Genomic DNA, 786,221 nt, shown 5'->3' with positions numbered 1-786,221 from the left:
CGTGATGTCCGGATAAGGTGACCGTGTTGGAAGCGGACTTTATACCTTTTCTCGCCGGGGGGCAACGTCCTTGCTCCTGCATCACTTGCACTTTCGCGGCTAAGCTGCAGATGTAAAAGGGAAATTTCCGATTAATCGATCTGCGCGGAGCCCCATATCCATCTACCTTTTGGCCAAAATACGTCCCACAAGCCGCTACCTTTCATGTTCGGGCACAGAAACCCGGCACGAGATTTGCCCTCGGGAAGGTACCCATCCATGGGAAGCAACCGAGCGGAATTGCGATCGTCGGCCGAATTCGTGGTGCCCTGCAGCACAGTCGCGTTTTGCTCCCATAAATTGCTACCTTCATCGATTCCCATAGGAGGGTACCTGTCGGCAGACGTCGGCTTCGCGGGTTGCGTTATTTTCGGTCTCGAAGGTAGAAATCGCTCCCATAAACAGCAACCAATCATGTTCCCCATAAAGGGTTACCTGTTTGCTGCAGCGATCCTGTCTATGGGAACCGTACACAGAGCACCATGGCGAAATGCAATCGATCGATCCCGGATGCCACCCATAAACGGATACCTTCGAGATGCCCCACAAATGGCTACCCAAAGAAATTCGCTGTGCAACCAGACACTTACGGATCGATAAAAGCACCCCATAAAAGGCTACCTTCATGTGTTCCCATAGACGACTACCCCACGCGTTTTACGGTCGATTTCCCATAACCGGGTACGCTTGCCCCATATCCACAACCCCGATTCCCCACAACCCGGTACCCCAAACCCCAAATCCACAGACCTAAAGCCCCAGACCCTTCCACCTGTGCTCCCATAAATGGGTACCGAACAAGGCTCAAACCCTTATGGAATAAGGCTGTGAGCCGTCTAAAAGTAGTTAAAGAAGTAAACGTTGTTAACCAAAGATGTAAACACACGTGTGCAGACATAGAAAGACAAGCCCCATAAACCGCTACCAATGGGAGCCGTCTGTGGGACGCCAAGCGTCCCGATGCCACGATTCAGGCCTGCCGAGCAATGCCCTGGCGCCTTGTTCCACCAAGGCTTCAGGCCCGACAGGGCTTCCGGAAGAGGTGAGTACCCACTCACATGAGGCGAAACGTAGAAACCTATGGGGGAAATCGGGATGAAAAAGCCCGTTTTCACTGACAGGTTCCCTTTTATGGGACCAAAAAATCAACGGCGCGGCTACCCACGTGCCGGCGATTGACCGGCAAAACCCATCCGCGACCAAAAACGCGGACACCTTCGGTTTCACCCACAGCAGTTCGAAATCATCCTGGTCTGAACGCGCGTGGTTTTTTGCACTCGTGCTTCCCCGTCCGCGGACAAGTTTTTTCCGATCGTCTGTCGACGCGCCTCGTCACATTTAGCCTGTGGACTGTGCACAGAGGAAACGGATCGAGGACCGCTTCGCCACCCGGAGGTCTTCCAACTTTTCTACCTTTGGGAGTCAACCGACGAGCAATGCTGTGCCGCCGGGTCGCGAGGAGGGGTCAGGACGGCTTCCCTGGAGCAAACATCGTGGCCTGCGCCGTCAGTACACAGCGTCGGCTCCTGGGTCGATCTCAGGCTCGTTGCGAGCCAAAGTGAAGATACCGTCAGCCACGAAGCTCACCGCACCCGAATCCGAACGACAATCCCGAATAGGCTCACCTTCCAGAACGTCCGAATCCCGTAAAAGCTCACCGACGCGGCTGCCCCACAGGTATATGCAAGCTGTGCAGACCCGGGCGAGCGGCGGATGTCGGCCCACCGACACGATCAAATAAAGGACCTGTGGCACGTATGTGCGGTGCCTGATGTGTCGGCACGCACGGTCGTGCGGACCAACCAGTCTTGTGGCGACTTCAGCGCAGAAGCAACTTTCGCGAGACGAGCATCGCTCGTCCGAGCGGTTTCCTCGGTGCACCCGTGAGGCGATGCCGATCGACGGCTTCACCTTGCGTCTGGCGTCTACCGTTTTCGTCATACATGCCGCACCGCAATGTGTTTCTGCCGAGGTAACCATCTACATCACAGTGCTGCGATAGGTCGCCGGATTAATCACCGCGGCCCAGAGTGAAGTTCCTTGATCGCCAAACGAACCGAATCGTGGCCGTCTATGGGAGAAACCGTCGCTTGAACCGCGTCGACTGGCAACGTGGCACACAGGTCGACTGCTGCAACGGTGATCGCGGTCGTGTGATGACGATCACGTCGAGCATGAGCGTGTCGGCGACACCACCTGTGAAATCGTCATGGGTATCTCGCATCGCACTGCGTGACCTGTCCTCTTCTATTCACAGAAGCATGAGGTTCATCGGACGTTTCCGCTTCCCGTAACCGCACGATCCGCACGCGCGCCGAAACGCGAGACACCGTCGCTGTCCCGCTCAGGCGACGATCGCGCGACCCCCGCGTTTTCTCCCATACGTGTATCCCCAATTCCGTTTGCACGTTGGCGCCACATTTTTCCCGACACGGTTATGATGCACAGGTCCTGATCGCGACACGACGACCGATCGGGACAGGGGCGGTATCTCGACGGTCTTTCAATCCGTGATAAACCAGAAAAGAGAGTTCAGCGATGCGAATCCAGATCAGAAAACTCACGTTGGCTGCAACCGCAGCCGCGTTCCTGTTCGGCTCGGCAGTTCCCGCGTTTGCCCAGACCGACGCCAGCGCGCCCGCTGCACAGGACGCCAAGGCAGCGAAGAGCCAGGCACGCAAGGCGGCCAAGGCCCAACGCAAGGCAGAGCACAAGGCTGCGCGCGCAAAGAATACCGCCGAGCTGAAGAAACTCGAGGACGCTGGTTACAAGCCGGCGGCTAACGATCCGAACTATCCGCAGAACCTGCAGAACGCAGAGAAGAAGGCGAACCCCCAGTAAGCGTTGCCCACGCAGCAAGCCACGGTTCGATCCGCGGCTTGCGTCGTGCATCGCGGTCACGCGATGCACATCAAAAACGAATGCCCGGCATGAACGACGATCAACACGTTCGACGAATCCGCGTTATTTGATTCGGAATCCTGCATTTCAATTTCATCGCGCGCATGACCCGCATGTCGATGCGGTCAATGCCGTCCGCCTGACCCCCCCGCGTTTCCCGTCATCTTCAGCCAGTCCTTGAACGCTCGCACGGCGTCGTCATCCGCGCGGGCGGATGCCACATACGTGAAGTAGCGCCATGGCGGCAACGCCGGTTCGCTGAACGGCTGCACGAGCCGGCCTTCGGCGATGTCGTCCGCGACGAGTGCGATCGGTCCCATCGCGATGCCGAGCCCGTCAAGCGCGCCTTGCAGCGTCAGGTAGAAATGCTCGAGCGTGAGCGAGTGTCGCGGCACGAGATTCGCGTGTCCGGCCGCCGCGAGCCATTCGGGCCACATGCCGGGATAGGTTGCCGCGTGCAGCAGCGTGAAGCCGGCGAGATCGGCGGGCGTATGCAACGGCCGGCCCTCCAGCAGCTTTGGCGCACACACCGGTAGCCGCACTTCGGACAGGAATTCCTCGGCGACGTAACCGTCGATGGCCTGCGGGCCGCCGCGAACGATCAGGTCGACCTTGTCGCGGAGCTTCTCGATCGGCTCGTTCGACGTCGACAGCCGCACCTCGATGGTCGGGTGCGCGACCTGGAACGACGACAGCTTCGGCACGAGCCACCTCAACGAAAACGTCGCGGGCGCACTGACGCGCAGCACGCGCTGCTGCGCGTGGCCGAAGTGTTGTGCGGTGGCGAGCGCGATCCGGTCGAACGATGCACCGACCTCGGCGAGATACGCGCGGCCGGCGTCGGTCAGTTCGACGCGCCGGTTGTGGCGTTCGAACAGTGGCCGCCCGAGCCACGCCTCCAGTTGCTGCACGTGCCGGCTGATCGCGCCGTGCGTCACGCACAGCTCGTCGGCGGCCAGCGTGAAGCTGCCGAGCCGCGCGGCGGCTTCGAACGCGCGCAGCGAATTCAACGGGGGGAGGCGTCGGGCCATTTGTATCGTTTCGCGTGATATTTCCTCACGCGATATCTCAGATTTAATCGTTTGATCGGGCGATCCAGCTCCGCCAATATGGCACACAAACGGCCAGCTCGGCCGAATCAGTGTCTGAATTTCTCACATGGAGTATGGAGCATGCCGAACGTGGTGGTCGTGGGCGCCCAATGGGGCGACGAAGGCAAGGGGCGCGTCGTGGACTGGCTGGCCGCACAGGCCGATCTCGTCGCACGCTACAACGGCGGCCATAACGCCGGCCATACGCTGGTCGTCGACGGCAAGACGTACAAGCTCGCACTGCTGCCGAGCGGCGTCGTGCGCGGCAAGCGCGGCGTGATCGGTAACGGCGTGGCGCTCGATCCGGAAGCGCTGCTCGCGGAAATCGGGCGAATGGCCGAGCTCGGTCTGTCGGTGACGCCGGACAATCTGTCGATCGCCGAGAACGCGACGCTGGTGCTGCCGATTCACCGCGCGATCGACCAGGCGCAGGAGCGTCTGCGTCGCGAACCCATCGGCACCACGCTGCGCGGGATCGGGCCGGCGTACGAGGACAAGGTCGGGCGCCGCGGGCTGCGCGTCGGCGATCTCGCGGAACCCGGCCAGCTTGCCGACAAGCTCGACGTGCTCGTCGAGTATCACAACGCTTGGTTCCGTGGCCTGGGGCTCGACGAGGTTTCCCGTGACGCGATGCTGGCGACGCTGGTCGACCTTGCGCCGAAGATCCTGCCGTTCGTGCGCCCGGTCTGGGCCGACCTCAACGACGCGACCGACCGCGGCGAGCGCATCCTGTTCGAGGGTTCGCAGGCCGTGATGCTGGACATCGACTGGGGCACGTACCCGTTCGTGACGTCGTCGGGCACCGTCGCATCGGCGGCGGCGGCCGGCACGGGCCTCGGCGCGTCGAAGCTCGGCCACGTGCTGGGCGTGACCAAGGCGTATGCGACGCGTGTCGGCGGCGGCCCGTTCCTCACCGAGCTGACCGACGCAACCGGCGAAACGCTGCGCGCGCGCGGGCAGGAATTCGGCGTCAACACCGGCCGGCCGCGACGCTGCGGATGGCTCGATGCCGCGCAGCTGCGCCAGGCCGTCAGGATCTCGGGCATCGATTCGCTGGCGCTCACCAAGCTCGACGTGCTCGACGGTTTCGCGTCGATCGAGCTGTGCGTCGGCTACGAACTCGATGGCGCGCGGGTCGACCATCTGCCCGCGAGCCTCGATGCGCAATCGCGTGCGACGCCGGTCTACGAACGGTTCGACGGCTGGCACGGCACCGTGAAGGGCGTGCGCGAGCGGGCGGCGCTGCCGCAGGCCGCGCAGGATTTCATTGCGCGTATCGAAGCGGTCGCGGGTGTGCCGGTATCGATGATCACGACCGGCGCGGAGCGCGACGACACGATCGTGCTGAGCAATCCGTTCGATGCGGCGGCCGCGTAACGCGCCAAACGTGACGTAAATCGCGGGTCGGCATCGTGGTCGCCGGGTAGTTTTTGCCGACCCGATGCCGCTGGCGTGTCAGCGCGTTCGATCGCATACACACCGCTTCCGGGCGTCGCGCGCATGGCTGCTCCGCGACACGATTCGGCGTCCGGATCACGCCGCGTACGGCGAACTGGACACGCCTGCAGCGCTGCTGTACTGTTCCGCACAATTCGCGCCAGACCGGCTTCGGCCGGCGCCGCCGGCACCATGGCCGCACGGCGGCGCGACGTGATCTCAATGCCGGGGACAGGTCGATGGACACGTTACAGATGATGCGCATTTTCGTCCGGGTCGCGGAGGAGGGCAGCTTCACGAGCGCGGCCCAGCGCCTCGACATCACGACGGCCTACGCATCGCGCTCGGTCGCGCAGCTCGAAACGCATCTGCGCACGCGCCTGCTCAACCGCAGCACGCGCCGCATCGCGCTGACCGACGCCGGGCAGCGTTATCTCGACCGCTGCCAGCGCATCCTCGGCTATATCGACGAAGCGGAAGCCGAGGCGGCGGACGCACAGGTGAAGCCGTCGGGACGGCTGCACGTCCACGCGACGACGAGTTTCGGCCAGGCCTATGTCGTACCCGCGGTCGTGCGCTACCGGCAGCGCTATCCGTCGGTCGCGGTCGAGCTGACGCTGTCGCAGCATGTGCCCGACATCATCGACGAAGGCTACGACGTGTCGCTGCAGTTGAGCACGGCGGAGTTGCCCGATTCGGGGCTTGTGTCGCAGCGGCTCGGCGAGGTGCACAGCGTGTTGTGCGCGTCGCCCGCCTATCTGAAGGAGCGCGGCACGCCGCGCACGGTGCGCGAGCTTGAAGGGCATGCGTGCCTGCAGATCGTCACGCCGGTGTTCCCGCGTGATCGCTGGCATCTCGACGGCCCGGACGGCCACGAGACGTTCGACCTGCCGTTGCCGGACTTCCAGGTGAACATCGCCGATGCGCTGGGTGGCGCACTGCGTGCCGGCCTCGGGATCGGTTCGCTGCCGATGTCGTCCGCACTGCCCGCGCTCGCGAGCGGTGCGCTGGTGCGGGTGCTGCCCGACTACCGGTTGCAGAAGCTGACGGTCTACACGCTGTACGCGTCGCGTCAGTATCTCGATGCGAAGATCCGCACGTTCGTCGATTTCCTGCGCGAATGCGTGCCCGAGATGCTGGCCGCCGACGAGGCTGCGCTGAACGCTTCCTGCCATTCCCGGGATTCCTGAGTCCGGCGCTGCCAGTGTGCAGTGCACCGCGCTTCGTTCTGGCGAAGCAATTAATTTGCAATCCTGCCTTTATCGAAGGCGTCCAGCAGTCGGCAACGATGGACCCGGGCAACGATGCCCGGGCAACCGGCGCCCTTATGAGAACGCTTGCTTTCGATATCGAACATCGTTGGTTCGACGCGCGGCACCAACCTCCTAGAATCGGTTCGACCTGCTTCATCGCATGCGTGTGCAAATCCGCACTCACTCCATCGAATCCGAAACGACATGGCAGACCGACTATCCAGAACCCGCCGCCGGCTCCTTCATGCCGGCCTGGCGATCGCGGCGGGCGCCGCTCACCCGGGCTTCGCGCTGGCGAGCACGGTCGGTGCGCGGACGTTGCGCATCGGTTATCAGAAAGGGCCGCTCAGCCTGTTGAAGGCGCGCGGCACGCTGCAGGGCAAGCTCGCGACACTCGGCGTGAACGTCACGTGGACCGAGTTTCCGTCGGGACCGCCACAGCTCGAGGCGCTGAATGCGGGATCGATCGACTTCGGCGACGTCGGCGAGGCACCGCCGATCTTCGCGCTCGCGGCCGGCGCGCCGCTCGTCTATTACGCGCAGACGCCGGCCGGCCCCGCGGCCGAAGCGGTGGTCGTCGCGAAGGATTCGCCGGTCAGGACCTTTGCGGACCTGCGCGGCAAGCGCATCGCGCTGGTGAAGGGATCGAATACGCACTTCCTGCTGGTCCGGCTGTTGCAGGCCGCGAAGCTCAACTACGCGGACGTCACGCCGGTCTGGCTGTCGCCGTCCGATGCGCGGGCTGCGTTCGAGAATCGTTCGGTCGACGCGTGGATCATCTGGGATCCGTTTCTCGCGGTGGTCCAGCAGGCGTTCGGCGCACGTATCGTCGCGGACGGCACGGGGCTCGTCGAGAATCGCGGCTACTACTTCGCGTCGCGCAGCTATGCGCAGCGCAATGCCGACGTGCTGGACGTCACCGTGTCGGAACTGACGGCGGTTCAGCGATGGCTCGATGCGAACCGCGCGCAGGGCGCGGCCGAGTTCTCGAAGCTCTGGGGGATTCCGGAGCCGGCCGTGGCGCTTGCGTTCCGCCGCGCGCGCTTCGGCGTCGAACCCGTCACGCGCGACACGCTCGCCTATCAGCAGCGCATTGCGGACGTGTTCTATCAGGCCGGCATCCTGCCGAAACGCGTCGACGTCAGCCAGGCTGCGCCGCCCGCGCTCGCGTGACGCAAGCGACCTACGGCGCGACGCGGGACAGCGGCACCGCTTCGCCGCGCAGCTTCGCGACGTCTCGGCCCGGCGCCTCGCCGAAGAGCCGCGCGTATTCGCGGCTGAACTGCGACGCGCTCACATAACCGACGCTGCGGCACGCCTGCCGCGCATCCATCGCCGACAGGCACATTAATCGGCGCGCTTCCTGCAGCCGCAGCACCTTCTGGCATTGCAACGGGCTCATCGACGTGACTGCACGGAAGTGGTGATGGAAGGTCGACGGGCTCATGTCCAGTTGTCGCGCGAGCGAGTCGACCGACATCGGATCGACGTAGTGGTCGCGAATCCACGCGACGGCGCGGGAGATGCGCTGCGTCGTCGAATCGGCCTGGCCGACCTGCGCGACGCGCGCGCCCGACGGGCCACGCAACAGGCGAATGAGGATTTCGTCGACGATCAGCGGTGCAAGCAGGTCAAGGTCGTCGGGTTGCGCGATCAGCTGCATCAGCCGCGCAACGGCGTCGACGATTTCCGGTAATGCATCGTGCGTGTCGACCGCGCTGCAGTCGACGGCCTTCGGCAGCCCGCGCGGAAACACGCGCGGCGTGAGCGCCGCGATGCGGGCCGGGTCGAGTTCGAGCTGGACGGAAAGAAACGGCTCGGCCGGGTTCGCGTGCGTCACGCGGCCGGTGACGGGCAGGTCGGCCGTCGCGACCAGCATCCGCGATTCGTCGATCACGTAGGTGTTGTCGCCGATGCGCATCGACTTCGCACCTTGCCCGATGATGCTCACGCACGCGTGGTGCACGCCGTGGTGCCAGTGTGTCGGCGACGCGGATGCGCGGGCGATGCGCATGCCGCGCACCGGGAGTCCGAACGTGCCGTCATGTGGCGCGTAAGCGGCGATCAGCGCCGCGAGCCGGGCTGCGGGCGACCGGGCAGGCGACCGAGGGTCGTGACCTGGCGTGGTGCGCGGTAGCGGCGGCGTTCGGGCGTCGATTTCCATGTTGTGCGAGCGAATGGCGGAGTGGTCGGTACAAGGCGCGCGACTGCGATTCCCTGTTGGCCTCCAGGCAGGGCGCTCGCGCGGCGGTCACATCGTACGGCGAGTCGCGTACGCGGGATTGCCTAAACCTGTCGGAAATTAGCCCGATCATCCGGACCTGCAGGGCCCGCGCTTGCATTGCCCGTCGTCGCGCGGTGTGCAGCGCACAAATTCGGAAATTAAGGCAAAACAATCGCAGGATCGGGCAAGCCATTTCCCGGCGGTTTTCATACTATTGCACCTGCTGAAAGAAACGGGTTCCGGCGCGCTCGGGTGATGCGGGCAAGTGTCGCATGACTCGCGGACGCCGCCGGCCCGGCCGCGCGTGTCGCCGCCGCGATCCGCCGGAAAAGACTCAGGACTGCTATTCGAATGTTCGTGCATCGGGCCAGCCGAGGCCGGCTTGCGCCCGTTGTATACCGGCGCGCGACGCGGCGGCGGATGCAGAGGCAAATGGATGCAAAGGCAGCCTTCCGCGCAGGGGAACCGGACAAATGGACCAACTTCAATCGATTCGGGCATTCGTGACGGTAGCCAGGGAAGGCGGGTTTCGCCGGGCGGCGACGCGGCTGCGCGTGTCGACGGCGATGGCGAGCCGGCTGGTCGATGCGCTCGAGACGCGCCTCGGTGCGCGCCTGCTTCAACGCAGCACCTGCCACCAGTCGCTGACGGAAATCGGCGAGCTGTATCTCGCGCGCGTCGAGCGGATTCTCGGCGCGATCGACGAGATCGACGGCCGTTTCGTCGCGATGGGCAGCAAGCCGGAAGGCGTGTTGCGCATTGCCGCGCCCGTCGCGTTCGGGCTCAGCCAGTTGAGCGCGTTGCTCGATCGCTTCGTGCTCCGTTTTCCGGACGTGCGGCCGATCGTGACGCTGACCGATGCCCATGTCGATCTGACATCCGAAGCCATCGATGTCGCGTTCCTGACCGACGGCATGCCGGTTTCCGGTGCGCACGCGCTGCATACGCTGGCCGCGTACGAATCCGTGCGTGTCGCGGCACCCGGTTACGTCGCTGCGCACGGCGGCGCGGCCGCATCGAGCGACTGGCCGGACATCGCGACCGTGCGGCTCGATCTGCCGGTGGCCGACGACGAGTATGCGGCCGGGCTGCGACCCGACGCGGCGCCTGGCCATACGGGTGTCGGCCATCTCGAGATGGCGCGACGCCTGGCCGTGGCCGGCATGGGCGCCGCGGTGCTGCCCGCGTATCTCGTCGACGCCGATCTGGCGGCCGGCACGCTGGTTCGAGTCGCGCCAGTCCGCCCGCTCGCGCCCGTCACGTTGAAGCTCGCGCACGCGCGTGCCGCACGTCTGCCGGCCGCCGCGCGAGTGTTCATCGAATTCGCCGGCGCCGCGTTCCGGCCTGCGCGCTAGCGACCCGGTTCGCCGCCGCGGCAACGCGCGCCCGCCGGGGCCGCGCGCTCGGCATTCTTTTTTCACGGAAGCAGTTCGGCAAACGAACGCTCCGCAGGGCGCAGTGCACGCCCGCCACACGCGCCCGCCTCCGCGGCGGAAAGGAAGCGACAGCATTCCGACTTCGCGTGCGGGCCATGAGGAGACCTGGTGATTCCCATTGAAGGTCGTTTATTTGTGAGAGGTCGCTCCATGCGCGTCGAACGGGTTCCATACCGCTTAATCACTGCCGCAACGGCTGCCGTTTTCCTGGCCGCGTGCGGGAAAAAAGAATCGGCGCCGCCGCCGCAAACGCCGGAAGTCGGCGTCGTTACCGTGCAGCCGCAAGCCGTGCCGGCGGTAACCGAACTGCCGGGCCGCACGAGCGCGTTCCTCGTCGCGCAGGTGCGTGCACGCGTCGACGGTATCGTGCTGCGTCGTGAATTTACCGAAGGCGCGGACGTCAAGGCCGGCCAGCGCCTCTACAAGATCGATCCGGCACCGTACGTCGCCGCGCTGAACAGCGCGAAGGCGACGCTGGCGAGGGCGCAGGCGAACCTCGTGACGCAGAACGCGCTGGTCGCGCGCTACAAGGTGCTGGTGGCCGCGAATGCGGTCAGCAAGCAGGACTACGACAACGCGGTGGCCACGCAAGGTCAGGCCGCGGCGGACGTCGCGGCCGGCAAGGCAGCGGTCGACACCGCACAGATCAACCTCGGCTACACCGATGTCGTGTCGCCGGTCTCGGGCCGTGTCGGTATCTCGCAGGTGACGCCGGGTGCCTACGTGCAGGCGAGCCAGGCGACGCTGATGTCGACGGTGCAGCAGCTCGACCCGGTGTATGTCGACCTCACGCAGTCGAGCCTCGACGGGCTGAAGCTGCGTCAGGACGTGCAGAGCGGGCGTCTGAAGACGACCGGCCCGGGCGCCGCGAAGGTGTCATTGGTGCTGGAAGACGGCAAGACCTATTCGGAGCCGGGCAAGCTGCAATTTTCGGACGTGACGGTCGACCAGACCACCGGCTCGGTGACGATCCGCGCGCTCTTCCCGAACCCGGGCAAGGTGCTGCTGCCGGGGATGTTCGTGCGTGCACGGATCGAGGAAGGCGTGAACGAGAACGCGTTCCTGGTGCCGCAGATCGGCGTCACGCATGACCAGAAAGGCCAGGCGATCGCGCTGGTGGTGAACGCAGCCAACAAGGTCGAGACGCGTCCGTTGACGACGACAGGCACGTACGGCCAGAACTGGATCGTCGAAGGCGGTCTGGAAGCGGGCGATCACGTGATCGTGCAGGGCGTCGACAAGGTGCGCCCGGGCGCGACCGTGAAGTCGGTACCCGCACAGCTCGCACCGGCACCGGACACCGCATCCGCCACACCGGCAAGCGCCGCGCCGGCAAGCACCGCCGCCCATGCTGCAGCAAGTTCGGCCGCCGCATCGGCCGCGCAATAACAGGGAGTCCGTTTCATGGCCAAGTTCTTTATCGATCGCCCGATCTTCGCGTGGGTGATCGCGATCGTGCTGATGCTGGCCGGCATCGCGTCGATCTTCAAGATGCCGATCGCGCAGTATCCGACGATCGCACCGCCGACGATCCAGATCCAGGCGAATTACCCGGGCGCTTCCGCGAAGACGGTGGAAGACACGGTGACGCAGGTGATCGAGCAGCAGATGAGCGGTCTCGACAACTTCCTGTACATGTCGTCGACGAGCGACGATTCGGGCAATGCGACGATCACGCTGACCTTCTCGCCGGGCACGAATCCGGACGTCGCGCAGGTGCAGGTGCAGAACAAGCTGTCGCTCGCGACGCCGAACCTGCCGCAGGTCGTGCAGCAGCTCGGCATGCAGGTCACGAAGTCGAGCAGCAACTGGCTGATGTGGTTCGCGTTCAACTCCGAGGACGGCAACATGTCGAAGGAGGACCTGACGAACTATGTCGCGTCGCACGTGCTCGATCCGCTCAGCCGCGTCAACGGCGTCGGCCAGACGCTGCTGCTCGGTTCGCAGTTCTCGATGCGCATCTGGCTCGACCCCGTCAAGCTGACCAACTACAGCCTGACGCCGGTCGACGTGACGGCCGCGATCACGCAGCAGAACGTGCAGATCGCGGGCGGCCAGATCGGCGGCACGCCGGCGAAGCCGGGCACCGTGCTGCAGGCGACGATCACCGAATCGACGCTGCTGCGCACGCCCGAGCAGTTCGGCAACATCCTGCTGAAGGTCAACCAGGACGGTTCGCAGGTCCGGCTGAAGGACGTCGGCCGTGCCGCGCTGGGTTCGGAGAACTACACGTTCGACACGAAGTACATGGGGCAGCCGACGGCCGGCCTCGGTATCCAGCTCGCCACCGGCGCAAACGCGCTCGCGACTGCAACCGCGCTGCGGGCCAAGATCCAGGAGCTGTCGAAGTACTTCCCGCACGGTCTCGTCGTCCACTACCCGTACGACACGACGCCGTTCGTGCGCCTGTCGATCGAGGAAGTGGTCAAGACGCTGATCGAGGGCATCGTGCTCGTGTTCCTCGTGATGTACCTGTTCCTTCAGAACCTGCGGGCGACGATCATCCCGACGATCGCGGTGCCGGTCGTGCTGCTCGGCACGTTCGCGATCATGGGCGTCGCCGGCTTCTCGATCAACACGCTGTCGATGTTCGGCCTCGTGCTCGCGATCGGCCTGCTGGTCGACGATGCGATCGTCGTGGTCGAGAACGTCGAGCGCGTGATGGCGGAAGAGGGCCTGTCGCCGAAGGAAGCGACCAAGAAGGCGATGAGCCAGATCACCGGCGCGCTCGTCGGCGTGGCGCTGGTGCTGTCGGCGGTGTTCGTGCCGGTCGCGTTCTCGGGCGGTTCGGTCGGCGCGATCTATCGCCAGTTCTCGCTGACGATCGTGTCGGCGATGGTGCTGTCGGTGCTCGTCGCGTTGATTCTCACGCCGGCGCTGTGCGCGACGATCCTGAAGCCGATCCCGCAAGGGCATCACGAGGAGAAGAAGGGTTTCTTCGGCTGGTTCAACCGGACCTTCGATCGCAGCCGCGATCGCTACACGAGCGGCGTGAACCACGTGATCCGGCGCTCGGGCCGCTGGCTCGTGATCTACCTGGCCGTCTTCGTCGCGGTCGGCGTGATGTTCGCGCGTCTGCCGAAGTCGTTCCTGCCCGACGAGGACCAGGGCTACATGTTCATGATCGTGCAGACGCCGTCCGGCTCCACGCAGGAAACGACCGGCAAGACGCTCGACAACATCAACACGTACCTGACCACCGCGGAGAAGGAGGTGGTCGACTCGGTGTTCACGGTCAACGGCTTCAGCTTCGCGGGCCGTGGCCAGAACGCGGGTCTCGTGTTCGTGAAGCTGAAACCGTACGAGCACCGCCAGCGTTCGGACCAGAAGGTCCAGGCGCTGATCGGCCGGACCTTCGCGCATTACTCGCAGTACAAGGATGCGATGGTGATTCCGTTCAACCCGCCGTCGATCCCCGAACTCGGCACGGCTGCGGGTTTCGACTTCGAGCTGACGGACAACGCCGGTCTCGGCCACGAAGCGTTGATGGCCGCGCGCGGGCAGTTGCTCGGGATGGCCGCGAAGGACCCCGCGCTCGCGCTGGTGCGCCCGAACGGCCTGAACGACACGCCGCAGTACAAGGTCGACATCGATCGCGAGAAGGCGAATGCGCTCGGCGTAACGGCGGCCGCGATCGACCAGACGTTCTCGATCGCGTGGGCGTCGCAGTACGTGAACAACTTCCTCGATACCGATGGCCGGATCAAGAAGGTCTACGTGCAGTCGGATGCGCCGTTCCGGATGACGCCGGAAGACATGAACATCTGGTACGTGCGCAACAGCGCGGGCGGGATGGTGCCGTTCAGCGCATTCTCGACCGGCCACTGGAGCTACGGCTCGCCGAAGCTCGAACGCTACAACGGCGTGTCGTCGATCGAGATCCAGGGGCAGGCCGCGGAAGGCAAATCGACCGGCCAGGCGATGACCGCGATGGAAGCGCTCGCGAGCAAGCTGCCGGAAGGCATCGGTTATTCGTGGACGGGCCTGTCGTTCCAGGAAATTCAGTCCGGTTCGCAAGCGCCTGTGCTGTATGCGATCTCGATTCTCGTCGTGTTCCTGTGTCTCGCGGCGCTGTATGAAAGCTGGTCGATCCCGTTCTCGGTGATCATGGTCGTGCCGCTCGGCGTGGTCGGCGCGTTGCTCGCGACGATGCTGCGTGGCCTCGAGAACGACGTGTTCTTCCAGGTCGGCCTGCTGACCACCGTGGGCTTGTCCGCGAAGAACGCGATCCTGATCGTCGAGTTCGCGCGCGAGTTGCAGGCGAAGGAGAACATGGGGCCGGTGCGCGCGGCGATCGAGGCGGCGCGGCTGCGGTTGCGCCCGATCCTGATGACGTCGCTCGCGTTCATGCTCGGCGTGTTGCCGCTTGCGATCAGCAACGGCGCGGGTTCGGCGAGCCAGCACGCGATCGGCACGGGCGTGATCGGCGGGATGATCACGGCGACGTTCCTCGCGATTTTCATGATCCCGATGTTCTTCGTGCGGGTTCGCGCGATCTTCAGCGGCGAGACGGAAAACGTCGACGATGCCTGGCGTCTCGTGCAGGGCGACCTGCAGCACGGTCACGGAGACGCACACGATTCGAAGGGGCAGTAACGATGCAAAAACACGCTTTGACTGCAACCGCGGCCGCATTGGCTGCCGCGCTGTTTGCCGCAGGCTGTACGATGGCGCCGCATTACACGCGGCCCGATGCGCCGGTTTCGCAGGCATTTCCGTCCGGTGGCGTTTATGCGACGCAACCGGGCGCTGCCGGCGCGCGCAGCGCGAACGGCCAGGCGGCGACCGTCATCGGCTGGCGTGAGTTCTTCGTCGATCCGCGCCTGCAGCGGCTGATCGAGATCGCGCTGAAGAACAACCGCGACCTGCGCGTGTCGGTGCTGAACATCGAGGCGGCGCGTGCGCAGTACCAGATCACGCGCGCGGGCTTGTTCCCGACGCTCGATGCGACGGGCACGGGCAACATCCAGCGCTATCCGGCTGGCGTGTCCACGACGGGCGCGCCGCTGATCACGCGCGCCTACAACGTCGGCTTGTCCGCGTCATGGGAGCTCGATCTGTTCGGCCGCGTGCAGAGCCTGAAGGACCAGGCGCTCGCGCAGTATCTGTCGACCGCGTATGCGCGGCAGGCGTCGGAAATCTCGCTGGTGTCGCAGGTGGCTGACCAGTACCTGACGGTGCTGTCGACCGACGATCTGCTAAAGGTCACGGAGAACACGCTGAAATCCGCGCAGGCGTCGTACGACCTGACGAAGCTGCAGTTCGACAACGGTACGGGCTCCGAGCTCGACCTGCGTCAGGCTCAGACGGTCGTCGAGACGGCGCTCGCGAACCAGCAGGCTCAGGCACGTGCCCGCGCGCAGGCCGTGAACGCGCTGGTATTGCTGATCGGCGAGCCGCTGCCGGACGATCTGCCGCCGGGCATGCCGCTCGACTCGCAGAACCTGCTGACGGACGTGCCGGCCGGGTTGCCGTCGGATCTGCTGACGCGTCGTCCGGACGTGATGCAGGCCGAGCAGACGCTGCTGGCCGCGAACGCGAACATCGGCGCGGCACGTGCGGCGTTCTTCCCTCGCATCTCGCTGACGGCGGCGTTCGGTACCGCGAGCCCGACGCTGGGCGGCCTGTTCAAGGCCGGCACGGCGGCGTGGTCGTTCGCGCCGAACATCGCGCTGCCGATTTTCGAGGGCGGGCAGAACATCGCCAACCTCGATCTCGCGCACGTGCAGAAGCGCATCGAGATCGCGAACTACGAGAAGGCGATTCAATCGGCGTTCCGCGAAGTGTCGGACGGGCTGGCCGCACGCGGCACGTACGACCAGCAGATCGCGGCGCTGGAACGCAACGAGTACGCGCAGCAGCGCCGTTTCGACTTATCTGATCTGCGTTACAAGAACGGCGTCGACAGCTACCTGCCGGTGCTGACCGCGCAGACCGACTTGTACTCGGCGCAGCAGTCGCTGATCAGCGCGCGTCTGGCACGCTGGACGAACCTGGTCGACCTGTACCGTGCATTGGGCGGCGGGTGGATCCAGCGGGCCGGCGAAACGCCGCGCGCGCCGGACACGCCGATCGACTACGACAAGGCGGCTGCGAACGGGTAAGCGCGACGAAGGGCGGGAGCGGACGACCGCTTCCGTTTGCCGAACCGGTTACACGCGCGGAAACGAAAACGCCACGGACATCAATCCGTGGCGTTTCCATTTGCATGACCGCCCGTCGCAGGCGCGGCGGCAGCGGCGTTACATTACCCCTGCTTCGCCCAAAGCGTGCGGCCGAAGAACGTGAGCGTGCGATCCCATGCGATTTGCGACCACACCGGATCGAACTGCGTGCCGGCGATGCGGCCGGTGCCGACGGCCTCTTCGTTCGCGAACGCATGATGCGCGAGATAACGATGGAACTCGAACCCGACCTTCGCATCGGTCAGCTTCTTCTCGAGCGCATCGACCTGGTCGATCGCAAAGAACGCGTCCTGCGTGGCCCAGTGGCCCATCAGCGGCACCTTGAGCTTTGCCGGATCGATGTAGTCGAGCGGCGGGAGGCCGTACCACGTGACGCCCGCATCGGCATCGGCGTACTGCAGCGACAGCAGCGTGAGTGCGCCGCCCATGCAGTAGCCCGTCACCGCGACGCGCGGAGCAAGCGTCTTCAGATAGGCCACTGCGCCGGGAATGTCCTGCGATGCGGCGTCGCCGAAATCGAGCCCGGTCATCAGGTGGTGCGCTTCTTCCTCCTCGACCGTCGACTTGCCGCGGTACAGGTCGGGCACGAGCGCGAAGTAGCCGCAGCGCGCGAGGCGATCCGCGACGCCGCGGATCTGGTCGTTCAGCCCCCACCATTCCTGGATGACGACGACTGCGGGCGCGCCTTCGGTCTGTGCCGGCGTGGCGAGATAACCCTGCAGTTCCTGGCCGTCCGGGCGGCGAAACGTGATCATGGAACCGGATGTTTGAGACATGAAACCGCTCCTTGTCGAAAAATGCGATGAGTGCCGCATCGGGCCGGCCAGCGGGCGCGGCGACGATCGGGCATGCCGGGCGTCGTGGTTCCGCTCGCGTTCGTTTTGGCCGACGCCGACCACGCGGCCATTCTATGCGCAAACACCGGCGGCCTGCGTGAACGACGCTGCGCGGTGCGATCCACGGGTTCGTTCACGTCGGTCGAAGATGACGATCCCGTTGCGGAGCGGATGACCGAAAAGCAAACACCCCGCCCCGATGAACGGGAGCGGGGTGTTTCGCTTGCCGTGCGCGGACCGGAATCCGCGCACGTGGATCCGGCTTACTGGCCGAAATAGACGGAGTCGCGGCCTTCCTGCTTGACCGAGATCGCGCGGCCGGCATGCACGCCAGCGGCAGCTTGCGCGCCGTAGCCGGTTTCATCGGCGTTCGTCACACGGGCCTGTGCGGTCTGCAGTGCGCGCGGGTAATACTGGTCGGAGACCTCGGGCTTGTAGCCGGCCTGTTCGAGCTGGACGAGTTCGGCGCGCACCTGGGCACGCGTCAGCTGGCCCGACGGGTTCGATTGTGCGAAGGCGCCGTACGAGGCGGACAGGGCGGTTGCGGCGACGACTGCGTAGATGAACGACTTCATGATGACCTCCGGTTTCGTTGATTTCGCGCTTCGCTCGTTGCGTTCAGCGGTTGATTGCATCGTAGCGATCACGTTACCGGTCGGAAATACGCGTTCCAGTGAATCATTATTGCAACTGGGTAAACGATCCGCGTGGATGGGTGGTTTTATCTGATGATTGGCGGGTGCGTCGGGCCTGACTCTTTCGAACGCGATATTGTCGGCCGGCACGTGTCGAAGGGACGACCGGTTGAATCGTATTCCGAAGTATTTTTGAAAGGTCGCCAGCATTGCCCATGCCGGGTCACTCGGCCAGAACCGCCTGCCGCTTCCGGTATTCGGCCGGCGTGATCCCGACGTGCCGCGCGAACGACCGCCTGAGCGTATCGACATTCGCGAAGCCGCATTTCGCGGCGACCTGTTTCGGCGTGTCGTGGCCGTTCTCGAGCAAGTGGCGGGCCGCCGCGATGCGGGTCGCCTCGACCCATGCGGCCGGCGTCATGCCGACTTCCGTGCGGAACAGCCGCGCGAAGTGGCGCGGGCTCATGCCCGCATGCTTTGCCATCTCGGCCACCGAATGCTCGAGTTCCGGATTCGCCGCGATCCAACGCTGAACCTCCTGCAGCACCGAGCGCCCGGCGGGGCGCGCCTCGCCCTTGCGGCTGAACTGGAGTTGCCCGCCCGGGCGCTTGAAGAACATGACCAGTTGCGCGGCGACGCGCCGCGCGATCTCGCGGCCGAGATCCTCCTCGACCAGCGCGAGCGCGAGATCGAGCCCGGCCGTGACGCCGGCGCCGGTGCGCAGCTTGCCGTCGCGCACGTACAGCGCGTCCGCATCGACGGTGAGCGACGGATAGGCTTCGGCAAGCGCGTCGGCGGCGGCCCAGTGCGTGGTCAGGTGGCGCCCTTTCAGCAGGCCGGTGGCCGCGAGGATGAATGCGCCGGTGCAGATCGAGCCATAGCGCTTGCTTTGCACGGCCGCCGATCGCAGCCACGCGAGGACGTCGGTGCGCAACGTGAGCTGGCTGGCGCTCGGCGCGCCGGCGACCAGCAGCGTGTCGATGCGCTCCGGGATGGCGGGAACGATCCAGTCGGGCAGCAACTGTGCACCGGATGAACTGCGTATCGGACCGGATTCGCCCGCGATGATCCGCAACGTATAGAACGGCTTCCCGCATTCGGCGTTCGCTTGCGCGAAGACGTCGAGCGGCGCGGAGACATCGAGCAGCTGAACGCCCGGTCCGGCGAAAATTCCCACGACCTTCGGCATGATCGGTTGCGTGTTGTGTCGAACGTGATGCGTAGCAGTATAGGGGTGCCCCTTTGGCCCCGCAGGCACCGTGTCCGTCCGTCGCGCGAAATGGCAGGATTTGACGTAGTCCGTCTATTGATGACAGCTATCGGGCTCCGGAGAATCGGGGGTGTCTTCAATGGAGGTCGATCATGACTGTGAACGTTGCCGGCATCACCCTTCCCGATAGCCAACTGGCCCGCGAGATCACCGAGCTTGTGCGCGATACCGAATCCGAATTGCTGTTTCACCACTCCAGCCGCGTCTTCTATTTCGCGGCGCTGGCGGGCCAGCGTCGCGGGCTCGAATACGATCCCGAGCTGCTCTACTGCGGCTGCATGTTCCACGATATGGGGCTCACGCACCAGCACAGCAGCGCGTGCGAGCGCTTCGAGGTGGACGGTGCCAACGCCGCCCGCGATTTCCTGAAAAGCAAGGGCATCTCGCAGCAGGATATCGATGTCGTGTGGACCTCGATCGCGCTGCATACCACGCCGGGCATTCCGCAGCACATGCATCCGGTGATCGCGCTCGTTACCGCGGGCGTCGAGATGGACGTGCTGGGCCTCACGTATCCGGAATACAGCGACGCCGAGCGCGACGCGGTCGTGAGCGCGCATCCGCGCACGCCGCATTTCAAGGAGGACATCATCCAAACGTTCTACGACGGGATCAGGCACAAGCCGGATACGACGTTCGGCAACGTGAAGGCCGACGTCATCGCGGACAAGGAACCGCATTTCCACGCCGGCAATTTCTGCAGCGTGATCCGCAACTCCGCATGGGCTGGCTGACCGCGGTCGTCCGCCGGAGCGTTCGTCGATGCCGGTCGCCGGACCCGCGGGACCGGCGCCGCCTCAGCCGATATTGATCGACTGCCCGACGTGCAGCACGTTCGGCGCCGAGGCCATGCCCGGATTCAGCTGCAGGATCTCGTTGAGTGCGCGTGCATCCTGCTGGTCGTGCGTCATCGCCTTCTGGTCATCCCGCGACACGTGCGCCGCGTCGAGCAGCGATTGGCGATGCGCGTCGGCGATCACCCAGAGCGAATCCCCCGCGACGACGATGTACGGTTGCGCGGCCGGCGACGGCGGCGCGGAGGGTTGCGCGGGCGCCGTGCTGCCCGTCGTGCCGGTGCCGGGCGGCTGCGTCGCGGTTGCGCCCGGCGCGAGCCCGGTCGTCGGCGTGCCGCCGGTCTGCGGCGGCTGATGCGATGACGACGATGACGTCCGCTTCGGCTTGTGCGTCGACGACCCCGATCCGCTCGAAGGCGATCCGAAGAACAGGCTCTGCAACTGCGTGAAGCCCCAAATTCCGATCGGCACGAGGATCAGCGCGGTCGGGTATTTCTTGACCCAGCGCGTCGCGTTCGGGAAATGGGTGTTCAGGCGCGCGCCGAGCAGGATCGCCGTCGATGTCGCGGCTGTCGCCGCAAGCCCGTAATGGCCCTTGTCGTATTGCGCGATCGTGCCGGCGACGCCGCTCGCCACACCGACGAAATCCGACGTCGAATCGATCAGGCGCACGACGCGGCTGCGCTTGTCCGCGTTCACGCGATGCGCGCTCACCGCGTAGACCAGGCCCGAATACGTCGCGGCGAGCGCCGCGCTCGCGGTCGTCAGCGCGCCCGCGACCGTCGGCGTGGTCATCAGCCCGTGCACGCCGACGGCGATCGTCCCTGAATAACCGACGATCGCGCTGCCGCGCCCGACGAGGCCGAGCAGCCGGCGGGAATTGCCGCGGTGCAGCTGCGTGAGCGACGTGCCGCCGACCATGCCCTGCATGTTCGCCAGCAGGTCGGCCGACAGTTCCTTGATCTGCGCGGCCGCATCGTCGAAACCGATCAAACCTTGACGGTGCATTTCGACGAAGTGGCTCGCCTTCACGCGGGTCTCGTTCGTCAGCAGGTCGAGCTGTTCGAGCCGCGCCGGATTGTAGCCGTGCACCGAAGCGCTCAGCTGCTGCGCGAGCGAGCGCTGCAAGCGGTCGAGTACGTCGTGCACCGCGCGCGGGTCGCCGCTCTGCAGGCTCTGCACCGCACCCTGATGCATCGCGCCGAACACGCGGCCGGCACGCGCGCCGACGAAGAGCGCGGTGTTCGCGTGACTCAGCGCGTCCGAGCTCATCATGTTCATGCCGTTGAACACGTTCAGCGCAACCAGCGAGCTTGCACCGGCCACCGTGCCGCCGAACCCCAGTGACCACATCCAGTCGCGTTTGCCGAACGACGGCCGGTGGACGCGCAGCGCGTTGAGTTGCGCGAGCGCGGCTTTCTGCGGGTCGCCGCGCTGGTGGCTCGGCTGCGCGGCGATGTCCCGGTTCACGATGACGGGTTTGGTGTCGTCGATGGCGAGCTTCGGGTCGGCCGCCACCGCGCGCCAGAAAGCGGTGCTCGACGCGTTCGCGTGCGCGGCGATCTTGAGCTGCATGGGTTCGGTGTCCGGCTTGCCGTATTGGCTCAACCAGCGGTTGCCGGCGTCGCGTGCGCGGAATTCGGCCCGGTTGGCGGCCGCCGCGGTATTCCAGTAGTTCTCCTTCGCATAGGTAATCGTCGCCTGTCGCGCGCGGTCCATCAGCGCGGTGGTATTGCCTTCGTACAGTTTGGTGCGCAGCTGCGCGAGCTTCTCGGGCGTCATCCCGTTCGCGAGACCGACGCGTTCGACTTCGGCGAACAGCACCTGGTGCTGGTTCGCGAGCGTTTGCGTGCCGACACGTTCGAACACGCGCGTGAGCGCGTCGGCACCGTGCAGGCGCGCGAGCTTGTCGGGCGCGCGCAGTTCGTACTCGACGAGCTTGCGGGCGAGTGCGGCGGTCAGGTCCTGGTTCGCGATGAAGTCCGAGCCATGCGTTGCATACGACAGCCCGAGGTGAACCCAGTCGAGTTCCTTGCGGTCGAGCACGGCCTCGACGAGTTTCAGGTGACCGTCGCCCGGCACCGGTTCGAGCACGGCATCCCAGCCGTGGAACGTCACCATCACGTGCGGCGCGTCTTTGTCGGTGTTCCGGCGGGCCCACGTTTCGAGCGCGTCGAACGTGCGCACGTAGTCGTGATAGGCATCGTTGGTGCCGGCAAGCGTGCGCTGGTCTTCGGCCGACACGAGCGCGCGCGACGGCGCGGTTTCGAGGCGCAGCACGAAGCCGCCTTCGGATGCCGCGTCGAGCCATTTGTCCAGGTGGTCGAGGTCGTCGAGCTCGAGCTGGTGACGCGTGCCGTCGATGTCGATTCGCGCGTTCGCTTCGTCAAACTGAGCGTTATCGAGGTTGCCGAGCTCGCGCACGCGGCGGATGAACGCCGGGTCGTGCTTCCTGCCGAGCGCCGCGGCCAGCGAATGCGGATCGACCGCGACCGACACGACCGGCATCGCACCGCCGTAGCGTTTGACGAGCGCGAGCATCTCGTCGGGGTTGTCGCGCAGCGTGAAGCCGCGCGCCATCAGCGCAATGCGATCCTGAATCTCGGCCTTCGCGCGTGCATAGGCCTGCAGCGCATGCCGGTCCGCGGCGCGTGCGATCGACAGATAGGTCATCGCGCCCTTCGCATGGCGGGACAGCACGTTTGCCGCGTGATCGGGCCGCGACAGCGGGCCATGCCACGGCATGCTCGACACATCGCGCGCGAGCCGCAACGGGAGGCCGAGCGCTTTCATCATCACGCTGTCGGCCATCATGACTTGCCGGTTTGCGCCGAGATCGAGCGGTTTGCCGCTCCGGCCCGCAAACGCCTTGACGCGTTCGTGCTCGGGGAACCAGTTGTCGACCTTCGCCTTGCCGAAGCGAAGGATCCATTCGGCGATCGTCGCGCTCGACAGGCCGGGCTGATAGGTCTTGATGCTGAACGGTTCGCCGGCGGGGAGTGCCGGCGACGCGGCGGGTGCCGGTGCGGCCGGCGTGCTCGGGTTGCCGTTCTTGCCCTTGGCGCGCGTGCGTTTCTTCGGTTTCGCTGGTGGGCTGGCAGCGGGCGCGCCTGACGCGGGGTCGTTCGCGAGTCTGGCTTGCTGGGCCGTCGCTGCCGTCAGTTCGTTCGCGATGCGCGTCTCCAGCTCGCCGAACGGCGCGGACGATTCCTCGGCGGCTTTCTTCAGTTGCTTGTCGAGTTCCGCCTGTTTCAACGCATAGGCTTCGAGCTGCGTCGGTTTTGCGCGCGCGTCGAACGCGGCCGGATCGAGCTTCGTCACCAGGAAATGGCGGTTCGCGCCATCCGGGCCGCCGCCGATCGTCGTCTTGTCAAGATCGATGCCGGGCTTGCCCGCATCGTTGAAATGCGTTGCGTCGTCGAACCATTGCAGCTTGTCGTCGCGTGTCGCGAGGATGCCGTCCGGCTTGTGCAGCGTGTCGATCAGCGCGCCTTCCGTGCCGTAGACGTAGATGAAGTACGCCGGGCCGACCTGGCCGAGATCGATCACGCGCCGCAGATGCAACGTGTTCGCGCCGCTGAAGTCGTGCACGTCGTCGGCCGATTTCGGCAACAGGTTCGGCGCGACCCATCGATGGGCGAGCGGCGTCGCCCCTGCGGGCGGCTTGCCCGCCGACTGAATCCTGCCGAGCCGGCGTTGCACGCGGTCGCTCAGTTTCAGCGGCGGCGGTTTCTGCTCGGCGACCGGCAACGCCCGCTCGGCAGGCTCGAAGCCGCCATAGCGGGACACCGCCGATTCCGGCAGCGAGGACGGGACGAACACGACGCCGCGCCGTCCGTCGGGCAGCCCGCGCGCGCGGCGGCGAAACGCGGTGCCGAGATCCTGCGCCCCGATCGACGCGTCGCCGACCGAGGTCTTCTCGTGATAGGTCCAGCCGCCCTGTACGGGTTCCGCGTAGCCGAGCACCTTGCCGGTCTTCTTGTCGACCGCGAAGATCGTCGCGCCAGCGGGCAGGGCCTCCGCGGCCTTTGCGGCCGCTTTGGGCCGCTTGTACCGCGGCGCGCGGGCGAGGGCGTCGATCTGCTTGACGACCTCATCCGCGGGCATGTCGCCGGAAGGCTCGGCATCCCACACGCGCTTCGTGTCGATGTCTTCGACCTTCGCCGCGCCGCCGAATTGCCGCAATTCGTCGAGCGACACCGGCGACACGTAGAAGTCGAAATCCGCGCGCGCCTCGTGCGGCGGCTTGCTGTCGTTGCGCTTGCGCGGACGCGTGCCCGGATACACCGCGTCGCGCACTTCGTGCGATGGTGTGTCGCCGGGATCGGCCGCCTCGGGCTGGCCGGGCTGGCTGTACGCGTCGGTCTTCAGGCTCGCGACGAAGTCGGGTTGCGGATGTGTGCCGTCATCCGCCGGCCGGTCGAGGTGCTTCGCGATCAGCACGTGCGCGTTGGGTCCCGCGTATTGCGCGAGGTCGCGGATGTCGGCCAGTTGCGTCCCGTCGATCCGCTTCAGGTTGCGCTTGCCGTGCGCATCGAGCCAGTCGGCCGCACGCGACTCGGGCGTGAGCGCGGGCGCGGCCGGCATGAAGGTAGACGGATCGGGCACCGGCCACATCATCATCGACGGCATCGTCCGCGGCGCCGCACCGGCGCGCCCGGCCTCGCCGTCACGCATGGCCTGCTCGGCCTGCGCGCGGTACAGCGCGCGGTAGACGGGGTTGCCGGGCAACGACGTGGGCGCATTGCCGAACGCGTCGGCGAGCCGGGCGAGGCCGGCTTCGTCGCCGGGCATCACATGGTCGGCTTCGCGCGCGATCGCATCGGGGAGTACCGCATGCTCGGCGATGTCGATGCCGGTCGCTTCGAGGATCTGCTTGCGCACCGCGAACGCGTTGGCCTGCGCGCGTGCTTCGGCGAGCAGCGTGCTTTGCACGTACGCGTCGGGGCTGCTTGTGTCGAGGTCGAGCCGGTTCGTCGCCACGTCGACCGCGTGACCGATCTCGTGCGCGAGCACGTAGACGATCGTGCCGGCGTGGCGCAGGCCGCCGTCGATCACGATCCGGCGCTGTTCGGCGTCGACCTTGCTGCCGGCGCCCGCGCGGCCCTGCACGATCTCCCAGTGGCCCGGATTCAGCAGCCGCATCTGTTCGGCGAGCAGGCTCGACTGACCGGCGAGCGCATAAGCGGCGTCGGGCAGCGGCGCGCCGCCGAACCACATCCGGATGCGCGTGATGAGAGACGGCTTCTGGACGAACGCGCCGTCCGGCAGCGTTTCGCCGATCGCCGGATGCGCGAGCTCGACGTGGCCGCTCGCGATGCCGCGTTTCAGCGGGTCGATGACGGCATCGATCATCCCCGGCGTCCGGTTGGCGGCCGGGTCCGGATGCCGGATCAGGACGGAGGGATCGCTGAAATAGAAGTTGCCCTGTGCATCGAACAGGCCTTCGAAGTCGAACGACAGGCCATGACGTTCGGCCAGCGCGCGCATGGCGGCGAGCTGCCGCATCGATTCGCGCGTCACGCGCTTCGGCAGGATGCCGTTCATCACGTCGATGCTGCCGAGCTCGGCGAGCGGGCTGTACAGCACCGCGATGCGGCCGCGGTACGTGAACGGGCCGTCGACCGTGACCGTGCGCATGCCGAGCGCTTTCAACTGGTCGAGCCCGCGTGTTTCATGCTCGAGCATCGTGCGCGCCTTGTCGCCACCCGCTTCGAACAGGCCGATCGCGTTGCGCTTGCCGAGTTCGAACACCGCTTTCGCGGTGCCCGCGCCGAGGAACGGACCGAGCAGTTCGGCGGGATCCACGCGCCGCGACGGATCGCCGGCGACATGCAGGCCGTTCGCGTCGGCGGCGAGCGCGCCCGGGTCGATCCGCTCGCGCGGCGACGGTGTGTAGCGGGTCCACGTCCCCGGGCCGCCGAACTGCATCCGGTGCGTGCGGTCGGTGTGCGACTCGCCGATCGTGCGAACCGTGCCGCTGTCGGGCACGTAGATCGTGCGCTGCCAGATGTTCGCGAGCCACGCGCCATGCGCCGCGCGTGCGTCGCCGCCATCGAGCACGAGGCGGTTGCCCGTTTGGGTGGGCCCGAACGCGTGGCGATGGTCGATCGAGTAGTCGACCGGCGTGGCGGGACGGCCGTGGGCGTCGAGCAGGCCGCCGGCGGCATCGGTTCGCGCATGGACGAGCGTCAGCGGTTCGCCGCTTGCATAGGACACCGGACCGTTGCGGGAGAAGGTCAACTTCGGCGCGCTGCCGCCGAACCAGCGCCGCGGGAACGGCGACACGCGATCCGCATGCTCGTTGCTCCACTGCACCTGTTCGTCGAGCGTGCGCGGTAGCGGCGCGCCGCCCGTGCCACCGGACGATTCGGTCGTATGCGGTGCGGGCATGCGCAGCGATGCGTTGCCCGACTGCTGCTGGTCCCAGGCGCGGCCGTAGAACGTGCTGTAGCGCTCGCCGTTGCGGCCCGACACCGCGGCGTTGCCGAATGCGTCGGCGAGGCGCGCGAGGCCCGCTGCGTCGCCCGGCATCACGTGGTCGGCCTCGCGTGCGATCGCGTCGGGGAGCACCGCGTGCTCGGCGATGTCGATGCCGGTCGCTTCGAGGATCTGCTTGCGCACCGCGAACGCGTTGGCCTGCGCGCGTGCTTCGGCGAGCAGCGTGCTTTGCACGTATGCGTCGGGGCTGCTGGTGTCGAGGCTGAGCCGGTCGTTCGACACGTCGGCCGCGTGGCCGGCTTCGTGCGCGAGCGTATAGACGAGCGTGCCGGTGCTGAGCAGTCCGCCGTCGATCACGATCCGGCGCTGGTCGACGTCGGTGCGGCTGCCGCGTCCCGCGCGGCCCAGCACGATCTGCCAGCCGTCCGATTTCAGCAGCCGCATCTGTTCGGCGAGCAGGCTCGACTGACCGGCGAGCGCATAGGCGGCGTCGGACAGTGGCGCGCCGCCGAACCACATGCGGATACGCGTGATGAGAGACGGTTTCTGGACGAACGCGCCGTCCGGCAGCGCTTCGCGGGTCTCCGGATGGGCGAGGACGATGCTGCCGTCGGCGATGCCGCGTTTGAGCGGATCGATGACGCTGTCGATTTCCTCGAGGGTGGACGCGATATCGTCATGCTCGTCCGAGCGGAACACGGTGGAAGGATCGCTGAAATAGAACTCGCCGTGCGCGTCGAAGAGACCCTGGAAATCGAACACCAGCCCATCGCGTTCGACGATCTCGTGCATCGCTGCGAGTTGTCGCATCGATTCGTGCGTGATGCGCTTCGGCAACGCGCCGAGTGAGACGGCCCGGCTGCTGAGTTCGGCGAGCGGGTGGTACAGGATCGCGATCCGGTTGCCGACCGAGAACGGGCCGTCGATGGTCAGCGTGCGCATGCCATAGCGGCGCAGCATGTCGAGCCCGCTGCGTTCCGTGTTGAGCGCATCGTGATGATCGTCAATCTGGCTGTCGCGCGGCCGCTGGGGATCGATGTCGTACAGGCCGATCGCGTTGCGCTTGCCGAGCTCGAACACGGTCTTTTCGATGCCGGCCCCGAGGAACGGGCCGATCAGCGCTTGCGCGTCCAGGCGCCGCGACGGATCGCCAGCCACATGGAGGCCGTTTTCGTCGACGGCGAGTTCGCCATAGTCGATCCGCTCGCGTGGTGATGGCGCATAGCGGGTCCACGTCGGCGCATGGCCGAACTGCACCTGTTCTCTCGTGCCCGCCGGATTTCCCGCAACCGCATTGAGGCTGCGGATCGTGCCACCGTCCGGCACGTAGACCGGACGCTGCCAGGTGTTCGCGAGCCACGCGGCGCCAGCGTGCCCGTTGTCCGCGGCGAAGATCAGCGCGCGTCCGGAGCCGGCGCCGGTCGACGAGCCGGCCAGGAAGTTCGCGATTGAATAGTCGACGTGCTGTGCGGGGAGGCCGTGTGCGTCGAGCAGATTGCCCGCGGCATCGGTTCGTCCGTGGATGACCGTCAGCGGGTCGTCGGGCCCGATCGATGTGCGTCCGTCCAGGCTCTTGAGCGTCATCTGCCGCGGCTCGTTGCGCCCGCGTTGCGCGAACGGCGAAATCTGCTCCGCATGCGCGAAGCTCCACCGCACCTGTTCGTCGAGCGTGCGCGGCAGGTGCGTGCCGCCGTCGCCGACCGATTCCGTCGTGTGCGGCGCGGGCATGCGCCGCGGCGCGCCGCCGTGACGCTTCTGCTTGTCCCAGATGCCGTCGTAAAAGGCCTGGTAGGTCTCGCCGCGGCGACCCGACACCGGCGCGTCGGCGAATGCGTCGGCGAGCCGTTCGACCGTGCCCGCATAGTCGCTCGACGGTCCCCAGCGGTCGGCCTCGTGCTGGAGCGCGTCGGGCAGCGTCGTCTTCGCCGCGATGTCGCCGCCGCCCGCGAGGTCGATCTCGTAGCGCGCTTCGAACGCGTTGATCTGCGCGCGCGCTTCGGCTTCGAGCGCCTTGCGCGTGAAGCGGCTGCGGCCGCTGTAGTCGAGCGAATCGAGCGTGCCGTCGATCGCCTCGACCGCGTGCTTTGCCTCGTGCGCTAGCGTGTACGTGATGCTGCCCGAATCGCGCAGGCCGCCATCGATCGTCACGCGCCGCCGCTTCGGATCGATCCGGCTGCCGCCGCCGCGCTTGCCGAGGCTCACGCGCCAGCCGGCGTCGCTCATCATCCGCAACTGCTGCGTGAGCGTGTCCGATTGCTGCGCGAGCGCATGGACCGCGTCCGGCAGCGGTGCGCCGCCGAAGCGCATCTGCAGCCGCGTGAAGAGGCCGGGGCCGGCCAGCGACGGGTCCGGCGGCGTTTCGGTGATTTCCGGGTGCGCGGCGGGCGGAAGCGCGTGGTCCTCGGCCTGCGCGTCGCCGGTCGGAGTCGGGCGGGACGCGTCGCTCGCATCGTTTGCCGCCTGCGAGGCAGACCGCTCGGCCGGCTTGACGAGCACCAGGATGCGGTTCGGCGCGCTGAATGCGCCGTCCAGCGCGCGTGCCGCGCGAGCAGGCGGTTGCGGCGGCAGGGCGGCGCTGTTCTCCGGGTCGGTGGCGCCGCGCTTGGTCGACGCGAGCACGATGACGGTGTCGTCGTTCGCGGGCGGCGGCGCGCGGCGGATTGCGGGCGCGTCGGGAGCCGGCGCGGGCGTGTCGGCTTCGGCGATGCCTGCCGTCGCGTCGGCGTGCTGCGCCTGCGCGTTCGTGCCGACGACGCGGCCGCCCGTGACCGGCGCATCGGGCGCAGGCATGTAGCGAGTCAACGACGCATCCGCGCGCAGCGTGCCGTCCGTGTGCAGCGCTTCCGGCGTGGCGGCGAACACCGGGCGCTGCCAGCGGTTCGCGAGTTCGGGCGCAACGTGCGCGTCCGCGGCATCGGCGATGACGACGATCGGTTCCGCGACGTCCGCGGGCAGCGATCCCGCCGCGCGAGGTTGCGCAGCATCGGGCGGCGCCGCAGCGTGGTCGTCGCCGTTACGCACGATGAAGAGCGTGTGCTCGCCGTAGTCGAGTGCCTCGACCGACGGGCCGCGCGGCACGGAGACGCCGGCCGGATCGAGCGTCGCGGGCCGGGTTGCCGGTTCGGCGTCGGTCAGGTCGATCACGCGGACCGGCGTGCGCGGTGCGACGCTGGCCGGTTCTTCGAGGGCGCCCGTACCGGGTGCGCCGGGCGCCCGCGCGACGGCCGGATCTTCCGCCGCGCGCAGGTTGCTGCTGCGGCGATTCTGCGCGGCGACATGCGAATCCGACGAGCGCGTTTCCTGCTGGTTCTCGTCGCGCGCGGCCTGTGCTTCGCTCGTGTGCTGCGCATTGCGTGCGCTTGCCGCCGTGGTTGCGGTGGCCGTGTTGTTCGCTTCGGACGCGCGCGTCGCGGCTTCGTCGGCGGCGGGCGCGTTCTGCGCATGATCCGCGGGCGGAGCGTTGTCGTTCGCCTGTTGCTGCAGGTCGTCTTGCCACTGGGTGGGTGTTTTCGCGACGAGCTTCGACGGCGCGTCGATTTCGCCGTCGCTGCCGAACGACAGCCGGTCGCCCGTCTGCGTGATCGAATCGATCTTCGTGCCTTCGGTCCAGGTCTTGCCGGTCAGCTTGACGATGCTCAGTTCGCCGTTCTCGCCGAGCATCACCGAGGCACCCCGCGGCAGATTGTTCAGGTCCTTGTTGTTGAGCCCGTCGAGCACGCGCACGGGCATGTTGTCGTAGGTGAGCACCTTGTCGCCCGCCATCAACGTGCCGTCCTTCGCGACCTTGATGTCGACGCCGTCGAGCGACGCGCGCGTCGCGCCAAGCGCGAGTTGCGGCGGCTCCTTTCCGCTCAGGATTTTCTGCAGCTGCTGGCCGTCGATCGAGATACTGTCGCCGCCTGCCGAGCGGGCGATCACCGGCCTGCCGGTGACGCGAACCGCCGCATTGACCACGCGATCCCGCACGCCGCCCGCACCCATCAGCGCGACGTTCGTGAAGCCGGACTTGAGATCCTCCCAGCCCTGCTTGCTGTTCCCGTCGGCGAACGCGAAACCGGCCTCGACGAAGCTCTCGCCCGCGGCGCCGACACCGGTCGCGAGCGACGTGCCGCGCACGATCGCCGTGGTCACGCGCGCGGCTTTCGCCGAGCCGGTGAGTGCCGTGATCGTCTTGCCGAACACTTCCGAACCGGCGAACTTCGCGGCGCCGGCCGCGCCCATCGGCACGAGGTTGAGCCAGTCGCCGCGCGCGCCGGCGTCGGTGAACGGATTGATGCTCTGGTTGTGGTCCCATCGCGAGCCGATATCGATCGCGGATTTCGCCATGCTCGAACCGATCGCCGTGTCCATCATGGCCGCGCCCGTGAAATTCAGCGCGGCGCCGGCAAACGCGCCCGCGCCCGTTGCGTCGAGCAGCACGCCGGCACCCTCCATCAGCAGCCCGAGACCCATCATCCCGAGGTTTACCTTGCCGCCGGTCAGCGTGTTCAGCGCGCTGTCGAACCAGTCGTCGTGATGCGCGGCCTTCTGCTGAAACTGCGCGTGACCGTTGCCGTCGTAGCCGGTCACGAGGTCGAGCGTGCCGCTCGACGCAAGCTGGTTGTTGTCGAGGTAGTCGCCGATGTTGTCGTATTGCGCCGACGTGTCGTCGACGTACTGGACGTTGCCCTTGCCGTCGGTGACCTTGAAGAGCGCGCTCGTCACCATGCCGGCCGTCTTGTCCGAATAGATCAGCGGCAAGATGTTGACCTGCGTGCCGGCGCCGCCGCCGAGCTTCAGGATTTCGCCGCGCACCTTGTTGATCGTGTCCAGCTTGTCCTTGTCGGTGTAGCGCACCGTGTCGTCGTTGACGGGCGCGGTGGGCGAGCCGGCGTCCGACGACGGCTGGACGTCCGGCGCGAGCCCGATCGCGGTGCCGATCAGGTTGCGCTGCTCGTTGTCGGTCAGCTTGCCGAAGTCGATCGTCGCGGCCTTGTTCGTGGTCGCGCCCGCCTGGTCGAGCAGCGATTGCGACAGTTCGCCCTGGTGTGCGCGGAAGAAGCCGTCCAGCGCCTTCGAGTACGCGTCCTTGTCGTCCTGGCTCTGCGGGTTGCGCAGGTTCTCGGCGAGGCTCGCGTCGAACTGATCGAGCAGCACCTGCTGATGCGACATTTCCGTCAGCAGCTGCAGCTTGTTGATGTTCGCGTCGGCTTGCTGCAGATCGCTGCGGGCCTTGTCGAGGTCGCCCTGGTACGGATTCGCGCGTAGCGGCGTCGGCATCGGGATCTCGTCGCCGTCCACCATGCGCAGCCGCACCGGCGTCGGGTTGTGCGCGTACCAGTCGTCGTAGGTTTTTTGCGTGTCCGCGAGCTTGCCCTTCAGCACGCCTTCCTGCGTCTGCGCGTTCGCGAGCTGGAATTTCGCGGCTGCGTCGTTGTACGTGTTGGACAGCCGGCTGTCGGCCGCGCGCAGCGCGCCCGCGACGACGTGGAGCTTTTTCGCGTCGAGCGCGGTCTGGCCGGTCGCGGTGGTCGGCACGGACGTGTTCGAGCCGGGCGGTCGCAGCACGAACGACGGATTCGTGAACAGCGTCGTGGGAGGGAACGATGTCGACAGACTGCTGGCCGGTGCCGACGTGCTCAATGACGACGACGGCGTCTGCGTCGTCGACGGAGCCGGCGTACTCGATGTATTCGGTGTACCCGATGCGCTCGGCAGCGACGTGCTCAACGACGGCGACGGTCCTGGCGACGGGGCCGGTGTCGTCGTCGTGGGCGGCGGATTCGTCGACAGCGTCGGCGTCGGGTTCTGCAGCACGAACGGCACCTTCGGCGCGAGCTGCGTATCGATCTGCGAGCCGGCGTCGTCGTACTGCTGCGCGAGCGTCTGGCCGTAGTCGACGACGAATCCGTCGTGCGCGAGGCTTGCCGTCTGTTTCGCCTGTGCCAGCGCATCGGATGCATTGCCGAGATCGATGTCGACCTTCGGATGCGGATCCAGCGATTTCGGATTCGCGGTATGCCAGTCGTCGGACGCGCTTTTCGCCGTGTCGTATTTGGTCTGCAAGTCGTCGACAGTGAGCTGCGCGCCGAGCATCTGCATGTAGCTGCCGCTCGTGTTCGCTTGCGTGGTCGCGCGATCGAGCGCGGCCTTGTCGTCCTTCGCCGCGCCGGGCGTCGACCCGATCAGGCAGGCGCTGTCGACGTCGTATTTCTGCTGCAGCGTCGTGACCTGCTGTGCGTCGAGCGACGCAGCATAGGCCGCGTTCGAATAGTTCGCGATCTTCGCTGCCTGCGCGACGTTCGCTTGCACGGCGTTCATATCGACGTTGCCGTTCTGGTCGGCCGCGGGCGCGTCGGGCAGATCGACCTGCAGTTGCAGCGGCGCGAGCGCATCGTTCAGATTGCCGACACCGGTATCGATCGCGTCCTTGTACGCGGGATCGCCCATGTACGACTGGAACTGCGTATAGGCGAGATTCGCGTTGCTGACGTCCGCCCAGTACTTGGCCTGGCCGACCGTCGCGCTCGACGTCGCCGACTGCCAGTCGTCGTACGCCTGGACCTGGTCGGGCGTCTTGCAGTCGCCCTGTTGCGGAATGAAGTTCGGATTCGCCTTCGTTTGATCGGGGAACAGCTTCTGCAATGCGGCGAGTTTTGCGTCGGCCTGCTGCTGCGCGGGGCCTTCGATGTTCTGGTTCGTCGGGTCGGAGCTGTACTGGTCGGCCTTCGCCTGTTCGCCGTACAGGATGCGGTAGCCGGCGTCGGTCGTCACGTCGAGCTCGCGTTGCGCGGTGTCGGCCGCATTGCGCGCTTTCGTGTAGTTGTCGACGGCGGCCTTGTGCTCGTCGGGCGTCGAGTCGGGGTCGCGGCTCGTCATCCGCAGCACGCCTTGCGCGCCTTGCAGTGCCTGCTGCGCGTTGTCGTATTTGGTCTGCGCGTCCTGGATCACGCCCTGGACCGCACGCGTCGTGTCGTTGTCGACGGTGATCTCGGGCGGCGCCACGCGATATTGATCGGCCAGGCTCTGCAGCAACGCGGTGGCCGAGCCGATTTCGGCGTTGGTCGGTTTGGACGGATCGGTGCCGAGGTCCGCCTGCACGGGGATCGGCGGCGCGGCGGTCGGGTTGACCGGGTTGGCGGGACCGTTGTTCGGGCCGTCGTTGGACGTGCCGTCGACATTTTGCGGCGGCTTCGGTGCGAGGTCCGGATTCAGCGTTTGCGACAGGAAACGCTGCCAGTTCAAACCCAGACCCATTCCGTCGATGGACAGCATGCAAGGCTCCCGTCAGGCGCGGCCGTACGCGGGATGCACGCCGCCTGCGCCGCATGGCGCGAATTCGAGTGTACGGAAGCGGGGGGAGCGGGCACGGGCACGATTCGTAGCGGGTGACGGCAGGGAGCCGGCTCGTCCGGGCAACGCTACGGGAAACGGCCATACCGGCATACGACACGGCGCACGTGACAGCGCGGCGATGGGGCGGGAGCCGCGATTCGCCTGGTTTCGCGTGTTACGGCTTCCTTGCTGGTGCTTGGCGAATTCTTACTTTCTGCTTTCGTTTGGGTGGCCAGGGTCGCGAAATGGCCCGTGACGCCTCGGCGATCTATCGCGTGACGCGGGTCCGGCGCTTGAACAGTGCGGTTGCTTTAGTGTTCCACTGTCAGAACGTTGTTACGTGACAACTGCAAGTTACAACGGATGATTTTATATACTGAATTTCTGTCTCGACTCCACGAGGCGAATCTTCGATTCGCGCGCGTCGTCTCTAACCGGCTTTCCAGCCCCTTGGGATACCCGCACCCCCGCAATCCGCAAGTTTTCGGCAAAACGCCTATAATGAGTGGGCAAATTGCCGGAGAGAGGTCATGAGCACCATCGCTTTTCATCCTTCAGGCGTCGCGCATCCGCGTCAGGCCGAATTCACGATTCTCGAGCAGCTGTTGGCGATCCGCGTCCGATCGGGGGCCGATCTTGCCGAGCTGGCGAGCGCGCGCGTCGACGTGTCGGTGATCGACCGGCTGTCGGAGCGCGGCCTGAAATCGGACGAGCTGGCCTTCATCATTCCGCGCCGCACGCTGAGTCATCGTCGCCAGGCGCACGAACGCCTGTCGCCGGAGGAATCCGACAAGGCGATCCGCCTCGCACGCATCGTCGCGCAGGCGACGGCCACGTTCGGCGACCAGGACAAGGCGATGGCGTGGCTGCGCAACGGGCTCCAGCGCTTCGGCGGCCGCACGTCGCTCGACATGGTGAGCACCGAGCATGGCGCACGGCTCGTCGAAGAAGCCCTCACGCAGATCGACGAGGGGTACTTCGCTTGACGACGCTGTGGCGGATCAGCAATTACGCCGACCTGAAGGGTATCGGCGGGTTGCGTGCCGGCGGGCGCTGGCATTTTGCCGGGCAGCCCGTCGTGTATCTCGCCGAGCATCCGGCGCTCGCGCTGCTCGAGACGCTCGTTCATTTCGAAATCACTACCGTCACGCAATTGCCGAGCGGATATCAGCTGCTTCGCATCGAGGTGCCCGAATCGGTGGACGTCGCCGAGATCGCGGAAGGCGATGCGCCGGACGACTGGCGAACCAATGTCGACTGGACCCGCAGCGCCGGCACCGAATGGCTGCATACGCAGCCGAGCGCGCTGCTGCGCGTGCCGAGTGTCGTCGTGCCGCACGCGCACAACTTCCTGCTGAACCCGCTGCATCCGGCGGCGTCCGAGGCCCGCGTCGCGGAAGTCATGCAATCGCCGTACGACACGCGGATTCTGCGGCTGATCCAGTCGAAGCCGGGCGAATAGGAAACCACAGGAAACCGGGCCCGTGCCGGGCGCCGGCTCAACGCTCGTGCGCGGCGCGATCCGCAGCCGCGTCCTGCGGCAGCGTTTGCCGGATGCGCGTGACCGTTCGCGTGCTGACGAGACCGAGCATCGCGCTGACATCGGCATGCGTGTGGCCGGCGAGCAGCTGGCGGCGCGCATACGTGTTGCGCAGCACGCGCGGGCTCATGTCCGCCGCGTGGAAGCCGATCGCGGTCAGCGCGTCGCGCACCACGAGCAGCAGGAACATGTCGTTCATCGCACCACCGCCGCGCGGCGCGGGAAACAGCAGCGCCGATGCGGGTGCGTCTGCCGAGCGCGCGCGCCATGCGGCGAGCGGTGCCAGTGCGAACGCCGCGAGTTCGATCCGGCGTGCCGGCCGCGCGCGATCGCGCGGCACGGACAACGCCGGCGTCTGCGCGTCGAGATCGGGCGCATCGTGCGTCGTCGCGCGAATCTCGGCCGACGTGATGCCGCTCGCGAGCAGCAACGCGACGATCGCGCGATTCCGGCAGTCGGCCGGCGTGTCGTTCGGTTGCGGTTGTACATAGCGCTGCAGCGCCGCGTCGGCATCGGGCGGCAGGTAGCACGGCTCGGGCTCGCCGTCCGGCCAGGCGAGATCGCGCGTCGTCCGGCCGGCCGGATGAATCGTCCGCACGCCGGTGTCGACCAGATGCCGGCCCAGCCGGTCGATCAGCTTCGCGTAGCGCACGCGGGTCGAGGTGCCGGGCGCGCAACTGCGCTCGAGTTCGGTCAGGAAGGCTGTGACATGGTCGGGCCCGAACGTGGCCAGCGACACGCGGTGTGCGATCAGGTGGCGCAGGAACCGTTCGAACATCGCGACGTGCTGCACGACCGAACGCGGCGCGAACGGCCGGCGGCCGGCGCCGGTCGCGGCGGTTTCCTGCCACGCGCGAAAGGCGCCGACGGGGTCGTGAATCCAGCGATTCGTGTCCATCCACGATTTATAGCCGGAACGCGGTGGCGCCGGCAATCGTTCCGGGATTCAGCCGGCCGGCACGTCAGTGCGCGCCATCGCCATTACGCGTCGTGCGAAGGCGCCGGCGTCGCGGCTGCTTCCGTGCGTGCCTGTCCGCTCAACCTCGCGAACGCGGTGAACGCCAGTTGCGTCGCGATGGCCGCGAGCGTGCCGGCCGCCATGCCGTTGCCGAGCACGATCTGTACGGGCGCGCCGAACTGGCGATACAGGTTCGGCACGAGGATCGGCGCCAGGCCGACGACGAGCGCGGCCGCGAGCGTGTACTGGTTGGCGCGCGTGTGCAGGTCGACGCCGGCGAGCAGCCGGATGCCCATCACGCCGATCATCGCGAACACGACCAGCGCGGTCCCGCCGACCACGGCGGCCGGAATCGCATACGCGAGGCGCGCGAGCGGTGCGAACAGCGCGATGACGATCAGGATCGCGCCGGCGGCGGCCGTCACATAGCGCGAGCGCACGCCGGTCGTCTGCACGACGCCGATATTCTCGGCGCTGGTCACGATCAGCGGCGTGCCGAACAGCGCGCCGGCCAGCGACGCCAGCGCATCGCCGCGTATCGTCTTCGGCACGTCGCGCGTCAGCGAGATCGTCTTGCCGCACGTTTCGCCGACGGCGACCGTCTGCGCGGTGGCTTCGGCCATCGAGATCGCGCTGAAGATCAGCAGCGGCAGCGCGGCCAGCACGTCGAAGCGCGGCATCCCGAACGGCAGCCACACCGGATGCGTGAACAGCGGGCCGCGCCACACGTCGGCGAGCGCGGGCATCGCATCGAGCGCCCAGCCGAGCGTCGCGCCGGCCATCAACCCGATCAGCACCGCGAGGCGCCCGAGCGTGCCGCGGAACGCACCCGCGACGACAACGGTGGACACGATCGTCGCGAGCGCAAGACCGAGCGCGCGCGGCTGCGCGAAATCGGCCGCCCCGGGCTGGCCGACGACGATCGTCGCGTAGATCCGGATCAGGTTGACCGACACGAGCAACAGCATCGCGCCGACGACGATGCGCGGAAAGAGCCGCAGGCAGCGCGTGAAGACGGGCAGCAGCACCCAGTAGAACGCGCTCGCGAGCAGCGCCGCGCCGGCCGCGGTCGGCAGGCCTGATTGCGCGGCGATGCCCGCGAACAGCATCGTCGGTGCGCCGCCGGGCACCATCACGAACGGCATGCGCGCGCCGATCGGGCCGGCGCCGAGCGATTGCAGCAGCGTGCCGATGCCGCAGGCGAAGAACGTCGCGCCGATCAGCTGCACCGTCAGGTCGGCCGGCAACGCGAGGACTTTCGCGATCAGGAACACGGCCGTGATCGGGGACGCGGCCATCGACAGCACGTGCTGCAACCCGAACAGCGCGAGCTGCCACGCGGGCAGCCGTGCATCGACGGGCGGGGAGATCGGTTCGTGCGACACGGCAGGCCCCTCGGAAGCGAACGGCGACGATGGCCGGAAACCGGCGGTGAACGGACCGTCAGGTCCGCAGCCAGGGCAACTGTGCGGCGCTGTAGCGGAACGTCTGGAACACGCTGTTCAACTGGCCGGGGCCGGTCTTGCGCGCGGCTTCGTCGGGGTATTCGGCGAACCACGGGATCACGTATTCCCACACGACCTCGCCGGCGGGCGTCACTTCGAACAGCCGGCCCGTCGACGATTCGGTGACGTGCGTGTTGCCGTTCGGCAAGCGCTGCGCGTTACCCATGAACGGCGTGTAGAACAGGTTCACGACGTCGTCCGCATACGACCACACGACGCGCTGCGTCGACGGGTCGATCTCCACGACGCGCGAGAACACGACGTGCGCGCCGTGGCGGAAATTGCCGTTGTCGAACGCGAGGATGTTGCCGTTCGCGAGCGGCACCGGCGCATGCTGGTGCGACACGACGTCGGGCCCGATCCGCAGGTCGACGCGGCCGGTTTCCCGGTTCACGCCGATGATGCCCGACGTCGTGCGCAGGCTCATCAGCACGCGGCCGTTCGCATCGACGCCGAGACCGTTGACGAGCGGCCAGTGATAACGGCCGAAGCCGGCCGCGATCGGGAAATCCTCGGGCCGCAGATGGTCGCGCGCATGCCATTCCCAGACGATCTGCCCGGCCCGGTTCACTTCGCGGATCACGTCCGCGTACATGACCTCGTCGTCGCCGTGCGGCGTGCCGCCCGGCACGCGCCGCGCGAACGCCGCGTCGACCGGTTCGCACGCTGCGTAGAGCAGGTTGCCGTTCGGCAGCCACTGCGCGTCGTGGTGATGCGCGGGATCCTCGTAGCGCCACACGGTTTCGCCTTGCGGCGTGACCTCGTAGAAATCGCCGCCATGCCACATCGACCACGGCGCATAGCGCGATTCGGATTGCGGATGATTGCCGTTGTAGCCGAGGTTGCCGTTCGCGAGGATGACCGCATGGCGGCCGGGGCGCACGGGCATTTTCCAGCGATGCACGACTTCGCCGTCGATGTCGACGAGATAGACGTTGCCATCGGCCGTCTGCGGCGCGATGAGCGTATAGCCGCCTGCGGACAGCGCGGGATCGTGGGCGATGAGGCCGACGCCACGGCGGCGCTGGGTAATCTGGTCGACGGTCGTCACTGCGGTCTCCATTCGAATCGGACACGGGGATGCAGCGAAATCTAGACGATCCGGGCGGTCAGTAAAATCGGATTATTCTTGACGGCCTGTTCGGAAAAATCTAACGGTACCCTCATGCGTTCGATATCGCAGACATTCCGCTGTTTCGACGAAGTCGCGCGACGCGGCTCGATTCGCAAGGCGGCCGACGCGCTGCACCTGACCGCTGCCGCGGTGCACCAGCAAATCCGCAATCTCGAGGAGCAGGTCGGCGTGCCGCTGTTCGACCGGCTGCCGCGTGGCATGCAGCTGACGCTCGCCGGCGAGATCGTCATCGCGGCCGTACGGCGCGGCCAGCGCGACTTCGACAACGCACTGACGCAGGTTGAAGACCTGCGTGCGCTGCGGCGCGGGCACGTGAACCTGGCCGTGCCCGCATCGACGGCCGAACAGCTCGTGCCCGACGCGATCCTCGCCGCGATGCAGCGTTATCCGGGCGTCACGTACAGCGTGCGCTCGGGAAACGGCGAGAGCATCGTGCGCTGGGTCGAGACGGGCGAGGCCGACATCGGTTATGCGCTGCGCCGGCGCACGGCGGCGGGCGTCGTCGAGGTGCGCGCGTTCGCGCAGCCGCTGGGTGTCGTCACGGCGCCCGGCCATCCGCTGGCATCGACCGGCGGCAAGGTGCGGCTGCGCGACTGCTTCGCGCATCCGCTGATCCTGATGACGCCCGACACGGAACTGCGCGCGATGTTCGACCAGATCGACGCGCGGCAGCCGCGCACCGTGCGGCCGCTGGTCGAGACCGGATCGGTGCCGATGGTGCGGCGCCTCGCGGCCGAAGGCGCGGGTGTCGGCTTTCTGATCGCGGAGAACGTCGCCGACGATGTGGCCGCCGGCCGGCTCGCCTGGACGCCGCTCGCGGATGCGGGCGCGCGCTCGTTCAGCTGCATCTACCAGCGGGCGGACATGAGCGCGACTGTCGCGATGACGATGTTTCTCGAGTTCTTCTCCGCCGCGATCGACGCGATGGAGCGCGGTTTCGCGCGTGACGGCGGGGCGGCTGGCAAGCGGCGCCGGGCGCCAAGGTAACGACACCGGATCACGATACCGGCCGCGCACCCGCACGCGACGCAGTTCGGCACGTGGCCGTCATGCCGGTTCGATGGCGTCGTACCTGCAACGATCGCGACACCGCCGACCTGTATGAGGACGCGCTTTGCGTCGAGCATGCCCGTCGGATCCTTTCAGCCACCGATCTCCAGATTCATGTCGAGCGCATAAGGACCGCTGCTCAACTGTTCCTTCAGGAAATCGAGGCAGACGCGCACCTTGGCGGAATTCGCGGACCGAGTGCTCAACACCGCCCAGATATCGGCAGGCTCCCAGTACTGCGGCAGCACTTGCACGGCGCGCCCGGCGCGAATCGCATCCGCGATGTCCCACACCGACAGCAGGCAAATTCCCTTGCCGTCGAGACACCAGTTCCGCACGACGTCGCTCATGTTGGAGCCGAAGCGACTGGTGACTTTCACTGACTCGATACCTTTGGGGCCCATCAGCCGCCAGGTGCCGAAAGCCTGCTCCCGCTCCCGGTACAACAGGCATTCATGTTCCGCCAGATCGCTGAGCAGTTTCGGCTCACTTCGCCGCCTGAGATAGCTGGGGGCGGCAACCAGAATGCGGCGGTTGCTGGCGATGCGATGAGCGATCAACTGCGGTTGCGCAGGGTCGCCGAATCGAAGATCGATGTCGATGTTTTCATTGACGAGATCAGTGCGCCTGTCGAGCACTTCCAGCCAGACGTCCAGTTTCGGATAGCGCTCGCCCAGCAGCGAAAGAATGGGCGAGACGTGCAGACGCCCGAAACGCAGGCTTGAGCTGATACGAAGCAGGCCCGAAAGTTCGCCCTTCGTGGTTCGCAGCGTCTCGGTCATCGATGCGACGTCTTCGAGGATGCGGCGCGCCCATTCGAATGCAATTTCACCGTCGGACGTAATCACGACGCGCCTCGTGGTGCGATGAAACAGTCGCACCGACAGCGTCGCTTCGAGAATGGCGATCCGCTTGCTGACATGGGCGGGCGTTGTCCCCAGATCCTTCGCGGCGGCGGCGAAGCTCGCGCGCCGCGCCGCAATGCAGAACACGTTGAGGTCGTCGATATCCATGTATTGATTATAAACAGATCGTTGAAGACGAGACAACGGAATCGGTATTGATGCAAAAAGTGTTGTCGATAGAATCGTCTTCACCGTCGCGAAAGACGTGGAAAAACGCCAACAACAGGTGGAGACAGCAATGAAATATGCCTCAGGCCTTCAGACGGCCGACGCATCGTCGGTCACGGCGCGGCGCACGCGCGCCCGCTTCGGCATTCTCGGGTTGCTAGCGGTCGGCACGATGATCAACTATCTCGATCGCAGCGTCGCCGGTATCGCCGCGCCGACCATGAGCCACGATCTCGGGCTCACGCCGGCCACGATGGGTGTCATCTTTTCGGCGTTTTCGTGGACCTACACCGCATCGCAGATTCCCGGCGGCATCCTGCTCGATCGCATCGGAACGAAATGGACGTATTTCTTCGCGCTGACGCTCTGGTCGCTGTTCACCGGCTTGCAAGGACTCGCGTTGGGGTTCGTCACGCTGCTGATGCTCCGTCTGCTCGTCGGCATGGCAGAGGCGCCGTGCTTTCCGACCAATAGCCGCGTCGTCGCCACCTGGTTCCCGCAAAGTGAACGGGCGCGCGCAACCGGCGTGTATACATTCGCCGAATACGCGGGCCTGGCTTTTCTGAGTCCGCTTCTTTTCTGGCTCGAACATCGGTACGGCTGGCGCGCCATGTTTGGAATCGTCGGCACCTTCGGCATCGTATTCGGCTGGGTGTGGCTCGCACGCTTCAATGAACCGCACGAGTCGCGCCGTGCGAACGAGGCTGAACTCAGGCATATCGAAGCGGGCGGCGGCGTGGTGAGCAGCGGCCGCATGCATGTGCGCTTCAGGTGGTCGCATATGGCCGCCATCCTCAAGGAGCGCCGCATGCTCGGAATCTGCATCGCGCAGTTCGCAAGCAATGCGACCAACGTCTTCTTTCTCACCTGGTTTCCGACCTATCTCGTCACCGAGCGACACATGCCGTGGCTCAAGGTTGGCGTCCTGGCGGTTCTGCCGTTCATCGCCGCGTCGGTCGGTACGCTGGTCGGCGGCTGGATCTCCGATGCGATGCTGCGTCGGGGCATGTCGCTGAACTGGGCGCGCAAGCTGCCCGTGACGGCGGGCCTGCTGACAGGCTCGACCATCGTGCTCGCCAACTTCGTCGATTCGACGGCAGCGGTGATCGCCATTCTCTGTGTCGCGTATTTCTCCCAAGGCCTGTCCGCGCTGGCCTGGATGATCGTCTCGGATATCGCGCCGAAGGGATTGCTGGGCCTGAGCGGCGGGATCTTCAATCTGTTTGCAAATGCATCGGGGATCGTCACGCCGCTCGTCATCGGTCTGATCGTCAACGCCACGGGCTCGTTCGTGTATGCACTGGTCTTCATCTCTGCGATCACCCTCGTGGGCGCGCTTTGCTACATCTTCGTGGTCGGCGACATCAAGCGGATCGAACTCGATCCCCGCGCTATCGAAAACAAGGACGCAATCCAATGAAACAACCTCGGATCGGCGTGGCGCACCTCACGGCGCTCGAACTGGCGCCCGCCGCGCTCATCATGCAAAGCGCCCGCGCCGGCTTCAACTCTGTCGGAATCCGTACGAACCCCGTCGTTCCCGGCATGCCGTGCTATCCGCTGAAGGCGGGAACGGACGAACACCGCGAACTGGTCCGTCTGCTCGACGGCAATGGCATGACGGTGCAGGAAGTCGAATTCATTTCGATCGTGCCCGATCTCGACGTTCAGTCGTACGCGACGATGTTCGAGGCTGCGGCTGGTCTTGGCGCACAAGCAGTGACCGTGTCGGGTGACGACGACGACTTCTCGCGCCTGGTCGACAGCCTGGGCAGGCTCTGCGATCTTGCGGCAGAGTTCGACCTGAGAATCGACCTGGAGCCGATGCGCTGGCGTCACGTCGGCAATATCGGCGCCGCGCGCCGTGTGCTCGACGCCGCGGCACGATCCAACGGCGCCATCCTCGTCGACGCGCTCCACCTCGCACGGTCGGGAAGCACGCCGGCCGAACTGCGCGAGTTTCCTGCTTCCCGACTGCGTGCCGTTCAGATCTGCGACGCACCCGCCGTCGCGCCCATTGGCGACGACGCGACTATTCGGGAGGCACGTGAAGGTCGGCTGCCACCCGGACAGGGTGCACTACCGCTCGTCGATCTCTTGTGTTCGCTACCGGACGACATTGCCATCAGCGCGGAAATGCCGTTCAAGACGCTGCCTGTACTGGAGCGCCTGACGCTGGCGTTCAACTCGTCGAACGATCTGATACAGCGAGCACGTAAAGAGCGCACCGGCTCCCGGTGCAGCTGATACCTCGAACCGTCGCACCGGGTGCTGGGCGAAATCGTCCGCGCTACCTTTGATCAACGAAACAACTGCTTGTGTGAATCATGAACAAAATGCCCATTGCCGTCATCGGCGCCGGACTCATCGGCAAAGTCCATATCGACCTTGCCGCAAACCACGACGAGGTATGCCTCGCTGCAATCGCCGATCCGAGTGAAACGGCAAGGACGATGGCTGCCGCGTATGACGTTCCGTGGTTTGCTGATTACCGTTCGATGCTCGACACCGTCAAGCCCAAAGGTGTCGTGATCGCCACGCCCAATGTGACGCACGCTGCGATCGCAGTGGACTGCATCGAGCGCGGTATCGCGGTGATCGTCGAGAAACCGATTGCGCACACGGTCGAAGACGCGCGACGTATTCGCGACGCGTCCCAGGAATTCAAGGTGCCGGTTCTCGTGGGTCACCAGCGTCGCCACAATCCGATCGTGCGCCGCGCGCGTGAGATCATCGCGTCGGGCCGATTGGGCAGGCCCGTCAGCGCGACCGTATTGTGCACGTGGCTCAAGCCGGACGAATACTTCGATACCGCGTGGCGGCGAACCCAAGGCGGCGGCCCGATTCTCATCAACCTGATTCACGACATCGACCTGCTCAGGCATCTCTTTGGCGATGTGCAGAGCCTCCAGGCAGCCACGTCGAACGACACGCGTGGATTCGACGTGGAGGACACCGCGGCGGTTGTGCTGAAGTTCAGGAATGGCGCGCTTGCGACGGTCAGCGTGAGCGACACGACGGTCGCGCCATGGAACTACGATCTCGCTGCCGGGGAAGTCGAGCGGTTTCCTCAGCAGGACGTGAACTCGCATTATCTTTCCGGTACGGATGCGTCGCTCACGCTGCCGCGGCTCGAAGTCTGGGAATATCGGACCGGCAAGGGATGGCACGATCCGTTGACGGCAGAGCGGACAGCGCTGCACACGGGTTGCCCCTATACGGAACAGCTTCGCCATTTCCGGGCGATTATCGACGGGACGGAAGCACCCGTGTGTTCGGCACTCGACGGCCTGCGTACGCTCCAGGCCACGATGGCCGTCCATACAGCCGCAGCAAGCGGTACGGTCGTTACGTTGCTGGACGATTGATACCCGGACTCCATCCGCTAAACGCGGAAGGCATCACCAACCGCCATTTCGCCAGCACATTCGGCCAGAGCGAAATCAATTTGATTAGCATGTCTTATCAAGGTGATCTGGAAAATGAAATCTGGAATAAGCGTATGCGCCCTTGTCACTGTGGTCGGTATGCATTCGGTGACCGCGCACGCGCAGAGCAAGGTGACGCTGTACGGTATCCTCGACGAGGGGGTGATGTTCGTCAACAACGTCGGTGGACCCACGGGCGGAAAGAGGATCTTCCTCGATTCGACGAGCGGCATCAACGGCAGCCGCTTCGGCCTCACCGGTGTGGAAGATCTGGGTGGGGGCCTGCAAGCGGTCTTCACGCTGGAGCCCGGGGTGAACATCAACAGTGGCCAGTCTGCGCAGGGCGGTACGTTCCTCGGGAGGCAGGCGTTTGTCGGCTTGCGCAGCGATCCTTTCGGGTCGCTCACCTTCGGTCGGCAATACGACATGGTGCTGTACTTCGCCCAACCCGTGACGACACAGGGATCGCAGGCTGGCACGGCGATTTTTCTTCATCCAGGCGATCTGGACAATACGGGAAATTCGCTGCGCGTCAACAATTCCATTCGCTACATGAGCCCGGTCTATCGCGGCCTGAGCGTCGGCGGCGAATATAGCGTGGGCGGTGTGCCGGGGGATGGCACGGCGAACAGCGGTTACTCCATTGGCGTCAGCTACGCGAACGGCCCCTTTACCTTCGGCGGCGCATTCGAATACTTCAAGAATCCGACATCAGCGGCGGCCGGATCGGACTTTTTCACCGGAAACGCAAATGGCGCTTCGCAGCTATCGCAGTCGCTGAACAAGGGTTACGCCAGCGCCTCGGCATATCAGACGGCTGTGGTCGGTGCGGGATACGCGATTGGCCCGGTCAAGCTGACGGCGTCCTGGTCCAACACGCAATATGCCGGTCTTGGCGGCGTACTCGCAGGCTCCGCGGCGCACTTCAACAACGTCGACTTCGCGGTGAAATGGCTCGCCACGCCGGCGCTGAGCTTCAGCGCGGCGTATGACTACCTGAAGGGCGAATCCGTCACGACGACTGCGGGCCAGTCAGTCGGCAACCAGCACTACAACCAGGTGATGCTGATGGCGGACTATCTTCTGTCGAAGCGAACCGACCTTTATGTCGAAGGCGCCTGGCAACGCGCATCAGGCACGTCGTCGACGGGTGCTCCTGCGGTCGCCGACATCGGCAATCTCGGTGATTCATCGAACAATCATCAACTCGCGATCCGCGCTGCGTTGCGTCACAAGTTTTAGCCAACGGTTCGTCAAGCCATCGTTGATGGGGGGGCGTCTCAGGCAGACACGAGCCCGGACGTCCGCGGTGACTGACATGTCGGAAGCACCCCGGTCGTGTAAGACGACCGTTTGACCTCCGGAAGTGGTTCGTCGTCGTTGCAGGGCGAATGACTGCCCGGGGGTGCGAGCAGGCGCTTGGCTCGGCCGCAATCCGACATCTTCTTCTTGCATGTCGTCAACGAACCAATGTAGGCCGGTCGCACTTGCTCAGGCGCGCTACCGATCGGCCGCATTGTTTCATTTCCTTATTGCGGAAAAAAATCTGTTCATGGGACTATCGAACGCGTTGCCGGTGCACCGAGGGGGTCGCAGGCAGCGTGATGCCCATCGCAACGACCTAAAAGAACGTCGACGAACAATGAACAGAACAGCGATTTTCCCGTATGCGTCCGCGTTGCTCGCGGCCGCCCTGCTGACCGCATGCGGCGGCGACGTCGAGAACGACGCGGGCCGCACACCGACACCTTCAACCGATGCGAGTTGCCTCGCGATCGACAACAGCGGCTCGACGGTCGTCGTGGGCTCGAACCAGCCGGGCGATCCGTCGCTGCCGGAAGCGTCGTCGGGTTATCGCACCGGGATGAAGCCCGTCTATGCGAAAACGTACCTGGTGGCCACGTCGAACGCGTACGCGAGCGCGGCCGGTTGCGCGGTGCTGAAGAAAGGCGGCACGGCCGCCGACGCGGCGGTCGCCGTGCAGGCCGTGCTCGGCCTGACGGTGCCCGAGGCGACGGGCCTTGGGTCGGGCGGCGTGCTGCTCTACTACGATGCACGCGGCAAGACGCTGCAGGCGTACGACGGCCGCGAAACCGCGCCGGCCGCCGCGACGGAGAACTACCTGCGCTACGTCGACGACGCGACCGACCAGTCGGCACCGCAACCGAACGCGCGCGCAAGCGGCCGCTCGATCGGCACGATCGGCGTGCCGCGACTCATCGAGGCGCTGCAACAGGATCACGGCCGGTTGCCGTGGCAGAGCCTGTTCGGCGACGCGATCACGCTCGCGACCAACGGCTTTCCGATCGGCGGCCGGCTCGCCGACGCGATCGCGGCGAACGCGCCGAACCTGAAGCGCGACGCCGAGGCCGCCGCGTATTTCCTGAACGCCGACGGTTCGCCGAAGACGCTCGGCACCGTGCTGAAGAATCCTGCCTACGCCCATACGCTGACGCTGATGGCGCAGTCGGGCGCGAACGCGCTGTACACGGGGCAGATTGCGCAGGACATCGTTGCGAAGATCGCGACGACGAAGGGCGCGGACGGCTCGACGCTCACGCCGGGCAAGACGACCGTCGCGGATCTGGCCGCGTATCAGGCGAAGCGTCGCGAACCGGTGTGCACGACCTATCGCAGCTACTGGGTATGCGGGATGCCGCCGCCGTCGTCGGGCGGCATCGCGGTTGCATCGGCGCTCGGCATTCTCGAGAACTTCGACCTGAAGTCGCTGAAGCCGACGGCGATCGATCTCGAAGGCGGTAAGCCGACCGTCGCGGGCGTGCACCTCGTCACCGAGGCCGAACGGCTCGCGTATGCCGACCGCGACAAGTACGTGGCCGATACGGACTTCGTGCCGCTGCCGGGCGGCACGTGGGACACGATGCTGAACAAGCCGTACCTGAAATCGCGCGCGGCGCTGATCGATACGAGCAAGAGCATGGGCACCGCGCAGCCCGGCAATCTCGGCGCGGTGCCGCTCGGTGTCGACACGACGCTGATCGAGCACGGCACGAACCAGTTCACGATCGTCGACGGCGACGGCAACGTGTTGAGCGCGACGACGACGGTCGAATCGAGCATGGGCTCGTTCCACATGACCAACGGCTTCCTGCTGAACAACCAGCTGACTGACTTTTCCGCGAACCCGGTCGACAGCGCCGGCAATCCGGTGGCCAACCGCTTGCAGCCGGGCAAGCGGCCGCGCAGCTCGATGGCGCCGACGATCGTGTTCGGGCAGGCCGCGGACGGTTCGCGCGGTAACTTCGTCATGGCAACCGGTTCGCCGGGCGGCGGCACCATTCCGCAATACGTGGTCAAGACGCTCGTCGGCGTGCTCGACTGGGGCCTCGATGCGCAGCAGTCCGCGGGGCTCGTCGATTTCGGCGCGAGCAACAGCCCGACGACCACGATCGGGGGCGAGCATCCGAACGTCAACACGGCGAACAACGGGGCGAACGATCCGCTGATCACGGGGCTGCTCGCGCTCGGGCACAAGGTGTCGACGTCCGCGCAGGCGAGCGGCGTCAACACGGTGATGCGCGTGACGGTCGGCCAGTCGCCCGCGTTGCAGGGCGGCACCGATCCGCGTCGCGAAGGCGTCGTGCTCGGCGATACGTTCCGGCCGTAATTCGACGGAACACGTGCGGCCCCGATCTGCCTGTTTCCGCCGACAGGCGGTCGGGGCCGCGCGTCGTGAAGGAGTCGCAATGACGAACGCGCATCTGCTTGAAATGGACGCAATCCTGTCGGCGCCGGGCTTTTTCGATTTCCTCGGCGACGTCGATTGCGACCGCGCGCTGGACGGTCGCGATGCCGACCCGTTCGATGCGCAATGGATGGCGGCTTTCGATGCGATCGACGGCAATCCGGGTGCCGCGATCGATACGCCGGCCGTGAATGCGTTGCGCGAAAAGGCGTACAAGCTCGCCTTCAGCGCATCGGGCAACGCCGATGTGGCGGCGTGCGTGTCCGACGATATCGAACTGATCGCGAGGAGCCGGTTGTCGGGCCGCACTGACGGCTGGCCAATACACATACTTTGGGATGCTTATAAAAACGGCCGGTTTCCCTGCTAGCCGTTTCATCTACCTGGTTGCCCGACGCGTGATGGTCGGGTAGATCACCATCGCGACGCGGCCCGCGCCGCACGCTACCGGGTTCGCGCCCGCCTGCCTGTAAATACGTCCGCCGTTCCGTCGCAAGCCCCCGATTGTCAAACTATGTGAGTCAATCGTCAGCATTTGCAACGGAAGTAACAGTCCCCGCAATTCAATCGTTTTGCACGCCGGCGCCGCTACATTAGCTCCACCTGCCGCACGTCGCGGCGAGGCATGCGACAAGCCGCTCGGAGGCGGCTCGCAGCAACAACGTCTTTGGGGAGAATGACCATGAACAAGATTCGTACGATTCTGCTGGGTGCCGCACTGACCGCGATGGCGACTTCGGCTGCGTTTGCACAGACGGCCCAGACCGGCGCCGAGGGTTCCGCTGGCGTTGGCGCACAGGTTCAGACGCCGCTGCTCGGCGGCGGCGTGGGCGTGCAGGCTGGCGCCGGCGCGAACGCGGCAGGCTCGGGTTCGGGCGCGGGCCACCTCGTCGGCGGCGCGCTGAACGGCGTCGGCAAGACGGTCGGCGGCGTCGGCTCGGCAGCCGGCAATGCGGTTGGCGGTGCGACGCATGCGGTGGGCTCGGCAGCGGGTACGGCGAAGGATGCCGCGGCATCGACCGTGCACGCGACGAAGTCGCACGTGAAGCACGTGGCAGGCACGGCGAAGAGCCACGCGCAAGGCGCGGTGTCGACGGCAGGCGATGTCGCGGGCGGCGCGAAGGCGAAGGCCGGCGAAGCGCTCGAAGGCGCGGCGAATTCGGCGCAGGGCGGCGCATCGATCGGCCTGAAGGGTTCGGCGTCGGCACAAGGCGGCGCGCTGTAAGCGACACGCATCCCGTCACGGCCCGGCCCGCTTCGTTGCGGGCCGGGCCGTTTTTTTATGGGCGCGCGTGGCCCCTGCCCATTGCCCGCCCGCCATGCTTAAATAGCGGGGCTCCCGGTTGCCGGGCCGCCGCGACGGCGGTGCCGGCCGATCCGGGCAAGCATGTCCGATCGACATCGTGACGACAGACGAAACCAAAACGCCGTTCCGGCCCGCCCGGCGCGGTCCGATAACATTCCGAGGCATCACGTCATGACCATCCTGTTCCGTCTTCTCGCGCTCGCCTGCGCGCTCTGGCTGGCCGCCTGTGCGGCACCGCCGTCGCCGTCCGCCAGTACCGGCGCGTCAGCCGCCGCGCCGCAGGCGCCGGACGCCAGCGAACGCCGCGGGCTCGGCACTGCTTGGGGCGAGTCGGTGCGATCCGAAACCCGCAATGTCGAATTCGAACGCGCGGATCCGGCGAATCCGACGGATCTCGCATCGGTCTACTACAACGATGCGTTGCCCGGACATCCTCCCGCCGCCCAGGTTCGCCGGTTGCCGACCCGCGTCGCACTCGCGAACGGCGACATCGCGCTGTCGTTTACCGACGAAAAGGGCGCGCCGCTGCGTCTTGCGCGCAGCAACGGCCGCTGGCACATGGCGGGCGTCGAGGGTTCGCGCTACATAATCGTGCTGCGCAACCAGGGGCGCCGCACGTTCGAAGTCGTGTCGACGGTCGACGGGCTCGACGTGCTGTCGGGACGGCCGGGCAGCTATACGAACGGCGGCTACGTGCTGTACCCGGGCCGCACGCTGACGATCGAGGGCTTCCGCAAGAGCCGCGACGAAGTCGCTGCATTCCGCTTCGCGGCTGTGCCCGACAGTTATGTCGCGAACTCGAAGTACGGCGATGCCGCGAACGTCGGCGTGATCGGCGTTGCGCTGTTCGCGCAGAAGGAGAACGACGAGGAAGCATTGCGCCGCAACGCGAATCCGTTCCCCGGCAACGACAACGGCTTTGCGCCGCCGCCCGTGCCGCGCGGCGAGTGACGGCACGTGGCGGAGCGCACCGGGTTCGTCGCGACGAACGACGCACGCGGTGCGCTCCTGAAACGGGACTGCCCGGACTGCATGCCGGCGCATACGACGACCTCCAAAACACTCCTGCGCGATCCATGCGGACACGAAATAACCCGACGATATCGGTTGCGTTGAAGGCCGCGGCGCTGGCGCTGCTGGCCGCGAATGCCGCCGTTGCATGCGCCGAAACGCCAGCGCCCGAATCGGTGTTGCTCGCGAATGGTCATGCGATCGAATGGGCGCGCCCGAGGCTGCTGGAGGTCGACGCGGCCCGCCACCGGACCACCGTGCTGAGCGTGCCGGCCGCGCTTCGGCGCGCCCTTGCCGATGCATCGAGTGTCGCGTTCCCGTCGGATCGTTCGAAGCGGATCGACGGCAACGACTATGTGCTGGTCGTCGTCAACCGCTCGTCAAGCAGCCGTCCGACCGGGTATTGCGGCGCGGGCGAAGAAGGGGCGCTGTACGTGCTGGAACTGCGCGGCACCCGCGCGGTGCCGCGCTTCTCGTTGCCCGTGCAAAGCTGTCTCGACACCGTTTCGCTCGAAACGGATGGCGGCACGCAGTCGCCGTATCGGGCGATCACGTGGCGCGACGCACCGGCCGGCATCGACATCCGGTGGGAATATCTCGCGCACGGCGGCGCAACGCATCGCGTCTATCGTTTCGTGAACGGCACGTTTGCCGAAGTCGAGGTTCCGGAGTAACGCGGTCGTGCTGCGGCACAATGGCCGTTCGAATTCGCATCGCGTGCTTCCCCACCATCCGGATCGACGGAGAACCGCATGTCGTTACCCGCTTTCAGGTACCATCCCGACCCGCTCGCAATGGGCAGCGTGATCCGCTCGGACGCGCGCTGCGTGTGCTGCGGCGACGCGCGCGGTTATGTCTACGCCGGCCCCGTGTACGCGGTCGACGAGTACGAGCAGTGCATCTGTCCGTGGTGCATTGCCGACGGCTCGGCGCAAACGCAGCTCGATGCAAGCTTTACCGATACGGACGGCATCGGCGGCGGCGAATGGGACGAGGTGCCCGAAGCGGTCGTCGACGAGATTGCCTGCCGCACGCCGGGTTTTCAGGGTTGGCAGCAGGAACGGTGGTGGACGCATTGCGGTGATGGCGCGCAATTCATCGGCCGCGCGGGCGCTGACGAACTGACGGCGCTCGGCCCGCAGGCCGTCGCGTCGATCCGGGCGTCGACCGGGCTCGACGACGGTGCCGAGTGGCAGCGTTTTTTCGCCGCGCTCGACAAGGACGGCTCGCCGACCGCGTACGTGTTTCGCTGCGTCCATTGCGGCGAACTCGGCGGCTACCAGGATTGCGATTGACGGCCGGTTCGCGTCGTCGTCATGAAACAGAGGAATCTTCGTGAAGTTCATCCACGCGGCAGACATTCACCTTGACAGCCCGTTGCACGGCCTGAGCGCGTATCCCGACGCGCCGGCCGCGCAGTTGCGCAACGCGTCGCGCGAGGCGCTGCGGCAACTCGTGGATCGTGCGATCGAAGAGGAAGTCGCGTTCCTCGTGATCGCCGGCGACCTGTACGACGGCGACTGGAAGGATCACAACACGGGCATCTTCTTCGGCCAGCAGATGGGGCGCCTGCGCAAGGCCGGCATTCGCGCATTCGTTCTCGGCGGCAACCACGATGCCGAAAGCGAGATGACGAAGAAGCTGACGTTGCCCGACAACGTCACCGTGTTCGGCCACCGCAAGCCGGAAACCGTCAAGCTGCCGGAATTCGATGTTGCGCTGCACGGGCAGAGCTTCAAGGACAAGGCCGTCGTCGATAATCTCGCGATCGCTTATCCGGACCCGGTGCCCGGCTGTTACAACATCGGCGTGCTGCACACCGCGCTCGAAGGTTATGCGGCGCACGCGAACTATGCGCCGTGCACGCTGGCCGAACTGCATGCAAAAGGTTACGACTACTGGGCGCTTGGCCACGTGCACGAATTCCAGCAATGGTCGGGGCCGTCCACCGTCGTGTTTCCTGGCAACCTGCAGGGTCGCCATATCCGCGAGACGGGCCGGCGCGGCGCGGTACTCGTGACGGTCGAACAAGGCCGCACGCAGGTCGAGCGCCTGTATCTCGACGTGCTGCGCTGGGAAGCCGTGTCGGTCGACGCGTCCGACTGCTTCACGGTCGCCGACCTGTCGAGAAAGATCGGCCAGTCGCTGGAGGCGCTGCTGACCGTCGACGGCCACGTGCCGCGCGCGGTGCGCGTGACGGTCACGGGGCGCACGCCCGCACACGGTCTCTTTTTCGGCCGCGCGCCGCAGTTGCGCGCGGAGGTGCTGAACCAGATCGGCATCATCGGCAACGAACGGCTGTGGCTCGAGAAGGTCCGGCTCGCGACGTCCGCCGCCGATCATCAGCAGGGCGAGAGCGAGCAGCTCGAAGCGCTGGAGGACCTGAAGCAGATCCTGGCCGACGCCGCGCGCGATCCGGATTTCCTCGCGCTGCTCGAACGCGACCTGAAGCCGTTCGTCGGCAAGGTGCGCAGCGACGTGAAGGAGGAAGTGCCGTTGCTGACGATGGCGCGCGCGGGTGAGCTCACCGCGCTGGTCGAGCAGGTCGGTCCCGCGTTGCTCGCGCGGCTGGCACGGGGGGAGTAAGCGATGCGCATCAATCAACTCGATCTGATCAAGTACGGCAAGTTCACCGACGAGACGCTGCGCTTCCCGTCGGCCGGCGAGGATTTTCATGTGATCGTGGGGCCGAACGAGGCCGGCAAGTCGACGATCCGCACGGCCGTGTCGGAGCTGCTGTTCGGGATGAAACTGCAGACGCCGCTCGACTTCCTGCACAGCACCCCCGAACTGCGGATCGGCGGCGTGCTGGAGAACGGTACGGGCGAATACGCGTTCCACCGTGCGCGCGGACGCAGTCCGTTGCGCACACCTGCCGACGACAAGCTGCCCGACGACTATCTGGCCGCCCTCCTCGACGGCGCGACGCGCGAATTCTTCGAGCAGATGTTCGGGCTTGATCACGGGCGGCTGGTCGACGGTGGCCGCAGCATTCTCGACGCATCCGACAAGCTCGGCCAGGTGCTGTTCGAATCGGCTGCCGGTGTCGGCAGTCTCGGGCCAGTGCGGGAGGATCTCGACGCGCGTTCGGTCGAGCTGTGGGCGCCGCGTCGTAGCGGCAGCGCGTTTGCGCTGGCCGAAACCTTGTTCACCGAAGCCGTGACCGAACTGAAGACGGTCCAGGTGCGCACGCGCGACTGGGTCGACCGCAAGGACGCGCGCGAAGCGGTCGAACAGCAGATCGAGCAGGCGCGCGCGGAGCAGCGTCGGCTTGAAGCGTTGCGTTCGAAGCTGGAACGCGTGCGGCGGCTCGCGCCGTACCTGAAGGAGCTGACGGTCAAGGATGCGGCGCTGGCCGAACTGGGCGTGGTCGTCGAATTGCCGCCGACCGCGTATGCGGATCTGCTGAAAGCGCAGGGCGATCTCGCGGCGGAGCAAAAGGTACTCGAGGAACGGCGTGCCGACCTGCTCGCCAAACGGCAGGCGCGCGACGCGATCGACGCCGATGCCGACACGCTCGCGCTCGAAGCCGATATCGAAGCGCTCGATCGGCTGCGCGGCGCCTGCATGAATCACGCGCAGGATCTGCTGCTGCTCGGCGCGGATGTCGAGCGGCACCTGTCCGCCGCGTTTTCGGCGGCCGCCCAGCTCGACTGGCCGACGGACGAGGCGTCGTTGCGTGCGTCGCTGCCGACGGCGCTGTCGCTGAAGACCGTCGCGAACCTGCTGCGCGAACACGGCGCGCTGCATCAGGCGCTCGCCGGCGCGCGCGAATCGCTCGACGAACGCACGCGCGAGCTTGCACAGGTGCGCGAGCAACAGGCGCGCGTGTCGACCGTCGACGTGCCGGAAGCGCTGCGCGCGGCGCTCGCCGATGCACAAGGTTTTCGCAACAGCGGCCAGCGCGAGCAGGCGCTCGAAAGTGAAATCGCTGCCGCCGAACGGACGCTGTCCGGCGCGCTCGATGCGCTCGGCCAGTGGCGCATGCCGGTCGACTCGCTGCGCGCGCTCGACGTGCCGTCGGCGGCGCGGCTCGGCGTGCTGCTCAAGGAAGAAAGCGAGCATGCAAGCGCGGCTGCCGCCGCGCGCGATGCGCGAGATGGCGCGCTCGAAGAGCTCGAGCGGCTCGAACTGCAGGAGAAGCATTTCGCGGAGAACCACAAGGTCGTCACGACTGCCGACGTGCTCGCAGCACGCGCGCGACGCGACGGCGCATGGGGTGACATCCGCAGCGGCGCTGTCGATCTTGCAACCGGCGCACCGGCGGTCGACGACGCGATTCGCCTCGCCGACGAACTCGTCGATGCGCAGCTCGGCGCCACGCAGGCAGCGGCGACGCTGCAATCGCTGCGTCAGCAGGTTGAAGCCGCGCGGGCTGGCGTGACGCGCAGGCAGGCTGTGTCGGATGAACGCGAGCGAGAGTTGGCCGCGCATCGTGACGTATGGGCCGCACTCGCGACGCAGGCGGCGGTGCCCGGCATGCCGCTGGCGGCGATGGGCGACTGGCTCGCGAAGCGCGACACCGTGTTCGCCGCGCAAGCCGATCTCGACCGTCAGCGCCGCGGGTTCGACACGATTCGTGCTGCACGGGCCGGTGCCGAAGCCGCGCTGCGTGCGGCGCTGCATACCGTGTCGCGCGGCGGCGAGTCGGACGGACTCACCGCGCTCGTCGCGATCGCCGAGACCTTCGTGCAGTCGGCCGAGAAAGCGATCGCGCAGAAGGATAGCCTCGAGGATCGCGCGCGGGAAGCCGAACGCGGATCCGCGATCGCGCAGTCGCGAGTCGACCACGCGCAGACGGCCTACGATGCGTGGCACGCGCAATGGCGCGACGCGCTGGCCGACGCGAAACTGTCCGCGAGCGCGGTGACGCTGGCCGCGGCGGAAGGCGCGCTCGGGCTCGCGAACGCGGTGACGGCCGAACTGGCCGATGCGGACGCACCGCGCAACCGGATCGCCGCGATCCGCGCGGAACTGGCTGCGCTCGAGGCCGGCGCGCGGCGGCTTGCCGAAGCGCTTGCCCCGGAATGGCTGGCGAGCGGCGACTGGCCGGACGTTGCGCGCCGGCTGACGATGCGCCTCGCGGCCGCCAGGGAAATCGCGCGCGCGATCGGGCGTGCCGACGAGGCCGTGCGGCAGGCCGACGGCAAGGTCGCGGATGCGGCCGCCGCGGTGGCCGGTGCCGATGCGCGTATCCAGCCGCTGCTTCAACTGGCCGGCGTCACGTTGATCGACGCGGCGCTGCCGCTGGCCGAGCGCTCGGATCGCCAGCGCCAGCTGCGGCAGGCGGTCGATGCCGCGCACGAGGCGCTGGTGCGCGATGGCGACGGCTTGTCCCGGTCCGCCGTCGAGGCCGAGGTCGCGGAACAGGACATCGTCGACGTGCCGGCGCACCTCGAAGCGGTGAAGCAGTCGCTCGGCGATGTCGGCAAGCGGCTGAACGAGCTCGCGCAGCAGCAGGTCGTGGCCGACCAGGCATTCGGTGCGATCGACGGCCAGGCGAATGCGGCTGTCGCCGAGTCGAAGCGGCAGGAAGCGCTGGCGGCGATGGGCGATGCGGCCGAGCAGTATCTGGAGGCGGCCACCGCGAGCCGGTTGCTGAAGTGGGCGACGGATCGCTATCGCGACCAGAAGCAGGGGCCGATGCTCAGGCGGGCGGGCGAGATCTTCGCCGGGCTCACGCTCGGCGAATTCGCGAAGCTGACCGTCGATACCGAACGGACGCCGCCCGCGCTGTATGCGCGGCGCACGAAGGGAACGTCGGTCGAGGTCGCCGGGTTGAGCGAAGGGACGCGCGACCAGCTGTTCCTCGCGCTGCGGATCGCGGCGCTGGAGCTGCAGCTCGGCAGCAGGACCGCGCTGCCGTTCGTTGCCGACGATCTGTTCATCAACTTCGACGATGCGCGCGCGAAGGCCGGGCTCGACGCGCTGCGCGATCTGTCGACGCGAACCCAGGTGCTGTTCCTGACGCACCACGATCACCTGCTGCCGCTCGTGAAGGACGTGTTCGGCGCGCGGGTCAACGTGGTCGAGCTGCAGCGCGCGCCGGCCGGCGCGTGATGCGGGGCGCGCACGGATGCCGGCGCACGGGAAGGGTCATCGCGTACAGGTAGTATGTGCGGTTCCGAAATGCACGCGGCCGGTTCTGCCGGCCGCGGGACTGGCCACACGAGGGGGGAATATGAAAAAGCTGGTAGCCGCCATCGCGTTCGCGGCGGACAAGCATCGCAATCAACGGCGCAAGGACGAAGAGGCGTCGCCGTACATCAATCATCCGATCGCGCTCGCCGATGTGCTGGCGAACGAGGCCGGTGTCGAGGACGAACGCGTGATCGTCGCGGCCGTGCTGCACGACACGGTCGAGGATACCGAGACGACCGAGCAGGAGCTGCTGCGGCTGTTCGGCAAGGACGTCGCGGACATCGTGATGGAAGTCACCGACGACAAATCATTGCCGAAGGACGAGCGCAAGCGCCTGCAGGTCGAGCATGCGGCGACCATCAGCCGGCGCGCGAAGCTCGTGAAGCTGGCCGACAAGATCTGCAACCTGCGCGACATTGCGCGGCACCCGCCCGCGGACTGGCCGCTCGAGCGCAAGCAGGCGTACTTCGACTGGGCGAAGTCGGTGGTCGACCCGATGCGCGGCGTGCATCCCGGTCTCGAGGCGATCTTCGACACCGCGTACGGCGCACGGCCGGCGGACTGAGGCACCCGCATGCGATCGGCCCGATCCGTCGGATCCGCCACGCGGCATTCGCCCGTCGTGGCGGGCGTGGATGTGGGCGGCGACAGGAAGCAATGCGATCTCGTGATCCTGCGCGGCTCGACGGTTGTCTGCCGCGAAGCGCGGATCGCGCCCGAGGCGGTGCCGGCGCTGTGTCTCGCACATGACGTCGTGGCCGTCGGCGTCGATGCGCCGAGTCTGTGGTGGGCGGGAAGCGGGCGCCGGGCGGCCGAACAGGCGCTCGCGCGCGAACGGATCTCGTGCTTTCCGACGCCGTCGCGGGAGCAGGCGGTCGCGAGCACGTCCGGCTTCTTCGACTGGATGTTCATGGGAGAGCGCGTCTACCAGGCGCTGGCGGATGCCTATCCGTTGCTGACCGACGCGCGATATGCGGGCGGGCGCACGAGCTTCGAAACCTATCCTTACGCGATTACCTGCGCGATGCTGGGCAAGGCGGTTGCGTCGGCGAAGCAGAAGCGCAACCAGCGCCGGCAATTGCTGGAGCGACTGGGCATCGACGTGTCGACGCTGCGTTCCGTCGATGCGCGAGACGCGACGCTTTGCGCGCTGACGGCGCAATACGTGATCGACGGGAGCGCGCATGCGTATGGCGATGCGGAGGGTGGATATATCCGCGTGCCGATCGTGAGCGAGACGATCGTCCTCGACTCACCGTAGTTGCAATGCACGGCCCCGAGGCGGGCGGAGATCGCAGGCTTGTCGTTGCGACAAGGTGAGCTTTTGCGGGAGGTGTGCGGCCGGCCTGGCGACGAAGGTGTCAGGCCGCGATTGTCGGCCGGCACGCATCGGGAATGCCGGCGCACCTTGCATGAAGCCGGCGCGCCGCGCGCTTCCGGGTGGTGCTGCTCAATCCTCGAGGATCGATTTCGGCACGCTGGCCAGATCGCAGGCTTGTGCCTGCTCGAAATAGTCTTCTGCGTCGTCGATCATCACGACCGCGACGTCGATCAACTCATCGAGCCGCTGCAGCAGCGATTCACGCCACTCGATGTCTTCGTCGCGCTCGGGCGTCTTGTCCATCTGCTCGATGATCGAATCGGCCGTCTGCAGGAAAGGAATGGCCTGCTGATAGTTTTCGATCGAGACCATCGCCGCGTTGCGCGCGCCGACGAGCCGTTCGCGATGCTCATCCGCCAGTTCGGATTCGCCGCTGATCCGCGGCAATACATCCGAGATGCGCTGCAGGAGCGGCGGGGCCTGTTCTTCGAGCATGATGGCACGCTCGCGCAGGGCCGAATATTCGTCGCGAAGATCGGCGTCGCCGGATTGAGTGGTGCTGTCCATCGTCGATGTGGGTACGTAGTTCAGTCGCGGCATGATACTCGACCGCGCAAGATTCCTTGTTTGTTCGGCAGATTGGGGTTGCGAGGTCGGCGGAGGTGCGAACGCACGCCGTCGAAGCCGGGAGGCTCGACATCACGTTCGGTGGTCTGAGGATTGGCGGGGATGCGAGCCCGGAACGCGGTTGAGCATGCAATGCGGCCGGTCTCTATATATAGGACGAAAGAGCGGCTTGCGTCGCTTCCTATGGAGGGCGGTTCGCGCCGCGATGCGCGGTCCGTCGAGCCCAAGCCACCGCGCGCGCCAGCGCACGGAGGCTTTTCAAGATATTTTCACAAAGGGGCTTGCGCGAACGGGTCGGGGTGCATAGAATCACGCCTCTTTCGCGCTAACGGAAACGCAGCGCGGGAGAGGGAAGCGAAGCGGTTGGGGTGCGGTGGTAACGAACCCTGGCAGCACTCGAAGTTGAACCCCGCAGTCGCAACGAAGCAGTTAAAAAGTTGTTGACGAACTGCGAAACACGGTTCATAATCTCGCTTCTCTGCTGCTGAAAACGCAGCGCTGCTGAGAAACACGAAGTTTCTCGCAGATTGCTCTTTAAAAATTAACAGCCGATAAGTGTGGGCGCTTGATGGAAGCGAGCTGATCCTCGGATCAGATAGCAAAAGTATCAAGAGTCTCACACTAAAGTAAGTCAGGTTTATGAAGCAATTCATATTCCTGTCAGCTTTGAGTGAGCGACCGGTTCTTAACCGAACCGAAAACAGTAACAGGTTTAAACTGAAGAGTTTGATCCTGGCTCAGATTGAACGCTGGCGGCATGCCTTACACATGCAAGTCGAACGGCAGCACGGGTGCTTGCACCTGGTGGCGAGTGGCGAACGGGTGAGTAATACATCGGAACATGTCCTGTAGTGGGGGATAGCCCGGCGAAAGCCGGATTAATACCGCATACGATCTACGGATGAAAGCGGGGGACCTTCGGGCCTCGCGCTATAGGGTTGGCCGATGGCTGATTAGCTAGTTGGTGGGGTAAAGGCCTACCAAGGCGACGATCAGTAGCTGGTCTGAGAGGACGACCAGCCACACTGGGACTGAGACACGGCCCAGACTCCTACGGGAGGCAGCAGTGGGGAATTTTGGACAATGGGCGAAAGCCTGATCCAGCAATGCCGCGTGTGTGAAGAAGGCCTTCGGGTTGTAAAGCACTTTTGTCCGGAAAGAAATCCTTGGCTCTAATACAGTCGGGGGATGACGGTACCGGAAGAATAAGCACCGGCTAACTACGTGCCAGCAGCCGCGGTAATACGTAGGGTGCGAGCGTTAATCGGAATTACTGGGCGTAAAGCGTGCGCAGGCGGTTTGCTAAGACCGATGTGAAATCCCCGGGCTCAACCTGGGAACTGCATTGGTGACTGGCAGGCTAGAGTATGGCAGAGGGGGGTAGAATTCCACGTGTAGCAGTGAAATGCGTAGAGATGTGGAGGAATACCGATGGCGAAGGCAGCCCCCTGGGCCAATACTGACGCTCATGCACGAAAGCGTGGGGAGCAAACAGGATTAGATACCCTGGTAGTCCACGCCCTAAACGATGTCAACTAGTTGTTGGGGATTCATTTCCTTAGTAACGTAGCTAACGCGTGAAGTTGACCGCCTGGGGAGTACGGTCGCAAGATTAAAACTCAAAGGAATTGACGGGGACCCGCACAAGCGGTGGATGATGTGGATTAATTCGATGCAACGCGAAAAACCTTACCTACCCTTGACATGGTCGGAATCCCGCTGAGAGGTGGGAGTGCTCGAAAGAGAACCGATACACAGGTGCTGCATGGCTGTCGTCAGCTCGTGTCGTGAGATGTTGGGTTAAGTCCCGCAACGAGCGCAACCCTTGTCCTTAGTTGCTACGCAAGAGCACTCTAAGGAGACTGCCGGTGACAAACCGGAGGAAGGTGGGGATGACGTCAAGTCCTCATGGCCCTTATGGGTAGGGCTTCACACGTCATACAATGGTCGGAACAGAGGGTTGCCAACCCGCGAGGGGGAGCTAATCCCAGAAAACCGATCGTAGTCCGGATTGCACTCTGCAACTCGAGTGCATGAAGCTGGAATCGCTAGTAATCGCGGATCAGCATGCCGCGGTGAATACGTTCCCGGGTCTTGTACACACCGCCCGTCACACCATGGGAGTGGGTTTTACCAGAAGTGGCTAGTCTAACCGCAAGGAGGACGGTCACCACGGTAGGATTCATGACTGGGGTGAAGTCGTAACAAGGTAGCCGTATCGGAAGGTGCGGCTGGATCACCTCCTTTCTAGAGCTATCTCGCAAAGTTGAGCGCTCACGCTTATCGGCTGTAAATTAAAGACAGACTCAGGGGTCTGTAGCTCAGTCGGTTAGAGCACCGTCTTGATAAGGCGGGGGTCGTTGGTTCGAATCCAACCAGACCCACCAATGTCTTGTCTGGCGGTAGTACCTGAGGAATCTGTACTCATGGGGGCATAGCTCAGCTGGGAGAGCACCTGCTTTGCAAGCAGGGGGTCGTCGGTTCGATCCCGTCTGCCTCCACCAATCTTCAACGGGAAGCGTTTGGATCACACGTAAGTGACGTGTGAGACGAGCATTTGCCATTGGCGATTGAGCCAGTCAGAGTGATACGTAGTACGTATCGGCTGTCGTTCTTTAACAATCTGGAAGAAGTAAGTAATTTGGATAGCGGAAGCGTCTTGAGATGGACGTGAAAACTATCCGGGTTGTGATTGTATCGATGTATCTCAAGATGATTCGAACTCTATGTTTGACTCAATTGGAATACGGCACAACGCGAAAACTCAACCTGTAACGACTGTCGGAGAGACAGACTCGTTATAGGGTCAAGCGAACAAGTGCATGTGGTGGATGCCTTGGCGATCACAGGCGATGAAGGACGCGGTAGCCTGCGAAAAGCTACGGGGAGCTGGCAAACAAGCTTTGATCCGTAGATGTCCGAATGGGGAAACCCACTCCTTTTGGAGTATCCATGGCTGAATACATAGGCCATGCGAAGCGAACGCGGTGAACTGAAACATCTAAGTAACCGCAGGAAAAGAAATCAACCGAGATTCCCAAAGTAGTGGCGAGCGAAATGGGATGAGCCTTGTACTCTTTATTTGTATTGTTAGCCGAACGCTCTGGAAAGTGCGGCCATAGCGGGTGATAGCCCCGTAGGCGAAAACAGTATGAAAGAACTAAGTGTACGACAAGTAGGGCGGGACACGTGAAATCCTGTCTGAAGATGGGGGGACCATCCTCCAAGGCTAAATACTCGTGATCGACCGATAGTGAACCAGTACCGTGAGGGAAAGGCGAAAAGAACCCCGGGAGGGGAGTGAAATAGATCCTGAAACCGCATGCATACAAACAGTCGGAGCCTCGTAAGGGGTGACGGCGTACCTTTTGTATAATGGGTCAGCGACTTACGTTCAGTAGCAAGCTTAACCGTATAGGGCAGGCGTAGCGAAAGCGAGTCCGAATAGGGCGTTCAGTTGCTGGGCGTAGACCCGAAACCAAGTGATCTATCCATGGCCAGGATGAAGGTGCGGTAACACGTACTGGAGGTCCGAACCCACTAACGTTGAAAAGTTAGGGGATGAGCTGTGGATAGGGGTGAAAGGCTAAACAAACTTGGAAATAGCTGGTTCTCTCCGAAAACTATTTAGGTAGTGCCTCGTGTCTCACCTTCGGGGGTAGAGCACTGTCATGGTTGGGGGGTCTATTGCAGATTACCCCGCCATAGCAAACTCCGAATACCGAAGAGTGCAATCACGGGAGACAGACATCGGGTGCTAACGTCCGGTGTCAAGAGGGAAACAACCCAGACCGCCAGCTAAGGTCCCCAAATATAGCTAAGTGGGAAACGAAGTGGGAAGGCTAAAACAGTCAGGAGGTTGGCTTAGAAGCAGCCACCCTTTAAAGAAAGCGTAATAGCTCACTGATCGAGTCGTCCTGCGCGGAAGATGTAACGGGGCTAAGCTATATACCGAAGCTGCGGATGCGTGCTTTGCACGCATGGTAGGAGAGCGTTCTGTAAGCCTGCGAAGGTGTCTCGGAAGGGATGCTGGAGGTATCAGAAGTGCGAATGCTGACATGAGTAGCGATAAAGGGGGTGAAAGGCCCCCTCGCCGTAAGCCCAAGGTTTCCTACGCAACGTTCATCGGCGTAGGGTGAGTCGGCCCCTAAGGCGAGGCAGAAATGCGTAGCTGATGGGAAGCAGGTCAATATTCCTGCACCATTGTTAGATGCGATGGGGGGACGGATCGCGGAAGGTTGTCCGGGTGTTGGAAGTCCCGGTCGCTGCATTGGAGAAGGCGCTTAGGCAAATCCGGGCGCGGAATTCAAGGGTGTGGCGCGAGCTCCTTAGGGAGCGAAGCAATTGGAAGTGGTTCCAAGAAAAGCCTCTAAGCTTCAGTCTAACGATGACCGTACCGCAAACCGACACAGGTGGGCGAGATGAGTATTCTAAGGCGCTTGAGAGAACTCGGGAGAAGGAACTCGGCAAATTGGTACCGTAACTTCGGGATAAGGTACGCCCTTGTAGCTTGATGCCCCTGCGGGCAAAGGGTGAAGGGGTTGCAATAAACTGGTGGCTGCGACTGTTTAATAAAAACACAGCACTCTGCAAACACGAAAGTGGACGTATAGGGTGTGACGCCTGCCCGGTGCCGGAAGATTAAATGATGGGGTGCAAGCTCTTGATTGAAGTCCCGGTAAACGGCGGCCGTAACTATAACGGTCCTAAGGTAGCGAAATTCCTTGTCGGGTAAGTTCCGACCTGCACGAATGGCGTAACGATGGCCACACTGTCTCCTCCCGAGACTCAGCGAAGTTGAAGTGTTTGTGATGATGCAATCTACCCGCGGCTAGACGGAAAGACCCCATGAACCTTTACTGTAGCTTTGCATTGGACTTTGAACCGATCTGTGTAGGATAGGTGGGAGGCTATGAAACCGGAACGCTAGTTTCGGTGGAGCCGTCCTTGAAATACCACCCTGGTTTGTTTGAGGTTCTAACCTTGGCCCGTGATCCGGGTCGGGGACAGTGCATGGTAGGCAGTTTGACTGGGGCGGTCTCCTCCCAAAGCGTAACGGAGGAGTACGAAGGTACGCTAGGTACGGTCGGAAATCGTGCTGATAGTGCAATGGCATAAGCGTGCTTAACTGCGAGACCGACAAGTCGAGCAGGTGCGAAAGCAGGTCATAGTGATCCGGTGGTTCTGTATGGAAGGGCCATCGCTCAACGGATAAAAGGTACTCTGGGGATAACAGGCTGATACCGCCCAAGAGTTCATATCGACGGCGGTGTTTGGCACCTCGATGTCGGCTCATCTCATCCTGGGGCTGTAGCCGGTCCCAAGGGTATGGCTGTTCGCCATTTAAAGAGGTACGTGAGCTGGGTTTAAAACGTCGTGAGACAGTTTGGTCCCTATCTGCCGTGGGCGTTGGATATTTGAAGGGGGCTGCTCCTAGTACGAGAGGACCGGAGTGGACGAACCTCTGGTGTACCGGTTGTCACGCCAGTGGCATCGCCGGGTAGCTATGTTCGGAAGAGATAACCGCTGAAAGCATCTAAGCGGGAAACTCGCCTTAAGATGAGATATCCCTGGGGACTAGATCCCCTTGAAGGGTCGTTCGAGACCAGGACGTTGATAGGTCAGGTGTGTAAGCGCAGTAATGCGTTCAGCTAACTGATACTAATTGCCCGTAAGGCTTGATCCTATAACAAGTCTGTTTCGACAGCCGTTAGCGCTTCAGCGCTTACGGATGTCGAACGTCGAGTGCAAGGCACTCGGCGTACGACGGTTGAAGTACCGCGTACGTGTGAGATACAACCTCACAACCCAAAATTACTGCTTCTTCCAAGATTGGTCGCGTTGCGAAGCAACGCGACAACCCTCTTTGCCTGATGACCATAGCGAGTCGGTCCCACCCCTTCCCATCCCGAACAGGACCGTGAAACGACTCTACGCCGATGATAGTGCGGATTCCCGTGTGAAAGTAGGTAATCGTCAGGCTCCCTAAGCCAGAAACCCCCGCCCGAAAGGCGGGGGTTTTTGCATTTCGGTGACGGAAATGCACGTGCGACGGCAAAGCGGCAACGTAGCCGAACTGGCACCGATGATCTCGACTCAGGCCCGCGCCGTTCTCGAGCGAGCCGCAGCACTGCGCCACCGAAATCTCCTGGCACCTTCTCCCTTGTACGCCCCACAGACAGCCAGCACGGTAGCCTGATCTTTCCGGATCAGTCCCGTCCTCACCCAACTCCGTAGTCCCCGCCGATCTGCCGCCCACACTGGTCTGGCCAGTCAGGCCTTAAGTTCCTGCAACCGCTGTCGTTAAACAGGACGTTGCCGGCTTTCGGCGACCCCATTCAAAAAACGTGGTTACGGAGATCGAAGTCATCATGCTGTCGTCGATACGCGCTCGGATACTTGCGACCTGCGTCGCCATTGTGGTCACGGCGCTGGCCGTCACGGGGGGATTGGTCTATTACGTCGTCAAGAACCACAACGACGAGACCATCGACCAGAATCACAAGTCGATCCTCGCCGGGCACGCGCTGGCGATCAACGAATGGGTGGCCAGCAGAAGCCGGGAAACCCAGGCGCTCGCAGACTCGATCGCGATCGGCGAAGGCGACCCGCTGCCGGCGCTGAAGTTGCTCGGCAAGTCGGGCGGCTTCGAAGTGCTGACGCTGGGTCTGCCGGACAAGACCGCATTCTCGAACGTCCCGCTCGCGCCCGGTTACGACCCGACCGCACGGCCGTGGTACAAGCAAGCCGTCAGCGCGGGCCACCTGGTCGTGACGGCACTCTACCGCGATGCGACGTCCGGCAAGCCGGCTGTTGCGTTCGCGGTGCCCGTGGTGCGCGACGGCGCAGTGAAGGGCGTGCTGGCGGCCAGCCTGTTCATGGAGAGCGTGAGCTCGATCGTGACCTCCGTCCACCCGACGCCGGCGAGCTTCGCGTTCATGGTGGACAAGAGCGGGCGTGTGATCGCGTCGGCCAAGACCGACCTGATCATGAAGCCGGCGACCGACCTCTCGCCTGCGCTCGACGCCGACCACCTCGGTGCGCTGCAAGCGACGTCCGCGCCCGTCGCGGTCGACATCGACGGGGCCACCAAGCTGGTCCGTGCGCAGCCGATCGCCGGCACCGATTGGTCGCTGTTGCTCGCGCTCGACAAGGCTGACGTGACGGCCGGCATGCGTGCGGTCGCGACGACGACGCTGGCTGCCATCCTGATCGTCGCCGTCATCGCGGCGGCGCTCGTCGGCGCGATGACGAACGCGGCCTTCAAGCGCATTCTGATGGTTCGCGATGCGCTCACGGATGTCTCGAGCGGCAGCGGCGACCTGACGAAGCGCCTGCCTGCCGACGGATCGGACGAAGCCGCGCAGATCGCGCATGCGTTCAACCTGTTCGCCGAAAAGATCAGCACGATCCTGCTGCAGATCCGCGAGTTCAGCGAATCGGTCAACCTCGCGAGCGCCGAGATCGCGCAGGGCAACCAGGATCTGTCCAGCCGGACCGAACACGCGGCGTCGAGCTTGGAGGAAACCGCCGCCGCGCTCGAGGAAATCGCCGGCACGGCCCGCAATTCGGCCGATGCCGCAAGCCAGGTGAGTCGCCTGGCGGAATCGGCGTCGGATGTCGCGTTGCGTGGCGGCACGGTCGTCAGCGAGGTCGTCTCGACGATGAACGACATCACGCAAGCGTCCGGCGAGATCGCCAACATCGTCGGCGTGATCGACGGCATTGCGTTCCAGACCAACATACTCGCGTTGAACGCGGCGGTCGAGGCTGCACGTGCGAACGAGCACGGCCGCGGCTTTGCGGTCGTCGCGGGCGAGGTGCGTGCGCTCGCGCAGCGTAGCGCGCAGGCCGCCAAGGAGATCAAGCAGCTGATTCACTCGTCGGTCGAGAAGATCGAGGGGGGCTCCGGGCTCGTCCAGACGGCCGGCGCGACGATGGACGAAATCGTCGAGGGCGTACGCAACATCACGAGCGTGATTGCCGAAATTACCGTCGCCGCGAAGGAGCAGAGCACGGGGCTCGAGCAAGTGAATCAGGCGGTGTCGCAGCTCGATAACGCGACGCAGCAGAACGCGGCGCTCGTCGAACAGTCGGCGGCTGCCGCGACGTTGCTGCGCGAGCAGGCTGCCCAGCTCGCGCAAACGGTCGGCGAGTTCAAGCTCGAGGACAGCCGTGCGTCGAGGTTGCAGTCCGCTTGACGAGATGCGCACCGGCTACGTCTACCCCCGGCGTGGACCGGCGTAGCAGTCTGCCCCGGGCCTTCCCCCGCGCATGCACGCTCGGATGGCCGGAACCGGGCGCAGCCTACATGACCTGCGAAGCATGCCCGGCGACGACGCGCCAGCCGGCGCCCGATCGACGCCACAGGCGCGTATAGGCAAACGTACCGTCGAACGCCGTGCCGTCGAACCGGCCGGCGAGCGTCGCCTTCGTCGTGGTCAGGATCATCTCGTCGATCGCGCATGCGCGCGTCTCGTGGAAATCGAGCTGGTCGAGACGCAGAAGTTTCGCGCGATGTGCGGACAGATCGTCCTCCTTCGAGATGACCTGGCCGGTCGGGACGGTGAACACCAGCTCGTCGTCCAGCAGCGCATCGAGCGCGTCGACATCGTTGGCCAGCATCGCAGTGCGTAGTGCGGCTTCGTAGGGTTCGATGACGGTACGGATTGCATCCATGTCGGGGTCTCTCAGGGTCTCTGAAGGTTGGTGGTTCCGCTCATCGGCGGCGACTCGTTGCAGCAAGCAGCGTACTCCGGACACAGCACCGACGGACAACACCTACCGTGCGCTCGACAGCGATTGACGCCGCACGAGCATCACCAGGCAGATGCCGATCGACGCGACGATGTTGACGGCCGGATAGAACGCGACAGCGACACTCCACGTGCTCAGTGCCAGCAACGCCAGTGCGTACTTGAGCACGCACAGCGCGAAATAGGCGAGGCTCTCGCTCCACGGATCGTGGATCGTCTTGCGCACGGTCGGGCCGAGGCCGGCAAGCTCGATCAGTGTGACCAGGCAGATCGAGACCGTCGGATCGTCGGTCAGCATCCACAGCGGAATGGCCGACAGGGCCGCGCCCAGAAAAACCCAGTCGAGGCCTGTCCAGCCGCGTTCGCCACGAAAGATGCTGGCCACCAGCGTCAGAAAGCACGTGACGGCAATCGCCGCCGTGCACCACGCGGACGGCCCTGCCCCCGCCACGAACTGGCCGGCGGCCGCGATCGCCGTGACGACCGACCACACGAGCCACGTGAACAGATGCGGACGAACGGTGCGCCGGTAGATCGCGAGTGCGTACGGAATCGCTGCCAGCAAAGATACGGCAGTTCCGACAACGCCAAAGATCGAAGCGGCACCCTGATCGACACTCAGCATCGACGCACCCTTGTTCGTACAGGCCGACCAGTATGTGGTCGGACGGGCCGCGGCGCAACGTCGTGCCGGCCACGCGTCGCAGTGGGCCGCACGTGGCATCGCACTGGCAAGCCGCTGCGATCGAACGCAAACAAACGGTACAGGGATGGCGAAGCGGCAGGAAAACCCGCTGCACGACAGCCGGATGAATAGAAATAACCTCTTCAGTGAGAAGAAAAACTGTTCTTTCAAATCTCTTTTTGATGCCCGACAGTTTGGCAACCGGACGACTGCCGCGATTCGCGGCGGTCATGGACCTTGGTCATGCCCGCTGGCGTCTTTCGTCGGGTCGAATCCAGGCGGAGAACAACGCACAAGCGCCTGGTCGTCACAACGGAGTCTTGAATGAACCCAACTTCAGCAGAAAACCATCAGCACGCGGACTGGAGGCGACTCGCGGCGCAGGTCACCCCGAGAACGCTCGCGCATATCGGCGGCCGTAGCGTGCCGGCCCGAAGCGGCCGGACGTTTGCCGCAATCAATCCGGCCACCGAGGCCGTCATCGCGGAAGTCGCGTCGTGCGACGCACCGGATGTCGACGATGCGGTGCGCGCAGCACGCAACGCATTCGAATCGGGCGTCTGGTCGCGCTGCGCGCCGGCCGAGCGCAAGCGCGTGCTGTGCCGGCTCGGCGAACTCATCGCAGCGCATGACGCGGAGCTCGCGCTGCTCGATTCGCTCAACATGGGCAAGCGCGTCGCGGACGCATTCAGCATCGACGTGCCGGCCGCAGGCGGGCTGTTCAGCTGGTACGGCGAGGCCGTCGACAAGCTGAACGGCGAAGTCGCATCGACCGACCCCGGCAATCTCGCGGTCGTCACGCGCGAACCGCTTGGCGTCGTCGGCGCCGTGGTGCCGTGGAATTTCCCGCTCGACATGGTCGCGTGGAAGGTGGCGCCGGCGCTGGCGGCCGGCAACAGCGTCGTGCTGAAGCCTGCCGAACAATCACCGCTGTCCGCGTTGCGTCTCGCGGAGCTGGCGCTCGAGGCTGGCCTGCCGCCCGGCGTGCTGAACGTCGTGCCGGGCTACGGCGAGACCGCGGGGCGCGCGCTCGGGCTGCATCCCGACGTCGACGTGCTCGCGTTCACGGGATCGACGGCCGTCGGCAAGAAATTCCTCGAGTATGCGGCGCAGTCGAACATGAAGCAGGTGTGGCTCGAATGCGGCGGCAAGAGCCCGAACCTGGTATTCGACGACACGGACGATCTCGACCTCGCCGCACGCAAGGCGTGCTTCGGCATCTTCTTCAACCAGGGCGAAGTGTGTTCCGCGAACTCGCGGCTGCTGGTTCAGCGCTCGATTCACGATGCGTTCGTCGACCGGCTGATCTCGCATGCGGCCGCGTTCATGCCGGGCGATCCGCTCGATCCGTCGAGCGGGATGGGCGCCATCGTCGACGAGCGGCAGCATCGGCGCGTGCGCGAGTGGATCGCGCGCGGCCGCGATAGCGCGACGCTCGCGATCGGCGGAGGTGCGCCGCGCGTCGACGGCAAGGGCTACTTCATCGAGCCGACGATCTTCATCGATGTGAAGCATGACGACGCCATCGCGCGCGAGGAGATCTTCGGGCCGGTGCTGTCGGTGATGGCGTTCGACACCGAGGACGAGGCCGTCCGGCTCGCGAACGACTCGATCTACGGCCTTGCCGCGTCGCTCTGGACCGGCAGCCTGTCGCGCGCGCACCGCGTGGCGGGCCGGCTGCGCGCCGGCACGGTGTCCGTCAATACGGTCGATGCGCTGAGCGCGCAGACGCCGTTCGGCGGGTTCCGCCAGTCGGGCTTCGGTCGCGATCTTTCGCTGCACGCGATCGACAAGTACACGGGCCTCAAGACCACCTGGATCAGCTACTGATTCGACGCGGCGGGCCGCGCCGCAGCGTGCGGCGGCGGCTTCCGCGGGATGCCCGACCACGCTTTTTATCCATAAAACGAACCGGAGACTTGCTCATGAATGCACCCGATTTTCCGCATCGCACGACGCAGGACTATCAACGCAGCGACGCCGCCCATCACCTGCATGCATTCGTCGACCAGAAGGCGCTGAACCAGGAAGGCGTGCGCGTGATGGTGCGCGGCGAAGGTGTCTATCTATGGGACAACGACGGCAACCGCTATCTGGACGGCATGTCCGGGCTGTGGTGCACCAATGTCGGCTACGGCCGGCCGGAACTGATCGACGCCGCCGCGCGGCAGATGAAGGAACTGTCCTACTACAACATGTTCTTTCACACGACGCACCCGTCGGTGATCGAGCTGTCGGAGCGGCTGTTCGCGCTGCTCGGCAATCGCTTCAGTCATGTCGTGTATACCAATTCGGGATCCGAATCGAATGAAGTGCTGATCCGCACCGTGCGGCGATTCTGGGACGTGATGGGCAAGCCGGAGAAGAAGGTGCTGATCGGCCGCGTGAACGGCTATCACGGGTCGACGGTCGGCAGCGCGTCGCTGGGCGGCATGGCGTTCATGCATGAAATGGGCGACCTGCCGATTCCGAACGTCACGCACGTCGACGAACCGTACTGGTATGCGAACGGCGGCGATCTGAGCCCCGAGGCATTCGGCAAGCAGGCGGCGCTGTCGCTCGAACGCAAGATCCTCGAGATCGGCGCGGATCGTGTCGCCGCGTTCGTCGCGGAGCCGTTCCAGGGGGCGGGCGGGATGATCTTTCCGCCGGACGGCTACTGGCAGGAGATCGAGCGCATCTGCCGTCAGTACGACGTGCTGCTCTGCGCGGATGAAGTGATCGGCGGCTTCGGCCGCACCGGCGAGTGGTTCGCGCACCGTCACTTCGGCTTCGAGCCCGATCTGATCTGCATGGCCAAGGGCTTGACGTCGGGCTACGTGCCGATGGGCGGCCTGATCATGAGCCGGCGCGTCGGCGATGCGCTGGTCGAGAAGGGCGGCGTCTACGCGCACGGGCTGACCTATTCGGGGCACCCGGTCGCGGCGGCCGTCGCGCTGGCCAACCTCGACGTGCTCGAGCGCGAACGCCTCGTCGAGCGGACCAGGACGGATACCGGCCCGTATCTGCAGCAGGCACTGCGCGATGCATTCGACGACCATCCGCTGGTCGGCGAGATCCAGGGCGTGGGCGCGGTCGGCGCGATCCAGTTCGCGAAGAACAAGGCGACGCGCGAACGCTTCGAGAATGAGGCCGACCTGACCTGGCACAGCCGGACGGTCGGCTTCGAACTCGGCGCGATCGTGCGTTCGACGAACGGCCGCCTGATCGTTGCGCCGCCGCTGGTGATCGATCACGCGCAAATCGACGAACTGGTCGGCACGATGCGCAAGGCGGTGGATGCAACCGCGCGCGAAGTGCTCGGGATCGACTGCTGACTGGTTGAGCGACGCGCTTTCGTCCGGCGACAGGCGGGCGGGAGCGCACTGCGCCGCGTGGCCGGTTGCGTGGCGTTTCCGGAGCGTTTGTCCGAGATCTTGTGCCGACCATGCCGCGCCGATCAGGCGCGCGCTGTCTGCACCGCCGCCGGCGACGCAGCGCACCGATCAGCATCACGTGACGGGATGTCCGCCTTCGCCGCGCGCTCACGTCGGTGACCGCCAGCCGCATCATCACGCCCGCGATTCAAGTCTCCGCCTCCGCCGCATGCACGTCACGCCGGAACGCGCCGGGGCTGGTACCTGTCCATTTGCGGAACGCGCGATGAAACGCGCTCGGCTCGGTGAAGCCGAGCTCGGCCGCGATTTCCGCGACGCTGAGCGCGTGCCCGCGCAGCAGCGACTGGGCGAGCGCGCCACGTAGCTCGTCCTTGATCGCCGCGAAGCTTTGCCCTTCGCTGCGCAAGCGCCGCCGCAGCGTCGCGGGCGTCGTGCCGAGGCGGACGGCCAGCGTGTCGAAGTCGGGCCACTCGGCAGCCGGCAGCGCCTTCAGGTGCGCACGCGTTTTCGCGACCCAGCCGGTGTCGTGCCGGTAGCGGACGAGCAGGTTGCCGGGCGCGCCGCGCAGGAAAGTCTTCAACGCTTGCCCGGAACGGATCGTCGGCAGCGCGAGGTACGCGGCGTTAAACGCGAGCCGGCTGTCGGGCCGGTCGAAATGCACGGGCACGCCGAAGAACTGGTGATAGTCGCTGCGCTGGTCGGGGCTCGGGCACGCGAAATCGATGCGCTGCAGCGGGATGCGCCGGCCGATCAGCCAGCATGCGACGCCGAGCAGGATCAGCCAGAAGGTCCGGTATGCGAACGCCGGATACGGCGCACCCGACTGCGTCAGCACGATCTGCGCCTGCCCGTCGGCGACGACGAGCTCGCCGTGTGGCTCGTCCAGCACCACGCGCAGGAACTGCAGCGCTCGCCGCAGCGCCTTTTCGAGCGTGCCGGCGTCGAGCACCGCGTGGCACAGCAGCGTGAAGCTGCCGTGCCGCATCGGGCGCGCGGCGAGCCCGAAGAATTCGTCGTCGATCGTGCCGGCGATCGCGAGCCACAGCCGCCCGTACTGCTGCGGCGTGACGGGCTCGCGCACGGCGGCCGGCAGGCCGGCGGCGCGCAGCACGGGCGCTGTCGGGATGCGTTGCCGGCGCAGGCACGCGAGCGCGTCGTCGACGAAATCCGGCGAAATCATCTGCGGCCCCATTTTCCTGCATCCTCCCGACATGGCAAAAGCGATCACGATTCTAGATTCTGTTTGTCATTGATTGCAATGTCACGGCTGTCTACTATCGATGTATCCCCCGTCGCGCCCACGGCTCGCCGGCGGCCATAACGCACAGGAGACACGCATGCCTGATGGAGCAACCGCCCGGGCGGTGCCGGCCTACGCCGACGCCGTGGCCCGGTTCAGTATCGAGACCGCCGCGACGCAGCTGCACGGCGACCTGGAGCGCGGCCTGAACGCGTGCGTCGAATGCTGCGACCGGCACGCATCGGCGGACGCGATCGCGCTCGACTGGATCGATGCGGGCGGGCAGCACCACAGCTTCACGTTCGCGCAGATGCAGGCGCTGTCGGCCCGCGTCGCGAACCTGCTCGTCGCGCAGGGCGTGAAGCCGGGCGACGTGGTGGCCGGCCTGTTGCCGCGCACGCCCGAGCTCGTCGCGACGATCCTCGGCACGTGGCGCGCGGGTGCCGTCTATCAGCCGCTGTTCACCGCGTTCGGCCCGAAGGCGATCGAGCACCGGCTGCGGATGAGCGACGCGCGCCTGGTCGTGACCAACGTCGCGAATCGCGCCAAGCTCGACGAGATCGCCGCGTGCCCGCCCGTCGCGACTGTGCGCGAACCGGGCGACGCGCTGCCGGCGCGCGACATCGATTTCCGCGCGGCGCTCGACGCGCAGTCCGACACGTTCGAACCGGTGCCGCGCAAGGGCACGGACCTGTTCATGATGATGTCGACGTCCGGCACGACAGGCTTGCCGAAGGGCGTGCCGGTGCCGCTGTGCGCGTTGCTCGCGTTCGGCGCCTACATGCGCGAGGCGGTCGACCTGCGCGACGGCGACCGGTTCTGGAACATCGCCGATCCGGGCTGGGCGTACGGCCTCTATTACGCGATCACGGGCCCGCTGTTGCTCGGCCATGCGACGACGCTCCACGAGGGCGGCTTCACGGTCGACAGCACGTACGACGTGATCGAACGGCTCGGGATCACGAGCCTCGCCGGTTCGCCGACCGCGTTCCGGATGCTGATGGCGGCCGGTACGGAAGCGGCGGCGCGCGTGAAGGGCAAGCTGCGCGTGGTCAGCAGCGCGGGTGAACCGCTGAATCCGGAAGTCGTGCGCTGGTTCGACGCGGCGCTCGGCGCGCCGATCTACGATCACTACGGCCAGACCGAACTCGGGATGGTCGTGAACAACCATCACGGCCTCGCGCACGTCGTCCACCCCGGTTCGGCCGGTTTCGCGATGCCGGGCTACCGTGTCGCGGTGCTCGACGACGCGAGCCGCGAACTCGGCCCCGGCGAGCCCGGCAACCTCGCGATCGACATCGCGCGCTCGCCGCTGCTGTGGTTCCACGGTTACTGGCAGCAGGACACGCCGGCGATCGCGGACGGCTACTACCGCACCGGCGACAACGTCGAGCTGGAGCCGGACGGCACCGTGAGCTTCATCGGCCGCGCGGACGACGTGATCACGTCGTCCGGCTACCGGATCGGCCCGTTCGACGTGGAAAGTGCGCTGATCGAGCATCCGGCCGTCAGCGAGGCCGCCGTCATCGGCGTGCCCGATCCGGAGCGCACGGAGATCGTGAAGGCGTTCGTCGTGCTGTCGAAGGGCTTCGACGACACGCCGGCGCTGGCCGAGGAACTGAGCCTGCACGTGAAGCGGCGGCTGTCCGCTCACGCGTATCCGCGCGCGATCGACTTCGTCGACGCGCTGCCGAAAACCCCGAGCGGCAAGATCCAGCGCTTCGTGTTGCGCAAGATGGAAGCCGAGAAGGCCGCTCAACCCTGAATACGGATTGCTAATGAATATCAAGGATCGCGTTTTTCTGATTACGGGCGCCGGTTCGGGCCTCGGCGCCGCGGTGGCGCGCATGGTCGTCGCGGAAGGCGGCAAGGCGGTGCTGCTGGACGTCAATGACGATGCCGGCGCGAGCCTCGCGCATGAGCTCGGCGAATCCGCGCGCTTCGTGAAGACCGACGTGACGAGCGAAGTCGATGGCCAGGCGGCCGTCGCCGCTGCACGCGACGCGTTCGGCCGCATCGACGCGCTCGTCAACTGCGCGGGTGTCGCGCCGGGCGAGAAGGTCGTCGGCCGCGAAGGCCCGCACTCGCTCGATCGTTTCGCGCGCGCGGTGTCGATCAATCTCGTCGGCACGTTCAACATGATCCGGCTGGCCGCCGACGCGATGTCGAAGCAGGACGCCGATGCGGAAGGCGAGCGCGGCGTGATCGTCAACACCGCGTCGGTCGCGGCGTTCGACGGGCAGATCGGGCAGGCCGCGTATGCGGCGTCGAAGAGCGGTGTGGTAGGCATGACGCTGCCGATCGCGCGCGAACTCGCGCGGTTCGGCATTCGCGTCGTGACGGTCGCGCCCGGCATCTTCGCGACGCCGATGATGGCCGGCATGCCGCAGGACGTGCAGGATGCGCTCGGCAAGAGCGTGCCGTTCCCGCCGCGGCTTGGCCGCCCGGAAGAATTTGCGGCGCTGGTGCGCCACATCGCCGAGAACACGATGCTGAACGGCGAAGTCATCCGTCTCGATGGCGCGTTGCGCATGGCACCGCGCTGACACTGGAGGAAGCGAATCATGACGACTCAGGATCCGATCGTAATCGTTGGTATGGCGCGTACGCCGATGGGTGGTTTTCAGGGCGACCTGGCGGCCGCGAGCGCGAGCGAGCTCGGCGCGGTAGCCATTCGCGCGGCGCTCGAGCGCGCGAATGTCCCGGCCGAACGCATCGATGAAATCGTGTTCGGCTGCGTGCTGCCGGCCGGGCAGGGCCAGGCGCCGGCGCGGCAGGCTGCGCTCAAGGCCGGGCTGCCGCTCGCGGCGGGCGCGACCACGATCAACAAGATGTGCGGCTCGGGGATGAAGGCCGCGATGTTCGCGCACGACCTGCTGCTGGCGGGGTCGGCGGGCGTGGCTGTCGCGGGCGGGATGGAGAGCATGACGAATGCGCCGTACCTGCTGCCGAAGGCGCGCGCGGGGATGCGCATGGGTCACGGCCAGGTGCTCGACCACATGTTCCTCGACGGGCTCGAGGACGCGTATGAAAAAGGCCGCCTGATGGGCACGTTCGCCGAGGATTGCGCGCAGGCCTACCAGTTCACGCGCGAAGCACAGGATGCGTTCGCGATCGCATCGCTGACGCGCGCGCAACGCGCGATCGCGGAAGGGCACTTCGTGTCGGAGATCGCACCGGTGACCGTGAAGGCCGGCAAGACCGAAGCCATCGTGTCGATCGACGAGCAGCCGGGCAAGGCGAAACTCGACAAGATCCCGACGCTGAAGCCGGCATTCCGCGACGGCGGCACCGTGACGGCAGCCAATGCGTCGTCGATCTCGGACGGTGCGGCCGCGCTCGTGATGATGCGCCGCTCGGAAGCCGAGCGCCTCGGCCTCACGCCGAAGGCCGTGATCGTCGGGCATTCGACCCACGCGGACAAGCCGGGCCTGTTCGCGACCGCGCCGATCGGCGCGTTGCGCAAGCTGTCGGAGAAAACCGGCTGGAACCTGCGCGACGTCGACCTGTTCGAGATCAACGAAGCGTTCGCGGTGGTGCCGATGGCCGCGATGCGCGATCTCGACCTGCCGCACGAGAAAGTCAACGTACACGGCGGCGCGTGTGCGCTCGGCCATCCGATCGGTGCGTCGGGTGCGCGCGTGATGGTGACGCTGCTGGCCGCGCTCGAAACGTACGGCCTGAAGCGCGGCGTCGCGTCGCTGTGCATCGGCGGCGGCGAGGCGACGGCCATCGCGATCGAGCGTATCGCGTAACGCTGGCACACACGCTGCGATACGGGCGACGGGTATCGCGCAGGGAGCCCCTGCGCGCGGCCCGTCGCCCGTCTTGTTTGTGTCGGATCGCGCGGCTGCGTTAGCGCTTCGCGTGCGGCGACACGGCGCCGCACGCACGAATCACGAACTGCACGACCTGCTCGGTCTTCTCGTCGAACGCCTTCTGCGTGAATGCGCGCTTGCCGCTCAGCGCACGGATCTGCGCGTCGAAATCCGCGTAGTGCTGCGTGGTCGCCCAGATCAGGTACATCAGCGCATGCGCGTCGATCGGCGCGAGCAGCCCGCGCGCGATCCAGCCGTCGATCACCTTCACGCGCGTGTCGAACCACGGCTTCACGCGTTGCGACAGGATGTCCTGCATGTGCTCCGCGCCCTGGATGATCTCGTTGGCCCAGACCTTCGAGCCGAGCGGGCGGCGCCGCGACAGCGCCATCTTCGCGCGTACGTAGCCGCCGATCGCTTCCACCGGATCGTCGTCGGCCTCGAACGAGCCGGCCGCGTGATGCCATTCCTCGAACAGGTCGTCGAGCACGCGGCGGTACAGCGCGAGCTTCGTCGGGAAGTAGTAATGCAGGTTCGCCTTCGGCAGGCCGGCGCGCTCCGCGATCATCGCGGTGCTCGCGCCGTCGAGCCCGCGCTCCGCGAACACGGCCTCCGCGCAGGCGAGCAGATGCGCTTCGTTGGACTCGCGGATGTGCGCCTTGCGTCGCCGCAATGGCGCGGTCGTTTCGTCACGGCCGGTCGCTTCGGCTGCCGCCTCGTCATGTCTCATCGTTGCCCTCGCGCGGCGGGCATGCCGCGTTGGGCTTCATTCTAGCCGCTGATCCGCGTCGAACGCACGCCTGCGGACCCGACGCATCCGCAGCGATGCTGCGTTGCGATGGCACGTTTCTCGCTCTATCGATCCACGCAAGAAAGACATTGCTTTGGTCATTTTGATCGTCTAAAACCTGTCCAATCGGACAGGATTCGACGAGCGGCGGAAGGCAACGTTAACCCTCCCGCCGATTCGTCGGACGAACTTCGCGAACGACCGGGACATGCACCGCACATGGGCGGGTTTGCCCCCGAATCAGGCATGGCACGCACCGGCACAGACCGGGCTGAGGACATCACCGACCCCACAGGAGCGATACGAATGAACGCGGTATCGGAAGCAGTGAAGCGGCCCGTCTTCGACCCGTCGATCAAGATCGACGGCAAGCGGTTGTGGGACAGCCTGATGGAAGTCGCGAAGATCGGCGCGACGCCGAAGGGCGGCGTGTGCCGCCTCGCGCTGACCGATCTCGACAAGGCCGGCCGCGACCTGATCGTCGGCTGGGCGAAGGCGGCCGGCTGCACGGTGACGGTCGATACGATGGGCAACGTGTTCATGCGCCGCGCGGGCCGCGTGGCCGACGCGGCGCCGGTCGTCACGGGCTCGCATGCGGATTCGCAGCCGACGGGCGGCCGTTTCGACGGCATCTACGGCGTGCTTGGCGGCCTCGAGGTGATTCGCAGTCTCAACGATCACGGCATCGAGACCGAGCATCCGGTCGAGGTCGTGATCTGGACCAACGAGGAGGGCTCGCGCTTCGCGCCCGCGATGGTCGCGTCCGGTGTGTTCGCCGGCGTGTTTCCGCTCGAATACGGGCTGTCGCGCAAGGACGTCGACGGCAAGACGATCGGCGAGGAGCTGGCGCGCATCGGCTACGCGGGCGACGTGCCGTGCGGCGGACGCAAGCTGCACGCGGCATTCGAACTGCATATCGAGCAGGGGCCGATTCTCGAAGCGGAGTGCAAGACGATCGGCGTCGTGACCGACGCGCAGGGGCAACGCTGGTACGAGATCACCTTCACCGGACAGGAAGCGCATGCGGGGCCGACGCCGATGCCGCGCCGCCGCGACGCGCTGCTCGGCGCGTCGCGGGTGGTCGATCTCGTCAACCGGATCGGCCTCGATCACGCGCCGTTCGGCTGCGCGACGGTCGGCATGATGCAGGTCCACCCGAACTCGCGCAACGTGATTCCCGGCCGCGTGTTCTTCACCGTCGATTTCCGTCATCCGGACGACGCCGTGCTCGCGAAGATGGATGCCGCGCTGCGCGACGGCGTCGCGCGCATCGCCGGTGCCATCGGGCTCGAGACGGAACTCGAGCAGATTTTCTACTACAAGCCCGTCGCGTTCGATCCGGCCTGCGTGGAGGCCGTGCGCGGCGCGGCCGAGCGCTTCGGCTACTCGCATCGCGACATCGTGTCGGGCGCGGGGCATGACGCGTGTTATCTCGCGCAGGTCGCACCGACGTCCATGGTGTTCGTGCCGTGTGTCGACGGCATCAGTCACAACGAGATCGAGGACGCGACGCCCGCGTGGATCGAGGCCGGCGCGAACGTGCTGCTGCATGCGATGTTGTCGCGCGCATGCGAGCCGGCTTCATGACGTATCGACCGTAGCAGCCGGCAAGCTGCATAGCGCGCGAGCGCAGGATTCCTCAGCATGACCGCCCCGACTGTGCATTTGCAGCCGGCGGGGACGGCTTTGTCTCCACCCAGTCGAAGGAACGCGTATGACCACCAAGCCAACCGGCGATATCGCCGCGCATCGCCTGTCGTCCACGCAACTCTCGTGCGAATTCGCGGATATCGCGCCGCTGCTCGATCCGACCGCGGCAGCGGCCGCCGCGAGCCGCTGCCACTACTGCTACGACGCGCCGTGCGTGCAGGCCTGCCCGACGCAGATCGACATCCCGAGCTTCATCCGCAAGATCGGCAACGGCAACCTGAAGGGCGCGGCGACCGACATCCTGTCCGCGAATCCGCTCGGCGGGATGTGCGCGCGCGTGTGTCCGACCGAGATCCTGTGCGAAGGCGCATGCGTGCGCAACCATCAGGATTCGCAGCCCGTCGCGATCGGCGCGCTGCAGCGGCACGCGACCGACTGGGCGATGGAGACCGGCGCGGTGCGCTTCCGGCGCGCGCCCGAAACGGGCCGCCATGTCGCGGTGGTCGGTGCGGGGCCGGCCGGGCTCGCGTGCGCACACCGGCTCGCGCTCGCCGGGCACAGCGTCACGCTGTTCGACGCGCGCCCGAAGGCGGGCGGCCTCAACGAATACGGGATCGCCGCGTACAAGACCGTCGACGATTTCGCGCAGCGCGAAGTCGAGTGGCTGTTGTCGGTCGGCGGCATCACGCTGGAAACGGGTGTGGCGCTTGGGCGCGACATGACGCTCGATGCGCTGCGCGAGCAGCACGACGCGGTGTTTCTTGCGATGGGCCTCGGCGGCGTGCGTGCGCTCGCGATCGACGGAGAACAACTGGCCGGCGTGATGAACGCGGTCGATTTCATCGAGCAGGTGCGGCAGGCCGACGGGCTGGAGAACGTGCCGGTCGGGCGGCGCGTGGTGGTGATCGGCGGTGGCAATACGGCCATCGATGCGGCGGTGCAGAGCCGCAAGCTCGGCGCCGAGCGCGTGACGATGGTCTATCGGCGCGGCGTGGACGCGATGAGCGCGACGTGGGCCGAGCGCGAGTTCGCGCAGAAGAGCGGTGTCACGCTCGTCACGCACGCGAAGCCCGTGCGCATGGTGGGCACGAACGGGCAGGTGACGGGCGTCGAATTCGAGGCGGCGTCGGGCGAACGCTTCACCGTCGACGCGGACATGGTGCTGAAGGCGATCGGCCAGACGCTGGTGCCGGAGGGCGTCGCGGCCGAGTTGCTGACGGCGGACGGCGCGCGTTTCGCGGTGGACGCGGACGGGCGCACCGCATGGCCCGACGTGTGGGCCGGCGGCGACTGCGCGGCGACGGACGGCATCGACCTGACGGTGCAGGCCGTGCAGGACGGCAAGCGCGCGGCTGCATCGATCGACGCGGCGCTCGCGCAGCACGACGCGAAGGCCGCCTAAGCGCACACGCACGCATCCACGCATCCACGATAGCGACCCCACTCTCACGGAGCCGAACATGGCCGACCTTCGCTGCACCATCGCGGGCATCACTTCGCCGAATCCCTTCTGGCTCGCGTCCGCGCCGCCGACCGACAAGGCCTACAACGTCAACCGCGCGTTCGAGGCGGGCTGGGGCGGGGTCGTCTGGAAGACGCTCGGGCTCGATCCGCACGTCGTCAACGTCAGTTCGCGCTACGGCGCCGTGCAGTGGAACGGCCAGCGCATCGCGGGGCTGAACAACATCGAGCTGATCACCGACCGTCCGCTCGACGTGAACCTGAGAGAGATCGCGCAAGTGAAGCGCGACTGGCCGGACCGCGCGCTGATCGTGTCGCTGATGGTGCCGTGCAACGAGCGCGACTGGAAATGGATCCTGCCGCTCGTCGAGGATACGGGCGCCGACGCGGTCGAGCTGAACTTCGGTTGCCCGCACGGGATGAGCGAGCGCGGGATGGGCGCGGCGGTCGGGCAGGTGCCCGAATACGTCGAGATGGTCACGCGCTGGGTGAAGGAGGGCACGAAGCTGCCGTGTCTCGTGAAGCTCACACCGAACATCAGCGACATCCGGATGGGCTCGCGCGCCGCGTACAAGGGCGGCGCGGACGGCGTGTCGCTGATCAACACGATCAACTCGATCGTCGCGGTCGATCTCGATCACATGGCGCCGATGCCGACCGTCGACGGCAAGGGCACGCACGGCGGTTATTGCGGCCCGGCGGTCAAGCCGATCGCGCTGAACATGGTCGCGGAGATCGCGCGCGATCCGGAAACGCCGAACCTGCCGATCTCGGGCATCGGCGGTATTTCGTCGTGGCGCGACGCGGCCGAATTCATGGTGCTCGGCGCCGGCAGCGTGCAGGTGTGCACCGCGGCGATGCATTACGGCTTCCGGATCGTGTCGGACCTCGCCGACGGGTTGTCGAACTGGATGGACGAGAAGGGCTACGCGACGCTCGACGACGTGCGCGGCCGCGCGGTGCCGAACGTGACCGACTGGAAATACCTGAACCTGAAATACGACATCAAGGCGCGCATCGACCAGGACCGCTGCATCCAGTGCGGGCTGTGCCATATCGCATGCGAGGACACGTCGCACCAGGCGATCACGCGCGAGAAGGACGGCGTGCGTCATTTCGACGTGATCGATTCGGAATGCGTCGGGTGCAATCTTTGCATGCATGTGTGTCCGGTCGAGCAATGCATCACGATGGAGCGCGTCGACTCGGGCGACTACGCGAACTGGACCACGCATCCGAACAACCCGGCGAGCGCGGAGGCGGGTACGAGTACGAGCCCGACGGCACCCGAGAAACACGCGAAGGCGGCTTGACCTGCATCCGGCGGCGCGGGGGATCCGGCGCCGCCGTTGTTCGTTCCCCTGGGCCGGCATCGCGCGATGCCGGCGCTGACGTTTACGTGGAGTGCGATCGATGAAACCCGCAGCGAATCCCGCCGATCCCGACAGCGCCGCGGCGCCGGGCGGCAGCCTGTACAACGACGACCTCGCGCCGACGACGCCGGCGCAGCGCACGTGGAAGTGGTATCACTTCGCGGCGCTGTGGGTCGGGATGGTGATGAACATCGCGTCGTACATGCTCGCGGCCGGGCTGATCCAGGAAGGCATGTCGCCGTGGCAAGCGGTGATGACCGTGCTGCTCGGCAACCTGATCGTGCTCGTGCCGATGCTGCTGATCGGCCATGCGGGCGCGAAGCACGGGATTCCGTACGCGGTGCTCGTGCGCGCGTCGTTCGGCACGCAGGGCGCGAAGCTGCCCGCGCTGTTGCGCGCGATCGTCGCGTGCGGCTGGTACGGCATCCAGACCTGGCTCGGCGGCAGCGCGATCTACACCCTGCTGAACATCCTGACCGGCAACGCGCTGCACGGCGCGGCGCTACCGGTCGTCGGCATTTCGTTCGGGCAGCTCGCGTGCTTCCTCGTGTTCTGGGCGCTGCAGATCTACTTCATCCTGCACGGCACCGATTCGATCCGCTGGCTCGAGAGCTGGTCCGCGCCGATCAAGGTCGTGATGTGCGTCGCGCTCGTATGGTGGGCGACGTCGAAGGCGGGCGGCTTCGGCTCGATGCTGTCGGCGCCGTCGCAGTTCGCGGCGGGCGGCAAGAAGGCCGGGCTGTTCTGGGCGACTTTCTGGCCGGGCCTGACCGCGATGGTCGGCTTCTGGGCGACGCTCGCGCTGAACATTCCCGATTTCACGCGCTTCGCGCATTCGCAGCGCGACCAGATGATCGGGCAGTCGATCGGGCTGCCGCTGCCGATGGCGCTGCTGTCGGTGGTGTCGGTGGTCGTGACGTCGGCGACCGTCGTGATCTACGGCAACGCGATCTGGGATCCGATCGACCTGACGAGCCGGATGACGGGCATCGGCGTGGGCATCGCGCTCGTGATCCTCACGCTCGACACGATGTGCTGCAACCTCGCCGCGAATCTCGTCGGCCCCGCATACGACTTCTCGAGCCTGTGGCCGAAGGCCATCTCGTACCGCACGGGCGGGATGATCACCGCGACGATCGCGATCGTGATGATGCCGTGGAAGATCCTCGCGACGACGGACGGATATATCTTCACCTGGCTCGTCGGTTATTCGGCGCTGCTCGGGCCCGTCGCGGGCATCCTGATGGTCGACTACTTCCTGATACGCGGCACGCAGCTCGACACGCGCGCGCTGTTCGACGAACGCGGCGGCTTCAGCTACGCGCGCGGCTGGAACCCGGCCGCGCTGGTGGCGCTCGCGGTCGGCGTGCTGCCGAACCTGCCCGGCTTCCTGCACACCGCATTTCCGGCGTCGTTCCCGAACGTGCCGGCGTTCTTCAACACGCTTTACACGTACGCGTGGTTCGTCGGCCTCGTGCTGGCGTCGGGCGTGTACGGCACCTGGATGAAGTGGCGCGCCGGACAGCGCGCGCAGATCGCGAGCGCATGACGTGCGCAGCCCGTCGCATGCGGCACCCGACAGTCAACGAGGAGGCAACCCTATGGCAATCCTGATTCGTGGCGGCACCGTGGTCGATGCGGACCGCTCCTATCGCGCGGACGTGCTCTGCGCCGACCCGCAGGACGGCGGCACGATCCTGCAGATCGCCGAGACGATCGACGCGCCGGCCGGCGCGACCGTTGTCGACGCGCACGACCAGTACGTGATGCCGGGCGGCATCGATCCGCATACGCACATGGAACTGCCGTTCATGGGCACGACCGCGAGCGACGATTTCTATTCGGGCACGGCCGCCGGGCTGTCGGGCGGCACGACGAGCATCATCGATTTCGTGATCCCGAGCCCGAAGCAGCCGTTGATGGACGCGTTCCACGCATGGCGCGGGTGGGCCGAGAAGGCGGCGGCCGATTACGGCTTCCATGTGGCGGTGACGTGGTGGGACGAGAGCGTGCACCGCGACATGGGCACGCTGGTGCGCGAGCACGGCGTGTCGAGCTTCAAGCACTTCATGGCGTACAAGAACGCGATCATGGCCGACGACGAGGTGCTCGTGAACAGCTTCACGCGTTCGCTCGAACTCGGCGCGCTGCCGACCGTGCACGCGGAGAACGGCGAGCTCGTGTTCCAGCTGCAAAAGGCGCTGCTCGCGCGCGGGATGACGGGGCCGGAGGCGCATCCGCTGTCGCGGCCGCCGGAGGTCGAGGGCGAGGCCGCGAACCGCGCGATCCGCATCGCACAGGTGCTCGGCGTGCCCGTGTATATCGTGCACGTGTCGGCGAAGGACGCGGTCGACGTGATTACGCGCGCGCGCAGCGAAGGGCTGCGCGTGTTCGGCGAGGTGCTGCCGGGCCACCTCGTGATCGACGAGGCGGTCTATCGCGACCCGGACTGGACGCGTGCGGCCGCGCACGTGATGAGCCCGCCGTTCCGCTCGGCCGAGCATCGCGAGGCGCTGTGGCGCGGGCTGCAGTCGGGGCAGCTGCATACGACGGCGACCGACCACTGCGTGTTCTGCGCGTCGCAGAAGGCGATGGGCCGCGACGATTTCACGAAGATCCCGAACGGCTGCGGCGGCGTCGAGGATCGCATGTCGGTGCTGTGGCATCACGGCGTGAATCACGGCCGCATCACGCCGAACGAGTTCGTGCGGATCACGTCGACGAACGCCGCGCAGATCTTCAACCTGTATCCGCGCAAGGGCGCCGTGCAGGTGGGCGCCGATGCCGATCTCGTCGTGTGGGACCCGGCCGCGACGAAGACGATTTCGGTGAAGACCCATCACCAGCAGGTCGACTTCAACGTGTTCGAGGGGATGACCGTGCAGGGCGTCGCGACGCACACGCTCACGCGCGGTGCACTTGCGTGGGCCGACGGCGACCTGCGTGCGGTGCGCGGCGCGGGTCGTTATTTGAAACGGCCGCCGGCGGCCGGCTACTACGAAGCGGCACGCATCGCGAACCGGTTGCGCGAACCGCATCCGGTCGAGCGCGTGGGTTGAACGGCGTGTGTCTTGCGGGGCGTGCCGGTTCGAGCGGCACGCCCCGCACGCATTTGAGCGCGCCGAACGAGTAATATCCACCGACGGCGTCGCAAGAGCGTTCCGGGCCGCGTGCCGGACAAGATCAATAACATTGAGAGAAAGGAGCACAAGGTGGATATTCTGCGCAGTCTCCTGGGCATGTCGTTCCTGCTGTTGGTGGCTTACCTGCTGTCGAACAACCGGCGCGCGGTGAGCGGCCGGACCATGATCGCCGCGCTGCTCACGCAGCTCGCGATCGGCGCGCTGGTGCTGTTCGTGCCGTCGGGCCGTGCGGCACTGGCGGCGGCCGCGAACGGCGTCAATCGCGTGCTCGACATGGGCAATCACGGTATCTCGTTCGTGTTTGGCGGGTTGGTCGACAGCCGGATGTTCCAGCTGTTCGGCGACGGCGGCTTCGTGTTCGGCCTGCGCGTGCTGCCGATGATCATCTTCGTCACCGCGCTGATCGCGGTGCTGTACTACATCGGCGTGATGAAGTGGCTCGTCGCGATCCTCGGTGCCGGGCTCGCGAAAGTGCTCGGCGTGAGCCGCATCGAGGCGTGCTCGGCCGTCGCGACGATCTTTCTCGGGCAGAGCGAGATGCCCGCGCTCGTGAAGCCGTTCGTGCGGAACATGACGAGCGCCGAGATCTTCACGGTGATGGCGAGCGGCATGGCGTCGGTCGCGGGCTCGGTGCTGGTCGGCTATGCGGGCCTCGGCGTGAAGATGGAATATCTGCTCGCCGCGTCGTTCATGGCGGTGCCGGGCGGGCTGCTGTTCGGCAAGCTGCTGTTTCCGACCGTCGAACCGAGCCGCGTGGTGGTCGACGGCCTCGATTTCGACGACAAGCGGGCCGCCAACGTGATCGAGGCGGCGGCGTCCGGCGCGTCGGTCGGGCTGCGGATCGCGATCAACGTCGGCGCGATGCTGATCGCGTTCGTGGGGCTCATCGCGCTGATGAACCTCATCGTCGGCGGCGTGGCCGCGTTCGCGGGCTTTCCGCAGATCACGCTGCTGGGCATTCTCGGCCATCTGTTCGCGCCGCTGGCGTGGATCATCGGTGTGCCGTGGCACGACGCGGCGCTGGCCGGCAATTTCATCGGCGAGAAACTGATCTTCAACGAGTTCGTCGCATACGGCGACCTGTCGCCTTACCTGAAGGGCAGCGAGCACGTCGCGGCGGCCGGCCTGCAGGTGCTCGACCCGAAGACGCTCGCGATCGTGTCGTTCGCGCTGTGCGGCTTCGCGAACTTTTCGTCGATCGCGATTCTCGCGGGTGGCTTCAGCGCGGTCGCGCCCGAGCGCCGCTCGGAAGTCGCGCGGCACGGCTTGCGCGCGCTGACGGCCGCGACGCTGTCGAACCTGATGAGTGCCGCGATTGCCGGCCTGTTCTTCTCCCTGCATTGAACCGTGCAGCAGCCACTGACTGATCGAGGAGATGCAACGATGTTTCTACCGCAGGAATTCATCCGCAAGAAGCGCAACCGGCAGCCGCTCGATCACGACGGGATAACCGCGTTCGTGCGCGGCATCACCGACGGCAGCGTGACCGAGGGGCAAGTCGCGGCGTTCGCGATGGCCGTGTACTTCAACGACCTGAGCGTCGACGAGCGAGTCGCGCTGACGATCGCGCAACGCGATTCGGGCGACGTGCTCGACTGGCGCGCGCTCGATCTCGACGGGCCGGTGATCGACAAGCATTCGACCGGTGGCGTCGGCGATGTGGTGTCGCTGATGCTCGGGCCGATGGTGGCCGCATGCGGTGGCTACGTGCCGATGATCTCGGGGCGCGGGCTCGGCCATACCGGCGGCACGCTCGACAAGCTCAGCGCGATTCCCGGCTACGACGTGATGCCCGATACGGCTGCGTTTCGACGCACGGTGCGCGACGTCGGCGTTGCGATCATCGGGCAGACCGCGCGACTGGCGCCGGCCGACAAGCGCATCTATGCGATTCGCGACGTGACGGCGACCGTCGAGTCGGTCGCGATGATCACCGCGTCGATCCTGTCGAAGAAGCTGGCGGCCGGGCTCGACGGGCTCGTGATGGACGTCAAGGTCGGCTCCGGTGCGTTCATGCCGACCGTCGAGAAATCGGCGGAACTGGCGCGCAGCATCGTCGACGTCGGCAACGGCGCCGGCATGAAGACGACCGCGATCCTCACCGACATGAACCAGTCGCTCGCGCCGTGCGCGGGTAATGCGCTCGAAGTGGCGTGCGCGATCGACTACCTGACGGGCAAGTCGCGTCCGGCCCGCCTGCATGAAGTCACGATGGCGCTCGCGGCGCAGTTGCTCGTCACCGGCGGACTGGCACGCGATACCGCGCAGGCGCGGGCGATGCTGCAGCACTCGCTCGATTCGGGCGCGGCGGCGGAACGTTTCGCGAGAATGGTCGTGGCGCTCGGCGGCCCCGCGGACCTGATCGATGTGCCGTGGCGGCATCTTGCGCGGGCGGCGGTGATCGTGCCGGCGCCGTCGCGCGCGAGCGGCGTGGTGCGGCACGTCGATTGCCGCGCGCTCGGGCTGGCGGTCGTGGCGCTCGGCGGCGGCCGCATGCGCGCCGAAGATGCGATCGACACGCGGGTCGGACTTTCCGCGCTCGCGGAGATCGGGCAGCGCGTCGACGCAGGTCAACCGCTTGGCTATGTGCATGCCCGCGATGCCGACACCGCGGCGCACGCGGTGGACGCGGTCCAGCGCAGCTACGTGCTGGGCGAGACGGGCGACGCGCCGCCGACCATTCACCAGCAGATCGGCTGAGCCTGCACGGGGGAGTGTGCGGGCATCGGTGGCCGCTTTACATCAAGGGAGTATCGTGCGCACCGGGATGCGGGCGCGGCGATGCATCCCAACCCACTACCGGAGGCACCATCGCGATGGAACGAAACGAACTGATCGAACAGGCCAAGGCGGCGCGCGAACGCGCGTATGCGCCGTATTCGCGCTTCAAGGTCGGCGCGGCGCTGCAGGCGCACGACGGCACGATCTTTCACGGCTGCAACGTCGAGAACGCGTCGTACGGATTGTGCAATTGCGCGGAACGCACGGCGATGTTTTCGGCCATCGCCGCCGGCTATCGTCCGGGGGATTTCGCACGCCTCGCGGTCGTCGGCGACACCGACGGCCCGATCGCGCCGTGCGGCGCGTGCCGTCAGGTGATCATCGAGATCGGCACGCCCGACATGGAAGTGATCCTGAGCAACCTGAAAGGGGCGGTCGACGTCACGACGGCAGACACGTTGCTGCCGGGCGCGTTCCGGTTGTAACGGCGCGCGCCGCGGCGAGCATGCGCCGCATGGATCACGCGCCGTCGCGCGCTTCGCGGATCGGGATCACGGTGCGCGCACCGCACTGGCGCAGCAGGTCGCGCAGCTCGTTGATGACCGGAAACACTTCGTGGTTCCAGTCGGCGCCCTGGCGATCGTGCGCTTCCTGCTCGCGCTCGACGATCCAGCGATCCTCGCGGAAGATGCGCTCGGTGAACCAGACGAGCAGCGGCCACGCGAGATCGAGTGCGAACGGGATGCCGGGCTTGTGGATCGACAGCAGTCCGAACGTGCGGTTGGTGCGTTGCTCGGCGTCGAGCGGCACGTAGACGATCCACAGATCCATCACGAGCGTGCCTTCGCTCGAACGGATCTGCAGCGTCTGGTACGGGTAGATGGTGCGCACCGTCATCACGCTCTTGTCGGACTGGTCGGCCGGCTTCTTGCTCGCGCCGAACACGAGCGCTTCGCCGACCGGCTGCTTGCCTTCCATCCGTACGAACGTGTAGTCGACCTCGACCCAGTCGTCGCCGCGGCGACGGCCCACCGAACGCGCGCGCATCTGCCCCATCTGCTTGCGATGCAGGAACTGATGGTTCATGTCCATCAGGTTCTCGTGCATGAACGAGTAGTGGCACTTGACCTCGCGGCCGAAGCGGCGGGTCTTGTACGCGCGGTCGTTTGCCGATTCGAGCGCGGGGAACGGCCGCTGGTCGGCGAGCGTCGCGTCGCCGGGAAACACGAAGATCAGCCCGTGCGCTTCGCGGCACGGATACGCGCGCACGCCGTTGGGCAAACGCTCGCGGCCGAGGTAGGGCACGTCGACGCAGCGGCCGCTGTCGCACGCGTAGGTCCAGCCGTGATAACAGCAGCGCAGCGTTTCGCCGCTCACGACTCCTGCATGCAGCGGCACCTGGCGGTGCGCGCAACGATCTTCGAGCGCGTACACGGCGCCCGATTCGGTGCGCACGAGCACGATCGGATCGCCGGCGAAGCGCACGCCGAGCGTCTTGCCGCGCTTCAGCTCGCGCGACCACGCAAGCGGATACCAGTGATCGGGGTGAATGGGCACGCGGCGCAGGTCGCGCACGACCGCGCCGGTGGACGGTTCCTCGAGGGTATTGCTGTCAGGCAAAGGCACTGCGCGCATGCGTGACGCCTCCTGGCTGGGCGATTGTTCCGAACGCCGCACCGTGGCGGCGGGGATCTGAAGAAGTCTACGCGAAGTTGCCCGGTACGGCGGACGCGATGCGGGTTTGCCCCGGCACGGCGGCAGGTGTTTCGTTGATGCGGCGCAAACCGGGCCGCAGGGCGGCGCGCGCGCTGGCCGCGCGGCACCGCATCATGCGGCCGGCTGAGGATCACGAGCCGGTGTCGCTCCACAGCACCGCGTTCGTGCGGTACAGCGCCGGGAAGTGCTGCTTCAGCCCGGCGACCTTCGGCAGGTCGTTGAACGCGATATACGGCGCGTCGGGATGCAGCTCGAGGTAGTTCTGGTGATAGGCCTCGGCCGGATAGAACCCCTTGTACGCCTCGACGCGCGTGACGACCGGCGCGGCAAACACATGCGCGGCACCAAGCTGGGCGATGTATGCGGTCGCGACCGCGCGTTGCTGCGCGGTGGTCGGGAAGATCGCGGACCGGTACTGCGGCCCGTCGTCGGGGCCCTGACGGTTGAGTTCGGTCGGGTCGTGCACGACCGAGAAGAACACCTGCAGCAGTCGGCCGTACGTGACTTGCGTCGGGTCGTAGACGATGCGAACCGATTCCGCGTGCCCCGTCAGCCCCGAGCCGACGAGCGTGTAGTGCGCGGTTTCGGACGCGCCGCCCGCATAACCGGCCGTGACCTGCTTCACGCCCTTCACGTGCTCGAACACGCCCTGTACGCCCCAGAAGCAGCCGCCGGCGAGCACGGCCGTTTCGTCGTGCGCCGCGCCGGGCGTTTCGTCGAGCGTCGGCGCGGGCACGGTGCGCATCGGCTCGGCGGAATTGACGACGCGCTGGAAGCCGAACACGGCGGCGGCCGCGACGGCGATGGCGCCGATGCGGCGCAGCATCGCTGCGCGCCGTCGCGACGCGGAATCTCGGGTGGGTGTCGGGTTCATCATGTGCTCCTTCTGATTGCGTTGGCGAAGACGGTGGCCGGGTGGCGGCGGCGCCTGGGTTCAACCGAAAGTGAATGCGTACGCATCGACCCCGCGATCGAGAAACTCGATCGCGAACGTGCGGTCGGCGATCGCGCCGGGCTGCCGGACGAGCTGATACAGGCGCTGCCCGGTGACGGTGCCGTAGCCCTGCGCGTCGACGTCGGCGCCGTGCGCGGCACCGGGCGCCGCGCCGTCGAGCGTCACGCGAAAGCGTACGGGCTGGCCGTTCGCGCCCGGGCCGAGCACGAGGTGCAGGTCGCGCGCATGGAAGCGGTAGACGATCCGGCCGTCCGGCGCGGCGAGCGACGCGCGCTCGGCGCCGACCTGCCACGTGCCGGCGAGGCCCCAGTCGTTGAGGTCGGGGCGGGCCGGCGCGTCGTAGCGGTGCGCCGTATCGCGCACGACGCCACCCGGCGACGTGAAGTCTTCAGCGCGCGCATAACCGACATAGGTTTCGGGCGAGCGGACATCCGCGGTGTCCGCTGCCGCGAGCGAGCCGCTCGCGGGCGCACCGGCGAGGCCGAGCGGCACGTTCAGCGCTTCCGGATGGCCGGCTTCGGCAAGCAGCGACTGGATCGCGCGTTCCGACTGCGCGTATTCGCCTTCGCCGAAGTGGTGATGGCGGATGCGCCCCTGTGCGTCGATGAAGTAGTGCGCGGGCCAGTATTCGTTGCCGAACGCGCGCCAGATCGAATAACCGTTGTCGATCGCGACCGGGAAGTCGATGCCGAGGTCGTGCACAGCCTTCTTCACGTTGCCGATGTCGCGTTCGAACGCGAATTCCGGCGCGTGCACGCCGATCACGACGAGCCCATACGGCGCGTACTTGCGTGCCCACGCGGTCGTGTACGGCAGTGTGCGCAGGCAGTTGATGCATGAGTACGTCCAGAAATCGACGAGCACGACCTTGCCGCGCAGGCCGGCCGCCGTCAGCGGCGGCGAGTTCAGCCATTGCACGGCACCGTCGAGCGACGGCAGCGTGCCTTCGACGGGCAGCGTGGACGGTTTCGCGTCGGCCACGCGCATCATCGCGCCGCCGCTTGTATTGCCGGCCGCGTTGCCCGTTGCGGGCGTCGTCACCGGTGCGCCGTTCGAGCGCCCGCCGAGCCGGTCGACGAGCTTCGTCTCGAGCCCGCCCGTCGTGACGGTCGACAGTTGCGCGAGCGCGCCGGTATCGAGGCCGAGCGCGATCGCGCCGGTACCGGCCAGCAGCGCCGCGCCGATCCCGCGCCGGATCCATTCGCCGGCGCCGAGCGAGCGCTTCATCGCGGCGAACACCTTGCCGCCGATCACGAGCGCGACGCCGAGCGACGTCGCCGCGCCGGCCGCATACGCGACGAGCAGCAGCGTCGTGCCGACGCTCGCGCCGCGCAGCGCAGCGCCGGTCAGCACGAGGCCGAGGATCGGGCCCGCGCACGGCGCCCACAGCAGGCCCGTGGCGACGCCGAGCAGCAGCGACGACGCGGGGCCGGCCGGGCGGCCGTCGCGTTGCGCGAAGCCGGTGAGCCGGTTGCCGGCGGCGACGAGCGGGCGCGTCAGGTGTTCCGCGAAGCGCGGCATCAGCAGCGTCAGGCCGAACACCGCCAGCAGCACGATGGCGATCCAGCGGCCGGCCTGGTTGGCCTGCGCGACCCAGCCGCCGCCGACGGCCGCGAGCGTCGCGACGACGGCGAACGTCAGCGCCATGCCGGCCAGCAGCGGCAGGCCGGTGCGCACGAACGGCTGGTCGGCGCGCGCGAACACGAACGGCAGCACGGGCAGGATGCACGGGCTCAGGATCGTGAGCACGCCGCCGAGATAGGCAAGGACGATGAGCAGCATGGTGCGTTCTCCAGTCGGTCGAGAGTGGGGCCGGATCAGGCGGCGGTCGTGTGGAAAGTGAGCGCGAGGCCGTTCATGCAGTAGCGCAGGCCGGTCGGCTGCGGGCCGTCGTCGAACACGTGGCCGAGATGGCCGCCGCAGCGGTGGCAATGCACTTCGGTGCGGACCATCCCGAACGACGCGTCGGCGTTGGTATCGACCGCGTGGTCGAGCGGTTTCCAGAAGCTCGGCCAGCCGGTGTGGCTATCGAACTTGGTGGCCGACGAGAACAGTGCGAGGCTGCAGCCCGCACACGCGAACGTGCCGTGCCGGTGCTCGTCGTTCAGCGGGCTGCTGTACGGCCGCTCGGTGCCGGCTTCGCGCAGGATCGAGTACTGGGCGGGCGTGAGCCGGCGATGCCACTCGGCGTCGCTGAGCGTGACCTCGAAAGGGGCGGCCGGCTGCGGGGTGGCGGGCGGCGCGGCGAATGCGCGGCCGACCAGCGCGCGGCGGCCGACGGACGACAGGGTCGCGAGCGCGGCGAGGCCGGTGGCGCCGGCGAACAGCAGGTGTCTGCGGGTGGGCATGATGGGCTCCTGGAAGCAGGTCCTGAAAATATGCGCCCATCGTAGGCAGAGGCCGGTGTCCAAGTCCTCACGGAAAGTTAAATGAATTGTGATGAATGGCGGGGGTGTGGCGGTGAGGGGCGTGGGAATCAGGCCAAGCTCCGGCGGGCAAGGGCCTTTGAGCGGGTGAGCCGCCGATGTTTACCGAGCACCTGTTCGCGTTGCGATTTTTAGTGTTTTTTAGTGTTCGTGGCGTGGCGTGGCGAATCCGGACTTTGGCTTGCCGATCGAATCGGGCTGAGGCACGAGCGTTGTTTGACTGCGGTCGCGAATTGCGCTGAGCGTCTGACGCGCATTGATAGACGGATGAATTTGCAAGCTGGCACGACCGACGCGTGGTGCGCGTGTCGACGCGGAAGCTAGACAGTTTCTACGTAGAAACTTCAGGAAGTGAGTTCGGACGTGCGCCGTTGGGCAGTGAAATGGTGCCGCGATCCGCTCCGCCGAAGTGGTCTGTTCCGAGGCGGGATGCGGCGGAATGAAAGGGGACATAGTAAGGGTTATGTTTCCCTTCCTTTTGGGACAGAGGTGAAGCCCCGCGTTCGCGGCATTCCGCCTAGGGAATTGAGCGTTCCCACCGCGGCGATCGCAAATCGGTGCCGTCACCGTTTCGGCGCCCCTGTATTTCTGGCGCTGGCGACAACATGCTGGGGGCGAGTATTGGGCATTGCGTCACACGCGGGCCTGGAGGTTCTTCGATCCGGGCAGGGCTACTGGAGAGACGGCTTCGCCTCCGGCGGTGCTGAAGCTCAATTGCGAGCGCTTGCATTTAGCGCGGTGAGAGGCGAGGGCATCGGTGGGCAGATGGCTGAATTCTCTCCGCGGTGCGGAGAGAATTGGGGGAGCGTCCGTCAGGGTTCCGCCGTTGCCGAGATTCCGGTAACGTGGCCCCTATTGGCACGCGCCGGCCCGCCGACTCCTCCATTGTTGACCAGATGACTGAATTAGTCCCCGCACCCCTATTGACCGACATTCGCCGCATGATTGATTCGGCGCGCGCCCGGGCGGCGGCGGCCGTCAACGCGGAACTGACCCTACTTTATTGGCAGGTTGGTCGTCGCATTCGAGATGATGTGCTGGGTGGTGAGCGCGCGGGTTACGGACAACAGATCCTCCCCGCGCTTGCACGACAACTGAGAGGCGAGTACGGCAGGGGGTGGAGCGAGCCGCAATTGCGCCACTGCATCCGCGCGGCCGAGGTGTTTCCGGATGAACCGATTCTCTCCGCACTGCGGAGAGAATTGAGCTGGACCCATCTGAAGATGTTGATGTACGTCGACGACCCGCTCAAGCGCGACTTCTACATTGAGCTCTGTCGTCTGGAGCGCTGGTCGTCGCGGCAGCTGCAGGAGCGGATGCAGGCTGCACCAATCTATTGCGGCGGCACGTGCCAGACTTGATGTTCAACGCGAGTCGTAATGACAGGAAGGCTAATCTCATTGGAATGCACTTCCGCGACGTCTGCAAACGGCCACGCGCGGTACCGGGGGCACGCAAAAGTCGATCAGCAACGTTACAGCTGCGTGGAAAGAGATGACGGAGCGCGCAAACGCGGAGTTTGACGTATGGCCGCGCCGGAGTGGGCCAACGTGTTCGCGCACGTTCCCAAAAATGAGGCCGACGAACATATTGCCGCTGGTCGCCATACCTCCCGGCACCATTGACTCACCATGGAAAACGAGGAAAAGCCATGATGTCCGGGAGCGATCGCACATGAGTACGCCTAATCAGACTGAAACACTCGTTCTGCTCGATCGCAACGTGATGTCGGTCGTCAAAGATGCCAACGCGGGCAAGCGACAGAAAGGCACCAAAGAGCTCGCGATGCTGGAGCGGCTGCGGGCGATCGACAAGCGGTTTCATTCCGTCTCACCCCTTTTCTCGCTGATTGAGGGCGAGCACGGACGCAAACCCAGCGCAGACGAACTGTTTATCGGGCTTACCAAGGAAGCCAGAGCTTTGGACGCGTTCTTTGAGTTCGCGACTACTGACTCCCTACTTCTTACCTATATGGCCGGTGTATTTGTCGAGACCTTCACCGGCATGCAGGAAGTCAGCGAGGTCGGGCGAGCGCAATTGCTTGTGCGCGGCGCGTCCCTGGTCGTCCAAAAGATCGCCCCCTCGAAGCGAAGGGCCGTTGAAGAAAAGCTGCGAGACATCGCAGAAGACTTGTGCCTGCAAAGTGGGGACGCCGCGCTGATGCTGCTAATGGCATGCCTTTACGGGAATGATCTTGCACGCGACGTGATCAAGCCAAGCCAGTTGATCAAGAAGCCGCGCGGGGCTGATAAGACTTACAACGTGCTCAGCGATATCCATCTTATACCGCTCTTGGAGTCGATCAGGATTGAGGCGCGCAAATCTCCCATTCCTCTGCACGTGCAGTTCTGGACCCTGGACGAAGGTCTTGACCATGTGCTGAAAAACGTGGCCGTCGCAGCAAGTGAGATCGGAGCGCGAGGGGAAATTCAATTGCGACTGGCCTATCTGCCCGACTTGTTCCCGGATCTGAGCAAAGACGAAGCCGTTGCCTTGGTGGCCCGACTCACAACCCTACGAGCAAAGATCTAACTGCGGTTCGATGGATTCTCTCAAAAATTTCGGGGATCTGGTAAAGCAAATGGAAAATTGCATCACTTCAGTTGAAGGCCCTTGGCGGCTCTACGACTTTGACACTGACGGGCTAGCCGTATTTGATGGCGGTTCGTGCGACTACTACCTGCTTTGCTACACGGATGGGGCGCTCGATAACGGGGTCGTCATCAAGGCGACGGCTGCCGGACCGCGCGGACTCTTCGCGGATCGCAATGCGTCTGGGGCGTTTGGAATGTCGCAAATCGACCCTCGGAGCGTTGCTGCATTTGTCGAAGTCAAGCGCCCCGAATTTTCTGACGAGCTGTTGGTCGCGCTCGCGCGTTCGCGCAAAAAGGTCGCCTTTTGGCATGACGGCATATTTGTCGGCGCAATTGAAGCACGTCGGCCTCGTGAGCAACTGGCGGAATTGTACGGCCGCGCGTTCGCGATTGCAGACGGTGATATAACCGTATTCGAAGGGGGGCGCGACGAGGTACCGGAGGACGCGTACTGGGTCGATCAAACTATCGTTGTCACACCCGTCAGGATCGACGTCAGTGTTTTGCTTACCACGGAGAGAATCGTCCAGGAGGAGGACGATGCGCTTCAGCGGCGCACACATTCAGAGAACCGGGCACTTAAGAGGCATGAGAAGCGGATGCGCCGGGACAAAGAGGATCGGTTGCTCGCCTTAGGACTGACATTCGACGAAACGCCCGCGATGAACGCCATCGCCGTGCACGTTGAGACGCTCGGTCCGTTTGGACTGTTGGATGAGTTCGAAGCCTACGTGTTACGGATCATCGAGAAGCACTTCCCCAGTTACGTAGCCGGTGCGGCGGCCGACCCAGATGCGGTCCTGGCCGCGTGTGTTGAGGCCCAGACTATCTTCGAGGAAAAGTGCCGGCACAAGATCAACCTTTTATTGGCGGAAGTTCCGAAGCTGCAGCAGCGTGAAAAGATTCGGTCCGATTTTGAAAGTAGGACAGGGCTGAAATTGCTTTTTTCTGCCGAGGTTACGCAACTGGTTGGCGGCAGCAAGTTCCTTGCCGGACAAGTTCGGGAGAACGCTCGTTCATATCTCAGTCCGGTCGGAAATCAGCGCCTCTACGCTCGCGATGATATCGAGCGCGAGTTGACTGCGAGAGAGCAGAAGCGATCATCCGCGTAACCCCAGCAAGGCCGGTTGGTATGCATGCCGGCAAACGACGGGCAGCGTTCGTACCAAGGTTTGGCCAACGAGGTCTAGCCCTTCGGACGAAGTGAAAAGCAACGATACGGGAAGTCGACGATGCTCATATTCGAGAATGGAGGGCGGACTGAGATCTCCGTAGAGGGGCGGCGGATTCTTCACTTGCTCATACACACCCTACGTAATAGCGTACGAATGCCGGTGCGTTTGCGATCCGGTCAGCGACCTTCGAGCGCGGTCGCCTGGCATCGACTCGTATCGCAGGTCTGCGTTATGGGTTCCTCGAAAGGGATGGGGTTCATCGCTTCCGATCCCAAATTGCTGCAGCAATTTTGCGCGAGCACCGCGTTGCGCGTTTGGAGCCGGCAGCGATACGACAGGGCATATATGGCCGAGTTGCTCGAGCAGTACAAGGCTACGCGATTTCCCAACAAAGCAGCGGATACCCTTCGGCAAATGGTCGAGACGCGAACTATCGTCCACAAGGCGGAGGTCGTCTTGCTTACCGGCCTGTCCGGTCAAATGCCTCGTGACGAACTCCGTGACACGCTTATCGACCGTTGCAGATTCTTCAAGTTGAAGAGCGCCTCGGACTTCATGATTTCGACGGGCCTGTCCGACGACGTTATCGCACTGGATGTTCGAATTGTCGGTGTGCTGGCAAAGTATCTTCAATACGGACGTACGGCAGCGCAAGTACAGTCAAGCAGGAAGGATTATCTTTCCCTAGAGGTAGCGCTTCGTAGCGTCTGCGAGGAAGCAGGGATCTCGCTCGCGAAGCTGGACCGCCTCCTCTTCCAGTTCTCGGCCATGAATGCTTTGGACTATGTCTTAGAATTTTCCACGGGGAATTGAGACGAGTCCTGGGGGCCATTTTCACCGACTGCGAGCGTGCGAAGAAAACTCACATGTGAGCATGGAGGGTTTGGAGTTCAGGCCGTTGTTCGGCAGCGACCGGCGGTTAAGCCATCTCGAGGTCACTCAACAGTTGCAGACGGCGTGTCCAGTTCTGTGAAGAAGTCGGCTTCCTTTTTCCGACCCTTGATCAGCGTCATAGCTGTACGCCTAGACTTGTACCTGCGCATCTGAGCAGCAATCAATGACAATCCAACCTCGACCCACCAGCGTGTCGAGTTCCCCAGGCCCAAACGCGTCCTTTCGCATCGCCAAGCACAGCAGATGGGTCGGGCGAGTCATCGCGACGTAATGTAACTTGAGCCGCCCGAGCATTCTCGGGCCTTCAGGGACCTGCCGGCCCCTGGCGTTTGTCGAAAAGCCGCCCGACTTCGTGCCCAGCAACCATGGCTTGAGTTCGCTTAGATGATGCGCGTGGTAGAAACTGTCGAGGACGAGCGTCGCCGTGTGCGTTTCGCCCTTCACCGCATGGATCGAGCTCAGCCGAATGTGTACTTGTGGTGCGTCGGGCGGATAAGCAAACAAATTATCGGTGCGCGCGGCGATTGCAGCTTCGGCCTCAGCTACGGCCTGAGCCTGCGGCGGTGCTAAGAAGGTGGCAACATCCTCCCCAAGCACCTCTGCGCCGCTCAGTTGCCGGATCACTGCCTCGATATGGACTTGTGCTGCCGCCGCACAGAGCGCAGGGGTGATATCGCCTTGGTGCGTCAGGATGATCTCTTGCAATGCGAGATATTCGCCTCTTGCATCGCTGTCACCAAGCATCTCGACCACCCGGCGATGAGGCGATTTTCGTGCGCTCGCCCCATATGGGGCGCCGGCAAGCTCGCTGGCAGCGAGGAGCGCTGCCGCCACGGCGTTGATAAGCCTGTCCGTGTTTCCGCTGCCAGCCATCTCAAAACGAGCCCGCGCAAGGTATTGGGCGAAGCTGCTCGGCGTGGACTCCTTCCGAACGCATGCCGGGTCGTAACCGGGCACATAGTGCCCCATCGCTCGCGGGATGCGATCGTCGCCCCCGGGTTCGTGAACCCCAGCCACTGCAGTGAACACTCCGTTTTCCAGTACAGCCGCGTCGAAGCTATCTAGCAGATGCTGGCCATAGCGCTCCAGCACTCTCTGGACCGACCCGTCATCGAAAAGGAAGATTGCCGACGCCTTAGGATCGGCGCTGAGGTGATCCGGTGGACCGGCGCCGATTAGCGCATGCGGCGTAACCCCAAATCCCTTCACTTGGTCCGCAAGATTCTGACCAAAACGGTAGCTTCGTGGCATCGGATGTACAACAGCGCCTGGAAACTGGTCCGTCGTGGCGCCGCTCTCGCTGGCGCTTCCGTAGATGGCCTGGTTGGAGTCGCCGAAACGCTGACGGCGCGACGGCGCGTCGCCGCTGCAAAAGATGCGGTGCAGCAGCGCCGATTGTGCCTCACTGTTGTCCTGCGCCTCGTCGATGAATACCAGCGGAAAGCGCCGACGTAGCATTGGAATCGTCTCAGGATGCCGATCAAGCAATTCGCAGGCCCATACGAACATTTCGTCGAAGCAGAAATATCCCTGTTCGCTCGACTGGCGACGCGCATCGATGATCGCTTGATATGTAGGCGTCTGCGGTCCGAAACGGCCTGTCTTGCCCCCGCCATAGTCAGTCTGGTCGTAAATCAGGCAGGTCTCGCTCAGATTTGCCTGCTGCAAAGCCCAGCGCCGATTCGCGGGTAACAGGTTCCACCGCTTCGCAAGTGCAATCCTGGTATCGATGCAGCGCACTTCGACTCCTTTCGACCGGAGCCAAGGCAGCGCGAGATACTCGTTCACAAACGCGTGGATCGTGCCGACGAAGTGCGGGTAGCGTGTCAAGGAGACACCCGCCGCCGAACTGCTGAGCTTTGCGCTGATTTCGTTGCGCGCGGCATTGGTATGCGACAGCACGCAGATGCCCTGCTGACGGCTTGGCCAGCGCATCGCTAGAACTGCGAGTTTTGCGACCAACAAAGTCGTCTTGCCACTTCCCGGGCATGCCTCGAAGTCGATTGTGTCGAGTCGCAGCATTGCTCGGAGTCGGCTGTTATCACCCTCGACAGCCGCAAATCCGGCGGGGCCAAGCCCCATCAATACCGCTGCCCAGGTAACGTCTTCCTCGCGGACTAGATCGTCGTACATCACTCAGGCCCCCGGTGCCCGCGCCATTACTACCGCGCCCGGCTCTCCGGCCGCGCCGCCTGCGAGCGGCGGTGCGAACGGCCCGGTGACATGCTCGATAGCAGCAACGATGTAGGGCGGCAGCAATGCGCGCAAGCTATTGGCATCTAGGTTATTGTTCGCGGCCTCCTTTTCCAGCAGTTCGGCAAGATATTGCGCGCCGATCGCCTTTGAGGCCCCATCAGCCTCAAACAGCGCATAGACATGTGAGGCGAGCGTCGATGGATCATGACCCGCATCGATCAGCGCTTGATAGGCTGCATCGGCGGCGGCGAGGATGACGGCCTGCTCGGCAGTGCCGGCAGAGAGGTGGTCATTGGCTAACGCCAGTGTCCCTGCGCGGTAGACGTGCTTGCCGAGACCGTGGAATGCGAGGTCAAATTCAAGCGTCCATTCGTTAGCGACGAACGTCTCGACCTTTTGGCCTGAGGCCTTCTCCCTGCGTTCGGCTCGCCGCTGTTCAAGGTGTTCGCCCGGAAAATCGTCCTTAATCCGCCATTGCCGCTTTGAGGGAGGTCTTGGAGGGATCGGCTGCCCGTCCTCCAGCTTGCCCACGATCCAAGGCGCATTGTTTGGCATCACGTCCATGTCGGTGATGCAGGCGACGGGAATGTTAATGACCCCATCCTTCTCGACGTCTTCGCGCATGAATATGCGTGCGTATCGGCCGAGCCCAACACCGCCGACATTAACCACGGAGACACCGTGATGGTGGAAATCGCGGTCAAGTAACCTCGCTATGACGGGCAGGAGGATGTTCTCGGCATCCCCCTCGACGATCATCACTGCGCGCGCGAAGAACAAGTTTGCCTTGGTCACGTCGAGGAAGCGCTCGAGAAATCGATAGTCTGATGCGCTGAGCTTGGTCTTTCCCTCACACAGAGGGAAAGCCCGTCCGCCTTCAATCAGTACGAGCCTGTCGAGTTGTAGGTCCGAAGCGAGATTGGCACTGTGCGTTGTAACGATGATTTGGATGCGCTGTCCGTCGGCACGCGTCTTCTTTGCCTGTGCCTGCAGGAACGACATAAGTTGCAACTGCCGTTGCGGATGGAGATGTGCCTCGGGCTCTTCGATCAGCAGCAACGGGAATCCGTCGCTTTCAGTAGCGAGAAGCAGGAGCTCGCACGCCATGAACAGCAGGTTGTTTGAGCCGAGTCCACGACTGTGCCCGCTTTCGGCGTCAGACGACGCGGTCAGTACGAGCTCAAGCTTCTCAAGTAACTGCCGCAATCTGAGGCTGTCCTCCTGCGCGCCTGCTACGCCGATCTGCGCATTCAGCATATCGTTAGCGAACGAGAGGGGCTTCAGGTAATCATCATTGAGCCGCTTTCGAGCCTGTCTAATGCCTTCGCTCTCCCCAAGCAGATGAGTCGCATAGTCACCGAGGCCCAAAACACTCAACGTCGTCGGGTCGGGTGGCGGATCGGCAAGCTTGTCGAAAGGGATTCCTGTGTCGCGGATTTCAGTGGTGTGCTGAAGGATCTGGGATAGTCGCGACCCTCGCCCAGAGCTCATGGCCCGCTCGGCGTCGCGCAACGGCCGCAGATACGTCGCCGTCAGCAGCGATCGTGCCCCCAGATCGAGCAATGGGCCGTCTCCCCTGGCACCCGTGCGCCACTCAGGCGGAAGCACCCGGCGTGAGCTGCCTTCCTTGGTGTTGCGTTTCGCAACCCAGGTCACGATCAGCACGGTATTGGTTACCCCGGCTACCGTCTCATACGTGAGGAACTCGGCAAACGCGCCTCGATCAGCGGTGGTGAGGCCTCTGAAAGTCAGACGGATGATAATTTCGTCGGCACTTGGACCACCGGGGATGGGCTGATGAAAATCAAGTGGATCCACCCGCAGCACGTCCTGGTCACGCGTGCCGACCACCAAACGTAGCGCGTCGATGACCGCTGTCTTGCCGGCATCGTTCTCGCCGACCAATGCGGTAAGTCCCGGGGACAGTGGTAGCACGAGGGCCTTGTTATTGGCACCAAACAGCCGGAAGTTCTCGATTCGAATTTCTGCGATATACACAGTGACGCCCCTGCCGCGTAGAGTCCTACCGATAGCCTAATCCAATGACATAGCCGAGAGACTGAAAATTTCTCAGAAATTCTAACCGATCATTGGGGCTGCAATAGGCCGGAATAGAATTTCAGGGTGCTTAGCAAACGGTAATCCCCGCTTTTGACGCGAGTCAAAATTAGAGTTTCTGTTGGGGCCATGAGCCGCTGTTTCAGCGCCATGCCGGCGGGGCCCATGTTTGGGCGCTCTTGATTGCATTGCCACATCCATTCGGTTTCGAAGTGTTGAATATGCACGGTCGTCCCATTCGTATTGCGACACACATCCAACATGGTTGGAGAATAGAGCGCGGGGACGACGTTTTCGCCACACAAGCTGATTTCATCAACTCAGATAACGAGAGAAAATCATGCGACTGAAGAGATCAGTGCGCTGCTGGTCGTGTCTGGTCACGCAACCGTGGACGATGTGCAGGCGAATGCGTCTGGCGGTGGTTTGCTTACGTTGTCCAAGGGCTTGCGCATCGTCGTCAAGCCGGATGGTATTGCCCGCGAGGCGGTCACCAAATCCGCATCCGAATGGCTGCTTTGTATGAGTGCCGACCGGTTGAAGCCACCGTCGTTCAGAGTCGATCGCATCGCTGCAGAACCTCCATTCACTGTCGCGTGCAGTTCCCGGCATCGGGATCGACGCGACAGCAAGATAGGGAACGCACGATTGCCAACTTAAACTCGCGAGGCGCACAACGCGTGACCGCGGCGGCTGGGCGCTGCAGCACCATCACGGGGCGTTGACACGGTCTTCGCGACGCCACGCACGGTGACAACTTTATTTTTGTCTACGTCTACGAAGCGCTGAATTGCCGGCCAACAGGCGAGTATGTCGATCCGGGGTCGGTCTGGCGGTCGCACATCATCGTCTTCACGTGGGACGACCTGACGAGCCTCAATACCTGACGACCATCGCGGCGGCGTTCGCGCGAGGCGGCGTGCGTCACGTACCCCATCTACATCGACCACAAGAACATTAGAGAAAACCCTGATTCGTCGCGACGAACCGGGATTGAGATCTCAACCTCCTGTCAGGATTGCCAGCTTGCCCACATCCGTGGCCAGGCATGTAATTCGACCGCAGCGGCTAGCTAAGCGTGATACGGACGACGCATCGTCAAGCATGAAACTGGCCGAATCAATCCCGCTTTTCAAAGCCTCTCTGACGCTCGACTTAGCGACTCGGCCGTTGCTGCATCAATCAGGACCGTGATCTCGCGGATCGCTGAAATCGATGTGCTTCCGGATGCCCTGGAGCCCCACCATGCACGACGCAACGCATCGCTTTGACGTCATCGTTGTCGGTGGAGGGCCCATGGGCCTATCGACCGCCTACCATCTCGGCAAGCGCAAGGCCAGGACGCTGGTGCTCGAGCAGTTCACCTTCGTGAACCAGCTTGGCAGCTCGGCTGGTGTGTCGCGCCAGTTCCGCATTCCCTATCCCGACGCCTACATGGTCAAGCTGGTCAAGCAGTCGATCCCCTATTGGGACGAGTTGCAAGGCTTGACGCCGCAGCCGCTCATGGACACGGTCGGCACCTTGTGGTTCGGCGATCCGTCAGTCAAGTCGACAGAGGGCAATATCCCCGCCGCCGAGCAAGCGCTGAAGGCCGAAGGGGTTGCCTATGAAACGCTGGATGCGGGCGAACTGGAGAGGCGTTTTCACTTTCGCAATCTGCCGTCGACGTACACGGGACTATTTCAGGCCCAGGGCGCCAGCATCGATCTCGCGGCCACGCAGCGGACGCTGCTCGACTGGAATCAGCGCTCTCCCTTCGTGCAGCTGTTGCAGGAGGCGCCGGTCATCGGCATCGAGCGTCGGCAGGGCCTCTTTGAAGTGAAGACTCCGCTTGGGACCTTCAGTGCCGAAAAGCTGGTGCTGACGCCGGGCCCCTATGCCGACGACGTGTTCAAGCTGCTGGGGTTCCGTATCGCGGCGACCTACTGGAATATGGCCTCGGCCTACTACCGCAAGACTCGGCCGGATATCCAGTACCCGACCTGGTTCGTTTTCCAGAACCCGGAGGGAGACAACGGCAACCAGTTCTACGGCTTCCCGGAGGTAGCCTGGAATTACCCGGGCTATATCCGTGTCGCCTCCGATTTCGTCCTCGCGCCGCTGACGTCCCCCGATCAGCGCACGCCCATTCCGAATCCTCAGGAGCTCGCGTTCACGGCCGAGTGGGTCGGCGAGCATATGGAAGGTCTCGAGCCGGTTCCGCGCTTCACGTCGACCTGCCTCGTCGCACTCAGCAAGATTGCGAACAAGGAATTGCTGATCGACTTCGCGCCCGACTATGTGCCGAACCACCGCGACATCGTCATCTATGCGACCGGCTGGGCCGGAAAGTTCGTTCCGCTGCTAGGCGAAATTCTTTGCCAGTTGACCCTGGACGGTCATACCCCATTCGACATCTCGCACTTCTCCACCGGCAACCGCTATTTCAACAAGCTGGCCTGAGCGCAGGCCGGGCATCTACGGGAGCAGGACACCATGGCAAGCAAGACCTATTCGATCTTCGGGTGTGGTGCCGCCGGTCTCTACACGGCCTGGCGACTGTTGAATGGCCGGACGCGAGCGGGGGGCGATCAGCATCGTCAGTTGCAGCAGGGCGACGTCCTGGAACTCTTCGACTGGGGCAAGTACGATTTTTCGAAGGAATTTCAGGGCACCCGTGCACCCGGTGCCCGGGTCTGCACCTGGCACTACCAGAACAATCCCGACCATTCGTACCTCGAGTTGGGCGGCATGCGCTATTCGCAATGGAACGGCAACGACGACGGTAAAGCGCAGGGCCACCGGCTGGTCACGACGGTGATCGCCAAGCTCGGGCTCGACCGCCATGCCGTGCCTTTCAACGAATCGAGCGATCCCCTCTACTACCTGCGCGCCAGGAATCTCTATCAAAACGATATTTCTTCGCGCACGCCGGCGCCGTACGCGGCCAACAACTTTGGTGCCGCGACCACGCCAGACCAGGGCTTCGCCGTCGTCGAAGCGTTGTCGGTCACGAGCACCAGTGGTCCGAGCACACGCAAGCAGTGGGACGCGTTTTATCAGCATGGCCGCATCACGGCCGAACTGCCGTCGAGCTCCATCTTCCAGAAAGGCGATTTGCTCAAGGACATCGGCTATTGGAACCTGATGTACGACCAGCTCGGCTCGGAAGGCTATCAGTACGCCGCGGACGGCAACGGATACTCGTCCAACGTGATCAACTGGAATGCCGCGGTCGCGTTCGAGTCGAACAACGAATTCACGCCGGGCAATCAGTACATGACGCTGACGACCGGCTACTCGGGCATGTTTCACGCATTGTTTGCGGCCATCGAGCAGTTGGCGAGGCAGCGAGGCGTCACGCTTCAGTACTACCCGAACCAGCGGCTGCGCTCCATCCATGTCGATGACGGCGTCGTCCATTACACGATCGCGAAGCGGGAAGATCCCTACCGGGAGGCTGCCCGTCAGACCACGTCGGCCGCCTGGCTGGCCATGCCGCGCGCGGCGCTCGAACAGGTTGCCCAGGGCTCCCGCTATGACGATCGGGGCGGACTGGACGTCCTGAACGACCAGAAGGTCAAGCTCTATCTCGAGTCGGCCATCATGCAACCGTCGTACAAGGTCGGCATGTTCTTCGAGAATGAATGGTGGTTGGACCCGGCTACGCCCTATCCGCCAAAGATCGACGGCTATGAAGTAACGGATGCCGTGATCGCGTCGCTCAAGGACCAGGACTTTCCGCCCGTGTTCGTGCAGGCGATGTCCGGTTCGGACACGATCCTGAATGTCCAGTTCGCGAGCGCCGACGAGCTGGTCAAGGCTGTGGAACAAGCTGCCGACGAGCGGATGACCATCAAACAGGAAACGTTGCTGCTCGCCGTCGCAAAGCGCAACACCATGGGACCGAGCGTGACCGACACGCCGATCCGCATGGTGGTCTACTTCGGCAATAACGCGACTGACAAGAATACAAAGCCGGTCTACGGCCTGCTGGCTTCCTACGACGACGAAACCTTCACGACGTTCTGGCGCGAGCTGGAGCTCGGGCCGAACGAAGAGCGGCATGTGCCGATCGCCGACGATATCCAACCGCTGATCGGGCCGCGCAAGGTGCCCGACAGAATGGTCAAGATGCTGCGAAAGCAGCTGGCGGAATTGCACTTTGGGCCGAACTCGGACTTTGCGGACGTGCCCGAGCCGCTCGAGGCGGCCTATGTCGACTGGTCGCTGCCGCCGTTCCGTGCGGGCTACCACGCGTGGGCTGCGCACTACGACGTTGCCGACGTCCAGCAAAAAATACGCAAGCCGTCGCAGCTGATCGACGGCAAGGATGCGCCCGTCTTTATCGTAGGGGAGTGCTACTCAAACGATCAGGCCTGGGTGGAAGGCGCCTATTGCACGGCGGAATCGGTGCTCAACGATTTCTTCGACATCGAACCGTTGATTGATGATTCGGAATACCCGTTCATCTGCCAGCCAACCTGATGGTTCGGCGCATGCGGTCGCAGTTGAACGTGCCGCGGATCTCTACGCCTGTAGTTCCGCACAACCCTCTTTTTCAGACGTCGGTAATAAGGAGCGGCAATGCAATCTCTCAGATTGTGGCGGCATCTCGCGCCCGGCGGTTCATCCCTGGAGCGGCTTGCGCTTGGCGAGCCGGTCGCCGAAGACTATTCCATCAAGCATCTGCTCGAGCATGAGCTCTCGACGCGCGACTACGTCACCTATCTGCTGTCCATCGACGCGGAAATCGAGCATTGCCTGATGGTGCAGTATCTGTACGCCGGCTATTCGCTGGGCGGGCCGCAGGTGCCGGCGGCGTTTCGCGACACGGTCCGCAATTGGCAGGAAACCATCCTCGGCATCGCCAAGGAGGAGATGGGCCACCTGATCACGGTGCAGAACGTGCTGCGTCTGATCGGCTCGCCGTTGCATTTCGAGCGTGACGATTACCCGTGGGATACGCCGTTCTATCCGTTCCCTTTCATGCTCGAACCGCTGACGCTGGATTCGCTCGCGAAATACGTCTATACGGAGGCGCCGCTCCATTGGGACGGCGGCGAACTGGGCAAGGATATCCGCCGACGCATCGGAAAGCAGGTATCCAGGCCTCATAAGGTCGCCGAGCTGTTTCATGCGCTGATTCCGCTCGTCAGGGACCACCTGCCCGATGATGCCTTCCAGGCCGACACCTACCGCTGCCAGGCGGATTTCGCCGAATGGGGACGCGGGTACAAGGGCGGCCACAGGGGCAGCGGCGGCGGTGGCTCTCTAGGCGGAACGCCGGACGTGCTCGTGATGCCCGCCACCTCGCGCGACGACGCGGTGAACGCGCTGGATAAGATCTCCAAGCAAGGGGAGGCGCCCCACGGCAAGGATCCCTCGCATTTCGTGCGCTTTTTGCGGATCTATGTCGAGATGCGCGCGGTCCTCGAAGGCGAGCTGTGCGGCGTCGACATCTGGCTTGCCGCACGCCCCGACGACTTTCTCGAAGAGGCCTGGACGGAAGCCTATCCGGCAGCGGCGGCCGAGCTGCACGCGGCGAAGGTAGACGACACCTGGCGGCCTTCGCGGCCCGTCGCGGTCAATCCCTACGTGGCGCTCGACCCCGCGCTCGTGCCGGAGCAGGGCGGCGCACCCGTGACGCCCATCACCGAGCCGGTGACCCAGCTGTGGGCGTCGCTGTTCAACCTGCGCTACCGCATGCTGCTGCAGTACCTGATCCACAGCTTTACGCTCTACGGCGGGCTCAATGCGGCCGGGCAGTTCACGCCGCGCGGCACGATCGTCAATGCGGCGTTCGGCGAGATGTACAACCTGCGCGCGCTCTCGGAGATCCTGATGCAGTCGCGCGTGTCGATTGAGCCGGACGCGTCGCTCGCGGGGCCGCCGTTCCAGATGCCCTATACGCTCAACAGCCCGTTCGGCGAGGCAAACCGCTGGCGCGGGCACCTCGATCTGCTCGAGGCCTCGGAGAACCTCGTGGTGGCCTTGCTGGCCAAGACCGATGCCGCGCGCCATCCGTATTTGCTCAGTCTGCGCGAAGCCGACAAGAACCTGGCCGCTGTCGCCAGGCGCATCCTGTCCGGCGACGTCGACCTGGCGCTACTCTAGGAGCCGCACATGCCGATACTGGAACTCCGGATTTTGCCGCCCATCGCGGTCGGCAGGCTGGGCGCCGCGGCGACGCCGCTGGAAGCGTTCGACCTCGTCGTCGATCCCGACAACCCGCTCGACTTTCGACGCATCGTGCCGTGCACCACGCTGGAGGTGGATCCCGAAAGCGGCGAGATCGTGAAGGCCTATGTGCCCGACACGATTCGCTTCAAGGACGAGAACAGGAAGGTGCGGCCTGTCGCGCCTTTTCTCGAAGTGTTTGCGCGCACGAGCGAGGCGCCCGATACGCTGCAGCCGCTCACGCTGCAATTGCTCGCGATGGAACAACTCGATCTCGACGCGCTGCATTGGGATATCCATCTGGGCAACATCAAGATCTACCGCCGCACCAACGACGCGAACGACAAGATCCACGCGAACCTGACCGGCCTCAAGGATCACAAGCGGCACGCGATGCAAGGCCATTGCGAACACTTTCGCCAGGGACGGCATCTTCCGCTCGGCCACGTCCAGTTCGTCAAGCCGACGGCGCAGTTCCCCGAGATCCGCCTGCGCTACACCCCTGCCGCCGGTATCGTGTACGGCACGCGGCTGGTGCGCCGCACCTCGGACAAGGAAAGCGAAGACAAGCTGAAGCTCGATCCCGTCATCGATCGCGACGATCTCCTGCTCTACGCCGAGGCGCCCGGCAAGTGGCTCGGCTTCAGGGAGGCGGGCGGCCCCACGAAGGCGCATCCGGCGCCGACCAACCCCGCACAGATTTTTGCCGGATACGCCGACAAGGATGGCAATCAAGTCAGCTGGGGTTATCTCGACGACGAATGCGATGGCCACGTGCAAGTCGTGCTGACGAGGAAGGACGGCTCCACGCTGCGCGCGCACGGCTATATCGGCGCCGGGCCGCCGGCCTATGCGCCCGATACCCTGCCGGTGCGCGTGGTGTCCGACGAGATGGAGCAGATTCTCCACGGCATCCACATCCCGGAAGAGAGCGTATCGATCGACGAAGCCACGGAGATCGTCCTGCGTGCGCTCGAAACGATCCGCCTCATGAACACCGCCGTCATGAACGGCAACCCGGTCAACGGAAGGCTCAACGTCGCGAGCACGATGGTGCGGCAGAACACGGCCGACTTCGAGCGCTATTACGAGCCGATCGCCGCCGAATCGATCGTCGACAATCTCGCGCTGCGTGCGCTGCACGAGCGCGTGTTCAGCACGCTGGCGGCGGGTGGCGCGCCGTGGTTCGCCAAGCTGCTGCGCCAGCCCGAGGAGATCGGCGACCTGACCGCCGAGGGCTTGCGCAAGATGCCGGCCCTGATGCGCGGGGCGGATGGCCGCAGCCTGACGCTCACGCGCCGGCACATCAACCTGGTGATCAAGGCGGCGCGAGACGCGATGTTCGGACAACCTGATCCGAAGGGAGACAAGCATGTCGGCTAACGATCCGAACGTTCCGAAAGACCTCGAGCAGCCCGGCAACGGGGAGATCCGCGCGTCCAACCTGACCGCGCAGATTCACCATCGCGGCGTGGGCAACCCGGCCTCGGCGCTGCCGCGCACGGCGATTTCGAATTGCTTCCCGGGCCTGGAGTTCGATTTCCGCAATTTCTGGCGGCGCGCATTCGTCGGCATCACCCTGGTCGAGAACAACAACTACGTCGTCGATGCGGAGCCGGGCTACGAGCATCTCAAGACGCGCCGCCTGCTGAGCTTCGACGGCCACAAGGTCGGCACGATGGTCCTCACGAGAGGGCCGGTGCTGCCGGACGGGGATCCTGTCACGCTGGCGAGCGTGCCCAATCCCAATGCGGTGTCGTTCATGGAGTGGTCGAACTCCATCGCCCGCATCGTGCATTTGCAGGGCAAGCCGGTCGAATGCGAATTCACGGCTCACGAGAACGCGCTGGAAGAGGTGTACTACGTCCAAGGCAAAACCGAGACCCTGAAGGCGACGCTCACGTTGAGGCACTTTTTCGAGGGCGACACCGCCAGCTTCAACCCCGAGATGTTGAAACCGGGCGAGCTGACGCAAGGCCTCTGCGCGCCCTGGCAGAACGACTATCGCGAATGCGCGTGCTACTACTGGGCCGCGTCGCGACCCGACTTCGTCAATGTCGAGCCGGGCGACGACGGGCTGGCGCGCGGCGACATGTGGCTTGCCAAGCGCCGCACGGGCACGTACGTGCCGGACAATCGCGTCGACACGCGGTTGTGGTCCTACGACGATCTGTTCCGGTCCTGGCAGGAGGATCTGCAGTTCGTGATCCGCGGCAAGGATGCCGATGAAACCTGATCGCGCCGTCGAGACGCTCGCGCCGCTGGCGTCGGCGATGGCGGCGCGCATCGTCGAGGCGTCGCGCCCGCGGCATCCCGGGATCCACGTGGTCGAGGATGCGGAGGGCGCGCAACTGTTGCTCGTGAACGGAAGCCGCCTGTTTCATGTGCCGCACGATCTGCATGACGCGTTTCAGGCGGCGCTCGAGGACGGGGATGCGCAGGCCGTCACCTCGCTGGTCGCGAGCCGCGGGCTCGACATGCGCGCGGCGATCGACGACGCGCCTTTGACCGAGATGCCGGTGCACGCGTTGTCGCTTGCCGTCGCGCAGAAATGCAATCTCGGCTGCACCTATTGCTACGCCCAGCAAGGGGAATTTGGCGGCAAGGCGAAGAACATGCCGCTCGAAACCGCGCTTGCGGCAGTCGACCTGCTGATCGAGCAGGCGAGCGAGGGCGGCAAGATCAATCTTGCATTCATGGGCGGTGAGCCGCTCGCCAATCGCGCGGTGCTGCGTGCGGCGACGGTCCACGCGCGGGAGCGCGCCGATGCCCGCGGAATCCGATGCCAATTTTCAGTGACGACGAACGGCAGTCTGCTGCAGGAAGACGACGGGGCGTTCTTCGAAGAGCACGGCTTCGCCGTCACCGTCAGCCTCGACGGCCCCGCGCCCGTGCATGACCGCTTGCGTCCGTTCAAGGGCGGCATGGGCTCGTTCGATCACATCGTCGAGCGCGTGACGCCGTTGCTTGCGCGGCAGCGGCGCATGCAGGTCTCGGCGCGCGTGACCGTCACGCCGTTCAATCTCGACTTGCCGAGCACGCTCGATACTTTCGTCGACATGGGGTTCCACAGCGTCGGCTTCTCGCCGCTGCTGCGCGCTTCGAACGGCCGCGCGGAAATGGGCCCGGACGATATGGCAGACATGCTGCAAGGGATGATCGCCTGCGGGCTCGCGTTCGAGCAAAAGGTCATGCGCGGCGAGCGCTACCCGTTCTCGAACATGCAGAACGCGCTGCGCGAAATCCAGCGCGGCACGCATCGGCCGTATCCGTGCGGCGCGGGGGCGGGGTATTTCGGCGTCTCCGCCGATGGCGAGCTGGCGGCGTGTCACCGCTTCGTCGGCGACGAGGCCGGCGCCATGGGGCATCTCTCCACGGGCGTCGATCAGGCGCGCCAGACGATCTGGCTCGCCGAGCGTCACGTGCACCAGCAACAGCCCTGCAATGCATGCTGGGCGCGCTATCTTTGCGGCGGCGGATGCCATCACGAGGTCCTCGAGCGCGGACGCAGCGCCTGCGATTACATCCGCGGCTGGCTGCACTATGCAATCGGCGCGCACGGCAGGCTCGCGCGCTATGCGCCGGCCTGGTTTGCCGGTTCGCCTGGCGCGTCGTCTGGTGGTGCGGGAACGGCGTGAATCGCACGTTCGACATGCTCGTGACCGGCGCAGGTCCCGCTGGCCTGTGCGTGGCGCTTCGCTTGAACCATCTCGGGCATCGCGTGCTGCTCGTCGAGCGAAGCCCGCAATGGCCTCGTCCGCAGATCGGGGAAGCGCTGACGCCGGGTGTCAGAAACATCATCGACTACCTCGACGCGGACGAGGTGCTCGAATCCGTTCCGATCCTCGCAGGCAAGCCCACGCGCGTACGCTGGACGAGCGAATCGATCGAGACGGTGGCGCACGACGGCGCCGTCGTGGAGCGCGCCGCATTCGATGCGGCGCTGCTGCGCCTGGCCGTGGCGCGCGGCGTGGAAGTGCTGCGGCCGGCGAGCGTCGCGCAAGTCGACGGAGCGCCCGGTGCCTGGCGCGTGCAAATCGCTACGCCCGACGGGCTGCGCAACGTCGAGGCGCACGTGCTGCTCGATGCCCAGGGCCGGCAGAGCCGACGCGAGCCGCAGCGCTTGCGCGTGCCTCGGCTGTCCACGGTATGGGCCGAAGCCGCGATGGAAACACCGGCTGCGCATGCCGATGCCGCCACGCGCGTGGACGCGCTCGATGACGGATGGATGTGGGGCGCTGCGCTGCCGGGCGGCCGTTACCGCGTGATGTTCACGTTCGATCCCTCCGCGCGGGACGACGCGCTCGAACGCGAGCCGGCGTCTGTCTTGCGCAACGCCTGCACGCGAAGCGCCTTGTTCAAGGACATTGCAGGTTTGCCTTGGTGCGATTCGCCGCGCATGTGCGTATCGACGCCCTACGTCGACGCGCTCTCCTGGCAGGACGGACGCATCAAGCTCGGCGACGCGGCCTTCGCGCTCGACCCGATCTCGTCCTCGGGCGTCGAGAAGGCGATGCGCTTCTCGCTCCAGGCCGCTATCGCGATCAACACGTGGTGCCGGGCAAGCGATGCGTCGGAGCGCGAACTGGCGCAGCGCTTTTACGAATCGCGCCTGATCGAAGGCGCGGCGCGTCACCTCGCATGGACGGCCGGGTACTACCGTCAGGCATGGTGCGCCGAGTCGCCTTTCTGGCGCCTGCGCTCGACGCCCGCATTGACGTCCGATACGGTTGCGATGGCCACGCTCGGCGACGAAACCACGGCGCGCGTTGACCTCATGACGCACGCGCTGCAAGCCGAATTGGCGCACGTGCCGTCGAACCAGCCCCAGCCCAGCGAGCCCGCGCCTCCGTTGCCCTTGCACAGTCCGATCCGCTTCGCCCGCAATACCGGCATTGTCGTGGTGCCTTGCGCGACCGGCGACCGCGTCACCGCGCATCCCGCCTTGCGGCATCCGAGTCTTGATCGACCCGTCGCGTTCTGGAATGGCGTGGCGCTGTTTCCGCTCCTCGACATGCTGACGCGGGCAACGCATCCGCTCGAGCTGATTGCGTTTCTCGGCAGATCGATGGAAGCGGCCAGGGCGCAACAGCTGCTCGAATGGCTGTGGAGCAAGCAAATGGTCGAGCCCGCTGTCTTCAGCGGCGGGAATACCTATCCAGCCTCATAGGATTCCTGCGGATCTCACAAAGATAAAATCCACTGCAAAAGCTATCTTAAGAATAACCAGGGGGAGGCACTCATGAATACTCGGCGCGCTTTTCTCATCGTGTCCGCTGTGATGCTTTGGCGCGACAATAAATATTAATAGGGTCTGCGATTATTGATGATCTCGATCCAATTCAAATAATAAAATTATTGAACAACGAAGGCGATCATGCCGGTTTCCTTCGAGCACGAAATGTCGAGATCGATCATTCACGATCGTCAAACACCAAAATCCGCGTTAAATCAGGGCTGACGAACGAGGCATCCGGAAAATGGATATTTCGATGTCGAGAATCAAAAAAATATTAATGAGGGAAGTTTATTTTTCCGATCTTTGCGGATAAGGTTTGATTCGGTGAAAGTGATTTGTCAGGAAGCATGGCGATTAATCATCGCTTGCCGCGGTTTCATTCGACTACCGCTTTTGCCGATCAGCGTGCGCGACGACGCGTCGACAGGAATCCCTGCCCGGGATCTTGCGACAGGCTCGATGTGCGCATATCCGTTTCGACATCAATGCCATGAGGGCTCATGAACAAGATCATCCGCAGATACGTTGCTTCCGTCATGCCATGCTCGCTGGCCGGCGTGGCACTGCTGGTCGCGGCGGCCGGTGCTCACGCGCACGGCCGTTTGACCGAACCGCCTTCGCGCATCGTGCTGTGCACGCAAGGCCAGAATCCGAACTGCCCTGTCGACGACTGGCATGCGAACGCGATGGAGAACGGCAAGTTTTTCCCCGCGACGCAAAGCGGCCTGTCGGATCCGTTCGCGCCGAACGACGCGAAGAACGCCGCACCCCCGAAGGATGGCGAAATCGCCGGCGCCAGCACGAACGGCCCGCTGCCCGTGCTGAACGAGCAGTCGCCGGGCCGCTGGCAGAAGATCCCGCTACGGTCGGGCGCGGTGCAGAATTTCAAATGGGAATTCAGCGCCGTGCACAAGACGCGTCGCTGGAACTACTTCATTACACGCGCCGACTGGAACCCGTCGGAAAAGCTGACGCGCGCGCAGTTCGAGCCCACGCCGTTCTGCACGATCCAGAATCCCGGCCAGCCATACTGGGACCCGAACGCGAACCTGGTGCCACAGCAGCCGACCATTCATCCATGCCAACTGCCGATGCGTAGCGGCTACCACGTCATCCTTGCGGTCTGGGAGGTTGCGGATACGGCGATGGCGTTCTATCAGGTCGTCGACGCGGTGTTCACCAATGGCGATACGACACGCAGCCCGTTCTGATACTGCCGCGACATGACGCGCCCGGCGATGCCCGGGGCGTCATGAATTGAAGAACGCGCTCAGCGCGGCCGGAACGGTATCAGCGCACCCGTTTCGTTATCCGAATCGTTGTCGGTCCGACACCATGCTTCGGCGTTCAACCGCTGCAGCCGCCATCCTGACTTTCCCCGCAGCAGCTCAATTATTGGTTCATCGTACGACCGTGAAATGTTGCGGGAACGGCGTTTCGGTATCCGGCCGCCCCGCAGCGCCGTCGGCGCGCGCCAGCGGCGCGCCTGCCAGCAGCGGCGTCATCAGCGCCGGAATGATGGCGCGATTGATCGCATCGCCAAAGCAGCGATGCAGGCCATAGCCCCACAGGATATAGATGTCCCAGGGCCGGTCGGTGCGGAACGCGTCCGGATCGTCGACCACGGCCGCATCGAACATCGCGGACAGGTTCGACGCGAACACCATCGCGCCTTTCTTCACCTGGCACGCACGCGTCGTGCCCGACGCGATCTCGCAGTCACGCGTTGCGCGACGATAGATCACCGGATTGACCGGATTGAACCGCAGCGCCTCGAAAAGGATCGAGCCGACCGCCTGCTCGTCGCCGCGCGCCGCCGCGGCCTGGGCCTGCGCGAGCATGTCCGGATGATCGAGCAGCACGTCGAGCGCCTGCACGCACGCCTTCGAAATGGTCGGAATCGCGCCAATCACGAGGCCGATCATGTTGTTGCGAATACCGGCGCCGCCGAATCCGCCCGCGCCGGCATCGCGCAGTGCCGCCGCGCGCTTCAGCACGGTGACGGGGCCGCCGGGGTTCGCGTCGAGCCTGGCGATCGCCGCATCGATCGCGCTCAGGCATCGGCCGGCGTAATCGAGCGCCTTGCTTTCCACCACCGGATCGCCTTGCAGATCGGCGAACAGATACCAGAACATCGCGGTCGTCCATTCGACGAGATCGGGAACGGACGCGGTATCGACGCCGAAATACTCCCGCACCATCAGTGCGGGCACGACCGTGGTCAGCACCTGCGGCAGATCGATCTCGTGCGGATGCGCGGCCACGATCCGCCGGGCCGCATCGCGCGCCTTCGGGACGACGATGTCGACCACGTCGCCGCGCTGCGCGGCGAGTCGCATGATCGACGCGTTGAGCTGATACTCGGCGCCATCCTGCATCCCGAGGAAGAAATTCGGGCCGCCCGTGATCTTGCGCATCCTCGGCTCGTAGACGACCTCGAAGTCGTCTTGCCGATCGAGCACCTCGCGCACGTCAGCCGCCAGGGTGACGATGACCGACCCGTCGCACGGATAGGCGGTGACGAACGTCTTGTCCGTGGCGATATTGGGCGCGAACGCGCGCAGTGACGCGAACACCGAGCGCTGGCCGGCAGGATCGGTCAGCACGGCTTTCAGCCGCGCCGCGAGATCGCCGCTGCCGCTCGCAAGCTTCGCCGCGATCTCGTCGCCGGCGAGCACACCCTTGCCCAGCGAGTGGGCTTCGAGCGCGATTGCATGGAACAGGTTCGATGCAAAGGCAAGGGACATCGGCGCGCTCCGCGTCAGGTAGGATCGGTCAGGCCCATGCCGATCAGGCGCAATGCCGTCATGCTGGGCATGAAGAAGTAGTCGCCGCCGCGCGCCTCGACAAAGTTCGGGATGCCGCTCGCGATGAACGGCGGATTGCCCGATTTCGGATCGGCCGCGATCACGTAACGCGCATTCGGCGCATGACTGCCGACGAGCGGGCAGGTGTCGTTGCCGAGATTGAAATCGAGGCCGTAGTTCAGCCATTGCTGCTGAACGAACTCGAACTGGCGCGACAGGTTCGCGCAGACCGCCAGCATGACGATCCCGTGCTCGCCGTGGGCGTCGTCCTGGCTGCCGTATGGAAGACCGCGGCGCAGGATGCGCCGGCGGTTGTTGAGCGCGGACCCGGCACGGTTGGCCGGATTGTTGTCGCCGACGTGCGGATCGAGCAGGTCGCGCGTGTTCATGCGGCGCGTATGCGCGCCCATCGGGCAGCGCAGGCCATCGAGATCGCCGCGATAGACGAAATCGACCAGGCGGCGCGCCCGTTCCGGATTGAGCTCGCCGGGTTTGTCCTTGTCGAAAAGCGGGTATTGGGCGTTGAAGGCCTGCCATTCGGCAAAGGTCGACGCCGCCATCAGCGGCACCCCGTCCTGCCAGCGGCCGGCCATTTTTGCCATCAGTGTCTGCTTCGCTTCGTCTTGCGACCCGAGGCGCCAAAGCCCATTCAACTGGTCCGCCGTCTTGTCGATCCAGCCGTGAAAACCGCTCACGTCCTGATGCAGCTTGCGATACGCGAAGAACGTTCCGTTGCGGCTGAAATCGAGCGGCATCGCGGCGCCGGGGATTTCCTGCGCTTCATCCGGCCAACCCAGCAGGAACTCGCCGCGCGCGAGCGGCGACCAGTTGCCTTGGCCGTCCACCTTGCCCTGGCCGACGGCTGCTTCCATCGCGACCTTCCTGTTGCCGGGCACCTGCCCGTCGAAGACCGGATCGCTGATCGCGTCGGTAAAGCCGAAATGCTCGTCGGGCGTCGCCACGATCTTGCCGTCGAATTCCCGGGTGATCGCGGACAGATCCTGCCAGCGTTCGTCCGAGCCACGATGACCCACGCACAGGGCAACGCCGCTGTCGGCATGTTTGCACCAGTCGATGATCTCGTCGGTGACCGTCTGCAAACCGGGAACAGCGGTGCCGTCATCCTGCATCCGCGCATTGAGCATCACGAGAATGTGCGGCTGGTTCCTTGGGTCCTTCGTTGCCGACTGGTTCCAGACCGGGTCCCAGTCGGTCGCGTCGTCGCTGAGGATCGATGCGCGTGCCGCCATGCCGTCGATGAAATCGTCGGGCATTCCGCGCAGCGTGCGCGTCGGCACGCCGAGCGCGACCAGCCCCCAGAACGTGAATGCGAGGTTGATCGTCACGTCCGGCCGCTCCACCGAGACATCACCCGTGGGCCTCAACGTGGGATGACGAAGGGAAGGCCATCGCATCGCGGTGGTCGCCTTCCGGCGCATATGCTCGACGAACGCGCGTCCTCTCGCGGCGTTACGCACGTTGAGCAGCATGAAGCGTCCTTTCGGAAAGCCCTGACGGCCATATGCGGTGAGGATGTTGCCCTGGATATCGGCGAGATCGAGATCGACGTCGTACTGTTGCTCTGTCATGACTGGGTCACCCCTGGTGCCTCGTTCGAGTTGGCCATGGCGGCGGCGGGAACGGTTGCCCTGACGCTCGGGCTGACTCTGTCGGCGGCCGGAACGTCGGTGTCGATGACGCCCGGCGGCTGGGTCGGGCTCTCGATGTCAGTGGGGCGGTGCGTCTTGAGGAAATCGCCGAACGCCGCGTGAAGCCTCGCCGGATCGTCGCTCTGGTGATCGATCGCGAAGCGCGCGAAATTCTGTTGGAGATACAACGACTTCAGCACCGAGCGCAGATCGGAGAACGGCGCGGTGTCGAACGGTACCTCACCGCACTTCATCACGTACCGATAAGCGCCGTAGATGCCCAACGCGAGCGCTACGGGCAGCGCGAGCCATGCCAATTTGCCCGCCACCATCGCTACGATGAGCGTCACCACCAGCGTGAAAATCGCGATCGCCGCGCCAATCATCGGAATCGAAATCGACCGCGACAGGAATGGCGGCGTCGTGATCCAGTAATCGTTGAACGGCATCGTCGTTTCGACCTGGCAGCGCTTGATGTAATGCGCGAATTCGTCGCCGGTGCCGACGGTCTCGAAGCCGTAGCAATGTCGATAGACCGCGCTCAGCTCGTCGCGCATCACGTTCCACAAGCTGACGAGATAATCGTGCAGGCCGCCGTCGTTGTCGCTGGCGTGACTGGGCGCGGGGTCGAAATCCACGCTCAGGAGCAGCCACGACGTCGATAGGTTGTCGACGTGCTGATCCTCGAGAAGATTGGTCTTCCGGATCGCGTCGACGAGCGAGTCGACCGGCACGCGACCGTTGAAGGCCGGCTGGTCAATCACCGCGAAGCGGGCGAAGTGCGTGCTGTGGGAGCGCGAGAACGGGCTGTTACGGCCGCCGGCCTCGCATGCCTTGCTTTGCATCGCAGTCGGCAGCGTGGCGAGCACCTGGCGCAGCGACGACGTGGGCGACGTCACGTTGCCGTCGTTGTCCTTCCACGGCTCGACCCGAACCGGCGACAGCACGGTAAGGAAATAATGACCACCGTCGAGGTTCATGATTGGGTGCCTCCTGCCTTGCTCTTGGGCCAGGCCCGATCGACGAAGGGCTGGCGGTTGGTATCGGCGTTGGCCGTGTCGTTCGACGCGACGGGCGCGAAGCCGTGCGTGCCGAGATCGTTCTGCACGGCCACGAGCATCGCGCGATAGGCTTGCGCAAAAGCATCGGGGGACAACGTCGCATATTGATGCGCGAGCGTGACCAAGTTCGACCGCACACGCAATGCGGCCTTGATGTCGCGTTGAGCGGCGCCGGGCGTTGCGTTGTAGTAGTAGTCGGTATCGATCTGATTCGCGCGAATGTAATTCTTGAACGGCGTGATCGGAATGGAATGCGGATATTTGGTGCTGGCATACCAGAACAGATCAAGGCCACCCGGAATGCCGTCCGAAAAGGCGTCGATGTACTGATCCCAGGTGCCGTTGAAGTTGCTGATGAACAGCATGTAATCGTTTTTCAGATCGGACTTGGGCTGGCCGAGATCGGGCCAGTCTTGTCGGCGGATGATGGCCCAGCGCGCAAAATGGATGATCGACAGACCGATCAGTCCGGTCAGCGTGGCGGGCAGCGCCCGCGCGATCATGAAGATGAATCGGTTGATCCACGTCCGATGCGGCGGCATCGGCGTCACGACGTTCATGCCATAGGCTTTGCCAGCAACATTCGACATGTCCCGTCTCCCGTCAGGCCCTCACCGGCGCGATCGCGGAACGGGGAGGTTGGTCGTTTGCTTTTTCGGCGGACAGGCTTTGGCAGCCGGTCCCGTCATATAACGTGTTTTCTGGTTTTCGGAGCTTGAAGCCGCAGCACTCCTTGGCGGTGAGAATAGCACGGTGAAATTCGTCGGCAACGACTTTTTTATGAGCAATTAAAAATGGCTTTGTCTCATCTGTTTCGGCAAAAAAACGAGGTCATATCCGCGCACAAAAGATAAACACGTTACGGATAACTTACAGAGACCGGTATCAATGGGGCTTTTGTGAACATCAAGGGAATGGCCGAACGTCCACAATCTCAGAATTGTTGAATAATTGGCTCAATAGTGACGGACGATGACACGGTGGTGGGATGCCCTGGAAGCGCAAGTTGCGATCTTTGCGAGCAAGGACAATGTAGCCACCCTTGCCAATCCACACGGCGCGTCGCCGGACTCAGGCTGTCCAAAGCGAAAATCTCGCTGGTCACCCGATGTGCGGGAATCACCGGAACACCGGCCCTGGACGGGGCCAACAAGCAGAAATGACGTGGGAGGCGTGATTGAGAATGTGAAATTGCGCTGACTTATTGCACGGGTCGACGCAGCGCCTGTGGCGCCGTGAGGGGCTGCGAATGCCACAGGCGTTCAACCGTATGGATATCTACGCGGAAAAACATGCGTTTTTGATTTTCAGCCCTGTCAGGCTTTACAGGGTGTATCCACGATATCCGACGCCTATATTGCTCTGGCAGGTGCGCGACTGACGCGCTTGACTGCATCCTCCAAATTCATAAGAAATGGAGATTCCCATGGCCAATGTACCTCTCACCGGCACCTATATCTCGTCGGACAAGAATTTCACATTCAAAATCACGTCCGCCGATGCATCCAATGGCGTCATTGCCGGCACCTATACCACCAACTACAGCCCGATCGGCGCGTTCGCTTCCGAAGGCAACGTCGGACACTATGGCTGGGTGTACAGCAAGGCCCAAGGCAAGGACGGCGTCGCGCCATTCAACATTAGCTTCGGCGGCAGCCAGCGCCCCGACCAGCGTCCCTACAACATTGTCGATAGCTGGAACGGCGCCTATTTGACCAACAACACGATCGTTGCCGAAGGTACGCGTTCCTTCGTCAATAGCGACGGCGTGGTCGAAGTCGGCAGCCTGGGCACGCTGAAGTTCGTACTCGGCTAAGCTGGTTTGTCATGACATTGGCGGCGGCAAATCATCGCTGCCGCATCGATGGACCACAACATTAACAGGCCGTAGAAATACCTCCCGCGGACGTCGTCCGGGCAGCAGGGGTAAACGTTGAAACAAGGTATCGAACAACACTGAGAGCGAAGCGATACGCTGAGCGGATGATTACACCGAGACGATGTTCAGGATAGCGAAGCTTAATGACTTCGTGCCAGCCAAGCATCCCTGCGACCGATTCGCATCGGGTTGAACGAAACGTTCAAGCGCATGGACGGCGTGTTCGCGCGGCATGTACGAGAGCGATGCGAAAGGCGGCTTACAACCTCACGCGCATGCGAATGCTCACGGCGAAAGCGGCATGGAAGCGAAAGTCGGCGAGCAAATGACATCGAATCGGTCCGAATCTGGGTCTTCGATCAGCCCTTTTGGATGATTGACCGAAGCCAGGCCAGCTAATCGGATCGCATGCGCCGCAGCGGCTCCCATCACAGCAAGCAGACGCGACGCAACGTGACCGTTCTCAGATACACGGATTTATCGAGCCACGGCACGAACACATACTCGTCGTATGCGTCGCAGCCGACCAGAATCCAGTGGGACAGAACGTTGGACATGATGGTCTCCTTGACCCCGTTCGTTTCGGTGTGAAGGGCGTCGACGCATCGCGGTCGTCATTTGTCGTGCCCACACCCGGTATACCCGGCGAGCACGGCGCTTATTCCCGACGCCACGCCACGCACTTTTTGCGCAGATGTCGCCCATCGCTGGAATAAACGGGCCTGCTCGGCGGTATGCCGATCAAGCACCGGACGCATCGAGGGGAGGCGCCAATGGACGACAAGGGGAGACAGACCCGGACCCTTCCGGGCCGATCGCGGCGCGATCTCGACGATGCCGGGAAACCGGCGTCGCCGCATGACCGGATGCGCAACACCGCACGAAGGCTGCAACTCGCGTCCGGCATCCTGTTGTGGCTCTATATTTCCATTCACATGGTCAATCACGCGCTCGGCATCTGGTCGATCGATATCGCAGAGCGCGCACTGCACCTGGCGATCGGGCTCTGGCAAAGCGTGCCCGGAACGATCCTGCTGTATGGCGCGGCCGGCCTGCATTTCGCGCTGGCGATCCGCACCATCTACGGCCGTCGGCACTGGGCGCTGCCGCCCGCCGAATGGCTCCGTCTGTGGGCCGGCCTCAGCCTGCCCCTGCTGTTGATCCGCCACGTCGTCGGCACACGGGTTGCGACGTCGTTCTACGGCTTCGAACCGAACTACGAACGGGTCATCGTGTCGCTCCTCACGAGCGGCACGCAGGGCCTGCAGATCGCGCTGCTCGCTCCGGGGTGGCTGCACGGCAGTCTCGGGCTGTGGTTTCATTTGCGCCGGCATGCGTTTTGGCATCGCGCAAGGTTCGTGCTGCTGGCCGTGCTCGTGCTGCTGCCCGTGCTGTCGGCGGCGGGCTTCGTGCAGATGACGCGCGCGGTCGTGCCGGGAAGTCTCGCGGTACCGGCACCCGACGCGGCGCTGGTTGCGCACCGCGCCGCGCTCGACAGCTGGCGGCATCTCCTCGTTGCCGGTTATCTGTCGCTGATTGTGGCGGCCTTCGTTGGCGGTCAATTGCGAAACCGGCTCTCCAGCGGCGCGGCGCGCGAGCCGTCCCGCGAGCAAAGGTGAACTGGCGCATGAGCGCGCCACGCCCGCTCGCGGCTCGCGCTTTCGCCCGCGTCGACTGAACCCCGCACGGGCGTGCGCTGGCCGGGCAAAGTCTGCTGACAGGAATTGGCAGGGGCTTCGGCGATACTGTGCGCTTTCGCATCCATCGATCCGCGGTACCCGCCGCATCTCCTGGCAATGACAACCATCCAAGTTCCCGTCCCGCTGAAGGAATCGCTGGGCGAACAGCAGTTCCACACGCTGTCCGACGTGCTGCATTCGATCGAGCCTGCCTTCAACCGGGCGGCGTTTCTTGCGACGGCGCTCGACGGCTTCGACGAGTTGACGCTGATGGAGCGCGTCAGGCGCGCCAGCGTTGCGATCGACACGGGCGCGCGGTCGCTATCCGGCGGATACGAGGCCGTGCTGGCGTTGTTGCAGGAGGCGGCGCCACGCTTCGGCCGCGGGTTTGTCTCGCTCATCGCGCCCGACTATGTCGGGCAGTACGGTCGGCATGCATTCGACCGTTCGATGGATGCGCTGAAATATTTCACGCCGTTCGGCACGTCGGAATTCGCGGTGCGCGAATTCCTGCGCATCGACAGCGCGCGCGCACTCGCCATCATGGAAACCTGGGCGCACGATGCGGACGACGCAGTCCGCCGGCTGGCAAGCGAAGGCAGTCGCCCGCGCCTGCCATGGTCGTTCCGGCTCCGCGAGATCGAAGCCGACCCGGCGCTGGCCGCGCGGATTCTCGACACGCTTCGCGCGGACTCCAGCGCTTATGTGCGCCGTTCGGTCGCGAATCACCTGAACGACGTGGCGAAGACGCATCCGGCCTGGGTGCTCGATCGAGCCGAACGATGGGGCGACGACCATCCGCATACGCGATGGATTGTCCGTCACGCACTTCGCACCCTCGTGAAGCAGGGCGATGCGCGGGCGCTCGCGATCCTGGGTGCCGAACGCGCGCCTCGCCTGGGAATCGGCCCGTTTGGCGTGACGCCCGCGCAGGTGGTGCTCGGCGAATCGGTCACGCTCGCCTGCGAGCTGCACTCCACGGCCGAGACGGCGCAGCGACTTGTCGTCGATTATCGGATCGGCTATGTGAAGCAAAACGGCGATACGTCGCCGAAGGTCTTCAAGCTGAAGGTACTGACGCTCGAACCCGGCGAGCGCATCACGCTGCGGCACAGCCGGGCGATGCGCGATTTCACGACGCGCCGGCATTATGCGGGCCGGCATGAGGTCGAGCTGATCGTCAACGGTCAGGTCGTTGCGCGATCCTTTTTCGAACTCGCGGTGTGAGTGGGCCGTTTGCCGGCCTCACGCCGCCTTGAGTGCCGAAAGCTGCAGCGCCTGTGCGAAACGGGCCAGGGTGGAGATCGATCCCGTCACGCTTTCGTACCGTTCGCGTCCGATCTGTCCGTCGAGTATGACCAGCATGCCGGCGTCGCGGGCGAGCGCGACGAGCGCCAGCGTGTCGAGTGCGGCCGTGTCGGACTTGTCGGCCGGGTTGACGGTCTGGTTGCCCGATTCGGAACGATAGATGGCGTGTGACATGACGTCTCTCCTGGTGGCCTGCAACCGGTGTACCGCGCAGCCGGTATCCGTGAGGTCAGTATCGTTGCCACGCCAGTGCGATTCAATCAGCGTGCCCTGAAGCTGCGGTAGGAATCGTGCAGATATCGTCGGCGGATTCCTACACGGCACGCGGTTTCCGTGAAGCGGTGCGTCGTACCGGCCGCTTTGCGCGACGCCGTGCATACCGGCATCCGATTGCGCGCCAGATATCGGCGGCGGATTTGGGGCAGGTGAACAGGTCGTGATCGATGCGGAGCCAGCCGAGCGGCGCGCAGATCCGCTCGCGCAATGGCGCGGCGTGCTCGCCGATCCCGGCCGTGAACACTAGCATGTCGAGGCCGCCGAGCAGGGCGGTCGGCGCACCTGCCTCACCCTCGTGCAGCGGAAAGGCAAACACCGCGAACTTCATGCTCGACGAACCGGCGTTGACGACGAGGTCGGCGAGGCGCGGCCACCTTGGCGTGCATGGGCTCCGCTGAGGCGAAATCGGGACGCGCGGGGCCGGTCGCGTGTCAACGCAAAGCGGGTGTATTGCATCGCTACGGCTTGCTGCTCGAACAAGCGCGTTTGGCAGGTCAACATGCAGGTCCGGGGCGCGCCGGACACGATTCCCGAGGCGGTTCGCGTACGATTTTCCGATATCTGAAGCTTGTTATAAAAAAGTCTCGTCTACCTCGTCAATTGAACCGACCCGGCGTGGCTCGATCGGTCACGATGCAGTCGAGTGCGGCCAGTCAAAATAGAACTTGACGTTCCAATTTTGCCTTATATGCTTTTCACGGGGCGCAAGTAATCCATCTGGAAACAAGTAATCGGATCGGCGGAGATTTCTCGTATTGTTTCAGTTTTTTGTCGAATATCCGTGATTTGGTGTTTGTCTGGTTTTCTTGAGTGTTCCGGGTTGGGTGAGTAAATCCGTGTCGCGAATGTTGCATGATTTCGTCGTGGTGCGTGCATTGATTTACTATCCGATTGAAATATTTCGATATGTAATTTTCAGGGGCATTGCCCGATGACCGGCTACGGATCGCGCTTGCCTCGGCGACTTTAGTCGTATCGCAAGGCAACTGCCGTCTCGCATCAGTACGGGCGACACGCCCCATATCTACAAGCGCGATATACCAGGTCGATTCAAACAGGTGCGCGCTGATTCATATCATGCCGACGATGGCTAATCCTGAATGCGCTCGATGCGCATGGATTCTTGATTTCCGCATATTGATTTGACGGGATTGTTGATGATTTATGGACGTAGTCGGGTGGCAATTTAAAAATATACAGAAAAAATCGATTTCCGATTTCTCGTGGTGCAACGCTGGCAGAGCCTTGTCCATTAAAGGAGTAACCGGTCATGAATCGAATCAAACACGATCAAAGTCAATGTTTCGAAAGCACAACTGGGCGCATTCCACGTACGTGTTCACTTGCTCTGGCCTTGTTGCTCACGTTCGGCACGGCGGCGACGGGCCATGCAGCGCAGGTGCTGACCCGCCACGTTCGCGCAGGCGCCGATGTCGGCGTGGCCGCACCGGTGATCGACGTTCTCGCGGACCGGCGGATGGTGCTCGACGTGGTGTTGCCGCTACGCGATCAGAAAGGGCTCGACGCGTTCGTCGCGGACGTGACCAATCCGCTCAGTCCCGACTTCCGCCACTACTTGACGCCTGCCGAATTCAGCGCACGATTCGGTCCGACACGAACGGACTACGATATGACCGTGCAATATCTCGTCGCACACGGCCTGACCGTGACCGGAGGGAGCCTGGACGGCATGGACGTGCAGGTGGCGGGGCCTGCGTCAGCCGTCGAAGCCGCCTTCAACCTTCGGCTGCACTACTATCGGCATCCGACCGAGCACCGGTTGTTCGTCGGTCCCGACCGTGAGCCGACAACCTCGATGGCCGTTCCGCTTTGGCACGTCTCCGGGCTCGACAACTATTCGATTCCGCATCCGCTGTTCGTCAAGAAGGGCAACGACGCGAAAGCACAGGGCGTTCGCCCCGATGCGGTCGTCGCCCGCGCCACGACGGGATCGGGTCCGTCAGCGTCGTTCCTGGGGAGCGACATGCGCGCGGCCTACTATGGCGGCACCAGCCTGACGGGCGCGGGGCAACACCTGGGCCTGCTTGAATACGCCGGAACCGAGCTGGCCGACCTCGGCACCTATTTCACCAACAGCGGCCAGACCAACCGGGTCCCGGTCACGCTGCTTTCGACCGACGGAACCAGTACGTCCTGCGATCCGAGCACGTGCGACGACAGCGAACAGACGCTCGACCTGACCCAGGCGCTCGGCATGGCGCCTGGACTTGCGAGCCTGACGATGTATGTCGGCTCCACGGATACGGCCATCCTCAGCGCAATGACGACCCACCAGCCGCTGCCGATGACGATCGGCTGCTCGTGGGGTTGGACGCCTGCCGATCCGTCCACCCTGGACCCGTACTTCAAGAAGATGGCCGCCCAGGGGCAATCGTTTTTTGCGGCGTCCGGTGACAACTCGACCTGGTCGACGTCCAACGAGGCATGGCCTGCCGACAGTGCGTATGTCATTTCCGTTGGCGGGACCGATCTGACGACCGGCTCCGCAGGCGGCGCGTGGAAGTCGGAAACGGCCTGGAGTGATAGCGGCGGCGGCATCTCGCCCGATCAGGTCGCGATTCCGTCCTGGCAGAAGATCAGTGGCGTGATCAATTCCGTCAACCGTGGCTCCCGGACCTACCGCAATGGGCCGGACGTGTCCGCCAACGCCGATTTCACCTTTTATGTGTGCGCCAATCAGAGCGGCTGCACCGCGAACGAGTATGGCGGGACCAGCTTTGCCGCGCCGATGTGGGCCGGCTTCGCCGCGCTGGCCAATCAGCATGCCGCCGCTCTGGGGCAAGCGCCCGTTGGCTATTTCAACCCGGTGATCTACGCGCAGAACGAGATCAATGGCGCGTTGACACCCGCATATACCGCGAACTTCCACGATATTGCGAGTGGCACGTCAGGGAGTTACCCGGCGGTGAAGGGCTACGATCTGGTCACCGGGTGGGGCAGTCCCAAGGCGGATCTGATCATGTCGTTAGTTAAGTAATCCTTCTCATATGCGCTCTTCGAAAATTGCATGGATGGAAAAACCTGGGCTGTCCCCGGTTGTAGCGTCGATGACATCGACAAGCTGATTGATCAGCGTTTACCTGACGTACCGATGTGCACGTGTCCGATATAAACCCGTCACCGTAAAGAGGGCAAGGAAATGTATAGACAGCGATATGGAGTGGTGTTGCGATCGGCTTTGGGCGTCGCGTGGGCCGCCGTGCTGGCAGGGGCATCTCTCGGCACGAGTGCCGTCATGGCCGCGCCGTCTTCGGCTTCGTCGTCGAATACCTGTCAGGCAGCGTGGAAGGCCGGTCAAGTCTATACGCGAGGGAATGTCGCATCAGTCGGCACAACAAACTATCAGGCTAACTGGTGGACCCAGGGCCAGAATCCTGTGTCGAACAGCGGTGCGGCCGACAGTGGCCAGCCGTGGACCATTGCAGGTTCCTGTACCGGAACGGGGAGTGGCGGTGGCGGTGGGGGTGGAAGCGGGGGTGGGAGTAGTTCCGGGACCGGTACGGCTCCGGCTTTCGTTTATAGCCCGTACAAGGACGCGACGATTTCGATGGACTGGAACACGAACGTCATTTCATCGGCCGTCACGGGCCAGATGAACCCTGTACTGTCGGTGTTGCCAGCCGGTGTTCATGCAATGACCCTCGCTTTTGCGACCGGCGAATGTGGCAGCGAGAACTGGGCGGGAGTCGATGGCGGTGCGCTGGCTACCGCCAATATTCAACGGTTCACCGCGGCCAATGTGAATTACGTGATCTCCACGGGCGGCGCTGCGGGGTCATTCACGTGCAGTTCCGATGCGGGCATGGCGACTTTCATCAATCGTTACGCATCGAATAATCTCATCGGGATCGATTTCGACATCGAGGCGGGGCAGACGCAGCAGGTGATCAACGATCTGGTGCAACGCGTCGTGGTGGCGCAGCGGAATTATCCGAATCTGCGTTTCAGTTTTACCCTGGCGACACTTGCTCCTTCCCAGCCGGGCGCGACCACGGCAAGCTCCTGGGGAGCAAGCGCACCGGACAGTTTCAACATTTATGGTGACTGGGTCATGCAGGCGATCCAGACATACGGGTTGAAAAACTACACCATCAATCTGATGACGATGGATTACGGTTCGGCCGGGGCGGGAAACTGCGTTGTCGCGGGCGGACTCTGCCAGATGGGGCAATCGGCCATTCAGGCGGCCATGAACCTGCACGATCACTGGGGCGTGCCGTACAGTCAGATCGAACTGACGCCGATGATCGGCGGTAACGATGTGGCCGGCGAAACCTTCACGCCAGCGGACGCACAGACCGTCGCCGCGTATGCGAAACAGAACGGGCTCGCGGGCATCCACTTCTGGTCGTTCGATCGTGACGTCGATTGTCCGCCCGGTGCCGCGTCGTCAACGTGCAATTCGATTGGCGGCGTCGGCACGCTGGGTTATTCGAACCTGTTTGCCAATAGTCTCCCCTCTGGCAAATGATGCGTGGCAACACGCTGAAGGCGACCGGCTCGCCCGGTCGCTGATCTCTCTCGCCTTCACACGTCGCGACGATGGTCCTTGCTCGCCGGCGCGCCAAGCGTGCCGCGTCCGACGACGCGGCGACTCGTCGTCGATGATCGTATCGGCTACGTGAAGCAAAACGGCGACGCGTTGCCGAAGGTGTTCAAGCTGAAGGTCCTGACACTCGAACCCGGCGAGCGCATCGCGCTGCGGCACAGTCGGGCGAGCGCGGCGCCTGTTCCTGGCGCCGCACGATGCGCGACGAACACGGGAATCGATATCTGCGCACCGCAGCGAAGCATTGCAGCAATCGATATTTTGCACGCGGCCCCGGGTGGCTAAGATCGAATCCCCGGGCGGACGCCCGTCTCGTCAACCCGCCCGCCCGCCCCCGAATCATGGACAACCGCACGGATTTCCCTCCGCTCAAATGGCTGCCGGAAAGCGAGCATCGCCGGCTCCCGGTGCGCGCGAAGGTGCGCGCGTTTGCCGATCCGGCCGCGTGCGCCGTGCTGCGCGACGCCGGCGCCGGGAAGGCCGCGCCCGTCTCCAGGTCGCCGCGGCAACGATGACACAAGCGGCCGAAGGCGTGTGCATCACGCGGATCAGCTTCCTGACTCCGGGCAACTATGCGGCGGACGATCCGTTGCCGGGCCTCGAGCAGACGCTCGACCTGTTCCGGATCGGCGAGGCGCTCGGCTACGACTGTGCATGGGTGCGTCAACGCCATCTCGAGCGGGCCGTGTCGTCGGCGGCGACGTTTCTCGCGGCGGCGAGCCAGCACACGACCCGGATCGGGCTGGGCGCGGCCGTGATCCAGATGGGTTACGAGAATCCGTTCCGGCTGGCCGAGGATCTGGCGACCGTCGACATCCTCTCGCGCGGCCGCCTGAACGTCGGGCTCAGCGCGGGCGCGCCGCCGCATGGCGCACTGCTCGGCGACCGGTTGTTCGATGGCGCGCCGGAGCAGATCGACTTTTCGCACACACGCGTCGCACGGCTGCGCGCGAACCTGACGGGAGAACTGCTCGGCGACGAACAGTGTTTCGTCGAATCGCCGGCCGGGCGCGAACGGCCGCGCGTGATGCCGTACGCGCCCGGACTGACGCAGCGGCTCTGGTATGGCGGCGGCTCGCTGCGCTCGGCCGAATGGGCCGGTCGCAACGGCTTCAACCTGCTGATCGGCAATCTGAACGTCGGCGAGCGCACGGACGACTTCTTCGACACGCAGCGCAGCCACCTCGACGCGTTTCGTGCGAACTGGCGCGGCGCGCATCCACCGCGCATCGCGCTCGGGCGCGTGATCGTGCCGATCGACAGCGCGGATCAGGTCAGCCGCCGGCGCTATCGCGCGTTCGCCACGCAACGCGTCGAGCGCACGCGCGGCCCGCAAGGCCCGCGTCGCACGCTGTATGCGCAAGACCTGGTCGGCAGCGCCGCGGAAATCACCGAGCGCCTGCTCGCGGATCCGGTCGTACGGCAGATCGGCGAGTTACGCCTGGAATTGCCGTACGATTTCGCGCCCGACGAGTACGAGCAGATCCTCACCGATTTCGTGCTGCATGTCGCGCCGCATCTCGGCGGACAGGCGAGCAGGACCGCGGCGTAGCCGGGGCCCGGGAGCACGGAGAAGAATATGGAAAGCCGAAAATATTCGTTCCGGCCGACCAGGGGGGCTGCGTTATGGTCGTTGGCATGCGCGCCATGCGGCGCGTGCCTGCGGGCCATGCCGGACGACCCGACGCGAGCGCCGTCGGTTGCGCGATGCCGGCATGTGTCTTCCGGTCGAACCGAATCACGAGAAACGCGGATGAACGACAGAAGCGGACGACGCGCGGCGCGCGCCGCAAGCGACGATGGGTTGGCCGGAGTGGCGTCATGAGCCGCGGACGCAGACGCCTGAAAACGCTCGTCGGCGCGGCGAGCGTGCTGTACGCGCCCGGCGATCCGGACTCGGTCCAGGGCATGCGACGCGCGGCGTCGCTCGCGCGCAAGGCGGAAGCCGAGAAGATCACCGGCCTCTTCACGGCCGATCTGCTGCAGGCCGATCCGGCCGGCCTCGCCGGTGCCACCGGCAGCCAGGAGCCGATCGTCGCACTGGCGGCGCTGAGCCAGGCGACGTCGGCCATCGGGCTCGTCGCGACGGTGTCGACGACGTATCACCACCCGTACAACCTCGCGCGGCTGATCGGCACGCTCGATCACGTGAGCGGCGGGCGCGCCGCATGGAACGCGGTTACGTCGTCGGTCGGCGAGGAAAACTTCGGCAATGCCGCGTTGCCCGACCCGGAACAACGCTACGCGCGTGCGAGCGAATTCGTCGAGGTCGTCAACGCGCTGTTCGACGCGAACGATCCGGCCGCGACGCGGCGCACGCCGGCCGGCGGCATCTCGATCGACCCGCTCAAGCTCGGGGCGATCGACTACCGCGGCGCGTACTTCCAGGTGCAGGGGCCGCTGAACGTGCCGCCGTCGCCGCAACGGCGGCCCGTGCTGTTCCAGGCCGGGCAGTCGGCCAGCGGCGTGGCGCTCGGCGCGCGTTACGCGGAAGTCGTCTACACGTCGCAGCCGACGCTCGACGATGCGCGCGCGTTCGTCGCCGACCTGCACCGGCAGGCCACCGCGTTCGGTCGCGGCGACCGCTTGCCGCTCGTGATGAACTCGTTTCACTCGGTGATCGGCGAATCCGACGCCGACGTCGCGCGGCGGCTGCACGAGAAGCACGAACGCATCGATGACGAACAAGGCCGGCTGAAACTCGCCGACATGCTCGGCGGCGGCGTCGACCTGCGCGGCCTGCCGCTCGACCAGCCGCTGCCGGAAGCGCTGCTGCCGACGATCGACAGCGTGCATCGCCGGCGCGGCCGCGTGGCGATTTTCGTCAGCTACGCGCGGCAGCGGTTGACGCTGCGCGAGCTGATCATCCGCGCGCAGGAGACCGGTCACTGGTTCGCCGCCGGCACGCCGGAGCAACTCGCCGATGCGATCGAAACGCGCTATCGGGCGGGGCTCGTCGACGTGCTGTCGCTGCACGGGCTCGGCCAGCCGGACCAGGAAGATCTGCTGCTGAACGGGTTGCTGCCCGAGTTGCGCCGGCGCGATCTGCTCGATACCGATTATGTCGGCGGGGATTTCCGCGCGAATCTCGAACTGCCCGCGTGGCAGCGCGAGTTCGCGCCGGTGTGAACGGGCGGACGCAATCATGAGCGCAGTACGCGTACATCGAGCGCCGTCGCAGCCCGTCCTGAGCGCCGCCGGCATCGCGAAACGGTTCGACGCAACCGTCGCGCTGGCGTCGCTCGACCTGTCGATCGCCGCCGGTGAAGTCGTCGCGCTGATGGGCGCGAACGGCGCGGGCAAATCGACCTTCGTGAAGATCCTGAGCGGTGTGATCCGGCCCGACGGCGGCACGCTGACGCTGCGCGGCGGACCCTATCGGCCGGCTTCGCCGCACGCGGCGAAGCGGCTCGGCGTCGCCACCGTGCACCAGTCGGTCGCCGACGCCGTCGTGCCGACGCTGTCGATCGCCGACAACCTGTTGCTCGACCGGCTGTGCGATCCGGCCTCGCCGTGGCGCGTGCCGCCGGCCGCGCGGCGCGCCGCGGCGCAACCGCTCGCCGGGCGCGTCGGGCTCGACGCCGACCTGTCGGCGCCGCTTGCGTCGCTGTCGTTGGCCGACCAGCAGCGCGTGACCCTGGCGCGCGCGCTCGCCGGGCAGCCCGGCCTGCTGATTCTCGACGAGCCGACCGCGAGCCTGTCCGCGTCGGAAGCGGAGCGGCTCTTCGCGCTGCTGGACGCGTTGCGCGACGACGGCGTCGCGATCCTGCTGGTGTCGCACCGGCTCGGCGACTTGCGCCGCATCGCCGATCGCGTCGCGATCGTCCGCGACGGCCGGATCGTCGCCGACCTGGCCGCGCCGGTCGATTTCGATGCCGCGGTGGAAACGATGATCGGGCGGCCGTTGCCGAAAGCGCGCGCGGCGGACGCGGGCCGCGCCGCGCCGTCGTCCGAAGCCGGCCTCGGCCTGCGGAACCTCAGGCTCATGCCGACCAGCGTCCCGTTCGACCTCGACGTCCGGCGCGGCGAGATCGTCGCGATCGCGGGCCCGGTCGGCGGCGGCAAGTCGCGCCTGGCCAGCGCGATCTTCGGCGCCGCGCGCCCGGTCGCCGGCGAGATGACGCTCGACGGCCGGCCGTGGCGGCCGCGCTCGCCGGCCGACGCCATTCGCGTCGGCGTGTTCCTGGCCGGCGAGGATCGTTGGCGCTCATCGCTGTTTCCCGACAGCGTGCCGTTCGCGTCGATCGCCGGCACGATCAGCTTTCCGTTCCTGTCGCGCTGGTTTGCGGGCGGCGCGGTGCGGCCGGCCCGCGAACGCGCTGCCGCCGCGGCCGCGATCGCTGCCTTCGGCATCCGCTGCACGGGCCCGGACGATCGGCTCGTGCGCCTGTCCGGCGGCAACCAGCAGAAAGTCGTGCTCGCGCGCTGGCACGCGGAGCGCGCAACGCTGCTGCTGCTCGACGAGCCGTTTCAGGGCATCGATGCCGGCGCGCGCGCCGATATCGTCGATACGCTGCGGCGCCACGCGCACGCGCGCGCGACGCTCGTGTTCGTCAGCGATCTCGAAGAGGCGGCCGAAATCGCGGATCGCATCGTGCGGTTCGATCGCGCCACGCTCGACCGTCCGTTTTCGTCTTTCTCCTGAGTGACCGTGCCCCATGAAACCCGTTTCTTCTGCCCTGCCGCACGATGCGTTGCCTGTCCAACCGGCACGCCGCCCGGCGCCCGCCCGCATTCGCGCGGCACTCGAACGCACGGGCATCCTGCTCGTGCTGGCCGTGCTCGTCGCCGTGTTCGCGCTCAGGGAGCCGGCGTTCCTGAACCTCGACAACCTGTTCAGCATTCTTCAGGCGGTGTCGATCGTCGCGCTGCTCGGCATCGGCGTGACGATCACGCTCGCGGCCGGCGGTTTCGACCTGTCGGTGGGCAGCGTGGCCGCGTCCGCGCAGATGGCCGCCAGCTACGTGCTGGTCGTCTGGCACGGCGGCACGCTTGCGGCGGTGGCCGCCTGCGTCGCGCTCGGTGTGGCTGCCGGGCTGTTGAACGGCTTGCTGATTACGCGACTGCGCGTGCCCGACCAGCTCGCGACGCTCGGCACGTTGTTCCTGCTGGCGGGCCTGCAACTGATCCCGACCGGCGGCCGGTCGCTCGCGACCGGTTCGGTGCTGCCCGACGGCACGGACGCAACGGGCGTGTTCCCCGCCGCATTTCTCGCGCTCGGGCGCTTGCGCGTGTTCGACGTCGTGCCGTTGCCGGTGCTGCTGCTCGCGGCGCTGACGGTACTCGCCTGCGTCGCGATGGAAGCGACGCGCTGGGGCCGCGTGATTTACGCGATCGGTGGCAACGAAACGGCCGCGCGACTCGCCGGCGCGCCAGCCGCGCGCTACCGGGTCGCCGCGTATGTCGTGTCGGGCACGATCGCGTCGCTGGGCGGCGTGCTGATCGCCGCGCGGGTCGGACGCGGCGACGTGAGCGCCGGGCACTCGCTGCTGCTCGACGCGGTGGCCGCCGCGCTGGTGGGTTACGCGGTGTGGGGCGCCAAGCGGCCGAACGTGTTCGGCACGGTCGTGGGTGCGGTATTCGTCGGCGTGCTGCTCAACGGGCTCACGATGCTGAACGCGCCGTACTACATGCAGGACTTCATCAAGGGCGTGTTGCTGGTGCTCGCGCTGGCGTTCACGTTCGGCATCGGCCGTCGTGCCGACGTGCGTGCGTGACGGAGCAGGGCGCACGGCGCGGCGTCCGCAGTCAATCCGGGGTGTCGTTCCGGACCATCGATTCCCGCGGCGGTTATCACGCGTGCGCCCGATCGAGGGTTCCCGCATCGAAGCGCCGCCGCTGCAATCGGTTGGATATCCGAAGGAATATCCATTTCAGAATCGCTCGGTTTGAGCGTGCCGGTCGCGCTGATAGATTGTGCGGATATCGTCCCCCACGGAGACAGGCAGACCATGCGATCGTCGCTTCGCCGCAAGTCACGCATCGACCGGACGGTCGGCGCGCTCACGCTGTTTTTCGCCGCTGCATCGGCCGCGCTCGCACCCGCGGCGCACGCCGGCCCGCTGACCGGCGCGCCCGCGCCGTTCGACAAGGGCGGCGTGAAGATCGCGCTCGTCAACTATCTGTCGACCGGCGACTTCTTCCAGGCCTACGAGGCCGGCGCGCAGAAGCAGGCGAAGGCGCTCGGCGTCGATCTGCGCATCTACGAGGGTCGGCAGGATGCGGCCGAGCAGCGCGAGCAGATCCAGCAGGCGGTCAGCATCGGCGTGTCCGCGATCATCGTCAATCACGGGTTGCCCGAATCGTTGAAGGACGTCGTCCAGCGCGCGCTGGACAAGGGGATCAAGGTCGTCGCATTCGACGTCGATCTCGGCAATCCGAAGGTGCCGCAAATCGAGCAGAGCGATCGCGACCTGGCCAACCTGTTGCTCGGCCAGGCGGTCAAGGACAACGGCGACGCATTCGCGGCCGGTTATGTGTATGTCGCCGGCTTTGCGCCGCTCGACCGGCGCGATGCCGCATGGCGCGACTTCAAGCGCGTGCACCCGAAGGTGCAGGAAAAGGCGCGCTGGGGCACCGTCGACAATCCGATCGCGCAGTCGGTCGCGAATCAGGCGGCGGCGGCTTATCGCGCGCATCCCGACATCCGCGTCGTGTTCGCGCCTTACGACGAGTTCGCGCGCGGCGCGAAGCTCGCCGCGGACGAAGCGAAGCTGTCGTCGAAGATCCGCATCTACAGCGCGGATATCTCGACCTCCGACATCGAAGCCATTCGCGCGCCGAACAGCGCGTGGGTGGCGACGGCCGCGACCAATCCCGCGGTGGTCGGCGCCGTGTCGGTGCGGGCCGCCGCGCTGCTCGTCGCCGGCCAGGACCCGGGCGCGCGCATCGTCGTCAAGCCGACGCTGATCACGCGCGACGATCTCGTGAAAAACGATATCCGGACCGTGGCCGAACTCGGCGCGAAATTCCCGGCGTTCCGCGCGAGCGACGCGGCGAGCGCCGCATGGATTCCGAAGGCGGACTGAGCGCCGCCGACAGCGGGCGGCAGACGCCGCCCTGGACGAAGCACAACCGACCGACTGACGTACCGACGCCCCGGCCATGACGACCCTGAACGACTATCTCGCCCAAAAACGCGCCGCCTGGCGCGCGAAGCAGGAAGCGGCGCGCAACGATCCCGATTTCAAGGCGACGCCGCTGAGGGCGACCGTGCGTGCGCTCGGCCGCAGCGGCGTGCGCGAGATCCGCATTCGCGACTTCCAGGTGATCAGCGACAGTCCGCCCGATTTCGCGGGCTACAACCTCGGGCCTGCGTCGCCGGAGCTGCAGCTCGGCGTGCTGGGCAGCTGCCTCACGCACATCACGCTGATCCAGGCCGCCGAGCGCGGCCTGAAGATCGATGCGATCGAGGTCGAGGTGACCGGCGATCAGCATCCGTTGGCGCAGCAGCCGGGTTTCGAGCATGTGCCGGTGTTTCCGCACAACCTGCGCTATACGCTCGATATCGTGTCGCCCGAGCCACCCGACGCGATTCGCGCGCTGCATCAGGCGGTCGAAGCGGTCTGCCCGATCTTCAACCTGCTGAGGTTGCCGCAGACCATCGACGGCGAATTGCGACACACCCGTGTTTGACGTGCCGGGGCACACGCTCCGCAAGATTTGCCGGAACGCGGCGACAGCGCATGCCGGGGGTTGACCATCCGCGCTGCGCGGTAACGATGGCCGATGCGCGTGCCGCGTTCCCTGGATATCGCCGGGCATTCGGCGCAACGAAGGAATCCGATGAGTTCGATCGATCTGAACGCGGTTACGCCGGTATCGGCGCCCATCCGCTCCGCAAGCGACGTGGCGCGCCTGATCAATACGACGGACAGTTCCGTCAGCCATGCGCGGATGATCGTGTTGCTGGCGCTGGGCGGCGTGTTTCTCGATGCATACGACCTGACGACGTTGTCCTACGGCATCGACGACGTGGCGCGCGAATTCGGCCTGACGCCCGCACTGACGGGGCTGGTCGGTTCCGCGATCATGATCGGCACGATCTTCGGCAGCCTGATCGGCGGATGGCTGACCGACCGGATCGGCCGCTACCAGGTGTTCATGGCCGACATGCTGTTTTTCGTGATCGCGGCGATCGCGGCCGGGCTTGCGCCGAACGTGTGGGTGCTGATCGGCGCGCGCTTCGTGATGGGGCTCGGGGTCGGCATCGATCTGCCCGTCGCGATGGCGTTTCTCGCGGAATTCTCCCGGTTCGACGGCCGCGGCAACAAGGCGTCGCGGCTCGCCGCGTGGTGCCCGATGTGGTACGTGGCGTCGTCGGTCTGCTTCCTGCTGATCTTCGGCCTGTATTTCCTGCTGCCGGCCGAGCATGCGGGATGGCTGTGGCGCGCGTCGCTGATCTTCGGTGCCGTGCCCGCGCTCGTCATCATCCTGTTCCGGAATCGCTTCATGAACGAATCGCCGCTGTGGGCGGCGAATCAGGGCGACCTCGCCAATGCCGCGCGCATCCTTCGCGAGTCGTACGGCATTCACGCACACGAAGCGGAGGATGCGCCGCGTGAACCGGGCCAGCCGCCCGTGCGGATAAGCATGCTGTTCCAGCGTCCGTATCTCGGGCGCACGATCGTCGCCAGCGTGATGAACCTGTGCATCCCGTTCGAATACACGGCGATTGCGTTCTTCCTGCCGTCGATCCTGTCGCAGTTTCTCGGCGCGGGCGTGTTCGAGACGATCGCGGCGTCGCTCGCGCTGAACGTCCTGTTCGCGTTGACCGGCGGCCTGCTGGGCATGCGCCTCGCGTATCGATATCCGTCACGTCATGTGGCGATCGCGGGCTTCGCGCTGCAGTTCGTCGCGCTCGTCGCGCTTGCGCTGGCGGGGCATCCGCACGGCGCGCTCGCGATCGGCGTCGTGCTGCTGATGCTCGGCACCTGGCTGTTCGCCGAGGGTTTCGGACCGGGCGCGCAGATGATGATCTACCCCGCCTTGTCCTATCCGGCGGCGATCCGCGGCACCGGCGTCGGGTTCGGGCGTTCGCTGTGCGGCATCGGCCAGGCGCTTGCGCTGTTCGTGCTGCCGATCCTGCAGGCCCGTCTCGGCACGGACATGTTCTGGGTCGTCGCGATCAGCGCGGCCACGCCGATCGTGTTCCTGTTGATCGTGCGTTACGAGCCGACGGCGCGCGACGTCGACGACAAGGGCGGTGCGTGAACGCTGTCGGGATCGGTCAACCTTCGAAAGATGCATGCCGCATCGTCCGGTCGCACGCCGCCGTTCCCGCAAGGATCGGCGACGCGTCGCACCGGACCGCCGAGGCGGCCGGCCGCCGCATGGCGGTCACATGCAGGCTGTCACCTGCCCGGCATCGCGCTTGACCTGCTCGATATCGCGAAACCGTGCGGCCGGATGTTCGTCCGGCAAGCGCGCCGCGCCGCCGAACAGCTTCTCGCGCAGCGTGCCCGGCGCATACTGCGTCGGATAGACGCCGCGGCGCTGCAGTTCGGGAACGAGGTAGCGCACGATGTCTTCGAACGTTTCGTGGGCCACCGCGTACGCGAGATTAAAACCGTCCACGTCGGTCTCGGCAACCCATTCCTGGAGGATGTCTGCCACGGTCGCCGCCGACCCGACGAACACCGGGCCCAGTCCGCCGATGCCGCCCCATGCCGCCAGCGCCTCGATCGTCCATGCGGTGTCGCCGCCCGACAGGTGCTCGACCGCCGAAACGATCGCGTTCGTTTCGACGCGCCTGACGGGATCGGTCGGCGCATACTCGCCGAAGTCGATGCCGGTCCAGCCGGACATGAACACCAGCGAGCCGTCGTACGACACATAGCGGCGGTACTCGTCGAACTTGGCCTGCGCCTTCTCGTCGGTTTCGTCGACGATCACCGTGACGAGGTTGTAGATCAGCACCTTGCGCGGATCGCGTCCCGCGGCGGCGGCCTGCGCGCGCACGTCGGCGACGTAGCGCGCGAGCTGCTCGCGGGACGGCGCGGCGACGAACACGCATTCCGCGTGCTGCGCGGCGAACGTCTTGCCGGGGCCGGACGCGCCGGCTTGGAACAGCACCGGCGTGCGCTGCGGCGAGGGTTCGCACAGATGGTAGCCGGGGACGTCGAAGAAGCGGCCCTTGTGACCGATCTCGTGCACCTTCCCGGGATGCGTGAACACGCGGCCGTCACGATCGCGCACCACCGCGCCGTCTTCCCAGCTGCCCTCGAACAGCTTGTACAGCACCTCGACGTATTCAGCCGCGACCGCATAACGATCGTCGTGCGTGCGCAAGCCGTGATCGCCGACGTTCTTCGCGCCGCTTTCCAGGTAGGACGTGACGATGTTCCAGGCGAGCCGGCCCTTGGTGTGATGGTCGGCGGTCGACAGCCGGCGCGCGAACGTGTACGGGTGCTCGAACGTCGTCGACGCGGTGATGCCGATGCCGAGATGCTCGGTCGCCATCGCGATCGGCGCGGCGAGCTGCAGCGGATCGTTGACCGGGATCTGCGCGGCCTGGTGCAGTGCGTGGTAGTTGCTGCCCTGGTAGACGTCGTAATAGCCGATCACGTCCGCGATGAAGATCGCGTCGAAGATGCCGCGCTCGAGCACGCGGGCGAGGTCGGTCCAGTAGTCGAGATCCTTGTACTGCCACGAACGGTCGCGCGGGTGCGCCCACAGGCCGGGCGACTGGTGGCCGACGCAGTTCATCTCGAACGCGTTGAAGCGGATGGCCTTGCTCATTGCGCGACTCCCGGTTCCGTGCTCGCGTGTGCGCCGCTGCCGACGCGCCAGACGAACGGCGGCGTGCGGCCGTTGATGATCCAGTCGCCGACGATCCGGGCCTTGTAGACCAGCGGATTGTGCGACGACACCGTGCGCGCGTTGCGCCAGTGGCGATCGAGCGCGGTCGTGCTGCGCGTGGCGGATGCGCCGAGTGCGTCGAACAGGCGCGTCGCGGCGCGCAACACGAGTTCGGACACGACGAGCTGGCTCTGCGCGGATTCGATTTCCGCTGCGACGTTCGCCGTCTGCTCGGCCGCCTCGTCGCCGCCGAAGCGCGCTGCGTAGGCCAGCTGCAGCGGCTGTGCGGCGCGCAGCGCGAGCGCGTCGGCCGCATAGGCCCACGACGCGATCTCGCCGATCACTTGCTGGAGCTGCGCGTCGTCGCCCGCGCGCGACGCGTTGCCGTGGCTGTATACGCGGGTGCGCGTGCGCACGAGTTCGCCCGCGTCGCGCACGATCGCGTGGCCGATGCCGGCCAGCGTCGCGACGTGGAACAGTTGGTAGAACGCGGTCTGGTACTTGAAGCGGCGTGAGAAATCGATCACGTTGTCGGCGTCGATCGCGGCATTCTCGAAGCGCGTCGTGCCGCTACCGGTGGTTGTCTGGCCGAAGCCGTCCCAGTCGTCTTCGCGGATCACGCCGGGTTGCGCGGTCGCGACGGCGACGATCACGTCGCTGCCGTCGTACGCGCGCTGCGCGAACACGTCGATCCAGTCGGCGAACAGGCTGCCGGTGCTGTAGAACTTCCGCCCGTTCAGCACAAGGCGGCCGTTTTGCTCCGACACCTTGGTGACGGTCTGGCCGAGCGGCACGTCGCCGGCCTCCGACCATGCGTTGCCGACGAGCTGGCCGCTTGCGAAGCGGTCGAACCAGGTCGTGCGTTGCGGGCCGGACGGTGCGTTCAGCCAGTCCTCGACGAACGCGAAGTGCCCGCGCAGCGCCTGCGGCAGATTGGAATCGGCGGCGGCGAGCTCGATCAGCAACTGGAACAGCTGCGGCAGCGATGCGCCGGCGCCGCCGTCCCGTACCGGCAACCGTACCGCGCCGAAGCCGGCTGTCTTCAGCCAGCCGATCGCTTCGTACGGCAGTTCGCGGCGGCGTTCGCGTTCGGCGGTGCCTGCGGCGATGCGGTCGAATATCGGCCGGAACCGGCTCGCGAGTGCGTCGTAGTCGGTGCCGGTGGAAAGGTCGGAGTCTGCGTGCGACGAAGTCATGCGGTTTTCCTCGAAGGGCGGGGCCGTTTGCCGGGCAGGCCAGTATAGGAAGCGCGGCGCGGGCGTTCCAATAACCGATTCGCAGATCGTTATCGTCGATCGGCATTACGCGGGGAGGCCGGGGACGCATCGGCGCCCGGGCATCGATTGCGACGCCGAAGCGCGCTGTTGCCAGGCGGGCATCGCGATGTCATTTGTCATCCGAAGGAATATCGTTACGAGAATCGCTCGGTTTGCCGGCCCGCGACGCGCTGCTAGATTGAACGCTTTCGCCATTCGACAGGAGAGTTCGATGTCAGAGACGAGCACCACGATTCAGGCGCGGCCGGCCGATGCGAAACCGCAGGTGGCCCGGGTGATCGCCGACGACGCGCAGGCGATCGACGCCGCGCATGCGCTTGCGCAGCGGCTCGCGGAGGGCGCGGCCGAGCGGGATCGGGAGCGCCGGTTGCCGCGTGACGAGATCGAATGGTTTTCGCAGTCGGGGCTCTGGGCGATCACGGTGCCGAAGGCATACGGCGGCGCGGGCGTCTCGCACGTGACGCTCACCGAGGTGATCAGGATCGTCGCGGCCGCCGATGCGTCGCTCGGGCAGCTGCCGCAGAATCATTTCGGGCTGGTCGACGTGATCGCGCTGACCGGCACCGACGCGCAGAAGCGCCATTTTTTCGCGGAAGTGCTGAGCGGCAAGCGGTTCGGCAACGGCTTCTCGGAGAAGGGCACGAAGCACGTGCTCGATCTGAAGACGCGCGTGCGCCGCGACGGCGGCGACTATGTCGTCGACGGCACGAAGTTCTACTCGACGGGCGCGCTGTTCGCGCATTACGTACCGGTGCTCGGCCTCGACGACGCGCAGCAGGCGTGGCTTGCCTACGTGCCGCAACCGACGCCGGGGCTGACCGTGATCGACGACTGGTCGGGGTTCGGCCAGCGCACGACCGCGAGCGGCACGGTGGTGCTCGACGGCGTGCGCGTGCCCGCATCGCACGTGTTGTCCGCGCAGCGCGTGTCGGACGAGCCGACGCTCAACGGCCCGCTGTCGCAGATCATCCAGGCGGCGATCGATGCCGGCATTGCCGAGGCGGCCATCGACGATACGCTGGCATTCGTGCGTACCCGCACGCGGCCGTGGGTCGACAGCGGCGTCGAGCGGGCGGCCGACGATCCGCTGATCCTTCGCGAGATCGGCCGTCTGCACGTCCGGCTTCACGCGGCGCAAGCGCTGCTCGAACGGGCGGCGCGCACGCTCGACGAGATCGGCGCGCGCGGCACGGTGACCGAGGACGATGTTGCGCGCGCATCCGTCGCGGTCGGCGAAGCGAAGGTGCTGACGACCGAGATCGCACTGCTCGCGGGCGAAAAGCTGTTCGAGCTGGCCGGCACGCAATCGACGCTCGCCGAGCACAACCTCGACCGGCACTGGCGCAACGCGCGCACGCATACGCTGCACGATCCGGTGCGCTGGAAATATCACCTGGTCGGTAACTACTACCTGAACGGCGTGCGTCCGGCGCGCCATGCGTGGAATTGAGCCGCTCGCGATCCGGATGCTGACCGACGGGCGTGTCGTACCGTAGACGGTGGTCCTTGATCGAAGCGAGCGCCCGACCGGCGGCGGGTTCGTCGCCGTCAGAAAATCGTTCGGCTGCTCCGGGTTGGTACCGGTCGATCCCGCTCGCCGGACGGGCCGGCGCTGGCCCGCGGGTCATTCGACATCGCTGGCCGGATCGCCGACAATCCGGCGTGTGCACCGCGCCCGCGCGTGCTAGGCCCGCCCGAGAGAGTCTCCCCATGACCGCAATATCCATCAGGTCCGCCAACCTGGGCGACGCGCAGGCGATCGCCGATTTTCACGTCAAGGTCTGGCGGCATACCTATCGGGATCTCGCACCCGCGCAAGCACATGCCGTCCTCGACGAGGACTATCGCGGCAGGACATGGAAGGAAAAGCTGGCGTCGAACGACGGCAATCAGCTGGTGCTCATTGCGGAGACCGGCGACAGGATCGTCGGAATCGGCGCGGCCGGCGCGCCGTCGGAACCGATCTTCGGTGGCCGCGGCGAGATCAAATTCCTGTATGTCGATCCTGAATTCAAGCGTCGCGGCATCGGCCGCACGCTGCTCGCACAGCTCGCGACGCATTTGGGAAAGTTGCGGTATCAGGGCGCCGCGTTGAGTGTCGTCAAGGGAAACGCGTCAGCAATCGCCTTCTACGAGGCGCTGAATGGCCGGCTTGCAGGCGAGTACATCGATGCGGGGCCGATCTGGCGGTCGCAGAATATCGTCATGGTGTGGGACGACCTGACGAATCTCGTCGGCTGACCCCAACCCCGCCCAACCTCGTCCGACGACGCGCATCACGCGAGGCACGCGCGCAGCCACGACGTGAACGCGGTCACGAGCGGCGTCTCGGTCAGCTCGTGACGCGTGACGAGATAGTACGCATGACGTGACGGCACCGTTGCGCTGAACGGCCGCACGAGCGTGCCGTCGAGCAGGTCGTCTCGCACCGACAGGCTGTCGCCGAGCGCGACGCCTTGCCCGTGCACCGCGGCTTCGACGCCGATGTGCGCGTTGCCGATTTCGAGGATGCGGATGCCCGGCAGCTTGTCGGCGTTCGCTTCCGCCAGCCAGCGCATCCACGAGCCCGCATGCTCGCAGAACAGCGTGCGTCCCGCGAGATCCTGCACCTTGCGGATCGCATCGGGCCCGTTCATCAACGCCGGGCTCACGACCGGGAACAGCGCCGGATGCTCGAGCAGCTCGACGCGCCGGTTGCGCCAGTTGCCCTCCCCGTAGCGGATGCAGACGTCGACGTCCGACGAATAGATCTCGCGATCGTCGTTCGACGGAATCACCTTCAGATGAATGCCCGGATAACGCTCGAGAAAATCGCCGATGTGCCGGGCGAGCCAGCGCGACGTCAACGACAGCGGCGTCGACACGACGAGGTCGCCGACGGCGACCGGCGAATCGAGCCTGACGGTGGCGTTCGCGATCATGTCGAACGCGGCGCCGACCGGCTCCAGCAGCGCCTCGCCTTCGGGCGTGAGCTTCACGCGCGCCTTTGATCGGACGAATAGCGCGACGCCGAGCGTGCTTTCGAGAATGCGGATCTGGTGGCTGACCGCGCTCGCGGTCACGTGCAGTTCGTCGGCCGCCGCCGACACGGTGCCACGCCGGGCGGCGGCCTCGAATGCGCGAAGCGGGTTCAGCGGGGGCAGGCGGTTGCGCATTGGCGGGGGCGTCGGAGGTGACGGTGCTGAGAAAAATTCCATTTAAGCGGAGTCAATTTCTCGCTACAACAAAAAAAATTGAATGCCTACAGTGGGGGCAATCCAACCGAGTCGAGGTCGACCGCAATGAGCCTTACCGAACCGATCGAACGCCTGTGGGGCGGCCGCTTCCAGTCGCAACCGTCCGATGCGCTGCAGAACCTGTCCCGCTCCGATCCGAGTTTCTACCGACTCGTGCCGTACGACCTGGCGGGCTCCCGCGCACACGCACGCGAGTTGAATCGCGCCGGCATCGTGAACGACGACGAACTCGCGCAGTTGCTGGCCGCGATGGACGGCATTGCGCGCGACTATGCGGCCGGTGCGATCGCGCCGTCGCTCGCCGACGAGGACGTGCATACGTTCCTCGAGCGCGTGCTCACGCAGCGGCTGCCGGCGCTCGGCGGCAAGCTGCGTGCCGGGCGTTCGCGCAACGACCAGGCGGCGAACGACCTGCGCCTGTACCTGCGCGACAAGGCGCGCCAGCTCGTGCGCGGCGTGCTCGACCTGCAGGAGGCGCTGATCGGCCAGGCGAGCCGGCACGTCGACACGGTGACCGCCGGCTTTACCCATCTGCAGCCCGCGCAGCCGATCGTGTTCGGCCATCAGTTGCTGGCGCACGCGCAGTCGCTGTATCGCGACGCCGACCGTCTGGTCGACTGGGACCGCCGCACCGCGCGTTCGCCGCTCGGCGCGGCCGCGCTGGCGGGCTCGGCGATCTGCGTGCGGCCCGACCTGTCCGCGCAGGAGCTCGGTTACGACGCGCCCTGCGAGAATTCGATCGACGCCGTGGCCGCACGCGATCACGTCGCCGAATTCACGTTCGTTGCGAGCATGCTGGCCGTGAACCTGTCCCGCCTGTCGGAAGAAGTGATCCTGTGGACGTCGCGGCAATTCCGCTGGGTGGAACTCGACGACGGTTATGCGACGGGCAGCTCGATCATGCCGCAGAAGAAGAACCCGGACATCGCGGAACTGACGCGCGGCAAGGCGGGGCGCCTGATCGGCAACCTGACGGGCCTGCTCGCGACGCTGAAGTCGCTGCCGCTCGCGTACAACCGCGATCTCGCGGAAGACAAGATCGCCGCGTTCGATTCGATTGACACGCTCGAACTCGTGCTGCCCGCGATGGCGGGGATGATTCGCACGATGCGTGTCAACGTCGACGAGATGCGTCGCCAGGCGCCGCTCGGCTTCACGCTCGCGACCGAGGTCGCGGACTGGCTTGCGTTGACGGGCGTGCCGTTCAGCGAAGCGCATGAAATCACCGGCGCGCTCGTGCGGGCGTGCGAACGCGACGGCATCGAGCTCGCGGACGCGAGCGCGGAACAGTTGCAGGCCGTCGACTCGCGCCTCGCGCCGGCGGTGCGCGCGCATCTGACGCTCGACGCGGCCGTCGCCGCGCGCGGCGGTGCGGGCGGCACGTCGCCCGCGCGCGTGCGCGAGCAGATCGGCCGCCTGAGTCACGCGATCGAACGCCAGGCCGCATGGGCGGCCGACTACCGGGGGCCGTCATGCTGAGCGCATCCGATTCGCACCGTCTCGACGGCGCACCAGGGCCGGCTGACGCCGCGGCAGACGACACCGTAGGCCTCGTGCGCGTGCGCCGGCGCTACTGGGGCCGTTATGTCGCGTCGATCGCGATCATCGTCGCGATTGCCTACGTGGCCGCCGCGTTCGCGCGCGGACAGATCGAGTGGCGCGTCGTCGGCCAGTTCCTGACCGCGCGCTCGATCCTGACGGGGCTCGGCAACACGATCGTGATGACCGTCCTCGCGATGACGCTCGGCATCGTGCTCGGCGTCGTCACCGCGGTGATGCGGCTGTCGTCGAACCCGGTGCTCGGCGCGATCGCGCAGGGCTACATCTGGCTGTTCCGCGGCACGCCGATCATCCTGCAACTGCTGCTGTGGTTCAACCTCGCACTGGTATTCCCGACGCTCGGCATCCCGGGTATCGCCGAGTTCCGGACCGTCGACGTGATGACGCCGTTCCTTGCGGCAGTGCTGGGGCTCGGCATCAACCAGGGCGCGTATACGTCGGAAGTCGTGCGCGCGGGGCTGCTGTCGGTCGACACCGGCCAGTACGAGGCCGCGAAATCGATCGGCATGCCGCGCCTGCAGGCGCTGCGCCGGATCATCCTGCCGCAGGCGATGCGCGTGATCGTGCCGCCGATCGGCAACGAGCTGATCGGCATGGTCAAGCTGACGTCGCTCGCGAGTGTCGTGCAGTACGCGGAGATGCTGCACAACGCGCAGAACATCTACTACGCGAACGCACGCGTGATCGAGTTGCTGATCGTCGCGGGCATCTGGTATCTCGCGGTCGTCACCGTGCTGTCGCTCGCGCAGGCACGCGTCGAACGGCGCTTCGCGCGCGGCGCGGGTCGCGCGGCGGGCCGCGCATGAACGGCACGACCCTCAACCATCGGGAGAACGTCATGACGAACGCGGTCGTTCGCGCAGTCGATGTGCGCAAATCGTACGGCGATTTCCAGGCGCTGCACGGCATCACGCTCGACGTCGCGCAGGGCGAAGTGCTGTGCATCATCGGGCCGTCGGGCTCGGGCAAGAGCACGTTCCTGCGCTGCATCAACCAGCTCGAGACGATCAGCGCGGGCGCGCTGTGGGTCAACGGCGAACTGGCCGGCTACCGGCGCACCGGCAACCGGCTCCACGAGCTGTCGGAGCGCCAGGTCGCGCGGCAGCGGCTGGCGACGAGCATGGTGTTCCAGCGCTTCAACCTGTTTCCGCACAAGACCGCGCTCGAGAACGTGATCGAGGGCCCCGTGCAGGTGCTCAAGCGCCGCCGCGCGCAAGCGGAGGAGGAAGCGCGTGCGCTGCTCGCGCGGGTCGGGCTCGCGCACAAATGCGATGCGTTTCCGGTCGAACTGTCGGGCGGCCAGCAGCAGCGCGTCGCGATCGCGCGGGCGCTTGCGATGCATCCGCAACTGATCCTGTTCGACGAGCCGACGTCGGCGCTCGATCCCGAGCTCGTCGGCGAAGTGCTGGCCGTAATGCGCGATCTCGCGAAGAGCGGCATGACGATGATCGTCGTCACGCACGAGCTAGGTTTCGCGCGCGAGGTGGCCGACCGCGTCGTGTTCATGGACGGCGGCCGGATCGTCGAGAGCGGGCCGCCCGACCAGGTGCTGTCCGCGCCGACGCACGCGCGCACGCGCGATTTCATCTCGGCCGTGATTGCGTAAACGGGCCGGGCGCCCCGTATTGCCGCGCCCGATCGATGGAGCCGTCAACCAGACCGGCGCAGCACCCCATTACTCCACTACGACAAGGCGACACCCCCATGAAAGCATCCGTCCTGACCCGCACGCTGGCCGCCGTCGCATTCGGCGCGCTCGCGCTGCATGCCTCTTTCGCAGTCGCGCAGGCCGCGAGCGCGAAACGCACGCTGAACGTCGCGATCGTGCCGAACTATCCGCCGTTCGAATACAAGGACCCGGCGACCGACAAGCTCGCGGGCTTCGACGTCGATCTCGGCGAAGCGCTCGCCGCGAAGATGGGCGCGAAAGTGAACTGGGTCGAGACGAGCTTCGACCAGATGATGAGCGCGGTCGCGACGCAACGCGTCGACATGATCCTGTCCGGGATGACCGACCTGCCGACGCGCCGCGACGCGGTGACGTTCGTCGACTACATCGAGACGGGGCCGCAGTTCTACACGCTGAAGACGCGCGCCGGCGAGTTCGCGCAGATGAGCGCGCTGTGCGGCAAGCGCGTCGGGTCGAGCCGGCGCACGTCGTTTCCGGACAACACGACCGCGTGGAGCGCGGAGAATTGCGTGAAGGCCGGCAAGCCGGCAATCGTCGTGGTCGGCACCGACGGCTCGTCGGACGCGCGCATGCAGTTGCGCCAGAACCGCATCGACGCGGCCGTGCAGGGCGGCGAGACGCTGCCCTACCAGAACAGCCTCGAGCAGAATGCATACGCGCCGGTCGGCAAGCCGTTCCTGTCGCAATACACGGGCATCGGCGTTGCAAAGAGCAACACCGCGCTCAGCAGCGCGCTGACGACGGCGCTCAACCAGATGATCGCGGACGGCTCGTACCACAAGCTGCTCGCGAAGTGGGGGCTGCAGGAACACGCGGTGGCGAAGGCGATGATCAACGGCACGCACTGAGCGCGCGATGACGGACCTGGCTCCCCGCTGGCCGGACGCGAAGCGCGCATGCGTTGCGCTCGCGTTCGATCTCGACGGCCCGACCGGCGACGCGATGCTGAACGGGTCGATCTGGCGCAACCCCGCGTATTTCACGCTCGGCAGCTACGGGCCGTGGCGCGCGCTCGGCCGGTTGCTCGACATGCTCGCGGCGTTCGATCTGCCGGCGACGTTCTTCGTGCCCGCGTGGGTCGCGCGGACGTGGCCCGCGCAATGCGCGGCGATCGTCGAGCGCGGCCACGAGATCGGCTACCACGGCTACCGGCACGAAGCGTTCTGGACGCTCGAGCCCGAGCGGCAGCGCGAGATCATGGCGCAGTCGGCCGAGATCCTCGCGCGTACGCTCGGCGTGCGGCCGGTCGGGTTCCGAACGCCATCCGGCGACTGGAGCGCGGCGACCGTGGCCGTGCTGCGCGAAGCCGGCGTGCGTTATTCGAGCTCGATGCGCGGCGACGACCGGCCGTACCTGCTGCACGGCGAGGACGGCGAGCCGCCGCTCGTCGAGATACCCGGCCGCTGGGAGACCGACGACTACGCGTCGCTTGCGTATCACCGCAACCCCGATTACCCGGCCGGGCTCGACCGGATCGCGGGTTACGACGCGACGCTCGACAACTGGACACGCGAATTCGACGGCGTGGTGCGGGACGGGCTGTGCCTGACGACGCTGCTGCATCCGAAGGTCTGCGGCAAGCCCGGCCGCATCGCGCTGCTCGAGGCGTGGCTCGGCCACATGCGCGCGCAGGACGGCGTATGGTTCGCGCGCTGCCGCGAAGTGGCCGACTGGTGGCTTGCGCAGCACGCCCGAGACACGCAACCCACGCAACGGAGCGGCCGGTGACGACACTTCCTTCATGGCCGGGCGGCGCGCGATGCGCGGTCGCGATCACGGTCGACTTCAACGACATTCACGGTATCCAGACCCGCGAGCCGCGCATCGTCGGCCGCGAGAAATCGCTGTCGGTCTGGCGTTACGGCGCGACGCGCGGCGTCGACCGGCTGCTCGCGGCATTCGACGCGTTCGGCGTCCCGGCGAGCTGGTTCGTCCCGGGCATCGTCGCCGAAACGCATGCGGAAGCCGTGCGCGCGATCGCCGCGGCCGGCCACGAGCTCGGCGTGAGCGGCTATCGCTGCGAAGACTTCGACGTGTTGCCGCTCGCCGCGCAGGTCGATGCGTGCCGCGCCGGGCGGGCGGCGCTTGCCGACACGATCGGGCGCGACGTGGAAGGCTTCCGCTCGTTCACCGGCAACTGGGCCGACGGTTTTGCGGATTGCCTGGTCGCGGAAGGCTTCACGTGGTCGTCGTCGTGGCGCGGCGACGATCTGCCGTATGTGCATCCACGCGGCGACGGCGGCGCGGACGGCGCGCGGCTCGTCGAGCTGCCGCTGCACTACGAACTCGAAGACGAGCCGTACTTCGAGTTCAACCTGTCGCCGCCCGTGCCGGCCGGGCAACCGCGCATCGCGGCATACCGCGACGTGCTCGACAACTGGCGGCGCGACGTCGACGGGTTTCGGCGCTTCGGGCTGTGCTGCGTGCTGCGCCTGCATCCCGAGATCATCGGCACGGCAGGGCGAATCGACTTGCTGCGCGCATTGCTCGCGCATTTGCGTGACGCGGGCGATGCATGGTTCGCGACGGGGCGCGACATCGCGCGCTGGTGGCGTGCACAGGCGCCCGTCAATGCCCCGGGACATCCGGTCGACGTGTTCGCGCGTTGCGTGGCAGAGGAGTCGGCGCGATGACGATGGATACGGAAACGCGCGCAACGCGGCTTGCGGCATTCGTCGCGCAGACAGCCGCCGATGCATTGCCGGACGACGTCGTCGCGAAGGCCAAGCGTCATGTGCTCGACACGTTCGGTGCCGCGCTGGCGGGCGCGTCGGCCGTCGAGACGCGTAGCGCCCGTGCGCTGACCGGCTCCATCGCGCAAGGCGGCGCATCGCTGTGGGGGACGCGACGCGCCGCAGGCGCGCGCGATGCGGCGTTCGTCAACGGGATTGCCGCGCACGCGCTCGAACTCGACGATTCCGGCGGCTGCGATCATTCGGGCGCGGTGGTGCTGCCGGCCGTGCTTGCCGCGCTGTCGTGCGCGGGGCGCCCGGTGACGGGCCGCGAATGCGTGGCGGCGATCGTGCTCGGTTACGACGTCGGCCGGCGCGTGCTCGAGGCAGCGGGCGGGTACTCGGCTCATAACGGTGCGGGCTGGCACTCGACGCTCAGTTGCGGCGTGTTCGGTGCGGCGGCCGCGAGCGCGCGCGTGCTTGGGCTCGACGCCGCGCGCACGCGCGACGCGCTGGGCCATGCGGCGAGTTTTGCGGGCGGCCTTTGGGGTTTCATCCACGACGGATCGCAGACGAAACGGCTGCACGCCGGGCGGGCGGCGGAGGGCGGCGTGCTCGCGGCGCTGCTCGCGCGCGAAGGCGTGAGCGGCCCCGCGCACGTGTTCGACGACGTGTGGGGCGGTTTTTTCAACACCTTCGCCGCGCAATCGCATGCGCCCGATGCGTTGACCGACGGCCTCGGCGAGCACTGGAAGCTGATGCGCTGCTCGATCAAGCCGCATGCATCGTGCCGCAGCGCGCATGCGGCCGTCGACGCGGCGCTGCAGCTCGCGGACGGCCGCATGTTCACGGCGGGCGAGATCGAACGGGTGGTCGTGCGCGCGAGCGGGTTCGTTGCCCGCATGTGTGGCGGGCGGGACCTGTCGACACTGTCGTCCGCGCAGATGAGCCTGCCGTACGCGGTGGCGGCGGCGCTTGTATTCGGCGACACGGGGATCGGCGTGTATCGCGCGGACCGGCGCAACGATCCGCGCGTGACCGCGCTGCTCGCGCGCATCGCGGTCGACGTCGATCCGGCGCTCGGCGATCTCGACGAGCCGACGGTGATCCTGCATCGCCCGGATGGCGGACGGGAATTGTGTCACGTGCCGATCGCGCTCGGCGACCCGCGTAATCCGCTGTCGGATGCGGTGCTGCTGGCGAAATATCGTGCGCTGGCGGGGATGGCGCTCGACGGCGCGCGTGCCGATGCGCTGAGCGACGTGTGTCTGTCGCTGGACCGGCTGGCGGATGCGCGTGTGATGAATGGCTGGCTTGCGGGTGATGCGGAGGCTGTCCACGCGATTGTTTGAAGCGGAAAGCCGTGTCAGCATTGGCTTGCGGCGTGCGGGTCGTCCAAAGTTAAACTAAATGTGATCACTCCCCGCCGCAAAATTTTGCACAATGGCGGCAGCGCGGCCTTTCGCCGCGATTTGACCCCGGCCACCGATCACCGACCACCATTACCGAGCCCAATGTGCCGCCGCCCACCGCCATGGACCACCCCAAACGCATCCTGATCGTCGAGGACGACGCCGACATCGCCGATGTGCTGAGCCTGCACCTGCGCGACGAGCGCTACGAGGTCGTGCATAGCGCGGACGGCACGGAAGGGCTGCGCCTGCTCGAACAGGGCGGCTGGGACGCGCTGATTCTCGACCTGATGCTGCCGGGCGTCGACGGCCTGGAAATCTGCCGGCGCGCGCGCGCGATGACGCGCTACACGCCGATCATCATCACGAGCGCGCGATCGAGCGAGGTACACCGGATCCTCGGCCTCGAGCTCGGCGCCGACGACTATCTGGCGAAGCCGTTCTCGGTGCTCGAGCTCGTCGCGCGGGTGAAGGCGCTACTGCGGCGCGTCGACGCGCTCGCGCGCGATTCGCGGATCGACGCGGGCACGCTCGACATCGCCGGGCTGTCGATCGACCCGATCGCGCGCGAGGCGAGCGTCGACGGCGCGCGCATCGACCTCACGCCGCGCGAATTCGACCTGCTGTATTTCTTCGCGCGGCACCCGGGCAAGGTGTTCTCGCGGATGGACCTGCTCAATGCCGTGTGGGGCTATCAGCACGAAGGCTACGAACACACGGTCAACACCCACATCAACCGGCTGCGCGCGAAGATCGAGGCCGATCCGGCCGAGCCCGTGCGGATCCTCACCGTGTGGGGACGCGGCTACAAGCTCGCCGCACCGGGCCAGCGGGACGGATGATGAAACTCACGCTCACCCAGCGGCTGTCGCTCGTATTCTCGATCCTGCTGCTCGCGTGCTCCGGCGCGTCCGCGTGGCTGCAGATCCGCGCGAACGACATGCGCGAGAAGGAAGTCGTGCAGGCGCTGTCGCGCGACCTGGCCGCCAACATCGCCAACAGCGCGCCGCTGATGGACGCGAACGGGCTGCGTCCCGACGCCGTGCGCACGCTGTTCAGCCAGCTGATGGGCGTGAACCCGAGCGTCGAGGTGTACCTGCTCGACAACGCGGGGCGGATCAAGGGCGACGATGCGCCGCCCGGCCACGTGAAGCGCGACCGCGTCGATCTCGCGCCGGTGCAGCGTTTCATCGCGGGCCAGCCGCTGCCGATCCTCGGCGACGATCCGCGCAGCCCCGACGCGCGCAAGGTGTTCAGCGCCGCGCCGCTGCAGCGCGCGGGGCAACCGCCGTCGGGCTACATCTACGTGGTGCTGCTCGGCGAGGCGCATGACCGGCTGGCCGCGCGCGTCGACGCCGGCAACGTGCTGCGCACGACGCTGTGGTCGATGGCGGTCGTCGCGCTGCTCGGCCTGCTCGCGGGTCTCACCGCGTTCAGTTTCATCACGCGCCCGCTGCGTCGGCTGACGGACGCGCTGCGCCGCTTCGACGCGAACGGCGCGCCCGACACGCAGCCGCCGATGCCGCGCTCGCTGCCGGGCCAGCGCGGCGACGACATCGCGGTGCTCGAATCCGCGTTTGCGCAGATGGCCGACCGGATCGGCGACCAGTGGCGCGCGCTGACGCGCCAGGACCAGCAGCGGCGCGAACTGATCACGAACATCTCGCACGACCTGCGTACGCCGCTCACGTCGCTGCACGGCTATCTGGAGACGCTGTCGCTGAAGTCCGACTCGCTCGCCGAGCCCGAACGCCGGCGCTACCTGTCGATCGCGCTCGCGCAGAGCGCGAAGGTCGGCCGGCTCGCACAGGCGCTGTTCGAGCTCGCGCGGCTCGAATCGGGCGGCGTGCAGGCCGAGCGCGAGCCGTTCTCGCTCGTCGATCTCGTGCAGGATGTGTTCCAGAAATTCGAGCTGACTGCGCAGGCGCGCGGCGTCGCGCTGCATGCGCGGATCCCGCCGCGCGTGCCGGTCGTGTGGGCCGATCTCGGGATGATCGAGCGCGTGCTGACCAACCTGCTCGACAACGCGCTGCGGCACACGCCTTCGCACGGCGAAGTCGAGGTCGCGCTGGAGCCGCAGGGCGACTGCGTGCTCGTGAGGGTGTCGGATACCGGGGAAGGGATTCCAGTGGCGCGCCGCGAAGGGCTGTTCCAGCGGCCGCAGCGGCCGATGAGCGGCGGCGCGGCGACGAGCGGCGGGCTCGGCCTGCTGATCGTGCACCGGATGCTGGCGCTCAACGGCAGCGGCATCCGGCTCGTCGACCGGGCCGGGCGCGGTGCGGTATTCGAGTTCGCGCTGGCGGTCGCGGCGCCGGCAGCCGGCGACGCGCGCTGAAGCCGGTCGGGTCGGCCACTCGCCGCGCTGCGTTTACCCGCCGCGCTTGCGCCGCACGTCGCTCGGCGTCGTGCCGGTCCAGCGCTTGAACGCGTGACGGAACCCGACCGCATCGCTGAAGCCGAGCGTCAGCGCGATGTCCTCGGTGCTGAGCGTCGTCGTGCTGAGGTAATCGATCGCGAGCGCCTTGCGCACGCTCGTCAGCAGTTCGCTGTACGACGTGCCTTCGGCTTCGAGCTTGCGGCGCAGCGTGCGCGACGTGATGCAGAGGATGTCCGCGATCGCGTCGATGTCCGGGAAGTGTCCCGGCGTGCGCGTGAGCTCCTGGTAGACGCGTCGCGTGATGCCCGGCTGGCTGCGCAGTTCGTCGAGCAATTGCGCGCAGTGCGACGACACCTGCGCGGCGGTGATCGGATTCGCGAGCTGCGGCGCGCGCGTGAGCCACGCGGCCGGGTAGCTGAGCACATGATGCGGCTGGTCGAACGCGATCGGGCATTCGAGCGCGTCGGCCAGCGATCCCGCGTGCGCCGGCTGCGGCTGCGCGAACTGCGCGCGTGCCGGCACGCACCACGCACCCATTACGTCCTTGATGATCGTCACGTGCAGCGCGAACTGCATGTCGATCAGGAAACGGTACAGCGGCACGTCGAGATCGGGCAGCGCGACTTCGTGCCGATCCGGAAACAGCCATGACGCGGTATCGCCCTGTACGACCCAGCGGATCGGGAGCATGCCGTTCGCGAGCCGGTGATATTTGACGGCCGAATCGAACGCGTGCGCGAGCGATGCCGAGCACAGCATCGCGTAACCGTACATCCCGTAGCTCGACGCATGCAGCAGGCGGCCGACGCGCACGCCGAGATCGGTGCCGTCGTACCGGCCGATCGCATTGCGCGCGGCCGTCAGGAACTGCAGCGGCGACGTGAGCGTAAACGGGTCCGCGACGGCGGCCGGCGTGAGGCCGGTGCCGTCGAGCACCGCGGCCGGGTCGAGGCCGGCTTGCGTCGCCACGTCGACCAGCACGGCCAGCTTGGCCGGCGAGAAACGCTGCTCGCGCAACGTGTGGATGGGCGTGGCGTCCGGCAGGCGGGCTGCGCGGGCGGCCGTCGGGTTCAAGAGCGCACTGCGCGGCATGGCTGGATCCTGCGTCCGAATCGATATCGTTTACGGCACGCAATTCTGATCGGGATCGGTCCCATGCGCCACAGGGTTCACCCTGATACGCGCGCCGGCGCCGCCCGGCGCGGCCGGCCCGACGGCCAGCCTCAGCCGGCTTCGACCGGTTTCAACCGGCCTGGAATACGCCGGCCTGCCACGCGAACGGTTTGGCGAGCCGGTTCCAGGTGTTGATCTGCGCGACGATCAACGTGAGCGTCGCGAGTTCGTCGCGATCGAAATGCGCGCGCGTCGCGTCGACGAGTTCGTCGCCGATCGCGTTTTCGCTGATCAGCGTCAGCGCTTCGGCCCAGCGCAGCGCGGCCTGTTCCTTCGGGCTGTAGAGATCGGGCGTTTCGTGCCACACGGGCAGCAAGTGGTAGCGCAGCGGATCCTCGCCCGCGTGGATGCCTTCCTTGATATGACGGTCGAGACAGTACGCGCAGCCGTTCAGCTGCGAGACGCGTGCGCGCACCAGTTCGACGAGCCTGAAATCGTGGCCGGTGTTGTTCGCGTATTCCTCGACATTGAGCACGACGTCGAGCAGCCGGGCGGGAAGTTGTCCAAACGAGATGCGTTCTGGCATGGCGACTGACCTTTGAGAGAGCGGGATAGGATCGTTGGGTGGATGGGTGGCGCTGCTTGTACCGGTTCGGCGTGCTACCGCGATCGGCGGCATATCGACAGTAATCCTGATTAACTGGTGATAGGATCAACCGGTGTGTCCAGACAACGTCGCACGCATGATCCGTCGTGCGGATGCGTGTGCGTCGGCTTCATTCGCGGTGGTGCGCGGCAGGTTCGGCCGCGGCGAACCGGAAGCGAAGCGATCGTATCAGGCGCGACCGTCGGCAGGAATCGCCGGAATCCGTATGTTGTTCATGTTGATGGGCCGATAGTCGATACGCCGGAGTGGTCAGCCGCGATTGTCCGGATCGGTGCGCAGGATCGCGTCGGCGAACTCGACGAATCCGCTGCCGCCCGGGCCCTGCGTGATCCATCGCGGCACGAAGTTGCTAGACAAGCGCATGCGTCCGTGTCCGTTTCGATCATCTTTTCGGCCGCCCGGATCATTTTCAAAGTGCGTCGCGCGGGCGATAGTCGCCAGTCAGGCGACGGCCCGCGCCCTTCGGCGTGCAGGCCGCCGTGCGAACGGCGCGCTCCGCGCGTACCGTCCCCCGAGGAGTGAGACATGACGAAGAGACACTGGACCGGGTCGTATGGCTCGATCCCCGCCGAGATCGACGCCGATCTCTATCCTTCCGTAAGCGCGCTGCTGGACGAAGCAATGCGCCGCTTCGCCGATCGTCCGGCATTCCATGCGTTTGGCCGCACGCTCAGCTATGCCGACGTCGACCGCCTGTCGACCGCGCTGGCCGCGTATCTGCAGCAGGTCGTCGGCGTCCGCAAGGGCGATCGCGTGGCCGTGATGTTGCCCAACGTGCTCGCGTTTCCGGTCGTGTTCGTCGCCGTCGCGAAGATCGGCGCGATCCAGGTCAACGTGAACCCGCACTACACCGCGCGCGAACTCGAGCATCAGCTCAACGACGCGGGCGTCGAGGTCGCCGTCGTATGCGGCGGGTCGATGGGCACGTTCGCCGACGTGGTCGGCGGCACGGGCGTGCGCACCGTGCTGAGCGTGGGGCGCGGCGATCTCGGCGTGGTCGATGCGCCGGCCGGCACATGCGACGCGCTGCCGCCAGGTTCGATCCCGCTCGCGGATGCGATTGCCGCAGGCGAATCGCTCGCGTGCGAGCCGGTCGCGCTGGGCGGCGCGGATCTGCTGCTGTTGCAATACACGGGCGGCACGACCGGATTGTCGAAGGGCGCGGCGCTGTCGCACCGCAACCTCGTCGCGAACATCGAACAGTTCGCGGCGATCGTGCCGGCTGCACGGGAGCCGGGCGAAGAAGTCGTCGTCACGGCGATCCCGCTGTATCACATCTTCGCGCTGACGGTGAACTTCCTGTCCTACTTCGCGATCGGCGCGCAAAACTGGCTCGTCGCGAATCCGCGCGACATGGACGGGTTCATCGATGTGCTGAAGGCCGCGCGGCCGACGATATTCGTCGGTGTGAACACGCTGTACGCGGGGCTCGCGGGCCATCCGCGCCTGAAGGAAGTCGACTGGTCGCGGCTGAAGCTGTCGGCCGGCGGCGGCGCGGCGGTGATCGACGTGATCTCGTCGCGCTGGAAGGCGGTGACGGGCAATTTCATCCGCGAGGGCTACGGGCTGTCGGAAACGTCGCCGGTCGTGTCGTTCAACCCGCAGTCGATCGATGCGTTCACGGGCACCACGGGCCTGCCGCTGCCGTCGACCGACGTGAAGCTGCTCGACGACCAGGATCGCGAGGCGGCAATTGGCGAAGCGGGCGAGATCTGCGTGAAGGGGCCGCAGGTGATGACCGGCTACTGGCAGAAGCCGGACGCGAACGCGGCGGCGTTTACGGCGGACGGTTATTTCCGCACCGGCGACGTTGGCGTGTTCGACGCAGCCGGTTTCCTGCGGATCGTCGACCGCAAGAAGGACATGATCATCGTGTCGGGCTTCAACGTGTACCCGAACGAGGTGGAAGCTGTCGCGACCGCGCTGCCGGGCGTCGCCGAATGCGCGTGCATCGGCGTGCCGGACGCGCGCACGGGCGAGGCCGTCAAGCTGTTCGTGGTGCTGGCGCAGGAGGCCGACGTGACGGAGGAACAACTCGTCGCGCATTGCCGCGCGAGCCTCGCGGCCTACAAGGTGCCGAAGATCGTTCGTTTCGTCGACCGGCTGCCGAAGTCGACGGTCGGCAAGATCCTGCGCCGGGAACTCAGCCGCACCGACTGATGGCGCCGACGCGCCGCGCGGCCGCGGCTGCGCGGCCCGGCGTGCCGAAGGCCCCGAAGCTTCCGCGAGGGCCGCTCAAGTACAATGCGAGCGGTTCGATCGACGGGGACGCGATGACCGGCTCAGATTCACTTTCCACCCAGCCCGGGCGTGCGCTGCCGTCGCCGAGCGCGACGGTGCCGATCTCGCTCGTCAACGGTTTCCTCGCGAGCGCGGGCGCGCAGCGCGACGTGGTCGAGCGTTACCTGCGCGGGGCCGGCATCCCGCTCGAGCTGCTCGGCGAGCCGCATGCGCGCGTGACGGAGGAGCAGTTCTCGACGCTGTACCGCACGCTCGCAATCGACCTCGACGACGAGATGCCCGGCATCTTCTCGCGCCCGCTGCGCGGCGGCACGCTGAAGTACCTGTGCCTGAGTCTGCTCGATGCGCGCAACCTCGAAACGACGCTGCATCGTTTCGGGCAATTCTTCCATATCCTGCTCGACGATTTCTTCGTCGAATCGAAGCGCGACGGCCTCGTCGCGCAGGTGCTGTTGCGTCCGAACGATGCCATCGGCCCGATCGGCGCGCTCGGCCAGGAACTGATGCTCAAGCTCGTGCACGGCGTGTGCTCCTGGCTGATCGGGCAGAAGATCCCGCTGCTGCAGATCGAGTTCGCATGCCCGCGGCCGCGCCATGCGGTCGACCATCTGTACTTCTTCACAGGCTCCGTGCAGTTCGACTGCGAGCGCACGCTGATGCGCTTCAGCGCCGACTACCTCGACGCGCCGATCCGGCAGAGCAAGCGCAACCTGCGCAAGTTTCTGGCGCGCGCGCCCGGCGACTGGATTTTCGAATCGTTCAGCGAACAGCTCGTGTGCCATCGCGTGCGGCAGTACCTGTCGGCGGCGCTGCCCGACCTGCCGGCGATCGACCAGGCGGCCGAACACCTGCATTGCTCGGTGCGCACGCTGAGCCGCCACCTGGCCGCCGAAGGGACGACGTTCCAGGTGCTCAAGGACGAACTGCGGCGCGACATCGCGATCCAGCGGCTGACCGATACGCCCGATACGATCGCGGCGATCGGCGCCGACATCGGTTTCGACGACCCGAGCGCGTTTCATCGCGCGTTCCGGCACTGGACGGGGAGTACGCCGGGGACGTATCGGCGGCAGGCGTAGCGTTTTTTTCAAACCTCTCCCATAACCGGCTCCTTTCGTTCGCTCCCATGGCCGGCTCCCATAGGCGATTCCCATAACCGGCTCCCGTAGCCGCCGCCGGCATGCCGCGCCGCTTTGGCCCCATAGGCCGGCACACCGATCGCTCGCTGTTTTCGTCGAAACCGGCTCCGGCCAAACCCTTATCCGGCCTGCCGTTTCCGGCAACACCCGCTCATCGCGTGGCCGATTTTGTCACTATGTGGGCCGGATATGACAACGGGAATCGACCGTCCCGGCATTACGATGGGTCACGTCGTCGCCTGGGTCGACCGGTTTTTCCGCATCGATCCAGCAGCGCGCCCCATTCACCGCCTGATTTGGAACATCGACCATGAGCTATAACGCCCCCGTCAAGGACATGCTGTTCGTGCTGAAGGAACTCGCGGGCATCGACGCCGTTGCGCAGTTGCCGGGCTTCGAGGATGCGGGTTACGACACGGCGCAGGCCGTGCTCGACGAATCCGCTAAATTCTGTGGCGAGGTGCTGGCGCCGCTGAACGTCGAAGGCGACCGCAATCCGAGCAGCTGGAAGGATGGTGTCGTGACCGCGACGCCGGGCTTCGCGCAAGCGTTTCGCCAGTTCGTCGAAGGCGGCTGGCAGGGGCTGCAGCATCCGGCCGAGTACGACGGCCAGGGCCTGCCGAAGCTGATCGCGACGCCGTGCATCGAGATGCTGAACGCGTCGAACCTGTCGTTCGCACTGTGTCCGCTGCTGACCGACGGCGCGATCGAGGCGCTGCTGACGGCCGGCACCGACGAGCAGAAGCAGCGCTACGTGCCGAAGCTGATCTCGGGTGAATGGACCGGCACGATGAACCTGACCGAGCCGCAGGCCGGCTCCGACCTGGCACTGGTGCGCTCGCGCGCGGAACCGCAGGGCGACGGCACGTACAAGGTGTTCGGCACGAAGATCTTCATCACGTGGGGCGAGCACGACATGGCGGACAACATCGTCCACCTGGTGCTGGCCCGCACGCCGAACGCGCCGGAAGGCGTGAAGGGCATCTCGCTGTTCATCGTGCCGAAGTTCATGGTCAACGACGATGGTTCGCTGGGCGCGCGCAACGACGTGCACTGCGTGTCGATCGAGCACAAGCTCGGGATCAAGGCGAGCCCGACGGCGGTGCTGCAGTACGGCGACCACGGCGGCGCGATCGGCTACCTGATCGGCGAGGAGAACCGCGGCCTCGAATACATGTTCATCATGATGAACGCGGCGCGTTTCGGCGTCGGGATGCAGGGGATCGGCGTGGCCGACCGGGCCTACCAGAAGGCGGCGGAATTCGCGAAGGAGCGCGTGCAGAGCCGCCCGGTGGACGGGTCGGCGAAGCAGTCGGTGACGATCATCCATCACCCGGACGTGCGCCGCATGCTCGGCACGATGCGCGCGCTGACCGAAGGCGCGCGGGCGCTGGCGTATGTGGCAGCCGCGCACAGCGACGTTGCCCACCGCCATTCGGACGAGGCGACGCGTGGCCGTCATCAGGCAATCTACGAGTATCTGGTGCCGGTCGTGAAGGGCTGGAGCACGGAGATGGTGAACGACGTGGCGAGCCTGGGCGTGCAGGTGCACGGCGGGATGGGCTTCATCGAGGAGACGGGCGCGGCGCAGTACTACCGCGATGCGCGGATCCTGGCGATCTACGAAGGGACGACGGCGATCCAGGCGAATGACCTGGTCGGCCGCAAGACGATGCGCGACGGCGGCGCGGTGGCGAAGGCGCTGATCGCGGAGATCGACGCGACGGTGGCGGCGCTGGGCAAGCTGGACGGCGCGGCGGCGGCATCGATGAAGGCGCAGCTGGAGAAGGGCGCGCGTGCGTTGTCGTCGGTGGTGGATTACGTGGTGGCGAACGTGAAGCAGGACCCGAACGCGGTGTTCGCGGGCAGCGTGCCGTACCTGAAGCTGGCGGGCGTGGTGCTGTGCGGGTGGCAGATGGCGCGTGCGCTGGTGGCGGCGCAGGCGAACCGCGCGAGCGACCCGGCGTTCTTCGATGCGAAGATCGCGATCGCGCAATGCTACGCGGAGCACGTTCTGGTGCAGGCAGGCGGGCTCGAAGCGTCGATCGTCGGCGCGAAGGGCAACGAGAGCGTGCTCGCGTTGACGGAAGACCAGTTCTGACCGGTTGACGGTCGGGACGCTGGAGGAGACAGGATTTTGACCACACAGGACTTGCTCGCGCAATACGGCCCGCGCGAATCGATGGAATACGACGTCGTGATCGTCGGCGGCGGCCCCGCCGGGCTGTCGGCGGCGATCCGGCTCAAGCAGCTGGCCGCCGAGAAAGGCACCGAGATCGGCGTGTGCGTGCTCGAGAAGGGTTCCGAGATCGGCGCGCATATCCTGTCGGGCGCGGTGATGGACCCGCGCGCGATCACCGAGCTGTTCCCCGACTGGAAGGAACAGGGCGCGCCGCTCAGCGTCGAGGTGACGGAAGACCGCTTCCTGTTCCTGTCCGAGAAGAGCGCGGTGACCACGCCGAACTGGGCGCTGCCCGAGAACTTCAAGAACCACGGCAACTACGTCATTTCGCTGGGCAACGTCACCCGCTGGCTCGGCCAGCAGGCGGAAGCGCTGGGCGTCGAGATCTTCCCGGGCTTCCCGGCCGCCGAGATTCTCTATAACGACGACGGCTCCGTGAAGGGTGTCGCGACCGGCAACATGGGCGTGGGCAAGGACGGCGAGCCGACCGAGAACTTCCAGCTCGGCATGGAGCTGCACGCGAAGTACACGCTGTTCGCCGAAGGCTGCCGCGGCCACCTCGGCCGCCAGCTGATCTCGAAGTTCAAGCTCGACGCGAACGCCGAGCCGCAGGCGTACGGGATCGGCATCAAGGAGCTGTGGGAAATCGATCCGGCGAAGCACAAGCCGGGCCTCGTGATCCACACGGCCGGCTGGCCGCTGAAGTCCGATACCTACGGCGGCTCGTTCCTGTATCACATGGACAACAACCAGGTCGTGGTCGGCTTCGTGGTGGGCCTCGGCTACACGAACCCGTACCTGTCGCCGTTCGAGGAATTCCAGCGCTACAAGACGCACCCGTCGATCCGCGCGTTCCTGGAAGGCGGCAAGCGCGTATCGTACGGCGCACGTGCGATCACCGCGGGCGGGCTGCTGTCGCTGCCGAAGACGGTATTCCCGGGCGGCGCGCTGATCGGCGACGACGCGGGCTTCCTGAACGCATCGCGGATCAAGGGCAGCCACGCGGCAATCAAGACCGGCATGCTGGCCGCCGACGCCGCGTTCGACGCGCTGCAGGCCGGCCGTCAGTCGGACGAGCTGAACGCATACCCGGACGCCTTCAAGCAGTCATGGCTGTACACGGAGCTGTACCGCGCGCGCAACTTCAAGCAGTGGATGGCCAAGGGGCTGTACCTGGGCACGCTGATGGTGGGGATCGAGCAGAAGGTGATGGGCGGCAACGTGCCGTGGACGCTGCATCACCAGCACGCGGACCACGAGATGCTGAAGCCGGCGTCGCAGTGCGAGCCGATCGAGTATCCGAAGCCGGACGGCAAGCTGACGTTCGACCGATTGTCGTCGGTGTTCATCTCGAACACGAACCACGAGGAGAACCAGCCGGCGCACCTGACGCTGAAGGATGCGAGCGTGCCGGTGAACGTGAACCTGCGCACGTACGCGGGGCCGGAGGCGCGGTTCTGCCCGGCGGCGGTGTACGAGTTCATGAAGAACGACGACGGCAGCGATCGGCTGGTGATCAACGCGCAGAACTGCGTGCACTGCAAGACCTGCGACATCAAGGACCCGACGCAGAACATCGTGTGGGTCACGCCGGAAGGCGGCGGCGGGCCGAATTACCCGAACATGTAACGTATCAACGCGCCTGCGTGCGCGAACGAACCGGAGCAGACGATGAGCAATGCAGCGAAAGAAGTCGTGGTGGTGAGCGGTGTCCGTACCGCGATCGGTGATTTCGGCGGCAGCCTGAAGGATTTCTCGCCGACCGACCTCGGTGCGAAGGTCGTGCGCGAAGTGCTGTCGCGCGCGAACGTGCCGGGCGATGCGGTCGGGCATGTCGTGTTCGGCCACGTCGTGAACACCGAACCGAAGGACATGTATCTCGCGCGCGTCGCGGCGATCGACGGCGGCGTCGCGCAGCACGCGCCGGCGCTGACCGTGAACCGCCTGTGCGGCTCGGGCCTGCAGGCGATCGTGTCGGCCGCGCAGACGATCATGCTCGGCGATGCCGACGTCGCGATCGGTGGCGGGGCGGAGAGCATGAGCCGCGCGCCGTACACGGTGCCGGCCGCGCGCTTCGGCCAGCGCATGGGCGACGGCAAGCTCGTCGACATGATGCTCGGCGCGCTGCACGACCCGTTCCAGGCGATCCACATGGGCGTGACGGCAGAGAACGTCGCACGCAAGTACGACATCTCGCGCGACGCGCAGGATGCTCTGGCACTCGAATCGCATCGTCGCGCGGCGCGCGCGATCGCGGAAGGGCGCTTCAAGGATCAGATCCTGCCGATCGCGATCCGCTCGAAGAAGGGCGAGGTGGCGTTCGATACCGACGAGCACGTGCGTCACGACGCGAGCGCGGACGATTTCACGAAGCTGCGCCCGGTGTTCGCGAAGGAGAACGGTACCGTGACGGCCGGCAACGCGTCGGGCATCAACGATGCGGCCGCGGCCGTGCTGATGATGAGCGCGGACGCCGCGCGCGCGCAGGGTGTGAAGCCGCTCGCACGTCTGGTTGCCTATGCGCACGCCGGTGTCGATCCGGCCTACATGGGTATCGGCCCGGTGCCGGCCACGCAGAAGGCGCTCGAACGCGCGGGCCTGAAGATTTCCGATCTCGACGTGATCGAGGCGAACGAGGCGTTCGCCGCGCAGGCCTGCGCGGTCACGCAGGAGCTCGGCCTCGATCCCGCGAAGGTCAACCCGAACGGGTCCGGCATCTCGCTCGGCCACCCGATCGGTGCGACCGGTGCGCTGATCACGGTCAAGGCGCTGTACGAGCTGAAGCGCATCGGCGGGCGTTACGCGCTCGTGACGATGTGTATCGGCGGCGGCCAGGGGATTGCTGCGATCTTCGAGAACATCTGATAATCGAACGCTCAGCACCCGAACACACAGGAACTTTCATGGCCATCGAAATCGTCGGCGTCGTGGGCGCCGGAACCATGGGCAACGGCATTGCGCAGACCGCCGCCGTTGCGGGACTCAACGTCGTGATGATCGACGTCAGCGATGCTGCGCTCGACAAGGGCATCGCGACGCTGAAGGGCAGCCTCGAGCGGCTCGTGTCGAAGGACAAGCTCGACGCGGCCACACGTGACGCGGCGCTGGCGCGCATCACGACATCGACCGACTACGCGAAGCTTGCGTCGGCCGACATCGTGATTGAAGCCGCGACCGAGAACGTCGAGCTGAAGGGCCGCATCCTGAAGCAGATCGAGGCCGTCGCGCGGCCGAACGCGATCATCGCGACCAACACGTCGTCGATCTCGATCACCGCGCTCGCGGCGCCGCTCGCCGATCCGTCGCGCTTCGTCGGCATGCACTTCTTCAACCCGGTGCCGCTGATGCCGCTCGTCGAGATCATCCGCGGGCTGCAGACGAGCGAGGCAACCGCGTCGGCCGTGCGTGCGCTCACCGAGCGTTTCGACAAGTCGCCGATCGGCGTGCGCAATTCGCCGGGTTTCGTCGTGAACCGGATCCTCGTGCCGATGATCAACGAGGCGTTCTTCGTGCTGGCCGAAGGCATCGCGTCGGCCGAGGAGATCGACGCGGGGATGAAGCTTGGCGCGAACCACCCGATCGGCCCGCTCGCGCTGGCCGATCTCGTGGGCCTCGACGTGTGCCTCGCGGTGATGGACGTGTTCGTGAAGGACTTCGGCGATCCGAAGTATCGTGCGTGCCCGCTGCTGCGCGAGATGGTGTCGGCGGGGAGGTTGGGGCGCAAGACGGGGCGTGGGGTGTATGACTACGCTTGACGCGTAGCGAGGTCGCCGAATCGGATGGCGAGTCGGGCCGGATGGCATGGTTCATCCGGCCCGACTCGCGTTTGCATTTTTCCGTCCGGATCGTCCGTTGCGCGGGCGGGGGCATGGGATCGAAGCCTGCGTTGCCATCAAGGGGCCTTCACGCCGGGCAACACCATGACACATTGCGCTCGATAGGGTGCCCGTTGCTCCTCTACCGATTTGTCCGCCCCTTTGCTAATGTGTCTTCGATTCAGCCCACACCCGGATGTCCAAGGCAAATATGGAAATCAAGTGGATCGAGGATTTCATCGCTCTCGCCCAATACCAAAGCTTCTCCCGAGCAGCGGAGTTTCGTAACGTAACGCAGTCGGGTTTTAGTCGCCGAATCCAGTCGCTCGAGCAGTGGATCGGCGCCGAACTGATCGATCGCAGCAGCTTCCCGCCTGTGCTGACACCGGCCGGACAACTATTTCGCGAGACGGCTGAAGACGTGCTCAGCCGACTGTTCGACACACGCGCAATCATTCGCACCGAGCAACGAATCGCCGGCAAGAGCCTGCAGATTGCTGCCGGCCACACGATCGCACTCAGTTTCCTGCCGGGCTGGCTCAAAGCGCTGGCGCCCCATTTCGGCGAGGTGCGGGCGCGCGTTATTCCAACGAACGTCCACGACTCGATCCTGATGCTCGTCAACGGAAACTGCGAGCTTATGTTTGCCTATCATCATCCCGAGCTGCCGTTGCATCTCGACCCGGGCAGATACGAGCACGTGACCGTCGGTATCGATACGCTGATGCCGGCATGCAAGCCCAACCGGCGGTTGGCACCCGCTTTTCGCCTGCCGGGGACGAAGCAGAATCCGCTGCCGCTTATTTCGTATACGGAAACCAGCTACTTCGGACGTTGTCTTGCGCTGCTGCTCGCTCGGGCACCCGATACGCCAGCGTTGCAGCTGCACTACGAGTCCGATATGGCCGAAGTGCTGAAGAAGCTCGTGCTGGAGGGCGAGGGCGTCGCGTGGTTGCCCAAGAGCTCGATCGCCGCCGAGCTGGAGACCGGCGACCTCGTGCCTGCCGGCCCGGCAGCGTGGTATCTCGAAGTCGAGCTGCGCGTCTATCGCGACGCCTCCAATCGCAGCGAATTTCTGGATACGCTTTGGCAACACCTTCGTGCCGCATCGCCCCGACTCGGTTAGGGTTTTCCCATATTATGCGGATCCCGCATACCGTCATGATGCACTAGCATCGTGGTTTTATTGACGCTCCCTACCATTCGTTCCAACGGCAAATGTGACGCCCGGTCAGCGTCATGTGGGCCCATTCCTAGCGCTCGGCAGCCTTCGGCAGCCCGGCGCCACCCAAGGACGAATGGACATGAAGAATCGCCTCACTCTCAGCATCGCTGTCGGCATGATCCTCGGTGTCATTGCCGGCTACGCGTGTCACAAGAGCATCGCCGACCCGGGCACGCTCAAAACGGTCGCCGGCTATTTCGCGATCGTGACGGACATCTTTCTGCGGCTGATCAAGATGATCATTGCGCCGCTGGTCTTCGCCACACTCGTCTCCGGTTTGGCCGGGATGGACAGTGGTGAAGACGTCGGCCGTATCGGTCTTCGCTCGGTCGGCTGGTTCATCTGCGCATCGCTGATTTCGTTGGGCCTTGGGCTCATCATGGCCAATGCGCTGGAACCGGGAGCCGGTCTTCATCTTACGGACACCGCCGGCGAGGTAAACACGGGGCTGAATACGGCTGCGTTAAACGCGCGGGACGTGATCACGCACGCATTCCCGACCAGCCTGCTCGATGCGATGGCCCGCAACGACATTCTGCAGATTCTCGTATTTTCGGTGTTCCTGGGCATCGCGCTGAGTGCGCTGAAGAAAGATCCACGGGTCGGCATTGTTATCCAGGCAATCGACGGTCTGGTGCCGGTGATGTTGCGTCTTACGAACTACGTGATGCGTGCGGCGCCGCTCGGCGTGTTCGGCGCGATTGCTTCCGCGGTCACGCTTCGCGGCCTGGATGTGATTTATACGTATGGCAAGCTGATCGGCTCGTTCTATCTCGGGTTGCTCATCCTTTGGGTGATCCTGGTGGGTATCGGTTATGCATTTCTTGGGCGACGTGTCGGCAGTCTGCTGAAAGCGGTGCGTGAACCCGCATTGATCGCCTTCTCCACCGCGAGCAGCGAGGCCGCCTATCCACGCCTGACCGAACAACTGGAGAAGTTCGGCGTCGACAAGAAGGTGGTCGGGTTCACGCTTCCGTTGGGTTACGCGTTCAACCTCGATGGTTCGATGATGTATCAGGCGTTCGCAGCGATCTTCATCGCACAAGCCTTCGGCGTGCACATGCCGTTATCGCAACAGATCTTCATGTTGTTGATCCTCATGCTGAGCAGCAAGGGCATGGCAAGCGTGCCGCGCGGATCCGTCGTCGTCGTCGCTGCCGTGGCCCCGATGTTTCACCTGCCGGTTGCGGGCGTCGCAATGGTCCTCGCGATCGATCAGATTCTCGATATGGGACGCACGATGACAAACGTCATCGGCAACAGCGTCGCGACGGCAGTGATTGCGAAGTGGGAAGGTAAGCGGTCGGCAAAGTCGAGTAACGCCGCATTCGACCAACCGGAGCTGAACGCATGAAACGTCCTGAATCCATGAGTGCTCGGCGGAAATTCGGCGTTGTCGGTGGTCTTGGGCCGCTTGGAAGCGCTGACGTCTTCTTCAAGATGGTGAAGGCGACGCCTGCGTCGTCCGACGACGAGCATGTCGATCTGATCTTCGAGCAACGGCCATTCAGCGGCTCGGGATCAAGCAGCGCGGCGACAACGGAGCGCAAGCTTTACGTTTTCGACATGATCCGTGAATTCGAGAAACGCGGTGTGACGAGCGTCGTGCTCCCATGTTTTCTCAGCCACACGTTTATCGATGAATTGAAGGCGAACACGCGGTTGCCGATCGTCAATATCGTCGAGGCGCTTCGCTGTTACGTGCAGCGAAAGTTCCCGGATGCTACCCGCATTGGCGTGATGGCGTCGGACTATGTGCGCGGCAAGAAACTGTTCGAGACGTACTTTCCTTCACCGCAGTTCGAAATCATTTATCCGCGGGCGCATGGCGATAACGATCCGGTGACCGACGCGATTTATGGGCCAGACGGGATCAAGCGCGGCAACCTCCGCGGGCGGCCGGTCGAACTACTGCGCGCTGCGAGCGAGGATCTGGCGGATCAGGGGGCGCAGGTCATTGTCCCGGCTCTGACGGAAATCGCACTTGTCGCCGACGCGCTCGGCCCGCAGCGGGTGCCGCTGATTGATTCCAACCTGGCATATGCGCAGTACGCCGTCTCGGCGCCAGGCGGTTCGCGCGCGCCGACGTTCAAGGTCGGTGTCGTTGGTGGTGTCGGGCCGGCGGCGACAGTCGACTTTTTGAACAAGGTCGTTCGAAACACACCGGCGTCGCGCGATCAGGACCACATCAAGCTGCTGGTCGAGCAGAATCCGCAAATTCCAGACCGGACGGAAAACCTCGTCGGCACCGGTACGGACCCGACGATTTCGTTGTATGCGACATGCAAGAAGCTCGAGGACGGAGACGCAGACATCATTGCGATTCCATGCAACACCGCCCATGCGTTTGTCGAGCGGATTCAACCTTATCTCGGCATCCCGATCGTCAACATGCTGACGGTCACCGTCGCATACCTGCGCGAAACCTACCCTGCGTTGCGACAGGTCGGTGTGCTGGCAACGTCCGGCACGATCGAAAGCGGCGTTTATAAGAAGGCGCTTGAGGCGCACGGACTCACACAGGTAGCGCCAGAACCAGCGCTGCAGGCACGCGTGATGGAAGCGATCTACGGCGAGAACGGCGTCAAGGCGGGTTTCTCGACGGGGCGATGCGAAGAAGACATCAACGCCGCTGTCGACGGATTGATTGCCGGCGGTGTCAAAGTGATTGTCCTCGGATGTACCGAGCTTCCGATTCTGCTGCCGAGCGGGGAGTACGTTGCACGAAACGGCGCACGGGTCACACTGGTCGATCCGACGGAAGTACTGGCGCGCAGATGCATAGCCTATGCGACCAACGCCGGCGATTGAACCGTAGACGCCCCCCAACCACTCAGCCATCCGGCGCGCATGCAGTCGCATGTGGCGCCGGACCCTCGCGTCGGCTTCGATCTCATGATCGCCATCATGACAAATATCGACACACGTATCGAGCACGATCTTCTTGGCGATCGTGCATGTTTATCAGACGATACGTGGTAGATGTGATCCAAGGGGGAGTCGGTACGTCCACGAACATGAACGCGAATGAGGTAATTGCCAATCTGGCCTTGGAGTAACTGGGCCATGAGCGGGGTGATTATGCGATGCTGCACCTTAACGAAGATGTCAACATGGGGCAGAGCACAAATGATGTTTATCCGACGGCGCTGAAGATTGCCGCCTACATGGGGATTGTGCAGCTGGTCCATTCGATGGGTGTCCCGCGTGCGTCGTTAGAACGCAAAGCGGAAGAGTTTCGCAACGACCTGAAGATGGGGCGGACGCAGCTGCAAGATGCTGTTCCGATGACGCTCGTTCACCTGACCCGTCTCGTCCTCCAGCGTCATGAACAGGACGCCGTTAGCCGTGCCCGGCCGCTGTCGGACCGTGACAGTCCGCACGCGCGCGCGAACTATCCGCAGAAAACGACAGATTGATACGCCGGTTCGAAATCGTTGGTTGGCTTGTCTCGTTCGCGTTCTGACTTTAACGGCTGAGGAACGTCGAGATTGATTCTTGGTGATGAGGTATCAGGCAGACGCGAATCCGCAGGTTGACGATCGTATTTAAAGATTCCCGCCAACACAAGGCTTGGGTGATCCGATTGCCGTTCTTGGTTGTGAGAGCGTAGAAGCCTTGCCGGATAACGCACATACGGTCTGCTGCGGTGTCGAATCGCTTTGCAAGACTCGACTCGAGATGGCCTGTTTTTTGAAAGCAGGCCATGAGACAAACGAGATACTAAATATAAGAATCAAAATAATATATTTGAAAGAAGTCCGTAATGTCCGCGCGCATGGTCATTTTAAGGAATGACAATTGTTGACTGTCTTGCGTATTTGTCTGTGCAACCATCTGCAGAAAATACCAAGCGAGACCAACCATGCGCCGCGTCATGCGCGATATCGAAAAACGGCACGTTCAACGGGGAGCGGCCAGGCAGGCGATTATCTTCAACCATGCTTCGCTGAAAAGCGAAGGGCCGGCGCTTTGGGTCAAGGCGACCGCGTGGTTGATGACGGTCGTGATGTATTTCGGTCCGGCTGTCTTGCTCGCCGACCAAGCCGCGCACGCGGCGCCGATCGTCGATCCGCGTGCGCCGATTCCGTTTCAGCCGTCCGTCACGCAAACCAGCACGGGCGTGCCCGCGATCAATATTCCCGGCGCGAATAGCAACGGCATCAGCGTCGGGCAATACCAGTCTTTCGACATCGATTCCCGCGGGCTGGTGCTCAATAACAGCACGGTGGCAGGCACGCCGCTGCTCGGCGGTACGCTTGGCGCCAACCCGAACCTGAACGGCCGGCCGGCAACCACGATCATCAACCAGGTCACGTCCAACAACATCGCGACGTTGAACGGGCCGCTCGAGGTGTTCGGTTCGCCGGCCGCCGTCATCGTGGCGGCGCCGGGCGGTATTGCCGTGAACGGGATGGCGCTGACGAACGTTCCCGGATTGACGTTGACGACCGGCACGCCGCAGTTTCTCTCCGGCGTCGGCGGCACGGCGACCGATTTTGCACATGCGGGCGCGGTGGCTTACGACGTCCGCTCGGGTGCCATCACGATCGACGGACCCGCGGGCACGAACGGCCCGGGCGCCGGCATCGAAGGGACGGTCGGCAATATCGACCTGATCGGTCAGAGCGTCAGCATCAATGCGCCGCTGCGCGCCGATCAGCGCGTGAACGTGGTGACAGGCAACCAGACTGTCACGCCGACCGCTAGCGACGCGAGCGGCATCACGTACGGCACGTCGGCGAACGGTGCGACGAACACCGCTGCCGCGATCGGCAAGGCAGTCGCCGTGGACGCCAATCAGTACGGCTCGGTGACGAGCGGTACCGTCTATATCGTGTCGACCGCAGCCGGGATGGGCGTAAACACGCAAGGCCCGTTGTCGGCAACGGCGGGCAATGTAGTCGTCAATGCGAACGGCGACGTGTCGGTCGGTCAAACGTTTGCCAATCAGAACGTCGCACTGACGAGCACGGGCAACACGACGATCAATGGGACGGGGCTCGCGAACCAGAATTACACGGTGAACGCGAACGGCGATATCAACGCGCCGGGCTCGGTGTCGGCCGGGCAGAATGTTTCGATGACCGCGGGTGGCAATCTGAACGCCGCGTCGGTTGCCGCAAACGGCGCAGCCAATCTGACGGCCGGACAGTCGATGACGATTGGTGCGCTGACGGCGCACGATATTGCGCTGCAGACCACGAACGGCGATCTGACAGTGGACGGGCTGAGTGCACCCGGCACGGTGTCGGCGAAGGCCGGACGGGATCTGACCGTAAACGGCGCGGTGCAGGGCGGCAGCACGGTTGCATTGACGGGCGCGCGCAACGCGACCGTCAATGGCCAGGTGTCGGGCGTTGGCGATACGACGATCGCGGCGCAAACGGGCTCGGCAACCGTGAACGGCAATGCGCAATCGAATGGCGCGCTGTTGGTGACGGCCGGCCAGAACGCTGCGGTTGGCGGCACGGTACAGGGGCAAGGGCCCGTATCGATTGCGGCACAAAGCGGCTCGATCACGGGTCAAGGCAACGTTGCATCGTCGACGGGGGCGGTCAATCTGAAGGCCGGGCAGGTGATTGCGCTGAACGGCGCGGTGCAGAGCGGCAGCACGATCGATGCGACGGCCGGAACAAACGCGAATTTCGGCGGTACGGTGTCCGCGCCGGGCACCGTCACGATTCAGGCCGGGCAGGACACGACGCTCGGCGGCAACGTCACGAGCGGCGGGAATCTGAACGTAACGTCGGGCGGCAACACGACCGTGCAGGGAACCGCTGCGTCTGTCGGCGACATGGCGCTCGCGGCGATCGGCGGCTCGCTGACGACGACCGGCAACGTGGCGTCGCTCGGGACATTGAATGCGTCGGGCCAACAAGGCGTGAGTCTGGGCGGAACGGTCTACAGTGGCGGCGATGCATCGATCGGATCGAACGCCGGCAGCGTAGCGGTCGCGGGTGCGGTGTCGACGCCTGGCGGCGTGAAGATCAATGCCGGGCAGGACGCGACCGTCGCCGGCACCATTCAGAGCGGTCAGAACACGACGATCGCCGCCGCGCGCGATGCCAACCTGAACGGTGGCCTCGCAGTCAGCAATACGGGTAACGCGACCGTCACGGCTGGTCGCAATCTCAACGGCACGGGCGGGCTCAGCGTCGCGAACGATACGACGCTCGATGCCGGCAACAACATCGCCGTCTCGGGCGCGATCCAGACCGGCAACAATCTGAGCGCGACCGCCGGCCAGAACCTGTCGGTGGGCGCAACAACGGCCGTTGGCAACAGCACGCTGACCGCAACCAACGGCAGTGCAACGCTTGCCGGCGACGCGTTGTCTGGCGGGGCGACGACGGTCTCGGCCGGCACCGGCGTCAACGCGCAAGGCAGCATCAAGAGCCTGGGCGATCTGACTGTCAATGCGAAGGCGGGCAATCTGACGGCCGCCGGGCCGGTGTCGACGGCTGGCAACGCGAACCTGAATGCCGGGCAGAGCCTGACGCTCAACGGCCAGACGACCGCATCAAAGAACGCGAACCTCGCGGCGACCAACGTCACGACGCAGGGCGTAGCCGTCGGCGGCAATCTGACCGCAACGGCGACGAATAACCTGGACACGTCGGCAGGCCAGCTCAACCAGCCCTTCAGCGCTACCGCGCCTGCTCTGTCGGTGGGCGGCAACGCGACCCTGTCGGGCGCGAACGTGACGACGGCAAACGCGGTAGTCGGCGGGACGACGCGGATCACTGGTACGCAGAGCGTCACGACAGGCGGCACCGCCGCATTCAAGGGCGATGCGACGTTGGTCGGTGGCACGGTCAATAACGTCGGCACACAAATGGCGGCCGGCAATCTCAACGTGTCCGGCACGACCGTCTCGAACGCCGGCAGCCTGTCTTCGCTGCAGACAGCGAATGTCACGGCGACGAACCTGAACAACTCGGGAACGATCTACGGGCCGACGGCGAACTTCAACGTGTCGGGCGCGACGACGAATTCGGGCGGGCTGCTCGCGACGAACGCGTTGAACCTGACGACCGGCAGCCTTGGCAATGGGAACGGACTCATTTTCTCGGGCGACGTCAACAATCCGACCGCGGCAATCGGCAACACGACGGTGACGGTCACGGGCGGCAACGGCGCGTTTGACAACACCAACGGCAGGATTCTTGCGCAGAACGTCGCGGCGCTGAACCTGCCGAACCAGACACTCGATCCGTCGGCGGCGAGTTATGGATCCGTCAACGGAGGGAACGGCCTGAACCTGTCCGCGCAGGCGCTCAACAACTCGGGTACGTGGACGCTGCCGGGAACGGCGGTTTCGGTGTCGGCTGCCCAGGGCATCAGCAACGCGGGAACGATCAATCAGGGAACGGGTTCGCTCACGCTGAATGGCGCAGTCGCCAATACCGGGACGGTCAACGGCAACGACCTGACGATCAATGGCTCGCTCGCGAACCAGGCCGGCGGCACGATTACCGCGAACAACGCGTTCACGCTGAACGGCTCGGGGACGAATGCCGGTACCGTGCAGGCGGCAAATACGCTGACGATCTCGGGAGCGAGTTACGACAACTCGGGCGGCACCACGAGGGCCGGAAACAACGGCAGTCCGGCGGGCAGCGGCAACGCGACGATTCAACTGAGTGGGGATCTCGGCAATGCCGGCGGCACGTTGGCCGCGACGAACGATCTGTCGATCACCGCGAACAACGTTGTCAATTCGGGATCCTCAGGTTCGGGCGCGACTACCACGACGACGAAGACGATCGACAATACGGCGTTGACCATGGCGCTTGGCGTCGGCAACGATACGCTCGACTTCTACTACCTCTATGCCGCTGAAAACGGCTTTTGCTGTCAGCTCGATCAGACGCCGCAAACAGTCTCGCTGGCCGATGCGCTCGCGCCCACCGGATCGACCAGCTCGAAATATCTGCAAACGAGTCAGCCCGTTGCAACGACCGGCACGGTGACCTATGTCCTGGTGCCGACCGTCACGGGCACCAGCAACTCCGGCAACAGCATCGTCCAGAATCTGTGGTTCATCGAGACGCCGCAGAATGCCGGCCTGGCTCTCCAGAAAAAGACCGTGGCGCTGCCGACCGTGACGGAGACGACGACCACGACCGGGGGACAGTCCGGTGCGAATTCCGTGATCGCTGCCGGACACGACCTGAATCTGACCGCGAACAACCTCAACAACCAGGGCGGGACGGTTAGCGCCGGCAATGACGCCAATCTGAACTTGCAGTCGCTGTCGAACGGCGGATCGACATACAGCTCGACCGTCACGGACTCGATCGACCTTGCGTCGATCAACAACTTCCTGTCGCAAGCGCCGTCGACGATTTCCGTCTGGAATTATTACAACGGTGCGAATGCATTTGGCCCGTACAGCACCGGGTACTACATCGACGGCGGCAGCATCAAGCTGAATGCACCGGGAACCGTGGCTCCGTTGTCGACTTCGTCGTCGGTGAGCGTCCAGGGCGCAACGGGCCAGATTGTGGCCGGGCACGACCTGAACCTGTCGGGCGGCAATTTGACCAACGCCGGCACGCTTGCGGCGGGCAACAACGTCACGATCCAGACGGCGGGATTCACGAATCAAGGCACGAACGTTGGTTCGCGAACCGTGACGGCAGGTTGCGCGTCGGGCTTCTCGAACGCGGGCTGTACGAACCTCAAGACGACGAATCCGAACTCGGAGACGTATAGCTACCAGCAGACCAACAGCAATGTGACGGCGGGCAACAATCTCGTCATCGCGTCGAACCAGATCGCCAACACATACGGCAATCTGGTCGCGAAGAACAATGTCGTGCTCGGAGGCACCGGCACGACGTCGACGTCATCGACCCAGGCCGGGAGCGTTGCGAATACGTCCGGTGCGATCGAGGCCGGCGACGACGTCCAGATCAACGCGGCGTCGCTGACGAACACCATCGCGGCACCCGTGCAGGTCCACCAGAACTATGGCAGCGCGACACCGTTCACGGGATGTACGAGCAACTGCGAGGCTTATGTCGACGTACAGTCGGCGAATCCGGCGGTCATTACGGCCAATCACGACGTCGCTCTGACCGCGGGCACGTTTAGCAACACCGGCAGTCTCGTGACGGCGCTGAACAATGTCACGATCAACGCGTCGAATGCGGCCAGTTCGAACAATCAGTACCTGAATGCATACTGGGCGAGCAACCTGACGCATTACACGTCGTCGTATCCGGCCTGGGGTTGCGCCAACAATCCGTCTCTGTGCGCATCGTTGTACGGCAGCGCGTACAGCAGCGGCGCGGCACAGGATCCGGCCGGGTTGCCGTCGTCGGTGGGGATGTCGGACTTCGTTCCGGCGACGATCCAGGCGGGTAATACGCTGTCGGTGAATTCTCCGACGCTGACCAATACCGGTAATGTGATCGGGCAGACCGTGAGTCTCGCGGGTGCGCAACTCGTCAATGGCCTGAACAATCCGAACGTCTATACACCTCCGCCGGCGGTGTCGGGCCAGGTCGTTTCGCTTGGGCCGCCGTCGGTGCCGTCGAGTGCAGCGACCACCGTGAACAGCGCTGGACGCGTGACGACGCTGGCGGGGCAGCCGACCTCCGTGACGGGCGCAGCGGGCTTGCCGTCGAACACGCCGATCGGTGTGCAGACCGTGGGCAAGCCGGTGGCGCCTGCCATCCCGACAGCAAGGGCTCCGTCGTCGCCGTCCGTGCAGACCATCGCCGGCGCATCGACGAATGCGACCTATCTGATCAACAACCCGGCATCGCAGGTGATCGGCGCACTGAGCCCGCAGGCGTTGTTGAATGCGTTGCCGGCGAACCTGCAGCCGGGCAGCACGCCCTTTTATTACGACCCGTACACGGAGAATCAGCAGATCGAGCAGGCCGCGTTACAGGCGACCGGCAAGAGCAGCTTCTATAGCACGACGAGCGCGACCGACAGCACGAGCCAGGCATCGATCGAGAATCAGGACAAGGCGGCGCTCTATGGCGCGGCGCTCGAATATGCGAAGCAGAACAACATCGCGCTCGGCACGCAATTGAGTCAGGCGCAACTCGCGCAGATTAACGCGCCGATGCTTTGGTATGTGCAGGAGACGGTGCCTGAGCCGGGATGTACCGCAACCGGAAACGGCGCGTGTCCGACCGTGCAGGCGTTGATGCCTGAAGTGCTGCTGCCGCAGAACTATGCGACGGTCAACGCGGATGGCGAGATCACGGGGACGAACGTCGCGCTGAATTACGCGAACAGCATCCTCAATACGGGTTCGATCTCGGCGCAGAACCTGACGGTCAATACGGCAAGCCTGACGAACGAACAGCGATCGACCAACATCGGCACGATCTACAACAACGTCGATGGCGGCGTTGCGGTGACGACCGGCACAGTGGTACAGCAAGGCGGCTTCATGTCGGCGATGAACTACGACATGAACGCGCAGGCGATCGATCAGATCGGTGGGGCGCTGCAGCAGCTTAATGCAGACGGCACCGTGAACGCGGGCGCGACGCAGGCGATGCTGGCGAATCTGAAAAGCCAGCTTGGCGGCCAGTTCACGCAGAGCACCGTTGGCAACAACATCAATACGAGCGTCATCTCGGACGGCGGGATGGGGCCGATCATGATCGTGCAGGCGGTGATCAGCGTCGCCGCGTCGATCGTGGGCTCGCCGGCCCTGGGTGCCGCGCTTAGCTCCCTGATGAATCAGGCCGATACCGGGCAGTTCAGCCTCATGAACCTCGGTAAGGCAGTGGCGGTCGCCTATCTGACACAGGGGATCGACGAAGGACTCGGGCTGAATGACTTTCAGTCGATCGGCGCGAATCTTGTGTCGTCCGATCCGGCCGTGACGCTGGCGAATCTCGGCAACACCGCGCTGCAGATCGGCGAGCAGAGCGTGGTGAACGCCGGGATCTCGACGGCGATTCAGGGAGGCAGCTTCATGACCGCGCTGAAGAACAACATCGTTACCGACGTAGCTGCGGTTGGGGCAAATGCAATCGGTACCTATATCCCGTCGGGCACGGTAGGAAACGTGATTGCGCATGCTGCACTGGGATGTGCGAGTTCGGCGGCTCTCGGTACCGGATGCGGTGGAGGGGCGATTGGCGGGGCGGCCAGTGCAATCGCCAATCCGATCATCGACGCTAACGGGAATATTCCGCCGGCGGTGTTGGCCGGTATTGAAACGCTCGTGGGCGGCAGTGTTGCCGGAGCGCTCGGCTACAATATTCAAGGTGCGATGGCCGCTGCGCAGAACGAGACTATAAACAATTGGGCGGCGCACCTCGGATTCTCTGGTAGCGTGAATGTACCGGGGACTGGAGCGAACTATGCTTTCGGTTTTGGGGTATTGGTTGATGGAGGCGGTAATTTCGGCTTCTATAAGAATACGCCGTCAACGGTACTGCCTGGACTAAGTACTGGGGGAACGGGATCAGTTGGCGTTAGCGCGGGCGTCTATCCAGCGGCTTCGACGATCCAAGACTATGCTGGTCCGTTCAACAACATATCGTTCGGTGCCGGGGACGGAGGTTATGTGGGCGCTGACATATTCCAAGACACATCGAAGTCTCCGCTCAATCCTGCCTCCTATGGAATGGGCGTCACATTGGGCCTGGGTGTCGGAGCAGGTGGCTCAGTTACTCAAACGAACACGAAAGTTTGTACTGTTCAGTCAGGGAGGTTGATCTGCAAATGAGCATGTCGCTAAACCGTAGGCGAAAAATCTCCATTTTTTTGACTGTTGTCTTGTGGGTAATAATTGGTGGTGCGGCCTGCGTTGGATTGTATTTCTCTAATCAGCTGATTCAAGCGCCTTCGATGCCAGATCCTGTGTCAGGTCATGTTATCCCTTTTAACAATCATGGAAAGACAGTCTTTATAACGCGGCTCGACGAACAAATGATTACTTGGGGGCCGTTGCTTGCCGTTGTGTTATGCGGGCTTGGATGGTGGGTACAAAAACTCAAGAACAGTAAGGGGAAGGCAGGATAGGGCCCGTGCCCTGAACAGCAACATGCAGGTGGGGTCAGCGGAGCGTACGATTTGGTAGGCGAAGGCATTGTGTTTTCGCTTGGGAACGGAACTGCAACCGTGTTTGGTAGTGGTGCCGGGGTGAATCTCGGGAAGACTGCGAATGTTGGCGCGGTAGGCGGCGGTTATTCCTTTGGTCAAGGAAAAACTGGGATCAAATGGTGATTATTATGCCGAGCTTCCCATTTCCGTTAGGCCAGAAAAGTCGTCGTGGCCGAATGGTTTTCGTTATCACTTTCGTGGCGATGATGGGATTTATCGCTTGCGTTATCCTAAAAAACAGATTGCACTGGTGGCTGTGTAAATGATCGGTGTGAAAGGAGAAGAATCGCGAAATTTTTTTGTTCGCTATATCAAGGCATATCTCTCGTTGATAGCGATGATCTGTTTCTTCGCGGCAATTTCACTGATCAGAGGGGCTGGATGGAAGCCTCTGTTAATTCCGTTGCCACTATTTATTCTGCTGTTTATCGGAATTTCATATCAGATGATCAAGGAGTTCCGAGCGCTAAAGCGATCAAATGAGATTGATCAGTAGTGGATCGTTCTCTTTGGTCGATGACGTGCGTCCTGAGGTTTGGGTCGTGAGCATATCTCAGTCTTATAGGCCGCAACCGAATTGCCAGGAAAAGGCAGGTTGCGCACTTGCGCTCAATATTTGTTGAAGATTTTTAACAATGAAAATCAAGGCGAGTCAAACATTCGGGACGATGATTGTATCGGCAATGCTGTCTGCCTGCGCTACACCACCAAGTGTGACGTATGACACGGCAGATATGGGGGCCATCAAGACAATTGCGGTCGCAGTTCCGAAGCCGACATCGTATTTCGCCGTGAGCTTGAGTGGACCGATTTTCATCCCCGTTCCCGGTGCGAGTCTAGCCATTTCGGCATTCAGCGGCGCGCTTGCCGGAACGCTTGGTCGTGCGGCGACTCACGAGAACGATGAGTTTAACGACCTCGTCCAGCAGAAACTTGGGGACACCGGACTGAACCGAAAATTTGTCGACGCGCTGGAGGCAGCGCTGCGCGCGCAAGGCTATGCGGTGAAGGAAGTCGAACTCGGGCGGGACGGTGCGCCGGATCTGACATGGGACAAGAAGAATGGTCCTCTTCTGACTGGGGGGCCGTACCTTGGTGCCGATGCGCTGCTGATTGCCCCGGTGCAGACCGGATATTTATCGAAGCAACTCGGGCACTCCTACGTGCGCTTTGCGAAGACGGAAGTTCGGATATTCAAGGCTGACACGCTGAAGAGCATCTTTGCAGACGACCTCATGCACAAGACGGAGTCCGCTTTCCAACAGGGCGGCATCCCCTACAGCTACAACTGGTACTCGGCAATCAAGGATGACTTGCCGCACGCCATTCAAGGCGTGAATGAGGCACTGATGGATCTCGTGCCGCAGTTCAAGGCCGATCTGTCGGCGAGTCGCGGGGAAGCGCGAACTGCGAGCGCCGCAGGTATCAAGAGCACAAACTAACCTCTCCGGGAGGCGGGTCACAACCTGATCCGCGAGTACGCAATGCACGCACCGCAGCCGAATATGACGCGTAAACGCGAGTGTTATTTATGGCCCGTTGCCGTGGCGGCTGCGTGGTGCACGTTCGCACCGAGTGTCTACGCTGCCGGCATCGTTCCAGATGGCGGCACGGCCACGACTGTATCTACTGGCGCGAGCGGGAGGCAAACCGTCAACATCGCTCCCACCATCGGCGGCGTCTCGAACAACACCTACTCGTCGTTCAACGTCTCGAAAGCCGGCGCCGACTTGAACAACGTCGGCATCAACGCACGCACGATCGTCAACCAGGTCACGAGCACGAACCCGTCGCTGATCCAGGGCAACATCAACGTCCTCGGCCCGCGGGCGAACGTGATCCTGGCGAATCCGAACGGCGTCACGGTCGACGGCGGAAGCTTCACGAACACGGGCCACGTCGTGCTGTCGACCGGGCAGGTGAGTTTCAACGATCTCACGCTTGCTCCTGGCGTCACACAACGCAACGTCGTACTGACGACCAACCGTGGCGGTATCGCGATCGGCCCTGGCGGCCTGTCCGGCACACTCGTCAACCTCGACCTGATTGCCAAGCAACTGAGCATCAACGGCCCGGTCACCAATGACTTCACCAGTTCGACGAGCGGCATCCGCTCGATCGTCGGCGACAGCACGGCAACCTACGACACCAGTTTTTCGCCGTCCGACAACGGCCACGACTGGCTGATCGGCACGTCGTCGCCGGGGACAAAAAGCAATGCCGTCGCGGTCGACATCACGGCGGCCGGCGGCCTGACGGCCGGCCGCGTCCAGCTGATCGTTACCGACCAGGGTGCAGGCGTCCACAGCCTCGGCAAGATCTATGCGAACGCCGGCGACGTCGTCGTCACGGCAAACGGGGACATCGCACTCGCGGACGGGTCCTTGAAAGCAGAGCGCGACGTCGCGCTCACAACGCCCGGCACCGTGTCGCTGCAGGGGGCACAGGTGACCGCGGCGAATAATGTGAACGTCCAGGCCGGCAATATCGCGCTGTCCGACGACACCACCGGCCCAACGACGCTGAACGCAGGCAACACCGTCAACCTGACGAGTAGCGGTGCGATCACCAACACCGGCAGCCTGATTCAGGCGGGCACCACCGCGAGCGACGGCACCACGACTGGCGGCGACGTGATCCTCAACGCCGCAGGCGACATCACGAACCGCTCGAGCGCGAACAACCTCGCGATCATGTTTGCCGCCAACGGCCAGACGAAGCTGACGGCCGGCGGCAACATCATCAACGACAACGCTCGCATCCTGTCGAACGGGGCAGTGAGCCTTGCTGCGGTTGGCGACGTGCAGAACATCATCGACCATACCGGCGGCACGAACGATGGCCAACCGACCGCTTATTCGGATCGCGGCGGCAGCTTCCTGTTCTTCACCCACACGACGAGCGGTTTCAACGTCGATTACGGCACGGTCAGCAATCCCGATCAGCTCGCCTACATCGCGGCCGTACACGGCCCGGTGACGATTTCAAGCCGCAACTTCGCGAATACCGGCGGGATCGTTCAATCGAACGACGGTGACGTGAACATCACCGTGCAGAACGCTTTCACCAACGCCGCGGTTTTCACCGGCCAGGCGAGCTATGCACGCAGCTGCTGGATCTTCTGCCACGCCGACGCGTCGAGCAACGTCACGCCGTACGGCGGCACGATCCAGGCGGGCGGCAACATCGGCATCAAGGCGGGCACGGTCGCGCGCAACGTCGGCGGCAACGTCTTCGCGACCGGCGATATCAAGGTCGACGCACCCGTCACCTACGCACAGGGTGTGACCGGTTACTCGGCAATCAACCAGCACCGGGGTTTCAAGGCGTTCTTCGGCAGCACGTGGGCAGAAATCATCGCGATGGACGTCGGTGGCGGTTTTACCGCGAACGGCAGCGTGACGCTGACGGGTGAAGGCGTGATCGACGGCGGCTCGTTCAGCGGTGGAAAGGGTGTCACGGCGGCCGGCGGCATCACGACCGTGCGCGCGCCGTCGCGCACGCCCGTCCAGATCGACCAGCATCTTGGCCTGACGACGTGGTGGTGGCGCTAACGCATGAACTATCGAACAAAAAATCGACTCGGGCTGGCAGTCGTCGTCTTCCTCGCGCTCGTGATCGTCGTGGCCGCTGCACAGAACGACGCTATCGGAACGGTCACGTCGACGCTCGGGCACCAGCACGCACAATAACGATGAAACCACGCGCATTCCCCCGACTGAAGCTGCCGCTGCTGGTCGCAAGCCTTGCTGCATTCCATGTGCCGGCGCACGCGCAGACTCCGCCCCCGGCCGGCCGGCCCGTGCAGGATCCGGCGCAGCTGATCATCGAACAACAGCGCGAGCAGGCGCGCCAGCGGCAACTCGAACAACCGCCGGCTTCAATCACGGTCGCGCCGACGTCGGAGACGACGCTCGACATTCCGCCGGACACGCCGGTCAATGCGATCGCCGAATCAGGTCCGACCTTCGCCGTCAAACAGATCACGCTACAGGCACCCGACGGCAGTGCCTTCCAGCCGCCGAGCGGTGTGTCCGGGAAAGGGCTCGAGGCAGTGGTCGCGCCGTTCGTCGGTCAGGACCTCGGTTCGCATCGCATCAACGTTCTGTTGAAGAGGATTACCGACGTTTTCGTCGAACACGGTTTCGTTACGACGCGCGCGCTACTTGGCCCGCAGAATCTCGCCACCGGCACGCTGAAGATCACGATTCAGGTCGGTGTGATCGAATCGTTCACGATCAACGGCAAGGCGATTCACCGGCTCAAGCCGGGCGAGTCAGCGGCGGGCGGCGGCTGGTTCACGGATGCGGGCTACGAGAACGCGTTTCCGACTACGTCCGGCGATCCGCTGCGCTTGTCCGATATCGATCAGGGCGTGGCACAGATCAACCGCCTGCGCCGCAACCAGGCGACAGTGCAGATCCTGCCCGGCCAGAATCCCGGCGAATCGATTGTAGACATCGGCAACAAATCGGGTGATCGCCTCTACTACACGTTGGGCGTCGACAACTACGGCAGCTCGGCGACCGGCGTGACGCGTTATCGCGCAGGCGTCGAAGCCGACAACCTGCTCGGCCTGCAGGAATCGCTGAGCGTGAATTTCCTCGACAGCCTCGACAGCAACGCGATAGTCGGTTCGTTCGCGGTACCGTTCGGCCGCCATACGTTCAGCTACACGATTTCCGACTCGGAATACCAGCAACTGATCGGCACGACCGCGCTCGAATACGGCCGCACGCTGTCGCATATCTTCGGCTGGAATTATCTGGTCGGACGCAGCGTGAGCGATATCACCAGCGTAGACACTACGTTGTCATGGCGTCGCACCGACCGCGAGGTCAACGGTATCGATCTCGATCCGCAACGCGTGGCGGTGTTGCGCGTCGGCGGAAACTGGCTGCACAAGTTCGTGATGAACGACGCGCAAGGTAATTTCACAGCCAACGGCGGCGTATCGCAAGGTCTGCCGTGGTTCGGTGCGAACCACGATCCGCATGGCATTACGCGCGACGAAGCGCACAGCCAGTTCACGAAAGTCGACGCGACGGCTGCGTTCACGCTGCCGTTACCGAAGGTCGGACGCGCGCTGCTCGCGTATCGGGGCGTATTGAGCGGGCAGTACACGAACGTGGCGCTGTTCGGTTCGGAGCAGCTGTACCTTGGGGGCATGGATACCGTCCGGGGTTTCCGTTCGGGCGAGATCGCCGGTGATCGTGGTTTCTATTCGCGCAACGAGCTTGCGTGGGTGAACGCGCCGGCGTGGAAGGACGGCCGGATCGAGCCATACGTGTTCTTCGATGCGGGTAAGGCAAGCCTCGTCGCCACATCGGGTTTCCCGACACTGGCTGGCGCCGGCGCGGGAGTGCGCGCGCAATGGCAGTGGCACAAGCAGTTCCTGTCCGGCGAGGTGCTGGTCGGGCGCGCGTTGACGCAACCGGCCGCACTCGGCTCGAAGGCGACGCTCGTGTTGGCCACATTGAACTGGAATTATTGATCGACGCGCACCGTTCTCTCGTGGAGCGGTCGCATGTGGGCGAAGACATGTCTTCGCGCCTTTCCATCCGAAGACGGAACGAAGATGAAAACGAAACTGATGCCTGCGCTGATTGCAATGGCACTCGCCGGTGCACTGACCGGTACCGCATCTGCGCAGACGGCGGCTGCATCACAGCCGGCGAACACCGTTGCGACGGTGAACGGGACGGCAATCACGCAGGCGGAAGTCGATGCCGTGTTGCAGGCCTCGAGGCAACCCGACACGCCGCAGGTGCGTCAGGCGATCAAGAATCAACTGATTACGCGCGTGTTGATCCAGCAGGCAGCGGAGAAGGCAAACTACGGCAGCAAGCCGGAAGTCCAGGCGGCGATGCAGGTGGCGAAGGCGAATGCCGAGACGCAGCTCTATCTGAGGGACAACGTGAAACCCGACCCGGTGACGGATGCGCAGGTGAAGTCGCGCTACGACGAGATCGTCGCGTCGCTCGGGAAGGACGAATACAAGCCGCGGCTGATCGTCGTTCGGGATGCAGCGACGGCCGCGACCGTGCTGAGCGAGTTGAAGGCGGGCAAATCGTTTGAAGGTCTTGCACGCCAGTACAGCATCGCGCCGAGCCGCGGGGCCGGCGGTGAGTTACCGTGGACGAGCTTCAAGACGCCGGCGACGGAAGGCAAGACGTCCGGTTTGCCGGTCGCGATCGCGCAGGCGCTCGAAACGCTGCCGGTGGGCGCGGTCACGCCCTCGTCGATCCCGATCGATGGTGCGCGAGCGATCGTGAAGCTCGATGCGAAGCGGCCGACACAGGTGCCGTCGTTCCCGCAGGCACAGGCAACGATCCGCCAGCAACTGGAGGCGCTCGCACTGGAAAAAGCGAGTGCGCAGTTCGTTGGCGGATTGTTGAAGAACGCGACGATCCAGCAGTAGGCGAAACCGTCGATATAGCGCAAGCGGCGGTCAGGGGTGCGGCGCCGCCGAGATTGTCGGCGGCCTGCCCCCGAACGGTAAAATAAGAGATCACGCGTTCGAATTTCGACTTTATGAAAATAAAAACAGGCCTTTTCGGGGTGTTGCTGTCCATCGCGACTGCAACGGCATATGGATTGGGCGTGCAGAGCGCGCCTGCGGAGCCGGCGGTTTCCACGCCAACGGCGAATCCGGTCATTAACCTGACGCCAGCGCAGATCAGCGAACGCGCACGTGCATATATTGCGCAGATCGGGGTGGATCCCGACTCGGAAAACGGGCAGATCCTGATCGCGTGGTTCACCCGAATCGCGCAGGAACCCGCTTATCTCGCGCGATTGACGACACTGCGCAGCAGCTCGCCCGGGTTCGCTGACACGATGCTGCCGCCGGCCGCGCGGCTGAAGGCTCTGCGAATGATGGCGGATGTGTCGCGCGGATCGCAGCACAACTGCGAGATGCCGGATATGGGCGGCAAGGATCTGGCGACGCTGGCGAAGACGCTCCCGTCGAAGACGCTCAAGGGTGTGCTGGAGATGATCGACATCCTGTTGAATCGCGATGGCACGGCGTCCGGGGATGAGCATTACACCGTGGCCGAGTTGCTCGACATCGACGCACACTTGAATACGATCGAGTTGCCCGCGTCGCTTTCGAAGCCCGGCGCGTCGAAGTCATGCGCGGCGATTGCGTTTGCCATCGGTATGATCGACAAGCTTCCGGAGCCGGAACAGCAACGCACGACCTATGAACTCTTCAAGATGTTTTTCGGCGGCAAGTCGGCGAGCGAGACCGTGCTGGCCGATCCGGACGCGTATCTGGACGAAGTGTTTGACGAGCGGCGCCTGCCGGATGCGATTCGCAGCCAGTTGCCGCCGGACGGTAGCCGGCCGCTGCCGTATTCGCGCTTGATCGTGGACGGCGAATGGGCGAACAAGACGACGCCGAAGGCCGCGGGGCCGTATGTCGACACCTACATCAATAGACGCAATAACGGCGTGGTCGCTGAATTGATGACCACGCATGATGGTTCCGGAGCGACTGATTGGTCCTACTTCGGGCTGACGTCGGGTATCGCGGAACTACTGGGGCAGAGCGTTCAAGCCCGTTTCAATGCGAAGCGGCTCGGCATGCTGAAAGATGCGTCGGCAATCGTGGTGGCGAACGCGCCTTTGACCGAGGGCAAACGCATCGAGATCGCTCTGCCCCAACCGTCGAGCCGCGGCCGACTGACCCGGCGATGTGAAATCGGCAAGACCGAACCGGCGTCGACGATCTATGGGGCGTTGACCGGCAATGCCGTCAATCTCGACTGCAGCGAGGTACGCAAGGACGGGACGACGGCTCGCGTTCGCTCCGCATGGCTGGCCGACTACGGGATCGAATTGAGCAAGACGATCGACGACGAGGCCGGCAGAACCGACGTCATCATCAAGAACGTCACGATCGTGAAGCCATGAGGCCGGTGGGCAAACCTCGGCCGCGCGTTCCTGCGGTGCGGCGTATCGACTGCGTCGCGCCCGCGCTGAAATGGTCAATCGGAGCCGCGGGGCTGATGGCGGGGCTGACCATCGGGTCCGGCAGCGCCGCTGCACCTCGGCCCGGGCCGCTGCCTGCCGCGACGCCGGCAATGCAACGCGCCGTGTCCGTTTCCGTCCACGACGACACGACGCCGTGCGTACTGGCGCTGAACGCGCGGTTCGACAGCCTCCTGCTGAAGGACAAACCCGCGCAGATTCGCAGCCTTTGCCGGCAGGAAGCCGAGGCCGGCAACCTGACGGCCCGCGCGCTTTACGGGCAGATGGTGCTGCATGGCTACGCGGCGCGACCGGACCTGAAACGCGGGATGACGATCCTCGAATCGGCGGCGAGCGACGGTTCGACGCTGGCCAAGCGCACACTCGGCTATGTCTACTTCGATGGCGTCGCGCTGCCACGCAACTATGCGACGGCATACGCTTGGTTCGCGTCAGCGGCGCGCGACGGCGACACAGCATCGGCCAACCAGCTCGGCGGGATGAGCGCGGACGGCGACGGGCAACCGGCCGACAATGCGGCCGCCTACCGGTACTTCGTGAGGGCCGCCGAGGGCGGGTCGGCAGCGGGCGCGGCGAACGCGGGGAAATTCGCGTTGGCCGGGCGCGGGGTCGCGCGCGACCCGGTGGTCGCGGCGGCGTGGCTGTCGCGCGCCGCGGCGGGTGGCCAGGCGGACGGGCAGTTCGCGCTCGGCCTGATGCTGATCCGGGGCGACGGCGTGCCGCGCGATGTCGAACAGGGGACGAAGTGGCTGCGCGCCGCGGCGGACCAGAACCACACCGAAGCGCAAGCAGTGCTGGGTAATCTCTATCTCGCGGGCATCGGCGTGCCGCGCGACGCGCATCGCGGCTTCGGCCTGATTTCGGCCGCGGCGCGTGCCGGCTCGACGTACGCGCAGCGCAGGCTCGGCGAGCTGTATGGAAGCGGGACGGGCGTGCCGCGCGACGACGCGAAGGCGCGCGACTGGTACCGCAAAGCGGCGCTCGCCGGCGATGCACGGGCGCGTTACGCACTGGCAAACCTCTATCTGTTCGGCCGTGGTGGTCCGGTCGACAAAGAGGCCGCGTTGGGATGGATGCAGGGCGCGGCCGACGATGGGCTAGCGGTCGCGCAGAACGATCTCGGCGCAATGCTGCACAACGGCCTGGGGACGCAGCCGGATTCAGTCGCCGCCAAACCGTGGTTCGAAAAAGCCGATGCGCAGGGCAACGGCGCCGCGGCGGCCAATCTCGCGCGTTACGCGGCACGCGGCGACGGTGAGCCGGTGGATCTGCGCAAGGCCTTTCGGCTGGCCACGCGCGGCGCGGATCGCGGTGACGAAGCGTCCGCACTGATGGCTGCCAACATGGCATGGCGCGGAGAAGGCACGAGCGTCGACCGGACGCAGGCGATGCAGTGGTTCCGGTTTGCCGCGGACCACGGCAACCTCGAGGCGGCGCGATGGGTCGGCTATCAGTATCTGACGGGTACCGCCGGCGTGCCGCGCGACGAGCAGACGGGATTGCGCTACCTGAAGCAGGCCGCCGACGCCGGCGATCCGGCTGCCGGCGTATCGGCCGGGTTCTACCTGAGCGAGCACCACACGTCGTTCGCGGGCAGGACGGGGCTTCAATGGCTGGAGGACCTCGCGAGCCGCAAGGTGCCCGCCGCGTATTCGGCGCTGGGCACGGTGTATTGGCGTGGGCAGTCGGGCGGTCCGCAGCCGGCGATCGCATTCGACTGGTTTTCGCGCGGGGCGAAGCTGGGCGACGCTGCATCGCAGGCGATGCTATGCACGATGTATCTGGATGGAAATGGCACGCCGCGCCGTCCGGCCGAGGCTGCGCGCTGGTGCCGCACGGCCGCCGGCAGCAATGTCGGTGCGATGCGTGTCCTTGCGTCGGCCGATAGCGGCCTCGTTGCCGCGGACGAGCGGGCGTACTGGCAATGGAAACTCGCGGATCGCGGCGAGCCGGCGTACCAGTCGTCACTTGGCGATGCGTACGATCTGGGCGACGGCGTCCCGGTGGACTTCGATGCGGCGACGTACTGGTTTCGCCGGGCGGCCGAGCAGGGGAACGTGTCGGCGCAAGGCTCGCTCGCGTGGCATCTGTCGACCGGACTCGGCGGTCGCACCGACGACTACGAAGCGTTCGCGTGGGCACTGCGTGCCGCGCCGACGAGCACCGAGGCGAAGCGGATGGTGGGCATCGCCTATCTGCACGGCCGCGGCGTCGCGCGTGATCCGAAGGAAGCGTCCACGTGGCTCACCAGTGCGGCTGCTGCCGGATCGCAGTGGGCGGAAAGCGATCTTGCGCTGATGTACGAAACGGGCGACGGCGTGCCCCGCGACGAAACGGTCGCGATGGACTGGCATCGCCGCGCGGCGCGACGTGGCTCGGCGGTATCCGAGATCGCGCTTGCGCTGCGCAGCCTCGCGCCGGCAATGGACACCGGGATTTCGGCCGGAGAGAAACGCTGGCTGGTGCCGGCCGATCCGGCTGCCACGCTATGGAGCGATTCGCCCGTCAGCGCGGCCGCGGCTGCCAATCGCCAGTGGGACGGGCTGTCGAGCCTGAACGAGGCGCTGCTCGGGGATCCGTTCATGCAGTATGCGGTCGGCATGCGGTTCCTGACCGGCAACGGACTGCCAAGAGACAGGGCCCTTGGCGCAGCTTGGATCGCGCGTTCGCGTGCGAGTTTCGACGCCTTGCCCGGTCTGGAGAGGTATGGCGCTGCTGCGGCACTCGTCGAGGCGCGAATCGCTCAGCGGCTTGATGACGGGGAAAAACAGCGTGCCGCCGATATTGCCGGGAATCTGATCTCGACGTTACCGTGAACATGGCTGGCTGCAGTGAACCGGATGATGTGTCCGGGAGAACGGGGTGTTTTTTCGAATGAAATGGTGCGGCACCGGGCGCCATCGAGGCGCCCGGTGCCGATCCGACGCACGCGCCGATCAGGTCTGGATCGTGTTCATCACGTTGGCCGGCGTGATGAGATCGAACACTACGGTTTCGGGAATCGCGGTGGCGCTGGTACCGGTCAGGCAGACCCTCGCCGCACTGCTGATCGACCTCGGCCGATACGACCACGCGATCGACACGCTCCACGCGTCGCTCGGCGGCGACGACCCGAATCGCAACCTGTACATGAATTTCAAAGGCAACGGCTGGGCGTATTTCGGACTGACGCAGGCGTATGAACGCAAGGGGATCGAGAACCTGACGCCCGACCAACGGAGGGACTACGACAGCGCACGGAAGCGGCTCGCCGAATACTGTCCGCCGGGCAGTGACGCATGCGCGTTGTCGCTCGACCGGATGTAGGCGAGACGTGCCGGCCGGGCGAATTGTTTCGCAAATCGATTTTAATATTCAAATAATTAAACTAATCAACACTGAATTGTTTCGTATTGATTAAATTGACTTTACAATATGTAATGTTATATCTTGATTGCCCAAAAACAATCGAGAGAAAACAAAGTGGCAATAAACGACGTGCTTCAAAAAAGCCGCCGCTGGTCGGCCATCGTCGCGTGGTCGGTATTCGCCGGACTGGTCGGCACCGCGTCGGCCAATACCGAGCCGGCGCAGCCGACGCAACCCAAGCAGGCGCGCATGCCTCGCGTGCCGCAGAATCTGCCCGTGTCGCCCGAGCAGGCGCAGTACAACCTGCCGCTCAGCGAGCAGGATCGCGCGGCGCTGACCAAGCCTTCGCAGCTCAAGCAGCCGGCCACGCGCAGCAAGCGCAGCACGTCGGGCGTCGATTGCCGCGACATGTCGGTAATGACCCAGTATCGCGGCGCGGCACTCGCCGATTACATCGCGAATCTTCCCGATTACGAATGCCATTACGGCCTGTTCTCGGTCGATAAAGCGCAGGCCACACAGATCTTCAATGCCGAAAACGTGCACGCTGTCGCGAGTCGTTTCGTGCAGGAAATCTATCAATACGATGCGAGCAATTTGATCCTGGTCAATTTGCTGATTTATCTGCGTGCCGCTTATTACCAATATGATGTATCGGGCATCGCGAACCCGATTCCGAATCTCGCGGTGTCGCTGCGCCCGTATATCAAGCAAAGCCTGGAGGGCGATGCGCTCTATCGCGACAATTCACGTGCGCCGAGCACCGCGAACGAGCTGATGAAGCTCATCACGAACATGCGGGACGAAGCGTACTACCTGCCGACGCTGAAGAACCGCATCGCGTCCTACACCGTGAGCGCGGCGAATCCTCAGGCGGCGGCGCCGCTGCTGCAGCGCAGTGCGGCAGGCGGCTTCACCGGCTTGCTCACGGTGTTCTTCTACGCGCACCAGCGCAGCGGCGCGCAGCCGATGCTCGACAGCGACGTGACGCTCCCGGAGACGCTCAACCGCTTCGTCACCGCGAACCGCGCGAGCCTGTCGAACACGAGCGCCGCCTATCAGCTGGCCGACGCGGCGCGCGAAACGTTTCGCTTCCTCCGCTATCCGACGCAGAAGCCGCGCGTGAAGAAAATGATCCAGGACCTGCTCGCGTCGACGAGCATGACGGGCGCGGACAGCGATCTCTGGCTCGCGGCGGCGGAAGCGGTCGACTACGGCGATCCGGGCAACTGCGCGGACTACGGCACCTGCGACTACAAGAAGCGGCTGGCCGACGCGGTGCTCTCGAATCGCTACGCATGCAATGCGGGCGTGCGCATTCTCGCGCAGGACATGACGATGCCGCAGCTGCAGTCGGTCTGCACGGCGGTCGCGCGGCAGGACGACTACTTCCACCGGATGATGAAGACCGGGCGCAAGCCGGTCGCGGGCGATCGCAACGACACGATCGAACTCGTCATTTTCGATGACTACGCGAACTATCGAAAATACGCGTCGGTGATCTACGGCATCAGCACCGACAACGGCGGCATGTATCTCGAGGGCGATCCGTCCGCGCCCGGCAACCAGGCGCGCTTCATCGCGCACGAGGCATCGTGGCTGCGGCCCGAGTTCAAGGTGTGGAACCTCGAGCACGAGTTCACGCACTATCTCGACGGCCGCTACGACATGGCGGGCGACTTCTCGGTGAGCACCGCGAAGCCGACCGTGTGGTGGATCGAAGGCGTCGCCGAGTATCTGTCGAGAAAGAACGACAACCAGGAGTCGATCGACGCGGTGCGCACGGGCGCGTACCGGTTCTCGGACGTGCTCGGCACGCGTTACTCGTCGAGTGACTACGTCACGCGCGCGTACCGGTGGGGCTACATGGCGACGCGCTTCATGTTCGAGCGCCATCGCGCGGACGTCGACACGATCGTGTCGCGCTTCCGGGTGGGCGATTACGACGGCTACGCAAACCATGTCGCGTACATCGGCACTCGCTACGACACCGAGTTCGCCGACTGGGCGCGCAGCGCGACGACGGCGGGCGAGCCGACGGTGCCGGCGAAGCGCTGACCGGCACGGGCCGGCGCCGCGTGATCGGGCGCCGGCCACCGTGGCGCCCGACGCACCCGAGCAGGGAGCAGGGAGCAGGAAGCAGGAAGCGGCCCTCGAACGGAAGTTCGAGGGCCGCGTCGCGTCGACATGACGCGACGCCACCGCGCTAGCGATCCGTGCCGATGTCGGCAACGTAGTTTGCGATACTGAAGAATCGATAGTCGCTCAGCAGATCCGGCGCCGGGAACCCCTCCGGATGAATCCGCCCGTAAATCGGGCTATCGGGGCGCAGGCCGGCCAGCGTCAACGCGAGCGTGAATTCGTTGAACGGCGCCATGAACTGACGCGACACGAAATGCATGCCCCAGTTGAACACCGACGGCAGCTGCTCGGTGCGCAACCACGTGTCCGGCCCGCCCGGCGCACGCGCGCACAGATTCTCCGCCCACGGGCTATGTCCTTCCACGATCAAAAAGCCATGCTTCGCGTGGCGCTTCCAGCGGGTCAGGAAATCGATGAGATCCGCAGCCGCCACGTAACCGGGAACAAGGCCTTCCGCGTCGCTATACGCCACCTTGAACGCTCGCTTGATCTGGTCGAGCGTGATCGGCAACTCGGCCTGATCCGATACCGTCAGGGCGCCCGCATAGTACTGATCGATCACCGCGCGCAGGCGTGCTCGATCGACGGTGCGGAGATGGCGCTCGAGGATCGCTTCGGCGGCGTCCTTGCGCCGGATGCTCAACCGGCGGTTGTGGACCAGGAACATGAAGGTATGCAGCAGGTCGCTCAGCCGCGCCGGGCGCACGCTGCCGTCCGGCTGCGCGACGGTCAGGCCGCTTTCGGCGACGGCTTCGTCGTAGCGGTCGGGCTGGGAAATGTCGGCGGCGATCACGCGCACCTGCACGCCGGGGATGTCCTTCAGCGCAGACAGCGTGGCGGCGGCGCGGCCGCGCGCGGATTCGTTGTAGTCCGCGCCGATCACGAGCAGCGGATGGGTCGCGAGGTGCCGGCCGCGCCGCGTCGACGTAACGACGTATTCCGCGAGACGCTTCAGCGCGCTGCCGTCGCCGCAGCCCATGTCGGCGATGCCGGCCGGCTGGCGGTCCAGCAGCGTGTCGTCGAACAGCGTGCGCAGGATTTTCGTCGTGATTTCCTGCGACGCGGGCCCGGACCCGGCGCCGCTCGACGCATACACGTTCATTACGCGATCGATGTGGCCGTCGCTATCGATATCGAGCGGATCGGGATTGCGGAACAGGAGTTCGTCGAGCAGCGCATACGAACGCAGATAGGACGCGGGCAACCCCGCGTAAGGGGCGGCAATCGGTCGATGAATCCGGCCCGACTCGGTGAGGCGCACCTTTTCGCGATCGATTTCCGCCATGCCGAACTTGCACATCAGCGCCCATGCCGCGTGCAGCACGACAGGATCAGCCTGCGTCCACGCGCCGACCGCGACCCCGTCGGGCTGCGCGTCGAGCTTGCCGAGGATGCCGGGCGCCGACTGCGAATACTGGCCATCCGGCTGCCTGTCGAACACCGGCATATCGAGCGCGACCCAGGTCGGGCCGAGCAGCAGGCCGTCCATCGCCGTGCGCAGCTGTCCGTTCACCTGGCGCTCCAGATCGGTGGCCGGGAGCGGAAGCTCCGGCCAACCCGCCACGCAGATCCGCGCGAGCTGCGCATACAGCACGCTGTCGTTGGCCGCCACGCGCGTTCGATGACACAGGGCGTGCAGATGCTGGAGCACCGACGTGGCATTCGCCAGTTGCTCGAACAGCGGCCGGGTGCGCTCGACGCACGCGACGACATATTCACCGGCCGGGGTGAGCGCATATTCGGCGTCTTCGTCGCCGCGGTCGAGGGTCAGCCAGCCGGCCAGGCTCAACAGGTTGAGGGCGCCCCACAGCACCCCCAGGTTACGGGTCGGGTCGGGCTGGCGGGATTCCGCGAACGCGCGCATCGCGCGGGGCGCGCCGGCCCGCAGGCCGCGGAACGCGCCGGCAAACACCAGGCGCGCCAGCGTCGGCACCAGCACGATGCCGTTCGCCCAGTTGCAACTGCGCGTATAGGCCATCACGCGCTGAGCGTCGTGTCGGCCGATGCGCAGCGTGGCCGCATGCGTGTGTTGCTCGAGCTTGACCGGCAGTTCCATGTCGAGCACCTCGACGCCGATCGCGGTACCGGCCGACAGGCCGAGCAAGGTGCGCGTTTCGTCGGGATAGGCGTGGAGATAGTGTTCGAGTTGTCGGGCCAGCGCGGCGGTGGAATCACCAAGGTCGAATCGGGCGTGCATGTTGGACGGTCTCACAGGATCGAAGGTTGGGCTGCAATGGGTGAAGATGCATCCGGATCGGCGTGCGCGACGGCAACCGCCGGCGCGGCGCCGTGCGTCCGGGGCGCGAGATGGGCGGCCAGCGCGCGAATGGACGGGTAATCCCAGACCGCGGACGGATCGACGGTCACGCTGAACGCCTCGCTGAATACGAGCGTCATTTCGACGGCGAGGATCGAATCGAAGCCGATCTCGGCAAAGGTCGACTCGCGCGTCAAGCGAAGCTTGCGGTGCTTGAGGCGTTCGCCCAGCCACGCGATGAGCCATTGTTCGACGGCATGAACCTGCTGGCGATCGAGCAGGCTCGCCGGTTCGCTCACGATCGGGGCTGAGGCCGAACCGGCGTCTTCGCCGGCTGGCGCGTCGGGCGCGCGGGAGACCGGACGCGCGTCGGCATGGGCGTCCAGCAACGGATCGACGAGCTGGCTTGCGCCCGGGACCGTTTGCTCGATCGCACCGATCTCGAACCCGGTGCGCGCTGCCCAGTCGTTCAACTCCACCGACGTGGACAGCGCCGAGCGCAGGCCGACCTGCCGTTGCGCGGCCTCGATCGCGCGTTCGTACTGGCTCTGCACCCAGCGCAGCGCGCCGTCGCCGATGCGCTGCTGCGCAGCCGCGCGTTCGATCACCGCCAGCAGCAAGCCCCATTGCGCGACCGTGCCGAGCCAGTAATTGACCCAGACGGCGGCATGCGCGGCGCCACCGAGTTTCGACGCGTTGGCGAGCCCGTCTTGCGCGAGCTGTGCGCCCAGCTCGCGCAGCTCCGTGGCCAGTACGCCGGCGCCCAGCGCATGCTCCAGATAGCGCAGCAGATCGTCGCTCCCGTTGAGCAGACGGCTGCCCAGGTGAACCAGCAGCGTTTCGGTCGGCCCCTCGAAGATGCGGGTCAGGCGCGCGTCGCGGAAGATCTGCGGTGCCAGGTTGGTCTCGATATAACCGCGGCCGCCCAGGAACTGCATCATCTCGTCGGCGGATTGCGACAGCAGCTCGGAGCCGAGAATCTTCGAAATCAGCAGGCAGTCTTCAGGCAGCGAGACGCCGAGATCCAGCTCGGTGGCGAGGTGCTCGACCAGTGCGTTGAGCCCGTCGATGCGATCCCGCAACTCGCCCAGACGCAGGCGGCTCAGCGGGTTGTCCAGCAGGAGGCCGGTGCCGACCTGGCGCCGCGCCCCGTAACGATGCATCAGCTGCGCACAGCGTTTCATCCCGCCCACGCAGACGGCCGCGATGCCGAGGCGCGCAATGTTCATCGCGTGCTGGGCCACGCACATCCCTTGCCCGATGTCGCCGAGCCGGTATGCGTCGCTGATGTGTGCCCGATCCAGATGCAGCGAATTCTGGATCATGCCGCGCACGCCCATCGTCAGCTCCTCGGCGCCGATCCGCACGCCTGGTGTGCCGGGGCGCACCGCCAAGCCGACCATTCCCGCGCCGTCGGCCTGCTTCGCGAACACGTTGATGATCCCCGCCCATGCGGACGAGCCGCTCCAGCTCTTGTTGCCCGTGACCAGCCAGTCGCCGGACTCGATGCGCTGCGCGCGGGACGCGATCGCGCGCACATGCGAGCCCGCGGCCGGCTCCGTGATCGCGAATGCGGCGAGCATCCGGCCGCTCGCGAGGCTCGGCAGCAATTCCTCGCGCAACGGCGGCTGCGCATGCTGCATGATCGGCAGGATCCCGAGCGTGTTGTTCAAGGTGACGAAGAAAGCCAGCGTCGAATCGATCGCGGCCAGTTGCGCCAACACGCGCGACATGTCGCGCTGGCCGAAGCCGAGGCCGCCATGCGAACGGTCGATCGGCATGCCGAGCAGGCCCCGGTTCCCGAAATCGAGCACGATGTGCGGCGGAATGGTGCGGCGCTCGTCGATGGTGCGCGAATCGATCCGCGTGCGGGCGTAGTGCCTGAGCCAGTCGTTCAGTTCGTCGACGGTGGCACTGGCATCGCGCCGGCGATCGTTGGCCGCCGGTTTGTCGGCCACCGCTGCCGGGCGCGCGGGCTGCCGGCGATCGGGTGCGGGCGCATCGACGCCGCCCTCGACGTCCCACTGCGCGAGAATCGTCAGCGCGCCGTCGTGCAGCTGCGTACGGCACGTGCTGCGGCGCACCTTGCCGCTCGACGTTTTCGGTACGCTGCCGGGCGACACCAGCACGATCGCGCTCGGGCCGATGTCGAGGCGGTTCCAGATCGCCTGGCGAATCGCGTCGATGAAGCTGTCGAGATTGCCCTTGCGCTGCGTGCGCTCGACTTCCGCCACGACGATCAGGCGCTCCGCGTCGACCTGGTCGTCCATGAAGGCCGCGCAACCGTTCGGCACGAGTTCCGGCACGCCGACGATCAGCGCGTACTCGATGTCTTCCGAGTAGTAGTTGCGGCCGGCGAGAATCACCATGTCCTTGAGCCGGCCGGTGACATACAGTTCGTTATCCAGAATGAAGCCGAGATCGCCGGTGCGCATGAATGCCTGATCCCGGTCGCCGGCCAGCGTGTGCCGGAAGGTCGAATGCGTCTGCTCGTCCAGACGCCAGTAGCCGGCGGCGATGCTGGGGCCGGCCACGCAGATTTCGCCGATGGTCCGATCGTCGCAACGCGCATTGGTCTCCAGGTCGCGCACGATCACCTGTTGTTCGCCGTCGGTGCGGCCCACGCCGACAAGGACCCGCTCGCCCGGGCGGTCCAGCGGCTGCGGCGACACGCCCTGGAACTCGCTGCGCAGCACCACGGATTGCCGCTGGAGCGCGGCCTGATCGACGCACAGCGTGCGGATCGGATGCCGCTCCGTGCGGCCGGCGACGTACAGCGTGCCCTCCGCCAGCCCGTAGCACGGCAGGAAACCGTCGGCGGCGAAGCCCGCGGCGGCGAAGCGCTGCGAAAAATCCGTCAGGGTGCTGGCGCGCACCGACTCGGCGCCGTTGTAGGCGACCCGCAGGCACGACAGGTCGAGCGTCGCCAGCTGTTCGTCGGAGATCCGCCGGCAGCACATCCGGTACGCGAAATCCGGCGCGCCCGTCAGGTCCGCGCGGTACTGGCTGATCGCACGCAACCACAGGTACGGATGCTGGATGAAGCGTTCCGGGGCCATCAGCACGCTCCGGAAGCCGCCGTAGAGCGACGTCAGGATCACGCTGATCAGGCCCATGTCGTGGTACGGCGGCAGCCAGCTGACGATCGTGCTTTGCTCGTCATAGGCGAGCCATTCGCGCATCAGCCCCAGGTTGTGCATCAGGTTGCCGTGCGACACCATCACGCCCTTGGGGCTGCCGGTGGTTCCCGACGTGTATTGCAGAAAGGCGATGTGGGACGGCTGTACGTCGGCGGGCGCATCGACGGGTTCCAGCACCTGCGCGCCGCCGACGTCGAGCAGCGTGCTGCCGGACGCGTCGGTATCGGCGAGCCAGGTCGTGCAGCGCGCGTGGTCATCGGCCGAGCACAGGATCGTGTTGGCGCCCGCGTTCTCGACGATGCCGGCGATCCGCACCATGTGCTGCCGGTTGCGCGGCGGGTAGGCGGGCACCGCAATGGCGCCCGCATACAGGCACCCCATGAAGGCGCTGACGTAATCGAGCCCCGGCCGGCACAGCAGCAGCACGCGGTCGCCGATCTCGACCGCGTTCTGCCGCAGTAGCGCGGCGACCTGGCGGGCGCGTGCGTCGAGCGCCGCGAAGGTCATCGATTCGGCCTGTTCCTGCTCGGGCGGCCCGCTCAGGAACACGTAGGCGGTTTTGTCGCCGAGGGTGGCGGCGCGGTTCTGAAGCAATTCGCTGAGCGTGGTCGGCAAGGTCGCAGTGGTCATGATGTCGTCGGAAGAGGAATGAAAACAGCGAGCAGCGGCCCGACGCCGGGCGGCGCCCATGCGTTGCTGCGGCGGGAATCCGAAGGAAGCTATTCGGCGCGATGGAACAGATCGATCATGTGCATCATGCTTTTGAGATGCAGGAAATGCGGCACCACCTTTTCGCTTCTTGCCGCGTAACGGGCAGTCCAGTGGTGGGCTAGTTCCTGCGTGGCGGCGGCGTTGCCGCGAACCGCGCGCGCGTCGGCCTCGCGTGCATCGAGGCACGCGCGCGCATGCCGCGCGGCCGATTGGGCGAGCGCACCGGCGAGGATGCCGTGGTGCCCCAATGCAAGCCGCGGCGCGTGCAGCTGCTCGATGACCCCCAGCGAGTGCCGATACGCAAACAGATCCTGAAAGACCAGCGGCAGCCAGTGGCTGGCGCCGTGAAACTCGCCGAGCGCATCCGATACGAAACCGATGTCCAGCTGCGGGCAGTAGTAGCCGAACTGGCAACGGCTGTGGCCCGGCAGCGCGATCGTGCGAATCTGCATCCCGCCGCCGATGTCGAGCTGCGTGCCGGGATTGACCGGGTAGAACGGCAGGTCGGACAGCTCGGTGAAGTCGACACCGACGGCGGGTTCCCACGACCGTGACGCGTGCGCGTCGAGCTGACGGATGGTGCGGCAGGCCGACGGGCTCTGGAACGCATCGAACGCGTCGGGCGAACCGGATACATGGAGCCACGGCATGCGCGACTTGAGCGTCATCAGCAGGCTGCAATGGTCATAGTGCGAGTGGGTGATCAGCCAGTAGCGCAAATGCCGGATGCCGCCGAAGTCCCGCAGCAGATCGTGAAGCTGCTGCCACACGAGTTCCGTCATGCCGCTCAGGCCGCCCTCGATCAGCGTCGCGGCCTCGTCGTTGACGATCACGTACAGCGGCACGTCAGCCGTGCCGATGAGGGCCAGCCGCGGCTCGATCCACCCCGGGGTAGCGTTCAGCATGTCGTTCAGCTCCGATAGAGCGCACAGGCCCAGGTCGCGCCCGCGCCGTAGGTCACGAAGAGGTTGAGCTGCCCGACCGGCATGCGGCCTTGCTCGCGTGCGAGGGCGAGCGCGACCGGAAACGCCGCGCTTGCCATGTTGCCCAGCTGATCGACGGAGATCATGCAGCGCTCGCGGGGCAGCCCAAGCCGCTCGATGACCGCGTCGAGGATGCGCAGGTTCGGCTGGTGCGGCACGACCAGGCCGATATCGCCGATCGTCAGCCGGTGCTTGTCGAGCATCTGCCGGCACGCGTCGACGATGCGCCGCGTGGCGTCTTCGAACATGGGCCCGCCTTTCATCCGGAAGTAATGCCGGCCGGCCGCGAGGTCGTCTTCGTCGATGAAGCGCGGGCGTCGCGCGCCGGGCGCTTCGGTGCTGAGCAGGTCGAACTGGGTGCCGTCGGCGCCGAGCGTCAGGTCGATCAGCCCGTGTGCCGGGTGGTCCGTCGCTTGCAGCAGCAGCGCGGCGGCGCCGTCGCTCAGCAGGATCGACAGATTGCGGCCGGCATTGCTGGTGTCGATCCGCCGCGACAGCGCTTCGGCGCAGATCAGCAGCACGTTGCGATACAGGCCGCTCGCGAGGAAATGGCGCGCGATCTCGACCCCGTAGAGCCCGCCGCTGCATTGCGCGCGGATATCGAAGCACGGGATCTCCCGCAATCCGAGCCGGGGCTGGATGTAGCACGCCTGCGACGGATCGTGATGATCCGGCGACAGCGTATTGACGATCAGCAGATCGACGTCGTGCGCGGTGACGCCGGCGTCGGCCATCGCCCGTTCCGCGGCCGGGCACGCGAGATCCGCCAGATGCTGATCGGGGGCGAGATAGCGTCGCGCGACGACGCCGGTTCGTTCGCGAATGAACGCGTCGCTGGTGTCGATCATGCCGGCAACTTCGTCGTTGCTGACGATCCGGTCCGGCAGCGCGTGTCCCATCCCGGCGATAACGAGTCTGGTGGTCATGCCTGAACCTCCTGCTCGGTGACGGCGGCGACGGTTTCGCCCGCATCGGTCACGACGGTTTCGCCCCAGCGCCACAATTGCGCGCCGAAGCCCCAGCCGGCGCCTGCGCCGGCAATCACGACCAACGATCCCGGCCGGATCACGCCTTCGCGGATCGACTCGAACAATGCAAACGGCACGGCGGCCGACACGAGGCACGCACAATCGGCCACGCGAATCACGTATTGGTCGGGCTTGAGCCCGAGCCGCTGGGCCCATGCGCGCACGAGCAGCGCCGACGGCTGATGGAACACCATCGCATCGACGTCGGCGATGTTCGTTCCGCTCCGCTGCAACAGCCGCTCGACGATATCGGGAATGGCCACCGGCATGAAGCGCGAGATCGCCTCCTGCGCTTCGGGCTTGAGCGTGAAATACACGCCGAACGGGTTGTCGGCGTCGGTTGCCGCGTCGTCGTCTGCCGCGGCCCGGGCGTTGCGCCACTGCATCGTCACGAGGTCGTAGTGCGTTGCATCGCTGCGATACGCGGCATCCAGCCAGTCGGCACCGCCGGGATCGGCCGGCTCGGCGACGAGCACGGCCGCGGCCGCGCCATCGCCGAAGTTCGTCGACGATTTGCTGGAGTAGTCGACCACCGCCGACATGCGCTCCGACGAGCACACCAGCGCGCGCTTCACGCGTCCCTGCTTGATGAGGTTGGTGGCGAGCTGCAGTTGCAGCACGAAGCTCGCGCATTCCATCTCGACATCGGCATCGAGCGCGCGCGTGGCGCCGAGCCGGTCGCGCAGCGCGCGCGACAGCCGCGGCGCGAAACGGCGCCGGCCGTCGGCGAGCGACACGAACGGCGACGTCATGTTGAACAGCACCAGATCGAGTTCGGCGGCCTCCACGCCGGCACGGGCGAGTGCGTCGCGGGCCGTGCGCTCGGCCAGCGCAAGCTCGGATTCGCCGGCATCGGGATCGATCATGTAGCGCGATTCGATGCCCCAGAATTGCCACCATTCCGACGGAATGGGCTCGACGTCCGCGAACACGGGATCGTCGTTGGGGACCTGGCGTGCCGGCAGGCGGCACGCGAGACTTGCGATTCGGACGTTGTGCACCATCAGACCTCCATCGTGCTGCAGGCGATGCGCGGCCTGAACGGATCCAGCGTCATGGCGACCACCGACCGTTCATCCTCACGCAACGACATCGAATGTGCGACGCGGGACGCGAGCCACGCGGGCAGCTGGAACGGGTTCGGGATATCCGTCGAACCGGCGACGACATCGACGTGGAAATCGCGACCCACGCCGGTGGCGATCGATGGCCATCCGCTCAACCACGATTCGCAAAACAGCGTGGCGGCGCGATGGTCGATGCGGCTCTGCACCGCGTCGACCATCGCGCGCACCGCGCTGGCCGCATTGGCTGGTTCGGCGTCGAAGCGACCGGTTGCGTGATCGAACCGGCTCTCGAAGCGGGCCAGCGACAGGATGCCGTTCACGCGCCGGGCGGGCAGCGCGTCGAGCGTCGCGAACGGGGGCGAATCGAGGTCCGCGTAGCGGCTGGCATCAATGCGGTCCTGGCCGGCAGGCGTCAGGACGATCGCCCCCGCGCCGTCGGCGAAGCCGCTCGTGGCTACCTGTTCGACGTCCGCGAGCGCCTCCGCGCGAACGACGAGCGCGCGTCGATAGCCGAGCTGTTTGCAATGGCTTTGCGCGAGATCGAGTGCGAGCGTCCAGTCCGCGTCGAGCAGGTCGAACACGGCCGCATGTCGCGCACGCAGGTCGCGCTGCACCGAGTGCGCCAGCCGCGGCCCGGCGATCGTCGGCGCGTCCGCCATCCGGCTGGGGGAAATCGACAGGCTGACGATCAGATCCAGTTCCGACGGCAGGCAACCGGCTTGCTGCAGCGCCTGCCTGGCTGCCTTGATCGCGTAATCGTTGGCGCAGGATTGCGCGGTGATCGCGGGGTCCGGAATGGCCACCGCGGCGCCGAGAATTTTCATAGGGCGTGCTCGTTGAGGACTGCTTGATTCAGGGGATGCGTCACGCCATGACCCGCCTGCCGGAGCACGGCGCGCCGCAATTTGCCCGATTCGTTGCGTGGCAAACCGCTGGCGTGATAGGTCACGCGATGCGGACATTTGTACGGCGCAATCACGTTCTTGACGTGCTGCTGCAGCTGCGTCGTCAACGCGTCCGAGCCGCCGACGCCCGGTCGCAGCACCACATGCGCGCAGATGAGCGTGCCGCCCCATTCGTCGATCTGTCCGACGACGCCGCATTCGGCGATATCGGGATGGCGCAGCAGCGCCTGCTCCACTTCGCCGGGAGACACCGTGTAGCCGGAGCTGATGATCATGTCGTCCGCGCGCGCCTGATAGAACAGATAACCGTCCTCGTCCAGGTAGGCGCTGTCGCCTGTCAGGTTCCAGCCGTGCTTCACGTAGTCGCGTTGCCGCGCGTCATTCAGGTAGCGGCACCCGGTCGGCCCCTGCACGGCCAGATAGCCGATTTCGTAGGGCGGCAGGCATTGGCCGTGCTCGTCCAGGACCGCAAGGCGGTAACCGGGCACCGCCTTGCCGATTGCGCCGTCCTTCTCGCCGGTGTTGCCGGTCGACGCGAAGATATGCAGCATCTCGGTCGACCCGATGCCGTCGATCAGGTGCAGGCCGGTGCGCTCCCGCCATGCGTCGCGCGTCCAGGACGGGAGTGCCTCGCCCGCCGACACGCATTTGCGCAGGGACGACAGGTCATGCGTGTCGAGATGGTCGAGCATGGCCCGATAGGCAGCCGGCGCCGTAAACAGGATGCTGACCCGATGCCGGTCGATGGCGGCCAGCAACCGTTCCGGGCTCGCTTTCGGCAACAGCACGACGCTTGCGCCGACACTGATCGGAAACAGCAGCAGCGCGCCGAGGCCGAACGTGAACGCGAGCGGTGGCGACCCGCAGAAGACGTCATCGGCCGTGGGCCGGAGCACGTGCTGCGGAAAGCAGTGGCAGGCCGCCATCACGTCGCGATGAAAATGGACGGTGGCCTTCGGTTCCCCGGTCGTCCCCGACGTGAACGCGATGAGGCAGGGATCGTCCGCGCGCGTGTCGGCCGCCGCGAATACTGCTGAATAACCGCCGAGCCAGTGCGCGTGCGGATGCGTGTCATCCGTTTCGTAGTACCGAACGTCGCCGCGCCACTGAATGCGCGCCATCGCCGTGTCGAGCTCGGTCGACAGCCCGGCTTCGCAGATGACGTGCGTGACCCGGGCTCGCCCGATGATGGTCGACAGTTCTCCCGCGCGCAGCTTCGGCATCGTCGCGACGGCCACGCCGCCGGCCTTGACCACGCCGAACCACGCGGCGGCCAGCATCGGGTGATTGGCGCCGTGCAACAGCACTCTATTGCCGGCCACCAGGCCCGCATCGCGGACCAGCATGTTGGCGATCCGGTTGGCGGCATCGCGCAACTCGCGATACGACCACGTGATGCCCGACTCGGTCCTGATCGCAACGCGATCGCCCCAGCCCCGTTCCTCGACTGCGATATCCAGCAGCGCGGCGGCGCAATTGAGAAACGGCGGAAACTGCAGCCCCGGCAACTCGAAGACAAACGCCGGCCAATCTTCGGCAGGGGGCAGGTTCGCGCGGCAAAAGTCGTCCATCGTCAGCGCTCGCAAGAGTGTGAGTTTGAAGTCCGCGATAACGGTGCGGCGCCGCCGGGCCCTATGATCGGGCCCGTCCCGCGCAACCTGAATCGCGATGCCAAAGAAGCGTGGTCGGGGCGGCAGGCACCTGTCGCCGCGCGACGCACGGAGAGCCCGGTCAATCACATGATGGCTTGCCGGTTTTTATGGATTTATTCCGTCTCATTTGATTTTCAAAATAAACAATAATCGATCGATTTAATGCGGATTTCTTGGGGTTGGAAAATCGTCGATCGATTTGGTGGGTTTAAAAACGTGCCGTAAGCTTAGCGGAAGTAAAATTGAAAAGTAAATGGCAAGATTGATGGATGGCTGGAATTATTGATTGAAATCGATTCCATTAGGCATCGGCATTTGATTGAGTTAATCGATTTCGGTTAACCATCTCGCGATTTGTTGACTCCGGTGGAATCTGGCTGCCGGAGCGCTGAATAAAGCGTCGCGACGTTCACCGGGGCGAAACGAGCGTTGCGTCACGAAGCGGATTGCTTCGCGCGAAAGACGAAAGACCCGCGCTCCCGGGAGCAGCGGGTTATCGAGTCGGTTTGGATGGGGAATCAGGGGGACGGGCGCCGGAGTCTCGGGTTGCGCCCATATGGATTTGCGTAATTGTATTAACGAATATTTTGTTTCAAGTGCGAAATCGGAATGTTGCGGTTCGAGGATTCGAGCACATCCTAGCTGTCGAGAACCGATAAATCTTCCGGCAATGTCCGTTTGAACATCGCGAGAATCCTGCGGGCGGCCTTCGGCGGCAACTCGATCGCATGCCGCACCGCTGCAGCGATCAACACCATCGTCAATTCCGAGAATGCGGCCAACTGCGCGTCGGGTACCGCCGGCGCGAGATCCCGCAACGCACCGGTCAATAGCCCGGCCAGAAACACGCCGTCCGCCCGGTCGAGTTCCTGCAGCGCGCGGTCGGCTTGCGTGGCCCGCCAGATGTCCCGCATCAGCGGCTCGTCGACGAACATCTGGTAGTAGCTGTCGGTGATGCGGCACAGCGTGCCGTGCAGATCCTCGATCCGCTTCATCTTCGCCAGATCGCGCCGCACGCAGTCGTGCCCGACTGCGTTGTAGCGCTCCGCGAGCGTGCCGATCACGGCTGCCTTGTCTGGAAAGTACTGATACAGCGAACCGAACGAGATGCCCGTGCGCTCGACGATGTCGCTCATCCGGAACGCGTCGCAGCCTTTCTCGATCATGACTTCCGACGCGCACGCGAGGATGCGTTCGAACCGCTCGCGGCTGCGCTGCTGCGTCGGTACGAGCCGCGCGCGCGCCGGCGCGTCCGCTACCGCCGCTTCAGGCTCGTCGTTCTGCCCCGATTTTTGTCGGCCCATGCCGCCTCCAGAAAAACTTGACGTTGCTAATGCGAGAGTCTATCGTGTTTTTGAAACGCGAGACATTCTCGTATTTTGACCCAAGGAGGCACACATGTCGGCACTTCCCATCCTCATCGTCGGCGGTTCGGGCAAGACGGGCGCCCGTGTCGATGCGCGGCTGCGCGCACGCGGCATCGCTACCCGGCCCGTGTCGCGCACGTCGGCCGTCCGCTTCGACTGGACGGCGCCCGCGACCTGGCCTGCCGCGCTCGACGGCGTGTCGGCCGCGTACGTGACCTACCAGCCCGACCTGGCCGTCGACGGCGCGGTGGACGCGATCGCCGCATTCGCGCGGCTCGCCCGTGACAGCGGCGTCGAGCGCGTGGTGCTGCTGTCGGGGCGCGGCGAGCCACGTGCGCAGGCGGCCGAGGCCGCGCTGCAGGCGTCGGGTGTGGGCTGGGGCGTGGTGCGCGCAAGCTGGTTCAATCAGAACTTCTCCGAGGGCTACCTGATCGACGGCGTGCTGGCCGGCGAGGTTGCGCTGCCGGCCGGTGCGGTGCGCGAGCCGTTCGTCGATGCGGGCGACATCGCGGACGTGGCCGTGGCCGCGCTCACCGATGCGCGGTTCGCGAACCGCGTGATCGAGGTGACGGGCCCGCGCGCGCTGACGTTTGCCGAAGCGGTCGGCGAAATCGCGCGGGCTGCCGGCCGGCCGATCGCGTATCGCGAGATTCCGCCGGACGCGTTCGTCGCGGGGCTGCGCGAGGTTGGCGTGCCGGAGCCGGTCATCGCGCTGCTCGACGAACTGTTCGGCGTGGTGCTCGACGGGCGCAACAGCGCGGTGATGCACGGCATCGAGGAGACGCTCGGGCGGCCCGCGCGCGATTTCTCCGACTATGCGCGTGCGACGGCCGCGACCGGCGTGTGGAGCGCATGACCATGATCGCGCTCGTGACTTCGGCATTGCTCTGGGGTTCGGCCATCGGTTGCGGGCTGATGGCCGGCGTGTACTTCGCGTTCTCGACGTTCGTGATGACGTCGCTCGCACGGATCGCGCCGCATGCCGGCGTGGCCGCGATGAATGCGATCAACGTCGACATCGTGCGCTCGCCGTTCATGCCGCTGTTCCTCGGCACGACGCTGATGGCGCTCGCGCTGGTCGTGATCGCGCTGTTCGATCGCGACCAGCCGGGCGCGATGGCGGCGGTCGCGGGCGGCGTGCTCTACGTGTTCGGCATGTTTGCGGTGACGATGGCTGTCAACGTGCCGCTCAACGATGCGCTGGCCGCGGCCGATCCGCTCACGACGCACGGCGCGGCGCTGTGGACGCGCTACGTGCACGACTGGACGATGTGGAATCACGTGCGCACGGTGGCGTCGGCGGCCGCGTGCGTGTTTTTCATCGCGGGGATCGCGGCGCGATAGCGCGGCCGTCGCGCCGAGCACGCGCTACGCATAAAACGCCGACGGCGACACGCCGAAATGCCGCTTGAACATCGCGGAGAACGCGCTCTGGCTACTGTAACCGTGATCCATCGCGACGGTCAGCACTTTCTCGCCGTGCGCCAGACGCTTGAGCGCGAGCAGCAGCCGCGCCTGCTCGCGCCAGCGGCGGAAGCTGAGCCCCGTCTCGCGGCGGAACGCGCGATGCAGCGTGCGGACCGACAGGCCGAGCACGTCGCCCCACTCGGCGATCGTGCGCAGGTCGTCGGGTGTGGCGACGAGCGTGTCGCAGATCGTCCGCAGGCGCGCGTCGTGCGGCCAGGGCAGGTACAGCGGCAGCAGCGGCGCGACCGTCACCTCGGCGAGCAGCAGGTGCATCAGGTGATCGTGGCGCGAGCCCGGCGCGTAGTCGAGCGGCACGTCCACCGCGGCGAGGATCAGCTCGCGCAGCAGCGGATGCACTTCCACGACGCAACTCCGTGCGGGCAGGTGCTCGACCGCGCCGGGCTCGACGAACACGGTGCGCATCTGCACGTCGCCGCTCATCTGCACCGTATGGTCGAGGCCCGCTTCGAGCCAGACGCCGCGCGTCGGCGGCACGACCCACGACGCGCCTTCGGATTGCACGTGCATCACGCCCTCGATCGCATAGAGCAGTTGCGCGCGCCGATGGCGGTGCGGCTCGATGGACGTGCCGTGCGCGTACGTCGCTGCCATCGCCGACACGGGCATCGGCGTCGATTCGTAGCGCAGGTGCGCGAAGGGTGGGGTGGACTCGATTGTCCGATTGGCGATAAGTCCTGACATTTTGGCGTGAGACAGGCAGTTGGGCGGGCGGGCACGATGGCGTTCCGATGCACGCCAGACCCCTGTCACGATATTAATCCGTCAAACGCGATGAACAAGTCTCCTTTTCTGTTTCCCTTCTGCGCGATCGCGCTGTGGGCCGGCAACGTCGTTGTGTCGAAGCTGTCGGCATCGACGATCGACCCGTCGGCGATCACGTTCTACCGGCTGCTGCTCGCCGTCGCGCTGATGAGCGTGTTCACGTTGCGCCCCGCGTGGCGCAACCGCGCGGCGCTCGTCGCGCACCTGCCGAAGCTCGCGGTGCTCGGCTTCCTCGCGATGGCGCTGTTCCAGAGTCTGTCCTACGAAGCCGCGAAAACGACGAGTGCGACCAACATGGCGATCATCACCGCGCTGGTGCCGCTGATGACGATGGCGCTCAGCTCGCTGCTGCTCGGCGATCCGCCGGGCGCGGGCATGGTGGCCGGCGGCATGCTGTCGCTCGCGGGCGTCGTGTACCTGATCGCCGAAGGGCACCCGACCGCGATCGCCGCGCGCGGCGTGCATGCGGGCGACCTGCTGATGCTGGCCGCGTCGGCCGCGTATGCGCTCTACGGCGTGCTGCTCAAGCGCTGGCGCATCGGTGCGCTGCCGGCGTGGCAGTCGACCTACGTGCAGGCGCTCGCCGCGCTCGTGTTCATGGTGCCGATGTTGCTGCGGCTGCCCGAGCAAGCCGCGTGGCCGACACGCGCGAGCGTGCCGCTGATCCTGTACGCCGGCGTGCTGGCGTCGGTGGTGCTGCCCTATCTGTGGATGCAGGGCGTGCGGCTGCTCGGCCCGAGCCGCTGCGCGATGTTCATGAACCTGCTGCCCGTGATGACGGCCGGCGGCGCGATCGTGCTGCTCGGCGAATCGCTGCGGCTTTATCACCTGATCGGCGGGGGCGTCGCACTGCTCGGCGTGGCGCTCGCGCAGCGGTTCCCGTTTCAGGCGGGCGCGTCGCAGGGAGCACGGCAATGAGCGGCGATCGCGACGTGCAGGACCTGATTGCCGCGCTGCCGGACAGGCGCGCACCCGTTGCCGTGTCGTCGCTCGCGCGTCAGCTCGAACGGATCGCGGTGGCGCTCGAAGCGATGGCGCACACCGGGCGACCGGCGGCGGTCGATTTCGAGGCGGCCGTCGCGTTTCGCTGGCGCGGCTTTGGCGGCGGTCATCACGCGGCGCCGCTCGAGCCGATCCCGTCGCCCGCGCTCGTCGCGTTCGACGCGCTGCGCAACGTCGGCCGTCAGGCGGCGATCGTCGAACGGAACACGCGGCAGTTCGTGCGCGGGTTCGCGGCCAATCACGTGCTGCTGACCGGCGCGCGCGGCACCGGCAAGTCGTCGATCGTGAAGGCGTGCCTGCACGCGTTCGCGGCACACGGGTTGCGGCTGATCGAGGTCAGCAAGGAAGGGCTGAACGACCTGCCGGCGATCGTCGAGCTGGTGCGCGCGCGGCCCGAGCGCTACATCGTGTTTTGCGACGACCTGTCGTTCGAGGCGGGCGAGACCGGCTACAAGGGGCTGAAGACCGTGCTCGACGGATCGGTCGCGAGCGACCTGTCGAATGTGCTGGTGTACGCGACGTCCAATCGCCGCCACCTGATGCCCGAGCACGCGAGCGACAACGCGAACGTGTCCCGCGCGGAGAATGGCGAGCTGCATCCCGGCGATGCGGTCGAGGAACGGATCTCGCTGTCGGAGCGCTTCGGGATCTGGGTCACGTTCTACGGCTTCACGCAGGACGAATACCTGGCCGTCGTCGACAGCCGCCTCGGTGCGGCAGGCTTCGACGCCGAGCAGATCCGTGCGGCGCGCGAGCCCGCGCTGCAGTGGGCGCTCGAGCGCGGCGCGCGTTCGGGCCGCATCGCCGTGCAGTTCGCGCGCGATTACGCGGGGCGGTTTGTCGAAGAAGACGACGCGGACGAACGCGAACCCGTGCGGCGGACGGGCTGAGCGCCGCGCTACCGGCGCCGCTCGGACAACGCACGGAACGCGACGTCAGGCACGACGCAACACATCGACCTGATGCTGCCCCGGGCCGGGGCAGGTCAGAGATCGCTGGCGACCCGGGCGACGAACGCGGCGATGGCCGTATCGTCGCGGGCGACGAAGATCCACTGCCCGACCGGTGTCGCGACGATCAGGCCCGCGTCGCGCAGCAGCGCGATGTGGGCCGAGACAGTCGATTGCGATAACGCGCTGCGCGCCACGATCGACGCGAGCGGTACGCCGTGGCACGAGTGGAGACGCGCCGCGCGCGGGAACGTGTCCGGTGAGTCCGGCGATTTCAGCCAGTGCAGAACGTCCCGTCGAAACGGATGCGCGAGCGCCTTGTGGACGAGGTTGAGGTCGGTCATCGCGCACGCCGGATCAGCGCCGCCCCATGCAGCGATGCACGAGCGCGGCGGCGAGCCCGGCCGCGATGCCGAACGCGACCACGCCATGCCAGCCGAAGCGGGCCATCAGCGCGCCGCTGACGGTTGCGCCGAGCGCGCCGCCGACGAAGGTCGCGGTCATGTAGAGGCTGTTGATGCGGCCCTGCGCCTTCGGATCGGCGGCAAACGCGCGCGTCTGGTTCGCGACCAGCCCGGCCTGCACGCCGATGTCGAGCACCACCACGCCGATCACGAGCAGCGCGAGCGAGCGGCCGGCGCCGGCCAGGATCAGGTAGGAGACCGTCACGATCGCGATGCCCAGGCCGATCACGCGCCGCGTGCCGATCCGGTCCGACGCCCGGCCGCCGATCGTGGCGGCCAGCGCGCCCGCCGCGCCGATCAGGCCGAAGCCGCCGGCCCACGCGCTGCCGAGGTGCCAGGGCCCGTCGGCGAGCAGCGCCGCGAGATTGACCCAGAACGCATTGAAGGCGGCCCACAGCAGCGCCTGCACGATCATCGATTCGCGAATCGGGCGATGCGCGCGCGCCAGCGTCCACAGTGACGCGAGCAGCCGGCCATAGGACAGCGTCGTGCTCGGCACGCCACGCGGCAGCAGCCACGCGGCGGCGATGCCCACCGGCACCATCGCGGCGGCCTCGACGCCATACACCGCGCGCCAGCCGTAGTGCGCGGCGATCAGGCCACTGACCGCGCGGCCGAGCAGGATCCCGACCATGATGCCGGTGACCACCGTGCCGACATTGCGTCCGCGTTCGGTGGGCGCCGACATCACGGCCGCGAACGGCACCAGTTGCTGGGGCACGCAACTGACCACCCCGAGCCCGAACGCGGCACCGACCAGCGCCCACACACCCGGCGCGAACGAGGACGCCACCGCGAACGCGAAGGCCAGTGCGATCTGGCCCAGTACCAGCTTGCGCCGATCGTAGCGGTCGCCGAGCGGCAGCAGCAGCGCCAGCCCGGTCGCGAAGCCGAGCAGCGCCGCGCCGGCCACCAGGTCGACCGTCGCCGGGGCGGCCTGCAGGTCCTGCGCGATCAGCGGCAGGATCGGTTGCGTGCAGTAGATGTTGGTCACCACCGCGCCGGCGATGGCGGCCATCGCGACGATCTTGCCGCGCGAGGCGGTGGCGGGCGACGCGGCAGCCGCGACGGGCGGCATGCCGGATGCAAGGGGCAATTCGTTCATGGCGGGTTCCTTTCGTGGCGATCCGTTTTTGCCGGCAGCGGATGCTGTCGGCGGGATGATCTGGAAGCAGCCTACCGCCTTGCACTGGGAAAGATAATCCAGCAGAATTTGGAATCATCTTTCCAAAATTCGAGAGGCACCATGAACCGCCTCGAGTCGATGTCCCTGCTGGTGGCGGTGATCGATGCCGGCAGCATGTCGGCCGCCGCGCGCCAGCTCGGCATTCCGCTGGCGACTGTGAGCCGCAAGATCTCGGACCTCGAGACCTATCTGAATACGCGGCTGCTGCATCGCACGACCCGCCAACTGTCGTTGACCGAGGCCGGCGAGTCCTATGTCGCCGGTTGCCGGCGCATCCTCGACGACATCGCGGAAACCGAGCGCGCCGCCACCGGCGAATACGCGGCGCCGCGCGGCGAGTTGATCGTCACCGCGCCGATCGTGTTCGGGCGCCTGCATATCGTGCCGGTGGTGGCCGCGTTCCTCGCCCACTATCCCGAGATCGACGTGCGCCTGGTGCTGACGGACCGCGTGACCCACCTGATGGAAGAACAGATCGACGTCGCGCTGCGGATCGGCGAGTTGCCCGACAGCACCTTCATGGCGACCCGTGTCGGCAGCGTGCGCCGTGTGATTTGCGCGAGTCCCGCCTACCTCGCGGCACATGGCGCGCCCGAAGCGCCCGGCGATCTGGCGCGGCATCAATGCATTACCTTCGAGGTGCTGGCGTCGCGGCGCGCGTGGGTGTTCGACGGCGAGAAGGGCGAACTGACGGTGCCCGTCCACTCACGCTTCGCCGTGAATACGGCCGAAGCGGCCATCGATGCCGCCGTGCTCGGCGTGGGGCTGATCCGCGTGCTGTCGTACCAGGTTGCTCAGGCACTGCGCGATCGGACGCTGGACGTGGTGCTCGACGCGTTCGAATCGCAGCCGCTGCCGGTCAGCCTGGTGCACAAGGGGCAGGCGCCGATGCCGCTGAAGCTGCGCGCGTTTCTCGATTTCGTCGCGCCACGGCTACGTGAGCGCATCGCGGGGCTCACGACCGGCTGATGGCCTGATTCGGGACCGTGCACCGACTAGGGTTTGTTATCACGATCGGTGTGCCCCAAAGCCTGTCTCCCCGTCTGCGCGCGCAGGACACGCTCCATTGCCGAGCGCAGCTTGTCGCTCGGCACCGGCTTGTGCAGCAGCATGAAGCCGCCGTGCTTCGACCGGCCGGGCCGGCGCGCCGTCGTGTCGCCGGTGATCAGCATCGCCGGAATGGCCGTGTTGTACTCGTCGCGCAGCCGCGAGATCGCACCGATTCCGTTCTCGTCACCGTGCAGGTGCAGATCGCAGATCAGCAAGGTCGGGCGTACGTCGTCCGACGCCAGGCGTGCGATCGCCTCGCTTGCCGACGCGGTCGCGACGACCCGGTAGCCCCATTGCGCGAGCAGGATCGACATCCCGGTGCGGATGGCCGATTCGTCGTCGATCACGACCACGAGGTGGGCGGCGGCCGCGGCCGCGTCGACGGCGATCTCGTCCGCAACGGCGCCGGGTGGCCGGGCGGTCGCGGGCATTCGCGCCACCTGCAGTTCGAAGCATGAGCCCCGCCCGGGCGCGGAGCGCAGCATCAGCGGACAATCAAGCAGCTCCGCCAGGCGCCGCACGATTGCCAGCCCGAGGCCCATGCCCTGTTCGTGCCCGCGGCTGTGATGGGTCAACTGATAGTAGTCGTCGAACACGCGGTCCTGCTGATCGGCCGGGATGCCGCGCCCGGTGTCGATGACTTGCACGCGCACGTGCGTGCGGGTGCGTCGGCAGCCGACGACGATGCGTCCGGTGTCGGTATAGCGCACCGCGTTCGACAGCAGGTTGCGCACGATGCGCTCGAGCAATACCGGATCGGAGTCGATGACGACGGTGCTGCGCACGTACGTCAGTTGCAACCCCTTCGCGTGCGCGTCGACGGCCACGTCGCTGCACACGCGCTCCAGCATCGTGTCGATCGCGAACGGTCGGCGATGCACGGGCACGACGCCCGCGTCGAGCCGCGAGATGTCCAGGATCGCGGTGAACAGTTCGTCCATCGCATTGACGGACTGGTTGATGCGTTCGACGAGCAGCGCACCGTCGGCGGGCATCTGAACGTGCCGCAATGCGCCGACGAACAGGCTGAGCGCATGGACGGGCTGGCGGAGGTCGTGGCTCGCGGCCGCGAGAAAGCGCGATTTGACGTGCGAGGCCTCGGTGGCGAGATCCTTCTGCCGACGGAAGTTTTCGGCGAGCTGCGCGGCGCGCAGGCGCTCGCGTTCGGCGATCCGCTGCGCGTCGATCAGCTGGAGCTGCATTTCGATCTGGTCGCGGAATTCCTCGACGAGCCGGATGTACCGTTCCGAATACGCATTTTCCTTGCAGTCGAGCACGCAAATCGTGCCGAACGTCGTGCGGTCGGGCCAGTGGATCGGCAGGCCGAGATACGAGACCATGTTGACGCGCAGGTCCGGGTTGTCGTGCCATTGCGTCGATTGCCGCGCATCGGGTACGACCAGCGAGCGGTCGCTCTCGATCACCGCTTCGCAATAGAGCCCCGAGCCGGACAGCTCGGCCGATTCGCCCTGATAGAACGGATTGGTTTCGTTGCGGCTGGCCACCACCACCTGGATGTCCTTGCCGACATGACGCATGATCAGCCCGGCCGGCACGCCGACGATATCCGCCATCAGATCGACGAGGCGTTGCCATCGCTCGATCACGTCCGCGGCGAGATCGAACGGGCCGTCAGGGTCGATCGGCGCATCGGGCGATGCGTGACCGTCCGTGGGGCGAGACGTGGAGGCCATCTGCGATCCCGCTGGCGATGAGAATGAAGAAAATCTAGGCGATTCGCGTCGGGTTGGCAATTCGCACGGCGCACCTTCCGCGCCAACGGGCCGGTTCGGCCGGTGCGACGCAGGCGGTCAGATCAGATCAGCCCGGCCTTCCTGCCGGCGGCGGCCGCCTGGGTCCGGTTGATCACGTTCAGTGCCTTGAAGATCGCGGTGATATGCGCCTTGACGGTCTTTTCGGACAAGCCGAGCTTGTCCGCGATGACCTTGTTCGGCACGCCTTCCGCAAGATAGCGGAGTACTTCGATCTGGCGTTGCGTCAACGTCGAGTCGCGTAACGCGGGTGGCGGGCTCGTCGCGCCGTCCGGGGGCGGCGCGGCCTGCTCGTCGAGCAGGAGCGGCGGTACGTAACGTTCACCGTTGAGCGCGATCCGGATGGCGGACAGCAGCGTGCGCGGGCCGGCGGACTTCGGGACGTAGCCCATTGCGCCCTGCGCGAACGCGTTGCGCACCGCGCTCAGATCCTCCGACGAAGACAGCACGATGACGGGCAGCCCCGGGCGCATCCGCGCGAACACGGCGAGCGCTTCGAGCCCGTTCATGCCGTGCAGTTTCAGGTCGAGCACGATGGCGTCGAGGTCGGTGTGCTGGTCGAGCATCCGCACCGCGTCGTCCGCATTGCCCGCCTGAACGACGACCGTGTTGCTGTCCTCCTGACGGAGCAGCATTTCCACGCCGTCCCGCAGGATCGCGTGATCGTCGACGATCAGAATTTTCATTGGGGTGATGAAAGGTGGGACGGCCGATGCTGATTCGGTCTGAGCGAACCGGATTGTACAAGACGAAAGTCTTAATACTAAAGTCTCATTTGTCCTCTATTTATCCTGCATTTGTCTTGCGCCTAACGTCGCGTTTACATTCGACGGGATATCGCCGAGACTCAATCGTGACGGTTTGCAATGCAGGCTGTTTCGGAGGCGCTGCGCGAGGCACCGCGCGCGGCGCCGCGACGCGGTCTGCGACGCCTGAGGCCGCGCCCGAATTGAATCGCAGCCCCATGCATGCGCGCGCTGCGAATCGTTCTGGAATGTCCGGTTTCGATATTTCGTACTGCCGGAAGAACATAACGATCTGTAATAAGAATTTTATCGGCACGCATTTTGACGACGACTCATTGACCCTGGCCGCGCATTAATCGAGGTGAACGATGAAGCTTGTCAACGACAGTGACGCAATGTGGGAATTGAACATGTCGTATCTGTGCCTGGCGCAGCGGCTGTTGCAGTCGGATCGCGCGATCGGCATGTTCCGTCTGGGCGTGAGCGCCGACGTCGCCGTTGCGCTGGCGGCGTTGTCGGTGAAGCACATGAACGATCTCGCGTCGGCGGGACAGCTCATCTGCGCGTTGCGGCCGAGCCGGCACGGCGTGATATCGGCGCTGACCCGTGCGACACCGCCGGTCGACATCGTGCGTCTCCATACCGCGCTGGCGCTGGCGGGTCTCGCGCTGCCCGACGAGGCCGCATCATGAACGATCCTGTCAGGCGGCACGACCTCGTGGACGATGCGCAACGCACGATGCAGGCGGTGGCGCTGATCAGGCTCGGCGCGCGGCTCCAGATGCTGGAAATCGAGTGCGCGCTGCCGTACGACCGTCTCGCGCGTCTTTACCGGGAGGTGCGCGGTGTCGCGGCGCCGAAAGGGATGCTGCCGTCGTCGACGGACTGGTACATGACGTGGCTCGCGAATCTTCACGCATCGCTGTTCCATGGCATCTACCGTTTCCTGCGAAACGACGCGGGCTGCTCCCGGCTCGAGGCACTCGTCAAGAGCTACACGCTATACGCCGAGCACGGCGGCGCAGACATTGCGCTGCCGCTCGATCTGACGCGGGCCTGGATGCTCGTGCGCTTCATCGACGGCGGGGTGCTCGACCTCGCGCCATGCGCGCGTTGCGGCGCGTCGTTTGTCACGTATCGCTACGCGTTGCGGCGCCATACGGTCTGTGTTGCGTGCCGGCTGCCGGCACGCGCCGGCAAGCGTGCGGTCGACGCGCCGCCGCGTGTCGACCCCGTCGCGCCCTGCGCGACGCGGCAAGACGCACGCGCGACGATCATGTCCCGCCGCAAGGGCGGCACGGTCGCGACGCGCGGGTGGCGGGGAGAACGCGATGCCGGCTAGCGGAGCGGACAAGGCTGCGTGCGTCGCACGTTCGTTGCGAACCGGGCCGGCATCGTGAACCCCGGCGGATTTTCGATCCGGCAGCGGATGCGTGCCGGCTTCGCGCTTGTGGTGGCGCTGACGGCGGTGGCGTGCGGGACGAACGTCTGGGAAAGCTACCGGCAGTACCGGCAGGGGAGCCTCGACCTGCGCGACTTCGAACAGGTCGAGCGCGCGATGATCGCGTTGAACCTGATCTCGGCCGAACGCTGGCCGGCCAATGCGCTGCTCGCGCATCGGCGGCGCGACGCGGCGGCCGACGTGACGGCCGTGAACGCCGCACGGGTGCGCTCCGACCAGGCGCTCGACGCGCTTCGAACGCATCTCGTGCAGGCGAGCGTGCTCGACGCGCCCGAACGCGGGATCGCGCTGCATGCGATCGAAGCGATCCGCGCCGAGCTGGCCGGCGCGCGGCAAGAGGTCGACACGCTCGCCGCGCAGCCGCCGGACGCGCGCATGGTGTGGCAAGTACAGTCCGCGCAGGACCGGATGTTCGCGGCCGCCGACGATCTCGCGACCCTGGCGCACGACGTGATGGCGGGCACCGCGATGCGTCACCCCGATACGGCGAACGCGCTGATGCTCGCGCACCTGCTCGGCGACCTGCGCGAATACACCGGGCGTCTCGGCTCGCTGTTCGTCGCATCGCTGATGCGGAACGCGCCGCTCGACGACGAGCGGATCGCGCGCATTCTCCAGATGCGCGGGCGCATCGTGCAGCTACGTGCGCTGATTGCTGGCGCGATCCCGCCGCAGCTCGCCGACGCAACGCTCGCGAACGACTTCGCACGGCTGAACGATACGATGGAGGGCAGCCTCCTGCCGCTTGTCTCGGCGACGATCCGCGCCGGCCGGACGGGCAACTATGCGATGAATGCCGAGGACTTCACGCAGCGGATCATGCGTGACCTCCGACCGGCGGAACAACTGCGCGATCGCGTGATGGACGTCACGCGGGCACGCGCGGTCGAGCTGCGCGATGCGGCTCGTTTCAGAATGGCCTTGTCCGCCGCCGAAGCGGCGTGCTGCATCGCGATACTGTTCCTGCTCGTACGCGGCACGCAGCGGACGCTGTCGAAACCGCTCGACGCGTTGAGCCGGGGCATCGTCGCGCTGAGCCAGGGCGACGTATCGCCCATCGTCGCGGTGCCGGGCACGGGTCCGGAGATCGCGCGGTTGAACGACGCGCTGGACCGGCTGCGCGGCGCATACGCTCGCCGCGAGGTGCTCGAGCGGCAGCGCAACGACATGCTGACGCTGTTCTCGCACGACATGCGTGCGCCGCTCACGTCGGTCGTCGTGCTCGTGGGCGCGCCGGCGGCGTGCCCGCTCGACTGCACGTTGCGTGAACGCCTTCACGAGATCGGCAGGCTGACGCGTCATACGCTGGCGATGGCGGACGGCTTCGCGCAAGTGTCGCGGGCCGAGGCGGGCGAGTACGCACCGGAGCTCGTCAATGTCTCGGACCTGATGAATCAGGCGCGGGACGAAGTCTGGTCGCGCGCGAGCGAGAAGGAGATCGACGTCGACGACGTGCCGTATTGCGACGACGCGCTCGTGCACGGCGATCCGGTGCTGCTGTCGCGCGCGCTGGTCAAGTTGCTGGGGAACGCCGTCGAATACAGCGCATCGCATACGCGCATCGAGTGCAGCGTCGAGCTGGCCGAGGATCGCGCGTCGGTGCGCTGCGTGATCCGCGATCACGGTTACGGGATCGCGGCCGAGGATCAGGCGAGACTGTTCGAGCGCTACCGGCGCTTTCGCCTGAAAGGGCAGCCCGACGCGAAGGGCGTCGGGCTCGGGATGGCGTTCGCCAAGGCGGTCGTGGAGCGCCATCGCGGCGAGATCCGCGTGCACAGCGTCGCGTGGCAGGGTACGACGGTGACGGTGACGTTGCCGGCGGCGGGCGTGTGCGGTCCGGCGGAGACCATGCATTCGATGGAGGCCGAGGCCGTGCGCGAGTGACGCGGCGCTTCCCTGCCAGCCGGGAAGTGCCGGATGTCGGTGGGATCGCGCAGCCGGGTTTCCGGCACCGCGTTGTCAGTACCCCGCGTCGTTGCTGCCCTGATCGGTGACGATCGCCACTCCCGAACTCGTGCCGAGCCGGGTCGCGCCGGCTTCGAGCATCGCGAGCGCGGCCGCGCGGTCGCGCACGCCGCCGGATGCCTTCACGCCGAGATCCGGGCCGACCGTGCGGCGCATCAGCGCGACATCCGCGAGCGTCGCGCCGCCGTGGCCGAACCCGGTCGACGTCTTAACGAACGCGACGCCGAGATCGCGGCACATCTCGCACACGCGTACCTTCTCGTCGTCGCTCAGCAGGCCCGTCTCGAGGATCACCTTGAGCGGCACCGCGCCGCACGCGTGGTGCACGGCTTCGATGTCGGCCTTCACGTCGTCGGCGCGGCCGCTTTTCAGCGCGCCGAGGTTGATCACCATGTCGATCTCGCCGGCGCCCGCCGCGATCGCGGCCGACGCCTCGAATGCCTTCGCGGCCGACAGCCCCGCGCCGAGCGGAAAGCCGACCACCGCGCACACGAGTACGCCGGTGCCGGTCAGCTCGCGCGCGGCGAGCGGCACGTTCGCCGAATTCACGCAGACCGAGTAGAAGCGATGCCCGGCCGCCTGGCGGCAGAGTTCGCGGATCTGCGCGTCGCTCGCGTCGGGCGCGAGCAGCGTGTGATCGATGGTTTGAGCGAGCTGGGCGTTGGAAAGCGGCATGTTTCAGGACTCCACGGATCGAATGCCGGAAAGGCACACGGAAAGTTGATGTTTTCACATCGGTTTGTTACAAATACGACATTCCGGCCGGTTCCGCACGCCCGGCACGACAAGCGGCAGGTGCGACGGGTACGCAGGATACAGGCATGGAAACGAAGAAGGGCGAACGAATCAAGACGTTGATGAACGTGCTGCAAGGGCAGAACGCGATTCATCTGAGGGAAGTGGCCGAGCTGTTCGGCGTGTCCGAGATGACGATCCGCCGTGATCTCGCGGACAACCCGCATGGCCTCAGCCTGATCGGCGGTTACGTGACGCGCCATTTCGCCGCGCAGCGCAGCGACATCGGCGAATACCTGATCAGCGCCGAGAACAACCGGCAGACCGAGGAAAAACGCCGCATCGGCAAGCTTGCCGCGCAGTTCGTGACCACCGGCGACACGATCTTCGTCGACTGCGGCTCGACCACGCCGTTCATCGTCGATTTCATTCCGGACGACCTCGAATTCACGGCCGTCTGCAACGCACTGAACGTGTTTGCGAAGCTGCAGCAGAAGCCGCATTGCAACGTGATCCTGTGCGGCGGCGCGTATCACCGCCAGAACATGGTGTTCGAATCGGTCGCCGAAACGGGCATCCTCGACTCGGTGCGCGTGTCGAAGGCGTTCATCTCGGCGGCCGGCGTGAGCGACCGCTGCGGCGTCACGTGCTTCAACTTCCACGAAGTCGACGCGAAGAAGAAGGTGATGGCCCGCGCGCAGAACCGCTTCCTGCTGGTCGACCACACGAAGTTCGACGAAGTGCGCGCGGCCTATTTTGCCGAACTGACCGACTTCAACTACGTGATCTCCGACGGACAGCTGAGCCGCCGCTACGAAACGACGATCCGCGAACACGGGATCGCGCTCGTGACCTGACGCAACGCGGCCGCGCATCGCGTTATGCATCGCGTGCTTCCGCCGCGCTCAGATAGCCGGTGACGACTTCGAAGCGGCGCGTCGCGCCCGGCGCGAGCGACGCGACATGGCCCTTGCGGCGTTCGGCTTCATAACCCTCCGGCTCGCAGGTCGACGGCAGCGCGAACGCGGCGACCTGCTGGTCCGCGTTGTGCAGGATCCAGCGCGTCGCGTGCGGGAACTGTTCGGGGCGGTAGGCGGTATGGAATACGCCGCCGTCCGGATGCGCGAGCCGAAAATGCGCGACGCCGTGTGCGTCCGTTTCCACACCGTTCATGAAAAACACGATTTCGGGGTCGTACAGCGCGGGCGTATCGAGTGTCGCGAGCCGTTCCGGTTCGCGCGCGAGCGTGGCCGTGTAGTCGCGCCACGCGGCGGTCGGCTTCACGTGCGCGGGCACGCTGTCACGCAATCGCAACCCTTCGCGCTGGAGCGACTGCACGAACCGGCCGCCCGGCACGTACGCGTAGTTCAGGTGCGCCATGTACATCAGGTCCATCGGCGTGCCGCCGAGATTCGACACGTCCATCGCGATCGTCATCCGCGCGTCGTGCTCGGCGAGCCGCACGGACGGACGCGCGACGTAGTGGCTGCCGAAGCCCTGCACGTATTCGTACTCTCCGGTCACTTCGACCGTCGCGCCATGCGCATCCGCGCCGACGACCAGGCTCGCGCGGTCCATCGGCGCGCACGGCATCTCGCCGTGCAGCGCGTGCGTGTCGCCAGGCCCCGGGCAACCGTTGCGCAACAGCCCGCTGTGGAACATGAAGCAGCCGTAGGTATCGATGATCGATGCCGTGTTCTTCGGCTGCCGGAACATGTGTTTCATCGTCAGGTCGCGGCCGTCGAATGCGGCGGCCCAGATCATCTGGCCAAGATAGGGCAGCACGACGAGGTGGCCGCGACGGTTCTCGAGCTTCAGCGCCTCGACGCCGGACGGATACGCGAACGCGGTGACCGTGACGCCGTCGGTGCGGTACAGCGTGCGCGGTGCTTCGCGGAAGTCGTCGCGCCGCAGTTCGATCTCGCCTCGCATGCTTACGCTCCCGACGTGTTGCGCGTCGCGGCATAGCGCGCGCGGGTGTTGCCGTCGGCCGTCGCATCGGGTATCGCGGCTGCCTGGTGACGCAGGCAGTAGAAGCCGTAGTAGACGATCACGACGAAGCACGCGAGCGGCACGACGAACGCGAGCTGCATGTTGCCGCCCGTATGGTCGGAGATCAGCCCCTGGATCAGCGGCACGACCGCGCCGCCGACGATGCTCATCACGAGGATCGAGCCGCCGTATTCGGTGTCCTTGCCGAGGCCGTCGATCGTGAGGCCGTAGATCGTCGGCCAGCACGGGCCGAGGAACACGCTCACGCACACGGCCGCATAGACGGCGGTGATGTTGTGCACGCTGATCGTGTACGCGAGCAGCGCGATGCACAGGATGCCGTAGACGATCAGCACCTTGGCCGGCCCGACGCGCTTCATCACGAGCGTCGCGATCAGCTTGCCGACGAAGAACGCGAAGAAGGTCGCGAGCAGGTAGTGCGATGCGCCGCGCTCGGTGAGGCCGCCGATCTGCATCGCGAGCCGGATCGTGAAGCTCCATACGCCGACCTGCGCGCCGACATACAGGAATTGCGCGACGACGCCCGCGACGAAGCGCCGGTTACCGAACAGCCGCGCGAGCGTGCCGCGCGCGTCGATCCGGTGCGTGGCCGTGCCTGGCCCGTTGCCCTTGCAGGCTGGATACGGCGTGAGCGCAAACACGATGAACACCGCGACGAGCACGACGATCAGCCACTTGTACGGCTCGAGCGTGGCCTGGATCATCGCGAGCTGGTGCACGTGCGCGTCGGCCGCCGACATCGCCGCGAGCTGTGCATGCGACGCGTCGCCTTCCTTGAAGATCAGGAAGCTGCCCATGACTACGCCGGCCATCGCGCCGAACGGATAGAACGTCTGCGAGATGTTCAGCCGCCGCGTGCTGGTGTCGCGCGGGCCCATCAGCGTCGAATACGAGTTCGACGCCGTTTCGAGGAACGACAGGCCCGCGGCGATCACGAACAGCGCGACGAGGAACATCCCGTACTTCGCCATCGACGCGGCCGGGAAGAACAGCAGGCAGCCCGTCGTATAGAGCAGCAGGCCGACCAGGATCGTCGTCTTGTAGCTGAACTTCTTCACGACGGTCGCGGCCGGAATCGCGAGGAAGAAGTAGCCGAGATAAAACGCGGACTGCACGAACGCCGACTCGAAGTCGGACAGGAAGAACGATTTCTTGAACTGCGCGATCAGCACGTCATTCAGGTTCGCGGCGGTGCCCCACAGCGCGAACAGGCAGCACAGCAGCGTGAAGGCGAAAAGCGGCGTGTGGTTCAGGTAATAGCCGTCGGGTGTGTGTTCGATTCTGGTTCGGCTCACGGGTGTCTCCTTCCCGGGTTGTCTCGTCGATCAAGGCGCCGTTCAGAGGCCGGCGTCGCGGAGGAAGCGTTCGAACGTCGCGGTGTCGGCGTACGACTTCTGCGTGCCGAGGCCGGTGACCGAATGCGCGGCATACGCGGATGCGTAGCGCATCGCGTCGACGGCATCGCGCGACGCGGCGTAGCAGCGCGCGAAGCAGCCGATATACGCATCGCCGGCGCCTGTCGTGTCGCGTGCGTCGACCGGCACGCCCGGCACGTGCCGCACGCCGTCGCGCGACGCGAGCAGCGAGCCCTTGTCGCCGAGCGTGACGAGCACGTGCTTCAGCCCGCGCGCGACCAGCGCTTCGGCGGCGCGTGCCGCGGTGTCGTGCGAATCGACCGGCATGCCCGACACGATCGCCAGCTCGGTTTCGTTCGGCACGAAGAATTCGACCGAGCGGATGCGCTCGAAATCGAGGTCGGCCACCGCGGGTGCCGGGTTCAGCAGCACGGGGATGCCATGCCGCGCGCCGAACGCGATCGCGTGATAGACGGTGTCGAGTTCGATCTCGAGCTGCAGCACGATCAGCGCGCATTCGGCGAGCGTCGGCGCGGCCGCGTCGATGTCGGCCGGCGTCAGGTGGCGGTTCGCGCCCTTGACGATCAGGATGCTGTTGCTCGAATCGGGTTCGACGAAGATCGGCGCGACGCCGCTCGGCACGCCGGCGACCTTGCGCACGTGCGTGGTATCGATGCCTTCGCGCTCGAAGTTGCGGATCGTGTTGTCGGCGAACACGTCGTCGCCGACCTTCGTGACCATCACGACGCGCGCGCCGAGGCGCGCGGCCGCGACCGCCTGGTTCGCGCCCTTGCCGCCGCAGCCGAGCTCGAAGTTCGGTGCTTCCAGCGTCTCGCCCCGGGCGGGCATGCGCTCGACATAGGTCACGAGGTCGACCATGTTGCTGCCGATGACGGCAATTGTCTCCATCTGCGTCTCTTCCTTGGTATGGGTGCGGCCGCACGCGTGGTCGGCGGCGGCTTGCAACAATTGATAATAAAATCACATTGAATGTAAAAATGCAATCATCAGATGTTTTTCAAATCACGAAATGAGGGGGGAATTGGGGGCGCGGATCTTGCCCGGATAGTGGTGTGGGCTGCCGGCCGGCCGAGGCGATGGATCCCGGCCGGTTTGCCGTCGTCGAGCGGGGTTTCGCCCCGCGACGCCTCTCGCGAAAAAACCGGACGCTTTGGTAAACGACGCGATCAGCCGTCAAGGACTTCGACCGCGCACGCGCATACCCTCGATCTGGCCAATCAGAGGGGACGACGATGAAGGAAATCCGAGTGGGGCGCGGCCGCGCCGCGCGAGCGCTGGTTCGAGCCGTGGTGGCCGCGTTGTTCGCCGCGGCATGCGTCGTCGCGCACGCCGCCGATCCGGCAGCGCGCGTGCACGAGCTCACGACGACCCGTTGCGCGGCGTGCCATGGCATCGACGGAAACAGCAGCGCCGACATCTATCCGCGACTCGCGGGACAGTAGCCGCAATATCTGTACAAACAGCTCACGCAGTTCAAGGGCGGGCCGGGCATCACACCGCTTCGCCATAGCGCGGTCATGCAGGCGATGGTCGAGGATCTCAGCGACGAGGACATGAGAGCGCTGGGCGACTATTACAGCGCGCAAAAGCCCACGCAGGGCGAGAGCCAGCATCGGGGGCTGGTGGACGCGGGGAAGGCGATCTATACGCACGGCGGCGCAGGTGGCGCGCCCGCCTGCCTATCCTGTCACCGCGAGGCCGGCGGCGGTATCCCGCCGGATTTCCCGCGTATCACGGGGCAGCACGAGTCCTGCGTGAACGAGCAACTGCATGCGTGGAAGAGCGGCGCGCGCGGCGGCAAGGGCAAGCTGATGAGCCTGATCGTGCCGCTGCTGAGCAATGACGAGATCGCGCAGGTTTCTGCATACGTCGCGTCCCTCAAGCAATGACCGGCGCTCACAGGAAATCCCTGATCAGCATCGTGACCCAACGCCAGGCGCCACCGCAGCCGGCGGCCCGGCAGCGCGCAACGGTATCCGCCACCAGGCGGTGATTGGCATCGCTCACCGGGCGTGAGTTGTGCAGGTAGTACGCCACGCTGTCCCGCAGGGGATCGATCCCGTCGTCGGGGATATCCATCCACAGGCCGTTTTCGGTATTGGAGCGGGCCGACAGCGGATCGAAATTGAAGCTGCCGAGATAATATCGATGGCCGTCGATGAGAATCAGCTTCGCGTGCATCATGCGGTTTTTCCGGTCGTCATACTCGCGCACCTCGATCCCGGCGTTCACCAGGCCGGCCAGATCGTCGGCATAGGCGCGGCCGACTGCAGGGAATTCCTGCGTGGTGCTCGCCAGCGACGCGCTCACGACGGTCACGCGGACGCCTTCGCGCCGCTTGCGTTCAAGTGTCGCGCGCAGTTCCGGCACCAGGATCAGGTAGGGCGTGACGATCAGGATCTCGTGCTGCGCCGTATCGAACTCGTGGAGCACGTCCTGCAGCGTGCCCGGCGAGCGCTTGTCGGGCCAGTCGTGGACATATCGCAAGCGATCGCAGGCGATCGGCGTCCAGCCCGGGTCGAAATCCGCGCCCGAAGCGGGCGGAGTGCCGGGACCGTCAGCCGTATCGGCAGCGGCCGGGTCCGCCGTCGGGGCTGCACCGTCGAGCGGCGCCAGCAGCTGTTCGCGCCAATAACGGATGCGCGCCGGGTCCAGCGTCGCGTAACCCTGCGAGACGCGATAGGGGCTGGCGATGTCGAGGAATTTTTCCGGCTCGGGGCGAACCGCTGCCGAGCTGTTCCAGAACAGGTCGAAATGCTGGCGCATCGCGTGCAGCGCAGAGGCGTCCTGGCTGGCGTCGCCCGCCACCATCAGGTCGCGTTCACTGAGCCAGTTGCGGAAGCTCGGATCCCAGATCGAGGTACTGCCGATCACGGCTGTGTCGCCAACCAGGAACAGCTTGTCGTGCATGCGATGCGCAAGCTCGACGAGATGCGATCGCGGATGGAAGATCCGCAGTTCGATGCCGGGCGCCACCTCGTGCAGGGCGACGATGAGCTCGTCCTCGAAGGGGAAGTGAGGCTCGGGGCCGATGCCGTCGATCAGCAGCTTGATGGGCACGCCGCGGCGTGCGGCGGCGACCAGATGATGCAGCATCTGGCCGCCGGTCTCATCGATTTCGAAGATGTACGCGAGGACGCGGATCTGCTCGGCGGGCGTGGCATGGTCGACCAGCGCGATCCGCGACTGCATCAGTTGGCCGTCGTCGAGATTGGCGATCAGGTCGACGCATTGCGCGTGACCGTGCAGGGAAACGGCAAGCAAACATGCCGGGATGAGCGCCAGGCTTCTTCTTGTAGCGGTCATGATGCGGTGAACGGGTTCGATGTGTTTCGCGGATCGAAATGGTCGCAGTGTCTCGTCATTCCGCTACCGTTGTGCGGTCAGATGGACGGTTTCGCGCCGGCTGTTGCACGGGTTCGCATGCGCTTATGCGTACGCGCCGATCAGCATGTCGAGATTGCGTTGCGCGAGCGGCGTGAGCGGCGCGAACTCCGCCGATCGAAACAGCGGATGCTGCCCGCGCAGATGTTCGAGCGCCTGCTTGCGGCCCGCGCGGAACGCCGCCGACGGCGCATCGGGATCCTGTGCCCACTCCCGCGCGATCGCGCGGTCGTACTCGCGCAGCCGGTCGGGCGCGGCGGCAAGGATCGCGAGATCGGCGTCGAGAAAAAGCCACCCGGCACGTTGCACTTCCGGATCGGATGCGAACGTATCGGGCAGCCGGTGCGATTTCGTCGCGAGCACGAGATCGTGTGCAACGGACACATGCGATGCGTGCGCATGCAACCAGGTTTCGCTGCAGTACTCGTTTGTGACCTGCACGAGCCATTGCGCGCTGCGCGCTTCGTTGTCCGCGTAGTCCGGCAGCGTCGTCGCGTAGACGAAATCGTGCGCCCATACGGCGAGCTCGATGGCCGGCCACATCGGGTCGGCGCGATACGGCGCGAGATGCGCGAACAATTCGGCCAGGTGCGCGAGCGTGTGGTAAAAGCGCTGCGGCTCGCCATACGCGCGCTCGACGAGCGGCCAGACAGCGGCCGTGCCGAAGCAGGCGTCGCAGGATGCGCGCAGCGTGCGGGCGAGGTCGGGGGCGGGGGCGTTCATGTCGGCGATCGGCTCGGGCAGGCGATGCGCGCAGCATAACAAACGCGGCGGTGTGCGCGGCTTCTATACATTGACGACGCCGCGTCCCAGTTCGATCACGCGCCCCCCGACACCGATTTCGCCGTTGGTGCTGACCGACAGCCGCAGCAGACAAGGCCGGCCAACGGCTTCGCCCTGTTCGACCTGAAAGGCGGCAGGCAGCGCGTGGTTGCGCGCAAGCAGCCAGCCGCCGAGATTCGCGCAGGCTGACCCGGTGCCCGGGTCCTCCGAAATGCCGGCGCCTTGCTTCACGAAGAAGTAGCGGGACACCACCGTCCCCGGGCGCTCGGCGTCGAACGCGAACACATACGCCGTTTTACGGCCGAGACTGCTTTGCGGCCAGATGTCGAGGTGTGCGCTGTCGGGTCGCGCGCGCCGCACGGCCGCGGGGCCCTTGAGCGCGACCAGCAGTTGATCGGCGCCGGTATCGACCCAGATCGGCGGCGCGAGCAGATCGTCTTTCGTCAGCCCCAGCAGTGCCGCCGTTTGGGCATCGGACAACTCGCAGGGTGCCGTTTTCGGCATGCCGGAGTGCGGCGCGATGAACGTCCACACATCGTCGCGTGCATTGACGTCGACCACCCCGGCCTTGAATTCGAGTGCGAGCGCGTCGCCGGCATTCAGCAGGTCGCGCACGACATGCGCGGTGCCGAGCGTCGGATGGCCTGCAAAGGCCATTTCATGCCCCGGCGTGAAGATGCGGACCCGCGCATGCGCACGCTCCGACGGCAACACGAAGGTCGTTTCGGACAGGTTGAACTGCACGGCGAGCGCCTGCATGGTCGCGTCGTCCATGCCGCGCGCGTCTTCGAACACGCAAAGCGGGTTGCCGCCAAACGTCGATTCGGCGAATACATTCAGCAGGCGATAGGCATACGGGGTCATTGGAATCTCGCGTGGGTGTGACGATTGTCGGACAGGGGGGCATGGTGGCGGGCTGCGTGCACCGGCGGCGATGCGGAGTCGCGCGGGTCAGCCCTTCCCGTCGGGCGGCGCGAGCATCGCCTGCATGTCGGGATGCTTCAGGACTTTCTTGTATTCCGCCGGACTCAGTGCGTCGATCAACACGCGCCCGCTGACGTCCGCCTTGATGTATTCGACCGCGAGCAGCGCAATGACCGGATTGGTCGTCAGGGTTGCCTGATCGGGCGAATGGGCGCCGAATTCCGCCACCACCGCCTCCGTGTCGTCCGCCACCGCAACGGCGAGCCGGCGTCCGGAAAGCCGGAGCCTCGCGCTGGCGCCGCATTTGGCCATGTCGTAGTGACGCGGCCCGTTGAGCATGCGGTTGCCGTAGATCGCCACGTGCGTGTCGACGCCCCTTGCTGCTGCGGCTTCGAGCAGCGGCCCCAGGTCGTCGATCTCTTCGTCCCAGACGCCCGCGAAAATCTGCGTTTTCGCATTGACGATGACGCGCGCGAAGGCGCTGGTGATCGCCGCCCGCCCGCTCAACGACCAGACCAGCCCGGGCTCCTGCTGTACCGGCAGCCGATCGAGCGCGCCGGCGGCCAGCTCCAGATCCGCGTTGAAGCGCGTACGCAGTTCTTCCAGCAACGACCGGTGAGGCACGGCGGCATAACGAACAGGCTCCGACCGGTTGATGAGCACCGCGCCGCGCGCTTCCAGGCGAGTCAAGGTTTCGTAGATTTTCGATGGCGGCATGCCGGCGCGCCGGCCGACTTCCGCGCCTGTCAGCGCGGCCTGTCCAACGAGGGCCGCGTATGCCTGCGCCTCGTACTGGGTAAATCCAAGCCGGATCAACGACGTGATCAGCTCCGCGTTTTCGTTCATGTGTATGGGCTCCGGCTCCCACGGCGACCTGCATGGGATTCCTTGATTAACTACCGCAGTAGTATACAATCGCCCGCACTTACTACCCAAGTAGTAGGTTGTGTCCATGAACCTTATCGGAGGGATCTTCAAGATGCGTCAAAAGATCAGCACCGGCTCCCCGTGGGAGCCCAAGGTTGGCTACTCGCGTGCAGTCGTCGTCGACAACACCATCTACATTTCGGGGACGGCCGGCAAAGGAGACGACGTGTACGCGCAGACACGCGATGCGCTGGCGACGATCGAGAAAGTTCTGGCGGACAGCGGATTCTCGTTGTCCGACGTGGTCCAGAGCCGCCTCGTGGTCGCGGACTTCGACAATTGGGAGGCCGCGGCCCGTGCGCATGGAGAGGTCTACGGAGATATCCGGCCGGCGTTTTCGCTGGTGCATGCGCTTCCCTTCGTCGATCCGGAGATCCTGGTCGAAGTCGAGGCGATCGCGGTCAGGACCGGAGCATGACGGTCGCCGGCCAGAGCCCGCATCTGTCCCGCGCCGCGATCGCGGCGCTTGCGCTGGCGGCGGGCGTGGCGATCGCCAACGGTTATGCGCTGCAGCCGTCGCTGTCGGTCATCGCGAGCGACTTCGGCGTGCCCGCATCGCGGATGACGGCCCTCGCTTCCGTGACGATGCTCGGTTATCTGGTCGGCCTTGCACTGCTGGTCCCGCTGGCTGACCGGTTCAGTCCGCGCACGCTTGTTTCGGCGCAAATGGGCATGCTCGCATTATTGCTTGCATGCGCGTCGTGGTCGTCCGGGCCGCTCACGCTCGGCATCGCCTTGTTCCTGGTCGGTGCGGCGACGACGGTCGCGGCGCAGTGCAGCACCGTCGTCGGAAAACACGCGGAGCCGCACCGACGTGGCGGGGCGATGGGCGTCGTATCCGCGGGCATTTCCGCCGGCATCCTGCTGAGTCGCTTCGTCGGTGGCGTGTTGTCGCAATGGTGCGGGTGGCGCGGCGCGTTGCTTGCGCTGGCCGGATGCGTTGCGCTGGCTGCCGTTGGCGGTGCATCGCTTATGCCGGGCGGCCGACCGCAGGGGCGGCCGCCCGGCTATGCGACCACGATCGTTGCCATTCCGCGTCTGATGCGCGACAGCGTTCAATTGAGACGCCGTACCTGCGCCGGCATGCTGTGGTTCTTCGCGTTCAATCTGGTATGGGTGGGGCTGGCGATCCGTCTGGCCGAGCCGCCCTATGGCATGAGTGCGGCGGCGATCGGCGCGTACAGTCTCGCCGGCGTGCTCGGCCTTGGCGTCACGCGTGTCGCCGGAAAATTCACCGACCGATTCGGCGATCGTGCCGTCATCCGTTGCGGGCTCGTCGTGGCGGCGCTTTCGGCGTTGCTGCTTGGCGTTGCGCTCGGAAGTCCCGGGTGGATGGGCGTCGGGTTGGCGACATTCGACGCAGGTTGTTTTGCCGCTCAGGTTGCGAACCAGTCACGTGTCGTCGCGATTCAACCGGCGCGGGCCGGTGCGTTGAGTGCCGCGTATCTCACGCTCTATTACGCGGCCGGCGCCATCGGCGCCGTGGCCGCGGGGATGCTCAACGAGCGGGTCGGGTGGGGCGCGATGATGATCGTCACGGCTGTTGCGATCACGGCGGCCGGGTTGGTCGGACCGGCACACGCGCGAGTGGATGCATCGGGCGAGCCGACGTCCGCAGGTTGAGTGCGCATGGGATGCGCGCTCGCGTTCGATCGGAGTTTCATGTTTCATGCGTTAACAGGTGCCTCCGATTTGTCGATGGCGATCCGGCCCGCGAATTAAGATTTCCGCGATGCTGACGGATATTTTCGCGTTGGAGCAGACTGTCGTTTTCGCGCTCTCGTCATTTTCGATCGCATGCGAACACGGCTACACCCGAATTCGCAACGACGCCGCCGTGCCCCGGCAACCCGGATTGGGTTCAGTGTCGTCCGGAGCGCTCGACGGTGCAGGCGTCAGGAGGAAGACATGGAATCCGGCAGAAGCGTCCCGAATACCGGTGGCTTGCTTGCGAGTGGACAGTCGGATGCCGGTTCGCCGCAGACCGTCCTGGATACGATCGTACGCGGCGTGGAAGGCTTCCGGATCCCTGCCGAAACGGATTGGCCCACGGCGAAGCAATATCTTGTGGACGACGACCGACAGTGGAAATTCTCGGCTGTCCTGGTGGCGATCGTCGCGCGGCGCGAGCCGACGATCCTGCTCACCAAGCGTTCGTCGGGGCTCAGCGAATATTCGTCGCATGTGAGTTTCCCCGGCGGGCGTCCGGCGGAATCCGACGGCAACATTGGCGCGACCGCGCTGCGCGAGGCGTTCGAGGAAATCCGCCTCGAGCCCGGCGCGATCCAGGTGGTCGGGTGCCTGCCGATTCATAAAACCCGAAAGCGCAATCACGCCATTTTTCCGGTGATCGGCATCGTGCCGGAAACGGCCGAATGGGAAGCGTCCCCGGCCGAAGTCGAGGCGATCTTCGAGTTTCCGTTTGCGACGCTGCTGAATCCCGCTCTGCCGCGGCAATACAGTGAAGGCGAACGCACCGGTGCGTGGTACTGGGCCGATCAGACGCAGGACATCTGGGGCGTGACTGCGGTGATCCTGAAGTCGCTGGCGGGTCTGGTTCTCGATGCCGCGTGATGACAGCGTGCAGCACAGGTCGCGCCCAGGTTCGCGCGCCTCTCAATGCGACGACACGAAAACCGCATCCTCGAAGGCCTCCGGAATCGCGAAGCTTTCGCGCATGCGCTGCGTCTCCTTCGCCGGCGTCAAGCCGAACAGACGCTTGAATTCCCGGCTGAACTGCGACGGGCTCGTATAACCGACCGCGTAGCCGGCCGCTTCCGCCGTCAGGTCCTGGCGCACCATCAGCAGCCGCGCCTGATGCAGGCGCGTCGACTTCAGGTACTGCATCGGCGACACCTGCGTGATCGCCTTGAAGTGGCTGTGAAAGCTCGGCACGCTCATGCCGGCTTCGTCGGCCAGTTGCGGCACGTCGAGCGGCTGCGCGTAATCGGCATGGATCACGCGCAGTGACCGGCCGATCCGGCCGAACTGCCCGCGCATCGCCAGCGCGCTGCGCATCGCGCTGCCCTGAGCGCCGGTCAGCACGCGGAAATACAGTTCGCGAAGCAACGCCGGGCCGAGCACCGCGGCTTCGAGCGGCCGCTGCATCGCCTCGACGAAACGCAGCACCGATGCGTGCATCGCTTCATCCATCGGCGTCGACATCATGCTCCTCGGCGCCTGCACGTGTTCCGCCACGCCTTCGCGGTCGATCTGCGCCGCGAGTTCGGCGGCCATCGTGAAATCGAGGTGCAGGTACAGCGCGAGAAGCGGGCGCTCGGGCGTTGCGTCGGTTTCCATGCTGAACGGCACGGGTACGGACACGGCCAGATAGTGGTGCTCGTCGTACAGATAGCGCTCGCCGCCGAAGTAGCCGCGCTTGCATCCCTGGCAGACGATCACGATGCCGGGGTCGTACAGGACCGGCGTGCGCGACAGCGCGCGGTTCGAGCGCAGGATGCGGACGCTCGGCAGCGCCGTCAGGTTGTAGCCTTCGTCGGGCGCCAGCGCGCGCAGCAGCGTGACCAGGCGCTTCCGGTTGCGCGGCGACAGCGACGGAGGTTGGGTGGAGGTAAGTGCGGCGCTCATAGTTTTGTGCAAGAAAATCAGCGGAATCGGGCTTATTCGACGTTGTTCGTCAGACTAGTATGCATGCTTCAATCGACATTCGGGAGAAGCGAAATGGCATCCGGCAACATCATGCTCATCACCGGCGTCAGCAGCGGTTTCGGCCGCGCGCTCGCCCAGGAGGCACTGGCGGCGGGTCACACGGTGGTCGGTACCGTGAGAAGCGCGCAGGCAGCGCAGGATTTCGAATCGCTGTCCGCGCAGGCGGCTGTCGCGCGCGTGCTCGACGTGACCGACTTCGAGCGCATCGACGGCGTGGTCGCGGAAATCGAAGCGAACGTCGGGCCCGTCGACGTGCTGGTGAACAACGCCGGTTACGGTCACGAAGGCATCATGGAAGAAGCGCCGCTCGCGGAGATGCGCCATCAGTTCGACGTGAACGTATTCGGAGCGGTCGCGATGATGAAGGCGGTCGTGCCGTTCATGCGCGTGCGCCGGCGTGGCCGCATCCTGAACATCACGTCGATGGGCGGTCACATCACGATGCCGGGAATCGCTTATTACTGCGGCAGCAAATTCGCGCTGGAAGGCATTTCCGACACCCTCCGCCAGGAGCTCGAGCCGTTCGGCATTGCCGTGACGGCCGTGGCGCCGGGTTCGTTCCGCACCGACTGGGCCGGTCGCTCGATGGCGCGCACGCCACGCACGATCACGGACTACGACGCGCTCTTCGACCCGATCCGCAAGGCGCGCGAGGAGAAGAGCGGCAAGCAGCTGGGCGATCCCGCGAAGGCCGCGCGCGCGATGCTCGCGGCGATCGCGGCGGAACGTCCGCCCGCGCACCTGCTGCTCGGCAGCGATGCGCTGCGGCTCGTGCGGAGCAAATTGGCGGCGCTGGAAGAGGAAATCCGTGCGTGGGAGGCCGTGACGGTGTCGACGGATGGTTGATCATCGACAGGGCGGGGTGTGCGGGCATTGTTGATGCAATGCGGCAGGGCAAGAAAACGGCTTGACCGACAGTCCGTCAGGCTTGGTGTGCCTATTGTCCGCGCGCACCGACATCGCTGGCATCCCGGGTGTTCATTTCCCATCAGAGGAGGGGCGGCAATCGCTGCACGCTGCTGCATCGTGGCTTCACAATAATGTCCGATAATGACTCCCGCCCGTACGCCGTGTTCGTCCACCTCACAGGAGTCAATCGCGATGCCATACGTCACTACGCAGGATAACGTCGAGATCTTCTACAAGGACTGGGGCCCGAAGGACGCACAGCCCATCGTCTTCCACCATGGCTGGCCGTTGTCTTCCGACGACTGGGATGCGCAGATGCTTTTCTTCGTACAGAAGGGCTATCGCGTGATCGCGCACGACCGGCGCGGCCACGGCCGGTCGGCGCAGGTCTCGGACGGCCATGACATGGATCATTACGCAGCGGACGCGTTCGCGGTCGTCGAGGCCCTCGACCTGCGCAATGCGGTGCATATCGGTCATTCGACCGGCGGCGGCGAAGTGGCCCGCTATGTCGCGAAGCACGGCCAGCCGGCCGGGCGCGTCGCGAAGGCGGTGCTGGTCAGCGCGGTGCCGCCGTTGATGCTGAAAACCGAATCGAACCCCGAAGGCTTGCCGATCGAGGTGTTCGACGGTTTCCGGAAGGCGCTCGCCGACAATCGCGCGCAGTTCTTCCTCGACGTGCCGAGCGGCCCCTTCTACGGTTTCAACCGGGCCGGCGCGACGGTGCATCAGGGCGTCATCCGGAATTGGTGGCGGCAGGGGATGGAGGGCAGCGCCAAAGCGCATTACGAAGGCATCAAGGCCTTTTCGGAAACGGACCAGACCGACGATCTGAAGTCGATCACCGTCCCGACGCTCGTGCTGCATGGCGAAGACGACCAGATCGTGCCGATCGCGGACGCCGCGCTGAAGTCGATCAAGCTGCTGAAGAACGGCACGCTCAAAACGTACCCGGGTTATTCGCACGGCATGCTGACGGTCAATGCTGACGTCCTCAACGCCGACCTGCTGGCTTTCGTGCAGGCGTAACGGTGTCGGCAGGCGATCCGGCAGCGCCGTCGGAAACGGCTGCCGGATCACCTGCCGCATCCACCCGTACTCACCGTGTTGATTGCCACGGACCGCCGGACGCGATGACGGCCAGACCGGTTGCGGCATCTCGCAGCCGGCACATGACTTCCAGCACTTCGTGCCGATCACATTCATGCCGCCGACTTTATCAATCGAAAGAAATGCTGCGCTGCGGGTGTGAGTGTGTCATACCACTCCGCTTTTGAGCTGCTACAAACAATTGGACTGGATCGAAAAACGTAAATCCAGCCCCTATCGTCAAATTCCGATAGTTTCCCGGTGATTTTATGATTATCGAATGGCGAAGCGAGTGGCCGGTGAGCCATTCGCGCAATTATTGCCGTAGATAAACAAATTTCTATTTTCGGAATATGCCGAGTAAATCAGAGGATACACTTCCTTGGCGCCGAATAAATAGGAGCCGTCACCAATGGTCACCAGCAGGTTGCCGGTGGCGTCGGTTTCGATCTTGTCGATCTTGCCGGCCTTGCAAAGTGCCTGCGCAGAAGCGTACGAGGAGGCGAACATCAGAGCTGAAAAAAGCACAGTCGCAATCTTTTTCATGTTTTTCCTAGGGTAATGAATGGAGTAATGCGGGTTTGTGTCGCATGATCATGCCCGGGACTACATGTCTGCTTTTCCAGATCGCTGATTCTCAAATATCGAGAAGTCCGCGATGGCCTGGCCATGCCGAAACTCACGACAATTAATGTCTGCAACAAGATTTTATGCACTCCGCCATCTTGTCTATTTTGAATCGCGATGCTGCGGAGCACAACGCATACTATTGATCGGAATCGGCGGATTCCAATCAAAATTATTTATCGGTAATTCAATGCGATAATTCCCGTATGAATTTTTCCTGTAAATTTTCCGTGATGCTGTTTTTATTTATTGATTGCTGTCGGAATTTGAATAATCGGCAATGACTATTGATTCGATAGTTGATCGTGTTGTGAACTGGCAGGCCAGGCGCACGGGATTGACGCCAGAAATGTTGACGGTCAAGTGCAGCGGTACCGGCCGGATTCCATGTCTTGCCGTGCATCCAGGCGTCCCCGACGACATTCGGCGTCGCCTCATCGGTCGCGAACGTCGAGCGCCGCCCGGCGGCATCGATCGAACGACTGCCGGATTCACCGCCAAAGCCGCACGTTTCAGCCCAAACCGTTGAAGCGGACGCCCGGATACGTCAACCGCGGCATCCGGCTTTCCAGGAAAGCATGCAGTTCGCGCACTTGCGCGGCCTTGCCGGAGTCTTCCGGCCAGACGAGGTAGTACGCGTCGCCGGTGCTGACGGCCGTCTTGAACGGCAACACCAGCTGCTTTTCATCGATGGCCTTGGCGCACAGCGCCAGGTCGCCGATCGAAATGCCGTGGCCGGCAATGGCCGCCGCGATGCCCTGTTCGAGCATGTCGAACACCTGTCCGCGCGTGATGTCCACTTCCAGGTCGTGGCCGCTCGCCTTGAGCCAGCGGCGCCAGTCGCGGCGATCGGGCGACGGGTGGATCAGTTCGCACGCGGCCGGATTCGCGCGTGCGACGGTCGCGGTTGCACGCGAGCACACCGGAATCAGCCATTCGTCGAACAGCTTCACGCTGTGCGTGTCCTCGCCGAACCTGCCTGCGCCGAGCAGGATCGCGCAATCGTAGGATTCGCTGAAGAAATCGACGGTATCGACATCCATCCACACGCTCGCGATCTGCACCTCGAACGCGGGCCGCGTCTCGCGAAAGGCGGCGAGCGCGTCGAGCAGCCAGCGCATGGTGAGCGTGGAGGGCGCCTTGAGCCGCAGCACGTCGCGTTGCAACCGGAACAGCATGCACGCTTCCTCGATCTGCCGGAAACCGCGCCGGAGGCCCGACGCGAAGATGTGCGCTTCCGCCGTCACGGCCATTCTGGGTCCGCGCCGGACGAACAGCTTCCGGCCGAAGTAGGCCTCGAGCGTCCGGACGTGTTTGCTGACCGCGCTTTGCGTCAGGCTCAGTTCGTCGGCGGCCAGCGTAAACGAGCCGGTGCGCGCGGCGCTTTCGAACGCGCGCAACGCATAGACGGGAGGAAGCGGTTTGGCCTTCATGGGTTTTGAGTGTGAATAAAACTCATGTCATGCGACAGGATTTTCCGTTTTTCAGCGGCGAATGGGCACGCAATACTACGAAAAACCGCAAAATTCACCGCACGGGGCGTCCATGATGCCATTGCGACGAGCCGGTGCGTCAAACCATCAAACAACTTTTTGTCATGTCACTCCACTACCCGCTGCTGTTCGCCTATCTTGCCGCGATCGTGTTGCTGATCGCGACGCCCGGCCCGGTCGTCATGCTCGTGGTCGGCACGGTTGCGCGGCGTGGCTTCCGCCAGGGCGTGCTGACCGCGGTGGGCGCGAATGCCGCGAGCCTCGTGATGATCGCGGGAGCGATGCTGATGGTGTTCGGCGTCGTGCTCGTCAGCGATCGCCTGCTCAAGGGGTTGCATGTGCTCGGCTGCGTGTTCATCGCGGTGCTGGCAATCCGGACGCTGCTTGGCGAATGGCGCGCGGGCCGCACACGCGCCGGCGATGGCGATGCGCAACGCGAACCGGTATCGCGGGTGCGGCGTTTGCCCGGCGTCGTGCGCGGTTTTCTGGTCGGCATCGCGAACCCGAAGGACCTGCTGTTCTTCGTCGCGTTCTTTCCGCAGTTCGTCGGCATCACGCCGGATTCGCGCGTGAGCCTGGCCATCCTCGCCGCGTTGTGGATCGCGGTCGATTTCACGATCCTGACCGGCTACATGGCCGCGATCAACCATCCGCTGATTCATCGGAAGCAGCGCTGGATCACCGCGTCGTCGGCGGGCGCGCTGCTCGTGATCGCGCTTGCCGGGCTCGGCGGCGCGATCTCGGGTGGGGCGTAGCGAGCCGGCGATTTGCGTTACGCTTCGTTTGCCCTGATCTTCCTATCGAGCTCATCATGTCCAGCGCCGACCAGACTTTCTCCGAACACCTTTTTTCCTATGGCACGCTGCAACTCGAACAGGTGCAGCTCGCAACGTTCGGCCGCAAGCTCGACGGTCATGAGGACGCGATGCCCGGTTACGCGATGACGATGCTGAAGATCGACGACCCCGAGGTGGTCGCGACGAGCGGGAAGACGCATCATCCCGTGGTGGCCTATACCGGCCGATCCGGCGACCGCGTCACGGGTACCGTGTTCGCGATCACGCGTGAAGAGCTCCAGCACGCGGACGACTACGAAGTCGACGCGTATCGTCGCGATCGCGTCGTGCTCGAGTCGGGCGTCGCGGCATGGGTGTACGTGGACGCCAGTTCGCCGCGCCCGGGCTGAATCCGGTTCGCGGGCGGGATCGCCGTTGCCGGGTTTCCGTCCGTCAGCCGTTGCGCAGAAACGCGACGTAGCCGCGGAATCACGGAGTCGTCGAGAGGCAGGGCGGCGTATCCCACTTGCCGCCGCATTCGTTGCTGCCCGTCGGCGCATGGCACTTGACGGAAACGGATCTGACCGACGATCTGAAGTCGATTACCGTTCCGACGCTCGTGCTGCACGGCGAAGACGACCAGATCGTGCCGATCGCGGACGCCACGCTGAAGTCGATCGAGCTGCCGAAGAACGGCACGCGGATTATTGGCACGGCATGCTGACGGTCAACGCCGACCTGCTGACTGTCGTGCAGGCGTAACGGTGTCGGCGCATGCACGCTTCCTCGATCTGCCGGAAACCGCGCCTGAGTTCCGACGCGCAGATGTGCGCTTCCATTGTCACAATCATTCTGGGACCGCGCCGGACGAACAGCTTCCGGCCGAAGCAGGCCTCGAGCGTCATGACATGCTTTCTGACCGCGCTTTGTGTCAGGCTCGGTTCGTCGGCGGCAAGCGTAAACGAGCCGGTGCGCGCGGTCTTACGACGTCGCGCGATCTATGTCGTATTTACGAATGATGTGCACGAAATAGACTGTTTGATGAGCACCGGGAAAGATTCGGCAAGTTCGATTGAAAGCCGACGCCCGACCACGCTCAGGATTGCAGTTCGGGTTGATTGGTTCGAGTCCGATCACGCAGTGCCGGCGCCGTCGGATTGAGCTTTTCATACAGGGGATATGCATGTGCGCCGACGCGGGAACAGGCGGCCGGGTATCAAGCGCGGCTACGTGCCGATGCTCGGTTGCCGTTGCACCATCATATCGATGGAGCAATTTAATTTCGTAGTGCAGATTATCCGGCGGGTGTGTCACTCTTCGGACGATCTCGTTGCACGAACGCTCCGCAGCCGTCATCAGGCCGTGACGGGCGAACGCGCATGCGAGGGGAACCATGGATAAGTCATTCAACGTATTCGTTTCGAACCTAGCTGTCTTCGTGATTTGCACCGCATCGCTCGTCTCGTCGCCGTCCGTTGCCTTCACGTCGGGAGGCGCGTGGCAAGCACACATGTCGCGCAAATCGCAGATGCTTCCGGTCGTGACCGTCGCGCCAACGGCGAACGGCGGCGATCAGACCGACGCGTTGCAGGCAGCGTTCGATGCGTTGCAGCCGGGTCAACGCCTGGTGCTGGCGCCGGGAAGTTATTCCGTAAGCCGGTCGTTGACGGTCGCGAAGGCGGACGTCGTGATATCGGGCTATGGTGCAACGCTGGTCGCCACGAATCCGGGCGACCAGACCATCGTGATGAGTGGCAGCGGTTCGACACTCGTCGGCGTGACGTTGATCGGCACGGGCACGACACGGCTCGTGACGCGCGAGTCGACCAAAGTCGAGGTGACGGGCACGGGCGTTCAAGTGCTCGATGTGAAAATTCAAGGCGGTGCCAGCGCCGGGATCTTCGTATATGGCGGCACCAATGTCGCGATCGTGAACAACACCGTGCGGTCGACGCTGGCCGACGGCATCCATACAACCTACGGTTCGACCAACGTGCTCGTGCAGGGGAACACCGTGACTGGCACCGGCGACGACCTGATCGCCGTCGTCAGCTACCAGGCCGACGGCCGCATCAGCAGCAACGTGCTGATCGACCATAACTCGGTGTCGGGCAACTACTGGGGGCGCGGTATCGCGGTGGTCGGCGGGCAGGCCGTGACGATCTCGGACAATACCGTCGACGGCGTGCAGAAAGCGTCGGGCATCCTGGTTGCGCAGGAGGCCAGCTGGAACACGTATAACGCGACGAACGTCGTAGTCAGCAACAACACCGTGTCGAACATCCAGAACTCGAACGTGAACAATGGACTGCAGCCGACGCAACTGGCCGCGATTCGACTGAGCGCGTGGCCGGGAACCGTGTCGTCGGTTGACGTGAAAGACAACCGAGTGTCGAACTCAGGTTATTCGGGATTCCAGGCGGAGGGGAATATCTGCCAGTTCAGCGTCACCGGCAATGTGTTCTCATCAATCGCCGGTGCGGTAGTGTCGTTGCTGCAGAGCGGATGCACCGCGAGCCAGGTCGTCGCAACGGGTAACACGCTGGGCGGAGTCGCGCTGGTGTCGCCGGTCGGCGCTTCCACGTCCGCGACGATCTGGGCGGGTGGCGCGTTGACTACAACGCTGCCGACGGTGCGCTGGAGTCTGATGCAGACGAAGTGACCGTGACCCGGGAAATGGTCCGGTTCAAAAGCAGAGAGCTTGTCGCTCGTGTTCATGACTGGCAGCCAGGTTTCCTGTTCCACGTCTGCGGGCGTCCGGGCGGTTGGGAACGTCTGCCAGTTTCTTGTTTCCGTCGATGGGTTCGCGTCGATGACAGGCGCGCCGGTCTCGGTGCTGTCGCAAGGTTGCACACCGAGCTCGGCCGATTTCCGGGTGCAGGCAGGCCATGGGCGCGAGCCCGAGTCTGTGCACGGCACCATGCCGGCGATCAGGTCAAATGAGGCCGGCCTTCCGCCCCGCGACCGCGGCTTGCGTGCGATTGAGCACGTTCAGTGCTTTGAATATTGATGTGATATGCGCCTTGACGGTTTTTTCCGACAGGCCCAACTTGTCCGCGATGACCTTGTTGGGTACGCCAGCGGCCACGTAGCGAAGTACTTCGATCTGGCGCTGCGTCAGCAGCATGTCCATCGGTGCCGACGACTGCGCTCGAACGATGTCGGTGTGTCGCGAAACAAGTTCGTCCAGAACGATCGGCGGAACATAGCGTTCTCCTTCCAGCACCATTTTCATGGCCGTCATCAACGTGTGCAGGCTGGACGTTTTTGTCACATAACCCAGTGCGCCATGCGCGAACGCGTTCCGCACGTCCTGCGGGTTCTCAGACGCGGAGAAAATGACGATTGGCAACGCGGGGCGGATCTTCGCGAACTCGGTGATCGCCACCTGACCGTCCATCCCTTTCAGTGTCAGGTCCAGCAATACGGCATCCAGATCGACGTGCTGATCGAGCATCCGCATGGCTTCATCGGCGCTGCTTGCTTGTACGACGACCGTGTCGTCGCCGCCCAGCTGAAGCAGCTTTGCTACACCGTCCCGCAAGACAGGATGGTCGTCGACGATCAATATTTTCACGAGGTTGGATCGAGCGCTAAGAGACTACGATGGGGATCGTCGTTAGGCATCCCGATTTCGTTGCGATGCCATGTCCTAAGACTTTAGTCCAATTTCCATGTCGTGGGACCTGAGGCTTTGATTCAGTTTCGCTTGGGTCGGGCGTACGCCGAACGTCGGATTTACAGTTGCGTCGAAATTGGCAAGACTAGATCGCAACGGTATGTAATGCGATGGAGGTGTCGATTTGACCAGGGCCGCAGTCCGGCGAACGCCTTACATGGATGCGTGTCGAGAACGGCCGCTCGGTGTTTCTGTTGATCTATAGAACATTGCCGGGCGATGAGCCTGGCCGACCGGTGCCTTAATCCCTTTCATGCATCAATCGAGATAAATGGCGATTGCTATCGAGTGACGTGACGCAATTCAGGAACCGGACACGTCGTATTTGTGGCTCACCCCAAGGCTATTGCAAGGACGTCGCGAGCGTACTGGAACATGAGATAGAAGAGCGGCACGCTCTAGTCATCCGCACTGTCCGATCCGGTTGCGATGAGGTTGCCGATTGCCGCTCTCAGCTTGCCGTGTGAAATCGGTTTGTGAAGTAAAACAATTCCGCTTGCGTGCGCATCGGTCAATCGGTCGGCGGCCGTATCGCCACTGATCAGCATGGCTGGAATGTTCTGGTTGTATTCCATGCGGACTCTTTCGATCACGGTGATGCCGTTCTCGCCGCCACGCAGGCGGAAATCGCAGACCAGCAGGTCAGGCCGCCTGGCGCAAGTCGAGAGGCTCGCGATGGTCTCGTCTCCCGAGCCGGCCGAAACGACTGCGTATCCCCACATCTTCAGTAGTTTCGACATCGCGTCACGTATGGGTTGTTCATCATCGACAACCACCACGAGCCCAGCCGTGGATGACGTGTCGTGACCTTCACCGACGGGGATCTCGAGCGGCATTGGCACACGGTCCGAGCGTTCGATCGCAATCTCGAAGCATGACCCGCGACCAGGCTCCGAGCGCACGGCCGGCTTGCATCCAAGGAGGTCGGCCAGGCGTCGAACGATTGCCAGACCGAGCCCGAGTCCTTGTTCGCGATCTCGCTCGGAATTGCCGATCTGGTAGTACTCCTGGAACACGAGGTCGAGCAAGTCGTGCGGGATGCCGCGCCCCGTGTCCCATACCTGAACGGCGATATGTGTGCCGCGGAGCCGGCATCCCACGACGATTTTCCCGGCGTCGGTATAGCGCACCGCATTGGACACCAGGTTGCGCACGATCCGCTCGACCAGTATCGGATCCGAATACACGACTGCATGAGTGGGAACACGGGAAAGCGCGAGCCCCTTAGCCGAGGCATCGCTCGCGTAGTCGCGACAGATTCGAGCGAGAACCGCGTCGATCGCGAATGACTGGTATTGCACCTCCACGACACCCGCATCGAGCTTGGAAATGTCGAGCAGGGCGGCGAAGAGCTTGTCGAGGGCCGCGGTGGAAAATTCGATCTGCTCGACGAGGAGTTTTCCGTCCGGGTTCATCGGGATGCCACGAAGCGCGCCGACCAACAGTCCAAGGGCGTGCGATGGCTGGCGCAGGTCGTGACTGGCTGCTGCGAGAAAGCGGGACTTCGCGAGATTGGCCTCTTCCGCGATCTGTTTCTGGTTTCTCAGGTCATCCGCCAGTTTGACAACGACATCGTTTTGAGCCTGAAGATCGACAGCCAGCTTTTCCGCCGCATATCTCAATCTGATGTTCTGCGTTGCCGTCCGGTTGGCGAGGATGCCGAGGTAGCCGATCACGCAGACAAACAGCGACATCATGGGCGCGGTTGCTTGTTGCACATGGTTCTGCGAGAGGGCGGCGGCGGCGACATAAGGGAGGGTCGCAGGCAAAAGAAACGCCAGGAACGCGGGGAAATATGCACTGAAGACCGGGACGGAACCTGCTACGACGCCGAGCGTGGCGATAACAGCGAGATACTGGATTTCGAAGCCGCCGGCGGTTACCAGGCGAATCGATGACCATCCCCATCCCATTCCCGCAGCGAGACTGAAGGCGGTGAACCACGTGGCCCAATATGGCCACCTGCTGACGGATGATGCCGATTTCTTGTACAGGCGGGAAAGTATGATGTGACCACCCGAACATACCCCGATGTATAGAACCCACGCAGGACCGATTACAAGATCGAGTTGCCCGAGGCGGTGAAGCGAAACGGCGAGCACCACCGCAAGCAGCGTGCCTCCGGTGACACTGAGCTCGACAATGCCGTATACGATCTTGAGTTGTTCGGATGCAATTGTGTCGTTGAATTGTGTCGTCGTATTCATTAATCGTTCTCGCCAATCCGGATTCGATACGAATATGCGGCTTCGGAAGATCATCAACGCACGCGGCCACTTTTAGCCGGGACTCGATCTGACAGGGAGTCGGGCCGACAAAGAACGAGTCATCAATGGGGGATGCGTTTCTCCTTGGCGCGTTCGAGCGAATCGAGGACAGTACGCATCGGCGTCGTGTCACAAAACCAGCGCCCCTGATGCTCTCGTTCATTGTTGTACTGGTCGAGCCGCGCATCAAGGTCTCTCTCGGATTTGTATTTCTGTACTTTCCGATCGCGAGCGTGATCGCCGTTGCCGGGTTTCCGCCGGTCAGTCGTTGCGCAGGAACACGACGTAGCCGCGGAACCACGGATTCGTCGCGAGGTAGGGCGGTGCGTCCCACTCGCCGCCCTGGATCACGCCGATGCGAAACGGCAGTTGGAGCCGCGCGACGCGCGGCAGGTAGGCGGCATAGTCGGGGATCGTGCTGCGCCCCTGGTAGGTCTGCACGATGACCTCGTCGACGATGCCCCTGAGCTGGTTGACCTGGTCGGTATCGATGCGGCTGCTCCAGTCGAGCAGCCCGGTGATGCTCAGCCGGCAATCGGCGGGCAAGGTCGCGCGCAGCGTCCGCAGGAATTCGAGGTAGTCCTGCAGATGGCGCGTACGCGCATCGAAGTCGATCTGGATGCCGGTGATCGTGCGGCCCGACGCGCGCCAGCGCTGGAGTTGCGCGAGCATGATCGCCGTGACGCGGGGCGTCCAGCGCAGCGTATGCGCACGATAGACGAGCCAGACGCGCGCATTCGGCGCGGGCGGCAGTGCGACGCCCTGCGCGATGACACGCACCTGCGATTCGTCGCGCGGCGACGCCTCGATCTGCCCTTGCAGCACGTAGAGGGTGCGTGCGCCATGCACGACCGCCTGCGGCTTCACGCCCGCCCACAGCCAGAACGCGTCGTACCGTGACGCATCGACCGTGCCGGCCAGCGCGACGCGTCCGGCCAGCAGCAGCGCGACGCACACGATACGCGTCATGCCGCGCTTACCAGTAGTAGCGGAGTTTCTGCGCCCACGGGCTGCCCGGATAGGTGGCCTTCAGCGTGTCGTACCAGCGCTTGCGGGTGTTCTTCGGCACGTCCTTGCCGCCGCATTCGTTGCTGCCCGTCGGCGCATAGCACTTGATCGCGCGGTAGAACGCATATGCGCGGTCGTTCGGGTTCGCCTGCGCATCGGCCATCACCGTCACGTAGCTCGACATCCGCTCGTACGGTTTGCCCGCGAACTGCGACGGCGAAGCGCCGAGCGTCGGCGGGATGCGCGTGGTGCTCGCCGACGACGCGTTGCGCATCCACGGCGGCACCGGATCGCTTTCGAGGCCGAACGCGGGCGGATGCAGGCGCACGAAATCGGCGAGACAGTTCAAGCCTTTCGCATCGCCGGGATTCTGCTGGAGTGCGGTAGCGATGTCGTGCGCGGACAGGCACGCGTAGCCGTCCTCGTTCTTGGCGCCGGGCGCGGTGAACGGTTTCAACGGATCGGCAGGCGTGCCGGATACCAGCGCGGCATCGGCGATGAACTCGGCGTAGTGCGAGCGCGTGAGCTCCTTGTACAGCAGCGTGTACAGCGCGGTGTCGCGCAGCGCGCCGCCGGTTGCCTGGTTCTGTGCCTGCGCGCGCAGCAGGTCCGCGTTGGCCGAACGCTGCAGCAGGACCGCACGGATCGCGGCGTTCTGCACGAGCGAATCGTCGGCGAACACGTCGTTGACGAGGCCGGCCTGTTCCAGGTTGATCGCGAGCGCGAGTTCCAGCGCCTCGCGCTGGAAGCGGAATTTCGCGAGCGGGATCAGGTCGCGCCACAGCTGGCGGGCCTTGTCGGTCTGGCCGCTATCCTCCAGCGCGAACGCGCGCAGCGCCTGCTGGCTCAGGCCGAAGTAGTCGAGCGGCGCGGCGGGTGTCTGCGGCAGCAATTCGAGGGCTGCGTCGGGCTTGTGCCCGATCTGGACATACCAGGTCGCGAGCAGATAGTCGTGGAGCGCGGGCGTGCTCGCGAAGCGCGGCTTCTGCGCCTGCAACTCGTCGAGCGTCAGCGGCTTGTCGCGGCTCGTGTCGCTGCTGTTCGACGTGCGCATGCGCAGCAGGTCGACGGTCGCGAGCACGGTCGGCGACTGGATCTGGCGCGCGTCGAGTTCCGACCCGAACAGCAGCTTGCTGTCGAGTTCGTTCGCCAGTTGCATCAGCGGCACGTTCGAGGTTTTCGGCGACCAGCGGGCGAGCGCATTGCCGTACAGGTCGGCCTGTTGCGTGACGTTCCCGCCGAGCCACGCGACGCGTCGCAGCAGCCCCGTCGCGGACACCGCATAACGCCCTTGCGGATACACCTTCAGGTAGGTACGAAACACCGTGTTCGCCGCGTCGAGCGAGACCTTCGCCACGCGCGCGCGCGACGGCGTCGGGTTGTCGTTGTCGAACACATTGGCCTGCGCGGCGTTCAACTGCGCGCGTCCGGCCATATAGAGGCCGGTTTCCTTCAGCCACGGGTTCGCGCTGTGCGATGCGTTCGCGAATGCCTTGGTCGCGGTGGTGAAGTCGGCGCGGTAGAACGCGTTCGTGCCGTCGAGGTAGGCGGCGAACTGCTGACCGAGCGGCGACTTGACCGCGGGCCGCGTCCATGCGGCGCTCGCGCCGCCCGCGGGGCAGGTCTTGTGCGCGATGTCGGCGCGTGCCGTGCTCAAGCGCGTGGCTTCGTCGGCGGGGATGCCCCCGGCGGCGTCCAGTGCGTCGTTGAACGCGTCGGTGCCGGCGGTCATGCTGCGGCAGATGCTGCCTTCGCCGTCGGCGTACTGATTCGACGGCGCATCGGCGTCCGACGCGGCGCCGGTCTTGTCGGGCTGCTTCTGGCCGATGTCGATCCACCCGGAAAAGTCCATCGGGAACGGCACGATGATCTGGTTGATCCGGTCTTTCGCCGGGATGGTCTTCGGGTCCGGGAACACCTGCGCGATCTTGCCGCTATCGACCATCAGCAGCATCGCGTTGACGCGCGTGTCGTTGGCGGGGCTCAGCATCGGCACGTTGCCGCACGAGTAGGTGTTTTGCCGGAGCGTGGCCGGCACGTTGCAACTGTCGTCCGAGCTGGCGTGGGCGCCGGGAATCCAGAGCAGGCTGGCCGCCAGCGCGGCGAACAGGTTTCGGTGCAGCAACGGGGTTTTAGGCATTTTTCTTATGCTGGTTGGGGCCGCGATGGCCGGGTCTCTCAGGGGGCGCCGTGCCCCGGCGCGTATCGTACCTCACGGGCGGCGCGTTGCCGTCGTGCGGCGGCCCGGCTTGCGCGTCACGCGCACACGCTGCTTGCGACGCCGCCTTCATCCGCATCGCCGATCGCCGCGCGCAAGTCGTCGATCGCCACCATCAGTTCGCGGACCTGCCGCAACGACGGATATTGATGCAGCACCGCATGCCATTGCGGCAGCGTCAGCAGCGCGTGCCAGATGACGCCGAGGCCGCCCGGATCCGCGTCCGGCTGCTGCGCAAGCGCGCTCGCGTATTCGAGGCTCGCGGACGCCGACAGCAGCTGCATCCGGCTCGCGGCACCCAGCAAGCGCGGCGTCGCGTCGGCGGACGCGTCGCAGCAATAGAGCACTTCCCGGTGCAGCGCCGCGTCGTCGGTCGTCAATGCATGGAGCGATGCGCCGTGCACGCGCACCGTGCCCTGGTGCGTCTCGAACGAATAGACCGTGTCCGGGTCGGCCTGCGCGAGCAGGTTCAGGCCGCGCAGCAGGCGCGGCAAATCGGTCGTCGCGGCATCCGCGGACGCTTTCGCCTCGACGAGGAAACGAACGTTCCAGATGGGCGCCGCTTCGTCGCCGCGCGGGCGTTCGAGCAGGATCGCGTCCCATTCGGTTTTTGCGCGGTCGTGCCGGCCCGGTATCGACGACGGCACGCGCATCGACGTGACCACGCGGTACGTGCGCCGCTCGTCCACCGCGTCGAGCCTGCCGGCCAGTGCCTCGAGCACCTGCGCAGCCAACGCTTCGACAGCCGCGCCGCGCTGCTGCGAAGCCGCACCCTGCGCGACGGCGATCGTGCTGCCTTCGAGCGGACCCTGGCGAACCCATAACGCGCGGTATCGGCGGACGTGTTCGTCCGATGCCAGCGCGTCGACGCGCAGCATGCGTTCGAGCGCGGGGCTGTCTTTCAGCTTGACGATGTCCTGCTCGAACGCGGCGTCAGTTGCCATGTCGGGCAGCGCGAGCAACGCCTGCAGCGTTGCATGAAGATCGGCCCACGACGCGGAAGTGGCGGCCGCATGCAGCCGCGCGAGCCCGTCGCGTTGCCACGCCTGCGCGCTGCGCTCGAGCTTGGCCGGGTGCGCGATCGCGTTGACGGCCGAGTGCAGCGCGCGCCGGTCCTGATCGGCGTGCGCGGACAGCGACGCGTATTCGCGCACGCTCGGTGCATCGTGCCGCAGCACCGCGGCCTGAAACGCGGGATCGCCGGATCGCGTATCCACGGCGTCGCGGATCATCCGCGCGAGTGCATCGACGAAGCGCTGCTGCAATTCCGCGCCGGGAGACTGGCCGTCGCCGCGCATGCGGCGCGCTTCCTCGATCGTCGTCGCCAGGACGGTGGCCGGGTTCGTGGCATCGGTCAGCGACGACGTGCTGTCGAGCGGCGGCAGGCGGTAACGGCGCGGGACGGTGCGCAGCGTTTCGTCGAGCAGGGCAGGAAGCGGTGTCAGCGACATGTCGGTTATCGGGGTGAGCGCGATTCGCATGCCCGGGGTTCGGGCCGGGTCGCGCGATGATGTGCAACGTTATCACGACGGATCGGGTCGAGCCGATGGCGATGGGGTTGCGGCGGCGCGGGACGCGATCGCATGCAACATCAGTCGCGCGCAAAGTCCTTGGTCAATGTCTCGATCGTCAGGTTTTCGTCTCGCGGCATGCCGACGCCGGCGTCGAACGGGTAGCGCATCAACTCGCCGGTTCGCGTGTAACCGCGGCGCAAATAGAAGTCGATCAGTTCGTGACGCACCGACAGGACGACCATGACAGCCTTCCCGATGTTCCAGTGCCGGCGGGCGAATTGCTCGGCCTCGTTCAGCAATGCTTTCCCGAGTCCGTGGTCCTGCATGGCCGGCGATACGGCCAGCGTACCGATGTAGGCCGCGTCTCCGGTTGCCTTGACTTCGATGCAGCCGGCAATGCGTCCTTCCACCTCCGCGACCAGCAATACGGAATCCGGTGCCTGCAACGTATCGACGAGCTGGGACGACGTAATCCGCGGGCCTTCGATGATCGCCGCTTCGTGCGTCCATCCGGCCGCGGTTGCAGTCGGGCGGTACGCTGCATTGACCAGTTGAACGAGTGCGTCGACGTCGTGTTCGTTCGCTGCTCGGTAGCGGGCGGGGCCCTTGATCGCGCCGGTCGTTTCACCCATTGAATCACTCCGTTTTCGTTGCCGCGGTTCATCCTGAACGTCACGTCAGCCAAGGATATATGAACCGCCGAACGAAGCCGGCATCCGTCAGGTGCGGCCGATCACACGGCAATCCATATTTCGCATCGCGCTGAAGCGTTCACGCCCGGCCGCCGACATAATCCGCTCATGCGACCCGAAGTGAACCGGGCCGATCCCAATCTCGCCACGGACCGCGAACGCGAGCGACCCGACATGCAGCCAGCCGTGCCCCGCAGCCATCCCGCCGTCGCCGATCTGCTCTTGCTCCTGACGCTCTCGACGTTATGGGGGGCGTCCTACACGTTCATCCGGATCGGCGTCGCAACGATTCCGCCGCTGACGCTGATCGCCGCGAGGACCTTGATCGCGGGCTCGGTGCTGCTGCTGTGGATGCGCATCCGGCGCATTCCGATGCCGCGCGACCTCGCGGTCTGGCGTCGCTTCGTCGTGCAGGCGCTGTTGAACAGCGTCGTTCCGTTCACGCTGATCGCGTGGGCCGAACGTTCGGTTGAAGCCGGTCTCGCGACGATCCTCAATTCCGCGTCGCCCGTGCTCGCGTTTGTCGGCACCTGGCTGATCACCCGCCACGAACCACTGACGTCGCGGAAGCTGTTCGGCGTCGTCGCGGGGCTGGTCGGCATCTCGCTGGTGGTCGGCGTCAGCGCGTTCGACGGACTCGGCCGGCAACTCGTCCCGCAACTGGCGATCGTCGCGGCGACCGTCTGCTACGCGGGCGCGGCCATCTACGGGCGGTCGTTCAACGGGTTGTCGCCGGCGGCGCCGGCTGCCGGCTCGCTCATGGTCGGCGCGATCGTGCTGGTGCCCGCCAGCATCGTCGTCGACCGACCGTGGACGCTTCATCCGTCGTGGCAATCGCTGCTGGCGCTGACGGCGCTCGCGGTCTTCTCGACGGCGCTGGCGTTCGTCATCTACTTCCGGCTGGTCCAGACGCTCGGCTCGGTCGGCACGACAGCGCAAGCCTATCTGCGGGTTCCGATCGGCGTCGGCATCAGCATCGTGCTGCTCGGCGAGTCGCTGTCGGTGTCGGCGTGGCTGGGGCTCGGATGTGTGGTCGCGGGCGTGGCCGCGATGACGCTGCCGTCACGCAAGGCCGGGCAGCAACGCACCTGACGGCGATAACGAAGCGGGCCGCGCGCATCACGCCGTCAACGTCACCGACAGACTGCCGAGCTCGCCGAAGCGGACCGTCAGCGCATCGCCGAGCGGCACGTCGATCGCGCCCGCGTACGAGCCCGTCGTGACGATCTGACCGGCGCGCACGGCATCGCCGCGCGACGCGAGGAAATTGACGAGCCACACCAGCGGCTTCAGCGGATCGCCGTCCGGATGGCGGCCGTCGATCGCGCGGTTCAGTGCGCCTTCGAACGACAGCGCCAGCGTCGCGAGCGGCACGTTGAGCCCGTCGTGCACGACCGGGCCGACGCACAGCCCCTGGTTGAACTGTCCATCGGCCAGCAGCTCGAATTTCGACGCGCGCGCCGGCTCCGCGTAGCGGCAGCCGAGCACCTCGAGCACGATGCGCACTTCGCGGATCGCGTCGCGCACGTCCTGCTCGTCGTACGGCTGCTCGCGCGCGGGCAGGTCGCGATCGAGCACGAAGGCGATTTCCGGTTCGATCCGCACGATCGGCCCGCCGACGACGCGGTACGGCGCATCGGCTTCGCGGATCGTCGACGCGAAGATCGGCGCGAGGATCACGCGATCGGGCGGCGGCAGCGCGCATTTCCATCCGCCGACGGGTTCGCCGAGCAGGTCGGCAACGCGCTGCTGGATCGCGAGCGCGGTGTCGACGTCCTCGGGACGCAGTGCATCGGGCAACAGCGGGCCGGGCGAGCCGGCATGGCGGGCGGCGACGAGATGCTGGGCGGCGCCGTCCACGCGTTCGGTAGTCGTTGTCATGTCGGTTGAGCGAGTTGAAGGTGAGCCGGCAAAAAAGGGCCGGACGAAAGTCGCACATTCGATGATAGCGCCTTCGGCACGATGATCGCTCGATCCGGTCGCGCATGGGCGGCTCGCGCCCGCCACGGCACGCCCCCGGGATATCCCCTAGACGATCGATTCACCCCGGCGCTTGCAAGCCGGGCACGTTGTACGACACAATAGGGAAAACGCTTTCCCAAATGAATCGAACGACGGGAAACGCGGGCTTCCAGCGCGACGGAACACGGCCGCACGCCGCATGTCACTGGCCGTGCGCAACGATTCAACAACAACGTGGAGACAGCAGATGTTCAACAGGCTTCGAGCGGCAACTTTCGCAGTCCTTTCAGTGCTGGCGGCGCAGGTGTGCGCCGCGCCGGTCACGCTCGACGTGACGGGCTGGAAGGGCGGCGGTGCCGAGCCCGCCAACATGGCGGCGCTGATCGCAAAGTTCGAGAAGGAAAACCCCGACATCAAGGTCAAGTTCGAATACATGTCGCGCAACGACACGACGACGGTCGTGTCGTCGCGGCTGCAGGGCGGCAACGGGCCCGACGTGCTGATGGTCGACCGCGAGCTGATGCGGCAGTGGCAGGGCGCGCATCAGCTGCTGGACCTGAGCGGCGAGAAGTGGGTGCCGACGATCTGGCGCGGCGTGCGCGGCCACACGCAGATCGGCGGGAAGACCTACATGTTGCCGATGGAGCTGGTCGGCATCGGCCTGTTCGCGAACCTCGACCTGTTCAAGCGCGCGGGCGTTGCGACGGTGCCGACCGACGTCGACCAGTTGAAGGCCGCGTGCGGGAAGCTGGCGGCGGCCGGCATCACGCCGATGCTGCTGCCCGCGAAGGAAGGCTGGGCACCGGCGGCGCTCGTGATCGCGTCCGGGCTGGCGGCAGGCGGCGGCGACGCGGATGCACGTGCCGAATCGTTCGTCGGCGCGGGCAGCACACGCTTCGCGGCCGATCCGGCGTTCAAGCAGTCGATGGCCGCGCTGAAGGTCCTCGCGGACGCGAAGTGCTTCGTGCCGCGCCTGAACAATGGCGTGAGCGCGTGGAGCACAGGGCTCACCGAGTTCCAGGCCGGCCGCGTCGCGATGATGCCGCAGGGCGCGTGGAATATCGCGAAGTTCAGCGCGACCAAGGGGCTCGCGTTCCAGTTCGCGCCGCTGCCCGCGCTCGTGCCCGGCAACGGGCCGGTCGCGCTCGACATGCTCGGCACCGCGTGGGCGGTCAACGCGGCGTCGCACCAGGCCGACGCCGCGAAGAAGTGGCTCGCGTTCTGGGCGCGCCCCGACAACGATCGTCAGTTCCTCGACGCGGAAGCCGCGTTCAGCCCGTTCGAGGGCGGCACCGACGCGATGCCGCCGCAGGCGCAGCCGTACGCGGCCGCGCAGAAGAACGGGCACGTCGTGCTGTATCCGAAGGGCGTGTGGGCCGGCTCGCTGTTCACGGCGATCTGGAATTCGATGTCCGCGTATTTCCTCGACATCGGGCAGGACCCGGCGAAGCTGCTCGCCCGCTGGGATGCGGCCGCGCGATGAACCGCCGCTCCGCTGACATGTGCCGTGCCGCGCGAGGTCGCGCGGCACGATTCGACGAAGGAGGTGCGCGATGAAGCGCAACCGGACCTTGCTGTGGTGCGCCGTTCCGGCGCTCGCGCTGTACGCGCTGCTGAGCCTGTACCCGCTGTTCAAGGCCGCGCGGATGAGCCTGACGGATTTTTCCGGCGTGGGCGACGCGCACTGGATCGGGCTCGCGAACTATGCGGCGGCGTTTCGCGATCCGGCGAGCCTGCATACGCTCGTCGTCACGTTCGCGTACGCGGCGATCGTCGTGATCGTGCAGAACGGGCTCGGGCTGCTGTTCGCGGCGCTGCTGTTCTCGCTGCCGCGGCTGCGCGGCGCGTTGCGCGTCGGGCTGCTGGTGCCGAGCATGTTCTCGGCGGTGATCGCCGGGTTCGTATGGGAATACCTGTACTCGCCGCTCGGCGGCGGCATCAACGAGCTGCTGCATCTCGTGCATCTCGACGCGCTGCAGCAGGTGTGGCTCGGCGATCCGTCGGTCACGCTGCCGGCCGTCACGGCCGTGCATGTGTGGATGTACGTCGGTTATTCGACGGCGATCTTCCTCGCCGGCTACCTGAACATTCCGTCGGAGCTGCACGACGCGGCGAAGCTCGACGGCGCGAACGCATGGGTGCGCTTCACGCGCATCGACCTGCCGCTGCTCGCGCCGGCCTTCACCGTGAACATCACGCTGAGCACGATCGGCACGCTGAAGACCTTCGAGCTGCCGCTCGTGCTGACCAACGGCGGGCCGGACGGCGCGACGACCACGCTCGGGCTGCAGATCTTCCACAGCCTGTTCAACGACTACAAGTTCGGCTTCGCGAGTGCGCTGTCGATGATCATGCTCGCGATCGTCGTGGTGGTCGCCACCACCCAGAACACGATCCTGCGCCGCCGGGAGGACAACCTGTGAACGTCATCCGTCAACGCTTTCATGCGGACCGTCCGGCTGCCGGCACGTCGGGCGGCGGGCTGCGCGCGGGCACGCTGCTGCGCCGCATGCCGGGGTTCGCGCGGCTGGTGGCCGCGATCGCGATCGTCGCGATCGTGCTGCTGCCGACGATCTACATGGTGCTGATGTCGCTGCGCACCGGCGACGACATCATCGCGCGCCCGCTCGGGTTGCCCGACCACGTGTTCTTCGGCAACTACGCGGCCGTGTTCACGCAGATGAACTACTGGCGCAGCGTCGCGAACACGATCGGCATCACGCTCGCGGTCACGCTGCTCGTCGCGCTGCTGTCGTCGCTCGCGGCCTATCCGCTGGCGCGCGTGAAGGGCCGGCTGTCGACCGCGGTCTACATCGTGCTGACGCTCGGCCTGACGATCCCGATGTTCGTCAGCCTGACGCCGCTCTACGTGCTGTTCCGCGACCTGCACCTGCTCAATACGTATCTCGGCGTCGTGCTCGCGTACACCGTGCAGAGCCTGCCGCTCGGCGTGTTCTTCTACACGAGCTTCCTGAAGCGGATTCCGCTCGAGCTGGAAGAAGCCGCGGTGATGGACGGCTGCAGCCCGCTGCAGGTGTACTGGTACATCGTGCTGCCGCTGCTGCGGCCGATCACGGGCACGCTCGCGATGTTCGTCACGCTGTCGGTGTGGAACGACCTCGTCTATCCGCTGCTGTTCCTGACCGACTCGTCGAAGTTCACGATCACGGTCGCGGTGTTCCGCTTCATCGGCACCAACGACATCGATCCGACCAAGCTGTTCCCGGCGGCCGTGATGGGCACGCTGCCGCTACTCGTGCTGTTCTTCCTGCTCCAGCGCAGGATCGTCGCGGGCATCACGGCCGGCGCGGTCAAGGGGTGAAATCATGAATCCATTCGAATCGCTCGACGGCCGCGTGGTCGTCGTCACGGGCGGCGGCGACGGCATCGGCCTCGGCATCGTCGAGGTGCTCGCGTCATGCGGCGCGCGGGTCGTCGTCGCGGAAAAGAACGCCGCGCGCGCCGACGCCGTGCGCGAACGGCTCGGCAGCCGCGACGCGCTGTTCGTCGAGACCGACGTCGCCGACCCGGCGAGCGTCGCCGCGCTGTTCGAGCGCGTCGACGCGCATCACGGCCGGCTCGACGGGCTTGTGAACAACGCGGGCATCACGCTGCACGGCCCGTTCGACGCGTTCTCGCTCGACGACTGCGATCGCCTGTACCGCACCAACCTGCGCTCGATGTTCCAGTGCGCGCAGCTCGCGGCGCCGCGCATCGCGCGTGCGGGCGGCGGCGCGATCGTCAACATCGCGTCGAATCATGCGGGCGCGAGCGTGCCGGGCTTCGAGATGTACGCGGCGACCAAGGGCGGCATCGTCGCGATGTCGCGCGCGATGGCGATGAGCCTCGCGCCGCAGCGCATCCGCGTCAACACGCTGAGCCCCGGCTTCACGCTGAACGCGCCGATCGGCGCGGCGCTCGAGCGCGATCCCGCGCTGCTCGACGCCTATCGCGCGCTGCATCCCGCGCAGCGCATCAACGAGCCGGCCGATATCGGCCGGATCGCCGCGTTCCTGCTGTCGGACGCGGCGACCGGCATCGCCGGCGCGGATCTCGTCGCCGACAACGGCATGTCGGCACTGCTGTTCAACCGCACCCGTTCCTCCACATGAAGATCACCGAAATCGAAACATTCGCGGTCGCGCCGCGCTGGCAGTTCGTGAAGGTCAGCACCGACGAAGGCCTGGCCGGCTGGGGCGAGCCGATCGTCGAAGGGCGCGCGGCCACGACCGCGGCCGCCGTGCACGAACTCGCCGACTACCTGATCGGCCGCGATCCGCGCCACATCGAGGACCTGTTCCAGGTCATGTACCGCGGCGGCTTCTATCGCGGCGGCCCGATCCTGACGAGCGCGATCTCGGGCATCGAGCAGGCGCTGTGGGACATCAAGGCGCGCGCGCTCGGCGTGCCGGTCTATGACCTGCTCGGCGGCCCCGTGCGCGACAAGGCGCGCGTCTATGCGCACGTGAAGGGCGACAAGCCCGACGAGATGGCCGCGAATGCGCGGCAACTCGTCGAGGCCGGCTACACGGCGCTGAAGATGGGCGTCGTCAACGCGACCGACTGGATCGAATCGCCGGCGGCGATCGATCGCGCGGTCGCACGCTTCGGCACGGTGCGCGACGCGATCGGCAAGGAAGTCGGGCTCGGCATCGACTTCCACGGTCGCGTGCGCCGCCCGGTCGCGAAGGCGCTTGCGAGGGCGCTAGCGCCGTTCGACCCGATGTTCTACGAGGAACTGCTGCTGCCCGAGCACAACGACGCGTTGCGCGAAGTCGCGCGCGATTGCGCGGTGCCGCTCGCAACGGGCGAACGGCTGTTCACGCGCTGGCAGTTCAAGGAGTTGCTGCAGGAAGGCGTCGTCGACATCGTGCAGCCCGACGTGAGCCATACGGGCGGCATCTGGGAGCTGCGCAAGATCGCGGCGATGGCCGAGGCGTACGACGTCGCGGTCGCACCGCATTGCCCGCTCGGGCCCCTGACGCTCGCGGCATCGCTGCAGATCGATTTCTGCACGCCGAACGCGTTCATTCAGGAGCAGTCGACCAATGTGGCCTATCACGACGACAACGCGATGTACGCGTACACGCGCGGCATTCCGTTCGCGTTCGACGCCGGTTACGTGGGGCGCCCGGATGCGCCGGGGCTCGGCGTCGAGATCGACGAGGAGAAAGTGAGGGCAGCCGCCGCGACGGGGCACCGCTGGCGCAACCCGGTGTGGCGCCGCGAGGATGGTTCGGTCGCCGAATGGTGAGCGACGGAAACGGACGAGGAGAAACCCAATCATGGCAAGTGTGTCGCTCAAACAGATCCGCAAGCGCTACGACGACGGCGCGGACGTGATCAAGGACGTCAGCCTCGATATCGAGGATGGCGAATTCATGGTGTTCGTCGGGCCGTCGGGCTGCGGCAAGTCGACGATGTTGCGGATGCTGGCGGGGCTCGAGGAGATCACGTCGGGCGACCTGCTGATCGACGGCCGCCGCGTCAACGACGTGCCGGCCGCGAAGCGCGGGCTCGCGATGGTGTTTCAGAACTACGCGCTGTATCCGCACATGACGGTGTTCGAGAACATGGCGTTCGGGCTGAAGCTCGCGGGTGTCGACGCGGCCGAGACGCGCACGCGCGTCGGGCAGGCGGCCGAGGCGCTGCGGTTGTCCGCGCTGCTCGAGCGCAAGCCGAAGGCGCTGTCGGGCGGCCAGCGGCAGCGCGTCGCGATCGGCCGCGCGATCGTGCGCAAGCCGGGCGTGTTCCTGTTCGACGAGCCGTTGTCGAACCTCGACGCGGCGCTGCGCGGCGGGATGCGGCTCGAACTCGCGCGGCTGCATCGCGAGTTGGGCAGCACGATGATCTACGTGACGCACGACCAGGTCGAGGCGATGACGCTCGGCGACCGCATCGCGGTGTTCAACGGCGGGCGCATCGAGCAGGTCGGCTCGCCGCTGTCGCTGTACGAGCAGCCGGCGAACCACTTCGTCGCGTCGTTCCTCGGCTCGCCGTCGATGAACTTCCTGCCGTGCCGCGCGCACGGCGGCGCGGACGCGCCGCGCTACGACGTGCCGGGCGGCTCGCTCGCGGCGACGCCCGGCGCGTCGCGCGCGTGGCCGTCGGGCTCGCTGCAGCTCGGCATCCGGCCCGAGAACATCGCGGTTGGCGCGCCCGGCACGGGCCTCGACGGTCGTGTCACGCATGCCGAGCATCTGGGCGACGCGACGATCGTCTATGTCGAGCTCGCGGGCCACGACCGGCCGCTGTCGGTGCGGCAGAACCGCGACGCTTACGCGGTCGTTTCGGGGCAGCCGGTCGGCGTGCGCATCGACATGCGCCACGCGCACTTCTTCGACGACGCGGGTCGCGCGCTCTGAGTCCGGCCTGGCCGGCAGGGTCCGCCCGCCGCACCGGCGGGCGGCCGAACGCATGCATAGAACAGAATTTCGATGACGACAATAAAACTGGTACAGGGCGCGAACGCGATCCTGGGAGAGGGCCCGCTCTGGTGCGAACGCTCGGCATCGCTCTACTGGATCGACATCAAGCGCACCGCGCTCTACCGCTATACGCCCGGTCAGGGGCAGACGGGTTTCTGGCTGCTGCCGGAGCTGGCCGGCTGCGTCGCGGGCGTCGACGACGGTCGCTTGCTCGTCGCGCTGAAGAGCGGCCTGCACCTGTTCGATCCCACGCCAGGCACGCTCGAACGGCTGGCCGACGCCGCGCATGCGCGGCCGTCGCTGCGCTACAACGACGGCGCGGTCGATGCACGCGGCCGCTTCTGGGTCGGCACGATGGCCGACGACGGCGACGGCCCGGGCGATCTCCATTGTTTCGAGCACGCACGCGCATCGCGCGTCGCGGTGGCCGGGTTCGCATGCGCGAACGGGATGGGCTGGAGCCCGGACGGCACGACGATGTACGTGACGGATTCCGGACGCCGCACGATCTTCGCGTACGACTTCGACGTCGCGGCCGGACGGCTGTCGAACGCGCGGCCGTTCGCGACGTTCGGCGACGCGCGCGGCGTGCCGGACGGGCTCGCGGTCGATGCGGAGGGCGGCGTGTGGTCGGCGATCTGGGACGGCTGGCGGCTGCATCGTTATGCACCGGACGGCGCGCTCGACGCGGTCGTCGAGATGCCGGTGCAGCGGCCGACCAGCGTCGCGTTCGGCGGCGCCGATCGCGCGACGCTGTTCGTCACATCGGCGTCGGTCAACGTGAGCGCGGACGGGCTGCTGCGCGGGCCGCTCGCGGGCAGCCTGTTCGAGACGCGCCCGGGCGTGGCCGGGCTCGAACAGCATTGCGTCGCGCGCGCGTGGCTGGGCGAAGCGGTCGCGGCCGCGCCGCGTTGATCAGCGGGCGGGTTGTCAGCGGCGGCGCGCGTCGCGCGGCCGCACCGTCGATTCGCGGACCACGAGCCGCGCCTCGAGCATCGTATGCGGGTCGGGCGACTTGCCCGCGAGCGCATCGAGCAGCGTCGTCATCGCGACTTCGCCCGCGCGTTCGGTTTCGGTGTCGATCGAAGTCAGCGTGGGCGACGTGAGCTTGCCGAGTTCGAGGTTGTCGAAGCCGCACACGGCGACGTCGTGCGGGATCGCGATGCCGAGCCGTTCGGCTTCCTTGATGAAGCCGGCCGCGATCATGTCGTTGTAGCAGATCACCGCATCGGGCGGCTCGGCGGACAGCATCACCGACGCGCACACGCGCTCGCCGTCGGCGACGGTGGCGCGCGGCACGCTGAACGTGCGCAGCGGCAGCCCGGCACGCGCGAGCACCTGCTCGGCGCCGGCGCGGCGTTCGTCGTCGCCGCGCGCGTTCGGCAGGCTGATGTACGCGAAGCGCTGGTACTTCTCCATCAGCAGGTGCTGCCCGAGCATCTCGCCCGCGCGCACCGGATCGGAGTGCAGCGTGAGCAGGCCGTCGCGCGGCGCGGAGCCGACCGCGACCACCGGCTTGCCGAGGCTCGCGGTCCAGCGCAGGTCGTCGTCGGGCATGCTGGTGTTCAGGATCAGCCCGTCGACGCGCCGGCTCAGCTTCGTCAGCGCCGGCCGTTCGCCCTTGCGGTTCTCGTCGGCATCGACGATCAGGACGACGAAATCGTTGCGCTGGGCGATCCGGTTCACGCCCTTGACCATCGCGGTGAAGTACGGGTTCAGGATGTCCTGGATCACGACGCCGACCGCGCCCGTCTGGCCGGTGGCCATCGAGCGCGCGAGCGGGTTCGACTCGTAGCCGAGCTGCTCGATCGCCTCGGCGATGCGACGCTCGACGTCCGGCGAGAAGCGCTTCGTCTTGTTGATGAACTTCGAGACGGTTCCGATGGAGACGCCTGCGGCGGCAGCGACTTCGTTGATCTTGGCCACGATGAAAGTGAGTGTCAGTGCATTTTGCCGGCGAGCATAGCATGCGCGCCGGCGGTGGCGACCGCGCGGCGACAGGGCAGGCGTGCCGCGCGATCGGACTCGGTAGTATCCCTTGGGGGACCAGAATTTTCTTGAAAAAGCGCCATCGCGCATCGACAATGAAAGCGCTTTCCCTTTTCGCGAGCATAGCACGCGCGCATTCCGTTCGAGACGTATCGGAAAACGACGCACGACAACCGCCGCGAAATTTTTTTGCTTGAGAGGGAAAGCGTTTTCCCAATCAAATGAGACGTGAACGAAAAGAAGGAGGAGATCTTGATGCGACAGTATGGGTGGATCGCGGCGCTCGCCCTGGCGGTGCCGGCGGTGGCGCAGGCCGAATCGAGCGTCACGGTGTGGGGGCGCGTCGGCGGCGACGTGCAGTACCTGAGCGGCGTGCAGAACGGCCCGCATTCGACGGGCTCGCGTTTTTCGGAAGGCAACGACTGGGGGACGAGCATCCTCGGCTTCACGGGCAAGGAGGATCTCGGCGGCGGCAACCAGGCCGTGTTCTGGCTCGAATCGGCGATCAACGCGGCGAACGGCAACTACGGCGGCGGCGTGCTGTTCCAGCGCGGCGCGTGGGTCGGGTTCAAGAACGAGCGTTATGGTTTCCTGCGGCTCGGGCAGGGCTCGTTCATCAACAGCTATATCTGGTCGTACGATCCGCTGCTCGAGGAGAACTATTCGGTCGAGTCGCTGACGTCGTACCGGAACGGCCCGAAGCTGTCGAACGGGATCCGCTACGAATCGCCGAAGTTCGGCGGCTTCTCGTTCGCGCTGCAGGCGAACCTCGGCAACAGCTCGAACGGCTGGCTGCGCGGCTCGCCGAACAACGTGAACGCGACGGGCCTGTCCGACGGCGCGACGGTGGCCTACACGCACGGCGACTTCGAGGTGCGCGCCATCTGGAACGAGATCCGCAACCAGTACGGCCGCGAGGACAACCTGTTCACCGCGTCGCAGGAAGCGTTCATCGGCGTGCGCGAGCGCTTCGGCCCCGCGCTGGTGCAGCTCGGTTATACGCGCTACAGCGCGCCCGATACGCCGGCCGGCCTGTCGCGCACCGCGAACTACTACTGGGGCGGCCTGACGTACGACGCGACGCCGTTCCTGCATCTGCAGGGCGCCGTCTATTCGATGAAGATCGACGCGGGCCAGTGGACCGCCGATCACAGCGGCGAAGGGCGTTCGACGATCATCGGCCTCGGCACGATGTACGACCTGTCGAAACGCACGTTCCTGTATGCGACGGCCGCGCACGTGTTCAACAGCGCGAATGCGAACCTGGGCGTGAACCCGCAGTCGCCGGGGCTCGGCAACGGTAACGGGCTCGGTGCGTCGCCGATGCCCGGGCACGGGCAGACGGGTGTCTACGCGGGGATTGAGACGCTCTTCTGATGCAGGCCGAACGAAGCAGCGAGTCGCAACCGTCAAACAGAGGAATCCTATGCAAGATGCTGAACCACGACACGACGCGCCACGCCCGTTGCCGCGCCTGATCGCGCTCGACTGGGGCACCACGTCGCTGCGCGCGTACCTGATGGCGGACGCGCGAACCGTGCTCGACGAGCGGGCCGCGCCGAAGGGCGTGATGCAGATAGGTGGTGCGGGCGTCGCGATCGCGGACGCTTGCGATGCGGCCTTCGAGGACGTGTGCGGCGCATGGCTCGATGCGTGGCCCGCGTTGCCGGTGGTCGCGGCCGGCATGGTCGGCAGCGCGCAGGGCTGGCGCGAGGCGCCGTACGCGGACGTGCCGATCGACGCGGAACGGCTCGGCGCGTCGCTGCAGGCGGTGCGTGCGCGGCGCGGCGCGACCGTGCACATCGTGCCGGGGCTGATCCAGCGCGGCGAACTGGCGAACGTGATGCGCGGCGAGGAGACGCAGATCGTCGGCGCGCTGCATGCGGGCGGCACCGCGCACGCATCGGCGTCGCCGCGCTGGATCGGGTTGCCGGGCACGCATTCGAAATGGGTGGCCGTGCGCGGCTCGCGCATCGAGCGCTTTCGCACGTTCATGACGGGCGAGCTGTACGCGCTGCTGTGCACGCACAGCCTGCTCGGCCGCACGATGCGGCCGTCGGCCGGGTTCGCGCAAGCGGCGTTCGAGCGCGGCGTGCGCGCCGCGCAGGCCGGCCATGCGACGGGGTTGCTCGCGACGATCTTCGGCAGCCGCGCGCGGCTGCTGGCAGGCGAACTGGCGCCCGACGAGCAGGCCGACTACCTGTCCGGCGTGCTGATCGGTCATGAACTCGCGGGGCTGGCGGCCGAAGACGGCGGGCCGGCCGGCGCGGCAAGCGCCGATGCGCCGCGACCGATGCTGATCGGCGACGCCGCGTTGTGTGCGCGTTACCGGCACGCGGCATCGCTGTTCGGCTGGCCGGCCGTCGACACGATCGACGGTGCGGCGGCAGCCGGCCTGTGGGTGCTGGCCGAGCGGGCGGGGCTGTTGCCCGCGGCAAGCGAAGGGGCACCGGTTCGTCTCGACGAACCGGCTGCCGGAATGGGCGGCCGGCGTGCGGATCGACTTGCGGTCGATCCGATGCCGGATCACGAATGCAATATTTCGGGAGACTGACTTTGAAACACTGGAAGATTGTCGCAGCGCCGTTGATCGGCGCGCTTGCCGCGTGCGGTGGTGGAGAATCGCCGGACGGCGTGGCGGGGCAGCAGCTTGCCGCCGCGCCGGCGGCCGGACAAGCGGCCGGGCAGGCGACCGGCGCGATGCCTGGCACGCTGCACGTCGACTGTTCGCTCGTTGCAACCGGAACGGGATCGGCCGCGCCGGTCGGCACCGCGGCGCATCCGATCAACGATCTCGCGACGCTGAACCGGATCGTGCTCACACCCGGCACGCACGTGCGCTTCAAGCGCGGCACGACCTGCAACGGCAGCTTTTCGCCCGCACCGGGCAGTTCCGGCGCGGCCGGCGCGCCGATCGTCGTCGACGCGTACGGCGACCCGAAGGCACCACGGCCCGTCATTGCGGCCGGCTGCACGGATGCGACAGCGGACCCCGACCAGTCGATCACCGAGCAGCACAAGACGCCGAGCGGGTTCAGCGGTTATTACTCGCTGTGCAAGTCGGACAACCCGGTCGTGAACCGGGCAGCCATCTATCTTTACAACACGCAGTACTGGGAGATCCGTTCGCTGGAGCTGACCAACGATGCGTCGACGCCCGGCGGGCGCCTCGGGTTGTACGTGCGGCTCGAGGATTACGGTACCGGCAGCCACTATCACGTCGACGACGTGTACGTGCATCACGTTCGCGGCTATCTGCACGACGTCGCCGGCAATACGGTCGGGTCGTACAAGACGACCGGCGGGATGCTGTTCGAGGTGACCCGCGACAACGAAGCGGTCGGCACGAAGGAGAAACCGACCAATTTCGACGACGTCGCGGTCGAGAACAGCGAAATCTACAACGTAGACGCGGTTGCGCTGTCGACCCGGTCCGCGTGGATGTGCCGAGAGGGCGGCGCGCCGTGCGGCGACTATCCGCCGTACAAGGGCAATCCGGCCTACCTCACGAATCCGGCCACGCATGCGGCGTCCGATTATTTTCCGATGACGCGTGTCGTGTTCCGCAACAACCTGCTCCATAACGTCGGCGGCGACGGCATCATCGTCCGCACGGCCAGCGCGCCGAAGGTCGAGGCAAATCACCTGTTCGACATCTGGATGCGTGCGCCGGGCAATAGCGCCGGTGCGTGGGCGATCAACACGGACGATGCGCTGTTCCGGTACAACGAAGTCAATGGCGTGCGGCTCCAGAACAATATCGAAGCCGGCGACGGGATGGCGTTCGACGCCGATCTCGGCACGCGGAACACGCGTGTTGCCGCGAACTTCAGCCACGACAACGACGGCGGCCTGATGCTGTTCTGCGGATGCGGTTCCGACGGACTGGGCCACGTCGCGCAGGAGACGGGCGCGGTCGTCGAAAACAACCTGAGCCTGAACGACAAGCGGCGGATCATCTCCGCCGCCGGTTCGGACCAGTCCGTCGTGCGCGACAACGTCGTGATTTCGCGCACGCCGGGCCTGGTGACGCCGATCGTCGAGAACCTCAGCTACGCGAACGCGTTCCAGGTGACGGGCAACCGCTTCTATAACGCATCGGATAGCGGCGCCATTTTCCGCACGAAGAATCCGCAAGGCAGTTACGCGAACATCGTGTGGAGCGGCAACACGTACTTCGGTTACGCGGCGGATGCCGAGTTCACCGGGCCGAACTATCGGCATGGCGCCGAGCCCGATACGGTTTTGCCGTTCGGCGGACAGGATGTGGATGCGGTCGCCGGCGAATGGTCGCGGGCCAGCGGGTTCGACAAGCACAAGTACCGCGCGCCGCACGCGCGATGACGGGATGGGCGCCGCGCGTGCGGCGCCCGGTCGCAGGCCGAACGCGTGCGCGGCTTGACCGCCGTCAACGTTCGAACCCGCCATCCGCCGATGATGGTGACATGGCCGCGCGCGACAGGGCGCGCGGCAGTTCACCCCAGCGAGGTTCGCATGTACGAGAAGATCATGGTGGCCGTCGACGGCAGCGCTTCGTCGAGACAAGCGCTTGCCGAGGCATTGAAGGTGGCACTGGCGGGCAACGCGCACGTCAGCGTCGTGTATGTGGTCGACAAGTCGGTGCTGTTCACTTACGCGGGCCGCATCGACCCGCATGCGCTCGTCGAGGAAATTCGCGGCGACGGGTACAAGGTTTTGCGCGAGGCCGAACAGGTCATCGCGCTGGCCGGCGCGAAGGGCGAGGCCGAACTCGTCGAGACCGAGAGCATCGGCGAGGACATCGCGGAACGCTTGCAGCGCTACGTGAAGGAACGCGGGATCGATCTCGCGGTGGTCGGCACGCACGGGCGGCGCGGTATCCGCCGCGTGCTGCTCGGCAGCGTCGCCGAGCGCTTCGTGCGCGGCTCGAAGTGCCCGGTGCTGCTGATTCGCGGCGACGATGCCGACGTGTCGGCCGCCGCTGCTGCGTAACGCGGCGCGCGATGATACGCCGTCAGTACCGGATCGTCGTCGCGGCGATCGCCGTGTTCGTGTCGCTCGCGGGAATGATGGCCGTCGTGACCGGGCTGCTGTTCGATGCAACGGTGGCGCTGCGCGGCGGCGCCATCGCATTGGTCGTCGGCGTGGCCGGCTTCGTCGTGATGCTCAATCCGGGCGCGAAAGGCGAGGAATGACGCGCGCGTGCATGGCCGGTTTCTTTCGGCCGACGGTGCCGGAAGCAACCGGCAACCGCTTTCCGAAAGACCGGCGATAGCCGCCGCCACGCCGGCCTCATTGCTTCGCGCGGCCATGCCGCGCGGTCGTTCCGTTTACTCGCTTGCCGTACCCGGCGCCTTCGCGCCGTCCTGCCCGACCTGTATCTCCAGCCGCTTCAGCGTTTCCGCCAGCTCCGCGTTCTTCGGCTGAATCTTCGCCGCCTGCGCGAACGCATTGCGCGCTTCATCCTGGCGGCCCAGTTTCCACAGCACTTCACCCTTGTGCGTCAGGCCGGTTGCATAGGCTTCGCGCGCGTCGCTGTCGTCGTCGCTGTCCTTCGCGAAGATCGCGATCGAGCGGTCGAACCACGTGAGCGCTTCGTCGTTGCGACCGAGGCGATACAGCGCCCAACCCTTGCTGTCCAACGCATACGCATCGTCCGGCGATTGCGCGAGATGCGCGTCGATCATCGCGAGCCCGCGATCGACGGCGATGCCCGCGTCGGCGAGGCGATAACCGATGTCGTTCCGGCGCTCGTCGGGGATGTCGCCGAGGTCGAGCACGGCGGCGACGCGGCCCGCATCGCGGTCGGCGATCGCGAGCGCCAGCAGCTTGGTGACGATCTGCTGCCGCAGTTCGGTGCTGATCCGGTCGCCGTTGGCGACCAGACTGCCGAGGTATTGCGTGTACAGATCCGGCGCACCCGGATCGCTCGCGCTGTTCGCGATGGCCGCGCCCGGGCCTGCGCACCAGTCGGTGTCGGCTGAACCGGCGAGTATCCCCGTGTAGAGATTGATGTTCCGCGGCGTGCGCGATTGCGCGTAGTAGCTGTAGCCGTTGGCATCCGAGTAGCCGCACGCGAGATATTCGCGGTCGACGTCCAGCACATACGGAAAGCCACGGAGCGGCGCCTTGCCGGATGAATCTTCCAGCCGGAACGATTCGCCCATGTCGCCTTCGCCGATGATCGGGTTGAACACCCATTGTTTCTCCGGATGCGATTTCGGCAGCCGGATCTTGGCGGTGCGCCCGGCGGCGTCGGTCGTGCCGAAGATCACGCTGTCGTGCTGGTCCGGCTTGACGGGCAGGCCCGCGATGACCTGACCGGGCAGGAACAGCCGGTACCGCGCATTCGGCAGCGGCTGGTGCGTGACGGGGTCGCGCAGCACGAACTGGTGAACGTAGGCACCTTTCCCGAACGATGTGGTCGGCGCGACGTAGGTGCGGGCATGGGCGGCGGGCAGCGCGGCGCAGCCGAGCGCGGCGGCAACGAGCGTGGCGAGAAGACGTGATGTCATGGATTTTCGGTTCTTATATGGGAAGACGTGATGGACCGACGGCCGGCACTGCACTGAACGTCCGACGCCGCGTTCGATACACGATGCGTCGAGGCCCGTGAACCCTGCTGCGGAACGCGGGATCGTCCAGTGCACTTCAATGCGGATTCCGCTCGCGGCCCCGCGATGCGCGGAGGGGAACGAAACGGATGACGCGGGAATGCAGTGCGCAGCATAGCAGGCCGTGCCGCGCAGTCGCGCCCCATTTGGGTTTCGTTGTTGCGTTCGAATGAACGATACCGTGATTTGTATCAAATCATGATATGTCGATGCGCACGACAATCGGTTTGACCCGGGTGAAAAGGGCGGAACGATCGAAATCCGGTCGACCTTTACAACCGGTATTTCACCTCCTTAAATAATCAGGGTCTGCCAAAAGACCGGAAAAACGAGATCCCCATGAGCCATTTCCTGGATAGATTGCGTTATTTCTCCACCACGCGGCCACGCTTTTCCGACGGTCACGGCGCCGTCACGGACGAAGATCGTCGATGGGAAGACGGCTACCGGATGCGCTGGCAGCACGACAAGATCGTCCGCTCGACGCACGGCGTGAACTGCACGGGATCGTGTTCGTGGAAGGTCTATGTGAAAGGCGGGATCGTCACCTGGGAAACCCAGCAGACCGACTATCCGCGCACGCGCCCCGACATGCCGAACCACGAGCCGCGCGGCTGCTCGCGCGGTGCTTCGTACTCCTGGTACCTGTATAGCGCGAACCGGCTCAAGCATCCGCTCGTGCGCAGCGCGCTCGTGAAGCTGTGGCGCGAGCGCCGCCGCACGCTCGGCCCGGTCGAAGCGTGGCGCTCGATCGTCGACGACGACGCGGCGCGGCGTTCGTACCAGAGCCGGCGCGGTCTCGGCGGCTTCGTGCGTGCGAGCTGGGACGAGGTCAACGAGATCGTCGCGGCGGCCAATGTCCACACTGTGGAACGGCACGGTCCCGATCGCGTGGTCGGCTTCTCGCCGATTCCGGCGATGTCGATGGTGTCGTACGCGGCCGGCTCGCGCTACCTGTCGCTGATCGGCGGCGTGTGCCTGAGCTTCTATGACTGGTATTGCGACCTGCCGCCCGCATCGCCGCAAACGTGGGGCGAGCAGACCGACGTGCCGGAATCGGCCGACTGGTACAACTCGACGTTCATCATGATGTGGGGCTCCAATGTCCCGCAGACGCGCACGCCGGACGCGCACTTCCTCGTCGAGGCGCGTTATCGCGGCACCAAGGTCGTGTCGGTGTTCCCCGACTACTCGGAAGGCGCGAAGTTCGGCGACCTGTGGCTGCACCCGAAGCAGGGCACCGACGCGGCGCTCGCGCTCGCGATGGGGCACGTGATCCTCAAGGAATTCCATCTGGCGGGGAAGAGCGATTACTTCGCCGACTACTGCAAGCGCTATACCGACATGCCGTGCCTCGTGCGCCTCGTGCCGCACGGCGACGGTTACGTGCCCGAGCGCCTCGTGCGCGCATCCGACTTCGACGACGCGCTCGACGAGTCCGCGCATCCGGACTGGAAGACCGTGATGATCGACGACGCGAACGGCGAGTTCGTCGTGCCGGTCGGTTCGGTGGGCTTTCGCTGGGGGCAGCAGAACGACGCCGACAAGGGCAAGTGGAACCTGCGCGGCGAGACGTCGAAGGGCGCGGCGCTGTCGCCGCGGCTGTCGTGCACGACCGCGCACGACGACGTGGTCGACGTGCTGTTCCCGTACTTCGGCAACCAGCCGCACGCGCATTTCAACTCGACGCAGCATGCTTCCGAGCTGTCGCGCCGGATCGGTGTGCGGCGGGTCGCGACGCGCAACGGCGACATGCTGGTCGCGACCGTCTACGACCTGTTCGTCGCGAACTACGGGCTCGACCAGGGCCTCGGCGGCCGCGACGTGGCCGCGAGCTACGACGACGATCTGCCCTACACGCCGGCATGGCAGGAGACGATCACCGGCGTGAAGCGCGCGGACGTGATCTCGGTCGCGCGGCAGTTCGCGGAGAACGCGCACAAGACGCAGGGCAAGTCGATGGTGATCATCGGCGCGGGGATCAACCACTGGTTCCACATGGACATGTCGTACCGCGCGATCATCAACATGCTGATCATGTGCGGCTGCATCGGCAAGCCGGGCGGCGGCTGGTCGCACTACGTGGGCCAGGAGAAGCTGCGGCCGCAGACCGGCTGGACGGCGCTGTCGGCGGCGCTCGACTGGAACCGCCCGCCGCGCCAGATGAACGCGACGTCGTTCTTCTACGCGCATACCGACCAGTGGCGCTACGACTCGATGGACCCGGCCACGCTGCTGTCGCCGCTCGCGGACAAGTCGCAGTTCCACGGCGCGCCGATCGACTACAACGTGCGCGCGGAACGGATGGGCTGGCTGCCATCCGCGCCGCAGCTCGCGGTGAATCCGCTGAAGGTCGGCGCGGCGCTCGCCGATCCCGCGCACGCCGGCGCCGACATCGCGCAGCAGTTGAAGTCGGGCGCGCTGAAGATGGCGAGCGAGGATCCCGATTCGCCCGGCAACTTCCCGCGCAACCTGTTCGTGTGGCGCTCGAACCTGCTCGGTTCGTCCGGCAAGGGCCACGAGTATTTCCTGAAGCACCTGCTCGGCACGACCAACGGCGTGCAGGGCGAGGATCTCGGCGCGACGGGCGGCCCGCGCCCCGAGGAAGTGACGTGGCACGACGAAGCGCCGCGCGGCAAGCTCGACCTGCTCGTGACGCTCGACTTCCGGATGTCGACCACCTGCATGTATTCCGACGTCGTGCTGCCGACGGCGACGTGGTACGAGAAGGACGACATGAACACGTCCGACATGCACCCGTTCATCCATCCGCTGTCGGCGGCGGTCGATCCCGCGTGGGAATCGAAGAGCGACTGGGAGATCTTCAAGGGGATCGCTAAGCGCTTCTCCGAGCTGTGCGACGGGCATCTGGGCGTCGAGCGCGACGTCGTGCTCGCGCCGATCGCGCACGACACGCCGGGCGAACTCGCGCAGCCGTTCGACGTGCAGGACTGGAAGCGCGGCGAATGCGAGCCGGTGCCGGGCCGCACGATGCCGACGGTGACCGTCGTCGAGCGCGACTATCCGAACACGTATGCGCGCTTCACGTCGCTCGGGCCGCTGATGGACCAGCTCGGCAACGGCGGCAAGGGGATCGGCTGGGACACGAAGGACGAGGTGAAGCTGCTCGGCGAGCTCAACTACAAGGTGGCCGACGGTGCCGCGCAAGGGCGGCCGCGCATCGACACGGCGCTCGACGCGGCCGAGGTGATTCTGGCGCTCGCGCCCGAGACCAACGGCGAAGTGGCGGTGAAGGCGTGGCGTGCGCTGTCCGGCATCACCGGCATCGACCATACGCACCTGGCCGCCGCGCGCGCGGACGAGAAGATCCGCTTCCGCGACATCCAGGCGCAGCCGCGCAAGATCATCTCGTCGCCGACGTGGAGCGGGATCGAGTCCGAGCACGTGTCGTACAACGCCGGTTACGTGAACGTGCACGAACTGGTGCCGTGGCGCACGATGACCGGCCGCCAGCAGCTCTACCAGGATCACGCATGGATGCGCGCGTTCGGCGAATCGCTGTGCGCGTACAAACCGCCGGTCGATACGGGCAGCTATGCGCACATGGTCGGCACACGCTCGAACGGCAACCCCGAGCGCGTGCTGAACTTCCTGACGCCGCACCAGAAGTGGGGGATCCACAGCACGTACACGGACAACCTGCTGATGCTGACGCTGTCGCGCGGCGGCCCGATCGTGTGGATGTCGGAAGACGATGCGAAGGCGATCGGCGCGGTCGATAACGACTGGATCGAGTGCTACAACTCGAACGGCGCGTTATGCGCGCGGGCCGTCGTCAGCCAGCGGATTCCGTCCGGGATGGTGATGATGTACCACGCGCAGGAGAAGATCGTGAACACGCCGGGCTCCGAGATCACCGGCACGCGCGGCGGCATCCACAACTCGGTCACGCGCATCACGCTGAAGCCGACCCACATGATCGGCGGCTACGCGCAACTGGCGTACGGCTTCAACTACTACGGCACCGTCGGTTCGAATCGCGACGAGTTCCTGATCGTGCGCAGGATGAACAAGATCGACTGGCTCGACGGTGAGGAAGCCGGAGCTGCCACTGAAAACGTTCGCACCGGAGAAACGTCATGAAGGTACGCGCACAGATCGCGATGGTGCTGAACCTCGACAAGTGCATCGGGTGCCATACCTGCTCGGTGACCTGCAAGAACGTGTGGACGAGCCGCGAAGGGATGGAATACGCGTGGTTCAACAACGTCGAGACGAAACCGGGCATCGGTTATCCGAAGGACTGGGAGAACCAGGACCGCTGGCGCGGCGGCTGGCAGCGGCGCGCGGACGGCAAGATCGAGCCGCGCCTCGGCGGCAAGTGGCGACTGCTCGCGCAGATCTTCGCGAACCCGCACCTGCCCGAGATCGACGACTACTACGAGCCGTTCACGTTCGACTACGCGCATCTGCAGGAAGCCGGCAATACGAGCGCGATGCCGGTCGCGCGACCGCGCTCGGTCATCAGCGGCCAGCGGCTCGAGAAGATCGAGTGGGGGCCGAACTGGGAGGAAATCCTCGGCGGCGAGTTCGAGAAGCGCGCGAAGGACTACAACTTCGAATCGGTGCAGAAGGACATCTACGGGCAGTTCGAGAACACCTTCATGATGTACTTGCCGCGCCTGTGCGAACACTGCCTGAACCCGGCGTGCGTCGCGTCGTGCCCGTCGGGCTCGATCTACAAGCGCGAGGAAGACGGCATCGTGCTGATCGACCAGGACAAGTGCCGCGGCTGGCGCATGTGCGTGTCGGGGTGCCCGTACAAGAAGATCTACTACAACTGGCAGAGCGGCAAGGCCGAGAAGTGCATCTTCTGCTATCCGCGCATCGAGGCCGGCCAGCCGACCGTGTGCTCGGAAACCTGCGTGGGCCGCATTCGTTATCTCGGCGTGCTGCTGTACGACGCCGACCGGATCAGCGAGGCGGCCAGCGTGGAAAACGAAAAGGACCTGTACGAAGCGCAGCTGTCGCTGTTCCTCGATCCGGAGGACCCGGCCGTGATCGCGCAGGCCGAGCGCGACGGCGTGCCGGCCGCGTGGATCGACGCCGCGCGGCGTTCGCCGACCTACAAGATGGCGATCGACTGGAAGATCGCGTTCCCGCTGCATCCGGAATACCGGACGCTGCCGATGGTGTGGTACGTGCCGCCGCTGTCGCCGATCAACTCGGCCGCGAACAGCGGCGCGCTCGGGATGAACGGCTACCTGCCGGACGTCGAATCGCTGCGCATTCCGCTGCGCTATCTCGCGAACCTGCTGACGGCCGGCGACGAGGCACCCGTGAAGCTCGCGCTCGAACGGCTGCTCGCGATGCGCGCGTTCATGCGCGCGCGGCACGTGGACGGCATCGATGCGCGCGGCGTGCTCGACCAGGTCGGGCTGTCGCTCGCGCAGGTCGAGGAGATGTACCGCTATCTCGCGATCGCGAACTACGAGGATCGCTTCGTGATCCCGACGACGCACCGCGAGTACGCGGAGAACGCGTACGACCTGCGCGCTTCGTGCGGCTTCTCGTTCGGCAATGGCTGCTCGGACGGCCGTTCCGAGGCGAGCCTGTTCAGCCCGAGGAAGGGCACGAAGACGATTCCGATCCACGAGGCTTCGCGATGAGCACCGCACCCGATCCGACCTATGCGGCGCTCGCGGCGCTGCTCGATTATCCCGACGAGTCGCTGGTCGCCGCGCTCGACTCGATCGAAGCCCACCTGCGCGACCGTACGCGCGTGCCCAAAACGGTGCGCGCGGGCCTCGACCGGTTCTTTGCCTACGTGCGCGAGCGCGATCTGATCACGCTGCAGGAGAACTATGTCGGCCTGTTCGACCGCGGCCGCGCGACGTCGCTGTACCTGTTCGAGCACGTGCACGGCGAATCGCGCGACCGCGGGCAGGCGATGGTCGACCTGCTGCAGATGTACGAGCGGCACGGGCTGTTCCTGAACCCGGGCGAACTGCCCGACTACCTGCCCGTGTTTCTCGAATACCTGTCGCGGCTGCCGGCGCCCGACGCGCGCAAGCTGCTCGCCGAAACCGGCGAGATCCTGCGCGCGCTGGCCGGGCAGCTCGCGCAGCGCGGCAGCCATTACAGCTTCGTCGTCGGCGCGCTGCTGCCGTTGGCCGGACTCGCGCCGGCCGATACGCCGGACGCCGCCGACGACGACGTGGCCGCCGAGCGGCCGAGCGTCGATGACTACCGCGCGCTCGATGCGTCGTATGCGGACGAGGCCGTGCGCTTCGTCGGCGCGACCACGCCGGCACCGGCGGAACAGACGGTGCGGTTCCACGACAAGCGACCGGCCCGCGGCGCGTAAGCGCGGGCCCAACTGGGGACACTCATGAACGGTTATCTACATCAGTTCCTGTTCGGGATCTACCCGTACATCTGCCTCGCCGTGCTGCTGGTGGGCAGCCTGATCCGCTTCGACCGCGAGCAGTACACGTGGAAGAGCGATTCGTCGCAGCTGCTGCGCCACGGCATGCTGCGGCTCGGCAGCAACCTGTTCCACTGGGGCGTGCTGGTCGTCGTGCTCGGGCACTTCGGCGGTTTCCTCGCGCCGCACTGGCTCGTGTCGCCGTTCCTGTCGGCGTCCGGGCACCAGCTCGTCGCGATGGTGGCGGGGGGCGCCGCCGGCGTCGCGGCGATCATCGGGCTGACGATCCTGATCTGGCGGCGCCTCGGCGACCCGCGCATCCGTCGCAACAGCCGCAAGTCCGACATCCTGATCGTGCTGATGCTGTGGGTGCAGCTCGCGCTCGGGCTCGGCACCGTCGTGCTGTCGACGCGCCACATGGACGGCACGATGTTCGAACAGCTCACCGACTACGTGAAGGGCGTCGTCACGTTCCGGCCGGACATCGCGAGCCTGCTCGTCGGCGTGCCGCTGACCTACCGGCTGCATATCCTGCTCGGCTTCACGATCTTCCTCGTGTCGCCGTTCACGCGGATGGTGCACATCTGGAGCGGCATCGCATCGGTCGCATACCTGATCCGTCCGTACCAGCTCGTGCGCAAGCGCTGAGGAGGCCGCATGAACGACGTTCTTTCCGATGCACCGGCCGCGTTGCGCATCAACGGCGTCGCGATCGGCGACGACGCGATCGCGGCCGAGGCCGCGCATCACGGCGACACGCCCGATCCGCTCGATGCGGCGCGGCGCTCGCTCGCGGTGCGCGAGTTGCTGCGGCAACGCGCGGTGGCGCTCGCGCTGCTCGACGAAGGCGCGCCGCTCGACGACGCGGCCGTCGACGCGTTGCTCGAGCGCGAGCTGACCCACGTGCCCGAACCCGATCGCGCGGATTGCGAGCGCTACTACGCGCAGTATCCGGCGCGTTTTCGCCGCAACGACATCGTCTATGCGAGCCATGTGCTGTTCGCGGTGACGGACCGCGTGCCGCTCGCGCCGCTGCGGCAGCGCGCGGAAAGCGCGCTGGCCGACGTGGTCGCCGCGCCCGACACGTTCGAAGCGGTCGCGCGCGCGTCGTCGAACTGCCCGTCGGCTGAAGTCGGCGGCAGCCTCGGGCAGCTGCTGCGCGGCGACACGGTGCCGGAATTCGAAGCCGCGCTGTTCGAGACGGAGGGGCTCGGTGTGCTGCCGAAACTCGTCAACACGCGCTTCGGCTTTCACATCGTGCGCATCGAGCGCCGCGTACCGGGCGATGCGGTGCCGTTCGACGAAGCCGCCGCGCAGATCGCCGCGTACCTGTCGGAACGTGTGCGGCAGCGGGCGATGCGACAGTACGTGACGATTCTCGCGGGCAGTGCGCGCGTCGAAGGGGTGACCTTCGACGGCGCGAACGGGCCGCTCGTCCAATGAAACGAGGATTTGCGTATGGCAACTCAACAAGGTAATGCGGGGCCGGTCGCGAACGTGCCGGCCATCCCGCTGCGCGCGTGGTCGGTACTCGCCGCGAGCACGCTCGCGTTCATGGTGTGTTTCGTCGTGTGGATGATGTTCGGCGTGCTCGGCGTGCAGCTGCGCACCGATCTCGGGCTGAACAGCACGGAGTTCGGGCTGCTCACGTCGACACCCGTGCTGACCGGCGCGTTGATGCGCTTGCCGCTCGGCACATGGACCGACCGGTTCGGCGGCCGCATCGTGATGACGGTGCTGCTCGTCGTGTGCGCGGTACCCGTCTATATCGTCAGCTACGCGACGCAGCTCTGGCAGTTCCTGCTGATCGGGCTGTTCCTCGGTTGCGTCGGCGCGTCGTTCGCGGTCGGCACGCCGTATGTCGCGCGCTTTTTTCCGCCGCAGCGGCGCGGGCTCGCGATGGGCGTGTTCGGCGCGGGCACGGTCGGCGCGGCCGTCAACCTGTTCGTCACGCCGCTGCTGCTCGATGCGTACGGCTGGCGCTTCGTACCGCGCGTGTATGCGGTCGCGCTGCTCGTCACGGCGCTGATCTTCTGGTTCGCGTCGGCGCCCGATCCGGGCGCGGGCAAGCGCGGCGGTTCGCTGCTCGATTCGTTCAAGGTATTGCGCGACCCGCGCGTGTGGCGGCTCTGCCAGTACTACTCGATCACGTTCGGCGGCTTCACCGCGCTGTCGCTGTGGATTCCGCAGTACCTGAAGAGCGAATACGGGATGTCGCTCGTGATGGCGTCCGCGTTCGCGGCCGGCTTCTCGCTGCCGGGCTCCGTGCTGCGCGCGCTCGGCGGCGCGCTGTCCGACCGCTTCGGCGCGCATGCGGTCACGTGGTGGGGGCTGTGGGTCGCGTGGATCGCGCTGTTCCTGCTGTCGTATCCGGCGACCGACTTCGTGATCCACACGATCGACGGCACCGCGACGCTGAACGTGTCGATGCCGGTGGCCGGCTTCGTCGCGCTGACCTTCGTGCTCGGCGCGGTGTTCGCGCTCGGGATGGCATCGACCTTCAAGTACGTCGCCGACGATTTCGCGGACAACATGGGCGTCGTCACGGGCATCGTCGGACTCGCGGGCGGGCTCGGCGGCTTCCTGCTGCCGATCCTGTTCGGCGTGCTGCTCGACCTGCTGCGCGTGCGCACGACCTGCTTCATGTTCCTGTACGGGATTGTGTGGGTGTCGCTGATCCTCATCTATCTGTCGGAAGTGCGGCGCACGCCCGTCACGGGCTGACGATGGCGGTTCGATGCGCTTGCGCGATGCCGGGACAGCTCGGCGTCGCGTAAGCGCATCGTGGCGCGGGGAAGCCCTCGCACGACGTATCCGGCCGCACGCGCTTCTGTCAAACTGGCGCCCATGAAACCGCGCCTCGCTTCACCGCCTTCTCCCGATTCCGCGCCTGCGCCCGCAGGTTTTCCCGACGCCGACGAACTGGCCGCGCTGCGCGCGTGGTACGCGGGCATGACCGTGCGCCAGGCCGTCGAGCGTTACCTGCCCGATCGTCTCGGCGAGGGGCGGTCGGCGCGCGGCGTGATCGGCGGCATCCGCCGCCGCCTCGTGCGCGTCGCACGGCAGGCCGGTCGGCCCGATCTTGCGGAGCAGCTCGGACATCCCGACGGTGAGCGTTTACGGGAGGCGAAAGCGGCTAACGAAGCGATCGGCCTGTTGCGCCATGCGCGCGCGCCGGCGCCGCAGATCAGCGACGACGTCGGCCTGTGGCTGCCCGCGCGCGCAGTCGCCGCGCTGCGTGCGCACGGGATCGCGACGCTCGCCGATCTCACGGTGCGAATTCCGCGCCGACGCCAGTGGTGGAGCGCGATCGCGGGTCTCGGCGTGGCCAGCGCGCGCCATATCGAGGCGTTCTTCGCCGCGCATCCGGACCTGACCGAACGGGCGCGCGCGCTGATCGCCGCGACGCCGCGCAGCAGCATCGTGCCGTGGGAGCAGTTGAAGCTGCCGCACGAGGTCGACGGCTCGGCCGGCACGTTCCGCGCGCCGCGCGCGACCAGCACGCTCGACGCGGACAACGATTACGCGGCCGTGCACGCATGGCTGTCGCTGCACGAATCGGCCGCGACGCGGCGTGCTTACCGCAAGGAAGCCGAGCGGCTGATCCTGTGGGCGATCGTCGAACGCGGCCGCGCGCTGTCGTCGCTGACGACCGAGGATGCGGTCGCGTATCGCGCGTTCCTGCGGCGCCCGACGCCGCACGAGCGCTGGGTCGGGCCGGTGCGGCCGCGCAGTGCGCCCGACTGGCGGCCGTTCTCGGGCGCGCTGTCCGCGCGTTCGGCGGCCTACACGCTGTCGGTGCTCGGCGCGCTGTTCCGCTGGCTGATCGAGCAGCGCTACCTGCTCGCGAATCCGTTCGCGGGCGTCAAGGTGCGCGACACGCGCGGCGCGAACGCACTCGACACGTCGCATGCGTTCACCGAAGGCGAGTGGTTGCTCGTCCGCACGATCGCCGACGGGCTCGAGTTCCGCAAGGAGGCGTCGCCCGGCTGGACGACGGCCGCCGCGCAGCGGCTGCGCTTCATCCTCGATCTCGGTTATGCGACGGGGCTGCGCGCGAGCGAACTGGTCGGCGCGACGCTCGGCGACATCGAGACGGACGCACACGGCGATGCGTGGCTGAAGGTGATCGGCAAGGGACGCAAGGCCGCGCGCGTCGCGCTGCCGCCGCTGGCGCGTACAGCCCTCGATCGTCACCTGGTCTCGCGCCGGTTGCCGGTCACGCCGGCGCGCTGGCGGCCCGATACGCCGCTGATTCCGAGCCTCGCGGAAGACGGCGCGGCCGCGATCACGAGCGTGCGGCTGTGGAAGGTGATGCAGCGCTTTTTTGCGCAGACGGCCGACGCCGTCGATGCCGACAACCCGGCGCTCGCACAGAAGCTGCGGCAGGCGAGCCCGCACTGGATGCGTCATACGCATGCGACGCACGCGCTCGCGCGTGGGGCCGAGTTGACGACGGTGCGCGACAACCTGCGGCATGCGTCGATCTCGACCACGTCGATTTATCTGCATGGCGACGATGTGAAACGCGCGCGGCAGATGGCGGGTGCGTTTGCGGCAGACAAGTAAGTAAGCGGAAGGTGCGGACGCGTCACGTCCGCGTCATATTTTGTGAAGCGCCATCGGGCGATTCATCGGGCCGCGATGTAACTGTCAGGTGTGTCAGGAGATTGTTGGCCGGAAAGGACGCCCGTACCTGAATGCGTTTTCGGTCGACGCATCGACGACGTGCGGCAACGTAGCCGCCGATACAACGGAACGGTCCGGCACACACGGCGGTCATACGTTTTTTCACCAGGAGCAACGGATGGCATCGAGCCAGGGTACGGTCGATTTCATCGTCGAGCAGATGACGGCGGCCGGTACGGTATCGGCCCGCAAGATGTTCGGCGAATACGGCATCTATTGCGACGGCAAGATGGTCGCGCTCGTCTGCGACGACCGGCTGTTCGTCAAGCCGACGCCCGAAGGCCGCGCGTTTCTCGGCACCTGCGACGAAGGCCTGCCGTATCCGAGCGCGAAGCCGCACCTCGTGATCGCCGGCGATCGCTGGGACGACCGCGAATGGCTGTCGGCGCTGATCCGGATCACGGCCGCGCAGTTGCCGGTGCCGGTGAAGCGGAGCCGTTAGCGGCCATGAACCCCGCGTAACCACGCGTAACGTCGTGCCGGGCGCAGGCGTATTCTGTGAATCGTGCGCGCGACCATCGCGCCCCCGGCGGGAGCACAAGAATGAAGACATCCGGACATCCGCGCGTCACGTGGCGTGCCCGTCGCGTCTGGCACGCGCTCGTCGCGGCCGTGTGTGTCGGCTGGAGCGTGCTGTCGTTCGGCGCGGAGGGCGGCAACGGCGCGGCGGCGCTGCTGGACCGTTACCACAGCCTCGGCGCGCAACTGAAGGACAACGCGTTCCGCCGGCCGCTCTACCTCGAATCGTCGGAGTCGTCGTCGTCGCTGAAGGGCGACATCTACGCGGTGGTCGACTATCCGTTCGCGGTCGTGAACAGCCAGCTCAACGATCCCGCGCAAGGCCCCGCGAATTGGTGCGCGGTGCTGATCCTGCACCTGAACACGAAGTACTGTCATGCATCGAGCGGCGGCAACGGCCCGGTGCTTGACGTGAACGTCGGTCGCAAGATCCAGCAGAAGCTGTCGGATACCTATCGCCTGCAGTTCCGCTATCGCGTGGCGGCCGCAACGGCCGACTACTTCCAGGTCGACCTGACCGCCGACAGCGGCCCGATGGGCACGAAGGATTACCGGATCGCGCTGGAGGCCGTGCCGGTCGGCGCATCGCGCACGTTCCTGCATCTCACGTATTCGTACGGCTTCGGCACGGTCGGCCGGATGGCGATGAAGACCTACCTCGCGACGGTCGGCAGCGAGAAGGTCGGCTTCACGCCCGCCGGTGATGCATCGGTCGCGAAGCCGCAATATATAGGCGGCGTGCGCGGGCTGCTGGAGCGCAACACGATGCGCTACTACCTCGCGATCGACACGTATCTCGCGACGCTCGACAAGCCGCTCGACCAGCGCCTCGCGCGCTGGTTCGACGCAACGGAGCAGTATCCGCTGCAACTGCACGAAGTGGAGCGGAGCGCATATCTGCAGATGAAAGCGCAGGAGGTTCAGCGGCAGCAGGCGGCGCGGTAGGCGGCGCCTGCTGCCGGGTTGCCGCTCAGTTCGACGCGCCGCCGACCGTGCGGATGCTGTGCCACTGCCCCTGTTCCACGCGGAACAGCGTGTAGGGCGGCTTGATCAGGTCGCCGCGCTCGTCGAACGAGATCTTCCCGGTCACGCCCGTGACCGACACGCCGGGCAGGCTCGCGACGATCTTGCCGCGATCGACCGAATCGGCCTTGCGGACCGCCGCGATCATCGCGAGCGCCGCGTCGTACGCGAACGGCGCATACAGCTCGACGTCCTGGTTGAAGCGTGCCTTGTAGCGCTGCGCGAACGCGATGGCCGACGGCAGCTTGTCGAGCGCCGGGCCCGGTTCGAGATCCTGCGTGCCTTCGCCCGAGTTGCCGGCGATCTTCAGGAATGCGTTACTTTTCAGCGCGCCGGCGCCGAACAGCTGCGCGCGGATGCCGAGCGAGCGCATCTGCTTGACGAGCATCGCACCCTGTTCGTCGAGCCCGCCGAAGAACAGCAGGTCGACGTTGCTGCTCTTCATCGTCGTCAGGATGGCGCGGAAATCGACGGCCTTGTCGTTCGTGTATTCGCGGTCGACGACGCTGCCGTGCGCGTCCTTCACGCCTTTCTCGAACGCGTCGGCAAGGCCCTGGCCGAACGCGGTGCGATCGTCGATGATGCCGATCCGCTTCGCCTTCAGCTGCTCGACCGCGAAGCGGCCGGCCACTACGCCGCCGACGCCGTCGTGTCCCATCGTGCGGAACACGTTCTTGAAGCCCTGCATCGTCAGTTGCGGATTGGTCGAGCCGGGCGTGATCATCGCGACGTTCGCCTGCCGGTAGACGGCCGACGCGGGGATGCTGCAGCCCGAGTTGTAGTGGCCGATCACGCCGACCACGCCGTCGTCGACGAGTTTCTGCGCGACCTGGATCGCGATGCGCGGATCGGCCTGGTCGTCCTGCACGTCGAGCACGAAGCGTACGGGCTTGCCGCCGACGGTCGGATGCTTCGCGTTCTCCTCGTCGAGCGCGAGCTGCGCACCGTATTGCAGATCCTTGCCGACACGCGCGACGGGCCCCGTCAGCGGACCGGCGAAGCCGATCTTGATGGTGTCCTGGTCCGCGGCCCGCGCGGATGCGGCGACCGTGCCGATCGAGCAGACGGCCAGCCATACCAGCCAGTTACGACGATTCATGTTGCCTCTCCTTGCAGTGGTTGAAATCGCGGCGCGCGTCAGAATCGCGCGGCCCGGTAAGGCGTGAGGTCCAGCGGCTGCGCGCGCTGGGCGACGAGGTCGGCGACGATCCGCCCGGTGATACCGGCGAGCGTCACGCCGAGGTGCTGATGCCCGAACGCGTGGATCACGCGTGCACTGTCGCGGGCGCGGCCGATGACGGGCACGCCGTCCGGCAGCGTCGGGCGGAAACCGAGCCAGCTGCGCGTCGGCGCGCCGAGCGACGGCAGCGCCTCGCGTGCCGAACGCGTGAGCAGTGCGACGAGCGACGGGTTCATCGGCGCGTCGAAGCCGCCGAGTTCGACGGTGCCGGCCGCGCGCAGCCCTTCGTCGAGCGGCGTCATGTAGAAGCCGCGCTCGGCCCAGCCGACCGGCCGCGTGACGATTTGTTCGTGCGCGGCGAACTGCACGTGATAACCGCGTTCGGTATCGAGCGGCACCGCATCGCCGCACGCGGCCGCGAATGCACGCGAGCGCGCGCCGGCGGCAATGACGACCTGATCGAAGGCACGCACCACACCGCCCGCATGCACGTTCACGCCGTCGCCGGCAGGCTCGATCCGCTCGACGCGCTCGCGTTCGAGCGTCGCGCCGCCGGCTGCCAGATGCGCGAACAGTTCGCCGAGAAAGCCGTGCGGATCGGAGAAATGCCAGCTTCCGACGAACAGCACGCCGCGCGCGAAGATCGGCGCGAGCGCGGGCTCGAGCCGGCGGATCGCGCTCGCGTCGAGCAGCTCGAACGGCACGCCGAGCCGGCGCCGCAGCGCGAGCGACGGCTGCGCGGCATCGAACGACGCCTGCCGCGCATACAGGTACAGACACTCGCGCGGCCGCACGAACGCCGCGAGCCGCGTGGTCGAGAGCAGCGGCGCATAACCGTCGGCGGCGCGCGACAGCAGCGCGGCCAGCGCGCTCGCGCTGCGCTGGTGGCGCTCGGGTGTCGATGCGAGCAGGAAGCGCGCGAGCCACGGCGCGCCGCGCAGCAGATACGGCCAGCGGATACGCAGCGGGCTGTCGGCGGCGAACAGGAAGTGCGGGAGGTCGCGGAACACGGACGGGCCGTTCACGGGCACGCAGCCGTACGGCGCGAACGTCGCGGCGTTGCCGAACGACGCGCCGTGGCCGACGCCGTCCGGATCGAACAGCGTCACGCGATGCCCGTCGCGCTGCAGCCAAGCCGCCGCGCCGAGCCCGATGAAGCCTGCACCCACGATGGCGACGTTCGCCATGACGCATCCCCTCCGGCACACATGGTTCACACAAAGTTGAGATAAAGAATCACACAGTAATTTTTTGTGTGCAATCAAAATGAGATTGTGTGGCGCTAGTGTTTACCCGATTCCAACTGGCTGATTCAGCAGACTTTTCTGCTGACGTTTGACGGGGAGGGGATGTCATATACAATCGCTGGGCAGGTCAAAATGGCAGACAAACGCTTTTTGTGTGGTCACAGGCGACAAATGGCATCAGACAAACTTTCCGGCGAGCGCGACGGCGGTGCGCCGGCACAGGCGAAGCGGCCGACTTATGTCGAGGTATCGAGCTCGATCGAGGCGGAAATCCGCAACGGCATGTATCCGCCGGGCAGCCGCCTGCCGCCGCAGCGCCAGCTCGCGACCGAGCTCGGCATCAACGTGTCGACCGTGTCCCGCGCGTACAAGGAACTGCAACTGCGCGGACTCGTGATCGGCAGCAAGCGCCGCGGCTCGCTCGTCACCGGCGGCGCGATGCCGAGCATCGAGCCGGCGCGTGCGTCGCTCGCGGCGGGCAACGGCGTGATCGACCTGACCGTGAACCGCCCGGCGACCGGCGAGTTTCTGGCGAGCCTCGCGCAGACCTTCGGCACGCTGCCGAACGACCCGCGTTTCGCCGCCTTGCAGGAATACCAGCCGCCGCAGGGGCCCGAGTGGGCACGCGCGGCCGGCGCGCAGTGGCTGGCCGCGCCCGGCTTCGCGCCGTCGCGCGACCAGGTGGTCGTCACGAGCGGCGCGCAGCACGGGCTGTACGCGGTGCTGAACAGCCTGATCGGCACCGACGGCGTGATCGTTGCCGACCGCCTCACGTACTACGGGCTCAAGGCGCTCGCGCCGGTATTCCAGTTCGAGATCGTCAGCGCGCCGGCCGACGACGATGGCCTGCTGCCCGACGAGATCGAGCGGATCTGCCAGCGCATGCCGGTCAAGGCCATCTTCGTCGTGCCGAACCTGCAGAACCCGACCGTGACGACGATGAGCCTCGCGCGCCGGATGGCGCTCGTCGACGTCGCGCGGCGCCATCACGTGACGATCATCGAGGACGATGTGTACGGGCCGCTCGTGCGCGACCGGCTGCCGGCGATCGCGGGGCTGTGCCCCGAGCTGACGTTCCATATCGGCGCGACGTCGAAGATTCTGGCGCCCGGGCTGCGCCTCGGCTACCTGAGCTGCCCGCGCGACAGCGTTGCGCTGTGCGCGGAAGCGGTGCGCACGACCGCATGGATGCCGGCGCCCACGTCGATGCTGATCGCGACGGTCTGGATCGAGGACGGCACCGCCGAGCGGATCATGGCCGCGCAACTCGCGGAGATTCGCGCACGCGTCGATCTCGCGCGGGAACTGCTGCCGGCCGGGCAGCTGAAGTCCGACCCTGCGTGCATGTTCGTGTGGCTGCGGCTGCCGCCGCCGTGGCGGGCCGACGACTTCGCGGCGAACGCGAAGGCGCGCGGCGTGATCGTGATGCCGTCGTCAACGTTCGCGGTCGATCGCGCGGAAATCGAGCACGGCGTACGCATCAACCTCGCGTGCCCGGCCACGCGCGACGAACTCGTCAATGGGCTGCGGATTCTGTCCGGCACGCTGAAGGACCGGCCGCGCGCGCTGTTCGGCTCGATCTGACGCCGTCGCTCAGTCGAGCAAACCCGCGACGACGTCGACGATCCGCTGCAGCAGCGCTTCGTCGTAAGGCAGCCACGGCACCGCACGCAGCGGCGACGGCGGCGGCTCGATCGCGGCATCGACGGGTTCGCCGTCGCGCGTCACGCGGCCGGTCGCGCAATGCACCGACCACGCGCCGACGCGTACATGACGTTCGTCGATCGTCATCCTGCCTTGCGCAATCGGTTCCGCGAACACGAGCGACAGCACGTGCTTGCGATGCCGCGCCATCACGCCCAGCGGCAGGTCGGACAACCGGTTCAGCCGCTGCCAGCGTTCCGCTTCGATGTCGCGCTGGCGCACCGGGTCGACCGTTTGTGCGGAGGCTGCCGCGCGCGTCGCGTCGTCGTCGAGTGCGAACGCGGCCACGCTGACGAGCAGGTCGACCGCGCGCGCCATTTCCGAGAACACGACACGATCGATCTCGCCGATCGGCAGCGGCACCCAGCGTCGTCCGTGCCGGCGTTCGACATGCAGCCGGCGCGACGTGCCGTGGCTTTCCGAGCCGGGATAGAGCCGCGCATCGACGAGGAAGGTCGCGCGCACGTCGCCGAACTCGCGGACGAGCCCGTCGTCGTACGCGCGGATCGACCAGCCTTCGCGGCGCGCGACGCCGAGCAGCGGCCGGCTCGACAGCACATGACCTTCGAACATCGCGGAATCGCTGGCCGAGGCGTCGCTTTCGGCCGGCACGTAGTACTCGCGGAATGCCTGCCTGACCGGCTGCCGAAGTGCGCGGCCGACGATCGCGCGCTGCCACGCGAGCCGCTCGTTCGCGTCGGCCAGCAACGGGTGCCACAGGCGGATGTCGCTGTCGTCGGCGATGTCGCACGCGTGTCCGGCCGCGTCGCGCAGCACGACCTTGCCTTTCGCGATGTCCGGCATGAACGACTGCGTCGATCCATCGCCGGCGCGTGCGTGCCAGATCATGCGCGCGGAGAACGCGGCGCCGGCCGGCGCATCGACGAGCCGCTTGCGCCATTCGGCATGACCGAGCGTCATCGGCTGCCAGAAGCCCGCTTCCATGCACGCGGCGAGCATCGCGAGCTGCTTCTTGTCGGGTTTTGCGTCGAGCGTCATGCGCAGCGCGGTATGCGGCCGCTCGCCGAGCGCGCGTTCGGCCGGTTTCAGGTTGCGCGCGAGCTTCTTCTGCACGCCGGCATGACGCACGGCGGCCAGCGCATCGCGCAGCGCGCGCACGCTCTCGGGGGTGGGAATTGTCTCGACCGCGTGGCCGAGCGCGATCGCGAGCGACTGCGACGGCGCTGTCTTCGCGGCCGTCGGCGCGACGCATACGCCCGTCAGCAGCGGCCCGATCAGCGGGCGCAACCACGCTTCGTCGCGGTACGCGGCCACGCGCGCGGCGCGTGCGACGACCTGCGCGTCGTCGGTCGTGAACGCGCGATCGGCCTGATACGGAACGGTCCCCGCATGCAGTGCCGCGACCTGCCGCGCGGCTTCGGTCAGCGCATCGCGCGCGAATTCGACGTATGCGGCGTCTTCCGCGAGCGTGACGGCCGGATCGCTGAAGTCGATCCACAGCCGCTTCGGCGCGAAATAACCGTCGTGCGTCGCGGCCAGCGCGAGCAGCGCGGCCGGCCCGAGCTCGGGCAGCACGTCGAGTTCGCGCACGCGAAACGGCGAATCGGCCAGCGCTTGCGCATACGTGTCGCGTCGAGCCGAGAAGTCGCGGCGGCCGGCGAACCAGTCGAGCGCATAGGCGCCGTATGCGGATGCGGCGCGCAGGCCGCCTTCCTCCGGTTCGCCCGCGATGCGGGCGAGTTCGGCCTGCAGCGCGGGCGACGGCGGCGCGTCGAGACAGGGCAGTTCCTCCAGCGCACGCTGCCACGCGCCGGGCGGGATGTCGCGGAACAGTTCGAGCGCCGCATCGGCGTCGACGAGCGGTACGAGACCGAGCGCATCGATCTGCCCGCGCAGCCAGCGCGCGAATTCGGCGCGCGGATCGTTGTATGCGCAATCCGGCGGCACGATCTCGCGCTCGGTGCGGCGCAGCGCCGGCCAGACCGCGCCGAGCGCGTGCGCGTCGAGCGCCGACAGGTCGATCGGCGCGCCGGTGAAGCGCGGATGGTCGGCGGTGCCGGTCAGCCGCGCGACGAGCAGGGCGACGAGCGCGCGGTCAGTCATGCGGGGTCTCCTGGTTCGCGCCGCGCCCGGCCGTTTCGTTCTGGCTCCATTTCTGTACTTTTCGGGCGGCGTGGATTGCGCCGCCGCGGGCGAATGCCTGTTCGATCGTGTGCTGCATGGTCTGACTCCGGCAATGAAAACCGTGCGATCGCACAGTATTGCATCCCGATCAGAACAGTCTGGAGAAAGGCTGTCGGCCGCCCGGCCATTTCATAAGACGTACAGTTCTCCCGCCATGCGCGATCCGCGCCGAACTGTACTCTTGTTCGCATGACCGATGTGTGTACTCCTCGCCAACTGTTCTGCTTTTAAGATTCATCCATCAAGTGCACAGTGCCGCAGATCCCGTTGTTCGGGACCCCTGGCGGCGCATCTTCAAGAGAGAGCCAGTGCGATGGAAAAGGCAAAACCGGAGGGAAAGATCAGGAATCACGACGGCCCGGTCGGCGGGCGGAACACGTGCGACCCGGACGCACACGGCATGGCGGCGCGGCTGCGCATGCCGGCGGGAGGCGCACGATGAAACTCTATGAAAAACTCGCGGACGACATCGAGCGCCTGATCCGCCAGGGCGTGTACCGGCACGGCGACCGGATTCCGTCGGTGCGGCAGGCGAGCCAGCAACACCGGATCAGCATCACGACCGTGCTGCATGCGTATCTGCTGCTCGAAAGCCGCGGGCTGCTGGAAAGCCGGCCGCAGTCGGGCTATTTCGTAAACCTGCGCCGCGACGACAGCCACGCGCCGGTGCGCGAGCTGCGGCCGTCGAAGCCGATCGCGATCTCGTCGTCGGTGGACGTGAGCCGGCTCGTGCTGTCGACGCTGCGCTCGATCGGCACGGACGACGCGGTGCCGCTCGGCTCGCCGTATCCGGACCCGAGCCTGTTCCCGTTCGAGAAGCTGAACCGCTACGCGTACGCGGCCGGCCGCGACAAGGCGCTGTGGGGCGTGACGGACGGGCTGCCGCCCGGCCATCCGCGACTGATCCGGCAGATCGCGCGCCGCTACCTGGAAAACGGGATGTCGGTGGACCCGAACGAGATCATCGTGACGGTCGGCGCGACGGAGGCGATCAACCTGTGTTTGCAGGCGGTCGCGAAGCCGGGCGATACGATCGCGGTGGAGTCGCCGACGTTCTACGCGATGCTGCACGCGATCGAGCGGATGGGAATGAAGGCGATCGAGGTCGCGACGCATCCGGAATACGGAATCGACATTGCCGCGCTGGCCGCGATCGCGAAGTCGCAGCCGATCGCCGCGTGCATGGTGATGCCGAACTTCCAGAACCCGCTCGGCTTTCAGATGCCCGACGAGCGCAAGCGTGAACTGGTGGAGTTCGCAACGAAGGCCGGCATGCCGCTGATCGAGAACGGTGTGTATAACGAACTGTATTTCGGCGATACGCATCCGAGTTCGCTGAAGTCCTACGACCGCAGCGGGATCGTGCTGCATTGCGCGTCGTTCTCGAAGAGCCTGACGGCCGCGTACCGGATTGGCTGGGCGTTGCCGGGCCGTTATCGCGATCAGGTCGAGAAGCTGAAATTCCTGAACACGCTCGCGACGCCGTCGCTGCCGCAGCTCGCGATCGCGGAGTTTCTCGAAAGGGACGGCTACGAGCATCACCTGCGGCGCTTGCGCAAGGCGTATGCACAGCAGGCGAACCTGATGCGTGCGATGGTGTCGCGGTTCTTTCCGGAGGGCACGCGCATTTCGAGCCCGGCGGGCGGGTACGTGCTGTGGGTCGAGCTGCCCGCGCAGGTCGATGCGATGCGGTTGTATCAGCTCGCGCTGGAGCAGGGGATCACGATCGGCCCCGGCTACATGTTCTCGATCACGGACAGCTACCGGAATTTCATTCGGTTGAATTACAGCAGCCCGTGGTCGCCGGAGATCGAGCAAGCGGTGATCGCGGTCGGGAAGCTGGCTGCGGCGTGCATGAAGTGACGGGGGTATGTTGTCGCTTGCGGGGGAATGATGAAGCCGGCCTTGTGCCGGCTTTGTTTTTGGTTTGTTGCGGGGATGGGATGGGGAGCGCGATGCGATTTGTTGGCGTTCGGCCAGTTTTGGTCATTCGACGGGGCAATCCAGATCGAACTGTACGGAAGACCGGTCAAGCGGCGTCGTTCCAAACGCCGGCATAGAGGTCGTAGACGCGTGCATGTCTTAACGCGGCTCGGATTGTCTCTTCCTCGACAGAGTCGAGCAACACCGTTGGAATGGAAATCCCGACGTTGTTCGTATCGATTGCGAATACCTCAGCAGCGTCGCCACAGGAGGGTGCAAGCATGGCCTCCACATCGGCGACACTGCCACATTGCACTACGAGTTGAAGACTCATGATCGCTTCACCCTAACCTCGGCGACGTCCTTAAGAGCGTTGGTCAGGCGCACTTCAATGTCGTCCACAACCTTTTGCCCACGGACGTCGTAGTACACCACAAACCTCGCTGAGGACAATGGGATGTGTTGACGTCCGTAATGGACACGAGCGCGAACGAACGCGAGACTGAGCCGGAGTGCTTCCTCGGTCTCGATGAAATGATTGACAACCAAAATGTGTTCAGTTCGATCGCGTGCCGAAAACTCTGGGGTGAACATGGTGAAATTGTCCGTGTTGCTGTGCTCCACCGAACGACCGCTTTCGGGAAATCTAACTGACCGTTTGGATCGCGAGCACCCAGCCGCGACCCGCCGCCAGCGTGCCGACGGTCCTCCTCGAAACGTCGCGTCAACACGAAGCCCTGCCGTCGCGGGGCGCCGATCCTCGACAACCGATGGCGTTCAGGCTGCTGCCGCCTTCTGAATCGAGTCGTGCTGATCGCCACCCAGGATATCGACAAGACTGGTCAACATCCGCGCCAATTCACCCGTCATCAGCGTGACATCCGAATCGAAGCGTTCATCGTCGTTTTGCGCGGTGGGATCCGTCGCTTCCTTGATCACGTCGAGCGGCGTGACACGCTTGATCGTCAGCGACGGTGTCAGCACGAAGGAGATTCGGTCATCCCAGGTCATCGCGAGGCGCATGCATTGTTTGCCGGCCTCGATGTGCCGGCGCATGTCGTTCGCTTCCAGCGCGTGGCCGACGTATCGCACCGTGGCGCCGCCTTCGCCGGTCGAGCGCAACTCGGCGTCCTGGTCGACGGTGAATCCGCCCGGCGCCTCGCCGGACAGCAGCCAATCCGTCATCGCGGCGACCGGCGAAAGCGCCACATGAACGCCGGCGAGCGGCAACTGATCGATCGATTTGACGAGCAGGCCGCGAACGTCGTCGGCAAGCGCCTGTGCAGCTGCATCGATGACGAGCCAGCCGTTCACCGTATCGATCCACACGCGGGTATCGCGGCGAATGGTGAACGCGCGCGGGAGCAGTTCGTCGGTCACCTGCTCCTTGAGTTCGCGCAGCTGTTTTCGCCCGACCTTGAAGCCCTGTTGCTCCTCGACTTCAAGCGCCCGGGCCTTGGTCACCTGATTGACGACCGACGCCGGGAGCAGCTTCTTTTCGGCACGAAACACCAGCAGCATCTGCCGGTTGATCGAATACACCAGCGCGCCGTCGTCACGCGGCGACGCCCATCCGTGGCGCTGCATCTCGACGCTGCTGCCCGGCTGAAACGCGTGGGGCGCCAGCCATTTTTCCATCTGATCGGGGGTAACGGCCCAAGGGGCCGGAAGACGATGAAGCTGAAGATTCTTGAACCACATAGGGGTACGGGCAAAGCGCACCATTCTATATGACCGTGACGCTTCGTGGCCATGAAGTGCCGTTCGTCTCGTCGCAGCTGGCGACACCTGAACGTCCGCAACTTACTCGAGACAAGCCGTTCCATCGGCACTTTTTGCCGTCAACCCGGCACCTGACCCGGTACGGAGGAATACAACAGCCGACGCGTAGACGTTCGCTGGAAGAAGTCGACGCCGAATGCGACGGGTTAACGATTGATTCGTGTGCCGCGGGTTCGGCCACCTTGAGACGTCCGGCATCGTCGTCCGGATCGCCAACAATCACTGAGCAAGGAATGTAAGCCGGCTTCTGACATTTATTGACCGTCGGTCCGCTCTATCCGGGAGTAGGATTTGAGTCGCGGAAACGGGCGCCGCGCGTTTGTACGGATGGAATTCGTGAGGTCATTTTGATCGGTTAGAAGGAACCACCGGCATGAGAAGAATCGCATTGCTTTGGAAAGTTGTCAGGGGCGATCTGCGTGTTCTTGGATACGCACTGCGTCATCCCGACCGCCCGGGATGGTTGATTCCCGCGGTCGCTTTGGTCGCGTTGTACGCGATCGATCCTTTCAATTTCGCGGTCCCATTCGTCGGGATTGTGGACGACGGCGTGCTGGTTCCGTTGGCGTTGCATTTGATGATCCGCTGTCTCCCGACCCAGCTGCAACATCTACGCCGCAGATGAGCTCCCGTCCGTCGGTCAATCGCATCGCGCGATTGCAAGGTTCCACCACAGCGCGGATGTGGAGTCGGCTGCTGCTTGCGACCGTCTTCGCGGTTGGCAGTCACGCGATATGCGCGGGCGAACTGGTTTCCGTGAAGAGCCGCAATGAAACCCAAAACATCTACATCAATTCCCCATCGACCCCACCAGCATGGGTCATCGTGCTCTTCGCGGGAAGCGATGGCGTCGTTGCTCTTTCGGAAAATGGACCGACCAACGAACAGGGAAATTTCCTGGTGCGAACCGCACCTTACTGGGCGACCGTAGGTGATGCCGCGGTCGTTTTCGACGCGCCATCGGACCAAGCGAAAGGGATGGATGACGAATTCCGGCTGAGCGGGGCGGCAAGTCAGGACGTTGTCGCCGTCGTGACGGAACTGAAAAAACGTTACCCGGCCGCCAAAGTTGCACTGGTTGGTACGAGCCGTGGAACGATTACGGTGGGTAACGTGCTGTTGCGCAATCCCGACCTCGCGGATGCTTTCGTGCTCACTTCGCCGGTGTCGATAGCAGTTCACGGCAAGCCGGGATTGTCTGATGTCGCCTGGCCGCGAAACAAGGCGCGTGTATTGGTGCTATCGAATGAACATGACGTTTGTGCCGCGTCGCCATTCTGGGCCGCCAAGCGTATGGCAGCCGACAACAATTTTGATTTCGTTGCTGTATCGAGCACCATGGGCGGAGGTAACAAGCACGCCGAATGTGGTGGGCAGGCTCCGCACGGGTACCTGGGAGTCGAATCGACGGCGCTTGCCGCCATCAACGAATGGCTTAACGGGCGCAGAACCGAATCGCGGCCGTAGCGGCAGCGTAGTCCGGCTTCATACACGATAGACGAGCGCTTGGGAAAGCGGTGGGAGTCTACCGGTGTACGGCACGCGGGTGGCGTTGCGCCTCCTTACCCACGCACCGCATGGCAGCCCGCTCGGACGCATCCAGCTGCAGTTTCCAGGTTCATGGCAACTGATCGCGCGCCAATGAAGTCGCCCAGCGTTTCGACCACCGATCCAACGGAAGGAGTAGTTCAAACAAGCTCCTTCCCATGGACGTCGGCTGGTAGCCCTCGGCACCAAGCTCGACGAGTTGCGACTCGCGGAGTTCCTTGAGACGCGAGTTGAGGACACCAGGAGAAACGGACTCACACCGACCTTGCAATTCTCGAAACGTGCATGGTCCGTGATGGCACAACTCCCACAATATTCTCATGGTCCAGTTGCGCCCAAGAAGATCGAACAGCGCCATAACGGGCTGGCCTGTGCGGGAGCCACGCACCGGATTGCCCGGGAGAGGTGTGTCGGCCACGTCTTTTGCTCCAAAGGTGCTATCAAATCAGTAGCGCATGTCAGGAAAATTCGCTACATTCTCTTTGCTACGAAAAGAGTAGCACATGTCGAGGTCGTTGCTACTCCCGTCCCCAGCATCCGGTACCTGAACTCATGACCAAAGCGCGCGCCGTGCCCATGCCTAGTGACAGTGTGCTTGTGCCGCTCTACGCGGGTGCGGACCTGCTGGATGCCTTTGCAATTCGATTGCCGGCCGAAGCTAGCGACAATCTCGAGGTGCTGGCACGTACCGCGTTCGAGCACCAGGCGGGATGGATTCGTGCGCTCACGTATGTCCGCGATGTGGTGATGGCGACAGTCGGCGTCAAATCGTCTCGCGCCGTTGGTCTTGCCGGCGCGGCGCGCGGACCGGTTATCGGCTACTTGCCGGTGCTGTCAAGGAGCGCGACGGAGTTGATCGTTGGCGCGGATGACCGGCATCTGGACTTTCGCGTCACCATCCAACTGCTCGCCGATGCGGAAAATGGGCGCGAGCTGCTTGCGGGCACAGTGGTGCACTGTCATAACAGACTGGGACGTATCTATCTTGCGAGCATTGCGCCGTTTCATCGCGTTATTGTGCGGGCGAATCTGGAACGAGCAGTAAGGGAAATGACGACTTGAGTATGCGTTGGCGGCAGGGCGGGCGGAAACATGACTGAGCACGACGCAGAACTCCACGGTTGCTGGCGGCTGATCTCTTTCGATGCCGAGCTTCAGGATTCAAACGAGCGCACTCAACCTTGGGGCGCAGACCCGAACGGGTACCTTATCTTCAGCTCTGATGGGCGAATGATGGTATTGGTTACCGCAAAGACGCGGGAGCCCGGAAACACGGATGAGAAGATGGTGGCACTCTTCCGTACCGTGATGGCCTATACAGGACGGTATCGGATAGATGACGACAGGTTCATTACAAAGATTGACTCGTCGTGGAATGAAGCCTGGAACGGTAGTGAGCAGGAACGCTTCTACAAGCTTGATGGAGAAACGCTTGAGGTCAGCACGGCCTGGATGCCGAATCCGTTAGTGTCCGGAAATCCAATCGGACGGGCTATTCTCAGCTTTAGGCGTGAGTAATTTTCGCGACGCCGAGTTCGCAATTTTTGAGCCAGTAACGGACCACCGGGGAGGTATCCGGCGGAGTTCGACCATTATGAGCAATTCACGACCAGTGCCCGTATTGGCGCTTAAGTGCCAGCGATACGCTCGGAGCTTGTTCTGCGATCTGCCGCGCCCGGTTGTTTGCATCGCTGCAGTACAGAAAAATGAGTATCCTGTCGCCCGTGCGGCCCCGATGAGTGGCGCACTCGAAGGCGTGAACCTCCCAATCATGGTGCCTTTGCACGGGCGCAAACATCGGAGCCAGGCGGCGTGTTGCACCGTGCGGATTCGAGGCACCTGCCCGGGTGCGGCCCGCGCGATGATGCGCCCTGACTAACATGAGAGATGGAATGACGACTACCTTCGACGAGGCGACAACGGCGGCGATCGCCGCGTTTGCCCAATTGGATTTCTACACGGCCGTGCAAGCGATGCGCGCCGAGGCTGATTACGACCACGAACGAGACCAATGGATCTCGCGCTATATCGACGAGCACGGCGGTGGCGCGGACGATGCAGCATACGATGCCTTGCACGCGCAGGCCCAGGCAACCCCGGAATACGCGCAGTTCATCGATGCGATTCGCCAGGAAATCCTGGAATACTTCGGCGTGACCGACGATCAACTGGACGGGATGGTCCTGCTGCGCAATGACGACAGCGATGAGCTTTGGGCGGAAGTCAACCGGCAGCGGAGCGCGCTGGGAACCGGTGAAGTGCGCGGAGATCTCTGATCGTTGCTTGCCATCGGGATCTCAAGTCGTGCTGGGTGCAACGGCTCGAGCGGCAGCAACGGGGCGTTAGCAACATCCTCGAAGATCTCCCAAGAGCCTCGTTCTTTCCACCCGCATCAACCACGCCGCTCCAGATACTCGCAAAGAAAATCAATAAACACGCGCACCTTCGCCGACAGGTTCAGCCGCTCCGGATAGACCGCATAGATATCCGACGGCGGTAACGACCAGTCCGCGAGCACTCTCGTCAGCGCGCCCGAATCGATGAACGGCTGCGCGTCCCACTCGGACCGCACCAGCACGCCGTGCCCGTCGATCGCCCAGCGCAGCGTCGCTTCGCCGTCGTTGCTGCTCATCACGCCATGCACCTTGACGAGTTCATGGCGCTTGCCCTTCGTGAAGTGCCACGTGCCATACGCGGTGTCGTTCTCGCGCAGCACGATGCAGCGGTGGCCGCGCAGGTCGCCGGGCACCTTGGGGACGCCGTGCGCCTTCAGGTAGCCCGGCGCCGCGCAGACGAAGCGCCGGTTCGCCGCGAGCTTGCGTCCCACCACGCGCTGGTCGGGCAGTTCGCCGAACCGGATACCCACGTCGTACGCGAGTTCGGCGAGGCTCATCGGGCGGTCGGTGAGCTCCAGCTGGATCTCGACCTCCGGATGACGCTCGCGAAACGCGGACAGCGCGGGCACGATGTGGCGGCGCCCGAAGCCGAAGGTCGCGTTGACCTTCAGCAAGCCCTGCGGCTGGTTGCGGCTGCTCGACACCGTGCGCTCGAGTTCGTGCACCTGCTCCAGCAGCTTCGAGCCCGTCGCGAGATACACCTCGCCCTCGTTGGTCATCGCCAGCCGCCGCGTGGTGCGGTTCAGCAGCTTCACGCCGAGGCGCCGCTCGATCTGGTTGAGCCGCGCACTGACGGCGGGCGGTGTCACGCCGAGATCGCGCGCGAGCGCCGACAGGCTGCCGTGCGTGACGAGCCGCGCGAAGAACTCCAGGTCTGCGATCGGATCCATCTTAAAGTTTCATTTAATAATGGGTTAAGCCACGACGCATTTTAAGGCGTCACCCTCCAAATTACACTTGCCGAAACGTCCGGACCAGGGCGTTTTCGCAAGAAAACCGGAGGAACGATGGGACAGACGCTTTACCGGAAGATCGTGGCGAGCCACACGGTGTTCCCGGTCGACGAGCAGCATGTCGTGCTCTACGCCGACCTGCACATCATGAACGAGTACACGAGCCCGCAGGCGTTCGCGGGGCTCGCGGAAAAGAACCTGCCGGTGCGCTGCCCGGAAAAGCAGATGGGCATCGTCGATCATGTGATCCCGACGCATCCGGTGCCGGTCGACAAGCGCACGATCGTGATCGACGCGGCGGCCAGCCAGGCGGCGAACTTCACGCGCAACTGCCGCAAGCACGGCATTCACCTGTTCGACGTGCAGGACGCAGAGCAGGGCATCGAGCATGTGGTCGCGCCCGAGATCGGCCTGATCCGGCCCGGCATGGTCGTGCTGTGCGGCGACAGCCACACGACGACCTACGGTGCGCTGGGCGCGCTCGGCTTCGGCATCGGCACGTCGGAAGTCGAGCATGTGCTCGCCACGCAAACGCTGGTGTACCGCGTCGCGCGCGACATGCGCATCCGTGTCGACGGCGCGCTGCCTGCCGGCACCACGTCGAAGGATCTCGTTCTCTACATCATCTCGAAGATCGGCGCGCAGGGTGCGCGCGGTTTCGTCGTCGAGTACGACGGGCCGGCGATCGCCGCGCTGAGCGCCGAAGCGCGCATGACCCTGTGCAACATGACGGTGGAAGCCGGTGCGCGCGGTGCGCTCATCGCGCCCGACGAGACGACGGTCGCGTATGTGCGCGACCGGATCCGCGATCTGCCCGCCGATCAAATTGCGGAGGCTGCAGCGCAGTGGACGCAACTGAAATCCGACGCGGACGCGCAGTTCGACGTCACGCATCGCTTCGAGGCGGCGGACGTCGCGCCGTTCGTGACCTGGGGCACGAGCCCCGACCAGGCGATCGCGATTACCGCACGCATCCCGGCGCTGTCGGCCGAACCGCTCGAGCACGACAACGCACGCAAGGCGCTCGACTACATGGGGCTCGATGCCGGGCAGGCGATCGATGGCCTGGCGGTCGATCACGTGTTCATCGGCTCGTGCACGAATGCGCGCATCGAGGATTTGCGCGCCGTCGCGGACGTCGTGCGTGGCCGCACGGTCGCGCCGTCGGTGCGCGCGATGGTCGTGCCCGGGTCGATCGCGGTGCGGGAGCAGGCCGAACGCGAAGGCATCGCGGGCACGTTGATCGACGCGGGCTTCGAATGGCGCCAGCCCGGCTGCTCGATGTGCCTCGCGATGAACGACGACATCCTGCAACCCGGCCAACGCTGCGCATCGACGACGAATCGCAATTTCGAAGGGCGCCAGGGGCGCGGCGCCCGCACCCACCTGATGAGTCCGGCGATGGCCGCCGCCGCCGCGCTGGCCGGACGCATCGTCGACGTACGCAAGGAGTTCGACCATGCCTGAGCACGCATTCGTCACCGGCATCGCCGCGCCGCTGCCGCTGAACAATCTCGATACCGACCAGATCATGCCGAAGCAGTTTCTGTTCGGCATCGACAAGTCGGGGCTCGCGCGCGGCGTGCTGTACGACCTCCGCCACGACGGTGAGGGCGCGCCGCGGCCGGATTTCGTGCTGAATCGCCCCGAGTATCAAGGTGCGCGCATCCTCGTTGCGGGTGCCAATTTCGGTTGCGGCTCCAGCCGAGAACACGCGGTGTGGGGCTTGCAGCAGGCGGGCTTCGACGCGGTGATCGCGCCGAGCTTCGGCGAGATCTTCTACTTCAACGCGCTGAACAACCGGCTGTTGCTGGTGATGCTCGATCCCGCCGTCGTGTCGACGCTCGTTGAACAGGCCGGTAATCCGGCGACGAGCACGCTGACGATCGACGTGCTGCGCCAGGTCGTCACGACGGTGGACGGAAGCGAATACCCGTTCGATCTGCCCGAGCGGCAGAAGCGCATGTTCGTCGAGGGGGTGGACATGATCGGCATGACGCTCGCCGACAGCAACGCGATCGATGCGTTCGAGGCGCGCCATCATGCGGCGCATCGGTGGATGAAGATCGATCTGCCGAAGCAGCAGCGCGCAGTGTGACAGAGGCGCCTGAGAGCGCCCGCAGCACGGGGCCGGACGCGTGCCACGCGGTTCCGGCCAGCCCTGCCGAAGTGCGATCGGAATACAAAACTGGAGACATGAAATGGAAGCTTCCCCCGTGCAGACGAGCGTGTCGCCGCACACGCGACTATCGTCGCTGTTCAACCTGAAGATTGGCGGGATGCCTCTGCCGATGTTTGTCGCGCTCGCGCTCGTCACGGTCCTGGCGGCCATCACTAAACGGCTGCCGAACGACATGATCGGCGGCTGCGCGGTGCTGATGCTGTCCGGGCTGCTGCTCGGCGAGATCGGCCGCCGGATTCCGGTGTTTCGCCATATCGGCGGCCCCGCGATTCTGTGCCTGTTCGTGCCGTCGGCGCTGCTCGGTTACCGGCTGATGGACGACGCGACGCTGAAGGCGATCACGGTGACGATGAAGACGGCCAATCTTCAGTACCTCTACATTGCGTGCCTGGTCGCCGGGAGCATGCTCGGGATGAACCGGAAGATCCTGATCCAGGGCTTTCTCAAGATGTTCGTGCCGTTGCTCGTCGGTACCGTGGCCGCGATCGCGGCGGGGATCGCCGTCGGCCTCGCGTTCGGCTACGGCCCGCAGCACACGTTCTTCTATATCGTGATGCCGATCCTCGGCGGCGGCATCGGCGAAGGCATCCTGCCGCTGTCGATCGGTTATTCGGAGATCACCGGCGCCGCGCAAGGGCATCTGATCGCGATGATGGTGCCGGCCGCGTTGATCGGCAACGTCGTCGCGATCCTCGCGAGCGGCCTGCTGAAGCGTTTCGGCGAAAAGCATCGTGCGTACAGCGGCGACGGCCTGCTGGTGAAGACCGGCGAGGATCGCGAATTGCTCGCCGCGCAAAAGGCCGAGGCCGAGCTGGACCTGCGGCTGATGGGGTTCGGCCTACTGCTCGCGTGCACGCTGTTCATCCTCGGCGGGTTGCTGGCGCCGCTCACCGGCATCCCGGGCCCGGTGCTGATGATCGTCGCGGCGGCGCTGCTGAAGGTGTGCCGCGCGATTCCCGAATCGATGGAAATCGGCGCGTACCAGATGTACAAGTTCATGTCGACGAACCTGACGTTCGCGATCCTCGTCGGGCTCGGCACGTTGTTCGTGTCGTGGGACAAGCTCGTCGGCGCGTTCTCGCCCGGGTACTTCGTGATCTGCGCGTCGATCGTGATCGCGATGGTCGTGTCGGGCTTTTTCGTCGGCGCCGCGCTGAAGATGTATCCGGTGGAATCCGCGATCATCACCGCGTGCCATAGCGGGCTGGGTGGCACCGGCGACGTGGCGATCCTGTCGTCGTCGAACCGGATGGGGCTGATGCCGTTCGCGCAGATCTCGACGCGCATCGGCGGCGCCGCGATGGTTGTGTTCGCGACGATCATGATGAAGTGGCTGCATTGATGCCGACGGCCTGCTGATCGTCAATCGCGCAATGGTTCGTCCGAGCGGCGCAGCACGAACCCGTCAGGGCGGACCAGCACGTGGCCGTCGTCGGGCAGCGCGGTCAACGCATGCCAGCCGGCCGCCGCTTCGACGAACTCGAAATCCCTGGCGGCGACGAGGACGGCCGGTGTGGCGTGGTTCAGGCTCGCACGGCTCGACGATGCGACCGACGCGTTCGGGCCCGCGAGCAGCACGTAGCCGCTACCGAACAGGTCGAGCGTCGACACCTGCCGGCCGTCACGCCGGATCCACGCATGCGGAAAGCGCGTGCCGGTTTGCGCGCGCAGTTGCGCAACGGAAGCGGGCGGCGTGTCGCGCGCCGGTGCGCCGGCATCGGGATAACGATGCCGCAGCAGCACGTCGCCGGTGTCGAGCAGCTTGGCGAAGACACCCCGGTTGGCGTCGGTCTCGATGCCGAAGCGTGCGTCGAAGTCAGTGCGCAACAGCGCCTGGTGGCCGTTGCGCACGGCCAGCGGCCGTCGCTCGATCTCGTAGCTGTCGAGCAGCGACGCATCCGCGTCGCCGCTCAGCGTCGCGGCGAGCTTCCATGCGAGGTTGTGCGCGTCCGCGATGCCGGTGGTCGCGTTGAATCCGCCCCACGGCGGCATCACGTGCGCGGCGTCGCCGCACAGGAACGCACGGCTCGACCGGTAGCGGGTCGCCACGCGCACGCCCGTGTTCCACGTGCCGCGGCTCTGAATGTCGATCTCGACGTGGTCCAGCCCGAGTGCGGCGCGCACGAGGCCGGGCAGCGCGTGGTCGGCCGGCGGGCCTTGTGCCGGGTCGTACTCGAGATGGAAGGACCACTTGTCCGCGTTGTCCATCGCGAGGAACAGGCCGCGCACGGTCGGGTTCGCGATCTCGCACTGGCTGAACGTGCGGCCCTGCACGATCTCGCCAAGATCCGCATGAAAGAAGATATTGACGAAGTGCTGCGGCGCCGGCGTGTCGGCCGTGTCGATGCCGAGTTGCCTGCGCACGAAGCTGCCGCCGCCGTCGGCGCCGACGAGCCACGCGGCTTCGATCGCCGTTTCTTGCCCGCCCGGGCCGCGCACGGTCGCGAGGAGGGCGTCGCCCGTCGCGGCGAACGACACGAGTTCATGGCCGAAGCGCACGTCGGCGCCGCGCGCTTCGACGTGCCGGCGCAGCACGGGCTCGATCAGCGTCTGCGGGCATGCGGTGAAGCTCGAAGGCGACGGCGCGATCGCGGCCATCTTCGATCGCATCGCGGCGATGTCGACGACCGGCTGCGCGTCGACCAGCGTGCGCCCGCGGCGCGCGCCGCCGAACGCGCCCTGGCGCCACGCACCGGCCGCCGTTTCCTTGACCGCGTCCTCCACGCCGGCCTGGCGGAACAGTTCCATCGTCCGCAGGTGGATGCCGCGTGCGCGCGGCAGCGGCGACACGCCCGCGCTTTTCTCGACGAGGATGAACGGGACGTCGAGGCGCTGCAGGAACAGCGCGGCGGACAGGCCGACCAGCCCGCCGCCGGCGATCAGGACCGGCGTCGTGGTGACAGGGGTAGGCATCGGGCACACCTTCGCGTAAAATTTATCACTGATAAGTTTATCTATCATCGATAGAGAAAATCAAGCATGGCGAAGATACGACGTGACGAAATCGTGGATGCGGCGCTCGAACTGCTCGACGAACAGGGGCTCGATGCGTTGACGACGCGGCGTCTCGCGCAGCGGCTTGGTGTCGAGTCGGCGGCGCTTTACTGGCATTACCGCGACAAGTCGGTGCTGCTGGCGGAAATGGCGGCCGTCGCCTTGGCGCGGCATCACACGCTCGACGTGCCGGCCAATATCGCGCAGTGGGACACCTGGTTTGCGGACAACGCGCGCAGCTTCCGCCGCGCATTGCTTGCGCATCGCGACGGCGCGCGGCTACATGCGGGCTCGACGCCCGACCCGGACGCGGTCGGGCGGATCCGGCCGAAAATCGCGTATCTGGTGCGTGCCGGCCTGACCGAGCAGGAGGCAGGGATGGCGCTGCTGGCCGCCGGCCAGTTCACGATCGGCTGCGTGCTGGAGCAGCAGGCCGCGCACGAAGGCGGGGCCGACGAATCGGCGCGCCCGGATGAAGCCGGCGGCCGGCAGCGGATGAGCGGGATGGCGATGGCGCCGATCGATCCCGGCCTGGCGTTCGAATTCGGGCTCGGGCTGATCGTCGACGGCTTGCGGCAGCGGGTGGGGTGCGCGTAGCCGGGCACCCGTGGGACTCGCGCGCCTTGCGTGTTATCCGCCCGTCACCGGCGGGAAAAACGCCACCTCGCTGTCCTCCCGCACGACGAACCCGCCCGTCACCATCTCGAGATTGACGGCCGCGCGCACGGGCCGGTCCGTCCGCAGCGCTTCGGCACTGCGCGCGTCGCGTGCGGCCAGCGTGCTGCGCAGCGCGTCGACGGTGAGTTCCCGCGCGTCGATCTCGACGACTTCCTCGTCGAGATCGAGTTGTTCGCGAATGCTTGCAAAGTATTTGATCGTCAGTTTCATCGCGGTGTCTGGAACAAGATCGGCGGAATCGGAATCGGAAAACGCGCAACGGGCGCGGTCAGCCCCAGCGCCGCATGGCCTGGTCGTCGTGCGCCTTCGCCTCGACCCAGCCGGATTCGCCGTCGTGGCGAATCTCCTTCTTCCAGAACGGCGCGTGGGTCTTCAGGAAGTCCATCAGGAATTCGCACGCATCGAACGCGGACGCACGATGCGCGGCGGCCACCACCACCAGCACGACCGCCTGGCCGAGCGGAATGCGCCCGACGCGGTGCACGATCCTGACCGCTTCGAGCCGCCAGCGCGCGCTGGCTTCCTCGACGATGCTCCACAGGGCCTGTTCGGTCATCGTCGGGTAGTGCTCGACCTCGAGCGCGACGACGTCGTCGACGTCGCCTTCGTTGCGCACGACGCCGAGAAAATTCACGACCGCGCCGACATTCGGATTACGAACGATCGGCGCGAGCTCCACGCCTGCATCGATCGGCGCGTACTGCACGCGCACTTCGAAGCCGGCGGCAATCGCCGGCGGCGGCTCGGTGTGCGGGGCGGCCGCGTCGGCCGGATGCGGGTGGCTGCCGGCGCGCAACGGATCGTCCGGCAGCCCGGCGCGGGATTCGGTGAAGGTCGTCATGACGGTTCTCCTGTAGGCAATGCGTCGTGCGGCGGCCCGTCAGCCGCCGACGAGCGACATGCGCACGGTCGGATAGGTCTTGCCCGGTGCGCGGGCCGGCCGTGCGGCCCGGCGCTCGGAATAACGATCGTCGCGTTGCGTCCAGCGCTCGCGCACGGCAGCGGCGAGCGTGTCGACCGATGCCGCGTCGTCGAGCCACGGCCGCAGGTCGGTGCCTTGCGTCGCGAACAGGCACGTATAGAGTTGGCCGTCGGCCGACACGCGTGCGCGCGAGCAGGTGCCGCAGAACGGATGCGACACGCTCGCGATGAAGCCGACTTCGCCCGCACCGTCGAGGTGCCGGCAACGAATGGCGGTCGCGTCGTGCCCCGGTTCGCCGACGAGCACGAGCGGATAGTGCTCATCGATCAGCGCGCGCATCCGCGCGGCTGGCACGACCTTGTCGCCGGACCAGAAGCTCGCGCCGCCGACGTCCATGTATTCGATGAAGCGCACGGCCACGCCCGTATGCCGGAAGTGCCGCACGAGCGGCAGGATCTGATCGTCGTTCGCGCCGCGCTCGATCACCGCGTTGACCTTGACCGGCGCGAGCCCGGCCGCCTGCGCGGCTTCGATGCCGGCGAGCACGCGTGACACGGGCACGTCGGCGTCGCTCATCCGGCGGAACACCGCGTCGTCGAGCGCATCGAGGCTCACGGTCACGCGCGACAGGCCCGCGTCGCGCAGCGTGCGCGCCTTCGCGGCGAGCAGCGAGCCGTTGGTCGTCAGCGCGATTTCGACGGGTTTGCCGTCGACGGTCGTCAACGCGGCAAGCCGTTCGATCAGCGCTTCGAGGTTGCGGCGCAGCAGCGGCTCGCCGCCCGTGATGCGGATTTTTTCGACACCGAGCGACGTGAACGCGCGTGCGATCTTTTCCAGTTGCGCGAACGACAGCCGCTCGGACGACGGCATGAACGCATAACCTGCGCCGAAACTTTCGCGCGGCATGCAGTAGCCGCAGCGGAAGTTGCATTGATCGATCACGGACAGGCGCAGGTCGCGCAGCGGGCGGCCGAGCGTGTCGGACGTGCGGGAGAAGGCGCCGGGCGATGCGTCGCGGGATGAAGCGGCGGCATCCGGCGCGGCGGAAACGATGGCATTCACGATCGGTTCGTCGGCCTGCATGAAGTAAGCGGAGGGGCGTCGCCGATCGGCCGTGCGGGTGCCGACGTGTCGGCGCACGGGTCGTGACGGGCCTCATCGTGAGGATAGTCCGCGGGACTTTTCCGGCAGGGACACAATCGCGCCCGAATTGCAGGAATACAGTTCGCCGTGCGGCATGCGCGGCGAAGGCGTCGCAGCGGGCAGGTGTCCGGCGTCGCGCTCATGCGAGCCAGTGCGCGAATTCGTAATACGGAACGGCGTCGCCGCGCGCGATGCGCTGCCCGGCCGGCAGCCGGGCGAGCCCGCTCGCCAGCACGAGCGACTGCAGCGTGCCGGCGCCTTGCTGCCGCAACGTGTCGAGTACGGGCGCACCGCCGGGGCCGATGGCACAGCGCACGCGCACGAAACGCTCGCGCTGCGCATCCGGCTCGAAGTCGATGTCGATCGGCAGCGACGGCACGATCGGCACGCGTGCTTCACGCCCTTGCAGGCAACGGATCAGCGGCGCGACGAACAGCGCGAACGCCGTCATCGCGGCGCCTGGGTTGCCGGGCAGCAGCACCACGGGCCGCGCGTCGAGCCGCGCGAGCGCGACCGGCTTGCCGGGCTTCATGCGCACGCCGGTGACGACGAACGACGCACCGAGCGCGGCCAGCGCGGGGCGCAGCAGATCCTTGTCGCCGACCGATGCACCGCCGACGCAGATCACCAGGTCGCAGCACGCGTGCAGATCGCGCAGCGCGCGATCGACGGCGCTTGCCGTGTCGGCCGCATGCAGGCGCATCGTGACGCTGGCGCCGGTGCCCGATACCAGCGCGGCGAGCATCGGCGCATTGCTGTTGTAGATCTGCTGCGGCGCACGCGGCTGGCCGCACGCGACAAGCTCGTCGCCGGTCGTCAGGATGCCGACGCGCAGCGCCGGGCGCACGTCGATGTGCGCGAACCCCTGCGCGGCGGCCACACCGACGTGCATCGCGCCCATTCGCACGCCGGCCGGCACGAGCAGGTCGCCGGCGCGCACTTCCTCGCCCCGGCGGCGGATGTGCGAGCCGCTGCGCTGCGGTGCGTCGAACGCGACCCAGCTGTCCTGTTCGCGTGCGTGCTCCTGCATCACGACGGTGTCCGCGCCGGGCGGCATCACGCTGCCGGTGAAGATGCGCGCGGCCGTGCGTGCGGCCAGCGGCGCCGGTAGGTCGCCCGCATAACAGCGCTGCGCGACGTGCAGCGGCTCGCCGTGCGCGAGGTCCGCGTGACGCACGGCGTAGCCGTCCATCGCGCTCTGGTCGGCCGGCGGCTGGTCGAGCACGGCGGACAGCGGCGTGGCCAGCACGTGGCCGGCCGCGTCCTCGACCGGCACGGAGACGACCGCGTCGAGCGGCGCGAACGCGCCGGCGAAATGCTGCTGCGCGGTATCGAAATCGATCAGGTGTTTCATGAAGTGAGGGCCGGATGCGTTTGCGCGAGCGCCGGTTGGTCGGGATGAGCGGCGTCGGGTGATACGTATTCGACGAAGCCGTCGTTGCGGCAGAAGCCGAGCAGCCGCACGCTGGCTTCGCGGGCGACGCCGATCGCGAGCGACGTCGGCGCCGAGATCGTCGCGATCATCGGGATGCCGACCCGCGCGGCCTTGCGCACCAGTTCGTAGCTTGCGCGGCTCGACAGGAACACGAAGCCCGCGCGCAGGTCGGCGCGGCGCCGCGCGAGCGCGCCGATCAGCTTGTCGAGCGCGTTGTGGCGGCCGACGTCCTCGAACACGTCGAGCACGCTGCCGTCGCGGTCGCACCAGGCGGCCGCGTGAATGCCGCCCGTCTCGCGCATCAGCGTCTGGCGGGCCGGCAACGCGCGTGCGGCGCGTGCGATCGCGTCGGCGCCGATGCCGGCGGCAGCGCCGGCGGCAGCGATGCGCGGCGGGTGCAGGTCGAGCTGCGCGATGCTTTCGATCCCGCATACGCCGCAGCCGGTGCGCCCGGCCAATGCGCGCCGGTGCGCCTTCAGCGCCATGAACGCTTGCTGCGACACGGTGAGCCGCACTTCGGCGCTGTCGGGCCGGCATTCGCTTTCGATGTCGAATACGTCCGACGCGCGCTCGACGATGCCTTCGCTCATCGCGAAGCCGAGGCCGAACACGTCGAGGTCGATCGGCGTCGCCATCATCACCGTGTGCGAGATGCCGTTGAACACGAGTGCAACCGGCGTTTCGTCGACGACGCGATCGACGGTGTCGCGCGCTTCGCCGGCACGATGACGCGTGACATCGCACGCGGTGCTGCCGGTCGGATCGTCTCGGTGGGTCATGCGGTTTTCTCCAGGGGGCGGCCGGCGCGCCGGGCGGGCGCCGTCGCCGCGGGCAGACGTTGCATAACATGTTAAGCGTGGTGAACCGCGCGCCGGATGCACAGCGGCGCAACGCGGAAAGCAGTACAGCTTGCGGCGCTCGGCACCGGTTGTGCCGTTTCCGTACACACATCTTTGCCGGGACGGAAAGCACAGTTTCAGGACGCGTTCGCGCGATTGCGAGTATCGTGGCAATCGCGATATCGTCATTCACGCTTCGATGCCATGCGAGTGACCGTTTGTGTTCGCATGTGTTGTCGCCAAGCCGTCGCGCGATTTCCTGCTTCGGGCGGACGTTCTCACAACCACGAGCAAATTACGGTCATGGAAATCTTCGATGCGTTCCATCTCGCACGATTGCAATTCGCGTTCACGGTGTCGTTCCACATCGTGTTTCCCGCGATCAGCATCGGCATGGCGAGCTTCCTGGCGGTGCTGGAATGGCGCTATCTCGTCACCGGCGATGCCGCCTACAAATCCATGTTCCAGTTCTGGTCGAAGATCTTCGCGATCGGCTTCGGGATGGGCGTGGTGTCCGGCGTCGTGATGGCGTACGAGTTCGGCACGAACTGGGCCGGCTTCTCGCGCGTCGCGGGCAACATCACGGGCCCGCTGCTCACATATGAAGTGTTGACCGCGTTCTTCCTCGAAGCCGGTTTCCTCGGCGTGATGCTGTTCGGCTGGCAACGCGTCAGCCCGCGCGCGCACTTCTTCGCGACGCTGATGGTCGCGGTCGGCACGCTGATCTCGACATTCTGGATCCTCGCGTCGAACAGCTTCATGCAGACGCCGCAGGGTTACAAGATCGAGAACGGCCTCGTCGTGCCGGTCGACTGGTTCAAGATCATCTTCAACCCGTCGTTCCCGTTCCGTCTCGCGCACATGACGATCGCGGCGTTCATCGTCGCGGGCTTCATCGTCGCCGCATGCGGCGCGTGGCATCTGCTGAAGGGGCGCCGCGACGAGCCGGTGAAGCGCAGCTTCTCGATGGCGCTGTGGATGCTGCTGCTGCTCGCGCCGGTCCAGATCTTCGTCGGCGATGCACACGGGCTGAACACGCGCGAATACCAGCCGGCGAAGATCGCGGCGATCGAGGGGCTGTGGGAAACCGAGAAGGGCGGCACCGCGCTGAATCTCGTCGGGCTGCCCGACATGCAGGCCGAAACCACGCGTTATGCGATCCAGGTGCCGCACCTCGGCAGCCTGATCCTCACGCACAGCTGGGATGGCGAGATTCGCGGGCTGAAGGAATTCCCGCCGCAGGACCGCCCGTATTCGCCGATCATCTTCTGGACCTTCCGGATCATGGCCGGCCTCGGGATGCTGATGCTGCTCACCGCGCTGCTCGGGCTGCTGCTGAGAAAGGGCGGGCGCCTGTATGAAGCGCGCTGGTTCCAGTGGTTCGTGGTGGGCATGGGGCCGTCGGGCATCGTCGCGCTGCTGGCGGGCTGGATCACGACCGAGGTCGGGCGGCAGCCGTGGACCGTGTACGGCGTGCTGCGCACCATCGATTCGGTCGCGCCGCTCAGCGCGCAGCAGGTCGGCGTGTCGCTGCTGATCTTCGTGGTCGTGTATTTCCTGGTATTCGGATCGGGCATCTACTACATGATGAAACTGATGAGGCGCGGGCCGGCCGCACAGGCCGGGTACATCGAGCTCCACCGGCATCCGGGGCTGCGCAACCGCGCGCTGTCCACGTCGCTGGATACCACGGAGGCGGAGTAATCATGCAAATCGATCTTCCTGTCGTGTGGGCCGCGATCATCGGCCTCGGCGTGTTCATCTACGTGATGCTGGACGGCTTCGATCTCGGCATCGGCCTGCTGTTTCCGTTCTTCGACGCGAAGGCCGAGCGCCAGGTGATGCTCGACACCGTCGCGCCGGTGTGGGACGGCAACGAGACGTTCCTGGTGCTCGGCGGCGCGGGTCTCTATGGCGCGTTCCCGGTCGTGTATTCGACGCTGCTGCCCGCGAATTACCTGCCGCTGGTGCTGATGCTGGTCGGGCTGATCTTTCGCGGCGCGGCGTTCGAACTGCGCGCGAAGGCGACCCGCACGCAGCACATGTGGGATCTCGCGTTCATCGGCGGTTCCGCGCTCGCGGCATTCTGCCAGGGCATCGTGCTCGGTTCGCTGCTGCAGGGCATCCGCATCGAGAACAACCAGTTCGCGGGCGGGCCGTTCGACTGGCTGTCGCCGTTCAGCCTGCTGTGCGGGATCGGCGTGCTCGTCACGTATGCGACGCTCGGCTGCGGCTGGCTGATCCTGAAGGTCGACGGCGAACTGCAGCGCAAGATGCGGCTGCTGATGAAGCCGCTCACGGGCGTGCTGCTCGCCGTGATGGCCGTCGTGAGCCTGTGGACCGTGATCGGACTGCCGGCCGTCGCGCACCGCTGGTTCGGCAGCGGCAACCTCGGCTGGTTCCTGCCGGTGCCGATCCTCGTCGTCGCGTGCGTGTGGGGCATCTTCCGCACGGTGAAGCGCGAGCACGAGGCCACGCCGTTCCTGCTGACGCTCGCGCTCGTGTTCCTCGGCTACACGGGGCTCGTGATCAGCATCTGGCCGAATATCGTGCCGCCGTCGCTGACGATCTGGGAGGCCTCGTCGAGCCATTCGAGCCAGTTGTTCGCGCTGGTCGGCACCGTGATCGTGCTGCCGATCATCCTCGTGTACAACGCGATGCAGTACCGCGTGTTCCGCGGCAAGGTGCGCGAGGGCGATATCGGTTATCACTGAACGGCGCGATGTGACGGGTGCGGCGTGAGCGGGCGTATCATCACGCGCAGCGCGGCGCCCGGCACGGTACCCACCCGAAAGCGGCCCGCCACGCGCGGGCCGTTGCGCATCGGGCGGGTCGCGCAGCGTCTTTTCCTGGCCGTCGAGAAAACACCATGATCGTCCGACCACGACAAAACTGGCTCAGGATGCTGTTCGTCTGGAACGGCTCCGTGCTGCAATCGATCATTCCGCAACTCGTGTTCATGGCGATCGTCAGCACGCTGGCGGTCTTCACGAACGGGCGCATCTTCGGCGAGAAGATTCCGCTCAACACCGCGCCGTTTACGCTGTTCGGGCTCGCGCTCGCGATCTTCCTCGCGTTTCGCAACAACGCGAGCTTCGAGCGCTTCAAGGAAGCGCGGCATCTGTGGGGCAACCTGCTGATCGCGGCGCGCACCGTGACGTCGCAACTGAATCGCTATCTGCCCGACAGCGTCGATGATGCCGAGCGCAACCGGCTCGCCGACCTGCTGATCGCGTTCACCTATGCGCTGAAGCATCAGTTGCGTCATACCGATCCGGCGCAAGACCTGCAGCGGATTCTCGGCGCGGAGCGCGCCGGTGCGCTCGCGCGCAAATGCTTCAAGCCCGTCGCGATCCTCGACGAGCTGCGCGGCGGCATCGTCCGCGCGCTGGGCCGCGCGCCCGGCAGCGAAGCGACCTGCTGGATGTTCGACACGCAACTCGACGAGCTGGGCAAGGCGGTGGGTGGTTGCGAGCGCATCCTGTCGACGCCGATCCCGTTCTCGTACAGCGTGCTGCTGCATCGCACCGTGTATGCGTACTGCGTGCTGCTGCCGTTCGGCCTCGTCGATTCGACGGAGTTCTTCACGCCGCTGATCTGCGTGTTCATCTCGTACACGCTGATCGCGCTCGAAGCAATCGCGAACGAGGTCGCCGAGCCGTTCGGCCTTGCGCCGAATGCACTCGCGCTCGATGCGATGGCGCGCACGATCGAGCGGTCGGTGCTCGAACTGGGCGACCGCCCGATGCCGGAGGAATTCGTGCCGGCGTCGACGTACCAGATCACGTGAGCGGGAGTACGAAACGGGCCAGCAAGCGGGCCGCGTCGGGCGCTAGAATGGCGCTTGCCTGTTCTCCGGACCTGACGCGATGACTCTCGTCGACACCTATCTCGCCGGCCTGCGCGCCGCGCTGCCCGACGCCGACAATGCGGCGCTCGCCGTCGCCACGGGTGCGACGCCGGCGCAGCTCGATGCGTTGCGCACGGCCTATCCGCAGTGCCCGAGCAGCCTGCTCGAACTGCTCGGCAAGCTCGACGGCACCTACTGGCGCGACTACGGCGGCACGACGATCAACGTGCTCGTGCTGGGCTCCGACGTCTACGAATACCCTTATTACCTGCTGTCCGCCGCGCAGATGCTCGAAGAAGGCGCGAAGTACCGCGACAGCATCGCGGACATCTACGGCGACGATGCGAACGACGACGGCGAACTCGTCGATTCGCGCATCGACATCGCGCTGCCGATGAGCCGGCGCCTGTGCTTCTCGCATTGCATGAACAACGGCGGCACGTCGCAGCTCTACATCGATTTCGAGCCGGCACCCGGCGGCAAGGTCGGGCAGGTCGTGCGCTTCCTGCACGATCCCGACAGCTACGCGGTGATCGCCGACGACTTCGACGGCTACCTGCGCGAGCTGATCGACGGCGGTTATGCGTTTGTCATCGATTTCGACGAAGAATAGCGAAGGGCGGGGCGGTTGCCCCATGTTGACCATTCAGCGCGACCGGGCGGACGACGTTCGCCGGTTGCCGATTCAGGAGCGTGCACGATGCGAATCTACGTGACGAACGTGTTCGTCGACGACCAGGACAAGGCGTTGGCGTTCTATACCGACACGCTCGGGTTCCAGCTCAAGTACAACGTGCCGGTCGGCGAATTTCGCTGGCTGACCGTCGTGTCGAAGGATCAGCCCGATGGCACGCAGTTGCTGCTCGAACCGAGCAATCATCGTGCGGTGGGGCCGTACAAGCAGGCGCTGTACGAGGACGGGATACCCGCCGCGTCGTTCCAGGTCGACGACCTCGACGCCGAGTTCGCGCGGCTGAAGGCGCTCGGCGTTCACTTCACGCTGGAACCGACGGACGCGGGGCCCGTGCGTGTCGCCGTGATCGACGATACGTGCGGGAACCTGATTCAGCTGATGCAGATGAAGTAACGCGTCGCACGGACCGTTCAGAGCGCCGCTACCGGCGGCGCGTTGTGCATCCAGCTGCGCTCCTGCATGCGGCTCTGGATGCGCCATCCGCATTCGGTCCGCATCAGCAGATCGCGATACCACAGCCCGACGAAGCACACGCGATCGTCGCCCGTTTCATCGGCCGAGACCATCATCACCTGGCCGGCCGTTCGCGCGGTCGCGGCGTCGCCGTCGACGATCAGCAGCGACGTCGAGATCGTGTGCTGCGTGCCGCGCATCGCCGACGTGACCTGTTTCAGATAGGCCGCGATCTCCGCGCGGTTGCCGACCGGGCCGCCGAACGCCGCGTAATCGAGCATCGCGTTGCTCGCGAAGAGCCGCTCGAATTCGCGCCAGTCCTGGCGGTCGACCGCGTGGCAGTAGCGTGTCAGCAGATCCTGGATCTCGATCCGGTCGATCGTTTCCTGTGGCGTCATGATGTTGCGGGCGAGTGTGGATGACGGGGAAACGATAGCGGGCGCGCCCGGGGGCGGCATCGGCGGAGTGGACTAAGGGCCTGTCCGCAATCGGCGGTGGTCCGTTAGCGGCCGAGGGCTTCGGTGCGATATGCGACGCTTGTGTAGACTCGTGCTCGTCCAACGGAGCAAACACCATGCAACTTCTCGATCACGTGTCCATCGGCGTTCCGGATATCGAGCAGGCACGTCCCTTCTACGATGCCGTCATGGCTGCGCTTGGCGCATGCAAGGTCTATGACCGGCCCACCGCGCTCGGCTACGGCGAACGTTGCAATGCCGACGACACCGCATCGACCTGTCTGGCGGTTTATCTGGATCCCGCCGAAGTCGGGACGAGCAAGCGGCACTGGTGCTTCAAGGCCGTTTCCCGCGAGCAAGTGGATGCATTTTTCGAGGCTGGCCTGTCCACCGGCGGCCAGTCCGACGGCGACCCCGGATTGAGGCCGCACTACCACGGCGACTACTACGCGGCCTTCCTTGTCGACCCTGCGGGAAACCGGATCGAGGCGGTGTGTCATGCCGCACCGCCCGCGCCGCTCACTCGAAATACGTGAGCCCCAGCGCGCCCTTCACCTCCGCGAGCGTCGCTCCCGCCACGTCCCGCGCGTGCATCGTGCCGCGCTTCAGGATCGCCATCACCTCGCCCTTGTCGGCTTCGAACTCGTGTCGCCGCGCACGGATCGGCTCGATCAGCGCCTGCAGTCGCTCGTTCAGCACGCGCTTGACCACGCTGTCGCCGAGCCCGCCGCGCCGATAGTGCGCCTTCAGTTCGTCGACCTTCTGCACGTCGGGCTCGAACGCATCGAGGAACGTGAACACGACGTTGCCCTCGACCTGGCCGGGGTCGCTCACGCGGAGGTGGTTCGGGTCCGTGTACATGTCCTTCACGGCCTGCGTGATCTCGTCCGGCGTCGAGCCGAGCGTGATCGCGTTGCCGAGCGACTTGCTCATCTTTGCCTTGCCGTCGATGCCCGGCAGCCGCGTGACCGATGACAGCACGGCCTCGCATTCGACCAGCACGGGCTGCTCGACGGTCGCGTTGAAGCGGCGCACGAGTTCGTTGGTCTGCTCGATCATCGGCAACTGGTCGTCGCCGACGGGCACATGCGTGGCCTTGAACGCGGTGATGTCGGCCGCCTGGCTCACCGGGTAGGTCAGGAAGCCGGCCGGGATGTCGCGCTCGAACCCGCGCAGGCGGATCTCTTCCTTGATGGTCGGATTGCGTTCGAGGCGCGCGACCGTGACGAGGTTGAGCAGGTATTGCGACAGCTCGGCGAGTTCGGGCACCTGCGACTGCACGACGATGGTCGAGATCGCCGGATCGATGCCGACGGCGAGATAGTCGAGCGCGACCTCGATCACGTTCTCGGTCACGCGCTGGCGGCGGCCCATGTTGTCGGTCAGCGCCTGCGTATCGGCGAGCAGCAGGAATTGCCGCGCGTCGTGCTGCATCTGCACGCGTGCGCGCAGCGAGCCGATGTAGTGGCCGAGATGCAGCGGGCCGGTCGTGCGGTCGCCGGTGAGGATGGTCGGTCGGTTCGGATGGGTCATGGTGGTCGTGGGTTCCGGGTTGTCGAAGCCGCCAGCCATGATGTCAGCGCAGAAACGCGAATGCCGCCATCGCTGGCGGCATCACGTTTGGGACATGCAAAAGGAAACGGGCCGCCTGGGTCAGGCGCGCCACCAGCAATGCAGGTTCGGCAGGGCGGGTTTCGTTTTCATCGCGGCAGTATAGCGTATGGCGCGGCGTCGGGCTGGCCGAGCGTGTCAGCGGATCACCGACTCCATCGCGAGGTATGCGGTTTCGGCGGACGGCCACAGCAGGTACAGCAGGCCGGCCATCAGCAGCAGCGCGCTCGCGCGCACCAGCGGCGTGCGGTCTTTGTCGCGCGGGATGCGGACGGGTTGCTTGAATCTTTTCATGCTTGCAGGCGCGTCATGCGCCACTCCAACGGTTACTGCAACGGGTCGTGTGAAACGACGCCGGGGTGTTGCGGGGTTCAACGGGGGCGACGGCAGGGTTGGCCGGTCGCGGGGCATTAAAAAGGGGACGGTTGAACGTCCCGTGACTGCCATCCATGCCGAGGCGACGGGCATCCTACCAGTTCGGCGGTCCGGGCACAGTCAAGAATTGTCGGGGTGGGCGCGGCCGCGCTGCCCATCTGCTCGAAACGCGCGTCGCTCGGCGCGTCGCCGCGCAACGCCAACGTCGGCAACGACTGACTTCACAGACCCGTCGCACGGTTCGTCCCTGCAGCGGTCCTGCCGAAATTTCCGGCAAGGCCGTCGCGCATCCATTTCCCGGAGAACACCATGCGATATCCATTGCGGTACGCCCACCAAGGCGCCCCGGCGCTGCGTCCATCCGAACCCGATCCGCACGCACCGGCGCCGCGGGCGGACATCGACGAGGGGTGAGCCATGAGCAACGAAGCCCTCGACCCGCTGCTGCGGCAGTTCGCGGAGAAGCGATTGGGACGGCCTCTCGAGCCGGGCGAAGAACAGGCGCTGCTGGAGCGGTTGCCGGGCAGGCACGGGAGCCCGCCGGCACCGGTCGCCGGCACGGCGGCGCAGGCGAGCGCCGCGAACCCGCCATTGCCGCGGTTGAAAACCCGGCAGGAGGCGCGCGAGCAGGTCAAGCATTTTCTGCAGCTCAACCAGCAGAAGGCATACGAGAAGATGCGCGGCATCCTGCAGACGATCGACGCGCAGAACGAGACGACCCTCGGCATGCTGGCGTCGGAACAGCAGAAAGTGTCCGGCGTACTCGACGCGCACGCGCCGCCGGGCGACGCGCAGGCATCCGGCGCGGCCGACATCCAGGACAGCACCCGCGAGGCGCTGGTGTTGATCGGCGAACAGCTGACGGGCCTCATCCGGCAGGAAATCGACGCATGCTTCCGGCAATACGTCGATGCGTTCGCCGAACGGCTCGCCGTACGTCTCGACGCGATAGACGACCGGCTGCAACGCATCGGCGCCGGTCCGGCCGAACCATCTGAACCGACCGCGCCGGATGCTGTCGCCACCGCTGCCGTTCACGATACCTCCGGCCCAGCGTCCATGGAGTAGCACGCGGGTCATGCGGCTGAATGCGAAACCGGCCGGCCCCGATGTGCGACCTCTCAACTACGTGAACCAAGGAGCAACAAATGGCTGATACGTGTCAAGTGTGCCAGGTCAATCCCGCGATTACCGATGCGGTCACACAGGTCAACGTCAAGGTGGTCGCGGAAGCGCCGGCAATGGCGATGGGCTCGCTGTACCAGGCCCAGAGCCATTCGCTCAGCATCCTGTTCGAGAACGCGGTGCAGCAGCAGTCGCAGGCCGCGATCCAGTCGCAGACGTCGACGAACGTGGGGACGATGCAGCTCTATACGATCGGGCCGGAAAGCGCGGGTGCGGCCGCCACGGAAATCGGCTCGAGCGGGATCATCTCCCTGCTGGCCGACGTGATCGCGATCGGGAAGGCGATGCACACCTAAGGCGCCGTCGCAACGCCGCGGTCGAGCGGCGGCGCAAGCGGCACGAGCCGCCCATGCAGCCGCCGTGCCGCGAATCCGCAGCACGGCCGCCGGCACCTGAACAGCGGTGCCGCGTGGTGTTCCGGAGCAACCGACAGGACGGGCAGAGCCGATTCGATGCGGCGCCCGTTTGCAAACCAGGAGAAATACGATGGCAGATGACGCAAACGCAAACGCGAAGGACCCGAAAGACCCCTGCAACTGCAAGACGTGCGCGGTCAATGCCGCGATCACCGACGCGGTCACGCAGACCAACGTCAAGGTGGTGGGTGAAGCGCCCGCGATGGCGACCGGCTCGCTGTACCAGGCCCAGAGCCATTCGCTCAGCGTGCTGTTCGAGAACGCCGTGCAGCAGCAGTCGCAGTCCGCCGTGCAGCTGCCGACCTCGACGAACGTGGGGACGATGCAGCTCTACACGCTCGGGCCGGCGAGCGCCGGTGCCGCCGCGACGGAAATCGGCTCGAACGGCGTGCTTTCCGTGCTGGCTGACGTGCTCGCGCTCGGCAAGGCGCTTGCCTGACGCGTAACCCGGCGTCCACGCCGGGCGGCGGCCTCGATTCCGGTGGCTGCCGCCCGGCGCCCGACGTCGTGTCGACGCCCGCGACGGCGAGCGCCCGCGGCGCATCGACGGCGCCGTGCGGCGTGCGTCGCCGACCGACCCACTCATGCTTTCGCCGCGACTGCGCCGCAGCGGCGACCCAACCAGGAGCAACGACATGCCGGAACAGGTTTCCGCCGCGATGACCGATGCAGTCACGCAAGCCAACGTCAAGGTGGTGGGCGAAGCGCCCGCCGTGGCGTTGGGCACGCTCATGCAGTCGAACAGCCATGCGTCCGCGATCCTGCTTCACAACGCGGTGCAGATGCAGGCGAACCAGGCGGCGTCCAACCTCGCCGCCACGACCGTCGGCATCATGCAGCTCTATGCCGGCTCGCCGGTGGCGGTGGCCAGTGCGGCGCGGTCGGCGAACGACAATTTTGCGTCGCAACTGGCCGCCGTCGCGCAGTTGATGAACGCCATCAGCCACTGGCGCGGCTGACCTGCACCGCGCGCAACCTCCCCGCGCCGCGGCACGACACACGTGCTTGCCGGCGCGTCAATTGGCGTCGACGATGTACCGGAGCTGCTCCAGTTTTTCGATCGTCACACCATGATCGTGAAGCCGGATCAGGCCGTCGCGCTGCATCTTCTGCAGGCTGCTGTTCAGTCGCGGCCGGCTGACGTTGAGCATCGCGGCGAGGATGCTCTGGCTCTCCGGCAGCGCCACCTCGAGATCGTTCCCTTGCATGCGGTTCAGCAGATGGCGCGCGAGCCTTGCTTCGAGCCGGTACAGGCACGCCGACTCGACGAAGTCGCTCAACTGGTGGATGTGCCGGCACAGCTGCTCGTGGATGCGCTCCATGAAATCCGCGTTGGCCAGCAGCGGTGCGAAGTACTGGCGATGCAGCAGCGAAACGCGGCAGTCGGGGCTCAACTGGGCGGTGAAACTGCGCCGGTGTGCGCGAATCAGCGTGTTTTCGCCGATGAGTTCGCCCGGCATCGAGTGGCCGAGAATGATTTCGCGTCCGCCGGGTTCGTGCAGCGTGTTGTAGACGCGGCCACGGTGCACGAACGCGACGAAATCGCCCGGATCGCCCTTGAAGAACAACAGGCGATTGCCGTGTTCGGGCCAGGGTGTGACATGTCGCTCGATGTGAGCCAGCAGGCTTTCCGGGAGATCGGTAAGTATCGGTACATTGCGCAGCGTTTGAACGTTAGCAAGGGCAGGCATGTTTTCCGTGCGAGGTTGTTTGACGATGCGGCCACCTAGCGAAAAACGCTGCCTTTGGCACTGCGTGAAAAATGAATAATGAAGATAGCCGGATAATCGGCAAGCAGTCCGGATCGGGCGGCATTTCGGCGGCGGTCGTTCTTGTTCCTCGCAATACCTTTATTCACGCCCAGCGGCCCGCCTGAAACGACGGACGGGGCTATACCGGGCGATTGGAATTTCTGTTCATAATAATCAAGAAAATTTACGAAACCGATTATCGTAGTAATGGTGTTACGCGGGTAACAGCGTCATTCGAGGCATCGAATCGATTCTGTGTTTTCCATGAAAAAGGAAGGCACGGGATGACAACCTCGAACCAGCACGCTGCCCCGACGCCTGAGTCACCGGCGCAGCAGCTCGATCGCACGTGGCGGGAAATGCAGGGGAAATTGCGGCGCCGCGCGCGCCTGTTGTGCAAGGGCGATATTTACCGTGCCGACGAACTGCTTTCGGATACCGCGCTCAAGGTCCACATTTACCTGCAGCGCTCGCCCGAGCGCGTTCAGAACCTGTCCGGCTTTCTTTTTCTGGCGCTGAACCACGCGTTCCTCGATGGCGCGCGCCGGCGTGTCCGCGAAAGCGGCAGGCTCGAATTCGACCCGGACTGGGACGACGATCACACCGTCGAGCTGGCTGGCCACGCGCCGTCGATGGAGCAGCAACTGCTGCTCCGGCAGTTGCTGCTGCGTCTCGAGCAGGCGCTGTGCACGCTCCCGCCTCAGCAGCAGATGCTGTTCACGCTGAAGTTCGAGGAGGACCGCCCCTATCTGCACATCGCCGCGACGCTCGGGATCAACGAACCGCTTGCCAGAAAGCGCGTCGAGCTTCTGCGCAAGAAATTGCGCGAGGAACTCGCGTGAGCGTGTTCACGAACGCGGGCACGCAGCGTTCCTAACGGCATGCGCGGCGTCGATGGCCTGCCGGCCCGCCGTTCCTTCCATCGCATGCCGGAGCCGAGATCCGAGGAGGCCTCGTGGCAGACAAAGTCAATGAGCAGGTTACCGACGCGCTGACGCAGACCAATGTCAACGTCGTCGCGGGATCCCCGGCCCAGGCGCTGGGCATGCTTTACCAGATGTTCAGCCAGGCCGTCGGCATCTCGGCGCAGAACATGACGCAGCAGCAGGCGGCGCTGAACCAGATTTCGAACGCGGTCGTGTCGAAGGCGGTGGCCATGATCCTGTCCGTCGAAGCGTCGCCGAAGCCCGCCTCGGGCGGCGCGGCGCATGCCCCGACGGCCGGGCCGCAGACGGGTTCCACGCATTAGCACGCGATGACTCTCGGGATACCTGAACCATGAACATGAAAGGCCTTTTGGGCGGACGCGACGACAGCGCGCCGCAGACGCCGGGCGATGCCGCTGACGCAGCCGACACCGCAGCCGAAGCCACGACGCCGGCCGAGGTCGCGCCGCTCCCCGCAGCGTCGAAGCCCGGTGCGCGCACGTGGCCGGTCAACCGGCTGCGCAGGCTCACCGATGCGCTGAAGGCACCGAACCAGGTCGCGGATGCGGCCGGGTCCGGCGGCTCGACACTGAAGACCGTGCAGGCGATCAACGCGGAGGCTGCGTCCTACGCGACGACGCAGATCGCCGTCGGCCCGAACATGATGATCACGCAGGCGGGTGGTCTGGTCGCGCAGGCGGCGGCCAACTACTTCGAGGCGTCGACGTCGCTGGCGATCGCGGGCAAGAGCGTGCTGATGAAGGATCTGGCGCAGAAGACCATCGACGAGGACGAGCTCGGGATGGCGATGGATGCGGTGGGCCTGCTGTTGACGGACCTGTTCGTCGCGACCGCGGCGCTCGTCGCGGGTGCCGCGGAGGCGATCGAAGGGGAGGCCGCGAGCATCGCGCTCGACAGGATCGACGACAGCCTGCAGAAGTATCAGGGGCTGCTGGACAAGAAGGGAGCGTAGCGCGCGCCGCGACAAGGAATCAATCGACACGACCCGCCGGGCTATCGGACCCGACGCGGGATGTGAGCGGCGGGACCGACGCACGTCCGTTGTCTCGAACGCGTCGCGGCCCTGCCAGGCACTAGCAGTCCCATCGAGTCATGCGAGGAACCCATGCCCTACCTCATTCAGAACGTACAAGGTCCCGCGCCGCTGGCGGTTGGCGAGCGCAACTGGGGAGATGCGACGGAAATCGATTTCGGCGCGATGACGAGCTGCATCGCGCTCGTCGAGCAGACGCCGGGCCAGCCGGCGTCGGTGCGCGCAATCCACCTGTCGATCGTCAGCGGCGACGGCACGCCGGTCTACGATCCGGCGTCGGATGTGGCCGGACAGGTCGACACGATCATGCAACAGAACGGCGACTTGCGCGCGTGCCTCGGGCGTATCGACCTCTGGCAGGCCAGCGAGTCGCCGGAGTTGCAGGATTTCTTTGCCGGGCTGATGCAGAGCCTCGACATGACGACCTGGGTGCAGTTGCCGGACGGCAACCTGCGGGTGCGGCTCACCGGCGGCGCGATCCAGTATCAGCAGGGCACCGGCGCGTGGACCGACGTGTAGCTGGCACGACCCGTTGAAGCCGGCGCCCGCCACGCGAGCGGGCGCCGGTGCAATACCGGTTGATGGTTTCGAATCTCCGCTCGATCGCATCGAAAAACTCATTCTTCGAAACTGAAGCGCATGGGTCGAACCGCTCTCGGCCATCGCGCTGTCGAGGTAATCCGAAGCGGCGCGCCGCCTTGCGCCGCTCGCCGTCCACGCCACGGCCAGCTTTTTGCTCGTCAACACCAACAAAAAACATCATTTCGCGCAAGCCTGCGTGTCAGCAGAATGTCTCCATTCCTACTCACGCGACAGCACGAGCGTCGCAGCGAGCCGCACTTCCGAAGGAGACAGCCGTGGCAGTCGAAACAACCTCAATCGATACGCTCGTCGTCGGCGCCGGGCAGGCCGGCGTGGCCATGAGCGAGCACCTGGGCAAGCTGGGCGTGCCCCATCTCGTGCTGGAGCGCAACCGCATCGCCGAACGCTGGCGCACCGGGCGCTGGGATTCGCTGGTCGCGAACGGCCCCGCGTGGCACGACCGCTTCCCGGGGCTCGAATTCGACGGCCTCGATCCCGATGGGTTCGCGTCGAAAGACCAGGTCGCCGACTACTTCGAAGCGTATGCGCGCAAATTCAATGCGCCGATCCGCACCGGCGTCGACGTGAAGAACGTCGTGCGCAACACGGGCAAGCCGGGCTTCGTCGTCGAAACGTCGGACGGCACGATCGAGGCGAACCGCGTGGTCGTCGCGACCGGGCCGTTCCAGCGCCCGGTCATTCCGCCGATCGCGCCGGACGACGCGCGTCTCGTGCAGATCCACTCCGCCGACTATCGCAACCCGGGCCAGCTTCCGGAAGGCGCGGTGCTGGTGGTCGGTGCGGGTTCGTCGGGCGTGCAGATCGCCGACGAGCTGCAGCGCGCGGGCCGGTCGGTATACCTGTCGGTCGGGCCGCACGATCGTCCGCCGCGCGCCTATCGCGGCCGCGACTTCTGCTGGTGGCTCGGCGTGCTCGGCGAATGGGACAAGGAAGTCGCGACGCCCGGCCGCGAACACGTGACGATCGCGGTGAGCGGTGCGCGCGGCGGCCATACGGTCGATTTCCGTGCGCTCGCGAACCAGGGCGTGACGCTCGTCGGGCTGACGAAGTCGTTCGACGACGGCGTGGCCGTGTTCGAACGCGATCTCGCGATCAATCTGGCGCGCGGCGACGAGAACTACCTGTCGCTGCTCGACGCGGCCGATGCCTATGCGGCACGCAACGGCCTTGACCTGCCGGAAGAACCCGAAGCCCGCCGCATCCTGCCGAACCCCGACTGCGTCGCGCATCCGATCCTCGCGCTCGACCTCACCGGCGCCGGCATCACGTCGATCGTTTGGGCGACCGGCTATGCGGTCGACTACGGCTGGCTGAACGTCGATGCGTTCGCGGCGAACGGCAAGCCGCAGCACCAGCGCGGCGTGTCGAAGGAGCCGGGCATCTATTTCCTCGGGCTGCCGTGGCTGTCGCGGCGCGGCTCCAGCTTCATCTGGGGCGTGTGGCACGACGCGAAACACATCGCCGATCACATCGTGACGCAGCGCAAGTACCTCGCTTATCACGACGCGTCGCAGCACCGCGCGGCCGCGCCGTCGGCACCGGCCGACGCACGCCCGCTCGCCGAAGCGGCGAACTGACCCGAACCCGCCGCGCCGCGTCTGCTTCCGGCCCGGCGGGTGTTTCCACCGACGATCGAAGGACCTCGATGAGCCAGCCTACCCATACCCGTATCCGCATGTTCAACACGAAGGATACCTACCCGAACCAGACGCTCGACAACGACCTGTGCCAGGCCGTGCGAGCCGGCAACACCGTCTACGTGCGCGGCCAGGTCGGTACCGATTTCGACGGCAAGCTGATCGGCCTCGGCGATCCGCGCGCGCAGGCCGAGCAGGCGATGAAGAACGTCAAGCAGTTGCTGGAGGAAGCCGGCAGCGACATCACGCACATCGTGAAGACGACGACCTACCTGATCGACCCGCGTTATCGCGAACCGGTGTACCAGGAAGTCGGCAAGTGGCTGAAGGGTGTCTATCCGATCTCGACGGGGCTCGTCGTGTCCGCGCTCGGCCAGCCGCAGTGGCTGATGGAGATCGACGTGATCGCGGTGATCCCGGACCACTGGCAGCCGAACCGCGCATAGGAGGCGACATGACTTTCTCCATCGTCGGGCGCTGCCCGGAGACGGGCCAGCTCGGGATCGCGATCAGCTCGTCGAGCATCGCGGTGGGCGCGCGCTGCCCGTGGGTGCGCGCGGGCGTGGGCGCCGTCGCGACGCAGAACATCACGCTGCCGGCACTCGGCCCGCAGACCCTCGACCTGATCGAACACGAACAGCTCGCGCCCGCGGCGGCGCTCGACCGCGCGCTCAACGCGAACGGCTGGAGCCAGTACCGGCAGGTCACGGTGATCGACGGGCAGGGGCAGACGGCATGCTTCACCGGCAAGGAAGCGCTCGGCACGCATCACGCGGTGCAGGGCGAGCAATGCGTGGCGGCCGGCAACCTGCTGGCCGCGCCGGCCGTGATCGATGCGATGGTGGCGGCGTTCGAACAGGCGCCCGGCCTGCTCGCCGAGCGCCTGCTGGCCGCGATGCATGCGGCCATGGCGGCCGGCGGCGAGGCGGGGCCGGTTCATTCGGCCGCGCTGAAGGTGGCCGGCGACCTGACCTGGCCGGTGGTCGAACTGCGTGTCGACTGGGCCGATGCCGACCCGATCGGGCAGCTCGACGCGCTGTGGCGCGCGTATCGCCCGCAGATGCAGGATTACCAGACGCGCGCGCTGAATCCGACCGCCGCACCGAGCTACGGAGTGCCGGGCGATGAGTGACGCATCGAGCCGTGCGTTGCTCGAACGGCTGATCGGTTTCGCGACGGTCAGCCGCGATTCGAATCTCGAGATGATCGGCTTCATCCGCGACTATCTCGACGGCTTCGGCGTAGCGAGCGAACTGTTCTACAACGCGGAACGCACGAAGGCCAGCCTGTACGCGACGATCGGGCCGCGCGATCGCGGCGGTATCGCGTTGTCGGGCCACACGGACGTGGTGCCGGTCGACGGGCAGGCGTGGACGGTCGAGCCGTTCCGGCTGACCGAACGCGACGGCCGCCTGTATGGTCGCGGCACCGCCGACATGAAGGGCTTCATCGCATCGGTGCTCGCGGCCATACCGAAGTTCGTCGCACGGCCGCTGAGCGTGCCCGTGCATCTTGCGTTCTCGTACGACGAGGAAGTCGGTTGTCTCGGCGTGCGGCCGATGCTCGACGCACTCGCCGCGCGTGAGCATCGACCGCGCCTGTGCCTGATCGGCGAGCCGACCGAACTGAAGCCGGTGCTCGGTCACAAGGGCAAACTCGCGATGCGCTGCCACGTGAAGGGCGCCGCGTGCCACTCGGCGTACGCGCCGTCGGGCGTCAACGCGATCGACTATGCGGCGAAGCTGATCGGCCGGCTCGGCGAGATCGGCACGGCGCTCGCACGGCCCGAACGGCACGACACGCGCTTCGATCCGCCGTTCTCGACCGTGCAGACGGGCCTGATCAAGGGCGGCCGTGCGCTGAACATCGTGCCGGCCGAATGCGAGTTCGATTTCGAGGTGCGCGCACTGCCGGACTTCGATGCGCACGACGTGCCGAGGAAGCTGCAGGACTATGCGGAATCCGAACTGTTGCCGAGGATGCGCGCGGTGCAGCCCGATACCGACATTCGGCTGCAGCCGCTGGGCGCGTATCCCGGGCTCGCCACCGCGCCGGACAGCGAGGCCGCGCGCCTGCTCGCGATGCTGAGCGGTTCCGACGCGTTCGACACCGTTGCGTTCGGTACCGAGGGCGGGCTGTTCGGGCAGGCCGGCATTCCGACCGTGGTGTGCGGGCCGGGCAGCATGGACCAGGGGCACAAGCCGGACGAGTTCGTCACGCTCGAACAGCTGCACGGATGCGACGCGATGCTGGACCGTCTGGCCGCGCATCTCGCGTCGGCCGCCTGAACCCGCAGCCGACACGCACGCGCCCGTCATGCGGCGCGTGCGTTTTCTTCTTCGTTATCGCGCGGTTTCCGCGATGATCTGCGCGAGACGCTCGCGGCAGAAATCGACGAACGACTGCGCCTGCTTGGTCAGTTGGCCGCGCTTCAGGCGTGCACTCACGAGCCCCGACGGGCTCACCGTTTCGCTGAGGCCGATCGTCACGACGCGCTGACCGTCGTACGTATATTCCGAATGCGGGCGCGTGACGAGCAGCGAGAAGCCGAACCCCTGGCCGACCATCCCGCGCACCATCTCGATCGACGGCGAGCCGAACACGATGTTCGGCGTCAGCCCGAGTTCGTGAAACAGGCTGACGAAATACGTGCGGCTCGGCTGCACGTCGAGCAGGATCATCGGCTCGACGCAGAGGTCGCGCAGCGACACGTGCGTCTGGCCCGCGAACCGGTGGTTCTCCGGCAGCAGCACGTACGGTTGCTGCGGCGGCATCAGCGGCTCGGTTTCGATCGTGCCGTCGAGATCGTGGTCGTACATCAGCGCGAGATCGAAGGTGCCGGACGTCAGGCCCTGCACGAGCTCCTGCTGGTCGCCGTCGCGCAACCGGATGTTCACGCCCGGATAGCGCTCGCGAAAGCCCGCGATCAGTTGCGGCAGATAGAGCGGCGCGACCGTCTCGAAGCAGCCGATGTCGATCTGCCCGGTGATCACGTCGTTGTCGGCGAGCGCGTTCTGTTCGAATTCGTGCGCGATGCGCAGCAGCTCCTGTGCTTTCCGGTAGAACCGCGTGCCGCTCGGCGTCAACGATACGCCCTGTGCGTGATGGCGAATGAACAGCTTCACGCCGAAGCTTTCCTCCAGCCCCTTGATCGCGCTGGAGATCGACGGCTGCGCGATGAAGAGCTGGCGCGACGCCTCGGCGACGCTGCCGGATTCCACCGTCGTCACGAAGTATTTCAGTTGCCGCAAAGTGTAGTGAGCCACAGGCACCTCTGATGCACGGCCCCCCGGCGTGTCGCGGCGGGGCGCATTCTGTCCATTGTTTCGCGTAGCACCTTACCTGAAGAAGCCCGAAGCCGGAATTTCCGCTACAGAGCTTTTTCGTATGTCTCGGAAATATTTTTAGTATTTTCCGGTCCCGGCGCGCGTGGCGCACCATCGTTTCCAACCTGGATCACGACGAGGCCGCACACGTGCCGGCGGGACATGTCATCCGTCCCCGCATCCCGCGTATTGCCCGCTTCGTTCGACACCGCCGCGCTCGCATGCGGTGCGTCGTCGCTCGCGTATCCGGACCCGATTGCAGGCGCGCGCATCGTCGCGCGCAGGTTGAAACGGCAAGCGCGCATCGCCGCGCAGGACAGGAGACATCACCATGACGAACGTGGACCGCAACGCGTCCCCGATGATAGAGAAGCACACGATCGGCTACGTGCCGCCCGCGGATCGCCACGGCAAGGTGCGCGACCTGTTCACGCTCTGGTTCGGCGGCAACATCGCGCCGCTGCCGATCGTGACCGGCGCGCTCGGCGTGCAGATGTTCCACCTGAACCTGATGTGGGGCATCGTCGCGATCGTCGTCGGCCAGGCGGTCGGCGGCGTGCTGATGGCGCTGCATTCCGCGCAGGGGCCGCAGATGGGCATTCCGCAGATGATCCAGAGCCGCGCGCAGTTCGGTTCGTGGGGCGCGCTGCTCGTGACGGTGATCGCGGCCGTGATGTATGTCGGCTTCTTCGCGTCGAACATCGTGCTGGCCGGCAAGTCGGTGCACGGCATCGCGCCGTCGGTGCCAGTGTCGGTGGGCATCGTGATCGGCGCGGTGGGATCGGGCTTGATCGGCATCGTCGGCTACCGGTTCATCCACATCCTGAACCGCATCGGCACGTGGGTGCTCGGCATCGGCATCGTCGTCGGCTTCTGGATGATCCTCACGCACGTGACGACCGACGATTTCCTGACGCGCGGCGGCTTCGACTTCGCGGGCTGGCTCGCGACGGTGTCGCTGTCGGCGTTGTGGCAGATCGCGTTCGCGCCGTACGTGTCGGACTATTCGCGTTATCTGCCGGAGGATGTCGGCGTCGCGTCGACGTTCTGGGCAACCTATCTCGGCTGCACGATCGGCTCGACGCTCGCGTTCATCTTCGGCGCGGTGGCGGTGCTCGCGGTGCCGGCGGGCATGGACACGATGGATGCGGTCAAGCAGGCGACGGGCCCGCTCGGCCCGCTGATGCTCGTGCTGTTCCTGCTGAGCGTGATCAGCCACAACGCACTGAACCTGTACGGCGCGGTGCTCGCGGTGATCACGTCGGTGCAGACGTTCGCGTACAAGTGGATTCCGACCGCGAAGGCGCGCGCGGTGGTGTCGGTCGTGATCTTCGTCGCATGCTGCTACGCGGCGATCGGCGCGTCGACGAACTTCGTCGGCAACCTCGTCGATCTCGTGCTCGCGCTGCTCGTCGTGCTGGTGCCGTGGACGGCGATCAACCTGATCGACTTCTACGTGATCCACAAGGGGAAATACGACATCAAGTCGATCTTCATGGTGGACGGCGGGATCTACGGTCGCTTCAATCCGCAGGCACTGCTCGCGTATGCAATCGGCATCCTCGTGCAGATTCCGTTCATGAACACGCCGATGTATGCGGGTCCGATTCCCGCGCATCTCGGCGGCGCGGACCTGTCGTGGGTGGTGGGGCTGGTGCTGACGTCACCGCTGTACTACTGGCTCGCGACGCGCGACAGCGCGTATCGGCGCCGGCAGACCGGCGCGCAGCTGCCGCCGACGGCGGCACGCTGAAGCGGGCTTTTCGAGGCGACTGAAGTGTGTGGCCGCCGCATCGGTTGCGATGCGGCGGCCCGTGCATCACACGAATCACGCGAGCGCCGAGCGCGCCACCCGAACCGGCACCGACTTGTACGACGGCGTGCCGCTTTCCTTGTCGATGTAGTCGAGCGGCACCAGCACGTTCGCTTCCGGGTAGTACGCACCGACCGACCCCGGCGCGATGTCGTACTCGATCGCGGTGATCTTCTCGAGACGCAGCGTCCGGCCCGACGCGGTGATCGTCTCGATGTCGACGAGGTCGCCGTGTTCGAGGCCGTACTTCGCGAGATCCGCCGGGTTCATGAACAGCACGTCGCGCCGCCCGAACACGCCGCGATAACGATCATCGAGCCCGTAGATCGTCGTGTTGTACTGGTCGTGACTGCGCAGCGTGATCAGCCGCAGCACCTGCTCGCCGCCGAGCACTTCCGCATCTTCCGCGACGCCCTTGTAGATCGAGAACATCGCCTTGCCGGTCGGCGTGGGCCACACGCGCTCGGTGGGCGGCAACGGCAGGCGGAAGCCGCCCGGCGTGCGAATGCGCGCGTTGAACGCCTCGAAGCCGGACACCGTGCGGTCGATCAGGTCGCGGATGCGGTCGTAGTCGGCGATCAGGTCGAGCCATGCGACCTTGCTCGCCGGCAGCGTCGCATGCGCGATCCCCGCGACGATCGCGGGCTCCGAGCGCAACTGGTCGGACGCCGGCTTGAGCTTGCCGGCCGACGCGTGGACCATCGACATCGAATCCTCGACGGTGATCGACTGCCGGCCGCTCTCTTGCATGTCGAGCTCGGTGCGGCCGAGCACGGGCAGGATGAAGGTTTCCTTCCCGACCAGCAGGTGCGAACGGTTCAGCTTCGTGCCGAGATGCACGCTCAGGTCGAGCTTCGCCATCGCCGGGAACGACAGCTCGGGATCGGGCAGCGCGACCGCGAAGTTGCCGCCGAGGCACAGCAGCGCCTTCGCGCTGCCGTCGATCATCGCCTGCATTGCCTGCACGGCGTCGTGCCCGTGATGAGCGGGCGGCGTGAACCCGCACACGTCCTCGATCTTCTTCAGGAATTCGGCCGACGGTTTCTCGGTGATGCCGACCGTGCGGTTGCCCTGCACGTTCGAATGGCCGCGCAGCGGGCAGACGCCGGCGCCGGGCTTGCCGATGTTGCCGCGCATCAGCAGCAGGTCGGCGATCAGGCGCACGGTTGCGGTGCCCTTGTTGTGCTGCGTGACGCCCATCCCGTACGTGATGATGGTCGCGTTCGACTTCGCGTAGGCGAGCGCGACCTGTTCGAGCTGTGCCTGGCTGAGGCCGCTCGCGCGTTCGATGTCGCCCCACGACGTGGCCTGCAGGTCGGCCGAGAACGCGTCGAAGCCGTCGGTGTGCTGCGCGATGAAGTCGCGGTCGAGCACGTCGCCGCGCTCGGCTTCGAGCTGCAGCAGCGCCTTCATGATGCCCTTCAGCGCGGCCGCGTCGCCGCCGGCGTCGACCTGGTAGTACGTCGATGCGATCCGCGTCGAGCCGAACGACGCCATCTCGATCATGTCCTGCGGATCCGCGAAGCGTTCGAGCGCACGCTCGCGCAGCGGATTGAACACGATGATCGGCACGTTGCGCCGCGAGCACTCGTGCAGCGTGCCCATCATCCGCGGGTGGTTCGTGCCGGGGTTGTGGCCGATCGAGATGATCAGCTCGCACCGGTCGAAATCCTCCAGCGACACGGTGCCCTTGCCGATGCCGATCGACTGCGGCAGGCCGACGCTGGTCGGCTCGTGGCACATGTTCGAGCAGTCGGGGAAGTTGTTGGTGCCGAGCTCGCGCGCGAACAGCTGGTACAGGTACGCGGCTTCGTTCGACGCGCGGCCCGACGTATAGAACTCGACCTGTTCGGGCGGCAACGCGCGCAACACTTCGCCGATGCGCGCGAACGCGTCGTCCCATTCGATCGCGCGGAACGTGTCGGTCGCGCGATCGTAGACGAGCGGATGCGTGAGCCGGCCCATGTTCTCCAGTTCGTAGTCCGACATGCGCAGCAGCGACGACACGGTGTTCGCCGCAAAGAACTCGGGCGTCACGCGCTTGGTCGTCGCTTCCCACGTGACGGCCTTCGCTCCGTTTTCGCAGAACTGGAACGTCGACTTGTGTTCCTTGTCGGGCCATGCGCAGCCGGGGCAGTCGAAGCCGTCGGGCTGATTGGTCCGCATCAGCACGATCGGCGCCTCGATGGTTTCCATCTGCGTGCGCACGGCATCGGCTGTCGCGCGAAGCGCGCCCCAACCGCCGGCGGGCCCATCGTACTTCCTGATGCCTGGCACTTCGCGTCGATTTGTCATGTGAATCTCCATGAGCCGGGCCCGGTGCGGGCGGCTCGGGTTGCGCCATGTCGCGGCGTGGTGCGGCTCCGTCCGTCGGACGGAGCCGGTCATGCGTGCCCCGGGCTGCAGGGCAGGCGGGGTTTCAGTGCGCGTCTTTCTTCGCGCCGGACGACTTCTTGCCGGACGATTTGGCGGTGGGCGGCGGCGTGTCGGCCGGCGCTTCGCCTGCCTTCGCTTCGTCTGATGCCTTGCCGTTCGGCTTCGTCTTGCCGTCGGTGTCTTTCTTCGCGTCCTTCGTATCCTTCGCTTCAGGCGCGGCGAGCTTGTCGAACGTCACTTCGTCGCTGTCCTTGTCGTAGTCGACCGCGACGCGATCGCCGGACTTCAGCCGGTCGGCGAGGATCTCCTTCGCGAGCTGGGTCTCGATGGTCTGGCGGATCTGGCGCTTCAGTTCGCGCGCGCCGAACTCCGGCTGGTAGCCGGCTTCGGTCAGGTGATCGACGAGCGCATCGCCCATCACGAGCGTGATGTCCTGCGCCGCGGCCGTGCGCACCACGCGGTCGAGCTGGATCTGCACGATCGCGCGGATGTTGTCCTTCGACAGCGCGTGGAAGACGATCACCTCGTCGATCCGGTTCAGGAACTCGGGCCGGAAATGGCCCTTCAGCACCTGCATCAGTTCCTCGCGGATCGCCTTGTCGGTCTTGCGCGCGGCTTCCGGCTGCGTCAGGTTGTCCATGATGATCGCGGCGCCGAGGTTGCTCGTCGCGATGATGATCGTGTTGCTGAAGTCGACCACGCGCCCCTTGCCGTCGGTCAGGCGGCCATCGTCGAACACCTGCAGCAGCACGTTGTAGACTTCCGGGTGCGCCTTCTCGATCTCGTCGAGCAGGATCACGCTGTACGGGCGGCGCCGCACGCGCTCGGTGAGCTGGCCGCCTTCGTCATAGCCGACGTAGCCGGGCGGCGCGCCGATCAGCCGCGCGACCGCGTGTCGTTCCATGTACTCGGACATGTCGATGCGGATGATCGCTTGCTCGTCGCCGAACACGGTCTCGGCCAGTGCCTTCGCGAGCTCGGTCTTGCCGACGCCCGTCGGCCCGAGGAACAGGAACGTCGCGATCGGCCGGTGCGTCTGGCCGAGCCCCGCGCGCGACAGCCGCACGGCGTCGCTGACGGCGACCACCGCGTCGCTCTGGCCGACCACGCGCTCGCGCAGTTGCTCTTCCATCTTCAGCAGTTTCTGACGCTCTTCCTGCGTGAGTTCGGACACAGGGATGCCGGTCAGCCGCGACACGACTTCGGCCACCGATTCGACAGTCACCTCGAGCGTTTCGGAGCCGGTTTTGCGCTGCCACGCTTCCATCATCTCGTCGACCGTCTTCTGCTTCGCGTTGATCTGCTCCTCGAACTGCTTCGCTTCGTCGAAGCGCTTGCGCGACGTCGCGTAGTCCTGCTCGCGCTTCAGCTGCGCGATCTGCGCTTCGCCTTCCTGGATGGCGACCGGACGCGACGTCGCGCCGATCCGCACGCGCGCGGCGGCCTGGTCGATCAGGTCGATCGCCTTGTCGGGCAGGAAGCGCGATGTGATGTAGCGGTCGGCGAACTCGGCGGCCGCGACGAACGCGTCGTCCGCGAACGTCACCTGGTGGTGCGCCTCGAGGCTGTCGCGCAGCCCGCGCAGGATCACGATCGTCTGCTCGACGCTCGGCTCCGGCACGAACACCGGCTGGAAGCGCCGTTCGAGCGCTGCGTCCTTCTCGATGTACTTCTGGTATTCGTTGAGCGTCGTCGCGCCGATCAGGCTCAGCTCGCCGCGCGCGAGCGCGGGCTTCAGCACGTTCGCGATGTCGAGGCCGCCTTCGCCGCCGCCCTGGCCCGCGCCGACGATCGTGTGCAGCTCGTCGATGAACAGGATCAGCTCGTCCTGCTTCGCGGTCACTTCGTCGATCAGCTGCTTCGCGCGCTCCTCGAATTCGCCGCGATACTTGGCGCCGGCCACCATCGAGTTGATGTTGACTTCGACGAGCCGCTTGCCGCGCAGCACCTCGGGCACGTCGCCGTTGACGATCCGCTGCGCGAGCCCTTCGACGATCGCCGTCTTGCCGACGCCGGGCTCGCCGATCAGCACCGGGTTGTTCTTCTTGCGGCGTGCGAGCACCTCGATCGTGCTTTCGATTTCCTGCGCGCGGCCGAGCACCGGGTCGAGCTTGCCCTGGCGCGCGATCGCGGTGAGGTCGCGGCCGAACTTGTCGAGGTTCGGCGTGCCGGTCGGCGCATCGACGCGGCCGTCCTCGGCACCCTTGCCGACCACCTTCACGACCTTCTGGCGCAGCGCCTCGGGCGTCACGCCGTATTTCTTCAGCAGCGTGCCGGCGATGCTGTCCGGCACCGACGCGAGCCCGATCAGCAGGTGCTCGGGGCCGATGTACGAGTGGCCGAGATCGCGCGACGCCTGGAACGCGTATTGCACGGCCTTCTTCACGCGCGGCGAGATCGACAGCTTGTCGAGCGGCGCGTCGGCGGCGGCCGTGCCGGTGTGCGCATGTTCGTCGATATACGACTGGATGTCCTGCGGCGACAGCTTCAGTTCTTTCAGCAGCGCGGCGCACACGTCGGTGTCCGCGAGCGCGTAGAGCAGGTGTTCGGAGTCGAGTTCGCTGCGGCGCAGCTCGTGTGCCTTCTCGGCCGCGCGCTGCAGCAGTTCGAGCGTCTGTTCGCTGAACGCGTCGGTCGGGTCGACCGATTCGCGCGGCACCTCGGCGGCGAGCGGCGATTCGTCGCCGAGCTCGCCGAACAGCGACGACGGGCCGCCACCGCCGAGCAGCGAATCGAACGGGTTCAGCATGCTCTGATGCCGCATCAGCTGACGGAAGTGGTAATCGCAAATCGAGATCGTCTTGCGCTCGCCTTCCTGCATCACGGTTGCGCGCGCGACGGCCGGCCGGGCGTGGCAGATATCGCAAAGTGCGGGCATGGTGGTCTGGCTCCTGTCGGTGAAGGTGGATCGAAGGGTGAAGTCCCGATGCGGTGCGGCGCTCGTGCGTCCCGACCGCGAATACGCGACGCGCGGCGCGGCGGCGCGCGTGCCGCACCCACGCTGTCGCGCAGTGCGCGCCGGCGTGGCGCACGGTCGCAGTCGGGGCAAAAAGCGCGAGTGCTGCGAGGAGCCCACGGCATCGCTTCGACTGCGTTCAAAATAACGAATCGGCGAGCACCATCCAAGACACAGTTCCGCGCCGGGCCGGCTGCGAATTGCACCCTCACATGCGTGCGGGAACGGGTGGCAAGGAGTACAGACAGGCGCGCACGCGGTGGCGCGGGCGTGTGCGGCATGCGCCGCGTGCGGGGACTGGAGGCGGGGAGGGACGAAGCGCGAACGAATCGTGGTGCGACATCGGCGCGCAGCGCGCCGGTTGCCGGTAAACGGGCGGTGATGCGAGTGGACGCGCGCGGCGGAGCTGCCGCAGCGTGAGCGCGCGCGAACCGGTCATGTTCGACCACGCGCGCACCGCAGATGCGTGCGTTACGGCCGAAGGAAGGGGCAGGTTGCACGGTGCGGGCCGGACATGGCGCCGCCGTGGTGGACTGCGATCAGTCGGAGAGTTTCATCGCGAGCCGCTGCCGGCCGATCTGCTTCACGTCCGTTGCGAGTGCCGGATCCGGCAGACCATTGGCCCAGACGGAGAACGAATCCTCGATCAGGTTGCGCGTGTCGGGCGGCAACTCGGCCAGCATCAGCGACACGACGGTAAATAGCACGGCGGTGTCGCCGGCCTGGCTGCCCGCGTTCGCGTCGACCGTCTTCTTCAGGCTGTCGACCGACGCTTGCAGCGCCTGCAGTGCCTCATTCGACTCGCTCATCACATCCTCCATGCAAGATGGGCTCGATCGGCGACGAATGTGCGGCCCGCGGCGCGGCCGGTCGCGCGCGATGCCCGGCAGGCATCGCGTGCGGGCAACCGTTGTCAGGCCGCCGGATTACCCTGCGGCGCCACGGCCACCGATGCTTCGCTCGTCAGCATCAGGAACGTGAACGTTTCGCGCAGGTACAGGCGGACGGCCTTGTCGTTATGGCTCGTGTAGCCGATCGATACGTCTTCCCCGAGGTGCAGCTCGTAGTCGCCGCCGCGCGTGGACAGCACGCAGCCGCCGCTGATCGCCGGCGCCCAGATGATCTCGCCGCTGACGATCCGCTTGATATGGCCGAGGACCGGATAGCCCTGGTCGCGCGCTTCGCTGAGCGCCGTGTACGCGTCCGAGCCGAGCACCACCGAATACGGGCCGTCGACGCCGGCGAGCCGCAGCGCTTCCAGTGCGTCGCTGATCGCGTCCGGATACGCGCCGACGTCGGCCGGCAGCGTGAGCTTGCGGTTCGACGTGCCTTCGCGGATGCCGACGATGCCGGCAGCCTGATAGCCATCGAAAATCGCGTTGTCTTCGGCGAACGCGAGCCGCTGCGCGGCGTCTTTCGCCGGTTGCCAGTCGGCGTCGCGCGCGCCGCGCTCGACGCTGTCGATCGCATCGCGGCTCAACTCGAACGGCACCGTCAGCTCGACGATCCTGCGGACTTCGCGCAGCCGTGCGCTCACCTGCTCGCGCGGCGCGGCAACTTCCACCAGGTGCCCGGTGCCGACCGCCGACAGCTCGGGGCCCTCGGGGCCGTCGACGTCGACGACGCGGCGGCCGGCCACCGATCGCTTGAAGGTGCGCGCCACTTCCTCCTCGATTTGTTCCCAGGCGGAGGCGGAGATCGGGGCGAGTTCGCGGTGCAGATTATTCATAGGCTTGGGTTCCTTTCAGCGAGCCGATTTTCAGCGAGCCGTCGCGCTGCGGCGCGGACGACGAGGATGGCGGTTGCGCGGTGTCGGCGGCCGGTGCCGCACGGTCGGCGAGTGCTTCGAGCAGGTCGGCCGACGGCACGAAGAACAGCGAGCCGGTGACCGCGCGGCTGTAGTCGAGCAGGCGGTCGTAGTTGCCGGGCGGGCGGCCGACGAACATGTTCTCGAGCATCTGCTCGATCGGTGCCGGCGTGCGCGCATAGCCGATGAAATAGGTGCCGAATTCTCCGGCGCCCGGGCGCCCGAACGGCATGTTGTCGCGCAGGATCTTCACTTCCTGGCCGTTCTCGTCGAGCGTGGTCAGCGAGCTGTGCGAACACGACGGCTTCACGTCCGGCGCGAGCTCGATGTCGGACAGCTTGGTGCGGCCGATGATGCGCTCCTGCGTCTCGACCGCGAGCGCGTTCCAGCCGGCCATGTCGTGCAGGTACTTCTGCACGATCACGTAGCTGCCGCCCGAGAATGCCGCGTCTTCGTTGCCGATCACCGTGAAGTCGACCGCCTCGCGGCCTTCCGGATTTTCGGTGCCGTCGACGAAGCCGATCATCGCGCGCTGGTCGAAATTGCGGAAGCCGTGCACCTCGTCGACGACCGTGACGGCTGCGCCGAGCGCGCCGAGCAGTTGCGTCGCGAGTTCGAAGCACAGGTCCATCGCGTCGGCGCGGATGTGCAGCAGGATGTCGCCCGGCGTCGCGACCGCGACGCGCTGCCCGGCGCCGAATTCGCGGAACGGATGCAATGACGCGGGGCGCGGGTTGCCGAACAGCGTATCCCACGCGTCGGCGCCGAAGCCGCACACGCAGGTCAGGTTGCCGCCCGGCACGCGCTTGCCGACCGAGCGCACCAGCGCGGCGATATCGCCGCACCATGAACGGATCGTGTCGGCGTGATCGGCGCCGGAATTGATCGTCGCCACGAGGAAGATCGCGCTGCGCGTGATCGGGCTGTGGACGGCCTGGGAGAGTGGGGGAGGTGTCTGCATCGCGGCCTGCCGGTCAGTCATGTCGAGGCGGGCGAGCCGCGGCTGCCGCGGCGCGCGAAGGCGAACGGTTGGACTGTGTCATGCGACTGTTCTCTTTGTGACATGCGGATGAAGGACGTTGCGCGGGCATCGCGCAACGGGCCGCAGCGGCGGCGGCCGGCCGCCCGGTGCATGGCCTGCGTGCACCGCGTAACGTCGTCGAGCATGCAATCTAGCAGCTTCGGCGGGTCTTTGGAACACGTATCGGCAATCTGTCATTCGAATGGATCAAACAGGGCCGGATTTTGTGCAGCACCCGTGCAGCTGTACTCCTGGCGTGTACCGCGCTGTGCTCTTGAGCACGCGTGCCGCGTGCAGTAGATTAGGTCCCGCTGCGCCCGCCGACGAGGAGCGTCACCATGAATCTGCTGGAAGCGATGCGTGTTTATGTCGCGGTGGTCGAGCATGGCGGCGTGTCCGGCGCGGCGTCCGAACTGAAGCTCGGCGAGGCGCAGGTGAGTGACCGGATCGACTGCCTCGAACGGTATCTCGGCTGTCGCCTGCTGTTGCGCCGCGCGCAGGACGTCGCCTGCACGGACGCGGGCGTTGCGTTCCACGTGTGCTGCCGTCACACGCTGTCCGCGGTCGCGCAGGCGACCGGAGTGTCCGGCACGCCGGCGCCGGATACGCATGACACCGCGCTCGACACGGCTGTTCCGCCGCCCGGTGCCGCACGCGCCTCATCACAGCGACTGTCACCTTGAATACGTCTACCGTTTCCTGTTCGCCCGCCGAGCGTATCCGCCGCCGCTTCGGCCATTTCCTTCACGCGGCCGAACTGGCCGGGCTGATCGTGATCGGGCTCGCGACCGCGTTCGCGATGGTGCAGGAGGCATGGAAGGTCGTGCTCGCGGGCGAGGTGTCGCTGACCGACCTGCTCTTGATGTTTCTCTATCTCGAAGTACTCGCGATGGACGTGCGCTATCTGCGGCTCGGCCGGCTGCCGGTGCGGTTTCCTCTGTTCATTGCGATGACGTCGCTCGCGCGCGACCTGATCCTGCGCGGCGCGACCGACAGCCCCGAGCGGATGCTGATGACGACCTTCGGCATCGTGCTGCTCGCGGTGGGTGTGCTGATCCTGAGCTTCGGCCAGCATCGTTTTCCGGCGGACGTCGACGATGTCGAGGACGATGCGCATGTGCGTAGATGACAAGTGGGCGGCATGCCGTGTATCCACGCAATGACGCAACAGGAGGGCGCTAGATGAGTACGCATGCCGTCGAAACGAAGCAGGCGATCGAATTGCAGCAAGCGGCCGCGCAGGCGTATGTCGTTGCGGCCCGCGCACGTGTTGCTGCGACCGGCATCTGAATCGAACACCGGGTTGCGGGCGTGCCGTGCGTCGTGCGGCGGTCGTGCAGCCTATCCACGTGAGAGAGGGTTCGAATGACCAAGCAACTGATCGTCGCCGTGTTCGGCAGCGTCGACACGGCCCGCCAGGCCGCGAACGATTTCGAGGCGTTGTCGGAGAAGAATGAAGGATTCCACATCGAAAACGGCGTCGTCGTGGAAAAGGACGCAGCCGGCAAGCTCGCGGTGCTCGACGCCGAATCGCGGCCGTTCAAGGGCGGCGTGATCGGCGCGATCGCGGGCGGACTGCTCGGCCTGCTCGTCGGGCCGCTTGGCGTGATCACCGGGATGGCGGCCGGCGCGGGCGCCGGCATTCTCGCGGAAGCCGCTGGCAACGCGCTGCTCGACGGCACGTTCGTCGAGACAGTGGCCGCACGGCTTTTGCCCGGCAGCGTCGCGATCATTCTCGAGGCGAAGGAAGCCACGCCGTTCTCCGTCGACAACATCGTGACGGGATTCGGCGGCAAGGTGTTCCGCCAGGCGCTCGGCTGAGCGCCGCCTTCGAACCGATTCGGGAGAACAGCATGCGCATCGATCAATCGTACCGGCGCTTCGACATCGCGGCGACGCTGTCGCCGCTACCCGGCAACCGCGCGATTGTGACCGTCGACGTGACGACCGACGATCCGGCCCGCATCGCCGATCTCGGCACCGGCTATTTCCTGCAGGTCAGGAAGTGGGTCGAGTCGAACGATATCGAGCGGCTGACGGTGGTGTTCGACGAGTGCAAGGTCGCGGTCGACCATTACGCGGACAACGTCGACGACGCGTGAGTTCGCGCCGGCTGATGGCGAGCAGGAATACAACGCACCACGCGTCGCGTCAGTTCAGCCGGTACGATTGCGCGCCCGTTCCCGCGAGCGTGCCGCCGTCGACGACCACGTATTCATTGCGGATCGACTTGCCGTCGAACCAGCATTGCAGTATCTCCAGCGTGCCGGCCGCATAACACGCCTGCGCGGACAGCGACGTGCCGGAGATGTGCGTCGTCATCCCGTTGAACGGTGTCGTGCGCCACGGATGATCGGGCGGCGCGGAATGCGTCATGGGCGGCAGCGGCGTGTTGCGCCGCAACGTTGATGACGTTCTACGCCGGTCATGGATCGCGTACAAGCGACCGTCGGTGTTTGCGTGCGCTGCGGGGTCGTCTGTACCTGTTCTTTTCGTGAAGGGCGCCGATAATGGGATCGTTACCTGACTCTGCGGGAGCGATGCCATGTCCGGAAGCGACTCCGCGTCTTCACGCCCTGATCTCGCGCAGGGCATCGCGCTCGACGACATCGCCGACGGCGCCATGATCGAGGGCCATGTCGGCGATGCGTCGGTGCTGCTGGTGCGCCGCGCCGACGAACTGTTTGCCGTGGGCGCGCACTGCACGCACTACGGCGCGCCGCTGGCCGACGGCCTGCTGGTCGGCGACACGATCCGCTGTCCGTGGCACCACGCGGCGTTCTGCCTGCGCACCGGCGAGATGCTGCGCGCGCCGGCGCTCGACGGGCTGCCGTGCTGGCGCGTCGAACGCCGCGATGGTCGTGCCGTCGTGCTCGATGCGCGGCCGGCCGTACCGCCTGCGCTGAATGCGGCGGGCTTGCCCGAATCGGTGGTGATCGTCGGTGGCGGCGCGGCCGCGATCGCGGCGGCCGTCACGCTGCGGCAGGAAGGTTATCCGCATTCCGTCACGCTGCTGAGTGCCGACAGCGATCCGCCGTACGACCGGCCGAACCTGTCGAAGGACTATCTCGCGGGCACGGCCGAGGCCGACTGGCTGCCGCTGCGCGCGCCGGAGTTCTATGCCGACCAACGCATCGACGTGCGGTGCGGCGCGCGTGTCGTGCGGATCGATCCCGCGCAGCATACGGTCGAGCTGGCCGACGGCAGTCGCGTCGGATACGGCGCGCTGCTGCTCGCGACGGGTGCCGAGCCGAATCGGCTGACCGTGCCCGGCGCGGATCTACCGCATGTGTGCGTCCTGCGCTCGCGCGCCGATTGCGATGCGCTGATCGGCAAGCTGACGACGGCACGCCGCTGCGTCGTGGTCGGCGCGAGCTTCATCGGCCTCGAAGCGGCCGCCGCGTTGCGCACACGCGGGCTCGACGTGCATGTCGTCGCGCCCGATGCGCAGCCGATGGCGCACGTGCTCGGCGCCGCGCTCGGCGACACGATCAAGGCGCTGCACGAGTCGCATGGCGTCGTATTCCATCTCGGCGCGACGCCCGCGCAGATTGCGCCGGACAGCGTGACGCTGTCGACCGGCGACGTGCTGCCGGCTGATGTCGTGGTGGTCGGCATCGGCGTGCACCCGAACGTTGCGCTCGCACAGGACGCGGGACTCGCCGTCGAGCGCGGCGTGACGGTGGATCGTTTCCTGCAGACGAGCGTGCCCGGCATCTACGCGGCCGGCGATATCGCGCGCTGGCCCGATCCGCTGACGGGCGAGCGGATTCGCGTCGAGCACTGGGTTGTCGCCGAACGGCAGGGGATCGTCGCGGCGCGCAACATGCTCGGGCAGCAGCGGCCGTTCGATGCGGTGCCGTTCTTCTGGAGCCAGCATTACGACATGACGATCAACTACGTCGGGCATGCGGAGCAATGGGATCGCGTCGAGATCGACGGCGACCTCGGCGCGCACGACTGCTCGATTGCGTACTGGCGCGGCGACACGCGGCTCGCGGTCGTGACGGTGGGCCGCGATCTCGACAGCCTGGAGGCGGAAGCGGCATTCGAGCGGCAGATTGCAGCCGCGTGACGGCGGCCCGGTGACACGTACGAACCTCGAGGCACGATAAGCCCCGGAACTCGCGTACGTTTCTACTCGGCGTTGTCCAGGTGACTCGAATCGATCAACTCCAGGCGATAGCCGTGATTGTAGACAGCTCGCAGCCGAACACCGTTTTCGGGCCCGATTCGCAGCTTGGATCGCACGCGATAGACATGTGTATCGAGCGTACGGGAGATATTGTCGCTATGGCGCCCCCATATCGACTTGATCAGTGCTTCTCGTGGCACCGCGCGACCACAGTTTTGAAATAGCGCAACGGCGACGTTGAACTCTCGGGATGTCAGTTTGATTGCCTCGTCGTTCAGGAATACGGTTTCGGTCGCAAGATCCAGGCGATAACGACCAACGTTGATCGACGACGGTGTCGAGTTGGCTGGATAAGCCCGCCGCAGAAGGGCGCGAACTCTCGCGATCAATTCACGGTGGCGAATGGGTTTGACCATATAGTCGTCAGCACCTGCTTCAAGTGCAACGACAAGTTGGTCCTCGCGCACTCGACTCGTCAGGAACAACACGGGAAGATCTCTCCCGATGCGCGCACGGATCCAGGCGAGGACTTCCAGTCCGGAAATATCCGGCAAGTTCCAGTCGAGAACGACCAGATCGACGGTATCCGTTTCGAGGAAACGTATGGCTTCTGCGCCGTTGGTGGCGCTGCGTACATTGAACCCCTCGGCGATCAGTGTGTCGTGGAGAAGCGCCGCCTGTGCCGGCTCGTCATCAACGGCAAGAATTTTCATTGGCACTATTTTTTCGTGTTGCTCAACTCTGCGCATGCCAACGTGCTTGCATTGGCGTTGACCTATTCGTTAGATCAAAGCGAAAGGAAATCGGAATCTTCTGCTTGGGTACCGTGCTGCCGATGGCAGGATTGATCCCTGAAATAGATTGACATTTCCCCGTAGGGTTTTTGTCAACTTTTATGAACATGAGGGTTTTTGGGGAGGGAGTGACGATGTGTGACAAATGTTGTCAATCACACTTCATCATCGATATAGCATGCGTGGTATGGATGGTTTAGGCAGGTGTGGATGCGCTTTGCATGTGTTTGTGACTTGATCGTTTTGTGAGGCGAAACGAGGCAGGGTTATTAACAGTTTTTGATATAGCGTATTTCACTGCGGTGGCCGGCTGAGGGTGAGCTGAATCGTGTGATTTTCACGGATTGTTGAATCGATCGAAATCCCCAGCGTTTGTGTCGATTGAGCTGCTTCAGGTGGGATATAAATATAAAACCGGTTGTCGTGCTAATCGACATGGCAATCCTGGTGCCGTAGTGATCACGGTTTATGTCGTGAGCTGGGCATCGGTTTTAGTTTCCTTGAGGCGCCTCAAAATATTTCGAATCGGTGTGGTGCGTTGGTCGATCCCGGTCGAAGTGAGATTTCCAGGTCTTGAGCCGAGAGTCGAGTGTTTTCAACGGGATCGACTCGCTTTGGTTTCATTTCCTTCCCTATGTGCAGATTCCGAATATCCGGAAGCTCGTCGACGGATGGTTTTCCGTCACGGCTGCACGGGTGCGCTCCTTCTTTCCTGTTTTCGTCAGGCGGATTGGGTCTCGATGGCTTGGAGGATAGGCCAGAGGTCGAGTCGTGTCACAAAGGTTCGCAATGTGGGCCCGGGTGGCCAATAGACTCTTGGTGAGAGTCGCGGTTTTCGAAATTGAATCCGTCTGAAAATAATTTCGTTGTGGATTGCGAGGCGAATGATTTTGTTCGAACTCGTTTTTATTTAAACAAAATTTAACAAACTGAACCGGGTCATGGCGTTCATGTGTGACCGGGCGAGTAAAGCGGGCGGGGAGTGAGCGATGAACAGGGCGTATCGTTCGATCTGGAATGAATCACTGGGAACCTGGGTTGCTGTATCGGAGCTGGCCTCCGCCCGAGGTAAGCCGAAGAAATCGAAAGTGGTTCAGGCCGCCGCTGTGGCGGTATTGGCGTTGGGCGCGCAAGTTCATGATGCTCATGCGCAGTACGTTGCAAATGCCAGCTCTTCTGCAACACAAGCCGCATCGATCGCCATCGGTAGCTCCGGGGGGGGAACTGCCTCCGCGGGTCAGCAATGGGCAATCGCGATTGGTGGTTACTCTACTGCCAGCAACACTTATTCAGTAGCGCTTGGCGGATATAGTCTTGCGTCCGGGAGTTCCGCTACTGCGCTCGGATGGGCGGCTAATGCTACTGATACAAGCGCTACCGCCGTAGGAGCGAGCGCCACTGCTAGCGGTACTTCCAGCGTCGCTCTCGGAAGCTCTTCCAGTGCTTCTGTTAGCAACGCCGTAGCCATAGGAGCGTCGTCGACAGCAAATGTCACGAATTCGGTCGCACTCGGCAGCAGTTCGGTGACGACCAGTGCACTGACAACTACGAGTGCCGGCACCACCACGGTCAATCCCACGTCGATCGGTGGTCTGACGTTCGGCAACTTCGCCGGCGCCGGCTCGGCAGGCGGCGTCGTCAGCGTCGGCCAGGTGAACTCGGAACGTCGTATCCAGAACGTCGCGGCAGGCCTCGTCAGTGCGACCAGCACCGACGCCATCAACGGCAGTCAGCTCTACTCGGTCGCAAGCACCACGACTTCGAGCATTACGAGCCTGTCGACCTCCGCTTCGACCGGGCTGTCGTCGGCCAATAGCTCGATTTCTTCGCTGTCCACGTCGACTTCGACGGGCATTAGCTCGTTGTCGACCAGTCTGAGCTCGACCAAAAGCTCGGTGTCGTCGCTGTCGACTTCCACGTCGACGGGTTTGTCGTCGGCCAACAGCTCGATCACCTCGCTGTCGACCTCCGCGTCGACCGGTCTCTCTTCGGCCAACAGCTCAATCACGTCGCTGTCGACCTCGACGTCGACCGGCTTGTCGTCGGCTAACAGCGCAATCTCTTCGTTGTCGACCTCTACATCGACGGGCTTGTCGTCGGCGAATAGCTCGATCACGTCGTTGTCGACCTCGACGTCGACTGGCCTCTCGTCGGCCAATAGCTCGATTTCTTCGCTGTCCACGTCGACCTCGACGGGCATTAGCTCGTTGTCGACCGGCCTGAGCTCGACCAATAGCACGGTGTTGTCGCTGTCGACTTCCACGTCGACAGGTTTGTCATCAGCCAACAGCTCAATCTCCTCGTTGTCCACCTCGACTTCGACGGGTCTGTCTTCCGCGAATAGCTCTATCACGTCGCTGTCCACGTCGACCTCGACCGGTCTGTCGTCGGCGAACAGCTCGATCACGTCGTTGTCGACGTCGACCTCAACCGGTCTGTCATCGGCTAACAGCTCGATTTCTTCGTTGTCTACGTCGACCTCGACGGGCATTAGCTCGTTGTCGACCGGCCTGAGCTCGACCAATAGCTCGGTGTCGTCGCTGTCGACTTCCACGTCGACGGGTTTGTCGTCGGCCAACAGCTCGATCTCCTCGTTGTCCACCTCGACTTCGACGGGTCTGTCGTCGGCCAACAGCTCGATCACGTCGTTGTCCACCTCGACCTCGACGGGCCTGTCGTCCGCGAACAGCTCAATCACGTCGCTGTCGACTTCCACGTCGACGGGTCTCTCGTCGGCGAATAGCTCGATCTCTTCGCTCTCGACGTCGACTTCGACGGGTATCAGCTCGCTGTCGACTGGCTTGAGCTCGACCGATAGCACAGTGTCGTCACTGTCGACTTCCACGTCGACGGGTTTGTCATCAGCTAACAGCTCAATCACGTCACTGTCCACGTCGACCTCGACCGGTTTGTCGTCGGCCAATAGCTCGATTTCTTCGTTGTCTACGTCGACCTCGACGGGCCTGTCGTCCGCGAACAGTTCGATCACGTCGCTGTCGACCTCGACGTCGACCGGCTTGTCGTCGGCCAACAGCTCGATTTCCTCGCTGTCCACGTCGACTTCGACGGGCATTAGCTCGCTGTCGACTGGTCTGAGCTCGACCGATAGCTCGGTGTCGTCGCTGTCGACCTCGACCTCGACGAGCCTGTCGTCGGCCAATAGCTCGATCTCTTCGCTGTCCACGTCGACTTCAACGGGCATCAGCTCGCTGTCGACCGGCTTGAGCTCGACCGACAGCACGGTGTCGTCGCTGTCGACTTCGACATCGACGGGCCTGTCGTCGGCGAATAGCTCGATCACGTCGTTGTCGACCTCGACCTCGACCGGTCTCTCGTCGGCCAACAGCTCGATCTCTTCGCTGTCCACGTCGACTTCGACGGGGATCAGCTCGCTGTCTACCGGCCTGAGCTCGACCGACAGCACGGTATCGTCGCTGTCGACTTCGACGTCGACCGGCTTGTCGTCGGCCAATAGCTCGATCTCCTCGCTGTCCACGTCGACTTCTACGGGTATCAGCTCGCTGTCGACCGGTCTGAGCTCGACTGTTAGCACGGTGTCGTCGCTGTCGACTTCGACGTCGACCGGTTTGTCGTCGGCCAACAGCTCGATTTCCTCGCTGTCCACGTCGACCTCGACGGGCATCAGTTCGCTGTCGACTGGCTTGAGCTCGACCGATAGCACGGTGTCGTCGCTGTCGACTTCGACATCGACGGGCCTGTCGTCGGCCAATAGCTCGATCACGTCGTTGTCGACATCGACGTCGACCGGCTTGTCGTCCGCGAACAGTTCGATCACGTCGCTGTCTACCTCGACGTCGACCGGTTTGTCGTCGGCTAACAGTTCGATTTCTTCGTTGTCCACGTCGACCTCGACGGGCATCAGCTCGCTGTCGACCGGCCTCAGTTCGACGGACAGCGCGGTGTCATCGCTGTCGACTTCGACGTCAACCGGCTTGTCATCGGCTAACAGCTCGATCACGTCGTTGTCGACTTCGACCTCGACCGGCCTCTCGTCGGCCAACAGCTCGATCTTTTCGCTGTCCACGTCGACTTCAACGGGTATCAGCTCGCTGTCTACCGGCCTGAGCTCGACCGACAGCACGGTGTCGTCGCTGTCGACCTCGACGTCGACCGGCTTGTCGTCCGCGAACAGTTCGATCACGTCGTTGTCGACCTCGACGTCGACCGGTCTCTCGTCGGCCAACAGTTCGATCTCTTCGCTGTCCACGTCGACCTCGACGGGCATCAACTCATTGTCCACTGGCCTCAGTTCGACGGACAGCACGGTGTCGTCGCTTTCGACTTCCACGTCGACCGGTCTGTCGTCGGCCAACAGCTCAATTTCTTCGTTGTCCACGTCGACCTCGACGGGCATCAGTTCGCTGTCGACGGGCCTGAGCTCGACTGATAGCACGGTGTCGTCGCTGTCGACTTCGACATCGACCGGTCTGTCGTCGGCCAATAGCTCGATTTCTTCGCTGTCTACGTCGACTTCAACGGGGATCAGCTCGCTGTCGACCGGCCTGAGCTCGACTAATAGCACGGTGTCGTCGTTGTCGACCTCGACGTCGACCGGCTTGTCGTCGGCTAACAGCTCGATTTCTTCGCTGTCCACGTCGACTTCGACGGGCATCAACTCGCTGTCGACTGGCTTGAGTTCGACCGACAGCACGGTGTCTTCGCTGTCGACCTCGACGTCGACCGGCTTGTCGTCGGCCAATAGCTCGATCTCCTCGTTGTCCACGTCGACTTCGACGGGGATCAGCTCGCTGTCGACCGGCCTGAGCTCGACCGACAGCACGGTATCGTCGCTGTCGACCTCGACGTCGACCGGCTTGTCGTCGGCCAATAGCTCAATTTCTTCGTTGTCCACGTCGACCTCGACGGGCATTAGTTCGCTGTCGACTGGCCTGAGCTCGACCGATAGCACTGTGTCGTCGCTGTCGACTTCGACCTCGACGGGCCTGTCGTCGGCGAACAGCTCGATCTCTTCGCTTTCCACGTCGACTTCAACGGGTATCAGCTCGCTGTCGACGGGCCTGAGCTCGACCGATAGCACGGTGTCGTCGCTGTCGACATCGACCTCGACTGGCTTGTCGTCGGCCAATAGCTCGATTTCTTCGCTGTCCACGTCGACCTCGACGGGCATCAACTCGCTGTCGACCGGCCTCAGTTCGACGGACAGCACGGTGTCGTCGCTGTCGACCTCGACGTCGACCGGCTTGTCGTCGACTAACAGTTCGATCTCTTCGCTGTCCACGTCGACCTCGACGGGCATTAGTTCGTTGTCGACCGGCTTGAGCTCGATCGATAGCACGGTGTCGTCGCTGTCGACTTCGACATCGACGGGCCTGTCGTCGGCGAATAGCTCGATCACGTCGTTGTCTACCTCGACCTCGACCGGCTTGTCGTCCGCGAACAGTTCGATTTCTTCGTTGTCTACGTCGACTTCGACGGGCTTGTCGTCTGCGAACAGCTCGATCACGTCGTTGTCGACTTCCACGTCGACAGGTCTCTCGTCGGCGAACAGCTCGATCTCTTCGCTTTCCACGTCGACTTCAACGGGGATCAGCTCGCTGTCGACCGGCCTGAGCTCGACCGACAGCACGGTGTCGTCGCTGTCGACTTCCACGTCGACCGGTCTGTCGTCGGCCAACAGCTCGATTTCTTCGCTGTCCACGTCGACCTCGACGGGCATTAGTTCGTTGTCGACCGGCTTGAGCTCGACCGATAGCACGGTGTCGTCGCTGTCGACTTCGACATCGACGGGCCTGTCGTCGGCGAATAGCTCGATCACGTCGTTGTCTACCTCGACCTCGACCGGCTTGTCGTCCGCGAACAGTTCGATTTCTTCGTTGTCTACGTCGACTTCGACGGGGATCAGTTCGCTGTCGACTGGCCTGAGCTCGACCAATAGCACTGTGTCGTCGTTGTCGACTTCGACGTCGACCGGTTTGTCGTCGGCTAACAGTTCGATTTCTTCGCTGTCCACGTCGACTTCGACGGGCATCAGTTCGCTGTCGACTGGCTTGAGCTCGACCGACAGCACGGTGTCTTCGCTGTCGACATCGACGTCGACCGGCTTGTCGTCGGCTAACAGCTCGATCTCTTCGTTGTCCACGTCGACCTCGACGGGCATTAGCTCGCTGTCGACTGGCCTCAGTTCGACGGACAGCACGGTGTCGTCGCTGTCGACCTCGACGTCGACCGGTTTGTCGTCCGCGAACAGCTCGATCACGTCGTTGTCGACCTCGACCTCGACCGGTCTCTCGTCGGCCAACAGCTCGATCTCTTCGTTGTCCACGTCGACCTCGACGGGTATCAGTTCGCTGTCGACTGGCCTGAGCTCGACCAATAGCACTGTGTCGTCGTTGTCGACTTCGACGTCGACCGGTTTGTCGTCGGCTAACAGTTCGATTTCTTCGTTGTCTACGTCGACTTCGACGGGCATCAGTTCGCTGTCGACTGGCTTGAGCTCGACCGACAGCACGGTGTCTTCGCTGTCGACTTCGACGTCGACTGGCCTGTCGTCGGCCAACAGCTCGATTTCTTCGCTGTCCACGTCGACTTCGACGGGCATCAGTTCGCTGTCGACTGGCCTGAGCTCGACCAATAGTTCGGTGACGTCGCTGTCGACTTCGACGTCGACAGGTCTTTCGTCGGCGAATAGCTCGATCTCTTCGTTGTCTACGTCGACTTCGACGGGCATCAGCTCGCTGTCGACCGGCCTCAGTTCGACGGACAGCACGGTGTCGTCGCTGTCGACTTCGACGTCGACCGGCTTGTCATCGGCTAACAGCTCGATCACGTCGTTGTCGACCTCGACCTCGACCGGCCTCTCGTCGGCCAACAGCTCGATCTCTTCGTTGTCGACGTCGACCTCGACGGGCATTAGCTCGCTGTCGACCGGCCTCAGTTCGACGGACAGCACGGTGTCATCGCTGTCGACTTCGACGTCGACCGGCTTGTCATCGGCTAACAGCTCGATCACGTCGTTGTCGACCTCGACCTCGACCGGTCTCTCGTCGGCCAACAGTTCGATCTCTTCGTTGTCCACGTCGACCTCGACGGGCATTAGCTCGCTGTCGACTGGCCTCAGTTCGACGGACAGCACGGTGTCGTCGCTGTCGACCTCGACGTCGACCGGTTTGTCGTCCGCGAACAGCTCGATCACGTCGTTGTCGACCTCGACCTCGACCGGTCTCTCGTCGGCCAACAGTTCGATCTCTTCGCTGTCCACGTCGACTTCGACGGGCATCAGCTCACTGTCCACTGGCCTCAGTTCGACGGACAGCACGGTGTCGTCGCTGTCGACCTCGACGTCGACCGGTCTGTCGTCGGCCAACAGCTCGATTTCTTCGTTGTCGACGTCGACCTCGACGGGCATCAGTTCGCTGTCGACTGGTCTGAGCTCGACCGATAGTTCGGTGACGTCGCTGTCGACTTCCACGTCAACAGGTCTTTCGTCGGCGAATAGCTCGATCACGTCGTTGTCGACCTCGACCTCGACAGGCTTGTCGTCGGCCAACAGCTCGATCTCTTCGCTGTCCACGTCGACCTCGACGGGCCTCAGCTCGCTGTCGACCGGCTTGAGCTCGACCGACAGCACGGTGTCGTCGCTGTCGACCTCGACGTCGACCGGCTTGTCGTCGGCGAACAGCTCGATCTCTTCGTTGTCCACGTCGACTTCGACGGGCATTAGCTCGCTGTCGACTGGCCTGAGCTCGACTAATAGCTCGGTGTCATCGCTGTCGACGTCGACGTCGACGGGCCTGTCGTCGACCAACAGCTCGATTTCTTCGCTGTCCACGTCGACCTCGACGGGCATTAGTTCGCTGTCGACCGGCTTGAGCTCGACCGATAGCACGGTGTCGTCGCTGTCGACTTCGACATCGACGGGCCTGTCGTCGGCGAATAGTTCGATCACGTCGTTGTCGACCTCGACCTCGACCGGCTTGTCGTCGGCCAATAGCTCGATCTCTTCGTTGTCCACGTCGACCTCGACGGGCCTGTCGTCGGCCAACAGCTCGATTTCCTCGCTGTCCACGTCGACTTCGACGAGCATTAGCTCGCTGTCGACGGGTCTGAGCTCGACCGATAGCTCGGTGTCGTCGCTGTCGACTTCGACGTCGACCGGTTTGTCGTCGGCCAATAGCTCGATCTCTTCGCTGTCCACGTCGACTTCGACGGGCATCAGCTCGCTGTCGACCGGTCTGAGCTCGACTAATAGCTCGGTGTCGTCGCTGTCGACTTCGACGTCGACCGGTTTGTCGTCGGCTAACAGCTCGATTTCCTCGCTGTCGACGTCGACCTCGACGGGCATCAGCTCGCTGTCGACCGGTCTGAGCTCGACCAACAGCTCGGTGTCGTCGCTGTCGACCTCGACGTCGACCGGTCTGTCGTCGGCCAACAGCTCGATCTCGTCGCTGTCCACGTCGACCTCGACAGGCATCAGTTCGCTGTCTACCGGCCTGAGCTCGACCAACAGCTCGGTGTCGTCGCTGTCGACTTCGACGTCGACCGGTTTGTCGTCGGCCAACAGCTCGATTTCTTCGCTGTCCACGTCGACCTCGACAGGCATCAGTTCGCTGTCTACCGGCTTGAGCTCGACCAACAGCTCGGTGTCGTCGCTGTCGACCTCGACGTCGACGGGCCTGTCGTCGGCGAATAGCTCGATCTCTTCGCTGTCCACGTCGACCTCGACAGGGCTTTCGTCGGCCAACAGCTCGATCTCCTCGCTGTCCACGTCGACTTCGACGGGCATCAGCTCGCTGTCGACCGGCCTCAGCTCGACCAACAGCTCGGTGTCGTCGCTGTCGACCTCGACGTCGACCGGCTTGTCATCGGCCAACAGCTCGATCTCCTCGCTGTCCACGTCGACGTCGACCAGCATCGGATCGCTGTCCACCGGCCTCAGCTCGACCAACAGCTCGATCCTGTCACTGTCCACCTCGACGTCGACCGGCATCGGCTCGCTGTCCACGGGACTCAGCTCGACCAACAGTTCGATGACGTCGCTGTCCACGTCGACCTCGACCGCGATCGAAGCCGCGAAAACGCATTACTACAGCGTCAACGACGGTGGTACGCAATCGGCGAACTACGCCAACAGCGCCGCGACCGGCCTCTACTCGCTGGCCGCCGGCGTCGGCGCCACCGCGGCGGGCGCAAGCAGTGTCGCGGTCGGTTACGGCTCGAACGCGCAATCGAACGGCGCGGTCGCAATCGGTCAAAGCGCTTCGGCCACAGGCGGCAAGGCCGTGTCGATCGGCTCGGGCAACACCGCGAGCGGCGACGGTGCGGTTGCGATCGGCGACCCGAGCGTCGCGACGGGCACCGGCGCAGTCGCGATGGGGGCGAACGACACGGCGACCGGCACCGGCGCAGTGGCGCTCGGCAACGCGAGCACGGCAACCGGCAACAGCGCGCTTGCATTCGGCAACTCGAGCCAGGCCACCGCGGACAACACGATCGCACTCGGCAACCAGGCCACGGCCAGCGCCATCGGCGCGCAGGCCTACGGCTCGGGCGCCACGGCCAGCGCCACCAACGCACTCGCGTTCGGTTCGAACGCCACCGCGAACGTCGCCAATTCGATCGCGCTCGGCGCGAACTCGGTCACCGGCAACGCGGTCGCGGTGTCGAGCGTCACGGTCGGCGGCGTCACGTACCCGGTCTTCGGCACCAGTCCGGTGGGCGTCCTGAGCGTCGGTGCGCCGGGCGCGGAACGCCAGATCACGAACGTCGCTGCCGGCCAGGTCTCGGCCACCAGCACGGACGCGATCAACGGCAGCCAGTTGAACGCGACGAACCAGGCGGTCAACGCCCTGTCGACAACGACCGCGACAAACGTCGCATCACTGTCGACGGGTATCAACTCGCTGTCGACGGGCCTGAGTTCGACCAACAGCAGCGTGTCGTCGCTGTCCACATCGACCTCGACCGCGATCAACACGCTGTCGACGTCGACGGCGGCCGGCCTCAGTTCCCTGTCCACCGGCCTGAGCACGACGAACAACAACGTGGCGTCGCTGTCGACCGGCGTGACGAACATCAACAACCAGTTGAGTCAGCTGTCCACGTTGATGACGACGAATACGACGAACGCTGCCGGCGTCGCGGCCGACATGAACGGTACCGGCTCCGACAAGCCGACCGTCACAGCGGGCTCGAATTCGGTGGCGATCGGCGCGAATTCGACGGACGGCGGGCGCCAGAACGTGGTGTCGGTCGGCAGCGACACGCAGCAGCGCCAGATCATCAACGTCGCGCCCGGTACGCAGGGCACCGACGCGGTCAACGTGAACCAGCTCAATGCGGTGCAGTCGACGCTGTCGACGGCGCTGTCAGGCCAGCAGGCTCAGATCAACACGCTCGGTTCGCAACTGCAGCAGACCGACCAGATGGCAAGGCAGGGGATTGCCGCGGCGACGGCGCTGACCATGATGCCGCAGGTCGAACCCGGCAAGACGATCAACTTCGCTGTCGGTGTCGCGCGCTTTGCCGGCGAATCGGGCATGGCGTTCGGCGCGAGTGCGCATGTGTCGACCAACGGCATTCTGAAGCTGGGTATCGGCATGTCGGGCAACAACAAGACTTACGGTGCCGGGTATGGGTATAGCTGGTGATGGTGTTGTCAGGCGTCTTGACGCGGCGTGGCAGGCTCAACGTCGAGCCCGCGAACGCGATTCCGGCGATCGCTCAGTTCAGGGCCGCGCCGCAATCTCGTCGAGATGCCACAGCAGATCCGCCGGATCGTCGTACACGCGCAGCGCGCCCGCACGCTCCAGTTCGTCGCTGCCGTACCCACCCGACAGCAGCCCGACGCCGAGCGCGCGGCAGCGGCTGGCGGCGAGCATGTCCCAGATGCTGTCGCCGACCACGACCGTGTGTTCGATCGGCACGTTCAGTTGCGCGGCCGCGGTCAGGAACAGGTCGGGGTCAGGCTTCGCGTACTTGACCTGATCGCGCGTGACCACGACGTTCTTCGCCGGATCGACGCCGAGCGCCTCGAGATTGACGGAGGCCGTTTCCATCCGCCCGCTGGTGGCGATCGCCCAGCGGATGCCCGCGCTCGACAGCGCGGCCAGTAGTTCGCGCGCGCCCGGCAGCGGCCGTACCTGCGCGCGCAGCCGCTGGTACGCGGCCGCATGCAGCCGGGCGAGCCGTTCGACGCGCTCGGCGTCGATGTCGCCCGCCGTCTCGCGCAGCAACTGGTTCAGGAAGAGGCCGCCGCTCATCCCGATCTTGCGGTGGATGCGCCACACCGACAATTCGATGCCCTCGGCATCGAGCGCTTCCTTCCACGCGAGCACGTGCTGATAGACGCTGTCGACGAGCGTGCCGTCGAGATCGAACAGAAAAGACGTTTCAATGCGCATGTGAATCTCCTGGCCTGATTGGGTTCGAACGAACCGTCCGTGAAAATCCCGTCGACACATTATCGGCGCATGGCCGTGTCATGGCGATGTCCCGTGGCCGCGACGCGCCATGACGAGTCACGCGCCGCTGGTACAATCGCGGGCGATGCGCCGGGCCGGGCTTTCCGCGCCGTACGCGCCCCCAACCCTCGTCGATCCCAGGTATGGCAACACCGGACGCCATCAGTTCCGAGCATTCGTGGTGGGGCGTAGTGGCCCTGGCACTGACTGCCTTCATCTTCAATACCACCGAGTTCGTACCCGTCGCGTTGCTCAGCGCGATCGGCGACAGTCTGCACATGCAGCCGACCGACGTCGGCCTGATGCTGACGATCTACGCGTGGGCCGTCGCCGTCGTGTCCCTGCCGCTGACGCTGGTCACGCGTCACGTCGAGCGCCGCAAGCTGCTGATCGGGGCGCTGCTGGTGTTCATCGGCAGCCACCTCGTCACCGGCGTCGCGTGGAATTTTGCGGTGCTGATGGTCGGCCGGTTGGGTATCGCGTGCGCGCATGCGGTGTTCTGGTCGATTTCCGTGCCGCTGGCCGTGCGGCTCGCGCCGAGCGACCGGAAAAGCCGCGCGCTCAGCATGCTGGCGATGGGCACGTCGATCGCGATGGTCGCCGGCATTCCGCTCGGGCGCGTGATCGGCGAGGCGTTCGGCTGGCGCGTCACATTCCTGATCATCGCGGGCGCGGCAGGCGTTGCGCTTCTGCTGTTGCGCGCGACGCTGCCGGAACTCCCGAGCCAGGGCGCCGGATCCCTCAGCAGTGTCGGCGTCTTCCTGCGCAAGCCGGCGCTGGTGTCGCTCTACGCGATTACGGTGCTCGTCGTGTCCGCGCATTTCACGTCGTACACGTACATCGAGCCCTTCGTCCAGAGCGTCAACCACGCGAGCAGCAGCCGGATCACGTATGTGCTGATCCTGTTCGGCATTGCCGGCATGCCGGCCGCGATTTGCTTCAATCGCGTCTATCCGCACGAGCCGGACAAGTTCCTGCTGGCGTCGATCGTCGCGTTGTCGGGGTGCCTGCTGATCCTGTTCCCGTGCGCGCTGAACATCGTCACGCTGTCCGTGCATACGCTGGTCTGGGGTGGCGCGATCGTCTGCTTCGGTCTCGCGATGCAGGCGTGGGTGCTGAAGCTGGCGCCCGAGGCAACCGACCTGGCCGTGTCGATCTTCTCGGGCTTGTACAACGTCGGCATCGGCGCCGGTGCGCTGCTCGGCAACCATATCGCGAGCGGCTTCGGGCTGCCGTGGGTCGGCACCTTCGGTGGCGTGGTCGGCGCGGTCGCGGTCGGGATCGCGTGGCTCGCGTTGCGCCTTCACGCGAAACGGGCGGTCGCGTAACCGACGCCCGGTTCCCGGGCGCGACGCCGGCGGTAGGGGCCCGACGTCGCGCCGGACACGTCATGCAATCGAATAACCGCCGTCGGCCACGAGCGCGTGCCCCGACACATAGCTGGAATCGTCCGACGCGAGGAATGCGACGATCGTCGCCATTTCCTCGGCGGACCCCCACCGTCCGGCCGGCGTCGCCGCGGCAAAGGCTTGTTGTGCATCGTCCGACGGCCAGATGCCGCGGTGATGGAACGGCGTTTCAATCAGCCCGGGGCACAGTGCGTTGACGCGCACGCCTCGCTTGAACCACTCGATCGAAGCCGTCTTCGTCATCCCGATCACCGCGTGTTTGCTCGCGATATACACCGACGCATTCTCGAAGCCGATGAGCCCGCCCATCGACGCATTGTTGATGATGCTGCCCGAGCCCTGGCGCAGCATGATTTCGGCCGCGTACTTCATCGAATTGAACACGCCGTGCACGTTCGGTTCGAACACCATGTCGAACCGTTCGGCATCCTGCTCGAGCAGCGGCGCGAACACCCCTTCCGTGCCGGCATTGTTGAATGCGATGTCGAGGCGTCCGTAAGTCGATGCCGTGAACGCGAAGAGCTTGCGGAGATCGTCTTCGTTCGCGACGTCCGCGGCGAATGCCTTGGCTTCGCCGCCGGCGGCCGAGATGGCTTCGACCAGCTGATCCAGTTCCGTCTTGCGTCGTGCCGAGACGACGACTTTCGCGCCGCGCCGTGCGAGTTCGATCGCGGATGCGCGGCCAATGCCGGAACTGGCGCCCGTTACCAGGGCGATGCGGCCGTCGAGTTGAGTCGGTTGGGTACTTGCGTTCATGATGAGATGCTCCAGAGGGGTTGATCATTCACGTCGAAACGACGTCTGAAGCACAGTGTGGTTGTTCGCCGGCCATAAAAAAATGGAACAATGACGCATTCAGAATTCCTGCTTCAGGAATAAAATTGCTTCGTCACGAGCGTCAACGGGGAGACTCATGCTCAACCGACTCGACATCCTGAAGATCTTCGCCGCGGCCGCCGCGGCGCCCACATTCCGCGAGGCGGCGACGCGTCTCGGCGTGTCGCCGCAGGTCGTCACGCGCGCGGTGCGCGAGCTGGAAGAGATGCTGGGCGAAACCCTGTTCCATCGGACGACCCGCAGTATCCGGATCACCGCCTTCGGGCAGTCGTTCGCGCTCGAGGCGCAGGCGGCGCTTTCCGCCGTCGACGGGTTGTTCGGGGCCGCTAACGGTCAGGTCGATGAACCGGTCGGCGTCGTCAGGGTGACGGCGCCGTCAGGCATGGGGCGTCATTACGTCCAGCCGATCCTGACCGATCTGATGCAGCGGTACCCGGGTCTCGTGCCGGATCTGAGGCTGTCGGATGTGCCTTCGCCGGTGGTCGACGAACAGATCGACATCGGCGTGCGGGTCGGGGCGATCGGCGATAACCGCTTTGTCGCGCGGATGGTCGGGCCGTTGCCGATGTGGGTCGTGGGCGCGCCGTCGCTGATCAAACGGCTGGGTGAGCCGAAAAACCTCAACGCACTTGAAGCGATGCCGGTGACGTGCCTGATCGACCGCGCGAGTGGCCGGGCATGGCCGTGGATTTTTCGCGGGGAGCAACAATTCAAACCCGCGTCGCCAGCCTATCTGACGGACGACACCGAGGCGGAGGTCGACGCCGTATGCGCAGGGTTGGGATTCGCCCAGTGCTCGGAATATCTCGTCCGGCCGTACATCAACAAGGGCCGCCTGGTGCGCTTGCTGTCCAGCCTCGAACCCGAACCGTGGAAACTGCACGTCTATCGACCGCGGCGTGGCCCGATGCCCCGTCGCATCCGGGTGGTGTACGACGAACTGGTAGCGAAGCTGGCGCAGGCAACGTGGCGGGGATAGTCGCTGCGAAGCAGGGTGAATCTCCGGTTTCGCCATAAACCCGCAATAGCCGTCCGGATTATTTCCTTTTCGTCGACCATATCTCCAAAGATTGGGTTTTTTATATCAATTAGTTAAATTATTAACGATAAAACATTCTCGATCCGCAAAACCTTCATCTCCCAGTATTTGACCGCATGCTGCAAAGATTGAAACGGGGAAAGGAACGTCATTAATCTGCGTACGCGTGCGAAGCGGGCCGACGTGCGTCATTCACAACGATCGGGAGACGAAGATGAAGGGCAGAAATCATTTAGGAATATTGATGATGTGCTTCGTTGCAGCGGCGACAGGTTTGTCCGCATGCGGCGGAGACGATGTCGGTTCATCGCCGGGAACGAGCACCTCGGCAACCAGTACGACCTCCACCACCGGCACGACATCGACGGCCGGCGGCAGCGGAACCACGGCCACGGCGCCGACGGCCATGCAGCAGATCGCGGTGAATCCGCCCCCGATGGGCTGGTCGTCGTGGAACAGCCTCGAGGAGAACGTCAGCTTCACGACGATCAAGGCGCAGGCCGACGGGTTGGCCGCACTGAACGCGAACCTCGCGACGGGCAACAAGTACCAGTATGTGAATATCGACGAAGGCTGGTGGACGTCCAGGAAACGCGATGCCAACGGCAACTTCATCATCAACGTCGACATGAACGGCAACCCCACGAACCAGTGGCCGGGCGGGATGAAGGCGATGGCCGACTACATTCACGGCAAGGGGTTGAAGGCCGGCATCTATATCGACTCGGGTCCGCAGGGCTGCGGAAACACGAACGGCACGCATTTCGTCGGCAGCGATTACGCGCACTACGACCACGATTTCCTGCAGTTCGCGCAATGGGGCTACGACTTCGTCAAGGTCGACTGGTGCGGCGGCAGGGTGGCCGGATACGATCCCCAGCAAGCCTATACGGCGATATCGCAGGCGATCCAGAAAGCCTATGCCGCCACCGGAAAGCTTCTCGTGCTGAACATGTGCGACTGGGGCACGCTCGGCGGCAGCGGATACCCGGACTACAACCTGGGGCCCTGGGATTGGGGCGCGGGCATCGCGACGTCGTGGCGGACGACGGGCGATATCTACGGGCCGGGGAGCGGGGTTCCGAAGTTCGGCTCGGTGCTCGGCAATTTCAACGGCAACTATCATCCCGAAGGCCAGCACACCGGTTACTACAACGATCCGGACATGATGGTGGCCGGCATGGGCATGACGGCGGCGAACGACCTCGCGCATGTGAATCTGTGGGCCATCGCCGGCGCGCCGATGATACTCGGGAACGACCTGTCGCAGACACTCGCGAGCGATACGGTGAGCCTCCTCACCAATCCCGAGCTGATCGCGATCAACCAGGACATACTGGGCCTGCAGGGATTGAAGGTCGCGGATGCCAATGGGCAGCAGGTCTGGGCGAAGCTGCTGGCCGGTGCAGGAAAACGCGCCGTCCTGCTGTTCAACAACGGGTCGGCCGCAAGCGACATGACCGTCACGTGGCAGCAACTGGGTTTCGCCGCAGGGACCTCGGCCACCGTCCGCGATATCTGGGCACACAAGGATCTCGGCACGGCCACCGGTTCCTATACGGTCGCGAGCATACCCGCCGGCGGCACGGTGATGCTGGTGCTGGGCGGCACGGACCTTCCGTCGACGACGTTCCTGCCGAGTACGTTGTCGGGTGGTGCGACATATACGGACTGCGCCGCTTGCGCGAGCGGCAAGAAGGTCACCGGGCTCGGCATGGTGACGTTCAACAACGTGACCTCGCAAACGGCGGGCGGCTACATCCAGGTCGCGTACCAGAACACCGGAACGGAAACCGTCAAGGCTCGCCTCGGCGCGAACGGCGGAAACGGCACGACGCTCGCGTTTCCGCCCACGGGCAATACCGTCGGCACGGTGACGGTGTTCGCGAACCTCGTGTCCGGGCAGAACACGCTGACCTTGTCGAGCCTCGACAGCACGACGCCGGCACCGGAGGTCACGTCGGTTGCGGTGGTGGCCGGGCCGGTGAAAGTCCCGCCGCCGCCGCCGATGGCGTATGAGGCCGAGGCGGCCGGCAACACGCTCGGCGGTGCGGCGCGCGTGTCGTCTTGCGGCGCGTGCTCGGGCGGACAGGACGTCGGTTATATCGGGAACGGTGACGGTACCAGCAACGGGACGCTGACGATCAATGGCATTTCGGTTGCGTCGGACGGCACATATAGCGTCGTGATCGCTTACGTGAACGGCGATTCGACGCCGCGCAGCGCGCAGCTCAGTTTCGACGGTGCGGCGCCCGTCTCCGTGTCGTTCCCGTCGACGGGCGGGTGGGGGAGCGTGTCGACGCTGACGGTGACGGGCACGTTCAAGCAGGGAGGCGCCAACACGCTGAAGTTTTCCAACCCGACGGGCTGGGCGCCCGATATCGACGGCATCGGCGCGCCGGCGAAGCAGTAACGTGTGCGTGGCGGGGCTACCCGGCCACGGGTGGTCGCGCCATGCGTCGGGCGACATGCGAAAAGCCGCTATATTGCGGCATCATCATGGCACCGCCGCACCCGCGAGCGGTGCCCGATGTCCGACTGGAGACCCTGCATGCCGATACCCCGGATTGAAACCCGCGATGCGATGGGAGACCCCGATGCGGTCTTTCTCAACCCGGACCACGTGCTGTGGATGTCGCGGCCGACCGCCGCGCAGCGGCGCCCGGACGGCATGGCCATTCGCGTGGACGACCGAGTGAAGGGCGGTGCATTGCTGATGGCCGACAACCCGCCGGCCGCGCAGCTGCTGCAGGATCTTGGCCCGTTCGTGACGGTGACGCTGGCGAACCCGTCGTCCGACTATCCGGACGGTCTCGTGCATATCCGCGTGCACGCGATCGTCAAGATTGCGACGGACGACCACGACAAGCCGCTGGCCGAGCGGACGCTGGGCTGGGTCCACGTCCAGGACGGCTCGGTTTTCAAGGTGAAGGATTTCGCGGGCGTGGCCGCGCAATGGCAGGCGTCGGTCGCGGCGGCCGGCCGCTGACAGTGCCTTCATGCCTGCGCGACGATGCAGCGGCCCGGTGTCGCATTCGATACGCGATGCCTCGATCGGCCGCGTAACATCGCGCATTCAGGCGAACCCGTGCGCGTTCAGGCCTTCGTCGCGGAAGCGCCCATCGACGCTTTCGGTGCAGGCGTTCGCCACCGGCTTGCGGAGAATCCATCATGAACCTGTCCGTGTCCGATATCACGCCGGAGGAGCTCCGGCTGTTCGGCGACATCGTTGCCCGCCTGGAAGCGCTGGGGCCGCTCGTCGATGTGAGGACCGTCGTGCTGCCCGCGATCACGCAGTTGATCCGCGCGGATTTCGCCGCATCGTTCGATTGCGACGGGCAAACCGGGCTCTGGCGCAACGGCTTCTCGTACAACCTCGATCCGTCGCAGATCGCACGGTACGAAGCGTGGTTCCAGCATATCGACCCGGTCACGCCGCAACTGCGTGCGCGCCGCGTGGCGACCTGCGTCGACGAGGTGATGAGCCGCCGCGATCTGGAGCGCACCGCGTTCTACAACGATTTCCTGAGCCGCGACGGCATGCACCACGGGATCAACGTCTATGCGTTCGACGGCGACACGCACGTCGGCGACCTGCGCATCTGGCGCGCGCAAGGGCGGCCCGAGTTCACGGAACGCGACAAGCTGCTGCTGAACGGCATCGAGCCGTTTTTCCGGCGCGCGCTGCTGAGGCGGCGTCATGCGTGCACCGGGCTGACCGAACGCGAGAGCGACGTCGCGCGGCTCGTCGCCGCCGGCTACACCGACAAGGACGTCGCGCGCACGCTCGGGATCGGGCTGTCGACGGTCCGCACGCATCTGCGGCGCGTGATGGCGAAGAAGGGTGTCGCCAACCGGGCGAGCCTGGCGGTCGCGATGGCGTGACCGGTCGCGCCGCGGGCGACCCGGGGTCATCCATTGTGATGATGGGCGTCAAAATCCGCGCGCCCTACCTTGTGACGCTCCCCTGTTACGAGGCTGCCGACCATGCCCCCCCTGGGTTCCCTGACGCTCACCGAAGCCCGGCACGCGATCCTGCGCCGGGAGTTTTCCTGTGTCGAATACGCGTATGCCTTCATCGAGCGGCACGCACGCTGGCGTTACCTGAACGGTTTCACGTGCGTCGACGACGCGCGGCTGCTGGCCGAAGCCGCTCGCTGCGACCACGACCTCGCGACATCGGCCACCCCGCGCGTGCTGCTCGGTCTGCCGATCGCGATCAAGGACAACATCGACACCGCGTGCCTGCCGACCGGCAACGGCACGCTGGCGCTGCACAACCGCGTGCCGCCGCAGCATGCGCCGGTCGTCGCGCGGTTGCTGGCCCACGGCGCGCTGATCGCGGGCAAGACGAACCTGCACGAGCTCGCGTTCGGCGTGTCCGGCAACAACCGCGTGACGGGCGCGGTGCGCAACCCGTACGATTTCGACCGGATCCCGGGCGGCAGCAGCAGCGGCTCGGGCGCGCTGGTCGGCGCGGGCGTGGTTCCCGCCGCGCTCGGCACGGACACCGGCGGCTCGGTCCGCATTCCGGCGGCGCTGTGCGGCGTGGTTGGCTTTCGGCCTACGGTGGGGCGTTACCCGCAGGGCGGTGTCGCGCCGATTTCCCGCACGCGCGACACCGTCGGCCCGATTGCCCGGTCGGTGGAGGACATCGCGCTGCTCGACGCGATCCTGGCCGGCGACGCCGCGTCGATGTCGGCCCCAATGCGCAGCGTGGCGCGCCCGGTGCGTCTTGCGATTCCGCGCACGACGTTGTGGCGCGGCATCGCGCCGGATGTCGACGCGGTGGCGCATGCCGCGGTGGCGAAGCTGGAGCAGGCGGGATTCGAGTGCGTCGACATCGACCTGAATGCGTACCCGGGGTTCTTCGACGACGAGCCGGCCGTGATCGCGATGTACGAATTCCGTGCGTCGATGCAGGCGTATCTGGTCGAGAACGGCTACGACCTGTCGGTCGACGACATCGTCGCGAACGTGGGGAGTCCGGACGTCGCGAGGATTGCCCGGCATATCACCGGCCCCGCCGGCATCAGCGAAAAGGCTTACCGCACCGCGCTCGACCGGCGTACGCGGTCGCGCGCCGCGTATCGGCAGTGCCTCGCCGACAGCGGTGCCGATGCGCTGGCCTTTCCGACCACGATCGCGACCGCCTGCCCGATCCCGTCGGGCGACACGATGATCCTCAACGGCGAGACCGTTTCCGTGTTTCGCACCTACACCAGGAATACCGAGCCGGGCAGCAACGCAGGGGTACCGGGCATGACCGTGCCGGCCGGCCTGACGGCGGCCGGTCTGCCGGTCGGCCTTGCGCTGGATGGCGCGGCCGGCACCGATCGCGAACTCATCGCGGTCGCGCTGGAGGTCGAACGGGTGCTCGGGCGGCTGCCGGCGCCGGACGACGGATATGGGGTGGAAGGCCGGCTGGCCGGTTACCCGGCCGCCGGCGGCGCAGCGTGACGCGTGATCTGCCGGAACGCGTAGCCAGTCGATCGCGACGGGATGCGACCGACTGTGCTTTCGCGTTCCGGACAGCGCGCCCGGGTGGTTATCGGGTCATCGACGGAATCGAGGTGCTGGTTGCCTTCGCATAGAAGCCGACCAGCGTGTCGTGCATCTGTTGACGGCTGGCGTCGTCCGCGTAGGCCATGTGGCCTCCCGGATACAGCACCCGCGTGTAGCTCGATTGCATTTGCGATGACGGGATCTGGCCGCCCTTGGGATCCGATACGTATTGCATGTCCCAGTCGACGAGCGCGGCCGGCACCACGCCGTCGTAGTACCCGGCTGCGGTCATCACCTGCATTTTCGGATTGATCGCCATTTCATCCGCAATGAAGATTGTCGCGTCGGGGAAGGGCAGCTGACTGCCGTTCGGATAGCTGGTGGTGTGATTCCAGTTGCCTCCGGTTGCCGCATTCAGCCCTTGGTATCCGGAAACGGCCTGGTATTTGAGGCTGTTATAAACGTAGGACGTAAAGATCGGCGTGTAGGCGGACAAATCGTCGAGCGATGGATCGTAAGTCAGGTAATTGTCGATCGATGCCGGAATGTTGGCGCCCGCCAAGGCCTTGCGCAGATCGTATGCGCCGAGCGTTTTCCCTTGAACGAAAGCATTGTCGAAATTCAATGGAATTTGAGGTCCGACGCCTTCGTTGGCGAAATAGAACGTATCGGCGATCACCGTCGGGTTGGATGGGGTTGATTGCGCCTGGGCGTTGAAGAAGTACGGACTGCCGCTTGCATCGGCGTACAGGAGGTTGCCGAATAGCGCGTTGAGCTGCGGTGCGACGGTTTGCGCCAGGGTGACCGCACTGGAGGACGAGCGCGACGACGGATCGGGCAGCCCGGTCGACGCATTCAGCGGATCCGCCAGCTTGACGAGCGTATTGAACGAGAAATCCTCCGATCGTTGAAAGAGATCGGGCAGGCTCAGCGCGGACAGCGTCGGGTCGGTAATGGCTCCCCAGTATTTGGCTGCCATCGTGATGGTCGGGCCGATCAGCGAAGGAACCGGATAACGGCGGCTGGCATGAACGGAGCCGTCGCTGTACTTGTTGATTCGCTGTTCGTATTCGTTGAGGGCCGGCGCCTGCATGATCAAGCCGCTCAGCTTGATTCCGTAGGTGTCGTGCAGCGTGTACGACATGATCCCGACACGTGGCCCGCCGTAGGACTCGCCATAGATCATCAACGGCGACTGTCCGCGATTGTTGATGTTCAGGTAGCGGTATATCAGCCCCGCATTGACCCGTTCATCCGCATCGACGCCCCAGAAATCCTGGTTTTTCTTCGGCGCGATCGCTTCGGAATAACCGGTTCCCGGCGGGTCGACGAAAACGATGTCGGTCTTGTCGAGCAGCGTCTGCGGGTTTTCTCCGAGCGTGACGTCATTCGGACCCGAGACGGTCGAGCCCTGTTCGGAAAATACCCGCATCGGCCCGTAGGAGCCCATGTGCAGAAAGTTCGAGGACGAGCCGGGCCCGCCGTTGAAGAAGAAGGTGACCGGGCGCTTCGTGACGTCCGCGCCATCCAGCGTGTACGCGGTGTAGAAGATCGACGCCGTCGGCGTGTTGGTATTGGGATCCCGCACGGTCAGGTGGCCTGCCGTCGCCGTATAGGTGAGGGGCTTGCCGTTGAGCGTGATGCGATGGTGCGTCACCGCCGCCGCTTCTGTCGCGGACGGTAGCGATCCGGTTGCGGTCGTGTCGTAGGCCGTGTTGTCGAGGTAGGGCTGATCGGCGGCCAAAGGCTGAAGCGACGGTGATGACGGCGTGGTGGCGGATGTGGTTTGAGGCGGCAGCGGCGCCGGAGCCGAAGCGGCAGACACTGAAGCGGCCGGGCTGTCATCACCACCGCAGGCCGAGACGAGACATGCGGCGAGGATGGCCGCTCCGAGATAGCCGGCCTTGATCGACGGTAGTCGACGGCCGAAATGATTCGCATCAGGTAAACGCGACATTTTTACCCCTTATGTTCGAATTTGAAAAAGGCGAGTTTTTATACGTCTCCTGTATTTCGGCAACCTCCTGTTTGCCGGTGATTAACGAATTGAATAGGCGTGACAAGATCGGCACGATTACATGCCGTAAGTGATGCTTAATGAATTAATAGTTATGCTTCTTTTGTCTTTATTGATGAGATGCGAGCTTGTTTGGCGCATCGGTTAGGATGGCGTACCGAATGTATGTCACAAAATTTTACAGCGCAAGAAGTTTGTAGAAGTTGAAAGTGTTGAGCATGTTTTTATAAACACGGATTAACTCGATGGATTCGTCAATCGATACAAATGCTTTTTGATTATTGGACGTCAGCGGATATTCGGCCGGCGCGCCGGTCTGGAGATTCCTCGCGCTCTGGCGCGATCTCGATGCCGAACCGGCCGCGGTTTCGTCGAGTTCGCCGGTGTGCCGTTCCGATGATGCGTCCGTGGGGGCAGCCCGCGTCGCTTTTCCGCCGTCGCCGACGATCGGGCGCGTCGCCGATCTGGTCGAGAACCGTGGCGATCCATCAGGAAAACCCTGATGCGGCTCGGCGAAGCGGCGTTTTCATGCCCCGGCCGGTACGGCTGCCGTCTCCGTTCCGGCCCTCCGGCGGGCCGCATCCCGGGTTGCCGCTCCCCCTGATCCAGCATGACTTGCAGACCGTATTGCCTGTCACGGCGGGTATGGTGGTCGGCGATATTTGGCGAATGTCCCGTCATTTCAATACCTCTCAGGTATTGAAATGGCCGCCTAAAAGTATTGGACGCTCCGTTTGACCGGGACGTATAAATCGCCTCAAGAACTTCATCTCCACGGCGTGCCCCATGTCCTCCGTCACCATCGAACGCATCGAAACCCGTCTCGTCGACCTGCCGACGATCCGTCCGCACAAGCTGTCGGTCGCCACGATGCACGGCCAGACGCTGATGCTGGTGAAGGTGTTCTGCAGCGACGGCGTGACGGGTATCGGCGAAGGCACGACGATCGCCGGCATGGCCTACGGCCCGGAAAGCCCCGAAGCGATGAAGCTCGCGATCGACGCGTACCTTGCACCGGCGATCGTCAGCCACGACGCGACGCGCATCCAGACGCTGATGGCGTTCCTCGGCAAGCTCGCGAAGGTCAATCACTTCGCGAAGAGCGCGCTCGAAACCGCGCTGCTCGACGCGCACGGCAAGCGGCTCGGCGTGCCGGTCAGCGAACTGCTCGGCGGCCGCCGGCGCGACCGCCTGCCGGTCGCATGGACACTCGCTTCGGGCGACACGGCAACCGACATCGCCGAAGCCGAGCGGATGCTCGATCAGCGCCGCCACAACGTGTTCAAGCTGAAGATCGGCGCGAAGGCGCCCGCCGCGGATATCCGGCACGTAGCCGAGATCAAGAAAGCCGTCGGCGACCGCGCATCGGTGCGCGTCGACGTGAACATGGCGTGGAGCGAAACGCAGGCCGCACGGGCGATTCCCGCGCTGGCCGATGCCGGCTGCGAACTGGTCGAACAACCGGTCGCGTCCGCCGCGGCCCTGGCGCGCCTGATGCGCCGCTTCCCGGTCGCGCTGATGGCCGATGAAATCCTGCAGGGCCCCGACAGCGCGTTCGACATCGCGAAGCAGCACGGCGCGGACGTGTTCGCGATCAAGATCGAACAGAGCGGCGGGCTCTTCGCCGCGCAGCGCGTGGCGGCGATCGCGGATGCGGCCGGCATCGAGCTGTACGGCGGCACGATGCTCGAAGGCGCGTTCAGCACGGTCGCCTCCGCGCACCTGTTCGCGAGTTTCGCGAATCTGCAGTGGGGCACCGAACTGTTCGGGCCGCTGCTGATCACCGAAGAGATCCTGACGCAGCCGCTGGACTACAGCGAGTTCGAACTGACCGTGCCGGACGGCCCCGGTCTCGGTATCGAACTCGACGAGGGCAAGGTCAGGCGCTTTACCCGCGACGGGCTGACGAAAGTCGTCCGGTAGCGCGAGCCAGGCAAGCCCCGCCATTCCCCCATAACTACGTGGAGACACCATCATGAGCGTCAAAGTTTTCGAGACCAACGAAGTGCAGGACCTGCTGAAGGCCGCGTCGAATGCAGGCGGGAACGGCGGCAACGCACGCACCCGGCAGGTCGTGCAGCGGCTGCTCGGCGACCTGTTCAAGGCGATCGACGATCTCGACATCACGCCCGACGAAGTGTGGGCCGGCGTCAACTACCTGAACAAGCTCGGCCAGGACGGCGAAGCGGCGCTGCTCGCGGCTGGCCTCGGCCTCGAGAAGTATCTCGACATCCGGATGGACGCCGAGGACAAGGCCGTCGGCCTCGACGGCGGCACGCCGCGCACGATCGAAGGGCCGCTGTATGTGGCGGGCGCACCGGTGCGCGACGGCGTGTCGAAGATCGACCTCGACGCGGACGAAGGCGCGGGCCCGCTCGTGATCCACGGCACGGTGACTGGCCTCGACGGCAAGCCGGTGGCCGGCGCGCTGGTCGAATGCTGGCACGCGAACTCGAAAGGCTTCTATTCGCACTTCGACCCGACCGGCGCGCAGACCGAATTCAACCTGCGCGGCGCGGTGAGGACGGGCGCGGACGGCAAGTACGAATTCCGCACGCTGATGCCGGTCGGCTACGGCTGCCCGCCGCACGGCGCGACGCAGCAGTTGCTGAACGGCCTCGGCCGCCACGGCAACCGCCCGGCGCACGTGCACTTCTTCGTCGACAGCAACGATCACCGCAAGCTGACGACGCAGTTCAACATCGATGGCGATCCGCTGATCTGGGATGACTTCGCGTATGCGACGCGCGAGGAACTGATCCCGCCGGTGGTCGACAAGACCGGCGGCACGGCGCTCGGCATGAAGGCCGATGCGTACCAGGACATCGAGTTCAACTTCGTGCTGACGCCGCTGGTACAGGGCAAGGACAACCAGATCGTCCACCGCCTGCGCGCTGCCGCGACGGCGTAACCGCCCGCCGGCGCGGCGCGGATGCGCCGCCGCCGGCCGGGTTCCCGCGAGATTCAACCGATACCGATGCGAGCGTGCCTTGCAGGACGCGGCACGCGCATGGGAGGAGCCAACATGTCCGCCACGATCGACCAAGCCAACGAACTGGGTCACCTGCTCGCCACTGCGGTGCAGGACGACAAGGAAGCCGGCGTATTCCGCTGCCGCCGCGACATATTCACGAACCCGGAGTTGTACGAGCTCGAGATGAAGCACATCTTCGAGAGCAACTGGGTGTATCTGGCGCACGAAAGCCAGATTCCGGACAACAACGACTACTACACGACGTGGATCGGCCGTCAGCCGGTGGTCGTCACGCGCGACAAGACCGGCGAGCTGCACGCGGTCATCAATGCGTGTGCCCACAAGGGCGCGATGCTGTGTCGCCGCAAGCACGGCAACAAGGGCAGCTTCACGTGCCCGTTCCACGGCTGGACGTTCTCGAACACCGGCAAGCTGCTGAAGGTGAAGGACGAGAAGACGACCGAGTATCCGGTGCAGTTCAACACGAACGGGTCGCACGACCTGAAGAAGGTCGCGCGCTTCCAGAACTATCGCGGCTTCCTGTTCGGCAGCCTCAGCGCCGACGTGCTGCCGCTCGAGGACCACCTCGGCGAAGCGCGCGTGATCATCGACCAGATCGTCGACCAGGCGCCGAACGGGCTCGAAGTGCTGCGCGGCAACTCGTCCTACATCTACGAAGGCAACTGGAAGATGCAGATGGAGAACGGCTGCGACGGCTACCACGTCAGCACCGTGCACTGGAACTATGCGGCGACGATGGGCCGGCGCAAGGAAGACGGCACCAAGGCCGTCGACGCGAACAGCTGGAGCAAGTCGGTCGCGGGCGTGTACGGCTTCGACAACGGCCACATCCTGCTGTGGACGCAGACGATGAATCCGGAAGTGCGGCCGGTGTACCAGCATCGCGACGAGATCAAGGCGCGCGTCGGCGACGTGCAGGCCGATTTCATCGTCAACCAGACGCGCAACCTGTGCGTGTACCCGAACGTGTTCCTGATGGACCAGTTCAGCACGCAGATTCGTGTCGTGCGGCCGCTCGGCGTCGACAAGACCGAAGTCACGATCTTCTGCTTCGCGCCGAAGGGCGAGAGTGAAGCCGACCGCACGGTGCGCATCCGCCAGTACGAGGATTTCTTCAACGTGACGGGCATGGGCACTGCCGACGACCTCGAGGAGTTCCGCGCCTGCCAGGCCGGTTATGCGGGCATCACGGCGATGTGGAACGACATGTCGCGCGGTGCGCCGCTGTGGGTCGACGGCCCGGACGAGAACGCCCGCAAGATGGGGCTGAACCCGCGCATTTCGGGCGAGCGCAGCGAGGACGAAGGGTTGTTCGTGTGCCAGCACGAACACTGGATGCATGTGATGCGCGATGCGCTGAAGAAGGAACGCGGGGAGGTGGCGGCATGAACTTCGATTACCGGACTGTGTGCGCGGCGCTGTACCGCGAAGCGCGTCTGCTCGACGATCGCCAGTGGGACGAGTGGTTGACCTGCTACACGGAAGACGTCACGTACTGGATGCCCGCGTGGGACGACGACGACCGGCCGACCGACGACCATCAGAGCCAGATCTCGCTGATGTATTACCCGGATCGCGGCGGCCTCGAGGATCGCGTGTTCCGCATCAAGACCGAGCGCAGCGGCGCGTCGACGCCCGAGCCGCGCACCAGCCACAACGTGACGAACGTCGAGGTGCTGGCCGAACGCGAGAACGAAGTGGACGTGCGCTACAACTTTCACACGCTGAACCATCGTTACCGCGTGACCGACCACTTCTTCGGCACGATGTTCGTGACGTTGCGCAAGGCGGGCGACGCGCTGCTGATTTCGCACAAGAAGATCGTGCTGAAGAACGACTACATCCGGCAGGTGCTCGACGTCTACCACGTCTGACGCCCGTTGTTTTGTCATGAAAGGAAGTGGAGGTGATGCCATGTCCAGCTACAAGATTGCACTGAATTTCGAGGACGGGGTGACCCGCTTCATCGACTGCAAGGCCGGCGAGAAGGTTCTCGACGCGGCCTTCCGCGCGAAGATCAACCTGCCGATGGACTGTTCCGACGGCGTGTGTGGCACCTGCAAGTGCCGCGCCGAAAGCGGCGCCTACGACCTCGGCGACGACTACATCGACGACGCGCTCACCGAAGACGAAAAAGACGGCGGCCTCGTGCTGACGTGCCAGATGGTGCCGCAAAGCGATTGCGTGATCGCGGTGCCGACGTCGTCGGTCGCATGCAAGACCGGGCAAAGCGGCTTTGCCGCGACCGTGACGAAGATCGAGCAACACAACGATGCGGCCGTCGTGCTCGAACTCGATGTCGGCGCGGCCGCGCCCGTGTTCCTGCCGGGCCAGTACGTGAACATCGACGTGCCCGCGAGCGGCCAGCACCGTTCCTATTCGTTCTCGTCGGCGCCGGCCGACGCGAAGGTCAGCTTCCTGATCAAGAAGATTCCCGGCGGCGTGATGAGCACGTGGCTCGAATCGGCGCAGCCCGGCGACACGCTGGAACTGCACGGGCCGCTCGGCAGCTTCTACCTGCGCGACGTGCAGCGGCCGCTGCTGTTGCTCGCCGGCGGCACGGGCCTCGCGCCGTTCCTGTCGATGCTCGAGGTGCTGGCGCGTACCGGTTCGCAGCAGAAGGTGCACCTGATCTACGGCGTGACGCGCGATCTCGATCTCGTGCTGGTCGACGCGATCGAAGCCTACGCGGCGAAACTGCCGAACTTCAGCTTTGCGACGGTCATCGCGGACGCGGCATCGAGCCACCCGCGCAAGGGTTGGGTCACGCAGCATATTCCGGCCGACGCGCTGAACGACGGCGACGTCGACGTGTATCTGTGCGGGCCGCCGCCGATGGTCGATGCGGTGCGCAAGTACTTCGACGACGAAGGCGTGAAGCCCAACAGCTTCCACTACGAGAAGTTCACCCCCAACGTCACGGCAAAGGCGGCATGATCATGCAACGATTCTCCGGCAAGGTCGTCGTCGTCACCGGCGCGGCACAGGGTATCGGCCGCGGCGTCGCGCTGCGCGCGGCGGCCGAAGGCGGCAAGGTGCTGTTCGTCGATCGCGCGGATTTCGTCGCCGAGGTGGCCGCCGAAGCGCCGCATGGCGAGACGGCTGGATTCGTCGCGGATCTCGAAACCTATGACGGCGCGCACGCGGCGATCGCGTGTGCCGTGCAGAGGTTCGGCGGCATCGACATCCTGATCAACGGCGTCGGCGGCGCGATTCGCATGCGCCCGTTCGCCGAGTTCGAGCCGGCGCAGATCGACGCGGAAATCCGCCGTTCGCTGATGCCGACGCTCTATACCTGTCACGCGGTGCTGCCGCACCTGCTCGCGCGCGGCGGCGGCACGATCGTCAACATCTCGTCGAACGCGACCCGCGGCATCCGCCGCGTGCCGTATTCGGCGGCGAAAGGCGGTGTCAATGCGCTGACGCAGGCGCTCGCGATGGAATACGCGGAGCACAACATTCGTGTCGTCGCGACCGCGCCGGGCGGCACCAGTGCGCCGCCACGGCGCGTGCCGCGCAATGCGGCCGGCGACAGCGAGCAGGAACAGGCGTGGATGGGCGAAGCGGTGCGGCAGGTGACCGATTCGACGTTCTTCAAGCGCTACGGCAGCCTCGACGAGCAGATCGCGCCGATCCTGTTCCTCGCGTCCGACGAGGCGAGCTACATCACCGGCACGGTGCTGCCGGTTGCGGGTGGTGATACGGGTTGAGCGACTTGCCGTGAAGCTGCCTGCTGTTCATCGACAACCCATCGGCCGGTGCGAAGACGCCGGCCACGGAGACATCCATGCGTGATCGCAAAGCCATCGTTCCGGCGGGAATGGAAGCGGTGTACGAGAAAATCGGCTACGCGCCCGGCCTGAAGGTCGACGATACGCTGTACGTATCCGGCCAGATCGGCCGCGATGCGGCGATGCAGCTCGTCGAAGGCCGCGAAGCGCAGATCGTGCAGGCGTTCGAGAATCTCGGGCGCGTGCTGGAGGCCGCCGGCGCGTCGTTCGACGACGTGGTCGACCTGACGACGTTCCATACCGACATGCGCGACCTGCCGTTGTTCATGCAGGTGCGCGACCGTTACCTCGCTGCGCACCCGAAGCCGGCGTGGACGGCGGTCGGCGCGCACATGCTGGGCGGGTCGCCCGGTTATATCGTCGAGATCAAGGCGGTGGCGGTGTTGCAGGCGTGATCGCGCGAATGCATGGCTGTCCGGCTTCCGCTCAGTTTCGCGAGGCCGGATCGGCGCGTTCCGCCGCTGGCAGGTACGCCATCCCGTGCTCGTCGTACAGGTCGTAGATGAGCTGCAGCATGCGTTCGATGTCGTCGGATTCGTCGAGCATGCGCATGCTCATGATGATCGGCGACACGAGCCTGGCGTCGTCCAGATCCAGGTATGACACGTCGTCGCGTTTGAGCCCGTACACGCTCTTCGGCACGATCGACACGCCTTCACCCGCCGCGACGAGCCCGAGCGCCACCTGCAGCTCCCGCGTCTCCAGCACGCGCGCCGGCTTGAGCGCGCGATCGTGGAACGCCGCGAGTACCTGATCCGCATAGCTCGGGCGCGGCGTCTTCGGAAACACGATCAACGTTTCGTTGAGCAGGTCGTGCAGCGACAGCGCCGCATTCGCCGCGCATAGCCGGTGGCCGAGCGGCAGCGCCGCAATCATCGGTTCCTCGCGCAGCACGACGCGGCGCACGCTCGGATCGTTGAGGCGAATGCGCCCGAAGCCCACGTCGATACGGCCTTCCTTGAGTGCCTTGATCTGGTCCATCGTCGACATTTCGTGCAGGCTCAGTTCGACCTCGGCATGCCGCTCGCGATAGCGGCGAATGACTTTGGGCAGCATCCCGTACAGCGTCGAACCGACGAAGCCGACCGACAGGCTGCGTTCGATCTTGCCGACGCGGCGCGTCATCGATTCGAGCTCGGCCGTTTGCGCCAGCAACTGAACCGCATGCTGGAGGAAGAAGCGGCCGGTCTCGGTGAGCTTCAGCGGACGCGATTCGCGCTCGAACAGCATTGCGCCGAGCAGCTGTTCGAGTTGCTGGATCTGTCGGCTCAACGGCGGCTGCGCGATGTGTAGCCTTTGTGCCGCGCGCGTGAAGCTGCGTTCTTCGGCGACAGCAACGAAATAGCGCAGATGGCGTAGCTCCATGTTCCTTGCCGTCGAATGGAGAGAGGGGGATGTAGCCGAAGCCGCACACGTTGGATGGCCGCTGTGTGGCCGTGAGGTGGCCTTCTTGATTCTACGGTAGGTTCGACACGAGCGCGGCCGGTTTTTACAGGAAAATTAGTTCGGTTTGCAGATGGATTCATGTGGCATGGCACGCCATCCGTGCACCAAATATGGGCGACCAACCCGTTCATACCTCGCAGATATAAGCTGATACCCATTCGGTGTTGGACTGGTGAAATGGTGGTCGCTACTATCGTCGCAAACAGGTTGCAAACCCGAACGGAATCATGCAACAAGGAGACACCCCCCGATCACATTCCCCATCGGCCGGAAGCCCGCGGCGAGTCGAACGGCAGCGTCGACGCTCGACGCGCATGCCGTGTTGCTCCGGCCCGGTCGCCATCTTCAGAAAGAAACCCGCATTTCGCGCCCGCCGTACATCGTCGGGTGTAGCGTCGAATCAGCGGAAATAAATCCATCGATTCAGGATAACTGATCAGTTATCCGAAGAAACGAGAATTACCCCTATCAACGTTTGGAGACGGAATGAGATTTCAGCATCTCGTAGGCGGAGCTTTGCTCGGATTCACGACGGCAGGTTTTGCGCAAAGCAGCGTGACGTTGTACGGCGTGATCGATACGGGCGTCGAATACGTGTCGCACGCCAATGCCGAGGGGAAGGGCGTCGTGCGCATGCCTTCGGTTACCGGCGAGCTGCCGTCGCGCTGGGGGCTGCGCGGGTCGGAGGATCTCGGCGGCGGCTACAAGGCCGTCTTCGCGCTCGAGAGCGGTTTCAATGTCGGCAGCGGCACGATGGGACAGGGCGGCAGGTTGTTCGGCAGGCAAAGCTGGGTGGGAATCGACAGCCCGTACGGCACGCTGTCGTTCGGCCGTCAGTACACGATGACGTATTACGCGGTGCTCGATTCCGACCTGCTCGGCCCGAACATCTACGGGTTGCCGTCCCTCGACGCGTACATCCCGAACGGCCGCGCCGATAACGCCGTTGCGTGGCGCGGCAAGTTCGGCGGATGGACGGCCGGTGCGATGTACTCGTTCGGCCGCGATTCGGCCGGGACGGGAAACTCGCCGGGGCAGGGTACGTGCGCGGGCCCGACGCCCGGCGACATGACCGTGTGCCGGTTGTGGTCGGCGATGCTCAAATACGATTCGACGTCGTTTGGCGCGGCCGCGTCGTATGAGGAACAGCGCGGCGGCGGCGCGACCGCTGCCGCGAACTTCTTCGACGGCGTCAAGCCGATGCCGCTGACGTCGAGCGGCGACAAGGACGACCGCGCGCAGGTCAACGGCTACGTCAACGCGAACGGCGTGAGGTTCGGCGGCGGCTGGATCGGTCGCTGGGTGGACACCGATTCGTCGGGCGGCCCGAATGTGCACTCGAACCTGTTCTATCTCACCGCGAACTACTACGTGACGCCCGCTTTCCTGGTCGATGGCGGCGTCTATCACGTCAACGTCTCGGGCCAGGATGCACGCGCGACGCTCGGCGCGTTGCGCGGCACCTACTTCCTGTCGAAGCAGACGGCCGTTTATCTGCAGGGCGCGTACCTCGCCAACAGCGCGCACGCCGCCTTCACGATCAGCGCCGGCGGTGGCGGCACGACGCCCGCACCGGGGCAAAACCAGGTCGGTGTGATGGCTGGTATCCGGCACATGTTCTGAGCGAGTCGCTTCGAACGACCACCGAGCGAATCGGTGCGCGCCGGTTCGCTTTCAAGTATGCAAACAACACGAAAGAAGACGGAGGGACGATATGAAATCGACGATCGGCGGCAACGACGGCCGCAGTGGATGGCGTTTGGGGGTAGTGGCTGTCGCATCCGCGCTCGGAAGCCTGGCGCTGTCAGGTTGTAACGATCACGACGTGGCGGCGTCCGGCGGCGCGACATCCGTTGCGCTGGCATGCAACGACACGATGAAAGCGCGCTTCGCGCCGGACGCGAACACCACCGTGATTGCCGTGAAGGCGTTCAAGGCTGGCGATCCGCTCGTGCTCGCTGCATCGGCGGCCACGTCCGCGACGCCGGTTGCCGGCAGCGATCTGTGTCTCGTCAAGCTGAACGTCGGCCAGGGCAATGCGGGGCCGGCGGGCGCGCCGTCGACGTCGGCGGGCATCGGCATGGAAATCTGGCTGCCCACGCCGTCGAACTGGAATCACCGGATCCACAATCTCGGCGGCGGCGGCTGGCAAGGCGGCGCCTATGACGACCCGACGCAGATCGCCAGCGCCGGCGGCGTGCCGGGCGCGGCGACGATCGCGGCCGCCGAGGGCGCGGTGGTCGGCACGACGGACACCGGTCATGCCGTCACGAACGGCTCGTTTGCGATGAATCCGGACGGGACCGTCAACACGACGCTGTGGGGCGACTTCGCGCAGCGTAGCCTGCACGAACTGGCGCTGAAGACGAAGGCACTGGTCGCCGCGTACTATGCGACGCCGCAGAAGTATGCGTACTGGGACGGCTGCTCGACGGGCGGCCGGCAGGGCTACAACGAGGTGCAGAACAATCCGTCCGACTACGACGGCTATCTGAACGGCGCGCCTGCGTTCAATTGGTCGAAGTTCATTACGAACGAGCTCTATCCGCAGGTCGTCGCGCAAAACGATCTGGGCGGCGTGACGCTGACCGACGCGCAACAGACGCTGCTGTCGGGGGCGGCCGTGAGCGCGTGCGATTCGGTCGGCGGCCAGCATCTGGGTTATCTGATGGATCCGGCCCAGTGTCGCTACGATCCGACGCAGGACGCGAACGTGCTTTGCGCCGGCGTGAAGATCGGCGTCGTCACGGGGACGAATGCAACGGCCGCGTGCGTGACGGCCGCGCAAGCGACGTCGATGAACAAGACCTGGTACGGGATGACGCGCGATGGTTCGGTGCCGAGCCCGGCTGCCGACATCGGTACGGCAACGTCGCTGGCGAGCAATCAGCTGTGGTTCGGCCTGATGCGCGGGACCCTTACCGGCGCGCTGGCCGGATCGTCGCCGTTCAGCATCTCGACCGACCTCGTTGCGCTGGAACTGCAGGATCCGACGATCGCAGGGGCCAACTTCACGAACGCGACCGGAAACGGCGCGAACAAGTGGAAGGGCCTGACCTATGCGGGTCTCGCGAACGCATACGATCAGGGGATCGCGCTGCAGCCGTCGTTCGGCAACATCAATACCGACAATCCGGATCTGTCGGGGCTCGTGAAGACCGGCGCGAAGGTGCTGCATTACCACGGTCTCGCCGATCCGCTGATCACGCCGTCCGGCAGCATCAACTACTACGAACGCGTGGCGAGCCGGATGGGCGGAATCCCGGCCGTGCAGCAGTTCGACCGGCTGTTCCTGGTTCCCGGCATGGGGCATTGCAGCGGTTACGGCGGCGTCAACGGCACGGCCGGCCCCGCGCAAACGGCCAATACGGTGCCGCTGCCGAACGCCGACCGGCAGGACCTGTATGCGAAGCTGGTCGACTGGGTCGAGCACGGCAGCGCGCCGACCAGCATCACGCTGACATCGGCGGACGGCAGCGCGAGCCAGCCTGTGTGCATGTATCCGACGAAGGCCACGTACAACGGTTCGGGGTCGATCAAGGATGCGGCGAACTATTCGTGCCGGTAGAGGCAGGGACGGGATACGCGCGGCGGAGCGCGCCGCGCGTATCTGGTGTCGTGAAGGGGCGGCTACGACGCGTTGCCGGTGTCGCCGAGATCTATTTCGTATCCTGCGCCGTCGGCGGTGCGGTGAGGTCGACATAGGACCCGGCGGGCCACTGCTTCCCGTGCCACGTGACCGGCGCGGCCAGAAAGCACGACCTCAACGCGGGGCCGGCGGGGGTGAGGTCGAACATCGTATCGCCGCAAGGCAAGTCGTCGACGATCGTACCGGCGCTGACTTCAGCCCTGGCGCGGTCGCAACAGTTCTCCGGGATGAAGATCAGCCCGTCGATCGGCACGTTGCCCAGCAGCACGGGGCGCGGGCCATGAATCGACTGCAGCGTGCGTTTTGCGCCCCAGCCGAAAAAGCCGCCGGCGCCGTCGTAGTGGGCCTGACTCCCGGGCGGGAAGGTGACGCCGAGCACCACCAGCGGTTTGGTCGTGACCTCGGGCCTGTCGGTATAGCCGTCGAGTGCGTATTCCCAGAGGGCCATGCCGCCGATCAACAAGGCGGGCAGGCAGAAAAACAGCACGGTACACGCGAGTCGTTTCAGCAGCGGCAGCCGGCGCAGGAACCACACGAATACCACCACCGTCAGCACGACCCAGACCGTCGACGAGAACGTAACTGCGGCCATCGCGATGCCGCCCAGTTCGCCCGCTTCGGCATGGCTGACCGACGGAGACAGCGCGGACAGCAGCGCCGGCAAGGCAAATTGGCCGAAGCGGGATCGGAGGCGTCGGAGTCGCATCGGTTGTCTCGTCAATGGGGGCGGAGGGTCGTGATCGGCTTCTCGATGGGCGCCACGCTGCCCGCGAGCGGGCGGAAGCGATTCGACCGGGGGCAGGCCACAGGTGTCGATCGCCCGGTCATCGAGGCATTTACGACTGGCGCGTCGATGAAGTCAAGCGGGATGAGGGTCCGCTGATCGGGTTGTGCCTCGACGAAGCCGGGTTGTAAATCCGGCTCCGTGTACGGCTTGCATGCCGCTTGCATGATCATTGTCGCTCGACAAGCATGGCATGCAGTGCGGGATGCAGAGTCTCGCGGTGCTGCTGATGGCGCTGTCGCGCATCCCACCCGAACAGTTCGGCAAGGTCGAGTTCGGGCATTCTTCAGGCGAAAACGTTTGCGAAAACCAGCTGCCACGAACGTCGCCCGCGCGGGCCGATGCGAGGCCAGGCAAGGTTACTCGACATATCAATACAAAATATTACCGACGTCGCCACGTATCGTTCCCTACAATTCCCGCACCTGACACGTGCGCGTGACGTCCCGTGACGCCGCTGGTTCCCGGTCGTATCGAAGCATCGAGTCATCTCGCGCGTGCCCGGAATCGAACGCGTACGGGTCGGGTTCGCGTCGTACCGGCTCTCGACGGGCAGGCAAGCGGACAACGAGCTATTGACAGGAGTGCGAAATGGTAACGCTGCAAGTCGTCCAGAGTCTCGATGCGCTCACGAACGCGATCGAAGTCGCGGTTGCTCGGGCCGACTGGAGCGAGGCCGTCCGGGCCGCCGAGACACGTTTGAGGTTCGTGGCTGCGCTTGCGCCCGATCAACCGGACGAGGTTATTGCGGCGCTCAGGAGAATGCAGGAGATCGATGTCCGGATCTCCACCGCCGCACGCGAAACGTTGCTGGCGCTTGTCGCCGAGGGCCGGATGGCGTTGCACGAGACCGGGGTGGCGACGAACGAGCTGAAGGCGCACCACAGGTCGCTCGACGCAGGCGCTGCGGCATCGCGCTGTGTTTCTTCCCGCGCGGGTACGCGATTCGCTGCCCGGCCGGCCACGCGAGGCTGATATTCGTTTCCCAAGGGGTGACATGAGATTCAGAAAACGCACCAGTCATGTCGAGGCAACCCGGTGGTTTGTCGACGGCGACCATGACCGGGTGGAGCGCCATCAGGGCATGTGGGCGGTCGCGACGCCGGAAGGCTGGCGTTCGGTGATGCCGGGCGACTGGATCCTGCTCGACGAGTGCGGAAACTGCTGGCCGATGGACCACGGCCACTTCGAGCATTTCTACGAACCGGTGGCGGGGTGACTCGATTCCGGGCGGCCGGGAAGCCCGCGCCTACCGGCTCTTGCGTGAAAACAGCAACGAATCGGCGTCATTGAAGCGGATCCGCGTCGGCTCGCCATACCCGGCTTTCTCCGCGACCCGGATCGACGCGGCATTCGTCGGCGCGATCAGGCACACGCTGCGCTCGAACCGCTGCTGCCCGTCGAGCCATGCAAGCGCGGCCGCGAGCGCCTCGGTTGCGTAGCCCTTGCCGTGCGCCCACGCCGCGAGCGCCCAGCCGGCTTCCGGCACGCCGCGAATCGACGGTTCGACGATCCGGTGGAAATCCGCGAAGCCGAGATCGCCGACATAACGACCCGACGCTTTCTCGCGAATCGCCCAGTAGCCGTAACCGAGCAGCGGCCACAGCCCGCGATACGCGAGCATGCGCATCCACGAGTCGCGCGGCGCGGACGGCTTGCCGTTGAAGATGTGCTCGACGACCTCCGGCTCGGCCCACATCGCGGCGAGCGCGTCGAAATCGCCGAGCGGATGGCCTTCGAGGACGAGGCGTGGCGTGTCGAGAACGGGCGGGGAAGAGACGGGCGGCATCGTGGTTTCCGGGGAGGCGTTGAATGGAATGGCTAGACCGTCAGCACGTCGATGCCGCGTTGCCGAAGGTCGTCGACCACGGCCGGATCGGCGCCCGTATCGGTGATCAGCATGTCGAGCTGCTCGACGCTCGCGATCACCGACAGGTTGCGCTTCATCAGCTTCGACGAATCGGCTACCGCGATCACCTGGCGCGAGATCTTCAGCATCTGCGCGTTGAGCTGCGCTTCGAGCAGGTGCGGCGTCATCAGGCCGATCTCGGGGTCGAGGCTGTCGACACCGAGGAACAGCCGGTCCGCGTACAGCCCCTGCAGCGCGACGACGGCCTGCGGACCCGACAGCGAATAGGAATTCGGCCGCAGTTGACCGCCCGGCATGATCAGGTTGATGTGCGGCGCGGCCGCGAGCAGCACGGCCACGTTCAGCGCATTCGTGATCACGTTCAGCGACTGCAGCTTCATCGCGAGGATCTGCTTCGCGATTTCCTCGGTCGTGCTGCCCGAGTCGAGCAGGATCGTTTCGCCGTCGCCGATCAGCGCGGCCGCGGCCGTCGCGATCCGCACCTTCTCCGCGTGACGGAGCTTCTGCTTGACCGCGATCGGCACTTCGTCGCTCTCGCGCAGCACGAGCGCGCCGCCGTGCGTGCGCAGCACCGCGCCGGCCGCCGCGAGCGCATTCAGGTCGCTGCGCACCGTGACGAGCGAAATGCCGAAACGCTCGGACAGCTCCTCGACGGTGACTTTCTCCCGTTCGCGCACCAGTTCGCAGATCAGGCGTCGACGTTCCTCGACAAGCAGCGGCGCGTGATCGACGGCGGGCGATGGAGGCACTCGGTGAGCGGGCATGTCCATTTCGGCAAGACAGGGAGCCGAAATGATATCAAAACCCCTGCCCGGGCTGGAGCGCACGCAATGCCGACGGGCCGAGCGGCCGGCCCGCCAGCCGGGCCGCATGCACGGCCGCGCCGACATGCGGGCCGAGCCGCGGCGCGGTGAGCACGGCGTGCGGCACGACGCGGGTGAGCGCGTCGCGCAGCGGATCGAGCACGAGCGCACCCGCGTTGAACACGCCGCCCGAATACGACACGGGCAGCGGCTGGCCGGGCGGCCAGTCGAGTGCGCGCGCGACGCCGGCTGCGAGCCGCGCGAGTTCGTCGGCCGCGCGTTCGATCAGCGCATGCGCGTGCGTGTCGCCCGCGCGCGCCGCATCGATCACGAGCCGCGACAACTGCGCGAAGCGGCTGCGCACGGCGCCCGAATTCACCGCCGCGCACAGGTCGAGGTCGTGTTCGAGCGAGAAGTGCGCACGCACGATGTCGAACAGCGGCCCGCGCGCGGCGCGGCCGTCGGCCATCCGCGAGAACGCGGCGAGTCCTTCGCGCGCGAGCCAGTACGCCGAGCCCTCGTCGCCGAAGATCTCGCCCCAGCCGCCGCAGCGCGCGGTGCGGCCTTCGAGCTGCCCGTATGCGATCGACCCGGTGCCGGCGACGATGCTGATGCCGTCGCCGCCGGCCAGCGTGCCGGCCCAGCTGCACACCATGTCGTTGCCGATCCGGTAGCGGCCGTGGTCGAACAACGGGGCGAGCAGGCCGTCGAGTTCGGGCAGCAGGCGGCTGTCCTCGCCATAGGCGGGCAAGCCGGCGAACGCGTACGCGATCTCGTCGCGCGCGACGTCCGCCGCGGCCAGCACCGCGTGCACGCCGCCGGCGAGCAGCGCGCGCAGCGCGTCCATGCCGATTTCGAGGTAGTAGCTGGTGGTCGTTTCATGGCGCGCGAGGATACGGCCTTGCTGGTCGATCACCATGAAGGCGGTTTTCGTGCCGCCGCCATCGATGCCGAGAAAGAGTGGAGTCATGTGGGCTGCCCCGCATACGGATGAATGGTGACGCCCGCCACGACACGGTTGACGGTGCCGGATGCGCTCGGATTGTCGGGTGTGAGCCCGAGCCGCAGCGATGCGAGCAGCGCGAAGCACTGCGCGAGAATCAGCGCGACGGGCGCGAGCGCGAGATCGGGCAGGCCGGGCGGTAGCGGCACGGTCAGGTCGTCGTCGGACGGCGGCAATGTTGCGGTGCCGTCGGCCGGCGCGACGCCGACCGACAGTATGCCGGCCGCACGGTTTTCGCGCCGCAGTTCGCGCAGCAGGTCGAGATCGTAGCGGCGCGTATGCGGATCGCCGGACAGCAACACGACGACGAGCGTGCGCTCGTCCAGGAACGTCTTCGGGCCGTGCCGGAAGCCGAGCGGCGATTCGGCCATCGCGACGATCAGCCCGTCGGTCAGCTCCAGCAGCTTCAGCGCGGCTTCGCGCGCAAGCCCGAGCAGTGCGCCGCTGCCGAGATAGACGACGCGCTCGGGCAACTGCCGCACGTGCGCGGCGATCCGCGATGCCTGCTCGCGCAGCAGCGTGCGCGCGGCGTCGGCCAGCGGTTCGACCGGCATGCCGGTCACGTCGAAAGCCCAGGCCGCGCCGAGCAGCATGCCGCTGAAACTGGACGTCATCGCGAACGCCTGGTCGTGCGTGGCCTCCGGCAGCAGCACGACGTGCGCGCGCGGATGCGTGCCGAGGTGCCGGTTCAGCATGCCGTCGGCCGCGCATGTGAACACGAGGTGGTGGCAATCGCCGACGAAGCGGTCCGCCAGCTCGACGGCCGCGACGCTTTCGGGGCTGTTGCCCGAGCGCGCGAACGAGACGAGCAGCGTCGGCACGCCGGGCTGCAGCGTTTCGCCGGGGCACGCGACGATGTCGGTGGTGGCCACCGCTTCGACGCGGCCGCCGAAGCGGTGCCGCAGCGCGGGGACGAGGCACTGTCCGATGAAGGCCGAGCTGCCGGCGCCCGTCAGGACGATGCGCAGGCCGGGATCGGCGAGAAGCGGCACGAGAAATGCGTCGAGCGTCGCGCGTTGTGCGTCGACGACCGCGTGAACGTCGGGCCATACGTCGGGCTGCTGGGCGATTTCGCGCGCGGTGTGGGCGGCGTGGCGGCGGGCAAGGTCGGCGGGATCGAGATCGAGAAATTCCATGAGCAGTTCAGAGGAGAGTCGGTCACGCGGCACACGCGTGAAGATACGGACGGACGGCGGCGGCCGTGCCGTCTTGCAACAGGGCGCCGGCACGCAGGTCGAGCCGCCCTTCGCGGACGGCCTCGTACTGGCGCGGCAGATGCTGGCTGACCAGCGTGAGCGGTGGCGGCGACGCGTCGAGACGCGCGAGCAGGTCGGCACACGCGCGCTGCACGGCCGGATGGGTCCAGTAGTAGCGGATCCGGTCGCTCAGGCTGTATGCGAGGTCGAGATCGAGCTGTGTGCCGGCCGCGTAGTAGTCGCGCCAGTGCGCGGGTTCGGCGCGCATCACGCCGAGCACGGTCGCGATGAAGCCGTCGTCGTCGCCGAGCCATTCGCGCTCGATCGCGGCGAGCGCCCACAGCGTTTCGCGCATCGCGAAGGTCACGCCCGGTCCCACCTTCAGGATCGCGAAGTGATCGCGCGCGAGTTGCGCGAGATTGTCGGGCGTCTGGTAGTCGGTCGAATGCGCTTCGAACACGAGCGCGGGTTCGTCCTCGATGAACGCGCTCAGTGCGCGGGCCTTGCCGGCGTCGTAGTCGATGACCTGGTGATGATCGAACTCGACGCCGGGCTGCACGACCATCGCGATCACGCGCGACCACGCATCGTCGAGGCCCGCGCGTGCGAATGCATCGCGGTGCAGCGCCAGCGTCGCGCCGGCCGCGTCCGGCGCGGTGACGGCCAGTACGTCGAGCGTTTCGTGCGCGCCGCCGGGCACCGGCACTTCCGTGCCGATCACGTAGACCGGCGGCTCGCCGCGCGGCGAGCCGGCCGCCCACGCGTGTTCGGCGGCGCGGCACAGGCGCACGGCGCGCGCCGCGATTTCGGCTTCGGGCAACGGCGACGGATCGTCCGCGCACGACATCGAGCAGTCGAGATGCAGCTTGCGGAAACCGGCCGCGACGTACTGCGCGACCATCGTCTCGGCCTTGTCCATCGCGTGCGCGGCCGGCAGCCGGCGCCACGCGTTCGGACCCAGGTGATCGCCGCCGAGCAGGATCGCGTCGGGGCTCACGCGTTCGCGCGTGGCGATGTCGAACACGTAGCGGCGGAAGTCGTGCGGCGTCATCCCCGTATAGCCGCCGTCCTGATTGACCTGGTTGCAGGTCGCCTCGATCAGCGCGGGGCGATCGAGCGCCGCGCATTCGCGCAGCGCGGCGGCGATCGCGACCGGATGCGCGGAGCACACGGACGGGATGCCGATCGCGGGCGCGCCGCGCGATGCGTGCCGGGGCGACTGTTTGTGACGGCGAACGAGATCGAGCAGGTAGTTCATGCCGATTCCCCCGCTGCGTTGGCGGCCGTCGCGCTTTCCGGCTGCAGCGCGAGCAGCAGCGCGGCCAGCAGCGCCAGCGCAATGCCCGTCAGCTTGCTGCCGGTCGGCGCCGTGCCCGTGACGGCCATCGAGATCACCGACGTCAGCAACGGCGCGCCCGCATTGACGAGCGGCGACACGACGATCGCCTTGCCGAAGCGGAACGCGTAGACGAGCGTCAGCGCGCCGATCGCGTTCAGCACCTGGATGACGGCGGCGAGGCCCGGGCCGCTGATCCCGTAGTTGATCGTCCGGCCGAAGTCGGTCATCCACAGCGCGAACGGCACGCACAGCAGGCCGGTCAGTGCCATGTAGAAGAAGATCGATTCCGCATCCATCGACGCGTTCGCGATCTTGATGAAGTACGCCTGCAGCCCCCATGCGACGAGCACCAGCAGCGCGAGCGCGAACCACAGCCCGAATCTGGCGGGCCCCTGGCCCGACTGGAAATCGAACAGCGGCAGCGAGCAAAGCGCGAGCACGATCCCGGCCAGGCCGAGCTTGCCCGTGCGTTCGCGCAGCAGCAGGAACGACAGCGCGATCGTCAGCGCCGGCGACAGCGACACGATCGGGAACACGAGATACGGCGGCCCCGATTCGACCGCGCGAAACAGCAGCATCTGTCCGCCCGCGCCGAGCAGCCCGATGGCCAGCCCGAGCACGAGCGAGCGGCTGTCGTGCCGCACGCGCCAGCCGGCGCGCCCCAGCGCGACCAGCGCCGGCGGAATCATCGTGAACGCCCACACCACGTAGATCAGCGTATCGGGGAAGCCCTGTTCGGCGGGCAAACCGGTGAATGCGCCCCACACGCCCCACAGCAGGGTCGTGACGAGCGCGTGGACAAGCCAGTTGTTTTGCATCGGTCGCGTCTTTCGAAGATGGTTCAGAACCGTCGAATGCTTTCGTTTTGTCGCTGCACGAGCATAGCCGGAAGCAATCGATGGACCACTCCCGACGGTGTTTCACAAAGAAATGTCAGAGTAACTTGCCGGGAGCCGCCAATCTATGTTCTTTCGATATCTTTCGTTATTAGTGTAAACCACAAACGAAAGAAAACGAAAGATGAACTAGATTGCCGATCTGCACGATGCGGATGTGTCGGCGCACGGCCCTTCTTCACGAGGAACCTCGTATGAACGCTTGCTTTTCCTTTCGATTTCTTCGGTCCGCCCGGTTTGCCGCCCGGCCAGCCCGGTGCGTGCCGGCCGTCGGCTGCGCCGGTGTGCCGCTTTGCCGCGAGGTGCGCCAATGACCACGCGGCGCGCGTTCGTGCAGTGGCTGGCCGCCGGCGCGGCGAGCCCGATCCTGGTCGGTATCGGCGTACGCGATGCCCACGGCGGCGAACCGCGGCGCGTCGCGCTGCGCGATGACCGGCTCGTGATCGAATTCGACCCGGCGATGCGCTGCCGGCTGGCCGTCCGCCGAGGTGGCGGCACGCGCGCGCTGACCCGTTTCGATGCGAGCGAGACGCTCGAACAGTTGATCGGCCCGGCCCCGGCGCCCACGCCGGACGGCCCCGCGCCCGACACGCGGCCGGTGCGCACGATCGACCGCTTCGCGATCGTCGACGCCGCGCATGCGGAAGTCGCGACCGCGTTCGGCGCGGGGCGGCAACTGCGGCTGGTCGGCCGCTCGGCGCACGGCTTCGAGAAGACGCTGCGCGTCACGTTGCTCGACGCGCGGCCGGGTGTCGCGCTGATCGACACGCAGTTTCGCCATGTCGGCGCGCAGGCGGCCGACATCCGCGCGTGGAACGTCGGCGCGCACCGGTTGCTGCCGGCCGCCGCCGGCGCGGGCGGTTACTGGACCTATTCGGGCGCGAGCCATGCGGACCGGCGCGACTGGGTGCAGCCGGTGAAGGCCGGCTTCGACCAGCGCAATTTCATGGGCATGAACGCGTCGGACTACGGCGGCGGCACGCCCGTCGTCGACGTGTGGCGGCGCGACCAGGGCATCGCGCTCGGCCATCTCGACACCGTGCCGCGCCTCGTGTCGTTGCCGGTGAAGGCGGTGCGCAACGAAGTCGCGCTCGGCCTGCGCGGCGAGAAGACGGTGACGCTCGCGCCGGGCGCGACGCTCGACACGCCGACCGCGTTCGTGATGCTGCACGACGGCGACTATTTCGTCGCGCTCGATACCTACCGCCAGATGATGGGCGCGCAGGGGTTCCATTCGCCGCAGCCGCCGGCAAGCGCGTACGAGCCGATCTGGTGCGCGTGGGGCTACGAGCGCCAGTTCAGCCTCGACTACGTGCGCGCCACGTTGCCGAAGGTGCAGGCGCTCGGCTTCAAATGGGCCGTGCTCGACGACGGCTGGCAACGGCGGACCGGCGACTGGGTGCCCGACCGCGCGAAATTCCCGGCCGGCGATGCGGACATGAAGGCGCTCGTCGACGACATCCATGCGCGCGGGCAGAAGGCGCGGCTGTGGATCGCGCCGCTCGCGGTCGCACCGGGCAGCGACGAACTGCACGACAACACCGACATGCTGCTGCTCGACGCGGACGGCGCGCCGCAGGCGATCACGTGGTGGAACAGCTTCTATCTGTGCCCGGCCTACGAGAAGACCCAGGCACACATCGCCGCGCTCGTGAAGAAGGTGATCGGCGAGTGGGGTTTCGACGGGATGAAGATCGACGGCCAGCACCTGAACGGCGTCGCGCCTTGCTACAACCCCGCGCACCAGCACGCGCGGCCGGAGGATTCGGTCGAGCATCTCGCGGATTTCTACCGCGTGTTCCATGACGCCGCGCATGCGCTCAAGCCGGACGCCGTCGTCGAAGTGTGTCCGTGCGGCACCGCGTACGCGTTCCACAACATGCGCTATATCGACCAGGCGCCCGCGTCCGATCCGCTGTCGAGCTGGCAGGTTCGCCACAAGGGCAAGACGCTGAAGGCGCTGATGGGCGCGTCGTCCGCGTATGCGGGCGACCACGTCGAACTGAGCGACGGCGGGCGCGATTTCGCGTCGGCGGTCGGCGTCGGCGCCGTCATCTCGACGAAGTTCACGTGGCCCGTCGATCCGAAGCCGAAGAACTCTTTCCTGCTGACACCCGAGCACGAGCAGGCGTGGCGGCACTGGGGCGGCGTGTACAACGCGCACCGGCTCGCCGAGGGCCGCTATCGCGGCGAGCTCTACGACATCGCGTTCGACAAGCCGGAGGCACACGTCGTGGAAAAGGACGGCGTGCTGCATTACGCGTTCTACGCCGACCGCTGGAGCGGCTCCATCGCGCTGCGCGGCCTGCAGCCCGACCGCTCGTACCGGATCGTCGACTACGCAAACGGCAATCGCACGGTCGGCCACGTCGCACCCGGGCAGGCCGCGATCGCATTGCGCTTCGAGCATGCGGCGCTGCTGCGCGCCGAACCGCTCGACGCTTGAGCGTCACCTCGCGTTACCCGGCATCATCTCGCGTCACCGAGCAACCCGGCAGTTCCGCAACCCGCAGTTCCATTCGTCATCCCGACCCCTCCACTGGAGAAGCATCGATGAAAAAAACCGTACGCAACCTTTCGTGTGTCGCGGCGCTCGCGCTGTGCGCATCGATCCTGCAGGCCTGCGGCGACGGGTCGTCCGACCCGCTGTCGTCCAAGGCCTTTGCCGCGACCCGTCCGGCCGCGCCGACGCCCGCGCGTGCCGGTTCGCACTGGGCGCCCGTCGCATCCGATACGTGGCAATGGCAGCTCAGGGGCAAGCTCAACACGTCCTACGACGTGGCCATCTACGACATCGACCTGTTCGATACCGACCCGGCGACCATCGCGGCGCTCAAGCAGGCCGGGCGCAAGGTCGTCTGCTATTTCTCGGCGGGGAGTTCCGAGAACTGGCGGCCCGATTTCTCGCAGTTCAAGGAATCCGACCAGGGCAAGAAGCTCGACGACTGGGACGGCGAGCGCTGGCTCGACATTCGTTCGAGCAACGTCCGGGACATCATGACGGCCCGCCTCGATCGCGCGGTGTCGAAGGGGTGCGACGGCGTCGAGCCCGACAACGTCGACGGTTATGCGAACGACACGGGTTTCCCGCTGCAGGACAGCGATCAGTATGCGTTCAACGTGTTCATCGCCAACGAGGCGCACAAGCGCAATCTGGCGGTCGGGCTGAAGAACGACGTCGACCAGCTCGTGGCGCTCGAGCCGTCGTTCGATTTCGCGGTGAACGAGGAATGCAACGAGCACAAGGAGTGCGGCGGCTACACGGTGTTCACATCGAAGAACAAGCCGGTGCTGAACGCCGAGTACGCGAGCAAGTACCGCACGCCGACCGGGCAGCGCACGCTGTGCGATGCGGCGCGCGCCCTGAACATGCGCACGCTCGTGCTGGCTAAGAAGCTCGACGACAGCTACCGGTTCAGCTGCGAAGCATCCTGATCCGGTAGCGCCCGCCGCGACGGGCGAACCCGTGTGACTGATGCGCGCTCGCGTACGCCGTGTGCCCCGGCGTGCGCGAGCGCGAGCGTCACGATGCCGTGAACCGGCGCGGCCTGAAACCGATGCGCAACGCACGGCCGACGTCCTGCCGACGTCCATTCATATCGATTCGCAGTACTTATCCATAGACACGATGAAAAATTGCATGCTGATTGCAGGCGCCGCCGTTGCGGCTTCGCTTTCCGTCGCCGCACGGGCGGAAGGATCGGTCACGCTGTACGGCACGATCGATACCGGAATCGCCTATCTGAATCACGCGGAAGGCGGGCAGTCGCGTGTGTCGATGTCGTCGGGCGCGCTGTCGTCGAACGAATGGGGATTGACCGGCAGCGAGGATCTCGGCGGCGGGATGAACGCGATCTTCACGCTGGAAAACAACTTCGACGTCGCGAGCGGCCAGCTCGACGGCGGGCGGCTGTTCGGTTCGAAGGCGTTCGTCGGTATCGCGTCCGACACGTGGGGCAAGCTGACGCTCGGCAGGCAGAACGATCCCGTCACGGACCTCGTGCAGCCGATCACGGCCGACGCGTTCAGCGGGCTCTTCGCGCCGCCCGGCGACGTCGACAACTACGACAGCAGCGTGACGTTCAGCAACGCGGTCAAATGGACGGGCGCGGCATGGCACGGCGTGACGGTCGCGGCGATGGTCGCGCCGGGCGGCGTGGCCGGCGCGTCGGGATCGGGCCTCGTGTATTCCGGCGCGGTTGGTTATGCCGACGGTCCGCTGAGCGCGGCGGCCGGCTACCTGCACGTCGACAACGGTAATGCGATTCGTTCGACGCGCGGCGCGTCGTCGGCCGATTCGTTCTTCAAAAGCGCGGTCAGTCGCGCGTATGCGTCGGCCCGTTCGATCGGGATTGCGCGTGCCGGTGCGCAATATGCGATCGGCAACGTGACGGTCGGCGCGGCGTTCAGCTTCAGCGAATACCGTCCCGACGCGTCGTCGACGTTCGTGCATGCGGAGCGCTACAGGAACGGTTCCGCGTTCGCGCAATGGCAGGCGCAGCCGGCGCTGCTGGCCATCGTCGGCTACAACTTCACGTGGTCGGACGGCGATTCGTCCGCGCGTTATCACCAGGTCAACGTCGGTGTCGACTATCTGCTGAGCAAGCGCACCGACCTCTATGCGACTGTCGGTTATCAGCACGCGAACGGCTTCAACGGGAGCGGGCCGGCCCAGGCCGTGATCGGGTCGTACAACGTCGACGCCGGCACGAATTCGCAACTGCTCGCGATCGTCGGCATTCGACACCGGTTCTGAGCTCTCGGTCGGCCCGCGCGACGGCGAACGTGCGGATTTCCCGGACGCTCGCCCGCGCGACCCGCAGCCCGCGACATCACGCCATCGCGGCTTCCCGATGAAACGGATAGTCCGTATACCCGCGCGCATCGCCGCCATAGAACGTTGTGCGGTCATAGTGCGTCAGCGGTGCGCCGGTCCGGAGCCGTTCCGGCAGATCGGGGTTCGAGATGAACATGCGGCCGAAGGCGACGAGATCGGCGTGGCCATCCGCGAGGATCTGTTCCGCGTTGTCGCGCGTGAAGCCGCCGGCCGCGACGATCGTGCCGTGGAACGCCTGGCGCAGGTCCTTCGCCGACACGTCGTGTTCGCTTGCGTCCGCGTTTTCCTCGTTGCCGCGAATCCGCGGCTCGATCACGTGCAGATACGCGAGGACGTAGTCGTTCAGGCGCCGCGCGACATAACCGAACGTCGCGTGCGGATCGCTGTCGGATACCGTGCCGTACGAGCCGCTCGGCGACAGCCGCACCGCGACGCGCCCGGCGCCCCAGACGGACACCGTCGCATCGACGACCTCGAACAGGAAGCGCGCGCGATTCTCGATCGGGCCGCCGTAGGCATCGGTGCGATCGTTCGCGCCGTCGAGCAGGAACTGGTCGAGCAGGTAGCCGTTCGCCGCGTGCAGTTCGACCCCGTCGAAACCGGCCGCCTTCGCGCGCTGCGCACCTGCGCGAAACTGCTCGACGATGCCCGGGATCTCGTGCAGCGCGAGCGGGCGAGGCTCGACGAGCTCGGCTTCGGTAATCTCGCCGTGCACGTCGCGGATCGCCGCATGTTCGAGCGAGCGCCGCGCGGACGGCGCGATGGGCGTCACGCCGCCCGTGTTGGCCGGATGGGCCTGACGGCCTGCATGCCAGAGCTGCAGGAAGATGCGCGCGCCTTTCGCATGCACGGCGTCGACGACCCGCTTCCAGCCGGCGACCTGGGCATCGGTATAGATCCCCGGCGCATCCACATACGCGATCGCGAGCGGCGAGATCGCGGTGGCCTCCGTGATCAGCAGGCCGCCGTCGGTCGCGCGCTGCGTGTAGTACTCGACGATCAGGTCGCCCGGCACGTTGCCCGGTTCGCTGCGCATCCGGGTCACCGGCGCATGCACGACGCGGTGGTTGAGTGTGACGGGACCGAGCTTCAGCGGATTGAACAGCTTGTTCATGGTGTTCTCCTTGGAACAGGTGTTGGACGACTCGATGTTCGTCCCGAACGCCGCGCGCCAGAAGGCCGGCCGCGGCGATAAAACCCATTCCGCAGCGGAATGGCCGGCACCAACGCGGCCCGCAACGCCGCCGCGCGCGATGACATCGGCTTCCCGCGCGATAATCGGAACTTCACGCGGCGCATGACGTGCGCGCGCCGCACTTCCGATCCGCCTCCATCACTCGACATGACGCTCGAATCCGATTGGCTCAGCCGCTTCATCGCGCTCGTCACGGTCACGGGGAAGCTCGAAATCCGCTGCGCGTTCGGCGCGCCGTGGGCGGTCACGTACGAGCGGTCACCCGCGTGCGAGATCCCGTATCACGTCGTGCTGCGCGGCCGCGCGATCCTCGAGAATCCCGACGACGGCACGGTGCGCGAACTCAGCAGCGGCGACCTCGTGCTGCTGCCGCACAGCTCGCCGCACGTGCTGCACGACGGCAGCGGGCTGCCGCCGGTGCCGGCGATCAAGCGGCCCGGCGGTCACGTTTTCATCGGCGAGAACGCGGGCACGGGCGAGCGGCTGGACATGCTGTGCGGACGCTTCGTGGTCGCGCCGCCGCACGACCGGCTGATCCGGCGCCACCTGCCACCCGATCTGGTCGTGCGCGCGGCGACGGACAGCCGGGCCCCCGACGCGCTGGCCGCCGCCGCGCGGCTGACCGCCCTCGTGGAGCTGATGCGTGCGGAATCGCTCGAGCAGCAGCTTGGCGGCCTCGCGATCCTGAATGCGCTGTCGGCGGCGTTGTTCGCGCTCGCGCTGCGCGCGGTCAGCGAATCGGGGCAGGCGCCGACCGGCCTGCTGGCGCTGGCCGGCCATCCGCGCCTCGCGCCCGCGATCGTCGCGATGCTCGACGATCCGGCGAGGCCGTGGACGCTGCCCGAGCTGGCCGCGCTGTGCAGCATGTCGCGCGCGACGTTCATGCGTCACTTCCAGTCGAAGCTCGGGCACTCGGCCGCCGACCTGCTGACGGACATCCGGATGAGCCTCGCCGCGAATGCGCTGCGTCAGCCGTCGGCCAGCGCGGAGGCCGTGTCGGCCGACGTCGGCTACCAGTCGGTCGCCGCGTTTCGTCGCGTTTTCACGCGCTGGGCGGGGATGACGCCCGGCGACTGGCGGCGTCAGTCGCTCGGCGGCGGGCGCGATGCGGTGGCACCGGACGATGGCGAGGCCGGCGACGCGGAGTAGGCCCGAAGCGGGCGGTTGTCCGCTCCGGTTGCGGTTGTCACGCTTGGGCCCGCCCGCCATCGATGAGCAACTCGATGCGAGCCCCATAACTGCTGTCGTCCGACGCGAGAAACAGCGCGGCAGCCGCCGGTTCGACCCAGGTTCGCGCGAGCGTCGTACTACAATTTGCGCGAACGACATGCCGACTGCCGGCATGATCGTGCCGCCCGGCACCCGCACACGGAGAAGCAGCGCATGGATCGACTCGCGGCAATGGAGACCTACGTCAGCGTCGTGGAAGCCGGTTCGTTCTCGGCGGCCGCGAAGCGGATGAATCTCGGCCAGCCGGCCATCTCGAAGTCGATCGCGCAGCTCGAGGAGCGGCTCGGCGTACGTCTGCTGCTGCGCTCGACGCGCGGGCTCACGACGACCGACGCCGGGCAGCGTTTCTATGAACACGCGAAGCTCGCGATCCGCGAGGCCGATCAGGCCGAGCACGTGGTGCGCGATGCGTCCGCGAGCCTGTCCGGCAAGCTGCGCGTGAGCGCTGCCGTGAGCTTCACGTGCCTGCATGTGCTGCCGTTGCTCGACACGTTCCTGAGCCGGCATCCCGATCTGGAGATCGATCTCGCACTCGACGACCGCAACATCGATCTGCTGGAAGAGGGCACCGACGTCGCGCTGCGGATGGGCGAGCTGGTCGATTCGTCGATGATTGCGCGGCGCATTGCGCGCAGCCCGCGGCTCGTCGTCGGCACGCCGGCGTATTTCGCGCGGGCGGGCATTCCGAAAGCGCCGGCCGATCTCGCCCGTCATCAGGCGATCGTGTATTCGCAGCGGGGCGGCGGCGAAACCTGGTCGTTCAACCGGAACGGTGCCGAAGTCGCGGTGGCGGTTTCCGGGCGCCTGCGCGTCAGCGCGGCCGAAGGAATGCGGACCGCCGTGATCGCCGGCATGGGGCTGGCGGTCGCATCGCGCTGGATGTTCTCGCCCGAGCTCGCGTCCGGCGCGGTGCAGGCCGTGCTGACCGACTGGGAACTGCCGCCGATCGACCTGTGGGCCGTGTTTCCGGCCGGCCGGCTCGTGACGGCTCGCGCCCGCGCGTTCGTCGAATTCGTCGAACAGACGCTGGCGGACGGCGAGCCCGCATCGGCGCAATGAAGGCGGCCGGGCAGGGCCGCCGTTTTCTCCGACCCTTGGTCGTCGCTTAGAACGGCGCCTTGCCGATCGACGCGCCGCCGTCGACGTAGAGCGTTTGCCCCGTCATGAAGCCGGCGTCGTCCGACAGCAGGAACGCGATCGCCGCCGCGATTTCGTCGGGCTTGCCGAAGCGCCCCATCGGGACGGCGGCGAGATAACGCTGCTCGCCTTCGCTGCCCGGTGCATTGTTGGCGCGGAACAGTTCCGTTTCCGTCGGCCCGGGCGCCACCGCGTTGACGGTGATACCCGTGCCCGCGAGTTCCAGCGCCCACGAACGCGAAAAGCTCACCAGCGCGGCTTTCGCCGCCGCATACGCGGTGCGCTGCACGATGCCGAGCACGGTCAGGCTGGAAAGGTTGACGACGCGCCCCCAGCCGCGCTCGCGCATGCCGGGCAGCAGTGCCTGCACGGTCTGGACGGCCGGATGCAGGTTCAGCGCGAGTACGTCGTCGAGGTCGCCGAGCGTCACGTCGCCGACGGACTGCGGGCGTACGAGGCCGACATTGTTTACGACGCCGTCGATCGTGTGCCGCTGCACGCGTGCCTGCAGCACGGCGCCGGTCGCGCGGCTGTCGGCGAGATCGACGCGAACGAGTTCGCCGGGGAACTCCGCGTCGTCGCGCGCGAGGCCGATGACGCGATGCCCGGTGCGCACCAGCCGTTCGGCAAGCGCGCGTCCGATCCCCTTGGTCGCGCCGGTGACGAGAAAAGTGCGTGCGGTCATCAAGGACTCCAGATGAAATGACAAAACGGAAGGAGCCGCCGCGCCACGTGCGGTGGCGCGGCGACACGCGCTCACGCGTGCACGGCTTTTTCGATGACGGGGAACATGTCTGACGGATCGGGGCGATGCGTGTAGTCGGGATTGACTTCCGAATACAGCACGATGCCGTCCTGGCCGATCACGTAGCGTGCCGGCATCGGCAGCGTCCAGCCGGGATCGTTATTGAATGCCGGCAGGTCGTTCTTCAGCATCGTGTACAGGTCGACCAGATAGTCGGGCAGGTTGAAGCGCAGGCCGAACGCGGCGCCCGTCTCGCCGTGTGCATCGACCAGCACGGGGAAGCCGAGATGATTCGTGCGGACGGACTTGCGGCTGTTGACGGCCGTTTGCGGCGAAATCGCGACCACGTTCGCGCCGAGCGCCTGGAGTTGCGGCAGCGCTTCGTTCAGCGCCTGCAGTTCGAGGTTGCAATACGGGCACCAGACGCCGCGATAGAACGTGACGACGAGCGGCCCCTTCGCGAGCAGGTCGACGGACGACACGTCGTTGCCGTCCTGGTCCTTCAGGCGGAACGTCGGCGCGCGATCGCCGGCCTTGATCGCGCGGGCGGCCTGGCCGCTCGCGATCAGTTCGGCCGTCGCGCGTTCCATGATCGGGTGGATTTCGGGCGGCGCGTGGTACGGCGGCTTGCCCGCCTTGAAGTCGGCCTTGAATGCGTCGAGTTTGTCCTGGAGCGACATGGCGAATCTCCTGTGAATGAATGGAAGTCGGGTTGCGTGGCTGACGAGCGATCGGCTCGTCGTGGAACCCATCTTCGGCGAAGCGCTGTCGCGTCGGTAGCGGGCGCACGCGCATAACTTCCATTCCCGGCGGGAATGGCGGCGGCGGATCCGGCGTTGCTGCGGTGATCGACGCAGGACGCCCGTCGCGGCAACGGGGCCGGGACGGGCGCGGTTGAAACAGAGAGGGAATCCGCATCGGGACGCATGCCGTCCCGATGCCGGCGATACCGCTTACTTCACGGGCGGGAAATCGACGACCGTGTCGTTGATGCGGTTGAACGTGTTGGTGAAGATCGTCAGCGCGATCGCGAGCGAGATTTCCGCGAGTTGCGCATCCGTGTAGCCGGCTTCGCGGATCGCCGCGAATTCGTCGTCGGTGATCGTGCCGCTGGTCCGTTGCAGGTTCAGCACGAAGCGGATCAGCGCGTCGCGCTTTGCGTCGCCGGTGCCCGGCTGGCCCGAGCGGATCGCGCGCAGCGCGTCGGCCGACAGGCCGGTCATCTTGCCGAGCAGGTTGTGCGCGGCGACGCAGTAGTCACACCCGGTGTCGGCGCTGACCAGCAGCTTGATCGTTTCGAGATCCTGCTTGCTCAGCGTGCCGCCGGCGAGCACGCCTTCGGCGTTGAGCACGGCTGCGAGCGCGTTCGGCGCGAGATGGCCGACGGCGGCGAACAGGTTGGGGACGGTGCCGCCGGCGACCTTGCGGACTTGTGCGTACACGTCGGCGGTTGCGCCGGTGGCGGATTCGATGGCGGGGATGGCGATGCGGCTCATGACTGGCTCCTTGACTGGAAAGTTGAGGCCCGTTCGTTCGGGGTGACTCCACTTTAGAAGCGCAGACTGATCCTCATAAGACGCAAAATCGCCAAAACGATGCTCAAAAGTATCAAGCTGATTGGCGCGCGGGGCGCGACCTACTTCCGGCTTTTCAGGAAGGTCCGACCTTCGGGCGTGATCGACGCGCCGGAGCGGCCGTGTGCGGAATGGCTGACGAAGCCCGCGTTGACGAGCTCTCGCGCGATCGACCAGCCGAGCGCCGGCGCATCGCGTCCGTAGCGAACATCGGCGAGGCGTTCGAGCGCCCAGATGGCGGAGGCTGACAGGTTCGGGGCGTTTGACGTGAAGTTGTCGCTCATCGCTTCCTCGTGGAATGGAGATTCGGGGATGGACGGCGCCATGCCGTGCCATCGCGTCGCGCGCGGGTCAGCGCGCTTGCAGCAGGGGCAGCAGCGCCTGAAGCGCCGCTTCCTCGTCGGGACCGGTGGCCAGCACCTGCGCGGATGCGCCGCCATGCACCTGCAGCGACGCGATTGCCGTGTCGTCCTTCGCGTTGCCGCTTTGCCCGTTCGCGATCATCAGGATGTCGCTTTCGAAGCCGCGTGCCGCTTCGACGGTTGCGTTTCGTGCGGTGCCGCCGCGGTTGCGGTTCCACGCGGGGCCGATTTCAACGTACACAACGGTTGCCACGATGTCGGATAGCCTCTGGACGGGTCGTCGGGATCAGTGCGCGGCGCCGATCGGGTAACCGGGGCGTGCCATCTTGCTTGAACTTGCTGGCAATCTCGGTGAAATCGCCGGCAAGTCCGATGAACGGCAGGAAGTGGGGGATTATAATACGGCGGGCAATATATGTGTATTCCATTATAATGCCGTGTGTGCCGACGCTGGCCTGCCGATCCGTCGGCACCTGCGTCGATGCCGCCAGGGCGACGTGCCTGCTCGCCCGGCATTGTTTCGATCGACTCAACTCCCCGAATGGAAGCCGCAATGAACGCCCCCGCCTGCCCGCAATGCGCGATGGAAAACACTTACCCGGACGGCACGCTGACCGTGTGCGCCGACTGCGGTCATGAATGGTCGGCCGGCGCCGGTGCCGAAGCGGGCGACGAACCGGCGGGCGATGTCGTCAAGGACGCGAACGGCAACGTGCTGTCGGACGGCGATTCGGTCGTGCTGATCAAGGACTTGCGCGTGAAGGGTTCGTCGATCACGCTGAAGATGGGCACCAAGGTCAAGAGCATCCGGCTCGTCGGCGGCGATCACGAAGTCGACTGCAAGACCGACATGGGCGGTTTCATGCTGAAGGCCTGCTACCTGAAGAAGGTCTGAGCGCGCCCGCTTGGACCAACCGTTTGCATCTGGCTACCCGGGCATGGCAGAGGATCGCACTTCCTACGACGCGTTTGTCGAATTTCTGTCGACGCCACTGAACGACGGCCGGCCTTTCGTGCTGGAGACGCGGCACGCGCTGTCGCTGCACTTCGATCATTTCGGCACGCAGAGCTTCATGTTGCTCCGGGATCCGATCCGGCTCGAACTCGGCTATACGCGCGTGATGATGGGCTTCCTGCTGCTGCAGCCGGCGCCCGCACATATCTGCATGCTCGGGCTCGGTGGCGGGTCGCTGGCGAAGTACTGCTACCGGCACCTGCCCGGCACGGCGATCGACGCGGTCGAGATCAACCCGGACGTGATCGCGCTGCGCGACGTGTTCAGGATTCCTGCCGATGATGCGCGATTCGCCGTGGTGTGCGCCGACGGCGCGGATCATGTGAACCGCGCGGACATCCGGACGGACGTGATCCTGCACGACGCGTTTGTCGCCGACGGCACGCCGGGCCGGTGTACCGGCGCGGCATTTCTCGACGCGTGCCGCGAGCGCCTGAGCGAAGCCGGCGTGCTGGCGATCAACCTGATGGACGACGATCCGGCGCTGCCGCGGCATCTCGAGCAACTGCGATCGGTGTTCGGTTCGTCGTATGCGCTGGTGCCGTGCGGCGACGACAACAACTTCGTCGCGTTCGCGTGGAAGGACGACCAACGGCTGCCGTCGCTGCGCATCCTGCTCGAACGCGCGCTCGCGTGTGTGCAGGCCGGCGAGCTCAAGCTGGCGGCCACCGCAAGGCGCATGAAGGACGGGGAAGGTGTCGATCCGCAGCGGCTGGTGTGGCGTGCGCAGTCGCACGGGCGATGGGAAATCGGCGCATAAGCGGCGCCGGTGGTGCGGCCCGTGCGGCCGCACTTACTTCACGCGCTTGCCGAGCGCGCTTTTGGTCTTGTACGTCACGCCGTGCCGGTCGAGATACTCGCGGATCAACTGCCGTACGACTTGCGACGGCGTGAGATCCTGCTCCGCGCAGAGCATCTCGAAGGCTTCTTTCTTCGCGGGGTCGATCAGGACGGTCAGGCGGGCGGTTTTCGTTTCCATTGCAGGGCGCGGGTGGTCGGTATGTTAATCAAATTATAATCGATCCGCCTGGCGGACTACCGCCGAAAGCGCCGCTCCGGCGCGCGATCAGCGTCTGCCGCGGCGCAACGCGAGCAGGTCGTCGATCACGGGCACGATCGCGAGCGTGACGAGCAGGGCGGCGAGCGGCACGGTCGACACGTAGCCGACATGCTTGAAGCCGATCGCGCCGGCCAGGCCGCCGACGAAGAACGACGCGAGCATCGCGCCGTGAATCCTCAGTTTCGAGCGGTTGGCGATGACCGCGTGCGCGTCGACGTCGACGGCCGACCGGTTCCAGTAGAACAGCTTCCCGAGCTCAATGCCGAGGTCGGTCACGATGCCCGTCATGTGCGTCGTGCGGATCTCCGCGCCCGACAGCTTGGTGATCGTCGCGTTCTGCAGCCCCATGATGAAGCACAGCAGCGTCACGGTCACCGGCACGAAGAACGTTTCCCACAGCGCGAGGTGGCTGCCGAGCAGCCCGAACAGGAGCAGCAGCGCGGCTTCGACCAGCAGCGGCAGCATGAACTGGCTCTGCAGGCCGCGGCGGCGCCCCCAGTTGACGAGGATCGCCGAGCAACTGGCACCGATCAGGAACGACCCCAGCGAGCTGATGCCGGCCAGTGCGAGCCGCACGTCGCCGAGCGCCGTCTGGTCGGCGATCGCCGACACGATGCCGCTCATGTGCGACGTGTATTGCCTGACCGCGAGGAAGCCGCCGGCATTGGCGGCGCCGGCGACGAACGCGAGCGAAAACCCGAGCTGGCGGTTCGCGGTCGCGCTGCGGTGTTTTCCCGTCAGGTTTCGAAAGTACTGCGCTGGCATAGGGGCTTCGCTCAATCGCCGCGGGTTGCGGGCACGGACGGGAAGACCGGCGCCGGACGGCCGCTTGCACGCGGCGCCAGGTCTCTCGAATCATGTGACGAACATGATAATGCCATTATCATACTCTGTTGGCCCGATGGGGCTTTCAGTACAATGTGTGCGGCGCGGCCTGCCCGCGGCTTCGCTGCCGCACGGCCCGCCTTCGCGATGACTTCGACCCACCGTTTCATGACCCCGACCAAGTTCATTCTTCGCTACACGGCGATCCCGTTCACGGCCATCGTGGCCGTGGTGATCTGGACTGTCATACCATCGTCGAAAGAGATCGATGCGAGACAATATGCGGCGCTGTCGCGTGCGTACGCGAGTTTCCCGCTGCCGTTCCGGCGCGAGATCTCGGAAGCGATTGACCATGGCCGGATCAACGACCGGCGCTACCAGACGCTCGTGCGCGATTCGCTGGGCAACGGCGTCGCGCTGGACTGGCCGGCGTCGGGCGTCGGCAACCTCGCCGACGAACGGCAAAAACTGGCCGAACTGATTCAGGCCGATTCCGATCTTCAAGGGCAACACCAATGAAAACTCTGCTGGTTTCCGTGGCATTCGCGCTGATCATCGCGAGCCTGATCTTCGCGCTGTATTTCATGAATCACGATCGCGGGAAGTCCAAGCGGATGGCGTGGTCGCTCGCGGCACGCGTCGGGCTGTCGGTCACGCTGTTCCTGTCGCTGCTGATCGCGTACAAGCTCGGCTGGATCGAACCGACCGGGTTGCCGATCGGGCGTTGAGCGGGGTGCGCCCCGTTGCGTGCGGGGCGTTCTGGAAAATGGAAGTTTGATTCTGTAATCAGTGTGTTGTGATAAGAATACTTATCCCGCTATGGCTGTCGGAAGTCGGTGAACGTATTGCGAGTCGGGCAGATACCCGTCTATCGGAGGACGAGCGCGTGCCGTTTGATCGCCCTGAGATCGCGGGGGGAGTCGGTAGCGCGTCACCGTCAGCACGCTCGGATTCAGCCGGGTGGCGATGTCCTGGCTGGAGTGTCCGCTGGCGATCGGCATGAGGATGTCCCGCTCCCGTGTGGTAACCGGCGGTGCGACACCGCGACCCGGATGCTGTAGCACATGGGCGAGCGCGTCGCTGATATCACGTATGCGCATCAACCGGCCGCGACTTGGCCTTCGTAGTGCAAATCGGAGATGTCGCCCCGAAATGCTTGTCATGCATGGTTGCGCGATGCGTGAATTGGCGACCCTTCAGCAGATGCTGGCGTGTGCGAGGAGCACTCGCCGTAGCCACTGACACAGAGCAAACTCCCCGACGTCCACGCGTGGCAAGCGCTTGCCAGGTGCGGTTCCGCTGGTACCGAAGTGTCAACGCGCAAAATCCGGGCTGCCATGGTGGAGCGGCGCCGGGCGAATAGCGGGTATCTCTGCATGACCGTCACTCGACGGCTGAGCGCGCTAGAATGCGTCATGCTTACAGGATGACGGCCGTGCCCAAGATCCCAACCATCAGTGACGTCGCGAAATTGGCCGCAGTCTCCAAGGCAACGGTTTCCCGCTATCTCAATGGCACGCTGGTGCTGCCGGATTCGACGGCAACACGTGTGAACGATGCGATCGAGACCCTCAATTTCCGACAGAACAGTCTGGCCCGGCGCCTGAGTCTCGGCAGCAGCGAGACGATCGGGCTCGCGATGCCCGACGTCGCGAATCCGTTTTTCGCCGAACTCGCCGATGAGGTTGAAGAAGCCGTGCGCGAACGGGGATACGGGCTCTCCCTGTGCATCACCCGCAATCTGATCGAGCGGGAAGCTTACTATCTGAACTGGGTCGATACCCGTCATCTCGACGGTCTGATCCTGGTTTCGAACCGGCCGGATGATGGTCAACTGCGCAAGCTGATCGATGATCGGGCGAATATCGTCATCCTGGATGAGGATGTGCCAGGCACGAATGTGCCCAAGGTGTTTGTCGACAACGTCGAGGGTGGATACCTGGCGACGAAGCACTTGCTTGACGCGGGGCATCGCCGGATTGCACACGTGACTGGCCCTCAGTTCCTGTATACCGTCGGCGAACGCTTGAAAGGCTATCGCCGCGCGCTGAAGGAGGCCGGCGTTGCGTTCGATCCGTCGCTGGTGCGCTACGGTACGTACGAGCGCGCATTCGGACGAGCGGTCACGGCCGAATTGCTCGCGATCGACGATCCTCCGAGCGCAGTTTTCGCGGCAAGTGATTATCTCGCCATCGGCATTCTCGAAGCGCTGCGTGAGAGCGGGCGAGCCGTGCCGGAGGACATTTCGCTTGTCGGATTCGACGACATGGAATTCGCGAGTCTGTTGATGCCGCCTATCACAACGATGCGGCAACCGGCGCGTGAACTTGGACGGGCCGCAGTGGATGCACTGGTCGGCGCCCTGACGAGTGAATCCGACGATGTTGGCAGCCGGTCGGTTCAGCGCTTGCCTGTTCGTCTGATCGAGCGCGCGTCGGTGGCGCCGCCGAAAGCGATTTTGCGCCCCGCGAAACGCGCAAAGACCCGCTGAAAGAGCGATGCCTCGTCTTTGGGCGAGGCGACTGATCTTCCTCAGGTATTGACAGACAAAATTTCTCTATTTATCTTGGTTGTAAACCGGTTTACATCACAAATGACCGCGTGCCGGATTGATCGGGGTTGACGGAGCGCGGAGGCCGTCGGATCAGGACATTTCCTTACTGGGTGAGGGCGATGAAAAGATTTCGGGGAATACGTGTTGCGGCGGTCTGGTTGTTCATCGCATCGATACCGTTCGGAGTGTGCGACACATTCGCGGCCGGACCCAGAAAAATCGCGTTGGTCCAGGTCAATCAGCAGGCCCTGTTCTTCACTCAAATGAACGCCGGTGCGCAAGCGGCCGCGCGGTCCGCGGGCGCCGACCTGATCGTCTTCAATTCGAATAACGATCCCGTTGCGCAGAACAACGCGATCGAAACCTATGTCCAGCAAAGGGTCGACGCGATTCTGGTGGCCGCGATCGACGTCAACGGCATCAAGCCCGCGATTCGCGAAGCCAGGCGGGCAGGCATTCCGGTCGTCGCGATCGATGCGATCGTCAATGGTGACAACGACGTCCAGGTCGGTGTCGACAATCGCAAGGTCGCCGAGGATATCGGTCGGTTCACAGCCTCCTATATCGCTGCCAGGCTCGGCGGCGGCGCACAGATCGGCGTGCTCGGCGCATTCAACTCCTATGTCCAGAACCTGCGCGTGGACGGATTCAAGGCCGGCCTTGCCGGGGAACCGAAAGCAAAGGTCGTCGCGGCGGTGGACGGGCAGAACGTTCAGGACCGTGCGCAGGCCGCGGGCGAGAATCTGATCGCCGGAAGTCCGAACCTGCAACTCATCTATGCGACCGGAGAACCGGCATTGATCGGCGCGCTTGCCGCGCTGGGGGCCCAGGATACCGGCGATCGCGTGAAGATCGTCGGTTGGGACTTGAGTGCTCAGGCCGTCAAGGGGCTGGACGATGGGAGTGTCATCGCGGTCGTCCAGCAGGATCCGGAAGGCGAGGGGCGCGCGGCAGTCGACGCGGCCCTCAGGCTGATTCAGCACAAGCCGGTGAATCGGCTGATCGCGGTACCGGCGACCATCGTCACGAAGACCAATCTCGATAAGTTCAGGGTCGCCTATCGATAACGCCGCGTGACGGCCCGGGGCGCCGTCCTTGCGACTGGAGAACGGACATGAACGCGATTTCAATGCCGCCGCGTGTCAGGATGACCGGCATCGCCAAGCGATATGGCGCTGTGCGGTCCCTGCGCGGCGTCGACCTCGAGGTCCCGCCCGGCGCCGTGCTGGGTCTCGTCGGCGATAACGGCGCGGGAAAATCGACTGTTTCGAAGGTGTTGTCCGGCGCGGTCGTGCCGGACGCCGGCGACATCGAGATCGACGGACGGCGGGTAAGCTTTTCCGGGCCGGCCGACGCACGCAGGCATCGGGTCGAAATGGTGTATCAGGACTTGTCCCTGTGCGACACGCTCGACGTCGCCGGAAACCTGTTCCTCGGCCGAGAGCCGATGCGCCGGATTTGCGGCTTGCGCGTGCTCGATCTCGGCGCAATGCATGCGCAGGCCCGCGACATGCTCAAAGGACTCGGCATTCGCATTCCCGACACGCGCGTCAATGTCGAGCATCTGTCCGGCGGCCAGCGTCAGGCGATTGCGATTGCGCGCGCCGTGTCGTTCGATCCGAAAGTGCTGATCATGGACGAGCCCACGGCGGCACTTGCCGTCGCGGAAGTCGAGGCGGTGCTCGAGCTGATTCGCACGGTCAGCGCGAAAGGCGTCAGCGTGATCCTGGTTACGCACCGGCTTCAGGATCTGTTCCGGGTATGTGATCGAATCAGCGTGATGTACGAGGGACGCAATGTTGCGAACCGCCTGATCGGCGAGACCAGTCTCGAGGAGGTCGTCGACCTGATCGTCGGGCAGCGGTTCAATGGGCGCACCGCACACCAGCCGATGGAGAATTGAACATGGAAATGACGACTGCGCTCGTACCCGATCCGGCGCGATCGGCGTTCACGTACTGGCTCGGCCGCCATGCGAGCGTGGCGAGCATCGCGGCGTTCTTTCTCGTGTGCACGGCGGTGTTTGCCTTGTCCAGCGCCACGTTTCATCAGACGGGCAACCTGTTCAACATCGCACGCCAATGCGCGCCACTGCTGATCGTCGCCACGGCGATGACCGTCGTCATCACGACCGGCGGGATCGATTTGTCGGTCGGCTCGACGCTGGCTCTTGTCGGCGCGCTGTGCGCGATGGCATTGCAGGCCGGCATGCCGGAGCCGGTCGTCATCGGCGGCGGGCTCGTGCTGGGATGCGCGATCGGCCTGCTCAACGGGTATTTCGTCGCTTACGCGGGCATGCCGCCGTTCATCGTGACGCTCGGTACGCTGTCGATCGTGCGTGGTGCCGCGCTCGCCGTGACGCAGGGCTATTCGCTGCCGATCGAGCATGCACCGCTGTTTACCGGCCTTGGGCGACAATGGGTGCTCGGTATCCCGTTGCCGGTGCTGGTTGCGGTCGCGGTGGTGCTGGCCGGCTGGGCGGCGCTGCGATATACCCGATTCGGCCGGTACGTCACGGGGCTCGGGTGCAACGAGGAATCGGTGCGGCGCGCGGGTGTCGACGTGCGGCGTATCAAGCTGCGTGCTTACCTGCTGAGCGGCATGGCGGCCGCGCTGGCCGGCATGATCATCGCGGCGCGGCTGGGCAGCGGATCGTCCAATCAAGGCACGGGCTTCGAGCTGGACGTGATTACCGCGGTCGTGCTGGGCGGCACCAGTCTGTTCGGCGGTGTCGGCACGATTGTCGGAACCGTGCTTGGCGCGCTGACGATTGCGGTGCTGAATAACGGACTGATCCTGCTGCACGTGTCGCCGTTCTATACGCAAATTCTTCAGGGCGCCATCATGCTGCTCGCGATCTGGCTCAATACACGCGTCTTCATGCCGCGGCGTCGGCACGGGAGCGCCGCGTGACCGGCTCCGTGTGCGATCCGTCACGGCTCATCGGAGTCGGCAGCGGCCATGTGATGACGGTGCTCGGCCCGATTGCCGTCGACGAGATGGGCATCACGCTGATGCATGAACACATCCTGCTCGACGCATCCGGCAAATGGACGCCCGCGTGCGATTGCGCGGAGCGTCATCCGGGTGAAGAGAAGGTCCACATCGGCATCCTCGGCGCGCTGCGGATGAATCCGTTGATGAATCGGGATAACTGCCGACTCGAGGATCCCGACGTCGCGGTGGACGAACTGGCCAGGTTCAAGACGCTCGGCGGCCGGACGGTGGTCGATCCCACCAACCTCGGCATCGGTCGTGATCCGGTCGCATTGCAGCAGATATCGCGACGCACCGGGCTCCATATCGTGATGTCGACAGGTTTTTATCTGGAGTCCTCTCATCCTCGCTACGTACGGGAGCGAACGATCGGCGAGCTGGCCGCGCAACTGATCTTCGACGTTGGCGGCGCGGCGGAGCGTCCTGCGGTGATCGCCGGGCTGATCGGCGAGATCGGTGTATCGGCGGCCTTTACGCCCGACGAGGAAAAATCGTTGCGGGCGGCCGCCCGCGCCAGCGCGGCGACAGGCGTGCCGTTGTCGGTGCATCTCCCGGGATGGCACCGCCATGGTCATCGCGTGCTTGACATCGTCGAAGAGGAAGGGGCCGATCCATCGCATACGATTCTTTGCCACATGAATCCGAGCCATCTCGATCCCGACTACCAGCATGCACTGGCGGAGCGTGGAAGCTGGCTCGAGTACGACATGATCGGTATGGACTACTACTATGCGGACGACGACGCGCAATGTCCGTCGGACGAGGAAAACGCCCGAGCCGTCAAGGCGCTGATCGATGCCGGCTACGGAAATCGCGTGCTGCTTTCGCAGGATGTCTTCCTCAAGATGATGCTGACTTGCTACGGCGGCTACGGATACGGCTACATCCTCGAGCATTTCGTCCCGCGGCTTCGTCGGCATGGCGTCACGGAGGCGCAACTCGATGCGCTTCTGGTCGGGAATCCCGCCGCCGTTTTTTCGCGGATACAGGAAACAGGCTGAACAGGCATGTCTCGCCAGGAAACGGCGCGGCGTTTGTAAACCGGTTTACTTCGCGAGAGCGAGGCAAACCGGACGTGACTCGTGTCACCGATCGACAGGGGGAGCCCATGAAGAAATCCGTACTTCTTGCCGGCGAGAGCTGGTCGAGTTCATCCGTGCACGTCAAAGGATTCGATCAGTTTTCGACCGTGACCTATCACAGTGGGGCAGTCGCTTTTCTGGCCTGCATGAGCGACAGCCAATATCGCGTCACCCACATGCCGAGCCATGAGGCGCAACAGGCGTTCCCGCTGGAGCTCGACGCACTGCGGCGATACGATGCGGTGATTCTGTCCGATATCGGTGCGAATACGCTGTTGTTGCACCCGAATACCTGGGCGAGAAGCGAGCGCATGCCCAATCGGCTGAAGTTGCTGCGGGATTACGTGGCTGGCGGCGGCGCGCTGATGATGATCGGAGGCTATCTGAGTTTTCAGGGCATCAATGCCAGCGCACGCTTTCGCAATAGTCCCGTCGAGGAAGTCCTCCCGGTGACCTGCTTGCCCTACGACGATCGCGTCGAGGTCCCCGAAGGGTTCGTGCCGCAGGTCAACGGACCGCATCCGCTGCTCGCCGGGCTGGGACATGCGTGGCCGCACCTGCTCGGCTACAACGAGGTGCAATCGAAGCCGGGGGCGACGGTGCTCGCGACCGTACCCGAGACAGGGCATCCGCTGCTCGTCGCGGGCGGCTACGGCAAGGGACGAACGGTGGCATGGACGAGTGACATGTCGCATCACTGGATGCCGTCGGAGTTCATGAACTGGGCCGGCTACGCGCAATTGTGGATCAACTGTCTCGACTGGTTGACGGACGCATCGGCCGCGCATTGACGAAGATGCGTCGCGTTTTCACAGTCTTTTAATTTCACGTTGACAATCCTGCGCACCATGACGTAATTTTTATAAACCGGTTTACTAGAAGTAAAAGTTTTTTGCTGACGATGTAGTTCCTCGAGTAACGATCACCAGAATGGTGCAAGTCAGGGAGCAAGTCGCGATGTGGCAGATAATCCAGCCGGATGAACCAGCACGGGAAATCGTTCAGCGTCTGAAAGACGGGGCGGTTTTTTCGCCGAAACAAATTTTCGATATCCATGGCGACCATGTCCTGGCCGTCGACTTTTTCTCCGGCGTCCAGTTGACATATCGCGACGTCGATCGCATGTCATCGGTTGTTTGCAGCAAAATCAACATGTTGGGGGCGGTAGCGGGGGACCGGATTGTCCTGGCTTTCGGGAATACGCTGGAATTTGTGATCAGCTACTTCGCCGTTTTGAGGCAGGGCATGATTGCCGTGCCGGTTGATCCGGACTGGAGTCCGGAAAAAGTCGATCAGATTCTGGAGCAAACGGAAACACGAATCATATTGCACCAGGCGGGAATATCGATATCGAAAGCCGGATTGAATTCGGAGATGATCGAATATCGGAATCTGATTTTGAACGAACCCGCCGATGTGCTCGACGTAACACTCGAAGCGAATAATCCGGTTGCGATTCTGTATACGAGCGGAACGACCGGATCGTCCAAAGGCGCGGTCATCAAATGCGGGCGTTTCATCGAGAACATCGTGGATTACGGCCTCGACCTGGGAGTGGGAGCCGGGACGCGATTCATCGTTTCGATGCCGATGAGCCATATCGACGGCTGGACGTACAGCACCTTGCAACCGTTTCTCTTCGGCGCAGGGGCGGTCATCACGCCGCCGTTCAATGCACAGGTCGCCGCCACGTTTGACAGGGTCGTCGCAGATGGCGGCGGCAATGTTTTCGTCTGCGTGCCGGCGATGCTGTCCGGATTGCTGAGGATGAAGCCGCGGTATCGAAAAAATATCCACGGGCGGCTCGATTTCGTCATCTGCGGGTCATCCCGGCTCGACGAATCCCTGAAGGACGCGTTCGAGTCCGCCTTCGGTGCTCCCATCCTGGAGAACTACGGGTCGACGGAGGCGCTTCTCGTTGCGTACTACACGAAGGATGTGCCGTTTCGGTCCGGCTCGGTCGGGCGGATTCCCGCCAAGTGCACGGTAAGAATCGGCGACGACGGCGAGATCATGATTCGTAGTCCGTATATATTTGATGGATATTACAAGAACCCGGACCGGACGGCTGCTGCGTTCCGGGACGGCTGGTACCTGATCGGCGACATCGGTACGGTCGATGAAGACGGGTATCTGTTTCTCGGCGGGCGAAAGGGTGACGTCATCAACCGCGGCGGCATCAAGATCAATCCCCGCGATATCGACGACGTCATTGCGTCGCATCCGTGCGTCGTCGACTCGGCGACGATCGGCATCGAGAATGAACGCGCATCGCAGGACGTCTATTCGTTCGTGCAATTGTCGGGAGACGCCGGCGACCTCGACGAATATCTGATGGCCAGGCTGTCGCCCGAACTGAGGCCGCTGCGTGTCGTGCGTGTGCCGGCACTGCCGCGCAATCATCTGGGAAAGATCGTCCGCGCCGAATTGCTGGTCCTGAAGATCCGTTTCGAACACAACTGAGAGGAAGTGCCATGCAATCCATGGAACAGATTGTTCACCGGACGCTGGCCGGGATCATGAAGCAACCGGGCATACGCGGCGATCAGGACCTGACGCATGACCTGAGGGTCGATTCGCTGGCCTTCATCCAGATCGTGGCCGAGCTTGAGCAAGTCACGGGAATTCGGTTCGAAGACGAGGACCTCGTTCCGGAATTGTTCCGGACGGTCGACGACTTGACCCGGTATCTCGCCAATCGTCAACCTCAATAGAAGGAGCGGATCATGATTCGCGCGGCATTGTTCGATTTCGACGGCGTCGTCATCCATTCGGAGCCGGTCATCAAGGCAGCCTTCACGCTCAGCTACCAGGATACGATCGACGGGGGCGAACCACCCGTCAACGAGTACCTCAGTCATATGGGTGACTCGTTCGACAACATCATGAAAAAGATGGGACTGCCTTCGACGATGTATGACGCGTTCAGCCATTACAGCAACCGGCTGTCGAATCTCATCGAAGTCGTGCCCGGCATGGACGCACTCCTGCGCGATCTGAAGTCGCGATCCGTGAAGCTCGCGCTCGTGACCGGGAAAGATCGCAAACGTACGCTGCATATCCTGCAGAAGATCGGACTGGGGAACGTATTCGATGCAATCGTATGCGGTGACGATGTAGCGAATCCGAAGCCCGATCCTGAACCGGTCCTCAAGGCCCTCCGGATGCTGGGCGAGGGGCATGCGGACGCGCTGATGATCGGCGATGCGGCCAACGACCTCCGAGCAGCGCATGGCGCGCAAGTCTCCAGTTGCGCGGTCACGTGGGGAACCGGCACCGTCGACGAGCTGCGAAACGAGCGCCCCGGCTATATGGTCCAGTCGCCGTCCGAGTTGCGCAATGTCCTGCAAGGTTTCGTCAACACGTTCGCATAAGGGGAATTCATGCCAGCCCTGATGCGAACGCAGACGGATTCGAGCGTTTATTTATCCGCGTCGATACGCGCGCAGCTCGAAGCGCAGCGCGGCGCCAGTGACGACGTGATCGATTTCACGATCGGCAACCCCGACTTTCCGCCGCCGCCCGAGATCGTCGATCACCTCGCCCGAAGCATTGCCGACCCGGGCAATCATCGCTATGCCGCACACGAGTCCGCCGGCGAACGCGACTACCGGGAGGCAGTGGCCGGCATGTATCGCCGGCGTTTCGATGTGACGCTGGATGCGGCGCGCAATACGCTGGCGTTGCTCGGTTGCAAGGAGAGCGCACATTACCTGTGCATGGCGCTCGTCGAACCGGGCGATGTCGTGATGATTTGCGAGCCCGCGTATACGACGTACCGCGGCAATGCCGCGTTGTTCGGCGCGGAAATTCACGCGATTCAATGCCGTCCGGAGCACGGCTATCTGCCCGACTGGTCGGAGGTGCCGGCAAGCGTCCTTCGACGCACGAAGATCCTGTTCCTCAATTATCCGAATAATCCGACCGGTGCCGTCATGCCGCTCGATGCGTTCGAGAAAGCCGTCGCACTGGCGCATGAGTATGGGTTCGTGATCTGCAACGACAGCGCGTACGCGGAGCTCTACTACGATGCGCCGCCCCCCAGCGTACTGTCTGTACCTGGCGCGCTGGAGGTTGCGGTCGAAGTCGGCTCGCTGTCGAAGTCGTTCAATCTGTGCGGTTGGCGGCTCGGCTACATGGTCGGCCACCCGGGCGTCGTCGAACGGGTGCTTCGCCTGAAACAGTTCACGGACGCTGGTCCGTTCCCGGCGCTTCAGCAGGCCGGCGCGGCGGCACTTCGCCTGTCCGACACGTTCCATCGCGATTTGCGAGCCCGATACCGCGTGCGGCGCGACCGGGTTGTCGATGGGCTGCGCGCCTGCGGATACGACGTGTTCCCGCCACCTGCCGGCATGTTCGTGTGGGCGCGCACGCCCGATGCCGAGCGGTCGGACGAGCACGTGGCCCGGCTGTTGCGCGAACACCGGATCGCATGTAACCCCGGAGGGGTGTACGGCCTTTCGGGCACGTCGTTCGTTCGATTCGCGCTGAGCGTGAACGAAGCGCTCATCGAGGAAGCGATGCACCGGTTAGGCAAATCCTTTTGAATTCAAACCCGTTGCGAGGCACGCATGTCACTTCACGGAAATCAGGTTCTCGTCGTCACACCGTTCAAGCCGGACTACCAACTCGATGAGGCCAGCTTGTCCAGCCTTATCGACCATCTCGTCGCTCAGGACGTCGCGGGCATCATCGTACTGGGCACGACCGGTGAATTCTTCAGTCTGACCGACAGCGAAAAGCGTCGTGTCATCGATGTCGCGGCCGAGAGAATCGGCGACCGGAGCGCGTTGATCGTCGGCGTTGCGCATTCGGGTTCGGAGATCGCCGCCGACATGGCGGTGTACGCGAGGGAAAAGGGAGCGGCGGCCGTGCTTGCGCCTCCGCCGTATTACCATCAGCCGACCGCCGAGGGCATGATCGCGCATTTCTCCCGAATCGCGCAGCGCGGCGCGATCGACATGATGGTCTACGATGGCGGCGGCGGGACGGAAATTCCTGTCGAGGTCGTCGAGGCGGTCCTGAATGTCAGCCCGCATATGCGATATGTGAAACTGACTACGCCGAAGGTAACGAAAGTTCGGCAATACCATTCGCATTTCGATGGGCGGATCTCGGTTTTTGCCGGGGAGGATCTGTTGATCATGCCGGAACTCATCGAGGGTGCCGATGGCCTGACCACCGCGGCAGGCAATCTGAGGGCGTCGGTGCTGAACCGGATTTTCGCGCTCGTCCAGGCCGGCGAGATCGATCAGGCGCAGGCGTTGCACGACAGGCACATCGCGCCGCAAGCGCTCGTGACGGGATCCATTCGAAATGAATTCATCCAGTGCTTCAAGGTCGCGCTGAACCGGATGGGAATCATTGCCCACGATACGGTCCGCCCGCCGCTTCACGTGTTACCGCGCTCGAGGATCGACAATCTGGTCGCGATGCTGAAGGTCCAGGGGCTGCTTTGATCGTGCCGACGAACGATTCGCAACGGGGAGGGCATCGATGAGGGGACTGGCCGGCAAGACGGCGGTGGTGACTGGTGCGGCGGCCGGAATCGGCCATGCGATCGCGACCCGCTTCGCGGAGGAGCAGTGCGCATTGTGGCTGCTTGACCGGAGCGAGGCCGTTTTCGCTGTCGCGAACGAACTCGAACGGCAAAGCGACGTGCGATGCCGGGCGATGCAGGTCGACATTCGCGATGAGCGTTCGGTGAGCGATACGTTCCGGGAAATAGGTGCGGCCACGCCGGCAATCGACGTGCTCGTCAACAACGCCGCACTCTTCGCCCGACAGGGTGTGGACGCGACGGTCGACGACTGGAACGCGCTCTGCAGCGTCAACGTGATCGGCACTTCGCTCGTCACCCGCTTTTGCCTGCCGCTCATGGTGGCGGCGGGCGGCGGAGCGGTGGTGAATCTCTCGTCGATCAGCGGGCTGGTTGGACAGGCGCAGTTCGCGGTCTACAACGCAACCAAGTTCGCGGTGCGAGGGTTGACGAAATGCTGGGCAATCGATTTCGCCAGGCACAATATTCGTGTCAACAGCGTGTGCCCGGGCTATATCGCATCGACGTCGGGTAACCGCTATATCGACGAACACGGGCTGGACGCGGGGATCATCGAGCGCCGGCTCGCGCAGCAGCATATCCTCGGCCGACTCGGGCGACCGGAGGAGGTCGCGGCGGCCGTGTGCTTTCTCGCGTCGCAAGATGCCTCCTTCATTACCGGAGCGGATCTTCTGGTCGATGGAGGTTATGTTGCGAAATGAACCGGTCGATCGCGCGTTGCGGCCGGCATCGTCCGGCGTCACGCACTTTCTCGCGACGCCCGCGGGCCGCTTCGTGACGGCGCTGGCCGCGACTTGTCTGTGGGGCAGCGCGTTTCCGGTCGTGAAGGTTGGATACGGCATGCTGGGCATTCAGCGCGGCGACACATTCCTGCAGATCGAGTTCGCTGGCTATCGATTCGTACTGGCGGCGTTGCTGCTGTTCGCGCTGATGGCCGTCGCGGGTGTCTCGCGACCGCCGCCGCGCCGGGCAACGATCGTTGCGATCGTGCGCGTGGGAGTCGTGCAGACATTCCTGCAATACGTGTTCTTTTATGCGGGGATTGCGCTGAGCAGCGGTATGGAAGGCTCGATCATCGCCGGCACGCTCACGTTTTTTCAGCTAGGGCTCGCCCATCTGATGCATGCCGACGACCGCATGACCCCGACCAAGGCCGCGGCCGCCGTACTGGGGTTTGCCGGCATCGTGTTTTATCACGTGATGGCCAACGGCTACGCATTCACGATGGGACGAGGCGAGGCGTTGATGTTGCTGGCGATGTTCTTCGCGGCATTGGGAAACATGCTGAGCAAGCAGGCGGCGCCCGCGATCCTGCCCGTGCTGCCGCTCACCGCGATGCAGATGCTGGTCGGTGGTGTTGCGTTGATCGCGGTCGGCGCTGCGAACGTCGGTGTTGCGCCGTTCGACTTCTCGTTCGGGGCGGCGCTCATGCTTGCCTATCTGGCGTTCGTATCGGCCGCGAGTTTCCTGCTTTGGAACAGCCTGATGTCGTATAACAAGGCGGGGGCCGTATCGGTCTATCTCTTTCTCGTACCGATCTTTGGCGTGCTGTTGTCGTCGGCGTTGCTGGGCGAACCGTTGCGATGGTACGTGGTGCCGGCGCTCGTGCTGGTTGCGATCGGCATCACGATGACGCATGCGGGCACGGCGAGGCACGCAGTCGTGCCGCCCGGTGCCGGGCGGAGCGACCGGCCATGACACGACGCCTGTTTTGCTTTCCGCACGCCGGCGGACAGGCCTCGAGCTTCGCCGGATGGACAGGCCTGGCGCCCGACGGGCTGGAAATCGTCCCGCTCGAGTACCGCGGGCGTGGTGTGCGATACGGTGAAAGTGCCTACGCGAATTACGATCAGGCCGTGCAAGAGCTTGCTCATGCCATCTCCGCCGATCAGGCCGGCGGCATGCCATACGGGTTGTTCGGACACAGCATGGGCGCGCTTCTGGCATTCGACGTCGCGAGCGTGCTTGCCCGGCGAGGGGAGGCTGCGCCGCGATGCGTGTTCGTGTCCGGCAGGAATCCGCCACACTGTGCATCCGATGCCGAGCAAGGCGAACTCGATGACGGGCGGCTGATGCATCTGCTGACGGAAGTCGGGGGTGTGCCCGATGCGCTCGTGTCGAATGGGCGCTTCCTGAAACATTATCTGGGTCGCTTTCGTGACGATCTCGTCATGCTTCGATCCCGTTCGACGATCGAATCCGGTGTGCGTCTCGATTGCAGAATCGTCGTCATGCATGGCGAGGACGACACCGCGGTGGCGACCGCCTGGCTGCCCGAATGGGCGCGTTACAGCCGTGCCGGCCATGATGTTCTCGCGTTTCCCGGCGGGCATTTCTTTCTGCACGAGCATCCTGACCGCGTATTGCCAGCCGTAGCTGAAGCGCTGACGTGATCGTCCCGATTCCTGTCGATCGGTGACAATGGTCTTCGCGACGCCCGTCCGGTGACAACTTTTCTTGGCGGGCGGTCCATCGGGTAAACGTATCCACACCCCCCGGCGGAACCACGGGCGCCCTGAGCAGTGAATGCCTATTGCGGAACCCGTAACGGTTTGAGCTGCCGCTCTCCCACCTGAAATGAAAAAGCCGATCCTGTGAGATCGGCTTGCGGTGACTGTTTTCCCGAGCCGCTGGTACGTGTTGCTACCGAGCGTCGGGCGGATCAGCGGACCCAGTGGCAGGTGCGATGCAGATGATGAAAATGGCAGACCTTGTGCGGACTCGCCTGCGCCGCCTCGGGTGCCAGTGCCGCAAAGGCGGCAGCCGTAACCAGACCGACGAGCAGCAGTGCTTTCGCTCTTTTCATCGCGCTTCTCCAATGATGTAGCAGTTGTTAGTGGTGACAATTCCGTCGCGGTAGACATCACGCTGAAGTCTGGCGCCTGCCTGACTCGCGCGACTTGGAATCCATGCTACTTGGCCCCGCGCAGCGAAAATTGAACGATTGTCACTCTCGGGGATTCGCGATGAACAGTACGCAGCAAGCATCATTTCCGCTCGGAGAGGGTGATGCAGCCCGGGATGTCGGCGGCCCGCGAAAATCACGTCGGAGGTCGAAAACGGCCCAGTGGGAATTAAGAACCGCGGCCACAAATCGTCGACAAACCGAGCACTGGTGATTGCGGCGAGCGAAATAGGCGCGGAGCGAAATGCTATCATTGCCAGCCCCCTGATTGCCTGACCGAGCTCGGTCTGGACATGATGGAATTTTGAAGAGGACTACACAAGATTGAATCGACGTCGCTTTTTACTTGCCTCTTTCGCCACGGCCGCGGTTTCAAGTGGCGCATTTGCTGCTGCGCCTGACGGCGAAACCTGGGGCAAATATTTTACCGAAGCCAACGCACAAGGAACGCTTGTCGTCGCCGACCTGAGAGGTGGAAAGGAAGTGGTCTTCGTGCACGACAGGGCGCGCGCTGCGCAACGCCTGTCACCCGCGTCGACCTTCAAGATTCCCCACAGCCTGATTGCGCTCGACGCCGGTGTGTTGCGCGACGAGTTTCAGATCATTCCCTGGGACGGTGTAAAGCGTCCTATCGACGCGTGGAATCACGACCAGGACTTGCGTTCTGCCGTACGCAACTCGGCTGTCTGGGTTTTCGAGCGCTTTGCAAAGGAAATCGGTCGAGAAAAAGAAGCCGCATACATGCGGAAGATTCCCTACGGGAATGCGCTTTCAAGTGGTGCGGAACCGTTCTGGGTCGACGGGGATCTTGCAATATCGGCTCAGGAACAGGTCGCTTTCTTGCGCCGTCTCTACAACAACACCTTGCCGTTCCGCGTCGAACACCAGTTGATAGTCAAGGATGTCCTGATCAATGAGGCGGGTCGAGACTGGATTCTTCGCGCAAAATCCGGGTGGAGCGGCAAGATCGGCTGGTGGGTGGGGTGGGTTGAATGGCCTGACGGCCCGGTATTCTTCGCGCTCAACATCGATACGCCGAACCGGATGGAAGATTTGCCGAAGCGCGAGAAAATCGTCCGCCAGGTATTACGGTCTCTCGACGCATTACCGGGCTGAGGCTTGCCGACACGAGTCAGCAAGCAATCGTAGCCGCCTATCCCTGCGTCCGGCGAAGCGCGCGGCTCATTTCCGCGATCGGCATCGCGGCAATCGAGTTCAGCAGGCGGATTTCCCCGGCGTCGGGGCGCGCGATGTCCCGGACTTCATCGAGCGTCTGCGCGACGCTGCGATCGAGCGGTTCGAGAAAACGCTGAAGCTCGTTTTCGGCTGCCTTCTCCTTGAGCCCGAGCGCGTTGCCGAATGCGATCAGCGCGCCCGTATCGATGTCGGAGAAGCGCGTCGCCGCGCCGAGCGGCATCGTCAGTTCGCAGTGCGGCCAATGATCGCCGCGATGGTCGGGCCGGTGCGTGGGCGCGTGATAGACGACCGTGCTGACGATGTCGTAGAACGGCGCAAGGCGGTAGCCGCGCGCGTCGACGAAGAACGACAGGTTTTTCAGGTGCGCGTCGGCATTGCCCACCACCACGTTGAAAATCGTCCAGCGGAACACCGACAGGCGCGCCAGCGCACGTGTGCTGGTCTGCGCGATCGCGCGGCCGAGTTCTGCCGCGTTCGCGCGCTGGTATTTGAAGCCGCGATCGTAGTTGAGCAGCTGCATCGCATCGATCGTGTGCAGGCGTCCGACCGGCTCCGCTGCGGTATCGCGGTCGAAACGGTCGATCACGTAGCACGCGGACGGCGCGCGCAGAAAATGCACGTCCGGAACGTCGAGGCCCATTCGCTTCGCGAGCTTCATGCAGAAGAACTCGTTGATCGCCGAATGCGGGTAGCCGGCGGCGCGCATGTCCGGCTTCAGCAGATGCATCGACGGTTCGCTGCCGACCGGTTCGAACAGCGCGTAGTCCGGCGCGTCGCCGCGCAGGATCAGCAGCAGTTTCTGCTGCGCACCGGCCGCCGACATGCGCTTGGGCGCGGTGGCCGTCAGCGCGCGCTCGGGCATCGCCTGGATGCGGCGTTCGAGCTCGTCGAGCGCAAGCGGTTGCATGCTGCCGGCCGCTTCCTGCTCGCCTTCGGCCAGCAAGGTGAGCGCGCCGGCCGATTCGCGCCCGAAGTATGCGAGCAGGCCCCACGCGTCGGCGGCATCGACCTTCGCCTCGCGTGCGAGCGACGTCCGCATGCCTTCCTCGGGCAGCAGGTTGTCGAAGAACCACTGGACCGGGCGATCGGTCGAGCTGTCGGTGAAGGCGCCGGCGCGCAGCGCGAAAGCCGGCGACAGCGGATACGCGCGCGGCGAGGCCAGCCATTGCGCGTCGTACGTGAACGACCAGACGCCTTTGTCGTCGGTCAGCGTGCCCATGCGCAGCCCGTTCGCGGATGCGATCAGCGTTCTAGTCGCCATGGCGGCTCCTGCGGCGTTGAGCGGCCTTGAGCGCGTTTTCCGCCGAAATCTCGATGGACGACTGCGCGAGCAGGTGCACGCCCAGTTCGCCGAGCAACTGCAGCACCTTGCCGATCTGCGCGGTCGGCTTCCCGGCTTCCACCTGGCTGATGAACTTCGGCGAGAGCCCCGTGGCGTTCGCAAGCTCGTCCCGCGTGAACCCCTGCTGGAGCCGCGCCGCGCGGATGAGGTTGGCGAGTGCGCCGATCGTGTTGACGGACAGGGTCTCCGGCATGACGTTCTCCGTGCTTCGTATCTGAGCGGGAACAGTATTGCACAACTCGCGGGTGCAGGCGTCGATTCGTATCCGGACGGAAACGAAAACGAAGAATGGGTGATGGATCGGCTGTTTCGTACCCGATCGGGAACCGGATGTGATGGAATCGGGGTCGACGGCGTTTTCGTATTCGGGCGGATACGCGCTTTGAGCGTCCCGAAAGGGACGGGGGCGGCGCGCGTCGACATGGTTAGAATGACCGCGGCGCATGCGCCATGCCGTGGCGCGACCCTTGCCTGACTGGAACCCATGACCGTACAAGAACTGGAAAAACGGATGCGAAGCCTGTTCGAGGACGACAGCCTCGAAGTCTTCGGCGACACCGGCTACAGCATTTCCTTCGTCGTGCCAGGCAAGGTCGGCGACGTCAAGGCCGCTTTGCTGGCCCGCACGGATCCGGCCGGATGGGACGGCGAGGCGGTGCACTGGTTCTACCGGTGCGACGACGAGGACTGGGCGCTGTATCTGCGCTCGATCCCGCATGCGGTGTTCTGTATCGCGACCGTGCAATCGTTGCATGCGCTCCACCTGCAGCAGCATCTGGATGCATCGGCGGTCACGCCGGAGCAGCAGGCGATCTACGATGCCGAGGAGGCCCAACGCCAGCAGGAGGCCGAGGCGCGGCAACGGCGCGACACGCGGACCGAGCCGCTGGCGCCGCTCGGCGGACCGTTCCACAGCGATGGCGAACGCGTATGGGCACGCGTCGGCAGCGGTCATCGGTATCGTGCGCTCAACAATTTCGATCTCGGCAGTTTTCGGCATCTGGTCGACAACTTTGCCGTCGACGCGTCGGGGCTGCGCTACTACGCGAGCGGCGCCGCGTTCAGCTACGACGACGAAGGTGACGGGCTCGTCGCCGATGGCGATGCCGCGACGCTGGAATCGCTGGGGAGCGACTGGTATCGCGATTCGCGGCAGGCCTACTATTTCGGCACCGATATCTACGGTCTCGGCGAACGCTACCTGACCGTGGTCAAGGCCGATGTCGCCAGCCTGACGACTATCGGCGGCGCGTATGCGCGGGATGCGAAGCACCTGTTCTGCGCCGGCGTGCGCAAGCGCGGCATCGACGATCCGGCCGGCGTGGTCGGCCTCGGCTACCGGTATGCGCGGCTCGGCGCGCAGATTCTTTACGACGGCAAGATCGTGACCAAGCCGGGGCACATCGACGTCGAGACCGCGCGCGGCGTTTTCCACGACGTGCTGATCGACGATGACGGCCACGTGCTGTGGGGGCAGAACTACCGCAAGCCGCTGCCCGGGATCGATGCCAAAAGCCTGCGGTTCCTGACGCGGTTCTTTGCGGTCGACGACCATCGCGTCTACTACCGGACCAACACGAATCTGGCCGTGTGCGAAGGCGTCGACCGCGCGAGCGTGGAGGTCGTATCGTCGATGGGTATCCGCGATCGGGACGGCCTGATCGATATCCGGTATCCGGAAGGCATCGTGCGCGTACCGGATCCGTCGACGGAATCGTGATGGCCCCGAGCGGCGCGGCTCCGTGCTCGGCGCAACCGCCGTTGCCGCGCGTATGCCCGAGCAGCGATCTTTATGATCGCAGCAGATAAACGTATCCGAATCGCTTCGTTGACGCAGTCCGGCACGCACTCGTAGATTCGCGTTTTGACCGAATCAGGGGCTGTGCCGTGACGACTACCGCCATCCGCGACGCTGCAAGGCTTGCCGCCGGGAATCCGCCCGCCGCGCGGCCGGGCAGTGCGGCGCAGCGCTTCGACATCGTTCCGTTCGACGCGCCGCTCGGCGCGGAAGTGGTCGGCCTCGACCTGTCGCGGCCGCTCGACGCCGATGGTTTCGCGCGCATCCATCGCGCGCATCTCGACCATCACGTGCTGGTGTTTCGCGACCAGCGCATCACGCCGGACGAACACATCGTGTTCAGCCGCCGCTTCGGCCCGCTGCAGATCCACGTGCTGCACCAGTTCGCGCTCGCCGGGCATCCGGAGGTGCTGATCGTGTCGAACATCGTCGAGAACGGCAAGCCGATCGGGCTCGGCGACGCGGGCCATTTCTGGCACTCCGACTTGTCGTACAAGGAGAAACCGAGCCTCGGTTCGCTGCTGCACGCGCAAGAGCTGCCGGCGGAGGGCGGCGATACCCTGTTCGCGAACATGCATCTTGCATGGGACACGCTGCCGGTCCATCTGCGCCGCGCGATCGAAGGGCGGCGCGCCGAGCACACGTATCTCGCGCGTTATGCGGAACTGCAGGCGCGCAGCCCGTGGCGGCCGAACCTGTCGCCCGAGCAGATCGCGCAGGTCGACGCGGTCGTGCATCCGATCGTGCGCACGCACCCGGAAACGGGCCGCCAGGCGCTGTTCGTCAGCGAGCATTTCACGACGCGCATCGTCGGATTGCCCGAAGACGAAAGCCGCGCGCTGCTCGACGCATTGTTCGCGCACAGCGTGCGTGCCGAGCACCTGTACCGGCACCAGTGGCGCGCGCACGATCTCGTGTTCTGGGACAACCGTTCGCTGATGCATCTCGCCGCCGGCACGCCCGACCACCTGCGCCGCAAGCTGTACCGCACGACGATCGAAGGCGACGCGCCTTTCTGAGCCGCGTGCCGCGTCATTCTTCCGCTTCAGGTCACAGACGGCAGTGGACGGATTTTGGGCCAAACCGGTGAACCGGCGCGGGGCCTCGAACCGTGCCGCGAGTTGTTTTCGATAAAGCGAGGCGTGCAGCAGAGGGCGCTTGAGCGCGAAGTGTTGCCGGATCGGGCCGAAGCACGGCAGAAATGCCTGCGTCCGACCGGGCAGTCGAAAGCCACGCATGCGGCGCTCGCGTTCGCGCGTGGGCTGATGACTGTTCTCGGCGCAATTGTTCACGCGCGCAGCGGCTTTGACGAAAACATCCTTCACGTTCGCGCGTTCCGGAATGTCGGCCTTGGCCGCCGGATAGCTGCGCAGTCGATCGGTGACGATCTTGTTCGGCGCGGGGCAGGCGCGTAGCACTCGCAGGAAGAAGCGTTTGGCTGCGGCCCTATCGCGCCGCTTCTCCAGCAAGATGTCAAGTTCGGCACCGTTCTCGTCGACGGCGCGAGGGAGGGCGACCGGGCCGGCGGTTTCTTGGTGGAGGTACGGGCCACGGATTCAGCTCCTGTCAAGTAGCGGCACGTCGACATAGTGCAGCGGCGGCTCGCTTCGTACCAGCGCGAAGAACTTTCCGGCGGCGGATATTCGATGACGTACTACGGAGAGCGAAATAAAGAGATTTTGTCTTCTTCACGTCGTCATCTTGACGCCAACTCCCCGTAAATTTTACAGAGCGCAAGACGCGACCAGGATCGACTTCGGACGGCTCGTCCATGCTCATCCGCCACTGGACAGCGCTAACTGTATAGATTTGTCGTTTTTTCTGACTAGTCATATTCTGAATTGCGTCGCCTGTGTATATTTGTCATTTGATTTGACTGGTCATTTTTGATGCCATTTCATTCACTGCCGAAATTACCAATCATTACTGTGTCGGCAATGTAATCCTTTATATTGTTTATTTAGAATTACTAAACTAAAAATTAAGGATAATTATGAAAAGCAACGGAATGACGAAGAACGGTGGGGATATGCCGATCCACTATCGGCGCTGCTTCGTGCTACCGCTGGCGATTTCGCTTAGCGCTATGTTGATGACGGGTTGTGGCGGAGACGACGGATCGCCCGCGGTCGCGGCTGCGACGACGCAAACGCCGCCCGCTACGACCGCGCTGGCGGCCGACAAGCCATACAACGATCCGGTTGCGTATGGCAATCGCGCCGACGATTCGATCACAGACGCGAACGAAGACGGCGCGGTCACGCACCACGTCGTCACGGTCAACGGCCAATCGATTCAGTACACGGCGACGGCAGGCCATCTGGTGACCACCGACCCCGGTAGCTCGCAGCCGAACGCGAAAGTGTTTTACGTCGCCTATACCGCGGACGGCAAGAAGGCCAGTTCGCGGCCCGTCACGTTCTTCTACAACGGCGGCCCGGGCTCCGCCTCCGTGTGGCTACTGCTCGGCTCGTACGCACCGAAACGGATCAAGACGTCGATGCCGGACTACACGCCCCCGGCGCCGTATACGATTGAGACGAATCCCGATAGCCTGCTTGACAAGACCGATCTCGTCTTCATCAATCCGGTCGGAACTGGCTATTCGACCGCGATTGCCCCGGCGAAGAACAAAGACTTTTGGGGCGTCGATAAGGATGCGACATCGCTCACGCAGTTCATCAAGCGCTACCTCACCGCGAACCAACGCTGGAATTCACCGAAATTCCTGTATGGCGAATCGTACGGCACTCCGCGCACGGCTGTGCTCGCTAATGCGCTGCATGGCGACGGGGTAGATCTGAACGGTGTCGTGCTGCAGTCGTCGATTCTTGATTTCCGTCAGAGCGACAACCCAATCGGCCTCCTGCCGACTTATGCTGCCGACGCGTGGTATCACAAAAAATTCAGCGCACCGACGAGCGCCACCACGCTCGCGGGCGTGATGGACGACGTGACCAAGTTCGCATCCGGAGACTATGCAGCGCTCGCGAAGGACGCAATGTCCGCGCAGGCTGCGAAAACAGCCGCACGCAACGACCCGGTCTTCTCGGCCGCGATTGATCAGGCGTTCGCTGCGGCGGGCAGCCCGTCGAGCATGAAGTGGTCTGACATTATCGGCTTCTTCCAGAAGCAGCCGAACGCGGACGTGCTGTCGCAGAAGACGCAGGCCTACTTTGATGCCTACGACAAGGTCGACCAGTTGCCGGCACCGAGCGACGCCGCCGCGCAACGCGTCGCGCAATACATCGGCATCGACAAGACGCTTGTCACCCATGCGAAGCTGATGGTTGATTCGGACGTGTTCCAACGCAACCTGGTTCCGAACCGCAGCGTCGGCGCGTACGACGGTCGCGTAACAGCGACGAATCTCGGCGTGGCAGCAGACATCACCCTCATCAACAACGATGCGTTCGACCGTGCGACCAACGGCGTTTATATCGCCGCGTGGAACGTGTATCTGAATGAGGAACTGAAGTACACGTCGAATTCGACGTTCACGGGCATTACGGCAGTGACGTGGGACTGGACGCATAAGGATCCGACCGGCAAGACCTCGGTCGGCCGCGGCAATCTGAATACCGTGACCGATCTTGCTGCGATCATGAGCATCAACCCGGATCTGAAGGTGTTCCAAGCCAGCGGCTACTACGATGACGTCACGCCGTGGTATCAGACGCGCCTCGACCTGCAGAACATGAAGCTCGATCCGGCGCTGCGGAAGAACCTGCAGATCAAGGAATATCCGTCCGGGCACATGATTTATCTAGACTCTGAATCGCGGACGGCGCTGCGCAACGACCTCCTGCAGTTTTTCCAGAACGTCGGTTCCGATAAGGCTGCGATGGGCCGCATCATGAAGCTGCAGCGTTAGACCAGCTCGCGATGGCTTGAGAAGCCCCGGCGCGCAGCGCAGGCGGTTTGCATGAAAACGAGCAAGACGACCGCCAAGGGCTGGCATGTCACCGGCCCTTGGCATTGCATCGTGGGTCATATTCTCGTTCGCGTATTGCGACCGGCATTGTCACGTTAATCGGGCTGTCACGTTAGCGGACTATGTTCGCAAGAAGCGTGAGAGCAGCCTGTATGTTTCGTGCTGCAGACGGATTCCGGGTGACTTCGGTGAATTCACACCACGTCGAGAAGCGTGCGGCAAGGTGTTTGCGATAAAGGGAGGCGCGCAGCAGATGCCGCTTCAAGGCGAAACGCTGGCGGATCGGTCCGAAGCTCGCGAGGAAAGCCTGAGTGGGCTTCGGGTCGCGAAATCCTCGCATGCGTCGCTCGCGTTCGCGGGGCGGCTGATGACTGTTCTCGGCGCGGTTGTTCACGCGGGCTCCGGGATTTCTGCTTTTGCGGCGGGGTAGCTGTGCAGTTGGTCGGTGACGATCTTGCGCGGCGCTGGCTAGGAACGCAGCACGCGCTGGAAGAAGCGTTTGGCCGCCGCCGTGTCTCGCCGTTTCTGCAACGGATGTCGAGCTCTGCGCCATGCTCGTCAACCGCGCGCCAGCGCAGCCAAGACTCGCCGCGCAGGCTGAGTTGGATGCGGTAATACCAGCGTACGGCGCAGCTGATGACTACCGCCGGGAACCGGTGTCCGAGGTAGAGTGATTTGCCATTCGTTATTCCGTCATCCTGCGCGATCACCTCCAGTAACGTTGTAATTCCGTAATTCGATATACGTTTGTGGATACCAGTCGAAATACCGTAACTATAATTAATCGTGATCCAGGCGAAGGGGCCATGCTTCGCCAACACGATACGTGGATCTCTATGAAGTTCTTTGCAGACGCAAGATTGTCAGTATTCCTTATTGCAGTCGTTAGTACGCTCACGGGTTGCGGTGGTGGGGATGGCGGGGGAGGCCAGCCGCCGAATGTTTCAACCGTGCCGCCGGCAGTTGTCGGCGGCACGAGCAACAAGCCAACTCCGCCGGCAACGACAACCGATAACACGGACTGCAGTACTTCCGGTACAAAGGTGGCGACGGCACCGAGTTCGTCCACTGGGGGCCAAGGTGCGGCAGGCGTGATCGTAAGGCTGTCGCCATTCGAAACCGTCGCCCTTGCTGGGCGAGCGATGGCCGCCGTTACTCCGGAGCGACGAATTGCGGCCGTGATTGATCGAGTCGCCGCGGCGACGGGCAAGCAGGGCGCTGGCGGGCGGATCTTTGCGGCTGTGGATGGGGCCGACCGCCCACATATCGAGCGAATGCTTTCGGCCTCGACTGCGCTGGTTGCGTTCGACCGGATCATCCCTGCCGCTAAGCTGGAAGCGCTTGTCGAAGCGTACGCCGCGGACCCGGATGTGGCCGGCGCGGAAGCGGACGAGATGATGAACGTCCGTTCGGTACCAACGGATCCGGACTATGCCCAGCAATGGAATCTCTCGAGTCCCACCGTCGGCATCAACCTCCCGGCAGCCTGGGACATCACGACGGGAGCGCCCACAGTGGTGACCGCGGTCCTGGACACCGGATATGTGCCGCACGCGGATCTCGTCACGAATCTACTACCGGGCTATGACTTCCTCACGAGCATTGCGATCGGTAACAACGGGCACGCGCGCGGGCCCGATGCGATCGATCCGGGCAATTGGGTCACGCGTGAAGAAGCGGCCGACCGGTCGAGCCGGTTCTACAACTGCGATCCTCGGGCAAGTACCTGGCACGGGACGAAAGTCGCGGGATTGATTGGCGCCACGGCCAACAACGGTATGGGTATCGCAGGGGTCAACTGGTACGGCAAAATCTTGCCTGTCCGGGTGCTGGGGAAGTGTGGCGGCCCGACGAGCGATGTCATCGACGGACTTCGCTGGGCTGCTGGAATCGACGTGCCGGGCGCGCCTGCGAACCCTACGCCGGCCAAGGTGATCAATCTCAGTCTCGGCGGGAAAGGGCGGTGTGGTGACGAGATGCAACGCGCGATAGACGACGTGGTCGCACGAGGCACAACTGTTGTCGTGGCGGCCGGCAACGAGGGGAATCAATTCGGCCTGGACCGTCCTGCGAATTGCCGGGGTGTGATCGCGGTGGGTTCAACGGACAACACCGGTCGCCGTGCGTGGGACAGCAATTTCGGTGCGGACGTACTGCTAAGCGCGCCCGGCGCCAACGTCCTGTCGACCTCGAATACGGGTTCAACCAGTCCGCAGAAAGATACCGTTAGCGCGGACAGCGGAACAAGCATGGCGGCGCCACAGGTAACGGGTGTGGTCTCGCTAATGCTTACTGTCAATCCGACGCTCACGCCGCGCCGGATCGCCGAGATCCTCAAGCAGACAGCCCGACCTGCTGTCGGCGGGGCGGTGCAGTCGTGCCGCGCGCGCCCCGCCGGTGCCGGCATTCTGGACGCTGCCGCCGCGGTGGCAGCCGCCGCTCGAGACTGACCGGGAGGCTGGCGCGCATGGCGTGTCGACGGTCGTCGTCAGGGTTGCGGGGAGACATGATATCGGCGGAGATTGATATCTCGACCCGATCTCGCTGCACCGTCGACCGATCATGACGACGACCAACACGCCACGCCTCACGCAACAGGCTACCCGCTGGTTTAAGCGAGAGGCTATGTCCGTGTTTCAAGGGGCTGCTCCACCGCTCGGCTGGAACCACATCAATCTGACCGGTGATGATGTGTGGCATGCCAACAAACGCGTTGCCAAGGGACGATTCCGGTCCTTGCACCACAGAAAATCGGCCGGGCCGTCTTAGCGTACGAAAAACCCGTTTCTTGAGGGCCCCCCAGCACTGACGCGATGGTGCGCGACCATTCCCGGTGCACGCATAACGAAAGCTGAAATCGGTTTTTCACGCGCGTCGGGTGCGTCCCTATACTTTGCCGTGCTGCGCGTGCGCCGTGTCGCGGATGCCGTGATCGCGCCACGCAGTGACGCTCCCGATCTTCTCGCATAAGGAACCGCCGAATGACTGCCCGTGATGCCGTCGATCCGCGCGACGCGTTGCGCGACGCGCTCGCCGCACTGCCCGATCTCGCGAAAACGATCGGGCAGGATGCCGCGCAACGCGAAGCGCGCCGCGAGCTGCCGTTCGAGGGCTTCGCGATCTTCCGGCGCTCGGCGCTGGGCGTGCTGCGAATTCCGGTGGAACGCGGCGGCCTCGGCGGCACGCTGGTCGATCTGTTCGACACGATCGCGACGCTGGCCGCCGCCGACTCGAATCTTGCGCACGCGCTGCGCATTCACTACGACATGACCGAGACGTTGCGGCTGTCGCCACGCACGCCGTTCAACGACGTGCAGCTCGAACGCGCGCTGGCCGGCGCGATCTTCGGCGGCGCGTCGACCGAGCGCGGCACGTCGCGGCCGGGCGAGAACACGACCGTGCTGCGCCGGGACGGCGATCACCATCGCGTGACGGGCCGCAAATACTATTCGACGGGCACCGCATTTGCCGATTTCGCGCGCATCAACGTGGAGAACGAGCAGGGCGACGCACTCGCCGTGATCATTCCCGTCGCGCGCGACGGCGTGCAGGTGCTCGACGACTGGGACGGAATGGGCCAGCGCATGACCGCGAGCGGCAGCCTGCTGCTCGACGATGTGCAGGTGTTCGCGGACGAAGTGGCCGCGCGCGACGGCGCGTCACTCGTCGGCCGCCATTGCGGCGCGCTGCGGCAGCTTCATCTCGTCGCGACCGGCGCGGGGATCGTGCGCAACGTAGTGGCCGACGCGCGCCGCTACGTGCTCGCGCACGGCCGCCCGGCGCTGCACAGCCCGGCGCCGACCGCACGCGACGATCATTTCATCCAGCAGATCGTCGGCGAACTGTCCGCGCACAGTCACGCGATCGATGCGCTCGTGCGAGAAAACGCGCGGGCGCTCGACCGCTCCGCCGAGGCGATCGCAGCGGCGGAGGCCGACGCGCACACGCTCGTGCTCGACAGCGCGCTTGCGACCGCGCGCACGCAGCTGATCGTCAGCAAGCTCGCGCTGCATGCGGCCGAGCGGCTGTTCGAAGTCGGCGGCGCGTCCGCGACCGCGCGCGAGCACAACCTCGACCGGCACTGGCGCAACCTGCGCACGATCTTCAGCCACAACCCGCTGCTGCACAAGGCGCGTGTGATCGGCGATTACGAGTTGAACGGCGTGACGACGCACCTGACCGAAGGGCGCGTGTTCTGACCCGGCCGCACCGGTCCGGCGGCAACGACGATCGCCTGCCGCGTGCAGCCTCCTTTCCGGGAACCCCTCTCATGACGACCCGCACCGGCCACCTGCATCTCGGCGCATTCCTGTATCCGACCGGTCATCACATCGCCGCGTGGCGCCATCCCGGGTCGCAGGCCGACGCGGGCGTCGATTTTCGTCACTACGCGCGGCTCGCGCAGGTGGCCGAGGCCGCGAAGTTCGATCTACTCTTCCTCGCCGACGGTGTGGGTACGCGCGGCGACGACGTCGAATTCCTGAGCCGCACCGCGCACAGCTACGTTGCGCAGTTCGAGCCGCTGACGTTGCTGTCGGCGCTCGCGGCCGTCACCGAACGGATCGGCCTCGTCGGCACCGCGTCGACGAGTTTCAACGAACCGTTCCACATCGCGCGCAAGTTCGCGTCGCTCGACCACATCAGTGGCGGCCGCGCGGGCTGGAACCTCGTCACGTCGTCGAGCGCGCACGAGGCGCGCAACTTCAATCGCGACGCGCATTTCGATCATGCGGAACGCTATGCGCGCGCCGAGGAATTCGCCGACGTCGTGCGCGGCCTGTGGGATAGCTGGGACGACGACGCGTTCGTGCGCGATCGCGCATCCGGCCGCTTCTTCGATCCGGAGAAGCGCCATGTGCTCGACCATCGCGGCCGCTTCTTCCAGGTTCGCGGGCCGCTGAACGTCGCACGGCCGCCGCAGGGGCATCCGGTCGTCGTGCAGGCCGGGTCGTCGCCAGCCGGCACGCAGCTGGCCGCGCGCACGGCGGAGGTGATCTTCACCGCGCAGCAGACGCTCGACGACGCGGTTGCGTTTTATGCGGACGTGAAGGGTCAGCTCGCGGCGTTCGGCCGCGACCCCGACTCGCTGAAGATCATGCCCGGCGTCTTTCCGGTCGTGGGCCGCACCGAAAGCGAAGCGAAGGAGAAATTCGACGCGCTGCAGTCGCTGATCGACCCGAAGGTCGGGCTCGCGCTCGTGTCGGGTCTCACGGGCGGGTTCGACCTGTCCGCGTATCCGCTCGACGGCCCGATTCCGCCGCTGCCGGAAACCAATGCAAGCAAGAGCCGTCAGGCACTCACGATCGAGCTCGCGCGCCGCGAGAACCTGACGATCCGCGAGCTCTACCTGCGTATCGCCGGCGCGCGCGGCCATTGGCAACTCGTCGGCACGCCGGAGCAGATCGTCGACCAGCTCGAGGAGCGGTTCGTGCGCTACGGCGCGGACGGCTACAACGTAATGGCGCCGACGCTGCCCGGCGGGCTCGACGATTTCATCGCGCTGGTGCTGCCCGAGTTGCGCCGCCGCGGGCTGTTTCGCAGCGACTATGTCGGCCATACGCTGCGCGAGCATCTCGGGTTGCGGCGGCCGGTGCGTGGCGTCGCTGCGGCGCGCGACGCAGCGGCCGCCTGACGTCAGCGCCGCAAGCCCGCGTCGCGCAGCAGCGGCAGCACGCGCTCGCCGAAGAAGTCGAGATCGGGCTTGAAGTCGTAGAAGCTCAGCTGGATACCGTCGATGCCCGCGCGGTGCAGCCGCACGATGGTATCGGCGACTTCGTCGGGCGAGCCCGTGATCGAGATATTGCCGCCGATCGCGCGTGCGGCGGCCTGAGAACGCTGCTCGAAGCCGCCGCGCCACGCATGTGCGTCGCTGTCGAAGCGGTGGAAGCTGCCTTCGTCCGCATGCGCGACGATCGCGTCGCGGTACGCGCGCGCTTCGGCCGCTGTCTCGCGGCAGATCACGAGCGGATTGAGCAGCGTGCGGATCGTCCGGCCGCGCGCCGCGGCGGCGGCCTTCACGCGGGCGGTATGCGCGGGCAGCGCGTCGAGCGCGCGTTCGGCGTCGGGGCCGGCCGGGCTCGTGACGAACACGATGTCCGAATAGCGTGCCGCGAAATCGATACCCGCGTCGGATCCGGTCGCGTTGATCAGCAGCGGGCGGCCGTAGCGCGGCTTCGGCGTCACGAAGGCGCCGCCCAGGCGCCAGCTCGACAGCGCGGGCGTATAGCTGAAATTGTCCGGTTGCGCCCACAACTGCTGGACCGCATCGAGGAATTCGGCGGCCATGTCGTAGCGCCGGTCGTGCTCGATCCGGTTCCAGCCGAACATCTCGTGCTCGATCGCGCGGTGGCCGGTCACGACGTTGATCCCCCAGCGCCCGCGCGAGATGTGATCGAGCGTCGCGGTGAATTTCGCAAAATGCAGCGGATGCCACGGCCCGTAGAGCACGTGGCTCGTCGCGACGAGAATGATCCGCTCGGTACGTGCGGTCAGCGCGGCCAGCGTCATGAACGAATCGAGCGCGTGACCATCGAACACGCCGCCGTAGCCGCCTTTCGGCAGCCACTGCGACAGCGCGAACACGAGATCGAAGTCGAGCGCCTCGGCGCGGGCGACCAGTTCGGCGTTGTAGTCGAACGTCCAGTCGGTTGAGCGCGGCAGCGTCGACGCGCTCCAGCCGCCGGCCTGGATCGGCAGGAACAGCCCGAGCATCAGCGGCTGCGCAAGCACGCGCGAGACGGGGCTGTCGGGAAAATCCGCCGGCGAGCGGACGTCGACGAACGGCGACGGCGCGACGGGGGCGGCGAGGGAGGTGTCGCTCATGATGGGTTCCTTGCGGGGAGTGCGCGCATCGATGCCGTAATCGAAGCCGCACGACAACGACTCGCACGCGTGGCGGCAGTTCGGCCGGGGGCGATGCCTGATGTTCCGGCCGCGGCGGACGGGGACGGAAACGGAAGTCGGTCATGGTCGGACGCGTATCGCGCGCAGGGCTGCACGCGGGGAAACGGACATTCTCGGCAACCGGGCGCGACGCGGTAAACAACGATTCCCGCTTTGCTTGTCGTGCCTGTTGCGCCGCGCCCGCCGCGCGTGCCGTCAGAACTTCACGCGCAGCCCGCTGACGACCGCGACCTGGCGGTTCGTCGACGATGCGCTGCCGATATTCGAGATCGCCGCGACCGCGCGATAGCCGCCGGCCGTTGCCGTGCTCGGGTCGCCGGCCGCGAGCTGGTAGATGCCGGACAGGTAGAGATCGGTGCGCTTCGACAACGCGTAGTCGAAACCGAGCGTGAACTGGTGCCAGCGCGGCTTCAGCGTCTGGCCGCCGGTGCCCGGCAGGCCGCTCGCGCGCCCGTCGGTGAACGTGTAGACGCCGATCAGCGTGGCTGCCGGCGTGATCTGGTAGCGCGCGTTCACGTCGTAGTTGTTGAACTTGCGCGACGAGCCGTCGACGTAGTCGAGCTGCGTGTGGCTCCACGCGAAGCCGAGCGTCGCGCGGCCGAGCGCGTAGTTCGCGCCCAGGGCGCCGATCTGCTGCTTGAGCACGCCGCCGTTCAGCCCGTAGAAAAACGCGCCGCTGTAGTCGTTGCCGGTGGTCGAGGTCGCACCGCCCACCGCGCCGCTCGTATTCGACGTCGCATTCGGATGATTGAACCGCACGTAACCGCCACCGAACGACAGCGGGCCGTTCACGTAGTTCGCCGACACGCCCCATGCGTTGTTGTTCGAGAACCCCGTGCCCGCGCCGCCGTTCGCCTGGTTGCTGAACGCATAGAGCAGGTCGGCCGTGAAGCCGGCGATCGTGTCGCTGCGGAACTTCACCGCGTTGTTCAGCCGGAAGCTCTGGTTCATGTTGTCGTTGTCGCCCACATGGGTGGCCGGCGACCAGAAGCCGGACCCCGAGTACTGCGCGACCAGATCGGTGATCGGCTCGTACTGGCGGCCGAGCGTCAGCGTGCCGATGCCGCTCTTGCTCAGGCCCACGTATGCGGAGCGGCCGAACAGGCGGCCGCCCTGGCCGAGCCCGCCGTCGCTCGGACGGAACCCGCTTTCGAGCGTGAAGACTGCCTGCACGCCACCACCGAGATCTTCCGCGCCTTTCAGGCCCCAGCGGCTGCCGCTCAGCTTGCCGCTCGTCTGCTGGATGTTGCTGGCGCCGCCCTGGTTGTTCGTATAGGCGATACCGGCATCGACGACGCCGTACAACGTGACCGAACTCTGCGCCTGCGCGCTGACCGAACCGATCGAAACCAAACCCAGGACTACCGATTTCTTGATCATGACCATCCTCTGTTTTTATGGGTACGTCTGCGAGGATCCCGATGCTATTGACGACGGGCACTCCGATGAACGGCCGATCCGTGGTTTGCAAATCGATGCTCGGCCGATTTGCAATGTGCAATGCCGCAAGCCCGGCATGTGCGTCGTCATCGCATCCGGCACGCATGCTGCGGCGAACGCATCGCACCGACGGCGAACGTCGACCGCCGGAAATGCGCGATCGCCGTCATATCGATCGGTGAAATCGTTCGATGTGCGCAATACATGCCCTTCGGTGCGCGATGCATTTACGCAACGACCCTCTGTGCGGCGCGCGGCCGATGCGCTACGCGCACCCGCATATCGATTCCGCAAAACGTTGGTAGGGCCGGGCGAGGCATGACGGTAGAGTCGGGCATCCGGTCGCGGGCCGGCATGCTCCGGGAACAGGAGGGCGCGCAAGCGCGCATTCGTCCCGGCTGAACAACGAACACGGGAGCCGTTTGACATGAGTCGCGATGTGCTGTTTCTGCTGGAACCGGGCTTTGCCGATCCGAAGCATCCGGGGCAACGTTTCGTCTGTCCGCACGGACTGTCGATCGAAGGGCTGCTGGCGAGCGCGCCCGATCGCGCCGGCCGCCTCGACGTGAAGCGCGTCGGGTTCGAGCGGCCGCGGCATACGGTGATCGAAGCACTCGACGAGGCGCACCAGGGCCTGCCGGTGCTCGTGCTCGGCCGCGATCAGCCGGTGCCGAACGATGCGCAGACGCTCGGCGACGTGCGCTTCGTCACCGATGCGCGCCGCATCCTCGAACTGCTGGCCGAGCGCCACGGATTTCCGGCGCTGCATTGACGCGTCGGTTCAACTTCTCATCTGATCGACAGGAGCATCCGATGTCGTCAATTTCGGCGGCACGCCGCCGCCTGCTGCTCGCCGGCGCCGCCGTCGTGTCGGCCCTCGCGGCCATGCGGGCCGCGTTTGCCGCGCCGGCCATCAACGCCGATCTCGCTGGCACGACGTTGCGCGTCGCGACCTACAAGGGCGGCTGGCGCGCGCTGTTGCAGGCAGCCGGGCTCGGCGACACGCCATACCGGATCGACTGGCGCGAACTGAACAACGGCATGCTGCACATCGAGGCGCTCAATGCGGATGCGCTCGATATCGGCTCGGGCAGCGAGATTCCGGCCGTGTTCGCCGCGCGTCAGAAAGCGAATGTCCGGTTCATCTCCCGTGCCCGCGAAGACCTGAACAACCAGGTCACGCTTGCGCGCAAGGACACGCCGATCCGCAGCATCGCGGACCTGAAGGGCAAGCGGGTCGGCTACGTGCGCGCGACGACGTCGCACTATTTCCTGTATCGCCAGCTTGCGGAGGCGGGCCTGAGCTTCGACGACATCCAGCCGATCAACCTGTCGCCCACCGACGGATTGTCCGCGTACGACCGCGGCGACATCGATGCATGGGCGATCTACGGCTACAACGGCCAGCTCGCGCGCAATCGCTACGGCGCGCGCGTGCTGAAGACGGGGAAGGGTTATCTGTCGGGTAATTTCCCGGTCTACGCGAATCCCCGCACGCTCGACGATGCGCGTCGTCGTGCGGCGACCGGCGACCTGTTGCTGCGGTTTCGGCGTGCGTATGCGTGGGCGAATGGGCATTTTCATGACTATGCGCTCGTGCAGAACCGCGAGACGCGCGTGCCGGTTGCCGATCTCGTCGCGATGTTCGAGCAGCGCAGCGAAGACTATGCGCTGCTGCCGGTGACGCCCGACGTGGTTGCGCAGCATCAGCAGGTCGCGGACGTGTTCGCCCGGATCGGCGTGCTGGACGGGCCGGCCAATGTCGCGCCGCTGTGGGATACGTCGTTCAACGCGCTGGTGGCGTCGGCGTGAGGTTATGTTGAGAGTGGGATGTGGCGACTGGGGGTGACGCTCATACGAACCTGCCGGTTCGACACCATCCGTCGAGTATTCACCGGGCATCGGCGACCATTGCATCCCACGCGCCGATTGCCGGCTGCCGAACGATGCGGACACTGGGATACCACGGCGTCACCGTCGGCAACCGTTCGTAGCGCCAGCCCCCGTGGAGCGGCGACAGCAGGATCGTCGGCAGGTTGAGGCTGGCGAGGTCGAAATACTCGATCGAACATCGACCGGATATCCAATCCGCAGACGCAATGCCGGTCAGCCAAACAGGCTTGTCTCCGCGTGTCGAGTGGCAAGCGCACAATAATCCAATTCTAAATTTGTCTAGTCATCCTTGCGATTCGTCTAGGTCTGTTGCACCAAATGCGTGCCCGGATTCCCCGCAACGAGGCACGCCGGAGGCCTGTAATTAAGGGATTTCCCGCGTTTACGTCGATTTTTATTGTCGACGCTTGTCCTGCCGTTTTTCTTCTTGCATGCTTGTATAGACAAATTCCTGAGGCGGCTTGCATGACCGAAGGGATGACGAACTTCAACGCAAGGAGAAATCTCGTGAACGGCAAGCGCATCAAGTGGGCAGTCAAGACGATCGGCGTCATCGCGGCCGCGGCGGCAACGCTCGCCGCGCCGGCGCAGGCGAAGGAGTGGAAGACGGTGACGGTGGCGCTCGAAGGCGGCTACGCGCCGTGGAACCTCACGCTGCCGGGCGGCAAACTCGGCGGCTTCGAGCCGGAACTGCTCGCGAATGTCTGCGGCCGGATCAAGGTCCAGTGCAACATGGTCGCGCAGGACTGGGACGGGATGATTCCCGGCCTGCAGGCCGGCAAGTTCGATGTCCTGATGGATGCGATCTCGATCACGCCGGAGCGCGAGAAGATCCTGCTGTTCTCGCGCCCCTATGCGGCCACGCCGGCGACGTTCGCCGTCACCGACACGAAGATCATCCCGAAGGCTGCACCCGGTGCACCGGCCGTCAAGCTGACCGGTGACGCGAACGCCGACAAGCCGACCGTCGACGTGCTGCGCAAGCAGCTGAAGGGCAAGACGATCGGCATCCAGTCGGGCACCGTCTATACGAAATTCATCAACGACAGCTTCAAGGACATCGCGTCGATCCGCGTGTACAAGACCTCGCCCGAGCGCGATCTCGACCTCGTCGCCGGTCGCATCGATGCGTCGTTTGACGACGTCACGTACTACGCGGCGAACATCGAGAAAAAGGAAAACGCGTCGATCGTGCTTGCGGGCCCGAAGCTCGGCGGGCCGATCTGGGGGCCGGGCGAAGGTCTCGCATTCCGCAAGCAGGACGCCGACCTGAAGACGAAGTTCGATGCGGCGATCGCCGCGGCGCTTGCAGACGGAACCGTGAAGAAACTCGCCGACAAGTGGTTCAAGACCGACGTCACGCCGTAAGCGCACGTCCGGCAGCCGCCGCGTAAGCGACACGCAACGACTCCGCGACGCGCGGCGGCGCGCATCCTGCCGATTCACTCAACGCTTGCCGGGAGGCACGCATGGCGATCCTTGAAATGCTGGGCTTCGGAACCGAAGGCTGGGGCGGTGTGCTGCTGCTTGCCGCGCTGATGACGGTCGCGCTGACGCTCGCCGCGCTTGCGGTCGGCGCCGTGATCGGCGCGGCGATCGCCGCCGCGAAACTGTCGCGCCACCGCAGCGCCCGCCTGCTCGGCGATCTCTACACGACGGTGTTTCGCGGCGTGCCCGAACTGCTCGTCATCTACCTGTTCTATTTCGGCGGCTCGACGCTCGTGACGACCATCGGCCAGTGGTTCGGCGCGGAAGGTTTCATCGGCGTGCCGCCGTTCGTGATCGGCGCGCTGGCGGTCGGGATGATCTCCGGCGCGTATCAGGCGGAGGTCTACCGTGCGGCCGTGCTGGCCGTGTCGAAGGGAGAACTCGAAGCGGCCCGCTCGATCGGCATGCCGCGCAGCATGGTGCTGCGCCGCATCCTGATTCCGCAGGTGCTGCGCTTCGCGCTGCCCGGCATCGGCAACGTGTGGCAACTGAGCCTCAAGGACTCGGCGCTGATCTCGGTCACCGGGCTCGCCGAGCTGCTGCGCACGAGCCAGATTGCCGCAAACTCGACGCACCAGTACTTCGTGTTCTTCGTCGCGGGCGGCGCGCTTTACCTCGTGATGACGGGGCTGTCGAACCGCGTGTTCAATCGGGCGGAGGCGATCGTCGGCCGCTCGTTCCGCCGCAATTTCGCGCGCAACTGACGGAGAGCACGCATGTCCATCGATTTCGACTTCCTCCTCGACACGCTGCGCCAGTTGCTCGCGGCCGTGCCGACCACGCTCGGCCTGTTCTTCGCGTCGCTCGTGCTCGGCGGCCTGCTGTCGCTCGTGATCGTCACGATGCGCGTGTCGCCGCACTGGCTGCCGAACCGCTTCGCACGCGCATACATCCTCGTGTTTCGCGGGTCGCCGCTGCTGATCCAGATGTTCCTCGTGTACTACGGGCTCGGCCAGTTCGGCGTGATTCGCGAGAGCTTCATGTGGCCGCTGCTGCGCGAACCGTATGTGTGCGCGGTGCTGTCGCTGGCGTTGTGTACCGCTGGCTACACGGCCGAGATTCTGCGCGGCGGGTTGATGGCCGTGCCGGTCGGGCAGATCGAGGCCGGTTATTCGATCGGCCTGTCGGGCTTCGCGCTGCTGCGGCGCGTGATCGGCCCGATCGCGTTGCGACAGTGCCTGCCTGCGTATTCGACCGAAGCCGTGCTGCTCGTCAAGTCGACCGCGCTGGCCAGCCTCGTCACGGTGTGGGAAGTGACGGGCGTCGCGCAGCAGATCATCCAGCAGACCTACCGGACGACCGAGGTGTTCGTGTGCGCGGCCCTCATCTACCTCGGCCTGAACTTCATCGTCGTGCGCGTGCTCGGCGCGCTCGAATGGCGGCTGTCGGGCCACTTGCGCGCGCCGAAGCCGGCCGGCAAGGCGGCCGCCGCCGCGCGCAACGCCCGGCGCGTCGCGTCCTGAGCGCATCCCTCTTTCCAGGAGAATCCGATGAACACCGCTGCTCCCGTTGCCCTGTCGGTCAGGAACATCCACAAGTCGTTCGGCGATCACCATGTGCTGAAGGGCATTTCGCTCGACGCGCACGAAGGCGACGTGATCTCGATCCTCGGCGCGAGCGGCTCGGGCAAGAGCACCTTCCTGCGCTGCCTGAACCTGCTCGAGACGCCCGACGACGGCACCGTCGCGCTTGCCGGCGAGGAACTGAAGATGAAGCGCGCGCGCGACGGCAAGCTGCAGCCGGGCGACCGGCGTCAGGTCGACCGGATCCGTTCGCAGCTCGGGATGGTGTTCCAGAACTTCAACCTGTGGTCGCACATGACGGTGCTCGACAACCTCGTCGAAGGCCCGCTGCGCGTGCAGAAGCGCAGCCGCGCGGAAGCGGTCGAGGAGGCCGAGGCGCTGCTCGCGCGCGTCGGCCTCGCGGACAAGCGCGACTACTATCCGGCGCACCTGTCGGGCGGCCAGCAGCAGCGCGTCGCGATCGCCCGTGCGCTCGCGATGCATCCGAAGGTGATGCTGTTCGACGAACCGACGTCGGCGCTCGATCCAGAGCTGGTCGGCGAGGTGCTGCGCGTAATGCGCTCGCTCGCGGAGGAAGGGCACACGATGCTGGTCGTCACGCACGAGATGGGTTTCGCGCGTCACGTGTCGAATCGCGTGATGTTCCTGCATCAGGGCGAGGTCGATTCGGACGGCACGCCGGGTGATCTGTTCGGCGGCCAGTGCTCGGAGCGCTTCCGGCAGTTCGTATCGAGCCATCACGACCGTTCCGCGAACTGAGGCCGCCATGACCGTATTCCGTTCGGCAAAGCCGCTCGACTGGCGGCAGATCGCGGCGGTGGCCGCGGGCGAACCGCTTGCACTCGCCGACGAAGCGCGCATGCGCGTCGTCGCGGCCCGCGAGCTCGTCGATGAAATCGTCGCGCGCGGGATCCGCGCGTATGGCGTCAACACGGGCGTCGGCGCACTGTGCAACGTGATCGTGTCGCCGGCGCAGCAGAGCACGCTGTCGCGCAACATCCTGATGAGCCACGCGGTCGGCGTGGGCGCACCGCTCGGCGCGGCGGAAACGCGCGCGATCGTCGCGGCGGCAATCAACAACTACGCGCACGGTCATTCCGGCGTGCGCGCCGACGTCGTCGACCAGCTCGTCGCGTTGCTGGAACACGATTGCCTGCCGGAGGTGCCCGCGCACGGCTCGGTCGGTTACCTGACGCATATGGCGCATGTCGCGCTCGTCTGCATCGGCCATGGCCACGCGCGCCACCGCGGCGAGCGGATTCGCGGCGACGAGGCATTGCGTCGCATCGGCCGCGCGCCGCTCGTGCTCGGCGCAAAGGAAGGACTGAGCCTCGTCAACGGCACGCCGTGCGTGACGGGGCTGGCTGCGCTCGCGCTGGCCCGCGCCGAGCGGCTGCTGGACTGGGCCGACTGGGTTGCCGCGATGAGTTTCGAGAACCTCGGCGGGCAGCTCGCCGCATTCGATCCGGCGTCGCTTGCATTGCGGATTTCGCCCGGCATCGGGCACGTCGGCGCGCGCTTGCGTGCGCTGCTCGCCGACAGCGGCATGCTCGCGGCGGCAAGCGGCCGGCATACGCAGGATCCGCTCAGCCTGCGCACGATTCCGCACGTGCACGGCGCGGCGCGCGACGTGTTCGACGTGACGGCGGAGGTGGTCGATCGCGAACTGGCGTCGGTGACCGACAATCCGATCGTGGCCGGCACGCGCGATGCGCCGGCCGTCCATTCGCAAGCGCATGCGGTCGGCGCGGGCATCGCGCTGGCGATGGACAGTCTCGCGGCGGCGATGGCCCAGGTCGCGGCGATCGCCGAACGGCGTCTCGACCGGCTCGTCAATCCGCTCGTGAGCGGGCTGCCGGCATTCCTCGCGACGCCGGGCGGTACCTGTTCGGGCTTCATGATCGCGCAGTACACGGCGGTCGCGCTCGTCGCGCAGAACCAGCGGCTCGCGGGGCCGGCGAGTCTCGACGGCGGCATCACGTCGGGCCTGCAGGAAGACCATCTGTGCCATGCGACGCCGGCCGCGCTGAAGGCACTCGACATCATCGAGAACACGACGCGCGTGCTGGCGATCGAGCTGCTGGCCGCCGCGCAGGCCTACGATCTGCAGGCGGGCAGCGCGTCGCGGGCCGCACCCACCGACACGCTGTGGCGGCATGTGCGCGAACGCGTGCCGGCGTACCGGGACGACCGGCCGCTCGCGGACGACATCGCGATCGCCGCCGGCATCGTCGCGGGTGTGCCGCCGCCCGTGATGTAACGGCGGGAGACCGGCCGTCGTGACATCGCGGCGGCCAGCGGGCGATCCATCATTCATTCGATCGAGGGCGCATGAACGAAGCGGAACGACAACTTGCCGGCCGGCAGGCGAGCGCACCGGGCGACGACGTGCCGGCGCGCGCGTTGCCGGCCTACCAGCAGATCAAGCGCTACGTCGTCGAGCGGATCGCGAACGGCGACTGGAAGCCGGGCGGCGCGATTCCGACCGAGGCCGAACTGGTCAAGGAGTTCGGCGTCGCGCGGATGACGGTGTCGCGCGCGCTGCGCGAGCTGACCGCCGAGCGCGTGCTGACCCGGATCCAGGGCGCCGGCACGTTCGTCGAACGGCGGCATTACGAATCGACGGTGCTGGAAATCCGCAACATTGCGGACGAGATCGCGGAGCGCGGCCATCGGCACAGCGCTCGCGTCTTGCTGATCGAAAGCAGCGACGATCAGGAGGCGGTCGAAGCACTCGGGCTGCGTTCGGGGCCCGTGTTCCATTCGCGCATCGTGCATTACGAGGAAGAGGAGCCGATCCAGTTCGAGGATCGCTACGTCAATCCGGCGTTGTTTCCCGCGTATCTGGAACAGGACTTCACGGTCGAGACGCCGAATCACTACATGGTGCGGCTTGCGCCGATCCAGCGCGCGGAGTTCCGGATCTACGCGCAGAAGCCCGACGCGCAGGTGCGCCGGCACCTCGTGATGGAAATCGGCGAGCCGTGTCTGTTATTGAGGCGCCGCACGTGGGTCGGCGAGCATGTCGCGACGTCGGTGCGCTTGTGGCATCCGGCATCGCGGTTTCATCTGGCGGGGAAGGTGTGAGCGTGCAGGTCGCCTCCCGGTGGCTCAACCCCGCGTAGCGATATGCGTTTCATCGTGCCGGTCTAGAGCGACCGCTCTGAATTCTCGCCGCACTGCCGCATAAAACGGTCATCAGCCGGTGGAGACGCGCGGGGCAAACCATTTCGTATGCACTCGGCAAAATCAGTCGCGTTCCCGGGATAGGGCCGTCCGGTAAGGGATACGGCGAGTTTTCCGTCGTCATCCCTGGGCTGCCGGGGCCGCTTTTGCGCATCCGGTTCGCGATCTGCATTCAAGCGACGAATGTGTGCATCGCAACAATCCATTTCATTCACGGCAATCGTCCCGGTAAGGTGAACGCACGTTCGAATTTGCTCGAACGAAGCGAATTCACCACTCGACGATGCCATGAAAACGACTCCCGATCGACCTGCGGAAGCGTCACCCTCGCGCCCCGGCGTCACGCCGGCAGGCGGCGGCAATGCGCGCGCGGCGGGCCTGAGCCTGCCGACCCGGCTGGTGGGCCCGATCGTGCTCGGGACGCTGCTCAACGCGCTGAACTCGTCGATGATCGCGGTCGCGCTCGTCAGCATCCAGCAGGCGTTCAACCCGCAGGGGCATGAACGCATCGACACGATGTGGCTCGTGTCGGGCCTCTATCTCGCGACGGCCGTCGGCCAGCCGACGATGGGGCGGCTCGCCGACCGGTTCGGTGCGAAGCGGATCTTCTGCATCGGCCTCGCGATCGTATTGATCGCATCCGCACTCGCGCCGTTCGCACCGTCGCTCGGGTGGCTGATCGCATCGCGCGTCGCGCTCGGCATCGGCACGTCCGCCGCGTATCCGGCCGGCATGGCGATGATCCGCACCTGGTCGCAGCGGCACGCGAACGGCGCGACGCCGACGGGCGGCCTCGGTGCGATCTCGGTCGCGGCGCAGGTGGCCGTCGCGTTCGGGCCGCCGCTCGGCGGCGCGCTCGTGCAGTTCGCCGGCTGGCGCGCGATCTTCTGGATCAACGTGCCGATCGTGCTGCTGGCCTTCGTGCTGGCATGGCTGTGGATTCCGGCCGACGTCGTCCCGCGCGGCGCACAGGAACGCCGCACGCTGCGGGGCACGCTGAAGGAGCTGGATCTGCCGGGCGTCGCGCTGTTCGTCCTGACGCTCGCGAGCCTGCTGCTGTTCCTGCAATCGGTATCGCACGAGCCCGACTGGCTGTTGCTGGTCGCGACGCTGGTCCTGTGCCCGATGCTGGTCGGGCGCGAGCGGCGGGCCGCGACACCGCTGATCGACATCCGCATGCTGAGCGACAACCGCGCCCTCACGAGCACGTACCTGCGCTGCGTCGGCACCTACGCAGTGTTCTACGCGATCTTCTATGCGCTGCCGATGTGGCTGCAGGAAGCCAAGCACCTGTCCGCCGCCGATGCCGGCCTCGTGATGCTGCCGGTCGCCGGGATCGGCACCGTGGCGACGATGCTCGCGACCCGCCTCGCGCACCGCCACGGCTCGCGGCCGGTGCTGATCATTGGCTCCGCGATGCTGTGCGTCGGCAGCGTCGTGATGAGTTTCCTCACCAGCGCGATGCCGGTCTGGTCGATCGTGCTGCTGTCGATCGTGTTCGGCGTGCCGAACGGCTTCAACAATCTCGGCAACCAGGCAGCGCTCTACCAGAGCGCGCCGCACGACCGGATCGGCACGGCCTCGGGGCTGTACCGCACCGCGCAGTATGTCGGCGGCAGCCTGTCGTTTGCGCTCGTCGGGCTGGCGCTCGGCCATCCGGCGAGCGATCGCGGCCTGCGCGAGCTGGCCATTGTCCTGGCGGTCATCAGCGTGCTGCTGCTGCTCAACGCAGCATCGAGCCGGCACCTGGATGCCGCCGCTTCTTCCATCTCCCAACAGAAGTGAGGTTTTACATGTCCATTCCGACGCTCAATCGCACGGTCGCCCTGGTCGCCATCGATCTGCAGAACGGCATCGTGTCGCTGCCGGTCGTGCCGTACACCGGCGCGCAGGTCGTGGCGAAGACGGTCGAGCTCGCGACCGCGTTCCGCGCGCTGCAGCTTCCCGTCATCTACGTGCACACGAGCTACCAGCCGGACGGCGGCGTGGCGCTGAAGGTCAAGACGGATGCGCCGTCGGCGCCGCCGAATCTCGATCCCGAATGGAGCGCGTTCGCGCCGGCGCTCGGCGTGGCGCCGTCCGACATCGTCGTGACGAAGCACCAGTGGGGCGCGTTCACCGGCACCGACCTTGACGTGCAGCTGCGCCGGCGCGGCATCACGGACATCGTGCTGACCGGGATCGCGACCAACATCGGCGTCGAATCGACGGCGCGCCAGGCATACGAGAACAACTACAACGTCGTCGTCGTCAGCGACGCGGTCAGCACGTCGTCCACCGACGCGCAGACCTTCGCGCTGACGCAGATCTTCCCGAAGCTCGGGCAGGTGGCCGCGACGGCCGACGTGGAGGCGGCACTGGAGCAGGCGTTTTCGCGCTGAACGAAGCGGCGTGTTCGGCGTGCACCATTCATACAGAGCCATTTAACGAGGCATGACGATGATCAAGACCGATGCATGGGTTCTTTACGCAGGACCGGAACCGAGCAAGAAGCAGGCGCCCGTGGCGGGCGAGCTGCGTCGCGAAACCTTCGAATTCTCCGATCTGGAAGCCGACGAGGTGCTGGTCGAGCCGCTGTACGGATCGTGGGAAGCGAACCTCGACCATGCGCTGTCGCGCAATCCGGTCGACATCTGCCGGCAGCGCCGCGAGGACAAGATCGTGCTCGGCAACGGTGCGCTGGTGCGCATCGTCGAGCGCGGCCGCGGCGTGAAGACGCTGAAGGAAGGCGAGATCTGCATGGTGATGCCGTTCGGCAAGCGTGACGAATACGGGTTCGCCGAACTCGTCTACGCATACGACGCGCCGGGCACGATCGGCGTGATGGCGCAGCGGACCAAGATGCGCGCCGACAACCTCGTGGCGGTGCCGACGGACAGCCGGCATTCGCTGCTGCAATGGGCAACGTACGGCCGCTACTTCACCGCGTGGGACAACTGGAAGGTGGCGTCGGCCTGCTGGCGCTCGCAGTTGCCGGACGTCGATCCGGCCGACTACCTGGTGTTCGGCTGGGGCGGCGGCACGACGCTCGCCGAACTGCAGCTCGCGAAGCGTGAGGGCTTTCGCGTCGCGATGACGGCGAGCAACGACCGGCGCCTCGAGGAGCTCGCGAAGCTCGGCATCACGCCGGTCGATCGCCGCAAGTTCCCGAATCTCGCGTATGACGACGAGCGCTACAAGACCGACCCCGAGTATCAGGCGAGCTATCGCGAGTCGGAGCGCGTGTTCGTGGAGACGATCGCCGAATTGAGCGGCGGCCGCGGCGTCGCGATCTTCCTCGACAACCTCGGCGGCGCGCTGTATCGCTCGACGATGCGCGTGGTCGGCCGCACCGGCATCGTCACGACGGTCGGCTGGAAGACCGGGATGCGCCTGTGGAACCTGCGCGCGACGGAATGCATCAACCGCCGCCTGCACATCCACACGCATGCGTGGCGCTACGACGACAGCATCACGATCCGCGACTTCCAGGAAACGAGCGGCTGGATCGGCGAGGAACCGACCGAGATCTTCGATTTCGACGAGGTGCCGAAGCTCGCGTCCGACTACCTGAACGGGAAGATCCAGACGTATTTCCCGATCTACCGGATCAACGCCGTCTGAGCGACAGGTCGCGCGCCGCGCCCGCATCTTTGCATGTTGATTAGTCATGCAGACGATGTCGGTGCGCGGCGCGCCGTGCAATCCATTTGACTGGAGAACGGCATGGCCACTGTGGAAATCGGGGACGTCGACGCCGGTGCGGCGTCGGACGCCTCCAAACGAGCGCCGCTCGACGGCATTCGCGTGATCGATGCCGCGACGCTGTTCGCGGGCCCGCTCTCGGCGACGATGCTCGCGGACTACGGCGCCGACGTGATCAAGGTCGAGCATCCGGACGGCGATCCGGCGCGCAAGTACGGCGCGCGTCGCGACGACGTGCCGTTGTGGTGGAAGGTGCTCGCGCGCAACAAGCGGGCGGTCACGCTGAATCTCGGCACGGCCGACGGCCAGCGGATCTTCCGCGAACTGGCGGCGCAGGCGGACGTGGTCGTCGAGAACTTCCGGCCCGGCACGCTCGAACGCTGGGGGCTCGGCTACGACGTGCTGTCCGCGATCAACCCGCGGCTCGTGCTCGTGCGGGTGACGGGCTTCGGCCAGTTCGGCCCGTATGCGAGCCGGCCGGGCTTCGGCACGCTGGCCGAGGCGATGAGCGGGCTCGCGTCGATCACCGGCGAGGCGGACGGGCCGCCGCTCCTGCCGTCGTTTCCGCTTGCCGACACGGTCGCGGGGCTGACCGCCGCGTTTGCGATCATGACCGCGCTGAAGGCGCGCGAGCACACCGGGCGCGGCCAGGTCGTCGATCTCGCGATCATCGAGACGATGCTCGCCGCGATGGGCGCGCAGGTCGCGAGCTACGACCAGACGGGCCGGGTGCCCGAGCGTACCGGCAATCGCTCGCCGAACAATTCGCCGCGCGGTGTCTACCGCACGTCGGACGGCAAGTGGGTCGCGCTGTCGACGTCGGCGCACAGCATCGCCGAGCGCGTGATGCGCCTCGTCGGCCGCGCGGACCTGATCGACGAACCGTGGTTCGCGAACGGCGCCGAGCGCGCGCAGCATGCGGACGAGCTGGATGCGGCGGTCGGCGGCTGGATCGGGCAGCGCACGCGCGACGAGGTGATCGCCGAATTCGAGCGCGCGCAGGCGGCAGTCGCGCCGATCTACGACGTCGCCGATGTGCTGCGTGATCCGCAGTATGCGGCACTCGGCTCGGTCGTGTCGGTGCCCGACGCGGAGCTCGGCGCGTTCCGCACGCACAACGTGCCGTTCCGGCTGTCCGACACGCCCGGCGCGATCCGCTGGGGAGGACCTGCGCGCGGCACGCACAACGACGAAGTATTCGGCGCATTGGGACTGGAACGGCGCGAGATCGCCGATCTGACCGAACGAGGGGTTCTATGAAAACCAGCGCAACTTACCGCAGTTACCTTTACGTGCCCGCGCACAAGGCGCAGGTGGTGGAAAAGGCGTATGCAAGCGAAGCCGATGCCATCGTGCTCGACCTCGAGGATGCCGTGCCGGCCAGCCACAAGGCCGAGGCACGCCAGGCGGCCGCCGCGATTCTCGCGGAAGGCCCGCCGAAGCCGACCTACGTGCGGATCAACCCGATCGGCAGCCCGTGGTGCCGCGACGACGTCGAGGCGATCGCGCAGCCGGCACTGCAGGCGCTGCGCCTGCCGAAATGCGATCTGCCGCAGCATATCCAGGAGGTCGCGGGCTGGCTCGACACGCTCGGCTGCGACGCGGGCATCCAGATCCTGATCGAGTCGGCGTACGGCGTCGAGACGGCTTACCAGCTCGCGACCGCGTCGCCGCGGCTCGAACGGATCGGGCTCGGCGAAAGCGACCTGCGCGCGGACCTGCAGATCGGCGTCGACAACTTCACGCTCGAGGTGTGCCGTGCGCGCTGCGTGGTCGTGTCGCGCGCGGCGGGATTGAGCGGCCCGATCCAGACGGTCTATCACACGCTGCCCGATCTCGACGGGCTGAAGGAATCGACGCTGCGCGCGAAATCGATGGGGTTCCTCGGGCGTTTCGCGATCCATCCGTCGCAGCTCGCGGTGATCAACGAGGTGTTCACGCCGTCGGAGGACGAGATCCGCGCGGCCGAGCGCGTGCTCGAGGCGGTCGATGCGGCGGCCGGCAAGGCCTCGGCGTCGTCGGTATTCGTGCTGCCGGACGGCCGCGTGGTCGCGCCGCCGCTGATCGCCAACGCACGCGTGACGCTCGCGCTCGCGAACAATCTTCGACTCAGTGGAGCACTGGCATGAGCACACCCGAAACGCTTTCCGCTCCGGCGGCGGCCACGACGAACCGGCCGTTGCCGCCCGACGGCATCGTCGGCGCGCTCGGCCGCTTTGCGGCGGAGGTGCGCGCCGAAGGGCTGGAACGCAGGCTGCGCGTCGAGGCCGCCGCGCGCGTGCTCGACGTGGTCGGCAACAGCCTGATCGCGCACGACGAACCGGTCGCGCAGTCGGTGCTGCAGGTCGCGCGGCGCTGGGGCGGCACCGGCCCGGCGAGCGTGATCGGCGCGCCCGACCGACTGCCGGCCGCGAGCGCCGCGCTCGTCAACGGCACACTCGCGCATGCGATGGATTTCGACGATTCGCACATGCGCTCGGTGCTGCATCCGAGCGCGTCCGTGATTCCGGCCGCGCTCGCCGCCGCGCAGGCGAGCGGCGCGTCGGGTGCGGCGCTGCTCGATGCGATCACGGTCGGCACCGAGGTGTGCATCCGGCTCGGTGTCGCCGCTTACAACGAGCGGCTCGGCAATTCGGTGTTCTTCGAGCGCGGCCAGCACGCGACGTCGATCTGCGGCACGGTCGGCGCGGCGGCGGCCGCGGCGATGCTGTTCGGGCTCGACGCCGCGCAGATCGCGGCGGCGCTCGGCATTGCCGCGAGCATGGGCGCGGGCCTGCTCGAAGCGAACCGCACCGGCGGCTCGGTGAAGCGGATCCACTGCGGCTGGGCGGCGCACGCGGGCGTGAGCGCGGCGGAACTGGCGGGTGCGGGCGTGACCGCGCCGCCGACCGCGCTCGAAGGCCGCTTCGGTTTCTTCCACGCGTGGTGCGGCGACCTCGCCGACGTCGACGCGGTGCTGCGCGGCCTCGGCGACGAATGGGAGACGAGCCGGATCATCTTCAAGCCCTATCCGTGCAACCACTTCACGCATCCGGGCATCGACGCGGCGCTGCAACTGAAGGCGCAAGGCGTGACGGCGGAGGACGTGGTGTCGGCCGAGCTGCGGGTCGCGACGTCGACGCTGCGCACGATCGGCGAGCCGGCGGAGCTGAAGGCGAATCCGCCGACCGGTTATGCGGCGGCGTTCTCGGGGCCGTACACGGTTGCTGCGGCGCTGCTCGGCGGCGGCGGGCTCGGCGTCTGGTTCGACGATTTCGACGATGCGCTTGCGCAGGACCCCGCACGGCGCGCGCTGGCCGCGAAGGTGCGCTGCGTGGCCGATCCGTGGTGCGACACGCGTTTTCCGAACTTCCTGCCGGCCGTGCTGCGCGTCGAGCTGCGCGACGGGCAGGTGCGCGAGGTGCGGATCGAGTCGAGCAAGGGTACGAATTCGCGGCCGCTGACCGAACAGGAACTCACCGCGAAATTCGTGCTGGCGGCAAGTTCGGCGCTCGGCATGGAGCGCGCGCTCGCGCTGCGCGACGCGGTGCAGGCGCTCGCCGACGATGCGCCGCTCGACGGGCTTGCGGCGCTGACGTCAGGTACTGAAGGAGGACACCGATCTTGAATGCACCGCGCTGGAAAAAGCGGCCGCCCGGCTCGAACTGGGGCGATTTCGGTCCCGACGATCAGAAGGGGCGGCTGAACTGGCTGACGCCGGACAAGGTGCGGCAGGGCGTCGCCGAAGTCCGGGAAGGGCTGTCGTTCTCGCTGAGCCTGCCGCTCGACGTGCCGCGCGGCGGCGGGCTGAACGCGCGGCGCCGGCCGCCGGCGATCATGCCGGCACTGCTCGGCGACAAGCCGTACTTCGGCTATCGGGCCGACGAACAGGTTGCCAACGCAACCGACGTGGTCTGCGACGACTCGTTCTGCATGCACTCGCAGTTCTCGACGCAATGGGACGGCCTGTCGCACGTGGGCGGCGTGTTCGACGCGGACGACGACGGCGTGCCTGAAATCGTGTTCTACAACGGTTTCCGGATGGGCGAACATCTGCGGGTGCCGCAGGAAGGCGACGCGACGGGCGGTGCGCGCGCGCTCGGCATCGAGGTGATGGCGCAGACGGGCGTGCAGGGGCGCGGCGTGCTGATCGACCTGCGGCGTCATTTCGGCGATGGGCGCACGAAGGTCGGCTTCGCGCAGTTGATGCAGGTGATGGAGGCGGACCGCGTGCAGGTCGAGCGCGGCGACATCGTCTGCATTCACACCGGCTTCGCCGATCTGCTGCTGAACGACGACGGCGGATCGCCGGCGACGGTCGCGAGCGCGTGCGTGCTGGACAGCAGCGATGCGCGGCTGCTGCAGTGGATCGACGAATCGGGGCTGGCCGCGCTCGTGGCCGACAACCATGCGATCGAGGAACGTCCGCAGAATGCGCAGCCGCTCCCGCAGCCGGGCGCACTGATGCCGCTGCACGAGCTGTGCCTGTTCAAGCTCGGCATTCATCTCGGCGAGCTGTGGCACCTGACGCCGCTCGCGGACTGGCTGCATGCGCATGGCCGGAACCGGTTTCTGCTGACCGCGCCGCCGTTGCATATCCGCGGCCTGGTCGGCGCACCGGCGAATCCCGTCGCGACCGTTTGAGCCTGCGGGCGGCGGCTGTGGCGGCGGCCGCCCGCATTTTTTTCAACGCGACCGGGTTGCGAAAATCGCGAATTAAATGGCCGATTGGCACGGTATTCAGAAGAATCGACGTGAAACGGTTCCATTAACTTAAAAACTTAACCAATATCGTCCGATACCTAAAAATATAGATACGTCAAGATTGGACTATTCTTGTGCATTGCACTAAATATCAGGGGATTGCTCCGATTGCGGAATTTCGCAATCGTAATCGGAGGCGGTGATTAACCTGTTTAGTGGATGGTCGCAAACATGAATCTACGTTCGATCGATCTGAACCTGCTGGTCATACTCGATGCGCTATTGACGGAGAAGCAGGTCACCCGGGCCGGCCAGAAGGTCGGCCTCACGCAGCCGGCCGTCAGCAACGCGCTGGCGCGGCTGCGGTTCCTGTTCAAGGACGAGATCCTCGCGCGCACGGCGGTCGGCATGGAGTTGACGCCGCGCGCGCAGGCGCTGGCCATGCCGATTCGACAAATCATGCAACAAATCGAGGAATTATTTGAATCGGATTATCAATTCAATCCTTTTACGTCCGAGCGCCATTTTACGGTGCGCATGTCGGATCTCACCGAATTGCTTTTGCTGCCGGCCCTGCTGCGCTGCATGCGATTGACCAGCCCGAATATCGGCATGGACGTCGTGCACATGAGCGCCACCCGGACCGCCGACGCGCTCGAATCGGGGCTGCTCGACCTGGCGATCAGCGCCGGCCTCGAACATTCGGGCACGCTGTCGTCGCGCATCGTGTTTCATGACCGGATGGTCTGCGTGATGAGCTGCAGCCATCCGGACGCGGGCGCGCCGCTGACGCTCGAGCGATTCCTCGCGCTCGACTTCCTCAACGTGACGATCAACCCGGTCGACCACAGCCTGATCGACAACCTGCTCGCGACCATGAACTGCACGCGGCGCATCGCGCTCAACGTGCCGCACTGGCTCGTCGTGCCGAACATGCTGGATGCGCTGCCGTACGCGGTGATCATGTCGGAGCGGCATGCGCTGAGCCTCGACGATGCGCGGCTCGTGATCCGCGAACTGCCGCTCGCGATGGAGCCCGTCGCGTGGTCGCTGTACTGGCACCGCCGCTACGACGGCAGCAACGCGCACGCGTGGCTGCGCGGCCGCATCGTCGAGGTCGCGGAAGCGCTCGAACGGCACGTCGTCGCGGCGGTGGCTTAGGCGTAGGTTGAGCACGCCAGTCAGCCGACGACGAGCAGCGGCGGCAGCGACGCGACGTCGGGCTGCTCGTCGAGCCGCCACAGGTAATCGAGCGCCGCGCGAATCTGTGCCGGGTTCCAGTGCCGCCGGCAGTTCTTCGTGAACTTCGCGACGTAGTCGTCGCGCCGCATCGGCCGCGTCGGCGAGCCGGGCAGGTCGTCCACCTGCTTCGTGCAGGTCGTGCCGTCTTCGCACACGGCCGTCACGCGATTCGGTGCCTGCGCCGGATAACGCGCGGTCAGCGCCGGGTCCTCGCGCACCGTGATCCGCTCGATCAGCGCGCGCAGCGCCGGATCGTGCAGCGCGTCGTGCCGGTAGCTCTCGGTCGTGATGTCGCCGTCGAGCATCGCGCGCGCGACGATGTACGGCAGGCTGTGATCGGCGGTCTCGTGGGTCGACGGCGCCCATTTTTCGCGGTCGCGGCCGGCCGTCACGTAGCCGACCTCGGTCGTGTCGATCTCGATGCGCCGGATGCGGCGCAGGTCGCCGACCTGCGCGGCGACGTCGACCGCGGCCGGAATCGCGGTTTGCGTGAGCCCCTGGGCGGGATAGAACTTCACGAAGCATTTGCCGATCCTGAATGCGCCGCCGCGCCCGCCGAATTCGCGCGTGTCGACCGCGAACGGCCCGGACACCTGTGGAAAGAACCCCGCCATGCCTTCGAAGATCGGCGCGGGGCCGGTCAGCCCGGCGCGCGCGAGCTGCGTCGAGAACACCGCGTTGCGCGCCGCGTCCGCATCGGCGAGCGCCTTCCAGTTCGACAACTGCTGGACGCGCGTCTGGTTCAGCGCGAGATGGCTGTTGATCGACAGGTTCACCGCCTGCACCAGCTGCGGCGCGGGCATGCGCATCAGCTTGCCCGCGGCGAGCGCGACGGCGGGCAGGCTGTAGCACGTGTGGTCCCAGCCGCGCGGGCTGATCGCGGCGGCGTCCATCAGCCGGCACGCGATCTCGTACGCGATCGCGATCGACAGGATCAGGTCGCGGCCGTTCGCATGCTGCGCTTCGGCGACGGCGAGGCACGCGGACATGTTGTCGCTCGGATGGCCGGTCTCCTTGCCGGCGTAGGCGTCGTTGAAATCGTAGTAGCGCAGCGCGGTGCCGGTCGCGAATGCGGCGAGATCGGGGCTCGTGCGCTCGCGGGTGCCGACGATCGTCGACACGCCGCCCGGCGACGCAAGCGCCACATCGCGCGCGATCCGCACCGGGCGTTCGTCGTGCGCGGCGATCGCGCAGCCGAGCGCGTCGATCAGGTGCGCCTTGATCGTCTCGATCGTCGCGTCGTCGAGGTCGCGATACTGCAGCCCGGCCGCGTAGTCGGCGAGCTGCTGCGCGAGATCGGGGCGGCCGGTGGTGACGCCGGCGGCCGGCAGCGCGCCGGCGCGGGCGTGGGCGAACGGCAGCGCGAGCGCCGTGCCGGTCAGCGTGGAAAGGAAGTGGCGGCGGTTCATGGTGCGTGGCTCCGGAGGTTCCTGAAACGGGGGGAGAGGCGGGCTCAGAACAGCTTGCGCAGGCCGAGTGCCGCACCCGCGCTGCTGGCGCGGTCGCCGGCCAGCGTGTAGTGGAGAAAGTTGTAGTTGTAGTTGTCGAAATCGAGCGCGGCGCGGCGCGCGTAGCCGCCCGCCAGGTACACCGTGACGGCTTTCGACAGGAAGTAGTTCAACTGCAGCGTGACCTGCTGCGGGTTCGCCGGGTGCGGTGCGGGCGTCTGCGCGTTCGGCGGATTCTGCGCGCGGATGTCCTCGTAATAGAACGCGCCGATCGCCTGCAGGAAAGGGGTGATCGCATAGCGCACGCCGACCCACCAGAACGTGTAGCGCGTCACGACCGACGGCGCGGCGACGCCGCTCTGTCCGTGCGTGACGCCGGCCAGCAGTTGCACGCGGTCGATGGAGGCGATCGCGGCGGCGGCGTAGCGGCGGAAATGCGCGAAGCCGCCCGGCTGCGGCGTGTTGACGTTGTCGAACGCGGCGGCGACCGAGAATGCGCCGCCGGCATAGTCGAAGCCGGCGCCGTAGGCGGCGTTCGACTGGAACGCGCCGGGCGTGCCGCCGAACGAATAGTGCGTTTCGAGCGTCAGCGCGCCGATCTTCGCGAGGTACTTGGCGACATTGTTCTCGCGGAAGTTGACGCCGACGATCGCACCGGCCGGCTCGTACAGCGTCGAGTACGCGCCCGTCGGGGAATAGTGCTCCATGACGTCGAACAGCGTCGTGTACTGGTGGCCGAGCCGCAGCGCGCCCCAGCGCTCGTGCTGCAGCCCGACCCATGCGGAGCGGTCGAAGCCGCCCGCGCCGGTGCCGGTACCGTTGTTCAGGTTGATGCCGCTTTCGAGCCGGAACGCGGCCTGCCAGCCGCCGCCGAGTTCCTCGACGCCCTTCAGGCCCCAGCGCGAGCCGCTCTTGCCGCCCGACGCCATCCGCACGAGCGATGCCGATGCGTTATTGCCGGGCGCGGCCTGGTGGGTGAGGAATTCCGTATAGACGTCGGCCACGCCGTACAGCGTGATCGTGTTCTGCGCGCAGGCGCTGGCCGATACGAGGCCCAGTCCGCACAGTGCGGACATCCGCTTGCCCATGGCTTGTCTCCTTCGTGGGTTTATTTATTGGATTGCGGCGTCGCGCCGGTCGAGCGGCGCGACGGTGCTGCGGGGCGACGCTATCCGGGCCGGGCGGCGAACGGGTGGCGTCGTGGCGGGACGCACGCGCGTTTCGCGCGACCTGCGCATGCGCAGATACGAAGCGCGGCCATGAAGGGCGGCACGCGCATCACCGGGGCGTGCCGCCGGTACGCGCCTGCACGGCCGCGTGACGCGCGAGCACGCGCTTCGCGCGGGCGACGCCGGGCGCGTCGACCATCCTGCCGTCGACGCGCAGCGCGCCGCGCCCGTTCTCGCGTGCGTCGTCGTAGGCGGCCAGCACCGCGTTCGCGTCGCGCACCGCGGCGTCGTCGGGCCGGAACGCGCGGTTGAGCGCGCCGACCTGCAGCGGATGGATGCAGGTCGCGCCCGCATAACCGAGCTCCGCGGATATGCGGGCGATGCGCTCGAACGCGTCGAGATCGCGCAGCTCGTCGAGGCCGCCGACGAGGCCGAGCGGCAGGATGCCGGCCGCGCGCGCGGCGATGATCAGCAACTGCTTCGGCACGCGCAGCACGTCGGCGCTTGCGCCGCTTTCGCAGTTCAGCGCGAAGTCGCCGCCGCCCAGCATCATCGCGACGACGCGCGGCGACGCCCGCGCGATCCGGTCCATGGCCTGGAACGCGCGCGGCGTTTCGACGATCGCGACGATCCGCGTGCCGCCGGGCGGGGCGCCGGTTTCTTCTTCGAGCGCGGCCAGCAGCTCGTCGATCGCCTCGACGTGCGAGCCGCCGCGCACCTTCGGCAGCACGACGCCGTCCACGCCGGCCCGGACGGCCGCGCGCAGGTCGGGCACCAGCAGGTCGAGCGGGCCGTTGGCGCGCACCAGCACGTCGCGGCCGGGCGTGCGCAACGCCGGCACGGCGTCGGCCAGCCCGTCGCGGGCGGCCGCCTTGCACGCGGCCGGGACGCTGTCCTCGAGATCGAGGATCAGCGCGTCGGCGTCGCTCGCGGCGGCCGATGCGACGAAACGGGGGACGTGGGCGGGGACGTACAGCAGCGAGCGCCAGACAGGTTGATGCGAAGAATCCATCGTTGTTCTCTAAAAATGAAAGTCACTTTCATTTTTGTGATGGATGATGGCATTCGTCAAGATTATCGTTAACGCCTAGTTTCAAAGGAGATTGCGCGACGATGAGCGAACGAAGCCGTGCGGATTCATGTTGATGTCATCGATGATCTGCGTATAATGAAAGTGACTTTCATTTTTCGAGTGCTGGCCAACACGGCTCGGCACCGATGCCCGGCATCGCACGAGGTGGACATGAGCAAGGTGGAGACAAGCAATCCGGCAGAAGGCGGCGTGGCCGCGGTCAACCGCGCGCTGACCGCGCTGCTGGCGTTCGGCAACGCGCCCGGCGGGCTGATGCTCGCGCAGGTCAGCGAGGAGACGGGGCTCAACATGAGCACGCTGTTGCGGATGTTCGAGTCGCTCGAGCAGTTCCGCTTCATCAAGCGCCTGCCGGACGGGCGCTACGTGCTGGGGCCCGCCGTGTTCCAGCTGGGGATGATGTATCGCGAGTCGTTCCAGCTGCGCGAGTACGTGATGCCGATCCTGTCGAAGCTGTCGGCGGAAACCGGCGAGACGGCCGCGTTCTACGTGCGCGAAGGCGACCAGCGCGTGTGCCTGTTCCGCATCCAGGCGCAGCGCTCGGTGCGCACGCATTTGCGCGAGGGCGACCGCTTCCCGCTCGACGTCGGCGCGGCCGGGCGCGTGTTGCTCGCGTTCAGCGGCACGCGCGGCGGCGACTACGAGAAGACGGCCGAGCAGGGCTATGCGGTGTCGATCGCCGAGCGCGACCCGGAAAGCGCGGCGATCGCGTGCCCGGCGTTCGGCGTCGGCCGCGTGCTGAGCGGCGCGATCTCGCTCGGCGTGCCGCGCTATCGCTTCAACAAGAAGGTGCTGGCCGACTACCTGCCGCGCGTGCAGGCCGCCGCCGCCGAGCTGACGCATGCGCTGGGCGGCGATCTGCCCGCCGCGGGCGCGGCGTTCCGCGCGGCCGACCAGCTCGGCGCGCTGCTCGAGTAGCGCCGTGCGCGGCTGAGCGCGCGCCTGACCGGCATTCCGCATCGAACGACACACACCAACCAGGAGACAAGCATGTTCGTTCCCGACCCGCAGGCCGCGCACGCGGCCGGCGCGCGCCGTCGCGCGTCCACCGGCCCGATCCATCCGAAACCGTTCGACGCCGGCGCGCAGGGGCCGCTTGCGTGCGTGCGCGTCGTCGACCTGTCGCGCCTGATGGCGGGCAACATGCTGAGCGTGCAGCTCGCCGATTTCGGCGCGGACGTCGTGAAGGTCGAGAGCGAGCGCGGCGATACGCTGCGCGCGGTCGGCGCGGGCGGGATCAGCACGAACTGGAAGGTGTACGGGCGCAACAAGCGCAGCGTGTGCGTCGACCTGCGCACGCCCGAGGGGATCGACATCGTCCGCCGGCTGGTGCGCGACGCGGACGTGTTCGTCGAGAGTTTCAAACCCGGCGTCGCCGAGAAGATGGGGCTCGGCCCGGACGACCTGCTCGCGATCCGGCCGGAACTGGTGATCGCGCGGATCTCCGGCTGGGGGCAGACGGGGCCGTACCGCCACAAGCCGGGCTTCGGCACGCTCGCGGAAGGGTACGCGGGGTTCGCGGCAATCAACGGCTTCGCCGATCGCGAGCCGGTGCTGCCGCCGATGTTCCTCGGCGACATGACGGCCGGGCTGTCCGGCGCGCTCGCCGTGCTGGTCGCGCTGCATGCGCGCGACGCACACGGCGCGGCGGGGCAGGTGATCGACGTGTCGCTGTTCGAGCCGCTGCTGTCGATCCTCGGGCCGGCCGCCGCGAACTACGTGATGACGGGCGAGATCAAGGCGCGCACCGGCAGCCGCTCGTCGAACACCGCGCCGCGCAACGCGTATCGCACCCGCGATAGCAAGTGGCTGTGCCTGTCGAGCTCGACGCAGGCGATGGCCGAACGGCTGTTCCGCGCGATCGGCCGCGCGGAGCTGATCGACGATCCACGCTACGCGACCAACGTGCAGCGCGTGCAGCACGCGGAGGCACTCGATGCGATCGTCGGCGAATTCATCGCCGCGCGCGATCTCGACGCCAATCTCGCGTTCTTCGAAGAAGCGGGCGTGACGGTCGGGCCGATCCAGGACATCGCGCAGATCGTTCAGGATCACTACGTGATCGAACGCGAGGCGCTCGTCGAGCTGCCGGACGACGACGTCGGCAGCCTGCCGATGCACAACATCACGCCGCGCCTGTCGGCCACGCCCGGTACGTTCCGCCGGCCGGCGCCCGCGCTCGGCGAGAACAATCGCGAGATCCTGCTGCCGCTGCTCGGCGAACACGAATACGAGCGGCTCGCCGGGCTGGGCGTGATCCGCACGCGCTAGCCGCGAAACCTCGGGCGCGACACGGCCGCGAAGGACGGCCGTGCGCGCCTGCCGCCACACCCTGGATATGGCATGGAGGAGACACCATGAAACCACGCTGGACCCATCGGCCACCCGGCTCGAACTGGGGCGATTTTGGCCCGGACGATCAGAAAGGGCGCTTGAACTGGCTGACGGCCGACGCGGTGCTGCGCGGCGTCGCGGAGGTGCGCGAAGGCCGCGTGTTTTCGCTGAGCCTGCCGCTCGACGTGCCGCGCGGCGGCGGGCTGAACGCGCGGCGCCGGCCGCCGGCGATCATGCCGGCGCTGCTCGGCGACAAGCCGTACTTCGGCTATCGGGCCGACGAACAGGTTGCCAACGCAACCGACGTGGTCTGCGACGACTCGTTCTGCATGCACTCGCAGTTCTCGACGCAATGGGATGCGCTGTCGCACGTCGGCTCGCTGTTCGATCCGGAGGGTGACGGCGAGCCAGCCCGCGTGTTCTACAACGGCTACCGGATGGACGAGCACATCCACGTGCCCGAAGCGGGCGCGCCGCGCGGCGGTGCGGGTGCGCTCGGCATCGAGGTGATGGCGCAAACCGGCGTGCAGGGGCGCGGCGTGCTGGTCGACCTGCGCCGCCACTTCGGCGACGAGCGGCGCAAGATCGGCTACGCGGAATGGATGGCGGTGCTGCGCGCGGACGACGTGGTCGTCGAGCGCGGCGACATCGTGTGCGTGCACACGGGTTTCGCCGATCGTCTGCTCGACGCCGACGCGCGCGGCGAGCCCGGCGCGCCGGACCTGTGCTGCGTGCTCGACGGCAACGACCCGCGCCTGCTCGAATGGATCGCCGCATCGGGGCTCGCGGCACTCGCGGCGGACAACCACGCGGTCGAGGAGCGCCCGCGCAATGCGTCGGCGCGCGAGCGGCCCGGTGCGCTGATGCCGCTGCACGAGCTGTGCCTGTTCAAGCTCGGCATTCATCTCGGCGAGCTGTGGCACCTGACGCCGCTTGCCGAATGGTTGCGCGCGCACCGGCGCAGCCGCTTCCTGCTGACCGCGCCGCCGCTGCACCTGCGCGGGCTCGTCGGGTCGCCGGTCAATCCGGTCGCCACCGTCTGAACGCCGGCGCCGTGCGCACGCTGCGCCGGCGCCTTGTCCGCCGCTTCGCGCCGGCCGCGCGGGCGGATCATCGAGGAGTCGCCATGTCCCATTCCCATGCGGCGTCGATCGCCGCACGCATCGACCGCCTGCCCGCGACGGCCAGCATCTGGACGCTCGTGCTGTTCCTGAGCGTCGGCGGGTTTTTCGAGGTCTACGACCTGTTCCAGATGACCTACCTGCCGCCGGGGCTGATCCGCGACGGCATCTTTCACGCGGGCTCGCACGGCGTGCTCGGCATGTCGGACCAGGGCGCGCTCGGCGCGGCGACGTTCGCCGGGCTGTTCGTCGGCGAGATGTTCGTGTCGCGCCTCGCGGACCGCTTCGGGCGGCGCGCGCTGTTCACCGGCGCGCTGCTGCTTTACACGGCGGCGAGCCTGGCGATGTGCGTGCAGACGCATGCGCTCGGCATCCTCGTGTGCCGCTTCATCGCGGGTTGCGGCATCGGCGCGGAGCTGATCACGATCGGCGCGTTCCTGACCGAGCTGGTGCCGAAGGCGGTGCGCGGCCGCGCGTTTGCGCTGTGCTTCGCGGTCGGTTATCTCGCGATGCCCGTGCTCGCGCTGGTGTCGTGGTTATGGGTGCCGCACGATCCGCTCGGGATCTCCGGATGGCGCTGGGTCGTGCTGCTCGGCGGCAGCGGCGCTGTCGTCGTCTGGTGGCTGCAGTCGCGGCTGCCGGAGTCGCCGCGCTGGCTCGCCCGCAACGGCCGCGAGGCCGAGGCCGAAGCCGTGCTGCAGCGTCTCGAGCAGGCGGTCGAGCGGGAATCCGGCCGGCCGTTGCCCGCGGTCCCGGCGCCGGCCGCAACTGCGCCGGCCCCGCAGCGCGCGCCGTCGATGTGGGATGCGCAACATCGCGGCCGCACGGCGATGTTGATCGCGTTCAATGCATTCCTGAGCATCGGCTTCTTCGGCTTCAGCCAGTGGTTGCCGACGCTGCTGGCCGCGCAGGGCGCAAGCGTCACGAAGAGCCTCTGGTATGCGTTCGTGATCGCGTTCGCGTATCCGGTGTCGCCGTTCGTCGCGGGCCTGCTCGCCGACCGGATCGAGCGCAAGTGGTTGATCGTCGCGTCGGCGTTCGGCGTCGCGCTGTTCGGCACCGCGTTCGCGATGTCGGCGCAGGCGCCGTTCGTGATCGCGTTCGGCCTGCTCGTCACGCTGTCCAATACGGTGCTCGCGAGCAACGGCACCGCGTACCAGTCGGAAGTGTTTCCGACCGAGATCCGCGGGCGCGCGCTCGGCTTCGTGCATTCGATCGGCCGCCTGACGGGAATCGCGAGCAGTTTCATCGTCGCGCTGCTGCTCGAACGTGCCGGGGTGTCCGCGGTGTTCGTGCTGATCGGCGGCAGCATGGTGATCGTGATGGTGTCGATCGGTGTGTTCGGGCCGTATACCAACAACCGGGCGCTGGACGAGATCACGGGCGGCGGCGGGGAGGGGGGCGAGAGCGTGGCGGCGGTGCGCGGGCTCGCTGTCTTGCCGACTCGGCGTGTCGATGGGCCGCGTAAGGGCGCCGGGGATCGGGCGGTGTAATGGCGCCGGCGGCAACGTTCATGACGCCGTCTCGGCCGCCGACTCACGCATCGCCGCTCACTCGCGGCGGCGCGGTCGAGCGGTCGCGTCGGCGACGCGGTCGACCCAGCCCCGGTAGAACGCGCGGTACTTGAGCACGAGCTTGTCGTACTTGCTGTACGCGCCGCCGCCGTCCGGCTTCATCCCGTTCCAGATCTTGACGTCGTACCCCGCGGCCTGTCGGGTCTGCAACCCGAACAGCACGAAGTCGGTCGCGCGGCGCAGGACGCCGCCCACCTTCTTGATCGAGATGAGCATGTGCATGACGTTCTTGCCGTCGCTCACCGGCGTCACGCACTGGAGCAGCTTGTATTTGAAGTCTCCGTCCAGCGCGACGGTCATGACGCACCCGCCGGGGTAACCATCGAAGTGCAGGTTCATCTGCGACATGCTCAGGCCGAGCGCGCGCGACAGCATGCCGAGGGGCCCGAAGTACCGGTCCACGGTGAAGTCGATCCCGGCACCGAACCACGCGCCCGCCCGGGCCAGCGGCTCGACCTCCGGCCACGGGCGCCAATCGTCGAAGAGCCTGAGCTCGAAGGCCGAGATCGGGAGCGCGTGCACGGGGTTCGCGTGCTGCGCGTCGTAGAAATTCTCGACGATCCGCAAGACCGCCGTCGTCGTCTCGAACGCGATGTGCAGGTGCATGAAGTCGCCGTTGTCGACGTCGGCCGCGGCAATTTCGGGCAGCGGGTGCAGCGGCTGCGGGGAGCCGTACCAGACCCACACGTAGCCGTATCGCTCGGCGGTGACCCAGGTCGGCTGGCGCGCCCCGCGCGGGACGGGCTCCAGCCGGCTCACCGCCGAGCAGTGGCCGGGGATGTGAACGCACTGGCCCTGCTCGTCGTACCGCCAGTGGTGAAACGGGCACTGGATGCACCCGTCCTCGACCCGCCCGTCGGCCAGGTTCGCGCCGAGGTGCGAGCAGTGGCGGTCCATCACCACGGCCCGCCCCGTCGCGCCGCGCCACGCCACGCACGGGCGGCCGAAGAGCGTCAATGCCGTCGGCTTGTCCTCGAGGTCGTCCGAGCGCATCGCGACGTACCAGCTCGCGGCCACGCGCGTGGTCGCGTCGTACGCCCCCGAGGGATGCTCGTCGGTGCGCGCTTGATCCAATTGAACGTCGTTCATCGTTTTCGTTCCGGAGCCGGCCGACTACTTCAGCGCCAGGCCGATGCGGGTCGTGACGTACGCCCTGAGCAGCGCGAACATCGGGTTGTAGTCGAAGTACCTTTTCACCTCTGCCGGCGCGCTGGTTTGCGTCCAGTGCAACAGTTTCATCGCCGGCAGCAGGCTGTACTTCGAGTTGTTGAGCTGCGGCTTGGCCCCCGTGATGCAGTACCCGAAGCCGAACATCGGCCTGGCGAAGTCTCGTTCGTCGATGAGGGCGTGAATCCGCGCCGCGGCTTCCCCGGCCGGCTTGCGCCCGGCGCTCACGGCCTCGACCTCGGCCTTGGCGTCGTTGAACAACTGGTAGTACCCCTCCATGTCCGCGCACAGGTACCCGAGGTACGGCGGGTTGTCGTCGAGGTGATCGAGGTCGCCCTCGTCACGCGACGCGCGGAACCTCGCGTGGGCTTGCACGAGCCGGAACTGCCCGAGGATCGTGCCGACCGCCCACAGCCGGTGGAACGCGTCCCACAGCCGGAAATCCGAGAACGCCGTGTAGCAGCAGCTGACGAAGTCGTCGTTGTGGTCCAGCAGCTTCTGCTGCAGGCGCTCGATGTACTCGAAGCGCTCGGGGGAGAAGTCGTCGTCGCGCAGCGCCTTGATGAGGCGCGCCGCGAGCGCGTGGATGGTCACCGCGGTGTTCTCGAGCCCCCGGGAGAAGAGCGGGTCGATGAAGCCGTTCGCGTGCAGCATGAGGCAGTAGCGGTCGCCGACGCAGGCGCTCGACGAGAATTGCAGGCGGTCGGTCTTGACCCAGTCGCGCACCGGCACGGCGTCCCGGAACTGCGCCCCGATGCTCGGGAACCGCGCGAGGAACGCGTCGAATTCCTGCTGCGCGGAGATGTCCGTTTTCGGGTAGACGCGCGGGTCGAGCTGCAGGCCGACGCTCACCAGGTTGTTGGTCGACCGCGGGTGGTTGTTGAACGGAATCACCCAGAGCCAGCCGCCCGCGAACATGTGGTGCAAGGTCCCCTCGTGCCAGCGCCAGCGCTGCCCCTTGACCTTGAAGATGTCGTCGAACGGCTTGACCCCGAGCATGTGCGTATAGAGGCTGCGCGAGTGCGTCTTGAAGCGACACGGCTCTTCGCGGAGCTTGAACTGGGTCGCGAGCGGCGCGCGGGGGCCTCCGCAGTCGATCATGTACCGGCCGGTGAACCGCTCGCCCTGGGCGGTGGTCACCGCGACGCCGTCCTTGTCGGCGTGGTATTCGGTCACGTTCGTCTTCTGGCGGACCGTGCAGCCGTATTTGATGGCGGCCTGCAACAGGTAGGCGTCGACGTCCTGCCGGTAATAATGGCTCTCCGGACCCCACGGCAGCTCGGGAATCACGCACTGCGTGAACTCCTTCGGGTCGTGCTCCTGGCCGGGCTTGTGGAACACGAAGCCGAAGTTGCGCTTGATGCCCGTGCTCGACGCGACGTAACGCTGCGTCGCGTAGAACGACGTGATGTGGTCGAGCTCCGGAATGCCGTAGCGATCGGCGATGATGCGGTTCATCAGAGACGTCTCGGGGATCGACGATTCGCCGATCGTGAACCGCGGGTGCGACGACTCCTCGACGATCAGCACGCGAAACTGTTGCCTGGCCAGGATGGCCCCCATCTGGGTGCCGGACATGCCCGAGCCGAGGATGATCACGTCGAAGTGATTGCTGTCGTGCCCGTTCGCGGGGCTGTTCTGAGTCATGGGGGCAAGTTCTCCTGGTGAGATGGAACACAGGGCCGCAAGCGTCAGGCGTCAGCGCTCGTCGAGCGCGGCGCGGAGGCGGAACCGCGCGGCACGCGTGAGCGTGAGCAGATCGACGAGCGCGCTGGGTGCGTACCCGCCGCTGCCGATGGCGGGGCCGCTTTGCCCGGCTTCGTACGCCCGCTCCGCCAATTTGAGGTGAGGCGCCCGGAAGCGCAGCAGGACCTCGAAGACCCGGTCGAGGGCGGCCAGCCCGGCCCCGACGGGCTCACCCCGCGCACCGGCCACTTGCGCGTCGCCGAGCACGCGGTCGACGAGCGCCGGCTCCCCGGCGAACCGAGCGTAGACGGCCCGGTACGCGGGAAGCACGTAGGGCAGGTACGTCTCCTTGAATTCTCGATAAGCCGGGTGGTCCGATTGCGAGCCCCACAGCACGTGCTCCAGCACGAAGAGGGGCATTTCCACGGCACCGGGGCCGAGGTAGCTCTGGCCCCCGACTCGAATCGGTTCGTAGAAGGGGCGGAGCTCGTGGTAGAAGACCTGCAGCGAGATGAAGCGGTAAGCGTAAACGACCGATTCGACCATTTTCTGAAGATAGGCCGCCAGCTCGTCGCACCCTTGCGCGAACGCGGGCGACCGCAGAGGCACGTCGTACAGCTCGACGGTCACCGCGATGGCCGCCTCGAGGGCCGCCATCGAGATGCGCACGCTCTCGAGCAGGTGCGCTTCGTCGCGGAGCCCGGTGTAGCTCCGCTGCGCGTCGGCCGCCGCGGGGTTCCAGACCGTCACATGCAGGAGCGTCTCGCGCGGCGGCAGGTCGGTCGCGCGCGCCAGGCCGAGCAGGATCGGCTCGAGCCCGGGTACCACGTCCACGGGCTCGTGTCCGTGCCGCTTGAGCGACCCCAGGAAGAACCCGATGTCCCGCATCACGGCGGCGGCTTCGACGAAGCTCCAGCCGGAGGGCACGCCGCGCGCCGGGAGGAACTCGCGCAACAGGGCAACGATGCCGGGCACGTCCTTGTTACGGTTCAGGCCCGGCAGCTGCAGAACGAGCGCGCGCGCGTGAAGCGGATCGCAGGCCGCCACCGCGGCGTGCGTGGCCGCGAATGCGCATTCTCGGCCCAGGGCGCGCTCCACTACAGGATTTCCGGCGTCGCGAACGTCGGCCCGGGCTGGCTGCGAGACCGCCCCGCGTCGCCCTCACGCAGCGACCGCAGGTAGTCGTAGTTGGTCGGCAGGCTCGTCCGCAGACGCTCGGCCTCGCGCCGGATGCGGGCGAACATCGCCTCGGCCTTGTCGATCGACTCCGGTCGGTGCCGCAAGAGCGGCAGCGACCGGTCGGGCAGCATGCCCAAGCCGGCAAGGATGCAGTAGTAGTTTCCGTTCAACCAGAAGTTCTTGAATTCGTAGTCGAACGTTTCGTAGTACGTGGAATCGTCGAACGACGTGGTGGTCAGCGGCAGCCCCGCCTTGTAGCGCTGAACCTTCTCCTTGATGGCGTCCGAGAGCCGCAGGTCGTGCCGGTTCGCGAGCCAGAACGGCGTGTCTTCGCGCGACGTGGCGAAATAGTGCGCCTGGACGAAATCCCGGCAGTCGTCGAACATGTAGACGATCTCGGCGTTGAACGCGTCGGTCAAGCGCGGATCGAACGAGGTATCGGGGAAGTGCTTCACGAGCTGGTACAGCGCCGCGTAGATGAAGTAGATTCCCGTCGATTCCAGGGGCTCCAGAAAGCACGACGACAACCCGATGGCGACGCAGTTGTTGACCCATGCCCGCCCGTTGCGCCCGACCCGGAACTTGATCTGGTTGAGCGGCTGGTTGTCCGGGAGGCCCCAGAGGTTGAGGAAGTCGGCGGTGGCCTGGTCGCGCGAGGTGAACTTGCTCGAGAAGACGTAGCCGCTGCCGAACCGGCCCAGCATCGGAATCTTCCAGGTCCACCCCGAGTTCATGGCGATCGCGGAGGTGTACGGCTCGACCCCCACGCGCGCGTCGGCGTTGGGCACGGAGCTGGCGACCGCGCTGTCGCACAGCAGGTAGTCGGACATGTCGATGAAGGGTTCCTTCAGGGCCTGGTTGATCAGGAGCCCCCGCATGCCGGAGCAATCGATGAACAGGTCCGCCTCCAGCGTCCGCCCTTCCTTGGTGGACAGGCTGGAGATGTAGCCGCGGTCGTTCAGGCGAACCTCCACGACCTCGTCGACCACACGGTTCACTCCGCGTTCGACGGCCCAGCGCTTCAGGAAGTCGGCCACCAGGTGCGCGTCGAAGTGCCACGCGTGGGACATCTGGCGGGTGCCGTCGGGCAGGCACGGTGCCAGCTTGCCGTCGAGCGCGCCGGGCTGCGGGTAGCAGGCGTACTCCATCGGCTGCTGGAAGCCCTGTTCGCGCTTGCGCAGCCAGTAGTGGGTAAGCGGCACGCCGTCGCAGTTCGGCACGCTGCCGAACAAATGGTAGAAGTGATCGTCGCGCGAGCGGTCGGGCGACTTCCTCCAGTTCACGAACTTGATGGCAGCCTTGAACGCGCCGTTCACCTGGGGCATCCACTCCCGCTCCGGTATCCCGAGGAAGTCGAAGAACACCTTCTGCAAACTCGGGATGGTCGCCTCGCCCACGCCGATCCGGGGGATCGCATCAGACTCTATGAGCGTGATGTTCGTGTGCTGCTGGAGCGCGCGGACGAGGTACGAGGCGGCCATCCAGCCCGCGGTGCCGCCGCCCACGATGACGATATTCTTGATCGGGTTGCTCATGACACGCTTCTCATAGGATTTGAAACCTGAATGGATAGTGCCGCCTTATCGAGCTGAACTCGCCACTCGCCCGGTAACGCGTCATGACGTGTCGGACTCCTCACGACACATGACACTGGGAAGGCAGAGTGATTCGCAGCGAAATTCGGCAAAATGGGGGACGTCCCTTCACGCAATATCCGGACATCCTTGCCCGCATCCCCGGAGTTTTATCCGAGGCTGTTCCGCTCTCGGTTCAAATAGAAGCACGATCGAACAATGCGAGGTACCCGTCGCATCGGCGGCACACCGCGTAACGGATGCCGCATCAACAGGTTGGCTTTCCGATACGGCTAATCGCGATTAGCGCATCGAGATGCTCAGGCAACGTCAGCTTCCCGAGGCTTGCCATACCATGCACGTCACCTCTGCGATACACCATAGCAGTGTTAACGATGGCATACCTCGCAAAATTTCATATCAATATCAGCTGATCCAGAGGAATACTTAATCTGGAAAAATATCGGCGGAATATTTCCAAACAAGCTATTTGATTGTTTTAAAAACGGAAATTTGATTATTCATCTTTATCGTGCGAGCAGACGAATTTGTTGTATGGAAATGATAAATTAACGACTGAATTAAAATGAAAGAAACAAGGTCGTCACTATTTCCGAAACAAAGATGTCAACCTTTGCGTATTTCGGCGATCTTGATCTGCTCCCCGCGTTTATTTCGAGGCGATCGTGCATGAATACAGGTTCATGGCAGGCGCTAGCGGTTGAGTACGGAAAACACCAGCGTTCCCGCGAACATCCACAGCACGACCGACGCACCGCGAAGCAGCGTTCCGGTATGTGTGGCCAGAGACCGGCGCGCCGTCAAGGCGCCGCCGATGGTCAGCCACATCGAGCCGATCGTGACGGCGAGCACCGTGAAGATCGCGATCGAGCAGAGATAGAACGGAACCGATACGAACGCCTGCGGGGGAAAGATCGCAGTGGCGAACAATAACGCCTTCGGGTTCAGGGTCGTTGCGACGAACATGTCGCGAAAGCCGATGGGGCCCGACTGGATGTCTTCAAAGTGCGGTCTTTTCCATAGCTGCAGGGCGAGATAGAAGATATAGGCCGAGCTCCCCAGCTTCAGCGCATCGTAAAGCCACGGCCGTGTGGCCGCGAAGGTCGCCAGGAAGAAACCCCACAGTGATATCGCGAAGCCATAGCCCGATGCCTCTGCAACCAGGAGCGGCGACGATTGCCGGAAGCCGACCTTGATTCCCGAGGACAGCAGCAGGGTATTGGTCGGCCCTGGCGTCGCCAGGATCAGCGAAACGTAGAGTGCCATCTTCAACATCACGTGCAATGTCGGCATCTTGTTTCCTTGGGGTCGATGACGATCGCCACGCGTCGGGGCGACCCGTCGTATTGGTTGTGAGTCGTTCTGAATTCGGGCAGCTGTTGGCGTTCACAATGAGCGCGAGTGGTGCTCAGGAACCGTGTTTGCGGCGATCAAGGATGGAACCGCCCCCTGAAACGCCGGACACAGTCACCCACTTACAATAGTGGGTAAACGGGGTGTCGGTCGCGCCCGGGCGTTATCAACATTGGGTCCAGGCTTTGGGAATGCCATCTTGAAAGACTTGGCGTTGGAACTTGCAAAGCCGCGTGTTCGGTTGTTTCGGGAAGGTACCCCGTGCACGCTTGTCATGTCTGTCGGAACTATGCTTGCGATGACCATGCTTGGGCCAGATCGCGATCAAGCAATGATGCAAGTTGCCAAGCCCCACTTGTCAGTTCTGTCGGGCCCGAATAGCGCCCTACAACAACGACATCTGGCCCGGCATGCTCGACGGAGCCGCAGGGTTGCTTTCCGGCGCAGTTCCGCTCGACTGGTGTTCGGGTTCCGGATCCTCACTCGAACTCGCATGTGCGTTGGTCTGCCGATACTTGCGCGCCCACTCGACACCCAATACATCGGCTGAGAACACGACGCCCGGCGCAATCTGAACAAGCTGGCTCATCGGCAGATCCTCCTGAGCGGACTGAACGTCGACGTGCGCAGCGGCGTTGCGCGCGCTGCAGTTCCATACTTCGACGCCGTCACGGGTGAACGTAGGCCATCCATCCTTTGCGATCCTCTCTGCACGCGGCAATACGTCGCCATGCCGGTTTGCCGCGACAGCCATGAGCCGAGACGGGACGCCGAGCGTCACATCTGCTTGAAGAGGCCCGCGCATGCGCGGCTGACGGGCAGGACGTCGTTGTTCCCGCGCAAATGGATACGCAGCCGGCCGAGCAGATCGCGTTCGATGTGATCGATGGCCGCATAGGCGACGATGACGCCGCGATGCACCTGCGCGAAGCGTTCGGAATCGAGCCGCTGCAGCATGTCCTTGAGCGGTGTGCGGATCACGTGCCGCTCGCCCGCGGTCACGACCTCCGTATATTTGTCCGTGGCCTGGAAGTACAGCACCTCGTCCACCGACACGAGCCGCGTCGTGTCCCGGAGGCCCACGGTCAGCCAGCGGATCGGCGCGGCATCCCGCTGCTCGCGCGCCTGCGCCAGCAGGGCGGTGTCGGCGGGCGCCGGGCCGCCGCGCTGCAGCTTGACGATGCAACGCAGCAGGCGCTCGTCGGTCACCGGTTTCAGCAAATAGTCGATCGCCGACTGGTCGAACGCCTGGACCGCATACTCGTCATAGGACGTCACGAACACGATGTGCACGTGCGGCACGAGACTCGCGATTTTCAGGCCGTCGATACCCGGCATCCGGATGTCGAGGAACGCGAAATCCGGGCGCTTCGCATTCAGCTCGGCGAGTGCGTCCACGCCGTTGCGGGGCATCCCGACGATCTCGAGTTCCGGCCACAGCGGCGCGAGGCGCGCGGCAAGCTCCGCGGACAGGTTGGGTTCGTCGTCGGCAATCAGGGCGGTCGGCATATCAGGCGATCGGGATCTGCAAGGTTGCGGTCACGCCCCGCATGGCGTCGGCATTCGCGCCGACCGACACGCGGCCGCGCTCGCCATAAAGACTGATCATCCGCGCGCGAACGTTCGCGAGCCCCACGCCGCCGTGCAGCTTCGTGCCGCTGTTGCCGAGCCCCACGCCCGTGTCGCTCACGCTCAGGACGAGCAGGTCGCCGCTGCGCGTGCCGCGAATGAGCACTTCGCCGCCGTCGACCGACGGCTCGATGCCGTGCAGCAGCGCGTTCTCGACGAGGGGCTGCAGCAGGAGCGGCGACAGCGGCAACGCCCGCAGCGCGGCCGGCACGTCGATCGCATAGCGCAGGCGTTCCTCGCCGAGCCGGATCGTCGCGATCTTCAGCAGCGCCTCGACCAGTTCCAGTTCTTCCTCCAGGGTGGAGGTGGCCTCGCGCGTCCGGCTCAGGCTCGCACGCAGATAGCGGTTCAGGCTGTCGAGCATCGTCGTGGCGCGAGTCGGATCGCGTTCGATCAGGCTTTGCACGTTCGCCAGCGTATTGAACAGGAAATGCGGCTCGATCTGGGCCTGCAGCAGCGCGAGCCGCGCGGCCGTTTCGGCCTGGCGCGCCTCGGCGGCCTCGCGCCGCTGCGTTTCGAGCGACGCGCGCATGCGCGCGGCCTGCACGAACACCGAGACGAATGCGCAGGCCGCACCGGCGATAACGAACGACGAACCGTAGGCCAGCCATACCTTGATACCCGCATGTCCGATCAGGTGCGGAACGTGCCCGATCGTCGATGCCGCGATCTCGAAACCGATGAACACGCTGGCAGGCGCGACGATCAGGATCTTCGGCACCAGTGCCAGCTTGCCGCGCACGAGCCGGTCGGCGGCGAAGCTGAGCAGCATCGCGCTGAAACCGATGCCGTTCGCGACGACCAGATACGGCAGCAGCGCCTCGTTGCGGCGGGTGGCCCAGAAGATCAGTCCGACACCGGTGTTGAAAACAAGAAGGCCCAGCAGCGATCGGCCGCGATGGGCGGGGCCAACATGCGGCGCGGACGACAGGAATGGGAGGAGCCTGCTTTGCATGGCAGCGAGCGAGTACGGATAGCGGAGATGGTAACGTAATTCACGGCAGCGTCACCACCGGCGACGCGGCGGCGACGCATGCGCTGCGGCTTCGATTCGCGCAGGCGCCCGGCGTGGATGTGCCGCGCCGTCGGGCTGTTGCAATGCAGCAGCGCGTGTGGACTGGCGCGACGACGAAGCGGCCCCGCACGGACATTCGCCGGACGCAGGCGCCGTTCATCGGCCGATTCCCGCCGTTCATCGCAAAGCGCGGCAGGCGGTCTTTCCGGCCGCTATAGTCGTCGACATATCCGCCGCGCGCGGCGCTTCCGAACAGGTACCCCATGCAACATCTCCCGTCATACGTCTACGTGTTGTTCTGCGTGCTCGTCTATATCGGCGTGAAGCGCTGCTTCGCGCGCGAAGTCCGGCCCGTGCGTCCGATCCTGTTTCCGATCGTGTTCGTCGGGCTCGGCCTGTCGAGCCTCGGCCACCTGTTTCCGCGGGCGGGGGGCGATGCCTACGCGGCCGCGCTGACCGCGCTCGTGCTGGGCGCGACGGGCGGCTGGTTCCACGCGCGCCGCTGGCGGCTGCAGTTCCGGACCGGGCCCGAAGGCATGCTCGTGCGCCTGCCCGGCGACGCGAGCCTGCTGGTCACGCTGCTCATGACCTTCGTCGCCGAGACGTTCATTCATTACGCGATCGCCACGTCGCGGCCGTGGGCCGCCACCGGAACCTTCGCGATCCTGTCGTTCGCGGTCTGGGGCCTGCTCGTCGGCATGCCGCTCGGACGCGCGATCAACGTGGTCATGCGCTGCATCCGTCATGCGAACGGATCGTCCGACGAAGGCGCCGCGCCGGCGTTCGAATCGCGCTGAACCGGCGCTGAACCGGCACGGTCGCCCGTGAGGGCGGCCCTCGCGCCGCGATCTTCTTCCGCGCCCGACGCATTGCGCCGGGCGATTCGCTTTCCGCGCCATGAAGCAACCTGTCCGTCGGCCTCGATCCCCGGCGCCGTCAGGCCGCGCATCGCCGCGGCCGCCGCCCGCTCAAAAGAAGAACGTCACGATCCCCTGCACGATCTCGCTTTGCGTCTGCCCGCCGTAGACGCTGCGCGCCGAGCCGTGGTTGCTCTGCCATTGCACGGCGAAGTCCGTGCGCGGCCAGTGATAGCGCGCCTCGAGCCACGTGAAATAGCTGTGATCGTCGAGGTCGTAGCGCGCCATCGCGGCCAGCGCCAGATGCTGGACGAAGACGTCGGGCATCGACGCGTAGACGAACAGCGAGTGCCGCGTCATCAGCTCCTGCGCGACGCTCGCCGTGTCGCGATAGCGCCAGTACCGCGACGGGTCACCCTGTAGCGCACGCCAGGCGGCGGCGCTCGCGCTGGCGCCGTCGTAGTCGTACTCGAGCGTCAGCGACAGCTTGTTCGCGAAGGTATGGGTGACGCCCGTCGCAAGCTTCGAGGTCCACGACGACGAAGCCTGCGCGAAGTCCGCGGTCGCGCTGCCGCGGCCGATCGCGTATTCGAGGAACCCGACCGTCGCGTTGTCGATCAGCGTGGTGGCGTTCAGGCCCAGCTGCGGCGCGATGCCTTCGCCGCCGTACAGCAGCCACTGCGGCGCGAAGTCGCCGAACAGGCGCTGCGATCCGCTCAGCATGTAGCGCGTGCGCGCGTTCGTCGCACCGAGGTCGGGATTGAAGGTCGCGTCGTTCCGGTGCGTGTCGAGCCGCGGCGACACCAGCGCGGTGACCGAGCCGCCGTTCCATAGCAGCTGCCCGCGCGCCATCACGCTGCCGAGGCGGTTCTCGCGCAGGCTCTCGGTGTCGATCGACACCACCGAGCGCAGCGCGCCGGCCTTGAAGAAGTCCGTTGGATTGAAGCCCGACGCGACGCCTTCGCGCAGGTTGACGCGGCCGACGTCGACGATCGCGTTCGGGCTTGCCTGCCAGCTCACATAGGCCTGCTTCAGCGTGTCGACCGCGTTGTACTGCGACGTGCCCGCGCGCCATCCCGCATCGAAGCGATTCGACAGGATCATCCGCCAGTTGCCGAACGTGCCGTCGTACGACAGCGTATTCGACACGCGCGCGTTGTCATCGAGCGTCACGGGCCCGGTCTGGCTCGCCGCCGTGTAGTTCGCCACGGCCGCCTCGAACGTGCCGCGCCAGTTGCTCGGGGTCACAGGCGCGGCAGTCGCCGTGTCGGCGAGCCGCAGCGCGTCGCCGTCCGCGTCGCCTGCCGCGAGCGCGGGCTGCGTGGCCGCGAGGCCGGCCGCGCAGACCAGCGCCGCGACCCGGGATCGCGCCATCGCTCAGTCGGCCTTGAAGCGCGACAGGTACGCGCGCTGCAGCCACGCGTCCGGAATGTCGCGCCACGCGTAGTCCGAGTAGCGCATCACCGTGACCCAGCCGGGATCGAGGCCGTCGATGATCACGGTCTCCGTCGGCCGTGCCGCGCCCAGCTGCTCCTGGTAGTGCCGGTAGTAGGCGATTTTCAGCACGCTGCCGCTCGCCGCGAAAAAGCGCGCCTTGACCGGCCGCTTGGTGTCGCTCGCGATCCACAGGTCGATCGCGTGATACGTGACATCCGGTGCGCGCGCCGTCAGGTGCAGCCGGTAGCAGTGCCGGGTCTGGTGCTCGCCGTCCGCCACGTCCTCCTCGCCGGCGAGCGACGCCTCGTAGTCGTTCGCCCAGTTGACCGTCACGACGTCGCCGTTCGCGGCCTGGCCGAGCAAACGCTGCTGCGGCGAGATCCGCACGCTGGCCTGGCTGGACGGATCGTAGAACCACAGATCGTTGCCGCTCTTCAGCATCAGCTTGTTCGCGTCGCGAGCAGGGGCGACGAACTGCACCAGCGTGCGGAACTGGCGTGTCGCCGGGTCCGCCTTCGAGTATACCTTCAGGATCTCGGCGTCGGTCTGCTGTCCATTGCGAAATTCGAGCAGGGTCGTCGTCAGGCCGAACGGCTTGTCGGGGTTGCGCACGGCGTCGCTTTGCGCGAGCAGCTGTTGCGCCGCGGGGTCCGCGGCAGCGGCGGTGGCGGCGAGCGCCAGCAGCAGCGCGGCGGCGCGCGCGATCCGGATGGGCAATGTCATGGTGTCGGTCTCCCGGTCAGGCGAAGCGCAGCGCGTCGACGATCGGCAGGCGCGCCGCGCGGCGCGCGGGCAGCCAGGCCGAGAACGTCGCGACGATCGTCACGCCGAGCGCGTAGCGCGCGATCATCCCGAACTCGCCCCACACGCGCACCGACAGCGCGACCGGATCGGTCTGCCCGGGCGGCGTCCAGTGCAGGCCGGCGCGATTGATCGCGAAGCCCGCCGCGAGTGCGAGGAGGGTGCCTGCGACCGCGCCGCACAGGCCGAGCAGGCAGCCTTCGCAGACGAACAGGCGGCGAATGCCGGCGCCGCGCAGGCCGAGCGCGCGCAGCGTGCCGATCTCGTGCGTGCGCTCCATCACGGCCATGTTCATGGTGTTGCCCACCGTAAACAGCACGATCGTGGCGATCAGCACCGCGATGAAGCCGAAGATTGCGCCGAACATACCGGTGACCTGGCCGTACTGCGGATTGAGCGTCGCGAAGCCGAGCACCTCGAGCGGCTCGCCGGCGAGCCGGGTGCGCAGCAGCGTCTGGATTCGCGCGCGCGCGGCCGGCAGGTCGGCCGTGTGCCTGAGCTGCACGACGACGGACGTCACCTTCGCATTCGGGCCGCTGCCGTAGACGAGTTGCTGCGCCTGCGGCAGATGGACCTGCACGAACATGTCGTCGATTTGCTTGACGCCTTGCTTCTGCGCCGCGATCACCGACAGTGCGGCGACGTTCGGCGCACCGTACGCATTCGACGTCAGCAGTTCGAGACGGGCGAGGCCGGCGGGGTGCGCGGGCTTCGCGGCGGTCTCGGCCCGCGCGAGCGACGCGATGTCGTCGGGCAGGTCCGACGCGTCGGCCGGGGCGGCGGCCGCCGGATCGCGGCAACCGGGCACCCGCAGCGCGTCGCAAAGGTGCAGCACGCGTGCGACACCGGTGCCGATCACGGCGGCGTTCGGCGCGCTGCCGGTCAGCGCGACGGGCGTCGGCCGGTCGGCGAAACCGTAGTCGTTCCACTGCCGCATCCGGTTCTGGTCGGCAACGACGATCCCGCTGCCCGAGACGGTGCGCGAGACGCCCGCCGCGAAGTTGCCGGCGATACCGTTGATCGTCAGCACCGGCGTCACCACCGTGACCTTGCGTGCCAGCTCCGGGTCGCCGAGCACGGTATCGATGACCTTCCCGTAATCGCCGATCCCGTACGAAACGGGGTCGCCGCTGCCGTACAGGAAATAGTCGCGGTGCTGGATCTGCAGATGGCCGCCCTGGCGCACGTAGCTGGTCTGGAGTCCGTAATTGATGTCGCGCGCGTAGCCGCCGAACAGCAGGATCGCGGTCAGGCCGACGATCATCGCGAGCAGTGTCGTCGACGAGCGGCGGCGATTGCGCAACAGGTTGCGGAAGGCGAGAACCCAGAGGCTCATTGGCAGGCCTCCTCGCGCGACGCAACGGAACGGACTTCGACCACGCGCCCGTCGCGGATCATCGCGACGTCGTCCGCGGCGGCGATCACCTGCGGATCGTGCGACGAAAAGACGAACGACGTCGCCCGCTCGCGCTGCATCGTGCGCATCAGCCCGATGATGGCCGCGCCCGTCGCGCTGTCGAGGTTGGCCGTCGGCTCGTCGGCCAGCACGAGCGCCGGCTCGGTGACGAGCGCGCGCGCGATCGCCACGCGCTGCTGCTGGCCGCCCGACAGCTGTCCGGGCCGGCGATGCGCCATGTCACCCATGCCGACGGCGTCGAGCAGCGCGAGCACCTGCTCGCGTCGTCGCGCGCGGGCGACGCCGAGGAGGGTCAGCGGATATTCGACGTTCTCGAACGCGCTGAACACGGGCAGCAGGTTGAACGACTGGAAGACGAACCCGATGTGGCGCGCGCGGAAATCCGCCAGCCCGTTTTCGTTCATCGCGTCGATCCGCTGGCCCGCGACCGTGATGGCGCCGCGCGTCGGGCGATCGATGCCGCCGAGCAGATTGAGCAACGTCGTCTTGCCGCTGCCGGAAGGGCCGGACAGCACCGTGAAGCGGTTCGCGACGATATCGAGCGACGCATCGTCGGCCGCCGCGACGGCGAGCGTGCCTGTTCCATAGGTTTTCGTGACATGACTCAAGCTGGCCGCTAACACAGGCGCCTCCCGGGGTATCTGATCGATGTCGCCACCTTAGCGGGAACCGCTCCCCCGTATTGCGCGGTGCGACGAATGGCGGAACGCGCGGACGAACGGCATTCCTCTCCGACGAGCGGCGGCCGGCCGCGCCCGCTTGCGCGCACCGGCACGGCGCGCAGTCGGGCGCACCCGCGTTGCATTCCATCGGCGCCAAGCGCGGTTCGTCGCCCGTTTCTGCAATTGGTCGCATGATCGTTTCTTTCGACGACGAATCGATACACTCGCAGCCAATCAGCAGTCGATTCGCACGACACCGGCCGATGTGAGAGCGGTCGCCGGGGTTCGGGAAGCCAAAACACAGATATAACAAGGCATAACAATGAGCCATACCAGGTTTGAGAGGGGGAGCGAGACGGCGCGGCCAGGCTTTCTTGCCCTTTGTCGAGTGATCCGCGATCCGTCCGATCCCGCGCGCTTCGCAGGCGACGCCGATCCGCGACGGTATCGCGACTGGCCAAGCGCGCGACCGGCGCTCCTTGTCATCGAAGCGCTGCATCAGTTCGCGGTCAAGGCGGCGCGCGCGATGCACGGCGAGCCGGCGCTGATGGTGCCGGCGCAACTGCGCGAACTGACGCTGAGCCACGTCGACGGCTATCCGCGGCTCGCGCTGGCCGGCACCGTCGCGAAACACGGCGAGGGATATCGTGTCGAGGTATCGGCGCGCGACGCCGACGCCGGCATGTATCCGGCCGTCGCGTCGGGCACCGTGTTCGTCGCGCTGATGCCGACTCGCCGGCCCGCGTCCGCCGCGCCGGGAGAACAGCCGTGATGGCCGCCACCGCGACGCCGGCGGCCACGATCGCCGGCGAACACTTCGGCGTCATCGACGTGGCGAGTGCCGCACCGCTCTTCGACGAGCACTTCGAGCAATTTCCCGTGCTGCCCGGCTCGTTCAGCCTGAGCCTCGCGATCGCGATGCTGTTCGACGCGCTCGGTTTCGCGGCGGACCGCCCGCACCCGCCGCTCACGCTGCGCAAGGTCAGCTTCATCTGCCCGGTGCGGCCGGGCGAGCGCCTGAGCGCGCGCCTGCGGCGCCTGCAACAGGACGGCGCGCGTACCACCGCACACGTCGAGCTGCGCAATGCGGACGGCCAAAGCGTGATGGACGGCATCCTCAGCTGGGAGCACCACGCATGACGAAACTTGCGATTGTCACGGGCGGCACCCGCGGGATCGGGCGCGCGATCGTCGATGCGCTGATCGCCGACGGCCATGCCGTCTACTTCACCTATCGATCGAATCCCGAGCTGGCCGATACGCTGGAGCGCACATACGACGGCGCGGCGCGGGGCTTTCGCGTCGACGGCGGCGACTGGGCGGCCGTGCAGGCGTTCGCCGACCGCGTGAACGCGGAGGCGGCCGTCGACGTGCTCGTGAACAACGCGGGCATCAACGACGACGCGATGCTGATCGGCGACTCGTTCTCCCGCTACTGGGAAGCGTTGCGGATCAACCTCGGCGCGACGATGGCGTTTTGCCATGCATTCGGAGAAGGGATGCAGGCGCGCCGGCGCGGGGCGATCGTCAACGTGTCGTCGATCGCCGCGCGCAAGCCGAAGGTCGGTAACGGCGCGTACGGCGCGTCGAAGGCGGCGATCGAGCGTTTCACGAAAACCCTCGCGCTCGAGATGGCGCGCTTCGGCGTGCGCGTCAACGCGGTCGCGCCGGGATTCGTGCGCTCCGACCTGTTCGAGCGCTTTCTCGCGTCGCAGGACGCGGCGGCGTTCTATCGCCAGATTCCGATGCGGAAGATCCTCGAGCCCGACCAGGTTGCGCGCGCGGTCCTTCTGCTCGCGAACGGCTCGCTCGCAACGACCGGAAGCGTGATCGATCTCGGCAACGGCGAAAACATCAGTGGCTGACCCCGTGACTCAAGGAGAGTGGAGCATGAAGGAAGACATCAAGGACATCGTCGCGCAAATCCTCTATCTGAGCGGTCCCGAGCAGGTGGCCGACTCCGCGTCGCTGTTCCGCGAACTGAACATGAGCTCGATCGATTACGTCGACCTGTGCTACGAGCTCAAGGACAAGGTGGATAACCGCATCAGCCTCGAAAACCTGTGGCCGTTCAACCGGATGCTGCTCGATCCGCAATACCACACCGGCACCGAATGGACCGATGCCGGCTGGCAGCAGGTGTGCGACGTGATGAGCTGGAACGGCCATGAGAAATGCAGCCTGCAGGACCTCTACGAGCACTTCTCGGTGAACTACATCGAGCGCCGCATCGCGCAGTTCAGCTGACCGGGGCCTTCCCGCCGCATTGCAGGGACGCCGCGCCGTGCGGCGCGGCGTCTCGCACCCGATCGATTCCCGACTCACGTGAATGGGGATTTGCCATGTCGTACATCACCGGCCTCGGCATCGCGACGGCCGCCTTTCCCGACATCGCGTCGCTGCTGGACGTCGACTTTGCCGAGCGCGAACCGCTCGCGCCGGCAGCGAAGCCCGGCGACTACGCGCGCGTCAACTTGCCGTTTCCGCTCGTACAGCGCATGGCGCGCGAGGACCGTTCGCTGCTGAATCCGAGTTCGCGTCTCGCGCTGCAAGTCGCCGCCGAGGCGTTCGACGCGGCGTCGGCCGGCCGGCCCTACACGGCCGAAGAGCGCGAGCGGTTCGCGGTGTTTACCGGCGTCGAGGGCGAGGATGCGACGATGGCCGTGCTCGCGCCGTTGCACGAGCGTCGCGGTGTCGATAGCTGCGGATACTTCGGCGAGGTCAAGGCGCACCTGAATCCGCTCGACATGCTGCGCCTGCTGACCACCAACGCGCTGTACCAGATCTCGAAGCTGTTCGAACTGCGCGGTGAAGGCTATCCGCTGCAGCGGATGTCGCTGACCAGCCTGTGCGCGCTCGAGGAGGCGCACCGGCAGATCGAGGGCGGCGCGATCGACCGGGCGATCATCGCGGCCGTTGGCGACATGACGGCGCCCGACAACGTCGGCGCGTTCGAGAAGATGGGCCTGCTGCGCACCGCGTCGCACCCGGTCGGCATCATCCCCGCGTTCGGGGCGGTCGGCGTGGTCGTCGAAGGTGCGCCGCGCGAGGGGCGCGCGCCCTGCGCGCAGGTGCTCGACGTCCATTCGCTGTACAAGCCCGATACGTCCGTGTCGAGCGGCGACTGGTCGAGGCTGTTCGCCCGCTTTCCGGGCGAGGCCGCGCTCGGCGTGCCGCACGTCGTGCTGTACCAGAACGGCGAACCCTCGCTGGGCAAGGCCGAGCGCAACGCCGTGCAGAACGCCTGGCCGAATGCCGTCATGCACGCGTACAAGCCGCACGTCGGCTACACCGGGCGGGCGAACAACCTGATCGACCTGGTCCTGGCGATCGCGGACCCGGCCATTCCCGTCGGCGCGCCCGTGCTGGTCAACGGTATCGGCGTGTCGTCGGGCCTCGGCGCGATCCTCGTGCGCAAACTGAGCGGGGTGGGGCGATGAAGCCGCAATCGGACGCAATCGTGATCAGCGCATTCGGCGCCGTCACGCCGCTCGGCGGCAGCTACGACGCGCTCCACGCCGCGCTGCGCGAAGGCCGCTCGGGCATTCGCAGGATCGAGAAGTTCGATTGCTCGACCTATACGACCCAGCATGCGGGCGTACCCGAGGAAGGAAACGAACGGGTGCGCTGGCCATCCGCGCGGCGGATCTCGGCCGAACAGCTGTACGGCGATCTCGCCGCCGCGCGCCTGCTCGCGCAGGCGCCGTTCGTCGCGCGCGACTACGCGCCCGAACGCATCGGCTGCCTGGTCGGCGTCGACGTGCCGGCTACCGACGTGCAGAGCGCGCTCGAGCTCGTCGACAAGGTCAACGGCGACAAATCGCGCGACGCGCTGATCCAGGTGCTCGTGTCGCACATGCGCATGAGCGAATTCGTGAGCGGCGACGCGACCTCCGTATTCGGCGCGATCCATCGCCACATCCCGTTCAGCGGATGCGCGCTTGCGCATGTGGGGCTGTGCTCGGCGTCGCTGCAGGCGATCGGGATGGGCATGCTCGCGCTGCGCCAGGGGCGTGTCGACGCGGCCATCGTCGGCGGCGTATCCGGCAAGGTCAATCCGCTCAACCTCGCGAGGCTCGAATCGCTCGACGTGATCTCGACCGACCTGAACCTCGACCCCCGGCATCGTTCGCGGCCGTTCGACGTGCGTCGCTCGGGCTTCGTGCTCGCGGAAGGCGCGGTGCTGTTCCTGATCGAGCGCGAATCGGCCGTGCGCGCCCGCGGCGACACGCCGCTCGCGCGCGTTGCCGGCTATGGTGCGAGTCTGGCCGCCGAACACATCGTGATTCCGCACCTGCAGTCGCTCGAGATGCGGCTCGCGATGCAGCGTGCGCTGGACGACGCGGGATGCGCGCCAGCCGATATCGACTACGTCAACGCGCACGGCACGTCGACGGTGCTCAACGACAAGCACGAGTCCGAGGCGATCCGTGCGATCTTTCCGATGCGGCCCGAGATGCCCGTCACCGCCAACAAGTCGCAGCACGGCCACCTGATCGCGACGGCGGGAGCGATGGAGGTGCTCAACACCGTGATCGGGCTGCGTGAGCGCTTCATTCCCGCGACCGTCAATCTCGACGAGCAGGCACCGGAGTGTCCCGTCAACGTGGTGCGCACGGCGACGCCGAGCGACGCGCGGCGCGTGCTCAAGAACTCGTTCGGCATGGGCGGGCTCGCCGCCTCGCTCGTGCTGGAAGGAGCGGCCGCATGAAGTTCGCGTCGCTGCTTGCCCGCGATGCGAGCTGGCGGATCATGTTGCATGGCGCGAGCCTGACCGCCGGGGACCTGCGCGCGCGGGTGCGCGCCGCCCGGCGGGCGCTCGGCGCCCTGGAACCGCACCTGCGCGGGCGCAGCCGTCTGATCGCGGTCGGATTCTCGGGGTTCGACTATTTCCTGTTCACGCTGCTCGCTTCGACGCTCGGCTGCCGGATCGTCCTGTGCGACCCGAGGATGCTGTCCGCCGCGCTGCGCCAATACCGGCTCGACGCACTCGCGGTGGTCGCGACCCGGTCGATCGCCTGCGACGGGCTGCCGGTTGTCGTGCTCGATCCGGCGGCGGCCGATGCGGAAGAGACGGGGCACGACGCCGACGCGTGGGCCGACGCCGACGCGCCGCGCGCGCAGATCGTCTTCATGACCTCGGGCACGACGAGCGCGCCCAAGCTGGTCGTCTACGACGAGGCGCAACTCGTCGAGAACGCGCTGGCGGTCGGCCGCTATCTGGGCGTGCAGCCCGGCGACGGCGTGCTGTGCATGTTCCCGACGCACTACATGTACGGCTTCTCGACACTGATGAACGGCTTGCTGGCCGGCGCGACCGTCTGGCTCGAACGGGTGTCGCTGACCGCGCACGAGGTGCTCGGTTACCTCTGCAGTGGCCGGATCCGCTTCGCACCGCTGATCCGCAGCATTGCCGAGCGCGTGTGCGAACTGGCCGAGGCGACGCCCGGCGTGCGTTTCGACGGGATCGTCGTGCTCAATGCGTCCGACCGCATCTACGCGGCGCAGGTGCGCCGCCTGCTCGCGCTCGGTGCGTGCGTCTGGAACAACTTCGGCCAGACGGAGTCCGGGCCGCGGATCTTCGCGCTGCCGCTCACGCCGGACGACCTGCCGCGCCTGGATTCGTACTGCTTCGAGGGCGTCGTCGCGCCGGGCCGCCCGATCGATCCACGCATCGAGCTGTCGATCGTCGACGCGCAGGGCCGGCCGTGCGCGCCCGGCGAAACCGGCCATCTGCATTACCGCACGCCGTACGCGATGCATGGCTATCTGCTGCCCGACGGCAGTCTTCAGCGATTCACGACGCTCGAATCCGGCGACCTCGTGTTTCGCCGCGACGACGGCATCGTGTTCTGGGTCGGCCGCAAGGACGAGACGGTCAAGTGCAATGGCCGGCTCATCAACGTCAGCCTGCTGCACCAGCACTTCGATGCGTTCGACGACATCGCGAAAAGCTATTTTCTCGCCGATCCGCAGACGGGCGCGCTGACCGTGTTCGTCGTGCCCCGACCGTCGCCGGCCAGCGCGGACGTGGATTTCGAGGCGAGGATCCTGAGCCGCTACCGGGCCGCCTTCCCGTTGTATCCGCGTATCGCCGACGTGCGGTTCGTCGACGACCTTCCCGTCACCAGCACGGGGAAGATCTCATTGCGTCTCCTGCGCGAAAGCGCATGACTGCCGCCTGAACCTGGAGCCCACGATGTCCGACCGCACGACCCGCTTCGATTCCTCCGCCGTGAGCGAAGCGCTTTCGTACGATGCCCACTATGCGCGCTTGCTGCCGGCGGGCGTGGCCAGCTACGCGGCGTTCCGCGCGCAGGTCGCGATCGAGACCGCCGACGACCTGAAACGGCGCGTGCTGGAGCGCCTCGATCACGATGGTCTCGCCGGCGCGACGTTCTACACCACGTCGGGCACGAGCGGCGAAGCCAAGCTGCTGCTCAGCGCGACATGGCGCAAGCGGCCCGATGCGACCTACGGCCGGGCGCTCGCGAACGCGCTGGCGGGCAGGGTGTTCGCGCCGACCGACCGGGTGGCGAACCTGTTCACCGCCGGCGGCTTTTCCACGCTGTACGACGGCGTGAACCGGCTGCTGGAAGCGATCGGTGCGAACGTGCTGCCGATCGGGCGGCTGGACGCCTACGGCGCCGATCTGCCCGCGATGCTGAACCTGATCGGCCGCACCCGTCCCAACGTCCTGGTCGGCACGCCGACGAGCGTGCTGCAATGCCTGCGACTGCTCGACGCGCACGGCATCGACCTCGACGTGACGAAGATCCTCTACACGGGCGAGGCGTTCCCCGCGCGCAAGCGCGAGATCGTGCGGCGCTGCTGGCGCAATGCCGAATTCTTCGGACTGTACGGCACCACCGAAACGGGCTTTCTCGGCTATCACACACCGCACTGCGATGACGGGCATTACCACGTGCTCGACGACTGGTTCTTCCTCGAGGAGGAGGATGGCCAGTTGCTCGTGACGAGCCGCGCGAACCCGGGCCTCGCGATGCTCCGCTACCGGATCGGCGATCGCGTACGCATCGGACCGTCGGTGCGCTGCGCGTGCGGCGAGGCAGGGTCCGTCGTCGTGCTGCAGGGCCGCGCGGACCAGCGCTTCAAGTTCGCGGGCAATCTCGTCAGCGTCGCGCTGCTCGCCGATCGGCTCGCGGCGTGCGCCGGCCGACCGCTCGATTGCCAGTTCCGCCTGGGCGCCGACGCGCAGGGGCGCGATTGCCTGAAGGTCGCGGTCGACCTGGCCGACGACGAACTCGCACCGCTCGCGCCACGGCTCGCTGGCGCGCTGCTCGAGATCGAGGACGTGCGCGAGTGCATCGACAAGGGCGAGGGCCGCCTCGACGTGCTCGGCCGCGATGCGTTGCGCTTCTCGGCGCGCCAGAAGCTGCCGCGCCTGATCGACGAGAGGCACGTTCATGTCCGATGATCGCGCCACCGCCACGCCCGTCGCGTCGGGCGCGTCGCGCGCCGAACGCATACGGCAGTTCGCGGCCGAGGTGCGTGCGACCTGGCTGATGCTCTATCCGATGGTGCTGTCGTCGATCGCGGGCTATTGCATGACGCTGTTCGACTATCGCTGGATCCGCGATCTGCCGGCCGAGGACATGGCGCTGCTCGCGCTCGTCAACGGCAGCGTCGTCACCTTCATGTTCCTCCTCAGCAAGAGCTTCGAGGAATCGTTCGTCGCGGTGTTCGCCAAGGCACCCCGTGAGGACCAGGGCCGGTTGTTCGTGCAAAGCCTGATGTTCGCGGGCGGGATCGGCGTGCTGGTCGTGCTGGCGTTGATCGGCACGCGGGCGCCGCTGATGATGTTCATTTCCGGCGGTCAGTTCCACGGCGACCGCATGTTCGGCTACTACGCGCTCGTCATCGGCAGCTTCCCGCTCACGCTGCTCAGCACCACGCTTTCGGCGGCGATGCGCACGTATGGCGACACCAAGTCGCCCGCGCGGATCAGCATCGTGTGCGGCGTGATCAACAACCTGCTCGACCCGCTGCTCGTGTTCGGGCTGTTCGGCCAGCATCCGACGCTGCAGCTGTTCGGCCTCGCGCTGACCGCGTGGATCACCAAAAGCCTGTACCTCGGCTGGAGCATCGGATGCATCCGCCCCCGGCTGCGCCGCGAGCAGGTCGCGTTGCCGCGCCCCGGCGTGGAATGGCCGACGCAGCGCCGGCTGCTGCGCATCTTCGTCCCGTCGGCCGCGCTCGAGACGCTGACCTTCCTGGCGAACACGGCCGTCTATTCGATGATCGCCCGCTACGGCGTGCGCGCGATCGGCGGCTACGGCATCGGCTTCGAGCTGATGACGATCGGCTTCATCCTGATCAAGGGCTTGAGCATGGTCTTCATGATCCGGATCGGCCATCTCGTGCGCAGCCGGGCGCCGTCCCGCGCGGCGCTGCAATCGGTGATGCTGCTGGGTGTGCTGTTCACGGCCGCGATCAGCATCGCGTTCTTCCTGCTGCGCGCGCTCGCGCTGCGCTTTCTCGCATCCGACGCCGGCGTGATCGCCGTCGCGAGTGCGCTGCTCGACTATGTGCCGCTGTTCGTCTTCAGCTATCTGCTGACGAACCTCGTGACGGGCTGCTTCCAGATCCTCGAACGCCCGGCGTACGCGATGGCGCTCGGCCTGTTCTTTTCCTGGATCGTCACCCCGGGCGCGATCTATCTCGGTGTCACGCATCATCTCGCGCTCGCGCAGCTGTTCGCGCTGCTCGCGGGCGTGAGCGTCGTGCGCCAGACGGTGTACCTGACGATCTTCCTGCGGCTCATGCGCAGGCTCGGCGCGGCACCCGCCGCCGCACCGGCCGGCGCGCGCCACGCCGTCGGATGAATCCGCGGCTGCCTTACCCCTCGACCTCACGACTGGAGACCTGCATGCGTACTAACACCCCCGCCGAAGTCAACGCCGACACCTACGATCATTACGTCGACGCGTTCACGCTTGAATGGAACCGCAATCTCGTGCAACGCGTCGAGCACGAACTCGCGCAGCGGCGCATCGCGTCGGGCCGGTTGCTCGACGTCGGCACCGGCACCGCGCGGACCCTGATCGAACTGGCCCGCGTCCCGTCGCTCGCGCCGCTGGGCTTCGTCGGGGTCGACTATTTCGACGACATGGTGCAGCGCGCCGAGCAGAACGTGCGCGCGGAAGGGCTGGGCGAGCGCATCGAGATCCGCGCGGGCGACGTGCACGCGCTGCCGTTCGACGACGCGACGTTCGTCGCGGTGATCGGCCGCTCGGTCGTGCATCACTGGGCCGATCCTGTCGGCGCGTACCGCGAGATCTTCCGCACGCTCGCGCCCGGCGGCTTCGCGCTGATTCACGAGCCCTGCAGCGATCCCGATCCGGAGGCGCTCGCCTTCTTCAACGAGCGGCGCGCGGCCGCGAACGTCCATCCGGTCCATCTCGATGGCAAGTTCACGGTTGCGGAGTCGATCGAGCAGCTGCGCGAAGCCGGTATCGGCGAGTACGCGCAAGTGTCGAAGGGATCGGGGATGCTCGCGATCGGCTTCGAGGTGCTGATCGCGAAGCCGGCGCGGCAGTAAGCGAGGCCCGCCGATGCGACTCGACCATGACCTGCCGGCGCGGGAGGCTGTCCGGCCGCGCGCCGCGCGCGACGAAGGCGAGATCGACGCGGTGTCGATCGCGCCCGACCGGCTCACCGTGCGGGGCGTCGATCTGCTGCAACTGATCGAGTCCGTCGATTTCACCGCCGCGATCCTGCACGTGCTCACGGGCCGGATGCCGGACGCCGCCGACGCGCGCGCGCTCGATCGCGCGCTGGCGGCGCGGCTGGCTGACGACGGCGCGCCCGAGGATGGCCTGCTTGCCGCGCAGCTGGCGCGCCGCCAGCGCCGGCCCGAGGTGTTTCTCGCGGCGGCCGTCGCGGCCGGGCTCGCCGACGGGCCGCCCGCGCGGCCGGTCGCGTTGCCCGAAGCGTTGCGCGACATCGGGCAGGGCGCCGAGATCGCGACGGGCCTGGGCATCGTCGCCGCGTTGCCGCGCCTGCTGTCGGTGTGGCGCGAGGTGTCCTGCGAGACGGCGGCCCGGACGCCCGCGGCAGGCGCCACGCGTGGCTTCAGCGCGGCGGTGCTGGACTGCCTGGGCGGCGGTGCGTCCCGCGACGCGCAGGCCCGCCTGTTCGATGTGCTGCTGGTTGCGCTGCACGGCGGCTTCGGCCTCGTCGCGCCCACCATCGCGCTGCCGCGCTTCTCGGCCAGCACCTACGCGAGCGTCGACTTGAACCTGATCGCGGGCTTGACGGGCAGTGGCCCCGCGCACGTGGGCGCCTGCAGCGACGCGACGCGCTTTCTCGCGCGTCTCGTCGGCAAGACGTCCGCCGAGATTCGCGATTGCGTCGCCGAGCGCGTGTGCGCGGGCGACCGGATTCCGGGTTTCGGCCACCCGCTGCTCGAGCGCGACCCGCGGCCCGCCGCGCTCGAGCACCACGCGGCGCGGCTGGGTGTCGGCGGGGCGGCGTTCGACGCGTATCGGGCGGTGTGCGACACGATGCAGGACGTGCGCGGCCTGCCGCCGAATATCGATGCGGCCGCCGCGGCGATCCTGCTCGAACTCGGCGTGCCCGCCGTGCTCGCCACGCCGGTGTTCCTGTTTGCCCGGATGCCGACGATGCTCGCACACGCATTGCAGAAGAAAGCGCACCCGCCATTCGGCCAGACTCGCCCGATGGCGCGCGAACGCCTCGCCGCGCTGCCGAAGGCATGGATCTGACGCCGGCTCGCCGGCGCCCCACAACCCGAGATTGGATCGACACCGACATGCTGACCAACCTGCCGCTCGCGCCGCATTGTGCGGCCAACGATACCCAGCACCGTATCGACTTTGTGAAGACCCAGATTCATCGCTGGATAGACGAGATGTTCGTGTCGCCGGACCGGCACGATCTGCGCGCCTGTTTCGCGAAGACGCTGCTGATCCGCAACTACCTGCTGTCTCCCGTGCTCGATGCGCACGAGACGGAACGCTTCCTGCGCGACGCGACGGTACGCGAATACATGAAGCGCTTTCAGGCGCTGTCGCTCGACAACGAGGTCCGCTTCGAGCGGCAGATGAGCGACGTGTTGCGCGCCGGGCCGTCGAGCGAGGGGCTGCTCCTGATCATCAAGGAGTACTACGCGGAGATTTACCGGCTGCTCGCGCGGACCGAGATATTCCTGTCGGACATGTGCCCGGATTCGACAGTGGCGATGGTCGGATCCGGCGGGATGCCGCTTTCGCTCCTGTTCATGCAGTCGTTCAGCGGCGCGCGCATCGTCGGGCTGGATCTCAGCGAGGAATCGCTACGAACCGGCGAGCGTTTCGTCGATCATCTGTGCGCACTGCATCCGGCGCGCTATCGCCGCGACGCGATCGAGATGGTCCACGCGGATGGCGCGGCCTACGACTACGGCGCGTGCGACATCGTCATCCTGTCGATCCACATCGAGAACAAGACGGAGATCGTCGAGCGGATCATCGAGACGGCGCCGCGCGACCGCCGCGTGATCGTGATCGAGCGGCAAGTGCAGGGGCTCGGCCAGTATTTCTATCCGAACTATGGGTTCGATCCAGCCGGGCTACCGCTCGCGAAGCTGGCCACGTTGTGCTCGTCGCTGCTGGTGAGCACTGCATACCAGCTCGACCGGTAGGCGGGCGCGATGACGGGATGCGAGATGCGCACGGGCGGGATCGGTCTGTTCCACGCATGGGAACGGCAGGTGCTCGCGCTTTACATGGAGGCGTTCACGACCGGGGCCTACGCCGGGCACTATCTCGACGAGGCCGCGGAACGGGGCTGGATCTACCGGCTTTTCCGCGAGCATGCCGCGCGCTGCCATCTGTGGGTGACCGGCGACATGCTGGCTGGTTTCCTGCTGTCGGCCGATTCGTGCTACGACCGAAAACTGCCGGCGTCGCTGCGCTCGACGCTCGGCGACGGGCCCGTGCTGTCGATCGCGGAACTGGCGGTCGCGCCGAGCTGGCGCGCACGCGGGCTCGGCGAAGCGCTGGTGCGGCGCTGTGTCGAGGAGGCGGCGCCCGGCTACCGCGACGTCATCGTGCGCAGCAACGGCAATGCGGCCGCCGCGCACCGGCTCTACCTGCGGCTCGGGTTCGAACCGTTCGGATCGGTGCGGGTGCGAAACGACATGCTGAGCGACGGGCGGCATGGCGTCGAGTGGGTCGACAAGCAGTATTTCCGTTATCGGATGGCTGGCCACTGACCGTGAGCCGGGTAGGGCGCGAAAGGCGGGGCACGCTCGAAGCGGCTAACGGGCGCCGTCTCCCCACGCAACCCGCCGCCACGCCACCGGCCACTACATCAGCGATGGCATCGCGCCCACAGCGGTGTCGCACCGCCCCGCATCGGCCAACGCCTGGCCGATCGCGTGCTGAACGACAGCCGGGTTTTCAAATAAATAGAAGTGCCCGCCGTCGACCTCGCGGAAGCTGACCGGGTGCCGCGACGCGCGCAACCAGTCACGCTGCCCGGCGGGGCTCAGCAACGTGTCGTCGCGGCCCGAGAAGACCGTGACGGGGCACGGCAGCGCCGTCGCGGACGGCAGCGGGAAAAACTCGTCGACCACGCGGAAATCCGCCTTGGCCAGCTTCAGCAGCATCGCCCGGAGCGCGTCGTGTTCAACCACTTCGCGCGGCGTGCCGCCGAGCGACACGACATAGTCGACGATCTCCGCGTCATTGCGCAGGTGAACCGGCGCGCCGTCGAGCCGCGCGTGGCGATGCGGGTAGAACGGCGCATCGGTGCCGGAGGCGCCGAGCCAGACGGGCGGATGCCCCAGTTGCGTCATGTCGCGCGCGAAACAGTACGCAATCAGCGCCCCCATGCTGTGGCCGAACACCGAATAGTCGCGCGGCAGCAGCGGCCGAAGGGCCCGCAGGAAGTCGATCAGTTCGGGCAGCGTGTCGATCGCGCGCGTGCCCAGGCTCCTGCCGCGGCCGGGCAGTTCGATCAGCCATACCTCGATGTCGTCCGGGAACGACGCTCCCCACCGGTAGTAATTGGCCGCCGCGCCGCACGCATGATGGAACACCAGCAGCCGGTGCCGCGCCGTCGGGCGCGCGAGCGGAATGGTGAGGGTACTGGGTAGCAAGGCCATGCGTCGGGACTCCGCTTTAAAAAACCGACTATAAAAAATTTTCAAACAATTGCACCGATTATCGATTTAATCGAAGAGGCTGATCGTCTTCTATCGGTTAGCATATTTATGAAACAATGATCGGGATTATTGGATGTCGGTGATTATGATTTATTTTGTTTTCATGCAATAGAAATGTAATTAATTTTAGATGGCCTATGGTAAAGTCTGCTCGCTTCGATTTCAAAATACTTGCATCGTTGCCAGGCGCGAACGGGGCGGGCTGTTTTTATCGAAAAATCGAATTGTTTGATGCGTGCGACACGTGTGATCGATTATTGAAATGAGAGAGACATGGAAGCCGAAACGCCGCAAAACGACGCCGTTTTCAAGGTAGTCGTCAATCACGAGGAACAATACGCGATCTGGCCGGACGACAAGCATGTGCCGGAAGGCTGGCGGGCGGCAGGCCCGTCGGGAACCCGGGACACCTGTCTCGAATGGATCAACGCCAACTGGACCGACATGCGGCCATTGAGCGTGCGGGCCGCGCTGTCGGCCTGACTGTCGACGCGTCGCGCTACTCAGCGCGCAAGAAAAGATAAAGGAACGATGCGGCATTTCGCGGCCCGGTGACGGCGCGCGCGGGAGCACGCTGCGTTTCGCCGAGAGAATCCGAGGGAAATAACACCATGTCTGTCGATGATCGCCTGGGGGTCTTCCTCAATACAGGCATTCTGGCTTCGCGCGCGCATGATCTGGGCTTGCTGATCGAGCGGCAGGACGCGCTTATGCAGCAATTCATGGAAGCGAAATTCGAACCGGCCGCCTGCGCCGCGCTGTTGCGCGACGCGATTGCGCGTTATCCGTTCCTGGCCGGGCTGTTCGATCCGGATTCGGTGGCGGCTGGCGGCTGCATCGCGAGCCGCGCGCTGCTCTACGATCTGCATCAGCACCGAGATCGCTGGACGCTCGCGCTCGCGCCGCAGCACGGCGAGCCGATCGTGCTCGACACCGCCGCCGCCGATGTGCCGCAGATTGCGAACGCGCTGCGCGACGCGCTGCAGCGCAACCACTGGCAGCCGCTGTCCGAGCTGTACGCGGACCCCCGCCTGCTCGGCTGCGAACGGCCGGACGGCGACGCGGCGCTGGCGTGGCCGGCGTTCGACGGCCCCGGCATCCAGCGGCTCGAACACGCGTCGCTGCTGATCGCATCCGAAACCACCCGCCTGCTGACCGACCCGATCAGCCTCGCGATCGGCGGCAACGTCGGCCTGCCCGATCTCGATCGCGCGCCGTCCAACCTGGGCCAGCGGATCGACGGCATGCTCGTCACGCACGGGCATCTCGACCACTGGCACATCCCGACCATCCTGCGGCACGGTGGCGACGGGTCGGTGCCGGTCGTCGTGCCGCACATCCCGGTCGCGTCGCTGCTGGCGCAGGACGACATGCAGCAGTCGCTGCGCGACGTCGGCCAGACGGTGCTCGCGCCCGGCTGGGGCGAAACGGTGCGGATCGGCGACATCGAGATCGACATCCTGCCGTTCTACGGCGAGCAGCCGACCATCGGCGCGGCCGTGCCGCCGCAGGACGTGCGCAACTGGGGCAATTGCTACCGGGTCACGACGCCGCAGTTCTCGGTGATCCTGCTGGTCGACAGCGGCGAGGACGCGAAGGGCTCGGTGATGGACGTGATCGACCGGTCCGTCGCCCGGCGCGGCCAGCCCGACCTGGTCCTGAGCTGCTGTCGCGAGTTGCGCAAGCCGCCGTTCTGGCAGGGCCTGTTCACGTTCTGGATGGTGCTGCCGATGACCGACCTGCAGCGCCTGACGCACGTCGCGGAAGCGGGCGACGGCCCGTCCATCACGCTCGGTCCGTCCGGCATCGGCGAACTCTGCGCGCGCGCCGGCGCCCGCGCGTTCGCGCCGTATGCGAACGGGTTCTGCGGCATCGCCACCGAGATCGGCGACATCGGCTGGATCAACGGCGAGCCCGCGGAAGCCGACACGCTCGACCAGATCGACGCGCGCGTCGGCGCGCTCGGCGGCGCCACCCGGGTGATCCGCTGGCTGCCCGGCGACGTGCTGCGCCACGACGGCGATTGGCAGGTGTCCTGATTTTCTTCCTGTCGACAGGAGCCCCACGATGACTGGCAGCAAGATTGTGCCGATGCCGCGGATTCGCTACGACGGCAGCCGGAGCATGCGCGACGTTCTGGCCGGACTGAAGCATCCGGCCGTGCTGGAAGGATTCATCGAAGCATGGCCCGCGCGTACGCGCTGGACGCCGGATTTCTTCGTCGAGCGTTACGGCGAGCACGAGATCACGGTGGAGACGTCGCAGCTGTCGCCCACGCCGACGCAGCCGGACCTCTACCTGGGCGCGCGCCGCTACGAAACCGCGCGCCTCGGCGCGACGATCCGCGCGATGCAGGCGCAGGGCAGCGCCCGCACCGCGTACATCACCTACGCGGCGATCTATTCGACGGCGCCGGAGCTGAAGGACGACATCGCGCCGCTGCACGAGCAGCACGGCTTTCCCGGCTGGATGCCGCACTGGCTGCGGCGCAGGCTGGTGTTGCGGCCGGGCTTCTGGCTCGGCCCCGAAGGGATCTCGTCGCCGATGCATTTCGACCGGCACGAGAACCTGAACGTGCAGGTGTACGGCCGCAAGCGCTGGGTGCTGTTCGCGCCCGAGCAGTCCGCCAACGTGTATTACCGGCAGCGCCGCGACCTGCCGGTGATCTTCAGCCCGGTGGACATGAGCGATCCGGACCCGGTGCTGTTTCCGCGCGTGCAGTCGGCGCCGCGCCACGACTTCGTGCTGGAGGCGGGCGACGTGCTGTATCTGCCGCCCGGCTGGTGGCACTACGTGGAATCGCTGAGCGATTCGATCAACGTGAACTACTGGTGGTGGTCGCCCCGCGCCGTGCGGACCTTCTGCCGGGTCGAACTCGCGAGCCTGTGGCAGGCGCTCGCGCGCCGGTGGCGCCGCGCGGCCGACAGGGCCGGCAAGCCGATGTCGATGCCGCGCTGACGCTCGCGCCACGCCGTTCGTTCTATCGGGCCGCCGTGCCGGCGGCCGTGTCTCTTCAGGAAGCCATGATGCAGAACGAGTTTGATTTCACCGTCATCGATGCGCTGTACGCGACCGGCTATCACGGGCCGCGCGCGCTCGACAAACCGGAGTTCTACTGGCGCTCGATGCTGGGCTCGATGGTCGCCTATCGCGACAGTTTCTTTCGCCCGCTCGGCGAGGAGATCGCACCGGCCGACGCGCGCGACGGCATCGAGATCGAGGCCACGCGCTGCGAGTACGAGGGCAGCCGGTTTCATCACACGCTGCCGATGAACATCTCGTCGCTGCGGCAGTTCGCGAACCACTGGCACCTGGTGCTGCCCACCATCTCGACGCTGCGCGACGGGTATTGCCGCCTGCGCGGCCCCGACGGCGCGGTGTCGATGCTCGACCTGTGGTTCATCAGCAAGCTGTGCCAGCTGCTGCCCGCGTACCTGATCCGCCGGCGCGAGCAGCCGGCCGACCCGGACGGCATTCCCGTCGTGCCGTCGATCATCTACCGGATCTCGCTCGGCATGCACCGGATCGTGCATATCTCGCTGATCAAGCGGATGGCGTCCGGCGGCGATCCGGCCGCGCCGTGCCTCGCCAGCGACGCGTATTACCTGATCGCCGAGGCGGCGGGCCTGCTCGTCGGCCGCAACTCGGTGTGCGCGGGGCCGCAGACCATGGTCGAGCAAGCCTACCGCGCGATGATCGAGCCGGCGCCGCTGGCAGGCGCCGAAGCGAGCGCGGCCGAGCCTGGCTTTTACCGCTATGCGGCGGCGTTCCTGAAGCTCGAAGCCGAAAAATACCTGTTCGCGGTGCGGGCGGCGCAGCAGTTGCGCGCGCTGATCGTCGCGCTCGACGCGGTGCCCGGGCAGGCGCGAACGCACGCGTTCCGCGACGCGCTGGCGCGCTTCGAGGATTGGTCCACCGAACACACGAGCCCGCTCGCGCACGAGATCGCCCGCGAGGATCTGGCGATGCTGCTGCAGGGCGACGAGGCCGAGATCGCACGCGCGCGGCAATGGCCGGCGGGGACGGTGCTGCGCCAGATGACGGCCGGTCTGAACCAGCTCGTCGCCGCGGCGGACCGGATGTGCGTGGCCACGCTTGGCGCACACGGGCCGGCGCTGCTGGCCGAGATCGACGCGATGCGCAACGCGCCGCGCGGCGCGGACGCATGGTCGGCCGACGCGTTCTCGGCGCACGGGCTCGACGCGGCGGCGGCGCAGGCGACGGCGGCCGCGCTCAATACGTACCTGCACGACGAGCACGCCGCGCAGCGGATCTTCACGCGGCTCCAGCAGGAGGTGGACCGCGCGCTCGGCATCGACGACGCCATCGCGCCGTACTCGGCCGATGACATCGCCGCCGTGTTCGGGCCGCGGCTGCGCCACTGCATCGCCGAACACTTCACGGAACCGGACGTCGCGGACCACGCCGTCCGTTGACGCGCGGCGCGCCGGGATCGACTTGCCGCGCCGTCCTTCACGTCCTTCATGCATCCAGACAGGGGCTAGCATGCGTACCACCTCGCTTTCAGCCTATCAGTACCGCTTCTGGCTCGAGTGGCAGCTCAATCCGCACTCGTCGGCCTACACGACCGCGCTCGTCTACCGCCTGTCGGGTCCGCTGGATCGCGACGCGCTGCGGCGCGCACTGGACGCGTTCGTCCACGAGCATGACGAAGGATGCCGCAGCACGTTCCGGATGGACGACGCCCGCGCGGTGCGCGACGTGCACGCTCGGGTGACGGTCGTGCTCGACTACCGCGACGCGCGGGCGGCGCCGGCGCTGGACGCCGACGAGGCAGACGCGTGGATCGCCGCGCGCGCATCGCACGTGTTCGCGCTCGACGACGCGCCGCTGTTCCGCTTCGCGCTGCTGCGCGAGGATGCCGATGCGCACCGGCTCGTGCTGAGCTTCCCGCACATCATCTCCGATGCGTTTTCGGCGGTGTACATCAACCAGCGGCTGACGGCGCTGTACAACCACGCGCTTGGCGCGGGCCCGGCGCCCGCCTGCACGTTGCGCGATTTCGGCGAGCAGCTCGCGTTCGAAGCCGCGTACCGCGCGTCGCCGCGCTACGACGACGATCTGGCCTATTGGCTCGGCGCGCTCGCGCATGCGCCGCTCGGGGTCGAGTTCGACGCGGCGGCATCGGCGGAGCCGCGCGAGGGGCGCATCCATCGGCTGCGCTTCGACGCGGACACCATGCGCCGGCTGCGCGCACGGGCCCGCGCGAGCCGCTCGACGCCGTTTCTCGTGTTGTCGAGCCTGTTCGCGATCGCGCTGGCCCGCTGGCAGGACGTGCGCGAGCTGGTCGTGACCTATCCGGTCAACATGCGCTCGCCGGGCTTTCGCGATGCCAGCGGATGCTTCGTGAACAACCTGCCGATGGGCTTTTCGCTGCGGCAGGGCGACACGTTCCGCGACATCGTCGCGCGCACCACCGCACAGCGTGCCGACAGCAAGCGCCATCAGCAGCTGTCGCTGACCGACCTCGTGACGGCGCTGCGGCGCACGCGTTCGCTGGCCGATACACCCGTCTTCAACGTCGGCGTGACGGAAGCGTTCTTCGTGCAGGATGCGCCGCTCGCATTCCACGGCGTGCACGCGGAATTGCTGCCGGTGGTCGCCGCCGAGCGGCCGTTCGACCTGAACTTCGCCTATCAGCTGACGCCCGACGGCCTGTATGTGAATCTCGAATACGACACCGGCTGTCTGCCGCCGGCGCGAATCGGGGAGTTCGCCGCGCGCTTCGGCCGGCTGCTGCGTGCGTACCTGAACGACGATGCGCAGCCTGCGCTCGCGGTCGACCTGCTGGCGCCCGAGCAGCGCGCGCGGCTCGCGCAATACTGGCACGGACCCGCGCGCCCGCTCGACGCGACGGACTGGCCGGCCCGCTTCGCCGCGCAGTGCGCCGCGGCGCCGGATGCGCCGGCGGTCCAGTTCGGCGCGGAGCAACTGACCTATCGCGAACTGGATGCGCTGTCGGCCCGGCTGGCGGGCTTTCTCGCGGCGCGCGGCGTGACGCCGGGGGCGCTCGTCGGGCTGTGCTGCGAGCGCTCGACGGAGATGGTGCTGGCGATCCTCGCGGTGATGCGCGCGGGCGCGGCCTACGTGCCGCTCGATCCCGCCGCGCCGCCGGACCGGCTGCGGCGCATCGTCGACGATGCGGGGCTCACGCTGCTGCTCACGCAGCGGCATCTGCTGGCGCGCCTGCCCGCCGGTCCGGCCGAGCGGCATCTGCTGGACGAGCGTGCGATCTGGCTCGCCGCCGAGCCGCTGCCGCAGCAACGCATTCATCCGGACGGGATCGCGTACGTGATCTACACGTCCGGCTCCACCGGCACGCCGAAGGGCGTCGCCAACACGCATCGCGCGCTGGTCAACCGGCTCGACTGGCACGGCTCGCTGCTCGCCGATGCGGCGCCGGTGCGCGTGCTGCAGAAGACGCCGTACTTCTTCGACGTATCGGTCTGGGAATTCCTGTGGACGTTGCAGAGCGGGCATGCGCTGGTGATGGCGCCGCCCGGGGTGCACAAGGATCCGGCCGGGCTGGCGGCGCTGCTGCGCGACGCGCGGATCGCGGTCGCGCACTTCGTGCCGTCGATGCTGAACGCGTTCCTGGACGCGGTGCCCGGGCAGCGCTTCCCGGATCTCGCGCTGGTCGTCTGCAGCGGCGAGGCGCTGCTCGCCGAGCAGGCCGAGCGCTTCCACCGGCTGCTGCCGGGCGTGCGGCTCGCCAACCTGTACGGGCCGACCGAGGCAGCGATCGACGTGACCGTGTGGCATTGCGCGCCGGGCGACGCCCATGCGTGCGCCGGCGTGCCGATCGGCCGGCCGATCGACAACGTGTCGCTGTACGTGCTGGACGCGGGCCTCGAGCCGTGCCCGCCCGGCAGCGCGGGCGAGCTGTACATCGGCGGCGCGGGGCTCGCGCAAGGGTACGTCGGCCGCCCGGACCTCACCGCGGCGAGCTTCGTGCCCGATCCGTACGCGGGCCGACCGGGCGCGCGCATGTACCGCACCGGCGACATCGCGAAGTTCGGCGAGCACGGCGAACTGCATTACCTCGGCCGGCGCGACGAGCAGGTCAAGCTCAACGGCAACCGGATCGAGCTGCGCGAGATCGAGGCCTGCCTGCTGGCGCTGCCGGGCATCGCGCAGTGCGCGGTGGTGCCGGTGCGGGTGCAGGGGCGCGTGCGGCTGCTGCACGCGTTCGTCGAGCCGGCCGCGGGGTGGGACAGCTGGACGGCGGACGCGCTGCACGCGGCGCTGGCCGAGCGGCTGCCCGACGCGATGCGTCCGTCACGCATCGACGTGGTGGAGTGCATCGCGCTGCTGCCGGCCGGCAAGATCGACCGCAAGCGCCTGACCCGGCTCGCCGACGCGGCGCTCGAGACGCGCGCGCACGGTGCCGATGCGCGCGCGAAGACGCCGTTCCAGGCCGAGATCGCCGCCGAGTGGTCGGCCGTGCTCGACGTCGCCGACATCGGGCCTGACGACCATTTCTTCATGCTCGGCGGCAGCTCCGTGCAGGCGATCCAGCTGATCGGGCGTCTCAATGGCCGCTACGGGCTGCTGCTGTCGCCGCCGCTGCTGTTCGGCGCGCCGCAGCTCGACCGGTTCAGCGCGCAGGTGCTGGTGGCGCTCGGCCAGAAGGCCCAGCGGGAGGACCGCCTGGAAGCGCTGCTCGATCGCCTCGCGCCGGACGACATGGACGAACTACTCACAGTGTTTTCATCGTCGGGAGAGCTGGTTTGATGTCGCATAAGGATTCCACCGAAAACAAGCGTCGCCAATTGCTCGAAGCGTTCGGCAGGCAACGTGGCGCGGGCGGCCGCGACGCGATCACCCGCCAGGCGCGGCCGGCGGACCTGCCCGCATCGGCGGAGCAGTTGCGGATGTGGGTGCAGATGGCGATCAGCGGCGGCGCCGGCCATTTCCACGTGCCGCACGTGCTGGAGATCGCGGGCGCGCTCGACGAAGCGGCGTTGCGGGCGGCGCTGCGCGACGTGGTCGCGCGGCACGAGGCGCTGCGCACGACGTTCGACGAGCGCGACGGCAGCCTGTACCAGCGGGTGCACCCCGCGCTCGATCCGTCGCTGCCGGTGCACCGTCACGCGGCGGGCGTGACCGACGCGGAGATCGCCCGCGCGATCACGGCCGAAATCGCGCAGCCGTTCGACCTCGCGCACGGGCCGCTGCTGCGCGTGTCGCTGCATCGTCTCGGCGACGCCCGGCAGATTCTCGTGCTGACCGCCCATCACCTGATCGTCGATGGGTGGTCGCTGGAACTGATGCTGGCCGACTGGTGGTCGGCCTATGCGGCACGGCTTGCGGGCCGCGAGTTCGAGCCGCCGGCAGACGACGGGCCGCACTATGCGGACTATGCGCTGTGGCAGCAGGCGCGCAGCGCCGCGGACAGCGCGCCGAGCCTCGCGTACTGGCAGGGCCGGCTGACGGGCGCGACGACGCTCGAATTGCCGTTCGCGCTGCCGCGCCCGTCGCGGCGCGCGCACGACGGCGAACTGGTGTTCTTCGCGATTCCCTCCGCCGTGCGCGCGCGGGCCGAGGCGCTGGCGCGGCGGCAGGGCGGCACGCTGTTCACGGTGATGCTGGCCGCGTGGCGGTGCCTGCTCGGCGACTACGCCGGCCAGGACGACTTCTGCATCGGCACGACCGCGTCGAACCGCGTACATCCGGGCAGCGAGCGCATCGTCGGCTTCTTCGCGAACCTGCTCGCGTTGCGCACCGCGCGGCAAGGCTGCGCCACGTTCGCCGCACTGGTCGAGCGCGAGCGCGACACCGTCGCCGACGCGCTGCGGCATCAGGCGGTGTCGTTCGACCACGTGGTCGAGCAGGTCGGCGTCGCGCGCGATTCCGCGCGCAGCCCGCTGTTCCAGGTCAACTTCGTGCTGCAGGACACGAAAAGCGCGGTGCCTGGCGCCGCCGATCCGGCGGCGCCGGCCGGGATGCCGGCGATGACGGTGCGCGACGACCTGTACCGCTACGCGCAGTTCGACCTGACGCTGTTCGCCGAATTGACGTCCGACGGCGTGCGCTGCTGCACGGTGTTCCGCACCGATCTGTTCGAGGCCGCCGAAATCGAGCGGCTGTCGCGCACCTATGTGCAATACCTCGACGCGCTGACCGCGCAGCCGGACGCGCCGTTCGGCACGCTCGCGCGCGGCGACGTACCCACGCTCGACGCGCTGCGCGGCTGGCAGAGCCGGCCGCTCGGGCAGCCACTGCCCGACTCGATCGGTGCGGTGATCGACGCGCTCGCGCGGCAGCATCCGGGCCGCACGGCGATCCGCCACGGCGACGCGACGCTCGACTACGACGCGCTGAACACCCGCGCGAACCGGCTGGCGGATCACTTGCGCGATCTCGGCGTGTCGCCGGGCTCGACCGTCGGCCTGTGTCTCGAGCCGGGCGCGGAGCTGATCGTCGCGATGCTGGCGGTGCTCAACGCGGGCTGCGCGTATGTGCCGCTCGACAGCCGTTATCCGGCGGACCGGCTGCGATTCCTGATCGACGATAGCCAGGCGAGCGTGATTGTCACGCGCGAGGACGTGGTGGCGCGCACCGACGCGCTGCGCGACGGTTATCTGAACCTGATCGTTCTCGAGGACCACGACGACGAGATCGCCGCGCGCGACGGCGCGTTCGTCGCGAGCGGGCTGCCGGCGCAGATGCCGGCGTACCTGATGTACACGTCGGGCACCACCGATCGTCCGAAGGGCGTCATCGTGCCGCAACAGGCGATCCTGCGGCTCGCGTACCGGCCGGCCTATCTCGACGTGACGCCGGACGACGTGTTCCTGCAGTTCGCGCCGACCGCGTTCGATGCGTCGACCTTCGAGATCTGGACCGCGCTGCTGAACGGTGCGTCGCTCGTCGTGCCGGTCGGGCGCGACGCGTCGCTGGACCAGCTCGGGCCGCTGCTGGTCGACGCGCGCGTGACGATTCTGTGGCTGACGAGCGGCCTGTTCGCGGCGATGGTCGATCACGCGCCGGACGCGCTGCGGCGGCTGCGCTACCTCGTCTGCGGCGGCGACGTGCTGTCGCTGCCGCATGTGGCGCGCGCCCGCGCGCTGCTGGAACACGGGCAGGTCGTCAACGGCTACGGGCCGACCGAGACCACGACGTTCGCGACCGCGTACCCGGTGCGCGGCGCGCTGGCGGCGGGGCGCACGGTGCCGATCGGCATGCCGATCCAGGGCACGTCGGTGTACGTGCTCGACGACGACCTGAATCCGCTGCCGGCCGGTGCGGCGGGCGACATCTACATCGCGGGGCTCGGCGTTGCGCACGGCTACGCGAACCGGCCGGACCTGACCGCGGCCGCGTTCGTGCCCGATCCTTACGGCGGCGAGCCGGGCGCCCGCATGTACCGCAGCGGCGACGTCGGCTATTGGGCGCACGACGGCGCGTTGCATTACCTCGGCCGGCGCGACCGGCAGGTGAAGCTGCGCGGCTACCGGATCGAGCCGGCGGAAATCGAGGCGGCGCTGGCCGCGTGCCGGGGCGTGCAGGCCGCCGTCGTGACGGTCGACGCGACGCCGCAGGGCGACAAGCAGCTCGTCGCGTACTGGACCGCCAGCCCGGGCACGGGCGCGGACGCGCCGGACGAAGCCGGCCTGCGCGCGCAGCTGCGGGTGTCGCTGCCCGATCATCTCGTGCCGGCGCGCTTCCACGCGGTGCCGCACATTCCGCTGACGGCGAACGGCAAGGTGGACCGGGCCGCGCTCGCGCGGCTCGCACCCACGCAGGTGGCCGCCGAAACGGCACCCGAGTTGCTGACCGATACGCAGCGCGCGCTGTGCGCGCTGTGGGAAGACGTGCTCGGCCGCAGCGGGTTCGGCCTCGACGACGGTTTCTTCGATCTCGGCGGCGATTCGCTGCTGGCGATCCGGCTGAAGGCGCAGGCGCAGCGCCACGGGCTCGAATTCGAGATCCAGGACCTGTTCGTCCACCAGAGCGTGCGTACGCTGGGCGAGCACATCGAGCGGCAGCGCGGCGCAGGCGCGGGTACCGGCGCGCCGGCTGAGGCTGCCGTACCCCGGCCGCCGCTGACGAGCGATGCGGATCGCGCGCGACTGCCGGCCGGCGTCGTGGACGCGTATCCGCTCAGCCGCCTGCAACTGGGGATGCTCTATCACAGCCTGCGGCACCAGCACTCGAGCCTGTACCACGACGTGATCGGCTACGAGGTTGCGTATGCATACGACGAAGCCTGCGTCGCGCACGCGCTCGAGCGGCTGTCGGCGCGTCATCCGGCGTTGCGCACCGCGCTGCGGATGGAAGGGTTCAGCGTGCCGCTGCAGCTCGTGTTCGACACGGCGCGCATTCCGCTGGCGGTCACGGACCTGACCGCGCTCGACGCGGCGGCGCAGGCCGCCCGGATCGCCGCGTTCATGGACGGCGAGCGGTTCGCCGCGTTCGACATCGCCGCCGCGCCGCTGTTTCGCTGCTTCGTGTTCAAGCTGGCGGCGCAGCGCTTCAAGCTGGTGTGGAGCTTCCATCATGCGATGCTCGACGGCTGGAGCGAGGCCGCACTGACTGCCGAATTCATCCGGCTCTACACGGCGGGCCTGACGGGCCTGCAGAACCTGCAGAACGACGAGCCGGTGCAGGCCGGTTACCGGGATTTCATCGAACTCGAACAGGCCGCGCTCGCCGATCCGGCCCAGCGCGATTTCTGGCGCGGCCAGCTCGACGGCGCGCAGGCGCTGTCGCTGCGCCGCGCGCCGCTGACGGGCGACGCAGCGGACGAACGGGTGGAGTATCTGGAGGTCGAGGTCGCCGCCGAACTGGAGGCGGCGCTGCGTGCGCTCGCGCGCGACGCGAACGTGCCGCTCAAGAGCGTGCTGCTCGCCGCCCACCTGCGCGCGTTGCAGGCGCTGAGCGGGCGGCGCGACGTGCTGACGTCGATGGTGACGCACGTGCGGCCCGAGACCGAGCATGCGGAGCGCGCGGTCGGGCTGTTCCTGAATTCGGTGCCGGTGCGCGCGGCGCTCGACGGCGCAGCGTCGCCGGTCGCGCAGGTGCGGCAGGTGTTCGAGATCGAGTCGGGCATTTTCCGGCACCGCTTTTATCCGTCGCAACAGATCCGGCAGGACAACGGCGGGATCGAGCTGGGTGAGGTGCTGTTCAATTTCACGAGCTTCCACGTGCTGCGCGAGCTGGACGACGCGGACGTGCGGATGCTGGCGGGCCGCGACGGCCATGCGGTCAACAGCTTTCCGGTGCAGGTCGATTTCTCCGTCTCCGCGAGCGACCAGCGGCTGCGCTGCATCGTCGGCTACCGGGCCGACAGCCTGCGGCGTGCCGACGCGGAAGACATCGCGCACGCCCAGCACGAAGCGCTGCGGCGGCTTGCCGGCGCGCCCGCGGCGGCGTGGCTGCTGCCTGCGACGCTCGCGCGGCTCGACGACTGGGCGGCGCCGAAGCCAGGGCTGCCGGTCGGCGCGAGCATCGGCGAGCGCCTCGCCGCGTGCGCGGCCGCCGCGCCGGACGCGGTCGCGCTGATCGACGACGCGGGCGAGACGACCTATGCGGCGCTGCTCGAACAGTGCGACCGGCGCGCGGCGGCGCTCACCGCACTGGGCGTGCGGCAGGGCGACGTCGTGGCGGTATGCGCGGGCCGCGCGGCGGCGACGCTGCAGACCGTGCTCGCGCTGTTCCGGATCGGCGCCGTGTATCTACCGCTCGATCCCGCCTTGCCGGAAGCGCGTCATCGCTTCATGGTGGACGACGCGCGCCCGGTGGCGATCGTCGGCGATGCCACCGCGCCCGCCTGCCTGCGCGCGTGCGGCGTGCGTTTCGTCGAGCAGGCGGTGCTGGCGGAAGCGGGCGCGGCCGCGTGGGCCGCCGCGCCGCGCGTCAGCCCCGGCGACCCCGCCTACATCCTCTATACGTCCGGCTCGACCGGCACGCCGAAGGGCGTGCTGTGCCGCCAGGAAGGCATCCTCGCGCTGTTCGACGCGCTGGCACACACCTATTCGCTGGCCGCGGGCGACCGCGTGCTGTGGAAGACCGCGCAATCGTTCGACGTGTCGCTCACCGAAATGCTGTGGCCGTTGATGAAGGGTGCCGCGATCGTGATCGCGCGGCCGGACGGCCAGTACGATCCGCGCTACCTGCAGCGCGCGATCGAGCAGCATCGCGTGACGGTGGTCAATTTCGTGCCGTCGATGCTGCATCTGTTCCTGCAGTCGCTCGACGCCGGCGCGGCGAGCCCGCTGCGCGCGGTGTTCGCCGCCGGCGAGCCGTTGTTGCCCGCGACCGTCGAACTGGCGGCGCGCGTGCTGCCGCACGCGCCGCTGTTCAACGCATACGGCCCGACCGAGGCCAGCATCTACGCAACCGTGTGGCGCTGCGTGAGCGGCCCGGTGTTGATCGGCCGCGCGGTGGGCGACGTCGGCACGCATATCCTCGCGCCCGATCTCGCGCGGTTGCCGATCGGCGTGACCGGCGAGCTTTACCTGTCCGGGCGCGCGCTGGCGTCGGGCTACCTGAACCGGCCCGAGCTGAGCGCCGAGCGTTTCGTGCCGAACCCGTATGCCACGGGCGACGCGGATCGCGTGCTGTATCGCACCGGCGACCTGGCCCGCTTCGATCGGCACGGCGACATCGAATTCGTGGGCCGCGACGACCAGCAGGTCAAGGTGCGCGGCTTCCGCATCGAGACGGGCGAGGTCGAATCGGTACTGGGCCGCCATCCGGGTGTCGCCAAAGTCGCGGTGCTGGCGCGGTCGGGCAGCGCGGGCGCCGTGCTCTGCGCGTTCGTGCAGGCGGCGGGCGCGCTGCCGGACGGCGCGCTGAAGGCGCATGCGCAACAGGCGTTGCCGCCGTACATGGTGCCCGACCGGATCGTCGTGCTCGACGCGATGCCGATGACCGGCAGCGGCAAGATCGATCGCCTCCGGCTGGCCGACTGGCCGCTCGACGGGGCGAGCACCACCACCGACCACGCCGGCTCCGCCAGCCCTGCGCGCCGCGCGCCCGGCGATGCGCAGGCCGCAGTCGCGGCGATCTGGCGCGACGTGCTCGGCGTCGCCGAGATCGATCCGGACACCAACTTCTTCGACGCCGGGGGCCATTCGCTCGCGTTGATCCAGTGCCAGGCGCGGCTTCGCAGCGCGTTCGGCCGCGACGTCGACATCGATCACCTGTTCCGCTACACGACGATTCGCACGCTGGCCGGCTGGCTGTCCGCGTCCGGCGATCCGTCGGCCGACGTCGGCGGCGCGGCTGCGGCCGCAAGCGCGTCGCACGTCGACAGCCGCGACGTCGCGATCATCGGGATGAGCGCGGCCGTCTCGGGCGCGGACGACGTCGAGCAGTTCTGGCAGATGCTGCTGGCGGGCGAGGACGGCATCACGCGGCTCGACGACGCGCGACTGCGCGCGCTCAGCGTGCCGGACGACCTGCTCGGCAATCCGCGCTTCGTCGCCGCACGCGGGTTGATTCGCGACCCTGACTGTTTCGACGCCGCGTTCTTCGGTTATACGCCACGCGAAGCCGAGATCATGGATCCGCAGCAGCGCAAGCTGATGGAGGAAAGCTACCGCGCGCTCGAGGACGCCGGTTACGCCGGGCCCGGGCATGCGCGCGACGTGGGCGTCTACGTCGGCGTGGGCGCGAGCCAGTACCTCGCGAACCACGTGATCGGCAACCGCGACGCGGTCGACGCGCTCGGGCTGTACCAGATCAACGTGCTGAACCAGCCTGCGACGCAGATTGCCTACCGGCTGAACCTCACCGGCCCCGCGGTCACGCTGAACACCGCGTGCTCGACGTCACTGGTCGCGCTGCACATGGCCGCGCGCGCGGTCGCGCAGGGCGACTGCGAACTCGCGCTCGCGGGCGCGGCGTCGATCGGCGTCGACGGCGTGCCGGGCTACCTGCACCGCACCGGCGGGATCTTTTCCGCGGACGGCTATTGCCGCGCGTTCGACGCGGCCGCGAGCGGCACCGTCGAGGGCAGCGGCGCGGGTGCGGTGGTACTGAAGCGGCTCGATCTCGCGCGCCGCGACGGCGATCATGTGTATGCGGTCGTCAAGGGCTCCGCGATCAACAACGACGGCCACGACAAGGCCGGCTACACCGCGCCGAGCCCCGCGGGCCAGGCACGGGTCATCCGCGCTGCGCTGGCGGACGCGGGCGTGGACGCCGCGTCGGTCGGTTATGTCGAGACGCACGGCACCGGCACGCTGCTCGGCGATCCGATCGAAATGGCTGCGCTGAAGGCGACCTACGGACAGCATCCGGCACGCGCGCCGCGCATGCTCGGCGCGGTCAAGACGAGCGTCGGGCACCTGGACAGCGCGGCGGGGCTCGCGGGCGTGATCAAGGCGGCGCTCGCGCTCGAACGCGGCAAGGTGCCGGGCACGCTGCACTTCGACACGCCCAACCCGCTGCTCGAACTCGACGACGCGGCCTTCCGAATCACGGCGGAAGCGGTCGACTGGCCGGACGGCGGTGCGCCGCGCCGCGCGGCCGTCAGTTCATTCGGCATCGGCGGAACCAATGCGCACGTGATCCTGGAGGCCGCGCCGCCCGAGGCGGACGCGCCGACGGCCGCCGTCGCGCATTGCCTGCGGCTGTCGGCCGCCACGCCGGACGGGCTGCGGCGTGCGACGGACGGCCTTGCCGCCGCGCTGCGACGCCACCCGGAATGGGCGCTGGCCGACGTCGCGCATACGCTGCAGGCCGCCCGGCAGGACCATGCGTGCCGCGCGTTCGTGGTCGCCGAGTCGCGCGACACGGCGCTCGACGCGCTGGCGGCGGGCGTGTTGCCGGCCACCGACGACGCACCGCACGCGCGCCCGGTGATTTTTCTGTTCACCGGGCAGGGTGCGCAGGCCGCCGGGATGGCGCGCGACCTGCATCGCGAGAACCCGGTGTTCCGCGCCGCGCTCGACCAGGTGTGCGGGCGGTTCGCGAGCGCGGCCGGGCTGGCGCTCGAACCTTATCTGCTGGGCGAGGCGAGCACCACCGACACGGCGCTGGTCCAGCCGCTGCTGTTCGCGTACGAGTACGCGCTGTATCAGGCGTGGACTGCGCTGGGCGTGACGCCGGACTACCTGATCGGCCACAGCCTCGGCGAACTGGTCGCCGCGTGCTGCGCGGGCGTGTTCTCGCTCGACGAGGCGGTCGGCCTCGTGGCGGCGCGCGCGGCGGCGATGCAGGCGCAGCCGGCCGGCGCGATGCTGTCGGTATCGATCGCCGAGGACGAGCTGGCCGCGCAACTGCCGCCGACGCTCGCCGTCGCGGCGGTCAACGGGCCGCTGCAATGCGTGGTGTCCGGCCCGGTGGACGCGGTCGAGCTGTTCGCGGCGCACCTGCGCAACAGGGGTGTCGCGCATGCGCGGCTGGCGTCGTCACATGCGTTCCATTCGCCGATGATGACGGACGCGGCCGCGCGCGTACAGGCGCATGCCGCGACGATGACGCTGCGCGCGCCGCGCATCCCGTTGATCTCCAACCTCGACGGCACGCTGCTGGACGCGCAGCGCGCCACCGATCCGGCGTACTGGGCCGCGCACGTGCTCGGCACCGTGCGCTTCTCGGCGGGTGTGCGGATGCTGGCGGCGCTGGGCGACGCGCTGTGGGTCGAGATCGGCCCGCGCGACGTGCTGGCGGCGCTGGTGCGCGCGCATCGCTGCGCGCCGGCCGACGCGGTGCTGGCGAGCTTCACGGAACGCACGCCGCGCACGATGGCGACCCTGCTCGCCGGCTACGGGCGGCTGTGGGCGAAGGGCGCACGTCTGACCCGCCGCGACGCGTACGCGGGCGAGCGCCGCAAGCGCCTGCCGTTGCCGGGTTATCCGTTCGAGCGGACGCGTCATTGGCTGCCGGCACAGCAGGGCGGCTCCGTCGGGCGCGCGCGGCCGGAGGCGCTGGCTGCGGCATCGGTGGCTGCACCGGCCGCGGTCGACATCCCGCCGGCCGCACCGGTCGAAACCGACGACGTGCGGCACGCATTGGCGCGCATCTGGACGGAGTGCCTCGGCCATGAGCGGATCGCGCCGACCGACGATTTCTTCGAGCTGGGCGGCGATTCGCTGCTGGCCGGGCGCGTGCTCACGCGGATTCACGAGCGGCTGAATGCGGAGCTGACGCTCGAGGCGTTCTTCAGTGCGCCGACGATCGACGGGCTGGCCCGCGCGATTCGCGCGCAGGCCGAACTGGCGCAGCCAGCGGTGCGGGCGGCAACGACGTCGGCCGCCCTGCCGGCCGCCGGGCCGCGCCGCGCGCCGATGTCGTTCCAGCAGCGCCGGCTGTGGACGCTCGAACGGCTCGGCATGGGCGGTTCGGTCTTCCACCTGCCGCAATGCCTGCATCTGCACGGCGACGTCGACCGCGCCGCGCTGCACGCGGCGCTCGCCGGGCTGGTCGCGCGCCATCCGGTGTTGCGCACGTCGTTTCACGAGGGGCCGGACGGCGGCGGCGAGCAGCACGTGCATGTCGACGCAGCGGTCGCGCTGTCGATCCATGCGTACGCAGGCGGCACGGACGACGCACTGCGCGCGTTCATCGCGCAGCATCGCGACGCGCTGCGGGCGGAGCCGTTCGATCTCGCGCGGCCGCCGCTGTTTCGCGCGCGGCTGCTCGAACTCGGGCCGCGCCGCGCGTGCCTGCTGATGTCGTTCCATCACATCGTCGTCGATGGCTGGTCGTTCCGGCTGATCGCGCAGGATCTCGCGTCGCTGTACGGCGCGGCGAGCCAGGGGCGCGCGCCGGATGCCGCGCCGCCCGCGTGGGATTACGCGAACTACAGCGAGGAGCAGGCGGCGCGGTTCGCCGCCGGGCACTACGCGGCGCACGAGGCGTTCTGGGCGCATCTGGACGGCGCGCCGGTGCTCGATCTCGGCGGCGACCGGCGCCGCGCACGCACGCCGGGGCGCCTCGCGCACAGCGGCCGCGTCGCGGTGGACGCCGGGCGCGCTCAGCAGGTCGACGCGCTGGCGCGGCGCTTGCGGACGACGCCGTACGTCGTGTTCCTGTCCGCGTTCCTGCTGATGCTGTCGCGGCGCACCGGGCAGCGCGACCTGGTGGTCGGCTCGCCGGTCGCCAACCGCGCGTCGAGTCGCACCGAAGGGCTCGTCGGCTTTTTCGTCAACCTGCTCGCGCTGCGCGTGGCGTTCCCGGCAGCCAGCCGCGCGCGGGCGTGGATCGAGCGGGTGCGCGACTGCGTGATGGCCGCGCACGCGCACCAGGACTATCCGTTCGAAAAGCTGGTCGAGCGCTACGCGGGCCCGCGCGACACGTCGCTGACGCCGCTGTTCCAGGTGGTGTTCTCGATGCAGGAGGCGCCGGTTCGCAACGTGCAGATCGGCGCGCTGGACGTCGCGTTCGAGGACACGCCGGAAACGGAAACCGAATACGACCTGACGATGAACCTGCATCGCGACGGCGCGGGCTACGGCGGCGTGCTGCTGACGCGCGACGGCGCGCTGGAGCAGGGCGAGGCGGACGAGGTGGTCGAACAGTTCCACGCGGCGCTGGACCTGTTGCTGACGCTGCCGGACGATGCGCCGCTGGGCGACGCGGGCGTGCTGTCGGCCGCGCAGCGGCACGCATGGCAGGCAGCGTCCGGGGCGGCCGACGCATCCGCGTGGGCGGCGTCCGACCTCGTGTCGCTGCTGTCGGGCACGCTGACGGCCGGCAACGCTGCGCCGGCGGTTGCCACCGCGCACGAGACGCTCAGTTACGGGGCGCTGCGGGACCGGGTGGAGCGGGTCGCGGGTGCACTGCACACGCGCGGCGTCCGCACCGGCGACCGCGTCGCGTTGTGCTTGCCGATGGGGCTCGACGCATTGGTGGCGCTGCTTGGCGTGCTGCGTGCCGGGGCCACGTACCTGCCGCTCGATCCCGCCGCGCCGGCCGCGCGGCAGCACGCGATCCTGTCGCAAGCGGCGCCGGTGCTGCTCGTGCACGACGCCACGGCGGCGCCGCCGGCGTGGCCCGGATGCGCGGCGATCACGTTTGCCGCGCTTGGCGACGCGCCCGTCGGCGCGCTGCCCGCACGTATCGATCCGCAACAGGCCGCCTATACGTTGTTCACGTCCGGCTCGACCGGCGTGCCGAAGGGTGTCGACGTCAGTCATCGGGCGGTCGCGCACAAGATCCAGGCGCTGTGCGCCGCATATCGCATGACGGCCGACGACCGGGTCGTGCAGTTCTCGTCGCTCGTCTTCGACGTGTCGATCGAGGAGATCTTCACGACGCTGTCCGCCGGCGCCTGCCTGCTGCTGTTCGACCGCGCGGCATGGCCGACGCTCGGCGCGTTCAGCGGCCTGCTCGACGCGCAGCGCGCGACCGTGCTCAACCTGCCCGCGTCGCTCTGGCGCGAATGGGTGCGTGCGCTCCGGCTCGGCGAGGCCGCGCTGCCGGCGCGGCTGCGTCTGGTCGTGACGGGCAGCGAGACGGTGCCGCTCGCGTCGGTGCAGGCATGGCGCGCCGTGACGGGCGGCCGCGTGGCGCTGATGAACGCGTACGGGCTGACGGAAAGCGTGATCACGTCCGTCGTACACGACGTGCCGGCCGACGCGCGCCCGGACGAACGCGACGTGCCGATCGGCGCACCGCTGCCGGGCACCACGGCCTATGTGCTCGACGCGCACCTTCAACCGGTGCCGCCGCTGTGCCGCGGCGAGCTCTACCTGGGCGGCAGCGCGCTCGCGAGCGGCTACTCGGGCCGGCCCGGGCAGACGGCCGCGGCCTTCCTGCCCGATCCGTTCGCCGGACAGCCGGGCGCGCGCATGTATCGCACCGGCGACCTCGTGCGTCGCGACGCGCAGGGCGCGCTGGTCTACCTCGGCCGGGGCGATCGCCAGATCAAGGTGCGCGGGGTTCGCGTCGATCTGGCCGAAGTGGAGGCGCTGCTGCTCGAACAGGACGGCGTGCGCGAGGCGGCAGTGCGACTGTCGAGCGGGCACGACGCGCTGGCGCCGCGCCTGGAGGCATTCATCGTCGTCGGCCCCGACGCGTCAGGCACGCCGGACACGCAACACGAGGCGGCGCGCGAGCGGCTGCGTGCGCTGCGCCGCGTCGCACCGGCGCATCTGGTGCCGCATGCGCTGGTTATCGTGCCGTCGCTGCCCAAGACGTCCGGCGACAAGATCGACCGCCAGTGGGTGTCGACGGCGGTGCTGCCGGACGAGGCCGCGGGCGATGACGAAACGCCGCCGCTGCGCGCGCTGCTGACGGTGCTGCGTGACGTGCTGCGGCAGGAGCAGATCGGCCGGGACGACAACTATTTCGGGCTCGGCGGCGATTCCATCCTGGTGCTGCGGGCCGTCGCGCAACTGAACCGGGCGGGCTGGACGGTCGATCCGCAGGATTTCTTCGCGAGTCCGACCATCGCGGACCTGGCCGATTGCCTGCGGCCGCTGGCGGCGCGGTCGGAGGCCGATGATGCGTCCGGGTTTCCGTTGACGCCGTATCAGCGGCGCGTGTTGCAGCGCCCGCACGCGCACCACTGGAACCGCTCGCTGCTCGTTCAGGCGGCGCAGCCGCTCGACGCCGACGCGCTGCTGGCCGCGTTCCATTCGCTGCTCGACGCGCACCCGGGGCTGCGCTGCGTATTCGACCGCGACGCGCTGCTGGGCCGCATCGCGCCGCCGGACGCGGACGCCGTGCAGCGCTGCTTCAGCAGCCACGACCTCGGCACGGCAGGCGATGCGGCACGCTTCATCGTCGCGCACAGCACGACGCTGCAGCAGGGCTTCGATCTGGCGCACGGGCCGCTGATCCGGATCGCGCACTACCGGTGCGGCGCGGCCGGCGACCGGCTGCTGCTCGTCGTGCACGGGCTGGTGGCGGACAGCCATGGCTGGGCGGTGCTGCTGGACGACCTGGCCAACGCGTATGCGGCGCATGCGAACGAACGGATGCCGACACTGGCCGCGCCGACACTGGCGTACCCGGCCTATCTTCGCGCGCTGGACGTACGCATTGCCGCCGCGCGGCAGGCGGGCGAAACCGCCGCGTACTTCGCGCCGATGGCGGCCAATGTCGCGCTGCCGCGGGATCTGCACGCAGCACACGGCGAGAACGCCGAGGCCAGCCAGCAGGTCGTGCGCGACCGGCTGACGGGCGAGGCCGCGCGACGGATGCTGGCCGTCGTGCCGCAGCGCCTGCGCGTGAAAGCCGCCACCGTCGCGATCGCGGCGGCCGCGCGCGCGCTGACCGATTGGGCGGGCGGCGCGGTGGTCGCCGATCTTGGCCGGCACGGCCGCGACTGGCTCGACGACGGGCCGGCGGTCGAGCGCGCGGTCGGCTGTTTCGTCTGCGACGTGCCGCTGCTGTTGCCGCATCACGCCGGCGTGCCGAGCGTCGCGGCGCTGCGCGAGTGGGAGGTGACGCTCGCCGCGCTGCCGCCGGCCGCGCTGGGCGGCGCGGACGTGTCGCCGCCCGCCGGCGTCGATCCCGACGCGTGGCGGCGCTGCGTGCAGCCGCAGGTCAGCGTCGATTTCGTGTCGGCGGCGGCCGCGCGCCCGTCCGCGTGGTTCTCCGCCGCCACCGAGGTGGTGGGCGCGGACCGCGCGGCGAGCGACGAACGTTCGCACCTGCTGAACCTCGTCTGCGTCGCGTGCGACGGCGAACTCGCGTTCGAGTGCCGTTACAGCGACGCCGTGCACACGCGCGCCACCGCCGAACAGTTGCTGCGTCAGTGGCGCGAGCACATGGAGGCCGCGCTCGCGCATGTCGCCGACGCCGCCGTTCCCGTAGTCGAACAAGACCATTCCTGACATGACCCAGATCTACCTGAAACCGAACGCCGTCTTCGAACCGCTGATCAATCAATGGTATGCGTGGACTTTCCTGCTGCAGCCGGCGACCTGCGCGCTGGTGATGAAGCAGGTGCACCTGCGCATCATGGAATCCTTCATCCGCGCGCCGGAGCTGCACCGGCGTTCCGCCGCGAAGATGGCCGGCGGGCCGTTCCTCAACGGCGGCCGGGAGCTCGTGCCGGCGGTCGATGCGCTGATCGGCGACACCCGCGCGCGCGCCGCGCCGCTGCTGGCGCTCGCGGACGCGCTGCGCGAGCTCGACGAACTACTCGCGCGGGAAGGGCACGGCGATACGCTGTCGCCGCTGTATGCGCGGGTGCCCGAGCCGTTGAAGGGGCTCGTCGAGCTGGGCTACGACCTGCGCGGCCACGCGTCGTACCGGCTGTTCGAGCGGCTGCTGTACGACAGCGCCGGTTATCTCGACGCGCTGCAGAGCGTGAACGGCTTCGTCGCGACCAGCGACGACCGGAGCTTCATGCTCAGCACGCCGCGCTTTCCCGACGAGCACATGGTGCAGATCCGCCTGCCGTTCCGCGACGCGCTGTACGACGAGCTGTTCGCGGCCCGCCATGCGGGCGCTGCGCCGGACCTGATCGACCGTCTGCTCGTACACGCGGAGGGGGGGGCCGTGCGGCGCGCGGCGCTCGAAACCTGGTTCACCGACGCGCCGCCGCCGCGCCCGCCGTCGGTGCCGGCGCGCGCGGGGCAGCCAGTGAGGGTGCGCTACTTCAACCATGCGACGGTGCTGGTCGAAACCGCGGAATTTTCGCTGCTGACCGATCCGATCGTCGGTTATCCGCTCGGGCAGGGCGACGATCCGTTCACGTTCGCGGATCTGCCCGAGCGCATCGACTACGTGCTGCTGACCCACAACCACCAGGATCACATCGTGCTCGAGAGCCTGCTGCAGCTACGGCACCGGATCGGCACGCTGGTGGTGCCGCGCAGCCATGGCGGATTCCTGCAGGACCCGTCGATCCGGCTCGCGCTCGAGGCGTGCGGGTTCGAGCGGGTGGTCGAGGTCGGCGAGCTGGACAGCGTGCCCGTGCCGGGCGGAGAGATCGTTGCGCTGCCGTTCCTCGGCGAGCACGGCGATCTGCATATCGCCGCGAAGATGGCATTCGCGCTGAAGGTGGGCGGCAAGAGCATGCTGTTCGCGGCCGACTCGAACAACCTGCAGCCGGAGCTGTACCAGCGCATCGCGCAGCGCATCGGCCGGATCGGCACGCTGTTCATCGGCATGGAATGCGAAGGCGCGCCGATGTCCTGGCTGTACGGCGCGCTCCTGAACGAGCCGCTCGGGCGGCAGTTCGATCAGAACCGCCGCCTGAACGGCTCCGACTGCGAGCGCGCGTGGCCGCTGGTCGAGTGCTTCGCGCCGCGCCAGGTCTTCGTTTATGCGATGGGCGCGGAGCCGTGGCTCAAGTTCATCTCCAGCATCGAATACGCGCCGACCTCGCTGCCGATCGTCGAATCGGACAAGCTGATCGCCCGCTGCCACGCGCACGACATCCAGTCCGAGCGGCTGTACCTGAAGAAGGAAATCCTCCTCTGAGCGCGAGCGGCCGCGTGGCCGCCCGCATCGTTTCGTCGAATCGTCGAACCAGGAAAACACCCCCCATGCCGGATCGTCATCCGTCCCGTGTCGCTACCGCCTTCAAGATTCTCGCCGTCACAGTCGTGCTGTTGCTGGTGATTGCCGCGGGCCTGCTGTATTGGGCGCTGCCCGCCGCGACCGGCTATGCGTCGCATTACCTGTGCGTGCGCGTGCTCGCCGGCGGCGCCGGCAATCCGGGCGCGCTGTTCGCGCGCGAAGTGAAGCCGATCAATCCGTTGTTCAACCTCGTCACGTACCGGATCGACCGTGCGCGACAGACCGTCGAGGCCGCCGGGCTCGGCGTGCTGCACGCGACGGTCGCGCTGTACCGGCCGGGCCTCGGCTGCACGATCGCGCCGGCCGACGCGATCGACGCGTTGCGCGCACAGGGCCGCGGCCTCGCGCTGCCGCCCGCCGTGGCCGATGCCGACAACATCGACAACGCCGACGATGCCGACGATGCCGCGCCGTCCGATCCGCCGCCGGCGCTGCGCAACGTGCTGGAGCGCGCGATGGCGGAGCCGTCGCCCGGGTCGCTGCGCAACACGCTGGCCGTGGTCGTGCGGCAGGACGGCAAGCTCGTCGGCGAGCAGTACGCGCCGGGCGTCACGGCCGCCACCCCGTTGCTCGGCTGGTCGATGACCAAGACCGTCACCGCGTTGCTGGCGGGCGTACTGGCCCGCGACGGCAAGCTGACGCTCGCGCAGGATCACCTGCTGGACGACTGGTCGTCGCCCGGCGATCCGCGCCAGGCGATCCAGCTGCGGAACCTGCTGCAATGGACGAGCGGGCTGGATTACCAGGAAGGCTATCTGCCCGGCTCGGACACGACGAAGATGCTGTACCAGTCGACCGACATGGCGCGCTTCGTCGCGAGCCGGCCGCTGAAGGTCGCGCCCGGCCGCGAGGTGGACTACCAGAGCGGCGGCAGCGTGCTGGTCGCGAAGATCGTCGCGCGCGCCGTCTCGCCGCGGCCGCTCGACATCGTGCCGTTCGCGCGGGCGCGGCTGTTCGAGCCGCTCGGCATCCGCACCGCGATGATGGAGCCCGACGCGTCGGGCACGCTGGTCGGCGGCAGCTACATGCTGGCGTCGGCGCGGGACTGGTCGAAGCTCGGCCAGTTGATCCTGCAGCAAGGCGTGTGGCGCGGCACGCGCATCGTCGATCCGGACTGGGTGCGGTTCATGGCGACGCCGCAGGCAGAGCGGCACGATGGCCGGCGCGGCGCGCATCTGTGGCTGAATGCCGGCGTCGACGGCGCGCGCCGGTTTCCGTCGCTGCCGGAGGACCTGATGATGATGGACGGCTTCAATCACCAACTGGTGGTGATCGTGCCGTCGTGCCGCGCGGTTATTACACGGCTGGGCGCGACGGTGGACCGCAGCTGGGACACCGAACGTTTCGTCGCCGACGTGATGGCGAGCCTGCCAGGCTGCACTGGCCCGACAACCACGACCGCTGCGAGGTAAGCGAATCATGAGGATTACTGTACGAGACGCTGTGGCCGCCGATATGCCGGCCCTGCGCGAGCTGTTCCTGCGCTCGCGCCAGGAGACCTTCGTCTGGCAGCCGGCCGGCGCGTTCCAGCTGACCGACTTCGAGGCCCAGACGGAAGGCGAGCGGCTGCGGGTCGCCGAGGACGACGGCGGGCAACTTGCCGGCTTCGTGTCGGTCTGGGAGCCTGACCATTTCATCCATCACCTGTACGTGCACCGGCCGCATCACCGGCGCGGCATCGGCCGGGTGCTGCTGCGCGCACTGCCGGGCTGGCCGGCAACGCACTACCGGCTCAAGTGCCTGCGCGCCAACGTGCCGGCGCTGGCGTTTTATGCCGCGTGCGGCTTCGTCGAGATCGGCGCCGGCAGCGCGGAAGACGGCGAGTACCTGCTGCTCGAGTCCGGCGGCAAGGACGGCCGATGACCGTCCACCTGCGGTACTGCCTGCAGCAGGCGGCGTTGTGGGGCACCTTCGGCCTCGTGCTGCCGGTCGTCACGCTGTTCCTGCTGCACAACCATTTCACGCTGTTCGAGATCGGGCTTTACGCGGCGCTGTTCAGCCTGTCGACCATCGCGCTGGAGCTGCCGTTCGGCGCGATGGCCGACCGTGTGGGCCGCATCCGGACCTATCGCGTATCGCTGCTGATGAACAGCGTCGGCTGCGCGCTGATGCTGTGCTTCAGCCAGAAGCCGATGCTGTACCTCGCCGCGGCGAGCTTCGGCGTCGCGCGTGCGATGAGTTCCGGCACCGTCGACGCGTGGTATGTCGGCCTGTTGCGCGAGCACGGCGAGACGAAGCGGATTCCGTATTTTCTCGGCCGCGCGGAGCTGGCCTCCGCGCTCGGGCTGGCGAGCATGTCGCTGGTCGGCGGCGTGCTCCCGGACCTGATCGGCAGCCGGCTGTTCGACAACCCGTACAAGATCGGCCTGGCGTTCGCGTGCGGCTTGTTCATCGTGCTGCTGGGCCTGACGTCGTGGTTTTTCGCCGAGGCGGAGCGGGCGCCGCACGAGGCGGCGCCGGCCGGCACGATGCTCGACGATCTTCGCGAACTGATCCGGTTCGCGTGGCATGGCGGCGCGGTGCGGCCGCTGATCGTGCTGTGCATGCTGCTCGGCGGTGTCGTGTCGGTGCTGGAGAGCTACTGGCCGGTGGTGCTGAAGACGCTTGTGCCGATGCATGGCGCGACCTGGGCGTTCGGCCTGTTCCTCACGCTGATGCTGGTCCTCAAGGGCGCGGGCGGCTGGGTGTCGTATCGCGTGATGAAGCATTTCGCCGCACGGCCGGCGCTCGCCGTGACGCTGCCGTTCGCCGGGCTCGCCGTGAGCCTCGTGCTGACGCGCTGGGCGTTTGATGTGGTCGCGTTCGGCGTCGTGCTGAGCGGGGTCGCGCTGTTCCTCGGCATCGCCGGCGCCGTGGTCAACGCGGTGCTGCATCACCGGACGCCCGATGCGCTGCGATCGCGCGCCGTCTCGTTCTTTTCGCTGGTGTTCCAGCTCGGCAGCATGATTGCGTCGATCCTGCTCGGCTACCTGGTCAGCCAGTGGGGCGTGCAGGCGGTGTGGTGCGGCGTCGGCGTGCTGGTCGCGGTGGCGGCCGGGTACGGCGCGTCGATCGGCGGCTGGGCCGCCGGCCCGGTGGAAGAGGCGAAGGCGACGGCGCGCGTGTAGGGCAGGGCGCGCCGGTTCGATTCATGTGTGATGCGCCATGCGGTAGCGGCAATCTTTTTAGTTTGTCACCCCACGATAGCCAAGGAGAGCGACTTATGAAGCAGGAGATGCGCAACGCGATTCACGAAACGCTGGAGGCGCTCGTGTCGCAGTACGGGATAGCGGAACTCAAACGCGTGATCGAGTTCGTCGACATCAACACGGGGCGCGTTCCGCTGCCCGCGTTGCCGAAACATCAGCGGCCGTTGCTGTTCTATTTCCCGGGGCTGGACGGCAAGCCGTGGTACGAGGCGTCCGATTATCCGGAGCTCGAGGCGTTCACGTCGACGATCGAGGCGTCGGTCGACATGCTGCGCGAGGAGTTTCTCGCGCAGGTCACCACGCCGATGCTGCTGCCGTACGAAGAGCAGGTGGCGGGACGTTTCGAGTCGATCCGGCGGAACGACTGGGGGTCGTTCTATTTCAGGCGCAAGGGCGAGCCCGAGGTCGAGGAGAATTGCCGCCGCTGCCCGCGCACCGCGGCGCTGATGCGGCAGGTGCAGGATTTCCTCAGCCCGAGCGGCGCCTTCATCTTTTCGGTGATCCAGGGCGGTACGCGGATCCCGCCGCATTCGGACACGACGAATCTCAAGCTGACCTGCCAGCTTCCGCTGATCGTGCCGCGCGGCTCGCGGCTGCGCGTCGGCGACGAGATCCGCGAGTGGCCGGACCGTCGCGCGATCATTTTCGACGATACGTTCGAGCATGAGAGCTGGAACGACAGCGACGAGCCGCGGGTTTGCCTGCTGGTCGATATCTGGCATCCGGGCATTACACGTATCGAGCGGGACGCGGTCGAGCGACTCGACGCTGCGATCAGCCAGCATCTCGGGCTGGAGTTCCGGCCACCGTGGGCGGAAGCAGCCGCGGCGTGAGGCGGGGATGGGCGACTGGCTGGGGGCGGTCGCCTTTTGATCATCATCCTGACGACTTCATCGAAATAGGGCCAAGGCCAAGCAGAAAAACGGCGCTGCGCGGAAGGCGGCCGCGGATCTGAAGGCGGCCGTTGAATGTGCGGCCGGCGGTGCGTGTTACAGGAATTTTGTCATATTTTTGTACCAAAGCGCATCAATTTATCACCATGTGAAATCACCCGAACCCCGCGCCGGCTGGCGTTTACGCGGTTCTCGGTCGGTGCACCAAAAACGCCCCATTTAGAGGGGTGGGCAGGCGGGGAGGGAACTGCGATTTTCCGGGCGCGGGGAGGGTGCTCGCGCGGCGGCCCCGCCGGGAAACCCCGGCCTCCTCCTCGATTTCAACCCCGTGGCCGGGCTCGCACCTCATTGGCAGGGTGACGCAACTCCGCAGCGCCCGGCGGCGCCGGCAGCCTGCTATCGAATCGTCGAGATTCAACTGGCGATAGCAATTTTTGATATCATTTGATACCAAGTGATATCAAATTGTGCTATCATGATCCCATGAAAACGAAACACGCCCGCACGCTGACCGCGATCTACACGAAGCCGACCTTGGGCGGCATCGTGTTCGCGGATATCGAAGCTTTGATTGTCGCGTTGGGCGGTAGCCTTCACGAAGGCGCCGGGTCGCGCATCGCCTTCGAGCTGAACGGGACGCGCCGATACCTGCATCGCCCGCATCCGGGCAAAGAGGCGAAGCGCTATCAGGTAGAGGATGTGCGCGACTGGTTCAACGAAATGGGGATAAAGCCATGACCAACGCAATGACGTACAAGGGCTATTACGCCCGCGTCGATTTCGACGGCCGCGACAATATTTTTGTCGGGCACGTGCTCGGCGTCGACGACAAGATTAGCTTTCACGGCGAGACGGTCGCCGAACTGACGGACGACTTTCACGCGGCCGTCGATCATTACCTCAACGAGTGCGCACGCATGAATCGGACGCCGCAAAAGCCGGCGTCCGGGAAGCTGATGCTGCGCCTCAACCCGGAGACGCACGCGGCCGTCGGCGTAGCTGCCGCCATCGCAAACGAAAGTATCAATCAGTGGTCGGAAGAGGTACTAGGGCGCGCGGCGCGCGAAGTGCTCGAACGGGCGGCACACGCATAATTCGGTCCGTTGTAGCGTTCCCGGTAACGTCGATAGGACGGTCGACATTCACCTGTGCGAGTCGCAAGGGGTATGAAAGATATATTTCCGGGACACTATCGCCCCTTACAAAGCGAAATCGAACAGATGTGGGCGGAAGGAACGTTCGTTTTCGATGCCAACGCATTGCTGAATCTATATCGATACACCGACGATACACGGGAAACCTTCGTTCAAACGTTGGAGGCGTTGGGGGATCGAGTCTGGATTCCTTACCAAGTTGGTTTGGAATTTTTTCAAAACAGAACTCAAGTTATGAGCGCGGCCGTTTTGGGATATGCGAAGCTGCGAGACGAACTTGGTAAAGCAAGAGCGGATTTAGGGAAGATTCTGAATGGATTTCGCCGTCACCCTGGGATCGACGTGGAAGACATTTCGAAGATATTGGATAAAACATTCTCGCAGCTGAATTCAGAGTTGGAGGCCAAGGAGGATCGACATCCAGACTGGATAACAGAGCCAGACCCGGTACTGGAGCGCTTGACTGGGATATTCTCTGGCAGGGTAGGCGAGAAGCCCGAACCCGACGAGTATAAGAGGCTTGTCGATGAAGCAAAGCGTCGCTTTGATAATTCTCAGCCGCCGGGTTTGCGCGATAAAGAAAAGGGGGGCGTTCAGCAGTACGGTGATGCGATTTTGTGGCTCGAAATATTGCAAAGAGCGCTGAATCCGAAATCTGCAATTATCTTCGTTACCGACGACGTCAAAGATGACTGGTGGCAGAGGGTTGGCGGGAAAACTATCGGCCCATTACCGGAGTTAAGGCAAGAGCTTTGGGATGTCGCGAAAGTACCTCTGCACATGTATCAATGCGATCAGTTTCTGAAGTACGCGTCAAAATTTCTGGATCGGAAATTGCCCGAATCGTCAATCGAGGAAGCAAAGGAGGTTCGGGACGAGATGCAGCGCGAGACGAGCGCGCTGAAAAAATGGTTGATTGGCGCCAATTCGAAAATAGAATATTCGGCGAACGTTCGCAATCATCAGCTCAACGACTCATTGTGGCAGTACGATTTACAATATGATGACCAGCGCCCGGCGCTCGTATCCGATTATCGCGGACCGACGTTGGCGATACAAGTAAAGAACCTTGTTGAAGAAAGGAATAGACTCAGCAAGATGTATTTGGAGTTGCCGATCGAAGAGCGGCAACTGGAGAAGGGGCTTGAGATTCGCCGCGCGATTTTCTTTGTTGATAAGGAAATCAACTTAAAAACGGGATATATTAAACCAAACTCAGAAATGTGGAATATTGTGTTCGGACCCACTCCGGAATCAAACGAACGTTAACTCAAGCATTATTTTGGGCCGGCCGAGCACTACTTGCCCAGCCTACTAACATCGCCCACATGTTAGATTTTATTTGAAGCGTATTTTGACGATAAGACTAGTCACGCTACGTCGATACTGTAGAGAGAGAAGCGCCAATCTCATCTCCCGCCCACTCGTTGAATGGCGTGAACTGAGCCTGTAGCGGCGCAATTTCGTTACGGCCGAACACACGGGCGGCCGTGTCAGCGGTGCCGAATCCGCCTGCGTTGCTCGGCACGATACCCAGCAATTGCGGCGGCACACGATGCGCAGCGAGCAAGTCGTCGCGCGTGATGTCCTTGATGCTGAAGAATTCGTCTTTCACGGCGACTTCCGACACGGGAATCAACTACATCCCGTCCTTGTTCCGACCCGGCGCATAGTAAAACAGGTTTCGGAAATTCCCCGGCCCCTTCGCACTCTTCAATGCGTCGCGCAGCGCGTCGATATCGTCCTGCCCGGCCTTGTCGTCGGTCAGGTCGAGGATGAAGCCGGCATGGCTTCCGTTCTCGTAGTAGCGTTGTCGAAACAGCGTCGAGGATTTGTTCAACATCGCCGCGTGCAACGAACCGAGATATTCCGGCACGCCATAAATCTCCTGATTCACGTCGGCTTCGATCGGGTGATGCACGGCGCCAGGGTCGAATTCGTGCACCGCCTGCCAGCCGTTCGTTTGCACGTAGGCGGTCAGTACGGGGTCGCATGTACTTCGCCGGCGGTGGCTCGTATCGCATGATGCCGCCGACACGGTTGCGCACGGGCGCCTGATAGCCGTTACCGAAAATCAGCCAGTCGAGCGCCCACCGCCGGAACGATTCACGGCTCCTCAGCCGATGCTGGATGAACGTCGACGCGAGCACATTCCGTTTCAAGTACATCGCGGACGCGTGATGCGTAACCGACGAAACGCTCGCGGCAACACAAGGCGACGGCAGCGAGTCGGGGAACGCTGCGAAGGAGCTGTTGAACGACGTCCGTCAGGTCGTGAAGGTTGCGACGACCGTCGTCGACAACGTCAAGAACCTGTCGATCAATTCGATCAAGTCGGCCGCAATCGGCGTCATCGGCAACATGGCGCCGCAGGCGGCGGCCGCCGCCGTCAAAGGTTTGTCGACGGCAACGGGGCTCGAACTGGATGCGGCGATCAAGGCGGCACGACAGGTATCGACGATGAACGGCGATTCGATCGGCAGCGTCGTGCAGTTTGTGCTTGGTAAGGTGTCGGGGGACGCATGATGGAAGCAACGACGCAGCCCGCGCGCAAGCAACCGCAGGCCGACTATCGCATCACGCTCGACGGTCGCGATATCTCGCGCATGTTCGCACCGAACCTCATCAGCCTGACGCTATCGGAGTCGCGCGCGGAAGAACCCGATGTGCTCGACCTCGTCTTGGACGATACGAAAGGGACGTTCGCCATTCCGAAGCGTGGCGCCGATATCAAGCTGTCGATCGGATGGGTCGGCGAGTCGCTGACCGACAAAGGGGCGTTCACGGTCGACGAAATCGAGCATAGCGGGGCGCCGGACGTTCTAACGATCCGCGCGAAGTCGGCTTCGATGACGAACAAGATGCACGAGCGGCGCGAGAAAAGTTGGCATGGCGTGACGATCGCCGACATCGTCGGAACGATCGCCGGGCGGCATGTGCTCAAGGTGAAGGTAGAGGCGAAGATCGGACGGATTCGGATCGCTCACATCGACCAGACGCACGAAAGCGATATGTCATTTCTCACGCGACTGGCGAAGCGTTACGACGCGGTCATGAACGTCAAGGATTCGAACTTGCTGTTCATGCCGATCGGATCAGGAAAGACCGTGAGCGGGAAGTCGCTTGCCGTGCTGAACCTGACGCGCGCGTCAGGCGATCGGCATCGGTATCACATCGCCGAGCGTGAGAGCTATCAGGCCGTGTGCGCGCACTATCATTCGAACACGAAGGGCAAGCGAAAATCTGTCGTCGTCGGCGAAGAAAACAACAAGAATGTGAAGGTGCTGCCCGAAGACTACGAGACCGAAGCGGAAGCGCGCGCGGCGGCGCAAGCGGAGTTAACGCGCGTGAAGCGCAGTCAAGCGACTATGTCTTACACGCTCGCGCTCGGCCGCGCCGATCTATTTCCCGAAATGCCCGTGACCGTGGCAGGCTTCAAACCGGATATCGACGAAACACCGTGGCTTGTGAAACAGGTCACGCACACGATTTCTGGCGATGTTGGCTTCACGTCGGCGCTTGAACTGGAGGTGCGTGACGATCCGACGACGGATCGGCATCGCTCGCATTTTCGAAAGCGGAACGGGTAGGTGTTGCTGAGGTGGACCGTGAAACGGGGGTAATATCACGCATAAACACATATTCACGGGGCTCGACGATGTTGACGACTGTTCAGTATGTTCTCACCGCCTTGGGTGGTGTTACGGCCGTGATTCTTCTAATCGCGGCGGCTTGCTGGAAGCTTGTCGACACGGGATTAACAACTTGGCTCACAAAGCGCGTTGGTAGGGGGTTGGAGCGCGACGCGGAGCGTTACAAACATGAACTTTCCCGTGATATGGAGATGTACAAAAACGAACTGGCCCGCTCGCAAGGCATGGGGCGGTTGCGAGCTGAAATGCGAAAAGTCGTAGCTGAAAAGCTGTTCGAAAGACGATTGAATGCTTATCACGATCTCTATGTGGCGATTTCAGAGATTCCGTCACATGTTTTGGCCGGAGCGATGCAGTCTGTCGAAGTTCGACCATCGCAAGCAAAGACCTACACCCGCGTTCAAGAATTCGCAAACGCGTTGACCCCCCATCAACTTTATCTACCGGGTGATTTCAAGCAAGAATATCGTGCCTTGTTAGTGAAACTTCTAAACTTTTTTGTCGGTAACAGTTGGCAAGCCAGCCCGGCACTTGCATTTGAAGATGCAAAGGTGACAGAAATTAACAAAATGGTTGCTACTCTCAATCACAAAATAGATTCATATTACAAATCACTTCCTGATGAGCTAGCGGGCGCCATTGTGCAGCAATGACGATTATCGCTTTAACGTCGGACCGATATCGACCGCATTTCTGGTTGCGAAGCGGCAAACTACATGCCTAGCCGAGAACGCCACGCCGGCAAGATCGAATACGGTCGGCCAGTGCGGCGGGCCTCATCGAAAGCAGCGACCGCCATTCCCGTGAGCACCGCCGCGTGTGGAAACACAACGGGCCTTTCGTCGGGGTCGCTCCATCCAAAATAAGTGTTCCAGGACGGGCACTCAGAAATGAAAAAGCCCGCTGGTGCGGGCTTCGTGGCGCGTTCTCGCGGCGGCTTACTTGCTGATTGCTTCTCGGTTCGTCCAGAATTCCTCAGTCTCGCCTTCGCGGCGAAGCTGGATCGCTCCGCCAAGGATCGGAACATCACCAAGGTAGACCGTCTGGCCGGCACGGAACAGCGTGCAATTGCCGGCCACGATCGCGTTGGTCGCGGCTTTCTTGAACGCGGCTTTGTCGAAAGACATGATCTTGTAGAAGCGATCTTTGGTATCGCAACCGAACCACGGCCCAGATTTGATTTGATAAGCGGTCGGCGCAGCCACTGACGCGGATTGGGTCACGAACGCCGAAACACAGACGACAGCAAACACGCCGCATGCGCGACGTACCCCGGAAAAGGTCATGGATTGTCCTTTTTGTGTTGTAAAAACGAAAGCTGAAGATTAACACAATGTTACATTTTGCTTTCTCGGCGGTGGTAGGCCGGCGGGCCGACGCCAGTCCAAAGCGGGCCACTGCGCCACATGCGTGGTAGCTCGAGAGCCAGGACACGCCATTGCGCGAGAACGGCCGCGAACGTGCCTTCGCGCTTGGCTCGCCGAATCTTGTCGACGACGTTCCAGCCGCGCACGTAGTGCGTGAAGCTGCGTTGGCATGAGAGGAAATGCGACGCGTGGACGCCGACCCATGCAAGCATCTCGTCGGGCAGAACGTCTGGGGATGCCGGGTCGAGCTCGATGTTCGCTACCACGGTCGGTTGTTCAGTCGTCGATGCGGCGCCGGCGCTGGCGGCCGGCGCATCCGTTTCACGCGCGAGCAAGCGAAGTAGCTCGATGCGATGCCACAGGATCGGCGAGCGGCCAGCAACGTAGTTCCGGACAGTGCGGGTGCAACAGCGGAGCGACTGCGCGATTCGAGCGATGGAAAGGCCGTCAGTGAGCGCGAGGAAATCCGACAGCGCGCCGTGACGGTGATCGGCGGCATTCATAAGCGTTGCGAGAAGCGAAACTGTGTAATCGATTGTAAATATGTTTACAAACAGTTTCATTCAACCTGACAGAAGTGCCCGTTTTGTTGGCGACTGAATTTAACATAATGCTGACTAGCGAAGTTTTTATGGGGTCTGGTTGATATTGGAGGACTGCAGTCAACGTCACGAACGCTGACGTCCGCGTCGCCGTCGCCGATCGCTAATTTCGCGCGCGGCCTTCGGCAGGCCGTCGCGCACACGGGCCTCGAGCTCCGCCAGCGTATGCGGTACCGGCCGAAGCTCCATCACGTCGGCCACCGCTTCAGGGGTCACAAGCAACATGTCGGATCCATCCATAAAGCATCAATTGATACCAGCGTGCGGTTCACATGGTGCCAGATACAGGGGTGCCACGGCGCGACCGAATCGAATGGCGGTCGGTCACTTCGGCTTGTGGCCGGCGAGCCCGCGCAGCGCAGCGCGTTGCGGATTCATTACTTCTGACGTGGCATAGGTGCCGCTGGCGACCTGCTGCCGCACGCCGTCGGCCATCTCGCTCGGGAGGCTGATACTCATTGCTGGGCGATGCCCGTGGTGCCTCCTACTCCATCCTCGTAACGCCGTCACGGACCGTGGTTTGCCAGGTGCGCGCCGGGCGGGCCGAAGTACAGCGCCGCGCGATACCAGCGCTGACGCCGCTTGCGAATCAGTGTGAGCAGATCGGCACACGTAGCGACGTCGGCGGCCGTGAGCCGCCCAATGAGCTGGGGTCGAACCAGCCCTCGAGCGCGTGCTCGGGCTGTGACGTCTCAACGAGACTCGTAGCCCTCCGCGCCCTGCTTCGGGTATGGAGAGCGATGCGAGCGCGGATCTCGCGCAGGGCCCCGCCGTGGACATTGTTACGTATTTAAATGCATATCCGTGTCGATGTTCAAGAATACGATGCGCTTCAACAGCGTATTAAGGTTGACTTAACAGTTATCACATTGTCGTCGCCGGATTTTTCGGGATATCGACTACCCCGACATCTGCAGCCGATCAAGATGGATTTTATAAATAATCGTTTTCCAAGCACCTTTGCCAGACTGCTTCCGCTTTTAGGACCGCCAGGCGCGAATCTCATCGTGGTGCGGGAAGTCATTCCCCTAAACGGTGCCGAATAGATTTACGCAAGCCAACAACGACATCGAAATCAGTCTTGCAAAAAAAGGGGGGCATAGATTTTCTGAAGCGCCCCGAAATTCTCCTTGCATTTCCCAAATCCTGACCAATACTGATACCACTTTAATACCAAATACATACCAAAGTAAACCAGGCTTTATCACCGGCATCCGCCATAAAGCAAAGGAGAATGCAATGCAACGTTCGATTTACCGCCTGTGCCTGCCCCTGATCGGCGCGAGCAGCCTCATCGTGGCCAGCTCTGCGGCCCATGCCCTGCCCAGCTGCAGCGCCTGGCAATCCAGCCAGATCTATAACGCGGGCGATTACGCCTTGTACAACGGCCAAACCTGGCAAGCGCAATGGTGGACGCGAGGGGAAACGCCTACAGCCAGCCAAGGGGCCGTTTGGCAGCAGCGCGCCGCCAACTCATGCGCGCCTGTCAGCGGCGGCGGCTCAGGCGGCGGCTCAGGCAGCGGCGTGCCGCCGGAACCCACGCCCACCGTGGGCTACAACGTGGGCTCTTATTTCACCCAATGGGGCATTTATCAGCGCCAGTACTTTGTGAAAAACCTGATGGCCAGCGGTGGCGATAAAAAACTCACCGTGCTCAACTACGCTTTTGGCAATGTCTACGCCAACGGCCAGTGCGGCATGGTCACGGTCGCGGAAAGCGGCAATGGCGATGGCGGCGACGCCTGGGCGGATTACCAGCGCGCCGTCTCCGCGGCGGAGTCCGTGGACGGCCAGGCAGACAGCTGGGACACCCCACTACGCGGCAACTTCAACCAACTGCGTAAGCTGAAACTGACAAATCCGCAGCTCAAGGTGCTGATCTCCCTGGGCGGCTGGACCTGGTCCAAGAACTTCTCCACCGTAGCCGCCAGCGACGCCAGCCGCCAGGCGCTGGTTTCCTCCTGCATCAACCTCTACATCAAGGGCAACCTGCCGCAACAAGAAAACGCTGGGGGACAGGGTGTGGCGCTGGGCGTGTTTGACGGCTTTGACATCGACTGGGAATACCCGGTGGCCGGTGGCCTGCCCACCAATCATTACAGCGCGGCGGACAAGCAAAACTTCACCCTGCTGCTGGCGGAGTTCCGCCGTCAGCTGGATGCGCTGGGACAGCAGAACAAGCGTCGCTATTACCTTTCCGCCGCGCTGAGCGCCGGAGTGGACAAAATCCGCAATACCGAACCGAGCAACTACGGCGCTTACCTGGACTGGGCCAATGTGATGTCTTATGACTTCCATGGCGGCTGGGAAGCGCAAGGCCCCACCAACTTCCAGTCCAACCTCTACCCGGATCCGGCCAATCCGGCCCAGAACGACGCCAAGTTCTATGATATCGACGACGCGGTGAATGCCCTGGTCAGTGCTGGACTGGCCCGCAACCGCATCAATGTGGGCATCCCCTTCTATGGCCGCGGCTGGACCGGCGTGGCCGCCGGCCCTTATGGCAATGGCCTGTATCAAAGCGCCACCGGCCCCGCGCCCGGCACTTACGAGGCCGGTTACGAGGACTATCGTGTGCTGGGGGGCCGCGCAGGCGCGCGTTATGTGCATCCCGTCACCAAGCAGCTGTGGAGCTATGACGGCACGCAGTTCTGGAGTTATGACACACCGGATGTGATCCGCACCAAGCTGGGCTATGTCAAAGCCCAGCAACTGGGCGGCGTGTTCAGTTGGTCATTGGATGGCGACGATATGCAAGGCTCACTGCTGTCCACCATGGGCGAGTTGCGCAGCGCCACCGCCGCCACCAAGCCCACCGGGGTGGCGCCGAACCGTTAATGCTAGCAAGGCATTTTTAGCTGGAGTCCAGCATGCCGGTCCGCGTGCCCAATCCCTCGCTCAAGGTACGCGGACTTTTAACGACGCACCGGCATTGTCACGTTTGCGTAGGATAACGACATGAAAACGACCTCGTTCTATCGTGGACGCCGGTTTCCTGCGGCCACCATTGCTCAGGCCGTGCGGTGGTATTTCCGCTTCCAGCTCAGCCTGCGCGATGTCGAAGAATTGCTGTTCGAGCGCGGTGTCGTGGTGAGCTGCGAAACGATCAGGCGCTGATGCGACAAATTTGGCGGGCCCAACGGGTTCATTGCGTTTCTGCGCCATCGAGGATAGAGGTGGCCTCGCAAATTCGGACAGCCAGATAAGTGGATCGGCCGGGGCCTGAGCCAGCGATAATGCTGGCAAAGGAACCGAGGAAATGACGAAGAGAACCCGACGCACGCACTCAGCGGCGTTCAAAGCGAAGGTGGCGCTGGCAGCGGTCAAGGGCGAGCGCACGCTGGCCGAGCTGGCGCAGCAGTTCGATGTGCACCCGAACCAGATTACCGAATGGAAGCGGCAATCGCAGGAGCGTGCGGCGGACGTGTTTGGCGCGGCATCAAGTACGAAGAGATTTACCTGCGGGCCTACGAGTCGGTCAGCCATGCCCGGCACTCCATCGGCGACTACATCGAGTTGTACGACCGGAAAAGGCCCCATTCGAGCCTGGCGGATCAGACGCCGGATGAGGCATACTTCGCGACACTGCCTGCGATCAAATCGGCAGCATGATTGCCTCGGCCGCTCCACTTAAAAATCTCAGAAAACTGTCCGAACGAGTGAGGCCATCTCTCGACCGTCGAGCTGACCAACGCACTGGAGCAGGAGAAGTCCACCGGCAAACAAGGCCAGATCGCCCATAAGCTGATGTACGTCGACCTGGTGATCCTCGACGAACTGGGCTACCTGCCGTTCAGCCAGACCGGTGGCGCATTGCTGTTCCACTTGCTCTCGAAGCTGTATGAACACACGAGTGTCGCGATCACCACCAACCTCAGCTTCGGCGAGTGGGCGACCGTGTTCGGGGACGCAAGGATGACGACGGCGCTGCTGGACCGCGTCACCCATCACTGCCACATCGTCGAAACGGGCAATGAATCCTGGCGCTTCAAGTCCAGTTCTGCCAAGGCGAAGGCAACGAGAAAGAGAGCAGCAAAAGCAACAGGCAGTGAGGAGCTATCCACATCGGAATAGATGGACTACGCTGTCTCGGGGTGGGTCAGATTCAGATGAATACGGTGGGTCACGATTCGGTGGAAATCAACAGAGACGGAACAGCTTCTAAAATATTTCGGAGATAAAGCAGGCAGCGGCATTCGTGACCGCCGCCTGCAGTACTACCCTCCGCTGTCGATTTATCGGCATAGCCACGAGTTCTGCTCTGATGGTATGCCTTGCCTACAAATTGACGAACAAGCCAGAATGCCCGAGCTGCCTATTGACGCCCCAAAGTTAGTCGATCCTTAGGAGCTTTTCCCGGAAGTGCGGGCGTCGTTGCTCAGCGTAGAAGTATATATTCGTCTGCAGCTTGATCACTTCTTCGTCCGACAACATTCGCACCACCTTAGCGGGCGAACCGAGAATCAGCGCACGATCCGGAAATTCCTTGCCAGATGTCACGATTGCGCCCGCACCAACCAGAGACTGACGTCCAATCCTGGCTCCGTCCAGGACTACGGCCTGGATGCCAATCAGAGAGCCTCCACCGATTGAGCAACCATGCAGTACGGCTTGATGACCGACCGTGATGTGCGAATCAAGCTTCAACGGGAATCCCTTCTCGGTGTGTAGCACGGCGCCGTCCTGGATGTTGCACCCTTCTCCGATGCTGAGCGGCTCGGTATCGCCGCGCAGTACAGCACCGAACCACACGCTCGAATGGGCTGCCAAGTGGACATTGCCGATGACCGCTGCCGTGTCCGCGACAAATACACTGTCGTGAATCGTGGGTGTGCGATCGCTGAGTCGATAGATGGCCATTTCGTCCTCAACACGTCATTGGTGAGCCAGCTTCTGCGATCCCACCGCACCGATCGGCATGCTCAGCATATCCCGTACCTGCGCGGAGGTTTGTACAGCAATGCCCTTTGCATGGAGCGCCTCGCGCAACATTCGGACCTGTTCCCACGTGCCTCGAGCTTTCCGTACGCCACCTGGGGCGCGGCTGTCATATACGTTCAAGCCGTCCTCGAGCCCAACTCGAACCCCATCGAGCCCCAAGCTGAGTGCCACATCGGCCAGCATCACCTGCATCGGCCCGGGCAAGAGGATTGAAATCTTGCCCGTCGGGAAAATATTTCTAAGTCTCTCGACTACCGGTTGCAACTGTTCGGCCGCGATCGAAACGGCCCGCTCCCTGTGGGCGAGGTCGCCGATCGACAAGAGTTTGCCGATTTCTTGGCGACAGGCAGGCTCGATCAGCGAGTCGTCCTCCACTTCTCCGGTAATGGGGTCGCGACGGTACTGATCCACGCCTGCCACCAGCATGAATAGGACCGGCTTGCCCGCGGCATCGAGGTGCTCTCGGTACAATGTCGTCGCGTTGTCAACGATCGTGTGGTTGAATACCTCAACTTCCGGGCGGGTACCGGTACGCCAAAAATGCGTGAACTGTGCGGCCAGGAAATCTGGCGCATTATCGTAACCACCACCACCCTGAAAGATAACCGCCGCTGGGCTGAGCGACGCCATTTCCGGAACATCCGCGTCGCCGTACGATTTCAAATGTGCGCGGCGCAAATCACTGCGAGCACTTTGGCGATCACCGCGTACACTCGTTGACAAATTCAAAATTGCCGATGCGTCACGCGCCTTGACTGCAGGCACGATTTGGTCGTAATGCTCCAGCACGATCTGATTGCGTTGCGAACCCACCGTGATCTGGCCGAGTCCGGGAATCTCGATTTGTCGACGGTCAGCGAGTTCGCGTGTATGCAGGTGAACGACTGCCGCACCTTCTTCCAACGATCGTATGGATTCCTCAATAATATCCATCGGAGAAATTGGCAGAAATGGCGAACGCGCCTTACCCGGTTGCCAGTATCCGGCCCCGCAGACCTGCCAGCCACATCCCTCCATTTTTCTCAACAAGGGCTGACAATTTTCGCGGATTGAATCGATTAAAGCAGGAGGGAAATAGCTATGAAGCTTTGCATGCTCCCAAATGAGATCGCCTCGTTCTGAGACCACCCAGCCATACGTGGTCAATTGCAAGACGATTTGTCGCACCAATGGCATCGACTTAACATCCATCAGCCATTCGCGTGGCAACGTCGTTGCTTCGGCAGCGGAAGTCTGCGGAGCATGCCACGCTTGATCCCGACGCAGCCATCCTTCCGATTCCAACGTCTGTCTGGCAGTGCCCGCATCGGCATGTTGCTCGAGCCAACTATCTGCGATGAAACTGTCGTGTCCGCGTGTAAGCAGCATCCCTCCGTGCGGAACAGCCTCCCAGCCATCAGCCTGCAATTGCGCAAGAATGCGGGCCGACTCCGAACCATCGATCAATTGGAGCAAATAGGACGGAATAAAGGTTGGCTCCAATGGATTGATCCATTTTGGAACGGCCCCGATCGGCGCAGCGGTAATGTACATTGAAGTCATGAATATCCTCCAGAGAATTGGACATTAATGCTTGTAGCGGGTACCACAGGCCAAATTCTACGCGACATAATTTTTAATGCAAGTAAACTGAAAGCATTTCATCATGCTGATGAAAGAATTTGGGCTTAAGCGGAATTTTCGTAAATAATCTCGACATCTGTTTCGAGAATATGAAATTTTCACCCTATCCGTTGCAGTAATTTCTCGAATTTTTTGGCGGATTATCAGATGAGTACGTGGCGCACGTGATTTTTGATAATATAAATTTGTTGAAATTGCATCAAATCCGCGACTCGACGCGCTCATTTCCATATTCGCGCGTGTGGCCGCATGATGTGAGAGCTTGTGGAACTCCGTGAGGACCATTTGATCAACCTCACGATCGAGCATTGCGACTACGAACTGGAGAGAGTCCGCGTATTGAGAAAAAGTGTCGACAATGTCAGGCGAGTCTACTTTTTATTTAACATCAGAATACAAACCAAATGCAGGCGAAAAATTACCCACAAGAGAAAGGCAAGAACTGATTCGCAGAGCGTCCGTCTTCTGAATTAGGCCAGATATTGACCTGCTCGGAGATGCCTGCGGAAATTTTCTGTCGATACTCGGGATATAGGTTTTTTCGTAGCGTTCGCTGTCGCCGGAGGTGACCTGCCCTGGAGTTTTCGGACCAACTGAAACTTGAGAGAATGGCTTCCAACGGATACGGCTACCGTCGAATCCAGATTTTTCTGGAGCGGCAGGGTCACCCGATGAGCGCGGACCGGGCGTGGCGGCTATGGCGTCTTGCCGGCTTGCAGGTCCCGCGCAAGCGACCTCGCAGGCGTGTGGCGGTTCGCCGTCCCCGGCCACAGCCGGTGACGCATTCGAGTCTGGCATACCTGACGCCCGACGAGTTCAAGCAGCAGTATTGTTCAACTGAAGCAACCGAGGCCGTTCCCCAAGCTTGAAATGGCCTGAGGAAATCAGGCAGGTCACCCCGCCTTTCTCTGCAGCGCGCATGACGATGCGTGAACTGCACACGTCCCGTTTTTCTACGACATACATCCACGCGGCCTCATGTTTAACTCATGCCCAGCCGGGTCGGGTGCATTCCGAATCCTGGCGGCACCATGAATTTCCATGAGGCGAATCAATGCTTCCGCGACTTCTCGCGTGCGGCCTCGCAGCCTGCGTACAGCGCTAACGAACCGGCTATGGAAACGGCCTGTCGCCTGGCGCATCGCGAAGCCGCGCCGGGTGTTCAAGCCCGATTCCCGCCAGGTGAAGATGGCCGACGCATCACCATGAAAACAATGACCGGACCTTTAGTCGTGAACAACGCCGAACCCGTGAATGCCTGCAGCGCGATCTCCGGCAGCCCGGCAGCAAGTGCGCCGATCGAGTACCCGCACACATGCGTCTGATCTGTTTCCCTTACGCGGGCGGCTCGGCCGCCGTCTATCGTGGCCTGCAACCGCTATTGCCCGGGATCGAGGTGCACCGTCATGAGCTTGCCGGCCGAGGCAGCCGCCTGTCCGAGCCAGCCGTGCGGGATATGGCAACGCTGATCGACGCGTTGCTGGACGACCTGGGCAGTTGCTTCGATCGTCCCTTCGCACTGCTCGGCCACAGCATGGGCGCGGCGATTGCCGTCGAGCTGGCGCTGCGGCTTCCCGCCCATGCGCGACCGAACCTCCGGCATCTGTTCGTGAGCGCGCGCGCTGCACCGGGCAAGGAGCGCCCCGTTCGACGGATGCAGGCGCTGGACGACCGCGCGTTCATCGACGCGCTGCACGAAATGGGCGGTACACCGAAGGCGGTGCTGGACAACCGCGAAATGATGGCGTTGATGATGCCGGCGCTGCGTGCGGATTTCACGATGATCGAAAACTACCGGGCCGTGCCCGGACGCAGGCTGGCAGTCGACATCACCGCGTTCGCGGGCGTGGCGGATGAACAGGTCCCTGCCGATTCCGTTTCAGGCTGGGATGCCGCGACGACCGGGCGCTGCGAATTTCATGTCATCAACGGCGATCACTTCTTTATCCGGAGCGAAATGCGGGCGATGGCCGACATCATTGCGACGTGCCTGCGGCGCGCGGATCACGTTGCACCGAACGCCCTGCAAGCATGACGGGCATCGCACACGTCGGGATCCGCATCGCGCGATCGGCGTGCCGTGCCGTGATCGTCGAAGTGAAGCGCCTCGCGGTCCCGGCGAACGTGCCCGGGGGCAGATCGCCACTTACCTACGCGTCAAACCTGGAGTGCAATTGTGCAACGTAATCGAAAGCGGATCCTTGTAACCGGTGGCGCGGGTTTCCTCGGTTCGCATCTGTGCGAGCGCCTGGTCGAACTCGGTCATGACGTCTTGTGCGTCGACAACTATTTCACCGGCACCAAGCAGAACGTGGCCGCGCTGCTCGGCAACCCGAGCTTCGAGGCGCTGCGCCACGACGTGACCTTTCCGCTGTACGTGGAGGTGGACGAGATCTACAACCTCGCCTGTCCGGCATCGCCGATCCACTATCAGTTCGATCCCGTGCAGACCACCAAGACCAGCGTGATGGGCGCGATCAACATGCTGGGGCTCGCGAAGCGCACGCACGCACGCGTGCTGCAAACTTCCACGAGCGAAGTGTACGGCGACCCCGACGTGCATCCGCAACCGGAGACGTACCGGGGCAACGTCAACCCGCTCGGGCCGCGTGCGTGCTATGACGAAGGAAAACGGTGCGCGGAGACCCTGTTCTTCGACTATCACCGCCAGCAAAACGTGCAAATCAAGGTGGTACGGATCTTCAACACGTACGGGCCGCGCATGCATCCCAACGACGGTCGCGTCGTATCCAACTTCATCGTGCAGGCGCTGCGCGGCGAGGACATCACGCTGTATGGCGACGGCAGCCAGACCCGCGCGTTCTGCTATGTCGACGACATGGTCGGCGGCCTGATCCGGATGATGGGCACGCCCACGGACATCACCGGCCCGATCAATCTCGGCAATCCGCATGAGATCGCGGTCAGTGAACTCGCGCAGATCATCTTGCGCCTGACGGGCTCGAAGTCGCGAATCGTATTCCGGCCGCTGCCGAAGGACGATCCGACGCAACGTTGTCCGGATATCAACCTCGCACGCACCCACCTCGACTGGAAGCCGACGATCGGGCTCGAAGTGGGGCTGCGTCGAACCATCGACTATTTCCGCTCGACCGTGCCTGCCTGACGCCACGCCGGTGTCCCGCTTTCCCGTGGCAGACGCAATACGGAGACCATGCTTCAATCAGCCGTACCGCTGCACCCTTGCCGTTGCACCATTGGCCGACACGAAGCGATGCTGATTCGCCAGTGTCCATCATCCGCGCTGCAAGCCGGATCCCCAAGCATGGAAAAACTCGATTATCTCAAGCATGTCGAATCGAATGCGCGAACCTACGCGACGTCGTTTCCACGGCTGTTTACCCATGCCGAAGGCATACGCATGCGCGACTCCGACGGGCAGGAATACATCGACTGCCTGTCCAATGCCGGAACGCTCGCGCTCGGGCACAATCACCCGGAAGTCAACGAAGCCGTCATGCGGTTCCTGTCCTCCGGTCAACTGCAACAGGCGCTCGACCTGGCGACGCCGGCCAAGCACGCGTTCGTCGAACAGCTGTTCTCGATGCTGCCGAACGCGATCGCTGATACCGGCAAGATCCAGTTCTGTAGTCCGAGCGGAGCGGATGGCGTCGAAGCGGCGATCAAGCTGGCCCGGCATCATACGGGCCGCCCGACGATCATGGCGTTCCACGGCGCGTACCACGGCATGACGGCCGGCGCACTCGCCGCATCGGGCAATCTCACGCCGAAATCGGCCGGCAGCAACGGGCGCGACGTTCATTTCCTGCCCTACCCCTATGCCTTTCGCTGCCCGTTCGGCACCGACGGCTCGGCAACCGATCAACTCAGCATCAACTATATCCGGACGATCCTGTCCGATCCCGAGAGCGGGATCACGAAACCCGCGGCCGTCATCGTCGAAGTCGTGCAAGGCGAAGGCGGCTGCATCCCCGCTTCCGACGCCTGGCTGATCGAGTTGCGCGAGCTGACGCTGCGGCATGAAATCCCGCTGATCGTCGATGAAGTGCAGACCGGCCTCGGCCGAACCGGCGCGCTGTTCGCCATCGAGCATTCCGGCATCCGGCCGGACGTCCTGGTGTTGTCGAAGGCGTTCGGCGGCGGCTATCCGCTGTCGGTGGTGGTCTACGACAAGCACCTGGACACCTGGCCGCCCGGCTCGCACGCGGGCACCTTCCGCGGCAACCAGATCGCGATGGTGGCCGGTTTGTCGACCATGCGCATCGTCGATCGAGACGGGCTGTCGGCGCACGCGGACACGGTCGGCAAGCTGCTGGTCGCCGGCCTCGAACGTATTGCCGAACGCTTCCCCAGTCTGGGCCAGATCCGCGGCCGCGGCCTGATGATCGGCGTCGAAGTCGTGCTGCCCGGCCGCGATGGCCAACCCGGCCCGACCCATGCGGCGCTCGCGAAAGCCATCAAGCTGAATTGCCTGCGCAACGGACTCGTGATCGAAACCGGCGGCCGTCATGGCGCGGTACTCAGGTTCCTGCCGCCGTTGATCGTCTCGGAAGCGGACATCCACGAGATTCTCAACCGCTTCGAACAAGCGGTGGAAACGGCCTGCCGCGCATAGGCACACTGCAGCGTAACCGTGAAGACCGGTCGGTCCGCGGTGCGTCGCGATCCACATTCAGATAAGGAATATTGACCATGCTGGGCATGACGGAACGCAAGCTGCTTGCCGACGGGGCCTCGCCGTTGCTGCTGGAGCCGGTATCGAGCGGGCGAGTGAACGGGCACGATCTCGTGCTGGCGGTGAACGACAATCGAGTTGAACTCGAATCGCGGCTTCTGGAACATGGCGCGCTCCTGTTTCGCGGTTTCGACGTGTCATCGGTCGCCGAATTCGAGGCGTTTTCGAACGCGGTGTCGGCTCATCAGTCCGACTACGTCTATCGTTCCACGCCGCGCACCTCGATCGGCAACGGCATCTTCACCGCCACCGAGTATCCGCCGAGCGAGACGATCGCGCTTCATTGCGAAAACGCGTATCAACGCAGCTGGCCGCTGCGCGTCGCATTCTGCTGCCTTTGCGCGCCCACGGCCGGCGGCGAAACGCCGATCGCCGACATGCGGGAGGTGAGCCGCCGGATCGGAGCACGCATCCTGGGGAACTTCGAGGCGAAGCAGGTCCGCTATGTCAGGCACTACCGGCGGCACGTCGACATTCCGTGGGAAACCGTCTTTCAGACCACCGACCGCAGCCAGGTGGCGGCCTTCTGCGCAGACAACGGCATCGAGCACGAATGGCTCGACGACGACACGTTATGCACCGCACAGATCAACCAGGGCGTGGCCTACCATCCGGTCACCCGTGACAGGGTTTTCTTCAACCAGGCCCACCTGTTCCACCTCTCGAACCTGGAAGCATCGCTCGCCAGTTCGATCGTCAGCCTGTTCGGCGAGGATCGCGTTCCGCGCAATGCGTTCTATGGCGACGGGAGTCCATTCGATCTCGACGACATCGAGCAGATCCGCAACGCGTACCGCGAATGCGCGATCCAGTTTCCCTGGCAGCGCGGCGACGTCCTGCTCGTCGACAACATGCGATTCGCGCATGGGCGCAATCCCTTCGACGGCGAGCGCAAGGTGATCGTGTCGCTGCTGGATCCCTACTCCCCCGACGCGGGAACGCCGGCGGTCAGGTAGTCGGCAAACCATGACCGCGCGAATGAATGACCGGCCCGATTGAATACGCGCACGAAACGTCGTGTCCTTGAATTACAGGGCAGACGCCGGTTTGGCGCGATGCTCTAATCTCAATATCACCCGATTCAAGAAGCAAGGCTGGCGGGCACGCCGCGACTGGTCCTGAGGTCACGCGACGCGACAGTGAGCCCGGTATGCGCCCGGCACAGGGCTTGCATGACGGACTGTCTTTGCCCGTCAGAATGAACGCACGGATTCACAAGTGACGTGCATTCAGATCAACGTTTGGCAGACAACGAAGGTTGAGTATGCTTCCCGATACAAAATTCAGGACTGTTACAGAAATACTGCAGTTTCGCGGCAAGATCGAACCGGAGAAGACAGCGTTCATTTTTCTCGATAACGGCGAATCGGAACTGTCTCGACTCACGTACGGCGACCTGGACAAACGCGCGCGCGGCATCGCCGCCAGCCTGCAGGAGATTGCGCAACCGGGCGATCGTGTCCTGCTGGTCTATCCGCCAGGACTGGAATTCATCTGCGCGTGGGTGGGATGCCTGTACGCCGGCCTGATCGGCGTGCCTGCCTATCCGCCGCGCAGGAATCGCCCCGCCGATCGCCTCAAGTCGATCGTGGCCGACGCCGGGCCGGTTGTCGCGCTGACCGACGCAGCCACGCTCGGCGGCATCGCGCATCGCGCGGACGGCTATTCCGACACGCTGGAACTGCGGATCCTGGCGACCGATCAGGGCTTCGACGCACCGGCCGGGCAATGGCGCGCGCCGCACATCACACCGCAGACGCTGGCGCTGCTGCAGTACACGTCGGGCTCCACCGGTACGCCAAAAGGCGTGATGATCAGTCATGCGAACATTCTGAGCAACATGGCGGTCATCGCCGAAGCCAGCGATGCCGATGCGTCGGCCGTGTTCGTCAGCTGGCTCCCGGTGTTTCACGACATGGGTTTCTTCGGGAAGGTGCTGTTGCCGATCTATCTCGGCGTGCTGTCGGTTTTGATGGCGCCGGCGGCGTTCGTGCAGAAGCCGCACCGCTGGCTGAAAGCCATCACGAAGTATCGCGGCACGCATTGCGCGGCACCGGATTTCGCGTATGACCTGTGCGCACGCAAGATTTCGGACGAAGCCGGCGAACAGCTGGATCTGAGCAGCTGGCGGGTGGCATTCAACGGCGCGGAACCGGTGCGCGCGGAATCGGTGGCGCGTTTTTCGCGTGCATTCGCATCGCGCGGCTTCCACGCGGAAACCATGCGCCCGGTTTACGGCATGGCCGAGGCGACCTTGTTCATCTCCGGCCAGCCGGCGCGCTCGCAGCCACTCGTGGCCGACTTCGACGCCGACGATCTTGCGCAAGGCGTGGCGACGAGAAGCGCGCACGGCAAGCGCCACGCGCTGGTCTCATGCGGCCGCGCCTGGGCGGGGCATCGCCTGCAGATCGTGAACCCGGAGACCGGTCTACGCTGCCCGCCCGGCCGCATCGGAGAAATCTGGTTGACGGGCCCGAGCGTCGGCGTCGGCTACTGGAACCGCGCCGAGGAAACGGAGCGCACCTTTCGCGCGAGGCTGGACGGCGATGACGCGCGCTACCTGCGCACGGGCGATCTCGGCTTCGTCGATGGCGAGCACCTCTTCGTCACCGGCCGCCTGAAAGACCTGATCATCGTCGCGGGCCGCAATCACTACCCGCAGGATCTCGAGCAATCGGCCGAGTCAAGCCACCCCGCGCTGGCGCCCGCCGCGTCAGCGGCGTTCTCGATCAACGTCGATAACGTGGAGCGGGTCGTCGTCGCCGCTGAAGTGCGCCGCGAGGCGCTCAACACGCTGAACGCCGAAGCCGTCGCCACGGCGATCCGGCGCCAGCTCGCCGAAGTGCACGATGTCGATCTGTATGCGGCGATTCTGTTGAAACCCGCGACGATCCTGCGCACGTCCAGCGGAAAAATCCAGCGCAGCCGAATCCGGCAAGCCTTCCTCGATGAACAGGGGCTCGCGATCGCGGGCGAATGGCGGCGTTCGCTCTCCCGGGAGGCCGCACGCCCGGCCACCGCGGTGCGCGGCACGCAGGAACTGGTGCAATGGTGCATCGAGCGGGTCGCGCATCTGTCGGGCATCGCGCCCGGCAAGCTCGACCCCGACGCGCCGTTCAGCACCTTTGGGCTCGATTCGAAAGACGCGATCCTGCTCTCGGGCGAGTTGCAGGACTGGCTCGGGCAGCCGGTTTCTCCTACGGTCGTCTACGATTTCCCGAGCATTGCCCTGCTGGCGCGCCATTTCCGCGGCGCCGGGCATGCGGCGTCGGACGACACGCCCGTTGCCGCCACACGCGCGGATATCGCCATCGTCGGCATGGGATGCCGCTTCCCCGGCGCCAGTCATCCCGACGCATTCTGGCAGCGCCTGCTGGAGGGCCATGACGCGGTCGGCGCGTCGAACGCACGCGCCGGCGGCCTGCCGACCACGGGATTGCTGGACCAGGTGGATCAGTTCGATGCGGAATTCTTCGGCATCAGCGCTCGCGAGGCGGAAACGATGGACCCGCAGCAGCGCCTGCTTCTCGAGGTGGCGTGGGAAACGTTCGAGCACGCGGGGATCGTGCCCCGGCATCTCGCCGGCAGCCGCACCGCGGTCATCGTCGGCATCAGCAATTCCGACTACGTCCGGCTGGCGCAGGAAGAAGACGCGGATGTCGGCCCGTATGTCGCGACCGGCAACGCGCTCAGCGTCGCCGCCAACCGCATTGCCTACACGCTCGATCTGCGCGGCCCGAGCTGGGCGGTCGACACGGCGTGTTCGTCGTCGCTCGTCGCGGTTCACCACGCGTGCCGCGCGCTGCAGCGCGGCGAGAGCGATGCGGCGCTTGCCGGCGGGGTCAACCTGATCCTGGCGCCGCAATTGAGCGCGTCCTTCACGCAAGCGGGCATGCTGTCGCCGGATGGCCGCTGCAAGGCATTCGACGCGGATGCCAACGGCTATGTACGCGGCGAAGGCGTGGGCATGGTGCTGCTCAAGCGTCTCGACGATGCGCTCGCGAACGGCGACACCGTGTTCGCCGTGATCCGCGGTTCGGCGGTGAACCAGGATGGGCGCAGCAACGGTCTGACCGCGCCGAACGGCCCGGCTCAGCAGGCCGTGATTCACAGCGCGCTGCGCGATGCCGGCGTGCGGCCGCAGGACATCGGCTTCGTCGAGGCGCACGGAACGGGCACGCCGCTGGGTGACCCCATCGAGCTGAACGCGCTGACGGCTGTGCTGGGCGAATCGCGCCAACCTGAAGCGCGCTGCTGGATTGGTTCGGTGAAGACCAACATCGGCCACCTGGAATCGGCAGCGGGCATCGCGAGCCTGATCAAGACCACGCTGGCGCTGCACCATCGCACCATTCCGCCGAACCTCCATTTCCGGTCGCTCAATCCGCATATCGCGCTCGACGACACGCCGTTCCGCATTCCGCAGCAGGTCATGCCCTGGCATCCGGAACACGGGCCGCGAGTGGCCGGCGTGAGTTCGTTCGGCTTCGGCGGCACCAATGCGCACATGATCCTGTCCGAAGCGCCGCACGCCGGAGCGGTCGAAGACGACCCGGCGGCGCCCGCGACGCACGTCGTGACGCTCTCCGCGCGCACGCCCGAAGCGTTGCAAGCGCTGGCGGCGTCCTATGCGGCGTATTTCGACGCTCATCCCGAGGTCCACTTGCGGGAGGTCGCGTCGACGGCGAACACCGGGCGCACCCACTTCACGCGGCGGGCGGCCATCGTCGCATCGAGTCTCGATGCATTGCGTTCACGGCTGCATGCCGTTTCGGCCGGCGAGGCCGCCGACACACCGCCCGCGGTGACGTTTCACTTTGCCGCCGACGACGGCGCCAGCGCCGATGCGGTTCGGCAATTGCGCTCGGCGAGCCCCGCTTTCAGCGCGCTGATGCAGCAGCAACCGGACGCGGCCGAGGCCAGCTTCACGGCATTCCAGCGCGCGCTCGCGCAACTGTGGATGTCCTTCGGCATCACGCCGGACGCCGTCAGCAGCACGGGCGACGGGCAGCGCGCCGCGGCCTCGCTGGCGGACGTGCCGCAGGCCCCGGACGGCGCTGCGGCGGGCACCCCTGGCATCGTCATCGAGATCGGCGCGCAGGCGGCCGCCTGGGACGCGATCCTGCACACGCTCGCCGAGCTCTACGTCCGTGGCGCATCCGTCAACTGGCATGCCGTCGAGCAGCCCGCCCCGCACCGCCGGCTCGCGCTGCCGACCTATCCGTTCGAGCGTCGCGGCTTCTGGCTCAACCCGCGCGCGCCTCGGCATCCGTTGCTCGGGCGCCTCATGGCGCAGCACGCGCATTTGCCCGGCACGTGGATCTGGGAGTCGAGCCTCGACGCACCGGACACCGCTTTTCTCGCCGGTCATCGCGTGAAGGGACCGCCCGTCCTGCCCTATTCCGCCTATGTGGAAATGGCGCTGGCGGCCACCGCGGAGATCGGCGCCGACGGCCATACCACGCTGAAGGACCTCGCACTGCATGCACCGTTGCCGCTGCATCGGCATGCATCGCACGCCGTGCAGACCGTGCTGAGCCGCCAGTCGTGGGGACCGTTTTCGTTTGCCGTCTATCACCGGATCGAGGACACGAGCGCTGCCGCGACATGGCAGATCTGCGCCAGTGCCGAAATTCACGAATCGGATCGGAGCCACGCATGAAATTCGGCCTGATGTTCTTCGCCAGCAGTGAAGAGGCGTTGTCCGGCAACAAGTACCAGCTCGTGATGGAGAGCGCGCGCTTCGCCGATGCGAACGGGTTCTCCAGCGTCTGGGTGCCGGAGCGCCATTTCACCGAATTCGGCTCGCTGTACCCGAATCCCGCCGTCCTGCACGCCGCCCTCGCCGCGGTCACCGGACGCGTGCAACTGGTCGCGGGCAGCGTGGTCGCCGCGCTGCACAACCCGATCCGGATCGCGGAAGAATGGTCCATGGTGGACAACCTGTCGAACGGTCGCGTGGGCGTGTCGTTCGCCTCCGGATGGAATCCGGACGACTTCGTGCTCGCGCCGGACAAATACGCGACCCGGCAGGACGACATGCTGACGACGCTGCGCACCGTCCAGAATCTGTGGCGCGGCGGATCGCTGAATGCGAACAATGGCGTCGGCAAGCCGGTGCAATTGCGCATCTACCCGACGCCGGTGCAGCCGGAACTGCCCGTCTGGGTGACCGCCGCCGGCAATCCGCAGACGTTCGTCCGCGCCGGCGAAGTCGGCGCCAACCTGTTGACCCACGTGCTCGACCAGGACCGGGACCAACTCGCGCACAAGATCGCGCTCTACCGCGAGGCGCGCGTGAAGCATGGCTTCGACCCGGCGACCGGCACCGTGTCGGTGATGCTGCACACGTTCGTCGGCGACGATGCGACGCGGGTGCGCGAGCAGGCGCGCGCGCCGTTCTGCAACTACATCCGCAGCAATATCGGACTGCTGAACGGGCTGGCGCAAAGCCGTGGCCAGTCGGTGGACGTGCGCGCGATGGGCGCGCGCGAACTGGACGAGTTCGTCGAGTTTCTCTATGAACGCTTCGCGCAATCGCGCGGCCTCATCGGGACGCCGGAAAGCTGCGTCGACCTGGTGCGGGACCTCGAGTCGATCGGCGTGGACGAAGTGGCGTGCCTGCTCGACTTCGGTCCGCCGGTCGAGCTGATCCTGGGCAATCTTCCTCACCTGCGCCGGCTGCGGGAGATGTGCGCGCTCAAACGGCGCGCCGAGCCGGCGAGATTCGATGCCGCCGAGGTGCAGGCGCGCTGCACCGAAACGACGTCGGGCGCGGACTTCAATGGCGAAATCCGGCAGTACGGCGTGCAGATCGACGGCGTGTTCGATGCGATCCGGCAGATCTGGCGCACGACCGGTGAGGCGCTGGGGAAAATCAGCCTGCCGGCCGACGCGCTGGCGTCGTCGCAATTTCAGGTGCACCCGGCGTTTCTCGATGCGTGCAGCCGCGTGCTCGCGGCCGCCATCGATCCGGACGCGCTGGAGGCCGGGGGCCTGTACCTGCCCAGTTCGATTGGTGCGGTACGGATTCATCAGCCGCCGTCGTCGGCGGAGGCGTGGAGTCACGCGACGCTGCGCAAGCCGACCGGGCAACATGCGCTGGAGGGCGATATCCGCGTCCACGACCTCGCCGGCCGGCTGCTGATCGAGATCGATGCGCTGCGGTTGCAGCAGGTGCGTGCCGGGCGCGCCGTCGAGCGGCACGACTTCGCCGCCCTGCTTTATCAGCGTGTCTGGAGACCGTCGAGCGTCGAAGCGGCAGCCGGCGCTTCAGCACATGGCGAGTGGCTGATTCTCGCGGACCGTGGCGTCGTCGGCGCGCAACTGTCAGCCCTGCTGGAAAGCGCGGGCGATACGTGCGCGCTGCACTTCGCCGACGCGAGCGCGGCGCTGCCCGCGCTCGACCGGCCGCTGAAGGGCGTCATCCATCTGTGGAGTCTCGATCTCGCGCCCGCCGATGTCGCCGCGAGACGGCGCGCCAGCGCGAGCGTGCTGCAACTGGTCAGGGCGCTTGCGTCGCGCGCGCCGTCGGCCCGGCAGGCGCGTCTGTGGCTGGTGACGTCGGGTGCGATGAACGTTCTGGATGGCGAATCGACCGCCGTGGCGCAGGCGCCGCTGTGGGGGTTGGGCCGGGCGATCGCGGTGGAGCATGCGCCGCTGTGGGGCGGCCTGATCGACCTCGATCCCGCGCAGCCGTCGGCGACGGACATCGTGCAGGCGGTGCTGGCCGGCGGCCGTGAAGACATGATCGCGTTTCGCGGCGGACAGCGCCACGTCGCGCGCATCGCCCGCGACAATCGCGAATTCGTCAGCCACCGGCCGGTCAGGTTCCACCCTGACGCGACCTATCTGGTGACCGGCGGGCTCGGCGGGCTCGGCCTGCGGCTCGCGGCCTGGCTCGCCGGCAACGGCGCCGGCAAGGTCGTGCTGCTCGGGCGCAGCAAGCCTTCCGCCTCCGCCGAAAAGATCCTGCAGACGCTCGACGCCCGCTTCATTCACGCCGATCTGTCGCGTCGCGAGGACGTCGCGGACGCGATCGACGAAATCGCGCGTTCGATGCCGCCGCTCAAGGGGGTGTTTCACCTCGCCGGCGCACTCGACGATGCGCTGCTGGCCCGTCAGGACGACGACTTCTTCCATCGCGCCGGCAGCGGCAAGGCCGACGGCGCGTGGTATCTGCACGAGCTGACAGCCAACCTGCCGCTCGACCATTTCGTGCTGTTCTCGTCGATGGCCGCGCTGATCACCATGCCGGGCCAGAGCAACTACGCGGCGGCGAACAGCTTCCTCGACGCGCTGGCGCAGCATCGGCGCGCGCAGGGAAAACCGGCGCTCAGCGTCAACTGGGGGCCGTGGGCCGAGATCGGCCACGCCGCCACCGACTACGGACGGCGCGCGCACGAACAGCTGGGCGCGCTCGGCGTGGGCACGCTGTCGCCCGAACTGGCCATCGCGACCCTCGAACGGCTGATGGCGTCCGGCGTTGCCCAGTCCGGGGTCGCGCGCATCGACTGGCCGACGCTGTTCCGGGTCGATGCGCCGGCTGCCGGGTCGGCGTTGTTTTCCGAGCTGGCGCAACCGGCCGCGCAGCCTGCGCAGCAGGAGACGGCATTGCTGCGCCAACTGCATGCGTGCGCGCCGCGCGAGCGGCTCGAGCTCATCGCCGGCACGCTCGCGAAGATGCTGGCCGAGACGTTGCGTCTGCCCGGCCCCGACGCCATTGCGCCCGAGCAATCGCTGCTCGATCTCGGCCTGGATTCGCTGATCGCGCTCGAACTGACCGACCGCCTCACCAAGGTGTTCGGCAGGCCGTTCCGCGCGACGCTGTTCTTTTCCTATCCGAACCTGCAAGCGCTCGCCCGGTACGTGCTCGGCGAACTGTCACCGTCGCTCCCCGCGCCTGTCGTCGACGAAGCATCCGACGACCTCGACGAGGACGACCTTTCCGAACTGATCGCGCAGGAGATCGGCGCCCAATGAACGCCAAAGCCACGCATGCACTGAAAGCCGCGCTCGACGAACTGCGCCAGCGGCGCGCGGAAATCGCGGCGCTGCGCTCGGACCGCAACGAACCGATCGCCATCATCGGCATGGCTTGCCGCTTCCCCGGCCGCAGCGATACGCCGGACGCGTTCTGGCAATTGCTCGACAACGCGCGCGACGCCGTCACCGAAGTACCCGGCGAACGCTGGGACATCGATCGCTATTACGACCCCGATCCGTCCGCGCCCGGCAAGATGGCGACCCGCCACGGCGCATTTCTCGAACGCGTCGATCAGTTCGATGCGGCGTTCTTCGGGATCGCGCCGCGCGAAGCGACCTATCTCGATCCGCAGCAACGGCTCCTGCTCGAAGTGGCCTGGGAGGCGCTCGAGAATGCCCATCTCGCGCCCGAGCGCTTCCGGCAGTCCGCCACGGGCGTGTACGTCGGCATTACCTGCTTCGACCATGCGATCCAGGTGTCCAATGCGGCGATGCCGTCGAGCAGCTACGCCGGCACGGGCAGCGCACTGAACATGGCCGCGGGCCGGCTGTCGTTCGTGCTGGGCCTCACCGGCCCGAGCATGGCGATCGATACGGCCTGCTCGTCGTCGCTGGTCTGCCTGCACCTCGCCTGCGAAAGCCTGCGCTCGCGCGAAACCGGCATGGCGCTCGCGGGCGGCGTCAACCTGATGCTGTCGCCCGAGGTCATGGTCAGTTTCTCGCAAGCGCGCATGCTGTCGCCGGACGGACGCTGCAAGACCTTCGACGCGTCGGCGGACGGCTACGTGCGCGGCGAAGGGTGCGGCATGGTGGTGCTCAAGCGCCTCGCCGACGCGCTCGCGGACGGCGACCGGGTGCTCGGCATCGTGCGTGGCACGGCGGTCGACCAGGGCGGCGGCGGCGGTGGGCTGACCGTGCCGAGCCGTGATTCGCAGGAACGGGTGATACGCCGTGCACTGAACCAGGCGGGCCTCGCGCCCGGCGACGTCTCCTATGTCGAGGCCCACGGTACCGGGACCTCCCTCGGCGACCCGATCGAGGTCGAAGCGCTGGCGGGCGTTTACGGTCCCGGCCGCACGGTCGGCGAGCCGCTCGTGATCGGTTCGGTCAAGACCAATATCGGGCACCTCGAATCCGCGTCCGGCATCGCCGGCCTGATCAAGGTCCTGCTGTCGTTCGAGCACGACCGGATTCCGGCGCACCTGCACTTCACGCAACCCAATCCGCATACGCCGTGGCAGGACATCCCGATCCGCGTCGCGGCCGATCCGGTCGCATGGCGTCGCGGGGAGCGCCGGCGAATCGCCGGGGTCAGCGCGTTCGGATTCAGCGGCACCAATGCGCACGCGATCGTCGAGGAACCGCCGGTCGCACCGGCGCACGCGGCGCAGCGCCAGTTGTTGTTGCTGTCGGCCCGATCCGAAGCGGCGCTGGCGGCGCTCGCATCACGCTACGAGCGCGCGATCGCCGGCGCGACGCCGCAGGAGCAGGCCGCCATCTGCCGCGCCGCCGCCACCGGACGGAGTCACTATCCGTTTCGCACGGCCTATGTGTCGGGCGGGCGGAGCGCGTCGGCGGCCGTGGCGCGCACGGGCAAGGCGTTGCGCCTGGGCGCCCGGTTCGGCGTGCCGGACACCGGTGTCGCGCACGCGCTCCACGCATCGGAACCGCTGTTTCGCGACGCCTTCGACCGTTGCGCGGTGCCGCTGGACGCACTCGATACCGACGCGGGCCGCTTCGCGGTCCAGTTCGCGTGGGCGGAACTGTGGAAGGGATGGGGCATCGGGCCGGCCGTCGTGTCGGGACACGGCATCGGCGAATATGTCGCGGCCAGCGTGGCGGGTGTCGTAAGCGTGGCCGACGCGCTGCGCCTCGTGGCCGCCCGCCGGGACGCCGACGCGTTGCGCGTCGCGCTTCAAGACATGCCGCTCGCACGGCCGTCGGTCCGCCTGATTTCCGGCTGTCTCGGCACGGAGGTGACCGACGAGGTGACGCACCCGCAGTACTGGCTGCAGCTTGCCGGGGCGCCGGATCAGCCCGACGCGCCGCACGTGCCGGAGGGGCTCGCCGACGGCTGGCTGCCGCCACCCTGCGCCGGCGAGGCACTGGAGCACGCACTCGCAGCGCTGTACGTGCAGGGCGGGCAGTTCGACTGGCACGCGCTGTTCCCGGCGCCGGCCCAGCCTGCCACCACCTTGCCGAACTATCCGTTCGAGCGGCAGCGGTTCAGCCTGGAGAAGATCCCGTCGCCCGTCGTCGGCATGGATGCCGGCAGCATCGACGCCGCGTTGCGGCACCTCAAGTCGTCCGGCAAATACCCGGAAGACGTGTTGAACGTGTTTCCGGACCTGCTCAGGGCCGCGTTCACCCCGGCCGAAACCGGCACCCCGGCCACGCCTCCGCTCTATCACGTGGTGTGGGAGCAGCAAGCCGCATTGCCGACGGCACGGCTCGCCGCCGACGCGTCCCCGTGGCTGATCTTCGCGGACGAGAGCGGTGTCGGCGAGCGGCTCGCCGCGCTGCTGCGCGCACACGGCGCGTCGTGCGCGCTGGTACGCCCCGGCCGCGACTATGGCGGCGGCGCGGAAGCGGGCTGGCAGGTCGCGCCCGAGCAGCCGGACCATTTCGTGCGCTTGCTGAACGAGACCGCCGCGCCCGGGCAGCGCATCGTCTTTTTATGGGCGCTGGACGAAGCCGTGGGCGCGTCGCGCATGTCCACCGCGCTGCTGCATCTCGTGCACGCGCGGGCCGGCAGCGAGCGGACGCCTTCGATCGGGCCCAGGATCTCGGTGGTCACGCGCGACGCGGTGGAAGCCGGCGAAGCGCCCCGCGTCACGGGGCTCGCACAGGCTGCACTGTCGGGCCTGGCACGCGGGGCAATGATCGAGCATCCGGAATGGTTCGACACGGCGATCGATCTCGATCCGGCCGCGCCGGCGGACGAGACGCAGGCGCTGCTTCAGGAACTGCTCGGCGAGCACCGCGAAGAACAGGTGGCGTTGCGGCGCGACGTGCGCCATGTCGCGCGCCTGAGCCCGCTCGCGCAAGCCGACACGACCGCGCTGCGGGTCGATCCGGACGCGGCCTACCTGATCACCGGCGGGTTCGGCGCGCTCGGGCTGCACACCGCGCGATGGCTGGCGGCGCGCGGCGCGGGCACGCTGATCCTGGTCGGCCGTCAAGGGGCGGCGAGCGACGAGAGCCGGCGGGCGATCGACGAGCTGCGCGAGCGCAATGTGTCGCTGCGCTGCGAGCGCCTCGATATCGCGGATCCGGTGGCGGTCGCCGATTTCTTCGCCGCGCTGCGGCGCGACGGCGTGCCGCTGCGGGGCATCGTGCATGCGGCGGGCATCGTCGGCTACAAGCCGATCGTGCAGGTCGAGCGCGCGGAACTCGACGCGGTCCTGGAACCCAAGGTCGCCGGCGCGTGGCTGCTTCATCAACACAGCGCGCCCTTCCCGCTCGATTTCTTCATCCTGTTTTCGTCGATCGCATCCGCATGGGGCTCGCGTGACCAGGCGCACTACAGTGCCGCGAACCGCTTCCTCGACGCGCTCGCGCATCATCGCCGCGCGCTGGGCCTGCCGGCCCTGAGCGTGAACTGGGGGCCCTGGGCACAAGGCGGCATGACGTTCCCCGAGGCGGAAGCGCTGCTGCGGCGCGTCGGCATCCGGTCGCTGGCGGCGGATCGCGCGCTCGACCTGCTGGATCACCTCCCCGCCGTGCCGCAGGCGGCGGTCGTCGATATCGACCTGACGCTGTTCCAGGCCTCGTACGAGGCGCGCGGGCCCCGCCCCTTCCTCGACCGCGTGCGGGTGACCGGCACCGCCGCGGGCGCGCAGGCGATGCCGGCATGGCGCGACGTATCGCCGCGCGAGCGCAAGCGTCTGCTGGCGGACAGCATCGACCGCGCGGTGGCCCAGGTGCTCGGCTACGAAGCGGGGACGCTGGATCGCAACCTCGGCTTCTTCGAGATGGGCATGGATTCGCTGATGGCGCTGGACGTGCGCACGCTCGTCGAAAAGGCGCTGGGCATCCCGTTGCCGGTCGCGCTGCTGTTCGATCATCCGACGGTCAACGCCCTCGCCGATTTTCTGGCGGAACAGTCGTCCGGCACGACGCCGGACGCGCACGCGATGCCGACGGAGGTCGTGCCGCCGCGGCCGGTCGCGGCGACCGTCGCGGCCCGCGAGACCGGCACGCCGGAGCCGATCGCGATCGTCGGCATGAGTTGCCGTTTTCCGGGCGCCGCACACGACCTCGACGCCTACTGGCAGCTGTTGAACGACGGCGTGGATGCGATTTCCGAAGTGCCGCGCGAGCGCTGGGACGTCGACGCGTACTACGACCCCGATCCGGAAGCGCCGGGGCGCATGTATTGCCGCTTCGGCGGTTTCCTCGGCGACGTCGACCAGTTCGATCCGGCCTTCTTCCGTATCACGCCGCGCGAAGCGGCCGCGATGGACCCGCAGCAGCGCCTGTTGCTCGAAGTCAGTCACGAAGCGCTGGAGCATGCCGGGATTCCCGTCGACGGTCTCAAGGGCAGCCGGACCGGCGTCTTCGTCGGCATCACCACCAACGATTACGCGAACCTGCAGCTTCGCAACGGCGACGGCAGCGGCATCGACGGCTATTTCTTCACCGGCAATCCGCTCAACACCGCGGCCGGCCGCATCTCCTATGGACTGGGCGTGCAGGGACCGAGCATGGCGATCGACACCGCCTGCTCGTCGTCGCTCACCGCGATCCATCTCGCCAGCCAGAATCTGCGAAGCGGCGAATGCGATCTCGCGATCGCGGGCGGCGTCAACCTGATCCTGTCGCCGGACAATTCCATCGCCGTGTCGCGCACGCGGGCGCTGGCACCGGACGGCCGCTGCAAGACCTTCGACGCGGCGGCGGACGGCTTCGTGCGCAGTGAAGGCTGCGGCGCACTGGTGCTCAAGCGCCTGTCCGATGCGCTCGTCGCAGGCGATCGCGTGCTGGCCGTGCTGCGTGGTTCGGCCGTCAACCACGATGGCGCATCGAGCGGCTTTACCGCGCCGAACGGCCGCGCGCAGGAAGCCGTCATCCGTCAGGCGCTGGGCGGGCTGTCCGCCGCGTCCATCGATTACGTGGAAGCGCACGGCACCGGCACCCCGCTCGGCGATCCCGTCGAGGTGCAGGCGCTCGCGACGGTATTCGGCGAAGGCCGTGACGGGGGCCGGCGGCTGCGGGTCGGCTCGGTGAAGACCAACATCGGCCACACGGAATCCGCCGCCGGCATCGCGGGGGTCATCAAGGTCGTGCTGTCGCTGAACCACGACCGCCTGCCCGCCCACTTGCATCTGCGCCGCCCGAACCCGCTGGTGCAGTGGGACGCGCTGCCCGTCGAGATCTGTGCCGAGGCGAGCGCGTGGCCACGCGGCGAGCGGCCACGGCGAGCCGGCGTGAGCGCGTTCGGCGCGAGCGGCACCAATGCGCACGTGGTACTCGAAGAAGCCCCCATGCCGGAGCAACGGGCGACGCCGTCGAAACACAACGTGCATCCGCTGGTGCTGTCGGGCAAGACGCCGGTGGCATTGCGCGAGCTTGCCGGGCGCTATCAGCGGCGGCTCGAAGCCGAACCGGGTCTCGATATCGCGGCCGTGGCGTTTTCGGCGGCGGCCGGCCGCTCGCATTTCGCGCACCGGCTGGCGCTGCCGGTGACCTCCGTCGAGGACGCCATCGACAAGCTGCGCGCCTTCCAGGCCAAGGAACCTGCGGACGCGGCGCGGCCCGCCCCGCGCGTGAAGCTGGCGTTCCTGTTCACCGGTCAGGGCTCGCAATACGCCGGCATGGGCCGCCGCCTGTATGACGCGTATCCGGTGTTCCGCGACGCCATCGACCGCTGCCGCGCGGTGGCCGATCCGCTGCTCGACAAGCCGTTGCTCGAGGTGCTGTCCGCGCCGTCCGAGGACATCCACCAGACCGGCTACAGCCAGCCGGCCCTGTTCTCGCTGCAGTACGCGCTCACCACGTTGCTGGCGTCGTTCGGCGTGGTGCCCGACGCCGTGATGGGGCACAGCGTCGGCGAGTACGCGGCGGCTTGCGCGGCCGGCGTCTTCTCGCCGGAAGACGGCCTGCGGCTGATCGCCGAACGCGGCCGGTTGATGCAGGCATTGCCCCGCGACGGCGAGATGGCGGCGATTTTCACCGATCTCGCCACGGTCGAGCGCGCGATCGAAGCCTGTCCGCACGAGGTCGCGGTGGCGGCCGTCAACGGGCCGGCCAGCATCGTGATTTCCGGCAAGCGCGAGCGCATCGCGCAGCTGGTCGACGCGTTTGCCGCGCAGGGCATCCGGTCCGTGCCGCTCAACACGTCGCACGCGTTTCACTCGCCGCTGCTCGAGCCGATGCTGGACGGCTTCCAGGCCGCGGCGCAAGCCGTGCCCGTCGCGCGCCCGGCCATCCCGTTCTATTCGAATCTCACGGGCGCCGCGATGGACGAGGCGCCCACCGACGTGTACTGGCGCCGTCACTGCCGCGAGCCGGTGCAGTTCGCGAGCAGCGTCGAGCGCCTCGCCGAAGCCGGTTTCAACCTGCTGGTCGAAATCGGTCCCAAGCCGGTGCTCGTCAACCTGGCCCGCGCGTGCTGCGCGCCGGATGCCGGGATCCAGTTCCTGGCCCTGCAGCGGCCGCAAGTCGAGCAGCAGGCGCTGATCGAAACGCTGTCGAGCCTTTATGCCCGGGGCGTCGACGTCGCCTGGGCCGCAACCGAAACACCCGCGCCCGTGCGCGTCGCCTTGCCGTCCTATCCCTTCCAACGCAGCCGTACCTGGTTTCAGAAAGCGGACATGTCCATGACTCAGACAAGCGCATCACCCATCGCTGCAACGCCGACCCACGACCGTAGCGGCGAGGTTCTCGAATGGCTTCGCGGCAAGATCGGCGAATTGATCCAGGCCGATCCCGCCACCATCAACATCGACCTGCCGTTCCTGGAGATGGGCGCCGACTCGATCATCCTGATCGAGGCCATCCGGCACATCGAGAAACAGTACGGCGTGAAGACGGCCATGCGCCGCTTCTTCGAAGACCTGGCGACGGTGCAGGCGCTCGCCGAATACATCGCGGACAACCTGCCGGCGGAAGCCGCGCCGTCCGAGGCCGAGGCCGTAGCCGTGACCGTGGTCGAGCCGTCCACGGTGGCGCTCGCGCCGTCCGCGGAGGGGCGTGTGCCGCCCGCCGCCGCGCCGGTCGAATGGGTGGCGGCCGAAGGCGGCTCCACGGTCGAGCGCGTGTTGCGGGAGCAGAATCAGCTGCTGTCGCGCGTCATGAGCCAGCAGATGGATCTGCTGCGCACATCGCTGACCGGCCACGCCGACGTCCGGCCGGCGACGGTCGCCGCGCAAGCCGTCGCGAACGTTGCGAACGTCGCAGCCAAGGCCGCGATCGCGGTGCCGGCCGCCACGCCCGCGGCGAAGCCCGCGCCGGCAACTGCGGCCGTGACCGGCAACCGGCCGCCCAAGCCGATGATGCCGTGGGGCAGCCCGGTCGAACAGCGGGCGCGCGGCTTGTCCGCCGTACAGCAGGAGCATCTCGAAGCGCTGATCGTGCGCTACACGACGCGCACCCGGAAATCGAAGGAATCGGTGCAGGCGTCGCGCCCGGTGCTGGCCGACAGCCGTGCCACGGTCGGCTTCCGCTTTTCGACCAAGGAAATGCTGTATCCGATCGTCGGCGAGCGCGCGGCCGGTTCGCGGCTGTGGGACATCGACGGCAACGAGTACATCGATTTCACGATGGGCTTCGGCGTGCATCTGTTCGGCCACACGCCGGACTTCATCCAGCATCAGGTCAGCCGCGAATGGCAACGCCCGCTTGAACTGGGCGCACGCTCCAGCCTGGTCGGCGAAGTGGCCGCGCGCTTTGCCCGCGTCACCGGCCTCGATCGCGTGGCGTTCTCGAACACCGGTACCGAGGCGGTCATGACCGCGATGCGGCTCGCGCGCGCCGTGACGGGGCGCGACAAGATCGTGATGTTCACGCATTCGTATCACGGCCATGCCGACGGCACGCTCGCCGCGGCGAACGCGGAAGGCGTCACGGAAACCATCGCTCCCGGCGTGCCGTTCGGCTCGGTCGAGAACATGATCCTGCTCGACTACGGCAGCGACGCCGCGCTCGAAGCCATTCGCGGCATGGCGTCGAACCTCGCGGCCGTGATGGTCGAGCCCGTGCAGAGCCGCAACCCGTCCCTGCAGCCCGTCGCGTTCCTCAAGGAACTGCGCCGCATCACCGAAGAGGCCGGCGTCGCGCTGATCTTCGACGAAATGATCACCGGCTTCCGCGTCCATCCGGGCGGCTCGCAGGCCATGTTCGGCATCCGGGCCGATCTCGCGACCTACGGCAAGATCATCGGCGGCGGCCTGCCGCTGGGCGTCATCGCCGGCACCACCCGCTTCATGGACGCCATCGACGGCGGCATGTGGACCTACGGCGACCACTCGTTCCCGGTCGCGGACCGCACCGCGTTCGGCGGCACGTTCTGCCAGTACCCGCTGGCGATGGCGGCCGCGCTGGCCGTGCTGGAGAAGATCGAACAGGAAGGCCCGGCGCTGCAGGCCGCGCTCAACGAACGGACCGCGCAAATCGCCGACACGTTGAATGCGTTCTTCGTGGAGGCCGAGGCGCCGATCAAGGTCACGTGGTTCGGCTCGATGTTCCGCTTCGAATTCACCGAGAACCTGGACCTGTTCTTCTATCACATGCTCGAAAAGGGCATCTACATCTGGGAATGGCGCACCTGCTTCCTCTCCACCGCGCATACGGACGCCGATGTCGACCGGTTTATCCGCGCGGTGAAGGACAGCGTCGCCGACCTGCGCCGCGGCGGCTTCATCCGGCCGCACTCGAAGCACGGCACGGTTGCCGCGCTGAGCGAAGCGCAACGCCAGCTGTGGGTGTTGTCGGAAATCGATCCCGAAGGCTCGCTGGCCTACAACGTCAACACCACCCTCGAACTGAAGGGCCGGCTCGACGAAGCCGCGATGCGCGCCGCCGTCCAGGGCCTGGTCGATCGACACGAGGCGCTGCGCACGACGGTGACGCCGGACGGGTCGGGCCAGATCGTGCATCCGTCGCTGACGCTGCGGATTCCGCTGATCGACGCGGACCAGGACGCGTGGCGGGACCAGGAAAGCCGCGAGCCGTTCGACCTGGTGAACGGTCCGCTCTTTCGCGCCGCGCTCGTGCGCCTGGACAGCGAACGTCACCTGCTGGTGATGACGGCCCATCACATCATCTGTGACGGCTCGACGTTCGGCATCCTGCTCGAGGATCTGGCCCGGGCGTATGCCGGCGCCGCGCCGGCCGCGGCGCCGCTCCAGTTCCGCGAATACCTGAAGCAGCTCGACACCCAGCGCCACAGCCCGGAAACGAAGGCGAATCGCGCGTACTGGCTCGCGCAGTGCGAGCGCCAGGTCGAACCGTTGAACCTTCCGGCGGACTACCCGCGGCCCGCGGTGAAGACGTTTCACGGCAAGCGCGTGTCGCTGCATCTGGACGCGGCGGCGGCCGCGCCGCTGCGCACCGCCGCCCGTCAGAACGGCTGCACGCTCTACATGGTGCTGCTTGCCGGCTTCAACCTGTTCCTGCACCGCATCGCCGGCCAGCAAGAGATTGTCACCGGCATCCCGGTGACCGGCCGTTCCGTGGCCGGCAGCGATCGCCTCGCCGGCTACTGCACGCATCTGCTGCCGCTGCGCTCCACGCTGCCCGAGCAGGCCACCGTGGCCAGCTTCCTGGCCGGCACCCGGCAGAACCTGCTCGACGCGCTCGAGCACCAGGACTATCCGTTCGCCGAGCTGGTCCGCGAAATCGGCGCGCAGCGCGATCTCAACGCCGCCCCGCTGGTATCGGCGGTCTTCAATCTGGAGCCCGTGTCGGCGCTGCCCGGCCTGCCGGGCCTGACGGTCGACCTGGTCGCCCCGCTGATCCGCCACACCGCGTTCGATTTGAACGTCAACGTCCTCGACTCGGGGGAGGCACTCCTGATCGATTGCGACTACAACACCGATCTGTTCGACGAGAACACCGTGGAGCGTTTCCTCGCGATCTACCGGACCCTGCTCACGCGTCTTGCGGACGATGCGTCGGCCGCCGTGGCCCGGCTGCCGTTGACGAGCGAAGCGGAGCGGAACCTGCTGACCGTCGAATGGAACCGGACCGAAACGGAGTTCGGCGAGGCCGCCGCGCAACCGCTGCACCGCCTGTTCGAACAGCAGGTCGAGCGCACGCCCGATGCCGTCGCCGCCGTCCATGACGACGGCACGCTCACCTACGCCGAACTCAACCTGCGCGCCAACCGCCTCGCGCACCGGCTCATCGCGCTCGGCGTCGGGCCCGACGCCCTCGTCGGCGTCGCCATGGAACGCTCGCTCGACATGATCGTCGCGCTGCTCGCCGTCCTCAAGGCCGGCGGCGCCTACGTCCCCGTCGACCCCGACTATCCCGCCGAGCGCGTGCGCTTCATGATCGAGCACCCGCAGTTGCGCTGGCTCCTCACCCAGCAACATCTGCGCGACGCGCTGCCCGACACCGAAGCTTCCCTGATCGTCGTCGATTCCAGCGAACTCGACCTCGATCTCGACGCCGTGGCCAACCCCGCGCCTGATCTGAACGGCGACAACCTCGCCTACATGATCTACACGTCCGGTTCCACCGGCCGGCCCAAGGGCGCGCTCAACACCCATCGCGCGATCACCAACCGCATCCTCTGGATGCAGCACGCCTACTCGCTCGACGCCGACGACGCCGTCCTGCAGAAGACCCCGTTCAGCTTCGACGTCTCGGTCTGGGAATTCTTCTGGCCGCTCGTCACCGGTGCGCGCCTCGTGTTCGCCCGACCCGGCGGACAGCGCGAGACCGACTATCTGGCCGAACTCATCGAGCGCGAACGGATCACCACGATTCACTTCGTGCCGTCGATGCTGCGTGCCTTCCTCGACCATCCGGACCTGGACGCGCACTGCACGTCGCTGCGCCGCGTCGTGTGCAGCGGCGAGGCACTGCCCTACGACCTGCAGCAGCGCTGCCTCGAGCGCCTGGACGTCAGGCTGTACAACCTCTACGGCCCCACGGAAGCCGCCGTCGACGTGAGCGCATGGGAGTGCAAGCGCGACGACCCGCACCGCATCGTCCCGATCGGCCGGCCCATCGCCAATGCCCGCCTCCATATCGTGGACGCGCACATGCAGCCCACGCCGCTCGGTGTGGCAGGCGAACTGCTGATCGGCGGCACGCCGGTGGGGCTCGGCTACCACGGCGAACCGGAACTGAGCGCGGAGAAGTTCATCGCCGATCCGTTCTCGACCGACCCGCGGGCGCGCCTCTACCGTACCGGCGATCTCGCGCGTTACCGCCCCGACGGCAACATCGAGTTCCTCGGCCGCATCGATCACCAGATCAAGCTGCGCGGCCTGCGCATCGAACCCGGTGAAATCGAGGCGGTACTGACCTCGCACCCGCTGGTCGACGCCGCCGTCGTGGCGGTGCGCGGCGTGGACGACGGCGCGAAACTCGTCGCATGGCTGTGCGCGTCGCACCCCGAAGCCGAACTGATCGAAGCGGTCCGCGGCCATCTGCGGCAGCGGCTGCCGGATTACATGGTGCCGTCGGCGTTCGTCGTCGTGACCGCGTTCGAGACCCTGCCCAACGGCAAGCTCGATCGCGCCAGGCTGCCCGAACCCGGCGACGGCCCGGACCACGTTGCGCCCGCCAACGCGCTCGAAGCGCAGTTGACGGCCATCTGGCAGGAAGTGCTCGGCCAGGCCCGCATCAGTACGACCGCCCATTTCTTCGAGCTGGGCGGCAATTCGCTGTCCGCGACGAAGGTCGTCGCGCGCATCCGTCGCGATCTGCAGGCGAAGCTGGAAATCCGCAGCCTGTTCGCGCACCCCACCATTGCGGGTCTCGCGAAGCGCATCGCCGATACGCAGCCGATCGATTACGTGCCCGTGACGCCGCTGCCGGCGCAGACGCACTACGAACTCTCCCCCGCCCAGACCCGGCTGTGGGTCCAGGATCGCCTCAATGCGGGGCAAGCCGGCGGGCCGCTGCCCACGTCCCTGCTGTTCGAGGGCGTGCTCGACGTGGATGCGCTCGTGCGTGCGTTCCGCGCGCTGAGCGAACGTCACGAGATCCTGCGCACGCGTTTCGTGCTGGCGGGCAATCAGCCGGTCCAGCAGGTGCTGCCGCCCGGCGAAGCGGCCTTCCCGGTCGAGGTCGTCAATCTGCAGGATGCCGAGGACCGGGACGCCCAGGCCATCTCGATCTACGAGAGCGAACGGCTCGCGCCGATGGATCTCGCCGCCGGCCCGCTCTTCCGCGTCAAGCTGCTCAGGTTGTCCGAAGTCCGGCACGTCTGCCTCTGCACGATGCATCACATCGTGAGCGACGGCTGGTCCACGGAGGTGCTGCTCGGCGACCTGTCGAAGCTCTATGACGCGTTCGTCCAGCGTCGGCACAATCCGCTGCCCGCCCTTTCGATCCAGTACAAGGATTACGCCGGCTGGCTGAACCGCCTGCTCGCCGGGCCGGACGGCGCCCGCATGAAGGACTACTGGCTGGCCAAGCTGGGCGGCGGCCTGCGCGCGCTGGCACTGCCGGGCGACGTCGAACAGCCGGCCGTGCCGAGCTGGAAAACCTGGCGGTTCGAACTGCCCGCCGCCGAGACGACGGCGCTCGATGCGCTCGGCAAGCGTCACGGTGCGACCTTGTTCGTCGCGCTGCTGTCCGCCATCAAGGCACTGTTCTACCGCCGTTCCGGCCAGGAGGACATCGTCGTCGGCACGCCGGTCGCGGGCCGCGAGCTGCCCGAACTCGAGTCGCAGGTCGGCCCTTACCTGAACGTACTGGCGCTGCGCGATCGCGTCGCCGGCGACGACCGTTTCGACACGCTGCTGACCCGGGTGCGGGACACCACCCTCGAAGCGTTCTCCCATCCGCTGTATCCGCTGGATCGCCTGCTCGACGAACTGCACATCAAACGCGTTGCGGGACGCAACCCGCTCTTCGACATCGGCCTGACGCTGCAGAACCAGCGCGAGGGCGCCGTCGATCGCTACGCGGGACAAGTGCACATTGCCGAGCAGCCGGACCACGATCCGCAACGCGCGGACACGGAAGCCGCGACGGACTTCTGGTTCCTGGCCGAGCCGCGCGCCGAGGGCCTCGCGATCAGCGTCGTCTATCACGCAGGGCGGTTCAGTGAGGCCCTGGTGCAGGGCCTTGCCGACGAGCTGACGTCCGTCATCGGCGAAGTGCTTGCCGATCCGGGCGTTCGCATCCGGAACCTGACCTTGGGACACCGTGCACTGCACGCCGAAACCCGTCAGCCGACCGTCGAACTCAGCGCATTCTAAGGAGCCTTCGTTGACTATTTCGTCCAGCACACACGTCTACCTGCGGCAAAACATTCAGTTCGAACCGCTGATCAACGGTTGGTACGCGTGGTTTCACACGCTGCCGCCGTTGACCGCCGCGCTCAACGTGGCCGAGCGGTTCCTGCCGCTGATGCAGTCCTATGCCGCGTCGCCGATGATGCATGCGGCGGCCTGCAAGGATCCCGCGATGCGCGGTGGCCCGTTTCTCGACCTGGGCGGCAAGCGCGTCGACGAAATCCGCGCGCTGATCGAGCAGACCACCGCTCGCGCGACCCGCCAACTGGAACTGGCGAAGGCTTACAAGACGTTCTCCACGTTGCTGCTGGAACAGGCGAAGGGGATGGCGTCGGACCCGATCTATCCCGAGATCCCGGAAGTGCTGAAAGGCTATGTCGAGATCTACTACGACCTGAATCACAACCCGTCCTTCCGGCTCTTCGAGAGCTTGCTGTATGCGAGCCCGTTCTATGCGCGCGATGCCCAGAGCATCGCGCTGTCGGCGATCGACGAGAACACGCCCCGGCCGTTCATTCTCAGCACGCCCCGGCTCAGCGACGAGCGCACGCTGTTTTGCAGGATGGCCTTCGACGATCGCGCGCTCGATGCGCTGTTCCGGATGCGCGACACGCCCGCCAGCTACGCGAAAATCGTCGACCTGATGCGCGTGGAGGAGAAGGACGAGCCGCTGTTCCGCACGTTCTTCGTCGAGGAGGCGCCCGCGCCGAAACCGGATCGTTCGTTCGACGGCGACGACATCCGCATTCGCTATTACGGCCACGCGTGCCTGCTGGTGCAGAGCCGCGGAGTGAGCATCCTGATCGATCCGGTGATCAGCTACGGCTACGACACCGCGCTGCCGCGCTATACGTTCGCGGACTTGCCCGACCAGATCGACTACGTGCTGATCACGCACAGCCATCACGATCACATCGTCCTCGAAACGCTGCTGCAGCTTCGCCACAAGGTCAAGACCGTGGTGGTCGGCAGGAATCTCGACGGGTTTCCGCAAGATCCGTCACTGGCGCTGGCGTTGCGCAAGCTCGGTTTCGACGATGTGCTGGAAGTCAGGGATGCAGACGAAATCAAGGTGCCCAACGGCGTCATCACCGCCATTCCGTTCCTGGGCGAACACAACGACCTGGCGATCCAGAGCAAGCAGAGCTTCATGATCCGCTTCGGCACGCGCTCGGTGCTGTGCATCGCCGATTCGTGCAACCTGGACCCGCGCCTCTACGAGCATGTCTTCCGCCTCGCCGGCAAGCCGGACACGTTGTTCGTCGGGATGGAAACCGAGGGCGCACCGCCGTCATGGGTCTACGGCCCGCTGTTTCCCAAGACGCTGCCGCGCGACCTCGACCGGTCGCGCCGGGCACGGGGCTGCCAGTTCGGCGAGGCGGCCGCGCTGGTGGACGACTTCCCGTTCAACGCGGCGTATGTCTATGCGATGGGGCAGGAGCCGTGGCTCAACCACCTCCTCGACAACACCTTCGACGAAAACTCGCCCAGCCATATCCAGTCCACCCAGTTTGTCGCGCACTGCAAGGCCAAGGGCATCGCTTCCGAAATCCTGTACGCGACGAGGGAGATCGTGCTTTGTCAGAACTGAATCTCAACGCGCTGTCGACCAGCGGGCAATACCAGGAACACCTCGCGTTCTGGAACGAGGTGCTCGGTCGCATCGACGAAGACTTCCGTCTTCAGCAAGCATGGCAGGCGTATGCGTTGCCCCTCGGCCCCGCGCCGGCGCTGACGTTCGCGCTCGACGGCGACGCGGCGCAGACCCTGGCGAAGCTCGCTGCCGGCAACGAGCTGGGCGCGTTCGTCGTGCTGCTGGCGGCGCTGTTCCGGGTGCTCGGGCGCTACGACGGCGCAGCCAGCCTGTTCGTGGATACGCCGCGCCTGATCGCCGAAGCTGCGAACGGTTCCGCCGATTCCGTCCCGCTGCTCGACGCCGCTCAGCCCGGCCCCACGGTTCGCGCGTACCTGAACCAGGTGCGCGACAGCGTGCAGCGCAGCTATTCGTATCAGGATTTTCCGATCGCGGCCCTCGCGCACAAACTGCGCGGCGAACGGCCCGCGACCAACGTCGGCGTGCGCTTCGACGGCCTGCACGAAGCGTGGACGGAGGGGGACTACGACCTGTCGATCGAGATCCGGCATCGTGCGTGCTACGAGATCGTCCTGACGGGCCGGCCGACGGTCTTCACGCTGCATTATCTGCAGCATGTCGCACGGCACCTGCGCAACGTCGTGGCCGGCTTCGGCGCGCTGGACGCCCCGCTCGACACGGTCTCGCTGCTCGATGACGAGGAACGTGCGCGCCTGCTTGCGCAGGCGGCGCCCGTTGCCGTGGATGGCACCTTCCTCGCGCAGTTCGCGCAACGGGTCGCGGCCACGCCGGACAGCATCGCGGTGGTGACCGCCGACGCATCGCTGACCTATGCGCAGCTGGACGACCAGGCGTCCCGGCTGGCGGGCTTCCTGCTCGCGGAATATGCGATCGAGCGCGGCGACGTGGTGGGGGTGGTCGCCGACCGGTCCGAGCGCTGGATCGTCGGCATGCTCGGCGCGCTCAAGGCGGGCGCGGTATATCTGCCGCTCGACCCGGAGTTTCCGCGGGAGCGGCTGCGCTTCATGATCGAGGACGCGAAGGTCAAGGCGCTGCTGACGAACTCGGAATACCTGCCGTTGCTCGCCGATTTCTGGGCGATTCCGATGTTCGCGCTCGACTTTCAGCTTGACACGCTGGAACCCGCACCGGCGTCAGCGCAGGTCGAGGTCGCGCCGGGCGACGCGGCGTACATCATCTACACGTCCGGCTCCACGGGCATCCCCAAGGGTGTCGTGCTCGAACATGCAGGGCTCCTGAACATGGCGCAGTACCATGTGAACGCCTTCGGTTTCGATGCCGACGACCGGTTCGTCCAGTTCTACTCTCCGGGCTTCGACGGCTCGATCATGGAGATTTTCGTCACGCTGCTCGCGGGGGCGCGCCTGGTGCTGGCGAAGACCGCCGTGATCCGGGACGTGCCGCGTTTCGTCGACTACATCGCGCAGCAGGGTGTCACCACCGTCAACGCGACGCCGGCCTATCTCGCGTCGCTCGACTGGAACGCGCTCGGCGCCGTGAAGCGGGTCATCAGCGCGGGCGACAACGCGCGCGTGGCGGATCTGCGCGAACTGGCCCGGACCCGCGTGTGCCACAACTCGTACGGCCCGACCGAGGCCACCGTGTGCATCGCGGACTACGTGGTCGACCCGGCGATCGCCTACGGCGCCCGTCTGCCGGTCGGCCGCCCGATCCACAACACGCACCTGTACCTGCTCGACGAGCACGGGGCGCTGGCCCCCGACGGGTGTACCGGCGAGATCTGCGTGTCCGGCATCGCGCTGGCGCGCGGCTATGTCGGCCGCGACGACCTGAGCGCCGCCGCGTTCGTCGACCACCCGTTCGAAGCGGGCGAGCGCCTCTATCGCACCGGCGACCTCGGCGTCTGGCTGCCGGACGGCAACCTGGAAGTCACCGGGCGCCGCGACACGCAAGTGAAGATTCGCGGCTATCGCATCGAGATGGGCGAAATCGAAGCGGCGCTCCGGCAGCACGCCGGCGTGACCGACGCGATCGTGTTCGTGCGCGAGGATACGCCGCAGCACAAGCAGCTGGTGGCCTGCGTCGCCACGGCGACGGCCAGCGTCGCCGGCCTGCGGGAACATCTGAAGGAACGCCTGCCCGAGTTCATGGTGCCGGCCTCGATCGTGACGCTCGAACGCCTGCCGCTGACACCGAACGGCAAGCCCGACCGCAAGGCGCTCGCCGCGCTGGAGCTGGCGCCCGTGCCGAGCGCAACCGCGTACGTCGCACCGGCCAATGACGTCGAAGCACGCCTGGGCAAGATCTGGTCCGAGGTGCTGGGCCAAGAGCCGATCGGCGTGCACGACAATTTCTTCGAACTCGGCGGCGACTCGATCCTGCTCATCCAGGTGATGTCGCTGGCCCAGCAGGTCGGCCTCAAATTCACCGCCGACCAGTTTTTCGCGCATCCGACCATCGCCGCGCTTGCCCAGGTTGCGGTGGAGGCGCCGTCGATCCGGATTCCGCAGGAACCCGTGGTCGGCCCCGCCCCGCTGACGCCGATCCAGTCCTGGTTCTTCGCGCAGGACGTGGCGGATCCGCACCACTACAACCAGTCGACCATGATCGAGGTGCCCGCGTCGCTGCGGCCGGACGTGCTCGAGCACGCGCTGGCGGCGGTCGCGACCCATCATGACGCGCTGCGGCTGGGTTTCGAGCGCGTCGCCGGCGCATGGCAGCAATCGCATGCGGCGCCGCCGCTGGCGATTCCGCTCGGCGTCACGTCGCTGGCGGACGCGGCGCCCGCCGCACGGCAGGCGGCCATGCTCGCGACCGCCAGCGACATGCAGGAAAGCTTCACGTTGTCGGCACCGCCGCTGCTGCGCGCGCACCTGTTCCAGTTCGGTCCCGACGCGCCGCAGCGCCTGCTCGTGGTCGCGCATCATCTGGTGATCGACGGCGTGTCGTGGCGCATCCTGTTCGAAGACCTGTACACCGCGTGTCGCCAGCGCGAAGCGGGCGAAGCGGTGCGGTTGCCGGCCAGGACGACGGCGTGGCGCGACTGGTCGACGCGCCTGTCCGAACTCGGTGCGAGCGCGCCCGACGGGCTGGACTACTGGCTCCGGGCCAGCGCCGACGAGCCTGCGTGCTTCGACGACATGCCGGTCGGCACCGTCGGCGAAGCCGGCACGACGGTCATCGATTTCGACGCCGGGCAGACGCTCGCGCTGTTGCAGGACGTGCCGCGCACGTTCAACACCCAGATCAACGAAGTCCTGCTGACAGCCCTGCTGCTCGCGTTCGGTGACTGGACCGGCAACGCCACGCTGGTCGTCGAGCTCGAAGGCCACGGTCGCGAGGACCTCTTCGACGGCGTCGATACGTCGCGCACGATCGGCTGGTTCACCACGCACTACCCGGTGTACCTGAATGCCGGCAACGCCACCGTGGCGGTCGACGCGTTGCGCCACGTAAAGGAGCAGCTGCGCGCGGTGCCGATGCGCGGGCTCGGCTACGGCGTCGCCCGCTACCTCGGCAACGACGCCGGCATCGCGGCGGCACTGGAACGGCAGCCGCCGGCGCCGGTGCGCTTCAACTACCTCGGCCAGATCGATCGCGTGCTGGCCGACGACACGGGCTGGAAACCGGTGCTCGACTTCGAGAGTCCCGAGCACAGCCCGCGCGCCCGTCGCGGCCATCTGTTCGAGATCGACGGGATGGTGTTCGACGGGCGTCTGCGCCTGACCTGGCGTTACAACCGCGAGGCCTGCCCACCCGGCGTCATCGAGCAGCTGACGCAGTGCTACCGCAGCCGTCTGCTGTCGATCGTCGAGGCCAGCGGTGAAGGCCCGCGCGGGCTGAGTCCGTCGGACTTTCCAGCCGCTCGCATCAGTCAGGAAGCGTTGGACGCCCTCGTATCAAGGATCAAATCGTGACCTCCCCCACCATCGCCGATATCTACGAGCTCTCCCCGATGCAGGAGGCGATGCTCTTTCATGCCGTGCACTCGCCCGGCGCGAGCAGCAGCTTCAACCAGCTCGGTTGCCGGATCACCGGCAGCCTCGATCCCGCGCTGTTTCAAGCCGCCTGGCAGCAGCTGATCGATCGGCACCCGGTGATGCGCACGTCGTTCCATTGGGAGGAATTCGACAAGCCCATGCAGGTCGTGCATGCGCACGCCACGCTGCCGTGGGTGCAGGACGACTGGCGCGATCTGCCGGACCACGAACAGCGCGCGCGGTGGCGCGCGCATCTCGACCGCGACCTGGCCGAAGGCTTCGCGCTCGATCGTGCGCCGCTCGTGCGCTGCCGCCTGGTGCGCGTCGCCGAGCACGCGTACCTGTTCAGCTGGAGCCACCATCACATCCTGGCCGACGGCTGGTGCCTGTCGCTCGTCATCGAGGAGATCTTCGAGGCCTATCGCGCGCTCACGCACGGCGTGCCGCCGGCGCTCCCCGCGGTGCGCCCCTATCGCGACTATATCCAGTGGCTGCAGCAGCGCGAGCCGCAAGCCGCGCAGCAATACTGGGCGCGCTATCTCGAAGGTTTTCACTCGCCGACCCCGCTGCCCACGGCCGCGCGCGCGGCCGCGGGCGAGCGCTTCGGCGAGGGTCTCGCGCAAGTGCAGGCCGACCTGTCGGCCGACCTGAGCGCGCGCCTGCGGCAATTTGCGGCCCGCCATCACGTCACCCTCAATACCCTCGCGCAAGCGGCCTGGGCACTCGTGCTGTCGCGTTACAGCGGGGAGACCGACGTGGTGTTCGGCGCCGTCGTGTCCGGACGGGGCGCCAACCTGCCGGGAATCGAATCCATGCTCGGCCTGTTCATCAATACGGTGCCGGTGCGGGTGCGGGTCGACCCCAGGCAACCGCTGGTGCCGTGGCTGAAGATGATCCAGGCGCGCGTGGCCGCCCGCGCGCCGTTCGAGCACACCCCGTTGCCCGACATTCAGCGCTGCAGCGAAGTGCCGCTGACGACGCCGCTGTTCGAGAGCAACATCACGTTCATGAATTACCCGCTGGACGCGTCGCTGACGCATGGCGCGCACGGGCTGGCGGTCGACGAGGTTCAACTCTACAACCGCGCCGACATCCCGCTCGAATTCGTGGTGACGGCACGCGACGACTGGAAGATGGAACTGTCGTTCGATCCGCGGCGCTTCGATGAAGACACGATGCAGCGCATGCTGGGCCACGTGGCCGCGACGCTCGATGCCTTCGCGGCCGATCCGAACCGGCTGCTCGGACGCCTGCCGATCCTGCCCGAGACCGAACGCCGGCTACTGCTGGACACCTTCAACGACACCGCCGTGCCGTTCGACGCCGCGCTCACCGTGGTGCATCGTCTGGAACAGGCCGCCGCGGCGCACCCCGGGCGGGCGGCGGTCGAGTACCGCGACAGCGTCCTGAGCATCGGTGAACTGAACGCCCGCGCCAACCGACTCGCGCACCGCCTGCTGGCCGCCGCCGAGCTGGGGCCGGACGCGCTGGTCGCGATCTGCATGCACCGGTCGGCCCACCTGATGGAGGCGATCCTCGCCGTCTGGAAGTGCGGCGCCGCCTATATTCCGATTGACCCCAACTATCCGGCGGCGCGCATCCGCACCATTCTCGAGGATTCCGGCGCCGCCCTCGTGCTGACCTGCGACGGCCTGTTGCCGGCCGAGCTGGCCTCGCTCGCGCCGGTCGTGTCGCTCGACGACGCCACCGGGATCGACGACGACACCAACCCCGGCCGCCCCGTGTCGCCCGACAGCCTCGCCTACGTGATCTACACGTCCGGTTCCACCGGAAAGCCGAAAGGGGCGATGGTCGAGCACGCCGGCATGCTGAATCACATGCTCGCCGAGATTGACGAGTTTTCGATTTCGGCTTCGTCGGTGATCGCGCAAACCGCGCCGCATTGCTTCGATATTTCGGTCTGGCAATTTTTCACGGCGCCGCTCGCCGGCGGCAAGACCGTGATCGTCGACGACGAATGCATTCGCGATCCGGCGTCCTTCATCGCGACCCTGGACGCCACCCGGGTCAGCATCCTCGAACTGGTGCCGTCCTATCTGTCCGCCGTGCTCGACCGCGCGTCGGAACGGCCGGCGCTGATGCGGCACCTGCGGCACCTGCTCGTCACCGGCGAGATGGTCAGCCCGGCCCTGGTGAAACAGTGGTTCGACGTGTTCCCGGACATCGCGCTGGTGAACGCCTACGGCCCGGCGGAAGCATCCGACGACGTCGCGCAGCACCGCATGACGTGCACGCCAACCACGCCTTACGTCCCGGTCGGCAAGCCGATCCGCAACGTACGCCTCTACGTCGTCGACCCGCAGATGAACCTGTGCCCGATCGGGATTCCCGGCGAACTGTGCGTGTCCGGCATCGCCGTCGGCCGCGGCTACCTGAACAACGAAGCCGCGACGCGGGAGGCTTTCGTCGAGGATCCGTTCATTCCGGAGCGCGGTGTCCGCATGTACCGCACCAGCGACATCGGCTGCTATCTCCCCGACGGAACGATCGCGCTCTACGGCCGCAAGGACCACCAGCTGAAGATCCGCGGCTACCGCATCGAGCTCGGGGAGATCGACAACGCGCTGGCCGCCATTCCGGAAATCCGCCAGGCGGCCGCACTCGACTATCGCGACGACGCCGGCCGCGCCGCGCTATGCGCGTATGTCGCGTTCCGCGACGGCGCGTCGCTGAGCGATGCCGCGATAGCCGCCGCGTTGTCCGCCACGTTGCCGGATTACATGGTGCCCGCCATCTACGCGGTACTCGACGCGCTGCCCCTGAGCGGCAACGGCAAGATCGACCGCAAGGCGCTGCCGCCGCTCGACCGGTCGCGGCTGTCGGCGGCGGCACACGCACCGACACCGCCCCGCACGCCCACCGAGACGCTGCTGTGCCGCATCTGGGGAGAAGCGTTGGGCATTCCGGCGCCCGGCATCCACGACAACCTGTTCGCGCTGGGCGGCGACTCGATTCTCAGCATGCGCATCGTGTCGCTGGCCGCCAAGGCGGGCCTGAAGCTCACCACCCGGCTGATCTTCCAGCATCCGACGGTTGCCGAGCTCGCCGCCGTGGCGACGCGCGGCACGGTCGGCGCGGCGGAGTTCGTCGCATCGTCCGGCCCGCTGCCGCTGACGCCGATCCAGAAGCGCTTCTTCGCGCAGCATCAGAACGATACGAACCAGTACAACCAGGCGGTCCTGCTCGACGTGCCGGCGGATTTCGATCCGGCCTTGCTGCGCCAGGCGTTGCGGCACGCGGTCAAATGGCACGATGCGCTGCGGCTGCGCTTTCGCGCGGGCGAGTCCGGCTGGATCCAGTCGGTCGTCGACGATCCGGAGGTGCCCGTCGGCGTGTTCGACCTTCCGCGCGACCAGCTCGCGCAGCACGTCGCGCAGTCGCATGCGAGCCTGAATCTGTCGGACGGCCCCGTCGTGCGTGCGGACCTGTTCCGGCTCGACGAAGGCCGTTCGCTTCGTCTGCTGCTGGTTGCGCATCATCTGGTCGTCGACGGCGTGTCGTGGGGCGCGCTGCTCGAAACCCTGTACGACGCCTATACCCGCCTGCGCAACGGCAAGGCGCCCGAATTTGCGGGCGGCAGCGCGACATGGACCGCCTGGACCCGGGCGATCTCGCGCTGGGCCGGCTCCGGCGCCGCCGACGCCGATCTCGTCCATTGGCAGGCCCTGGCGCGCGCCGACCTGCCCGGCCTGCCGCTCGATCGCACCGCGCCGGCCGACGCCAATACCGTGTCGTCCGCCGACACGATCGTGGTCGAGCTGGGCGAAGCCGCGACGACGGCCTTGCTGGGCGCCGCGCCCCGGGCCTACGACGCGCAGATCAACGACGTGCTGCTTGCCGCGCTCGCGCGTGCCGTCAGCGACTGGAGCGGATCCGCCGACGTCCTGCTGGATCTCGAAGCGCACGGGCGCGAAGAACTGTTCGAAGACCTCGACATCTCGCGCACGGTGGGCTGGTTTACGTCCGTGTTCCCGGTCGCGCTGACGGTCGATCCCGGCCCGCGCGATCCGGCTCGCCTGGTTGCGTCGGTCAAGACGCAACTGCGCGCCGTGCCGAACGCGGGCATCAGCCATGGCCTGCTGCAGGACCGGCTCGACGGTCCGGCGCCGCAGCCGCAACTGCTGTTCAACTACCTGGGCCAGACCGACCAGCTGTTCGCCGCCGCGCGCGACTGGAAACCGGCGACGGAGCCGAGCGGGGACGGCCGCCATGCGAACCAGCGGCGCGAACACCTGCTCGACATCAACGCCTACGTGAGCGGCGACCGCCTGCACGTTGCGTGGGAATTCAGCCGGGCCTGCCACGACGCCGCCACCATCCGGCGCGTCGCGCAAGCGTACCTCGCGGCACTCGAATCCCTGGTCTCCGCCCCTGCCGACCCGTCCGCATCGACCCGGCCCGCGACCGGCCTGGCGCAAGCGCCGGCCTCGGTCATGCCGGACGAGATCGCCGACGTCTACGCGCTGACGCCGACCCAGCAGGGCATGTTGTTCCACGGGCTGTACGAACCCGCGTCGGATGCGTACTTCAGCAGCCTGAATTTCCGTATCGACGGCGCGCTCGACGTCGAACGGTTCCGCCGCGCGTGGGATACCGTGGCGCAGCGGCACGACATCTTGCGAACGTCGTTTCACTGGGAAGACCTCGACAGCCCCGTGCAGGTCGTGCATCGCCATATCGACTTGCCGTGGCACGAGGAGGATCTGCGCGCGACGTCCGCCGCGGAGGCCGAACGGCGTCGGCAAACCTACGACGCGCAGGACCGGGCACGCGGCTTCGACTTCACCCGGGCGCCGCTGATGCGCGTCGCGCTGTTCCGCATGGGCGATCACGCCTGGTGCTTCCACTGGAGCCATCACCACATCCTGCTCGACGGGTGGAGCTCCGCCCGTCTGCTGGGCGAAGTGGCCGCCGCCTATCAGGCGCTGCCGGCCGACGGTGCGCCGGAGCAGGACGCGCCGCCTGCGTTCGCCGAGTACGTGCGCTGGCTGGCGCGCCAGGACGCAGCCGCGGCGGAACGCTTCTGGAAGACGAAGCTGGCGGATTTCCCGGCGACGACGTCGCTCGTGCTGGGACGCCCGGAACTCGACGGCACGGCCGCGCCGGGCGCCTATGTCGAAGTGCCGCTGCGGCTCTCCGAAAGCGACACGCAACGGCTCGTCGCCTTCGCGCAAACCCGTCGCCTCACCCTCAACACGCTCGTGCAGGGCGCGTGGGCCCAGCTGCTGGGCCGCTACAGCGGTGAAGCGGACGTCGTGTTCGGCACGATCGTTTCCGGTCGCCCGGCCTCGCTGCCGGCATCGGACGAGATGGTCGGGCTGTTCATCAACACGCTGCCGGTGCGGGTTCGCATCGACGCGCGCCCGACGTCCGCGTGGCTCGCGCAGTTGCAGATGGAGCTCGCGCAGCAGGAGGAATATGCGCACTATCCGCTGGCCGACATCCAGAAATTCGCGGGCCTGCCGCCCGGCGTGCCGCTCTTCGAAAGCCTGCTGATCTTCCAGAACTATCCGGTCGAGGAAGCGCTGGCCGACGGACTGCCCGGCCTGCGGATCGGCGAATTCCAGGTCGCCGATCCGAACAACTACCCGCTGACGCTGGTCGTGACGCCGGGCAAGCGCCTGTCGCTGCAGGTGCTGTACGACGACGGCCGGTTCGATCGCGAAACGATCGTGCGCCTGTTGGGTCACGTCGAAACGCTGCTCACCGGCCTCGCCGGCGAGGAAGATCGCCCGAACCGCAGCGTTGCGCTCCTCACCGCCGCGGAGCGGGACGCCATCGTGCTCGGATGGAACGATACGTACGCGCCGGTTCCGTCTGACCGGACGCTACCCGAACTGATCGAAGCCGTCGCCGCCGCGCATCCCGAGCGCATTGCGGTCCGCTGCGGCACGGAGGTCCGCACCTATCGCGACCTCGTCGAAGGCGCCAACCGGATCGCCGGTCATCTGCTGCACGTCGCGCCGATCCAGCCGGACGACCGGATCGCCGTCTGGATGCCGCGCTCGCCGTTGATGCTGGAAACGATCCTGGCCATCTGGAAGTGCGGCGCGGCGTACGTTCCGGTCGATCCGGCCTATCCGGCCCAGCGGGTCGAGACCCTCCTGACGCTGGCCCGGCCGGCCATCGTCGTCGCGACGGACGGCACGCCGCCGCCGGCGCTGGCGTCGATCCCGCGGGTCGACCCCGCGCGCCTGCCCGAGCATCGGGGCGCCGGCGGGCCGGCACCGCGTTGCCGGCCCGCGGACCTCGCCTACGTGATCTTCACGTCGGGTTCGACCGGCCAGCCGAAGGGTGCGATGGTCGAGCATCGCGGCATGCTCAATCACGTGCTCGCGATGGCGCGCAGGGTCGGGCTCGGCGCGCAGAGCGCGGTCGCACAGACCGCTTCGCACTGCTCCGATATTTCGGTCTGGCAGTGCTTCGCGGCACTGGTGTCGGGCGGCACGACGGTGATCTATCCCGATGCCGACATTCTCGAGCCCGCGCGCCTGATCGACGCGCTTCACCGCGACCGCATCACGGCGATGCAATTCGTGCCGTCCTATCTGGCGACCTTTCTCGGTGAGCTGGAACGGCACCCGGCGCCTGCTTTCCCGCACCTCGACACGCTGCTGACGATCGGCGAAACCCTGCAGCCGGCCTCCGCGCACGCGTGGTTCCGCCTGAGTCCGGCGGTCCGGCTCATCAACGCGTACGGGCCGACCGAAGCGTCGGATTCCGTCGCGCATTTCAGCATGGAACGCGCGCCGGATCTGCCGGCGATTCCGATCGGCCGCCCCATCGAGAACCTGCGCCTCTACGTCGTCGACGCCGACATGAATCCGTGCCCGGCCGGCGTCAAAGGCGAGATCTGCATCGGGGGAGCGGGCGTCGGGCGCGGCTACCTGTTCGACGAAGCACGCACCCGGGCGGTGTTCCGCGACGATCCGTTCAGTCCGGAACCGGGCGCGCGCCTGTATCGCACCGGCGACATCGGCTGCTTCGGGGCCGACGGCACGCTCCACTTCTTCGGACGCCGCGACTTCCAGGTCAAGATCCGCGGCTATCGCATCGAGCTCGGGGAAATCGAAGCCGCACTGACGGGGCTCGCAGGCATCTCCAACGCCGTCGTGGTCGCCCGGCAGGCGTCGGACTCGGACATGACCCTGTGCGGCTACGCGTCGGGCACCGGCTGGACGCCCCAACGCCTGCGCGACGCACTGCGCGACACGCTGCCGGCGCATATGGTGCCCGACACCGTGATGCTGTTGCCGGCGTTGCCCGTCATGCCGAACGGCAAGATCAACCGCGCCGCGCTGCCGCTCCCGGATGCCGCGTCCGTGCCCGACGGCGCGCCGGCCGAACCGCAGACGCCCGTCGAGGCCGCGCTGCTGCGCATCTTCGCCGAGGTGCTCGGCCGTCGGCCGAAGGGCGTCGACGACGACTTCTTCGAGCATGGCGGCCAAAGCCTGAAAGCGATCCAGATGGTCAGCCGGATCCGGCGTGAACTGAAACTGAACGTCGCGGTCGCCGATATCTTCCAGGCGCCGTCGCCGCGCGCACTCGCGCGGAAGCTGGCGTCCCGCCCCACCGATCGCCTCGATGTCGATGCGCCCATCCCGGCGCTTGCGGTGCAACCGTCCTACGCGGTGTCCCGTGCGCAGAAGCGGATCTGGCTCGCCAGCCGCAGCGCGGATCCGTCCACGTACAACATGGCAGGCGCGCTGCAGCTGGACGGCGCCGTCGACACGGCGCGCCTCGTCCGTGCGTTCGACGCGCTGGTCGATCGCCATGAGAGCCTGCGCACCGTGTTTGCGATGATCGAAGGCGAGCTGCGGCAACGCATCCTCACCCGCGAGGCATCCGGATTCCGGGTCGAGCACATGGATCTCGCGGACGATGCCGCGCTGCAGGCCATCGATGCGCTGATTCGCGAGGAAAGCGGGCAGCCATTCGATCTCGCGTCGGGGCCGCTCTTGCGCGTCAAGCTGGTCCGGCTCTCGCCGACGGAACACCTGCTGCTGTTGAACATGCACCACGTGATATCGGATGCGTGGTCGATCCGCGTGCTGACCGACGACCTGCAAGCCCTGTATGCGGGACACGACCTGCCGCCGCTGTCGATCCAGTATCGCGACTACGCCGCGTGGCACAACGCGAGCCTCGAAGGTCCGCACGCCGCCGCGGATCGCGCGTACTGGCTCGCGCAACTCGCGGCGCCGCTGCCCCGCCTGCAACTGGCGTCCGACTTCCCGCGTCCCGAGCGGCCCGGTCATGCCGGGCAGACGCTCGAAGTCGAACTGTCGGAGCCGCAGGTGACGGGCCTCTCGGCACTGGCCCGCGCGCACCATACGTCGCTCTACACGGTGCTCCTCGCGTCGTTCTGCGTGCTGATGCACCGCTACACGGGGCGCGAGGACATCGTCATCGGCAGCGTGTCGGCCGGGCGCGACAGCGAGCAGCTCGAATCGCAGATCGGGGTGTTCCTCAACACCCTCGTGCTCCGCGTCCCGGTGCAGAAGTCCGCAACCGTCGAAGCGGTGATCGACGCGGTGGCCAAAGCCTCCACGGACGCGCTGGCGCATGCGTCCTATCCGTTCGATGCACTGCTGGACGACCTGAAGATTCGCACCCCGGCCGGCCACTTCCCGATCTTCGACATTCAGGCGAACGCCATTTCGATGCCCGCGCCGCAGTCGGATCTGCGCATCACGGACCGCTCGCAGGCGGACACCACGGCCAAGTTCGATCTGTCGTTCCAGGTCGTGGAAAGCGATGGCCGCCACCGCATTCAGTTGATCTACAACGCCAACCTGTTCCGCCCCGCGACCATCGCCGCGATGCGCGATCGACTGCTCGCGATCCAGGACGTCTTCTGCCGCGATCCGGCCATGCCGGTCGATCGCATCCCGCTGTCCGGCGATGCGCCCGCCGCCAGCCCGCGCGTGCGGGTCGGCCTGCGTCTCAAGCGAGCGCCCGAAGTCACCGTCGACGACGTGCTCGAGGAGAAGTCGTGATGCCGGCCGGAGTTCGAACGGCGGACGCCATGCGCCCGGCTTCGGGTTGTTTCAGGTGAACAAAACGTATCGAGGAGTTTCCTGTGCAAGACAATAACGTGCTGGTCACCGACCATCGCTATGCGCACACCGCGCGATTCTGGCGCGAAAGCCTGTCCCGGGTCACCGGCACCTACCGGCTCGCCGCGCACGCGCCGAGCCCGCAACCGGGGCGCCTGCTGTCCCGCACGGTGCCACTCACGCCCGCGTCGCTCGACGTGCTGCGGCGCATCGGCGACGGCGAGCTTGCCGAATTCGCCGTCACCGCGGCGGGCATTGCGTTCCTGCTCTGGCAATACTTCCGGACGCCGGTCACGGTGCTCGGCACGCCGGGGCTTGCCGAGCACCCGTCGACCCTGGCCGGCGCCATCCCGCTGATCATCGAGGTCCGTCCCGAGGAGCGCATCGAGGACTACCTGTCGCGCGTGGCCGGGATCGTCGAGGACAGCTATGCCGAGCATCAATTCCCGCTCGAAACGCTGGTGCGCAACGAAAAGGAGCTGGCGCTCGCGCAGCTCACGAAGGTCTCGCTGGCGGACGATCGGGTGCACCATGCACTGACGGGGCAGGACGACGACCTGCAGTTGCACCTGCGATTGGCGCGCGGCGAAATCGAGATTCGTCATGCCGGCGCCATCGAGCCGTTCGTCCTGGACGGTTTCGCAAGCAGCCTCGCCACGGTGCTGCAGGCATTCGAACACCTCGACCAGCCGGTCGGCGACATCGACTCGAGCGCGCCGGACGCGCGCCGGCAACTGGCCACCTTCAACGAAACCGCGGCGGCCGGCCCTCGCCATCCGACGGTCGTCGAGATGTTCGAAGCGCAGGTCGCCCGCACGCCGGCAGCGCCGGCCCTCGTCACCGACAGTGCGTTGATGACCTACGCCGACCTGAACGCCCGGGCCAACAGCCTCGCGCATCAGTTGCGCGAACATTACGGCGTCGGGCAGGAATCGCTGGTCGGCGTCATGCTCGAACGTTCCGAATGGATGATCGTCGCGATTCTCGGCATCCTGAAGGCAGGGGCCGCGTTTGTTCCGTTGGACCCGGCCTATCCGGCCGAACGGATCAATCACATTCTCGGCGACACCGGCCTGTCGCTGCTGGTGACCCAGTCGAGTCAACTGGCGCAATGGTACGAGTTCTCCGGCGTGACACTGCTGCTGGACCAGGCGCTCCCCCACTGGACGCCGCTGCCGGACAATCCGCCGTGTCGCGCCGAACCGGCGAACCTGGCCTACGTGATCTACACGTCCGGCTCGACCGGGCGCCCGAAAGGCTGCCTGCTCGAACACCGGAACCTGGCCCACTACATCGCGTGGGCCGCCGAGTACTACTTTCCGGAAAGCACGACCGGCAGTTTCGGCCTGTACAGCTCGCTGTGCTTCGATTTCACGCTGACCAACCTCTTCTGCCCGCTGGTGCGCGGCAAGACGCTGCGCATCTATCCGCAGTCGGAAAGCATCGACACCATTCTGGCCCGGATGTTCCAGCCCGGCAGCGGCGTCGACACCCTCAAGCTCACGCCGACCCACATTCACCTGCTGGAGTACATGAACCTGGCACGCTCCGGCGTGCGCAAGGTGATCGTCGGCGGCGAGGAACTGACGCCCCAGCACATCGCGACGCTGCGGAAGATCGATCCGTCGATCGAAATCTACAACGAGTACGGTCCCACCGAGGCGACGGTCGGCTGCATCGTCGAGCGCGTCGAGGACGTGCCGGCTTCGGTGCTGATCGGCCGGCCCATCGCCAACACCCGGGTGTACATGCTCGACGAGGCCCTGCGGCCGGTCCCGCTTGGCGTGCCGGGGGAAATCTGCCTCGCCGGCGCCGGCCTCGCACGCGGCTACCACCTGCGCCCCGACGTCACCGCCGCGAAATTCGTCGAGCATCCGTTTCCCGGCGAAGCGCGCATCTATCGCACCGGCGACATCGGCCGATGGCTGCCCGACGGACGGATCCAGTGCTATGGGCGCGTCGACGACCAGGTCAAGATTCGCGGGCACCGTGTCGAACTCGGCGAGATCGAGGCCGCGATCACCGCGCACGAGGCGGTCGTCGGCGCGGCGGTCATGCTGCGCGAATCGGCTCACGGCGTGCGTAAGCTGGCGGCCTACGTCAAGGGCTCCGCGAGCCTGAACGTGCCGGACCTCAGGGCGTTCCTGGGCGGGAAACTGCCGGACTACATGGTCCCGTCCGACATCGTCCTGATCGCCGAATTTCCGCTCAACGCCAACGGCAAGCTGGATCGCCCGGCGCTGCTGGCCATGGAGCCGGCCGCCGCGCCCGACGCGCCCAGCCCCGACGCCACGCCGGTCCAGCTCGAACTGTTGCGCATCTGGCGCGACGTGCTCGACAACCCGGCCGTCGATCTCGCCGGCCGCTTCTTCGACTACGGCGGCGATTCGCTGCAGGCCATGCAGCTGGTCTCGCGGATCTGGGGCAGCTTCTCCGTCGAGATCGGCATCGACGCGATCTTCGAACTCCAGACCATCGGCGCGGTGTCCGACCTGATCGAGGCGTCGTCGCCCCGCGCCGGTGCGACGGCCGGCAACATCCTGCCCCGCTCGCGCGCGAACGACCTGCCGCTGTCCTTTCCGCAGCAGCGCCTGTGGTTCCTCGCTCAACTGGAAGGCCCGTCGGCCGCCTACAACATCTCGAGCGCGCTGCGTTTCGACGGCGAACTGGACCTCTCGCGCCTGCGGGCCGCCGTGTCCGGGATCAGCCGGCGTCACGAGATCCTGCGCACGACGTTTCCCGCCATCGACGGCCTCGGGGTCCAGCGCATCGCGCCGCCCGCGCCGGTCGCGCTCGACGTCGTCGACGTCGCCAGCGAGTCCGAGGCGCTCGCGCTGCTCGCCGAGGAAGCCGATCGCCCGTTCGATCTCGCCGCCGGGCCGCTCTATCGCGTCGTGCTCTATCGCGTGCATGCGGATTTGCACGTCTTCGGCGTCGTGATGCATCACATCGTGTCGGATGCGTGGTCGTCAGGCATCCTCATCGGCGAACTGGCCGCGCTCTATGCAGGCCAGCCGCTACCGGAACTGGCCATCCAGTACGCGGACTACGCGGTGTGGCAGCACGAGCGCCTGGCGTCCGCCGATACGCATCGGGAACTGGCGCTTCTGAGCGCATCGCTGACGGACGCGCCGGACCTGATCGAACTGCCCACCGACCGTCCCCGCCCCGCCATCCAGCAGTTCCGCGGCGCGGTGCTGCCGTTCCGGCTGGACGGCGAACGCGCCGACGGCCTGCGCGCGATCGCACGTGCGTCCGGCACCAGCACCTTCATGGTCGTGCTCGCTGCTTATGCGCTGCTGCTGTCGCGGTACAGCCATCAGCAGGACCTCGTCATCGGCTCCCCGATCGCCAATCGGCGCTCCAGCATGACCGAGCCGCTGATCGGCTTCTTCGCGAACATGCTCGCGCTGCGCGTGGACCTGTCGGGCAATCCGACCTTTGGCGAACTGCTGGCGCGTGTGAAGCGCGTCGCGCTGGACGGCTATAGCCGCCAGGAGATTCCGTTCGAACAGGTCGTGGATTCGCTCAAGCTCGAGCGCAACCTGAGCCGCACGCCGGTTTTCCAGGCCGTGTTCGCGTACGAGAAAGCGCAATCCCAGGCGTTGAGCTTCCCCGGTCTCGTGGCGACGCCGGTGTCGGTGGAGACCCACACCGCCAAGTTCGACCTCACGCTCCATATCCAGGATGCCGACGACGGCCTGGCGGGCTCGCTGGAATACAACCTGGACCTGTTCGACGCCGCCACGATCGATCGCATGGCGGAACACTTCCGCACGCTCGTCGATGCCGTGATTGCCGATCCGGACCGGCCGCTCGGCGGGCTGCCGTTGACGAGCGAAGCGGAGCGGAACCTGCTGACCGTCGAGTGGAACCGGACCGAGACGGAGTTCGGCGAGGCCGCCGCACAACCGCTGCACCGCCTGTTCGAACAACAGGTCGAGCGCACGCCCGATGCCGTCGCCGCCGTCCATGACGACAACACGCTCACCTACGCCGAACTCAACCTGCGCGCCAACCGCCTCGCGCACCGGCTCATCGCGCTCGGCGTCGGGCCCGACGCCCTCGTCGGCGTCGCCATGGAACGCTCGCTCGACATGATCGTCGCGCTGCTCGCCGTCCTCAAGGCCGGCGGCGCCTACGTCCCCGTCGACCCCGACTATCCCGCCGAGCGCGTGCGCTTCATGATCGAGCACCCGCAGTTGCGCTGGCTCCTCACCCAGCAACATCTGCGCGACGCGCTGCCCGACACCGAAGCTTCCCTGATCGTCGTCGATTCCAGCGAACTCGACCTCGATCTCGACGCCGTGGCCAACCCCGCGCCTGATCTGAACGGCGACAACCTCGCCTACATGATCTACACGTCCGGTTCCACCGGCCGGCCCAAGGGCGCGCTCAACACCCATCGCGCGATCACCAACCGCATCCTCTGGATGCAGCACGCCTACTCGCTCGACGCCGACGACGCCGTCCTGCAGAAGACCCCGTTCAGCTTCGACGTCTCGGTCTGGGAATTCTTCTGGCCGCTCGTCACCGGTGCGCGCCTCGTGTTCGCCCGACCCGGCGGACAGCGCGAGACCGACTATCTGGCCGAACTCATCGAGCGCGAACGGATCACCACGATTCACTTCGTGCCGTCGATGCTGCGTGCCTTCCTCGACCATCCGGACCTGGACGCGCACTGCGCGTCGCTGCGCCGCGTCGTGTGCAGCGGCGAGGCACTGCCCCACGACCTGCAGCAGCGCTGCCTCGAGCGCCTGGACGTCAGGCTGTACAACCTCTACGGCCCCACGGAAGCCGCCGTCGACGTGAGCGCATGGGAGTGCAAGCGCGACGACCCGCACCGCATCGTCCCGATCGGCCGGCCCATCGCCAACACCCGCCTCCATATCGTGGACGCGCACATGCAGCCCACGCCGCTCGGTGTGGCAGGCGAACTGCTGATCGGCGGCACGCCGGTCGGGCTCGGCTATCACGGCGAACCGGAACTGAGCGCGGAGAAGTTCATCGCCGATCCGTTCTCGACCGACCGGCGGGCACGCCTTTACCGTACCGGCGATCTCGCGCGTTACCGCCCCGACGGCAATATCGAGTTCCTCGGCCGCATCGATCACCAGATCAAGCTGCGCGGCCTGCGCATCGAACCCGGTGAAATCGAGGTGGCGCTGCGCACGCATCCGGCGGTCGACGACTGTGTCGTGATCGCGAAAACGGAAGGCATCCGAACGTTCCTGATCGCCTATGTCGCGACCGCAACGCCGGACCTCGCCGATCTTCGCGACTATCTGGGCGGCAAGCTCGCGGACTACATGGTGCCGTCGCAGTTCGTCGCGCTGGCGTCCTTGCCGATGCTGCCCAACGGCAAGATCAACCGCAAGGCGTTGCCTGCGCCCGCGGACACGATCGACGCGGCCCGGCCGCACGCGCCGGCCGTCAAGCCCCGGGAAATCCTGCTGGCGTCAATCTGGCAAGACGTGCTGCAACTGCCTTCGGTCGGCATCCACGACAACTTCTTCGAACTGGGCGGCGATTCCATCCTGAGCATTCAGGTCATCGCGCGCGCCAATCGGGCGGGACTTCGTGTGACGGCGAAACAGCTGTTCCAGTACCAGACGATCGCGCAGCTGGCCGCCGCACCCGAAGAGCGGGCAACGCATGCGTCGAGCGTCAGCCCGCTGGGCGATGCGCCGCTCACACCGGTGCAGCACTGGTTCTTCGAGCAGGAGACCGATGCGCCGTCGCACTACAATCAGACGATCCTGATCCAGGTGCCGGCGGATATCGACGCGTCGAGGCTCGCCGATGCGTTCCGGCAAGTCCACGAACATCACGACGCATTGCGCCTGCGTTTTTCGCGCAGCGCGGGCCGCTGGACCCAGGAAGTCGTCGCCGGCGGCGAAGCGCCCGCATGCTTCGCGAAGCGGGAGATCGCCGGCGACGCCGGCGAGCGCCTGGCGGCGATGCGCGCCGCCGCCGCCGAAGCCGAACGCGGCATCGACATCACGCACGGCCCATTGCTGGCGGCCCGGCTCTTCTGCGTGGCCGACGAGCCGCTCGCCCGCCTGTTCGTGTCGGTCCATCACCTGGCGGTGGACGGCGTGTCGTGGCGCGTGCTCCTCGAGGATCTGCATGCCGCCTACCACGGCCAGCCGCTGCCCGAGAAAACAACTTCGTTCCGCGAATGGGCGTTGCATCTGCAGCAACTGAGCCGGTCGCCGGCCATCGGCGACGAAGCCCGGCTGTGGCACATCCTCGTTGCGCAGCCCGTCGAACCGATGCCGGTCGATTATCCGGCCGCGGGTGCGGCCGGCAACGCGGTCGGCGACGCGGCGTGCGTGTCGTTCGAGCTGGACGAAGCCGCCACGACGGCGTTGCTGCGCCGGCTGCCGCGGGCCCACGACACCCGCATCAACGACGTCCTGCTCGCCGCGCTTGCGCAAGCCTGCAGCATGGTCACGGGCAACGCGCGCACCCGGATCGATCTCGAAAGTCACGGCCGCCACGTGTCGGATGCGCCGATCGACCTCACCCGGACGGTGGGCTGGTTCACCTCCATCTACCCCGTCGTGCTCGAGGCCGACGCCCGGCACACGCCGGAGGAATCGCTGCGTGCCGCACGGCAGCAGTTGCGCACGATTCCGGCCGAAGGCTTCAGCTATTCGCTGCTCCGCTACCTGAGCCCCGACGACGCGGTGCGCGACAGTCTCGCCGCGCTGCCGAACGCCGATATCCTCTTCAACTATCACGGGCAGCTCGATACCCTGTTGCAGCAATCCGAAGGCTGGCGCCCGGCGGCCGAGGACCTCGGTTCGCTGCGTGCCGAGCGGTCGCAGCGCACGCATGCGTTCGAGATCGTCGCCGCCGTTGTCGACGGCAGGCTTCAGGTGGACTGGCGCTACGGCGAGCGGCTGCACCGGCGGCAGACGGTCGAGAACCTGGCCGCGCACTTCAAGGACCGCCTGCTCGACTTCGCGGCGTCGGTCCAGAACACCGCATGGGACGACATCGAGGACAGCTACCCGCTCTCTTCGCTGCAGCAGGGCATTCTGTTCCATTCGCTGTACGACCTGGATCCCGCCGCCTATTTCCAGCAGTTCAGCTTCGTCGTCCGCGGCCCGCTCCAGGTGCCGGCGCTCCGGCAAGCGTGGGCCAATGCGCTCGCGCGCCATCCCGTGTTGCGCACCGCGTTCGCGTGGGCCGATCGCGATCAGCCCGTCCAGACCGTGCTGCACACGGTCGACCTGCCGTGGACGCGCCTCGACTGGCGATCCCGCGATGCGTCCCGCCGTGCGCAGGACTTCGACGCTTTCCTCGCCGAGGACCGGCGGCGCGGCTTCGATCTTCAGCGCGCGCCGTTGTTCCGCTGCACGCTGATCCAGGAAACGGACACGCGCCATCGCTTCTGCTGGAGCGCGCACCACATCATTCTCGACGGCTGGAGCACCGCCATCCTGATGAAGGAAGTGTTCGACGACTACCTGTCGCTCGTCCGCACTGGCGCGCCCGCGGCCACCGCATCGGCGCCGGGATACCGCACGTACATCGACTGGCTCGCGCGCCATCCTCGCTCCGCCGACGAAACCTGGTGGCGCGCCGAACTGGCGGGGTTCCATGCCGCCACGCCGATCGCGGCCGGTCCTGCCCGGCAGGCCGCCGGCGACGCCGCCCGGCAGGCGATGCGCCGGACCCAGCAATTCCTGCTGGACGAGGCCCTGGCCGCGCGGCTGCAAGCGCTCATGCGCATCCATCGCGTCACCCTCAACGTCCTGATACGCGCTGTCTGGGCATTGGTGCTGCAGCGTCACACCGGAACGAACGACGTCGTCTTCGGCGTCACCGTGTCCGGTCGCCCGCCGATGCTCGACGGCGTCGAGTCGGTCGCGGGGCTGTTCATCAACACGCTGCCGTTGCGCTTGCGCATCGCGCCAGAGCGCCCCTTCACCGAATGGCTGGCGGAGGTCCACGCAGCCCAGACGGCCATGGAACCGCATTCGTACAGCTCGCTGGTCGATATCCAGTCATGGAGCGAACTGCCCGCCCGCGACAGCCTGTTCGACAGCCTGCTGGTGTTCGAGAACTTCCCGGTTGCCGCTGCGCCCGATCTCGGGCCGGACGACATCGAGATCCTCGACACCCGCGCCTTCGCGGAATCGAATTACCCGCTGACCCTGACCGTGCACCCGAACGAGCGTGTCGGCTTCGAAATTTCGCACGACGCACACCGCGTCGCGCCCGACGTGGTGCGGCAGATGCTGGACACCCTCCGCGCGTTGCTGGAGCGATTCGCCGCCGAGCCAGACCAGTTGACCGGCCAGCTCGCCGATGCGCCGGCTGCCGGTGGCCAGCCGGGCGCGCCGCGCGGCGTGGCCGACCCTGCCGTCCAACCCGCCGCCGGTCCGGTTACGGCGGCACGCGCCGTCGCGCCGACGGCGCACGAAAGCACGTTGCTGGAGATCTGGCAGCGGATCTTCAAGCGAGACGACATCACGGTCAGCGATAACTATTTCGATCTCGGCGGTCACTCGATCATCGCGATCCAGCTGATGGCCAATGTCGAGAAGGCGTTCGATCGCCGGCTGCCGATTTCCTGTCTCTTCGAGAATCCGACGATCGAGAAACTGGCGGCGGCGCTGGCCACGCAGGAACCGTCCGCGCCTGCCGGCGGGCTCGTGCCGATCCGCGACGGCGGTCCCGCTGCGCCGCTGTTCCTCCTGCCGGGCGCCGGCGGGAACGTGGTCTACTTCCACCCGCTCGCGAACCACCTGAGCGGAACCCACGCGATTCACGGGCTGGAAGCGCTCGGCCTCGACGGCGCCTGCCTGCCGCTCACCCGCGTGGAAGACATCGCGGCCCGTCACATCGAACGCATCTGGCCGCTGGTGGGTGCGGGCCCTTACTACCTGGCGGGCCACTCGTTCGGCGCGCAGGTGGCGCTCGAAATGAGCCGGCAGCTCGTTGCCAAGGGCGCCGTCGTGAAGCTGCTGGCGATCTTCGATGCGTCCGCACCCATCGACAGCCCGGCCGCCACCTACTGGCAGGACTGGGACGACACCGAATGGCTGGTCGCGATCGCCCACGAAATCGGCACCTTCCTCGGGACCGACCTTCAGGTGACGCGAGACGACCTCGTCCCGCTCGATCCCGACGGCCAGGCCGGCCTGATCCTCGACCGGATCGGCGCTCGCGGCAGCTGGTTCGCGGACGCCGGACCCGACCGCCTGCGCGCCTATCTGCGCGTCTATCAGGCCAACTTCAAGTCGCACTACGCGCCGCAAACCTCTCCGCTGCCCGTGCCGATCGCGTTGTTCCGCAGTACCGAGCGCGATCCCGGCGACTACGACCCGTCGCCCGAGATCGCGCAGCTTCGCCTGGACCCGGCCTGGGGGTGGTCACGCTTCTCGGCGCTTCCCGTCGAGGTGACGGACGTCCCTGGCGACCACCTGACCATGCTGCTCGATCCGCATGCCGGTGTCCTCGCTGCCCATGTCAATCAGTTCCTGGAAAAAACGCCTTCATGAAATCAACGCCGACGATCGACAACACTTTTGCCCGCAAGGTCTGCATCAACCTGGACCGGCGTCCCGATCGCTGGGAGGCGATGCAGCGAAAATTCGCCGAGCAGAACATCCTCACGGTCGAACGGCTGCCCGCCGTCGATGCAAGGCTGGTGAGCGTTCCGGAATCCTTGAGCCACATGCGTCCGCAGGACTACGGCTGCACGATGAGCCATCTCGCCGCCGTCAAACAGGCCAAGGCCGCCGGCGCGAGCGAAGTCCTGATCTTTGAGGACGACGCGTTCTTCGCCGCCGATTTCGCCGCGCGCTTCCCCGACTTCATCGCGCAGGTGCCGGATGACTGGCACATGCTGTTTCTGGGCGCGTATCACTTCGCGCCGCCCATTCCCGTCGCGCCGAACGTCGTCAAGACCGTGGAGACGCTGACCGCGCATGCGTACGTCGTCAGGGACTCGCTTTACGACGCGTTCATCGCGATCAACGAACACCCGCCGGCCATCAACGACCGCAACAACCTCGTCCTGCAGAAGACGTTCAACTGCTACTGCTTCGAGCCCAATCTGGTCGGCCAGGAGTCCGGCTACTCCGACATCATGGACGAAGTCATGCCGGAAAAGCCGCTGACCTATTCCATGCCCATTCCGGATGGCTGGTAACGCCTGCGGTCCACGCGCGCCGCAATCCATCACTCGACAGGCCATTGAACATCATGCAAATCACTACCGTTGACCATGAGGCGGCGTTCGTACAGGCCGCGCTGGATGCGCTTCACCGGGACTGCAAGCTCGGCGAGGCGATTTCGCTGGCTTACGGGAAATGCGAATCGACCGCCGGCGTGATCGACCTGATTTTTCCGTTGATCACGAAGAAACTGCGGATCGATTACATCCTCATGTACAGCATCGAAAGCAATCCCCGCACCCTCCTGAAATTTCTTCGGCTGATCGAGTCGCAGCTGATCCGGAACGACGGCTGGACGGCCGCGTCGGTCGAGGCCGCGTTGCAGGGCGTGGCCGATTCCATGAACGTCGGCTGGGACCGTGCGCAGCGCCTGCTGAAGTGCTGCATCCTGTTTTCCGATTCGCCGTTGGAAATCGTCGAAAGCATCACGTTTCTCGGAAGGCACGAGGCCTCGTCGAGATTGAGATCAGCGGCACACGCCATCGAACTCAGTCACCTGGTCAACTGAGCCCTTCCCGTTTTCACGCCTTTCCGAATAGCGACTCATGGACTCCGAGCAAAGCAAATCGCCGCCGTGGCACTCAGCCGTCACCCTGATGTGGCGCAGTCATCCCTGGTTGACCTTGGGCACGGTCCTGACGGGCCTCATCAGCGGCGTGGCGTCGATCGCGGGCGTCGGCCTGATCAGCCGGGTGCTTCACGACCAGGACGATCGACCGATGCTGTTGATGATCTTCATCGCGGTGAACGTCGTCGCGGTGATCTGCCGGAGCGGCGCTGCCGCGATGCCGTCCTACGCGTGCATGAAAATCATGACGCGATTGCGCGTCAACCTGTGCAAGCGCATCCTGGCGACGCCGCTGGAAGACATCGACAGGCGCGGCGCGCCGCATGTGCTGACGATGCTGACGCAAGACATTCCGCAACTGAGCCAGACCCTGCTCACCATACCGACGATCCTGGTTCAATCCGTCGTCCTGATGTGCAGCGTCGCCTATCTCGCCTATCTGTCGTGGATCGTCTTCGCGTCGACGCTCACGCTGACGATCGTCGGCCTGGTGCTCTACCTGTTGTTCTATCGAAAGGCGGCCAATTTCACGGAACGCGTGCGCGACGAGTTCGTCCAGTTCAACGAATACACGCACAGCCTCGTGTTCGGCATCAAGGAACTCAAGCTCAACCGGGACAGACGACGCTGGTTCACCAAGGCGGCGATCGAAGTCTCGTCACGGCGCGTGGCGGGCTACAACTTCATCGAACGCTTCTGGTTCATGACCGGCGACAGCATCGGCCAGGTCACCGTGGCGGTCCTGCTCGGATTCCTGCTGTTCGGCGTGCCGTCTCTCGGCGTCGTGGATCCCGCCGTACTCACGGCGAGCATCCTGGCCGTGCTCTACATGATGGGGCCGCTGACCATGCTGATCAACATTCTGCCGATCGTGGCCGAGGGCAAGACCGCCCTCGCCCGACTCGCGGAATTCGGTTTCCTGATCGACGACACGCCCGATTCATTCGGCAAGCCGCCCTCGCCCGGCATGGGGGAATCCACGCCGATCAGGTCATGGCAGCGTATCGAGTTGCGCGACGTCAAGATGACCTACCGTGACAACGCGTCGTCGGTCGACTTCGTCCTGGGCCCCGTCAACCTGACGATTCACGCCGGAGAGCTGGTCTATGTGATCGGTGGAAACGGCAGTGGAAAAAGCACACTGGCGAAGGTGCTCAGCGGCCTCTATGCGCCAACCGAAGGCCATATTGCCCTGGACGGAAAGGTCATCGACGACGATGCGCGGGAGCGGTACCGGAATCTGTTTTCCGCGGTATTCACCGATTTCCATCTGTTCAATCGCATCATCGGGCCGGACCATGAAAGCGCGAGCAGCGAGCGTGCGCAGGAATACCTCGAAACCCTCAAGCTGGCCGGCAAGATCGACATTCACGACAAAACGTACTCGACGACCACGGCCTTGTCGACGGGGCAGCGCAAGAGACTGGCGTTGCTTTGCGCCTACATCGAGGATCGCCCGATCTATATCCTGGACGAATGGGCTGCCGACCAGGATCCGGTTTTCAAGAAATTCTTCTACGAAGTGCTGGTGCCCGATCTGCAATCGCGGGGGAAATGCGTGATCATCGTGACCCATGACGATCAGTATTTCAGGCTGGCCGGTCGGGTCATTCGCCTGGATAGCGGTCGCATCTTCTCGGACTCGGCCAGGTGTCCCGTCAGCGCCGACATGGCAGGATGACCGGTGACCCGGGCCACCGGGGTGTCATCGGCGGCGGCGACGATGCGATGCGGGTGTTCGCGCGAATGTATGTCGACCCCTCCGTGCAACGAGCGGGCGTCCGGACGATGCCGCTTCGTCATGTGACGATCCCGTTTTCAACGAACGGCGGATCGCCCGGGCCGGCGACCGCTTCACGGGCCGGATGCGTCGATCTGACCCGCGGCGCCGCGCGCCGCACCGGATTCGATGGCCGGTGCTTCGTCGGTTTGTCCCGGATATCCGCGACAAATGGATGAGCGGCACGATGTTCGGATCATGTCGGCGCGCGCCGCGCGCGAGCGCAGCTTCAACGCCTCGTCAGGCGTCTTCCGACAGCGTTGAACAGAGGGTCGATGAAGCAGCCGAAGCCGGAACCGCGATCCGATGCGCGAAAGGAAGCGGCGTCATGCCGCCGATGCGCACGGCGCGCAATTGTCGATCATCCATTTCGTGAGCCCGTGCCGGCCGCTGATGCCGAGCTTTACCGCGGCGCGTTTGATGTACGTCTCGACCGTGCTCTCCTTGACGCCGAGCTCGCCGGCCATTTCGCGCAGCATCTTGCCCGCGAGCAGGCCGAGACACACTTCGCTTTCGCGCGCCGACAGCACGACCGAGGCGCGCGCCAGCCGCGATTCGAACTCGTGGCGCAGCGCCTCGACACCAGACCCGACCGCCATCGCACCGCGCGGCGTCCCGCCTTCGCGCACGCCCTGCCGCCGCGTCGATGCATGCCACTCGACGAGCGGCAGCAGCGTATCGGCGAAATTCCTCAGGAACGACATCTCCTGCAACGAAAAGTCGTCATGCGACGCCGCGCGATGCAACGAGATCACGTAGCGGCGATTCGCCTTGCGCGACACGAGGTGGCACTGGAATCCCACGCCCGCCCCACGCGGCGGCACGACCTCTCCGCCGTTGCCGCGCCGCATCAGCGGATCGACGTGAATGAGCTGCCGGTCGCAAGCGGCCACGATCCGGTTCCGCAGTGGATGCGTCTCAGGTTCCCGCTCGCCGTGCACGACCGGTGCGCCTCCGCGTCCGTCGTCGCGCGTCGCGCCGAACGCACCGAGCGATTCCACGTGGACCACTTCGCCCGCCGGCTCGTCGAGCGTCCATTCCGTCATCCTGGTGGTTGCGACCGGAATCGATCCAACCAGCAATGCATGCATGTCGGATGCGAACCGCTCACTGCCGGCGCTCGAAATCACCTTTCCGAGCTTCGCGAAGATCGCGACCATCTGACTCTCCTTGTCGTGCGTGCTTGAGGACGGCGGCGCAGGGATTGACGATTGCTGGCGAACCCTGCCATAAGCTGAAACATTTATTTCGGTCATTGAGTGTCGCGGGATAAAAGCGCTCTTGGCGTGTTTACCGAATAAAACGAAACAAAAAAATCGAAATGATCCCTTTCATTGATTTGATGCACGAATACCCTAGCTGCGTATGATATCTACGATTTAAGATATTTTGCAGTCAATTGGATATTTTCATCAGACGCCTCGTCCAACAAAACGGAAATCGATTGATGTACCAGTTTTGAATGAATAGATTGGCCATTATTTGGCACGATATTTTGCAACAATCCAGCCATGCATTGCGCGCGTGAGTTTTCGTTTCTATTTCCGTTTTTGTTTCCGTTTGCGAAACATCGTTCGAGAGAAGGCGAGGCGGATTTCATCCAGGATTATTCGTTCTGCACCGTGCTTTTTTGCATTGATCACCGCTTGTCACACATCGAACAGATTGATACCATTTCGGCGATGCAATGGGTAAATCATCAACCGATCATGAATTGCGAGTGATTTTATTTATAATTTTGAAACATGCGAATAAATATTCACGCGCAATCGTCCTTTATTGATCGTCGCGGCTAGCGCTTCGTCACGCGATATTCAGTCGAATTCCCCTACTCGCCTGCCGGCAGGACAGGCCGGCGCCAGTTGAATAAGAAACCGGGCGGCCTCTGGATTTCCTTCCAGAGGTCCGCGATGATGCGCGTCCGCGAATCGCCGAACCGGTCGTCTTTTCAATCCCGACCGGCCAACGCTTTACCTCGCATCGCTGCTGTTCGAATTGCCGCATCCCGGTATCAACGCGTCATCAGTCGTCTTTCCGATCGTCAAAACCATTCCGAAAAAACTGGAGCACACCATGAGTCAAGACTTCCGAGACGAACCTGCGTCGCGCCGCGCTTTCCTCGCCGATATGGCGAAGCTCGCGGCCGCAGGCGTCGTCACCGGCTGGACGCCGCTCTACCAGATTGCGGCCAACGCGCGGACCGCAGACGCGACGCCGCCCGGCTTCCCGGCCGATATCCCGCTTTACAAGCAGGCGTTCCAGAACTGGAGCGGCGAAATCGCGGTGCAGGACGTGTGGACCGCCGCGCCGCGCTCTGCCGACGACGTCGTCGCGGCGGTCAACTGGGCGCGCGCGAACGGTTACCGGATCCGCCCGCGCGGGTACATGCACAACTGGTCGCCGCTGACGCTGGATCCGGGCGCCGGTGCCGCGAATCTGGTGCTGCTCGATACGACGAAGTCGCTGACGGCCGTCTCCGTCGACACGTCGGCACGTCCGGCGCGCGTCACCGCCCAAACGGGCATCTCGCTGGAGTCGTTGCTCGCGACGCTCGAGCAGTATGGCCTCGGCGTGATTGCCGCGCCTGCGCCAGGCGACATCACGCTCGGCGGTGCGCTCGCGATCGATGCACACGGCACTGCCGTGCCGGCGGCCGGTGAAACCTTGCAACCGGGCCACACCTACGGCTCGCTGAGCAACCTCGTGGTCGCGCTCACCGCGGTCGTGTACGATCCGGCCCGGCAGCAATACGTGCTGCGCCGGTTCGAGCGCAGCGATCCCGAGATCGGCGCGTTCCTCACGCACATCGGGCGGGCGTTCGTCGTCGAAGTCACGCTGACGGCGGGCCCGAACCAGCGGCTACGCTGCCAGAGCTACGTTGACATTCCGGCATCCGAACTGTTTGCGTCCGCCGGCACATCGGGCCGCACGATCGCGTCGTTTCTCGATCGTGCGGGCCGGGTGGAAGCCATCTGGTTCCCGTTCACGTCCAGCCCGTGGCTTAAGGTCTGGACGCCGACGCCCAGCAAACCGTTCCTGTCGCGCGCCGTCACGCAGCCGTACAACTATCCGTTCTCCGATTCGATCCCGCAGTCCATCTCGGACCTCGTCAAACGGATCGTGATCGGCGGCGAAGGCGCATTGACGCCGCTGTTCGGCCAGACGCAATTGGCCATCACGGCCGCCGGTCTCGCGCTCACGCTCAGCGGGGATATCTGGGGCTGGTCGCGCACCGTGCTGCAGTACATTCGACCGACGACGCTGCGCGTTACCGCGAACGGCTACGCGGTACTGGCGCGGCGCGCCGACGTGCAGCGCGTGATCAGCGAATTCGTGCAGTTCTATCAGAACCGCGTCGACACGTACAAGGCGCGCGGCGAGTATCCGATGAACGGTCCCGTCGAAATCCGTATCACCGGTCTCGACAAGCCGGCCGATGTCGGCGCCGGCGCGGCCGTGCCCACCCTGTCCGCACTCAAGCCGCGCCCCGACCGGCCGGATTGGGACGTCGCCGTGTGGTTCGATATTCTGACGTTACCCGGCACGCCGTCTGCCGATCGCTTCTATCGCGAGATCGAGCAATGGATGCTCTCGAACTACACCGGTTCGTATGCGACGCTTCGCCCCGAATGGTCGAAGGGTTGGGGCTACACCGATACGGCTGCCTGGCAAGACGACACGATGCTCACCCGCACGATTCCGAACCTGCATCGTGAAGGACAGCCGGCGTCGAGCACGTGGGATGCGGCGCGCGCGACCCTCGAACGCTACGACCCGAACCGGATCTTCCGGTCGCCGCTGCTGGATCGGTTGATGCCGTAGCCATCGCGGCGGACGCAGGAGTCGAAATTCGTGGATGTTGCCGATGGCGTTCGCTTGAACGCCAATCTTGGCACGCCGGATGACGGTGGCGAAGACCTGCTTGCGCACTTCTCCGAGGTTCAGGGAAGTGGCTTCAGATCGCTTCGGGAGGGCCGGAAGGTCAGCTTCGAGATCAAGCAGGCCCCCAGGGGGAAGCAGGCTGCCAGCATCGAGCCGCTGCAAGTATTCCCCGCAGCGAATACGCCCGTTCAGGACAACGATCAGGCCGACGCCTGATCGCTGCAAGTCTGGAGCCGGGCGCACGCCCGGCTTGCCTTAGCGCTCGAGAAAGGGCCTGAGCTTGTCCGCCCGGCTGGGATGCATCAGTTTGCGCATCGCCTTGCTCTCGATCTGACGGATCCGCTCGCGGGTCACGTCGAACTGCTTGCCGACCTCTTCAAGCGTGTGATCGGAGTTGGTGTCGAGCCCGAATCGCATCCGCAGAACCTTGGCCTCGCGCGGCGACAACGCGCTGAGCGCCTCGTCGATCGCCGCGCGCATGTTCGCCTGAATCGCGGCCTCAGCCGGCGAACTCGCCGAGACATCCTCGATCATGTCGCCGAGCGTTGCATCGGCGTCGTCACCCACCGGGGTTTCGAGCGAGACAGGTTGCTTGGCGATCTTGAGGATACCGAGCACTTTTTCCTCGGACATCTCCATGCGCTTTGCCAACACGGCGGGATGCGCTTCCTGCCCTGTCTGTTGCAAGATTTCGCGCGATATCCGGTTCAGCTTGTTGATCGTCTCGATCATGTGGACCGGCACGCGAATGGTCCGCGCCTGATCGGCGAGCGCGCGCGTGACAGCCTGCCGGACCCACCAGGTCGCGTAAGTCGAGAACTTCCAGCCGCGCCGGTATTCGAACTTGTCCACGGCCTTCATCAAGCCGATATTGCCCTCCTGGATCAAATCCAGGAACTGCATGCCGCGGTTCACGTACTTCTTTGCGATTGAAATGACAAGACGAAGGTTCGCCTCGATCATCTCGCGCTTGGCCTGCCGCATTTTCAGTTCCGCGGCACTCATCTGGCGGTTGATCTGCTTGAGCTGCTGGAGTGGCAACGAGACCCGGGACTCGATGTCGACGAGTTTCTGCTGCGCCGCCTGAATCGCCGGCTGATGTCGCTCGAGCGCCGCGCCAAACTGCTGCGAGGTCGCCGCCGCGCGGTTCGTCCATTCGAGGTCGGTCTCGTGACCCGGGAACGACTCGACAAACGCGTCGCGCGGCATGCCGCAACGGTCGACAGCAATCGCCAGGATGCTGCGCTCGATCGCGCGGACCTCAGTCACCTGCCCATGCACAATGGCGCACAGGCGGTCGATGGTCTTGGCCGTAAAGCGGATCGGCGAGAGTTCCCGCTGGATCGCCGTGCGCACTAGCGCAGCTGCTGCGGAACGTGCATCTCCCGTGACAGGCAGATCCGGCAACTGTTCGAACAGTGCACGCACACGCGCAAAAATCACGAGACTGTCGTTCGTGAGTTCTTCGAGGCGTGCCGCGTTCACCTTCTCCGAATCCCCGGCGTCGGTTTCAATGCCGTCTTCGTCCGACTCATCGTCGGCAGCGAGTGCTTCCGCATCCTCTTCCTGGGACTCCGGCGTCATTTCGCTTTCATCGGCGTCGACACGGATGCCATCGACCAGTTCGTCGATGCGCAGTTCGCCGGCAACGATGCGGTCGACATCGGCAAGAATCGTGGACACGATCGACGGACACGCGGCAATCGCTTGAATCATGTCCTGCAGACCATCTTCGATCCGTTTCGCGACCTCGATTTCACCGGCGCGGGTCAGCAGTTCGCTGGCCCCCATCTCACGCATGTACATCCGAACCGGATCCGTGGTGCGGCCAAATTCGGAATCGACGGTCGATAACGCAGCTTCCGCTTCCTCGTCCGCCTGATCGTCCGATGCCACGGCCGGCGCAGCGTCGGTCAACAGGAGCGCTTCGGCGTCCGGCGCTTGTTCGTATACGGCCACGCCCATGTCGCTGAACGTGCTGACGATGGTGTCCATCGCCGCCGTTTGGGCAAAGTTGTCGGGCAGGTGATCGTTGATGTCCGCGTGGGTGAGATAGCCGCGCTCGCGACCGAGCGCGATCAACGCGCGCATCTGGTGCTGGCGCTCCTCATTCTGGCGTGCCAGGGACGCGATGTCCGTCGGTGTCAGGGCCTGGACCTTTCCCTTTGACACACGGCGGCCGACTTTTGCCGTGGCGGTGATTTCAGGGGATATAGAATCGTTCCGATCAGGAATTGCCAATACATGCTCCTCGACAGATGAGCCGACGATCGTCGTGCACATGACACCAGAAGAATGGGTTGCCTGCCGGGATGCGAACGGAATCGTGTACGCACGGATAGTCGAGGGCGGGACGCCTCGCGCGAAATCCGTGTGTGCAGCTTGTGGGGGGCGTGAATGATACCGGAATGTATTGTTCGGCACAACCTTGACGGCGGACATTCGCAGCCGTGGCGCATCGGATGTCTGGAAAACTGCCTGTAGCGGCCTCGACAAGTGGCTTCCCCGAACGTCCGCAAAGGCCGGCGGATTCAACCGGTCGATGCAACGGCTTGATGGAATCGTTCAGCCGGTGTATCGAAGGCATGCGCTGGCTTATTGACGGATACGGCTCAGGATCTGCTGATAGATCCCGGGCGCATTCCGATGAGTTGCACGTGCAGCCATAGCGAGTTGCTCCCCCAGGAACCGCCACCCTTGACCGGGAATCCGTGCATCCCATGGTGCGCCCCAGCCATCGAGATTGGCGATTCCCGTCGACGCCTCCACATACGCGGCGTGAAAATCGCCGGCCTGCAGCCGCAAGGCGGCCAGCAGGAACCTCGGCTCCGCACATTGGGGCGCGAGCTGGATGCAGGCCCTGAGCGCTTGCGCGGCATGGCTGGAGGGAGCGGCGAGCGCATGCTCATACAACGTGGACAACCGACGTTCCTGTACGTCGCTGATGCTGGGCGCGCGGATGAACGACCGCGGCACGAAGCCAATGCTTCGGAATCCTTTGCACATACCGGACAACCACGGTCCGTCGATCCTGAACAGGGTTCTGCGTTGCTCGGCTTCGTTGGCGAGATCGAGCAGTCGCAATGCGCTGCACTGTGCGGCCGTCACATGCAGTTCACCGTCGCCCGCGTGCGTCCGTATGCGCAAAGGCCTGCGCACCGGCGCGAGGTCAAGGCGCTCGGACGCCCGACGAAGGCTGTCCCGATCGAGGGCGCAAAATGCATGGGCGAGCGCTTCGATCCGTTGGCCGACCACCATCGCAACCCGTTCGCGTTCGCCGGGTGCCACGACGCGATGGCGGAAGTACTGGGTCGAGTAGATGCTGTGAATCAGGCCTGCGAGACGGGTGTCGGGATCGGCGCCCCATCCCGACAGCACCTCGTAGGTCCCCAGCAGGTGATCCCAGAGCGTCGAGCCGGAATGCGCGACGCGCATTGCATCCGCGACGAGGGCCAGCGTGGCGTTCAGACGATCCGCGTCGATGGGGGCGTCGCGCATCGCAGGGCTCGCGCTCAGGTACGTCCGGCCTTGCCCGCGACGCTTGCGAGGCGCGGCGCGAGGCGCTTGCCGTCGAACGATGCGAGCGTGTCTCGCAGCGCGGCGATACAGGTTGCGATATGGGGTTCCAGCTCGGCAACGCCGGTAGGGCCCGCGCCGGTCACGAACGGCCGCATGGCGTCCGGCATGCCGGCCAGCGACGCTTTCAGCGCGTCGAGCAGGACGTCGCCGACCGTCGCGCCGCTGTGATTGAATGCCATGTTCAGCGCGAGCGATCCGCCGTCACCCGCCCTCGCCTTGTGCCACAAGCCGGGCGGCAGGCAGAGCAGGTCGCCAGGATAAAGCGTGACCTTGCGGATCGTCTGCCGCGCGACGGCTCGATGCACGGCGGCCATGTCGGTGCGCGTCGAATTCTCGGTCGGAAACAACGTATGAGGCGACGTGGCGTACCACCAGGTCTTCTCGCCATCGAGTTGTAACGTGGTGGCGGTCCTCGCGTCATAATGAAAATCGAAGCCCGAGGATGGCGGGGAAAGATACGCGCGGAAATCGACCCGCCCGGCAAAGCCGATTTCCCGCCGGACGTTGCGGGCCGCCGTCCACAGCGAACGGTGCGCAAGCTGCATGTCCGTCACGCAGATCGTGGCCCCGGCTTCGTACATCTCCCGGATATCGGCGGGACCGATGGTCGCCTGCTTCAAGCCGCCGAACACGCAGCGAATCTCGGTGACCTTGTCCAATCCGAAGATCATGCGCGACGGTTTCATCAGGAAATCGAATTTCCCCGGTTGCCCGCGAATCAGGAGCGGGCGCTTGCCGAAAGACTCGCGCAGGAACGCATCGATCGATATCGGATCGAGAATTTTCGCGAGGGTCGCGCGTGGGTTCGCTTGGGCTTTCACGTCATGTTTTCCTTGATGCGGCGCACGAGGGCATCGGTGTCGAGGCCATGCGCGCGTCTCAGGTCGGCGATGGCACCCGATTCGCCATGCCAACCCGACGGCCACGACAGAGCGCGCACGGTGACGCCAGGCGGGGCGATCCTGCGAACGGTGTCGGCCAGGCCGCCGGCCGGTCCATGGTCTTCGAGGACCACGATGCCGCGCAGGCGTGGCTGGCTCGTGATCCACTGAGCGAGCACGGTTTCGCCGAGATGCGCGATGTGCTGCCACGGAATCGGCACGCCGTCGGCAGCCAGCGCCTGCACGGCCTCCTGTGCCCAGTGCGATGCGTATCCGCACGACAGCAGCACGGTCTCGCCGGCCACGCCGTTGCCTCGCACGACGCCCGGCGGCAGCCGCAGGTCGCCGACCGGTTCCCGGCTCGTTCTCACGTAGGCCGGCCGCGGCGAAGCGGCCAACGACCCGACGGCCAGTTCGACGTCGGCGGCGTCCGCGGGCGCCCAGAGATCCACGCCGCCGATGGAGGCGAGGACACCGAGGTCCGACAGGCTGGCATGGCTCGCGCCATTGGTGCCGCTCGCCGCGCCCGCATGCGAGCCGATCATCACGACGGGCAGCCCCTGCGACGCGACGCAGGTGCGGATCTGATCCGCACCCCGATGGCACAGGAATGCGCTGAACGAGAACACCCAGGGCCATTGCCCGCTCACGGCCAGCCCGGCCGCGACGCCGATGAGCGCCTGTTCCGCTATGCCGGCCTGAACGAAGCGCGAGAACACGGGCCGCCCCTGCGCGTCGTACAAGCCGTAGGAATCGCCCAGGTCGCCGTCGAGCACCCAGATACGGTCGCTCTGTTCTGCCCTCCTTCGCAGCTCGTCGACAATCGATAGCGCCAGTCTTTTCATGCGGCAAACCTCTCATCGATCCGGCGCGTGGCCGGAGCCCGCGATGCGCGCCCACTCGTCGCCGGACAATTGGGTGCAGTGACGACGAAACCGATCGAGCTGGAGCCCGAGGCCGTGACCCTTGACGGTTCGCGCCAGCAGGACGGTCGGCCCATGACGGGGCCCTTCGGCATGCGCATGCGCGAACCCGGTCAATGCGTCGATGTCGTGTCCGTCCACTTCATCCGCGTGCCAGCCGAATGCACGCCACTTGGCGAGGGCGTCGGGTAAGGGCGTGGAATCCAGCCGCGCGTCGTGCGCCCAGCCGCATTCCTGTTCCCCATTGAGATCCACGACCACGTGCAGATTCGGCACGCCGTGGCGGGCCGCCAGCATCGCGGCTTCCCACACCATGCCTTCCTGGCATTCCCCATCACCCAGCACCACCCACACGTGGCGCGCCTCGCGCGCGAGCGCCATGCCCAGCCCGATGGCGACGCCCTGCCCGAGCGCACCCGACGAGAAATCCATGCAGGCCAGCCGGGTGCGATCGGGGTGCCCCTGCAGCGGGGAGCCGGCGGTACCGAACGTGCCGAGCGGCCCCAGGTCGACGCCGGCCTGCTGCAACACCGCATAGAGCGCCATGCTCGCATGGCCTTTCGACAGCAACAGGGCGTCGCCTGTCGCGTCGAGCGCGGACATCGCACGCGCGGCGAACAGCGCGAGCAGGATGTCGACGCAGCTCAAGGTGCCGCCCAGATGGCCGCCGCCGTTGGCGCGCAATCCTGCCAATATCGCATGCCGCACCCGCAGTGCTACACTGGGATCGGCCAGTTCTGGCCGCACCAGCTGTCTGTCGGACGTCGCGCGCTTGCCGGTAGTGTTATTCATCTCGGATGCGATTCCCTTTGCAGGACGGGGATCGATACTGCCCTGACACTAGGATTCTCAAGGAAAGCCAACATGTCAACTCTCGAGCCGCTCAGCCTGGATATCGTCGTCACCTGGAGAGGGCGGCACGAGCTGAAACAGGCGCTTCCCTCCTTGTGCCAACTCGCCGCCCGGCATGACGGCGGCGTGACCGTGGTCAATTACGGCGGCGACGCCGATCAACTGCGCGACCTGATGGCCGGCCACGCGGCGAACGTCAAGGTGGTGCACGTGGACGAATCCGGCTGGTTCAACAAGGCCCGCGCTCAGAATATCGGCGCCGCGCACACGCGTCGTCCGCTCCTGTTCTTCTGCGATTGCGACATCATCATTCCGGACGGGCAACTCGACGCGCTGGTCCGGCAGTTGCAAGCCGAACCCGACGCCTTCGGAACCGTCGCGGGCGTGACGGAGACCGTGCGCAACGCGCGCAAGGCCGGCCAGGTCGCGATGTTCGGCTATCACCTGAAGCTGAGGCTTGCCAACGGACGCGCGCTCGAGATCATCGACAACGAGGAAGACGCGGCGGACGGCACACGCCAGGCGCCCGGCTTGCTGATGGTGCGTCGCGTCGGTTTCGAATGCATCGGCGGCTACAACGGATGCCTGTTGGGCTGGGGCTGGGAGGACCAGGACATGATCGCGCGGCTGACGCTGAGCGCCGGGCTCATGCGGCGCCAGAGCGGCACCGTGCTGCATGTGTCCCACGACGACGACGCGCGCATTCGTCATTATCCACCCGTGCAAGATCGTTGGGAAAGCCGCGACCGCATGTTCCGGCAAGCCCTGGCCAACTACGATCGCGGGGATTGGCTCGGGACCTATGAGGAAGACGCCTTGCGCGCAACGACGCGCCGCCCGGTTTCAGCGAGCTGAGGCGTCCGTCGCATCGATGGTCGCGCGCAAGCGCACCAGCAACGCGATTTGTTCGTCGAGCGCGTCGGCCCGCCACGCGGCAAGCGCCGCCGGCAAGCGGATATCCAGCGCGCGTTCCGCATCGTCAAGCGAGCGGGTCAATACATAGCGCCCGTCCTCGACGGTCACGCCGTCGTGCAACGCATACGATCTGTTCAGTTGCTCGGCCTGCTCCGGCGTCATGCCGCGCGGCAACGCGAGATGAAGGCCGGCGGCATCCGCGCGCACCGGATAGCCGCCGGGCCGGCCGTGCAGGCCCGGCGCATGACCCTGCCATGCGTCCGCACGGCCTGACAGGGCGCGCAGCATCGGCGCGGCGAGCGCGCCCGTGAGGCTGTTGAGCGTGGCGTCGGCGGGCAGGCGCACGGGCGCGGTCAACGCGGCGGCTTCATGTTCCGGCAGGCGGCGGCCGTCCAGCCACACGGCCGGCGCGGGCAGTCCGTCCCAAGCGCCGCGTATCATCGCGCCGACGTGCGCGTGATGCGCGAGCAACGACAGGGGCACGCAATCGGTGCGACCGTGCAACATCGACGCGACGATGGCGATATTGCCGATCCCTCCCGCGACCGGAATGCCGCGCCCGGTCAGCACGTGGTTGGTCAGGTCCGGATAGCAGCCGTTGACGAGATGGGCGCCGGGATGGACAGCTGTCGCCGCCCGCATGACCCGGTCGGCGAGCGCGGCCTGCAAGGGTAGCGTGCAGCCGTAGCCCAGCCCCGTGATGAGTTTTTGCCACCCGCGCGTCATCGCCCACGGCGACTGCATCGACGCCAGGGTCAACACGATGCGCGGCCGATATGCGTCGAACAAGCGTGCCAACGATGCGGGCGAGTAGTCGCACGCCATGGCGGTCACGGCAATGCGGCCCGCGCTTCCGCCGCCGAGTGCATTGGCGAGCGTCGCCATGTGATGCACGGCCGTCTCGTTGCGCGCCGCGGCAATCACGTCCATCGGCGCGTCGCCGCATCCGGCGAGACTCATCAGCACCGCGTGAGCCAGCGAGCCAGAGCCCACCACGATCAGATCGACGTCGCGCATGACGGATTCACTCCCCTACCTCGACGCAGAATGGCGATTGATCCAGCTACACAGAACCAGGATCACCCATAGCTGTTCGTGCCACCGGCCGTCGTCTCCGACATGGTCATAAGCGCGCAGCCTCGACAACAGAGCGGTCCGGAATCGCGTGGTCAGCGGCGCGATTCTCCACAGGTCGGAATCGGCGACCTCATCGATGACCCGCTTGCGAAACCGTGAGTCCAGCAGCCAATGCGCGATCGGCGCGAGCAGGATTTGCCGCTTACGCATCACGATCTCCGGCGGCAGGTAACGACCGGCGACCTGACGCAGCAGGCGCTTGGCCCACCATGCATCCGCCTCGTACCAATAGCTCAGGCCGGGATCGATCGCCGACGCCCAGCCGTAGACATCCTGGCGCAGGAACGGGAAATCGAGGCGGGCGCCGTGCATGAGCGCATTGTCGGCGAGCGCCGGCAGCAGCAGCTCGCCGATCCGGAACACATACTCGTGCGCGGACATCGCCTCCGTCGGCAGCGCTTTGGGCTTGACCGCGAGCAACTGCCGATAGAACGCGACGTCATCCGCGAGCAACGCGTCGACGGCCTGCGGATCCCGGCTCAGACGCCGCATCTCGTCGACGGAAAAGAATTCCGCGATGCCGAGGAACAGCACGTCGTCGAGACCCATCAGGCGCGCGGCCGGCAGGTCGTACAAGCCGGGAAGGTCGACGCCGAGCCGGCGCTGATGATGCATTTGGGCTGCGAGACACGTCAGGGGCTTGTGGTAGCCACCGAAACATTCGTCCGCGCCCAGGCCGGAGACCGCGATGGCGTGTCCGTCCGCGACGGTCGCCTCGATCAGGGCGGCATGGGTCACGGCGGCGGGCGCCGTGAGCGGAAACGGAGCGTCCAGGACGCGGTCCAGCAGTTGCAGCGCGTGGTCGACGTCGAGATGGACGATCCGGTGGCGGATGCCGGTGATGCGCGCCACGGTGGCCGCGTAGTCGGTTTCGTTGAGACCGTAGTCGTCGTCGAAGGCGATCGTATAGCCGGTGACGGCGTGGCGCTCGCGCAGGAGCGCGGCCAGCAATCCCGAGTCGACGCCGCCGGAGAGGAACAGGGCGATGTCGCGCGCCGCGTCGGCGACGTGATCGACGGACGCCCGAAGGCGCGACAGCGCCTCTTCCTGAAGGCAGGACGCATCGTGCGATACCGAAGCGGCTTGAAGGGGCCATGCGAAACGCCGGACGACGGGCGGCGCACCCGGCTCGCATATCAGCGCCTCGCCGACCTGCAGCGACTGGATGCCTTGCAGAAGCGCATGCGCCGCCCGCGGCCGGCCTCGCCACAGCAGATGCAGCAGCGAGCCGACATCGAGTTCGCACTTGATGCCGAGCGTCCGGACCAGCCGCTGCGGATCCCGATCCCATTCGATGCTGTCGCGCCCGATGCGGAAATAAAGCGGACGACGCGCGTGCAACCCGCGCCGGATGATCAGCGCATCTTGCTCGTCACGCGAGACGTCGAGGTCGTCGTCATCGTCGTCCGGCGATGTCGCGCCCCAGGCGATGCGTTCGTCGCGCGGGTCGAGACGCCAGTCGGTCTGTCCGTGGCCGATCGGCGTGGCGTCCCGCGCACGCTCACGCAGTGCGGCACAGCCCGCGTCGGTCAACGCCGCCGCGCCTCGCATCGACAAGGTCTGCTTGCGCGCGCGGTGGGTCAGGCCTTGGTTTTCGTCGCGCGTTTCTTCGCGGCGGGCTTTTTCGCGGCTGTCCTGGTGCGTCGCTCGGCGGGCCGGATGATGATGCCGCCTTTCGTGTCGCCTTCGGCGCGCCGGATCGATCCGCCTTTCGTGTCGCCGCCATCCAGCGTGATTTCATAGCGCCGCTTGTAGAGCTGTTCGAGCGCGTCGAGATCGATGGAAATGGTCAGTGCCTTTTTGCCGCGCTTGGCGGCGGGCTTGGTGGATTTAACGGCGGAAACTTTATTGGATTTCTTTGTGGTTGCCACGTCTGCTCCTTTCCATGACGATGTGAAGGGAACCCCCGTCAACACACGACGCGCCGCAACATCACGGTAATCGTTGCGTGATGACTGCGTGGAACGATTATAGGAGATATAAATTGAAGTTCCGTTATTTCGCATAACTCAAGCAATGCTGACCGCCTGCCTCATCGTCCACAACGAAGCGAGCGTATTGGCGAGATGCCTGACGTCCTTGATGCCGTGGGTCGATGCATGCTGCGTCGTCGATAGCGGCTCCACCGACGGGACCGTCGATCTCGCGCGGCAATTCGGCGCCCGGGTGCAGGTGATGCCGACGCTCGCGGACGCGCGCGGCAGATTGATCGACTTTGCCGCAGCGCGCAATGCGGCGCTGGCGATGGTGCGCGATGGCTGGGTCCTGTCGATCGATGCGGACGAGGTGCTGGCGATACGCGATCGCGCCGAGTGGCGGCGCCTGATCCGCCGGCGCGATTTGCAGGCGATCGAACTGGTGATCCTGTCGGGCGGCACGCGCTGGTATGTGCCGAGAGTGTTCCGGAAGCAGCCGTGGTCGACGTGGCACGGGCGCGTGCACGAATGGATCGCGCTGCGGGAGCCGACGTGCCGGACGGATTGCGCCACGCTCACCAACCAGCCGGACAAGACGGGCAAGGAATCGGCGGTCGAGCGCGATCTGCGTCTTTGCGCGGTGGCATTGCGCGACGATCCCGACGATTTGCGGGCAGTGTTCTATCATGCGCGCGCGCTGAGGCTCGCAAAGCGGCATGCCGAGGCCATTCCCCTCTATCTGCGCTATTGGCGGCAGGCGGAGTTCCAGGCGGGCCGCTACACCGCCATGCTGGGTGCCGCCACCTGCGCGCTGTTGATGCACGACCTCGAGGCGTCCCGCCGCTATGCGATGGTCGCGTATCGCCTCGATCCCGCGCTTGCCGAGGCATGCTGCGTGCTGGGCGATGTCGCGCTCGGCATGGGGCGTGCCGACCTCGCCATCGGCTGGTTCGAAAAAGCGCTGCACAAGCGCCTGCCCGGGATCGCGCAGGCGCTGTTCGTCGACGAGAGCTGTTACGGGCCCTATCCGCGCGAGCGTCTGCGCTGGATTCGCGAACGGACCCAGGCACGGTAGCGTGCGTTCACGCCAGCGCGATATCGAGTCGCCCGGCACATTCGATAATGCGGCGGAAAGAAGAATCACGACAAACAGGTAAATCTTTCATGTCGCGGTTTCACCCACCCGGATTGCAAGTGCCGGCTCCTTGCTAGAAGCGGTATTCCTCGCCTATAAATGGACAACATTCCTCGAGCACTTTCCGTTGCATATCTGCTTTTGAAAGGTCATAAGCAGGGCGCACGTATCGTTGAAGTCGATGGCCTTGGCGCCATCAAAACGGAGACGACTGAAAGGGTGGGATCTTGGCCAATCTTCAGCGAAGACGTGAAGACGACGAGCATGCGGCGGCCGCCCCACCCGGTGTCAGCACGCCTGCACTAACGCTGCCCAAAGGCGGCGGTGCCATTCGCGGTATCGGCGAGAAATTCGCCGCCAATCCGGTGACCGGGACGGGATCGATGACGGTGCCGATCGCTACCAGCCCGGGCCGTTCCGGTTTCGGTCCTCAACTATCACTCTCGTACGACTCCGGCGCCGGGAATGGCCCGTTCGGCTTCGGCTGGAGCCTTTCCCTGCCGTCGGTCACGCGCAAGACCGACAAGGGGTTGCCGCAGTATTGCGACACGGTCGATTCGGACGTTTTCATCGTTTCCGGCGCGGAAGACCTGGTGCCTGTCCTGGTGCAGGATGCCGCCGGCAATTGGGTGCGGGAAGCGCTTCCACCCAGAACGGTAAATGGCCGGATCTTCCGTATCCGTCGCTACCGACCGCGCATCGAGGGCCTGTTTGCGCACATCGAGCGATGGACAAACACGACCGACGCGACCGAGGTGTTCTGGCGGTCCATCACGCATGACAACGTCACCGCCTGGTACGGGAAGACGGCCGATAGCCGTATTGCGGATCCGGCAGACCCAAGCCGCATCTTCAGTTGGCTGATCTGCCAAAGCAATGATGACAAGGGCAACGTCGCCGTTTACAGCTACAAGGCGGAGGACTCGGCAAAAGTTTTCGAGGATTCGGCCGGGACCAACCTGCCCAGGGCCCGCGAACGTAACCGCACCCATCGGTCCCGTTCAGCGCAGCGTTATCTGAAGCGCATTCGTTACGGCAATCGCTCGCCCTACTTTCCGGAATTGAAGGCCGACGCGGCCTGGCCGGAACCTCCCGACGCCCACGCGCCTGACGGCAGCGATGCGTGGCACTTCGAGGTTGTCTTCGACTACGGCGAACACGACGCCAAAGCGCCGGCCCCCCACGACGCCGAGCCCTGGCCCTCACGACCGGATCCGTTCTCGTCCTACCGCGCAGGGTTTGAGGTGCGCACCTATCGGCTCTGCCAGCGCGTCCTGATGTTCCACCATTTTCCAGGCGAAGTCGGCGTCGAGCGGAATTGCCTCGTGCGCTCGACCGACTTCACTTACCCGGACGAAGTCAACCCCACCGATGCCATCAATCCCGTCTACACTTTTCTGGAAGCCGTCGCGCAGACCGGCTACCGCCGCGACAATGGCGGCTACGACAGTCGCAGCCTGCCTCCGGTACAGTTCGAATACAGCAAGCCCACCGTGCAGGAGACCGTCGAGGAAGTCGATCCGTCGAGTCTCGACAATCTCCCCGTTGGCGTAAACGGCAACGCCTACCGATGGACTGATCTGCACGGCGAAGGGATCCCCGGCATCCTCACCGAGCAGGCCGATGCCTGGTTTTACAAGCGCAACCTGAGCCCGCTGACCAGCACGGCGGCGTTCGCGCCGCTCGAAAACGTCGCGCTCAAGCCCGATGTGGCCCTGAGCAGCGGGGCGGACTTCATGGATCTCGCGGGCGACGGCCAGCTCGACGTCGTTGTCATGGACGATCCCGTCCCCGGCTCGTACGAGCATGACGACGCAGAGGGCTGGCAGCCCTTCCGCCCGTTCACCTCGCGCGTGAACCTCGACCCGCGCGACCCGAACCTCAAATTCGTCGATCTGGACGGCGATGGCCGCGCCGACGTGCTCATCACCGAAGACGACGCCTTCGTCTGGCATGCGTCACTCGCCGACGAGGGCTTCGGTCCCGCCCGCCGCGTTGCACAGGAACTGGACGAGGAAAGAGGCCCGCGCGTCGTCTTCTCCGATGGCACCGAGTCCATCTACCTGGCCGACCTCTCCGGCGACGGCCTCACCGACATCTGCCGCATTCGCAACGGCGAAACCTGCTACTGGCCCAACCTGGGTTATGGCCGTTTCGGCGCCAAGGTCACGATGGACAACGCGCCCTGTTTCGACAACCCGGACCAGTTCGACCACGCGCGTATCCACCTGGCCGACATCGACGGCAGCGGCACCACCGACCTCATCTATCTCCACCGCGACGGCGTGCGCCTGTACTTCAACCAGTCCGGCAACGGCTGGAGCCAGCCGCACACGCTGAAGGTGTTTCCACGCATCGATGACCTCGCAAGCATCGTCCCGACCGACCTGCTCGGCAACGGCACCGCCTGCCTGGTCTGGTCCTCCCCGTTGCCGGGTGATGCGCGCCGGCCGATGCGCTATGTCAACCTGATGGGTGGCCTCAAAGCCCATCTGCTGGTCAGGACCGTCAACAACCTTGGCGCGGAAACGCGCGTCGCTTATGCCCCCTCGACCAGGTTCTACCTGCAGGACAAGCGCGACGGCAAACCGTGGATCACCCGGCTGCCCTTCCCGGTGCACGTGGTCGAGCGCGTGGAAACCTACGACCACATCAGCCGTAACCGCTTCACCAGCCGCTACGCCTACCACCATGGCTATTTCGACGGCGAGGAGCGCGAGTTCCGCGGCTTCGGCATGGTGGAGCAATGGGACACGGAACAGTTCGCAGCCGTCGCCGACGGCAGCGTCCCGGCAGATAACGTCGCCGCTGCATCGCATGTGCCGCCCGTGCACACCAGGACCTGGTTCCACACTGGCGTCTACCTCGGTTGGGAACGCCTCTCGCGCCACTTCGAAAGCGAGTATTTCCGTGAACCCGGACTGACCGTCGAAGCCGCGCGGCCGCTCTTGCTCGATGACTCCACTGTCCCGGCGGACCTGACGCCGGACGAAGCGCGCGAGGCTTGCCGTGCCCTCAAAGGCGCCATGCTGCGCCAGGAGGTCTATGCCGACGACGCGGATCACCCGGGCGCGACGCCGCAGCAGATCCAGCGCGCCCGCACGCCCTATACCGTCACCGAGCAGAATTTCACCATCCGCGCCCTGCAGAAACGCGGCGCGAACCTCCACGCGGTCTTTTTCAGCCACGTGAACGAGGCACTGAGTTATCACTACGAGCGCAATCCGGCAGATCCGCGCATCCAGCACACGCTGACCCTGGAAGTCGATGACTTCGGCAACGTACTCAAGCAGGCCGCAATCGGCTACGGGCGCCGGCTCTCGCCGCTGTGGACGCAATGGGATCGCGACCGCCAGACAACGGCGCTGCTCACCTATACGGAGAACCGCGTCACCAACGCGATCGGATCGTCCGACGCCCATCGCAATCCGTTGTCCTGCGAGGCGACGACTTTCGAGCTGACGGGCTACACGGCCACGGGCCCGGCCGGTCGCTATCGGGCCTCCGATTTCGTCGAGCCCGATCCCGCCGCTCCCGGCCGCCTGCGTCACAAGTTCTCGGCCCCGGAAGTCGGTTACGAGGCCACCGCCGCCGGGAGCCTGCGCCGTCGCCCCGTCGAAGCGCTACGCACGCTTTATCGGCGCGACGACCTTTGCGACCTCCTCCCGCTTGGTGAGCTGCAACCGCGCGCCTTGCCCGGCGAAAGCTACAAGCTCGCCTTCACTGACGGCTTGCTCGACCAGGTCTTCCAGCGTCCACGCCAGGGGCAGGCCGACGAGCCTCTGCTTCCAGATCCCGACGCGGTGCTGGGTGGCCAGGCCGGCAACCGGGGCGGTTACCTGCGAAGCCGGATTCTCAAGGCGGATGGCCGCTTTCCGGCGAGCGATGCGGATGATCGCTGGTGGGTGCCCTCGGGGCAATCCTTCTACAGCGCGAATCCCGCCGACAGCGCCTCTGCCGAACTGGCGCAGGCCCGGCACCACTTCTTCGTGTCGCGCCGCTACCGCGACCCGTTCGGCCAGCACGCCTTCGTCGACTTCGACGCCCACGACCTGCTGATGACGGAGACCCGCGATGCCCTTGGCAACCGCGTGACCGTCCACGCCAACGACTATCGCGTGCTGCAGCCGCGTCTGGTCGGCGACCCGAACCGGAACCGGACCGAAGTCGCGTTCGATACGCTGGGCATGGTGGTGGGCACCGCGGTCATGGGCAAACCGCTGCCCGCGCCGGTGGAAGGCGACACGCTCGCCGGCTTCGTTGCAGACCTCACGCAAGCTCGGCTCGACGGCTTCTTCGATGCGGACGATCCGCATGCCGCCGCCGTGGGGCTACTGAAAGATGCGACCACGCGCATCGTCTACGACCTGAACCGCTTCCGCCGTACTCGCCAGGCCAACCCCGACCATCCGGACAAGTGGCAGCCGGCCTGTGCCGCCACGCTCGCCCGCGAAACGCATGTCAGCGCGCCGCTGCCACCGCAGGGCCTGAAGATCCAGCTCAGCTTTTCGTACTCCGACGGTTTCGGCCGCGAGATCCAGAAGAAGATCCAGGCCGAACCCGGTCCGGTGCCCCAGCGCGACACGACTGGCAGGATCGTCATCGGCGCGGATGGTCAGCCCGTGACGACACCGGATGACGCGAGCCCGCGCTGGGTCGGCAGTGGCTGGACGATTTTCAACAACAAGGGCAAGCCGGTTCGCGAGTTCGAGCCCTTCTTTACCGACACCCACCGCTTCGAGTTCGCGGTCAGCATCGGCGTCAGCCCGGTGCTGTTCTACGACCCGGTCGAGCGCGTCGTCGCCACGCTGCACCCGAACCACACCTATGAGAAGGTGGTGTTCGACCCGTGGCAGCAGACCACCTACGACGTCAACGACACGTGCGCGCCGCGCAACGCGCAGACCGGCGACCCGCGCACCGACGCCGACATTGACGGCTACGTCGCCGAATACTTCAGGACCCAACCGGCCACTTGGCAGACCTGGCGCGCGCAGCGAATAGGCGGTGCCCTGGGCGTGGACGAACGCAACGCCGCCCTGCGCGCCGAAGCGCATGCCGACACACCTGCCACCGCCCATTTCGATGTGCTGGGCCGCCCCTTCCTGACCGTGGCGCGCAACCGCGTCGTTTGCCCCGGCCACGACCTCGACGGCAGCGAAGAAAGTTTCGCCACCCGCATCGAGCTCGACATCGAAGGCAACCAGCGCGCCGTGCGCGATGCCATCCAGCAGGCCGGCGACGCGCTCGGCCGCATCGTCGTGCGCTACGCCTTCGACATGCTGAGCCACCGCATCCACCAGCTCGGCATGGAGGCCGGTGCACGCTGGATGCTCAACGACGTGACCGGCAAACCCATCCGCGCCTGGGACAGCCGCGGCCATGGCTTCATCACCCGCTACGACGCGCTGCGCCGCCCGACCGAGCAAACCGTGCACGGCACGACCAGCGAGTCCGACCCACGTACGCTCGACCTCGACATCCTGGTCGACAAGATCGAGTACGGCGAGACACTGCCGAACGCCGAAGTGCTCAACCTGCGCACCCGCATCTATCGGCACTCCGATTCCGCGGGCGTGGCAATCAACGCGCGGCTCGATGCCACCGGCAACCCGACCGAGGCTTTCGACTTCAAGGGCAACCTGCTGCGCAGCACGCGGCAACTGGTCAGCGATTACATCGCCATCCCCAACTGGCTGCTGAATCCCAGGCTGGACGATGAATGCTTCGAGAGCAGCACCCGCTACGACGCACTCGAACGCCCGGTCCAGTCCATCCCGCCGCACAGCAGTCTGGGACGCGGCCAGTTCAACGTCATCCAGCCGGTGTTCAACGAGGCCAACCTGCTGGAACGGGTGGACGTGTGGCTGGAGCGCGCGGCAGAACCCGTCGAACTGCTGGACACCGCCAACGAAGCCCCATCGCCGGTCGGCGTCGCCGACATCGACTACGACGCCAAAGGCCAGCGCCTGCGCATCGACTACAAGAACGGCGCCAGCACCTTCTATCGCTACGACCCGCTCACCTTCCGACTTGATCGACTGCTGACCAGGCGCAAGGCGGCGGACTTCCCCGCCGACGATCCGCGGCCGCCCGTTGCCGGCTGGCCGGGCAAGCAATTGCAGAAGCTGCACTACACCTACGACCCGGTCGGCAACATCACCCACATCCAGGACGACGCGCAGCAGACGATCTACTTCAGGAACAAGCGCGTCGAACCGAGCAACGACTACGTCTATGACGCCCTGTACCGGCTGATCCAGGCCACTGGCCGCGAACACCTGGGCCGGGGCGGCACGCCCATCGCCCATTCGCCCAATGACGCCGGCCGCGTGGGCCTGGTCAGCGCCGACGCGGCGGGGCGCTTCGCCCCCAACGACGGCAACGCCATGGGGACGTACATCGAGCGCTACGTATACGACGCCGTCGGCAACTTCCTGCAGATGCAGCATCGCGGCAGCGGTCCGGCACATGCGGGCTGGACGCGCGCGTACGACTACCTCGATCCGAGCCTGATCGAAGACGGTAACGGCGGTGCGCTGCTCAAGGCCGGCAACCGCCTGACCCGCACGACGCTGAACCCGGCAGGCAACACGCCGCAGCCGGAAAGTTACATGCACGATGCCCACGGCAACATGCTGCGCATGCCGCACCTGGGCGGTGGCCTGCCCGGGCCGAATATGCACTGGGACTACAAGGACCAGTTGCGGCAGGCCGATCTGGGAGGGGGCGGCACGGCCTACTACGTGCATGACGCCTCAGGCCAGCGCATGCGCAAGGTGTGGGCGAAGGCGCCGGGTCTCACCGAAGAGCGCATCTACCTCGGCGGCTTCGAGATCTTCCGCAGGCACGGCGGCTCCATCGGTACCCACACCGCCAAGCTGGAGCGCACGACGCTGCACGTGATGGATGACAAGCAGCGCATTGCGTTGGTGGAGACGCGCACGCTCGACACGGCGAGCGACGACCCGGCGCCACGACAACTCATCCGCTACCAGTTCGGCAATCACCTTGGGTCGAGTTGCGTGGAACTGGACGAGCAGGCGCAAATCATCTCTTACGAGGAATACGCGCCCTACGGCAGCTCGACTTATCAGGCGGTGCGCAGCCAGATGGAGACGGCGAAGCGGTATCGGTACACGGGGAAGGAGCGGGATGAGGAGAGCGGGTTGTATTACCACGGGACGAGGTACTACGCGCCGTGGCTCGGGCGATGGACGGCCTGCGATCCGGCCGGCGAGGAGGAAGGTCCCAACCTCTACCAATACTGCTTCGATAATCCGGCGGGCTTCGTCGATCCTGACGGCCAGAGCGGCAAAAAACTCGCCATCGTCATGCACAACGAAACCAGGCCGACTAGAACGGAACTCCCCAAACCCGAGGCGCCCGTCAAGCCTCATAAGACGAAGGTCAAAGCTCCCGGAAAGAATGCTTCAGATAAAGATAAGGCGAAATACGAGAAGGACAAGAGTAAAGCCGATAAAGAATTCTCGGAAGGCATGAAAACGTATGAGGCAGCAAAAAAGAAATACGCTAAAGATTTGAAAGAATACAAGGCAAGCCAGAAGGAATGGAGTGCTTATCATAAGTCGCAAAATGAGTTTGAAGCGTCTGAGAAGGCGCTGAAAGCCGCAGGTTATGACGTCGTGAAAGTCGATTCCGGCAAAGCGTTGCTCGAGGCGCTCCAGAACGCTGGAACGATCAAGGAACTCGTGATCGTGCACCATGGCACGCCCTTTGGCGTGGGCGGTGAAGGGGCTGGCGCCGGTCTGTACACCGACAAGCCGGCCCCCGGCACCCCGCTCGACGCCACGCGCGGGGCCAAACTGTCGGACCTGAAAAAATTGATCGACGAGAAGAAGATCGTGTTCGATGAGGCCGCGACGATTGTCCTGGCAGGGTGCAGAACTGCTGGCGGTAAAGAAGGTTCGCATCCCGGGTCCACATGGACCGGACCGATCGAGGACACCTTCGCTTATCGGCTCGCAAAAATGACTGGCCTCGAAGTCTTCGGCAGCAAGGGGGTCACATCATACGGCACGGACCAGCGAAGCTCGACGCCGTTGCGCTATAGCGCCATTAGATGGCATCGATTTACGCAACAGGGAAACTCGATCAAAACAGAAGAGTTGAAAGGGAAATATTTGAATGTCGTGACGCGACAAACAAGCAAGTCCCCCCCTTGATGCGGCGCCGGGAAGGTCAAGGCATGTGAGCCGCTACTGCTGAGCAACGTCGACTTCAACGAAACAAAACGCCGGGCGACAGCTCGATTTGTGCCGAGGAGATAGACCATGCCGCAAATACTCGTGATCCGGCTCCACCCGGACACACCAATCGGTGGCACGCGTTTCAGCGATTTTCTAACCGGCCTGAAAATCTCGGCCTTCGATCTGAGCGTCGGCGATCCCAACGTGGGCCAGCATATCGGTGATGCCGCATTCGTGGCACCGGCCGCGCCACCGATCCCCGACCCGGGCACGACCATCGTCCAGCATTACACGCCGCCGATTCCACCGCTGCCGCTCACGATTTACGCCGAATCCGAAGCAACGGCGGTGATCCCGATCACGCTGCCCGCCGGATACAAGGAATACGTGACGCCCGACGTCCGGCTCGAAATCAGCCGCGGTGGCGCGAAGATCGCGAGCAAACTCGTCTACTATGACGTCAACGTCGTGACCGTCGGCGCGTTGCCCGCGCCGGCAACGTATCCTGCCATTCCGGCCAGCGAGGTCGGGATCTATCTGCCGCTCCCTCGCCCGCTGTCGCCCGGTCTCGCCCAAATCGACTTGAGCCAGGGGCAGGCACCCGATTTCGAATCGCTCAAAACCGCCGTGCAAACGGTGTTGGCCGCGGATCAGGGGCCGGTGCCCGCCATCACCGACATCACGCCCGTCCAGGCGACGCATATCGCCAATGAAATCATCTGGGGCCCGCAAGATCCGCTACCGGCGGCGCCTGCGAGCGGTACGACCGGGTTCGACGATCTGGGCGCGTTATATACCAATCCCCCGAACGACGGTACGATCGGCAACCAGCTCGAACAGAACCGGCAGCAGTTCGAAGGCAACCTGAACAGCTATTACGCGACGCATAACGCCAACGTCGATCGGCTGGCCCGCTACACGTTTGCACTCGGTTGCGCGATGGCCTGTGAAAAGATGAGCATCGACGCCGAGATGGCGTTGTTGGTCTTTCCGGTCAACCCCGGTGTACCGAGTCCAACCACAACGATCAGCAGCGCCGACGTCGTGCTGGTCCAAAGCGGCGGCGGTACCCTTGCGCCCGCATTCAAGGTGCCGGCCGAGTATTTCTATGCGCTCGGCATCATGCTGCCCATGCAGATGTCGGCGAAGCAGCGATATCAACTCGCATGCCGCGACAACGAGGAACGTACGCTGCCTGCGCTGACGTCGGCAGTCGATGCCGGCACGATCAGCGATTCGCTTGCCGTCAATCCGGCCCAGGCGGCTCGGCGGATTGCGGCACTCGTGCCCGGCGTGCAATACGACGCGACCGCGCCGCACTGCGAAGTCGATGCCACGCTCACGCCGCTCGTCAATGATTGGCTTGCGTATCCGTCTGCCGCCAACTGGCGCGACTATCACCCTGGCGACGATACCGCCGGGTTCTGGACACCGGAAATCGCCGCGCAGCCGAACGCCTATCTCTCGCTCGACCTCGCGGCGGTGACGAACGACCACCAGCCGTTGATCGCTGCGATTCGTGCCATTCCCGTGACGAGCGTGAGCCAACTGTCGCTGATGTCGGTCACGGATTGGAACAATCTGTTTGGCACGCCGCCCAACATCGTGCTGCTGCCGCCCTTCACTGCGCCGGGAACGGCTCAAGCGCGCGTGGCGGCATTCATTCGCCGCGTCCAGAAATTCTTCGCGGTCGGGTTCGGGATCGCGACACTGCCGTCCGCCGCCGCGCCCGCCGCACCGGTGCTCGATTTGCCCACGGCCGACGTCATTGCCGACTGGGTCAGCGCTTATCAGGCGCTGGTGGGCGGCACCTTTTCCTTCGGCGCGGGCGCACTCGTGGATGCGAACGTGACCGCTGCCGCGCAGACGGCGTTGCCCGGCGACCCATCGGCGCAGGCGTGGCTCGTTCAGCGCGTCACGGTGTTGAATGCCTTGTGTCAACTGGCCGGCGTTGCATCGAATGTGATGCCGCCCGTGCCGAGCCTGGCGTTTTCCATCGCCGAAGCGTTGTATGCGCGCGGCTTCACCAGCGCGATGGACATCAACCGGCTGAACCAGGCGGATTTTGCCGATGCGATGCGCGGGACCGTCGCGTTCGATCAGGCCAATGCAATCTGGAGCGCGGCAGGCGGCGTCAATCCTCCCGCGCCGCCGCCACCCGGCCCGTTCCAGCCGGTGAACCCCGGTGGATTGGAGAACTGCGTGCCGCCGTGCTACCTGTCGCCTACGGGCACGGTCGAGTATTTGCATGAACTGCTGCGGCTTTCGGAGAATTCGACCTGCGCGACGCCCGCTGCGCCGCCCGATCAAGGCAGGCCGACGCTCAAAGAGGCAATGGCCGCCCGCCGCAGTGACCCAGGCTTGCTGGACGTGAGCGCGGCAAACGCAATGACGCCGCTGCCGCTCGTCGACATCGTCATCGAGCAACTCGAAAACCTGGTCGCGCCACCGGCTTCCGGCAGCGTCTACAACACGGCCGAACATCACCTGAACGATCACAAGCTGTGCTCCGCGGACGAGTGCGCCGACGTGGTCGAGAATACGGACAAATGCCAACCGCCAGCCAGTGTGTTTCGCGCGTTGTCCGAATTCAATTCGCCGGCCACGCCGGTTGCAAACCGGGCGGCGTACGACGCGCTGAAAACCGATTTTTCGTCACCCGCGCTACCGTATGCGCAGCCTCTCGACGTCAACCGTGCGTACCTCGATGCGCTTTCATCGTGCCGTTTTGCGGCGATGCGCGGCTTCAGAAAGGAGATCACCGAATTCGCACTCGACCCGACGGTCGTTGCGCCGACGTTTCAAAGCCATTTGTGGCGATACCCGGTAAAGATCGATATCGGCATCGAATATCTCGGCATCAATCCCGAAGAGTATGCGCTTCTGTTCACCCACGACATTGCGCTCGTACCGACGCCAGGCCAACTGGTGCTGTATGAGTTGTATGGCTTTCCCGTAGCGAACCCGGGGGGCTTCAATTGGGTCGACGTCGTACTGCGGTTGCCTGAATTCCTGAAGCGCACGGGCCTGACTTATTGCGAACTCGTCGAGCTGCAAAAGTCGAACTGCTTCCGGTTCGCCGTTGTGCAGCAGCAAAGGCAGCGCGATACCAACGCGCCTGCCGGCACGGATGCGACGAGTGGAGGCGAGAACTCGGGATTGCTACCCGCTTGCGAGCCCTGCTGCCCCGAGCATTACCGGATCGTTTTCCAGGACCCCAAGAATCCTCTCGATGCGTTGAGGTTTCTCGCGGTATATCTGCGACTGTGGCGCAAGCTTGGGGCTGTATGCGGAGCGCGCTACACGTTCACTCAGCTTTGCGATATCTGCGAGGTGCTTCAGCTTTTCATCGGCGGCAGTATCAACCCTGATTTCATCCGTCAACTGGCATCGTTCCAGATTCTGCGCGACCAGTTCAGCTTGCGTCTGACCGATGGCACGGCACCGAAAGGTGCACATGGCGCGGACCGGACGCATCTGCTCGCGCTATGGGCGGCGGCCCCACCGGCGGCGAAGTGGAATTGGGCTGTGCGCCAGCTGGTCGATCGAGTCATGCGCTATTCCCAGACACGCATCGATCATTGCCCGAAACGGCCGCCCCATTTCATCAAGCTGCTGGTCGAAAACCTCGATTCACTGTCGGCACTGGCCGGATTCTCGACGACCGTCGCGAAGGACAGTTGGCATGCCGTCCCGACCCATACGCTGCGGTTTGCCGAAGTCCTCGCGAAAATCACCGCCTCGCGTTTCGGCATCGGCGAACTGCTGTACTTGTTTTCGGTAGAGCCGCATCTCGACGGCGACGATCCGTTCCCGCTGCAGGATGCCAACGAATCGCTCGACCATCCCTTCGATCTGCCCGAGGAAGAATCGCGACAGAACCACGCGCGTAACGAAGAAGGTGCGCAGGGCCACAGCCTGGATGCGTTGCGCAAGAAGCTGCTGGCAGTCGCCGTTGACGAAAGCGAGATTCATGACTGGACGTGGCACCGGATCGAAAGCGCATTGAAGATGGAGTTCGGTTATGCCGTGCCGCCCGGCGGCACCGACTACCTGACGTCGCTCGGCAAGCACTTCTTCCCCCGCACGCTGGAGCGCGCCGGTGTTGCCGTTGGGGCGACGGATCGGCAATACCGCACGCCGTTGACGACGGCATCGCCAGACATGTGGAATACGCCGGCGGAAGGTCCGTTCAGATTCGATGCGGCGACCAGCGAGCTCTATACGCAGCTTCCGCTGAGCGATCGCGCCGTGATCGAAAAACTCGTGCACGTCCGCGACCTCACGCTGGACGAGCAACACGCCGTGCAGAACCTGCTTGCGATGCCGCGCGTCGATCTCGCGCCGTTTGCGATGTTGTTCCCCGACTTCGCGGCGGCGGAACAACATCTGATTGCCGAGCACGACGAAGAAAGGCGCTGGCACTGGTTTCGCGAGCGGTTTGCGCTGATGGTCAAGCGCTGCCATGTGATTGCCGCGCATCTGGTCGGCCATGTCGGTGCCGTCGCGAGCGCGTCGCTATGCGGTTGCACCGACGCGCCGTTGCCGCACGAAACGCAAACGGCATGGCTGATGCTGCGGCACCTCTTCGGCGACGAGAACCGCGGTTTGACTTCGTGGGAAAACGATTCGGGTGCGATACCCGATGTCATGTGGAAGCCGTTGCCGTCTGGCGGGGCGTTTGCGGCGCTGCTAGGACTCGTCGGAACAGGATTGATGGGCGAGTTCCACACCAGCGGCGGTGAGCTCGTCTGGCGCGAGCTCCGCGCGAACATGCGGGCGTTCGATACGGAGAAGAACGAGAAGAACGCGCCATTGCCTACGATTCTGCCGGCGCTCGAGTTGAGCCTTTCTCCCGAGCAACTGAAGCTCTTCGGCGTGCGCAACGGTTTCGCGATTCAGAACCGCCGCGGCACCGAGCTCGGTGGTGCCGCCGGCTTTCATATCAAGTGGCGTGGCGTTCTGATGGTCGACGAGGAAGGCCGCTACCACTTCGAAGCCGGCGTACCGCGCGGGAACGCAGCCAAGGAGAACGGCGAAGGCGGCGAAGACGCGCGCGAGTGCAATCCGGAGCGCCGCTGGCGAGTCACCTTGAGCCGCGGGCAGAAGACGTGGGCGGTGCTGTCACATCATTGGAAAGATGAACCCGGCGAAAGCGGTTCGACACTGCATTTGAAGTCGGGCGCATACAACCTCGAAGTCGAATTTTTCCAGAACGAACCGCAGTTTGCGGGCGAAGACGATGTGCGTCCGTTGCATACCGGCTTCGAAGTCAAGTATTCGGGCGCCGATACGCACGGGCAGCTCGTGGTGCTGCCGCTCGACAAGCTCTTTTGCACGAGCAAGGACGAACAGCTCATCGGTAAAATGAGCTTTCCGAAGGGCAGCAGCGTTGCCGAGTACCTGTACCTGAGATACACGAGTACGCTGCGCGACATACGTCGTACTTACCAACGCGCGTTCAAGGCGCTGCTTTTCGCGCATCGTTTCGCGCTCACGGGCCATCCGGCGAAGCCGTTCGGGCAGTCCGAGCTGGGCTATATGTTCGCGCATGCGGACTTGTTCGCGGGCGTCAGCTATTACCGCAATCCGGGTTTTGTCAGGCACGCCGCCAATTTCGACATGAACCTGCTGCCACTCCTCGACTACTATCAACCACCGGCGGCGAGTCAGGATCAACGCACCCTTCCGAGCAGCCAGCGCACGCAGGCGCTGTTCGATTGGTGGGAGCGGATGTTCGATTACTCGCGAATGCGCGGGTCCACGGACGAAAGGGAAGACGAGAGCGGAAAGAAGACGTGGGCGCGCGCAAGACCCGTCTGGCTGTTGTTCGAACAAGCGGCTGAGAAGCAGCCCGACAACCCGGCTCAACTGCTGCGCCATCTCGACGTCGACCTGGATCACGCACCCTGCGTGCTGTCGTATTTCTCGACGCAGACGACACCCGTCTACAAGATCGACAGCGACGACCTGAGGGACGATCGATGGGCCGTCAGGGTCTGGCATGCCGACCACTGGATCGACGAACTTGTCGAACGTTGCCCGCCGAACGACATTCGTCTTGCACGGCCGGACTTATGGGCGTCGGACGACCCGGGCGCGCTGGTGCCCGGTGAAGCGCAAACCGGCAATGTCAATCTGGTGCGGCTTTTCGAAAACGCGATGATCGAGCCCGACGAACCCGATCTGCGCCGCTACAACGATCTGCAAAAGATCAACGATTGCCTGCGCGTGCATGCACGCGCGCATTTGCTCGCGTATTTGTGCGGAATGAATCGGGTGCCGCTGCCGTGGGGTGGCTACGCGAAGTCGCCTGAAGCGTTGAGCGCCCTCCTCCTCATTGACGTCGAAGCCGGCTTCTGCGAAAGGGCCAGCCGTATCGAAGAAGGCATCACGGCGGTGCAGACGTTCGTGCAGCGCGCGCGGCTGGGGTTGGAGGACTGGGCGATCGGACCGTCGTTCCTGAGTCTGTGGAAGAACGTGTTTGCCAGCTACAGGGTCTGGGAGAGCTGCCGCTGCAGGACGCTCTACCGAGAAAACTGGATCGCGTGGGACGAGCTGAGAAAGGCGCGCAGAATCGAAGCATTCCAGTTCCTCGAAGATCAATTGCGCCGCTCGACGCTGACGTTGGCCGCACCCGGCGGCCTGGAATACTGGGCGGCGTCGCTGCCGCCAGCGCATCCGGCGGTCGAACTGCTGCAACAGGGCACGCCTTCTTCGCTGCGCTTGCTGACGCCGCCGAGGGAAGGGCTCGGCGTGCTGGGGACACCCGAGCGTGATGCCCGACCCTCGTGGCTCGCGCCTGACTCCGGTACGCCTCAAGGGACACCCCAAGGCTCGAACAATCCCTCATCGCCCACCATCGCTCGCGTCGCGGACACGCGTGCCGCGGGCGCGGTCGTCGCGACGTCGGCCTCGAGCACGTCACCTGCAGCCGCGTCCGACAAGCCGCCGTTCTGGATCGAAGCGGCCATCCGTCTTGGCGTGCGCTTCATCCGCGTTGCCGCCGGTGGCGTGCCGCCTGCCGCGGCGGCGTTCGTTCCGAGCGACTTTCACGCCGAACCGGGTTGCTGCACCGAATGTGGCTGCGCGCATCCGCCACTCGTCGACGAATACTATTTCTGGCTCGTGCCGGCGCAGACATTCGACGAGCCGTTCCAGGACGAGTATTACGACCCGTCGGAACAGATCTCCCTTTACTGGCACGACCCGCAGCAGATCCCGACGCTTCTCGACTGGAAGCCGGAATCGGCCGTGCGGCTTGCGTGGTGCCGAGTGCATAACGGCGAATTCAAGCAGCCGCGCCATTCCGCTGGACTGGTCAAGCTGTCTACCGGCGCGACGCCTGACCTGACCTACGTCGGGAGGCTGGACGACTCGCTGACTTTCGCAGTGACCGGCGGCATTGCGCCCACGCCCGTCGGTTACAACGGTACGGAGGCCCCGGGCTTCCGCTACGACATGGCCGTGGATAGGTGCGTGACGCTGCCGCTCGTGGCGGATCCGACGCCCGTCGCGAGTTCCTGCCCCGCCGGGTTGCCGGCCTACCCGTATTTTGTTTTCGTCGAGCCCGGCGAGCGGCTTTTCGTCGAATCGATGTTCAGCCCGTCGATCGAAATTGCCGATGCGCTGCGCTGCCATTGTCATTTCGAACCGGCACTGAAGTGGTACGAGCTCGTGCGCAATCCTCTGCAATCCGACAATATGTGGGTGCATTGCAGCACGGGCAACCAGCCGGGCGGCGGCACCCTGGGAACGGTCGATGTGGCCGGGCAACCGGCCGACGTTGCGGTGGCGGAGCAGCCGTCGGCGACGCATGAGTCCTCGACCGACGGCGGGGATGTGCCTGGCCCTGGACGTGCGCCGCTCGACATGTGCTGCGATAGCACGAACATCTCCGCACAGACTGCTCGCGATCGTGCGATCGTGCTCGCTTATGCCGAAACGCTCGTCGAATGGGCGCGCGCGCTGATGCGGAAGAACTCGCGCGAGTCGGCGCAAGAGGCCCGGCTGATTCTCGACACCGCTTCGGCCATTCTCGGTCCCTGTCCACCGACCGTGCACAATCCGTCAAGGCCGCACAAGCAGACCGTCGCGACGTTCGTGCCATTGAACCCGCCGCTCAATCCGCGGCTGATGCAGTTGTATTGCCATGTTCGGGACGGCCTTTCGCTCGTGCATCGTTGCCTGAGCGACAAGCGGCTGCGCAACCCGGATGTGGCGGGTGCGTGCGGCTCGCCGTACTGGGGGCAGGATCCATGCTGCTGCGATCCGGCACCGCACCGGCCGTGCGACGAACCCGTTTGTTGCGAGGATGACGCCTGGTGTCACCCGCTCACGCAGTATCGCTTCGTCGTGTTGATGCAGAAAGCACGAGAATGCGTGGGGCACCTGCGCGAAATGGGCACGGCGCTCCTGGGTGCATTCGAACGCGGCGACGGCGAGTATCTGGCGCAGATGCACGCGCGGCACGAGACAGAGCTGGCCGACATGACGGTCGATATCCGGCAGCAGCAATGGCGCGAGGCGGACTGGCAGGTACAGGCGCTGCGCAAGGGCAAGGAGGTGCAGCAGACGAACCGCCGGTACACCAAGCGACTGATCGATGTCGGCCTGATCAATGGTGAGCTCGACTATCAGGACAATATGAACAACGAGATCGGGCTGCGCACCACGGCAACCGAGATCGAGGCCGTGGCGGAGGCAATGGAGCTGATTCCAGACCTCTTCGTCGGCTTCCCGTGCGAAGAAACCTGGCTTCCGCTCGGCACCAAGCTCGCCGGCATGTTCAAGACGATCGCTCGCATTACCAACGAGATCGGCGAGATCGCCGGCCTCAATGCGCAGCTCGATTTGACGCAAGCCGGCTGGCAGCGCAGGCTTGACGAGTGGGTGCATCAGGTCGAGGTCCTTGATCTGGAAATCGAACAGATGGAGATCCAGATCCTCGCCGCGGAGAGAAAGGCCCACGAGACCTTGCTCGAATTGAATCTGCACCAGCAGTCGCTCGAGCAATCGCGCGAAAGGCTGAACCTCTTGCGCGACAAATTTACGAGTCACGAGCTATGGCTATACCTGCAGAAGGAAGGCATGGCCATGTACTGGCAAATGTACGAGCTGGCACAGCATGTCGTTCGGCAGGCACAGCGGGCGTTCAATTTCGAGCTCGGTTTTACCGGTCGCAATTTCCTGCCGTGCGAAAGCTGGAACGGCCTGCAAGAAGGATTGCTCGCGGGAGACAAGCTGCAACTCGCGCTCGACCGGATGGAAAAGGAATATCTGCAATGCCATCAGCGCGAGTACGAACTCACGAAGCACGTGTCGCTCGCGTTGCATTTTCCATTGCAGTTCCTGCAACTCAGATTGACCGGCTACTGCGAAATCGAAATACCCGAGTGGATGTTCGACATGGACTATCCGGGGCAGTATATGCGGCGCCTCAAAAGTGTCAGCGTGACGATACCGTGTGTAACCGGACCCTATACGGGCGTGCATTGCAAGCTGACGCTCCTGCATAGCTGGACGCGTATCGACCCGTGTCTACCCTGCCCCGTGACGCATTGCTGCAATGACAAGCCGAAGGGTGCCTGCGGCTGCCGTCATCCCTTGCACGAGCATTACGAGGCGGGATGCTGCGATCCACGCGGCGTGAAGCTGTATGGTGCGCGCGAAGCGATTGCGACGTCGAGCGGCCGCAACGATGCGGGGTTGTTCGAATTGAATTTCCACGACGATCGGCATTTGCCATTCGAATATGCCGGCGCCGTCAGCTGCTGGCGCATCGAACTGCCGCAGGAGAGCAACTACTTCGATCTCGATACGTTGGCCGACACGGTACTGCACCTGAACTATACGTCACGCGAAGGCGGCACGGCATTGCGCGATGCGGCTCGCGCGGCCATTCGGGAAAGGCTGCCCGGCAATGGCTGGATCTATCTCGACGTGCATCGCGACTTTCCCGATGTGTGGGAGCAGCTGCGTCGCTCGCGCAGCGCGATGCAGGACGGCGTGCGGAGGCGCAGCGTCGATGACGCGCATCCGGGAGGCGTCATGACGCTGCCTGTCTCAAGGAGGCTGTTTCCGTACTTGCCAGGTGATCCGTCGATCAAAGTCACCAAGGTGGCCGTGCTCTTCGACAGCAGTCATTGCTGCGAGCAGGAATGTCCGCACATCGACGCGTGCCCTTGCGCGCATGAAGTGAAGCGCGGCAGCCACCTCGTCGAAGTGACCGTCGACCACCCGGACAGCGAATGTTCGCCGGACGAGTTCGAAATCGAATGCAGGAGCAGCGTCGATTGGCCGGGGCTGTATCACGGCAGCGGAGAGCTTCGTATCGCTCCGCTCGACAACTGCCATCCGGGCCATACGATGACGTTGAACTTTGCCGATCGCATTTGCGGGCTGGAGCGGGTTTTCGTGCTGTGCCGTTACGAAGTCATCGAACGTTGTTGCGAGACCGTGCGGCCGGGTTCGTCTTTCGACGTTCATGAGGGAGGCTGCCATGACTGCGCGTAAGCCGACAGTGCAAATCCGGGAGGGGAAGGTGGAGCACCCCGCCCGCGACTCCGCCGAAACGGACCGCCAGAAGAAAGTGAAGTACCAATTTGTCACGGGCGTGACGTTGGTGGCGCTTGAGGACCGGGTCAATCAGCTGATTGACGAACATCCGGATTTGACGCTGAAGCAAGTATTGTTTGCGCAGGGAACCGGGTTCGTGGCCGTGCTCGAGCGGTCGGCGTGAGATCCGCGTCGTACCGCTCCTGTACGCCGTAATCGGTCGAACAACCAAGCGTCCGATCGGCCGGCGAGCTGTCGCCTTACCATTCGCGCAGGCTCCGAGGCGCAAGCCAGCGCACGCCGAAGGCGGCCGGGGCTCGGCGAAGCGTTGTTGAGGAACGGTGGAAGCACCTGTCAGGAAGCGATTGATTTGATTGATTATTATTTCAGGGGTAGATTGATCTGCGTTGTCGCGTCTAGATCGGTCTCTACCGGTAAAGCGTACGGAAATCAAGATCGGCCGCGTTGCGATACGCGCCGAGCCAGGCCTCCAACGCCCGGCATCAGGAGGCGCATCCATTGCCGATGCTGTCCGCAATATCGACGCAGCGCATTTTATTAATAATCCGTGCAATTCTCGGGCGGCGCGAAATATTCACGAAAATCCGTGATAAAACGTAGTACGCGGTGCTTGACGAAAACATGCATCCGCTACCCGTCCGACGTCGTTTTTTATGACAGGGAACGCAGGTTCCCGGATAGGTGTATCGGGTCGGTCGATTATTCGAGATTTCGTGCTCTATCGGCGCGATTGATTCAAAAATTAATTTTCAAATCGATAACGATTCCCCCCGCCGTCGAGCAATTCGCCGTGGCAGACTGATGTCCCGTTCGAGTTCCCGCTTCACACGATCGACCGAAGCTTGTGTTGCGGCGCGGCTCTTGGCAATCGTGAAGGCAAAACTTGTAGCGGCCAAGTTGCCATCCATGGCCCGTTCCTGATTATGATGTCGTTCGACTATCCTGTTCGGCACCCGTCACCCGCGTAATCGACCATTGTGATGCGCGGACGCATCGTGGACAAACCCGCCGCGCTCGCTCGCCTACCGCTGCGTGCTACTCTCGTCAATGGCACCAGCCAAGACAGTTCCGTGGTGCGCGCCCAGTGAACATTGTGGATTCACGCATCATGTACTCGATCTTGCCCGCGTTCGTATCTGCGTTGTTTCTCGGGTTTGGCCTCTACGTGCTGGCCACCAAGGGTCTCACGCGCGTGTCCGTCCCGTTCGCCTTGATGTGCGCGGCGACCTTCGTCTGGCAGGGAACGTGGGCCTTCCTGTTCCAGACGACCGATGCGAACGTCGCCAACCTGTTGGTCAAGGCTGGCTATCTGTTCATCCTTTTTCTGCCGACGACCTTCTATCATTTCGTGACGGAGATCGTATCGCGTCGGGACGAGCGGCCGATCATGTTCGCCTCCTACGGACTCTGCGTCCTGCTGGCTGTACTGCTGGTCACGAGCAATGCGGTCGTCGATGGATTCCGCCTGCATTTCTTTGGCCCGTATCCGAAGGCGGGCCCACTGCATCCGCTGCACGTCGTGCAAACGGTATTGCTGGTCGGCCGCAGCGCTTGGCTCCTGATCGACGCAAGACGACAGGAGCGAACGCGAGACGTCCGGCAACTGCTCGCGCAATGTCTCGTCAGCCTGGGCTTCTACTCGCTCGCGGCGACCGACTATGCGGTGAACTACGGCGTCGAGTTCTATCCGGTCGGGGTGCTGTTTATCGCGATCAGTCTCGGGATCCTCGCGACATCGATCGTCCGTTATGGCCTGATGGGCCCCTATCTCCTGGCCGCGACGGTCGCGCACGAAGTGGCCACGCCGCTGGCGGCGATCGGCCTGCACGCGGACGAGCTGCGCAACGTCCTGCCGGTGCTGCTGCGCGGGTATCGGCTGGCGGTGGAGCACCGGTTGTGCGCCGACGGCTTGTATCCCGGACAGCTGGAGCGGCTGCCGACGCTCGCGTCGTCGATCCGGCGCCAGGTCGACACCACGAGTACGGTGGTCGAAATGTCCCTGGCGTCCTTTACGCTGGACCGACTCGATCGCCGCGGCTTCGCGGCCCATCCGATACGGGCCTGTGTCGACGCCGCGGTGGATCGCTTTCCCTTCCGACCGGGTGAGCGAGACCGTGTATCGGTCGACGCGATCGATCCGGACCTTCGGTTCTCCGGATCCGACTCGCTCGTGATCTTCGTCATCTTCAATCTGCTGAAAAACGCCCTGTACGCGATCCACTCGAACGGCCGTGGGCAGATCGAGATCGACGCCCATCGCAGCAACGGTTACTGCGTGGTGCGTTTCAGCGATACGGGCCCAGGGATCGCCCCCGATGTGCTCCCGCGAATCTTCGACGCCTTCTTCTCGACCAAATCGCACGGTCGCGGCGCCGGCATGGGCTTGAGTTTTTGCCGCCGCGTATGCGAAGCGCTCGGCGGCACCATCGTGTGTGAATCCATCCCTGGCGTCCGGACCACGTTCACGATTCGGCTGCCGGAGCCCGGTTCGCCGGCGGACCAGGTATTGCGCGATCCGCCGGCGCCCACCCGGCGCTATCGCATCGGGTAAGGCGGTCTCACATTCAGTTCGCGGCGGACGGCAGGATCAGTTCATACGCCTTGACCCGCTCGATGATGCCCGGCGGAAACCGGCGGATCCGCTTGTCGGAGCCGGCAAACACGATCTGCTGATACCCCAGCGACACCTGTCGTCCGTCAACGTAGAAGCGAAACAGCAGATAGGCCGAACACTGCCGAACCTCGAACGTATTGAGATAGCAATCGACCCGCTGGAACGGAAACGTCTCGTGGACGTATTCCTGATGCGCGCGCTTCGTCACGAACGACCCGCCGGCCGCCAGCAGGTTGTTGTGGATGCATTCGTGAAACCAGCGTTCACGGCACACGCCCTGCCATTCGAAGTAGCGTGCGAAATAGGTGTTCATAAAGGCATTGGAATCCTTGAGGTAAATGTCGATCACGTGGTGGAAGGTTTTCTCGGACAGATGTGCCGTTTCGTTGGAAAGGACGTGAAGAATGGCGTCTCGCGTCAACATGGATAACTCCTTGAATCGCTACTGGCGGTAGCGGCGCATTCCTTCAACGAGAAGGAATGGCCCGATTCTCCCCGTGCAATTCCGTTGAGCCGCGTGGTAAAAAACGCCGAATTCGCAAATAACGAGCAGTTGATATGCGTCCCACTTTCGCCGGATAATTGGCGCGGTCGTGCAACGCGACCGTCATTCGCGGTAACGTGTCTCCGGTACCGCATCTTCTTTTGCTGATTTATCGAGACTCGTATGCAACCCTTCGTTAGCCAGCCGGTGCTCTATCCCGTGTCCGTGGTGTTTGTCGACGACAATCCGGATTTCCTGCAGGCGCTGCGGGGCGCATTTCCGGACGAACACCTGAACCGTTTTTTTACGCAACCGCAGGCGGCGCTCGACTTCGTGTCGTCGCGTGACGCGGAGCTGCCACCAACGGCCGCGGACTATTTCGGTGCGGAGAAAAAAGGCGGAAATGCGGTCGGCCAGGACGCGCTCACCGATCCCGCCCGCTTCGAGGCGGTGGGCGCGGTGGTCGTCGACTATTCCATGCCGGAGGTTGACGGCGTCCAGTTTCTGTCCTCCATCCGCAACGCGAACTGCATGAAAATCCTGCTCACCGGCATCGCCGATGAGCGCGTGGCGGTGGACGCGTTCAACGCGGGACTGATCGATTGCTACCTGAAGAAAACCGACGTCGAGATGGCGCGCAAGCTGGCAACCGTGCTGGACAACGCAAAACGCAAGTACTGCGCGGCCCGCGGGCACATCAGCCTGCATGAAGCGGGGTCGACCTACCGGGATCCGCGGATCGTCAAACTGATCGATGAGGTGGCCGCGCGGGAAGGCATCGTCGAATACTACTGGCGCCCCAATCAGGACGCGGTGCTGATGTTCGACGCGGCCGGCGCGCCAAGCGTATTTCTCGCCTGGAACGAAGAGGACTGGTCGTTCCACTGCGATATCGTGGCCGACGCGGACGGGCCGGCCGAATTGTGCCGCGGCATGGAAGCGCGCCGCATCATGCCGCTGTTCTGGCCATTTCAGGCCTATCGGCCGGGCCGCGCGGACGTTCACTGCGCGGCCCCGCTACCCGTTCCGGGATGGAGCGGCACGTTTTATAGCTGGACCCGTCTGGATGATTCGGCCACCGAGCGCGAGCTGCCGACGTTGGCAAAATGGCGTCACGCGTAAGCGATCATCCGCCTGTTTCCAAACGGAAAGTTTAGGCGAGGCGGTGCTGTCGTCGACTCGGGAGCAACTCAAATGGGAGTAATCCCTGTCAATATTGACAGTTATCAGCGGCGCGGACTTTTGTTCTAATAGCACCCTATTCCGAGGGCCACCCACTATTCCAATTAGGTGGCACATCCGTTCAGGGCATGCCGTTGACCAACGGTCTGCATCGCCTCCCGATATCGATCGATTCTCGATCCGATGTTGTCTCACGCTTCCAAAAGCTGCAGCGACACGCGATCCGTAAATTTCCGACTGGCGCATCGAGGCTCGTTTTCACGACGCGTCGACGTCACCGCACGGGCGCGGGTCGTGTCTATGGATGACGCGAAAACGGGCTCACGGTCGTGTGCAAGGCAACGCTTCCGGCGCCGGCCCGCCTCGTCAGAAATCCCCCCTGTCAGACCGCCTCGCAGCGACCGCGGCCATCGCACAACATGGCCGATTTTCGGTGGATCCTCGCGCGGCGTTAGAATAGCGCCCCTTCTGATGGGAGACGAAAATGTCCTGGTTCGTTTACGAAGTACCTGAATACCATGAAGACGCTGCGCGCATCGAGCCTTTCAGCGACCTGCGTAGCCGTGTGCTGCAAGTCGCTGGCCCGGCCATGGCCGATGAACTGGAAAGCGTTCGCGAGAACGCCGCGGCGACAGCGGACACGTCCGAGCGCCCCCTGCGGACTCCGGAGAATCCGCATGTCTTTCCGATTCCTTACGCCGACTCCATGATCCTGGTCGGATTCATCTTCGATCTGAAACGCGAATTCCGGCAACTGGTCGTGTCGCCCGTGGAAATGCCCTGGCTGAAAGACGCGTAAAAGGTGGTCGGAACGGAAGCCGACGGGAGCGTTGCTCCTGTTCCGGAGCCGCGGCCGAGTGTCCAGCGCACGCTTTCGGATACACGTGCTTCGCGTTGAAACCGCGCGTCGGACTGAATCGAGCTTCCCCGTTCGCTTCAGCGCATGACGCGGTTCGAGATCGCGTGAGAAATCGCAAGCAAGTGTACGCACACAGCATCTGCGCTCGGGCGATCTATCGGCGTCCCGGCTTCCAGAAACGGACATGTGATGACCGCGATGGCGTTCCCTGCCCTGTCCAGCAACGGGAACGACATGTTTTCCAATCCGCTGAAGCTCAAGCTCGATATTCGTGCGTATCCCATTCGACAAATGGCGTTGAGCTGTCCATGCGGGATTTCCGTGAGCCCGCGTTCGTCAAGCGTCGCACGCTGCGTGGCGCGCAGCATGGCAATCCGGGCCTGGACACCCTGAAAAGCCAGCAGGGCCAAGCCCGGCGCGGTGTCGATCACGCCAAGTTCTGCGCCGATCCTGGGTGTAATCGTGAGTCGGTCCGGCGGCTCATACGTTGCGACGACGCGCACCTGGCCGTCGTGAAAGACGCCCAGGAAAGCGGATTGAGATACTGCGCGGACGAAATTCGTCATCTCCGGATACAGGGTGTCGAGAATGTCACGCAATGCCGGATGTTGCATTGCCAGTCGATAGATTTTGGAGGAGAGGTGATAACGATCCCCGCCGGATGCTCGATGGACGTAACCGCGTGAGACCAGCCTCTCGACCATCCGATAAATCTCGCTCGGATTGCGACCGAGCGCCGTCGACATCTCGGTGCGCGACAAGCCGTCAGCCTGCCCCGCAAGCAATTCCAGTATGTCGAGCCCCTTGTCCAGCGCGGGTGCGTGATAGCGATCGTGCCTGACTGCGCGATACGCGTTTTCCAGAGAATGGGATTCAGAACCAGTCATCAGTTGTACAGATCGATCCGGTGAAATGCACCAGGAGTGCGCGGTGCGGAGGCATCGGCTCGCATGACGCGACGGTTGTAGTCATGCCCGGAGCCGACGCAATCATGGCCGGAAGCGAGCACTGCTCTTCGAACAAGGGGAAGAAATGGGCTTCTAGTTGTTTTTATCGACACGACGCTTGTCGGTCGTCATCGCTCGACAGGTGATCAACGCAACATCCGTCGCTCGAACGGTCGGACAGCGCCGCGCTTCCGGCCCCGCCCGGCCCGATTGGACCAGGCGAGGCTGGAGAGGGACGAGCCGCTGCCCGCCATCTTCGCGCGCAACACCCCATCAGCCAGCAAAACCCTGCCGATCGTCCGTTGACGGCGATGGCATTGTGGTCAACGAGCGCCCTCGTGCCGATTCTTTGTGATTGCTCGTCGGAATGCCGCCGCCCGCCCGGCCCTGTTGTTTTCTGCGTCGATCAAAGCGGCCACATGACCGATCGACGCGCCGTCATCGCGCGGGGCGCTGCCAATGGTGGCATCGCTGGTCAAGGTTTCCGGGAGCGCATTGCCGGCGAACCCGCCCCGTCTCTCCTTGATTGGCGCGAATCTTAAATGAACGCGTGCGGCGAAAGCTGACAACTTCTGACATCCGGCTCGCGTGTGCAGTTGCCGCCGTGCGGCCGGACGACGTCGGGCGTTCGGTTATAGTGACGCCCGATCGCAGAAACCGACACGAATCGCGTGATGCTTCCGCTCATATTCTTCATATTATTTTCCTGGGCTTCGGGAGCGTTCGCGTCAACACCCATTCCGCTGCCGGATGGCGGGCGCGTCAACATCCAGGCGGGCTGGGATCTGCTGCGCGATCCGGGCAACGCGCTCACCGTCGAGCAGATATCGGGCGCCGAGATCGCACGCCGGTTTGTCGGCCAGACGTCGGAGCCGGCGCTCGGCTATGTCAACGGTGCGGTGTGGCTGCGTCTGACCGTGATGCGGCCGGCGAGCGCTCCGCCGATGTGGCTGCTGGAATTGCGCTCGTCGCTGCTGAACGACGTCACGCTGTACGTGCCACAGCCCGACGGCGGCTATCGGCGCCACGTCGCGGGCGACCGCAAGCCGGTGGAGCAACGCGACGTCGCGTACCGCAACCCCGTGTTCCGCCTCGATCTTCCCGCCGGCCAGCCGGTCACGCTCTATCTGCGGATCCGCAGCACCAGCACCATGAGCTTCTCGATGGTGCTGTGGTCGCCCGACGCGTTCATCTCCGCGACGAGCATGGAATCGCTGCTGTTCGGCCTGCTGGACGCCGCGCATCTCGTGCTGCTCGCGTCGAGCCTGTGGCTCTTCCGGGTGACGCGCGACGCGTCTTTCGGGCTCTACGGGCTGAGCGTCATCGTGAACCTGCTCACCGCGCTCGGTGCCGAAGGCTACCTCTACCAGTACCTGCTGCCGGACTTTCCGCTCGCAAGCAACGCGGTTTACCTGCTCAGCTGGCTATTCGGCACGCCTGTCGGCACGCTGTTCACCGCTCACTATCTCGGCCTGTTCAACGCGCGCTGGCGGCGTCCGGCCATCGCCTTTTGCGTGCTGACGATCGTCGCAGCGCTGGCTGCCGCGCCGCTGATGCTGGTCGTCAACGTCTGGTGGGTGCGTCCCCTCTACCTGTTCTGGCAGATGGCGGTCATCGTCGTGATGATCGCCGTTTCGATCTGGCTCACGGCGAACGGACACCGGCATGCACGCGTGATCGTGCTCGTGCTGCTGCTGTTGCTCGGCGGCAGCGCGTTGCGGGTCGCGCGCAACGTCGGCTGGGCCGCACCGGGGCTGCTCGTCGACAATGCCGGCTATCTGGGTATGCTCGCGTTCATGCTGATCATGAATTCGGCGATCAGCGCGCGCTACAACGCGATGCGCAATGCGATGGAATCCGCGCAGGCAGACGCTTTGCTGGTTGCCCGCCAGGCCGAGCGCGATCTGGAAGCCAAGGTCGCGCTGCGCACCCAGGCGCTTCGCGAGGCGATGGAGCAAGTGGAAGCGTCTCTGGCGATTGAAAAGCGCGCACAGGACGAACAGCGCCAGTTGCTCGCAACCGTCTCGCACGAACTGAGGACGCCGCTGGCCGTGATCGACGCCACCGCTCAAAACCTCGAGCTCGACGATGCTCATGCCGATGCGCTGACCTCGTCGCGCTACCAGAAGATCCTGCGCGCGACGCAGCGTCTGACGGCGCTGATCAATGACGCGCTGCACGAGGACGGTTTCGAACTGCTGCGGCGCGGGCCCCGTATCGACCACGCCGGCCTGGCAGCCTTGCTCGACGATGCGGCCACCGCCGCCGGGGTGCTGTCCGACGGCCACCGCATCGAAATCGACGCGACAGATCTCCCGGACGCCTTTGCATGCGACGTCGGCCTGACGCGTCTCGTGCTGCGTACGCTCGCCGACAATGCCGTCAAATACACGCCCGGCGGGACCCGGATCGTGTTGCGCGGCCGGCGTGTGCCGGGCGGCGTGGAACTGGAGGTGGAGGATGGCGGCCCCGGTATTGCACCGGCGGACCTGCCGCACGTGTTCGACCGTTTCTATCGCGGCCGCAACGTGGGCCGCAAGCCCGGCACGGGCCTCGGTCTGCCGCTGGCACGCCGCATGGTCGAGATGCAGGGCGGTACATTGAGCCTGGTCAGCAACGAGGGGCACGGCTGCCGGGCGACCGTCTTCTTGCCGGCGAACGCGGACGCGGTGGCCGTTGCGGCTCAGCCGACCATCAGCGGTGCGGCGAACGCGTAACCGGTGCGATGCACGGTCTTCAGCGGCAGCTCCGAGCCCGACTCGCCACGCCAGCGCTGCCGAAGTCGGCTTACCATCGTCTCCAGCCTGCGCTCGTCGTAGTCGACCCAGTCGAAACCGAACGCCTCCGCGATCTGCCGCCGGCTGACTGCCTCGGACGGATGGCGCGCCAGCAGGGCGAGCAGGCCGATCTCGCCGGCCGACAGGTCGAGCCGCCCGCCGTCCGGCGCGAACAGCACGCGTGCCTGACGGTCGAGCCGCCAGTCGCTGGCGACCCGGCGGCCGAGGGCCTGAAGAATGGCGTCGAGTTCGATCAGCTTCACCGGCTTGACGAGATAATGATCGGCCCCGCCAACCAGGCCATTGATCTTGTCCTGCGTCTCCCCCCGCGCGGTCAGCATGACGATGCCGCAGTCGCGATGCCGGGCCCTGAGCCACGCAGCCGCGTCGAAGCCGCTCCCGTCCGGCAGCATCACGTCGATGATCGCGAATGCGAGATCCGCCGCCCGTTCCCGGAATTCCGCGACCGTGCCGGCCTGACTGACCAGCCAGCCACGCCGTTCCAGAAACGCGGCGATTTCCTCGCGTAACTCAACCTCGTCATCGAGCAACAGCACTTTAGCCATACCACTACCCCGGCCCCGCGTTGTGCACTTGCGGAGTTTTCCTTGTTTCCGTCGCCGATCGGCGGCTGTGCCGCGCTGGATTGCGCGACGCATTCGTCATCGGCCCCACATGTGCTTGCGTGTCGCGAGCACGGGGAATTCTAGCCGACGATTACCGTGGCGATGATGACCGGTTGCAAGGAATCGAAGGCCGGGCTGGATGCGTCGCTCACACGGGCGTCGACCGGCCAGCGGATCGTGTTGTCGCTGGCCGGAACCGTGAAGGAGAAAGAGAAATCACAGGGCGTCGGCTTCCCGGGCCCTCTCCCCACTTCGCTCTACCCAGCCCCCGCCCAACGCACGGTAAAGCGTGACCAGGTTGGTCCAGCGCGCCAGCCGCGCATTGATCAGCGACTGCTGCGCCGAGTACAGGTCGGTCTGCGCGGTCAGCACCGACAGGTAGCTGTCGACGCCTTTCCTGTAACGCAGGTCCGACAGGTCGAAGCGGCGCTGCTGCGCGTGCTCGTTGCGCTCCAGCGCCGCGATCTGCTGGTCGTACGTGCCGCGTGCGGCCAGCCCGTCCGACACTTCGCGAAACGCCGACTGGATCGCCCGCTCGTAGTTCGCGATCTCGATGCGCTTCTGCACGTGCGCGAGATCGAGGTTGGCGATGTTCTGCCCGCCCTCGAAGATCGGCAGCGCAATGTTCGGCGCGAACGACCACGCTGCCGTGCCGGCCTTGAACAGGCCACCCAGCGTTGGGCTCGCGGTGCCGAACGCCGCCGTCAGCGAGATCTTCGGGAAGAACGCCGCGCGTGCCGCGCCGATGTTCGCGTTCGCGGCCAGCAGCGTCTGCTCGGCCTGCATCACGTCAGGACGACGCGTCAGCAGGTCCGACGGCAACCCGGCCGGCACGTCCGTCAGCAGGTTCTGCGAGTCGAGCGGCATGCCCGAAGGCAGATCGTCCGGCAGCGGTTCGCCGATCAGCAATACCAGCGCGTTCACGGCCTGCGCGCGGGAGCGTGCCTGCGCCTGCTGGTTCGCGAGCGCCGTCTCGACGACGGTCTGCGCCTGACGCAGGTCGAGCTCGGAGCCCGTACCGTTGTCGAACTGCAGCTTCGTCAGGTCGTACGACGCCTGCGCGGACTTCAGCGTGTTCTCCGTGACCTTCAGCAGATCGTCGGTCGACAGCACCGTCAGATACTGGTCAGCCACCTGCGACACCAGCGAGATTTCCGACGCCTGCCGCGCGTACGCGGTCGACAGGTACTGCGCGAGCGCCTGGTCCTTCAGGCTCTGCACGCGGCCGAACAGATCGAGCTCCCACGACGCGGACAAGCCGACGTTGTAGGCACGCGTGATCAGCGGCGCACCCGTCGTCGACACGCCAGCCGGATAGCGCTGGATGTTGCCCGAGCCCGTCGCATCGAGTGTCGGGAACAGGCCGGCACGCGTGATCTGGTATTGCGCACGCGCCGCCTCGATGTTCAGCACCGACACGCGCAGGTCGCGGTTGTTCTTCAGCGCGATCTCGATCAGCCGCTGCAGGCGCGGATCGACGAAGAATTCGCGCCAGCCGATGGCAGCGGCCGCCTGGCCGTTCGCGCTGCGCGCGCGGGCCGCGGCACCCGGTTGCGTCGCATAGACGCCGCCGGTCGGGAACGTCTGTGCGACCGGCGCGTCGGGCCGCGTGTAATGCGGCGCCATCGTGCAGCCCGTGGCGAAGAACGCGGCCACCGCGGCAGCCGCAACGCGGATCCGATTCATGTTGCTCCCGTTGCGCACCCCTGCGGCGCGCGTTTCAAATTGCTCGCTCATACCGTCTCCAGCACACGTGCCCGCTCGCTGGTCGCCGCCTCGCGATGCCGCTTGGCGATCAACGTGTAGACGGTCGGCAGCACGAACAGCGTGAACAGCGTGCCGACCAGCATGCCGGTCGAGACCGTGATGCCGATCGCGAAGCGGCTGGCTGCACCCGCACCGCGCGCGAAAATCAGCGGCACGAGCCCGGCGACCATCGCGGCAGTCGTCATCAGGATCGGCCGCAGGCGCACCGCGGCCGCGTGCTCGATCGCCGCGCGCCGGTCGAGGTGCTGCGTGCGCTGCAGCTCGTTCGCGAAGCTCACCATCAGGATCCCGTGCTTGGAAATCAGGCCGATCAGCGTGACGAGCCCGATCTGCGTATAGATGTTCAGCGTCGCGAAGCCGAGATACAGCGGCACCAGCGCGCCGCACACCGACAGCGGCACCGACACGAGGATCACGAGCGGATCGCGCAAGCTTTCGAATTGCGCGGCGAGCACGAGGAAGATCACGACGAGCGCGAACACGAACGTGACGGTCAGCCGGTTGCCTTCCTGCACGTATTGCCGCGATTCGCCGAGCCAGTCGATGTCGTAGCCGGCGGGCAACGGCTGCTTCTGCAGGAACTCGACCGCCTGCCCCATCGTCACGCCGGGTGCGGCCACGGCCGACAGCGTCGCCGAATTCAGCTGGTTGAATTGCGTGAGCGCGTTCGCCTGGCTGCCGTTCGACACGCGCACGACGGTCGACAGCGCGACCATCTTGCCGCTGCGCGTCTTCACGTAGTAGCGGTTCAGCATCTCGGACGACAGTCGCTCCGCGCGTGCGACCTGCGGAATCACGTCGTACGAGCGGCCGTCGTGATCGAAACGATTCACGTAGTTCTCGCCGACGAGCACCGCGAGCGTATCGGCAATGTCCTTCATCGTGACGCCGAGTGCATTCGCCTGGTTGCGGTCGATCGTCACGCCCACCGCGCGGCTGTCGAACGTGAGGTCGCTATCGACGACCGCGAACAGCCCGCTCTTCGACGCGGCGGCCTTCAGCTTGTCCATCGTCGAGAAGATGTCCTTGAAGTCCGCGGGCGCGCGCAGCACCATCTGGATCGGCAGGCCGCCGCTCGACGCGGGCAGCGAGGGCAGCAGGAACGTAAACACCTGGTCGCCGGCAATGGCATTCGCGCGCGTCTGCACGAGCGCCTGCAGGTCGGCGGCGCCGCGCGTGCGTTTCGACCAGTCGACGAGGTTCACGCCGGCGAAGCCGAGATTGGCACCGCCGACGCCATTCAGCACGAAACTCGTATCGGCCTCCGGCAGCGATCGAAACACCTTCTCGACCTGCGGCGCGTAGCGCTCGAGGTAATCGAGGTTCGCATACTGCGGCGCCTTGACCTGCAACATGATCGAGCCCTGGTCCTCCTGCGGCGCCAGTTCGCGCTTCACGCCGCTGAACAGCACGCCGATGCCGAGCAGCACGCCCGCGCCGAACACGAGGACCGCCGGCCGTGCGGCAAGGCTCGCATGCAGCAGGTGCCGGTAGCCGTGCGTGACGCGCGACAGCGTGTGCTCGATCGCACGCGCGATGCGCCCTTCCGACATCTTGCTGTCGAGCAGCAGCGAACTCAGCATCGGCGACAAGGTCAGCGCGATCAGCGCCGACACGCACACCGCGCCCGCGAGCGTGAACGCGAATTCGCGGAACAGCGAACCGGTCAGCCCGCCCATCAGCCCGATCGGTGCATACACGGCGATCAGCGTGATCGTCATCACGATCACTGGCGACGCGATCTCGCGCGCGCCGAGCAGCGCCGCGCGCGCGGGTGGCTCACCGGATTCGATGTGCCGGTGGATGTTCTCGACGACGACGATCGCGTCGTCGACGACGAGCCCGATCGCCAGCACCATCGCGAGCAGTGTCAGCAGGTTCAGCGAGAATCCCGCGGCCAGCATCAGCGCCGCGGAGCCGACGAGCGCGAGCGGAATCGTCACGACCGGGATGATGACCGCACGGAAAGAACCGAGGAACAGGAAGATCACGACGACCACGATCGCGATCGCCTCGATGATCGTCTCGCGCACCTCGTCGATCGACGCATTGACGAAGCGCGCCACGTCGAACACGTCGCCGATCCGGATGCTGGCGGGTTTGCTGCGCTCCATCGTCGGCAGCAGCGCCTGCACGCCGCGCACGATGTCGAGCGGGTTGCCCGACGGCGTCGCGTTGATGGCGATGTTCACTGCGCGGTGGCCGTTCATCAGCGCGCTCGCGTTGTACTGCTGGCCGCCCAGCTCGATCGTCGCGACGTCGCGCAGCCGCACGAAGCCGCCGTTCGCATCGGACTTCACGACGAGGTTGCCGAACGCGGCGACGTCGGTCAGATCGGTGTTCGCGGAAATGTCGGCGACGGTGAGCGCGCCTTTCAACTGGCCCGGTGCGGCCTGGACGTTGTTCGCCTTCAGCGCCGCCGACACATCGGCAGCCGACAACCCGTGCGCGGCCAGCCGCGCGGCGTCGAGCCAGACCCGCATCGCGAGGTTCTGCCCGCCGACGATCTCGGCCGATGCCACGCCCGGCACCGTGGTGACCAGCGGCTGCGCGACTCGCACCACATAGTCGGTGATCTCGGGGATCGACAGCGTATCGCTCGAGAAGCCGAGATACATGACGGCCGTGGGCGCATCGGTGAGCTTGGTGATCACCGAGTCGTACGCGCCTTCGGGCATCTTGTACTTGACCTCCTGCACCTTCGCCATGATTTCCGTCATCGCGCGGTCGGCGTTGGCATTCAGGCGCAGCCGCGCCTTCACGACGCTCTTGCCCTGGGTCGACGTGGACGTCAGATACTCGATGCCGTCCGCAGTTGCAATCGACTGCGCGATCGGCGTCGTCACGAAACCCTGCATCAATGCCTGCGACGCGCCGGGATAGGCCGTCTCGACGCTGATCGTCGCGCTCTCCAGCATCGGATACTGGCGCACCGGCAGCGCGCCGAGCGAGCGCAGTCCGATCAGCAGGATCAGCACGCTGCACACGAGCGACAGCACCGGCCGCCGCACGAAGATATCGGTGAAACGTGCACCTTGCGTGGTCTGGCTCATCGCACGGTCTCCCGTTGCGTGGACGCGTCGGCAAGCGCCTGCACCTTCGCGCCCGGCGCGACGCGCAGCTGCCCGGTCGTCACGACCGCGTCGCCGGCGCGCAGCCCGTCCTCGATGACGATGCGGCCCTGGTCGCGTGTGCCGGTGCGCACCTTGCGCACGCGCGCGACGCCGATGCCGCGCCCGTCGCGCTGCTCGACCACGACCACGGTGTCGCCCGCCTGCGACGTCTGCACTGCCGTATCCGGCACGCTGATCATGGCGTCGCGGCCCGGCAGCATCAGATGGGCGTCGATGTACATGCCCGGGCGCAGGAGCTGGCCGGCATTGGTCACGGTGGCCTGCACGGTGATGTTGCGGGTTTCGTCGCCGACCTGCGGCTCGATGGCCGTCACGCGCCCGTCGAACGACCGTCCCGGATACGCATCGGTCGTCACGCGCACGGTCTGGCCGAGCGCGACGCGGCTCAATGCCTTCTGCGGCACCGTGAAATTCGCATGCAGCGTGTCGAGATCGGTAAGCGTCGCGATCGCGTCGCCCGGGTTCAGGTACTGCCCGAGATTCACGCGTCGCAGCCCGATCACACCGGAGAACGGCGCGCGAATCAGCTTCTGCGTGATCACCGCCTGGGTCTCGCGGATATCGGCGCGCGCGGCATCAAGTTCGTAGCGGCGCACGTCGAAGGTCGCCTTCGGCTCGGCGCCGTTCGGCGCCAGCTGCTCGGAGCGCGCGAACTGGCGGCGCGTGTAGTCCGCCTTCGCCTGCAGCCCGGCAAGCTTCGCCTGTTCGGGCGCGTCGTAGAGTTGCACGAGCGCTTGACCGGCGCTCACACGCGAGCCCGCGACGAACTGGATGCCGACGATGCGGCCCGCGACTTCCGGCGCGATCGTCACCTGCCGCACGGCTTCGAGCGAGCCGACCGCGTCGAGCGTCGGCGCCGTCGACTGCGGATTCACGACGACGGTTTCGACCGGCAACGGTGCGGGCGGCGGCACCGGCCGATCGGCAGCCGACACGCGCTCCGTGCGCCAGAGGAATAATGCGCCGAACAGGACGGCCAGCGCGCCGGCGGTAAAGAACATTGAGCGTCTCATGGAGAATTCCCGATCGAGTCTGTCATGGCATCAGTTTGGACAGGGAGGCATGAGCCGGATGTCAATTTTTTGAATTCCTGATTAAATATTTCGCGCGCCCGACGCAAAAAAAACCGCATGCCCGGGACGTCGGGTCATGCGGCCAAAAAAGCACCTGCTACGACGGTCAGAGGGTCGCAGCAGGCGAGCGCCACGCGTGAAGGGTCCACGCGCGAGCATACGGATGCGACATCGCCAGCACGACCGCGCCGAACAGCAGCAACGGGTTGGTGCTGACGGCACCGCACATCAGGAACAGCGCGGACAGCGCGGCCGCCGTGCCGATACCCCAAGCGGTCGCGACGCCGAGCAGGATCGACACGCCCGCTGCCAGCTCGAGCCAGGGCACGGCGAAATTGACCAGCGCGACATGCGGCAGCGCGACGTGCCCGATCGCGCCGATCAGTGCGCTTCGCACGGCTTCGGGCGCCGCCGCCGAGCGCGAGACGGCGGCCGTGAGGAACGGCCCGGCATCGAAGTGTCCGGCCAGCTTCGTGAGGCCGGCCCAGCACCAGAAGGCGCCGAGCACGAGCCGCAACGCGAGCGCGAGGGCCGTCTTCATCGCGCCACCTGCGGATGCAGGCGATGCAGTTGCCGGAAACCGACCATGGTCACGCCCAGCAGGCACGCGAACATGACGGCGATCGCCGCATTCGTTTCGATCGGCAGCGCGCTGACGACCCCTGACACGATGGAACCGAGCGCCAGCATCAGGCACCCTTGCAGGCTCGCCGCGGCGCCGGCCCGACCCGGGAACAGCGCCATCGAGCGGGCCATCGCATTGGAGAAGATGAAGCCCTGCGCGAAGGCAATCAGCATGATGCCGCCGAGCGCGGTCAGCAGGATCAGCTCGCCGCCGCTCGAGGCCACGCAGGCCACCCCGAGGGCAAACGTCGCGATGCCGCCGCGCATCAGCTGCTCGCCGCTGTAGCGGCGGATCAGGCTCCGGTTCAGCGTCGTGCCGCCGAGGTAGCACAGCCCGACACCAAGCGCCGTCGAGCCGAAATACGACGCGGAATGACCGAGACGGAACTGCACGATGTACGGGCCGATCACGTTCCACATCAGGAACGCGGAAAAACTCATCCCGAGCATCGCGACCGCCGACAGGAAATGCGGATCGGACAGGATCTCGCGGTAGCCCGCGATGGTTTGCCGTGGCGTGCGCCGCAGTTCCGGCCGCAACGTCTCGCGCAGGCCGGCGAACGCGAACGACAGCACGACGAGGCCGTACCCGCAGTAGACGACGAAGTTCCAGCGCCAGCCGGCCCATTCCTGCACGTGTCCGCCGATATACGGCGCGATCACGGGGCCAAGGCCGAACGCCAGGCTGAGATAGACGATCGCGACGCGGAAGCGGTCGCCCTTCAGCCGGTCGACCAGCACGGCGCGCGCGACGACCTGGCAGGAGCCGATCGCGAAGCCCTGGATCGCGCGCCCGATCATCAGCACCTCGAACGACGGGGCGACGACCGCAAGCACACTGCCGGCGATGAACAGCGCGAGGCCGAACAGCACCGACGGGCGGCGGCCCCACCAGTCGGCGAGCATGCCGAATGCGAGCTGGCCGATTGCATAGAACACGAGCGTGATCGTGATCGTGTTCTGCATCATGCTCGGCGCGACGTTGAGTTCTCGACCGATGGCCGGGATGCTCGGCGCATAGAGGTCGATCGCGATCCCGCCGACGCTGTTGATCAGCGGCGCCAGGAACACGAGAAAGTTTTCGTATCGTTTGGAATCGGACATGGGGACGTTCCTGAAATGACGGGACAGGCCGACGCGCATGCGTGCGGCCCGTCGGGATCAGTGACCGTTTGCGGCCAGTTCGACCTGCCTCAGCGGCATGCGCGCCGACGGTGCATCGTCGAGCGGGCTCCACATCGGCAGATCGTTGCGGGCGGCCAGGTCGTCGATCTTCACCATGATGACGCGCGGCGCGTTGTCGTAGTACGTGCCCCAGTCGACATGCGTGTCACGTACCCGGCTCACGCACGCGGGGCCGAGATCGTCGTAGGCGATCTGCAGCGACTGCACGATGTGGCGCACCCGCTCCGTCGCCGTCATCAGCACGTACCGGTAGTGATGCTGGGCCAGCGTGCGGAACACATTCGAGATCAGGTAGCGCCCGGCGCCCTTCGAGCCGAACGACGAGAACTGCCCGAGTTCGACGAGTTCCGCGCGCGACAGCCCATACAGACGCGTGAGCGACTCGTCGAGGTAGTGTTCGGAGAACAGCGGCGCGCTGTCCCCCCAGCTGAGCCCCACGCACGCATAGCCGGGCAACGACATCGCGCGGTCGGTCAGGCACCAGAACTGGTCCGGCCGCGGCTCGGGCCGCGCGCCGTGCGCCTGGTAGTAATGCTGCGTGACCGCGAGCTGGATCTGGCGATAGGCGCCCTGACCCGGATGGAAGGTTCGTACGATGTGCACGTTGGGCTCCCGGTCAGTACAGCGACGCCGCGTGGTCGCGCTCGATCAGCTGGCGGCGCGGCCGCCCGGTGACCGTGTAGTAGTCCTTGCGGAAGCGCTCGATGTCGGTCACCACCCTGACCCGCCGCACCCGCGCGAAATCCGCGAGCCGAGGTTCGAGCCGCGCCATCTCGTCGCGCACCGCCGCTTCGTCGTGCGCGGACAGCACGATCGCCGCCGGCTCCTCGCGCCCTTCACCGAACACCACGATGTCGTCGATCAGCGCGCTTTCCTTGTAGACCGTCTCCACCCACTCCGGCGAGATGTTGCGCGCCGTCGACAGGATGATCACGTGCTTCTTGCGGCCGGTGATGTACAGGAAGCCGTCGACGATCTCGGCAATGTCGCCGGTATGCAGGTAACCGTCGGTCAGCTCGCACGACGTGTCGTCCGAGTTGTAGTAGCCCGCGCAGAGCGTCGGCGTGCGTACACGCAGCTCGCCGTCGACGATCACCGGCAGGATCCCGTCGAGCAGCGTGCCGGCCGAGCCGATGCGGCGCTGGCCCGGGTAGTTCAGCGAGATGATCGAGCTGTTCTCGCTGAGCCCGTAGGCCTCGTAGACCTGCACGCCGCGCTTGTCCAGCGATTCGAGCACGGTGGCCGGAATCTTCGCGCCGCCCGTGATGATGTGCGGGTTGCGGCGGCCGAACAGCTGCGTCACGCTGGTCGATTCGAGCAGTGCATCGGCTTCCTCGAGCAGCTTCGGCGGCAGGTACAGGAAGTTCGGATCGACGCGGGCGATCAGGTCCAGGTAGTCGCGTGCATTGCCGCTGCGCGAACCATACTCGGCGTAGTTCGCCGGCATCAGCGTCAGCGAGCCGCCGGACAGCACCGGCAGGAACACGCCGAGCACCTGCTCGATCAGCAGGCTCATCGGCACGATCGACAGGTAGTCGAGCGGGCCGGCCGGCACACGTTTCAGCACGTTGGTCACGAGCAGGCCGACGGCCTCGTCGCGAATCTTCACGCCCTTCGGCTTCGAGGTCGTGCCGGACGTATGGATGATCCCGCAGATGCCCGGCTCGATCCGCTCTCCGGCGCGTGCGCCGGCTGCCGGCCACGCGTCGCGCCCGCTGGCGGCGTCGAGGCAGGCGATGCCCGGCAGGATCGCGCCGATGCGCGAGGCGGTATGCGCATCCTGCGTGAAGATCGCGGTCGCCTTGTGCAGCAGGCTGCCGATCTGCTCGTCGGAGAATTCGATCGGTACCGGCAGCAGCACGGCCTTCACGCGGAAGATTGCGAGCATCGTCGCGACCCACGTGTAGCTGGAGCGCGCGGCGACCCCGAACACGAGGCCGCTGCAGTCGCCGTACACGTCCTGCAGTGTGGCGGCGATGCGCGCGACGTCCGCGCGCAGTTCGTCCAGCGAGTATTCGCGGCCGTCCATTTCCTTCACGACGACGCGGTTCGGTGCTTCTGCGAAATGACGTTCGATGAGTGCGCTGATCATGCGATGGCTCCCTTGCGATAGCTTTGGGCACCGAAGATGCGGCGTCCCGTGTCCGCGAGGCGGCGGCGGCCATGCATCACGCGGCTGTTGTCGATTGCGACGATGTCGCCCTTGTTCCAGAACAGGTCGTACGTATAGCGGGCGGTCACGTCCTTGATTTCGTCCCACACCTCGAAATCGATGTCGGTGCCGTCGGCCCAGGTGATCAGCGGCGGCTCGTAGTTGACGCTCGGTCCGAGCAGCGAGTTGCAGAACGCGCGGCGGCCGGAGAAGCAGCTGGTGGTGATCGCGTCGGTCACGCGCTCGGACGACACGAGGAACGGGTCGAGACGGCGATACTGCTGGCCGCGCACGCGCTGGTTGACGACCTCGAGATGCGAGTCGTTCACTTCGTCAGCCGGCACCTGCAGCTCGATGCTCAGGAAGCGCTGCACGTTCGGCCAGGGAATGCGGCGCGCATACTTGATCTGGCGCTGCTCGAACAGGCGACGCACGGCCGGCGTCAGTTCGTGCAGCACGCGCTGCCCGTCGCAGATCGTCGTCTCGGAGCCGACGCGCGCCGGCTCGAGGCAGTAGAACCATTGCAGGTCGGGCGTGAACGGCAGGTTGCCGTTTTCGCGGTGCAGGCCCATTTCGAGCGCGCCGGCATCGATCTCCGCGGTGTTTTCCGTCGAGGTCTTGCGCGCCGGGTCGAACGTGACGCGCGCCGAGTGCTGGCTGACGAAACGGTTGAAATCCTCGAGCGAGTCCGCGAAATTGCGGTAGATCACGACGCCCGAGTGGGCGAGCTGCTCGTACAACTGGTCGGTATCGACAAGATCGATCGCCTTCTGGCCCGGTTCGAGGCTTTCGATCAACTCGAAGCCGAAACGCGGCAATGGTTTGTGCTGAACCTGCGCAGTGACTACGTCAACTACATCCATCATGGTTGCCTCTCAGTGTGGTTGGTCTTGAGTTCGAAGCGCGGCTTCGTCGAACACTGACCAATCTACCGACACGGCTGGGCAGACCGTTTTAAAAATTAAATGGAGAATGTAAATTTTGTTGAGGGTCTTGAAAGGAAGCCGGCCTTTGCTTCCTCACCGTCAACAAACCGGACGTCGGCCGGGGTCGATTGCTACGCGCGGGACAACTCCCCCGGCTCGAGTGCGTTCGCGCTCGCGAGATCCTTGAACAGCGTGCGCATCGTACGGATGTCGGGGTTCTTTTCCATCTGGGTGGACCAGATGACGTCGAGGGTGAAGGTCGGGAAGCCGAGCGGCACCTCGCAAATCTGCACCGCTGTCGGAATCGACAGGTACGGAATCAGGCGCCGCGGCAGGATCAGGACGACCGGTAGCCGCGCGACGATATTCAGGCAGGCCTGGTAAGTATTCGCTCGCGCGACGATATTGCGCGACCGTCCGAGCTTTTCGAGCCAGCCGTCGATCATGTTCCGCTCGGAAATCCACGGCGTCGGAAAGACGTGGTGCATGTCGCAGAACTCGTCGAGCGATACGCGTGTCGACGGGGCAAGCGTGCGCGACGCGGTCAGGCACACGAACGTGTCGGACAGGACGGATTCCCATTGCAGGTCGGGATGGAGCCGGTGATAACCGGGACCAAAGCCGATCGCGAAATCAATTTCGCCGGCCAGCAGCCGTTCGACCGGCAGTTCGCGGCCAAGCCGGTCGACGACCAGCGAGGTTTCCCGGCCACGCTTCATGAACGACTCGAGCACGCCCGGCAACAGCAGCAGCTCGAAATACTCGGGTGCGCAGACGCGAATGACACGGCGCGCCGACGCGGCGACCTGATCGTCATCCATGTCCGCGCAGTGGTTCACGGCGTCGATCACGTTACGCAGATAAGGTTCGATGGCCTCGGCCTTGGACGTCGCGACGAGACTGCCGTGATCGACGTCGAACAGCGCGTCGTGGAAGCAGTTGCGCAGCCGTTTCAGGCAATAACTGACGGTCGGCTGGCTGATGCTCATGACTTCAGCGGTGCGTCTCGCACTTTTGTGTTCGTACAGGCACAGGAACACCATCACGTCCTGCAGATCAAGTTGGCGCAATACGTTGTTGTTGAGCACGTTATTTCCTGATCGTTGTTGTTGTCACTGTTTCAGGCCCCTCGCAAAACCCGGCCAGATATCGCATGAGCGTACGCTCTCCCCTGTCGCCGCTAATCCTCGCCGTCCGGCGGCAGTGCCTCGCCCGGCAGCGCAAGCAGCGCGCGCTTCAGTAACGCGGCGAGTGTCGTACGTGCGTCGCCGTCCAGGCCGCCGAGCAACAGGTTCTGGGTGTCGACGTGAACGTCGACGGCACGGTCGATCAGTTCGAGGCCCGCTTTCGTCAACCGCACGGCAAGTCCCCGGCCGTCCTGCGGATTCGGCACGCGCTCGACGAAGCCGGCCTGTTCGAGCCGCATCAACCGGTTGGTGATCGCCCCCGACGTGATCATCAGCGAGCGATAGAGCTGCGTCGGCGACAGCTCGTACGGCTTGCCCGCCCGCCGTAACGTTGCCAATACATCGAATTCGCCTTCCTTGAAGCCGAACGGCGACAGCGCTTCGGCGCGCGCCTTTTCGCAATGCTTCGCGAGCCGCGCCAGCCGTCCAAAGATCTCCATCGACGCGACGTCGAGTTCCGGACGCTGGCCATGCCATTGCGCAACGACGTGGTCGACGTGATCCTCCTGGCCCCGCACGGTCATGAATGTCCTCTCATTCGAAGATGCGCTCGATGAGCGCTTGTCATCAATATATCTCAATATTAAGATAACCACGAGGGCGCCCGTGCGCACGTCACTGGAGCAGACAATTGACAAAACTATCACTCAGAGACCACGACATCTATTATGCGGACGTCGGCAGCGGCATTCCGATCGTGCTGATTCATGATCTGGGTAGCTGCGGCCGCGCATGGGCGCGGCAGATTCCGTTCCTTCGTCAGGCAGGTTATCGCGTCATCGTGCCTGATCTTCCCGGTCACGGCGCATCGTCTCATCCGGATCGCACGCTCGATACCCCGGCGCTGGCCAGCGCCCTGGAGCATCTCCTCGATCATCTCGGTCTTGACAGCGCGACGCTGGTGGGCCTCTCGTTCGGTGGTGCGATCGCGCTGACGATGGCAATCGATGCACCGTCGCGCGTCGGGAAGCTGGTCGTTTGCAACGGATTCTCGAATTCAACCGCCGACGATGCCGTGCGCCGTTTCGAGCTGTGGAAAGCCGGATTCCAGCGCGACGACGGTGCGATCCGCTGGTTCGAGGACATGTGGCCGTTACTGGTCAGCGCGGAGTACGCGCAATCGGAGGACGGGGAAATCGCGTATCAGATCGGACACGCACAGGCGGCTGCGGCCAATCCCGCCTATCTCGCGCGCTTGTGCGACGGCATCGCGAGCTACGACGTACGAAGGCGACTGAATCTCGTACGCAGCGAGACACTCGTGCTGCAAAGCGAGGATGACGGAATCCATCCGGCCATCGAAGGCCAACGACTTGCCGCAATGATTCCAGGTGCCCGGTTCGGCATGCTGCCCGGAAGCGGCCATCATCCGAACGTCGATCGTGCCGGCACGTTCAACTGGACGCTCCTGCGATTCCTGGCGGGACATGAGGTGCTGGATGCGGCGTGCGATACGTGCCCGCAATAAGTGTCGAGCCATGCCGGAATGCAGGGCGTGGCTGTGCGTTTTGGATTGGCCGGCGACTCGTGGACACGCCCGCTCACCCGGTCAAAATACAAGGGGCGCTTCGCGGCCCCTTGTTGGTCGAGCAAATCGCAGCCTGCTTCGCTCGGATAGTTTTTCACGACGATCGAGCGGTTGTGACAGGAAAGATTCCCCATACCGACCGGTTCCGCCCAGCAGAAATGCAGCGTCGTCGGCGTTTTCGAAATCCCCTCTGAAGTCGGCCCTCAACACCGACGGCATCAATCGTTCACGTTCTCGCAGCTCTTCGGGCCGTCGCCCCAGCTCTTTCCTCCTCCGTTCGTGCACTGCCGCTTGGTGTATTGCTCGGGCAACTGACCTTTCGGCAGCTTTCCGTCGGCGGGGCAATTGTGATGGAAATAGCAGAAGGATTTTTGGGCGGCGCCGGCTTCTCCGTTGAAAACAAGGCAAGCCAACAAGGTCGGGAAGAGAATCTTGGCAATAGTGCGCATGTCGATGATCCGGATCGAAAAATGGCGGGTAAAGAGACAGGCGCCGTTACGGCGCCTATCTCTCATATAACAACCGTGTCCTGGCCGTTTAGTTATCGTATTCGAGCAAAAGCCCGGATCTCGCCGGTTGCGCAGCAATGAGCCTTTCCACCACATTGTTTTCGACGGCCACTTGCTGGCCATAAGTGATGTTGAGCTTGATCGTGCTGCCGTCCATGGTCGCATTGACGGTCGCGAGATTCAGCCCGCTAGGATAGGTCAGCTGTAGCGGCCCGACGACGACGTTGCTCGAGATCACTTCGCCGAGGACGAGTGAATTGAACAAGCCGACCCAATAAGTCGGCGTCACCTGGAACTGAGCCGCTGCGCCGCTGACCACACCCTTCTTGTACACGGATCCTTGACCGCTCATGCCGATGCCAAGGTTCGCGAGACTGGCCGACTTGTTATTGATGAGGATGGAATCGGCCGGTACGGATCCGCTCGCCGGGATCAGTTGCTGGACGTTATCTTGGAAAACGCAGTCCCATGCCGTCCCCAATTCCGCCTTCAACGTCTGACTGGCTTTATAGACCCCGATGCCGCCGATCTGTTGGTAATTGGCAATGGCGACGTTGTAAAAAATATCCCACGTCACACCGCTGGAACCGCTTTGAGGAACGGTCGTTTGTTTCCACGACACGCTCTCCAATCCAATGGAACTCGGCAGGGTCTGATAGACAGCCATCGTCCAGGTTTGTTGGGTGCCGTTGTTGAAATCGACATAATAAGAAGGCATTTTCCGGTCTCCACGATGAAGGATAGATTTTGTGTCTCGACGCACATATTTCATCCATAGCTTGATTTTTTACATAAGCGCCTCCGTAATACGCGATTGACGATCCGATATTTTTTTGGCAAACAAAATCCACCTCACCCGAGATTCGGGCCGTATGCTTTTCGGAAGCATTTGGCGCTCATGCTCGGAATGATTTTCGTCAGGAATAGGTCTCTCCGCCCCGTTTTTGACTACCCGAGGCTCGGGTGAAATTTTCGAATAAATTTTTTTTAAAAAGGGCCGATGTCGTAATGATTTTTAAGTGACGGACGACAATCCAATCTGCGCATCCCCGCCAGATCATCTTAGGAAATTTTTTTTAAATCAAATGCGACAAACGTCTTATCGTTTACCCCATATATGGATTTGCTTATTTTTATCTCTAATTCAATGTGGAATTTCGCGCCAGACAACGGATGGCATTCTTGTCAACACTGGGTCTTGTAGTTTCGACTGCAGATCCGATCGCCCGCGCGGTATCTGCATCAGACGCACTTGCGTGGATGCCGGAGGTCCGTTGCACATTTAAAGACAGTTGCTGCCATAAATGATAAACGCGGCATCTTGTGTCAATTTTATTTCGATGCAAGCAAAAGCAACAATCAAAGTCATTATTCAGTAAAAAAGATTCCGGTTATCGTCGTCGTTCCGCTTCAAATCGCCCGTTCCGCTCCAGCAGCGTCACGCCCCGCCCCGCTCCACGCCCGAATCTCCCGACGCTCGCCACGCGCACGCCTTCGGCGCGATGTTGCCGATAACGCCAACGCGGCCGACAAGATCATTTCATGTTTCTCACCAAATCCTGACTTGATTAACATCTTCATTGTCAAAAATTAATCTGTCAGAAAATATCTTGTAATTATAGAAGCGACCTTCTAGCATGCGTCTGCGGTTCGCGACATGTCTTATATCAAGGTTGGTGCTTGATGCATTCCTCGAAATTCACGCTTTTATTCACAATCTGGGGGATTACATGAAGAAACTGTCTCGTCTGCTGTCCATCACCGCGATTACCCTTGCGAGTCTCAGCGCTTTTGCCCAAGCCGGCGACCAGTCGGCCGCGGTCGACAAGGCGCTGCAACTGATCCAGCAGAACCCGTCCGCTTTCAGCCTGGCTACCGGCAGTGCCGCACGCACGTTGAAATTCGCGGCGCCGCAAGCGGGCGCGCCGACGGACGGCGACCAGTTCCAGGTCCGCGACGTGATCGTCGATCCCGACGGCACCGAGCACGTGCGCTTCGACCGCTTTTATGCGGGGCTGCCCGTGATCGGCGGCGACGTCGTCGTTCATTCGAGCAAGGGGCAACTGAAGCAAGCGAGCGTGACCCAGCCCGCGCCGGTCAATCTCGCCGGCAAGATCGGCAAGGTCGGCGACCGCTTCGTGGTGCGCAATGCGCCCGACGTGGGTGCGGCCCGGGTCAAGCGCATCGCTGCCGCGCGTTTCAATTCGGACGTGCGCCGTGTCGACGAAGCGGAACTCGTCGTGTTCGCACGCGACGTCACGCCGACGCTGGCGTATGCGGTGCGCGTATACGGCAAGTCGACCGACACGCACGGCGATGCGGTGCTGTACTACGTCGACGCGCGCACGGGCACCGTGCTCGATGCGCAGGACCTGATCAAGACCGCCGCCGCGACCGGCACCGGCCGCTCGCTGTACTACGGCTCGCTGACGCTGACCACCGACCAGACCGGCACGAACGCGTACCGGATGCTCGATCCGAATCGCGGCAGCGGCTCCGTGTACGACGGCCGCGGGCTGATCGCGGAGGACGTCGAGCAAGCGACCGATCTGCCGATCTTCACGAGCAGCACGAACGTGTGGGGCAACAACACGACCACCGACCGGCAGACCGTCGCCGCCGACATCGATTATGGTCTCGCATTAACTTGGGACTACTACAAGACGACGCACAACCGCAACGGCATCTTCAACGACGGGCGCGGCGTGAAGAGTTTCGCGCACGTGGTGTTCGACACCGGCAGCGGCACGACCGGTGCGAACGCGGCATGGATGCCGTCGCACATCATGGTGTACGGCGACGGCCAGCCGGGCACGAGCCTGCCGAAGCCCGTCGTGTCGGTCGACGTGGCCGGTCACGAGATGAGCCACGGCGTGACCGAGGCCACCGCCAACCTGAACTATTCGGGCGACGCGGGCGGCCTGAACGAGTCGACGTCGGACATCTTCGGCACGCTCGTGAAGTTCTACGCGAACAACCCGAACGATCCCGGCAACTACGTGATCGGTGCGCGCGTGGTGAGCGGCGGCCTGCGCAAGATGTACAAGCAGGATCTCGATGGCCGGTCGTTCAGCTGCTATCCGTCCGGCGGCTTCTCGTGGTCGAATCCGCGCCACGATCCGCACTTCACGTCGGGCGTCGGCAACCGCCTCTTCTACCTGCTGTCGGAAGGCCCGGTGGTGCCGTCGACCGATACCGGTCTGTCGAGGACGCAACTGGTTTGCAATGGCGACACGACCTTCAGCGGCCTGGGCCGCGAGAAGGCCGGCAAGATCTGGTACCGGACGCTGACCGTGTACCTGAACGCCAACTCGAGCTACCCGAACGCGCGGCGTGCGTCGATCCAGGCGGCGAACGACCTGTATGGCGCGAACTCGGCCGAGAGCGCAACGGTCGCGCGCGCATGGAGTGCGGTCGGGGTGAATTGATGGTGCTTGCGTGGGTGTGTTGAACGCCGGAGGTCGCGTGGCGGTGCTTCGTTTCGGCGGAAAGCGAGCCGATCGAGGTCGCGCGACGCTCAGGCATGAGAAAGGCAGGTGTCGATCAGCGGCCGGCGATTGTAGGCCGCTGATCGACGGACGATTCATCCGTGCGGCGGGACTTCGGGTTCGCGAAACTGACGCCGGCGGGATGCCGGTGCCCGATTCAAATAGCCGCCGCGCGGCGACTTCGATACGCCTCGACCGTTGCCGGACGGTGATGATCCTTGGTCTGAGGCGACCTGCGCGCACATGCGGGCCCCGCCGGCGTGACGCCCTGTGTAATCGGGTGTAATCGATTCCGGAAAAAGGCGCTCCTATATTGGCGTCACTCATTCGAAAGTCTCCCATTTTCGGGTTTTTCGGATAGAGCTGCTCAACCGCCAGTCATCTTTCATTTGGCTTCGAAATTGATGCGTGGAAATTCGACAATCCCGCACATTTCGTTCGAATGAATCAGGAGAAAATCATGCCGGAAATCTTCACCTGGAATCCCCATGAAAACCAGATTTACAACATTCCGGGGCAGCATGAATCGAGCGCGGCCTCCTTTGACAAGGATGCTGGCAAATCCTTCTCGATGATCGCCCCCGCCGGAAGGCTGACACTGTTTTCCAGGCAGTCGTCAGTGTGGGGCGGAAGTGTTGACGACACGATCCCACCGGTCGAAATCGATCTTCGTAGCGGTGCGCTCATCATGCGCGGATTGTCCAGTGTTTCGAAGGGCGTCGATTTCACGATGGGGCCATATACACAAAAGTTTGTCGGTCATGCGTTCGTCAACCTCAGGATTCTCGACGCTTCGTTCGAGGTCAGTCGTTTCGATACGGTGAATGCCGGTGGCGCTGTCCCGCCGGTGCTCGGTGTGAATGTCGACCTGCCCCTCGATGTGCAAATGGCGGGCACCAGCCGCTATCACGTCGACTGCCGAATGTACGCCAGCACCAAGAAGTTGCATGTCAGGGATGGCTCCTCGGTGAATGTCCGGGCCGAAGAGATCGTGCTGACGTTCAGCGAATATTATGTTGCGCCGACGCTCCTGCCCCAGCTTCCGGGCGGCGATTATTCGCTGGACATGGAATCAACGGGCGGCACGATGGAAATCGCCGAATCGCGGCTCGCCTTCGGAAAGAGTGCAAGGAGCTCGATGAAGAGCAAGAGGATCATCTTGCGCAGAAGGGTTGGGGTCGCAGCTCAGGACAATGCCAATGCCAGGTTCGTCACCGACTCGGTCGATTTTTATGACAATGCGTCGACGGCAACATTTTCCATCGCTCATGATGCCAATGTGGAATTCGAAACGTATTCCGGAGGAAAGCCTTTCGATTTCATGAGCGATACAAAATACCCCGAGGGGCTGTTCAATTTTCAGTCCACCCCGCGATCCAAGAGCAACGGCAAATTCACCCTCTATGGCGTAGGAAGCGCGTTCGAGAAATTGGCCATGCTGAGCAAGCGAGTTGTTGCCGTCGACGGCGTACCGCAATCGACGGACAATCTCCTCAACTTCGATTACGTCCGCGTCGGCAATACGCAGAACATGGTGGTGTCGCTCAAGTGAGCGGAAGCAATCCGTGTTCGGCTGGCGAGTAACGGGTTCGGGCAACGGCCCGGCTTGCCAGCCGAGACGCAAGCGACGCTGTGGACGCCAGGCGCGATACAGCGTCTGGCGTCGTAGCGCGCCGCGGACCGAACCGGAACCCGTCGGCGGCAGATTGAGCGCTTGATTTTCTCTTCAGTCGGCACGGAGCCGGAGCGCATCCGCACCGCGTACGCCGACGCGCCATTCAACCTCGCATCACCGCCCGTAAAAAACCACCGGCTCCGGTTCCACCCCCCGCTGCATCGCGTCGACGCGCGCCGTGCGTCCGCGTCGCGCATCTTCGGTGTTGTGCAGCGGCATCCCGAGATCGAGCACCACCTGGTCGGCGCCCGGCACACCGCCTGCCGACCACGCTTTCAGCAGCGCGCGGATGGCCGCATACGAGCGCGTCGGGCCATTCGCCAGCCGGATCGCCAGATCCTGCGCAGCGCTTTCCACATCGGCTTCCGGAACCACGAACGCGGCGATCCCCAGTTCACCCGCCGTCGTACCCGACATCACCTCGCTCAACATGACGTAGCGTGCCGCACGCGCCGGCCCCGCACGTTCCGCGATCCGTTGAACGGCGCCGCAGACGGGTATCGTGCCGACCGACGGCTCGATGCAGCGGAACGACGCGTTGTCCGCCGCCACGACCAGGTCGCATGCGAGCGCCAGTTCGAATGCACCGCCCCAGGCCCGGCCGCGCACCGCACACACGGTCGGAATCTGCAGTGCTTCGATCTTGCGATACGCGTGATGCATGTCGCTGATGAAGGTGCGCCACGCGTTGAATTCCTTGTCGATGAAATCGAGGATATCGCCGCCCTGGCTGAAGTTCGGGCCTTCCGCACGAACCAGCAGCGCGCGGATGTTCGCTTCGCTGGCCTCGTGGATCGCGTCGCTCAGGTGTTCGGAAAACGCGGTGGCAATCAGGTTGAGCGGCGGGTTGCCGAGCACGATGTGGCCAACGGAATCGTGACGTTCGAAACGGACGGATTTCATGTTTGTCTCCTTGATCAGGCAGTTTTGCTGGTATTCAGATCGAGTTCCCGGATCATGCTTTCGCGCATCGCGAACTTCTGCGCCTTTCCAGTCACCGTCATCGGCATGTCTTCGACGAAGCGGATATAACGCGGGATCTTGAAGTGTGCGATCTGGTCCCGGCAGAAGTCGCGGATCTCGTCCTCGGACGCATCCTCGCCCGGCTTGAGCACGATCCACGCGCAGATCTCCTCGCCGTACTTTTGATCGGGCACGCCGAATACCTGCACGCTCTGCACCTTGGGGTGGCGGAACAGGAACTCCTCAATCTCGCGCGGGTAGACGTTCTCGCCGCCGCGAATGAGCATGTCCTTCACGCGTCCGACGATATTGCAGTAGCCGTCGGCATCGATCGTCGCGAGGTCGCCGGTGAACATCCAGCCGTCGCGAATCGAATCCTGCGTGCGCGCGTCGTCGTCCCAGTAGCCGAGCATGACCGAGTAGCCGCGGGTGCACAGTTCGCCGGTCTGCCCAATCGGCACGACCTTCCCGTCCGCATCGACCACCTTGCACTCGAGATGCGGCTGGATGCGGCCGACCGTCGACACCCGCTTGTCGAGCGGATCGTCAGTCGCGCTCTGGAACGACACCGGGCTGGTTTCCGTCATGCCGTAGGCAATCGTGACCTCCGTCATGTGCATGTTCGCGACCACCCGCTTCATCACCTCGATCGGGCACGGCGCGCCGGCCATGATGCCGGTGCGCAGGCTGGAGAAATCGTGGCGGGCGAAATCCGGGTGGTCGAGCTGCGCGATGAACATCGTCGGGACGCCGTGCAGCGCGGTGCAACGCTCGTCGCTCACGGCCGCCATGGTGGTCGACGCATCGAACGCCTCGCCCGGAAACACCATGCACGCGCCGCTCGCCGTACACGCGAGGACCGACATCACCATGCCGAAGCAGTGATACAGCGGTACGGGCACGCACAGCCGGTCCGTTACCCGCAAGTTCATGGCTGCCGCCACGAACCGTGCATTGTTGATGATGTTCCGATGCGTCAGCGTGGCGCCCTTGGGGGCGCCGGTGGTGCCGCTGGTGAACTGGATGTTGATCGGGTCGTTGGCATCGAGCGACGCGGCAATCGCATCCAGCTCGTCCATCGGCACGTCCGCGCCGCGCTCAAGCACCTGCCGATACGTCAGCATGCCCGGCGTGCGCACCTCCTCCATGCGAATCACCCATCGCAGCGTGGGCAGCCTTGCCGCACGCAATTCGCCGGGTGCGCAGTGCTGCAGCTCGGGAGCCAGGGTCTGCAACATGTCCAGGTAGCGGGACGTCTTGAACGACTCGGGCGCGACGATGGCCTTGCAGCCCACCTTGTTCAGCGCGTATTCAAGCTCCGCGAGCCGATACGCCGGATTGACGTTGACCAGGATCAGGCCGAGCCGGGCAGTCGCGAACTGCGTCACGGTCCACTCGAACCGGTTGGGTGACCAGATGCCGATCCGGTCGCCCCGGCGCAGCCCCATCGCATGCAGGCCGGCGGCCATCGCATCGACCTCGTCGGCGAACGCCTGCCAGTTCCAGCGCACGCCTTGCGCGCGGAATACGACGGCGGGACGTTCGCCGTGAAGCTTCACGGTCTCGGCCAGCAGCGCCGGCACCGTCAGTTCGCTCAACGCGGAGCCGGTGGCGCCTTTGACGTAGGACAGTCCATTGACCGGCAGCGTCGCAACGTCGCCGGGCCCGGATGTTCCAGGCTGCATCTTCATTCGTGTCTCCAGAGTTTCACCGGCGCAACGCTTGCCACGACTCGCGCGTGGGCTTCGTCCGATCCGTTTCTGGAGTGCATCATTGTATCTTCCCAGGAAGATGTCAAGACGGGATTTTTCCCGTATCGAGGTGAGAGGTGGTTTCCGCATGAATGGTCCTTAAATTGCGGAGAAATATACAATTTCAACCCGGGATATCGAGTGGAACGATGTGCGCGAACGCTCTCGAAAGACGAGATAACGTCATCTATGGAAGCTCGTAAACCGTCTTCGCCGTGATGCGACCCGCACGAACGACGCGCGCACCGTTTCTTCAGAACATATGGCGAATGCCGACCATCACCCCGGTCTGGTCCACGCCTGGCGCCGGCCACGAAGACGTGCCCGCGGTGCCGCCGTCGATCGTGAGCACGGAGTCGCGCTGATTGAAGATGCGCCCCGCCGTCACGTACACGGAGCTGCGCTTCGACAGCAGATACATCGCGCGCGCCGCGATCACGGAGGCGCCGGCGTCGTATCCGTTCACGGTGAGATGGCCGAACTGCGCGTCGAGGACGATGCTCGGAACCGGCAGATAGGTCGCCCCGAGCCACCAGTAATTGCTGCTCGCATTGAACACGCCCGGCGCCATCTCCCCGTGGTTGATGCGGTGCAGGAAGCCACCGCCGATCGTCGCCGTGCCGAACTTCACGTAGCCGTCGATGACGGCTCGGGTGTCGGTCTGCGAGCTGTACGGCAGCGGCGAGTCGGGCCCGCCGCCGCCATAATTGCGATCGAACGCGGTGGCGATGCCCCAGCTGTCCGCCTCGTATTTCAGCATCGCGGAGATCGACTTGCATGCGCGGTAGTCGGTCGGCGACTGGCCCGCGCATCCGCCTGCGGCCGCGGGCGCGACCGCGTCCCGCCCGAGCGAATAGCTGACGCCGAAGGTGAGGCCGGACGACGTAATGCTGTAGACGATCGTGTTGTCGAGGCGCGCCTGGGACAGATAGGTGTCGAGCAGCCCTGCCGCATAGATGTTCGGCCCCATCGTATCGCCCGGTATCGCCCAATAGATCTGCGAATACTGACGGCCGACCGACAGCGTGCCCCACCTCCCCGACAGCCCGACGTACGCCTGCCGGCCGAACAGGCGGCCGCTCTGGTTCAGCGTCCCCTGCCCCGGCGAAAAGCCCGACTCGAGCACGAAGACCGCGCTCAGGCCGCCGCCCAGATCCTCCTTGCCGCGAAGGCCCCACCGCGACGGCAACGACCCGGTGAGTTGCGGCACCTTCACCACGCTCTGCTTCTGGGGACCGACGTTCGTCACGTATTCGACGCCGGTATCGATGATCCCGTACAGCGTCACGCTCGATTGCGCGTGCGCCGCTCCCGACGCGCACATCGCGAGCGTCGACAGTCCGAGCCAGACCGCGTTGCGTCGCGTTAACCCTTCTCCAAACCCATTTGTCCGCAGACTCATTTTTGCTGCCTCCATGTAATTCATGTCTTCCACGGAAGATAGTAATCACACATCTTCCATGTCAACCGACAGCCGGGTCGTGAGTTACCCTATGCTCGCTCGAAGCGGCGCTTGTACGGGCGATTTGCGGGAAATTCCGGCCCATCATAGTTTTCCCTACCTCGACTTTTGGTTCATCGTTATCTATCTTCCACGGAAGACGAATGAGATTCGTCTGATCCGATTCATGTGGCGAGACAGGAAAATGAAAGAGTCAGAAAATCATCAGGCGGCCGCTCATCCCCGGAGCATGCCGTCGCCGGCCGACACCGCCGGCTTCGTCTGGAGCGACGACTACGCGCTCGGTCACGAGTCAATGGACGACACGCACCACGAATTCGTCGCGTGCGTGAATGCGCTGCTCACGACACCGGACGACGACCTCGAACGTGCGCTCGACGCGTTTGCCGCGCATGCGCACCACCACTTCGGCGACGAGGATGCCGCGATGCGCGACACGGCCTATGGTTCCGCGGGCTGCCATATCGACGAGCACGCAGCCGTGCTGCGGTCGATCGACGAGGTTCGCGCCGCGCTGGCCGAAGGCCGGCCGCAGGTCGTTCGTGCATTCGCCCGCGCGTTGGCCGGATGGTTTCCCGAGCACGTGCGCGTGATGGACCAGGGGCTCGCGCGCTGGCTCGTTCAGCAACAACTGGGCGCGGCCCCGGTGGTCATCCGGCGCCGTCTTGCGGTCGCGGCGTGACGCACGCCCCCTTTTTCATTCGAATGCTCATCATGGAACAGAACCCTCTCTCACCGAACGCGCTGCTGCGAGTCGGCGTATCCGCGAAGACGTGGCTGGCCGACGACATCGTCGGTTATGAATTCGCGTCGCTGTCGGACGATCGGCTGCCCGACTTCGAAGCGGGCGCGCATATCGACGTGCACCTGCCAAGCGGGCTCGTGCGTCAGTACTCGCTGTACGACCTGCCCGGCGAGCCGTCGCGCTATCGCATCGGCGTACTGCGCGATCCGCAATCGCGCGGCGGATCCGCGAGCCTGCACGACGACGTCCGCGCGGGAGACACGCTGTCGATCAGCGCGCCGCGCAATCACTTCGCGCTGCACCGCGGCCCAGAGCAGTCGCTGTTGTTTGCGGGCGGCATCGGCATCACGCCGATCCTCAGCATGGCGCAGCAACTGGCGCGCGAGCACCGGCCGTTCACGATGCACTACTGCGGCCGCTCGCTGGCGCGGATGGCATTCGTCGAGCGCGTGCAGCAGATGGCGTCCGTCGACGATCCGCGCGCACGGGTGCAGGTTCACGTCGACGACGGCCCGGCCGAGCAGCAGCTCGACGCGCGTGCCGCGATCGGCTCGCCGTCGGCCGACAAGCATCTGTATGTCTGCGGGCCGACGGGCTTCATGGATCACATCCTGCAGACCGCGCGCACGCTCGGCTGGGACGACGCGCATCTGCACCGCGAGTATTTCGCGGCGGCGCCGGTCGAGCCGTCGGACGAAGACGGTCCGTTCGAAATCGAAATTCACAGCAGCGGAGAAGTGATCCAGGTGCGGGCCGACCAAAGCGTCGCGCATGCGCTGCTGGATGCTGGTTTCAACCTGCCGCTGTCGTGCGAACAAGGCGTTTGCGGCACCTGCATGACGAAGGTGCTGGCCGGCGAGCCCGACCATCGGGATCTCTATCTCACCGACGACGAGAAAGCGCGCAACGACAGCTTCATGCCGTGCTGCTCGCGTGCGAAGACTGCACGGCTGGTACTCGATCTCTGAGGCCGCCGCCCGCGACCCCTGAACACTGCAACGAGGGAATCCACATGTTGACCAAGCAGGACAATGAACTGATGTGCCGCACCGGCCCGGGCACCGCGATGGGCAATGCGATGCGCCGCTTCTGGCTGCCGGTGATCCAGTCGTCCGATCTGCCGCAGCCCGACGGCGACCCGAAAACGATCGAGCTGCTCGGGCAGCGGTTCGTGGTCTGGCGCGACCGGGACGGCCGGCCGGGCCTCTACGACGAAGGCTGCCTGCACCGCGGCGCGTCGATGCAGCTCGCCCGCGCAGACGGCGACGGCCTGCGCTGCATCTATCACGGCTGGAAATTCGCGGTGGACGGAACGGTGCTCGAAACGCCGAACGTTCCCGATCCGAAATTCAAGGATCGCATCAGGGGCCGCACCTACCCGGTGCGCGAAGCGGGCGGCCTGATGTGGGCGTATCTCGGCCCGGCGGGCAACGCGCCGCCGTTCCCGCACCGGGCATTCATGGATCAGCCGGATGCGCATCGCATCAACGTGTGCGCGATCGTCAACTGCAACTTCGTGCAGGTGATCGAAGGGCTCGTCGACTCGTCGCACCTGACCGTGCTGCACAGCTCCGCGCTGGCCCAGACCAACGACTCCGATCTGGACTATGCGGGGAAGATCACGCACATGCAGTTCGACGCGGCCCCTGCGATCGAAGCGGACGAGACGGATTTCGGCTTTCACTACGTCGCGATCCGCCAGGCCGGCGACAACCGCATCGCCCGCGTCACGTCGTTCATCACGCCGGGCTTCATCGCCAACGCGAACGGCGACGTGTGGCTCGCCGCGGTGCCGATCAATGACGAGCGCTGCTACTTCTTCCACGTGTGGTGGGATGCCGACAAGCGCGTCGGCGAAGAGCCGCTGCGCAGCGCGCAGCTCAAGTTCGTGGGCCTCGACGAGTCGACGCTGCGCAAATACGGAATGACGCTCGACACCTGCGACTCGCCGGCGGCGATGTCGTTCGTCAACGGCTATCGCCAGGATCGCCATGCACAGCGCGACGGCCACTTCACCGGATTCGACAGCATCACGCAGGAAGACGCCGCATGCAGCATCTCGAGCGGCGCGATCCGCGACCGGTCGCAGGAAATGCTGTCGAGCGCGGATCTCGCGATCAGCCGCCTGCATCGCACGCTGCTCGCGTGCGCGCGCGCGGAGCGCGATCAGCAGGACATTCCGGCGTTGCGCGCCGAATCGGGCCGTGCGATCGGCGTGTCCGGCGAAATCGGCCCGGGCGAGGACTGGCGACAGCTGGTTCCGCACCACCGGATCGTGTCGTCTTCCGGCACCCGCACGCAGCGCAACGCATAACCCAGTCTGAAACAGGAGTTCGACATGTTGAGTCACGAAGATAACGAAATGCTGTGCCGCGTCGGTCCGGGCACGCCCGGCGGCGCATTGATGCGACGTTACTGGCACCCGGTCTGCACGTCCGCCCAATTGCCGGACCCGGACTGCGCGCCGCTGCGCGTGCGCCTGCTCGGCGAGCAGTACGTCGCGTTCCGCGACTCGAACGGCCAGGTCGGCCTGCTCGAGGAGCTGTGCATGCACCGCGGCGCGTCGCTCGCGCTCGGCCGTGTCGAGGAAGGCGGCATTCGCTGCCTGTATCACGGCTGGAAATTCAGTGTGTCCGGCACCGTGCTGGAAACGCCGAACCACGCAGACCCGAAATACGCGGCGCGGATGAAGGCGCCCGCGTTTCCGGTGCGCGAGGCCGGCGGCATCGTGTGGGCCTATGTCGGCCCGAAGGAACTGGAGCCCGCGTTTTCGCGCTACGCGTTCATGGATGCGGCACCGAACCATCGCGTCGTGCTGCGCATCAACGTCGCGTGCAACTACCTGCAACTGGTCGAGGGCGGCGAGGACAGCTCGCACGTCGGCGTGCTGCATACCAACATGGCGCGGCCCGGCTGGAAGGACGACGCGTTCACGCGCAATCCGGACGTCGTGAATCCGGCCGCGCTCGCGTCGAACGATCTCGAACCGTCGCTGAAGATCGAGGACACCGCGTTCGGCTTTCACTACGTCGCGCTGCGCAAGACCGACGAGCCGGGCGTGCGCAACGCGCGCGTCGTGCCGTTCATCGTGCCGTACGGCCGCATCATTCCCGCGCCGGCGTTCCTGTTCACCGTGCTCGAAGTGCCGGAAGACGACACGCACACGAGCACCTACATCGTCGTGCACGGCGATTCGCCGGTCACGGAAGACAAGATCATCGAACTGCTGGGCCTGGACGATCCGAAGTATTACGATCGTCAGAACTGCACGTTCAACGCGAGCTGGGCCGATTCGTTCGGCCAGAGCCGCGAGCGGATGAAGGAAAACTGGACCGGCCTGCGCGGCGTCGAAGTCGAGGACGCGACGATCGGGCTGTCCCAGGGGCCGCTCTACGACCGTTCGCGCGAGCATCTGGTGCCCGCGGACCAGGCCGTCGTGCGGGTGCGCCGTGCGCTGCTGGCAGCGGTCAAGCGTGTGATGAACAACGAGCCACCGCCGGCGCTCGGGCTCGATCTGCGCGGCGTCAGCGCGTGCGACCGGCCGCTCGCGGACGATGCGGCGTGGCAGGAACTGCTGCCGACGCATCGCGACACCATCGAAGCGTGAGGAGAACCTTGATGACGAACGATCAAACCCGCAGCGATACGCCGGACTACCTGTCCCTGCTGCGACTCGACGGGCGCGGTTTCGTGGTGCTCGGCGCCGGCCAGGGCATCGGCGAGCAGACGGTTCATGCGCTCGCGCAGGCCGGTGCACGCGTACTCTGCGTCGATCGCGACGAAACACTCGCGCGCCGCATCGCCGAAGCCGTCGACGGCGTGCCATGCGCGGCCGACGCCACGTCGCGCGACGACATGCAGCGCGTGTTCGACACGGCGCGCCAGCACTTCGGCCGCATCCACGGTGTGGTCGACATCATCGGCGTCGCGGGCATCAAGCCGCTGGCCGCCGTGGACGATGCGTCGTGGAATCAGCAATTCGACATCGTCGTGCGCCATGCGTATCTCGCGCTGCAGATCGGCGGCGAGCTGATGAAGGCCGATGGCGGCGGCACGTTCGCGTTCGTCGGCTCGCTCGCCGGCGATCGCGCGGTGCCGAGCGAGGTCGCGTATGCGGCGTCGAAGGCCGCGCTGCACCATCTGGTCCGCTGCGCGGGCGTCGAGTATGCGCCGTACAACGTGCGCATCAACGCGGTGTCTCCCGGGTTCGTGCGCACGCCGCGCTTGAACCAGCGGCTGGACGAAGCGACCTGGACGCGGGTCGGTGAAGCGATCCCGATCGGGCGGGCGGCCACGCCCGCGGAAATCGCCGGCCACCTGCTGTTCCTCGCGTCCGACCTGAGTGCCCACATGGCCGGTGAAATCGTCACGGTCGACGGCGGCCTCGGCGTGAAGGCCGCCATTCCCGCCATCACGTTTGCCCCGTCGGCAACCCCTACGCCATGAGCCAAATGACTCAACCTTCGCCTCGCGACCTGATTCATCCGTCGCTGCGTGCGTTTGCCGACGCGGCCGCCGCGCGACCGAGTCTCGCGCAGATGAGCGCCGACGATGCGCGCGCCGGCATCGCCGCGCGCACTGCCACGCGGGCGCCCGGCCCGCGCGTCGACAAGGTTTTCGACCTCGCGATTCCCGGCCCGGACGGCGGCATTCCGGTGCGCGTCTACCATCCCGACGGCGCCGTCGGCGTGACGATGGCCTTTCACGGCGGCGGCTGGCGGATGGGCAATCTCGACAGTTTCGACGCCGTGTGCCGACACCTGGCCAACGATTCCGGGCTGGCCGTGATCAGCGTCGACTATCGGCTGGCGCCCGAGCATCCGTTCCCGGCGGCGCTGGAGGACGTGTGGGCGGCGACCTGCTGGGTAGCCGAGCATGGGCACGAGCACGGGTTGCCGACCGGGCGGCTGACCGTGTTCGGCGAATCGGCCGGCGGCAATCTCGCTGCCGTCGTGTGCCTGCTTGCGCGGGAGCAGGCACACCCGCGCATCCTCGCGCAGACGCTCGTGTATCCGGCGACCGACGCCACGCAGCACCACGCGTCGCGGTCCGTTTATGCGGAAGGATTCGTGCAGCGTACCGCCGACGTCGCGCATGCGTTCCGCGAGTACGCGCTCGATCACGGGGTGTCGCCGTCGGTCTGGACGCTGTCGCCGTTCCATGCGGCCAGTCACGCGGACTTGCCGCCGGCCCTCGTGATCACCGCCGAGTGCGACGTGCTGTGCGACGACGGCGAAGCCTATGCGCGCAAGCTCGCCGAAGCGGGCGTGGCGACGACGTGCGTGCGTTATACGGGGATGCTGCACACGTTTTACGGCATGCGCGGCGAGGTCGGCGCCGCCACCCTGGCCCAGCGGCAGGTGGCCGACATGCTGCGTGCGGCCGTACACGCCGGGTAGCGAGCGACGCGAACGTGCGACCGGGAAACTTACGTACAATGGCGGTCAGCCACGCCGGTCATAGCCCGGTTACGATCGATCCGGTCGCACGCCCTTCCAAGGAAGCCATCGAGATGAGCACCGCAGACGCAAAGCAGCCCGCCCGCAACCGAACCGGCAAGAACGCAGCGCCGGCGCAGACGGAATCCGCTCCCAAGGCGAGCCTGCCGCGTCACAGCCTGATCGAACTGATCACGCTGCAATGGCAGCACGAGCACAGCGAACTCGACCTGTCGAATTTCCTGATGGCGATCTACTTCATGCGGATCGGCACCCTCGTCGAGCAGTCGTTCGACAAGATGTGCCAGCGCATGTGGGGCATCAGCGGGTCCGACATGCGTGTGCTGCTCGCGCTGCGCCGCAGCGGGCACCCGTATGCGAAACGGCCGACCGATCTGTACCGCGCGCTGCTCGTGACGTCGGGCGCGATCACCAAGAAGATCGACCGCCTCGCGAGCCTCGGAATGGTGGAGCGTCAGCCCGATCCCGGCCATGCCGGCGGATTCATCGTCCACCTCACCCGGAAGGGGCTCGACGTCGTCGACAAGGCCGTCGTGAAGCTCGCGAACGAATCGTCGATCGCACCGGCGATGGCGCATTTTTCCGATGCCGAGCGCGAAGCCGGCAACGATTTCTGCCTGCGCACGCTCGCGTTGATGGAAGACCTGGTGCTTCCGGACGCCGACGATACGGACAGCGCGCCACCCGCGGCGCGGGCCAAGCCAACGCGTCGCGCGCCGCGCGGCGGCAAGTAAGCGGCGGTCCGGCCGGCGCGTGTAGCGGGATCTATCGGGCACATCAGGCACAATACGCGGCCTCGCCATTCCACCGCGGTCAAACACATGCGCTTCGTCGTCGTCGGAACAAGCGGGTCGGGGAAATCCACTTTCTCCAGCGCGCTGGCGGCTGCCGCGAGCTGCCCGTACATCGAACTCGATCAACTCTACTGGGGCCTCGACTGGAAAGCCGTGCCGCCCGAGCAGTTCGAGAACGCGGTGCTTGCCGCGACGGCCGGCGACCGCTGGGTCGCCGACGGGAACTACAGCGCCGTACGCGACGTGCTCTGGTCGAGGGCCACGCACGTCGTCTGGCTCAACTTCGGGCGATGGACGGTGTTCTCCCGCGTGCTCTGGCGCACGGTAAGCCGCGGGCTCATGCGCACCGAGCTTTCGCACGGCAACCGGGAGTCGCTGCGGATGGCGTTCTGCTCCAGAGATTCGGTGCTGCTGTGGTCATACACCACGTTCGACAAGAACCGTGTCAAGTTCGCCACCCTGCGCAACGATCCGAAATTCGCGCATCTGCAGTGGACGGAAATCACCGAGCCATCGCGTACCCGCGCGTTCATCGACATGCATGCCCGCAGCGGCGGGTGAATGCGACGCGGCATCCGCGCGCGTGTTCGGTTTGAACATCACGCCACCCTCGTCCGTCGTCCTTGTCGCGGCGAACAGCCATTAAATATCACGTTGCGATATATCAGGATGTCTGACTGAAAGGCCTGGACACCGTGCAATCCACTAGCCGCGGGCACTTGCCGGAACCCATCGCCGGGCGTATGGTTGATTTCTCTATCGCCCTTATCCGGGAGATATCAACATGGCTGCCACACAATCCGCGGCCACGCCCCTCTCCGACGAGGAAGCCCGGCGCCAGTTGCGCCGCGCCGTCATCGCCAGCACGATTGGCACCACGATCGAATGGTATGACTTTTTCCTCTACAGCACGGTCACCGGCCTGGTCTTCGCAAAGCTGTATTTCCCGCAATCCCACCCGCTCGTCGGCACGCTGCAGGCGTTCCTGATCTATGCCGTCGGCTTTGTCGCGCGACCGGTCGGCGCGGCGATCTTCGGCCATTACGGCGACCGCATCGGACGCAAGGCCACCCTGATCGTGACCCTGTTGCTGATGGGGCTCGCCACGTTCGCCGTGGCCTTCGTGCCGACCTACGCCGCGATCGGCATCTGGGGCGCCGTCATCCTCACGGTGCTGCGCTTCATCCAGGGCGTCGGCGTGGGCGGCGAATGGGGCGGCTCGGTCCTGATGTCGATGGAGTGGGCGCGCACCAATGCACATCGCGGTTTCGTCGCGTCGTGGCCGCAGTTCGGCGTGCCGGCCGGATTGTTCCTCGCCAACCTCGCCGTGCTGGCCATGAGCTGGTTTTCCGGCAGCAGTTTCCTCGCGTGGGGCTGGCGCGTGCCGTTTTTCCTCAGCATCGTGCTGGTCGCGATCGGGCTCTATATCCGCCTGAACATTCTCGAGACGCCGATCTTCGCGAAGCTGCTGGCCGAGCGCCGGATCGAGAAGACGCCGATGCTCGAAGTGTTGCGCAAGCAACCAAGGGATATCGTGCTGTCGGCATTCGCGCGGATGGCCGAACAGGCGCCGTTCTATATCTATACGGCGTTCGTGTTCACGTACGGGATCACGGCGCTGGGCGTGTCACGCGAACTGCTGCTGACGGCGGTGCTGGTGGCGTCCGTGGTCGAGTTCTTCACCATTCCGCTGTTCGGGCACGTGTCTGATCTGATCGGGCGGCGGCGAATGTACATAATCGGTGCGGCGGTCGTCGGTGTATTCGGATTCCTCTACTTCGCGATGGTCGATACCCGGAACCCGGTCTGGATCTTCGCGGCCATCGTGCTGTCGCTGGTCCCGCATTCGATGATGTACGGGCCGCAGGCCGCCTTGATCGCCGAGTCGTTTACCGGGCGGTTGCGGTATAGCGGCGCGTCGATGGGTTATCAGCTCGCGTCGGTCATTGCCGGTGGCCCGGCACCGCTGATCGCGACGGCGCTGTTCGCCTACTACCATTCGGGGTATGCGATCGCGGCGTACGTGCTGGTGTGTGCGGTACTGAGCGTGGTCGCCGCATCGAAGCTCGGGGACTACACGAACAAGGATATTTCGCGGGAATACGACGACGCGCGGGGGTTGGGCGATCACGGGCACGCGCCGCCGGTGACCTGACGAACCGGCCGGCGATCGAGCCGCCGGGAAGGATATGGGGTGCGCGCCCGTTCGGCGGCACCCCACTCACTTCTTGTTATCCGCTCGAACGGCGCCCAGCGCTTCGAGCAACGGCCGCAGCGCATCGAGTTCCGCGCCGAAGCCGGCCCAATCCCCCGCCTTCAGCCGCTCGATCGCGCGGTTGTAATGGGCCAGCGCGTCGCGGGCGCGTGTATCCGCCGCGCCGCTCGCCGGTGCCGGCGCCGCCACCGGCCCCGTCTCCTTGAAGAGCGCGGCGAGCGCCTCGCTCAGGTTCTCCTCCATCACGACGCGATCGCCATAGGCCGCAATCACCCGTTTCAGCTCGGGCAGTTGGCCCGATGCCGCGCGCAGATAGAGCGGCGACACGTAGAGAATCGAGTTCTCGATCGGCACGACCACGAGATGGCCGCGGATCACGCGCGAGCCCATCTGATTCCACAGCGAGATCTGCTGCGAGATTTCCGTGCTCTGCTGGATGCGCGCCTCGATCTGGTACGGCCCATAGATCAGCTTGTCCTTGGGGAACGCGTAGACGATCAGCTTGCCGTACCCGGGCGGATCGCAACGCGCGGCCAGCCACGCGATCATGTTCTCGCGCTGGCTCGGCACCATCGGCAGCATCAGCACGAAGCCGGCCTGCGCGTCGCCGGGCAGCCGCATGATCGTGTAGTACGGCGCCATCCGCGTGTTCGCGGTGTCGGCGCCGTCGATATCGCCCAGCGCGCGCGGAAACTGCCAGAGGTCCTCGCGGTTATAGAACACTTCCGGCGCGTCCATGTGATACGCGCGGTAGAGGTTCGCCTGGATCAGGAACAGGTCTTCCGGGTAGCGGATATGCCGTTGCAGATCCTGCGGCATCGCGTCGAGCGGCTTGAACATGCCGGGGAAGATGCGCGCGTAAGTCCGCACCAGCGGATCGGACGGATCGCTGACGTAGAAGTCGACCGTGCCGTTGTACGCGTCGACCACCACCTTGACCGCGTTGCGAATGTAGTTGGCGCCGTCGCCGACACCGGGCGGCGCATACGGAAACCAGCGACTGGTCGTATAGGCGTCCTGCATCCAGAACAGGCGGCCGTTGCTGGCCACGATATACGGGTCGTGGTCGAGCGCGAGGAACGGCGCGATCGTGCGGATCCGGTCCCGGATGTTGCGGTGAAACAGGATCCGGCTGTCGTTCGTGATGTAGTGCGTCAGCAGGATGTTGGGATCGTCGAACTGCCACGCGAACAGGCTGCGCCGCGCCACGCCGCCGATCGCGACACCGTCGCGCCCGCTGTAGGACGTGTAGACGTTGCTGTCCCCCTTCGGGTAGTCGAACTCGGGCACGCTGCCCTTCACGATCACATAACCCTGCCCGCCTTCACCGAAGTAAATGCGCGGTTCGCGGATGGCCGGCCCGCCCTCCGCGGCAGGCGGAATGTCACGCAGATAAAGCGACGGCAAGCCTTCCGTGGATTTCTCCGTGACCGGTGACATCACGACGCCGTTGCCGTGGGTGAACAGCAGATGCAGGTTCACCCAGGTTCGCGCATTCTCCGGCAGCATCGTCTGCTCCAGTTCGCGTGCCGACAACATGACCTGCCGGTAGCCGGAATCGAGCCGGTAGCGGTCGATATCTACCGAGAAGAACTTGTAGTAAGTCCGGATCTCCTGCAACTGCGCATAGGTATCCATCAGCGGCTGCACATCCCACAGGCGGATGTTGTCGACGGTCGCGCGATTCGCCTGCAGCGACGCGAGATTCAGGCCCTCCTCGGCCGCAAACGGCTTGACCTCGATCTGCGCGAGGCCGTAAGCCTGCCGCGTCAGCGCGATGTTGTGCTGGATATAGGGCGTCTCGAGCTGCAGCTCGCTCGGCTTCACGTAGAAGCGCTGGAACAGCGCGGGATAGAGGATGCCGAGCGCAAACGACGTGCCGAACACCAGCAACACCGCAGCGGCCGGCAGCCGATAGCCGGGCCGGCGCATGTTGACCAGCATCGCGACGGCCGACGCCGTGGCGAGGCCGACGAGCAGCCACAGCACCGGCAGCATCACGTGGACATCCGTATAACCGGCGCCGACCACGACACCGTTGTTGTCGTAGAGCAGCAGAAAGCGTTCGAGCCACCACGACCACGCCTTCAGCAGGAAGAAGAGCGCCAGTAGCGCCGAACCGTGGACGGCGGCGGCCGACGAAAGCCCCTTCGGCCGCCGCAGTGTGATGTCGCCGCGCAGCCAGTAGACGATACCTGCGGCGATCGCGCAGCACACGACCACTTGCAGCAGCAGGTTCTTCAGCACGATCCAGACGGGTAGCGCGAACAGATAGAAACCGATGTCCTTGCCGAAGATCGGATCGTGCGCGCCGAACGGCACCTGATGCAGGAAGCGCAGTGCAACGTCCCAGCTCGACATCGCACCGGCGGCGATCGCAAGCCCGAGGAAGGCGGCGCCGGCGGCGATGACCACGCGCCATGGAATGCGCGACGCGACGTCTCTTGCCAGCGCCAGAAGGACTTCTTCCTCACGCGTCGACGCGGTGTCCTCGACCGGCCAGACATCGACGGGCCGTGCATGACGATGCGCGAGCAACCCCGACGCGCCGATCGCGGCCGCCGCCACGGCGAACACCGCGACGAACAGCAGCACCCGCGTGGACAGGACCGTCCAGTACACGCCGCCATAACCGATCGACGAGAACCACAGCCAGTCGACCAGGACCCCGGTGATGCGCCCGACGACGATCAGGCAGGCGATGACGATTGCAGCCGCGATCCCATAGCGTTTCAGGCGCGAGACGGACGTTGCTTGCGAGCGCATCGAGGCTCCTTTGCCGGGCCGTCATGCGTGGCCGGCTGCGGCCCGATCGGGGTGTGCCGCCGATCCGTCGGTGAGGATCGCGGCCGGCCGCATGTCTGAATGCTACGCCCGTTGCCGAAACGTCGCTATCCGACGGCAGGCGCGACGTCGCCGGGGACGAGCGATCGCAGCGCAGTGCAGCAAATTCGGTCGCCCGGGTCGCCGCCCGCCTGCGTTATGTCTTGATCATTTTCCGTACAGCGTCAGGCGTGATGACCTGTGACGTTCCGGAGCGGGCGTCATAGGTCATGAAAGGCAATTCGGCGCCGCCATGGATCGACGCATGTTGCCTTTGCAATTCCAGCGCCGCTTCCGGTTCGTGCGGGCTGACGAATATCCCCTGAAGGTCCTGCGGGCGTGGCTTGAGAAGATTCTCGTTGTGCGGGAGCACCGGCTTGCCCGCATATCTGGATGTGCCTGAGCCATTACGGCCAGCCTCCAGATAGGCTTGTTGTTGCGCGTCCGACATCGAATTCAGTTTCGGCAGTGCGTGATCGATCGCTGCATGCTGTTCGGGCGTCAGCTTGCCTTTTAACTGCTCCCGATAGGCGGAAAACGGCCTGACGGGTGTGGCGGCGGAAAATTCGGGGACATGCTGTTTCAGTGCATCCGCCAGCACGTATTTGGAACTCTTGTCGGGCGATGTTCCATTCTGCCGATTCGCCATCTCCTGATACTTCGACGTCAGCCGTGCGCGATCTTCAAAGATAGGCGGCCGCTTGATTTCGCCGATGTCCGAATCCTGAAGATAGTATTTCTCGAGCGTCTTCCGTGTGTGGCGGGAGAGCTCGGCGGGCGGCATCGAACGCGATCGGGACAACACGCTCCGGTAGTCCTGATCCTTGATCAGTGCGTTGGTGCCCATGTCCTTCTTCGCGCCCACGACCATCGGGGTGTCCGCGGCAAGCATCAGGCCGCTGCGCTTGTCTTGCTGAAACGCCTTGAAGGGCCCCGTTCCGATTGCGGTCGCGGAAACGGGCACGCCCTGCCCATGCCGGTCCAGCTCGTGGGCAAGCGCGTCCCGGGAAACCACCTGCAGCGTGCGGATATAGCCGGGCGCGTCGGCTTTCGTTGCAGAGGATGCGCGGCTTTTCAAGCCGTCGAGTGCTGTGTCTGCTTTGGGTCGGGGCGTGAACGAACGGGTTGTGTGGCCCTCGCTGGCCGTATGCGAAGGGCCGCCCGACAACAGATCGTGGTGATCGATGTCGGACGCACAGGCGCGAACTTTCGGCATTGCGGATTTCTCCTCGATCGAGCAAGGTCACCACCCCGATCCGTTTACGGTGCCCCCTCAGTACAGCGGCGCGTGAGCATAAAAGAATCCGTCGGTCGCAAGCACCGCGCTGATGACGTGGCCATGACCATCGCGTGTGCCGCGCCAGATTGTCTGGTTGTCGGAGTTCGTGTCGACACTCGACGCCTGAATGTGAGCGGCGACAATCGGAAATTCGCCTCTCAATGTCAGGAATTCGAGTTCTTCGTCGAGTTGATGGGCACCTTCGTTGACGGATGCCGAGCGTTCGCCGCCTGCGAGCCGGATCGCGAGCATGGACGGATCGCCGCCCGCGGCAATGACCCGATCCTGCAATTCCGTCAGGCATGCCCGCGGGGTAAGGATGCGTCCGTTCGCGGCGCCGGTGTAATGGGTCAGCGCGAGAACGGTGCTGCCGCGGGCGCTGCGCGAAGGTGCGCTTGCCGCGCACGCGATGCAATTCGCGACGCCCTGCGTGCCGAGCTTGCGATCGCCGCCGGGCGGCACCACGATCACCTTCAGCTCGCCGTCTTCGACATTGTCGACATTGTCGAAGCGGACGTTCGCCGTGGCCCGGATATAGTGCGTCCGATGATCGTCGGGGATCGTCGAACGCATCGCGTCGAACCAGCGATAGCGCTCGCGATCCGTATCCGAGAGGGGAACGCGCGTATTCGACACCGCCACGAACGCGCGGTCGATCGTCGGCGTAAGCGGCCTCACCGGTTCATTGTGCCGAGGTTCGTAACGATGGTCGGCCGATTCGTCGAGAAGGGCCATGTGCGGTGCGTGGCCGTGCTCGCGAATGACCAGCGCTTCCCGATCGGTGACCCATCCCGGGGCCGACTGTACTTCGACGGCGAACACCTGGCGAGTCGCGGCGAGGATGCTGCCTTGCCGGTTCTCCTGCAGAATCTGGACCGGGCGGATGTGTGCCGACGAATAGGATGAAACATGACGCATCGGTGGCCGGCCATCAGGTGCGGCAAGTACCTCGAAGTCACGCGTGCGCGGCATCACTTCCATCGGATTCACGGTCGACGATGAAGGCGTCGAGCCGCTGGCGCGGGCGGTCAGATTCGCCAGTGCCGGCGGCATGGATCGACCCGTGGACAGCGGCGGCTGCCGCGCCGCGCCCGGTGCGTCCGTGTTGACGTTGTCCGGTGCATGGCCGACAGGCAGCGCACGATCGATGGGAAGCGGCATGGTCGTATGGCGGAGCGAAAGCAGGAGTTTCAGCCTATTCCGTCTCCCCGCCCTGCGGCACCGCGCATCGGAAGCGGTTGACGGAAATGCGAAGCACGATCGGTTGCGGCCATTCGATCACGCAGTCAGGATCGAATCCGGTCGACAGGGCCTGCCGGCGCGTGTGATTCGAGCAGGCTTCGCATGGTCGGATGGTCGTTCGCATGCGTGAACCGAGGGGCCGACGAGCCGTGACGAACAGGCGCTCGATGCACGGCTCGCCGAACCGATCGCTTACGCCAGCTGCCTCACCTGCTCCAGCGCAATCAGCGTGCACGATTCGGGCGGTTGCGGCGGCAGCGGCACGCCGATGTCCAGCAACGTCGCGCCCGAAAGTTCGGCGCCTTCGCCGGCCATTGCCGCGAACAGGTCGGTCTGCTGCACGAAGTGCGGCGCGACGGGCACATGAAGGAAGCGGACGCGATAAACGACATCGCGCCGCAGTCCGTCGATGCGCAGCGGCAATGCGTAGCGCGCGTCGTCCTCGTGCAATCGATAGACGGCCAGCAGTGACGACATCCCGTCGTCGGCGACGGCCTGGGTCCACGACAGCGCACTGCCGGCCCGCCCCTGGCGCAAGGTTCCGCCGTGCAGGACCGGCCGCCACGTCTTGTACAGCGCAATCCAGCGGCGGGCTTCGTCGAATTCCTCGGCGCTGAGGGTTCGCGGATCGATTTCGAGCCCGAGGTGACCGAAGATCGCGACGGCGGCCCTGAACGCCAGCGTATGCCGTCGCCCTGTCGTATGAGAGCGTTCCGCGCCGATGTGCGCGCCCATCACCTCGGGCGGAAAGAAACGCAGGAAGCCGCGCTGGATGCCGATCCGGGTCAGCGCATCGTTGCAATCGCTCGTCCAGATCCGCTGGACGTGCTCCAGCACGCCATAATCGGCACGCCCGCCGCCGGATGCGCAGCTCTCGATCTCCACCGACGGAAACGCGCGACGCAACCGGTCCAGCAATGCGTAGAACGCACGGGTCTGGCGACGGTACGCAGCGAGGCCGTGATGGCCCGCGGTCGCAAGATCGCGATTCATGTCCCACTTGACGTAAGCGATCGCGTGCTCGTGCAGCAACGCACCGACCTGCGCGAACAGATGCGCTGCCACCTCGGGCTCCGCGAGATCGAGCACCAGCTGGTTGCGCCCCGTCACCCGCGGCCTGCCGTCGAGCTGGAGCACCCACTCGGGATGGGCGCGATACAGCTCGCTGTCCGGATTGACCATCTCCGGCTCCATCCAGAGCCCGAATTCCATGCCGAGGCCGCGCACGCGCTCGATGAGCGGCGCGAGTCCGCGCGGATACTTGTCGGCATCGGGCCACCAGTCGCCCAGCCCGGCGCGATCGTTGTTGCGTCGATGAAACCAGCCGTCGTCGAGCACGAAGCGTTCGACGCCCAGCCGCGCGGCGGCGCGGGCCAGCGCCTCGAGATCCGCGGGGTCATGCTCGCAATACACGGCCTCCCAGGTATTGAGCATGACGGGGCGCGGGCGCATGGGCTGCTGCGGCGTGTTCAGCATGTTTGCGCGAACGAAACGATGGAACCCGGCGCTCAGTCCGTTCAGGCCGCACGCGCTATATGACAGGTAGGCACACGGCGTGCGATAGCGTTGCCCGGGGCCAAGCACGACTTCCCCCGGGGCCAGCCACTCGCCCAACTGGAGTTGCCGACGGCCGTCGAGCATGGGCTCGATGACGATCGAATGGTTGCCGCTCCATCCCAGATGCGCGCCATAAACCTGGCCATCATCGTCACCGAGCGACGAACCGATCATCACGCCCGGAAACGAGTCATGGGAAGTGCGGCCGCGCCGGTTGTCCCGGCGCCACGTTGCGACGCCGAGGCGCTCGCGCGTTTCCTGGAACTCCAGGGTCCAGCGCCCGAAGAAACCCAGTACCTGGTCTGCGTCGGGCGGCAACGGCACCGATGCCGCGGCCAGCCAGTCCACGCGAAACGGCGTCTCGCCGCGGTTCTCCACCTCGGCCCACATCGTCACGACGTCCGACGCCGGATCGATCGCATAACTGAGCGTCACGCCGAGCGCGGCTTGCTCGTCGCTCAGCTTCAGCAACATGCCGTGCTCGTTTCGGCTGACTTCGTCGAGCCGGAATTGCTGCGCCCAGTCCGTGTCGCCGCCCGTCCCCGGGCGGGCGCCCGCCAGTGCGGGCTGGTGAAACCAGCCGAACCCGTGGGTCGGCAGGACGGTGAACGGCGGATCGCCGTCGAGCACCGTCGGCGGGTGCGGTCGCGCGCTCGCGGCGCGCCACACGCCGGTGCGTTCATCGGGTTTCGCGCCGAAGTGACGCCATACCGGCGGCATGCCGGACGACTCCTCCACCGCGATGCAGACGTTGGAGCCGTTCAAGCACACCAGTTTCGTATCGAACATAGGTCTTACCCTTTGGTGGCCCCCATCGTGAGGCCGGCAATGAAGTGTTTTTGCTTGAAGAAAAAGATCAGGACAGGCGGAAGGGCCGCCACGATCGACCCGGCCGCGACGAGATGCCATTGAGCGACCCAGATACCGCTCAGCGTCTTCAGCCCGGCGGTGACCGGCATCGCGTGATCGCCCTGCACCAGTACCGTGGCCCAGAAGTAGTCGTTCCACACGAAGGTGAAGACCAGTACCGAGATCGCCGCCATCGCCGGCCGCACCAGCGGCAGCACGACCTTGTAGAAGACCTGGAACTCGGTCGCACCGTCCATGCGGGCCGCTTCGATCAGCTCGCGCGGCAGCTCGATGATGAAATTGCGCATGAAGAACGTGCAGAAGCCGGTATTGAACGCGACATGGAACAGCACGAGGCCCGGCACGGAGTTGTAGAGGCCCAGTTGCAGGCTCATCAGGCGAACCGGAATCATCAGGATCTGGAACGGCACGAAGTTGCCGGCCAGGAACAGGAAAAAGACCGGCAGGTTCAGCCTGAACCGATAGACGCCAAGCGCGAAGCCGGCCATGCAGCTGAGGGCCACCGCGCCGACCACCGCGGGCAACGTGATCAGGCAGGTGTTGACGAGATAGCGCGCCAGCGGCGTATCCGTGAACACGGCGCGATAGTTCTCCACGATGCGCCACTCGGTCGGCCATCCCCAGTAGTTGCCGGCGAAGATGTCGGCGGACCCGCGAATCGACGTCAGCGCGATGGCCAGAAGCGGCAGCAGCCAGACGACGAGCGTGACGGCAAGCACGGCGCGGTACAGCCATTGCGCGGAACGGCCGGCCTGTTCGATCGGTGTGGGAAACATTCAGGCAAGCTCCTTTTCCTGCGTGTAGACGCGAACGATGACGAAGCCGATATAGACGAGCATCAGCAGAAACAGGATCGTCGCGATCGCCGAGCCGTAGCCGACCCGATAGCCGTAATCGCCGAGTGCCTGTTCGACCATGTAATAGGCGAGCACCCGCGACGATCCGTACGGGCCGCCCTGGGTCATGATCGACACCATGTCGAAGCTGCGCAGCGCGCCGACGACCGTCACGACGATCGCCACGAACGTCGCGGAGCGCAACTGGGGCAGGACGACGCGACGCAGCATCGACCAGCCGTGCGCGCCTTCGAGGCGGGCTGCCTCGATCAGGTCGGCCCGCACGTTCGACAGGCCCGTCAGATAGAGAATCATGCAGTACGAAATCTGCGGATAGAGCCCGGCGGCAACGATGCCGTAGGTGACGTACCGCTCGTCGGACAGCACGGCCACGGGCGGGATGCCGAACCCATGGAGCACGTGGAACAGCAGGCCGTTGGACGGATCGTAGAACCAGCCGAACACGAGCCCGATCACGGCCTGCGAGATCACGAACGGAAAGAAGAACATCGACTTGACGGCGCGCATCCCGAACACGTTCTGATTGAGGAACAGCGCGAAGAACAGGCCGGCGGGAACGGCCAGCAGAAAGCCGACCAGCCAGATGATGTTGTTCCTGAACGCCGTCCAGAAATCGGGGTCCCCGAGGAGCTCGAGGTAGTTGCCCAGGCCGACGAAGCGGGGCGTGCTCAAGCCGTCCCACGCATAGAAGCCGAAGCCGATCGAGCGTGCGATCGGAACGATGACGTAGACGGCGAACAGCACGAGCGCGGGCGCGAGAAAAAGCCAGGGCGCGATCGCGCGCTGATGACGCTCCCAGAACGTGACGCGCGGGGCGCCGACGGATGTGGCAGTGGATTGCACGAAACCTCCGGTGGCGGACGAACGCGACACCGCGTCCGTCCGGGGCACGATTCGATCGTTATTTGTAGACGCGCTGGCGAACCTGCTCCAGCCGGTCGAGCACCTCGCCACGCGAGTCGGGTTTCAGCATGTAGCGCTCGAATCCGTCCATCGCGGCCTGGGTCAGCTCGGGCGCGGCATCCCGGTCGAAGAACTGCGACAGCCCCTGTGCGTTCGCGAGCAGCGCCGCGCCGGCCTTCAGATACGGATCGCTCGGCGGCGGCGCATCCTGGTTGACCGCCAGTTCCTCGGTGCGCTCGCCGTACCGGGCCTGCACGTCCGCGCGCGCCATATAGGCGAGGAAGCGGCGCGCGTCGGCCTTGTTCCGCGCATTCGCGGGGATGTGGATCGACTCGATCGGCGCCTCCTCCGCGCGGGGCACCGCGGGATCGATCGTCGGGAACGGCATGAAGCCCAGCTTGTCCGGGCCGAGGCCGGCCTGCTTCATCGGCGCCACCACGAAGTTGCCCATCAGGTACATCGCGCCCTTGCCTTGCGCGAGCGACGCGGCCGCCTCCTGCCACGTGTAGGACGCGTGATTGGCGAGGAAATAACCCGGCTTCGTCAATTGATCCCAGCGATCGAACACGGCCTTGACGCGCGGGTCCGTCATCGGCACCTTGCCGCTCGTCAGCGCCATGTGGAACGGAAAGCCGTTCACGCGCAGGTCGAGATAGTCGAACCACGCCAGATTCGTCCACGGCTCCTTCGTGCCGATCACGAGCGGCGTGATGCCGTTCGCCTTGAGCTTCGCACACGCGTCGAGCAATGCCTGCCATGTCTTCGGCGGCTCGATGCCGAACTTCGCGAAGAGGTCCTTCCGGTAATAGATGCCCCACTGGTAATACGTGTACGGGATGCCCCACTTCTTGCCGTCCAGGGTCAGCGCCGGCGCCGCCGACTTCAGCTTGGTGTCGAGATTGCCCTTCGCCCACAGATCGGACACGTCCTCGAAGAGCTTCGCGCGCACGAACGGCTCCATCTTGTGCCCCGGATACCAGTTCACGACATCGGGCGCGTCGGCGGTCAGGAAATTCCGGATCGCCGTCTTGTACGCATCGTGGTCGAAGCGGTTGACCTTGACCTGCACGTCGGGATTCTCGGCCTTGAAGCCGTCCACCGCGGCGTCGAACGCGGCCTTCACCGCGACATCGGACGTATCGGTATTGATGACGAGGGGGGCGGCGCCGGCATGCAATGCGGCCGTGGCCGCCAAGGTGCACAACGCGGTCTTCAGCACGTTCCTGCGGGTATTCATGGGGATCTCCTCCTTGTGGTTCGCGGCGGCGTGGCGCCGCTCAATTCGTTTCGTTGATTGCTTGCGGTTCACGCGTACGAGGCCAGCAGCGGCGCTTCCTCGTCGATGCAGCGCCGCAGTGCCTGCCCGCTGCGATCGAACGCGTGCAACTTGTCGGCCGGCATGAACAGCGAAAGACGATGGCCGGCACCGACGTTCGTCGTGCCGGGCAGCTTCGCGATCCACTGCTGCCCCGCATCGTCGCCGTGCAGATAGACGTAGGTCGCTTCGCCGAGCCGCTCCTGCCAGGTCGCCTCGCGCACGAGATGCTGCTTCTCGCCGCCGAGCGCGAAATCTTCCGGGCGAATGCCGAGCGTGAGCGGTTCGCCGGGGCTCAAGCGGCGGGCATCGACGCAGGCCGACAGCACTTCGCCGCTCGCGAGACGCACGCGGGCCTGACGCTCGCCGGCGTCGACCAGCACGGCGTCGATGAAATTCATCTTCGGCGAACCGATGAACCCGGCGACGAAGCGATTGCGCGGATGGTGATAGAGCTCGAGCGGCGATCCGGCCTGCGCAAGACTGCCGTGCTGACGCGTCGCGTCGCCCGAATTGAGCAGCACGACGCGGTCGGCGAGCGTCATCGCCTCCACCTGGTCGTGCGTCACGTAGATCGTCGATACGCGGCCGATCTCGCGGTGAATGCGCGCAATCTCGTGGCGCGTCTGCACGCGCAACGCTGCGTCGAGATTGGACAGCGGTTCGTCGAACAGGAAGACGCCCGGCTCGCGCACGATCGCGCGGCCGATCGCGACACGCTGCCGCTGGCCACCCGACAGCGCCCGCGGCTTGCGATCGAGCAGGTGTTCGATCTGCAGCGCGCGTGCCGCCCCAAGCACCTTGTCGCGAATCGTCGCCTTGTCGACGCGCGCCAGCGTCAGGCCGAACGACAGGTTTTCATAGACGGTCATGTGCGGAAAGAGCGCGTAGCTCTGGAACACCATCGATACGCCGCGCCGCGCGGGCGGCACCTCGTTGATCCGCCGGTTGCCGATGAAGATCTCCCCGTCGGTGATGTCCTCGAGCCCGGCGATCATGCGCAGCAACGTCGATTTCCCGCAGCCCGATGCGCCCAGGAAGACGCAGAACTCGCCTTCGGCGATGTCGAGATCGACATCCCGCACGATCGGCAGACTGCTGCCGTATGCCTTCGACACGCCTCTCAGTACTACGCTTGCCATGCCAGTCTCCACGTGAATGTCTGGTTCGGATGCATGCCGCGCGCCTATTTCGAAACCTGTACGACCGCGGTGCCTTGCGGGGCGACCGTCACGTCGACGTAGGTATAGGTCGGTCCGCCGCCGCCTTCCGGCTGTTCGGTGTTCGCCGCGCGCGCCACGCCGTTGACGACGACGGTCGGGTAGACGCCCGCGAATCGCGCATGCCATGCATAGGACGTCCCGCCCGCCGGGTTCTCGTTGGCGAGCGTGCTGCGCGTGGCGCCATCATGTCGTACGGTGACTTTCCCCGCGCCGATCGGGATGTGCGAGACCTGCAGCCAGGCCATGCCGGTGGCCGGCAGTTGCGACGTCGTGGTCAGCTTGCCGGCCGACGCGTCGGGTTCGACGCCAAGCAGCCCGGCAATCGCCTGTCCGACGAGCGTGAACGACACCTCCGGATAATCTCCGTTGACGAAGTTGTTGCCGTAACCGCCGTGGACGTCGTTGATGCGGTTGTACACGTATTGCATCCACGCCCACGCGGTGGTGCCGTCGTGAACCGCGAAGAATGCGTCCGGCAGATAGGTCACGGCTTCGAGGTTGGCGGGTGCCTGGCCGAGCGCGGTCGTGTTGAGCCATCCCATGTACTGGTCGCGGCGCGTGCCCGGGTTCATGATCCCCTTCATCGGCGGGAACCAGCTCATCTCGCCGCCCCACGCGATCGACTTGACCGCCGACGGGTCGTAGGAGCGCACCACGTCGGTCGAATCGGTGGACGACACCACGCTCCACGGCGCGTTGTAATAGGTCTTCAGGTCGCCGGCCCGGGTCGCATAGGTGTTCGCCGTCGTCGTATCGCCGGCGGCCGTCGCGAGCTGCTGCATCGCGACGTACGCGCGGTACTGGCTGGACAGCGCGTCGGCCGCTTCGACCGGATTGCCCGGTGCGCCTTCGTTGTAGCTCGCCACGCCGGCCCAGATGTCGGCGCCGCTTTCCTGCGCGACCTTGACCTGCCGGCCGTTGGCCGTGCCGTCGACGAGCGGTCCGTAGTGCGTGTCGACGAATGTACCCGCGGTGTTCGCGACGAACGCGTAGAACGGCCCGCCTGATGCCACGTAATCGGCGTCGCCGGTCCAGCGGTAGCCGTCCGCAATACGCTGCGCGAGCTCGAACGGCGCCGGCAGCTCCCGCACGAACGACGTATCGCTCGAATAGTCGGTGAGGCCGATGGATCCGTCGAAGTTCAGCGCCCAGACCGGGTAGCCACCGCGCGCCGTGTTCGCGGTCGCGGCGAACGCGGCCAGCATCGCCTTGTTCTGCGCGTCCAGCCCCAGCATGTGTGCACCGACGAACTGATGCGCGAAATCGCGCGCGTAGTAGTAGGAGCGGAATGGATAGCCGGCCCAGTAGGACGGCGCGTAGGTCGCGACGCCCTGCCCGCTCGGATGCGATTCGTCCTGGTTGGTCACGCCGGTCGTGCAGGCCGAACGCGTCCACGAATTCGCCTTGACCTTTGCCCAGTTGAACAGCGCGACGACGGCCGTGTTGTCGGACGACAGTTGCGGATCGTTGGGGGCGGAAGGGACGACCTCGATATCGTCGACATTGATCCACGCGCGCCCGCTCGACGACGTGAAAACGATCGTCACGGCCTGATTCGCGGCCACGGCAACATGCGGGAGGGTGTACTTGATGTAGTTCGAATTCGCGATCGTCGACGGCAGCGTGACGCTTTGAACGGTCTGGCCGGCCACCTGAACGGAGAAGGTGCCCCCCGTGCCGTTCGCGGACGTGGCGATCCAGGCGGAGAGATCGAAGTTGCCCGCGACAGGCGCCGTCACGGTCTGGGACACCGAGTAGCCGTCCCCGCCGTTCAGGAATGCGGCGCGCCCGCCGCCATGCGGATTGTTCGACGCACATCCGGCGCCGGACGTGACCGTCCACGATGTCGGGCACGCATAGCCGGTTGCCCCCGCGGATTCGAAGCCAGGATCGCCGAACTGCAGGCTCTGAAAGTTGGCCGGGCATGTGGCGTGCGCCAATCCGGCGCTTTGGAGAATGGCCGCACACAGCATCGCCGCGTGGATTTTGCGCTGCGCGAGCGCACCTTTCCGATTGTCTTGTCTCATGATTTTTTTAATCCTTTTTATATTCGCATTCCTGATTACTTGCCTGGCATTCTCCGTACGCTTCCCGCCTCGCACTGCTTGTCCGTCGATTGCTTGTGTCGTGCCCGGCGATCGCTCGCCGGGCGCATCCGTGACGTGACGACGTGGTCTTTGTCGCGCGGCGTGCGCGCTGCTACGTCTTCCGGTTCGCGCCGCAGGATTGCCGGACGATCAGTGGCGCGATTTCGCGGGTATGCAGCCCGTCGGGCGAATCGCCGGAAATGATGCCGAGCAGCGTGGCCGCCGCGTCGCGACCCTCCTGGAACGGTTCGGTGCGGACGGTCGTCAGCGCGGGCGTCGCGAATGCCGCCAGCGGAATGTCGTCGTAGCCGACGATCGCGATGTCCTCCGGAATGCGCAACCCGGCTTCGCGAATCGCCGCCATCGCGCCGAACGCGATCGTGTCGTTTCCGGCGAATAGCGCTGTCATGCGCGGCGAACCGGCGAGCATGGCGCGCATTGCGTCATAACCGCTCTGCGAACTGTAGTCGGCGAAGGCGATCCATTCGGGCCGCACGTCCACGTGATGCATCACCATCGCTTGCCGGAAACCGTCGAGACGATCGCGGACGACTTGATAGTCCTCCGACGCAAAACCGATATGCGCGATCCGCTCGTGACCGAGCCCCAGCAGGTGTTCCGTTGCCTGCTGCGCGGCCGCGCGGTTGTCGACGCCGATCGCACACACGGTACGCTGCTCAGCCAGGTTCGAACCGAACACGACGAGCGGGAAGCCCTTCTCGGCCAGCTCATGCAGGTGTCCTTCGTCAAGCCGTCGCGGATTCAGGACGGCCAGCCCGTCGATGCGCCCGCTGTCCACGAGATCGAGGAAGGCGCCGGGGCGGTCGGTCTCTTGCACGGGTTCGAGCATGACCTTGTAGCCGTGCGCATGGCACGCGACGCTGAGGCCGGCGAGAAAGCGCGGAAGATAGGCGTCGACGTCGACATGCACGTGATCGCCATGCGGCATCAGAAGCGCGATCGTTTTCGTGGAGCCGCTGGCGAGCGATCGGGCCATCGCGTTCGGCACATAACCGAGCTGCCGCGCAGCCATCATCACGCGCTCGCGCGTTTCCTCGCTGATCCCCATGCCGGTTACGCCATTCAGCACGAACGACACCGTCGTGCGCGACACGCCGGCAAGCTGGGCGACCTGGGTACTGGTTACGCGACTCACGAAGCCATGCTCCTAATTCGATTTAGTTACAGACTGGAAGGCTGGCGCAGGCAATCCCCGCCCCAGGTTGATCGTCGACCCCAATATACCCGAGGCAACCAGCACCCTCGTCGCAGCGCGCCGAACCACCATCTAACGCGGTTTAGTATAGAGGCGGCACGCAACAGGTCAAGGAAACGAAATTGAGTGAATACCCTTAGGCCGGCGCATGACTGCCGCGCCGGTCAGCCGGCGCGACGTGCGCATGCGCCGTGCATCCGCACGCGCTCCGGACGCTTCAGGAGGACAGCGTGACCGCCATTTTCGTCACGCTCCAGTTCGGATCGCCGGTGCTCATCCAGATCCCCGAGCCATCGCTGCCGCCGCAGGTCGGCACCCCGTTCGAATCGGATGTCAGCGCGTAGTACCCCGTCGATTGCGTGCCATTGGACCAGGTCTGCACGACCTTGCATTGCGTATTGCTGCCTTTCGACGGGAATTTCACGAGCCAGTGGAATCCGCTGACAGGCTGTGCGACGGGATCGGAATCGTAGGTGAAATCCGTCTCGATCGTGCCGTTCGCCGTCATCGTCTGCGCAATGCCCGCCTTGACCGTGATCGTGTTGCCGGCGTCATGGAAGTACAACGGGATGTTGTTGACGGCGACGCTGTTGCCGGCCTGGAACGACGACGGCAATCGGGCGAGCGTGACGAGCTTCTTGTTGGGCGCGTCGAAATCGAGACCCAGCACCTTCGTGATCACGTCGGAGATCATTGCGAACGCAACTTCGGGATAGCCCGTGACGCCCGCACCGGATTCCCACGACGCCAGCCGCGTCAGCCATTTCCATGCCGTATCCGGCTGGTTCGCGTTGTAGAACGCCGTCGGCAGATAGGTATGCGACTCGATGCCCGGGTACGAGAGGCCGTGTGCCTGATAGAGCGCTTCCGACTGGGTGTCGACGTAGTTCGCCTGGTTCGTCAGTTTCCCCGCATCGGTAATCACGCCCTTGTAGAGCGGGAAGAGATTCGGCTCCTGCGCGTAGTAGTCGTAATACTGCAGGCTCTGGTAATTCGACGCGTTGTACGTCGTGCTCGTCGTGCCCACGAGCCCCACCGAGAAATGCTGCACGGCCGGCAGATACCAGTCGCCATTGAAACTCGTCGACAGCGTGCCGAACCGGGTCGTCACGTTGGTCGCGTCGCCTTGCGCGAGCAGCGACGGATACGCGGAAATCTCGCGGTAATAGGCAATCTCGCTTGCGGCCATATCGCCGCCCAGCAGGATCACGAGATTGCTCGGGAGGTTGTTGCCGCGGTCATACACGAACTCGTTGTAGGTCGCCGCCTCGCCGTTGGTCTGGGCCCGCGCCATCCGGAAACCCTCGGCGTTGACGTAGCTGTTGTTGCTGACGTTGGTAAAGCCGTTGTTGAGGTTGTTCGTATAGTTCGTGAAATCCGCACCCAGATAGCGGCTGTCCGCGGTCAACCGGTACATCCTCGCAATGTTCTCGCCGATCTCGAACGGCGCCGGCGATTCGTCGTTCTGCTCGTACACCGTGCCGTTCGCGCCGATGGCCCAGTAAGGCGCCATCGCGCCGCCGTTGTCGTGCATCAGTTTCACGAAGTGATCGGCCATCTGGTAGTTCTGTTCGTAGAAGCCGAGGTAGTACGCGCCCGTCGCCTGATGGACATAGTCCCGCGAATAGTACGCGCAACGATTCTGCAGACCCGCGAGATAACCCGGCTGCAGATCCTGGGCCGACGACGGGCAACGCACGTCGCTCGATGCGCTCGGCCAGCCGAGGCCGGCCGGCTGCGGCGTGCTGAAGAAGCTCCAGTTGTCGGCCACGAAGTTCAGTTTGCGGGCTTCAACGACCGCCTGGTTGAATGCCGTGGCCAATGCCGCGGCGGAATTCGCGGAATCGGAACTGCTGGCATGCGCCGTCAGTTCGCCATTGTCGACCGCAACCGCGGCATTCAGCGCCGCGACGGAACGCGCAACCGGATTGTCCGATTGCCCGTTGCATCCGAACAGGAACACGCTCGCGGCAACGGCCGCCAGCACGCGCAGCCGATGGGGCGCGATTCCGCCATCGGCGCCCGGACCGCTTGCAAAGCGCTTGAGATTCATGCGCGCACCCGCGCGCCCCGTTGAACGGACATCCATCGTGAGTCTCCTTGCGTAGTTGACAAGCGCAATCCGGCGCTCCCGGTACGGCTCACCTTCTCCTCCGCTCGTCCACGGAGAATGTTTTGCAGATCGAATCAAAGCGACAGCATGAGCCGGTGCCGGGAACGACACGCTCGCCCTGTCAACACATGCCGGAGCCATATCGAGCCGAACTCCGATGCACGAATACTAACTCGTGTTAGTAGTGAGGCGAAATAAAAGCTCCGGTCCACAATTTGCACATTCCTGCGCGATGAACAGCAACGACGCAGGATGTTTTCGACCTGGAGCTTCAGCGACTAATGCGTGTTAGTTTAGTGTCTCGCGTGATCAAGTCAAGGTGAGCTGTGCTTAGGGGTTTCCCTAGGCGTCGCACGACCACGTTTCGCACGGTCGCTTTCGGCAGTCCCGGCGCGACACTGATATCCGGTCGGCGCGACATGCCGGCGCGTGTGATTCGAGCAGGCTTCGCATGGTCGGATGGTCGTTCGCATGCATGAACCGAGGGGCCGATGACGCCGTGTTAGAACAGGGTTTTAACGCAAGAACCTGGAGTCCAGACATGTCGATATCACGTGTGAGAGGCGCGAACGCCGCCCCTTTGCCGCACCCGTCAACGGCGAACGAAGCCGGTGCGCCCCGCGCCGCCCGATTTTCGAATCGGCCCGAGGTTCCCGGGCAACTCGCCGGCCTCGCCCCGCGGACGGCTCGCGGCTCGCGTGATGCGGCGGCGCCGGCGAACGGTCACGAAAGCGAGCCTGCGTCGCCGCTGGACCGCAATATGGAGTCGCAATTCGAATTGGCGAAGATTCAGTCGTTTACGAGTCTGGTACAGGCTCAAACCGAAGCGATGAAGACGAGTTCGGCGGGCATCGAGAAGGCGGCTGCGCCGGCGTAGCGCGAGCGCGGCGTGCGCATACGGCATGTTTCCCGACGCGTGGGCCGCGAACGCGCTTGACGGATGATCGGGCGTACCGCCGGGCGCTGGTCAAACCGTGCGTGTCAGAGGCGAGGCTTGCGGGTCGGGTCCGGGCGTTGTTCTGTCAGCGCGGTCTCGGTGCTGGGCGTGTAGAACATCTCCTTCATGTGCCGGGCGATCGCGCTTCTCACCACGACGTGAAAGCGAGAATCGATCTTTTGCGTGATGGCCTCATCCAGTTTGTGCTCCAGTTCCACACGGGCGGCCGTCCGTCGCGCCAACGCGTTCCACGGAAACAGCTCGTGCCGAAGCGGGCCCAGAACACGCTCGTCGAGCCCGAGACGTTCACCCAGGTCGAACACAAAGTCGAGGAGTTCGTTCCCACCTTTGGTCACCAGCGACTCCGTGTCCTGTTCGATGTAGTGCAGCACAACGTCCTGAACGTGAAACTGTCGTGCCGGACCTTGCGCTGCGTGTCCGGGCGACACCGGGGTGTTGTGGTGGATGGCCGCATGGTTACCGGGCGGTGTCGAATGATCGCGCGCGGCACTGTCTGTCCGATCGACCGGTTCCCGGGTACCGAACCCCGCGGCGAACGCTTCCAGTCGCTCGCCTGCCGCCAGCAGCGTTTGTTCGTGCGCCGCGCGTGCCGCGTGTACCGCACCCTGACGTTCCGCTTCCTGCTCGGTCAATCGGTTCGCAAGGTCCAGCGCTCGCTCGTGCCTGCCCTCTGCCGCGTCCAGCGATGCGACGCGATGCTGCATCGGGCCGCCGGTGTGCCGGGCGAGTTCGATGGCAGTTTGCGTCGTCGCTCGCGTAGCCGCGGTCAGGCGCACATTCGTTTCGGCGATGCGCGTCGTCAACTGGCGCGCCGTGGGCCGGGATGACGCGCCGGCAGACGACTGCATGCGCTTGAGAAATTCCGGCCGCTCGGGCAATGGCGGCGGTTCCGCCGCCGATGTCCGGGAACGGACGTCGGCGTCCGAGCCCGAGTCCGAATCGGAATCGCTCGGGTCGGGTGAAGAGGAGCGGCTGGAAGCGTTCGAGACGCTGGGAGAGGATCGGGAGATGTTCGGCATGGCGTCGCCTGTTGCGTCGAGCGCGTCGAAAAAGGGAAAAACGCCGATGATCGCCCCCGTGCGCCCGGTCGCACGGCGCGCATGCGAACGCATGTCCGACGGAGCGATGGCTGTCCGGTCGATGAAGGGATGCCGGACCACGGCGGCGAATTCGCACAGCGCGCCGTGGATTCGCATGTGCCCCCCGTATGCGATCGCATCGTGCGGGCATGATGGATGCCTCACACTCCCGACGATCGAACCCATGGCCATCCGAGCGATCGCGCTTCTGGCGCTGCTGCCGTATCTGATGCCTGTTGCCCATGCCGAATGCTTTTCCGAGGCGGCCGCCTATCAGCACGTCAACGAAACGATTCTGCGCGCGCTCGCGTGGCAGGAATCGCACGACAACGTCAACGCGAAGCGCGTCAACACCAACGGGTCGATCGACTACGGCCTGATGCAGATCAATTCGATCCACCTGTCGGTGTTGTCGAACTACGGCATCACGTCGCACACGTTGATGGACCCTTGCGCGAGCATCTATATCGCCGCGTGGCATCTGCGCAAGATGATGCTCAAGTACGGCAATACGTGGAAGGCGGTCGGTGCGTACCATTCGCAAACTCCGGCGGAACGCGATCGTTATGCGGCACAGGTCCGGCTGATCGTGCAACGGATGCAGTCGAACTGACGCAAGCGGCATGCGCCGCCGAACCGGGTAAGGCGCCTACCGTGACGGTGCGATCTGCTCCATGGTCACCGAGATCCGGTGCTCGAGCAGCGACGCACGCTGCCGGCGGGCTTCATGCGCCGCCTGCTCGAGCAACGTCCGCACGTCGCCGGCGGGTACGCCGGCGCGGTGGCGCAACACCGCGTGCACGCGCAACACTTCCGGCAGCAACCACCGGCGTCCACTGTCCGGCAGGTTCGCGCTCATCTGCTCGAACAGGCGATTCAATGCCGGGCCGCCCGCGAGATTCAGCGCCATGCCGGCAAACTGGTCCAGCATGGCCAGATCGATGATGCTCACGTGGCCGCGCGCGAGGTTGCGCAGCGCGAGCTGGATCAACTGCCGGGTCTCGTCGCGCGTGTCGTCGGTCGCCTGGATCCACAGCAGGAAGCTGCGTCCGATATTGCGCCAGCCTGCCAGGCCGTTGCGTTGTGCGACCTCGACGAGCAGCCGTGCCTGTTGCCCGACGCGCGACGCATCGCCTTCGAGCAGGAACAGCACGCACGCCATCATCGCGGCGGCGCAGCGCGACAACGGATCGGACTGCTGCCGTGCGCCCTGCAACGCGTGCAGCAACGCCGGATGCGCGATCGCTTGCGCGCCGGTGAGCCACAGCGAAATCGTGAGCGCGTTGTCCGCGACCGCCGTGATGTAGTCGGGCCGGCACATGTCCGGCGCAGGGACGTCGGCGCTGCCGCAATCCACGTCAGAGGCTGGAACCGGCGCGTCATGGGGCGACAGCAGTTCGATCGCCTCGTCGTGACGGCCATCCAGCGTCAGCAGCGCGCCGCGCAGCAGCGCAAAACTGCGATGTGACGATGACACATCGCATTCCTGGGCGATCCGTGCCCGGACGCGCATCAGGAGTTCGGGCGAATCGTCGCTGAAGCCGGCTTCGAGCGTGCGCAGCAACAGTACCGACAGCGCATGCAGGCGGCTGTCGTCGTCGGCACAGGCGGTCGCGAGTTCGTAGACGCGCCACCACGCGGCAATCGTGTCCGCCGGCGGCGGCGCCGGCATCTCCTGCTGCATGGCTTGCGCCAGTGTCAATTGCAGGAGCATGAGGTCGCGCACCTTGAGAATCGAGCGCGACAGATCGTGGTCCAGGATGCGGCCGGTCCAGATCATCCATTCGCGGGTGAGGCGCGCGGCGGCCCAAAGCGGCCCCGAATGCTGCAGCAATCGCGCGGCGATCTGGAAATGCCGCGCGTCGATCGACCAGCCGACGGCCCGGCGCACGTCCGCGAGCGCGGGCGCACGACGCGCGGGCTCGTCGTCGCGGCCGTCGGTCTCGCCGAGCCGCTCGGCTACCCGCAGCGCGTGCCGGGCTGCCACCCGTGCGTAGTCGTGCCGATGCGCGAGCAGGTCGAGCGTGAATCGACGCACCGCCGTCGGCAGCCGCAACAGGCGGCCCGCGTCGATCGACGGGTGTTCAACCAGCAGGCCGGCATCGATCAACGTCGACACGACGGCGTGCATCGCGCTGTCGTCGTCGGAGATGCGGGTGGCGTCGTCTTCAGCGGATACCGCATGCGCATCGGCGAGATCGAACGGCCCCGCGAACAGACTCGCACAACACAGCACGTGCTGCGCGCGCGCATCGAGTGCGGCATACGCGTGGGCAACCACCATTGGCACCAGCGCGGCAGGCGACAATGCCAGCTCGCGGCTGCCGGCTCGCTGCAGCATGAGGCGGCGCCAGCGCGCATCCCAGGCCGCGACGGATTCGGCCAGCGTCGTGCGGCCGCGCGATGCACCCGCGATCTGGCGCGCCGCCAGGTCGAGCGCGAGCGGATTGCCGCTGAGCGCGCGGCAGATCGATTCCAGGTTGTGCTGCAATGACACGGCAGGGTCGGCGCGGCCCGGCGTGCCGTTCGAGGCCGCGCCGGCGGTTTCGCTCGCGAACCGTGCGCCGCACGCTTCAAGCTGCGCGGCAAGCAACTGACAGGCGTCCGACGGCGGCACGTCCGGCACGGCGGGCGATGCGTCGTTTGTCGGCCGGAGCGCAAAGCGCAGCGGCGCCAGCGGCAACACGTATTCGCCGGCGATGAACAGCGGCGCTTCCGTGCACACGATCACGCACACGTCGGTGGCCGCCAGCAACGCGTCGACCACCGCGCCGACTTCATGGGCGAGCGGATCGCAATCGTCGACGATCAGCAGTATCCGGCGGCCGGCGAGCCGCGCGATGAGCCCGTCCAGCCCCGGCGCGGCCGGTTGCGGCTGCGGCGGAAGTTGTGCGGCGATCGCGTCCGCGATGCATTCGGGCAGCGTCAGCCCGGCCAGCTCGATGCGGACGATGCCGTCCTGAAACAGCGCGGCGGTGCGCAATGCCGCTTCGTGCGCGAGCCGTGTCTTGCCGTTGCCGTACGCGCCCATCAACGTGACCAGCCGATGTTGCGACACCCGCATCGACAGCTCGGACAGCTCGGCATCGCGCCCGATCAGCAGCTTTCGCGCGGCATCGCGCTCGGGTGCGGGGTCGACCCTGTCGTCGCGACCGTTGGCCTGCTGCGCGCTCGGCGCCGCATACGCATCGGCCGCGGGTGCATGACTCTCGTTGTCGGAGGTGCCCAGCTGATCGCGTAGGTCGTACCACTCGGCGGCGAAGCGGTAGCCGCGGCGCGGGACCGTTTCGATCATGTCGCGATCGTCGCCGAGTGCGCGGCGCAACTGCGACACGAGCGCGTGCACACTATGGGCCATGACGGACGCCACCGGCCGCAGGCGTTGCTGAAACTGCTCGATCGATACGATCTTGCCGCCGGCATCGACCAGCGCGATCAGCACTTCCATCGCGCGCTCGTTGATCGCGAGTGCGCTGCCTTCGACATACAGCACGCGCGCGTCGCGATCGAGCGCAAAGCGGCCGAACAGCGTGACATGCGCGGCCGGGGCGGCCGGCGACGGGTTTGGCTTCATGCGCCGCCTCTCGGGAGCGCGGCGACGAGGACGAAGGGAAGCGGAGTTTTCATGTCGGCGTGAACTTGATCGACCGTTGCGCAAGCTGCGTCGATTCGTGTCGATCGATCCGATACAGGCGGGAAGATGGGTGAACCTGGGCGCTCGACGGTGAGGCGCCGTGCGCGTCCGCGGCGGCGAATGCCATCAGTAACCGTCAACCTGCACAATCCGGACAGGTCATTTCTCGGCGGCAACGCGTGCCGGCCGGGCGCTAAACACGGGGGCCGCGGGCAACCGGTCGCGACGGTCACCCGGACAGCAGGCGCGACGCAACGTCGCCGCGAGCGCGGATGAAGCATTCGCATCCGCTCGTTTCTCTCGATGAAATTATTATCATGCGCATGTCGATTGAGTGACACGTTTTTGTGAACGGTCGCGATGTCGCAAGCAACCCCCTGGGTCATTGCAGAGAATCAGGGAATGCATTTTAGTCTGAGTCGGAATTGCGCGCTGGTTCGTCCGATACGCACATCACGACACGAGTCGATTCGATTGAACATTCGAATCGTACCCGCCGGCCGCCCGGTCGTCATTGCGCAATCCGGACAGCGGATTGCGCGCGCCGGTCAACGGACGCGCGACGCCAGGCGCATCAGTTGGGCGCGGGAAGGTTGAACGCTTGGCCCGGCGTATGCACCCACGCGGCGACGACCTTCGCACCGGCCGGCCCCGCGCGCGTCACATGCACGACGCCGGCCGGCAACCGGAAGGTCTCGCCTGCGTGAACTACCTTCGGCGGCTGGCCGTCGACCTGCACGGTGACCTCTCCTTCGAGGACATAACACAGCTCGGGGCCGGTGGCCGCATGACGCGGCTTGGCGGCATTGGGCGGGAATTCGGCGATGCCCATGCCCATCTCGCGATCGGTATTCGGGACGGGCACGCGCTGCAGCACGATCGTCGGCTTGCTGTCGGGCGCGTTGCCGGCTGCCTGTACGGACGGCGCGGCCACGAGGGCCACGAGCACCAGCGAACCGCTTGCGGCCATTCTCATCGCGACCGCGTGCCGCCTGCGCACGCTGGCCATCAGCGACATCCTGTTTCCCGACTTCATTTTGCGGCTTCCTTCATCAGCATCGATATCGAACAACCGCCACTGTCGCGTCTTCGGCGTATTGCGACAAGCAACGATATATTGCGCGCGACCCTGGAAAATCTTATGGAAAGACCCCGCATCGTCAGTCGGTCGTTTTAAACGCATTCGGCTCACTCATGCCGGTCGGTTGTCCTCGTTTCCACATACGGCTCGAAATTGGTCAATTGCACGGCCGTTTGCGTGTGCGACTCTTTCGCGACGAGTACGTATCCGCTGCCGATCGTCTTGGTGGCCTGTGTCTGCCGGATGCCGAACAGGCCCACCGGCGCGAGCATGGCCGGATCGTTCAGGAAGTCCTGCATGGCGTCCGACGCGGCGAGCAGCCGGTCCTGCGCCTGCGCCTTGCGGTGCGGATCGGCGGTGGCGGCCACCTCCTGCTTGAGCGTTTCGACCATGCGCTCGTGCACCGTGTAGACCGCGAATCCCGTCGTGTCCGGCCGGAAAATCCAGCGTTCGCCCAGGCTCGTCGCGCCGTCGTATTCGACGGCGGCCTGCGCGATGTACTGCGCCAGGCGCTCGGGGCCGATACCCTGCTGCCACGTCGGGTTCTGCTCCACGGCCTCCCTCCAGCCGCGGAAGTCGTGATAGAACGTGTCGCGCACCATCAGCGACGCGATGGGGCCGCGATTGTCGCGCGCGAGGTACGTGCTCGACACCTTGCTGGTCAGGAGCGCGTCCGTCACGCCGGCATCGGCCACCGTCAACGCGGCCAACCGCTGCGCGGCCGGATCGTGCCCGCCCGCCGACAGCGTCGGCATCTGCAGGCCCGCCGCGACGTTGGTGCTGACCGACGTCGCGCTGCGGAAGGTGGACGACGAAGCGACGGCCGCGCCCTGTTCGACCGACAGCGCGTGATCGACGAGCGTGGCGGTGCCCGCCACGCTGCCGAACACACCGGGCTGGATGCCCGCGCCGGCCGGCGTCAGGCGCGCGTTGACGCTGCCCGATCCGACCGCCACCAGGTTGGCCGCGTTCGCGCTGCGCGATGCCATCTGGATCGACGGCTTGCCGATGCAGGCAGCGGCGAAGGCATCGGCATAGTCGTCCGGATCGCCGGACCCTGCGTCGACCTCGCCTGCCACCCGGAACATCGTGACCACCATGTCCTTGCCGTCCTCGCGCCACTGTTCGAGCGCGGCCGGATCGTGCCCGAACGCGCGCCGGGGCACGGCCGCGCGAAACAGCACGCCGCGCGTTTGCGTGCTGCTGCCGCGCAACGCCCCACCGCCACTGCCGCCGATGCCGACCAGTCCGCCCGCGAGGGCGACGCCGCCGTAGCCGGACGCACCGCCCGCCACCGTCCGGACGCGCTCATCCTCGAAGCGGATCGCGAAACCGTTGTTCTCCGCGCCGACCGCATAACCGCTGGTGTTGCTTTGCAGCCCGGTCACTGCGACGGCGACCGGAACCACGCCGAGCGCCACCGACAACTGCACGCCCGCGGTACCGCCCGTCATCGCGCGATACTGCGTGCCCGGCTCGGTGCGGTCGACCAGCGCCGACCATTGCCGCTCGAGCGACTCGCTGTCGATCCGCTCCAGCGGCAAGGTTCGACCGTCGTCGGCGATGCGTCGCGCCTGCTCCAGCCGGCCGTGCCATTGCAGCGTGTCGTCTTCGGCATGGCGGCTTGCGCCACTGAGATCGATCCAGCGTTGCAGCGCTTCGCGACCGAACGGCACCGGCGCGGTGGTCAGCTGGCTGACGAATTCCGCCTTGCGGTTCGGATTCTCGTCGAAATGACGCAACGCGGCCGCCTTGACGTTCGGGGCGGCGCCGCCGGCGTCCTGCTGCACCCGTTCGCGGGCACGCTGCCATAACTGTCCGGCCGTTTCCGCATCGACGCGGAACGACTCCGGCCGCGGGCTTTGCGCGACCTGCGGCCGGGTGCCGGGAAGGTCCAGCGCGCGCGTGTCCTGCCAGGCGGTGAGCTGCTCCGCGATCAACGCCAGCGACGCGAGTTCGCCGGGATCGTTCGCGTGCGCGATGCGTTGTTCGCAGTAGGCCAGCACCGCATCGCGCGTGGCGATGACGTGCCCGTCGTACGCGGCCCGTTGCTTGTCGCTGGTGTCGAGATCCTGGCCGAGCATGCCGGGCATCGTGCGATAGATGGCCCCGCCCGGGCCGAGGGCCTGCTCCCGGGGCGAGGCGACGGCCGGCGTCGACTCCGGTGCCTGGAATGGCGATACCAGTTTGCGCGCGACAGCCGCCAGCGGGCCGCCTTGCAGCCGGCCGAACGTGTCCTTGACGAATGACATGCCGTCATGCGCCCACGCGCTCCACGTATCGCTCGGCGGACGGCCGGCACTGGCTTCGACGGAACGGGTGAGACGGCGATAAGCGAGCGCGCCGCCGTCCGTGAACGGCGTGCCGGGCCCGCGCTCGTCATGCGACCACAGGAGCGCCACGACCGCGGCCAGCTGGGACCGCGTCGCGCGAATCCGCACCGTATAGTCTTCGTGGTCGATGACGGCGACACGCATGCCGCGCGGATCCTGCGATTCGTGCGTGACCTGCACCGCGGCGGCCGGACCGGGTTGCGCTTTCGCGACGATTTCCATCGAACCCAGCGCACGCAACGCGTCGAGCGCGAGCGATGCCTGCGGGTTGCCGGCCAACTCGCCCCAGTGGTCCGGATTCATCGCGTCGCCGGGCACACTGCTGAAACCCGGCTGGATCACGGCGAGCCTGGCCGTCGCCCGCAGAAACACGACGAGCGCGCCGGCCTTGCCGACGTTGCCGTCGTCCTCGTCACGCAGGCCCTGGAGACCGAGCAGCGCATCCAGTGCCACGCCGCCCGGATGGTCCGCGGTGCCGACGAGTTGTCGAGCGGCCTGCCACGCAAGCCGCTCGACGGCCGGGTCGGTCGACGCTTGTGCGTCGTCGCCGTGGCCGTCGGCGTGCAGTTGCAACGGCTGTTGCAGCCGCCGCGCGATCTGCACCGCGAGCCTCGGGCTGCCGCCGGATACGTCGGCCAGCACGCGGGTCACGTCCCAGCGGTGTTCGAACGGCAATGCCTGGATGAAGGCGGTCAACTGCCGTGGCGCGTTGGCGGGCTCGGGTTCGCTGCGCCGGCTTGCGCTGCGCGCGTCGTCCCGGCGAGCGGGCGGCGCGGTGACGGACGTGCGGAAGTACCCGCGTATCAGTTGCTCGGGTTGCCCCAACGCGCCGATCTGCTGCTGAACCCATGCCTTGGCCGCGTGCGATGGCGTGCTCGGGTGCGTCACGGCCAGGTCCCACTCCGGGCGCAGGCCGGGCCACGCACCGGGCATCGTCGGTTCCTCGGCGGATTGCAGTTGCGCTGTCCGTTCCAGAAACGCGCGGGACGTAACGGCTTCGGGGTGCGTGAAAGTCGGTGCGCCGTCGGGTACGTCGCGTGGCGCGCCGGGCGGACAGTCCGTACGCGGATCGTTGATGCGCGTGCGCGGGCCGACGCTCTGTTGCCAGCTGGCGGCGCCGACGCTGACCGTGGTGCCCGCGGGCGCAAACGCATGCCGCCCTGCGTCAAGCTTCGGCTGCACGTGCCGCAGGCCGTCCAGCAGCGGAGACGGCCGGTTGCCGCGGTCCGCCCGTTCCGCGGGCGACGACGCGGGAGCCGGGCCGTCGCCTCGTTCAAGCGCGCGCTCCACATTCATCGGCGTGGCGCGATTGCCTCCAATCGTATTGCTGTCTCCCACTTCGTTCTCCGGACGGTGATTGCTTTTATCGGGCTCACCTCGTGATACGCATCGGGCTGCGACGGCGTGAAGGCGGAATCGCGCGAGCGATCCCGTGTTCGACGGCCGGGTGACGAGATGGGCTGCCCATGACGGCATCGGGTCTTGTTGCGCGGTCCGACGTCACCCGGACCGCACGATCACGCGTTCATTGTCTGCGTCCGTTCCGTGCGTCGGTTCATCTCATGGCGAACGCATGTAAGCGAAAACGCAGCGGAATACGCGCGATCGTGACAATCCGGGGCGTGTTGTCAGGCCGAGGGGCAGCCGAAGGCGCGCGTCGCCGCCGGGATTTCGGGGCAGTCGGCCGGCATGCCCTCCTGCCCCTCCCGCCCTTCATGCCCGCGGCACAGGCTGTCGCGGCCAGTTCCGGTCCAGTCGATCGGCTTCGCGCGGCGACAGCTTCAGCGCGGCCACTTCATGCTCGCCGCGCGCGCCTTTCTGCACCGCGATCTGCAGGCCGAGCCGCAGCCCCGCCGTAACTTGCCGGTCGCTCGTCTGGATGGTCAGAAGCTCAGTCGGCATCCACGAGTCGACGCGCCGGAGCAGCGCGTCACGCCGGTCGAGCAGCGTGTCGATGCCGTGCGCATGCGCTTCGCCGCGATTCTTTGCGGTCAGCGATGCGATCCGGTCGTCGAGCGCGTCGGCTTCGCTGGCCGCGTGTTCGCGCAGGCGGCGCCGCAGCACGAAGCGCAGGTTCTGCACGCGGTTCTCGGCGACGTGGGACAGGTAGCGCTCGATTTTTTCACGGCCGGTCGCGAGCGCCCGTTCGTAGTCCGCCGTCGTGGCCGGAAGCGGATGCCCGGGCGTCACGCCGAACGCGAGGAGCCACGCGGGATCCTCGCGCAACGCCTTCTTGTACTGCGTGAAGTCCGCGAATTCGGTGTCGGCATTCGACGCGCGCACCTGCAGCCTGCCGCGTTCGCGCACGAGCGTCGCCTTGGCCTGGTGAAACGAGTCGTGAACCGGCACTTCGATCCCGATCAGCTTCGGGGAGAAAATCGACACGGTCGCGACATCGGCCGGGTGCGCGCTGCCCGTCTGCGCGTTCTGCAGTTGATCGCTGATGCTGACGTTCACGCCGACCTCGACGCCGACACGATGGCCGCTGCCGACACGATGGTTCTCGATCATCGTCTGGCCGCTTGCATCGACCGAATCGAGCTCGGCGCGCCGTACCCATTGATAGGTGCCGCCCGCCGCCGCATTCGCGCGTGCCGAGTACTGGCCCGCGCCGATCTTGACGCCGGCCCGCAGATCGGCCACGCCGCCGACTTTCCGCAGCCTGGCGGTCTGGTTGTTCCAGGCGACCGAGAAGTCGTCGTGGTCGAAGAAGCGGCTGCCGAGCTCGTTCCACAGCGCGCGCTCGCCCCTGCCCCGGCCGGCGTTGTCGAACAGGTAGCGGTTGACGGCCTTCAGTTGCCGCCGGCCGGCCGCATCGTCGTACGCGTCGTTATCCGGATGCAGGCGCCGCGCGATGCTCAGGTCGACGGTGCATTGCCCGGTATCGTCCCACTCGTGCCCGAGTTCGAGGTTGCCGGCCGCACGCGCGATCCCGATGTTGTGACCCACCTGGATGCCGCCGCCGGCCTCGAAGCGGTTTCTGCGCTGCGTACCGAAGCCGATCTTGTACGCGGCCGTGCTGCGGCTGTACTCGAGTACCGACTGGCGACCGTGCGACGCCTGCAGGTTGACGCGCGGCGCAATCCACGGGAACGACGCGGCGGTCGCGCTGATGCCGCGCGTGCTCGCGCCGATGATGCCGCCCTCCGTGACGACCGCCTTGCCGCTGCCTTCGAGCGCGTCGATGATGCGCTCGCCCGCGTCGCGGAAATGTGCGGTCGTCGTGCCGCGCGGCGTGACCGCTTTCCCGAGCGCGATGCGGTCGATCGTGTCGAACCGGGTGGCGACCGCGGCCGGCACGTCGTCGCCGATGTGCTTGCGCCAGCGGCCGAGTTTGTTCGCATCGAGCACGTCCGAGCCGCCGATCAGGTGCTTGCGCACGCGTTTGAGCGCGTCGGCGTGCGCCTGCGGATTTCGGTCGGCACCCGCCAGCGTGTCGCGGAACGCAACGAGCGCGCGGCGCACGCGTGCTTCGCGCCGCGTCGATCGGCCTACACCGGACGATGCGCGTTCGCCGGGCCTTTGCACGGTACGCCGTGCGAGCCGGTCGATTGTCGCGTCGTCGAGCGTGCGCACGACGCGTTCGGCGATGAGGCCGACCGTGGCGTCGTCGTATTGCATGCCGTACTCGACGGGCTGCCTGCCGGTGCCGGGCGCGGGTTCGGCGGTGCGCGACAATTCCGCCAGCACCGCGAGTTCGGCCGCGCCGACCGTCTCGTGAATCGCGCGGCTGTCCTTCCTCAGCTTTCCGGCGCCGCCCGCCGGTTCGCGAACCGCAGCGTGCGCTTGCATTGCAATGAACGCATCGCGAAGCGCGGCGTCGAGCACCTGTTCGTCCTTTGACCACGCGCCGAGGCTTGCGCCTTGCACCCCACCCTTCATCGCCGCGACGGCGCTCTTCCGGTACCCGAACGGCCGCACCGCGGCCGCGAACATCGAGCGCTGCGCCGCAACCGGCACGGCATCGTCGCGTTCGTCCGGCGCCGGATCGAAACGGTCCGACGTCGCGCGCGGAATCGTGTGATTCAGGAAGCGTGCGAGCCGGTTCTTCGTGGCGGCGAACGGCGTTCCCGGCCCGTCCGTGAAAAAGCCCTGGCGACCGGCGAGCAACGCGCCCTTGTCCGATGCGTTCAAGCCCGCCGCGCTCTGGCTTCGCCATAACCGCGACGCCGCACGCACGATCCACGCGGCATGGGCGCGCGGCGTGGCCGACGTATCGTCGATCAAGGCCCGTGCGTGGCGTTCGACGTCCGCCGGATCGGCTTCGCACCGCGTCGTGTCGACGAGGCGATCGGCGGCCTGCAGCCACACTCTCGGCGCATACCGCGCCGCGCCGTCCGCGGGCGGCCACGCGCGACCGGCCAGCGCATGCACGCAGTCGTAGCCGCTGGCGGTCTCCGCGAGTTTCTGCGCGGTTCGCCACGCGAGCGCCGTCAGATGGTTGTCGATGAAACCGGCATCGCGCGCCGGTTGCGACCGGAGCGACAAACCTTGCTGCAGGCGACGCAGCACGTCGCGCGCGAGCCCCGGCTGTTCGTGGCAGGAGTCGGACAGCGCATCGATCAGCAGTTCACCTTGGCTGGCCAGACCCGCCGGCGAGAGGCCCGGTGCCGACGCGAGCGCGTGCCGTACGTCCGCGACGAGGCGGTCGATGCTGGCCGGGTCGCGGTTGCTGAAGCAGCGATGCGCGGTCGCGGCCAGGCCATCGATCCGGTCGGCTGCATCGTCGGCTGGTGTCGTGCCGGCCGTGCGTGCGCTGAAGGCGCCGAGCGCCTGCTGCATCGATCGCACGGGCTTGCGCGTCGCGCTTTCCGGCGGCGCGTAGGCGAGCGATTCGGCCTGCGTCGTATCGGACAGTTCAGGCGGCGGAACGGCAACGTCCCGCGTGGAATCCTTCGTGTGATGCGGAAGAACCGGCCGGCCTTTCGTGCCGATCTTGAGCAACGACAGCGCGGTGAGATCCATCGGGAGATTCGGCCGCTTCGGATGGGCAATCGCGTTGCCGGCCGCCTTGGCGCGCGATTTGAGATTCGACTTCAGTCCGGCCAGGACACCGGTGACCTGGCCGGACCCTGACGCCGCCGGTGCCGATTCCGTGTGTGGTGGCGTGGTGGCCGGCGTATCAGCTGCATCGTCAGCCGCCCGTGCTTGCAGCGTGCCGGTCGATGGGTTGAGTGCGGGAGTCGACATCTCGCAGGAACAATCACGTAGTGGGATGCAGCCACTATCGCGACGGGACATGAAACTGCCGTGACGTGATGGAATGAATCCGATTTTATAGTAATAATCAGGAAACCTATTTTATTGTCGGTAAGCATTACACGGCCGGAACTTCGGATTTCCGCACGGCTTTTCGCGTGATGCGCGCGGCAATGCTCGTCTCCATCTAGTCTTTGAGCATTGGAATGTCCATTGACCCGATACGCATGCCCGCGGTCAATGCGGGGCGTTCGGTCATGGAGGCATGATGATTTCGATTCAGTATCCCGATTCGGTTTCGATGGGTGCATTGATGCATGGCGGCCAATCCGGTCAATCCAACGATCTTGCGTCCGTGCTCAAGGGAATCCTGCAGGACATCGAGGGACTGCTCGCCACGGAGTTCGGCGGCTCGCAGGCTCAAGGTCCGGTTGGTCAGTACCAGCACGCGCAGGTGTCGCCCATGCCGCTCGGTTTTCACGCGAACTTCACGCGGACACAGTCGTCCACCGACACGACGAAATCGGACGGCCCCGCCGCGCCTGCCGGAAACCAGACGCGATGTGCCGCGTCTCCGGACCCGACGATGGCGCCATTCGCGACCCAGGTGCCGAACGATCAGACGAAGCGTCCGCCCGGTGACAACCGGACGGCCCAGCAGATCATCGACGACAACCCGCTGCTGAAAAACCTCGGCAATCAGGGCGGCGTCAAGGACAACCTGAACAAATTCGTTGGCGGCAACTTGTACAACGATCCCGATCAGGCGTTCAAGGCGGCCGCGTTGCTCACCAACATCAAGAGTTCGGCGAACAGGAACGGCGACGCGCGCGATGCATCGGAGGTCGGCAACGGCAAGATCGACGGCTTCACGAAAGACGGCGACGCGCGTCACGGCACGGAAGCCGGGCTGCTGCAGGACGTGGTCGGTGGCGGCGGACATCCGGGAGGCGGCTGGGCACACCTCGAGCAGACGGGACACAAGCTCGACGAGACGAACGATTCTCACGTGAACCTCGACGGCACCAACAAGGACAATCTGCAGTGGGGGTTCGAGCAGGCCGGCAAGTATATCGGCGCGTTCTTCAAGGGCATCGGCAAGAGCCTCATCGACATCATCACGAAAGGCCGCATCAATCCGGTCTCCGCGGTCCTCACGGTCATCAAGGATGTGGGCGTGTCGGAGGCCAAGACGGCGATCGAGAACAGCAACCTCGGGAAGGATGCGAAGCAGACGGCGGACAAGGTCTTCGGCGTGCTCGACAACGTCTGACAACGTGTCGGCACGCGCGCACTGTTCAGCACCTTGAAGCGATAAACCTCGCCAATCAGGCGCGCCGCGGTGTGCGCGGCGTAATGCGAAAAACGATCTTCCCGTCGCCGGTGGGCACGCCGGTCCAGCCGTTACGCTTCATGAATTCAACGCAGACGCGATTGTCGGCCTCCACGACGCCCAATGCCTCCGGCGTCATGCGGAACAGCCATTCAAGCGCGGGCTTCCACAGAATGGCCCACCGCCCGTGGTACGCGGGCAGCACGGCCAGGTGAGCATGACCGCGATCGAGGATCATGCCGCCGATCGCGCGGCCGTCGCATACGAAACCGATCGACGGGCACCCGCTGTAATGCGCGATGAACACTTCCAGGCTGACGACCTGCAGCATGTCCGCTCTGCCGGCACGAAAGTACGACGCATCGGCCTCGTAGAAGACCGCCAGATCCGCGCGGTCTGCCAGGCGGAATCGATTCATCGCGCCGCTTCGAAGTCGTGGCCTTGCCGCTCGATGCCGAGCAAGCCGCGCATGACCTTGCGGGTGTCGGGGTCGGGGCTGTCCTGATGTTCGACCGCATAGCTGTGCCATAACGGATCGCCGAGCGCGTGCAGGCAGAGCGCCTTCAGGTCCGGGCGCTCGTCCTCATGCAACCCGTTGACCAGATGCAGCGCATCCTGGGGGCGTCCCCGCCGGATGGCGATCGCCACGGGAAATATCAACAGGGATCGCGCGGCGGGACGCGCGACGCAAAGCCGTTCCAGCAACCCCTCGGCTTCGTCGAAACGATCCCCCATGATGCTGTCGATCACCGCGCGTCCCAACTGGGCAACATCATCATCGTCGTCAGGTTGCATGAGCATTCTTTCCGAGTAGTGAATCGTTCAGGATTACGAATCGCTGCTGGCGGACGGCGGGGTCTCCAGGGTTTTCAGGCCCGACCCCAGCAGGCCCTGCATCAGCGCGTCGACCGGTGACGAGCTGGCGGCATCCTTGCCGCCTGCCCCGGTAATACCTTCGATGACTTTCGCCCCGACTTCTGCAATTGCACCCATTTGATTCTCCTGATTCCAGTGTGAGACTCGATTGATGCGAACTCTGGCCGCCCTTCGCTGCTCCAGATCGCAATGAAAAGACTAGCGCGCGGGGGACATGCCCGGCGCCCGCGAACCGAACCGACGTGCCGCGAAGCGAATGTGCGCGAGCACGTTGTTCGCAGCCGCCCGGCCCGCGCAGCCGGATACCCGTTCAGAAGTCGGCTTTCTGATTCAGGTCGCCGACGCTCATGGTGAACTGCGATGACGAGAAGACCGCGTTGCCGCCAGGGCCTTCCGTCGGGGCGAGTTTGCTGTCGACGCCGAGAACATCGCGGCCGCCCGTCATGAGCCGCTTGATCTCATCGCTCGCACCGGAGTTGAACGAAAGCTGGCCGGTCTGCTGATCGTAGCGTCCGACGGAATTGCCGCTGCCGTTGAACAGATTGCCGTTCTGGTCCATCTTCAGGTGCAGTGCGTCTCCGCCGGCCGGCGAGTTGAACTTGACGTCGCGCAGCCCCTGGCCCTGGCCTGGCCCGAAACCATCGCCGGGCATTCCGTTGCCGTAACCGCCACCGGTCTGAATGCCATCGCCGTTCATGCCGTTGCCGCCCATCGGCATGCCATTACCACCCATCGGCATCCCGTTCCCACCCATCGGCATCCCATTACCGCCCATCGGCATCCCGTTCCCACCCATCGGCATGCCGTTCCCGTAGCCGCCGCCCATGTCGTCGCCCGCGCCGCCGTTGCCGCCATCGGCACCACCGCCCATCCCCAGCATGTCGGTAATCAGTTTCTCGATGTCTTGCTTCAGCTTCTGCAAGATGCCAAGACCACCCATGATTCCGCCACCGGAAAGACCTTGCGGCGACATATTCGACGAACTGCCGAAGATTGCGCTCAGGCAACCTGACGTGATGTCGTTCATGTATTTGCTCCCGCTGAAAAATTGTGGATCGCCAGAAGAACCGGACGCACCGTCCGTGGGCGGCCCGATTCACCGTCAGACTATGGGCACGCACGCGCGAACCTGGCGACCGATGCGAAGCCGCGTCATGCGAACCGAACCGGTCGATCACCGCGCGATGCGGATAGCGGCGTGCGCGGCGCGACGGTTCGTTGCCGCGCAGGATTCGTCGCCCCATTCAGCGCTTCGTGCGCGCCGGCATGCACGACCATCGCGTCGCCGACAATCTCGATGCCGTCATGGCTGCGTCATCGGCGCATCGACGCGACCCGTTCGTCCGCCTGATCCGGTCGCGACGCTTACTACGTCTTCGGAGCCAACACCATGTCGAACCCACAAGTCGTGTCGAATATCCTGCTGACGATGTTTTCCTGGGGCGTGCGTTGCGGCTCGCGTGCCGAGCTCGAGGACATGCTGCCGGCGTTGCGCGTACTGCACCCGCACGGCCCGACCGGCGACATCTGCGAAGCGCGGCTCGAGATCGGCTCGTCGAACTGGCTTGCCGCGTCGCAGGTGCTGCGGCAGATCGACGAGCGCGGCGACGGCGGGCCGATTAGTTGGGCCTTGCAGAGCTGGTGCCTGTACATGCAGGGCGATATCGATTGGCAGCGTTGCGCGCGTGCGGTGCTCGCGAACGGTCACCCGACCGCGATCGCGATCGTCGACCGCTTTCTCGCGGCGGCCAGCGACGATCAGCACGTGGGCTACCGCAGCGCCGACGCGCACGCGCGCGTCGCGGAAGCGCTCAGTTCGAACCGCGTGCAAGCGGCCTGATTCGAGCCGGCACGATCCGCATGTTCCTGAACCCCTCCTGCGACCTCATCGTGTGCTGCGCATCGCGTGCGGCACGCACGCTGGCGTCGGCGATGACGCTGGCCGCCCTCGCGGCCTGCGCCGCGCCCCATGTCGTGCCGGCCGATGACGACTTGCCCGCGATGCTGCGGGCCGGCCCGGCCCAGCACCTCGACCAGGTGCTGACCGCGCGCGGCCAGACCATTTACGAATGCCGCCATGACGGCGCGGTGCGTTTGTGGGCCCGCGAAGGCGATCTTGCGACGCTCGTCGACCCGCAGCGCCAGAGCGTCGGCACCGTCGCGCCGGGCGGCTATTTCACGGCCTACGACAGCAGCTACGTCGTCGTGCGCGCCGATGCAGTCGCGCAGGTCACGGCCGGCACGCCGGTCTGGACGCGCTTCGTCGCGCGTCATCGTCCGGGCGGCGTGATGCGCGGCGGACGTTTTGCGCGCACGTCGATGATCCAGCAGGTCGCCACCAGCGGCGGCCTGCCGCCGGATCCGCTGTGCGATCGCGAAGGCAGCACGCTGCTGGTGCCGTATGGCGCGACCTATCTGATTTACAGCGCGCGCGCCGGCAGCGCGGCGAATGCGCCGACGCAAACCGGCCGCGGCGGCGCAATGCCGGCGCCGTGGCACGCGCCGGTTCATCCGGCAAACGGTACGGTACCGATTCCAAACAACTGACCAATACTCAATCAAAGTCAGTTGATACTTTACGGCCTGTAATATTTCGCGAAAGCCCTTGCGCCACAAGGCTGGCGCAGGCGATTTGTTAGACATTTTGCTCTTGAAATGAGCAATTGACCAAATATTGAGCGATGAAAAATTGATTGAATAATCGCTTAACGTCGCCCAATTCCGCCCAATTGTTCCAATATTTTTTTCTCGGCGTGACAGGTTCCAGGCCGCGTCATGTCATTTCTTGCGTTATTTAACAAAATGTTACGGATCTAGCGAGGGCCTCCCCCTACCTTTCGTGGGCCGGGACAGGCGCTGTCGTGTCCTCCCGAGCGTCCAAGTAAAAGAGCGATGTCTTCGCGAGGTGCCCATTGAAACTGGCAATCTTTACCCACGATTCGGCGTTGTTTCATCTGATTCAAAGCTGTCTGGTCGGCGATGGCGTCATCTGCACGCGCTATAGCGAGGACATCGATCTGGCGCGTGCGCTGCATCGGGAAGAATTCAGCGCGATCGTGTTCGACGCATCCGCGGGCATGGATGCGTCTCACCCGGTGCTGGCCCGGCGTGCGTGTTACGGCGACCGGCGCGCGCCGCTGATCGCGATCGGCGAATTTCTCGCGCACGACCGGGCGATCGCCGCGTTGAGCGCGGGCGCCGACGATATCGTGCTGAAGCCGGTCGATCCGCGCGAGCTACGCTTGCGCTTCCTGCTCGCGGTGCATCGCTTCACCGGCAATCCCGCGGAGTCCGGCAAGCCGCAGCCGACCGACGACGAAATCGGCATGGGTATCTACCGGTTGAGCCGCCGCAACGGCAGCGTGGAAATGAACGGCAAGGTGGTACGCCTGACCACCCGCGAATTCGCGATTGCGTGGGTGCTGTTCTCGCAGCACGGCAATTACGTGACGCGGCGCGCGATCGCCGCGACCGTGTGGGGCAGTTCCGAGGAAATCGTCGGGCGCACGCTCGAGCAGCACATCTACAAACTGCGCAAGAAGCTGCTGCTCGACGGCGCGTGCGGCATCGTGCTGCGCACGATGTACGCGCACGGCTACCGGATCGAGCGCGTGGTCGAGCGGGTGATGGCGCAGGTTGGCGAGCCGGCCAACGCGCGGCTGCTCCGCGCGCCGGCGGCCGGGCCGTCCAAGCTGCTGACGAGCGACAGCGAGGCCGCGTGCAACACCTAGGCGTCGTGGCGCATGGCGTGCGGCTACAGCGTTTTCAGATACGCGCGGGCGTCGTTGATTCCCGCAGGGCCGATATTCTGCTCGATCGAGTCGAGCGAATCGCTCAGCCTGTTGCGGACTCCCTGCCGGTCGCCTGACGATAGCCCGTTCGACGCGTCGACGATCGCGTTGAACGAGGACTGCCAGTCCCCTTCGTTGAGTGCCAGCAAGAAGAGCTTCGGATCCGCTGCGAGCCCCTCGACGATCGGTTTGAGTTGCTCCGGCGGGATGCCACGCGTGCTGTTCGCGATGCCGGACAGATTCGTTCGTGCGTCGCGAAGCGAGTCCGGCGTGGTGGGCTCGGGGGAGCGGAAGATGGCCGTCTGCAGCGCGATCAGGATATTTGCCCGATTTCCCGCCGGGAGGCTCCGGGCCGCGGCAAGCGATTGGTCGAAAACGACTTGCTGTGCTGCGCGCGGCAGCGTGCCGTTGATGAGGGTGGAAGCGTGATACACACCTGCCGCCGCGAGTGCCGGGGGGCGCATGCGGCTGAAGGCCGAGATGCATTGCGCGAGCTGAGCCGTATGATCCTCCGCCTGGACGGGCGCGATGCGCGTCATCGCCTCGGACATCTTTCCGCCAATCGTGAGGAAGAGCGTCTCCGGGGCGTGCTCGCTCGACGCCGGGATCGTGTGCGAGTCCGCGCGCGATGCGACCATCCCGGTGAGCCGATGCAGTTTGTCCAGGTCAGTAGCGGAGTCGATCTCGTCCCGCAACGTGCTGAGCGAATCGACCGGGGAATGCGCGGTGCTTTCGGCTTGCGGCGACCCCGCGACATCCGGCCTCTGCGACGTGCGGCTCGCCGGCCGCGTGCTCAAGCCGCCGAGCGGCCCCTCGGTCGCGCGAAGTTCCGTGGACCCGCGCCGCTGCGCATGGGCAGACGCGGGGGCTTGTTCTTCAACGTGCGACCCGGCGATCGGGCTTGGCGGTCTTGGTCCGACAGGGAGTGTCATGATGTCCTCGTTAGGTTGAATGATTCGCAGACCGAAGATACGTTCGTCATGGACGGCCGAACGAACGCGATGCGATCCGGTCGATCGAATTGCGTATGGACGTCCGTTGCGCGGCGGGCGCACCGCACGACATCCACCAGTCATCAGAATTCGATCAGCCGCGGCGACAGCAGCACCAGCCGTTCCATGTGGCTGTGCTGGTTCTCGCGATAGCGGAACAGGCCGCCGAGCAGCGGGATCTTCGACAGCACCGGAATGCCGCTCTCCCCGTTCGACGTGTTGTCTACCCGATAGCCGGCGATCAGCAGGCTTTCCCCCTGCGATACGACCGCCTCGGTGTTGATCGTGCTGGTCGTGATGACCGGAATGTTGTCGACCTTCTCCGAGGTCGTCATGCCGTCTTCGACGTGGACCTGCAGCTTGATCTGGGTCCGCCCGTCTTCGTCGACGACCATCGGCAGCACGCGCAGCGACGTGCCGGTCGAGATCGCGTACAGGTCGCCCGACGTGTAGCCCTGTACCCGGACATAAAAGCGCTTCTTGTTGTCCATCACGGCTTCGACGTTGTCGAGCGTCGCCACCTTCGGGCTGGCATCGATCTTGGCGAGATTGCTGTCTTCGAGCGCATTGACGCGCGCCATCAGGTAGCGCCCCGCATCGCCGAGCACGGCGGTCAGCGACAGGCCGGCCGGCGTCGCGTTGAGGATCGTGCTGCCCTTCGAATCGGTGCCGCTGAAGATCGGGTTCAACTGCCCGTTCGAATAGCTGTTGGCCGCCGTCGTGCCGGTGCCGGTCTGGATGTCGATGTGGCTGTTGTGCGCGCGCCAGTCGACGCCGAGCTGGCGCAGCGCCGAATCGTCGATTTCGATGATGTGCGCTTCGATCTCGACCAGCCGCCGCCGCACATCCAGCTGATCGATCAGCGACTGATACTGGCCGATGCGCTGCGGCAAGTCGCGGATCAGCACGGAGTTGGTACGCGGATCGGCCTTGATCACGGGCAGCATGCCGGTGCCCGACGGCACCGCGCCGGTGCCGCTGCCGCCGGCGTTCGCGTAGCCGCCGTCCGCGCCGCGGCCCGGCGTCGGCGGCTGCGCGGCAAACTGCGGCGCGCTGCCCGAGCCGCGACCGAAGAAGGCGGGCAACGGCGGATTGACGCCGCCGCTGGCCGGGTTGAACGGCGAGCCGCCGCCGGTGCCGCCGGACGCATCGGTCATCGGCGTCTGGCGCTCCATGCCGGGCGCCATGGTGCTCGCGCCGAGGCCCGGGTTCCCGTCCGTATCGTCCTTGCCCGCGTGATACATCTCCGCCAGCACGCGTGCGACGCCCGGCACCGTCACGGTCTTGCCGTCGATCACCACGTCGTGATCGGCCGCCCAGCCATGTTTCAGCGGGAAAATGCGCACGCCGGTACCGACCCGCCGGTTCGCGTTCTGATCGAGGCGCGACGCGAGATTGGCGACCAGCGCCACGTACTGGCTCGGGCCGGTCACCAGCGCCGCGCCCATCGACGGATCGTAGACGATCGGGAAGCGCTTGTTCTCCAGCCCCATCTGCGCAAGCGTCGAGCGCAATTCCTTCGTGCGGGCGAAGTCGAGATGAATCACGCGGCGCGTCACGTCGCTGGCGCTGCTGATCGACAACACGCTGCCGTCGTAGAACCAGACGAACCCGAACGTCGACGACAGCGTATCGAGGAAGCGCCGCGGCGACATGTCGAAGCGGCCGGACACCGCGCCATGCACGTCGCCGGCCACCGACGCGACGACGCCCTGGCTGGCCGCGAAATCCCGCAGCACGTCTTTCAGGTCCTTGCCCTCCACCTCGATGTGCACGGCCGAGGTCCGGAACGGCACGTCGGCCGCCAGCGCGGGACGCGCGCCATCGCCGACGGCCAGGGAAAGGATCAGGCACAGTTTGAGGCTGGCGGCGAATCGCCTTCCCCACCGATTGCGACGCGAAATGACTGTCATGTGGTTTGCCGGCTGCTTGGAAATTGATGGGGCGAACGCGGGGTGCGTCGCTGCGGCGGATTCGGCGGACTCGGCTGATTCAGCGCTTGAGCGTGTCCGACGGCGCTTCGTCGAACTGGCGCCGGTAGCCGTTGACCAGCGTCGAGCGGCTCTGCACGCCCCATCTCGCGGCGGCGAACAGCACGCTCGGCGCGCCCAGGGTGGTGCCGCTTTCGAGCTCCGCGCGAATCCGCTCCATGCGCTTCTGGCGAATGATTTCGGTCGGCGTCGACCCGAGGCTGTTCTTGAACGCGCTCTGCAACGCGCGCTCGGTCACGCCGATCTCGGCCGCCACCTCGCGCACCGACAGGTCGCTGCGATCGAGGTTTTCCATCAGGTAGCGATACGCGCGCCGATACCTGGCCGGCAAGCGCGCACCGACATCGTCGAGCTGCTCGGTCACGCGTTTCGCGCGATGGGCGAACGGCGCGAGCGCCGCCGAAGCATCCCGCAGGCACTGCATCGCGACGAGCGCATAACGGCTGTACAGCTGCGCCGCATCGGCGTCGCGGCCCTGCGCGGCCCGTGTTTTCGCGAGGCAGTACAGGGATTCGAGTTTCCAGCGGCCTTGCGCGGCACGCCGGTCGGCACCGAGCGGCGCCAGCATGGTTTCCGCGAGCTGCGGCGCGCCGCCGGCCAGCCCGGCGAGCGCGATCTCGATCCGCACCGCGTACTGATACGCATAGAGGCCGTTTGCCATCGCCCAGTTCAGGTGCGCGACCGCGGCTTGCGCGGCTTCGCGCTGCCCGGCGGCGAGACGCTGCACGTGGCCCAGATAGTCGATCCGGCCGCGCAGCAGCGGCGAGCGCACGTGTGCGACGGCCGATGCAAACTGTCCTGCCTCATCGACGGGCGACGCCCTTCCGGCCGTCAGGCCCGACTGCCAGAACACGTGATCGGCCAGCTGTGCGGCGGTGCGGAGCGCATTCTGCACGCGCAGGTCGTAACGCAACGTGTCGATCAGTTCGCGCCATACCGGCAGTTGCGGCATCGCGGCATCGCCGGCCCCGGCCTGCGCATCGAGCATGACCTCGAGTTCGCCGAGCAGCCCTTCGGCCTCATGCAGTTGCCCCAGTTCGAGCAGCACGCACAGCGCGCCGAAGCGCCCTTCCATCGATTGGCGGGATTCGAGCCGCGGATCGTCGACGATGGACATGAAGCACGACATCGCGGTGCCGAACCGGTGACGGAAAAAGGCCTGCCAGCCGGCGTTCCGGCACGACGCGATGCGCAAGTCGCGGCGGGACGAGCGGATCATCTTCTGCGCTTCCCGGTAAGAATCCTCCGCATCCTCGTCGATGCCGAGCATGGTTTGCAGGTCGGCCTGAATCTGCATGCAGCCCGATGCGCTGCTTTCATCGTGATCGCATTGCTCCGCGCAGCGGCTCGTGTACGACATCGTCTCCACGATCTTTCCGTCGAGCAGCATGCCGAGATGGTCGGGTTGCGCATCGTGACAGGCCAGCACCGAAACGAGCGGAAAATAGAGGCTTGAAAACATGTCGTACTCCATATTTATTGATCGGGAGTGTCGACATGAATCGATTGACGACACCAGCCGCCGGCATATCGCTTGCGCACCCGTTGATGCAGGGCGTCGAGCAGCGTGCCGGGCTATGGGAGCAATGTAGACGAGGACGACATGTTGAACATTCAACAAACCTAACGCCGCGCCCCGATTTGAGGAGTGTTGAAATTCCGGCCGTGTTTATGCGGTTTCAGCGGTTTCAGCAGCCGAAGCACAATCGGCTGCGATTCAATGAGCGGCCGGCCCCGGCCCGCCCGCGAGTTCGCGCATCTGTCCGGCGAACAGGCGCAAGTCGAGCTGATCGTGGATCTGATCGACGAAGATCCCGCAGAACAACGCGAGGATCAGTACGGCCATCGCGCCCTTGATCGGCTGGCTGAGTGCGCTGAGCTCGAGCTTTTGCGCCGACTTGGATGCCAGGTTGGCGCCCAGGTCGATCAGGACCATCACGAACACCATCGGCGCGGCGAGCTTGGCGATCATCTGCATCAGCGTATCGGTCTGACGCAACACGAACATCTCGAGGAAGTTCATGTCGATGGGCGTCCGGGCGGCCACCGGCCACCAGCGGTACGACTCGTACAACGCCTGCAGCAGGAATTCCATCCCGCCGAGCGACCAGAACGCGACGATCGCGACCTGGCTGAGCAAGGTGCCCGACGGTGTCGATTTTTCCGAGCGCATCGGGTTGGTCAGCTGCGCGTTGTTGTAGCCGCTGAGATTGTCGAGATAGATGCCCGCGCTCTCCGCGACCCAGAACACCGTCGCGGCGGCAAACCCCAGCACGGTGCCGATCAGCGCTTCCCGCAGCGCGATCACGACCAGCCCGGTGCCGGCCAGCGATCCGGCGAAACCCACCGGTTGCGCGATCGCGATGTAGAGGCTGAAGATCAGCGCGACGCCGTTGCGCAACGGCCCCTGCAGGATGCCGTCGGCGGTCGGCGGGAACAGCGTCAGGATCACGAGGAGCCGGATCGAGCACACGCCGAGCACCAGCAGGTCCTGAACCAGTTGCGGGCCGACCTGCAGAAATTGATCGTTCATGCTCAGCCGCGACGCGCCAGCGCCAGTTCTTCCGCCGCTTCGTCCTCGGCGTCGAGCTCGATCTGGTCGAGCGTCCGTTCGAGCTGCGTCGTGCGCGTGCGGCACATGTCGATGCGGCCGCGGTTCTGCGCGATCGCGCGACGTGCATCAGCCACTTGCCGGTCTTTCGCGGCCACGGCGTCGCGCTGCGTGTCGAGTTCCGCCCGCGTGGCCAGCACCTGCGCGTCGACCACTTCGAGGTAACGACGGCAGCCGTCGAAATCGTCGATCGCGAACGGCTCCGCGCCGGTCATCATGCCGGCGATGCGCGCACGCTGACGCGCGACGATCGCGTTGAGTTCCGCGAGCCGGGCCGTCGTGTGTTCGACGCGCGCCTGGAGTTCCGCGTGCTCGCGCCGTCGCGCGTCGAGTGCGCCGCGCAACTCGGGTTCCATTCGCTCGCGGCGTGCGCCCGCGCGCTTGAGCGCCGAAATCCGGCGCGAGATCGTGCGCATCAGAACGTGCCTCCGCCGCCGGCCTGTGCCAGCTCCATCATCATCGCCTCGGTATCGGCGGGGTCCGCATAGTGATCGGTCCGCTGCGACAGGAACGCATTGATCGCGTCGATCTTCGCGATCGCTTCGTCGGACAGCGGATTCGAACCGGGCTGGTATTCGCCGACCTGCAGCAGCATCTCGACGTCGCGGTAGCGAGCCAGCAATTCGCGCAGCCGGGTCGACGCCGCGAGATAGCCGGGCGAGACGACTTGCGGCATCACGCGCGACAGGCTGCCCAGCACGTCGATGGCCGGATAGCGGTTCTTCGCCGCGATCTCGCGCGACAGGATCAGATGGCCGTCGAGCACGCCGCGCACCTCTTCCGCGATCGGGTCGCTGCCCGACTCGTCTTCCGCGAGCACCGTGTAGAGCGCGGTGATCGAACCGGTGGCGCCCATGCCGGCACGTTCGAGCAGGCGCGGCAGCTCGGCGAAGATCGACGGCGGAAAACCGCGTCGCGCCGGCGGTTCGCCGGCAGCGAGGCCGATCTCGCGGCCGGCGCGCGCGAAACGCGTCAGCGAATCCATCATCAGCAACACGCGCTTGCCTTCGTCGCGAAAGTGCTCGGCAATCGCGGTCGCGACATAGGCGGCCTTCGCGCGCTCGATCGAAGAGCGGTCGGAGGTTGCGCACACCACCACCGAACGCGCCATGCCCTGCTGGCCGAGAATCAGCTCGACGAACTCGCGCACTTCGCGTCCGCGTTCGCCGATCAGCGCGATCACGTTGATATCGCATTGCGCGCCGCGCGCGAGCATGCCGAGCAACGTGCTCTTGCCCACGCCGGCCGGCGCGAAGATGCCGATCCGCTGGCCTTCCGCGAAGGTCGTCATCGCGTCGATCACGCGCACGCCGGTCGGCATGGTTTCCTCGATCATGCGGCGCGTCATCGGGCTCGGCGGATCCGCGAAGATCGGCCGCGCCTGCGCGTCATCCATGCCGAGCGGGCCGAGGCCGTCGATCGGTTCGCCGAGACTGTCGATCACGCGCCCGAGCAGCCGGTCGCCGACCTTCACGGACAGCGGCCGGCCGAGCCCGACGACGCGCGTCGAGCGCGAGACCTGCGTCAGCCGGGCGAACGGCGACACGAGCGCATAGTCGCGCGTGAACCCGATCACTTCGCCGTGCTGCAGCAGTGTGCCGTCCGGCGCGCGCAGCTCGCAAAGCTCGCCGAGCTGCAGGTCGAGGCCCGCGACCTTGATCAGCGTGCCGATCACTTCGGTGATCTTGCCGCTTTGATGCACGCGCACGCTGGCGCGCAGTTCGCGTTCGATGGCGTCGGTCAGGTTGCGCAGCCGCGTGTCGTGCACGGGTGCAGTGCGTTTGCCGGCGGCCGGCGCATCGGCGTCGCCCACAAGCGGCCCTGCTGGCATATCGGTCAGAGCCATGTGTCGGCCTCCTCCGCTTGCGCATCGCCGCTTGCGTCCGTTGCAGCCGCATCGATCCGATCCGTCGGCGCGTCGTCGTCATTCGCGACCATCTGTTCGTCATCGGCACCGCCGGCTTCCTGAACCGACTCCTTCAGCGCACGCGCGATGGCCGCCCGCATCGTCCGCAATTGCGTCGACACGCTCGCGTCGATCAGGCCGACGTCGGATTCGCACAGGCAACTGCCGCGCGCGAGCCGCCGGTCTGCCGACACGGTGACCGGCAACGGCCGTCCGAGGTCGCGCCAGCGGCTCGCGAGGCCGTCGAATGCGGTGCGCGCATCGTCCAGGTCATCCGGATGAACCGCGACCCGCAGGCAGGTCGAGCCCTCGACGATCCGGTCGACGGCCGACAGCGCCCGCTCGAACAGCGCGCTCGTGCCTTCGCTGCGCACGATCTGCTCGACCGCGACGGCAACGATCTCGGCCATGCGCCCGCGCATCCGGTCCTGTGCCGCCCGCGCGTCGCTGCCCGCCTGAGCCACGTTGACCAGCCAGTCCGCGGCGCCGCGCGCGCTGCCTTCCTCGAAGCCACGCTGCGCGGCCGACGCGAACTCGGCGCGCGCCGCGTCCAGCAGCGCGTCCGCGTCGGCACGGCCGGCGGCGACGATGCGCCGCGCCTCGTCGCGCGCGGCGTCGAGTTCGGCGCGGGCATCCTGCCCGGCCTGCCGGTAGGCCGTCTCGATGTCGACCAGCGTCCCGAACACTTCGCGCGGCAGGATATCGCCATGCGCGCCGAACCGCGGGCGCGGGTCGTCCGCCGAAGAATCGGCTTGTCGCGGCTTGCTCAGCCAGATAACCATGCGTACTCCGGCAACAGATGAGGGAGTTCGGCAAACAGCGCGTCGGTGCCGTGCCGGTCGAGGTCGGCCGGAATCCGGTCGACCCAGCGATGCGGCGAGCCCGACGCGAGTGCCGCGTGGCGCGACACCGGCCGGTATCCGGCCGCGTCGTCCGCATCGACCGGCAACGCGAGACGCAGCAGCGGGCACGGCGAATGCGCGCTGCCCAGGTCGCGCCGGATCAGTGCATGCCCTTCCAGCGCGAGCGTTGTGCCATCGATTGCCGTGACCGGCGGAATCGGCGTGCGCGCGGCCATCTGCTCGATGTCGGGCATCGCCTGCCGTTTGCCCGGCTGCTCGACGATCAGCCGGTCGAGCGGGAGCCCCGACCATTCGGCGACGCGCGCGCGCATGCGCTTGTCGACGATCCGCCGTATCTCGCCGCGCCGGAAGCGCAGCGCGCGAATGCGCAGCACGCGCAAGCCGGCCTCCGGCGGCAACGCGTCGACGCACAGCGCGCCCGGACCGGTGGCGGCCTGGAGGTCGGGCAGCGGCAGCCCCACGCAGCGAAGCAGCGCCAACGAGCACGCGTCCAGGCACGCGCGCAGGCGGATCGCGGCGTCGGCGCCTTCATCTGCCGCTGGGTATACCGCCGGCGCGTCTGCACCGCGTTGCCCGGCCATCGTGCGTGCCAGCGCGACGGCCGCGGCCTCGTCGATGCCGAGCGCGCACGCCAGCCACGACGGATGCGCCCATTGCAGCACGCTCCGCGCATTGCGCTGCCACGCCGCCAGCGCGGCAGCGGCCAATCGATAGGACATGTCGGTCATCGCATTCATCGACAGGACAGGGTCACGATCCGGCGCGACCCATCGCGCGAATCGACCGGCATCTCGCGCCTCACGTTCAGGCCTGCGAGCCGCGCTTGCGGCGCAGCGACGCGAGGCCCGCGATGCGGTCGCCCAGCACGTCGGCGGCCGGCTTGAGTCGCTGCTTCAGGACGCGGTGCCGCATGGCCGCCGCCGCACCGCCGATCACCAGCAGCAGCACGCCAACGCCCGCCAGGATCCAGCGCAGCGGATGCGGCTGCGCAGGCGTCGCGGCCGCGATTTCAACCGGTTCGGCCGCGACGGCAGTAACACTCACCTGATCGTACGAAAGCCCTTCGACGCTGTGCACGACGAGGTTCTTGATCTGCGGCACGAGCGCATCGATATCGGATTCGGGCCGGTACTTGATGAACACCGCCGCCGACGAAGGCTTCACCTGCTGGGCCAGCGGATCGTTGTTCGGCAGCACGATCTGCACGCGCGCGAACATGACGCCGTCGATATGCGACAACGTGCCCGACAACTCCTGCGACAGGCCGTAGATGAAGCGCACGCGCTCCTCGGTCGGCGTGGACACCAGCCCTTCCTTCTTGAACAGGTTGCCGAGGTCGTCGAACTTGCTGTGCGGCAGGCCGCGCATCCGCAGAATCTGCATCGCGCGCACCATGTCGCCGCTTTCGACCTGCAGCACGTAGGTCTTGCCGCCGTCCGGGCTCGCCTTGTCGGCGCTCACGCCGCGCTCCAGCAACGCGACCGTCATCTCGTTGACGTCCTGCTCGCTGAGGTTCGCGTACAGCTCCTTCTTGCACGACGCCAGCAACGCGCAACCGGCCAGCATCAAGGCCAGGCCGGCCCGCCGCGCCGCGTCGCGCTTCCATCCAGGCCGACGCGTCATGGCTACTGGTTCTTCATCAGCGTTTCGGCCGACGACCTCGACGACGACACGACGCTCATCTTCGCCTGGAAGTCGAACTGCACGCGGTACATCTCCATCGCGGCATCGGCCGATTGCGCGATCACCTGTTTCACGTCCATGTTGGCGCTCTGCGCCGACAACTCGGTGATGCGATCCATCGCGTGCTGCGCGGCCGCGTCGTGCGTGGTCAGCATTTGCGCGATCACGCTGCCGCCATCCGCGCCTTCCTGATGCGTGCCGGGCGGGACCAGTTGCGGCTGATTCATCAGCGCCTGGAATTTTTCCGCTGCCCCGGCGTTGGCGGTATCGCCGCCCTTCGTGAGATCGGTCAATGCCGAGTCAATCATCTGGCTTGTGACTGCGTGGCTCATTCGCCCTCCTCGTTCGGTGCTGCGTTATGCCGCCGATGCGGCGTCGATCACGCGCGCAGGTAGTTCAGCTGCGGGGCGGAAGCCGGCGACGAGGCCGGGCCGTCGTCGCGGCGCGATGGTTCGTCCTGCGGCTCGCCGGCGAACGGCCGGCACGATTCCGGAATCGTGAATTCGCCGCCGCGATAGTCGCGCACCGCGTTGTTCAGGTCCTCGCGCGCCTCGAGCGCACGCACCAGTTCGAGCGACTCGCGGTTCGGATTCGATTCGAGCGCGCTATGCGCCCATTGGCGCCAGCCCGGCTCGCCCTTGGACGCGAGGCAATAGGCCATCATCGCCTTCGCGTAGACGAAGTCCGGCGCGAGGTCGATCAGCGCCCTCAGCGCATGCGCGGCATCGTTCCAGCGGCCGTGAACGATATGCAGCACGCCGTCGAGCATGCCGATCTCCGCGACGGCCGGGCGGAACACGCGCAACGCATCGAGCACGAGCTCGACATCGAGCGTGTCGCCGGCCGCCTTCGGAAACCGGGCGAATAGCGCGGCGGAGACGGTATCGATCAGGCCGCACACAACGTCGTGACTGCATTGCAGGTAGTCGGGTGGCGCGTTCGCCGCAGACGGCGCAGGCTGGCTGTTGAGCATGACGTTGACTCTCCATGGATACGGGCAATCGCCGTTGCGGCAGGCGCATCGCGCGCCGGCCCTCGTGACATCCGGCCACGCGCACCGCGACCAGCGATACATCCCACCATAGCAACGGGCCGCGGCGCGGCCGGCGGGCGACGCGAAGCCTTCCGTGCGCAAACGAAGCCCCGTGCGACCGCCGCGCAAAACCGGCGGGAACCGCCGCTCGCTTCGTTTGCGCCGCCGATGCTTCGGGCCTGCCGCGCAGGCCGACCCGCGCGGCCCTATGCTCGACACAGGTTCGTCGACACATGCAGCGTGCCCGGACGGCCCGCGGATTCCCGTGCCGGGTGCGACTGCATCCGGCGCCGGCCGTCGGGGCCGGCCCGCCGCCACGTCGTCGCGCTTGCCCGCCCTTCCGACCCAGGCCTTCGATGAGCGACGAGAAAACCGAAAAGCCGACCGACAAGAAGCTGCGCGACGCACGCCGCGACGGCGAGGTGTCGAAAAGCACCGACCTCATTGACGGCGCGCTGCTCGCGACCGGTGTCATCGTGCTGCTCGCGTGCGGCGACATGATCGTCGACGCGACGCGCTCGTCGCTGCACATCGCGCTCGATTTCGTCGCGACCGGCCACGACATGGTCACGCTGGCGGTGGCGTTGCAGCAGATCGGTGCGCGGCTGGCGGGTGCCGTGCTGGTGCCGGTCGCGGCGGCCCTCGTCGCCGTCGTGGTGGCGCTGGCGCCGCAAGTCGGCTTCCAGGTGTCGATGAAGCCGGTGGCGTTCAAGCTCAATGCGGTCAGCCCGGTGGCCGGGATCAAGAAGATCTTCTCGATGCGCACGCTGATCGACCTGCTGAAGATGGTCGTCAAGGGCTTGATCGTGTCGTTCGTGATGTGGCGCACCATCGACGCGGTGATGCCGATGGTGGCCGGCTCGCTGTACCAGCCGCTGCCGCAGCTGTCGCGGCTGCTGGGCGTGATCGTGCTGAAGCTGTTCGGCGTGGCCGCGCTGGTGTTCGTCATCATGGGCGCGGCGGACGTGAAGCTGCAGCGCTGGCTGTTCATCCGCAGCAAGAAGATGAGCAAGGACGAAGTCAAGCGCCAGCACAAGCAGGACGAAGGCGACCCGATCATCAAGGGCGAGCGCCGCCGGATCGCGCGCGAACTGTCGAACGGCCCCGCGCGGCCGAAAGTCGGGGCGGCGAACGTGATGGTCGTCAACCCGACCCACTATGCGGTCGCGCTGCGCTATGCGCCCGACGAACACCCGCTGCCCGTGATCATCGCGAAAGGCTTCGATGCGGAAGCCGCGCGCCTGCGCCGCGAGGCGCAGCTGGCCGACGTGCCGATCGTCGGCAATCCGCCCGTCGCGCGTGCGCTCTACCAGGTCGAGCTGGGCGCGCCGATTCCCGAAGAGCTGTTCGAGACGGTCGCGGTGATCCTGCGCTGGGTCGAATCGCTCGGCGCGTCGCGCGCTCGGCCCGATGCGGGCGCCCGCGCCGACGCGCACTGATCCACGCAACCCGGTTACGTCCCATGGCCACCCTGTTCAAGTCGCTGAAGCTGCCCGCCGGCGGAGAAATCGCGTTGCTCGCGCTGATCGTCGCGATGATCTCGCTGATGATCCTGCCGCTGCCCACGCTGCTGATCGACATCCTGCTGAGCCTCAATCTCGCGATCAGCGTGACCTTGCTGATGGTCACGCTCTACGTGCCGAGCATCGTGTCGCTGTCCGCGTTCCCGACGCTGCTGCTGTTCACGACGCTGTATCGCCTGTCGCTGAACATCGCGTCGACCAAGTCGATCCTGCTGCACGCGGAGGCCGGCGACATCATCGACAGCTTCGGCCAGCTGGTGGTCGGCGGCAATCTGGTCGTCGGGATCGTCGTGTTCGTGATCATCACGGTCGTGCAGTTCATCGTGATCGCGAAGGGGTCCGAGCGGGTCGCCGAAGTGGGCGCGCGGTTCACGCTCGACGCGCTGCCCGGCAAGCAGATGAGCATCGACGCCGACCTGCGCGCGAACAACCTGACGCCCGACGAGGCACGCCACAAGCGCGCCACGCTGGCGCTCGAGAGCGCGCTGCACGGCGGGATGGACGGCGCGATGAAGTTCGTGAAGGGCGACGCGGTCGCCGGGCTGATCATCACGGTCGTCAACATCGTGGCCGGCCTCGCGGTCGGCGTCGCGTATCACGGGATGAGCGCGGGCGAGGCGGCCAACCGCTTCTCGATCCTGTCGATTGGCGACGCGATGGTGTCGCAGATTCCTTCGCTGCTGCTGTCGGTGGCGGCCGGCGTGATGATCACGCGCGTCTCCGACGAGCGCGAAGGCAAGTCGCTGTCGCTCGGCGCCGAGATCGGCCGGCAGCTCGGCGCCAGCGCGCGCGCGCTGGCCTTCGCGTCGCTGCTGCTGCTGGCGTTCGCGGCGGTGCCGGGTTTTCCATGGCCGCTGTTCCTGCTGCTGTCGGGCGCGCTCGGCTTCGCCGCGTATCGGCTCGGCCAGCGCAAGCCGTCCCGCGGCGCGTCCGCCGACGAACCGCTCGGCTCGATGCAGCGGGCCGGCGCGAAAACCGGCTCGCCCGCGATCCTGCCGCAGGCGCCCGCGTTCGCCGCGCCGCTGGGCGTACGCATTTCCGCCGATCTGGTCGTGCGCATCAACCAGCCGGCACTCGACCGCGCGTTCGAGGCCGAGCGCGCGCTGCTGCAGGAAGAACTCGGGTTGCCGTTCCCCGGCATCACGATCTGGGTCTCGGACCGCGTTCCGCCGTCGAGCTGCGAATTCCTGATGCACGACGTGCCACAACTGTCGCTCGCGCTGCCGCCCGGCAAGGTGGTGCTGCCCGATCTCGGCGCGGCGGCCGCGAGCGCGCCGGAACCCGGCGATGCGCGGACCGTGGACAACGAAGCCGCCAACGCGATGATCGCGCAGTGCGACGTCGGCATGCCGATCGTCGCGAACGGCCCGCAAACCTACTGGATCGACGAAAAATCGGTGCCCGCGAAAACCCGCGTGTGGCGCGCGGAGCAGCTGATCGCGCATGCGTCGGTCGCGTTGCTGCGGCAGCACGCGGCGTTGTTCGTCGGAGTCCAGGAGGTGCAATACATCTTCGACCAGATGGGCGGCGACTACCCGGGGCTCGTCGCCGAGGTGCAAAAGGTGCTGCCGCCGCAACGGATCGCGGACGTGCTGCGGCGCCTGCTCGAGGAGCAGGTGTCGATCCGCAATGCGCGCAACATCATGGAAAGCCTGATCGCGTGGGGGCCGAAGGAAAAGGACATGCTGATGCTCACGGAATACGTGCGCGGCGACCTGTCGCGCTTCCTCGCGCACCGTGCCGCCAACGGCGCGCGACAATTGCCGGCCGTGCTGTTCGACATGCCGGTCGAACAGCATATTCGCCAGGCGATCAAGCAGACGCCGACCGGCAACTACCTGGCGTTGCCGCCTGAAGAAGCGAAGTTCCTGGTCGACAGCATCCAGTCCTTCGTCGGTCCGGTGCCACGCTCGGGCATCGCGCTGGTGACGTCGATGGATATCCGCCGCTACGTGAGGCGCATGATCGAATCGCAACTCGGCTGGCTGCCGGTCTACTCGTATCAGGAGCTGGGCTCGCATGTCGATCTGCAACCGCTGGGCCGGGTGATGCTGTAAATCGCGATGTCCAGGATCCATCGCCCCGCCCGCATCATCGCGCCCTCCACCGAGCCGGCCGACCTGCCCGGCACGCGCCGCGCGCGGCGCTTCGATTACGCGGCGCTGCTGCGCCAGCGGGCCGTGCCGCGCGTGGCCGGTACGGCATCCGACGGCGATGGCGACGGACAGGATGCGTACGACGCACCGGATTCCGATAGCGCAAGCGACGACACCGGCGGCGACGTGCCGTTCGGCACCGCGCGGCACCACCCGCGCGCGGGCGCTGCGCTGGACGAACGGATCGGCGCGGCCAGCGCGCCGATCGTCGGCGCCGTCTACCGGCAGCAGAACCGCTTCATCGAGCTGACCGCGCGCATCGCGCGCGAGATCGCCGAGTTCTGCTCGAACCGCACGATCGCGCGGTCGGGCAACTGGGATGTCAGCCTGCCGCTCGACCCGGCGGTATTGCCGGACACGACGCTGTACCTGTCGCTTTCGCCTGCCTGTCTGCAGCTTCGTTTCGATGCGCAGGATCCGTCGAGCAGGCAGCTACTCTGGCAGCACAGTCGCCTCCTGGATCGCGAACTGACCGGACTCCTCGACGCATGGGGCGAACCGCGGCAGATCGAGATCGTCATCGAGTGACGCGACGTCACGCACGGATCGTCTGCCGCATGCCTGCCGACGAGCGTCCCGACACCGGCCTGGACAACCCTCAATCGCTATCGTGCTCACCGAAACAGTTTCGCGGAATGACGGCATGACGGGCGGCGCGGCACAGCGGCCGCCCGCCCTCGTCGCGAACGGCGCCGACGCGCCGGCGTTGCCCGCCGATGCGCTGGCGCATGGCCTGCCGCGACTGACGCCCGCCGCCGCGCAAGCGAGCCGGATCCTGTTCGACGCGCGGGTCGACACGCTGGTGTCGCATCTCGGCGGCGTCACCGGATGGCAGCTGAAACCCGCGGCAGCGACGGCCGATCCGGGTGCGCATCCCGCCGAACCGGGCCGGATCGTCCTCGCGCACGTCACGGGGAGCCTGTCGATCGACGTCGATCTGGCGCGTTATCCGGCGTTGCAGATACTCGCGCCGGAAGCCCGCGGAGCGGGACCGGCAGCCGGCACCGGCGCCGTGCACGCGTTGCGGCAATCGATCGCGAGCGTGCTGCTGGCGCCGCTCACGGAGGTGCTGCTCGCAACGGGCATCGGTACGTGGCGCGTGGCGGACGTGCTGCGAACCGGCAGCGCGGCGGCCGCACGTCACGGGGAGCGCCATGCGGGCCGGATGCCGGATTCGCGCGACGTCAACGACGATCAACTCGCGGCGGATGTGTCCGTCACGTTCGACGGATACCGCCACGATGCAACGCTGCAGATCGGCCCGGCGACCCTCGCGCTGCTCGAACGGCGGCTGTCGTCGCTGCAGGCGAGCCGGTCGCACGCGGCCGCGCCGCAGGACGCGCTGCCTGCGCAGCCCGGCGCCTTCGACACCTTTCATCCGCCGCTGCGCATCCCGGGCCGCGTCACGATCGGGGCGCGCCGCATCGCGATCACCGCGCTCGAGGCGCTGCGCCCCGGCGACGTCCTGCTGCGCACGATGCCGACCCGCATCGAGACCGCACTGAGTCTGGGCGATGCGATTCGCGTGCGCGCCGCCTGGGGCACGCCGGGGCTGACCCGGCTTTGCGCCGCTGTCGAAATCGACGGCAGCCGGCTTGTCATCATCGAGGAGCCCGTCATGACCGACGAACTGCAACACACCGACGACGACCCGCCACCGCTCGCCGACGATTTCCACGACGAGCCCGTCGACATCGGTGAACTGGATCTGCCCGTGCAGTTCGAGCTCGACAGCGTCGCGCTGCCGCTCGCGCAACTGTCGTCGCTGCGTCCGGGTTATGTGATCGAGCTCGACACGCGCGTGACCGACGCGCGGATCAGGCTGGTCGCGCACGGGCAGACGATCGGCCATGGCGAGCTGATCGCGGTGGCCGACCGTCTCGGCGTTCGAATCCTGCGGATGGCACACGACGATGGTTCAGTACAGTGATCTCACCGGGCTGCTGCTCGTCGTCGTCGCGATCACGATCGTGCCGTTCGTCGCGATGGTCGTCACCTGCTACATGAAGATCGTGGTGGTGCTCGGCCTGTTGCGCAACGCGCTCGGCGTGCAGCAGGTGCCGCCGAACATGGTGCTCAACGGCATCGCGATCCTGGTTTCCGCGTACGTGCTGGCGCCGGTCGCCATCGCCGCGTCGCGCAACCTGCCGACCGATCCGGTCGCCAGCGAATCCAGTTCGCAGGCGGTGATGCAGGCGTTCAGCGCGGCGCGCGAGCCATTCCGCAAATTCCTCGAGGCCCATGCGCACCAGCGCGAGCGGCGCTTCTTCGTCCGCTCGGCGGCGGTGGTCTGGCCGAAGGACGTCGCGAGCGAACTGAAGGACACGGACCTGTTCGTGCTGGCGCCCGCCTTCACGCTGACCGAGCTGACGGAGGCCTTCAAGATCGGCTTCCTGCTGTATGTCGCCTTCATCGTGGTCGACCTGATCATCGCCAACGTGCTCCTGGCGATGGGGTTGAACCAGGTGCAGCCGACCAACGTCGCGATTCCGTTCAAGCTGCTGCTGTTCGTCGTGATGGATGGCTGGTCGACACTGATCCACGGCCTCGTGCTGACCTACAAGTAGTGCGCGGCAATCGATACCGAACCGCTGTTCACGGGGACTCTCGATGGAAATTGACGCGCTGATCGGCGCTACCGCCCAGGGGATGCTGCTGTGCCTCTACTGCTCGCTGCCGGTCGTCATCGTGGCGGCCGCGGTCGGGCTCGCCGTGTCGTTCCTGCAGGCGATCACGTCGATGCAGGACCAGACCTTGCCGCATGGCGTGAAGCTGGTGGCAGTGGTGATCACGATCATCATCGTGGCCCCGCTGGCGGCGTCCGCGGTGCTGCATTTCGCCAACCAGATGATGCGCACCGCGTTGCCGCAATGAACGCCCCCATCACGACGATCGCCGCTGCGCGCGTCCGGCCCGGGGTGCTTTGCCGATGAGCCGGATCTCGCACAATCCGTACGCCGCGGCCCAGGACGGGCTCGCGCAAGCCGAGCAGGCACGCGCCGAACGTACGCGCGACGACACGCGTGCGACCCATCAGGCCGCGTTGTATCGGGGCCGCACGACCTTTACCCATGCGCATCGGGCGAGCGCGAAGCTGCTGGCGAACAAGCTGCGCGCCGCCAAGTTGCGTGCGCGCCTCGCACAGGCCCGGCGGAAAAATGCCGGCAAGCGGGCCAGCTTCGCGATGTCGCGCAAGGCGCTGGCCCAGGCGCCGCGGCAAGCGGGCTCGTCCGGCGCGACCCGGCGCGCGATGCCGAAATCGCTGTCGGGATTGCGTGTCAGCCGTGACGGCGGGCGCGGCGGGCAGCGCGGCGGCGGCGAGCGACAGTCGTCGCAGCAGGACGGGAAACAGCAGCAGCAAGGCCGGCAACAACAACGGCAGGAACAGGATGCGCGGCGCGGGCCGGGCAAATTGCGCGTCGCCCATCGCGGCATGGGTGCTGCGTTGCCGGACGACGCAACGTTGCCCGACTGGTTGAACGATGCGCTCGATCACGAAACCGACGGCGCGCGCGAACAGGCCGTTGCCGACGCGTGTTGCGACGAGCTGCTTGCGATGCGCGACGAACTCGCCGCGGCTCCGGAACAGCGCCTCGATGCCCGGATGTATCGCGTTGCCCGAGAAGTCACGCTCGCGCGCACGTGGCTCGGTGCATCGGGCGCGACGGGTTTCGAAGCGGTTCGTGCGCGCCTCGTCGAGCGGTCCCGATTGCGTGGTGCCGCCGCGGCCGCGGAAGATGCGCAGCACGCCAACCAGTCGACGCTGGCCACGGAGCCGGTGAATCGCGTCCGGCATTTCAACCTGCTGCTGGGTCTGCAGTTGCTCGCGCTCGAGCGACCGACGATCGGCTCGCGTGCAGCGCGCGCGGACAGCATCCTGGCCTCGCTGCAGGCGGGCGCCAGCGCGGAACACGACGACGCGCGCGACCGGCAGGACGACGACGCCCTGCCGTCCCCCGCGTCGCCGCATTGAGCACTTCGCAACCGCGCACGCCGGTTCGCGCGCCGGTCAGGCGCCGGCATCGTCGGTCGCTACAGTGAAAGCATCGAAAGCACGCGACGCCGATGCGATTCGACGCATGTCGCCCGCCTCACCGCAAGGATCCGAGTGACCATGAAACTGCTGCGCATCCTCACGGGACACCACGCCGGCGCCCAGGTCCATCTGGAGCCCGGCGCGTATCGTGTCGGCGTCGACGACGACGCCGACATCCAGCTCACCGACTGGCGCGGCGCCGACGTGCTGCTGGTGGTCGAGCCGAATGGCGCCGTCAGCAGCCAGCGAATCGAGCGCGGCGATGCGGATGACCCGCAGGCTGCTTTCGCCACGTCGCCGGACGGCCGGCGGCTCGACGGCGATGTCGATGGCGACGTAGCGGCTGGCATGGCTCAACGCGAGGCTCACGACGAAGCGCACACCGTGGGCGAGGACCCGCCGCTGGACCCCTGCAAGGTGTGGATGGTCGACTTCGTGCCGCTGCAGTTCGACGACATCGCGTTGTGCATCGGCTGGGCGGACGACACGTGGCCGAGCGATCTCGCGTTGCTGTCGACGCTGCTGACCGGCCCCGCCCACGCATCGCGCGAAGGCGACGACACGCAACACGGCGCCGCGCGCCTGAAACGGTTGCGCTATACGGGCATCGTCGCCGCGTGCGTGGCCGTCGGCGCGGGCGTGATCGGCATCAGCTTCGTGCTGACCACCAACGTCAGCCGCGCCGCGCTCACGCCGCCCGACGTGCTGTTCGAGCAACGCGTGAACCGCGCGCTGGCCGACGCGCACCTGAACGAGCTGCATGCGGCGCGGGATGGCGACGGCGCCGCGCGCGCGGTGGTGACGGGCATGGTCCGCTCGGCCAACGACGATCATGTCGCGCGGCAACTGTTCGATCACCTGAAGCCGGGCGTCGTCGTGCGCCGCTACCGGGTGGCCGACGACATCGCCCGCGGGATCCGGGATGCCGTCGATGTCGACGGCGTGCAGGTCGCCTACGACGGACATGGCGTGTTTACCGTGTCCGGCGCGGTGGCCGACCGGCAACGCGTCGAGAACGCGCTGACGCGTATCCGCGGCGATTTCGACAAGAGCGTCACGCAGATTCGCGTGTCGCTGAGCGATATCGCTGTTCCGGCGCCGGCGCCGAAACAGGGGACGTTCACCGCGCTGCTGTCGTCGGGCGACGTGCGGTACGCCGAAACGCCGGACGGCGTGAAGCACATCTATCCCGTGCCGGAAGCCGCCGACGACGGCGCATCGGACGCGATCGCCGCATCGGCGCCGGGCGCTGTGTCCGACACGCCGGGCTCGCCCGCCACGCCGCCTGCCGCGCAGGCCAGCCCCGTGCCGTTGCCGTCGGACGACCGGGTGGCCGCGGCGTCGATTCACTGAACCCAAGGGGAAAAACGCATGTACGAAGCCATCGAACGCCACGCCGAGGATTTCGGCAATCTGCAGAACCTGCTTGCCGATCCCACCGCGGGGCCGCGACTGATCGAACTCGAACGCGCGTTGCAACAAAGCGCGCAGGCGGTCGGCGACGCACAGGGCGGCAACGACCTCGACCGCAGCAATCGCTCGAAGATCTATCTCGGGCTGATGGCGGCCAGCCGCCTTGTCGCCCAGCTTCGCGAACAGGAACTCGCGAAGTAACGCCCGGTTTTCGCGCTTGCGCGCGGAATCCCGCGACGCCGGATCACCGGGCCGTCGCGTTTTGCAACGACTGCCGGGGAAGTCACTCGCGGGCAACCGCGAGGTCCTTCGTACGGCTTTTTCCACACGTCGAAAGGAGTGAGTCATGTTCAGCAACGTGGGTAGCAGTATTGCAGGCGGCGCAAACGGCGCCGCCGCCTCCGGCGGGATCATCGGACAGATCGAGGCCAATGCGAACCAGTCCCTGGCGATCGCAGGGGCACAATCGGATGCGCAGCTCAAGCAGGCGGCCGGTGAGGCGCTGAAGGGCGGCGCGAAGGGCATCAAGGACGCCGCCAGCCCGTCGTGATCGAGACGGGGCCAGCCGGCACCGTCTTTTCGCCGATCGGGCCGCGTCGCGGCGCGGTCGGCTTTTCCTATCGGTTGTGTTGCCGATGAGTATCGATATCTATACCGCGTTGATCGGCGAGCTGTGCACCGCCGTCGGTTTGCCCGATGTCGACCACGTGCTGCAGACGCGCACGATCGAGGTCGAGGGTTTCGACGTTCGGCTCGATCACTTCGACAACGATCAGGGCGCGCTCTACGTCAATTTTCATTACGGTACGGTCACCGCCGGCCGCACGTTGACGATCTTCCGGCTGATGCTGGAGGCCAACCTGCTGATCTACGCGCAGGATCAGGCGCAACTCGGCATGGACAGCGACACGGGCGGCATCGTGCTGATCGTGCGTGTGCCGTTCGCCGACGACGTGACCGGCGAAACCATCGCCGACCTGTTGTCGCACTATGCCGAGCACGGGCGGTACTGGCGGCAGAACATCATCGAATCGAGCGACGACATGTTCGAAGGGATCGCGACGGGCGAATTCATCTGGCTGCGCGCGTGAGCGCGCGCCGCGACGCGTCGTGTCGAACCACGGATGGCGCCGCGTGGCGGGACGACACTTCGCGTCCGCTTATCCGTCTTCGCTTCGGTGCCGCGATCCGCGCGGCCGCGCGCCTATGCTGAGGTCCGGAACCCGTTGACCCCGGAGGTCACATGACTGAAACGCGTATCTTCCACGGCCCGCGCCCTACCATCGACCCGACGCGGCAACACGACGGGGCCGGCAATGCGCCCCCCGGCAAGGGTTCGGTGCGTTCGTCGACGGCGCAGCAGCCCGGCGCACTGCTGGGCGGTCTGCAACGGCCCGCGCCAGGGCCCGGCACGCGGGGCGCGTTCAATGTGCCCGGCCGGGGGACGAACCTGCAGGACGTGCTGGTGCCGGCCGGCACCGCGCCGCGCGTCGCGCCGCGGACACCGCCCGCGCCCTACCCGCAACGGCCGATGTCGATGCCGCCGTATCCGCACGAGCCGTCGTCGAACGCGTATCCGGGACGCCCGCGCACCTACTCGATGCCCGGGCCGGCGCGGGGACCGCTGACCATGCCCGATCCCGCCGATTACAAGCCGGGCGGCAGATTCGGCCCGGCGCAAAACGTGGATGCGCGGCCGGTGCACGCGTATCCCGAGCCGCAGTTCGCTCGACCGCATCCGGGATCCGTGCCGGCGCCGCAAGCGTCCTATCCGGCGCGACCGGCCCATCCGCCGCAACCTCACCCTCCCGCCGGTGTTGCACCGGGACCGGCCGTCCCGACATTCGCGACGTCTCCTGTCGACGCGCGAATCGGCTCTGCCAGGCAGCTCTTCCGCACTGTGCGGCAAGCGTTGCGTGCCTTTACGTCCGATTGGACCCGTGCCGGCAATACCGGCGGCACCATCAGCGCGAGCCAGTCGAGAAGCGAAGCGCGCCTGGCGCGTTACGCGGAGGACTCGGCGTCCGAGACTCCGCTGACCGGTGGATATGGCGACGGCCGATTCGATCGCCGTTGATCACGCCAATGCCGGCAGCAACCGACGCCGGGGCTGACGGCATGCCCCGGAGTGGGCATTTTTAGCCGTCGTACGAAAGCATGGATGCCGTGCGCGTGCGGGTGTGACCGCAATAACGAGCAGACGCCGGCAGTCGCCATGATTTGTTTGGGTTTCGAGACCTGATCCGAGTGTGCCGATGACCATTCCGATAACCACCGGCGAAAGCGCCGATCCGTATCACGCCGCGACCCACGAAGGCCCTTCCGCGCCGCCCGCCCCATCGGCATCGGCATCGCGGCCGACTCCCGGCCGGCCTTCGCAGCTGGCAGGACTGCCGGACCGCTCCGACACGCGATCGACACCGGCGGATTCGGCATCGCGTGAACCGGGGCACGCGAACGGCGCTTCGTCGGCGAACCGGATGGAAAACCGGCAGCAGGATCTTCCGCAGCAATCCGAAGCAACGCGCGCATCGGCTTCGCGTATCGACAGGCGTTTCAGGTCGGCTCCGCCGGTTCCGATGGTGCCGCCGCAATATGCCGCCAGCGTGTCGCCGTTGCGGCCCGCGGTCACGCGTTCCCGCTCGGCGCCGTCCGCCGTCGTCGAGCCGCGACGCGATACACCGGATGCGTCGGCTTCGCGAATCGACCGGAATTTTCCTGGCGCGCCGCCCGTCCCGATGGTGCCGCCGCAGCTTGCCGCCAGCGTACGGCCGTTGCGACCTGTCATCCGGCATGCTCCATCCGCGTCGTCCGCTTCGGCCGAGCCGCAGCGCGTTGCAGCGGGCACCCCGGATTCGCGAATCGGCCGGAATTCTCCCGACACGCCACCGGTTCCGATCGTGCCGCAACGCATGCTTGCCGACACACCAGACGAGTCGACCGAAGCGATCGAAACGACCGACGTACCGCCGACGCCGATCGACACGCCCGCACCGGGCACCGAAGTTCAGTCGACGCGCACACGCACAACGACGCCGCCGGAAGCCACCCCATCCACCGAGAGCATCGAGCAACAGGAAGCGCAGATCACGGAACAGGTCAGCCTGCTCCGGCAGTTGCTCAGCAACACGGCGACCACGACCGGCATCGGCTGGACTGCCAACGTGTTGCATGCGACAGCGCGCGAAGGCACGATCTACTATCTGGCGACGGCTATCCGCGAAGTGGTCGGGCAACTCGCCGCGAAGAATCTCGAGCATGTGTCGGAACCCGTGAAAGTCGCCGTGTCCGCAAGCATCGTCGCCGGGGTCGGGATGCTCAACGCGCTCGTCGCGGCCCAGCAACGCGTCAACGGGCGCGGCAACTGGATGACCCGTTCGGCCCAGGCGTCCAATATCGCGTTGCTCGGTGCCGCGGCGACGATTGCGGGGACCACCGGCGGGCTCGGCAAAGCGACCGCATTGCTGATCAAGGCGACCGAGTATTCGGCCAGCCTCGGCGCGATCGGCTTGTTCATCCGGCCGGCAGACAATCGCGACCCGTCGCTGCAACACGCGAACGGCCGCGCGGTATTCACCAACATGGTGGTCTATGGCGTCAGCCAGATCCCGATCTTCAAGCTTCAGGGGACGGGCGCCGCCTATTCGGGCACGAGCGATGCCGCGCTGGCCAGCTCGGCGAAAAGCGCGTTCGGCCATTTCAGCGCGTTTGCCGCCGCCAACGCCGCGGGCGAAGTGATCAACGCGCTGGTGTACCCGGCGCTCACGGCCTTTTACGACCACCTGGCCGATGGCCTGAGGCCTGCTCTGCGCGCGGTGCAGGACCTCCGGCTCACGACCCATGTGCATGTTCCGGTCGGCAAGGATGTCATCAACAACTGGGCGGGACGAGAGGTGGTCGGCAGCGTGACGCGCGATGACGTCGAGGATCGGGCGACGGGATCGACGCTCGCGGTCGAGTCGCTGTTCGTGATCCTGTACACGGTCCTCGATGCAATCAGCAAGGCCGGGCCCGCCGCGCACCTGAGTGCGAGCGACAGCGACGATCTGACGAACACGATCGCGGCGTTGTCGATCGGCCTGATGTTCGTGAACTTCATCGGCATGGTGAGCATGTCGCCGCGCCGCACGGTTGCGGCCATCGATCCGGAAGCCGCGCCGGCGGAACACGCACCGCCGGCTGCAACGGATGAGCCCGGGACCGTGCAGCCACGCCCGGAGGATGCGACGCCGCCGCGCTGAATCCGCCAACCGGTTGCCAGCACACCCGCGATCGATCCGGCACAGCTTCGGGTTCGACGACGACGCTTCAGACGCCGCCGCTGCCACACGGCACCCGCTTGTTATAAGTCGAGCGGTGTGTGCGGCAGCGGATACCGATGCGGTCGACACATCACGCCCTCGCCTGCCCGCCGCCGCGCACGCATCGACTGCAGTCGATACGCATGCCGACCGTCGCGGCCAATCCGGCACGCAACCCGATACTGGAGATCTGATGCAAACCACCCATGCAACGCACCACGGCGCGAGCATGCCGACCGACCTCGATGGCGGCGCGCTCGAGCGCGTGGGCAGCCATCAAAACGATGGTCATGTCGATGCATCGCCGGCCCCCGCCGCGTCGACTCGCGTCAGCCCGCGCGTCGACGCGAGACTGGCGCAATTGGCACGCGCCCCAACGCCCGAACGAAAAACAGATACCGCTTTTTCCGCCAAACCCGGTCCGGTGCGGGCCGACAACCCGACGGGAACCACGTCGACACAGCTCTGCTTTATCCAGAACGGCATGCCGCCACGGTATCTGACCGGCACGCTGCTTCAACATGGCACGGTATTGATGGCCCGCGCGCCGACTCCCGACGGAGGGCAGCGCATGACCCGATTCTCGCAAGTGACCGCATCCGACGGCTCCAGGCTGTTCATGCCAGGGTTGGCGGGTGGCGCCGGCTGGTACAGCACGCAAGGCGGGCAGCCGTATTACTTCGACGAAGCCGCCGCGGCAGACGCACAGTATTTTCACGGCGACGCGTGGCAGTCGGCGCCGCCGCAAGACCTGCACACGGGCGCGTCTTCTGCAGCCGGATCGGCTTCGGTATCGGAATTTCAAGCGCTTCCGTTTGACACATGCGCGACCAATGGAAACATCTATGTGATCGCGTGCAGCGCACTCGGGCCGTTTGACTTGTTCGACGTGCACACGCACGAATCGGTCGGGAATTTCTGGGTCTCCGCGACCGAGTCAGGTCGGACGATTTCGTTTCCGTCCATCGAGAACGACTCCGATATCCCGGGGGCCGTCGATCTGGCCATCTGGCATCTTGCAAGGCACACCTCGATGCCCGAGATGACCATCGAATGTGTCCTCAATTCCGAATTACTGCGCAAGCTGACATCGAAATACGGAATGACATGCGATGACGGCTTGAATTGCACGGGAAACACGCAATCGATGCGGGCGGTGGCGGAGCGGAGTCTGCTCAGAAACGGATGGCGCCTGAATTGACGGATGCATCGGCGGCCTGATACGGGCCGCGCCTCTCCCGGTCACCCATTTTTGAAAGACGAAAACGTCATGCGAACACGATCCGCCGTTTCTCCTCGCCGCCCCGACCTCGCACCCGACAACCCCGCGACGCCGAGCCCGGAAGCAGGACGCCCGGAGGCGAACGCCGCGTCGGCCGATCAACGTCTTTCATCGCTGACCTCGTTTCAGCACCGGCGAAGATCGAGCGAGTCGCCGGTTGCCAGCACAGTCGAACTGTCGACGCTACGTGCCGGCACCCGCGCGCGGTTGCCTCGCCACGAGAGCGGCGAAACAGAACGCGTATCTGCGGCGTTGCCCGACGCCCGAATCACCGAAGCGCAGACCGACGAGCCGAATTCGGTACCGGCCCAGCAAACGGCGCACCTCGGCTACGAAGAGATGCGAACGCTGTCGCGGAACGTGCACGAATTGGCGGCAGCGCTGACGGCGTCGGTCGACGACGCCGTCGCGTTCCACACGAAGTTGCGAACGGAACTGGCGAAGCACGACGTCAACGCGCTGACCGACGCCCATCTGCGGCGCGTCGACGCATTCCAGCAACACATCGCGATGGCGCAACCCGTGAAGCAGACGCTCGACAGGATGACGGGCGATCTCGACACGCTGCTGGCCTCGGACGAAGGAAAGGCCGCGGAGAAGGCTGCCGGTCGCGCCGGCAAGATCCAGCGCGCGATCGGCATGACGGAAGCGATGCTCGCGATCGTGGCCAAGAACGCCGCGTGGTACGCCGCGCCGGGGATCATCCCGGCGACCGGCACGTCCTTTCATGACGTCGGCAGGATGGCCGCGCTGGTGGCTTCGCGTTCGGCGCTCGCGATGGCGCTGGCCGCAACGACCGAATATCCGCTCGCAACCGACGGGCAGCGCCGCTACAAGGACGCCGGCGGGCAACTCATCCGGCTCCAGGGGTATGTGCAGGCGTTCGACCAGATGGCGGCGCTGGCCACGATGTTCGCCGTCAGCAAGGCGACCGGCCAGGCAGCGCCGCCGGCGTTTCAGGTCAGCGGCTTCGTGCTGTCCGCCTTGGGCGCGGCGATGCAGACCGGCGCGTTGAACGACGTGATGCTGCGTATCGTGCGGCCAATCTCGACCCTGCTGCGCGGCAACGCGCCCCGCCCCGTCGAACCCGCGTTCGTGCCGATCGCGACCGACGGGCTGCGAGCCGCGATGAACGACGCGCGACCGGCGCAACCCGATCGGGTCGAACCGGCCGGACGGGATCTCGAACAAGGATTCGGGCCCGTTGCGCGCGGCGCCGATCCGGCATCGGCACTGCAACGCGTGCTCGACGAGCTGCATGCGTACCCGCTCGATCGCATGCGATCGGACATCGCGAAGGCTTGCCTATCGATCACCAACCTGCACGATGCGATCTTTCCCCGGCTCGACGCGCAACCGGCAGACGACGCGACGGCATCGGCACACCCTGCGCCGGCTCCGCCGCTGACGTATGACGCCCACGTCGAGCGGTTCACGCACGACATCGACGCGATACGCACCGCCGCGCTCCGGTTTCGCGACGGCTTGCCTGCGAACGACGAGCGGCGCGTCCGGATCGACGCGGCGTTCGAGGAGGCACAGGACACGGAAGCGCGGATCGCGGCGATGTCGAAGGACGGATCGCCGAAACGAGCCGCGTTCTTTGCCGCGATGGGGGCCTTGAGCGTCACGGGCGCGGTGCTCGGTGCGATCGGCCCCGCCGTTCACGACGAATGGCTGTCGAACCTCGGCAACCGGGCGGCGATTTTCGGTGTAACGTCGTCGGTGCTGCAGGCGTTCGCGAACCTCGGCCAGTTCCTCGGCGGCGCGCAACCGGGCGACGGCCGTCTCGCGCGCATCCTGAAGATCGGCATGGACCAGGAGAACAGCCAAACCCTCGCGTGGGCCAAGAACTGGGCGCGCTCCGTCCGGTTCCTGCTCGGCGAGTTTCCGCTGCTGCAGTTGTCCACGACGTTCTCCGAGATGTCCGACAAGGAAGCCGGCAGGATCCCGGAGGCGCCGGCGCACGGCATCCCGTCGGCCTATACGATCAGAAACGTGCAGGAAGCATTCCGCGCTGCGTTCAGCCTCGCGTTCACCACGATGGCGCTCGACGAGACAGCGCAGTGGAATCACCTCGCAGGACTCGGCGTCAGCGCGCTTGGCGCGATCGTGCCGGTGGCGGTCGAGGCGGGTGCGTCGGCCAGGCGCTAGGCGGCGGATGACGCCTGCCGCACCGGCGCATCCAGCGCACGGGTCAGGATTGTGTCCACGCGACCGTCCTGACTCACCGCGGTGCAGAAGTCCGGGACGCGGCGGTTGTCGCGAGCAGCGCGTCGACACGGCTTCACTCCGTCGATCGTGTCCGGCTCAACGGAGTGGAGCCAATCGCGCCAGTTCACACGGTCGGATCTCCGCGCAACCCACGCGCACGCCACCGCGCCCCGACGTGCAACCCCGCGCCCGCCGCGACGAATGCCGCGCAAACGCCCAGCACGCCCGACCATCCGGCCGCCGTCCAGGCCGGCACGGCCAGCGCGGTGCCGCAGGTGCCGCCGATGAAGTAGACGATCATGTAGACGCCGTTGATGCGCGTGCGCGCAGCCGGCCGCAGCGCATAGATCACGGTCTGGTTGCAGACCATCGCCGCCTGGATGCCCATGTCGAGCAGCACGATCGCCAGCGCCTCGACGGCGACCTGCCCCGGCCACGCGGCGAACAGCGCGAGCGCGACGAACAGGCAGGCGAGCGCGCGCCCGAACACGCGCTCGGGGCCGAGCACGTCGGCCGCGCGACCGATCGCCGGCGCGATCAGCGCACCGGCGATGCCCGCCAGCCCGAACAGCCCGTCCACGGACGCGCCCCACGCCGGATGCGCGTGCTGCAGATGCAGCGCGTAACTCGCCCACAGCGCGCTGAACGCGCCGAACAGCAGCGCCCCGCGCCATGCCGCCAGCCGCAGGCGCGGCTCGTCGCGATAGAGCGCGCGCAACGAGCGCAGCAGGCCCGCATAGGATTCACCGGTCGTCGCCGGCGCGCGCGGTAACCGGCGCGACACGAGCCATCCGAGGGCCGCCTGCGCGAGCGCCGCGAACGCGAACATCGCGCGCCAGCCGAGCGTCTCGGTCACCGCGCCCGACACCACGCGGCTCGCGACGATGCCGATCAGCAACCCGAGCATCACGCGCCCCACCACGCGGCCGCGCCGCTCGGGCGCCGCCAGCGTGGCCGCGAACGGCACCGTCAGCGACGCGGTGGTCGCGAACACGCCGCTCGCGAGCGTGGCAAGCGCCTCCAGCGCGAAGAACGGCGCAAGCGCCGCGCCGGCCAGCGCGAGCGCGCCGAGCCACGCGAGACGCGCGACCAGCGCACGCTTCTCGTAGCGATCGCCCAGCGGCACGAGCAACACGAGGCCCGCCACGTAGCCGACATGGCCGAACACCGACAGCGTGCTCGCGGTGGCCGGCGCGACGCCGAAGCTGTGCGCGATCGCGGCCGCCATGACCTGGTTGTAATAGAGGCTGCCCGCCGAAAACGCGCACAGCGTCGCCATCAGCGCCACCTGCGCGCCGGTGAGGCCGTCGCCGCCGGCCGCCCCTTCGCGCGCGTCAGCAGCCATCGCCGAGCGCTCCCGGGTTGACCCGCCGATCCGGATCGAGGCTCGCCTTGACGCGCCGCATCAGGTTCCACGATCCCGGCTCCAGCACGCGCTCGAACGGATAGTCGCGCGAGACCTGCCAGCTCGCACCGCCCAGTTCCGCATACGCGAGATAGGTTGCGTCGCGGATCGCCTGCACCGCGGCCCGCGCGTCGGGTGCGGCCGGCCGGTCGGCCCACGGCGCGGTGACGTCGGCGCCGACCATCGCGACATGCAATGGCGTGAGTTCGTCGCGCCAGTAGAACGCGGTCTCGAAGAAGAACTCGTTGCCGATGCACATCAGGAAATGCGAGCGGCTGATCCCGTGCTGCGCCATCAACGCGTCGAAGCCCTCGAAATGACGCGCCATCGCGTCGCAGACATACAGCGCGTCGCCGAGGGCGAACGTCGCGTGGCACGGCACCCAGCGCTCGCCGTTCAGCCCGAGCATGCCGCGCACCGGGCCGAACGGCTTGGCGCGGATCACGCGCGGCACCGAATCGGGCAACTCCACGCCTTCACGCAGCACGATGCCGCGCACCTCGGCCAGCGCCTCGTCGAGACGGCGCGCGGATTCGTCCTCGACCATCAGGTGCAGCGTGTACGGATGCGCGGTCAGGAATTGCGTACCGGCCGCCGCCACCGTCACCGCATCCTTCATGCCGACCGCGAGGCTCTTGCCGGCGCCGATCACGGCCAGCAGACTCTTGACGCTGTCCGCCGAGCGGTTCACGGCGGCCGACTGCAGCGCCTTGTTGCGGTCGATGCCGAAGCTCTCGGCGATCTTGCCGGTCTGCGCGAGACGCACCTGCGCGTCGACCATCGCCTGCATCGTCGCGAAGCCGGCCGACAGGTAACCGACATGCGGCGTGCGCTCGATCAGGCGCAGCGTGGCGGCGACCTTGATGCCGAACGCACCGTTGTCGCCGAGAAAGAGCCCGGTGAAATCGGGCCCGCCGCCGTGCCGCGTGAACGGTTTCGCGCCGCGCCGCCCGCCCGATCCGGTGGTCACGCAGGTGCCGTCGGCCAGCACGGCCGTGACGCCGAGCACGCTGTCGGCCGCGGTGCCGTGGCGGCTCGATCCGTAGAACGCGCTGTTCTGCGACAGCGCACCGCCGACCGTACCGCCGATCCCGGACATCGGCCCCCAGTACGGCGTGCGCAAGCCGGTCGGCAACAGCGCCTCATGCAGTTCGGCCCACGTGCAGCCCGCTTCCACGGTGACGAAACGGCTCTTCTCGTCGATCTCGATCACGCGCGACATGCGGCGCGTGTCGACCACGATGCAGTGGCGGTGCGGCGGCAGATAACCCTTGCCGTAAGACAAACCGCCGCCGCGTGGAATCAGCGCGACGTCGAGGTCCTGCGCGAGCCGCGCAAGCGCCACCACGTCGTCGGCGCTGCGCGGCAGCGTGATCGCGAGCGGTGCCACGCCCGGTTGCCAGAACACGTCGTTCGAATAAAACGCGAGCGACGACTCGTCGGTCAGTACCGCGTCGGCACCGATGAGCGCGCGCAGCCGTTCGCCCAGATCGCCGTGCATCGGCCCGTGAAATGCAATCTGCATGGTCATGCCTCGACTGAAATCGGGTGGAAACGGAACGCGTCGTGCCGCACGGCGCACGATGCCGGAACGTCCGGTTCGGGCGCCATCCGGCGCGCGAGCGACAGCTGAAACGCGTGCAGCGGCCCTTCATGGAACGGCGAGAACGGGCCGGGGCGATAGCCCGGCGAGCGGCGGCACGCCTGCATGCCCTCGATCATCGGAATGTCCTCGCGATTGATGCGATCCCAGTTCGCGCGCACACGCATGCGGATCGCTTCCAGCGGATCGGATGCGTCGCCGGACGGCTCGCCGACGAAGAAGAAGTACACGTGCTCGTCGGTGGTCTGCACGTCGACCGGATCGACCGTCAGCACGAACAGGTAGTCCGCGTGCAGGCCCAGCATCAGCGTCGGGCTCGCGAGCAGGTATTCGGCGCCGCGCGCACGTTGCGGCGACAGCCCGGCGAACGTCGGCAGGCCACCGTGGCCCGCGGTCGCCGCATCGTAGACGTGGGTGCCGACGCCGCAGAAATGATCGTCCACGACCTGATAGTGTTCGTTCCACAGCGACGCCTTGTTGAGCGCGGGATGAACGAACGGGTTGTGATAGCTATCGAGAAAGTTCTCGACCACCAGCTTCCAGTTGCCGTGCACGCGATAGTGCAGCGCGCCGCCGTAGTGCAGTTGCGAGAAGTCGTAGTCGTGCCAGCGCGTGTCGAGCGCGGCCAGCGTATCGGCGAGCGGTGCCGCTTGCCCGCCCGGGTTCACGCAGACGAGGCCGTTCCAGCACGCGCTGCGCACGCGATCGAGTTCGAGACAGGCGCGGCGCGATTCGTCCACGCGGTGATCGTGGATCCCGTTGAAGTGGCTCGCGCGTTCCAGCGAACCGTTCAACCCGTATCGCCACGCATGATACGGACACCGGATCGAATTGACGTCGCTCGCCATTTCGCTCACGAGCGGCACGCCGCGATGCTTGCAGATGTTGTGGAAGCAATCGAGCGTGCCGTCACGGTCGCGCGTCACGACGAGCGGCATGCCGGACAGCGTGACGGGCAGCACGTCGCCGGGGCGGCCGACCTGCCCGCTCGCGGCCGCGACGCGCCAGTGACGTTCGTCGAGCACCGCCAGCTCGTGCGCGAAGATCCCGGGGTCGGTGTAGAACAGCGCGGGTAGCGATACCGCGTGCTCGAGCGGTTTCGCGAGATGCTGGGTAAGGACATGTTGATAGCGCTGCGCAGCCTGCATGAAGTTCCCCCTGGTGAGCCGCGCTCGTGCGGCCGTGACAGCGATCGTAGGAGAAACGTGCCGTCGCGACGGCTGCGATGCGAAACGGTGGCGATCCATCCGTATCGGACGGTCGCCGGATTCACGGGTGCGCGTCATCCGGGGGCGGCGAAGGAAACGTCGGGGTGAGCCGATGTGTAGCTCGGGCGTGCTTCGCATTCGGCAACCGCCGTTCCGATGCGACGGCTGCCATCGCGCCACCTCCGCCTACATTCGTCCACATCCCATCAACCATTCCCCGAACGCCATGCGAGTGACGCGCACAGAGAATCCGGACTCCTCCCCGCGGGCCAGCGAAAGCCCCACCGATAACACACGCCGTACGCCGACGCCGACCGTGGACACGGCCGCGCAGGCGCAGACCCGATCGCAATTCCCGCCGTCTTTTCTCGGGAAGCGCCGCCAGAGCACGGCGTCGCTGGAGACCGCGAGCGACGCACCGTCATCACAACGCTTTCGCGCGTCGGGCACCACGCCGGAAGCCGTCGCAGGCGGCCCCGGTGCGCCGGTTGCACAAGCGGCCGGTGCGTCGCGGCATGCCGTCGGTACGCCCGAGCTCGTCGGGCCGGTCATGATGACGAATGTCAGACACTATGCCGACGGAACCCGCATGGGCGAAATCGACCCGAATGACGAGAACACCCGAGACGAGCTCATCAGTTTCCTGTTCGAAATAGACGGGGACGATCGTGCCGCGCTCGCGTCCCGTTTCGAGCATGACTATCCGCCCGACGCATTTGACCCGCGCATCTATGACGGCATGGTCGTCGCGGTCAAGGACGAGGTCATCGCGGGTTTCATGGACTATTCGGAAACGGAACTGCACGCCCCGGGGCAAGTTGCGCAGATCAATATCCTGGTTGCGAAGGAACATCGCGGAACCGACGTCGCAAGAAACCTCGCGAAACAAGTCGACGAGGCGCTGCTCGCCAAGGGCTTTCGCTACAAGCTGTCCCGCGTATGGGAAAGCAATACGGCGCAGCTGGAACGAAAGCACCGGCGCGGTTGGCGGCCCGACCCGGCACTTACCGTAGCGGGCGACACGAAAGCGTTCTGGATCGCACTGGATCCGACGTTCGCGGACATTCCGCCGCCAAGGCGCAGCCCGGCCCGTTGACCGCGCCGGGCCGGCATGCACGCTGTATCGCCGGCCTGCGCGTCGTCGGGCGCTGTCCATCTAGTCGAGCAGATCGGCGAATGCCTGCAACGGGCCATGCCGCCGCGCTGCCGACAGGCGTTTGATCGGCGCTTCGACCATCGTCATGAGCGCCGCGTGGTGCTGTGTCGGCTGACGGCCGATCGCGGTCACCAGTCTCGTGAGCGGCTCGCTCCGATAGCGGTCGGGCAGCAGTTCGATTTCGCGGAGCATGCTCGAGAACGGTTCGAGATCGTCGGCGTTTTCCGGCAAGCGAATGTCGCTGGCGGATTCCCCGAGCCGGCCGGCGAAGGCTTGCATCGGCTTGTGCCGATGCTCCGCCGGCAGTTTCGTGATGGTTTCGAACAGTCCGCTCCGGAGCAGCGGCTGAAGGTCGCCCGACAGCTTGCCGGTCTCTGCCACGAGCGCCGCAAGCGGCACGCCCTGCTGATCGTGAGGCAGTTCCTCGCTGACACCCTTGAGAACGGTCGCGAACGCGCCCAGATGATCGGCGTGATCCATGCCGTGGATCAGCCCCGCAAACTGGGTCAGCTGTTGAGCACGCGCGCTTGGTCTCACCGGCGGCAGATTTTCCGCGATCGCCTGCAAGCGGCCCAGCAGCTGACGATAGGTTTCGTGATCGATGCGCAGCGGATGGTCTTCAGGCAAATGGAAACTGGTCGTGAATCCATGCATGAGGCGGTCCGCCTCCGCGATCGATTGCGGGACGTGCTGGCGCGGCAGTTCCTCCCAGCGCCGTTGCGCATGCTGAACGTCACGCACGGGAGAGCGGTTCCTCAGCAACGGCTGCATGAATTCGGGGATCGCGCGCTCGCGCGCCGAAGGCGTCGGGGACGCGGCGGCGCTCGCCGCCGTCCCGGCTTCTTCGGCAGGTTCGCTGTGCACCGGGCTCGAGGCCCCCGATCGAACGGGCGTAGGCATGGTCGTACTCCATTGAGGTTGTTCCGTGCCGGCCATTTCATCGGATGACGGCCGTCGGTGAACGGTTGCCGGCGAATGCGTCGATCAGGATCCGAACGTGGTTGCCGTGATTGCCGCACAACGACGCTCGACGCGCATCTGCCGACCACGTGCAAGCCGGCAGCGAACCTCGGTAAAACCTGCGCCGCGCCCGGAAGCAATCGCTTCGTGCACGATGCCGATCGACGCAAAACCTGCCGACGTATCGTCGATTGAATCACCGAGAAACGGCTTTGCCCGACGGTTCGTAAACCGCGCTCGCCTTTCGCAATCGCAACCGCGCCCGAACACCGGGCGACGTAGTGTTGGGTCACGCCATCTTCGTCAGCCGGGCCCACACCATGTCGTCTTCGATTCGTTCCACGTCGCCCGTCGCGTCGACGCACTCGCCTCAGCCGGACGCAGCGCCGGACAACACCCTGCCGAGCCGGGCCGCGAGCCCGTCGGGCAACGCTTCCCGTCGGGCGTCGACGGAATTTCCCGCGCTGAAGCCGCGCGGTTCGACCGATACGCCGGCGTCAGGCGCGCGGCCGCCGGAGTCGCTCCCCGCCGAAGGCACGGGCAGCCTGCGTCGCGTCGACAGTACGGTCCTCGACGCGCACCGGTCGCGCCGCGCCAGCGCCGCATCTTCCATCGAGATGGACCGCATCGCGCCCGAAAACGCCGCGACGACGTCAACGTCATCGGCCGCGTCGGTCACATCCGCATCGACGGCATCGGCCGACAACGAAGTCAGCTTCACGATGCCGCCGCCCTGCGGCGGCCCGCTGACCCGGCACGAGGACGGGCGCTTGCGCTGCGAGCAGGATCGAGGCGCGCAGGGCGTGCTGAACCTGCTGTCGGAACTCGACCCGGACACCGTCAGGAACCTGGCGCTTCCACCGGGTGCGACGATCCGCATCGAGTGGGACGAGAACCTGATGGAGCACATGAGCGCGTTCATGCGACTGGCGGGCGGCGATGTGCTCGTCGCCACCGATATGCTGCGCGACGCGATCGCAAGTGGCGCATCCGCCTTCACGCCGCAGGCACGTATGCCGGGCGGCGATCAGCATCCGTCCGATTTCCTGCGCAATCTCGGTATCCGCGTTCATGTGACGCCAGACAACGGAACCGGCGCGCGCCTGCAGTCCATCCTGGAGCGGCAATACGACGACCCGGCGAAGAACATGCGTATCGCGCAGTTCCGGCATGATTTCGGCGCGATGTCGCTGCTGTCGCTGGCGAACAACAAGCAGTTCACGAAGCAGCTCGCGTACGGCGTCGGCGCCAGCCTGACCGGCACCGGAACGATCGGCGCGACCTTCGACTACGGCATCTGGGACAACGTCAAACGCTCGATGAGCGAAGCCGCCGTGGCGAAATTCGGCCCGCTGCTGGATTCGCTGACGCCGCTGTTTGCCGAAACGTTCGACTCGATGGTCATCTCGCGACTGCTCGAAGTGATGAAGGGCGGCAACTTCCTGCCGGACAATTTCGGCGAAGCGTGGGACACGCTGAAGAGCGCCGCCTACTCGGGCGCGATCGCCGCGATCGGTTCCATCGCGAACAACTATGTGCGCGAACTCGCCAGCGAGGCGCGCCAGGCCGGCCATACCGAGGCCGCCGCCGCGCTGCTCGTGGCGAAGCAGTTCACCAACCTGCTGGCGACGTGGATGTCCGGCGCGATGATCCCGCTCGAAGTGATGAGCGACCACGAGGAACTCGTCGACGCGAAGATGAACCTCATCGAAACCGGCGTGATTCCGCGGCCGGACGTGGCCGACGTACGCACGCACGTCAGCGAATCGACGCTCAACACGATCCGGGCCGCGCGCGGCACCGGCTCCGCGATACGGTCGATGGCCACGGGCGGCGAGATTGCCGCGACGATCGGGCTGCTGCTGTCGATCCTGGAACACCAGGGCGTCATTTCCGGTTCGTTGGAACAGCTCATCACGCTGATGTATTCGACGCCGACCGAGGTCCTCAGCATGACCGCATCGATGGCGGCCGAGAAGTGGGTCGGTGCCGACGGCGACAAGGAGAACGCCCGCATCACCACCGACGCCGGCAAGCAAAGTGCGATGCTGGCGCGGATCTCCGGTCACGAAGCGACCACGCTCGACGATCTCGACCGCATCGCACGGCCTGACGGCGAGCGCAATGCGTCGCTCGGCCATACCGTCACGCAGGCGCTCGGCACGGCCATGGGCATCGTCGACAAGGGTGCCGGTCTCGGCATCCGGTACACCAGCGCGGGCCTGACTCGCGTGGGCAATGCGTTGTCGCCGATTGCCGACATACCGTATGTCAGCCCGGTCCTGACGTCGGTGGGAAACGGGCTGTCCGGCACTGCCCAGTTCGCGTTCGAGCATGCGCTCAAGCCCCTTGGCCAGGGCGTGCAAGCGGTCTCCGGGGCCGCCTATCGGAACGCGTTGAAACCGGTGGGACAAGGTCTTGCGCGGGCCATCGACATGGCGAGCCCCGTGCTCGATCCGCTCGGGAAAGGCGCGGCAACCGTGGCAACGGGCGCCGGGCGTCATGTGGTCAAACCGGTTGCCAATGCAACCGCAGCGACGTTCGATACGGTCGTGCGCGCGCCAGGTGCCGTCGTCGGCGCGGGCGTGACGGCGTTCGATCAGGCTGCGTCGTCGGCGACCGACGCACTGAGCGGCGCCATGCGACGGCGTCGAGCCCCGCGGAACACTGAACCGTCCGGGCCGGATCAGGTTTGACGACGAGGTCGCCGACGGACGTGCGGCACAACCGCAAGCGCGCTTCGCAACCCGTCAAACGTCAATGGCCCGAGGTCAACACACTGACCTCGGGCCACGAATTCCGCAGCGCGGGCGCCCAGCGGCGGAAAGCGCTCAAACCGCGCTATGCGCCGGCGATGTTGCAGTACTGTCCTCTGAAGTACAGCAACGGCTGCGTAGCGGCCGTTGCTTGCAGGTCCAACGCTTTCACTTCACCGATCACGATCAGGTGATCGCCCGCGGCGTGCTCGGCATAAATTTCGCAATCGAGCCAGTGAAGGCTGCCGGCAATGATCGGGTTACCCAGCGGCGATTCCTGCCAATCGACGCCGTGCCACTTGTCCGTGCCTCGTCGGGCGAATTGGTTGGAAATTCCGACTTGCTCGTCCGACAGGATATTGACGACGAATCGACCTGCCCGGCGAATTTTCGGATAGCTGGCCGAACCGGACATGACGCTGAACGACACCAGCGGCGGGCTCATCGACACGCTATGGAAAGACTGGCAAGTGAAGCCGATCGGCTCGCCATCGACGTGTGATGCAATCACCGTGATACCGGATGCGTAATGCCCGAGCGATTCGCGAAAGCTCAACGGCTCGATGGCCGTACTGGAAAATGACATGGTAGATACCGAATACTGGGTGCGGCTCGAAGATGTCGAGGCGGCGCATTCCGACAGATTCAGGGAGCCATTTCAACGCACTCCCCGACATCCACGCGGCCTTCGATTCCCCGAGCACGACGTCCGACTTCAGCGCGGAACTAGTTCGAGAGTTCTTGTCGGACGATTTCCGCGCCCGCGCTCAAGGCACTCAGCTTGCCTCTCGCGATGGCGCGCGACAACGGAGCCATGCCGCAGTTGGTGCAAGGATAGAGCTTGTCGGCATCCACAAACTGGAGCGCTTTTCGCAACGTGCTGGCGACTTCCTCGGGGGTTTCAATGGTATCGCTGGCTACATCGATGGCCCCCACCATTACCTTCTTGCCTCGAATGAGCTCGATCAGCTCCATCGGAACGTGAGAGTTGTGACATTCCAGCGAAACCATCCCGATACTGGATTTTTGCAGTTTCGGGAAGGCTTCCTCGTATTGCCGCCACTCCGACCCCAGCGTCTTCTTCCAGTCCGTATTGGCCTTGATGCCATAGCCATAGCAAATATGCACGGCGGTTTCGCACTTGAGACCTTCAATCGCCCTTTCCAGGGTCGCGACGCCCCAGTCGTTCACCTCATCGAAGAAAACATTGAATGCGGGCTCGTCGAATTGAATGATATCGACGCCGGCGGCCTCCAGCTCCCTGGCTTCCTCGTTCAGGATCTTCGCGAACTCCCAGGCCAGTTTTTCGCGACTCTTGTAATGATCGTCGTAAAGCGTATCGATCATGGTCATCGGGCCCGGCAAGGCCCATTTGATGGGCTGCCGGGTCTGCTGGCGCAAGAACCTGGCATCCTCAACGAACACCGGTTTTTGCCGGGCAACCGCATCAACGACCGTCGGCACGCTCGCATCGTAGCGATCGCGAATCCGAACGGTCTTGCGATTCTGAAAATCAACGCCGCTGAGGTGTTCGATGAACGTGGTCACGAAATGCTGGCGCGTTTGCTCGCCGTCACTGACGATATCGATGCCTGCATGTTGCTGCTCTTGCAACGACAAACGCAAGGCATCCTGTTTACCCTCGATCAATCCCTCGTCCTGCAATTTCCACGGCGACCAAAGGGTCTCGGGTTGTGCGAGCCAGGCGGGTTTAGGCAAGCTGCCAGCGGTTGAAGTGGGTAGCAATTTTTTCACGGTAGACGGCCTTGCGTTTTGTTAGTCAAAGAGCGTAGTCAGCGGACCACTGTTCAAGAATGGCCTGGTAGGGCTTGATAAACTGGTCCTCGACAAACCTTCCCTGCTCGACAGCCAGCCGGCTACGTTCTTCCCGATCGTAAACAATGCGAGTCAACGAAAAATCCTGATGCTTCAGACTGGGTTGATAGGATTTTCCCGCCGGGGAATTTGCATTATAAATCTCCGGCCGGTAAATCTTCTGGAAGGTATCCATCGTGCTGATGGTGCCGATAAGCTCAAGATCGGTGTAATCAGCCAGTAAATCCCCGGTAAAATAAAAAGCCAAGGGCGCAACACTGTTCGGAGGCATGAAGTAGCGAACCTTCAAACCCATTTTTTCGAAATATTCGTCAGTCAAGGAATATTCGTCCTGCCGATACTCGATACCCAATACCGGGTGCCGATTGGCAGTCTGGCGATAAGTCTTGCTACTCGAAACGCTCAGGCATATAACGGGCGGCTTGGCGAAATTATCCCTGTAAGCGCTGGAATTCACGAAGCACTTGAACAGCTTTCCATGCAGGTTGCCAAAGCCATCTGGCGTACTGAATCCAGGCCGATCCTTGTTGTGCTCCAGCAATACCACACTGAAGTCATAATCCCGCACATAAGAGGAAAAATTATTTCCCGCAATACCTTCAATGCGCTCGCCTGTTTTTCTATCGAGAATATTGGTTTTTAATATCTCGATCAAAGGAAGCGCGTTAGCACCGCCCTCCCCTTCGATATTCATTTCAACGGAAATGATTTCAAGCTTGACGGCATAACGATTGCCCTCAGGATTATCCCAATGCGCCAGCGAATTGAAGCGATTGTCAATCATCGTGAGAGTGTTGCGCAAGTTCTCCTGGCGGCTCTCCCCTCTGGCCAGATTGGCAAAATTGGTCGTGATACGCGTGTTTTCGGAAGGCTGGTAGTCTTCATCGAAACAGATGCTGTTAATGGCAAATGTAAATTCTTGATTCATTGCGATCTCGCACCCTGGTTTCTGAAATAAACTGCGCTTGCTCTTTGCTTTCCAATGCTTCCCGCCTTTCTTCTCCGGCTTTTACTCGGCAGCCTCATCGGCATCGACATTCCGGACGAACTTGACGTCGAGCCACGGTCGACCATGCATGAACCGATTTCATACAACCATTAATCATGTTCATGACGCGGTGTACGTGGATCTGCGTGGTGACCACGTGCCGCGTGTTAATCGGAAGAAAAGTAACTGGCAGCGATGATATAGTTCCCGTTGCATGAATAAAAATGGATTTATTTCATGCAAACATTAAAATTGTTCATGGAGTGAGCGATGCTGGATCGCAGTCATCTGATGGTCGTGCGGGAAGTGGAGCGGCAGGGTTCGCTCACGGCCGCCGCCGATACGCTCAATCTCACGCAGTCGGCGCTCAGCCATGCGGTGAAGAAGCTCGAGCAGCAGCTCGGTACGCCGGTGTGGACGCGCGAGGGACGTTCCATGCGGCTCACGCAGGCCGGACAGTACCTGCTGAGCCTCGCGAACCGGTTGCTGCCGCAGTTCGAACTCGCCGAAGCGCGCATGAAGCAATACGCGCAGGGCGAGCGCGGCACGTTGCGAATCGGCATGGAATGCGCGCCGTGCTACCAATGGCTGCTGAAGGTGGTGTCGCCGTATCTCGCGCGCTGGCCGGATGTCGACGTCGACGTGAAGCAGCGCTTCCAGTTCGGCGGCATCGGCGCGTTGATCGGCCATGAAATCGACGTGCTCGTGACGCCCGACCCGCTCAACAAGCCCGAGCTGCATTTTCAGCCGGTGTTCGATTACGAGCAGGTGCTGGTGGTCGGCGACAACCACGCGCTGGCCGGAGAAGCGTATGTCACGCCGGAGCAGTTGCAGCATGAGGTGCTGATCACGTATCCCGTCGAAACGGACCGGCTCGATATCTACACGCAGTTCCTCACGCCCGCGAACATGGTGCCGAAGCGCCACAAGGTGATCGAGACGACCGACATCATGCTGCAGATGGTGGCGAGCGGCCGCGGCGTGGCGGCGTTACCTCGCTGGCTCGCGGAAGAATACGCGGGCTGGATGCCGCTCACGCCCGTGCAACTGGGAGAGAAGGGTATTGCGAAGCAGATTTTCCTCGGCACGCGCAAGGCCGATGAAGACATCGACTATCTTGCGGCGTTTGTGACGGCTGCGCGGGAGTGGAAATGGGCGGAAGCGAAGATGCGAGACTAGTCTTGCATCGAGGCTGGAGATCAACGCGCATCAGCAGCAGGTCGTGCGATACGCGGCAGTGTGGATTGAGGTAAAACGACGATCACCCACTCCAGCGAACGCACATCCCTGCCCTTGCCGGGCGGCCAGCCCAGCCGGATCTCCGTACACCAGGAACGGAACGCGTTCGCCGCTTTCAGGACGAACCTCGCGAATTGCGTATCGGGTCACGCCAGGCTCCACTCGACGAGCGGGGCCCATTTTTTACCGACTACGCACGTTCTGCCCGGATCGAAAAATGCGCAAACGAAAAAAGACCCGAAAATCCGGGCTAAATCACTGATTTAGCCAGAAAATTCGAGTCCATTCCTACACCAGGAACTCACGCTCCTCCTAGAACTGATAACCCGCGCCGACCACCGCGCCGAAGTCCGAGCGGGTGTTGCCGGTCACCGACGCCTTGACGACCCAGCGGTTGCTCTCCGTCACGTACGAGTACCCTGCCGCAAAGCCCTGCTGGCCGTGATAGTTCGAGGTCGCCGCCGACACCATCGAGCGGCCCGCGCCCGTCGGTTGCGGCAGGCCGGCCACCGCCATCGCCGACGCGACGCCGCCGTACATGTCCTTCTTCAGGTCGTTGAACGAGTTGTACACCTGCCCGATGCGCTGGTCGGTGTAGTTCTTCGCCTGCGTCGAAGCGGACGTGAGGTTGTCGTTCAGCTGCTGCACGTTCACCGCGTCGGTCGGCGCCGTCCCGGCCGCGACGTTCGTGATCTGGCGCTCGCTGCCCTTCGCGCCGACCGAGAACGAATTGTCGCGATCGGCGACCGAGCCCTGACCGACCGCCACCGCGTTCTTGCCGGTTGCGGTCGCCGTCGACCCGATCGCACCCGCATCGGCGCGCGCGATCCACGTCGTGTTCGCGTCGGTTACCGCCGCGCGGATCTGGTCGTTGGCTGCCACGTTCTTCAACGCATTGTTGAACTGGCCGACGTTGACCGCATCGTTGTCGTTCACGCCCGCCGCGACGCCGGTCAGCGTGCGGTCGCCCGCCGTGCCGGAGAAGTTCACGCTGGTGCCGCCGGTGCCCTTCCCGACCGTGATCGCGCCGTTCGGATCCTGCTGCTGCACGAGGCCGGCCTTGCCGTTCGCGATGTTGGTCACGTTCCCCTGCAGGTTCGAGATGTCGGTGGTGTTCTTCGAGACCTGCTGGTTGGTCGCGTAGAGCTGCGAGCCGTTCACCGCGTCCGTGCTGGTCGCGCTGAGCGTGCCTGCCTGCACGTTGGTGATGCGCGTGCCGCCGGCGCCGCCGAGCGTGATCGTGCTCTTCGAGCTGTCGTCGTACTGCACCGCGAGCGCGCCGAGCTGGTTGAGGTTCGACTGCACGTCCTTCAGCTGCTTCACGTTCACCGCGTCGGTATCGCTGGTGCCCGCGGCGACGTTCTTGAGCACGACCGCCGAGTTCGCGTCGCCGCCGACGAGCGACACCGAATTCAACCGGTTGCCGTTCGTGTCGACGTCGTACTTGACGACGTTCTTCACGGCTTCGCCGGTCTGGTTCGACACCTGCGTGATCTGCTGCTGCAGATCGGACTTCACGCCCGACAACTGGCCGCCGTTCACGGCGTCCGTGCTGCCCGCGGCGACGTTGCCGTCGGCCACGTTCGTCAGCTTCGTCGGGGCACCGCCGCGCGCCGCGCTGTACGCACCGAGTTTCGGGTCGAACTGCAGCGCGTCCTGTTGCAGCCCGGCGATCGCGGCGGTGTTGCCGGCGATGTTCGTTTCCGCATTGCCGAGGCGCGTTTCGTGATTCTCGAGCGTCGTCGTGTTGCTGCCGACCCGGCCGTCGAGGTTCGTCAGCGCGTCGCCGACATTGTTGAACGAGCCGCCGCCGACCTTGTAGGACGGTGCGTTGATCGAGCCGTCCGGGTTCGCCGTCGCGCCGCCGCCCAGTGCGGCCGCGGTGCCGTCGATCGCGCGGCGCAATTGCGCGCCGTTTACCGCGTCCGTGCTGCCGGACGCCACGTTGCCTTCCGCGACGTTGGTCACGCGCACCGGGCTCCCGCCGTTGCCCGCGCCGAGCGACACCTGCCGCTTGCTCGCATCGTCGTACTTCACGGCCAGCGCATCGAGCTGGCTCGTGCCGTTCTGAACCGCCGCGGTCAACTGGTCGACGTTGACTGCATCCGTGCCTTTCTCGCCGGCCGCGACGTTGCTGATGAGTTGCGGGCCGTTGCCGCCGTGGCTCGCATCGTAGGCGCCGAGGCTCGGGTTCCACTGGAGCGCGTCCTGCTGGAGCGCGGCGATGTTGCCCGTATTCGTCGTCACCTGATTGCCGAGCGTGGTAATCGACTGATTGAGCGTGCTGGTCGCCTTGCCGAGCTGGCCCACGTTCACGGCGTCGCCCGCGGCAATGCCGTCCGCGACGTTGTGCAGGGCAACCGGCGCCTGCGCGCCCGTGCCGCCGAGCGTGACGCCGCTGTGCGCGTCGTCGTCGTACTGCACGGCATTCTTCGTCGCGGCGCCGATCTGGCTGGTGATCGACGTGCTCAGGTTGCCGAGCGTCGTGCTGAGGTTGTTCGTCACGCTGGTGCTGAGCGATGCCAGGCCGCCGTTCAGTTGCCCGACGTTGACGGCATCGTGCACGTCCTTGCCGTCCGCGACATTGTGCAGCGTGGTACCGTTGGTGCCGGCGAAGGTCACCGAGTCGAACCCGCTCGGGCCGTCGTACTTCACGTTGCGCGTATCGGCCGCCTGCAGGCTGCCGATGTTCGACGCCGCCGTGCTCAGCGACGTATTGATGCCGGTAACGCTGCCCTGCAGGTTCGTGATGTTCGAGGCCGCCGTCGAGATCGACGTCTGCAGCGGTGCGACACTGCCCTTCAACTGGCCGACGTTGACCGCGTCGGTATCGGCGACGCCGGCCGCGACGCCGCCGATCGTGGTGCCGTTGCTGCCGTCGAGCGCGATCGCCGCATGCGAAGCGTCGGTGTATTTCACGACGTTCTGCGTGGCCGTCACGATGCTCGTGCTGAGGCTGTTGCCCACATTGGTCACGCGCTGGTCGACGTTCGAGATCGTGGTCGACAGCGAATTGCCGACCGACGTCACGCGCGCATCGACGTTGCCGATGCCGGTGCTGAGCGTGCTGTTCACGTTCTTCAGCTGCTGGACGTTGACGGCGTCCGTATCGGCCGCGCCGGCCGCGACGTTCTTGAGCTGGCGTTCCTTGCCTAGCGCGCCGAACGACACCGCGCCGCCGACCGGTGCGGCCGTGCCGCCGAATACCGGCGTGCCGCCGTTGTTCGCGCCGACGCTGCCCGAGCCGATCGCCACCTGGTTGTTGTCGTTCGTCTGCGCGCCCGCCCCGATTGCCACGGATTGCGTGCCGCCGGCGCGCGTCTGCGTCGCCGCGTCATACGCGGCGCCGCTCGAGACGCCGTCGCTCGACGTCGGATTCGCGCCGCCGATCGCGATCGAGCGATCGCCGCTGGCCAGTGCCGAGTGGCCGAGCGCGATCGAGCTGGTGCCGTGCGCATCGGCGACGTTGCCGATCGCCATCGAGAAATCGCCGATCGCGGCGGATTGACGGCCGACCGCCAGCGCCGTATTGCCTTGCGCCACCGCCACCGTGCCGATCGCGGTGGACGAGTTCGCCAGCGCCTGCGAACCGACACCGATCGCGATCGCGCCGCCGCTGCTGGTCCCGCCGTTGCTGCTCGCGTTCGACTGGTCGCCGATCGCGATGCCGCTGGTGCCGGCCTTCGCATTCGTCCCCTGCGTCACGTTCGCGGTGCTCACCGCCACGAAACTGCCGCTCTTCGTTGCGACACAGAGCGGGTTCGTCCCGTCGATGCACTGGCCGTTCAACGCGTTGTCCGGGTTGCCGCGATCAACGAAATTGTCCGCATGCGCGGCTCCCGCGATCAGGACACCGGCACCCGTGAACATGGCGGCGGCGAGCGCCGAAATCTGCTTCCTCTTCATGGTCTTCTGCTCCGTTTTGTAGCGTCTGGTTTGAATTTGGACTACTTACCTTTATCGACAGCTTCGACTTCGATTTCGATTGCGACTTCCGTGCGGAACCTGATTCCGATGTCCGGTTCGGCCTTGTCGAAGGCAGCACGTATCGGCCGTCCGTATCGACAGGGCGTTCGAAGGCCCGGGCACGCCGTTCATTTGACGGCCCGTTCCGTTAATTCGACAACTCAATTAGCAATGCAGATTGTTATTTATGGACGAGCTATCCCCCGACTGAATCCGGAGATTCAACCCGCCGTTATAAACAACCCTGATTCGATGCCGCGCCGACCGCGACCCATCCCGTTTCTTTTAATTCATCTCGGCAGCATCAATTGATGCTTCGGACCTGGGTCACGCAACGTCCGTCACGATTCGCCGTGCCTTCCGTTTTCCTGCATCACCCCTCGTTCAAGTCGGACGAATTATGAGACACGATCTAAAATTATTGAAGGCAACATTCTTTATAGATTGTAAAATTCAATATATTCAATGAGTTGCGCAAAATATAGATATCTCGCAAACGTTTTACACTCATCGCGATTAATCCAAATGTTTTTAGAAGCGGATAAATACTTTGCCAAAGCGGATTCAAATTAAATGCCACCAAACAAATCGTCGCCGGAAAACCGCCCTACCGTGCGATTCCGCACGAAACACACACGCAAGTCACGGGTATTGACCAACATCAACGGCCGACACTTCAGACGCGATCCGCAGCATATGGCGAATAATCGTTGAAACGGAATGAAGGGAATAGAGCCGACCCATCTGGCGGGAATCGAAATATGCTCCTACAATTCCGCTCGCATCGATACCGGCAGCCGCGTGCATTCCAGGCGCGACGACGGCAACGCTCCGCGTCTTTACCGGCTCAGTGATCAGAACAACGAACGCCAGGTAACGCGCCGACCGGTTGCCCGTCGCGCAGTCCGGCGCAATCCGACTGTCGATGCGAGCGTGCGACGCGTGTGCGCGTCGTCATGGAGCAGCTTCCCAGGATTTCCCCGAACCGGGCCGGCCACCCGCGGGAACGCAGCCAGCATTATTTCCAGAACAGGTGCACGATGCCTCCATCGATCTCCGCATTGAGTGACGCCCATATCCTGATCGTCGACGATCAGCCCGACCAGCTGCATCTGCTGATCGACATCCTGCGCAGCACGGGGTGCCGCATCAGCATCGCATTCGACGGGTCGCAGGCGTGCCAGCGCGCACAGGCGCTGATGCCCGACGTGATCCTGATGGATGTGCGCATGCCGCGCATGGACGGGTTCACCGCGTGCCGGCTGCTCGCCGCCGATCCGCTGACGAGCGCGATTCCGGTCATCTTCCTGACCGTGGCCGGCGAACTGCACGAACGCCTCGAGGGGCTCGAAATCGGCGGCGTCGACTATGTGGTGAAGCCGTTCGAGCCGGCGGAAGTGCTTGCACGGATTCGCGTGCAGCTCGCGCGGACGAAACGCGACCGGCCCGCCGACGCGGAAAGCCCGTTCGCGGCCGGCAAGGACGACGACATCATCGTGCGCGCAGCGATCCGCCACCTGTCCCGAACGCTGAACGATCCGCCGACGGTGGAGCAGCTGGCGCGCGCGGTCGGCACGCATGAAAAGCGGCTGTCGCGCGCGTTTCGCGACAATCTCGGCCAGACGGTGTTCGAGTATCTGCGGGTCGAGCGGCTGCGGATCGCGCAGGATCTGCTGGATTCGACGTCGCTCAGCATTGCCAGCATCGCGAAGGAAATCGGCTTTTCCACGCCGGCGAATTTCGCGACCGCGTTCCGCGAACGTTTCGGCATCACGCCGACCGAGTGGCGGCGCCAGCGCCAGGCGGGCGGGCGCGCCGCGACCCGGGAACCGCAGCGCGACGCGTAGGCCGGATTCGGCGTGATCGCGACTACCGCGATTACCAGTTGTATTTCGCGGTGGCCAGCACGGTCCGCTCGTTGCCGAACACGCACACGGCATACGACGAGCAGCCGCTGACGTAACGCCGGTCGAACAGGTTCGCGACGTTCAAGGCCAGGCGCCAGTGCCGCATCTCGTAGTGCATCGCCAGGTCGTACAGCGTCGTGCTCGGCACCGTCAGCGCGTTGTCGGGCGCGCCGGCCAGCGCGCTCTGGTAGCGCACGCCACCGCCGATCCCGAGGCCCGACAGATCACCCGTGCGCCAGGTCCAGTCGGCCCACAGCGACGCCATCTGCCGCGGCAGCGGCACGGCCACCGGCCAGTTGTTCAGCGACACGTCGTTCGCCTTCACGTTCTTGACATCCTGATAGACATACGACGCGACGATCGACAGCTCGCGGGTCAGCTTGCCGACCGCGCTCAGCTCGATGCCGCGCGAGCGCACTTCGCCCGTCTGCACGGACGACGTGCCGGTCGGGTCGAGATTCACCGGCGTCGGCGTCACGACGTTGGTCTGGTTGATCTGATAAACGGCCGCGTTGAGCATCAGGTTCCGGCCGGGCGGCTGCCAGCGCAGCCCGGCCTCCGTCTGCGTGCCGCGCGTCGGTTTCGGCAAGCCGCCACCATATAGCCGCACGCCGATCACCGGATCGAACGACGTCGAATAGCTCACGTACGGCGACAACCCGGCGTCGCCCTCATAGGTGAGCCCGACGCGCCCGGAGAACGCACTGACGTCCTGCTGCTTCTGCATGCCGGCCGTCCGGTCGTCGAACCGCGCATTGACCCAGTCCTCACGGCCGCCGAGCGTCAGCGTCCAGCGCTGCCAGCGAATCTGGTCCTGCGCGTACGCGCCGAACCCGTTCATCGCCGTGTACTGATCGACGTGGCCGAGCGACGTCGGGCCGGAGAAGATCGCCGCCGTGACGGGCCGATAGACGGGGTTGTACAGGTTCAGCGACGGCGCCAGCGCGAGCCACACGCTGTTGGTCGTCGTCTGCCGGTCGAATTGCAGGCCGAACAGCAGCGTGTGTTCGAGCGGCCCGGTGCCGAAGCGCGCCTGCGCGTGGTTGTCGATATCGAGCCGGCTGTAGTTGAGCTGGAACAGCCCCGCGAAACGCATCATGTTGGTCGTGCTGCGGGGCGCCAGGCCGTTGCCGAACACCGTCGCGTCGTCGAGCGACAGGCGCGACCAGCGCACGTCCTGGTGCAGCGACCAGATCGCGTTCACGCGGTGCTCCAGCGCATAGCCGAGCGACCATTGCTCCTTCCGGTAGTCGTTGAACCCGGGATCGCCCATGTAGATGTCCTGCGACAGGCGGCCGTTCGGGTTCGGCAGCACCGTGCCCGACGCGGGCAGGAAGTTCGACGAAATATCGCCGCTGTCCTGCAGGAAGGTTGCCGAGAACGTCAGCGAAGTATCGGCATTCGGCCGCCATCGGAACGACGGCGCCAGCGCGACGCGCCGGTCGCCGTTCGGGCCGGTCTCCGCGTTGCCGTCGCGGGCCACGCCGACGAAGCGATACGCGTACCGGCCGTCCGGGTCGAGCGTGTCGCCGACGTCGAGCATGACCTGCTTGCGCGCATCGTTGCCGATCTGCACGCCGGCCTCGCGCACGCGCTCGCCGTCGGCGAGCTTCGTGTGCGCGTCGACGATCGCGCCAGGCTCGCCCGCGCCGTACAGCACCGACGTCGGCCCGCGCAGCACCGCGATCGAGTCGATCGTATACGGGTCGACGCGCCAGTTCGCGATCACGGCCGTATTCGGCGCGGCCACGCCGTCGACGTACAGCGTCGGCGTGAAGCCGCGCAGCGCCGCATACCAGTCGGTGCGGCTGTCGGCGCCGAACGTCGCGAAACCCGGCACGTAGCGCAGCGCCTGGTTCAGGTCGGCCGCGCCGGTCATCTCGATCTGTTGCGCGGTCACGATATTGATCGTCTGCGGGATCTCGGCCACCGGCGTGTCGGTCTTCGTGCCCGCCGTGGTGCGCAGCCCGACGAGCCCGACGGACGATCCGTCGGCCTTCCCTTTTACGGCGATCGGCGGCAGCACGGCCGCCGCCGCGTCGGGCTGCTGCGCCGATGCTGCGCCCGATGCCTGCGCGTGCGCGCCGCCTGCTGCCGCCACGCACAGTGCTCCCCCGGCAGCGACCGCCATTGCGCGTCGCGCCGCCCTCGTCCCCGTTACCATCGTTCCATGCTCCGTCGTGCTGGGGCCGATTCGGCCCGATCGTGGCGCGACGCGCCGTCGGCGTCCGCCCCGTGTTGTCGTTCTGGTGATGTTGGTTGCGCGCGAGTCGGTATGCACTGGCCGATGGCGTCGTTCGCGAGCGCAGCGATCATACCGGGCGAACGTGGCGCGGTCTTTAAAAAAGTGCGCAGGCGCGCACGGGTGGGCGAAGCCCGGGTGCCGGTGTTGTTCCGGGCGTTGGAGACGAAACACGCGCGGCATCGATTCGGCCAATTCCGATTGCTGCCGAGAAAGGCGGATGAAAGACGGAAACGCTAGACTGCGTGCGGCCCGGGAACGGCCGCGCACCACGCGGTCCCGGCGTCGCATCGCGCGTGATCGAGCGCGTCCGGCGTCGCGGCGTTACCTGCGGCCAGATTGGCGGAGCCGGTTGCGGCCTTTGCGCCGCGATCACGATACCGGCTTACGCGTTTGCGACACCACCGTCACCCTCCCACCCCCGAGGACCGTATGCGCCGCATGTCGACCCGACCGCTGTTTGCCGCATTGCTCACCCTGGGCGCGATCTTCTGCGCCGTGCCATCCGCCCACGCGTGCGACATACCGGCGGCCGTGACGACGATCGATCCGCCCGGCTACTATGACGACGCCGCCGGTTATGCGCGCGCCGTGAAGCCGATGCGCGATTTCATTTCGCGGCTCAACACGGCGGCGGACAAAGGCGACTGGTCCTGCGCATTGAGCCTGCTGGAAAGCTGGGCGCAGGCCGATGCGCTGATGGGCCGGATCTCGGGGTATCAAGGCTATTACGAGCGCTCATGGGCCGGCACCGACTTCGCGATGGTGATCCTGCGCATGCCGCGTGACGTGCGTGACGCGAATCGCGCGCGCTTCGACGCGATCGATCCATGGCTCGAACGCATCGCGATCGCCACCCGCGATTCGGAAGCGATCAACCATCTGCACAACAACCTCGTGTACTGGGCCGGGCTCGACCTGATCGCGATCGGCACCGTGACCGGCAACGCGAGCCTGATCGACTCGGGGCTGCTGCGGGTTCGCGAAGGCATCCGCGACATCGGCCCCGACGGCGCGCTCGCGCGGGAAGTCAAGCGCGGCAACCGCGCGCTGCACTATCACACCTTCGCGCTGCTCCCGCTCGTGTTCGCGGCGGAACTCGTACAGCGGCGCCATATCGATCTCTACCGGGAAAACAACGGCGCGATCAGCCGCCTCGCGAATCTCGTGATCGACGCGGTGGAAAATCCCGCGAGTTTCACGGCCATCACGCCGATCAAGCAGGATCTGTTTCCGTGGACGTTCCGCGACGAATTGAGCTGGGTCGAGCCGTACTACGCGCGCTTTCACGACCCGCGCCTGCCGGCGATCATCGCGCCGCGCCGCCCGTTCGACGAATGGCGGCTCGGCGGCAATGTGACGGCGGTCTGGGGCGCGTCGCTGCCGTAGGCGATTCGCGGGTTTCGCGCTGCCGGCGAGTGCGCGAATGCCGCGCACGCGATATCCGTTTCCACACGTACCCGGCGCGCGGTGTGCCGCCAGCGTTGCACCGGCCCGGCACCCCCGCCGCTTCCTCCATCACCCCCGCACGCGCCGCATCCTGAGCGTCGCCGACGGCGACTCCCCGAACGCCCGCTTGTACTCGATCGCGAACCGCCCAAGGTGCGCGAAGCCCCATTTCAGTGCGATATCCGTCACCGACGTGAGCCCCGGCGTCGTTTCGGCCAGCAGTTCCTCGCGCACATGTTGCAGCCGCAACTGCCGCACGAAGCCCATCGGCGTGATCCCGTGGCGACTCCGGAAGCCGGCGAACAGCGTGCTCGGGCTGACGCCGGCGAGTTCGGCGAGCCGCTCGATCGTCAGCGGCTCGTCGAGATGCGCGCGGATGTATTCCTCGACCCGCCGCACATAGAACGGCGCGAGCGCCACCGGCAGGTGCCGCGTGCCGTTGCGCGCGCTGTTCGGGTGACCGTGCAGCAGCAGGTTGAGCAGCGTCGATTCGAGCTGCTCGAACGCGAGCGGATGACGCAGCGGATGCGCATCCGTCGCAATCGCGCCGGCGAGGATCGGCAGCAACTGGGCCAGGCACGTCCCCTGCGGCGATGCCAGGCTGAATTCCGGTTCGAATTCGACCGGCGCGCGCCGGTCGTCGCCGAAATGCCGCTGCGCATGCCGCTCCATCACCTCGCGCTCGATGCGCACGATCACTTGCGGGCACGCATCGCCCCACCGCATCTTGAGCGGCAGCGTCGGCGAGATCAGCGACGCGGTGCCCGGCGACGACACGAAGCGCGTCGAGCCGCATTCGATCTCGGCGTCGCCGCGCAACGGGATCTGCAACAGGAAGAAGTGTTCGAGCGGCCCGGGCTCGATGCTGACGCCGCCGCCATAATCGAGCAGGTTCAGCGACACGTTGCCCCAGCGTGCATGATGCATGCTGCTGTGCAGCGCACGCGATTCGCCGGTCGGCGTGAGCCGGTGCGGCTTGAAGACATCGGCAACCCGCGCGCGCACCTCGTCGACGTCGTTCGACTGCAGCAGCAGGTTGCCGTGATTGAAACAGGCGGCGTCGTCCAGCCAGCCGGTTTCGGAAAATTGCGCCATCGAAGTTCTCCCGTCATGCTCGATCGCACTCGCGCCGTGCATGCGTTCCCTGAATCGGGGAATCCGTCGCACGATCCGGACAGTGCCTGGCGTATCCGGACAGTCCGCCCATCGGAACACGCAAGTCCCGCGCAAACGACGCAAGAAACGGACCGTTCGCGCATCGTAGAAAACTGTGCGGGGCGCCCCCATCCGCACATACCCGCAGTCAGCCGCGCATCCGCCCGGGCGCGGCGGCCGGTTCGTCAGGTTTCCGGAATTCGCGGATACCGGCCGAAGAAAGCGGATAGAAGCGCGCGTTTCGTCCGCCAATACTGGGCCCGTCACAGACACGAACAGCATGGAGGAGCACATGAAAGGACGTCACATCGAGATTCCGTCGGCGGATGGCGGGACGTTTCGCGCGTACCTGAGCACGCCGGCCGGCGGCACCGGGCCGGGCATCGTGCTGTGTCACGAGATCTTCGGCGCGAACGCAACCATGCGGGACGCGGCCGATTACTACGCGGAGGAAGGCTACACGGTGCTCGTGCCCGACCTGTTCTGGCGTCAGTCCCCGGGCATCGAACTCGGCAACACCGCGGCCGATGTCGAACGCGCGATGGCCCTGTACCAGGGGTTCGACGAAAACAAGGGCGTCGAGGACGTCGGCGCGGCGCTGGGCGTGCTCACGCAACGGCCGGAATGCACGGGCGCGGCCGGCGTGCTCGGCTTCTGCCTCGGCGGCAAGCTCGCGTATCTCGCCGCGTGCCGGTTGCCGGGCGTGGCCGCGGCGGTCAGCTACTACGGCGTGGGCATCGAGCATGCGCTGGACGAGGCGTCGCACCTGCGCGGGCGGCTCGTGCTGCAGATTGCGGGACAGGACCGCTTCTGCCCACCGGACGCGCAGCAGCGCATCGCCGAAACGCTGGCCGGGCGCGCAGGCGTCGAAGTGTATGTGTATCCGGGCGTCGATCACGCGTTCGCCCGCATCGGCGGCGATCATTTCGACAAGGCCGCCGCCATCATGGCCCATCAGCGCGCGATCGCCGCGTTCCGCGCCGCGCTCGGCCCGCATTACGACCTCTCCGCGCTGTGGGAAGCGCATATCCGGCACGAATTCGATACGCGCGACGTCGACGCGACGATGGCCACGATGGTCGCCGAGCCGTACGTCAACCATATTCCGACACTGACGGGCGGCGTCGGCTACGACGAGCTCAAGCGCTTCTACACGCATCACTTCGTGTATGCGAACCCGCCCGACACGACGATCACGCCGATCTCGCGCACGGTCGGCGCGAGCCAGATCGTCGACGAGCTGCTGTTCTGCTTCACGCACACGACCGAGATCGACTGGATGCTGCCCGGCGTCGCGCCGACCGGCAAGCGCGTCGAGATTCCGCTGGTCGCGATCGTGAAGTTTCGCGGCGACAAGCTCTATCACGAACACATCTACTGGGATCAGGCGAGCGTGCTCGTGCAGATCGGCCTGCTCGACGCGGCCGGCCTGCCGGTCGCGGGCGCCGAAACGGCCCGCAAGCTGCTCGATGAAACCGTGCCGTCGAACGGCCTGATGCGCCGCTGGCAGGACAGCGCGCCAGCGCCGGGTGCGCGTTGACGCGGCGATTCCCTCACCCACCGATTCCAGGAGACACCCCATGACTGCCCTTGCTGGCAAAGTCGCGATCGTCACCGGCGGCGCCACGCTGATCGGCGCCGCGGTCGCGCAGGACCTGAGCCGCGCCGGCGCGTGCGTCGCGATCGTCGATCTCGATGCGGAGAACGGCGCGCGCGTCGCCGATTCGCTGGGCGAACGCGCGATGTTCGTCGCGCTCGACATCACCGACGACCGCGCGATCGAGCACGCGGTAGCGGCCATCGCTGAACGATTCGGCGCGATCGACCTGCTCGTCAACCTCGCGTGCAGCTACGTCGACAACGGCATCCACGCGACCCGCAACGACTGGCTCGCCGCGATGGACGTCAACGTCGTGTCGGCCGCGATGCTGACGAAGGCCGTGCACCCGCACATGGTCCGGCGCGGCGGCGGCGCGATCGTGAACTTCAGCTCGATCTCGGCCCAGTGCGCGCAGACCGGCCGCTGGCTCTATCCGACCTCCAAGGCGGCGATCCGGCAGCTCACGCGCAGCATGGCGATGGATCTCGCGCCCGATCGGATTCGCGTCAACTCGGTGTCGCCGGGGTGGACCTGGTCGCGCGTGATGGACGAGATGACGCGCGGCGATCGCGCGAAGACCGATCGTGTCGCCGCGCCGTTTCATCTGCTCGGCCGGGTCGGCGATCCGTCGGAGGTCGCGCAGGTCGTGACGTTCCTGTGCAGCGACGCGGCGAGCTTCGTGACGGGCGCCGACTACGCGGTGGACGGCGGTTATTCCGCGATGGGTCCCGAACAGGCGGTGCCGGCCATTCCGCGTCTGGCGGAATGACCGTGGACCACTTGGACCCCTCCCCATCATTCCGGCCGGAACCCGGCCAAACCAGGACATTCTCATGAGACGCATCGCTATCGTCGGCGCCGGCCAGTCCGGCCTGCAACTCGCCTTCGCCCTGCTCGACCAGGGCTACCACGTCACGCTCGCGACCAATCGCGACGCGGAGCAGATCCGCACCGGCAAGGTCATGTCGAGCCAATGCATGTTCCATACCGCGTTGCAGATCGAGCGCGATCTCGGCCTGAACACGTGGGAGGAAGCGTGTCCTTCCGTCGAAGGCATCGGCATCGCGGTGCCGCATCCGGACGGCAACGGCCGCAAGGCGATCGACTGGTCGTCGCGGCTGACCCGCTATGCGCAGTCCGTCGACCAGCGCGTGAAGATGGCCGACTGGCTTGATGGCGTCCGGCGCCGTGGCGCGGACGTGCGCATCGGCGATATCGGCGTGCCCGAACTCGAGGAACTGGCGCGCAGCCATGATCTCGTGCTGCTTGCGGCCGGCAAGGGCGAAATCGTCAACCTGCTGGGCCGCGACGACGCGCGCAGCGCGTTCGACCGCCCGCAACGCGCGCTCGCCCTCACCTATGTGAAAGGGATGACGCCGAGCCAGCCGTATTCGCGCGTGCGCTTCAACCTGCTGCCCGGTATCGGCGAGTACTTCGTGTTCCCCGCGCTGACCACGACGGGCCCGTGCGAGATCATGGTGTTCGAAGGCATTCCCGGTGGCCCGCTCGATTGCTGGGCCGACGTGAAGACGCCCGAGCAGCATCTCGACAGGAGCCTGTCGTTCCTGCAGCAGTATGTGCCGTGGGAATACGAGCGCTGCCGCGACGTCGCGCTGACCGATCCGAACGGCACGCTGTCCGGGCGCTTCGCGCCGACGGTGCGCAAGCCGTTCTTCCGGCTGCCGTCGGGCCGCACGGTCTTCGGGATGGCCGACGCCGTGGTGGTCAACGATCCGATCACCGGCCAGGGATCGAACAACGCCGCGAAATGCGCGAACGCGTATTTCGATGCGATCGTCGCGCGCGATGCCGCACCGTTCGGCGAAGACTGGATGCAGCAGACCTTCGAGGGCTACTGGGCCTATGCGCGGCATGTCGTGCGCTGGACCAACTCGCTGCTCACGCCGCCGCCGCCGCACATCCTCGAACTGCTCGGCGCGGCCGGCCAGTTGCCGTCGCTCGCCGCGGCGCTCGTCGATGGCTTCGACGATCCGCGCCGGTTCTCGCCGTGGTGGTTCGAGCCGTCGGCCTGCGCGGCGTTCATCCGCGAACACAGTGCGCGTTCGGAGTAAGCGACATGGAAACGACCGTTCCCGGCAATCCGGCCATCGACCCGATGCAATTGCGTGCCGCCTTCGGGCAGTTTCCGACCGGCGTCACCGTGATCACCACGTGCGCGGCCGACGGACGCAAGGTGGGCCTCACGGCCAATTCGTTCTCGTCGCTGTCGCTGGACCCGCCGCTCGTGCTGTGGAGCCTCCGGAAGATCGCGCCGAGCCGCCCCGATTTCATCGCGGCCAGCCACTTCGCGATCAACATCCTCGCGCACGACCAGATCGACCTGTCGCGCCGTTTCGCGACGCCCAGCGCCGACAAGTTCGACGGCGTGTGTCACGTGGAGTCGGACAGCGGTGGCGTGCCGTGCCTCGACGGCGCGAGCGCGCGCTTCGTGTGCCGCAACGTCGGTCATTACGAAGGCGGCGATCACCTGCTCTTCATCGGCCAGATCGAGCAGTTCGATGCGTTCGGCAAGGCACCGCTCGTGTTCCATGCGGGCCAGTATCGCGCGATCGCCGATCACGCCGATCTTTCACGCGCTCTTTGATTAGTTATACGAATAAATAACCAGGAGGTGATGGACATGAAACTCGGCTCTCGCCTGCTCGTCGCCGCAGGCCTCGCGCTCGCCGGCATCGCCGGTCACGCGCCGGCCAATGCGACCGACCTGCCGTCGGTCAACCTCGGCATGACCAGTTTCCTCGACGGAATGCCGCCGGCCGGCTCCGGCTGGTACGGCACGCAGTACTTCCAGTACTACACGGCCGGCCGCGTCAACGACAATGCCGGCAACAAGGTCGGCCTGCCGAAGCAGGACATCGACCTGTTCGCGGGGTTGAGCCAGCTCGTCTATCAATCGCCGCTGACGTTCGCCGGGATGCATCCGGGCCTCGACGTGATCCTGCCGTGGATCGCGTCCGCGCATACGGACGACGGTATCGGCAACGTCGCGCTGAATGCGCGCGCCGGTTTCGGCGATCTGCTGATCGGCCCGTTCATCCAGTTCGACCCGGTGATGGGCGCGCAGGGCCCGCGCTTCGCGCAGCGCGTGGAATTCCAGTTCATCGCACCGACCGGCGCGTACGATCCGGCGCGCGCGATCAACCCGGGCAGTCATTTCTGGTCGTTCGATCCGTACTGGGCCGCGACGCTGTGGCTCACGCCGAAATGGACCGTGTCATGGCGTCTGCACTATCTGTGGAACGCGACCAACCATCAGCCGGCCACGGCGCTCGGCCCCGACGTGACGTCGACCCAGGCCGGTCAGGCGATCCATGCCAACTTCGCGACCGAGTACGAAGTGCGCCCCGGCCTGCGGCTGGGGCTGAACGGCTATTGGCTGCGCCAGACCACCGACATGAAGGAAAACGGGCAGGACGTGCCCGGCACGCGGGAGGCCGTGCTGGCGATCGGCCCGGGTGCGATGGTCAGCTTCTCGCCGCAGGATCACCTGCTGTTCAACGCGTACTTCGAGATCCATGCGCGTAACCGGCCGCAGGGGTCGCGGATGGTGCTGCGTTACGTGCATCACTTCCAGTGACGCGCGCGACCGGGTGAACAGGCCGCATCGCTATCCTTAGACGAAAGCAATGCGTGCTGCCGGCGTGGACGCGCCTGTCCTATAGTTCTGAAAGATGTCCGTCACGCACACGGAGGGCCGCGCGATGACTACTTCAGCACTCTCCCGGTTCGTGTCGAGCGCGGCGAAAGGGCTGGTGCACGGCATGGTTGCCTTCGCACCGGTCGCGATCGTCGGCATCGCCCTGTCCGCGTGCGGCGGCGACAGTTCGCCGACGTCCAGCGGGCCGGCGTTCGCCAACGAGGCGCGCCCGCAGATCAACGCATTGCTCGCGAACACGATGACGTCCGGCGCGGTCGTTTATGTGCAGTCGCCGCAGGGCAACTGGCTTGAATCGTTTGGAACGGCCGTGCGAGGCACGAACACGCCGATCCCGACGAACGCGCACTTTCGCGTCGGCAGCGTGACGAAGACGTGGACCGGCACCGTGATCCTGCAGCTCGTACAGGAAGGCAGGCTGAGCTTGAGCGACACCGTCGGCAAGTACGTTGCCAACGTCCCCAACGGCAATACGATCACGATCGGGCAATTGCTGACGATGCGCAGCGGCCTCTATAACTACTCGACCAGTCTCGCGTTCAACCAGACGCTCGATTCGCAGCCGGACAAGGTATGGACCACGGCGGAATTGCTGGACATCGCCGAAGGCCAGCCGGTCTATTTCGCGCCGGGCGCCGATTTTCGCTACTCGAACACGAACACGGTGCTGCTCGGGCTCATCATCGAGCAGCTCACTGGCATGAGCGCGGCCGATGCAATGAACGCGCGTCTTTTCGCGCCGCTCGGTCTGACCAATACGTTCCTCCCGCCGCAGCAGAATACGGCGCTGCCGGCGCCCGCGCCGCTGGGCTATCAATGGGGCACCAATGCGGAGACGACCGACAGCGACGCGCTGTCGCCCGAACGCCAGGCGGCCGCGAACAACGGCACGCTGCAACCGACGGACGTGACCAACGTGAATACGTCGTGGGCGTGGACGGCCGGCTCCGGCATGTCGACCGTGACGGAACTGGCCGCCTACGTGCAGCGGATGGTCGGCGGCGGCTACCTGAACGCCGATCTGCAGGCGCAACGGCTCGCCAGTTGCACGCCGCTCAATCCGTCCGACCCGATGTCGCCCAGCTACTGCATGGGTCTGGCCAAATTCGGCACGTTCTACGGGCACACGGGCGAGATACCGGGCTTCAATACCTTCATGGGCTACGACCCGGTAACGCAAACGACGATCGTCACGTGGGCGACCACGGCGGCCGCACCCGACGGGCGCGCACCGGCCAACGTGATCGCGCAGATCGTCATGGGTGAACTCAGCAAGGCCGCGGAAGTGCCCAGCGAGGGACGGCCGTAAGGCGGTAAAGCGGCCCCGACCTGCTTCGCCGCGTGCGCCGCCGGTGTGAAGCGGCACTTCGGATCGTTCTTGCCCCGCGCCGAGCCCAGTGACGCCGGCGATCGATCGCCGCGCATCGCATCCGGCACGCGCGACGCTTTCGTTCAAGCGGCGCGAACGGGCTCGTCGATCCGCAGCAGCCGGCCGGCGTTGGCGATCACGATGAACGTGCCGACGTTGTGCAGGATCGCGGCCCACACCGCGCCGAGCACGCCGGTCGCGGCCAGCGCGATCACCGCGAGCGTCCACGCGAGTCCGATCGCCGCGTTGGTCGTCGCCGTGCGCCGGCACTGACGGCCGAGGCGGATGCAGGTCGGAATCCGCCGCAGGTCGTCGCCCAGCAGCACGACGTCGGCCGACGCGACCGCGATGTCCACACCATGCTCGCCCATCGCGATGCTGGTCGAACCGGCCTTGATCGCCAGCACGTCGTTCAGCCCGTCGCCGACGACGAGCGGATGCCGGCCGGCGCCGATCTCGCGCATCACGTAGTCGAGCTTGTCGTGCGGCAACGCCTGCGCGACCACCGTCTCGATGCCGGTTTCGGCCGCGACCTTGCGTGCGACCGGCTCGAGATCGCCCGTCAGCAGCGTCTGCCGCGCGAGGCCCAGCGCACGCAGTTCGGCGAGCGCGTCATGCGCGTCGGGCCGCAGCGTGTCGGCGAAGCCGAACCATGCGAGCAGCCGCCCGTCGAGCGCGACGCCGACGAGCGGCCCGTCGAACCCGTCGGGAGGCGGCGGCATCGCGCCGACATGATCGGCGAGCAGCGCGGGCCGGCCCAGCACCGCGGTACCGTCCGGCGTGTCGGCGACCACACCGAGCCCGCGCAATTCCCGGGTCCGTTCGAACGGCGCGACGGCGGCGCCCGCGAGGCCCGACGCGGCCGCGTGGCGGACGAGCGCACGGCTCGCCGGATGCGCGCTGCTTTCGCCGAGCCGCGCGGCCAGCGCGCGCGCCCGGGCGCCGTCGATGCCGGGCTGCAGCCACACCTGCCGCACCTGCAGTTCCCCGCGAGTGAGCGTGCCCGTCTTGTCGATCACGAGCGCGTCGACCTCGGCGATCTTGTCGAGGAACGCGGCATTGCGAAACAGAATGCCGTGCCGTGCGCCGACCGCGATTCCCGCGATGGCCGTGGACGGCGCGGCGAGCACCAGCGCGCACGGGCACGCGGCCACGATGACCGCGAGCATCGCCGGCGCGTTCGCGGACGTGAACCAGACGATCGCCGCGATCAGCAGGACCAGCGCGAGATAAGCGCCCATATGCCGCTCGAGCACCTGCGTGACGGGCGGTTTCGCCTGCTCCGCGTGCTGCATCAGCGCGATGATCTTGCCGAGCGTCGAATCCTTGCCGGTGTGCGTGACCTCGATGCGCAGCACGCCGTCGAGATTCAGCGCGCCGCCATAAACGGCGCTGCCTTCGTCGACGTCGAGCGGCACGGATTCGCCCGTGATCGGCCCGTTGTCGACACTCGACATGCCCGCATACACGACACCATCGACCGGAATGCGCGCGCCGGCCACCACTTCGATGCGATCGCCCGCGCGGAGCGCGTCATAAGCGACTTCGTCGACGCTGCCGTCCGGGCCGATGCGGCGCACCCGGCCGGCCGTCAGCCGGCCCAGCGCACGGATCGCTTCCTGCGAGCCCAGCACGCTGCGCTCTTCGAGCGCATGCCCGAACGTCATCACGATCGGCAGCAACGCGGCCGTCGTCATGTCGCCGATCGCCCACGCGGCCAGCATCGCGAGCGCGATCAGGCGATCGGTCACGCCGTGCAGGCTCGGCGCGCGCAGGCTGTGCCATGCGCTCGCAAACACGGGCCCCGCGACGATCAGCGACGCGAGCGCGGCAAGCACTTGCGCGAGCGTGTCGCCGCCGGCCGCCAACGCACGCCACGCGAACGACAGCGCGAGCAAGCCGCCCGCGAGCAGCGCGAGTGCGATCTGCCGCGTGATCGTGCGACGTTCGTCGGTGGACAGCGCGTACACCGTCGCGGCGGGTGCGGGTTCCGGCTGCACGGCCGGTTCGGCGATCGAATTCATCGGGCATTTCCGGGCAGGATCAGGTTCGAGGTGTCGCGCGGATCGATCGTCGTCACGCGCCCTGCTTTCGACAGCACGCGCTGCACGCGATCGCGATAAAGCCGCGCCAGCAGCCCCGGATCGCCGTTCTCGCGCAGCGTCGCATCGAGCTGCCGGATTTCCAGCGTATCGGTCTGCGCCGTCGCGACGCGTTCGGCCGCGCGGGCCTGCGCGTCCTGGACGATCCGGTCGGCGTCCTGCTGCGCGTCCTGCCGCCGCTGTTCGGCGGCGGTGCGGGCTTCGGCGATGGTCCGCTCGGCGAGCTGCAGCGACGTCAGCACCGAGTTGAACGCATCGGCCGCCGCGCCGGGAAACGCGGGCTGCACATCGACGCGCGCGACTTCGACGCCGAGCCCCGCGTGCGCCGCGTCGAGCGCGCGCAGGTGCCGCGCAATCGCGTCGGCGAGATCGCCGCGCAACCGTTCGCGGCGTGCGGCCATCTGCCGGTCGGCGGCCAGCTGTTCGGGCCGCGCGACCAGGATCGCGTCGAGATCGCGGGTGGCCGCGACCTCGACGGCCGACGCGGACACGATCCGCTCGAGCGCCGCGTCGAGACGGCCGCGTTGCAGCACATACGCGTACGGATCGCTGACCCGGTAATACAGGACCGCGCTCAGCGCGACGGCACCGCCGTCGCCCGTCAGCACGTAGCCGGAGCCGGCGAGCGCGTCGGACAGCCGCGCGATGCCCGCTGCGGACGGCGCGAGTGCGCGCGGATCGCGGTCGAGCGAGCGGATCTTCTGCTCGAGCACGCGCGCGGTGCCCGGCACGAGCAGGACCGACTCGAACGGCTGCGGCCATGCGATCACGAGCCCGGCGTCCTGGGTGCGCACGAGCGCGCCGAAGCGCATCACCACGGCGCGGCTGTCCGCCGGGATCCGACGAATGTTCGAGCCGGCCCACGCGCACGCGGCGAGCACCGCGAGCGCGGCGACGAACCAGAACGACAGGCGCACGGCCTGGGCGCCGGGCCCGAGCGGCGGCGCGGACGAGACGCTCATCGTGCGGCCTTGTGCGCCTTCGGCGCCGGTGCGGCCTGCCCCGACGCGTCGGCCGGGCCCTGCACGAGCACGCGGAACGGCGCCGCATCGGTGCGCAGGATCAGGTTCGTATTGGTGCCGACCACCGCGTTCAGCGTATCGAGCGAACGCAGCATCGTGTACAGATGCGGGTTGCCCGCATAACTCTTGCCGTAGATGTCGGCGGCGTCCTTGCGCGATTGCGCTTCGAGGTCGGCCGCTTTCACGTTCGCATCGGCGAGCGCGATGCGGGCGTCGCGCTCGGCGTCCGAGCGGATCTGCGCAGCCTCGCGATTGCCGTCCGCGGTGCGCTGCGCCGCGACGGTCTCGCGTTCCGCGCTCATCCGGTCGACCGTCGCGGCGAGCGTGACCGCCGGCAGCGTGAGCCGCTCGAGCCCGACCTGGGCGACGCGCACGCCGTAGGCCGCATAAAGCTGTGCGTCGATCTGGCGGCGCAGCGCGTCCTCGAATTCGCCGATCTTCACTTGCGCCGGGTCGGTATTCACGAGCGACGCGAGGTCGTAGCCGGCGGACGTCGTCTGCAGCGCGGAACCGACGAGCGAGCGGATCTGCCGCGCCGCTTCGTCCGGCTCGTTGCCGACCGCGCGCATGAAACGCCCGATGTCGCGCGCATCGGCCGGCACGCGCCACGCGACGTAGGCCTCGACGATGATGCGCAGTCCGTCGCGGGTGCCGACGTCCTGCAGCCCGCTCGACGTCGTGTGCAGCCGCAGGTCGACCGGCGTCACCGCATCGATCGGCGCAGGCAGGCGCCATGCCAGTCCGGGTTCGAGCAGCACGCGCACGGGCCGCCCGAAGCGGGTGATCACGGATGCCTCGCCGGCACGCACCTGCACGAAGCTCGCGACCGCGAGCGTGACGAGCACGCACAGCAGCGCGATGGCGACACGCAGGCGGAACGCGCCGGGCGGCTGCGGCGCGCCATGATGCGCGTGGTGGTCGTGGCCGTGGCCGTGATGCGCATGATCATGCGCGTGCGAATGAAACAGACTCACGATGTCACCCCGGGTGCGGCGTCACGCGCCGCCCGCGCGAAAATCGCCGCGACATGTCAATGAATGCCGGCCAGATCGCCGGCAGGAGTATTGCGAAGATCGACGGTCGCGCGCGTGCCGTCGGCAAGCCGGTCGTCGATGATCGTCATGCGCGCGTTGCGCAGCCCGCGTTGCAGCCGGTCGAGGTAATACTCGAACGGAAACGCGGGACCGCCGAGCCGGTACGCGACCACATCGGCGTCGAAATCGATCCGCTGCACGCGCGCCGACGCCAGCGTGTCGCCCGCTTGCGCTTCGGCCCGCGCGACCCGGACGAGCGCCTGCTGCTGTGCGTCGCCGAGCAGGCCGGCCGCGAATCCGCGCGCCTGCGCGACGCTGCCCAGCGCGCGGATCTGTGCGGCCTGTACGTCGTGGAAAGCAGCCGCCGCGCCGGTCGGCGGATGCACGCTCTCGATCACGACGGCGATCACGTCGACACCGCTCTGCAGTTGGTCGAGCTGCTGCTGGATCGCGCGCTTCAGATGGTCGGCCATCGCGGCCTGATTCGTTTCGAGCAGCGATTCGAGCGTATGCGACGCGAGGTAATGAACCAGTTCGCGATTCGCGCTCACGCGCACCGTGCTTTCCGGATCGATCGTGCGATAGAGCGCGGCACGGGCATCGGCATCGGTCGGCCCGAGACGGTAATCGACCCGCACATCGGCGTTGACGATCTGGAAGTTCTGGCGGTCGCCGTTCGCGCCGGCGATCACTTGCGTGGTGTCCCACGGATGCGGCACATCCCACAGGCGATCGAGGCGCTCGGGCGTCGGGCCGTCGGCGAGCACGGCACGCGCGTCGGCACCGCCGTCGTTCGCGCTGCCCGCGATCGCGACCTGGTGCACGGCGCCGTTGTCGACGATGCGCGCGCGGCCGAACGGCCAGGGCAGGCCAATATGCAGGCCCGGCTGCCAGACCGCGACCGGCGCGCCGAAACGTTCATAGACCGCGCGCTGCTCCGGGTTCAGCACGACCACGGCAGTGAGCAGCCACGCGCACGCTGCGGTCGCGCCGAGCGCGCCGGGCAGCAGCCGCACGAAGCTGCGCCAGCCCCAGCTTTGCCGCAGATCGATGCCGTAACGATGACGCAGTTCGGCGCCGAGCGACGCAAACGGCGCCGGGCGCCGGCTCAGCAAGCCGGCGATCGCGCTGGTCGGCACGACGGCGCCGCGCGGCACCGCGAACCACGACAGCACGCCGCGGATCGCCAGTTCGGCGGCGACGGCTGCGTTGAGCAATGCAACGGCATGCACGAGCCCGTCTGCCGCGCGGTGCTGGAAGGCGAACCATGCGGCGGCCACGGCACCCGCGAGCGCGGTGACGAGCGCGACGCGCAGCACGCGCGTGAGCGACGCCGCCACCGCCGAGCCGCTTGCGGCCGCCGCGTGATGGCGTTCGCTGACGAGCGTAAGAAAGGCAAGGACGATACACGCGGCGCCGGCCGCGAGCGTGGGTTCGGGCGCAGCCATCGCGCGAATCAGCATGACGGGCGACGGCGGCTGCCACGCGAGCATGGCCAGCGCGACGGAAAGCGCGGCGCCTGCCGTGACGGCCCACGGCCGCCAGTCGATCGCGGCGGCGATTGCCGGCCACGGGTTGTCGTGATGTTCCGGCTCCTGCTTGCGGCGGAACGCACTGCCGAGCCAGTCGGCGAGCAGACTCGCTGCCGACTCTTCCGGCGGGTGGCGGCGCGCACGGCCAGCGAACAGCACGCCGATCGCGACGACGAACACGTTGCACCATGCACTCGCGAGCGGCGCGCACCAGCGCAGGTCGGCCGGCAGGACATCGACGGCGCTCAGCGTGCCGAGCGCGGCGACCAGCAACGCGGCGGCCCCTGCAACCGCGACGAGTGCGTCGCGGCCGGCCGGGCTGCCGGGAATGTCGTCGTTGCCTTCCGCCTGTTGCCCCATCGGGGATCCTTACGTACGCGTTACAGGGTGCGCAGGTGTCCGCGCGGAATTCTGCGAGCGGCAATGTAGCGCGGCGAATGATGAAACTCAAGGTATCGATGCGATTGACGCGATGGACGAAACAGTCGCGGGGATCGAACCTTTCCGCCACCTTGCGAGCAACGCGACCGTCGGTGGTCTCGCGCGTCGAATCATCCCGGATTCAGATTCGGCACCGGTACGAATCCGATTCGATCTCCAGCACGCGGCCCGAAACCGGTACGAAGCTTATGCGGATGCGTTCGCCTTTGCGCAGTTGGTCATGGACGGCCTTGTCGATCTGGAACCGTCGACGCGGCACATCGGGACCGTCGTCGGCGACGTTCAGATAGAAGCTCGAAATACCGCGAAAATACCGCTCGTCGAGCCGGGCGATCGTGGTGTCGAGCACGAACTTGCGGTTGGCTTTCAGGTCGAGCGATACCTTGTGTTCGCTCCACCGGTAGATCACGAACACGGTCAGGCACGCTGCCGCGATCACCAGTACGATCCCTGCCAGTGTCATGAGCGGATACTGGAACGAATGCGTGAGGAACGCACAGCCGACCGGGATGGCGGGATACGCAATGAACAGTGCCACGAGCCACAGGCCGCCGCCTTTAGTGCCGCGCAGCCGCACCCGCTCGTCGGGCTCCAGCGGTTCGATCGTCAACGTCGGCATGGTTTTCCTGTCGTCTCCCGACCGGGAACGGCGCGCGCCGCGCCGTGATTGCCGACCATGCTATAGCGCGGCGCCGATCCTGTCATCGCCGCGATCGCGTCCGTGACACCGCGCAAACACCGGTCGCGATCCGCGACCTCCGCGTCATCGCCCAAAACGCGATGCCGGCAAACTTCGCCGGCATTCAGGTTAGCAGTAGGGGGCAGCCGAAAAGGCGGTGGACTACGGCTTGTTCCATGGCCGACCATGGGTCCAGGATGCATTGACGCCGCTATGGTCAACCTGTCTCGCGGTGCCGCCTGGGGAGGAAGCCTCCATGAAGCCTGTTGCCGTGCCGGCCGGCGGGTGCTTCAGGGCCGGCATGCAAATTTCTTATCGACACCCCCTCCGCTCACTGCGTGACGCCAACGAACGTCGGCAGCAGCACGCGATACACGTGAATCATCGCCGGCCCGAGCAGCACGAGCATCAGCGCGGGAAAGATGCAGAAGATCAGCGGGAACAACAGCTTCAGCGCGATCTTCGCCGCGCGCTCTTCCGCGCGCATCCGCCGCCGCGTGCGCAGCATGTCCGACAGCACGCGCAGCGATTCGCTGATGCTCGTGCCGAAACGGTCTGCCTGGATCAGCATCGCGCAGAACGATTCGATGTCCTCGACACCGGTCCGCAGCGCAAGATTGCGCAGCGCCGTTTCCTTCGTGAAGCCGGAGCGCATCTCGAGCAGCAGCAGGTCGAGTTCGCTCGCGACCACCTCGCTGCGAAACCGCAATTCCTCGCTCACCTTCATCAGCGCCGCATCGAGCCCCAGCCCCGCCTCGACGCACACCGTCAGCAAATCGAGCGCGTCCGGAAAATCCTCGAAGATCTTCTGCTGGCGCACCTTGACCCGCTGCGACAGCACGACGTTCGGGATGTAGTAGCCGATCCCGGCCAGTGCCACGAGGATGACCGACAGCAGCTCGCGCTCGTTGCCGATTTCCGTCGTGATCAGCGCCAGCAGCGCCGTGCACGGCAACGCGAGCGCGAGCAGCGTCTTCGCGGTGAAATACAGCGCGGCCGCACTCTGGTCGCGCCAGCCGGCATTCATGAGCCGGATGCGCAGCGGCGAATTCTCCCAGCCGTCCTTCGGCACCGACAGCTTCGAGATCGGGGTGGACAGATCGACCAGCTTCGCGACCCAGCGCGACGCCAGGTCGTCGCCGCCGCCCGGGCCCGCGACGGCCCCCGCCCCGGCCCCGCCGGCCTGCTGGATCCGGCGCTGGATATTACGCGGCGCGAACAGCAGCATCGCCACCAGCGCGCCGCCGGCCACGAAGATGAACAAGCCGCCCAGCATCACGGCCTGGACTACGCTCAGGTTTTGCATGACAGCCTCGCAACGGTTCGTTAATCGATTGGTGCGTCAGACGCGAATCCGGACGATGCGGCGGATCCAGAACAGACCGAACAGCATCGACACCAGCATCCCGCCGACCATCCTGATCCCGGCAGGATCCTCCCAGAGCACCGACAAAAACTCGCGGTTCAGCAGTGCCATCACCGCCGCGGTGCCGAACGGCAGCAGCCCGAGAATCCACGCCGACAGCCGCCCTTCCGCGGACAGCACGCGCACCTTGTCGAACAGCTTGAAGCGCTCGCGGATCAGCGCGGCGATGCTGTCGAGCAGCTCGGCCAGGTTGCCGCCCGTCTCGCGCTGGATCAGCACCGCGATCACGAAATAGCGGAGATCCTGCACCGGCACGCGCGTCGCGAGGTTCATCAGCGCGTCGTGCAGCGACACGCCGTAGTTGACCTCGTCGAACGTGATCCGGAATTCGCCGCCCATCGGATCGGGAAACTCGTCGCCGACCATCCCGAGCGTGCCCGTGAACGAATGCCCGGAACGCAGCGCGCGCGCGATCATGTCGCAGATGTCCGGCAACTGCCGTTCGAGCTTGAGCATGCGGCGTGCGCGGCGGCGCATCACGTACATCATCGGCATGCACGCGACGAGCAGCGCGACCGGCAGCACGGCGATCTGCGGCAGCGTGGCGAAGCTCAGCGCGAGCCACGTGCATGCCGGCAACGCCGTGCTGAGCACGATCAACTTCGGCAGCGTCCAGTCGAGGCCGGATTGCTGGATCACCAGATCGAGCCGATGCACGCGCGGCATACGCAGCAGCATGCGATCGAACGGCTTCGAGTCGTCGAGCATCCGCTTCTTGAGGATCGACAGCCGCTCCTGCTGCACGTTGCCGCCGGCCGACATCGCGCGAATGCGCGATTCGATCCGGCGCGCGGCGCTGCCGTGCCGCGCGTTCCACCATTGATAGACGCCTTCGATCGTGAGCACGACCGCGACGAAGGTGAGAATCACAAAGGCATAAAAGATCGTGTTCATGAAGCCTCCCCGGGAGCAAGCGGCGACCGGCCGTCAGTTCGTCTCGTAACGCTGGGACGGGTCGTAGAGCGAATCCGGCAGGTTGATGCCGAACGCCTGCAGCCGCTCGACGAACTTCGGCCGCACACCGGTCGCGCAGAAGTGGCCGCGTACCGAGCCGTCGCGGTCCACGCCCGTGCGCTTGAACGTGAAGATCTCCTGCATGTTGATGATGTCGCCTTCCATCCCGGTCAACTCCTGGATGCTGACGATCTTGCGCTTGCCGTCGGTGAGCCGCGCCGCCTGCACGACCACCGAGATCGCCGACGCGATCTGCTGGCGCATCGTCTTCGGCGGCAGCGTCAGGCCGGCGACGCTGATCATGTTCTCGAGCCGCGTCAGCGCGTCGCGCGGCGTGTTCGCATGGATCGTCGCGAGCGAGCCTTCGTGGCCGGTGTTCATCGCGTTGAGCATGTCGAGCGCTTCGGCGCCGCGTACTTCGCCGAGGATGATCCGGTCCGGCCGCATCCGCAGCGCGTTGCGCACCAGCGTGCGCTGCGTGATCTCGCCCTTGCCTTCGATGTTGGGCGGGCGCGTCTCGAGCCGCAGCACGTGCGGCTGCTGCAGCTGCAGTTCGGCCGCGTCCTCGATCGTCACGATCCGCTCGTTGCGCGGAATGAAGCCGGACAGGATGTTGAGCAGCGTCGTCTTGCCGCTGCCGGTGCCGCCCGACACCAGCACGTTCACCTTCGCGCGCGACAGCGCGTCGAGCAGCTCCGCCATCGGCGGCGTCAGGCTGTGGAAGCGGACCAGGTCGTCCATCTTCAGCGGGTTGACCGCGAAGCGCCGAATCGACATCAGCGGCCCGTCGATCGCCGACGGCGGGATGATCGCGTTCACGCGCGAGCCGTCCGGCAGCCGCGCGTCGACCATCGGGCTCGATTCGTCGATGCGGCGCCCGACGCGCGACACGATCTTCTCGATCACCTTCATCAGGTGCGCGTCGTCGTAGAACGTCACGTCGGTCAGTTCCAGCTGGCCGCAGCGCTCGACGTACACCTGCCGGTACGTGTTCACGAGAATGTCGGAGATGCCGGGGTCGCGCAGCAACGCTTCGAGCGGCCCGAAACCGAACATCTCGTCGTACACGTCGATCGCGAGCTGGCGCCGCTCGATGTCGTTCGCGGGCATCCGCTCGTCGTCGAGGATCCGCGAGATCAGCGCGGAAATTTCCTGGCGGACCTGCTCCGGCGGCATCCGCGACAGGCGCTCCAGCTCGACGCGTTCGAGCACGGCCAGGTGAATTTCGCGGCGCAGCTTCTGGTACGCGTCGCGTACCGACGAATGGGCCGGGCCCGCCGGTTCGCTGCCCGTCGCCAGCGGGGCCGTCCGGTGCAACGACATCTGTTCGCGCAATGACATGATGGTTTCCCCGAAAGAGTTACATGGACTTGAGTTTCGGCGTGGCCTTGCGGCCGAACAGCCGGGACATCAGCGGTTCGCTGCGCGCCGCGCTGTGCCCGGCGCGCACTCCCCCGTCGACGAGTTGTTTCGCGCAGGCCTGCAGCGCGCGTGCGACCGCCGTGCTGCGTGCGAGCCGCGACACCGGATGCCCCTGGTTGATCGCTTCGAGCACGGTCTCGGCGTCGTCGGGAATCGTGCAGGCGGCCTGCAGGCCGAGCACTTCCTCGAGCGCGGTCCGGGTCCGGTCGCTCGCGCGCGTCGCGCGGTTCACGATGAGCCGCATCTGGTCGGTCGAGTAGCCGAGCGACACGAGGATCTCCAGCAGCCGGCGGCCGGCGCGCACGTGCGGCATCGCGGGCTGCAGCACGATCTGGATCTGGTCGCTGCGATCCAGCGCGACCATCGACAGCGGATTGATGCCGACGCCGACGTCGAAGATCACGAAGTCATAGCGCGGCGCGGCGACGCCGAGGATCCATTCGAGCGCGTCCTCGCGCATCTCGGCGGCCCTGACCGGGTCGCCGGCGCCCGCGAGCACATGGAAGTTCTCCGTCACGTGCGCGACGCTCGCGTCGAGAAACGCGCTGTCGAGCCGCTCGATCTGCGCGCAAAGCTGCGGCAGCGTCGACGGCGGGGTTTCGTCGCTGACCAGGAACGCCGCGTCGGCGAACTGCTGGTTCAGGTCGATCAACAGCACGCGGCGCTTGAAGCCTTCCGCGATCTCGAACGCGACGTTGCTGGCCGCGAAGCTCGTGCCGGCCCCGCCCTTGCACGACATGAACGACACGATCCGCGTATCGTCGGTGTCGCACCGCGTGCTTTGCGCGGCGGCACGCTCGAGCGCGCGGCCGAGCGCCTGCGGATCGAGCGGCCACTGCAGCACGTCGCGCGCGCCGGCGCGCATCGCGTCGAGCAGCACGTGCGGCGACGCATCCGCCGTCACCAGGATGCAGGTCAGGCCCGCATGCGCGCGGCAGATCCGCTCGATCGCCGCCAGCTCGGACGGGTCGGACGGGTCGAGCGACGTGCCGTCGACCAGCAGGATGTCGAACGCGTCGAGCCCGTCGGTGCGATGCTCGATCTGCGACGGGCGGCCGGTCGCGCGCGTCGCGCGATAACGTCCGCTGTCGGCCACGAGGCGCGCGATCTGCGTGAGTCGCGCGGTATCGTCGGAAGCTACGAGGATATTGATCATGTCGTGTGCCTCGTCTGTTCGATCAGTTGCAAGCGTTGCCGCCGGTCGCGGAAGTCAGGCTTTCGCGCGGCAGCGTGGTCGTGAACGGCGGCATCGTCACCGTGACGTTCACGAACGGGATCATCGTTTTCACCGTGACGTTCGTGACGCTGACGGTCACGAACGCGCAGGTGCTCACGGTGCAGTTCGCCGGCGTGTAGTTCACCGACACGTTCGCGCTCGACAGCAGCGGCAACAGCGCGGTCACGCGCTTCGCGACGCCGGCGGCATTCACGTCGCAGACCACCGCCGTGCGCGCGCCGAGGCGCACGGCCTCGCTCGCGGTATTCCAGTAGAACAGCACGCGGCCGAATTCGAAGATGCCGATCAGCAGCATGATCAGCACCGACGCGATCAGCCCGAACTCGACGATCGTCGAGCCGCGTTGGCCGCGCCGGCGCGACAGGGGGAAGGGGCGCGCGTTCATGACACTTGCCTCATCACGGTGATGATGTTGCCGAAAGTGATCGTCGACAGCCCCGGGTACGCGGGAATCGGCTGGTACTTGTAGCCCTTGACCTTCACTTCGACGACGTTGATGGCACCCGTCGCCGTGCCGCTCGCCGCGTTGTTGCTCGCGTCGTAGGTCGGCAGGTTCGAGAACTGCGACGGGTCGGACGCGTCGCTGCAGCCGGTCGTATGCGCCGCGTCGCAGATGGTCACCATCGACGTCGTGAGCCCCGGCACCAGCTCGGTGCCGGACGCGCCGCAGGTCGTGCTGCCGTACACGACGAGGCACTGCGCCGCCGACACCGGATACGCGCTGTCGGTCGGCAGCCAGATCGACAGGTAGCGCGCCGCGTCGCGCGTCGCCTTGGTCAGCGTCTCGTACTGGTAGATCGCGCGGCCGAACTCGGCCACGCCGGTCGCGAGCGTGACCATCGGGATCAGCACGAGCGCGAACTCGACGGCGGCAACGCCACGGGTGCGCGAACGACGAAACGGGGGCTTTTTCATGATCGCCTCTCCCTATTGAACGAGCATCGGCACCTGGACCCCGGACGCGCTGCCGTCGCCGGGCAACCCGTGCGTCGCGCACGGATTGTTGCCGGATACCGACGAGCCGAGGTACTCGAGGTGGGCGATGACCCCGCCGCTGCCGGGGCTGAACGGCAACGGATCGAGCATCAGCACGCAATCCCATTGCGTGACGTGCACCTTGCCGCTGCTGCCCTTCAGCGACGAGCAGTCGCCTTCCGGCGCGAGCGCGACACGACGGTCGCCGCCATAGGTCTGGTAGTTGCTCGCGGTCACGGTGCCGTTGGTGGCGATCCCGCTGCCCGCCGGCGGCGCGCCGTCGCCCTGGTAGGACTTGAAGGCCGTGCGGTCGGTCACGAACTGCGTGTACGCGTCGCCCTTGATACCCGCCGTTCCCGGCGGCCCGTAGTTCGGGCCGACATACGCGTAGCCGGTGAAGTCGGGCTGGCCGCTCGAGCCGTTCGCGCCGTTCGTATAGATGCCGAAGCGCGTATTCCAGGCGCGCAGCGACGCCGACTTCAGGCCCGTGCTGCCGAGATCGGGTGGGCTCGTGATATTGCAGGTGTTGCCCGACAGCTCGCCCGCGATGGTCGGTTCGTTCGTCGAGCCGTCGAGCGCCGCCCAGCCGAAGTTGCCGGGCCCGTAGGACGAACCGGACGGCGACGTGATCCAGTCGCCGACGTTGTAGGACGGCGCGCCCGTCGCGCGGCATACGAACACCGGAATCGCGCAGGCGGTCTGGCCGCCGCCGACGGTTGCGATCGCGCTCGCCGACACTTCCGCCGCGTTCGCGAGCTTGGTGCCCGGCAGCACGTTCAGCACCTCGATGAACCAGTGCGCGATGTTGCTCAACGTCGCGGTGCATTGCACGTACTTCATGTTCGCCGGCGTCGTGACGGAATTCTTCGGCAGGAACGGATCGGTCAGCGAATCGCTGAACGTGACGTTCGCATTCGTCAGCATCTGCACCGACTTGTTCTGGAAGAACACGAAGTTGAGATGGCCGGCGGCGATGCCGTCCGCTTCGGCAACCGACAGGCTGATCGCCGAAGTCAGGTCACGCGCAGCCGACAGCGCGCACGCATCGGCGCTGTTCTGCAGTTCGCTGCGCGTGACGTACAGCTTGCCGAGGTCCAGCGCGAGACCGACGAACCCGATCATCACCGCCAGCGCGAGACCGACGATGATCGCGACGGCGCCGCGCTGGCGATGCAGCCCGCGACGGGTGACTTTCGGATAGCGAGTTGCGCTGGACATGGCGTTCTCCCTGAGCGTGCCGTCGTTACTGGCTGGCCTTGCCGATGCCGATCACGAAGGCATTGGCGGGCGGATCGACCTGCTTGAACGACTTGTCGTAGTTGTCGAGCGCGGCCGTGGCGGCGCCGCCGTTGACCACCGCCGGCGCTGTCGCGTGTTCGGCGGCATGCGGATCGATGATCTGGGCCTGCATCACCGCGCGGACCGATTCGCCGAAGCGGGTGTCCCACACCGGCGTCGACGACATGCAGCCGGCAAGCGCGAAGGCGAGCGGTACGGCGAGCGCCGCGCGGCGCACGAATACGAGGTAGGCGGATTTCATGAGCGTCCCCTTGGATGGGTTCAACGATCGGTGGATTCGGGTTCCGCGTTCGCACGTGCAACTTGTGCGCGTGGAGCCGCCGGTATCCGGTGCGTGGATCGCGCCGCCGGCTGGGCCGGCGTGTCGGGGCCAGCCGCCGCAAGGCGCGCGGCGGCGGCTTCGATGTGCGCGATACGGGCCGCGTTGGCCGTGTCGGGCTGCGGTGCGGTGGCCGCCACCGGCGCGGGCGTCTTGTGCGGCTCGGCCGGCACCGGCGGCTGCGCATCCGTGCCTTGCGGCGCGCGCGGCGCGGGCAGCGCGGCGGCCGCGCCGGCGGGCGCTTCCGATTGCGGTGCCGGTGCCGGTGCCTGGGCCGGTGCCTGCGGGGCTGCTGCTGCGCCGTTCGCGGGTTGCGTGCCCGGCCGGCGGACCCCGCCGCGACCTTCCATGTTGCCCGTCGCATACACGTCGACTTCATTCGGCTTCGAGAAGCTGTCGGTCGGCAGCGGCACGTCCGCGGTCTGCAGCGGCTTCACCAGGTGCGGCGTGATCAGGAAGATCAGCTCGGTGCGGTCCTGCTGGAACGACGTGCTGCGGAACAGCGCGCCGAGCACGGGCACCTCGCCGACACCCGGGATCGCCTTCAGCGAGCCGGTCCCGTTGTCCTTGATCAGCCCGCCGATCGCGAACGATTCGCCGTCGCTCATCTGGACCGTCGTCGACGCACGCCGCGTCGTGATCAGCGGCAGGATCGACGTGCCGCCGATGTTGGTCGCGCTCAGCGTGACGCCCGTCTGCGACAGCTCCGATACTTCCGGCGCGACCTTCAGGCTGATCCGGCCGTTCGCGAGCACGGTCGGCGTGAACTTCAGCGCGACGCCGAACTCCTCTTCCTGCAGCGTGATCGACGACGTGCCGTTGCCGCTGCTTTGCGGGATCGGGATGAAGATCTTGCCGCCGGCGAGGAACGTGGCTTCCTGGCCGCTGATCGTCACGAGATTCGGCTCCGCGAGGATCTTGACGAGGTTGTCGGTGTTCTGCGCATCGGCCGCGATGTTGAACGGCTTGTTGTTCGCCTTGCTGAAGGCGACCGCGCTCGACACGCCCGCGAGCAGGTTGCTGACCAGCGCGCCGCTCCACGAACCGAACCCGCCCTGGATGTTGAGCGCGCTGCCCATCTGGTTGATCAGCGTCTTCGACACCTCGGCCACCTTCACCTCGAGCATCACCTGCTGCGGCGACGTGACGGCCAGCATGTTCAGCACGCCGCTGCCCGCCTTGCCGCCCGCTGCGGGGTCGCCGGCGCTGTCGCCGTAGGCATGTGCGATCTGCACGGCCTGCTGCGCGGCCTGCGAGCTCGACACGGTGCCCGACAGCACGATCGTGCCGGCCGCGGTCGTCACGCGGATGTCGCGTTCACTCGGCATCAGCTGCTGCAGCGATGCCTGCAGCCCGCCGGCATCCGCGCCGACCGCCACGTCGATCACGCGGCATGCGCCGCTCCTGCCCTGCACGATCATGTTGGTCGTGCCGACCGACAGCCCGAGGATGTACAGCGTCTGCGGCGACACCATCGTTGCCTGCGCGACGGCCGGGTTGCCGATCGTCCGATTGCGGACCGGCTCCGGCATCGGCACCAGCAGCGACTTGCCGAGCGGCACGCTGACGCTGGTCGATTCGCGCACCGCGCCGACGCAGTTCGGCCCGTGCAGCGGCCCGGACGCAGCGGCGGGTGCGGCGGCCGCTGCCGGCGCCATGCTGATCGTCATCTGCACGGGACCCTTGCCGATCGCGGCCGGCGCGCTGGCGCCACCCTTCGTCAGCACGCCCGTTTCGATGCCTTCCTGGGCCAGTGCGCCATATACGGTCAGCCATCCTGAACAGAGGATCGCGGCCATCATCGTGCCCCGTGCGACGCGCGTCCGCAGTGGGCCGGTACCTGTGCATTGCGGTTTGATCTTCATTTCGTCTGATCCCCCGAGAGACCGGCGCCGTGCCGGTTGTCGACTTCCCAGGCCGCCGCGCTTCACGGACGGCCAATCTGTTTATCTGGCTGTGTTGATTCGCTTCAGAAACATTCGACGCTGCCCTTCACGCCCGTCAGCACGCCGACGCAGTCGCGCCGCGCTTCCGGCGCCGCGTGCGACGCGACGTGCACGCGCACCGTGCGCACGTGTACTTGAGCCGGCGGCGCTTCGGGCACGGGTTCCTTGCCGAGCAGCGTTATCTTGGTCGCGCCGCCGGTGTTCAGCGTCTTCTGGTCGACCTGGTTGCGCAGCACGAGCGACAGCGTGCCGACGCTGCGTGCGAGGTCGAGCCGTTCAGCCTGGTCGGGCGTGACTTCCAGCGTCACCGCGTTGACGACCTTCGGCGCGGTGTCGTCGCGGCTGACCTGCTGCGCGACGGCGAGCACGAGGATGTGTTCGAGCACGATCTTCGAGATGCTCTGCCCGTCGGTCTTGCCCTGCTGTTCCTGCGTGTTGACGATCACGTCGACGTAGTTGCCCGGCAGCGCGAAACCCGCGACGCCGACCACGTCGTTGACGCGCACCGTGATCGCGCGGCTGCCGTCGGCGATCACCGCGGACAGCCCGCCCTTCGTGCCGACCGGTGCGAGCTTCGCCTCGATCACCGGCTCGCCGCGCGACAGGCTGGTGCGCACGACCCGCCCTTCGAGCCCTTTCGTATCGGTGAACGCGCCGGTCGGCACGCTGCCCGACGGCCAGCTGACCATGTGGATCTGGTTCGGCCCGAGCGGTTCGCCCAGGTTCAGGTCGGTGGTGGCCACCGCGACCGGCGTGACCGAACTCGTGGATGTCTGTACCAGCCAGTGAGACGCGAACACGACCGCGGCAAGACCCGCGACCATCGCGACGACCAGCATCATGAGCGCTCGACTGTTTTTCATGGCAATGCTCCTCGACGAATCGTGAAAGAAACGGCTCAACCGGTGATGAACGTACGTCCACCGCGCTCAACGGGCGGCGGATGGCTGCCGTCCCGTTCGGGCGCCGCGCCGAAATAGCTGGCCCACGCGTCGTACAACGCGTCGTGCGTCACCTCGAGCGGATCGCCGCGGTAACGCGCGCCGGCGGCCACGAGGCGCAGCAGGTCCGCCGGAAAGCACGCGAGAAATGCCTTGCCGGTCGGCAGGTGCAGCCGGTGCAGCAGGTAGTCGAAGGCATCGCTCGCCGAGACGAGACCGAGCGATGCGCAGGCCGCGTCGTACACGGCGCGGTAGGCGTCGATCGACATCGCCCCGACGTGCAGCTTCGAGCCGAGGCGGCGCAGGAATGCGTCGTCGCAGAACTGGTCCGGCGCGAGGTTGCTCGAGAACACCGGCCACACGTCGAACGGCAGCACGAAGCGGTTGCCGGATTCGAGCGTCAGGAAATCGACGCCGCGATCGAGCGGGCGCAGCCAGCGATTGAGCAGGTCGCGCGGCTCGACGCGCTGGCGGCCGAGATCGTCGACGATGTACATGCCCATGTTCGCCTTCATGTGCGGCGGCGCCTGGTAGAAACCGGCGGCCTCGTCGCGACGCAGGTCGAGCTCGTCGAGCGTCAGTTCGCCGCCGGACATCACGACCGGCCGCTTGCACAGGCGCCAGCGGCGATCGACCGACTGGCTGCCCGGTTGCGACGCCACGTCGACGTGCACGAGCGGGTCGTAGATCTGGATCACTTCGCCGGCCGCGCAGATCGCATGCGGCACCGGCACGCGGCCGTGCATCAGCGAACCGAGCCGCTCGGCGAGAAAGGTCTTGCCGCTGCCGGCCGGGCCGTAGATCAGCAGCGGACGGCCCGCGTTCAGCGCCGCGGCCGCCGCATCGAGTACCGACGTGTCGATCACGATGCCTTCGAACGCGCTCCACACGTCTTCCTGCGCGATGTGCAGCTTGTGCACCGAATGGGCGCTCACGCTGGCGAGATACGCATCGAGCGTCACCGGCGCCGGCCCGCTGTAGCCGCTGCGCGCGCGTTCCTCGAGCGCGAGCACGCGGCCCGCGTCGGTCAGGCGGAACGTCACGTCGAGATCGGTCGCGCCGCGATGGGTGAGTTCGACGAGATGCTCGCGCACCAGGAAAGCGAAGATGTCGTCGAGCACCGCGAGCGGCAGGCAGTGCCGCTCGACCAGGTCGCCGTACGACGGGCGGCCGAGCATCAGCGTCGACTTCAGCACGAGGCCGGCGACGAAGGTCGTGCTCAGCCCGGTTTCCGCGAGCGTGCGCGGCGCCGCCGGCAGCTGCGTGGCCAGCTTCGTATGCGCCTCCCGCGACGGCAGCGGATCGGGCAGGTGGGCCACCTGCGCGTCGCGTCTCGGTTCGGTGTGGTTCGTGTTCATGGTCGTTCCGTCCTCTATGCGGGTTCGTCGCGCTATGCGCACGACGCGAACAGCATGCCCAGCGTGCCGGCCGCGATCGCCACGCCATACGGCAGCGTGCCGACCGAGGCGATTTCCACGGGGCCGTCGGCGGCATCCGTGCGCGCCCCCTGCGAGCGCCGCGCGATCAGCGCGCGGACGTTCGCCCACATCTGGCGCATCCGGCCGCGCAACAGCGCGTACGCGATGCCGCCGATCCCGCCGGCGATGAAGGTCGCCAGCACGATGTAAAACGTCATTTCCGCGCCGACCCACGCACCGATCGCGAGCATCAGCTTCACGTCGCCGGCCGCCATGCCGCGCAACAGGTAGAACGGCAGCAGCAGGCCGAAGCCGGTCGCGGCGCCAGCGAGCCAGCCGAGTGCGCCGGCCAGGACGCCGTGCAACATGCACTGGGCGATCAGCGCGCCGCCGAGTCCGAGCGCGACGAGGCGATTCGGGATGCGTCGGGTCGCGATGTCCGTGCTGGCCGCGGCGACCGCGAGCAGCGTCACGCACAACGGAACCGGGTAAGGCGGCGCAACAGGTAACATGGCGAACCTCGCGGATCGAATTCGGTGAATCAGGAAACCAGCGCCATCGCGGTGGTCACGGCAAGCGTCACGGCCGTCGCGACCGCCTCGTACGCATCGCCGAGCGAGCCTTTCAGCGTGACGACACTGCCCAGCACGGCGACGGAGAACATCGCCGCGAGCAACGCATACTCGATCGACGTCACGCCTTGCTCGTCGCCGATCCAGCGGCTGACGACACGCACTTGGGTCCGCATGATGATCTCCGGTTCCGGTTGATCGGAAGACCGGGACGGCTCGAGCACTGCACCAGCCGAGCCGTCCGCGGCACGGTCCATCAGATGCCTGCCACCGCCGAATCCAGGTCGGCCGCGATCGTGCTGAACACGGTCTTGAGGTCCTTCCCGATGGTCGACAGCGCGAGGATGATGCCGACTGCGATCAGTGCGGCGATCAGGCCGTATTCGATGGCGGTCACGCCGTCTTCATCGCGAACGAAACGGCTGGCTTGTTGAATGAACTTGGACATGATGATCTCCTTGTGTGGTGATGCTCAAAGCGCTCGCGTGCCGGCTGGTCGGTTGACCGTGCATCGATACGTCGAGACAGGTTGTTGATGCCGTATGGTGGCGACGAACGATTCGGATGAGTCGCTCGTCGTGCCGCCCATCAGATGCCTGCTACTACAGAGTCCAGATCAGCCGCAACCGTGCTGAACACGGTCTTGAGATCCGTACCGATCGTCGTCAACGCGACGACGATTCCGATCGCGATCAGCGCGGCGATCAGGCCGTATTCGATGGCCGTCACACCTTCCTGATCCTGGATGAACCATGCGATCTTTTCGATGACTCTTGACATGAGTAATCTCCTTTCGGACTGCTATTAAATTCCCTTCGTCGGACACGACGTCGGGGACGGGGGCACCACCGGCACTACAAGAAAATCGGAACGCGACGCTCAGCTGCGAAGACAGGGATGCACACACCTGTCCGTGCGAACGGATTTGAGCGAGAGGAAACGCAGGAGATGCGCAACCGGTTCGATCAGCCGGATGAAGCCGGCGAGCCGATCGGCCGGAACGGCGTCATTGCCGTTCGATGCGCGGAATTCAATTGAACGGGAGACACACTCCCGGCGATGCTGCAGATCGATTTTGTCGCGGTCTGCGAGCCGCGATGTGCTGTGGTCTTTCATTTTTATACCCCGTGTGCTGCCATGCCGATTTTTATTGCCCTGACGATACCGGGTCTCATTGGCCGGCCGACGATGGTTCTCGCGGTTCTTCGACCTGGAGCTGCGTGTTTCCCCGATGCGCTCCGGCCTTTCTTTCCGCGGGTGATTGTCGAGTCGGTTCCGTCTGTCTTTTTTCAGAACCGCCCGGTCATCACGTCGTCGACTGCCGTGCCAACGCTTACGCAAAGAGCGGACCACCTCGAGCGGAATCGAGGCCCATCAAGGGTTGCGGCGCCCCCCATGCTCCCCGGGCGGTGACGCGATACGCAAAATGTTTCAGATTTGATATACGCGTTCCGGCGAACGCGGCACGCCGGGATACGCGTCGCCGCGCTGCGCAAAGGGTCCAAATTTTTTCTCGGGACTTTCCCGAACGCAGGAAGCCGGTCCTGTTTCGCGGGATCGGCGGCGTGCCACACCGACGAAAATCGCCAAATGTTTCAAGCCGGATACATAAATTCCGGCCGTGTCGATTTCTCATACCTGAAAACGCCGTTTTCACGCGTATCACGGGCCAATCGACATTCCGGGTTTCCGTGCGTGGTTTGCGTCGTGCGATTTTTTCTCCAACAATGCATTCACCGGACAACGCCATTCAGAGCGATTCGATCCGGCGGCACGACAACATGAAACAGCCGCGACAGACCAAGCGGCTACAACCACATACGGGGCATCATGCACACAGCCAATCGTGGGACGCGCGATCGCGCCATACACCGGGCTCAATGGCTGACAGCAGACCGGATCATTCCGTACAGCTGCATCATGCTGATGCTCTTCGCGTCGTTGCTGATCGTCTGGGGCATCGTGACCGACGGCTTCACCTCGAACGCCACCGCTCGCCCCGGCATCGACTTCTCGGTCTTCTGGACCGCATCGCATCTCGTGTTGCAAGGCCACGCGGCATCGGCCTACGACCCTTCGTCATTCTTGCAGGCCGAGTTCGCGCACTTCGGTGCGTATCTGCAGCACCGGCCGCTTCCCTGGCTCTATCCGCCGACGATGTTGCTGTTCATCGCGCCGGTTGCCCTCGTGCCTTTCCTGCCCGCATATTTCCTCTTTTTCGCGGGCAGTCTTTTATGCTACGCGTTCGCCGTCTCGCGGTTGTCGGGATTGCGCGCGCATCTTCCCGTGCCGCGCGCGGCGGCGCTCGTCGTGCTCGGGTATTCGGCGGTGTGCATGTCCGCGCTGTTCGGCCAGAACAGCATCCTGACCGCCGGCCTCGCCGCACTCGCGCTGCATCTGCTCGGCAAGCGGCCGATCCTGGCCGGTGTATTGATCGGGCTGCTCGCGATCAAGCCGCAGCTGGCCGTGGTGTTCCCGTTCGTGCTGATCGCGGCGCGTGCGTGGCGCACCTTCGCGGCTGCGGCGATCAGCGCGACGCTGTTCGCCGCGGCCGGCGTCGCGCTGGCCGGCCCCGCCGCGCTGCACGGGTTGAGCCACGCGATGTCGACGGTACGCGAACAGCATTTCATGCTCGCGTCGTACTGGCTCGCATCGCCGACACCGTTCGCCGCGTTGCGGCTCGCGGGCGCGCCGGTCGCGGTCGCGCTGGCCGCGCAAGCGGCGATCGCCGTGCTCGCACTGACGGCCGCCGTCGACGTGTGGCGCCGCACGCGCGACATGCGCCTGCGCGGCGCGGTGCTGGCGGTCGCCACGCTGCTGACGACGCCGTATCTGTGGAACTACGAACTGACGTGGCTCGGCATCGCGATCTTCTGCCTGCTCGCCTACGGTCTCGACGAAGGCTGGCTGCCCGGCGACCAGGGCATTCTCCTGCTCGCATGGCTGCTGCCGATCTTCGAAATGCTGAACCGGCTGATGAAGCTGCCGCAGATCGGGCCGCTCGTGCTGCTCGCAGTGCTGTTCGTCGTCGTGCGCCGCACGGCGCTCGCGTCGCGGAGCGCATGATGAAGGCGCCCTCGTTTGCCCGCCACGCGCATCCGGCCGTCGACGTGCATCCGGAACTCCCGATCGCGGGCCCGCGCCGCTACCCGCACTGGCTAAATCGCGATCGCGTGCGCCTCTATGCGGCCGGCGTGCTGCTGGCCGAGCTGCTGTTCATCGGCATCTACGTGATCCGCGTGGCCCTGTCGCGCCACGGCGCACTCGAGCCGCTGTCGCAGGATTTCTCGCCGATCTGGAGCGCCGCGTGGCTCGCCGCGCACGGGCACGGCGCCGACGCATGGCACTTCCCCGCGCTGTTCGCCGTCCAGAAGCTCGCGGTCCCGACCATGACGCTCGCGGACGGCACGCTGCCGTGGCTCTATCCGCCGACGATGCTGCTGCTCGTGCTGCCGCTCGGCTGGTTGCCGTACACGCTGGCGCTCGTCCTGTGGCTCGGTATCACGTATGCGCTGTTCGCCGCGACGATCCGCGCGACCGTGCAGCGCGATGCCGCGTGGTTGTGCGCGCTCGCCTTCCCCGGCGCGTTCCTCACCGTGATCGTCGGGCAGACCAGCCTCTTCACCGCGCTGCTCGCGGGCATCGGCCTGCTCGTACTGAACCGCCGCCCCGTCTGCGCCGGGATCTGCTTCGGCCTGCTGACGATGAAGCCGCAGCTCGCGGTGCTGTTCCCGCTCGCGCTGCTGTGCGCGGGCCAATGGCGCGCGCTCGCCGCGTGGGCCGCGACGATCGCCGGCAGCGCCGCGCTCGCGACGCTCGCGTTCGGGGTCGGCCCGTGGGTCTCGTTCGCGCATGTGATCGGCAACGTGTATGCGATCGTCGGCACCGGTCACGCGAAGCTCGCGCGCATGCCGACCGTGTTCGCGCTCGCGACGATGGCCGGCTGGCCCGCGCTCGTCGCCCGCAGCCTGCAGCTGCTGTCGGCCGCGGCCGCCGTCTTCGCCGTGGTCTACGCGTGGCGCGGCGCGTGTTCCTATGCGTTGCGCGCCGCGACCCTCGTGTGCGCATGCCTGCTCGTCAGCCCGTACCTGTACGACTACGACCTGACGTGGTACGGCATCGTGATCGCGTGGTACGCGCGTTATGCGTGGACCCACGGCTGGCGGCGCTTCGATCGCGAATGGCTGATGCTGATGTGGCCGATGCCGCTCGCGGGCCTGGCGGTCGTGCCGCATCTGTCGTTCCAGTTCATGCCGCTCGTCACGCTGGCGTCGCTCGCGCTGCTCGTCAGCCGGATCGCCCAGGAACGACACGACGTGCCGTCGATACCGGACGCACGCGACTACTCGACCGAGACCGGGTTCGCGCATCCGGTCCGACCGCACCACCGCCCGGCGTACGGAATGCGCCGCGCCGGCCGCCCGACTTTCGGCGCGGACCGGTGAAGCGACATCACAAAGGGGAATCATCATGCGGGAACCACACTACACACCGCTCATTTCGCTGGTCGTGCCGTTCTATAACGAAGGCGAGGCCGTCGAGCACTTCTTCGGCGTCGTTATTCCGTTGCTGACGGCCATCGAGTCGATACGCTTCGAGATCGTCTGCGTGAACGACGGCAGCCGCGACGACACGCTCGAACGCCTGATCCGGATCAGCACCGCCGAACGGCGCGTGCGCGTCATCGATCTCACCCGCAACTTCGGCAAGGAAGCGGCGTTGACGGCCGGGCTCGACGAAGCCGCCGGCGACGCGGTGATCCCGCTCGACGCCGACCTGCAGGACCCGCCGAGCCTGATTCCGGTGATGATCGAACACTGGCGCGACGGCGCGGAGGTCGTCGCGGCGAAGCGCAGCAACCGCGCCTGCGATTCGTTCGCGAAGCGCACCGCTGCCGCGATCTACTACCGCGTGCACAACCTGCTGTCGGACGTGAAGCTGCCGGAGAACGTCGGCGACTTCCGGCTGATGGACCGCAAGGTCGTAAACGCCTTGCGCAGCCTGCCCGAGCGGCACCGTTTCATGAAGGGGCTGTTCGCGTGGGTCGGCTACCGCACCGTGATCGTCGAATACCAGCGCGATCCGCGCAGCGCCGGACACTCGAAGTTCTCCGGCTGGAAGCTGTGGAATTTCGCGCTGGAAGGGATCACCAGCTTCAGCACCGTGCCGCTGCGCAGCTGGACCTACATCGGCGTCGGCATCGCCGCGCTCGCGTTCCTGTACGGCGCGTTCATCGTCTTGCGCACGCTGCTGTTCGGCAATCCGGTGCTCGGTTACGCGTCGCTGATCTCGATCACGCTGTTCATCGGCGGCATCGAGCTGATCGGCATCGGCGTGGTCGGCGAATACATCGGGCGGATCTACGACGAGTCGAAGCAACGGCCCGTGTACCTGATCCGCCGCCGCTACCAGGCGCATGCCAAGGTGATCGAGCTCCCGGTCGCGCGCGACGCGCGCCGCCAGATCGCACGCCGGCGCGTGCAGCCGATCCGTGCGCGGATCGACGGACGCTGAACGCGTGCAGACGGCCATGATCGACCTGCTCTATGCCGAACGCACGAGGCTCGTGCGCTTCGGTTTGTCGGGGCTGTTCTCGACCGCGATCCACACGCTGGTCGCATCGGCGATGTTCGAGATGTGCGATGCGACGCTGGTGACCGCGAATGCGGTCGCGTTCCTGTGCGCCACGGCGTTCTCGTATCTCGCGAATACGCTGTGGAGCTTCTCGTCGACGGTGCGCACGCGCAACGCGCTGCGCTTTCTCGCGGTCACGCTGGCCGGCTTCCTCGAAACGCTGCTGCTCGCGCGGGCCGCAGAAGCGTTCGACGTGTCGCGCGGGATGAGCATCGTCGTGATCGCGCTGCTCATCCCGCCGACGACGTTCGTGCTGCATCGGCTCTGGACCTACCGTTAAGCGGCCTGTCGCCGGCCGTCCCGCCTCTTTTCTCATTTCAGAAAAATAATCGCCCAATCAATTAACAGATTCAATGTAGCGATATTTATGTCGCCCATCGATTCGATTGATTCCGATATTAAAATTACCGTCTGAAATTATTTTAACGACCCTGTTTACTTTCACAGCTTCCAGAATGAATCGAACGGGATAACCTGCATTCGCCATCGCATCCGTACGTGCCCCAATCAGCGTGGAGCTTTGCAGGACAAGGCGATGGCCGCTGCACGAAGAAATTCGCGCAACAATTAGTCCCATTCATTCAAACGGGAGCTTCTATGTCACGCGTCACTGATGTGCTCGTTTCTTTCGATACCGAAACCATTCTCAAGAAATATCCGAATCCCAGCAAGAATCCGGCCGCGCCGACGCTGATCGACTGGCGTTATGTCTATATGGTGACCAACCAGGACAACGTCATCTCCGGGCAGGCGGGCGGCGAACTCGACCTGAAGGCGCAGGTCGGCGACCTGATCCGCTGGCGTGAAACGAGCCTGTCGCTGGGCTTCGAGAACCAGGTGGTGTTCTACAAGTTCATCGGCAACGTCGGCAACGAACTGATCTCGACGCCGACGCCGCGGGTCGCGGAAGCGTCGATTCCGGTGCCGAACACCAGCAAGCCGGAAGTGCCGACGTGCCAGAAGGTCGCGAACTACTACTGGTCGTCGGAATGCCTGAAGGTCGGCCGCGTGACCTACCACTTCCAGTTCCAGATCATCGATCGCAACTGCCAGAGCCAGGGCTGCTTCTCGTGGGATCCGTTCATCTCGATCCATAACTGATCGCGGCAGGCGGGCGGCCGCGCGGCGGTCGCCCGTGTCGTTCCCTTGTTGCGGAGGAAGTGTTCATGTCTGGTCTTCGTTGCGATGTGCTCGCGATCGTCGATGCCGTCACGCTGCTGTCGACCTACCCCGATGCGAGCCGGGATGCCGCTGCACCGACCGTGATCGACGGCCGGCACATCTACGTGTTGAGCCCAGGAGACGCCGGGCAGCTCGGCCACAACGACAACCGGCTCTTTGCCGGCCTCGCGCCAGGTGACGCGCTGCACCTGCGCGAAACCGCGCTGGCGCTGCGTGCCGAGTTGAGCGTGCTGTTCGTCCGGTTCGCGTTGAAGGATGCGGGCATCGTCGCGCCGATCGAAGCGGAAGTGCGCGACGCCACCGCGCCGGTACCGGATGGCGACGACCTGCTTAATCCATCGTGCCGGCCGATGAAAGACCATTTCTGGCGCAGCGAGGTGCTGGCCGCCGGCACCACCACGTGTACGGCCGATTTCGCCGTGCTCGATCGCGACGGCGCCGTGTCGGGTTATTTCCGCTGGGAAACGTCGATCGAGATCGCCGGCAGCCAGCCGGACACGAAGCAACCGGATTTCAAGCCGTCGTCGGACCGGAACGGCAACTTCAACCTGCCGCCGAATACCGCGTTCAAGGCGCTCTTCTACGCGAATGCCGCCGACCGGCAGGACCTGAAACTGTTCATCGACGATGCGCCGGAACCGGCCGCGTCGTTCGTCGGCAACAGCGACGACGGCGTCAGGCTGTTCACGCTGAATTCGCAGGGCGGCAAGATCCGGATCGATGCATCGGCCAACGGCAGGAAGTCCGCGACCGATGCGCGCCTGGCGCCGCTGTCCGCAGGCGACACGGTGTGGCTCGGCTGGCTCGGGTCCGAGGACGGCGCCGACAGCGACTTCAACGACGGGATCGTCATCCTGCAGTGGCCGATCACCTGATCGCACGTTCGCCGCATCGCGCTCAGGTGCGCGGCAGCCCCGGCGGATTGGTCTGCGACTTGTCGATCGCCTCGGCATCGAGACTCCAGCGGCCGAGCACCTTCCGGTAGCTGCCGTTCGCGATCAGCGCATTGATCGCGATCGTCAGCGGATCGGCTAGGCCACTGCCCTTGCGCGTCGTGATCGCGATATCCGCGGTGCGCGGCCAGCCGCCGCTCACGGTGCCGATCAGCTTCGCATCGCCGCGCAACGATGCCTGATACGCGAGCATCGAATTCACGCTGAAGATCGTGTCGACGCGGCCCGACTGCAGCGCGACCCAGCGCTCCGCCGCATCGGCGTAATACTGGGTCTCGACCGGCGCGAGGCCGCGTGCGACGTTCTGCCGGTTCCATTCGAGCAGGATCTTTTCCTGGTTCGTCCCCGAGTCGGTCACGACGCGCAGCCCCGCGACGTCCTTCGGCTCGCGAATCGCGGCGATCCGGCTGTTGTTCTTCACATAGAAACCGAGCTGATCCCGCCGGTAGGTCGAGAAGTCGAACTTCTCCTTGCGCTGCTCGGTGACCGTCACGTTCGAGATCACCGCGTCGACCTTGCCGGACTGCAGCGCGAGCGGCCAGTCGGCCCACGCGAGCGGCACGATCTTCAGCTTGCGGCCGACGCTGTCTGCAATGAGCTGCGCGAGATCGGGATCGAAGCCGACCACCGTGCGCGCATCGGTCGCGTACGTGCTGAGCGGCGGCAGGTTCGGCGCGATGCCGATCGTCAGCGTATTCGTTTCGGCAAACTTGAAGCCGCCCGGCAACGCCTGTTCGACTACCGGGTTCACGGTGCCGCGCTGCCGGCCCGGCTGCTCGGGGCTCAGGTCGAACGTGGCGGCCTGCGCAACAACGCTGCCGCCAAGCAGGACGGCGGCCAGCACGCGCACGACGCGCGCCACGGGAAATGCTGTTCTTCTCATGTTGTCGGGGTTCCTTCCGGTTCGTTGACGCATTGGCTGAACGAGAACGGGGGCCGGACGATGGTCAGCGCAGGTCGCCGCCCCCTCCGCGTTCGCGGCCCGCTCATGCGGGCGTGGCTTCGAGTTCGGCCGCGGCCGCGCGCTGCGGCACCGGTTGCGCGACGGGTATCGGCCGCTGCTGCGCCGGCGACTCGCCCGCATACAGCGCTTTCGGATCGAATACGCGCGCCTGCAGCGGCGTGAATGCGCGGAAATTCCACAGGCTGCGCGCGACGAACACGCGCTGCACCCAGCGAAACGCGCGATCGTTCTCGTCGTATTGCGGATCGAAGCGGTCGCGCGAATGCAGCGTGAAATGGTTGTTGATCAGCACCAGCTTGCCCGGCGACACCTGGACACCGAACGACACCTCGCGCACCGCGCGATACAGGTTGGCCAGCGCCTCCTGCGCACGCGTGTTGACCGCCAGCACCATGTCCGGATAAAACGCGACCGTCACGCGCGGCGCATCGAGCGGCCCCGACAGCACGGCGCTCAGGTCGGTGTTGTCGCGCGGCGTCGGCGCCGCGCCGCGCCACCGGTACGGCACGCGGATGATGTAGTGCTCGCCGTAGAGCAGCGCGATATCGTCCGGCGACAGCAGTTGCAGCGCGCGGCGCGCATCGGCGAGCCGCGTGTACGGGCCGCCGCCGGCCTCGCTGCGCACGCCGAGCAGCAGCAACGCGAACGGCGACGTGTCGCCTTCGGGCATGTGGGCCTGCGCAGCGTTCTCGATATGGAAATCGAGCTCGACCTCCGAGCCGAGGCCCGTATAGTCGCGCGCGGTCGCCTTGTGCGGCGTGAGGTTGTTCACGAGCTCGCGGCCTTCGTGCGCGATCGAATACGGCTCGCCGGCCAGCGTGCTCAGCGCGACCAGCACGTTCTCGCTCAGCACGCCGGCCTTGAACGAGCGGCCGGTTTCCTCGAACCTCGGGCTGCCCTGCACGTCATCGTCGATAGGCAGGTTGTCGATCTCGATCGAGCCGTGCGCGTCCGCGGTCGGCGCCTTCGCGCGGTCGAATGCGTCGACGACCCGGTCCGGAAAGGCGTTGTAGGCGAGCTTGCGTACTGCGCTGATGTAGCCGGCGCCGCCGGCCGGGTCGTAGGCCAGCGCGCCGAGCGTCTTCCGGATGTGACCGGATTCCGCTGCCGTCAAAACGATGCGTTCATCTGCGAGATAGGTCATAGGTCTCTCGTATAAAGAATCTTGGGTCGAAGAGCGGTTAGGCACCACCGCCGCGCCGTGCCGTCCTCGGTGCGCAGCGCTCGACAAGACTAGGAGACCTCTGTTGCGTTGCGAAATGATATTAAATCGATTGCTAACAAAAATAATCGATATAAGTTCAGCAACACGGCCGGCGTCATGCTGCATCGATCGTGCCGGCCTTTAACACGAATACTTGTTAAAAAATCGCTGCTTATTATTTGTATTCGCCTATGAGTCGATGCTAGTTTTCTGTCGGATTCGACGATGCGGACCGCCCTCGACGGGCAGCCTGCTCCCTTCATCCGCCATACGGAAACCCGCCAGATGAACCGATACCGCCTGCCGCGCTGCGCCTTCGGAACCGACGTGCCGTTGCCGGCATGCGGCCTCTCGTGCCACGCGCACCACTCGCCCCAAGCAGCCCGGGAGCCGCGATGACCGAGCAGGCTCCGGCGCTCGACAGCGCGCTCGCCACGGCCGCGCCGCCGCACCGCACGTCGCTGCGCGCGATCTTTCCGACCGTTGCTGCCGCGAGCCTCGGTTTCGCGATCGTCCAGCTCGACGTGACCGTCGTCAACGTCGCGATTCCGAGCCTCGGTCATTCATTCGGATCGAGCGTTCACGGGCTGCAGTGGATCGTCGACGCGTACACGCTGTCGTTCGCCGCGCTGCTGCTGACGTCCGGCACGCTGGCCGACCGCTTTGGCAGCCGCCGGCTGTTCGCGTACGGCCTCGCGCTGTTCCTGCTCGCGTCGCTCGGCTGCGCGCTCGCGCCGTCGCTGGCGGCGCTGATCGCCGCACGCGTCGCGCAGGGTGTCGGCGCCGCGATGATCCTGCCCACGTCGCTCGCACTCATCACGCATGCTTGCGCGAACGATACCGCCGCGCGCGTGAAAGCCGTCGCATGGTGGAGCGCGACGGGCGGCGCGATCAGCGCGGCCGGGCCGACGCTCGGCGGCCTGCTGATCGATTCGCTCGGCTGGCGCGCGATCTTCTTCATCAACCTGCCGATCTGCACGCTCGGGCTGTGGCTCACGCTGCGCCACGTGCAGGATTCGGCCGCCGCGCGCACGCGGCTGTTCGACCCGGCCGGCCAGATCGTCGCGGTGCTCGTGCTCGGGCTGCTGACGGGCGGGATCATCCGGGCCGGCGCGCACGGACTGGGCGACCCGTATGCGGCCGGCGCGCTGGCCGCGTCGGTCGTGCTCGGCGCGCTGTTCGTCGCGATCGAGCGGCGCGTGGCCGCGCCGATGCTGCAACTCGCGTTCTTCCGGATCGCGCGCGTGCCGGGCACGCTCGCGATCGGCGCGGTCACGAATGCCGCGTTCTACGGGCTGATCTTCTCGCTGAGCCTCTATTTCCAGAACGCGCGCGGCTTCACCGCGACCGAATCGGGGCTCGCGCTCGCGCCGCTCACGATCATCATGCTCGCCAATATCGCGAGTGCGCGCCTCGCCGTCCGGTACGGGTTCCGCGCGACCGTCATCATCGGACTCGCCGTGTCGCTCGCGGGTTACGTGTGGCTGTGGCAAACGCTCTCCGCGCACACGCCCTATGCGCTGCTGGCACCCGGGCTCGCGGCGATGGCGATCGGCGGCGGCATCGCGATTCCCGCGCTGACGTCGACGATGCTCGGCAGCGTCGAGGCCGGCCGGTCGGGCACCGCGTCCGCGATCCTCAATACCGCCCGCCAGGTCGGCGCCGCCGTCGGCGTCGCGGCGCTCGGCGCGCTGGTCGCGGGCCAGGGCGCGGCGATCGTGGCCGGCGCGACGCGCGCGTTCGCCGTCGCGGCTGTCCTCGTCGCCGTCTGCATCGTGCTGGCCGCGCGCTGGCCGGGCGATGCATCGAACGCCGGCACGCGGGCCTGAGCACGCGACACCCGCCCCCTTCAACCGATCCCACAGCCGAGCGAGGAATCCATGCAGCATCGTTTCATCGATACCGTCCTGATCGTCGACGGCGCGTCGACCGCCGCCTACCTGGCGCCCGCGTTTCGCGCGTACGGCATCCGTTGCGCACACGTGATCAGCGACCCCGATTTGCCGGACATCTACTGGAACCAGTTCGTCCCGTCCGACTATGTCCGCCAGATCCAGCATCGCGGCGACATCGACGCGACGCTCGCGCAACTGAGCGACCTGCGGATCGGCGCGGTACTGCACGGCCTGGACGCGGCGCTGGAGCTGGCCGACACGCTGGCCGAGCGGCTCGACGTGCCGTATCGCAACAACCTCGCGACGTCGGCCGTGCGGCGCGACAAGTTCGTGATGAACGAGCGCATCCGCCAGGCCGGCCTGCGCGCGCCGGCGCACTTCCACAGCACGTCGGTCGACGAAGCGCTCGAATGGGCCCGCGCGCACGGCACGCTGCCGCTCGTCGTGAAACCGGCGCGCAGCGCGGGCGTGGCCGGCGTGAAGATCTGCCGGACGCTCGCGCAGGTCGAGGACGCCGCGCGCGACGTGCTGGCCACCCGTTCGCTGTACAACCAGCCGAACGACGACATCGTGATCCAGAGCTATTCCGAGGGGCAGGAATACATCGTCGATTCGGTGTCGTTCGAAGGCCGCCATCGGGTGGTCAGCCTGTGGGAAGTGCACCGCGACCGCACGCACGCGCCGCGCCTCGACAAGATGCTGGTGCTGAACCATGCCGACCCGCGCTACGCGCCGCTGCTCGATTACGCGGCCAACGTGCTCGACGCGCTCGACGTGCGCTACGGGCCGACCCATCTCGAGCTGTTCGATACCGCCGACGGCCCGACGATCGTCGAGCTGAACGCGCGGCTGCACGGCAGCCTCGATCCGCGGCTGACCAGCGCGGTCAGCGGCGAGAATCACGTGTCGGCCGCGGTCGAAGCCGTGCTGCATCCGGAGCGGCTGTTCGGCGAAACCGCCGCGCCGACGGATTTCCGCGGCTATTGCGGGCACGTGCTGCTGCTGTCGTCGCGCAACGGCGTGCTCCGGCAGGACTTCACGTGGCAGGCGATCCAGGCGCTGCCGTCGTTCGTCGGGCTCAAGCAATGGATCAAGGTCGGCGACACGCTGCGCGTGACCACCGACCTGAAGACGGCGCTCGGCACGGTCGGCCTCTACAGCCCGACGTTCGAGCGGCTGCTCGAGGATTGCCGGCGCATCCGCGAAATCGAGGCCGATTTCTTCGCGGACGAACGCGCGGTCGCGCCGGCGTAGCGTAGCGGGCGTTGCCGGCGCCGCCGACTAGCGCGCGAGCAGCGCCCCCGCCTGCCGGCCCAGCACCGCGCGCAATGCGTCGAGTTCAGGCAGCGCCGGCGCTTCTTCGGGCGTGACGAGATAGGTCGTCACGCTGTCGAGATCGTCGAACGCGTGTGCGCGCAGTTCCTTGCGCGCCACATGCTCGGTCGTGATCCGCTTCGGCAGGATCGCGACGCCCATGCCGGCCGCCACGCACCCGAGGATCGCGCCGAACGTGCCGAACGACGCCACCGATTCGATCGCGAAGCCACGCGCCTTCAGCCAGTGCTCGGCGACCGCGCGATACGGGCAGCCGTCGTGAAACGCCAGCAGCCGCACCGTGGTGTCGGCCAGCAGTTGCCGGCGCGTGACCGTGGCCGCGCTCACCAGCACCATGTCCTCGGCGAACGCGGGTTCGTAGCGCAACCCGGGCCGGACGACCGCGCGCGCGGTGAGCGCCGCGTCGATCCGGCCGCGCAGCAGCGCATCGGCCAGTTCCGGCTCGCTGCCGATCTGCACCACGAGGCCGAGCGCCGGATCGCGCTCCTTCAAGGCGGCGGCCAGCGCCGGCAACCGCGTGGCCGCCGTGCTTTCCATCGACCCGAGCCGGAAGCTGCGCGCGACCGGCGTCTCGCGCACCACCTGCGTGGCTTCGTCGACGAGGCGCAGGATGCGGTCGCAATACGGAATCAGCCGGCGCCCGGCATCGTTCAGCACCAGCCGCTTGCCATGCCGGTCGAACAGCGGCGCGTCGAGCGACTCTTCGAGCTGACGCAGCCGCGCGGTCACGTTCGACTGCGTGCAGCCCAGCCGTTCGGCCGCGCGCAGCGCACTGCCTTCCTGCACGACGGCCCGGAAGGTTTCGAGCAGAGGTATGTTCATATCACTTTCTCTTGTTACCGATTCAGTTTATATCATTTTACTTCGCACATCATCCGGATTAGCCTAGGCAACATTCGATGCTGGCCGGCCCTATTCCGAGGAATCCGCATGCCATCCGCTGTCTGCTCCGGTTTCATGTCCGCTTGCCGCCGGCCCGAGGCTCGCCCGTGCGCGCGCTGATCGCCGCGACGGTGCGGCGCGGCCCGACCGTGCTCGCGGGCGGCGTCGGCCTCGGGCTGCTGGTTCCGCCGCTCGCGGCTCTCGCGCGGCCGCTGATGCCCGTCACCGTGTTCCTGTTCGTGCTCGGCACGCTGCTGCGCGTCGAGCCCAGCGCCGTGCGCGCGGTCGCGCGACGGCCGGCCGTGTCGCTGCTGCTGCCCGCCGCGACGATGATCGCGTGCCCGGTCGCGCTCGGCATCGCCGCGCGGCTCGCCGGCCTGCCGTACGACTGGGTCGTCGCGCTGGTGATCGCGTATTGCGCGCCGCCGTCGAGCGGCACGTCGACGATCGCGCGGATGCTGTCGCTCGATGCGAGCGTCGCGCTCGTCGCGACCCTTGCGTCGATGGTGTTCGTCCCGCTCACCGCACCGCTGCTGACGGCGTGGTTCAGCCACGATGCGGCCGTGGCGATCTCGCCTCTGAGCCTCGCATTGCGACTCGCGCTGCTGATCGGCAGCGCCGAAGGTGTCGCGCTGCTCGTGCGGCGGTTTGCAGGTGCGCGGCTCGATCGTTATGCAACGCCCATCGATGCGATCGTCGTCGTCGCGCTGCTGGTGTTCGCGCTCGGCACGATGGCCGGCATGCAGCAGTCGATCATCGACGCGCCACAGCGCGCATTGACCGCGATCGCACTGGCGTTCGCCGTCAACGCCGGTTTCCAGATCATCGCGTACGGGCTCACGCCCGGCGACGTCCGCACCCGGCTCAATGTCGCGCTGATCGTCGCCAATCGCAACGTCGGCCTGATGTGGGCCGCGCTCGGGCTCGCCGCGACACCGACCATGGCGCTCGTGTTCACGTGCGCGCAGTTGCCGATCTATACGCTGCCGCGCGTCGTGCAACACCTGCTGCCGCGCCTCGAAGCGCAACGCCTGCGCCGGCGTGCGCGTTAGCCGGCGCGTGAAGCGACGCCATTCTTCCGTCCTCGATCAAGGATCCAGCATGAAGCGACTCATCGTGATCGGCGCCCGCGCCACCGGCAGCAGCGTGGCCCTCGTGCGCGCCGCGCTCGCGCGGCAGGTGGCCGTGACCGTCATCACCGCGCCCGGCCATCGTCTCGACGGCGTGTTTCCCGACGGCGTCGAGACTGTCAACCTCGCGCCCGACGCCGGTCAGCTCGCCGGCTGGCTGCGTACGTGCTTCGCCGGCGAGCTCGACACGCTGCGCGTGACGACCGCGCACGACACCTATGCACGCACCGCCGCGTGGGTCGCCGACGCACTCGGCCTGCCCGGCCCCGATGCGCGGCACGTCGCGCACGCCGTGTCGAAATCGAACCAGAAAGCGTTGCTCGCCGCGCACGGCATCCCGGCCGCGCAATTCGTCTCGGGCACGCTGGCCGCGCCGGCGGCACTCGCGGCCGCGGCCAACCCGTTGCGCTTTCCGGTCGTCGTCAAACCGTCGGAAGGCTCGGCGAGCGACGGCGTGCGGCGCTGCGAGAATATCGCCGAAGTCCGCGCGCAGCTCGACGCGCTTGCCGCCGCGCAAGCCGATACGCCGTCGCTCGCGACCGAGCGCGTCGTCATCGAGGAATTCCTGAGCGGCAGCGAATACTGCGTCGAGTATTTCGACGGTCGTTATGTCGGCGCGCTGCGCAAGCTGAAGCGCCATGGCGCCGGTTTTCTCGAACGCGGTTATACGTCCGAACTCGATCTCGACGCCAACACGCTGCGCGCGCTGATCGACGTCGGCACGCGCGCGACCGCGGCCGCCGGGCTCACGTGGGGGCCCGTACACCTGGACTGCATCGTGCACGACGGCGTGCCGCATGTGATCGAACTGAATCCGCGTATCGCGGGCAGCTTCATCTGCGACATCGTGCGCGACGGTTATGGCTTCAACGTGGTCGACGCGTTGCTCGACAAGCTCGCCGGCCGCCCAGTGGCGATCCCCGAGCTGTTCGAGCCGCACGCGTATGCCCGTGCCGAATTCCTGCTCGACAGCGATCCCGGCGCATGGCGTTTCGCGCAGGCCGGCGAGATCAACGACGGCGCGGTTACGATCAGCTACGGGCCGCAAGTGCTGCCCGATCGCGAACGCCGTGCGTTTCTGTATGTGCGGGTTGCACTGCCGGCCGCGCATCGTGCGCACGGGACGCCCGCGCATCCCGGTGCGTCGACCCATGGCGACCCTGTCGCGCGGTCGACCGTTTCCGGCTGACGTCACGACCCACCTTCGACACGACCGGCGCCGGCGCGCGCCGATCGATTTCCCGACCCGTCCCCGCCTTCCTTCACCATGACAACGCTTTTTTCTGCCGTGTATCCGCGCACGCTGTGCACGTTGACCGACCGCTTCACGGCCGGCACCGCGACCCGCATCGAGGCCTGGCTGTTCGAAGACGAAGCAGCGCGTCGCGATGCCGAGCGCACGCTGGCCGCGCGCGGCATCGACGTGGTGTTGCGCAGCGCGTACAAGCCGCTGCTGCATTTCTTCATCGAGGAATTCACGCCGCCGCGCACCGGCCGGATCGTGGTCCGCACACCCGCCGGCGCACACCAGCGGTTCCGGCTCGAAGCGTATCCGCTCGCGGGCTGGCTCGCGCCGCTCGAATTCGCGTTCGAGCCCGGCGACGATCCCGCACACTATGTCGTCGAAACCGACGGGGCAACGCATCGCATCTTCGCGCCCAATGACACGACCGCGTCGCCGTGCGGCTGGCTGCGGGCATGGCACAGCGACACGTTGATCGAAGACGCGCCGCTCGTCACCGAATTCGAGGCCGCCGCCACCGCAACGCTGGACGCGCTGCGCGCGCATCCGTGGCCGGACAACGCGCCGTTCTTCGACATCCTGCGGATCGCGATCGCCACGTCGGGCATCGAGCGTACGCTGCCGTATGGCGAGGAACTCGTCAGCACGCTCGAAGCGTGGACTGAGGACGCCTATTACGGCGCGGCCGAATTCTTCCACGCGCATGCGGGCCGCGACGCATCCGACCGCACGCTGCAATCCGGCCAGATCGTGCCCGAGATCGTTCGCACGCAAGGCGATACGACGCTGCGCATCACGCTTGAAACGCATGTCCGCGCGGATACGGCGGAAACCGAAGCGGCCTCGGGCGACACGCTCGCGTCGCCGGCCGCACTCGCAGCGGTCGACCGGCCGCTGTCGCCGCCAGACGTCGCCCGCGCGCTCGACGCGCTGCCGGGCGAGCGATTCGCTTTCACCTCTCACCAGGGCCGCGGCGTGAACGGCATTTACGTGCGCGGCACGTTGCCCGGGCTCGTCGTCACCGCCGGCCAGCATGCGAATGAAACGTCGGGCGTCGTCGGCGCGCTGCGGGCCGCCCATGCGCTCAACACACGCCCGGATGCGCACTACGCGCTCGTGCCGCTCGAGAATCCCGACGGCGCCGCGCTGCATCATCACCTGCGCGCTACGCATCCGACGCACCTGTCCCATGCCGCGCGTTTCACCGCGCTCGGCGACGACCTCGAAGCCCGCACGCAACCGCCGTTCGGCGAGAAAGCCGCCCGCCTCGACGCGATCGAACGCACCGGCGCACGGCTGCACTTGAGTCTGCACGGCTACCCCGCGCACGAATGGACGCGGCCGCGCAGCGGCTACGTCCCACGCGGCAGCGAACTCTGGTCGATTCCGAAGGGTTTCTTCCTGATCCTGCGGCACCACGCGGGCCACGACGGGCGGCCGTTCCTCGATGCGCTGACCCACGCGCTGTCGCAATCGGACGAACTCGTGGCATTCAACGAACGGCAACTCCATGCGTGGCACGCACACGCGGGCGACCTGCCGTTCCCGCGCATCAACGGCATTCCGTGTCATGTGCTCGAGGATCACCGCTCGACCGTGCCGTTCACGCTCATCACCGAGTTTCCCGACGAAACCATCGAGCGCGACGCGTTCCGGCTGGCCCATACGACGCAAACGCGCGCGGTCGAGCTGGCCGCCGGCCTGTACTGGGCCGGCCTGCTCGGCTGACGCGCACGCGCCCCTTCATCACACCGGAGCCCCGGCATGGAACAGCGGAATCGCCACACCAATCTGCAGAAGGTCGTCGCGCGCTCGCACGGCGAATGGGACGATGCGCAGCGCATCGGTCTCGCCGGCATCAACGCGACCGTGTCCGGCCGTAACCGGCTGCACGACGCGCACGGCCGGCAGTTCGCGCATTTCTGCACGACGTCGTATCTGGGCCTCGACTACGACGAGCGCATCCTCGAAGGCGCGATGAACGCGTTGCGCGCGACGCGCACGCTGCGGATCGCCAACTCGCGCAACCGCTGCAAGCTCGCGATCCTCGACCGTTACGAGCAGGCGCTCGGCGCACACTTCGGCGCGACGGCCAGCGTCGCGCTGTCGTGCAGCGCCGCGAGCACCGGCATGCTGCCGCTGATGGCGGCCGGCCTGCTGAGCGACGGCGTGCGGCCGGTGATGGCCTTCGACCGTTTCGCGCATTACTCGATGAACCACGCGAAACCCGCGTGCGCCGACGAAACCGACGTGCTGACCATCGCGCACAACGACCTCGATCATCTGGAGTCGCTGTGCCGTCAGCACCGGCAGGTCGCCTATATCGCCGATTCGTTCTACAGCATGGGCGGCGTCTCGCCGGTCGCCGACGTGATCGCGTTGCAGCAGAAGTACGGGATGCTGGTGTACTACGACGATTCCCATGCGCTGAGTGCGATCGGCCCGCTCGGCCGCGGGCTGGTGCATGCGGTGTTGGGCGAATTGCCCGAACGCGTGTTCGTCGTCGCGTCGCTCGCCAAGGCATTCGGTGCGAGCGGCGGCGTGCTGCTGTATCGCGACGCCGGCACGCGCAACCTGATCGATCGTTACGGCGGCCCCGCCAACTGGTCGCAGAGCCTGAACGCGGCCGCGATCGGCGCCGGCCTCGCGTCGCTCGACATCCATCAGTCGCCGGAGCTGCCCGCGTTGCAGGCGCGGCTGCAACACAACCTGCGCCGCTTCGACGCCGCGCTCGCGACCGCGCAGCACGGCAGCGCGTCGCCGATCCGGCTGCTCCGCTGCGGCGATGCCGAATTTGCGAACCGGATGGCGGCCACGCTGCTCGAGCGCGGTTTTCTCACGTCGCCGGTGTTCTTTCCCGTGGTGCCGCAGGACAGCCCGGCCGTCCGCGTCACGCTCCGCGCGGACATGACCGACGACGAGCTCGACGCATTCTGCGCGAGCGTCGACGCACTCGCGCCGATCTGCGCGTAACGGACGACACGGATGCGCAAGCCGATCCGCTTCAACGCGTTCCTGCTGAACAGCCCGACCCACCTCGCGCCCGGGATGTGGACGCATCGCGACGACCGCTCGCGCGACTATCTCGACATGGCGCACTGGCTCGCGCTCGGCCGCCTGCTGGAAGCTGCCCGCTTCGACGCGATTTTCTTTGCCGACGTGCTCGGCCCCCACGCGGCGCACGGCGACGGCCTCGCGCGATCGATCGAATCGGCCGCGCAACTGCCCGTCAACGATCCGCTCCCGGTGATCGCCGGCCTCTCCACCGTTACCGAGAACCTGTGCTTCGGCTTCACGTCGTCGGTGTTCGCCGAGCACCCGTACGTGTTCGCGCGCCGCATCTCGACGCTGGACCACCTGACACGCGGCCGCGTGGCCTGGAACATCGTCACGTCCTACCTGCCCGGCGCACTCGACAGCCTCGGCCGTCCCGAGCTGGCCGACCATGACCTGCGCTACGACTACGCCGACGAATACCTGTCGGTCTGCTACCAGTTATGGGAAGGCAGCTGGCGCGACGACGCGGTGCTGCGCGACGCGGCCGCCGGTCGTTATGCCGATGCCGCCCGCGTGCGCGCCGTCGCGCATGCGGGCCGGCACTTCAACGTGTCCGGCATCCACCTGAGCGAACCGTCGCCGCAACGCACACCGCTGCTGTTCCAGGCCGGTGCGTCGCCGCGCGGCATCCGCTTCTGCGCGCAGCACGCCGAATGCGCGTTCGTGGTGGCCCATACGCCGGAACGGCTCGCGCAACTCGTCGACGCGATCCGCGACCGGACCGAACAGGCGGGCCGGCCGCGCGATGCGGTCCGCATCTATGCGCAGGCGGCGATCGTCGTCGCCGAAACCGACGCGCTCGCCGCCGCGACGCTTGCCGATTACCGCCGGCACGTCGATCGTGACGCCGTGCGGGCGCTGCTGTCCGGCTGGCTCGGCATCGACTTTGCGGCACTCGATGGCGCGGCGCCGTTGACGACGTTCGACAACCGCGCGATCCAGTCGCTCGCGACCCAGTTCGCGCAGGCCGACGGGTCCGGCTGGACCGTCGATCGTGTGATCGACTGGGCCGGCCTCGGCGGTCTCGGCCCGGTGCTGTCCGGCAGCCCGCGTACGGTCGCCGACGCGCTCGAACACTGGTTCGACACGACCGGCATCGACGGGCTCAATGTCCCGTACCTGACGCTGCCGGATTCCTACCGGCAGATCGCCAGCCTGCTCGTTCCCGAACTGACGCGCCGCCAGCGCTACCCGGCCGCCTACGGGCCGGGTTCGTTCCGGGAAAAGCTGTTCGGTGCCGCCGCGCGGGTGCCGGACAATCATGCTGCAGCGCGTTACCGGTGGTGATCGACTGATCCGGTGGGCTGGCCGCCCGTTCTGCACTGAAGCGTGGCGAGCCGATACCGGCGCGAATGTCCTCTTGCGCGGCAAAAATATACAATCGACGCGATGCCTCGACGGCATACCGCGTCGGCCGCCCACTCTCGCTTGCCACCATGAACGCACCCGCTGACAACCACCCTTCCGCCCCATCGGTACTCGGCGTCTATCGGCAACTCGCGGATCCGTCCGCCGGACAATGGATCGTCAGCCGCTCCGAACGCGCGCACATGTACCGCATCCAGCATCACCGGCCCGACGGCAGCACGTCGGTCGATACGGTCGTCGATGCGGACAACCTCGACGCGAAACTGCACAAGTGGCTTCAGGAAGGTTTCGTCCGGCGCGAAGCCGGCGAGCGCGCGGCCCCCGCCCATCGCGGCGGGTTCATGCAGGACCTGCGCCGTGCGCAGGTGGCGCGGCCGTCGGCCGCCGGCGATGCGACGCACACCACGCACGTGGGCGGTGTGCCGATGCCACGCGGCCCCGGCGGGCCGCTCGTGCCGCCGCCGAACCCGGCCTACCTGTTCACCGCACGCGCGACGAACGTGCTGGAAGACATTGTCGAGAACCGGCGCATCCTGCTGATCGGGCACACCGGAACGGGCAAGACGAGCCTCATCGAGCAGGCCGCCGCGCAAGCCGGCCACGGCGTGCTGCGCTCAAACATGAACGGGCAGACGACGGTCGGCGACTTCGTCGGCTTCTGGACCGTCAAGGGTGGCGAGACGATCTGGGTCGACGGCGTGCTGCCGACCGCGATGCGCGAAGGGCTGTGGCTCATCGTCGACGAGATCGACTTCGCGGAACCGGCCATCCTCGCGGTGCTGACCGCCGTGCTCGAACCGGCCGGGCGCCTGCTGCTGAAGGAAAAAGGCAACGAGATCGTCGTGCCGCATCCGTCGTTCCGGCTGTTCGCGACCGCCAATGCGGTGGGCGCGATGGGGCAGTTCCGCCACCTGTACCAGGGCGCGAACGTGATGAACGAGGCGTTCCTCGACCGCTGGCGCGTGTACCACCTCGACTATCTGCCGCCGCCCGACGAGGCGCGCGTGCTGCAGCGGACCTTCGGCGCGGCCATGTCCGACGCGATGGCCGACACGCTCGCGGCGATCGCGGCCGAC

At 65.8% G+C, this 786,221-nt stretch carries 593 protein-coding genes, 2 tRNA genes, 3 rRNA genes and 16 pseudogenes (1 of these 614 cut by a window edge); 372 read left to right on the top strand and 242 right to left on the bottom strand.

All coding sequences use genetic code 11. The features are described from left to right. The first annotated feature begins 2,577 nt into the window (after positions 1-2,577). Entirely contained in the window at positions 2,578-2,880 is a 303-nt protein-coding gene (locus H3H55_RS37210) for a DUF4148 domain-containing protein (RefSeq protein WP_129517566.1), read from the top strand. 185 nt (positions 2,881-3,065) lie between these two features. Here H3H55_RS37210 and gcvA read toward each other — a convergent pair whose 3' ends face one another. Beyond that, complete coding sequence (gene gcvA, locus H3H55_RS37205) at positions 3,066-3,971, bottom strand: transcriptional regulator GcvA (protein ID WP_193103081.1); 906 nt, start codon at positions 3,969-3,971, stop codon at positions 3,066-3,068. A gap of 141 nt (positions 3,972-4,112) precedes the next feature. On the opposite strand from gcvA, the gene H3H55_RS37200 reads away from it, so the two are divergent. The 3 genes from H3H55_RS37200 (at position 4,113) to H3H55_RS37190 (ending at position 7,894) form a co-directional block, all read left to right on the top strand. Further along, the gene (locus tag H3H55_RS37200; protein ID WP_193103080.1) at positions 4,113-5,408 is read left to right on the top strand and encodes an adenylosuccinate synthase; all 1,296 of its coding nucleotides are present in this window, start codon (positions 4,113-4,115) and stop codon (positions 5,406-5,408) included. 299 nt (positions 5,409-5,707) lie between these two features. Continuing rightward, entirely contained in the window at positions 5,708-6,658 is a 951-nt protein-coding gene (locus H3H55_RS37195; RefSeq protein WP_193103079.1) for a LysR family transcriptional regulator, read from the top strand. Between the two features lie 267 nt (positions 6,659-6,925). Further along, entirely contained in the window at positions 6,926-7,894 is a 969-nt protein-coding gene (locus H3H55_RS37190) for an aliphatic sulfonate ABC transporter substrate-binding protein (protein ID WP_193103078.1), read from the top strand. A gap of 10 nt (positions 7,895-7,904) precedes the next feature. On the opposite strand, the gene H3H55_RS37185 is transcribed toward H3H55_RS37190, so the two are convergent. Beyond that, positions 7,905-8,735: an AraC family transcriptional regulator gene (locus tag H3H55_RS37185; protein ID WP_226800715.1), complete on the bottom strand. Its 831-nt coding sequence runs from the start codon at positions 8,733-8,735 to the stop codon at positions 7,905-7,907. 683 nt (positions 8,736-9,418) lie between these two features. Here H3H55_RS37185 and H3H55_RS37180 point away from each other — a divergent pair. The 4 genes from H3H55_RS37180 to H3H55_RS37165 all read left to right on the top strand — a co-directional run bounded on the left by H3H55_RS37180 (position 9,419) and on the right by H3H55_RS37165 (position 16,485). Next, on the top strand, positions 9,419-10,300 hold the full coding sequence (locus H3H55_RS37180) for a LysR family transcriptional regulator (protein WP_193103076.1): 882 nt from the start codon (positions 9,419-9,421) through the stop codon (positions 10,298-10,300). A gap of 231 nt (positions 10,301-10,531) precedes the next feature. Continuing rightward, positions 10,532-11,770 (top strand): efflux RND transporter periplasmic adaptor subunit, encoded by a 1,239-nt coding sequence (locus H3H55_RS37175; protein WP_193103075.1) that lies wholly within the window; start codon positions 10,532-10,534, stop codon positions 11,768-11,770. A gap of 15 nt (positions 11,771-11,785) precedes the next feature. Further along, positions 11,786-14,977, top strand: coding sequence for an efflux RND transporter permease subunit (locus H3H55_RS37170; RefSeq protein WP_193103074.1), 3,192 nt, complete (start codon positions 11,786-11,788; stop codon positions 14,975-14,977). A 2-nt stretch (positions 14,978-14,979) separates the two neighbouring features. Beyond that, complete coding sequence (locus H3H55_RS37165; protein WP_193103073.1) at positions 14,980-16,485, top strand: efflux transporter outer membrane subunit; 1,506 nt, start codon at positions 14,980-14,982, stop codon at positions 16,483-16,485. 143 nt (positions 16,486-16,628) lie between these two features. Here the strand turns inward: H3H55_RS37165 and H3H55_RS37160 are convergent, their stop codons facing one another. Then, positions 16,629-17,342: a dienelactone hydrolase family protein gene (locus tag H3H55_RS37160; protein ID WP_193103072.1), complete on the bottom strand. Its 714-nt coding sequence runs from the start codon at positions 17,340-17,342 to the stop codon at positions 16,629-16,631. Between the two features lie 72 nt (positions 17,343-17,414). Between H3H55_RS37160 and H3H55_RS37155 the strand changes: the two genes are divergently transcribed. After that, a complete protein-coding gene (locus tag H3H55_RS37155; protein WP_193103071.1) occupies positions 17,415-17,681 on the top strand; it encodes a hypothetical protein in 267 nt (88 codons plus the stop codon). Here H3H55_RS37155 and H3H55_RS37150 read toward each other — a convergent pair. After that, on the bottom strand, positions 17,666-17,977 hold the full coding sequence (locus tag H3H55_RS37150) for a DUF4148 domain-containing protein (protein WP_193103070.1): 312 nt from the start codon (positions 17,975-17,977) through the stop codon (positions 17,666-17,668). The two genes, H3H55_RS37155 and H3H55_RS37150, sit on opposite strands and share 16 nt — an antisense overlap. 283 nt (positions 17,978-18,260) lie before the next feature. Continuing rightward, positions 18,261-19,226: a GlxA family transcriptional regulator gene (locus H3H55_RS37145; RefSeq protein WP_193103069.1), complete on the bottom strand. Its 966-nt coding sequence runs from the start codon at positions 19,224-19,226 to the stop codon at positions 18,261-18,263. Between the two features lie 173 nt (positions 19,227-19,399). Between H3H55_RS37145 and H3H55_RS37140 the strand changes: the two genes are divergently transcribed. Continuing rightward, on the top strand, positions 19,400-20,041 hold the full coding sequence (locus H3H55_RS37140; RefSeq protein WP_193103068.1) for an HD domain-containing protein: 642 nt from the start codon (positions 19,400-19,402) through the stop codon (positions 20,039-20,041). Between the two features lie 63 nt (positions 20,042-20,104). Here the strand turns inward: H3H55_RS37140 and H3H55_RS37135 are convergent, their stop codons facing one another. Continuing rightward, on the bottom strand, positions 20,105-33,796 hold the full coding sequence (locus H3H55_RS37135; RefSeq protein ID WP_193103067.1) for an LWXIA domain-containing protein: 13,692 nt from the start codon (positions 33,794-33,796) through the stop codon (positions 20,105-20,107). Positions 33,797-34,386: 590 nt separating this feature from the next. On the opposite strand from H3H55_RS37135, the gene H3H55_RS37130 reads away from it, so the two are divergent. Together H3H55_RS37130 and H3H55_RS37125 are read left to right on the top strand one after the other, a co-directional pair. Further along, positions 34,387-34,842: an antitoxin Xre/MbcA/ParS toxin-binding domain-containing protein gene (locus H3H55_RS37130; RefSeq protein WP_193103066.1), complete on the top strand. Its 456-nt coding sequence runs from the start codon at positions 34,387-34,389 to the stop codon at positions 34,840-34,842. Next, positions 34,839-35,318 carry an RES family NAD+ phosphorylase gene (locus H3H55_RS37125; RefSeq protein WP_193103065.1) on the top strand — a complete coding sequence of 160 codons (480 nt, stop codon included), beginning with the start codon at positions 34,839-34,841 and terminating at the stop codon, positions 35,316-35,318. The genes H3H55_RS37130 and H3H55_RS37125 overlap by 4 nt, the downstream gene beginning before the upstream one ends. Before the next feature lie 37 nt (positions 35,319-35,355). Here the strand turns inward: H3H55_RS37125 and H3H55_RS37120 are convergent, their stop codons facing one another. From H3H55_RS37120 to H3H55_RS37110, 3 genes are all read right to left on the bottom strand, one after another. Beyond that, on the bottom strand, positions 35,356-36,294 hold the full coding sequence (locus tag H3H55_RS37120) for a site-specific integrase (protein WP_193103064.1): 939 nt from the start codon (positions 36,292-36,294) through the stop codon (positions 35,356-35,358). An 83-nt stretch (positions 36,295-36,377) separates the two neighbouring features. Further along, entirely contained in the window at positions 36,378-37,739 is a 1,362-nt protein-coding gene (locus H3H55_RS37115; protein ID WP_193103063.1) for a uracil-xanthine permease family protein, read from the bottom strand. A 58-nt stretch (positions 37,740-37,797) separates the two neighbouring features. Continuing rightward, positions 37,798-38,922: an aryl-sulfate sulfotransferase gene (locus tag H3H55_RS37110; protein WP_193103062.1), complete on the bottom strand. Its 1,125-nt coding sequence runs from the start codon at positions 38,920-38,922 to the stop codon at positions 37,798-37,800. 102 nt (positions 38,923-39,024) lie between these two features. On the opposite strand from H3H55_RS37110, the gene H3H55_RS37105 reads away from it, so the two are divergent. Next, positions 39,025-39,981 carry a LysR family transcriptional regulator gene (locus H3H55_RS37105; RefSeq protein ID WP_193103061.1) on the top strand — a complete coding sequence of 319 codons (957 nt, stop codon included), beginning with the start codon at positions 39,025-39,027 and terminating at the stop codon, positions 39,979-39,981. Positions 39,982-40,136: 155 nt separating this feature from the next. On the opposite strand, the gene H3H55_RS37100 is transcribed toward H3H55_RS37105, so the two are convergent. Beyond that, positions 40,137-41,057, bottom strand: coding sequence for a LysR family transcriptional regulator (locus tag H3H55_RS37100; protein WP_193103060.1), 921 nt, complete (start codon positions 41,055-41,057; stop codon positions 40,137-40,139). Between the two features lie 130 nt (positions 41,058-41,187). Between H3H55_RS37100 and H3H55_RS37095 the strand changes: the two genes are divergently transcribed. From H3H55_RS37095 to H3H55_RS37030, 14 genes are all read left to right on the top strand, one after another. Continuing rightward, positions 41,188-42,537 (top strand): MFS transporter, encoded by a 1,350-nt coding sequence (locus H3H55_RS37095; protein WP_193103059.1) that lies wholly within the window; start codon positions 41,188-41,190, stop codon positions 42,535-42,537. Then, positions 42,534-43,364: a sugar phosphate isomerase/epimerase family protein gene (locus H3H55_RS37090; RefSeq protein WP_193103058.1), complete on the top strand. Its 831-nt coding sequence runs from the start codon at positions 42,534-42,536 to the stop codon at positions 43,362-43,364. Before H3H55_RS37095 ends, H3H55_RS37090 begins: the two co-directional genes overlap by 4 nt. Positions 43,365-43,444: 80 nt before the next feature. Further along, a complete protein-coding gene (locus H3H55_RS37085; protein WP_193103057.1) occupies positions 43,445-44,485 on the top strand; it encodes a Gfo/Idh/MocA family protein in 1,041 nt (346 codons plus the stop codon). A 114-nt stretch (positions 44,486-44,599) separates the two neighbouring features. Then, a complete protein-coding gene (locus H3H55_RS37080; RefSeq protein ID WP_193103056.1) occupies positions 44,600-45,787 on the top strand; it encodes a porin in 1,188 nt (395 codons plus the stop codon). Between the two features lie 400 nt (positions 45,788-46,187). Continuing rightward, entirely contained in the window at positions 46,188-48,173 is a 1,986-nt protein-coding gene (locus H3H55_RS37075; protein WP_193103055.1) for a gamma-glutamyltransferase family protein, read from the top strand. 79 nt (positions 48,174-48,252) lie between these two features. Then, complete coding sequence (locus H3H55_RS37070) at positions 48,253-48,621, top strand: hypothetical protein (RefSeq protein ID WP_193103054.1); 369 nt, start codon at positions 48,253-48,255, stop codon at positions 48,619-48,621. A gap of 312 nt (positions 48,622-48,933) precedes the next feature. Next, a complete protein-coding gene (locus H3H55_RS37065; protein ID WP_129517542.1) occupies positions 48,934-49,476 on the top strand; it encodes a hypothetical protein in 543 nt (180 codons plus the stop codon). A 252-nt stretch (positions 49,477-49,728) separates the two neighbouring features. Then, complete coding sequence (locus H3H55_RS37060; protein ID WP_193103053.1) at positions 49,729-50,508, top strand: hypothetical protein; 780 nt, start codon at positions 49,729-49,731, stop codon at positions 50,506-50,508. Between the two features lie 125 nt (positions 50,509-50,633). Beyond that, entirely contained in the window at positions 50,634-51,242 is a 609-nt protein-coding gene (locus H3H55_RS37055) for a hypothetical protein (protein ID WP_193103052.1), read from the top strand. A gap of 78 nt (positions 51,243-51,320) precedes the next feature. Then, on the top strand, positions 51,321-51,863 hold the full coding sequence (locus tag H3H55_RS37050) for a CbrC family protein (protein ID WP_193103051.1): 543 nt from the start codon (positions 51,321-51,323) through the stop codon (positions 51,861-51,863). A 40-nt stretch (positions 51,864-51,903) separates the two neighbouring features. Then, positions 51,904-53,154 (top strand): metallophosphoesterase family protein, encoded by a 1,251-nt coding sequence (locus tag H3H55_RS37045; protein ID WP_193103050.1) that lies wholly within the window; start codon positions 51,904-51,906, stop codon positions 53,152-53,154. Between the two features lie 3 nt (positions 53,155-53,157). Further along, a complete protein-coding gene (locus H3H55_RS37040) occupies positions 53,158-56,628 on the top strand; it encodes an ATP-binding protein (RefSeq protein ID WP_193103049.1) in 3,471 nt (1,156 codons plus the stop codon). A 121-nt stretch (positions 56,629-56,749) separates the two neighbouring features. Beyond that, a complete protein-coding gene (locus H3H55_RS37035) occupies positions 56,750-57,274 on the top strand; it encodes an HD domain-containing protein (RefSeq protein WP_048242583.1) in 525 nt (174 codons plus the stop codon). Positions 57,275-57,283: 9 nt separating this feature from the next. Next, on the top strand, positions 57,284-57,970 hold the full coding sequence (locus H3H55_RS37030; protein ID WP_193103048.1) for a DUF429 domain-containing protein: 687 nt from the start codon (positions 57,284-57,286) through the stop codon (positions 57,968-57,970). Between the two features lie 189 nt (positions 57,971-58,159). Here H3H55_RS37030 and H3H55_RS37025 read toward each other — a convergent pair whose 3' ends face one another. Next, a complete protein-coding gene (locus H3H55_RS37025) occupies positions 58,160-58,597 on the bottom strand; it encodes an ATPase (protein WP_193103145.1) in 438 nt (145 codons plus the stop codon). 774 nt (positions 58,598-59,371) lie between these two features. On the opposite strand from H3H55_RS37025, the gene H3H55_RS37020 reads away from it, so the two are divergent. From H3H55_RS37020 to H3H55_RS36995, 6 genes are all read left to right on the top strand, one after another. Continuing rightward, positions 59,372-60,904 (top strand): 16S ribosomal RNA (locus tag H3H55_RS37020). Between the two features lie 63 nt (positions 60,905-60,967). Next, positions 60,968-61,044: transfer RNA gene (locus H3H55_RS37015), tRNA-Ile, on the top strand. Positions 61,045-61,085: 41 nt separating this feature from the next. After that, a tRNA-Ala gene (locus H3H55_RS37010) sits at positions 61,086-61,161 on the top strand. Between the two features lie 300 nt (positions 61,162-61,461). After that, positions 61,462-64,343: ribosomal RNA gene (locus H3H55_RS37005) — 23S ribosomal RNA — on the top strand. Positions 64,344-64,526: 183 nt separating this feature from the next. Further along, positions 64,527-64,639, top strand: a 5S ribosomal RNA gene (rrf, locus tag H3H55_RS37000). The 16S, 23S and 5S rRNA genes sit together here with 2 tRNA genes alongside, the layout of an rRNA operon. A gap of 389 nt (positions 64,640-65,028) precedes the next feature. Beyond that, a complete protein-coding gene (locus tag H3H55_RS36995; protein WP_193103047.1) occupies positions 65,029-66,858 on the top strand; it encodes a methyl-accepting chemotaxis protein in 1,830 nt (609 codons plus the stop codon). A gap of 106 nt (positions 66,859-66,964) precedes the next feature. Here the strand turns inward: H3H55_RS36995 and H3H55_RS36990 are convergent, their stop codons facing one another. Next, positions 66,965-67,336 carry a nuclear transport factor 2 family protein gene (locus tag H3H55_RS36990; RefSeq protein ID WP_193103144.1) on the bottom strand — a complete coding sequence of 124 codons (372 nt, stop codon included), beginning with the start codon at positions 67,334-67,336 and terminating at the stop codon, positions 66,965-66,967. 102 nt (positions 67,337-67,438) lie between these two features. Then, complete coding sequence (locus tag H3H55_RS36985; protein WP_193103046.1) at positions 67,439-68,038, bottom strand: hypothetical protein; 600 nt, start codon at positions 68,036-68,038, stop codon at positions 67,439-67,441. A gap of 384 nt (positions 68,039-68,422) precedes the next feature. Between H3H55_RS36985 and H3H55_RS36980 the strand changes: the two genes are divergently transcribed. Together H3H55_RS36980 and H3H55_RS36975 are read left to right on the top strand one after the other, a co-directional pair. Beyond that, a complete protein-coding gene (locus H3H55_RS36980; protein ID WP_193103045.1) occupies positions 68,423-69,928 on the top strand; it encodes an aldehyde dehydrogenase in 1,506 nt (501 codons plus the stop codon). Positions 69,929-70,023: 95 nt separating this feature from the next. Continuing rightward, complete coding sequence (locus H3H55_RS36975; protein ID WP_193103044.1) at positions 70,024-71,415, top strand: aspartate aminotransferase family protein; 1,392 nt, start codon at positions 70,024-70,026, stop codon at positions 71,413-71,415. 247 nt (positions 71,416-71,662) lie between these two features. Here H3H55_RS36975 and H3H55_RS36970 read toward each other — a convergent pair whose 3' ends face one another. Beyond that, entirely contained in the window at positions 71,663-72,667 is a 1,005-nt protein-coding gene (locus tag H3H55_RS36970) for an AraC family transcriptional regulator (RefSeq protein ID WP_193103043.1), read from the bottom strand. A gap of 145 nt (positions 72,668-72,812) precedes the next feature. Here H3H55_RS36970 and H3H55_RS36965 point away from each other — a divergent pair, with 145 nt between their 5' ends. The 3 genes from H3H55_RS36965 to H3H55_RS36955 are packed head-to-tail and all read left to right on the top strand — an operon-like array spanning position 72,813 to position 76,470. Continuing rightward, positions 72,813-74,480 carry an acyl-CoA synthetase gene (locus tag H3H55_RS36965; protein WP_193103042.1) on the top strand — a complete coding sequence of 556 codons (1,668 nt, stop codon included), beginning with the start codon at positions 72,813-72,815 and terminating at the stop codon, positions 74,478-74,480. A 13-nt stretch (positions 74,481-74,493) separates the two neighbouring features. Further along, the gene (locus H3H55_RS36960; RefSeq protein ID WP_193103041.1) at positions 74,494-75,261 is read left to right on the top strand and encodes a 3-hydroxyacyl-CoA dehydrogenase; all 768 of its coding nucleotides are present in this window, start codon (positions 74,494-74,496) and stop codon (positions 75,259-75,261) included. Positions 75,262-75,279: 18 nt separating this feature from the next. After that, entirely contained in the window at positions 75,280-76,470 is a 1,191-nt protein-coding gene (locus H3H55_RS36955) for an acetyl-CoA C-acetyltransferase (protein WP_193103040.1), read from the top strand. A 100-nt stretch (positions 76,471-76,570) separates the two neighbouring features. On the opposite strand, the gene H3H55_RS36950 is transcribed toward H3H55_RS36955, so the two are convergent. Continuing rightward, a complete protein-coding gene (locus tag H3H55_RS36950; RefSeq protein WP_193103039.1) occupies positions 76,571-77,263 on the bottom strand; it encodes a TetR/AcrR family transcriptional regulator in 693 nt (230 codons plus the stop codon). 366 nt (positions 77,264-77,629) lie between these two features. Here H3H55_RS36950 and H3H55_RS36945 point away from each other — a divergent pair, with 366 nt between their 5' ends. The 8 genes from H3H55_RS36945 (at position 77,630) to H3H55_RS36910 (ending at position 88,156) form a co-directional block, all read left to right on the top strand. Continuing rightward, positions 77,630-78,910 carry a Zn-dependent hydrolase gene (locus tag H3H55_RS36945; RefSeq protein WP_193103038.1) on the top strand — a complete coding sequence of 427 codons (1,281 nt, stop codon included), beginning with the start codon at positions 77,630-77,632 and terminating at the stop codon, positions 78,908-78,910. A gap of 127 nt (positions 78,911-79,037) precedes the next feature. Then, on the top strand, positions 79,038-80,375 hold the full coding sequence (locus H3H55_RS36940) for an NAD(P)-dependent oxidoreductase (protein WP_193103037.1): 1,338 nt from the start codon (positions 79,038-79,040) through the stop codon (positions 80,373-80,375). A gap of 58 nt (positions 80,376-80,433) precedes the next feature. Then, the gene (preA, locus tag H3H55_RS36935; protein WP_193103036.1) at positions 80,434-81,747 is read left to right on the top strand and encodes an NAD-dependent dihydropyrimidine dehydrogenase subunit PreA; all 1,314 of its coding nucleotides are present in this window, start codon (positions 80,434-80,436) and stop codon (positions 81,745-81,747) included. A gap of 100 nt (positions 81,748-81,847) precedes the next feature. Further along, the gene (locus H3H55_RS36930) at positions 81,848-83,356 is read left to right on the top strand and encodes an NCS1 family nucleobase:cation symporter-1 (RefSeq protein ID WP_193103035.1); all 1,509 of its coding nucleotides are present in this window, start codon (positions 81,848-81,850) and stop codon (positions 83,354-83,356) included. A gap of 52 nt (positions 83,357-83,408) precedes the next feature. Next, on the top strand, positions 83,409-84,866 hold the full coding sequence (gene hydA, locus H3H55_RS36925; protein ID WP_193103034.1) for a dihydropyrimidinase: 1,458 nt from the start codon (positions 83,409-83,411) through the stop codon (positions 84,864-84,866). 153 nt (positions 84,867-85,019) lie between these two features. Continuing rightward, positions 85,020-86,294 (top strand): NupC/NupG family nucleoside CNT transporter, encoded by a 1,275-nt coding sequence (locus H3H55_RS36920; protein WP_193103033.1) that lies wholly within the window; start codon positions 85,020-85,022, stop codon positions 86,292-86,294. Positions 86,295-86,333: 39 nt separating this feature from the next. Further along, positions 86,334-87,650, top strand: coding sequence for a thymidine phosphorylase (deoA, locus tag H3H55_RS36915; RefSeq protein ID WP_193103032.1), 1,317 nt, complete (start codon positions 86,334-86,336; stop codon positions 87,648-87,650). Positions 87,651-87,766: 116 nt separating this feature from the next. Next, positions 87,767-88,156, top strand: a complete 390-nt coding sequence (locus tag H3H55_RS36910) for a cytidine deaminase (RefSeq protein WP_129517516.1) — start codon at positions 87,767-87,769, stop codon at positions 88,154-88,156. Between the two features lie 34 nt (positions 88,157-88,190). On the opposite strand, the gene H3H55_RS36905 is transcribed toward H3H55_RS36910, so the two are convergent. From H3H55_RS36905 to msrB, 4 genes are all read right to left on the bottom strand, one after another. After that, positions 88,191-89,306: an aromatic ring-hydroxylating oxygenase subunit alpha gene (locus H3H55_RS36905; RefSeq protein WP_193103031.1), complete on the bottom strand. Its 1,116-nt coding sequence runs from the start codon at positions 89,304-89,306 to the stop codon at positions 88,191-88,193. Positions 89,307-89,517: 211 nt separating this feature from the next. Continuing rightward, entirely contained in the window at positions 89,518-90,261 is a 744-nt protein-coding gene (gene msrA, locus H3H55_RS36900) for a peptide-methionine (S)-S-oxide reductase MsrA (RefSeq protein WP_129517514.1), read from the bottom strand. 60 nt (positions 90,262-90,321) lie between these two features. After that, on the bottom strand, positions 90,322-92,124 hold the full coding sequence (locus H3H55_RS36895; RefSeq protein WP_193103030.1) for a cytochrome c biogenesis protein DipZ: 1,803 nt from the start codon (positions 92,122-92,124) through the stop codon (positions 90,322-90,324). A 35-nt stretch (positions 92,125-92,159) separates the two neighbouring features. Continuing rightward, positions 92,160-92,690 (bottom strand): peptide-methionine (R)-S-oxide reductase MsrB, encoded by a 531-nt coding sequence (gene msrB / locus H3H55_RS36890; protein WP_129517512.1) that lies wholly within the window; start codon positions 92,688-92,690, stop codon positions 92,160-92,162. 974 nt (positions 92,691-93,664) lie between these two features. Here msrB and H3H55_RS36885 point away from each other — a divergent pair. From H3H55_RS36885 to H3H55_RS36870, 4 genes and pseudogenes are all read left to right on the top strand, one after another. Then, positions 93,665-94,093, top strand: a pseudogene (locus tag H3H55_RS36885) (DUF1016 N-terminal domain-containing protein); the annotation flags it as partial. A 349-nt stretch (positions 94,094-94,442) separates the two neighbouring features. Further along, on the top strand, positions 94,443-95,300 hold the full coding sequence (locus tag H3H55_RS36880) for a hypothetical protein (RefSeq protein ID WP_193103029.1): 858 nt from the start codon (positions 94,443-94,445) through the stop codon (positions 95,298-95,300). Between the two features lie 10 nt (positions 95,301-95,310). After that, positions 95,311-96,474 (top strand): hypothetical protein, encoded by a 1,164-nt coding sequence (locus H3H55_RS36875; protein ID WP_193103028.1) that lies wholly within the window; start codon positions 95,311-95,313, stop codon positions 96,472-96,474. Between the two features lie 294 nt (positions 96,475-96,768). Beyond that, positions 96,769-97,350: a hypothetical protein gene (locus tag H3H55_RS36870; protein WP_226800713.1), complete on the top strand. Its 582-nt coding sequence runs from the start codon at positions 96,769-96,771 to the stop codon at positions 97,348-97,350. Between the two features lie 210 nt (positions 97,351-97,560). Here the strand turns inward: H3H55_RS36870 and H3H55_RS36865 are convergent, their stop codons facing one another. After that, complete coding sequence (locus tag H3H55_RS36865) at positions 97,561-99,564, bottom strand: UvrD-helicase domain-containing protein (RefSeq protein WP_193103026.1); 2,004 nt, start codon at positions 99,562-99,564, stop codon at positions 97,561-97,563. A 3-nt stretch (positions 99,565-99,567) separates the two neighbouring features. Then, positions 99,568-101,625, bottom strand: a complete 2,058-nt coding sequence (locus H3H55_RS37735; protein ID WP_193103025.1) for an ATP-dependent nuclease — start codon at positions 101,623-101,625, stop codon at positions 99,568-99,570. Positions 101,626-102,930: 1,305 nt separating this feature from the next. Between H3H55_RS37735 and H3H55_RS36855 the strand changes: the two genes are divergently transcribed. The 8 genes from H3H55_RS36855 to H3H55_RS36820 all read left to right on the top strand — a co-directional run bounded on the left by H3H55_RS36855 (position 102,931) and on the right by H3H55_RS36820 (position 114,294). Then, a complete protein-coding gene (locus tag H3H55_RS36855) occupies positions 102,931-104,127 on the top strand; it encodes an FAD-dependent oxidoreductase (RefSeq protein WP_193103024.1) in 1,197 nt (398 codons plus the stop codon). 33 nt (positions 104,128-104,160) lie between these two features. Beyond that, on the top strand, positions 104,161-106,152 hold the full coding sequence (locus H3H55_RS36850) for a hypothetical protein (RefSeq protein WP_193103023.1): 1,992 nt from the start codon (positions 104,161-104,163) through the stop codon (positions 106,150-106,152). A gap of 99 nt (positions 106,153-106,251) precedes the next feature. Next, complete coding sequence (locus tag H3H55_RS36845) at positions 106,252-107,781, top strand: ferritin-like domain-containing protein (RefSeq protein ID WP_193103022.1); 1,530 nt, start codon at positions 106,252-106,254, stop codon at positions 107,779-107,781. A gap of 9 nt (positions 107,782-107,790) precedes the next feature. Then, positions 107,791-109,227: a hypothetical protein gene (locus tag H3H55_RS36840; protein ID WP_193103021.1), complete on the top strand. Its 1,437-nt coding sequence runs from the start codon at positions 107,791-107,793 to the stop codon at positions 109,225-109,227. Then, a complete protein-coding gene (locus tag H3H55_RS36835) occupies positions 109,217-110,080 on the top strand; it encodes a hypothetical protein (RefSeq protein WP_129517691.1) in 864 nt (287 codons plus the stop codon). The genes H3H55_RS36840 and H3H55_RS36835 overlap by 11 nt, the downstream gene beginning before the upstream one ends. After that, the gene (locus H3H55_RS36830; RefSeq protein WP_193103020.1) at positions 110,070-111,482 is read left to right on the top strand and encodes a radical SAM/SPASM domain-containing protein; all 1,413 of its coding nucleotides are present in this window, start codon (positions 110,070-110,072) and stop codon (positions 111,480-111,482) included. The genes H3H55_RS36835 and H3H55_RS36830 overlap by 11 nt, the downstream gene beginning before the upstream one ends. Continuing rightward, on the top strand, positions 111,479-113,014 hold the full coding sequence (locus tag H3H55_RS36825; protein ID WP_193103019.1) for an NAD(P)/FAD-dependent oxidoreductase: 1,536 nt from the start codon (positions 111,479-111,481) through the stop codon (positions 113,012-113,014). Before H3H55_RS36830 ends, H3H55_RS36825 begins: the two co-directional genes overlap by 4 nt. A gap of 605 nt (positions 113,015-113,619) precedes the next feature. Further along, positions 113,620-114,294 (top strand): lytic polysaccharide monooxygenase auxiliary activity family 9 protein, encoded by a 675-nt coding sequence (locus tag H3H55_RS36820; RefSeq protein ID WP_193103143.1) that lies wholly within the window; start codon positions 113,620-113,622, stop codon positions 114,292-114,294. Between the two features lie 189 nt (positions 114,295-114,483). Here the strand turns inward: H3H55_RS36820 and H3H55_RS36815 are convergent, their stop codons facing one another. The 4 genes from H3H55_RS36815 to H3H55_RS36800 are packed head-to-tail and all read right to left on the bottom strand — an operon-like array spanning position 114,484 to position 119,190. Beyond that, the gene (locus tag H3H55_RS36815) at positions 114,484-115,830 is read right to left on the bottom strand and encodes a cytochrome P450 (protein WP_193103018.1); all 1,347 of its coding nucleotides are present in this window, start codon (positions 115,828-115,830) and stop codon (positions 114,484-114,486) included. Between the two features lie 14 nt (positions 115,831-115,844). Further along, on the bottom strand, positions 115,845-117,479 hold the full coding sequence (locus H3H55_RS36810; RefSeq protein ID WP_193103017.1) for a Dyp-type peroxidase: 1,635 nt from the start codon (positions 117,477-117,479) through the stop codon (positions 115,845-115,847). Then, entirely contained in the window at positions 117,476-118,519 is a 1,044-nt protein-coding gene (locus tag H3H55_RS36805; protein WP_193103016.1) for a hypothetical protein, read from the bottom strand. Before H3H55_RS36805 ends, H3H55_RS36810 begins: the two co-directional genes overlap by 4 nt. Further along, positions 118,516-119,190: a hypothetical protein gene (locus H3H55_RS36800; RefSeq protein WP_129517697.1), complete on the bottom strand. Its 675-nt coding sequence runs from the start codon at positions 119,188-119,190 to the stop codon at positions 118,516-118,518. Before H3H55_RS36800 ends, H3H55_RS36805 begins: the two co-directional genes overlap by 4 nt. Positions 119,191-120,026: 836 nt before the next feature. Between H3H55_RS36800 and H3H55_RS36795 the strand changes: the two genes are divergently transcribed. Together H3H55_RS36795 and H3H55_RS37830 are read left to right on the top strand one after the other, a co-directional pair. Then, positions 120,027-120,416 (top strand): hypothetical protein, encoded by a 390-nt coding sequence (locus tag H3H55_RS36795; protein WP_129517698.1) that lies wholly within the window; start codon positions 120,027-120,029, stop codon positions 120,414-120,416. Between the two features lie 184 nt (positions 120,417-120,600). Continuing rightward, positions 120,601-120,738, top strand: a pseudogene (locus tag H3H55_RS37830) (IS5/IS1182 family transposase); the annotation flags it as partial. A gap of 169 nt (positions 120,739-120,907) precedes the next feature. On the opposite strand, the gene H3H55_RS37630 reads toward H3H55_RS37830, so the two are convergent. After that, positions 120,908-121,036, bottom strand: a complete 129-nt coding sequence (locus H3H55_RS37630) for a hypothetical protein (protein WP_264299697.1) — start codon at positions 121,034-121,036, stop codon at positions 120,908-120,910. A 309-nt stretch (positions 121,037-121,345) separates the two neighbouring features. Between H3H55_RS37630 and H3H55_RS36790 the strand changes: the two genes are divergently transcribed. Together H3H55_RS36790 and H3H55_RS36785 are read left to right on the top strand one after the other, a co-directional pair. Continuing rightward, positions 121,346-122,098: a hypothetical protein gene (locus H3H55_RS36790; protein ID WP_193103015.1), complete on the top strand. Its 753-nt coding sequence runs from the start codon at positions 121,346-121,348 to the stop codon at positions 122,096-122,098. Positions 122,099-122,275: 177 nt separating this feature from the next. Next, positions 122,276-123,385 carry a DNA alkylation repair protein gene (locus H3H55_RS36785; RefSeq protein WP_193103014.1) on the top strand — a complete coding sequence of 370 codons (1,110 nt, stop codon included), beginning with the start codon at positions 122,276-122,278 and terminating at the stop codon, positions 123,383-123,385. Between the two features lie 18 nt (positions 123,386-123,403). Here the strand turns inward: H3H55_RS36785 and H3H55_RS36780 are convergent, their stop codons facing one another. Both H3H55_RS36780 and H3H55_RS37825 read right to left on the bottom strand, forming a co-directional pair. Beyond that, positions 123,404-123,640 carry a hypothetical protein gene (locus tag H3H55_RS36780; RefSeq protein ID WP_193103013.1) on the bottom strand — a complete coding sequence of 79 codons (237 nt, stop codon included), beginning with the start codon at positions 123,638-123,640 and terminating at the stop codon, positions 123,404-123,406. Between the two features lie 139 nt (positions 123,641-123,779). Beyond that, positions 123,780-124,031 (bottom strand): annotated as a pseudogene (locus tag H3H55_RS37825) (hypothetical protein); the annotation flags it as partial. A gap of 981 nt (positions 124,032-125,012) precedes the next feature. Between H3H55_RS37825 and H3H55_RS36770 the strand changes: the two are divergent. The 11 genes from H3H55_RS36770 to H3H55_RS36720 all read left to right on the top strand — a co-directional run bounded on the left by H3H55_RS36770 (position 125,013) and on the right by H3H55_RS36720 (position 137,525). Further along, a complete protein-coding gene (locus H3H55_RS36770; RefSeq protein WP_193103012.1) occupies positions 125,013-126,740 on the top strand; it encodes a protease pro-enzyme activation domain-containing protein in 1,728 nt (575 codons plus the stop codon). 570 nt (positions 126,741-127,310) lie between these two features. Further along, positions 127,311-128,234 (top strand): glycosyl hydrolase, encoded by a 924-nt coding sequence (locus tag H3H55_RS36765; protein ID WP_193103011.1) that lies wholly within the window; start codon positions 127,311-127,313, stop codon positions 128,232-128,234. 78 nt (positions 128,235-128,312) lie between these two features. Next, positions 128,313-128,597 (top strand): hypothetical protein, encoded by a 285-nt coding sequence (locus H3H55_RS36760; RefSeq protein ID WP_193103010.1) that lies wholly within the window; start codon positions 128,313-128,315, stop codon positions 128,595-128,597. A 56-nt stretch (positions 128,598-128,653) separates the two neighbouring features. Continuing rightward, positions 128,654-128,827 carry a hypothetical protein gene (locus H3H55_RS36755; protein WP_226800712.1) on the top strand — a complete coding sequence of 58 codons (174 nt, stop codon included), beginning with the start codon at positions 128,654-128,656 and terminating at the stop codon, positions 128,825-128,827. Further along, the gene (locus H3H55_RS36750) at positions 128,824-129,864 is read left to right on the top strand and encodes an LLM class flavin-dependent oxidoreductase (protein WP_193103009.1); all 1,041 of its coding nucleotides are present in this window, start codon (positions 128,824-128,826) and stop codon (positions 129,862-129,864) included. The genes H3H55_RS36755 and H3H55_RS36750 overlap by 4 nt, the downstream gene beginning before the upstream one ends. Positions 129,865-130,133: 269 nt before the next feature. After that, positions 130,134-131,441, top strand: a complete 1,308-nt coding sequence (locus tag H3H55_RS36745) for an NtaA/DmoA family FMN-dependent monooxygenase (RefSeq protein WP_193103008.1) — start codon at positions 130,134-130,136, stop codon at positions 131,439-131,441. Between the two features lie 16 nt (positions 131,442-131,457). After that, the gene (locus H3H55_RS36740; RefSeq protein WP_193103007.1) at positions 131,458-132,957 is read left to right on the top strand and encodes a sugar ABC transporter ATP-binding protein; all 1,500 of its coding nucleotides are present in this window, start codon (positions 131,458-131,460) and stop codon (positions 132,955-132,957) included. Positions 132,958-132,970: 13 nt separating this feature from the next. Beyond that, positions 132,971-134,029: an ABC transporter permease gene (locus H3H55_RS36735; RefSeq protein WP_193103006.1), complete on the top strand. Its 1,059-nt coding sequence runs from the start codon at positions 132,971-132,973 to the stop codon at positions 134,027-134,029. Between the two features lie 234 nt (positions 134,030-134,263). After that, positions 134,264-135,340: a substrate-binding domain-containing protein gene (locus tag H3H55_RS36730; RefSeq protein ID WP_193103005.1), complete on the top strand. Its 1,077-nt coding sequence runs from the start codon at positions 134,264-134,266 to the stop codon at positions 135,338-135,340. Between the two features lie 76 nt (positions 135,341-135,416). Then, complete coding sequence (locus H3H55_RS36725) at positions 135,417-135,947, top strand: OsmC family protein (protein ID WP_048249855.1); 531 nt, start codon at positions 135,417-135,419, stop codon at positions 135,945-135,947. A gap of 150 nt (positions 135,948-136,097) precedes the next feature. Beyond that, positions 136,098-137,525 (top strand): MFS transporter, encoded by a 1,428-nt coding sequence (locus tag H3H55_RS36720; RefSeq protein WP_193103004.1) that lies wholly within the window; start codon positions 136,098-136,100, stop codon positions 137,523-137,525. 126 nt (positions 137,526-137,651) lie between these two features. Here H3H55_RS36720 and H3H55_RS36715 read toward each other — a convergent pair whose 3' ends face one another. After that, positions 137,652-139,052, bottom strand: a complete 1,401-nt coding sequence (locus H3H55_RS36715) for an LLM class flavin-dependent oxidoreductase (protein WP_193103003.1) — start codon at positions 139,050-139,052, stop codon at positions 137,652-137,654. Further along, positions 139,049-140,308 carry an acyl-CoA dehydrogenase family protein gene (locus H3H55_RS36710; RefSeq protein WP_193103002.1) on the bottom strand — a complete coding sequence of 420 codons (1,260 nt, stop codon included), beginning with the start codon at positions 140,306-140,308 and terminating at the stop codon, positions 139,049-139,051. Before H3H55_RS36710 ends, H3H55_RS36715 begins: the two co-directional genes overlap by 4 nt. 292 nt (positions 140,309-140,600) lie before the next feature. Here H3H55_RS36710 and H3H55_RS36705 point away from each other — a divergent pair, with 292 nt between their 5' ends. Together H3H55_RS36705 and H3H55_RS36700 are read left to right on the top strand one after the other, a co-directional pair. Continuing rightward, on the top strand, positions 140,601-141,839 hold the full coding sequence (locus H3H55_RS36705) for an SfnB family sulfur acquisition oxidoreductase (protein ID WP_193103001.1): 1,239 nt from the start codon (positions 140,601-140,603) through the stop codon (positions 141,837-141,839). A gap of 56 nt (positions 141,840-141,895) precedes the next feature. Then, entirely contained in the window at positions 141,896-142,630 is a 735-nt protein-coding gene (locus tag H3H55_RS36700) for a GNAT family N-acetyltransferase (RefSeq protein WP_226800711.1), read from the top strand. A gap of 35 nt (positions 142,631-142,665) precedes the next feature. On the opposite strand, the gene H3H55_RS36695 is transcribed toward H3H55_RS36700, so the two are convergent. Next, a complete protein-coding gene (locus H3H55_RS36695; RefSeq protein ID WP_193103000.1) occupies positions 142,666-143,544 on the bottom strand; it encodes a LysR substrate-binding domain-containing protein in 879 nt (292 codons plus the stop codon). 126 nt (positions 143,545-143,670) lie between these two features. Here H3H55_RS36695 and argH point away from each other — a divergent pair, with 126 nt between their 5' ends. From argH to H3H55_RS36650, 9 genes are all read left to right on the top strand, one after another. Further along, positions 143,671-145,104, top strand: coding sequence for an argininosuccinate lyase (gene argH, locus H3H55_RS36690; RefSeq protein ID WP_193102999.1), 1,434 nt, complete (start codon positions 143,671-143,673; stop codon positions 145,102-145,104). Continuing rightward, a complete protein-coding gene (locus H3H55_RS36685; protein WP_193102998.1) occupies positions 145,098-145,991 on the top strand; it encodes an amino acid ABC transporter permease in 894 nt (297 codons plus the stop codon). The genes argH and H3H55_RS36685 overlap by 7 nt, the downstream gene beginning before the upstream one ends. Next, the gene (locus tag H3H55_RS36680; protein ID WP_048249866.1) at positions 145,988-146,791 is read left to right on the top strand and encodes an amino acid ABC transporter ATP-binding protein; all 804 of its coding nucleotides are present in this window, start codon (positions 145,988-145,990) and stop codon (positions 146,789-146,791) included. Before H3H55_RS36685 ends, H3H55_RS36680 begins: the two co-directional genes overlap by 4 nt. A 98-nt stretch (positions 146,792-146,889) precedes the next feature. After that, complete coding sequence (locus tag H3H55_RS36675; protein WP_129517716.1) at positions 146,890-147,723, top strand: ABC transporter substrate-binding protein; 834 nt, start codon at positions 146,890-146,892, stop codon at positions 147,721-147,723. A 7-nt stretch (positions 147,724-147,730) separates the two neighbouring features. Beyond that, positions 147,731-148,603 (top strand): polysaccharide deacetylase family protein, encoded by an 873-nt coding sequence (locus H3H55_RS36670; protein ID WP_193102997.1) that lies wholly within the window; start codon positions 147,731-147,733, stop codon positions 148,601-148,603. Next, positions 148,600-149,508, top strand: a complete 909-nt coding sequence (locus H3H55_RS36665; RefSeq protein ID WP_193102996.1) for a polysaccharide deacetylase family protein — start codon at positions 148,600-148,602, stop codon at positions 149,506-149,508. Before H3H55_RS36670 ends, H3H55_RS36665 begins: the two co-directional genes overlap by 4 nt. Next, positions 149,505-150,899 carry an MmgE/PrpD family protein gene (locus tag H3H55_RS36660; protein ID WP_193102995.1) on the top strand — a complete coding sequence of 465 codons (1,395 nt, stop codon included), beginning with the start codon at positions 149,505-149,507 and terminating at the stop codon, positions 150,897-150,899. The genes H3H55_RS36665 and H3H55_RS36660 overlap by 4 nt, the downstream gene beginning before the upstream one ends. 182 nt (positions 150,900-151,081) lie before the next feature. Further along, on the top strand, positions 151,082-151,801 hold the full coding sequence (locus tag H3H55_RS36655) for a response regulator transcription factor (RefSeq protein ID WP_193102994.1): 720 nt from the start codon (positions 151,082-151,084) through the stop codon (positions 151,799-151,801). Further along, positions 151,801-153,294 (top strand): sensor histidine kinase, encoded by a 1,494-nt coding sequence (locus H3H55_RS36650; RefSeq protein ID WP_193102993.1) that lies wholly within the window; start codon positions 151,801-151,803, stop codon positions 153,292-153,294. Before H3H55_RS36655 ends, H3H55_RS36650 begins: the two co-directional genes overlap by 1 nt. 33 nt (positions 153,295-153,327) lie before the next feature. Here the strand turns inward: H3H55_RS36650 and H3H55_RS36645 are convergent, their stop codons facing one another. Together H3H55_RS36645 and H3H55_RS36640 are read right to left on the bottom strand one after the other, a co-directional pair. Beyond that, positions 153,328-154,428 (bottom strand): AraC family transcriptional regulator, encoded by a 1,101-nt coding sequence (locus H3H55_RS36645; protein ID WP_193102992.1) that lies wholly within the window; start codon positions 154,426-154,428, stop codon positions 153,328-153,330. 151 nt (positions 154,429-154,579) lie between these two features. Beyond that, positions 154,580-155,035 carry a carboxymuconolactone decarboxylase family protein gene (locus H3H55_RS36640; RefSeq protein WP_193102991.1) on the bottom strand — a complete coding sequence of 152 codons (456 nt, stop codon included), beginning with the start codon at positions 155,033-155,035 and terminating at the stop codon, positions 154,580-154,582. A gap of 606 nt (positions 155,036-155,641) precedes the next feature. Between H3H55_RS36640 and H3H55_RS36630 the strand changes: the two genes are divergently transcribed. The 20 genes and pseudogenes from H3H55_RS36630 (at position 155,642) to H3H55_RS36540 (ending at position 191,212) form a co-directional block, all read left to right on the top strand. Continuing rightward, the gene (locus H3H55_RS36630) at positions 155,642-157,276 is read left to right on the top strand and encodes an AMP-binding protein (RefSeq protein ID WP_193102990.1); all 1,635 of its coding nucleotides are present in this window, start codon (positions 155,642-155,644) and stop codon (positions 157,274-157,276) included. Beyond that, on the top strand, positions 157,276-158,436 hold the full coding sequence (locus H3H55_RS36625; protein ID WP_193102989.1) for an AraC family transcriptional regulator: 1,161 nt from the start codon (positions 157,276-157,278) through the stop codon (positions 158,434-158,436). Before H3H55_RS36630 ends, H3H55_RS36625 begins: the two co-directional genes overlap by 1 nt. Before the next feature lie 370 nt (positions 158,437-158,806). Then, a complete protein-coding gene (locus H3H55_RS36620; protein WP_193102988.1) occupies positions 158,807-160,597 on the top strand; it encodes an acyl-CoA dehydrogenase in 1,791 nt (596 codons plus the stop codon). A gap of 81 nt (positions 160,598-160,678) precedes the next feature. Next, positions 160,679-162,307 carry an electron transfer flavoprotein-ubiquinone oxidoreductase gene (locus H3H55_RS36615; protein WP_413464011.1) on the top strand — a complete coding sequence of 543 codons (1,629 nt, stop codon included), beginning with the start codon at positions 160,679-160,681 and terminating at the stop codon, positions 162,305-162,307. A 42-nt stretch (positions 162,308-162,349) separates the two neighbouring features. Continuing rightward, a complete protein-coding gene (gene bktB, locus H3H55_RS36610) occupies positions 162,350-163,543 on the top strand; it encodes a beta-ketothiolase BktB (RefSeq protein ID WP_193102986.1) in 1,194 nt (397 codons plus the stop codon). 38 nt (positions 163,544-163,581) lie between these two features. After that, entirely contained in the window at positions 163,582-164,433 is an 852-nt protein-coding gene (locus H3H55_RS36605) for a 3-hydroxybutyryl-CoA dehydrogenase (RefSeq protein WP_193102985.1), read from the top strand. 271 nt (positions 164,434-164,704) lie between these two features. After that, positions 164,705-165,619 (top strand): LysR substrate-binding domain-containing protein, encoded by a 915-nt coding sequence (locus H3H55_RS36600; protein WP_129517850.1) that lies wholly within the window; start codon positions 164,705-164,707, stop codon positions 165,617-165,619. 178 nt (positions 165,620-165,797) lie between these two features. Then, positions 165,798-167,072 (top strand): dicarboxylate/amino acid:cation symporter, encoded by a 1,275-nt coding sequence (locus tag H3H55_RS36595; protein ID WP_193102984.1) that lies wholly within the window; start codon positions 165,798-165,800, stop codon positions 167,070-167,072. Further along, positions 167,069-168,529 (top strand): aspartate/glutamate racemase family protein, encoded by a 1,461-nt coding sequence (locus tag H3H55_RS36590; protein ID WP_226800709.1) that lies wholly within the window; start codon positions 167,069-167,071, stop codon positions 168,527-168,529. The genes H3H55_RS36595 and H3H55_RS36590 overlap by 4 nt, the downstream gene beginning before the upstream one ends. 161 nt (positions 168,530-168,690) lie before the next feature. Next, positions 168,691-169,014, top strand: a pseudogene (locus H3H55_RS36585) (lyase family protein); the annotation flags it as partial. 569 nt (positions 169,015-169,583) lie between these two features. Next, on the top strand, positions 169,584-177,431 hold the full coding sequence (locus H3H55_RS36580) for a filamentous hemagglutinin N-terminal domain-containing protein (RefSeq protein ID WP_193102983.1): 7,848 nt from the start codon (positions 169,584-169,586) through the stop codon (positions 177,429-177,431). A 1,012-nt stretch (positions 177,432-178,443) separates the two neighbouring features. After that, the gene (locus H3H55_RS36575; RefSeq protein WP_193102982.1) at positions 178,444-179,250 is read left to right on the top strand and encodes a hypothetical protein; all 807 of its coding nucleotides are present in this window, start codon (positions 178,444-178,446) and stop codon (positions 179,248-179,250) included. A gap of 42 nt (positions 179,251-179,292) precedes the next feature. Beyond that, positions 179,293-181,362, top strand: a complete 2,070-nt coding sequence (locus H3H55_RS36570; protein ID WP_226800708.1) for a filamentous hemagglutinin N-terminal domain-containing protein — start codon at positions 179,293-179,295, stop codon at positions 181,360-181,362. A gap of 3 nt (positions 181,363-181,365) precedes the next feature. After that, positions 181,366-181,500, top strand: coding sequence for a hypothetical protein (locus H3H55_RS37625; protein WP_264299696.1), 135 nt, complete (start codon positions 181,366-181,368; stop codon positions 181,498-181,500). A 2-nt stretch (positions 181,501-181,502) separates the two neighbouring features. Continuing rightward, on the top strand, positions 181,503-183,302 hold the full coding sequence (locus tag H3H55_RS36565; RefSeq protein WP_193102981.1) for a ShlB/FhaC/HecB family hemolysin secretion/activation protein: 1,800 nt from the start codon (positions 181,503-181,505) through the stop codon (positions 183,300-183,302). A gap of 84 nt (positions 183,303-183,386) precedes the next feature. Continuing rightward, complete coding sequence (locus H3H55_RS36560; RefSeq protein WP_193102980.1) at positions 183,387-184,229, top strand: peptidyl-prolyl cis-trans isomerase; 843 nt, start codon at positions 183,387-183,389, stop codon at positions 184,227-184,229. 140 nt (positions 184,230-184,369) lie between these two features. After that, complete coding sequence (locus tag H3H55_RS36555) at positions 184,370-185,728, top strand: hypothetical protein (protein WP_226800707.1); 1,359 nt, start codon at positions 184,370-184,372, stop codon at positions 185,726-185,728. A gap of 182 nt (positions 185,729-185,910) precedes the next feature. Continuing rightward, positions 185,911-188,622 (top strand): tetratricopeptide repeat protein, encoded by a 2,712-nt coding sequence (locus tag H3H55_RS36550; protein ID WP_319022361.1) that lies wholly within the window; start codon positions 185,911-185,913, stop codon positions 188,620-188,622. A gap of 157 nt (positions 188,623-188,779) precedes the next feature. Then, complete coding sequence (locus H3H55_RS36545; RefSeq protein ID WP_226800706.1) at positions 188,780-189,112, top strand: hypothetical protein; 333 nt, start codon at positions 188,780-188,782, stop codon at positions 189,110-189,112. A gap of 171 nt (positions 189,113-189,283) precedes the next feature. Then, positions 189,284-191,212, top strand: a complete 1,929-nt coding sequence (locus H3H55_RS36540) for a collagenase (protein WP_413464009.1) — start codon at positions 189,284-189,286, stop codon at positions 191,210-191,212. 148 nt (positions 191,213-191,360) lie between these two features. Here the strand turns inward: H3H55_RS36540 and H3H55_RS36535 are convergent, their stop codons facing one another. The 8 genes from H3H55_RS36535 to H3H55_RS36500 all read right to left on the bottom strand — a co-directional run bounded on the left by H3H55_RS36535 (position 191,361) and on the right by H3H55_RS36500 (position 204,343). Further along, entirely contained in the window at positions 191,361-193,493 is a 2,133-nt protein-coding gene (locus tag H3H55_RS36535; RefSeq protein WP_193102976.1) for a class I SAM-dependent methyltransferase, read from the bottom strand. 11 nt (positions 193,494-193,504) lie between these two features. Continuing rightward, positions 193,505-197,323: an AMP-binding protein gene (locus H3H55_RS36530; RefSeq protein WP_193103138.1), complete on the bottom strand. Its 3,819-nt coding sequence runs from the start codon at positions 197,321-197,323 to the stop codon at positions 193,505-193,507. Between the two features lie 89 nt (positions 197,324-197,412). Then, on the bottom strand, positions 197,413-198,309 hold the full coding sequence (locus H3H55_RS36525) for an MBL fold metallo-hydrolase (RefSeq protein WP_193102975.1): 897 nt from the start codon (positions 198,307-198,309) through the stop codon (positions 197,413-197,415). 5 nt (positions 198,310-198,314) lie between these two features. Beyond that, positions 198,315-199,313, bottom strand: coding sequence for a ketoacyl-ACP synthase III (locus H3H55_RS36520; protein WP_193102974.1), 999 nt, complete (start codon positions 199,311-199,313; stop codon positions 198,315-198,317). Next, positions 199,310-200,419 (bottom strand): 3-oxoacyl-ACP synthase III family protein, encoded by a 1,110-nt coding sequence (locus H3H55_RS36515; protein ID WP_193102973.1) that lies wholly within the window; start codon positions 200,417-200,419, stop codon positions 199,310-199,312. The genes H3H55_RS36520 and H3H55_RS36515 overlap by 4 nt, the downstream gene beginning before the upstream one ends. Continuing rightward, entirely contained in the window at positions 200,419-201,306 is an 888-nt protein-coding gene (locus H3H55_RS36510) for a hypothetical protein (RefSeq protein WP_193102972.1), read from the bottom strand. Before H3H55_RS36510 ends, H3H55_RS36515 begins: the two co-directional genes overlap by 1 nt. Beyond that, positions 201,303-202,958: an AMP-binding protein gene (locus H3H55_RS36505; protein ID WP_193103137.1), complete on the bottom strand. Its 1,656-nt coding sequence runs from the start codon at positions 202,956-202,958 to the stop codon at positions 201,303-201,305. The genes H3H55_RS36510 and H3H55_RS36505 overlap by 4 nt, the downstream gene beginning before the upstream one ends. A 719-nt stretch (positions 202,959-203,677) precedes the next feature. Next, a complete protein-coding gene (locus H3H55_RS36500) occupies positions 203,678-204,343 on the bottom strand; it encodes a TetR/AcrR family transcriptional regulator (protein WP_193102971.1) in 666 nt (221 codons plus the stop codon). Positions 204,344-204,437: 94 nt separating this feature from the next. Here H3H55_RS36500 and H3H55_RS36495 point away from each other — a divergent pair, with 94 nt between their 5' ends. Together H3H55_RS36495 and H3H55_RS36490 are read left to right on the top strand one after the other, a co-directional pair. After that, positions 204,438-205,262 (top strand): NmrA family transcriptional regulator, encoded by an 825-nt coding sequence (locus H3H55_RS36495; protein WP_193102970.1) that lies wholly within the window; start codon positions 204,438-204,440, stop codon positions 205,260-205,262. Positions 205,263-205,264: 2 nt separating this feature from the next. Then, a complete protein-coding gene (locus H3H55_RS36490; RefSeq protein ID WP_193102969.1) occupies positions 205,265-205,750 on the top strand; it encodes a DUF1772 domain-containing protein in 486 nt (161 codons plus the stop codon). Positions 205,751-205,774: 24 nt separating this feature from the next. Here the strand turns inward: H3H55_RS36490 and H3H55_RS36485 are convergent, their stop codons facing one another. Further along, a complete protein-coding gene (locus H3H55_RS36485; protein WP_193102968.1) occupies positions 205,775-206,575 on the bottom strand; it encodes an AraC family transcriptional regulator in 801 nt (266 codons plus the stop codon). A gap of 90 nt (positions 206,576-206,665) precedes the next feature. Between H3H55_RS36485 and H3H55_RS36480 the strand changes: the two genes are divergently transcribed. Beyond that, on the top strand, positions 206,666-207,574 hold the full coding sequence (locus H3H55_RS36480) for a DMT family transporter (RefSeq protein ID WP_193102967.1): 909 nt from the start codon (positions 206,666-206,668) through the stop codon (positions 207,572-207,574). Beyond that, positions 207,571-208,548, top strand: coding sequence for an ATP-binding protein (locus H3H55_RS36475; RefSeq protein WP_193102966.1), 978 nt, complete (start codon positions 207,571-207,573; stop codon positions 208,546-208,548). The genes H3H55_RS36480 and H3H55_RS36475 overlap by 4 nt, the downstream gene beginning before the upstream one ends. A gap of 95 nt (positions 208,549-208,643) precedes the next feature. Here H3H55_RS36475 and H3H55_RS36470 read toward each other — a convergent pair whose 3' ends face one another. After that, positions 208,644-208,952, bottom strand: a complete 309-nt coding sequence (locus tag H3H55_RS36470) for an ArsR/SmtB family transcription factor (protein ID WP_193102965.1) — start codon at positions 208,950-208,952, stop codon at positions 208,644-208,646. A 13-nt stretch (positions 208,953-208,965) separates the two neighbouring features. Next, positions 208,966-210,177: an MFS transporter gene (locus H3H55_RS36465; RefSeq protein ID WP_193102964.1), complete on the bottom strand. Its 1,212-nt coding sequence runs from the start codon at positions 210,175-210,177 to the stop codon at positions 208,966-208,968. Positions 210,178-210,318: 141 nt separating this feature from the next. On the opposite strand from H3H55_RS36465, the gene H3H55_RS36460 reads away from it, so the two are divergent. Then, positions 210,319-211,227 carry a LysR family transcriptional regulator gene (locus H3H55_RS36460; protein WP_193102963.1) on the top strand — a complete coding sequence of 303 codons (909 nt, stop codon included), beginning with the start codon at positions 210,319-210,321 and terminating at the stop codon, positions 211,225-211,227. A 26-nt stretch (positions 211,228-211,253) separates the two neighbouring features. Here the strand turns inward: H3H55_RS36460 and H3H55_RS36455 are convergent, their stop codons facing one another. Beyond that, positions 211,254-213,062 carry an ATP-binding protein gene (locus H3H55_RS36455; RefSeq protein ID WP_193102962.1) on the bottom strand — a complete coding sequence of 603 codons (1,809 nt, stop codon included), beginning with the start codon at positions 213,060-213,062 and terminating at the stop codon, positions 211,254-211,256. A 62-nt stretch (positions 213,063-213,124) separates the two neighbouring features. After that, positions 213,125-213,766 (bottom strand): response regulator, encoded by a 642-nt coding sequence (locus H3H55_RS36450; RefSeq protein WP_193102961.1) that lies wholly within the window; start codon positions 213,764-213,766, stop codon positions 213,125-213,127. Positions 213,767-214,194: 428 nt separating this feature from the next. Here H3H55_RS36450 and H3H55_RS36445 point away from each other — a divergent pair, with 428 nt between their 5' ends. From H3H55_RS36445 to H3H55_RS37725, 3 genes are read left to right on the top strand one after another with little or no spacing between them, the layout of a single operon-like run. Then, positions 214,195-214,518: a flagellar transcriptional regulator FlhD gene (locus H3H55_RS36445; protein WP_048249942.1), complete on the top strand. Its 324-nt coding sequence runs from the start codon at positions 214,195-214,197 to the stop codon at positions 214,516-214,518. Next, a complete protein-coding gene (locus H3H55_RS36440) occupies positions 214,515-215,168 on the top strand; it encodes a FlhC family transcriptional regulator (protein WP_193102960.1) in 654 nt (217 codons plus the stop codon). The genes H3H55_RS36445 and H3H55_RS36440 overlap by 4 nt, the downstream gene beginning before the upstream one ends. A gap of 18 nt (positions 215,169-215,186) precedes the next feature. Beyond that, positions 215,187-217,172, top strand: a complete 1,986-nt coding sequence (locus H3H55_RS37725) for a HAMP domain-containing sensor histidine kinase (RefSeq protein WP_319022360.1) — start codon at positions 215,187-215,189, stop codon at positions 217,170-217,172. Positions 217,173-217,247: 75 nt separating this feature from the next. On the opposite strand, the gene deoC is transcribed toward H3H55_RS37725, so the two are convergent. Beyond that, positions 217,248-217,928, bottom strand: coding sequence for a deoxyribose-phosphate aldolase (gene deoC / locus H3H55_RS36430; protein ID WP_193102959.1), 681 nt, complete (start codon positions 217,926-217,928; stop codon positions 217,248-217,250). 146 nt (positions 217,929-218,074) lie between these two features. On the opposite strand from deoC, the gene deoR reads away from it, so the two are divergent. Further along, positions 218,075-218,845, top strand: a complete 771-nt coding sequence (gene deoR / locus H3H55_RS36425) for a DNA-binding transcriptional repressor DeoR (RefSeq protein ID WP_048249945.1) — start codon at positions 218,075-218,077, stop codon at positions 218,843-218,845. A gap of 22 nt (positions 218,846-218,867) precedes the next feature. Here deoR and H3H55_RS36420 read toward each other — a convergent pair whose 3' ends face one another. From H3H55_RS36420 to rbsK, 3 genes are read right to left on the bottom strand one after another with little or no spacing between them, the layout of a single operon-like run. Next, positions 218,868-219,920 carry an aldose 1-epimerase family protein gene (locus H3H55_RS36420; protein ID WP_193102958.1) on the bottom strand — a complete coding sequence of 351 codons (1,053 nt, stop codon included), beginning with the start codon at positions 219,918-219,920 and terminating at the stop codon, positions 218,868-218,870. A gap of 2 nt (positions 219,921-219,922) precedes the next feature. Beyond that, positions 219,923-221,296, bottom strand: coding sequence for an L-fucose:H+ symporter permease (fucP, locus tag H3H55_RS36415; RefSeq protein WP_193102957.1), 1,374 nt, complete (start codon positions 221,294-221,296; stop codon positions 219,923-219,925). Positions 221,297-221,338: 42 nt separating this feature from the next. After that, positions 221,339-222,265, bottom strand: a complete 927-nt coding sequence (gene rbsK / locus H3H55_RS36410) for a ribokinase (RefSeq protein ID WP_129517882.1) — start codon at positions 222,263-222,265, stop codon at positions 221,339-221,341. A 344-nt stretch (positions 222,266-222,609) separates the two neighbouring features. Here rbsK and H3H55_RS36405 point away from each other — a divergent pair, with 344 nt between their 5' ends. Continuing rightward, complete coding sequence (locus H3H55_RS36405) at positions 222,610-222,819, top strand: c-type cytochrome (RefSeq protein WP_193102956.1); 210 nt, start codon at positions 222,610-222,612, stop codon at positions 222,817-222,819. A gap of 75 nt (positions 222,820-222,894) precedes the next feature. After that, entirely contained in the window at positions 222,895-223,266 is a 372-nt protein-coding gene (locus H3H55_RS36400; RefSeq protein ID WP_193102955.1) for a c-type cytochrome, read from the top strand. A 7-nt stretch (positions 223,267-223,273) separates the two neighbouring features. Here H3H55_RS36400 and H3H55_RS36395 read toward each other — a convergent pair whose 3' ends face one another. The 4 genes from H3H55_RS36395 to H3H55_RS36380 all read right to left on the bottom strand — a co-directional run bounded on the left by H3H55_RS36395 (position 223,274) and on the right by H3H55_RS36380 (position 227,314). Next, positions 223,274-224,683, bottom strand: a complete 1,410-nt coding sequence (locus tag H3H55_RS36395) for a phospholipase D-like domain-containing protein (RefSeq protein WP_193102954.1) — start codon at positions 224,681-224,683, stop codon at positions 223,274-223,276. Between the two features lie 123 nt (positions 224,684-224,806). Then, positions 224,807-225,484 carry a hypothetical protein gene (locus tag H3H55_RS36390; RefSeq protein WP_193102953.1) on the bottom strand — a complete coding sequence of 226 codons (678 nt, stop codon included), beginning with the start codon at positions 225,482-225,484 and terminating at the stop codon, positions 224,807-224,809. A gap of 63 nt (positions 225,485-225,547) precedes the next feature. Continuing rightward, complete coding sequence (locus H3H55_RS36385; RefSeq protein ID WP_193102952.1) at positions 225,548-226,408, bottom strand: PhzF family phenazine biosynthesis protein; 861 nt, start codon at positions 226,406-226,408, stop codon at positions 225,548-225,550. Between the two features lie 87 nt (positions 226,409-226,495). Next, positions 226,496-227,314, bottom strand: coding sequence for a TrmB family transcriptional regulator (locus tag H3H55_RS36380; protein WP_193102951.1), 819 nt, complete (start codon positions 227,312-227,314; stop codon positions 226,496-226,498). Between the two features lie 133 nt (positions 227,315-227,447). On the opposite strand from H3H55_RS36380, the gene H3H55_RS36375 reads away from it, so the two are divergent. The 3 genes from H3H55_RS36375 (at position 227,448) to H3H55_RS36365 (ending at position 229,969) form a co-directional block, all read left to right on the top strand. Next, positions 227,448-227,813: a RidA family protein gene (locus tag H3H55_RS36375; RefSeq protein ID WP_193103135.1), complete on the top strand. Its 366-nt coding sequence runs from the start codon at positions 227,448-227,450 to the stop codon at positions 227,811-227,813. Next, positions 227,810-229,018: an MFS transporter gene (locus H3H55_RS36370; protein WP_193102950.1), complete on the top strand. Its 1,209-nt coding sequence runs from the start codon at positions 227,810-227,812 to the stop codon at positions 229,016-229,018. Before H3H55_RS36375 ends, H3H55_RS36370 begins: the two co-directional genes overlap by 4 nt. 285 nt (positions 229,019-229,303) lie before the next feature. Then, entirely contained in the window at positions 229,304-229,969 is a 666-nt protein-coding gene (locus H3H55_RS36365) for an NUDIX hydrolase (RefSeq protein WP_193102949.1), read from the top strand. Positions 229,970-230,011: 42 nt separating this feature from the next. Here the strand turns inward: H3H55_RS36365 and H3H55_RS36360 are convergent, their stop codons facing one another. Further along, complete coding sequence (locus H3H55_RS36360; protein ID WP_193102948.1) at positions 230,012-230,983, bottom strand: AraC family transcriptional regulator; 972 nt, start codon at positions 230,981-230,983, stop codon at positions 230,012-230,014. Positions 230,984-231,076: 93 nt separating this feature from the next. Between H3H55_RS36360 and H3H55_RS36355 the strand changes: the two genes are divergently transcribed. Beyond that, a complete protein-coding gene (locus H3H55_RS36355; RefSeq protein WP_193102947.1) occupies positions 231,077-231,910 on the top strand; it encodes an oxidoreductase in 834 nt (277 codons plus the stop codon). 255 nt (positions 231,911-232,165) lie between these two features. Further along, a complete protein-coding gene (locus H3H55_RS36350) occupies positions 232,166-233,002 on the top strand; it encodes an alpha/beta fold hydrolase (protein ID WP_193102946.1) in 837 nt (278 codons plus the stop codon). A gap of 333 nt (positions 233,003-233,335) precedes the next feature. On the opposite strand, the gene H3H55_RS36345 is transcribed toward H3H55_RS36350, so the two are convergent. Together H3H55_RS36345 and H3H55_RS36340 are read right to left on the bottom strand one after the other, a co-directional pair. After that, a complete protein-coding gene (locus H3H55_RS36345) occupies positions 233,336-233,608 on the bottom strand; it encodes a hypothetical protein (protein ID WP_193102945.1) in 273 nt (90 codons plus the stop codon). A 593-nt stretch (positions 233,609-234,201) separates the two neighbouring features. Beyond that, positions 234,202-235,122 (bottom strand): LysR substrate-binding domain-containing protein, encoded by a 921-nt coding sequence (locus H3H55_RS36340; protein ID WP_193102944.1) that lies wholly within the window; start codon positions 235,120-235,122, stop codon positions 234,202-234,204. Between the two features lie 164 nt (positions 235,123-235,286). Here H3H55_RS36340 and H3H55_RS36335 point away from each other — a divergent pair, with 164 nt between their 5' ends. The 3 genes and pseudogenes from H3H55_RS36335 to H3H55_RS36325 all read left to right on the top strand — a co-directional run. Beyond that, positions 235,287-235,937, top strand: coding sequence for a LysE family translocator (locus tag H3H55_RS36335; protein WP_193102943.1), 651 nt, complete (start codon positions 235,287-235,289; stop codon positions 235,935-235,937). A 56-nt stretch (positions 235,938-235,993) separates the two neighbouring features. After that, the gene (locus H3H55_RS36330) at positions 235,994-236,368 is read left to right on the top strand and encodes a gamma-glutamylcyclotransferase family protein (RefSeq protein WP_193102942.1); all 375 of its coding nucleotides are present in this window, start codon (positions 235,994-235,996) and stop codon (positions 236,366-236,368) included. 158 nt (positions 236,369-236,526) lie between these two features. Further along, positions 236,527-236,720: pseudogene (locus H3H55_RS36325) on the top strand (alpha/beta fold hydrolase); the annotation flags it as partial. Here H3H55_RS36325 and H3H55_RS36320 read toward each other — a convergent pair. Beyond that, entirely contained in the window at positions 236,663-236,956 is a 294-nt protein-coding gene (locus tag H3H55_RS36320) for a LysR family transcriptional regulator (protein ID WP_319022366.1), read from the bottom strand. The pseudogene H3H55_RS36325 and the gene H3H55_RS36320 sit on opposite strands and share 58 nt — an antisense overlap. 512 nt (positions 236,957-237,468) lie before the next feature. On the opposite strand from H3H55_RS36320, the gene H3H55_RS36315 reads away from it, so the two are divergent. After that, entirely contained in the window at positions 237,469-238,620 is a 1,152-nt protein-coding gene (locus H3H55_RS36315) for a nitrous oxide reductase family maturation protein NosD (RefSeq protein WP_413464008.1), read from the top strand. A gap of 273 nt (positions 238,621-238,893) precedes the next feature. Here the strand turns inward: H3H55_RS36315 and H3H55_RS36310 are convergent, their stop codons facing one another. The 6 genes from H3H55_RS36310 to H3H55_RS36285 form a co-directional block, all read right to left on the bottom strand. Continuing rightward, positions 238,894-239,535 (bottom strand): response regulator, encoded by a 642-nt coding sequence (locus H3H55_RS36310; RefSeq protein WP_193102940.1) that lies wholly within the window; start codon positions 239,533-239,535, stop codon positions 238,894-238,896. A 500-nt stretch (positions 239,536-240,035) separates the two neighbouring features. Next, the gene (locus H3H55_RS36305; protein WP_193102939.1) at positions 240,036-241,844 is read right to left on the bottom strand and encodes a hybrid sensor histidine kinase/response regulator; all 1,809 of its coding nucleotides are present in this window, start codon (positions 241,842-241,844) and stop codon (positions 240,036-240,038) included. A 321-nt stretch (positions 241,845-242,165) separates the two neighbouring features. Then, positions 242,166-242,873: a DUF3142 domain-containing protein gene (locus tag H3H55_RS36300; RefSeq protein ID WP_193102938.1), complete on the bottom strand. Its 708-nt coding sequence runs from the start codon at positions 242,871-242,873 to the stop codon at positions 242,166-242,168. Positions 242,874-242,880: 7 nt separating this feature from the next. Further along, a complete protein-coding gene (locus H3H55_RS36295; RefSeq protein WP_193102937.1) occupies positions 242,881-245,052 on the bottom strand; it encodes a hypothetical protein in 2,172 nt (723 codons plus the stop codon). 116 nt (positions 245,053-245,168) lie between these two features. Next, positions 245,169-246,581, bottom strand: a complete 1,413-nt coding sequence (locus tag H3H55_RS36290) for a 3-deoxy-D-arabino-heptulosonate 7-phosphate synthase (RefSeq protein WP_193102936.1) — start codon at positions 246,579-246,581, stop codon at positions 245,169-245,171. Between the two features lie 140 nt (positions 246,582-246,721). Next, a complete protein-coding gene (locus tag H3H55_RS36285; RefSeq protein WP_193102935.1) occupies positions 246,722-247,276 on the bottom strand; it encodes a GNAT family N-acetyltransferase in 555 nt (184 codons plus the stop codon). Positions 247,277-247,510: 234 nt separating this feature from the next. Here H3H55_RS36285 and H3H55_RS36280 point away from each other — a divergent pair, with 234 nt between their 5' ends. Next, entirely contained in the window at positions 247,511-248,428 is a 918-nt protein-coding gene (locus H3H55_RS36280) for a DMT family transporter (protein ID WP_193102934.1), read from the top strand. A 27-nt stretch (positions 248,429-248,455) separates the two neighbouring features. Here the strand turns inward: H3H55_RS36280 and H3H55_RS36275 are convergent, their stop codons facing one another. Then, entirely contained in the window at positions 248,456-249,217 is a 762-nt protein-coding gene (locus tag H3H55_RS36275; protein ID WP_129517906.1) for a 2-keto-4-pentenoate hydratase, read from the bottom strand. A gap of 328 nt (positions 249,218-249,545) precedes the next feature. Between H3H55_RS36275 and H3H55_RS36270 the strand changes: the two genes are divergently transcribed. From H3H55_RS36270 to H3H55_RS36240, 7 genes are all read left to right on the top strand, one after another. Further along, positions 249,546-250,781 carry an ABC transporter substrate-binding protein gene (locus tag H3H55_RS36270; RefSeq protein WP_193102933.1) on the top strand — a complete coding sequence of 412 codons (1,236 nt, stop codon included), beginning with the start codon at positions 249,546-249,548 and terminating at the stop codon, positions 250,779-250,781. 70 nt (positions 250,782-250,851) lie between these two features. Further along, complete coding sequence (locus H3H55_RS36265) at positions 250,852-251,721, top strand: carbohydrate ABC transporter permease (RefSeq protein WP_011349624.1); 870 nt, start codon at positions 250,852-250,854, stop codon at positions 251,719-251,721. Next, entirely contained in the window at positions 251,718-252,620 is a 903-nt protein-coding gene (locus tag H3H55_RS36260; RefSeq protein ID WP_193102932.1) for a carbohydrate ABC transporter permease, read from the top strand. Before H3H55_RS36265 ends, H3H55_RS36260 begins: the two co-directional genes overlap by 4 nt. Positions 252,621-252,624: 4 nt before the next feature. Beyond that, positions 252,625-253,410 carry an SDR family NAD(P)-dependent oxidoreductase gene (locus H3H55_RS36255; RefSeq protein WP_193102931.1) on the top strand — a complete coding sequence of 262 codons (786 nt, stop codon included), beginning with the start codon at positions 252,625-252,627 and terminating at the stop codon, positions 253,408-253,410. Next, positions 253,407-254,552 carry a galactonate dehydratase gene (gene dgoD, locus H3H55_RS36250; RefSeq protein ID WP_193102930.1) on the top strand — a complete coding sequence of 382 codons (1,146 nt, stop codon included), beginning with the start codon at positions 253,407-253,409 and terminating at the stop codon, positions 254,550-254,552. Before H3H55_RS36255 ends, dgoD begins: the two co-directional genes overlap by 4 nt. A 31-nt stretch (positions 254,553-254,583) precedes the next feature. After that, a complete protein-coding gene (locus H3H55_RS36245; RefSeq protein ID WP_193102929.1) occupies positions 254,584-255,663 on the top strand; it encodes an ABC transporter ATP-binding protein in 1,080 nt (359 codons plus the stop codon). A 72-nt stretch (positions 255,664-255,735) separates the two neighbouring features. Next, complete coding sequence (locus tag H3H55_RS36240; protein ID WP_193102928.1) at positions 255,736-256,641, top strand: SMP-30/gluconolactonase/LRE family protein; 906 nt, start codon at positions 255,736-255,738, stop codon at positions 256,639-256,641. A 15-nt stretch (positions 256,642-256,656) separates the two neighbouring features. Here H3H55_RS36240 and H3H55_RS36235 read toward each other — a convergent pair whose 3' ends face one another. Beyond that, positions 256,657-257,652: a LacI family DNA-binding transcriptional regulator gene (locus H3H55_RS36235; protein WP_319022359.1), complete on the bottom strand. Its 996-nt coding sequence runs from the start codon at positions 257,650-257,652 to the stop codon at positions 256,657-256,659. Between the two features lie 318 nt (positions 257,653-257,970). Here H3H55_RS36235 and H3H55_RS36230 point away from each other — a divergent pair, with 318 nt between their 5' ends. From H3H55_RS36230 to H3H55_RS36210, 5 genes are all read left to right on the top strand, one after another. Continuing rightward, the gene (locus H3H55_RS36230; protein ID WP_193102927.1) at positions 257,971-259,092 is read left to right on the top strand and encodes a porin; all 1,122 of its coding nucleotides are present in this window, start codon (positions 257,971-257,973) and stop codon (positions 259,090-259,092) included. A 49-nt stretch (positions 259,093-259,141) separates the two neighbouring features. Then, positions 259,142-260,269, top strand: coding sequence for a 2-dehydro-3-deoxygalactonokinase (locus H3H55_RS36225; RefSeq protein WP_193102926.1), 1,128 nt, complete (start codon positions 259,142-259,144; stop codon positions 260,267-260,269). A 2-nt stretch (positions 260,270-260,271) separates the two neighbouring features. Then, positions 260,272-262,059 carry a hypothetical protein gene (locus H3H55_RS36220; RefSeq protein WP_193102925.1) on the top strand — a complete coding sequence of 596 codons (1,788 nt, stop codon included), beginning with the start codon at positions 260,272-260,274 and terminating at the stop codon, positions 262,057-262,059. 150 nt (positions 262,060-262,209) lie between these two features. After that, positions 262,210-262,686 (top strand): universal stress protein, encoded by a 477-nt coding sequence (locus tag H3H55_RS36215; RefSeq protein WP_193102924.1) that lies wholly within the window; start codon positions 262,210-262,212, stop codon positions 262,684-262,686. An 11-nt stretch (positions 262,687-262,697) separates the two neighbouring features. Continuing rightward, the gene (locus H3H55_RS36210; RefSeq protein ID WP_048249978.1) at positions 262,698-262,889 is read left to right on the top strand and encodes a DUF2964 family protein; all 192 of its coding nucleotides are present in this window, start codon (positions 262,698-262,700) and stop codon (positions 262,887-262,889) included. A 135-nt stretch (positions 262,890-263,024) separates the two neighbouring features. On the opposite strand, the gene H3H55_RS36205 is transcribed toward H3H55_RS36210, so the two are convergent. Beyond that, a complete protein-coding gene (locus H3H55_RS36205; protein ID WP_193102923.1) occupies positions 263,025-264,209 on the bottom strand; it encodes a tetratricopeptide repeat protein in 1,185 nt (394 codons plus the stop codon). A 438-nt stretch (positions 264,210-264,647) separates the two neighbouring features. Here H3H55_RS36205 and H3H55_RS36200 point away from each other — a divergent pair, with 438 nt between their 5' ends. The 9 genes from H3H55_RS36200 (at position 264,648) to H3H55_RS36160 (ending at position 276,849) form a co-directional block, all read left to right on the top strand. Further along, entirely contained in the window at positions 264,648-268,412 is a 3,765-nt protein-coding gene (locus H3H55_RS36200) for a nitrate reductase subunit alpha (RefSeq protein WP_193102922.1), read from the top strand. Continuing rightward, complete coding sequence (gene narH / locus H3H55_RS36195; protein ID WP_193102921.1) at positions 268,409-269,938, top strand: nitrate reductase subunit beta; 1,530 nt, start codon at positions 268,409-268,411, stop codon at positions 269,936-269,938. The genes H3H55_RS36200 and narH overlap by 4 nt, the downstream gene beginning before the upstream one ends. Next, a complete protein-coding gene (gene narJ / locus H3H55_RS36190) occupies positions 269,935-270,636 on the top strand; it encodes a nitrate reductase molybdenum cofactor assembly chaperone (RefSeq protein WP_193102920.1) in 702 nt (233 codons plus the stop codon). Before narH ends, narJ begins: the two co-directional genes overlap by 4 nt. A 24-nt stretch (positions 270,637-270,660) precedes the next feature. Next, positions 270,661-271,344 (top strand): respiratory nitrate reductase subunit gamma, encoded by a 684-nt coding sequence (gene narI, locus H3H55_RS36185; protein ID WP_193102919.1) that lies wholly within the window; start codon positions 270,661-270,663, stop codon positions 271,342-271,344. Between the two features lie 9 nt (positions 271,345-271,353). Continuing rightward, positions 271,354-272,139 (top strand): peptidylprolyl isomerase, encoded by a 786-nt coding sequence (locus H3H55_RS36180; protein ID WP_193102918.1) that lies wholly within the window; start codon positions 271,354-271,356, stop codon positions 272,137-272,139. A 15-nt stretch (positions 272,140-272,154) separates the two neighbouring features. Further along, complete coding sequence (locus H3H55_RS36175) at positions 272,155-273,420, top strand: MFS transporter (protein ID WP_193102917.1); 1,266 nt, start codon at positions 272,155-272,157, stop codon at positions 273,418-273,420. A gap of 123 nt (positions 273,421-273,543) precedes the next feature. Then, on the top strand, positions 273,544-275,265 hold the full coding sequence (locus H3H55_RS36170; protein WP_193102916.1) for a site-specific integrase: 1,722 nt from the start codon (positions 273,544-273,546) through the stop codon (positions 275,263-275,265). Positions 275,266-275,503: 238 nt separating this feature from the next. Beyond that, entirely contained in the window at positions 275,504-275,827 is a 324-nt protein-coding gene (locus H3H55_RS36165) for a TfoX/Sxy family protein (protein ID WP_193102915.1), read from the top strand. 101 nt (positions 275,828-275,928) lie between these two features. Then, positions 275,929-276,849, top strand: coding sequence for a hypothetical protein (locus H3H55_RS36160; RefSeq protein ID WP_193102914.1), 921 nt, complete (start codon positions 275,929-275,931; stop codon positions 276,847-276,849). 25 nt (positions 276,850-276,874) lie between these two features. On the opposite strand, the gene H3H55_RS36155 is transcribed toward H3H55_RS36160, so the two are convergent. Continuing rightward, on the bottom strand, positions 276,875-278,026 hold the full coding sequence (locus H3H55_RS36155; protein ID WP_193102913.1) for a branched-chain amino acid ABC transporter substrate-binding protein: 1,152 nt from the start codon (positions 278,024-278,026) through the stop codon (positions 276,875-276,877). 38 nt (positions 278,027-278,064) lie between these two features. After that, positions 278,065-279,294, bottom strand: coding sequence for an NAD(P)/FAD-dependent oxidoreductase (locus tag H3H55_RS36150; protein ID WP_193102912.1), 1,230 nt, complete (start codon positions 279,292-279,294; stop codon positions 278,065-278,067). Between the two features lie 231 nt (positions 279,295-279,525). Between H3H55_RS36150 and H3H55_RS36145 the strand changes: the two genes are divergently transcribed. Continuing rightward, on the top strand, positions 279,526-280,938 hold the full coding sequence (locus H3H55_RS36145) for a PLP-dependent aminotransferase family protein (RefSeq protein WP_048249991.1): 1,413 nt from the start codon (positions 279,526-279,528) through the stop codon (positions 280,936-280,938). A 9-nt stretch (positions 280,939-280,947) separates the two neighbouring features. Here H3H55_RS36145 and H3H55_RS36140 read toward each other — a convergent pair whose 3' ends face one another. Both H3H55_RS36140 and H3H55_RS37620 read right to left on the bottom strand, forming a co-directional pair. Next, positions 280,948-283,122, bottom strand: a complete 2,175-nt coding sequence (locus H3H55_RS36140) for a DUF4132 domain-containing protein (protein WP_193102911.1) — start codon at positions 283,120-283,122, stop codon at positions 280,948-280,950. Then, positions 283,115-283,240, bottom strand: coding sequence for a hypothetical protein (locus H3H55_RS37620; RefSeq protein ID WP_264299695.1), 126 nt, complete (start codon positions 283,238-283,240; stop codon positions 283,115-283,117). Before H3H55_RS37620 ends, H3H55_RS36140 begins: the two co-directional genes overlap by 8 nt. A 401-nt stretch (positions 283,241-283,641) precedes the next feature. Between H3H55_RS37620 and H3H55_RS36135 the strand changes: the two genes are divergently transcribed. Continuing rightward, entirely contained in the window at positions 283,642-285,066 is a 1,425-nt protein-coding gene (locus tag H3H55_RS36135) for a PLP-dependent aminotransferase family protein (RefSeq protein WP_048249993.1), read from the top strand. Positions 285,067-285,232: 166 nt separating this feature from the next. Here the strand turns inward: H3H55_RS36135 and H3H55_RS36130 are convergent, their stop codons facing one another. Together H3H55_RS36130 and H3H55_RS36125 are read right to left on the bottom strand one after the other, a co-directional pair. Next, positions 285,233-285,460, bottom strand: coding sequence for a hypothetical protein (locus tag H3H55_RS36130; RefSeq protein ID WP_193102910.1), 228 nt, complete (start codon positions 285,458-285,460; stop codon positions 285,233-285,235). 443 nt (positions 285,461-285,903) lie between these two features. Next, complete coding sequence (locus tag H3H55_RS36125) at positions 285,904-286,827, bottom strand: recombination-associated protein RdgC (RefSeq protein ID WP_193102909.1); 924 nt, start codon at positions 286,825-286,827, stop codon at positions 285,904-285,906. Between the two features lie 454 nt (positions 286,828-287,281). Between H3H55_RS36125 and H3H55_RS36120 the strand changes: the two genes are divergently transcribed. Together H3H55_RS36120 and H3H55_RS36115 are read left to right on the top strand one after the other, a co-directional pair. Beyond that, the gene (locus H3H55_RS36120; protein WP_193102908.1) at positions 287,282-287,533 is read left to right on the top strand and encodes a YkvA family protein; all 252 of its coding nucleotides are present in this window, start codon (positions 287,282-287,284) and stop codon (positions 287,531-287,533) included. Then, entirely contained in the window at positions 287,530-288,375 is an 846-nt protein-coding gene (locus H3H55_RS36115) for a hypothetical protein (protein ID WP_193102907.1), read from the top strand. The genes H3H55_RS36120 and H3H55_RS36115 overlap by 4 nt, the downstream gene beginning before the upstream one ends. A 151-nt stretch (positions 288,376-288,526) precedes the next feature. On the opposite strand, the gene H3H55_RS36110 is transcribed toward H3H55_RS36115, so the two are convergent. Next, a complete protein-coding gene (locus tag H3H55_RS36110) occupies positions 288,527-288,814 on the bottom strand; it encodes a winged helix-turn-helix transcriptional regulator (RefSeq protein ID WP_193103133.1) in 288 nt (95 codons plus the stop codon). Positions 288,815-289,008: 194 nt separating this feature from the next. On the opposite strand from H3H55_RS36110, the gene H3H55_RS36105 reads away from it, so the two are divergent. The 3 genes from H3H55_RS36105 (at position 289,009) to H3H55_RS36095 (ending at position 290,732) form a co-directional block, all read left to right on the top strand. Beyond that, a complete protein-coding gene (locus H3H55_RS36105) occupies positions 289,009-289,518 on the top strand; it encodes a DUF2867 domain-containing protein (RefSeq protein WP_129517928.1) in 510 nt (169 codons plus the stop codon). A 30-nt stretch (positions 289,519-289,548) separates the two neighbouring features. After that, positions 289,549-289,974, top strand: coding sequence for a lipocalin-like domain-containing protein (locus H3H55_RS36100; protein WP_193102906.1), 426 nt, complete (start codon positions 289,549-289,551; stop codon positions 289,972-289,974). A gap of 374 nt (positions 289,975-290,348) precedes the next feature. After that, positions 290,349-290,732 carry an ATP-dependent protease gene (locus H3H55_RS36095; protein ID WP_193102905.1) on the top strand — a complete coding sequence of 128 codons (384 nt, stop codon included), beginning with the start codon at positions 290,349-290,351 and terminating at the stop codon, positions 290,730-290,732. A gap of 116 nt (positions 290,733-290,848) precedes the next feature. On the opposite strand, the gene H3H55_RS36090 is transcribed toward H3H55_RS36095, so the two are convergent. Further along, complete coding sequence (locus H3H55_RS36090) at positions 290,849-291,742, bottom strand: LysR family transcriptional regulator (RefSeq protein ID WP_048249999.1); 894 nt, start codon at positions 291,740-291,742, stop codon at positions 290,849-290,851. Between the two features lie 117 nt (positions 291,743-291,859). On the opposite strand from H3H55_RS36090, the gene leuC reads away from it, so the two are divergent. The 3 genes from leuC (at position 291,860) to H3H55_RS36075 (ending at position 295,329) form a co-directional block, all read left to right on the top strand. Then, positions 291,860-293,272, top strand: a complete 1,413-nt coding sequence (gene leuC / locus H3H55_RS36085; protein WP_193102904.1) for a 3-isopropylmalate dehydratase large subunit — start codon at positions 291,860-291,862, stop codon at positions 293,270-293,272. Then, on the top strand, positions 293,265-293,903 hold the full coding sequence (leuD, locus tag H3H55_RS36080) for a 3-isopropylmalate dehydratase small subunit (RefSeq protein WP_193102903.1): 639 nt from the start codon (positions 293,265-293,267) through the stop codon (positions 293,901-293,903). Before leuC ends, leuD begins: the two co-directional genes overlap by 8 nt. Before the next feature lie 103 nt (positions 293,904-294,006). Continuing rightward, entirely contained in the window at positions 294,007-295,329 is a 1,323-nt protein-coding gene (locus H3H55_RS36075) for a 2-hydroxycarboxylate transporter family protein (RefSeq protein ID WP_193102902.1), read from the top strand. A 20-nt stretch (positions 295,330-295,349) separates the two neighbouring features. Here H3H55_RS36075 and H3H55_RS36070 read toward each other — a convergent pair whose 3' ends face one another. Further along, positions 295,350-296,900 carry an FAD-dependent monooxygenase gene (locus H3H55_RS36070; protein ID WP_193102901.1) on the bottom strand — a complete coding sequence of 517 codons (1,551 nt, stop codon included), beginning with the start codon at positions 296,898-296,900 and terminating at the stop codon, positions 295,350-295,352. A 66-nt stretch (positions 296,901-296,966) separates the two neighbouring features. Between H3H55_RS36070 and H3H55_RS36065 the strand changes: the two genes are divergently transcribed. Then, complete coding sequence (locus H3H55_RS36065) at positions 296,967-297,578, top strand: TetR/AcrR family transcriptional regulator C-terminal domain-containing protein (RefSeq protein ID WP_193102900.1); 612 nt, start codon at positions 296,967-296,969, stop codon at positions 297,576-297,578. Between the two features lie 33 nt (positions 297,579-297,611). Here the strand turns inward: H3H55_RS36065 and moaD are convergent, their stop codons facing one another. The 5 genes from moaD to fdhD all read right to left on the bottom strand — a co-directional run bounded on the left by moaD (position 297,612) and on the right by fdhD (position 301,938). Further along, positions 297,612-297,869, bottom strand: a complete 258-nt coding sequence (gene moaD / locus H3H55_RS36060) for a molybdopterin converting factor subunit 1 (protein ID WP_193102899.1) — start codon at positions 297,867-297,869, stop codon at positions 297,612-297,614. A 58-nt stretch (positions 297,870-297,927) separates the two neighbouring features. Further along, positions 297,928-298,500, bottom strand: coding sequence for a molybdenum cofactor biosynthesis protein MoaE (locus H3H55_RS36055; protein WP_193102898.1), 573 nt, complete (start codon positions 298,498-298,500; stop codon positions 297,928-297,930). A gap of 39 nt (positions 298,501-298,539) precedes the next feature. Beyond that, complete coding sequence (gene moaA / locus H3H55_RS36050; RefSeq protein ID WP_193102897.1) at positions 298,540-299,664, bottom strand: GTP 3',8-cyclase MoaA; 1,125 nt, start codon at positions 299,662-299,664, stop codon at positions 298,540-298,542. 199 nt (positions 299,665-299,863) lie between these two features. Beyond that, positions 299,864-301,078 (bottom strand): gephyrin-like molybdotransferase Glp, encoded by a 1,215-nt coding sequence (gene glp, locus H3H55_RS36045; protein ID WP_193102896.1) that lies wholly within the window; start codon positions 301,076-301,078, stop codon positions 299,864-299,866. Further along, positions 301,075-301,938, bottom strand: coding sequence for a formate dehydrogenase accessory sulfurtransferase FdhD (fdhD, locus tag H3H55_RS36040; RefSeq protein ID WP_193102895.1), 864 nt, complete (start codon positions 301,936-301,938; stop codon positions 301,075-301,077). Before fdhD ends, glp begins: the two co-directional genes overlap by 4 nt. 363 nt (positions 301,939-302,301) lie before the next feature. Here fdhD and H3H55_RS36035 point away from each other — a divergent pair, with 363 nt between their 5' ends. The 5 genes from H3H55_RS36035 (at position 302,302) to H3H55_RS36015 (ending at position 306,935) form a co-directional block, all read left to right on the top strand. Then, positions 302,302-303,702, top strand: coding sequence for a cytochrome ubiquinol oxidase subunit I (locus H3H55_RS36035; protein ID WP_193102894.1), 1,401 nt, complete (start codon positions 302,302-302,304; stop codon positions 303,700-303,702). A 2-nt stretch (positions 303,703-303,704) separates the two neighbouring features. Continuing rightward, positions 303,705-304,712: a cytochrome d ubiquinol oxidase subunit II gene (gene cydB / locus H3H55_RS36030; protein WP_129517943.1), complete on the top strand. Its 1,008-nt coding sequence runs from the start codon at positions 303,705-303,707 to the stop codon at positions 304,710-304,712. A 155-nt stretch (positions 304,713-304,867) separates the two neighbouring features. Beyond that, a complete protein-coding gene (locus H3H55_RS36025; RefSeq protein WP_193102893.1) occupies positions 304,868-305,788 on the top strand; it encodes a bestrophin family protein in 921 nt (306 codons plus the stop codon). A gap of 79 nt (positions 305,789-305,867) precedes the next feature. Then, positions 305,868-306,461: an SMI1/KNR4 family protein gene (locus H3H55_RS36020; protein ID WP_193102892.1), complete on the top strand. Its 594-nt coding sequence runs from the start codon at positions 305,868-305,870 to the stop codon at positions 306,459-306,461. Positions 306,462-306,548: 87 nt separating this feature from the next. Continuing rightward, on the top strand, positions 306,549-306,935 hold the full coding sequence (locus tag H3H55_RS36015; protein ID WP_129517945.1) for a VOC family protein: 387 nt from the start codon (positions 306,549-306,551) through the stop codon (positions 306,933-306,935). 17 nt (positions 306,936-306,952) lie between these two features. On the opposite strand, the gene H3H55_RS36010 is transcribed toward H3H55_RS36015, so the two are convergent. Next, the gene (locus H3H55_RS36010) at positions 306,953-307,393 is read right to left on the bottom strand and encodes a nuclear transport factor 2 family protein (protein ID WP_193102891.1); all 441 of its coding nucleotides are present in this window, start codon (positions 307,391-307,393) and stop codon (positions 306,953-306,955) included. 176 nt (positions 307,394-307,569) lie between these two features. Between H3H55_RS36010 and H3H55_RS36005 the strand changes: the two genes are divergently transcribed. After that, the gene (locus H3H55_RS36005) at positions 307,570-307,989 is read left to right on the top strand and encodes a VOC family protein (RefSeq protein WP_193102890.1); all 420 of its coding nucleotides are present in this window, start codon (positions 307,570-307,572) and stop codon (positions 307,987-307,989) included. Here H3H55_RS36005 and trpS read toward each other — a convergent pair. Further along, positions 307,973-308,986 (bottom strand): tryptophan--tRNA ligase, encoded by a 1,014-nt coding sequence (gene trpS, locus H3H55_RS36000; protein WP_129517948.1) that lies wholly within the window; start codon positions 308,984-308,986, stop codon positions 307,973-307,975. The genes H3H55_RS36005 and trpS overlap by 17 nt on opposite strands. Positions 308,987-309,202: 216 nt before the next feature. Beyond that, on the bottom strand, positions 309,203-309,358 hold the full coding sequence (locus H3H55_RS35995) for a hypothetical protein (protein WP_164992155.1): 156 nt from the start codon (positions 309,356-309,358) through the stop codon (positions 309,203-309,205). 498 nt (positions 309,359-309,856) lie between these two features. On the opposite strand from H3H55_RS35995, the gene H3H55_RS35990 reads away from it, so the two are divergent. From H3H55_RS35990 to H3H55_RS35975, 4 genes are all read left to right on the top strand, one after another. Then, positions 309,857-310,507 carry a hypothetical protein gene (locus H3H55_RS35990; RefSeq protein ID WP_193102889.1) on the top strand — a complete coding sequence of 217 codons (651 nt, stop codon included), beginning with the start codon at positions 309,857-309,859 and terminating at the stop codon, positions 310,505-310,507. Between the two features lie 80 nt (positions 310,508-310,587). Then, the gene (locus H3H55_RS35985; RefSeq protein ID WP_129517950.1) at positions 310,588-310,920 is read left to right on the top strand and encodes a RebB family R body protein; all 333 of its coding nucleotides are present in this window, start codon (positions 310,588-310,590) and stop codon (positions 310,918-310,920) included. 190 nt (positions 310,921-311,110) lie between these two features. Then, positions 311,111-311,479, top strand: a complete 369-nt coding sequence (locus H3H55_RS35980) for a RebB family R body protein (RefSeq protein ID WP_193102888.1) — start codon at positions 311,111-311,113, stop codon at positions 311,477-311,479. A 196-nt stretch (positions 311,480-311,675) separates the two neighbouring features. Continuing rightward, positions 311,676-311,999 carry a RebB family R body protein gene (locus H3H55_RS35975; protein WP_193102887.1) on the top strand — a complete coding sequence of 108 codons (324 nt, stop codon included), beginning with the start codon at positions 311,676-311,678 and terminating at the stop codon, positions 311,997-311,999. A 57-nt stretch (positions 312,000-312,056) separates the two neighbouring features. On the opposite strand, the gene H3H55_RS35970 is transcribed toward H3H55_RS35975, so the two are convergent. Further along, positions 312,057-312,731, bottom strand: a complete 675-nt coding sequence (locus H3H55_RS35970; protein WP_129517953.1) for a Crp/Fnr family transcriptional regulator — start codon at positions 312,729-312,731, stop codon at positions 312,057-312,059. 212 nt (positions 312,732-312,943) lie between these two features. Between H3H55_RS35970 and H3H55_RS35965 the strand changes: the two genes are divergently transcribed. The 8 genes from H3H55_RS35965 (at position 312,944) to argE (ending at position 319,299) form a co-directional block, all read left to right on the top strand. Continuing rightward, positions 312,944-313,633 (top strand): RNA polymerase sigma factor, encoded by a 690-nt coding sequence (locus tag H3H55_RS35965; protein ID WP_226800704.1) that lies wholly within the window; start codon positions 312,944-312,946, stop codon positions 313,631-313,633. A gap of 113 nt (positions 313,634-313,746) precedes the next feature. Beyond that, positions 313,747-314,040, top strand: a complete 294-nt coding sequence (locus H3H55_RS35960) for a RebB family R body protein (RefSeq protein WP_048250024.1) — start codon at positions 313,747-313,749, stop codon at positions 314,038-314,040. Between the two features lie 35 nt (positions 314,041-314,075). After that, positions 314,076-314,690 carry a hypothetical protein gene (locus H3H55_RS35955; protein WP_226800703.1) on the top strand — a complete coding sequence of 205 codons (615 nt, stop codon included), beginning with the start codon at positions 314,076-314,078 and terminating at the stop codon, positions 314,688-314,690. A 153-nt stretch (positions 314,691-314,843) separates the two neighbouring features. Next, positions 314,844-315,290: a hypothetical protein gene (locus tag H3H55_RS35950; protein ID WP_193102886.1), complete on the top strand. Its 447-nt coding sequence runs from the start codon at positions 314,844-314,846 to the stop codon at positions 315,288-315,290. A gap of 338 nt (positions 315,291-315,628) precedes the next feature. Continuing rightward, positions 315,629-316,951 carry a flavin-containing monooxygenase gene (locus H3H55_RS35945; RefSeq protein ID WP_193102885.1) on the top strand — a complete coding sequence of 441 codons (1,323 nt, stop codon included), beginning with the start codon at positions 315,629-315,631 and terminating at the stop codon, positions 316,949-316,951. A gap of 68 nt (positions 316,952-317,019) precedes the next feature. Continuing rightward, on the top strand, positions 317,020-317,457 hold the full coding sequence (locus H3H55_RS35940; RefSeq protein WP_048250028.1) for a RidA family protein: 438 nt from the start codon (positions 317,020-317,022) through the stop codon (positions 317,455-317,457). Between the two features lie 8 nt (positions 317,458-317,465). Then, the gene (locus H3H55_RS35935; RefSeq protein WP_193102884.1) at positions 317,466-318,143 is read left to right on the top strand and encodes a DUF1028 domain-containing protein; all 678 of its coding nucleotides are present in this window, start codon (positions 317,466-317,468) and stop codon (positions 318,141-318,143) included. Beyond that, the gene (gene argE / locus H3H55_RS35930; protein WP_193102883.1) at positions 318,136-319,299 is read left to right on the top strand and encodes an acetylornithine deacetylase; all 1,164 of its coding nucleotides are present in this window, start codon (positions 318,136-318,138) and stop codon (positions 319,297-319,299) included. The genes H3H55_RS35935 and argE overlap by 8 nt, the downstream gene beginning before the upstream one ends. A 54-nt stretch (positions 319,300-319,353) precedes the next feature. Here the strand turns inward: argE and H3H55_RS35925 are convergent, their stop codons facing one another. Next, the gene (locus H3H55_RS35925; protein ID WP_129517961.1) at positions 319,354-320,277 is read right to left on the bottom strand and encodes a LysR substrate-binding domain-containing protein; all 924 of its coding nucleotides are present in this window, start codon (positions 320,275-320,277) and stop codon (positions 319,354-319,356) included. Positions 320,278-320,668: 391 nt separating this feature from the next. Between H3H55_RS35925 and H3H55_RS35920 the strand changes: the two genes are divergently transcribed. Continuing rightward, positions 320,669-322,090 (top strand): purine-cytosine permease family protein, encoded by a 1,422-nt coding sequence (locus tag H3H55_RS35920; protein WP_048250032.1) that lies wholly within the window; start codon positions 320,669-320,671, stop codon positions 322,088-322,090. A gap of 75 nt (positions 322,091-322,165) precedes the next feature. On the opposite strand, the gene H3H55_RS35915 is transcribed toward H3H55_RS35920, so the two are convergent. The 5 genes from H3H55_RS35915 to H3H55_RS35895 all read right to left on the bottom strand — a co-directional run bounded on the left by H3H55_RS35915 (position 322,166) and on the right by H3H55_RS35895 (position 330,271). After that, complete coding sequence (locus H3H55_RS35915; RefSeq protein ID WP_193102882.1) at positions 322,166-324,445, bottom strand: FdhF/YdeP family oxidoreductase; 2,280 nt, start codon at positions 324,443-324,445, stop codon at positions 322,166-322,168. A 124-nt stretch (positions 324,446-324,569) separates the two neighbouring features. Continuing rightward, positions 324,570-327,404 (bottom strand): ATP-dependent Clp protease ATP-binding subunit, encoded by a 2,835-nt coding sequence (locus H3H55_RS35910; RefSeq protein WP_193102881.1) that lies wholly within the window; start codon positions 327,402-327,404, stop codon positions 324,570-324,572. 617 nt (positions 327,405-328,021) lie between these two features. Beyond that, on the bottom strand, positions 328,022-328,291 hold the full coding sequence (locus H3H55_RS35905; RefSeq protein WP_193102880.1) for a hypothetical protein: 270 nt from the start codon (positions 328,289-328,291) through the stop codon (positions 328,022-328,024). Between the two features lie 104 nt (positions 328,292-328,395). Continuing rightward, complete coding sequence (locus H3H55_RS35900) at positions 328,396-329,211, bottom strand: family 1 encapsulin nanocompartment shell protein (RefSeq protein WP_129517965.1); 816 nt, start codon at positions 329,209-329,211, stop codon at positions 328,396-328,398. Further along, positions 329,204-330,271, bottom strand: a complete 1,068-nt coding sequence (locus tag H3H55_RS35895) for a Dyp-type peroxidase (RefSeq protein WP_193102879.1) — start codon at positions 330,269-330,271, stop codon at positions 329,204-329,206. The genes H3H55_RS35900 and H3H55_RS35895 overlap by 8 nt, the downstream gene beginning before the upstream one ends. Positions 330,272-330,648: 377 nt before the next feature. Here H3H55_RS35895 and H3H55_RS35890 point away from each other — a divergent pair, with 377 nt between their 5' ends. The 4 genes from H3H55_RS35890 to H3H55_RS35875 all read left to right on the top strand — a co-directional run bounded on the left by H3H55_RS35890 (position 330,649) and on the right by H3H55_RS35875 (position 332,412). Beyond that, the gene (locus H3H55_RS35890) at positions 330,649-330,993 is read left to right on the top strand and encodes a helix-turn-helix domain-containing protein (RefSeq protein ID WP_193102878.1); all 345 of its coding nucleotides are present in this window, start codon (positions 330,649-330,651) and stop codon (positions 330,991-330,993) included. Then, positions 330,990-331,439 carry a phosphate-starvation-inducible protein PsiE gene (locus H3H55_RS35885; RefSeq protein WP_193102877.1) on the top strand — a complete coding sequence of 150 codons (450 nt, stop codon included), beginning with the start codon at positions 330,990-330,992 and terminating at the stop codon, positions 331,437-331,439. The genes H3H55_RS35890 and H3H55_RS35885 overlap by 4 nt, the downstream gene beginning before the upstream one ends. 236 nt (positions 331,440-331,675) lie before the next feature. Further along, on the top strand, positions 331,676-332,131 hold the full coding sequence (locus H3H55_RS35880) for a DUF1269 domain-containing protein (RefSeq protein ID WP_193102876.1): 456 nt from the start codon (positions 331,676-331,678) through the stop codon (positions 332,129-332,131). Positions 332,132-332,163: 32 nt separating this feature from the next. Then, positions 332,164-332,412, top strand: coding sequence for a hypothetical protein (locus tag H3H55_RS35875; protein ID WP_193102875.1), 249 nt, complete (start codon positions 332,164-332,166; stop codon positions 332,410-332,412). A 49-nt stretch (positions 332,413-332,461) separates the two neighbouring features. Here the strand turns inward: H3H55_RS35875 and H3H55_RS35870 are convergent. Next, positions 332,462-332,674: pseudogene (locus H3H55_RS35870) on the bottom strand (NAD-dependent formate dehydrogenase); the annotation flags it as partial. A gap of 181 nt (positions 332,675-332,855) precedes the next feature. On the opposite strand from H3H55_RS35870, the gene H3H55_RS35865 reads away from it, so the two are divergent. Continuing rightward, entirely contained in the window at positions 332,856-334,385 is a 1,530-nt protein-coding gene (locus H3H55_RS35865) for an FAD-dependent oxidoreductase (RefSeq protein WP_193102874.1), read from the top strand. A 62-nt stretch (positions 334,386-334,447) separates the two neighbouring features. Here the strand turns inward: H3H55_RS35865 and H3H55_RS35860 are convergent, their stop codons facing one another. After that, positions 334,448-335,158: a response regulator transcription factor gene (locus H3H55_RS35860; RefSeq protein WP_129517973.1), complete on the bottom strand. Its 711-nt coding sequence runs from the start codon at positions 335,156-335,158 to the stop codon at positions 334,448-334,450. Positions 335,159-336,228: 1,070 nt separating this feature from the next. Between H3H55_RS35860 and H3H55_RS35855 the strand changes: the two genes are divergently transcribed. Further along, positions 336,229-345,867, top strand: a complete 9,639-nt coding sequence (locus H3H55_RS35855) for an ESPR-type extended signal peptide-containing protein (protein WP_193103131.1) — start codon at positions 336,229-336,231, stop codon at positions 345,865-345,867. Positions 345,868-345,945: 78 nt separating this feature from the next. Here H3H55_RS35855 and H3H55_RS35850 read toward each other — a convergent pair whose 3' ends face one another. Then, positions 345,946-346,620 (bottom strand): HAD family hydrolase, encoded by a 675-nt coding sequence (locus tag H3H55_RS35850; RefSeq protein ID WP_193102873.1) that lies wholly within the window; start codon positions 346,618-346,620, stop codon positions 345,946-345,948. 203 nt (positions 346,621-346,823) lie between these two features. On the opposite strand from H3H55_RS35850, the gene H3H55_RS35845 reads away from it, so the two are divergent. Beyond that, a complete protein-coding gene (locus H3H55_RS35845; protein ID WP_129517975.1) occupies positions 346,824-348,008 on the top strand; it encodes a sugar transporter in 1,185 nt (394 codons plus the stop codon). 60 nt (positions 348,009-348,068) lie between these two features. Here the strand turns inward: H3H55_RS35845 and H3H55_RS35840 are convergent, their stop codons facing one another. Then, positions 348,069-348,845, bottom strand: a complete 777-nt coding sequence (locus H3H55_RS35840; protein WP_193102872.1) for an SDR family NAD(P)-dependent oxidoreductase — start codon at positions 348,843-348,845, stop codon at positions 348,069-348,071. 157 nt (positions 348,846-349,002) lie between these two features. Between H3H55_RS35840 and H3H55_RS35835 the strand changes: the two genes are divergently transcribed. Then, positions 349,003-349,905: a LysR family transcriptional regulator gene (locus H3H55_RS35835; protein WP_193102871.1), complete on the top strand. Its 903-nt coding sequence runs from the start codon at positions 349,003-349,005 to the stop codon at positions 349,903-349,905. Positions 349,906-350,193: 288 nt separating this feature from the next. On the opposite strand, the gene H3H55_RS35830 is transcribed toward H3H55_RS35835, so the two are convergent. Beyond that, positions 350,194-350,373, bottom strand: a complete 180-nt coding sequence (locus H3H55_RS35830) for a hypothetical protein (protein WP_193102870.1) — start codon at positions 350,371-350,373, stop codon at positions 350,194-350,196. Here H3H55_RS35830 and H3H55_RS35825 point away from each other — a divergent pair. The 4 genes from H3H55_RS35825 (at position 350,372) to iaaH (ending at position 355,425) form a co-directional block, all read left to right on the top strand. Then, positions 350,372-352,378: an alpha-galactosidase gene (locus tag H3H55_RS35825; protein ID WP_226800702.1), complete on the top strand. Its 2,007-nt coding sequence runs from the start codon at positions 350,372-350,374 to the stop codon at positions 352,376-352,378. The genes H3H55_RS35830 and H3H55_RS35825 overlap by 2 nt on opposite strands. Positions 352,379-352,516: 138 nt before the next feature. Continuing rightward, positions 352,517-352,954: a hypothetical protein gene (locus tag H3H55_RS35820; RefSeq protein WP_193102869.1), complete on the top strand. Its 438-nt coding sequence runs from the start codon at positions 352,517-352,519 to the stop codon at positions 352,952-352,954. 182 nt (positions 352,955-353,136) lie between these two features. Further along, positions 353,137-353,850, top strand: coding sequence for a helix-turn-helix transcriptional regulator (locus H3H55_RS35815; RefSeq protein ID WP_193102868.1), 714 nt, complete (start codon positions 353,137-353,139; stop codon positions 353,848-353,850). A 102-nt stretch (positions 353,851-353,952) separates the two neighbouring features. Beyond that, the gene (iaaH, locus tag H3H55_RS35810) at positions 353,953-355,425 is read left to right on the top strand and encodes an indoleacetamide hydrolase (RefSeq protein ID WP_193102867.1); all 1,473 of its coding nucleotides are present in this window, start codon (positions 353,953-353,955) and stop codon (positions 355,423-355,425) included. An 88-nt stretch (positions 355,426-355,513) separates the two neighbouring features. Here iaaH and H3H55_RS35805 read toward each other — a convergent pair whose 3' ends face one another. Next, positions 355,514-357,427 carry a S10 family serine carboxypeptidase-like protein gene (locus H3H55_RS35805; RefSeq protein ID WP_193102866.1) on the bottom strand — a complete coding sequence of 638 codons (1,914 nt, stop codon included), beginning with the start codon at positions 357,425-357,427 and terminating at the stop codon, positions 355,514-355,516. Between the two features lie 846 nt (positions 357,428-358,273). Here H3H55_RS35805 and H3H55_RS35800 point away from each other — a divergent pair. From H3H55_RS35800 to H3H55_RS35770, 7 genes are all read left to right on the top strand, one after another. Next, on the top strand, positions 358,274-359,410 hold the full coding sequence (locus H3H55_RS35800; protein WP_193102865.1) for a muconate/chloromuconate family cycloisomerase: 1,137 nt from the start codon (positions 358,274-358,276) through the stop codon (positions 359,408-359,410). 52 nt (positions 359,411-359,462) lie between these two features. Then, positions 359,463-360,398 (top strand): catechol 1,2-dioxygenase, encoded by a 936-nt coding sequence (gene catA / locus H3H55_RS35795; RefSeq protein WP_193102864.1) that lies wholly within the window; start codon positions 359,463-359,465, stop codon positions 360,396-360,398. Positions 360,399-360,512: 114 nt separating this feature from the next. After that, a complete protein-coding gene (locus tag H3H55_RS35790) occupies positions 360,513-361,871 on the top strand; it encodes a Rieske 2Fe-2S domain-containing protein (RefSeq protein ID WP_193102863.1) in 1,359 nt (452 codons plus the stop codon). Next, a complete protein-coding gene (gene benB / locus H3H55_RS35785; protein ID WP_048246542.1) occupies positions 361,868-362,356 on the top strand; it encodes a benzoate 1,2-dioxygenase small subunit in 489 nt (162 codons plus the stop codon). Before H3H55_RS35790 ends, benB begins: the two co-directional genes overlap by 4 nt. A 40-nt stretch (positions 362,357-362,396) precedes the next feature. Then, positions 362,397-363,419: a benzoate 1,2-dioxygenase electron transfer component BenC gene (gene benC, locus H3H55_RS35780; protein WP_193102862.1), complete on the top strand. Its 1,023-nt coding sequence runs from the start codon at positions 362,397-362,399 to the stop codon at positions 363,417-363,419. Beyond that, positions 363,416-364,192: a benzoate diol dehydrogenase BenD gene (gene benD / locus H3H55_RS35775; RefSeq protein ID WP_129517988.1), complete on the top strand. Its 777-nt coding sequence runs from the start codon at positions 363,416-363,418 to the stop codon at positions 364,190-364,192. Before benC ends, benD begins: the two co-directional genes overlap by 4 nt. Positions 364,193-364,269: 77 nt before the next feature. Further along, positions 364,270-364,668, top strand: a complete 399-nt coding sequence (locus H3H55_RS35770) for a RidA family protein (RefSeq protein WP_193102861.1) — start codon at positions 364,270-364,272, stop codon at positions 364,666-364,668. Between the two features lie 31 nt (positions 364,669-364,699). Here H3H55_RS35770 and H3H55_RS35765 read toward each other — a convergent pair whose 3' ends face one another. Continuing rightward, positions 364,700-365,638 (bottom strand): LysR family transcriptional regulator, encoded by a 939-nt coding sequence (locus H3H55_RS35765; protein ID WP_193102860.1) that lies wholly within the window; start codon positions 365,636-365,638, stop codon positions 364,700-364,702. A gap of 567 nt (positions 365,639-366,205) precedes the next feature. Between H3H55_RS35765 and H3H55_RS35760 the strand changes: the two genes are divergently transcribed. Together H3H55_RS35760 and H3H55_RS35755 are read left to right on the top strand one after the other, a co-directional pair. Then, positions 366,206-367,342, top strand: a complete 1,137-nt coding sequence (locus tag H3H55_RS35760; protein WP_193102859.1) for a porin — start codon at positions 366,206-366,208, stop codon at positions 367,340-367,342. Between the two features lie 91 nt (positions 367,343-367,433). Next, positions 367,434-369,287 carry a tannase/feruloyl esterase family alpha/beta hydrolase gene (locus tag H3H55_RS35755; RefSeq protein WP_193102858.1) on the top strand — a complete coding sequence of 618 codons (1,854 nt, stop codon included), beginning with the start codon at positions 367,434-367,436 and terminating at the stop codon, positions 369,285-369,287. A 91-nt stretch (positions 369,288-369,378) separates the two neighbouring features. Here the strand turns inward: H3H55_RS35755 and H3H55_RS35750 are convergent, their stop codons facing one another. Together H3H55_RS35750 and H3H55_RS35745 are read right to left on the bottom strand one after the other, a co-directional pair. Beyond that, positions 369,379-370,032, bottom strand: coding sequence for a hypothetical protein (locus H3H55_RS35750; RefSeq protein WP_193102857.1), 654 nt, complete (start codon positions 370,030-370,032; stop codon positions 369,379-369,381). Positions 370,033-370,085: 53 nt separating this feature from the next. Further along, positions 370,086-370,325 (bottom strand): hypothetical protein, encoded by a 240-nt coding sequence (locus H3H55_RS35745; protein WP_193102856.1) that lies wholly within the window; start codon positions 370,323-370,325, stop codon positions 370,086-370,088. Between the two features lie 2 nt (positions 370,326-370,327). Between H3H55_RS35745 and H3H55_RS37520 the strand changes: the two are divergent. The 3 genes and pseudogenes from H3H55_RS37520 to H3H55_RS35735 form a co-directional block, all read left to right on the top strand. After that, positions 370,328-370,429: pseudogene (locus tag H3H55_RS37520) on the top strand (DUF1641 domain-containing protein); the annotation flags it as partial. Between the two features lie 314 nt (positions 370,430-370,743). Beyond that, positions 370,744-371,127, top strand: coding sequence for a hypothetical protein (locus H3H55_RS35740; protein WP_193102855.1), 384 nt, complete (start codon positions 370,744-370,746; stop codon positions 371,125-371,127). Positions 371,128-371,149: 22 nt separating this feature from the next. Further along, the gene (locus H3H55_RS35735) at positions 371,150-371,371 is read left to right on the top strand and encodes a hypothetical protein (protein ID WP_129517992.1); all 222 of its coding nucleotides are present in this window, start codon (positions 371,150-371,152) and stop codon (positions 371,369-371,371) included. A 30-nt stretch (positions 371,372-371,401) separates the two neighbouring features. Here H3H55_RS35735 and H3H55_RS35730 read toward each other — a convergent pair whose 3' ends face one another. From H3H55_RS35730 to H3H55_RS35705, 6 genes are read right to left on the bottom strand one after another with little or no spacing between them, the layout of a single operon-like run. Next, complete coding sequence (locus H3H55_RS35730; protein ID WP_193102854.1) at positions 371,402-371,941, bottom strand: GNAT family N-acetyltransferase; 540 nt, start codon at positions 371,939-371,941, stop codon at positions 371,402-371,404. Positions 371,942-371,973: 32 nt separating this feature from the next. Beyond that, positions 371,974-372,786, bottom strand: a complete 813-nt coding sequence (locus tag H3H55_RS35725; protein WP_226800701.1) for a DeoR/GlpR family DNA-binding transcription regulator — start codon at positions 372,784-372,786, stop codon at positions 371,974-371,976. Between the two features lie 34 nt (positions 372,787-372,820). Continuing rightward, positions 372,821-373,795 carry an N-acetylglucosamine kinase gene (locus tag H3H55_RS35720; RefSeq protein ID WP_193102852.1) on the bottom strand — a complete coding sequence of 325 codons (975 nt, stop codon included), beginning with the start codon at positions 373,793-373,795 and terminating at the stop codon, positions 372,821-372,823. After that, positions 373,792-374,964 carry an SIS domain-containing protein gene (locus H3H55_RS35715; protein WP_193102851.1) on the bottom strand — a complete coding sequence of 391 codons (1,173 nt, stop codon included), beginning with the start codon at positions 374,962-374,964 and terminating at the stop codon, positions 373,792-373,794. Before H3H55_RS35715 ends, H3H55_RS35720 begins: the two co-directional genes overlap by 4 nt. A gap of 22 nt (positions 374,965-374,986) precedes the next feature. After that, positions 374,987-376,282, bottom strand: coding sequence for a D-tagatose-bisphosphate aldolase, class II, non-catalytic subunit (locus tag H3H55_RS35710; RefSeq protein ID WP_193102850.1), 1,296 nt, complete (start codon positions 376,280-376,282; stop codon positions 374,987-374,989). After that, positions 376,279-377,181: a DMT family transporter gene (locus H3H55_RS35705; protein ID WP_193102849.1), complete on the bottom strand. Its 903-nt coding sequence runs from the start codon at positions 377,179-377,181 to the stop codon at positions 376,279-376,281. The genes H3H55_RS35710 and H3H55_RS35705 overlap by 4 nt, the downstream gene beginning before the upstream one ends. A gap of 388 nt (positions 377,182-377,569) precedes the next feature. Between H3H55_RS35705 and H3H55_RS35700 the strand changes: the two genes are divergently transcribed. From H3H55_RS35700 to H3H55_RS35690, 3 genes are all read left to right on the top strand, one after another. After that, positions 377,570-379,705, top strand: a complete 2,136-nt coding sequence (locus tag H3H55_RS35700; RefSeq protein WP_193102848.1) for a glycoside hydrolase family 36 protein — start codon at positions 377,570-377,572, stop codon at positions 379,703-379,705. 107 nt (positions 379,706-379,812) lie between these two features. Further along, complete coding sequence (locus H3H55_RS35695) at positions 379,813-380,694, top strand: endo alpha-1,4 polygalactosaminidase (RefSeq protein ID WP_193102847.1); 882 nt, start codon at positions 379,813-379,815, stop codon at positions 380,692-380,694. A gap of 193 nt (positions 380,695-380,887) precedes the next feature. Continuing rightward, complete coding sequence (locus H3H55_RS35690; protein ID WP_193102846.1) at positions 380,888-382,015, top strand: porin; 1,128 nt, start codon at positions 380,888-380,890, stop codon at positions 382,013-382,015. A gap of 76 nt (positions 382,016-382,091) precedes the next feature. On the opposite strand, the gene H3H55_RS35685 is transcribed toward H3H55_RS35690, so the two are convergent. Then, positions 382,092-383,210: an alkene reductase gene (locus H3H55_RS35685; protein WP_193102845.1), complete on the bottom strand. Its 1,119-nt coding sequence runs from the start codon at positions 383,208-383,210 to the stop codon at positions 382,092-382,094. Positions 383,211-383,438: 228 nt separating this feature from the next. Between H3H55_RS35685 and H3H55_RS35680 the strand changes: the two genes are divergently transcribed. Then, complete coding sequence (locus tag H3H55_RS35680) at positions 383,439-384,440, top strand: AraC family transcriptional regulator (protein WP_193102844.1); 1,002 nt, start codon at positions 383,439-383,441, stop codon at positions 384,438-384,440. A 234-nt stretch (positions 384,441-384,674) separates the two neighbouring features. Further along, on the top strand, positions 384,675-385,580 hold the full coding sequence (locus H3H55_RS35675; protein WP_048246522.1) for a LysR family transcriptional regulator: 906 nt from the start codon (positions 384,675-384,677) through the stop codon (positions 385,578-385,580). Positions 385,581-385,626: 46 nt separating this feature from the next. On the opposite strand, the gene H3H55_RS35670 is transcribed toward H3H55_RS35675, so the two are convergent. The 5 genes from H3H55_RS35670 to H3H55_RS37515 form a co-directional block, all read right to left on the bottom strand. Next, positions 385,627-386,343 carry an SDR family oxidoreductase gene (locus H3H55_RS35670; RefSeq protein WP_193102843.1) on the bottom strand — a complete coding sequence of 239 codons (717 nt, stop codon included), beginning with the start codon at positions 386,341-386,343 and terminating at the stop codon, positions 385,627-385,629. A gap of 71 nt (positions 386,344-386,414) precedes the next feature. Beyond that, positions 386,415-387,083, bottom strand: a complete 669-nt coding sequence (locus H3H55_RS35665; protein WP_193102842.1) for a peroxiredoxin-like family protein — start codon at positions 387,081-387,083, stop codon at positions 386,415-386,417. Positions 387,084-387,356: 273 nt separating this feature from the next. After that, the gene (locus H3H55_RS35660; RefSeq protein WP_048246519.1) at positions 387,357-387,899 is read right to left on the bottom strand and encodes a carboxymuconolactone decarboxylase family protein; all 543 of its coding nucleotides are present in this window, start codon (positions 387,897-387,899) and stop codon (positions 387,357-387,359) included. Positions 387,900-388,039: 140 nt separating this feature from the next. Continuing rightward, positions 388,040-388,261, bottom strand: coding sequence for a hypothetical protein (locus H3H55_RS35655; protein ID WP_193102841.1), 222 nt, complete (start codon positions 388,259-388,261; stop codon positions 388,040-388,042). Between the two features lie 67 nt (positions 388,262-388,328). After that, entirely contained in the window at positions 388,329-388,592 is a 264-nt protein-coding gene (locus H3H55_RS37515) for an HPr family phosphocarrier protein (protein ID WP_319022358.1), read from the bottom strand. Between the two features lie 288 nt (positions 388,593-388,880). Here H3H55_RS37515 and H3H55_RS35645 point away from each other — a divergent pair, with 288 nt between their 5' ends. Both H3H55_RS35645 and H3H55_RS35640 read left to right on the top strand, forming a co-directional pair. Further along, positions 388,881-389,234 carry a zinc ribbon domain-containing protein YjdM gene (locus H3H55_RS35645; protein WP_412025689.1) on the top strand — a complete coding sequence of 118 codons (354 nt, stop codon included), beginning with the start codon at positions 388,881-388,883 and terminating at the stop codon, positions 389,232-389,234. Between the two features lie 43 nt (positions 389,235-389,277). Further along, positions 389,278-390,114 (top strand): spermidine synthase, encoded by an 837-nt coding sequence (locus H3H55_RS35640; protein ID WP_193102840.1) that lies wholly within the window; start codon positions 389,278-389,280, stop codon positions 390,112-390,114. A 33-nt stretch (positions 390,115-390,147) separates the two neighbouring features. Here H3H55_RS35640 and H3H55_RS35635 read toward each other — a convergent pair whose 3' ends face one another. Then, positions 390,148-390,333: a ribbon-helix-helix protein, CopG family gene (locus tag H3H55_RS35635; RefSeq protein ID WP_021158209.1), complete on the bottom strand. Its 186-nt coding sequence runs from the start codon at positions 390,331-390,333 to the stop codon at positions 390,148-390,150. Between the two features lie 87 nt (positions 390,334-390,420). Next, positions 390,421-391,179, bottom strand: coding sequence for a YoaK family protein (locus H3H55_RS35630; RefSeq protein WP_048246514.1), 759 nt, complete (start codon positions 391,177-391,179; stop codon positions 390,421-390,423). Positions 391,180-391,407: 228 nt separating this feature from the next. Between H3H55_RS35630 and H3H55_RS35625 the strand changes: the two genes are divergently transcribed. Beyond that, the gene (locus tag H3H55_RS35625; RefSeq protein ID WP_129518418.1) at positions 391,408-391,758 is read left to right on the top strand and encodes a hypothetical protein; all 351 of its coding nucleotides are present in this window, start codon (positions 391,408-391,410) and stop codon (positions 391,756-391,758) included. Continuing rightward, positions 391,755-391,967, top strand: a complete 213-nt coding sequence (locus H3H55_RS35620) for a twin transmembrane helix small protein (RefSeq protein ID WP_048246513.1) — start codon at positions 391,755-391,757, stop codon at positions 391,965-391,967. The genes H3H55_RS35625 and H3H55_RS35620 overlap by 4 nt, the downstream gene beginning before the upstream one ends. A gap of 81 nt (positions 391,968-392,048) precedes the next feature. On the opposite strand, the gene H3H55_RS37820 is transcribed toward H3H55_RS35620, so the two are convergent. Beyond that, positions 392,049-392,339, bottom strand: a complete 291-nt coding sequence (locus H3H55_RS37820) for a LuxR C-terminal-related transcriptional regulator (protein ID WP_413464007.1) — start codon at positions 392,337-392,339, stop codon at positions 392,049-392,051. A gap of 335 nt (positions 392,340-392,674) precedes the next feature. Here H3H55_RS37820 and H3H55_RS35615 point away from each other — a divergent pair, with 335 nt between their 5' ends. The 14 genes from H3H55_RS35615 to H3H55_RS35550 all read left to right on the top strand — a co-directional run bounded on the left by H3H55_RS35615 (position 392,675) and on the right by H3H55_RS35550 (position 405,825). After that, positions 392,675-393,730 (top strand): LacI family DNA-binding transcriptional regulator, encoded by a 1,056-nt coding sequence (locus tag H3H55_RS35615; RefSeq protein WP_193102839.1) that lies wholly within the window; start codon positions 392,675-392,677, stop codon positions 393,728-393,730. 287 nt (positions 393,731-394,017) lie between these two features. Beyond that, positions 394,018-394,860 carry a substrate-binding domain-containing protein gene (locus tag H3H55_RS35610; protein WP_264299693.1) on the top strand — a complete coding sequence of 281 codons (843 nt, stop codon included), beginning with the start codon at positions 394,018-394,020 and terminating at the stop codon, positions 394,858-394,860. Between the two features lie 47 nt (positions 394,861-394,907). Then, positions 394,908-395,696, top strand: coding sequence for an ATP-binding cassette domain-containing protein (locus tag H3H55_RS35605; RefSeq protein WP_226800700.1), 789 nt, complete (start codon positions 394,908-394,910; stop codon positions 395,694-395,696). 2 nt (positions 395,697-395,698) lie between these two features. Further along, on the top strand, positions 395,699-396,706 hold the full coding sequence (locus H3H55_RS35600) for an ABC transporter permease (RefSeq protein ID WP_226800699.1): 1,008 nt from the start codon (positions 395,699-395,701) through the stop codon (positions 396,704-396,706). Further along, a complete protein-coding gene (locus H3H55_RS35595) occupies positions 396,703-397,791 on the top strand; it encodes a phosphotriesterase-related protein (RefSeq protein ID WP_319022357.1) in 1,089 nt (362 codons plus the stop codon). Before H3H55_RS35600 ends, H3H55_RS35595 begins: the two co-directional genes overlap by 4 nt. A gap of 107 nt (positions 397,792-397,898) precedes the next feature. Then, on the top strand, positions 397,899-398,663 hold the full coding sequence (locus H3H55_RS35590) for a glutamine amidotransferase (protein ID WP_193102837.1): 765 nt from the start codon (positions 397,899-397,901) through the stop codon (positions 398,661-398,663). Between the two features lie 139 nt (positions 398,664-398,802). Further along, complete coding sequence (locus tag H3H55_RS35585) at positions 398,803-400,335, top strand: class I adenylate-forming enzyme family protein (protein ID WP_193102836.1); 1,533 nt, start codon at positions 398,803-398,805, stop codon at positions 400,333-400,335. Positions 400,336-400,346: 11 nt separating this feature from the next. Further along, positions 400,347-400,586, top strand: a complete 240-nt coding sequence (locus tag H3H55_RS35580; RefSeq protein WP_193102835.1) for an acyl carrier protein — start codon at positions 400,347-400,349, stop codon at positions 400,584-400,586. 12 nt (positions 400,587-400,598) lie between these two features. Beyond that, positions 400,599-401,246, top strand: coding sequence for an HAD family hydrolase (locus H3H55_RS35575; RefSeq protein ID WP_193102834.1), 648 nt, complete (start codon positions 400,599-400,601; stop codon positions 401,244-401,246). 105 nt (positions 401,247-401,351) lie between these two features. Further along, a complete protein-coding gene (locus H3H55_RS35570; RefSeq protein ID WP_193102833.1) occupies positions 401,352-402,419 on the top strand; it encodes an aminotransferase class I/II-fold pyridoxal phosphate-dependent enzyme in 1,068 nt (355 codons plus the stop codon). A gap of 24 nt (positions 402,420-402,443) precedes the next feature. Beyond that, the gene (locus H3H55_RS35565) at positions 402,444-403,331 is read left to right on the top strand and encodes a dihydrodipicolinate synthase family protein (protein WP_193102832.1); all 888 of its coding nucleotides are present in this window, start codon (positions 402,444-402,446) and stop codon (positions 403,329-403,331) included. Positions 403,332-403,368: 37 nt separating this feature from the next. Beyond that, the gene (locus H3H55_RS35560) at positions 403,369-404,133 is read left to right on the top strand and encodes an SDR family NAD(P)-dependent oxidoreductase (protein ID WP_193102831.1); all 765 of its coding nucleotides are present in this window, start codon (positions 403,369-403,371) and stop codon (positions 404,131-404,133) included. Continuing rightward, positions 404,075-405,130, top strand: a complete 1,056-nt coding sequence (locus H3H55_RS35555; RefSeq protein ID WP_319022356.1) for a DMT family transporter — start codon at positions 404,075-404,077, stop codon at positions 405,128-405,130. The genes H3H55_RS35560 and H3H55_RS35555 overlap by 59 nt, the downstream gene beginning before the upstream one ends. Continuing rightward, positions 405,127-405,825, top strand: a complete 699-nt coding sequence (locus tag H3H55_RS35550; RefSeq protein WP_193102829.1) for a thioesterase II family protein — start codon at positions 405,127-405,129, stop codon at positions 405,823-405,825. Before H3H55_RS35555 ends, H3H55_RS35550 begins: the two co-directional genes overlap by 4 nt. A gap of 269 nt (positions 405,826-406,094) precedes the next feature. On the opposite strand, the gene H3H55_RS35545 is transcribed toward H3H55_RS35550, so the two are convergent. Further along, a complete protein-coding gene (locus tag H3H55_RS35545; protein ID WP_193102828.1) occupies positions 406,095-406,238 on the bottom strand; it encodes an HHHH-motif protein in 144 nt (47 codons plus the stop codon). A 423-nt stretch (positions 406,239-406,661) separates the two neighbouring features. Here H3H55_RS35545 and blaOXA point away from each other — a divergent pair, with 423 nt between their 5' ends. Further along, positions 406,662-407,453, top strand: coding sequence for a class D beta-lactamase (blaOXA, locus tag H3H55_RS35540; RefSeq protein WP_193102827.1), 792 nt, complete (start codon positions 406,662-406,664; stop codon positions 407,451-407,453). A 37-nt stretch (positions 407,454-407,490) separates the two neighbouring features. Here blaOXA and H3H55_RS35535 read toward each other — a convergent pair whose 3' ends face one another. Then, positions 407,491-408,795 carry a HipA domain-containing protein gene (locus tag H3H55_RS35535; RefSeq protein WP_193102826.1) on the bottom strand — a complete coding sequence of 435 codons (1,305 nt, stop codon included), beginning with the start codon at positions 408,793-408,795 and terminating at the stop codon, positions 407,491-407,493. Then, a complete protein-coding gene (locus tag H3H55_RS35530; RefSeq protein WP_193102825.1) occupies positions 408,785-409,069 on the bottom strand; it encodes a helix-turn-helix domain-containing protein in 285 nt (94 codons plus the stop codon). Before H3H55_RS35530 ends, H3H55_RS35535 begins: the two co-directional genes overlap by 11 nt. A 291-nt stretch (positions 409,070-409,360) precedes the next feature. On the opposite strand from H3H55_RS35530, the gene H3H55_RS35525 reads away from it, so the two are divergent. Further along, positions 409,361-410,596: a DKNYY domain-containing protein gene (locus H3H55_RS35525; protein WP_193102824.1), complete on the top strand. Its 1,236-nt coding sequence runs from the start codon at positions 409,361-409,363 to the stop codon at positions 410,594-410,596. A gap of 167 nt (positions 410,597-410,763) precedes the next feature. Continuing rightward, the gene (locus tag H3H55_RS35520; RefSeq protein WP_193102823.1) at positions 410,764-411,693 is read left to right on the top strand and encodes a TauD/TfdA dioxygenase family protein; all 930 of its coding nucleotides are present in this window, start codon (positions 410,764-410,766) and stop codon (positions 411,691-411,693) included. 39 nt (positions 411,694-411,732) lie between these two features. Here the strand turns inward: H3H55_RS35520 and H3H55_RS35515 are convergent. Further along, positions 411,733-412,194, bottom strand: a pseudogene (locus H3H55_RS35515) (DDE-type integrase/transposase/recombinase); the annotation flags it as partial. 566 nt (positions 412,195-412,760) lie between these two features. On the opposite strand from H3H55_RS35515, the pseudogene H3H55_RS37510 reads away from it, so the two are divergent. Beyond that, positions 412,761-413,655 (top strand): annotated as a pseudogene (locus H3H55_RS37510) (S10 family serine carboxypeptidase-like protein); the annotation flags it as partial. Between the two features lie 1,065 nt (positions 413,656-414,720). Here the strand turns inward: H3H55_RS37510 and H3H55_RS35505 are convergent. Then, positions 414,721-415,297, bottom strand: a pseudogene (locus H3H55_RS35505) (DDE-type integrase/transposase/recombinase). A 186-nt stretch (positions 415,298-415,483) separates the two neighbouring features. Here H3H55_RS35505 and H3H55_RS35500 point away from each other — a divergent pair. The 3 genes from H3H55_RS35500 (at position 415,484) to H3H55_RS35490 (ending at position 420,240) form a co-directional block, all read left to right on the top strand. Then, the gene (locus H3H55_RS35500; protein ID WP_193103124.1) at positions 415,484-417,058 is read left to right on the top strand and encodes a S8 family peptidase; all 1,575 of its coding nucleotides are present in this window, start codon (positions 415,484-415,486) and stop codon (positions 417,056-417,058) included. A 531-nt stretch (positions 417,059-417,589) separates the two neighbouring features. Then, a complete protein-coding gene (locus H3H55_RS35495; RefSeq protein WP_193102822.1) occupies positions 417,590-418,807 on the top strand; it encodes an acyl-CoA dehydrogenase family protein in 1,218 nt (405 codons plus the stop codon). Positions 418,808-418,878: 71 nt separating this feature from the next. Continuing rightward, complete coding sequence (locus H3H55_RS35490) at positions 418,879-420,240, top strand: LLM class flavin-dependent oxidoreductase (RefSeq protein WP_193102821.1); 1,362 nt, start codon at positions 418,879-418,881, stop codon at positions 420,238-420,240. A gap of 2 nt (positions 420,241-420,242) precedes the next feature. Here the strand turns inward: H3H55_RS35490 and H3H55_RS35485 are convergent, their stop codons facing one another. Further along, positions 420,243-421,430 carry an LLM class flavin-dependent oxidoreductase gene (locus H3H55_RS35485; protein ID WP_193102820.1) on the bottom strand — a complete coding sequence of 396 codons (1,188 nt, stop codon included), beginning with the start codon at positions 421,428-421,430 and terminating at the stop codon, positions 420,243-420,245. A gap of 276 nt (positions 421,431-421,706) precedes the next feature. Next, the gene (locus H3H55_RS35480; RefSeq protein WP_193102819.1) at positions 421,707-422,891 is read right to left on the bottom strand and encodes a porin; all 1,185 of its coding nucleotides are present in this window, start codon (positions 422,889-422,891) and stop codon (positions 421,707-421,709) included. Between H3H55_RS35480 and H3H55_RS35475 the strand changes: the two genes are divergently transcribed. From H3H55_RS35475 to H3H55_RS35395, 17 genes are all read left to right on the top strand, one after another. After that, on the top strand, positions 422,890-423,273 hold the full coding sequence (locus H3H55_RS35475; RefSeq protein ID WP_193102818.1) for a hypothetical protein: 384 nt from the start codon (positions 422,890-422,892) through the stop codon (positions 423,271-423,273). The genes H3H55_RS35480 and H3H55_RS35475 overlap by 2 nt on opposite strands. A 105-nt stretch (positions 423,274-423,378) precedes the next feature. Beyond that, entirely contained in the window at positions 423,379-423,723 is a 345-nt protein-coding gene (locus H3H55_RS35470) for a DUF3088 domain-containing protein (RefSeq protein ID WP_193102817.1), read from the top strand. Positions 423,724-423,764: 41 nt separating this feature from the next. Continuing rightward, positions 423,765-424,763 (top strand): ABC transporter substrate-binding protein, encoded by a 999-nt coding sequence (locus H3H55_RS35465; RefSeq protein WP_193102816.1) that lies wholly within the window; start codon positions 423,765-423,767, stop codon positions 424,761-424,763. Positions 424,764-425,351: 588 nt separating this feature from the next. Continuing rightward, positions 425,352-426,212: a transporter substrate-binding domain-containing protein gene (locus H3H55_RS35460; RefSeq protein WP_193103123.1), complete on the top strand. Its 861-nt coding sequence runs from the start codon at positions 425,352-425,354 to the stop codon at positions 426,210-426,212. A gap of 101 nt (positions 426,213-426,313) precedes the next feature. Next, complete coding sequence (locus H3H55_RS35455) at positions 426,314-427,036, top strand: ABC transporter permease (RefSeq protein ID WP_129518022.1); 723 nt, start codon at positions 426,314-426,316, stop codon at positions 427,034-427,036. 12 nt (positions 427,037-427,048) lie between these two features. After that, entirely contained in the window at positions 427,049-427,795 is a 747-nt protein-coding gene (locus tag H3H55_RS35450; protein ID WP_193102815.1) for an ABC transporter permease, read from the top strand. Positions 427,796-427,822: 27 nt separating this feature from the next. Beyond that, entirely contained in the window at positions 427,823-428,614 is a 792-nt protein-coding gene (locus tag H3H55_RS35445) for an ABC transporter ATP-binding protein (protein WP_193102814.1), read from the top strand. A 7-nt stretch (positions 428,615-428,621) separates the two neighbouring features. Then, positions 428,622-430,115: an HAL/PAL/TAL family ammonia-lyase gene (locus H3H55_RS35440; RefSeq protein WP_193102813.1), complete on the top strand. Its 1,494-nt coding sequence runs from the start codon at positions 428,622-428,624 to the stop codon at positions 430,113-430,115. A 71-nt stretch (positions 430,116-430,186) separates the two neighbouring features. After that, a complete protein-coding gene (gene hutC, locus H3H55_RS35435) occupies positions 430,187-430,942 on the top strand; it encodes a histidine utilization repressor (protein WP_048246496.1) in 756 nt (251 codons plus the stop codon). 387 nt (positions 430,943-431,329) lie between these two features. Continuing rightward, positions 431,330-432,826 (top strand): MFS transporter, encoded by a 1,497-nt coding sequence (locus H3H55_RS35430; protein ID WP_193102812.1) that lies wholly within the window; start codon positions 431,330-431,332, stop codon positions 432,824-432,826. 8 nt (positions 432,827-432,834) lie between these two features. Then, positions 432,835-433,422: a hydrolase gene (locus H3H55_RS35425; RefSeq protein ID WP_048246495.1), complete on the top strand. Its 588-nt coding sequence runs from the start codon at positions 432,835-432,837 to the stop codon at positions 433,420-433,422. 58 nt (positions 433,423-433,480) lie between these two features. Beyond that, positions 433,481-434,644 (top strand): quinone oxidoreductase family protein, encoded by a 1,164-nt coding sequence (locus H3H55_RS35420; RefSeq protein ID WP_193102811.1) that lies wholly within the window; start codon positions 433,481-433,483, stop codon positions 434,642-434,644. 102 nt (positions 434,645-434,746) lie between these two features. Next, positions 434,747-435,985, top strand: coding sequence for a CaiB/BaiF CoA transferase family protein (locus tag H3H55_RS35415; protein ID WP_193102810.1), 1,239 nt, complete (start codon positions 434,747-434,749; stop codon positions 435,983-435,985). Then, positions 435,982-436,854: an HpcH/HpaI aldolase/citrate lyase family protein gene (locus H3H55_RS35410; RefSeq protein WP_193102809.1), complete on the top strand. Its 873-nt coding sequence runs from the start codon at positions 435,982-435,984 to the stop codon at positions 436,852-436,854. The genes H3H55_RS35415 and H3H55_RS35410 overlap by 4 nt, the downstream gene beginning before the upstream one ends. Next, positions 436,851-438,332: an MmgE/PrpD family protein gene (locus tag H3H55_RS35405; protein ID WP_193102808.1), complete on the top strand. Its 1,482-nt coding sequence runs from the start codon at positions 436,851-436,853 to the stop codon at positions 438,330-438,332. Before H3H55_RS35410 ends, H3H55_RS35405 begins: the two co-directional genes overlap by 4 nt. Further along, the gene (locus H3H55_RS35400; RefSeq protein ID WP_193102807.1) at positions 438,329-439,348 is read left to right on the top strand and encodes a cyclase family protein; all 1,020 of its coding nucleotides are present in this window, start codon (positions 438,329-438,331) and stop codon (positions 439,346-439,348) included. The genes H3H55_RS35405 and H3H55_RS35400 overlap by 4 nt, the downstream gene beginning before the upstream one ends. 291 nt (positions 439,349-439,639) lie before the next feature. Beyond that, positions 439,640-440,569: a LysR family transcriptional regulator gene (locus H3H55_RS35395; protein ID WP_193102806.1), complete on the top strand. Its 930-nt coding sequence runs from the start codon at positions 439,640-439,642 to the stop codon at positions 440,567-440,569. A 20-nt stretch (positions 440,570-440,589) separates the two neighbouring features. On the opposite strand, the gene H3H55_RS35390 is transcribed toward H3H55_RS35395, so the two are convergent. From H3H55_RS35390 to H3H55_RS35380, 3 genes are all read right to left on the bottom strand, one after another. Beyond that, the gene (locus tag H3H55_RS35390; RefSeq protein ID WP_193102805.1) at positions 440,590-442,059 is read right to left on the bottom strand and encodes an MmgE/PrpD family protein; all 1,470 of its coding nucleotides are present in this window, start codon (positions 442,057-442,059) and stop codon (positions 440,590-440,592) included. A 44-nt stretch (positions 442,060-442,103) separates the two neighbouring features. Continuing rightward, positions 442,104-443,186 (bottom strand): porin, encoded by a 1,083-nt coding sequence (locus H3H55_RS35385; RefSeq protein WP_193102804.1) that lies wholly within the window; start codon positions 443,184-443,186, stop codon positions 442,104-442,106. A gap of 190 nt (positions 443,187-443,376) precedes the next feature. Beyond that, complete coding sequence (locus H3H55_RS35380) at positions 443,377-444,279, bottom strand: HpcH/HpaI aldolase/citrate lyase family protein (protein WP_193102803.1); 903 nt, start codon at positions 444,277-444,279, stop codon at positions 443,377-443,379. Positions 444,280-444,510: 231 nt separating this feature from the next. On the opposite strand from H3H55_RS35380, the gene H3H55_RS35375 reads away from it, so the two are divergent. The 4 genes from H3H55_RS35375 (at position 444,511) to H3H55_RS35360 (ending at position 449,305) form a co-directional block, all read left to right on the top strand. Next, complete coding sequence (locus H3H55_RS35375) at positions 444,511-445,275, top strand: IclR family transcriptional regulator (RefSeq protein ID WP_048252058.1); 765 nt, start codon at positions 444,511-444,513, stop codon at positions 445,273-445,275. A gap of 72 nt (positions 445,276-445,347) precedes the next feature. Beyond that, on the top strand, positions 445,348-446,628 hold the full coding sequence (locus H3H55_RS35370; protein WP_193102802.1) for a CaiB/BaiF CoA transferase family protein: 1,281 nt from the start codon (positions 445,348-445,350) through the stop codon (positions 446,626-446,628). An 86-nt stretch (positions 446,629-446,714) separates the two neighbouring features. Next, a complete protein-coding gene (locus H3H55_RS35365) occupies positions 446,715-447,734 on the top strand; it encodes a cyclase family protein (protein ID WP_193102801.1) in 1,020 nt (339 codons plus the stop codon). 83 nt (positions 447,735-447,817) lie between these two features. Continuing rightward, entirely contained in the window at positions 447,818-449,305 is a 1,488-nt protein-coding gene (locus tag H3H55_RS35360; protein WP_193102800.1) for an MFS transporter, read from the top strand. 57 nt (positions 449,306-449,362) lie between these two features. Here H3H55_RS35360 and H3H55_RS35355 read toward each other — a convergent pair whose 3' ends face one another. From H3H55_RS35355 to H3H55_RS35315, 10 genes are all read right to left on the bottom strand, one after another. Continuing rightward, positions 449,363-450,475 (bottom strand): Rieske 2Fe-2S domain-containing protein, encoded by a 1,113-nt coding sequence (locus H3H55_RS35355; protein ID WP_193102799.1) that lies wholly within the window; start codon positions 450,473-450,475, stop codon positions 449,363-449,365. Positions 450,476-450,499: 24 nt separating this feature from the next. Next, entirely contained in the window at positions 450,500-452,200 is a 1,701-nt protein-coding gene (locus H3H55_RS35350) for an NAD(P)/FAD-dependent oxidoreductase (protein ID WP_193102798.1), read from the bottom strand. A 51-nt stretch (positions 452,201-452,251) separates the two neighbouring features. Continuing rightward, a complete protein-coding gene (locus H3H55_RS35345) occupies positions 452,252-453,337 on the bottom strand; it encodes a monodechloroaminopyrrolnitrin synthase PrnB family protein (protein WP_193102797.1) in 1,086 nt (361 codons plus the stop codon). After that, positions 453,337-454,953 (bottom strand): tryptophan halogenase family protein, encoded by a 1,617-nt coding sequence (locus H3H55_RS35340; RefSeq protein WP_193102796.1) that lies wholly within the window; start codon positions 454,951-454,953, stop codon positions 453,337-453,339. The genes H3H55_RS35345 and H3H55_RS35340 overlap by 1 nt, the downstream gene beginning before the upstream one ends. Further along, positions 454,950-455,132, bottom strand: coding sequence for a hypothetical protein (locus H3H55_RS37720; protein ID WP_319022365.1), 183 nt, complete (start codon positions 455,130-455,132; stop codon positions 454,950-454,952). The genes H3H55_RS35340 and H3H55_RS37720 overlap by 4 nt, the downstream gene beginning before the upstream one ends. Before the next feature lie 574 nt (positions 455,133-455,706). Further along, complete coding sequence (locus tag H3H55_RS35335) at positions 455,707-456,306, bottom strand: LysE family translocator (RefSeq protein ID WP_226800696.1); 600 nt, start codon at positions 456,304-456,306, stop codon at positions 455,707-455,709. Between the two features lie 445 nt (positions 456,307-456,751). Beyond that, entirely contained in the window at positions 456,752-456,955 is a 204-nt protein-coding gene (locus H3H55_RS35330; RefSeq protein WP_193102795.1) for a hypothetical protein, read from the bottom strand. Positions 456,956-457,143: 188 nt separating this feature from the next. Further along, positions 457,144-457,875 carry a LytR/AlgR family response regulator transcription factor gene (locus tag H3H55_RS35325; protein WP_129518044.1) on the bottom strand — a complete coding sequence of 244 codons (732 nt, stop codon included), beginning with the start codon at positions 457,873-457,875 and terminating at the stop codon, positions 457,144-457,146. A gap of 1 nt (position 457,876) precedes the next feature. Next, positions 457,877-458,950: a sensor histidine kinase gene (locus H3H55_RS35320; protein WP_193102794.1), complete on the bottom strand. Its 1,074-nt coding sequence runs from the start codon at positions 458,948-458,950 to the stop codon at positions 457,877-457,879. 40 nt (positions 458,951-458,990) lie between these two features. Next, positions 458,991-459,275, bottom strand: coding sequence for a hypothetical protein (locus H3H55_RS35315; protein WP_193102793.1), 285 nt, complete (start codon positions 459,273-459,275; stop codon positions 458,991-458,993). Between H3H55_RS35315 and H3H55_RS35310 the strand changes: the two genes are divergently transcribed. Beyond that, a complete protein-coding gene (locus H3H55_RS35310) occupies positions 459,274-459,807 on the top strand; it encodes a hypothetical protein (RefSeq protein WP_193102792.1) in 534 nt (177 codons plus the stop codon). The genes H3H55_RS35315 and H3H55_RS35310 overlap by 2 nt on opposite strands. 171 nt (positions 459,808-459,978) lie before the next feature. Here H3H55_RS35310 and H3H55_RS35305 read toward each other — a convergent pair whose 3' ends face one another. The 4 genes from H3H55_RS35305 to H3H55_RS35290 are packed head-to-tail and all read right to left on the bottom strand — an operon-like array spanning position 459,979 to position 464,145. Continuing rightward, positions 459,979-461,241, bottom strand: a complete 1,263-nt coding sequence (locus tag H3H55_RS35305; RefSeq protein ID WP_193102791.1) for a hypothetical protein — start codon at positions 461,239-461,241, stop codon at positions 459,979-459,981. 3 nt (positions 461,242-461,244) lie between these two features. Next, complete coding sequence (locus tag H3H55_RS35300; protein ID WP_129518047.1) at positions 461,245-462,027, bottom strand: outer membrane lipoprotein-sorting protein; 783 nt, start codon at positions 462,025-462,027, stop codon at positions 461,245-461,247. Positions 462,028-462,043: 16 nt separating this feature from the next. Further along, on the bottom strand, positions 462,044-463,441 hold the full coding sequence (locus tag H3H55_RS35295) for an ABC transporter permease (protein WP_193102790.1): 1,398 nt from the start codon (positions 463,439-463,441) through the stop codon (positions 462,044-462,046). Continuing rightward, positions 463,438-464,145, bottom strand: a complete 708-nt coding sequence (locus H3H55_RS35290; RefSeq protein WP_193102789.1) for an ABC transporter ATP-binding protein — start codon at positions 464,143-464,145, stop codon at positions 463,438-463,440. The genes H3H55_RS35295 and H3H55_RS35290 overlap by 4 nt, the downstream gene beginning before the upstream one ends. Before the next feature lie 427 nt (positions 464,146-464,572). On the opposite strand from H3H55_RS35290, the gene H3H55_RS35285 reads away from it, so the two are divergent. The 13 genes from H3H55_RS35285 to H3H55_RS35225 all read left to right on the top strand — a co-directional run bounded on the left by H3H55_RS35285 (position 464,573) and on the right by H3H55_RS35225 (position 476,422). Beyond that, positions 464,573-464,956: a hypothetical protein gene (locus H3H55_RS35285; protein WP_319022354.1), complete on the top strand. Its 384-nt coding sequence runs from the start codon at positions 464,573-464,575 to the stop codon at positions 464,954-464,956. After that, the gene (locus H3H55_RS35280; protein WP_226800764.1) at positions 464,956-465,324 is read left to right on the top strand and encodes a hotdog fold domain-containing protein; all 369 of its coding nucleotides are present in this window, start codon (positions 464,956-464,958) and stop codon (positions 465,322-465,324) included. The genes H3H55_RS35285 and H3H55_RS35280 overlap by 1 nt, the downstream gene beginning before the upstream one ends. Continuing rightward, a complete protein-coding gene (locus H3H55_RS35275; RefSeq protein ID WP_193102786.1) occupies positions 465,321-466,049 on the top strand; it encodes an SDR family NAD(P)-dependent oxidoreductase in 729 nt (242 codons plus the stop codon). Before H3H55_RS35280 ends, H3H55_RS35275 begins: the two co-directional genes overlap by 4 nt. A gap of 25 nt (positions 466,050-466,074) precedes the next feature. Beyond that, complete coding sequence (locus H3H55_RS35270; RefSeq protein WP_129518053.1) at positions 466,075-466,431, top strand: acyl carrier protein; 357 nt, start codon at positions 466,075-466,077, stop codon at positions 466,429-466,431. Between the two features lie 95 nt (positions 466,432-466,526). Beyond that, on the top strand, positions 466,527-467,624 hold the full coding sequence (locus tag H3H55_RS35265; RefSeq protein WP_129518054.1) for a beta-ketoacyl synthase N-terminal-like domain-containing protein: 1,098 nt from the start codon (positions 466,527-466,529) through the stop codon (positions 467,622-467,624). Then, entirely contained in the window at positions 467,621-468,895 is a 1,275-nt protein-coding gene (locus H3H55_RS35260) for a beta-ketoacyl-[acyl-carrier-protein] synthase family protein (RefSeq protein WP_193102785.1), read from the top strand. The genes H3H55_RS35265 and H3H55_RS35260 overlap by 4 nt, the downstream gene beginning before the upstream one ends. After that, the gene (locus tag H3H55_RS35255; RefSeq protein ID WP_193102784.1) at positions 468,892-470,358 is read left to right on the top strand and encodes an AMP-binding protein; all 1,467 of its coding nucleotides are present in this window, start codon (positions 468,892-468,894) and stop codon (positions 470,356-470,358) included. Before H3H55_RS35260 ends, H3H55_RS35255 begins: the two co-directional genes overlap by 4 nt. Positions 470,359-470,383: 25 nt before the next feature. After that, positions 470,384-471,622, top strand: a complete 1,239-nt coding sequence (locus tag H3H55_RS35250; protein ID WP_193102783.1) for a hypothetical protein — start codon at positions 470,384-470,386, stop codon at positions 471,620-471,622. Next, complete coding sequence (locus tag H3H55_RS35245) at positions 471,612-473,030, top strand: MATE family efflux transporter (protein WP_193102782.1); 1,419 nt, start codon at positions 471,612-471,614, stop codon at positions 473,028-473,030. Before H3H55_RS35250 ends, H3H55_RS35245 begins: the two co-directional genes overlap by 11 nt. Before the next feature lie 44 nt (positions 473,031-473,074). Next, positions 473,075-473,746, top strand: coding sequence for a class I SAM-dependent methyltransferase (locus H3H55_RS35240; protein ID WP_193102781.1), 672 nt, complete (start codon positions 473,075-473,077; stop codon positions 473,744-473,746). Between the two features lie 13 nt (positions 473,747-473,759). Further along, positions 473,760-474,932: a citrate/2-methylcitrate synthase gene (locus tag H3H55_RS35235; protein WP_193102780.1), complete on the top strand. Its 1,173-nt coding sequence runs from the start codon at positions 473,760-473,762 to the stop codon at positions 474,930-474,932. A gap of 47 nt (positions 474,933-474,979) precedes the next feature. Continuing rightward, the gene (locus H3H55_RS35230) at positions 474,980-475,849 is read left to right on the top strand and encodes an SAM-dependent methyltransferase (RefSeq protein WP_193102779.1); all 870 of its coding nucleotides are present in this window, start codon (positions 474,980-474,982) and stop codon (positions 475,847-475,849) included. Positions 475,850-475,858: 9 nt separating this feature from the next. Continuing rightward, on the top strand, positions 475,859-476,422 hold the full coding sequence (locus H3H55_RS35225; protein ID WP_193102778.1) for a GNAT family N-acetyltransferase: 564 nt from the start codon (positions 475,859-475,861) through the stop codon (positions 476,420-476,422). 93 nt (positions 476,423-476,515) lie between these two features. Here the strand turns inward: H3H55_RS35225 and H3H55_RS35220 are convergent, their stop codons facing one another. Continuing rightward, complete coding sequence (locus H3H55_RS35220; protein ID WP_193102777.1) at positions 476,516-477,316, bottom strand: thioesterase II family protein; 801 nt, start codon at positions 477,314-477,316, stop codon at positions 476,516-476,518. A 333-nt stretch (positions 477,317-477,649) separates the two neighbouring features. On the opposite strand from H3H55_RS35220, the gene H3H55_RS35215 reads away from it, so the two are divergent. The 14 genes from H3H55_RS35215 to H3H55_RS35150 all read left to right on the top strand — a co-directional run bounded on the left by H3H55_RS35215 (position 477,650) and on the right by H3H55_RS35150 (position 507,337). Continuing rightward, positions 477,650-477,859, top strand: coding sequence for an MbtH family protein (locus H3H55_RS35215; protein ID WP_193102776.1), 210 nt, complete (start codon positions 477,650-477,652; stop codon positions 477,857-477,859). 128 nt (positions 477,860-477,987) lie between these two features. Beyond that, complete coding sequence (locus tag H3H55_RS35210; protein ID WP_129518065.1) at positions 477,988-479,415, top strand: MBL fold metallo-hydrolase; 1,428 nt, start codon at positions 477,988-477,990, stop codon at positions 479,413-479,415. A 28-nt stretch (positions 479,416-479,443) separates the two neighbouring features. Then, positions 479,444-480,334, top strand: coding sequence for a cupin-like domain-containing protein (locus tag H3H55_RS35205; RefSeq protein ID WP_193102775.1), 891 nt, complete (start codon positions 479,444-479,446; stop codon positions 480,332-480,334). A 68-nt stretch (positions 480,335-480,402) separates the two neighbouring features. Beyond that, on the top strand, positions 480,403-481,812 hold the full coding sequence (locus H3H55_RS35200; protein WP_193102774.1) for a hypothetical protein: 1,410 nt from the start codon (positions 480,403-480,405) through the stop codon (positions 481,810-481,812). Positions 481,813-481,882: 70 nt separating this feature from the next. Then, positions 481,883-485,131, top strand: coding sequence for a non-ribosomal peptide synthetase (locus H3H55_RS35195; protein ID WP_193102773.1), 3,249 nt, complete (start codon positions 481,883-481,885; stop codon positions 485,129-485,131). Further along, positions 485,131-499,137 carry a non-ribosomal peptide synthetase/type I polyketide synthase gene (locus H3H55_RS35190; protein ID WP_193102772.1) on the top strand — a complete coding sequence of 4,669 codons (14,007 nt, stop codon included), beginning with the start codon at positions 485,131-485,133 and terminating at the stop codon, positions 499,135-499,137. The genes H3H55_RS35195 and H3H55_RS35190 overlap by 1 nt, the downstream gene beginning before the upstream one ends. 1 nt (position 499,138) lies before the next feature. Continuing rightward, a complete protein-coding gene (locus H3H55_RS35185) occupies positions 499,139-500,734 on the top strand; it encodes an MBL fold metallo-hydrolase (RefSeq protein ID WP_226800694.1) in 1,596 nt (531 codons plus the stop codon). Positions 500,735-500,799: 65 nt separating this feature from the next. Continuing rightward, positions 500,800-502,245, top strand: coding sequence for a serine hydrolase domain-containing protein (locus H3H55_RS35180; protein WP_193102771.1), 1,446 nt, complete (start codon positions 500,800-500,802; stop codon positions 502,243-502,245). Between the two features lie 7 nt (positions 502,246-502,252). Further along, complete coding sequence (locus H3H55_RS35175; protein ID WP_193102770.1) at positions 502,253-502,696, top strand: GNAT family N-acetyltransferase; 444 nt, start codon at positions 502,253-502,255, stop codon at positions 502,694-502,696. Further along, positions 502,693-503,940, top strand: a complete 1,248-nt coding sequence (locus H3H55_RS35170; RefSeq protein WP_193102769.1) for an MFS transporter — start codon at positions 502,693-502,695, stop codon at positions 503,938-503,940. Before H3H55_RS35175 ends, H3H55_RS35170 begins: the two co-directional genes overlap by 4 nt. A 95-nt stretch (positions 503,941-504,035) precedes the next feature. Continuing rightward, positions 504,036-504,854, top strand: coding sequence for an aspartyl/asparaginyl beta-hydroxylase domain-containing protein (locus H3H55_RS35165; RefSeq protein ID WP_193102768.1), 819 nt, complete (start codon positions 504,036-504,038; stop codon positions 504,852-504,854). Between the two features lie 543 nt (positions 504,855-505,397). Beyond that, on the top strand, positions 505,398-505,652 hold the full coding sequence (locus H3H55_RS35160; protein WP_193102767.1) for a type II toxin-antitoxin system HicA family toxin: 255 nt from the start codon (positions 505,398-505,400) through the stop codon (positions 505,650-505,652). Then, positions 505,649-506,008, top strand: coding sequence for a type II toxin-antitoxin system HicB family antitoxin (locus tag H3H55_RS35155; protein WP_193102766.1), 360 nt, complete (start codon positions 505,649-505,651; stop codon positions 506,006-506,008). The genes H3H55_RS35160 and H3H55_RS35155 overlap by 4 nt, the downstream gene beginning before the upstream one ends. 72 nt (positions 506,009-506,080) lie before the next feature. Beyond that, positions 506,081-507,337: a PIN domain-containing protein gene (locus H3H55_RS35150; RefSeq protein WP_193102765.1), complete on the top strand. Its 1,257-nt coding sequence runs from the start codon at positions 506,081-506,083 to the stop codon at positions 507,335-507,337. 106 nt (positions 507,338-507,443) lie between these two features. On the opposite strand, the pseudogene H3H55_RS35145 reads toward H3H55_RS35150, so the two are convergent. Next, positions 507,444-508,260: pseudogene (locus H3H55_RS35145) on the bottom strand (phage portal protein); the annotation flags it as partial. 61 nt (positions 508,261-508,321) lie between these two features. Here H3H55_RS35145 and H3H55_RS35140 point away from each other — a divergent pair. The 3 genes from H3H55_RS35140 to H3H55_RS35130 all read left to right on the top strand — a co-directional run bounded on the left by H3H55_RS35140 (position 508,322) and on the right by H3H55_RS35130 (position 510,374). Further along, positions 508,322-508,594 carry a hypothetical protein gene (locus H3H55_RS35140; protein WP_193102764.1) on the top strand — a complete coding sequence of 91 codons (273 nt, stop codon included), beginning with the start codon at positions 508,322-508,324 and terminating at the stop codon, positions 508,592-508,594. Further along, positions 508,591-509,658 (top strand): phage late control D family protein, encoded by a 1,068-nt coding sequence (locus H3H55_RS35135; RefSeq protein ID WP_193102763.1) that lies wholly within the window; start codon positions 508,591-508,593, stop codon positions 509,656-509,658. Before H3H55_RS35140 ends, H3H55_RS35135 begins: the two co-directional genes overlap by 4 nt. 68 nt (positions 509,659-509,726) lie before the next feature. Further along, a complete protein-coding gene (locus H3H55_RS35130; protein ID WP_193102762.1) occupies positions 509,727-510,374 on the top strand; it encodes a hypothetical protein in 648 nt (215 codons plus the stop codon). 285 nt (positions 510,375-510,659) lie between these two features. Here H3H55_RS35130 and H3H55_RS35125 read toward each other — a convergent pair whose 3' ends face one another. The 5 genes from H3H55_RS35125 to H3H55_RS37815 all read right to left on the bottom strand — a co-directional run bounded on the left by H3H55_RS35125 (position 510,660) and on the right by H3H55_RS37815 (position 512,352). After that, complete coding sequence (locus H3H55_RS35125) at positions 510,660-511,007, bottom strand: hypothetical protein (RefSeq protein ID WP_193102761.1); 348 nt, start codon at positions 511,005-511,007, stop codon at positions 510,660-510,662. 50 nt (positions 511,008-511,057) lie between these two features. Then, positions 511,058-511,591, bottom strand: coding sequence for an IS21 family transposase (locus H3H55_RS35120; protein ID WP_193102760.1), 534 nt, complete (start codon positions 511,589-511,591; stop codon positions 511,058-511,060). 165 nt (positions 511,592-511,756) lie between these two features. Further along, positions 511,757-511,915 carry a hypothetical protein gene (locus tag H3H55_RS35115; protein ID WP_164992130.1) on the bottom strand — a complete coding sequence of 53 codons (159 nt, stop codon included), beginning with the start codon at positions 511,913-511,915 and terminating at the stop codon, positions 511,757-511,759. 99 nt (positions 511,916-512,014) lie between these two features. Continuing rightward, entirely contained in the window at positions 512,015-512,149 is a 135-nt protein-coding gene (locus H3H55_RS37615) for a type II toxin-antitoxin system ParD family antitoxin (protein WP_256249986.1), read from the bottom strand. 47 nt (positions 512,150-512,196) lie between these two features. Next, positions 512,197-512,352 carry a phage integrase family protein gene (locus H3H55_RS37815; RefSeq protein ID WP_193103120.1) on the bottom strand — a complete coding sequence of 52 codons (156 nt, stop codon included), beginning with the start codon at positions 512,350-512,352 and terminating at the stop codon, positions 512,197-512,199. A 577-nt stretch (positions 512,353-512,929) separates the two neighbouring features. On the opposite strand from H3H55_RS37815, the gene H3H55_RS35105 reads away from it, so the two are divergent. The 5 genes and pseudogenes from H3H55_RS35105 to H3H55_RS35085 all read left to right on the top strand — a co-directional run. Then, positions 512,930-514,528, top strand: coding sequence for a glycosyl hydrolase family 18 protein (locus H3H55_RS35105; protein ID WP_193102759.1), 1,599 nt, complete (start codon positions 512,930-512,932; stop codon positions 514,526-514,528). A 120-nt stretch (positions 514,529-514,648) separates the two neighbouring features. Next, positions 514,649-514,804 (top strand): annotated as a pseudogene (locus H3H55_RS35100) (IS6 family transposase); the annotation flags it as partial. 145 nt (positions 514,805-514,949) lie between these two features. Further along, positions 514,950-515,123 (top strand): annotated as a pseudogene (locus tag H3H55_RS35095) (transposase); the annotation flags it as partial. Next, positions 515,081-515,302, top strand: a complete 222-nt coding sequence (locus tag H3H55_RS35090; protein ID WP_193102758.1) for an integrase core domain-containing protein — start codon at positions 515,081-515,083, stop codon at positions 515,300-515,302. The pseudogene H3H55_RS35095 and the gene H3H55_RS35090, both read left to right, overlap by 43 nt. A 60-nt stretch (positions 515,303-515,362) precedes the next feature. Next, positions 515,363-515,764: pseudogene (locus H3H55_RS35085) on the top strand (ATP-binding protein); the annotation flags it as partial. 258 nt (positions 515,765-516,022) lie between these two features. Here H3H55_RS35085 and H3H55_RS35080 read toward each other — a convergent pair. Both H3H55_RS35080 and H3H55_RS35075 read right to left on the bottom strand, forming a co-directional pair. Then, the gene (locus H3H55_RS35080; protein WP_193102757.1) at positions 516,023-516,550 is read right to left on the bottom strand and encodes a gamma carbonic anhydrase family protein; all 528 of its coding nucleotides are present in this window, start codon (positions 516,548-516,550) and stop codon (positions 516,023-516,025) included. A 15-nt stretch (positions 516,551-516,565) separates the two neighbouring features. Next, a complete protein-coding gene (locus H3H55_RS35075; RefSeq protein WP_193102756.1) occupies positions 516,566-518,173 on the bottom strand; it encodes a 3-keto-5-aminohexanoate cleavage protein in 1,608 nt (535 codons plus the stop codon). A 704-nt stretch (positions 518,174-518,877) separates the two neighbouring features. On the opposite strand from H3H55_RS35075, the pseudogene H3H55_RS35070 reads away from it, so the two are divergent. From H3H55_RS35070 to H3H55_RS34995, 16 genes and pseudogenes are all read left to right on the top strand, one after another. Next, positions 518,878-519,036 (top strand): annotated as a pseudogene (locus H3H55_RS35070) (IS3 family transposase); the annotation flags it as partial. Between the two features lie 249 nt (positions 519,037-519,285). Next, positions 519,286-519,579: a hypothetical protein gene (locus H3H55_RS35065; protein WP_193102755.1), complete on the top strand. Its 294-nt coding sequence runs from the start codon at positions 519,286-519,288 to the stop codon at positions 519,577-519,579. Beyond that, on the top strand, positions 519,570-520,289 hold the full coding sequence (locus H3H55_RS35060; RefSeq protein WP_193102754.1) for a thioesterase II family protein: 720 nt from the start codon (positions 519,570-519,572) through the stop codon (positions 520,287-520,289). The genes H3H55_RS35065 and H3H55_RS35060 overlap by 10 nt, the downstream gene beginning before the upstream one ends. A 141-nt stretch (positions 520,290-520,430) precedes the next feature. Continuing rightward, positions 520,431-521,381, top strand: a complete 951-nt coding sequence (locus H3H55_RS35055; protein ID WP_193102753.1) for a UDP-glucuronic acid decarboxylase family protein — start codon at positions 520,431-520,433, stop codon at positions 521,379-521,381. Between the two features lie 159 nt (positions 521,382-521,540). After that, positions 521,541-522,851: a diaminobutyrate--2-oxoglutarate transaminase family protein gene (locus tag H3H55_RS35050; RefSeq protein WP_193102752.1), complete on the top strand. Its 1,311-nt coding sequence runs from the start codon at positions 521,541-521,543 to the stop codon at positions 522,849-522,851. Between the two features lie 77 nt (positions 522,852-522,928). Next, positions 522,929-523,927 carry a TauD/TfdA family dioxygenase gene (locus H3H55_RS35045; protein ID WP_193102751.1) on the top strand — a complete coding sequence of 333 codons (999 nt, stop codon included), beginning with the start codon at positions 522,929-522,931 and terminating at the stop codon, positions 523,925-523,927. Between the two features lie 308 nt (positions 523,928-524,235). Further along, positions 524,236-528,633 carry a beta-ketoacyl synthase N-terminal-like domain-containing protein gene (locus H3H55_RS35040; RefSeq protein WP_193102750.1) on the top strand — a complete coding sequence of 1,466 codons (4,398 nt, stop codon included), beginning with the start codon at positions 524,236-524,238 and terminating at the stop codon, positions 528,631-528,633. Continuing rightward, positions 528,630-531,953 (top strand): type I polyketide synthase, encoded by a 3,324-nt coding sequence (locus tag H3H55_RS35035; RefSeq protein WP_193103118.1) that lies wholly within the window; start codon positions 528,630-528,632, stop codon positions 531,951-531,953. The genes H3H55_RS35040 and H3H55_RS35035 overlap by 4 nt, the downstream gene beginning before the upstream one ends. Then, positions 531,950-545,341, top strand: coding sequence for a non-ribosomal peptide synthetase/type I polyketide synthase (locus tag H3H55_RS35030; RefSeq protein ID WP_193103119.1), 13,392 nt, complete (start codon positions 531,950-531,952; stop codon positions 545,339-545,341). The genes H3H55_RS35035 and H3H55_RS35030 overlap by 4 nt, the downstream gene beginning before the upstream one ends. Continuing rightward, entirely contained in the window at positions 545,289-546,968 is a 1,680-nt protein-coding gene (locus H3H55_RS35025) for an MBL fold metallo-hydrolase (RefSeq protein WP_319022353.1), read from the top strand. The genes H3H55_RS35030 and H3H55_RS35025 overlap by 53 nt, the downstream gene beginning before the upstream one ends. Next, positions 546,956-550,870, top strand: coding sequence for a non-ribosomal peptide synthetase (locus tag H3H55_RS35020; RefSeq protein WP_193102749.1), 3,915 nt, complete (start codon positions 546,956-546,958; stop codon positions 550,868-550,870). Before H3H55_RS35025 ends, H3H55_RS35020 begins: the two co-directional genes overlap by 13 nt. Further along, positions 550,867-559,953, top strand: coding sequence for a non-ribosomal peptide synthetase (locus tag H3H55_RS35015; protein ID WP_193102748.1), 9,087 nt, complete (start codon positions 550,867-550,869; stop codon positions 559,951-559,953). Before H3H55_RS35020 ends, H3H55_RS35015 begins: the two co-directional genes overlap by 4 nt. Before the next feature lie 83 nt (positions 559,954-560,036). Continuing rightward, a complete protein-coding gene (locus H3H55_RS35010; protein WP_193102747.1) occupies positions 560,037-569,531 on the top strand; it encodes an amino acid adenylation domain-containing protein in 9,495 nt (3,164 codons plus the stop codon). Further along, on the top strand, positions 569,528-570,184 hold the full coding sequence (locus tag H3H55_RS35005) for a glycosyltransferase family 25 protein (protein WP_129518107.1): 657 nt from the start codon (positions 569,528-569,530) through the stop codon (positions 570,182-570,184). Before H3H55_RS35010 ends, H3H55_RS35005 begins: the two co-directional genes overlap by 4 nt. Before the next feature lie 53 nt (positions 570,185-570,237). Further along, complete coding sequence (locus H3H55_RS35000) at positions 570,238-570,717, top strand: hypothetical protein (RefSeq protein ID WP_129518427.1); 480 nt, start codon at positions 570,238-570,240, stop codon at positions 570,715-570,717. A 37-nt stretch (positions 570,718-570,754) separates the two neighbouring features. Beyond that, positions 570,755-572,458 (top strand): cyclic peptide export ABC transporter, encoded by a 1,704-nt coding sequence (locus H3H55_RS34995; RefSeq protein WP_193102745.1) that lies wholly within the window; start codon positions 570,755-570,757, stop codon positions 572,456-572,458. Positions 572,459-572,883: 425 nt separating this feature from the next. Here H3H55_RS34995 and H3H55_RS34990 read toward each other — a convergent pair whose 3' ends face one another. Next, positions 572,884-573,717 carry a response regulator transcription factor gene (locus tag H3H55_RS34990; protein WP_048244886.1) on the bottom strand — a complete coding sequence of 278 codons (834 nt, stop codon included), beginning with the start codon at positions 573,715-573,717 and terminating at the stop codon, positions 572,884-572,886. A 913-nt stretch (positions 573,718-574,630) separates the two neighbouring features. Between H3H55_RS34990 and H3H55_RS34985 the strand changes: the two genes are divergently transcribed. Together H3H55_RS34985 and H3H55_RS34980 are read left to right on the top strand one after the other, a co-directional pair. Continuing rightward, positions 574,631-576,379, top strand: a complete 1,749-nt coding sequence (locus tag H3H55_RS34985; protein ID WP_193102744.1) for a cholesterol oxidase substrate-binding domain-containing protein — start codon at positions 574,631-574,633, stop codon at positions 576,377-576,379. A gap of 30 nt (positions 576,380-576,409) precedes the next feature. Then, positions 576,410-576,598 (top strand): annotated as a pseudogene (locus H3H55_RS34980) (cold-shock protein); the annotation flags it as partial. A 96-nt stretch (positions 576,599-576,694) separates the two neighbouring features. Here the strand turns inward: H3H55_RS34980 and rpoD are convergent. From rpoD to H3H55_RS34955, 5 genes are all read right to left on the bottom strand, one after another. Next, positions 576,695-578,722, bottom strand: coding sequence for an RNA polymerase sigma factor RpoD (rpoD, locus tag H3H55_RS34975; RefSeq protein ID WP_193102742.1), 2,028 nt, complete (start codon positions 578,720-578,722; stop codon positions 576,695-576,697). A gap of 312 nt (positions 578,723-579,034) precedes the next feature. After that, complete coding sequence (locus H3H55_RS34970) at positions 579,035-579,937, bottom strand: DUF6817 domain-containing protein (protein WP_193102741.1); 903 nt, start codon at positions 579,935-579,937, stop codon at positions 579,035-579,037. Positions 579,938-579,951: 14 nt separating this feature from the next. Further along, entirely contained in the window at positions 579,952-580,839 is an 888-nt protein-coding gene (locus tag H3H55_RS34965) for a JmjC domain-containing protein (RefSeq protein WP_193102740.1), read from the bottom strand. Next, on the bottom strand, positions 580,836-581,744 hold the full coding sequence (locus H3H55_RS34960) for a transketolase (RefSeq protein WP_193102739.1): 909 nt from the start codon (positions 581,742-581,744) through the stop codon (positions 580,836-580,838). Before H3H55_RS34960 ends, H3H55_RS34965 begins: the two co-directional genes overlap by 4 nt. A 12-nt stretch (positions 581,745-581,756) precedes the next feature. Continuing rightward, positions 581,757-582,614, bottom strand: a complete 858-nt coding sequence (locus H3H55_RS34955; protein WP_193102738.1) for a 1-deoxy-D-xylulose-5-phosphate synthase N-terminal domain-containing protein — start codon at positions 582,612-582,614, stop codon at positions 581,757-581,759. A 72-nt stretch (positions 582,615-582,686) separates the two neighbouring features. Here H3H55_RS34955 and H3H55_RS34950 point away from each other — a divergent pair, with 72 nt between their 5' ends. Continuing rightward, positions 582,687-583,529, top strand: coding sequence for a galactosyltransferase-related protein (locus H3H55_RS34950; RefSeq protein WP_193102737.1), 843 nt, complete (start codon positions 582,687-582,689; stop codon positions 583,527-583,529). Here H3H55_RS34950 and H3H55_RS34945 read toward each other — a convergent pair. From H3H55_RS34945 to H3H55_RS34935, 3 genes are read right to left on the bottom strand one after another with little or no spacing between them, the layout of a single operon-like run. Beyond that, complete coding sequence (locus H3H55_RS34945) at positions 583,518-584,606, bottom strand: hypothetical protein (protein ID WP_193102736.1); 1,089 nt, start codon at positions 584,604-584,606, stop codon at positions 583,518-583,520. The two genes, H3H55_RS34950 and H3H55_RS34945, sit on opposite strands and share 12 nt — an antisense overlap. Positions 584,607-584,621: 15 nt before the next feature. Continuing rightward, the gene (locus tag H3H55_RS34940; protein WP_193102735.1) at positions 584,622-586,259 is read right to left on the bottom strand and encodes an asparagine synthase C-terminal domain-containing protein; all 1,638 of its coding nucleotides are present in this window, start codon (positions 586,257-586,259) and stop codon (positions 584,622-584,624) included. Between the two features lie 47 nt (positions 586,260-586,306). Next, entirely contained in the window at positions 586,307-586,597 is a 291-nt protein-coding gene (locus tag H3H55_RS34935) for a hypothetical protein (protein ID WP_193102734.1), read from the bottom strand. A 145-nt stretch (positions 586,598-586,742) separates the two neighbouring features. Between H3H55_RS34935 and H3H55_RS34930 the strand changes: the two genes are divergently transcribed. The 5 genes from H3H55_RS34930 to H3H55_RS34910 all read left to right on the top strand — a co-directional run bounded on the left by H3H55_RS34930 (position 586,743) and on the right by H3H55_RS34910 (position 609,116). Then, positions 586,743-587,717, top strand: a complete 975-nt coding sequence (locus H3H55_RS34930) for a glycosyltransferase (RefSeq protein ID WP_193102733.1) — start codon at positions 586,743-586,745, stop codon at positions 587,715-587,717. A gap of 287 nt (positions 587,718-588,004) precedes the next feature. Further along, positions 588,005-595,963 carry a SpvB/TcaC N-terminal domain-containing protein gene (locus H3H55_RS34925; RefSeq protein ID WP_226800692.1) on the top strand — a complete coding sequence of 2,653 codons (7,959 nt, stop codon included), beginning with the start codon at positions 588,005-588,007 and terminating at the stop codon, positions 595,961-595,963. A 108-nt stretch (positions 595,964-596,071) separates the two neighbouring features. Then, positions 596,072-606,502 (top strand): neuraminidase-like domain-containing protein, encoded by a 10,431-nt coding sequence (locus H3H55_RS34920; RefSeq protein WP_193102732.1) that lies wholly within the window; start codon positions 596,072-596,074, stop codon positions 606,500-606,502. Beyond that, positions 606,489-606,728 carry a hypothetical protein gene (locus H3H55_RS34915; protein WP_193102731.1) on the top strand — a complete coding sequence of 80 codons (240 nt, stop codon included), beginning with the start codon at positions 606,489-606,491 and terminating at the stop codon, positions 606,726-606,728. Before H3H55_RS34920 ends, H3H55_RS34915 begins: the two co-directional genes overlap by 14 nt. Positions 606,729-607,673: 945 nt before the next feature. Continuing rightward, positions 607,674-609,116 (top strand): sensor histidine kinase, encoded by a 1,443-nt coding sequence (locus tag H3H55_RS34910; RefSeq protein WP_193102730.1) that lies wholly within the window; start codon positions 607,674-607,676, stop codon positions 609,114-609,116. Between the two features lie 13 nt (positions 609,117-609,129). Here H3H55_RS34910 and H3H55_RS34905 read toward each other — a convergent pair whose 3' ends face one another. Then, positions 609,130-609,603 carry an acyl-CoA thioesterase gene (locus tag H3H55_RS34905; protein ID WP_129518125.1) on the bottom strand — a complete coding sequence of 158 codons (474 nt, stop codon included), beginning with the start codon at positions 609,601-609,603 and terminating at the stop codon, positions 609,130-609,132. A 243-nt stretch (positions 609,604-609,846) separates the two neighbouring features. Between H3H55_RS34905 and H3H55_RS34900 the strand changes: the two genes are divergently transcribed. Next, positions 609,847-610,785: a response regulator gene (locus H3H55_RS34900; protein WP_193102729.1), complete on the top strand. Its 939-nt coding sequence runs from the start codon at positions 609,847-609,849 to the stop codon at positions 610,783-610,785. Between the two features lie 544 nt (positions 610,786-611,329). Continuing rightward, a complete protein-coding gene (locus H3H55_RS34895) occupies positions 611,330-611,644 on the top strand; it encodes a helicase (protein WP_129518127.1) in 315 nt (104 codons plus the stop codon). A 137-nt stretch (positions 611,645-611,781) separates the two neighbouring features. On the opposite strand, the gene H3H55_RS34890 is transcribed toward H3H55_RS34895, so the two are convergent. Then, positions 611,782-612,591, bottom strand: coding sequence for an IclR family transcriptional regulator (locus H3H55_RS34890; protein WP_193102728.1), 810 nt, complete (start codon positions 612,589-612,591; stop codon positions 611,782-611,784). A gap of 734 nt (positions 612,592-613,325) precedes the next feature. Between H3H55_RS34890 and H3H55_RS34885 the strand changes: the two genes are divergently transcribed. Further along, positions 613,326-615,368 carry a sensor histidine kinase gene (locus H3H55_RS34885; RefSeq protein WP_193102727.1) on the top strand — a complete coding sequence of 681 codons (2,043 nt, stop codon included), beginning with the start codon at positions 613,326-613,328 and terminating at the stop codon, positions 615,366-615,368. On the opposite strand, the gene H3H55_RS34880 is transcribed toward H3H55_RS34885, so the two are convergent. The 11 genes from H3H55_RS34880 to H3H55_RS34830 all read right to left on the bottom strand — a co-directional run bounded on the left by H3H55_RS34880 (position 615,335) and on the right by H3H55_RS34830 (position 628,626). Next, the gene (locus tag H3H55_RS34880; protein WP_193102726.1) at positions 615,335-615,994 is read right to left on the bottom strand and encodes a response regulator transcription factor; all 660 of its coding nucleotides are present in this window, start codon (positions 615,992-615,994) and stop codon (positions 615,335-615,337) included. The genes H3H55_RS34885 and H3H55_RS34880 overlap by 34 nt on opposite strands. 276 nt (positions 615,995-616,270) lie before the next feature. After that, positions 616,271-617,740, bottom strand: coding sequence for an efflux transporter outer membrane subunit (locus H3H55_RS34875; protein WP_193102725.1), 1,470 nt, complete (start codon positions 617,738-617,740; stop codon positions 616,271-616,273). Between the two features lie 47 nt (positions 617,741-617,787). Beyond that, on the bottom strand, positions 617,788-620,874 hold the full coding sequence (locus H3H55_RS34870) for an efflux RND transporter permease subunit (RefSeq protein WP_193102724.1): 3,087 nt from the start codon (positions 620,872-620,874) through the stop codon (positions 617,788-617,790). Then, complete coding sequence (locus H3H55_RS34865; RefSeq protein WP_193102723.1) at positions 620,871-621,968, bottom strand: efflux RND transporter periplasmic adaptor subunit; 1,098 nt, start codon at positions 621,966-621,968, stop codon at positions 620,871-620,873. Before H3H55_RS34865 ends, H3H55_RS34870 begins: the two co-directional genes overlap by 4 nt. A 166-nt stretch (positions 621,969-622,134) precedes the next feature. Beyond that, a complete protein-coding gene (locus H3H55_RS34860) occupies positions 622,135-622,569 on the bottom strand; it encodes a DoxX family membrane protein (protein ID WP_193102722.1) in 435 nt (144 codons plus the stop codon). Then, positions 622,566-623,756, bottom strand: coding sequence for a multidrug effflux MFS transporter (locus H3H55_RS34855; protein ID WP_129518133.1), 1,191 nt, complete (start codon positions 623,754-623,756; stop codon positions 622,566-622,568). The genes H3H55_RS34860 and H3H55_RS34855 overlap by 4 nt, the downstream gene beginning before the upstream one ends. Before the next feature lie 57 nt (positions 623,757-623,813). Continuing rightward, on the bottom strand, positions 623,814-624,440 hold the full coding sequence (locus tag H3H55_RS34850) for a thermostable hemolysin (protein ID WP_129518134.1): 627 nt from the start codon (positions 624,438-624,440) through the stop codon (positions 623,814-623,816). 13 nt (positions 624,441-624,453) lie between these two features. Then, positions 624,454-625,929, bottom strand: a complete 1,476-nt coding sequence (locus H3H55_RS34845) for an AMP-binding protein (protein ID WP_193102721.1) — start codon at positions 625,927-625,929, stop codon at positions 624,454-624,456. Further along, on the bottom strand, positions 625,926-626,855 hold the full coding sequence (locus tag H3H55_RS34840; protein ID WP_129518136.1) for a TauD/TfdA family dioxygenase: 930 nt from the start codon (positions 626,853-626,855) through the stop codon (positions 625,926-625,928). Before H3H55_RS34840 ends, H3H55_RS34845 begins: the two co-directional genes overlap by 4 nt. A 191-nt stretch (positions 626,856-627,046) precedes the next feature. Next, positions 627,047-628,003: a LysR family transcriptional regulator gene (locus H3H55_RS34835; protein WP_129518137.1), complete on the bottom strand. Its 957-nt coding sequence runs from the start codon at positions 628,001-628,003 to the stop codon at positions 627,047-627,049. Positions 628,004-628,095: 92 nt separating this feature from the next. Further along, positions 628,096-628,626, bottom strand: a complete 531-nt coding sequence (locus H3H55_RS34830; RefSeq protein ID WP_129518138.1) for a MarR family winged helix-turn-helix transcriptional regulator — start codon at positions 628,624-628,626, stop codon at positions 628,096-628,098. 107 nt (positions 628,627-628,733) lie between these two features. Here H3H55_RS34830 and H3H55_RS34825 point away from each other — a divergent pair, with 107 nt between their 5' ends. Then, positions 628,734-629,570 (top strand): alpha/beta fold hydrolase, encoded by an 837-nt coding sequence (locus tag H3H55_RS34825; protein ID WP_129518139.1) that lies wholly within the window; start codon positions 628,734-628,736, stop codon positions 629,568-629,570. 278 nt (positions 629,571-629,848) lie between these two features. Here H3H55_RS34825 and H3H55_RS34820 read toward each other — a convergent pair whose 3' ends face one another. Both H3H55_RS34820 and H3H55_RS34815 read right to left on the bottom strand, forming a co-directional pair. Beyond that, positions 629,849-630,079, bottom strand: a complete 231-nt coding sequence (locus tag H3H55_RS34820) for a hypothetical protein (protein WP_193102720.1) — start codon at positions 630,077-630,079, stop codon at positions 629,849-629,851. Between the two features lie 88 nt (positions 630,080-630,167). Then, the gene (locus H3H55_RS34815; RefSeq protein WP_193102719.1) at positions 630,168-630,857 is read right to left on the bottom strand and encodes a hypothetical protein; all 690 of its coding nucleotides are present in this window, start codon (positions 630,855-630,857) and stop codon (positions 630,168-630,170) included. Between the two features lie 1,012 nt (positions 630,858-631,869). On the opposite strand from H3H55_RS34815, the gene H3H55_RS34810 reads away from it, so the two are divergent. After that, positions 631,870-633,567, top strand: a complete 1,698-nt coding sequence (locus tag H3H55_RS34810) for a M4 family metallopeptidase (protein WP_193102718.1) — start codon at positions 631,870-631,872, stop codon at positions 633,565-633,567. A 520-nt stretch (positions 633,568-634,087) separates the two neighbouring features. Further along, positions 634,088-635,179 (top strand): hypothetical protein, encoded by a 1,092-nt coding sequence (locus H3H55_RS34805; protein WP_193102717.1) that lies wholly within the window; start codon positions 634,088-634,090, stop codon positions 635,177-635,179. A gap of 237 nt (positions 635,180-635,416) precedes the next feature. Here the strand turns inward: H3H55_RS34805 and H3H55_RS34800 are convergent, their stop codons facing one another. The 3 genes from H3H55_RS34800 to H3H55_RS34790 all read right to left on the bottom strand — a co-directional run bounded on the left by H3H55_RS34800 (position 635,417) and on the right by H3H55_RS34790 (position 639,418). Continuing rightward, positions 635,417-636,205, bottom strand: a complete 789-nt coding sequence (locus H3H55_RS34800; protein ID WP_193102716.1) for an enoyl-CoA hydratase/isomerase family protein — start codon at positions 636,203-636,205, stop codon at positions 635,417-635,419. Positions 636,206-636,219: 14 nt separating this feature from the next. Further along, a complete protein-coding gene (locus H3H55_RS34795; RefSeq protein ID WP_193103115.1) occupies positions 636,220-637,956 on the bottom strand; it encodes an AMP-binding protein in 1,737 nt (578 codons plus the stop codon). 313 nt (positions 637,957-638,269) lie between these two features. Continuing rightward, entirely contained in the window at positions 638,270-639,418 is a 1,149-nt protein-coding gene (locus H3H55_RS34790; RefSeq protein WP_193102715.1) for a porin, read from the bottom strand. Between the two features lie 244 nt (positions 639,419-639,662). Between H3H55_RS34790 and H3H55_RS34785 the strand changes: the two genes are divergently transcribed. The 9 genes from H3H55_RS34785 to H3H55_RS34745 all read left to right on the top strand — a co-directional run bounded on the left by H3H55_RS34785 (position 639,663) and on the right by H3H55_RS34745 (position 648,631). Further along, positions 639,663-640,160 (top strand): bacteriohemerythrin, encoded by a 498-nt coding sequence (locus tag H3H55_RS34785; RefSeq protein WP_226800690.1) that lies wholly within the window; start codon positions 639,663-639,665, stop codon positions 640,158-640,160. 32 nt (positions 640,161-640,192) lie between these two features. Further along, the gene (locus H3H55_RS34780; protein WP_193102714.1) at positions 640,193-641,191 is read left to right on the top strand and encodes a PDR/VanB family oxidoreductase; all 999 of its coding nucleotides are present in this window, start codon (positions 640,193-640,195) and stop codon (positions 641,189-641,191) included. Positions 641,192-641,235: 44 nt separating this feature from the next. Continuing rightward, positions 641,236-642,537 (top strand): Rieske 2Fe-2S domain-containing protein, encoded by a 1,302-nt coding sequence (locus H3H55_RS34775; RefSeq protein WP_193102713.1) that lies wholly within the window; start codon positions 641,236-641,238, stop codon positions 642,535-642,537. A gap of 24 nt (positions 642,538-642,561) precedes the next feature. After that, positions 642,562-643,830: a Rieske 2Fe-2S domain-containing protein gene (locus H3H55_RS34770; RefSeq protein WP_193102712.1), complete on the top strand. Its 1,269-nt coding sequence runs from the start codon at positions 642,562-642,564 to the stop codon at positions 643,828-643,830. Between the two features lie 11 nt (positions 643,831-643,841). Then, positions 643,842-644,669 carry an SDR family NAD(P)-dependent oxidoreductase gene (locus H3H55_RS34765; RefSeq protein ID WP_193102711.1) on the top strand — a complete coding sequence of 276 codons (828 nt, stop codon included), beginning with the start codon at positions 643,842-643,844 and terminating at the stop codon, positions 644,667-644,669. Between the two features lie 5 nt (positions 644,670-644,674). Next, positions 644,675-645,622, top strand: a complete 948-nt coding sequence (locus tag H3H55_RS34760; RefSeq protein WP_193102710.1) for an alpha/beta hydrolase — start codon at positions 644,675-644,677, stop codon at positions 645,620-645,622. Between the two features lie 113 nt (positions 645,623-645,735). Beyond that, positions 645,736-646,416, top strand: coding sequence for a MarR family winged helix-turn-helix transcriptional regulator (locus H3H55_RS34755; protein ID WP_226800689.1), 681 nt, complete (start codon positions 645,736-645,738; stop codon positions 646,414-646,416). Between the two features lie 87 nt (positions 646,417-646,503). Continuing rightward, on the top strand, positions 646,504-647,037 hold the full coding sequence (locus H3H55_RS34750; protein WP_193102709.1) for a toxin: 534 nt from the start codon (positions 646,504-646,506) through the stop codon (positions 647,035-647,037). 223 nt (positions 647,038-647,260) lie between these two features. Beyond that, a complete protein-coding gene (locus H3H55_RS34745; protein ID WP_193102708.1) occupies positions 647,261-648,631 on the top strand; it encodes an MFS transporter in 1,371 nt (456 codons plus the stop codon). Positions 648,632-648,697: 66 nt separating this feature from the next. Here H3H55_RS34745 and H3H55_RS34740 read toward each other — a convergent pair whose 3' ends face one another. The 11 genes from H3H55_RS34740 to H3H55_RS34690 form a co-directional block, all read right to left on the bottom strand. Next, a complete protein-coding gene (locus tag H3H55_RS34740; protein WP_193102707.1) occupies positions 648,698-651,457 on the bottom strand; it encodes a UPF0182 family protein in 2,760 nt (919 codons plus the stop codon). Positions 651,458-651,671: 214 nt separating this feature from the next. Continuing rightward, positions 651,672-652,730 (bottom strand): hypothetical protein, encoded by a 1,059-nt coding sequence (locus tag H3H55_RS34735; RefSeq protein WP_193102706.1) that lies wholly within the window; start codon positions 652,728-652,730, stop codon positions 651,672-651,674. Between the two features lie 57 nt (positions 652,731-652,787). Further along, positions 652,788-653,954, bottom strand: coding sequence for a hypothetical protein (locus H3H55_RS34730; protein ID WP_193102705.1), 1,167 nt, complete (start codon positions 653,952-653,954; stop codon positions 652,788-652,790). 273 nt (positions 653,955-654,227) lie between these two features. Next, on the bottom strand, positions 654,228-656,381 hold the full coding sequence (locus H3H55_RS34725) for an alpha-galactosidase (protein ID WP_193102704.1): 2,154 nt from the start codon (positions 656,379-656,381) through the stop codon (positions 654,228-654,230). A gap of 5 nt (positions 656,382-656,386) precedes the next feature. Beyond that, entirely contained in the window at positions 656,387-657,238 is an 852-nt protein-coding gene (locus H3H55_RS34720; RefSeq protein WP_193102703.1) for a carbohydrate ABC transporter permease, read from the bottom strand. Further along, positions 657,239-658,162, bottom strand: coding sequence for a carbohydrate ABC transporter permease (locus H3H55_RS34715; protein ID WP_129518165.1), 924 nt, complete (start codon positions 658,160-658,162; stop codon positions 657,239-657,241). A gap of 58 nt (positions 658,163-658,220) precedes the next feature. Beyond that, positions 658,221-659,459, bottom strand: coding sequence for an extracellular solute-binding protein (locus H3H55_RS34710; RefSeq protein ID WP_193102702.1), 1,239 nt, complete (start codon positions 659,457-659,459; stop codon positions 658,221-658,223). 68 nt (positions 659,460-659,527) lie between these two features. Further along, positions 659,528-660,679 (bottom strand): ABC transporter ATP-binding protein, encoded by a 1,152-nt coding sequence (locus tag H3H55_RS34705; RefSeq protein ID WP_193102701.1) that lies wholly within the window; start codon positions 660,677-660,679, stop codon positions 659,528-659,530. A gap of 44 nt (positions 660,680-660,723) precedes the next feature. Then, a complete protein-coding gene (locus H3H55_RS37500) occupies positions 660,724-662,787 on the bottom strand; it encodes a hypothetical protein (protein ID WP_226800688.1) in 2,064 nt (687 codons plus the stop codon). 172 nt (positions 662,788-662,959) lie between these two features. Then, on the bottom strand, positions 662,960-664,003 hold the full coding sequence (locus tag H3H55_RS34695; RefSeq protein WP_193102700.1) for a LacI family DNA-binding transcriptional regulator: 1,044 nt from the start codon (positions 664,001-664,003) through the stop codon (positions 662,960-662,962). 277 nt (positions 664,004-664,280) lie between these two features. Then, complete coding sequence (locus H3H55_RS34690; RefSeq protein ID WP_193102699.1) at positions 664,281-666,152, bottom strand: hypothetical protein; 1,872 nt, start codon at positions 666,150-666,152, stop codon at positions 664,281-664,283. 565 nt (positions 666,153-666,717) lie between these two features. On the opposite strand from H3H55_RS34690, the gene H3H55_RS34685 reads away from it, so the two are divergent. Beyond that, on the top strand, positions 666,718-667,053 hold the full coding sequence (locus tag H3H55_RS34685; RefSeq protein WP_193102698.1) for a hypothetical protein: 336 nt from the start codon (positions 666,718-666,720) through the stop codon (positions 667,051-667,053). A 104-nt stretch (positions 667,054-667,157) separates the two neighbouring features. Here the strand turns inward: H3H55_RS34685 and H3H55_RS34680 are convergent, their stop codons facing one another. Continuing rightward, positions 667,158-668,330: a hypothetical protein gene (locus H3H55_RS34680; RefSeq protein WP_193102697.1), complete on the bottom strand. Its 1,173-nt coding sequence runs from the start codon at positions 668,328-668,330 to the stop codon at positions 667,158-667,160. 67 nt (positions 668,331-668,397) lie between these two features. On the opposite strand from H3H55_RS34680, the gene H3H55_RS34675 reads away from it, so the two are divergent. Then, positions 668,398-668,826 carry a lytic transglycosylase domain-containing protein gene (locus tag H3H55_RS34675; RefSeq protein WP_048245095.1) on the top strand — a complete coding sequence of 143 codons (429 nt, stop codon included), beginning with the start codon at positions 668,398-668,400 and terminating at the stop codon, positions 668,824-668,826. Positions 668,827-668,862: 36 nt separating this feature from the next. Here the strand turns inward: H3H55_RS34675 and H3H55_RS34670 are convergent, their stop codons facing one another. The 4 genes from H3H55_RS34670 to H3H55_RS34655 all read right to left on the bottom strand — a co-directional run bounded on the left by H3H55_RS34670 (position 668,863) and on the right by H3H55_RS34655 (position 680,226). Beyond that, positions 668,863-671,787, bottom strand: a complete 2,925-nt coding sequence (locus H3H55_RS34670) for a winged helix-turn-helix domain-containing protein (protein ID WP_193102696.1) — start codon at positions 671,785-671,787, stop codon at positions 668,863-668,865. Positions 671,788-672,421: 634 nt separating this feature from the next. Then, complete coding sequence (locus tag H3H55_RS34665) at positions 672,422-672,883, bottom strand: cupin domain-containing protein (RefSeq protein WP_413464004.1); 462 nt, start codon at positions 672,881-672,883, stop codon at positions 672,422-672,424. Between the two features lie 152 nt (positions 672,884-673,035). Continuing rightward, the gene (locus H3H55_RS34660) at positions 673,036-676,599 is read right to left on the bottom strand and encodes a hypothetical protein (protein WP_193102695.1); all 3,564 of its coding nucleotides are present in this window, start codon (positions 676,597-676,599) and stop codon (positions 673,036-673,038) included. Positions 676,600-676,974: 375 nt separating this feature from the next. After that, positions 676,975-680,226, bottom strand: coding sequence for a hypothetical protein (locus H3H55_RS34655; RefSeq protein WP_193102694.1), 3,252 nt, complete (start codon positions 680,224-680,226; stop codon positions 676,975-676,977). A gap of 589 nt (positions 680,227-680,815) precedes the next feature. On the opposite strand from H3H55_RS34655, the gene H3H55_RS34650 reads away from it, so the two are divergent. Continuing rightward, entirely contained in the window at positions 680,816-681,733 is a 918-nt protein-coding gene (locus H3H55_RS34650; protein WP_319022352.1) for a hypothetical protein, read from the top strand. 55 nt (positions 681,734-681,788) lie between these two features. On the opposite strand, the gene H3H55_RS34645 is transcribed toward H3H55_RS34650, so the two are convergent. From H3H55_RS34645 to H3H55_RS34630, 4 genes are all read right to left on the bottom strand, one after another. Then, the gene (locus H3H55_RS34645; protein WP_193102693.1) at positions 681,789-682,211 is read right to left on the bottom strand and encodes a GNAT family N-acetyltransferase; all 423 of its coding nucleotides are present in this window, start codon (positions 682,209-682,211) and stop codon (positions 681,789-681,791) included. Next, positions 682,208-682,588 (bottom strand): HrpB1 family type III secretion system apparatus protein, encoded by a 381-nt coding sequence (locus tag H3H55_RS34640; RefSeq protein ID WP_193102692.1) that lies wholly within the window; start codon positions 682,586-682,588, stop codon positions 682,208-682,210. The genes H3H55_RS34645 and H3H55_RS34640 overlap by 4 nt, the downstream gene beginning before the upstream one ends. A gap of 33 nt (positions 682,589-682,621) precedes the next feature. Continuing rightward, positions 682,622-682,786, bottom strand: coding sequence for a hypothetical protein (locus H3H55_RS34635; protein ID WP_193102691.1), 165 nt, complete (start codon positions 682,784-682,786; stop codon positions 682,622-682,624). A gap of 193 nt (positions 682,787-682,979) precedes the next feature. Continuing rightward, positions 682,980-683,696: a hypothetical protein gene (locus H3H55_RS34630; protein ID WP_129518178.1), complete on the bottom strand. Its 717-nt coding sequence runs from the start codon at positions 683,694-683,696 to the stop codon at positions 682,980-682,982. 363 nt (positions 683,697-684,059) lie between these two features. Here H3H55_RS34630 and H3H55_RS34625 point away from each other — a divergent pair, with 363 nt between their 5' ends. From H3H55_RS34625 to H3H55_RS34615, 3 genes are all read left to right on the top strand, one after another. Then, positions 684,060-684,509 (top strand): HrpB1 family type III secretion system apparatus protein, encoded by a 450-nt coding sequence (locus H3H55_RS34625; protein WP_193102690.1) that lies wholly within the window; start codon positions 684,060-684,062, stop codon positions 684,507-684,509. A gap of 20 nt (positions 684,510-684,529) precedes the next feature. Further along, the gene (locus tag H3H55_RS34620; protein WP_193102689.1) at positions 684,530-685,216 is read left to right on the top strand and encodes a DUF3455 domain-containing protein; all 687 of its coding nucleotides are present in this window, start codon (positions 684,530-684,532) and stop codon (positions 685,214-685,216) included. 398 nt (positions 685,217-685,614) lie between these two features. Next, positions 685,615-686,400, top strand: a complete 786-nt coding sequence (locus H3H55_RS34615) for a response regulator transcription factor (RefSeq protein WP_129518181.1) — start codon at positions 685,615-685,617, stop codon at positions 686,398-686,400. Positions 686,401-686,423: 23 nt separating this feature from the next. On the opposite strand, the gene H3H55_RS34610 is transcribed toward H3H55_RS34615, so the two are convergent. The 11 genes from H3H55_RS34610 to H3H55_RS34560 form a co-directional block, all read right to left on the bottom strand. Next, complete coding sequence (locus H3H55_RS34610) at positions 686,424-687,392, bottom strand: hypothetical protein (protein ID WP_193102688.1); 969 nt, start codon at positions 687,390-687,392, stop codon at positions 686,424-686,426. 143 nt (positions 687,393-687,535) lie between these two features. After that, entirely contained in the window at positions 687,536-689,365 is a 1,830-nt protein-coding gene (gene sctC / locus H3H55_RS34605; RefSeq protein WP_193102687.1) for a type III secretion system outer membrane ring subunit SctC, read from the bottom strand. A gap of 79 nt (positions 689,366-689,444) precedes the next feature. After that, positions 689,445-690,905 (bottom strand): helix-turn-helix transcriptional regulator, encoded by a 1,461-nt coding sequence (locus H3H55_RS34600; protein WP_193102686.1) that lies wholly within the window; start codon positions 690,903-690,905, stop codon positions 689,445-689,447. A gap of 255 nt (positions 690,906-691,160) precedes the next feature. Further along, a complete protein-coding gene (gene sctT / locus H3H55_RS34595; protein WP_193102685.1) occupies positions 691,161-691,976 on the bottom strand; it encodes a type III secretion system export apparatus subunit SctT in 816 nt (271 codons plus the stop codon). 2 nt (positions 691,977-691,978) lie between these two features. Beyond that, complete coding sequence (locus tag H3H55_RS34590; RefSeq protein WP_193102684.1) at positions 691,979-692,470, bottom strand: type III secretion protein; 492 nt, start codon at positions 692,468-692,470, stop codon at positions 691,979-691,981. After that, positions 692,470-693,900: a type III secretion system ATPase SctN gene (sctN, locus tag H3H55_RS34585; RefSeq protein WP_226800687.1), complete on the bottom strand. Its 1,431-nt coding sequence runs from the start codon at positions 693,898-693,900 to the stop codon at positions 692,470-692,472. The genes H3H55_RS34590 and sctN overlap by 1 nt, the downstream gene beginning before the upstream one ends. After that, entirely contained in the window at positions 693,891-694,742 is an 852-nt protein-coding gene (gene sctL / locus H3H55_RS34580; RefSeq protein WP_193102683.1) for a type III secretion system stator protein SctL, read from the bottom strand. The genes sctN and sctL overlap by 10 nt, the downstream gene beginning before the upstream one ends. Beyond that, a complete protein-coding gene (locus H3H55_RS34575; RefSeq protein ID WP_193102682.1) occupies positions 694,727-695,551 on the bottom strand; it encodes a type III secretion protein HrpB4 in 825 nt (274 codons plus the stop codon). Before H3H55_RS34575 ends, sctL begins: the two co-directional genes overlap by 16 nt. Positions 695,552-695,627: 76 nt before the next feature. Next, complete coding sequence (gene sctJ, locus H3H55_RS34570) at positions 695,628-696,446, bottom strand: type III secretion system inner membrane ring lipoprotein SctJ (RefSeq protein ID WP_193102681.1); 819 nt, start codon at positions 696,444-696,446, stop codon at positions 695,628-695,630. A 2-nt stretch (positions 696,447-696,448) separates the two neighbouring features. Further along, on the bottom strand, positions 696,449-696,838 hold the full coding sequence (locus H3H55_RS34565; protein WP_129518189.1) for a hypothetical protein: 390 nt from the start codon (positions 696,836-696,838) through the stop codon (positions 696,449-696,451). Positions 696,839-696,885: 47 nt separating this feature from the next. Beyond that, positions 696,886-697,479 (bottom strand): HrpB1 family type III secretion system apparatus protein, encoded by a 594-nt coding sequence (locus H3H55_RS34560; RefSeq protein ID WP_193102680.1) that lies wholly within the window; start codon positions 697,477-697,479, stop codon positions 696,886-696,888. Positions 697,480-697,895: 416 nt separating this feature from the next. On the opposite strand from H3H55_RS34560, the gene sctU reads away from it, so the two are divergent. The 12 genes from sctU (at position 697,896) to H3H55_RS34500 (ending at position 708,744) form a co-directional block, all read left to right on the top strand. Then, positions 697,896-698,978, top strand: a complete 1,083-nt coding sequence (gene sctU, locus H3H55_RS34555) for a type III secretion system export apparatus subunit SctU (protein ID WP_193102679.1) — start codon at positions 697,896-697,898, stop codon at positions 698,976-698,978. A 23-nt stretch (positions 698,979-699,001) separates the two neighbouring features. Next, positions 699,002-701,119: a type III secretion system export apparatus subunit SctV gene (sctV, locus tag H3H55_RS34550; protein WP_193102678.1), complete on the top strand. Its 2,118-nt coding sequence runs from the start codon at positions 699,002-699,004 to the stop codon at positions 701,117-701,119. A gap of 6 nt (positions 701,120-701,125) precedes the next feature. Further along, a complete protein-coding gene (sctP, locus tag H3H55_RS34545; RefSeq protein WP_193102677.1) occupies positions 701,126-701,746 on the top strand; it encodes a type III secretion system protein SctP in 621 nt (206 codons plus the stop codon). 115 nt (positions 701,747-701,861) lie between these two features. Then, entirely contained in the window at positions 701,862-703,148 is a 1,287-nt protein-coding gene (gene sctQ / locus H3H55_RS34540) for a type III secretion system cytoplasmic ring protein SctQ (RefSeq protein WP_193102676.1), read from the top strand. After that, a complete protein-coding gene (gene sctR, locus H3H55_RS34535) occupies positions 703,132-703,785 on the top strand; it encodes a type III secretion system export apparatus subunit SctR (RefSeq protein WP_193102675.1) in 654 nt (217 codons plus the stop codon). Before sctQ ends, sctR begins: the two co-directional genes overlap by 17 nt. A 43-nt stretch (positions 703,786-703,828) precedes the next feature. Then, complete coding sequence (sctS, locus tag H3H55_RS34530) at positions 703,829-704,092, top strand: type III secretion system export apparatus subunit SctS (protein WP_193102674.1); 264 nt, start codon at positions 703,829-703,831, stop codon at positions 704,090-704,092. A gap of 55 nt (positions 704,093-704,147) precedes the next feature. Then, positions 704,148-705,191 carry a hypothetical protein gene (locus H3H55_RS34525; protein WP_193102673.1) on the top strand — a complete coding sequence of 348 codons (1,044 nt, stop codon included), beginning with the start codon at positions 704,148-704,150 and terminating at the stop codon, positions 705,189-705,191. A 141-nt stretch (positions 705,192-705,332) separates the two neighbouring features. Beyond that, positions 705,333-706,607 (top strand): secretion protein, encoded by a 1,275-nt coding sequence (locus H3H55_RS34520; RefSeq protein ID WP_193102672.1) that lies wholly within the window; start codon positions 705,333-705,335, stop codon positions 706,605-706,607. A gap of 18 nt (positions 706,608-706,625) precedes the next feature. Continuing rightward, positions 706,626-706,868, top strand: coding sequence for a type III secretion protein (locus H3H55_RS34515; protein WP_193102671.1), 243 nt, complete (start codon positions 706,626-706,628; stop codon positions 706,866-706,868). A 145-nt stretch (positions 706,869-707,013) separates the two neighbouring features. Next, a complete protein-coding gene (locus H3H55_RS34510; RefSeq protein ID WP_129518197.1) occupies positions 707,014-707,217 on the top strand; it encodes a hypothetical protein in 204 nt (67 codons plus the stop codon). A gap of 85 nt (positions 707,218-707,302) precedes the next feature. Further along, complete coding sequence (locus H3H55_RS34505) at positions 707,303-707,758, top strand: CesT family type III secretion system chaperone (protein WP_129518198.1); 456 nt, start codon at positions 707,303-707,305, stop codon at positions 707,756-707,758. A 152-nt stretch (positions 707,759-707,910) separates the two neighbouring features. Beyond that, positions 707,911-708,744 carry a hypothetical protein gene (locus H3H55_RS34500; RefSeq protein WP_193102670.1) on the top strand — a complete coding sequence of 278 codons (834 nt, stop codon included), beginning with the start codon at positions 707,911-707,913 and terminating at the stop codon, positions 708,742-708,744. A 219-nt stretch (positions 708,745-708,963) separates the two neighbouring features. Here H3H55_RS34500 and H3H55_RS34495 read toward each other — a convergent pair whose 3' ends face one another. Then, positions 708,964-709,299, bottom strand: a complete 336-nt coding sequence (locus H3H55_RS34495) for a hypothetical protein (RefSeq protein ID WP_193102669.1) — start codon at positions 709,297-709,299, stop codon at positions 708,964-708,966. Positions 709,300-709,567: 268 nt separating this feature from the next. Between H3H55_RS34495 and H3H55_RS34490 the strand changes: the two genes are divergently transcribed. The 3 genes from H3H55_RS34490 to H3H55_RS34480 all read left to right on the top strand — a co-directional run bounded on the left by H3H55_RS34490 (position 709,568) and on the right by H3H55_RS34480 (position 714,404). After that, positions 709,568-710,908, top strand: coding sequence for a hypothetical protein (locus H3H55_RS34490; protein WP_193102668.1), 1,341 nt, complete (start codon positions 709,568-709,570; stop codon positions 710,906-710,908). 253 nt (positions 710,909-711,161) lie between these two features. After that, positions 711,162-712,169: a hypothetical protein gene (locus H3H55_RS34485; protein WP_193102667.1), complete on the top strand. Its 1,008-nt coding sequence runs from the start codon at positions 711,162-711,164 to the stop codon at positions 712,167-712,169. Positions 712,170-712,502: 333 nt separating this feature from the next. After that, positions 712,503-714,404: a hypothetical protein gene (locus tag H3H55_RS34480; protein ID WP_193102666.1), complete on the top strand. Its 1,902-nt coding sequence runs from the start codon at positions 712,503-712,505 to the stop codon at positions 714,402-714,404. A gap of 184 nt (positions 714,405-714,588) precedes the next feature. Here the strand turns inward: H3H55_RS34480 and H3H55_RS34475 are convergent, their stop codons facing one another. From H3H55_RS34475 to H3H55_RS34465, 3 genes are read right to left on the bottom strand one after another with little or no spacing between them, the layout of a single operon-like run. Beyond that, on the bottom strand, positions 714,589-715,809 hold the full coding sequence (locus H3H55_RS34475) for an MFS transporter (RefSeq protein ID WP_193102665.1): 1,221 nt from the start codon (positions 715,807-715,809) through the stop codon (positions 714,589-714,591). Then, positions 715,799-717,394 (bottom strand): FAD-binding oxidoreductase, encoded by a 1,596-nt coding sequence (locus tag H3H55_RS34470; RefSeq protein WP_226800686.1) that lies wholly within the window; start codon positions 717,392-717,394, stop codon positions 715,799-715,801. Before H3H55_RS34470 ends, H3H55_RS34475 begins: the two co-directional genes overlap by 11 nt. Positions 717,395-717,396: 2 nt before the next feature. After that, positions 717,397-718,620, bottom strand: coding sequence for an aromatic ring-hydroxylating oxygenase subunit alpha (locus H3H55_RS34465; protein WP_193102664.1), 1,224 nt, complete (start codon positions 718,618-718,620; stop codon positions 717,397-717,399). A 376-nt stretch (positions 718,621-718,996) separates the two neighbouring features. Here H3H55_RS34465 and H3H55_RS34460 point away from each other — a divergent pair, with 376 nt between their 5' ends. Beyond that, positions 718,997-719,776: a GNAT family N-acetyltransferase gene (locus H3H55_RS34460; RefSeq protein ID WP_193102663.1), complete on the top strand. Its 780-nt coding sequence runs from the start codon at positions 718,997-718,999 to the stop codon at positions 719,774-719,776. A 60-nt stretch (positions 719,777-719,836) separates the two neighbouring features. On the opposite strand, the gene H3H55_RS34455 is transcribed toward H3H55_RS34460, so the two are convergent. Both H3H55_RS34455 and H3H55_RS34450 read right to left on the bottom strand, forming a co-directional pair. Further along, positions 719,837-720,736 carry a hypothetical protein gene (locus H3H55_RS34455; RefSeq protein ID WP_193102662.1) on the bottom strand — a complete coding sequence of 300 codons (900 nt, stop codon included), beginning with the start codon at positions 720,734-720,736 and terminating at the stop codon, positions 719,837-719,839. 430 nt (positions 720,737-721,166) lie between these two features. Continuing rightward, on the bottom strand, positions 721,167-721,517 hold the full coding sequence (locus tag H3H55_RS34450) for a hypothetical protein (protein ID WP_193102661.1): 351 nt from the start codon (positions 721,515-721,517) through the stop codon (positions 721,167-721,169). A 1-nt stretch (position 721,518) separates the two neighbouring features. Between H3H55_RS34450 and H3H55_RS34445 the strand changes: the two genes are divergently transcribed. Beyond that, complete coding sequence (locus tag H3H55_RS34445) at positions 721,519-723,492, top strand: hypothetical protein (RefSeq protein ID WP_193102660.1); 1,974 nt, start codon at positions 721,519-721,521, stop codon at positions 723,490-723,492. A gap of 145 nt (positions 723,493-723,637) precedes the next feature. Here the strand turns inward: H3H55_RS34445 and H3H55_RS34440 are convergent, their stop codons facing one another. The 3 genes from H3H55_RS34440 to H3H55_RS34430 all read right to left on the bottom strand — a co-directional run bounded on the left by H3H55_RS34440 (position 723,638) and on the right by H3H55_RS34430 (position 726,316). Then, positions 723,638-724,138 (bottom strand): flavin reductase family protein, encoded by a 501-nt coding sequence (locus H3H55_RS34440; RefSeq protein WP_193102659.1) that lies wholly within the window; start codon positions 724,136-724,138, stop codon positions 723,638-723,640. A 140-nt stretch (positions 724,139-724,278) separates the two neighbouring features. Continuing rightward, positions 724,279-725,307 carry a methionine synthase gene (locus H3H55_RS34435; protein WP_193102658.1) on the bottom strand — a complete coding sequence of 343 codons (1,029 nt, stop codon included), beginning with the start codon at positions 725,305-725,307 and terminating at the stop codon, positions 724,279-724,281. 25 nt (positions 725,308-725,332) lie between these two features. Then, positions 725,333-726,316 (bottom strand): DUF1852 domain-containing protein, encoded by a 984-nt coding sequence (locus H3H55_RS34430; protein WP_193102657.1) that lies wholly within the window; start codon positions 726,314-726,316, stop codon positions 725,333-725,335. Positions 726,317-726,646: 330 nt separating this feature from the next. Between H3H55_RS34430 and H3H55_RS34425 the strand changes: the two genes are divergently transcribed. Further along, a complete protein-coding gene (locus H3H55_RS34425; RefSeq protein WP_193102656.1) occupies positions 726,647-727,555 on the top strand; it encodes a LysR family transcriptional regulator in 909 nt (302 codons plus the stop codon). A 372-nt stretch (positions 727,556-727,927) separates the two neighbouring features. Here the strand turns inward: H3H55_RS34425 and H3H55_RS34420 are convergent, their stop codons facing one another. Next, on the bottom strand, positions 727,928-731,521 hold the full coding sequence (locus tag H3H55_RS34420; protein ID WP_193102655.1) for a YadA family autotransporter adhesin: 3,594 nt from the start codon (positions 731,519-731,521) through the stop codon (positions 727,928-727,930). A gap of 1,100 nt (positions 731,522-732,621) precedes the next feature. Here H3H55_RS34420 and H3H55_RS34415 point away from each other — a divergent pair. Then, the gene (locus H3H55_RS34415) at positions 732,622-733,428 is read left to right on the top strand and encodes a response regulator (RefSeq protein WP_048251906.1); all 807 of its coding nucleotides are present in this window, start codon (positions 732,622-732,624) and stop codon (positions 733,426-733,428) included. 31 nt (positions 733,429-733,459) lie between these two features. Here the strand turns inward: H3H55_RS34415 and H3H55_RS34410 are convergent, their stop codons facing one another. Further along, a complete protein-coding gene (locus H3H55_RS34410; protein ID WP_193102654.1) occupies positions 733,460-735,652 on the bottom strand; it encodes a TonB-dependent siderophore receptor in 2,193 nt (730 codons plus the stop codon). A gap of 519 nt (positions 735,653-736,171) precedes the next feature. Here H3H55_RS34410 and H3H55_RS34405 point away from each other — a divergent pair. Further along, positions 736,172-737,119, top strand: a complete 948-nt coding sequence (locus H3H55_RS34405) for a mannuronate-specific alginate lyase (RefSeq protein WP_226800685.1) — start codon at positions 736,172-736,174, stop codon at positions 737,117-737,119. A gap of 129 nt (positions 737,120-737,248) precedes the next feature. On the opposite strand, the gene H3H55_RS34400 is transcribed toward H3H55_RS34405, so the two are convergent. Beyond that, positions 737,249-738,274 (bottom strand): AraC family transcriptional regulator, encoded by a 1,026-nt coding sequence (locus tag H3H55_RS34400; RefSeq protein ID WP_193102652.1) that lies wholly within the window; start codon positions 738,272-738,274, stop codon positions 737,249-737,251. A 352-nt stretch (positions 738,275-738,626) separates the two neighbouring features. Between H3H55_RS34400 and H3H55_RS34395 the strand changes: the two genes are divergently transcribed. From H3H55_RS34395 to H3H55_RS34370, 6 genes are all read left to right on the top strand, one after another. Next, positions 738,627-739,874: a dienelactone hydrolase family protein gene (locus H3H55_RS34395; RefSeq protein ID WP_193102651.1), complete on the top strand. Its 1,248-nt coding sequence runs from the start codon at positions 738,627-738,629 to the stop codon at positions 739,872-739,874. Between the two features lie 40 nt (positions 739,875-739,914). Beyond that, entirely contained in the window at positions 739,915-740,703 is a 789-nt protein-coding gene (locus H3H55_RS34390) for an SDR family oxidoreductase (RefSeq protein WP_193102650.1), read from the top strand. Between the two features lie 64 nt (positions 740,704-740,767). Continuing rightward, on the top strand, positions 740,768-742,006 hold the full coding sequence (locus H3H55_RS34385) for a styrene monooxygenase/indole monooxygenase family protein (RefSeq protein ID WP_193102649.1): 1,239 nt from the start codon (positions 740,768-740,770) through the stop codon (positions 742,004-742,006). Between the two features lie 5 nt (positions 742,007-742,011). After that, positions 742,012-742,539 (top strand): flavin reductase family protein, encoded by a 528-nt coding sequence (locus H3H55_RS34380; RefSeq protein WP_193102648.1) that lies wholly within the window; start codon positions 742,012-742,014, stop codon positions 742,537-742,539. A gap of 36 nt (positions 742,540-742,575) precedes the next feature. After that, positions 742,576-743,532 (top strand): transporter, encoded by a 957-nt coding sequence (locus H3H55_RS34375; RefSeq protein WP_193102647.1) that lies wholly within the window; start codon positions 742,576-742,578, stop codon positions 743,530-743,532. Positions 743,533-743,656: 124 nt separating this feature from the next. Beyond that, entirely contained in the window at positions 743,657-744,919 is a 1,263-nt protein-coding gene (locus tag H3H55_RS34370) for a serine hydrolase domain-containing protein (RefSeq protein WP_193102646.1), read from the top strand. Positions 744,920-745,062: 143 nt separating this feature from the next. On the opposite strand, the gene H3H55_RS34365 is transcribed toward H3H55_RS34370, so the two are convergent. The 21 genes from H3H55_RS34365 to H3H55_RS34265 all read right to left on the bottom strand — a co-directional run bounded on the left by H3H55_RS34365 (position 745,063) and on the right by H3H55_RS34265 (position 765,414). Further along, a complete protein-coding gene (locus H3H55_RS34365; RefSeq protein ID WP_193102645.1) occupies positions 745,063-747,003 on the bottom strand; it encodes a heavy metal translocating P-type ATPase in 1,941 nt (646 codons plus the stop codon). Then, positions 747,000-748,043 carry a protease modulator HflK gene (hflK, locus tag H3H55_RS34360; RefSeq protein ID WP_193102644.1) on the bottom strand — a complete coding sequence of 348 codons (1,044 nt, stop codon included), beginning with the start codon at positions 748,041-748,043 and terminating at the stop codon, positions 747,000-747,002. The genes H3H55_RS34365 and hflK (H3H55_RS34360) overlap by 4 nt, the downstream gene beginning before the upstream one ends. Continuing rightward, entirely contained in the window at positions 748,040-749,077 is a 1,038-nt protein-coding gene (gene hflC / locus H3H55_RS34355) for a protease modulator HflC (protein ID WP_193102643.1), read from the bottom strand. Before hflC ends, hflK (H3H55_RS34360) begins: the two co-directional genes overlap by 4 nt. A 56-nt stretch (positions 749,078-749,133) precedes the next feature. After that, positions 749,134-751,029, bottom strand: a complete 1,896-nt coding sequence (gene hflK / locus H3H55_RS34350) for a protease modulator HflK (RefSeq protein WP_193102642.1) — start codon at positions 751,027-751,029, stop codon at positions 749,134-749,136. A 202-nt stretch (positions 751,030-751,231) separates the two neighbouring features. After that, positions 751,232-751,720 (bottom strand): hypothetical protein, encoded by a 489-nt coding sequence (locus tag H3H55_RS34345; protein ID WP_193102641.1) that lies wholly within the window; start codon positions 751,718-751,720, stop codon positions 751,232-751,234. Positions 751,721-752,120: 400 nt separating this feature from the next. Then, positions 752,121-753,095 carry a type II secretion system F family protein gene (locus H3H55_RS34340; protein WP_193102640.1) on the bottom strand — a complete coding sequence of 325 codons (975 nt, stop codon included), beginning with the start codon at positions 753,093-753,095 and terminating at the stop codon, positions 752,121-752,123. A 36-nt stretch (positions 753,096-753,131) separates the two neighbouring features. Then, positions 753,132-754,109: a type II secretion system F family protein gene (locus H3H55_RS34335; RefSeq protein WP_193102639.1), complete on the bottom strand. Its 978-nt coding sequence runs from the start codon at positions 754,107-754,109 to the stop codon at positions 753,132-753,134. Between the two features lie 33 nt (positions 754,110-754,142). Continuing rightward, the gene (locus H3H55_RS34330; protein WP_129518225.1) at positions 754,143-755,510 is read right to left on the bottom strand and encodes a CpaF family protein; all 1,368 of its coding nucleotides are present in this window, start codon (positions 755,508-755,510) and stop codon (positions 754,143-754,145) included. 19 nt (positions 755,511-755,529) lie between these two features. Next, the gene (locus H3H55_RS34325) at positions 755,530-756,747 is read right to left on the bottom strand and encodes an AAA family ATPase (protein WP_193102638.1); all 1,218 of its coding nucleotides are present in this window, start codon (positions 756,745-756,747) and stop codon (positions 755,530-755,532) included. 22 nt (positions 756,748-756,769) lie between these two features. Then, positions 756,770-757,213: a TadE/TadG family type IV pilus assembly protein gene (locus H3H55_RS34320; RefSeq protein WP_193102637.1), complete on the bottom strand. Its 444-nt coding sequence runs from the start codon at positions 757,211-757,213 to the stop codon at positions 756,770-756,772. After that, positions 757,210-757,743: a TadE/TadG family type IV pilus assembly protein gene (locus H3H55_RS34315; RefSeq protein WP_129518228.1), complete on the bottom strand. Its 534-nt coding sequence runs from the start codon at positions 757,741-757,743 to the stop codon at positions 757,210-757,212. Before H3H55_RS34315 ends, H3H55_RS34320 begins: the two co-directional genes overlap by 4 nt. Positions 757,744-757,755: 12 nt before the next feature. Then, positions 757,756-759,021, bottom strand: a complete 1,266-nt coding sequence (locus H3H55_RS34310) for a pilus assembly protein TadG-related protein (RefSeq protein ID WP_129518229.1) — start codon at positions 759,019-759,021, stop codon at positions 757,756-757,758. Between the two features lie 25 nt (positions 759,022-759,046). Then, complete coding sequence (locus H3H55_RS34305; protein WP_129518230.1) at positions 759,047-759,343, bottom strand: hypothetical protein; 297 nt, start codon at positions 759,341-759,343, stop codon at positions 759,047-759,049. Between the two features lie 20 nt (positions 759,344-759,363). Beyond that, complete coding sequence (locus H3H55_RS34300; RefSeq protein WP_193102636.1) at positions 759,364-761,286, bottom strand: type II and III secretion system protein family protein; 1,923 nt, start codon at positions 761,284-761,286, stop codon at positions 759,364-759,366. A gap of 104 nt (positions 761,287-761,390) precedes the next feature. After that, on the bottom strand, positions 761,391-762,230 hold the full coding sequence (cpaB, locus tag H3H55_RS34295) for a Flp pilus assembly protein CpaB (protein WP_129518232.1): 840 nt from the start codon (positions 762,228-762,230) through the stop codon (positions 761,391-761,393). A gap of 35 nt (positions 762,231-762,265) precedes the next feature. Continuing rightward, on the bottom strand, positions 762,266-763,666 hold the full coding sequence (locus tag H3H55_RS34290; RefSeq protein ID WP_129518233.1) for an ATP-binding protein: 1,401 nt from the start codon (positions 763,664-763,666) through the stop codon (positions 762,266-762,268). A gap of 32 nt (positions 763,667-763,698) precedes the next feature. Then, positions 763,699-764,238 carry a prepilin peptidase gene (locus tag H3H55_RS34285; RefSeq protein ID WP_193102635.1) on the bottom strand — a complete coding sequence of 180 codons (540 nt, stop codon included), beginning with the start codon at positions 764,236-764,238 and terminating at the stop codon, positions 763,699-763,701. Positions 764,239-764,267: 29 nt separating this feature from the next. After that, complete coding sequence (locus tag H3H55_RS34280) at positions 764,268-764,474, bottom strand: Flp family type IVb pilin (protein WP_129518235.1); 207 nt, start codon at positions 764,472-764,474, stop codon at positions 764,268-764,270. Between the two features lie 80 nt (positions 764,475-764,554). Next, positions 764,555-764,746, bottom strand: a complete 192-nt coding sequence (locus tag H3H55_RS34275) for a Flp family type IVb pilin (protein ID WP_011349893.1) — start codon at positions 764,744-764,746, stop codon at positions 764,555-764,557. A 140-nt stretch (positions 764,747-764,886) separates the two neighbouring features. Then, complete coding sequence (locus H3H55_RS34270) at positions 764,887-765,078, bottom strand: Flp family type IVb pilin (RefSeq protein WP_048251875.1); 192 nt, start codon at positions 765,076-765,078, stop codon at positions 764,887-764,889. 99 nt (positions 765,079-765,177) lie between these two features. After that, complete coding sequence (locus H3H55_RS34265) at positions 765,178-765,414, bottom strand: hypothetical protein (RefSeq protein ID WP_193102634.1); 237 nt, start codon at positions 765,412-765,414, stop codon at positions 765,178-765,180. A 714-nt stretch (positions 765,415-766,128) separates the two neighbouring features. On the opposite strand from H3H55_RS34265, the gene H3H55_RS34260 reads away from it, so the two are divergent. From H3H55_RS34260 to H3H55_RS37495, 6 genes are all read left to right on the top strand, one after another. Then, positions 766,129-767,364 (top strand): glycosyltransferase family 87 protein, encoded by a 1,236-nt coding sequence (locus H3H55_RS34260; protein ID WP_193102633.1) that lies wholly within the window; start codon positions 766,129-766,131, stop codon positions 767,362-767,364. Continuing rightward, complete coding sequence (locus H3H55_RS34255) at positions 767,364-768,743, top strand: glycosyltransferase family 87 protein (protein WP_193102632.1); 1,380 nt, start codon at positions 767,364-767,366, stop codon at positions 768,741-768,743. The genes H3H55_RS34260 and H3H55_RS34255 overlap by 1 nt, the downstream gene beginning before the upstream one ends. Positions 768,744-768,768: 25 nt before the next feature. Next, positions 768,769-769,812 carry a glycosyltransferase family 2 protein gene (locus H3H55_RS34250; RefSeq protein WP_129518239.1) on the top strand — a complete coding sequence of 348 codons (1,044 nt, stop codon included), beginning with the start codon at positions 768,769-768,771 and terminating at the stop codon, positions 769,810-769,812. Between the two features lie 16 nt (positions 769,813-769,828). Then, on the top strand, positions 769,829-770,212 hold the full coding sequence (locus H3H55_RS34245; RefSeq protein WP_193102631.1) for a GtrA family protein: 384 nt from the start codon (positions 769,829-769,831) through the stop codon (positions 770,210-770,212). A gap of 317 nt (positions 770,213-770,529) precedes the next feature. After that, a complete protein-coding gene (locus tag H3H55_RS34240) occupies positions 770,530-771,033 on the top strand; it encodes an inclusion body family protein (protein WP_048251869.1) in 504 nt (167 codons plus the stop codon). A gap of 65 nt (positions 771,034-771,098) precedes the next feature. Then, complete coding sequence (locus H3H55_RS37495; RefSeq protein ID WP_226800684.1) at positions 771,099-771,989, top strand: AidA/PixA family protein; 891 nt, start codon at positions 771,099-771,101, stop codon at positions 771,987-771,989. A gap of 22 nt (positions 771,990-772,011) precedes the next feature. Here H3H55_RS37495 and H3H55_RS34230 read toward each other — a convergent pair whose 3' ends face one another. After that, the gene (locus H3H55_RS34230) at positions 772,012-772,950 is read right to left on the bottom strand and encodes an ABC transporter substrate-binding protein (RefSeq protein WP_193102630.1); all 939 of its coding nucleotides are present in this window, start codon (positions 772,948-772,950) and stop codon (positions 772,012-772,014) included. A 103-nt stretch (positions 772,951-773,053) separates the two neighbouring features. Further along, positions 773,054-774,175 (bottom strand): TauD/TfdA family dioxygenase, encoded by a 1,122-nt coding sequence (locus H3H55_RS34225; RefSeq protein ID WP_129518243.1) that lies wholly within the window; start codon positions 774,173-774,175, stop codon positions 773,054-773,056. A 455-nt stretch (positions 774,176-774,630) separates the two neighbouring features. On the opposite strand from H3H55_RS34225, the gene H3H55_RS34220 reads away from it, so the two are divergent. Together H3H55_RS34220 and H3H55_RS34215 are read left to right on the top strand one after the other, a co-directional pair. Then, positions 774,631-776,064 (top strand): MFS transporter, encoded by a 1,434-nt coding sequence (locus H3H55_RS34220; protein WP_193102629.1) that lies wholly within the window; start codon positions 774,631-774,633, stop codon positions 776,062-776,064. A gap of 51 nt (positions 776,065-776,115) precedes the next feature. Further along, positions 776,116-777,384 carry an ATP-grasp domain-containing protein gene (locus H3H55_RS34215; RefSeq protein WP_193102628.1) on the top strand — a complete coding sequence of 423 codons (1,269 nt, stop codon included), beginning with the start codon at positions 776,116-776,118 and terminating at the stop codon, positions 777,382-777,384. A gap of 27 nt (positions 777,385-777,411) precedes the next feature. On the opposite strand, the gene H3H55_RS34210 is transcribed toward H3H55_RS34215, so the two are convergent. Next, the gene (locus tag H3H55_RS34210; protein WP_193102627.1) at positions 777,412-778,287 is read right to left on the bottom strand and encodes a LysR family transcriptional regulator; all 876 of its coding nucleotides are present in this window, start codon (positions 778,285-778,287) and stop codon (positions 777,412-777,414) included. Between the two features lie 167 nt (positions 778,288-778,454). Between H3H55_RS34210 and H3H55_RS34205 the strand changes: the two genes are divergently transcribed. The 6 genes from H3H55_RS34205 to H3H55_RS34180 all read left to right on the top strand — a co-directional run. Beyond that, a complete protein-coding gene (locus H3H55_RS34205) occupies positions 778,455-779,399 on the top strand; it encodes a hypothetical protein (RefSeq protein WP_193102626.1) in 945 nt (314 codons plus the stop codon). Between the two features lie 49 nt (positions 779,400-779,448). Further along, positions 779,449-780,666, top strand: coding sequence for an ATP-grasp domain-containing protein (locus H3H55_RS34200; protein ID WP_226800683.1), 1,218 nt, complete (start codon positions 779,449-779,451; stop codon positions 780,664-780,666). Between the two features lie 78 nt (positions 780,667-780,744). Then, positions 780,745-782,448, top strand: coding sequence for a hypothetical protein (locus H3H55_RS34195; RefSeq protein WP_193102625.1), 1,704 nt, complete (start codon positions 780,745-780,747; stop codon positions 782,446-782,448). A 36-nt stretch (positions 782,449-782,484) separates the two neighbouring features. Further along, the gene (locus H3H55_RS34190; protein WP_129518251.1) at positions 782,485-783,693 is read left to right on the top strand and encodes an aminotransferase class I/II-fold pyridoxal phosphate-dependent enzyme; all 1,209 of its coding nucleotides are present in this window, start codon (positions 782,485-782,487) and stop codon (positions 783,691-783,693) included. A 12-nt stretch (positions 783,694-783,705) separates the two neighbouring features. Beyond that, positions 783,706-785,064, top strand: coding sequence for an NtaA/DmoA family FMN-dependent monooxygenase (locus H3H55_RS34185; RefSeq protein WP_193102624.1), 1,359 nt, complete (start codon positions 783,706-783,708; stop codon positions 785,062-785,064). Between the two features lie 149 nt (positions 785,065-785,213). Further along, positions 785,214-786,221, top strand: partial view of an AAA family ATPase gene (locus H3H55_RS34180; protein WP_193102623.1) — the 5' portion only. The gene runs 195 nt beyond the window's last position; 1,008 of the gene's 1,203 nt are visible here — the first part of the coding sequence; it begins with the start codon at positions 785,214-785,216; the stop codon falls past the right edge of the window.

It is taken from the genome of Burkholderia sp. Z1, assembly GCF_014893795.1.
In the GTDB taxonomy this organism is placed as follows: Bacteria; Pseudomonadota; Gammaproteobacteria; order Burkholderiales; family Burkholderiaceae; genus Burkholderia; species Burkholderia theae.
Note: the sequence above shows the minus strand (reverse complement) of the source record. Positions and strands in the feature narration are given on the sequence as shown.

Excerpts from the sequence above, each read along its gene's own strand:
- H3H55_RS35600 (WP_226800699.1), top strand. The coding sequence starts at position 395,699 with ATGGAAATGACGACTGCGCTCGTACCCGATCCGGCGCGATCGGCGTTC.
- H3H55_RS34325 (WP_193102638.1), bottom strand. The coding sequence starts at position 756,747 with ATGATCAATATCCTCGTAGCTTCCGACGATACCGCGCGACTCACGCAG.
- H3H55_RS36605 (WP_193102985.1), top strand. The coding sequence starts at position 163,582 with ATGGCCATCGAAATCGTCGGCGTCGTGGGCGCCGGAACCATGGGCAAC.
- H3H55_RS34710 (WP_193102702.1), bottom strand. The coding sequence starts at position 659,459 with ATGAATACCCGCAGGAACGTGCTGAAGACCGCGTTGTGCACCTTGGCG.
- H3H55_RS35440 (WP_193102813.1), top strand. The coding sequence starts at position 428,622 with ATGACCGTATTCCGTTCGGCAAAGCCGCTCGACTGGCGGCAGATCGCG.
- benB (WP_048246542.1), top strand. The coding sequence starts at position 361,868 with ATGAACTTCGATTACCGGACTGTGTGCGCGGCGCTGTACCGCGAAGCG.
- H3H55_RS34995 (WP_193102745.1), top strand. The coding sequence starts at position 570,755 with ATGGACTCCGAGCAAAGCAAATCGCCGCCGTGGCACTCAGCCGTCACC.
- H3H55_RS34370 (WP_193102646.1), top strand. The coding sequence starts at position 743,657 with ATGACTACTTCAGCACTCTCCCGGTTCGTGTCGAGCGCGGCGAAAGGG.
- H3H55_RS36990 (WP_193103144.1), bottom strand. The coding sequence starts at position 67,336 with ATGGATGCAATCCGTACCGTCATCGAACCCTACGAAGCCGCACTACGC.
- H3H55_RS34690 (WP_193102699.1), bottom strand. The coding sequence starts at position 666,152 with ATGGATGTCCGTTCAACGGGGCGCGCGGGTGCGCGCATGAATCTCAAG.
- H3H55_RS37820 (WP_413464007.1), bottom strand. The coding sequence starts at position 392,339 with ATGCGCATACGTGATATCAGCGACGCGCTCGCCCATGTGCTACAGCAT.
- H3H55_RS36960 (WP_193103041.1), top strand. The coding sequence starts at position 74,494 with ATGAATATCAAGGATCGCGTTTTTCTGATTACGGGCGCCGGTTCGGGC.
- H3H55_RS36565 (WP_193102981.1), top strand. The coding sequence starts at position 181,503 with ATGAAACCACGCGCATTCCCCCGACTGAAGCTGCCGCTGCTGGTCGCA.
- H3H55_RS35580 (WP_193102835.1), top strand. The coding sequence starts at position 400,347 with ATGCAATCCATGGAACAGATTGTTCACCGGACGCTGGCCGGGATCATG.
- cpaB (WP_129518232.1), bottom strand. The coding sequence starts at position 762,230 with ATGAAAAACAGTCGAGCGCTCATGATGCTGGTCGTCGCGATGGTCGCG.
- H3H55_RS35905 (WP_193102880.1), bottom strand. The coding sequence starts at position 328,291 with ATGAGCGAGTCGAATGAGGCACTGCAGGCGCTGCAAGCGTCGGTCGAC.
- H3H55_RS37495 (WP_226800684.1), top strand. The coding sequence starts at position 771,099 with ATGTCTGGTCTTCGTTGCGATGTGCTCGCGATCGTCGATGCCGTCACG.
- H3H55_RS36950 (WP_193103039.1), bottom strand. The coding sequence starts at position 77,263 with ATGAGACATGACGAGGCGGCAGCCGAAGCGACCGGCCGTGACGAAACG.
- H3H55_RS34705 (WP_193102701.1), bottom strand. The coding sequence starts at position 660,679 with ATGGCAAGCGTAGTACTGAGAGGCGTGTCGAAGGCATACGGCAGCAGT.
- H3H55_RS35000 (WP_129518427.1), top strand. The coding sequence starts at position 570,238 with ATGCAAATCACTACCGTTGACCATGAGGCGGCGTTCGTACAGGCCGCG.
- H3H55_RS35245 (WP_193102782.1), top strand. The coding sequence starts at position 471,612 with ATGTCCGATGATCGCGCCACCGCCACGCCCGTCGCGTCGGGCGCGTCG.
- H3H55_RS35895 (WP_193102879.1), bottom strand. The coding sequence starts at position 330,271 with ATGACTGACCGGCAGGCCGCGATGCAGACACCTCCCCCACTCTCCCAG.
- H3H55_RS35835 (WP_193102871.1), top strand. The coding sequence starts at position 349,003 with ATGCTCAACCGACTCGACATCCTGAAGATCTTCGCCGCGGCCGCCGCG.
- H3H55_RS34920 (WP_193102732.1), top strand. The coding sequence starts at position 596,072 with ATGCCGCAAATACTCGTGATCCGGCTCCACCCGGACACACCAATCGGT.
- H3H55_RS34735 (WP_193102706.1), bottom strand. The coding sequence starts at position 652,730 with ATGCCGAAAGTTCGCGCCTGTGCGTCCGACATCGATCACCACGATCTG.
- H3H55_RS36730 (WP_193103005.1), top strand. The coding sequence starts at position 134,264 with ATGCGATCGTCGCTTCGCCGCAAGTCACGCATCGACCGGACGGTCGGC.
- H3H55_RS34520 (WP_193102672.1), top strand. The coding sequence starts at position 705,333 with ATGAAACTGCTGCGCATCCTCACGGGACACCACGCCGGCGCCCAGGTC.
- H3H55_RS36465 (WP_193102964.1), bottom strand. The coding sequence starts at position 210,177 with ATGAACGAATTGCCCCTTGCATCCGGCATGCCGCCCGTCGCGGCTGCC.
- msrB (WP_129517512.1), bottom strand. The coding sequence starts at position 92,690 with ATGCCCACCCGCAGACACCTGCTGTTCGCCGGCGCCACCGGCCTCGCC.
- H3H55_RS37065 (WP_129517542.1), top strand. The coding sequence starts at position 48,934 with ATGAACAAGATTCGTACGATTCTGCTGGGTGCCGCACTGACCGCGATG.
- H3H55_RS36820 (WP_193103143.1), top strand. The coding sequence starts at position 113,620 with ATGCCATGCTCGCTGGCCGGCGTGGCACTGCTGGTCGCGGCGGCCGGT.
- H3H55_RS36740 (WP_193103007.1), top strand. The coding sequence starts at position 131,458 with ATGAGCGCAGTACGCGTACATCGAGCGCCGTCGCAGCCCGTCCTGAGC.
- H3H55_RS35970 (WP_129517953.1), bottom strand. The coding sequence starts at position 312,731 with ATGCCTGCCCTTGCTAACGTTCAAACGCTGCGCAATGTACCGATACTT.
- H3H55_RS34795 (WP_193103115.1), bottom strand. The coding sequence starts at position 637,956 with ATGAAGATGCAGCCTGGAACATCCGGGCCCGGCGACGTTGCGACGCTG.
- H3H55_RS36625 (WP_193102989.1), top strand. The coding sequence starts at position 157,276 with ATGGCGCCGACGCGCCGCGCGGCCGCGGCTGCGCGGCCCGGCGTGCCG.
- H3H55_RS36745 (WP_193103008.1), top strand. The coding sequence starts at position 130,134 with ATGAGCCGCGGACGCAGACGCCTGAAAACGCTCGTCGGCGCGGCGAGC.
- H3H55_RS34505 (WP_129518198.1), top strand. The coding sequence starts at position 707,303 with ATGAGTATCGATATCTATACCGCGTTGATCGGCGAGCTGTGCACCGCC.
- H3H55_RS36620 (WP_193102988.1), top strand. The coding sequence starts at position 158,807 with ATGAGCTATAACGCCCCCGTCAAGGACATGCTGTTCGTGCTGAAGGAA.
- H3H55_RS34815 (WP_193102719.1), bottom strand. The coding sequence starts at position 630,857 with ATGCCTTCTTATTATGTCGATTTCAACAACGGCACCCAACAAACCTGG.
- H3H55_RS37615 (WP_256249986.1), bottom strand. The coding sequence starts at position 512,149 with ATGAGTATCAGCCTCCCGAGCGAGATGGCCGACGGCGTGCGGCAGCAG.
- H3H55_RS35240 (WP_193102781.1), top strand. The coding sequence starts at position 473,075 with ATGCGTACTAACACCCCCGCCGAAGTCAACGCCGACACCTACGATCAT.
- H3H55_RS35155 (WP_193102766.1), top strand. The coding sequence starts at position 505,649 with ATGACCAACGCAATGACGTACAAGGGCTATTACGCCCGCGTCGATTTC.
- H3H55_RS34405 (WP_226800685.1), top strand. The coding sequence starts at position 736,172 with ATGTCGACCCGACCGCTGTTTGCCGCATTGCTCACCCTGGGCGCGATC.
- H3H55_RS35575 (WP_193102834.1), top strand. The coding sequence starts at position 400,599 with ATGATTCGCGCGGCATTGTTCGATTTCGACGGCGTCGTCATCCATTCG.
- H3H55_RS34475 (WP_193102665.1), bottom strand. The coding sequence starts at position 715,809 with ATGGCTGCTGACGCGCGCGAAGGGGCGGCCGGCGGCGACGGCCTCACC.
- H3H55_RS34260 (WP_193102633.1), top strand. The coding sequence starts at position 766,129 with ATGCACACAGCCAATCGTGGGACGCGCGATCGCGCCATACACCGGGCT.
- benD (WP_129517988.1), top strand. The coding sequence starts at position 363,416 with ATGATCATGCAACGATTCTCCGGCAAGGTCGTCGTCGTCACCGGCGCG.
- H3H55_RS35470 (WP_193102817.1), top strand. The coding sequence starts at position 423,379 with ATGAGTCGCGATGTGCTGTTTCTGCTGGAACCGGGCTTTGCCGATCCG.
- H3H55_RS37100 (WP_193103060.1), bottom strand. The coding sequence starts at position 41,057 with ATGGATATCGACGACCTCAACGTGTTCTGCATTGCGGCGCGGCGCGCG.
- H3H55_RS36865 (WP_193103026.1), bottom strand. The coding sequence starts at position 99,564 with ATGTACGACGATCTAGTCCGCGAGGAAGACGTTACCTGGGCAGCGGTA.
- H3H55_RS36510 (WP_193102972.1), bottom strand. The coding sequence starts at position 201,306 with ATGAAAATTCTCGGCGCCGCGGTGGCCATTCCGGACCCCGCGATCACC.
- narI (WP_193102919.1), top strand. The coding sequence starts at position 270,661 with ATGAACGGTTATCTACATCAGTTCCTGTTCGGGATCTACCCGTACATC.
- H3H55_RS35475 (WP_193102818.1), top strand. The coding sequence starts at position 422,890 with ATGACCATCCTCTGTTTTTATGGGTACGTCTGCGAGGATCCCGATGCT.
- H3H55_RS34635 (WP_193102691.1), bottom strand. The coding sequence starts at position 682,786 with ATGGGTGCAATTGCAGAAGTCGGGGCGAAAGTCATCGAAGGTATTACC.
- H3H55_RS35740 (WP_193102855.1), top strand. The coding sequence starts at position 370,744 with ATGGTAACGCTGCAAGTCGTCCAGAGTCTCGATGCGCTCACGAACGCG.
- H3H55_RS34680 (WP_193102697.1), bottom strand. The coding sequence starts at position 668,330 with ATGCGAATCCACGGCGCGCTGTGCGAATTCGCCGCCGTGGTCCGGCAT.
- H3H55_RS36355 (WP_193102947.1), top strand. The coding sequence starts at position 231,077 with ATGGCATCCGGCAACATCATGCTCATCACCGGCGTCAGCAGCGGTTTC.
- gcvA (WP_193103081.1), bottom strand. The coding sequence starts at position 3,971 with ATGGCCCGACGCCTCCCCCCGTTGAATTCGCTGCGCGCGTTCGAAGCC.
- H3H55_RS36075 (WP_193102902.1), top strand. The coding sequence starts at position 294,007 with ATGGAAGCTTCCCCCGTGCAGACGAGCGTGTCGCCGCACACGCGACTA.
- rpoD (WP_193102742.1), bottom strand. The coding sequence starts at position 578,722 with ATGTGCACGACGATCGTCGGCTCATCTGTCGAGGAGCATGTATTGGCA.
- sctT (WP_193102685.1), bottom strand. The coding sequence starts at position 691,976 with ATGAACGATCAATTTCTGCAGGTCGGCCCGCAACTGGTTCAGGACCTG.
- H3H55_RS36705 (WP_193103001.1), top strand. The coding sequence starts at position 140,601 with ATGTCAGAGACGAGCACCACGATTCAGGCGCGGCCGGCCGATGCGAAA.
- H3H55_RS36795 (WP_129517698.1), top strand. The coding sequence starts at position 120,027 with ATGGCCAATGTACCTCTCACCGGCACCTATATCTCGTCGGACAAGAAT.
- H3H55_RS37055 (WP_193103052.1), top strand. The coding sequence starts at position 50,634 with ATGCGGACACGAAATAACCCGACGATATCGGTTGCGTTGAAGGCCGCG.
- H3H55_RS36845 (WP_193103022.1), top strand. The coding sequence starts at position 106,252 with ATGCAATCTCTCAGATTGTGGCGGCATCTCGCGCCCGGCGGTTCATCC.
- H3H55_RS34250 (WP_129518239.1), top strand. The coding sequence starts at position 768,769 with ATGCGGGAACCACACTACACACCGCTCATTTCGCTGGTCGTGCCGTTC.
- H3H55_RS36680 (WP_048249866.1), top strand. The coding sequence starts at position 145,988 with ATGAACGGCACGACCCTCAACCATCGGGAGAACGTCATGACGAACGCG.
- H3H55_RS35535 (WP_193102826.1), bottom strand. The coding sequence starts at position 408,795 with ATGGCGACTAGAACGCTGATCGCATCCGCGAACGGGCTGCGCATGGGC.
- H3H55_RS37085 (WP_193103057.1), top strand. The coding sequence starts at position 43,445 with ATGAACAAAATGCCCATTGCCGTCATCGGCGCCGGACTCATCGGCAAA.
- H3H55_RS35130 (WP_193102762.1), top strand. The coding sequence starts at position 509,727 with ATGTTGACGACTGTTCAGTATGTTCTCACCGCCTTGGGTGGTGTTACG.
- H3H55_RS34510 (WP_129518197.1), top strand. The coding sequence starts at position 707,014 with ATGTTCAGCAACGTGGGTAGCAGTATTGCAGGCGGCGCAAACGGCGCC.
- H3H55_RS36285 (WP_193102935.1), bottom strand. The coding sequence starts at position 247,276 with ATGGGTGAAACGACCGGCGCGATCAAGGGCCCCGCCCGCTACCGAGCA.
- moaA (WP_193102897.1), bottom strand. The coding sequence starts at position 299,664 with ATGCAGGCCGACGAACCGATCGTGAATGCCATCGTTTCCGCCGCGCCG.
- H3H55_RS36675 (WP_129517716.1), top strand. The coding sequence starts at position 146,890 with ATGAAAGCATCCGTCCTGACCCGCACGCTGGCCGCCGTCGCATTCGGC.
- H3H55_RS35990 (WP_193102889.1), top strand. The coding sequence starts at position 309,857 with ATGAGCAACGAAGCCCTCGACCCGCTGCTGCGGCAGTTCGCGGAGAAG.
- sctC (WP_193102687.1), bottom strand. The coding sequence starts at position 689,365 with ATGACAGTCATTTCGCGTCGCAATCGGTGGGGAAGGCGATTCGCCGCC.
- H3H55_RS35735 (WP_129517992.1), top strand. The coding sequence starts at position 371,150 with ATGAGATTCAGAAAACGCACCAGTCATGTCGAGGCAACCCGGTGGTTT.
- H3H55_RS34300 (WP_193102636.1), bottom strand. The coding sequence starts at position 761,286 with ATGAAGATCAAACCGCAATGCACAGGTACCGGCCCACTGCGGACGCGC.
- argE (WP_193102883.1), top strand. The coding sequence starts at position 318,136 with ATGAGTGACGCATCGAGCCGTGCGTTGCTCGAACGGCTGATCGGTTTC.
- deoR (WP_048249945.1), top strand. The coding sequence starts at position 218,075 with ATGGAAACGAAGAAGGGCGAACGAATCAAGACGTTGATGAACGTGCTG.
- H3H55_RS35695 (WP_193102847.1), top strand. The coding sequence starts at position 379,813 with ATGAAAAAAACCGTACGCAACCTTTCGTGTGTCGCGGCGCTCGCGCTG.
- H3H55_RS34750 (WP_193102709.1), top strand. The coding sequence starts at position 646,504 with ATGCGCTTCGTCGTCGTCGGAACAAGCGGGTCGGGGAAATCCACTTTC.
- H3H55_RS36370 (WP_193102950.1), top strand. The coding sequence starts at position 227,810 with ATGACGGTCGCCGGCCAGAGCCCGCATCTGTCCCGCGCCGCGATCGCG.
- H3H55_RS37170 (WP_193103074.1), top strand. The coding sequence starts at position 11,786 with ATGGCCAAGTTCTTTATCGATCGCCCGATCTTCGCGTGGGTGATCGCG.
- H3H55_RS35035 (WP_193103118.1), top strand. The coding sequence starts at position 528,630 with ATGAAATTCGGCCTGATGTTCTTCGCCAGCAGTGAAGAGGCGTTGTCC.
- H3H55_RS34390 (WP_193102650.1), top strand. The coding sequence starts at position 739,915 with ATGACTGCCCTTGCTGGCAAAGTCGCGATCGTCACCGGCGGCGCCACG.
- H3H55_RS36405 (WP_193102956.1), top strand. The coding sequence starts at position 222,610 with ATGAAGGAAATCCGAGTGGGGCGCGGCCGCGCCGCGCGAGCGCTGGTT.
- H3H55_RS35210 (WP_129518065.1), top strand. The coding sequence starts at position 477,988 with ATGTCTGTCGATGATCGCCTGGGGGTCTTCCTCAATACAGGCATTCTG.
- H3H55_RS36005 (WP_193102890.1), top strand. The coding sequence starts at position 307,570 with ATGCAACTTCTCGATCACGTGTCCATCGGCGTTCCGGATATCGAGCAG.
- H3H55_RS36480 (WP_193102967.1), top strand. The coding sequence starts at position 206,666 with ATGAACAAGTCTCCTTTTCTGTTTCCCTTCTGCGCGATCGCGCTGTGG.
- H3H55_RS36580 (WP_193102983.1), top strand. The coding sequence starts at position 169,584 with ATGCGCCGCGTCATGCGCGATATCGAAAAACGGCACGTTCAACGGGGA.
- H3H55_RS35820 (WP_193102869.1), top strand. The coding sequence starts at position 352,517 with ATGCCGATACCCCGGATTGAAACCCGCGATGCGATGGGAGACCCCGAT.
- H3H55_RS36615 (WP_413464011.1), top strand. The coding sequence starts at position 160,679 with ATGGAATACGACGTCGTGATCGTCGGCGGCGGCCCCGCCGGGCTGTCG.
- H3H55_RS34610 (WP_193102688.1), bottom strand. The coding sequence starts at position 687,392 with ATGACACTCCCTGTCGGACCAAGACCGCCAAGCCCGATCGCCGGGTCG.
- H3H55_RS36590 (WP_226800709.1), top strand. The coding sequence starts at position 167,069 with ATGAAACGTCCTGAATCCATGAGTGCTCGGCGGAAATTCGGCGTTGTC.
- H3H55_RS35350 (WP_193102798.1), bottom strand. The coding sequence starts at position 452,200 with ATGACTCAGAACAGCCCCGCGAACGGGCACGACAGCAATCACTTCGAC.
- H3H55_RS34990 (WP_048244886.1), bottom strand. The coding sequence starts at position 573,717 with ATGGTCGCGATCTTCGCGAAGCTCGGAAAGGTGATTTCGAGCGCCGGC.
- H3H55_RS36015 (WP_129517945.1), top strand. The coding sequence starts at position 306,549 with ATGCGAATCTACGTGACGAACGTGTTCGTCGACGACCAGGACAAGGCG.
- H3H55_RS34945 (WP_193102736.1), bottom strand. The coding sequence starts at position 584,606 with ATGCGCGACGTCGATCTGATCGTGGTGGGCTCTGGCTCGCTGGCTCAC.
- H3H55_RS36780 (WP_193103013.1), bottom strand. The coding sequence starts at position 123,640 with ATGTCACACGCCATCTATCGTTCCGAATCGGGCAACCAGACCGTCAAC.
- H3H55_RS35935 (WP_193102884.1), top strand. The coding sequence starts at position 317,466 with ATGACTTTCTCCATCGTCGGGCGCTGCCCGGAGACGGGCCAGCTCGGG.
- H3H55_RS35445 (WP_193102814.1), top strand. The coding sequence starts at position 427,823 with ATGAACACCGCTGCTCCCGTTGCCCTGTCGGTCAGGAACATCCACAAG.
- H3H55_RS35060 (WP_193102754.1), top strand. The coding sequence starts at position 519,570 with ATGCGTCTGATCTGTTTCCCTTACGCGGGCGGCTCGGCCGCCGTCTAT.
- H3H55_RS35640 (WP_193102840.1), top strand. The coding sequence starts at position 389,278 with ATGGCAGAGGATCGCACTTCCTACGACGCGTTTGTCGAATTTCTGTCG.
- H3H55_RS36115 (WP_193102907.1), top strand. The coding sequence starts at position 287,530 with ATGAGCTCCCGTCCGTCGGTCAATCGCATCGCGCGATTGCAAGGTTCC.
- H3H55_RS36400 (WP_193102955.1), top strand. The coding sequence starts at position 222,895 with ATGCAGGCGATGGTCGAGGATCTCAGCGACGAGGACATGAGAGCGCTG.
- H3H55_RS35480 (WP_193102819.1), bottom strand. The coding sequence starts at position 422,891 with ATGATCAAGAAATCGGTAGTCCTGGGTTTGGTTTCGATCGGTTCGGTC.
- H3H55_RS35220 (WP_193102777.1), bottom strand. The coding sequence starts at position 477,316 with ATGGCCTTGCTACCCAGTACCCTCACCATTCCGCTCGCGCGCCCGACG.
- H3H55_RS36815 (WP_193103018.1), bottom strand. The coding sequence starts at position 115,830 with ATGTCCCTTGCCTTTGCATCGAACCTGTTCCATGCAATCGCGCTCGAA.
- H3H55_RS34395 (WP_193102651.1), top strand. The coding sequence starts at position 738,627 with ATGAAAGGACGTCACATCGAGATTCCGTCGGCGGATGGCGGGACGTTT.
- H3H55_RS35830 (WP_193102870.1), bottom strand. The coding sequence starts at position 350,373 with ATGGCCGTCGGCGCCGTGGCCGTGGTTCCGCTGCCGCCGGCCGTCGAT.
- H3H55_RS34230 (WP_193102630.1), bottom strand. The coding sequence starts at position 772,950 with ATGAGAAGAACAGCATTTCCCGTGGCGCGCGTCGTGCGCGTGCTGGCC.
- H3H55_RS35665 (WP_193102842.1), bottom strand. The coding sequence starts at position 387,083 with ATGTCGCTCCAGGACAAACTCGACGCATTCAAGGCCGACTTCAAGGCG.
- H3H55_RS34845 (WP_193102721.1), bottom strand. The coding sequence starts at position 625,929 with ATGATCAGCGCACTCATCGAACGTCATTTCGCAGAAGCACCGAACCGC.
- H3H55_RS36770 (WP_193103012.1), top strand. The coding sequence starts at position 125,013 with ATGAATCGAATCAAACACGATCAAAGTCAATGTTTCGAAAGCACAACT.
- iaaH (WP_193102867.1), top strand. The coding sequence starts at position 353,953 with ATGCCCCCCCTGGGTTCCCTGACGCTCACCGAAGCCCGGCACGCGATC.
- H3H55_RS36265 (WP_011349624.1), top strand. The coding sequence starts at position 250,852 with ATGAAGCGCAACCGGACCTTGCTGTGGTGCGCCGTTCCGGCGCTCGCG.
- H3H55_RS36840 (WP_193103021.1), top strand. The coding sequence starts at position 107,791 with ATGCCGATACTGGAACTCCGGATTTTGCCGCCCATCGCGGTCGGCAGG.
- H3H55_RS36090 (WP_048249999.1), bottom strand. The coding sequence starts at position 291,742 with ATGGATCCGATCGCAGACCTGGAGTTCTTCGCGCGGCTCGTCACGCAC.
- catA (WP_193102864.1), top strand. The coding sequence starts at position 359,463 with ATGAGCGTCAAAGTTTTCGAGACCAACGAAGTGCAGGACCTGCTGAAG.
- H3H55_RS35195 (WP_193102773.1), top strand. The coding sequence starts at position 481,883 with ATGCGTACCACCTCGCTTTCAGCCTATCAGTACCGCTTCTGGCTCGAG.
- narH (WP_193102921.1), top strand. The coding sequence starts at position 268,409 with ATGAAGGTACGCGCACAGATCGCGATGGTGCTGAACCTCGACAAGTGC.
- H3H55_RS35590 (WP_193102837.1), top strand. The coding sequence starts at position 397,899 with ATGAAGAAATCCGTACTTCTTGCCGGCGAGAGCTGGTCGAGTTCATCC.
- H3H55_RS36655 (WP_193102994.1), top strand. The coding sequence starts at position 151,082 with ATGGACCACCCCAAACGCATCCTGATCGTCGAGGACGACGCCGACATC.
- H3H55_RS35255 (WP_193102784.1), top strand. The coding sequence starts at position 468,892 with ATGAAGTTCGCGTCGCTGCTTGCCCGCGATGCGAGCTGGCGGATCATG.
- H3H55_RS34720 (WP_193102703.1), bottom strand. The coding sequence starts at position 657,238 with ATGTTTCCCACACCGATCGAACAGGCCGGCCGTTCCGCGCAATGGCTG.
- H3H55_RS35845 (WP_129517975.1), top strand. The coding sequence starts at position 346,824 with ATGGCAACACCGGACGCCATCAGTTCCGAGCATTCGTGGTGGGGCGTA.
- H3H55_RS36535 (WP_193102976.1), bottom strand. The coding sequence starts at position 193,493 with ATGCACGCCCGATTCGACCTTGGTGATTCCACCGCCGCGCTGGCCCGA.
- H3H55_RS36035 (WP_193102894.1), top strand. The coding sequence starts at position 302,302 with ATGGAAATCTTCGATGCGTTCCATCTCGCACGATTGCAATTCGCGTTC.
- H3H55_RS35370 (WP_193102802.1), top strand. The coding sequence starts at position 445,348 with ATGTTCGTTCCCGACCCGCAGGCCGCGCACGCGGCCGGCGCGCGCCGT.
- H3H55_RS36440 (WP_193102960.1), top strand. The coding sequence starts at position 214,515 with ATGAACGATCCTGTCAGGCGGCACGACCTCGTGGACGATGCGCAACGC.
- H3H55_RS34265 (WP_193102634.1), bottom strand. The coding sequence starts at position 765,414 with ATGAAAGACCACAGCACATCGCGGCTCGCAGACCGCGACAAAATCGAT.
- H3H55_RS35040 (WP_193102750.1), top strand. The coding sequence starts at position 524,236 with ATGCTTCCCGATACAAAATTCAGGACTGTTACAGAAATACTGCAGTTT.
- H3H55_RS35840 (WP_193102872.1), bottom strand. The coding sequence starts at position 348,845 with ATGAACGCAAGTACCCAACCGACTCAACTCGACGGCCGCATCGCCCTG.
- H3H55_RS36315 (WP_413464008.1), top strand. The coding sequence starts at position 237,469 with ATGTCGCGCAAATCGCAGATGCTTCCGGTCGTGACCGTCGCGCCAACG.
- H3H55_RS35205 (WP_193102775.1), top strand. The coding sequence starts at position 479,444 with ATGACTGGCAGCAAGATTGTGCCGATGCCGCGGATTCGCTACGACGGC.
- H3H55_RS34275 (WP_011349893.1), bottom strand. The coding sequence starts at position 764,746 with ATGTCCAAGTTCATTCAACAAGCCAGCCGTTTCGTTCGCGATGAAGAC.
- H3H55_RS34985 (WP_193102744.1), top strand. The coding sequence starts at position 574,631 with ATGAGTCAAGACTTCCGAGACGAACCTGCGTCGCGCCGCGCTTTCCTC.
- H3H55_RS36280 (WP_193102934.1), top strand. The coding sequence starts at position 247,511 with ATGCAGCCAGCCGTGCCCCGCAGCCATCCCGCCGTCGCCGATCTGCTC.
- H3H55_RS36495 (WP_193102970.1), top strand. The coding sequence starts at position 204,438 with ATGTCGGCACTTCCCATCCTCATCGTCGGCGGTTCGGGCAAGACGGGC.
- H3H55_RS36210 (WP_048249978.1), top strand. The coding sequence starts at position 262,698 with ATGATACGCCGTCAGTACCGGATCGTCGTCGCGGCGATCGCCGTGTTC.
- H3H55_RS34270 (WP_048251875.1), bottom strand. The coding sequence starts at position 765,078 with ATGTCAAGAGTCATCGAAAAGATCGCATGGTTCATCCAGGATCAGGAA.
- H3H55_RS35825 (WP_226800702.1), top strand. The coding sequence starts at position 350,372 with ATGCAGCAGATCGCGGTGAATCCGCCCCCGATGGGCTGGTCGTCGTGG.
- H3H55_RS34255 (WP_193102632.1), top strand. The coding sequence starts at position 767,364 with ATGAAGGCGCCCTCGTTTGCCCGCCACGCGCATCCGGCCGTCGACGTG.
- H3H55_RS36390 (WP_193102953.1), bottom strand. The coding sequence starts at position 225,484 with ATGAACGCCCCCGCCCCCGACCTCGCCCGCACGCTGCGCGCATCCTGC.
- H3H55_RS35225 (WP_193102778.1), top strand. The coding sequence starts at position 475,859 with ATGACGGGATGCGAGATGCGCACGGGCGGGATCGGTCTGTTCCACGCA.
- H3H55_RS37025 (WP_193103145.1), bottom strand. The coding sequence starts at position 58,597 with ATGGACAGCACCACTCAATCCGGCGACGCCGATCTTCGCGACGAATAT.
- H3H55_RS35075 (WP_193102756.1), bottom strand. The coding sequence starts at position 518,173 with ATGACTTCAATGTACATTACCGCTGCGCCGATCGGGGCCGTTCCAAAA.
- H3H55_RS36985 (WP_193103046.1), bottom strand. The coding sequence starts at position 68,038 with ATGCTGAGTGTCGATCAGGGTGCCGCTTCGATCTTTGGCGTTGTCGGA.
- H3H55_RS36835 (WP_129517691.1), top strand. The coding sequence starts at position 109,217 with ATGTCGGCTAACGATCCGAACGTTCCGAAAGACCTCGAGCAGCCCGGC.
- H3H55_RS35150 (WP_193102765.1), top strand. The coding sequence starts at position 506,081 with ATGAAAGATATATTTCCGGGACACTATCGCCCCTTACAAAGCGAAATC.
- H3H55_RS36725 (WP_048249855.1), top strand. The coding sequence starts at position 135,417 with ATGACGACCCTGAACGACTATCTCGCCCAAAAACGCGCCGCCTGGCGC.
- bktB (WP_193102986.1), top strand. The coding sequence starts at position 162,350 with ATGAGCAATGCAGCGAAAGAAGTCGTGGTGGTGAGCGGTGTCCGTACC.
- H3H55_RS35815 (WP_193102868.1), top strand. The coding sequence starts at position 353,137 with ATGAACCTGTCCGTGTCCGATATCACGCCGGAGGAGCTCCGGCTGTTC.
- H3H55_RS36755 (WP_226800712.1), top strand. The coding sequence starts at position 128,654 with ATGGACAACCGCACGGATTTCCCTCCGCTCAAATGGCTGCCGGAAAGC.
- H3H55_RS36300 (WP_193102938.1), bottom strand. The coding sequence starts at position 242,873 with ATGACGCGTATCGTGTGCGTCGCGCTGCTGCTGGCCGGACGCGTCGCG.
- H3H55_RS34875 (WP_193102725.1), bottom strand. The coding sequence starts at position 617,740 with ATGAATCGGATCCGCGTTGCGGCTGCCGCGGTGGCCGCGTTCTTCGCC.
- H3H55_RS37165 (WP_193103073.1), top strand. The coding sequence starts at position 14,980 with ATGCAAAAACACGCTTTGACTGCAACCGCGGCCGCATTGGCTGCCGCG.
- H3H55_RS35910 (WP_193102881.1), bottom strand. The coding sequence starts at position 327,404 with ATGCCCGCACTTTGCGATATCTGCCACGCCCGGCCGGCCGTCGCGCGC.
- H3H55_RS34670 (WP_193102696.1), bottom strand. The coding sequence starts at position 671,787 with ATGAAGCCAAACCCGTCGCCGGCCGCCCCGGCCGCGCATGTCACGCTG.
- H3H55_RS35560 (WP_193102831.1), top strand. The coding sequence starts at position 403,369 with ATGAGGGGACTGGCCGGCAAGACGGCGGTGGTGACTGGTGCGGCGGCC.
- H3H55_RS35865 (WP_193102874.1), top strand. The coding sequence starts at position 332,856 with ATGTCCGGAAGCGACTCCGCGTCTTCACGCCCTGATCTCGCGCAGGGC.
- H3H55_RS35620 (WP_048246513.1), top strand. The coding sequence starts at position 391,755 with ATGAAAACTCTGCTGGTTTCCGTGGCATTCGCGCTGATCATCGCGAGC.
- H3H55_RS36670 (WP_193102997.1), top strand. The coding sequence starts at position 147,731 with ATGACGGACCTGGCTCCCCGCTGGCCGGACGCGAAGCGCGCATGCGTT.
- cydB (WP_129517943.1), top strand. The coding sequence starts at position 303,705 with ATGCAAATCGATCTTCCTGTCGTGTGGGCCGCGATCATCGGCCTCGGC.
- H3H55_RS36515 (WP_193102973.1), bottom strand. The coding sequence starts at position 200,419 with ATGGTGCACAACGTCCGAATCGCAAGTCTCGCGTGCCGCCTGCCGGCA.
- H3H55_RS34905 (WP_129518125.1), bottom strand. The coding sequence starts at position 609,603 with ATGTTGACGCGAGACGCCATTCTTCACGTCCTTTCCAACGAAACGGCA.
- H3H55_RS37080 (WP_193103056.1), top strand. The coding sequence starts at position 44,600 with ATGAAATCTGGAATAAGCGTATGCGCCCTTGTCACTGTGGTCGGTATG.
- H3H55_RS36270 (WP_193102933.1), top strand. The coding sequence starts at position 249,546 with ATGTTCAACAGGCTTCGAGCGGCAACTTTCGCAGTCCTTTCAGTGCTG.
- H3H55_RS36095 (WP_193102905.1), top strand. The coding sequence starts at position 290,349 with ATGACGACTACCTTCGACGAGGCGACAACGGCGGCGATCGCCGCGTTT.
- H3H55_RS36275 (WP_129517906.1), bottom strand. The coding sequence starts at position 249,217 with ATGACAACGACTACCGAACGCGTGGACGGCGCCGCCCAGCATCTCGTC.
- H3H55_RS35375 (WP_048252058.1), top strand. The coding sequence starts at position 444,511 with ATGAGCAAGGTGGAGACAAGCAATCCGGCAGAAGGCGGCGTGGCCGCG.
- H3H55_RS36685 (WP_193102998.1), top strand. The coding sequence starts at position 145,098 with ATGCTGAGCGCATCCGATTCGCACCGTCTCGACGGCGCACCAGGGCCG.
- fdhD (WP_193102895.1), bottom strand. The coding sequence starts at position 301,938 with ATGACCCACCGAGACGATCCGACCGGCAGCACCGCGTGCGATGTCACG.
- H3H55_RS35755 (WP_193102858.1), top strand. The coding sequence starts at position 367,434 with ATGAAATCGACGATCGGCGGCAACGACGGCCGCAGTGGATGGCGTTTG.
- H3H55_RS36945 (WP_193103038.1), top strand. The coding sequence starts at position 77,630 with ATGAACGCGGTATCGGAAGCAGTGAAGCGGCCCGTCTTCGACCCGTCG.
- H3H55_RS34220 (WP_193102629.1), top strand. The coding sequence starts at position 774,631 with ATGACCGAGCAGGCTCCGGCGCTCGACAGCGCGCTCGCCACGGCCGCG.
- H3H55_RS35635 (WP_021158209.1), bottom strand. The coding sequence starts at position 390,333 with ATGGAAACGAAAACCGCCCGCCTGACCGTCCTGATCGACCCCGCGAAG.
- H3H55_RS34890 (WP_193102728.1), bottom strand. The coding sequence starts at position 612,591 with ATGACTGGTTCTGAATCCCATTCTCTGGAAAACGCGTATCGCGCAGTC.
- H3H55_RS35050 (WP_193102752.1), top strand. The coding sequence starts at position 521,541 with ATGGAAAAACTCGATTATCTCAAGCATGTCGAATCGAATGCGCGAACC.
- benC (WP_193102862.1), top strand. The coding sequence starts at position 362,397 with ATGTCCAGCTACAAGATTGCACTGAATTTCGAGGACGGGGTGACCCGC.
- H3H55_RS35080 (WP_193102757.1), bottom strand. The coding sequence starts at position 516,550 with ATGGCCATCTATCGACTCAGCGATCGCACACCCACGATTCACGACAGT.
- H3H55_RS34185 (WP_193102624.1), top strand. The coding sequence starts at position 783,706 with ATGCGCAAGCCGATCCGCTTCAACGCGTTCCTGCTGAACAGCCCGACC.
- H3H55_RS34445 (WP_193102660.1), top strand. The coding sequence starts at position 721,519 with ATGCCGCCGCCCTGCGGCGGCCCGCTGACCCGGCACGAGGACGGGCGC.
- H3H55_RS35165 (WP_193102768.1), top strand. The coding sequence starts at position 504,036 with ATGAAGCAGGAGATGCGCAACGCGATTCACGAAACGCTGGAGGCGCTC.
- H3H55_RS36345 (WP_193102945.1), bottom strand. The coding sequence starts at position 233,608 with ATGAAAAAGATTGCGACTGTGCTTTTTTCAGCTCTGATGTTCGCCTCC.
- H3H55_RS37130 (WP_193103066.1), top strand. The coding sequence starts at position 34,387 with ATGAGCACCATCGCTTTTCATCCTTCAGGCGTCGCGCATCCGCGTCAG.
- H3H55_RS35260 (WP_193102785.1), top strand. The coding sequence starts at position 467,621 with ATGAAGCCGCAATCGGACGCAATCGTGATCAGCGCATTCGGCGCCGTC.
- H3H55_RS36160 (WP_193102914.1), top strand. The coding sequence starts at position 275,929 with ATGAAGACATCCGGACATCCGCGCGTCACGTGGCGTGCCCGTCGCGTC.
- H3H55_RS35390 (WP_193102805.1), bottom strand. The coding sequence starts at position 442,059 with ATGAACCGCCGCCACTTCCTTTCCACGCTGACCGGCACGGCGCTCGCG.
- H3H55_RS36100 (WP_193102906.1), top strand. The coding sequence starts at position 289,549 with ATGACTGAGCACGACGCAGAACTCCACGGTTGCTGGCGGCTGATCTCT.
- H3H55_RS34805 (WP_193102717.1), top strand. The coding sequence starts at position 634,088 with ATGCCGGAAATCTTCACCTGGAATCCCCATGAAAACCAGATTTACAAC.
- H3H55_RS35065 (WP_193102755.1), top strand. The coding sequence starts at position 519,286 with ATGAATTTCCATGAGGCGAATCAATGCTTCCGCGACTTCTCGCGTGCG.
- H3H55_RS34640 (WP_193102692.1), bottom strand. The coding sequence starts at position 682,588 with ATGCAACCTGACGACGATGATGATGTTGCCCAGTTGGGACGCGCGGTG.
- H3H55_RS34910 (WP_193102730.1), top strand. The coding sequence starts at position 607,674 with ATGTACTCGATCTTGCCCGCGTTCGTATCTGCGTTGTTTCTCGGGTTT.
- H3H55_RS36955 (WP_193103040.1), top strand. The coding sequence starts at position 75,280 with ATGACGACTCAGGATCCGATCGTAATCGTTGGTATGGCGCGTACGCCG.
- H3H55_RS36765 (WP_193103011.1), top strand. The coding sequence starts at position 127,311 with ATGGACTGGAACACGAACGTCATTTCATCGGCCGTCACGGGCCAGATG.
- H3H55_RS36640 (WP_193102991.1), bottom strand. The coding sequence starts at position 155,035 with ATGCCAGAACGCATCTCGTTTGGACAACTTCCCGCCCGGCTGCTCGAC.
- H3H55_RS36785 (WP_193103014.1), top strand. The coding sequence starts at position 122,276 with ATGACAACCATCCAAGTTCCCGTCCCGCTGAAGGAATCGCTGGGCGAA.
- H3H55_RS35490 (WP_193102821.1), top strand. The coding sequence starts at position 418,879 with ATGACGACCCGCACCGGCCACCTGCATCTCGGCGCATTCCTGTATCCG.
- H3H55_RS37070 (WP_193103054.1), top strand. The coding sequence starts at position 48,253 with ATGACGAACGCGCATCTGCTTGAAATGGACGCAATCCTGTCGGCGCCG.
- H3H55_RS34400 (WP_193102652.1), bottom strand. The coding sequence starts at position 738,274 with ATGGCGCAATTTTCCGAAACCGGCTGGCTGGACGACGCCGCCTGTTTC.
- H3H55_RS36695 (WP_193103000.1), bottom strand. The coding sequence starts at position 143,544 with ATGCGCAACCGCCTGCCCCCGCTGAACCCGCTTCGCGCATTCGAGGCC.
- H3H55_RS36375 (WP_193103135.1), top strand. The coding sequence starts at position 227,448 with ATGCGTCAAAAGATCAGCACCGGCTCCCCGTGGGAGCCCAAGGTTGGC.
- H3H55_RS36360 (WP_193102948.1), bottom strand. The coding sequence starts at position 230,983 with ATGAGCGCCGCACTTACCTCCACCCAACCTCCGTCGCTGTCGCCGCGC.
- H3H55_RS35525 (WP_193102824.1), top strand. The coding sequence starts at position 409,361 with ATGACCGTACAAGAACTGGAAAAACGGATGCGAAGCCTGTTCGAGGAC.
- H3H55_RS35790 (WP_193102863.1), top strand. The coding sequence starts at position 360,513 with ATGTCCGCCACGATCGACCAAGCCAACGAACTGGGTCACCTGCTCGCC.
- H3H55_RS35270 (WP_129518053.1), top strand. The coding sequence starts at position 466,075 with ATGAAGGAAGACATCAAGGACATCGTCGCGCAAATCCTCTATCTGAGC.
- H3H55_RS34930 (WP_193102733.1), top strand. The coding sequence starts at position 586,743 with ATGCTGACCGCCTGCCTCATCGTCCACAACGAAGCGAGCGTATTGGCG.
- H3H55_RS34900 (WP_193102729.1), top strand. The coding sequence starts at position 609,847 with ATGCAACCCTTCGTTAGCCAGCCGGTGCTCTATCCCGTGTCCGTGGTG.
- H3H55_RS35120 (WP_193102760.1), bottom strand. The coding sequence starts at position 511,591 with ATGAATGCCGCCGATCACCGTCACGGCGCGCTGTCGGATTTCCTCGCG.
- H3H55_RS35425 (WP_048246495.1), top strand. The coding sequence starts at position 432,835 with ATGTCCATTCCGACGCTCAATCGCACGGTCGCCCTGGTCGCCATCGAT.
- H3H55_RS35485 (WP_193102820.1), bottom strand. The coding sequence starts at position 421,430 with ATGAGCGACACCTCCCTCGCCGCCCCCGTCGCGCCGTCGCCGTTCGTC.
- H3H55_RS35305 (WP_193102791.1), bottom strand. The coding sequence starts at position 461,241 with ATGGCGCGATCCCGGGTCGCGGCGCTGGTCTGCGCGGCCGGCCTCGCG.
- H3H55_RS37150 (WP_193103070.1), bottom strand. The coding sequence starts at position 17,977 with ATGAAGTCGTTCATCTACGCAGTCGTCGCCGCAACCGCCCTGTCCGCC.
- argH (WP_193102999.1), top strand. The coding sequence starts at position 143,671 with ATGAGCCTTACCGAACCGATCGAACGCCTGTGGGGCGGCCGCTTCCAG.
- H3H55_RS34565 (WP_129518189.1), bottom strand. The coding sequence starts at position 696,838 with ATGAGCCACGCAGTCACAAGCCAGATGATTGACTCGGCATTGACCGAT.
- H3H55_RS36140 (WP_193102911.1), bottom strand. The coding sequence starts at position 283,122 with ATGACTGACCGCGCGCTCGTCGCCCTGCTCGTCGCGCGGCTGACCGGC.
- H3H55_RS36350 (WP_193102946.1), top strand. The coding sequence starts at position 232,166 with ATGCCATACGTCACTACGCAGGATAACGTCGAGATCTTCTACAAGGAC.
- H3H55_RS36165 (WP_193102915.1), top strand. The coding sequence starts at position 275,504 with ATGGCATCGAGCCAGGGTACGGTCGATTTCATCGTCGAGCAGATGACG.
- H3H55_RS34335 (WP_193102639.1), bottom strand. The coding sequence starts at position 754,109 with ATGAACACGATCTTTTATGCCTTTGTGATTCTCACCTTCGTCGCGGTC.
- H3H55_RS35325 (WP_129518044.1), bottom strand. The coding sequence starts at position 457,875 with ATGCCGACCGCCCTGATTGCCGACGACGAACCCAACCTGTCCGCGGAG.
- H3H55_RS34870 (WP_193102724.1), bottom strand. The coding sequence starts at position 620,874 with ATGAGCCAGACCACGCAAGGTGCACGTTTCACCGATATCTTCGTGCGG.
- H3H55_RS35625 (WP_129518418.1), top strand. The coding sequence starts at position 391,408 with ATGACCCCGACCAAGTTCATTCTTCGCTACACGGCGATCCCGTTCACG.
- H3H55_RS37155 (WP_193103071.1), top strand. The coding sequence starts at position 17,415 with ATGCCGGGCGTCGTGGTTCCGCTCGCGTTCGTTTTGGCCGACGCCGAC.
- H3H55_RS35770 (WP_193102861.1), top strand. The coding sequence starts at position 364,270 with ATGCGTGATCGCAAAGCCATCGTTCCGGCGGGAATGGAAGCGGTGTAC.
- H3H55_RS34620 (WP_193102689.1), top strand. The coding sequence starts at position 684,530 with ATGTTCCTGAACCCCTCCTGCGACCTCATCGTGTGCTGCGCATCGCGT.
- H3H55_RS36715 (WP_193103003.1), bottom strand. The coding sequence starts at position 139,052 with ATGAGCAAGGCCATCCGCTTCAACGCGTTCGAGATGAACTGCGTCGGC.
- H3H55_RS35175 (WP_193102770.1), top strand. The coding sequence starts at position 502,253 with ATGAGGATTACTGTACGAGACGCTGTGGCCGCCGATATGCCGGCCCTG.
- H3H55_RS36145 (WP_048249991.1), top strand. The coding sequence starts at position 279,526 with ATGGCATCAGACAAACTTTCCGGCGAGCGCGACGGCGGTGCGCCGGCA.
- H3H55_RS35230 (WP_193102779.1), top strand. The coding sequence starts at position 474,980 with ATGCTGACCAACCTGCCGCTCGCGCCGCATTGTGCGGCCAACGATACC.
- H3H55_RS35235 (WP_193102780.1), top strand. The coding sequence starts at position 473,760 with ATGCGACTCGACCATGACCTGCCGGCGCGGGAGGCTGTCCGGCCGCGC.
- H3H55_RS35125 (WP_193102761.1), bottom strand. The coding sequence starts at position 511,007 with ATGACCTTTTCCGGGGTACGTCGCGCATGCGGCGTGTTTGCTGTCGTC.
- H3H55_RS35465 (WP_193102816.1), top strand. The coding sequence starts at position 423,765 with ATGTCGTCAATTTCGGCGGCACGCCGCCGCCTGCTGCTCGCCGGCGCC.
- H3H55_RS34780 (WP_193102714.1), top strand. The coding sequence starts at position 640,193 with ATGGAACAGAACCCTCTCTCACCGAACGCGCTGCTGCGAGTCGGCGTA.
- H3H55_RS36450 (WP_193102961.1), bottom strand. The coding sequence starts at position 213,766 with ATGAAAATTCTGATCGTCGACGATCACGCGATCCTGCGGGACGGCGTG.
- H3H55_RS36995 (WP_193103047.1), top strand. The coding sequence starts at position 65,029 with ATGCTGTCGTCGATACGCGCTCGGATACTTGCGACCTGCGTCGCCATT.
- H3H55_RS35275 (WP_193102786.1), top strand. The coding sequence starts at position 465,321 with ATGACGAAACTTGCGATTGTCACGGGCGGCACCCGCGGGATCGGGCGC.
- H3H55_RS34365 (WP_193102645.1), bottom strand. The coding sequence starts at position 747,003 with ATGAATTCGATCGCCGAACCGGCCGTGCAGCCGGAACCCGCACCCGCC.
- H3H55_RS34970 (WP_193102741.1), bottom strand. The coding sequence starts at position 579,937 with ATGCGCGACGCCCCCATCGACGCGGATCGTCTGAACGCCACGCTGGCC.
- H3H55_RS36120 (WP_193102908.1), top strand. The coding sequence starts at position 287,282 with ATGAGAAGAATCGCATTGCTTTGGAAAGTTGTCAGGGGCGATCTGCGT.
- H3H55_RS35135 (WP_193102763.1), top strand. The coding sequence starts at position 508,591 with ATGATGGAAGCAACGACGCAGCCCGCGCGCAAGCAACCGCAGGCCGAC.
- H3H55_RS35915 (WP_193102882.1), bottom strand. The coding sequence starts at position 324,445 with ATGACAAATCGACGCGAAGTGCCAGGCATCAGGAAGTACGATGGGCCC.
- H3H55_RS36180 (WP_193102918.1), top strand. The coding sequence starts at position 271,354 with ATGAACGACGTTCTTTCCGATGCACCGGCCGCGTTGCGCATCAACGGC.
- H3H55_RS36830 (WP_193103020.1), top strand. The coding sequence starts at position 110,070 with ATGAAACCTGATCGCGCCGTCGAGACGCTCGCGCCGCTGGCGTCGGCG.
- H3H55_RS34865 (WP_193102723.1), bottom strand. The coding sequence starts at position 621,968 with ATGAGACGCTCAATGTTCTTTACCGCCGGCGCGCTGGCCGTCCTGTTC.
- sctU (WP_193102679.1), top strand. The coding sequence starts at position 697,896 with ATGAGCGACGAGAAAACCGAAAAGCCGACCGACAAGAAGCTGCGCGAC.
- H3H55_RS35880 (WP_193102876.1), top strand. The coding sequence starts at position 331,676 with ATGACCAAGCAACTGATCGTCGCCGTGTTCGGCAGCGTCGACACGGCC.
- H3H55_RS36575 (WP_193102982.1), top strand. The coding sequence starts at position 178,444 with ATGAAAATCAAGGCGAGTCAAACATTCGGGACGATGATTGTATCGGCA.
- H3H55_RS35550 (WP_193102829.1), top strand. The coding sequence starts at position 405,127 with ATGACACGACGCCTGTTTTGCTTTCCGCACGCCGGCGGACAGGCCTCG.
- H3H55_RS36070 (WP_193102901.1), bottom strand. The coding sequence starts at position 296,900 with ATGCCTACCCCTGTCACCACGACGCCGGTCCTGATCGCCGGCGGCGGG.
- H3H55_RS35720 (WP_193102852.1), bottom strand. The coding sequence starts at position 373,795 with ATGACTCCACTCTTTCTCGGCATCGATGGCGGCGGCACGAAAACCGCC.
- H3H55_RS37210 (WP_129517566.1), top strand. The coding sequence starts at position 2,578 with ATGCGAATCCAGATCAGAAAACTCACGTTGGCTGCAACCGCAGCCGCG.
- H3H55_RS36295 (WP_193102937.1), bottom strand. The coding sequence starts at position 245,052 with ATGCCTAAAACCCCGTTGCTGCACCGAAACCTGTTCGCCGCGCTGGCG.
- H3H55_RS36870 (WP_226800713.1), top strand. The coding sequence starts at position 96,769 with ATGGGTTCCTCGAAAGGGATGGGGTTCATCGCTTCCGATCCCAAATTG.
- H3H55_RS36505 (WP_193103137.1), bottom strand. The coding sequence starts at position 202,958 with ATGGACGACTTTTGCCGCGCGAACCTGCCCCCTGCCGAAGATTGGCCG.
- dgoD (WP_193102930.1), top strand. The coding sequence starts at position 253,407 with ATGAAGATCACCGAAATCGAAACATTCGCGGTCGCGCCGCGCTGGCAG.
- sctV (WP_193102678.1), top strand. The coding sequence starts at position 699,002 with ATGGCCACCCTGTTCAAGTCGCTGAAGCTGCCCGCCGGCGGAGAAATC.
- H3H55_RS37120 (WP_193103064.1), bottom strand. The coding sequence starts at position 36,294 with ATGGACACGAATCGCTGGATTCACGACCCCGTCGGCGCCTTTCGCGCG.
- hflK (WP_193102642.1), bottom strand. The coding sequence starts at position 751,029 with ATGGGGCAACAGGCGGAAGGCAACGACGACATTCCCGGCAGCCCGGCC.
- H3H55_RS35950 (WP_193102886.1), top strand. The coding sequence starts at position 314,844 with ATGCCCTACCTCATTCAGAACGTACAAGGTCCCGCGCCGCTGGCGGTT.
- H3H55_RS35105 (WP_193102759.1), top strand. The coding sequence starts at position 512,930 with ATGCAACGTTCGATTTACCGCCTGTGCCTGCCCCTGATCGGCGCGAGC.
- H3H55_RS36600 (WP_129517850.1), top strand. The coding sequence starts at position 164,705 with ATGGAAATCAAGTGGATCGAGGATTTCATCGCTCTCGCCCAATACCAA.
- H3H55_RS36170 (WP_193102916.1), top strand. The coding sequence starts at position 273,544 with ATGAAACCGCGCCTCGCTTCACCGCCTTCTCCCGATTCCGCGCCTGCG.
- H3H55_RS34765 (WP_193102711.1), top strand. The coding sequence starts at position 643,842 with ATGACGAACGATCAAACCCGCAGCGATACGCCGGACTACCTGTCCCTG.
- H3H55_RS36525 (WP_193102975.1), bottom strand. The coding sequence starts at position 198,309 with ATGCTGAACGCTACCCCGGGGTGGATCGAGCCGCGGCTGGCCCTCATC.
- H3H55_RS35190 (WP_193102772.1), top strand. The coding sequence starts at position 485,131 with ATGTCGCATAAGGATTCCACCGAAAACAAGCGTCGCCAATTGCTCGAA.
- H3H55_RS36340 (WP_193102944.1), bottom strand. The coding sequence starts at position 235,122 with ATGAAGGCCAAACCGCTTCCTCCCGTCTATGCGTTGCGCGCGTTCGAA.
- sctS (WP_193102674.1), top strand. The coding sequence starts at position 703,829 with ATGGAAATTGACGCGCTGATCGGCGCTACCGCCCAGGGGATGCTGCTG.
- H3H55_RS34305 (WP_129518230.1), bottom strand. The coding sequence starts at position 759,343 with ATGAAATCCGCCTACCTCGTATTCGTGCGCCGCGCGGCGCTCGCCGTA.
- H3H55_RS35630 (WP_048246514.1), bottom strand. The coding sequence starts at position 391,179 with ATGCCAGCGCAGTACTTTCGAAACCTGACGGGAAAACACCGCAGCGCG.
- H3H55_RS35660 (WP_048246519.1), bottom strand. The coding sequence starts at position 387,899 with ATGAGCCGCATCGCCATCCCCGCCATCGAATCCGCCACCGGCGCAACC.
- H3H55_RS35415 (WP_193102810.1), top strand. The coding sequence starts at position 434,747 with ATGGCCACTGTGGAAATCGGGGACGTCGACGCCGGTGCGGCGTCGGAC.
- H3H55_RS36155 (WP_193102913.1), bottom strand. The coding sequence starts at position 278,026 with ATGAATCGTCGTAACTGGCTGGTATGGCTGGCCGTCTGCTCGATCGGC.
- H3H55_RS36065 (WP_193102900.1), top strand. The coding sequence starts at position 296,967 with ATGGCGAAGATACGACGTGACGAAATCGTGGATGCGGCGCTCGAACTG.
- H3H55_RS35045 (WP_193102751.1), top strand. The coding sequence starts at position 522,929 with ATGCTGGGCATGACGGAACGCAAGCTGCTTGCCGACGGGGCCTCGCCG.
- H3H55_RS35430 (WP_193102812.1), top strand. The coding sequence starts at position 431,330 with ATGAAAACGACTCCCGATCGACCTGCGGAAGCGTCACCCTCGCGCCCC.
- glp (WP_193102896.1), bottom strand. The coding sequence starts at position 301,078 with ATGAAACACCTGATCGATTTCGATACCGCGCAGCAGCATTTCGCCGGC.
- H3H55_RS36485 (WP_193102968.1), bottom strand. The coding sequence starts at position 206,575 with ATGTCAGGACTTATCGCCAATCGGACAATCGAGTCCACCCCACCCTTC.
- rbsK (WP_129517882.1), bottom strand. The coding sequence starts at position 222,265 with ATGGAGACAATTGCCGTCATCGGCAGCAACATGGTCGACCTCGTGACC.
- moaD (WP_193102899.1), bottom strand. The coding sequence starts at position 297,869 with ATGAAACTGACGATCAAATACTTTGCAAGCATTCGCGAACAACTCGAT.
- H3H55_RS35395 (WP_193102806.1), top strand. The coding sequence starts at position 439,640 with ATGAATCTACGTTCGATCGATCTGAACCTGCTGGTCATACTCGATGCG.
- H3H55_RS35215 (WP_193102776.1), top strand. The coding sequence starts at position 477,650 with ATGGAAGCCGAAACGCCGCAAAACGACGCCGTTTTCAAGGTAGTCGTC.
- H3H55_RS36805 (WP_193103016.1), bottom strand. The coding sequence starts at position 118,519 with ATGAACCTCGACGGTGGTCATTATTTCCTTACCGTGCTGTCGCCGGTT.
- H3H55_RS35645 (WP_412025689.1), top strand. The coding sequence starts at position 388,881 with ATGGAAGCCGCAATGAACGCCCCCGCCTGCCCGCAATGCGCGATGGAA.
- H3H55_RS36630 (WP_193102990.1), top strand. The coding sequence starts at position 155,642 with ATGACGAAGAGACACTGGACCGGGTCGTATGGCTCGATCCCCGCCGAG.
- H3H55_RS36385 (WP_193102952.1), bottom strand. The coding sequence starts at position 226,408 with ATGACCCCGTATGCCTATCGCCTGCTGAATGTATTCGCCGAATCGACG.
- H3H55_RS34420 (WP_193102655.1), bottom strand. The coding sequence starts at position 731,521 with ATGAAGAGGAAGCAGATTTCGGCGCTCGCCGCCGCCATGTTCACGGGT.
- H3H55_RS34840 (WP_129518136.1), bottom strand. The coding sequence starts at position 626,855 with ATGATGGATGTAGTTGACGTAGTCACTGCGCAGGTTCAGCACAAACCA.
- H3H55_RS35385 (WP_193102804.1), bottom strand. The coding sequence starts at position 443,186 with ATGGGCAAGCGGATGTCCGCACTGTGCGGACTGGGCCTCGTATCGGCC.
- H3H55_RS36880 (WP_193103029.1), top strand. The coding sequence starts at position 94,443 with ATGAGTACGCCTAATCAGACTGAAACACTCGTTCTGCTCGATCGCAAC.
- H3H55_RS34330 (WP_129518225.1), bottom strand. The coding sequence starts at position 755,510 with ATGTCATTGCGCGAACAGATGTCGTTGCACCGGACGGCCCCGCTGGCG.
- H3H55_RS34375 (WP_193102647.1), top strand. The coding sequence starts at position 742,576 with ATGAAACTCGGCTCTCGCCTGCTCGTCGCCGCAGGCCTCGCGCTCGCC.
- H3H55_RS35860 (WP_129517973.1), bottom strand. The coding sequence starts at position 335,158 with ATGAAAATTCTTGCCGTTGATGACGAGCCGGCACAGGCGGCGCTTCTC.
- H3H55_RS37190 (WP_193103078.1), top strand. The coding sequence starts at position 6,926 with ATGGCAGACCGACTATCCAGAACCCGCCGCCGGCTCCTTCATGCCGGC.
- H3H55_RS34800 (WP_193102716.1), bottom strand. The coding sequence starts at position 636,205 with ATGAAATCCGTCCGTTTCGAACGTCACGATTCCGTTGGCCACATCGTG.
- H3H55_RS36445 (WP_048249942.1), top strand. The coding sequence starts at position 214,195 with ATGAAGCTTGTCAACGACAGTGACGCAATGTGGGAATTGAACATGTCG.
- H3H55_RS34415 (WP_048251906.1), top strand. The coding sequence starts at position 732,622 with ATGCCTCCATCGATCTCCGCATTGAGTGACGCCCATATCCTGATCGTC.
- H3H55_RS36660 (WP_193102995.1), top strand. The coding sequence starts at position 149,505 with ATGACGATGGATACGGAAACGCGCGCAACGCGGCTTGCGGCATTCGTC.
- H3H55_RS36855 (WP_193103024.1), top strand. The coding sequence starts at position 102,931 with ATGCACGACGCAACGCATCGCTTTGACGTCATCGTTGTCGGTGGAGGG.
- H3H55_RS36025 (WP_193102893.1), top strand. The coding sequence starts at position 304,868 with ATGATCGTCCGACCACGACAAAACTGGCTCAGGATGCTGTTCGTCTGG.
- H3H55_RS35405 (WP_193102808.1), top strand. The coding sequence starts at position 436,851 with ATGAGCACACCCGAAACGCTTTCCGCTCCGGCGGCGGCCACGACGAAC.
- H3H55_RS34340 (WP_193102640.1), bottom strand. The coding sequence starts at position 753,095 with ATGCAAAACCTGAGCGTAGTCCAGGCCGTGATGCTGGGCGGCTTGTTC.
- H3H55_RS34745 (WP_193102708.1), top strand. The coding sequence starts at position 647,261 with ATGGCTGCCACACAATCCGCGGCCACGCCCCTCTCCGACGAGGAAGCC.
- H3H55_RS34775 (WP_193102713.1), top strand. The coding sequence starts at position 641,236 with ATGTTGACCAAGCAGGACAATGAACTGATGTGCCGCACCGGCCCGGGC.
- sctL (WP_193102683.1), bottom strand. The coding sequence starts at position 694,742 with ATGGTTATCTGGCTGAGCAAGCCGCGACAAGCCGATTCTTCGGCGGAC.
- H3H55_RS35995 (WP_164992155.1), bottom strand. The coding sequence starts at position 309,358 with ATGAAAAGATTCAAGCAACCCGTCCGCATCCCGCGCGACAAAGACCGC.
- H3H55_RS36290 (WP_193102936.1), bottom strand. The coding sequence starts at position 246,581 with ATGTCGCTGACACCGCTTCCTGCCCTGCTCGACGAAACGCTGCGCACC.
- H3H55_RS34820 (WP_193102720.1), bottom strand. The coding sequence starts at position 630,079 with ATGCGCACTATTGCCAAGATTCTCTTCCCGACCTTGTTGGCTTGCCTT.
- H3H55_RS34455 (WP_193102662.1), bottom strand. The coding sequence starts at position 720,736 with ATGCCTACGCCCGTTCGATCGGGGGCCTCGAGCCCGGTGCACAGCGAA.
- H3H55_RS35890 (WP_193102878.1), top strand. The coding sequence starts at position 330,649 with ATGAATCTGCTGGAAGCGATGCGTGTTTATGTCGCGGTGGTCGAGCAT.
- H3H55_RS34290 (WP_129518233.1), bottom strand. The coding sequence starts at position 763,666 with ATGAACACGAACCACACCGAACCGAGACGCGACGCGCAGGTGGCCCAC.
- deoA (WP_193103032.1), top strand. The coding sequence starts at position 86,334 with ATGTTTCTACCGCAGGAATTCATCCGCAAGAAGCGCAACCGGCAGCCG.
- H3H55_RS36500 (WP_193102971.1), bottom strand. The coding sequence starts at position 204,343 with ATGGGCCGACAAAAATCGGGGCAGAACGACGAGCCTGAAGCGGCGGTA.
- H3H55_RS35690 (WP_193102846.1), top strand. The coding sequence starts at position 380,888 with ATGAAAAATTGCATGCTGATTGCAGGCGCCGCCGTTGCGGCTTCGCTT.
- H3H55_RS36175 (WP_193102917.1), top strand. The coding sequence starts at position 272,155 with ATGGCAACTCAACAAGGTAATGCGGGGCCGGTCGCGAACGTGCCGGCC.
- H3H55_RS36255 (WP_193102931.1), top strand. The coding sequence starts at position 252,625 with ATGAATCCATTCGAATCGCTCGACGGCCGCGTGGTCGTCGTCACGGGC.
- H3H55_RS37075 (WP_193103055.1), top strand. The coding sequence starts at position 46,188 with ATGAACAGAACAGCGATTTTCCCGTATGCGTCCGCGTTGCTCGCGGCC.
- H3H55_RS35805 (WP_193102866.1), bottom strand. The coding sequence starts at position 357,427 with ATGTCGCGTTTACCTGATGCGAATCATTTCGGCCGTCGACTACCGTCG.
- H3H55_RS36545 (WP_226800706.1), top strand. The coding sequence starts at position 188,780 with ATGAGATCGAACACTACGGTTTCGGGAATCGCGGTGGCGCTGGTACCG.
- H3H55_RS35090 (WP_193102758.1), top strand. The coding sequence starts at position 515,081 with ATGGAAGCGGCAATCGCAGGAGCGTGCGGCGGACGTGTTTGGCGCGGC.
- H3H55_RS34740 (WP_193102707.1), bottom strand. The coding sequence starts at position 651,457 with ATGCGCTCGCAAGCAACGTCCGTCTCGCGCCTGAAACGCTATGGGATC.
- H3H55_RS34440 (WP_193102659.1), bottom strand. The coding sequence starts at position 724,138 with ATGTCATTTTCCAGTACGGCCATCGAGCCGTTGAGCTTTCGCGAATCG.
- H3H55_RS36330 (WP_193102942.1), top strand. The coding sequence starts at position 235,994 with ATGTCCAGCGCCGACCAGACTTTCTCCGAACACCTTTTTTCCTATGGC.
- H3H55_RS34195 (WP_193102625.1), top strand. The coding sequence starts at position 780,745 with ATGACAACGCTTTTTTCTGCCGTGTATCCGCGCACGCTGTGCACGTTG.
- H3H55_RS34500 (WP_193102670.1), top strand. The coding sequence starts at position 707,911 with ATGACTGAAACGCGTATCTTCCACGGCCCGCGCCCTACCATCGACCCG.
- H3H55_RS35265 (WP_129518054.1), top strand. The coding sequence starts at position 466,527 with ATGTCGTACATCACCGGCCTCGGCATCGCGACGGCCGCCTTTCCCGAC.
- H3H55_RS37175 (WP_193103075.1), top strand. The coding sequence starts at position 10,532 with ATGCGCGTCGAACGGGTTCCATACCGCTTAATCACTGCCGCAACGGCT.
- H3H55_RS34385 (WP_193102649.1), top strand. The coding sequence starts at position 740,768 with ATGAGACGCATCGCTATCGTCGGCGCCGGCCAGTCCGGCCTGCAACTC.
- H3H55_RS35250 (WP_193102783.1), top strand. The coding sequence starts at position 470,384 with ATGTCCGACCGCACGACCCGCTTCGATTCCTCCGCCGTGAGCGAAGCG.
- H3H55_RS36930 (WP_193103035.1), top strand. The coding sequence starts at position 81,848 with ATGAAACCCGCAGCGAATCCCGCCGATCCCGACAGCGCCGCGGCGCCG.
- H3H55_RS34960 (WP_193102739.1), bottom strand. The coding sequence starts at position 581,744 with ATGAAAAGACTGGCGCTATCGATTGTCGACGAGCTGCGAAGGAGGGCA.
- H3H55_RS35730 (WP_193102854.1), bottom strand. The coding sequence starts at position 371,941 with ATGCCGCCCGTCTCTTCCCCGCCCGTTCTCGACACGCCACGCCTCGTC.
- H3H55_RS36720 (WP_193103004.1), top strand. The coding sequence starts at position 136,098 with ATGAGTTCGATCGATCTGAACGCGGTTACGCCGGTATCGGCGCCCATC.
- H3H55_RS37625 (WP_264299696.1), top strand. The coding sequence starts at position 181,366 with ATGAACTATCGAACAAAAAATCGACTCGGGCTGGCAGTCGTCGTCTTC.
- H3H55_RS36380 (WP_193102951.1), bottom strand. The coding sequence starts at position 227,314 with ATGAACGAAAACGCGGAGCTGATCACGTCGTTGATCCGGCTTGGATTT.
- H3H55_RS36395 (WP_193102954.1), bottom strand. The coding sequence starts at position 224,683 with ATGACCGCTACAAGAAGAAGCCTGGCGCTCATCCCGGCATGTTTGCTT.
- H3H55_RS35605 (WP_226800700.1), top strand. The coding sequence starts at position 394,908 with ATGAACGCGATTTCAATGCCGCCGCGTGTCAGGATGACCGGCATCGCC.
- H3H55_RS35170 (WP_193102769.1), top strand. The coding sequence starts at position 502,693 with ATGACCGTCCACCTGCGGTACTGCCTGCAGCAGGCGGCGTTGTGGGGC.
- H3H55_RS36560 (WP_193102980.1), top strand. The coding sequence starts at position 183,387 with ATGAAAACGAAACTGATGCCTGCGCTGATTGCAATGGCACTCGCCGGT.
- H3H55_RS35940 (WP_048250028.1), top strand. The coding sequence starts at position 317,020 with ATGAGCCAGCCTACCCATACCCGTATCCGCATGTTCAACACGAAGGAT.
- H3H55_RS34625 (WP_193102690.1), top strand. The coding sequence starts at position 684,060 with ATGTCGAACCCACAAGTCGTGTCGAATATCCTGCTGACGATGTTTTCC.
- H3H55_RS34465 (WP_193102664.1), bottom strand. The coding sequence starts at position 718,620 with ATGCAGGCTGCGCAGCGCTATCAACATGTCCTTACCCAGCATCTCGCG.
- H3H55_RS35355 (WP_193102799.1), bottom strand. The coding sequence starts at position 450,475 with ATGAACGACGTTCAATTGGATCAAGCGCGCACCGACGAGCATCCCTCG.
- H3H55_RS34725 (WP_193102704.1), bottom strand. The coding sequence starts at position 656,381 with ATGTTCGATACGAAACTGGTGTGCTTGAACGGCTCCAACGTCTGCATC.
- H3H55_RS34790 (WP_193102715.1), bottom strand. The coding sequence starts at position 639,418 with ATGAGTCTGCGGACAAATGGGTTTGGAGAAGGGTTAACGCGACGCAAC.
- H3H55_RS36570 (WP_226800708.1), top strand. The coding sequence starts at position 179,293 with ATGCACGCACCGCAGCCGAATATGACGCGTAAACGCGAGTGTTATTTA.
- H3H55_RS36975 (WP_193103044.1), top strand. The coding sequence starts at position 70,024 with ATGAATGCACCCGATTTTCCGCATCGCACGACGCAGGACTATCAACGC.
- H3H55_RS35565 (WP_193102832.1), top strand. The coding sequence starts at position 402,444 with ATGTCACTTCACGGAAATCAGGTTCTCGTCGTCACACCGTTCAAGCCG.
- H3H55_RS37060 (WP_193103053.1), top strand. The coding sequence starts at position 49,729 with ATGACCATCCTGTTCCGTCTTCTCGCGCTCGCCTGCGCGCTCTGGCTG.
- sctQ (WP_193102676.1), top strand. The coding sequence starts at position 701,862 with ATGACGGGCGGCGCGGCACAGCGGCCGCCCGCCCTCGTCGCGAACGGC.
- H3H55_RS37135 (WP_193103067.1), bottom strand. The coding sequence starts at position 33,796 with ATGCTGTCCATCGACGGAATGGGTCTGGGTTTGAACTGGCAGCGTTTC.
- hutC (WP_048246496.1), top strand. The coding sequence starts at position 430,187 with ATGAACGAAGCGGAACGACAACTTGCCGGCCGGCAGGCGAGCGCACCG.
- H3H55_RS34575 (WP_193102682.1), bottom strand. The coding sequence starts at position 695,551 with ATGACCGACATGTCCTATCGATTGGCCGCTGCCGCGCTGGCGGCGTGG.
- H3H55_RS37185 (WP_226800715.1), bottom strand. The coding sequence starts at position 8,735 with ATGCGCATCGCCCGCGCATCCGCGTCGCCGACACACTGGCACCACGGC.
- H3H55_RS35180 (WP_193102771.1), top strand. The coding sequence starts at position 500,800 with ATGCCGGATCGTCATCCGTCCCGTGTCGCTACCGCCTTCAAGATTCTC.
- H3H55_RS34285 (WP_193102635.1), bottom strand. The coding sequence starts at position 764,238 with ATGTTACCTGTTGCGCCGCCTTACCCGGTTCCGTTGTGCGTGACGCTG.
- H3H55_RS34430 (WP_193102657.1), bottom strand. The coding sequence starts at position 726,316 with ATGAATCAAGAATTTACATTTGCCATTAACAGCATCTGTTTCGATGAA.
- H3H55_RS36020 (WP_193102892.1), top strand. The coding sequence starts at position 305,868 with ATGACTCTCGTCGACACCTATCTCGCCGGCCTGCGCGCCGCGCTGCCC.
- H3H55_RS35420 (WP_193102811.1), top strand. The coding sequence starts at position 433,481 with ATGATCAAGACCGATGCATGGGTTCTTTACGCAGGACCGGAACCGAGC.
- H3H55_RS34315 (WP_129518228.1), bottom strand. The coding sequence starts at position 757,743 with ATGAAAAAGCCCCCGTTTCGTCGTTCGCGCACCCGTGGCGTTGCCGCC.
- H3H55_RS34955 (WP_193102738.1), bottom strand. The coding sequence starts at position 582,614 with ATGAATAACACTACCGGCAAGCGCGCGACGTCCGACAGACAGCTGGTG.
- H3H55_RS34280 (WP_129518235.1), bottom strand. The coding sequence starts at position 764,474 with ATGCGGACCCAAGTGCGTGTCGTCAGCCGCTGGATCGGCGACGAGCAA.
- H3H55_RS36710 (WP_193103002.1), bottom strand. The coding sequence starts at position 140,308 with ATGACTTCGTCGCACGCAGACTCCGACCTTTCCACCGGCACCGACTAC.
- H3H55_RS37105 (WP_193103061.1), top strand. The coding sequence starts at position 39,025 with ATGCGTTCGATATCGCAGACATTCCGCTGTTTCGACGAAGTCGCGCGA.
- deoC (WP_193102959.1), bottom strand. The coding sequence starts at position 217,928 with ATGCCGCTTTCCAACGCCCAGCTCGCTCAAACCATCGATCACACGCTG.
- H3H55_RS37500 (WP_226800688.1), bottom strand. The coding sequence starts at position 662,787 with ATGAGACAAGACAATCGGAAAGGTGCGCTCGCGCAGCGCAAAATCCAC.
- H3H55_RS34600 (WP_193102686.1), bottom strand. The coding sequence starts at position 690,905 with ATGTTTTCAAGCCTCTATTTTCCGCTCGTTTCGGTGCTGGCCTGTCAC.
- H3H55_RS34560 (WP_193102680.1), bottom strand. The coding sequence starts at position 697,479 with ATGCTCAACAGCCAGCCTGCGCCGTCTGCGGCGAACGCGCCACCCGAC.
- H3H55_RS36205 (WP_193102923.1), bottom strand. The coding sequence starts at position 264,209 with ATGACATCACGTCTTCTCGCCACGCTCGTTGCCGCCGCGCTCGGCTGC.
- H3H55_RS36530 (WP_193103138.1), bottom strand. The coding sequence starts at position 197,323 with ATGACCACTGCGACCTTGCCGACCACGCTCAGCGAATTGCTTCAGAAC.
- H3H55_RS36875 (WP_193103028.1), top strand. The coding sequence starts at position 95,311 with ATGGATTCTCTCAAAAATTTCGGGGATCTGGTAAAGCAAATGGAAAAT.
- leuC (WP_193102904.1), top strand. The coding sequence starts at position 291,860 with ATGGGACAGACGCTTTACCGGAAGATCGTGGCGAGCCACACGGTGTTC.
- H3H55_RS34675 (WP_048245095.1), top strand. The coding sequence starts at position 668,398 with ATGGCCATCCGAGCGATCGCGCTTCTGGCGCTGCTGCCGTATCTGATG.
- H3H55_RS34245 (WP_193102631.1), top strand. The coding sequence starts at position 769,829 with ATGATCGACCTGCTCTATGCCGAACGCACGAGGCTCGTGCGCTTCGGT.
- H3H55_RS35365 (WP_193102801.1), top strand. The coding sequence starts at position 446,715 with ATGAAACCACGCTGGACCCATCGGCCACCCGGCTCGAACTGGGGCGAT.
- H3H55_RS35700 (WP_193102848.1), top strand. The coding sequence starts at position 377,570 with ATGACCACGCGGCGCGCGTTCGTGCAGTGGCTGGCCGCCGGCGCGGCG.
- H3H55_RS36750 (WP_193103009.1), top strand. The coding sequence starts at position 128,824 with ATGACACAAGCGGCCGAAGGCGTGTGCATCACGCGGATCAGCTTCCTG.
- preA (WP_193103036.1), top strand. The coding sequence starts at position 80,434 with ATGGCCGACCTTCGCTGCACCATCGCGGGCATCACTTCGCCGAATCCC.
- H3H55_RS35115 (WP_164992130.1), bottom strand. The coding sequence starts at position 511,915 with ATGTTGCTTGTGACCCCTGAAGCGGTGGCCGACGTGATGGAGCTTCGG.
- H3H55_RS34810 (WP_193102718.1), top strand. The coding sequence starts at position 631,870 with ATGAAGAAACTGTCTCGTCTGCTGTCCATCACCGCGATTACCCTTGCG.
- H3H55_RS37090 (WP_193103058.1), top strand. The coding sequence starts at position 42,534 with ATGAAACAACCTCGGATCGGCGTGGCGCACCTCACGGCGCTCGAACTG.
- msrA (WP_129517514.1), bottom strand. The coding sequence starts at position 90,261 with ATGAACCCGACACCCACCCGAGATTCCGCGTCGCGACGGCGCGCAGCG.
- H3H55_RS36365 (WP_193102949.1), top strand. The coding sequence starts at position 229,304 with ATGGAATCCGGCAGAAGCGTCCCGAATACCGGTGGCTTGCTTGCGAGT.
- H3H55_RS36850 (WP_193103023.1), top strand. The coding sequence starts at position 104,161 with ATGGCAAGCAAGACCTATTCGATCTTCGGGTGTGGTGCCGCCGGTCTC.
- H3H55_RS34950 (WP_193102737.1), top strand. The coding sequence starts at position 582,687 with ATGTCAACTCTCGAGCCGCTCAGCCTGGATATCGTCGTCACCTGGAGA.
- H3H55_RS37095 (WP_193103059.1), top strand. The coding sequence starts at position 41,188 with ATGAAATATGCCTCAGGCCTTCAGACGGCCGACGCATCGTCGGTCACG.
- H3H55_RS35920 (WP_048250032.1), top strand. The coding sequence starts at position 320,669 with ATGACGAACGTGGACCGCAACGCGTCCCCGATGATAGAGAAGCACACG.
- H3H55_RS36420 (WP_193102958.1), bottom strand. The coding sequence starts at position 219,920 with ATGCGAGGCGAGATCGAACTGCGGCGCGACGACTTCCGCGAAGCACCG.
- H3H55_RS35330 (WP_193102795.1), bottom strand. The coding sequence starts at position 456,955 with ATGAGCCAGCTTGTTCAGATTGCGCCGGGCGTCGTGTTCTCAGCCGAT.
- H3H55_RS36335 (WP_193102943.1), top strand. The coding sequence starts at position 235,287 with ATGTCACTCCACTACCCGCTGCTGTTCGCCTATCTTGCCGCGATCGTG.
- H3H55_RS34240 (WP_048251869.1), top strand. The coding sequence starts at position 770,530 with ATGTCACGCGTCACTGATGTGCTCGTTTCTTTCGATACCGAAACCATT.
- H3H55_RS36645 (WP_193102992.1), bottom strand. The coding sequence starts at position 154,428 with ATGCCGCGCAGTGCGCTCTTGAACCCGACGGCCGCCCGCGCAGCCCGC.
- H3H55_RS34630 (WP_129518178.1), bottom strand. The coding sequence starts at position 683,696 with ATGAACGACATCACGTCAGGTTGCCTGAGCGCAATCTTCGGCAGTTCG.
- H3H55_RS34190 (WP_129518251.1), top strand. The coding sequence starts at position 782,485 with ATGGAACAGCGGAATCGCCACACCAATCTGCAGAAGGTCGTCGCGCGC.
- H3H55_RS35585 (WP_193102836.1), top strand. The coding sequence starts at position 398,803 with ATGGTGCAAGTCAGGGAGCAAGTCGCGATGTGGCAGATAATCCAGCCG.
- H3H55_RS34880 (WP_193102726.1), bottom strand. The coding sequence starts at position 615,994 with ATGGCTAAAGTGCTGTTGCTCGATGACGAGGTTGAGTTACGCGAGGAA.
- H3H55_RS34380 (WP_193102648.1), top strand. The coding sequence starts at position 742,012 with ATGGAAACGACCGTTCCCGGCAATCCGGCCATCGACCCGATGCAATTG.
- H3H55_RS36905 (WP_193103031.1), bottom strand. The coding sequence starts at position 89,306 with ATGCGCGCAGTGCCTTTGCCTGACAGCAATACCCTCGAGGAACCGTCC.
- H3H55_RS35450 (WP_193102815.1), top strand. The coding sequence starts at position 427,049 with ATGTCCATCGATTTCGACTTCCTCCTCGACACGCTGCGCCAGTTGCTC.
- H3H55_RS34655 (WP_193102694.1), bottom strand. The coding sequence starts at position 680,226 with ATGGATCTCACCGCGCTGTCGTTGCTCAAGATCGGCACGAAAGGCCGG.
- H3H55_RS34225 (WP_129518243.1), bottom strand. The coding sequence starts at position 774,175 with ATGACCTATCTCGCAGATGAACGCATCGTTTTGACGGCAGCGGAATCC.
- H3H55_RS34855 (WP_129518133.1), bottom strand. The coding sequence starts at position 623,756 with ATGTCCGATTCCAAACGATACGAAAACTTTCTCGTGTTCCTGGCGCCG.
- H3H55_RS35800 (WP_193102865.1), top strand. The coding sequence starts at position 358,274 with ATGTCCTCCGTCACCATCGAACGCATCGAAACCCGTCTCGTCGACCTG.
- H3H55_RS37040 (WP_193103049.1), top strand. The coding sequence starts at position 53,158 with ATGCGCATCAATCAACTCGATCTGATCAAGTACGGCAAGTTCACCGAC.
- H3H55_RS36940 (WP_193103037.1), top strand. The coding sequence starts at position 79,038 with ATGACCACCAAGCCAACCGGCGATATCGCCGCGCATCGCCTGTCGTCC.
- H3H55_RS35705 (WP_193102849.1), bottom strand. The coding sequence starts at position 377,181 with ATGCAAAACAACTGGCTTGTCCACGCGCTCGTCACGACCCTGCTGTGG.
- H3H55_RS34485 (WP_193102667.1), top strand. The coding sequence starts at position 711,162 with ATGCAAACCACCCATGCAACGCACCACGGCGCGAGCATGCCGACCGAC.
- H3H55_RS34310 (WP_129518229.1), bottom strand. The coding sequence starts at position 759,021 with ATGTCCAGCGCAACTCGCTATCCGAAAGTCACCCGTCGCGGGCTGCAT.
- H3H55_RS37160 (WP_193103072.1), bottom strand. The coding sequence starts at position 17,342 with ATGTCTCAAACATCCGGTTCCATGATCACGTTTCGCCGCCCGGACGGC.
- H3H55_RS35280 (WP_226800764.1), top strand. The coding sequence starts at position 464,956 with ATGGCCGCCACCGCGACGCCGGCGGCCACGATCGCCGGCGAACACTTC.
- H3H55_RS36475 (WP_193102966.1), top strand. The coding sequence starts at position 207,571 with ATGAGCGGCGATCGCGACGTGCAGGACCTGATTGCCGCGCTGCCGGAC.
- H3H55_RS35410 (WP_193102809.1), top strand. The coding sequence starts at position 435,982 with ATGAAAACCAGCGCAACTTACCGCAGTTACCTTTACGTGCCCGCGCAC.
- H3H55_RS34320 (WP_193102637.1), bottom strand. The coding sequence starts at position 757,213 with ATGAACGCGCGCCCCTTCCCCCTGTCGCGCCGGCGCGGCCAACGCGGC.
- H3H55_RS36240 (WP_193102928.1), top strand. The coding sequence starts at position 255,736 with ATGACGACAATAAAACTGGTACAGGGCGCGAACGCGATCCTGGGAGAG.
- H3H55_RS35985 (WP_129517950.1), top strand. The coding sequence starts at position 310,588 with ATGGCTGATACGTGTCAAGTGTGCCAGGTCAATCCCGCGATTACCGAT.
- H3H55_RS35300 (WP_129518047.1), bottom strand. The coding sequence starts at position 462,027 with ATGACATTGCCCATCCGGATCGCGCGCGCCGCCGCGCTGCTGCTGGCG.
- H3H55_RS35975 (WP_193102887.1), top strand. The coding sequence starts at position 311,676 with ATGCCGGAACAGGTTTCCGCCGCGATGACCGATGCAGTCACGCAAGCC.
- narJ (WP_193102920.1), top strand. The coding sequence starts at position 269,935 with ATGAGCACCGCACCCGATCCGACCTATGCGGCGCTCGCGGCGCTGCTC.
- H3H55_RS35530 (WP_193102825.1), bottom strand. The coding sequence starts at position 409,069 with ATGCCGGAGACCCTGTCCGTCAACACGATCGGCGCACTCGCCAACCTC.
- H3H55_RS36520 (WP_193102974.1), bottom strand. The coding sequence starts at position 199,313 with ATGACCACCAGACTCGTTATCGCCGGGATGGGACACGCGCTGCCGGAC.
- H3H55_RS36245 (WP_193102929.1), top strand. The coding sequence starts at position 254,584 with ATGGCAAGTGTGTCGCTCAAACAGATCCGCAAGCGCTACGACGACGGC.
- H3H55_RS36970 (WP_193103043.1), bottom strand. The coding sequence starts at position 72,667 with ATGGGGCCGCAGATGATTTCGCCGGATTTCGTCGACGACGCGCTCGCG.
- H3H55_RS35900 (WP_129517965.1), bottom strand. The coding sequence starts at position 329,211 with ATGAATAATCTGCACCGCGAACTCGCCCCGATCTCCGCCTCCGCCTGG.
- H3H55_RS34215 (WP_193102628.1), top strand. The coding sequence starts at position 776,116 with ATGCAGCATCGTTTCATCGATACCGTCCTGATCGTCGACGGCGCGTCG.
- H3H55_RS35710 (WP_193102850.1), bottom strand. The coding sequence starts at position 376,282 with ATGAACTACCTGCTCGATCTCGTTCGCCGTCACAAACAGTCGCCCCGG.
- H3H55_RS36200 (WP_193102922.1), top strand. The coding sequence starts at position 264,648 with ATGAGCCATTTCCTGGATAGATTGCGTTATTTCTCCACCACGCGGCCA.
- H3H55_RS35760 (WP_193102859.1), top strand. The coding sequence starts at position 366,206 with ATGAGATTTCAGCATCTCGTAGGCGGAGCTTTGCTCGGATTCACGACG.
- H3H55_RS35340 (WP_193102796.1), bottom strand. The coding sequence starts at position 454,953 with ATGAGCAACCCGATCAAGAATATCGTCATCGTGGGCGGCGGCACCGCG.
- H3H55_RS35030 (WP_193103119.1), top strand. The coding sequence starts at position 531,950 with ATGAACGCCAAAGCCACGCATGCACTGAAAGCCGCGCTCGACGAACTG.
- H3H55_RS35310 (WP_193102792.1), top strand. The coding sequence starts at position 459,274 with ATGCAACATCTCCCGTCATACGTCTACGTGTTGTTCTGCGTGCTCGTC.
- H3H55_RS35980 (WP_193102888.1), top strand. The coding sequence starts at position 311,111 with ATGGCAGATGACGCAAACGCAAACGCGAAGGACCCGAAAGACCCCTGC.
- H3H55_RS36130 (WP_193102910.1), bottom strand. The coding sequence starts at position 285,460 with ATGAGTCTTCAACTCGTAGTGCAATGTGGCAGTGTCGCCGATGTGGAG.
- H3H55_RS35185 (WP_226800694.1), top strand. The coding sequence starts at position 499,139 with ATGACCCAGATCTACCTGAAACCGAACGCCGTCTTCGAACCGCTGATC.
- H3H55_RS34210 (WP_193102627.1), bottom strand. The coding sequence starts at position 778,287 with ATGAACATACCTCTGCTCGAAACCTTCCGGGCCGTCGTGCAGGAAGGC.
- H3H55_RS35855 (WP_193103131.1), top strand. The coding sequence starts at position 336,229 with ATGAACAGGGCGTATCGTTCGATCTGGAATGAATCACTGGGAACCTGG.
- H3H55_RS35875 (WP_193102875.1), top strand. The coding sequence starts at position 332,164 with ATGCGCATCGATCAATCGTACCGGCGCTTCGACATCGCGGCGACGCTG.
- H3H55_RS35955 (WP_226800703.1), top strand. The coding sequence starts at position 314,076 with ATGAAAGGCCTTTTGGGCGGACGCGACGACAGCGCGCCGCAGACGCCG.
- H3H55_RS37110 (WP_193103062.1), bottom strand. The coding sequence starts at position 38,922 with ATGGAGACCGCAGTGACGACCGTCGACCAGATTACCCAGCGCCGCCGT.
- H3H55_RS36910 (WP_129517516.1), top strand. The coding sequence starts at position 87,767 with ATGGAACGAAACGAACTGATCGAACAGGCCAAGGCGGCGCGCGAACGC.
- H3H55_RS34885 (WP_193102727.1), top strand. The coding sequence starts at position 613,326 with ATGCTTCCGCTCATATTCTTCATATTATTTTCCTGGGCTTCGGGAGCG.
- sctN (WP_226800687.1), bottom strand. The coding sequence starts at position 693,900 with ATGGCTCTGACCGATATGCCAGCAGGGCCGCTTGTGGGCGACGCCGAT.
- sctJ (WP_193102681.1), bottom strand. The coding sequence starts at position 696,446 with ATGACGCGTCGGCCTGGATGGAAGCGCGACGCGGCGCGGCGGGCCGGC.
- H3H55_RS36800 (WP_129517697.1), bottom strand. The coding sequence starts at position 119,190 with ATGTCGAATGTTGCTGGCAAAGCCTATGGCATGAACGTCGTGACGCCG.
- H3H55_RS35545 (WP_193102828.1), bottom strand. The coding sequence starts at position 406,238 with ATGAAAAGAGCGAAAGCACTGCTGCTCGTCGGTCTGGTTACGGCTGCC.
- H3H55_RS35745 (WP_193102856.1), bottom strand. The coding sequence starts at position 370,325 with ATGATCATGCAAGCGGCATGCAAGCCGTACACGGAGCCGGATTTACAA.
- H3H55_RS34895 (WP_129518127.1), top strand. The coding sequence starts at position 611,330 with ATGTCCTGGTTCGTTTACGAAGTACCTGAATACCATGAAGACGCTGCG.
- H3H55_RS34425 (WP_193102656.1), top strand. The coding sequence starts at position 726,647 with ATGCTGGATCGCAGTCATCTGATGGTCGTGCGGGAAGTGGAGCGGCAG.
- H3H55_RS34200 (WP_226800683.1), top strand. The coding sequence starts at position 779,449 with ATGAAGCGACTCATCGTGATCGGCGCCCGCGCCACCGGCAGCAGCGTG.
- H3H55_RS35685 (WP_193102845.1), bottom strand. The coding sequence starts at position 383,210 with ATGAACAAGCTGTTCAATCCGCTGAAGCTCGGTCCCGTCACACTCAAC.
- H3H55_RS36810 (WP_193103017.1), bottom strand. The coding sequence starts at position 117,479 with ATGACAGAGCAACAGTACGACGTCGATCTCGATCTCGCCGATATCCAG.
- H3H55_RS36125 (WP_193102909.1), bottom strand. The coding sequence starts at position 286,827 with ATGTGGTTCAAGAATCTTCAGCTTCATCGTCTTCCGGCCCCTTGGGCC.
- H3H55_RS35680 (WP_193102844.1), top strand. The coding sequence starts at position 383,439 with ATGACGCTCGAATCCGATTGGCTCAGCCGCTTCATCGCGCTCGTCACG.
- H3H55_RS37145 (WP_193103069.1), bottom strand. The coding sequence starts at position 19,226 with ATGCCGAAGGTCGTGGGAATTTTCGCCGGACCGGGCGTTCAGCTGCTC.
- H3H55_RS37195 (WP_193103079.1), top strand. The coding sequence starts at position 5,708 with ATGGACACGTTACAGATGATGCGCATTTTCGTCCGGGTCGCGGAGGAG.
- H3H55_RS36305 (WP_193102939.1), bottom strand. The coding sequence starts at position 241,844 with ATGAATACGACGACACAATTCAACGACACAATTGCATCCGAACAACTC.
- H3H55_RS34590 (WP_193102684.1), bottom strand. The coding sequence starts at position 692,470 with ATGCGCACGATCTCGCGCCGGATTTCGGCGCTCAAGCGCGCGGGCGCA.
- H3H55_RS37620 (WP_264299695.1), bottom strand. The coding sequence starts at position 283,240 with ATGCAGCACACGATCGAACAGGCATTCGCCCGCGGCGGCGCAATCCAC.
- H3H55_RS37200 (WP_193103080.1), top strand. The coding sequence starts at position 4,113 with ATGCCGAACGTGGTGGTCGTGGGCGCCCAATGGGGCGACGAAGGCAAG.
- H3H55_RS36215 (WP_193102924.1), top strand. The coding sequence starts at position 262,210 with ATGTACGAGAAGATCATGGTGGCCGTCGACGGCAGCGCTTCGTCGAGA.
- H3H55_RS36230 (WP_193102927.1), top strand. The coding sequence starts at position 257,971 with ATGCGACAGTATGGGTGGATCGCGGCGCTCGCCCTGGCGGTGCCGGCG.
- H3H55_RS35200 (WP_193102774.1), top strand. The coding sequence starts at position 480,403 with ATGCAGAACGAGTTTGATTTCACCGTCATCGATGCGCTGTACGCGACC.
- H3H55_RS35765 (WP_193102860.1), bottom strand. The coding sequence starts at position 365,638 with ATGGAGCTACGCCATCTGCGCTATTTCGTTGCTGTCGCCGAAGAACGC.
- H3H55_RS36460 (WP_193102963.1), top strand. The coding sequence starts at position 210,319 with ATGAACCGCCTCGAGTCGATGTCCCTGCTGGTGGCGGTGATCGATGCC.
- H3H55_RS36150 (WP_193102912.1), bottom strand. The coding sequence starts at position 279,294 with ATGGCGAACGTCGCCATCGTGGGTGCAGGCTTCATCGGGCTCGGCGCG.
- sctP (WP_193102677.1), top strand. The coding sequence starts at position 701,126 with ATGTCCAGGATCCATCGCCCCGCCCGCATCATCGCGCCCTCCACCGAG.
- H3H55_RS35715 (WP_193102851.1), bottom strand. The coding sequence starts at position 374,964 with ATGGAATTTCTCGATCTCGATCCCGCCGACCTTGCCCGCCGCCACGCC.
- H3H55_RS36895 (WP_193103030.1), bottom strand. The coding sequence starts at position 92,124 with ATGCTGCTCATCGTCCTTGCCTATCTCGGCGGCGTGCTCACGATCCTG.
- H3H55_RS36735 (WP_193103006.1), top strand. The coding sequence starts at position 132,971 with ATGAAACCCGTTTCTTCTGCCCTGCCGCACGATGCGTTGCCTGTCCAA.
- H3H55_RS36980 (WP_193103045.1), top strand. The coding sequence starts at position 68,423 with ATGAACCCAACTTCAGCAGAAAACCATCAGCACGCGGACTGGAGGCGA.
- H3H55_RS35850 (WP_193102873.1), bottom strand. The coding sequence starts at position 346,620 with ATGCGCATTGAAACGTCTTTTCTGTTCGATCTCGACGGCACGCTCGTC.
- H3H55_RS36055 (WP_193102898.1), bottom strand. The coding sequence starts at position 298,500 with ATGACGACCTTCACCGAATCCCGCGCCGGGCTGCCGGACGATCCGTTG.
- H3H55_RS35360 (WP_193102800.1), top strand. The coding sequence starts at position 447,818 with ATGTCCCATTCCCATGCGGCGTCGATCGCCGCACGCATCGACCGCCTG.
- H3H55_RS35005 (WP_129518107.1), top strand. The coding sequence starts at position 569,528 with ATGAAATCAACGCCGACGATCGACAACACTTTTGCCCGCAAGGTCTGC.
- H3H55_RS36650 (WP_193102993.1), top strand. The coding sequence starts at position 151,801 with ATGAAACTCACGCTCACCCAGCGGCTGTCGCTCGTATTCTCGATCCTG.
- H3H55_RS35725 (WP_226800701.1), bottom strand. The coding sequence starts at position 372,786 with ATGCCCGCTCACCGAGTGCCTCCATCGCCCGCCGTCGATCACGCGCCG.
- H3H55_RS34515 (WP_193102671.1), top strand. The coding sequence starts at position 706,626 with ATGTACGAAGCCATCGAACGCCACGCCGAGGATTTCGGCAATCTGCAG.
- H3H55_RS36105 (WP_129517928.1), top strand. The coding sequence starts at position 289,009 with ATGACCAAAGCGCGCGCCGTGCCCATGCCTAGTGACAGTGTGCTTGTG.
- H3H55_RS35315 (WP_193102793.1), bottom strand. The coding sequence starts at position 459,275 with ATGGGGTACCTGTTCGGAAGCGCCGCGCGCGGCGGATATGTCGACGAC.
- H3H55_RS36490 (WP_193102969.1), top strand. The coding sequence starts at position 205,265 with ATGATCGCGCTCGTGACTTCGGCATTGCTCTGGGGTTCGGCCATCGGT.
- H3H55_RS37050 (WP_193103051.1), top strand. The coding sequence starts at position 51,321 with ATGTCGTTACCCGCTTTCAGGTACCATCCCGACCCGCTCGCAATGGGC.
- H3H55_RS37030 (WP_193103048.1), top strand. The coding sequence starts at position 57,284 with ATGCGATCGGCCCGATCCGTCGGATCCGCCACGCGGCATTCGCCCGTC.
- H3H55_RS37630 (WP_264299697.1), bottom strand. The coding sequence starts at position 121,036 with ATGTCCAACGTTCTGTCCCACTGGATTCTGGTCGGCTGCGACGCATAC.
- H3H55_RS35320 (WP_193102794.1), bottom strand. The coding sequence starts at position 458,950 with ATGCAAAGCAGGCTCCTCCCATTCCTGTCGTCCGCGCCGCATGTTGGC.
- H3H55_RS37140 (WP_193103068.1), top strand. The coding sequence starts at position 19,400 with ATGACTGTGAACGTTGCCGGCATCACCCTTCCCGATAGCCAACTGGCC.
- H3H55_RS35670 (WP_193102843.1), bottom strand. The coding sequence starts at position 386,343 with ATGACCGCACGCACTTTTCTCGTCACCGGCGCGACCAAGGGGATCGGA.
- H3H55_RS35335 (WP_226800696.1), bottom strand. The coding sequence starts at position 456,306 with ATGCCGACATTGCACGTGATGTTGAAGATGGCACTCTACGTTTCGCTG.
- hflK (WP_193102644.1), bottom strand. The coding sequence starts at position 748,043 with ATGAGCGTCTCGTCCGCGCCGCCGCTCGGGCCCGGCGCCCAGGCCGTG.
- hydA (WP_193103034.1), top strand. The coding sequence starts at position 83,409 with ATGGCAATCCTGATTCGTGGCGGCACCGTGGTCGATGCGGACCGCTCC.
- H3H55_RS34685 (WP_193102698.1), top strand. The coding sequence starts at position 666,718 with ATGTCGATATCACGTGTGAGAGGCGCGAACGCCGCCCCTTTGCCGCAC.
- H3H55_RS34665 (WP_413464004.1), bottom strand. The coding sequence starts at position 672,883 with ATGAAGTCGGGAAACAGGATGTCGCTGATGGCCAGCGTGCGCAGGCGG.
- H3H55_RS34760 (WP_193102710.1), top strand. The coding sequence starts at position 644,675 with ATGACTCAACCTTCGCCTCGCGACCTGATTCATCCGTCGCTGCGTGCG.
- H3H55_RS34785 (WP_226800690.1), top strand. The coding sequence starts at position 639,663 with ATGAAAGAGTCAGAAAATCATCAGGCGGCCGCTCATCCCCGGAGCATG.
- H3H55_RS35160 (WP_193102767.1), top strand. The coding sequence starts at position 505,398 with ATGAAAACGAAACACGCCCGCACGCTGACCGCGATCTACACGAAGCCG.
- trpS (WP_129517948.1), bottom strand. The coding sequence starts at position 308,986 with ATGACCCATCCGAACCGACCGACCATCCTCACCGGCGACCGCACGACC.
- H3H55_RS34645 (WP_193102693.1), bottom strand. The coding sequence starts at position 682,211 with ATGAATCGATTCCGCCTGGCAGACCGCGCGGATCTGGCGGTCTTCTAC.
- H3H55_RS36595 (WP_193102984.1), top strand. The coding sequence starts at position 165,798 with ATGAAGAATCGCCTCACTCTCAGCATCGCTGTCGGCATGATCCTCGGT.
- H3H55_RS36790 (WP_193103015.1), top strand. The coding sequence starts at position 121,346 with ATGCGCAACACCGCACGAAGGCTGCAACTCGCGTCCGGCATCCTGTTG.
- H3H55_RS36470 (WP_193102965.1), bottom strand. The coding sequence starts at position 208,952 with ATGACCGACCTCAACCTCGTCCACAAGGCGCTCGCGCATCCGTTTCGA.
- H3H55_RS36010 (WP_193102891.1), bottom strand. The coding sequence starts at position 307,393 with ATGACGCCACAGGAAACGATCGACCGGATCGAGATCCAGGATCTGCTG.
- H3H55_RS34410 (WP_193102654.1), bottom strand. The coding sequence starts at position 735,652 with ATGGTAACGGGGACGAGGGCGGCGCGACGCGCAATGGCGGTCGCTGCC.
- H3H55_RS37180 (WP_193103076.1), top strand. The coding sequence starts at position 9,419 with ATGGACCAACTTCAATCGATTCGGGCATTCGTGACGGTAGCCAGGGAA.
- H3H55_RS34860 (WP_193102722.1), bottom strand. The coding sequence starts at position 622,569 with ATGAAGACGGCCCTCGCGCTCGCGTTGCGGCTCGTGCTCGGCGCCTTC.
- H3H55_RS35295 (WP_193102790.1), bottom strand. The coding sequence starts at position 463,441 with ATGAGCCTCTGGGTTCTCGCCTTCCGCAACCTGTTGCGCAATCGCCGC.
- H3H55_RS36965 (WP_193103042.1), top strand. The coding sequence starts at position 72,813 with ATGCCTGATGGAGCAACCGCCCGGGCGGTGCCGGCCTACGCCGACGCC.
- H3H55_RS35495 (WP_193102822.1), top strand. The coding sequence starts at position 417,590 with ATGACTGCCCGTGATGCCGTCGATCCGCGCGACGCGTTGCGCGACGCG.
- H3H55_RS34525 (WP_193102673.1), top strand. The coding sequence starts at position 704,148 with ATGAGCCGGATCTCGCACAATCCGTACGCCGCGGCCCAGGACGGGCTC.
- H3H55_RS36225 (WP_193102926.1), top strand. The coding sequence starts at position 259,142 with ATGCAAGATGCTGAACCACGACACGACGCGCCACGCCCGTTGCCGCGC.
- H3H55_RS35380 (WP_193102803.1), bottom strand. The coding sequence starts at position 444,279 with ATGGATTCTTCGCATCAACCTGTCTGGCGCTCGCTGCTGTACGTCCCC.
- H3H55_RS35655 (WP_193102841.1), bottom strand. The coding sequence starts at position 388,261 with ATGAGCGACAACTTCACGTCAAACGCCCCGAACCTGTCAGCCTCCGCC.
- H3H55_RS34830 (WP_129518138.1), bottom strand. The coding sequence starts at position 628,626 with ATGACCGTGCGGGGCCAGGAGGATCACGTCGACCACGTCGTTGCGCAA.
- H3H55_RS35675 (WP_048246522.1), top strand. The coding sequence starts at position 384,675 with ATGGATCGACTCGCGGCAATGGAGACCTACGTCAGCGTCGTGGAAGCC.
- H3H55_RS34770 (WP_193102712.1), top strand. The coding sequence starts at position 642,562 with ATGTTGAGTCACGAAGATAACGAAATGCTGTGCCGCGTCGGTCCGGGC.
- H3H55_RS34730 (WP_193102705.1), bottom strand. The coding sequence starts at position 653,954 with ATGCCGCTTCCCATCGATCGTGCGCTGCCTGTCGGCCATGCACCGGAC.
- leuD (WP_193102903.1), top strand. The coding sequence starts at position 293,265 with ATGCCTGAGCACGCATTCGTCACCGGCATCGCCGCGCCGCTGCCGCTG.
- H3H55_RS34470 (WP_226800686.1), bottom strand. The coding sequence starts at position 717,394 with ATGCAGATTGCATTTCACGGGCCGATGCACGGCGATCTGGGCGAACGG.
- H3H55_RS35455 (WP_129518022.1), top strand. The coding sequence starts at position 426,314 with ATGGCGATCCTTGAAATGCTGGGCTTCGGAACCGAAGGCTGGGGCGGT.
- H3H55_RS34755 (WP_226800689.1), top strand. The coding sequence starts at position 645,736 with ATGAGCACCGCAGACGCAAAGCAGCCCGCCCGCAACCGAACCGGCAAG.
- H3H55_RS35555 (WP_319022356.1), top strand. The coding sequence starts at position 404,075 with ATGCCTCCTTCATTACCGGAGCGGATCTTCTGGTCGATGGAGGTTATG.
- sctR (WP_193102675.1), top strand. The coding sequence starts at position 703,132 with ATGGTTCAGTACAGTGATCTCACCGGGCTGCTGCTCGTCGTCGTCGCG.
- H3H55_RS34915 (WP_193102731.1), top strand. The coding sequence starts at position 606,489 with ATGACTGCGCGTAAGCCGACAGTGCAAATCCGGGAGGGGAAGGTGGAG.
- H3H55_RS36110 (WP_193103133.1), bottom strand. The coding sequence starts at position 288,814 with ATGGCGCTGTTCGATCTTCTTGGGCGCAACTGGACCATGAGAATATTG.
- H3H55_RS37035 (WP_048242583.1), top strand. The coding sequence starts at position 56,750 with ATGAAAAAGCTGGTAGCCGCCATCGCGTTCGCGGCGGACAAGCATCGC.
- H3H55_RS36135 (WP_048249993.1), top strand. The coding sequence starts at position 283,642 with ATGAAACTCTATGAAAAACTCGCGGACGACATCGAGCGCCTGATCCGC.